This is a genomic window from Microbacterium sp. LBN7, assembly GCF_045690345.1.
Lineage (GTDB): Bacteria > Actinomycetota > Actinomycetes > Actinomycetales > Microbacteriaceae > Microbacterium.
Map to the genome: position 1 here is coordinate 1471414 of NZ_CP147856.1, position 899552 is coordinate 2370965.

The 899552-nt window shown below is 69.2% G+C and carries 878 protein-coding genes, 4 tRNA genes, 2 pseudogenes and 1 riboswitch (2 of these 885 only partly in view); of the genes and pseudogenes, 419 read left to right on the top strand and 465 right to left on the bottom strand.

Going from position 1 to position 899552, the window contains the following annotated elements:
- From LBN7_RS06980 to LBN7_RS07005, 6 genes are all read right to left on the bottom strand, one after another.
- Positions 1–76, bottom strand: the beginning of a protein-coding gene (locus LBN7_RS06980; protein ID WP_341946504.1) for a hypothetical protein. Its footprint begins 161 nt before the window's first position; 76 of the gene's 237 nt are visible here — the first part of the coding sequence; the start codon lies at positions 74–76; the stop codon falls past the left edge of the window.
- An 11-nt stretch (positions 77–87) separates the two neighbouring features.
- Entirely contained in the window at positions 88–342 is a 255-nt protein-coding gene (locus LBN7_RS06985) for a hypothetical protein (RefSeq protein WP_341946505.1), read from the bottom strand.
- A gap of 3 nt (positions 343–345) precedes the next feature.
- Entirely contained in the window at positions 346–591 is a 246-nt protein-coding gene (locus tag LBN7_RS06990; RefSeq protein WP_407361355.1) for a hypothetical protein, read from the bottom strand.
- A 28-nt stretch (positions 592–619) separates the two neighbouring features.
- The gene (locus LBN7_RS06995) at positions 620–1189 is read right to left on the bottom strand and encodes a hypothetical protein (RefSeq protein ID WP_341946507.1); all 570 of its coding nucleotides are present in this window, start codon (positions 1187–1189) and stop codon (positions 620–622) included.
- Positions 1190–1272: 83 nt separating this feature from the next.
- Positions 1273–2436: an acyl-CoA dehydrogenase family protein gene (locus LBN7_RS07000; RefSeq protein ID WP_407361356.1), complete on the bottom strand. Its 1164-nt coding sequence runs from the start codon at positions 2434–2436 to the stop codon at positions 1273–1275.
- A gap of 151 nt (positions 2437–2587) precedes the next feature.
- Positions 2588–3520, bottom strand: a complete 933-nt coding sequence (locus LBN7_RS07005; RefSeq protein ID WP_407361357.1) for a M15 family metallopeptidase — start codon at positions 3518–3520, stop codon at positions 2588–2590.
- A gap of 90 nt (positions 3521–3610) precedes the next feature.
- On the opposite strand from LBN7_RS07005, the gene LBN7_RS07010 reads away from it, so the two are divergent.
- Positions 3611–4618, top strand: a complete 1008-nt coding sequence (locus LBN7_RS07010) for an aldo/keto reductase (protein ID WP_407361358.1) — start codon at positions 3611–3613, stop codon at positions 4616–4618.
- Positions 4619–4877: 259 nt separating this feature from the next.
- Here LBN7_RS07010 and LBN7_RS07015 read toward each other — a convergent pair whose 3' ends face one another.
- From LBN7_RS07015 to LBN7_RS07050, 8 genes are all read right to left on the bottom strand, one after another.
- Complete coding sequence (locus LBN7_RS07015) at positions 4878–6392, bottom strand: aldehyde dehydrogenase (NADP(+)) (protein WP_407361359.1); 1515 nt, start codon at positions 6390–6392, stop codon at positions 4878–4880.
- Complete coding sequence (locus tag LBN7_RS07020) at positions 6389–7579, bottom strand: fumarylacetoacetate hydrolase family protein (RefSeq protein WP_407361360.1); 1191 nt, start codon at positions 7577–7579, stop codon at positions 6389–6391. The genes LBN7_RS07015 and LBN7_RS07020 overlap by 4 nt, the downstream gene beginning before the upstream one ends.
- 168 nt (positions 7580–7747) lie before the next feature.
- Complete coding sequence (locus tag LBN7_RS07025; protein WP_341946511.1) at positions 7748–8518, bottom strand: enoyl-CoA hydratase/isomerase family protein; 771 nt, start codon at positions 8516–8518, stop codon at positions 7748–7750.
- A complete protein-coding gene (locus LBN7_RS07030) occupies positions 8515–9669 on the bottom strand; it encodes a hypothetical protein (RefSeq protein WP_407361361.1) in 1155 nt (384 codons plus the stop codon). The genes LBN7_RS07025 and LBN7_RS07030 overlap by 4 nt, the downstream gene beginning before the upstream one ends.
- Positions 9666–10892, bottom strand: a complete 1227-nt coding sequence (locus tag LBN7_RS07035) for a CaiB/BaiF CoA transferase family protein (RefSeq protein ID WP_407361362.1) — start codon at positions 10890–10892, stop codon at positions 9666–9668. The genes LBN7_RS07030 and LBN7_RS07035 overlap by 4 nt, the downstream gene beginning before the upstream one ends.
- Before the next feature lie 23 nt (positions 10893–10915).
- Positions 10916–11983: a Gfo/Idh/MocA family protein gene (locus LBN7_RS07040; RefSeq protein WP_407361363.1), complete on the bottom strand. Its 1068-nt coding sequence runs from the start codon at positions 11981–11983 to the stop codon at positions 10916–10918.
- Complete coding sequence (locus LBN7_RS07045) at positions 11980–12939, bottom strand: MBL fold metallo-hydrolase (protein WP_407361364.1); 960 nt, start codon at positions 12937–12939, stop codon at positions 11980–11982. The genes LBN7_RS07040 and LBN7_RS07045 overlap by 4 nt, the downstream gene beginning before the upstream one ends.
- Complete coding sequence (locus LBN7_RS07050; RefSeq protein WP_116634098.1) at positions 12936–14090, bottom strand: mandelate racemase/muconate lactonizing enzyme family protein; 1155 nt, start codon at positions 14088–14090, stop codon at positions 12936–12938. Before LBN7_RS07050 ends, LBN7_RS07045 begins: the two co-directional genes overlap by 4 nt.
- A gap of 111 nt (positions 14091–14201) precedes the next feature.
- Here LBN7_RS07050 and LBN7_RS07055 point away from each other — a divergent pair, with 111 nt between their 5' ends.
- The 7 genes from LBN7_RS07055 (at position 14202) to LBN7_RS07085 (ending at position 22066) form a co-directional block, all read left to right on the top strand.
- Complete coding sequence (locus LBN7_RS07055) at positions 14202–14948, top strand: FadR/GntR family transcriptional regulator (RefSeq protein WP_116634097.1); 747 nt, start codon at positions 14202–14204, stop codon at positions 14946–14948.
- A gap of 150 nt (positions 14949–15098) precedes the next feature.
- Positions 15099–16361 (top strand): ABC transporter substrate-binding protein, encoded by a 1263-nt coding sequence (locus tag LBN7_RS07060; protein WP_116634096.1) that lies wholly within the window; start codon positions 15099–15101, stop codon positions 16359–16361.
- A gap of 4 nt (positions 16362–16365) precedes the next feature.
- Entirely contained in the window at positions 16366–17340 is a 975-nt protein-coding gene (locus LBN7_RS07065) for a carbohydrate ABC transporter permease (protein WP_207769901.1), read from the top strand.
- On the top strand, positions 17340–18167 hold the full coding sequence (locus tag LBN7_RS07070) for a carbohydrate ABC transporter permease (RefSeq protein ID WP_407361365.1): 828 nt from the start codon (positions 17340–17342) through the stop codon (positions 18165–18167). Before LBN7_RS07065 ends, LBN7_RS07070 begins: the two co-directional genes overlap by 1 nt.
- Before the next feature lie 4 nt (positions 18168–18171).
- Complete coding sequence (locus LBN7_RS07075; RefSeq protein WP_407361366.1) at positions 18172–20316, top strand: right-handed parallel beta-helix repeat-containing protein; 2145 nt, start codon at positions 18172–18174, stop codon at positions 20314–20316.
- Positions 20317–20370: 54 nt separating this feature from the next.
- Positions 20371–21489 carry an Rv2578c family radical SAM protein gene (locus LBN7_RS07080; protein WP_407361367.1) on the top strand — a complete coding sequence of 373 codons (1119 nt, stop codon included), beginning with the start codon at positions 20371–20373 and terminating at the stop codon, positions 21487–21489.
- 37 nt (positions 21490–21526) lie between these two features.
- Positions 21527–22066, top strand: coding sequence for a YaeQ family protein (locus LBN7_RS07085; protein WP_407361368.1), 540 nt, complete (start codon positions 21527–21529; stop codon positions 22064–22066).
- 299 nt (positions 22067–22365) lie between these two features.
- Here the strand turns inward: LBN7_RS07085 and LBN7_RS07090 are convergent, their stop codons facing one another.
- Positions 22366–24630 carry a DEAD/DEAH box helicase gene (locus LBN7_RS07090; protein WP_407361369.1) on the bottom strand — a complete coding sequence of 755 codons (2265 nt, stop codon included), beginning with the start codon at positions 24628–24630 and terminating at the stop codon, positions 22366–22368.
- Positions 24631–24906: 276 nt separating this feature from the next.
- Here LBN7_RS07090 and LBN7_RS07095 point away from each other — a divergent pair, with 276 nt between their 5' ends.
- Complete coding sequence (locus LBN7_RS07095) at positions 24907–25803, top strand: aldose 1-epimerase family protein (protein WP_407361370.1); 897 nt, start codon at positions 24907–24909, stop codon at positions 25801–25803.
- A gap of 121 nt (positions 25804–25924) precedes the next feature.
- Here LBN7_RS07095 and LBN7_RS07100 read toward each other — a convergent pair whose 3' ends face one another.
- The 4 genes from LBN7_RS07100 to LBN7_RS07115 form a co-directional block, all read right to left on the bottom strand.
- On the bottom strand, positions 25925–29143 hold the full coding sequence (locus LBN7_RS07100; protein WP_407361371.1) for an efflux RND transporter permease subunit: 3219 nt from the start codon (positions 29141–29143) through the stop codon (positions 25925–25927).
- 16 nt (positions 29144–29159) lie between these two features.
- Positions 29160–29759 (bottom strand): TetR/AcrR family transcriptional regulator, encoded by a 600-nt coding sequence (locus LBN7_RS07105; protein ID WP_407361372.1) that lies wholly within the window; start codon positions 29757–29759, stop codon positions 29160–29162.
- 78 nt (positions 29760–29837) lie between these two features.
- Positions 29838–30197, bottom strand: a complete 360-nt coding sequence (locus LBN7_RS07110; protein WP_407361373.1) for a fluoride efflux transporter FluC — start codon at positions 30195–30197, stop codon at positions 29838–29840.
- Entirely contained in the window at positions 30194–30583 is a 390-nt protein-coding gene (locus tag LBN7_RS07115) for a CrcB family protein (RefSeq protein WP_116634085.1), read from the bottom strand. Before LBN7_RS07115 ends, LBN7_RS07110 begins: the two co-directional genes overlap by 4 nt.
- A gap of 77 nt (positions 30584–30660) precedes the next feature.
- Here LBN7_RS07115 and LBN7_RS07120 point away from each other — a divergent pair, with 77 nt between their 5' ends.
- A complete protein-coding gene (locus LBN7_RS07120) occupies positions 30661–32190 on the top strand; it encodes an FAD-dependent oxidoreductase (protein ID WP_407361374.1) in 1530 nt (509 codons plus the stop codon).
- A gap of 9 nt (positions 32191–32199) precedes the next feature.
- Here the strand turns inward: LBN7_RS07120 and LBN7_RS07125 are convergent, their stop codons facing one another.
- From LBN7_RS07125 to LBN7_RS07135, 3 genes are all read right to left on the bottom strand, one after another.
- Positions 32200–33021, bottom strand: coding sequence for a nitroreductase family protein (locus LBN7_RS07125; protein WP_407361375.1), 822 nt, complete (start codon positions 33019–33021; stop codon positions 32200–32202).
- Between the two features lie 4 nt (positions 33022–33025).
- The gene (locus LBN7_RS07130; RefSeq protein WP_341946528.1) at positions 33026–33400 is read right to left on the bottom strand and encodes a hypothetical protein; all 375 of its coding nucleotides are present in this window, start codon (positions 33398–33400) and stop codon (positions 33026–33028) included.
- Positions 33401–33521: 121 nt separating this feature from the next.
- Positions 33522–34301, bottom strand: coding sequence for a MerR family transcriptional regulator (locus LBN7_RS07135; RefSeq protein WP_116634081.1), 780 nt, complete (start codon positions 34299–34301; stop codon positions 33522–33524).
- Between the two features lie 213 nt (positions 34302–34514).
- Here LBN7_RS07135 and LBN7_RS07140 point away from each other — a divergent pair, with 213 nt between their 5' ends.
- Both LBN7_RS07140 and LBN7_RS07145 read left to right on the top strand, forming a co-directional pair.
- Positions 34515–35357 carry a DUF4097 family beta strand repeat-containing protein gene (locus LBN7_RS07140; protein WP_341946529.1) on the top strand — a complete coding sequence of 281 codons (843 nt, stop codon included), beginning with the start codon at positions 34515–34517 and terminating at the stop codon, positions 35355–35357.
- Positions 35354–35986 carry a PadR family transcriptional regulator gene (locus tag LBN7_RS07145; protein ID WP_341946530.1) on the top strand — a complete coding sequence of 211 codons (633 nt, stop codon included), beginning with the start codon at positions 35354–35356 and terminating at the stop codon, positions 35984–35986. The genes LBN7_RS07140 and LBN7_RS07145 overlap by 4 nt, the downstream gene beginning before the upstream one ends.
- Before the next feature lie 128 nt (positions 35987–36114).
- On the opposite strand, the gene LBN7_RS07150 is transcribed toward LBN7_RS07145, so the two are convergent.
- Positions 36115–36663 (bottom strand): universal stress protein, encoded by a 549-nt coding sequence (locus LBN7_RS07150; RefSeq protein ID WP_341946531.1) that lies wholly within the window; start codon positions 36661–36663, stop codon positions 36115–36117.
- A 149-nt stretch (positions 36664–36812) separates the two neighbouring features.
- On the opposite strand from LBN7_RS07150, the gene LBN7_RS07155 reads away from it, so the two are divergent.
- On the top strand, positions 36813–36998 hold the full coding sequence (locus LBN7_RS07155; protein WP_116634077.1) for a DUF3073 domain-containing protein: 186 nt from the start codon (positions 36813–36815) through the stop codon (positions 36996–36998).
- Between the two features lie 64 nt (positions 36999–37062).
- Here LBN7_RS07155 and LBN7_RS07160 read toward each other — a convergent pair whose 3' ends face one another.
- A complete protein-coding gene (locus LBN7_RS07160; RefSeq protein ID WP_116634076.1) occupies positions 37063–37398 on the bottom strand; it encodes an L-rhamnose mutarotase in 336 nt (111 codons plus the stop codon).
- 59 nt (positions 37399–37457) lie between these two features.
- Between LBN7_RS07160 and LBN7_RS07165 the strand changes: the two genes are divergently transcribed.
- The 4 genes from LBN7_RS07165 (at position 37458) to LBN7_RS07180 (ending at position 41780) form a co-directional block, all read left to right on the top strand.
- Positions 37458–38258 carry an MOSC domain-containing protein gene (locus tag LBN7_RS07165; RefSeq protein ID WP_341946532.1) on the top strand — a complete coding sequence of 267 codons (801 nt, stop codon included), beginning with the start codon at positions 37458–37460 and terminating at the stop codon, positions 38256–38258.
- Between the two features lie 218 nt (positions 38259–38476).
- Positions 38477–39790 (top strand): ABC transporter substrate-binding protein, encoded by a 1314-nt coding sequence (locus LBN7_RS07170; protein WP_116634074.1) that lies wholly within the window; start codon positions 38477–38479, stop codon positions 39788–39790.
- A 116-nt stretch (positions 39791–39906) separates the two neighbouring features.
- Positions 39907–40857: a sugar ABC transporter permease gene (locus tag LBN7_RS07175; protein WP_341946533.1), complete on the top strand. Its 951-nt coding sequence runs from the start codon at positions 39907–39909 to the stop codon at positions 40855–40857.
- Positions 40854–41780: a carbohydrate ABC transporter permease gene (locus tag LBN7_RS07180; protein ID WP_116634072.1), complete on the top strand. Its 927-nt coding sequence runs from the start codon at positions 40854–40856 to the stop codon at positions 41778–41780. The genes LBN7_RS07175 and LBN7_RS07180 overlap by 4 nt, the downstream gene beginning before the upstream one ends.
- 76 nt (positions 41781–41856) lie before the next feature.
- Here LBN7_RS07180 and LBN7_RS07185 read toward each other — a convergent pair whose 3' ends face one another.
- From LBN7_RS07185 to LBN7_RS07195, 3 genes are all read right to left on the bottom strand, one after another.
- Entirely contained in the window at positions 41857–43290 is a 1434-nt protein-coding gene (locus LBN7_RS07185; RefSeq protein WP_407361376.1) for a DUF222 domain-containing protein, read from the bottom strand.
- Between the two features lie 79 nt (positions 43291–43369).
- Positions 43370–48559, bottom strand: coding sequence for an endo-alpha-N-acetylgalactosaminidase family protein (locus tag LBN7_RS07190; protein WP_407361377.1), 5190 nt, complete (start codon positions 48557–48559; stop codon positions 43370–43372).
- A gap of 222 nt (positions 48560–48781) precedes the next feature.
- On the bottom strand, positions 48782–50575 hold the full coding sequence (locus LBN7_RS07195; RefSeq protein WP_407361378.1) for a glycoside hydrolase family 35 protein: 1794 nt from the start codon (positions 50573–50575) through the stop codon (positions 48782–48784).
- Positions 50576–50667: 92 nt separating this feature from the next.
- Between LBN7_RS07195 and LBN7_RS07200 the strand changes: the two genes are divergently transcribed.
- Positions 50668–51702 carry a LacI family DNA-binding transcriptional regulator gene (locus LBN7_RS07200; RefSeq protein ID WP_116634068.1) on the top strand — a complete coding sequence of 345 codons (1035 nt, stop codon included), beginning with the start codon at positions 50668–50670 and terminating at the stop codon, positions 51700–51702.
- A 7-nt stretch (positions 51703–51709) separates the two neighbouring features.
- Here LBN7_RS07200 and LBN7_RS07205 read toward each other — a convergent pair whose 3' ends face one another.
- From LBN7_RS07205 to purM, 3 genes are read right to left on the bottom strand one after another with little or no spacing between them, the layout of a single operon-like run.
- On the bottom strand, positions 51710–53011 hold the full coding sequence (locus tag LBN7_RS07205; protein ID WP_207769900.1) for a CynX/NimT family MFS transporter: 1302 nt from the start codon (positions 53009–53011) through the stop codon (positions 51710–51712).
- Positions 53008–54480 carry an amidophosphoribosyltransferase gene (purF, locus tag LBN7_RS07210; protein WP_116634067.1) on the bottom strand — a complete coding sequence of 491 codons (1473 nt, stop codon included), beginning with the start codon at positions 54478–54480 and terminating at the stop codon, positions 53008–53010. The genes LBN7_RS07205 and purF overlap by 4 nt, the downstream gene beginning before the upstream one ends.
- Positions 54481–54486: 6 nt before the next feature.
- Entirely contained in the window at positions 54487–55665 is a 1179-nt protein-coding gene (purM, locus tag LBN7_RS07215) for a phosphoribosylformylglycinamidine cyclo-ligase (RefSeq protein ID WP_407361379.1), read from the bottom strand.
- An 86-nt stretch (positions 55666–55751) separates the two neighbouring features.
- Between purM and LBN7_RS07220 the strand changes: the two genes are divergently transcribed.
- Entirely contained in the window at positions 55752–56357 is a 606-nt protein-coding gene (locus LBN7_RS07220) for a zinc-binding alcohol dehydrogenase (protein ID WP_341946540.1), read from the top strand.
- On the opposite strand, the gene LBN7_RS07225 is transcribed toward LBN7_RS07220, so the two are convergent.
- Both LBN7_RS07225 and LBN7_RS07230 read right to left on the bottom strand, forming a co-directional pair.
- Positions 56354–56683, bottom strand: a complete 330-nt coding sequence (locus LBN7_RS07225; protein WP_116634064.1) for a potassium transporter Trk — start codon at positions 56681–56683, stop codon at positions 56354–56356. The two genes, LBN7_RS07220 and LBN7_RS07225, sit on opposite strands and share 4 nt — an antisense overlap.
- Before the next feature lie 151 nt (positions 56684–56834).
- Positions 56835–60533: an HtaA domain-containing protein gene (locus tag LBN7_RS07230; protein ID WP_407361380.1), complete on the bottom strand. Its 3699-nt coding sequence runs from the start codon at positions 60531–60533 to the stop codon at positions 56835–56837.
- A gap of 162 nt (positions 60534–60695) precedes the next feature.
- On the opposite strand from LBN7_RS07230, the gene LBN7_RS07235 reads away from it, so the two are divergent.
- From LBN7_RS07235 to LBN7_RS07245, 3 genes are read left to right on the top strand one after another with little or no spacing between them, the layout of a single operon-like run.
- A complete protein-coding gene (locus LBN7_RS07235) occupies positions 60696–61802 on the top strand; it encodes a hemin ABC transporter substrate-binding protein (protein ID WP_407361381.1) in 1107 nt (368 codons plus the stop codon).
- Complete coding sequence (locus LBN7_RS07240; RefSeq protein ID WP_341946543.1) at positions 61799–62887, top strand: iron ABC transporter permease; 1089 nt, start codon at positions 61799–61801, stop codon at positions 62885–62887. Before LBN7_RS07235 ends, LBN7_RS07240 begins: the two co-directional genes overlap by 4 nt.
- The gene (locus LBN7_RS07245; protein ID WP_407361382.1) at positions 62884–63657 is read left to right on the top strand and encodes a heme ABC transporter ATP-binding protein; all 774 of its coding nucleotides are present in this window, start codon (positions 62884–62886) and stop codon (positions 63655–63657) included. The genes LBN7_RS07240 and LBN7_RS07245 overlap by 4 nt, the downstream gene beginning before the upstream one ends.
- Before the next feature lie 77 nt (positions 63658–63734).
- On the opposite strand, the gene LBN7_RS07250 is transcribed toward LBN7_RS07245, so the two are convergent.
- Positions 63735–64106, bottom strand: a complete 372-nt coding sequence (locus LBN7_RS07250; protein ID WP_116634059.1) for a sterol carrier family protein — start codon at positions 64104–64106, stop codon at positions 63735–63737.
- A 75-nt stretch (positions 64107–64181) separates the two neighbouring features.
- Between LBN7_RS07250 and LBN7_RS07255 the strand changes: the two genes are divergently transcribed.
- The 4 genes from LBN7_RS07255 to LBN7_RS07270 all read left to right on the top strand — a co-directional run bounded on the left by LBN7_RS07255 (position 64182) and on the right by LBN7_RS07270 (position 68253).
- Positions 64182–64862, top strand: coding sequence for an NUDIX hydrolase (locus LBN7_RS07255; protein ID WP_407361383.1), 681 nt, complete (start codon positions 64182–64184; stop codon positions 64860–64862).
- A 174-nt stretch (positions 64863–65036) separates the two neighbouring features.
- Positions 65037–66314 carry a phosphoribosylamine--glycine ligase gene (gene purD, locus LBN7_RS07260; RefSeq protein ID WP_407361384.1) on the top strand — a complete coding sequence of 426 codons (1278 nt, stop codon included), beginning with the start codon at positions 65037–65039 and terminating at the stop codon, positions 66312–66314.
- Between the two features lie 110 nt (positions 66315–66424).
- Positions 66425–66898, top strand: a complete 474-nt coding sequence (locus LBN7_RS07265; RefSeq protein WP_407361385.1) for a winged helix-turn-helix transcriptional regulator — start codon at positions 66425–66427, stop codon at positions 66896–66898.
- On the top strand, positions 66895–68253 hold the full coding sequence (locus tag LBN7_RS07270; RefSeq protein WP_407361386.1) for an MFS transporter: 1359 nt from the start codon (positions 66895–66897) through the stop codon (positions 68251–68253). Before LBN7_RS07265 ends, LBN7_RS07270 begins: the two co-directional genes overlap by 4 nt.
- A 36-nt stretch (positions 68254–68289) precedes the next feature.
- Here the strand turns inward: LBN7_RS07270 and LBN7_RS07275 are convergent, their stop codons facing one another.
- From LBN7_RS07275 to LBN7_RS07300, 6 genes are all read right to left on the bottom strand, one after another.
- Positions 68290–69018: an amino acid ABC transporter ATP-binding protein gene (locus LBN7_RS07275; protein ID WP_116634054.1), complete on the bottom strand. Its 729-nt coding sequence runs from the start codon at positions 69016–69018 to the stop codon at positions 68290–68292.
- Positions 69015–70484 carry an amino acid ABC transporter substrate-binding protein/permease gene (locus LBN7_RS07280; protein WP_407361387.1) on the bottom strand — a complete coding sequence of 490 codons (1470 nt, stop codon included), beginning with the start codon at positions 70482–70484 and terminating at the stop codon, positions 69015–69017. Before LBN7_RS07280 ends, LBN7_RS07275 begins: the two co-directional genes overlap by 4 nt.
- 96 nt (positions 70485–70580) lie before the next feature.
- Complete coding sequence (locus tag LBN7_RS07285) at positions 70581–71111, bottom strand: GNAT family N-acetyltransferase (RefSeq protein WP_407361388.1); 531 nt, start codon at positions 71109–71111, stop codon at positions 70581–70583.
- Positions 71112–71234: 123 nt separating this feature from the next.
- Positions 71235–72785, bottom strand: coding sequence for a DHA2 family efflux MFS transporter permease subunit (locus LBN7_RS07290; RefSeq protein ID WP_116634052.1), 1551 nt, complete (start codon positions 72783–72785; stop codon positions 71235–71237).
- Complete coding sequence (locus LBN7_RS07295) at positions 72782–73405, bottom strand: PadR family transcriptional regulator (RefSeq protein ID WP_116634051.1); 624 nt, start codon at positions 73403–73405, stop codon at positions 72782–72784. Before LBN7_RS07295 ends, LBN7_RS07290 begins: the two co-directional genes overlap by 4 nt.
- 73 nt (positions 73406–73478) lie before the next feature.
- Positions 73479–74027, bottom strand: a complete 549-nt coding sequence (locus LBN7_RS07300; protein WP_407361389.1) for a GNAT family N-acetyltransferase — start codon at positions 74025–74027, stop codon at positions 73479–73481.
- A 50-nt stretch (positions 74028–74077) separates the two neighbouring features.
- Here LBN7_RS07300 and LBN7_RS07305 point away from each other — a divergent pair, with 50 nt between their 5' ends.
- Positions 74078–74965 carry a phosphoribosylaminoimidazolesuccinocarboxamide synthase gene (locus tag LBN7_RS07305; RefSeq protein WP_407361390.1) on the top strand — a complete coding sequence of 296 codons (888 nt, stop codon included), beginning with the start codon at positions 74078–74080 and terminating at the stop codon, positions 74963–74965.
- Between the two features lie 149 nt (positions 74966–75114).
- Positions 75115–76443, top strand: a complete 1329-nt coding sequence (locus tag LBN7_RS07310; RefSeq protein WP_116634049.1) for a uracil-xanthine permease family protein — start codon at positions 75115–75117, stop codon at positions 76441–76443.
- A 40-nt stretch (positions 76444–76483) separates the two neighbouring features.
- Here LBN7_RS07310 and LBN7_RS07315 read toward each other — a convergent pair whose 3' ends face one another.
- A complete protein-coding gene (locus LBN7_RS07315) occupies positions 76484–77155 on the bottom strand; it encodes a TetR/AcrR family transcriptional regulator (RefSeq protein ID WP_116634048.1) in 672 nt (223 codons plus the stop codon).
- Positions 77156–77279: 124 nt separating this feature from the next.
- Here LBN7_RS07315 and LBN7_RS07320 point away from each other — a divergent pair, with 124 nt between their 5' ends.
- Both LBN7_RS07320 and LBN7_RS07325 read left to right on the top strand, forming a co-directional pair.
- The gene (locus LBN7_RS07320; protein WP_116634047.1) at positions 77280–78152 is read left to right on the top strand and encodes a DUF1266 domain-containing protein; all 873 of its coding nucleotides are present in this window, start codon (positions 77280–77282) and stop codon (positions 78150–78152) included.
- Entirely contained in the window at positions 78125–79189 is a 1065-nt protein-coding gene (locus tag LBN7_RS07325; RefSeq protein ID WP_407361391.1) for a hypothetical protein, read from the top strand. Before LBN7_RS07320 ends, LBN7_RS07325 begins: the two co-directional genes overlap by 28 nt.
- Before the next feature lie 90 nt (positions 79190–79279).
- Here the strand turns inward: LBN7_RS07325 and LBN7_RS07330 are convergent, their stop codons facing one another.
- The 5 genes from LBN7_RS07330 to LBN7_RS07350 all read right to left on the bottom strand — a co-directional run bounded on the left by LBN7_RS07330 (position 79280) and on the right by LBN7_RS07350 (position 85217).
- The gene (locus LBN7_RS07330; RefSeq protein WP_407361392.1) at positions 79280–80275 is read right to left on the bottom strand and encodes a LacI family DNA-binding transcriptional regulator; all 996 of its coding nucleotides are present in this window, start codon (positions 80273–80275) and stop codon (positions 79280–79282) included.
- 148 nt (positions 80276–80423) lie between these two features.
- Positions 80424–81854, bottom strand: a complete 1431-nt coding sequence (locus tag LBN7_RS07335; protein ID WP_407361393.1) for a GH1 family beta-glucosidase — start codon at positions 81852–81854, stop codon at positions 80424–80426.
- Between the two features lie 5 nt (positions 81855–81859).
- Positions 81860–82750: a carbohydrate ABC transporter permease gene (locus LBN7_RS07340; protein ID WP_116634043.1), complete on the bottom strand. Its 891-nt coding sequence runs from the start codon at positions 82748–82750 to the stop codon at positions 81860–81862.
- Positions 82747–83784, bottom strand: a complete 1038-nt coding sequence (locus tag LBN7_RS07345) for a carbohydrate ABC transporter permease (protein ID WP_407361394.1) — start codon at positions 83782–83784, stop codon at positions 82747–82749. The genes LBN7_RS07340 and LBN7_RS07345 overlap by 4 nt, the downstream gene beginning before the upstream one ends.
- Positions 83785–83906: 122 nt before the next feature.
- Positions 83907–85217, bottom strand: coding sequence for an ABC transporter substrate-binding protein (locus LBN7_RS07350; protein WP_341946561.1), 1311 nt, complete (start codon positions 85215–85217; stop codon positions 83907–83909).
- Positions 85218–85352: 135 nt separating this feature from the next.
- Between LBN7_RS07350 and LBN7_RS07355 the strand changes: the two genes are divergently transcribed.
- The 3 genes from LBN7_RS07355 (at position 85353) to purQ (ending at position 86971) form a co-directional block, all read left to right on the top strand.
- Complete coding sequence (locus tag LBN7_RS07355; protein WP_116635972.1) at positions 85353–85892, top strand: adenine phosphoribosyltransferase; 540 nt, start codon at positions 85353–85355, stop codon at positions 85890–85892.
- A gap of 126 nt (positions 85893–86018) precedes the next feature.
- The gene (gene purS, locus LBN7_RS07360; RefSeq protein ID WP_116635973.1) at positions 86019–86267 is read left to right on the top strand and encodes a phosphoribosylformylglycinamidine synthase subunit PurS; all 249 of its coding nucleotides are present in this window, start codon (positions 86019–86021) and stop codon (positions 86265–86267) included.
- Positions 86264–86971: a phosphoribosylformylglycinamidine synthase subunit PurQ gene (purQ, locus tag LBN7_RS07365; RefSeq protein ID WP_116635974.1), complete on the top strand. Its 708-nt coding sequence runs from the start codon at positions 86264–86266 to the stop codon at positions 86969–86971. Before purS ends, purQ begins: the two co-directional genes overlap by 4 nt.
- 10 nt (positions 86972–86981) lie before the next feature.
- Here the strand turns inward: purQ and LBN7_RS07370 are convergent, their stop codons facing one another.
- Both LBN7_RS07370 and LBN7_RS07375 read right to left on the bottom strand, forming a co-directional pair.
- Entirely contained in the window at positions 86982–88241 is a 1260-nt protein-coding gene (locus LBN7_RS07370) for a hypothetical protein (RefSeq protein WP_407361395.1), read from the bottom strand.
- A 155-nt stretch (positions 88242–88396) separates the two neighbouring features.
- Positions 88397–88825: a DUF1761 domain-containing protein gene (locus LBN7_RS07375; protein WP_116635976.1), complete on the bottom strand. Its 429-nt coding sequence runs from the start codon at positions 88823–88825 to the stop codon at positions 88397–88399.
- Positions 88826–88975: 150 nt separating this feature from the next.
- Here LBN7_RS07375 and LBN7_RS07380 point away from each other — a divergent pair, with 150 nt between their 5' ends.
- Both LBN7_RS07380 and LBN7_RS07385 read left to right on the top strand, forming a co-directional pair.
- Positions 88976–90637: a glycoside hydrolase family 13 protein gene (locus LBN7_RS07380; protein WP_341946563.1), complete on the top strand. Its 1662-nt coding sequence runs from the start codon at positions 88976–88978 to the stop codon at positions 90635–90637.
- A gap of 92 nt (positions 90638–90729) precedes the next feature.
- Positions 90730–91737 carry a LacI family DNA-binding transcriptional regulator gene (locus tag LBN7_RS07385; RefSeq protein WP_116635978.1) on the top strand — a complete coding sequence of 336 codons (1008 nt, stop codon included), beginning with the start codon at positions 90730–90732 and terminating at the stop codon, positions 91735–91737.
- Positions 91738–91769: 32 nt separating this feature from the next.
- On the opposite strand, the gene LBN7_RS07390 is transcribed toward LBN7_RS07385, so the two are convergent.
- From LBN7_RS07390 to LBN7_RS07435, 10 genes are all read right to left on the bottom strand, one after another.
- Positions 91770–92396, bottom strand: coding sequence for a superoxide dismutase (locus LBN7_RS07390; RefSeq protein ID WP_341946564.1), 627 nt, complete (start codon positions 92394–92396; stop codon positions 91770–91772).
- Positions 92397–92408: 12 nt separating this feature from the next.
- Positions 92409–92918 carry a flavin reductase family protein gene (locus LBN7_RS07395; protein ID WP_116635980.1) on the bottom strand — a complete coding sequence of 170 codons (510 nt, stop codon included), beginning with the start codon at positions 92916–92918 and terminating at the stop codon, positions 92409–92411.
- Positions 92915–94279 carry an FAD-dependent oxidoreductase gene (locus tag LBN7_RS07400; RefSeq protein ID WP_407361396.1) on the bottom strand — a complete coding sequence of 455 codons (1365 nt, stop codon included), beginning with the start codon at positions 94277–94279 and terminating at the stop codon, positions 92915–92917. The genes LBN7_RS07395 and LBN7_RS07400 overlap by 4 nt, the downstream gene beginning before the upstream one ends.
- Positions 94276–94602 (bottom strand): ferredoxin, encoded by a 327-nt coding sequence (gene fdxA, locus LBN7_RS07405; RefSeq protein WP_341946566.1) that lies wholly within the window; start codon positions 94600–94602, stop codon positions 94276–94278. The genes LBN7_RS07400 and fdxA (LBN7_RS07405) overlap by 4 nt, the downstream gene beginning before the upstream one ends.
- Positions 94603–94673: 71 nt before the next feature.
- The gene (locus LBN7_RS07410; RefSeq protein ID WP_407361397.1) at positions 94674–96920 is read right to left on the bottom strand and encodes a glycoside hydrolase family 3 N-terminal domain-containing protein; all 2247 of its coding nucleotides are present in this window, start codon (positions 96918–96920) and stop codon (positions 94674–94676) included.
- Positions 96920–98023, bottom strand: coding sequence for an ABC transporter permease (locus tag LBN7_RS07415; protein ID WP_407361398.1), 1104 nt, complete (start codon positions 98021–98023; stop codon positions 96920–96922). Before LBN7_RS07415 ends, LBN7_RS07410 begins: the two co-directional genes overlap by 1 nt.
- A gap of 1 nt (position 98024) precedes the next feature.
- On the bottom strand, positions 98025–99113 hold the full coding sequence (locus LBN7_RS07420) for an ABC transporter permease (protein ID WP_116635984.1): 1089 nt from the start codon (positions 99111–99113) through the stop codon (positions 98025–98027).
- The gene (locus tag LBN7_RS07425) at positions 99110–99916 is read right to left on the bottom strand and encodes an ABC transporter ATP-binding protein (RefSeq protein ID WP_407361399.1); all 807 of its coding nucleotides are present in this window, start codon (positions 99914–99916) and stop codon (positions 99110–99112) included. The genes LBN7_RS07420 and LBN7_RS07425 overlap by 4 nt, the downstream gene beginning before the upstream one ends.
- Positions 99913–100737 carry an ABC transporter ATP-binding protein gene (locus tag LBN7_RS07430; RefSeq protein ID WP_407361400.1) on the bottom strand — a complete coding sequence of 275 codons (825 nt, stop codon included), beginning with the start codon at positions 100735–100737 and terminating at the stop codon, positions 99913–99915. Before LBN7_RS07430 ends, LBN7_RS07425 begins: the two co-directional genes overlap by 4 nt.
- A 114-nt stretch (positions 100738–100851) precedes the next feature.
- Entirely contained in the window at positions 100852–102516 is a 1665-nt protein-coding gene (locus tag LBN7_RS07435; RefSeq protein WP_407361401.1) for an ABC transporter substrate-binding protein, read from the bottom strand.
- Positions 102517–102642: 126 nt separating this feature from the next.
- Between LBN7_RS07435 and LBN7_RS07440 the strand changes: the two genes are divergently transcribed.
- Positions 102643–103284, top strand: a complete 642-nt coding sequence (locus LBN7_RS07440; RefSeq protein ID WP_341946570.1) for a TetR/AcrR family transcriptional regulator — start codon at positions 102643–102645, stop codon at positions 103282–103284.
- Between the two features lie 58 nt (positions 103285–103342).
- Here LBN7_RS07440 and LBN7_RS07445 read toward each other — a convergent pair whose 3' ends face one another.
- Together LBN7_RS07445 and LBN7_RS07450 are read right to left on the bottom strand one after the other, a co-directional pair.
- Positions 103343–103816, bottom strand: a complete 474-nt coding sequence (locus LBN7_RS07445; protein ID WP_407361402.1) for an SRPBCC family protein — start codon at positions 103814–103816, stop codon at positions 103343–103345.
- A complete protein-coding gene (locus tag LBN7_RS07450) occupies positions 103806–104135 on the bottom strand; it encodes a metalloregulator ArsR/SmtB family transcription factor (RefSeq protein ID WP_341946572.1) in 330 nt (109 codons plus the stop codon). Before LBN7_RS07450 ends, LBN7_RS07445 begins: the two co-directional genes overlap by 11 nt.
- 87 nt (positions 104136–104222) lie before the next feature.
- On the opposite strand from LBN7_RS07450, the gene LBN7_RS07455 reads away from it, so the two are divergent.
- Together LBN7_RS07455 and LBN7_RS07460 are read left to right on the top strand one after the other, a co-directional pair.
- On the top strand, positions 104223–105437 hold the full coding sequence (locus tag LBN7_RS07455; protein ID WP_407361403.1) for an amidohydrolase: 1215 nt from the start codon (positions 104223–104225) through the stop codon (positions 105435–105437).
- 6 nt (positions 105438–105443) lie between these two features.
- Entirely contained in the window at positions 105444–106424 is a 981-nt protein-coding gene (locus tag LBN7_RS07460; protein WP_407361404.1) for a carbohydrate kinase family protein, read from the top strand.
- A 12-nt stretch (positions 106425–106436) separates the two neighbouring features.
- Here LBN7_RS07460 and LBN7_RS07465 read toward each other — a convergent pair whose 3' ends face one another.
- Positions 106437–106700, bottom strand: coding sequence for a hypothetical protein (locus tag LBN7_RS07465; RefSeq protein ID WP_407361405.1), 264 nt, complete (start codon positions 106698–106700; stop codon positions 106437–106439).
- 50 nt (positions 106701–106750) lie between these two features.
- The gene (locus tag LBN7_RS07470) at positions 106751–107329 is read right to left on the bottom strand and encodes a TetR/AcrR family transcriptional regulator (protein ID WP_407361406.1); all 579 of its coding nucleotides are present in this window, start codon (positions 107327–107329) and stop codon (positions 106751–106753) included.
- 62 nt (positions 107330–107391) lie between these two features.
- Between LBN7_RS07470 and LBN7_RS07475 the strand changes: the two genes are divergently transcribed.
- Entirely contained in the window at positions 107392–108171 is a 780-nt protein-coding gene (locus LBN7_RS07475) for an SDR family NAD(P)-dependent oxidoreductase (RefSeq protein WP_407361407.1), read from the top strand.
- A gap of 22 nt (positions 108172–108193) precedes the next feature.
- Here LBN7_RS07475 and moaA read toward each other — a convergent pair whose 3' ends face one another.
- On the bottom strand, positions 108194–109276 hold the full coding sequence (gene moaA / locus LBN7_RS07480) for a GTP 3',8-cyclase MoaA (RefSeq protein WP_116635994.1): 1083 nt from the start codon (positions 109274–109276) through the stop codon (positions 108194–108196).
- Between the two features lie 103 nt (positions 109277–109379).
- Positions 109380–109844, bottom strand: coding sequence for a MarR family winged helix-turn-helix transcriptional regulator (locus LBN7_RS07485; protein ID WP_116635995.1), 465 nt, complete (start codon positions 109842–109844; stop codon positions 109380–109382).
- A 59-nt stretch (positions 109845–109903) separates the two neighbouring features.
- Between LBN7_RS07485 and LBN7_RS07490 the strand changes: the two genes are divergently transcribed.
- Positions 109904–110272, top strand: a complete 369-nt coding sequence (locus tag LBN7_RS07490; RefSeq protein ID WP_407361408.1) for a VOC family protein — start codon at positions 109904–109906, stop codon at positions 110270–110272.
- Positions 110273–110293: 21 nt separating this feature from the next.
- Here the strand turns inward: LBN7_RS07490 and LBN7_RS07495 are convergent, their stop codons facing one another.
- The 6 genes from LBN7_RS07495 to LBN7_RS07520 form a co-directional block, all read right to left on the bottom strand.
- Positions 110294–111349 (bottom strand): sulfate/molybdate ABC transporter ATP-binding protein, encoded by a 1056-nt coding sequence (locus tag LBN7_RS07495; protein ID WP_407361409.1) that lies wholly within the window; start codon positions 111347–111349, stop codon positions 110294–110296.
- A complete protein-coding gene (modB, locus tag LBN7_RS07500; protein WP_116635998.1) occupies positions 111346–112134 on the bottom strand; it encodes a molybdate ABC transporter permease subunit in 789 nt (262 codons plus the stop codon). Before modB ends, LBN7_RS07495 begins: the two co-directional genes overlap by 4 nt.
- Positions 112131–112919, bottom strand: coding sequence for a molybdate ABC transporter substrate-binding protein (gene modA, locus LBN7_RS07505; RefSeq protein ID WP_407361410.1), 789 nt, complete (start codon positions 112917–112919; stop codon positions 112131–112133). The genes modB and modA overlap by 4 nt, the downstream gene beginning before the upstream one ends.
- Position 112920: 1 nt before the next feature.
- Entirely contained in the window at positions 112921–113313 is a 393-nt protein-coding gene (locus LBN7_RS07510) for a molybdopterin-binding protein (RefSeq protein WP_116636000.1), read from the bottom strand.
- Positions 113314–113385: 72 nt separating this feature from the next.
- Positions 113386–114399: a tellurite resistance/C4-dicarboxylate transporter family protein gene (locus LBN7_RS07515; RefSeq protein ID WP_407361411.1), complete on the bottom strand. Its 1014-nt coding sequence runs from the start codon at positions 114397–114399 to the stop codon at positions 113386–113388.
- A 3-nt stretch (positions 114400–114402) separates the two neighbouring features.
- Positions 114403–116217 carry a molybdopterin-dependent oxidoreductase gene (locus LBN7_RS07520; RefSeq protein ID WP_407361412.1) on the bottom strand — a complete coding sequence of 605 codons (1815 nt, stop codon included), beginning with the start codon at positions 116215–116217 and terminating at the stop codon, positions 114403–114405.
- A gap of 212 nt (positions 116218–116429) precedes the next feature.
- Between LBN7_RS07520 and LBN7_RS07525 the strand changes: the two genes are divergently transcribed.
- From LBN7_RS07525 to LBN7_RS07540, 4 genes are read left to right on the top strand one after another with little or no spacing between them, the layout of a single operon-like run.
- Positions 116430–117215 carry a HesA/MoeB/ThiF family protein gene (locus LBN7_RS07525; RefSeq protein WP_407361413.1) on the top strand — a complete coding sequence of 262 codons (786 nt, stop codon included), beginning with the start codon at positions 116430–116432 and terminating at the stop codon, positions 117213–117215.
- Positions 117212–118456, top strand: coding sequence for a gephyrin-like molybdotransferase Glp (gene glp, locus LBN7_RS07530; protein ID WP_407361414.1), 1245 nt, complete (start codon positions 117212–117214; stop codon positions 118454–118456). Before LBN7_RS07525 ends, glp begins: the two co-directional genes overlap by 4 nt.
- Positions 118453–118947, top strand: coding sequence for a cyclic pyranopterin monophosphate synthase MoaC (gene moaC / locus LBN7_RS07535; protein ID WP_407361415.1), 495 nt, complete (start codon positions 118453–118455; stop codon positions 118945–118947). The genes glp and moaC overlap by 4 nt, the downstream gene beginning before the upstream one ends.
- Positions 118944–119177, top strand: coding sequence for a MoaD/ThiS family protein (locus LBN7_RS07540; RefSeq protein WP_407361416.1), 234 nt, complete (start codon positions 118944–118946; stop codon positions 119175–119177). The genes moaC and LBN7_RS07540 overlap by 4 nt, the downstream gene beginning before the upstream one ends.
- Before the next feature lie 30 nt (positions 119178–119207).
- Here LBN7_RS07540 and LBN7_RS07545 read toward each other — a convergent pair whose 3' ends face one another.
- From LBN7_RS07545 to LBN7_RS07570, 6 genes are all read right to left on the bottom strand, one after another.
- The gene (locus tag LBN7_RS07545) at positions 119208–119636 is read right to left on the bottom strand and encodes a molybdenum cofactor biosynthesis protein MoaE (RefSeq protein ID WP_116636006.1); all 429 of its coding nucleotides are present in this window, start codon (positions 119634–119636) and stop codon (positions 119208–119210) included.
- Complete coding sequence (locus LBN7_RS07550) at positions 119633–120121, bottom strand: molybdenum cofactor biosynthesis protein B (protein ID WP_116636007.1); 489 nt, start codon at positions 120119–120121, stop codon at positions 119633–119635. Before LBN7_RS07550 ends, LBN7_RS07545 begins: the two co-directional genes overlap by 4 nt.
- 34 nt (positions 120122–120155) lie before the next feature.
- On the bottom strand, positions 120156–121745 hold the full coding sequence (locus LBN7_RS07555; RefSeq protein ID WP_407361417.1) for a molybdopterin-dependent oxidoreductase: 1590 nt from the start codon (positions 121743–121745) through the stop codon (positions 120156–120158).
- A 224-nt stretch (positions 121746–121969) separates the two neighbouring features.
- Entirely contained in the window at positions 121970–122878 is a 909-nt protein-coding gene (gene fdhD, locus LBN7_RS07560) for a formate dehydrogenase accessory sulfurtransferase FdhD (protein ID WP_116636009.1), read from the bottom strand.
- Position 122879: 1 nt separating this feature from the next.
- The gene (locus tag LBN7_RS07565; RefSeq protein WP_407361418.1) at positions 122880–125306 is read right to left on the bottom strand and encodes an FdhF/YdeP family oxidoreductase; all 2427 of its coding nucleotides are present in this window, start codon (positions 125304–125306) and stop codon (positions 122880–122882) included.
- Positions 125307–125449: 143 nt separating this feature from the next.
- On the bottom strand, positions 125450–126148 hold the full coding sequence (locus tag LBN7_RS07570; protein ID WP_341946590.1) for a GTP pyrophosphokinase family protein: 699 nt from the start codon (positions 126146–126148) through the stop codon (positions 125450–125452).
- 252 nt (positions 126149–126400) lie between these two features.
- Between LBN7_RS07570 and LBN7_RS07575 the strand changes: the two genes are divergently transcribed.
- Positions 126401–126694: a hypothetical protein gene (locus LBN7_RS07575; RefSeq protein WP_407361419.1), complete on the top strand. Its 294-nt coding sequence runs from the start codon at positions 126401–126403 to the stop codon at positions 126692–126694.
- Here LBN7_RS07575 and LBN7_RS07580 read toward each other — a convergent pair.
- Genes LBN7_RS07580 through LBN7_RS07595 form a run of 4 tightly spaced genes read right to left on the bottom strand, consistent with a single transcriptional unit; the run spans position 126684 to position 130310 of the window.
- Positions 126684–127874 (bottom strand): ABC transporter permease, encoded by a 1191-nt coding sequence (locus tag LBN7_RS07580; protein WP_341946592.1) that lies wholly within the window; start codon positions 127872–127874, stop codon positions 126684–126686. The genes LBN7_RS07575 and LBN7_RS07580 overlap by 11 nt on opposite strands.
- Entirely contained in the window at positions 127871–128596 is a 726-nt protein-coding gene (locus LBN7_RS07585) for an ABC transporter ATP-binding protein (RefSeq protein WP_407361420.1), read from the bottom strand. Before LBN7_RS07585 ends, LBN7_RS07580 begins: the two co-directional genes overlap by 4 nt.
- On the bottom strand, positions 128593–129774 hold the full coding sequence (locus LBN7_RS07590) for an efflux RND transporter periplasmic adaptor subunit (RefSeq protein WP_407361421.1): 1182 nt from the start codon (positions 129772–129774) through the stop codon (positions 128593–128595). The genes LBN7_RS07585 and LBN7_RS07590 overlap by 4 nt, the downstream gene beginning before the upstream one ends.
- Positions 129771–130310 carry a hypothetical protein gene (locus tag LBN7_RS07595; RefSeq protein WP_341946595.1) on the bottom strand — a complete coding sequence of 180 codons (540 nt, stop codon included), beginning with the start codon at positions 130308–130310 and terminating at the stop codon, positions 129771–129773. Before LBN7_RS07595 ends, LBN7_RS07590 begins: the two co-directional genes overlap by 4 nt.
- Positions 130311–130452: 142 nt before the next feature.
- On the opposite strand from LBN7_RS07595, the gene LBN7_RS07600 reads away from it, so the two are divergent.
- The 5 genes from LBN7_RS07600 to LBN7_RS07620 all read left to right on the top strand — a co-directional run bounded on the left by LBN7_RS07600 (position 130453) and on the right by LBN7_RS07620 (position 135603).
- Positions 130453–131118 carry a response regulator transcription factor gene (locus LBN7_RS07600; RefSeq protein WP_341946596.1) on the top strand — a complete coding sequence of 222 codons (666 nt, stop codon included), beginning with the start codon at positions 130453–130455 and terminating at the stop codon, positions 131116–131118.
- Between the two features lies 1 nt (position 131119).
- Positions 131120–132328 (top strand): sensor histidine kinase, encoded by a 1209-nt coding sequence (locus LBN7_RS07605; RefSeq protein WP_407361422.1) that lies wholly within the window; start codon positions 131120–131122, stop codon positions 132326–132328.
- 98 nt (positions 132329–132426) lie between these two features.
- Positions 132427–134532: an APC family permease gene (locus LBN7_RS07610; RefSeq protein ID WP_341946598.1), complete on the top strand. Its 2106-nt coding sequence runs from the start codon at positions 132427–132429 to the stop codon at positions 134530–134532.
- A 28-nt stretch (positions 134533–134560) separates the two neighbouring features.
- Positions 134561–135268 (top strand): ThuA domain-containing protein, encoded by a 708-nt coding sequence (locus LBN7_RS07615; RefSeq protein ID WP_407361423.1) that lies wholly within the window; start codon positions 134561–134563, stop codon positions 135266–135268.
- Positions 135269–135336: 68 nt separating this feature from the next.
- A complete protein-coding gene (locus LBN7_RS07620) occupies positions 135337–135603 on the top strand; it encodes a hypothetical protein (RefSeq protein ID WP_407361424.1) in 267 nt (88 codons plus the stop codon).
- 9 nt (positions 135604–135612) lie between these two features.
- On the opposite strand, the gene LBN7_RS07625 is transcribed toward LBN7_RS07620, so the two are convergent.
- Positions 135613–135990 carry a type II toxin-antitoxin system PemK/MazF family toxin gene (locus tag LBN7_RS07625; protein ID WP_407361425.1) on the bottom strand — a complete coding sequence of 126 codons (378 nt, stop codon included), beginning with the start codon at positions 135988–135990 and terminating at the stop codon, positions 135613–135615.
- A complete protein-coding gene (locus tag LBN7_RS07630) occupies positions 135987–136208 on the bottom strand; it encodes a ribbon-helix-helix domain-containing protein (protein WP_116636022.1) in 222 nt (73 codons plus the stop codon). The genes LBN7_RS07625 and LBN7_RS07630 overlap by 4 nt, the downstream gene beginning before the upstream one ends.
- Positions 136209–136370: 162 nt before the next feature.
- On the opposite strand from LBN7_RS07630, the gene LBN7_RS07635 reads away from it, so the two are divergent.
- Together LBN7_RS07635 and LBN7_RS07640 are read left to right on the top strand one after the other, a co-directional pair.
- Positions 136371–138968 (top strand): ATP-binding protein, encoded by a 2598-nt coding sequence (locus tag LBN7_RS07635; protein WP_407361426.1) that lies wholly within the window; start codon positions 136371–136373, stop codon positions 138966–138968.
- Complete coding sequence (locus LBN7_RS07640; RefSeq protein ID WP_341946604.1) at positions 138965–139636, top strand: response regulator; 672 nt, start codon at positions 138965–138967, stop codon at positions 139634–139636. Before LBN7_RS07635 ends, LBN7_RS07640 begins: the two co-directional genes overlap by 4 nt.
- Here the strand turns inward: LBN7_RS07640 and LBN7_RS07645 are convergent.
- Together LBN7_RS07645 and LBN7_RS07650 are read right to left on the bottom strand one after the other, a co-directional pair.
- The gene (locus LBN7_RS07645) at positions 139618–140421 is read right to left on the bottom strand and encodes a TspO/MBR family protein (RefSeq protein ID WP_341946605.1); all 804 of its coding nucleotides are present in this window, start codon (positions 140419–140421) and stop codon (positions 139618–139620) included. The genes LBN7_RS07640 and LBN7_RS07645 overlap by 19 nt on opposite strands.
- A 105-nt stretch (positions 140422–140526) precedes the next feature.
- Positions 140527–141096 carry a TetR/AcrR family transcriptional regulator gene (locus LBN7_RS07650; RefSeq protein WP_341946606.1) on the bottom strand — a complete coding sequence of 190 codons (570 nt, stop codon included), beginning with the start codon at positions 141094–141096 and terminating at the stop codon, positions 140527–140529.
- Positions 141097–141192: 96 nt separating this feature from the next.
- Between LBN7_RS07650 and LBN7_RS07655 the strand changes: the two genes are divergently transcribed.
- The gene (locus LBN7_RS07655; RefSeq protein ID WP_407361427.1) at positions 141193–142035 is read left to right on the top strand and encodes an alpha/beta fold hydrolase; all 843 of its coding nucleotides are present in this window, start codon (positions 141193–141195) and stop codon (positions 142033–142035) included.
- Positions 142036–142184: 149 nt separating this feature from the next.
- On the opposite strand, the gene LBN7_RS07660 is transcribed toward LBN7_RS07655, so the two are convergent.
- From LBN7_RS07660 to LBN7_RS07750, 19 genes are all read right to left on the bottom strand, one after another.
- A complete protein-coding gene (locus tag LBN7_RS07660) occupies positions 142185–143144 on the bottom strand; it encodes a siderophore-interacting protein (protein ID WP_341946608.1) in 960 nt (319 codons plus the stop codon).
- Positions 143134–143934: an ABC transporter ATP-binding protein gene (locus LBN7_RS07665; RefSeq protein ID WP_116636029.1), complete on the bottom strand. Its 801-nt coding sequence runs from the start codon at positions 143932–143934 to the stop codon at positions 143134–143136. The genes LBN7_RS07660 and LBN7_RS07665 overlap by 11 nt, the downstream gene beginning before the upstream one ends.
- Complete coding sequence (locus LBN7_RS07670; protein ID WP_116636030.1) at positions 143931–145004, bottom strand: iron chelate uptake ABC transporter family permease subunit; 1074 nt, start codon at positions 145002–145004, stop codon at positions 143931–143933. The genes LBN7_RS07665 and LBN7_RS07670 overlap by 4 nt, the downstream gene beginning before the upstream one ends.
- Positions 145001–146044 (bottom strand): iron ABC transporter permease, encoded by a 1044-nt coding sequence (locus LBN7_RS07675; protein WP_116636031.1) that lies wholly within the window; start codon positions 146042–146044, stop codon positions 145001–145003. Before LBN7_RS07675 ends, LBN7_RS07670 begins: the two co-directional genes overlap by 4 nt.
- Positions 146045–146076: 32 nt before the next feature.
- Positions 146077–147102: an iron-siderophore ABC transporter substrate-binding protein gene (locus tag LBN7_RS07680; protein ID WP_407361428.1), complete on the bottom strand. Its 1026-nt coding sequence runs from the start codon at positions 147100–147102 to the stop codon at positions 146077–146079.
- A gap of 186 nt (positions 147103–147288) precedes the next feature.
- Positions 147289–147492, bottom strand: coding sequence for a cold-shock protein (locus LBN7_RS07685; RefSeq protein ID WP_017831237.1), 204 nt, complete (start codon positions 147490–147492; stop codon positions 147289–147291).
- Positions 147493–147566: 74 nt separating this feature from the next.
- Positions 147567–150446: an AAA family ATPase gene (locus LBN7_RS07690; RefSeq protein WP_407361429.1), complete on the bottom strand. Its 2880-nt coding sequence runs from the start codon at positions 150444–150446 to the stop codon at positions 147567–147569.
- A gap of 83 nt (positions 150447–150529) precedes the next feature.
- A complete protein-coding gene (locus LBN7_RS07695) occupies positions 150530–150826 on the bottom strand; it encodes a hypothetical protein (protein WP_341946611.1) in 297 nt (98 codons plus the stop codon).
- Between the two features lie 163 nt (positions 150827–150989).
- Positions 150990–151445: an SRPBCC family protein gene (locus LBN7_RS07700; RefSeq protein WP_116636035.1), complete on the bottom strand. Its 456-nt coding sequence runs from the start codon at positions 151443–151445 to the stop codon at positions 150990–150992.
- A gap of 89 nt (positions 151446–151534) precedes the next feature.
- Positions 151535–153082: a hydantoinase/oxoprolinase family protein gene (locus LBN7_RS07705; protein WP_341946612.1), complete on the bottom strand. Its 1548-nt coding sequence runs from the start codon at positions 153080–153082 to the stop codon at positions 151535–151537.
- Positions 153082–154218: a DUF917 domain-containing protein gene (locus LBN7_RS07710; RefSeq protein WP_407361430.1), complete on the bottom strand. Its 1137-nt coding sequence runs from the start codon at positions 154216–154218 to the stop codon at positions 153082–153084. The genes LBN7_RS07705 and LBN7_RS07710 overlap by 1 nt, the downstream gene beginning before the upstream one ends.
- Entirely contained in the window at positions 154215–155564 is a 1350-nt protein-coding gene (locus tag LBN7_RS07715; RefSeq protein ID WP_407361431.1) for a cytosine permease, read from the bottom strand. The genes LBN7_RS07710 and LBN7_RS07715 overlap by 4 nt, the downstream gene beginning before the upstream one ends.
- Positions 155565–155651: 87 nt before the next feature.
- Positions 155652–156413, bottom strand: a complete 762-nt coding sequence (locus tag LBN7_RS07720) for an aspartate/glutamate racemase family protein (protein WP_407361432.1) — start codon at positions 156411–156413, stop codon at positions 155652–155654.
- On the bottom strand, positions 156413–157204 hold the full coding sequence (locus LBN7_RS07725) for an aspartate/glutamate racemase family protein (protein ID WP_407361433.1): 792 nt from the start codon (positions 157202–157204) through the stop codon (positions 156413–156415). Before LBN7_RS07725 ends, LBN7_RS07720 begins: the two co-directional genes overlap by 1 nt.
- Before the next feature lie 50 nt (positions 157205–157254).
- The gene (locus LBN7_RS07730) at positions 157255–157833 is read right to left on the bottom strand and encodes a TetR/AcrR family transcriptional regulator (RefSeq protein ID WP_165808084.1); all 579 of its coding nucleotides are present in this window, start codon (positions 157831–157833) and stop codon (positions 157255–157257) included.
- A gap of 85 nt (positions 157834–157918) precedes the next feature.
- Entirely contained in the window at positions 157919–159190 is a 1272-nt protein-coding gene (locus tag LBN7_RS07735) for a Gfo/Idh/MocA family protein (protein ID WP_116636042.1), read from the bottom strand.
- Positions 159187–160005 (bottom strand): carbohydrate ABC transporter permease, encoded by an 819-nt coding sequence (locus tag LBN7_RS07740; RefSeq protein ID WP_341946616.1) that lies wholly within the window; start codon positions 160003–160005, stop codon positions 159187–159189. Before LBN7_RS07740 ends, LBN7_RS07735 begins: the two co-directional genes overlap by 4 nt.
- Positions 160002–160925: a carbohydrate ABC transporter permease gene (locus LBN7_RS07745; protein ID WP_116636044.1), complete on the bottom strand. Its 924-nt coding sequence runs from the start codon at positions 160923–160925 to the stop codon at positions 160002–160004. The genes LBN7_RS07740 and LBN7_RS07745 overlap by 4 nt, the downstream gene beginning before the upstream one ends.
- A 3-nt stretch (positions 160926–160928) precedes the next feature.
- Complete coding sequence (locus LBN7_RS07750; protein WP_341946617.1) at positions 160929–162251, bottom strand: extracellular solute-binding protein; 1323 nt, start codon at positions 162249–162251, stop codon at positions 160929–160931.
- Between the two features lie 123 nt (positions 162252–162374).
- Here LBN7_RS07750 and LBN7_RS07755 point away from each other — a divergent pair, with 123 nt between their 5' ends.
- From LBN7_RS07755 to LBN7_RS07785, 7 genes are all read left to right on the top strand, one after another.
- Positions 162375–163481: an ROK family transcriptional regulator gene (locus tag LBN7_RS07755; RefSeq protein WP_116636046.1), complete on the top strand. Its 1107-nt coding sequence runs from the start codon at positions 162375–162377 to the stop codon at positions 163479–163481.
- 94 nt (positions 163482–163575) lie between these two features.
- Positions 163576–164874, top strand: coding sequence for a glycoside hydrolase family 16 protein (locus LBN7_RS07760; RefSeq protein ID WP_165808085.1), 1299 nt, complete (start codon positions 163576–163578; stop codon positions 164872–164874).
- Between the two features lie 52 nt (positions 164875–164926).
- A complete protein-coding gene (locus LBN7_RS07765; protein WP_407361434.1) occupies positions 164927–165556 on the top strand; it encodes a hypothetical protein in 630 nt (209 codons plus the stop codon).
- A 55-nt stretch (positions 165557–165611) separates the two neighbouring features.
- Complete coding sequence (locus LBN7_RS07770) at positions 165612–166649, top strand: FUSC family protein (RefSeq protein ID WP_407361435.1); 1038 nt, start codon at positions 165612–165614, stop codon at positions 166647–166649.
- A 154-nt stretch (positions 166650–166803) separates the two neighbouring features.
- Positions 166804–167472 carry a DNA alkylation repair protein gene (locus LBN7_RS07775; RefSeq protein WP_407361436.1) on the top strand — a complete coding sequence of 223 codons (669 nt, stop codon included), beginning with the start codon at positions 166804–166806 and terminating at the stop codon, positions 167470–167472.
- A 13-nt stretch (positions 167473–167485) separates the two neighbouring features.
- Positions 167486–168199 carry a purine-nucleoside phosphorylase gene (deoD, locus tag LBN7_RS07780; RefSeq protein ID WP_407361437.1) on the top strand — a complete coding sequence of 238 codons (714 nt, stop codon included), beginning with the start codon at positions 167486–167488 and terminating at the stop codon, positions 168197–168199.
- Positions 168200–168364: 165 nt separating this feature from the next.
- Entirely contained in the window at positions 168365–170998 is a 2634-nt protein-coding gene (locus LBN7_RS07785; protein WP_407361438.1) for a DEAD/DEAH box helicase, read from the top strand.
- On the opposite strand, the gene LBN7_RS07790 is transcribed toward LBN7_RS07785, so the two are convergent.
- Entirely contained in the window at positions 170970–172643 is a 1674-nt protein-coding gene (locus tag LBN7_RS07790) for an ABC transporter ATP-binding protein (protein ID WP_407361439.1), read from the bottom strand. The two genes, LBN7_RS07785 and LBN7_RS07790, sit on opposite strands and share 29 nt — an antisense overlap.
- Positions 172640–174274, bottom strand: coding sequence for an ATP-binding cassette domain-containing protein (locus LBN7_RS07795; protein ID WP_407361440.1), 1635 nt, complete (start codon positions 174272–174274; stop codon positions 172640–172642). Before LBN7_RS07795 ends, LBN7_RS07790 begins: the two co-directional genes overlap by 4 nt.
- Before the next feature lie 142 nt (positions 174275–174416).
- On the opposite strand from LBN7_RS07795, the gene LBN7_RS07800 reads away from it, so the two are divergent.
- Genes LBN7_RS07800 through LBN7_RS07810 form a run of 3 tightly spaced genes read left to right on the top strand, consistent with a single transcriptional unit; the run spans position 174417 to position 177387 of the window.
- Positions 174417–175550 (top strand): FecCD family ABC transporter permease, encoded by a 1134-nt coding sequence (locus LBN7_RS07800; protein ID WP_407361441.1) that lies wholly within the window; start codon positions 174417–174419, stop codon positions 175548–175550.
- Positions 175547–176374 (top strand): ABC transporter ATP-binding protein, encoded by an 828-nt coding sequence (locus LBN7_RS07805; protein WP_407361442.1) that lies wholly within the window; start codon positions 175547–175549, stop codon positions 176372–176374. The genes LBN7_RS07800 and LBN7_RS07805 overlap by 4 nt, the downstream gene beginning before the upstream one ends.
- Entirely contained in the window at positions 176371–177387 is a 1017-nt protein-coding gene (locus LBN7_RS07810; protein ID WP_407361443.1) for an ABC transporter substrate-binding protein, read from the top strand. Before LBN7_RS07805 ends, LBN7_RS07810 begins: the two co-directional genes overlap by 4 nt.
- A 57-nt stretch (positions 177388–177444) precedes the next feature.
- On the opposite strand, the gene LBN7_RS07815 is transcribed toward LBN7_RS07810, so the two are convergent.
- From LBN7_RS07815 to LBN7_RS07875, 13 genes are all read right to left on the bottom strand, one after another.
- Entirely contained in the window at positions 177445–178920 is a 1476-nt protein-coding gene (locus tag LBN7_RS07815) for an amidohydrolase family protein (protein ID WP_341946628.1), read from the bottom strand.
- Positions 178921–178930: 10 nt separating this feature from the next.
- Positions 178931–179959 carry an ornithine cyclodeaminase gene (locus LBN7_RS07820; protein ID WP_341946629.1) on the bottom strand — a complete coding sequence of 343 codons (1029 nt, stop codon included), beginning with the start codon at positions 179957–179959 and terminating at the stop codon, positions 178931–178933.
- On the bottom strand, positions 179956–180594 hold the full coding sequence (locus tag LBN7_RS07825; RefSeq protein ID WP_341946630.1) for an FMN-binding negative transcriptional regulator: 639 nt from the start codon (positions 180592–180594) through the stop codon (positions 179956–179958). The genes LBN7_RS07820 and LBN7_RS07825 overlap by 4 nt, the downstream gene beginning before the upstream one ends.
- Complete coding sequence (locus tag LBN7_RS07830) at positions 180594–182237, bottom strand: ABC transporter ATP-binding protein (RefSeq protein WP_341946631.1); 1644 nt, start codon at positions 182235–182237, stop codon at positions 180594–180596. Before LBN7_RS07830 ends, LBN7_RS07825 begins: the two co-directional genes overlap by 1 nt.
- A 3-nt stretch (positions 182238–182240) precedes the next feature.
- Positions 182241–182753 carry a GbsR/MarR family transcriptional regulator gene (locus tag LBN7_RS07835; protein WP_116636056.1) on the bottom strand — a complete coding sequence of 171 codons (513 nt, stop codon included), beginning with the start codon at positions 182751–182753 and terminating at the stop codon, positions 182241–182243.
- Between the two features lie 40 nt (positions 182754–182793).
- Positions 182794–183720, bottom strand: coding sequence for an ABC transporter permease (locus tag LBN7_RS07840; RefSeq protein ID WP_407361444.1), 927 nt, complete (start codon positions 183718–183720; stop codon positions 182794–182796).
- Positions 183713–184645, bottom strand: coding sequence for an ABC transporter permease (locus LBN7_RS07845; protein ID WP_116636058.1), 933 nt, complete (start codon positions 184643–184645; stop codon positions 183713–183715). The genes LBN7_RS07840 and LBN7_RS07845 overlap by 8 nt, the downstream gene beginning before the upstream one ends.
- Complete coding sequence (locus LBN7_RS07850; protein WP_407361445.1) at positions 184630–186036, bottom strand: M14 family zinc carboxypeptidase; 1407 nt, start codon at positions 186034–186036, stop codon at positions 184630–184632. The genes LBN7_RS07845 and LBN7_RS07850 overlap by 16 nt, the downstream gene beginning before the upstream one ends.
- A 25-nt stretch (positions 186037–186061) precedes the next feature.
- Entirely contained in the window at positions 186062–187672 is a 1611-nt protein-coding gene (locus tag LBN7_RS07855; protein ID WP_407361446.1) for an ABC transporter substrate-binding protein, read from the bottom strand.
- A 221-nt stretch (positions 187673–187893) separates the two neighbouring features.
- On the bottom strand, positions 187894–188445 hold the full coding sequence (locus LBN7_RS07860) for a GNAT family N-acetyltransferase (protein WP_407361447.1): 552 nt from the start codon (positions 188443–188445) through the stop codon (positions 187894–187896).
- 84 nt (positions 188446–188529) lie between these two features.
- Positions 188530–189492, bottom strand: a complete 963-nt coding sequence (locus tag LBN7_RS07865; RefSeq protein WP_407361448.1) for a D-alanine--D-alanine ligase — start codon at positions 189490–189492, stop codon at positions 188530–188532.
- Positions 189489–190613, bottom strand: a complete 1125-nt coding sequence (gene alr, locus LBN7_RS07870; protein WP_407361449.1) for an alanine racemase — start codon at positions 190611–190613, stop codon at positions 189489–189491. Before alr ends, LBN7_RS07865 begins: the two co-directional genes overlap by 4 nt.
- Positions 190610–191278, bottom strand: a complete 669-nt coding sequence (locus LBN7_RS07875; RefSeq protein WP_116636064.1) for a M15 family metallopeptidase — start codon at positions 191276–191278, stop codon at positions 190610–190612. Before LBN7_RS07875 ends, alr begins: the two co-directional genes overlap by 4 nt.
- Positions 191279–191365: 87 nt before the next feature.
- Between LBN7_RS07875 and LBN7_RS07880 the strand changes: the two genes are divergently transcribed.
- Together LBN7_RS07880 and LBN7_RS07885 are read left to right on the top strand one after the other, a co-directional pair.
- Positions 191366–192037, top strand: a complete 672-nt coding sequence (locus tag LBN7_RS07880; protein ID WP_116636065.1) for a response regulator transcription factor — start codon at positions 191366–191368, stop codon at positions 192035–192037.
- Between the two features lie 10 nt (positions 192038–192047).
- Positions 192048–193124: a sensor histidine kinase gene (locus tag LBN7_RS07885; protein WP_407361450.1), complete on the top strand. Its 1077-nt coding sequence runs from the start codon at positions 192048–192050 to the stop codon at positions 193122–193124.
- A 60-nt stretch (positions 193125–193184) separates the two neighbouring features.
- Here the strand turns inward: LBN7_RS07885 and LBN7_RS07890 are convergent, their stop codons facing one another.
- Positions 193185–194144, bottom strand: coding sequence for a helix-turn-helix transcriptional regulator (locus LBN7_RS07890; protein ID WP_407361451.1), 960 nt, complete (start codon positions 194142–194144; stop codon positions 193185–193187).
- A 61-nt stretch (positions 194145–194205) separates the two neighbouring features.
- Here LBN7_RS07890 and LBN7_RS07895 point away from each other — a divergent pair, with 61 nt between their 5' ends.
- Positions 194206–195372: an epoxide hydrolase family protein gene (locus LBN7_RS07895; RefSeq protein WP_407361452.1), complete on the top strand. Its 1167-nt coding sequence runs from the start codon at positions 194206–194208 to the stop codon at positions 195370–195372.
- Between the two features lie 139 nt (positions 195373–195511).
- On the opposite strand, the gene LBN7_RS07900 is transcribed toward LBN7_RS07895, so the two are convergent.
- Complete coding sequence (locus tag LBN7_RS07900; protein WP_407361453.1) at positions 195512–196516, bottom strand: LacI family DNA-binding transcriptional regulator; 1005 nt, start codon at positions 196514–196516, stop codon at positions 195512–195514.
- A 152-nt stretch (positions 196517–196668) separates the two neighbouring features.
- On the opposite strand from LBN7_RS07900, the gene LBN7_RS07905 reads away from it, so the two are divergent.
- Complete coding sequence (locus LBN7_RS07905) at positions 196669–197604, top strand: dihydrodipicolinate synthase family protein (RefSeq protein WP_207769977.1); 936 nt, start codon at positions 196669–196671, stop codon at positions 197602–197604.
- A gap of 154 nt (positions 197605–197758) precedes the next feature.
- Entirely contained in the window at positions 197759–198991 is a 1233-nt protein-coding gene (locus LBN7_RS07910; RefSeq protein WP_116636069.1) for an Nramp family divalent metal transporter, read from the top strand.
- Between the two features lie 242 nt (positions 198992–199233).
- Here LBN7_RS07910 and LBN7_RS07915 read toward each other — a convergent pair whose 3' ends face one another.
- On the bottom strand, positions 199234–199890 hold the full coding sequence (locus LBN7_RS07915) for an FMN-dependent NADH-azoreductase (protein WP_116636070.1): 657 nt from the start codon (positions 199888–199890) through the stop codon (positions 199234–199236).
- 76 nt (positions 199891–199966) lie between these two features.
- Here LBN7_RS07915 and LBN7_RS07920 point away from each other — a divergent pair, with 76 nt between their 5' ends.
- The gene (locus LBN7_RS07920) at positions 199967–200305 is read left to right on the top strand and encodes a winged helix-turn-helix transcriptional regulator (RefSeq protein ID WP_407361454.1); all 339 of its coding nucleotides are present in this window, start codon (positions 199967–199969) and stop codon (positions 200303–200305) included.
- Positions 200306–200487: 182 nt separating this feature from the next.
- Here the strand turns inward: LBN7_RS07920 and LBN7_RS07925 are convergent, their stop codons facing one another.
- From LBN7_RS07925 to LBN7_RS07950, 6 genes are all read right to left on the bottom strand, one after another.
- On the bottom strand, positions 200488–202056 hold the full coding sequence (locus LBN7_RS07925) for an SDR family NAD(P)-dependent oxidoreductase (protein ID WP_407361455.1): 1569 nt from the start codon (positions 202054–202056) through the stop codon (positions 200488–200490).
- Positions 202057–202206: 150 nt separating this feature from the next.
- Positions 202207–202965 carry an SDR family NAD(P)-dependent oxidoreductase gene (locus LBN7_RS07930; RefSeq protein WP_407361456.1) on the bottom strand — a complete coding sequence of 253 codons (759 nt, stop codon included), beginning with the start codon at positions 202963–202965 and terminating at the stop codon, positions 202207–202209.
- A 20-nt stretch (positions 202966–202985) separates the two neighbouring features.
- Positions 202986–204335: an ATP-NAD kinase family protein gene (locus LBN7_RS07935; RefSeq protein ID WP_407361457.1), complete on the bottom strand. Its 1350-nt coding sequence runs from the start codon at positions 204333–204335 to the stop codon at positions 202986–202988.
- A complete protein-coding gene (gene gcvPB / locus LBN7_RS07940) occupies positions 204332–205945 on the bottom strand; it encodes an aminomethyl-transferring glycine dehydrogenase subunit GcvPB (protein WP_407361458.1) in 1614 nt (537 codons plus the stop codon). Before gcvPB ends, LBN7_RS07935 begins: the two co-directional genes overlap by 4 nt.
- Positions 205942–207336, bottom strand: coding sequence for an aminomethyl-transferring glycine dehydrogenase subunit GcvPA (gene gcvPA, locus LBN7_RS07945; RefSeq protein ID WP_407361459.1), 1395 nt, complete (start codon positions 207334–207336; stop codon positions 205942–205944). Before gcvPA ends, gcvPB begins: the two co-directional genes overlap by 4 nt.
- Entirely contained in the window at positions 207333–209432 is a 2100-nt protein-coding gene (locus tag LBN7_RS07950) for a beta-galactosidase (RefSeq protein WP_407361460.1), read from the bottom strand. The genes gcvPA and LBN7_RS07950 overlap by 4 nt, the downstream gene beginning before the upstream one ends.
- A 149-nt stretch (positions 209433–209581) precedes the next feature.
- Here LBN7_RS07950 and LBN7_RS07955 point away from each other — a divergent pair, with 149 nt between their 5' ends.
- The gene (locus LBN7_RS07955; protein WP_116636077.1) at positions 209582–210238 is read left to right on the top strand and encodes a GntR family transcriptional regulator; all 657 of its coding nucleotides are present in this window, start codon (positions 209582–209584) and stop codon (positions 210236–210238) included.
- A 927-nt stretch (positions 210239–211165) separates the two neighbouring features.
- Here the strand turns inward: LBN7_RS07955 and LBN7_RS07960 are convergent.
- Positions 211166–211561 carry a hypothetical protein gene (locus LBN7_RS07960; protein WP_407361461.1) on the bottom strand — a complete coding sequence of 132 codons (396 nt, stop codon included), beginning with the start codon at positions 211559–211561 and terminating at the stop codon, positions 211166–211168.
- Positions 211562–212824: 1263 nt separating this feature from the next.
- On the opposite strand from LBN7_RS07960, the gene chvE reads away from it, so the two are divergent.
- From chvE to LBN7_RS07995, 7 genes are all read left to right on the top strand, one after another.
- Entirely contained in the window at positions 212825–213979 is a 1155-nt protein-coding gene (gene chvE, locus LBN7_RS07965) for a multiple monosaccharide ABC transporter substrate-binding protein (RefSeq protein WP_116636079.1), read from the top strand.
- 67 nt (positions 213980–214046) lie between these two features.
- Entirely contained in the window at positions 214047–215588 is a 1542-nt protein-coding gene (gene mmsA, locus LBN7_RS07970; protein ID WP_341946647.1) for a multiple monosaccharide ABC transporter ATP-binding protein, read from the top strand.
- Positions 215585–216763, top strand: coding sequence for a multiple monosaccharide ABC transporter permease (mmsB, locus tag LBN7_RS07975; protein WP_116636081.1), 1179 nt, complete (start codon positions 215585–215587; stop codon positions 216761–216763). The genes mmsA and mmsB overlap by 4 nt, the downstream gene beginning before the upstream one ends.
- Positions 216764–216800: 37 nt before the next feature.
- Positions 216801–217979: an ROK family transcriptional regulator gene (locus LBN7_RS07980; RefSeq protein ID WP_116636082.1), complete on the top strand. Its 1179-nt coding sequence runs from the start codon at positions 216801–216803 to the stop codon at positions 217977–217979.
- Positions 217976–218746, top strand: a complete 771-nt coding sequence (locus LBN7_RS07985) for an ATP-binding cassette domain-containing protein (RefSeq protein WP_407361462.1) — start codon at positions 217976–217978, stop codon at positions 218744–218746. The genes LBN7_RS07980 and LBN7_RS07985 overlap by 4 nt, the downstream gene beginning before the upstream one ends.
- A 37-nt stretch (positions 218747–218783) precedes the next feature.
- Complete coding sequence (locus LBN7_RS07990) at positions 218784–220478, top strand: FAD-dependent oxidoreductase (protein ID WP_407361463.1); 1695 nt, start codon at positions 218784–218786, stop codon at positions 220476–220478.
- 24 nt (positions 220479–220502) lie between these two features.
- A complete protein-coding gene (locus tag LBN7_RS07995) occupies positions 220503–220847 on the top strand; it encodes a UBP-type zinc finger domain-containing protein (protein WP_341946649.1) in 345 nt (114 codons plus the stop codon).
- A gap of 7 nt (positions 220848–220854) precedes the next feature.
- Here the strand turns inward: LBN7_RS07995 and LBN7_RS08000 are convergent, their stop codons facing one another.
- Genes LBN7_RS08000 through LBN7_RS08015 form a run of 4 tightly spaced genes read right to left on the bottom strand, consistent with a single transcriptional unit; the run spans position 220855 to position 225819 of the window.
- Complete coding sequence (locus LBN7_RS08000; RefSeq protein ID WP_407361464.1) at positions 220855–222603, bottom strand: amylo-alpha-1,6-glucosidase; 1749 nt, start codon at positions 222601–222603, stop codon at positions 220855–220857.
- The gene (locus tag LBN7_RS08005) at positions 222603–223547 is read right to left on the bottom strand and encodes a carbohydrate ABC transporter permease (protein ID WP_407361465.1); all 945 of its coding nucleotides are present in this window, start codon (positions 223545–223547) and stop codon (positions 222603–222605) included. The genes LBN7_RS08000 and LBN7_RS08005 overlap by 1 nt, the downstream gene beginning before the upstream one ends.
- Positions 223544–224506: a carbohydrate ABC transporter permease gene (locus LBN7_RS08010; RefSeq protein WP_116636088.1), complete on the bottom strand. Its 963-nt coding sequence runs from the start codon at positions 224504–224506 to the stop codon at positions 223544–223546. Before LBN7_RS08010 ends, LBN7_RS08005 begins: the two co-directional genes overlap by 4 nt.
- A 2-nt stretch (positions 224507–224508) precedes the next feature.
- Entirely contained in the window at positions 224509–225819 is a 1311-nt protein-coding gene (locus tag LBN7_RS08015; RefSeq protein WP_407361466.1) for an ABC transporter substrate-binding protein, read from the bottom strand.
- Between the two features lie 254 nt (positions 225820–226073).
- Here LBN7_RS08015 and LBN7_RS08020 point away from each other — a divergent pair, with 254 nt between their 5' ends.
- Positions 226074–226517 (top strand): hypothetical protein, encoded by a 444-nt coding sequence (locus tag LBN7_RS08020; protein ID WP_116636090.1) that lies wholly within the window; start codon positions 226074–226076, stop codon positions 226515–226517.
- A 155-nt stretch (positions 226518–226672) separates the two neighbouring features.
- Here the strand turns inward: LBN7_RS08020 and LBN7_RS08025 are convergent, their stop codons facing one another.
- Together LBN7_RS08025 and LBN7_RS08030 are read right to left on the bottom strand one after the other, a co-directional pair.
- Positions 226673–227881: a hypothetical protein gene (locus LBN7_RS08025; protein ID WP_116636091.1), complete on the bottom strand. Its 1209-nt coding sequence runs from the start codon at positions 227879–227881 to the stop codon at positions 226673–226675.
- Positions 227882–227933: 52 nt separating this feature from the next.
- A complete protein-coding gene (locus LBN7_RS08030; RefSeq protein ID WP_407361467.1) occupies positions 227934–229163 on the bottom strand; it encodes a hypothetical protein in 1230 nt (409 codons plus the stop codon).
- A gap of 230 nt (positions 229164–229393) precedes the next feature.
- Between LBN7_RS08030 and LBN7_RS08035 the strand changes: the two genes are divergently transcribed.
- From LBN7_RS08035 to LBN7_RS08065, 7 genes are all read left to right on the top strand, one after another.
- Positions 229394–230464, top strand: coding sequence for a M4 family metallopeptidase (locus LBN7_RS08035; RefSeq protein ID WP_116636094.1), 1071 nt, complete (start codon positions 229394–229396; stop codon positions 230462–230464).
- Positions 230439–230753, top strand: coding sequence for a protealysin inhibitor emfourin (locus LBN7_RS08040; protein WP_116636095.1), 315 nt, complete (start codon positions 230439–230441; stop codon positions 230751–230753). The genes LBN7_RS08035 and LBN7_RS08040 overlap by 26 nt, the downstream gene beginning before the upstream one ends.
- A gap of 79 nt (positions 230754–230832) precedes the next feature.
- Entirely contained in the window at positions 230833–231069 is a 237-nt protein-coding gene (locus LBN7_RS08045) for a hypothetical protein (RefSeq protein WP_407361468.1), read from the top strand.
- Positions 231059–231748: a hypothetical protein gene (locus tag LBN7_RS08050; protein WP_407361469.1), complete on the top strand. Its 690-nt coding sequence runs from the start codon at positions 231059–231061 to the stop codon at positions 231746–231748. The genes LBN7_RS08045 and LBN7_RS08050 overlap by 11 nt, the downstream gene beginning before the upstream one ends.
- Positions 231749–231790: 42 nt before the next feature.
- Positions 231791–232546 (top strand): ribonuclease H, encoded by a 756-nt coding sequence (locus tag LBN7_RS08055; RefSeq protein ID WP_341946656.1) that lies wholly within the window; start codon positions 231791–231793, stop codon positions 232544–232546.
- Between the two features lie 30 nt (positions 232547–232576).
- Positions 232577–232966 (top strand): DoxX family membrane protein, encoded by a 390-nt coding sequence (locus LBN7_RS08060; RefSeq protein WP_341946657.1) that lies wholly within the window; start codon positions 232577–232579, stop codon positions 232964–232966.
- 214 nt (positions 232967–233180) lie between these two features.
- Positions 233181–233894, top strand: a complete 714-nt coding sequence (locus LBN7_RS08065) for a Pr6Pr family membrane protein (protein ID WP_243408949.1) — start codon at positions 233181–233183, stop codon at positions 233892–233894.
- Here LBN7_RS08065 and LBN7_RS08070 read toward each other — a convergent pair.
- From LBN7_RS08070 to LBN7_RS08110, 9 genes are all read right to left on the bottom strand, one after another.
- Positions 233882–235237 (bottom strand): FAD-dependent oxidoreductase, encoded by a 1356-nt coding sequence (locus LBN7_RS08070; RefSeq protein ID WP_407361470.1) that lies wholly within the window; start codon positions 235235–235237, stop codon positions 233882–233884. The two genes, LBN7_RS08065 and LBN7_RS08070, sit on opposite strands and share 13 nt — an antisense overlap.
- 159 nt (positions 235238–235396) lie before the next feature.
- A complete protein-coding gene (locus tag LBN7_RS08075) occupies positions 235397–236374 on the bottom strand; it encodes an SRPBCC family protein (RefSeq protein WP_407361471.1) in 978 nt (325 codons plus the stop codon).
- Positions 236375–236376: 2 nt separating this feature from the next.
- Entirely contained in the window at positions 236377–236763 is a 387-nt protein-coding gene (locus LBN7_RS08080) for a helix-turn-helix transcriptional regulator (protein ID WP_116636102.1), read from the bottom strand.
- Positions 236764–236825: 62 nt separating this feature from the next.
- On the bottom strand, positions 236826–237518 hold the full coding sequence (locus LBN7_RS08085; protein WP_116636103.1) for a response regulator transcription factor: 693 nt from the start codon (positions 237516–237518) through the stop codon (positions 236826–236828).
- Positions 237515–240031 carry a DUF4118 domain-containing protein gene (locus LBN7_RS08090; RefSeq protein ID WP_407361472.1) on the bottom strand — a complete coding sequence of 839 codons (2517 nt, stop codon included), beginning with the start codon at positions 240029–240031 and terminating at the stop codon, positions 237515–237517. The genes LBN7_RS08085 and LBN7_RS08090 overlap by 4 nt, the downstream gene beginning before the upstream one ends.
- A 2-nt stretch (positions 240032–240033) precedes the next feature.
- The gene (gene kdpC / locus LBN7_RS08095) at positions 240034–240648 is read right to left on the bottom strand and encodes a potassium-transporting ATPase subunit KdpC (RefSeq protein WP_407361473.1); all 615 of its coding nucleotides are present in this window, start codon (positions 240646–240648) and stop codon (positions 240034–240036) included.
- 22 nt (positions 240649–240670) lie between these two features.
- Entirely contained in the window at positions 240671–242818 is a 2148-nt protein-coding gene (gene kdpB / locus LBN7_RS08100; protein WP_407361474.1) for a potassium-transporting ATPase subunit KdpB, read from the bottom strand.
- A 6-nt stretch (positions 242819–242824) separates the two neighbouring features.
- Positions 242825–244498 carry a potassium-transporting ATPase subunit KdpA gene (gene kdpA / locus LBN7_RS08105; RefSeq protein WP_407361475.1) on the bottom strand — a complete coding sequence of 558 codons (1674 nt, stop codon included), beginning with the start codon at positions 244496–244498 and terminating at the stop codon, positions 242825–242827.
- Positions 244498–244587, bottom strand: coding sequence for a potassium-transporting ATPase subunit F (locus tag LBN7_RS08110; RefSeq protein WP_116636107.1), 90 nt, complete (start codon positions 244585–244587; stop codon positions 244498–244500). The genes kdpA and LBN7_RS08110 overlap by 1 nt, the downstream gene beginning before the upstream one ends.
- Positions 244588–245015: 428 nt before the next feature.
- On the opposite strand from LBN7_RS08110, the gene LBN7_RS08115 reads away from it, so the two are divergent.
- Positions 245016–245561: a hypothetical protein gene (locus LBN7_RS08115; protein WP_407361476.1), complete on the top strand. Its 546-nt coding sequence runs from the start codon at positions 245016–245018 to the stop codon at positions 245559–245561.
- A gap of 36 nt (positions 245562–245597) precedes the next feature.
- Here LBN7_RS08115 and LBN7_RS08120 read toward each other — a convergent pair whose 3' ends face one another.
- Together LBN7_RS08120 and hisD (LBN7_RS08125) are read right to left on the bottom strand one after the other, a co-directional pair.
- Positions 245598–246155, bottom strand: a complete 558-nt coding sequence (locus LBN7_RS08120; RefSeq protein WP_407361477.1) for a DUF6611 family protein — start codon at positions 246153–246155, stop codon at positions 245598–245600.
- Positions 246156–246276: 121 nt separating this feature from the next.
- The gene (hisD, locus tag LBN7_RS08125) at positions 246277–247593 is read right to left on the bottom strand and encodes a histidinol dehydrogenase (protein ID WP_407361478.1); all 1317 of its coding nucleotides are present in this window, start codon (positions 247591–247593) and stop codon (positions 246277–246279) included.
- A 76-nt stretch (positions 247594–247669) separates the two neighbouring features.
- On the opposite strand from hisD (LBN7_RS08125), the gene LBN7_RS08130 reads away from it, so the two are divergent.
- Positions 247670–248596, top strand: a complete 927-nt coding sequence (locus tag LBN7_RS08130) for a LysR family transcriptional regulator (RefSeq protein WP_341946668.1) — start codon at positions 247670–247672, stop codon at positions 248594–248596.
- 295 nt (positions 248597–248891) lie between these two features.
- Here LBN7_RS08130 and LBN7_RS08135 read toward each other — a convergent pair whose 3' ends face one another.
- From LBN7_RS08135 to LBN7_RS08150, 4 genes are all read right to left on the bottom strand, one after another.
- On the bottom strand, positions 248892–249701 hold the full coding sequence (locus LBN7_RS08135; RefSeq protein WP_407361479.1) for a nitrilase-related carbon-nitrogen hydrolase: 810 nt from the start codon (positions 249699–249701) through the stop codon (positions 248892–248894).
- Between the two features lie 67 nt (positions 249702–249768).
- Positions 249769–250938 carry a cupin domain-containing protein gene (locus LBN7_RS08140; RefSeq protein ID WP_116636113.1) on the bottom strand — a complete coding sequence of 390 codons (1170 nt, stop codon included), beginning with the start codon at positions 250936–250938 and terminating at the stop codon, positions 249769–249771.
- 31 nt (positions 250939–250969) lie between these two features.
- The gene (locus LBN7_RS08145) at positions 250970–251950 is read right to left on the bottom strand and encodes an ester cyclase (RefSeq protein WP_116636114.1); all 981 of its coding nucleotides are present in this window, start codon (positions 251948–251950) and stop codon (positions 250970–250972) included.
- A gap of 134 nt (positions 251951–252084) precedes the next feature.
- Positions 252085–253089 (bottom strand): LacI family DNA-binding transcriptional regulator, encoded by a 1005-nt coding sequence (locus LBN7_RS08150; RefSeq protein ID WP_407361480.1) that lies wholly within the window; start codon positions 253087–253089, stop codon positions 252085–252087.
- Positions 253090–253188: 99 nt separating this feature from the next.
- Here LBN7_RS08150 and hisD (LBN7_RS08155) point away from each other — a divergent pair, with 99 nt between their 5' ends.
- From hisD (LBN7_RS08155) to LBN7_RS08165, 3 genes are read left to right on the top strand one after another with little or no spacing between them, the layout of a single operon-like run.
- Positions 253189–254517: a histidinol dehydrogenase gene (gene hisD, locus LBN7_RS08155; protein WP_116636116.1), complete on the top strand. Its 1329-nt coding sequence runs from the start codon at positions 253189–253191 to the stop codon at positions 254515–254517.
- Positions 254514–255272: an SDR family NAD(P)-dependent oxidoreductase gene (locus tag LBN7_RS08160; RefSeq protein ID WP_407361481.1), complete on the top strand. Its 759-nt coding sequence runs from the start codon at positions 254514–254516 to the stop codon at positions 255270–255272. The genes hisD (LBN7_RS08155) and LBN7_RS08160 overlap by 4 nt, the downstream gene beginning before the upstream one ends.
- Positions 255272–256012 (top strand): HpcH/HpaI aldolase family protein, encoded by a 741-nt coding sequence (locus LBN7_RS08165; protein ID WP_407361482.1) that lies wholly within the window; start codon positions 255272–255274, stop codon positions 256010–256012. The genes LBN7_RS08160 and LBN7_RS08165 overlap by 1 nt, the downstream gene beginning before the upstream one ends.
- A 99-nt stretch (positions 256013–256111) precedes the next feature.
- On the opposite strand, the gene LBN7_RS08170 is transcribed toward LBN7_RS08165, so the two are convergent.
- The 7 genes from LBN7_RS08170 to LBN7_RS08200 all read right to left on the bottom strand — a co-directional run bounded on the left by LBN7_RS08170 (position 256112) and on the right by LBN7_RS08200 (position 262224).
- A complete protein-coding gene (locus LBN7_RS08170) occupies positions 256112–256822 on the bottom strand; it encodes an alpha/beta fold hydrolase (protein WP_407361483.1) in 711 nt (236 codons plus the stop codon).
- A 1-nt stretch (position 256823) separates the two neighbouring features.
- Positions 256824–257717 (bottom strand): carbohydrate ABC transporter permease, encoded by an 894-nt coding sequence (locus LBN7_RS08175; protein WP_341946673.1) that lies wholly within the window; start codon positions 257715–257717, stop codon positions 256824–256826.
- Positions 257714–258586 carry a carbohydrate ABC transporter permease gene (locus LBN7_RS08180; protein ID WP_116636121.1) on the bottom strand — a complete coding sequence of 291 codons (873 nt, stop codon included), beginning with the start codon at positions 258584–258586 and terminating at the stop codon, positions 257714–257716. Before LBN7_RS08180 ends, LBN7_RS08175 begins: the two co-directional genes overlap by 4 nt.
- Positions 258587–258657: 71 nt before the next feature.
- Positions 258658–259965, bottom strand: coding sequence for an ABC transporter substrate-binding protein (locus LBN7_RS08185; RefSeq protein ID WP_407361484.1), 1308 nt, complete (start codon positions 259963–259965; stop codon positions 258658–258660).
- Between the two features lie 142 nt (positions 259966–260107).
- On the bottom strand, positions 260108–261361 hold the full coding sequence (locus LBN7_RS08190; RefSeq protein WP_407361485.1) for an MFS transporter: 1254 nt from the start codon (positions 261359–261361) through the stop codon (positions 260108–260110).
- 51 nt (positions 261362–261412) lie between these two features.
- Positions 261413–261730, bottom strand: coding sequence for a metalloregulator ArsR/SmtB family transcription factor (locus LBN7_RS08195; RefSeq protein ID WP_116636124.1), 318 nt, complete (start codon positions 261728–261730; stop codon positions 261413–261415).
- The gene (locus LBN7_RS08200) at positions 261727–262224 is read right to left on the bottom strand and encodes an SRPBCC family protein (protein ID WP_407361486.1); all 498 of its coding nucleotides are present in this window, start codon (positions 262222–262224) and stop codon (positions 261727–261729) included. Before LBN7_RS08200 ends, LBN7_RS08195 begins: the two co-directional genes overlap by 4 nt.
- Positions 262225–262397: 173 nt before the next feature.
- Here LBN7_RS08200 and LBN7_RS08205 point away from each other — a divergent pair, with 173 nt between their 5' ends.
- A complete protein-coding gene (locus LBN7_RS08205) occupies positions 262398–264005 on the top strand; it encodes an SDR family oxidoreductase (protein WP_407361487.1) in 1608 nt (535 codons plus the stop codon).
- Here the strand turns inward: LBN7_RS08205 and LBN7_RS08210 are convergent.
- From LBN7_RS08210 to map, 6 genes are all read right to left on the bottom strand, one after another.
- Positions 263988–264320, bottom strand: coding sequence for a DUF86 domain-containing protein (locus LBN7_RS08210; RefSeq protein ID WP_407361488.1), 333 nt, complete (start codon positions 264318–264320; stop codon positions 263988–263990). The genes LBN7_RS08205 and LBN7_RS08210 overlap by 18 nt on opposite strands.
- A 14-nt stretch (positions 264321–264334) precedes the next feature.
- A complete protein-coding gene (locus LBN7_RS08215) occupies positions 264335–264790 on the bottom strand; it encodes a nucleotidyltransferase domain-containing protein (protein WP_341946678.1) in 456 nt (151 codons plus the stop codon).
- Positions 264791–264948: 158 nt separating this feature from the next.
- Positions 264949–266955 carry a BCCT family transporter gene (locus tag LBN7_RS08220; RefSeq protein ID WP_407361489.1) on the bottom strand — a complete coding sequence of 669 codons (2007 nt, stop codon included), beginning with the start codon at positions 266953–266955 and terminating at the stop codon, positions 264949–264951.
- A 312-nt stretch (positions 266956–267267) separates the two neighbouring features.
- The gene (locus LBN7_RS08225; protein ID WP_407361490.1) at positions 267268–269112 is read right to left on the bottom strand and encodes an ABC1 kinase family protein; all 1845 of its coding nucleotides are present in this window, start codon (positions 269110–269112) and stop codon (positions 267268–267270) included.
- A gap of 84 nt (positions 269113–269196) precedes the next feature.
- A complete protein-coding gene (locus tag LBN7_RS08230) occupies positions 269197–269817 on the bottom strand; it encodes a PadR family transcriptional regulator (protein ID WP_407361491.1) in 621 nt (206 codons plus the stop codon).
- A gap of 97 nt (positions 269818–269914) precedes the next feature.
- A complete protein-coding gene (gene map / locus LBN7_RS08235) occupies positions 269915–270688 on the bottom strand; it encodes a type I methionyl aminopeptidase (RefSeq protein ID WP_407361492.1) in 774 nt (257 codons plus the stop codon).
- Positions 270689–270753: 65 nt separating this feature from the next.
- Here map and LBN7_RS08240 point away from each other — a divergent pair, with 65 nt between their 5' ends.
- Positions 270754–271035, top strand: a complete 282-nt coding sequence (locus tag LBN7_RS08240) for a helix-turn-helix domain-containing protein (RefSeq protein WP_407361708.1) — start codon at positions 270754–270756, stop codon at positions 271033–271035.
- A gap of 91 nt (positions 271036–271126) precedes the next feature.
- Positions 271127–271483, top strand: coding sequence for a type II toxin-antitoxin system VapC family toxin (locus LBN7_RS08245; RefSeq protein WP_407361493.1), 357 nt, complete (start codon positions 271127–271129; stop codon positions 271481–271483).
- A 65-nt stretch (positions 271484–271548) separates the two neighbouring features.
- Here the strand turns inward: LBN7_RS08245 and LBN7_RS08250 are convergent, their stop codons facing one another.
- Positions 271549–271854 carry a transcriptional regulator gene (locus LBN7_RS08250; protein WP_341946685.1) on the bottom strand — a complete coding sequence of 102 codons (306 nt, stop codon included), beginning with the start codon at positions 271852–271854 and terminating at the stop codon, positions 271549–271551.
- An 81-nt stretch (positions 271855–271935) separates the two neighbouring features.
- Between LBN7_RS08250 and LBN7_RS08255 the strand changes: the two genes are divergently transcribed.
- Positions 271936–273177, top strand: coding sequence for an MFS transporter (locus tag LBN7_RS08255; protein WP_407361494.1), 1242 nt, complete (start codon positions 271936–271938; stop codon positions 273175–273177).
- A gap of 414 nt (positions 273178–273591) precedes the next feature.
- On the opposite strand, the gene LBN7_RS08260 is transcribed toward LBN7_RS08255, so the two are convergent.
- Together LBN7_RS08260 and LBN7_RS08265 are read right to left on the bottom strand one after the other, a co-directional pair.
- On the bottom strand, positions 273592–275013 hold the full coding sequence (locus LBN7_RS08260; protein WP_407361495.1) for a DHA2 family efflux MFS transporter permease subunit: 1422 nt from the start codon (positions 275011–275013) through the stop codon (positions 273592–273594).
- Positions 275014–275115: 102 nt separating this feature from the next.
- Positions 275116–275682, bottom strand: coding sequence for a TetR/AcrR family transcriptional regulator (locus LBN7_RS08265; protein WP_407361496.1), 567 nt, complete (start codon positions 275680–275682; stop codon positions 275116–275118).
- Positions 275683–275783: 101 nt separating this feature from the next.
- On the opposite strand from LBN7_RS08265, the gene LBN7_RS08270 reads away from it, so the two are divergent.
- Positions 275784–276272 (top strand): DUF2975 domain-containing protein, encoded by a 489-nt coding sequence (locus tag LBN7_RS08270; protein WP_341946690.1) that lies wholly within the window; start codon positions 275784–275786, stop codon positions 276270–276272.
- A complete protein-coding gene (locus LBN7_RS08275) occupies positions 276272–276499 on the top strand; it encodes a helix-turn-helix transcriptional regulator (RefSeq protein ID WP_341946692.1) in 228 nt (75 codons plus the stop codon). Before LBN7_RS08270 ends, LBN7_RS08275 begins: the two co-directional genes overlap by 1 nt.
- Positions 276500–276661: 162 nt before the next feature.
- On the opposite strand, the gene panB is transcribed toward LBN7_RS08275, so the two are convergent.
- The 4 genes from panB to LBN7_RS08295 are packed head-to-tail and all read right to left on the bottom strand — an operon-like array spanning position 276662 to position 279583.
- Positions 276662–277531 carry a 3-methyl-2-oxobutanoate hydroxymethyltransferase gene (panB, locus tag LBN7_RS08280; protein ID WP_407361497.1) on the bottom strand — a complete coding sequence of 290 codons (870 nt, stop codon included), beginning with the start codon at positions 277529–277531 and terminating at the stop codon, positions 276662–276664.
- Complete coding sequence (panD, locus tag LBN7_RS08285) at positions 277528–277920, bottom strand: aspartate 1-decarboxylase (protein WP_407361498.1); 393 nt, start codon at positions 277918–277920, stop codon at positions 277528–277530. The genes panB and panD overlap by 4 nt, the downstream gene beginning before the upstream one ends.
- The gene (panC, locus tag LBN7_RS08290) at positions 277920–278777 is read right to left on the bottom strand and encodes a pantoate--beta-alanine ligase (protein ID WP_407361499.1); all 858 of its coding nucleotides are present in this window, start codon (positions 278775–278777) and stop codon (positions 277920–277922) included. Before panC ends, panD begins: the two co-directional genes overlap by 1 nt.
- Entirely contained in the window at positions 278774–279583 is an 810-nt protein-coding gene (locus LBN7_RS08295) for a Rossmann-like and DUF2520 domain-containing protein (RefSeq protein WP_407361500.1), read from the bottom strand. The genes panC and LBN7_RS08295 overlap by 4 nt, the downstream gene beginning before the upstream one ends.
- 214 nt (positions 279584–279797) lie before the next feature.
- Between LBN7_RS08295 and LBN7_RS08300 the strand changes: the two genes are divergently transcribed.
- Positions 279798–280637 carry a hypothetical protein gene (locus LBN7_RS08300; RefSeq protein WP_407361501.1) on the top strand — a complete coding sequence of 280 codons (840 nt, stop codon included), beginning with the start codon at positions 279798–279800 and terminating at the stop codon, positions 280635–280637.
- Positions 280638–280649: 12 nt separating this feature from the next.
- Here LBN7_RS08300 and LBN7_RS08305 read toward each other — a convergent pair whose 3' ends face one another.
- On the bottom strand, positions 280650–281603 hold the full coding sequence (locus LBN7_RS08305) for a DUF1214 domain-containing protein (protein ID WP_407361502.1): 954 nt from the start codon (positions 281601–281603) through the stop codon (positions 280650–280652).
- A 205-nt stretch (positions 281604–281808) separates the two neighbouring features.
- Here LBN7_RS08305 and LBN7_RS08310 point away from each other — a divergent pair, with 205 nt between their 5' ends.
- The 3 genes from LBN7_RS08310 to LBN7_RS08320 all read left to right on the top strand — a co-directional run bounded on the left by LBN7_RS08310 (position 281809) and on the right by LBN7_RS08320 (position 283842).
- Positions 281809–282471: a stage II sporulation protein M gene (locus LBN7_RS08310; RefSeq protein WP_407361503.1), complete on the top strand. Its 663-nt coding sequence runs from the start codon at positions 281809–281811 to the stop codon at positions 282469–282471.
- Positions 282472–282484: 13 nt separating this feature from the next.
- Complete coding sequence (locus tag LBN7_RS08315) at positions 282485–283165, top strand: hypothetical protein (RefSeq protein WP_407361504.1); 681 nt, start codon at positions 282485–282487, stop codon at positions 283163–283165.
- A 107-nt stretch (positions 283166–283272) separates the two neighbouring features.
- On the top strand, positions 283273–283842 hold the full coding sequence (locus LBN7_RS08320) for a dihydrofolate reductase family protein (protein ID WP_407361505.1): 570 nt from the start codon (positions 283273–283275) through the stop codon (positions 283840–283842).
- A 169-nt stretch (positions 283843–284011) separates the two neighbouring features.
- Here LBN7_RS08320 and LBN7_RS08325 read toward each other — a convergent pair whose 3' ends face one another.
- Positions 284012–284941: an NADP-dependent oxidoreductase gene (locus LBN7_RS08325; RefSeq protein WP_407361506.1), complete on the bottom strand. Its 930-nt coding sequence runs from the start codon at positions 284939–284941 to the stop codon at positions 284012–284014.
- Positions 284942–285033: 92 nt separating this feature from the next.
- Here LBN7_RS08325 and LBN7_RS08330 point away from each other — a divergent pair, with 92 nt between their 5' ends.
- Complete coding sequence (locus LBN7_RS08330; RefSeq protein ID WP_407361507.1) at positions 285034–285534, top strand: MarR family winged helix-turn-helix transcriptional regulator; 501 nt, start codon at positions 285034–285036, stop codon at positions 285532–285534.
- A 205-nt stretch (positions 285535–285739) separates the two neighbouring features.
- On the opposite strand, the gene LBN7_RS08335 is transcribed toward LBN7_RS08330, so the two are convergent.
- Genes LBN7_RS08335 through LBN7_RS08345 form a run of 3 tightly spaced genes read right to left on the bottom strand, consistent with a single transcriptional unit; the run spans position 285740 to position 287707 of the window.
- Positions 285740–286336 (bottom strand): HAD family hydrolase, encoded by a 597-nt coding sequence (locus LBN7_RS08335; RefSeq protein ID WP_407361508.1) that lies wholly within the window; start codon positions 286334–286336, stop codon positions 285740–285742.
- 20 nt (positions 286337–286356) lie between these two features.
- Positions 286357–286995 carry a TetR/AcrR family transcriptional regulator gene (locus tag LBN7_RS08340; protein WP_407361509.1) on the bottom strand — a complete coding sequence of 213 codons (639 nt, stop codon included), beginning with the start codon at positions 286993–286995 and terminating at the stop codon, positions 286357–286359.
- Between the two features lie 16 nt (positions 286996–287011).
- Positions 287012–287707: an aspartate/glutamate racemase family protein gene (locus LBN7_RS08345; protein WP_407361510.1), complete on the bottom strand. Its 696-nt coding sequence runs from the start codon at positions 287705–287707 to the stop codon at positions 287012–287014.
- Between the two features lie 168 nt (positions 287708–287875).
- On the opposite strand from LBN7_RS08345, the gene LBN7_RS08350 reads away from it, so the two are divergent.
- Positions 287876–288436: a hypothetical protein gene (locus tag LBN7_RS08350; RefSeq protein ID WP_407361511.1), complete on the top strand. Its 561-nt coding sequence runs from the start codon at positions 287876–287878 to the stop codon at positions 288434–288436.
- A 1-nt stretch (position 288437) separates the two neighbouring features.
- Here LBN7_RS08350 and LBN7_RS08355 read toward each other — a convergent pair whose 3' ends face one another.
- Positions 288438–288947 (bottom strand): hypothetical protein, encoded by a 510-nt coding sequence (locus LBN7_RS08355; RefSeq protein WP_341946714.1) that lies wholly within the window; start codon positions 288945–288947, stop codon positions 288438–288440.
- Between the two features lie 137 nt (positions 288948–289084).
- Here LBN7_RS08355 and LBN7_RS08360 point away from each other — a divergent pair, with 137 nt between their 5' ends.
- Positions 289085–289531: a hypothetical protein gene (locus LBN7_RS08360; RefSeq protein WP_407361512.1), complete on the top strand. Its 447-nt coding sequence runs from the start codon at positions 289085–289087 to the stop codon at positions 289529–289531.
- 36 nt (positions 289532–289567) lie between these two features.
- On the opposite strand, the gene LBN7_RS08365 is transcribed toward LBN7_RS08360, so the two are convergent.
- Together LBN7_RS08365 and LBN7_RS08370 are read right to left on the bottom strand one after the other, a co-directional pair.
- On the bottom strand, positions 289568–290071 hold the full coding sequence (locus LBN7_RS08365; protein WP_407361513.1) for a hypothetical protein: 504 nt from the start codon (positions 290069–290071) through the stop codon (positions 289568–289570).
- 88 nt (positions 290072–290159) lie between these two features.
- Positions 290160–290645, bottom strand: a complete 486-nt coding sequence (locus LBN7_RS08370) for a hypothetical protein (protein WP_407361514.1) — start codon at positions 290643–290645, stop codon at positions 290160–290162.
- A 129-nt stretch (positions 290646–290774) separates the two neighbouring features.
- Between LBN7_RS08370 and LBN7_RS08375 the strand changes: the two genes are divergently transcribed.
- Complete coding sequence (locus tag LBN7_RS08375; protein WP_407361515.1) at positions 290775–292277, top strand: SulP family inorganic anion transporter; 1503 nt, start codon at positions 290775–290777, stop codon at positions 292275–292277.
- 9 nt (positions 292278–292286) lie between these two features.
- Here the strand turns inward: LBN7_RS08375 and LBN7_RS08380 are convergent, their stop codons facing one another.
- The 6 genes from LBN7_RS08380 to LBN7_RS08405 all read right to left on the bottom strand — a co-directional run bounded on the left by LBN7_RS08380 (position 292287) and on the right by LBN7_RS08405 (position 297894).
- The gene (locus LBN7_RS08380; RefSeq protein ID WP_407361516.1) at positions 292287–292766 is read right to left on the bottom strand and encodes a hypothetical protein; all 480 of its coding nucleotides are present in this window, start codon (positions 292764–292766) and stop codon (positions 292287–292289) included.
- Positions 292767–292954: 188 nt separating this feature from the next.
- Positions 292955–294040, bottom strand: coding sequence for a type I restriction endonuclease (locus LBN7_RS08385; protein ID WP_407361517.1), 1086 nt, complete (start codon positions 294038–294040; stop codon positions 292955–292957).
- Between the two features lie 112 nt (positions 294041–294152).
- Positions 294153–295118 carry a NaeI family type II restriction endonuclease gene (locus LBN7_RS08390; protein WP_407361518.1) on the bottom strand — a complete coding sequence of 322 codons (966 nt, stop codon included), beginning with the start codon at positions 295116–295118 and terminating at the stop codon, positions 294153–294155.
- Positions 295119–295121: 3 nt separating this feature from the next.
- Complete coding sequence (locus tag LBN7_RS08395) at positions 295122–296390, bottom strand: DNA cytosine methyltransferase (RefSeq protein ID WP_407361519.1); 1269 nt, start codon at positions 296388–296390, stop codon at positions 295122–295124.
- A gap of 71 nt (positions 296391–296461) precedes the next feature.
- Positions 296462–297256: an HNH endonuclease gene (locus LBN7_RS08400; protein WP_407361520.1), complete on the bottom strand. Its 795-nt coding sequence runs from the start codon at positions 297254–297256 to the stop codon at positions 296462–296464.
- Positions 297257–297288: 32 nt separating this feature from the next.
- Positions 297289–297894 (bottom strand): MerR family transcriptional regulator, encoded by a 606-nt coding sequence (locus LBN7_RS08405; protein WP_407361521.1) that lies wholly within the window; start codon positions 297892–297894, stop codon positions 297289–297291.
- A 70-nt stretch (positions 297895–297964) separates the two neighbouring features.
- On the opposite strand from LBN7_RS08405, the gene LBN7_RS08410 reads away from it, so the two are divergent.
- The 9 genes from LBN7_RS08410 (at position 297965) to LBN7_RS08450 (ending at position 305724) form a co-directional block, all read left to right on the top strand.
- Positions 297965–298495 (top strand): DUF4188 domain-containing protein, encoded by a 531-nt coding sequence (locus LBN7_RS08410; RefSeq protein WP_407361522.1) that lies wholly within the window; start codon positions 297965–297967, stop codon positions 298493–298495.
- Positions 298496–298501: 6 nt separating this feature from the next.
- Positions 298502–298609: riboswitch (TPP riboswitch) on the top strand.
- Positions 298603–299874, top strand: a complete 1272-nt coding sequence (locus LBN7_RS08415; protein ID WP_407361523.1) for an MFS transporter — start codon at positions 298603–298605, stop codon at positions 299872–299874. (Overlaps the previous riboswitch by 7 nt.)
- 121 nt (positions 299875–299995) lie before the next feature.
- Entirely contained in the window at positions 299996–300298 is a 303-nt protein-coding gene (locus tag LBN7_RS08420) for a monooxygenase family protein (protein WP_407361524.1), read from the top strand.
- 273 nt (positions 300299–300571) lie between these two features.
- Positions 300572–301927 (top strand): hypothetical protein, encoded by a 1356-nt coding sequence (locus tag LBN7_RS08425; protein WP_407361525.1) that lies wholly within the window; start codon positions 300572–300574, stop codon positions 301925–301927.
- 372 nt (positions 301928–302299) lie between these two features.
- Positions 302300–303358: a reverse transcriptase family protein gene (locus LBN7_RS08430; RefSeq protein ID WP_407361526.1), complete on the top strand. Its 1059-nt coding sequence runs from the start codon at positions 302300–302302 to the stop codon at positions 303356–303358.
- A gap of 130 nt (positions 303359–303488) precedes the next feature.
- Positions 303489–303725: a hypothetical protein gene (locus tag LBN7_RS08435; protein WP_407361527.1), complete on the top strand. Its 237-nt coding sequence runs from the start codon at positions 303489–303491 to the stop codon at positions 303723–303725.
- Positions 303726–303749: 24 nt separating this feature from the next.
- Complete coding sequence (locus tag LBN7_RS08440) at positions 303750–303980, top strand: hypothetical protein (RefSeq protein WP_407361528.1); 231 nt, start codon at positions 303750–303752, stop codon at positions 303978–303980.
- A gap of 182 nt (positions 303981–304162) precedes the next feature.
- Positions 304163–305323, top strand: a complete 1161-nt coding sequence (locus tag LBN7_RS08445; RefSeq protein ID WP_407361529.1) for a Cmx/CmrA family chloramphenicol efflux MFS transporter — start codon at positions 304163–304165, stop codon at positions 305321–305323.
- 32 nt (positions 305324–305355) lie between these two features.
- Positions 305356–305724, top strand: a complete 369-nt coding sequence (locus LBN7_RS08450) for a hypothetical protein (RefSeq protein WP_407361530.1) — start codon at positions 305356–305358, stop codon at positions 305722–305724.
- A 55-nt stretch (positions 305725–305779) separates the two neighbouring features.
- On the opposite strand, the gene LBN7_RS08455 is transcribed toward LBN7_RS08450, so the two are convergent.
- Entirely contained in the window at positions 305780–306967 is a 1188-nt protein-coding gene (locus tag LBN7_RS08455) for a serine hydrolase domain-containing protein (RefSeq protein ID WP_407361531.1), read from the bottom strand.
- 147 nt (positions 306968–307114) lie between these two features.
- On the bottom strand, positions 307115–307684 hold the full coding sequence (locus LBN7_RS08460; RefSeq protein ID WP_407361532.1) for a TetR/AcrR family transcriptional regulator: 570 nt from the start codon (positions 307682–307684) through the stop codon (positions 307115–307117).
- A 75-nt stretch (positions 307685–307759) separates the two neighbouring features.
- Between LBN7_RS08460 and LBN7_RS08465 the strand changes: the two genes are divergently transcribed.
- Entirely contained in the window at positions 307760–308761 is a 1002-nt protein-coding gene (locus tag LBN7_RS08465; protein WP_407361533.1) for an SDR family NAD(P)-dependent oxidoreductase, read from the top strand.
- Between the two features lie 123 nt (positions 308762–308884).
- Positions 308885–309271 carry a VOC family protein gene (locus tag LBN7_RS08470; RefSeq protein WP_407361534.1) on the top strand — a complete coding sequence of 129 codons (387 nt, stop codon included), beginning with the start codon at positions 308885–308887 and terminating at the stop codon, positions 309269–309271.
- Positions 309272–309274: 3 nt separating this feature from the next.
- On the opposite strand, the gene LBN7_RS08475 is transcribed toward LBN7_RS08470, so the two are convergent.
- The gene (locus LBN7_RS08475) at positions 309275–309748 is read right to left on the bottom strand and encodes a hemerythrin domain-containing protein (protein WP_407361535.1); all 474 of its coding nucleotides are present in this window, start codon (positions 309746–309748) and stop codon (positions 309275–309277) included.
- Positions 309749–309931: 183 nt separating this feature from the next.
- Between LBN7_RS08475 and LBN7_RS08480 the strand changes: the two genes are divergently transcribed.
- Positions 309932–310102, top strand: coding sequence for a hypothetical protein (locus LBN7_RS08480; protein WP_407361536.1), 171 nt, complete (start codon positions 309932–309934; stop codon positions 310100–310102).
- Here the strand turns inward: LBN7_RS08480 and LBN7_RS08485 are convergent.
- From LBN7_RS08485 to gnd, 9 genes are all read right to left on the bottom strand, one after another.
- On the bottom strand, positions 310068–310553 hold the full coding sequence (locus LBN7_RS08485; protein ID WP_407361537.1) for a hypothetical protein: 486 nt from the start codon (positions 310551–310553) through the stop codon (positions 310068–310070). The two genes, LBN7_RS08480 and LBN7_RS08485, sit on opposite strands and share 35 nt — an antisense overlap.
- A 79-nt stretch (positions 310554–310632) precedes the next feature.
- A complete protein-coding gene (locus tag LBN7_RS08490; RefSeq protein WP_407361538.1) occupies positions 310633–311430 on the bottom strand; it encodes an alpha/beta fold hydrolase in 798 nt (265 codons plus the stop codon).
- A complete protein-coding gene (locus LBN7_RS08495) occupies positions 311385–311909 on the bottom strand; it encodes a PadR family transcriptional regulator (protein WP_407361539.1) in 525 nt (174 codons plus the stop codon). The genes LBN7_RS08490 and LBN7_RS08495 overlap by 46 nt, the downstream gene beginning before the upstream one ends.
- 76 nt (positions 311910–311985) lie before the next feature.
- On the bottom strand, positions 311986–312477 hold the full coding sequence (locus LBN7_RS08500; protein ID WP_407361540.1) for an SRPBCC domain-containing protein: 492 nt from the start codon (positions 312475–312477) through the stop codon (positions 311986–311988).
- Complete coding sequence (locus LBN7_RS08505) at positions 312474–312809, bottom strand: ArsR/SmtB family transcription factor (RefSeq protein WP_407361541.1); 336 nt, start codon at positions 312807–312809, stop codon at positions 312474–312476. Before LBN7_RS08505 ends, LBN7_RS08500 begins: the two co-directional genes overlap by 4 nt.
- A 37-nt stretch (positions 312810–312846) precedes the next feature.
- On the bottom strand, positions 312847–313578 hold the full coding sequence (locus LBN7_RS08510; RefSeq protein ID WP_407361709.1) for a 3-keto-5-aminohexanoate cleavage protein: 732 nt from the start codon (positions 313576–313578) through the stop codon (positions 312847–312849).
- A 45-nt stretch (positions 313579–313623) separates the two neighbouring features.
- The gene (locus tag LBN7_RS08515) at positions 313624–313872 is read right to left on the bottom strand and encodes a hypothetical protein (protein WP_407361542.1); all 249 of its coding nucleotides are present in this window, start codon (positions 313870–313872) and stop codon (positions 313624–313626) included.
- Positions 313873–313930: 58 nt separating this feature from the next.
- On the bottom strand, positions 313931–315121 hold the full coding sequence (locus tag LBN7_RS08520; RefSeq protein WP_407361543.1) for a MalY/PatB family protein: 1191 nt from the start codon (positions 315119–315121) through the stop codon (positions 313931–313933).
- An 82-nt stretch (positions 315122–315203) separates the two neighbouring features.
- Entirely contained in the window at positions 315204–316268 is a 1065-nt protein-coding gene (gene gnd, locus LBN7_RS08525; RefSeq protein WP_116636189.1) for a phosphogluconate dehydrogenase (NAD(+)-dependent, decarboxylating), read from the bottom strand.
- Between the two features lie 203 nt (positions 316269–316471).
- Between gnd and LBN7_RS08530 the strand changes: the two genes are divergently transcribed.
- Entirely contained in the window at positions 316472–317344 is an 873-nt protein-coding gene (locus tag LBN7_RS08530; protein ID WP_116636190.1) for a serine/threonine-protein kinase, read from the top strand.
- On the opposite strand, the gene LBN7_RS08535 is transcribed toward LBN7_RS08530, so the two are convergent.
- On the bottom strand, positions 317331–318551 hold the full coding sequence (locus tag LBN7_RS08535) for an MFS transporter (RefSeq protein ID WP_407361544.1): 1221 nt from the start codon (positions 318549–318551) through the stop codon (positions 317331–317333). The genes LBN7_RS08530 and LBN7_RS08535 overlap by 14 nt on opposite strands.
- Positions 318552–318632: 81 nt before the next feature.
- Here LBN7_RS08535 and LBN7_RS08540 point away from each other — a divergent pair, with 81 nt between their 5' ends.
- The 8 genes from LBN7_RS08540 (at position 318633) to LBN7_RS08575 (ending at position 324579) form a co-directional block, all read left to right on the top strand.
- Positions 318633–318947, top strand: coding sequence for a hypothetical protein (locus LBN7_RS08540; RefSeq protein WP_407361545.1), 315 nt, complete (start codon positions 318633–318635; stop codon positions 318945–318947).
- A gap of 211 nt (positions 318948–319158) precedes the next feature.
- Positions 319159–321495 carry a phosphoribosylformylglycinamidine synthase subunit PurL gene (purL, locus tag LBN7_RS08545; protein WP_407361546.1) on the top strand — a complete coding sequence of 779 codons (2337 nt, stop codon included), beginning with the start codon at positions 319159–319161 and terminating at the stop codon, positions 321493–321495.
- 23 nt (positions 321496–321518) lie between these two features.
- A complete protein-coding gene (locus LBN7_RS08550) occupies positions 321519–321665 on the top strand; it encodes a hypothetical protein (RefSeq protein ID WP_165808094.1) in 147 nt (48 codons plus the stop codon).
- Positions 321666–321843: 178 nt separating this feature from the next.
- Complete coding sequence (locus LBN7_RS08555) at positions 321844–322569, top strand: DUF2786 domain-containing protein (protein ID WP_407361547.1); 726 nt, start codon at positions 321844–321846, stop codon at positions 322567–322569.
- Between the two features lie 63 nt (positions 322570–322632).
- Positions 322633–322983: a TraR/DksA C4-type zinc finger protein gene (locus LBN7_RS08560; protein WP_341946757.1), complete on the top strand. Its 351-nt coding sequence runs from the start codon at positions 322633–322635 to the stop codon at positions 322981–322983.
- Between the two features lie 39 nt (positions 322984–323022).
- Positions 323023–323346 carry a cupin domain-containing protein gene (locus LBN7_RS08565; protein WP_407361548.1) on the top strand — a complete coding sequence of 108 codons (324 nt, stop codon included), beginning with the start codon at positions 323023–323025 and terminating at the stop codon, positions 323344–323346.
- A 44-nt stretch (positions 323347–323390) separates the two neighbouring features.
- The gene (locus LBN7_RS08570; RefSeq protein ID WP_116636194.1) at positions 323391–323828 is read left to right on the top strand and encodes a VOC family protein; all 438 of its coding nucleotides are present in this window, start codon (positions 323391–323393) and stop codon (positions 323826–323828) included.
- Positions 323829–323955: 127 nt separating this feature from the next.
- Positions 323956–324579: a hypothetical protein gene (locus tag LBN7_RS08575; RefSeq protein WP_407361549.1), complete on the top strand. Its 624-nt coding sequence runs from the start codon at positions 323956–323958 to the stop codon at positions 324577–324579.
- Positions 324580–324695: 116 nt separating this feature from the next.
- Here LBN7_RS08575 and LBN7_RS08580 read toward each other — a convergent pair whose 3' ends face one another.
- From LBN7_RS08580 to LBN7_RS08610, 7 genes are all read right to left on the bottom strand, one after another.
- Positions 324696–325778, bottom strand: coding sequence for a tartrate dehydrogenase (locus tag LBN7_RS08580; RefSeq protein ID WP_407361550.1), 1083 nt, complete (start codon positions 325776–325778; stop codon positions 324696–324698).
- A gap of 49 nt (positions 325779–325827) precedes the next feature.
- A complete protein-coding gene (locus LBN7_RS08585) occupies positions 325828–326811 on the bottom strand; it encodes an ABC transporter ATP-binding protein (RefSeq protein ID WP_407361551.1) in 984 nt (327 codons plus the stop codon).
- Positions 326808–327815: an ABC transporter ATP-binding protein gene (locus LBN7_RS08590; protein WP_407361552.1), complete on the bottom strand. Its 1008-nt coding sequence runs from the start codon at positions 327813–327815 to the stop codon at positions 326808–326810. The genes LBN7_RS08585 and LBN7_RS08590 overlap by 4 nt, the downstream gene beginning before the upstream one ends.
- Complete coding sequence (locus tag LBN7_RS08595) at positions 327812–328714, bottom strand: ABC transporter permease (RefSeq protein ID WP_116636197.1); 903 nt, start codon at positions 328712–328714, stop codon at positions 327812–327814. Before LBN7_RS08595 ends, LBN7_RS08590 begins: the two co-directional genes overlap by 4 nt.
- Positions 328711–329676 (bottom strand): ABC transporter permease, encoded by a 966-nt coding sequence (locus LBN7_RS08600; RefSeq protein ID WP_116636198.1) that lies wholly within the window; start codon positions 329674–329676, stop codon positions 328711–328713. The genes LBN7_RS08595 and LBN7_RS08600 overlap by 4 nt, the downstream gene beginning before the upstream one ends.
- A 43-nt stretch (positions 329677–329719) precedes the next feature.
- Positions 329720–331432 (bottom strand): ABC transporter substrate-binding protein, encoded by a 1713-nt coding sequence (locus LBN7_RS08605; RefSeq protein ID WP_341946764.1) that lies wholly within the window; start codon positions 331430–331432, stop codon positions 329720–329722.
- A 107-nt stretch (positions 331433–331539) separates the two neighbouring features.
- Entirely contained in the window at positions 331540–333399 is a 1860-nt protein-coding gene (locus LBN7_RS08610) for an alpha/beta hydrolase family protein (protein WP_407361553.1), read from the bottom strand.
- 142 nt (positions 333400–333541) lie between these two features.
- Between LBN7_RS08610 and LBN7_RS08615 the strand changes: the two genes are divergently transcribed.
- Positions 333542–334285, top strand: a complete 744-nt coding sequence (locus LBN7_RS08615) for a TetR/AcrR family transcriptional regulator (RefSeq protein ID WP_207769982.1) — start codon at positions 333542–333544, stop codon at positions 334283–334285.
- A 306-nt stretch (positions 334286–334591) separates the two neighbouring features.
- Here the strand turns inward: LBN7_RS08615 and LBN7_RS08620 are convergent, their stop codons facing one another.
- The 4 genes from LBN7_RS08620 to LBN7_RS08635 all read right to left on the bottom strand — a co-directional run bounded on the left by LBN7_RS08620 (position 334592) and on the right by LBN7_RS08635 (position 337750).
- Positions 334592–335686, bottom strand: coding sequence for a M20 family metallopeptidase (locus tag LBN7_RS08620; RefSeq protein WP_341946768.1), 1095 nt, complete (start codon positions 335684–335686; stop codon positions 334592–334594).
- Positions 335683–336558: an alpha/beta hydrolase gene (locus LBN7_RS08625; protein WP_341946769.1), complete on the bottom strand. Its 876-nt coding sequence runs from the start codon at positions 336556–336558 to the stop codon at positions 335683–335685. The genes LBN7_RS08620 and LBN7_RS08625 overlap by 4 nt, the downstream gene beginning before the upstream one ends.
- Before the next feature lie 100 nt (positions 336559–336658).
- Positions 336659–337207, bottom strand: coding sequence for a hypothetical protein (locus tag LBN7_RS08630; RefSeq protein ID WP_341946770.1), 549 nt, complete (start codon positions 337205–337207; stop codon positions 336659–336661).
- A 33-nt stretch (positions 337208–337240) separates the two neighbouring features.
- Entirely contained in the window at positions 337241–337750 is a 510-nt protein-coding gene (locus LBN7_RS08635; protein ID WP_407361554.1) for a hypothetical protein, read from the bottom strand.
- Between the two features lie 93 nt (positions 337751–337843).
- Here LBN7_RS08635 and LBN7_RS08640 point away from each other — a divergent pair, with 93 nt between their 5' ends.
- The 6 genes from LBN7_RS08640 (at position 337844) to LBN7_RS08665 (ending at position 342697) form a co-directional block, all read left to right on the top strand.
- Positions 337844–338359: a gluconokinase gene (locus tag LBN7_RS08640; protein ID WP_407361555.1), complete on the top strand. Its 516-nt coding sequence runs from the start codon at positions 337844–337846 to the stop codon at positions 338357–338359.
- 12 nt (positions 338360–338371) lie between these two features.
- Positions 338372–339196: a hypothetical protein gene (locus LBN7_RS08645; protein WP_407361556.1), complete on the top strand. Its 825-nt coding sequence runs from the start codon at positions 338372–338374 to the stop codon at positions 339194–339196.
- Positions 339193–340053 carry an SDR family NAD(P)-dependent oxidoreductase gene (locus tag LBN7_RS08650; RefSeq protein ID WP_341946774.1) on the top strand — a complete coding sequence of 287 codons (861 nt, stop codon included), beginning with the start codon at positions 339193–339195 and terminating at the stop codon, positions 340051–340053. The genes LBN7_RS08645 and LBN7_RS08650 overlap by 4 nt, the downstream gene beginning before the upstream one ends.
- Before the next feature lie 4 nt (positions 340054–340057).
- On the top strand, positions 340058–340546 hold the full coding sequence (locus LBN7_RS08655; RefSeq protein ID WP_341946775.1) for a hypothetical protein: 489 nt from the start codon (positions 340058–340060) through the stop codon (positions 340544–340546).
- 52 nt (positions 340547–340598) lie between these two features.
- On the top strand, positions 340599–341393 hold the full coding sequence (locus LBN7_RS08660; protein ID WP_341946776.1) for an SDR family oxidoreductase: 795 nt from the start codon (positions 340599–340601) through the stop codon (positions 341391–341393).
- Positions 341394–341695: 302 nt separating this feature from the next.
- Complete coding sequence (locus LBN7_RS08665; RefSeq protein ID WP_282215143.1) at positions 341696–342697, top strand: magnesium and cobalt transport protein CorA; 1002 nt, start codon at positions 341696–341698, stop codon at positions 342695–342697.
- A 20-nt stretch (positions 342698–342717) separates the two neighbouring features.
- Here the strand turns inward: LBN7_RS08665 and LBN7_RS08670 are convergent, their stop codons facing one another.
- Positions 342718–343290: a dihydrofolate reductase family protein gene (locus LBN7_RS08670; protein WP_407361557.1), complete on the bottom strand. Its 573-nt coding sequence runs from the start codon at positions 343288–343290 to the stop codon at positions 342718–342720.
- A gap of 140 nt (positions 343291–343430) precedes the next feature.
- Here LBN7_RS08670 and LBN7_RS08675 point away from each other — a divergent pair, with 140 nt between their 5' ends.
- Together LBN7_RS08675 and LBN7_RS08680 are read left to right on the top strand one after the other, a co-directional pair.
- Positions 343431–344105 (top strand): HEAT repeat domain-containing protein, encoded by a 675-nt coding sequence (locus LBN7_RS08675; RefSeq protein WP_407361558.1) that lies wholly within the window; start codon positions 343431–343433, stop codon positions 344103–344105.
- A complete protein-coding gene (locus tag LBN7_RS08680; protein ID WP_407361559.1) occupies positions 344102–345139 on the top strand; it encodes a MerR family DNA-binding transcriptional regulator in 1038 nt (345 codons plus the stop codon). The genes LBN7_RS08675 and LBN7_RS08680 overlap by 4 nt, the downstream gene beginning before the upstream one ends.
- Positions 345140–345213: 74 nt before the next feature.
- On the opposite strand, the gene LBN7_RS08685 is transcribed toward LBN7_RS08680, so the two are convergent.
- From LBN7_RS08685 to LBN7_RS08695, 3 genes are all read right to left on the bottom strand, one after another.
- A complete protein-coding gene (locus LBN7_RS08685) occupies positions 345214–345690 on the bottom strand; it encodes a cytochrome C5 (RefSeq protein ID WP_407361560.1) in 477 nt (158 codons plus the stop codon).
- A gap of 69 nt (positions 345691–345759) precedes the next feature.
- Entirely contained in the window at positions 345760–348270 is a 2511-nt protein-coding gene (locus tag LBN7_RS08690) for an FtsX-like permease family protein (RefSeq protein WP_407361561.1), read from the bottom strand.
- Complete coding sequence (locus LBN7_RS08695) at positions 348270–349037, bottom strand: ABC transporter ATP-binding protein (RefSeq protein WP_407361562.1); 768 nt, start codon at positions 349035–349037, stop codon at positions 348270–348272. Before LBN7_RS08695 ends, LBN7_RS08690 begins: the two co-directional genes overlap by 1 nt.
- 108 nt (positions 349038–349145) lie before the next feature.
- Between LBN7_RS08695 and LBN7_RS08700 the strand changes: the two genes are divergently transcribed.
- From LBN7_RS08700 to LBN7_RS08710, 3 genes are read left to right on the top strand one after another with little or no spacing between them, the layout of a single operon-like run.
- Positions 349146–350381, top strand: coding sequence for a sensor histidine kinase (locus LBN7_RS08700; RefSeq protein WP_407361563.1), 1236 nt, complete (start codon positions 349146–349148; stop codon positions 350379–350381).
- Positions 350369–351007: a response regulator transcription factor gene (locus LBN7_RS08705; RefSeq protein ID WP_341946784.1), complete on the top strand. Its 639-nt coding sequence runs from the start codon at positions 350369–350371 to the stop codon at positions 351005–351007. The genes LBN7_RS08700 and LBN7_RS08705 overlap by 13 nt, the downstream gene beginning before the upstream one ends.
- A 44-nt stretch (positions 351008–351051) precedes the next feature.
- The gene (locus tag LBN7_RS08710; RefSeq protein WP_407361564.1) at positions 351052–351444 is read left to right on the top strand and encodes a VOC family protein; all 393 of its coding nucleotides are present in this window, start codon (positions 351052–351054) and stop codon (positions 351442–351444) included.
- Between the two features lie 7 nt (positions 351445–351451).
- On the opposite strand, the gene LBN7_RS08715 is transcribed toward LBN7_RS08710, so the two are convergent.
- The gene (locus tag LBN7_RS08715; protein ID WP_407361565.1) at positions 351452–352417 is read right to left on the bottom strand and encodes an acetylxylan esterase; all 966 of its coding nucleotides are present in this window, start codon (positions 352415–352417) and stop codon (positions 351452–351454) included.
- A 33-nt stretch (positions 352418–352450) separates the two neighbouring features.
- Positions 352451–352900 carry a putative immunity protein gene (locus LBN7_RS08720; RefSeq protein WP_207769983.1) on the bottom strand — a complete coding sequence of 150 codons (450 nt, stop codon included), beginning with the start codon at positions 352898–352900 and terminating at the stop codon, positions 352451–352453.
- A 161-nt stretch (positions 352901–353061) separates the two neighbouring features.
- Between LBN7_RS08720 and LBN7_RS08725 the strand changes: the two genes are divergently transcribed.
- The 4 genes from LBN7_RS08725 to LBN7_RS08740 are packed head-to-tail and all read left to right on the top strand — an operon-like array spanning position 353062 to position 355338.
- Positions 353062–353406 carry a PadR family transcriptional regulator gene (locus LBN7_RS08725; protein ID WP_116636217.1) on the top strand — a complete coding sequence of 115 codons (345 nt, stop codon included), beginning with the start codon at positions 353062–353064 and terminating at the stop codon, positions 353404–353406.
- A 2-nt stretch (positions 353407–353408) separates the two neighbouring features.
- On the top strand, positions 353409–353774 hold the full coding sequence (locus LBN7_RS08730; RefSeq protein ID WP_341946788.1) for a DUF1048 domain-containing protein: 366 nt from the start codon (positions 353409–353411) through the stop codon (positions 353772–353774).
- Between the two features lie 2 nt (positions 353775–353776).
- On the top strand, positions 353777–354574 hold the full coding sequence (locus LBN7_RS08735; RefSeq protein WP_116636219.1) for an ABC transporter ATP-binding protein: 798 nt from the start codon (positions 353777–353779) through the stop codon (positions 354572–354574).
- Positions 354571–355338 carry an ABC transporter permease gene (locus tag LBN7_RS08740; RefSeq protein ID WP_116636220.1) on the top strand — a complete coding sequence of 256 codons (768 nt, stop codon included), beginning with the start codon at positions 354571–354573 and terminating at the stop codon, positions 355336–355338. The genes LBN7_RS08735 and LBN7_RS08740 overlap by 4 nt, the downstream gene beginning before the upstream one ends.
- Before the next feature lie 227 nt (positions 355339–355565).
- Here LBN7_RS08740 and LBN7_RS08745 read toward each other — a convergent pair whose 3' ends face one another.
- Genes LBN7_RS08745 through LBN7_RS08760 form a run of 4 tightly spaced genes read right to left on the bottom strand, consistent with a single transcriptional unit; the run spans position 355566 to position 359294 of the window.
- Positions 355566–356774, bottom strand: a complete 1209-nt coding sequence (locus LBN7_RS08745) for an ABC transporter permease (RefSeq protein WP_407361566.1) — start codon at positions 356772–356774, stop codon at positions 355566–355568.
- The gene (locus tag LBN7_RS08750; RefSeq protein WP_407361567.1) at positions 356771–357481 is read right to left on the bottom strand and encodes an ABC transporter ATP-binding protein; all 711 of its coding nucleotides are present in this window, start codon (positions 357479–357481) and stop codon (positions 356771–356773) included. The genes LBN7_RS08745 and LBN7_RS08750 overlap by 4 nt, the downstream gene beginning before the upstream one ends.
- Positions 357478–358530, bottom strand: coding sequence for a peptidoglycan-binding protein (locus LBN7_RS08755; RefSeq protein WP_407361568.1), 1053 nt, complete (start codon positions 358528–358530; stop codon positions 357478–357480). The genes LBN7_RS08750 and LBN7_RS08755 overlap by 4 nt, the downstream gene beginning before the upstream one ends.
- A complete protein-coding gene (locus LBN7_RS08760) occupies positions 358527–359294 on the bottom strand; it encodes a hypothetical protein (RefSeq protein WP_341946792.1) in 768 nt (255 codons plus the stop codon). The genes LBN7_RS08755 and LBN7_RS08760 overlap by 4 nt, the downstream gene beginning before the upstream one ends.
- Positions 359295–359431: 137 nt before the next feature.
- Between LBN7_RS08760 and LBN7_RS08765 the strand changes: the two genes are divergently transcribed.
- Positions 359432–360097: a response regulator transcription factor gene (locus LBN7_RS08765; protein WP_407361569.1), complete on the top strand. Its 666-nt coding sequence runs from the start codon at positions 359432–359434 to the stop codon at positions 360095–360097.
- A 5-nt stretch (positions 360098–360102) separates the two neighbouring features.
- Entirely contained in the window at positions 360103–361428 is a 1326-nt protein-coding gene (locus tag LBN7_RS08770) for a sensor histidine kinase (RefSeq protein ID WP_407361570.1), read from the top strand.
- On the opposite strand, the gene LBN7_RS08775 is transcribed toward LBN7_RS08770, so the two are convergent.
- From LBN7_RS08775 to LBN7_RS08785, 3 genes are all read right to left on the bottom strand, one after another.
- The gene (locus LBN7_RS08775; protein WP_341947793.1) at positions 361399–362169 is read right to left on the bottom strand and encodes a DeoR/GlpR family DNA-binding transcription regulator; all 771 of its coding nucleotides are present in this window, start codon (positions 362167–362169) and stop codon (positions 361399–361401) included. The genes LBN7_RS08770 and LBN7_RS08775 overlap by 30 nt on opposite strands.
- Before the next feature lie 66 nt (positions 362170–362235).
- Positions 362236–363543, bottom strand: a complete 1308-nt coding sequence (locus LBN7_RS08780) for an aminotransferase class V-fold PLP-dependent enzyme (protein WP_407361571.1) — start codon at positions 363541–363543, stop codon at positions 362236–362238.
- Entirely contained in the window at positions 363540–364811 is a 1272-nt protein-coding gene (locus LBN7_RS08785) for an ethanolamine utilization protein EutH (RefSeq protein WP_341946796.1), read from the bottom strand. Before LBN7_RS08785 ends, LBN7_RS08780 begins: the two co-directional genes overlap by 4 nt.
- Positions 364812–365142: 331 nt before the next feature.
- On the opposite strand from LBN7_RS08785, the gene LBN7_RS08790 reads away from it, so the two are divergent.
- The 3 genes from LBN7_RS08790 to LBN7_RS08800 all read left to right on the top strand — a co-directional run bounded on the left by LBN7_RS08790 (position 365143) and on the right by LBN7_RS08800 (position 366742).
- The gene (locus LBN7_RS08790) at positions 365143–366042 is read left to right on the top strand and encodes an arginase family protein (protein WP_341946797.1); all 900 of its coding nucleotides are present in this window, start codon (positions 365143–365145) and stop codon (positions 366040–366042) included.
- A gap of 87 nt (positions 366043–366129) precedes the next feature.
- A complete protein-coding gene (locus tag LBN7_RS08795) occupies positions 366130–366327 on the top strand; it encodes a DUF2180 family protein (protein ID WP_341946798.1) in 198 nt (65 codons plus the stop codon).
- Positions 366328–366364: 37 nt separating this feature from the next.
- Positions 366365–366742, top strand: coding sequence for a RidA family protein (locus LBN7_RS08800; RefSeq protein ID WP_341946799.1), 378 nt, complete (start codon positions 366365–366367; stop codon positions 366740–366742).
- A gap of 111 nt (positions 366743–366853) precedes the next feature.
- On the opposite strand, the gene LBN7_RS08805 is transcribed toward LBN7_RS08800, so the two are convergent.
- On the bottom strand, positions 366854–369199 hold the full coding sequence (locus tag LBN7_RS08805; protein WP_407361572.1) for a penicillin acylase family protein: 2346 nt from the start codon (positions 369197–369199) through the stop codon (positions 366854–366856).
- On the bottom strand, positions 369196–370476 hold the full coding sequence (locus LBN7_RS08810; protein WP_407361573.1) for an MFS transporter: 1281 nt from the start codon (positions 370474–370476) through the stop codon (positions 369196–369198). The genes LBN7_RS08805 and LBN7_RS08810 overlap by 4 nt, the downstream gene beginning before the upstream one ends.
- Positions 370477–370619: 143 nt before the next feature.
- Here LBN7_RS08810 and LBN7_RS08815 point away from each other — a divergent pair.
- Positions 370620–370790 (top strand): annotated as a pseudogene (locus tag LBN7_RS08815) (LysR family transcriptional regulator); the annotation flags it as partial.
- Positions 370791–370802: 12 nt separating this feature from the next.
- Entirely contained in the window at positions 370803–371498 is a 696-nt protein-coding gene (locus LBN7_RS08820) for a hypothetical protein (RefSeq protein WP_407361741.1), read from the top strand.
- Here LBN7_RS08820 and LBN7_RS08825 read toward each other — a convergent pair.
- A complete protein-coding gene (locus tag LBN7_RS08825) occupies positions 371495–372409 on the bottom strand; it encodes an AraC family transcriptional regulator (protein ID WP_407361574.1) in 915 nt (304 codons plus the stop codon). The genes LBN7_RS08820 and LBN7_RS08825 overlap by 4 nt on opposite strands.
- 82 nt (positions 372410–372491) lie before the next feature.
- On the opposite strand from LBN7_RS08825, the gene LBN7_RS08830 reads away from it, so the two are divergent.
- Positions 372492–373322: an NAD(P)H-binding protein gene (locus LBN7_RS08830; RefSeq protein ID WP_407361575.1), complete on the top strand. Its 831-nt coding sequence runs from the start codon at positions 372492–372494 to the stop codon at positions 373320–373322.
- Between the two features lie 93 nt (positions 373323–373415).
- Here the strand turns inward: LBN7_RS08830 and LBN7_RS08835 are convergent, their stop codons facing one another.
- The 4 genes from LBN7_RS08835 to LBN7_RS08850 all read right to left on the bottom strand — a co-directional run bounded on the left by LBN7_RS08835 (position 373416) and on the right by LBN7_RS08850 (position 378349).
- Complete coding sequence (locus LBN7_RS08835; protein ID WP_341946806.1) at positions 373416–374336, bottom strand: glycine betaine ABC transporter substrate-binding protein; 921 nt, start codon at positions 374334–374336, stop codon at positions 373416–373418.
- On the bottom strand, positions 374329–375291 hold the full coding sequence (locus tag LBN7_RS08840; RefSeq protein WP_407361576.1) for an ABC transporter permease: 963 nt from the start codon (positions 375289–375291) through the stop codon (positions 374329–374331). Before LBN7_RS08840 ends, LBN7_RS08835 begins: the two co-directional genes overlap by 8 nt.
- The gene (locus LBN7_RS08845; RefSeq protein WP_407361577.1) at positions 375291–376649 is read right to left on the bottom strand and encodes a glycine betaine/L-proline ABC transporter ATP-binding protein; all 1359 of its coding nucleotides are present in this window, start codon (positions 376647–376649) and stop codon (positions 375291–375293) included. Before LBN7_RS08845 ends, LBN7_RS08840 begins: the two co-directional genes overlap by 1 nt.
- Before the next feature lie 308 nt (positions 376650–376957).
- Complete coding sequence (locus tag LBN7_RS08850) at positions 376958–378349, bottom strand: class I SAM-dependent methyltransferase (RefSeq protein ID WP_407361578.1); 1392 nt, start codon at positions 378347–378349, stop codon at positions 376958–376960.
- Between the two features lie 89 nt (positions 378350–378438).
- Here LBN7_RS08850 and LBN7_RS08855 point away from each other — a divergent pair, with 89 nt between their 5' ends.
- The 11 genes from LBN7_RS08855 to LBN7_RS08905 all read left to right on the top strand — a co-directional run bounded on the left by LBN7_RS08855 (position 378439) and on the right by LBN7_RS08905 (position 388959).
- Positions 378439–379428, top strand: coding sequence for an ABC transporter ATP-binding protein (locus LBN7_RS08855; RefSeq protein ID WP_407361579.1), 990 nt, complete (start codon positions 378439–378441; stop codon positions 379426–379428).
- Positions 379428–381050, top strand: a complete 1623-nt coding sequence (locus tag LBN7_RS08860) for an ABC transporter permease (RefSeq protein ID WP_407361710.1) — start codon at positions 379428–379430, stop codon at positions 381048–381050. Before LBN7_RS08855 ends, LBN7_RS08860 begins: the two co-directional genes overlap by 1 nt.
- 22 nt (positions 381051–381072) lie before the next feature.
- The gene (locus LBN7_RS08865) at positions 381073–381579 is read left to right on the top strand and encodes a GbsR/MarR family transcriptional regulator (protein WP_407361580.1); all 507 of its coding nucleotides are present in this window, start codon (positions 381073–381075) and stop codon (positions 381577–381579) included.
- A 115-nt stretch (positions 381580–381694) separates the two neighbouring features.
- Positions 381695–382474, top strand: coding sequence for a carbon-nitrogen hydrolase family protein (locus LBN7_RS08870; protein WP_407361581.1), 780 nt, complete (start codon positions 381695–381697; stop codon positions 382472–382474).
- A 50-nt stretch (positions 382475–382524) separates the two neighbouring features.
- Positions 382525–383967, top strand: coding sequence for an APC family permease (locus LBN7_RS08875; RefSeq protein WP_407361582.1), 1443 nt, complete (start codon positions 382525–382527; stop codon positions 383965–383967).
- A gap of 33 nt (positions 383968–384000) precedes the next feature.
- Entirely contained in the window at positions 384001–384711 is a 711-nt protein-coding gene (locus tag LBN7_RS08880) for a FadR/GntR family transcriptional regulator (protein WP_407361583.1), read from the top strand.
- Positions 384712–384969: 258 nt separating this feature from the next.
- On the top strand, positions 384970–385377 hold the full coding sequence (locus LBN7_RS08885; RefSeq protein WP_116636229.1) for a GntR family transcriptional regulator: 408 nt from the start codon (positions 384970–384972) through the stop codon (positions 385375–385377).
- On the top strand, positions 385374–386291 hold the full coding sequence (locus LBN7_RS08890; protein ID WP_341946817.1) for an ABC transporter ATP-binding protein: 918 nt from the start codon (positions 385374–385376) through the stop codon (positions 386289–386291). The genes LBN7_RS08885 and LBN7_RS08890 overlap by 4 nt, the downstream gene beginning before the upstream one ends.
- The gene (locus LBN7_RS08895) at positions 386291–386977 is read left to right on the top strand and encodes a hypothetical protein (protein WP_407361584.1); all 687 of its coding nucleotides are present in this window, start codon (positions 386291–386293) and stop codon (positions 386975–386977) included. Before LBN7_RS08890 ends, LBN7_RS08895 begins: the two co-directional genes overlap by 1 nt.
- Positions 386978–387114: 137 nt before the next feature.
- Positions 387115–388221, top strand: coding sequence for an aromatic acid exporter family protein (locus LBN7_RS08900; protein WP_407361585.1), 1107 nt, complete (start codon positions 387115–387117; stop codon positions 388219–388221).
- 51 nt (positions 388222–388272) lie between these two features.
- Positions 388273–388959, top strand: a complete 687-nt coding sequence (locus LBN7_RS08905; RefSeq protein WP_116636233.1) for a molybdopterin-dependent oxidoreductase — start codon at positions 388273–388275, stop codon at positions 388957–388959.
- 18 nt (positions 388960–388977) lie between these two features.
- Here LBN7_RS08905 and LBN7_RS08910 read toward each other — a convergent pair whose 3' ends face one another.
- Entirely contained in the window at positions 388978–389568 is a 591-nt protein-coding gene (locus LBN7_RS08910) for a helix-turn-helix domain-containing protein (RefSeq protein ID WP_116636234.1), read from the bottom strand.
- Between the two features lie 74 nt (positions 389569–389642).
- Here LBN7_RS08910 and LBN7_RS08915 point away from each other — a divergent pair, with 74 nt between their 5' ends.
- Positions 389643–390947, top strand: coding sequence for an MFS transporter (locus LBN7_RS08915; protein WP_407361586.1), 1305 nt, complete (start codon positions 389643–389645; stop codon positions 390945–390947).
- Positions 390948–390968: 21 nt separating this feature from the next.
- Here the strand turns inward: LBN7_RS08915 and LBN7_RS08920 are convergent, their stop codons facing one another.
- Positions 390969–391187: an SCO4848 family membrane protein gene (locus tag LBN7_RS08920; protein ID WP_116636236.1), complete on the bottom strand. Its 219-nt coding sequence runs from the start codon at positions 391185–391187 to the stop codon at positions 390969–390971.
- A gap of 90 nt (positions 391188–391277) precedes the next feature.
- Here LBN7_RS08920 and LBN7_RS08925 point away from each other — a divergent pair, with 90 nt between their 5' ends.
- The 5 genes from LBN7_RS08925 to LBN7_RS08945 all read left to right on the top strand — a co-directional run bounded on the left by LBN7_RS08925 (position 391278) and on the right by LBN7_RS08945 (position 397671).
- Entirely contained in the window at positions 391278–391904 is a 627-nt protein-coding gene (locus tag LBN7_RS08925; RefSeq protein ID WP_243408968.1) for an RNA polymerase sigma factor, read from the top strand.
- Positions 391901–392356 (top strand): hypothetical protein, encoded by a 456-nt coding sequence (locus LBN7_RS08930; RefSeq protein WP_407361587.1) that lies wholly within the window; start codon positions 391901–391903, stop codon positions 392354–392356. The genes LBN7_RS08925 and LBN7_RS08930 overlap by 4 nt, the downstream gene beginning before the upstream one ends.
- Positions 392357–392413: 57 nt before the next feature.
- Positions 392414–393973: a S8/S53 family peptidase gene (locus LBN7_RS08935; RefSeq protein ID WP_407361588.1), complete on the top strand. Its 1560-nt coding sequence runs from the start codon at positions 392414–392416 to the stop codon at positions 393971–393973.
- Positions 393974–394054: 81 nt separating this feature from the next.
- A complete protein-coding gene (locus LBN7_RS08940) occupies positions 394055–396580 on the top strand; it encodes a CHAT domain-containing protein (RefSeq protein ID WP_407361589.1) in 2526 nt (841 codons plus the stop codon).
- Positions 396581–396999: 419 nt separating this feature from the next.
- On the top strand, positions 397000–397671 hold the full coding sequence (locus LBN7_RS08945) for a CAP domain-containing protein (RefSeq protein ID WP_407361590.1): 672 nt from the start codon (positions 397000–397002) through the stop codon (positions 397669–397671).
- A gap of 75 nt (positions 397672–397746) precedes the next feature.
- Here the strand turns inward: LBN7_RS08945 and LBN7_RS08950 are convergent, their stop codons facing one another.
- Genes LBN7_RS08950 through LBN7_RS08970 form a run of 5 tightly spaced genes read right to left on the bottom strand, consistent with a single transcriptional unit; the run spans position 397747 to position 402231 of the window.
- Entirely contained in the window at positions 397747–398523 is a 777-nt protein-coding gene (locus tag LBN7_RS08950) for a DeoR/GlpR family DNA-binding transcription regulator (RefSeq protein ID WP_407361591.1), read from the bottom strand.
- Positions 398520–399377, bottom strand: coding sequence for a class II fructose-bisphosphate aldolase (locus LBN7_RS08955; RefSeq protein WP_407361592.1), 858 nt, complete (start codon positions 399375–399377; stop codon positions 398520–398522). Before LBN7_RS08955 ends, LBN7_RS08950 begins: the two co-directional genes overlap by 4 nt.
- A gap of 11 nt (positions 399378–399388) precedes the next feature.
- Positions 399389–400333 carry a 1-phosphofructokinase family hexose kinase gene (locus tag LBN7_RS08960; protein WP_407361593.1) on the bottom strand — a complete coding sequence of 315 codons (945 nt, stop codon included), beginning with the start codon at positions 400331–400333 and terminating at the stop codon, positions 399389–399391.
- Positions 400330–401322 (bottom strand): ROK family protein, encoded by a 993-nt coding sequence (locus LBN7_RS08965; protein ID WP_407361594.1) that lies wholly within the window; start codon positions 401320–401322, stop codon positions 400330–400332. Before LBN7_RS08965 ends, LBN7_RS08960 begins: the two co-directional genes overlap by 4 nt.
- 12 nt (positions 401323–401334) lie before the next feature.
- A complete protein-coding gene (locus LBN7_RS08970; protein WP_341946832.1) occupies positions 401335–402231 on the bottom strand; it encodes a sugar isomerase in 897 nt (298 codons plus the stop codon).
- A gap of 319 nt (positions 402232–402550) precedes the next feature.
- Between LBN7_RS08970 and LBN7_RS08975 the strand changes: the two genes are divergently transcribed.
- From LBN7_RS08975 to LBN7_RS08985, 3 genes are read left to right on the top strand one after another with little or no spacing between them, the layout of a single operon-like run.
- On the top strand, positions 402551–403792 hold the full coding sequence (locus LBN7_RS08975) for an extracellular solute-binding protein (RefSeq protein ID WP_116636248.1): 1242 nt from the start codon (positions 402551–402553) through the stop codon (positions 403790–403792).
- Between the two features lie 47 nt (positions 403793–403839).
- Entirely contained in the window at positions 403840–404805 is a 966-nt protein-coding gene (locus LBN7_RS08980; protein ID WP_116636249.1) for a carbohydrate ABC transporter permease, read from the top strand.
- Positions 404806–404807: 2 nt separating this feature from the next.
- A complete protein-coding gene (locus tag LBN7_RS08985; RefSeq protein ID WP_341946834.1) occupies positions 404808–405734 on the top strand; it encodes a carbohydrate ABC transporter permease in 927 nt (308 codons plus the stop codon).
- On the opposite strand, the gene LBN7_RS08990 is transcribed toward LBN7_RS08985, so the two are convergent.
- Both LBN7_RS08990 and LBN7_RS08995 read right to left on the bottom strand, forming a co-directional pair.
- Positions 405727–406572, bottom strand: coding sequence for a sugar phosphate isomerase/epimerase family protein (locus LBN7_RS08990; RefSeq protein WP_407361595.1), 846 nt, complete (start codon positions 406570–406572; stop codon positions 405727–405729). The two genes, LBN7_RS08985 and LBN7_RS08990, sit on opposite strands and share 8 nt — an antisense overlap.
- Entirely contained in the window at positions 406569–407402 is an 834-nt protein-coding gene (locus tag LBN7_RS08995) for an AraC family transcriptional regulator (RefSeq protein WP_165808096.1), read from the bottom strand. Before LBN7_RS08995 ends, LBN7_RS08990 begins: the two co-directional genes overlap by 4 nt.
- Positions 407403–407496: 94 nt before the next feature.
- Between LBN7_RS08995 and LBN7_RS09000 the strand changes: the two genes are divergently transcribed.
- The gene (locus LBN7_RS09000) at positions 407497–408345 is read left to right on the top strand and encodes a phytanoyl-CoA dioxygenase family protein (RefSeq protein WP_341946839.1); all 849 of its coding nucleotides are present in this window, start codon (positions 407497–407499) and stop codon (positions 408343–408345) included.
- A gap of 21 nt (positions 408346–408366) precedes the next feature.
- On the opposite strand, the gene LBN7_RS09005 is transcribed toward LBN7_RS09000, so the two are convergent.
- On the bottom strand, positions 408367–409533 hold the full coding sequence (locus LBN7_RS09005; protein WP_341946841.1) for an ROK family protein: 1167 nt from the start codon (positions 409531–409533) through the stop codon (positions 408367–408369).
- 159 nt (positions 409534–409692) lie between these two features.
- A complete protein-coding gene (locus LBN7_RS09010; RefSeq protein ID WP_116636254.1) occupies positions 409693–409992 on the bottom strand; it encodes a chorismate mutase in 300 nt (99 codons plus the stop codon).
- Between the two features lie 62 nt (positions 409993–410054).
- On the opposite strand from LBN7_RS09010, the gene LBN7_RS09015 reads away from it, so the two are divergent.
- Positions 410055–411239 carry an AI-2E family transporter gene (locus LBN7_RS09015; protein WP_407361596.1) on the top strand — a complete coding sequence of 395 codons (1185 nt, stop codon included), beginning with the start codon at positions 410055–410057 and terminating at the stop codon, positions 411237–411239.
- A 76-nt stretch (positions 411240–411315) separates the two neighbouring features.
- Here LBN7_RS09015 and LBN7_RS09020 read toward each other — a convergent pair whose 3' ends face one another.
- The 7 genes from LBN7_RS09020 to LBN7_RS09050 all read right to left on the bottom strand — a co-directional run bounded on the left by LBN7_RS09020 (position 411316) and on the right by LBN7_RS09050 (position 417305).
- On the bottom strand, positions 411316–412239 hold the full coding sequence (locus LBN7_RS09020; protein ID WP_341946844.1) for an ABC transporter substrate-binding protein: 924 nt from the start codon (positions 412237–412239) through the stop codon (positions 411316–411318).
- A 60-nt stretch (positions 412240–412299) separates the two neighbouring features.
- Positions 412300–413034: an ABC transporter permease gene (locus tag LBN7_RS09025; RefSeq protein ID WP_116636306.1), complete on the bottom strand. Its 735-nt coding sequence runs from the start codon at positions 413032–413034 to the stop codon at positions 412300–412302.
- A complete protein-coding gene (locus LBN7_RS09030) occupies positions 413031–413711 on the bottom strand; it encodes an ABC transporter permease (protein ID WP_407361597.1) in 681 nt (226 codons plus the stop codon). Before LBN7_RS09030 ends, LBN7_RS09025 begins: the two co-directional genes overlap by 4 nt.
- A complete protein-coding gene (locus LBN7_RS09035; RefSeq protein ID WP_341946846.1) occupies positions 413708–414571 on the bottom strand; it encodes an ATP-binding cassette domain-containing protein in 864 nt (287 codons plus the stop codon). Before LBN7_RS09035 ends, LBN7_RS09030 begins: the two co-directional genes overlap by 4 nt.
- Before the next feature lie 65 nt (positions 414572–414636).
- A complete protein-coding gene (locus LBN7_RS09040; RefSeq protein ID WP_116636259.1) occupies positions 414637–414939 on the bottom strand; it encodes a DUF427 domain-containing protein in 303 nt (100 codons plus the stop codon).
- A gap of 153 nt (positions 414940–415092) precedes the next feature.
- Complete coding sequence (locus tag LBN7_RS09045; RefSeq protein WP_407361598.1) at positions 415093–416529, bottom strand: dihydrolipoyl dehydrogenase family protein; 1437 nt, start codon at positions 416527–416529, stop codon at positions 415093–415095.
- Between the two features lie 191 nt (positions 416530–416720).
- Positions 416721–417305: a biotin transporter BioY gene (locus LBN7_RS09050; RefSeq protein ID WP_407361599.1), complete on the bottom strand. Its 585-nt coding sequence runs from the start codon at positions 417303–417305 to the stop codon at positions 416721–416723.
- A gap of 30 nt (positions 417306–417335) precedes the next feature.
- Between LBN7_RS09050 and LBN7_RS09055 the strand changes: the two genes are divergently transcribed.
- Positions 417336–418880, top strand: a complete 1545-nt coding sequence (locus tag LBN7_RS09055; protein WP_407361600.1) for a class I adenylate-forming enzyme family protein — start codon at positions 417336–417338, stop codon at positions 418878–418880.
- Complete coding sequence (locus LBN7_RS09060; protein WP_407361601.1) at positions 418877–420127, top strand: beta-ketoacyl-[acyl-carrier-protein] synthase family protein; 1251 nt, start codon at positions 418877–418879, stop codon at positions 420125–420127. Before LBN7_RS09055 ends, LBN7_RS09060 begins: the two co-directional genes overlap by 4 nt.
- A 26-nt stretch (positions 420128–420153) precedes the next feature.
- On the opposite strand, the gene LBN7_RS09065 is transcribed toward LBN7_RS09060, so the two are convergent.
- Genes LBN7_RS09065 through LBN7_RS09080 form a run of 4 tightly spaced genes read right to left on the bottom strand, consistent with a single transcriptional unit; the run spans position 420154 to position 425056 of the window.
- Complete coding sequence (locus LBN7_RS09065) at positions 420154–421191, bottom strand: alcohol dehydrogenase catalytic domain-containing protein (protein ID WP_407361602.1); 1038 nt, start codon at positions 421189–421191, stop codon at positions 420154–420156.
- Positions 421188–422591, bottom strand: a complete 1404-nt coding sequence (locus tag LBN7_RS09070; protein ID WP_407361603.1) for an MFS transporter — start codon at positions 422589–422591, stop codon at positions 421188–421190. The genes LBN7_RS09065 and LBN7_RS09070 overlap by 4 nt, the downstream gene beginning before the upstream one ends.
- Before the next feature lie 48 nt (positions 422592–422639).
- The gene (locus tag LBN7_RS09075; protein ID WP_407361604.1) at positions 422640–423752 is read right to left on the bottom strand and encodes a lactonase family protein; all 1113 of its coding nucleotides are present in this window, start codon (positions 423750–423752) and stop codon (positions 422640–422642) included.
- Between the two features lie 17 nt (positions 423753–423769).
- Positions 423770–425056, bottom strand: coding sequence for an adenylosuccinate synthase (locus LBN7_RS09080; RefSeq protein WP_116636281.1), 1287 nt, complete (start codon positions 425054–425056; stop codon positions 423770–423772).
- Positions 425057–425267: 211 nt separating this feature from the next.
- Here LBN7_RS09080 and LBN7_RS09085 point away from each other — a divergent pair, with 211 nt between their 5' ends.
- Positions 425268–426203: a DMT family transporter gene (locus tag LBN7_RS09085; protein WP_341946860.1), complete on the top strand. Its 936-nt coding sequence runs from the start codon at positions 425268–425270 to the stop codon at positions 426201–426203.
- A gap of 15 nt (positions 426204–426218) precedes the next feature.
- Here LBN7_RS09085 and LBN7_RS09090 read toward each other — a convergent pair whose 3' ends face one another.
- Together LBN7_RS09090 and LBN7_RS09095 are read right to left on the bottom strand one after the other, a co-directional pair.
- The gene (locus LBN7_RS09090; RefSeq protein WP_116633244.1) at positions 426219–427643 is read right to left on the bottom strand and encodes a mechanosensitive ion channel family protein; all 1425 of its coding nucleotides are present in this window, start codon (positions 427641–427643) and stop codon (positions 426219–426221) included.
- A gap of 2 nt (positions 427644–427645) precedes the next feature.
- A complete protein-coding gene (locus LBN7_RS09095; RefSeq protein ID WP_407361605.1) occupies positions 427646–429811 on the bottom strand; it encodes an adenylate/guanylate cyclase domain-containing protein in 2166 nt (721 codons plus the stop codon).
- A gap of 104 nt (positions 429812–429915) precedes the next feature.
- Between LBN7_RS09095 and LBN7_RS09100 the strand changes: the two genes are divergently transcribed.
- Positions 429916–430623: a Pr6Pr family membrane protein gene (locus LBN7_RS09100; RefSeq protein ID WP_407361606.1), complete on the top strand. Its 708-nt coding sequence runs from the start codon at positions 429916–429918 to the stop codon at positions 430621–430623.
- A 31-nt stretch (positions 430624–430654) separates the two neighbouring features.
- Here LBN7_RS09100 and LBN7_RS09105 read toward each other — a convergent pair whose 3' ends face one another.
- Together LBN7_RS09105 and LBN7_RS09110 are read right to left on the bottom strand one after the other, a co-directional pair.
- A complete protein-coding gene (locus LBN7_RS09105) occupies positions 430655–431983 on the bottom strand; it encodes an MFS transporter (protein ID WP_407361607.1) in 1329 nt (442 codons plus the stop codon).
- Entirely contained in the window at positions 431902–433020 is a 1119-nt protein-coding gene (locus LBN7_RS09110) for a HesA/MoeB/ThiF family protein (protein WP_407361608.1), read from the bottom strand. The genes LBN7_RS09105 and LBN7_RS09110 overlap by 82 nt, the downstream gene beginning before the upstream one ends.
- Positions 433021–433269: 249 nt before the next feature.
- Here LBN7_RS09110 and LBN7_RS09115 point away from each other — a divergent pair, with 249 nt between their 5' ends.
- From LBN7_RS09115 to LBN7_RS09150, 8 genes are all read left to right on the top strand, one after another.
- Complete coding sequence (locus tag LBN7_RS09115) at positions 433270–434472, top strand: helix-turn-helix transcriptional regulator (protein WP_341946866.1); 1203 nt, start codon at positions 433270–433272, stop codon at positions 434470–434472.
- 318 nt (positions 434473–434790) lie between these two features.
- Positions 434791–435756, top strand: coding sequence for an AAA family ATPase (locus LBN7_RS09120; RefSeq protein ID WP_407361711.1), 966 nt, complete (start codon positions 434791–434793; stop codon positions 435754–435756).
- A 7-nt stretch (positions 435757–435763) separates the two neighbouring features.
- Positions 435764–436651, top strand: coding sequence for a DUF58 domain-containing protein (locus tag LBN7_RS09125; RefSeq protein ID WP_116633247.1), 888 nt, complete (start codon positions 435764–435766; stop codon positions 436649–436651).
- Positions 436638–437129, top strand: a complete 492-nt coding sequence (locus LBN7_RS09130; RefSeq protein ID WP_407361609.1) for a hypothetical protein — start codon at positions 436638–436640, stop codon at positions 437127–437129. The genes LBN7_RS09125 and LBN7_RS09130 overlap by 14 nt, the downstream gene beginning before the upstream one ends.
- Positions 437120–438106 (top strand): VWA domain-containing protein, encoded by a 987-nt coding sequence (locus LBN7_RS09135; RefSeq protein ID WP_407361610.1) that lies wholly within the window; start codon positions 437120–437122, stop codon positions 438104–438106. Before LBN7_RS09130 ends, LBN7_RS09135 begins: the two co-directional genes overlap by 10 nt.
- The gene (locus tag LBN7_RS09140) at positions 438103–439272 is read left to right on the top strand and encodes a VWA domain-containing protein (protein ID WP_407361611.1); all 1170 of its coding nucleotides are present in this window, start codon (positions 438103–438105) and stop codon (positions 439270–439272) included. Before LBN7_RS09135 ends, LBN7_RS09140 begins: the two co-directional genes overlap by 4 nt.
- Positions 439269–440033, top strand: a complete 765-nt coding sequence (locus LBN7_RS09145; protein WP_407361612.1) for a hypothetical protein — start codon at positions 439269–439271, stop codon at positions 440031–440033. The genes LBN7_RS09140 and LBN7_RS09145 overlap by 4 nt, the downstream gene beginning before the upstream one ends.
- A complete protein-coding gene (locus tag LBN7_RS09150; protein WP_407361613.1) occupies positions 440027–441142 on the top strand; it encodes a hypothetical protein in 1116 nt (371 codons plus the stop codon). Before LBN7_RS09145 ends, LBN7_RS09150 begins: the two co-directional genes overlap by 7 nt.
- Before the next feature lie 34 nt (positions 441143–441176).
- Here LBN7_RS09150 and LBN7_RS09155 read toward each other — a convergent pair whose 3' ends face one another.
- The 5 genes from LBN7_RS09155 to LBN7_RS09175 form a co-directional block, all read right to left on the bottom strand.
- Entirely contained in the window at positions 441177–442172 is a 996-nt protein-coding gene (locus LBN7_RS09155; protein WP_407361614.1) for a LysR family transcriptional regulator, read from the bottom strand.
- 64 nt (positions 442173–442236) lie between these two features.
- Positions 442237–443205, bottom strand: a complete 969-nt coding sequence (locus tag LBN7_RS09160; RefSeq protein WP_116633254.1) for an alpha/beta hydrolase fold domain-containing protein — start codon at positions 443203–443205, stop codon at positions 442237–442239.
- A 189-nt stretch (positions 443206–443394) separates the two neighbouring features.
- Complete coding sequence (locus LBN7_RS09165; protein ID WP_407361615.1) at positions 443395–444102, bottom strand: ZIP family metal transporter; 708 nt, start codon at positions 444100–444102, stop codon at positions 443395–443397.
- A gap of 157 nt (positions 444103–444259) precedes the next feature.
- Positions 444260–445060, bottom strand: a complete 801-nt coding sequence (locus LBN7_RS09170; RefSeq protein WP_407361616.1) for an NAD(P)H-dependent oxidoreductase — start codon at positions 445058–445060, stop codon at positions 444260–444262.
- Positions 445057–446412 carry an MFS transporter gene (locus LBN7_RS09175; protein ID WP_407361617.1) on the bottom strand — a complete coding sequence of 452 codons (1356 nt, stop codon included), beginning with the start codon at positions 446410–446412 and terminating at the stop codon, positions 445057–445059. The genes LBN7_RS09170 and LBN7_RS09175 overlap by 4 nt, the downstream gene beginning before the upstream one ends.
- Positions 446413–446509: 97 nt before the next feature.
- Here LBN7_RS09175 and LBN7_RS09180 point away from each other — a divergent pair, with 97 nt between their 5' ends.
- Positions 446510–446926, top strand: a complete 417-nt coding sequence (locus LBN7_RS09180) for a helix-turn-helix domain-containing protein (protein WP_116633258.1) — start codon at positions 446510–446512, stop codon at positions 446924–446926.
- Here LBN7_RS09180 and LBN7_RS09185 read toward each other — a convergent pair.
- Positions 446907–447500: a hypothetical protein gene (locus tag LBN7_RS09185; RefSeq protein ID WP_407361618.1), complete on the bottom strand. Its 594-nt coding sequence runs from the start codon at positions 447498–447500 to the stop codon at positions 446907–446909. The genes LBN7_RS09180 and LBN7_RS09185 overlap by 20 nt on opposite strands.
- 95 nt (positions 447501–447595) lie before the next feature.
- Here LBN7_RS09185 and argG point away from each other — a divergent pair, with 95 nt between their 5' ends.
- The 6 genes from argG to LBN7_RS09215 all read left to right on the top strand — a co-directional run bounded on the left by argG (position 447596) and on the right by LBN7_RS09215 (position 456123).
- On the top strand, positions 447596–449029 hold the full coding sequence (gene argG, locus LBN7_RS09190; RefSeq protein WP_407361619.1) for an argininosuccinate synthase: 1434 nt from the start codon (positions 447596–447598) through the stop codon (positions 449027–449029).
- A 232-nt stretch (positions 449030–449261) separates the two neighbouring features.
- Positions 449262–449894, top strand: coding sequence for a TetR/AcrR family transcriptional regulator (locus LBN7_RS09195; RefSeq protein ID WP_116633261.1), 633 nt, complete (start codon positions 449262–449264; stop codon positions 449892–449894).
- Positions 449891–450604: a hypothetical protein gene (locus tag LBN7_RS09200; protein WP_407361620.1), complete on the top strand. Its 714-nt coding sequence runs from the start codon at positions 449891–449893 to the stop codon at positions 450602–450604. The genes LBN7_RS09195 and LBN7_RS09200 overlap by 4 nt, the downstream gene beginning before the upstream one ends.
- A complete protein-coding gene (locus LBN7_RS09205; RefSeq protein ID WP_407361621.1) occupies positions 450601–452436 on the top strand; it encodes a YhgE/Pip family protein in 1836 nt (611 codons plus the stop codon). The genes LBN7_RS09200 and LBN7_RS09205 overlap by 4 nt, the downstream gene beginning before the upstream one ends.
- A gap of 130 nt (positions 452437–452566) precedes the next feature.
- Positions 452567–455254 (top strand): penicillin acylase family protein, encoded by a 2688-nt coding sequence (locus LBN7_RS09210; protein WP_407361622.1) that lies wholly within the window; start codon positions 452567–452569, stop codon positions 455252–455254.
- 107 nt (positions 455255–455361) lie between these two features.
- A complete protein-coding gene (locus tag LBN7_RS09215; RefSeq protein WP_407361623.1) occupies positions 455362–456123 on the top strand; it encodes an alpha/beta fold hydrolase in 762 nt (253 codons plus the stop codon).
- 1 nt (position 456124) lies between these two features.
- On the opposite strand, the gene LBN7_RS09220 is transcribed toward LBN7_RS09215, so the two are convergent.
- The 8 genes from LBN7_RS09220 to LBN7_RS09255 all read right to left on the bottom strand — a co-directional run bounded on the left by LBN7_RS09220 (position 456125) and on the right by LBN7_RS09255 (position 463881).
- Positions 456125–456301 (bottom strand): hypothetical protein, encoded by a 177-nt coding sequence (locus LBN7_RS09220; protein ID WP_165807954.1) that lies wholly within the window; start codon positions 456299–456301, stop codon positions 456125–456127.
- Positions 456302–456373: 72 nt separating this feature from the next.
- Positions 456374–457324: a hypothetical protein gene (locus LBN7_RS09225; RefSeq protein WP_407361624.1), complete on the bottom strand. Its 951-nt coding sequence runs from the start codon at positions 457322–457324 to the stop codon at positions 456374–456376.
- Between the two features lie 241 nt (positions 457325–457565).
- The gene (gene mnhG / locus LBN7_RS09230) at positions 457566–457955 is read right to left on the bottom strand and encodes a monovalent cation/H(+) antiporter subunit G (RefSeq protein WP_116633266.1); all 390 of its coding nucleotides are present in this window, start codon (positions 457953–457955) and stop codon (positions 457566–457568) included.
- Positions 457952–458221, bottom strand: a complete 270-nt coding sequence (locus LBN7_RS09235; protein WP_116633267.1) for a monovalent cation/H+ antiporter complex subunit F — start codon at positions 458219–458221, stop codon at positions 457952–457954. The genes mnhG and LBN7_RS09235 overlap by 4 nt, the downstream gene beginning before the upstream one ends.
- The gene (locus LBN7_RS09240) at positions 458218–458811 is read right to left on the bottom strand and encodes a Na+/H+ antiporter subunit E (RefSeq protein ID WP_116633268.1); all 594 of its coding nucleotides are present in this window, start codon (positions 458809–458811) and stop codon (positions 458218–458220) included. Before LBN7_RS09240 ends, LBN7_RS09235 begins: the two co-directional genes overlap by 4 nt.
- Positions 458808–460361: a Na+/H+ antiporter subunit D gene (locus tag LBN7_RS09245; RefSeq protein ID WP_116633269.1), complete on the bottom strand. Its 1554-nt coding sequence runs from the start codon at positions 460359–460361 to the stop codon at positions 458808–458810. The genes LBN7_RS09240 and LBN7_RS09245 overlap by 4 nt, the downstream gene beginning before the upstream one ends.
- Positions 460358–460924, bottom strand: coding sequence for a Na(+)/H(+) antiporter subunit C (locus LBN7_RS09250; protein ID WP_116633270.1), 567 nt, complete (start codon positions 460922–460924; stop codon positions 460358–460360). Before LBN7_RS09250 ends, LBN7_RS09245 begins: the two co-directional genes overlap by 4 nt.
- A complete protein-coding gene (locus LBN7_RS09255; RefSeq protein ID WP_407361625.1) occupies positions 460924–463881 on the bottom strand; it encodes a Na+/H+ antiporter subunit A in 2958 nt (985 codons plus the stop codon). The genes LBN7_RS09250 and LBN7_RS09255 overlap by 1 nt, the downstream gene beginning before the upstream one ends.
- Before the next feature lie 128 nt (positions 463882–464009).
- Between LBN7_RS09255 and LBN7_RS09260 the strand changes: the two genes are divergently transcribed.
- Positions 464010–465509: a hypothetical protein gene (locus LBN7_RS09260; protein ID WP_407361626.1), complete on the top strand. Its 1500-nt coding sequence runs from the start codon at positions 464010–464012 to the stop codon at positions 465507–465509.
- A gap of 211 nt (positions 465510–465720) precedes the next feature.
- On the opposite strand, the gene LBN7_RS09265 is transcribed toward LBN7_RS09260, so the two are convergent.
- Positions 465721–466785, bottom strand: coding sequence for a LacI family DNA-binding transcriptional regulator (locus LBN7_RS09265; protein WP_407361627.1), 1065 nt, complete (start codon positions 466783–466785; stop codon positions 465721–465723).
- 60 nt (positions 466786–466845) lie between these two features.
- Between LBN7_RS09265 and LBN7_RS09270 the strand changes: the two genes are divergently transcribed.
- Complete coding sequence (locus tag LBN7_RS09270) at positions 466846–468081, top strand: MFS transporter (RefSeq protein ID WP_116633274.1); 1236 nt, start codon at positions 466846–466848, stop codon at positions 468079–468081.
- 3 nt (positions 468082–468084) lie between these two features.
- Here the strand turns inward: LBN7_RS09270 and LBN7_RS09275 are convergent, their stop codons facing one another.
- Together LBN7_RS09275 and LBN7_RS09280 are read right to left on the bottom strand one after the other, a co-directional pair.
- The gene (locus LBN7_RS09275; protein WP_243408731.1) at positions 468085–468735 is read right to left on the bottom strand and encodes a response regulator transcription factor; all 651 of its coding nucleotides are present in this window, start codon (positions 468733–468735) and stop codon (positions 468085–468087) included.
- Positions 468732–469937 (bottom strand): sensor histidine kinase, encoded by a 1206-nt coding sequence (locus LBN7_RS09280; protein ID WP_407361628.1) that lies wholly within the window; start codon positions 469935–469937, stop codon positions 468732–468734. Before LBN7_RS09280 ends, LBN7_RS09275 begins: the two co-directional genes overlap by 4 nt.
- A 108-nt stretch (positions 469938–470045) precedes the next feature.
- Between LBN7_RS09280 and LBN7_RS09285 the strand changes: the two genes are divergently transcribed.
- The 3 genes from LBN7_RS09285 to LBN7_RS09295 all read left to right on the top strand — a co-directional run bounded on the left by LBN7_RS09285 (position 470046) and on the right by LBN7_RS09295 (position 472493).
- Positions 470046–470894 carry a GAP family protein gene (locus tag LBN7_RS09285; RefSeq protein WP_407361629.1) on the top strand — a complete coding sequence of 283 codons (849 nt, stop codon included), beginning with the start codon at positions 470046–470048 and terminating at the stop codon, positions 470892–470894.
- Between the two features lie 59 nt (positions 470895–470953).
- Entirely contained in the window at positions 470954–471649 is a 696-nt protein-coding gene (nucS, locus tag LBN7_RS09290; protein WP_341946894.1) for an endonuclease NucS, read from the top strand.
- A gap of 175 nt (positions 471650–471824) precedes the next feature.
- Complete coding sequence (locus tag LBN7_RS09295; RefSeq protein WP_407361630.1) at positions 471825–472493, top strand: HAD hydrolase-like protein; 669 nt, start codon at positions 471825–471827, stop codon at positions 472491–472493.
- Positions 472494–472594: 101 nt separating this feature from the next.
- Here LBN7_RS09295 and LBN7_RS09300 read toward each other — a convergent pair whose 3' ends face one another.
- Entirely contained in the window at positions 472595–472801 is a 207-nt protein-coding gene (locus tag LBN7_RS09300; protein ID WP_046014597.1) for a cold-shock protein, read from the bottom strand.
- Between the two features lie 732 nt (positions 472802–473533).
- Between LBN7_RS09300 and LBN7_RS09305 the strand changes: the two genes are divergently transcribed.
- The 3 genes from LBN7_RS09305 to LBN7_RS09315 all read left to right on the top strand — a co-directional run bounded on the left by LBN7_RS09305 (position 473534) and on the right by LBN7_RS09315 (position 477271).
- On the top strand, positions 473534–474355 hold the full coding sequence (locus LBN7_RS09305) for a shikimate 5-dehydrogenase (protein WP_407361631.1): 822 nt from the start codon (positions 473534–473536) through the stop codon (positions 474353–474355).
- A 62-nt stretch (positions 474356–474417) separates the two neighbouring features.
- The gene (locus tag LBN7_RS09310) at positions 474418–476259 is read left to right on the top strand and encodes a substrate-binding and VWA domain-containing protein (RefSeq protein ID WP_341946897.1); all 1842 of its coding nucleotides are present in this window, start codon (positions 474418–474420) and stop codon (positions 476257–476259) included.
- Position 476260: 1 nt separating this feature from the next.
- The gene (locus LBN7_RS09315) at positions 476261–477271 is read left to right on the top strand and encodes a hypothetical protein (protein ID WP_407361632.1); all 1011 of its coding nucleotides are present in this window, start codon (positions 476261–476263) and stop codon (positions 477269–477271) included.
- Between the two features lie 6 nt (positions 477272–477277).
- Here the strand turns inward: LBN7_RS09315 and LBN7_RS09320 are convergent, their stop codons facing one another.
- The 4 genes from LBN7_RS09320 to LBN7_RS09335 all read right to left on the bottom strand — a co-directional run bounded on the left by LBN7_RS09320 (position 477278) and on the right by LBN7_RS09335 (position 479532).
- The gene (locus LBN7_RS09320; RefSeq protein WP_341946899.1) at positions 477278–477715 is read right to left on the bottom strand and encodes an SRPBCC family protein; all 438 of its coding nucleotides are present in this window, start codon (positions 477713–477715) and stop codon (positions 477278–477280) included.
- 242 nt (positions 477716–477957) lie between these two features.
- Positions 477958–478224, bottom strand: a complete 267-nt coding sequence (locus tag LBN7_RS09325) for a hypothetical protein (RefSeq protein ID WP_165807955.1) — start codon at positions 478222–478224, stop codon at positions 477958–477960.
- Positions 478221–478421 carry a hypothetical protein gene (locus LBN7_RS09330; protein WP_116633283.1) on the bottom strand — a complete coding sequence of 67 codons (201 nt, stop codon included), beginning with the start codon at positions 478419–478421 and terminating at the stop codon, positions 478221–478223. The genes LBN7_RS09325 and LBN7_RS09330 overlap by 4 nt, the downstream gene beginning before the upstream one ends.
- A 127-nt stretch (positions 478422–478548) precedes the next feature.
- Positions 478549–479532, bottom strand: coding sequence for a LacI family DNA-binding transcriptional regulator (locus LBN7_RS09335; protein ID WP_341946901.1), 984 nt, complete (start codon positions 479530–479532; stop codon positions 478549–478551).
- A 67-nt stretch (positions 479533–479599) separates the two neighbouring features.
- On the opposite strand from LBN7_RS09335, the gene LBN7_RS09340 reads away from it, so the two are divergent.
- The 8 genes from LBN7_RS09340 to LBN7_RS09375 all read left to right on the top strand — a co-directional run bounded on the left by LBN7_RS09340 (position 479600) and on the right by LBN7_RS09375 (position 488953).
- A complete protein-coding gene (locus tag LBN7_RS09340; RefSeq protein ID WP_407361633.1) occupies positions 479600–481075 on the top strand; it encodes a mannitol dehydrogenase family protein in 1476 nt (491 codons plus the stop codon).
- Positions 481072–482076, top strand: coding sequence for an L-idonate 5-dehydrogenase (locus LBN7_RS09345; RefSeq protein ID WP_116633286.1), 1005 nt, complete (start codon positions 481072–481074; stop codon positions 482074–482076). The genes LBN7_RS09340 and LBN7_RS09345 overlap by 4 nt, the downstream gene beginning before the upstream one ends.
- Before the next feature lie 37 nt (positions 482077–482113).
- A complete protein-coding gene (locus LBN7_RS09350; RefSeq protein WP_407361634.1) occupies positions 482114–483508 on the top strand; it encodes an MFS transporter in 1395 nt (464 codons plus the stop codon).
- A 72-nt stretch (positions 483509–483580) separates the two neighbouring features.
- Positions 483581–484807 carry a D-mannonate dehydratase ManD gene (gene manD / locus LBN7_RS09355; protein ID WP_407361635.1) on the top strand — a complete coding sequence of 409 codons (1227 nt, stop codon included), beginning with the start codon at positions 483581–483583 and terminating at the stop codon, positions 484805–484807.
- The gene (locus LBN7_RS09360; protein ID WP_407361636.1) at positions 484797–485441 is read left to right on the top strand and encodes a bifunctional 4-hydroxy-2-oxoglutarate aldolase/2-dehydro-3-deoxy-phosphogluconate aldolase; all 645 of its coding nucleotides are present in this window, start codon (positions 484797–484799) and stop codon (positions 485439–485441) included. Before manD ends, LBN7_RS09360 begins: the two co-directional genes overlap by 11 nt.
- Positions 485438–486391 (top strand): sugar kinase, encoded by a 954-nt coding sequence (locus LBN7_RS09365; RefSeq protein ID WP_407361637.1) that lies wholly within the window; start codon positions 485438–485440, stop codon positions 486389–486391. Before LBN7_RS09360 ends, LBN7_RS09365 begins: the two co-directional genes overlap by 4 nt.
- 154 nt (positions 486392–486545) lie before the next feature.
- Positions 486546–487781 carry a cation:proton antiporter gene (locus tag LBN7_RS09370; protein WP_407361638.1) on the top strand — a complete coding sequence of 412 codons (1236 nt, stop codon included), beginning with the start codon at positions 486546–486548 and terminating at the stop codon, positions 487779–487781.
- Between the two features lie 86 nt (positions 487782–487867).
- Positions 487868–488953, top strand: coding sequence for an amidohydrolase family protein (locus LBN7_RS09375; protein WP_407361639.1), 1086 nt, complete (start codon positions 487868–487870; stop codon positions 488951–488953).
- Here the strand turns inward: LBN7_RS09375 and LBN7_RS09380 are convergent.
- The 10 genes from LBN7_RS09380 to LBN7_RS09425 all read right to left on the bottom strand — a co-directional run bounded on the left by LBN7_RS09380 (position 488950) and on the right by LBN7_RS09425 (position 498720).
- Complete coding sequence (locus LBN7_RS09380; protein WP_407361640.1) at positions 488950–491025, bottom strand: bifunctional lysylphosphatidylglycerol flippase/synthetase MprF; 2076 nt, start codon at positions 491023–491025, stop codon at positions 488950–488952. The two genes, LBN7_RS09375 and LBN7_RS09380, sit on opposite strands and share 4 nt — an antisense overlap.
- 39 nt (positions 491026–491064) lie before the next feature.
- A complete protein-coding gene (locus tag LBN7_RS09385; RefSeq protein WP_407361641.1) occupies positions 491065–492081 on the bottom strand; it encodes a sugar-transfer associated ATP-grasp domain-containing protein in 1017 nt (338 codons plus the stop codon).
- Positions 492082–492175: 94 nt separating this feature from the next.
- Positions 492176–493165 carry an aldo/keto reductase gene (locus tag LBN7_RS09390; RefSeq protein ID WP_407361642.1) on the bottom strand — a complete coding sequence of 330 codons (990 nt, stop codon included), beginning with the start codon at positions 493163–493165 and terminating at the stop codon, positions 492176–492178.
- Positions 493166–493320: 155 nt separating this feature from the next.
- A complete protein-coding gene (locus LBN7_RS09395; RefSeq protein ID WP_407361643.1) occupies positions 493321–494121 on the bottom strand; it encodes a siderophore-interacting protein in 801 nt (266 codons plus the stop codon).
- 86 nt (positions 494122–494207) lie between these two features.
- Positions 494208–494675 carry a hypothetical protein gene (locus tag LBN7_RS09400; RefSeq protein ID WP_407361644.1) on the bottom strand — a complete coding sequence of 156 codons (468 nt, stop codon included), beginning with the start codon at positions 494673–494675 and terminating at the stop codon, positions 494208–494210.
- A gap of 270 nt (positions 494676–494945) precedes the next feature.
- Complete coding sequence (locus LBN7_RS09405; protein ID WP_407361645.1) at positions 494946–495986, bottom strand: Gfo/Idh/MocA family protein; 1041 nt, start codon at positions 495984–495986, stop codon at positions 494946–494948.
- A gap of 262 nt (positions 495987–496248) precedes the next feature.
- Positions 496249–496731, bottom strand: a complete 483-nt coding sequence (locus LBN7_RS09410) for a heme-degrading domain-containing protein (RefSeq protein WP_407361646.1) — start codon at positions 496729–496731, stop codon at positions 496249–496251.
- A 61-nt stretch (positions 496732–496792) separates the two neighbouring features.
- Positions 496793–497359: a DUF1508 domain-containing protein gene (locus tag LBN7_RS09415; protein ID WP_341946912.1), complete on the bottom strand. Its 567-nt coding sequence runs from the start codon at positions 497357–497359 to the stop codon at positions 496793–496795.
- Between the two features lie 39 nt (positions 497360–497398).
- Positions 497399–498130: an alpha/beta fold hydrolase gene (locus LBN7_RS09420; protein ID WP_407361647.1), complete on the bottom strand. Its 732-nt coding sequence runs from the start codon at positions 498128–498130 to the stop codon at positions 497399–497401.
- Positions 498131–498246: 116 nt separating this feature from the next.
- On the bottom strand, positions 498247–498720 hold the full coding sequence (locus LBN7_RS09425) for a hypothetical protein (RefSeq protein ID WP_407361648.1): 474 nt from the start codon (positions 498718–498720) through the stop codon (positions 498247–498249).
- A 171-nt stretch (positions 498721–498891) separates the two neighbouring features.
- Between LBN7_RS09425 and LBN7_RS09430 the strand changes: the two genes are divergently transcribed.
- The 4 genes from LBN7_RS09430 to LBN7_RS09445 all read left to right on the top strand — a co-directional run bounded on the left by LBN7_RS09430 (position 498892) and on the right by LBN7_RS09445 (position 502456).
- The gene (locus LBN7_RS09430; protein ID WP_407361649.1) at positions 498892–499809 is read left to right on the top strand and encodes an amino acid ABC transporter permease; all 918 of its coding nucleotides are present in this window, start codon (positions 498892–498894) and stop codon (positions 499807–499809) included.
- Positions 499806–500609 carry an amino acid ABC transporter ATP-binding protein gene (locus LBN7_RS09435; RefSeq protein WP_407361650.1) on the top strand — a complete coding sequence of 268 codons (804 nt, stop codon included), beginning with the start codon at positions 499806–499808 and terminating at the stop codon, positions 500607–500609. Before LBN7_RS09430 ends, LBN7_RS09435 begins: the two co-directional genes overlap by 4 nt.
- Complete coding sequence (locus LBN7_RS09440; protein WP_407361651.1) at positions 500606–501457, top strand: helix-turn-helix domain-containing protein; 852 nt, start codon at positions 500606–500608, stop codon at positions 501455–501457. The genes LBN7_RS09435 and LBN7_RS09440 overlap by 4 nt, the downstream gene beginning before the upstream one ends.
- A 129-nt stretch (positions 501458–501586) precedes the next feature.
- Positions 501587–502456 carry a transporter substrate-binding domain-containing protein gene (locus tag LBN7_RS09445; RefSeq protein WP_407361652.1) on the top strand — a complete coding sequence of 290 codons (870 nt, stop codon included), beginning with the start codon at positions 501587–501589 and terminating at the stop codon, positions 502454–502456.
- Positions 502457–502593: 137 nt separating this feature from the next.
- Here the strand turns inward: LBN7_RS09445 and LBN7_RS09450 are convergent.
- Positions 502594–502676, bottom strand: a tRNA-Leu gene (locus LBN7_RS09450).
- Positions 502677–502821: 145 nt separating this feature from the next.
- Here LBN7_RS09450 and LBN7_RS09455 point away from each other — a divergent pair.
- Genes LBN7_RS09455 through pknB form a run of 7 tightly spaced genes read left to right on the top strand, consistent with a single transcriptional unit; the run spans position 502822 to position 511713 of the window.
- Positions 502822–503538 (top strand): DUF3662 and FHA domain-containing protein, encoded by a 717-nt coding sequence (locus LBN7_RS09455; RefSeq protein ID WP_116633310.1) that lies wholly within the window; start codon positions 502822–502824, stop codon positions 503536–503538.
- Positions 503535–504059 carry an FHA domain-containing protein gene (locus LBN7_RS09460; RefSeq protein WP_116633311.1) on the top strand — a complete coding sequence of 175 codons (525 nt, stop codon included), beginning with the start codon at positions 503535–503537 and terminating at the stop codon, positions 504057–504059. The genes LBN7_RS09455 and LBN7_RS09460 overlap by 4 nt, the downstream gene beginning before the upstream one ends.
- 7 nt (positions 504060–504066) lie before the next feature.
- On the top strand, positions 504067–505386 hold the full coding sequence (locus LBN7_RS09465; protein ID WP_116633312.1) for a PP2C family serine/threonine-protein phosphatase: 1320 nt from the start codon (positions 504067–504069) through the stop codon (positions 505384–505386).
- The gene (locus LBN7_RS09470) at positions 505383–506768 is read left to right on the top strand and encodes an FtsW/RodA/SpoVE family cell cycle protein (protein ID WP_407361653.1); all 1386 of its coding nucleotides are present in this window, start codon (positions 505383–505385) and stop codon (positions 506766–506768) included. Before LBN7_RS09465 ends, LBN7_RS09470 begins: the two co-directional genes overlap by 4 nt.
- Position 506769: 1 nt before the next feature.
- Entirely contained in the window at positions 506770–508224 is a 1455-nt protein-coding gene (locus LBN7_RS09475; RefSeq protein WP_341946923.1) for a penicillin-binding transpeptidase domain-containing protein, read from the top strand.
- Entirely contained in the window at positions 508221–509957 is a 1737-nt protein-coding gene (locus LBN7_RS09480) for a protein kinase domain-containing protein (protein ID WP_407361654.1), read from the top strand. The genes LBN7_RS09475 and LBN7_RS09480 overlap by 4 nt, the downstream gene beginning before the upstream one ends.
- Before the next feature lie 43 nt (positions 509958–510000).
- The gene (gene pknB / locus LBN7_RS09485) at positions 510001–511713 is read left to right on the top strand and encodes a Stk1 family PASTA domain-containing Ser/Thr kinase (RefSeq protein ID WP_407361655.1); all 1713 of its coding nucleotides are present in this window, start codon (positions 510001–510003) and stop codon (positions 511711–511713) included.
- A gap of 91 nt (positions 511714–511804) precedes the next feature.
- Here pknB and LBN7_RS09490 read toward each other — a convergent pair whose 3' ends face one another.
- The 3 genes from LBN7_RS09490 to LBN7_RS09500 are packed head-to-tail and all read right to left on the bottom strand — an operon-like array spanning position 511805 to position 513412.
- Positions 511805–512437 carry an anthranilate synthase component II gene (locus LBN7_RS09490; protein WP_407361656.1) on the bottom strand — a complete coding sequence of 211 codons (633 nt, stop codon included), beginning with the start codon at positions 512435–512437 and terminating at the stop codon, positions 511805–511807.
- Complete coding sequence (locus LBN7_RS09495; RefSeq protein WP_407361657.1) at positions 512434–512589, bottom strand: hypothetical protein; 156 nt, start codon at positions 512587–512589, stop codon at positions 512434–512436. Before LBN7_RS09495 ends, LBN7_RS09490 begins: the two co-directional genes overlap by 4 nt.
- A 28-nt stretch (positions 512590–512617) precedes the next feature.
- Positions 512618–513412, bottom strand: a complete 795-nt coding sequence (locus LBN7_RS09500) for a class E sortase (protein ID WP_116633318.1) — start codon at positions 513410–513412, stop codon at positions 512618–512620.
- A gap of 78 nt (positions 513413–513490) precedes the next feature.
- Between LBN7_RS09500 and LBN7_RS09505 the strand changes: the two genes are divergently transcribed.
- A complete protein-coding gene (locus LBN7_RS09505) occupies positions 513491–513730 on the top strand; it encodes a cell division protein CrgA (RefSeq protein WP_116633319.1) in 240 nt (79 codons plus the stop codon).
- A gap of 290 nt (positions 513731–514020) precedes the next feature.
- On the opposite strand, the gene LBN7_RS09510 is transcribed toward LBN7_RS09505, so the two are convergent.
- Positions 514021–514920, bottom strand: coding sequence for a rhomboid family intramembrane serine protease (locus tag LBN7_RS09510; protein WP_407361658.1), 900 nt, complete (start codon positions 514918–514920; stop codon positions 514021–514023).
- Positions 514921–514941: 21 nt separating this feature from the next.
- Positions 514942–515499 carry a peptidylprolyl isomerase gene (locus LBN7_RS09515; RefSeq protein WP_116633321.1) on the bottom strand — a complete coding sequence of 186 codons (558 nt, stop codon included), beginning with the start codon at positions 515497–515499 and terminating at the stop codon, positions 514942–514944.
- A 173-nt stretch (positions 515500–515672) separates the two neighbouring features.
- On the opposite strand from LBN7_RS09515, the gene LBN7_RS09520 reads away from it, so the two are divergent.
- Together LBN7_RS09520 and LBN7_RS09525 are read left to right on the top strand one after the other, a co-directional pair.
- Positions 515673–516179: a DNA helicase gene (locus LBN7_RS09520; RefSeq protein WP_116633322.1), complete on the top strand. Its 507-nt coding sequence runs from the start codon at positions 515673–515675 to the stop codon at positions 516177–516179.
- A 56-nt stretch (positions 516180–516235) separates the two neighbouring features.
- Complete coding sequence (locus LBN7_RS09525; protein WP_207769890.1) at positions 516236–516691, top strand: aminoacyl-tRNA deacylase; 456 nt, start codon at positions 516236–516238, stop codon at positions 516689–516691.
- A gap of 55 nt (positions 516692–516746) precedes the next feature.
- Here LBN7_RS09525 and LBN7_RS09530 read toward each other — a convergent pair whose 3' ends face one another.
- The gene (locus LBN7_RS09530) at positions 516747–517169 is read right to left on the bottom strand and encodes an NUDIX hydrolase (protein WP_407361659.1); all 423 of its coding nucleotides are present in this window, start codon (positions 517167–517169) and stop codon (positions 516747–516749) included.
- An 88-nt stretch (positions 517170–517257) separates the two neighbouring features.
- On the bottom strand, positions 517258–518049 hold the full coding sequence (locus LBN7_RS09535; RefSeq protein WP_407361712.1) for an SDR family NAD(P)-dependent oxidoreductase: 792 nt from the start codon (positions 518047–518049) through the stop codon (positions 517258–517260).
- A 132-nt stretch (positions 518050–518181) separates the two neighbouring features.
- Between LBN7_RS09535 and LBN7_RS09540 the strand changes: the two genes are divergently transcribed.
- From LBN7_RS09540 to LBN7_RS09560, 5 genes are all read left to right on the top strand, one after another.
- Positions 518182–518670 (top strand): MarR family winged helix-turn-helix transcriptional regulator, encoded by a 489-nt coding sequence (locus LBN7_RS09540; RefSeq protein WP_116633325.1) that lies wholly within the window; start codon positions 518182–518184, stop codon positions 518668–518670.
- A gap of 48 nt (positions 518671–518718) precedes the next feature.
- Positions 518719–519213 carry a hypothetical protein gene (locus tag LBN7_RS09545; protein WP_116633326.1) on the top strand — a complete coding sequence of 165 codons (495 nt, stop codon included), beginning with the start codon at positions 518719–518721 and terminating at the stop codon, positions 519211–519213.
- A 95-nt stretch (positions 519214–519308) separates the two neighbouring features.
- The gene (locus LBN7_RS09550) at positions 519309–519758 is read left to right on the top strand and encodes a hypothetical protein (protein ID WP_407361660.1); all 450 of its coding nucleotides are present in this window, start codon (positions 519309–519311) and stop codon (positions 519756–519758) included.
- A 62-nt stretch (positions 519759–519820) separates the two neighbouring features.
- On the top strand, positions 519821–520933 hold the full coding sequence (locus LBN7_RS09555) for a Xaa-Pro peptidase family protein (protein ID WP_116633970.1): 1113 nt from the start codon (positions 519821–519823) through the stop codon (positions 520931–520933).
- A gap of 42 nt (positions 520934–520975) precedes the next feature.
- Positions 520976–522112 carry a lytic polysaccharide monooxygenase gene (locus LBN7_RS09560; protein ID WP_407361661.1) on the top strand — a complete coding sequence of 379 codons (1137 nt, stop codon included), beginning with the start codon at positions 520976–520978 and terminating at the stop codon, positions 522110–522112.
- A gap of 123 nt (positions 522113–522235) precedes the next feature.
- Here the strand turns inward: LBN7_RS09560 and LBN7_RS09565 are convergent, their stop codons facing one another.
- A complete protein-coding gene (locus tag LBN7_RS09565; protein ID WP_407361662.1) occupies positions 522236–528259 on the bottom strand; it encodes a GH92 family glycosyl hydrolase in 6024 nt (2007 codons plus the stop codon).
- A gap of 194 nt (positions 528260–528453) precedes the next feature.
- Here LBN7_RS09565 and LBN7_RS09570 point away from each other — a divergent pair, with 194 nt between their 5' ends.
- Positions 528454–529476, top strand: coding sequence for a LacI family DNA-binding transcriptional regulator (locus LBN7_RS09570; protein ID WP_407361663.1), 1023 nt, complete (start codon positions 528454–528456; stop codon positions 529474–529476).
- A gap of 109 nt (positions 529477–529585) precedes the next feature.
- Here LBN7_RS09570 and ilvD read toward each other — a convergent pair whose 3' ends face one another.
- Positions 529586–531490 carry a dihydroxy-acid dehydratase gene (gene ilvD / locus LBN7_RS09575; RefSeq protein ID WP_407361664.1) on the bottom strand — a complete coding sequence of 635 codons (1905 nt, stop codon included), beginning with the start codon at positions 531488–531490 and terminating at the stop codon, positions 529586–529588.
- A 76-nt stretch (positions 531491–531566) separates the two neighbouring features.
- Between ilvD and LBN7_RS09580 the strand changes: the two genes are divergently transcribed.
- Entirely contained in the window at positions 531567–532397 is an 831-nt protein-coding gene (locus tag LBN7_RS09580; RefSeq protein WP_407361665.1) for a helix-turn-helix transcriptional regulator, read from the top strand.
- Between the two features lie 99 nt (positions 532398–532496).
- Here LBN7_RS09580 and LBN7_RS09585 read toward each other — a convergent pair whose 3' ends face one another.
- Positions 532497–534572, bottom strand: coding sequence for a hypothetical protein (locus LBN7_RS09585; RefSeq protein WP_407361666.1), 2076 nt, complete (start codon positions 534570–534572; stop codon positions 532497–532499).
- A gap of 167 nt (positions 534573–534739) precedes the next feature.
- Between LBN7_RS09585 and LBN7_RS09590 the strand changes: the two genes are divergently transcribed.
- Together LBN7_RS09590 and LBN7_RS09595 are read left to right on the top strand one after the other, a co-directional pair.
- Positions 534740–537241: an AAA family ATPase gene (locus LBN7_RS09590; protein ID WP_407361667.1), complete on the top strand. Its 2502-nt coding sequence runs from the start codon at positions 534740–534742 to the stop codon at positions 537239–537241.
- Between the two features lie 66 nt (positions 537242–537307).
- Complete coding sequence (locus LBN7_RS09595) at positions 537308–537784, top strand: DUF3253 domain-containing protein (RefSeq protein WP_407361668.1); 477 nt, start codon at positions 537308–537310, stop codon at positions 537782–537784.
- A gap of 47 nt (positions 537785–537831) precedes the next feature.
- On the opposite strand, the gene LBN7_RS09600 is transcribed toward LBN7_RS09595, so the two are convergent.
- The 5 genes from LBN7_RS09600 to LBN7_RS09620 all read right to left on the bottom strand — a co-directional run bounded on the left by LBN7_RS09600 (position 537832) and on the right by LBN7_RS09620 (position 540955).
- Positions 537832–537904: transfer RNA gene (locus LBN7_RS09600), tRNA-Ala, on the bottom strand.
- A 27-nt stretch (positions 537905–537931) separates the two neighbouring features.
- A tRNA-Ile gene (locus tag LBN7_RS09605) sits at positions 537932–538005 on the bottom strand.
- An 87-nt stretch (positions 538006–538092) separates the two neighbouring features.
- Positions 538093–539013, bottom strand: a complete 921-nt coding sequence (locus LBN7_RS09610; protein WP_407361669.1) for a DUF4097 family beta strand repeat-containing protein — start codon at positions 539011–539013, stop codon at positions 538093–538095.
- On the bottom strand, positions 539010–539699 hold the full coding sequence (locus tag LBN7_RS09615; protein ID WP_341946964.1) for a response regulator transcription factor: 690 nt from the start codon (positions 539697–539699) through the stop codon (positions 539010–539012). The genes LBN7_RS09610 and LBN7_RS09615 overlap by 4 nt, the downstream gene beginning before the upstream one ends.
- Complete coding sequence (locus tag LBN7_RS09620) at positions 539687–540955, bottom strand: histidine kinase (protein ID WP_116633335.1); 1269 nt, start codon at positions 540953–540955, stop codon at positions 539687–539689. Before LBN7_RS09620 ends, LBN7_RS09615 begins: the two co-directional genes overlap by 13 nt.
- A 121-nt stretch (positions 540956–541076) precedes the next feature.
- Here LBN7_RS09620 and LBN7_RS09625 point away from each other — a divergent pair, with 121 nt between their 5' ends.
- Positions 541077–541787, top strand: coding sequence for a VIT family protein (locus LBN7_RS09625; RefSeq protein WP_341946965.1), 711 nt, complete (start codon positions 541077–541079; stop codon positions 541785–541787).
- 85 nt (positions 541788–541872) lie between these two features.
- On the opposite strand, the gene LBN7_RS09630 is transcribed toward LBN7_RS09625, so the two are convergent.
- The 7 genes from LBN7_RS09630 to dnaA all read right to left on the bottom strand — a co-directional run bounded on the left by LBN7_RS09630 (position 541873) and on the right by dnaA (position 552284).
- Positions 541873–542277, bottom strand: coding sequence for a DUF3566 domain-containing protein (locus LBN7_RS09630; protein ID WP_116633337.1), 405 nt, complete (start codon positions 542275–542277; stop codon positions 541873–541875).
- Positions 542274–544829, bottom strand: coding sequence for a DNA gyrase subunit A (gene gyrA, locus LBN7_RS09635; RefSeq protein ID WP_116633338.1), 2556 nt, complete (start codon positions 544827–544829; stop codon positions 542274–542276). Before gyrA ends, LBN7_RS09630 begins: the two co-directional genes overlap by 4 nt.
- A gap of 91 nt (positions 544830–544920) precedes the next feature.
- A complete protein-coding gene (gyrB, locus tag LBN7_RS09640; RefSeq protein WP_243408736.1) occupies positions 544921–547005 on the bottom strand; it encodes a DNA topoisomerase (ATP-hydrolyzing) subunit B in 2085 nt (694 codons plus the stop codon).
- 118 nt (positions 547006–547123) lie between these two features.
- Positions 547124–547627, bottom strand: coding sequence for a DciA family protein (locus LBN7_RS09645; protein WP_341946966.1), 504 nt, complete (start codon positions 547625–547627; stop codon positions 547124–547126).
- On the bottom strand, positions 547620–548849 hold the full coding sequence (recF, locus tag LBN7_RS09650) for a DNA replication/repair protein RecF (protein WP_407361670.1): 1230 nt from the start codon (positions 548847–548849) through the stop codon (positions 547620–547622). Before recF ends, LBN7_RS09645 begins: the two co-directional genes overlap by 8 nt.
- Positions 548850–549129: 280 nt before the next feature.
- Positions 549130–550272, bottom strand: a complete 1143-nt coding sequence (dnaN, locus tag LBN7_RS09655) for a DNA polymerase III subunit beta (protein WP_407361713.1) — start codon at positions 550270–550272, stop codon at positions 549130–549132.
- A 494-nt stretch (positions 550273–550766) separates the two neighbouring features.
- Positions 550767–552284, bottom strand: coding sequence for a chromosomal replication initiator protein DnaA (gene dnaA / locus LBN7_RS09660; RefSeq protein ID WP_407361671.1), 1518 nt, complete (start codon positions 552282–552284; stop codon positions 550767–550769).
- A 192-nt stretch (positions 552285–552476) separates the two neighbouring features.
- Between dnaA and rpmH the strand changes: the two genes are divergently transcribed.
- The 12 genes from rpmH (at position 552477) to LBN7_RS09720 (ending at position 561799) form a co-directional block, all read left to right on the top strand.
- A complete protein-coding gene (gene rpmH, locus LBN7_RS09665) occupies positions 552477–552614 on the top strand; it encodes a 50S ribosomal protein L34 (protein WP_045278552.1) in 138 nt (45 codons plus the stop codon).
- Positions 552615–552620: 6 nt separating this feature from the next.
- The gene (gene rnpA / locus LBN7_RS09670; RefSeq protein WP_116633342.1) at positions 552621–552977 is read left to right on the top strand and encodes a ribonuclease P protein component; all 357 of its coding nucleotides are present in this window, start codon (positions 552621–552623) and stop codon (positions 552975–552977) included.
- The gene (gene yidD / locus LBN7_RS09675; RefSeq protein ID WP_116633343.1) at positions 552974–553324 is read left to right on the top strand and encodes a membrane protein insertion efficiency factor YidD; all 351 of its coding nucleotides are present in this window, start codon (positions 552974–552976) and stop codon (positions 553322–553324) included. The genes rnpA and yidD overlap by 4 nt, the downstream gene beginning before the upstream one ends.
- A 3-nt stretch (positions 553325–553327) precedes the next feature.
- Entirely contained in the window at positions 553328–554398 is a 1071-nt protein-coding gene (gene yidC / locus LBN7_RS09680) for a membrane protein insertase YidC (RefSeq protein ID WP_116633344.1), read from the top strand.
- Complete coding sequence (locus LBN7_RS09685; RefSeq protein WP_116633345.1) at positions 554395–554886, top strand: R3H domain-containing nucleic acid-binding protein; 492 nt, start codon at positions 554395–554397, stop codon at positions 554884–554886. Before yidC ends, LBN7_RS09685 begins: the two co-directional genes overlap by 4 nt.
- Positions 554887–554925: 39 nt before the next feature.
- Positions 554926–555567 (top strand): 16S rRNA (guanine(527)-N(7))-methyltransferase RsmG, encoded by a 642-nt coding sequence (gene rsmG / locus LBN7_RS09690; protein WP_116633346.1) that lies wholly within the window; start codon positions 554926–554928, stop codon positions 555565–555567.
- A gap of 158 nt (positions 555568–555725) precedes the next feature.
- Positions 555726–556088 carry a VOC family protein gene (locus LBN7_RS09695; RefSeq protein WP_407361672.1) on the top strand — a complete coding sequence of 121 codons (363 nt, stop codon included), beginning with the start codon at positions 555726–555728 and terminating at the stop codon, positions 556086–556088.
- Positions 556089–557521: 1433 nt separating this feature from the next.
- Positions 557522–558448 (top strand): ParA family protein, encoded by a 927-nt coding sequence (locus LBN7_RS09700; RefSeq protein ID WP_116633348.1) that lies wholly within the window; start codon positions 557522–557524, stop codon positions 558446–558448.
- Positions 558448–559416 (top strand): ParB/RepB/Spo0J family partition protein, encoded by a 969-nt coding sequence (locus tag LBN7_RS09705; protein WP_116633349.1) that lies wholly within the window; start codon positions 558448–558450, stop codon positions 559414–559416. Before LBN7_RS09700 ends, LBN7_RS09705 begins: the two co-directional genes overlap by 1 nt.
- A 60-nt stretch (positions 559417–559476) precedes the next feature.
- Positions 559477–560925 (top strand): sugar porter family MFS transporter, encoded by a 1449-nt coding sequence (locus LBN7_RS09710; RefSeq protein WP_407361673.1) that lies wholly within the window; start codon positions 559477–559479, stop codon positions 560923–560925.
- A 9-nt stretch (positions 560926–560934) separates the two neighbouring features.
- Positions 560935–561270 (top strand): tryptophan synthase subunit alpha, encoded by a 336-nt coding sequence (locus tag LBN7_RS09715; protein WP_116633351.1) that lies wholly within the window; start codon positions 560935–560937, stop codon positions 561268–561270.
- A gap of 1 nt (position 561271) precedes the next feature.
- Positions 561272–561799, top strand: coding sequence for a GrpB family protein (locus LBN7_RS09720; RefSeq protein WP_407361674.1), 528 nt, complete (start codon positions 561272–561274; stop codon positions 561797–561799).
- 251 nt (positions 561800–562050) lie between these two features.
- Here the strand turns inward: LBN7_RS09720 and trxA are convergent, their stop codons facing one another.
- The 4 genes from trxA to LBN7_RS09740 all read right to left on the bottom strand — a co-directional run bounded on the left by trxA (position 562051) and on the right by LBN7_RS09740 (position 567285).
- Positions 562051–562374 (bottom strand): thioredoxin, encoded by a 324-nt coding sequence (gene trxA / locus LBN7_RS09725; RefSeq protein WP_116633353.1) that lies wholly within the window; start codon positions 562372–562374, stop codon positions 562051–562053.
- A 68-nt stretch (positions 562375–562442) separates the two neighbouring features.
- Positions 562443–563417, bottom strand: a complete 975-nt coding sequence (gene trxB, locus LBN7_RS09730) for a thioredoxin-disulfide reductase (RefSeq protein WP_116633354.1) — start codon at positions 563415–563417, stop codon at positions 562443–562445.
- 102 nt (positions 563418–563519) lie between these two features.
- Positions 563520–565136: a murein biosynthesis integral membrane protein MurJ gene (gene murJ, locus LBN7_RS09735; RefSeq protein WP_407361714.1), complete on the bottom strand. Its 1617-nt coding sequence runs from the start codon at positions 565134–565136 to the stop codon at positions 563520–563522.
- Positions 565129–567285 (bottom strand): DUF6049 family protein, encoded by a 2157-nt coding sequence (locus LBN7_RS09740; protein ID WP_407361675.1) that lies wholly within the window; start codon positions 567283–567285, stop codon positions 565129–565131. The genes murJ and LBN7_RS09740 overlap by 8 nt, the downstream gene beginning before the upstream one ends.
- Before the next feature lie 99 nt (positions 567286–567384).
- Between LBN7_RS09740 and LBN7_RS09745 the strand changes: the two genes are divergently transcribed.
- The 3 genes from LBN7_RS09745 (at position 567385) to LBN7_RS09755 (ending at position 572027) form a co-directional block, all read left to right on the top strand.
- Positions 567385–568923 (top strand): methyltransferase, encoded by a 1539-nt coding sequence (locus LBN7_RS09745; RefSeq protein ID WP_116633356.1) that lies wholly within the window; start codon positions 567385–567387, stop codon positions 568921–568923.
- 28 nt (positions 568924–568951) lie between these two features.
- On the top strand, positions 568952–570007 hold the full coding sequence (locus tag LBN7_RS09750) for an LLM class flavin-dependent oxidoreductase (protein ID WP_407361676.1): 1056 nt from the start codon (positions 568952–568954) through the stop codon (positions 570005–570007).
- A gap of 76 nt (positions 570008–570083) precedes the next feature.
- A complete protein-coding gene (locus tag LBN7_RS09755) occupies positions 570084–572027 on the top strand; it encodes a collagen binding domain-containing protein (RefSeq protein WP_407361677.1) in 1944 nt (647 codons plus the stop codon).
- Positions 572028–572039: 12 nt separating this feature from the next.
- On the opposite strand, the gene LBN7_RS09760 is transcribed toward LBN7_RS09755, so the two are convergent.
- From LBN7_RS09760 to LBN7_RS09770, 3 genes are all read right to left on the bottom strand, one after another.
- Positions 572040–573791: an alkaline phosphatase family protein gene (locus tag LBN7_RS09760; protein WP_407361678.1), complete on the bottom strand. Its 1752-nt coding sequence runs from the start codon at positions 573789–573791 to the stop codon at positions 572040–572042.
- A 177-nt stretch (positions 573792–573968) separates the two neighbouring features.
- Entirely contained in the window at positions 573969–576500 is a 2532-nt protein-coding gene (locus LBN7_RS09765) for a fibronectin type III domain-containing protein (protein WP_407361679.1), read from the bottom strand.
- A 135-nt stretch (positions 576501–576635) separates the two neighbouring features.
- Complete coding sequence (locus LBN7_RS09770; protein WP_407361680.1) at positions 576636–577445, bottom strand: CPBP family intramembrane glutamic endopeptidase; 810 nt, start codon at positions 577443–577445, stop codon at positions 576636–576638.
- Positions 577446–577618: 173 nt separating this feature from the next.
- On the opposite strand from LBN7_RS09770, the gene LBN7_RS09775 reads away from it, so the two are divergent.
- Together LBN7_RS09775 and LBN7_RS09780 are read left to right on the top strand one after the other, a co-directional pair.
- Positions 577619–577912, top strand: a complete 294-nt coding sequence (locus tag LBN7_RS09775; RefSeq protein ID WP_116633362.1) for a hypothetical protein — start codon at positions 577619–577621, stop codon at positions 577910–577912.
- Positions 577913–577935: 23 nt separating this feature from the next.
- Entirely contained in the window at positions 577936–579363 is a 1428-nt protein-coding gene (locus LBN7_RS09780; RefSeq protein WP_116633363.1) for a CCA tRNA nucleotidyltransferase, read from the top strand.
- A 7-nt stretch (positions 579364–579370) separates the two neighbouring features.
- Here the strand turns inward: LBN7_RS09780 and LBN7_RS09785 are convergent, their stop codons facing one another.
- The 5 genes from LBN7_RS09785 to LBN7_RS09805 are packed head-to-tail and all read right to left on the bottom strand — an operon-like array spanning position 579371 to position 582104.
- Complete coding sequence (locus LBN7_RS09785; RefSeq protein WP_341946986.1) at positions 579371–579763, bottom strand: PIN domain-containing protein; 393 nt, start codon at positions 579761–579763, stop codon at positions 579371–579373.
- Positions 579750–580076 (bottom strand): FitA-like ribbon-helix-helix domain-containing protein, encoded by a 327-nt coding sequence (locus LBN7_RS09790; RefSeq protein WP_341946987.1) that lies wholly within the window; start codon positions 580074–580076, stop codon positions 579750–579752. The genes LBN7_RS09785 and LBN7_RS09790 overlap by 14 nt, the downstream gene beginning before the upstream one ends.
- Before the next feature lie 55 nt (positions 580077–580131).
- The gene (locus LBN7_RS09795) at positions 580132–580770 is read right to left on the bottom strand and encodes an HAD family hydrolase (RefSeq protein WP_407361681.1); all 639 of its coding nucleotides are present in this window, start codon (positions 580768–580770) and stop codon (positions 580132–580134) included.
- Positions 580767–581510, bottom strand: coding sequence for a GntR family transcriptional regulator (locus LBN7_RS09800; RefSeq protein WP_407361682.1), 744 nt, complete (start codon positions 581508–581510; stop codon positions 580767–580769). The genes LBN7_RS09795 and LBN7_RS09800 overlap by 4 nt, the downstream gene beginning before the upstream one ends.
- Before the next feature lie 24 nt (positions 581511–581534).
- Positions 581535–582104, bottom strand: a complete 570-nt coding sequence (locus LBN7_RS09805; RefSeq protein WP_407361683.1) for a dihydrofolate reductase family protein — start codon at positions 582102–582104, stop codon at positions 581535–581537.
- Between the two features lie 157 nt (positions 582105–582261).
- Here LBN7_RS09805 and LBN7_RS09810 point away from each other — a divergent pair, with 157 nt between their 5' ends.
- The 4 genes from LBN7_RS09810 (at position 582262) to LBN7_RS09825 (ending at position 587429) form a co-directional block, all read left to right on the top strand.
- Positions 582262–583752: an APC family permease gene (locus LBN7_RS09810; RefSeq protein ID WP_407361684.1), complete on the top strand. Its 1491-nt coding sequence runs from the start codon at positions 582262–582264 to the stop codon at positions 583750–583752.
- A gap of 32 nt (positions 583753–583784) precedes the next feature.
- A complete protein-coding gene (locus tag LBN7_RS09815) occupies positions 583785–584939 on the top strand; it encodes an FAD-dependent oxidoreductase (protein ID WP_341946992.1) in 1155 nt (384 codons plus the stop codon).
- A 61-nt stretch (positions 584940–585000) separates the two neighbouring features.
- The gene (locus LBN7_RS09820) at positions 585001–586416 is read left to right on the top strand and encodes an FGGY family carbohydrate kinase (protein WP_407361685.1); all 1416 of its coding nucleotides are present in this window, start codon (positions 585001–585003) and stop codon (positions 586414–586416) included.
- Between the two features lie 32 nt (positions 586417–586448).
- Positions 586449–587429 (top strand): ester cyclase, encoded by a 981-nt coding sequence (locus tag LBN7_RS09825; protein ID WP_341946994.1) that lies wholly within the window; start codon positions 586449–586451, stop codon positions 587427–587429.
- Positions 587430–587492: 63 nt separating this feature from the next.
- Here LBN7_RS09825 and LBN7_RS09830 read toward each other — a convergent pair whose 3' ends face one another.
- Genes LBN7_RS09830 through LBN7_RS09840 form a run of 3 tightly spaced genes read right to left on the bottom strand, consistent with a single transcriptional unit; the run spans position 587493 to position 589488 of the window.
- Entirely contained in the window at positions 587493–588488 is a 996-nt protein-coding gene (locus LBN7_RS09830; protein WP_341946995.1) for a zinc-binding dehydrogenase, read from the bottom strand.
- A 35-nt stretch (positions 588489–588523) separates the two neighbouring features.
- Positions 588524–588880, bottom strand: coding sequence for a MerR family transcriptional regulator (locus tag LBN7_RS09835; protein WP_341946996.1), 357 nt, complete (start codon positions 588878–588880; stop codon positions 588524–588526).
- The gene (locus LBN7_RS09840; protein ID WP_116633368.1) at positions 588877–589488 is read right to left on the bottom strand and encodes a TetR/AcrR family transcriptional regulator; all 612 of its coding nucleotides are present in this window, start codon (positions 589486–589488) and stop codon (positions 588877–588879) included. The genes LBN7_RS09835 and LBN7_RS09840 overlap by 4 nt, the downstream gene beginning before the upstream one ends.
- A gap of 108 nt (positions 589489–589596) precedes the next feature.
- Between LBN7_RS09840 and LBN7_RS09845 the strand changes: the two genes are divergently transcribed.
- Both LBN7_RS09845 and LBN7_RS09850 read left to right on the top strand, forming a co-directional pair.
- Positions 589597–590040, top strand: coding sequence for a DUF6069 family protein (locus tag LBN7_RS09845; RefSeq protein WP_341946997.1), 444 nt, complete (start codon positions 589597–589599; stop codon positions 590038–590040).
- An 83-nt stretch (positions 590041–590123) separates the two neighbouring features.
- On the top strand, positions 590124–590717 hold the full coding sequence (locus LBN7_RS09850) for a short chain dehydrogenase (protein WP_407361686.1): 594 nt from the start codon (positions 590124–590126) through the stop codon (positions 590715–590717).
- An 8-nt stretch (positions 590718–590725) separates the two neighbouring features.
- Here the strand turns inward: LBN7_RS09850 and LBN7_RS09855 are convergent, their stop codons facing one another.
- A complete protein-coding gene (locus LBN7_RS09855; protein WP_407361687.1) occupies positions 590726–591235 on the bottom strand; it encodes a hypothetical protein in 510 nt (169 codons plus the stop codon).
- 143 nt (positions 591236–591378) lie between these two features.
- Here LBN7_RS09855 and LBN7_RS09860 point away from each other — a divergent pair, with 143 nt between their 5' ends.
- A complete protein-coding gene (locus LBN7_RS09860) occupies positions 591379–591777 on the top strand; it encodes a hypothetical protein (RefSeq protein WP_116633372.1) in 399 nt (132 codons plus the stop codon).
- Here LBN7_RS09860 and treZ read toward each other — a convergent pair.
- Genes treZ through LBN7_RS09880 form a run of 4 tightly spaced genes read right to left on the bottom strand, consistent with a single transcriptional unit; the run spans position 591774 to position 598405 of the window.
- Positions 591774–593504, bottom strand: coding sequence for a malto-oligosyltrehalose trehalohydrolase (gene treZ, locus LBN7_RS09865; RefSeq protein ID WP_407361715.1), 1731 nt, complete (start codon positions 593502–593504; stop codon positions 591774–591776). The genes LBN7_RS09860 and treZ overlap by 4 nt on opposite strands.
- A 46-nt stretch (positions 593505–593550) precedes the next feature.
- Positions 593551–595899, bottom strand: coding sequence for a malto-oligosyltrehalose synthase (treY, locus tag LBN7_RS09870; RefSeq protein ID WP_407359517.1), 2349 nt, complete (start codon positions 595897–595899; stop codon positions 593551–593553).
- Positions 595896–598106: a glycogen debranching protein GlgX gene (glgX, locus tag LBN7_RS09875; RefSeq protein WP_116633375.1), complete on the bottom strand. Its 2211-nt coding sequence runs from the start codon at positions 598104–598106 to the stop codon at positions 595896–595898. Before glgX ends, treY begins: the two co-directional genes overlap by 4 nt.
- A complete protein-coding gene (locus tag LBN7_RS09880) occupies positions 598103–598405 on the bottom strand; it encodes a hypothetical protein (RefSeq protein WP_116633376.1) in 303 nt (100 codons plus the stop codon). The genes glgX and LBN7_RS09880 overlap by 4 nt, the downstream gene beginning before the upstream one ends.
- A gap of 172 nt (positions 598406–598577) precedes the next feature.
- On the opposite strand from LBN7_RS09880, the gene LBN7_RS09885 reads away from it, so the two are divergent.
- A complete protein-coding gene (locus LBN7_RS09885) occupies positions 598578–599909 on the top strand; it encodes a GAF domain-containing protein (RefSeq protein ID WP_341947005.1) in 1332 nt (443 codons plus the stop codon).
- A gap of 22 nt (positions 599910–599931) precedes the next feature.
- On the opposite strand, the gene LBN7_RS09890 is transcribed toward LBN7_RS09885, so the two are convergent.
- Positions 599932–600798 (bottom strand): alpha/beta fold hydrolase, encoded by an 867-nt coding sequence (locus LBN7_RS09890; protein WP_407359518.1) that lies wholly within the window; start codon positions 600796–600798, stop codon positions 599932–599934.
- A 191-nt stretch (positions 600799–600989) separates the two neighbouring features.
- Between LBN7_RS09890 and LBN7_RS09895 the strand changes: the two genes are divergently transcribed.
- Together LBN7_RS09895 and LBN7_RS09900 are read left to right on the top strand one after the other, a co-directional pair.
- Positions 600990–602540, top strand: a complete 1551-nt coding sequence (locus LBN7_RS09895; protein WP_407359519.1) for an aldehyde dehydrogenase family protein — start codon at positions 600990–600992, stop codon at positions 602538–602540.
- Positions 602541–602622: 82 nt separating this feature from the next.
- Positions 602623–603015, top strand: coding sequence for a DUF779 domain-containing protein (locus tag LBN7_RS09900; protein ID WP_407359520.1), 393 nt, complete (start codon positions 602623–602625; stop codon positions 603013–603015).
- Between the two features lie 261 nt (positions 603016–603276).
- Here the strand turns inward: LBN7_RS09900 and LBN7_RS09905 are convergent, their stop codons facing one another.
- Positions 603277–604398, bottom strand: coding sequence for a hypothetical protein (locus LBN7_RS09905; protein ID WP_407359521.1), 1122 nt, complete (start codon positions 604396–604398; stop codon positions 603277–603279).
- A complete protein-coding gene (locus tag LBN7_RS09910) occupies positions 604395–605381 on the bottom strand; it encodes a hypothetical protein (protein WP_407359522.1) in 987 nt (328 codons plus the stop codon). Before LBN7_RS09910 ends, LBN7_RS09905 begins: the two co-directional genes overlap by 4 nt.
- 71 nt (positions 605382–605452) lie before the next feature.
- Here LBN7_RS09910 and LBN7_RS09915 point away from each other — a divergent pair, with 71 nt between their 5' ends.
- The 3 genes from LBN7_RS09915 to LBN7_RS09925 are packed head-to-tail and all read left to right on the top strand — an operon-like array spanning position 605453 to position 607438.
- A complete protein-coding gene (locus LBN7_RS09915; protein WP_407359523.1) occupies positions 605453–606466 on the top strand; it encodes a hypothetical protein in 1014 nt (337 codons plus the stop codon).
- Complete coding sequence (locus tag LBN7_RS09920; RefSeq protein ID WP_116633384.1) at positions 606463–607059, top strand: GNAT family N-acetyltransferase; 597 nt, start codon at positions 606463–606465, stop codon at positions 607057–607059. The genes LBN7_RS09915 and LBN7_RS09920 overlap by 4 nt, the downstream gene beginning before the upstream one ends.
- Before the next feature lie 22 nt (positions 607060–607081).
- A complete protein-coding gene (locus LBN7_RS09925) occupies positions 607082–607438 on the top strand; it encodes a hypothetical protein (protein ID WP_407359524.1) in 357 nt (118 codons plus the stop codon).
- A 1-nt stretch (position 607439) separates the two neighbouring features.
- Here LBN7_RS09925 and LBN7_RS09930 read toward each other — a convergent pair whose 3' ends face one another.
- Complete coding sequence (locus LBN7_RS09930; RefSeq protein ID WP_279303198.1) at positions 607440–608027, bottom strand: Lrp/AsnC family transcriptional regulator; 588 nt, start codon at positions 608025–608027, stop codon at positions 607440–607442.
- Positions 608028–608178: 151 nt separating this feature from the next.
- Between LBN7_RS09930 and LBN7_RS09935 the strand changes: the two genes are divergently transcribed.
- Genes LBN7_RS09935 through LBN7_RS09955 form a run of 5 tightly spaced genes read left to right on the top strand, consistent with a single transcriptional unit; the run spans position 608179 to position 613432 of the window.
- Entirely contained in the window at positions 608179–609765 is a 1587-nt protein-coding gene (locus LBN7_RS09935) for an ABC transporter substrate-binding protein (protein WP_407359525.1), read from the top strand.
- Between the two features lie 11 nt (positions 609766–609776).
- Entirely contained in the window at positions 609777–610838 is a 1062-nt protein-coding gene (locus LBN7_RS09940; protein WP_116633388.1) for an ABC transporter permease, read from the top strand.
- Positions 610835–611743, top strand: coding sequence for an ABC transporter permease (locus LBN7_RS09945; RefSeq protein WP_116633389.1), 909 nt, complete (start codon positions 610835–610837; stop codon positions 611741–611743). Before LBN7_RS09940 ends, LBN7_RS09945 begins: the two co-directional genes overlap by 4 nt.
- The gene (locus LBN7_RS09950) at positions 611740–612600 is read left to right on the top strand and encodes an ABC transporter ATP-binding protein (RefSeq protein WP_407359526.1); all 861 of its coding nucleotides are present in this window, start codon (positions 611740–611742) and stop codon (positions 612598–612600) included. Before LBN7_RS09945 ends, LBN7_RS09950 begins: the two co-directional genes overlap by 4 nt.
- Complete coding sequence (locus tag LBN7_RS09955; protein WP_341947015.1) at positions 612593–613432, top strand: ATP-binding cassette domain-containing protein; 840 nt, start codon at positions 612593–612595, stop codon at positions 613430–613432. The genes LBN7_RS09950 and LBN7_RS09955 overlap by 8 nt, the downstream gene beginning before the upstream one ends.
- 22 nt (positions 613433–613454) lie before the next feature.
- On the opposite strand, the gene LBN7_RS09960 is transcribed toward LBN7_RS09955, so the two are convergent.
- Positions 613455–614102 (bottom strand): hypothetical protein, encoded by a 648-nt coding sequence (locus tag LBN7_RS09960; RefSeq protein WP_133192757.1) that lies wholly within the window; start codon positions 614100–614102, stop codon positions 613455–613457.
- Between the two features lie 129 nt (positions 614103–614231).
- Between LBN7_RS09960 and LBN7_RS09965 the strand changes: the two genes are divergently transcribed.
- Positions 614232–614825, top strand: coding sequence for an RNA polymerase sigma factor (locus LBN7_RS09965; RefSeq protein ID WP_341947017.1), 594 nt, complete (start codon positions 614232–614234; stop codon positions 614823–614825).
- A complete protein-coding gene (locus LBN7_RS09970) occupies positions 614809–615933 on the top strand; it encodes a hypothetical protein (protein ID WP_407359527.1) in 1125 nt (374 codons plus the stop codon). Before LBN7_RS09965 ends, LBN7_RS09970 begins: the two co-directional genes overlap by 17 nt.
- 80 nt (positions 615934–616013) lie before the next feature.
- On the opposite strand, the gene LBN7_RS09975 is transcribed toward LBN7_RS09970, so the two are convergent.
- Complete coding sequence (locus tag LBN7_RS09975) at positions 616014–616718, bottom strand: hypothetical protein (protein WP_243408742.1); 705 nt, start codon at positions 616716–616718, stop codon at positions 616014–616016.
- Positions 616719–616902: 184 nt separating this feature from the next.
- On the opposite strand from LBN7_RS09975, the gene LBN7_RS09980 reads away from it, so the two are divergent.
- From LBN7_RS09980 to rplI, 7 genes are all read left to right on the top strand, one after another.
- Positions 616903–617952 (top strand): iron-siderophore ABC transporter substrate-binding protein, encoded by a 1050-nt coding sequence (locus LBN7_RS09980; protein ID WP_407359528.1) that lies wholly within the window; start codon positions 616903–616905, stop codon positions 617950–617952.
- Positions 617949–618980, top strand: a complete 1032-nt coding sequence (locus LBN7_RS09985) for a FecCD family ABC transporter permease (protein WP_407359529.1) — start codon at positions 617949–617951, stop codon at positions 618978–618980. The genes LBN7_RS09980 and LBN7_RS09985 overlap by 4 nt, the downstream gene beginning before the upstream one ends.
- On the top strand, positions 618977–620005 hold the full coding sequence (locus LBN7_RS09990) for a FecCD family ABC transporter permease (protein ID WP_407359530.1): 1029 nt from the start codon (positions 618977–618979) through the stop codon (positions 620003–620005). Before LBN7_RS09985 ends, LBN7_RS09990 begins: the two co-directional genes overlap by 4 nt.
- 152 nt (positions 620006–620157) lie before the next feature.
- Positions 620158–620505, top strand: coding sequence for a 30S ribosomal protein S6 (gene rpsF / locus LBN7_RS09995; protein ID WP_263293941.1), 348 nt, complete (start codon positions 620158–620160; stop codon positions 620503–620505).
- A gap of 5 nt (positions 620506–620510) precedes the next feature.
- Positions 620511–621023, top strand: coding sequence for a single-stranded DNA-binding protein (locus LBN7_RS10000; RefSeq protein WP_116633398.1), 513 nt, complete (start codon positions 620511–620513; stop codon positions 621021–621023).
- Positions 621024–621101: 78 nt separating this feature from the next.
- Positions 621102–621356, top strand: a complete 255-nt coding sequence (gene rpsR, locus LBN7_RS10005; RefSeq protein WP_017829850.1) for a 30S ribosomal protein S18 — start codon at positions 621102–621104, stop codon at positions 621354–621356.
- An 11-nt stretch (positions 621357–621367) separates the two neighbouring features.
- Entirely contained in the window at positions 621368–621820 is a 453-nt protein-coding gene (gene rplI / locus LBN7_RS10010; RefSeq protein ID WP_116633399.1) for a 50S ribosomal protein L9, read from the top strand.
- A gap of 111 nt (positions 621821–621931) precedes the next feature.
- On the opposite strand, the gene LBN7_RS10015 is transcribed toward rplI, so the two are convergent.
- The gene (locus LBN7_RS10015) at positions 621932–622891 is read right to left on the bottom strand and encodes a YafY family protein (protein ID WP_116633400.1); all 960 of its coding nucleotides are present in this window, start codon (positions 622889–622891) and stop codon (positions 621932–621934) included.
- 61 nt (positions 622892–622952) lie between these two features.
- On the opposite strand from LBN7_RS10015, the gene LBN7_RS10020 reads away from it, so the two are divergent.
- On the top strand, positions 622953–624203 hold the full coding sequence (locus tag LBN7_RS10020) for an epoxide hydrolase family protein (protein ID WP_407359531.1): 1251 nt from the start codon (positions 622953–622955) through the stop codon (positions 624201–624203).
- Between the two features lie 2 nt (positions 624204–624205).
- Entirely contained in the window at positions 624206–625300 is a 1095-nt protein-coding gene (locus LBN7_RS10025; RefSeq protein ID WP_407359532.1) for a winged helix DNA-binding domain-containing protein, read from the top strand.
- 163 nt (positions 625301–625463) lie between these two features.
- Here the strand turns inward: LBN7_RS10025 and LBN7_RS10030 are convergent, their stop codons facing one another.
- A complete protein-coding gene (locus LBN7_RS10030) occupies positions 625464–627143 on the bottom strand; it encodes a hypothetical protein (RefSeq protein ID WP_407359533.1) in 1680 nt (559 codons plus the stop codon).
- 104 nt (positions 627144–627247) lie between these two features.
- Entirely contained in the window at positions 627248–628237 is a 990-nt protein-coding gene (locus LBN7_RS10035; RefSeq protein ID WP_407359534.1) for a hypothetical protein, read from the bottom strand.
- Positions 628238–628758: 521 nt separating this feature from the next.
- On the opposite strand from LBN7_RS10035, the gene dnaB reads away from it, so the two are divergent.
- Together dnaB and LBN7_RS10045 are read left to right on the top strand one after the other, a co-directional pair.
- Positions 628759–630132, top strand: coding sequence for a replicative DNA helicase (gene dnaB / locus LBN7_RS10040; protein WP_116633405.1), 1374 nt, complete (start codon positions 628759–628761; stop codon positions 630130–630132).
- An 81-nt stretch (positions 630133–630213) separates the two neighbouring features.
- Entirely contained in the window at positions 630214–632673 is a 2460-nt protein-coding gene (locus LBN7_RS10045) for an ATP-grasp domain-containing protein (RefSeq protein ID WP_407359535.1), read from the top strand.
- 14 nt (positions 632674–632687) lie between these two features.
- Here LBN7_RS10045 and LBN7_RS10050 read toward each other — a convergent pair whose 3' ends face one another.
- A complete protein-coding gene (locus LBN7_RS10050; RefSeq protein WP_407359536.1) occupies positions 632688–633392 on the bottom strand; it encodes a spermidine synthase in 705 nt (234 codons plus the stop codon).
- A 94-nt stretch (positions 633393–633486) separates the two neighbouring features.
- On the opposite strand from LBN7_RS10050, the gene LBN7_RS10055 reads away from it, so the two are divergent.
- Positions 633487–633786, top strand: a complete 300-nt coding sequence (locus LBN7_RS10055; RefSeq protein ID WP_116633418.1) for a DUF1330 domain-containing protein — start codon at positions 633487–633489, stop codon at positions 633784–633786.
- Positions 633787–633788: 2 nt separating this feature from the next.
- Here LBN7_RS10055 and LBN7_RS10060 read toward each other — a convergent pair whose 3' ends face one another.
- Positions 633789–634382 (bottom strand): TetR/AcrR family transcriptional regulator, encoded by a 594-nt coding sequence (locus LBN7_RS10060; RefSeq protein ID WP_407359537.1) that lies wholly within the window; start codon positions 634380–634382, stop codon positions 633789–633791.
- Between the two features lie 32 nt (positions 634383–634414).
- Between LBN7_RS10060 and LBN7_RS10065 the strand changes: the two are divergent.
- Positions 634415–635278, top strand: a pseudogene (locus tag LBN7_RS10065) (DMT family transporter); the annotation flags it as partial.
- Positions 635279–635329: 51 nt separating this feature from the next.
- Here LBN7_RS10065 and LBN7_RS10070 read toward each other — a convergent pair.
- From LBN7_RS10070 to LBN7_RS10080, 3 genes are all read right to left on the bottom strand, one after another.
- Positions 635330–636220, bottom strand: a complete 891-nt coding sequence (locus LBN7_RS10070) for a PhzF family phenazine biosynthesis protein (RefSeq protein ID WP_407359538.1) — start codon at positions 636218–636220, stop codon at positions 635330–635332.
- A 61-nt stretch (positions 636221–636281) separates the two neighbouring features.
- Complete coding sequence (locus LBN7_RS10075) at positions 636282–636626, bottom strand: L-rhamnose mutarotase (protein ID WP_341947030.1); 345 nt, start codon at positions 636624–636626, stop codon at positions 636282–636284.
- 18 nt (positions 636627–636644) lie between these two features.
- Positions 636645–637664, bottom strand: a complete 1020-nt coding sequence (locus tag LBN7_RS10080; protein ID WP_407359539.1) for a LacI family DNA-binding transcriptional regulator — start codon at positions 637662–637664, stop codon at positions 636645–636647.
- 159 nt (positions 637665–637823) lie between these two features.
- Here LBN7_RS10080 and LBN7_RS10085 point away from each other — a divergent pair, with 159 nt between their 5' ends.
- From LBN7_RS10085 to rhaS, 4 genes are all read left to right on the top strand, one after another.
- Positions 637824–639359 carry a sugar ABC transporter ATP-binding protein gene (locus tag LBN7_RS10085; protein ID WP_407361716.1) on the top strand — a complete coding sequence of 512 codons (1536 nt, stop codon included), beginning with the start codon at positions 637824–637826 and terminating at the stop codon, positions 639357–639359.
- Positions 639360–639361: 2 nt separating this feature from the next.
- Positions 639362–640390: an ABC transporter permease gene (locus tag LBN7_RS10090; RefSeq protein WP_407361717.1), complete on the top strand. Its 1029-nt coding sequence runs from the start codon at positions 639362–639364 to the stop codon at positions 640388–640390.
- Positions 640387–641436 (top strand): ABC transporter permease, encoded by a 1050-nt coding sequence (locus LBN7_RS10095; RefSeq protein ID WP_407359540.1) that lies wholly within the window; start codon positions 640387–640389, stop codon positions 641434–641436. The genes LBN7_RS10090 and LBN7_RS10095 overlap by 4 nt, the downstream gene beginning before the upstream one ends.
- Before the next feature lie 62 nt (positions 641437–641498).
- Positions 641499–642542 carry a rhamnose ABC transporter substrate-binding protein gene (rhaS, locus tag LBN7_RS10100; protein WP_341947035.1) on the top strand — a complete coding sequence of 348 codons (1044 nt, stop codon included), beginning with the start codon at positions 641499–641501 and terminating at the stop codon, positions 642540–642542.
- A 222-nt stretch (positions 642543–642764) separates the two neighbouring features.
- On the opposite strand, the gene LBN7_RS10105 is transcribed toward rhaS, so the two are convergent.
- From LBN7_RS10105 to LBN7_RS10150, 10 genes are all read right to left on the bottom strand, one after another.
- Complete coding sequence (locus LBN7_RS10105; RefSeq protein WP_407359541.1) at positions 642765–643484, bottom strand: creatininase family protein; 720 nt, start codon at positions 643482–643484, stop codon at positions 642765–642767.
- Positions 643481–644461 carry an aldo/keto reductase gene (locus LBN7_RS10110; RefSeq protein ID WP_341947037.1) on the bottom strand — a complete coding sequence of 327 codons (981 nt, stop codon included), beginning with the start codon at positions 644459–644461 and terminating at the stop codon, positions 643481–643483. The genes LBN7_RS10105 and LBN7_RS10110 overlap by 4 nt, the downstream gene beginning before the upstream one ends.
- Before the next feature lie 131 nt (positions 644462–644592).
- The gene (locus tag LBN7_RS10115) at positions 644593–645450 is read right to left on the bottom strand and encodes a helix-turn-helix transcriptional regulator (RefSeq protein ID WP_407359542.1); all 858 of its coding nucleotides are present in this window, start codon (positions 645448–645450) and stop codon (positions 644593–644595) included.
- Positions 645451–645492: 42 nt separating this feature from the next.
- Positions 645493–646740: a cytochrome P450 gene (locus tag LBN7_RS10120; RefSeq protein ID WP_407359543.1), complete on the bottom strand. Its 1248-nt coding sequence runs from the start codon at positions 646738–646740 to the stop codon at positions 645493–645495.
- A gap of 12 nt (positions 646741–646752) precedes the next feature.
- A complete protein-coding gene (locus tag LBN7_RS10125) occupies positions 646753–647925 on the bottom strand; it encodes an NAD(P)/FAD-dependent oxidoreductase (RefSeq protein ID WP_407359544.1) in 1173 nt (390 codons plus the stop codon).
- On the bottom strand, positions 647925–648122 hold the full coding sequence (locus tag LBN7_RS10130) for a ferredoxin (RefSeq protein WP_407359545.1): 198 nt from the start codon (positions 648120–648122) through the stop codon (positions 647925–647927). Before LBN7_RS10130 ends, LBN7_RS10125 begins: the two co-directional genes overlap by 1 nt.
- Before the next feature lie 132 nt (positions 648123–648254).
- Complete coding sequence (locus tag LBN7_RS10135) at positions 648255–648878, bottom strand: cyclodeaminase/cyclohydrolase family protein (RefSeq protein WP_407359546.1); 624 nt, start codon at positions 648876–648878, stop codon at positions 648255–648257.
- Between the two features lie 101 nt (positions 648879–648979).
- On the bottom strand, positions 648980–650416 hold the full coding sequence (locus LBN7_RS10140; RefSeq protein WP_407359547.1) for a DUF222 domain-containing protein: 1437 nt from the start codon (positions 650414–650416) through the stop codon (positions 648980–648982).
- Between the two features lie 61 nt (positions 650417–650477).
- A complete protein-coding gene (locus LBN7_RS10145) occupies positions 650478–651212 on the bottom strand; it encodes a GPP34 family phosphoprotein (RefSeq protein WP_407359548.1) in 735 nt (244 codons plus the stop codon).
- Positions 651202–652026 (bottom strand): MerR family transcriptional regulator, encoded by an 825-nt coding sequence (locus LBN7_RS10150; protein ID WP_407359549.1) that lies wholly within the window; start codon positions 652024–652026, stop codon positions 651202–651204. The genes LBN7_RS10145 and LBN7_RS10150 overlap by 11 nt, the downstream gene beginning before the upstream one ends.
- Positions 652027–652195: 169 nt before the next feature.
- On the opposite strand from LBN7_RS10150, the gene LBN7_RS10155 reads away from it, so the two are divergent.
- Complete coding sequence (locus LBN7_RS10155) at positions 652196–652816, top strand: small multidrug efflux protein (RefSeq protein ID WP_407359550.1); 621 nt, start codon at positions 652196–652198, stop codon at positions 652814–652816.
- A gap of 6 nt (positions 652817–652822) precedes the next feature.
- Here LBN7_RS10155 and LBN7_RS10160 read toward each other — a convergent pair whose 3' ends face one another.
- Complete coding sequence (locus LBN7_RS10160) at positions 652823–653050, bottom strand: RNA-binding S4 domain-containing protein (protein ID WP_407359551.1); 228 nt, start codon at positions 653048–653050, stop codon at positions 652823–652825.
- 28 nt (positions 653051–653078) lie between these two features.
- Positions 653079–653756: an alpha/beta fold hydrolase gene (locus tag LBN7_RS10165; protein WP_407359552.1), complete on the bottom strand. Its 678-nt coding sequence runs from the start codon at positions 653754–653756 to the stop codon at positions 653079–653081.
- A 49-nt stretch (positions 653757–653805) separates the two neighbouring features.
- Between LBN7_RS10165 and LBN7_RS10170 the strand changes: the two genes are divergently transcribed.
- Entirely contained in the window at positions 653806–654501 is a 696-nt protein-coding gene (locus LBN7_RS10170) for a WYL domain-containing protein (RefSeq protein WP_341947047.1), read from the top strand.
- 16 nt (positions 654502–654517) lie between these two features.
- Here LBN7_RS10170 and LBN7_RS10175 read toward each other — a convergent pair whose 3' ends face one another.
- A complete protein-coding gene (locus tag LBN7_RS10175; RefSeq protein ID WP_341947048.1) occupies positions 654518–655669 on the bottom strand; it encodes an ROK family protein in 1152 nt (383 codons plus the stop codon).
- A 138-nt stretch (positions 655670–655807) separates the two neighbouring features.
- Here LBN7_RS10175 and LBN7_RS10180 point away from each other — a divergent pair, with 138 nt between their 5' ends.
- The 8 genes from LBN7_RS10180 to LBN7_RS10215 are packed head-to-tail and all read left to right on the top strand — an operon-like array spanning position 655808 to position 665266.
- Positions 655808–657202, top strand: coding sequence for an extracellular solute-binding protein (locus tag LBN7_RS10180; protein WP_341947049.1), 1395 nt, complete (start codon positions 655808–655810; stop codon positions 657200–657202).
- Positions 657199–658203, top strand: coding sequence for a carbohydrate ABC transporter permease (locus LBN7_RS10185; RefSeq protein ID WP_116633431.1), 1005 nt, complete (start codon positions 657199–657201; stop codon positions 658201–658203). Before LBN7_RS10180 ends, LBN7_RS10185 begins: the two co-directional genes overlap by 4 nt.
- Entirely contained in the window at positions 658200–659105 is a 906-nt protein-coding gene (locus LBN7_RS10190) for a carbohydrate ABC transporter permease (protein WP_341947050.1), read from the top strand. Before LBN7_RS10185 ends, LBN7_RS10190 begins: the two co-directional genes overlap by 4 nt.
- 34 nt (positions 659106–659139) lie before the next feature.
- Positions 659140–660198 (top strand): zinc-binding alcohol dehydrogenase, encoded by a 1059-nt coding sequence (locus tag LBN7_RS10195; RefSeq protein ID WP_407359553.1) that lies wholly within the window; start codon positions 659140–659142, stop codon positions 660196–660198.
- Entirely contained in the window at positions 660195–661307 is a 1113-nt protein-coding gene (locus tag LBN7_RS10200) for a Gfo/Idh/MocA family protein (protein WP_407359554.1), read from the top strand. The genes LBN7_RS10195 and LBN7_RS10200 overlap by 4 nt, the downstream gene beginning before the upstream one ends.
- Positions 661304–662629, top strand: coding sequence for a glycoside hydrolase family 36 protein (locus tag LBN7_RS10205; RefSeq protein WP_407359555.1), 1326 nt, complete (start codon positions 661304–661306; stop codon positions 662627–662629). The genes LBN7_RS10200 and LBN7_RS10205 overlap by 4 nt, the downstream gene beginning before the upstream one ends.
- The gene (locus LBN7_RS10210; RefSeq protein WP_407359556.1) at positions 662626–664374 is read left to right on the top strand and encodes a sugar phosphorylase; all 1749 of its coding nucleotides are present in this window, start codon (positions 662626–662628) and stop codon (positions 664372–664374) included. The genes LBN7_RS10205 and LBN7_RS10210 overlap by 4 nt, the downstream gene beginning before the upstream one ends.
- 40 nt (positions 664375–664414) lie before the next feature.
- Positions 664415–665266, top strand: a complete 852-nt coding sequence (locus LBN7_RS10215; protein ID WP_407359557.1) for a CPBP family intramembrane glutamic endopeptidase — start codon at positions 664415–664417, stop codon at positions 665264–665266.
- A 23-nt stretch (positions 665267–665289) separates the two neighbouring features.
- Here the strand turns inward: LBN7_RS10215 and LBN7_RS10220 are convergent, their stop codons facing one another.
- The 9 genes from LBN7_RS10220 to LBN7_RS10260 form a co-directional block, all read right to left on the bottom strand.
- Entirely contained in the window at positions 665290–665484 is a 195-nt protein-coding gene (locus LBN7_RS10220; RefSeq protein WP_407359558.1) for a hypothetical protein, read from the bottom strand.
- Positions 665481–666461, bottom strand: coding sequence for a zinc-binding alcohol dehydrogenase family protein (locus LBN7_RS10225; protein WP_407359559.1), 981 nt, complete (start codon positions 666459–666461; stop codon positions 665481–665483). The genes LBN7_RS10220 and LBN7_RS10225 overlap by 4 nt, the downstream gene beginning before the upstream one ends.
- Positions 666458–666895, bottom strand: a complete 438-nt coding sequence (locus LBN7_RS10230) for a MarR family winged helix-turn-helix transcriptional regulator (RefSeq protein WP_407359560.1) — start codon at positions 666893–666895, stop codon at positions 666458–666460. The genes LBN7_RS10225 and LBN7_RS10230 overlap by 4 nt, the downstream gene beginning before the upstream one ends.
- Before the next feature lie 285 nt (positions 666896–667180).
- Entirely contained in the window at positions 667181–667969 is a 789-nt protein-coding gene (locus LBN7_RS10235) for a hypothetical protein (protein ID WP_407359561.1), read from the bottom strand.
- Positions 667970–668036: 67 nt separating this feature from the next.
- Positions 668037–669368: a sensor histidine kinase gene (locus LBN7_RS10240; protein ID WP_407359562.1), complete on the bottom strand. Its 1332-nt coding sequence runs from the start codon at positions 669366–669368 to the stop codon at positions 668037–668039.
- Complete coding sequence (locus LBN7_RS10245; RefSeq protein ID WP_407359563.1) at positions 669361–670038, bottom strand: response regulator transcription factor; 678 nt, start codon at positions 670036–670038, stop codon at positions 669361–669363. Before LBN7_RS10245 ends, LBN7_RS10240 begins: the two co-directional genes overlap by 8 nt.
- Before the next feature lie 56 nt (positions 670039–670094).
- Complete coding sequence (locus LBN7_RS10250) at positions 670095–670727, bottom strand: hypothetical protein (RefSeq protein WP_407359564.1); 633 nt, start codon at positions 670725–670727, stop codon at positions 670095–670097.
- 25 nt (positions 670728–670752) lie between these two features.
- Positions 670753–671298, bottom strand: a complete 546-nt coding sequence (locus tag LBN7_RS10255) for a putative immunity protein (protein ID WP_407359565.1) — start codon at positions 671296–671298, stop codon at positions 670753–670755.
- Between the two features lie 7 nt (positions 671299–671305).
- Entirely contained in the window at positions 671306–671746 is a 441-nt protein-coding gene (locus LBN7_RS10260) for a DUF6194 family protein (protein WP_407359566.1), read from the bottom strand.
- A 61-nt stretch (positions 671747–671807) separates the two neighbouring features.
- Between LBN7_RS10260 and LBN7_RS10265 the strand changes: the two genes are divergently transcribed.
- The gene (locus LBN7_RS10265) at positions 671808–672557 is read left to right on the top strand and encodes a MerR family transcriptional regulator (RefSeq protein ID WP_407359567.1); all 750 of its coding nucleotides are present in this window, start codon (positions 671808–671810) and stop codon (positions 672555–672557) included.
- Here the strand turns inward: LBN7_RS10265 and LBN7_RS10270 are convergent.
- On the bottom strand, positions 672539–672988 hold the full coding sequence (locus tag LBN7_RS10270; protein ID WP_341947063.1) for a carboxymuconolactone decarboxylase family protein: 450 nt from the start codon (positions 672986–672988) through the stop codon (positions 672539–672541). The genes LBN7_RS10265 and LBN7_RS10270 overlap by 19 nt on opposite strands.
- A 107-nt stretch (positions 672989–673095) precedes the next feature.
- Between LBN7_RS10270 and LBN7_RS10275 the strand changes: the two genes are divergently transcribed.
- Complete coding sequence (locus LBN7_RS10275; RefSeq protein WP_165807961.1) at positions 673096–673272, top strand: hypothetical protein; 177 nt, start codon at positions 673096–673098, stop codon at positions 673270–673272.
- Here the strand turns inward: LBN7_RS10275 and LBN7_RS10280 are convergent.
- Positions 673253–674701, bottom strand: coding sequence for an MFS transporter (locus LBN7_RS10280; RefSeq protein ID WP_407359568.1), 1449 nt, complete (start codon positions 674699–674701; stop codon positions 673253–673255). The two genes, LBN7_RS10275 and LBN7_RS10280, sit on opposite strands and share 20 nt — an antisense overlap.
- Before the next feature lie 93 nt (positions 674702–674794).
- Here LBN7_RS10280 and LBN7_RS10285 point away from each other — a divergent pair, with 93 nt between their 5' ends.
- Entirely contained in the window at positions 674795–675349 is a 555-nt protein-coding gene (locus tag LBN7_RS10285) for a TetR family transcriptional regulator (protein WP_407359569.1), read from the top strand.
- A 45-nt stretch (positions 675350–675394) separates the two neighbouring features.
- On the top strand, positions 675395–675817 hold the full coding sequence (locus LBN7_RS10290; protein WP_407359570.1) for a hypothetical protein: 423 nt from the start codon (positions 675395–675397) through the stop codon (positions 675815–675817).
- On the opposite strand, the gene LBN7_RS10295 is transcribed toward LBN7_RS10290, so the two are convergent.
- From LBN7_RS10295 to LBN7_RS10350, 12 genes are all read right to left on the bottom strand, one after another.
- Positions 675807–677189 carry an LLM class flavin-dependent oxidoreductase gene (locus LBN7_RS10295; protein ID WP_116633985.1) on the bottom strand — a complete coding sequence of 461 codons (1383 nt, stop codon included), beginning with the start codon at positions 677187–677189 and terminating at the stop codon, positions 675807–675809. The genes LBN7_RS10290 and LBN7_RS10295 overlap by 11 nt on opposite strands.
- Before the next feature lie 136 nt (positions 677190–677325).
- Complete coding sequence (locus LBN7_RS10300; RefSeq protein ID WP_407359571.1) at positions 677326–678087, bottom strand: HpcH/HpaI aldolase family protein; 762 nt, start codon at positions 678085–678087, stop codon at positions 677326–677328.
- Between the two features lie 29 nt (positions 678088–678116).
- Positions 678117–678914: a carbon-nitrogen hydrolase family protein gene (locus tag LBN7_RS10305; RefSeq protein WP_407359572.1), complete on the bottom strand. Its 798-nt coding sequence runs from the start codon at positions 678912–678914 to the stop codon at positions 678117–678119.
- On the bottom strand, positions 678911–679828 hold the full coding sequence (locus LBN7_RS10310) for a LysR family transcriptional regulator (protein WP_116633450.1): 918 nt from the start codon (positions 679826–679828) through the stop codon (positions 678911–678913). The genes LBN7_RS10305 and LBN7_RS10310 overlap by 4 nt, the downstream gene beginning before the upstream one ends.
- A 2-nt stretch (positions 679829–679830) precedes the next feature.
- Entirely contained in the window at positions 679831–681516 is a 1686-nt protein-coding gene (locus LBN7_RS10315; protein WP_407359573.1) for an ABC transporter ATP-binding protein, read from the bottom strand.
- On the bottom strand, positions 681513–682358 hold the full coding sequence (locus LBN7_RS10320) for an ABC transporter permease (RefSeq protein WP_116633452.1): 846 nt from the start codon (positions 682356–682358) through the stop codon (positions 681513–681515). Before LBN7_RS10320 ends, LBN7_RS10315 begins: the two co-directional genes overlap by 4 nt.
- On the bottom strand, positions 682355–683308 hold the full coding sequence (locus LBN7_RS10325) for an ABC transporter permease (protein WP_341947074.1): 954 nt from the start codon (positions 683306–683308) through the stop codon (positions 682355–682357). The genes LBN7_RS10320 and LBN7_RS10325 overlap by 4 nt, the downstream gene beginning before the upstream one ends.
- A gap of 5 nt (positions 683309–683313) precedes the next feature.
- Complete coding sequence (locus tag LBN7_RS10330; protein ID WP_407359574.1) at positions 683314–684897, bottom strand: ABC transporter substrate-binding protein; 1584 nt, start codon at positions 684895–684897, stop codon at positions 683314–683316.
- Positions 684898–685137: 240 nt separating this feature from the next.
- A complete protein-coding gene (pnuC, locus tag LBN7_RS10335; RefSeq protein ID WP_407359575.1) occupies positions 685138–685851 on the bottom strand; it encodes a nicotinamide riboside transporter PnuC in 714 nt (237 codons plus the stop codon).
- 5 nt (positions 685852–685856) lie between these two features.
- Positions 685857–686384: a GNAT family N-acetyltransferase gene (locus tag LBN7_RS10340; RefSeq protein ID WP_407359576.1), complete on the bottom strand. Its 528-nt coding sequence runs from the start codon at positions 686382–686384 to the stop codon at positions 685857–685859.
- A gap of 61 nt (positions 686385–686445) precedes the next feature.
- Complete coding sequence (locus tag LBN7_RS10345) at positions 686446–687651, bottom strand: hypothetical protein (RefSeq protein ID WP_407359577.1); 1206 nt, start codon at positions 687649–687651, stop codon at positions 686446–686448.
- Positions 687652–687671: 20 nt separating this feature from the next.
- Positions 687672–688589, bottom strand: a complete 918-nt coding sequence (locus LBN7_RS10350) for a DUF808 domain-containing protein (protein ID WP_341947079.1) — start codon at positions 688587–688589, stop codon at positions 687672–687674.
- 152 nt (positions 688590–688741) lie between these two features.
- Here LBN7_RS10350 and msrB point away from each other — a divergent pair, with 152 nt between their 5' ends.
- Both msrB and msrA read left to right on the top strand, forming a co-directional pair.
- Positions 688742–689215 carry a peptide-methionine (R)-S-oxide reductase MsrB gene (gene msrB, locus LBN7_RS10355; RefSeq protein ID WP_116633457.1) on the top strand — a complete coding sequence of 158 codons (474 nt, stop codon included), beginning with the start codon at positions 688742–688744 and terminating at the stop codon, positions 689213–689215.
- Complete coding sequence (msrA, locus tag LBN7_RS10360; RefSeq protein WP_116633458.1) at positions 689212–689754, top strand: peptide-methionine (S)-S-oxide reductase MsrA; 543 nt, start codon at positions 689212–689214, stop codon at positions 689752–689754. The genes msrB and msrA overlap by 4 nt, the downstream gene beginning before the upstream one ends.
- Before the next feature lie 234 nt (positions 689755–689988).
- Here msrA and LBN7_RS10365 read toward each other — a convergent pair whose 3' ends face one another.
- Positions 689989–690798 carry an alpha/beta fold hydrolase gene (locus tag LBN7_RS10365; RefSeq protein ID WP_407359578.1) on the bottom strand — a complete coding sequence of 270 codons (810 nt, stop codon included), beginning with the start codon at positions 690796–690798 and terminating at the stop codon, positions 689989–689991.
- A gap of 182 nt (positions 690799–690980) precedes the next feature.
- Here LBN7_RS10365 and LBN7_RS10370 point away from each other — a divergent pair, with 182 nt between their 5' ends.
- Positions 690981–691688: a YoaK family protein gene (locus LBN7_RS10370; RefSeq protein ID WP_165807962.1), complete on the top strand. Its 708-nt coding sequence runs from the start codon at positions 690981–690983 to the stop codon at positions 691686–691688.
- A 43-nt stretch (positions 691689–691731) separates the two neighbouring features.
- Here LBN7_RS10370 and LBN7_RS10375 read toward each other — a convergent pair whose 3' ends face one another.
- The 3 genes from LBN7_RS10375 to LBN7_RS10385 form a co-directional block, all read right to left on the bottom strand.
- A complete protein-coding gene (locus tag LBN7_RS10375; RefSeq protein WP_407359579.1) occupies positions 691732–692328 on the bottom strand; it encodes a hypothetical protein in 597 nt (198 codons plus the stop codon).
- Positions 692329–692529: 201 nt separating this feature from the next.
- Positions 692530–693999 (bottom strand): catalase, encoded by a 1470-nt coding sequence (locus tag LBN7_RS10380; RefSeq protein WP_116633461.1) that lies wholly within the window; start codon positions 693997–693999, stop codon positions 692530–692532.
- A gap of 66 nt (positions 694000–694065) precedes the next feature.
- Positions 694066–694488, bottom strand: coding sequence for a Fur family transcriptional regulator (locus LBN7_RS10385; RefSeq protein ID WP_116633462.1), 423 nt, complete (start codon positions 694486–694488; stop codon positions 694066–694068).
- A 96-nt stretch (positions 694489–694584) separates the two neighbouring features.
- Between LBN7_RS10385 and LBN7_RS10390 the strand changes: the two genes are divergently transcribed.
- Positions 694585–694965: a DUF5684 domain-containing protein gene (locus LBN7_RS10390; protein WP_116633463.1), complete on the top strand. Its 381-nt coding sequence runs from the start codon at positions 694585–694587 to the stop codon at positions 694963–694965.
- Between the two features lie 60 nt (positions 694966–695025).
- Here the strand turns inward: LBN7_RS10390 and LBN7_RS10395 are convergent, their stop codons facing one another.
- The 9 genes from LBN7_RS10395 to LBN7_RS10435 all read right to left on the bottom strand — a co-directional run bounded on the left by LBN7_RS10395 (position 695026) and on the right by LBN7_RS10435 (position 703987).
- Positions 695026–695682, bottom strand: coding sequence for a histidine phosphatase family protein (locus tag LBN7_RS10395; RefSeq protein WP_341947083.1), 657 nt, complete (start codon positions 695680–695682; stop codon positions 695026–695028).
- A 101-nt stretch (positions 695683–695783) separates the two neighbouring features.
- A complete protein-coding gene (locus LBN7_RS10400) occupies positions 695784–696767 on the bottom strand; it encodes a glycoside hydrolase family 130 protein (protein WP_407359580.1) in 984 nt (327 codons plus the stop codon).
- Positions 696768–696814: 47 nt separating this feature from the next.
- A complete protein-coding gene (locus LBN7_RS10405) occupies positions 696815–697657 on the bottom strand; it encodes a carbohydrate ABC transporter permease (RefSeq protein ID WP_116633465.1) in 843 nt (280 codons plus the stop codon).
- On the bottom strand, positions 697654–698550 hold the full coding sequence (locus LBN7_RS10410) for a carbohydrate ABC transporter permease (RefSeq protein ID WP_116633466.1): 897 nt from the start codon (positions 698548–698550) through the stop codon (positions 697654–697656). The genes LBN7_RS10405 and LBN7_RS10410 overlap by 4 nt, the downstream gene beginning before the upstream one ends.
- Positions 698551–698554: 4 nt before the next feature.
- Positions 698555–699823: an extracellular solute-binding protein gene (locus tag LBN7_RS10415; RefSeq protein WP_407359581.1), complete on the bottom strand. Its 1269-nt coding sequence runs from the start codon at positions 699821–699823 to the stop codon at positions 698555–698557.
- Between the two features lie 53 nt (positions 699824–699876).
- Entirely contained in the window at positions 699877–700866 is a 990-nt protein-coding gene (locus tag LBN7_RS10420) for a LacI family DNA-binding transcriptional regulator (protein WP_407359582.1), read from the bottom strand.
- A 114-nt stretch (positions 700867–700980) separates the two neighbouring features.
- On the bottom strand, positions 700981–701949 hold the full coding sequence (locus LBN7_RS10425; protein WP_407359583.1) for a squalene cyclase: 969 nt from the start codon (positions 701947–701949) through the stop codon (positions 700981–700983).
- A 43-nt stretch (positions 701950–701992) separates the two neighbouring features.
- Positions 701993–702922: a J domain-containing protein gene (locus LBN7_RS10430; protein WP_407359584.1), complete on the bottom strand. Its 930-nt coding sequence runs from the start codon at positions 702920–702922 to the stop codon at positions 701993–701995.
- Between the two features lie 78 nt (positions 702923–703000).
- Positions 703001–703987 carry an aldo/keto reductase gene (locus LBN7_RS10435; protein WP_407359585.1) on the bottom strand — a complete coding sequence of 329 codons (987 nt, stop codon included), beginning with the start codon at positions 703985–703987 and terminating at the stop codon, positions 703001–703003.
- 158 nt (positions 703988–704145) lie between these two features.
- Between LBN7_RS10435 and LBN7_RS10440 the strand changes: the two genes are divergently transcribed.
- From LBN7_RS10440 to LBN7_RS10460, 5 genes are all read left to right on the top strand, one after another.
- Entirely contained in the window at positions 704146–705402 is a 1257-nt protein-coding gene (locus LBN7_RS10440) for a sensor histidine kinase (RefSeq protein WP_407359586.1), read from the top strand.
- Positions 705399–706022 carry a response regulator gene (locus LBN7_RS10445; protein ID WP_407359587.1) on the top strand — a complete coding sequence of 208 codons (624 nt, stop codon included), beginning with the start codon at positions 705399–705401 and terminating at the stop codon, positions 706020–706022. Before LBN7_RS10440 ends, LBN7_RS10445 begins: the two co-directional genes overlap by 4 nt.
- A 97-nt stretch (positions 706023–706119) precedes the next feature.
- On the top strand, positions 706120–706575 hold the full coding sequence (locus LBN7_RS10450) for a DUF2871 domain-containing protein (protein WP_407359588.1): 456 nt from the start codon (positions 706120–706122) through the stop codon (positions 706573–706575).
- Positions 706576–706732: 157 nt separating this feature from the next.
- Complete coding sequence (locus tag LBN7_RS10455; protein ID WP_116633475.1) at positions 706733–708232, top strand: MATE family efflux transporter; 1500 nt, start codon at positions 706733–706735, stop codon at positions 708230–708232.
- A 132-nt stretch (positions 708233–708364) separates the two neighbouring features.
- Positions 708365–708763, top strand: a complete 399-nt coding sequence (locus tag LBN7_RS10460; protein ID WP_407359589.1) for a hypothetical protein — start codon at positions 708365–708367, stop codon at positions 708761–708763.
- 4 nt (positions 708764–708767) lie between these two features.
- On the opposite strand, the gene LBN7_RS10465 is transcribed toward LBN7_RS10460, so the two are convergent.
- Positions 708768–709244 (bottom strand): Lrp/AsnC family transcriptional regulator, encoded by a 477-nt coding sequence (locus LBN7_RS10465; protein ID WP_116633477.1) that lies wholly within the window; start codon positions 709242–709244, stop codon positions 708768–708770.
- Between the two features lie 112 nt (positions 709245–709356).
- Here LBN7_RS10465 and LBN7_RS10470 point away from each other — a divergent pair, with 112 nt between their 5' ends.
- The gene (locus LBN7_RS10470; protein WP_407359590.1) at positions 709357–710607 is read left to right on the top strand and encodes a trans-sulfuration enzyme family protein; all 1251 of its coding nucleotides are present in this window, start codon (positions 709357–709359) and stop codon (positions 710605–710607) included.
- Between the two features lie 15 nt (positions 710608–710622).
- Here the strand turns inward: LBN7_RS10470 and LBN7_RS10475 are convergent, their stop codons facing one another.
- Positions 710623–711093 (bottom strand): acyl-CoA thioesterase, encoded by a 471-nt coding sequence (locus LBN7_RS10475; RefSeq protein ID WP_116633479.1) that lies wholly within the window; start codon positions 711091–711093, stop codon positions 710623–710625.
- A gap of 149 nt (positions 711094–711242) precedes the next feature.
- Between LBN7_RS10475 and LBN7_RS10480 the strand changes: the two genes are divergently transcribed.
- Together LBN7_RS10480 and LBN7_RS10485 are read left to right on the top strand one after the other, a co-directional pair.
- On the top strand, positions 711243–711857 hold the full coding sequence (locus tag LBN7_RS10480; protein ID WP_341947099.1) for an ATP-dependent Clp protease proteolytic subunit: 615 nt from the start codon (positions 711243–711245) through the stop codon (positions 711855–711857).
- Positions 711854–712444 (top strand): ClpP family protease, encoded by a 591-nt coding sequence (locus LBN7_RS10485; RefSeq protein ID WP_116633481.1) that lies wholly within the window; start codon positions 711854–711856, stop codon positions 712442–712444. The genes LBN7_RS10480 and LBN7_RS10485 overlap by 4 nt, the downstream gene beginning before the upstream one ends.
- A 16-nt stretch (positions 712445–712460) precedes the next feature.
- On the opposite strand, the gene LBN7_RS10490 is transcribed toward LBN7_RS10485, so the two are convergent.
- Positions 712461–712817: a helix-turn-helix domain-containing protein gene (locus LBN7_RS10490; RefSeq protein WP_407359591.1), complete on the bottom strand. Its 357-nt coding sequence runs from the start codon at positions 712815–712817 to the stop codon at positions 712461–712463.
- Positions 712818–713086: 269 nt separating this feature from the next.
- On the opposite strand from LBN7_RS10490, the gene mscL reads away from it, so the two are divergent.
- From mscL to LBN7_RS10505, 3 genes are read left to right on the top strand one after another with little or no spacing between them, the layout of a single operon-like run.
- Positions 713087–713500, top strand: coding sequence for a large conductance mechanosensitive channel protein MscL (gene mscL, locus LBN7_RS10495; protein WP_116633483.1), 414 nt, complete (start codon positions 713087–713089; stop codon positions 713498–713500).
- 41 nt (positions 713501–713541) lie between these two features.
- On the top strand, positions 713542–718623 hold the full coding sequence (locus tag LBN7_RS10500) for an Ig-like domain-containing protein (protein ID WP_407359592.1): 5082 nt from the start codon (positions 713542–713544) through the stop codon (positions 718621–718623).
- A 1-nt stretch (position 718624) separates the two neighbouring features.
- Complete coding sequence (locus LBN7_RS10505) at positions 718625–718999, top strand: hypothetical protein (protein WP_407359593.1); 375 nt, start codon at positions 718625–718627, stop codon at positions 718997–718999.
- Between the two features lie 19 nt (positions 719000–719018).
- Here LBN7_RS10505 and LBN7_RS10510 read toward each other — a convergent pair whose 3' ends face one another.
- From LBN7_RS10510 to LBN7_RS10520, 3 genes are read right to left on the bottom strand one after another with little or no spacing between them, the layout of a single operon-like run.
- Positions 719019–719477 (bottom strand): MarR family winged helix-turn-helix transcriptional regulator, encoded by a 459-nt coding sequence (locus LBN7_RS10510; protein WP_116633486.1) that lies wholly within the window; start codon positions 719475–719477, stop codon positions 719019–719021.
- Positions 719477–720136 carry a GTP cyclohydrolase II gene (ribA, locus tag LBN7_RS10515; RefSeq protein ID WP_116633487.1) on the bottom strand — a complete coding sequence of 220 codons (660 nt, stop codon included), beginning with the start codon at positions 720134–720136 and terminating at the stop codon, positions 719477–719479. Before ribA ends, LBN7_RS10510 begins: the two co-directional genes overlap by 1 nt.
- Before the next feature lie 27 nt (positions 720137–720163).
- The gene (locus tag LBN7_RS10520) at positions 720164–721048 is read right to left on the bottom strand and encodes a DMT family transporter (protein ID WP_407359594.1); all 885 of its coding nucleotides are present in this window, start codon (positions 721046–721048) and stop codon (positions 720164–720166) included.
- A gap of 103 nt (positions 721049–721151) precedes the next feature.
- Between LBN7_RS10520 and LBN7_RS10525 the strand changes: the two genes are divergently transcribed.
- Positions 721152–721991, top strand: a complete 840-nt coding sequence (locus tag LBN7_RS10525) for a sulfurtransferase (protein ID WP_407359595.1) — start codon at positions 721152–721154, stop codon at positions 721989–721991.
- Here LBN7_RS10525 and LBN7_RS10530 read toward each other — a convergent pair.
- On the bottom strand, positions 721979–722911 hold the full coding sequence (locus tag LBN7_RS10530) for a hypothetical protein (RefSeq protein WP_341947107.1): 933 nt from the start codon (positions 722909–722911) through the stop codon (positions 721979–721981). The two genes, LBN7_RS10525 and LBN7_RS10530, sit on opposite strands and share 13 nt — an antisense overlap.
- Before the next feature lie 313 nt (positions 722912–723224).
- On the opposite strand from LBN7_RS10530, the gene LBN7_RS10535 reads away from it, so the two are divergent.
- The 4 genes from LBN7_RS10535 to LBN7_RS10550 all read left to right on the top strand — a co-directional run bounded on the left by LBN7_RS10535 (position 723225) and on the right by LBN7_RS10550 (position 729296).
- Complete coding sequence (locus tag LBN7_RS10535; protein WP_407359596.1) at positions 723225–723920, top strand: acyl-CoA synthetase; 696 nt, start codon at positions 723225–723227, stop codon at positions 723918–723920.
- Positions 723917–724270: a hypothetical protein gene (locus LBN7_RS10540; RefSeq protein ID WP_341947109.1), complete on the top strand. Its 354-nt coding sequence runs from the start codon at positions 723917–723919 to the stop codon at positions 724268–724270. The genes LBN7_RS10535 and LBN7_RS10540 overlap by 4 nt, the downstream gene beginning before the upstream one ends.
- A 289-nt stretch (positions 724271–724559) precedes the next feature.
- Positions 724560–727763, top strand: a complete 3204-nt coding sequence (locus LBN7_RS10545; protein ID WP_407359597.1) for a glycosyl hydrolase family 95 catalytic domain-containing protein — start codon at positions 724560–724562, stop codon at positions 727761–727763.
- Positions 727764–727862: 99 nt separating this feature from the next.
- Positions 727863–729296 (top strand): MFS transporter, encoded by a 1434-nt coding sequence (locus LBN7_RS10550; protein ID WP_116633493.1) that lies wholly within the window; start codon positions 727863–727865, stop codon positions 729294–729296.
- Positions 729297–729448: 152 nt separating this feature from the next.
- On the opposite strand, the gene purB is transcribed toward LBN7_RS10550, so the two are convergent.
- A complete protein-coding gene (gene purB, locus LBN7_RS10555; protein WP_116633494.1) occupies positions 729449–730831 on the bottom strand; it encodes an adenylosuccinate lyase in 1383 nt (460 codons plus the stop codon).
- Complete coding sequence (locus LBN7_RS10560) at positions 730828–731367, bottom strand: low molecular weight protein-tyrosine-phosphatase (protein ID WP_207769868.1); 540 nt, start codon at positions 731365–731367, stop codon at positions 730828–730830. Before LBN7_RS10560 ends, purB begins: the two co-directional genes overlap by 4 nt.
- Positions 731368–731482: 115 nt before the next feature.
- On the opposite strand from LBN7_RS10560, the gene LBN7_RS10565 reads away from it, so the two are divergent.
- The 3 genes from LBN7_RS10565 to LBN7_RS10575 are packed head-to-tail and all read left to right on the top strand — an operon-like array spanning position 731483 to position 733158.
- Positions 731483–731746 carry a hypothetical protein gene (locus tag LBN7_RS10565; protein WP_407359598.1) on the top strand — a complete coding sequence of 88 codons (264 nt, stop codon included), beginning with the start codon at positions 731483–731485 and terminating at the stop codon, positions 731744–731746.
- Complete coding sequence (locus LBN7_RS10570; RefSeq protein ID WP_407359599.1) at positions 731743–733032, top strand: hypothetical protein; 1290 nt, start codon at positions 731743–731745, stop codon at positions 733030–733032. The genes LBN7_RS10565 and LBN7_RS10570 overlap by 4 nt, the downstream gene beginning before the upstream one ends.
- 3 nt (positions 733033–733035) lie before the next feature.
- Positions 733036–733158 (top strand): hypothetical protein, encoded by a 123-nt coding sequence (locus LBN7_RS10575; protein ID WP_341947115.1) that lies wholly within the window; start codon positions 733036–733038, stop codon positions 733156–733158.
- An 11-nt stretch (positions 733159–733169) separates the two neighbouring features.
- On the opposite strand, the gene LBN7_RS10580 is transcribed toward LBN7_RS10575, so the two are convergent.
- The 3 genes from LBN7_RS10580 to LBN7_RS10590 are packed head-to-tail and all read right to left on the bottom strand — an operon-like array spanning position 733170 to position 734198.
- Positions 733170–733574: a phage holin family protein gene (locus tag LBN7_RS10580; RefSeq protein ID WP_116633498.1), complete on the bottom strand. Its 405-nt coding sequence runs from the start codon at positions 733572–733574 to the stop codon at positions 733170–733172.
- 34 nt (positions 733575–733608) lie between these two features.
- A complete protein-coding gene (locus LBN7_RS10585) occupies positions 733609–733995 on the bottom strand; it encodes a type II toxin-antitoxin system death-on-curing family toxin (protein ID WP_407359600.1) in 387 nt (128 codons plus the stop codon).
- Positions 733992–734198 carry a ribbon-helix-helix protein, CopG family gene (locus LBN7_RS10590; protein WP_341947117.1) on the bottom strand — a complete coding sequence of 69 codons (207 nt, stop codon included), beginning with the start codon at positions 734196–734198 and terminating at the stop codon, positions 733992–733994. Before LBN7_RS10590 ends, LBN7_RS10585 begins: the two co-directional genes overlap by 4 nt.
- 62 nt (positions 734199–734260) lie before the next feature.
- Between LBN7_RS10590 and LBN7_RS10595 the strand changes: the two genes are divergently transcribed.
- From LBN7_RS10595 to LBN7_RS10635, 9 genes are all read left to right on the top strand, one after another.
- The gene (locus LBN7_RS10595; RefSeq protein ID WP_407359601.1) at positions 734261–735328 is read left to right on the top strand and encodes a histidinol-phosphate transaminase; all 1068 of its coding nucleotides are present in this window, start codon (positions 734261–734263) and stop codon (positions 735326–735328) included.
- Positions 735329–735433: 105 nt separating this feature from the next.
- Entirely contained in the window at positions 735434–736561 is a 1128-nt protein-coding gene (locus LBN7_RS10600) for a thiamine pyrophosphate-dependent dehydrogenase E1 component subunit alpha (protein WP_243408749.1), read from the top strand.
- 11 nt (positions 736562–736572) lie between these two features.
- Positions 736573–737538: an alpha-ketoacid dehydrogenase subunit beta gene (locus LBN7_RS10605; protein ID WP_165807986.1), complete on the top strand. Its 966-nt coding sequence runs from the start codon at positions 736573–736575 to the stop codon at positions 737536–737538.
- Between the two features lie 124 nt (positions 737539–737662).
- Positions 737663–739009: a dihydrolipoamide acetyltransferase family protein gene (locus LBN7_RS10610; protein WP_407359602.1), complete on the top strand. Its 1347-nt coding sequence runs from the start codon at positions 737663–737665 to the stop codon at positions 739007–739009.
- 335 nt (positions 739010–739344) lie between these two features.
- A complete protein-coding gene (locus LBN7_RS10615; RefSeq protein WP_341947120.1) occupies positions 739345–740295 on the top strand; it encodes an ABC transporter substrate-binding protein in 951 nt (316 codons plus the stop codon).
- Between the two features lie 54 nt (positions 740296–740349).
- Positions 740350–742095, top strand: coding sequence for an iron ABC transporter permease (locus tag LBN7_RS10620; protein WP_341947121.1), 1746 nt, complete (start codon positions 740350–740352; stop codon positions 742093–742095).
- Positions 742092–743246, top strand: a complete 1155-nt coding sequence (locus tag LBN7_RS10625; RefSeq protein WP_407359603.1) for an ABC transporter ATP-binding protein — start codon at positions 742092–742094, stop codon at positions 743244–743246. The genes LBN7_RS10620 and LBN7_RS10625 overlap by 4 nt, the downstream gene beginning before the upstream one ends.
- Before the next feature lie 43 nt (positions 743247–743289).
- Entirely contained in the window at positions 743290–743946 is a 657-nt protein-coding gene (locus tag LBN7_RS10630; RefSeq protein ID WP_341947123.1) for a 2'-5' RNA ligase family protein, read from the top strand.
- The gene (locus LBN7_RS10635; RefSeq protein WP_341947124.1) at positions 743943–744965 is read left to right on the top strand and encodes a LacI family DNA-binding transcriptional regulator; all 1023 of its coding nucleotides are present in this window, start codon (positions 743943–743945) and stop codon (positions 744963–744965) included. Before LBN7_RS10630 ends, LBN7_RS10635 begins: the two co-directional genes overlap by 4 nt.
- Here the strand turns inward: LBN7_RS10635 and LBN7_RS10640 are convergent.
- Positions 744935–745678: an SDR family oxidoreductase gene (locus LBN7_RS10640; RefSeq protein ID WP_407359604.1), complete on the bottom strand. Its 744-nt coding sequence runs from the start codon at positions 745676–745678 to the stop codon at positions 744935–744937. The genes LBN7_RS10635 and LBN7_RS10640 overlap by 31 nt on opposite strands.
- A 144-nt stretch (positions 745679–745822) precedes the next feature.
- Between LBN7_RS10640 and LBN7_RS10645 the strand changes: the two genes are divergently transcribed.
- From LBN7_RS10645 to LBN7_RS10680, 8 genes are all read left to right on the top strand, one after another.
- Positions 745823–747187 (top strand): cytosine permease, encoded by a 1365-nt coding sequence (locus tag LBN7_RS10645; protein ID WP_341947807.1) that lies wholly within the window; start codon positions 745823–745825, stop codon positions 747185–747187.
- Between the two features lie 56 nt (positions 747188–747243).
- Positions 747244–748797 carry a hydantoinase/oxoprolinase N-terminal domain-containing protein gene (locus LBN7_RS10650; RefSeq protein WP_116633522.1) on the top strand — a complete coding sequence of 518 codons (1554 nt, stop codon included), beginning with the start codon at positions 747244–747246 and terminating at the stop codon, positions 748795–748797.
- Complete coding sequence (locus tag LBN7_RS10655) at positions 748794–749888, top strand: DUF917 domain-containing protein (RefSeq protein ID WP_407359605.1); 1095 nt, start codon at positions 748794–748796, stop codon at positions 749886–749888. The genes LBN7_RS10650 and LBN7_RS10655 overlap by 4 nt, the downstream gene beginning before the upstream one ends.
- Positions 749885–750997: a DUF917 domain-containing protein gene (locus tag LBN7_RS10660; RefSeq protein ID WP_116633524.1), complete on the top strand. Its 1113-nt coding sequence runs from the start codon at positions 749885–749887 to the stop codon at positions 750995–750997. The genes LBN7_RS10655 and LBN7_RS10660 overlap by 4 nt, the downstream gene beginning before the upstream one ends.
- 4 nt (positions 750998–751001) lie before the next feature.
- Positions 751002–752039, top strand: coding sequence for a DUF917 family protein (locus LBN7_RS10665; protein ID WP_407359606.1), 1038 nt, complete (start codon positions 751002–751004; stop codon positions 752037–752039).
- Complete coding sequence (locus LBN7_RS10670; protein WP_116633526.1) at positions 752036–753544, top strand: CdaR family transcriptional regulator; 1509 nt, start codon at positions 752036–752038, stop codon at positions 753542–753544. The genes LBN7_RS10665 and LBN7_RS10670 overlap by 4 nt, the downstream gene beginning before the upstream one ends.
- 125 nt (positions 753545–753669) lie before the next feature.
- On the top strand, positions 753670–753837 hold the full coding sequence (locus tag LBN7_RS10675; protein ID WP_165807965.1) for a hypothetical protein: 168 nt from the start codon (positions 753670–753672) through the stop codon (positions 753835–753837).
- A gap of 107 nt (positions 753838–753944) precedes the next feature.
- The gene (locus LBN7_RS10680; protein WP_165807966.1) at positions 753945–754118 is read left to right on the top strand and encodes a hypothetical protein; all 174 of its coding nucleotides are present in this window, start codon (positions 753945–753947) and stop codon (positions 754116–754118) included.
- Between the two features lie 19 nt (positions 754119–754137).
- Here the strand turns inward: LBN7_RS10680 and LBN7_RS10685 are convergent, their stop codons facing one another.
- Entirely contained in the window at positions 754138–755358 is a 1221-nt protein-coding gene (locus LBN7_RS10685; protein WP_407359607.1) for an ROK family protein, read from the bottom strand.
- Between the two features lie 100 nt (positions 755359–755458).
- Here LBN7_RS10685 and LBN7_RS10690 point away from each other — a divergent pair, with 100 nt between their 5' ends.
- From LBN7_RS10690 to LBN7_RS10705, 4 genes are all read left to right on the top strand, one after another.
- Positions 755459–756805 carry an ABC transporter substrate-binding protein gene (locus LBN7_RS10690; protein ID WP_407359608.1) on the top strand — a complete coding sequence of 449 codons (1347 nt, stop codon included), beginning with the start codon at positions 755459–755461 and terminating at the stop codon, positions 756803–756805.
- The gene (locus LBN7_RS10695) at positions 756802–757773 is read left to right on the top strand and encodes a sugar ABC transporter permease (protein WP_341947133.1); all 972 of its coding nucleotides are present in this window, start codon (positions 756802–756804) and stop codon (positions 757771–757773) included. Before LBN7_RS10690 ends, LBN7_RS10695 begins: the two co-directional genes overlap by 4 nt.
- Entirely contained in the window at positions 757773–758648 is an 876-nt protein-coding gene (locus LBN7_RS10700) for a carbohydrate ABC transporter permease (protein ID WP_341947135.1), read from the top strand. The genes LBN7_RS10695 and LBN7_RS10700 overlap by 1 nt, the downstream gene beginning before the upstream one ends.
- Positions 758649–758716: 68 nt before the next feature.
- Positions 758717–760399, top strand: coding sequence for a glycoside hydrolase family 13 protein (locus LBN7_RS10705; protein ID WP_341947136.1), 1683 nt, complete (start codon positions 758717–758719; stop codon positions 760397–760399).
- Between the two features lie 45 nt (positions 760400–760444).
- Here the strand turns inward: LBN7_RS10705 and LBN7_RS10710 are convergent, their stop codons facing one another.
- Positions 760445–761329 carry a CPBP family intramembrane glutamic endopeptidase gene (locus tag LBN7_RS10710; protein WP_341947137.1) on the bottom strand — a complete coding sequence of 295 codons (885 nt, stop codon included), beginning with the start codon at positions 761327–761329 and terminating at the stop codon, positions 760445–760447.
- A gap of 135 nt (positions 761330–761464) precedes the next feature.
- Here LBN7_RS10710 and LBN7_RS10715 point away from each other — a divergent pair, with 135 nt between their 5' ends.
- From LBN7_RS10715 to LBN7_RS10735, 5 genes are all read left to right on the top strand, one after another.
- The gene (locus LBN7_RS10715) at positions 761465–762448 is read left to right on the top strand and encodes a metal ABC transporter solute-binding protein, Zn/Mn family (protein WP_407359609.1); all 984 of its coding nucleotides are present in this window, start codon (positions 761465–761467) and stop codon (positions 762446–762448) included.
- Positions 762445–763299, top strand: a complete 855-nt coding sequence (locus LBN7_RS10720; RefSeq protein WP_116633532.1) for a metal ABC transporter ATP-binding protein — start codon at positions 762445–762447, stop codon at positions 763297–763299. The genes LBN7_RS10715 and LBN7_RS10720 overlap by 4 nt, the downstream gene beginning before the upstream one ends.
- A gap of 23 nt (positions 763300–763322) precedes the next feature.
- Positions 763323–764171, top strand: a complete 849-nt coding sequence (locus LBN7_RS10725; RefSeq protein ID WP_341947808.1) for a metal ABC transporter permease — start codon at positions 763323–763325, stop codon at positions 764169–764171.
- A 194-nt stretch (positions 764172–764365) separates the two neighbouring features.
- Complete coding sequence (locus tag LBN7_RS10730; RefSeq protein ID WP_407359610.1) at positions 764366–764659, top strand: hypothetical protein; 294 nt, start codon at positions 764366–764368, stop codon at positions 764657–764659.
- Positions 764646–765008 carry a DUF5615 family PIN-like protein gene (locus LBN7_RS10735; RefSeq protein WP_407359611.1) on the top strand — a complete coding sequence of 121 codons (363 nt, stop codon included), beginning with the start codon at positions 764646–764648 and terminating at the stop codon, positions 765006–765008. Before LBN7_RS10730 ends, LBN7_RS10735 begins: the two co-directional genes overlap by 14 nt.
- A 35-nt stretch (positions 765009–765043) precedes the next feature.
- On the opposite strand, the gene LBN7_RS10740 is transcribed toward LBN7_RS10735, so the two are convergent.
- Positions 765044–766345, bottom strand: a complete 1302-nt coding sequence (locus LBN7_RS10740; protein ID WP_116633535.1) for an ATP-binding protein — start codon at positions 766343–766345, stop codon at positions 765044–765046.
- A gap of 118 nt (positions 766346–766463) precedes the next feature.
- On the opposite strand from LBN7_RS10740, the gene LBN7_RS10745 reads away from it, so the two are divergent.
- The 9 genes from LBN7_RS10745 to LBN7_RS10785 all read left to right on the top strand — a co-directional run bounded on the left by LBN7_RS10745 (position 766464) and on the right by LBN7_RS10785 (position 773292).
- Complete coding sequence (locus tag LBN7_RS10745; protein ID WP_116633536.1) at positions 766464–766880, top strand: Fur family transcriptional regulator; 417 nt, start codon at positions 766464–766466, stop codon at positions 766878–766880.
- On the top strand, positions 766877–767923 hold the full coding sequence (locus LBN7_RS10750; protein ID WP_116633537.1) for a permease: 1047 nt from the start codon (positions 766877–766879) through the stop codon (positions 767921–767923). Before LBN7_RS10745 ends, LBN7_RS10750 begins: the two co-directional genes overlap by 4 nt.
- On the top strand, positions 767916–768734 hold the full coding sequence (locus LBN7_RS10755) for a TIGR03943 family putative permease subunit (RefSeq protein WP_407359612.1): 819 nt from the start codon (positions 767916–767918) through the stop codon (positions 768732–768734). The genes LBN7_RS10750 and LBN7_RS10755 overlap by 8 nt, the downstream gene beginning before the upstream one ends.
- Positions 768724–770565, top strand: coding sequence for a hypothetical protein (locus LBN7_RS10760; protein WP_407359613.1), 1842 nt, complete (start codon positions 768724–768726; stop codon positions 770563–770565). Before LBN7_RS10755 ends, LBN7_RS10760 begins: the two co-directional genes overlap by 11 nt.
- 20 nt (positions 770566–770585) lie before the next feature.
- Positions 770586–771299 carry a DNA-3-methyladenine glycosylase gene (locus tag LBN7_RS10765; protein WP_407359614.1) on the top strand — a complete coding sequence of 238 codons (714 nt, stop codon included), beginning with the start codon at positions 770586–770588 and terminating at the stop codon, positions 771297–771299.
- A gap of 154 nt (positions 771300–771453) precedes the next feature.
- Positions 771454–771690: a 50S ribosomal protein L28 gene (gene rpmB / locus LBN7_RS10770; protein WP_017203559.1), complete on the top strand. Its 237-nt coding sequence runs from the start codon at positions 771454–771456 to the stop codon at positions 771688–771690.
- On the top strand, positions 771690–771860 hold the full coding sequence (gene rpmG, locus LBN7_RS10775; RefSeq protein ID WP_046014935.1) for a 50S ribosomal protein L33: 171 nt from the start codon (positions 771690–771692) through the stop codon (positions 771858–771860). The genes rpmB and rpmG overlap by 1 nt, the downstream gene beginning before the upstream one ends.
- A 3-nt stretch (positions 771861–771863) precedes the next feature.
- Positions 771864–772169, top strand: a complete 306-nt coding sequence (rpsN, locus tag LBN7_RS10780; RefSeq protein ID WP_017829734.1) for a 30S ribosomal protein S14 — start codon at positions 771864–771866, stop codon at positions 772167–772169.
- 406 nt (positions 772170–772575) lie between these two features.
- Positions 772576–773292, top strand: coding sequence for an endonuclease domain-containing protein (locus LBN7_RS10785; RefSeq protein WP_407359615.1), 717 nt, complete (start codon positions 772576–772578; stop codon positions 773290–773292).
- Positions 773293–773429: 137 nt separating this feature from the next.
- Here LBN7_RS10785 and LBN7_RS10790 read toward each other — a convergent pair whose 3' ends face one another.
- Entirely contained in the window at positions 773430–774257 is an 828-nt protein-coding gene (locus LBN7_RS10790) for an alpha/beta hydrolase (RefSeq protein ID WP_407359616.1), read from the bottom strand.
- Between the two features lie 162 nt (positions 774258–774419).
- On the opposite strand from LBN7_RS10790, the gene LBN7_RS10795 reads away from it, so the two are divergent.
- From LBN7_RS10795 to LBN7_RS10805, 3 genes are all read left to right on the top strand, one after another.
- Complete coding sequence (locus LBN7_RS10795; RefSeq protein WP_407359617.1) at positions 774420–775001, top strand: TetR/AcrR family transcriptional regulator; 582 nt, start codon at positions 774420–774422, stop codon at positions 774999–775001.
- 182 nt (positions 775002–775183) lie between these two features.
- On the top strand, positions 775184–775471 hold the full coding sequence (locus tag LBN7_RS10800) for an HU family DNA-binding protein (RefSeq protein WP_017203554.1): 288 nt from the start codon (positions 775184–775186) through the stop codon (positions 775469–775471).
- 103 nt (positions 775472–775574) lie between these two features.
- Positions 775575–777587 carry a cytochrome c oxidase assembly protein gene (locus LBN7_RS10805; protein WP_407359618.1) on the top strand — a complete coding sequence of 671 codons (2013 nt, stop codon included), beginning with the start codon at positions 775575–775577 and terminating at the stop codon, positions 777585–777587.
- 6 nt (positions 777588–777593) lie between these two features.
- On the opposite strand, the gene LBN7_RS10810 is transcribed toward LBN7_RS10805, so the two are convergent.
- Positions 777594–778664 carry a hypothetical protein gene (locus LBN7_RS10810; protein WP_341947150.1) on the bottom strand — a complete coding sequence of 357 codons (1071 nt, stop codon included), beginning with the start codon at positions 778662–778664 and terminating at the stop codon, positions 777594–777596.
- 115 nt (positions 778665–778779) lie between these two features.
- Between LBN7_RS10810 and LBN7_RS10815 the strand changes: the two genes are divergently transcribed.
- Positions 778780–780201: an AAA family ATPase gene (locus tag LBN7_RS10815; protein ID WP_341947809.1), complete on the top strand. Its 1422-nt coding sequence runs from the start codon at positions 778780–778782 to the stop codon at positions 780199–780201.
- Positions 780202–780203: 2 nt separating this feature from the next.
- Here LBN7_RS10815 and LBN7_RS10820 read toward each other — a convergent pair whose 3' ends face one another.
- Both LBN7_RS10820 and LBN7_RS10825 read right to left on the bottom strand, forming a co-directional pair.
- On the bottom strand, positions 780204–780851 hold the full coding sequence (locus LBN7_RS10820; protein WP_407359619.1) for a heme oxygenase (biliverdin-producing): 648 nt from the start codon (positions 780849–780851) through the stop codon (positions 780204–780206).
- Positions 780852–780902: 51 nt separating this feature from the next.
- On the bottom strand, positions 780903–781217 hold the full coding sequence (locus LBN7_RS10825) for a DUF2470 domain-containing protein (RefSeq protein WP_341947152.1): 315 nt from the start codon (positions 781215–781217) through the stop codon (positions 780903–780905).
- Between the two features lie 96 nt (positions 781218–781313).
- On the opposite strand from LBN7_RS10825, the gene LBN7_RS10830 reads away from it, so the two are divergent.
- Together LBN7_RS10830 and corA are read left to right on the top strand one after the other, a co-directional pair.
- Positions 781314–782597, top strand: coding sequence for a serine hydrolase domain-containing protein (locus LBN7_RS10830; RefSeq protein ID WP_407359620.1), 1284 nt, complete (start codon positions 781314–781316; stop codon positions 782595–782597).
- Between the two features lie 40 nt (positions 782598–782637).
- On the top strand, positions 782638–783654 hold the full coding sequence (gene corA / locus LBN7_RS10835; protein WP_407359621.1) for a magnesium/cobalt transporter CorA: 1017 nt from the start codon (positions 782638–782640) through the stop codon (positions 783652–783654).
- On the opposite strand, the gene LBN7_RS10840 is transcribed toward corA, so the two are convergent.
- Positions 783651–784046, bottom strand: a complete 396-nt coding sequence (locus LBN7_RS10840; RefSeq protein WP_407359622.1) for a hypothetical protein — start codon at positions 784044–784046, stop codon at positions 783651–783653. The genes corA and LBN7_RS10840 overlap by 4 nt on opposite strands.
- Before the next feature lie 70 nt (positions 784047–784116).
- Between LBN7_RS10840 and LBN7_RS10845 the strand changes: the two genes are divergently transcribed.
- Together LBN7_RS10845 and LBN7_RS10850 are read left to right on the top strand one after the other, a co-directional pair.
- Positions 784117–784548, top strand: a complete 432-nt coding sequence (locus LBN7_RS10845; RefSeq protein WP_341947157.1) for a MarR family transcriptional regulator — start codon at positions 784117–784119, stop codon at positions 784546–784548.
- A gap of 81 nt (positions 784549–784629) precedes the next feature.
- Complete coding sequence (locus tag LBN7_RS10850; protein WP_407359623.1) at positions 784630–785208, top strand: isochorismatase family protein; 579 nt, start codon at positions 784630–784632, stop codon at positions 785206–785208.
- Between the two features lie 10 nt (positions 785209–785218).
- On the opposite strand, the gene LBN7_RS10855 is transcribed toward LBN7_RS10850, so the two are convergent.
- Positions 785219–785434, bottom strand: a complete 216-nt coding sequence (locus tag LBN7_RS10855; RefSeq protein ID WP_341947159.1) for a multidrug transporter — start codon at positions 785432–785434, stop codon at positions 785219–785221.
- Between the two features lie 234 nt (positions 785435–785668).
- On the opposite strand from LBN7_RS10855, the gene LBN7_RS10860 reads away from it, so the two are divergent.
- Together LBN7_RS10860 and LBN7_RS10865 are read left to right on the top strand one after the other, a co-directional pair.
- Positions 785669–786316 carry an MIP/aquaporin family protein gene (locus LBN7_RS10860; RefSeq protein WP_116633582.1) on the top strand — a complete coding sequence of 216 codons (648 nt, stop codon included), beginning with the start codon at positions 785669–785671 and terminating at the stop codon, positions 786314–786316.
- Between the two features lie 124 nt (positions 786317–786440).
- Positions 786441–787112 (top strand): GPP34 family phosphoprotein, encoded by a 672-nt coding sequence (locus tag LBN7_RS10865; protein ID WP_407359624.1) that lies wholly within the window; start codon positions 786441–786443, stop codon positions 787110–787112.
- 11 nt (positions 787113–787123) lie between these two features.
- Here the strand turns inward: LBN7_RS10865 and LBN7_RS10870 are convergent, their stop codons facing one another.
- Entirely contained in the window at positions 787124–788314 is a 1191-nt protein-coding gene (locus LBN7_RS10870) for an MFS transporter (protein ID WP_407359625.1), read from the bottom strand.
- 110 nt (positions 788315–788424) lie between these two features.
- Here LBN7_RS10870 and LBN7_RS10875 point away from each other — a divergent pair, with 110 nt between their 5' ends.
- The gene (locus LBN7_RS10875) at positions 788425–788886 is read left to right on the top strand and encodes a MarR family winged helix-turn-helix transcriptional regulator (RefSeq protein WP_116633585.1); all 462 of its coding nucleotides are present in this window, start codon (positions 788425–788427) and stop codon (positions 788884–788886) included.
- On the opposite strand, the gene LBN7_RS10880 is transcribed toward LBN7_RS10875, so the two are convergent.
- From LBN7_RS10880 to LBN7_RS10905, 6 genes are all read right to left on the bottom strand, one after another.
- The gene (locus LBN7_RS10880) at positions 788817–789869 is read right to left on the bottom strand and encodes an NADP-dependent oxidoreductase (RefSeq protein WP_407359626.1); all 1053 of its coding nucleotides are present in this window, start codon (positions 789867–789869) and stop codon (positions 788817–788819) included. The genes LBN7_RS10875 and LBN7_RS10880 overlap by 70 nt on opposite strands.
- A 26-nt stretch (positions 789870–789895) precedes the next feature.
- The gene (locus LBN7_RS10885; RefSeq protein WP_407359627.1) at positions 789896–791632 is read right to left on the bottom strand and encodes a glycoside hydrolase family 9 protein; all 1737 of its coding nucleotides are present in this window, start codon (positions 791630–791632) and stop codon (positions 789896–789898) included.
- 1 nt (position 791633) lies between these two features.
- A complete protein-coding gene (locus tag LBN7_RS10890; RefSeq protein ID WP_341947164.1) occupies positions 791634–792554 on the bottom strand; it encodes a carbohydrate ABC transporter permease in 921 nt (306 codons plus the stop codon).
- 14 nt (positions 792555–792568) lie between these two features.
- Positions 792569–793483 (bottom strand): carbohydrate ABC transporter permease, encoded by a 915-nt coding sequence (locus LBN7_RS10895; RefSeq protein WP_165807970.1) that lies wholly within the window; start codon positions 793481–793483, stop codon positions 792569–792571.
- 58 nt (positions 793484–793541) lie between these two features.
- Complete coding sequence (locus LBN7_RS10900; protein WP_407359628.1) at positions 793542–794825, bottom strand: ABC transporter substrate-binding protein; 1284 nt, start codon at positions 794823–794825, stop codon at positions 793542–793544.
- Between the two features lie 94 nt (positions 794826–794919).
- A complete protein-coding gene (locus LBN7_RS10905; RefSeq protein ID WP_407359629.1) occupies positions 794920–795864 on the bottom strand; it encodes a zinc-binding dehydrogenase in 945 nt (314 codons plus the stop codon).
- Positions 795865–796044: 180 nt separating this feature from the next.
- Between LBN7_RS10905 and LBN7_RS10910 the strand changes: the two genes are divergently transcribed.
- The 11 genes from LBN7_RS10910 to LBN7_RS10960 all read left to right on the top strand — a co-directional run bounded on the left by LBN7_RS10910 (position 796045) and on the right by LBN7_RS10960 (position 807877).
- Entirely contained in the window at positions 796045–797115 is a 1071-nt protein-coding gene (locus tag LBN7_RS10910; RefSeq protein ID WP_407359630.1) for a Gfo/Idh/MocA family protein, read from the top strand.
- A gap of 36 nt (positions 797116–797151) precedes the next feature.
- On the top strand, positions 797152–798135 hold the full coding sequence (locus LBN7_RS10915) for an ABC transporter permease (protein WP_116633593.1): 984 nt from the start codon (positions 797152–797154) through the stop codon (positions 798133–798135).
- Entirely contained in the window at positions 798132–800015 is a 1884-nt protein-coding gene (locus LBN7_RS10920; protein ID WP_407359631.1) for a dipeptide/oligopeptide/nickel ABC transporter permease/ATP-binding protein, read from the top strand. The genes LBN7_RS10915 and LBN7_RS10920 overlap by 4 nt, the downstream gene beginning before the upstream one ends.
- The gene (locus LBN7_RS10925; protein ID WP_116633595.1) at positions 800012–800971 is read left to right on the top strand and encodes an ABC transporter ATP-binding protein; all 960 of its coding nucleotides are present in this window, start codon (positions 800012–800014) and stop codon (positions 800969–800971) included. Before LBN7_RS10920 ends, LBN7_RS10925 begins: the two co-directional genes overlap by 4 nt.
- A gap of 67 nt (positions 800972–801038) precedes the next feature.
- The gene (locus LBN7_RS10930) at positions 801039–802685 is read left to right on the top strand and encodes an ABC transporter substrate-binding protein (RefSeq protein ID WP_116633596.1); all 1647 of its coding nucleotides are present in this window, start codon (positions 801039–801041) and stop codon (positions 802683–802685) included.
- An 81-nt stretch (positions 802686–802766) separates the two neighbouring features.
- Entirely contained in the window at positions 802767–803414 is a 648-nt protein-coding gene (locus LBN7_RS10935; protein ID WP_341947170.1) for a ThuA domain-containing protein, read from the top strand.
- Positions 803411–804181, top strand: a complete 771-nt coding sequence (locus LBN7_RS10940; RefSeq protein ID WP_243408757.1) for a sugar phosphate isomerase/epimerase — start codon at positions 803411–803413, stop codon at positions 804179–804181. The genes LBN7_RS10935 and LBN7_RS10940 overlap by 4 nt, the downstream gene beginning before the upstream one ends.
- Positions 804178–805161 carry an NAD-dependent epimerase/dehydratase family protein gene (locus LBN7_RS10945; RefSeq protein ID WP_407359632.1) on the top strand — a complete coding sequence of 328 codons (984 nt, stop codon included), beginning with the start codon at positions 804178–804180 and terminating at the stop codon, positions 805159–805161. Before LBN7_RS10940 ends, LBN7_RS10945 begins: the two co-directional genes overlap by 4 nt.
- Before the next feature lies 1 nt (position 805162).
- Complete coding sequence (locus LBN7_RS10950) at positions 805163–805903, top strand: sugar phosphate isomerase/epimerase family protein (RefSeq protein WP_407359633.1); 741 nt, start codon at positions 805163–805165, stop codon at positions 805901–805903.
- On the top strand, positions 805900–807003 hold the full coding sequence (locus LBN7_RS10955) for a Gfo/Idh/MocA family protein (protein ID WP_407359634.1): 1104 nt from the start codon (positions 805900–805902) through the stop codon (positions 807001–807003). The genes LBN7_RS10950 and LBN7_RS10955 overlap by 4 nt, the downstream gene beginning before the upstream one ends.
- Before the next feature lie 109 nt (positions 807004–807112).
- Positions 807113–807877, top strand: a complete 765-nt coding sequence (locus tag LBN7_RS10960) for a GntR family transcriptional regulator (protein WP_116633600.1) — start codon at positions 807113–807115, stop codon at positions 807875–807877.
- 36 nt (positions 807878–807913) lie between these two features.
- On the opposite strand, the gene LBN7_RS10965 is transcribed toward LBN7_RS10960, so the two are convergent.
- On the bottom strand, positions 807914–808873 hold the full coding sequence (locus LBN7_RS10965) for an alpha/beta fold hydrolase (RefSeq protein WP_407359635.1): 960 nt from the start codon (positions 808871–808873) through the stop codon (positions 807914–807916).
- 63 nt (positions 808874–808936) lie between these two features.
- On the opposite strand from LBN7_RS10965, the gene LBN7_RS10970 reads away from it, so the two are divergent.
- Positions 808937–809896 carry a helix-turn-helix transcriptional regulator gene (locus tag LBN7_RS10970; protein WP_407359636.1) on the top strand — a complete coding sequence of 320 codons (960 nt, stop codon included), beginning with the start codon at positions 808937–808939 and terminating at the stop codon, positions 809894–809896.
- A gap of 14 nt (positions 809897–809910) precedes the next feature.
- Here the strand turns inward: LBN7_RS10970 and LBN7_RS10975 are convergent, their stop codons facing one another.
- The 4 genes from LBN7_RS10975 to LBN7_RS10990 are packed head-to-tail and all read right to left on the bottom strand — an operon-like array spanning position 809911 to position 814882.
- Positions 809911–810825, bottom strand: coding sequence for a BadF/BadG/BcrA/BcrD ATPase family protein (locus tag LBN7_RS10975; protein WP_341947176.1), 915 nt, complete (start codon positions 810823–810825; stop codon positions 809911–809913).
- Positions 810822–811838 carry an SIS domain-containing protein gene (locus LBN7_RS10980; protein ID WP_407359637.1) on the bottom strand — a complete coding sequence of 339 codons (1017 nt, stop codon included), beginning with the start codon at positions 811836–811838 and terminating at the stop codon, positions 810822–810824. The genes LBN7_RS10975 and LBN7_RS10980 overlap by 4 nt, the downstream gene beginning before the upstream one ends.
- A gap of 22 nt (positions 811839–811860) precedes the next feature.
- Complete coding sequence (locus LBN7_RS10985; RefSeq protein WP_116633603.1) at positions 811861–813801, bottom strand: primary-amine oxidase; 1941 nt, start codon at positions 813799–813801, stop codon at positions 811861–811863.
- A gap of 43 nt (positions 813802–813844) precedes the next feature.
- Entirely contained in the window at positions 813845–814882 is a 1038-nt protein-coding gene (locus tag LBN7_RS10990) for a Gfo/Idh/MocA family oxidoreductase (RefSeq protein WP_341947179.1), read from the bottom strand.
- A gap of 180 nt (positions 814883–815062) precedes the next feature.
- Between LBN7_RS10990 and LBN7_RS10995 the strand changes: the two genes are divergently transcribed.
- The 5 genes from LBN7_RS10995 to LBN7_RS11015 all read left to right on the top strand — a co-directional run bounded on the left by LBN7_RS10995 (position 815063) and on the right by LBN7_RS11015 (position 820095).
- Positions 815063–816340 carry an ABC transporter substrate-binding protein gene (locus LBN7_RS10995; protein ID WP_165807972.1) on the top strand — a complete coding sequence of 426 codons (1278 nt, stop codon included), beginning with the start codon at positions 815063–815065 and terminating at the stop codon, positions 816338–816340.
- Positions 816341–816405: 65 nt separating this feature from the next.
- Positions 816406–817290 (top strand): carbohydrate ABC transporter permease, encoded by an 885-nt coding sequence (locus LBN7_RS11000; RefSeq protein WP_407359638.1) that lies wholly within the window; start codon positions 816406–816408, stop codon positions 817288–817290.
- Positions 817291–817299: 9 nt separating this feature from the next.
- Positions 817300–818202, top strand: a complete 903-nt coding sequence (locus LBN7_RS11005; RefSeq protein WP_407359639.1) for a carbohydrate ABC transporter permease — start codon at positions 817300–817302, stop codon at positions 818200–818202.
- A 31-nt stretch (positions 818203–818233) separates the two neighbouring features.
- Positions 818234–819610, top strand: a complete 1377-nt coding sequence (locus LBN7_RS11010; protein ID WP_407359640.1) for an aldehyde dehydrogenase family protein — start codon at positions 818234–818236, stop codon at positions 819608–819610.
- A complete protein-coding gene (locus LBN7_RS11015) occupies positions 819598–820095 on the top strand; it encodes a hypothetical protein (protein WP_407359641.1) in 498 nt (165 codons plus the stop codon). The genes LBN7_RS11010 and LBN7_RS11015 overlap by 13 nt, the downstream gene beginning before the upstream one ends.
- A gap of 9 nt (positions 820096–820104) precedes the next feature.
- Here LBN7_RS11015 and LBN7_RS11020 read toward each other — a convergent pair whose 3' ends face one another.
- Together LBN7_RS11020 and LBN7_RS11025 are read right to left on the bottom strand one after the other, a co-directional pair.
- Positions 820105–821055: an NAD(P)-dependent oxidoreductase gene (locus LBN7_RS11020; RefSeq protein ID WP_407361718.1), complete on the bottom strand. Its 951-nt coding sequence runs from the start codon at positions 821053–821055 to the stop codon at positions 820105–820107.
- Positions 820998–822437 carry an MFS transporter gene (locus tag LBN7_RS11025; RefSeq protein WP_407359642.1) on the bottom strand — a complete coding sequence of 480 codons (1440 nt, stop codon included), beginning with the start codon at positions 822435–822437 and terminating at the stop codon, positions 820998–821000. Before LBN7_RS11025 ends, LBN7_RS11020 begins: the two co-directional genes overlap by 58 nt.
- A gap of 114 nt (positions 822438–822551) precedes the next feature.
- Between LBN7_RS11025 and soxR the strand changes: the two genes are divergently transcribed.
- The 4 genes from soxR (at position 822552) to LBN7_RS11045 (ending at position 826623) form a co-directional block, all read left to right on the top strand.
- Positions 822552–822992, top strand: a complete 441-nt coding sequence (gene soxR / locus LBN7_RS11030) for a redox-sensitive transcriptional activator SoxR (RefSeq protein WP_116633612.1) — start codon at positions 822552–822554, stop codon at positions 822990–822992.
- A gap of 168 nt (positions 822993–823160) precedes the next feature.
- Positions 823161–823373: a heavy-metal-associated domain-containing protein gene (locus LBN7_RS11035; RefSeq protein ID WP_116633613.1), complete on the top strand. Its 213-nt coding sequence runs from the start codon at positions 823161–823163 to the stop codon at positions 823371–823373.
- Entirely contained in the window at positions 823370–824314 is a 945-nt protein-coding gene (locus tag LBN7_RS11040) for a heavy-metal-associated domain-containing protein (RefSeq protein WP_407359643.1), read from the top strand. The genes LBN7_RS11035 and LBN7_RS11040 overlap by 4 nt, the downstream gene beginning before the upstream one ends.
- A 47-nt stretch (positions 824315–824361) precedes the next feature.
- Positions 824362–826623 (top strand): heavy metal translocating P-type ATPase, encoded by a 2262-nt coding sequence (locus LBN7_RS11045; protein ID WP_407359644.1) that lies wholly within the window; start codon positions 824362–824364, stop codon positions 826621–826623.
- A 37-nt stretch (positions 826624–826660) separates the two neighbouring features.
- Here the strand turns inward: LBN7_RS11045 and LBN7_RS11050 are convergent, their stop codons facing one another.
- On the bottom strand, positions 826661–826882 hold the full coding sequence (locus LBN7_RS11050; RefSeq protein WP_341947188.1) for a hypothetical protein: 222 nt from the start codon (positions 826880–826882) through the stop codon (positions 826661–826663).
- A 150-nt stretch (positions 826883–827032) separates the two neighbouring features.
- On the opposite strand from LBN7_RS11050, the gene LBN7_RS11055 reads away from it, so the two are divergent.
- The 4 genes from LBN7_RS11055 to LBN7_RS11070 are packed head-to-tail and all read left to right on the top strand — an operon-like array spanning position 827033 to position 830525.
- Positions 827033–827863 carry a hypothetical protein gene (locus LBN7_RS11055; RefSeq protein ID WP_407359645.1) on the top strand — a complete coding sequence of 277 codons (831 nt, stop codon included), beginning with the start codon at positions 827033–827035 and terminating at the stop codon, positions 827861–827863.
- Positions 827864–827918: 55 nt separating this feature from the next.
- A complete protein-coding gene (locus LBN7_RS11060) occupies positions 827919–829085 on the top strand; it encodes a MalY/PatB family protein (RefSeq protein WP_407359646.1) in 1167 nt (388 codons plus the stop codon).
- A gap of 44 nt (positions 829086–829129) precedes the next feature.
- Positions 829130–830131 (top strand): aldo/keto reductase, encoded by a 1002-nt coding sequence (locus LBN7_RS11065; protein ID WP_341947191.1) that lies wholly within the window; start codon positions 829130–829132, stop codon positions 830129–830131.
- Between the two features lie 19 nt (positions 830132–830150).
- Positions 830151–830525, top strand: coding sequence for a hypothetical protein (locus tag LBN7_RS11070; protein ID WP_407359647.1), 375 nt, complete (start codon positions 830151–830153; stop codon positions 830523–830525).
- A gap of 95 nt (positions 830526–830620) precedes the next feature.
- On the opposite strand, the gene LBN7_RS11075 is transcribed toward LBN7_RS11070, so the two are convergent.
- The 3 genes from LBN7_RS11075 to LBN7_RS11085 form a co-directional block, all read right to left on the bottom strand.
- Positions 830621–831220, bottom strand: a complete 600-nt coding sequence (locus tag LBN7_RS11075) for a DUF305 domain-containing protein (protein WP_341947193.1) — start codon at positions 831218–831220, stop codon at positions 830621–830623.
- An 85-nt stretch (positions 831221–831305) separates the two neighbouring features.
- On the bottom strand, positions 831306–831767 hold the full coding sequence (locus LBN7_RS11080) for a DUF6153 family protein (protein WP_341947194.1): 462 nt from the start codon (positions 831765–831767) through the stop codon (positions 831306–831308).
- Between the two features lie 51 nt (positions 831768–831818).
- Positions 831819–833951 (bottom strand): heavy metal translocating P-type ATPase, encoded by a 2133-nt coding sequence (locus LBN7_RS11085; RefSeq protein ID WP_341947195.1) that lies wholly within the window; start codon positions 833949–833951, stop codon positions 831819–831821.
- A 284-nt stretch (positions 833952–834235) separates the two neighbouring features.
- Here LBN7_RS11085 and LBN7_RS11090 point away from each other — a divergent pair, with 284 nt between their 5' ends.
- Complete coding sequence (locus tag LBN7_RS11090; protein ID WP_341947196.1) at positions 834236–836701, top strand: glycosyl hydrolase 2 galactose-binding domain-containing protein; 2466 nt, start codon at positions 834236–834238, stop codon at positions 836699–836701.
- On the opposite strand, the gene LBN7_RS11095 is transcribed toward LBN7_RS11090, so the two are convergent.
- From LBN7_RS11095 to LBN7_RS11120, 6 genes are all read right to left on the bottom strand, one after another.
- On the bottom strand, positions 836702–837391 hold the full coding sequence (locus tag LBN7_RS11095) for an SGNH/GDSL hydrolase family protein (RefSeq protein ID WP_341947197.1): 690 nt from the start codon (positions 837389–837391) through the stop codon (positions 836702–836704).
- Positions 837392–837429: 38 nt separating this feature from the next.
- A complete protein-coding gene (locus LBN7_RS11100; RefSeq protein WP_341947198.1) occupies positions 837430–837966 on the bottom strand; it encodes a hypothetical protein in 537 nt (178 codons plus the stop codon).
- Between the two features lie 37 nt (positions 837967–838003).
- Entirely contained in the window at positions 838004–838699 is a 696-nt protein-coding gene (locus LBN7_RS11105; RefSeq protein WP_341947199.1) for a zf-HC2 domain-containing protein, read from the bottom strand.
- Complete coding sequence (locus LBN7_RS11110) at positions 838696–839217, bottom strand: sigma-70 family RNA polymerase sigma factor (RefSeq protein ID WP_116633626.1); 522 nt, start codon at positions 839215–839217, stop codon at positions 838696–838698. The genes LBN7_RS11105 and LBN7_RS11110 overlap by 4 nt, the downstream gene beginning before the upstream one ends.
- Positions 839218–839354: 137 nt before the next feature.
- A complete protein-coding gene (locus LBN7_RS11115) occupies positions 839355–840161 on the bottom strand; it encodes a thioesterase family protein (protein WP_116633627.1) in 807 nt (268 codons plus the stop codon).
- The gene (locus LBN7_RS11120; RefSeq protein ID WP_116633628.1) at positions 840158–840775 is read right to left on the bottom strand and encodes a LysE family translocator; all 618 of its coding nucleotides are present in this window, start codon (positions 840773–840775) and stop codon (positions 840158–840160) included. Before LBN7_RS11120 ends, LBN7_RS11115 begins: the two co-directional genes overlap by 4 nt.
- An 80-nt stretch (positions 840776–840855) precedes the next feature.
- Here LBN7_RS11120 and LBN7_RS11125 point away from each other — a divergent pair, with 80 nt between their 5' ends.
- The 7 genes from LBN7_RS11125 (at position 840856) to LBN7_RS11155 (ending at position 843998) form a co-directional block, all read left to right on the top strand.
- A complete protein-coding gene (locus LBN7_RS11125; RefSeq protein WP_341947200.1) occupies positions 840856–841314 on the top strand; it encodes an Lrp/AsnC family transcriptional regulator in 459 nt (152 codons plus the stop codon).
- A gap of 144 nt (positions 841315–841458) precedes the next feature.
- The gene (locus LBN7_RS11130) at positions 841459–841950 is read left to right on the top strand and encodes an Asp23/Gls24 family envelope stress response protein (protein WP_341947201.1); all 492 of its coding nucleotides are present in this window, start codon (positions 841459–841461) and stop codon (positions 841948–841950) included.
- Positions 841947–842135 (top strand): DUF2273 domain-containing protein, encoded by a 189-nt coding sequence (locus tag LBN7_RS11135; RefSeq protein WP_116633630.1) that lies wholly within the window; start codon positions 841947–841949, stop codon positions 842133–842135. The genes LBN7_RS11130 and LBN7_RS11135 overlap by 4 nt, the downstream gene beginning before the upstream one ends.
- The gene (locus LBN7_RS11140; protein ID WP_341947202.1) at positions 842135–842530 is read left to right on the top strand and encodes a hypothetical protein; all 396 of its coding nucleotides are present in this window, start codon (positions 842135–842137) and stop codon (positions 842528–842530) included. The genes LBN7_RS11135 and LBN7_RS11140 overlap by 1 nt, the downstream gene beginning before the upstream one ends.
- Complete coding sequence (locus tag LBN7_RS11145; RefSeq protein WP_341947203.1) at positions 842527–843111, top strand: DNA/RNA endonuclease G; 585 nt, start codon at positions 842527–842529, stop codon at positions 843109–843111. Before LBN7_RS11140 ends, LBN7_RS11145 begins: the two co-directional genes overlap by 4 nt.
- Positions 843108–843722, top strand: a complete 615-nt coding sequence (locus LBN7_RS11150; protein WP_407359648.1) for a hypothetical protein — start codon at positions 843108–843110, stop codon at positions 843720–843722. Before LBN7_RS11145 ends, LBN7_RS11150 begins: the two co-directional genes overlap by 4 nt.
- A gap of 102 nt (positions 843723–843824) precedes the next feature.
- Entirely contained in the window at positions 843825–843998 is a 174-nt protein-coding gene (locus LBN7_RS11155) for a CsbD family protein (RefSeq protein WP_116633633.1), read from the top strand.
- A 76-nt stretch (positions 843999–844074) separates the two neighbouring features.
- On the opposite strand, the gene LBN7_RS11160 is transcribed toward LBN7_RS11155, so the two are convergent.
- Positions 844075–846540: a X2-like carbohydrate binding domain-containing protein gene (locus LBN7_RS11160; protein ID WP_341947205.1), complete on the bottom strand. Its 2466-nt coding sequence runs from the start codon at positions 846538–846540 to the stop codon at positions 844075–844077.
- A gap of 171 nt (positions 846541–846711) precedes the next feature.
- Here LBN7_RS11160 and LBN7_RS11165 point away from each other — a divergent pair, with 171 nt between their 5' ends.
- The 3 genes from LBN7_RS11165 to LBN7_RS11175 are packed head-to-tail and all read left to right on the top strand — an operon-like array spanning position 846712 to position 851343.
- On the top strand, positions 846712–849174 hold the full coding sequence (locus LBN7_RS11165; RefSeq protein ID WP_407359649.1) for a glycosyl hydrolase family 95 catalytic domain-containing protein: 2463 nt from the start codon (positions 846712–846714) through the stop codon (positions 849172–849174).
- The gene (locus tag LBN7_RS11170) at positions 849164–850138 is read left to right on the top strand and encodes an acetylxylan esterase (protein ID WP_407359650.1); all 975 of its coding nucleotides are present in this window, start codon (positions 849164–849166) and stop codon (positions 850136–850138) included. The genes LBN7_RS11165 and LBN7_RS11170 overlap by 11 nt, the downstream gene beginning before the upstream one ends.
- A 38-nt stretch (positions 850139–850176) precedes the next feature.
- The gene (locus LBN7_RS11175) at positions 850177–851343 is read left to right on the top strand and encodes an ROK family protein (RefSeq protein ID WP_407359651.1); all 1167 of its coding nucleotides are present in this window, start codon (positions 850177–850179) and stop codon (positions 851341–851343) included.
- Positions 851344–851445: 102 nt separating this feature from the next.
- On the opposite strand, the gene LBN7_RS11180 is transcribed toward LBN7_RS11175, so the two are convergent.
- The 11 genes from LBN7_RS11180 to LBN7_RS11230 all read right to left on the bottom strand — a co-directional run bounded on the left by LBN7_RS11180 (position 851446) and on the right by LBN7_RS11230 (position 864738).
- Entirely contained in the window at positions 851446–853074 is a 1629-nt protein-coding gene (locus tag LBN7_RS11180) for an ABC transporter substrate-binding protein (RefSeq protein ID WP_407359652.1), read from the bottom strand.
- Between the two features lie 53 nt (positions 853075–853127).
- Positions 853128–854105: a carbohydrate ABC transporter permease gene (locus LBN7_RS11185; RefSeq protein WP_407359653.1), complete on the bottom strand. Its 978-nt coding sequence runs from the start codon at positions 854103–854105 to the stop codon at positions 853128–853130.
- On the bottom strand, positions 854102–855076 hold the full coding sequence (locus LBN7_RS11190) for an ABC transporter permease (RefSeq protein ID WP_407359654.1): 975 nt from the start codon (positions 855074–855076) through the stop codon (positions 854102–854104). The genes LBN7_RS11185 and LBN7_RS11190 overlap by 4 nt, the downstream gene beginning before the upstream one ends.
- 77 nt (positions 855077–855153) lie before the next feature.
- Positions 855154–857322 carry an alpha-galactosidase gene (locus LBN7_RS11195; RefSeq protein WP_407359655.1) on the bottom strand — a complete coding sequence of 723 codons (2169 nt, stop codon included), beginning with the start codon at positions 857320–857322 and terminating at the stop codon, positions 855154–855156.
- A 46-nt stretch (positions 857323–857368) separates the two neighbouring features.
- Positions 857369–858088, bottom strand: a complete 720-nt coding sequence (locus LBN7_RS11200; RefSeq protein WP_407359656.1) for a GntR family transcriptional regulator — start codon at positions 858086–858088, stop codon at positions 857369–857371.
- 5 nt (positions 858089–858093) lie between these two features.
- Positions 858094–859125 carry an aldo/keto reductase gene (locus LBN7_RS11205; protein WP_407359657.1) on the bottom strand — a complete coding sequence of 344 codons (1032 nt, stop codon included), beginning with the start codon at positions 859123–859125 and terminating at the stop codon, positions 858094–858096.
- On the bottom strand, positions 859122–860246 hold the full coding sequence (locus tag LBN7_RS11210) for a mandelate racemase/muconate lactonizing enzyme family protein (protein ID WP_407359658.1): 1125 nt from the start codon (positions 860244–860246) through the stop codon (positions 859122–859124). The genes LBN7_RS11205 and LBN7_RS11210 overlap by 4 nt, the downstream gene beginning before the upstream one ends.
- Positions 860246–861112 (bottom strand): carbohydrate ABC transporter permease, encoded by an 867-nt coding sequence (locus LBN7_RS11215; RefSeq protein ID WP_407359659.1) that lies wholly within the window; start codon positions 861110–861112, stop codon positions 860246–860248. Before LBN7_RS11215 ends, LBN7_RS11210 begins: the two co-directional genes overlap by 1 nt.
- A complete protein-coding gene (locus LBN7_RS11220; RefSeq protein WP_407359660.1) occupies positions 861105–862067 on the bottom strand; it encodes a carbohydrate ABC transporter permease in 963 nt (320 codons plus the stop codon). The genes LBN7_RS11215 and LBN7_RS11220 overlap by 8 nt, the downstream gene beginning before the upstream one ends.
- A gap of 13 nt (positions 862068–862080) precedes the next feature.
- Positions 862081–863334: an ABC transporter substrate-binding protein gene (locus LBN7_RS11225; protein WP_407359661.1), complete on the bottom strand. Its 1254-nt coding sequence runs from the start codon at positions 863332–863334 to the stop codon at positions 862081–862083.
- Between the two features lie 57 nt (positions 863335–863391).
- The gene (locus LBN7_RS11230; protein WP_407359662.1) at positions 863392–864738 is read right to left on the bottom strand and encodes an alpha-L-fucosidase; all 1347 of its coding nucleotides are present in this window, start codon (positions 864736–864738) and stop codon (positions 863392–863394) included.
- A gap of 87 nt (positions 864739–864825) precedes the next feature.
- On the opposite strand from LBN7_RS11230, the gene LBN7_RS11235 reads away from it, so the two are divergent.
- Together LBN7_RS11235 and LBN7_RS11240 are read left to right on the top strand one after the other, a co-directional pair.
- Positions 864826–866154 (top strand): alpha-L-fucosidase, encoded by a 1329-nt coding sequence (locus tag LBN7_RS11235; RefSeq protein ID WP_407359663.1) that lies wholly within the window; start codon positions 864826–864828, stop codon positions 866152–866154.
- A 61-nt stretch (positions 866155–866215) separates the two neighbouring features.
- On the top strand, positions 866216–866788 hold the full coding sequence (locus LBN7_RS11240) for a DUF2165 domain-containing protein (RefSeq protein WP_116634009.1): 573 nt from the start codon (positions 866216–866218) through the stop codon (positions 866786–866788).
- A gap of 11 nt (positions 866789–866799) precedes the next feature.
- Here LBN7_RS11240 and LBN7_RS11245 read toward each other — a convergent pair whose 3' ends face one another.
- The gene (locus LBN7_RS11245; RefSeq protein WP_407359664.1) at positions 866800–867900 is read right to left on the bottom strand and encodes a serine hydrolase domain-containing protein; all 1101 of its coding nucleotides are present in this window, start codon (positions 867898–867900) and stop codon (positions 866800–866802) included.
- 135 nt (positions 867901–868035) lie between these two features.
- On the opposite strand from LBN7_RS11245, the gene LBN7_RS11250 reads away from it, so the two are divergent.
- Positions 868036–869340, top strand: coding sequence for an alpha/beta fold hydrolase (locus tag LBN7_RS11250; RefSeq protein WP_165807975.1), 1305 nt, complete (start codon positions 868036–868038; stop codon positions 869338–869340).
- Here LBN7_RS11250 and LBN7_RS11255 read toward each other — a convergent pair.
- The 4 genes from LBN7_RS11255 to LBN7_RS11270 form a co-directional block, all read right to left on the bottom strand.
- Positions 869310–870017, bottom strand: a complete 708-nt coding sequence (locus LBN7_RS11255) for a response regulator (protein ID WP_407359665.1) — start codon at positions 870015–870017, stop codon at positions 869310–869312. The two genes, LBN7_RS11250 and LBN7_RS11255, sit on opposite strands and share 31 nt — an antisense overlap.
- On the bottom strand, positions 870014–871120 hold the full coding sequence (locus LBN7_RS11260) for a sensor histidine kinase (RefSeq protein WP_407359666.1): 1107 nt from the start codon (positions 871118–871120) through the stop codon (positions 870014–870016). Before LBN7_RS11260 ends, LBN7_RS11255 begins: the two co-directional genes overlap by 4 nt.
- A 128-nt stretch (positions 871121–871248) precedes the next feature.
- A tRNA-Gly gene (locus LBN7_RS11265) sits at positions 871249–871322 on the bottom strand.
- A gap of 110 nt (positions 871323–871432) precedes the next feature.
- Entirely contained in the window at positions 871433–875881 is a 4449-nt protein-coding gene (locus LBN7_RS11270) for a family 43 glycosylhydrolase (RefSeq protein WP_407359667.1), read from the bottom strand.
- A gap of 120 nt (positions 875882–876001) precedes the next feature.
- Here LBN7_RS11270 and dcd point away from each other — a divergent pair, with 120 nt between their 5' ends.
- The 3 genes from dcd to LBN7_RS11285 all read left to right on the top strand — a co-directional run bounded on the left by dcd (position 876002) and on the right by LBN7_RS11285 (position 877671).
- Positions 876002–876607, top strand: a complete 606-nt coding sequence (gene dcd, locus LBN7_RS11275; RefSeq protein WP_407359668.1) for a dCTP deaminase — start codon at positions 876002–876004, stop codon at positions 876605–876607.
- A gap of 1 nt (position 876608) precedes the next feature.
- Complete coding sequence (locus LBN7_RS11280) at positions 876609–877064, top strand: hypothetical protein (protein ID WP_341947226.1); 456 nt, start codon at positions 876609–876611, stop codon at positions 877062–877064.
- Positions 877065–877140: 76 nt separating this feature from the next.
- Positions 877141–877671, top strand: coding sequence for a hypothetical protein (locus LBN7_RS11285; RefSeq protein WP_407359669.1), 531 nt, complete (start codon positions 877141–877143; stop codon positions 877669–877671).
- 21 nt (positions 877672–877692) lie between these two features.
- On the opposite strand, the gene LBN7_RS11290 is transcribed toward LBN7_RS11285, so the two are convergent.
- Positions 877693–878622: an alpha/beta fold hydrolase gene (locus LBN7_RS11290; protein ID WP_407359670.1), complete on the bottom strand. Its 930-nt coding sequence runs from the start codon at positions 878620–878622 to the stop codon at positions 877693–877695.
- 75 nt (positions 878623–878697) lie between these two features.
- On the opposite strand from LBN7_RS11290, the gene LBN7_RS11295 reads away from it, so the two are divergent.
- A complete protein-coding gene (locus LBN7_RS11295; protein WP_407359671.1) occupies positions 878698–879345 on the top strand; it encodes a TetR/AcrR family transcriptional regulator in 648 nt (215 codons plus the stop codon).
- Positions 879346–879406: 61 nt separating this feature from the next.
- Here the strand turns inward: LBN7_RS11295 and LBN7_RS11300 are convergent, their stop codons facing one another.
- On the bottom strand, positions 879407–880153 hold the full coding sequence (locus LBN7_RS11300) for a hypothetical protein (RefSeq protein WP_407359672.1): 747 nt from the start codon (positions 880151–880153) through the stop codon (positions 879407–879409).
- Between the two features lie 103 nt (positions 880154–880256).
- Between LBN7_RS11300 and LBN7_RS11305 the strand changes: the two genes are divergently transcribed.
- Positions 880257–880814: a MarR family winged helix-turn-helix transcriptional regulator gene (locus tag LBN7_RS11305; RefSeq protein ID WP_407359673.1), complete on the top strand. Its 558-nt coding sequence runs from the start codon at positions 880257–880259 to the stop codon at positions 880812–880814.
- Positions 880815–880823: 9 nt separating this feature from the next.
- Here the strand turns inward: LBN7_RS11305 and LBN7_RS11310 are convergent, their stop codons facing one another.
- On the bottom strand, positions 880824–881741 hold the full coding sequence (locus LBN7_RS11310; RefSeq protein WP_407359674.1) for a cation diffusion facilitator family transporter: 918 nt from the start codon (positions 881739–881741) through the stop codon (positions 880824–880826).
- Positions 881742–881816: 75 nt separating this feature from the next.
- Between LBN7_RS11310 and LBN7_RS11315 the strand changes: the two genes are divergently transcribed.
- The gene (locus LBN7_RS11315; protein WP_116633655.1) at positions 881817–882092 is read left to right on the top strand and encodes a DUF1778 domain-containing protein; all 276 of its coding nucleotides are present in this window, start codon (positions 881817–881819) and stop codon (positions 882090–882092) included.
- Positions 882085–882585, top strand: coding sequence for a GNAT family N-acetyltransferase (locus LBN7_RS11320; RefSeq protein ID WP_407359675.1), 501 nt, complete (start codon positions 882085–882087; stop codon positions 882583–882585). The genes LBN7_RS11315 and LBN7_RS11320 overlap by 8 nt, the downstream gene beginning before the upstream one ends.
- A 19-nt stretch (positions 882586–882604) precedes the next feature.
- On the opposite strand, the gene LBN7_RS11325 is transcribed toward LBN7_RS11320, so the two are convergent.
- Positions 882605–884011 (bottom strand): MFS transporter, encoded by a 1407-nt coding sequence (locus LBN7_RS11325; RefSeq protein WP_407359676.1) that lies wholly within the window; start codon positions 884009–884011, stop codon positions 882605–882607.
- A gap of 71 nt (positions 884012–884082) precedes the next feature.
- Complete coding sequence (locus LBN7_RS11330; RefSeq protein WP_116633657.1) at positions 884083–884979, bottom strand: Lrp/AsnC family transcriptional regulator; 897 nt, start codon at positions 884977–884979, stop codon at positions 884083–884085.
- A 222-nt stretch (positions 884980–885201) separates the two neighbouring features.
- On the opposite strand from LBN7_RS11330, the gene LBN7_RS11335 reads away from it, so the two are divergent.
- From LBN7_RS11335 to speB, 4 genes are read left to right on the top strand one after another with little or no spacing between them, the layout of a single operon-like run.
- Positions 885202–886524, top strand: coding sequence for an MFS transporter (locus LBN7_RS11335; RefSeq protein ID WP_407359677.1), 1323 nt, complete (start codon positions 885202–885204; stop codon positions 886522–886524).
- Between the two features lie 52 nt (positions 886525–886576).
- A complete protein-coding gene (locus LBN7_RS11340; RefSeq protein WP_341947238.1) occupies positions 886577–888244 on the top strand; it encodes an amidohydrolase in 1668 nt (555 codons plus the stop codon).
- Complete coding sequence (locus LBN7_RS11345) at positions 888237–889847, top strand: thiamine pyrophosphate-binding protein (RefSeq protein WP_407359678.1); 1611 nt, start codon at positions 888237–888239, stop codon at positions 889845–889847. Before LBN7_RS11340 ends, LBN7_RS11345 begins: the two co-directional genes overlap by 8 nt.
- A 2-nt stretch (positions 889848–889849) precedes the next feature.
- Positions 889850–890800: an agmatinase gene (gene speB / locus LBN7_RS11350; RefSeq protein ID WP_341947240.1), complete on the top strand. Its 951-nt coding sequence runs from the start codon at positions 889850–889852 to the stop codon at positions 890798–890800.
- 10 nt (positions 890801–890810) lie between these two features.
- Here the strand turns inward: speB and LBN7_RS11355 are convergent, their stop codons facing one another.
- Both LBN7_RS11355 and LBN7_RS11360 read right to left on the bottom strand, forming a co-directional pair.
- Positions 890811–891638: a serine protein kinase RIO gene (locus LBN7_RS11355; protein ID WP_243408768.1), complete on the bottom strand. Its 828-nt coding sequence runs from the start codon at positions 891636–891638 to the stop codon at positions 890811–890813.
- Between the two features lie 251 nt (positions 891639–891889).
- Complete coding sequence (locus LBN7_RS11360; protein ID WP_341947242.1) at positions 891890–893365, bottom strand: alpha/beta fold hydrolase; 1476 nt, start codon at positions 893363–893365, stop codon at positions 891890–891892.
- Between the two features lie 193 nt (positions 893366–893558).
- Between LBN7_RS11360 and LBN7_RS11365 the strand changes: the two genes are divergently transcribed.
- Positions 893559–894752, top strand: coding sequence for an MFS transporter (locus LBN7_RS11365; protein WP_407359679.1), 1194 nt, complete (start codon positions 893559–893561; stop codon positions 894750–894752).
- A 218-nt stretch (positions 894753–894970) separates the two neighbouring features.
- On the opposite strand, the gene LBN7_RS11370 is transcribed toward LBN7_RS11365, so the two are convergent.
- Positions 894971–895888, bottom strand: a complete 918-nt coding sequence (locus tag LBN7_RS11370) for a helix-turn-helix domain-containing protein (protein WP_407359680.1) — start codon at positions 895886–895888, stop codon at positions 894971–894973.
- Positions 895889–895966: 78 nt separating this feature from the next.
- Between LBN7_RS11370 and LBN7_RS11375 the strand changes: the two genes are divergently transcribed.
- Positions 895967–896428, top strand: coding sequence for a DUF3817 domain-containing protein (locus tag LBN7_RS11375; RefSeq protein WP_116633666.1), 462 nt, complete (start codon positions 895967–895969; stop codon positions 896426–896428).
- 24 nt (positions 896429–896452) lie between these two features.
- On the opposite strand, the gene LBN7_RS11380 is transcribed toward LBN7_RS11375, so the two are convergent.
- The 4 genes in view from LBN7_RS11380 to LBN7_RS11395 are tightly spaced (at most 49 nt apart) and all read right to left on the bottom strand, a layout consistent with a single transcriptional unit that may run on beyond the window.
- Complete coding sequence (locus LBN7_RS11380; RefSeq protein WP_407359681.1) at positions 896453–897130, bottom strand: hypothetical protein; 678 nt, start codon at positions 897128–897130, stop codon at positions 896453–896455.
- A 49-nt stretch (positions 897131–897179) separates the two neighbouring features.
- The gene (locus LBN7_RS11385) at positions 897180–898124 is read right to left on the bottom strand and encodes an NAD(P)/FAD-dependent oxidoreductase (protein WP_407359682.1); all 945 of its coding nucleotides are present in this window, start codon (positions 898122–898124) and stop codon (positions 897180–897182) included.
- Positions 898117–898446 (bottom strand): ferredoxin, encoded by a 330-nt coding sequence (fdxA, locus tag LBN7_RS11390; protein WP_116633669.1) that lies wholly within the window; start codon positions 898444–898446, stop codon positions 898117–898119. The genes LBN7_RS11385 and fdxA (LBN7_RS11390) overlap by 8 nt, the downstream gene beginning before the upstream one ends.
- Positions 898443–899552, bottom strand: partial view of an FAD-dependent oxidoreductase gene (locus LBN7_RS11395; protein ID WP_407359683.1) — the 3' portion only. It continues 330 nt past the right edge of the window; 1110 of the gene's 1440 nt are visible here — the last part of the coding sequence; the start codon falls outside the window, past its right edge — the gene reads right to left on this strand; its stop codon occupies positions 898443–898445. The genes fdxA (LBN7_RS11390) and LBN7_RS11395 overlap by 4 nt, the downstream gene beginning before the upstream one ends.

An 899552-nucleotide genomic window follows, 5' to 3' on the forward strand; every position in this document is an offset into this window, starting at 1 on the left:
TCGCGCGCGCCAGCCAGTCGAAGAACACGAGCGCCTCGGCACTCGTCAACTCCAGCGTCACGACTTCGTCAGCCATCTCGATTCCTCTCACCGCGCACTGAACAGCCCCACCAGGACGAGCGCCGCACCGAACGCGACGAACCCCGACCCGACGATCACGACCGCGGCCATCTTCGGGAATCGACCGGCGATCTCCGTTTCCGGAACACCGTCTTCCCGGTAGACACTCGCGAACCGCTGACGCACGAAGCTCAGCGCGCGGCCACGCAGCGAGAGAAGGAGCACTCCGAAGACCAGGACGACGATCCCCGTCACGAGGCTCGTGAGAGCAAAACCACTCACTGCCTACAACTCCCGCGCGAAGATGCCGGCGAAGAACGCGACGACGCCGATGAACGTGAGCCCCGCGCCCGTGAAGCCGACCCAGAACGGGCTCGACCCCTTGAGAGCGGCGCGCCCCGGCGCAGCGCTGAGTGCGCGAAGGGTGACCGAGAAGAAATCGAAGATCTTCACCCGGTTCCGAATGATCAGCGGTCCACAGATGAGCGCGATGATCCCGACAGCGATCACGATGTAGTTCTCGTAGGTCATCTCATCATCCCCGCGTTCGCGCGCACATTCATGCCATCGCTCCCAGGACCGTGACGACACCGCCCACCAACACCACGACCCCGATCACAAGCACGACGACGCCCGCGAGTCCGATCCAGAACGGCCGATGCTCACGCGCGAACTCGTTCACCTCGCTCACTCCCCGCACCGCCCGCGCCCGCCGGTCGACGAAGTCGTAGACGCCGCGACGGAATCTCCACAGTGCGAAACCCGCCGTGGTCGCGATCACACCGACGAGGGAGAACGGCACCATCGTCGCGAATGCCGGGTTGCTCGTCGAAACCGGCTCCGGCCCGGAGCTCTGCCCCGGGAAGACGCCGTCCCGAATGATCGCGACGATCGCACCCGACACCATGATCACGCCCATCAGCATCACGACCGACCCGACGACGCCCAGTACCCAAGGCTGCTGCCTTCCGGCGGACATCTGCGCCATCCGGCGACCGAGCATCGCTTCCTGCTGCCGGAAGACGAGGGCGTTCAATGGCTTGCGGAACCGGACGATCAGGATGCCGCCGACGAAGGCGAGAGGACCGACGATGAGGTTCGCGAGAATGCTCGTCGCGACTTCCGACATCCGCCTAGTCCGGCATCGTCGACGAGGGCGTGATCATGCCCACACATTAGCGCGCCGTCGACGCGGCGCGATCAGCGCACTCCTTACCGCTTCCCCGCGATCTGCCGCCCGACGATCTCGCGCATGATCTCGTTCGTGCCGCCGTAGATGCGGTGCACGCGGGCGTCGAGGAAGGCGCGGGCGATCGGGTACTCCGTGATGTAGCCGTAGCCGCCGTGCAGCTGCACGCCGGTGTCGAGGACCTCCCACTCGCGCTCGGTCGCCCAGAACTTGACCTTCGCGGCCTCTTCGGCCGAGAGCTTGCCCTTCGAGTAGGCGAGCAGCGCGCGGTCGACGTAGGCCCAGAGCGCGTCGACCGTGGTCGCCATGTCGGCGATCTTGAAGCGGGTGTTCTGGAAGTCGATGATCCGCTCGCCGAAGGCCTCTCGGTCCTTCGTGTAGGCGACCGTCCAGTCGAGCGCGGCCTGCGCCGCTGCGGCTCCGGCGACGCCGATCGACAGACGCTCGAGCGGCAGGTTCATCATGAGCTGCACGAAGCCCTTGCCCTCGACGCCGCCGATGAGGTTCTCCTCAGGCACGAACACGTCGGTGAACGAGAGCTCCGCGGTGTCGTGACCCTGGAAGCCCATCTTGTGCAGCTTCTTGCCGTGCTCGAAGCCCTCCATGCCGTCCTCGAGCAGCACGAGGCTGAACGCGTCGGGACGGTTGCCCTCGCCGGTCTTCACGAACGTGACGACGAGGTCGGCGGTGGCGCCGGAGGAGATGAACGTCTTCGCGCCGTTGACGATGTAGCCGGCGTCGACCTTCTTCGCGGTGGTCTTGATGCCGCGCAGGTCGGATCCGGCACCGGGCTCGGTCATGGCGAGAGCGCCGACGACCTCACCGGTGGCCATGCGGGGCAGCCACTTCTCCTTCTGCTCCTGCGTGCCCATGTGCACGAGGTACGGCACGGCCAGGTCGTCCTGGATGCCGAACGCGCCGGCGAGCGAACCCGCCCCGGCCGCGATGACCTCTTCGTTCACGACGGCACGGAAACGGTAGTCCTGCAGCATCCCGGCGCCGCCGAACTCCTCGGGTACCGACAGACCGATGATCCCGGCCTCACCCGCCGCCAGCATCGTGGCCCGGTCGACCTCGCCGTCGGCGTCCCACTTCTCGATCGTCGCGTTGGTGACGTAGCGCTTGACGAAATCCTTGACGAGGTCGCGGAATGCCTCGTGATCCTCTTCGTAGATGTCGCGTTCCATGCGATCCTCCTGAACGTGTCGTGCCTCATTGCTCCGGCGATTCTATGTCCGGATGCCGACGCGCAGCAGGTCATTGTGAGAATGCATCCCACAGATGGTGGCACTGGGTACCGCGCTTGTGGGATGCCGCAAAGTCGGCCGTCCCGCCGGTTCAGTAGAGGTAGTCGGGCGCCGCCGGCAGCCCGAAGAACTCCTCGAGCGTGTGGTATCCGCCCGCGTGATAGGCGGCTGCGAGGTCGACGCCGACATAGCGGAGGTGCCACGGCTCCGGCGTGTACCCGGTCACCGGAGTGCCCACGCCCTCATAGCGGACGATGAACCCGTACTCCCACGCGTGCGCCGCCACCCAGTCGCTCTGCGCCGTCGCGCCGAAGTCGTCGAGCCCACCGCACCCCCCGCCGCACGCGACCACATCGAGCGCGAGCCCCGTCTGGTGCTCGCTGTGCCCGGGTCTCGCCGATCCGGCATCCGCCCCCTCCTGGCCCTCGGCGCGGACGTGCGCATCGTACGTCGACACCTGCAGTCCATAGGAGCGGTAGCCGTTGTTCGCTCCGATGACTCCGACGCCGGCCGCCGAGGCCGCCTCCGCCATCTGACCGACCGCGACCGCGACATCCGACCGCACCAGCCCGGAGAGCGTCGTCATCTGCAGCGGCACCGAGTCCAGCCCCGCGGGTTCGAACTCGACCGGATCCAGCGGTCGCGTCTTGTTGACGACCACCCAGAGGCGCGACGGATCGCTGAGAGAGATGCACGGCGCGTTCCCGGCGACGACCGCGGCACGGAAGTTCGCGCCTCCGCCGAAACCGGCGATGGTCGCCGCGTCGTCGCCGCTCGCGAGAGACTCCAGCACCGAGGGCTCGGCGCACGGATCGGCCGCGACGGTCGCCCCGACCTTCACCGTCGGCACCTGCACCACCGCGACCGGCTCCGGCATCGACGAGGGCTCGACCGACGTGTCCATCGGTGCGGACGCGATCGAGAACAGCATCCCGATCGCCGTCACGGCGACACCGATGGGCAGGGCGGGACCGCGGATCGGGGAGCGCGGAGCCGCGTGCTGGGCGTGCGGCAAGGAGAGCATCGCATCCATTGTCCCCCGTCTGGACCGTCGCGCGAGCACGGGTTGCGGGAGCCATTGGTAATTCATCATACGTCTGGGTACGCTGGCATCGTGAGAGAAGAAGAGCCATCAGAGCGGATGCCGACGGTGCGGCTGCGTACCGGAACCCCGCTCACCCGCTTCGGTCTGGGCGGCGCCCAACTGGGGAACCTCGGCCGCGTCACGACCGACGAGCAGGCGCGCTCCGCCGTCGACACGGCCTGGGACCGCGGCGCGCGTCTGTTCGACACCGCCCCGCACTACGGGCTCGGCTACTCGGAACGCCGTCTGGGCGAGCTGCTCGCCGAGCATCCGCGCGACGAGTACGTGCTGTCGACGAAAGCCGGGCGCACGCTCGTGCCCCAGGACCATGCCGAAGGACAGCTCGACGACGGCGGCTTCGCGGTACCCGCCGCCTACCGCCGCGCGTTCGACTTCTCGCGCGACGCGATCCTCCGCGGCGTCGAGTCCAGCCTGGAGCGGCTCGGCGTCGACCGCCTCGACATCGTCTACCTGCACGACCCCGACGACCACTGGGCCGTGGCTTCGACGGAGGGCATCGGCGCGCTGATCGAGCTGCGCGACCAGGGCGTCGTCCGATCGGTCGGCGTCGGCATGAACCAGTCCGCCCTGCCTGCCCGCTTCGTGCGCGAGACCGACATCGACGTCGTCATGCTCGCCGGACGCTACACGCTGCTCGAGCAGCCCGCGCTCGCCGACCTCCTGCCGGCCGCGCTCGCGCACGGAGTCGGCATCGTGAACGTCGGCATCTACAACTCCGGACTGCTCGCGCGGCCACGCGTCGCCCCGGATGCGACCTACGACTACATCCCGGCTCCGCCCGCGCTCATCGCCCGAGCCAACGCGATCGCCGACGTCTGCGAGGAGTTCGGCACGGACCTGCCGACCGCGGCCATGCAGTTCGGCCTGCGGCATCCGGCCGTCTCGTCGGTGGTGCTCGGATGCCGCGACGGACGCCAGGTCGCCGAGGGGATCGAGCGCCTCGAGGTCGACGTCGACGGCGCGCTCTGGGACGCTCTCATCGCACGCGGGCTGCTGCCGGAGGGCGTCTTCGGCTGAGCTCGCGCGCTACGCCCGCCTACCCGCCCGCACGTCCGCACGACATGAAGGAGATCTCTTGACATGAAGGAGGCCTGGCGGCATTCACTCCTTCATATCGAGAGATCTCCTTCGTTGCGCGCGAGGTCGCGCCCGGCCCTTCGACAAGCTCAGGGACCCAACGACCGCAGCTTCAGGGATCCAGCGACCGTGGGGTCGCCGAGCCAGCACCCGTGGGTCGCCGAGCCAGCACCCGTGGGTCGCTGAGCCAGTCGACGCGTCAGGAACCCGCGAGCTGCAGCACCCCGTCGACCCGGCGCGGCACGTCGACCGGGCCGTCGCGGAGCTCGTCCGGGAGGACATCCACCGGAGCATCCTGCCACGCGAGCGGACGCAGGAACCGTCGGATCGCCGTGACGCCGACCGAGGTGTGCTGCGTGTTGGTCGCCGGCCACGGACCGCCGTGGTTCATCCCCCACGACACGCGCACGCCGGTCGGGTAGCCGTCGTAGACGATGCGGCCGACCAGGTCGCGGGCGGCATCCGTCAGCTCTCCGCGCACGGCGCTCTCATCCGACGCCGAGTGGATCGTCGCGGTGAGCGAGTGCGGCACGGCCTGCAGTGCATCGCGCACCTCGGCGACCGTCGAGTACCGCATCACGACCACGAGCGGCCCGAACGCCTCCTCCGCCACTGCGGGAGTGACATCCTTCGCATCGATCTCCAGCACGGCCGGCGTCAGCGAGAACCCGTCCTCACCCGCTCGGGGGGCGACGAGGCTGCGCGCTCCGCCCTCTGCGATCAGGCGCGTGCGGATCTCGTCGAACGCCCCGTGGATGCGGGAGTTCAGCAGGGTCTGCGCCGCAGCATCCGTCGCCCGGGCGACCACGTCGGCGACGAGTGCGTCGCCCTCCGCGCCCACGGGCACGAACGCGACACCCGGCTTCGTGCAGAGCTGCCCCGCCGAACCCGTCACCGAGGTGAAGAGTCCCTCTCCGATCGCGGCGGTGCGCTCCGCCGCCGCCCCCGGCGTGATCACGAGCGGGTTGAGGCTCGACAGCTCGCCGTAGAACGGGATGGGCGTCTCGCGCTCGTCGATGATGCCCTGCAGGATCTTTCCGGTCGAGAGCGAACCGGTGAAGCCGACCGCCGTGATGCGCGGGTCGGCGACGAGCTGCGATCCGGCCTGCTGGCCGTAGACGATCCCCAGCGTGCCCGCGGGCGCACCGTAGGCGGATGCCGCCCGCGACAGCGAGTCGAACGAACGCTGCGAGGTGACCAGGTGCGAGCTGTGCGCCTTGATCACGACGGGGCAGCCCGCGGCGAGCGCCGACGCGGTGTCGCCGCCGACCACCGAGAACGCGAACGGGAAGTTGCTGGCGCCGAACACCGCCACGGGGCCGATGGGCACGAGCATCCGCCGCACATCGGGACCGGGTCCGAGCGGGGTGTCCCCCGCGTGATCGATCACGGCTTCGAGGTAGCCGCCCTCGTCGACGGCATCCGCGAACAGCCGGAACTGGAACGCGCTGCGCGACAGCTCGCCGTTCAGCCGCGCCTCGGGCAGCCCGGTCTCGGCCAGCGCCGCTCCCACGAGCGAGGCGCGGTCGGCCTCGAGCCCGTCGGCGAGCGCCCGGAGCAGCCCCGCCCGCCACGCGCGCGGCCGGGACCGCAGCTCCGTGAACGCGGATGCCGCCGCCTGGGCGAGAGCCGCGACGCCCGCGGCATCCGTGGGCTCGATGTCGGTGGCCGACGTGGCCCCGGTGCGGGGATCGGTCGTGGTGAGGGTGGTCATGCACTCGTCCTTCCGAGCAGGCCCCGCTGCGCGAGGTTGGCCATGAGGGCGCCGATGCCGAAGCTCCACGGCGCGAGTTCTTCGCTGTGCTGCACGCGGTTCACCAGGGCACCGAGGCGCGGGGAGGCGATGCGCACGACGTCGCCGACATGGTGCGTGAAGCCGTGGCCCGGCTCGTCGCGGTCGTCTGTGGGGGCGAACATCGTTCCCAAGTACAGCACGAAGCCATCGGGGTAGGCGTGGTGCGCGCCACTGGCCTGCCGCGCGAGATCGGCGGGGTCGCGGCTGATCTGCGCCATGTGCGACGACGCCTCCATGCGGAAGCCGTCGTCGCCGTCGACCGAGAGGGTGACGGTCTCGGAGCGCACGTCGTCGAGCCCGAAGCGGTCGTCGAACAGCCGGATGAAGGGACCGACGGATGCCGATGCGTTGTTGTCCTTCGCCCGCCCGAGCAGCAGGGCGGAGCGCCCCTCGATGTCGCGGAGGTTGACGTCGTTGCCGAGGGTCGCGCCGACGATGGCCCCGTTCGACGCGACCACGAGCACGACCTCGGGCTCGGGGTTGTTCCACTTCGATTCGGCGAGCACGCCGACGTCGGAGCCCGCGCCGACCGTGGCGAGCACCGGGGCCTTGGTGAAGATCTCGGCATCCGGTCCGATGCCGACCTCGAGGTACTGGCTCCACAGGCCTGCGGCGATGAGCACCTGCTTGAGGCGCGCGGCCTCGGGCGACCCCGGCACGAGGTCGCGGATGTCGCCGCCCAGCGCGTCGAGGATCGTGGCGCGGATGCCGTCGGCCGACTCGGCCTCGCCACGGGCGCGCTCCTCGATGATGCGCTCGAGCATCGACACGGGGAACGTGACCCCGGATGCCTTGACGACCTGCAGGTCGATCGGCGACAGCAGCCACGGAAGCGCGTCGTCGCGGGCATCCGGTGCGGTGTTCGCCCAGACCTCGTCGAACGATCCGATGACGGGACCGTCGGCGGCGCGCACGGCGGATGCCGGGTCGGCCGTCTCGGTCAGCGAGGCCATGGTCGGGAACGTCGCCGACAGGTCATGCAGTCGGCCGTCGCGGAGCACGACCACGGTCGGGCCCTCGGGCAGCTGGACGCGTCCGACGAGCAGCGCGTCCGCGGCATCCGCCGGCTGCACGTCTGCGGCATTCCCGGTCCAGTTCTCGGTCATCTGATCCTCGTCTCCCACATTCGGGCGGTCGGTGTTCGCGGGTCGGTGTTCACAATTCAGCAAGAATCTGCGCGAAGGAGCGGTTTCGGCCGCGGTTCGCCCGAACGGGCCGAGGTTTGGCTGAATTGTGACCGGGGGTTCCCGCAGCCGCGCCTCGACAGATGCGCATCAGCGCCGCCGGAAGACGCCGGGGCGCTTCTCTGCGAACGCCGCGCGGCCCTCGGCGGCATCCTCGGTCGCGAACGTGATGCCCTGCATCTCGCGCTCGTACGCGATGGCCTGGTCCTGCGGCAGGTTGAACGCCGCGCGGAGGTTCGCCTTGGCCGTCTCGGCGGCGATCGGCGGGCGGGACGCGATCGTCGCCGCGAGTTCCTGCGCGCGCTCGATCAGCGCGTCGGCCGGGACCACCTCGCTGATCAGGCCCCAGGCCAGTGCGCGCTGCGCGTCGATCGGGTCGCCGGTGAGCAGCATCAGCGCCGCGTTGCTCGCGCCGATCGAGTTCGCGAGCAGCACCGACATCCCGCCGCCGCCGATCCAGCCGAGCTTGATCTCGGGCGCGGCGAAGCTCGCGGTGTCGGCGGCGATGCGGATGTCGCAGGTGAGCGACGCCTCGAGCCCTCCGCCGAACGCGTATCCGTTGACGGCCGCGATCACGGGCTTGCGGAGCTCCCTCAGGGCATCGCAGTAGTCGCGCCTGTTGCGGAAGTCCCACGGCGTCTCGTACTGGTCGAGCGTCGAGATGTCGCTGCCCGCGCTGAACGCACGGCCGGTTCCGGTGTAGACGACGGCTCGCACCTCCGGGTCGTCGTTCAGGTCGCGGACGATGCGCACGAGCGCGTCGCTCATCTCCTGCGTGACGGCGTTCAGCTTCTGCGGCCGGTTGAGCCGCACGGTCGCGACGTGCCCCTGATGCTCGACGACGATGAGTTCCTCGGTCATGGTCTTACCTCCTGGAGGGATGCCGAAGCAGCGGCCACCTGGGTCGCTGAGCCTGTCGAAGCGCCGAGCGGAGCGAACCGCTCCTCGAGCTCGTCGAGCGCGCCGTCCGCGGACCGCTCCCCCGCGACGACAGCGCGGACGACGGCGGATGCCGCGGACTGGAACGGGATGTACCCCGCGACGCGCGGTCGCACCCACGAGGCCTCGATGGTCGAGAGGGTCTGCGAGTAGAACCCGTGCGCTGCCGCGTCGACCGCGGCATCCGTCCAGGCTGCCCGCAGGCCCGGCTGTCCCTCGTGCTGCGGGATGAATCCCGTCTGCACCTCGCCGCTCAGCAGGTGCCGCAGATGCGCGAGCAGCGCGGCCGACGGCTCGGACCGCCGGGTGACCGCGATGCCGGTGCCGCCGATCGTCGAGCCGATCCTGCCCGCGAAGGCCGGTGCGGGGCCGAACGCGAGCGTCGGCGAGCTGTGGGTCACGTACCCGTAGACGAGGGGGATGTACCCGATGTCGCCGCGATCGCGCAGGCGGTCCAGCAGGCCGATCGGATTCAGCAGCTCCGTGCCCTCCGGCGCGTTCGCGGAGAGCCGGGTGAGCAGGTCGAGGGCGCGCAGCGCGATGTCGTGGTCGAAGAGCGCCGACCCGCGACCCGGATCGTCGCCGAGCGACACCGCGATCGAGCACAGCGAGAGGAACGCGTGCGGGCCGGCGAGGCTCGTGGCCACGAGGCCGCGCTCGGCCAGCACCAGAGCGTCGTCCCAGGTCTGCGGCGCGTCTACGACGAGGTCGCGCCGGCGAGCGGACACCTGCGTCGCGGCATCCAGCGGCAATGCCCAGAGTCGCCCGTCCATCCGGTACGAGGCGATGCTCGGCCCGACGGCGGCATCCGCCCAGGCACGCAGCTGATCCTCGTCGAAGAGCTCGTCGAGCGGACGGATGCCGTCGCTCGCCAGCGCATCGCCGAGATGCGGATGATCGAGCACGAGCAGGTCGTAGTGCCGCGCCAGCTCATCGATCGGCGCGGACTCGAATCCCTCCAGCGACTGCACCTCCCAGCGCAGCGTGTCGCCGTCACCGAGATCTCCGGACGCCGCTTCGAGGGCGTTCCGGCCGCGCGGGTGATCCCAGGTGAGACCGACGTAGTCCGTCACGACGACACCGCCACCGGCACCGTGGTCTGCGCCACGGCACCGGAATCCAGCAGCTCCTGCGTGCGCTCCGGCGTGACGCCGAGCTCGGCGAGGATCTCGGCCGTGTGCTCGCCGGTCAGCGGTGCGCCGCGATCGATGCGCGCGGGGGTCTTCGCGAACCGGTACGGGAATCCGGGCGTCTTGATGTGCCCCTCGGTCGGGTGCTCGTACTCGACGAAGGTGCCGTTGTGGATGATCTGGGGATCGTTCACCAGGTCCTCATAGCCGTAGACCGGTCCGACCCACATGCCCGCAGGGAGCAGGGTGTCGAGCCAGTGCTGCGTCGGCTGCTCGCGCAGGTGCTTCGCGACCGTCGCGTAGAGCTCATCGCGGTGCGTCCAGCCGTGCACCTCGGCGTCGAGGCCGCGGAACGACGGCTCGTCGAGCACCTCGCCCAGCTTCTCCAGATCGGCGAACCCGAGCGCGAGGTAGCCGTCGGTCGTGGCGAAGATGCCGTAGGGCGCACGGATGTAGACATGCGCGTTCGGCTCGGTGCCGCGCTGCTGCGGCACGCCGCCGACCGTGTACACGCTGAGCTCCTGCATCTGCAGGGTGGTCAGCGCGTCGAGCATGTTCACCGTCACGAGCTGGCCCTCGCCGGTGCGCTCCCGGTGCAGCAGCGCGGCGAGCACCGCTTCGAATGCGGTCGACGCCGTCACGGCATCCGCCAGGTACTGGCCGGCAGGAGACGGCGGCTCGCCTTCGCGTCCGGCGGACAGCATCGCGCCGCTCATGGCCTGCAGGATGAGGTCCTGTCCCGGACGGTCCTTGTACGGGCCGTCCTCGCCGTATCCCGACATCGAGACGTACACGAGCGAGGGGTTGATCGCGGAGAGCGACTCGTAGTCGAGACCGAGGCGCGCGGCGACGCCCGGACGGTAGTTCTGCAGGAAGACGTCGGCTCCGGCGATGAGGTCGCGGACGACCTCGCGTCCGGCATCCGATTTGAGGTCGACGGCCAGCGAGCGCTTGTTGCGGTTGAGGGAGAGGAACGAGACGTTGATCTCGTTGCCCTTCGCTCCGCCGGCCGCGGCGAAGCGCTGCCACTCGCCGGCGGTCGGCTCGACCTTGATCACGTCGGCGCCGAGATCGCCGAGCCGCTGGGCGGCGAAGGGACCGGCCATCGCGATCGAGCAGTCGATGACACGATAGCCGTCGAGGATGCTGCGGGGAGTTTCGGACATGACCTACCTCGGGTGCGGGGGTTTCAGACGGGGGTGTCGACGCCGCCGGCGGCGGACGACCGCAGCAGCGCATCGATGAGCTCGACGGAGCGCGCGGCGACCGTGACATCGGAGTTGTTCTCGGTGCTCGCACCCGTGATCAGCTCGATGAAGCGCGCCGGCGGGATCAGGCACTCGTACTCGCCCTCGCCCTCCGCGATCGCGACCTCTTCGCGGCGACCGTCGTAGCGGCTGAGCGTGACGCGCTCGCGCTCGACGTCGATCATGAGCACGCCCTCGGTGCCGAACAGGCGGATGTCGACCTGGTACTTGTCGCCGTCGGCGAGCGTGGCGGCGCCCGACAGCGAGCCGATCGCGCCGTTGTCGAAGCGGATCACGCCCGCGTCGAACAGGTCGACCGGCGCACCGGCGGTGATCACCCGCCCGGCGACCGAGGCCGCGCGCAGACCCGTGAGCCAGAACAACAGGGCGGAGGAGTGCGTGATCTGTCCGTGGGCGTAGCCGCCGCCCTTCTCGGGGCTCGACCAGGTGCGCGGGTCGGGTGCGGTGTCGGAGTTCCAGCGCTCGAGCATGTGCGACGGGTCCGTGCCGAACAGTCCGCGCGTCGGCGAGGCCATGTGGCACATCGCGTACTGGATCTCGCCGATCGCCCCCGCCTCGAGGATCCTCCTGGCGGCGACCGTGAACGGCTTGTAGTTCCAGCCGTAGGGGACGAGGAAGACGGTGCCTGCCCGCTCGGCCCGCGCCGCCAGGTCCCAGGCCTCGTCGGCGTGCAGCGTCATCGGCTTCTCGCACAGCACGTGCAGCCCGCGGTCGAGAGCCTGAGCGGCGAGAGGATGGTGCAGATCGTGCGGGGTCGAGATCACGACCGCGTCGATGTCGGCATCCAGCAGCTCGGTCGCGTCCTCGGTCGCGAAGGCGAAGCCGAAGGTCTCGCGGATGGACTCGAGGCCGTCGCCCTTGCCGCAGACGCCGACGAGCTCGACGTCGTCGCGTGCTGCGAACAGCGGGAAGTGGTTGCTGGTCGCCCACCAGCCGGCGCCGATCGCGCCGAGACGGACCTTCCTGCCGACCACCGTCGATGTGCTCACGCGACCCACCGCCATGTGCGGACGCCGTCTCTCTCGCCCTCGACGACCCGTCCCCGGGCGACGAGTCGCTCGAGGTTGCCGGTCATCGGGAAGATGAGGTACTCGGCCGCGGCCTCCGGCCACGGACCGAGATCGGGGGCGGCGCGGTGGATGAGGTCGAGCGAGGTGAGCTCCTCCCCCGAGGCCAGCACCTGCTCGATCACCCGGTCGACGCGCTCGGTGTAGGCGAGGGAGTCATCGAGGAACTCCCCGACGGTCGTCCCCTCGTAGACGGGATAGTGCGCGGTCAGGAGAAGGTCGGCGTCAAGAGCCCGCAGACGGCGGATGCTGTCGACATACGCGACCGTGTCGCGGTAGGTCGGCGGGAACGCGGCGCGACCGTCGGCTGTCGGCACGGTCTCGCCCAGCACGGCGTCGGAGATGAGGAGCGTGTCGTTCTCGGCATCGCGGAGCGCCAGGTGACCCGGCGAGTGCCCGGGCACCGACAGCACTTCGATCAGGCGGTCGCCGAGGTCGAAGGTCTCGCCGCCGTCGAGAGACCGGTGCACGGGGACCAGCCCCGTCGAACGACGCACCTCCGCCGTGGTCTCGGGCGGGTCGTCGAAACGGTCACGGGCGGCGAACTCGCCGTAGCGGCCGGAGATGAGCAGCTCGACGTCTTCGGTCATCGGCACGTCGGCGCGACCGGCGAGGAACTCGGCATGCGGGGCGACGGCGGCGAGCGCGGCGTTGCCGCCGGTGTGGTCGAAGTCGCAGTGCGAGCTGATCACCCAGCGGATGTCGGTCGGATCGAAGCCGATCTCGTCGAGGTACGGCAGCAGGGTGCCGGGCACGGAGTCGGCGACGCCGGTGTCGAACAGCAGCGCGCCGTCGGGACCGGTGAGCAGGTACATCGCGATGAACCGCTCGCCGAGGGGCGCCACGATGCGATGGATGCCGGGACGGAGCTGCATCATTCGCCCCAGGCGCCGTTGTCGACCAGGCGCAGACCGGCGCGCGGAGAGCGCACGTGGGGTCCCGCCGGCTCCTGCCAGTCGGCGTCGCTGCGCGCCTTGAGGATCAGCGCCTCGTCGACGTCGATGCCGACGCCGGGTCGGTCGCCCAGCACGATGCCGCCGCTCTCGAACTCCTGGTCGAGCGTGAGCCCGAACGGGGATCCGAGATCCTGTACCTCGGCGGAGAGATGGTTCGGCACGGCCGCGGCGGCCGCGGTGACCGTGTGGTTCGCAGTGAGGCCCACCGGGCTCACCGGCAGGTCGCGGCTGTGCGCGGTGACGGCGACGCGGAGGAAGTGGGTGATGCCCCAGACCGCTCCGGCCTGCACGATGTCGGCGCCACCGGCGTCGAGCAGCGGCCGGTACTGCTCGAGGCCGGTGAGGTTCTCGCCGGTCGCGACCGACGCCTTGATGGCCGCGCTCAGTCGCGCGTGGCCCGCGGCATCCCACCGACGAAGCGGCTCCTCGACCCAGGTGAGGTCGAGATGCTCCTCGAGGGCGCCGACGTGGCGGACGGCCTGCTTGAGGTTCCACGACTCGTTGGCGTCGAGCATGAGCGCCGGCGGCGCGCCGTTCGCGGTGAGGAGGTCGGTGAGGATGCCGAAGCGGCGCAGATCCGCCTCGACGTTGCGACCGCCCTTGAGCTTGGCGGCGGTGTAGCCGCGATCGGCGAAACGGCGGTAGAGCTCGGCGAGCTGCTCGTCGGTCAAGGCAGCGTCGAGGCCGGAGGCGTAGCCGGGCACGAAGCGGTCGCCCGCGCCGAGCAGACGCCAGAGCGGCTCGCCGGCGAGCTTGGCCTTGATGTCCCAGAGCGCGGTGTCGAAGGCGCCGATGCCGCCGAAGGTCGCACCGCCGTGCGACGACTTGAAGACCCGCGCGAGCATCGCGTCGTAGAGAGTGGTCACCGCGCGGGGATCCTGACCTTCGATGGCCGGGAAGAGCCGGTCGAGATCGGCGTGCGATCCCATGCCGACGCCCTCGACGCCCTCGTCGGTCTCGAGGATCACCAGAGGGACGTCGGTGACGCCGGATGCGATGAATCCGTTGACGTCGCCGACGGGCCGCCCCCAGTCGTGGACGGTGCGCAGTGTGCGGTAGCCGGTGATCTTCATGTCGCCCTTGAGTGTGAGAGATCGAGCAGTACTAAACACCATACATCATATGTCTGGGGTTTCGCGAGTGTCCGGTGTCGAGCGGGCAGGGACGTGAATAGAGTGTCTGGCATGACCCTGCCCGCAGATCCCGCCACCGCCGGTCGCGCACGCACCCCGATCGACCGCATCGGCGCGACCGTCCTGAAGGAGCTCGTCCAGTCGATCGTGACCGGCGAGTTCGGCCCCGGCGACCTGCTCCCCCCGGAGAGCGTCATCAGCGTGCAGTTCGGCGTGAGCCGCACCGTGATCCGCGAGACCATGAAGCGTCTGCAGGAGAAGGGCATGGTGACCGTCGCCCAGGGCCGCGGCACGCACGTGAATCCGTCGACGAGCTGGAACGTGCTCGACCCCCTGGTGCTGTCGACGATGATCACGAACGACTCCACCCTCGGCGTCCTCGACGACCTCAGCGTCGTCCGGGGCGCGCTCGAGGCCGCGATGGCGGCGGCAGCAGCGACCGCCGTCGATGACGAGGCGCGGACCCGGCTCCAGGACGACCTGGCCGCGATGGCCGAGTGCGTCGACGACTCCGCCGCATTCCGCGAGGCCGACCTGCGATTCCACCGCTCCGTCATGGAGCTCTCCGACAACGCGCTGGCCGAGAACATCGCCCGCGTGCTGATCACGCACGCCGTGGGCAGCGATCGCTTCACGGGCATCGACCCCGCGCACGCGTTCGAGCTCACCCTCGCCGAGCACGAGAAGATCGTCGAGGCGATCTCCGCCGGCGACGCGGAGGGCGCCAGGGTCGCGATGAGCGCGCACATCCTCGGGTCGTGGTCCCGCCGGCGCCTGCCGTCCGAGAAGCGCGCCTGACGGCATCCGTCCGGCCTACGCGAGAAACCCCTGAACATCAGTCATGTGACCTTTGCTTGCTCGTTTTCATAAGACGTAGTATGTTTCCATCAGAGACCTGCACCCTCGGGTCCTGCAGCAAACTTCTTCATCAACGTTGAGAGGATCGCAATGAAGCGAAGGATCGCCATCCCCGCCGCCATCGGAGTGGCGGCACTTGCACTCACCGGCTGCGGAGGTGCATCGCCCAGCGGCACGACCGGAGGCTCCGGCAGCGACGACAAGCTCGTCATCTGGAACTGGGGCGACGCCGACGAGGCCGCGGCCGCGTACACCGAAGACGTCAAGGCCGCATTCGCGGAGAAGCACCCCGACGTCGAGGTCGAGATCGTCAACCAGCCGTTCGACCAGTACTACACGCTGCTCGGCAGCGCGGTCGAGGCCGGCACCGGTCCCGACCTCGCCCTCTTCAACGGCGGCACGCAGCTCAAGAGCCGCGCCGACACCCTCGTCCCCGTCACCGACGAGCTCGCCGACCTCGAGGACACGCTCGCCGGATGGCCCGCGTTCCAGGCCGACGGCGAGACGTACTCGGCGCCGATGTTCCTGCAGGGCTTCCCGATCTACTACAACAAGGCGCTCTTCACGGCCGCCGGCCTCGACGCCGACACCCCGCCGGCGACCTGGGACGAGCTCGCCGAGGCCTGCACCGCGATCACCGAGAAGACGGACGCCTCGTGCTTCGCGCTGGGCAACAAGGAGGGCCTCGGCATCGAGTTCTTCCTCTCGGGCTTCGCCTCGGGCATCTTCACGCCTGAGGAGTACGACGCCTGGATCGACGGTGAGCGCGACTGGACCGGGGAGCACGCCACGCAGGTCCTGCAGATGTGGGCCGACTCGGCAGCCAACGGCTGGTACAACGAGGGCGCGAACTCCACCGCCATGTTCAACGACTCCTTCGACCTCTTCTCCGGCGGCAAGTCGGCGATGGTCGTCGGCCTCATGAGCGGCACGGCGCACTGGAAGCAGTTCGACGAGTTCCTCGGCGAGGACCTCGGATTCATGATGCCGGTCAGCACCAACGACGGCACGACGCTGGCCCTCCCGGCCGAGGGCGGCATCGGCTACGCCGTGCTGAACGAGGACAAGAAGGAGCTCGGCGTCGACTGGATCAAGGCCACCGTCGACCACGATGCACTCTCGGCCTACTCCCTCGCGGGTGGCCAGATCACGTCGGACACGACGATCGAGCTCGACACCGACATCGCGTCGGCGAACGACATCGTCGGGGAGCTGCCGGGCAGCAAGCCGCTGCTCCACACGGCGCTCGAGGCCGACACGCTCGACCTTCTGCACCGCCTCGGTCAGCAGCTGCTCGGCGGCGAGGTCACCGTGCAGGACGCCGCAGCCCAGCTGGCAGCGTCGGAGGGCTGATCCCTTGTCGACCGACACCACCTCGACCCGGAGCCTTGTTCTCGAGAACAGGGCTCCGGGCCGCGGCCGCACGAAGCGCGGAGGCCGCGCCGATCTGGGCGTGCCGCTGCGCAAGAAGCCGTGGACGTCCGAGCGCATCGCGCCCTACCTCATGGTGCTGCCGGTCATCCTCATCCTCGCCGTCTTCCGGCTCTACCCGCTCCTGCTCGGCGTGAACTACTCGTTCACCGGCGACAAGGAGCTCAACGGACAGTTCATCGGACTGGACAACTACTTCACCCTCCTCGGCGACGCGCGCTTCCAGGCATCCGCCCGCAACGTGCTGGTCGTGCTGCTGTTCGTGCCGATCCAGGTCTTCGTCGCCGGCATCCTCGCGACGTTCGTCTTCCTCAAGATCCCCGGCCACCGCTTCTACCGCAGCGTGTACTTCCTGCCGGTGGTGCTGTCGCCGATCATCATCGGCGCGATCTTCAACATCCTGCTCGCCGCCAACGGCCCGATCAACGGCGCCCTCGGAGCGGTGAACATCCCCGCCGTCGACTTCCTGGGCCTGCCCGGCACCGCGCTCCCCTCCGTGCTCGTCGTGCACATCTGGGCCACGTTCGGCATGGCCTTCACGATCTTCCTCGCCGGCTTCGCGACTCTCGACGCCGAGCTGCTCGACGCCGCGAAGATCGACGGCGCGAACCTGTGGCAGCAGATCGTGCACGTCATCATCCCGAGCCTCAGCCAGACCATCCAGTTCGTGTTCGTCACGACCACGATCGGCATGCTCACCGGCCTGTTCGGCCTGCTCTACACGATGACCGCCGGAGGGCCGGGAGCCGCGAGCTACCTGCCCGAGTTCCTCATCTGGAAGCTCAACGGCGAGGCCCGACCGGCGCTGGCGTCGGCGGCATCCGTCTTCCTGCTGCTCATCGTCCTCGTGATCGGCCTGATCCAGATCCGCGTGCTCCGCCGCGCCACCAAGGAGGCATGATGCGCCGGGAACGCCTGGGCAAGTGGCTCATCGCCATCCCCATGATGCTGCTGGCCATCGCCACCATCGCGCCCATGCTCTACGGGCTGAACATCTCGCTCAAGACGCGCAAGGACTACGTGCTCGACCGCCTGGGCGTCACGCAGACGTTCAACGTGCAGAACTTCATCGACGCGTGGACCAACGCCGACATGGGCCGCTACTTCATGAACACGATCATCGTGACCGTGTTCTCGGTCGCGATCCTGCTCGTGCTCGCCTCGATGTGCGGCTACGCGCTCAGCCACCTGACGTTCCGCGGCAGCAAGGTCGTGTTCCTGATCATCCTGGCGATGATGATGATCCCGTTCCAGGTGATCATGGTCCCGACCATCAAGGTGCTCAGCGACATGGGGCTGATCAACTCGTTCCCCGGGCTGATCATCGCGTACGTCGCGCAGTTCCTGCCGTTCACCGTGTTCTTCATGACCTCGTACTACTCCGGCATCCCGAAGGAGCTCACCGAAGCCGCGCGCGTCGACGGCAACGGCCTGTTCGGGGTCTGGGCGCGGATCATGATCCCGGTGGGCAAGCCGGCGCTCATCTCGATGGGCATCCTGAACGCGCTGTTCGTCTGGAACGACATCCTCATCGCGCTCCTGATCATGCAGTCGCCGCAGAACCGCACCGTCATGGTCGGAGTCAGCGCGCTGCGCGGCCAGTACCCCGACAACGTGCCGACGTACATCGCCGGCGTGCTGCTCGCGGTGCTGCCGATCATCGTCGTGTACCTGATCTTCCAGCGGCAGATCTCGGCCGGAGTCACCGCCGGCGCCACGAAGGGCTGACTCCATGAGCACGGACCGGATCGAGGTGTACGCCGCTCCGGACGGATCGCCCTACGCGGACGGCTCGCACGGGTACCCCGCGAACGACCTCGCGCACGCGCTCGCCCTCGTGCGGAAGCGTCGCGAGCCGGGGCAGCGCGCCGTGATCTGGATGGCCGGCGGCGAGTACGCCCACGCCGCCCCGGTGTCATTCACGGCGGCCGACTCGTTCACCTCGGTGGTGGCTGTCGACCCGTCGAATCCGCCCGTGCTCCGAGGATCCGCACGCATCACCGGATGGCGGCCGGTCACGGTCAACGGCGTCGACGCGTTCGCCGCCCCCTCCCCCCGCGCGGTCGCCCGCCGCCTGTACGTCGACGGCGTCGCGGCATCCCGCCCCCGCTACCCGCGCGAAGGATTCCTGCGTGTCGAGGAGCAGACCGGGCTCGACCCTGCCGGCAGCTTCGTCGGCACGCTGTTCGACGGCGCAGCATCCTTCCGGTTCGCCGAGGGTGACATCCCGTCGCTCGCTCAGGAAAAGGCGGTCGAGATCGTCGTGCCGCACTACTGGGTCCAGGAACGGATGCCGATCACCTCGGTCGACCGCGAGAACCGCACGATCACGAGCTCGCTGCGGAGCATCTTCGCCCTGCGCGACGATGCCGCCGCCCTGTTCGCGCGGTACTACCTCGACAACGTCGCCGAGAGCTTCGGCGAGGTCGCGGGCGAGTGGTACCTCGACCCGACGGGCGCACTCGTCGGCGCATCCGGCCCGCACGTGCTGTACCTGCCCGCGCCGGGTGTCGACATCGCCGACCTCGACGTGCGGATGCCGGTGGTCGAGGCCTTCGCGACGCTCGACGGCACGGCCGAGGCGCCGGTGCGCGAGGTGCGGTTCGAGGGCATCCGCTTCGCCGAGGCCGACTTCGAGGCCGTGCCTGCGGCCGTTCCGCCGTTCGGCGTGCGGGAGGACCCGCAGCTTCCGGCGGACGGGCGATACGCCGCCGACGTGCAGGCGGCGAGCAGCGTGCCGGCGGCTCTGCGGTTCTCGTTCGCGCGATCGTGCGCAGTCGTCGGCGGGGCGATCGAGCGCGTCGGCGGATACGGCGTCAGCCTGGATGCCGGAACGCGCGGCACGCTGATCAGCGGCGTCGAGTTCCGCGATCTGGGTGCGGGCGCGGTGCGCTCGGGCGGCGGGATCGACGCGCTGGCCGCCGACTACAACCAGGCCAACGAGGTCTCGGACTGCCTGATCGAGCGGGGCGGCCAGGTCTATCCGAACGCCGTCGCGGTGCTGTTCCAGCACGGGTCGCACAACGTCATCGCGCACAACGAGATCCGCGAGTTCCTCTACTCGGGCGTCTCGGTCGGCTGGATGTGGGACTACCTGCACAGCCCGTCCGAGGGCAACCGCATCGAGGGCAACCACATCCACCACCTGGGCGGCGGGCTGCTCAACGACATGGGCGGCGTCTATCTGCTGGGCATCGCGCCCGGCACCGTGATCCGCGGCAACCGCATCCACGATGTCGAGTGCGCGAACTACGGCGGGTGGGGCATCTACCTCGACGAGGGGTCTTCGCACGTGGTCATCGAGCAGAACGTCGTGCACGACGTCTCGAGCCAGGCGTACCACCAGCACTACGGCCGCGAGGTGATCATCCGCGACAACGTCTGGGCCTTCGGCCGCAACGGGCAGATCTCGATCACGCGCCCGGAGGACCACGTCTCGTTCACGTTCCACCGCAACATCGTGGTCGGCGACGGGATGCCGGCGTTCGTCGGATATCCGGACCACCGTGACATCCGGAACTTCGGCATCGACAGCGACCTCAACCTGTTCTGGGACGCGGCGCCGATCGACGGCGCCGCGCGTGCGGCGAACGCGGCGCGCGCGACCGGCGCGGACGGACGGGTCGGCTTCGAGATCGTCGAGCCGCTCGACGACGAATGGGCCCGGCTCGGGCACGACCGTCATTCCGTCACGGCCGATCCGCTGTTCGTGGATGCGGAGGCGCGCGACCTGCGGGTGCGTTCCGGGTCCCCGGCGGAAGAACTGGGCATCCGGGTTCCGGACGTGCGCGGAGCGGGGCCCCGGCCTGTCGCCGAGCGGCGGCATCCGCTGGCCTCGGAGACGCGCGTCGATCCGTTCCTCCCCACGCAGGGATAGTCCTTTTCTTCGAATCTCGCTTGCGCTAACTTCGATCACATGTTCGAATGAAGTATGCGCTGGCAGGGACAGAAGCTCGGAGAGAAGGATGCTGCGGCACTCCCCGGTCTCGAAGACCGGTCGAGCGTGCTGCGGTCGGTGACGACCCCCGATTTCGCGGGGATGACGTTCCACGAGGTGCTGTCGAAGTCCGCGCTGAACCATGTTCCGGGCGCTTCGCGCATGCCCTTCGCGTGGACGATCAACCCGTACCGCGGATGCAGTCATGCCTGCCTTTACTGTTTCGCTCGCGGCACCCATGAGTACCTCGACCTCGACGGAGGAGCCGACTTCGACTCGCAGATCGTCGTGAAGGTCAACGTCGTGGACGTGCTCGAGAAGGAGCTGCGCAAGGGCAGCTGGCAGCACGAGACCGTCGCGCTCGGCACGAACACCGATCCGTACCAGCGTGCCGAGGGCCGCTACAAGCTCATGCCGGGGATCATCGAGACACTCGCGGCATCCGGCACTCCCCTGTCGATCCTCACGAAGGGCACGCTGATCCGGCGCGACATCCCACTCCTCGTCAGGGCCGCCGGGCGCGTTCCGGTCGACGTGCAGATGTCGATCGCCATGTATGACGACGAGCTGCAGAAGTCGATCGAACCGGGGGCTCCGACGACCCAGGCGCGGCTCGACACCGTGCGCGCTCTCGCAGATGCCGGGTTCCGGGTGACGGTCTTCCTGATGCCGATCATGCCGCACATGACGGACTCGGTCGAAGCGATCGACGACGCGCTCACGCGCATCGAGGCAACCGGTGCGCGCAGCGTGATCTACGGCGCACTGCACCTGCGTCCCGGTGTGAAGCCGTGGTTCTTCCAGTGGCTCGAGAGGGCCCGCCCCGACCTCGTGTCGTCGTACCGCGGACTGTATCCCGGTGCCTCCGCCGAGGCCCCGAAGGCATACCGGCAGTGGCTCGCCAAGCGCGCGCGTCCGCTCATCCGTGCCCACGGACTCGACGGACGGCACGAAGACGACTATCCGCAACGCGGAGTCCGTCCCGGGCAGGGGCACGTCGAGTCGATCTGGCGTCAGGGAAGTGTGCAGAGCACCGGCCGCCCGGGCGCACCCGTCACGTTCCGGACGACAGGCTCGGCCTCGGCATCCCCCGCGCAGCCGATGCTCTTCTGAACGGGCGCACCGCGTCAGCCGCGTAGGCTCGACAGTTATGGCTACCGGCTCCACGATGCACACGTTCGACGTCCAGCTGGCCGACACCGATCGAGGCGTCTACGAGGACTACGCGCTGCGCGTGGCGCGGCATCCGTCCGAGACCGACGCCTACATGATCACGCGCGTCCTGGCCCACGGTCTCGAGCACGCGGAGGGGATCGCGTTCGGCGACGGCATCTCGTCGACGGAGGAACCCGCGGTGATCGTGCGCGACATGACCGGTGCCATCATGGCCTGGATCGAGATCGGCGCCCCCGACGCCGAGCGCCTGCACTACGGCAGCCGCCTCGCCGAGCGCACCGTCGTCTACACGCACCGCGACCCCGCCAAGGTGATCGCGCCGTGGGCGGGGAAGAAGATCCACCGGTCCGACGCGATCCGCGTGTACAGCTTCGATCCCGGCTTCATCGACGCGGCCGCGGCACTGATCGAGCGCCGGAACACGATGACCCTCACGGTGACCGAGCAGGTGCTCTACCTCGACCTGAACGGCACGAGCCTCACCTCGGCCATCCTCGAGCACGAGCTGGCCTGACGGCGCCTCGCCCTCGGGCGGAGATCTCTCCGTCGGGAGGAGCCCTCGGCGCGGAATCTCAGCCCGACACTGCGATCTCAGCCCGACACTGCGATCTCAGCCCGACGCTGCGATCTCAGCCCGACACTGCGATCTCAGCCCGACACTGCGATCTCAGCCCGACGCGGTGTTCTCAGCCCTGTGCGGTCGTTCACAACTCAGCAAGAACAGTGCCGAAAGGGCCCAGGACATGTCGTCCCGGGCCCTTTCGAGCGAATATTGCTGAGTTGTGAACGCGCCGACCTCTCGGCCCGGGCGACTCAGCTCGTGAGAGCCGCCGCGGTCGGCATGCGACCGGTGATCTCCTCGATGATGTCGTCATCGAGACGCGCGTTCTCGAACGGGGCGTCGATCTCGGCGCGGTCGAGCAGCTCGGTCATACGGCGCTGACGCTGACGCGTGATGAGCGTGACCACGCGACCCGAGCGACCGGCGCGGCCGGTGCGGCCGGAGCGGTGCAGGTACGTCTTGTACTCGTCGGGGGCATCGGCCTGGACGACCAGGTCGATGTCGTCGACGTGGATGCCGCGGGCCGCGACATCCGTCGCGACCAGCACGTTCACGCGGCCCGAGGTCAGACGCTCCAGGTTGCGCGTGCGCTTGGCCTGGTTCAGGTCGCCGTGCAGCGAGACGGCCGGGATACCGGCGTCGTCGAACTGCTCGGCGAGCATGTCGGCGTAGGCACGGGTGCGGGCGAACACGAGAGTCTTGCCCTCGCGGTCGACGAGCGAGGTGAGGATGTCGGCCTTGTCACGGTGCTCGATCACGAGCACACGGTGCTCGATCGTGCTCGAGCCCTGGTCCTCACCGGCGACCTCGAAGACCGCGGGATCGATCAGGAACTCGTCGACGAGAGCCGCGACCTCACGGTCGAGCGTCGCCGAGAAGAGGAGCTTCTGGCTGCCGTCCGCCGTGTGCCGCAGGATGCGCTGCACGGGCTCGACGAATCCGAGCTCGCACATGTGGTCGGCCTCGTCGAGCACCGCGATGCGGCAGTCGGAGAGGTCGAGCTTGCCCTGGTTGATCAGGTCCTCGATGCGACCGGGGGTGCCGATCACGATGTCGACGCCCTTCTTGAGCGCACCGACCTGACGACCCTGGGGCACGCCACCGTAGATCTGCGTGGTGAAGAGTCCGACGCTGCGCGCGATCGGCTGGATCGTGCGGTCGATCTGCAGCGCGAGCTCGCGCGTCGGAGCGAGGATGATCGCGCGCGGCGACCGGCCGAACTCACGGCGCTTGCCGGCCTGCGACTTCAGCACGTTCTCGACGAGCGGAGCGCCGAAGGCGATGGTCTTGCCGGAGCCGGTGCGGCCGCGGGCGAGGACGTCACGGCCCTCGAGCACTGCGGGGATGCTGGCGGCCTGGATGGCGAACGGCGATGCCGCTCCCAGACCGGCCAGAGTCTCGACGATGTTCGAGCCCAGCCCGAGATCGCTGAAGCTCACGCCGTCGACCTCGACCGCCTCGACGGACTTCGCCTCGAGGCGCTCGTGAACGACGTCGGCGCCCGGCTCGAACTTCGCCGCCGCAGGTGCGGGGCGGCTCGTCGCATTCCAGTCGTTGCGGCTCGGACGCTCGTTGCGGGCCGGACGCCCGCGGGTGTCCGAGGTCAGCGGACGCACGCGCTCGGTGCGGTACGCGCCGCCGGTCGACGGACGGGTCCGCTCGCCGCCGCGGGAATCGCGCGCGTCGCGGTCGTATCGCGGGCGCTCGGTGCGGTCGGACGAGGTGCGGTCGTCGCGGCGGGGACGATCGTCGCGCGGCGCGTCGAACGAACGCTGCGTGCGATCGCGGTCGAAAGCGCGGCGCGCGCGATCCGCATCGTACGAGCGCTCCGGGCGCTCGGCGCCTCCGCGGTTCGGGCGGTCGTAGCCACGACCCTGCGGCGCGGCACCCCGATCGTCACGACGCGGACGCTCGTCACGATCGAAGCGCTGGCCACCGCGGTCATCGCGGTAGCTGCCGGGACCGGTGGGACGCTGGCCGCGGCGGTCGTCACGGACCGGACGTCCGCCGTCGCGGTGATCGTTGTCGCGGAAGCCCCGACGCTCGGTCGATGCCCCGCGGTCATCGCGGCGCGCACGGTCGTCGCGATCGAAGCGCTGACCACCGCGGTCATCGCGGTAGGTGCCGGGACCCGTGGGCCGACGGTCGTCACTGCGGTGGTGCGGCGCCTCGCGACGGCCGGACTCGGCGCGGTTGCGGATGCTGCGGGCCTCGTCGCGCCCGGCGCGCTCCTGCGCGTTCCAGCGCTGCTTCGGGGCGCCCGACTCGGCCTCGGCCGGACGATAGCCGCGGTGACCGGCGCTGCGGCTGCCCGGTCGACGGTCGTAGCCGCCGGCGGCGGGGGCGGTGCGGCGTTCGCCGGCATCCGCACGTCCGCCGCGCTCAGGGCGGGCGCCGTCACGGGCGGCGTCGCGGCCACCCGCGTGACGGTCGTGGAACGAGGTCTTCTTGGCGCCGTAGCGCGGCTCGAAGTTGGCGGAGGGTCGTCCGCCGCGGGGCTTCTTGTTCTTGGGCAAAGCAGGTGTCCTTCTGAGTTCTCGCACGAGAACAGCGCTGCGCGCACGCGCGAGCACCCGGTGCTTCCTCGCAGAGGAGATGAAGCGGGGTTCCGGACTGTCAGCGGCCGGGGCCATTCATGTGATGGTTGATTTGCGTCGATCGACGCTCACCATCGGCCCCTGGACTCACACTTCTTACACAAAAACGTCCGCGCCATGCGCGGGTGTCCGAAGCCGACCGGACGAGTCTAGCGGTCGCACCTGAGAGAGTCATCCGCGCCATACGATGGCGAGGTGAGTTCCGCATCCCCCACCGGCACCCAGGTGCACCTCCAGTCCGGCGACGTCTCGGCCCAGATCGCCCAGGTCGGCGCCTCGCTGCGTTCGCTCCGCATCGGCGACGTCGACCTCGTGACCCCCTATGCGCTCGACATCCCGACCCCGTCGTGCTCCGGCGTGGTCCTCGCACCCTGGCCGAATCGGGTGCGCGACGGGCTCTGGGACGACCGGGGGACCGCGCGCCAGCTCGCCCTCACGGAGCCCAAGTTCCGCAACGCCAGTCACGGGCTGCTGCGCTTCTCGGCCTACGAGATCGAGCAGACGGATGCCGCCGCCACCCTCAGCGCGACGATCGTGCCGCAGACCGGATACCCGTATCTGATCGAGACCTCGGTCACCTATCTGCTGACGGACGCCGGCATCGAGGTCGTCCACGTCCTGACGAACCGGTCGGCCGAACCGGCGCCGGTCGCGCTCGGCACCCACCCGTTCGTCACGATCGGCGATGCCGACCCACGCGACCTCGTGCTGCGGGTTCCGGCCCAGACCGCGTTCGTGACCGACGAGCGGATGCTCCCCACCGGCACACGTCCGGCCGATGCCGCTCTGCGGGACGGCATCCGCCTGGGCGACACGACCCTCGACACCGGCTTCACCGATCTCGCGCGCGACGAGGACGGGCTGGTCCGCACCACGCTCACGGCCCCCGACGGCCGCCGACTGACTCTCTGGCAGGGCGAGGGCTTCGACTTCGTGCAGGTCTACACCGCGACGAACTACCCGGGTCAGGACCTCGCTGTCGCGATCGAGCCCATGACGGCGCCGGCCGACGCGCTCAACAGCGGCCTCGGCATCCGCCGTCTCGCCTCCGACGAGTCCTGGACCCTGCGCTGGGGCATCACGCTCGGCTGATTCGCCGCGGTCTCGTCGCGGGGCCGTTCATAACTCCGCAAGAACGGAGGCCACCGGGGCGGGAATGGTCGATTCCGCCCCGGCGGTCCGGATTCTTGCTGAATTGTGAACGCCGTGGCGGCTAGACGAGCCCGCGGTCGCGCAGCTCGCGGCGCGTCAGGTGCGACAGATCGGGCAGACCGCTCGCATCCACGGTGACCGATTCCGGCGATCCGTCCGCAGACGCGGGCGCCCCGGGATCGACCGGCGCGTCCGGATCGGAACCCGCGCCCGCGGCATCCGATCCGCCGCCCTTGCGGGCACGGCGCCGCTCCTTCGCACCCTCGACGAGGTTGTAGAGCGTCGGCAGCACGATCAGGGTCAGCACGGTCGAGGAGAGCAGTCCGCCGATCACCACGATCGCGAGCGGCTGCGAGATGAAGCCGCCATGCCCCGTGATGCCGAGAGCCATCGGGGTCAGCGCCAGGATCGTCGCGAGCGCCGTCATGAGGATCGGCCGCAGTCGCTTCTCGCCACCGGCCTTCACCGCCTCGACCGTCGACAGACCCTTCTCCCGATACTGGTTCACGAGGTCGATGAGCACGATCGCGTTCGTCACCACGATGCCGATCAGCATCAGCACGCCGATCAGCGACGCCACGCCGAGCGGCACGCCCGTGACGATCTGCAGCAGGATCGCGCCGGTCGCCGCGAACGGCACCGACACGAGCAGCAGCAGCGGCTGACGCAGCGACTTGAACGTCGCCACCATCACGACGTACACGATGAGGATCGCGGCCAGCATCGCCAGACCCAGCTGCGAGAACGAGTCGGCCTGCTGCGAGGCGACACCGCCGACCTCGGCGGAGGCGCCGTCTGGCAGCTCCGCGGCGGCGAGCGCCTCGTTCACCGACGCCGTCGCGGTCGCGAGGTTGTCGGATGCCGGCGGCACGGTGATCGTCGCGGTGCGGCGGCCCTGCTCCGTGGTGATGGAGGTGGGGCCGTTGCGCTCCTCGACGGTCGCGATGTCCTGCAGCTGCACGATGCCGAGCGGGGTCGGGATCGCGAGGGCCTTCAGGGCGTCGATGGTGGTCGGCGGCTCCGGTGTGACGATGTAGATCGTCAGCGCGGTGTCGTCGATCTCGACGGTGCCGGCCTGCTGCGGGCGCATGGTGCTCGACACGATCGACCCGACCGCGACCTCAGACAGCCCGCGCTGGGCGGCCGCCGCACGATCCACCACGACGGCGATGTAGGGCAGCGATGCCGCCAGGTTGTCGGTCACCTGGCCGACTCCGGCACGACCGTCGAGCTCGTCCATCACAGACGTCGTCGCGGTCTGCAGGTCATCGGCGTTCGACGCCGAGACGGCGATCTCGATGTCGCTCGAGCCGAAGCCGGCGGATGCCGCCACCGACACGTCGCCGACCTCGTCGCCGAGTCCGTCGATCGCGTCCTGCACGTCGGCGCGCAGCTTCTCCTGATCGGCGTCACCGTCGGTCAGCACCGAGTAGGTGACCCCGGCCCCACCCGAGAAGGCGTCGCGCAGCGCCGAGCCGCTCGACCCGATCGATGCCTGCACGTGCTCGATGCCGTCGATGCCCAGCAGAGCGTCCTCGACCTGGACGGCGGCCTCCGACTTCGCCTCGAGGCTCGCGGTCGGACCGAGGTCCTGGGTGACCGTCATCGTGTTCTGGCCCGAGTCGCCGAGGAAGTTGACCTTCATCAGCGGCGCGGCGGCGAGCGTACCGCCCAGCACCACCACGGCGAGGATCACCGTGACGACCGAGTGCTTCAGAGTCCAGCCGAGGATGGGCCGGTACCGGCGCTGCAGCCATGTGGGCGGAGCATCCGGGTGCTCGGGGTCGATCGCCACGCCGTTCTCGTCGAGCAGCGGCTTGCCGGGGCGGAGGAACCAGTACGCGAGCACCGGCACGATCGTCAGCGAGACGAGCAGGGACGCGATCATGGCGATCGCCACGGTCATCGCGAACGGACGGAAGAGCTCGCCGACCATGTCTCCGACGAACACGATCGGGAGGAACACCGCGACGGTCGTGATCGTGGATGCCGTGACGGCCATCGCGACCTCGCGCACCGCGAGCCTGATCGCATCGCCCTTGTCGGCGTCGCCGACATAGTGACGTTTGATGTTCTCGATCACGACGATGGAGTCGTCGACCACGCGGCCGATCGCGATCGTGAGCGCGCCGAGCGTCAGGATGTTCAGGGAGTAGCCGAAGGCCTGCAGCCCGATGAAGGTGATGAGCACCGAGGTCGGGATCGAGATCGCCGTCACCAGGGTCGAGCGGATCGACAGCAGGAAGACCAGGATGACGATCACCGCGAACGCGAGTCCGAGAAGGCCCTCCGTCGCGAGGCTCTCGATGGACTGCACGATGAACGGCGCCTGGTCGAAGATGACCGTGAACTCGGCATCCGGGAACGCCTTGCCGATCTCGTCCAGCGCGGCGAGCACGCCCTGCGAGACCTCGACGGTGTTCGCGGCAGGGAGCTTGGTGATCGAGATGGAGAGCGCGTCCTTGCCGTCGACGCGCGAGATCGAGCTGATCGGGTCGGACTCCTGCGCGACCGTCGCCACATCGCCGATTGTCAGCGCGCTGCCGACGAGCGGAAGAGCGGCGATCTCGTCGACGGACGTGATCTTCGCGCCCGTCTGGACGGTGAGGGTCTGGCCGTTCTCGGTGATGTCGCCGCCCGGGAAGAGCGTGCCGTTCTGCTGCAGCGCCGACGTGATCGCCTGCGTGCTCTGACCCTCGGCGGCCAGCAGCGCGAAGTCGGGGGTGATGGTGATCCGCTGGCCGACGCCACCGATGAGCTGCGCGGCGTTGACGCCATCGACGTCTTCGAGGTCGGGGATCGCGACGCTCTGGAGCTCTGCCTGTGCGTTGTCGGCATCCTCGAATCCGGTCACCGCCACCTGGATCACCGGGAAGTCGTCGATCGAGACCGCGAGCACCTGCGGGCTCACGTCTTCGGGGAGCTGGCCCGAGATGCGGTTGATCGCCTGCTGGATCTTCTGCTCGGCCGTCGCGAGATTCGTTCCGTAGGCGAAGGTCGCCTGCACGATCGACGCGTTCGTGGTGCTCGTCGCCGTCGTCCCCTCGAGGCCGGGCACACCCTGGATGGCGGATTCGACCGGCGTCGAGACGTCGTTCTCGACGACCTCGGGCGACGCTCCGGGGTACGTCGTCATGACCATGAGGTTGGGCAGCTCGAGCGAGGGGATGAGCTCCTGCTTGAGGTTGGTCAGCGCCAGACCGCCGAACACCGCGGCGACGATCGTGATGAGGGCGATGAGCGCCCGGTTCTTCAGGCTCAGGACGGCGAGATTCGACACGGCGGATTTCCTCGGTTCAGGGTGCGGACGGCGCAGCGGTGCGACCGGGGCTGTCATCATTCTCGGGCATGCCGAGGAGCTGGGTGAGTGCGGTCTCGATGAAGGCGCGATCCGGGGTGGTCTCCCGGATCTGGGTGCTCCACATGACCCCGTCGATGAAGATCATCGCGGCTGTCGCCCTGTCGTACCCGTAGGCAGGCTCGAGCAGGGCGACCAGCTGCTCGGACAGGTGCTGCGCGAGCCTGCGCAGGCGGGGGTCGTGGATGGCGGCGGTGACGACGGCCCGATCGGCTTTCACGGCCCGGGCGTCGTCGAGGCCCTCGGTGATCAGGTCGGCGATCACGGCCGGGCTGACCCCGCGCTCGGCGAGGGCGATGCGCACGCCGTCGAGACGCGCGTCGACCTCGTCCGCGAGGGCGCGGAGAGCGGCGGAGCGGAGGTCGTCGAGCGTGTCGAAGTACTGGGTGGTCGCGCCGAGCGGAACGCCGGCGCGGGCGGCGACCATGCGGTGCGTGAGGCCGTCGGCGCCGACCTCGACGATCAGCTCCGCCGCGGCGGTGACGATCTCCCGACGGCGCGCTTCAGGGTCACGTCGACGACGCGTGCTCTCCCCCATCGGGCACCCCCTGGACTTCCGTACATGTACGTTTGTACATTTTCGGATTGTGAGGATGCTGGGAGCCGTGCTCGCGCCTCAGAGCGCAGCGCCGAGCATGAGCCCGAGCCCCGCCGCGGCGAGCCCCAGCACCAGCATCCCGACCGCGTTGACAGCGGATGCCGGGCGCTCGCCGTCGCGCCAGAGCGCGACCGTGTCGAGCATCGCGGTGCTGAAGGTCGTGTAGCCGCCGAGCAGACCCGCGCCGAGGAGGAACGCCGCATCGGGCAGCGCGGTGGTCACGAGGCCGAGCGCGAAGGACCCGGTGACGTTCACGATGAGGATGCCCCACGGGAGACGGCGGCCGGCGAGACGCGCGACGCCGAGGTCGGCGAGGTAGCGCAGCACGGCACCGATTCCGCCGGCGAGGGCAGCCGCGACGAAGAGCAGCAGATTCACGACGCGGCCTCCGTCGTCCGGCGCGGGCGGCCGAGTCGCAGGCCGAGAGACGCGGCGGCGACGCCCAGCACGAGACTTCCGAGGGCGTAGGCCCCGGCCAGCAGCGGCGCGTCCGTCCACAGCGCCAGCGTGCCGGTCATGAACGCGCTGTATGTCGTGAACCCGCCGAGCACGCCGGTGCCGAGCAGCAGTCGAAGATCGGTGGATGCCGCAAGGCGCGCGGCGACGACGCCGATCAGGAACGCCCCGAGGATGTTCGCGACGAGGACCGCGACCGGGAATCCGCCCTGGTCGGGGATCGCGAGCCCCAGCCCCAGCCGGGCCGCCGTGCCGATCGTCCCGCCGAGGGCGACGAGCAGGACGCGGCGGAAGTTCACTTTCGTCACTGTAGTCGCCTGTGGCAGCGCGGCGCCCCGATGTCAAGGCAGTGGGTCCTGAGCTGCCGAGGGCGTTGACTGAGCGCATGAATCCGCTCTGGAAGACCGGCACGCTCCCGTCCCTCGGCTCGCCGTTCGAGCCGGGCGCCTCGCACGATGTCGTCATCGTGGGAGCGGGGCTCACCGGCCTGAGCACCGCGGTGATGCTGACCCGCGCCGGCCTCGATGTGGCCGTGATCGAGTCGGGCGACATCGCCGAGCTCGCGACCGGAGGGAACACCGGCAAGCTCTCGCTGCTGCAGGGCAAGCGGCTCGCCGAGATCCGCCGCCACCACCCCGCCGCGCTCGTGCGCGCCTACGTCGACGCGAACCGCGAGGGCATGGCGTGGCTGATCGCGTTCGCCGACAGCGCGGGAGTCCCGTACACGTGGCGCACGGACCACTCCTACGCGCAGACGCCCGACGGACTCGAGACGGTGCGGGCGCAGCATGCCGCCGCACGCGAGGCGGGACTGGCGACGAGGATGCTGACTCCGAGCGACCTGGATGCGACCCCGTTCCCGGTCGCCGGAGCCGTCGCGCTCGACGACCAGGTGACGATCGACCCCGTGGTGATCACGCGCGCCCTCGCAGGGGAGTTCCTCGAGGAGGGCGGGACCCTGCACACCGGCATCCGCGCCACCGGCGTTCACGCACTCCCCTCGGCGCGTGTCGAGACGGCGGAAGGACCGCTCTTCGCCGACCACATCGTGCTCGCCACCGGAAGCCCCCTCCTCGACCGCGGCCTGTACTTCACCAAGACCAGCGGGATGCGGTCGTACTGCGTCTCGTTCCGCGTGCCCGGCGAGGCGCCGACCGGCACCTTCCTCTCGGTCGACGCGTCGACCCGCTCGATCCGCCCGGTGACGGAGACCGACGGCCCCGCCGGCACGGCGCAGCTCGTCGTCGGCGGGAACGGCCACCCGGTCGGACGCTCGGACAGCGAGGCCGCGGCGATCGAGGACCTGGTGTCGTGGACCGCGCAGCACTTCCCGGGCGCGGAGGAGACGCACCGCTGGTCGGCGCAGGACTACACCTCGCACAACCAGATCCCGTTCGTCGGAGCGATGCCGCGCGGACTCGGCGCGATCCGATTCGCCACCGGCTACGCGAAGTGGGGGCTCTCGAATGCTCCGGCCGCGGCACTGCGCCTCACCGCCGAGATCCTCGGCACCGGGTGGCGCGACCGGCCCCGCTGGATGAACGCGCTGGCCACACGGCTGACCGTGCCTGCCGATCTCGCGACGGGCGCGGTCGAGGGCGCCAAGGTCGCGGCGGCCGCCGCCTCCGGGTGGGCGGGCGCCGAATCGCGACAGATTCCAGTCCCCCGCCCCGAGGAGGGCAGCGGCGTGCGGGCCAACAGAGCGGGGCTCCCGGTCGGGATCTCGACCGTCGACGGCGTCACACGGGCGGTCTCGGCCGTGTGCACGCATCTCGGCGGGGTGCTCGAATGGAACGACGCGGAGTGCACCTGGGACTGCCCGCTGCACGCCTCCCGCTTCGCTCCCGACGGCACGCGCATCGAAGGCCCGGCACTCAAGGACCTCCCGGAGCTGCCGCGGGTCGGCCGCCCCTGACGCCCGGGCTCACGATTCGTGCGTGAGCCTTCCGGTCGGCGCGTCATCCCAGCCCTGCTGCGGAGAGTCGCAGGTCTCGCGGAACACGTACTGGGACGCGAGCTTGCGCTGGCTGCTCGACCAGTCGATCGCCGGACGGCGCTGCTCGGGCGGCAGGTAGCCGAGCCGGTACACGGCCATCAGCTCGAGATCGTCCGGCACCTTCAGCAGGCGGATGATCTCCTCCCACCGACCGGGCACCTCCATCGGGAAGGAGATGAACTGGATGCCCATGCCGAGCTCGACCGTGGTGAGCCAGATGTTCTCCATGGCCGCGCCCATGCTGAACACCGAGTAGAACGACGAGAGCTGACCGGGGCGGTACTCGCTGCGATCCAGCATGACCCCGAGCAGCAGCGGGGATCCCGCGACGAGCTTCCGGTTCTCGGAGCCCAGGGTCTTCGGCACGCCGAACGTGTTCATCAGCGTCTGGCCGCGCTTGGTGAACACCTGGCTCGTGAACGGCCGGAGCGCGGCAGGGAGCTTGTCGAACAGCATCCCGCTGCGCTTCTCCTCCATCTCGGCCTCGCTGAAGCGGAAGTACGGCTTGTACCGCTCGAAGAAGGTGCCGTTCGACATCGCCTCGGTCATGCTCTCGCCCGAGATGCGCGCGATCTCCTCGATGGTGTCGCGGCTCTCGATCACGACGAACCGCCAGGGCTGACTGTTCAGCTGGGAGGGAGCGCGTCCCGCCGCTTCGAGCAGCAGACGCTGGTGCTCCTCGGAGACCGGATCCGGCAGAAGCGGCCCGTTCGTGGTCTTGCGGCGGCGGATGGCGTCGAGCAGTTCCATGCGTTCACTTCCGGTCGGCTCGGAGCGAGCACACGAGGCCCGCGAGGAGGAAAGGGGCGGCGGCGAGCGCGGTGAGCGGATGCCGGCGACCGTGGGTCCCGAGATACGGGATGGCCGCGAGAGGCGCGGCGGCGGGGAGGAGCAGGAGGGCCGCACGGCGGCTCGCTTCGCGCGGCGCCGACCGGAACAGGCCCACGACCACAGCGGCCGCGGTCGTCGCGCAGGTCGCGATGTAGATCGCGTGGTGCACCCACCGGAAGTTCGTGGTGTCGACGACTCTCGTCGCGACGGCCGTGCCGAGGGCGACGTTGGCGGTGTACGCGGCGGCGGCAGCCACGAACAGCGGCGCAGCGGCGCTGCGTCGGGGTGGCTGCCTCATGCCCCGACCCTACGCCTCACCGCCGGATGCCGAACCACCCCTTGCGCGCGAGCGGCCCCCTTGAGTGCGACCACGAAGGGGTGGCTCGTACGCAAAGGGGCCGCTCGGGTGCGGTGCGACGCTAGAGGTTGCCGTCCGCGTAGATGCGGAGCGCATCGCGGACGAACTCCGCGCCCTGCGTGCCGCCGGATGCGGTCGCGTAGTTCGCGCCGAAGCGCGGGTCGGCGACATACATCTCGCCGAGCCCGATCACGTAGCCCTTGACGTCGCCGCCCGGGACGGATGCAGGAGTGCCGGGCACACCGGTCAGCCACTCGACGTGGCGACGGGCGACGGCCTGAGCCTCAGCGGATGCCGGATCGACACCGCTCTCGGCGGCGGCGATCCAGTCGCGTGCGAGATCGGACACGCGCTGCTGCCAGTCGGCACGCTCGGCATCCGTCATCCCGCGCCACCAGCGGTCGCTGTCGGCGTAGGCCTTCTTGCCCCAACGGTCCTCGACCTCCTCCTTGTACCGGGTGTGGTCGAAGCCGTCGAACATGTTCTCTGCCATGAGTTCTTCACCTCCTCTCAATGCGTCGATGGTGGATTCGACCGACGCGATCTGTCGCGCCAGCCGGGTCTGCTCCTCGCGCAGCAGCGCGAGATGGGTCTGCAGGGCGGATGCCTCCTCACTCTCCTTCGCGAGGATCTCGGCGATCTGCGGTAGCCCGAGCCCGAGTTCCCTCAGCAGCAGGATGCGCTGCAGACGCACGAGAGCCTGTCCGTCGTAGTGGCGATAGCCGTTGGTCGCGATGCGCGACGGCGGGAGCAGCCCGACGTCGTCGTAGTGACGCAGCGTGCGGCTGGTGGTTCCCGCGAGCCGCGCGATCTCCTGAATGGACCAGTCCTTCTGCTCCATCTGCAGCCTCCTTCCGTTGTCGATGTCTCGACTCTAGAAGTTGACGTTACGTCAAGGTCAAGCCGGCATCGGGATTCGGAACAAGGCGCTGCCCTGACGCGGGCGGCGCCTTTTCTGTGAAGTCAGCCGGCCCTCTTGACATGATCGAGATATATCGTGTTACTCTCAATCCACACGATATATCTCGATCCCCCGAAACCAGGAGAAGCAGACATGACCGAGAAGTGGCTCATCGCCCCCGGCGAGGAACGCGTCATCGACATCGAATCCATCAGCCGGCTCAAGGTCGGTCTCGTCGGCGGCCAGGTCGACATCGTCGCGCACGACGAACCCGGCATCCGCATCGAGGTGCACGGCGTCACCACCAAGGACCTCCGCATCGAATCCCACGACGGCGAGGTCGAGATCGACCACCCGCAGCTCGGCTGGGACAACTTCCTCGAGGTGTTCCGCAACTTCGGCTCCGGCGGCCCCCGCGCCGAGGTGAGCGTGGCCGTTCCGCGGTCGATCGCCCTGAACCTCGGCGTCGTCAGCGCCGGCGCCCTGGTATCCGGCATCCGCAACGACGCCCGGCTCAACACCGTCTCCGGCGACATCATCGTCGACACCCTCATCGGCGACCTCAACGTCAACTCCGTCTCGGGCGATGTGCAGGTGCGCGGACTCACCGGCTCGATCACCGCCAACAGCGTCTCGGGAGACGTCGCCGTGACGGGCACGGTCCGCAAGGCCACCGTCGATATCGTCTCCGGCTCGACCCTGGTGGATGCCGCGGGCGACGTGAACACCATCAACGTCAACTCCGTCTCGGGCGGGACCACCGTGCGCCTCGACGAGTCGCTCGCCGCGAACTACGTCATCCGCTCGCTCAGCGGACGCCTGCTCATCGACGGCGTCGAGCGCAGCTCCTCCGGCCCCAGCAACTACACCGGCACCACCGGCGAGCTCGCCGGACGCTTCGTCGACCTCCGGGCGAACTCCGTCTCCGGCGGCGTCACGGTGCTCCGCCGCGCTCCCGAATCGATCACGAACGACGCGGAGTGGGAGGAATCATGAGCCCCGCCGTCTTCTCCCACGGCGACCTTCGCCTATACCTGCTGTCGCTTCTCGCCGAAGCGCCGCAGCACGGCTACGGCATCATCCAGTCGCTCACCGATCGCACCGGGGGCACCTACACTCCCAGCGCCGGCACCATCTACCCGCGACTGGCGAAGCTCGAGGAGGAGGGCCTGGTCTCCAAGACCGTCGACGGCCGCACCACCATCTACGCGATCACCGATGCCGGCCGCGCCGAACTCGCGTCGCGCGAGGGCGACCTCGCCGGCATCGAGGCGGGCCTCACGGACTCCGTGCGACTCATCGCGAACGAGGTGCGCCAGAGCGTGAAAGAGGCCATGAAGAGCCTCCGGGCCGACCTCGCCTCGGCAGAGCACGACGAGCGCTCGGCCGCGAAGAGCCGACCGCGCGCCGCGTCGGATGACGCCCGCATCATCAGTCGCGAAGAACTGCACCGTGCGGATGCCGTGGTCAACGCCTTCCGCGCACGGGTGCGGACCGATCTGCGCACCCACGTCGCGAAGGGCGGCGTGCTCCCGGCATCCGTCGTCAGCGAGCTCGAGGACGGGCTGGATGCCGCCGCGCACGCGGTGACCCGCGCGCTCGGAGCGCTCGGCTCCGGCCGCTGACGGGGCGGCCACGAGAGGCCCGGTGTCCGTCGAGGACACCGGGCCTCTCGTGCGTCCAGTTCGCCGAGGCGCCATAGCCTGACGGCATGAGGGTTGACCGGACGAAGGGGTCTCTGAGCGGAAGGAACCTACGCGTTCTCCGGCCAGATCTCCTTCTGCGAATCCGGCACGGACTCCCCGAGCGGGACGACCAGCACGGACCGATGCTGACGATGCGTGAGCCGCGCCGCCACCGAGCCGGTGAAGAACTCCCGGATCGACTCGCCGATCCCGCGCTTGCGCGTGCCGACCACGATCAGCGACGCGTCGAGCTTGTTCGCGAGCTGCTTGATCGCCAGGGCGGGATCCCCGACCAGCTGCCGCGCGGTCCAGGTGAGACCGGTCCCGTCGAGGAGAGACGCGGCCGCCGCCTGCACGGCTTCGAACTCGGCCACCCCCGCGTCGAAGTTGATGTCGATGGGGGCGGAGTGCACGTAGCCGTCGGGGTCCTCGTAGGTGACGAAGCGGGTGACGTCCACGTGCGCGACGACGAGCGGCGCACTGAGCAAACGGGCGAAGCGGACGGCCTCGTCGATCACATGCCGATCCTGATCGGGCTGCATGCCCACGATGACGGCTTTCTGCAGCGCTGCGTTCTGTGCGGCCTCGTCGGACGGGGTGGAGGTGCTGTCAGTCATGAGAATCGCTCCGTTCACCTGCCTGGCGTCGGCCAGAGGGTCTTACCCGCGTGCTATTCTGAATGCTACTCTTACCGGCTTCGAGCCGGTGTCGTGAAATGCATCGGGCTCCTGTCGCCCGCAGCTGAAATCGTGAGGGGGTCTGGCGTATGGGCCGTGGCCGTCAGAAGGCGAAGCACACAAAGATCGCCCGCGAACTCAAGGCGTACAGTCCGTCGGTGAACTACTCCGCGCTCGAGCGCGAGCTGGGTCATCCGACAGACGAAGACGCCTACGTCGACAAGTGGGCCGACGAGTACGCAGACGAAGACGAGGACGAGCTGGAAAAGGCCTGACCGCCTGCTCCGTCGTTCCGCCCCCGTGCGACCCACGGGGGCTTCGTCGTGCCCGCGGATCGGGTCAGGACGCGCTCGACCGCTGATCCTCCAGCGACCAGACCTGCTCGATCGGCAGGAACCCCTCTTCGCCGTCGGGTCCGTGGAAGCCGTCGACGAATCGACCGATATCGGCCTGCCATGCGGCATTCGCCGGCGCGGCGTCGACGATGCGCATCGCCCGGTCGAAGTCGTCGCACTCGACCAGGTGGAACAGGTTCCTGCCCGACCGCCAGATGATCCAGTCATGGATGCCGGCTTCGGCGAACAGGTCGCGCAGGTCGTCGGGGATCCGTGCGTGATGCGATCGGTACTGGTCGACAGCTCCGTCCACGATGACCGAGTGCAGGGCGATACGCATGTTTCCTCCTAGCCGGTGACCCCCGGCGACAGTGTGACGTGACCTGCGAGAATCATTTCATGGCCCGTGTCGTCGCTCTCTACCGTCACCCGATCAAGGGGCTCACCCCCGAATCCCTCGAATCGCTCACGGTGCAGGCGGACGGCAGGGTCGCGGGCGACCGGGTGCTCGCATTCCGCTTCGCCGATGCGGTCACCCCGGAGGACGACGGCGGGCTCGACTACTGGCCCAAGTCGAAGGGGCTCGCCCTGCAGGACTTCCCGGCACTGGCCGCGCTGCGCACGAGCTACGACGACGCGTCACGGCGCCTGCGGATCGAACACGACGGCCGCGTGCTCGCCGAGGCGGGGATCGACGACGCCGGACGGGCCGAACTCGTGGCGGCGGTCACCGACTTCACCCTCTCGACGCGGGAAGGTCGCCGGCTGCAGCGTCCCGGTCGCCTCCCCCTCGCCCTCGTCGGCGACGGGGAGACGTCGAGGTTCCAGGATCGCGCGCGCGGGTACGTGTCGGTGCACAGCCGCGGCAGCACCCTGGCCCTGAGCGACGCGCTCGACCTTCCCGTCGATGACCGCCGCTTCCGTTCCAACATCGTCATCGACGGCGTCGCCCCGTGGTCGGAACTCGACTGGGAGGGCGAGGTGCGCATCGGCACCGTCGCGTTCCGGACGGCCGGTCCCATCGTGCGCTGCCTGGCGACGCACGCGAACCCCGACACGGGCGTGCGCGATGCCAAGGTGCTCACCACCCTCACCGGAGCGCTCGCACAGGGCGAGCCGACGCTCGGGCGCCTCCTGCTCCCCGCCGACGAGACCGCGGAGGGCATCGTGCGCCTCGGCGACGAGGTGCTGACCGCCTGAGGCACTGTCGGGTCATCCGCTCGGAATGCCCCGCTCTCCTCGCTCGTCAAGCAATGTCAGCGCTATCCTCATGCGCGCGGCAATCGGCATGAACAGTTACGTTCGCGGGCTTGTGAACGCAAACATTCTGATGTTTAATGTCCATGATCAGTACCGCGGTGAAGCGACCCGGCATCCCGGCGATCCTGTAAGAACCTGACCTCGAAGAGGAGAACAGCATGGCTTCCACATCCCCTGCCACACGGGCGGCCGCGATCATCGCGGTCGGCGCCGTGTCCGCCTTCGGCCTCGCGGCCTGCTCCTCGGGCGACGCCCCTGCCGGAGACGGTGGCGGTGAGCCGATCACGATCGAGTACATCCACCGTCTCCCCGACGGCGAGGGGATGACCAGCGTCGCCGAGATCGTCGACCGCTGGAATGCCGAGCACCCCGACATCCAGGTCGAGCCGACCAAGTTCGACGGCAAAGCCGCGGATCTCGTCCTCAAGCTCGAGACCGACATCAAGGCGAAGAACGGCCCGTGCCTCGCCCAGGTCGGGTACGCCGAGGTTCCCCAGCTCTACGTGAAGGGCATGCTGGAGGACGTCGCGTCCGAGGCGAAGAAGTACGAGGACGACTTCTCGGCCGGGGCGTTCAGCGGCATGAGGGTCGGCGACGCCGTCGTCGGCCTTCCGACGGACACCGGGCCCCTCGTGTACTTCTACAACGAGACGGCGTTCGCGGCTCTCGGCGTCGAGGCACCCGCGACGCTCGACGACCTCGCAGCCACGTCGGCGACCGCTGCCGCCGCCGGCAAGTTCGCGACCGCCTTCACGCCCGACGAGGCCCAGTACTGGCTCTCGGCGCAGGCCGCCGCCGCGGGCGACACCTGGTTCTCCACCGAGGGCGACGAGTGGCGGGTGGATGCCGAGGGCAAGGGCGCTGAGCGCGTCGCCGCCTTCTGGCAGGGCCTGCTCGACGACAAGCAGACGCTCGCCACCGAGCGCTGGGGCGAGGGCTTCACGGCGGCGCTCAACGACGGCAGCCTGATCGGGCACGTCGGTGCGGCCTGGGAGGCCGGCTTCCTGCTCGACTCCCTCGACGGCACCCCCGCCGAGGGACAGTGGCGCGTCGCACAGCTGCCGGACTTCGGTGCCGGCGCTCAGAGCGGCCCCGACGGAGGCTCCGGCATCGGAGTGATGAAGGGCTGCGAGCACCCCGCCGAGGCGATGGAGTTCAACGACTGGTTCAACACCCAGGTGGACGACCTGTCTTCGCAGGGTCTCGTCGTCGCCGCCAAGGGCAGCGTGAAGACCCCCGAGAAGATGCTGCGCCAATTCGGCGGACAGGACGTCCTCGCCGAGCTGGGCACGGCCACGGGGAACCTGAACCCCGACTTCCCCTACGCTCCCGGATTCTCGACACTGTCGAAGATGAACGAGACCGCGGCGGCAGCCGTGGCCGGCACAGCCACCGTCGCCGACATCTTCACGACAGCACAGGAGACGGCCGTCGCGTCGCTGAAGGACCTCGGTCTGCCGGTCGCCGAGTAGGCGCGCGGCAGAGCATCATCGGATGATCGGCGGCGGGGCACACGAACGGTCGTGCACCCCGCCGCCGTCACCAATCGAGAGGCAGCACAATGGTCATAGCGACCGAGGATCGGCGCATGTCACCGGCATCCGTTCCCCCGACCCGTCCTGAGCCCGACCGCCGACGCGGCCGTGGAACCCGTCGGGAGGGCCTCACGGGCTGGCTGTTCATGGCCCCCTTCGCCGTCCTGTTCGCGGTGGTCTTCCTGGTGCCGATCATCGTGTCGGTGCGCTCGTCCTTCTTCGCGCAGGTCCCCTCGGGTGGCGGACTGTACGGCGGCGGCGAGCTGGTCGATGCCTTCGTCGGCCTGGACAACTTCGCGGCTGCGGCGACCAACGGCGCGTTCTGGGCCGGCATGGGCCGCGTGGTCCTGTACGCGGGGCTGCAGATCCCGGTGATGATCATCGTCGCACTCGCGCTCGCCCTCCTGCTCGACTCGTACATCCTCCGTCGCCCGGCGCTCTTCCGCCTCGCGTTCTTCCTCCCGTACGCGGTGCCCGGCATCATCGCCGCGATGATGTGGCTGTATCTGTACACGCCGGAGGTCTCGCCGCTGCTGCCCTACCTGCCCGAAGGCACCGACTTCATGTCGCCCCAGACGATCCTCTTCTCGATGGCGAACATGACGACCTGGACCTACACCGGCTACAACATGCTCATCTTCCTGTCGGCGTTGCAGGCGGTGCCTCGTGATCTGTACGAGGCCGCACGCCTCGACGGGGCGTCAGGGTTCCAGGTCGCGATGCGGATCAAAGTGCCGCTGGTGCGCGGCGCGGCGCTCCTCGCGGTGCTGCTCTCGATCATCGGCACGATCCAGCTCTTCAACGAGCCGGTGATCATGGAGGCCTCCAACACGTGGATGGGCAAGGACTTCACCCCGATGATGCTGACCTACAACACGATGATGGGCGAGATCTCTCCGTCGGGCAGCGGGCCCGCATCCGCGTACTCCCTCCTCATGGCCCTGATCGCGGGCGTGCTCGCGATCGTCTACGCGCTGCTGCAGCGCCGGAAGGGGGACTCATGACCACCACTTCCCTCCTGACCACGTTCGACCCGTCCGCGAAGCGGGGCCGCCGCCGCCGCGCGCAGGCCCCCGATGCCCCACCCCCGTCCATGGCGCCGGGACCGGTCGCTCGGGCGTTCGGCATCATCACGCTGGTCATCGCGACGCTGTACTTCCTCGTTCCGGTGTACTGGCTCATCGTCGCCTCGACGAAGAACAACACGGATCTGACGTCGACGTTCGGCTTCTGGTTCGCCGAGTGGAACCTGGAGACGAACTACGACAGCCTCATGGGCTGGACGCAGGGGCTCTTCTGGCGCTGGGTCGGGAACTCGCTCTTCTACTCGGTGAGCGCGGGCATCATCGGCACCCTGTTCGCCGTGATGGCGGGTTACGCCATCGCCAAGTTCGCCTTCCCCGGCAAGAAGATCGCCGTGGGCGTGATCATGGCCGGCCTCCTGCTGCCGGTGGCGCTGCTCACCGTGCCGCTGTACATCGAGTTCCATGCTCTGGGACTGACGAACACGGCGTGGGCGATCATCATCCCGTCCGCGGTCTCACCGTTCGGCGTGTTCCTGGGCATGGTCTACGCCCAGTCATCGGTGCCGACCGAGCTCCTGGAGGCCGCCCGCATCGACGGCGCCGGCGAAGCGCGGATCTTCTTCACCATCGTGCTGCGACTGCTCGGGCCTGCGATGGTGACGATCTTTCTCTTCATCTTCGTGGCCACGTGGAACAACTTCCTGCTGCCCCTGATGATGATCTCCAGCGCCGACCTGAAGCCGGTGACGCAGGGCCTGTACGGCATGATGACCTACTTCTCGCCGGACAAGGGAGCGGTGATGCTCGGCGCCCTGCTGGGTGTGATCCCGCTCATCATCCTGTTCTTCAGCCTGCAGCGCTACTGGCGCTCAGGCCTCGCGGCCGGCGCCGTCAAGGGCTGAGCGCCGGCGTCGCGTCTCGCGTCTCGGAGCGCGTGTCGGAGCGCGTCTCGCGACACTGTCGGTCAGGTCCTTCGTGTCAGGTGAACATGACGCGGTGGGTGGGGCGGTCGGTGTAGGTGCGGCCGAGGGGGCTGTGCCAGGTGATGGTGCCGTCGCGCTCTTGTCGGGCTGTCCACCGGTGCGCGTCCGAGACATCAGGATGTTTGAGGGTGTGGTGGGCGCGGCAGAGGTGGGCGAGGTTGTCGAGCCTGGTCTTGCCGCCTCGGGCGTGGTCGTGGGTGTGGTCGATGTCGCACCGGTGCACGGGCATGCGGCAGCCGGGGAATCGGCAGTGCTGGTCCCGAGCGCGCAGGAACCGCCGCATCCCCTCCGTCGGGGTATAGGTGTCGGTCTGCCGGACCATGCCGTCCGGGTCGAGGAACAGGCGTGACCACCCGGTGTTCCTCCCGGCGAGGTCGCGGGCGATGTCGGGGTGGAGGGGGCCGTGCCCGTCGAGGTCCGCCGGCCGCTCATCCTCGCCGGCGAGGGTGGTCCCGGCGATCGTCACCTGGATGCGGCCCTGGATGTTGTCCAGCCCGTCGCCGTGGATGGCGCTGGGGTCGGCGGTGAGCAGCAGATCGGCGAGCAGGTCCGCCTGCACCTGATCCCAGGTGCGCGTGTCCGCGGCGACATCCTCCGCGTTCATGACTGTGTCTGTGGATGTGTCTGTGTCTGTGTCTGTGTCTGTGTCGGGGTCGGTGGCGAACGTGTCGTCGCTGAAGATCACTCTTCCGGAGTCGCAGGCAGGGCCGGAGTCGCAGGCAGGGCCGGAGTCGGAGCCACTGTCGGCGTCGCGGGCATGCGCACAGTTCCGGATCACCTGCCGGGTCATCTGGCGGAGCCGGTCCGCGATCGCGACAGCGAGCCACTCCGGCAACACGGCCGTCAACAACGCCAGCCCGTCGCCGACGGAGCGCACCTTCACGCACCGCTCCGAGGCCGCCCGCTGGTGCCGGTCCGTGACCGTCTCCCCGACCAACGCCGCCGCGACCTGCGCCGCATGCGCCTTCGTCCGCGCCGCGGTCTCCTGCTCGGCGAACACCAGCACCGCCGCCTCATACAACCCCATCACGCCGGCATCCACCCGCTTGTTCCGGACCGCCTCCGACACGATCGCACTCTCCCGCACGATCTCCCGCACATGCCCCGCACACACCCGGCCCGCGGCGAACGCCGCCCGCACCTCCGGCAGGGACGTCGACACCACCAGGGCATCCGTGAACGCAAACTCCACAGACCCGGTCGGGATCCGAGCGGCAGCGGAGAACTCCGCGACCATCGACCGGTAGATCGCATCCCGATGGAACCCGTTCCCCGCGACATCCGTCTCATGGAACCCGATCTGCTCGACCATCACCTCCAGCGCCTCGCACTCCAGCACCGCGATCTGCCGCTTCTTCTCCACCCACGCCTCCAGCACACGACGCCGCTTATCGAGGTCGAGGTGAAGATCCGTCCGCTGCTGTGCCATATCCCCACATTAGAACATACATTCGAATATGGCAGTATATTCCGCGGCAGGAATCCTCCCTGGCGATCGCGCGAGACGCTCAGCCGACCCGACGTCGGCGCGTCCACAGCACCCCGCCGAGGAGTATCAGCGCCAGCGCCGACAGGCCGACTGCCGCCCACAGCGCTCCATCCGCTCCGGTCTCCGAGAGGCTGCCACCGGCAGCCCCGGGTGCGGCCGTCACTGCGAGACCCGTGCGGGCGAGTTCCGCGCCTTCGGCATCCGTCACGACGATCGAATGCTGTCCGGCCGGAGTCGCCGCGGGGATCACGACCCGCGCCAGAGCATTCCCGTCCGCGTCGACCGTCACATCGCCCAGCTTCACCGGCTCGGAGTGCAGCCAGACTTGCACGGCATCGCCGGGCTCGAAGCTGCGCAACTGCACATCGACGCTGGATCCGCCTCGAGCCGTCTCGACAGACACCGTCACCGTCGCGTCCTTCGCCGGCTTCGCCTTCTTCACCTTCAGCGACGCACTGGCGACCGGTTCACCCGAGGCGTCCTTGACGATCACCTCGTGCTTCCCGACTTCGGTCGCCAGCGGGATGAGCAGCCGACTCGTCAGCGTCCCCTCGCCATCGACCGCTGCATCGGCGATCTTCACCTCGCCGAGCCAGAAGGACACCGCGGAGCTCGGCGCGAAGCCCGTGAGCTCCGCCCCGACCGTCTCGCCGGCGCGGACCGATGTGGCATCGAGACTCAGCTCCGGATCGGTGACGGGGGTGCATTCGTCGATGTCGTCGGCCGGACGCTCCTTCGGTGCATGTCCGCTCTGCGGTGCGGCCGTCCCGTAGATCGCGATCTCGGCGACGGCGGAGAACTGCGACCCCGAGATCGACGACGTCGCGGTCACTCGCACGTACCGGGCCGTCGTCTCCTCGAAGCTCACGTCCTGCCACTCGGCGACGTTCTTCCACTCTCCTGTGGTCACGGGGGTGAACGTCTGCCCGTCGGCCGAGACGGCGACCTCGTAGCCCTTGATCGGGCCGTTCGTGTTCGCCGTCCGGCGCAGGTACGAGATGCCGTCGACCTGTTCGGCAGCGCCGAGGTCGAACGTCAGCACGTGCGGATAGGCCGTGGCATCGGCGGCCCAGCGGCTGACCCAGAAGGTCCCGGCTTCGCCGTCGAGCATGTTCGCCGCCTTGCCGTCTTCGTTCACCGTCTCCTCGGAGTTCGCCGAGGCCGTGATCTGCTCGTTCGGGATCCGCGCCCGCGTCGCGACCGTCGCCTGCACCGAGGTCGCGACCGACCGCACGTCGCAGTCGGCGAGGTAGGTCGCCTCGATGCCGATGCCGACCGATGCGCCGGCCGCTTCCGCCGGGGCGGTGATCAGCCAGGTCGTCTCCACGCTGTCGCCTGCATCGACGGTCTCGAACAGGTTCGAGGAGCCGTCTGCAACCTCGACCGCATACCCCTCCGGCACAGCGAGCTCCACTCCGATGTTCTCGACGGCGATGTCCTCGCTGTTCGTGAACGTCGAGGTGAACGTCGACTGCCCGCCCGGGCTCAGGACCGCGGCTCCGCCCGAGACCGTGGCGCACGGCGTGCCGCCCGTCGTCGGTCCGAGGTCCGTCACCGTGAAGTCGTCGAGCACGAAGTCGACCTCCGGGCCGCCGACGCGTTCGAGTCCCACCCAGGTGTAGTCGCCGCATCCGACCTTCACGTCCTGGACGAACGACGTCGTCTCCAGCGCCTGGGCGAGATCGGTTCGTCCGAGGGTCGTCGAGGTCGCCTCGCCGGCGGCGAGGGCATCCGTCCCCGTCACCCAGCGATAGGCCCCGCTCGCTCCGACCTGGTAGTCGAATCCGACACGGTAGGTGCGTCCGGCCTGCAGCGAGACGAGCGTCGGGTCGGTGCGGTAGACGACGCCGCTGAGCTCCGAGTGCGACAGCAGCGAGTGATCGCCGTGCAGGGTCGAGTCGACCGCGAGACCGGCCTGCGCACCACCCGGGGCGAACGGACGAGCGGTGTTGCGCCAGTCGCTGCCCGTGTACGGGTCGTGACGGCGGGAGATGCTGGTGCGGATGCCGCCCGGATCGCCCGAGTAGACGAACGGACCCCAGCCGGGCTGGTTGCCCTCGAAGTCGCTCGAGTACACCGTGCCTTGCGTCGGCGCCGTCGTGGTGTCGACCATGACCCGCGCATTGTCGACGCGGACCTTCGCCTCGCCCGCGGGTGCGGCGATAGAGACGGTCACCTCGCCGGATGCCGGGGCCAGGAACGAGACCGTGCCGCGCTGGTAATGCTGTCCCGCCTTCGAATCCGGGAGCATGAGGTTGAGCGTCGGAGACAGGTTCCAGGTGCGGGTGATCGCGCCGGCAGGGGTGTCGACCGCGACGACGACGTCGCGAGCCGCGGTCTGGTCGATCTGCACCTGCGCCGAGAAGGAGTACCGCTGTCCGGGAGCGAGCCCGGTGACCGTCTGCGAGATCGACGACGCGGCCGCACCCAGCACGGCGACGTTGTCGCCACGCGACTGGTTCTTCTGCGCGCCGAGGTCGGTGCGCTCGATCGAGACGTCGCCCTGCGGGTGCCAGCCGTCGAGAGTTCCGGCGTTGAAGCCGGGGTCGTCGAGTCCTGCGTCGTGGTAGTCGATGGGGGCGCGCACGGCTCCGCCCTGCGGCACCACGACGTAGGCGGTGTTCTCGTCGCCGCTGAGCGTGAGCTCGCCGTTCACGGCGCTGACGGTCGAGACCTTCTGACGACCCTGGTCGCCCAGCTCGAACACGTCGAAGGCGGTGTTGCCGCTGAACGCGTCGGTCACCCCGAACGTGTGGGAGCCGCCGGATGCCGAGAAGAAGTACATCTTGTCGGCATCGACCGGCGAACCGGCGTCGGCGCTCGATTCGAGGGTCTGCCACGGCAGCAGGTAGGAATCGCCGCGGAGGACGGTCGCGTCGCCCATGGTGATGACCCTGTCGCCGCCGTCGATGGAGATGCCCACGTCATCCGTCAACGTCGCCGAGGTTCCCGCCTCGTAGGTGAGGAGATCGAACTGCTGGATGAACTTCGTCGGGAGGCTCTGCGTCCAGATGTTGCCGATGAAGCCGTCCCAGTTGCGGTTGCCGCTCCACCCCTCGGCATCGATGAGCCGCTGCTGGCCGAGGAGCGCGTCGTCGTTCCAGATGTCCGCCTGACCGTTCTGGATGAACCGGACCATCGTCGAATTGATGCCCTTGTTCTCCTTGCCGCCGTAGGCGAGATCGTTCGGCCAATGCGCCCAGACGGAGTCGTCGACGAACTTGTCGCCCCACTCGGTCGCGACCTCGAGGTCCATCGCATGCAGCTCGTCCGCCAGCTCTTCGGCGACCCACCCGTTCGAGTAGTAGACGTCGATGTACACGCCGCTGAGGCCAGGGACCTCGTCGCGCAGCTGCTGGAAGCGGTCGAGCACGCGTCCGGTGCCGAGGTCGGTCTGCTGGTTGATGTAGTAGGACTGATCGAGCCAGTTCCACCCGGGCTTGTACGGGGCGGCACCGTCGAGGATCGCCGGATCGAACGAGTTCGCCTGCGGGTAGATCTCGGTCGCGTTGACGTGCACGCTCATGTCGGCGTTGAGCTTCGCTCCCTCGTCGACCAGGCGGTTGAGGTCGTCGACACCACCGGCGCGCTCATTGGGGTTTCCGCCGTAGTCGGTGTTCGCCGAGTCGTGCCCCTCGCTGCCGAAGCCCTTGTTGAGCACCCACTGGCCGAGGCCGTCGGTCTGATTCGCGATGCGCTTGGTGTTGTCGAGCGTGAGGTCGAAGTAGTTGGTCGCGGTCGAGGCGAAGTTGAACGGGATGCGACTGACCACGCGCTCCGCGACCCGGTCGGCGCCGAGGCGCACGGTGTCGACCTCGCGATAGCGGATGCCGGCGTCCTGCCAGTCGACGGCGGCGTCGCCGTTGCGGTCGGACGTGAGGAACACGGTCACCTTCGGCAGCTCGTACGTCGTCACCCGCGCATCGACGGCGGTCGTCGGGTGGATCAGCCAGGGGCTCGATCCGATTTCGGCGGTGCGTCCGCCGGCGGTCGTCACGCGAGTGAGAAGGCGGGTGTTCCACGACGGCGTCCCGCCCGACGCCTGCGTCGTCGCGTTCGTGAGCACACTGCCGACGAGGGCGCCGTCGCCGAGGAAGGCGAAGGCCGCTCCCTTCTGACCGGTGGCGGTCGCGTCGTTCACCACGATGTGCTCATCGGCGTTCGTCGTGCTGTTCGGATCGATGACCGTGCGGTCGAGGACGGAGCCGGAATCGTTCGTGGAGAGGAAGGCGTTGTCCGGCAGGCCCAGCGTGTTCACCGCTGCCCCGCCGCCGACCTCGGTCACCTCGAACTCGACGGTGCCCTCCGCCGTGACACGGATGCTGCTGCTCACCGTCACGTCGATGCCCGTGAGCGTCGACACGTAGTCGACTCCGGTCGCGGTGGCCGTCGAGGTGGTCGAGGCGGCGTAGGAGGTGCCGTCGACCGACCAGGTGTTCGCCGACGCGCGCTGGCCGTCGAACGCGGCTCCGCCGACCAGGTAGCCCGTGATCTGCGGGAAGCCCTTCGCGACCGTGGCGGTCGTGCCGCCGTTCGCGATCTCGACCGTCTCGATGTCGACGGGCACCTCCGGCTCCTCGGGCTCTTCGACGATGGGAGGGAGCTCCTCGTCGGAGAGCACCTCGATCTCGCCGGCACCGGCGCCGTTGCCCGCCATGTCCTGCGCGTCGATGATCAGCAGCGCGACGTAGCGGCCGTCCTTCGCGGCGTCGAGCGTGATGCGCTGCTTCTCGTCGTTCGCCGTCGGCGCGTGCAGCGCGGCCGTGGCGGCCGCGTCGCCCCAGCCGCCCTCCGCGGGCGAGGTCGCAGCCGTCTGCGCGTCGTCGGTGACGTACACCTCGACGGTCTTCGCATCGATCCGCTGGCCGACCTTGCCCGAGTAGTCGAGCGCCTTCACCGAGAGCGACCGCTGCAGATCGATCGAGACCCAGTGCGGGAAGGGAGCCAGCTCCGCGTAGCGGGAGACCCACTGCGTCGCGAAGTCACCGTCGAAGGCGGCGAGCGCCGTGCCGTCGAGCGCGGGCGGCGCGGGGTAGGGATCCGCAGCGCTCGACACCCCGGTCAGGCGATAGTCGGTCTTGGGCACGGGAACCAGATCGGCGGCCAGCGCCGGCGACGCCTGCGCGGCGACGCCGCCGAAGACGAGCGCGGTGACCAGGAGGGAGCTGAGGGTTCGTGCAGTGCGGGGACGTCGGGGACTCTTCGACACGTGGTGCCTCTCGAACGTAGCGTCGCACGGGAGTCGAGACGCCCCGATGCGCCGCAGATGGAAGCCATCAGCAGAAGCTGATGTTTGCGCTATCACCCTACAGTCGCTCTATTCGCATGACAAGGATTCTTCTTGATATCTGCGCAAACATTCTCCATGTCGCGACCGGACGAGAAGAGCCGCCCGGCCTTCACGGCCGAGCGGCTCTGCGACCATCCCCGGTCAGGACCCCACGAACTCCTCGGTGTCGCCGAAGACCGGCTCCTCGCAGATCTCGACGGTCGCGCCGACACCGTCGAGATCCAGGACGCGGATCTCGTTGCGCCCGCACCGCCAGAGCGGGGCGGGCGCATAGAGGGTCTGCTGCGGGCCCACCTTCCAGTACCGGCCGAGCAGGAAGCCGTTCAACCACACCATCCCCTTGCCGCCGCCGGGGAAGGCGAGCCAGGCGTCCAGCGCCTCGTCGACGTCGATGTGCGCGACGGCGAGCCCGTCGCGCACGCCGAACGCGTTCTCGGCATCCGGCGCCTCCTGCGGCACGACACGGTGCGTCCAGGCGTTGACGAAGCGGCGGCCGATCATCACGCCCCGCATGACCCCCTTGCCCTCGCCGGTGTACGGGCCGTAGTTGATGCGGCCGAGGCTCTCGACGACGATCGTGAGGAGCCCCGTGCGCGCGGAACCGGGAAGGACCATCGAGGTCGTGCCGTCGCGCTCCAGCGTGCCGATCCGCTCATCGTCGAGGAAGACGGTCGCGCGGTCATGCAGACCCTCGATCGTGAGCGTGGCGCCCTCGGGGAACGACACCGAGGTCTCGTACGCGACGAGCCCGTCCTCCGCGCCGAGCTGCTCGAACGTCTGCGGACGAGGGGTCGGCGCGCCCATGGGAGGTGCCGCGCGGACGACGTCGAGCAGCGATGCCTGCGGCACCAGGGAGACGGATGCCGCCGCCTGCCGCCGCGGCGGGAGCGGGATCGCCGGCAGCTCTTCTCGATGGAAGGGGGCGAAGAGCTCACGCAGCGCGTGGAACTTGGCGCCGAGCGACCCGTCCTCGCCGATCGGGGCATCGGAGTCGTAGCTGGTCGTCGTGGGCTGGAGCACACGGTCGTGGTTGGCGCCGTTCCAGAGACCGAAGTTCGTGCCGCCGTGCGCCATGTAAAGGCTCACCGAGCCTCCGGCATCGAGCAGCTCGCCGAGGGTGCCGCCCATGCTCGCGGCGGAGCGCACATGGTGCCGCTCCCCCCAGTGGTCGAACCAGCCGCCCCACAGCTCGCTGCACATGAGCGCCTCGCCGTCCCGGCGCAGCTTCAGGGCCTCGCCGACACCGGTGCCGAAGGTGAAGGTGGTCATCGCGCCGGGGATGCTGCCGTGGGCGACCATGTCGCCCGTGATCCCGTCGGCCGTCGTGAGCATCTCGACCATCCCGCGCGACCGGAGCCCGTCGCGGAGGTGGGCGAGATACTCCTCGTCGCTCCCGAAGGATCCGTACTCGTTCTCCACCTGCACCGCGACGATGGGCCCTCCGTGCGCCGCCTGCAGCGGCACGAGTCGCGGGATGAGCTCGTCGTACCAGGCGTCGACGGCCGCGAGGAAGGCGGGATCGCTGGTGCGCAGTGCGGTGACGCGTCCGGAGAGCCAGTGCGGGATGCCGCCGTTGGACCACTCGGCGCAGATGTAGGGACTCGGCCGGATGAAGACATCGAGCCCGACCTCGCCCGCGATCCGGACGAATCGCTCGACATCACGCCAGTCGTCGAAACGGCGGTCGCCCTCGACCCGCTCGTGGAAGTTCCATGCCACGTACGTGTCGACCGTGTTCGCCCCCATCGCCGCGAGGCGGCGGAGCCGGTCCTCCCACTGGTCAGGGTGCACGCGGAAATAGTGGATCGCGCCGGAGAGGATGCGGTGCTTCTCTCCGCGACGGAGGATCTCGCCGTCACACCAGGTCAGAGCGGGCGACCGCCCGTCGAGCGCGGCGGGGGCGACGCCGGCAGGCGATGCGAGAAGGTCAGACATGGGGCTCCCAAGAAAGTGTTTGCGCTCACATTATCGCATGCCCACGCTCATTGCTCCCCGGAAACCAGCCGTTTGATCGCTATCATTGCTCCATGTCCCCACGCCGCCCTCGAGAGGATCGAGCCCCGAGCCAGGTCGACGTGGCGCGCCTCGCCGGCGTCTCGACGCAGACCGTCTCCCGCGTCATGTCCGCACAGGACAACGTCCGCCCCGACACCGCGCGACGGGTTCTCGCGGCCGTCGAGGAGCTGGGCTACCGCGTGCACGCGGCCGCCGCCTCGCTCGCCTCCGGCCGCTCACGGATCCTCGGCGTCATCGTCGTCTCCACCGACCGGTACTCCTCGGCAGCGCTCGGCGTCGGCATCGAGCAGGCGGCCGCGGCGAACGGATACACGGTCACGACCGCAGCGGTTCCGGACCACGCATCGACCGAGTCGTTCCTCGAGGCGTTCGACCGCCTGGAGCGGCAGGGAGCGGAGGGGATCATCCTCGGCATCCCGGTCGAACTCGACAGCCCGGCCATGAGAGCGCGAACAGAGCGCACGCCATCGACCCGCAGCGAGCGCGCCTCTCTCGACGAGGATGCGCCGCTCGCCGTCGACCAGCGCGCGATCGCCCGCCTCGCCGTGGAGCACCTGTTGGATCTCGGTCACTCCACGGTCTGGCACGTCTCGGGCGACGACTACTGGGCCGAGACGCAGCAGCGCAGCGAGGCGTGGGAGCAGACGCTCCGCGACCGCGGCATCGTGCCGCCTCCGGTGATCCCCGCCGACTGGACCCCCGAGTCGGGATACCGCGCCGGCCGCACGATCGCGGCGATCCCCGAGGTGACCGCTGTCTTCGTCAGCAGCGATGAGATGGCGTTCGGCCTGATCCGCGCCCTGCACGAGGCCGGGCGCAGCGTACCGGAGGACGTCTCGGTCGTGAGCGTCGACGACATCGCCCTCGCAGCCTACGCGTCGCCGGCGCTCACGACGGTGCGTCAGCCGTTCGAGGCGATGGGGCGCGCGGCGGCACTCCGGGTGATCGGGCAGATCGAGGGCCATGAGGCCGTCGGCGACGTGCCGTCGACCGACCCGGAGCTCATCGTGCGCTCCTCGACCGCACCGCCGAGATCGGCGCGCTGACCCGGCCTCACCAGCGACCGCGCCGACGCTCCCACTCGTCTTCGATCGTGCGCCGTCGGCCGGCGACGATCCCGGCGGGGATCGAGAGCACGAGCACGGCAGCGACGACGAAGATCGGAACCTGCCACCCGGCTGTCGTCTCGTGGAGCATCCCGATCAACAGGGGGAAGACGGCGGCGATCGCATAGCCGATGCTCTGCACGAAGCCGCTCAGCGCGACAGCGCTCTCGGGCGTGCGTGCGCGGATGCTGAGCAGTACGAGGCTCAGTGGGAACATGATCGCCGAGAGCCCGAAGATGCCGACCCACAACGGCAGCGCCACGGTCGGTACGAACAGGAACCCGGCCAGACCCACCAGACCGCCGACGACGCCGACGAAGAAGAGCGGACGCGTCGCCTGGTACTTCACCACGAGGACCGGCACGATCATCGAGCACGGCAGACCGACGAGCGCGAACAGGGAGAGCAGCAGACCGGCGGTCGCCGGAGTGACGCCGCCGATGTCGACCAGCATCGTCGGCATCCAGGCGAACGAGACGTAGGCCATGGTCGACGATGTGCCGAAGACGAGCGCGAGCGCCCAGGCGAGCGGCAGGCGCCAGAGCCGGGCGAAGTACCGTGGGTTCGCCGGAGCGGTCGAGATCGGACCGGTCGCGACGGCCACGGCATCCTGCACGTCATGGCGTCCGTCCGTGGGGTCGATGTCGTCGTACTCGACCGGCGCGACCATCGGTGCGCGGCGCTCACGGAGGGCCAGCGTCACCCACGGCAGCAGGGAGAGTGCTGCGACGACACCCCACATGCCGAGCGACAGACGCCAGCCGAGCGAGTCGGCCACCGGCACAGCGACCAGCGGCGGCAGGAAGGTCGAGATCGCCAGCGTCGTCGAGTAGACCGTCATCATGAGGCCGATGCGGTCGGGGAAGTACTTCTTCACCAGGGGCGGCAGCAGCACGTTCCCGGAACCGACACCCGCGAAGACGAGGGCGGTCGACGCCAGAAGCGTCACGGAGTCGACAGCGAACCCGCGCAGCAGCATCCCCGCCGCCATCAGCGCGATGGCGGTCACCGCGACGCGCTCCAGACCGAACCGCCGCTCGAACAGCGGAGTGAGCAGGCCGAAGATCGCGAAGCACACCGGCGGCGCGGCCCCGATCAGGCCGATGACGACCGGCGAGACGGGGAAGTCCTCGGCCACGTGGTCGATCACCGGCGACAGCGAGGCGACAGCCGATCGCAGCGAGAACGCGACCAGCACGATCCCGACGAGCGCGAGAGCCCTCCCCTGCCAGAGCGGCCTCGGCGTCACGAGGTCTGCGACCCCTCCACCCAGGCGAGGTATTCGTCGGAGACGGTGCCGGTCACGTAGCGGCCGTCGAAGCAGCTCATGTCGAGATCCGTCAGGACGGACCCCTCGATGATCGCGGCCTTGAGGTCTTCGACCTCCTGGTAGACCAGGTGGTCGCAGCCGAGCTCCTCCGCGATCTCGGGAATGGTCCTCCCGTGCGCGATGAGCTCGTGGCGCGACGGCATGTTGATGCCGTAGACGTGCGGATGCCGAACGGGCGGGGCCGCGGATGCGAAGGTCACCGAGGCGGCGCCGGCATCCCGCGCCATCTGGATGATCTCCTTCGACGTGGTGCCGCGCACGATCGAGTCGTCGATCAGGAGCACGTTCTTGCCCTGGAACTCGGTCGACATCGCGTTGAGCTTCTGCCGCACGCTCTTCTTGCGGACCGCCTGCCCCGGCATGATGAAGGTCCGGCCGACGTAGCGGTTCTTGTAGAAGCCCTCGCGGTATTCGATGCCGAGCTTGCGGGCGACCTCCATCGCGGCGGGGCGCGACGAGTCGGGGATCGGCATGACCACGTCGATCTTGTCCATCGGCACGTGCTTGGCGATCGTGTCGGCCAGGCGGTCGCCCATGCGCAGGCGCGACTCGTAGACCGAGACGCCGTTCATGACCGAGTCGGGGCGGGCGAGGTAGACGTACTCGAAGGCGCACGGCGCGAGATGCACGTCCGATGCGCACCGCTTGCTGAACATCTCGCCGTCGTTCGTGATGAACACGGCCTCACCCGGCTCGACCTCGCGGACGACCTCGTAGTCGCCGTTCTCGAGCACGAGCGATTCGCTCGCGACGACCCACTCGTCTCGTCCCTCCGCGCCCTCGACGGTCGACGGACGGCGCCCGAGGATGAGCGGACGGATGCCGAACGGGTCGCGGAACGCGAGCAGGCCGTAGCCGGCGATCACGGCGATCACGGCGTAGGCGCCCTCGATGCGCGCCTGCGTGCGGGTGACGGCCTCGAACACGCGCTCGGAGTCGAGGTCGACGGTCGAGGTGGTCGCCTGCAGCTCACCGGCGAGCACGTTCAGCAGCAGCTCGGTGTCACTGGACGAGTTGAGGTGGCGACGGTCGCGCTTCGCCATGTCGGCGGTGAGCTCACGCGTGTTGGTGAGATTGCCGTTGTGAATGAGGATGATGCCGTACGGCGCGTTCACGTAGAACGGCTGCATCTCCTCCTCGTTCGACGCGGTGCCCTTCGTGGCATAGCGCACGTGTCCGAGGCCGACGTTGCCGAGCAGCGCGCGCATGTCGCGCGTGCGGAACGCCTCGCGCACCATGCCCTGCGCCTTCGCGTTGTGCATGACGCCGTTGGCTTCCGCCGTGGCGATGCCCGTCGCATCCTGGCCGCGATGCTGCAGCAGCAGGAGTGCGTCGTAGATGTCCTGATTGACCGGGGCGGACCCCACCATTCCGACGATGCCGCACATGGGCTCTTACTTCGCTCCGTCCGCGTAGGCGCCCACCAGGCGCACCGCTCCACCGTCGACGCCCTTGGCGCCCTGTTCGAACTCGCCTGCCGGGCGCGCGCCGAAGCCGACGGTCCCGACCTGCCACGCGGGCATGCCCTCGGCGGCGAGCGCCGCGATCGCGGCATCCTTCTTGTCTGCGGCGATGACCGCGAGGAACCCGATGCCGAGGTTCCAGGTGCCCTCGGCCGACTCCAGCGTGGAGCCGGCGATGTCGCTGAGCACGCGGAAGACCGGGCTCGGCGACCACGTGCTGCGATCGACCTCGGCCCAGCTGCCCTGCGGGAGCACGCGCGCGAGGTTCGCCGCGATGCCGCCTCCCGTGACGTGGCTGAGCGCATGCACGGCCTGCGTCCCCGACCCCACGGCCTGCGTCCCCGACCCCACGGCCTGGGTCCCTGAGCCTGTCGAAGGGCCCAGCTCGTCGATCAGACGGAGCAGCGGAAGCGTGTACAGGCGGGTCGGCTCGAGGAGCGCCTCGCCCCAGGTCGTGCCGAAGTCGGCGGCGTTGTCGCCGTAGGAGATGCCGGCGTTCGTGATGATGTGGCGCACGAGCGAGTAGCCGTTGGAGTGCAGTCCGCTGGAGGCGATGGCGATGACCGCGTCGCCGTCCTGCACGCGCTCGGACCCCAGGATCGCGTCGGCCTCGACGACACCGGTGGCGGCACCGGCCACGTCGTAGTCACGCGGGCCGAGAAGCCCGGGGTGCTCAGCGGTCTCGCCGCCGACCAGCGCGGTGCCCGTCGCGGAGCACGCCTCGGCGATTCCGCGCACGATGTCGGCGATGCGCTGCGGGAAGACCTTGCCGCACGCGATGTAGTCGGTCATGAAGAGGGGCTTGGCGCCCACCACGACGATGTCGTCGACGACCATGCCGACCAGGTCCTGGCCGATCGTGTCGTGCTTGTCGATCGCCTGAGCGATCGCGACCTTGGTGCCGACGCCGTCGGTGCTCGTCGCCAGCAGCGGGCGACGGAAGTCGCGCAGTGCGCTGGCGTCGAACAGGCCGGCGAATCCGCCGACACCGCCGAGCACTTCGGGGCCGTGCGTCGCGCGCACGGAAGACTTCATCAGCTCGACGGCGAGATCACCTGCAGCGGTGTCGACGCCGGCTTCGGAATAGGGATTGGTGGGGGAGGCAGCCACACCTCCAGCCTACCGCCCGCGGGCACCCCGACTCTCCGCCGGAACAGAGCTCGGACGGCGGCCCCGCTCCCGCCTACGATGGGGCCATGGCCGACAAGCCGCAGTGGCTCATCCGCGAAGACGCGAGCGTTCCGGTGCTCGTCGCGCTCACGCTGCGCCAGACGCTCGGGATCCGGGCCCCGGAGGACCTCCCGAGCCTTCGCGACCTCGCGGTGCGGGCGCCGGATGCCACCGAGGCGTCGGCCGCCGTCGAGGGGCAGTGGCGGGACTACTGGGACATGACGGTCGAGCCGCGCGCTCACCCGTCGGGGGTGCCGCTCGAGCTCGTCGACGGCTTCGACACCCTCGTCGCACTGCCGGCCACCGGTGCGGAGGAGCTCGCCGCGGCGGTCGCTCCGCACGGGGAATCCGCGCTCCGCTACGCGCGCGCCGCGCACGACCGCTACGTGAACTCGATGAAGAGCAGCACCGGTGGCGACGCGTATCGCGCCTACGCGAGTGCCATCGCCGAGTTCGAGCGCGAGGTCGGACGCCGTGCGCATTCGTTCGAGCTGAACGTGCAGGTGCTGCCGTTCTCGCAGCGCGGCATCTGGTGGATCGGCGCCCTCACGGTCGCGGTGACCGACGGGCTCCGGCGCGACGTCGTGGCGTTCGACGCCGCGATCCGTCCGGTGATCGCCGAGCTGGCCTAGTCGGCGGCCGGTCGGTCCGTCTCGACGACGGTCTCCCGGTCGACCGTGACGACGCGGTCGTGACGGCGCGCGATGCGCTCCATGATGATGCCGACGACACCGCCGAGCGCGAGTCCGATCGGCACGGTCCACAGCAGCAGGAAGCCGAAGACCTGACCGGGCGGGTAGACGACGTCGAGAGCCTGCGACTCCTCGAAGCTGCCGCTCCAGGTCAGGATGGCGGCCGCGATGATCCCGACCACGACGCCGATGCCCATGAGCACGCCGTAGCGAGGCACGCGACGCACGGTCGCCTCGACGGTCTGGTGGGAATCGGTGGGAGCCATGCCTCCATTGTCCCACCGTTCGGGCACACCTTGCAGCCGGTCTGCGCGTCCCGCTTTGCAGGTCGAGATCACGGATGCAGGTCGAGATCGTCGATCTCGACCTGCATTCGTGATCTGAGCCTGCAAACCGTGCCGTCGCGGGCCCGAAGCGTCAGACCTCCGTCGTCACCTCGGCCGCCCCGGCGCGGTTGCGGCGCGCGATGAGCACCCCGCCCGCCGCGGCGAGAGCGACGACGACGAGGCCGCCGACGATCCACGGCCACACCGGAGCGCCCTCCGTGATCGCCGGTGTCGTCGCGGCGGTGACCGCGGCGGTCGCCTCGGAGTCGGACCCGTCCTCGACCGGTGCCGCGACGCCGCAGTCGGCGTCGACCGGGATCACCGCGGTGACCGGGTCGAGCGCCTCGCCCGCGGCGTAGGTGCCGAACGCGGCGGCACCGGCCTCGGTGAGAGCTGTCGGCACGGCATCCAGCGACAGGACCCCGTCGACCACGGCCGCGTCGCGCGCCGCGAACTCCGCGAGACGCACGCCCTTCTGGTCGACGCTCGCGCCGTCCTGCGTGGTGCCGGTCACGTCGAACACGAGATAGCCGGTGTCGCCGGCGAGCTCGATCCGCGCGTTCGCCAGCGTCGTGTTCAGCGCGCCCTCGTGACCTGTGAAGGCGATGCTGCCGCCGAAGGCGACGAGCCCGGCGAGGGAGGTGTCGTCGAACGATCCGGTGCCGCTCTCCCAGACATAGTCCGGGTACCGGTACTCCACGCCGGTGAGCGTCCAGCCGCCCTTCGCGATGCCCTCGATGTACGTGCGGAACGACTCCTTGTAGCCCCACGTCAGCGTCGCACCCTCGACCGTGCAGGCGCCGATCACGGCCGCCGCTCGGTTCAGGGTGAAGGCGAGACCGCGGTCGACGGATCCCTGCAGCGTCAGGGTGTGCGCGCCGTCCTCGAGGCTGGCGGGCAGCGTGCCCGACCAGGTCGCGACGCCCGTGGCATCCGCCTGCACGGTCTCGAGCAGCACCGGCGTCGAGTAGACGACGACCTGGATGCCCTCCTCGTTCGGCTGGAAGCCCGCGGCGGAGACGGTCGCCGCCTTGCCTGCTTCGAGTGCGGCGAGGTTCTTCTCGTCGATCACGATGCCGTCGGTCGCGGGAGGCGTGTCGGGCAGCGCCGCCTTCTTCGTGACGGATGCCGCCGCGACCATGCCCGTCGTTCCCTGCGGGGCCGCTGCCGGCGAGCCGATCGTGAAGGTGACCGGGTTGAGCACGGTCGAGTTGCCCGACAGGACCGTGTCGCGCCCGGCAGCCGTCAGAGCGGCGGGAGCAGCGGTGTAGCTCACCGCGCCGTTCGCGGTCGTGCGCACGGCGCTGCCCAGGTCGAGCGTCGCGAAAGCCACCTGCGACCCGCCGCTCGACACGAAGAGCGTCGCGCTGTTCGAGGACGTGACGCGGATCACCGGGTCGGAGAGCGTGATGTCGAGCACCCCGTGATGGCCGGTGAAGCGCACCGAGCCGCGGTAGACGACGCTGCCGACGCCGGTCGTGACGTCGAAGTCACCCCCGACGGACTGGCCGAACTGGAACTGTCCACCCGAGCGCGTCGCTCCTCCGGAGACGGAGATCGACCCCTGTGCGATCGGACCGGTGACGTAGTCGGCGAAGGACGAGGAGATCGCCCATCGCAGGGAGCCGCCGGGGACGTTCGCCGGCGGGGTCACCGGGGTCACCGGCGGCTTCGGCTCCTCGGGCTTCGTGCCGAGCAGCGCGTCCCACTGCGCCTCGGTGATCGTGACGGTCGAGCGCGCGAGCATCGTGTCGGCGTTCGGCATCGTGTGCTGCTTCCAGACGATCACCTCGTACGACTTCGTCCGGTCGAGCGTGTCGGCGGCCGTCGTGAGGTCGACGGAGAACGCCTCGAAGGTGATCCGGGGGACGTACTTCATGGCGAGGAAGCCGCCGCCGGCGGTCACGCCCGACTCGGTGCCGGCCTCGATCAGCGCGACGTACGCGCCGACGTTCGTGCCCATCTCCGCGCCGGATGCCGTGACGGTGAGGCCGTCCGCAGCCGTGGCTGTCTTGACGCTCGTCGCGACCGCCGGTTCGTCGACCGGGAACACCGCGTCCCAGTCCGCGTCGCTGATCTCGACGGCGCCGCGAGCGAGGATGGTGTCAGCGTTCGGCATCGTGTGCTGCTTCCAGACGATCACCTCGTACGTCTTCATGCGGTCGAGCTTGTCGGCGGCAGCGGTCAGATCGACCGTGAACGCACCACCCGAGATCCCGCGCACGTACTGCATCGCGAGGAACCCGCCACCCGCGGTCACATCCGCCTCGGTTCCCGTCTCGATGAGCGCCGCGTACACGCCGGTGATCTCGCCGAGCTTCGAACCGGTTGCCGTCACGGTCAGTCCTTCATCAGCGCTCGCGGCCGTGACCGCCGTCGCGACCGTGGGGACCTCCACGGGGAACAGCGTGTCCCAGTCCGCATCGCTGATCGCGACCGTTCCACGGCTCAGGATCGTGTCGGCGTTCGGGAGGGTGTGCTGCTTCCAGACGATCACCTCATACGTCTTCGTGCGGTCGAACTCGTCGGCGGCAGCGGTCAGATCGACCGCGAACGCACCACCCGAGATCCCGCGCACGTACTGCATCGCGAGGAACCCGCCACCCGCGGTCACATCCGCCTCGGTTCCCGCCTGGATCAGCGCCGCGTACACGCCGGTCGTGGCGCCGAAGCCCGTACCCGTGACGGACGCGGTGATGCCGGGCTCGGCCGTCGCGAGAGCGGCCGAGATCACGATCTTCGGGGGAACGGCGTAGTCCAGGGCGACGCTGCGCTCCTGGTCGGCGTTCACGACGCCACCGGCCCCGTAGGTGTAGACGCCGTAGGAACCGGGGGATGCCGCGGCATCCTTCAGCGTGAGAGTGGCCTGGAACGTGCCGTCATCGGCGAGGTCGACCCACTGCGCGCGGACCGCACCCTGGTACTGCGCAGGGACCTGGTTCAGCACGGACTCCGAGAGAGCCCAGGCCTGCGTGCCGACCGAGCGTGCGGCCGACGTCGCGCCGGCGGAAGGCTGCCAGTTCGCGGCGAAGTTGCCGAACACGACGTAGGTCCCCTGCGAGAGGTTCGCGGGGATCGGCACACCGCGTCCGCCGACGTTGGCCGTCGGGTCGTAGCCCGAGCCCTTCACGACGATCGTGTCGCCGGCCCGGAGCGCGGTGCCCGCGGCCGGGGTGGTGCCGTCGGCGAGAAAGACCTCGATCGCCGCGGATGCCGGGGGCGTGGTTCCCGAGTCCGTGCCGGGGTCCGTTCCCGGATCGGTGCCCGGGTCGGTGCCGGGGTCCGTGCCCGGGTCGGTACCAGGGTCGGTTCCCGGCTCCGCGCCGAACACGGCATCCCACTGCTCCGCAGTGACCTCCACGTCCCCCCGGGCGTAGATCGTCGTCGCGTCCGGGTTCGAGTGCTGCTGCCAGATCAGCACCTCGTAGGCCTGCGTGCGGTCGAGCGATCCGGCCGGAGCCGTCAGCGTGAACGAGCTCGCTCCGCCGCTGACCGCGGGGAAGGGCATGGCGAACGCCGCGTATCCGCCGCCCGCCGAGATCGACCCTTCGGTGCCCTTCACGATGAGCGCGGCATAGGCGCCGGCGACGTCCGGCAAGCCGGATGCCTGCACCTGCACCGTCACACCCGACGTCGACGCAGCAGTGACGCTCGCGTCGACCGAGCCGTCGGCGGCGTGGGCAGGGGGCACGACCACCGCTCCCGCGGCGAGGAGAAGCAAGGAGACGAAGGCGGCGATGAGCACGCGGAGGCGGCTGCTCGCTCGAAGGGGGATGGCTGTGTCGTTCACGGGTTCTCTCCGGACCCCGGGGCACGCGGACACGCGCGCCGGCGGTGCCGCAATGCAGTCGGGCGAAGGGATGAGGTTTGGTTAGGCTCAGCTAAGAAGCCCACGGCCCCGAGCGTAGGGGGCGACCTCGGAGCGCGTCAAGTTTTAGGATAGCCTTGCCTAATGCGTCGCGCCTTTGCCCTCCTCATCGCCGCGGCTCTCGCCGTCGGACTCACCGCGTGCGCCGAGCCGGGTGCGACCGCGGCAGCCCCTTCCGAGTCCGCAGACACCTGCCCCTCGGCATCCGCTCCGCTCTCCTCCCTGGACCTGGTCGACGACGTCCGCGCGGTCACGGGCGGGTCGACGGCCTGCCTGTCGAGCCGCGCGATCGAGGCGGTCGACGACGACACCGCGCCGAAGCTGCCGGTGACCGTGACCGACAGCGAAGGTCGCGAGGTCGAGATCACCGACATCGATCGCATCCTTCCCATCGACATCTCCGGCACGATCGCCGCCACGGTGTTCGCGCTCGGCCTCGGCGACCAGGTGGTCGGCCGCGACTCGTCGACCGCCTTCGCCGGCACCGAGGAGCTTCCCGTCGTGACCAGGACCGGGCACACCCTCAACGCGGAGGCGATCCTCGAGCTCGCGCCGACCGTGATCCTGACCGACACCTCGATCGGGCCGAAGGAGATCCGTCAGCAGCTGCGCGACGCCGGCATCGCCGTGATCGTCGTCTCCAGCGACCGCCGCATCGACACGACCGACGAGCTCGTCACCGAGATCGCCACCGCGCTCGGCGTGCCGACCCGCGGCGACGCCCTCATCGAGCGGCTGGATGTCGCCCTCGACGCCTCTCTCGCCGAGATCGCCGAGGTGGTCCCGGCCGCCGAGGAGGATCGCGCCCGGATGCTCTTCCTCTACGTGCGCGGCAACGCGAACGTGTACTACATCTTCGGCGAGGACTCCGGCGCCGATTCGCTCATCGACGCCGTGGGCGGTGTCGATGTCGCCGGCGAGATCGGCTGGGAGGGCATGAAGCCGATGACGGCCGAGGCGCTCGTCGCCGCACGCCCCGATGTGCTCGTGATGATGACGGACGGCCTGGAATCGGTCGGCGGCATCGACGGGCTCATCGAGCGGATCCCCGCGGTCGCCGAGACCCCCGCCGGTGCCAACCGTCGCGTGATCGACATGGCCGACAGCGAGATCCTCAGCTTCGGGCCGCGCTCCGCCGACGTCATCGGCGCTCTCGCCCGCGCCCTGTACGCCCCCGAGCCCCAGCAGTGACCTCGACGGCAGCGACCTCCGAGGTCGTCACCTCGACGCCGGGTGCGCATCGGGGGCTGCGCTTCGTCCTGGTCCTGGTCGGCCTGATCGTCGCGCTCGCGATCACCTGCATCGCCTCGATCACGAGCGGGCAGTACGACCTGTCCCCCACGGCCCTCGTCGGCGTGCTGCTGCGCGGCATAGGCATCGACACCGCGTGGGCCCCGTCCGCCTCGACGGACTACGGGGTGATCTTCAACCTGCGGATGCCGCGCCTCGTGCTCGGACTGCTCGTGGGCGCTGCCCTGGCCGTCTCGGGCGTGCTCATGCAGGCGATCTTCGGCAACCCGCTGGCGGATGCCGGCGTCGTCGGCGTCTCCTCGGGCGCTGCTCTCGGTGCCGCGGGAAGCATCACCCTGGGCCTCGCCACGTTCGGGATGTGGACCACACCGGCATTCGCCTTCCTCGGCGGCCTCGCGGCGGTGCTCGCCGTCTACTTCATCAGCCGTTCCGGAGGGCGCACCGAGGTCGTGACGCTGCTGCTCACCGGCATCGCGATCAACGCGATCGCGGGCGCGGGCATGGCGTTCTTCACCTTCCTGGGCACGACGTCGACCCGCGAGCAGATCGTGTTCTGGCAGCTCGGTTCGCTCAACGGCGCCCTCTGGTCGAACATCCAGCTGATCGCCCCGCTCGTGGGGATCGGCATCGTGATCGCCCTCATCGTGGCCCCCACGCTCGACCTCTTCTCCCTCGGCGAGCGCACCGCTCGGCACCTCGGCGTGAACGTCGAGCTGCTGCGGATGGTCGTGATCGTGACCGTCGCGATCCTGGTCTGCGCGGCCGTCGCCTTCGCGGGCATCATCGGCTTCGCGGGTCTCGTCGTGCCGCACCTGATGCGCATGGTGATCGGTCCCGCGCATCTGCCGCTCGTGATCGCGTCCGCGGTCGGAGGAGCGCTGCTCATCGCCGTCGCGGATCTCGTCGCGCGCACCGCGGTGCCGCTGGCCGACCTGCCGATCGGCATGATCACCTCGCTCGTGGGCGGGCCGTTCTTCCTCTGGCTGCTCGTGCGCACGCGGCGGCGCTCTGGAGGGTGGGCATGAGCGTGCGGCTGCGCGGCGCCGACCTCACGGTGCGCGTCGGCGAGGGACGCGCGATCCTCGAAGACGCATCGATCACGATCCATGCCGGCGAGATCCACGCACTCGTGGGACCCAACGGCGCCGGCAAGACCACGCTCTTCGGCGTCCTCGCGGGCGATGTCCCCGCGCAGTCCGGTGAGGTCGTCCTCGACGATCAGCCGATCGGAGACGTGCGCGCCCGGGTCCTGGCACGGCAGCGCGCGGTGCTCCTGCAGGAGAACACCGTGACGTTCCCGTTCCGCGCCGAGCAGGTCGTGCGGATGGGACGGGCGCCCTGGGCCCGCACCCCCGCCGCGGACGACGACGATCTCGTGGTCGCCTCGGCGATGGACCTGACCGAGGTGACGGCGCTGCGCGCACGTGCGGTGACCTCGCTCTCCGGCGGCGAGCGCGCCCGCGTCGCCCTCGCCCGCGTGATCGCCCAGAGCACCGGCATCCTGCTGCTCGACGAGCCCACGGCCGCACTCGACCTCAAGCACCATGAGGACGTGATGCGGCTGATCCGCGCACGAGCGGATGCCGGAGTCGCCGTCGCGATCGTGCTGCACGATCTGAACGCCGCCCTCGCGCACGCCGACCGGGTCACGCTGCTCTCGGAGGGCCGCGTCGTCGCCGCCGGCCCTCCCGCCGAGGTGCTCACGGCCGTGCGCATCGAGGAGGTCTACGGCCAGCCCGTCGACGTCTTCCCGCACCCCGTCACGGCCGTGCCCCTGGTCGTCGCCCGGCGCTGAGGGCACGTGACCGTCCCGCGCGACGATGCTTCGACACACCCTGGGTCCCTGAGCCTGTCGAAGTGGCCCGATGCAGACTAGGGACGCAGCGGCAGCACGTCCACGAGGCTGGCACGAGTTCCGGAGGCCGCGATGCGCCCTGCCGTCTCGGCATCCGTCCAGATCTCGGCACCCGTGGCGACGGCGATCCAGGTCGCGGCATCCATCTCGACGACGTTCGGCGGGGTGCCACGCGTGTGCCGCGGCCCCTGGATGACCTGCACGGCCCCGAAGGGCGGCACACGCACCTCGACGCTGTTGCCCGGGGCCTTCTCGTCGAGCAGCTGCAGCAGGTAGCGCACGGCGGTGGCGAGATCGGTGCGCTGCGGCGTCGAGCCGGCGGCATCCGCGGCGCGCACGGCGTCGAGGGCCGCGCGTCCGTCGATGATGTCGATCCTGCGGGAGGGCATGAGAACGAGGGTACGCGCACGAAACCGCCTCGCGCGCCCGCCCCGAACGCCTCCGACAGGCATAGGCTCGAATCGATGAGCCCCGACCCCGACACCCTGCACGGCGCCCGCGCCGAGCTGCTCGCGACAGCACAGCGCAGCGACGGGTGGGCGAAGGGCTTCCCTGCGGTGTTCGACGGCGCGCACCCGGCATCCGTGCTGGTGCTCTTCGGCCGGCTCGACAGCATCCCGGCGCAGACGGACGAGCGCACCGTGGCCGCCGACCTCGATGTCCTGCTGCAGCGGCGCGCCGCCACCCTCTCGTCGCACCCCGGGCAGGTCTCGTTCCCCGGCGGACGCCGCGAGAAGACGGATGCCGATGCCATCGCCACCGCGCTCCGCGAGGCGCAGGAGGAGACCGGCCTCGACCCCGCGGGCGTCGAGATCCTGGCCACGCTGCCGGAGATCCCGCTCGCGGCCAGCAACCACCTGGTCACGCCGGTGCTGGGCTGGTGGCGGTCCCCGTCGCGCGTCGTCGCCGTGGACCACGCCGAGACCGTGGACGTCTTCCGCGTGCCGGTCGCGCAGCTGCTCGACCCCGAGACCCGTTTCACCTCGACGCTTCATCGGCTCGGGCAGACGTTCCGCGGGCCCGCGTTCGACGTCGACGGCACGATCGTCTGGGGCTTCACGGCGATGGTGCTCGACGCGCTCTTCGACGCCGCCGGCTGGACCCTGCCCTGGGACCGCACGGTCGAGCGCCCGATCGAGCTCTGACACGCGCCGCGGCGCGAGGCGAGAGCGCGCCCGTCTGCGTTCACAATGCAGCAAGAACTCGCCCGGAACGCCCTGAAACTCCCCGGACACGCACCTTCCATCGCGATTCGACTGAATCGTGAACGCCGCACGCGCACACCGAAACGCGACGGCCGCGCTCGGTAGGCTGGACCGGTGAAGATTCTCGTCCTCGGTTCCGGTGCTCGTGAGCACGCGATCATCCTCGCTCTGCGGGCAGAGCACGCGGAGCACGAGATCTTCGTCTCCCCCGGCAACGCCGGCATCGCGCAGGACGCGACCCCCGTCACGGTCGACCCGCTCGACGGCGCCGCGGTCACCGCGTTCGCGAACGAGCACGCGATCAACCTCGTCGTGGTCGGCCCCGAGGCCCCTCTGGTCGCTGGTGTCGCCGACGCCCTGCGCGCCCACGGTGTTCCGGTGTTCGGACCGGGCAAGGCGGCGGCGCAGCTCGAGGGCTCGAAGTCGTTCGCGAAGCGCGTGATGGATGCCGCCGGCGTGCCGACCGGACGTGCCGTGCGCGCCTCGACCCCGGCCGGCGTCGAGGACGCGTTCGACCAGCTCGGCGCACCGTACGTGGTCAAGGCCGACGGGCTCGCGGCGGGCAAGGGCGTCATCGTGACGTCCGACCGCGCCGAGGCGCTCGCGCACGCCGAGCACTATCTCCCCTCGGGCCCTGTGCTCGTGGAGGAGTTCCTGTCCGGCCCCGAGGTCTCACTCTTCTTTCTGAGCGACGGCGACACGGTGCGCGCGCTCAGCCCGGCGCAGGACTTCAAGCGTGCGCTCGACGGCGACGCCGGCCCCAACACGGGCGGAATGGGCGCCTACTCGCCGCTGCCGTGGCTCGCCGAGCAGTTCGGCAGCGAGAAGGCCTTCGTCGACGAGGTCACCCGCGACGTCGCACTCCCCGTCATCCGCCAGCTCGACGCCGAGGGCACCCCGTTCATCGGCCTGCTCTACGCGGGGCTCATCCTCACTCCCGCGGGCGTCCGGGTGATCGAGTTCAACGCGCGCTTCGGCGATCCCGAGACGCAGATCGTGCTGCCCCGACTCGTCACCCCGCTCTCGGAGCTGCTGTTCGCCGCGGCATCCGGCACCCTCGAGGACCAGCCGCAGCCGGTCTTCAGCGACGACGTCGCGATCACGGTCGTGCTCGCCAGCGAGGGCTACCCCGAGGCACCCCAGACCGGACGCCCGATCGAGGGACTCGAGGATGCGGCCGCCGTCGAGGGCGTGCGACTCGTGCACGCCGCGACCGCGAGCCCGGACGCACCGGGCGGATCGCTGGTCGCGACCGGCGGCCGGGTGCTGAACGTCGTCGCCGTGGCATCCGACTTCCGCACCGCGCGCGATCGCGCCTACGAGGCGATCGGACGCATCCGTCTCGACGGATCGCACTACCGCACCGACATCGCGGCCCGCGTCGCGGACTAGAGGCGCTCCGATCGGAGGATTCCTGCCGAATCGTCCGAGATTCCTGCCAACCTCCGATCTCCGGCCTCACCCGTCTTGACAGCGCTCGCTTTCTTCAAGAAAGTGGGCGGATGCCGCTCCGCTCCGACTGGTCGACCACGACCTGCCCGATAGCCCGTTCCGCCGATGTGCTCGCCGACCCCTGGGTGCTGCTCATCCTGCGCGAGCTGTTCTCGGGCCGGAACCGCTTCGACCAGCTGCGCGACGCCACCGGGGCCGCCGACTCGGTGCTCTCCCGGCGGCTGAGCTCGATGGTCGACGCCGGTCTGCTCGTCCGCGACGACGACCCGCGATCGGGCTACCGCATGACGGATGCCGGCCGCGAGACGCTCCCGATCCTGCACGCGTACGCGCGCTTCGCGCACATCACCGACCCCGAGGGCGAGTGGGGGCTGACGGTGACCTGCGGACGCTGCGGCGAGGTCACGGCATCCGCCGACTGGTGCGCGCCCTGCGCCGCGCCGCTCGACGCCGACAGCACGCGATGGGCGCGGCGCAGCATGGGCGATGTCCCGTTCGCCCTCCTCGCGGGAGTCGTGGCGTGACCGCCGAATCGGTGGAGGAGCCCACCAGCACCCCGACCGGCCGCACCGACGGCAGGCCGCGGCGCTTCCACCCGGCGTGGACGGTCGCACTGGTCGCGCTCATCGCCCTCATCGGCGCCGCCGGGTTCCGCGCCGCGCCGGGTGTGCTGATGGTGCCGTTGGAGGAGGAGTTCGGATGGACGACCGCGGAGCTGTCGCTCGCCGTGTCGATCAACCTCCTGCTCTACGGGCTCATCGCCCCTTTCGCGGCCGCACTGATGCAGCGCTTCGGCATCCGCGCCGTGACCGTCGTCGCGCTGTTCGTGATCGGGGCCGGGGCCGCGCTCAGCGTCTTCGTCGCGACACCGGGTCAGCTGATCCTCACCTGGGGCGTGCTGATCGGGCTCGGCACCGGATCGATGGCGCTCGTCTTCGCCGCCACCATCACCGACACCTGGTTCGCCACCCGGCGAGGGCTCGTGTCCGGCGTGCTCACGGCCGGCAGTGCCACCGGACAGCTGATCTTCCTGCCGGTGATCGCCGCTGCCGCCGAGGACGTCGGCTGGCGAGGAGCATCCCTCATCATCGCGGTAGGAGCGCTCGCAGTCGCGCCCCTCGTCTGGATCTTCCTCCGCAACCGACCGAGCGACCTCGGTGTCACACGCTACGGAGAGACCGAGCCCTACGCCGCACCCGCGCCAGCGCCGCGCGGCTCGGCATGGGGCGCGGCCCGCCTCGCGCTCACCACGCTGCGGGATGCCGCACGCACGAAGACCTTCTGGGCACTCGCCCTCGGCTTCGCGATCTGCGGCGCGACGACCAACGGCCTGATCGGCACCCACTTCATCCCCAGCGCCCATGACCACGGGATGGCGACGACGACGGCCGCCGGGCTGCTCGCGGTGGTGGGCATCTTCGACATCGTCGGAACGGTGTTCTCGGGCTGGCTGACCGACCGTGTGAACCCCCGCATCCTCCTCGCCGCCTACTACGCGCTGCGCGGCGTGAGCCTGCTGTTCCTGCCGAGCCTGCTCTCGGCCGAGGTGCAGCCGAGCATCGTGGTGTTCATCGTGATCTACGGGCTCGACTGGGTCGCGACCGTCCCACCGACGATCGCCCTCTGCCGCGAGGTCTTCGGCACCAAGGGCCCGCTCGTGTTCGGCTGGGTGTTCGCGGCGCACCAGATCGGCGCCGGCATCGCGTCGATCCTCGCCGGGATCGTGCGCGACCACACTGGTCAGTACACGTTCGCGTGGTTCGCGGCCGCCGGCCTGTGCGCGGTGGCGGCCCTGGTCAGTGCGACGATCCGTCGGCACAGGCCCGCCGCACCGGCATCCGATCCCGCCGTCGCGCCCGCGCAGCCCCTCGCCGACTAGGTCGGCGCGGGGTCCGGGCGCGCTCCACCCAGGGGGTCAGAGCACCTTCGAGAGGAAGTCCTTCAGGCGCTCGTTCTTCGGGGCGCCGAACAGCTCGGCAGGCGGGGCCTCCTCCACCACGACGCCGCCGTCCATGAAGACCGTGCGACCGGAGACCTCGCGGGCGAAGCCCATCTCGTGGGTCACCAGCACCATGGTCATACCGCCCGATGCGAGGTCGCGGATGACCTGCAGCACCTCGCCCACCATCTCGGGGTCGAGCGCGCTCGTCGCCTCGTCGAACAGCATGATCTCGGGGTCCATCGCGAGCGCGCGGGCGATCGCCACACGCTGCTTCTGACCGCCGGACAGGGATGCCGGCTTCGCATCGGCCTTCTCGGCCAGACCCACACGCTCGAGCAGTGACATCGCCCGCTCGCGGGCCTGCGCCTTCGACAGCTTCCCGAGCTCGGTCGGCGCGAGGGTGATGTTCTCGAGCACCGTCATGTGCGGGAACAGGTTGAAGTGCTGGAACACCATGCCGATGCGCTGCCGCACCTCGTCGAGCTTGACGCTCTTGTCGGTGAGGTCGACGCCGTCGATGACGACGTGCCCGGACGTGGGCTCCTCGAGCTTGTTCAGGCACCGCAGCAGCGTCGACTTGCCGGACCCCGAGGGGCCGATGACCGCGACGACCTCGCCGTCTTCGACCGTCAGGTCGATGCCCTTGAGCACCTGGTTGTCGCCGAACGACTTGTGCAGATCCTTGACCTCGATCTTGCTCATGCGTTGAACTTCCTCTCCAGGCGGTTCGCGAGCAGCGTCAGCAGCGTGATCACGACGAAGTAGATGATGGCGACGATGGTCAGCACCTGTGCCGACAGGTAGGTGGAGGCGATGATCTGGCGCGACACGAACGTGAGTTCGGCCAGACCGATGACGCTGATCAGCGACGTGTCCTTCAGGGTGATGATGCCCTGATTGACGAAGGACGGGATCATGATGCGGAATGCCTGCGGGAGCACGACCTTCTGCATCGTCTTCCAGTGCCCGAGACCCAGCGAGCGGGAGGCCTCGGCCTGACCGGGATCGACCGCCTGGATGCCGCCGCGGATGATCTCGGTCATGTACGCACCCGTGTTGAGCGACAGCGTGATCGCGCCCGCGACGAACGGGTTGAACGTCAGACCCGGGAACAGCTGCGGGATGGCGAAGAACACGAAGAACGCCTGCACGAGGATCGGCGTGCCGCGGAACACGAAAACGTAGGCCGTCGCGAGCCAGCGGAACGGCGCGAACTTCGAGATGCGTCCGAAGCCGAACACCAGTCCGAGGATGAAGGCGGCCACGAGCGCGACCAGCGTGGCGAGGATCGTGAGCCAGAGGCCCTGCATGAGCGCCGGCCAGTACTGCACCGCGACCGAGAAGATGTCGGTCGCCTGCGCCGACTTCTCGCCGCCCGCGAGATACGTGTCGACGATCTTGTCGTACTCGCCGGATTCCTGCAGGTTCGCGAGACCTGCGTTGAACATCTCGATCAGCTCGGGGTTCATGCCCTTGTTGACCGCGAAGCCGTACTCGCCGCCGAGCTCGGGCTCGCCGACCAGGCGGAATCCGGAGCCCTGCTGGATGCCGTAGGCCAGCACCGGGAAGTCCTCGAAGTAGCCGACGGCCTGGCCGGCCTTCACGGCGTCGACCATGTCGGTCGTGTCGGAGTAGGGGGTGACGGTGAAGCCGTACTCGTCCTGGTTCTCCTCGGCGAAGGTCTGCCCCTGCGTGCCGGTCTTGACCGCCACGGCCTCGCCGTCGAGGTCGTCGAGGGACTGGATGTCGCTGGACTCGAGAACGCCGAGCTGGATGCCGCTGGTGAAGTACGGCTCACTGAAGTCGAACGTCTGCTCGCGCTCCTCGGTGATCGACATGCCGGCCATGACGGCATCCACCTGGTTCGCCTGCAGCGCCTGCACGGCCGCGTCGAACCCGAGCTGTCGGATCTCGACCTCGAAGCCCTGATCCGCAGCGATCGCGCGGAGCAGATCCATGTCGATGCCGACGAGGTCGCCGCTCGCATCGGTGAACTCGAAGGGCGCGAACGTCGTGTCGGTGCCGATGACGTAGGTCTCGCCGTCTTCGGCGGCGACGGCGCTCGACGCCCCGCCGAGAAGGGCGCCGGCGGCGACGAACGCGGTCAGCGCGGTCGCGACGGCGGTGCGGCCGAAGCGGCGCAGGCGCGCGGAGGGAGTGCGGATCACGACGGATGCTCCTCGGGATCGGATGATGCGACCGGACAGCCGCCGATCATCCACCCTAACGGGCGGCCGCTCACACCTCCGGTTCGCCGGCGCCTGTCAGAGAGCGATCCAGTACCGGCGCAGCATCCCCTGCCCGCGCTCGGACTGGTCGCTCACGTCCTGCAGGACGCCACCCGCCTTCTCGATCGTGCGGGCGGAGGCGACGTTGTCGACGTCGCAGGTGAGGAGCACCCGCTCGAGCCCCAAGGCACGGGCACGGTCGAGCCCGAGGGCGAGGGCAGCCGACGCGTGACCCTGACGTCGCCGCGACGCACGGACCGCGTAGCCGATGTGGCCGCCCGCCTCACGGAGCCAGTCGTTGAGCTCGTGCCGGAACGAGAGGAAGCCGATGACCTCACCCTCGTCGACCATCCAGTAGAGATCGTTGTGCACGAGACCGTCCGGCAGCTCCGCGGAGGTGTCGGCGTGCAGCGTCGCCTTCTCGATGAGGGCCTCGAGCGTCTCACGGTCCGGCGTGACAGGCGCCGACAGACCCGATCCATCGACGTGCCCGTCACCGAACTCGGAGACCGCCTCGGCCCAGCTGTCGAAGAGGTCGGTGGTCGGTCGGATGAGGTCGATCGTCATCCGCCGATGACATCACGATCGTCGGCAGAGACGCAAAACGGCTCAGCGACGAATCCGGCGCCCGCTCAAGTCGCGAAAAGGCACCCATCCGCGACCGGGATGGGTGCCTTCTCGCGACGGGAGCTACTCGATCGGAGCGGATGCCGTGACGTCGGGCTGTGCGGCGGGCGCACCCTTCGGAGCTCCGCGCAGGAACAGCGAGGCGACGAGCGCGACGAGGATCACGACGGCGGGAAGCAGGATCGCCTGCGACATGCCGGCGGAGAAGCCTTCGGCGACGGCATCCGGCAGCGCTCCGCCCGAACCGATCGAACCCGCGGCATCTCCCATGCCGGGGAGGTTTGCCTCGAGCCGCGCCTGCATGAAGGTCGCGATCGCGGCGGAGCCCACGACCGAGCCGATCGTGCGCGTGGTGTTGTAGATGCCGGCACCGGCGCCCGCCTGGCGCATCGGCAGCATCCGGGTGGCGGTCGTCGCGAGCGGTCCCCACATGCCCGCGCTGCCGATGCCGAGGAGCGCCGACGGGAACAGGAACATCCAGATCGGCGTGTCCATGTTCACGAGCGACGAGTACCAGAACAGCGCGGCGGCGAAGGCGAGAAGACCGGGGATGAGGATGAACCGCGGGTCGGTCCGGTCGAGGATCCGTCCGGCGAGCGGGGCGAGCACGCCGGACAGCACGGCCATCGGGATCATCAGCAGGGCGGCCTGAGTCGGGGCGAGCCCGCGGGCGATCTGCAGGAAGAACATCAGCGGCAGCGACATGCTCGTCACCGCGAATCCCACGGCGGCGATCGCGACGTTGGCGCCGGAGAAGTTGCGGTCGCGGAACAGGTCGAGCGGCACGAGCGCCTCGCTCTTGGTCTTCCACTGCTGCAGGATGAACAGCGCGAGCACGACGATGCCGGCGATGATCAGGCCCCACACCGAGATCGGGCCCCAGATGACGCCCCAGTCGTACTTCTCCCCCTCCTGCAGGCCGAAGACCACGAGGAAGATGGCGAGCGCGCTGAGCACGACGCCGAGGATGTCGAAGCGGTGCGGGTGCGTCTTCAGACGCGGTACGAGGATCCACGCGGCGACGAAGGCGATCACGCCGACCGGCAGGTTGACGAAGAAGATCCACTCCCAGCCGAGGCCGTCGACCAGCACGCCTCCGAGCAGCGGACCGACGAGGGTCGCCACACCGGCGGTCGCGCCCCACAGCCCCATCGCCGCGCCGCGGCGGTTCGGCGGGAAGGTGCGGGTGATGACGGCCATGGTCTGCGGAGTCATGAACGCCGCGCCGAGACCCTGGACCGCGCGGGCGACGATCAGTCCTTCGAGCGAGGTCGACAGGCCGCACCAGAGCGAGGCGAGCGTGAAGATGGCGAGACCGATGAGGTAGATGTTCTTCGGTCCGAAGCGGTCGCCGAGGCGTCCGGTGATGAGGAGGGGGACGGCGTACGTCAGCAGGTACGCGCTCGTCACCCACACCACGTTGTCGAGGTTGTTCGTGTTCGGGTCGAGCGCGGCCTTGATGGCCGGGTTCGCCACCGAGACGATCGTCGTGTCGACGAGGATCATGAAGAACCCGATGACGAGCGCCCAGAGGGCGGGCCACGGGCTCTTCGGCGCGTTCCCCGCGGCGAACGGCCCGGTCTCGGGGCCGGCGGCCTGTCGTGATTCGGTCATTGCTGTGCAGCCTTTCGCTGAGCGAGGTAGCGGTCGGAGTGGGGGAACTTCGTCGGACCCCAGGGGATGCTGTCGGCGTCGAGGCGGGCGAGCAGGGAGTCGAGCCAGCGCAGCTCGGCCGCGAGGAGGGCCTCCTGGCGTTCGATCTCGACGAGGACCTGCTCGGGGACGGAGTTCGCCCTGGCCTTGGACAGGCCGTCACGGTGCATGGTGTGATCATCGACGAGAGCGACGCGACGTTCCTCCAGCAGCTCGACGACGTCGGCGTGCTCGAGGTTGTGCGCCTCGGCGAGAGCCACGCGGAACTCGGCAGGACGATCGACCTTGGGCAGCTCCCGCCGCACCCAGGCGATGACCGCGTCGCGCCCGGCATCCGTCAGCGTGTAGGTCGTGCGCTCGGGACGGTTGCCGTCCCGGTCGATGCCGACCTCGTCGATCAGTCCGGCCCGCTGCAGCCGCGCCACCGTGTGGTAGAGCGTGCCGTTCGTGATGGTGAGCAGCCGGTCGTCGTGGCGCGTGCGCATGAGCCGCACCATCTCATAGGGGTGCATGTCGGCCTCGCGCAGCAGCGCGAGCACCATCACCCCCATGGGCGTGAGCCGATCCACGGCATCCTTCATGTTCCACCTCGATTAGTCCACGTGGACTATACGCCTTTCGGCGCGGTGGGACAAGACGCGACCGCGCGCCGCCTCAGCGCAACGCGGCGTCGAGCTGCGCTGGGCTCAACGGTCGATCCGCGTAGACGAGGCGCATCACGGACGCATCGGGGTTCCCGGCATCAGGGGCCCGGTGGACGAGAGCGAGGCCGAGCTTCTCGGCGACGTGCGCCGACGCCGTGTTGTGCTCGACCAGGTACGCGACCAGAGGACGGTCGGGATCGATCGCGCGCGCCCGTTCCATGCCGGCCCGCGCCAGCTCGGTCGCGAGTCCCCGCCCGTGATGGTCCGCCGAGATCCGGTAGCCGACGTTCCACACCCGGCCGCCGAGCAGCGTGCATCCGCCGTTGCCGACGACCTGGTCGGTATCGCGCAGACGCGCGACCCACGAACCGAGCCCCGCCTCGGCCCAGCTCCGCCTCCACCTCTCGATCATCTCGAGGGTCTGCGCCGGGTCGGTGTGCCGGAGACTCGGATAGTGCGCCCACACGCGTGGATCGGTCTGGATCGGGAACAGCGCGTCGACGTCGCCGAGGACGGGACGGGACAGACGAAGCCGCTCGGTGAAGGTGTCGTCGCTCACGCCTCCAGGCTAGGCACCCGCGCCGACACCAGGCGCGACGAACCGGGATAATGGGGCGGGTGAGCACCTCATCAGAAGGCACGGCACGGACCATCCCCGGCTGGCGGCACATCTACTCGGGCAAGGTCCGCGACCTGCATGCATCCGAGGACCCGGAGGACACGCGCATCCTCGTCGTCGCCTCGGACCGCGTGAGCGCCTTCGACTTCGTGCTGTCCCCCGGCATCCCCGAGAAGGGCGCCCTGCTCACCCGGCTCAGCCGCTGGTGGTTCGCGCAGCTCTCCGACGTGCCCAACCATCTCGCCGACGGCGAGATCCCGGCATCCGTCGCCGACCGTGCGATGCTCGCGCAGTCGCTCGAGATGCTGCCGATCGAGTGCGTCGTGCGCGGCTACATCACCGGCTCCGGATGGGCGGAGTACCAGGAGAGCGGCACCGTCTGCGGCATCCCGCTGCCCGCCGGCCTGCAGAACGGCGACCGGCTGCCTGAGCCCCTGTTCACCCCCGCCTACAAGGCGCCGATGGGCGAGCACGACGAGAACATCACCTTCGAGAAGGTCGTCGAGCTCGTCGGCGCCGACCGCGCCGTCGAGCTGCGCGACGCCTCGCTCGCGATCTACGCCCGAGCGGCCGCGATCGCCGAGGAGAAGGGCCTGATCCTCGCCGACACCAAGTTCGAGTTCGGAACAGACCCCGATGGCGTCCTGCGCCTGGCCGACGAGGTGCTCACGAGCGATTCCTCGCGGTACTGGGATGCCGAGGCCTGGAAGAACGGCACCACCCCGAGCGAGCGGATGGCGAGCTTCGACAAGCAGATCGTGCGCGACTGGCTCGCCGCGAACTGGGACAAGCAGGGCGAGCCGCCGCTGCTCCCCGACGACATCGTCGAGCGCACGGCCGACCGCTACCGCGAGCTGATCGAGCGCCTCGGCGCCTGACCCCGCGGGTGACCCACCCGACGCACGTCGGTGTGGAGGAAGCCGTCGCCTTCGGTCGGGGCACCCAGCCAACACTCAGGAATCGGTAGTGTGGCTCCAGCACGGTCGCGATCCCCCGCGCGACCATCCCCCGAACCTGAGGAGACCGCATGGCCCTGTGGAAGCTGCATGGAGACGGCCGCACCCTCGAGCCCGGCGCCGTCGTGCGCCCGGACGAGCGCCTGAACTGGCCCGCCACGATCGCGATCGGCCTCCAGCACGTGATCGCGATGTTCGGCGCCACGTTCCTCGTGCCGATCATCACGGGCTTCCCGGTCGCCACGACCCTGCTCTTCAGCGGTGTCGGAACGATCCTGTTCCTCCTCGTCACGCGCAACAAGCTGCCCAGCTACCTCGGCTCGTCGTTCGCCTTCATCGCGCCGGTGACCGCGGCGACGGCATCCGCGAACATGGGCACCGCGCTCGCCGGCATCGTCGCGGTGGGCGTGCTGCTCGCGATCATCGGCGTCGTCGTGCACACCGTGGGCGTCAAGTGGGTCGATCGCTTCCTGCCGCCGGTGCTCGCCGGCACGATCGTCGCGCTCATCGGGTTCAACCTCGCCGGCGCCGCGCACAACAACTACGCCGCGGCGCCGATCACCGCGACGTTCACGCTCGCCATCACGATCGTGTTCGCCGTGGTCTTCCGCGGATTCCTCGGTCGCATCTCGATCTTCCTCGGCGTGATCGCGGGATACATCTTCGCGGCGTTCCGCGGGGAGTTGAACTTCGAGGCCGTCGAGAAGGCGGACTGGATCGGCCTGCCGACCTTCACCCTGCCGAACTTCACGGAGCCCGGCACGCTGACCGCGCTCGCCATGTTCCTCCCCGTCGTGCTCGTGCTCATCGCCGAGAACGTCGGCCACGTGCGCGGCGTCGCCACCATGACCGGTGACAGCACCATCAACGAGCAGACCGGGAAGGCCCTGATCGCCGATGGCGTCTCGACCACCCTGGCCGGCTTCTTCGGCGGCTCCGGAACGACGACCTACGGCGAGAACATCGGCGTCATGGCGTCGACACGGGTCTACTCCACCGCCGCCTACTGGGTCGCGGGCGCCGCAGCGATCCTGCTGAGCCTGTCACCGAAGTTCGGCGAGGTCATCAACTCGGTCCCGGCCGGCGTTCTCGGCGGCGTCACCACCGCTCTCTACGGCCTGATCGGCGTCATCGGCATCAAGATCTGGGTCGACAACCGCGTAGACTTCTCCCGGCCGGTGAACCAGTACACGGCTGCCGTCGCGCTCATCATGGCCGTCGGCGGGTTCATGATCAAGGACGAGGCATCGGGCTTCGAGCTCGGCGGCATCGTCATCGCGACGGTGGCGGCGATCCTCATCTACCACCTCGGCAACCTCATCGCCCGTCTCCGCAAGACCGGCGCCGACGACCCCAAGCCGCTCGAGGCGGTCGGCCCCCTCGGCGGCGACCCGGCCTGACGGCCGGGCGGTCCGGGCGGCGCGTCTCGGCGCGTCTCGCTCAGGAATCGCCTGGGCAGACAGCTCCGCTCGCTCGCGGGCGGGGCTGTCCGTCGCGCACGAGGACGGGTGCCATGGGCATCGGCGCGGCGGGCTCGGGCAGGCCGTAGCGCCGGTGCATCCATCGCCGCGCGTCCTCCAGCGGATAGGTCTCGCCGAACACCGCGTACTTCACGAAGATCCCCTCGAGCGTGCTCCGCAGCATGACCTCCTCGAGCGCCGGGTCGTCGGCGCCGCGGGCGCGGAACAGATCGCGCACGGCATCCTCCGCCGCCGTCGCGGCCGCCTCGTGCCGCGCCTCGGACTCGGCGAAGAGACGGTGCGTCGCAGGCTGCTGCTGCATGGCGAGCACGGCCCTCTGCAGCGGAAGCGCGTAGGCCGTCGCCATGAGGGCCCCGTCGATGACCGCGGCGAGCGCCTCGTCCGGCGTCCCTTCGACGCGGGCGAAACCGAGGACGGTCTCGAACCAGCGGTCGATCACCGCGGCGACCAGATGATCCTTGCCCCCGAAGTGATAGTTCACGAGCCCCTGGGCGACGCCGGCGCGGGAGGTGATCTCGGCGATGCTGGCCCCCGAGACGCCCCGCTCGCTGAAGACCTCGATCGCCGCCTGGAGCAGCGCCTCGCGCGAGCGTTCCCGCGCGACTCTGTTCCGTTCGTCGGAGCGCGCCATGCGGCATCCACCTCCTGAGTTCGCGACCGCAGCTTTCGAAATCCTCCCCGTGCCGTATAGATTACTCACTGAATGTTCGTTCAATCTGTGAACGACGACGGATTCATCCCTGCCAGGAGTAGCAATGCACCCTTTCGCGCGCGTCGACTTCAATGACCTCGGCTCGATCATCGGCTGGCTCATCGAGCAGTGGTGGGTGTGGGCGATCGTCGGCGTCATCGTGCTGTTCTTCATCGTCGTCTGGCTGCTGCCCGACGCGAAGGTGAAGCCCTCGGAGCAGTTCTCCACGGCCGACGCCGAGGCCAACGAGATCGCACTCGGGTTCCTGCAGATCACGAACCTCCCCTCCGGTCCGTGGAACGACCCGACCGCCTCGGGACTCGGCGCGCGGGAGAAGTCCGTGCTCGTCGACCAGTGGGGCGTGCACTCGCGTCAGGACTGGCTCGACAACATCGAGCGCCTCACCAGCGACCGTCGCCGCCGCGAGATGTGGACGCTCTACCTCGCCGTCCGCACCGCGGTCGCCGAACGTCTCGGCCGCACGCCGAAGGCCAAGGAATGGCTCGCGGCGATCGTGGAGGAAGGCGGCGACAAGCGCGATGCGCGCAGCTTCGTCACCGCGATCGAGTACATCGAGTCGGAGGTGCGCAAGCGCGTCGGCAAGGACATCGTGTCGCCCGGGGTCTTCGTGAAGACGCTCGACGGGTACGCCCTGGGCCAGGCCGTCGCGATGACGACCTGGGGTGTCGCGCTGGGTCACGGCGACGTCGCGGAGGCGCGGGAGATCATCCGTCGGATCAACGCCGACGCACGCCCCGGCTTCACCTCGTGGGCCGACTTCGGCCTGAGCTACATCGCGGGGCGCGTCATGCACTGGAGCGACGGCAACGTCGACGAGAAGTCGTTCGAGAAGTTCGGCGACGGCTGGTCGGACTTCAAGGCCGCCGCGACCGAGAAGCGCAACGGCCCGTGGGCGACGCTGTCGTGGAGCCGCTGACCGTCGACCTGGAACCGCTGCGACGCAGCGCCGGATTCCGCGACATCCTCGCCTACGAGCGCATCTGCCGGATGCCGCCGCACCGCCGCTTCGTGGTGATCCTCATCGCCGTGCTGCTGTTCGCCGCGGCGATGCTCGTGGGACTGTGGTTCCTCGGGCGCACCGACATCCTCGCGGTCGCGCCGATCCTCGGGGTGTTCGTCATCGGGTACACCGTGCTCGCCGCGGTCGGATTCGTCTGGTACTCCGTCGGGCTGAGCCGCAGGGTCAAGATCGCCGCGTTCGCCTGGCAGAACGGATGGGCCTACGCCGACACGCTCGAGCACACCCGCCGACCGGGAGCGGCTTTCACCCGCGTCCTGCGCGGCCAGGAGCGCGCGATCGTCGCGTGCGACGACGAGCGGATGCCGTTCGAGCTCGGCGTGCACCACTCGGTATCCCGCGGGCAGGAGCGGGCGACCGTGCAGCGCCCCTTCGCATTCATCGAGCTGCCGCTGCCGGCATCCGTGCCGCACATCGTGCTCGCCAACAAGCGGCGCAGCATCATCCCCACGCTGGGGCTCGGCCGGGGAGCGGCCCGGATGGATCTCGAGGGCGACTTCGCCTCGACCTTCCGCCTGATCGTGCCCGAGGGCTACCAGCAGGACGCGCTGTACATCTTCACGCCCGATCTCATGGCCCGGGTGCTGGACCTCGGCGCAGGTGCCGAGATCGAGCTCGTCTCCGACCGGCTCTACGTCTATCTGCCCGCGAGCACCCGATTCGATCGCGCCGAGACCATGGCCGCCGCGATCACGCTCGCCGAGGAGTTCCACCGCCGCTTCGCCGCGCGCACCGCGCTGTACCGCGACGACGACGCCGGCGAGATCGCCGCGAGGGCCGGCGTCTCCGTCGGGCTCCGCGGGCAGCGGCTCGGCGGCCGCGGGATCTCCGTCCTCGCCGTCGCGGGGACCGCCGGCGTGCTGCTGCTGTCAGCCGGAGTGACGGCGTTCTCGCTGTTCGGCGGCGGCCTGCTGCGAACGCTCGGCCTCGGCTGAGCTCCTAGACCCACGGCTGTGGGCCTGGCCCGGAGGGGGCGCCAGGGCCACAGCCGTGTTCACCTCTCCCGTGCCGCGAACTCGGGCCCGCTAGGCCGACTCCCGCACCACGAGCTCGGTCGGCAGGATCGTCGTGTGCGCCGGATCCTCGCCCGCGAGCCGCGCCAGCAGCACGCCCGCCATGGCCTCGCCCTGGGCGTACATCGGCTGGCGCATCGTGGTCAGCGCGGGCTCGGTCGACGTCGCGACCGAGGAGTCGTCGAAGCCGACGAGCGCCACATCCTCCGGAACGCGCAGTCCTGCCGAGCGCAGGGCCGTGAGCGCGCCCCGCGCCATCAGGTCGCTCGCGACGAACACCGCGTCAGGCGCACCCGCCGCGAGGATGCGGCGCATGGCATCGGCTCCGCTGGCCTCGCTGTAGTCGCCGGCCTCCTCCGCGAACGGCTGCAGCCCGGCATCCGCGAGGGCCCGCCGGAATCCCTGCATGCGGTCGATCGACGACACCATGGTCGGCGTGCCGGAGACCGTCGCGATGCGGGTCCGACCGATGTCGACCAGTCGGCGGGTGGCGTTCTCCGCCCCGGCGACGTTGTCCACGTCGACGACGTAGTCGGTCTCGCGTCGGCGCACGGGGCGTCCGCCGTAGACGACGGGCACGGCATCCGCGATCCGATCGATGAACGCGTCACTGGTGTGGTGCGACACGATCAGCGCGCCGTCGACACCGCCGTTGCGCACGAAGCTCGTCATCTTGTCGCCGGGGTCGTCGCTGGCGATCAGCAGGTTGAGCAGGTAGTCCGAGCCGCCGAGTCTGCCGGTGATGCCGGCGACGATCGCGGCGAAGAACGGGTCGCCGAAGAAGCGGTTCGTGTCCTCCGGGACGATCAGGGCGATCGCGTGGGTCTGCCGTGATGCCAGCGACCGGGCGGCACGGTTGGGCACGTAGCTCAGCTCGTCGATGGCGGCACGCACCGCGGCGAGCGCCTCGGGACTCACCGCCGTCGAGCCGTTCACCACCCGCGACACCGTCGACCGGGACACCCCGGCAGCGGATGCCACCTCCTCGATGGTCGCCCGTGACGACATCACCGCACGCTCTCTTCCATCGCCCTATTCTGTCTGTTCCGCGTGCATCTCCGGCGTCGACCGGCCCCGGAGCCCTGTTCGAATCGCCTGACTGGTCCCTTTTCCGGCCCGCAGGCGACCATTCGCGCGATTCGAACGGCGGATCGGCTCAGAGGCTGCGGGCGGCGATGATGCGCGCGTACTCCCTGCCGGAGTCCTTCAGGCTCCGCTCCAGCGTGTCGTAGTCGACGCGCACGATGCCGAACCGCTTGTCGTAGCCCCAGGCCCACTCGTAGTTGTCGAACATCGACCAGTAGAAGTAGCCGCGCACGTCGACGCCCGCATCCGCGGCATCCAGGACGGCGCCGAGGTGCAGGCGCAGGAACTCGGTGCGCTCGGCGTCGTGCACCCGGGTCTCGCCGTCTTCGACCACGGCGACGTCGTCATAGGCGGCGCCGTTCTCGGTCATGTAGAGCACGGTTCCCGCAGGCTCCGCGTACTCGGTCCACACGCGCTGCAGGAGGCGGGTGAGCCCCTCCGGCTGCACCTCCCAGTTCTGCGCGGTGCGCGGGAGACCCCGCTCGACCGAATGGATGCCGTCGCTCGAGGGGTACGGGCTGCGCCCCTTCCGCTCGGTCGCGGGACCGCCCGAGACCGGCGGCTCGGCGGGAGCCGCGCCCGCCACGAAGTCGCCGTGGTAGTAGTTCACGCCCTGGGTGTCGATGTGCTGCGAGATGGTCTCGAGGTCGCCGTCGTGGACCGCAGCGTCGAACAGGGCGACGGCATCCGCATCGACCGCCCGGATGTCCTCGACGATGTCGGCCGGGTAGGCCCCGCGGTAGATCGGGTCGAGGAACCAGCGGTTGAACTGCCCGTCGACACGGCGCGCGGCGTCGACGTCGGCGGGGTTCTGCGGGTCGGCGGGATCGGCGACCGTGTGGTTCAGCGTGATGCCGAGGTTGAGCGACGCGTCGCGGCCGCGCAGCTCGCGGACCGTGGCGCCGTGCGCGAGCAGCAGGTGGTGCGACGCCAGCAGCCCCTCGGCGATGCTCGTGTGCCCCGGCGCGTGCTCACCGCCGGTGTACGAGAGGAACGACGAGCACCACGGCTCGTTCAGCGTGGTCCAGACGTTGACCCGGTCGCCCAGCGCGTCGTGCATGGTGCCGGCGTACTCCAGGAAGCGGTCGACGGTGTCCCGGTTGGTCCAGCCCCCGGCATCCTGCAGCGCCTGCGGCATGTCCCAGTGATACAGCGTGAGCCAGGGCAGGATGTCGGCAGCGAGCAGCTCGTCGACCAGGCGCTCGTAGAAGTCGACGCCCTTCGGGTTCACGGCGCCGCCGTCGGGGCGCACCCGCGACCATGACGTGGAGAACCGGTACGTCTGCAGCCCGATCTCGCGCATGAGTGCGACATCGTCGGCGTAGCGGTGATAGTGGTCGCACGCGACCTCGCCGTCGTCGCCGCCGATCACCGCACCCGGCACCTTCGAGAACGCGTCCCAGATCGAGGCGGTGCGTCCGTCCTCGAAGGCCGCTCCTTCGATCTGATACGCCGCCGTCGCGGCGCCGAAGAGGAAGTCCGAAGGGAAGGGGCGCGTCATAGAGGTCATCCTTTCACCGCGCCCGCCATGATGCCACTGACCAGCTGCCGCCCCGCGACCACGAAGAGCACGAGCAGCGGAAGGGTCGCGAGCACCGCGCCGGCGAGCACGATCGAGTAGTCGATGTAGTACCCGGACTGCAGCTGGCTGAGCGCCGTCTGCAGGGTCGGGTTCTGGGGGGAGAGCACGATCAGCGGCCACAGGTAGTCGGTCCACGCGGTCATGAACGTGAAGAGGCCGAGGATCGCCATGGCGGGGCGGGCAGCCGGGAGACCGACGGTGAGGAAGGTGCGGAACTGGTTCGCGCCGTCCATCCGCGCTGCCTCGATCAGCTCGTCCGGGATCACGTCGACGAGGTACTGCCGCATGAAGAACACCCCGAACGCCGTGACGAGCGTCGGCACGATGACCGCGCCGATCGACCCGGTCCAGCCGAGCTCGCGCATCAGCATGAACAGCGGGATGATGCCGAGCTGGGTGGGGATCGCCATGGTCGCGATCACGAAGATCATCAGTCCGTCGCGCCCCTTGAAGCGCAGCTTCGCGAAGGCGTAGCCGGCGAGCGTCGAGAAGGTCACGACCGAGATCGTGATGATGCCCGAGATGAGGAAGGAATTGCCGAGCGCCAGCCAGAACGGGATCGCGTCGAAGACCTTGGCGGCGTTGACGAGGAAGTTGCCGCCGGGGATGAGGGGCAGCGTCTCGCCGCGGGTGGCGTTGGTGCCGCTCGCCACGACCACGGACCACCACAGCGGGTACACGCTGCCGATGATGAAGGCCGCGAGCAGGCCGTAGGTGAGGAAGCCGGGACGGCTGCCGATGCCGGCGTTCCCTCCGGTCGCGCTGCGGCGGCGGCGGATCTTCTCCGGAACGCTGAGGGCCTGGGTGGCGGTCATCGCGCCTCCTCCTTGGTCGAGCGGACGCGGCGGCGCGCAGCCCGGTTCTTCGGATCGCTGCCCGTGGAGATGCGACGGGAGATCAGGAAGTTGATCACGCCGATGCCCACGATGAGCAGGAACAGCAGGATGGCGACGGCGGATGCCTCACCGAGGTCGCGGCGGAAGAAGGCGAGCTCCCAGAGGAAGAGCACGGTCGTCTGGAACTGACGATCGCTGCCGCCGATGCCGCCCGCCGTCGACACGTCGAAGAGACGCGGCTCGGCGAAGATCTGCAGCCCGCCGATCGTGGCGGTGATGATCACGAAGATCAGCGTCGGCCGGATCGTGGGGATGGTGATGGAGAAGAAGCGGCGTGCGGCCCCGGCGCCGTCGAGCGCGGCGGACTCGTAGAGGTCGCGCGGGACGGCCTGCATCGCGGCGAGGAGGATGAGGGCGTTGTAGCCGGTCCAGCGGAAGTTGACCATCACCGCGATGGCGATGTGCGACAGGGCCGTGTTGTGCTTCCACTCCTGGTCGGCGATGCCGATGAGGTTCAGGAGGTTATTGGCGAGACCGTCAGCCTCGTTGAAGATGCTCGAGAAGATGATCGCGACCGCGACCGGCGTGACGACGAAGGGGATGAGCACGCTCATGCGCCAGAACGTCGGAGCGCGCAGCCCCCGGTCGAGGAGGTAGGCGATCACCAGGGCGACCGCGAGCTGCGGGATCGCGGAGAGCAGGAAGATGCTCAGGGTGTTGCCGATCGAGTTCCAGAACATCGAGTCGCCGAGGATCTCGACGAAGTTACCGACGCCGACGAAGTCGCCCTCGCCCTTGAGCAGGTCCCACTCGTGCACGGCCACCCACACGGTGTAGAGCAGCGGGAACAGTCCGACGAGCCCGAAGAGCAGGAAGAACGGGGAGATGTAGAAGTACGGAGACGCGTTCTGGTCGAAGCGCGAGACGCGATGGCGCCACGGCCGCTTCGGCGCGGCATCCGTCTTCTGCGGCGGCACGGATGCCGTCGCCCGGCGCTCATCGGTGAGAGTCATGGGTCTTCCTTGTCGGATGCGAGCAGTGGGCGTTTCGTCTCGCTGCGCTCGCTCAACGACCGGATGGTGTCGGTCGTTGAGCGAGCACGGCGGAGCCGAGCGAGACGAAACGCCCGAGGGTGTCAGTCGACGAGCTCGTTCAGGAGCTTGATCGCGGCATCCCAGGCACCCTGGGTGTCGGTGTCACCGCGGTCGAGTCCGCTGAGAGCCGGGCCGAAGACGTTCTCCTGGATGACGGAGTCGTCGGCGCCCTTGAACTGCGCCACGACGCCCTTCGCGCGCTCGGCCAGGATCGCGCCGGTGGGTGCGTCGTTGAAGAACGCGTTCGGCGTCGCCTCGGAGGCGAGAGTCTCCTGCGCCTTGACGGTCGAGGGGAAGTTGCCCGCGGCGGCGGACTGCTTCACCTGCTGCTCGGGCTGCGTCAGCCAGTCGGCGAGCTCAGCGGCCGCCTCCTGGTGCTGCGAGCTCTCCGGGATCGACAGGAAGGCGCCGCCCCAGTTGGCCGCCCCTCCGGGGAAGACGTCGGCGAAGTCCCAGCCGGTCGCCGCGTCTCCGCCGCCGGCCTCGACCTGGCCCTGGACGACGCCCAGCATCCAGCCCGGGCACACGAAGGTCGCGAAGGTGCCGTCGACGAACGACTTTCCGCCGTTCCAGTCCCAGGCGGTCTGCGCGGCGGACTGGCCGCCCTCGGTCGCGGCTCCCAGCAGCTCGAAGCGCTCCTTCAGCTCGGCGTTGTCCTCGACGTTCACCTTGCCGTCGGCGGTGTAGTAGCCCTCGTCGAGCTGGTTGACCATGGCGTTCCAGACGAAGCCGGAGTGGTCGTACCAGGCCTTGCCGGTCTTGGCCGTGTAGTCGGCGCCGACGGCGAAGTAGTTCTCCCAATCGCCGTCGAGCAGCTGGGCCACGGACTCGCGGTCGCTGGGCAGGCCAGCGGCCTCGAACGCGGCGCCGTTGTAGCAGATGCCGCTCGGGCCGATGTCGGTGCCGTAGCCGATGACCCGGCCCTCGGCATCCGTCGCCTGGCCGTACTTCCAGTCGACCCAGTCGGCCTTGCGGTCCTCGATGCCGAAGTCGCGCAGGTCGACGAAGGTGTCGGAGACGTCCATGATGGCGCCGAGCCACCCCTCCTCGATCGCGACGATGTCGCTGAGGCCGGAGCCGGCGGCGATCTTGGTGAAGGCATCGGTACGGGCGTTGCCGCCGGTGTCGATGTTGGTCGCCTCGATCGTGACGTTCGGGTGCTCCTTCTCGTACTCGTCGTAGAGGTCTTCGTAGCCGAAGGTGCCGAACGTGGTGACGGTCAGCGTGACGTCCTCGTCGCCACTGCCGCCGGCGTCGCCGCCGGTGGCGCCGGAGCAGCCGGCCAGGGCGAGGGCGGAGACGGATGCCACGGCGGCTGCCGTCAGGATCCGGGTGCGGGCACGTGTGTTCACAGGTCACTCCTTTGTGGTGGGGGTCGCGCAGTGTGGTGCTCAGGGTGTCGTGGGAGCGCTCCCACGAACTGAGACGTCACTCTATGGGAGCGCTCCCACGAAAGTCAAGCGCGACGGAGGAGGTAGCCTTGCCCGGTGCCCGAAGCCGCTCTCTCCCCCGCCCTCACCCGCGCCGCATCGCTGATCCGCAGCATCCCGGACTACCCGGAACCCGGCATCGTCTTCCGCGACATCACCCCGCTGCTCGCCGACGCCGAAGCTCTCCGCGTCACCACCGAGGCGATCATCGAGCCCTTCGCCGGACAGTTCGACGTGGTCGCCGGCATCGAGGCGCGCGGCTTCATCCTCGCCGGAGCGGCCGCGATCGCCGCAGGAGTCGGCCTGATCCCGATCCGCAAGGCGGGCAAGCTGCCGCGGCCCGCGGCATCCGTCGACTACGCCCTCGAGTACGGCACCGCGACGATCGAGATGCACGACGACCTGCCCGCCGGATCCCGCGTGCTGCTCATCGACGACGTGCTCGCCACCGGCGGCACGCTCGCGGCCGGACGGGAGCTCGTCGAGCGCCTCGGCAGCCACGTCGCGGGCATCTCGGTGCTGTTCGAGATCGACGGGCTCGGCGGCCGTGCAGCCATCGGCGATCTGCACACCGTCTTCCACTCCGACCCCGCGTAGGACGAGGTGCCGGGGCCGGTAGACTGAGGGTGCCAGCCTTCCCGCGACTTCCGGCGTTTCGACTCCTCGCTAGCGCTCGTCGCTCAATGACCATAGCTACGGCCTGCGGCCGCCTGGAGGATCACGATGCCCACCATCGTCGTCGACGTCATGCCCAAGTCCGAACTCCTCGACCCGCAGGGGAAGGCCGTCTCGGGCGCGTTCGCCCGCCTGGGCGTCGAGGGCTTCGCCGACGTCCGCATCGGCAAGCGCTTCGAGCTCACGGTCGAGGGCGAGGTCACCGACGAGCTGCTCGCCGAGGCGAAGCGCGTCGCCGACGAGGTGCTCTCGAACTCCGTGATCGAGGACGTGGTGGGCGTCGAGGTCGTCGAATGACCGTGCGCATCGGCGTCGTCACCTTCCCCGGCTCGCTCGACGACCGCGACGCGCAGCGCGCCGTCCGCATCGCCGGCGCCGAGCCCGTCGCCCTCTGGCACGGCTCGCACGACCTCGAGGGCGTCGACGCCCTCGTGCTGCCCGGCGGCTTCAGCTACGGCGACTACCTGCGCGCTGGAGCCATCGCCGCGCTCTCGCCGATCATGGCCGAGGTGAAGGATGCCGCGGCCAAGGGCATGCCCATCCTCGGAATCTGCAACGGCTTCCAGATGCTCGTCGAGGCGCACCTGCTGCCCGGCGGCCTGATCCGCAACGACCACCAGCACTTCGTGCGCCGCGACCAGAAGCTGGTCGTCGAGAACTCCGACACGGCCTGGACGAACGCCTTCCGCACGGGCCAGGAGATCGTCATCCCGCTGAAGAACGGCGACGGCGGCTACATCGCCGACGACGCGACGCTCGACCGCCTCGAGGGCGAGGGCCTGGTCGCCTTCCGCTACGCCGGCGTCAACCCGAACGGCTCCCTGCGCGACATCGCCGGGCTCACCAACGAGGCGGGCAACGTCGTGGGCCTCATGCCGCACCCCGAGCACGCGGTCGAGCCGGGCTTCGGCCCGGACACGGCGGTCGCGATGCGCAGCGGCATCGACGGCATCGGCTTCTTCGCGAGCGCGGTCGCCGCGGTCGCACGCGTCGCGGCGTAGAACCGCCAGGTCAGCCGGGCGGACGGCGGAAGGGGTTGTCCCCGGCCTCCGCGAGCAGGTACCAGGCGGTCGCACCCGTGTGCAGGCTCGCGTAGTACAGGTCGCCGAAGCCGGAGTCGAGGCCGTCGCTCGACGTCGCCACGATCCCCTTGCCGTCTCCGTTGAGGGCGTCGCGCTGCACCAGACGGATGCTGCTCAACAACGCCTCTGCGCGATCCGCATCACCCTGCCCACCGCGCAGCCGGAGCCCGAGCGCGAGGTTCCCCGCGCCCTCGAACCACACCTTCGAGACGTCGGTGTCGCTGATCGACGGTCCCGCGTAGGGGCCGTCGTTCGCGATCAGGTGGGCGAGCGTCCAGTCCAGCGCCGCGCCGTAGCGCGGGTCGCCGGTGCCGAGGTAGCTCCACGTCTGGGCATCCAGGGGCACGGGTCGGGTGTTGATCGTCGATCCGTCGAGGCCCGTGCCGGTGTCGACATGGCCGTCCGCGCTCTGCATCGCGGCGACGAAACCGGCGGCGACCGCTGCCCGATCCGCCCACACGGCCTCGCCGGTGAGCTGGGCCAGCTGCGTGAAGAACCCGGAGATGTCGCTGTTGTGCTCGGTCGACTTCCACGTCAGCGAGGTGCCGTCGTCCAGCTGGCCGCCCGTGTATCCGAAGGGAGCGCGGACCATGTCGGCGGTGTTCGCCTGGATCCACTCGGCGATCCGCAGCGCCCCGTCGAGGTACTTCGTCTCGCCCGTCGCGTGGAACAGCCTCGCGAGGCTCATCCCGACCCAGGCCTGGTTCCCGGTGAAGGTACCGGGGCCGGTGATCTCCACCCGCCCCTGACGGATGCCGTGGGGCTCGTACGACGTGCGCACGCGCCCGTCGCCGATCGGATCCTCCTCCTGCACGAACAGCAGCGTGTCGCCGATCGCCTGCGCACGGCGGAGGTCGGCGGGCAGGCCTCGGGCCGTGTAGGCGATCACGACGAGCGCGTCGTCGTAGACGAACGACGGCGTGAAGTCCCAGCTCGGGGTGGTGAAGAATCCACCCTGATAGCTGCGGGGCAGACAGCGCCCGGCCCCGTCGCAGAACTCGTCGACACGGGCGTCGAGGAACTCGTAGGCCCGCTCCATCGACGCCGCGGCATCCGGAGCGCTCACGCCGGGCACGGGATCATCCGCCGGTTCGATGACCCCCGAGGCGGCAGGAGCCGCTCCCGCGAGCACGGCCGCGACGACGAGCGCAGCGATGACCGCCCACGGCGAGCGCGGTGAACCGGACATGCGGGCCCCTCCGTCGACATCCCGGGCCGAGTGCGCGACCCGCGGGCGACCGAGAGGTCACCAGGAAGAGCCTGACCGGTTCGTCGCGCTCCGGGAAGCGGCGAAAGTCCACTGTTCCCGTGCCATTCGGCGAACATCGCGATCAGGGATCGCTCCTATCCCAGCGCGGGCGGCCAGACGCCGATGATGATCGCCATGACCACGACCGTGACCAGCTCGTGCGCGATGTTCAGGGTCGTGAGCCTGGTCGAGCGCCCTTCGAAGGCGTCGTGCGTGATGAAGCGGGCGGCCGTGAATCCGGCCCAGAGCGTCACGCCCGTCACGATCGTGCCCCAGAAGAACGGGCCGCCGTAGAAGTGCCAGGCGATGGCGGATGCTCCGGCGAGCACCCATGCCGTGAGGAAGCTCACGATGACCGTGGTGATGATGGGCCACATCGCCGTCGCGGCCGGCCGATCCATGTCGACGTTCGCGAGCTTCGACCAGCGCGTGCCGAACACTTTCGGCGCGTACCAGACCGAGCCGACGAGCATGCTCGACGCGGTTGCCAGCAGCACCGCCCAGTAGTTGATCTCGGGAACCATCATTGCCTCCTCGAATCGGATGCCGTCAGGCTACTCCCCTGTGGTCTCGCGGCCTGCAAGCGGCGCCGGGAGCGCGCATCCGCCCCGCCCTCCGAACCGATTCGATCGCCGGTCTGGCGGGAATGTAAGCGTTTGCACTAGTCTCGTCCCATGGCACAGCTTGAACAGATCGCAGCCCCCGGTTCCGAGTGGTGGCGCAGCGCCGTCATCTACCAGATCTACCCGCGCTCCTTCGCCGACGCGTCGGGCGACGGCATCGGCGACCTGCCGGGCATCACAGCACGGCTCGACTCGCTGAAGGATCTCGGCGTCGACGCGATCTGGCTGAGTCCGTTCATGACCAGCCCCCAGCGCGATGCCGGCTACGACGTCGCCGACTACCGCGACGTCGACCCGCTCTTCGGCACCCTCGCCGACTTCGACGAGATGCTGGCCGAGGCCCATGCCCGCGGCATCCGCGTGGTCGTCGATCTCGTCCCGAACCACTCCTCGGCGCAGCACGCCTGGTTCCAGGAGGCGCTCAAGGCCGCCCCCGGAAGCCCCGAGCGTGCGCGCTACATCTTCCGCGACGGCAAGGGCGAGAACGGCGAGCTCCCGCCGAACAACTGGGAGTCCGTGTTCGGCGGCGGCATGTGGGAGCGCATCGTCGAAGCCGACGGCACTCCCGGCCAGTGGTACCTGCACATCTTCGACCCCACGCAGCCCGACTTCGACTGGAACAACGAAGAGGTGCGCGAGGAGTTCCGCTCGATCCTGCGCTTCTGGCTCGACCGCGGTGTCGACGGGTTCCGCGTCGACGTCGCGCACGGCATGATCAAGGCCGACGGCCTGCCCGACTACACGCCCCCGGCCGACGCCGACTCCATGGGCGGCGGCGAGGCGAACGTGCCGTACTGGGGCCAGGACGGCGTGCACGACATCTACCGCGACTGGCACGAGGTGCTCGCCGAGTACGACGGCGACCGCGCACTCTGCGGCGAGGCCTGGATGCCGACGCTGAAGCAGACCGCTCTCTGGGTGCGCCCCGACGAGATGCACCAGACGTTCAACTTCCCGTATCTCATGACCCCGTGGGACGCGAAGGAGCTCGCGGACGTCATCCGCGAGTCGCTCGACGCGTTCGGCGCGGTCGGCGCCCCCAGCACCTGGGTGCTCTCTAACCACGACGTCGTGCGTCACGCGAGCCGGCTCGCGCTGACGGCCGACAACCCGCAGGGCGAGGGCATCGGACCGAACACGCCCGACAAGCCCGACACGGCGATCGGACTGGCACGCGCCCGCGCGGCGACCACCCTGATGCTGGCCCTCCCCGGCTCCGCGTATCTCTACCAGGGCGAGGAGCTCGGTCTCCCCGAGGCGATGGAGATCCCCGACGCGTTCCGGCAGGACCCGACCTGGTTCCGCACGAACGGCGAGCGCTACGGACGCGACGGATGCCGCGTGCCGCTGCCCTGGACCGCAGAGGGCACCGCCTTCGGGTTCAACGACACCGGGGCATCCTGGCTGCCGCAGCCGGCCGACTGGGCGACCTACGCGCGGGATGTCGAAGAGGCCGATCCGACGTCGACGCTGTCGCTGTACAAGCAGCTGCTGACGGCACGACGCGAGCACGGCTTCGGCAGCGGCTCGCTCGTGTGGGAGGACGCGGGAACGGATGCCGTGGCCTTCCGCCGCGGCGACGTGCACGTGGTCGCGAACCTCGGCACCGCCCCGCTCGAACTGCCCGCCGGCGCGAAGGTCGTGCTGTCGAGCCGGCCGTTCGACGGCACCTCGCTGCCCGTCGACACGGCCGCCTGGTACACGACGGCCTGACCACCCTTCCGTTCCGGTCGCGATCGCTGCCGCTCCACCGCCCGTGAGCCGACAGTTATCGCGACCGGAACAGGATCCGACGGAGGAACCGCATGGCGAGCATCGATGAGGTGGCCCGGCTCGCCGGGGTCTCCACGGCGACCGTCTCGCGCGCTCTGAGCGGCCGCGGGCAGGTCTCCGCGTCCGCCAGGGAGCGTGTGCAGGCGGCAGCGCAGACGCTCGGCTACGTCGTCTCCTCGCGGGCCTCGAGCCTCGCCTCGGGGCGCACGCGGAACATCGGCGTCGTGGTGCCGTTCCTCGACCGCTGGTTCTTCAGCACCGTGCTGTCCGGGGTCTCGGCTGCCCTGATGCGCGAGGGCTACGACATCACGCTCTACAACATCACCGCCGACAAGGACGTGCGTCGGCACGTGTTCGACACGTTCCTGCGCCGTCAGCGGGTGGATGCCGTGATCGCGGTGTCGATCGAGCTCGACGAGGACGAGACGCAGTACCTGCTCGAGCTCGGACTCCCGGTCATCGCGATCGGCGGACCGAACCCGAAGCTCGACACCCTGACGGTCGACGACGTCGCCGTGGCGCAGCTGGCCACCGAGCACCTCATCGGACTCGGCCACACCGACATCGCGCACATCGGGGCGAACCCCGAGTTCGACCTCGACTTCCATATCCCGACCAACCGACGACTGGGTTTCGAGCGGGCGCTGGCGAAGGCCGGCATCCCCCTCAACCCCGCCTTCCTGGAGCCCGCGGACTTCACGGTCGAGGGTGGCTATCGGGCGGCCAAGCAGCTGCTCGGCCGCCCGGGGCCCCGCCCGACCGCCGTGTTCGCCGCATCCGACGAGATGGCGATCGGTGCGCTTCTCGCTGCCCGCGACCTGGGCTTCGGCGTGCCGGACGACCTGTCGATCGTGGGCATCGACGGGCATGAGCTCGGGGAGTTCTTCCGACTCACGACCGTCGACCAGTTCCCGCTCGGCCAGGGGGAGCGAGCGGCGGATGCCGTGCTCGCGAAGCTCTCCGAGCCGGATGCCGTGCGCATCCCGGCCGCCCTGCCGTACGAGCTGAACGTGCGCGGGACGACCGCCCGACTCGTCTGAGCTGTTCCGCCGACCCGGCAGAAGCGGTCAGGTCATGATGCGACGATGAGGCCCTTCGCAGCGCGGGCGGTCTCGAAGCGGCGCTGCACGTCGGGCCAGTTCACGAGCTCCCAGAACGCCTTCACGTAGTCGGCGCGCACGTTGAGGTAGTCGAGGTAGTAGGCGTGCTCCCACACGTCGAGCTGCAGAAGCGGCGTCACGCCGAGCGGGGCATTGCCCTGCTGGTCGAACAGCTGGAAGATCACCGGTCGTGCTCCCACGGAATCCCAGGCGAGAACGGCCCAGCCCGAGCCCTGCACGCCGAGCGCGGTGGCGGTGAAGTGCGCGCGGAAGGCATCGATCGACCCGAACGCGTCGACGAGCGCGGCTTCGAGCTCGCCCTCGGGAGCCCCGCCGCCCTCGGGCGAGAGGTTCTGCCAGAACACCGAGTGGTTGATGTGGCCGCCGAGGTTGAACGCGAGGTCCTTCTCAAGCTTGTTCACGTTCGCGAGGTCGCCGGCGCTGCGTGCGGCCGCGAGCTGCTCGAGTGCGGTGTTCGCGCCGGTGACGTAGGCCTGGTGGTGCTTCGAGTGGTGCAGCTCCATGATCTTGCCGGAGATGTGCGGCTCGAGAGCGGAGTAGTCGTACGGGAGCTCGGGGAGCGTGTAGAGAGCGGACATGATGTCTTCCTTTCAGAGGTGGGTGTCGTGCGGCAGCGGATGGAAGCGGCGGTCGAGGTAGACGAGCGGCCGCCCGGCGGTTCCGGGAAGCACCTCGAGCACCTCGGCGATGACCACGGTCGACGAGCCGACCGGGACGGTCTGGATGGGGCGGCAGCGCAGCGCGACGCGGGCTCCGGCGAGGTGCGGCTCACCGGTCGGGAGCGTCGCCCATCCCTGCTCCGTCGTGAAGCGCTCGGAGCCGCTGACCGCGAACGTCTGCGCGAGAGCGGAGTGCTCGTCGTCGATGAGGTGCACGACGAAGGAGTCGGCTGCGAGGATCGCGCCGGCGGAGCCGGTCGCCCGGGTCACCGAGAAGACGATCGCGGCGGGGTCGACGGCCACCGAGGCGACGCTCGACGCCGTGAGCCCGACCGGCCCCGCCGGGGTGCTCGCCGTGATGATCGCCACACCCGCGGGATGTGTGCGGAAGGCCGCCTTGAGCCCGTCGCCGACCGGCGTGGGCACGGGTGCCGTGCTCATCGAGCGACCTCCATCCGCTGCCCCTGCCCGGCGTGCGCGAGCATCTCCGAGCGATCGACGATCTTGGTGCGCTCGCGTCCTCGTTCGGCTCCGGCACCGCGCTCCGCGGCGTCGATCCGCAGCCAGCCGTCGAGATCGACGGCGCGCGCGAGGTGAGCGATCGGGTCGTCGTCGCGGTCCTCGCGTGCGACGTCGGCGACCGCGAGATCGTCCACGAGGTGGGAGACCGTCTGCGCGGCATCCGATTTGGTCGAGCCGATGAGACCGACCGGACCCCGCTTGATCCAGCCGGTGGCGTAGAGCCGCGGAACGGGTGACCCGTCGACATCCACGACGCGGCCCTCGACATGCGGCACGACGCCCGGATCTGCGGCGAACGGCACCCCGGGAACCGGCGACGACCGATATCCCACAGCACGGTAGACGGCCCCGACGTCGTAGCGCAGCAGCTTCCCGGTGCCGACCAAGCGGCCCAGCTCGTCGGATGCCGTGCGCTCCATCTCGATCCCGGTGACCCGGTCGCTGCCGAGCAGCCGGACCGGACGCTGCCGCAGATGCAGGTGGATGCGGCGTGAGCCGGTGCGGCTCGCGGGATCGAGCGCGGCCCACTCGGTCAGGGTGCGCACGATGATGCGACGCTGCGTGAACTGCGCCATCATCCGCTCGGCGTGCGCGTCGAGCGCGAGCTCATCGGGGTCGACGATCACATCGACGTCCTCCTGATCGGCGAGCTCGCGCAGCTCCATCGCGGAGAAGCGCACGTCGGCGGGACCGCGTCGGGCGAAGAGGTGGACGTCGCGCAACGGGCTCGCAGCGAGCCCGTCGAGCACCGCGTCCGGGGTATCGGTGCGCATCAGCGCCGATGCGGGCTTGGCGAGGATCCTCGTCACATCGAGCGCGACATTGCCGGCGCCGAGCACGGCGACCGACTCGGCCGTGAGCGGCCAGATGCGCGTCGTGTCCGGGTGGCCGTCATACCAGGCGACGAACTCCGCGGCACCGAACGATCCCGGCAGGTCGATGCCGGGGATGTCGAGGGCGACGTCGAGGTCGGCGCCCGTCGCGATGATCACACCGTCGTAGGCTGCGCGGAGTGCGTCGACGGTGACGTCGACACCGATCTCGACGTTGCACCGCAGCCGGATCCGGGGGTTCACGAGCACGTCGTGCAGCGCATCGGTGATCCTGCGGATGCGCGGGTGGTCGGGGGCGACGCCGTACCGGACCAGGCCGTACGGTGCGGGGAGCTTCTCGAAGAGGTCGATCGAGGCGTGCGGCACGCGCCCGAGCAGGATGTCGGCGGCGTAGATGCCCGCGGGTCCCGCCCCGACGATGGCGATGCGCGGTTCGGTGATGGTCATGCGTGCGCCTCCTGGGGTGGGAGGACGGCGACGACGGGGTGGTCGAACGACAGCATCCCCGTCTTGGCGGCGCCTCCCGGCGATCCGATCTCGTCGAAGAACTCGACGTTGGCCTTGTAGTAGTCCTGCCATTCGCCGGGCAGGTCGTCCTCGTAGTAGATCGCCTCGACCGGGCACACCGGCTCGCAGGCACCGCAGTCGACGCACTCGTCCGGATGGATGTACAGCGAACGTTCACCCTCGTAGATGCAGTCGACGGGGCACTCGTCGATGCAGGCCTTGTCCTTCACATCGACGCACGGCAGGGCGATGACATAGGTCATCGGGTGGTCTTCGTCCGGGTCACAGTGCCACCGTAAAACCTCAACTGCACTTGAGGTCAAATCGGCGCGACTCAGGCCACCTCGAACCCGGCGGTCAGCAGCACCTCGTCCCGCGACGACGGTCCCACCAGCAGCTCGAACGCCCCCGGCTCGACGACGCGGATGCCGGCGGCATCCACGATCGTGCAGTCGGCGACCGGCAGCTCCAGCCGCACCCGCACCGACTCGCCCGGCTCGATGTCGACCTGGCGGTAGGTCTTGAGCTCCTTGTCGGTCCAGGTCACGCTGGTCACGGCATCCCGCACGTACACCTGCACGGTCTCGCGCACCGGACGCTCCCCCGTGTTCGTCACGGTGATGTGCCCGACGATCGTGTCGTCCACCGCCAGCGCTGGCGACTCGAGCGCGAGGTCGGAGTACTCGACCGTCGTGTACGACCGCCCTTCCCCGAACGCCCACGCGGGCGACTGGGTGAGGTCGGCGTAGCGGTCGCCGTGCTGGCCGCGGATCTGGTTGTAGTAGGTCGGCTGCTGGCCCACATGCCGCGCGAACGAGATCGGCAGGCGTCCCGAGGGCTCGACGGCTCCGGAGATGATCTCGGCGAGCGCGCGCCCGCCCTGCATCCCCGGGTTCGCCGCCCAGATCACGGCGGCCGCCTGCTGCACGGATGCCGGCAGCACGAGCGGCTTCGACGCGAGAAGCACCACGACCACGGGCTTGCCCGTCGCGATCACCGCGTCGAGCAGGGCGTTCTGCCCGCCGATGAGCTCGAGCGTCGCGGTCGATCGCCCTTCGCCGACGAGCTCGATGCGGTCGCCCACGACGGCGACGACCACATCGGAGGCGGATGCCGCCGCGACGGCCTCAGCGATCAGAGCCTCATCCGGCGCGCACGGCTTCACCACCGGCGGTCGCGGCTGGTGGTCCGGGAAGAACGCGCCCTGCGGGTCCTCCTCCAGGGTGAGGATGTCGGCGCCGCGGGCGTAGGAGACGTTCCAGCCGTCGATGCCCTCCAGTCCGTCGCGGACGGTCGTGATCATGTCGCGCGGCTGCCCGTCGAGCCAGCCGGCCTGTCCCGACCCTCCCGCCCAGTCGCCGAGCTGCGTCTGCGCGTCGTCGGCGAGCGGGCCGACGACCGCGACCCGGAGCGAAGCGGTGGCGTCGAGCGGCAGCACGCCGTCGTTCTCGAGCAGCACGATCGAGCGGCGGGCCGTCTCGAGATTCAGCTCCGCGTGCGCAGCGCTGCCGACGACGGCATCCAGCTCCGCTCCCGGGAGCCGCGGGTCCTCGAAGAGCCCCAGCTCGAACTTCAGCGTGAGGATCCGCGCGGCCGCGGCGTCGAAGGCGTCCTCCGCGAGAAGCCCCTGCGCCACGGCATCCAGAGCACCCTCGAAGAATCCGGGTGTCGTCATGATCATGTCGTTCCCGGCCCGCACCGCCGCCGCGGCGGCGTGCGCGATGTCGGGCTGGATGCGCTGCTCCCAGACCATGCGCCCGACGTTGTCCCAGTCGGTGATGAGCGTCCCCGTGTAGCCCCACTCGCCGCGCAGCACATCGCTGAGCAGCCACTCGTTGGTCGTGATCGGCACCCCGTCCATGGTCTGGTACCCGAGCATGAACGACCGGCAGCCCTCACGGGCGACCCGCTCGAACGGCGGGAGGAACCAGGACCGGAGCTTCCGTCGGGAGATGTCCGCCTCGCTCGCGTCCCGCCCGCCCTGCGTCTCGGAGTAGCCGGCGAAGTGCTTGGCCGTCGCGAGGATCGCGGTGGGATCGTCGAGACCGTCGCCCTGATAGCCGCGCACCATGGCACTGGCGAGCTCGCCGATGAGGAACGGGTCCTCGCCGAAGGTCTCGCTCACCCGCCCCCAGCGCAGATCGCGCGAGATGCAGAGCACCGGCGAGAACGTCCAGTGGATGCCGGTGACGGCGACCTCCTCCGCCGTGGCGCGGGCGACGCGCTCGAGCAGACCGGCATCCCACGACGCCGCCATGCCGAGCTGCGTGGGATAGATCGTCGCACCGGGCCAGAACGAGTGGCCGTGGATGCAGTCCTCGGCGACGAGCAGCGGGATCCGCAGGCGGGTCTCGGCCGTCAGCTCGTTCGCCCGCAGGATGCGCTCCGGCGAGGTGTGCAGGATGGACCCTGCCTGTCGGCGCAGGATGTGGTCGTCGAGATCGTCGCGCGCGTCGAGCTGCAGCATCTGCCCGATCTTCTCCTCCAGCGTCATCCGGTCGAGGAGATCGGCGACGCGCTCGGGGATCGGCAGTGCGGGGTCGCGGTACGGGAGGGTGGTCGTCAGCGTGGGAGAGGTCATCACTTCGTGTTCTGTGTCTTCGTCGTGTTCGTCGTGTTCGGAGACGACGCGGTCTTCGGGGAGGTCGGGATGCTGCGCACGGCGGTGACCGCGTCGTTCACGTTCAGGCCCTTCTTCTTCATGGCCCTGGCCCGCTCGCCTGCCGAGCGCAGGCGCGGGTTGACGTACTCGTCGATCCCGAAGTTGATGAGCGAGAGCGCGACGCCGATGATGGCGATGCAGAGACCTGCGGGAACGTACCACCACCACAGCCGGGGGAACGCGCCGTTCTGCTGGGCCCAGAACAGGATCGTGCCCCAGTTCAGGTTGCTCACCGGGATCACGCCGATGAAGGCGAGCGTGGTGAGGCCCAGGATCGCAGCGGTCACGGTTCCGACGAAGCTCGACGCGATGAGCGCCATGAGGTTCGGCAGCATCTCGACCGTGATGATGCGGCGCAGGGGCTCGCCGTTCGCGCGCGCCGCCTGGATGAAGTCGCGATTGCGCAGCGACATCGTCTGCGCGCGCAGCACTCTCGCGCCCCACGCCCATCCGGTCAGGCCGAGGACGGCGGCGATCACGATCAGCGGCGGGTTCTCGAACTGCGACGCGATGATGATGATCAGCGGGATGCCGGGGATCACCAGGAACACGTTGGTCAGCGCCGAGAGAGACTCGCTCTTCCAGCCGCGCACGTAGCCGGAGATGACCCCGATCGTGATCGCGATGATCGTGGCGATGGCGGCGGAGAGGAAGCCGACGACGATCACGCCGCGGGTGCCGAAGATGATCTGGCTGAGCACGTCCTCGCCCATGTGGGTGGTGCCGAGCCAGTGCTCGAACGACGGCGGCTGCCGCAGCGCCGAGCGGTCCTTCTCGGTCGCGCCGTAGGGGGCGATCCAGTCGGCGAGGATCGCGACGAGGACGAACACGCCGAGGATGATGAGCCCGGCGATCGACTTGCGGTTGCGGAACATCGCGAACGCCTGCGCGAGCTGCGAGCGGAAGGTGCGCTGCTCCGGAGGGACGGATGCCGGCGCACGCAGGGTCGCCGTCTCCGGCATCCCCGAGACGACCGGCGATCCGTCGGGGGCGGTGGTTCCGGCGGTGGTGGGAACGGTCATCTCAGGCCTCCGTCTGACGAGTGCGCGGGTCGAGGTAGGCGTACACGACATCGGCGAGGATGTTCGCGACGAGCACCGAGAGCGTGATCACGAGGAACACGCCCTGCATGAGCGCATAGTCCTTGGCGTTGGTGGCGTCGAGCAGCAGCTTGCCGACACCGGGGTAGCTGAAGACCATCTCCATCACGATCGTGCCGCCGACGATGAAGCCGATCGAGAGGGCGAAGCTCTGGATCTGCGGCAGCACGGCGTTGCGGGCGGCGTAGGCCCACAGCACGCGGCGGTTCGGCATGCCCTTCGCCTGCGCGACGGTGATGTAGTCCTCGTCGAGCACGGTCAGCATCATGTTGCGCATGCCGAGCATCCATCCGCCCAGCGAGGCGATGATGATGGTCAGCGCCGGGAGGGTTCCGTGCATGATCACCTGGCCGATGAAGTCGAGGCTCCACTCCGGCGACTGTCCCTTGTCGTAGGCGTGCGAGGAGGGGAACCACTTCAGCGTCGAGGAGAAGATCGCGATCGCGATGAGGCCGAGCCAGAAGTACGGGATGGTGTTGAAGAACGTGGTGATGGGGATCAGCGCGTCGAGCCTGCTGCCGCGCCGCCAGCCGACGATCGCACCGCCGATCGTGCCGATCGCGAACGAGATGATCGTGGCGAGTCCGACCAGGCCGAGCGTCCAGGGCAGCGCCGCCGACAGCACCTCGCCGACCGGGCGCAGACCGTGCAGGGTCGAGATGCCCAGATCGCCGCGGAACAGCATGCCCCAGTACTCGAGGTACTGCTGCCAGATCGACTTGTCGGTGTCGATGCCGAGCAGGATGCGGAGCGAGTCGGCGGCCTCCGGGCTCACGTTGCGGTTGCGCGCGAGGTACGAGCTCACCGCGTCGCCCTTCATGAAGCGCGGCAGGAAGAAGTTGATCGTGAGCGCGGCCCAGAGGGTGAAGAGGTAGAAGACGGCGCGCCCGGCGAAGAACCGCCAGGGCACCGGTCGGCGGGTGCGCTCGGCGGTCGTCGCCGTCGTGCCGACCTCGAGGGCGTCCTTCGCGACGAGATCGTTGTCGTCGAGCTGGGGGAATGCCGTGCTCACAGTGCACCTCCGGTCGATGCGGCCGGGGCGAAGTGCTTCTCCGGGTCGGGGGATGCCGCGCGCAGCTCGCGGGTGTACGGATTCTGGGGGTTGAGGATGACGTCGTCGGCGGTGCCGTACTCCACGACCCGCCCCTGATTGAGCACCATGATCTCGTCGCTGAAGTGCCGGGCGGTGGCGAGATCGTGGGTGATGTAGAGCACGCCGAGCCCCTCCTCGCGCTGCAGGTCGGCGAGCAGGGTCAGCACGCCGAGGCGGATGGAGACGTCGAGCATCGACACCGGCTCGTCGGCGACGAGCAGCGACGGGCGCGAGGCGAGCGCGCGGGCGATGGCGACGCGCTGGCGCTGGCCGCCGGAGAGCTCGTGCGGGCGGCGGTCGATCACGGCATCCGCATCGAGGCGCACCCGGGCGAGCAGACGACGGACCTCGGCGTCGGTGTCCTTCTTCGGCACGACGGCGTCGAGTCTGATGGGCCGCTCGAGGTGATAGCGGATCGAGTGGTACGGGTTGAGCGAGGCGAAGGGATCCTGGAAGACCATGCGCAGCTGCTGCCGGTAGCGCCGCAATCCCCTGCCACGACGCGGGATCGGCTGCCCGTCGAGCAGCACCTCGCCGCTGGTGGGCGTCTCGAGCTGCGTGAGGATCTTCGCGATGGTCGACTTGCCGCTGCCGGACTGGCCGACGAGGCCGATCGTCCGCCCCGAGGTCAGCGTGAAGCTGACGTCGTCGAGCGCCTTGATGCGTCCGGCACCGCGGACGTTGTAGCTCTTCGTGACGCCGCGGAACTCGAGCGTGGTCATCGGACCAGCACCCCTCTCTCCCCGGTCAGCCGGGGGAACGACGACAGCAGGGTCCTCGTGTACTCGTGCTGCGGTCGCAGCCAGATCTCCTCGGCGCTCGCGAGCTCGATGATGCGCCCCTCGCGCATGATCGCGATCCGGTCGCTGATCTCGAGGAGCAGGGGAAGGTCGTGGGTGATGAAGATCACCGAGAAGCCGAACTCGTGACGCAGCTGGGAGATCTGCTTGATGATCTCGCGCTGCACCAGCACATCGAGCGCGGTGGTCGGCTCGTCCATCACCATGAGCTGGGGCCGCAGCGCGAGGGCCATGGCGATCATCACGCGCTGGCGCATGCCGCCGGAGAGCTCGTGCGGGAACGACCTCATGCGCTGTCGTCCGACCTTCACGATCTCGAGCAGCTCCTCGGCCTCGGCCCGGCGCTGGCGGCGGTTCATCCCCGGGCGATGGATCTCGAAGACGTCCTCGAGCTGGGAGCCGATCGTGTCGACCGGGTTGAGGGCGTTCATCGCCCCCTGGAACACCATCGAGACCTTGTCCCAGCGGAAACGCTGCATCGCGTCGACGTCGAGGGCGTTGATGTCGACGTCGTCGCCGGCGACATCGTGGAAGATGACGTCTCCGCCGGTGATGACGGCCGGCGCGCGCAGCAGGCGCTGCACGCCGTACGCGAGCGTGGTCTTGCCGCATCCGCTCTCGCCGGCGAGTCCGAGGATCTCGCCGCGCTGCAGTTCGAGGGTGACATCGGTCACCGCCTCGACCGGAGGATCGACGTCGTACACGACCGAGAAGTCGCGCACGGAGAGGAGGGGGTCTGACATGGGTGTGTGTCCTTCATCGATCAGAGGGGGAGGCGCCGACCCTTCGACAGGCTCAGGGACCCACTGCTGGGTGGCTGAGCCTGTCGAAGCCGCCGACGCTCCCCGTCGGATGCGTTACTCGGCGGGCTTCAGCTTCGTGAGGATCTGCACGATGTTCTGCTGCGTCGGGTCGGCCGACGCGTACGGGTCCTCCTCCGACGGCCAGCCCACGTAGTTCCGCGTGTTGAACTCGCCGAGCAGCGGGTGCGCACCCAGCGGGATCGCCGGAACCTGCTCGACGAAGATCTTCTGCATGGTGTCGAGGGCCGCTGTGCGCTCCTCATCGGATGCCGCGTTCGCGTAGGTGTTCAGCGCCTCCGTCGCGGCCGGGTCCTCGAAGCGTCCGAAGTTGAAGCCGGCGATGCCGTCGGGCGAGATCCAGCGCGGGTCCATCGTCGAGGTGTACAGACCGTAGGCGGTGCCGCTGTCCTCGAGCCAGTGGATGATCGCCGAGAACGAGCCGTCATCGCGCGGGCCCTGCCAGCCGCCCCAGTCGGGCATGTCGATCTTCACCTCGGCGCCGATGGACTCGGAGACGTCTTCGGCGATCAGCTCCTGCGCGGTGTTCCAGTCGCTCCATCCGGACGGAACCGAGAGCGTGAACGAGACGGGCGTGCCGTCGGGATCGATGAGCGCGTCGCCGCTCCACGTGTAGCCGGCTGCTTCGAGCACGCCGCGGGCCTTCTCGGCATCCACCGAGTAGTCCTTGCCCTGGAACTCGGGCTGGATCTCGTCCTCGAGGATCGAGGAGAGTCCGGTGACCGACCAGACCGGCTCGCTCGCACCCTCGCGGGCGATGTCGACGTAGGCGTCGCGGTCGATCACCCAGGCGAGGGCCTGACGGAACGCGGGGTCATCGAACGGCTTCTGGTGCAGGTTCATGAAGAGCGTCGCGGATCCGGTCGTCGGCGCGGCCCAGAACTTGTTGTGCTCGGGGTCGGCGGAGAGGAACTGCTCCTCGATCTGCGGGATGAACGCCTGCGCCCAGTCGGCCTCGCCCTGGGCGAGCGCGGTGGTCAGCGCGGTGTTGTCGCCGTACGAGACGTAGTGCAGCTCGGGCACGGCCAGGTCGCCGCCCCAGTAGTCGTCGCGCGCCTCGAGGGTGACCGACTCGGTCGACCAGTTCGACAGCGCGTACGGGCCGGTGCCGACCAGGTCGTCGCCCTTGACGGGGTTCGTTGCCGGATCGTCGAGGTTCTCCCAGATGTGCTGGGGGACGATCGGCACGTGCAGCACGCGGGCCTGGTTGACGAACTTCGACTGGCCGAAGGTCAGGGTGACGGCGTCGCCCTCGACCGTCGCACCCTCGAACTGCAGGCCGGCGGTGTCGAGCGCCGGGGTGGAGACGAGCTCGTACGTGAAGACGATGTCGTCGGCGGTGAACGGCTCGCCATCGCTCCAGGTGACGTCCTTGCGCGGGACCACGGTGACCGCGGTGTAGTCGTCGTTCCATTCAATGCTCTCGGCCAGCCACGGGGTGACCTCGCGGTCGCCGGTCTGGTTGACGAGGCCGAGCGTCTCGAAGATGACCTTGCCGTAGCCGTACTTCGAGGCGGACGAGTCGCCGACGAACGGGTTGTTCGACTCGGTGGTGATCGCGCCGTCGGGCTTCGCGATGGTGAGGGAGGCCGAATCGCCGGAGCCGGCGTCGTCGTTTCCGCCGGCGGAGCAGCCCGCGAGGGCCGAGATTCCGAGGGCGGTGATCGCCGTGACGGCGATCAGGGATTTCCTGAGCTTCATTGCTTCTCCTTGGGCACGGTCGTTGTGCTGCGTGGGGGACATTCACTTACTGGCGAGAAAGTAAGTGATTGCGAGGTTACCCACTGGTAAGTTCATTGGCAAGTACGAGTCGGAGAGGAGCACCGGGTGGCAGACGAGAAGTCGCGAGTGCGTCCGTCGACCCTCGCGAAGCGTGAGCAGATCCTCACCGCAGCGGTCGAGATCTTCGGCAACAAGGGGTCGACGAACGGCACGCTGGCCGACGTGGCCGAGCAGGTCGGCCTCACCCACGCCGGCGTGCTCCACCACTTCGGCTCCAAGCAGAAGCTGCTGCTCGAAGTGCTCTCCTACCGCGACCAGGCGGATGTGGCGGCACTCGAGAAGAAGCACATCCCCGGCGGGCCCGAGCTCTTCCTGCACCTCGTGCGCACGGCCTTCGCCAACGAGAAGCGCCCGGGCATCGTGCAGGCGTACACCGTGCTCTCCTCCGAGTCCGTCACCGACGACCACCCCGGGCGGGAGTACTTCGAGGAGCGGTACACGACGCTGCGCCGCGAGGTGACGGCGGCGTTCCACGAGCTCTGCGCCCAGGAGGGCGTGGACGACCCGCAGAGCATCGCCGCGGCATCCGCCGGCATCCTGGCCGTCATGGACGGGCTGCAGCTGCAGTGGCTCCTGCACCCCGGCGTCATCGAACTCGGAGAGGCGAGCGAGTTCGCGATCCGCGCGATCGTGAACGGCGTCCTGCATCCGGGACCGGAGCTGGGGACCTACGCCCGCGAGGCGTGACACGTCCGCCCGCTCGACGCCTCAATCCCGGCGAGCAGGCGCGGCCGCGGTCCGGACGTTACGCGAGTTCGGCTCGATAGTGGGCGATCTTGGCTTCGTCGACTCCCGACCGTCCCCCGCCCGCCTCGCCGTCGAGCAGGGCCCGCAGATCATCGAGACACGTGTCCCAGCCGGCCGCCGTCCGCGGCACAGAGTCGGGGTCGATGATGGTGTTGCTCAGGCGCAGGATGCACCCGTCACCATCGGCTTCGACCGTCCAGCGCAGATGTTCGCCGGACCATTCGTAGGCGAGCGCATGCGGGGGATCGAACTCGCTCACGTGAGAGATCTCGGGAGCTTCGCCATCGAAGATGAAGGAGATGACGCCGCCTTCGCGCGGCTCGATCTCCACTCGACAGGGGAACCAGCGACTCGCCTCCTCCGAATCGATGAGCGATCTCCAGACGCGCTCGACCGAATGCGGCAGGTGCCGGGTGAGCAGCAGCACCGGCCGTCTCGGGTCGGTGCGGTCGACACTCGCTTCAGTGACCATGGTCGGTCCTTTCCGGGGTCTCATCCAGGTGGCGAGCGAGGGACTCGATCGCATCGGTCCACTTGCGCCGATACGGCGCCAGCCACTCTTCGATCGGCGCAAGCGCGCTCGGTTCGATCCGATACCGACGGGCCTTGCCCTCGGGGATGCCGTAGACGAGGTTTCCCTGCCGGAGGACGCCCAGATGCTTCGAGACGTTCGACTGCGAGAGCCCGGTCGCCTCGACGATGTCCCCCACGAGCAATCCGTCAGTCGCGGAGAGTTCGTCGAGGATCCGCCGCCGAGAGGGTTCGGCGACGAGGGCGAAGACATCGGTCATCACGATAGTATGACCCTTCATTCATATGACTGTCAAGTGATATGAATAGCGGATCCGTCGGCAGCACCCAGGGATAGGCTCGGGGCCATGACGATCGACCTCGAAGCGCTCTACATCGACCTGCACCAGCACCCCGAGCTCTCGTTCCAGGAGACGCGCACCGCCGGCATCGCCGCCGCCCACCTGCGCGAACTGGGCCTCGAGGTCGAAGAGGGCGTCGGAGTCACCGGAGTCGTCGGAATCCTTCAGAACGGTGACGGCCCGGTCGTGTGGGTGCGGGCGGACATGGATGCGCTGCCCGTCGAGGAGCAGACCGGGCGGGCATACGCGAGCACGGCGAAGGGCGTCGATCCCTCGGGCAACACCGTCCCGGTCATGCACGCGTGCGGGCACGACATGCACGTGACCGCGATGATCGGCGCGGTCGAGAAGCTGGTCGCCGAGCGGGCCGACTGGTCGGGCACGCTCGTGGTGCTGATCCAGCCGGCCGAGGAGTACGGCGCCGGCGCGCGGGCGATGCTCGACGACGGCCTCCTCGACCGCTACCCGAAGCCCGACATCGTGCTCGGACAGCACGTCACCCCGCTGCCCGCCGGGATCATCGGCGTGCGCAGCGGTACGCAGATGGCGGCATCCGACGGTCTCACGGTGGTCCTGCACGGCCGGGGCGGGCACGGCTCGCGCCCGCACTCCACGATCGATCCGGTGGTCATGGCCGCCGCGACCGTCATGCGACTGCAGACCATCGCCTCCCGCGAGATCGACCCGCAGGGCGTGGGCGTCGTGACGGTCGGCTCGATCCACGCCGGCCTGAAGAACAACATCATCCCGGCCGAGGCGACGCTCGAGCTGAGCCTGCGCTACCCGAACGAGCAGGCCCGCGAGAAGGTACTCGCGAGCGTCGAGCGCATCGTGCGCGCCGAGGCCCTCGCCTCCGGCGCGGAGCGCGAGCCCGAGATCCGCACGCTGCACACCCTGCCGGCCACCATCAACGACGACGATGCCACGGCGCGCGTGACCGCGGCCCTGCAGCGCGCACTGGGCGAGGAATCCGTCATCGATCCCGGCATGTTCACCGGCAGCGAGGACGTCTCGTGGTTCGCGCGGGACGCCGGTGTGCCGCTGGTCTTCTGGTTCTGGGGCGGCGTCGACCCCGCGCGCTTCGCCGAGGCCGTCGAGACCGGCCGACTGGACAAGGACATCCCGACCAACCACTCGCCGTTCTTCGCCCCGGAGATCCACCCGACCATCGAGGTCGGCGTGACCGCGCTGTCGTCGGCGGCCCGAGAATTCCTCGGCTAGCCGCACGTGACCGGGCACGAACCGAGAGGCCGTCTGGTCGTCGTCGGCGAGCTCTGCGTCGACCTGATCATCGAGGTGGATGACGAGATCCGCTTCGGGCAGCACGAGCAGATCGTTCCCCGCACGACGTTGACGATGGGCAGCTCGTCGGCGATCACGGCGTGCGGAGCCGCCGCCCTCGGCATCGACACCCGGCTGATCAGCGTGCGCGGTGACGACACGTTCGGGCGCTTCCTCGACACCGAGCTGCGCGAGCGCCGGGTCGACACCGCCGGCGTGCGCGTCGACGCCGCGCTCCCCACCGGCGCATCCACGCATCTCACGCGGCCGCACGGCGATCGCGCCATCCTCACATCGATGGGCTCGATCGGCACTGTCCGGGCCGCCGACGTCACGGCCGACGACCTCGCCTCCGCCGCGCACCTGCATGTGGGCAGCTACTTCCTCCAGCACGACCTGCACGCCGAGGCACCCGCGCTCTTCCGCGCCGCTCGGGCGGCCGGGGTGACCACGTCACTCGACGGCAACTTCGACCCGGACGAGCGGTGGGACTCCGGCATCCTCGACCTGATGCCGCACGTCGATGTCTTCTTCGGGAACGAGGAGGAATTGACCGGCATCACCCGAGCGGACGACATCGACGCGGCGATCGCCGAGCTCCTCGCGGTCATGCCGGAGAGCGCGGTCGTCGTCGCGAAGCTCGGTGCCGACGGCGCGGTCGCCGCCTGGCGCTCGGCCGAGGACATCGAGCGGATCCGCGCGAGCGTTCCGCCGCTCGACTCCGACCTCGTGGACACCGTCGGTGCAGGCGACACGCTCGCGGCCGGCTTCCTCACCGCCCGCCTGCTCGACATGCCGCTCGACGACGCGATCGCGTTCGCCGTCGCCTGCGGAACGGCGTCCACGCGGGGCCCCGGCGGCGTCGGCGCGCAGCCGGATCGCGCGACGGCCTTCGCGCTTGCGGCGCAGACCGCCGTCGTCCGCTGAGACAGGTGGTCGTCAGAGGTGGCGGACGGTGATCGCCTCGCGTCCGTAGGTCTGCCGCGCGGTGCGCATGCAGCGTGAGCAGAGGATCTCGACGCGCCGGGGATGACCCTCGCCGCAGACGCAGTCGATCGTGACCCGCCACTTGGCCTTGCGTCCGCAGGCCTGGTAGGCCTCCTCGCCGCCGTGGTCGCATTCGCAGAGCTGACGCCCTCGGTCCATGTCAGGGAGTTCGCCGACGTCGACGACGCCCTCGGTCCCGACGCTCGCTGAAGTCACCAGGTGATGCTCCCAGGAGTCGCCCGTCGACCGCAAGAGCACTCGACGCCTCAGCGGGTCAGATACTCCAGGTGGAGTGCGAGCGAGGCCTCGAGCGTGTCGGTCTCTCCCGTGGATCGCAGGACCTGCACCCCTCCCTGGATGCCGGCGATGACGGATGCCGCGACCCGCGCGGCATCCGCGTCGGCCCGCGCCTCTCCCGCCCCCTGCATCGCCCGGATGCCGCGGGCGAGGCGCTCCCGCCAGTCGAGGAGCAGCGTGGAGATGACCTCGGCGGCACCGGGCGTCGAAGCCTGGTCCATCAGCGCGGCGAGCGGGCAGTTCGCTCCGAGTGCGCGATAGCGGGAGACGACCGCCGTGCTCCACCGCTCCCAGCCGCTCCGGCTGGTGAGGTCGTCGAGCTGCGGCTGCTGATCGTCGATCACCCGATCGGCCTCGCGCCGGATGGCGGCGAGCAGCAGCTCCTCCTTGCCCCCGGGGAAGTAATGGAACAGCTGCCCCTTGCTGGTCCCGGTCACCGCCCGGATGTCGTCGAGGGTGATCTCGCCGGGGGCGTCGCTGCGCAGGTATGCGCCGGTCGCCTCCACGATGCGCTCTCGAGTGGCACGGCCTTTCGCGGTGAGGGTCATGCTCCCATCCTGCCCGCTTTCTGGACTCGCGAGTCCAGAATCTTCGGCGTACCGTCACCGGCATGACAGACAGACTGCAGAACAAGACCGCTCTCGTCACGGGCTCGACGAGCAACATCGGACGCGCCATCGCGACCGCGTTGGCCGCAGAGGGCGCCCACGTCATCGTCTCGGGGCGCGACGCCGATCGCGGTGCCGACGTCGTCCGGGAGATCCGCGACGCCGGCGGGCGAGCCGACTTCGTGCGCGCCGATCTCACCGGGGATCCGGCGGCCAGCACCTCCCTCGCCACCGAGACGCTCGCGCTCACCGGCGGTCGTCTCGACATCCTCGTCAACAACGCCGGCGTCTACCCGCGGCACTCCACGGAGGATGCCGGCGACGACCTGTTCGACCTGATCTACGGCGTGAACGTGAAGGCACCGTTCCACCTGGTGCAGGCTCTCGTCGCACCGCTCACGAAGAGCCACGGCGTCATCCTCAACCTCGGCTCCTGGGTCGCGCGGCTCGCGGTGCCGTCGAGCCCGCTCTATTCCTCGTCGAAGGCGGCGATGGAGGCGCTGACGCGGGCCTGGTCGTCGGAGCTCGGGCCCCGCGGCATCCGAGTGGTGGGCGTCTCCCCCGGCGTGATCCGGCCGCTCGGCTCCGATCCGGATGCTCCGCACAGCGCCGACACGATCATGGCCGATGCTCCCGCGGGCCGCGCGGGCGAGGCGTCCGACATCGCCGCGGCAGCCGTCTACCTCGTCTCGGACGAATCGGTGTTCGTGCACGGCACGACGCTCGACGTCGACGGCGGACGTGCGAACGTCGCGATGTCGGCGGAGCGAGACGCGGCCTGACACCGACGGTCCCTCGGTCGGATCAGCCGCCGATGGCGTTCATGCCGCGCGCCGGCTGCAGGAACGAGGGGTCGTCGATCGCGTGGCCGGGCAGCTTGCCGTGCACGCACGAGCGCAGCATCCCGGCGATCGCGTCGGCCCGCTGACCGGGGACGGCCCCTTCGCCGCGCATCACGGCGGTGAGGTCGTACTCGGCGTTCGAGAACAGGCAGTTTCGCAGCTGGCCGTCGGCCGTCAGCCGCAGCCGGTCGCAGGCGCCGCAGAACGGCGCAGTCACCGAGGCGATCACGCCGACCTCGTGCGGACCGCCGTCGATGCGCCACTTCTCGGCCGGTGCCCCACCGCGTCCGGGGACGGGGTCGAGCTGCCACCGCTCACCGAGCCTCTCGAGGATCTCCTCACGCGTCACCATCGTGGAGCGATCCCAGGTGTGCCCGGCGTCCAGCGGCATCTGCTCGATGAAGCGCAGCTGCGCGCCGACCTCCATCGCGAACGCCACGAGATCGGTGAGCTCGTCGTCGTTCACGCCGCGCATCGCGACGGCGTTGAGCTTGAGAGGACGGAGTTCGGATGCCGCAGCGGCGGCGATGCCCTCGAACACGTCTTCGAGCCGGTCGCGACGGGTGAGGTCGGCGAAGCGCTGTCGGTCGACGGTGTCGATGCTGATGTTCAGACGCGTGAGGCCCGCGTCGATCAGGTCGGGGAGCTTCTTCGCGAGGCTGATGCCGTTCGTGGTCATCGCGACCTCGACCGGGCCGTCCTCTCCCTCGATGCGGGCGATCCGGCGCACGACGTCGACGATGTCGGCGCGCAGGAGCGGCTCGCCCCCGGTGAGCCGGAACGTGCGGATGCCGAGAGCGGCAGCCACCTCGGCCACTTCGACGATCTCGTCGGTGGAGAGGATGCTGGTGCGCGCGAGCCACTCGTTGCCCTGCTCGGGCATGCAGTAGGTGCAGCGCAGGGAGCAGCGGTCGGTCAGCGAGATGCGCAGATCGCGATGCACACGGCCGTGCGTGTCGACGAGCGCGCCGCTCGTCGGGACGGTTCCCGGCGCCGTGATGACCTCGGGCGCGCGGACGCCGATGACGACGGGCACGGCCGTCATCGCTTCACCTCGCTCGTAGTCATCTTCCGAGACTAACCCGCGTCACGCCCTCGAGGGTAGGCGAGACCGCGACGACCGGCACATTGCCAGCGTCGCCGAGGGGTCAGGACGACGCCGTTTCGCCGGAGTCGCGCAGCGAGTGGATCATGCTGCGGAGGATCCTGCGCGCCTCCGCCTGTTCCCGCACGGACATCCCGCCCAGCATCCGGACCTCCACCGCTCGGACCGCAGAGCTCGCCGCCGCGAGCCGCTCCCGACCGACGGGCGTGAGCCGCGCGGGAAGCACCTTGCCCACGGGCGCCTCGGCGGGGCGCGTCACCGACCCGTCACGCTCCAGCGCCTGCAGCAGGACGTTCATCGACTGCCGGGTCACGAACGTGCCCCGTGCGAGTTCGGAATTCGAGAGCCCAGGGCGCTGCGCCAGCAGCTCGAGGCAGGCGTAATGGGTGACGGTCATGCCGAGCGGCCGCAGAACCGCCTCCATCTCGAAGCGCAGGGCGCTCGCGGCTTCCTTCAGCAGGTAGCCCAGGGAGGTCTCGAGGTCGACGCCCGCACGGTCTTGACTCATGTCAGTATTCTGACATACACTGACGTGTCAGATAACTGACACAACGAAAGGATACGCTCATGCCCGTCACCGGCCCCGATTTCCTCTCTCTCCAGGCTCGCGATCTCGCCGCTTCTCAGGCGTTCTACGAGAAGTACCTCGGTCTCGTGCGCTCCCCCGCGGGGCCGCCGCACGCGGTCGTGTTCGAGACGACCCCGATCGCCTTCGCACTGCGCGACCTGGTCCCCGGCACCGATCTGTCGTCCGGCGAGCACCCCGGCATCGGCGCGGCGATCTGGCTGCACGCCACCGACGTCCAGACGATCCACGACGCCCTCGTCGCCGACGGGCACACCATCGCCTCGGCGCCGATCGATGGGCCGTTCGGCCGCACGTTCACGTTCGCCGACCCGGACGGCTACCGGATCACGCTGCACGACCGCGCGTAGCGCCCGCGGCTCGGATCGCTGTCAGCCGCCCGCCACGAACCGCACATCGGCGGGGTCGATGCGCAGCCGCAGCGGATCCCCCGGGGCGAGTCCCACGGCATCGGCGAGCGGCACGTCGACCTGGCAGTACGGCGTGTGCACCCGGATGCCGGCCAGCGTCGACTCGAGCCGGGAGATCTGCGTGCGCCACGCGGCGGCATCCGTCACCGCGTGATCGACGAGGCGCACATCCTGCGGGCGGAACACCGCTATCAGCGCGGCTCCGTCCGATGCGGCCAGCGCGCGCGACGCGGCATCCGCGCTCTCGAGGCGGAGCCCGTCGCTCGACCACCCGCCGTCCTGTGCGATGCCGACGACGCGATTGACGCCGGCGATGGAGGCGACGAAACCGGATGCCGGTGCCGCCAGCACCTCGCGCACGGGCCCGCTCTGCGTCACGCGACCGGACTCGATCACGACGAGGCGCTCGGCGAGCGCGACGGCATCCGCCGCATCGTGCGTCACCGCGATCGTCGTGGTCCCCGCGAGCTGGTCGCGGAGCATCCGCCGGATCTCCCCTGCCGTCTCGGGATCGAGCGCGACGAGCGGCTCGTCCAGGAGCACCGCACGCGGAGACGCGGCGAGCGCACGGGCGACGGCGACGCGCTGCCCCTCGCCGCCGGAGAGCTCTCGAGGCATGCGGTCCCCTGCTCCCGGAAGACCGACACGGACGAGCCAGTCGTCCGCGGAGTCGCGCGCCGCGCGGGCGTCGACACCACCCGCACGCGGTCCGAAGGCCACGTTCTCGCGCACCGACAGGTGCGGGAACAGCCGCGCGTCCTGCCCGAGCAGCACGATGCCGCGACTCATGGGCTCCGTGCGCACACGCGGAGTCTCGACGCGATCGACGACCCTGCCTCCGACCGCGATCTCGCCGGCGGTCAGCGGCTCGAGCCCGGCGAGCGCCTGGAGGAGCGTCGACTTGCCCGCCCCACTCGGCCCCATCACCGCGACGGTCTCGCCGGGGGCGACCTCCAGGGCGACATCGACGGCGAAGTGCTCACGAGCGACGACCACGTGCGCACGCAGCCCGCTCATCGCGCCGCCCCCGGTCGCCAGCCGCGCACCAGCAGCAGCACCGCGATGGCGGTGGCGAGGAGCAGCAGCGCGAGCGCGACCGCCGCCCCCTGCGACACCCCGGCGCCGTTGAACGCGGTGTAGATCGCGAGCGGCATGGTCTGGGTGACGCCCGGGCGGTTGCCGGCGAACAGCGCCGTCGCCCCGAACTCGCCGATGGCGCGGGCGAAGCACAGCACGATGCCCGCCACGATGCCGGGCGCCGCGAGCGGCAGGGTGATGCGGCGGAGGATCGTCCACCGCCCCGCACCGAGCGCCGCGGCCGTGCGCTCGTAGTCGACGCCGGAGGTGCGCACCGCGCCCTCGACGGCGAGCACCAGGAACGGCAGGGCGACGAAGGTCTGCGCGAGCACGACAGCGGGGGTGCTGAACGACAGCCCGAGTCCGCCGAGCCATCCGGCGCGTCCGAACAGGTACAGCAGTGCGACGCCGCCGACCATCGGGGGAAGGACGAGCGGAACCGTCACCGCGGCGCGGAGTACGGCCGCCAGGCGAGGGCCCGAGCGGGCGATGTACAGGGCGAGCGGCACGCCGACGACGACACACAGCAGCGTGGCGACGAGTCCGGTGACGAGCGACAGCGTGAGCGCCGAGAGCGCGGCCTCCGAGGTGACGTCCGCGATGAACGTCGACCACTGCACGCGGGCGACGAGCGCGGCGAGCGGAACGATCAGGAGAGCCAGTCCGACGAAGGCGGGGACGGCGAGCGCGCGGGGCGCGTAGCCCTGCGCGCCGGCCGGACTCATGGCTTGCCGAATCCGAAGTCCGCCAGGATCTTCTGGCCCGCGTCCGAGAGCACGAACGCGACGAACGCCTCGGCGGCATCCGGGTTCGCTGCATCGGCGAGCGCGGCGATCGGATAGTGGTTCACGACGTCCTCGGCGCCCTCGGGCACGATCACCTCGACGTCGTCGCGACCGACCACATCCGTCGCGTACACGAGACCGGCGTCGGCTTCGGATGCCGCGACCTTCGTGAGCACGGCGGTCACGTTCTGCTCGAGGCTCGCCGCCTGGACCGTGACACCGGCGGCGGTGAGGAGCTTCGCGGATGCCGCGCCGCACGGGACCTCGGGGGCGCAGAGCACCGTGGTGCCCTCGGCGAGGTCGGCGAGCGACTTCACGTCTCCGGGGTTGCCGGCGGGAACCGCGATCACGAGGGTGTTGGAGGCGAAGAGCGCCGGGTCGATCGCGGCATCCTTCGCCTTGTCCATGTTCGCCTCGTCGGCGGAGGCGAAGACGTCGGCCGGGGCACCCTCGAGGATCTGTGTGACGAGCGTCGACGAGCCGTCGTAGACCGGGCTGACCGTCACGTCGGGGTTCTCGGCGGTGAACTCCTCGGCGATCGCGTCGAAGGCACCCGACAGCGATGCGGCGGCGTACACGTTCAGCTCACCGCTCAGGGTGCTCTCCGCGGTCGTCTCGGAGGGCGAGGCCGACGGAGCGGATCCGGCCGCGCCCGCACACCCGGTGAGGGCGAGGACGGCGGCAGCGAGGAGCGCGGTGGCGGAGCGGCGGAGTGCGCGGTTCATGTCAGTCCTTCGGGAGTTCGACGACGACCTGCGTCGCCTTGACGGATGCGGTGGCGAGAGAGCCGACCTCGAGATGCAGTTCGCGCGCGGCCTCCGCTGACATCAGCGACACGACCCGGTGCGGGCCCGCCTGGAGATCGACCTGGGCCATCAGCCCGTCGATCTGCACGCGCGTGACGATGCCGACGAAGCGGTTGCGGGCGCTGGACAGCAGGTGGTCCGCGGCCTTCGCCTCCTCGGCGAGCGCGACCGCGCGGGCGGCGAGCGCGTCGCCCGGGATCTCCGCCGGGACGGCATCCGTCACGGGCAGGAGTCCGTGATCGATCCAGCGCCGGACGGTGTCGTCGCTCACGCCGAGGAGCTGCGCGGCGCGTGCGATGCGGTAGGTCTGCATGGGGCGAATCTACCGCAGATGCGGAACCTGCAACCATATTCGTCCGATTCTGCGTAACTAAGGCGCGATTCGTCAGGGACTCCGCGAAATGTCGCCTCTCACCGCGAGGACCACGGCCAGTCCGCTGACCAGCATCCAGGCCAGACCACCGCACCAGACCGCGATCGTCCCGATCACCACGAGCTCGCCGACATCGACAGCCCTGCCGAGCGCGATCGTCGCGGTCGCGTACATGCCGATCGGGAAGACGATGCTCCACCATCCGACCGTGAAGCTCCGGGCGGCGGGCCTGGTGCGCAGGTCGCGGATGCCGAGTCCGACGAGGAAAGGGATGAGGAACGTCCCGAACGACCACAGCACCATCGAGACGACGGTCACGGCGCCCTCGGTCCCCGGGAGCGCGACGGTGTCGGCGGTGAGGACACGCGACGCGGCGAGCGTCGATATCGCCGTCGCGCCCGTGAGCACCCAGGCCGTCGGCGCCACGTCGATCCGATCGCGAGTCTCCGAGAGCAGTCGCACCACGACGGCCGCGATGAGCAGCAGATACACGACGATGCCCAGGCACCACAGCGCGAAGGCCACAAGCGACAGCGCGTGGTGATCACCGGCTGTCGCGCTCGTGAGCACCGACAGCGACTGGGTGGCGACGACGACGAGGAACCATCCGCCGTCGACGGTCGGCAGCAGCGGTCGCACCGCGGCGTGCGTGACGAGCCAGGGCAGCATCCCGTAGACCAGGAGCAGCCAGAGCAGCGCCTCGACGACGAGGGCGCCGGGCAGCATCCCCGCGGCTCCGAGCGACGCTCCGAGCGTCGCGGTCACCCCCGTCGCGGCGACGATCGTGAAGAAGCCGAACGCGCGGGCGGGGTCGCGCGCATCGCGGAGCACCTCCCCCGGCGCAACGATCAGGCGCCCGACGGTGGCGACGAGCAGAAGGACGTAGCCGACCGCCGCGAGGACCAGTGCGACGACCCCCACGGGACGGATGCCGATGGCGACGAACGACGTGCCGACGATCCCCGTCGCCATGACGAACGAGAACCCCGCGGGCGGGACCCGCTCGATCACCGTGCGCAGCGACATCGCTCAGATCGACTGCCGGTAGCCGAAGAACTCGTGATCGTTGTTGTATCCGCCGAGACCGCCGCCGACGTCTTCGAAGCGCTCGACGAACTCGATCCCCTGGATCCACTTCACCATCTTGAAGCCCAGCTGCGCCTCGTTGCGGAGCCGCAGCGGCGCACCGTGCGAGAAGGTGAGGGGCTCGTCGTTCATGTCGTACGCGAGCATCGTCAGGTGGTACCGCATCTGATCGATGTCCTGCGCGTCGTAGTAGAGACCGCCCTCCGCTCCCTCGGCGAACGAGTAGAAGACGACCCACTTCGCCTCGGGTGTCGGCCGCACGAGATCGAGAACCGACGACATCGAGACCCCGCCCCACTTGGCGACGCCCGACCATCCCTGGATGCAGAAGTGCTGGGTGATCTGGTCGTGGTGCGCCATCGCCCGGAGGTCGTCGACGCTCAGTGACACCGGATTCTCGACGAGCCCGCCGACGCGGAGACGATAGTCGCGGAACCCTCCCTCCTCCAGGCGCTTGTACTCGTCGCTGTCGGGAACCCGGCCGTTCGACCAGAAGTACGGGGAGATGTCGTCCTCGGTGTACTCGCCCGGCTTCGAGTCCACGTGCTCGAAGAGCCGCTGCACGGGACCGATCAGCGCGAGACCCATCCGGCGGATCGCGCGCGGATACCGGTACGTGACCGGAGTGGCGGCGACCCAGACGACGGCGAGCACCGCGCTCGTCGCGAGGAAGATCCAGAACCCCGTCCAGGAGTTCGTGTCGTTGCCCGCGTACATGTGGTTGAGGTTGCGCAGCGCCCCCGTCGCGAAGACGAGAGCGACGTGCACGACGACGAACATCACGTACCAGCACAGCACGAGGAAGTGCAGCGATCGGGCGAACTGGATGTTGAACACCCGGCTGATGCGACGGAACCGGGTCGACAGCGCCGGCGACATGCCGAGCCCGGTGAGCAGCGCCAGGGGTGCGGCCACGAAGACCGTGATGAAGTACGCGAGAAGCTGCAGGGCGTTGTAGTTCACCCAGCCGTTCTCGGTCGGCCAGTCGAGCGAGAGGTACTGGATCGCGGTGCTGATCGCGTTCGGTATGACATCCCAGCTCGTCGGCACGATCCGCGCCCAGTGACCCGTCACGAACAGCAGCACGACGAACACGATCCCGTTCACCAGCCACAGCACGTCGATGCTCAGGTGCCACCAGCGGGCCAGCCCGATCGAGTGGCGGCGCCCGGGCAGGCCGACTCCATCCGGAAGGGTGAGGGAGTCGCCCTTCGCGGTGTACGTCGGGTCGTCCGGCACCGGACGCTGCATCCGGAACCACTCCCTGCCGGGCGTGGAGTGCCGCGTCCAGTAGAGCCGCGGATGGTCGGCGAGGATGCTGAGCCCGGAACGGATCATGAAGAACATGAAGAAGATGTTGAGCCAGTGCTGCCATTGCATCCACACCGGGAAGCCCTCCGGCGTGCCTTCGGGGAGAGCGGATGCCCCGGGGTAGGTCTGCAGGAAGTCGCGCACGACAGGGAGGTCGACGATCCCTCGCGCGACCGAGATGCCCAGGATCATGACGGCGACCCCGATGGGCACGAGCCAGAGCAGGTTGAACCACTTCGTGCGACCGACCCGGACGCGCGGTGCGACCCCGTACTGCGCGGGAAGGCCGCCGGCCCAGTCCGCTCCGACCCGGTCGTGCCGCCGCGAGTCGAGGGCCTCACGGAACGAGGGCGACACCTCGCGCAGCTGCTGCGACCGCTGCTCTTTCGGCGTGCGGGCGAGCGTCTCCTGCTCGGCCGCGGCTGCCGCATCTCCGCTGTCGACCATGCTGCCCCCTCAGTCCGCGTCGTTCCCGCCGGGCCGAACACCGGCGAAGGCCTCGTGCCCCCGAGGATGGCAGAGCCGGCGCCGGAACGCGAGACCCGCGCCGCGAAGCGCGCGAGCTCAGGAGCGACGGTACTCCGCGACGATCGCCCCCGCATGCCCGTCTGCGACATGCTCCCTCGTGCCGTGCCTGCGACGAGGCATACGCTGAAGCCATGCAACCTCTCGTCGCCCCCGCATCCGCTCTGGAGCCGACCGAGCTCGTCCGCACCGCCCGGCACGCGGTGCTCGCGGGCATCGGCGAAGAGGGCCAGCGTCGCCTGAACGCCGCTCGTGTCACGGTCGTGGGTGCGGGCGGACTCGGCTCACCCGTGCTTCTCGCTCTTGCCGCCGCCGGCATCGGGGCCATCACCGTGATCGACGACGACGTCGTGGAGCTGACGAACCTGCAGCGTCAGCTGGCGCACCGGGTCGAGGACATCGGCACGCGCAAGACCGCGTCCGCGGAGCGGGCGATCAGCGCTCTCGCCCCGCAGACCGTCATCACGCAGTTCCCGGAGCGACTCGACGCCGCGAACGCCGCACGACTGCTCGCCGGCGCCGACGTCGTCGTCGACACGAGCGACTCGTTCGCCACCCGCCGCGACGTCGCCGCCGCGGCCGAGGCACTCGGCGTTCCGCTGGTGTGGGGAGCGGTGCAGGAGTGGCATGCGCAGGCCACGGTCTTCTGGTCGAACCCGCCGGAGGGCGAGCCGGTGGTGCTCGCCGACCTCTTCCCGCTCGGCACCGAGGGCGAGCCGCCGAGCTGTGCCCAGGTCGGCGTGCTCGGCGCTCTCTGCGTGCAGGTCGGCGGGATGCTGGCCGGCGAGGTGATCAAGCTCGTCACGGGAGCCGGGAAGCCCCTGCTGGGCAGGCTCGCGATGATCGATGCGCTGACATCCCGCCAGCACGAGATCGCGATCCGCCCCGCGTCCACGCAGACCGCGGCGGTGTCCGCATGAGCGGCGCGACCGGGCGGCGCTCCGTCGAGGAGCAGCTCGCCGTCGTCCTCGACGCCGTGCACGTTCTCGAGGCCGAGACCCGTGCGGTGCAGGATGCCGCGGGGCGCACGCTCGCCGATCCTGCTGTCGCCGCCCACGACATCCCGCTGTTCGACAACTCCGCGATGGACGGCTTCGCGGTACGCGGTGCCGACGTCGAGGCGGCATCCGCGGCGAACCCGGTCACCCTCCGCGTCGTCGCAGACCTGCCGGCCGGGGTGTCTCTCGACCCGCCGCTGGGCCCCGGCGAGGCCGCACGCATCATGACCGGCTCGCCTTCTCCGGCCGACGCCGACACGATCGTGCCGTTCGAGGACACCGCGGGCGGCCTCGCGGACTCCCTGGGAGAGGTGCAGGTTCTGCGGGCACCCGCGAAGCCGGGCGCGTTCGTGCGTCGGCGCGGGGCGGACCTGCGGGCGGGCGACGACGTCGTGCTCGCGGGCGAGCGCCTGGGCGCGTTCCAGATCGCCGCCGCGGTCGCCGCCGGGATCGCCGAGGTGACCGTGACCCGCGCGCCGCGCGTGGCCGTGGTGTCGACCGGCAGCGAACTGCTCGCGCCCGGAGAGCCCGCGGCACGGGGACGCATCCCCGATTCCAACGGGCCGCTGCTCGCACAGCTGGTGGCGGATGCCGATGCCGAGGTCGTGCTCGTCGCACGCGTGCCCGACGAGGCCGATGCCGTCCGCGCGGTCACCGCAGAGGCCACCGCTCTCGGCGCCGATGTGATCGTGTTCTCGGGCGGTGTGAGCGCCGGAGCGTACGAGCCCGTGCGCGGCGCGTTCGACGGGAAGGGCGAGGTCGAGTTCATCGGCGTCGCGATGCAGCCGGGCAAGCCGCAGGCGTTCGGGGTGCTGGATGCGGGGGTGCTCGTCTTCGGCCTCCCCGGCAACCCGGTCAGCGTCGCCGTGTCGTTCGAGGTGTTCGTGCGCCCTGCTCTGCTCGCGATGCAGGGGCGCACCGGCATCCATCGCCCGCACGCGACGTTCACCGCCGCCGCCGCCTGGACCACTCCCCCCGGTCGCCGCCAGTACCTCCCTGCCGTGGTCGATCTGATCGCCCGCACCGTGCGCCCCGCGACGTCCGGCGGCTCGGGGTCGCACCTGGCGGGCGGGCTGGCCCGCGCGCAGGCGTTCGCGATCGTCCCCGCCGAGGTGGAGGCCGTTTCCGTGGGCGACGCGATCGATGTCATGCTGGTCGGATGAGCTTCCCTCACCTTGACGCGGCCGGCCGCGCGCACATGGTCGATGTGACCGCGAAGCAGCCGACCGTCCGCACGGCGTCCGCACGCGGCTTCGTCCGCTGCAGCCCCGAAGTGATCGCGGCCCTCCGTGACGGCACCGCCCCGAAGGGCGACGTGCTCGCCGTCGCGCGCATCGCCGGCATCCAGGCCGCCAAGTCCACGCCCGCGCTGCTCCCGCTGGCGCACGTCATCGGCGTGCACCGCGCGAGCATCGAGCTCGACATCGTCGACGACGGCGTGCTCGTCGAGGCGACCGTCGGCACGGCCGACCGCACCGGCGTCGAGATGGAGGCCCTCACGGCCGTGTCGGTGACGGCCCTCGCCATCGTCGACATGATCAAGGGCATCGATCGCGCGGTCGTGATCGAGAACGTGCGCATCGTCGCGAAGTCGGGCGGGCGCTCCGGTGACTGGGTCCGCCCCGGCGAAGACGCACCGGGAGACGCACGATGACCCGCGTACGCTACTTCGCCGCCGCCGCAGAGGCCGCCGGAACGGATGCCGAGGACAGGCACGAGCCCACGCTGCTCGCACTCCGCGCCGCGGTCGTGGCGCAGCATCCGGCCCTCACCGACATCCTGCCGCGCTGCGCGGTTCTCGTCGACGGCGTCCGCGCCGATGACGACCGTCCGCTCGACGATGCCGTGCTGATCGACGTCCTGCCGCCCTTCGCCGGGGGCTGAGCCCCGCTGACCCGAGGGAAGCTCGGCGGCTCAGCCGCCGATGCCCTTCCACGACGTGGTGCCGTCGGACTCGAGCTGGCGCTTCCACACCGGCAGATCGCGCTTGATGTCCTCGATCACCGCACGGCACACCTCGAAGGCCTCGGCGCGGTGCTCGGAGGCGACCGCGATCACGACGGCCGCGTCGCCGACCGCGAGACGTCCGACGCGATGACTGACGGCCACCACCGCGGAGGCATCGCCGCCGGCCTGCTCGGCGATGCGGCGCAGCGTCGCCTCGGCATCCGGATGGGAGCTGTACTCGAGCCCGACCACCGGCGTCTGCGCGTCGGGGTCGTTGTCGCGCACCCGCCCGACGAAGGTGGTCACGCCGCCGAGGCGCGGGTCCTCCACGGCCCGGAGATGCGCGTCGAGGTCGAGGAGCTCCTCGCTCATCGCGGCCAGTCGTACATCGTTCATGAGTGGTCTCCGCCCTCTACCTGATCCACGATATGCCCGGCGACGCCGAGAATCACGGGCACACCGGATGCCACGGCACGCGTGGACCCGGGAAGATTCACGACCAGCGCCCCGGAGGGATCGATGATGCCGGCGAGCCCGCGCGACAGCACCGACAGCGGAGTGTCGGCGAGTCCGCTGCGGCGCAGCTCCTCCGCGATGCCCGGGAGTTCGCGGGTGATCACGCGGCGCGTGCCCTCGGGCGTCTGGTCGCGCGGTGCGACGCCGGTCCCGCCGGTCGTGACGATCAGCCGGATGCCGCGCGCGACGGCCCTGCGCAGAGCATCCGCCACCGAGTCGGCGCCGTCCGGGATGATCTCGGCATCCGGGCAGTGCCAGCCGGCATCCCGCAGGAGGCCGACCGCGATCGGTCCCCCGCGGTCCTCCCGCTCTCCTCGCGACGACCGATCGGAGACGGTGATCACGAGGGCAGGCAGCGACGTCATGGGTCCACCCTACGGGCCGGCGCCGCGCGCGGGATCACGTGACCCGGATCAGCGAACGCTGCCACCCGGTCGAGCCGTCGGGAGCGATCGGTGCACGTTCCTCGATCTGCAGATCGCCGTTCTTGTTGACCGCGCGGACGGCGACGTAGTGCGTGCCGGGCGTCGCGTCCCACTCCATGAACCACTGCACCCAGGTGTCGTCGTTGATGGGGGTCGACATCGTGGCCGGCATCCAATCGCCCTCGTCGATCTTCACCTCGACCCGCTCTATGCCGACCGACTGCGCCCAGGCCACGCCCGCGATCGGGATCCTCCCCGCCGGCACGGCCTCGCCGATGCTGGGGGTGTCGAGCCGCGACGAGAACTTGATCGGCGCCTCGGCGCTGTAGCCGCGCGGGGTCCAGTAGGCCTCGTCGTCAGCGAAGGTCGTGACCTTGAGCTCGGTGAGCCACTTCGTCGCCGACACGTAGCCGTAGAGCCCCGGAACGACCATGCGCACCGGGAAGCCGTGCTCGAGCGGCAGCGGCTCGCCGTTCATCCCGACCGCGAGGATCGCATCGAGGTTGTCGTCGGTCAGCGCGGACAGCGGCGTGCTCGCGGTGTACCCGTCGACGCTCTTGGAGAGCACCATGTCGGCGCCGGACCTGACGCCGGCCTTCTTCAGCACATCGCGCAGCGGGACACCGAGCCACATCGCGTTGCCGACGAGCTCGCCGCCGACCTCGTTCGAGACGCAGGTGAGAGTGATCGCGTACTCGTCGAGGCCCATGTCGAGGATGTCCTGGAACGACATCTCCACGCGCTGGTCGACCATGCCGTCGATCACGAGACGCCAGGTCTCGGGGTCGATCGTGGGAACCGTGAGCGCGGTGTCGACGCGGTAGAAGTCCTTGTTCGGCGTGAACAGCTCGCTCAGACCCTTGATGTCGAGCTCCGCACCCTGCGGCACGGTCACGGTCGACTTCGGCGCGGGGAGCTTGAGGGCGTTGCGGATCGACTCGACCGAGCCGACGGCCATGGTCACGGCACGCGAGGCGACGCCCACGACGACGGCGGAGACACCGGCGATGGCGGCGAGGGCGAAGAAGCGACGACGGTCGATGCCCTTGGGGGCGGCCGGGTTCTCGGGCACCTCGCCTGTCGCGGGAGCATGTGGCTGCACGACGGCTGCACGCCAGGCGCGCAGCCGCCGCACGAGCAGGACGAGGATCAGGGATCCGACGACCGTGCCGATCACGGGCGGGAGGAAGGCGAGCGGAGTGACGCCGGCGCGCGTCACGATGGCGGCCGTGGAGAGCACGCCGGCGATGACCAGCGCGATGACGCCCAACGGTGCCTTCACGAGCTGCAGGATGCCGGCGATCGCCGAGGCGATGACCACCGCGAGGCCCAGTCCCGCGAGCAGCGCGATCTTGTCGTACTCGCCGAACGTGGCGATCGCGAACTCCTTGAACGGCTGCGGGACGATGTCGATCACGAAACCGCCGACCGCGAGGATAGGGCTGGCCGCGCGCGCGAAGATGAGCGCGAACAGTTCGGCGGTCGCGAGGAACACCGCGCCGCTGATCACGCCCGCGAGGGCGGCCCACGCGATGAATCGTTTCCCGCTGCGTCGCTCGGCCATGATCGTCTCCTGTTCCACCGGTGAAGGTGCTCGCAGGTAGTTCGGAGGCAGAGCGGAAACGGATCGGAGCGACGTTCCGGCGCGTGCTCCGTGTTCTCGCGTTCACAATTCAGGAGAAACGAGCGGGCATGGCCCGAAACGGGTCCTTCTGGGGCAGTTTCCGGAAGAATCTGCTGAATTGTGAACGCCTCGAGTCGGTGCCGCGTCGCGAACCGCGGGCCGGATCAGGCGATGACGCGCTCCGGCCGCGCGTAGACGTTCATCGAGCTCCCCCGCACGAACCCCGCGAGAGTGAGCCCCGACGCGGCCGCGAGCTCGACGGCGAGCGATGACGGCGCGGACACGGCGGAGAGGATCGGGATGCCGGCCATCACGGCCTTCTGAACCAGCTCGAAACTCGCCCGCCCCGACACCTGCAGCACGGCCCCGCTCAGCGGCAGGCGGTCGTCGAGGGCGGCCCAGCCGATCACCTTGTCGACGGCGTTGTGCCTGCCGACGTCCTCCCGCAGCACCAGCAGCTCGCCGGTCACGGCGTCGAAGAGCGCCGCGGCATGGAGGCCGCCGGTCTTCTCGAACACCGCCTGGCCGGCGCGCAGCCTGTCGGGGAGCGCGAGCAGCAGCGCGGCATCCACGGTCACGGCATCCGCTGCCACATCGAAACGCGAGGTCTTCTCGATCGCCTCGATCGACGCGGCACCGCAGACTCCGCAGGAGCTCGTCGTGTAGAAATTGCGGGCGATGTCGGTCAGCAGCGGCTCGAGACCTGGGCGCAGGGTGACGTCGAGCACGTTGTACGTGTTGCCCGAGGCGAGGACGGATGCCGGCGGCTCGGAGCCGATCGTCAACAACGGGGCGACGGTGCCGGGCGCCCCGCCGCCTGTGCCCGGACCACCGCAGTGGATCGCGGAGAGGAAGTCGCCACCGGCCCCGATCACGCCCTCCGACACGAGGAATCCGGCCGCGAGCTCGACATCGTGGCCGGGGGTGCGCATCGTCACGGTCAGCGGGGCTCCCGCGACGCGGATCTCGAGCGGCTCCTCCACCGCGAGGGTGTCGGCGCGGCGGCGGACCGTGACCTCGTCATCGACGACCGCGATGCGGGTGACCGGTGAGCGGGCGGTGAGGCGGCCCACGTCAGCCGCCCGACACGGTCGCGCGGTGCTCGAGACGCACGATCACGGCCTTCGAGGTCGGCGTGCCGCTGACGTCGGCGACGGAGTCGAGGGGCACGAGCACGTTCGTCTCCGGATAGTAGGCCGCCGCGTTGCCGCGCGGCGTGGAGTACGGCACGACGCGGAACTCCTCGGCGCGACGTTCCTCGATGGAGCCGTCGGCGCGCGTCCACTCCGAGACCAGGTCGACGATCTCCCCCTCGGCGAATCCGAGCTCGGTGATGTCCTCCGCGTGGACGAGCACCACCCGGCGTCCGCCTTGGATGCCGCGGTAGCGGTCGTCCTTGCCGTAGATCGTCGTGTTGTACTGATCGTGCGAGCGCAGAGTCTGCAGCAGGAGGCGGCCCGGCGGGATCACCGGGAACTCGAGGGGGTTGGCCGTGAACCGGGCCTTGCCGTCCACCGTCGCGAATCGGCGCTCGTCGCGGGGCCCGTTCGGGAGGAGGAAGGTGCGCCCCTTCTCGATGCGCGTCTCGAAGTCGTCGAACCCCGGGATCACGCGCTCGATGTGGGAGCGGATGAGCGCGTAGTCGGCCTCGAGGGCTTCCCAGTCGGCTCGCGGCACGTTCCCCGTCGAAACAGGCGAGCGCCGCTCGCCCTCGATCTCACCGTGCTCGGGGAGGCCTCGCTCAGGGTCGCCGTCGTGAGATACGGGCGCCTGCGCGGGTGACGCTCCCTCGTCGAAGAGGTGCGCGCAGAGCCGGGCGACGATCGCGACCTCGCTGAGGAGATCGTCGGCAGGAGGCGCCAGACGGCCGCGGGACGCGTGGACGGCGCCCATCGAGTCCTCGACCGTGACCCGCTGCTCGGAACCGCCGCGGCGGTCGCGGTCGGTGCGCCCGAGCGTCGGCAGGATGATGGCGCGACGGCCGGTCACGACGTGCGAGCGGTTGAGCTTGGTCGAGACGTGCACCGTGAGGCCGACCCGAGCCATCGCCGCCTCGACGACCGCCGTGTCGGGGGTGGCCGAGACGAAGTTGCCGCCCATGCCCATGAAGACGCGTACCCGGCCGTCACGCATCGCGCGGATCGCCTCGACGGTGTCGAAGCCGTGTTCCCGAGGTGCCGTGAAGGCGAACTCTCGATCGAGCGCTGCGAGAAACGCCTCGGACGGCTTCTCGTAGATGCCCACCGTGCGATCGCCCTGCACGTTCGAGTGCCCGCGCACGGGGCAGACACCGGCGCCCCGGCGGCCGATGCTGCCCTGCAGCAGGAGCACGTTGACGACGTCACGCAGGGTCGGAACCGAGTGCTTGTGCTGCGTGAGGCCCATCGCCCAGCAGACGATCGTCGCCTTCGAGGTGCGCACCTCCTCGGCGATCTCGCGCAGCACCTCTTCGGTCATGCCGGTCGCCTCGGTCAGCGACGCCCAGTCGGCGCGGGCCATCGCGTCGCGGTACGCGTCGATCCCGCTGGTGTGCGCGTCGATGAAGGCGTGGTCGAGCACGCCGCCGTCGCGTTCCTCGACCTCGAGCAGGTGTTTCCCTATGGCCTGGAACAGCGCCTGGTCACCGCCGGAGCGGATCTGCACGAACCGGTCGGCGATCTTCGTGCCGCCGAAGGCCACGCCCCGCGGGGTCTGCGGGTTCTCGAACCGCATCAGACCGGCCTCGGGCAGCGGATTCACCGCGATCACCCGGGCGCCGCGCTGCTTGGCCTTCTCGAGTGCCGACAGCATCCGCGGATGATTCGTGCCGGGGTTCTGCCCGGCGACGATGAGCAGGTCGGCGTCGTGCACGTCCTCGATAGAGACTGTGCCCTTGCCGATGCCGATGGTCTCGGTGAGCGCAGATCCGCTGGACTCATGGCACATGTTCGAGCAGTCCGGCAGGTTGTTGGTGCCGACGCCGCGCACGAGCAGCTGGTAGAGGAACGCGGCCTCGTTCGACGTGCGACCGGAGGTGTAGAAGACGGTCTCGTCAGGGTCATCGACCGCGGCGATCTCGTCGGAGATGGCCCGCAGCGCGTCGTCCCACGTCAGCGGCCGGTAGTGGGTCGCGCCCTCGTCGAGGATCATCGGATGCGTCAGTCGCCCCTGCTGACCGAGCCACCAGTCATCGTGGTCGCGGAGATCTTCGAGAGAGTGCTGCTGGAAGAACGCCGGGCCCACGGTGCGGAGAGTCGCCTCCTCGGCGACCGCCTTGGCCCCGTTCTCGCAGAACTCGGCGACGTGGCGCTTGTCCTCCTCCGGCCACGCGCAGCCGGGGCAGTCGAAGCCGTCCTTCTGGTTGACCCGCGCGAGCGTCTGCACCGAGCGCACGATGCCCATCTGCTCGTTCGCGATCTGCAGCGCATGCAGCACAGCGGGCACTCCCACAGCGACCTTCTTGGGCTCGGAGACCCGGACGCGAGCCTCATCGATGTCGGTCTTCGGTGCCTTCGTCGCCATGCCGCCATGTTAGGCCAGGCGTTCGACGCGACGTTCCGTGCGCTGTAAACACAAGTGTCGATGCCGTTACTTGTGTTTATGACGGCTAAACCTCGGTAACGGTCGGGTTCGTCTGAACCAAGCGCGCCGCGGGGCGGCCTCGCTCAGACCCCGACGATGCGCGGGGGCGGCGGCGGGGCCAGCTGCCGACGCGGCACGCCGTGGGCCTCGCGGTGCAGGCGCTCCATGCGGGTGTCGAGCTCGGCGGCGGCCGCCGCGGCATCCGTCAGGCTGTCGACGAGGTGCGACGGGACCTGATTCGAGAACTTGTAGTAGATCTTGTGCTCGAGGCTGGCCCAGAAGTCCATCGCGATGGTGCGGAACTGCACCTCGACCGGCACCGACAACGCCCCGGTCGACAGGAACACCGGGACCTCGATGATCGCGTGCAGGCTCTTGTAGCCGTTCTCCTTCGGCTGCGCGATGTAGTCCTTCACCACGCGGACGGTGACGTCGTCCTGCTGGGTGAGGAGGTCGAAGAGCTGGTAGACGTCGGCGACGAAGCTGCAGGTGACGCGCACACCCGCGATGTCGGTGATCTCGGAGCGGATGCGGTCGAAGTCGGGCTCATCGATGCCCTTGCGAGCGATCTTCTCGACGATGCTGTCCGGGGTCTTCAGCCGGCTCTTCACGTGCTCGATCGGGTTGTACGCGTGGTCGTGCGTGAACTCGTCGCGCAGGATCGAGATCTTCGTCTCCACCTCGCGCATCCCGAACTCGTACTCGCGCAGGAAACGCTGGAACTCGTCACGCAGCTCGCGTGTCTTGCGGATGGAGTCTTCGGTGACCTGAAGGGTCGTCATGTCCTCGACGTTACGGGTTCGTGATCGGAAACCGCTGTGGATCGACGTCATGTCGCCCTCCGCAGAGACGACAGCGCGAGCGCCTCGCCGGCGCTTACGCTGTGGCAACCCCGCCCGCTGCACAGTGAGAGCTGCAGCACGGAAGGGGCATCCATTGGCACCTGCATCCCCCGGTTCCCGACACCGGATCGCGCGGAGCACACCGCCCGGAGAGTCGACCGCACCCGTCGGCGCGTACGCGGCCTACCTGGCATGGCTCTCTCTTCAGGAGCTCCGGCAGTCGCAGCGCCCCGCGCGTCCCACCACATCGGAGCGCACCTCATGATCGGCGACCTCTCGACCCTCCTCGCCGGATTCGGGGTGCTCGTGGCCACCGAGATGGTCCTGTCGACGATTCTGGCGTTCTGCATGATCGCCTTCCTCTGCGCTCTCTTCGCCGTCATCCTGGCGACTCTCGCAGTCCGATGGTTCGTGGGCCTGTTCCGCGTCCGCGGAACGGCGGACGGGTCGCTCCCGTCAGGGAACGACCCGTCTGTCAGGCGCTGAGCGCGGCGGTCGGTGAGGTCCGAGCGGCGCGGATGGCGGGTATGGATCCCGCGACCGCTCCGACGAGCATCGTGACGACGACGCCGGCGACGAGCACCAGGGGAGGGATGGACACGAGCCACCCGTTGCCCGTTGCGACGATCCAGGTGATCAGCCACCCGATGAGCGAGCCTCCGAGCCCGCCGAGCGAGGCGAGCAGAACGGCTTCCACGAGGAACTGCGATCGGATGTGCCCGCGGGTCGCTCCGATCGCTCGCCGGAGGCCGATCTCGCGGCGGCGCTCGAGGACCGTGATCACCATGGTGTTCGCGACGCCGATACCGCCGACCAGAAGAGCGATGGAGCCGACGCCCACCAGGAGTCCGGTGAAGGCCTGATCGATCGTGTTCTTCGCGGCGAGCGCATCGGACGGGCGACTGACCTTGACCTCGTTGGGCGCCTCCGGATCGACCGTGCGTGGGAGGAGCTCGCGCGCCTCGTCCACCGCGTCGTCCGCCGAGCGCTCATAGATGGTCGTCGGCGAGCCGTCGAATCCGAAGAGCTCCTCGGCGATGCCTGCGCCGATCAGGGCGGCGGTGTCGAGCTCGGGCGCGAGCGGCGCCCGCTCGAGGATCCCGACGACGGTGAAGTACCGTCCGCCCAGCCAGACCTGGCTCCCGACCGTGGTGATGCCGAGCCTCTCGGCCGCCTTGAACCCGAGCACGACCGTCGGGAGCTTGTCCGTCACCTCGTTCATCCACGCGCCCGCCTGCAGGTCGGAGCCGGTCGCCTCGAGCAGATCGTCGCCGGCGGCAGCGACCGTCAGCCCTCCGGTCTCACCCTTGTCGATCGATGCGCTCCGATAGACGTGCACGTCTTTGAGTGTCGATATCCAGGTCGCCGTCTCGACGCCGGGGAGGTTCCGTACGCGGATGATCGCGTCTGCGGGGAGCTTGGTGTCTCCCCCGAAGACGTCGCTGCCTGCCGTGACCGTCAGGAGGTTGGTCCCCAGCGAGGCCAGGCGCTGCTTCACGAGCGCCTCGCTCGACGTGGAGATCCCGATCACGGCGATCATCGCGGCGATGCCGATCGCGATGCCCAGCGCCGACAGGACCGCCCGCAGCGGGTGCGCGCGAAGGCCGTGGAAGCCGAGTCCGAGCAGGTCGGATGTGCGCAGTCTCGCCTGCAGCCGCACGCTCATGCCGTCACCTCCAGACTCGCTGCCGACGAGACGGCGACATCGGACGGACGCCCTGTGTCTGCGACGATCTGGCCGTCGCGGATGCGGATCTGCCGCGGCATCCGATCGGCGAGCTCCTGGTCGTGAGTGATGACCACGACCGTGGTGCCCGCCCGGTTGAGCTCCTTCAGGATCTCGACGACGGCGGCGCCCGACTTGCTGTCGAGGCTTCCCGTGGGTTCATCGGCGAGCAGCAGGGCGGGCTCACCCACGACGGCACGGGCGATCGCGACACGCTGTCGCTCCCCGCCCGAGAGCTGTCGCGGCTGATGGCGCAGCCGATGCCCCAGCCCCACGCGCTCGAGCGCGACCGCCGCGCGCTTGCGACGCGCCGCCGTCGGCGTACCGGTGTAGAGCAGCCCGGTCGCGACGTTGTCGAGAGCGGTGACGCCGTCGGAGAGATGGAACTGCTGGAACACGAAGCCGATGGTGTGGGCGCGCAGAGCGGAGAGCTGCGAGTCGCCCAGGTCGGCGACGTCGTACCCTGCGATCCGGGTGAGACCCGAGCTCGCTCGATCGAGCGTGCCCATGAGGTTCAGGAGCGTCGATTTCCCCGAGCCGCTCGGGCCCACGATCGCCACCATCTCGCCCCGGTCGATGCGAAGATCCACCCCGCGAAGGGCGAGGGTCGGGGGCGACCCGTAGGAACGGGTCACCCCCGAGAGCTCGATCACGGCGCTCATCTCGCCACCGCCACGACGTCGCCTTCGGCGAGGTCGCCTCCGACGACCTCCACCATCCCGTCCGCGAACTTGCCGAGCTCGACCGTGACGAGCTCGGTCTTCTTGTTCACGACGCGCTCGACCGCCGACCCTCCACCCGGCTGCGCGAGCAGGGCGGTCACGGGGACCAGCAGCACGTCCTCGGCGATGACATGGACCAGCGTCACACTCACGCTGACCGTGTCGAAGGCTGCCGCGACCGTCGGGTCGTCGAGCACGATCGTGATCGGCAGCTTCAGCGTCTTGCCGCCGTTGTCGTTGTCCCGTTCGACGGGCGCGCCCACGGCGGTGACCGTGCCGGGTGCGACGGTGCCATCGGGCAGTCGCACATCGACCTTGGCGCCCACCGGCGCGTTCGCCGCCAGGTTCGGGTCGATGTCGACGGCCGCCTCCTTGGTGCTGTCGGAGACCTTCAGCACCGCTCCGCCCGCCGGGCTGCCGACCTTCGCGACGGCATCCTGAACCCGCACCTCTCCGGGCGCGAAGACGATCCGTCCCATCTCGATGCGGCCCGTCTCCTCGAGACCGAGGGCCTTCTGCCACTCCTTGATCGCTTCGATCGTCGCCCACCGGAACTCGTCGTCCGGCTCGCCGTCGAAGAAGCCGAGGGCCTGGAGGTTGGCCTCGAGCTGTCGGATGTCCTCGCCGTCGGCCATGCCCTCGGCGAACTCGCGCCACACGGGCAGCACCCCGAACATCAGGATGACCGGGGTGTCGTCCACGCGGAAGAGCTCGTAGCCGCGTCCGACGACGCTCCCCGGTGCGGGCACGCCCGTGACGGTGCCGGCGAGCGGAGATCCGAGATCGCGGACATTCTTGAACTCGAGCTTGCCCGTCACGCGGACCTGCTCGGTCAGATTCCCGCGGGTCACCTCCGTGGTCTCGGCGGGCGGCTTCTTCTGCTCGTCATCTGCCTCGGCCGGGGGCCGGGTCAGCAGGATCGTCGCGGCGACCGCCGCCACCACGACGAATGCGGTCGCCGCGATGATCCAGCCGCGGCGACCGCGGCCCGAGGAGGAGTGCTGCTCCTCCTCGTCGCCGTCGCCGCCGTCATCTCCGCCGCCGCCGATCGCGAGAACGGTGTCCAGATCGTCGGCGTCAGGATCTCTCTTCCTCAGGATGCCGAATGAGGGCCTCATCCTTCTGCTCCGGGGAAGCCCGCCTCGGTCATGCACGCGTCCATGTCGGCCGGGTCGTAGTCGCCCATGGGCATGGCGGCCGTGGTTCCGGCAGGGCCGGGCTCGGGGTCGGGGAAGTCGTATCCCGCGTCGCGCATGCACTGGGCGAAGGTGAGCATCATCTCGTTCATCTCGTCGTCGGAGGGCATGTCGTCGCGGGTGGGCGGATCTCCGAGCTTCTCGTCGCAGACCTCGCGGGCGTCCTCCATCGCGGCGATGTCGGCGTCGCTCGGCGGCTCCGGCGCCTCCGGAACCTCCTGTTCGACCTCGTCCCCGTCGCGGCTGGCCTTGACCATAAACTGCGACATGTCGACGCCCTCGTCCTTCATGCACTTCTCCCAGGCGAGCTGCCAGTCCTCGAACTCCTGTTCCTGACTGGCGCTGTCCAGGTCCGGAGACTCGTCTGCGGCGTCGGGCGTGGGGGCGCAGGCGGCGAGGCCGCCCACGAGCATCAGGCCTGCCAGGAAGATCAGGCCGCGGTTGCGTGTGATTCGCATGGGGTGTCCTTTCGGTGTTCCCTCGCGCTGAGGGGTGAGGACAGTCCACGGGGCGGCCGGTCGCACGAGGGTAAAGAGAACCCTTTACCTTCCGCGAACCTGCATAGTGATTGCATGTGATCTGGAGTGAGGAGAACTCGAGATGCGAGTCCTGATTGTCGAAGATGAGCGGTACCTGGCCGAGGCCGTGCACACGAAGCTGGGCCTGGAGGCGATCTCGGCGGACATCGCCGATGACGGCGCGGCCGCGCTCGAAGCCGTCGCGCACACCGAATACGACGTCGTGCTCCTGGACCGCGACATTCCCGTGATCCACGGCGACGAGGTGTGCCGGCGACTCGCACTCGACCCGGATCGACCGGCGATCCTGATGCTCACCGCGGCTCGCCTGCTCGACGACAAGGTCGACGGCCTCACGCTCGGAGCGGACGACTACCTCGCGAAGCCTTTCCAGTTCCCGGAGCTGATCGCTCGACTGCGCGCCCTGAGCCGGCGCCGGTTCAGCGCGCTGCCGCCGATCCTGGAGGCGGCGGATGTGCGCCTGAACCCGATCCGTCGAGAGGTGACCCGCTCCGGGAGATACGTGAACCTCACCCGCAAGGAGTTCGCCGTCCTGGAGGTGCTGATGCGTGAGCCCGGCACGGTCGTGAGCGCCGAGAGACTGCTCGAGAAGGCCTGGGACGAGAACGCGAACCCCTTCACGAACTCGGTCAAGGTCACCATCAGCACGCTGCGCCGGAAGCTGGGCGAGCCCCGCGTCATCGAGACGCTGCCGGGTGCCGGATACGTCATCGGCCGGACGGGCTGACGTGTCCGCCACACGACCGACGGGCGCCACCGAGCCGAACCGTCTGAGGCTGAGCATCGAGGGCTTCCGATTCACGCTGAGGACCCGCCTCGCCCTCACATACGCCGGGCTCCTCACGCTGGCGGGCGCGCTGATGATGCTGATCGTCTACATCGTGGTGGGCTACCTCCCCACCTACGCCTTCGCGGTTCCGGCGACGACCGCGGAACCTCTGCAGACCACGCCGACCGAACCGCTCTACGACACCGGCATCGCCTCGACCGACACCCTGCTCGTCTCGTCCCGGGGCGATGTGCAGACGCTGATCCTGATCATCGCCGCGGTGCTCCTCGTCCTCCTCGCCGGTGGCGGAGGATGGGCCGGATGGGCCCTGGCAGGGCGGATGCTCCGGCCGCTGCAGGAGGTCAACGCCGCGGCGCACCGCGCAGCACGCGGACACCTCGACCATCGGATCGCCCTCGCCGGCCCGCGCGACGAGCTCACCGACCTGGCCGACACCTTCGACGAGATGCTCGAAGGGCTCGAGCGCTCTTTCGGGACCTACCGTCGCTTCGCGGCCAATGCCTCGCACGAGCTGCGGACGCCGTTGGCGACGACCCGCGCGATGCTCGACGTCGCCCTCAGCGGGGCGGATGCGCACGAGCGCCCTCTGCTCGAGCGCCTGCGCGAGACCAACGAGCGCAGCATCGACACGGTGGAGTCACTGCTCGACCTGACCGAGGTCGACGCTTCGAGCGCCGACCATGGCACCGTCCACCTGGAGCAGCTGGCGACGTTCGTGCTGGCCGAGGTCTCCGACGAGGCGGAGGCCGCGGGAGTGCGGATCGACTACCGCCTGTCGACGTCGCCGGTGTCCGGCGACACCTCGCTGCTCCGCCAGCTGCTCTTCAATCTCATCCAGAACGGCATCCGGCACAACGAGCCCGGCGGGTGGGTGCGGGTGACGACCGTCGCGCACCCGCGAACCGGGGTCGAGCTGCGGGTCGAGAACTCGGGAGCGATCGTGGCGGATGCCGACCTCGAGTCCCTCACCGACCCGTTCTTCCGCGTGCGCGGCCGGTCCACGGAGTCGACCTCGAAGGGCCGGGGTCTCGGCCTGTCGATCGTGAAGGCCATCACGGATCGCCACGACGCCACTCTTCGATTCACGGCGAGGGAGGACGGCGGCCTCATCGCGACGGTGGTCTTCCCGCCGGACAGCGCACACTGAGTCCCGTCGCGTCCGCACCAGGACGGAGACGCGACCCCGTAAGGATTCCGTGAGGGTCGCCCGACACGCCGTAGGGATTCCGTGAGGATGTCGTGAGGATGCCGTCGGCAGGCGTAGTGTCGCCGGACGTGTCAGACGAAATCAAGGACGGCGCGGATGCACCTCCGCGCGCCAAGCGCATCCTCATCGGCGACCCGCTGACGAGCGAGCAGGTCGAGGACCAGCTGCTCCCGAAGAAGATGGCGCTGCCGATCTTCGCGTCGGACGCGCTGAGCTCCGTGGCCTACGCGCCGCAGGAGCTCGTGATGATCCTCCTGATCGGCGGGCTCACGTTCCTGTCGTTCACGCCGCTGGTCGCCGCCGCGGTCGTCCTGCTGCTGATCGTCGTCGTGCTCAGCTACCGGCAGCTCATCAAGGCCTACCCGTCGGGAGGTGGCGACTACGAGGTCGCCTCGAAGAACCTCGGCGAGATCCCCGGCGTGATCGTCGCGGCCGCTCTTCTCGTCGACTACGTGCTCACGGTGGCCGTCTCGGTCGCCTCGGGCGTGGACAACATCATCTCGGCCGTCCCTGGTCTCGATCCCCTGCGCGTGGAGCTGGCGGTCGGATTCGTGATCCTGATCATCATCGTGAACCTCCGCGGCGTGCGCGAGGCGTCTCTGGTCTTCGCCATCCCGACCTACGTGTTCATCGGCTCGGTCGGCTTCATGATCGTGACCGGTCTGGTGCGCACGTTCCTCGGTGACGCCCCCATCGCCTCGAGCGCCGAGTTCTCGGTGCAGGCCGAGAACCTCAGCCAAGCCGCGGTCATCCTGCTCATCCTCCGCGCGTTCTCGAGCGGATGCTCCGCCCTCACGGGCGTGGAGGCCGTGTCGAACGGCGTTCCCGCGTTCCGCACTCCCAAGGTGCGCAACGCGCAGTCGACCCTCGTGCTGATGGGCTCGATCGCCGCCTGCCTGTTCGCCGGGCTCACCGCTCTGGCCCTGATCACCGGCGTGCACTACGCCGAGAACCCGTGCGACCTCATCGGCTTCGACTGCACGAATCCGCAGCCCAGCCTGATGGCGCAGATCGCCAGCGCGACGTTCGGCGGCGGCAGCATCCTGTTCTTCATCGTCCAGGCGGCGACCGCCTGCGTGCTGCTGCTCGCGGCGAACACGGCGTTCAACGGCTTCCCTCTGCTGGGTGCGGTGCTCGCCCGCGACGGCTACGCGCCGAAGTCACTGAACACCCGCGGCGACCGCCTGGTGTTCTCGAACGGCATGATCCTGCTCGGCATCGGCGCCATCATCGTCCTCGTGGTGTTCCAGGCGCGGCTGACGACGCTGATCCAGCTGTACATCATCGGCGTCTTCGTGTCGTTCTCTCTCGGCCAGATCGGCATGGTGCGGCACTGGCGGCGGGTTCTGCGCGGACCCGCCGAACACCACCCCGGTGACGCGGTCGACGGGGCCGCGGCATCCGATCGCCGCTCCGCCAAGGTGGGACTCATCATCAACTCCGCCGGCGCCGTGATGACGGTGGCGGTGCTGCTGATCGTGACGATCACCAAGTTCACCCACGGCGCGTACCTGGTGTTCTTCGCGATCCCGATCCTCGCCTTCCTGATGATGGGCGTGAAGCGCTACTACCGCGACGTCGATCACGAGATCGCGATCGACGACACCACCCGCTTCGGGGCGACGGGCGACGTCGCGATCGTGATGGTCAGCAAGCTGCAGAAGCCCGTCGCGAAGGCCGTCGACTACGCCGTCGCCGCGAAGCACGGCAAGACGATCGCGGTCCACGTCGCCGTCGATGCGGATGCCGCCACCGAGCTGCAGAAGCAGTGGGCGGATCACCTGATGCCGATCCCGCTCGTGATCCTCGAATCGCCGTACAGGTCGTTCGCGCAGCCGGTCACGCAGTTCATCAAGCAGTACCGGGCGAAGCACGGCTCCTCGGTCGTGACCGTCTACCTGCCGCAGTACATCGTGGGGCACTGGTGGGAGTCGTTCCTGCACAACCGCCGCGCCCGGCGACTCGCCAACCAGCTCATGCTCGTTCACGGGGTGTCGATCACCCTCGTGCCCTGGCTGCTGGATTCGTCCGAGCTCATCTACGGCCGACGCTCCCGCCCCCTGCCGGGCCAGGAGCGCGCCGGTCGCCCGGTCGTGGTGTCGGGCCGTCGCGCACATCGCCCGGAGGGCCCGCCGCAGACGTGAGGCGGCGCGGCATCCGTAGGCTGAGGGCATGACCTCACGCAGAGCCTTGATCGTGCGCGGCGGCTGGGCCGGGCATCAGCCGGTGGAGACGACGGATGTGTTCCTCCCGTTCCTCGAGGGCAGCGGCTACGACATCAGGATCGAGGAGTCGAGCGAGATCTATGCGGATGCCGCCGCCATGGCGGAGATCGACCTGATCGTGCAGTCGGTGACCATGTCGGAGATCTCCGGCGCCGCTGTGAGGGGTCTGCGCGATGCCGTTCTCGCCGGAACCGGATTCGCGGGTTGGCACGGCGGCATCGTCGATTCGTACCGTGCCAACTCGGACTACCTGCAGCTGGTCGGCGGGCAGTTCGTGAAGCACCCGGCGAAGGCGCAGGATCAGATCCTCGGCGACGGCGCCGACAGCTTCCTGCCGCACACGATCGACATCACCGATCTCGGCCGCGATCACGAGATCACGCGCGGCATCGACGACTTCGCACTCACCACCGAGCAGTACTGGGTGCTGCACGACGACCTCAACGACGTGCTGGCCACGACGACGCATCCCGCCCGACCCGATCAGCCCTGGCACCGGCCGGTCACCTCACCGGCGATCTGGACGCGGCTCTGGGGCGCTGGCCGCGTCTTCGTCGCCACCCCCGGCCACGATCCGGAGGTGCTCCGCGACGCCAACGTGCGCACGGTCGTGGAACGCGGCCTGCTGTGGGCGAGCCGCGGGGAATCGGCGTAGCGGCGACCGATCCCGGCCCCTTTCCGAGTACCCGTGAACCTTTCTCCCGGGATCGGGCAATAGCTTGTATGACCATTCATGATTCGCACGCCGTCGACCCGGCATCCGTCCTGTTCCCCCGGACCGTCGAGGTCGACCTCAGCTGGCTCTTCGCCGACCTGCAGGAAAGCCTGCGCGACCCCGACCCGTCTCCGGCGACGCGTGCGGACGGGGGCGGAGATGCGGTGACGGATGCCGCGCGCTCGCGCCTCTCGACCTCGCATCACTCGGCGATGAGGAGGGCGATCGACTTCGTCATCCGCCGCGTCGACAGGACGGCGACGCGGTCGGCGTGATCGCTCCCGTCAGAGGGAGAGGTGCAGCCGGAGCGCCTCGTCGATCGCGCCCATGATCTCGGCGGGGACCCACCCGACCGGGCGGACGATCCTCGCTGTCGAGATGGTGCGGACCTGTTCGCTCTGCGCCTTGGAGTCTCGCTCCAGACCGGTCGCCGCCGCAGGAAGAAGCACATGAAAGGGAAGCACCTTCGCCGTGTTCGACGTCAGCGGCACGACCGTCACCGTCGCATGGGGTCGGCGAACGGCGACCGCGTTGGCCGTGTTGTTGCTCACCACCACCGCCGGACGCGTCTTGTTCGCCTCAGGACCAGTCGCAGGGTCGAACGACACGAGGACGATCTGACCTCGCCGGAGAGAGGGAACCGCGGATTCGGATCCGGTCACGCCGAGGCCAGCCCGTCATCGGCGACGGTGTCCCACTCCTCGTCGTAGCCCTCGCCGAACGCCTGCGCATAGGCATCCGCGAGTCGGCTCTCACGCAGCAGGCGCACCGCGTCCTGCACGGCCGCAGAGCGCGAGGCGTAGCGGCCGCTCAGTTGCTCCGTGTCGAGGAAGGCGATGTCGCTCTCGCTCAGGCTCAGACTCACCTTCGCGTTGCTCATGCGAGCATGCTACCAAGGTAGCAAGGGTTGTGCTACCCGCCGACGCGAGCTGCGATTCCGGTCGCGGTTCCGCATCGATCCGGGCGGACGATCGCTGCGAATGTGCGACCGGAGCGGGTGTTCGGCTCATAGGATTCAAAAGGCGGGATGACGGGAGGGCGCATGAGCGGAGAGCAGGCCCTTCGACAAGCTCAGGGACCCACGAGGGAGCAGAGACCACGAGGTCGCCTCCGCGTGCTCCTCGGCGCCGCGCCTGGTGTGGGGAAGACGTTCGAGATGCTCGCCGAAGGGCGGCGCCTGCACGAGGAGGGCCACGACGTCGTCATCGCCCTCGTCGAGACGCACGAGCGCGCCGCGACGATCGCGCAGGCCGTCGGCCTCGAAGAGGTCGCCCGTCGCGTCGACCAGCATCGCGGCGTCCCGCTGACCGAGCTCGACCTCGACGCGGTCCTGGCCCGCGCCCCCGAGATCGCCCTCGTCGACGAGCTCGCGCACACGAACAGCCCCGGCTCGCAGCATCCGAAGCGCTGGCAGGACGTCGAGAGCCTCCTCGCCGCCGGCATCGACGTGATCACGACCGTGAACGTGCAGCACATCGAGTCGCTGAACGCCGTGGTCGAGAAGATCACGGGCATCGCCCAGCAGGAGACGATCCCGGATGCCGTGGTGCGCGCAGCCGACGAGATCGAGGTCGTCGACCTCGCACCGCAGTCGCTGCGGGACCGGCTCTCCGCGGGTCTCGTCTACCCGGCCGAGCGCATCGACGCCGCCCTGTCGAACTACTTCCGCCTCGGCAACCTCACCGCGCTCCGCGAGCTCGCTCTCCTGTGGCTCGCCGACGAGGTCGACAGCGCGCTGCGCACCTACCGCGCCGAGCAGGGCATCGAGGGCACCTGGCAGGCGCGCGAGCGCGTCGTCGTCGCGCTCACCGGCGGGCCGGAGGGCGAGACCCTGCTGCGCCGCGGCGCGAGGATCGCCGCGCGGTCCGCCGGCGGAGAGCTGCTGGCCGTGCACGTATCCGCCCAGGACGGGCTCCGCGACGAGACGCCCGGCGCCCTCGCCGCCCAGCGCACCCTCGTCGAGTCGCTCGGCGGCAGCTACCACCAGGTCGTCGGCGACGACATCCCCGCGACCCTCGTCGAGTTCGCACAGGGCGCCGATGCCACGCAGCTCGTCATCGGCGTCAGCCGCCGTGGACGCCTCACCGCGGCACTGACCGGACCGGGCATCGGCTCCGAGGTGATCCGGCGCTCCGGCGACATCGACGTGCACATCGTCACGCACGCGGCCGCCGGAGGGCGACTCGCGCTCCCCCGCATCACCGGCGGAGCACTCGGCTGGCGGCGGCAGGTGCTCGGGTTCGCGGTCGCCCTGCTGTTCGGCCCGCTGCTCTCCTGGGTGATGTTCACGTTCCGCTCCCCCGAGTCCATCACGGCCGAGGTGCTCGCCTATCAGCTGCTGGTCGTGGTGGTCGCCCTGATCGGCGGCATCCGTCCTGCGGTCTTCGCGGCGGTGCTCTCGGGCATCACGCTCGACTTCCTCTTCGTCGCGCCCCTGTTCACGATCACGGTCGCGCATCCGCTGCACGCGCTCGCTCTCTCGCTCTACGTCGTCATCGCGATCCTCGTCAGCATCATCGTCGACCAGGCCGCCCGTCGCGCTCGCACAGCGCAGCGCGCCGCAGCCGAGGCCGAGCTGCTCGCCGCCGTCGCGGGCAACGTCCTCCGCGGCGACAACGCCGTGCTGGCCCTCGTGAGCCGCACCCGAGAGGCCTTCGGGCTCAGCGGCGTGCGACTGCTCTCACCCGACGGCGAGGTGCTCGCGAGCGACGGCGAGCCCGTGGCCGACGGCCGCGCCACGACGATCCCGGTCGGCATCGGCGCCGACGGAGCTGCCCGTGCCGTGCTCGAGCTGAACGGGGAGCCGCTCGCCGGCCCCGAACGCCGCCTGCTCGATGCGATCGTCGCGCAGCTGTCGGCGGCGATCGAGCACACCGATCTGCGCGCGACCGCCCTCGAAGCCGAGGCGCTGGCCGAGACCGATCAGGTGCGCAGCGCCCTGCTCTCGGCGGTCAGCCACGACATCCGCCGTCCGCTGGCATCGGCGGTCGCCGCGATCGGAGGGTTGCGCGGTGCCCAGGAGCTGTCGGCATCCGATCGCGCCGAGCTGCTCGCCACCGCCGACGAGAGTCTCGCGACGCTGTCGACCCTCGTCACCGATCTGCTCGACGTGAGCCGCGTGCAGGCGGGGGTCCTGGCGGTCTCGGCGACACGGCTGGACGCGACGGCTCCGATCCTCGCCGCGGTCGACGAGCTCGGTCTCGGTCCCGCCGACGTCGACCTGGCCCTCGATCCGGCGCTGCCCGCGCTGCAGGCCGACCCGGTGCTGCTGCAGCGGGTGCTCGTGAACGTGCTCGCCAACGCGCACCGTCACGCGCCCGAAGGCAGCCGGGTACTCGTGTCGACCAGCGCACTCGGCGACCGCGCCGAGATCCGCGTGATCGATCGCGGCGCCGGCGTCGCCCCCGAGAGACGCGACCGCATCTTCCAGCCCTTCCAGCGGTTCGGCGACACCGACAACACCACGGGACTCGGTCTGGGACTCGCCCTGTCGCGCGGATTCACCGAGGGCATGGGCGGTACTCTGACACCCGAGGACACGCCGGGTGGCGGCCTCACGATGGTCATCTCCCTGCCGCTGGTCGCAGGGTCCACCGACCTTCGACAGGCTCAGGACCCGCGAGAGACAGAGGCACAGTGAAGCTCCTCATCGCCGACGACGACCCGCAGATGGTGCGGGCTCTACGGATCACCCTCGCGGCCCACGGCTACGAGGTCGTCGTCGCAGCGGACGGAGCGGCAGCGATCGCGGCCGCGGCGCAGACGCATCCCGACCTCATCATGCTCGACCTCGGGATGCCGCAGCTCGACGGCATCGAGGTGATCCAGGCCCTGCGCGGCTGGACGAACGTGCCGATCATCGTGGTGTCGGGCCGCACCGGCTCCGCCGACAAGGTCGAGGCGCTGGATGCCGGAGCCGACGACTTCGTCACCAAGCCGTTCCAGGTGGACGAGCTACTGGCACGGCTGCGGGCGCTCTCCCGCCGATCCGCTCCCGCCGGGGGCGAGTCGGTGGTGATGTTCGCCGACGTCGTCGTGGATCTCTCGACGAAGACCGTCACACGGGCCGGCGCCCGCGTGCACCTGACCCCGACCGAGTGGCGGATGCTGGAGCATCTGTCGCGGCATCCGGGCGCTCTCGTCACGCGTCAGGACCTGCTGAAGGAGATCTGGGGCAGCGAGCAGGTGTCGGATTCCGGATACCTGCGGCTCTACATGTCGCAGCTGCGCAAGAAGCTCGAACACGAGCCGGGCGCGCCCGTGCACCTGCTCACCGAGTCGGGGATGGGCTACCGGCTCGTGCTCTGAGCGACCGCCCGGCGGCGACGGAGCGAAGCGACGACGCCGGCCAGGACCAACAGCACGGTCACGATGATCGCCGTGACCGCGGTCGTGGTGCTCTCCGGCTCACCCGTCAGGCGCCCGACGGCCAGCCAGGCGAGACCCCACGCGGTCGCGAGTGCCGGGGCGATACGGCCGGTGAACCAGGCGGATGCCGCGCCGATCACGAGCACGACGACCAGCACGGCGACGGCCCAGACCTCGGCCTGATCCGCCCAGCCCTCGGGGGCGATCTGCGTGAGCCACGCGGCGATGTTGGCGACGGTCGCGATCGTCACCCAGCCGAAATGGAGGCCGTTCGCGCCGTCGGTGAGGATGCGGTCGGCGAGATTCTTCGCCGGGAAACGCCCCAGCAGCACGATCACCCGTGCGATCGTCGCCAGCAGCAGCACGATGACGATCCAGGTGAGGACGAGCGTGAGGAACTGGGCCGTCACGAGCCACAGCCCGTTCAGCACCATCGTCGCCGCGACCCATCCGCCGACGGCGCGCTGGCGCTCGTCCGCGCGCTGCGCCGGGAGTGCCTGCCACACCGTGTACGCGATCAGTCCGAGGTAGATCAGGGACCAGATCGAGAAGGCGGGGCCGGCAGGGGCGAGGTACGACCCCTGCGCTGAGAGCGCGCCGTCCTGCAGCTCGTCCACCGAGGTTCCGCCGAAGGCACCGGATCCCACGGCGGCGGCGATCAGCATGAAGGATGCCGAGGCGATGATCACGGTCTGGCGGATGATGTCCTGCGTCCGGGATTCCATGGCTGCGACACTAGCCTCCCTCTGCGCGGCCGGCAGGAGGATTGACAACCGGCATCCAACTCGCTAACCAGGTAAGACACACACGAGGTTCGCGACCGGTGCCCGTCAGACGGTCGTCGCGACGGCCGCGTCGATCAACACCTCGGCGGCACTGCGCGCCTGCACCGCGACCTGCGGGTCGGCCGAGATCGCGGCGGTGCTCTGGGCGCCCTCGGCGAGGATGGACAGCTGCGCCGCCAGGAGCGGAGAGGCCCCGGTTCCAGCGACCAGTCCGGCCATGTACTGCTGGAACTCGGCCTTGTGCGAGCGGACGATCTCGGCGACCTCGGGGTTGGTGCCGCCGAGCTCACCGAACGCGTTGATGAAGGCGCAGCCCCGGAAGTCGTCGGTGCAGAACCAGTCCTCGAGGTAGCCGTAGACGGCGAGGAGACGGGAGCGAGGCTCGTCACCGGCATCCGTCACCGCGGCCGTCAGGCCGGACTCCCACTGCGCATGCTTGCGCGCCAGGACGGCGGCGACGATGTCGTTCTTGGCGGGGAACAGTCCATACAGCCGACGCAGCGACACGCCGGCGGCAGCGCGCAGCTCGTCCATGCCCACAGCCGCGTATCCCTTGCGGTAGTAGAGCTCGTCGGCCGCCGCAAGGATCTGTTCACGCACCGTTTCCTCGGTCATGATCTCAGTGTACTTGACATGAGAACGAACGTTCTCTATGTTGGACACATCGAGCGAGAACGACCGTTCTCACCGGAACCGAAAAGGATCAGCATCATGGGTTACATCACCGTCGGAAACGAGAACAGCACCCCGATCGAGCTGTACTACGAAGACCAGGGAGCCGGCCAGCCCGTCGTCCTGATCCACGGCTACCCGCTCGACGGCCACAGCTGGGAGCGCCAGACCCGCGAGCTCCTCGCCCAGGGCTACCGCGTCATCACCTACGACCGCCGCGGCTTCGGTCAGTCGTCCAAGGTGAACGCCGGCTACGACTACGACACCTTCGCCGCCGACCTCAACACCGTGCTCGAAACCCTCGATCTGCGCGACGTCGTGCTGGTCGGATTCTCGATGGGCACCGGAGAGCTCGCCCGCTACGTCGCGACGTACGGCCACGACCGGGTCGCCAAGCTCGCCTTCCTCGCCTCGCTCGAGCCCTTCCTCGTGCAGCGCGACGACAACCCCGAGGGTGTTCCGCAGGAGGTCTTCGACGGCATCGAGGCAGCCGCCAAGGGCGACCGCTTCGCCTGGTTCACCGACTTCTACAAGAACTTCTACAACCTCGACGAGAACCTCGGCTCGCGCATCAGCGAGCAGGCCGTCACCGGCAGCTGGAACGTCGCCGTCGGCAGCGCGCCCGTCGCGGCCTACGCGGTCGTCTCCTCCTGGATCGAGGACTTCCGCGGCGACGTGGAAGCCGTCCGCGCGGCCGCCAAGCCCACGCTGATCCTGCACGGCACGAAGGACAACATCCTCCCGATCGACGCGACCGCCCGCCGCTTCCACCAGGCGGTGCCGGATGCCGACTACGTCGAGGTCGAGGGCGCCCCGCATGGCCTGCTCTGGACGCACGCCGACGAGGTCAACGCCGCGCTGAAGGACTTCCTCGCGAAGTAGCATCCGCCCGCGTTCGGTCGAGCGCTGTACGCCTCACCAGGTCTTGTGCGCCTGCCAAGGTCGGAATCCTCGGATCCCGCCTTGTCAGGCGCACTTGTCCGTGCCACGCGCACGCACGACGGACGCGCAGATGCGACCGTGGCGGTCGCTCAGCCGCGCATCGCGACGCCGCGGCGCCAGTAGCCCATGAAGGCGACCTGCGAGCGGTCGATGCCGAGGTCCTTCACCAGGTGGCGACGAAGAGTCGTGACGACGCCGCTCTCTCCCGCGATCCAGAAGTACCGCTCCGCCGGAGCATCCGCCACCGTGATGTCCTCGCCGAGACCCGAGTAGTCCGGCGTCTCCCAGAGCAGCTCCTCGGTGTCGATGTCCTTCACGCGGATCTCCTCGGCGGCATCCGCGTCACCCAGGTAGCCGAGCACGGCGGGGATGAGCGTCAGTCCGTGCAGCTCACCGGCATCGCGCGGAAGCCAGTGCACCTCGACGTCCGACGGCGCGTCGATCGCCAGGATGTCGGCCGGCGTCGGCACCTCGATGAAGGCGACGCCGCGCAGATCGCGCGGAGCGTCCTCGAGGATGCGGGCGATGGCCGGGGCCGCCGTCTCGTCGCCGACGAGCACGACGGAGCGGGCGCTGCCCGGTTCGTACTCGGCGCCGCCGTGCGCATCGGCATCCACACCGCGGCGCGGCCCGACCAGGAACAGCTCCTGCCCGACGGCGGCCCGGCTCGCCCACAGCGAGGCGGGGCCGGTCAGCCCCGGCTCCAGATGCAGCACGAAGTCCACGACGACCTCGGTGCCGGCCTCGGTCACCCGCAGCTCGCGCACGGAGTAGGTGCGCATCGAACCGCGCTCCTCCTCCGGAACGGCGAGGTACGAGCCCCACCAGTCGTGCGAGGACCGATCGATCGGAGGCAGGATGCCGGATGCCGGCGGGAAGACGAGCTTGATGCGGGAGTCGAAGACCTCGCCCGGCGTGCCGAACTCGGACAGCTCGTCGCCCCCGAACGTCACCCGGACGAAGGAGGGCGAGACGCGATCGACCGCGCGCACCTCGGCGCGGGTGAGGATGTAGGTGGGGCGGTCGGTGATGGTCGTCTCAGCGGACATGATGCCTCCCGATAGGTGTGACCATCGGCTTTCCGGAAACCGGGTCGGTCGTGATCTGGTTGGCGAGGCCGAAGACCTCTTCCACGATGTCGGCGGTGATGACCTCGTGCGGGGCGCCGGTGGCATGCACCCGCCCGGCCTTCATCGCGACGAGCTCGTCGGCGTACCGCGCGGCCATGTTGAGGTCGTGCAGCACCATGACGATCGTCGTGCCGCGCGAGACGCTCAGGTCGGTGAGCAGGTCGAGCACCTCGATCTGGTGCGCCACGTCGAGGAACGTCGTCGGCTCGTCGAGCAGCAGGATGTCGGTCTCCTGCGCGAGCGCCATCGCGATCCACACACGCTGGCGCTGTCCGCCCGAGAGCTCGTCGACGCTGCGGTCGGCGAGGTCGGAGACCCCGGTCGCCTCGAGCGCATCCGCCACGACCTCGTAGTCGTGGGCGCTCCACCGGGCGAGTGCCTTCTGATGCGGGTGGCGTCCCCGTCCGACGAGGTCGGCGACGGCGATGCCCTCCGGCGCGATCGGCGACTGCGGCAGCAGACCGAGGATGCGCGCGACCTCTTTGGTGGGACGCGCGTGCACCGAGGTTCCGTCGAGCACGATCTGCCCCGCCGTGGGAGAGAGCAGACGCGCGAGCGAACGCAGCAGCGTCGACTTGCCGCATCCGTTCGCTCCGACGATGGTCGTGATCTTGCCGGGCGCGATCTGCAGGTCGAGGCCGTCGATGATGGTGCGATCGCCGTAGGCGAGGGTCACCCCCTCCGCCGACAGAGTGTGCGAGACGGTCATAGCGAACCCCCGGAGCGGTTGGTGCGGATGAGGAGATAGATCAGGTACGGAGCGCCCAGCACGCCGGTGACGACGCCCACCGGGTAACGCGTGCCGAGCGCGAACTGCGCGATGAGGTCGCCGCCGAGCACGAGCACCGCGCCGACGAACGCGCTCGGCAGGAGGAGATTCGCGCCGGGGCCGGTGAGGCGTGCGGCGATCGGACCGGCCATGAACGACACGAAGGCGATCGGACCGGTCGCCGCGGTCGCGAAGGCGAGCAGGGCGACGGCGCTGAGGATGAACAGCAGCCGCGTGGAGTTCACGCGCACCCCGAGGCCCGCCGCCGAGTCGTCTCCCAGCTGCATCGCCCCGAGCGCGCGTCCCTGCAGCAGCAGGAAGGGCACGATCAGCGCCGAGGCGATCGCGATCGGCAGGACGCGCTCCCAGGAGGCGTTGTTCAGGCTGCCGGTGAGCCACTGCATCGCGACCTGGATGTCCCAGTTCGGTGCACGCGACAGCAGATACGAGATGACGCTCTGCAGCATCAGCGCCACGCCGATCCCGATCAGGATGAGGCGCGTGCCGGCGAAGCCGCCCTTGATCGACAGCAGGTAGATCGTGAGAGCGGTGACGAGGGCGCCGCCGAGCGCGAGCAGCGAGACCACGGGGCCGCCTGCCGAGAGGACGATGATGCCGAAGACCGCGGCTGCGCTGGCGCCGTTCGAGATGCCGATGATGTCGGGGGACGCCAGCGGGTTGCGCAGCAGCGTCTGGAAGGCGACTCCCGCGATGCCGAAGCCGATCCCGGTGAGGACCGCCAGGATCGCGCGGGGCAGACGCAGGTCGCCCACCGTGAACGATGCGCCGGGGACGGTCTCGCCGAGGATCACGCGGATCACTTCGTCGGGCGTGTAGAAAGTGTTGCCGACCATGAGCGCCGTGGCGAACAGCGCGAAGAGCACGGCGCCGAGCACGATCGTCGCCGTCGCATGGCGGCGGTGACGGGCTCGACGGCCCGCCACCACACGCGCGGTGCGGTGCGCAGCCGACTCGTCGGAGCGGTGCAGGGTGTGCTCGGTCGTGCTCACAGCTCACGCACCTTCTGACGACGGACGATCCAGATGAAGAACGGGGCTCCGATGATCGCCGTGATGATGCCGACCTGGATCTCCTCGGATGACGGCGCGATCACCCGGCCGACGATGTCGCTCGCGGTCAGCAGCGCGGCTCCCGCGAGGGCCGAGAACGGCAGCAGCCAGCGGTGGTCGGTGCCGATCAGCATCCGGCAGATGTGCGGGACGACGAGCCCGACGAAGCCGATCGGTCCGGCGATCGCGGTGGCGGCACCCGCGAGGATGACGGCCCCCAGAGCCGACATCAGCCGGGTGCGGAAGACGTGCTCACCGAGTCCCTTGGCCATGTCGTCGCCGAGAGCGAGCGAGTTCATCCCACGCGAGCAGAGGAGGCAGATGAGCGCACCGACCGCGAGGACCGGCGCGGTGAGCGCGATGCGCGGCCACTCCGCACCGCCGACGCCGCCGATCTGCCAGGACTGGAAGGTCTGCAGCAGGTCGACGCGCGGGAGCATCACGGCGCTGATGAGGGAGGCGAACGCGGCCGAGGTGGCAGCCCCGGCGAGCGCGAGCTTGAGAGGGGTGGCGCCGCCGCGGCCGAGCGAGCCGACGGTGTAGACGAAGACCGCCGCGACCGCCGCGCCGACGATGGCGAAGCCCATCTGCCCGAACGGGTTACTGAGGCCGAAGAAGGCGATCCCCACCACGACCGCGAGCGAGGCGCCGTTCGAGACGCCGAGGATGCCGGGATCGGCCACGGGGTTGCGCGTCACGGCCTGCATGGTCGCCCCCGAGAGGGCGAGGGCCGCCCCCACGAGGAGCGCGAGCACCGTGCGCGGGATGCGCTTGACGATCGCGGCCTGCTCGATGGTGTCGGTCCGGCCACCGAGGGCCGCGACGATGTCGTCGAACGTCACGGCGCGCACACCGAAGGAGATCGACAGGATGCTGAGGACGAGCAGGAGTCCGACCCCGGCGAGAAGCCAGAGGGTGCGCACCGGCGCCGGACGCCGCAGATCTGCGGCGTCCGGCGCGATGGCTGTTGCTGAGGTCACTGAAAACTCACTCCGCGGATGCGGACGTGGGATTACGGGGCCAGCGGAGCCGCCAGCAGGGCGAGGTAGTCGCCGAGACCCCACGGGATCGACAGCGGGGACGGGTTGGCGGATGCCGCGATCGGCGAGGAGTCGGGGAGCACCGCGATGCGTCCTTCGGCGATGGCGGGGATCTTCGACAGCAGCGGGTCGGCCTGCAGCAGCGGGATGATCGAATCGTCGCCATAGGTGATGAAGAGGTCGACGTCGTCGAACTTCGCGGCCTCTTCCGAGCTGACCGTGAGGTAGAACTGATCGCTGTCGGCGTTGTCCTCGACGATCGAGGGGAACGGCAGGCCGAGCTCGTGGATGTAGCCCGGGCGCGTGTCGATCGCGGTGTAGTAGCCGACCTGGCTGAGGTCGGTCGGGTCGATGTATGAGAACAGGACCTTCTTGTCCAACAGCGCGCTGTTCGCCTCGAGCGCGGCATCCGCGTCGGCGTGCAGGTCTTCGATCAGCGCCTCGCCCTCGGCCTCGAGGCCGAGTGCCTTCGCGTTCATCTCGATCATCTCGTCGACCGGCGTGCCCCAGGCGACCTCGGGGTAGGCGATGACGGGAGCGATCTTGGAGAGGGTGTCGTACTCCTCCTGGGTGAGTCCGGAGTACGAGGCGAGGATCACGTCGGGAGCGGTGTCGGCCACGGCCTCGTAGTCGATGCCGTCGGTCTCGTCGAAGAGCACGGGCTCCTCACCGCCGAGCTCGTCGAGCTTCTCCTCGACCCAGGGGAGGATGCCGTTGTCGTCATCGTCGCCCCAGGCGGCCTTGCTCATGCCGACGGGCACGATGCCGAGGGCGAGGGGCACCTCGTGGTTGGCCCAGGCGACCGTCGCGACGCGCTCGGGCTTCTCCTCGATGGTGGTCTCGCCGTAGACGTGCTCCACCGTGACGGGGAACGCATCGTCGGATGCCGGGTTGCCGCCGGCGGAGGCGGTCGACTCCGGGGCGTTGGACGAGCACGCGGCGAGGCCGACGGCGAGTGCGGCCGCGGCGCCGATGGCGAGGAGACGGGAGGTGCGCACAGGCGTTCCCTTCGGGTTCGGGATGAGGGGGTCCGGCGCGGGATCCGCGCCGAGGCTTTGGTAAGCCTGGCCTAATCTAACAGAAAGTTAGGCAAGCCTCAGTCCCGAGGCCGACGTTCGAAGCCGGCGCACGAAAAACCGGCCGGGCCCCGAAGGACCCGACCGGTTCAGGAAGTCAGCGCGCGCTCAGAGAGCGCGGATGTTCGCCGCCTGCATGCCCTTGGGGCCACGCTCAGCGTCGAATTCGACCTTCTGGTTCTCGCGGAGCTCCTTGAAACCGGAGCCGGCGATAGCCGAGTAGTGGGCGAAAAGGTCGTCCGAGCCGTCATCGGGAGCGATGAAGCCGAAGCCCTTTTCCGCGTTGAACCATTTCACAGTGCCAGTGGCCATGTGTTTCTACTTTCTGTTGACTTAGCCGTTCTCACGGCCTACGCCGAGTCGGAACATCCGACACGCGCGCTTGCTCAAGGTACCACGGCTGGCTGACGCGCAGCAGTGAACCTCGGATTCTGTTGGATCAGGGCCGCTTCCGTGCGCGTGCTCACGCCGAGTTTGCGCAGCACCGCCGACACGTGGACGCTCACGGTCTTGACGCTGATGAACAGCCGCTCGCCGATCTGACGGTTGCTCAGCCCCTCGGCGATCAGCTCGAGCACCTGGCGTTCCCGGGCGGTGAGGAGGTCGGCATCCATCGCGGAGGGAGAGGTGCTGAGCCCCGCAGCGTCGGCGAAGGTCGCGACGGACCGCTGCAGCTGCACGTGCCCGAGGCGATCGGCGATGTCGGCGGCCTCGGCGAGCACCCGTGCGGCCCCGGTGCGGTCTCCCTCGCTCACGCGAAGGCGAGCGAGCTCGAGCCGCGCCGCGGCACGGAAGACGACCGGCACGTCGTCGCCGTCGGCGAGCGCGACCGCCGCGGCGAGCGCCTCGCCCGTGGGCTCCAGGAATGCGTGCAGGATGTCGGACCAGACCGAGACCCGCAGCTCCGAGGTCTGGGCGGCCCACGCCGCGCGGATCGTCTCGACCGCGGCTCCGACGTCTTCGCCGGCGGCACGCAGCTCGGCGATGATCCACCCGGACTGGAGCAGGATCCGACGCTGGTGGAGCAGTGCCGGCCCCTCGTCGGCCAGCATCGCGAGGATCACGTCGAGAGCACCGTCCAGGTCTCCGGCGCTCTCGGCCACGGAGACCTGCATCACGGTGATGTCGTACCAGATCTGCCGTTCGACGGTGCCCGTCTCGCGGAAGGCCGGCAGGGATTCGATGAGCAGCTCGGCGGCTTCCTCGTGTCGTCCGCGCCACGACAGCACACGCACTCGCGTCATCGTGGTGTACATGCGGAACACGCGCAGCGTGCTCTGCGCGAGCTCGCGGGCGAGCATCTCCTCGACGCGCTCGATCTCACCGAGCTCCAGCAGCGGCACAGCCATGTTCTGCGTCATCACCGAGCCGGAGGTGCGTTCGACCCCGTAGGTGCGCGAGCGGGCCAGCCCTTCCTCGGCCAGCTGCACGGCCTCACGGTAGCGACCGAGCAGCGTGAGCAGGTCGGAGTAGTTCACCCGGTACTTCAGTTCGGCGGTCGATCCGCGGCCGAGGGTCCTGGCGAGCTCGTACTCTCGGGAGCCCTCCTCGATGCGGCCCTGGTGCGACAGCGACGCTCCCCGGACGTTCGCGGCGATCGACGCCTCGTCGTCCGACTCCGCACGTCGGGCGATCTCACCGGCCTCGACACCGAGCCGGAAGCTCAGATCGAGGTGACCGGCGATCATGTGCCGACTCGCGAGCGTGTTCAGTATCGTCGCGCGAAGGCGGTCGTCGTCGGCACGGTCGCCGAGCACGGCCAGCGACTCCTGCAGCAGCGGGATCGCCCCTGGACGGCCCAGATTCATCGTGTAGTACGCCTTGTCGCGCAGCAGACGCGCGTGCAGGCGCTGGTCGACGGTCATCGGGTCGAGCTCGCCCAGCGCCAGGTTCACGACCGAGAGCGCACGCTCGCCGTCCCCCGCGTTGCGGAGGATCGAGCCGAGCATCAGCAGGAGCTCGAGGCGCTCGATGCCCGCGGAATCCGGAGCATCCGCCACCTGAGGCCACAGCTCCAGGACCAGTTCACCGAAGCGGGCGGCGCTCGCGAAGGCGTACCGGGCCTTCGCATGGCGCATCGCGTGCGCAGCAGCGATGAGCGCGCGACGGTCGTCCTGCGCGAGCTGCCAGTGATACGCCAGGGCCGCGGCGTCGCCGCTGTCGGTGCCCGCACACGCGGCCTCGAGCGTCTCGGCATAGGCGCGGTGCAGCCGGGCCCGCTCGCCCGGGAGCAGATCGTCGTGCACGGCCTCGCGCAGCAGCGCGTGCCGGAACCGGTAGTCGTCGTCGACGACCACGAGGATGCCGCTGCGCGTGGCCTCGCGCAGGGCGTCTTCCAGCCGCAGCTCGGGCAGATCGGCGAGGCGGACGACCAGCGGATGCGACAGGGGCCGCTCGGCGCCGGAGACGACCTGCACGACGTGCCGTGCGTCGTCACCCAGGCGGTCGAACCGCGCGAGCAGCAGATCGCGGAGACTGTCGGGCAGCGACCCCTTCGCGCATCCGGCGATCTCCTCGATGAAGAAGGGCACCCCTTCCGCGCGCTCCTGCATGCGCTCGAGGGCGGTCTCGCTGATCGCATGCCCGGTGATCTGCTCGGCGAGCAGGCGCGTGGCGTCTTCGTCGAGCCGGGTCAGGGGCAGCCGCTCGAGCAGGCGCGAACGCGTGGCCTCGCCGATGAAGCGGCTCACGGCATCGCCGCGGCGCACGTCGTCGGTGCGGCAGGTGATCAGCAGCAGGATGCGCCCGCGGCTCAAGGCGCGCAGGAGGAAGGAGAGGATGGCGAGCGTGGACTCGTCGGCCCAGTGCAGGTCTTCCACGACGAGCACCTGCGGAGCGGCTTCCGCGGCCGCTTCGATGAGCGAGGCGATCGCGTCGCGAAGGCGCTCCGGACTCGTGCGCTCGCGATCGGTCGGACCCGACGCGAGCTCGGGGAGCAGCATGCCGAGTGCCTCGACGCCCACGCCGACCGCGTCGCGGACGCGCTCGACTCCCATGCGGGTCACTATCGAACGGAGGATGCCGGTGAGCGGGCCGTACGGCGTGCGAGAGGCGCCGAGGTCGAGGCACCAGCCGACGTGCACATCGGCGGTGCGGTCGATCTCGACCCCGAACTCGCGGAGCAGCCGTGACTTGCCGATGCCGGCCTCGCCCTCGACCAGGAGGGCGGCGGGGACGCCGTCGCGCGCGATGTCGAACAGACGGCGCACCTCGGCCAGGTCGGCGTCGCGGCCGACCATCACGACGCTCGGAGCGGACGAGGGCATGGGAACATCGTGCCACTCCCCGGGGACATCCGGGGTCGCGTCCGCTCCCGGCAGAGACGGTGCGCTGACGTCCACCGGAACGGTCACCGCGCTGTCGCGGTCGCCGTCTCGCATCCGACGCGGACGCAGTCCTCGACGGCGCGGGCCTTCGGGGCGCGGGCGCTCCCCGATCGGACGCTCGTGGCCGGCTGCGCCGCGCGCGGCGCCGCATCGGTCCGCCCGGCGACGATCCGGTGCAGCATCCGACGGATCGCGCCCGCCGGACGCGGCACGATCTGGTCGGCGTGCTCCTGCAGGAAGAGACGCCGCTCGGCGGCGCGTACGACCTGCTCCTGCTCGAAGGTGGTGACCTGGTGGCTGAGATACGGGTGCTCGAACATGATTTCTCCTCGGCGGTTCGCTGTATCCCTACACTCCGCTCTGAGGTGCACCGGCCGGATCGGGCGGATGCCCTATCTTTCGGATGCCGATGCCTAGGTGCGCGCACAGAAGAGGCCCGGATGCAGCAGGAAGCTGCAGCCGGGCCTCGATACCGCCGGGCGGTCAGGCCTCGACGTCACCGCGCCAGGCGCCGGTCTCGGCGCCTCGGCCCTCGATGAACTCCTTGAAGTTCTTCAGGTCCTTCTTCACCGCGTGCGAGCCCGCTCCCACCAGGGAGCCGAGCTTCTCGAGAAGCCCCTCGGGCTCCCAGTCGATCTGCACGGTCACGCGCGTGGACGTCTCGGTGAGCTTGTGGAACGTCACCGCTCCCGCGTGCTCGGTCTCGCCGCCGGTGCTGGTCCAGGCGACGCGCTCGTCGGGGTGCTGCTCCGTGATCTCGGCGTCGAACTCGCGCTCGATTCCGCCGACCTTCACCTTCCAGTGGGTGTGGGTGTCGCCGGTCTGCGTGATCGACTCGACCTCGTCGAGGAACTTCGGGAAGCTCTCGAACTGGGTCCACTGGTTGTATGCGACGTCGACGGGAACGTCGACGTCGATGGTCTCGATGATCTGCACCATGTGATGCTCCTCACTGCTCGTCTCTCGTGTCCTGCCATTCAGCAGCACACGAGAAGGAAGGGCGATGGGGTTGACACTGCGGTGAGCGATCAGGCTGCCAGCCGCCCCACCGCTCGCGCGCGGATGAGCACCGCGGTCCCGTCGGAGTAGGCGACCGGAAGCTCCTCGACCGCCACCACCTCGATCGTCGCGGGGTCGGCACCGGCGAGCCTCGCCCGCTCGGTCGCCTCGGCGGCGGCATCCGCTCGCGAGGCACGACGGTCCGAAGGGTCGGCGCGGTAGATCTTCTCGATCTGGCCCGCGACCTCGCCCAGCGCGGCACCGACCGCGTTCGCCGCGCCGAAGTGATCCGGGCGGATCAGGGTCGAGACCCCCTCGAGCTCGGCGGGCGCGATGATGCCTCCACCGCCGACGAGGATCACCGGCACCGGGGCCGCGTTCGGCTTCATGCGGTCGATCGAGTCCTCGAGGATCGCGCGCATCGCCGCCCAGGCCACCGAGCCGAGACCTGCCTCGACGTCCGGAGCGGTCAGCCCCTCGATCTCCGCGCCGCCGACGGCGAGCGCGATGTCGGTCGCGGTGAGAGTGGAGCCGCCGAAGGCGAGCCCCTCCTCCGGGAGACGGTAGCCGACGCTGTCGGGGCCGACCGTGACGCTGTTGCCGTCCGTGCGGACGATCGTGCCGCCGCCGAGTCCGACCGAGAGCACATCCGGCATCCGGAAGTTCGTGCGGATGCCGCCGATCTCCACCGCGTGAGCCGACTGACGAGGGAAGCCGTCGACGAGCACTCCGATGTCGGTCGTGGTGCCGCCGATGTCGACGACGAGCGCGTCCGTCGCCCCCGAGAGATGTGCCGCCCCGCGGATGGAATTCGTCGGCCCGCAGCCGATCGTCAGCACCGGGAACTCCAGCGCGTACTCGAGCTGCATGAGCGTGCCGTCGTTCTGGCCGAAGTACGGCGTCGCCGGGATGCCGCGCGCACGCAGCGCCGCCACGAAACCGCCGGCCATCCGGGTGAGCGTCTGCATGAGCGCCGCGTTGAGCACGGTCGCGTTCTCGCGCTCGAGGAGTCCGAGCGAGCCGATGCGCGCCGAACGCGAGACCGGCACTCGCAGTTCCTCCGCGACGATCTCGGCGACGCGCTCCTCCTGGCTCTCGTCGATGGGCGAGAACACTCCGACGACCGCCACGGCGTCGACCTCACCGCGCATGCGAGCGCACGCCTCGCGAACCGCCCGCTCGTCGAGCGGAGCCAGCAGACGGCCGTCGACCTCGAATCCGCCGGGCAGCAGGTACGCGTGGTCGCCGATCGCCTCTCGCAGGTCGGCGGGCCAGCCCTCGAGCGGCGGCACGGCGGTCGTCGCCGGGGCTCCGAGACGCAGGATGCCGACACGACCGAGTCCGCGGCGCTCGACGATGGCGTTGGTGCAGTGCGTGGTGCCGAGCATCGCGTGCGCCACGAGGGCGGGGTCGACGCCGGATGCCGCCAGCACGGCGTCGATCGCATCGGCGACCCCTTCGCCGGTGTCGCGGGTCGTCGGACGCTTGACCGAGGCCACGACGGCGAGGCGGTCGTCGAGGATCACGGCATCCGTGTTTGTTCCGCCGACGTCGATCCCGATCCGGTACCCGACCATCAGGCGGCCTTCCCTTCGGCGTCCCGCCCCTTGCCGGGGCGGGCGATGTCCTCGACCGGGATCCAGTCGACGTCGTATCCGAAGTGCGCAGGCCCTGCGGTGAGGAGCCCCATCGGCGTGCGCCACTTCTCGTGGCACGGGATCGCGATCACCGCGACACGGGCGCCGTAGCGGAGCGACTCGGTGGTGATCGGCATCCCGGTGGCGAGGTCCAGCACCGCGATGAGGTCTGGGGTGACCGCGGCGAGCGCGCCGTCGCGCCGCGCGAGCAGCATCTCGTTCTGGAAGTCGAGACGGAATGCGCTGCCCCGGTCGGCTCCCACGCCGTCGAGCTCGGCGGCGCCGCGGGTGAACCCGCCGTCGACAGCGCGCTGCAGGTCGGCGACCTTGCCCTCGAAGAGGCGCACCGCGTCGAGATCAGCGCACAGGGCGTCGATGCGCTCGTCGTCGCGGAGCTCGTCGCCCCCGGCATCCCGTCCGCGCAGGATGCGGCCGATGCGCTTCGCGAGGGTGAGGGTGCCGGGGATCGCGCACTCCCGCACGACGTCGCCGCCGTAGGCGTAGTCGATCATCGTCGCTCCTCCCCCCATCTCGACCGTCACAGCGCGGGCGATGCGCTCGGACCACGCGCCGTCGACCGGCCGGCTGACGACCTCGTTGCCGTGATGGTCGACCATGACGGTGGCGCCGGGTCCGTATCCCGCGAGATGGAAGGTCACCATCTGCGCCTCGGGGAACGCCCGGCCCATCGCGTCGCCGTCGACGACGGGAAGACCGGCGAGCGCAGCCGTCGCGATGGGGATCATCGAGTTGCCGCCGCCGACCTCGATCGGCATCACCGCGGTGGGGCGGCGGCCGACGGCACGCTCGATCGCGGAGAGCGCTGCGAGCAGTTCCGACTCCGCCTGGATCCGCTCCACGCTCACCGACGGCGCGCCGATGCCGCCGATCGGAATCACGAAGTCGTCGTCGGTGAGGTCGTCGACCGCGCGGAGGGCGACCGGTCCGTGCAGGCGGATCAGGCGCTTCGCCATCAGCGACCCGACGTGCGGGTCTCCCCCGCCTCCGGTGCCGAGCACCGCGGCGCCGAGGGCGATCTCGTCGATGTCCCCTTCGGTGATCTGCGCGCCCGTCATGCGCTCACCCCGCCGTCGAGGCGGGCGGGCTGTTCCTCGCTCGCGACCGGGGCGGATGCTGCGGCATCCGGCTCCACCTTCCGACGCAGCGGGACCAGCGCGAGGTAGACCAGGAAGCCGACGATCATCCCGTCGAGAGCCGGGACCGCCGTCAACGTGAACCAGCCGAAACCCGGGCCGTGGCTCGGATCCGTCGTCGCCACCGCGACGAGGATGCCGACGAGCCACGCTGCGATCGACCAGACGTCGACCGTGGGGACGGCCGCGCCATGTGCCCAGCGAGGCCCCTTGCGGCCGGAGGCGAACGCTGCGACGTAGACACCCCCGAACGGCGCGATGACGATGCCGATCACGAGGATGAATTCGACGAAATAGTCCGCGGCACCGATCACGCCGACGGCTATGCCGATGATGCCGAGTACGACGGTGGCGGTACGGCGGTCGATTCGGGCGCTGATGGCCGCGAACGCGAGACCCGCCGAGTACAGGTTCGTCGTGTTCGTGGTCCACTGGGCGAGGATCAGCACGACCACAGCGACGGCGCCGAGGCCGAGCGCGAAGAAGATCGCCATGAGCTCGGTGCCGTCCATGATCCGCGCGAGCACGACTGAGACGACGATGATGATCGAGTTGCCGAAGAAGAAGCCGACGAACCCGGAGAGCATGGCGTGCTTCGGGGTCTTCGCCCAGCGCGCCATATCGGGGGCGGTGGCCACGCCGAGGATGAAGAGGCTCATCACCAGGGAGATCGCGCCGCCGAAGCTGTACAGGCTCTCGACCGGGGCGTCGAGAGCCGCCGTACCGTTCATGGAGAAGGCGACGACGATGCTCACGAGCAGAAGCAGGAGGAGCAGCGGAACGGCGAGCATGCTGAGCTTGTTGATCGAGCGGTAGCCCCAGAACGCCGTGACCGCCATCAGCACACCGCCGATTCCGGTGAAGATCGGCACGGGGATGTCCATGCCCGTGAACTCGGTGAAGGCAATCTGGGCATTCGTGCCGAAGAAGCCGGCCTGCACCGCGAACCAACCGAGCAGGCTGATCGACATCGCGAAGGCCAGGATGCCGCCTCCCACCTTGCCGAACACGGCGCGCGAGATCATCGCACTCGACAGCCCTGTCACAGCGCCGACGTATGACGTCGCGATCGCGATGAGTCCGAGGAGGAGCGAACCGGCGATCGTCGCCCAGATGGCCGGCCAGAACGCCATGCCGGAAGCGAGCGCGACGCCGAGGAAGGCGCCGGAGAGATCGATGCCGATGGCGATCCAGATGGTCGCGATCGAGAGCCAACCCTTGCGCTGGTCCTGGGGCACGACACCGTGCTCGTAGTCGTCAGTGGTCATTGTCTTTCCTTCGAGAGGGGCTCTGCGCGGCGCCCGGGACTTCGGGTTCCTTCGGGCGACGCGCAGAGCGGATCAGGGTCCTGCTTCTCACACCATCGGCCGGGCGTCGCCGGCTCCTGCTGGTTCCGGCCAGGAGCTCGTGGCTCCGGGTCGGCGGGCGAAAGTACGGCGACTGCTGCGCAAGCCCATCTCGACGATCGACTCGAGCATCCGCAAGGCCGTGACCGACGGATCGATGACAGGCACGTCGATTCCGTCCTGGGCGAGTCGAGCGGATACAGCGGGGGCGTGGCCGCCGACGCCAGTCAGCCCGAGAACGATGACCTCGGCCCCGTCGAGCTCGACGGCCGCGCGGGCGCACCGCGCCATCGATGCGAGGGCCGCCTCGGGATCGCGGCCGATCTCCGCGGTCGGGATGTCGAGCGAACGGGTCGATGTCAGCTTCGGCGCTACGCCGAAACGTCGCGCGTGCTCGATCACCGGATCGCAGGTGCTCCTGGTGGCGGTGATCACTGCGAATCGGTGCCCGAGCGTGGCGGCCAGGTGCATCGACGCCTCTGCCGAGCCGAGGACGGGGACATCGACGACCTCCCGGGCCGCGTGCACGCCGGGATCGAGCATGTCGTCGACCAGAATCGCGTCGCATCGGTCGGCCTCCGCCTCCCGCGCCGCGCGCAGGACCCACGGGGTGACGAGCGCGTCGTCTCGCCGCGATTCGATGGACGCGACGCCGGCGGGCAGAGTCGCCGCGGACACCCGGGTACCGGATGCGGCCGCCCCCGTGAGCAAGGCGAGAGTCGCGGCCTCGCGCTCGGTGCTGACGGTCGGATTGATCACACGCAGGTGCATCAGCTGTCACCCCTCTCGAAGCCGGCGACGCCGAACCGCATCTCCGGCCCGGGCCAGACGATGGGTGTCGGCGGGGGCGCTGGGTAGGAGACCGCACTGTGCGAGAGGCCGAGACGCACCAGCATCCGCGCGTGGTGGGCGGCAGCTTGCCGAGGGTCGATCACGGGAACGTCGAGGCCCACGTCCACCAGATGCTCGGACAGCCGGTCGATGAGATCGGAGAGGAGGGTGCAGCCGGCGATGATCGCCTCGGCCCCGTCCTCGCGGACGGCGATGGTGGCGACCTCAGCGAATCGCCGGAACGTCTTCTCGGGATCCTCGTGCAACTGCAGCGGGGAGATTCCGATGCCTCGGATCGACGCGCTGCGATGCTCGAGACGATTGCGCTCGACGATCTCACGGACGACGGGGATGTCCTCGTCTGCGGTCGTCAGAATCGTGAACCGGCCGGCGAGGCACAACGCGAGGTGCATCGAAGCCTCGGCCGGGCCGACCACCGGGATGCGGACGACCTCGCGCACGGTATCCAGGCCGGGGTCGTCCATGCAGTCGATGATCACGGCCTCGGCCCCGGCGCCCTCGGCGCGCATAGCGGCGTCGATGATTCCGGGAACGGAGAACTGATCATCCCATCGGCTCTCGATCGAGTCCGTCCCGGCCGCGAGTGACCGGTGATCGAAGACGACGCCTTCGACGACAGGGAAGAGGTCATCGCTGTCCTCCGGCAGCACCACCGGTGCGATGACCGTGATGCGCACGGGCTCATCGACGGGACGGAGGGAGGGGATCATGAGGTTCCTTCACGAGGTGTCGGGCGCCGCATCGTCACGGCACCGCGGGCTCAAGCGGAGATGACGGTGGACAGGTGTCGCCACGCCTGCTCGAAGCGCTGACGGTAGACCTCGGGCGTGTAGTGGGTCAGCTGCAGGAAGAGGCCGTCCATGATGACGAACACGAGGGCGATGAAGCCCTCCGCGTCGCCTGCGCCGAACCCTCCCGAGGCGACACCGGCTTCGTAGGTCTGACGAACAGCGGTGGCGAGTCCGGACTCCGCGTCCAGGAAGATCTCGCGCAGGTGCTGACCGCCTGGGCCGTACTCGGTCACCGCCGCGCGCAGACTGAACTCGGCGAGGTCAGGACGGTCGCGGTAGTAGGCCTCGATGCCGCCGAGGATGTGCCGCAGGCGGGCCAGCGGTTCGAGCTCGCCGCTGCTGCGGGCCAGATCGTCGAAGAACGCCGTGTGCTCGATGGCGACCTCGGCGTACACCGTCTCGTACAGCTCCTCCTTGCTCGAGAAGTGCGCGTAGAGAGAGGGCGTCTTGATCCCGACGGCTTCGGCGATCTCGCGCAGGCTCGTCTCGGCGTACCCCTGGCGCGCGAAGATCGTGCGGGCCTCGGAGAGGATCGTTGCTCGGGTCATCATCTACCTAACGACTATTAGTTAGGCAGAGAGTAACCCCGTTTGCCGGACTTGCACAAGACCCGCGAGGCCGCGGCCCCACTGATCAGTGCGTCGGGGAGGGAATCGGCACCACCGCGTTGCGCGTCCGCGCCTCCTCGGCGAGCCAGACGATCCGGTGCGTCGCCAGGCTCTCCTGCGGCCCTGACAACAGCCCCGACCGGTCGCCGGTGCGGACAGCGTCGAGGAACGCCTGGACGAGCGCGTCGTCGGCGCCGCCGTGTCCGTCCGCCGCGCTCGCGTTGCCCCGGGACTCGGGGACGACGTCGTACTTCTCGTCCCGAGCGAAGTCGTGCACCACCAGCGTGCGTCCATCGCCCTCGATGCTTCCGTCCGTTCCGAAGAGGCGGGTCTTGCGGAAGTCGAGTTCCGTGAACGCGGTGACGGTGAAGGATGCCGTCACCCCGCCCTGATACTCGATGTTGACGACCTGGTGATCGACCACGTCGTTCTGGCCGTCGAAGACGCAGCGCCCGTACGGCCCTTCACGCAGCGCGCGGTCGACGCCCTCCGCGGAGACGTCGGTCGTGAGCACCGCGAGCGGCCAGCGCTCGAACGTCTCGTCGCCGAGGAAGCCGCGGTAGATCCGTGTCGCGGAGTACGCGCAGGTGTTCTGCAGCGGGCAGTCGAGGCAGCGGTCGGTGGCTCCGACCGGCTTGCTCTCCGGCCGGAAGTGCAGGAGGCTCCCGAAGGACGAGACGCGCTCGGCCGGGAGACCGATGATGTAGGAGAGCCAGTCGATGTCGTGGCTGCTCTTGGTGAGCAGCATCGGACCGGATTCCGCCTCTCGCGCCCAGTTTCCGCGGACATACGAGTGAGCGAAGTGCCACCACCCGATCGGCTCCAGGTGCTCGACCGAGACCAGACGACCGATCACGCCGTCGTCCAGCAGGCGCTTGAGCGTGCGCGAGTAGCTCGAGTACCGCATGACGTGACACACCGCGAGCATCACACCCGCGGCTTCGGCGGCCTCGACGATCCGGGCGGACTCCTCCTCGGTCGGCGCGATCGGCTTCTCCAACAGCAGGTGATAGCCGGCGCGGGCGAGACCGATCGCGGGTTCGGCATGCAGACGATCGGGAGTGGACACGACCGCCGCGTCGGCGACTCGCTCGCCTCGCGCGACGATGTCCTCCCACGTCGCGAAGCACTCTATGCGCTGTCCGGCGAACTCGGCCAGGAAGGCGTCCCGTCGTGCGCTGTCGGGCTCGACGACCGCGGTGATGGCCGCGCCCTGTGCCACCGCGCGCCGCGCGTAGCCGGTCCCCCGCGATCCGGCCCCGATCACAGCGAGGCGGACGGGATTCGAGAGGATCATTTGAGGGCTCCTTGGACGAGGCCGGCGACGAACTTGCGCTGGAAGATGAAGTAGAGGATCACGATCGGAGCGATCACGATGATCGTTCCTGCCGCCAGGAGGGGGATGTTCTCGCCGTACTGCTGCACGAACGTCCCCAGACCGGACGGTGCCGTGCGCCGGGAGGGATCACGGATGAGGATGAGCGCGAGCAGGAACTGGTTCCACGCCCACATGAACGTCAGCAGCGCGTAGGTGATGATCGCGGGCTTCGCCCCCGGAACCAGGATCTGCACCAGGGTGCGGAACCGGCCGGCGCCGTCGAGTTGGGCGGCTTCGATCATCTCCGCCGGGACGGACTCGAAGTGCGTGCGCATCCAGAAGATCCCGAAGGGCATGAACGCGCCGGCCAGCGGGAGGATGACCGCCCAGTAGGTGTCGATCAGGCCCGTCGACCGCATGGCGAAGTAGAGCGGGATGACGATCGCCTCGTAGGGGAGCGTGAGTCCCGCCAGGAAGAACGCGAAGAGGAACCCCTTCGCCGGCATCCGCATCGTGCCCATCGCGTAGCCCGCGAGCGTCGCGCACACCACGGAGACGGGCACGACGACGAGGGCGATGATCGCGCTGGAGGCCAGCAGCGAGCCGAATCCGGCCATGCTCCAGGCGCTCGCGAAGTTGCCCCACTGCGGGTCGGTCGGCCAGGTGAGCGTCGGCGCGAGAGTGTCCGCCGGCTGCAGCGCAGCCGAGACGAGCGCGAGGAAAGGCACGATGACGCTGAGCACCGCGACCAGAAGGAACGCGATGGACAGGATGCGGGAGCCGGCGGATCTCATGCGCCTCGCCTTCCGATTCGGCCGATCACGGCGACGAAGACGAGGATGATCGCGCTCAGCACGGTGGCCAGCGCACATGCGAGCCCGACTTCGTTCGAGGTGAAGACGAGCTTGTAGATCAGCACGCCGGGGACGATGGTCTGGTAGCCGGGACCGCCGCCGGTCGTCACGTAGACGATGTCGAAGCTCGCGAGTGCCGAGATGAGGGTGACGGTGACGGCCACGACGATCTCCGCCCGCACCCCGGGAACCGTGACATGCCAGAACTGGCGCACCGGGCCGCAGCGGTCGAGGCGTGCGGCTTCGTAGAGCGAGGGATCGATCTTCTGGATGCCGGCGAGCAGGAGCATCATGCACAGCCCGGTCGTCACCCAGGTGCCGATCACGCCGACCGCGGGATACGCCCAGGTGAAGTCGCCGAGCCACGCCCTGGCCACATCCCCCAACCCGACCGCTCGCAGCATCTGATTGATGGGGCCGTCTGCCGCATACAGGTAGCGCCACACGACGCCGACGGCGACGAGAGGCAGGATCTGCGGAAGGAAGAGCACGGTCCGCACGAACCCCGATCCGCGGCGCGGACGCGCCGCGATCACCGCGGCGATGAGAAGCCCGAGGATGACCGGGAAGACCGTGTAGAACACGATGAAGCCGAGACCGTTGCGCAGCGCCACGACGAGCCGTTCGTCGGTGGCGACCTTGATGTAGTTCTCGAACCCGGCCCAGGTCGCGGCCCCGATGCCGTCCCACTCCCAGAAGGAGAGCCAGACGCTCTGGACCCACGGCGCGATCGTGAAGGTCCCGTAGAAGACGAAGGCGGGAACCAGGTAGAGCAGTGAGCTCCAGCCCCGTCGCGTCCGCCGGGAGGAGCCGGTCACACGACCGGACTCCCCCCGTGTGCGGGTCAGCGGTTCGGTCATGGATCAGCCGGCGTGCGCTGCGGCCCAGTCGGCCTGGATCGAAGCGATGAAGTCGCCCACCGACATCTGCCCGGCGATGAGCTGCTGCGTGCCCGCCTTGAGGGCATCGTTCATCGTCGCTGTCGCGTTGTTGTTGAATGCGACGAGACCGTCGGCTTCGGCGATCTCCGCCCAGGCGGCGACGATGTCGCCCTGGAGGGTCCCTTCCTCTGCGACGGCGACCGTCGGGTCGTCGGGCATGAACCCCTGCGCGAACTGCTGCTCACTCGCCTCCGGCGAGCGGAGGAAGTCGAGGAAGGCCGCGGCCTCGTTCGGGTGCTCGCTCTGCGTCGAGATCGCATAGGCGACCGACGTGCCGATCCCGGTGGTGTTCTCGCCCGGGAAGGGGAGGAAGCCCGCGTCCTCACCCAACCCCTCACCGATCTTGCCGGCATCCCAGATGCCGTCCACCAGGAACAGGCCCTTGCCGCCGATGAAGTTGTCCACCGCGCCCTGGAGGTCGGTGCCGTTCACGGTCGTCGGGTCGCCCAGGTAGCCGGCCTTCTGCCAGTCCGTGAGAGTCTGGGCGGCGGCGTGGTTCGCCTCCGTGTCGAAAGTCGCACCCTCATGCCCGAAGGCCCACGCATTGGCCGTGTCGGCTCCCGACATGCCCTGTCCCAGCAGCTGGACGACGAACGCCGCGTGCCCTTCGGCATTGCCGAGCTGCACGGGGAGCGCACCGGCCGCCTTCGCGGTCTTCAGAGCCGCCTCGAACTCGGCCAGCGACGTCGGCGCCTCGATGCCCAGCTCGGCGGCGATCGCCTTGTTGTAATAGGTGCCGACGAGCGAGAAACCGGCGGGGGCCGCGTAGAGCGCTCCCCCGTCGCCGAGGGTCGTCCCGTCATCGGCGACGCGCCACTGGTTGAGCTGGTTGGCAGGGAAGAAGTCGTTCCAGCCGTAGAGGTCGGCGTAGTCGTCGAGCGGCAGGACGAGCTTGTTCTTGACCGTGTTGGCGACCGCGTTCAGGAGCACGATGTCGGGCGACTGATCGCCGGAGAGGTTGAGATTGACGCTCTGGTTGTAGTCCTCGTAGTTGGTCTGCGAGTACTCGATGGTGATGTTGGGATGCTCGGTCTCGAACGCGGCGATCGTCGCTTCGGTGGCTGCACCGGATTCCGGCGTGGACATCAGGGTGAGCGTGATGTCGTCGGTCGTCAGCTCGGTGCTGGCGTCGGTGCCGGCGCCGGCGCCGGTCGTGGTCGCGCCGGGCGCGCAGGCCGTGAGACCAAGGCCGAGGAGGGCGCCCGCCGCCAGAGGGGCGAGGACGAGTCGCGTGCGTCGTTGCATGGAGTGTCGCTTTCGGGTGGAGGAGAGATTCTATTTTGCAACTCTCCGGGGTAATTCCCAAAGATAGGACAGCGGTCCGATCGTGTCAAGCCGCACCGTCAGCGGATGTGGTAGTCAGGACACGTGACCTCACCCGCACTCGGAACCGATCTCGCCGCCATGCGGCGACTCAACGGTCAGGCCGTGTTGACCACGCTCTGGGATGAGGGCGGCCCACTCACCGCGAGCCGCCTCGCCGCGTCGACCGAGCTCTCCCGCACCACGGTCGAAGCCGTCCTCGCCGAGCTGCTCGACGCTGACCTGATCCGCTCCGAGCAGCTGCGTCCACGAGGGGCGGGGCGACCCGCACGCGGATACCGGCTGGCTGCCGACCGGGGCGTATCCGTCGGGATCGACATCGGCCCGCACGGGATCGCCGGGATCGCGGGCGACCTGCGAGGCACGGTCGCCGCACCGCACAGACGCATCGAACAGGATCTCTCCGGCGGCGCAGACGCCGTCACGGCCATCACCGAGATCGTCGAATCACTGCTCGAGGAGTCGACAGCGTCGACCCGCGAACTGGCGGCGCTCACCGTCGGGATCCCCGGCATCGTCGACGCCGACGGTCACCCCGTGAAGACGACGGTGGTTCCCGACTGGCTGGCTGTCGACATCGATGCGCACCTGCGGCGGATGTTCCCCGGCGCCACGATCGCCTTCGACAACGACACCAAGCTCGCCGCCTTCGCCGAGATCGAGAACGGTACGATCGGCGCCGACGAGACGGCCGTGTTGCTACGCATCGGGAATCGGATCTCCGCCGCGTCGGTCGTCGAGGGAAGGGTGGCTCGAGGGGCGCACGGAGCTGCCGGTGAGATCGGCGCTCTGCAACGGGTGGCCTGGCCACAGGCGCAGCAGCGCCTGTCCGCCCGAGCCGAGGACGGTCTGGAGCTCCTGTTCCGCCGGCACGGCGGCAGCGACGAGGCGATCGCCGAGTTCGCCGCCGGTATCGCCGACGGTCTGGGTGCGCTCGTGCTCGCCATCGACCCGCACGCGGTCGTCGTGAGCAGCAGCATTCCCGAGGCATCCGATCGACTCGCCGATGCCCTGCGCTCCGAACTCGCCGGACGGGCGCTCTTCGTGCCCGAGCTCCGCACCTCGTCGCTCGGAGCAGCCGCCCCCTGCCTCGGCGCCCTGGCCGTCAGCAGCGTCGCAGCGCGAGAGCGGTTGTTCTCGCAAGAGTATTGACAATTACGTCAGAGTCCGGGTTAATTGTCCTCGCTGGTCGATGAGTGTTCTTCGCGACCAGATCCACGATCAGAGTCGATCCCGAGGAGCCCCCGTGACCCGCCGAAACCCTGCCCGTATCCGCACCCGCAGACTCGCCGCATCCGCGATCATCGCGACGACCGTGGGCGCGCTGGTCCTGTCCGGACCGGCCGCCTGGGCGGCGGACACGCCACCGAACCCGGACTCGAAGCCGGGCTACACCCTGGACTTCGCCGAGGAGTTCTCCGGGACGACCCTGAACACCGACAAGTGGATGCCGAACTACCTGCCGCATTGGGTCCCCGCCGAAGACTTCGCAGACACCGCCGCGCGCTACACGATCTCCGACGGCACCATCAAGCTGCGCGTCGAGCAGAACCAGCCGCCGTGGAACCCGGATCAGGACGGAACGGTGGTCTCGTCGGCCATCCAGACCTATAACCAGAACAACTGGCACCCTTTCAACTCCTCGGCGGTCAACCGCAACAACCTGCCGACGTTCAACGGCTACTCCACCAAGTACGGGTACGTCGAGGTCAGGGCGAAGAACTCGAACGCCGGCGGCGGCGGCCACCAGGCGCTCTGGCTGGTCGGGACCAACACGACCGGCGGGCAGTCCGAGATCGACATGATCGAGACGTTCTTCAGCACGCCGAACAGCTGGCGCATCGCCGCGTATGGCTGGGGAGACCCCAACTTCCTCGGTTCCTGGTCCCTCGACACGGTGCCGGTGTCCGGATCGCCCACGACCGAGTTCCATGTCTACGCGATGAACTGGACGCCCACCGAGCTGAAGTTCTACTACGACGGCCAACTCGTGAAGACGCTCAACGATGCTCCGAACACCGCGATGGGCATCATCATGAACATCTACACCGGCGCGGGCTCCGGCCAGCCGAACGGAGTCTGGCCCAAGCAGTGGGAGGTCGACTACCTGCGGGTGTTCAAGGACAACGCCGGGTACTCCGAGGCCGTGTCGCCGACGTGGAAGCTCATCAACAACCGCCACCGCTCCGGCGCGGTCAACGTCGAGCCGAACGACGGCCTCGTCCGATTCGGCGACGTTCCGAGCACGTACTGGAGCGCACAGTGGGTGCCCGAGCCGACCTCGTCCGGCGCGACCAAGTACCGCAACCGGTGGACGAACCAGTACCTGTACGCGAGCGGCTCGACGGTGCGACACGGCACAGCGGCGACGGCCGGCACCGCCGCGGAATGGTCGACGCCGTCGGCGGGCAGCGGGTACGTCCGCATCCAGAACGCCTCCGGAGCACTGCACGTGGAGAACGGCACCGGAAAGGTCGAGTTCGGCAACGTGTCGAGCTCCTGGTGGTCTTCTCACTGGCAGTTGAACGCGGCGCCCGCCAACTGAGATGACACCCGTGGGAGGGGCGCTTCGGACCCCTCCCACGAAAGGAGACGTGATGAATCCCACCCGCCGCCGCACCACGGCCGCCCTGTCCTTGGCGTTGGCGCTCATGGTGACGGCCGTCCTCACCGGTTGCACGGAACCCGCGGCGAGTGCTGCACCGAGCGCCTCAGCGACACCGCGATTCGACCCCGACGCGACCCTCTGGAGCGTCTCATCGACCGAGGAGGCCCTGGGTCTCGACGACCCGGACGTCCAGGCGCTCCAACAGGTCGTCGCGCTGCACTCCGGCGCATCCGACAACCGCTCCCCCGCGACGGTCGCGGAGTCGGTGGCCGCAGAGGAGACGTACTTCACGCCGCTGTTCAGCGAGAAGCTCGCCGCGCAGGGATACCGCGATGCCGTGGTCGCGATGTACGACGACGCCGACCTGACGATCGAGCAGACCGGGGTGGCGTGGCTGCGATCGACGATCGACGCCGATCGCCTGCACGCGACCGTGGGCTTCGAGTCGCTCTTCGCCATCGTCGAGGCCTCGGAGGGATACCTGCACGAGCTCGACGTCGACCCCGGCGCGGAGTTCGCCCAGCCGCGTGAGTACTCGCTGACGAAAGTGGACGGCATCTGGCTCATCGACGACATCTCGAAGGGACCGCTCCGCAAGTCTGCGGAACCCACCCCCTGACGACGCAGCGACGGCGAGCGGCGGCGAGCGGCGGCGCAGGACTACCGTGGACGACATGCGCATCCCCGCCGCCATCCGCGCCTCGCAGCGCTCCCCGCTGCTGCAGGTCGTGAAGTCGGCGGCGGCGACCATCGGAGCCTGGATCATCGCGGGCTGGGTCTTCCCGGCCCAGCTGCCGGTGTTCGCCGCGATCGCCGCACTCCTGGTGGTGCAGCCGAGCGTCAACCAGTCGCTGTCGAAGGCGCTCGAGCGCAGCATCGGGGTGATCGCCGGCGTGCTGGTCGCCGTGGCGCTCGGCCTGTTCCTCGGGTCGTCGAGCTGGGTCGTGCTGCTGGCGATCGTCGTCGCGATGCTCGTGGCCTGGCTACTCCGGACCTCGCCCGGCACCGGCAACCAGATCGCCATCTCGGCGATGCTCGTGCTGGCGCTCGGCTCCTCCAGCCCCGAGTACGCGTTCGCCCGCATCGTCGAGACTCTGATCGGCGTCGCGATCGGCCTCGTGGTCAACGCCCTCATCGTGCCACCCGTGCTCGTCGCACCGGCACGACGTGACCTCGGACTGCTCGGGCACGAGCTGGCCGCGAGCCTCGACCGCCTGGCCGACGCGCTGCCCGAGCCGCAGACGCCCGCCCGGCTGCAGGAGCTGATGCTCGAGGTCCGTCTGCTGCGGCCGATGAAGAACGTCGCCGAAGCATCCATCGCCGCCGGCGAGGAGTCGCTCACCCTGAATCCGCGCCGCTCCACGCACCGGGCCGAGCTGCGCGAGATGAGGCAGCTCCTCGACCGACTGTCGCCGATCGTCACCCAGACGATCGGCATGACCCGCGCGTACTTCGACCACTACGACGACTCGATCGGCGAAGAGCCCGTGGTCGCGGCCATCGCGGATCAGCTGCGTCGGGCAGGGCACGACGTGCGCCTCGCGGTGCAGATCGCCGACGTCGCCCCGGAGCCCGAAGCCCTCACCTCGGCGATCCCCGCGCTGACAGCTCCGCTGGTGGTGCGCCCGCCGTCGTCGCAGCACTGGATCCTCATCGGCTCGCTCATGGAGGACCTGCGCCGCATCCACGGCGGGCTGCTCGACGAGGACTGACTCCGGCTGCCTTCGCCGACGAGGTTGGATGCCGCGAGTCGGGCGTGCACGATTCAGCCATTCTCGCCGGATCGCCCGATGCATCCGCTTACATCGGGCCGGGCGCCAAGTTCTTGCTGAGTTGCGCACGGGGTGGCGGCCTACTCTGGACCTCATGCACGACATGACGCTCGCGGAAGCCCTCGGGGAACTCGCTGCGCTCGAAGACCCGAAGATGCGCGCGGCCAACGAGAAGCGCGGCGACGACCACGGCATCAACCTCAGCCGGATGCGCGCTGTGGCGAAGAAGATCAAGACCGATCAGCCGCTCGCGCAGGAGCTGTGGTCGACCGGAGAGACCGCCGCCCGACTGCTCGCTCTGCTGATCTGCCGTCCGCGCGACTTCACCGCCGACGAGCTCGACGCGATGCTCCGCGAGACGCGCCCACCCAAGGTCAACGACTGGTTCGTGAACTACGTCGCGAAGAAGACCCCGCTCGCCGAGGAGATGCGGCTGCGCTGGTTCGACGACCCCGACCCGACCGTCGCCGCGGCTTCCTGGTCGTTGACCTCCGTCCGCGTCGCGAAAGACCCCGACGGGCTCGACCTCCCGCACCTTCTCGACCTCATCGAGCGGGACATGAAGGACGCCGCGCCGCGACCGCAGTGGTCGATGAACGAGACCCTCGCCACCATCGGCATCCACCATCCGTCGCTGCGCGTGCGGGCACTGGAGATCGGCGAACGCCTGCAGGTGCTCGCCGACTACCCCACCGCTCCCGGATGCACCTCCCCCTTCGCCCCGATCTGGATCACCGAGATCGTGCGCCGGCGCGAGGGCTGATTACGCTGGGCTGATGAGCACGCACATCGCCGCAGAGCCCGGTCAGATCGCCCCCGTCGTGCTGTTCCCCGGCGATCCGCTGCGCGCGAAGTGGATCGCGGAGACCTTCCTCGACGACGCCGAGCTGTACACCGACACCCGCGGGATGCTGGGCTTCACCGGCACCTGGGAGGGACAGCGCATCTCCGTGCAGGGCTCGGGCATGGGTCAGCCGTCGATGGCGATCTACGCCAAAGAGCTGTTCGACTCCTACGGCGTCGAGACGATCGTGCGGGTCGGATCCTGCGGCGCGCTGACCGAGAAGCTCGCCGTGCGCGACATCATCATCGCGAACGGCGCCTGCACCGATTCGGGCATGAACCGCGTGCGCTTCCATGGCCTCGACTACGCGCCCGTCGCCGACTTCTCACTGCTGCGCGCGGCCGTCGAGGCGAGTGAGGCCGAGCCCCCGGCATCCGCTGTGCACGTGGGCCTGCTGCTGTCGAGCGACCAGTTCTACAGCACCCGCCCGGAACTCAACCAGCCGTTCGTGCAGCACGGAGTTCTCGGCGTCGAGATGGAGACGAGCGGCCTCTACACGCTCGCCGCCTACTACGGACGGCGGGCGCTCAGCATCTGCACCGTCTCCGATCACATCGTCACGGGCGAGGAGACCAGCGCGCAGGAGCGGGAGCAGACCTTCGCCGACATGATCCGCATCGCGCTGCGTGCGGCGACTGCGGGCTGACCGGGCCGCGACGCGTCAGCGCGACCGGACTCCGCGTTCACAATTCAGCACATCCGCGCGGTTCCCGCCCGATCGGGGCCGAATCACGCGATTCAGCACAGTTCTTGCTGAATTGTGAACGGCCTTCGGCGATGACGGGCGCACCCGGTAGGGGATGATCGAAGGATGCTCCTCGACTCCCTGCCGGACAGCGCCGACCCGGATGCCGTCTACCTGGCGTTCGTCGAGTGGGCGGAGTCGACCGGCATCCGCCTGTACCCCGCCCAGGACGAGGCGGTCATCGAGATCGTCTCGGGCAACAACCTGATCCTCTCGACGCCGACCGGGACCGGGAAGTCGCTCGTCGCGGTCGGTGCGCATTTCTCGGCCCTCGTATCGGGGCGCCGCAGCTTCTACACCGCGCCGATCAAGGCCCTCGTGAGCGAGAAGTTCTTCGCCCTCGTCGACGTCTTCGGCGCCGAGAACGTGGGCATGATCACCGGCGACTCCTCGGTGAACGCGGATGCCCCGATCATCTGCTGCACCGCCGAGATCCTGGCGAACCTCGCGCTGCGTCAGGGCTCAGACATGAACGTCGGCCAGGTCGTGATGGACGAGTTCCACTTCTACGCCGACCCGGAGCGCGGCTGGGCGTGGCAGGTTCCGCTGTTGGATCTTCCGCAGGCGCAGTTCATCCTGATGTCGGCCACTCTCGGAGATGTGACCACGCTCGCCGCCGACCTCACCCGGCGCACCCACCGCGAGACGGCATCCGTCACGGGCGTCGAGCGGCCCGTCCCGTTGCACTTCTTCTACGAGACCACGCCGATCCACGAGACGATCGACGATCTGCTGAACACCGGCCAGGCGCCGATCTACGTCGTGCACTTCTCGCAGGCGGCCGCGATGGAGCGCGCGCAGGCCCTGTCGAGCACCAAGGTCGCGACGCGCGAGCAGCGCGATCGGATCGCCGACCTCATCGGAGAGTTCCGGTTCACGACCGCATTCGGCAAGACTCTGTCGCGGTTCCTCCGCGCGGGAATCGGCGTGCACCACGCCGGAATGCTGCCGAAGTACCGGCGCCTCGTCGAGCAGCTCGCCCAGCGCGGGCTCCTCCGCGTCATCTGCGGCACCGACACCCTCGGTGTCGGCATCAACGTGCCGATCCGCACCGTGCTGCTCACGGCGCTGACGAAGTTCGACGGCACCCGGATGCGGCAGCTGAACGCCCGCGAGTTCCACCAGATCGCCGGCCGAGCGGGGCGCGCGGGCTTCGACACCGCCGGCACCGTCGTCGCACAGGCACCCGAGCACGAGAGCGAGAACGTCGCGGCGGTCAAGAAGGCCGGCGACGATCCGAAGAAGAAGCGGAAGATCGTCCGCAAGAAGGCGCCGGACGGTTTCGTGTCGTGGGGCGAGCCGTCGTTCCGGAAGCTCATCGACGCCGTCCCCGAGACGCTGACATCGCACATGCAGATCACGAGCGCCATGATGCTCAACGTGATCGCCCGTGGCGGCGACGTGTTCGCCAATATGCGCTCGCTGGTATATGACAACCACGAGCCGCGATCTCGCCAGCGAGAACTGGCGATACGCGCGATCGGCATCTACCGCACCCTCCGCGAATCGGGCATCGTCGAGACGTTCGACGCTCCGACGGGCTCCGCGTCCCAGGGCGGCTCGAAGGGCGTCAGGCTCACGGTCGACCTGCAGCCGAACTTCGCCCTGAACCAGCCTCTGTCGCCCTTCGCGCTGGCGGCGTTCGAGCTGCTCGACCCGGACGCTTCGACAGGCTCAGCGACCCAGGGAACGGGCACAGGCTCAGCGACCCAGGGAACGGGCACAGGCTCAGCGACCCAGGGGACGGTGGGAACGGGGAACTACGCCCTCGACATGATCTCGATCGTCGAGCCGACGCTCGACGATCCACGGGCCGTGCTGAGTCAGCAGGAGTTCCTCGCTCGCGGCGAGGCGGTGGCCGCGATGAAGTCCGAGGGCATCGAGTACGACGAGCGGATGGAGCTGCTCGAGCAGATCACGTATCCGAAGCCCCTCGACGAGCTCCTCACCGCCGCCTTCGAGACGTTCAGCGCGGCACAGCCCTGGATCCGCGACTTCGAGCTGCACCCGAAGTCCGTGGTCCGCGACATGTACGAGCGAGCCATGTCGTTCGGGGAATATGTCGCGTACTACAAGATCGCCCGTTCCGAGGGCGTCGTGCTCCGGTACCTCTCCGACGCGTATCGCGCCGCCTCGCAGACCATCCCGGAGGAGCTGAAGGACGAGGATCTCCGCGACCTCATCGAGTGGCTGGGAGAGCTCGTGCGCCAGGTCGACTCGAGCCTGCTCGACGAGTGGGAGGAGCTGCGCGCCGGCATCGACAACGGACGCTTCGACGACGGGTCCCCGAGCCTGTCGAAGGGTGACGAGCCGATCGTGCCGCCCGCGCCCAAGCGCCTCACGAGCAACGTGCGCGCCTTCCGCATCCTGGTGCGCAACGAGCTGTTCCGGCGCGTGCAGCTGGCAGCTCGCGAAGACGTGGATGCTCTCGCCGAGCTCGATCCGGCGTTCGGCGCCGACGCCTGGTCGGCTGCGCTCGACGGCTACTTCGACGACCACGACGAGATCCTCACCGGCGCGGACGCCCGCAGCTCGAAGCTCCTGATCCTCGAGCAGGGCAGAGAGCAGTGGACCGCGCGTCAGATCCTCGACGACCCTGCCGGCGACCACGACTGGGGCATCTCCGCGACCGTCGACCTCGCGGCATCCGACGAGGCCGGCGAGGCCGTGCTCACCGTGACCGGGGTGGACCGGCTGTAGTCGCGACCTCCTCCCTCTCCACACCGACGACCCGGCTGAATCGCGACAGCGTCTCTCGCCGATGCGAGGCGGCGATGACCGTTCCCTGGAACCGTTCGAGCACGTCGGAGATGATGCGCTCCGACTCGGCATCCAGGCTCGCGGTGATCTCGTCGACGATGAGCACCCGCGGCTCGCGACACAGCGCCCGCCCCAGGGCCAGCCGTGCGCGCTGGCCGCCGGAGAGGCGCACCCCATGCTCCCCGAGATCGTCGTCCAGGGTGATCCAGCCCTCGGCGCCGACCCGTGTGAGCGCGTCGCGGAGCTCCTCGTCGGTGCGGGTTTCGGCACCCCGCACGAGGTTGTCCCGCACGGTGCCGTGGAAGAGCCGGGCATCCTGCTCCACCACTGCCACGGTCCGGCGAAGGTCGTCATCGCGGATGCGGTCGAGGGGGTAGGCGACGCCCTCGACGTCGACGAGAGCCACCGCCCCCGCCGAGGGGTCCCACAGCCGGGCGGCGAGTGCGATGACCGTGCTCTTGCCCGCTCCGGACGGCCCTGCCAGTCCGATGTGCTCGCCAGGATCGACGTCGATCGACCAGCCGCGCAGCACCTCCGTCCGGTCGTCGTAGGAGAACACGACGTTCTCGAAACGCACCCCGAGCGGACCGGTCGGCAGCGGAAGCGGACGATCGACCGGCGCGACGACCGGTGGACGGTGCAGCCCCGCGACCACGCGATCCGCGCTGGCGATCAGGGGGTGCAGCTCCGATACCGTGTGCGCGGCGTCCGCCACGGCGGCGACTCCCGCGACGGCGAGTGCGATCGCGGCGGGCAGCGATGCCGCCTGGGCGCCGCCGATCTCGCCGCCGAGGAGCGAAGCGGCGATCACCCCGATCACGACGGCGGTGAGGATCAGCTCGCGCGTCCCGTCGACGAGATGGGCGATCCCTTCCCGGCGGCGGGCGATGAGCGAAGAGCGCCGGGTCCCGGCGACCGCCTCGCGCACGACCCGGCTCTGCAGCCCGTAGGCGAGGACCTCGCGCAGCGCCCCGAGCGCGTCGACCAGCCGTTCGGACTGCTCTTCGCGCTCCCGCTGCTCGCGCGCACCGATGCGCCGTGCCGGTCCCGCTCCTGCCCAGGCGGTGAGCGTGACCGCGATCGCGCCCCCGAGCATCACGAACCCGGCCACGGGCAAGACGAGGAACGCGCAGACCACGGCTCCGACGAACAGCGTGAGCGCAGCGCCGATCTGCGCCACGGTGTGCGCGTAGAAGAACTCCAGCTTCTCGATGTCGGTCATCGCGACGGATGCCGCACGCCCGGAATGCTCGCGACGGCGCCCGGGAACGCTGCGCGAGTACGCATCGAAGAGCGCCATCCGCAGTCGGGCGAGCACGCGATAGGCGAGGGCGTGCGACACGTCCATCTCGCGCCAGGTGAGGAACGTCCGCAGCAGCACGAGCGCTCCGAGGGCGATCCACCAGACGGTCGGCGGCCACTCGCCGTGCACGACGGCCCTGCCGACGCCGAGCGCGGTGAGCACACCGATGGCGGCGAGAGCGCACAGGCTCGTGGTGGCGATGAGGTAGCTGCCGATCATGCGCCGCCATTCGGGTCGCAGCGGTGGAAGCAACCGGGCGAGGATGGCTCCGGACGAAGTCATGCGGCCTCCTTCACGAGCACTCCGTCGCGCAGCACCCGCACATCGGCGACTCTCGCGAGAGCCTCGGGCCGGTGGCTGATCATGAGCACGATCCTCTCGGCGGCGACGCGTTCGAGCGTCTCGGCGACGGTCAGCGCACTGCGGTCGTCGAGGGCGCTGGTCGGCTCGTCGACGAGCAGCACGGGACGGCCGGCGAGCAGCGCTCTGGCGAGGGCGAGGCGCTGCCGTTGCCCGCCGGAGAGACTCGTCCCCGCCTCCGCCACCATCGCGTCGAAGCCTCCGGGGATCGCCCGGATCTCCTCGAGCACGCCAGCCGCGGCGCACGCATCCTCCATCGCCTCCTGCCCGGCATCGAACAGATCGACGTTCTCCCTGATGGTGCCGGCGAACAGGACGGGGCGCTGGGAGACGACGGCGACATCGCTCGGGCGGAGGGGGCGCCCATCGAGCTCCACCGTCCCCCCTGTCGGCGGGAGGAAGCCGAGGATCAGGTCGAAGAGCGTCGATTTTCCCGCACCCGACGGCCCGGCGATCGCGAGCACCTCGCCGCGCTCGACGTGGAGGTCGACACCGCGCAGGACATCGTCATCGGCGCCCGGGTAGCGATACGACAGGCTCGAGATGCGGAGCGCGTCGCCATCGGTCGCCGACAGCGTGCCGAGGTCCGCCGCGGCCGGGGCGGACCGACGGAACGCGCCGAGTGCCGCCAGCCCGGGAACGGCCGTGAGCCCGAGGAATCCGGCATGCCAGTGACGCGAGAGCTCGCGGACCGGCCGGAACGCCTCCGAGGAGAGCAGGAGCAGCGCGTAGACCTCGACGACCGGCGGCTGCCCGGTCATGACGGAGACGACCGCGAGTCCGGCCGCGATCACGACCCCCGCCTGCACGGCGAAGTCGGTGATCGCCGTCTCCGCGAGCGACGACCGCATCACGCGTTCGGTGGCCATGCGCAGGGCCTCTGACCGCGCCTGCAGGCGCGAACGCGTCGCGGGGACATCGCCCAGCGCACGCAGCGTCGACATCCCGCGGAGCGACTCGAGCAGGTCGCCGCTGAGGGTCTCATAGCTGTCCCAATGCGTGAACCCGCGCCGAGCGAGCATCCGCTTCCAGGCCAGCGGACCCAGCACCGCGAGCACGATCCCCGCCGCGACGCACAGCGCGATCAGGGGAGACAGCACCGCGAGGAGCCACACCGCGATCGCACTCCCGATGACGAGCTGCGCCACCGCGGGAACGTACTTCGACACGTAGGCGTCGGTGCCGTCGATGCCGTCGCCGAGCACGAGCTGGGTCGAGCCATCGCGGAGGCGGGCGTCGTGCAGCCGTTCGGGCACGAGTGCCGCGGTGAGGGCCGCACCCCTCAGGTCTTCCCGGACCTGCCCCCCGAGGCGTGCGGCGGCATCACCCTGCACCAGCGTCAGGAGCACCCGCGTCAGCCCGATCGCGAGGATCGCGCCGATACCGGCCACTGCGCCCGCCGTGTCGGCGCGCACGAAGGCGGCGAGCGACCAGGCGAGAGCGAATGCCTGGAGCAGGTGCGTCGCGAACACGAGGAGAAGAAGGAGGATGCTCAGGGCCAGGAGCCAGGGATGCCGTCGCGCTTCGCGCCACAGCTCGGGGACGATCATCATCGTGAACCTCCGGGAGAGTCGAGGAAGGCGACCGCCAGAGGCGGCGCCTCCTTAAATGATAATGATTCTCAATATCTACTACGATCTTCAGCATGCCCACTCCTCTGGATCACCCCACCGAGGTCTCGGCCGGATGCTCCCTGTGAGCCGATCGATCGAAGCCCTGCGCGGACGACCCTCACACAGCAACCGGTTCGTCCGCCCTCGCACCGGCCACCACAGCCGCTCCCGACGGATGCTGCCCGTCGGCCCGACAGTGACGGCGATCGCCGTGATCGCGGTTCTCGTGCTCGTGGTCTCCGCCTCGACCGGACCCGTCGGAGTCTCACCCATCGACGCCGCGAGGATCGTGATCGGCCACCTTCTCCCCGGTATGCCCTGGATGTCCGACGGCACGCTCACCCCACTGCAGGACCAGGCGGTCTGGCAGTTCCGGGTGCCGAGGTCGCTCCTCGCCGCACTCTCCGGCGCGGGACTCGCCCTCGCCGGCGCGATGATGCAGGCCGTCGTGCGCAATCCGCTCGCCGAGCCGTACATCCTCGGCGTCTCCTCCGGCGCCAGCGTCGGCGCCGTGCTCGTGATCGTCTCCGGCGGCGCCACATTCCTCGGTCTCACGATGAGCGGCGCGGCGTTCATCGGCGCGATGGTCGCCTGTCTCCTCGTCGCGATGCTCGCGCGCATCCGCGGAGAGCTCTCCCCGACCAGGATGATCCTCGCCGGGGTCGCGCTGGGCGCTCTGCTGAGCGCCGTGACCAGTTATCTCACCCTCACCACGGATGCCCAGAACGTCGTCAGTGTGATGTTCTTCCTGCTCGGCAGCGTGTCGGCGGCCGACATGTCGTCGCTGCTCATCCCCGCGGTGGCGCTCGCGATCGCGTGCACAGCGGTCTTCGGGCTCTCGCGGTCGATGAACGCGCTGCTCTCGGGCGACGAGTCGGCCATGGCCGTCGGCGTGCGCACGAGCCGGCTGCGCGGTCTGCTCCTCGTGCTCGCCTCTCTCCTGACCGGCGCGATCGTCGCGGTGAGCGGAGGCATCGGCTTCGTCGGCCTCGTCGTCCCGCACATCGCCCGGCTCCTCGTCGGCTCGGATCATCGGCGGATGCTGCCGGTGACGGTCCTCGGCGGAGCACTGTTCCTCATGATCGCCGACCTGCTCGCCCGCACGGTCGCGATGCCGACCGAGATCCCCCTCGGCATCCTCACCGCGTTCGTCGGCGCACCCTTCTTCCTCTGGCTGATGCGCAGCGGTGGCGAGCGCGCGGGGTTCGACCGATGAGCGTGCAGTTCGACGGCGTGAGCGTCGTGCGCGGCGGTCGCACCGTGCTGCACGGAATCGACCTCCAGGTCGCCTCCGGGCGCATCGTCGGACTCCTCGGGCCGAACGGCAGCGGGAAGTCGACCCTCCTGCGCGCGCTCTTCACGGGTCAGCGCCCGCACCGCGGGCGCATCCTGATCGACGGGTCGGATGCGTCGCTGCTGGCGCCGCGCACGCTCGCCCGCACCGTGTCGGTGATGCTGCAGGACGCGCCCTCGGAGTTCGACCTGACCGTGCGGGAGACGGTCCTCGTCGGCCGCACCCCGCACCGTCCGCCGTTCAGCAGGGACACCAGGGAGGATCGGCGCATCGTCGACGAAGCGCTGCGGACCGCCGACGTGCACGACCTCGGCGACCGCCTGGTGCGACGACTCTCGGGCGGTCAGCGCCAGCGGGTGATGCTCGCGCGTGCTCTCGCGCAGGACGGGAGGATCCTCGTCCTCGACGAGCCGACGAACCACCTCGACATCGCCCACCAGCTCGACCTGATGCGCGTCGTGAGCGGACTCGGGACGACCGTGATCGCCGCCCTCCACGACCTCAACATCGCCGCGGCGTTCTGCGACGACGTCGCCGTGCTCGACGAGGGCAGGCTCGTGGCCTTCGGCCCGCCCGACGCCGTGCTCACACCGGCGCTGGTCGACGAGGTCTTCGCCGTCACCGCACGCATCGCCATCGAGGTCGACACCGGCGCGAGGGCGATGACGTTCCACCCCCGTCGGCGCTCCGACCACCGAGGCACCGATATCCCGAACCACCCGACCAACCGAGGAGAAGAAGAATGACATCCCGTACCCGAACCACCCGCGTGCTCGCCGCCGTCACCGTCGGAATGGGCGCGCTCGCCCTCTCGGCCTGCGGAAGCGGCGTCACCACCGCCACAGGACCCGCCTCGTCCGAGCAGGCGATCACGATCGAGAACTGCGGTCGCACGATCGAGATCCCGGCCACCCCGACCGCCGTCGTCGGAATGCACCCGTCGCAGACCGAGCTGCTGCTGCGCCTGGGCCTCGCCGACTCGCTCGTCGGCCAGGCCCAGGCCACGGCGCAGGAGCTCCCTGCCGACATCGCGGAGTTCGCGGGCGATGTGCCCGTGGTCGGCGGGGACACCCCTCCGAGCCGAGAGGAGCTCCTCGCCGTCGAGCCCGACTTCGTGTACTCGCCCACCACGTACGAGTTCACCGCCGAGCAGGGTTTCGCGAGCATCGAGCAGTTGGACGAAGCCGGAGTCGCCGCCTACACGGCCACCGGAGGATGCTTCGACCGCCGCATGGAGGGCACCGTCACGGACCTCTTCACCGATCTGGAGAATCTCGGCGCGATCTTCCAGGTCTCGGACGAGGCGGACGCCCTCATCGAGTCCGCGGAGGCCGAGCTCGACTCCGTCGCCGCCGCGATCGAGGGTCGGGATCGGCCGCGTGTCGCGCAGGTGTTCGTCGAAGGCACGACGCTGACGGCCATCGGTGCGGGCATCGAGTTCGACATCCTGCAGCGCGCCGGCGCGGACAACGTGTTCAGCCCGAAGGACCCGATGTTCGCGGACTTCTTCGCCGCCGAGATCACCCCGGAGTCCCTCGCGGCAGAGGCCCCCGACGTGCTCGTCTTCGCGGTGTCCGACCCGGCGCACGAGGCGGCGGTCCGCGATCACCTGGCGAAGACCTTCCCCGAGATGCCGGCGGTGCGCGACGACCGCCTCATCGCCGTGTCCTCCACCGACATGTTCCCCGGCACCCTCGGCAACGTCTCCGTGGTCCGTCAGATCGCCGAGGCGCTCTACCCCGACGCCGTGTTCGACTGACCTGCATCATCGTGACGGGGCGCCGGCCGGCGCCCCGTCATCGTGATCGAGGACCCGTCAGAGCGCACGCCAGGTGAAGCGCCCGCCGAGCAGGGTGGCCGCGACCGGCATGTCGCGCAGCCCATCGCGGTCGCTCGCGTACGGGTCGCGATCGACGATCACGAGATCCGCCGGCTGTCCGACGGCGACCGACGAGCGGACGGATGCCGCCAGCGCCACGTCCAGCGGCAGACGCTGCTCCGGATGCCAGGCGTCGCGGTCGCCCCGGCTGCGCGACGTCGCCGCGCTGAGCGAGATCCACGGGTCAAGCGGCGCGACCGGAGCATCCGATCCCAGCCGCAGGGACGCCCCGGCACGATGCAGCGACCCGAACGCGAACGCGCGGCCTGTGCGCCCCGCCCAGTGGTGGTCGGCGACGTCACGGTCGTCCATCGCGTGCTCCGGCTGCACGCTCGCGATCAGCCCCAGCCGCGCGAACCGCGCGAAGTCCTCCTCGCGCACGAGCTGCGCGTGCTCGATCACACCCTTCATGCCGAGCGCCTCGAACGTGTCGAGCACCTCGGTGTTCGCCCGGTCACCGATGGCATGAACGGCGGCCCCGACTCCCGCGCCCCGCGCGCGCTCCAGCAGACGCCGAAGCTCCGCGATCGGCACGCTCTCCAGACCGCACGCGTGCGGATGCGCGGGGTCCATGGTCGGGTACGGATCCCAGCACCAGGCCGTGCGGGTGTTCAACGACCCGTCCACGATCACCTTGAGGCGTCCGAACCGCACGAGGCCGGCCGTGTCGACGATGTCGCCGGTGCGCAGCCCGCCCGCGATCACGCCCTCCAGCCGGTCGGCCCACACGGCGATGTCCACGCGCAGTGCGTCGACGCCCTGAGCGGTCCGGTCCCGCCAGTCCGTGACATTGTCGGCGTTCTCGTAGTCGACCACGCCGACCACGCCGCGCGCGGCCGCGGCGTCGGCGGCCGCACGATACGCCGAGAGCGGGAGATCACCGGCCTGATCGAACGAGTGCAGCAGATCGATCCACGGCCCCTCGCGCAAGAGCCCGGTCTCGTCGAGGGCCAGGCCGAAGCGGGCTGCGGCCGCGCGGTTCATCCACCCGCAGTGCAGATCGCCGCTGACGAGCACGACGGGAACGTCGGAGACCGCCGCGTCGAGCGCGTCGAGCGAGGCCGGCACGGGCCACAGTCCGTCGCGGAAGCCGTAGCCCATCAGCATCCCGTCGCTGAGCGGGGCCCCGTCGGCGCGGGCGCCGCGTACGGCGTCGAGCACGTCGGCGGCGCTGCGGGTCTCGGTCAGGTCGATGCGGCTGCGCCGGATGACGTGCTGGGTGAAGTGCACATGCGCGTCCCACAGCCCCGGCCCGACCCAGCGGCCTGCGCCGTCGACCGTCTCGCCTTCGGCATCCGTCGTTCCGGCGGGGGTGATCCTCGCGATGACGCCGTCGCGCACGACGAGGTCGATCGGCTCACCGCCGTCGTAGGGGCGGACGTTCTGGAGAGTGAGTGCGGGGGCGTCGGTCATGGTGCTCCGGTCAGGCGACGGGGACGGGGACGGTGGTGAAGCCGAACAGATCCTTGGGATCGTCCGGTGCGGCGACGAGGTCGATCTCGCGGCCCAGGTCGGTTCCGGCGATGCTCGCGCGCAGGTGCCGCAGAGCCGAGAAGTCCTCGATCGCGAACCCGACGGAGTCGAAGATCGTGATCTGCTCCCGCGATGTGCGGCCCGGCGCTGTGCCGGTGAGCACGCGCCAGAACTCGGTCACGGGGAAGTCGGGAGCGACGTTCTGGATCTCGCCCTCGACGCGCGTCTGCGGGGTGTATTCCACGAAGACCGGTCCGCGCTCCAGGATCCGCGGGTCGAGCTCGGTCTTGCCCGGGCAGTCGCCGCCGATCGTGTTGATGTGCACGCCGGGTGCGACGTCGGCATCCGTCAGCACCTGTGCGACCGCTTTGTCCGCCGTGCAGGTCGTGATGACGTCGGCACCCGCAGCCGCCTCGGAGGCCGATGCGCAGACCGTGATCTCGAAGCCGTGCGGGGTGAGATTCCGCACGAGCTTGGCGGAGGCCGCCTCGTCGACGTCGAAGACGCGGAGCGTGCGGATGCCGAGGACGGCCCGGAACGCGAGCGCCTGGAACTCGGCCTGACTGCCGGCGCCGATCATGGCCATGACCTGCGAGTCGGAGCGGGCCAGGGTTCGGGCGACCATCGCGGACGTCGCGGCGGTGCGGAGTGCGGTGAGCACGGTCATCTCGGCGAGGAACACCGGATACCCGTTGTGCACGTCGGCGAGCACGCCGAACGCGGTCACCGTCTGATAGCCGCGCCCCGGATTGAACGGGTGCCCGTTGACGTACTTGAACGCGTAGAGGTCGGGATCGCTGATCGGCATCAGCTCGATCACGCCGAACGGGGTGTGGTCGGCGACCCGGGGGCTCTTGTGGAACGACTCCCAGCGGCGGAAGTCCTCCTCGATCGTGTCGGCCATCTCGGCCATGATCCGCTCGGCGCCGTGGCGTCCGATCCAGGCCACCATGTCGGCCACTCCCACGAACGCGGTCATGCGCCCTGCTCCCTTCCGTGCACGCGCGACATCCGCGCCGCCAGGGCGGGGTTCCGATAGGGGCCCGGTTCGCCGAGCGCATCGATCACGCGGTCGACGACCTCGGCCGGCTTGTCCTGACTCATCTTCTCTTTCGCCTCGAATCGCTCGACGCGCAGTCGGAAGCCGACCGTGCCGTGCACGATGCGCTCCGCGTATGCCGCGTTCTCCAGGGTCTGCCGCATCAGGTACGGCTCGGGCAGCACGTTCTCGAAGTGCGCGACGAGCCGGTCGAGCACCCGCAGGTTCTCGTCGTCCGACAGGATCTCGGGTGTGCCGTGCAGGTGCGCCACGGCGAAGTTCCACGTCGGCACGGCGGGCGCGGTGCCGTACCACCCCGGCGAGACGTATCCCTGGGGGCCGTAGACGATCACCATCAGCTCGTGCGCGCCGAGCTCGTGCAGGCGCTCGTCGGGACGGCCGACATGGCTCACGAGCACGATGCCCTCGGCATCCTCCTCGAGCAGCAGCGGGTAGTGCGAGGCGACGAGACCCCTGCCGGGCACGAAGCTGACGATCGTGCCCCACGGGTTCTCCCGCACGAGCGTGCGCACGGTCTCGACGTCATCGAGGACGTAGTCGGGCGTGTGCCGCATCAGGCACCCGCGATCGCGGCGAGTCGTGCGGCCCGGCGTGCCTGCTGCACGTCGGGGTCCGGCACGGGAGCTGCGGCGAGGAGACGGCGCGTGTACGGATCCTCCGGATGCTCCAGCACCCGCGTGCGTGACCCCGCCTCGACCACGCGGCCGGTGTTGAGCACCATGACGCTGTCGCACAGCTCGTCGATCACCGCGAGATCGTGGCTGATGAACACGCACGCGAACTCGAGCCTCGCCTGCAGCTCGCGGAACACCTCCAGCACCTGCGCCTGCACCGAGACGTCGAGGGCGCTGGTCGGCTCGTCGGCGATGAGCAGCACGGGGTCGAGCGACACCGCGCGGGCGATCGCGACCCGCTGCCTCTGGCCGCCGGACAGCTCGTGCGGGTAGCGGTCGGCGCGATCGGAGAGCCCGACGGCGTCGAGAAGCTCCTCCACTCGCTCGCTCAGCGCGCGCCCGCGCAGCCCTCGGATGCTCTGCAGGGGCTCCTCGACGCTCTGGCGAGCGGTGTACCTCGGGTTGAGCGACAGGGCCGGATTCTGGAAGACGACCCCCACGCGTCGGCGGGTGCGCCGGCGCTCGGCCCGCGACGCGGTGCGCATGTCGACGCCCTCGATCCGGATGGTGCCCTCGGTCACGGGAGCCGCGCCGATCACCGCGCGCCCGATCGTGGACTTGCCGCTGCCGGACTCGCCGACCAGCCCGAGGATCTCGCCCTTCTGCACCCGCACGCTCACGCCGTCGACCGCGCGGAACGCGCCCCGCAGACGATTGCCGTAGCTGACCACGAGGTCGTCGATCTCGAGCACTGCGGGGGCCGCGTCCAGCGAGGCGCCCGCGCCACGGGTGCCGATCCTCGGCACGGCGTCGAGCAGCTCGCGGGTGTACCCGGCCGACGGTGTGAGCAGCACGCTGCGGGCGGTGCCCTCCTCGACGCGTTCGCCGTGCCGCATCACCACGACACGGTCGGCGAGCTCCGCCACCACACCCATGTCGTGCGTGATCAGCAGGATCGCGCGGCCCTCCCGTCGCCCGAGCCGGGCGAGCACGTCGAGCACCTCCGCCTGCACCGTCACGTCGAGCGCCGTGGTCGGCTCGTCGGCGATGAGCAGCTGCGGGTCGGAGGCCAGGGCCATCGCGATCCCGACCCGCTGGCACTGCCCGCCGGAGAGCTCATGGGGATACTGCTTCATGCGTCGGGCGGGGTCAGGGATGTCGACCAGCTCGAGCAGCTCGATCGCCCGCCGACGCGCGGCGCGCGTGCTCAGCGACCGATCGTGCGAGCGCACCGCCTCGACCACCTGGAATCCGATCGTGAAGACCGGGTTGAGCGAGGCGACGGGGTCCTGCGAGATCAGGGCGATCTCCGCACCGCGCACCTGCCTCAGCTCGCGCGGGGACAGCCCCAGCAGCTCGCGCCCGTGGAGCTTCACCGATCCGGTGGCCCGCGCTCCGTCGGGCAGCAGGCCGATCACGGACAGCGCGGTGACCGACTTGCCCGAGCCCGACTCCCCCACGACGGCGACGACCTCGCCGGGGGCGACGTCCAGATCGAGACCGTGCACGACCTCGATGGGTGCGCGCGTGCCGAAGGACACCCGCAGGTCGCGCACGCGCAGAACGGCTTCAGTGGAATCCATCGATCACGCTTCGTCCTCGCCCGCGTCGCGGGCGCGCTTGTGCTCATGCCAGTCGGCGAGCATCTTGTGGTGGTAGTCCTGCACCCATTCGAGGTAGTCGCGACCGTTGCGCAGACGCACGGCGGCGTCGGTCTCGGTCGGGCTCAGCCACCGCAGGGCGGTGTCGAGCGAGCGGATCTCCCTGTCGAAGTAGCGGCGCTCGTTGGCGAGGAAGCTGCCCCAGGGGTCCTCCTCGGCCATGAAGTAGTGGTTCCGGTCGCCTGGCAGCGAGTGACGCCGGATGAAGTTCGTGTCGATCAGCCGCCGGGTCGCCATCGACACTGCTCCGGTGCTGGCTCCCAGCGCAGCGGCGAGGTCGGCAGAGGAGATGAAGGGGCGATCCATGATCATCAGGTAGCCGAGCACGCGTCCGTCCATGCGAGACGTTCCGGCCATCTCCCAGATGAGCGAGATCTCCTCGGCGAACTGTCGACGGTACTGCTCGCGCTCGGCGGCTGCGGCGTTGTCCTCGGTCATGTGCTCTTCCCTTCCGGCGGCGTCCCGATCAGCATGCCACTCACCGTCGTTCCCTCGGATCGAAGACGCTGCGCAGCTCCTCGCCGATCGCCACCACGGCGAGCACGGTCAGCGCCAGGAGCACGCTCGGCAGCACGAGCACATGCGGCGACGCCTGGAAGACCCGCGATCCGGCCGCGATCTGCAGGCCCCAGGAGATCGCCGGCGACGACAGCCCGACACCGAGGTAGGTGAGGGTGCTCTCGGCGACGATCACGGCACCGATCGTCAGCGTGGCGAGCAGCAGCACCGGCTGCACGGCGTTGGGCAGCACGTAGCGCCCCACGATGCGTCCGGTGCTCAGCCCCATGGTCCGCGCTGCGAGCACGTGGTCGGCCTTCGCGACCGACCGCACCGACCCGCGCATCAGCCGGGCCATCATGGGCCACCCGAAGATCCCGAGCACCAGCCCGACCGTCAGCACGTTGCGGGCGCCGAGCATGTTGAGCACCACGATCGCGGCGAGCAGGAACGGGAAGCCGAGGAAGACCTCGGTCAGGCGCGAGATGATCCAGTCGGCGATCGAGCCGCCCATCCCGGCGAGCGTGCCGAGCAGCAGCGCGATCGCGAGGGCGATCGCCGTGGCGAGGAAGCCCACCGAGAGCGAGCTCTGCGCGCCGTAGACGGCGTTCGCCCAGATGTCGCAGCCCTGCACGTCGAAACCGAACGGATGCCCGGCGCTCGCGGTTGCCGCGCTGTCGGCGAGGTCGCAGGCCCGGGGGTCGCCATTGCCGAAGAGCCAGGCGAACGGCGACGGAGCCACGGCGAACGCCACGACCACGAGCAGCACGACGGCGGCCATCCAGAAGAGCGGGCGACGCACCAGCATCCGCCACGCGCCCTCCCGTCGCGCGACGATCGCGATCGCGGTGGTCTTCGGCATCGTGATCTTCGCGGTGCCCGGAGTCGGGTTCTGGGGATCAGGCACGACGGATCCTCGGGTCGAGCATCGCATGGAGGGCGTCCACGATCAGCGAGGTGAGCAGGAAGATGATGATCAGCGCGGTCGAGATGCCGACGACCAACGTCGCCTCGTGGTCCCGGATCGCCAGGAACAGCAGGTTGCCGACGCCGGGGAGGTTGAAGATCCCCTCGATCACCACGGCACCGCCGAGCAGGAACCCGAGGTCCGTCGCGAGGAAGGTGGCGGTGGGGATGAGCGAGTTGCGCATGACGTGGAGACCGATGACCCGGGACTCGCTGATGCCCTTCGAGCGGGCGGTGCGCACGTAGTCGGCGTCGAGGTTCTCGATCATCGACCCGCGCACCAGGCGCGAGACGGATGCCAGCCCGAACAGCGCGATCACGAGCGCCGGCAGCAGGTACGCGAGCGGCCACCCCTCGCGGATGCCGGCGACCGGCAGCCAGTCCAGTCGCACCCCGAACACGATCTGCGCCGTGATGCCGAGCACGAACACCGGGATGCAGCTGAGGCCGATCGAGATCACCAGGAGGCCGCGGTCGATGACCGTGCCGCGCTTGAGCGCCGACACGATGCCGACCGTGAGCCCGAGGACGATCTGGATCGTCCAGGCGGTGAGCGCGAGCGTGATCGTGACCGGCCACCGGGAGGCGAGCTGATCGGCGACGGCCCGTCCGCGCAGATCCACCCCGAGATCGCCGGTGAGCAGGTTGCCGATGTAGTTCGCGTACTGCACGAGCAGGGGCTGATCGAGCAGGTAGCGCGCGTTCAGGGCGTCGATGACGGACTGCGGCAGCTGGCGATCTCCGGCCAGGGCGCGGATGGGATCGCCCGGCAGGCTGAAGACCGTGAAGTAGATGATGAACGTCACTCCGAAGAAGACGATCGCGAATCCGACCAGTCTCTGCAGCAGCTTCAGTCCGAGGCCCACCGACTCGCCCCTTCGAGCTGTGCGTGCGCGGCCAGGATCGCGCCGTACTGCACGCCGACCACGGCGCTCAGCGGCAGCGGTCGGGAGCTCCCCGCCTGGAGGGCGCCCTCGAGCCAGCCGTCGAACAGGTCCTGCGCCTCGACGGCCGCGCGGCGCAGCTCGGGCGCCGCGGTCCCCGCCTCGACCTCGGCGCGCAGCGCCCGCACCAGCATCCCGCCCCAGCGCAGGCGATGCAGGCGCACGAGGCCGGACAGCGCCTCGACCTCGGAGACGGTCGCGACCCGGTCGGACTCCTGGGCGGCGCGGGCGACGTTCTCCTCCCCGGCGGCGGTCGCGGCGGGGGCGAACACGCGGGCGGCGCGCAGCAGCGGAGTGTCCAGGCGCAGGAAGGGCGTGACCAGGTCGACGAGCGCCGTGAGCCGAGCACCGGTCTCCTGCAGCGCCTCACCGGACTCGCGCAGCACGTCGCGGTAGAGCGTCTCGGTCGGGGTGGTGTCGTCGGCGAGCGGGTCGCTGAACTGCGGCAGCTCGGCGATCAGCGAGAGCGTGCCGTACTTCTGCGCATACGAGGTCGAGGCGTCGCCGGCGGAACCCGGCGGGTAGGGATCGAGTCCGTAGGCCTCGGTCCAGTCGTACGCGTCCTGCAGCGTGCCCATCTCGTAGATGGCCGGCGCGAGGACGGTGAAGTGCGCGCCCTCGGCCTCCCCCGTGTGCAGCGGCACGCCGAGGGCTGCGGGCAGCGCGTGCAGCAGCGGATACAGGGCGGGAACCGCACGCGAGAGATAGAAGTACGCGCCCCCGCCCTCGCTGTTGTGCAGCGGGACATACAGGTCGGGCTTGGCGGTGTCGATCGCGCGGGCGAGGGCCTGGGTCTCGGGCATCATCGCGTCGAAGTACGCCTTCTTGTACGAGAACGGGAAGGTCCACTCGACCTGCTCGTCCGGCGCCGGGCGGTAGAACTCCCGCGCGTACCGCTCGCGGTCCGAGGGGTCGGCGAACCAGCCCTCGTTGAGCCGCATGCCGTCGGGGTCCGCGCACGGCACGATGTGCCAGGTGGTGTCGAGCTGCGCGCGGAACGCGGCATCCGACGCCAGCTGTTCGGTCAGGTGCAGGATCGTCAGCGAGCCGATCGGCTCGTTCGGGTGCACACCGCCCACGATGAGCGCCGAGCGCGCGCCGTCGCCGATCGAGTAGAGCGAGATCGGCTCGCCGAGGCGGCTGGTGCCGATCCGCTGCACGCTGATCAGTGCGGGATGCTGCGCGCGGAGCGATTCCATCTGCTCGTTGAGCGCGTCGACGGTGGGGAAGGAGGTGTGGTCCGGTGCTGCGCCGGCACGACGGAGGATGTCCTCCGTCGTGCCGGCGGTCGGTGCCGCTGCGGAATCGTGCACGGGGTGTGGTTCTCTCTGGATCGGATCAGGATGCCGCGGAGGCGGTGACGACCTTGGTCAGGTCGACGCTTCCGGACACCGTGTACAGCTCGGAGATGCGATCCGAGGTGACGTACAGGTAGCGGTTGCCGAAGAGCGGCACCGTGGGGAAGTCCTGGAGGATGCGCTCCTGCACCTTCACGTACCCCTCGGAGGACTCCTCGAACGTGTCGGCCGCGTTGGCCTCCGTGAGGAGGGCGTCGACCTCGGGGTTCGAGTAGCCGCCGGATCCGAAGTTGCCTTCGCCTGTCGCCGTGTACACGGCCGTCAGCGTGTTCTGCTGGCTCGGGTACAGCGCACCCCAGCGGGCACGGAACGGCCCGTTGACCTCATGGGCGCCGACGCTGTCGACGAACGCGGCGAAGTCGACCGACGGGGTCGCGACGACGCTCTCGATGCCGAGGTTCTGGCGCAGCTGGTTCGCGATCGCCTCGAACAGGTCGTCCTGACCCCAGTTCGCGATGTAGTGCACGGCCAGCTCGCCGTCGAAGCCGCCGGCCTCCTCGAGCAGCGCCTGCGCGGCCTCGGGGTCGAACTCGCAGTACTCGCCGCAGACGCCCTCCGGATCGCCGGGCATGCTCGGCGCGGTGAGCGAGGTCGCGGGAACCTGGGAGCCGCCGAAGATCGCGTCGTTGATCGCCTCGCGGTCGATGGCCATCGAGATCGCCTGACGGATGCGCGGATCGGCGAAGCGCGGGTCCGTCAGATCGAAGCCGAGGAAGTCGACACCGGGTGCGTCGAGTTCGTAGACGTGTTCGCCGAAGTCGGTGCGCGCCTGGGCGACCTGCGATCCGGCGATGGCGACGATGTCGACCTCACCGGCCAGGGCGTCGGTGTAGGCGGTCGCGGTGTCGAGATAGGGCACGAAGGTCACGGCGCCGATGTTCGGCTCCGTACCCGCGTAGTCCTCGTAGGCGACGGCCTCGATCGGGTCGGTGTCCGACCAGCCGTCGACGAGGGCGAACGGACCGTTCCCGACGGGTGCCTCCTCCCAGGCGGCGATGTCGGCGAGCGCCTCGGACGGGAGCGGGTAGAGGCCGGTCTGTCCCGCGGTGAGCTGCAGCGGGAACTGACGGTCCGGTGCGTCGAGCTCGACGGTGAACGTGAGGTCGTCGACGACGGTGAGACCTGCGAGTTCGGTCGCGGTCGGCTCGGCTCCCTCGGCGGGGTTGAGGTCGGCGTACCCGACGACCCCGGCGAGCTGTGCGCCGTTCACCCAGGCGTTCGGGCCGTAGGCGGCATGGTTCCAGGTGTCGACATAGTCCTGAGCGGTGACCGGAGTCCCGTCATGGAACGTCCAGCCGTCGCGAAGCGTGATCGTCCACAGCTTCGCGTCGTCCGACTCGACGGACTCGGCCGCGACGTAGGTGATCTCTCCCGCGTCGTCGATCGCCGTGAGCGGGGAGAACATCGCGATGACGATGTTGTACGACGTGAACTGGTTGGCCGGGACGAGGCTGTCGGGCTTCTCGATCGCGAAGCGGACCGGATCGGCGTCACCGCTGTCGTCCGCGTCCGGCGACGACGCGGAGCAACCCGCGAGCGACAGAGCCAGGACCGCGGAAGCGGCGATCATCAGTCTTGCAGTGCTGTGCATAACTCCTCCTTGAGCCACACCTGACGGGTGCCGCATCGAGTGTGGGCTGGCTCGTTCCTGCGGGATTTCGCAGGGCTTTCCAGCACCGTAGATCGCGGCACTTCAACAATCAATGAAACTTCAGTAGAAATTGAAAGTTGTAATAGGAGTGAAACAGGAGGGACTCACGCACGCAACAGAGGGAGCGCTCCGTTACCGAAACGTGACAGCCGATGAGGAGCTCAGATCACCGGCCGGTCGATCCGCGAGACCACGTGCAGCGGCTCGTCGATCGGGTTGTCCGGCTCCATATCGCCCTCGCCCACTCGGCGGAATCCCGCCTTCTCCAGCGCGCGCCACGACCCGACGTTCCCGGCGACGACCGGCACGATGATCGCCGGAGCATCCGGGTACGAGAGCCAGGTCTCGGCGACGACGGCGCGGATGAGAGCTGTACCGAGACCGCGCCCGGTGTTCCCGAGATCCGCGATCAGGTAGTCGATCGTCACCGCGTGCTCGGGGACGTCGACGATCGCCGAGAGCTCCTCGAGATCCTCGGCGTAGTCCGCGATTCGCGAGCGCTGCACCAGCGCCGCGGGCACGCCGTCGAACGATACGAGCAGATCCTCCCCAGCCTCCTCGCCCCGCGTGCCAGGGCCGAAGTCGCGCGCCACACCCTCCGGCGAGAAGTCGTGATGCCAGTACCGGTGCACGTGCGGCCGCGACAGCCAGTCCGCGAGCAGCCCGAAGTCGCTCTCGACGACGGGACGCCAGGTGAACAGAGGACCGACCATGCGCCCATGATCCCAGGGGAACGCCAGGTGTGGCATTTCGTCTCGCTGCGCTCGCTCAACGACCGAGAGCAAAGCGAGGCTCGCTCAACGACCGGGGTCGAGCGCCGCCCGCACCATGCGCGAGACGAGGTCGGTGTACTCGACGCCGGCGACCGCGAACATCCGCGGCACCTGCGACGCCGCGGTCAGCCCCGGCATGGTGTTGACCTCGTTGAGCACGGGACCGTCGTCGGTGAGGAAGAAGTCCATCCGCGCCACCCCGGCGCATCCGATGGCGTCGAACACGGCGATGGCCGCCCGCTTCAGCGCCGACGTCTGCGCCGCGTCGAGCTGCGCCGGAACCGTGAACCGCGCACTGCCGTCGTACTTCGTCGCGGTGTCGAACGGTCCCGTCGTGTGAATCTCCAGCGGCGGAGCCGCCCAGCGGATGCCGCCCGCCTCGCGGAGCACGGCGACGTCGATCTCCCGCGCCCGCACGACCTCCTCCACGAGGATGCGCCGATCGAACCGCGCCGCGGTGCGCAGTGCCTCGAGCAGCTCGGACTCCTCCGTGACGAGGCTCACTCCGAAGCTCGACCCGGCCGACACCGGCTTGACGACCACTTCGCCTTCGAACTCGGCATCCCCGATGTCCTCGACTGCGATGACCCTCCCCCGCGCGGTGCGCACGCCGACGGCATCCGCCACCAGCTTCGTCGCCCACTTGTCCATGCCGATCGCTCCTGCGCGCAGGTCGGAACCCACGACCTTCGCGCCGGCGAGCGCCCCCAGTGCGGCGAGGGCTCCGTCCTCGCCGAGCGCTCCATGCACGGCGGGGAATATGACGTCGGTGTCGGCGATCATCGGCAGCGCGAGACCGAGGGATTCGACCGGAGACGCCGTCGCCGGCAGGCCGTCCGCACGCCAGATCCCGTCTCGGTCGATGGTCACCGTGCGCACGGCGTGGCCGCTGAGCCGGAGGGCTGCGGCGACCGCGGCGGCCGACGCCAGCGAGACCTCGTGCTCGGCGTTCTGCCCTCCCCCGATGACCAGCACGTGCGGCATCATGCGATGCCCCGCTGCACCCGTGCGCCGATGCCGGTCACGATGGTGTGCGGGATCGTGCCCGCCCACCGCGCCCACTCCTGCGCCGACGGGACCGCGCCGCCCTCCGGCCCGAACACGGTCGCCGTCGTGCCGCGCGGGAAGAGCACGTCCCCCGTGTCGACGACGATCTGGTCCATCGACACCCTCCCGACCAGCGGATGCCGTACTCCGCCGATCTCGACGGACGCCCCTTCGCCGAGCTCCCGAGGGATGCCGTCGGCGTACCCCGCACCGATGACGGCGAGACAGGTCGACCGCGTCGTGACGTGCGTCGCGCCGTACCCGACGGGTGTGCTCGCCGGCACCGTCGAGCTGTGCACGACCGACGCGGTGAACCGGGACGCACCCGTCAGCGCGATCGAATCCGAGGGGTCGATGCCGACGAGCCCCGCACCGATGCGCACCATGTCGAAGTGGGTCGCCGGATCGGTCAGCGCGCCCGCGGTCGCGGCCAGGTGCACGAGCAGGGGCCCGAACCCCGCCCGCAGCACCGCATCGCGGGCCTGCCGCATCCGCAGCACCGCCGCCTCGTTCGCCCGGGGGTGGCCCTCGTCGGCGCGTGGCAGATGCCCCATGACGCCCACGACCTCGACCCGCCCGCGCCCCTGCCTCGCGACCCGCAGCAGCTCGGTCCACTGGTCGATCGGGCACCCCTCCCGCGCCATGCCGGTGTCCATGTGCAGGTGCACCCGCAGCGGAGACTGCGCGTCCGCGATGAGTCTTCGCAGCTCGTCGACCGAGCCGACCGCGATGTCGACGCCCCGCAGCGCCGCCTCGGCCGCGTCCACCCCCGCGGGGTTCAGCCACGACAGGATCGGCGCCGTGACTCCGCCGACGCGCAGCGTCGCGGCCTCGGCGACGTCGGTGACACCGAGCCATTCCGCTCCCGCGGCGACCGCCGCCCTGGCGACCGAGACCGCTCCGTGTCCGTAGCCGTCGGCCTTCACCACGGCCATGATGCGGGCGTCCGTCCCGGCCCGCACCCGGCGCACGTTCTGAGCGACGGCATCCGGCAGCGTGCGGAGCAGGGGAGCGGGGAGAAGGGAGACCGCGGCGCGCTCCGTGGCGACCAGGACGGTCACGGCGTCATCCTCGGGTCTTCGGTGGGGTCGGAGTACATCTCGGGGCACCCCTCCGTGACGGCATCCGGACGCAGCTCGTAGTGCCAGGACTCGTTGGCGTAGGTCTGGCAGAGACCGTAGTCCGCGCCGTGCTGGGCGAGCCAGTCGAGGGTGGGGAGCGGGCCCATGTCGACGGCGTCACCCGACACGTGGGCCGAGGTCTGCGGGGTGGCGACCCAGCGCGCCGCCTCGGTCTCCGAGCCGTACTGGACGATCGCGTCCTGCAGCATCCGCTCCTGCAGCACCGCCGATCGCCACCCGCTGTTCACGCGGAACTCCAGGCCGTCGGCGGCGGCATCGTTCGCGGCGCGCTGCAGCGCATCGAGCAGGGCCGGATCGAGGTTGGCGATCGCGACCCGGTCGGTGTCGAAGACGGTGGGCTCGTCGCCGTCGCGGATCACGCCGTCGGCGTCGCTCGGGGCGAGGACCGAGCCGGCGAGGGCCTGCGGTGGCAGTCCGCCGGACTCGTCCGTCGGCGTCTCCTGCGAGGAGACCGAGGCGGATGCCGCGACCAGCGACTGCTGCACGGCGAACGCGAGGATCAGGACGGCGACGAGCGCGATGGCCGTGACGAGGAGTCGTCGGCCGCGGCTGCTGCGGTGGAGGGGGCGAGTGCGGGTGTTCATGTCTCCAGTGAAGAAGGGCGGCTGTTGCCCGGTCGTATGAGCTTTTCCATACGCTCCCGATATACGCGGGTGCGTAGGATCGCAGCCATGCGTGTGCTGATCGTCGAGGACGAGCCCTACCTCGCCGAGGCGGTTCGCGATGGGCTGCGCCTGGAGGCGATCGCCGCCGACATCGCGGGCGACGGCGACACGGCCCTCGAGCTGCTGAGCATCAACGCCTACGACATCGCCGTCCTGGATCGCGACGTGCCCGGCCCTTCCGGCGACGACATCGCGCGGTGGATCGTGGCATCGGGCAGCGGCATCCCGATCCTCATGCTGACCGCCGCCGATCGGCTCGACGACAAGGCCTCCGGGTTCGAGATCGGCGCCGACGACTACCTCACGAAGCCCTTCGAGCTGCGGGAGCTGGTGCTGCGCCTGCGGGCACTCGACCGTCGACGGCAGCGCGCCCGCCCGCCGGTGCTCGAGGTCGCGGGGCTCCGCCTCGATCCGTTCCGCCGCGAGGTGTACCGGGACGATCGCTACGTCGCCCTGACCCGCAAGCAGTTCGCAGTGCTCGAGGTGCTCGTCGACGCCGACGGCGGAGTGGTGAGCGCGGAGGAGCTCCTCGAGCGCGCCTGGGACGAGAACGCCGACCCCTTCACGAACGCCGTGCGCATCACGGTGTCGTCGCTGCGCAAGCGCCTCGGCGAGCCCTGGCTGATCCTCACCGTGCCCGGTGTCGGGTACCGGATCGGGACGGATGCCGATGCCTAGGCGGGCCGGGATGAGCGCCCGCCTCAAGCTCACGCTGAGCTACGCCGGGATCGTCGTGTTCTCCGGCATCCTGCTCCTCGCCGCCGTCGGCCTCTTCCTGCTGCGATATGTGCCGGACGCGCAGATCGTGGCCGACATCTTCGTTCCGAACCGCTCGGATCTGCTGCGGGCCTTCGTGCCCGTCGCCGGTGTCGTGATGGTGGTGTTGATCGCCCTGGGGCTCGGCGGCGGCTGGCTCCTCGCCGGACGGATGCTGGCGCCGCTCGACCGGATCAGCGACGCGGCGAAGCTCGCGACGCAGGGCTCGCTGTCGCATCGTGTCGCGCTCGAAGGGTCGCGTGACGAGTTCCGTGACCTCGCCGACGTCTTCGACTCGATGCTCGAGCAGCTCGAGGCGCAGGTCGCCGAGCAGCAGCGGTTCGCCGCGAACGCCTCGCACGAGCTGCGCACTCCGCTGGCGATCTCGCAGACCCTGCTGGAGGTCGCCCGCACCGATCCCGAGCGCGATGTCGATGCGCTGATCACCCGACTGCAGGAGGTCAACGCTCGCGCGATCGAGCTCACCGAGGCGCTGCTCCTGCTCAGCCGCGCCGAGCGCCGGTCGTTCACCCGCGAGGTCGTCGACCTGTCGCTCCTGGCCGAGGAGGCGGTCGAAGCCCTCCTCCCGCTCGCGGATCGACGCGGTGTCGCCGTCGAGGTGGGAGGCGTCGCCGCTCCGGTGCTGGGGTCGTCGGCTCTGCTGCAGCAGCTCGTCACGAACCTCGTGCTCAACGCCGTCGTGCACAATCTGCCCTCCGGAGGCGCCGTGGCGGTGCGCACGCACGCGACGCCGCACGCCGTGGCGCTGGTGGTCGAGAACACCGGCGAGGTGCTGCCCGCCTATCGCGTGGCGACGCTCACCGAGCCGTTCCAGCGGGGTGCCGAGCGCACGCGCGATGAGGATCATGCCGGGGTGGGGCTCGGACTCGCGATCGCACAGCGCATCACCCAGGCCCACGGCGGTTCCCTCGTGCTCACTCCGCGGGCGGACGGCGGTCTGATCGTCACGGTGTGGCTGCCGCATCCGTACCCGTCGCCGCTGGGCTGAGGGCGCCGGCTGTTGGCGGGCGGGGAGCCCGCGGATGCCGGTGCAGAGCCCGGTCGAGGCTCAGTCCGCTCCGGCTCCGCGCACGAGCCGCGCCGCGATCTCGATCATCGCCTGCCGCACCTCGTCGCCGTCGAGCAGTTCGAACGCGATGCCGCAGATGCCGATGTAGAGGGCGAACTCCTCCGGTGAATCGGAACCGGCGGTGAGGATGCTGGTGCCGTCGCCCTGGTCGACGACCTGCGCGACCGTGGCGTCGAAGTGCCGTGTGACGACATCCGCGGGAGCGTGCATGCGGAACCTCGCACGATGGCGATACGGAGCGGTGGTGATGCTGCGAGCGGTGAACTGCCGAAGGGCGTCGTCGGGGATGTCCCTGCGCGGGAACTCCTCGCGAAGGATGAGCGGATGCCGCATCCGATCCACGCGCAGCGTGCGCCACGCCTCGCGCTCCGGGTCCCACGCGACGAGGTACCAGCGCTCGGCGGTGTGCACGACGCGGTGCGACTCGACGACCCGACGCACCTCCTCTCCGTCGTGCCTCGTGTAGTCCACCTGCATCCGCCGACGCTCCGCGATCGCGGTGGCGATCGTCGTGACGACCGAGACGTCGACGTCATCGTGCCGTGTGGACAGCGGCACCATCGCCTGTTCGACCTCGACGATCTGGCGCCGGGTCGCCGCCGAGAGTGATTGCTCGAGCTTCGCGAGCGCTCGGGCCGACGCCTCCTCGATCCCGGTGACGACACCCGTGGCCGCGGCGCGGAGGCCGACCGCGATCGCGACGGATTCGTCGACCGAGAGCGTGAGCGGCGGCACGGCCGCACCCGCTCCGAGCCGGTAGCCGCCGTGTCGTCCACGCGTCGCCTCGATGCCGTAGCCGAGTTCGCGCAGGTCGTCGATGTCGCGGCGCAGCGTGCGCGCGCTCACCTCCAGCCGTTCCCGCAGTTCGGCGCCGCTCCATTCTCGACGGGCCTGCAGCAGACCGAGGAGTTCGAGGGTGCGTCCGGTGGTGCGGGTCATGATCCGATCCTCTTGCTCTCTCAGGTCATATTGTGACCGCTTTGGTCGAGAGAGTGAAGTCATGAACACGACACAGATCGACCCCCGCGTCCACTCCTTCCGCGTCGATGTCTCCGATGCCGCCGTGCACGATCTCCGCGCGCGGCTGCGGAATGCTCGATTCCCGCAGCCCCTGCCGGTCGACGACCGGCGCACCGGCATCCCGTCCGCCGAACTGCAGGACCTCGTCGCGCGCTGGGCCGAACACGACTGGCGAGGGACCGAAGAGCGCCTGAATGCTCTGCCGCACATCATCACCGACATCGAGGGTCAGAGCATCCACGCCGTACACGTGCGATCTGCCCACCCGGATGCGACGCCGCTGCTGCTCCTGCACGGCTGGCCGGGTTCGTTCCTGGAGTTCGAAGGGCTGATCGACCCGCTCACCGATCCCGTCGCGCACGGGGGAGATGCGGGCGACGCGTTCGACGTGATCGTCCCCTCGCTCCCCGGATTCGGATTCTCGATGCCGCTCGTCGGCACTGCCTGGGGCACCCGCGAGATCGCCGGAGCGATGCTCGAGTTGATGACCCGCCTCGGATACGACCGCTTCGCCGTGCAGGGCGGCGACGTCGGCGCCGGGGTCGCTCCCGAGATCGGCCGGCTCGCACCGGAGCGCGTGATCGGCGTGCATGTGAACGGGTCGCTCGGGAACTTCGTCGGCGACCTCGACGAGGAGACCACCGCGTCTCTCACACCCCTCGAGCAGGATCGTCTGCGCCGCATCTCCGAGTTCATGCAGAACGAGTTCGGCTATATCTCGATGCAGTCCACGCGTCCCGGCCTCGTCGGACAGGTGCTCGCCGACAGCCCGGTCGGGCAGTTCGCCTGGATCCTCGACAAGCTCCAGGCGTGGACGCATCCGGTCGAGACACCCGCCATCGACATCCTCGGCGAGCGCTTCGTCTTCGAGAACGCAGCTCTCTACTGGTTCACGGCATCCGCCGGCACGTCGGCGTTCGTCGGATACGCGCAGGGAGGCGGCTGGGGCGAGGTCCCCGAAAGCTCCGGTGTCCCGACGGCGGTCATCGTGTTCGCGCACGACGTCGGGCTGCGTTTCGCCGAGGAGAAGTCCCACCACATCGTGCGCTGGACCGACGTCGTGGGCCAGGGCGGCCACTTCGCCGCCATGGAGGAGCCGGACATGCTCGTCGCCGACGTGCGGGAGTTCTTCCGGGCGCTGCGGTAGCCGGCCCGTCGGGGCGGCAGCACACCTGCAGGCCGATTTCACGGATGCAGGTCCGGACTACCTTTTCCGGACCTGCATCCGTCATCTCTCCCGACAAGTGTGCCGAGCGGATGCCGGGAGACGGCGGATGCCGCTGCGGTCAGCGACCGAGGGCGGCGGTCGAGGCCCTCGGGATGAGGGTCGGCAGGGCGCGGGTGATGGCGCCCGGGCCGCCGAGCAGGTCGAGCGCGCTGGCGGCGATCTGATCGAAGGCCGTGCGCACCGACGTCAGCGGCACGGGGAGCATGGCTGCCAGCGGGATGTCGTTGTATCCGACGACCGACACGTCGCGCCCGACGGTCAATCCGGCGGCGGATGCGGCGGCGACGACCCCGATCGCGAGGTTGTCGTTGGCCGCGAAGATCGCGGTCGGGCGGGATGCCGCGGCGAGAAGCTCACGCCCGGCGATGTGGCCGGACTCGATGCCGTAGCCGGTCGAGATGACGCGCTCCTCCGCGAGCTCGATTCCGGCCTCGGCGAGCGCCCGTCGAGCCCCGGAGAGGCGATCGCGCGCGCTCGAGGTGAACCACGGCCCGGTGATGACGGCGATCTCCCGGTGGCCGAGGTCGACGAGGTGCCGCGCGGCGAAGTAGCCGCCGGCCTCGTCGTCGCCGAGCGCCGACGGACTGACGCCATCGGTGCGGAGGACGAGCGAGTGCGCGACTCCACGCTCGCGCAGCGACGCCGGAAGGGTGTCATCCAGCCGCGCGGTCGCGAGGATCAAGCCGTCGACGTTCCGGTCGAGAAGGGTCTCGGTCGCCCGCCGCTCCTCGACCGGGTCGTCGCCGCAGGTCGCCACCACGGCGAACGAGCCGCGGGAACGGGCAGTGCGTTCGATCGCCTCGAACATCAGCGCCATGACGTGGTCGGTGAGCCGGGGGACGAGCACGCCGATGGTTCCGGTCGCACCGCGGCGGAGGCCGGAGGCGAACATGTTGCGGCGGTAGCCCAGCTCGTCGGCGATCCGACGCACCTTCTCGGCCGTCGAGGAGCGCGACGGCGGCGTGCGATCGTCGAGCACGCGGCTGACGGTGGAGATGCTGACGCCGGATGCCGCGGCCACGTCCTTCAGCGTGACGACATGTCGCTCCTGCTGCTCGTCCATGGCGTCCCCCTCGACTGATTCCGGATCCGGGTGTTGACATCCCCCGTGCCTCCGATCATACTTGCAATCGTTCCTGCAAACGTTCCCGCGAACGTTCCCACAATCTCGAAGCCGAGAACATCAGCGAAGAAGCTCCAAGGAAAGGACCGATCATGACTCTCGACCTCCGCGGCCTCAACCCCGCCCCTGTCACCCCGTTCACCGAGGACGGAGCCGTCGACTACGACGCCATCCAGCGCCTCGGCTCCTGGCTCGGCTCGATCGACGGCGTCAAGAGCCTCGTCGTGCTCGGCCACGCCGGCGAGGGCACGTTCCTCACCGAGGAGGAGCAGCTCGACGTCATCCGCGCGTTCGTCGCCTCGACAGACGGCCGCGTCCCGGTCATCGCCGGCATCACCAAGGAGGGCAACAAGACCGCTGCTCTCGAGGCCAAGGCCGCCGTCGACGCCGGCGCGACCGCCGGTCTCGTGTACCCGTCGCACGGCTGGCTGCGCTTCGGCTACCAGCAGGGCGCCCCGCAGTCCCGGTACCGCGAGATCTACGAGGAGTCGGGCCTGCCCCTCATCCTCTTCCAGTACCCCGACAACACCAAGGCGACGTACGACCTCGACACGCAGCTCGAGATCGCCGGGCAAGAGGGCGTGTTCGCCACGAAGAACGGCGTCCGCAACATGCGCCGCTGGTACACCGAGATCCCCGCGCTGCGCGCCGCCTACCCCGACCTGCAGATCCTGTCCTGCCACGACGAGTACCTGCTGCCGACGATGTTCGACGTCGACGGTCTGCTGGTCGGCTACGGCAACGTCGCTCCCGAGCCGCTCATCGAGCTCATCGCCGCAGGCAAGGCGCGCGACTATGAGGCAGCGCACGCGATCCACGAGCGCCTGCTCCCGGTGACGCAGAACGTGTACCACCGCGGCTCGCACATGGAGGGCACCGTCGCCCTGAAGTGGGGCCTCGTGCAGCGCGGCATCCTCGATCACGCGACCGTCCGCACGCCGCTGCTCCCCCTGCCGGACGGGGCGGATGCCGAGATCGCCGCCGCCTTCGCTCTCGCCGGACTCGGCAAGGTCACCGTCTCCGCGTGACGACCAGGGCGGGGCGGTCGCCCGAGACCGCCCCGTCCACCACCCCCCTGCAGTCAACGACGACTCGAAGGACACGAACATGAACGAACGCACGAAAACGCGTCACGCCTCGCCCACACCCGGCACTGGCTATGGGCGGGTCTCCACTGAGACGATGAAGAACATCGTCACCTCACGCAAGCAACGGCGCCCGTTCTGGCAGCACCTGGCCCTCATCGGTCCGGCGTTCGTCGCGGGCGCCTGGCAGTTCGGCCCCGGCAACCTGACCACCGCGGTCCAGGCCGGGAGCGGCTACCAGTACGCCCTCATCTGGGTGATCGTGGTCTCGACGATCCTGATGATCTTCCTCACCGACATGGCCGTGCGCCTCGGCATCAAGTCGCCCACGTCGCTCATCTCCTCCATCAAGGAGCACCTCGGCGGTTGGGTGGGCGTGCTCGCCGGCATCGGCGTCTTCCTCATCACGCTGTGCTTCTCGGTCGGCAACGCCGTCGGCTCCGGCCTCGGCCTGTCGATGCTCTTCGGCGGCAGCCCGATCATGTGGACGGTCATCTGCACCGCCGCGGTCGCCGCGCTGCTGCTGCTCCGCAACGTTTACCGCGTCGTCGAGAAGGTCCTCATCGTGATCGTCGCGCTGATGGCGATCGCGTTCATCGCCTCGGCGTTCATCTCGAACCCCGACTGGGCCGCGGCCGGAGCAGGACTCCTCCCCACGTTCCCGGGCGGCGCGTGGCTTCTCATCGTCGCGCTCGTCGGCACGAACTTCTCCATCAACGCCGCGTTCTACACGGCCTACGGCACGAAGGAGCGCGGTCGGACCGAGGCCGACTACCGCGACGTGACGATCGTCGACACGATCCCCGGCATCGTCGCGCCCGGCATCATGACCGCGCTGGTCATCGTCGTCGCGGCATCCGTCCTGGGCAAGACCGGAGAGGCGGCGCCGACCGTGGTCGCCCTCGCCGGGATCTTCGAGCCGCTGGCCGGTCCCGTCGGCTCGACCGTGTTCGCGCTCGGATTCTTCGGCGCTGCGTTCTCGTCGATGATCGCGAATGCGACGGCCGGAGGCACGATGCTGTCCGACGGACTGGGTCGTGGCGCGTCGTCGAGCTCGCTCACCGCGAAGCTCGTGAGCGCCGGCATCCTCGTCTTCGGCATCGCCGTGACGGTGATCTTCCAGGAGTCTCCGGTGCAGCTGATCGTCATCGCGCAGGCGCTGACCGTCTTCGTCGCGCCGGTGCTCGCCGCGCTGATCATCGTCATGGCGAACCGCGTGAAGCTCATGGGCGACATGCGCAACACCTGGTGGCAGAACGCGGCAGGCATCATCGGCCTGGTGGCCGTGCTCGCCCTCTCTGTGCGGCTGTTCCTGACCCTGATCGGGTAGCCACCGGCACAGTCGTCGGGACATTTCACGGATGCAGGTCCAGAACGCGATTCTGGACCTGCATCCGTGTTCTCGACCTGCAAAGTGCGCCGAACGGATGCCGGGGCCGGGCGGATCCGGAGCCCAGGTGCAGCCTTCCGCATCGAGTTCTGAGGCCGATATGAGCTTCTGCGGCCCGAATCCCCCGATCCGGGCCGCAGAAGTCGCGGATGGCCGCAGAAGTCGCGGCCGGATGCCGTGACTCAGGCGACCTGCGAGCCCCGCAGCGCGGCGACCTCACGGCCGTACGTGACCGCGTCGGTCTCGGCAGCCTCCTTGAGCTCCTGCGCGGTGTCGGCGAACGCGTCGAGCGCCGGGTTCACGCCCACGAGGGTGAACGGACGCTGCACGACGCGCAGGTCGAGGCCCCAGACATCCTCGAGCACGCGACGCAGCCATCCGGTCGAGTGGTCCCAGCCGTCCTTGGGCGTGCCGGGCGCGTAGTTTCCGCCGAGCACCGTGACGAGGGTCGCGGGCTTGCCGTTCAGGGCCGTGCCCGTCGGGTCGATCCGCGGATCGGTGTAGGCGAGGTCGAACCAGGTCTTGAAGTGCTGCGAGACGCCGTAGTTGTAGAGCGGCACGGCGAACAGCAGCGCGTCGGCGCCGATCAGCTCGTCCGCGAAGCTCGTGGCGAGCGCGCGGGCCTCGTTCTGCGCGGGGGTGCGCTGGGCTGCGTCGACGAATCCGCCGGTGACGGCATCCGCCCACGCCGTCGCGGGAACGGGGTCAGCCGCGAGGTCGCGGCGCGTGACCGTCGAGTCGGGGTGTGATGCCGTCCACTCGGCCTCGACGAGGTCGGCGAGTGCGCGGCTGGCGGACGACGCGGGAAGGATGCTGGCATCCAGGCGGAACAGGGACATGTCAAACCTCTCGTTTTCGTAGTCGCTAGGTTTTTCTTAGCGGCAGTGGTTAACGTAGCACGAGTAGGATGGAGGCATGCCCGAGCTCGAGGAGGCAGTGCAACGGTGTGACGCCGCCGTCACGCTGGCCTTCAGCGTGCTCGGAAAGCGGTGGAACGGCATGATCGTCGCCTCGCTCGGCGCCGGGCCCTCGACCTTCGTCGCGCTGCGCCGCGCTGTGGCCGGGATCAGCGACACCGTCCTCTCCGACCGGCTCGCCGAACTCGCCGAGACCGGGCTCGTGGCCCGCACGGTCGACGCCGGCCCCCCGGTCACCGTGTCGTACGCCCTGACCGCGAGCGGGCAGGGTCTGCTGCCCATCCTCGATCAGCTCGGCGCGTGGGCCTCGGTCAACCTGGAGCGCCGCGAGGCCTGAGACCCTGATCAGATCCGGCATCCGTCCCCGGCATCCGTCCCCGGCAGGCCCACTCCCGGCATCCATCCCCGGTTTGCAGGTCGAGATCACATTTGCAGGTCGAGATCCTCGATTCTGACCTGCAAAGTGCGATCCCGACCGACATCCTGCCCCAGATCGGACAATACCGGCCGGCCGCGACCTCACCAGGGGCTGGGCTCGTAGTCCTTCAGGAACACGCCGTGCACGTCTTCGCCGGCCTCGCCGCGCACGATCGGGTCGTACACGCGGGCGGCGCCGTCGACCAGGTCGAGCGGAGCGTGGAAGCCCTCCTCGGCCAGGCGCACCTTCGTGTAGTGCGGGCGTTCGTCGGTGATCCAGCCGGTGTCGACGGCGGTCATCAGGATTCCGTCGGTCTCGAGCATCTCACCGGCACTCGTGCGCGTGAGCATGTTCAGCGCGGCCTTCGCCATGTTCGTGTGCGGATGCCCCGGGCCCTTGTACCGGCGGGAGAACTGCCCCTCCATCGCCGACACGTTGACGACGTACTTGCGGTGGGAATCGGATGCCGCCATCGACGCGCGCAGGCGGCTGATCAGCAGGAACGGCGCCGTGGTGTTGGCGAGCTGCACCTCGAGCATCTCGAGCGGATCGACCTGGTCGATCGACTGCACCCAGCTGTTCACGCGGTTGACGTCGGGCACGAGTCCGCCCGCGTCGATCGCGGTGCCGTCGGCGTGCTTCTCGAGCGACGACGACCCCGGCGCCATCGCCAGCCTTGCGAGGTCTTCCGCGGTGAGCGCCTGACCACCCTGCTCGGCGACCGTTCCGCCGAGGGCGGCGACCGACAGCAGCGGGTGCGAGTCGACCGACGCCTGCAGCGCCTGGGGGTGCGGGTCGACGGTGTGCCCGAAGGTCTCCATCTCGGGGAGCGGTCCGTCGGGGAGCGGCTGCAGCTCGGCATCCGCCAGCAGCGAGTAGGCACCGGGCGAGCGGCGCACGGTCTGCGCGGCGTTGTTGATGAGGATGTCGAGCGGACCCTGGGCGGCGACCGAGTCGGCCAGCCCGATCACCTGGGCGGGGTCGCGCAGGTCGATGCCGACGACGCGAAGGCGGTGCAGCCAGTCGGCCGAGTCGGGCAGGGCCGAGAAACGGCGCACAGCGTCCCGCGGGAAGCGCGTCGTGATCGTGGTGTGCGCACCGTCGCGCAGCAGCCGCAGCGCGATGTGCATGCCGATCTTGGCGCGGCCTCCGGTGAGCAGCGCGCGCTTGCCGGTGAGGTCGGTGCGGGCGTTGCGCTTGCCGTGGCTGAAGCGCGCGCAGTCGGGGCACAGCTGGTGGTAGAACGCGTCGACCACCGTGTACGGCTGCTTGCAGATGTAGCAGTTGCGGGGCTTCAGCAGCTCCCCCGCGATCGGGGCATCCACCACGCTCGTCGCGAGGTCATGACCGCGGGTCTCGTCGTCGATGCGATCGGGAGCACCCGTGGCCGTGCGGGCGACGACGGCCTTGTCGGCCTCGGCGATCGCATCGCGGATCTCCTTGCGGCGCACGCGCTTGACGGCCTTGAACATCGCGGCGGTCGCGTGGCGCACGGCGACGAAGTCCGGATGCTCGTTGTCGATCTCGTGCAGGTGCGCGAGCACGCGGAGGGTCGTGGCCAGATCGTCGGGGTCGATGCCGGCGCCCAGCACGTCGCGTAGCCGATCGCTCGCGGTGACCTCGCCCGCGGGGTCTCCGAGCTCGTCGAAGGGTCCAGGCGCGTCGGTCATTGTGCCGATTTTACGCGAGTGTCCTGGGGGTTCGGTGCGGCTGGGTGCGCGTGCACAATTCAGCAAGAACGCGCGCGATCCGGCCGGTTCGGCTCCCGGCGCCGCGATCGGACGGATTCTTGCTGAATCGTGCACGCCCTCCACGAGTCGTCAGGCGATCCCGCCCCCGTCGACCACGAGCGCCGAGCCCGTCACGTACGACGAGTCGTCGCTCGCGAGCCAGACCACGGCCTGGGCGACCTCGTGCGGCTCGCCCATCCGGCGCAGCGGCCGGTCGGCGGCCTCGGCGAGGAACGCGTTCGTGTCCTGCGCAAGCTGGCGAGCCTCTTCGCGCAGCATCCCGGTGTTCACATCGCCCGGGTTGACCGAGTTCACCCGGATGCCGGCCGGCCCGTGGTCGATCGCCAGCGCACGGGTCATGTTCACCACGGCGCCCTTCGAGGCGCAGTACGAGATGGCCTGCCCGCCGCCCTTGAGGCCCCAGCCCGATCCGGTGTTGATGATCGAGCCGCCACCCGCAGCCTCCATGATCGGCACGATGTGCTTGCACATGAGGAAGATCGAGCGCACGTTCACGCCGAAGACGCGGTCCCACTCCTCGACGGTCGTCTCGACCGCGGTCGTGCGGCGGATGATGCCGGCGTTGTTGAAGACGACGTCCACCCCGCCGAACTCCGCGACCGCGGTCGCGACGACCCGCTCGATGTCGGGCTCGCTCGCGACATCGGCCGCGATCGCCAGGGCCGTGCCGCCCGCCTCGCGGATCTCGGCGGCGACCGCCTCGGCGGCCTCGACGTTCAGGTCGACGACGGCGACCGCGGCGCCTTCCGCCGCGAGCGCGATCGACGTGGCACGGCCGATGCCGCCGGCGCCACCGGTGACGATGGCCTTCTTGTTCTCGAGTCGCATGGGATTCCTTTCGGGTTCGTTCAGACGGGGGTGAGTTCGGGGGCCGTCACGGCGTACTGGCTGCTCGAGCCGACCCCGGTGACGACGCGGACGTGCCCGGCGAGCCGCGCATCGAGCTCGAGATCGCCGGTGTCGACCAGCAGGGGACGGCCATGCAGGTCGATGAGCTTCTGCTCGGGCGCGACGACGAGCAGCGGATCGTCTCCGAGGGCGCGGAGCACGGATGCCGAGAGCTGCTGGTTGCCCCGGCCGAGAAGGAAGCCCTGCCCGCCGATGACCGTGACCACGGCCTGAGCTGGCCCCCGGGCGATCTCGGCGAGGAGCTGCTGCTCGCTCGCGCCGCGCACGACGACTGCGCCGTCGAGGATCACGTCGACGCCGAGCGGACTGCCCTGCACGCCGAGCTGCCGGGCGACTTCGGCGGTGGTGCCACCGGGACCGAGCAGATAGCGGATGCCGGGCCGCATCTGCGACACCGCCCCCCGCGCTGCTGCCGCGACGGCCGCGGCTTCGGACGCCGGCGTCGCGGCCTTGCGCGCCTGGGTGCGCCCCGGAAGATAGGGCACCCGGAGCATCGCGTGAAGAGTGGGCTCGACGCGCGCCCGGCGCATCGCGGCCTCGTCGATGTCGAGCACCTCGCGGTCGTCGGTGGGCAGTCCGCCGCGGGTCACCCAGTCCGCGGCGAGCGCGCCCGCCGCCCGCGGGCTCACGGCGAACACGGGCGAGTACATCTTCACGCCGGCCGGGATGCCGAGGATCGCGGGCATCCGGGCGTCGGGCTCCCGGTCGGTCGGTTCGCAATTCAGCAAGGATTCGCCGGAACCGGTCTCAAACCTCCGCGAACCCCTCGGCACCGGGAATTCTGACTGAATTGCGAACGCGGCACCGGCCGCACCGAGTCCGGCCGCCGCATCCCGCAACGTGCCGTCGCCGCCCACGACGAGCACGAGGTCTGCTCCGGCAGCAGCGACTGCCGCGACAGCATGAGAGGTGTCCACCCCCTCGGTCGTTGAGCGAGCCGCAGGCGAGACGAAACGCGTGCCTCCGAGGTCGACCGCGGCAGACGGCGTTTCGTCTCGGTCGCCAAGGGCTCTCTCGCTCAACGACCGGGATGAGCACGGCGCATACACGACGCACGGCACGAGACCCGCGGCGCGCACGGCATCCGCGCCCATCTCGCCGGCTGCGGTGGCCACGACGAGACCCGGATGCTGCGCCGCGAGCACCGTCAATGCCAGGGCCGCCCGCTCCTGCACGCGCGAACGCGCACCTCGCGAGACCGCGAGACGTTGCACGTCCGCGCCGTCGGAGCCGGCCAGGCCCGCAGGCCCGCCGACTCCGGCGACAGGGTTGACGACGAGTCCGATCACGAGGCGATGGACTCCTCGAGGATCGACTCGACAGCATCCATAGGCACGTCATTGAGATACTTCCGCCGGTAGGCGCGCCAGGTGACGGCCCAGAGCTCCGGGTCGTCCAGGGAATCGTGATGCGTGTGGTGCACGGTCTGGTTGTGCGGGGCCGTCCGGACCAGCTCCGGATCCTCGCGCGCCTCCTGGGCCACACGGGCGAGCGCCGTGACGTACTCGTCGATCTCGGCCTTCGAGTAGCACTCGGTCGGCTCCAGCGTGAACGGCTGCGGCACCACGTAGGGGTGGTGGCTCGTCCAGTAGTGGAAGCCGTAGTCGGCCATGCGGATGCCGATCTCCTCCGACGTGATGCCGGTGTCCTCGAACAGCTCCTGCCAGGAATACCGCACCTGCTCGATGCGGCGTCGTCCGGTCGCGTAGGGCGCCGAGGCTCCGGGGATCTCGAGCACCTTCTTCAGCAGGTAGTTGTTGTTCAGCACGGCGATCTGCGACGCGGTCAGCAGGCCTTCCGCGCCGAGCGCCATGATCCACGCGTACGCACGCACCACGTGCAGGATGACTCCGTGCGCCGGCGCGACGTGCCCGATCGACAGCTCGCCGGGTTCGCGCACCACGAAGCGACCGTCGACCTTCTCGACCCGCGGGCCGGGGAGGAACGGCGCCAGCGTCGCAGAGACCGCGTTGGCCGCAGCTCCTGGGCCGCCGCTGCCGTGCGGGGCAGAGAACGTCTTGTGCAGGTTGAACTGGCAGACGTCGAAGCCGGCGTCGCGCGCACGGGTGATGCCGAGGATGCCGGCGGCGTTGGCCTGGTCGTACGAGGCGAGGGCTCCGACCGCGTGCGCGGCGTCGACCCACTCCCGGATGGCCGGGTTGTAGATGCCGGTGTCCTCGGGGTTCGTCACCATGATCGCGGCGGTCCGCTCAGACAGCGCGGCCTTCAGCGCATCCAGATCGGGGTAGCCGTCGGCATCCGGGTAGATCGTGATGATCTTGTACCCGGCGACCTTGGCGGCGGCGGCGTTGGACGGGTGGCTGAAGATCGTCGTGATGACCTCGTCGCGCTGATCCCCCTCGCCGCGGGACTCGTGGTACGCCCGGATCATCGCGATGTTCGTCCAGATGCCGGCCGATCCGCCGGGAGAGGCGAGCGAGACGGCATCCATCCCGGAGATCTCCTGCATCATCTGCTCGAGTCGCCAGATCAGCTCCAGTGCGCCCTGCGTGTCGGCCGGGTCCTGCGCCGGATGCAGCGCCCGCAGCTGCGGCACCTCGATGAGCTGGTCGTTGATCTTCGGCGAGTACTTGATGGTGCAGGTTCCCTGGCCGATGTCGACGTTCAGGTCGGAGCCGAGGTTCTCCTGCGACAGCCGCAGGTAGTGCTTGAGCACGCGCATCTGCGCGATCTCGGGCAGCGCAGGTGGTGCGGCCCGCCGCATCCCCTCGGGCAGGTCGGCGAGCACATCGCCGACCGCGTCGCGCACGTTCGGCTCGACGGGCGTGATCGACACGCCACGCTCGCCCGGGGTGGACAGCTCGACGACGATCGGCTCGTTCCAGCTGGCCTGGTGGAAGCGGCGCGGGCCGGTGGTGGGGGCGATGGGGAGGCTCATGCGCCGTGCTCCTTCGTCGTGTCGGAAGATCCGGTGTCGGAGGTGAAGGCCGCGATCGCGTCGGCCAGGCGGTCGATGTCGGCGGCCGAGGTGGCCTCGGTCACGCACACCAGCAGCGTCCGCTCGTCGAGCACGACTCCGGGCTCGATGCCCTGGGCGCGGAGCGCCGTGACGACGTCGGCGGCACGCGCGGCGACGAACCTGACCGTGAACTCGCGCAGGTGCAGCGCGGTGTCGCCGAGCTCCACACCCGGGATCGCCGCGAGCTTCTGCTGCGCATAGCGCGTGCGGGCCAGCAGCAGCTCGCCCAGCTCGGCCATGCCGGCTGGGCCCATCAGCGAGAGGTAGACGCCGGTGGCGATGCCCCACAGCGCGGCTGCCGTGCCGACCCACTCCTTGCCCTCTTCGCGCTGCGCGAACGAAGTGCGCTCGTAGGCGACGTCGCCGAAGCCGTACTCTCCCGGCACATCGGTGGATTCGAGCCCGAACAGGCGCGAGGGCATCTCCATGACGAAGCGCTCGTCGTCGTGCACGGCGATGAAACCGGCGTGCGCCCCGCCGAACCACTGGTGCAGCCCCAGCGACTGGATGTCGCCGGTGACGATGTCGGCGCCCTGCATCGACGGCGGCGTCAACACCCCGTAGCCGATCGGGTCGGTGCCGACCACGACGATCGCGCCGACCGCGTGCGCGGCCTCGGCGATCGCGGCCAGGCGGGTCTCGACGGCGCCGGTGGCGCTGGGCGTCTCGATCCAGACGGCGGCGACGTCGTCGCCCAGCAAGCCCTTCAGGGCGTCGAGGTCGGCGGTGCCGTCGGAGGGCGCGACCTGCTCGATCGTCAGGCTCGTGCGGATGTAGTCGTGCACCTTCGAGAGCTTCTCCGGCAGCACGTCGCTCAGCGCCAGCACACGGCCGCGGCCGGTGAGGCGTCCGGCCATCGCGAGACCCGTTGCCGTCGCCTGGTACCCGTCGTAGGTCGGCACGTTCACGACATCCATCGCGAGCAGCTCGGCCATCAGCGACTGGTACTCGAACAGCGCCTGGAAGCGCCCGTGATCTTCGTAGGGCTCGCCGGCGTACGCGGTGAGGAACTCGCTGCGGCGGATCACCTCGTCGACGACGGCGGGCACATAGTGGTTGTAGGTGCCGGCGCCGAGGAAGCTCAGACGCTCCTCGGTCGAGCGGTTCGTCGCGAGGATGCCGCGCACGTGGCGCGCGAGATCCTGCTCGGCGATCAGGGGTGCAGGCAGATCGAGCGGGCGGTTCAGACGGAGCGACGCCGGGACGTCGGCGTAGAACTCCTCGACGGACTCGGCCCCGACGGCCTCGAGCATCGCCGCACGCGATTCGGGTGCGGTGTTGGGGATGTACGGATGCACGAACGTCGTCATGCTTCCTCCTTCGGATCGTGGTCGTGCAGAGGCGAGGTCAGGGTGGCGAACGGGATGGCGTCGGACCGGGGCGCCGCGAGGACCGCGACGCCGTAGCGGTCGAGATCCAGACGTCCGGAATGACGGATGCCGGTGAGCAGATCGGTGCCCGCACCGGCGATCTCGACCGAGACCGGAGCGCGTCCGTGGTTCAGGTAGAAGGTGTAGTCGGTGTCATCGTCGGCGCGGGTGACGACCTCGACGTCGACGTCGGTGCGGTCGCGGGCCGGGAGTCCGGCCGTGAGCAGCACATCCCGGAAGATCGGCAGCATTCCCTCGGGTTCGACCATCGCGCTGAGGTACCAGGCCGAGCCGTCGCCGACCGGGCGTCGGGTCACGGCGGGCAGGCCGTCGAGCTCGCCGCTCGCGTACGTTCCCCGCACCTCGACGTCGTCGTCGGCCTCGAGCCACTCGCTCCAGTGCGGCACGGTGAGGCTCTCCCCCGCGTAGTCGATGGTCTCGGTGAGTCCTTCGGCGATCGGCCACTGCTCGTCGACCTCGATGCCGAGCAGGTCGCGCAGCAGACCGGGCGCTCCGCCCTCGTGCACCTTCTCGGTCGCGTCCACGACGCCCGAGAACGGCCCGACCACCAGGTGCCCGCCGCGCTCGACGAACGCACGGAGCGCATCGGCCTGCGGCTGCTCGACGATGTAGAGGTTCGGCACCACGACCACGTCGTACGCGTCGAACGGACCCGTGGCGCGCACGGCATCCGTCGGCTGACCCAGTGTGTACAGGGCCCGGTGCCAGGCGCGGGCCTGCTGCGCCCACTGCAGCCGCTGCGAGGGGAGCGACTCGACGGCGCTGATGCCCCACCAGGAATCCCAGTCGACGACCAGCGCGACGCGCGAGCGCACCCGGGTGCCGCGCACCGGCTCGAGCTTCTTCAGCTCGAGCCCGAGCGCCTTGGTCTCCTGGAAGCTGCGTGAGCGCTCACCGCGGTGGCCGAGCATCGACGAGTGGAACTTCTCCTGCCCGTACCGGGCCTGGCGCCACTGGAAGAACATCACGGCATCCGATCCGTGCGCGACGGCCTGCAGGCTCTCGACGCGGATCTTGCCCGGTGCCTTCGGCACGTTCACGTCGCGCCAGCTCGTGGCGCTGGCCGATGACTCGAGCAGGAGCCACGGCTGCCCGCCCTTGAGCGAGCGCATGAGTCCGTAGTTGAGCGCGGCGCCGACGTGCGAGGTCGGATCGGCCGGCTCCGGGTAGGCGTCGTCGGTGACCACGTCTTCGACGGCCGCGAAGTCCCAGTAGTCGAGGTCGCGGAACATGCTCATGAAGTTCGTGGTCACGGCGATGTCGGGCGTGACCTCGCGGAGCACGTCGATCTCGAGCTGGAACAGCTCGAGCAGCGCATCGGACGAGAACCGCTCGAAATCGAGCAGCTTGGTCGGATTGACCGGACCGGGCGCCTTCTTCGGCGTCTCGATGTGCTCCCATGACGTGTAGCGCTGGCCCCACACGTTGACGCCCCAGGCCTCGTTGAGTCCGTCGAGGTCGCCGTAGCGGTCGCGCAGCCAACGGCGGAAGTGCCGTGCCGACTCCGGGCACCAGCAGCGGGACGTGTGGTCGCCGTACTCGTTCGAGATGTGCCACATCGCGAGCCCCGGGTGCGCGCCGTAGCGCTCGGCCATGGCGCGGGTCATGCGTGCGACGTTCTCGCGCCAGATCGGCGAGGAGGGGCAGTAGGTCTGCCGGGAGCCGAACTCGAGGCGGTGGCCGTCGGCATCCCACGGCGCCATCTCGGGATGTGCGCGCAGCAGCCACGAGGGCGGGGTCGCGGTGGCGGTGGCGAGGTCGATCGCGATGCCGGCATCCCAGAGCAGGTCGATGATGCGGTCGAGCCAGGCCCAGTCGTAGACGCCGGGTTCGGGCTCGAGCTGCGGCCAGCTGAAGATCGGCAGGCTGACCATGTTCACGCCCGCCTCACGCATCAGGCGGATGTCTTCGTGCCAGGTCTCCTCCGACCACTGGTCGGGGTTGTAGTCGCCGCCGTAGGCGAGCGCGTCGAGGCGGACGCGCCGGATCGGCTGGTCGGCTGCGGATGCGGGCACGACGGCTCCTCTCTGAGTTCTCCCGTGCGGTTGCGGTCTCGCTCTGGCGCTTTTCCCGAACCGGTTGTATTCTGTATACAACACACTAGGACGTCGTCCGGAGGCCGTCAACCCATAGGCTGACGGGCAGGCGGCAGAACGGGAGAGGCATGGCGATCGAACGCAGGAACCTGCGCTCGCAGGTGCGTGCGGAGCTTCTGGAGCGGATGCGCGCCGGCCTCGTGCAGCCCGGCGAGGGCATCAACGAGGTGCAGCTGGCCACCGAGCTCGGTGTCAGCCGCACACCGCTGCGCGAAGCACTCATCGCCCTGGAATCCGAGGGCCAGATCGAGAGCGAGAACGGCAAGGGCTTCCGGTTCGTGCCGCTCAGCGCCTCGGAATTCCGCGACCTCGCTCCCGTCATGGCCGCCCTGGAGAGCCTCGCGCTCGAGCTCAGCCCGCCCGACGAGCTGCGCGAGATCGGCATCCGTCTGAAGGAGATGGCGGATGCCTTCGCCGACGAGCTCGTCGAGCACCAGCTCGTCATCACCAAGGACGACGAGTGGCACAGCGTCATGCTGTCGGCCTGCCCGAACACGCGTCTGCTGGCGGTCATCGAGAGTGTGCGCAGCTCCTTCCACCGCTACGAGTCGCTGCTCGTCCCGGAAGACGTGAAGGTCGAGCGCGTCGCCGCCGAACACGCCGAGATCGCCCGCCGCCTGGCCGCGGGCGACATCCCCGGCGCCGTCGAGGCACTGAAGCTCAACTGGCTGCACGGCATGCAGCGCATCCTCGACAACGCGACGAGCAGCTACTTCACCGCGTAGCGATCGCCGCCCGAATGTCGGCGATCGCCGCATCGATCTCTTCTACGCGAGGCCCGCGCAGTCCCGATCCGTTACGTGGCACCAGAGTCAGCACTTCCGGAAATACGAGAGGCGGCGTCTATGCTCTCTCGACGCGTCATGCCGACCCGCCATGATGGTCCCCGAGGTTTGAGGGGACGAATCGTCAGCCTGCGCGAGTCAGTCAGGTCGACGACAATCATGGCGTAGCAGAAGAATCTGTAGGCGTGCGTGCTGTGTGCGACGACGACACTCTCCTTCGAGTACGCAGCGACCGGGGTTTCTCCATGCCCCTCCCAAACGCTGATCTCGCCACTTGGATCGACGCATATCGATCCATTCCTGAACTCCCGGCGAGGAACTCCGCCGCCGTTCTGGAGTTGCGCTTCGTCGAAAGCGATTGCCCACCCGTCGCGTCGCTCCGCGACCTTTCGTGCCAGCCGGCGGAGTCCGTGACCGCGCATCAAGATCATGACGAGCGAACCAACCGCAGTCACGCCAATGATCAGGGTCGCAACACAGCTGCCGAGAGTCACGTGGCCCAGCGTCAAGAAAGGAAGTGGGGTTGCTAGTAGTACTACGAGAAATACGACCCACGACCCGTAGTCGACCACGTACAGCTGCGGTATCAGAGGCCTCAAATCCGCGACCTCTCTTTGGTAGGGACGAACTGCCGCGCCGCAGATTGCGCGAAGGAGAACATCGCTTCGCCCACTCCGGCCGCGTTGCCAGCCTTGGTCGGTCCGCCGAGATGGAACAAGGTCGTCACCATCACCTGTCGATGAGCATACCGAGTTGCCGGGTCGTCGTCACTGTCCGCGCGGCAACCACAAAGCTGAGCCTCCGGCCCGGGCGGCACCCGGGAATCCTCCGCCCAGGGTGGCGATTCTGCACTCGACTTCAGCATCATCAGCCTCCGCCCGTCGCTCCCCTCATCGCGCAGGGCTCGTCCTCGATGCTGCCCGATGGGTACAGCCACCGATCTTGAAGGTCGGATGGGTGGTCTATGCGGTAGATCGCCCGAATCCCGTCGAGTTCATCTTCTGACGAACCCGTGCGCAGGAACAGCTGCAACGCATTCTCGGACACCGGGATCTGGCTCTGAACGCTGGGCACGACCCCGGACGGTGGCGACGATACCGTGAACTCATCCCCGGCATTGAGCGAGAAGAGTCCTGCTCCCCGAAAGGCGTCACCGTCCACTCGATCCGGCGCATATTCTGCGAACTTGATCTGGAGGTATTTGTACTCTTCGGTCGCGTCACCACACCAATGAAGTACGTATTCTCCGTCTCGCAGCGTCACCGAGATCGGTTCCTCATTCCCTGACCCCATGAAGCACCCACTAAGGACGACGATCGGGAGCAAGAGGATCACAGACACTGCCCTGAGGGGCCTATCTCGCATATCGCCTCACTCCATCGAGTGGATTTTATTCCGAATTGTGGGCGCCTCGTGCATTAGCCAGAGATTTGATTTCCCGCAACCTGGTTTGGATCAGACCCCGGTCATATCCTCAATTGCGATGAGTCACTTTCCAGGTTACTTAGCGTTCGCCCCATTCGTCCCACTCTGTGTGACACTGCGCTCATATCTACCAGCCTGACATGACGCATACCTCGACCGTACCTATCCATGCGGGCTCCAACTAATCCGGTCACGAGAAGCACAAAGATATTCCAGTCGCACCAACCCAAACACGCGCCATAACTAGATTTCTGCCACCACGCGTGGACGAAGATCCATCCAAGGAAGGTTACGGGTATCAACACCAACAAATATAGCGACCTGAATGCAAAGAGAGCGAACAAGACAATGCAATCAAAAACCATGATCATGGAATGCTTCATCGGGCTCACCACCCCAACGCTCGACATCCTCGTTTGACCGCTGGCCGTTCTCGGGGATGTCGCGGTTCTCGATCGGTGCGGATGCCGGGGGCCCTGAACTCATCCTCTACGCGATCATCGCGTCGGCCACCGCCGCCGAATCCGGGGCGATCACAACGAGCGCAGCGACAAGGCAGCGAGGCGAGGATGCCTCGAACAACACCGACCACACGCGGACCCTTCGAAGGACGAGCTGCGGAGGTACTGCGGCCGCATAGCTAAGAAATAGCGGATGCCGAGATTCCAGCGCGACGAGAAGTCGATAACAAGTTCGTAACTACACAGATCCCGGGTCTCCCGGTGAAAGCGATCTGCACTCCAGGCTCGGCCCTTCTCAGGGTGGAAGCGGTCTCCTCAGCAGGCACTCCCATTTCCGGCTCGCCACCTCAACGGATGAGCGTCGCGCTCGCTCCACATGTCGACGTCAACATACGATGGCGGGGAAGACGTGCCTGCACGCGGTACGACGAACCGTCTGTCTTCACGTCTCGAACTCTGCACGAACAAGCCTTTCCCGAGATTTCAACGTTCGATGGATGATCTCGCGAATGTAACGAAACCATCACAGCTGCTTGACTTCGAGTCTCGAACTCAAGAAAGTTGCTCAAGCGAACCATCACCGAAGCGGGTTCGCACGGCGTCGAGAACGACGCCGCCGTTCACAGCGAAGGAGCTCGGAATGAAGAAGAAGTATGCACTGGCCGCACTCGGCCTGGTGGGGGCGCTCGCCCTCGCGGGATGCGGTGGCGGCGGCGCCGGCTCCGCGGGCGGCGGCGACGACAAGGGCTCGGTCGACAAGGGCGACCTGCTGATCGGCGTGTCCATGCCCACGCAGACCTCCGAGCGCTGGATCGCCGACGGCAGCGCCGTCGAGGCGGGCCTCGAGGACTCGGGCTACCAGGTCGACCTGCAGTACGCCGGCGACGACATCCCCACCCAGGGTCAGCAGATCGACCAGATGATCACCAAGGGCGCCGATCTCCTGATCATCGCCGCCATCGACGGCACGGCGCTCTCTTCGCAGCTCGACGCCGCAGCGGCCGCGAACATCCCGGTCATCTCCTACGACCGACTGATCCGCGACAGCGAGAACGTCGACTTCTACGTCACCTTCGACAACTACAAGGTCGGGGTCCAGCAGGCGACCTCGCTGCTCGTGGGCCTCGGCGTGCTCGACGCGGACGGCAAGGAGACCGACGTCAAGGGCCCGTTCAACATCGAGCTCTTCGCCGGATCCCTCGACGACAACAACGCGCACTTCTTCTGGCAGGGCGCGATCGACACCCTGCAGCCCTTCATCGACGACGGCGTGCTGGCAGTGCCGTCGGGTCAGACCGACATCGAGCAGGCCGCGATCCTGCGCTGGCAGCAGGAGACGGCGCAGAAGCGCATGGAAGACCTGCTGACCTCGACGTACGGCAACGGCACCAAGCTCGACGGAGTGCTCTCGCCCTACGACGGTCTCTCGCGAGGCATCATCACGGCGCTGCAGGGCACCGGCGGACTCGGCGCCAACATCGAGGCCGGACTCCCGATCGTCACCGGTCAGGATGCCGAGATCGGCTCGGTCAGCCTGATCAACCAGGGCGTGCAGTTCGCCTCGATCTTCAAGGACACGCGCAAGCTCGCCGAGCAGTCGGTCGTGGTCGCCGAGGCCATGCTCCAGGGTGACGAGCCCGAGGCCAACGACACGAAGACCTACGACAACGGCGTGAAGATCGTCCCGTCGTACCTGCTCCAGTCGGACATCGTCTACAAGGACAACATCACGTCGCTCCTCATCGACTCCGGTTACTGGACCCAGGCCGAGGTCGACGCAGGCGTCGCCGAATAGTCCCTGACCGTGGGGCGCGCGGCCGGACGGCCGCGCGCCCCACAGCTCGATCGGAAGGACACCGTCCATGACGACAGCCATCCTGGAGATGCGCAACATCGAGAAGAGCTTCCCGGGGGTGAAGGCCCTCCAAGGCGTCGACCTCGATGTGAAGCCCGGCGAGATCCTCGCGATCTGCGGAGAGAACGGCGCGGGGAAGTCCACGCTCATGAAGGTGCTCTCGGGCGTCTACCCCCACGGCAGCTACGAGGGGGAGATCGTCTACGAGGGCGAAGAGGCGACGTTCGGCTCCATCAACGATTCCGAGAGCGTCGGCATCGTGATCATCCATCAGGAGCTCGCCCTCATCCCGCACCTCAGCGTCGCCGAGAACATCTTCCTCGGCAATGAGCGCCGGGGCCGAGGCGGACTGATCGACTGGGACCGCGCCAACGCGGAGGCCTCCCGTCTGATGGCCCAGGTCGGCCTCGACGAGGACCCGACGGCGCCGGTGTCGCAGCTCGGCGTCGGCAAGCAGCAGCTCATCGAGATCGCGAAGGCTCTCTCGAAGAACGTGCGCCTGCTCATCCTCGACGAGCCCACGGCGGCGCTGAACGACACCGACTCCGCTCACCTGCTCGACCTGCTCCGACGCCTGCGTGACGAGGGCATGACGTCGATCATCATCTCCCACAAGCTCAACGAGATCGCCGCGATCGCCGACCGCACGACCGTCATCCGCGACGGCAAGACGATCGTGACGCTCGACATGAGCGATCCGGAGTCGACGCAGGAGACGATCATCCGCGCGATGGTCGGCCGCGACCTCGCCAACCGCTACCCCGAGCGCACGCCGGACATCGGCGACGAGGTCCTCCGCATCGAGCACTGGACCGTGCATCACCCCACGCAGCCCGGCCGCGTCATGGTCGACGACGCGTCGCTGACGGTGCGCGCCGGCGAGGTCGTCGGCATCGCCGGCCTCATGGGCGCCGGACGCACCGAGCTGGCGATGAGCGTCTTCGGCCGCACCTACGGACGCAACGCCAGCGGCAAGGTGTTCGTGCGCGGCAAGCAGGTCGACACCTCGACGACGAGCGCGGCGATCCGCGCCGGCATCGCGTACGCCACGGAGGACCGGAAGAAGTTCGGTCTCAACCTCATCGACGACATCCGTCACAACATCACGATGGCGTCGCTGCGCATGATCAGCCCCGGCGGCTGGATCGACGCCAACCGCGAGCTCAAGGTCGCCGAGCAGTACAAGGCCGAGCTCAACATCAAGTCGCCCACGGTCCTGCAGATGGTCGGCAACCTCTCGGGCGGCAACCAGCAGAAGGTCGTGCTGAGCAAATGGATCCAGACCGGACCCGACGTCCTCATCCTCGATGAGCCGACCCGCGGGATCGATGTCGGGGCGAAGTACGAGATCTACACGATCATCAATCGACTGGTCGCCGAAGGAAAGGGCGTGCTGGTCATCTCGTCCGAGCTGCCGGAGCTCCTCGGCATCTGCGACCGCATCTACACACTGGCTTTCGGCAGGATCACCGGCGAAGTGCCGATCGCCCAGGCAACCCAGGAGAACCTCATGCACCTCATGACTGTCGAAAGGACGGCCGCATCATGAACGGCGTCAGCAACCTGATGAGTCTCGCGACGCGGAATCTGCGTCAGAGCGGCATCCTCGTCGCGTTCGTCGCGATCGTCGCCTTCTTCGCGATCCTGAACCCGACGTTCCTCTCCCCCGGCAACATCACCAACATCATCCTGCAGTACTCCTACATCCTGATCCTCGCGATCGGCATGGTGATCATCATCATCGCCGGGCACATCGACCTCTCGGTCGGCTCGGTCGTGGCGCTCACGGGCGCTGTCGCCGCGGTCGTCGTGATCCGCGGGCAGTACCCGTGGTGGGTCGGCGTGATCGCGGCGATCGCGGTCGGTCTGCTCGTCGGAGCCTGGCAGGGCTTCTGGGTCGCGTTCGTCGGCATCCCGGCGTTCATCGTGACGCTCGCCGGCATGCTGCTCTTCCGCGGACTCACGTTCCTCGTGCTCCAGAACGTCTCGCTCTCGCCGTTCGGCGGCACCTACTACCAGATCGCGAACGGGTTCATCAACGGACTCTTCGGCGGCTACGGCGTCGACGTGTTCACGCTCGCCATCTTCGCGTTCGGCGTCGTGGGGTACGCGGTCTGGCAGGTGCGCTCACGCCGTTCCAAGATCGCGCATCAGCAGACGATCGAGGCACTGCCCTGGTTCATCGTCAAGATCGCCCTCGTCGCCGCCGTCGTGATGTGGTTCGGCTACCAGCTGTCGATCAGCCGCGGTCTGCCCTTCGTGCTGATCATCCTGGCCGTGCTGATCATCGCGTACTCGGTCATCACGCAGAAGAGCGTGTTCGGCCGCCACGTGTACGCCATCGGCGGCAACCTGCACGCGGCCCTGCTCAGCGGCGTGAACGTGCGGAAGATCAACTTCTGGATCTTCGTCAACATGGGCATGCTCGCCGGCGTCGCCGGTGTCGTCTTCTCGTCTCGCACCAACGGCGCGCAGCCGGGCGCCGGCAACATGTTCGAGCTCGATGCGATCGCGGCCTGCTTCATCGGCGGCGCCGCGGTGACCGGTGGCGTCGGCCGCGTGGGCGGAGCCATCATCGGTGGCCTGATCATGGCCGTGATGAGCAACGGCATGCAGCTCATGGGCCTCGACCAGGCGACCCAGCAGGTCGTGAAGGGTCTCGTGCTGCTGATCGCCGTGGCGTTCGACGTCTGGAACAAGCGTCGCGCCGGAGCCGCGCGCTGACCTCGGCGACGACGGCACTGCGCGGTAGGCTCCCGCTATGAGCAGATGGCCCGGCGGTTCCCAGTCGGGACTGCGCGAGGCCAACACGGCGAAGATCGTCGATGCGGTCAAGCGCTTCGGCGGGCTCACTCAGGTCGAGCTCGCCGAAGCGACGCGCCTGTCGACGGCTACGGTGTCGGCGATCGTGAAGGAGCTCTCGCAGACCGGTCTGGTGGAGACGCACCCCACCTCGCGGAGCGGGCGGCGAGCCCAGCTCGTCACGATCGCCCGCCGGGCGGGGCTCGTCGCCGCCGTGCAGATCGGCAGCCGCAGCATGCGCGTGCGACTCAGCGACGTCGGACAGGACGTTCTCGCCGATCGCTCGATGCCGCTTCCGGCCGACCACGCCGAAGACACGGTGCTCGATCGCATCACCCTGCTCCTCATCGACATGCTCGCCATGATCGCGGCGGATGCCGACGACCTGGTGGGCGTCTGCATCGCGGTTCCCGCACCGATCGACCCCGAATCCGGACTGATCGCCTACCGCGGCGTGATGCGCCGGTGGGAGGATCAGCCGGTCGCCGAGGTCGTGCAGCAGCGTCTCGGCTGCCCGGTGCTCGTCGAGAAGGATGCGAACCTCGCCGCTCTCGCCGAGGCCACCCTCGGCACGGCCCGCGACGTCGAGGACAGCCTGTTCGTGCATGCCTCGTACACGACGAGCGCCGGCATCGTGCTGGGTTCTCGCCTCTACCGCGGAGGCTCGGGCACCGCGGGCGAGATCGGACACGTGCAGGTCGATCCGTCCGGATCCATCTGCGCCTGCGGGCAGCGCGGCTGCCTCGAGACGCTCGTCGGCGCCGAGGCCATCACCGCGCCCCTGCGTGCCACGTACGGCCAGGTCACCTTCCGGGATGTGATCGCGCAGGCGGCATCCGGAGACCCCGGCTGCGCGCGCGTGATCGCGGATGCCGCCACGCTGCTCGGTCGAGTCGTCGCCGGCGTCTGCCAGTCGGTCGCCCCCGAGGTCATCACCGTCGGCGGAGAGCTGGTGGATGCCGGACCGATCTTCCTCCTGCCCTTCGCCTCGGCAGTCCGCGATCACGCACCCCAGAGCCGAGCCGCTCGCCGCGACCCGGTCCCCACCTCCTTCGGCAAGGACGCGGTGCTCGTCGGCGCGACGATCCACATCCTCCAGGCGACCGATCCGTCGCAGCTGCTCGAGGACCGCACATGAGCATCACCGCATCGCAGGCGGAACCGCTGCTCGCCATGAACGGCATCACGAAGCGCTTCGGCGCCGTGGAGGCGCTCGTCGACGTCGACTTCACGGTGAACGCGCGCGAGGTCGTCGGTCTCATCGGCGACAACGCCGCCGGAAAGTCCACGCTCGCGAAGATCATCTCCGGGGCGCTGGACCCGACCGACGGCGAGATCCGAATCGCCGGAGAGACGGTCGACATCGGCTCGCCCGCCGACGCGCACACGCTGGGCATCGCCACCGTCTTCCAGGACCTGGCGGTCTGCGAGAACCTCGACGTGACGGCCAACGTCTTCCTCGGCCGCGAGCTGCGCACCTCGAAGGGCATGCTGCGCGAGGCAGACATGGAGTCGGCGACACGTCAGGCCATCGACGACCTCGGCGCGAGCATCCCCTCCATCCGGGCGCCGCTCAGCACGCTGTCGGGCGGGCAGCGGCAGGCGGTCGCGATCGCACGCACGCTGATCAGCCAGCCGCGCCTGGTCGTGCTGGACGAGCCCACCGCCTCGCTGAGCGTGGCGCAGACCGCTGACGTGCTCACCCACATCGAGCGCCTGCGCGACCTGGGCCTCGGCGTGATCTTCATCAGTCACAACCTGGGCGACATCCAGGCGGTCTCCGACCGCGTCGAGGTGCTCCGCCACGGCAGGAACAACGGCTCGTTCAGCGGGCCAGAGGTGAAGCACTCCGACCTGATCGCAGCGATCATCGGAACGTCGCGGGGTACACGCCCGGCGGTCTGAGCCGAACACTGGAGTCCGTGCCCTCGGAACGGCTACCGTGGACGCCACGACGATCGGAGGCACGGCGGTGGGCGGATTCGAAGAGCAGGCCGAGCCGGTCGAGATGGATCCGATCATGTCGCCGACGCTGACCGACGACCAGTGGCAGCGTCTCGTCGCGTCCGGCACCCCGCAGGATGTCGCCGTCGGCGACTACGTCTTCCGCACGGGCGATTCCCGGTACGACCTCATCGCGATCGAATCCGGTGAGGTCGAGGTGCTCCGCGACGCCCTGCCGTGGATGGGGGAGGTCATCATCACGACGATGGGCCCGCGGACCTTCGCCGGCGAGCTGGGACTGCTGAACGGGCAGGGCGCGTTCCTCTCCGCCCGCGTGACGAAGCCGGGCCGGGTGCACCGCGTGACGCGAGCGGAGCTGCGGACGCTGATGAACGAGGACGACGAGCTGTGCGACGTCATCCTGCACGCCCTCTGGGCGCGCCGCGAATCCCTCCGCGCGGGACCTGCGGCCATGACGCTGAAGTTCCTGGGCACGACGACGTCGAGCGACTTCCTGGCGCTGCGCCGCTTCGCCGAGCGTCTCGATCTGGTGCACAAGGCGGTGGCTCTGACGCCGGCAGAACTCGGCGATCTGGGCGCTCTGGACACGCACCGCTTCACGATGGACGATCTCCCGGTCGCCTTCATCCAGGGCGAGCCGCTCACGCGCGCGACGCCGGGGCTCGTCGCCGAGCGACTGGGACTCAGCTATCAGGCGCAGGCTGACGAGATCGTCGATCTGGTCGTGGTGGGCGGCGGTCCCGCCGGGCTCGCCGCCGCGATCTACGGCGCCTCCGAGGGACTGAGCACGGTGCTGCTGGATGCCGTGGCCCCCGGCGGTCAGGCCGCGGCCACGTCGCGCATCGAGAACTTCCTCGGATTCCCGTTCGGCGTCAGCGGCGGCGACCTGATCGGCCAGGCCATCCTGCAGGCGCTGAAGTTCGGAGTGCGGGTCTATGCGCCGTGCGAGGCCGTCGGGCTGTCGCGCATCGGACCCGATCTGCTCGACGTGGCGCTGTCCGACGGCCGCCTGATCCGCACGCGCAGCACGATCGTCACCTCGGGAGCGGCGTACCGCCGGCTGGAGCTCGACCGCTGGGAGGACTTCGAGCGATCCGGCGTGTACTACGCCGCGACACCGCTCGAACTGCGCCAGGTGCAGGGGAAGCCCGTCGTGGTCGTCGGCGGCGCGAACTCCGCGGGCCAGGCGGCGCTCTACCTCGCGGCCCACGGCTCCCCGGTGCATCTCGTCGTTCGCGGCCATGACCTGAGCACGCGCATGTCGAGCTACCTGGCCGACCGGCTCGCCGACGACCCGCGCGTGCGCGTGCATACCTCGTCGAACGTCGTCGGCCTCGACGGGAGCGACACCCTCGAGTCCGTGCGCATCGACACCGTCGGCGACGTCGACGCCCGCGGGCTGTTCTGCTTCATCGGCGCGACACCCGCGACGTCCTGGCTCCCGACGCTCGACCGCGACGCGGAGGGGTTCATCCGCACGGGAACCGACGTGGGCGTGCAGACCCTGGAGCTGTGGCAGGGTCTCGGTCGCGAGCCGCTGCCGTTCGAGACGTCCGCTCCGAGGGTGTTCGCCGCCGGAGACGTGCGACGCGGGTCGATGAAGCGGGTCGCGGCCGCCGTCGGCGAAGGTTCGAGCGCGGTGGCATCCGTCCATCGCGCACTGGCGTTCTGAAGCACTCGTTCTGAAGGGAAAGACGTGACCTCCGACATCGACACGAATGCAGCACCGTCCGGCACCGGATGCCGGGAGTGCGACGACCAGAGCGGGTTCTGGGTGCACCTGCGCCGCTGCGCGGCCTGCGGCCACGTGGGCTGCTGCGACACCTCCCCCGGCCAGCACGCCACCGCCCACTACCGCGAGACCGGTCACCGACTCATCCAGAGCTTCGAGCCGGGCGAGGACTGGTTCTGGGATTTCGTCGACGAGGCGACCTTCGAAGGACCGGAGCTGGCCGCGCCGACCAGCCATCCGGCCGATCAGCCCGCGCCGGGCCCGAAGGGACGTGTGCCGGTGAACTGGCGCGACTTCATCCACGCCTGATCGAGGCTCACCCTCCCCCGCCGCGGCACTCCGACAGCGTCACCGCGAGGTCGATGAACAGGGCGGCCGACCAGCCGAATGCCGTCGTCGCGGTGCGGGCCTTCTGCCCCGTGCGCGGGTTGAAGTACTCGTGCGGGCCGCCGCCGTGGATCACGAGCGCGACGGTCTGCTCGCGGAGCTCCCGTGCGCGATCGGCGTATCCGGACGCTTCGAGCCCCTCGGCGACGAGCATGCTCGTGTTGACCCAGATCGGTCCGCGCCACATCCGCTCGTCCGAGAAGTCGGGATCGGATGCCGCGACGGTCGGCAGACCCCACTCGAGGCCGAAGCGCTCGGGATCATCGACGGCCGCCGCCAGGGACTCGGCGATCAACTCGGGCAGGGTGCCGGTGAGCAACGGCATCAGCCCGACGACGGTGTCGCTGAGCTGCGCCTCGCCCCCGCCGAACGCGAGGAACCTGCCGCGCTCGGCATCCCACATGTCCAGCAGCAGGGCCCGCGTGGCGGCGGCCCGCTCGTCGAACCGGGACGCATCGACGCCGGGTTCGTATCGCGCGAGCAGGTCGGCGATCTCGAGGTCCTGCCGCACGAGGTACGCCCCGAGGTCAGGCGCCGCCGTCGGCAGCGGCCCATCGAAGATCGGGCTGTCGTCGAGACCCGAGGAGTACGGATGCCCGTACTCCGGCATCCCGTCGTGATCGAGGTCGCTGCCCGCGAACCACCAGTCCTGCGAGCGGATGACCCTGGCCAGCTGCTCTCGCGCCCAGTCCGGTGCGTCCTCGACCTGGAGCACCTTGCGCAGCGCCCAGGCAGCGAGCGGCGGCTTCGTCAGCGGCACCGGGGCGCTCGGGTCGGCGATCTGCGAGCCGGCTCGACGCAGGTTCGCACGGTCGCTCTCGGGCAGGTCGTCGCTCGTGGCGAGCACACCCTCTTCATGCACGACATCCGGCAGCTGACCGTCGGGCTGCGGGAATCGGAACGCGATCTCCAGCTGCTCGCGGGCGAGCTCGGGGTCGCCGTGACGCAGCCCCACAGCGATGAAGTACGCGTCCCACTGCCAGAGCCCCACGTAGCCGATCTTCGACGGGACGATCGCGCGGGCGTCGCCGAGCGACGGCAGCTCGACGATGTTCGCGCCCAGGACCCACCAGCAGAAGGCCGTCATCTCCTGCAGGTCGTCGCGCACGATCGGGCACTTCGCGAACCAGTCCGCCCAGATGCGGTCGGTCGCGGCGAGCGCGGCCGCGTGGTCGCCCGGCTCGACCGTCACGGAGCGATCGGCGGCGATGTGGAGGCGGATGCCGTCGCCGAGCGGATGCCGCTGCACGCTGCCGTCCGGGAGCTCGAGGTGCAGGGTCAGCCCGGTCGCGCCCTCGGCAGCGCCGAGACTCAGCGTCGAGGGATCGGCGAACGTGAGCGTCGCCGTCGGCCGGGACGCTTCGACAAGCTCAGCGACCCAACCGTCCTGGGTCCCTGAGCCTGTCGACGGACCCAGCCCCTGGGTCCCTGAGCCTGTCGAAGGGCCGCCGAATGTGACCCGCCCCGGCAGCACCTCCGCCACCGGCAACGCGACACCCGCGGCATCCGTCAGCGTCAGCAGCTCGAACACCCGGCACTCCGCCAGCCGTCGCTCGTACTCCGAGGTGTGCACGCGCACGCCGTCGCCCTCGCGGAACACCAGCACGCGCGACCGCGGCAGGGTGAACGGCGCCGAGACCAGGTCGAGGTGGCGTCCGGCCAGAGCCGCGGCATCCATCACCGCCCTCCCAGCCCCGAGGCGGCCATGCTGTTGAGGATCTTGCGCTGGCCGATCACGAACACGATCAGCATCGGCACGGTCGCGATGGCGGATGCCGCCATGACGAGGCCGTAGTTGATCGATCCGAACTGCCCCTGGAACGAGGTCAGCAGCAGCGGCACCGTGAACAGGTCCGGGGTGTTCAGCAGCACGAGCGGGAACAGGAACGCGTTCCAGACGCCGAGCGCGGTGATGATGCTGAGCGCGGCGAGTCCGGGCTTGAGGTTCGGGAGCACGATGCTCCAGAAGATGCGCCAGCGGCCAGCGCCGTCGACCAGCGCCGCCTCCTCGAGCTCGCGCGGCAGGGCCAGCACGAACTGGCGCATGAGGAACACCGCGAACGGGTTCGCGATCATGCCGGGCACGATCAGCGCGAGGTGCGAGTCGACCCAGCCGAGCTGCGACATCAGCAGGTAGAAGGGGATCAGCGTGACCTGCGCCGGGATCATCTGCGTCGCGAGGAACACGATGAACAGCACCTTGCTGCCCTTGAAGCGGATGCGCGCGAACGCGTAGCCGGCCATCGATGCGGTGATGAGCGTGCCGACCACGACGAGCACCGCGATATACGCGCTGTTCAGGTACGCCTGGCCGAACGGCACGGCGTTCCAGGCCTCGGTGTAGTTGTCGACGGTCCACGGATTCGGCAGGAACTCGAGCGGGTTCTTGAGCAGCTGCGGCAGCGTCTTGAACGAGGTCAGCAGCATCCACACGAACGGGAACACCATCGAGATGCCGCCGATGACGAGAACGACGTGCAGCACGGTGGCGCCGACGCGACGACGTGCCCGATCGGCCCCGGGGCCGCCACGGCCGCGCCCACGGTACCCGGGGGCGGTGAGCGCGATGGTCGAGTCGGTCGCGGGCGCGGGGGCCGCGAGGGGAGGCGTCTGGATGCTCATGCGGGGTCATCCTCGTAGTGGACGAACTTCTTCTGCGCGCCGAACTGGATCGCCGTGATGACGAGGGTGAGCACGAGCAGGATGATGCTGGCCGCGCTGGACAGCCCGAACTCGAACCGCCCGAAGCCCAGATCGAAGATGTGATAGACGATCGTGCGGGTCGCGTTGTCGGGGCCTCCGCCGGAGACGAGCACGTAGACCGTGTCGAAGGTCTGCAGCGAAGAGATGAAGGCGATCACCGACGAGAAGAACACGATCGGCGAGAGCAGCGGCAGGCGGATGCTGGTGAACAGCCGCCACGCGCCGGCCCCGTCGATGCGGGCGGCCTCGATCACCGAGGGCGAGATGTTCTGGAGACCGGCGAGGAAGATCACGACGTTCAGGCCCATGGACGACCAGATCGTGACGATGCAGACCGCGAGGAGCGCGAGCTTCGGGTCCTGCAGCCAATCCGGCGGAGTGACCCCGAACACCTTCGAGATCGTCACCGAGAGCAGGCCGTCTGCACGGAACATCTGCTGCCAGATCATCGCCACCGCGACGGTGGAGGTGACGACCGGCGCGAAGAAGAGGATCAGATAGAGCGTGCGGGTCTTCAGCTTCTCCAGTGCGACCGCCACGATCACCGAGAGCGTGAGGCCGATCGGAACGGTCACGAGCGCGATCAGCAGCGTGTTGATGATCGAGCGACCGAGCAGCGGGTCCTGCAGCTGGTCGACGAAGTTCGCCAGCCCCACCCACTTCAGGTCGCTCAGCCCGTCCCACTCCGCGAACGCGAGCACGAGGCTCGCGCCGAACGGCAGCACCACGAAGAGCGCCATGCCCAACAGCTGCGGGGCGACGAACACGTACCCCCACCGTCGGTCGCGGCGGCGCCAGGCCGCCTCCTTCCGCAGGGGCAGGGCGGATGCCGCAGGCGCGGCCTGCGGCATCCGTCCGTTCTCGGTGAGGGTGGTCACTCTTACTTCTCCGACCGTTCCTTGATCACGTCGGCGATGGTGTCGAGCGTGGTCTGCGCGTCGGTCTTCCCCTCGTAGAGCTTCTGGAACTCCTCCGCGATCGCGGTCGGCAGGCCCGGGACCCGCGCCTCGGCGGGGTAGTCCTCGAATCCGATGTCGCGCATGTCGAGGAAGGTCTGCGCGTGAGCGGGGTAGTCGCCCTCGAGCACGACGTCGTCGGCGCCCTTGATTGACGGGACCGCGTTGCCTCCGCCCTCGAGACGGAACGTCTGTCCCTCGGCCGAGAGGAACTCGGTCCAGAACGTGAACGCCGCGTCCTTCACCTTGGTCTTGCCGTTGATGGCGAGGAAGCTCGTCGCGACGCCCGTGGGCGCGGCCTCGCCGTCGGGCGTCGGCCACGGCACGATGTCGTAGCTGTCCTGCTCGCCGGTCGCGTCGACCGTGCCGATCGTGTAGCGGCCCTGCACGAAGAACCCGGCCTTGTGCGTGACGAAGACGCTGTCGGCACCGGCGCCGTCGGGGAGCGTGTCGGCGACCACGAAGGTGCCGTCCTGGAACAGGTCGCCGAACTGCTGCACGGCCTCGACCGCGTCGGCATCCTCGTTCGCGACGAAGGCTCCGGAGTCGTCGTACGGAGCATCGATGCCCTGGGACGACAGCCAGCTCCAGTGCGTGGCCCAGTAGTTCCAGTACATGGTGCCGGTGAGTCCCGCGTCGTGCAGCTTCGCGTTCATCTCGAGGAAGGTGTCGGTCGTCCACTCGCCGTTCTCGGCCAGGGTCGCGGGGTCCTCGGTGATGCCGGCGGCTTCGAGCGCCTGCTTGTCGTACCAGAACACATCGGGGTTCGAGTCGTTCGGAGCGGCGTAGACCTCGCCGTCGTGCTCGGCCGCGCCGAACAGACCGGGGAAGAAGTCGTCCTTCTTCGTCTTGCTCTCCTTCGAGGCCATCAGGTCGTCGAGCGGCATGAGGCGGTTCGAGTCGACGAACTGGCCGATCATGTCGTCACCCACGTAGAAGACGTCGGGGGCGGTGTTGCTCGTGAGCTGGGCGAGCAGCTTGGAGTGGTAGTCGCCGTAGCTGGCGACCGGCTGCAGCTTGACCTTGATGTCGGGGTGGCGCTCCATGAAGTCCTTGTTGAACTCCTCGTAGCGGGTGAGCTCGTCGGGCGTGCCCCAGGTCGACCAGATGACCGTCGCCGTGCCGTCCGCACCGACGCCGCCGCCTCCGCCCCCGCCGCTGCACGCGGCGAGTCCCAGTGCCAGAGCGCCGGCGGCACCCAGTGCCAGATACCGCGTCACGTTCGCACGTGCCATCTCGCTACCTCTTTCATCATCGGAAGATCGTGTCGGGAATGCCCTGAGGGCTCTCTCGTATTCTGTATACAGAACGCAATCCTGTCAAGATGCGGCAGTCACGACGCGGCAGTGACGCGGCTCTCCATCGATCGGCGCACACAACTCAGCCAGAACTCGGCGCAGCGGCGACGACCACCCCTCTTTCGGGGTCTCCGGCGACGTTCTTGCTGAATTGTGAACGGGGACCTGTCGCGAAGACGGAGAATGGCGGGATGGACGCCACCGACCCGCACCTCCTCGGCCCCGGACTCCTCCCGACGCCGTTCACCGCCGATGAGATCCGCGACGCCACCGGATCCGGCAAGGTGATCCGGCTGCTCCTCGAAGGACCGGACGGCCCCCTGGGCGAGCACGTCAACCGATTCAGCGACACGGATGCCGAGGGCGCGACGCTCGACCGGTGGGACGCCGCCGACCCCAAGGCGATCGTCTCGCACCGGGTGACCTGGGCGGAGCTGCAGGGTCACGCGGCCTTCGACGCCGACACGACGAGCGTGTCGACGGTCTCGCTGTCCTCGCCGCTCGGCGAACTGACCTGCCGCAAGTACGACACCGAAGACGGCGTGTTCTGGTTCTCGATCGCGCACCCCGGGATGCCCGTGCTGTACGAGTCCGACGGCATGCGCACGACCGTGCTGGGCATCGAACAGGACTGACCGGGCCGGCCACCCGGCACGATCTGCGGACCGGCTCACGATTCGCGGACGTTCTGCGGCAGAACATCCGCAGAACGTGACACCGTCCGCAGATCGTGCCGTCACAGACGCCGAAGGGCGGGCCCGCCGCCACGGACCCGCCCTTCGGACTTCTCTCAGTGGCCGGCCGCGCCGACCACGACGAACTCGTTCGGCACGACATCGAGGACGGCGGATGCCGCCACCTCGCCGGAGTGCAGATCGATCGCCAGGATCTTGTCCGACGCCGGCTCCGTCACGTAGGCGATGTCGCCCACGACGCGCAGACCCGGGTGCGGCTGCTGCCACTCCGTCGGGCTCTCCCACGGCTCGATGACGCTCCACTGGTCGATGACCTCGCCGGCCTCGTCGAGCAGGTACAGGCTGCCGTCGGCGCTCAGCACCACGACGTTGTCGTGACCGTCACGGCCGACCCCGCGCCAGGTGTACTCGACGCCGTCGGGCAGGTCGATGACCGAGAGCTCCTGCGTGTCGGTGTCGATGCGCACGAGCTTCGAGAGCAGGTAGCCCTCGGCATCCGGATCGGTCTTGTAGTCGCCGAAGGCGATGGCGCTGGTGTCGGTGACGTACGCGTTGCCGGTGCGGCCGAACTCGTCCGGAGCATCGAGCTTGGTGAAGGCTCCGTCGGAGAACAGCAGCACACCGTCCTCGCAGCCGAACATGACCGTCTCGCCCTTCAGCGCACCCTCGCCGTGCACGCTCGGGCACTCCTCGTTGCGGGCGAGCTCCGTGCCGTCGGCTGCGAGATGCCGCACTCCTGTGCGAGCCTCCTCGGTGCCGATCGTGGCCAGCGCTGTGCCGTCGGACAGCTCGATCGCGACGCCGTGGTGCGCGGCCTCCGAGGTGATCGTGTCGACCTCCGGGAGCGTGCCGGTGCCGACCGCGTCGGTGTCGAAGACCCGGATCTCTCCGGTGCCGTCGTCGAACAGGGCGGTGCGCCCGGCGTGCGGGGTGGCGTGGCCGGCGGCCACGGCCTCGAAGACCTCGCCGGTGAACTCGACGGTGTCGGAGGCGAGTCCGGTGTCGAGCACGTGGAAGCCGTCCTCCGCGGTGACGAAGACGTGGCCGTCATGGTCGCCGGCGCCGTTGACGCGCAGGAATCCGCCGAGCTCGACCTGGTCGATCTGCTCGAGGGTCTCGCCGTCGAGCACGACGACTCCTCCGTCGTAGGTGACGGCGACGCGGGTGTCGGCCTCGTGCTTCTCTTCGGGGGCGGCGGAACCGCCGGATGCCGTGGGCGATGCGGTCGCGCATCCGGCGAGCGCGACGACCGCGAAGGCGGCGAATGCGCCGGCCGCGAGGCGGCTGCGGACGGGTCGGGACATGGTGTCTCTCTTTCTTTGTGTGTGGTGCTGAGGGGTTGCGTACGGGGCCGGGTCAGCCGACCTGGCTGAGGAAGCGGGGATCGAGGTCGGCGAAGGTGCGGGTGACGATGCCGTCGGTGTGGTCGATCTCGTGCACGACGCCGGCCGCCGGATCGGAGAGGTAGGCGTGTTCCGCGTCGACGACGAGCTGCACAGGGGCGAGGAGTGCGGGACCGGCGACGGATGCCGCGAGCAGAGGCTCGGTGCGGACGAGCACCGTGCCGTCGGCCGCGAGCACGCGCACCCGCCCCTCGGCGTCGAGCGCGACCGTGCGGCTGTCGTCGTCGCCGACCGCGACCGCCCGCAGGAGCGGCACGTCGGAGGAGAGCAGGGTCCACTGCCGGGTGCGCACATCCAGCAGCCATGCGCCCTGGTCGCCGGCGACGCCCGCGAGGTCGGGGCGGTCCGCGCGCCCGGAGAGGTCCGTGGCCGCCGCGCCGGCGGGAAGCGGCAGGGGCTCCGCGGCGATCGTGCCGCCGACCTCCCGGGTGAAGAGCACCGCCCCCTCCGTGCACGCGAAGACGACGCCGACGCGGGTCAGGTCGGCATCCGCCGCCGCAGCGCAGGGAATCGCCCCGCCGGCGACGGGAGCGCCGTCGGCATCGAAGACCGCCACGGTGCCCTCCGCCGTCGCGGCGAGGAGATGCGAGGCGAAGGAGACGACGGGGCCGTCGGCCGCGATCGTCACGCGCGGTGCGTCGTCGAGAACCTCGGCGAGATCGTCGTGCGGAAGCTCCACGACCTCGCCGCTCGAGAAGTGCACGGTCGCCCGCTGCGCGCCGGCGGTCACGCGGGCCTCCCCCGTGCCGTCGACGGATCCGCGCAGCTGCGGCTCCCCGAGGAAGGAGTGCGTGTGATCGCCGTGCGGCACCGTCCAACGGGCCGTGTCGATGACGTCGACACGCACGCGATCGCCGTCGCGATGGGTGACGAAGACGAGGCGGCCGTCGGCGTCGATCCTCTCGACATCGGATGCCGCGGGCGAGATCACCGAGCGCTCCTCCGAGTCGAGATCGAGCATCACGACCTCGCCCTCGGCATCCGCGACGATCAGCGCGCGCGCCGGCGACGCGACCTCGGCGGCCGCGCCGGCCGGGATGCCGTGATCGTCGGATGCCGAGGTCGGCGCGGCATCCGGAGTCGACGACGCCGTGCACGCGGGGAGAGCGAGCAGGGCGAGCGCCAGCGCGGCCAGCGGCGCCGCGGTGCGGCCGTCGCGGCGGCGAGAAGAGGGGGAATCCATAGGTCTCACACCTTATTGATAACGATTCTCAATCTCAAGTCGACGGTACGTTGTGCGGCGCTGACGGAGGACTTGCGCACCCGAGAAGGACGGATGCCGCGAACGCGACCTTCCGAAGCGCACTTCGCCATCGGAGCGCATCGCGGACGGCGCGCATCCGGCACCATCCGGACACGGCTGTGGCCGAACGTCCGATGCTGAACGTCGGCGCCCCGGCGTAGGGTCGCACCATGAGCAGCACAGCATCCTTCGAACGCCACGGGGTCGTCCCCTCCTATCTGCTCGCGCGCCTGGCCGAGTCGGGCCGCTTCCCCAAGGCCGCCGCCGCAGCGCGGCAGACGCTCACCGCCGGACGGCCGCCGTTCCGTGCGCGCATCGACCTCTCGATCGACGAGAACGGAGCCCTGGTCGCCCAGCTCTCCGACGCCCCGAACCGCACGATCAGCGACGCGGGCAACACCCAGCAGCTCCCCGGCGCCGTCGTGCGCACGGAAGACGACGGCCCCGTCGACGACACCGCCGTGAACGAGGCCTTCGACGGCCTCGGCGCGACGTTCGAGATGCTGCTCTCCGCGTTCGGCCGCAATTCGCTCGACGACGCCGGCGCTCCGCTCGATGCGACCGTGCACTACGGCGTCGACTACGACAACGCGTTCTGGGACGGCGAGCGCATGGTCTTCGGCGACGGCGACGGCGAGGTGTTCCAGGACTTCACCGGCTCCACGACGGTCATCGGGCACGAGCTCGCCCACGGCGTCGTGCAGCACACCGCGAACCTCGAGTACCAGGGGCAGCCCGGTGCGCTCAACGAATCCATCGCCGACGTGTTCGGCGCCCTGACCGAGCAGTACTCTCTGGGGCAGACGGCCGACAAGGCGACCTGGCTCATCGGCGCCGAGATCTTCACGGATGCCGTCGAGGGCAAGGCGCTGCGCTCGATGCTTGAGCCCGGCACCGCCTATGACGACGACGAGCTGGGCAAAGACCCGCAGCCGGCGCACATGAGCGACTTCGTCCGCACCACCGAAGACAACGGCGGGGTCCATATCAACTCCGGCATCCCCAACCGGGCGTTCGCGCTGTTCGCGATCGATCTCGGCGGCAACGCGTGGGAGACCGCGGGCACCGTCTGGTACCGCGCACTCACCGGCGGGCTCTCGAGCACCGCGACCTTCACCGAGTTCGCCGACGCGACCGTCGCCGCGGCGACCGAGCTGGGCGACGAGACGGCAACAGCCGCTCGACGCGCGTGGAGCACCGTGGGAGTCTATGAGGATGAGCGAGTCCCGTCCTCCGACTGACGTCCGCGTCGTGATCGCGGTCGTGCGCTCCGGCGGCATCGCCGGCATCCGTCGTCAGTGGCGCGTGGAGGCGGAGGAACCCGACGCCGGCGAATGGATCACCCTCATCGACCGGTGCCCCTGGGACCAGGAGGCACCTGCCGCACCCGGCGCCGATCGCTTCGTGTGGACCATCCGCGCCCGCACCCCCTCCGAGCACCGCGAACGCGACCTGAGCGACGCCGAGGTCGATGGGCCGTGGCGGGCTCTGGTCGACGCCGTGCGGGAGGCGTCGAAGCGCTCCGAGTGACACCCGGCGCGTCGCGGCATCCGATCAATCCGGTGTGAATCGGTGCTCGACACCGACGGCCGGCATCAGAATGGGACACATGGGACTGTTCCAGCACCGCAAGGATGACGAAGAGAACCAGTGGACGCTTCCGTCCGAGCCGCTCGTTCGCGAGGGCGCCGACGTCCTCGATGAGGCACCGTCGGTCGATCCGATGGCGCTCGGCCTCGGAGCCGATGTGAGTTCGATCGTGTTCCCGGTCGCGCCCGTGCCGTCCACCACCGTCTCGATCGAGAGCCGCGAACCGGACGACGGTCCCGCATCCGATGGCGACTGACCCGATCGAGGCCCTTCTGGCTCAGCTCGGGCCCGACGCCGATCACCGCGACGCGGAGCGGCTGTTCCGCGATGCCGGCTGGCAGCCGTGCGGCGCGGGGGACTGGGCCAGGGCGCTGCGCTCCCCCGAGGGCAAGGTCGTCGTGCGGATCAGCCCCTTCGATCCGACGGGACCGTACACGGCAGAGCTGTACCGGGACGCGGCAGGAACCGGTCAGGTCCCGAGGCTGTTCGCACACCGGCGCCTCGCGGGCGGCGGCGACCTGCAGATCATGGAGTGGCTGCGCGAGGCCGACGAAGCCGACGCCGTCGCCTTCCACGCGTTGATCGCCGACGGTGCGCCCGAAATCGCGACGCTGGTCGACAGCATCCGTCGCATCCACGCGCGGGCGCAGGCCGAGCTGCCCTGGTGCGGTCCGCTGGATGAGAACCCGTCGAACGTGATGCGCGGCGGAGACGGCCGGCTGGTGCTGACCGACCCCTATTACGCCGACGGCCCGGCTCTCTACGAGACGGCCGCCTCGGATCCGGATGCCGTGGCGGCGAGCATCCCTGCCGAGGAGAGACGGTTCATGACCGAGATCCCCCTCGCCTGCTCGGGTCCGTGGGCGGACGAATCCCGGGCGGAGATGAAGCGCGGGCTCGATGCCGCCGATGCCCGGCGCGCTGCGCAGGGCTGAGGCTCGTCCGGCGGCGTCACCGCCCACGGCTACGGTGGAGGGATGACGATCACCGCCGCCGCAGACGGCTCCGCCCTGGGCAATCCCGGCCCCAACGGGTGGGCCTGGTACATCGACGACGACAACTGGGCGGCCGGCGGCTCACCGCACGGCACGAACAACCAGGGCGAGCTGCAGGCGGTGCTCGAGCTGCTGAAGGCGACGGCCGGCACCGACGAGAAGCTGCACATCTGGTGCGACAGCCGGTACGTGATCGACTCGGTGACGAAGTGGATGCCCGGGTGGAAGCGCAAGGGATGGCGCAAGTCCGACGGCGGGCCCGTTCTCAACCGCGACCTCCTCGAGGGCATCGACGAGGCCATGCGCGGACGCGACGTGCAGTTCTCCTGGGTGAAGGGGCACGCGGGCGACGACCTCAACGAGGCCGCCGACGAGCGGGCGAACGCCGCGGCGACCGCCTACAAGAACAAGCAGGAGCCGCGCCGCGGCCCGGGCTTCACCCGCGGATCGGATGCCGGGGCCGCCGTCGCCGCCTCCGCGCCGATCGCGGCGAGCGCCGTCCCCGCGGCTGCGCCTGCTGCCGCCCCGGCACCCGCTGCCGCGCCGGCGAGGTCCGAGCCGGCGACGGCCGAGCCGCTGTGGGCAGAGGCATCCGATCTGCTCGACGGCCTCGATGCGCCGGTCGACGACCCGATCGAGGTGCGCCTCGCACTGTCCGGTGACGAGCACGCGCGCCTGCGCGATCGCGCCGAGGCACAGGGCGTCTCGCTCGAAGAGGCCCTCCGCCGCCTCATCTGACCAGCGGATGCCGCGGCGTACACTCGCACCATGTCGACTCCCGCTCGCACCATCGGCCGCATCTTCCTGGGTTCCTCGCTCGTCTTCGCCGGGGTCTCGCACCTCACGGTCGCTCGTGAGGAGTTCCAGGCGCAGGTGCCGGAGTCGCTGCCGCTCGATCCCGATGTGACCGTGGTGGCCTCGGGGGTCGTCGAGATCGCGCTGGGCTCGGCACTCCTGCTCGCGCGCCGCCGCCGCGGCCTGGTCGGCGTCATCGCGGCCCTGTTCTTCGTCGCCGTGTTCCCGGGCAACCTCGCGCAGTGGATGCATCACCGCGACGGCTTCGGGCTCGACACCGAGATGAAGCGCTTCGTGCGTCTGTTCTTCCAGCCCGTGCTCGTCGCGCTGGCCCTCTGGTCGACGCGCAGCCCCCGACGCTGACTCAGCTCTCGTCGCTGACGCGGCTCTCGGCGCTGACGCGGCGACCTCACCGCGTGGAATCAGGCCGACGCGCGGAATCAAGCCGTTTCACGACCGATCCGCCTGAACCCGCGTGATCGCCTGAACCCGCGTGATCGCCTGAACCGACGTGGGTCAGCGAGGCCAGGGGTGCCGATCCGTAGACTCGGCTGATGGGAGAGAGGGTGACGCAGAGGTGAAGGCGCGCACCGTCTTCGGCCTGCTCCGTCTCGGCGCGGCGACCATCTGCCTCGTGGCGCTCATCCATCGACTGAGCTGGGGTCTGGCGTCGAACACCATCGCCAGTCAGAACTTCTTCGCGTACCTCACCAACCAGTCGAACATCGCGTTCGTGGTGCTGCTGGCCGTCGCGGGCGTCATCGCGCTGCGTCGCCCGGCGGATCCGCGCTGGCTGACCGTCGCCCTCGCGCTCGTGCTCTCCTGGACGATCACCGCGGGGATCGTCTTCGCCGTGATGGTGTGGCAGGGCGGCGAGCGCGGCATCCGGATCGACGTGCCATGGTCGGATCAGGTGCTGCACTTCTGGCTGCCGGCGTGCACGATCGCGGCGTGGGCACTCGCGCCGGGCCACCGCCGGGTGCCGTGGCGGGTGGTGCCGATCACCCTGGCCTATCCCCTCGTCTGGGGCGCGTTCACGCTGTGGCGGGGCCCGCTCATCGGCTGGTATCCGTACTACTTCCTCGACCCGCGGCAGGTGAGCGGCCCGCTGGAGTTCCTGACCTTCTCCGCGATCGCCCTTGCCGTCTTCGCCCTCGTGGCCACGGGGCTCGTGCTGATCAGTCGGATGCCGACGCGCAAGCAGTGGCGTTCACCCGCGGCATCCGATGACGCGGAGATCGAACCCGCCGACCGCGCGGACACGCGCGAGACCGTGGGTCAGGACGCGTAGACGGCGAGCGACTCCATCGCCGACTCGAGAGCCTCGGTGTCGTCGAGGTCGGCGAACTCCTCCGCCGCCGCGCCCCCGACGATCCCGACGAGGATGTTCTCGCCGGTCGCGGGTCGCAGGTTGATCCAGGTGCGGATGCCGACGTCGGCGCCCACGGTGTGCCAGATCGCCGCCTGCGAGTCCCAGAACGCCTCGTCGAAACGCAGCCAGATGGTCTCGATGCGCCCCATCCCGAGGGCGCCGATCGCGGTGCGGTTGACGAACGGCAGCGGCGGATCGAACTCGAGGTCCTGTTCCTGCAGCACACCGAGCGGCACGGTGACGACCACGCGATCGAAGGACAGCGCCTCCCCCGTCCCGAGCCGCACGCTGACCCCGGAGTCGTCGTAGGCGAGCCTGCTGATCGGGGAGGACAGAGAGACCTCCACACCGTCGAGCGCGTCTTCGACGAGCGGCGTGAGATCGTCGCGCGCCCCGGTGAGAGCAGCCGCGGGGAGGGCCGGCGGGAACCAGCTGGACAGCTGCGCGGCATCCGCTCCCGCCGTCGTCGCGAGCGCGGCGAGCAGGGCCGCGGTCGACGGATCCTCGGGATCGCCGCCCGCCTCGATCAGGGCATCCGCGAGGGAGATGTCGGCCGGAGCCGCCTGCGCCGCGGTGATGGCGGCCTGCAGCGGCGCACTGTCGACCGGCTCGATATCGCCCTCGGGTCCGTGCCATTGCGCGTCGGGGAGATCGACGACGCCGATCTCCCATGCCTCCATGCGCTGCCGCAGGTCTTCGTCTCCTTCGCCGAAGAGCCAGGCGCCGAGCTGCACGGGCATGGGCCAGGAGTCGTCGACGACCGAATGGACCCGGCCGCCGATGCGGTCGCGCGCCTCGAAGACCGTGACCTGCATGTCGGCCGCGGCGAGGCGTGCTGACACGGTCGCACCCGCGAAGCCCGCGCCGATCACGGCGATCCGCTCGCCCGCCTCCGCCAGGTCTTCGACCTCATCCGCCGCCCGCGCACCTGAGCGGATCGCGCCGCGCATGGTGCCCGGTTCGTCGGCATCCGTGGCTTCGCCCGCGAAGAACACACGATCGACGACCGGACGGGCCAGCTGCGACCGGGTCTCCGCGAGCACGCCGACCGGGGTGAAGCTCACGGCGCCGTATGAGAAGGGGTCGGTCGTCCATGAGCTGCGCAGGCGATCGGCCGGCTCGGGGACGCCCGGCTGCGGTTGCGGCTCGCGGGTCGGCGTCGGGCTCGCGGTCGGCTCCGGGTCGGGTGTGCACGACGCCAGCAGCACCGAGACGGCACCGACTCCGGCGCCCATGAGCAGAGTGCGGCGCGTGATCCTCATCGTGTCGCCACTTTATCCCGCCCCGCTGGTGTGAGCGACAGCATCCACCCGGGTCGTGCGGCGCGGTCCCCGTTCACAATTCAGCAAGAACGTCGCCCAGACAGCAGAAACCGGCCGATCCGCCACGGGATCGGCCGGTTCTTGCTGAATCGTGAACGCTCAGACGGCGAGCAGTTCCTTCTCGAGCCGGGCGTACGACGCCTCCATGCCGTCGGCCATGCCGGTGGCGAGGATCATGTCGCGCGTCTCCTTGTCGGGGTACTCGATGAAGAGCGTGATGAGGGTCGCGCCGTCCTCCTCGTACAGGTTGAGGTCGTTGAGCGTCTCGACCGGCATCCCGATCATCCGCTCGGTCTGCACGGAGCGGCGCGGGGCGTCGACCAGGATCGCCTCGCCCTCGAAGCCGAACGGCTGCCCCTCGGTGTCGCCGACCGGCGCCCACGAGGTGCGGTAGGTCTGACCGACCTCGGTGGCGACGACGCACTCCGTCATCTCCCAGCCGTCGGGTCCGAGCAGCCACTGCTTCATGAGCTCCGGCTCGTTGTGCGCACGCCAGACGAGCTCGCGCGGACCCTCGACGAGGCGGGTGATGCGCACGTGCGTGTCGTCGAGCAGTTCGACGCTCGTGCCCTTGCCCTGCGCGTAGTCGCGGAGGTCCTGCAGCACGGCGTCGAGCTGCGACATCGCCATCTTGATGCCCTCGACCTGGCCCATCGAGACGACCTGCTCGATGGCCTCGACCGAGGCGAAGTGGCTCGTCGTCACCATGCGCGTGCCGTCGGCGGTGGGCTCGAAGGCGAACGTCATCCGCTGCGCGCGGAAGCCCTCCAGCGGCTTGCCGTCTTCGTCGACGAACGAGTCGAGCACCTCGAAGCGGTGCGGCGCCTCGATCGCGAGGAACTCCCACGATCCCGATGAACGTTCACCCCGGGGGCCGTTCATCGTGTAGACGGCGTGCCCGCCGACCGTGTGGTCCCAGGCGCTGAAGGTCGCCGGCCATCCGGGAGGGCCCCAGAAGCGCTCGAGCTGACGCGGGTCGCTGTAGGCGCTCCACACCCGGTCGACGGGAGCGGCGAAATCGGCCACGACCGTCATGGTCAGGTTCTCGGTGTCGGTGATGACGTCGGTGACAGGCATTGTCAGTCCTCTTCCTTGGTTTCGTTATCTTCTCGCTGGGTCCCTGAGCTTGTCGAAGGGCCGGCCAGCAGGTCGTCGAGTCGGGCGATGCGCGACCGCCACAGCTCTTCGTATCGGGCGAGGAGCGCCCTGGCGCGGGCGATCATCTCGGGGTTCGCGCGGACGAGCCGCTCGCGTCCCTCGGCGCGCTTGACGATGAGGTTCGCGGCTTCGAGCACGGCCACATGCTTCTGCACCGCGGCGAACGACATCTCGTATTCGGAGGCGAGGGTCGAGACGGACTGCTCACGCTCGATCGTCCGACGCAGGATGTCGCGCCGGGTCGACGTCGCCAATGCGTGGAACACACGGTCGACCTCCGCTTCGCTCAGTTCTCTTTGTGCAACCATTTGGTTGTACGTTATGCCTGAGTGAAGGCGATGTCAAGAGGTCGGCGCAGAAACACCCCGCGTCACCCCACCATGCCCTCCAGCCGATACCCCATCCCCGGCTCGGTGAGGATGTGGACCGGATGCGAGGGATCGGCCTCGAGCTTCCTGCGGAGCTGCGACACGTAGAGACGGAGGTACCCGGTGTCCTCGGCGTGCTCGGTCCCCCAGATGCTCGTGAGCAGCGTCTTCCGCGTCACCAGCTTGCCCGGGTTGCGGATGAGGAGCTCGATCATCTGCCACTCGGTGGGCGTGAGGCGGATGTGCTCGTCACCCTCCGCTCCGGCGCGGACGACGCTGTGCGCGGAGAGGTCGATGGTCACGTCCCCCAGGTGCGCGATCGGCGCCGTGGTGTCCTGCGGGACCCGCCGCGTCAGCGCCCGGATCCGCGCGAGCAGCTCCTGCACGGCGAACGGCTTCGTGATGTAGTCGTCGGCTCCGGCGTCGAGCGCCTCGACCTTGTCCGCGGCGCCCGCGCGTCCGGACACGACCAGGATGGGCGCCTGCGACCATCCGCGGATGCCCTCGATCACCTCGATGCCGTCGAGCCGCGGCATGCCCAGGTCCAGGAGGAAGATGTCCGGCTGATGGTCGATCCCGGCAGCGATCGCCTGCGCGCCGTCGGGGGCGGTGACGACCTCGTACCCCTTCGCGCTGAGGGTGATCCGCAGGGCGCGGACGATCTGCGGATCGTCGTCGGCGATCAGGATCTTCATGGTGCGTCCTCCACGGTCTCGGATGCGGATGCGTCTGCCGGCGCGGTCGGCAGCGAGATGACCATCGTGAGTCCCCCGCCCGGCGAATCCTCGGGGATGAGCGTGCCGTGCATGGCCTCGACGAAGCCGCGAGACAGGGCGAGCCCGAGTCCGAGACCGGTCGAGTTGTCGGTGTCGCCCAGGCGCTGGAAGGGCAGGAAGATGTCGTCCTTCTTCTCTGCGGGGACGCCCGGTCCGTGGTCGATGATTCTGATCTCGAGCTGGCCGCCGAAGGTGCTGGTGCTGATGTGGACCGGAGGTCCGTCCGGGTTGTATCGGTGGGCGTTGGCCAGCAGGTTCACGAGGACACGCTGCAACAGCACCGGATCGGCGTGGGCGAGCGCGTCTCCGTGGTTCAGCGCGAGGGAGACGTCGGTCGGGCCGAGGTGGAGCTCGTCGAGCGCCGGCGCGATGACCTCCGCGGGGTCGGTCGGCATGTCGGCGATCGACAGCACGCCCGTCTGCAGACGACTCACGTCGAGAAGATCGGTGACGAGCGTCGCGAGAGCCGTGAGGCTCTCATCCGCGGTCTCGAGGAGCTCCTGCTTGTCCGCGGTCGCGAGCTCGGGGCCGGCCGCGCGCAGGCCGCCCACCGCCGCGGACGCCGCCGCGAGAGGACGACGGAGGTCGTGGCTGAGCGCCGAGAGGAGCGCGCCGCGGACGCGATCGGATGCCGCGATCGGCTCGATCTGCTTCGCGGTGTGCTCGAGCTGCTGATGCTCGAGGGCCGCGGCGAGCTGCGCCGTCACGACCGCGAGGAGGCGCCGCTCGGATGCCGCGATGTCGGCGCCGTGCAGTTCGAGGACCGCATCGTCGCCGATCCGCACCTCCGTGTGGCGATTGTCCGGGAGCGGTTCACCGGCACGCGCGAGGACGTCCTCTCCCCGGACGAGACGGACGCCGGGCAGCTGGAACGCCTCGCGGGTGCGGTCGACGAGCGCCTGCACCGCGTTGTCTCCGCGGAGCACGCTGCCCGCGATCGTCTGGATGAGCTCGGATTCGGCCGCCGATCGACGCGCGGCTCGGGTGTACCGGGCGGCACGATCCACGATGAAGCTCACGAGGCTCGCGATGACCACGTACAGGCACAGCGCGAGCAGGTGATGCGGCTCGTGGATGTGGATCGTGAAGAGCGGTTCGATGAAGAGGTAGTCGAGCGTCAGACCAGAGAGCACGGCGGCGAACAGCGCCGGCCAGATGCCTCCGACGAGAGCCACCACGACGACCAGGAGCTGGAAGCTCAGCACGTCGGTGGTGATCGACTCCGGACTCCGGAACACGCTGAGGAGCGCGGTGAGCAGCGGCCCGCCCAGGAGAGCGACGACGAGACCGAGGATCCGGCGCTTGCGGGTGAGCGCGCCCGTGAGCGGAGGAAGCGCGAAGCGTCGTCCGGCCGCGCCGTGGTTGACCATGTGCACGTCGATGTCGCCGGACTCCCGCACGACCGTGGCGCCGATGCCCGGTCCGGTGAACGCCGCGGCGAGGCGTCCGCGCCGGCTCGCGCCGAGGACGAGCTGGGTGGCATTCACGGAGCGGGCGAACTCCACGAGCGAGGTGGGGATGTCGTCGCCGATGACCTGGTGATACGTGCCGTTGAGCTTCTCGACGAGCGTCCGCTGCTCCGCGAGGGCGACCGGGTTGCTCGCGCGCAGGCCGTCCTGACTCGTCACATGCACGGCCAGCAGCTCGCCGCCGGCCGAACGCGACGCGATGCGCGCCCCGCGACGGAGCAGCGTCTCTCCCTCGATGCCGCCGGTGAGGGCGACGACCACGCGCTCGCGCGCTTCCCAGGTCGAGTCGATCCCCTGCTCCTGCCGGTAGCCCTTGAGGGCCTGGTCGACCTCGTCGGCGAGCCAGATCAGGGCCAGCTCGCGGAGCGCCGTCAGGTTGCCGAGCCGGAAGTAGTTGGACAGCGCCGCATCGATGCGCTCCGCCGGATAGACGAACCCTCCGCTCAGGCGATCGCGCAGCGCCTGCGGGGCCAGGTCGACGACCTCGATCTGATCCGCGCTGCGCAGGAAGCTGTCGGGCACCGTCTCGCGCTGGGGCACGCGCGTGATCTGCTCGACGACGTCGTTCAGGGATTCGATGTGCTGGATGTTCAGGGTCGAGATCACGCTGATACCGGCATCGAGGAGGACCTCGACATCCTGCCAGCGCTTCTCGTTCTCCGAACCCGTGGCGTTGGTGTGCGCCAGTTCGTCGACCAGCGCGATCTGGGGTCGGCGCGCCAGCACGGCGGCCAGATCCATCTCCTCGAGGTCGACCCCGCGGTGGGCGAATCGGGCGCGCGGCACCGCGGGTATCCCGTCGGTCATCGCGGCCGTCGCCGCACGTCCGTGCGTCTCGACGATCCCGATGACGACGTCCTTGCCCTCGGCCAGCAGACGCCGGCCCTCCTCGAGCATGGTGAAGGTCTTGCCGACGCCGGGGGCGGCGCCGAGCAGGACGCTGAGCCGCCCCCGTTTCGACATCGTCACTCCTCCCGTTCGTCCAGGGCGAGGTTGAGCTCGAGCACGTTGACCGTGGAGGCGCCGAGATAGCCGAGGTCGGGACCGTTCGTGTGCGCGGCAACGAGCGCTCGCACGTCATCGACCGAGAGGCCGCGTTCCTCGGCGACACGGGCGACCTGGATCGCCGCGTACTCCGGGCTGATGTGCGGATCGAGGCCAGACGACGATGCGGTCACCGCGTCGACGGGCACATCCTCCTCGGCGACGCCGTTGAACTCGGCGACCTGCGTCTTGCGCTCGGTGATGGCCTCGATGAGATCCGCGTTCTCGGGCCCGTAGTTCGAGCCCGACGACGCACCCCCGTCGTAGCCGTCGCCCGCGGCGGACGGACGCGGCTGGAAGTACTCCGGAAGCGGGTCGCCCTCGGCATCCGCGAAGGACTGGCCGATCAGCGAGGAGCCGACCGGGGAGCCCTGGGTGTCGGTCACCATGGATCCGTTGGCCTGAGCCGGAAGCGCCAGCTGGCCGACCAGGGTGATCACGAGCGTGTAGACGACGCCCAGGACGATGGTGAAGAGCGCCATCGCGCGGGTGGCGACCCAGATCGTCCGTCCCGCTTGGCGGGTTGAGGTGTTCATTTCTTTCCTTCTTTCGCGGCTGTCAGAAGCCGGGGATGAGACGCACGAGGAGGTCGATCAGCCAGATGCCGATGAACGGGGTGATCACGCCGCCGAGGCCGTAGACCGCGAGGTTGCGTCCGAGGATGCTCGAGGCGTCGCCGGGCCGGTACTTCACGCCCCGCAGCGCGAGCGGGATGAGGAAGACGATCACGATCGCGTTGAAGATGATCGCCGACAGCACGGCGGATGCCGGGGAGTGCAGCCCCATGATGTTCAGCGCTCCGAGCTGCGGGAACACCCCCATGAACATCGCCGGGATGATCGCGAAGTACTTCGCGATGTCGTTGGCGATCGAGAACGTGGTCAGCGCGCCGCGCGTGATGAGCAGCTGCTTGCCGATCCGGACGATGTCGATGAGCTTCGACGGGTCGGAGTCGAGGTCGACCATGTTGCCGGCCTCCTTCGCCGCCGACGTGCCGGAGTTCATCGCCACGCCCACATCCGCCTGCGCGAGTGCGGGAGCGTCGTTCGTGCCGTCACCGGTCATCGCGACGAGGTTGCCGCCGTCCTGCTCCTTGCGGATGTAGGCGAGCTTGTCCTCGGGGGTCGCTTCGGCGAGGAAGTCGTCGACTCCGGCCTCCTTGGCGATCGCCGCAGCCGTCAGCGGGTTGTCGCCCGTGATCATGACGGTGCGGATGCCCATGGCGCGCATCTCCGCGAACTTCGCGGGGAGCCCTTCCTTGACGACGTCCTTCAGATGCACGACGCCCAGGAGACGGCCTTCGCCCGCACGGTTCTTCGTCGCCACGACGAGCGGGGTGCCGCCCGACTGCGCGATCGCTTCCACGGCATCCTCGATCTCGGCCAGCGCGCTGCTGGGCAGGCGATCGCCCTCGGCTTCGAGCCAGGCGACGACCGCCGACGTGGCGCCCTTGCGGATGCTGACCCCGTCCGGGGTGTCGAGCCCCGACATGCGGGTCTGCGCGGTGAACGGGACGATCTCGCCCTCCGCACTCGATCCGACGACCGCGCCCTTGTCTCTGGCGAGCTCGACGATCGAGGCGCCCTCCGGCGTGGGGTCCGCCAACGAGGACAGCGCGGCCGTCAGGATCAGCTCCTCCTGCGGCACGCCGCTGACGGGCACGAAAGCGCTCGCGCGGCGGTTGCCGTAGGTGATGGTCCCCGTCTTGTCGAGAAGCAGGGTGGTCACGTCGCCGGCCGCCTCGACGGCACGGCCGGACATCGCCAGGACGTTCCGCTGGACGAGCCGGTCCATGCCCGCGATGCCGATGGCGCTGAGCAGCGCACCGATCGTCGTGGGGATGAGGCAGACGAGAAGCGCGATCAGCACCGTGACGCTCACCGGTGCGGCGGCGTACGACGCGATCGGGTTCAGGGTCAGGGCGACGACCACGAAGATGATCGACAGCGAGGCGAGCAGGATGTTCAGCGCGATCTCGTTCGGCGTCTTCTGACGCGACGCCCCCTCGACCAGGGCGATCATCCGATCGACGAAGGTCTCACCCGGCTTGGAGGTGATGCGCACGACGATGCGGTCGGACAGCACGCGGGTGCCGCCGGTCACCGCAGAGCGGTCGCCACCGGACTCGCGCACGACCGGGGCGGACTCGCCCGTGATGGCGGATTCATCGACCGAGGCGATGCCCCAGACGATGTCTCCGTCGCCCGGGATCAGCTCGCCCGCCGAGACGACCACGACATCTCCCAGCGACAGCTCGGCAGACGACACGTCGGACGACGGCGTGCGCTCGGCCGGAGCATCGCCGAGTGCGTCGTACTCGGCGACGCGATGGGCCATCGTGCTGGTGCGGGTCTTGCGCAGGGTCTCGGCCTGGGCCTTGCCCCGTCCCTCGGCGATGGACTCCGCGAGGTTCGCGAAGAGGACCGTGAGCCACAGCCACACGGCGATCGCGCCGGTGAACGACCAGGGCACGGTCGTGCCGCCCGAGTCCGCCGCGCCGCCGATGAAGGGCTCCGCGACGGCGAGAACCGTCGTCAGAGCGGCGCCGAGCCAGACCAGGAGCATGACGGGATTGCGCCACTGCTCGCGCGGGTCGAGCTTGCGGACTGCGCCGGGGAGCGCGGCTCGGACCTGCTCCCAGGTGAACCCTCCGCGTTGCGCGGGTTTCGCCGCCGTTTCCGGACGGGTTTCGGTTGTCGTCGACATGATGTTTTACATCAGCCCTTCTGCCAGGGGACCCAGCGCGAGAACGGGGAAGAACGTGAGTGCGGTCACCAGGACGGTGACGGCGGTGAGCAGCCCCACGAACATCGGTCGATGCGTGGGCAGGGTGCCCGAGGTGGTCGGGACCTTGTCCTGGGCTGCGAAGGAGCCGGCGAGCGCGAGCACGAAGACGATCGGCACGAATCGTCCGAGCAGGATCACCACGCCGAGCGCGGTGTTCAGCCACGGAGTGTTCGCCGTGAGACCGGCGAAAGCCGATCCGTTGTTGTTCGCCGCCGATGTGAACGCGTACAGGACCTCCGACATCCCGTGGATGCCCGGGTTCCAGATCGAGGTGCTCTCGAGCTCCTCCCGCACACCGGGGATCGCGAAGCTGAGCGCGGTCCCGCCCAGCACGAGCGTCGGCATCACCAGGATGTAGAGGGCGGCGAGCTTGATCTCCTTCGGACCGATCTTCTTCCCGAGGTACTCGGGGGTGCGACCGATCAGCAGACCGGAGATGAAGACGGCGATCACGGCGAGGATCAGCATCGCGTAGAGACCGGAGCCGACACCACCCGGCGAGACCTCGCCGAGCATCATGTTGAGCATCGGCATCATGCCGCCGAGCGCCGTGTAGGAATCGTGCATGGAGTTCACGGCACCCGTCGAGGTGCCGGTGCTCGTGGTCGCGAACAGCGTGGATCCGATGATCCCGAATCGCTGCTCCTTGCCCTCCATCGCGCCGCCGGCGAGCTCGGGCGCCGTGCCCTTGCCGACCGACTCGAGTGCGGTGAGGATCACGAACGACACCGTGTACAGGGTGGCCATGACGCCGAGGATCGCGTAGCCCTGACGGTTGTCGGAGACGATCCTGCCGAACGTGCGCGGCAGGGAGAACGGGATCAGCAGCATCAGGATGACCTGGAAGACGTTCGTCCACGCCGTGGGGTTCTCGAACGGGTGCGAGGAGTTCGCGTTGAAGAAGCCGCCGCCGTTCGTGCCGAGGAGCTTGATCGCCTCCTGCGAGGCGACCGGGCCGCCCGGGATGGACTGCTCACCCCCGGTGAGGGTCGAGACGGTGGTGAAGCCGTTGAAGTTCTGGATGACTCCGCCGACCAGGAGGACGATCGCTCCGATCACCGCGATCGGGAGCAGCAGACGCAGCGTGCCCCGCGTCAGGTCCACCCAGAAGTTGCCGATCGTGCCGGAGCGACGGTAGGCGAAGCCGCGGACGAGCGCGATCGCGACGGCGATGCCGACGGCCGCGGAGACGAAGTTCTGCACGGCGAGGCCGGCGAACTGGACGGTGTAGCCCACCGTCAGCTCCGGCGAGTACGACTGCCAGTTCGTGTTGCCGACGAACGACGCCGCCGTGTTGAACGACAGGTGCTCCGACGGCGCCCCGAGACCCAGGGAGTACGGCAGCCACTGCTGCGTGCGCTGCAGGACGTAGACGATGAGCAGTCCGACCGCCGAGAACGCGAGCACTCCGCGCAAGTAGGCCTGCCAGGTCTGCCCGGCCTGGGGGTCGACGCCGATGATCTTGTAGATCCCGCGTTCGACCCTCCAGTCCTTGCGCGAGGTGTAGACCCACGCCATGTAGTCGCCGACGGGCCGGTAGAGGACGCCGATGACGAGCGCGACCGAGGCGAAGGCGAGAAGTGCGTACCACCACGTCATCAGAATCGCTCCGGTTTCACGAGGGCGACGACGAGATAGACGATCGCCGAGATGCCGAGGACGGCCGCAAGGAGCTCGAACACGATCACAGCTTCTCCACCGCCTTCCCCAGGAATCCGACAACCACGAACAGGACGATCACGCCCAGCACGTAGACGATGTCAAGCACAACAAGCTCCATTCGAAGGACCACGTCAGCCCACGCTGACCGGACTGCCCACTGCGGGCGCAATCACCGATCAAACACCCGGCGGCGGCCCGGGAATGCCGTTCTAACGGAACGCATACGCCGACCCCGACGACTCTCATGGGTCCCTAACGAATCCGGGATGAGACGCCGAAGTCCGGCCCGGGATCCCCCTTCCGCAGCTGCTGCGCGTGCTCTCCGACGACCCGCATGAGTTCCGTAGAGACGCGTTCCCCGCGGCGGGAAGGCGCCGTAGGACTGAGGCATGAACTCCATGGAGATCCCTCCCACCCGACGACCCGGCAGTCCCGCAGCTCGGACGGATGCGTCGTGAGCATGCTGCACAGCATCTTCGCCACGTCGCTGCTGATCCGACAGCAGACGCAGCGCCGTCGCATCTCGGCCTGGCCGGCGGAGACGACGGTGAGCCCGCGAGACATCGCCGTCGCGGGGAGGTCGCTGACCGACCTCGCCCGCACTCGCGGCACACCCTGCGTCCTCATCGCCCGTGCGGGCGACGCCGACCGCGGGGACGGACACCGCACGGTCGTCCTGGCGACCGTCCTGGGACGCACGGAGGGTGATCACCGCCGGCCCGCGGAGATCACCGTGGACTGCGATCTGCGCATCATCGGCCCCCGACTCCTCGATGCGCTGCTGCTCAACGGTCCCCGTACGCGAGAGCGCACCCGGCTCCTCGTGCAGCAGCGGGACCGCCAGGCGCCCCCGCTGCAGGTCTTCCTGCCCGCCGACACCTCACCGGGAGACCTCCTGACCTTCGTGTGCGAGGGCACCATCGCCGCAAGTCAGGTCAGATCGCACGACCGTGATCCCGGCGCGGCCGATGACGGCTGGCCCGGGCGCTGCATGAAGTGAGCGGAGACGACGCCCGAGGAGTTCGTGCGGGCGGCCTCAGCGCGACGGCAGGGAAGCACCGTCCGCGAACCGGGCGCGGCGAGCATCCGCGTAGACCGAAGCCCAGATGCGCTCGAAGGTCTCCCGCGTGATCAGTCCTCGCCGCAGGTCATCGCAGGCGTTCTCCATCACCGAGGAGTACAGCGCGAGCATCTCCTCACGCCGTTCGTCCGCAGGATCCGATCGGAACCCCGCCCGGTTCGACCACAGCGAGATCGTTCGACTCCGCACCGGTCGAGCTCGCCGCCACAGATGGATGCCGACGGGAGCGATGAGGCAGAGGAGCGCGAGCGCGGAGTACTCCGGGGAGACGCCGAGTGCGATCAGGAGCAGCCAGCACGAGGTACCCGCGCCCACGGCGATCGGGGCGAAGCCGTGGAGACGATGCGCCCAGCGCCGCTCGGCATCCGAGGCATCCGGCGGGTACACGACCAGGCGCGTGGTCACGACGCCATGACGAGCCACCGCCTGCTGCAGATGGCCCCACCGCACGGGTCGGGACTTGCGGCCCTGCGTGCGGGTCAGGCGATCATCAGGAGCTTGTTCGAGAGGCATGCAGAGAAGGATCGGACATCCCGCTCCGCGGCACCAGCACTCCACACGGAACCCATACGCGACACGACGAAGTGCCCGCCACCTGACGGCGACGGGCACTTCCGGGTTGATCGCACGGGGCTCACTCGTAGGTCGCGAGCCTCATCGTCGCGGTCGCGCTGTGTGCGGCCATGCCCTCGGAGTCGGAGATGACCTGCACGGCGTTCGCGAGCTCGGGCGTCGCCTCGCGTGCGATGCGCTGGTAGGTCAGCGGCTTGAGGAAGCGCGAGACCGAGAGTCCGGCGCTGTGCTTGGCCCCGCCCGCCGTCGGCAGCACGTGGTTCGTGCCCGCCATGCCCTTGTCGGAGTACGCGACCGTGCTCCACGGGCCGATGAAGAGCGAGCCGTAGTTGCGCAGATTCGCGTGGTACCAGTCGTCGTCGGCCGTGATGAGCTCGAGGTGCTCGGGGGCCAGGTCGTCCATGAGGGCCGCGGCGGTCTCACGGTCCTTCGCCACCGTGACGACACCGTAGTCGCGCCAGGCCGGACCGCAGATCTCGGCGGTGGCCAGGGTCTCGAGCTGACGCTCGACGGCGGCGATCACCGCGCGGCCATGCTCTTCGGATGTCGTGACGAGAGCTGCCGGAGAGTTCGGGCCGTGCTCGGCCTGACCCAGCAGGTCGGCGGCCACGATCTCGGGGTCGGCCGTCTCGTCGGAGATGACGGCGACCTCGCTCGGGCCCGCCAGCAGGTCGATCGCGACCGCGCCGAACAGCTGCCGCTTCGCCTCGGCGACGAACGCGTTCCCGGCACCCACGAGCATGTCGACGGGCAGTTCGCCGAGCAGTCCGTATGCCATGGCGGCGAGCGCCTGCACGCCGCCGATCACGAACACGCGGTCGACACCGGAGAGGTGCGCGGCGTAGACGACCGCGTCGTTCGCGTTTCCGTCGGGCTGCGGGGGCGTGCAGGCGATGACCGTGGGGACGCCGGCGGCCTTCGCGACGCCGACCGTCATGAAGGCGCTCGCAGTGAGGGGGAAGCGCCCGGCGGGGAGGTAGGCGCCGACGCGCGAGACCGGGATGTACTTGGCACCGGTGACGATGCCGGGGACGAGCTCGGTCTCGAAGTCGGAGAGGTGCGCGCGGGACTCCTTGGCGAAAGCCTGGGTCCGAGCGGCGCCCAGTTCGATCGCGGCACGGAGGTCGGGCGCGAGGCGGTCGCCGCTGGTCGCGATCTGCTCGGCGGTGAGCTCGATGTCGGCGCCCTGGTAGTTGTCCAGCTTGCGGGCGTAGTCGAGCACGGCGTCGAGGCCGCGCTCGCGGATGTCGGCGAGCATGTTCGTCACGGTCTCGATCACGGCGGGATCGCGCTGCGCGGCCGGTGCGTCGATGAGCGGGGTCTTGAGGTGGTGGAACGCTCCGTCGAGGCGGGCGAGCACAGGTGAGGAGTAACGCATGCTGGAAGGCTAGATCGATACCAACCATCCGACAAGCCTGATGGTCCGAGGCCTTGCATCGGGTTTACCATTGGCTGTGACCATCACCCAGTTGACCGCCTTCCTCGCCGCCCTGGAGCACGGCTCCTTCACCGCGGCCGCCGCGAGCCTCGCCATGACCCAGGCGTCGGTGTCGGAGCTCGTCGCCCGCCTCGAGCGCGAGCTCGGCGTCACCCTGTTCACCCGCGGCAGCCGACGACTCGTGCCCACGGCGGCCGCGCTCGAGCTGCGTCCGCACGCCACCCAGGCGGTGAGCGCGGTGCAGAACGGCATCGACACGATCCAGGCACTGACCTCTCTCGACCGCGGCACCTGCACGTTCGGCGTGCTCCGCAACGCCGCGTACTACGCTCTCGCGGACCTCGCCGAGACCTTCCACCACCGGCATCCGAACGTGCGGCTCCGCCTGGTCGGCATCAACTCGGCCCACGTCGCGCGCTCGATCGCGAGCGGCGAGCTCGAGGCCGGACTGCTCGTGCTTCCCATCGATGAAGATGGCCTCGAGGTGCGCCCGCTCTTCCGCGACGAGGTGCTCTACGCCTCGGCCACCCGCCCTGCCGACGCCGGACCCGTCACGATCGACGAGGTCGCCGAGGCGAAGCTCGTGCTCTACGACGCGTTCGCCGGGTGGGACGATCCGACGAGGCGCCAGCTGCTCGAGCGCGCACGACTGCACGGCCTGTCGATCGAGCCCGCGGTCGAGGTCGAGAACGTCGAGACGGCGCTGAGCCTGGTCGCCGCGGGCGCCGCCGACACCATCGTGTCGCGGTCCATCACCGAGGCGGAGGGCTTCGCCGCCGGCATCCGCACCTTCCCGTTCGCGGAGCCGATGCACGACACGATCGCACTCGTGAAGCGCGAGGGGATGCTGCTGTCGCCCGCGACCCAGCGGCTCGCCGAGCTGGCGGAGCGGATGCTGCGCGAGAGGCTCCCCGAGCACCAGGGCCGCACCCCGCTCGACTGACCCTTCGACAGGCTCAGGGACCCACCTAGGCTCAGGGTTCCCCTCTCGCCCGGGAGGACTTCGCACCCATGGGCGGAGCCTCGGACGCCGATGCTCCTCCCCACGCAGAGTTCTCCTCCCGACGGCGCGCCGTTCGACAGGATCAGGGACCCACCTAGGCTCAGGGTCCCCCGCTCGCCCGGGGGGACTTCGCACCCATGGGCGGAGCCTCGGACGCGGATGCTCCTCCCCACGCAGAGTTCTCCTCCCGACGACGCACCCCGGTCGTTGAGCGAAGCGAGACGAAACGCCTGCCTCAGTACAGGTCGCCCCGACGGTCGTCGAACAGGTGGTTGTGCGGCGGCAGCGACTTCTCGCGCACGGCCGCGAGCGAGAGCACGGCGGTCGCGCCCATCACCGCGCGGAACGCGACGATCCAGCCCTGCTCGTCGATGATCGCGGTGCCGTCGGTCCAGTCGACTCCGCGCTCGGAGCCCCAGCGGTCGGCGACGACCACCGGCAGGCGCGAGGAGCGGGCGGATGCCATGGCCTGGATCAGCTCAGGGGCGTGCTCGCCCTCGGGACGCGGCACCAGCGGCCAGTTGACCGGCAGCGCGAGCACGTCGGCCCCGGCGAGCGCCAGGCGGCGCGGCACCTCGGGGAACTCGTTGTCGTAGCAGATCGCGACGCCGAGGCGCCCGAACGAGGTGTCCACGACGAGGCCCGCCTCGGCGCCGACGTCGAACACGAGCTTCTCGGCGCCCCAGAGGTGCGACTTGCGGTAGTCGGCCAGGTGGGCGTCACGGGTGAGGACGGCGGCGGAGTTGTACAGCCGCTCGCCGTCGATCTCGGCATAGCCCACCACCACGACGGCATCCGCGGGGATGACCTCCTGGATCGACGCCCAGCGCGCGTCATCCGCCGTCATGCCCGCCCTCTCGGCTTCGGCGCGATCCTCGAACACGTACCCGCTCGTCGCGAGCTCGGGCAGCACGATCAGTCGCGCGTCACGGCGGGCCGCGGCCGAGACGGCATCGCGGATGCGGCCGAGGTTCGCGTCGACGTCGCCGATCACGACCTCCGGCGAAAGGGCGGCGACGCGCAGGTCGTCGACAGGTGCAGTCATGGGTCCATCCTCTCCTCGGAGACGACGAAGCGCGAGGAGCCGTCGGCCCCTCGCGCTCCTTCGATTCTCAGTCGTCTTCCGTGGCGGTGACCATCACTCCGAGCGGAGCGAGGTAGCCGTTGGGGTCGATCGTCCAGTCGGCCGCGGCGGCCGCCTCGACGACCTCCGGTGCCCACTCGAGGTAGACGCGGTCGTCGCCGCCGTTGATCACGAGCACCGTGCCGGAGCCGGTCTCGTCGCCCTCGACGCAGCGGTATTCGCGCCAGGCTCCCTCGGGAACGGAGAACGTGTCTCCGGCGCCGAGGTTCACGGTCGTCGACGGATCGCCGTTGAGCGTGACCTCCCAGCGCCCCGTCTTGAACAGCAGCGCCTGCGTCTTGTCGTGACGGTGGCGCAGCACGCCCTGACCCGGCTCGGCCTTCACCCACGCGAGGTTGAACGAGTGCGGCTCGGTCACGTTCGGCACCTGGCGGCGGTTCTCGCTCATGCCGTAGCCGATCGCGGTCGCGAGCTCGACGCGTCCGCCGTCGACGGCTGCGCACAGCAGCGCCGCCGCAGAGTACCTGCGGTCGCCCGGCTGGATCACGCGCGAGCGCATGTCCTCGACCGTGTAGGTCGTGAGCTCGTCGATGTAGTGCTGCTTCATCGGCGTGATGAGGGGCACGTCATCGGGGAGCACGTCGCCGGCGACCGTGTCGATCAGCTTGTTATCGGCCGTGAGGTGCAGCCCGTAGGACTCGGCCTCGCGCAGGACCGAGGGGCCCCAGATGATGCCGCCGTTGTCGTCGCGACCGAGCACGGTGTAGAGGATGCCGTCGTCCGGACCCTCGTTCGTGAAGCCGCGGAAGATCCACGTGGGGATCGTGACGATGTCGCCGTCATGGCTGATGTACTCGCCCTGCTTGCCGTCGACACCCCAGCGGAGGCGGAACTCGCCGCCGAGGTTGATGAACACCTCGGCCGTGAAGTGCAGGTGCAGGTTGTTCGAGATGCCGTTCGGCATGCCGGCGGCCCCGGTGTTGAACCCGTGGTTGACCTCGAGGTTCACGTACTGGCTCGCGTTCTGCGAGACGCCGGCACCGATGAAGGAGTAGTTCTCCTTGCGGTCGGAGCCCGGGGTGCGGCAGTCGATGAACGCCGAGTTGCACGGCACCCAGTCGGAGCGACGGATGGTCCGGCGTTCGATCTCGTTCGCGTCGACGATGACGTCGGTCGCGTCGACGATGGCGTTGCTCATTTCTTCTTCTCCTTGGTGATCGGGGGATCGATCAGTAGATGTTGGCGAAGGCCACGGGCTCGTCGCCGCGCTGGCCTTGGATCTGCGCGCGAAGCGCGATGTCGTCCCACAGACGGACCTCTTTCACGAGGGCGCCGTTGTGGAAGGTGAACTGCGAGATGCCCAGCACGTCGACCGGCTTGCCCGTGAGCGGTCCGTAGTTCGGGACGCCGTTGTAGTCGCCGACGAACTTCCACACGACGGCCACGCGGAGACCCGCGTACCGCACGTCGTAGTTGGTCTGGATGTCGCGGATCTCGAACTGACCACCGGGGAACGACTCGAGCAAGCGCAGCAGTGCGCGACGGTAGCCCTCCGGACGGATGACGAGCCGGTTGCCGACGGTCAGGAGCACGAGGTCACGCTCGAAGAACTTCTCGACCTTCTGCAGATCGCGATCGTTCCAGACGGTCTTGATCAGGTCGATGACCTTCTCGACCTCGGCGCGGTACTCGTCGGGGCGCTCTCCGGAGTCGCCTTTCGCGATGGGGTCGGCGGGTGCCGGCTCGTTCCAGGATCCGGAGAAGCCGCGGAAGGTCTGCGCGCTGGCGACCTCGTCGAGGTCCTCGCCGCGTGCGAGGGGCCCCGCGAGCGTGTCGCGGACGACCCACTCCTCGACCATCCGGCCGCGCCGATAGAGGCAGTTGGCGATCGTGCGGCTGAACTCGGAGGTCTGCAGGTGACCGGAGAGCACGAGGTGCGAGCTGAGGAACGCGTCGTCGCCGCGCGCCTCCCAGATGACGTCTTCGGCCTGCCCGGTGCGGTCGGGGGTCGCCGAGATGCGCATGAGCGAACCCTCGATGACCTCGTCACGGTTCGAGGAGGTGCCGAGACCGCCGTGCACGATCGAGTCGGGCTCGTAGTTCTCGCGGATGTAGTGGATCGACCGATCGACCCAGATCAGGTCGGTGACCTCACGGATGAAGTCATCGGGGTCCTTGTACGGCAGATAGGCGACCGGATCGAGAGGCACGCTGTTTCACTCCTTAGACAGATGAGTCCGCGTTTCGTCGGTGATCGCGGGCTTCTTTCGTCAGTGTATGCGTATGCACAAATGAGTGCAAGAGAGACTTTCCTGACACACGGGTGTCAGAGGCGGATGCCGCGTCAGCCGGCCGCGGCGGCGGCGAGGGTGCGACGGGGCACGAACGAAGACGCGAAGCGCACGTTCTCGATCGGCGCCTCGCGGTTCTCGATGCGGCGCACGATGAGGTCGGCCGCGGCCTCGGCCATGCCGATGATGTCGTAGCCGACCGTGGCGAGATCGACGATGGGCCAGGCGGCCTCCGGCAGGTCGTCGAAGCCGACCACCGAGAGATCCTCGGGAACGCGGAGGCCCGCGCGATGCGCGGCATTCAGCACGCCGTAGGCGACCACGTCGTTGCCGCAGAAGAGGACAGTCGGGCGATCGCCGCCGCTCAGCAGCGAGGCGGCCGCCGCCTCGCCCTCGTCCGCGCTGAACCGGGAGACCTTCCGGGTGTCCGCCTCGGCGAGGGTCAGCCCGTGCGAGAGGACGGCGTCGCGCAGCGCGGATTCCCGCGCCTGCGCCGTGCTGGTGTTGGTGGGACCGAGCACCGCGCCGATGCGGCGGTGACCCAGCTCGACGGCTCGATCGACGGCCTGCTTGTAGCCGTCGACCGGATCGACCACCGTGGCATCCGCCTCGATCAGCGAGCCGATCCGGTTGAAGTACACGAAGGGGAGGCCGCGGTCCTTGAGACGCAGCGGCGCCGCCGACTCCACCGTGGTGGTGGCGAGGATCAGGCCGTCGAGCCCGTTCGCCAGCAGGCGCTCGACGATCGTGTCGTTGTCGGCGGTCTCGGTGTGCAGCATGAGCTGATACCCGAGGGCTTCGAGCTCCCGGTGCACCGGCGCGATGATGTGCGAGTAGAACTGGTTGTCGAGGTCGGTCAGCAGCAGGCCGATACGCCGGGTGCGACCCGAGGAGAGAGCGCGACCCGCCTCGCTGGGCACGTAGCCGAGCAGCTGGGCAGCCTCGCGCACGCGCACCTTGGTGGCTTCCGACACCCGGGAGTCGTCCCGCAGAGCCCGCGAGACGGTCGGCTGCGACACCCCCGCCAACCGCGCGACATCGCGACTCGTCACGACCATGTGATGCCTCCCCCTCAACGCGGGAAATTCTAGCGCCTTGACGCGTCCGTGCATACGCGGTCATAATCAGAGCATACGTATGCAACGAAAGGATGGGCCATGCCCCTGCATCTGAAGTCCGCGCCGACGAAGACGTTCGCGGACACCGCGCAGCAGGATGTCGCCGAACGCGTCCGCGCGATCATCGGCGACATCCGCGAGAACGGCGACGTCGCCGTTCGGCGGTATGCCGAGCAGTTCGACAACTGGAGCCCGGAGTCGTATCGCCTCTCGGATGCCGAGATCGAGCAGATCATCGGCACCCTCCCCCCGCAGGTGATCCAGGACATCGAGTTCGTGCAGAACCAGGTGCGCCGCTTCGCCCAGGCGCAGCGCGACTCGCTCGTCGACATCGAGGTCGAGACCCTCCCCGGCGTCTTCCTCGGTCAGAAGCACGTTCCGGTGCAGGCGGCCGGCGCCTACATCCCCGGCGGCAAGTACCCGCTCACGGCATCCGCCCACATGACGATCATCACGGCCAAGGTCGCCGGCGTCCCCCGTGTCGTCGCGTGCACCCCGCCGATCCGCGGCGAGATCCCCGCCGCCACGGTCGCCGCGATGAAGATGGCCGGCGCCGACGAGATCTACATCCTGGGCGGCGTGCAGGCGGTCGCGGCGATGGCCGTGGGCACCGACACGATCGAGCCGGTCAACATGATCGCCGGTCCCGGCAACGCGTACGTCGCCGAGGCGAAGCGTCAGCTGTTCGGCGAGGTCGGCATCGACCTGTTCGCCGGACCGACCGAGATCCTCATCGTCGCCGACGAGCACGCCGATCCGTTCTTCACCGCCGTCGACCTGCTCTCCCAGGCCGAGCACGGCCCCGACTCCCCCGCGGTGCTGGTGACGACGTCTCAGACGCTCGCGGAAGAGGTCATGGACTGGATCGAGAAGATCCTCCCCGGCATGCCGACGCGCGACTACGCCGGTCCGGCCTGGCGCGACTGGGGGCAGGTCATCGTGGCCGACGACCTCGACGAGGCCTACCGCATCGCCGACGCCTTCGCTTTCGAGCACGTGCAGATCTTCACCGAGAACCCGCGCGAGGCCCTCACGAAGATGCACGACTACGGCGCGCTCTTCCTCGGCGAGAACACCTGCGTCTCGTACGGCGACAAGGTCATCGGCACCAACCACGTGCTGCCGACGCTCGGTGCCGCCCGCTACACGGGTGGTCTCTGGGTGGGCAAGTACCTGCGCACCGTCACGTACCAGGAGGTGCAGAACACGGAGTCGTCGGCCGAGCTCGGCGCCGTCTGCGGTCGCGCCGCGCGCGTGGAGCTCTTCGAGGGCCACGCCCGCTCGGGTGACGCCCGCGCCTGGCGTCACGCCGGCACGGAGTTCGCCTGGATCGAAGAAAGCCAGGCGGCCGCAGCGAGCTCGCGATGACCGATCTCACAGGCCGCACGGCCGTGGTGACCGGCGGTGGCAGCGGACTCGGGGCGGCCATCGCCCGGTCGCTGCACGCCGCCGGCGCCGACGTCGTGCTCGTCGGCCGTGACGAGACGAAGCTCGCCGCCACGGCATCCGCTCTCGGGGAGCGCGCCCGCGGGATCGCGTGCGATGTGTCGGATGCCGCATCCGTGGATGCCCTGCGCGACGCGCTGTCGGGCACCGAGGTGTCGATCCTCGTGAACAACGCCGGGATCCCCGGTCCGGTCGCGGCGCTGACCGACATCGGCGTCGACGACTGGGACGAGGTGTTCGCCGTGAACGTGCGCGGCACGTTCCTCGTCTGCAAGGCGCTGCTGCCCGGCATGATCGCGCGCGGCGACGGCGACGTGATCAACATCGCGTCGGTGTCGGGCAAGCGTCCGCTCGCGCATCGCACTCCGTACTGCGCGTCGAAGATGGCCGTGATCGGACTCACCTCGACGCTCGCGTTCGAGGTCGGCCCCGCGGGCGTGCGCGTCAACTCGCTCTCTCCCGGCCCGGTGCAGGGACCACGGATGGAGCGGAACTTCCGGCTCGAGGCGGAACGCTCCGGCACGACCGTCGACGACGCCGAGCAGGTGTTCGTCTCGCGCGCCGCGCTCGGACGCATGGTCACCGAGGAGGAGGTCGGCGCCGCGGTCCTCGCGATGCTGGCGATGCCCGGGATGTGCGGGGCCGACGTCGACCTCTCCGCCGGCATGGTCGCCTGATGACGTCGTTGCGTGCGCGTGCTCTGGCCGGGGACAAGCTGCTCGGCGCCCTGCTGCGGATGCCGTCGGAAGAGCTCGTCGAGATGCTCGCGGTCGCCGAGTTCGACTTCGTGCTCATCGACTGCGAGCACGGCCCGGCCGACATCACCGCCCTCCGCAACCACATCGCGCTCGCGGCGGCGCACGGCGTGCCGGTGATCGTGCGGGTCGGCGAGAACGACCGGGGTCAGATCCTGCGGGTGCTCGACCAGGGCGCCGAGGGCATCCTCGCCCCGCACCTCGACACCGCGGCAGATGCCGCCGCTCTCGTCGACGCGTCGCTGTATCCGCCGGTCGGCACCCGCGGCTTCGCGACCTACAGCCGCGCCGGTCGCTTCGGCGAGGTCGACCCGGGGGACCACCTGGAGTGGTACCTCGAGAACACGCTCGTGCTCGGCATGATCGAGTCGCCGGACGGCGTGCGCAACGTCGGAGACATCGTCGCGACGCCGCGGCTCGACGGCATCCTGGTCGGTCCCGCCGATCTCGCGGCGTCCACCGGCCCCGACGACCAGCCCGTTCCGGAGGCCATCGCCGCCGTGCACGCGGAGCTCGCTCGCGCGGGCTCGCTGCGCATGGACATCGTCGGCACGCGAGCTGCGGCCGAGGCGTCCTTCGCCGCCGGCGCCGACCTCGTCATCTACAACCTGGCGTCGTCGCTCATGCGGCATCTGCGCGACCTGGCCTCGCCGGAGCGCTGAGCCGACGGCATCCGCCCATCACAGAGTTCTCCGCCCCCAAGAAGTGCAGCACGCACAGGAGACGCGCGGCGCCAGGAGGACACGCGAAGGCCGGAACCCTCAGCGCCGCCCGGCGCCCGCGGCGGCATCCGCCAGCTGGGTCTGCCACGAGCGCAGCAATGAGCCGAAGGCCTGCGGGCGCTCGAGCGGCAGCAGGTGCCCGGCGTCGAGGGTGACGAGCCGGGCGTCGGGCATCCGCGTGACGATCTCGGTGTGGAAGTGCGGCGGCGTGATCACGTCGTCGAGCCCCGAGACGACCAGCGTCGGCACAGACAAGCCCGGCAGTCGCCCGAGCAGGTCGCCCCGGCTGAGCTGCAACTGCAGCTGCGCCCGCAGCCGCGCCTCGCCCGTGACCGTGCCCATCGCGAGGGTCCGCTCCACCAGGTCCGGTCGATCGCGCACGGCCTCGGCGCCCAGCAGCGCGGGAAGGATGCTCTCCTGCAGCTCACGCGCATCCGCGCCGGCATCCATGCGCCCGAGCCAGTCGCGCCACCCCTCGCGTTGCGTCTCGGTCGGGGCCTTCGCATTCGTCGAGACCAGGCACAGCCCGGCCACCCGCTCGGGAGCGGCCAACGCGACCGACATCGCGACGATGGCCCCGAGCGAGTGCCCGACGAGCACGAACCGCTCCGGAAGCGAGTCCAGCAGCGCCTCGACCTGGTCGGGGATGGAGGGGCGATCCAGCACCGGCTGGATCGCCCCGTCTGGTCCGGCATCCGCCCACAGATCGGCGGTGCAGTTCATGCCGGCAAGCAGCACCAGCGACGACACGTCAGCCCTTGACGGCGCCGTCGCTGAGTCCCGCGACGAGATATTTCTGCGCGATGAATGCGATCACGAACACCGGGATCGTGAGGAGCATGGATGCCGCTCCCGCCTGTTGCAGCATCGGCAGGGTCTGCCCGAGCTGCGTGGCGATGAACACGGGCACCGTCTTCGACGAGGTGTCGGTGAGCACGAGCGCGGTGAGGTACTCCTGGAACGCGAAGAGGAACACGAAGATGCCGGCGGTGAGGATGCCGGGTCCCATCAGCGGGATCATGACGCGGCGCAGCATCCCGATCCTCGTGCAGCCGTCGATCATGGCGGCCTCGTCGAGCTCCTTGGGGATCTCGGCGAAGAAGTTGCGCAGCAGCCAGATCGTGAACGGCTGGTTGATCGCGACCAGGGCGATCGCCAGCGCGAACGTCGTGTCGTAGATCCCCAGCGCGCGGCTGATGTCGTACATCGGCAGCACCACCGCGAAGCGCGGCAGCGCACGGAAGATCAGGGCGAGCACCAGCAGGATCGCCGAGACGTAGCTCGGGAACCGCGACAGCGCATAGGCCGCCGGGATGCCGATGACCAGCGCGATCACGGTCGACACGGTCGCGACGACCACGGTGTTCACGAGGTAGTCCGCGAAGTACGTGGTCTGCCACAGATCGACGAACGCCTGCAGCGTCGGCTGGTAGTCCCAGAGCACCGGCGGGTTGGAGAAGGCGACGTCGGTCGGCTTGGTCACCGACAGCGTCATCCAGATGAACGGACTGAGCACGACGACGCAGAGGATGCCGAGCAGCAGACCGGTGATGTACGGCGGGCGGTTCTGACCGCGGCGCTTGCGCTGCGGTGCGCCCTTGGTGACGATGGCCCTCGTCGAGAGCTCTGCGGAGGTGAGACTCATCGTTCGGCCTTCGCTTCCTTGAAGATGCCCCGGATGAACGGGATCAGCATGATGAGGATCAGGAGGATGGTGAGGACGTTGATCGCACTGCCCAGCCCGAGGTTCTCGGCGCCGTCGGCGAACGCCACCGAGTAGACGTAGAGCATGATCGACTCGTTCCCGATGTTCTGCGCCTGCGGCGACAGCGGGATCAGGTTGTCGAACATGCGCAGCACGTCCATGATCGTGATCAGGGTCACGAAGCCGAGCACCCCGCGGATGGTCGGGATGATCACGTTGATGTGCGTCTGGAAGCCGTTGGCGCCGTCGATCTTGGCGGCCTCCTTCAGCTCGTTGGGCACGCCCTGGAGCCCCGCCAGGATGATGAGCATCGCGAACGGCAGCATGTGCCAGACGGTGTTCGCGATCACGAGGATCGCGTTCGGCACCTGGTCGGTGAACCACAGCACCTGCGAGCCGCCGAAGAACCCGATCAGCCTGTTCACGACGCCGCCGAAGTTGTCGTCGAACAGCCACGAGAACGCGACGGCGCCGACGAGGTTCGGCAGCACGTACGAGACGAGCATGATGCCGAGGACGAGCGGGCGGGACGTGGTGATGCGGTTGATGCCGGTGGCGATGATGTATCCGAACACCAGCAGGATCGCGGTGGTGACGACCGTGACAGCGACGGTGAAGAGCACCGCCTTGTGGAACCGGGGATCTGTCAGAGCGTCGGTGAAGTTCTCCAACCCGACGAATGTTCCCGGTGTGCCGTAGCGGACCTGCTCGAAACTCCACTGCACCGTGCGCACCAGCGGGAGCACGAGGAGTGCACCCATCACCAGCAGGCTCGGAGCGAAGAGCAGCCAGAATTCGCGTGCCTTCATGTGCGTCCTCCCTTGGACGGACTGTGGCCTGAACTCGCGCTCAGGCCACAGTCATGGACGTCGGTCCGTGGTCAGCCGGCGACCTTCTCGCCGGCGGCCTGCATCTGGGCGAGTCCGTCGTCGACGGACACCTGGCCGTTGAGGATCGAGACCAGGATCGGACGGATCTCGTTCGTGATGTCGGCGATGACCGGCGACACGATCGGCGGCATCGCGCTGGCGATCGAGTCGTTCGCCGCCGCGCCGTAGGGAGAGTTCTTCTCCGTCACCATTCCCTCGCGGGCCGGGTAGGCCGCGGGGACGGATGCCTTCGAGGCGTCTTCGCTGACGGCCGAGGCCATCATCTGGAACAGCATGTCATGGTCGAGCTTCGTGTTGAACGGGATCGACCAGCCGTCGATCGAGAGGCGGTTGTACGAGTACTCCGCGTCATCGCTGACCTTCGGCGCACCGGCGAAGCCGAACGAGTCGGACAGCTTCGAGTTGGCCGGAAGCGTCAGGTCGAACATGCGGCCGGAGAACATGATCGACATGGCCGCCGTGCCGTTGAACATCTGCTGCTGCACCTTGGGCTGGTCGAAGGTCGTGACCTGCGGGTCCATGTAGGGCTTCAGCGAGAGCATCGCCTCGACGGCCTGCTTGGCCTCGGGGGTGTCGAGCGTGACTTCGCCGTCCGCGGTGACGAAGTCGGCGCCGAGGGAGTTCATCGCGCCCTCGAAGCCGGTGGTGACGTCGGCCGTGGCGAGCCACGGCAGCGCGATCGGGTACTCCATGAGCCCTGCGCCCTTGATGGCTTCGGCGGCGTCGATCATCTCGTCGAAGGTGGTCGGGACCTCGAGGCCGAGGTCTTCGAAGACGTCGGTGCGGTAGGCCATCACGAACATCTGCGCCTGCATCGGGATCGCGTAGATGTCGCCGTCGTACGACATCCCCTCGACCATCGAGGTGCTGATCTCGTCGAGGCCGTAGTCGGCGGCGTACTTGTCCCAGAGGTCGTTCAGCGGAACGAGCTTCTCCTCTTCGCCGAATCCGGGGATGACGAAGCCGTACGTCTCGATGATGTCGTAGGTGCCCGTGTCACCCGCGAGGGTGGCCGTGGTCTTGGTGACCTGACCGCCGAAGTCGATCGGGTCGTGCTTGAGCGTCACGTCGTCGGTCGAGCAGCTCGACACCATCGTGTCGGTGAAGGGGTCGATCGCCGAGGAGTTGTAGGCGAGGACGTTGACCGTCGTCTTGCCCTCGGGTGCCGTGTAGTCACATGACACCGTGGTCGAGTTTTCGTTGTCGGTGCGGGAGCCCGCGCCGCAGCTGGTGAGGGCGACGATGCCCACGGCTGCGAGAGCGAGTACCGGCAATGCCCGATGCTTGTTGAGTCCCATAGGGGTGATGGTATACGTATGCAGTCAACTTAGGGAAGCCTATTTTTCGGGAATGTATTCCCGCTGAATACGTATACGTAACGATTGCCCGCAGGCTCTTGCGGGCGACGCGCGGAATGCCGGCCGAAACGCCCGGGCGGCGTCACTCCGAGCGAGGTCGCCGCTTCTCCAGAGCCCCGGAGAGCAGGACGGCCACCACCCCCGCCACTGGCGCGATCAGGAGTCCGGCGCGCAGGCTCTCGGTGTCGGCGATGAAGCCGACGAACGGCGGTGCGAGCAGGAATCCGACACGGAGGAGCCACGAGACGATCGTGAGCCCGGCGCCGTGCCGCAGGCCGGGCAGCTCGTCCGCCGCATGCATCGCCGCGGGGATGAGCGTGGCGATGCCGAAGCCGAGCGCAGCGAAGCCGACGATCGTCCCCGGGATGCTGGGGAAGGCGAGAGCGAGCCCCATCCCCGTGGCCGCGATCAGTCCGCCGGCACCCGCGACGAGGCGCTGACCGAACCGGTCGGTCAGCCGGTCGCCGAGGATGCGGCCGACGAACTGCGCGAGCATGAGGGCGATGAAACCGAGCGGTGCGATCGCGGCGGCCGCGTCGAGCGAGTCGGCGAGGTAGAGCGTCGCCCAGGAGTTGCCGGCATCCTCACCCACCGCCCCGGCCATCGCGATGAGCGTGAGCGCCGCGAGCAGGAGGACCGTGCGCAGGCTCGGGCCACGGCGCCCAGCTGGGCGGATCCCGGGGCTGTCGGCGACGGCATCCGCATCTTCTGCCGCATCCGCCGACTCCTCGTCGCGCCCGGGCAGGCAGAAGCGCAGCGCACCGATGGCGACGGCGGCGAACACCGTGGTGGAGATCGCGAGATGGATGCCGACGGGCAGGCCGACAGCGATCGCGACGGCGGCCATCGCGCCGCCGAGCACCGCGCCGATCGACCAGATCGCGTGGAAGGAGTTGATGATCGAGCGACCGTACCGGCGCTGCACCCGCAGACCGTGAGCGTTCTGCGCGACGTCGGTGATCGCGTCGCACGCGCCGGTGAGGAACAGTGCGCCGGCGAACAGCAGCGCCGACGGCGACAGCCCGGCGAGGAGATAGCCGATGCTGGTGAGCGCGGTGCCCAGCACCGCGAGGCGGCCCGAGCCGAACCGGCGGATCAGCACGGCGGCGGCGAGACCGGCCACGATGGCCCCGGCCGGGAGCGCGGCGATCGACAGACCATAGGCGGTGTTGTCGAGACCCAGCGTCGCCTTGATCTCGGGGTAGCGCGGCAGGATGTTGGCGAACAGGGCGCCGTTGGTCAGGAAGAGCGCGGACACGGCGATGCGCGCGCGGCGGGCCGCGGCATCCGGGCCCGGTCGCGCGGCGGTGACCGTCTCGTCGCTCGGATCGTCCATCGCGCCCATCCTTCCACGAGCGCCCTGCGTCCCGTCGCAGAGGCGCCGCGGTCAGAGGCCCTCGGCGATCTCCTTGATCGCGGCGAGCCGGCGATCCCAGGCGCGTCCGATCGCGTCGAGTTGCGCGGCCGTGGCGGCGAGCTCGGTGCCGATCACGCGGTAGCGCAGCTCGCGGCCGACGGGCACGGGCTCGACGAGCCCGACCTCCTGCAGCACCGCGAGGTGCTTGGCGATGGCCTGACGACTCACAGGCAGACGCCCGGCGAGAGCGGATGCCGAGGCATCGCCCTCGCCGAGAGCCGTCAGGATGCTCCACCGCGTCTCGTCTGCCAGCGCCGAGAACATCGGGATCAGCGTGCCTGTGGTCATGCGTCGCCCTCGACGGCATCCGCTTCGACGAGCGCGACCAGCTTGTCGAGCTCGAGGTCCCATCCGGTGCGGTGGCTCTCGAGGTTCTTCAGCGGCGCGGACGTGCGCTCGAAGCCGCTCTCGACGACGGTGAGCTGGGTGCCGCCGTCGATCTCGTCGAGGGTGAAGGTGAAGACGGTCGAGGTGCTCTCGTCGACCGCGTCGGGGAGCCGACCGAGCGCGTCGTCGTTGTTCCATCGGTAGCTGATGAGATGGGGCTCGTCAGAGGCCTCGACCCGCAGCGGGATCACATCGTAGTCGGGGAAGGTCATCGTGCCGGTCGCGCCGACACCCGTGCCGTCGAGCACCGTGCGGCCGAACCAGCGCGAGATGTGCTCCGGCTCGGCGACCGCCCGCCAGACCTTGTCGATGGATGCCGCGATGCGGATCGTGCGTCGGACCGAGAAGGTGTCTTCGTCGACCACGGAAGCGGTGTTCTCCGTCATGTTCACCATGATGCGTCCTTTCTTCGCGGAGCAGCGGGATCGCCACTCACCTGCAATTACAGAGTTGCACATGTTGACGTGTACTGCAACCCCTGGGTTGCATTTCGATGGCGCCCTTACATGCCCGCCCCGCCGCGCGCCACCCGCTTCTCCGCATCTCCGCCGCGGCTTACGCTCGAGCCATGACCGAGCTCACCCAGCCCACCGGACAGGAAGAGGCGCTGCGCGCCGTCCCGCGCGAAGGCGGCACGGCACCCCGCGCCCTCGTGCTCGGAGCGACCGGATACATCGGGGGCCGCCTGACCCCCCGTCTCCTCAACGCCGGCTACCGGGTGCGGGTCCTGGCGCGCGACGCCGTGCGCGCGGCATCCTTCCCCTGGGGTCCCGCCTGCGAGATCGTCGAGGGATCGGCCGATGACGCGGATGCCGTGGCCGAGGCCATGGACGACGTCGACGTCGTCTACTACCTGATCCACTCGATGACCGCAGGCAAGGGGTTCGAGGAGAGCGATCAGCGCGCCGCGACGACGGTGGCGGATGCCGCGGCCCGCGCCGGCGTGCGCCGCATCGTGTACCTCGGCGGGCTGCACCCCGACGACGTGAAGCTGTCGCCGCATCTGCGCTCGCGCGTGGAGGTCGGCGAGACGTTCCTGCACTCCGGGGTGCCGACGCTCGTGCTCCAGGCGGGCGTCGTGATCGGCTCGGGATCGGCGTCGTTCGAGATGATCCGGCACCTGACCGATGTGCTGCCGTACATGCCGGCACCGAAGTGGGTGCGCAACCGCATCCAGCCGATCGCCGTGCGCGATGTACTGCACTACCTGCTCGGGGCCGCCCGTGTCGACGCGGACGTGAATCGCGCCGTCGACATCGGCGGACCCGATGTGCTGCGCTACGGGCAGATGATGAACGGCTATGCGGTCGAGGCGGGCCTGCCGCAGCGGGCGATCGCCGCACTGCCCGTGCTCACCCCGGGGCTCGCCTCGCACTGGGTGAACCTCGTCACGCCCGTGCCGCGGTCGATCGCGCGGCCGCTCGTCGCCTCGCTGCAGAACGAGTGCGTCGTGAAGGACCGCACCGTCGACGAGCTCATCCCGCCGCCCGCCGACGGCCTGACCCCGTACCGCCGAGCCGTCGCGCTGGCTCTCGGACGCCTCGACGCCGACACGATCGAGACGAGCTGGCAGGACGCCGAGGTGAGCGGGGCCCCGAGCGATCCCCTGCCGAGCGACCCCGACTGGGCGGGGCGCACGGTCTTCACCGACGCGCGGTCGCTCGAGACGAAGGCATCCGTCGACGACCTGTGGCGCGTGATCATCGGGATCGGCGGAGAGAACGGCTGGTACTCGTCGCCGTTCCTCTGGGCGGTGCGCGGCGTGATGGACCGCCTGGTCGGCGGGGTCGGACTCCGACGCGGACGCCGGAGCCGCACCGCCGCGCGCATCGGCGACGCGATCGACTTCTGGCGCGTCGAGGCGGTATCGCAGCCGCATTCGGGCGAGGAGGATGCCGGGCTGCTGCGCCTGCGCGCCGAGATGAAGGTTCCCGGTGAGGCATGGCTCGAACTGCGGGCGATCGCCGAGGGCCCGGGCGCCCGCTACGAGCAGCGCGCGGTGTTCTTCCCGCGGGGCCTGGGCGGACGGCTGTACTGGCTCGCCGTGCTGCCCTTCCACGGCTTCATCTTCGCGGGCATGGCGGCGCGGATCACGGCCGCGGCCGAGACGGGCGGTGCCACAGCCGCGAGATCAGACGACCCTGGCGATGCCTCCCGTTCAGACGTGACCACCTGATCCGATCTCCGCCTGCACGCGAGCCGCAAGCTCCGGAAAGGCCGTGATCACCGTGCGCCAGAGCAGATCTCTGTCCACGCGGTCATAGTGATGGACGACGAAGTCTCGGTTGCGGGCCGCCTGACGCCAGACCGGGTGAGAGAACCGTGCCTCGTCGGCGTGCGCGAGCCGCTTCGAGAGATCGCCGATGCGATTCGAGAGCGCCTCGAATGCCAGAGGCAGCGCAGGGTCGACGTCGAAGGCATCCCGACCGCGATCAGCGAGATCCGCGGCTCGGGCGAGGGTGTCTCGAAGATCGCCGAGCCATCGGTCCACTCGATCATCGGGATTCACAGCCGAACGGCTTCCCGCAGGATCGTCGCATCGTGCTCGGGATTCAGCGCCGCCGTGCTCACGACGGATACCGGCACCCCGAGCAGAGCCTCCATATCGATCTCGAACTGGGCGACGTCGAACAGCGTGGCTTCCGCGTGCGGCGTCACCAGCAGGTCGACGTCACTGAGCTCGTTCTGGTCTCCACGTGCGATGGATCCGTAGACCTGCACGTCACCGAGATGCGAGAGCGCGGCCAGGCGTTCGATGAGTGTGCGCTGCGCACGCAGCCGATCCAGCCCGATCTTCGTCGACCTCCCCTCGGTCAACGCGAGAAACCGGTCGTACGGGAGGAGCGCTGCTTGCGGCCGACGGTGAGATCCGATGATCACCGGCTCATCGGATCCCTCGCGAAAAGACCCGATGATGCGCGAGAGGCCGGCCCGCGCATCCGAGACCGAGGTCACATCCATCACAGCTCCTTCACATTCTGTACAGAAGATTGTACAGAATGAGTATCCGAATGACGAGGAAGTGGCGTCGCGACGGCGGGCGAGCGCGCGGAATCAGGCGAACAGCTTCTGATTCCGCGTGATCGCCTGATTCGGCCCGGCGCTTTGCGGGCGGCTCCTCAGTCGACCGGACGCTCCTCCGACCGCGGGTGCTCGCCCTGCACCGCGCCCTGGGCGCCCGCCGACTCCGCCGTCTCCTCGGCGAGTCCGTCCAGGGATGCTCCCGCGTCGGCATCGGCATCCGCATCGGTCGCGGCATCCGCTGTCGGGACGATGTCGATCGCCTCGGTGGCAGCCTCGTAGACCTCGGCGAGGGTGTCGTCGACCGTGTCCTCGTCGATCCAGGCGAGGTCGTCTTCGGAGTGGTCGTACTCGACCGGGACGAGCGCGAAGTCGTCGCCGTACTCCTCGAGCCCGGCCATGACGCTGTGCCGCACGGCCATCCGCGCATAGCGGTCGCGGAGTATCAGCGGATCGCGCCGCAGGTCCTTCATGAAAGCGACCATCATGAACGCCATGATCACCGCGAACGGCAGCGCGGCGATGATGGTCACGTTCTGCAGCGAGCGGAGTCCGCTCCCCTCCTCGCCCGAGATGAGCAGCACTGCGGCGATCACGCCGACCAACACCCCCCAGATGACCGTCACCCAGCGCGCGGGCTCGGGACGGCCCTGCTGCGACAGCGTGCCCATCACGAGCGAGGCGGAGTCCGCGCCGGTGATGAAGAAGATCGAGATCAGCAGGATGAGCAGGATGCTGGTGACCAGCGGGAACGGGAGATTCCCGAGCACGCCGAAGAGCACCTCCTCCGGCGGGTCGACGTTCAGTCCGGCACCGTCCATCTGCTGCTGAATGGCAGTCGTGCCGAAGATCGAGAACCAGACGAGCGAGATGGCCGAGGGCACGACGATGACGACCGACACGAACTGACGGAGGGAGCGGCCGCGCGAGATCTTCGCGATGAACATGCCGACGAACGGCGACCACGAGATCCACCACGCCCAGTAGAAGATCGTCCAGGTCGACAGGAAGGTCTGGGCCTCGTCACCCTGCGAGGCCGAGCGTGCGATCATCGTCGGCAGGTCGCCGAGGAACTGCACCGCGACCGACGGGATCACGTTGAGGATGAGCAGCGTCGGACCGACGAAGAACACGAAGAAGGCCAGGACGAGAGCCGCGACCGCGTTGATGTTCGACAGCGCGCGGATCCCCTTGGAGACGCCCGAGACGGCGGAGGCGATGAAGCAGGCGGTGAGCACGGCGATCGCCGCGATGAGGATGCCGTTGCCGAGCTCGCCGATGCCCGTGACGATCTCGACGCCGTGCCCGATCTGCAGGGCGCCGAGCCCGAGGGATGCCGCCGTGCCGAAGAGCGTGACGATGATGGAGAAGACGTCGATCGTGCGGCCGAGGGGTCCGGTGGTGCGGTGCTCGCCGAGCAGCGGCGCGAAGATCGAGGAGATGAGCGGGGTGCGGCCGCGGCGGAACGCGCCGTAGGCGATGGCCCCGCCGACGAGCGCGTAGAACGCCCAGGCCTGCGGACCCCAGTGGTAGAGCACCTGCGCCTGCGCGGTGTGCATCGCCTCGAGGGTGTTCGCCTCGACGGTCCCGGGCGGCGGGTTCTCGAAGAAGGTGAGGGGCTCAGCCGCACCCCAGAACACGAGTCCGATGCCCATGCCGGCCGCGAACAGCATCGAGATCCACGAGAACATCGAGAACTCGGGCTCTTCGTCGTCGCGGCCGAGCGGGATGCGACCGTAGCGGCTGAACCCGATGAAGAGCATGAACACCAGGATGACCGTGGCGATCGTCGTGAAGAAGAAGCCGGTGTACTCGACGACCGCGTCGAGGACGGTCCGCGTGGTTCCGGCGAGGTTGTCGCCCGCGAACACACCCCAGGCGATGAAGGCGACGGTCAGTGCGACCGCGATGCCGAAGACGAGCGGATCGGTGCGGTACGACCGGCCCGTCTCCTCGACCGAGACGCCGGGCACGAGCGCCGGATGCACGCTGCGCGGCGGCACCGCGGCGATGTCGCGGACGATCTTCTTCGCGGTCGGGACGATGCCCGTTCCCGGCGGTGGTCCTTCAGAGCGTGCGGTGGGCTTCTCGTCAGGGGTCTCCATGGAAGACCATCCTTCCACGGCCCTTCGACAGGCTCAGGGACCCAGCCTTGGATTCGGGAACCGCCCTGAGTGCGGGGCCAGCCATGAGTGCGGAACCCGGTCATGAGTGCGTGACCCGGTCCTGGGTTGCTGAGCTTGTCGAAGCACGTCAGCGCGGCATCCGCTGTACGCCTCGCGAGGAGAATCGCGCTTCCGAAGGCCCGAATCCCGGATTCCATCCTTCTGAAGCGCACATTCCCTTGTCGGATGCCCGAGTGCCGCGTGCCCCGATACCGGATGCCGGATCTCGGATGCCGGACGTCGGATGCCGCGTCAGCGCGGCCCGCGCCGCCCGACTCCCGCGAAGACCGCGTGCAGCAGCGGCAGCGCCGAGACGCAGATCAGCGTGATGCCGAGCGGGGGCAGCGGCGTCACGAGCAGCGCGCCTCCGACGAGCATCGCGGCGAAGAGCACGCCCGAGGCGATTCGGCGCGCGAGACCCTCCAGACGATCGAGTCGACGCTCGAGACGCGAGGTGTCGAAGGACACGTTGCCGTCGTCGATGCGCGTGATGATGTTGTCGATGCGCTGCGGCAGCCGCATGGTCACGGCGGCGGTCGCCATGGCCCGCTTCGCCACGTCCTGGATCAGGTTGCCCGACTCGTCGCGCAGCAGGCGGCCGGCGTACGGCTCCGCGGCATCCCACACGTTGAAGGCGGGGTTGAGGCCGCTGCACATGCCCGACGTCAGCGAGACGGCGCGGATCAGCAGCAGCATGTTCTCGGGCAGCTGCAGCGGTAGCGACCGCACCATGTCGCCGAACTCATCGGCGAAGGCGGTGAACTCGCGCGGGTCGACGGTGCTGAGCTCGGCGAATCCCATGCCGCCGAACCTCGCGAACAGGGCGGTGAGCGCGCGCTCGAGCTCGTTGGTGTCGGCCGACGGCAGCAGCACGCCGATCTCCTTCGCGGCCGCGACGAGTCCTCGGCTGTCGCGGCCGGCGACGGCGATGAGGAGCGTGCGCAGACCGTTGCGGAGGTTGTCCGGCACCTCGGCCATCATCCCGAAGTCGATGAAGGTCAGCCGGAAGTTCCGCTCCTGCGCCCCTGCGCCCTCACCCTGGGTCCCTGCGCCCGCGCCCTGGGTCCCTGAGCCTGTCGAAGGGCCTGTCGAAGGGCCCGCCTCAAGCACCGGCGTCACGAAGATGTTCCCCGGATGCGGGTCGGCGTGCACGAAGCTGTGCGTGAACACCTGGTCGAACATGACCTCGGCGAACACGTCGGCGACCTGCGAGGGGTCGATGCCGGCGGCGCGCAGCGCGTCGATGTCGTTGATCTTGATCGCCGTGACATCCGAGAGCGTCAGCACGCGACGGGTCGACCGCTCCCACACGATCTCGGGGGTGTCGACGCGCGGGTCGTCGGCGAAGTTCTCCCGGAACCGCTCGGCGCTCGCGGCCTCGTGCAGGTAGTCGATCTCCTCGAGGCTCGTCTCGGCGAACTCCTCGACGAGCGCGGGGGCGTCGACTCGATCCGAGACGAGCCGCACGCGCATCGCCCAGCGCGCCACCCGGCGGAGGGCGGCGAGGTCGACCGCGACGATCTCGTCGATGCCCGGACGCTGCACCTTCACGACCACCGTGTCGAGTCCCGTGTCGGCGGCGTCCTGCTCCGAGAGCCGGGCGCGATGCGCCTGACCGAGGGATGCCGCGGCCACCGGAGTCTCGTCGAACCAGGCGTACGCGCGGGTCAGCGGCATGCCCAGCTCGGCCTCGGCGACGACGCGGAGGTCGGCGAAGGGGACGGCGGGCACCTCGTCCTGCAGCCCCTCGAGCTCGGCGGTGATCTCGGGCGGGAGCACGTCGAGGCGCGACGACATGAACTGTCCGACCTTGATCATGAGCCCGCCGAGGTCGACCGCGAGCACGTGGAATCGTCGGGCGAACTTCTGCATCCGCGGTCCACGCGTGCGCTCCGCGACCGATGACATCCCGAGGCGCGGCAGCACGAGCTCGTACCACCAGACCTTCAGGAACTCGCGTGCCGCGAAGTTGAGGATCCGTCGGTAACGGGCACGGTGCCCGGGTGCCGGTCGTGGATCGCGGGCCGCTGCGCTGCGGCCGCCCGTCCCCGGAATCGTCGGTGGCGCTGCGAAGCGCCCCACGCCGGCATCCGTCATTCCGTCATCCTCTCGAACCGCGTCGACACGCTGTGACCATGTCAGCCCTCCCCCGACCGCTGAGCCGCGGACCGCGGCATCCGATCAGTCCTGCGCGAGGATGGAGTAGAGCTTACGGCGCGCGTCGTCGAGGACGTCGATCGCGGCCTGCACCTGCTCGGGCGAACCGCTGCGACCCACCGCGGCGGCGGCACCGGCGAGGTCGACGCCCGCCTTCGGGAGCGCGGTGAAGCGCGGGTCGTTGCGGTGGCCGTCCTTGTCGGACGACTCCCACGGAGCCTTCGTCTCCGACGACTCGTCGGCGACGGCGCGACCCGCCTCGGTCAGCGAGTAGGTCTTGCGACCGTTCTGCTCCTCGGCCGAGATGAGACCCTCGTCGGCGAGCAGCTGCAGGGTCGGGTAGACCGATCCGGCGCTGGGCTTCCAGGTTCCGCCACTGCGCTCGGCGATCTCGTTGATGATCTGGTAGCCGTGCATCGGCTTCTCGGCGAGCAGCGAGAGCACCGCCGTGCGCACGTCGCCGCGGGCCATGCGCGAGCCGCCGGACGGGCGCTGCTCGAACGACTTGCGGAACTGGTCGAACGCGTCGAACAGAGCGCCGGCCGGGCCGTTCGCGCCGCCGAGGCCGCCGGTGCCGAAGAGGCTGCCGAGCGGGTTGTCGGCGTTGCTGCTGCCGGATGCGCCGAAGGGGAATGCGTTGTTCATGATGACCTCCAGATGGGGTGGTGAACGATAGTCAACGATATATCGTTCAGCCTGGAGGTTGGGTGGGAGTTTCGGATGCCGTGGGCAGGCGGCGACCTCAGCTGCGCGGCAGGGTGAGGATCTCGGCGCCCTCCGCCGTGACCGCGATCGTGTGCTCGGTGTGGGCGGTGCGGCATCCGGTCGCGCTGCGCAGCGTCCAGCCGTCGGCGTCGGTGACGAGCTCGTCGGTGTCAGCCATGACCCACGGCTCGAGCGCGAGCAGCAGCCCGGGGCGCAGGATGTAGCCGCGACCGGGTCGACCGTCGTTCGCGACATGCGGATCCTGGTGCATGGTCGAGCCGATGCCGTGCCCGCCGAACTCGAGGTTGACCGTGTAGCCGGAGCCACGCAGCACGGTGCCGATCGCGCGCGACAGGTCGCCGATGCGGGCGCCGGGCCGCACAGCCGCGATACCTGCGGCGAGCGCGCGTTCGGTCGCGTCGATCAGGGCCAGATCCTCGGGCGCCTGCGTCTCTCCGACGATGAAGCTGATCGCCGCGTCGGCCGAGATGCCCCGGAGGGTGACGGCGAGGTCGAGCGTGAGCAGATCGCCGTCGGCGAGGGAGTAGTCGTGCGGCATGCCGTGGAGCACGGCGTCGTTCACCGCGGTGCAGACGTAGTGGCCGAAAGGTCCGCGTCCGAAGGAGGGCGCGTAGTCGACGTAGCAGGATTCGGCTCCGGCATCCTCGATCATCTGCTTCGTCCAGCGGTCGAGATCGAGCAGGTTCACGCCGACGGCCGTTCGCTTCTTCAGCGCCCGCAGGATGCCGCCGACGAGGGCGCCGGCGTCACGCGCACGGGCGAGTTCGTCGTCGTTCAGGATCTCGATCATGGTTCTCTCTCCGGTTCCGATAACTATCCCGGTAATACTATCCCGGGATTAGTATGGGCATCATGATGGTCCGGATGCCGCTCACCCCCGCCGAGGTCGAACGCGGCGAGCGCCTCGGCGCCCTGCTGCGCCGGGCGCGCGGCGAAAGGTCGATGCTCGCCGTCGCCCTGGACGCCGGAGTCTCCCCCGAGACGCTGCGCAAGATCGAGTCCGGCCGCGTCGCGACGCCCGCCTTCTCGACGATCGCCGCGATCAGCGGCGTGCTCGGCCTCTCGCTCGACGCCGTCTGGTCCGAGATCGGGACGGATGCCGAGCGCCGCACCGCCGCGGCACGCATCGCCTCCTGACCACTCCTGCACAGTCGGGGTCAGCGAGAATCCGCCCACGGATCGCGCCTCACGGCTCGGACCGCGGTGGCGCATCCCCGAGGGTGGACGCATGACCACGACGGGCGAGCCGTCGCGGCTCCACGAACGGCTGGTCACCGACCATCTGATCGCGCCCGAGATCCTTCCGATCGAAGTCGCCTCCGCCCTGCGTGGATTGAACCGCGGCGGCATACTCAGCGACGAACGCCTCGCCCGCGCGGCATCCGACCTCCCTCGACTTCGGGTCGAGCTGTATCCGTCACTGCCACTCGCGCCGCGCGTGCTCGACATGAGGCAGAACCTCAGCGCCTACGACGCCGCGTACGTCGTCCTCGCCGAGGTCACGCGATCGGCGCTGCTCACTCTCGACCAGCGTCTGGCTCGCTCAGCCGCGGCGCACTGCGCCGTGGAGGTGCCGTCACGCTGAGCGTTCGTGAGCGGTCGGGCGCGCGAGCGCGTCGGGCACCCTGAGCGGTCGGGCGCGCTCCGCTCTCAGCCCCGGAGCACGGAGTCGAGCAGCCCGGGGAAGAGCGTGTCGAGATCGTCACGTCTGAGCGTCAGCATCCGTCGCCGTCCGTTGGGTTCGTTGCGGATGACGCCGGCCTCGCGCAGCACTTTCATGAAGTGCGACTTGGTCGACTTCGGCAGATTCGGGTCGGTCGCGTGGCAGGCGGCCATGTCGAGCGGACCGTCGGCGAGCTGACGCGCGATCGCCAGACGCTCGGGGTCGCTGAGCGCGAAGAGCACGTCTGTGATCTGGATCTCGGAGCGCTCCGGGTGCGGAAGGTCGCCTGGCATAGTTCGAGAATAGTTGAACAATCACGGAATGGCGAGTACGCTCCGATAGTTCGATGATTCTCGAACCCTTGAGGAGCACGCATGACCACCACCCAGCCGATCGTCCGACCGTCGGTCGAGGCCGCTGCCCTTCCGCAGGCGCAGGGACCCACGATCCCCCGCGCCCGGTTCGGATTCGCACTCGCGATCGTCGCCCAGGTCGCGATGATGATCGCCGCGAGTGCGCCCTCGCCGTTCTACCCGGTGCTCGCGCAGGACATCGGCTTCGATGCGATCGTGATCGCGGCGGTCTTCGCCGTCTACGCGGTCTCCCTGCTGCTGACCCTCCTGACCGCCGGCTCGCTCTCCGACCACGTCGGCCGCCGGCCGGTCGTCATCGCGGGCCTGCTGCTCCTGGCGGGCAGCATGTTCCTCTTCTGGCACGCGGATGCCGTGGCGACGCTGTTCTTCGCCCGGATCCTGCAGGGCATCGCGAGCGGTCTGCTCATCTCCGCGCTCTCGGCGACCGCGCTCGACTTCGCGCCGGGCGGGCGCGCGGGCGTCGCGGGCCTGTGGAACGCACTGAGCCCCGGCATCGGTCTGGCGCTCGGGGCGCTCGCCTCCGGCGTGGTGCTCGACCTGAGCGGCGAAGCGCTGCTCGACGTGTTCGCCCCGCTCAGCACCGCCTACCTCGTGCTGGCTGTGCTGTTCTTCCTCATCCCGGAGACCGCACCGCGCAAGCCCGGAGTCTGGGCATCGCTCAGCTTCCGCCTCTCGATCCCCGCGGCGATCCGGGCGGACTTCTGGCGCGGCGCTCCGGCCGTGGTCGCGGGCTGGGCCACCGGCGGCCTGTTCCTGTCGCTCGGTGCGAACATCGTGCACAACGAGCTCGGCGGCTCCGCCCACGTCTGGCAGGGGCTCGCGGTCGCGATGCTCGCCGGCGTCGGAGCGATCACCGCGTTCCTGATGCGCCGCCGCCCGCCGCGCACCTCGGTCGTGTTCGGCACCACGGCACTGGCCGTCGGGACCGCCCTGTCGCTCGCGGCGCTCGGACTCGGATCGCTCCCCTTCTATCTCGCCGCGACCGCCGTGACCGGCATGGGCTTCGGCACCGCATTCTCTGGGGTCGTCGCCTCTCTCGCCCCGCGCATCCCCGCGACGCAGCGCGCCGACACCTTCGCCGTGATCTACCTGCTGGCCTACCTCGCATTCGGGGTGCCCGCGGTGATCGCCGGATCGCTCGTCGGCATCGTCGGGCTCGGAACCGTGTGCGTCGGATACGGCATCGTGGTGATCGCGCTCGCCCTCGTGGCCCTGGTGTCGCGGCTGCGCCGCGCGGACTGACCACCGCGCTCGAGCACCGAGCGCCCGAGCCGCTCCAGCACCGAGAGCCTCGGGCCGCTCCAGCACCGAGAGCCCGAGCCGCTCCAGCGCCGAGAGCCTCGAGCAGCAGCGCGTCGGGAGGAGAACTCGCGCGTGGGCGGAGGAATCCGTGAGGATCCTCCGCCCGACGACGAGTTCTCCGCCCATTACTGAGGCTCGGCGCCGCGCCGCACCCTCAGCCGCGGCGCCACACCGCGACGACACTCGCACCGAGCACGGCCAGCGCCGAGACCCTCGGGCCGCAACAGCGCCGAGAGCCCGGAGCCGCAGCGCGTCGGGAGGAGAACTCGCGCGTGGGCGGAGGAATCCGTGAGGATCCTCCGCCCGACGACGAGTTCTCCACCCACTACTGAGGCTCGGCCTCGCGCTGCACCCTCACCCGCGCCGCCAGACCGCGACGACCCCCGCACCGAGCACGGCCAGCGCCGCCGCACCGAGGAAGAGCCAGGCGAAGCCGCCGGTGAGGGCATCGGCTGTCGCGGCGCCCCTGGCCTCGAGCGACGCCGTGCGCAGACCGGCGATCGTCCCGAGCACGGCCAGCCCGACCGCGCCGCCGATCTGCTGGCTGGTGTTGATGAGTCCGCCGGCGAGTCCCGCCTCGCCGCCCTCGACGCCGTCGACCGCGAGCTGGGTCGTGGCGACGAAGGCTCCGCCGAGGCCGACGCCGATCAGCAGCGTCGGGCCGAGCAGCTGCGCGACGAACTCGGCATCCGCGGGTGCCGCGGCGAGCCAGACCAGCCCGCCGGCGAGCACGAGCAGCGAGCCGATGAGCACGGAGCGCACACCGAGCCGTCCGATCAGGCTCGGCACCGCTCCGGCCACGAGCACGAGAGCACCGGCGAGCGGAAGCTGCGAGAGCCCGGCGGCGAGGGCGTCGTAGCTGAGCACCGCCTGCATGTAGACCGACAGCGCGAAGAACAGCGCGACCATCGCAGCGCCACCCAGCACCATCACGACGTTGCCGAGCGCGAGGCTGCGGTTGCGGAACACCGACAGCGGCACGAGCGGCTCAGCACTCCGACGCTCGATCACGAGGAAGGCGGCTCCCAGCACCAGCGCGCCCGCGAAGAGCACGAGAGGGAGCGGATGCAGGAACCCGAGCTGCTCGACGGCACTGAAGCCTCCGACCAGGGCGACGAGCGCGGCCGTCACGGTGACGGCGCCGGCCACGTCCAGGCGTCCCGATGCGCGGGCATCGTCGCGGGTGATGAGCAGCGGGATCGCGATGAGCACGATCGCGCCGACCGGGACGTTCACGAAGAACACCGACTGCCAGCCGAGGGTCGCGGTGAGCACACCACCGAGCAGCACGCCGGCCGCGGAGCCGATGCCCGCGACGCCTCCCCAGACCCCGAGTGCCGTGGTGCGCTCCTTCGCATCCGGGAAGAGGTGCGTGAGCAGCGCCAGTGCCGCCGGGGCGAGGAGCGCGGCCGACGCGCCCTGCAGGGCGCGAGCCGCCAGGAGCATCTCGGCCGAGAACGAGAGGCCGGCCAGGGCGGATGCCGCGACGAACCCGGCCGCCCCGACGAGGAACACCCGGCGGTGGCCGTAGCGGTCGGCCAGTCGTCCGCCGAGGAGCAGCAGCCCGCCGAAGGCGAGGACGTAGGCGGTGATCACCCAGGCGAGAGCGGCGGTGTCCATGCCGAGCTGCTGCCCGAGCACGGGGAGCGCGATGTTCACGATCGAGGCGTCGAGCACGACGAGGAACTGCGCGAGCGCGAGGATGCCGAGCGCGAGCCAGCGGCGCGAACTGCGCGGGGCCGCCTGCGTGATCGGCGGGGTGGTGAGAGCGGTCATGATCTTCTCCTTCTCGGTGGTGCGATGTCGGTGGATTGATGGATGAGTGATTGCTCACTCACTCTTGAGGACAAGCGAAACCGGCGCGAGCCGGGTGGCGGTTCAGTCGGGGTGGCGGATGCCGCGGGTCAGCAGGATCGCCCACTTCTCGGGGCGCCCGTCGAGCTGCGTGGTGACGATGAGGTGGCACAGCTGACCGAACGCGATGAAGGTCTGCACGTCTTCGTCGGAGCCGCCGGAGCGGCTCTGCGCGTACGTCGTCACGCGGCCGAGTCCCGCTCGGAGCGCGGCGCCGATCTCGGGGATCTCGGCGACGGACTGCGCGTGCACCTGCAGCATCAGCAGCTTCCGGTCCGAGATGAGGTGCGCGTAGGCATCGCCCATCGCGTCGAGGATGGCCTCCGGGGTCTGCGCCGAGGCGGCATCCGCTCCTTCTTCGAGGGCGACGATGATGGCCTCGAAGCAGGCCTCGAGCGCCGCGATGAACAGCGCCTCCTTGCCCGCGTAGAGCTTGAAGACGTAGGCCGGGGAGATCTTGGCCTCGCGGGCGACATCCGCGACGGTCGTGCCGTGATACCCGCCGCGTGCGAACTCCGCGAGCGCCGCCGCGGCCACGAGGGGCCGGCGGGCGTCTGCCGTGGAGAGGATGGAGCTGCGCGAGGTGGGCATATGAGTGACTGTACACTCACTCTTCGCCCGCGGCAACGCGTGGTTGCAGAATCTGTCGATAAACGATAGATTCCTGTTGTTCTTCGATGAGAGGTGAAGCCATGCGAAAAGCGACGATCGTCGTGCTGCAGGTCGTGATCGCGATCGCCCTGGTGGGATCGGTGGCCGTTCAGGCCCTGATCGCCCCCCTGCTCTGGCTCGACCTCGGCGAGGGCGAGCTGCTCGGGCGCATCTTCCTGGTCGGCATCGTCGTTCTGGGCGTCGGCACGCTGCAGGTGTTCGGCATCTGCGTGTGGCTGCTGCTGAACAAGGTGCGTCGGGGATCGATCTTCTCGGAGTCGTCGTTCCTCTACGTCGACGTGATCATCGGCGCGATCCTCGTCGCCGCGATCCTGGCCCTGTCGCTCGCGATCGCTCTCGCCCCGGGCGATGCGGCCCCCGGAGTCGTGGGGCTGATCTGCGGTGCCTCGCTCGTCCTCGGCGGGATGGCGCTGCTCGTCGTCGTGATGAAGGCGCTGCTGCGTCAGGCGATCGCCAGCGAGGCCGAGGCGCAGACGCTCCGCGCAGAGCTCGACAACGAGGTGATCTGATGCCCGTCGTCGTCGACATCGACGTGATGATGGCCCGCCGCAAGATGAGCGTCGGCGAGCTGGCCGAGCGCATCGGCATCACGCCCACCAACCTCGCGGTGCTGAAGAACGGACGCGCGAAGGCCGTGCGCTTCACGACTCTCGACGCGCTGTGCGAGGTGCTCGAGTGCCAGCCCGGAGATCTGCTGCGGTGGGAGGCCGAAGGCGCCGAAGGGGCCGACTCGTAGGGTCGGCACCCGGCACCGGGCATCCGGCATCCGCCATCTGACCCCGCACCACCCGACCCCTGACGCCCAGACAAGGGAACGTGCGTCTCCGGAGGACGGAACCCGGAAATCCGCCCTTTCGGAGCGCACATCTCCTCGAGAGACGCACAGCGGATGCCGGGACTACCGCCGCGCGAGCAGCTCCCCCAGCCGTGCGGCCTCGTCCGCCGGCATCGCGTATCCGTGCTCGGCGCCCGGGTACACCCCGCCGCGCACCTCGGCCGCGTACTCCGAGACGCCGGCGACGGCCGCATCGCGCAGGGCCGCGTATCGCTTCACGAACTTGGCCGCGCCGCCGTCGTACAGGCCGAGCAGGTCGTGGAAGACGAGCACCTGGCCGTCGGCATCCGCTCCCGCTCCGATCCCGATGACCGGGATGTCGAGCAGGGGCATGAGCGCCGCGGTGACCTCCGACGGCACGGCTTCGATCACGAGCATCGAGCAGCCGGCATCCTGCAGCGCGAGGGCGTCGTCGATCACGGCGAGCGCGGCCTCGGCGGTGCGTCCCTGCGCGCGGTAGCCGCCGAGTGCCGTGGCGGTCTGAGGGGTGAGGCCGACATGACCGACCACCGGGATGCCGGCGCGCACGAGGGCCCGCGCCCGGTCGACCGTCGATCCGCCGCGCTCGATCTTGACGAGGTCCACTCCGGCCTCCTTGACGAAGCGCTGGGCGGTCGCGATCGCGAGTTCGTCGGAAGCCTCATAGGAGCCGAACGGCAGGTCGCCGACGAGCAGCGGAATCGTGAGCCCTCTCCGCACGGCCTTGGTCAGCATGAGCATCTCGTCGACCGTCACCGGCACCGTGCTCTCGTAGCCGAGCACGGTCATCGCGGCCGAGTCGCCGACGAGCACCATGTCGACGCCGGCATCCTCGACGATCTGCGCGCTCGGGTGGTCGTAGGCGGTCACCATGACGATCGGGTCGCCGGCCTCCTTCTTCGTGGCGAGACTCGCGAGCGTGACCCGCTTGCGGGGTGCCGCGTGCGCGCTCACAGCGCTGCCTCCGTCAACAGGCGGTCGACGGCGTCGTCGACCTGGATGATGCTGTTGGAGCGATCGACGTGCACGACGCGCGGTTCGTAGGTGGCGAGGTCTTCCGCGGAGTAGTCCGCGTAGGAGATGACGATGATCGTGTCGCCGGTGTGCACGAGGCGAGCGGCGGCGCCGTTGACCTGGATGACACCGGATCCGCGCTCGCCCACGAGCGTGTAGGTTTCGAAGCGCGCGCCGTTGTCGACGTCGACGACGTGCACCTGCTCGTGCGGGAGGATGTCGGCGGCCTCGAGCAGGTCGGGGTCGATGGTGATCGAACCGACGTAGTGGAGGTCGCTCGCGGTGATGGTCGCGCGGTGGATCTTCGACTTCAGCATGGTGCGTCGCATCAGGCATCCTTCGTTGCGGAGAGAGTGTGGTTGTCGATCAGCCGGGCGGCGCCCACACGGGCGGCGACGGCGAGGAGCGCGTCGCCCTCGACGCGGTCGACGGATTCCAGCGTCGATGCGTCGCGGAGTTCGAGGTAGTCGGGCGTGATCCCGGCATCCGCGAGCACCCGTCGGGCGGCGGAGAGGATGCCGTCGGAGTCGCGCTCCCCCGCGGCGAAGACGGATGCCGCGGCGTCGAGCGCCCGGTTCAACGCGGTCGCTCGCGAGCGAGCATCCGCGTCGAGGTAGACATTGCGCGAGCTCATGGCGAGTCCGTCGGCTTCGCGCACGATCGGGCACGCCTCGATGCGCACGTCGAGGTCGAGGTCGCGCGCGACGCGACGGACGACGAGGACCTGCTGCGCATCCTTCTGCCCGAAGTAGGCGACGTCGGGGCGGACGATGCCGAACAGCTTGGTGACGACGGTGGCGACGCCGTCGAAGTGGTGGGGCCCGCGGGCGGCTCCGTCGAGCACGTCGGTCAGTCCTGCGACGTGGATGTTCGTCGCGAAGCCGTCGGGGTAGATCTCGGATGCCGCGGGCGCGAGGAGGATGTCGACGCCCTCAGCCTCGGCGAGCGCGGCGTCGCGGACTTCGTCGCGCGGGTAGGCGCCGAGGTCTTCGTTCGCGCCGAACTGGGTCGGGTTGACGAAGAGCGAGACGACGACGAGGTCGTTCTGCGCACGAGCGCGGCGCATGAGGGAGAGGTGACCCTCGTGGAAGGCGCCCATGGTGGGGACGAGGCCGACGCTCTGGCTCTCGCGCCGAGCTGCGCTGACAGCGGCGCGGACCTCGGCGATCGTGCGGAGGATCTTCATTCGCTCGTCGCCTCCGGTTCGGGGATCACGGTCGGCGGGGTGCCGGAATCGATCGTGGGGATTCTGGTCGCACGGCGGGCGACGGCACGCGTCGCGGTGACGAGTTCGGTGAAGAGCGGCGCGAGGTGCGGAGCATCTGCGTCGACCGCGTCCCGCTGCCGCTCGATCGTGCGCGCATCACCGCGGGCGATGGGCCCGGTGAGCGCATCCGGGGCGCCGACGTCCGCCCAGTTGTCGACGCTGCGGCGGACCAGCGGGGCGATCAGCTCACGCGCGTCGTCGGCGGGGATGCCGGCCTCGGCCGCGAGCTGCTCTGCCGCGTCGAGCACGGCGAGCACGAAGTTCGACGAGAAGGATGCTGCCGCGTGATAGGTCGCGCGATGGGCGTCGTCGACGGTGAACGGGCGAGCGCCGAGGGCGCGAGCGAGCTGCTCGGCGGTCGCGAGCGCGTCGGACGTGCGGCCGGCGATCGCGGCTCCGATGCCATCGAACACGTCGGGCGTCTCGGATCCCGTGAACGTCTGCAGCGGATGGATGCTGAAATCGACGTCGTCGAGCCCGGTCGCACCGGAGACGTGCCCGACGAGTCGCACGTGCGGGCGGGCGACGAACGCGACCGCCGGGATCGCGGCATCCGGAACGCAGAGCAACGCGATGTCGGCGGACGGCATCGACTGGTCGCGGCGGAGCGGCCCGAGGACCTCGAAGCCCGCCGTCCGGAGCGACCGGGCGAGAACGCCGCCGAGACGTCCGGCGCCGATCACGGCGATGGTCGTCTCAGGCGCGAGAGCAGAGGCAGGATTCATGATGAGGGCCGGTCGAACAGGGCGACGCGGATGCCATGAGTATCCGCCGTCAGCAGCATCCGCTCCAAATCGGAGAGCAATATGACATCATGAGTCCGTCTTTTCATTGTCAGATTTACAGCTATCTCCCTCGTTTGATTTACATATTGATCTCACGCGTTCGATGAGGACGCGCGAGGAGTGCGACGAGCACCTCGCCGACTAGGCTCCCTCCATGCCCCACCGCACCATCGAGCTCCACGTCGATCGCGACAGCGTCGCCATGGGCGATGACGTCGTCCCGCACGCCGGCGTCCTGTCGGTCCCCCGGGGAACGCTGCTCAGCGCGGCACTCGAGCTGGCCTCGCCCGAGATCCGCTCGCCGGGGTGGTCGTGGGTCGCGGTCGTCGATGGCGCGACCACTGCCGTGTGGTCCGTCGACCACGGCGTGCAGCTCCTCGTCGCCGACCGGAAGCTCACGCGCGGACCGGTCGACGTCTTCTTCCGCTACTTCGTCCAGATCGACCCGGCCTGGCTCTTCGACCGCCTCGCGCACGACGTCCGTGCTGATCGACGCGCACTCGAGGAGGAGTATGCCCCGATCGCGCGCGAGAAGTACCGGGCGGAGCTCCGTCGTCGCGAGCGCGAGCTCGACGGCCGGTTCCTGAGCACGGAGTGCGTCGATGCCCTCCGGCACTTCGGTGCCGCGATCACCCTGCACGCCGACGTCGCCTGCGACTTCACTCATGACGGCGATGCCTGGTCGGTGAGACGCGCAGACACCATGTTCCAGGTCTTCCGCGGTGGTGGTGGACCGATCGCCTCGATCCGGCCGCATGCCCTCGGCGAGGCCTGGCTGGTCGGCATGCTCGGCGCCTCGGCGCGCACCGCGGCAGGGCGTGCCGACCTGCCCAATGTCGAGCCCCTCGCCGGCCTGGAGCTCACGGCATCCGGTGGTCGGTGGATGTCCCGCGGGGCGACGGTCGTCCAGGTGCGATCCGAACTCGCCGCGCGAGTCGCGCAGCTCGCATACGGACGTTCCGTCGCCGAGGTCCGCGCGTTGCTCGTCGCCTGACTCCGACTCCGCTCAGACGGTCGGGCTCTGCTCCGCGAGCCTGGGGAAGCTCCAGCGGCCAGCGGCGATCTCGGGCCGGGGCCGATACAGCCGGACGAGGTAGTTCCAGCCCTCGACGACAGGAATCGCGTTCGGCACATCGTCGGGATAGCTGCCGAACCGGACGGTGATGCTGCCGTCGTCGTTGCGGACTCCGGTGATGTTGTTGACCGTGTACGAGTCGCGGTCGTTCGGTTCGAAGTATCCGGCGGCGTTGTAGACCGAGATCGACCAGAATCCGTCGACGGGAACGTCGCCGACGGTCAGCTCGTACTGACCGACGGGGAGGCGCGGGTCGACTCCGATGTAGCTCGCCTCATACGACGGGAGCCCGCCCCAGCCGGCCGCAGTCCCGATGAGGTGGCGCACCGGGTCGACCTGTTCCTTCGTGCCGAACATGTGGTCGAACCCGGTGAGGTTGCGGGCGAGCGCGAGCAGCGCGTCGCGGGTCTCGTCGAGGCTCGTCGTGTCGTAGTCGGGCATCTCGAACGGGATGGCCGAGGCGCTGTCGAGCCGGATCTGATCCTGCAGCGCCGCGACCTGGGCGAGGTCAGCCTCGTCCGCGGGGTCAACCAGCGTGCGGATCGCCAGCACCACATGAGGCGTGCCGAACTGCTCGACGGTGAGGCGATGCTCGCCCGCGTCATGGAAGATCGCGTCGATGTAGTGGTGCTCGTTGACGACCATCGCCGACACGTAGCGATCGCCGTGCTCGGGGATGGTGAACGTCGCACCGGCGCTGATGTCGACGACGGCGAAGCTGTACAGGGTGTCTCTGTTCAGCCGGATGACGGTCTGATTGTCGATCGCCGCGGGTTCGCGGTTGTGCAGGAAGAGATTCACGCCGCCGGCATTGGCCTGGAGGTCGTGCATCATGCGGTGAGTCTCGGCGAGGGCGAAGTTGTCGGCATTGACGAAGACGGTCATGGCTCGATCATGCCCATACCCGCGCCCGATCGGAAGCGCCTTCGTGCTTCCGTCCGGGAAAACCGCGTCGCGCATCGAAGGAGAGCGCATCCGCCGTCAGTGGCTCCCCCGCGAGACACTGTCACGGCATGAGGTGACACCGGTCACCCGTTCTCATGACATGGGGACACTGTGCTCGCCATCGACGATGGAGTGCGATGGAAGGATGTCCACTCAGCAGATCTCCATCGCTCATCCCGAGCCCGTCCGCTTCTGGCGGAGGCCCTTCCGGGTCGTGCGCGAGAACATGCGCGTCTACCTCATCCTCAACGCTGCCGCCTATGGGCTCGCTCTCCTCGGCTTCGTGATCGGGATCATCTTCCCCGATCTCGTCGCCGCCCGAGCCGCAGGGCTGGAGGAGGACGGAACGGGCGAGCTCGTGCGCTGGCTCGTCAACACACCTCCGCTGTTCGCGCTGACGATCCTCGGCGTGAACCTGTTCCGCCTCAGCGCTCTGACCATCGTGCTGCCGTCGCTGATCGTGCCGTTCGCGGGACTCGCGTTCTTCGGGTACTGGTCCTTGACCACGGGGATCACTCTCGTCCCGACCTCGGACACGGGGTGGGTCGCGCTCATCCCGCACTCGCTGACGTTCCTCATCGAACTGCAGGCCTACGTGCTGTTCCTGCTGGGAGCGTTCCTGATCGGCAAGTACTGGCTCTTCCCGCGCACGGCGGGGGCGAAGAACCGGCGCCAGGGTTACGTGCGGGGCCTCCGTCAGCTGGGCATGCTCGCACTCCCGGCGCTCGTGCTGCTCATCATCGGAGCCGTCTGGGAGGCGTACTCACTGCGCTACCTGGTGCATCCGCTCGCACAGCTGCTGCTCTGAGAGGAGCACCTCCATGTTCGATGAAGACGATGCCGACGCGCTCGGCATGCTCGGCGATGCCGACGAGGGCACGATTCCCCGCCGCCAGAAGCGCGGAGACGGGCGTCCACTTGAACCTTTCCGCTGGTGGCATCTGGTGTCTGGTCGAAAGCTGTTCGCGCTGGTCGTTCCGCGGCCGGGCGCGCCGGATGTGACCTATGCGGTCGATGTGCGGTCCCATGAGGACGGCGACCCTCGCGCCTACCTCTATCGCGACGGGGCGCAGGCGGTCGTGTCGAAGCTGCCGGCGAGGTTCGCCGTCGAGGGCGGCGTGATCCAGGTATCGGCAGGCTCGTACGGTCTCCGGCGGATGCACTACGTCACGCCCGACCGGTCCGAGCGCCGACTCACCCCGCATCCGAGATCGGCGGTCGGCCGCCGTCTGCGACTCGAGCAGACGCATCCGGTCGCGAGCCGGTGGATCGCCGCCACCGCGATCGTCGTCCTGATCGTCGGTGTGGGAGTGAACGTCCCGCAACTGGTGCAGGTGATCTCCGAGATCCCACCGATCGCGGAGCGCTTCGGCACGTTCGTCTCGCCCATCCATCTCCCGCTGTGGCTCAACATCGCCCTCGGCGCCGGTGCGGCCCTGGCCAGCATGGAGCGCGGCCTCCGCCTCCGCTATCACTGGATGCTCGACGGCCTCGGCAACTGAGCGATCGGCCACCCGGTCGTTGAGCGAGCGAAGCGAGACGAAACGCTCGCGATCAGCATCTGGTACCGTCCGGGAGAGTCCGCTGCGCATCGAAGGAGAGCGACGAGATGAGACCACTGCGGTACGCGATCAATGTCACGCTCGACGGCAGCGTCCATCACGAGGCGGGGCTCACCCCCGATGAGGAGTTCATGGACTTCTGGACCGCCGAGATGGATCGGTCGGATGCTGAGATCTATGGCCGCGTGACCTACGAGATGATGGAGTCCGCCTGGCGGCGGCCGGCGGATGGCGTGTGGCCCGACTGGATGGATGAGTCGGAGGTCCGCTTCGCCGAGCGCATCGACCGGGCGAAGAAGTACGTCGTGTCGAGCAGCCTCGCCTCGGTGGACTGGAATGCCGAGCTGGTCGAGGGCGACCTGGAAGCGGCGATCCGCACGCTGAAGCAGGAACCTGGCAAGGGCCTCTCCGTCGGCGGCGTGACGCTCACCCTCGCGCTTGCAGATCTCGGCCTGATCGACGAGTACACGTTCGCCGTGCATCCGGTGCTCGCCGGAAGCGGGCCGAGACTCTTCGACGGGCTGCGTGAACGCATCGAACTCGAACTCGTGGAGCGGCAGGAGTTCCGGTCGGGGGTCGTCGTGCAGAGGTACCGACCGGTCGCCCCCGGTCGTTGAGCGACACTTCGACTCGCTTCGCTCGCTCAGTGCGGGTCTCTGCGAGACGAAACGTCGCACTGGCGCGGTGCGCTTCCGCAGGAGAAGTGCGCTTCGCGAGGACGGATTCCGGTGCATCGACCTCGCGAAGCGCACGTCTCCTTCCGGCGTGCACATCAGTCGCGGGCGATCACGGCACCACGATGACCTTGCCCACGATCCGCCCCGCGGCCGCCTCCGCGTGCAGCGCCGGAAGCTCCTCGAGCGGGATACGCCGCGTGACCTCGAGGCGGAGAGCCCCGCTGTCGACCAGCGACACGAGCTCGGCCAGTTTCTCGGCATCGGTGCGGACGAAGACGACGACGGACCGCACATTCCGCTCGGCGTCGTCGGGTGCGGGCATCCAGGCGGTGGTGCTGACGACGACTCCCCCGTCGCGGACCAGCCGCACGAGTGCCGTGAACTCGTCCGGTTCGATCGGTGCGAGGTTGAGGAGCATGTCGACCGGCTCGGAGACCGCGTCGAGCACGACGGTCTCAGTGTGGTCGATGATCTCGTCGGCTCCGGCTGCGCGGACGGCATCCGCACTCCGGGGGCTCGCGGTGGCGATGACGTAGGCGCCTGCGCGCGTGGCCAGGGCGATCGCGTACTTGCCGACGACGCCGCCGGCGCCGACGATGAGCAGGCGCTGTCCGGCCCGGAGGTCTCCGTCGTCGAAGAGCGCCTGGCGGGCGGTCAGGGCGACCGACGGGAACGCCGCAGCGTCCGCGAGCGGCACGCCGGTCGGTGCGGCGACGAACACCTCGGCCGGGGCGACGACGTATTCGGCGGCGCCTCCGTCTTCGGCCATCGGCAGGAACCCGATCACCGTGTCACCCACCGCGAAGCCCTCGACGCCCTCGCCGATCGCGTCGATCGTGCCCGAGACGTCGTACCCCGGCACGTGCGGGAGCACGATCGGGATCGGGAGGAATCCGGCGCGCATGCCGTTGTCGGCGGCATTGAAAGCGGATGCCGCGACGCGCAGCCGCACCTGGCCCGCGCCCGGGACGGGCTGCTCGATCTCGCCGTACTGCAGAACCTCGGGGCCGCCCACTTCGTGGAACCGTACTGCCTTCATGATCTTTCCCTCTTTCGTAGGTGCTTCGAATTCGAAGTAATAGGAAGACAATAGCACTGCTTCGAATTCGAAGCAACACGTATACTGGGTGCATGAGCACACAACCTCCTCGGCTCTCTCCCACGGAGCTCGCGGCCTACTTCGCCTTCACCGAGGTGAGCAGCCTGCTCCGGCATGCAGTCGAGAAGCAGCTGAAGGATGTCGGGCAGCTCAGCTACGTGCAGTTCCAGCTGCTGGCGCGGCTCGGCGATGCCCCCGACGGCAATCAGCGGATGACGGATCTCGCCGACGGCGTCGTCTACAGCCGCAGCGGCCTGACCTATCAGGCGCAGTCTCTCGAGGAGCGCGGCCTGGTCACGCGTGCGCCGTCACCCGAAGACGAGCGGAGCACGATCGTCGCGATCACAGCCGCGGGCCGCGAGGTGCTGGCCACGGTGTTCCCTGGGCACATCGAGGCCGTGAAGAGTCTGCTGTTCGAGTCGCTGACGGATGCCGACGTCGAGGCGCTCTCGCGGGTGATGACGCAGGTCAGCGGACACCTGCGGGCGAATCCCCCGCGGTCCGCCGGCCGACGCAAAGCGAAGGCCGACTGACACCCCTGGGTCGCTGAGCTTCCCCCACCCTTCGGTCCTTGAGCGAGCGAAGCGAGACGAAACGCCCCGGGGTCGCTGACCTCGACCCCACCCTTCGGTCGTTGAGCGAGCGAAGCGAGACGAAACGCCCCGGGGTCGCTGACCTCGACCCGTTGGGTCGCTGAGCTTGTCGAAGCGCCCCACCCCCGCGCCCCGTAACGCGCCCTCAGACCCCGACCCCCGCCGCCCGCAGCGCGACACGAAGCCCGTCCGCTGACGCGAACCGATGCGTCGGCATCCCCAGCTCTTCCGCACCGACGAGCTTCGAGGCAGAGTCATCCGTGAAGAAGACCTCCGAACCCGCGAGACCGAGGGCGTCGAGAACGTGCTGGAACGCCCGAATGTCGGGCTTCGCCCAGCCGATCTCCGCGGAGTTGAAGATGGCGTCGAAGTGCGCGGTGAGGCCGAGCGCCGCGGTCTCGGCGGGGATCGTGTCGGTGCCGTTGGTGAGGATGGCCGTGCGGATGCCGGCGGCACGAAGCGCGTCGGCGATGGCGAGCACCTCGGGGTCGACCTCAGACGGCTGTTGCCCCCACTCTTCCGCCGCGACCGTCGAGCCGAGCGTCGCGCCAACCCGGTCGACCCACGTGCGGCGGGAGATCGCGCCGGCCGTCACCTGTTCGAGCAGATCCGGCTCGAAAGCCGTCTGCAGGACAGCGCCGGGTGCGAGCCCATGTCTGGTCTCGATGTCGGCGGTGAAGTCCGCATCGAAATGGCGGACGACACCGTCGAGGTCGAAGAGGACTGCGCGAATCGGAGGCATGCGTTCAGGGTGCCGAAAAGTCACCGCTCGCTGTCGCCGACCGGGCCGAGGATCGCGGTGAAGCCCGCCTCGAGCGATCTGGCGAGCGCGGGCGCGTCGCCGAGGTAGCCGTTCACCATCGCGCCGTCGCGCAGGATCATGAGCTGGTTCGCGACCGAGGTGACGTCGCGCGCCCCCGCCTGTTCGGCGATCCCGGCGAAGAAGTCGACCAGCCACACGCGGTGCGCATCGACGGCCACACGCACCGGATCTTCGGGGTCGGGATACTCCGCGGCCGCGTTGATGAACGCGCATCCGCGGAACCCCGGGCTGCAGCTGGCTGCACCGATGCCTGCGGCGATCGTGCGGGCCGTTGCGAGCGCGTCCCCCTCACGGACCGTGCTCTTCATCCACGCCTGCTCGGCGGCGGACTGCTGCTCGAGGTAGGCGACGACGAGGTCGCTCTTCGCGCGGAAGTGCCGGTAGAACGTGACCTTGGTGATGCCGACCTGCTCGATGATGCGGTCGGCACTCGTCGCGCGGATGCCGTGGTGGTAGAACAGCTCGTTGGCGGCGTCGAGGATCCGCTGTCGCGTGTTCGCGCCGCTCGACGACTTCGCCGCGGGGGCGGGCGTCTCATCGTGCACGTCGGACTCCGGTCTGGTTCGGGCGGATGGCATCAGCGCCTCCAGGATTTCATGGTTCCTGCAGGGCTGCGGCGAGCGCAGCGTCGACATGCAGTGCGGTGGTCGGGAAGACGGGCACCAGCGAATCCTCCGCCGACACCAGCAGTTCGATCTCGGTGCAGCCCAGGATGACGCCCTCGGCGCCCTGCGCGGCGAGGTCTTCGATGACCTCGCGGTAGAACGCGCGGGACTCGGGGCGGATGACACCGTGCACGAGCTCGTCGTAGATGACGGCGTGCACTCCGGCGCGCTGCTCCGCGTTCGGCACGAGAACCTCGATCCCCCGGGCCTCGAGCCGTTCGCGGTAGAACGGCTTCTCCATCGTGAAGGCTGTGCCGAGGAGACCCACTCTGCGGATGCCGGCGCCGAGCACGGCCGCGGCGGTGGTGTCGGCGATGTGGAGGAACGGGATGCCGATCGCGGCTTCGATCCGGTCGGCGACGAGGTGCATGGTGTTGGTGCAGAGCACGATCAGGTCGGCGCCCGCGCGCTCGAGACCACGAGCATGGTCGGCGAGCAGCGTGCCCGCGGCATCCCAGTCGTCGCGCGCCTGCAGGCCTTCGATCTCGGCGAAGTCCAGCGAGTCGAGGATGATGCGCGCGGAGTGATGGCCGCCGAGCTGTTCCCGCACGCGCTCGTTGGCGAGGCGGTACCACTCGAGCGAGGATTCCCAACTCATTCCGCCGAGCACGCCGATCGTCTTCATCGGCGTCGCGCGATCTGTTCGTGGATGGGGAGAAGGGTCGGTCGCATGCACTGAATGTATCCCTGGAGCTGATGGTGTCGCTTGCGCTAGAGGTCTAGGCAGACTAGCATCCATGTAGACGTACTAGTAACTCTACTAGTCGATCTCCATCAAAAGGAACCGCCGAACATGTCTGAAACCCCCTCCTCCACCTTGAGCAGCGCCCTGCGCCGCCTCTACTTCGTCCGCTTCGGGTTCACACTCGTCTGGGCGGCGCTGCTGTTCCTGACCGGCGGCGCCATGGGTCCGTTCCTCACGATCCTGCTGATCGTGTATCCGCTGTTCGATGCGGCATCCGTCTACTGGCAGATCCGCGCGGAGGGCGATGATCGCCGGGCGAAGGTCTCGGAGTGGATCAACGTCGTCGTCAGCGTGCTGGTCGCGATCACGCTGGGCTGGGCGTCGACGGTCTCCACCTCCGTCGCACTGACCGTGTGGGGCGTGTGGGCGATCGGCGCCGGACTTCCGCAGCTGATCACCGCCATCCGCAACCGCCGCTCCGGCGGGCAGGTTCCGCAGATGCTGTCGGGCGGCATCTCGCTCTTCGCGGGCGGGGCGTTCGTCGCGCAGGGATTGTCGGGCAGCGGGATGATCGTCGGGGTCGCCGGGTATGCGCTGGTTGGTGCGGTGTTCTTCCTGGTGTCGGCGGTGCGGCTGTCGGTGGTGCTGCGGAGGACGAGCGTGGCGTGAGCTAACTGCGCGCGAGCAGCCCTTCGACGTCGCGTACCCAGGTGAGATTCGAGCTGTCGCGGAATGACATCCCGACGATGCGGCGTTTCCTCGACTTGGTCACAGGGCGGATCTCGTCATCGAAGGAACGCAGCCGTGACGCGAACTCCCACGCGTAGGCCTCGTCGCTCTCGCCGAGGTAGTAGGCACCGGGCGGAAGGATCGTGAGCTGGATCGGACGCCGTTCGCTCTCGTACGCATCGGTGACGCGCACCTCGACGTCGTAGATCGCCTGCTCGGAGGAGTTCACCACCACGACCCCGTAGGTCGTCTGCTCTTCGCCGATGCGGGATGCGACCCAGGCGAACACCTTGCTCGCCTGCGACTGCATCTCCCGCGCCGTCGCGGCTTCGTCTCGCTTGGCTTCGATGCCGAAGAGACGACCTGCGTGTTTCGCGCCGAGGATCGCGGCGAAGAGCGCGCCGATGGCGGTCAGGGCAGTGATGACGTCTGCGACGGAGCCGAGTTGCATGCGGCCACTGTACGAGCGTCATCCGGCGTGTCGCGGGCGACCGGCCGGGGAGATCACGGCGGCATACCGGTGTACTCGTCGGCTGCCCTGGTGTGTCCGGATCGTCGGTGTCCTCCCCTCCGGCTACCGTCCCGGACATGACCGAACAGGAACGTGCATCAGCAACGGCCGTCGAGGAGGGGTGGAGCCTCGGCCGGTTCCTCCATGACCAGACAGCGATCGTCTCGGTGGGGCTCTCCACGATCGTGGTTCTGGTCACCGTCCTCATCCCGCAACCGCGCACGCCCAGCGAGCTAGTCATCTGGCTCGGCCTCGGAGTCGGGCTCCTCTCCCTCGCCGCCAGCGTCGCCCGGCTGCTCGGCCACCGTCACCTGCGCTGGTCAGGCAGCGAGAGCGCGGCGTGGCTGCCCGAGGGCGACGACGAATGGGCCCGCGACCTGCGATATCGCGAAAGGCGCAAGCAGCAGGCGGACCTGGCGAGGAGATCGGGATACGACTACCTGGGCAAACTGCTCGCCCTCGACGCCGCGATTTTCGCGCTCATCACGACGGGGCTACACATCCTCGGATTGCGCTTCGGCTGACTCGGCTGTCGTCCGCCCGATCAGAAGGCCAGCCGCTCAGGGAATGGGCATGGGACTGTCGGTGACGTCGATGAGCCCGAAGGGGAAGGGGCTCACGACGGACCAGGATCCTGTGTTCAACTGCTCGACCGAGATCGCCTGAAACCACACCTGCGAGGTCATGATCGCCACGGCCACGAGCACGCCGACGGTCATTGCGGCGAGGCCGAGCGTCCGGAGCGCCGAGGCCTCGTCAGCCGCCTTCAGCACCCGGCTGATCGCGATCAGGACGATGAGCGCGATGGCGACGTAGACCAGTGGGCTCGGCTTGAGGGCCATGTCGATGCAGCGAGAAGCTTCGTCCACCGGCCGGCCCGCCGCGTCGATGAATCCTCCGTTTCCGTCGACGCCGCCCGGGCAATAGCCGGTGGTGGCCGTCATGAACATCGGGTACACCAGGACCGCGATCACGGAGACGATCAGCAGATTGCGGATCTTCGCCACCAATGCGAGGCCGGCAAGCGGCGCGGCGACCGTCGCGTTGGGCTGGGACTCGGTCATGGACAAGGCGATCTCCTTCGACGAGAGTGCTCTCCGTCTTGTCGGAGTGGGTGGTGAGTGGGAAGTCGTCGCTCTAGGCCCGCTGGCGCTAGAGGTAATAGGTGCGCGAAAGCTCTGCGCCATCCTCCCGAATCCAATTGAGGGTGACACCCCTCACTGCCGGACCCCCGAGAATTCGGTGGATTCGCACCTCGAAAGAAGCCGTCGGCGGAACCTCCAGAGGGAACTGGTCGGAGAGTGTCAGATCTATGCCCCCGACTGTGGCGATTCCTGACACGGTCAGGAGCTCGCCGCTCATGTTCCGAAAGACTCCAACGCCGCCCTCTCCATCGAAGCTCCACGGCTCAGGTGCGACGGTCGCAGTTGCGGTCCCACTGAGATGGAGGGTGCCGCTCGCCTCACGGTAGATCGTCTGGTCCCGATTGAGAGACTCTCCGATCTCACGCACTCCGCCCTTCGCCGAGAGGCTGTTGATGAAGGCGAGGACGGCGATGGCTGAAGCTGCGATCGAGGCCACAGCGCCGAGCCAGGCCGGGACCACGATGCCCCAGAAATCGGTCGGCAGAGGTTCCATGGCCGCACTCTATACGCGGCCGTCGACACTGGCACGGAGCGGGATGCGACCAAGGGACGTCGCCCCCCAGCATCCGCTCTACGCTGGAACGTCTGCCTCTTCCCGCAGACGCCCATCCCTGGAGCTCTCATGTCTGCAACGACGGTCGACGATCGTGCCCGGTATCGGGCGAATCCCACGGTGCTTCAGGCGCTGAAGAATCCGCGGATGCTGACCCGCGAGGTCCTGGCCGGACTCGTCGTCGGGCTCGCGCTGATCCCCGAGGCGATCGCGTTCTCGGTGATCGCCGGGGTCGACCCGAAGGTGGGGCTGTTCTCGTCGTTCATCATGGCGGTGTCGATCGCGTTCCTCGGCGGACGTCCGGCGATGGTGACCGCGGCGACCGGAGCCGTGGCGCTGGTGATCGCTCCGGTCGCGCCGACGTATGGGCTGGACTACTTCATCGCGACCGTGATCCTCGCGGGAGTGTTCCAGGTGATCCTCGGGGTGCTCGGCGTCGCGAAGCTGATGCGGTTCATCCCCCGGAGCGTCATGGTCGGGTTCGTGAACGCGCTGGCGATCTTCGTGTTCAGCTCGCAGTTCCCGCAGCTGATCGATGTGCCGTGGCTGGTGTATCCGCTGGTGGCGCTCGGGATCATCGTGATGATCGTGATGCCGAAGATCACCAAGATCGTGCCGGCTCCGCTCGTGTCGGTCGTGATCGTGACGGGCGTCGTGCTGGCGTTCGCGATCACGGTGCCGACCGTCGGTGATCAGGGTGAGTTGCCTCGCAGTCTTCCGTCGCTGTTCATCCCGAACGTTCCGCTGACGTGGGAGACGTTCACGATCATCGCGCCGTTCGCGCTCGGGGTGGCGCTGGTCGGGCTGATGGAGTCGCTGCTCACCGCGAAGCTCGTCGACGAGATCACCGACACCCACTCGCGCAAGGGACGCGAGGCGTGGGCGCAGGGAGTGTCGAACGTGCTCTCGGGCATCTTCGGCGGCATGGGCGGCTGCGCCGTGATCGGTCAGACGATGATCAACGTGAAGGCATCCGGAGCGCGCACCCGCATCTCGACGTTCTGCGCCGGAGTGTTCCTGTTCCTGCTGGTGGTCGTGTTCGGAGATTTCGTCGGGACGATCCCGATGGCCGCTCTCGTCGCCGTGATGATCATGGTCGCGATCGGAGCGTTCGATTGGCACAGCGTGCGTCCGTCGACGTTGAAGCGGATGCCGAAGAGCGAGACCTTCGTGATGATCGCGACGGTCGTGCTGGTGCTGCTGACGCACAATCTGGCTGTCGGGGTTGTCGGTGGGGTGCTCGTCGCGTCGGTGCTGTTCGTGCAGCGGGTGGCGCACTTCGTTTCCGTTCGCCGGGTCTTGTCTTCCGCTGGGGATGTTGTGACGTACGTCGTCGAGGGGGAGCTGTTCTTCGCTTCGAGCAATGATCTGACGACGTTGTTCTCGTACTCGGAGGATCCGGAGCGCGTGGTGATCGATCTGTCGGGGTCGCACGTGTGGGATGCGTCGACCGTTGCCGCGTTGGATGCGATTGAGACGAAGTACGGGGCGTTGGGGAAGACGGTGGAGATCGTTGGGATGAATGAGAGCAGTCAGCGGATGCGGGGGAGGTTGAGTGGCGGGTTCGAGTAAGCGAATGCCTCAACCAGAAGCCGCATCCTCATTGTTGACCGGAACCTGAGGGCTAACACTCACTCCCAGATCTTCAGGTCGCAGGTTGAGCTTGGTCGCTAGACGATCGATGTCGATGATGATCTGTCGCCGTGTAATCACTCCGTCACGCCAGCCGCGAAGAGTGGCTGCAACATCGCTCTTTACTACCCCCACCTCAAGGCGACGTTGCGTCATATCTGTGACCACTTGAAGCATCGTCAGTACCTCGTTGGCCTTAATGCCCAACCAGACACTCATCACCTGGTCCTTCTTATCTAGCAACCACGAGAACCGCATAATGCTGTCAGCAAGATCGTCCGGTGTCTGCGTTCGGGAGAGGTCTCGGACCCCATCCTGGACCGCCCGAAACCCGTCCATCATGTGCTCGAATGCTTGATTCAGCCTTGCATCGCGAGCCGCTTTCCTGACAGCTCTCTGCTGAACGCCGAAGACGGCCATCGCAGTCACGAGAGCTAGCATGCCAGCCACGAACGACGGGGCAGCGAGTCGTATCGACTCAGCGATCTCTTGGGGGTCCATACGACGAACCATAGCGGCGGGGGCGAGGCGCCGCCCGCGCCCGCGGTGTCGAGCCGCTGCAGATTCGTGGCCGTGCGGCGGGGTCTCCGAAGACGGCGTCGCCACCGCCGGATCGATTACTCGTTATATCGGCGCACTGCATCACGGATGCTGTCGGCATGCGCGTAGATCTCATCCAGTTCTTCAATTGCGTGCCGAGTCTCGACCTTGTCTTCGTCTAGCAATCCCAGGTACTTCTGTTTTCCGTTGAAGTGCAGGCGCGCCACTGGCTTCCGATTGTTGTCGTCGAGCAGCACCGCGAAATAGCTCTTCGCATCTCGGTGCGTCACGCGCTGCGGCTTCACTTCACCGCAGGCGATCGCCTTGACGATCTGGTAGCCCTCGAGTTCCTCGAGGGTTGTCTCGATCTCGGTGTCGCGATCAAGGTCCGCTTGCGCGACCTCTGCACTTGTGGCGGGTGGCGTATCCGAGGTGTGTGTGATTCCGCTTACGCCCAGCGCAGTCTTGAGACGATCGTTGACTCGCTCGTTGAGGAACTGATGGGCAGCCTTACCAACAAGCCCGGTGAACTGCTGACGCACCTTCTGCGTGTAGGAGCCCTCGTATACACGAGTTGCGAAGAACTTAACCCACTCATCCGTCGGCTCCCGGAATTGACTTCCGATCTCACGCTTGAGCGCTCCGATGTACTTCAGCTCCTCAGCGGCACTGATGATGGAGTCGAGATCGAAGGTCTCCTTGCTGAGCTTCTGAATCTCTGGAATCAGAGTCTCATCGATGTCCAGAAGATCGAGGACAAGGAAAGGCTTCGCATCCATCCGGTTCGGTGCGTCGAGATCTGTGTAGAAGTGCCAAACAACGCCGTTGGTCAGAACCGCGATCCGCGCGTTGGTGACAGCGAAGTACCTGAAGAGCTGCGATGCGTGCTCGATCTTGAGCGAGCCCATTGAGGCCTTGCACTCGATGAGAATCTGGACTTCTCCATCGCGCATGATCGCGTAGTCAATCTTCTCTCCCTTCTTCGTGCCGACGTCTGCGGTGAACTCGGGGACAACCTCCAGCGGATCGAAGACGTCGTAGCCGAGGATGGTCGAGATGAACGGCATGATGAAGGCATTTTTGGTTGCCTCTTCCGTGCCGATCGCGGTGGCCTGGTTGCGCACCTTGGTCGCGAGTGAATCGAGACGCTCTGCAAACTCCACTGTTACTCCGGTCGTCGTTGAACACGCATTCATCCAGACGATAGCGGAACCGCAACCAATTCGGCGAGGGACCTTCGCATACAGCAGCGATTCCGCGGTGGATCGCGTCCGGCTACGTAGAGAGGGCTGCTTTGAAGGGCACTTCTGGCGCTTCGAACACCGGATCATCCGCGAGAGCGGCACGCCACCAGCGGTCGGCCAAAAAGGTAGCGAACGGGTCGTCCTCGGCCGCAGGAGCGAGCCTGACACTCACCACCTCACCCGGCTCAGGCACTTCGACTCGGAGCTCCCTCGCGACTCGTCGGTGATTCGCGTAATCGCCCCCCAGGACCACGAGCCCCTCTCTCTTCAAGAGAGTTCTCGCTCCGCCATTCGCCCGCACTCGCTTCATGAAGTCGTCTTGTTGCGCGACTGTGGCGATCGTATTACGCCCGATGCGTCGCGCGACGACTCTGCGCAGGAGTTCGTTGACCCGCTTCTGCCCTGACCGAGGCTCGAAAATCGCCGCTAGATCCTCCGCATCGCACTGCAGAAGAACGTTCGGCGGAAGATCTCCGGGCCGCTGGAGCCATCGTACGGCGTCTCTACCGCGTGGGTTGAGTTGAACCTTCGCATCGCGATTCGCGGTTGTGCGACAGTTCTCTACTGACGCTCTCACAATCCCAAACGCGAACTCTCCGGCAGCGTCGTTCACGTAGCCAACGACGAGCAAATGCCCCATCGCCTCGGGCGGGATCATCCACCCATACATCCTTTGGGAGAACTTGCAATCGACATCGAAGCCCGCGATACGATAATCCAGCTTGACACCCTCGTCGATTACATCGTCAAACTCACGACGCAAATTGATCTCGAAGAGTGTCCCGAAGTGGGTTCTCTCTGTCTTATGCAAGTGCGCCCAGGAGTAACGGCCCGTTCTCTGCCCGTCATAGAGTTGATCAAGGGTGGCACGCATCAAACGGCCCACGCGCGCGCCGTCTGAGTCAGCGTCTTTCAACGCGACGAAGACGGATCTCAGTTGCTGATCTCCTTCACCCTCGAGTGGGTCCGGCTCCCAGTCAGCCGAGAAGTCGAGCACGGCTCAGCTCACGCGGCTTCGGAATTTGGCAACCGCCTCGTGTCGCCAATGATCTGACTGCCCCGTGAACCCCCTGAATTCCCCAAGGCGGTACTTGAGGGTGCCGTTATCGTCGAGGACCTCCAAGTGAAAATCGCGCTGCAATGCTGCGAGACGCTGCTGGACCGCGGCGACGCTGCCCTCGTTGAATGCCGCAACGAGCTCTTCGAGAGTTAAAGGTTGTGCACTCCGTGATAGTGCGCGGTAGACCGGGTCTTGAGTTCCGATGCCTGCGGACAGATCGGTACGGATGGGCCCCCTATGCCCTAGCGCTTCACGGATGGAGTCGCCGATCGCCTTCGCTACAGGCGGCGGGAAGGCATTTCCGATTTGACGGTATTGAGACGTCTTACGTCCTGAGAAGACGTAGTTGTCCTCTTGCACCCATCCCTGAATCCGGGCAGCCATCTCGATGCTCAGCCGCGGCTGCACCACAGAAGGTGGCGGCGCGTCGGGTCCGGGCCTCGAGTCCGCGACACCTCGTCCGTCGACGCCGAGTTTCGCCCATGCTTGCTTTGCTCGCGTCGGGCCGAGATCCGCGCCCCCGTGCTTCTTGCTCCCACCGACCAGCGTCGGGCCAATGTCATTCGCCATGTCTCGCCACTCGTCAGCGAACTTCCACCCATCGGCAGCCATCAACGGATGCAACGCGTCACCGACTGTCGTTCGAGCTCCCGCTATCGGCTCCGGCCAGTGGAAGAATTGCATCTCCTCAAGCGGCATGGCCACAAGAACGAAACGCGGACGCAACTGGGGAACTCCAAAATCCGCTGCATGGAGAAGCTTCCACTCGCCGACATATCCGAAAAAGTCAAGCCGGTCCAGGATGCGCTGGCGATACGCTGCAAAACGTGGCGAGGCGAGGCCTCTGACATTCTCCAACATGATCGCCTTCGGTCGCATGATGGGAATCTGTTCGATGGCCCACGCGAACAGATCACGCTCGTCGGACGTACCGAGTTGCTTGCCTGCGGCTGAGAATGGTGGACAGGGCACGCCGCCGGCTAGCAGCGCGACGTCGGCGTAGTCCGCAGGGTTCCACACGTTTGGGTCGGCCACGTCACCAACGACGACGGGCATACCAAGGTTTTGACGCAACGTGTCGGCCGCCGTGACATCGATCTCGACGGCCAGGAGGTGGTCAAATCCGGCCTTATGGAGCCCCAACGACTGGCCCCCGGCCCCAGCACACACTTCCACCACGGTCGGTCTACTCAACGATTCAGCTGTCACATGCCCAATCGTACGAGGCCCCCACCGACATCGTGGGTTTGGCGCGGCTCGACAGGCGACAACGCACGCAACTACGCCTTCGTGGTGGCCTCCAGACGCGTGAGCAGTTGAGCCTTGTCGTCGTTGCTAAGCAGACGGTATCTGTCGTAGGCGGCATCAACGCCGTCACGGATGCGCTGCCCGGCCGTGATCCATCGAAGTAGTTTCGTGCGGTCGGCAGATCTCAGATTGTCGATGCTCGCTAGTAGTGCCCCAAGGGATTCTGGAGCAGCCGTGTCCGAGCGCGCAGACTCGTTGCAGGCAGCGCACTCAGTCCGCAGATTCGAGGCATCCCCGCTGCCGCCGCGCTCGCGAGGAACGATGTGGCCGACCGTGAGCACGGCGGTCCTATTCGGCATATCGACGTACGGTTCTCCCGAGATTACTCCACAGTGAAAGCACCGATTGTGATCCCGAGCGAACACGTCGCGGCGCGTCTTAGTCGAGACCTTCGTGGTGTCGTGCGGTCGGGGTCCGAGGGCGGGATGCCATCCGATCCTCTCGAGCTTGTAGTCGCCTAGATCAAGCCCGCGATCGTGCTTTGCGGAAGGAAAGATCCAGCCGTCGCGGGGGCTTCGAAGCTCGCGGATCCGACGTTGGAAATGCTCCCGATCGTTTCGGCTCGACGTACTGAGTTGATCGCCTAACGCACGGCGGAGTTCCTCCGTCGTAAAAGTGTCACCCGGCGCCTTATTGAATGCGAGCCAGGCAGCGATGCGAGGTTCGTCCCCGAAGCGCTTCTGGCCTCCCGGCCACACTCGTAGCTCCCACCAAAGCTGAAGCCCTGAGACGTAGGCCTGCGCCGGATATGAGCGGCTTATAGTCATGAAGGTAAACCTAGTCGGCGGCACGCCAGCACCTAGCGTGCAAATCTCTCGCTCGATGCAACTTGCTGCGCCACCCGCCGCAACGCCAACAGCAACGGCTCCACCAGCACCGACCCCAACACCACATACCGCACCGCTGCCTCCGCGGACTCCGCCGGCACCCCGGCGATCTCGGCATCCGCAATCCGCCGCGCACTCGCGAGGTACTCCGCCATCGCAGCATCCGGCACGACGAACCCCGCGCTCTCCAGCGCCTGCAGCGCCCGCGCCACCGCACTCAGCACGGCCGGGTCGCACATCCCAGGCTTCCACCCGAGCCCGGCCACTAGAAGCTCAGCCTCCGTCAGATCCATCGCCTCATCCGCCGGCGGAGTGATCGCCGCATGCGCGGTCCCCAGCAGGTCGTGCGGACTCTCCGGCGGATCATCCAGCGCCGCCAGCACCCGCCGCGTCTCGGCGATGCTCACCCCCGCATCGAGCAGCGCTCGGATCACCCGCAGCCGCTCCACATGCTTCTCGCCGTAGGCGGCCTGGGTCGGCGCGCTGCGCTCGCCCTCGGGCAGCAGCCCCTCGCGCAGGTAGTACTTGATCGTCGGCACGGTCACGCCCGTCTGGGCTGACAGTTCGGAAATTCTCATGGCCACCTCTTGACTTCGATAGTAGCGCTATCCATTATGGATAGTGAGACTATCCAATCGAGGAGACATCATGTCGAAAGTCATCACGGGCCGCATGACCCACCGCCACGAGGGCGAGCTCGTCGTGTTCCACATCGGGATGCAGATCAACCGCTGGTGGCGACCCGACCTCTGGTTGCCCACCTTCTTCTCCATGCCGCCGATGCTGCACGAACTCTCCACCGACCCCGACTCGGGCATGCTCGGCTACCAGCTGCTGTTCGGATCCGACGGACCCTACGTCGTGCAGTACTGGTCATCCGTCGACAAGCTCTACGCCTACGCGTCCAGCCCGTCGCAGGAGCACCGCCCCGCCTGGACCCGCTTCAACAAGATGGCGCGCAAGGCTCCGGGAGCGGTCGGTATCTGGCACGAGACCTTCCTCGTCGATCGCGCCGAGAGTGTGTACGTATCGACCAAGCCGATGGGGCTGCCGAAGGCGACGGAGATGGTGGAGGTCGGGAAGCGTCAGGACCGGGCGCAGGCTCGGTTCGCCGAGGGGCGGACGGTGTCTGGCCAGGCGCAGTCCCCGGAGATGTTGAGCGAACCGCGCCTCCCCTAGACTTCCTTCCAACCACAGGGGAGTCCCGGCAGGGGCTGAGAGGGCGCTGACGCAGCGCCGACCCTCACACCTGATGCGGGTCATGCCGCCGTAGGAAGTCGAGTCATATGTCGCGCCTCATCACCGAGCCCGAAACATCCTCCCGAGCACGAAAGGCCGTTCGCGGCGGATTGCTCGGCAACTTCGTCGACCAGGTCGATATCTTCCTGCCGGTGATCGCGCTCGCCCCCGCGGCGGCGGTCGTGCTCGGCCCCGACCCCGCTCAGACCGGCCTGATCTTCGTCGCCACCCTTCTCGGACGCCCGCTCGGAGCCGCCATCTTCGGAAGCCTCGCCGACCGCTACGGCCGCACGAGCACCACCAAGATCGCGATCGCCGGCATCGCGATCACAACGCTCTTGATCGCCCTGATCCCGAACCACGACCTCGGTGGTGAAGCAACCCTCTGGGCGTTCGTCGCCCTCCGTTTCGCCGGCGGCATCTTCCTCGGCGGCGAATACTCCGCGGCGATCCCGCTCGCCATGGAGTGGTCTGCCCCACGCCGGCGCGGCCTGCTCAGCGGCGGAATCATGGCCATGTCCCCGCTCGCGAACTCGTTCATCGCCGCGCTCACCTTGACGCTCCTGCAGGTGCTCGGAGCCGACGACTACGCGATGTGGGGATGGCGGATGCCGTTCATCGCCGGCGCCCTGCTCGCGGTGGCGCTGCTCTTCTACTACTCCGCCGGGGTCCACGATTCGCCGGTCTCGACGACCGTCCCCCACCGCACCCGACCTCTGGCCGACATCCTGGTCGGGCCGTTCCGTCGCCAGCTCTGGCAGGTGTTCACGCTGATGACCGGCCTGTGGCTGTTCACGCAGATGGCGATCCCCGTGCTGACCGGCCTGTTGAGCAAAGCACCCCAGATCGGCCCGACCACCGTGCCGCTCATCATGCTGGTCGCCACCCTCGTCTCGGCTGCGGCGATGATCGCCAGCGGTGCGATCTCGCAGCGAATCGGACGGCGCCGCTTCTTCGTCGCCTTCGGAGGCCTCGCGATCATCGCCGCTCCGCTGGCCCTCCTGTGGGCGATGTCCGCGCAAGGCGCTGGCGCCGTGCTGGCCGTCACCGTACTGCAGATCGTCACGGTGTCGGCCTACGGCCCGGTCGGCGCCTACCTCGCCGAGCGCTTTCCCGCTGCCGTGCGGTCGAGCGGATACGGGGTCGGCTACTCGCTCTCCATGGTGCTCCCGGCGCTCTACCCGTTCTGGCTGCCCGGGTTGCAGAGCATGCTCGGCGCAGGCACTGCGGTGGCCGTCGTGCTCGCCGCGGCGGCTGCCCTGCTCATCATCGGCGCGCTCCTCGGCCCCGAACCCGACCGTACTGCGCCGTTGGAGTGAAGGGCGCGGGGATGGGGCCGCGAGAGCGGCACACCACCCCGAGAGCACCCACGTCAGCGGCACGGTGTTGCGCGGTGGAGGGTTCGTTCTGCGAAACGCCCGCCAGCCCAGATAAAGAGCCATGCCTCCGACGCTGCGTGAACTCTCCACCGGCCCCGACTCGGGCATGCTCGGCTACCAGCTGCTGTTCGGATCCGGCGGACCCCACGTTTTGCAGTATTGGTCGTCGGTCAACAAGCTCTACGCCTACGCTTCGAGTCCTCGCAAGGAGCACCGCCCCGCCTGGACACATTTCAACAAGACGGCGCGCAAGGCTCCGGGAGCGGTCGGCATCTGGGACGACACCTTCCTCGTTGACCGCGCCGAGAGCGTTTTATGCGTCGAGGAAGCCGATGGGGTTGCCGAAGGCGATGGAGATGGTTGAGGTTGGCAAAGCAGCAGGTCCGGGCATAGGCGCGGTTTGCGGAGGGCCGGGCCCTGGCTCAAAATAAGTCCTGCTAGGGCAAGCACCAGAGCCGCAACGCAGCTACCCTTGCGCGATTTCGAGCTGGCGACCAGTCGCTTGGTTGATCGCCGCGGGTGCGCGAGCCAGGGTGGTGGCACCGACTAACCCTACCCAAGAGACCTAAGGATCGCTTAGTCTACGACTGATATTCCACACGAAAAGAGGACCGCGATTCTCATAGAACCCGTGAGCTTGGCTGCCACCAAAGGCGGTCAGCGATGGCTACGCAACTTCGACGGAGCCGATGCTCAGGCAGCCACGACGCTGCTCGAAAGCATCGTCGCAATATCCGATCGTCAATTTAGGTCAGACATGCGATCACTTCTGGAGCGAGTCGCGACCGCTGAACCCTCATCACGAATTGCGGCGTTCCCTGTATCCGGCCTTCCGAAAGATTTCGGTCCTCACTATTACGGTTGCGGCGAAGCTCACAGGGAGAGCCCTATTGAGAAAGACTGCCCCGCACTAAAGCCGTCAGGCAGCGAACTGATAGTCGAACATATCCTTCAGAAGGCACGACGCGATTTACGCCTACTGATCTCACCGCCCGTTGCGGCGATGGCAAACCGCGATGTAACGAGGATACTACTAGTAACCGACACCATCGTGAGCGGCAGCGAGGCCGAGCGTTTCGGACGATTCATTTATTCAAATCCCACCCTCAGGAGCCTGCACTCCTACAAGAAGCTTAGAATTGAGTACGTTACTCATTCCGTCACGAGTCAAGGCCTCGAACGCCTTGATCGCCGGTTTCCCGTCAACTTTGAGCAGTGGGCCAGAACATTCGAATCCGCCGGGTGGAACCGCACCAAGATTTCAGAAATTGAGGAATTCTGCGAGCGATACGCAAATAGAAGCGCTGATGCTATCGGATGGGAGGGAGCACGATCTCTACAGATCTATGCCCATACATTTGGAAACGGCACCCCTGCGGTACTTCGCCAGCAGAAGGGCCCCGGCACGGGCAGTTGGGAGCCTCTGCTGAGATGGGGACGAGGTTATGGCTTGGACGCGCCCGACGCCACCGCAGTAGACGGCTACTCTGCCCCTCTACCCTTTGAGTTGCGAGCGCGCACCGCGATCAATTGGGCCTCGAGGAGGGTTGCACAGACTATTGCAGCGACACTCCTTATCGAGCGCGATGTCAACGCGATTCGTGGAGAAGCCCCCTTGCGGGCACTACTCGCGGCGGTGCACTTGGGCGTCCGAGATCCCCTGCAGATAATGCGCACGATGGATCTTTCCTATACGCGGTACAGCTTTGCCGTCGAACTCGGAACCCGCTACGGCTTGATTGAAAGCGCGCCAGCACACGGCGGCTACGGCGCAGAGGCCGATGTAGAAGTGGTGGCGCTTACGCGGGCCGGAAAGCGACTACTCGGCCGCTATCAGCGGAAGGCAGCCTCGCAGCTCACAGCGCGGGAGAGACGAGATCGTGAGCATCGCGATCCGGGCAAGGAGTCGGCCGCCGGCGGCTCGACCCTGCCAGCCACTGGCGGAGCGCCGCGTGCAGGCGCGCCCTTCTACTATCCTCATACCTTGAGGTGAGGGGATTTCCTCGCTGCTAGATAGCGTTGCCGCATAGCGGCGACCCGGCTCTGCTGCTGTCCGTCTCCGTGTGAGGCGGTGCAGAGGTGTCAACGACAGTCCGTATCCGTTGGTGCGGGCTTGAAGAATCTGTCGCTTCCGGAAGGAAGGTGACTCTCACGGGCCCCTCGGGTCTCGGTGTGAGAGCCACCTCGCCCCTCCGGGGCTCTACTCAAGGTAGCTGCGTTGGAATCCCCTCATCTCATCCGCCGGAACGCCCCTGCAGGGCGAAGCAAGGAAGTGGTTGAGCGCGCGATCGAGCTGGCGTCACTTCAGACAGATCGCGGAGTCACGCCAGTGCTCACCCTCGGGCACCTAGCTAAGGAGACCGGCGTGAACTTGACGTACCTCGAGTCGGTCGTCTCCCGTCGCCGGGATCCATATCATATCTACTCCGTGCGTAAGAGAGATAGTTCTTCCAGGCGCCGCATCGCCGCCCCCCATGACGAGATCCGCACGGTACAGCGATGGATATTAGATAATGTTCTCGCTGACATTCCTGTCCATCCCGCGGCGTTTGCCTATGTTAAGAACAGATCGGCGCCCGAGTGCGCGAGACAGCATCTGGGAGCCTCTTGGATAGTCAAGCTAGATATCCAGAATTTTTTCCATCATTATGACGAGGTTCAGGTCTACGGAGCGCTGGCACCTTACGGGTATTCACCGCTGGTGAGACTCGAAATAGCGCGCATAGCCACGAGGCATCCATTAGGAGTTCAGCGGTGGCTCCCCGCCAAGTATTGGAAGTCGACCCGGCAGCGCGATGAAAATGAAGATGTTAGCAGCACTGGCGAAGACCTGCTCTCTAGCCTATTCGACTCACCTTCTTTTACCGAGCAAGAGACGTGGTTGCCCTATGACCAAGGGGAAAGACTTGGGTATCTTCCGCAGGGCTCACCCGCGAGCGGAGCAATCGCCAACTTGCTGTCCCGTGGGCTGGACGAATCGCTCAGCACTGTCGCCGCATCCTATAGCTTGACCTACACTCGCTACGCTGACGACATCACCCTGTCTGCAAGTGGGCCTTTCAATCGCCGCACGGCCGAGTCAGCACTTTATGATGCGCTGCGCGCCGTAGCACGAGCTGGCCTATTTCCCAATCGTCGAAAGTGCAAGATTGTTAAACCTGGAACTCCACTCGAGATTCTCGGCGTGCGAATCGACGGAGATGTCGCCCATCTTTCGAAGCGCGTACGTAATCGTCTTGAGTTCCATCTGCGCGGCGTGGAGAAATTTGGAATTGCTGGCCATGCCGCTCACACGGGATTCGCGGATGGACTCGGTCTCTCACATCACATTCATGGTCTCATCAGATACGCGCATGACGTTGACCCGACAGCAGCCGCTGCATACTTCGAATCTTTCGAACGCCTATTCCCTGTGGATCTCTGAGCCCCCATGTTTGCCGCCTCTCACGTCGGGAATGACGGCACTGTGATCCCACACTCCAGCAGGGCCGACCGCGTAGGGCGATTCCCGATCGCCGTCCCCGCGGATGCAAGATGTCGGTAACAATAGGTCCATGTCCCTCCGCACCAACCTGCAATCGTCAGCGACTCGCTGGCCGACGATCGCGGTCCTGATCGCGTCAGGGATATCGCTGCTGCTCGTCATCGCCACGCTGCTGTCCGTTCCGGCCCTGCTCGTCGGTGCAGCCGGCCTCTTCGCCGCATGGATACCGTATCTCTCTGGCGTCGCGATCGGCGCTACCGTGTTGTCGACCCTCGTGCTTCAGCGGCGTTCGAGCAAGAACGTCTGAGAGACGCCGGATTCAGGAGAGACCATGACCAACCCCACTGACACGGAGCAGTCCTGGTTCCGGACCATAACCCGACCGGCCTCCCGGATGATCTTCACGGTCCTCGCGCTCGTCGCGTTCGTCGCCGGCATCGCGCTCGGCGTAGCCCTCCCGGAGTACCAACTCTGGTTCCAGGTGCCCGCCGTGGTGATTCTGATGGTCTGGTTCCTCGTCATGACGCTGCACTACCGCCGAACGCGGACCCGGCGCGCGTAATAGAGTCGTCCCCATGTCGAGTCCTGAGTCAGACACGTCAGGGGCTGCCGGTCACACCGCCAGCCCCCGGATCCGCTGAACCCGACGCCCGCTGTCTATGCGGGCGCCGATCCGTCGTCTCTGGGCGATGGCCGTGGTGACCAAGAAGCTCCCTTTCTTGATCTCTCACCTCGGAGTACTCGATGCCTTTCTCCCTCTATCTGCTTGCCCTGGCGGTCTTCGTCATGGGCACCTCGGAGTTCATGCTCGCGGGGCTGCTTCCCGCCATCGCGAGCGACCTCGACGTCTCGGTCGGCACCGCCGGCCTGCTGACATCGGCCTTCGCTGTCGGCATGGTCGTCGGCGCACCCCTCATGGCCGCCTTCGCCCGCCGCTGGCCGCCACGGCTCGCCCTGATCGCCTGTCTGCTCGTCTTCGCCGGATGCCACGTCGTCGGAGCCCTCACCCCGACGTTCTCGGTCCTGCTGATCACGCGGGTCCTGAGCGCTCTCGCGAACGCGGGATTCCTGGCCGTCGCGCTGACCACGGCGACCGCCCTCGTCTCTGCCGACCGGAAGGGGCGCGCCCTCGCGGTGCTGCTCTCGGGCACGACCATCGCCACCGTCGCCGGCGTCCCTGCGGGCGCGCTGTTCGGCGAAACTCTCGGATGGCGCTCGACATTCTGGGCGATCGCCATCCTCTGCCTGCCGGCCGTGCTCGGCGTGCTGCGCGGCATCCCCAAGACGACAGGACACAACGCCCCGTCGTCACTTCGACGCGAGCTGCGTGAGCTGACCTCACCGCGCCTCCTCATCGCGATGGCCCTGGGAGCCCTGGTCAATGGCGGCACGTTCGCGGCGTTCACCTTTCTGGCTCCGGTCGTCACCGACGTCGCCCACTTGGATGCCGGATGGGTCTCGGTCGCGCTGGTGCTGTTCGGCATCGGCTCGTTCCTCGGCGTCACGATCGCCGGGCGACTGTCGGATCGTCACCCCGGGCTCGTGCTCGGCATCGGCGGGCCGCTGCTGCTCGCGGGCTGGATCGCGATGGCCCTGACCGCCGCGCATCCGCTGCTGCTGCTCGCGCTGGTGCTCCTGCAGGGGATGCTGTCGTTCGGAGTCGGCAGCACGCTCATCGCGCGGGTGCTGTACGCGGCATCCGATGCTCCGACGATGGGCGGGTCGTACGCGACGGCCTCGCTGAACATCGGGGCTGCCCTCGGACCGGTGCTCGGCGGAGTCGCGCTCAGCGCGGGACTGGTCGCGCCGATGTGGGTGGCCGCGGGGCTGACGGCGCTGGCACTCGTCGTCGCGGTGCTGTCACGGCGGTCGATCGCACCTGCCTCCGCGGGCGCGGCGGGCTGACACCCCGATGGAAACCCTGCGAGGATCGCACAGTGAGCGCGACCGTGACGATCCCCGCAGGGATCACCGTCATCGTCGACGACGGCAGCCGCCACGACCTCGCCCCCGGGACCTATCCCGTCCACGCCACCACCGTGACCGGACAGCAGGTGCCCACCGGCGACCGCCCCCACTTCCTCGAGGTCGATCTGCCGACCGGCGGCACGACCGGCATCGGCATCATCCTCGTCCGTATCCCGGCATACGACGACCGATTCCCCGCGCAGACGACCGACGGACCCGTGCTCTTCGCGATCGACGGAGGCCCGGCGATCGAGGCGGCCGACGGCGGACGATCACGGCTCCAGCTCGGACGATGGCGGCGCTCATCGGTGGCGGAGCGCTCCGGCAGCGTGTCGTGATGCCGCCGTCGACGAACGCCCCGAGAAGACCCGGGGCGTTCGCACGGACGACCGATCAGCCCAGTTCGAAGAGCGCCTCCGGAGTGAGGAGCTGCGTCACGGGACCCACCAGCCCCGAACCCAGGGAGGACTTCCCGTCGGCATCCGAGTTCACGAAGGCGACGATCGTCATGTCCTTCTCGGGGAGATAGATCGTCACGGTCTTGTACCCCGGGAGGCTTCCGTTGTGGCCGATCCAGCCGTTGAGATTGAAGAGGCCGAGACCGTATCCCCAGTCGGGGTGCTGAGGGTCTTCGGGAGTGACGGTGAGCCGTTCCTTCTGAAGCTCGGGCGACAGCAGCTCGCCCGTGGCGAGAGCCGGCACCCAGATCTTCAGGTCGTCGAGCGTCGAGATCATCGCTCCGGCCGCCCATCCCCACGACGGGTTCCAGTCGGTCGCGTTCGTGAGCGATCCGTCGTCGCTCTGCTGCGCCGTGTATCCCTGCGCGTGCGGCTCCGGGTACTCGTTGCCCTCGGGCAGGAAGGTGTGTTCCATCCCCAGGGGCTTCGCGACCTCGTCCTGCAAGACCTCGGCGAGCGTCTTCCCGGTGATCTTCTCGATCGCCATCCCGACGAGCACCGTGCTCGTGTTCGAGTACGACATCTCGGCCCCCGGCTCATCGGTCAACGGCTGCCCGCTCACCACGTCGATCAGGCTCTGTGGAGTCAGCGGAGCGTAGGGGTCGCTGAGCAGCGACATCTGCCACTCCGGGTTCTCGGAGTAGTCGGGGAGACCCGATGTCATCGCGGCGAGCTGCCGCAATGTGATCTCGTCGCCTCGCGTGACCCCGTCGACGTACTCGGAGATGTGGTCGTCGAGCGATGCCTTGCCCTGATCGACGAGGCGCAGCAGAGCCGTGATCGTGAAGGTCTTGGTGACGCTGCCGATGCGGTGGTTGAGCTCGGGCGTCATCTTCGTCTTCTTCTCGACATCCGCATACCCGGCCGACGAGACGTAGTCGCCCTCGGGGCTCCAGACCGCGAGCGTGACGCCGGGCATCTCGTGCTCGGTGACGGCTGCTTCGAGGATCGCATCGAGCTTCTTGACCGTCTCGGCATCGAAGGCCTTCGATGCGGGCGCCTGCGAGGACGACGGGGGATCGGTGGGGGCAGGCGCTGAGCAGCCCGCCAGAACGACCGTCGCGACGACGATCCCTCCGAAGACGGCGAGAGCAGGACGGGGGAAACGGATGCGTGAGATCACGACGAACCTTCCATAGGGGATATGTGTCTCTCATGCTCCGCGGAGCCGCGGAGACGCCACATCCTTCGGCGGTATATCGGCTGTCGTACCCCGGTCGGAACCCCGAGCCGACGAGGTCGTCGCGCGGTGTGATACCACTCGGGGTGGTCAGGCCGCGATCCCCCGCAGCAGCACGCTCACTGTCGCGTCGACCCGCTCGTCCCCCAACGGCCGCCCGAGCAGCGCGGCGTAGCTCGCCATCGCGACGAGCTGGTCCGCGATCGCGGCGGCATCGGCATCCGCTCGCACGTCGCCGGCCTCGACAGCCAGCGCGACCCGCGCCGACACCCACTCGCGGATCGGCGCCGCGAGCTTCTCGTTCAGCGCGAGCCCGAGCTCGGGATCGGATGCCGTGATCACGATCAGCGCCCGCGCGATCGCGACGCCATCGGCATCCGCAAGGGCGGTGCTCATCGCCGAGAACCAGGCCCGGAGGTCGGCGGCGAGGTCGGCAGTGAAGGGCACGGCGACGTCCGCGCCGGGCAGCCCGCCCTCGAGCAGCGCCTCGCCCAGGATCGCCGCCTTCGACGGCCACCACCGGTAGATGGTCTGCTTCGAGACGCCCGCGGCATCCGCCAGTCCCTCGATCGTCACGGCCTCGTACGCGTGGCTCGTCAACGCGGCACGCATGGCGTCGAGCACCGACTGGCGGGCTTTCTCACTGCGAGGACGAGGCACCATCCGAGCGTACTCAGGCGTACACTGAAACATAAGTAGACGCACCGTTGCGAAACTCGAACAAGGAGAACGAGCATGGCCCTCACCGCACACTCCACCATCGGCGACTGGATGAACGACCCGACCGGCGGGCCGCTCATCCGCGCACTGTTCGAGAAGACCGGCGCCGACCCGTCGCTGCTCACCCCGGTGCTCGGCCTGCCGCTGCAGCAGCTCGTCGCGATGAGCCAGGGCGCCATGCCGCAGTCGATCGTCGACGACCTCGTGCGCGCGGCCAACGGCGGCGAGATCCCCGCCGACGACGAGTCCGCGGGCTGGACCGAGAAGCCCACCTCCGGACGCTTCGCCGGCAAGACCGTGATCGTGACCGGCGCGGCATCCGGCATCGGCAAGGCCACGGCATCCCGCATCGCCCGCGAAGGCGGACGCGTGATCGCCAGCGACATCGCCGCCGAGAAGCTCGATGCGCTGAAGGCGGAGCTTCCGGATGCCGACATCGTCACGGTCCCCGGCGACCTCACGAAGCAGGACGCGATCGACGCCGTGCTCGCCGCGGCGGGCGACCGCATCGACGGCCTCGCGAACGTCGCCGGCATCAACGACGACTTCTCCCCCGCGGGTGAGACGACGGATGCCGTCTGGGACCGCGTCATCGCGATCAACCTCACCGCGCCGTTCAAGCTCATGCGCGCGGTGCTCCCGGTCATGGAGGCTGCGGGTCGCGGCGCGATCCTCAACGTCTCGAGCGAGGCGGGTCTGCGCGGCAACGCCTCGGGCAACGCCTACACGGCCAGCAAGCACGGCATCATCGGCGTCACGAAGTCGGCGGCGTTCATGTACGGGCCGAAGGGCATCCGCGTGAACTCGGTCGCTCCGGGCGGCGTGGCCACCGGCATCCCGATGCCCCCGAACATGTCGGAGTACGGGTCCGGCCGTCTGGGCCCGTTCCAGCAGGCGATCCCGACCGTCGCGACGGCCGAGCACCTCGCGGCGTCGATCACGTTCCTGCTCTCGGATGACGCGGTGAACATCAACGGCGCGATCCTCGCCAGTGACGGGGGATGGTCGGTGCAGTAAGCCGGATGCTGGATCAGAAATGCCTCTCCGCGGCACCCGGGAGAGGCATCTCTGATCCACGCTGACGCAAGGGGGTGACGCAAGGGGGTGGCTCGATGCGCGGGCCCTGCTTAGGCTCGCGGCATGCTCGCCGTCGCCTCGATCGTCATCCGTGTGAACGACCTGCCTTCTCAACTCGAGTTCTGGAAGGCCGCCCTCGACTACATCGAGCGCGATGCACCCGAGGACGACTGGGCCGTGCTCAAGCCGCGCTACGCGGATGCCCCGTGCATCGCGCTCGACGCGCATCACTCCGAACGCGTGCTGCCCCCGCGCATCCACCTCGACATCTATGCCGAGGATCAGGCCGCCGAGGTCCGGCGACTCGTCGAACTCGGCGCGCGCGACGTGCCGTGGGACGGACGACCCGACGACGCCGACTACATCATCCTGGAAGACCCGGAAGGCAATCGCTTCTGCATCGTCGACCGCCCGCACTGGCCCGGCTGGCAGCGCATCCCCGCGCGCTGAGCGTCACAACGGCCCGAACACCTTCCCCGGATCGGCATCCAGCTCCAGCGTCTCGAGGACCGTCAGCAGCTGCCGCTCCTCGAACCGGAAGTGGCTCTCCATGATCGCGGCGATCCCCTCGAGGTGCCGCGACAGCTCCTCGGGCGAAGCCGCCGAATCGACCGCGGCCTGCAGTCCGCCGAGCAGGTGCCCGATCATCGAGTGATCCTGCTCGAGCTTGCGCAGCGTATCCCGCAATTCCGGATGCTCCGCGGCGATCGCCGGGAACAGCTCGCGGTCCTCGCCCTCGTGGTGCCCCGTCAGCGCCGCGCAGAAGCCATGGCAGAACAGCAGCAGATCGCGAGTCGCCGATCCGCCCGGTGGTCCGCCGGAAGCGAGAGCCTCCTGCGTGATCGACAGTGCTTGGCGCAGCCGTTCGTGGACGCTGCGCAGTTCCCTGCTCCAGGCGACGAGCCTGGTCTTCTCGCCCTCAGTCACGTGAGGGCGAAGGGGTCGACGTGTTCATCGTCGTGCTCCTTCGGATCCCACGCCTCCATGTCTGACACAGCCTGCCACCGACACGCGACGCTTCCGACACGCTAACAGGCCGACATCCGTCGCGGCCACCGGGTCCACCGCACGGGGGATGCGCCTCGAAACGGCCGACCGCATACTCGGAGCATGAGCGAGAGCATCTTCACCCCCGGAGTCGAGGTCGTCACCGCCCGCGGACGAGGCAATGTCGTCGACGTCCGCGCCACCCCAACCGGCAAGTTCGTCTTCGGCGTCGAGGACGCCGACGGCGAAGTGACCTACTTCACTGAGAAGGGCGTTCGACTCGCGCAGAGCTAGGCTCGCTCGACTCGTCGTCCACGTCCACGTCCGCGTCCGCGTCCGCGTACGCACCCTCGTCCCGCCCGCGCGCTCCGACAGCACGGAAGTAGGCCTTCGACGAGGAGTGGAACATCAGGAGCACGGCGACGAGCGCCATCCCCGCTGCCAGGAACATCAGCGCGAAGAAGCCCACCCCGCCCGACAACACGGCGAGGTAGCCCAGTGCGGCCGGGAGCAGGAGCATCCCGAACCGTGCCCACGACCGGCCGAGCATGACCAACACCGTCAGCACGGCGATCACGAGCCACACGGCGGTTCCGATCCACCCGACAGGCGAGCCCCAGGCGATGGCGAACAGGGCGACCGGGGCGAACGCCACGGCCACCGCCAACAGGATGACGCTCACCACCGTGAGAGCCACGATGAGGATGGGTGGCATCGAGTTGCGGTTCTGCTCAGCGGTCGGCATCCATCCAGTATCGCCCGCGCCCCTCGACGATCCCGCGCACTCACGCGTGCCGGCGCTCGCTCGACGACCGGGGTCGGCGTCAGGGGACCACATCGCGGTCCACGAAGTCGACGATGGTGCGCGTGAACAGATCGGGATCCTGGATGCTCCAGATATGACGCATCCCGGGCGCCACCCAGGTGCGCGTCTGCGGCATCGCCCGCTTCAGCGCCGTGAACGCCACCCGCACGTCCCTCGACTCGCGCTCTCCCGCGATCGCGAGCAAGGGCCCGGTGTAGTCGAACCGGCCGGCGGGCATCGAGCCCGCGAAGATCTCGCCGTACATGCCGTGTGCCGTCTCCGCGCTCACCCCTCGTCCGGCGGCGATGAACTGCTCGCGTGCATCCGCGGGAATCCGGAACATCGCCGCCTGCATGCGCCAGAACCACCGTCGGTCCCACGCGCGCAGCTGCCACTCCGCCAGACGCCGCTGGACCCCTCGGATGCCGGTCATCATCGCCCCGGTCACCATGCACGAGCGGATGACGTCCGGATGCCGCGCCGCCAGGTGCACGGCGATCACACCGCCCATCGACAGCCCCACCACATGGGCCTTTCCGTCGACCGCCCGCTCCCGGATGATCGCGGCGACATCATCCGCCGCCCCATCCAGCCCCGGCCAGCGCTCGGCGGCCCGCGTGTTGAAGCCGACCACGTCGGGCGTGATCAGGTGTCTTCCGGCGAGGCGCTCGACCTGCGGCTCCCACATCCAGTTGCCGACGTTGCCGCCGTGCAGCAGGATGATCGACTCGCCTGCCCGCTCACCATGCTCGATCGGATATGCCGCGTTCATCACGAGCCCTCCGCGGCGACGGCGCTCCTGGTCGACGCGAGCCATTGCAGCTCGGCCTCACCCTGCCGGATGCCCGCGTCGAGAGTCGCCATCCGCAGCACGGCAGCGAGATCTCCGCTCGCCGAGGGAAGAGCGCGCAGCTGTTCGAGCCCTTCGCGGATCGCGGCCTCGCGCTCGTCGAGCAGGGCGAGGATGCCGTCGACGCCGAGCGATGCGGCGAAGAACAGCCGTGCGAGGAAGGGCTCCTTCGGCTGCAGATCCTCGAGCGGCGAGCCGAGCCATGCCTCGAGCTCGTGCCGTCCGGCATCCGTCAGAGAATGCACCCGACGGTCGGGCCTCCCCTGCTGCGGGATCGTCTCGGTCGCGATGGCGCCGTCGGCCTCGAGACGGTCGAGCGTGCGGTAGATCTGCGACTGATCGGCATGCCAGAAGTGGGCGACCGATCGCTCGAACGCGCGACCGAGGTCGTACCCGCTCTGCGGGGCCACGTCGAGGAGGCCGAGGATCGCGTGTCGGAGCTGCATGAGGATATAGGACCACACATATATAGGACTGCGCAAGTATGCGTCTGGGCCGACGATGCAGTCCCGACGTCGGGCTTCACGCGGATGCCTCCTGCTCGACCAGCTCCGCGAGCGCGGAGGTGACCGAGCCCCATCCGTCGAAGAAGCCCAGCTCCTCGTGGTGCGCACGCGCCGCGGGGGTGCCGTGCCGCACGATGACGCGGTAGTCCGTGCCCTCGGGGTGGTCATCGAGGATGATCTCCGCGGTCATGGCGACCGGCTCCGGGTCGGCGGGGCGCCACGCGCTCGTCACCGCATTGGTGAACACGAGCCGGCGCCCTTCCTCTACGACGAGGAAGATCGAGTCGATGTGCGGCACGAACTCCTCCCCGTCCTCACTCATCCGCGTGACGAACCCGCCGCCCGGGGTGACGTCGAGTCGGTCGACCCGGGTGACCATGGGGGCCGGGATCCACCACTTCTCGAGCCGCGCAGGCTCTGTCCACGCTCGCCAGACGTCGGACGGCGATGCGCGGATCACACGCTGCAGGCTGAGATCGTGCTCGGGGTCGATGGTCACGTCGGTCATGATGTCTCCTGAGGCTCGTTGAGGAAGTTCTCGAGGCGGTCGGTGCGCTCTTCCCAGAGGCTCCGCTGCTCGGCGAGCCAGTCGTCGACGACGGCCAGCCGCTCGCGGTTGAGCGTGCAGGTGCGCACCCTCCCCGACTTGGCCGTGCGGATGAGCCCGCTCGCCTCGAGCGCCCGCACGTGCTTCATGAACGACGGCAGGGTGATGGGGAACGGACGCGCCAGGTCTCCGACGCTCACCGGCCCGCGCCCGAGACGCCGAACGACCTCTCGTCGGGTCGGGTCCGCGAGGGCGAGGAACACCTCGTCCAGCGGCTGCGAATGGTTAGCCATGCGGAACAGTATTGCGGAAACTATGCCTCAAGGCAAACTATTTGTCCGGGCGCACCGGCATCCGCCCCACGGCGGCACGCACCATGGCGGCGTTCGTCGAGGCAGGCATCCCGTCGGGGAGCGTCAGCACGTCTTCGAGACCGATCCGCGTATCCAGACCCAGTTCGACGGCGAGGTCGAAGGCCGCCCACGCGGAATCCTCCTCGCCGTGCAGGAGGATCGGGATGCCCGGCTCCTCGGCGGTCACGTGTGCGATCAATCCCTCGGCGTGGCCGCGCACGACGTCGGCCGCCTCGTCGGGCAGCTCGATCAGCACGCGCAGGCAGTCGCCGCGCACGGGCGAGCGCCGCCACGCCGCAAGTCCCGACGAATCCCACACCCCCGCCTCGACGCCGACGCCGCGGCTGAGCAGCAGCGCGGCCACGTCGTCGGCGCCCGCCTCATGCCAGTTCACCGAGGCGAAGTCGGGGAGCTCGGTCCATCCGGCGATCGCCGCGAGCCGGAGCTCGACGTCGGGCTCGGCCCATGCGCCTGTCGTCACGCCCACGGGGACACCGGGGCACGCCGCCCGCACCGCGCGGAGCCACTGCGCGACATCGCCGGCCTCGAGGCTGTCGCGACCTCGTTCATCCTTCGGGTGCACGTGGATGGCACCGGCTCCGGCGGCCACCGCCTGCGCCGCGTCACCCGCCACGACGCTCGCGTCGGTGCTCAACCACGGATGCTGTGCCACATCTCGCGCGCCGTTGACGCATGCCTGCAGCAGCATCCGTCGACCGGGATGGTCATCGGCATCCGCCTCGGGCAGCACTCGTCAGCCGATCAGGTCGCGCGGGTGGACGGCATAGACGCCGCTGTCGGGAGAGGGTCCCTCTTCGGTGCGCACGGTGTGGGTGACCTGACGCGCGACGGCCGCACCCCGCCCGACCTTGATGGCCTCGGCCTCGGTCAGGAAGCTCGCACCCAAGGTGCGCGACTCCCCCTCGATGCGGTTGAACCAGATCCCGTCGCGCTGAAATGTCTCGATGTCGCCTGCGGCCATGCCGTATCCCTTCTCTCGCATTCCTTTCTACGATGCGGCGCCGACATGCGAGAGCCCCTTGACAGAGAAATCTGCCTCGTCAGAGCGCGCGAGTCTCCAGCGCTTCGCCCATGGCGGAGAACGCCTCGGCGAGGATCGGGCGGGGCGTCGCGAACACCACCCGCACGAAGCCTTCGTATCCGTGGCCGAGCAGACGGCCCTCGGTGAGCACGACCCCGGCCTGCTCGCGGAAGAACGCCGCGGGCGGGCCCTCGATGTCGAGCGCGCGCGTGTCGATCCAACCGATGTATGTCGCTTCGGGGATGCGATACACGGCGCCGGGAAGGTGAGCCGCGACGAGGTCGCCGAGAACGCGGCGCGATCCGTCGAGGTAGTCGACGACGTCCGTCAACCAGGGGCCACCGTGTCGGTAGGCGGCCGTCGACGCGACGACGCCGAGGGTCGCCGCACCGTGCTGCACCGCGAACCCGAACTGCCGGTAGCGCTCCTGGTCGGCGTCGTTCGAGGTGATCAGCTGCGCGGTCTTGAGACCGGGGATGTTCCAGGCCTTCGAGGCGCTCGTGCCGGTCACGGTATGCGCGGCGGCCGCCTCCGACACCGAGGCGTAGGGGACGAACGGCCTGGCGTCGTAGCGCAGCGGGGCGTGGATCTCGTCGGCGAACACACGACCGCCGTGCCGCTCCACGATCTCGGCGATCGCCTCGAGCTCAGCTCGATCGGCGATCGTGCCGGTGGGGTTGTGCGGGTTGCACAGCACGAGCGTGCGGGCACCGGCGGCGAAGGCCTCGTCGATGCGCTGCAGGTCGTGCCGCCACCGTCCGTCGACCTCGACGCCCGGCACCTCGATGACCGGATGCCCGATCGCCGGAAGATATGTCAGGAACGGCATGTAGGCCGGGGTCGGCACGATCACGGCCGATCCGGCGGGGGCGTACTCCTGCACCGCGACGCCGAGAACAGCCATCACGTCGGAGACCGGATGCACGCGCTCGGGGTCGACGGCCCAGTCGTACTCCTCGCGCATCCAGTCGGCCGTCGCCACTCCGAGGTCCGCGGCCAGCGGCGGCGACAGGTACCCCAGGTTCTCCTCATCGATCGCCCGATGCATCGCCTCCGCGATCTCGGGAGCGACGCCGAAGTCCATCTCGGCCACCCACGCGCCGATCCGACCGGGATGAAGGCTCCACTTGCGACTGTGCGGCCGGTCGAGGTGCAGGCGCGTGCGCGCGTCGAACGGGTGCGACGGGAGGGGCGGACAGTCCTCGCTCATCTGCCCCAACATACGGACGATCCCGCCCCGACGCATGCCGCGTTTCCGTGCATGACGGCTCTGCGAGCCGACTCCGCGCCGCTCAACTGCCCTTGCCGGACTCCGCCCGGCGGCTGCCGGCTTCGAGCACGTCGCCAGCCGGGAGCTCCTGGTGCCCGCCGAACTGCAGTCGCATGGCCGACAGCACCTGGTTGGCGAAGCGGTCCTCGTCGCGCGACGCGAAGCGCTCGAAGAGGGATGCCGCGAGCACGGGGACCGGAACGCCCACGTCGACCGCTGCCTTGACCGTCCATCGCCCCTCTCCGGAGTCCGACACGCGCCCGGCGAGGCCGTCGAGCGTCGGGTTCTGGTTCAGCGCCGCCGCCGTCAGGTCGAGCAGCCACGACGACACCACGGATCCGCGACGCCAGAGCTCGGAGACCTTCGCGGTGTCGATCGGGAACTGGTAGAACTCGGGCTCCTCGAGCGGGGCGATCTCGGCGGAGTGCTGAGCCTCGCGGATGCCGGCATCCGCGTTCTCGAGAAGATTGAGCCCCTCGGCGAGCGCGGCCATGATCCCGTACTCGATGCCGTTGTGCACCATCTTCACGAAGTGCCCGGCGCCCGAGGGACCGCAGTGCAGGAAACCCTGCTCCTCCGGAGCGAACTCGCCGGTGCGGCCCGGCGTGCGCTCGATCTCACCCGGACCCGGCGCGATCGTGCGGAAGATCGGCTCGAGGCGCTGCACCGCGGCATCCGGTCCACCGACCATCAGGCAGTAGCCGCGCTCCAGCCCGAAGACGCCGCCGCTGGTGCCGACGTCGATGTAGTCGATGCCGCTCTCGCGGAACGCGGCCGCGCGACGCACGTCGTCGCGGTAGTTCGAGTTGCCGCCGTCGATGAGGGCGTCGCCGGGTTCGAGCACCGCGGCCACCTCGTCGGCCACCTGACCGGTGAGCGAGGCGGGCACCATCATCCAGACGGCACGCGGCACCTGCAGCTTCGACACCAGGTCGGGGATGCTGTCGGCGCCGACGGCTCCCTCGGCGACCAGCGCCTGCACGGCATCCGCGTTCACGTCGTAGACGACGCAGTCGTGGCCTGCGCGCATCAGCCTGCGAACGATGTTCGCACCCATCCGTCCGAGTCCGATCATCGCCAGCTGCATGGGATTCCCCTCCGAGTACGTGTGCGATCGTCGGCGCGCCATGCGCGCCTGGTGGCGATGCTACGCCTCCGCGGTGTCGGCATCCGGTCGGGATCGGCTCTCACCCACTGTTTTCGCGGCGCGTCAAGGCAGGAGATGCCCAGGATGGCGCGGGATACTGTCAGTGGAATACAAGACCCGGATGCCGGAACGAGGAGTGCGTGATGACGCTGGAGGTTCTCTCTCCTTCGTCCGCCCTGCTCGACGGACGCTATGTCCTGCAGGATCGGGTCGGCCAGGGCGGCACCGCCACCGTCTATCGCGCCGAGGACACCTACGTCGGACGGACCGTCGCGATCAAGATGCTCCACCGTGGCGAGGGTGCGCTGCGCAACGCCGATCGCGCGCGGACCGAGGAGGCCCTTCTCGCCTCGCTGAGCCACCCCTCTCTCGTCGCGCTGTTCGATGCGCAGCTGCGGCGACGGCGTCCGCAGTACCTGGTCATGGAGTTCGTCGACGGTCCGACCCTCGCCGAACGCATGGCTGCGGGACCGGTGCCCGCCCGGCAGCTCGCGCATCTGACGCGCGATCTCGCCGAGGGCCTGGCCGCGGTGCACGCCGCCGGCATCGTCCACCGCGACGTGAAGCCCTCGAACGTGCTCCTCGCGCCCCGTCGCACCCGCCGCGGAGGACAGTGGGCCGCGAAGCTCGCCGACTTCGGCATCGCCTGCGAGCTCGACGATGCGCGGATGACCTCGTCGGGACACGTGCTCGGCACACTCACCTACATGGCGCCGGAGCAGCTGCGCGATGCCGACCCCGGCACCGCGGTCGACATCTTCGCCCTCGGCCTGGTGATGCTCGAAGCCCTGACGGGTGAGGCCGGATACGCCGCGCTCGGGACGGGCCGCGTCGCCGCGATCCGACGCCTGACCACGAAGCCGTTCATCCCGGCCTCTGTCGATCCCGACTGGCGACGGCTGCTCGAGCACATGACGCGCCTCGACCCGCGCGAGCGCCCGACGGCCGTCGAGGTGGCCCGTGCCGCTCGCGCCCTGGTGCGCGGGGACCGGCGCGTGGAGCTCAGCGCCGCCTGACCCCTGCGGATCCTGCCTCGACAGGTCGTCCCGACGCCGCGGGAGCCTGCAGGAAGCTCGTCCCCCACGCGACCACGATCGCCACGACCGCGATGCCCATCCCGACGATCACCGCGAACGCCACTCCCCACTGCTCAAGTGCGATCCCGCCGGCGAGAGATCCGAAGGCGATCCCGACGTTCACCGCGGACGCCGGGAGGGACGCAGCGAGGGGCGCCCCGGGACCGGCGAGAGCCACGACGCGATGCTGGATCGACGGGGCTGTGCCCATCCCCAGCATCCCGATCCCGAGCACGGAGAGTCCCACGATCCACGGGTTTCCGCCGAACAGCAGCAGGGCGCCCAACGAGATCAGCACACCGAGGGCCCCGACGATCAGCATCCGTGCGGCGTTCGCATCGGCGAAACGCCCGCCGATCGCCGATCCGAGAGTGGTCGAGATCCCGTAGACGAGCAGGTAGACCGTGACGAGCGGGCCGGTGAGTCCGGTCAACTCGGCGAGGAACGGAACGAGATACGTGATCGCCGCGAGCATCGCCGCGAAGGTGAGGAAGCTCACGCTCAGCACGGCGAGCACACGGGGAGCGAAGGCATGCCGCGCCTGTCCGACAGCGCCGCTGCCCGCGTCCGTCGGGACCGACGGCAGCACGACGAACAGCACGACGAGCACCGCGGCCGCGACGATGACGACCGCGACGAACGATCCTCTCCAGCCGACCGACTGCCCGAGCAGGGTCCCGATCGGAAGGCCGAGCGCGCTCGATGTCGCGAACCCCGAGATGACCACCGACATCGCGCGGCCGGTGCGCTCCGGCGGCACGATCGACGTGGCAGTCACCATCGCCGCGGCGATGAACAGGCCCTGCGCGGCACCGATCACGACGCGTGCGACGAGGAACATCGGGTAGTCCGCGAACAGCGCGGGCAGCAGATTCGCCACCAGGAAGACGGATGCCGTCGCCAGCAGCACCTGCCGCCGGTCGAAGCGCGTGGTGAGGAAGGTGAGCAGTGGCCCACCGATCGCGAGCCCGAGCGCATTGGCGGTCACGAGCGCTCCCGCAGCAGCGAGCGAGACCGACAGATCGGCGGCGATGAGGTCGATCATCCCGACGACGAGCATCTCGGCGCAGCCCATGACGAATGCTCCGGCAAACAGCGCCGCCAATACGGCTGCCGGGCGGACGCGCTTCCGGGTGGTCGCGATCATGATCTCTCCTCGCTGTCTGCAACTCCACAGTTGCACAAAAAGTTACCTAGTGCAACCCCCAAGTTGCAGTTCGATGCTCCCGTGGCAGTTGTGGCGGGTGTTTCGGCCGCAGACCCGCCACAACTGCCACGGGAGCGCGACTCAGGCGACGTTGAAGCCGGCGGACGGCTCGACGATCTCGGCACCGTCGGCGAGGCCATCCCAGGAGCGCGTGAGCTCGTCGAGCGACTCGGCTCGCGCCGACTGGAAGAACGTGCGGTCGGTGACCGTGGTGTCGTTCTCGCGTCGGGTCGAGCCGGCGGTGGCGGCGGCATCCGGATCGTCGGTCCGGAGGAGCTGCGTGCGGCCACCTCGGCTCTGGCCTCCCGTTTCGCCGCGGCATCCAGCTACGCCTGACCGGGCGGGCGGTGTGCACGATTCAGCAAGAATGCGCTCGAAGCGCGAGCACCGTCCCGGATTCACTCGGAAGCCGGTTCTCGCCGCGGAGTTTTTTGCTGAATTGTGCACGCGGTGGGACCCGCGTCCGGTCCCACACGCCCCGAATCCGGCCGCACCCGACCGCCGGTAGACTGGAACCGCCCCGCCGGCCCCTTCCTTTGGAGTGCGCGTGACCACCGCCCCTGCACCTGTCCACAAGCACGTCCCCGACTCCGTCGAGAACGCGATCGCGACGCCCGAGAAGGAGCAGCCGTACGGCGCCCTCGGCCTCAAGGATGACGAGTACGCGCGCATCAAGGAGATCCTCGGCCGCCGCCCCACATCGGGCGAGCTGGCGATGTACTCCGTCATGTGGTCGGAGCACTGCTCCTACAAGTCGTCGAAGAACTACCTGCGCCGCTTCGGCCAGAAGGTCTCCGACGAGATGAAGGAACGCCTCATGGTCGGCATGGGCCAGAACGCGGGCGTCATCGACGTCGGCGAAGGCTGGGCCGTCACCTTCAAGGCCGAGAGCCACAACCACCCCAGCTTCATCGAGCCCTTCCAGGGTGCGGCAACCGGCGTCGGCGGCATCGTCCGCGACATCATCTCGATGGGCGCCCGCCCGGTCGCGGTCATGGACGCCCTCCGCTTCGGCGCGATCGACCACCCCGACACCGCCCGCGTCGTGCACGGCGTGACGAGCGGCATCAGCTTCTACGGCAACTGCCTGGGACTGCCGAACATCGGCGGCGAGACCGTCTTCGACTCGGTCTACCAGGCCAACCCGCTCGTGAACGCGCTCGCGGTGGGCGTGCTCCGCCACGAAGACCTCAAGCTCGCCAACGCGACCGGCGTCGGCAACAAGGTCGTGCTCTTCGGCGCCCGCACGGGTGGCGACGGCATCGGCGGCGCCAGCATCCTGGCATCCGACTCGTTCGACTCCACCGGCCCGACCAAGCGTCCCGCAGTGCAGGTCGGCGACCCGTTCGCCGAGAAGGTGCTCATCGAGTGCTGCCTCGAGCTGTACCGCGGCGAGCTCGTCGAGGCGATCCAGGACCTCGGCGCGGCAGGCATCTCCTGCGCGACCAGCGAGCTCGCGGCCAACGGCAACAGCGGCATGAAGGTCTCGCTCGACAACGTGCTGCTGCGTGACCCCACGCTCACGGCCGAGGAGATCCTCATGTCGGAGTCGCAGGAGCGCATGATGGCGATCGTCGCTCCCGAGAAGCTCGACGCCTTCCTCGAGGTCGTGAACAAGTGGGAGGTCGAGACCTCCGTGCTCGGCGAGGTCACCGGAGACGGCCGCCTCATCATCGACTGGCAGGGCGAGCGCATCGTCGACGTCGACCCCTCGACGGTCGCGGTCGACGGCCCGGTCTACGACCGTCCGGTCGCGTACCCGACCTGGATCGACGCGCTGCAGGCGGATGCCGCGGAGAACCTGCCCCGCTCCAACGACCCGGAGGTGCTGCGCGAGCAGTTCCTGAACCTGGTCGCGTCGCCGAACCTGGCCGACACGAGCTGGATCACCAACCAGTACGACTACTACGTGCTCGGCAACACCGCTCTCAGCTTCCCCGATGACGCCGGCATGATCCGCGTCGACGAGGAGTCCGGCCTCGGGTTCGCGATCTCCACCGACGCGAACGGCCGCTACTGCCAGCTCGACCCGTACGCCGGCGCGCAGCTCGCGCTGGCCGAGGCGTACCGCAACGTCGCCGTCACCGGCGCGGTGCCCACCGCCATCACCGACTGCCTGAACTTCGGATCCCCGGAGAACCCCGAGGTCATGTGGCAGTTCGGTCAGACGGTCGACGGCCTCGCCGACGGATGCTACGAGCTCGGCACCCCGGTCACCGGAGGCAACGTCTCGTTCTACAACCAGACCGGCGACGTGCCGATCCACCCGACCCCGCTCGTCGGCGTGCTCGGCATCATCGACGACGTCTCGCGCCGCATCCCCTCGGGGTGGCAGGACATCGGCCAGAACATCTACCTGCTCGGCACGACCTCGACCGAGCTCTCCGGTTCGGCCTGGGCCGACGTGGTTCACCAGCACCTCGGCGGACTGCCCCCGAAGGTCGACCTCGCCGGCGAGAAGCGCCTCGCGGGCCTGCTCTCGGCGGCACGTGACGAATGGCTGATCTCCTCGGCGCACGACGTCTCCGAGGGCGGCCTCGGCCAGGCCCTCGCGGAGGGCGTCTCGCGCTTCGGCGTCGGCGCCCGCGTGTGGCTCAACGAGATCATCGAGCGCGATGGTGTGGATGCCGCGTCGGCGCTGTTCTCGGAGTCGACCGGCCGCGTCATCGTGACGGTGCCCCGCGAGGACGACGTGAAGTTCCGCGGCCTGTGCGAGGGGCGCAACTACCCGGTGCTGCGCATCGGCGTGACCGACAGCGAGCCGCAGCTCGAGGTGCAGGACGTCTTCACGGTCTCGGTCGACGAGCTGCGCGAGCGCTCGAAGGCCACGCTGCCGTCGTACTTCGGCCCGACCGTCGCGGAGCCGGCCGACGCCGGTCGTTGAGCGACAGAGGCGAGACGAAACGCATGAGCGAACTGAGCAAGCCCGACGACGACTACGGCGACCTGGGCGAGCCGCGCAACCGCCGCATCCGGATCATCGCCTGGACGGTCATCGTCGCGCTGATCCTCGGCGGCGGCGGCGCGACCGTGCTGACGCTGATCTTCGGCTGACCCGCGGCTCCGCCGCACTCACCCCGGTCGCGCGGCTCGTCGACGCGCGCAGCACGACGGGGCGACTTCTCGTCCACAGCGAGCCGCTGAACGACCTTCTTCACCGAACCCGGCGAAGGGCGCCGGAATGGGAGACCCCCCTCGGAGGATGCAGAGCATCACGAGCAAAGGGGACCCCATGACCGAAGCGAAACTGGACCTGATCGCCCAGCTGCTGGCGAAGGCCGAGAGCACGACGCCCGAGGAGGCAGAGGCGCTCACCGAGCACGCCGAGCGGCTGATGGTGAAATACGGCATCGAGCAGGCGCGCCTCGACGAGCGCCGCGCCCGATCCGGTCAGTCCGGTGAGGAGATCGTCCAGGAGCGGATCGTCTTCACCGGGGTCTACGCGCGCGACATGCGCGAGCTCGGCACCCGGGTGGCGCTGGCGCTCGACACGGTGCGCCCGTTGCACGCCGACCAGGCGGCCGGGTCGGTCCTCTACCTCGTGGGCTACGCCTCCGACGCGCAGCAGGCGCGCGCGCTCACCGCGAGTCTCGAGGTGCAGGCGATGGTGGCGATGCGGGCGTGGTGGGCCGCCCGGCGCGACGACTACGGGTGGGGCACGGAAGGCGACAGGCGGCGCGCGCGCAGCGGGTTCATCCGGGGGTTCGCGGCCGGCGCGGCCGAGCGCATCGACGACAGCCGTCGCCGCATCATCGAGGAATCCGGCAGCGGCACCGACCTCGTGCTCGCCTCCCGCCGCGAACGGGTGGACGCCGTGATCGACCGGATGCCGACGCGCCGGGCACGCGGGCGTCAGGGAGCGGATGCCGGGGCCTATGTGCACGGGCACCGCTCGGGTCGCGAGGCGCGAACCGGCGAGCGTGCCGTGACGCCCGGCCGCGGCGGCGTCGCACGATGAGCCACCGATGGGCACCGACGACTCGCACCGCGGCGTGTCGGTGCCTCTGTCTAGGGTGAGGGGATGACGGCCGACCTGCGCACACTCCTGCAGGAGCTGCGCGCGCAGGCGGCGGAACGGGTCAGCACCACGGCCGCGACCCTCGACGAACTCACGCATGATCGCGAGGGCTCGAACGACGACGACGAGCATGATCCCGAGGGCGTCACCCTGTCATCCGAATGGTCGCGCCTGACGGGTCTGGCCGAGGCCGCGGCATCCGAACTGCGGCAGGTCGACGAGGCGATCGCTCGGATGGATGCCGGCACGTACGGCGTCTGCGCGAACTGCGGGCGGCCGATCCCGCCGGCGCGCCTCGAGGTGCGGCCGTTCGCCGTCCACTGCGTCGCCTGCGCCGAGAAGCTCGGCCGCTGAGAGCGATCGGCGTACCCTGAGGGCGTGAACGGAGGAGGCGTGACCATCCAACCCAGAGACGTGAGCCGCGACGAAGACATCGAGGGTCGTCTGCTCGGCTCGCCCGTGAGCATCATGCGCGAGTACATCACCACTCCGGGCCGCGGGCCTCGACTGCACCGGCATCCGTACGCCGAGACATTCGTGATCCACCACGGCCGCGCGCTGTTCACGGTCGGCGAGGAGCAGGTCGTGGGCGTGGGCGGGCAGATCCTCGTCGTCCCCTCGCTCGTCACCCATCGCTTCGAAGTGCTCGACGGCGGCACCTACGAGGCCACCCACGTGCATGCGAGCGACCGCTTCATCACGGAGTGGCTCGAGTAGATCCGGCCGAACCCGACGTCGGCGTGCGCGAGTAGCATCCCCTCATGGCAATCAGACTTGAGAACGTCGGCATCGCCGTGCGCGACCTCGACGAGACGATCTCCTTCTTCTCCGACCTCGGGCTCTCCGTGCTCGGCCGCGACGAGGTCAGCGGAGAATGGGCCGACACGGCCGTCGGCCTCGACGGCAACCACGCCAGGATCGCGGTGCTCCAGACGCCGGACGGCCAAGGCCAGATCGAGCTCTTCGAGTACATCCACCCCGAGGCGATCGAGACCGAGCCCACGCTGCCCAACGAGATCGGGATGCACCGCATCGCCTTCGCGGTCGACGACATCGACGAGTCGCTGGCGATCGCCGCCCGGCACGGCTACCACCCTCTCCGTGGCGTCGCGAACTACCAGGACGTCTACAAGCTCACGTATCTCCGCGGCCCCAGCGGCATCCTGGTGATGTTCGCGCAGGACCTCACGAAGAGCTGAGCATCCCGCGCCAGATCAGCTCGGTCGCCGCCCGGAGGCGCGCGACCACCACCGGCTCGCTGATCCGATCCCCGCGCACGACCAGCCGTCCCAGCGGATGACGCCGCGGTCTGGCTACGATTCCCGTGTGGACAAGCAGACGACGACCGCGCTCCTCCGCGAGCACTTCTTCCCGCTCCTGAAGGCGCAGGGCTTCGCGCGCAACGGGGACGTGCTGCGCCGCGCCGACGACCCGGTCGTGCACGTCGTCGAGGTCGTGCACCAGCCGCGGCGCGGCGTCTTCCGCATCGACGTGGGCGTGCATCTGACTCTGTTGGGCGACATCTCCGGTCACGTCATCGATCCGACGAAGATCCGCGAAGCGGACTGCGCCTGGCGGTCGTCGATCATCCCCGGGTTCCGCAACAATCACGACCCCGACTTCGTCTACGGTTCGACCGCCGAGGAGGCGCAGGAGTCGGTGTCGTTCCTCGTCTCGGAGTGGGACCGGCAGTCCAGCGCCTTCTTCGGCCGGCTCGCCACCTGGCCGCAGGACTTCCACGAGGCGGCGCGCGCGGCAGTGGTCGATCCTCCGCATCCGGCCCACCTGCTCACCTGGGCGCGGGTCGCGGCGCTGGCCGGTGACCTCGAGCTCGCCCGTCGCTGCGCCGAGATCTCCCTGCCGAGCGTGCCCGAGCGCGCGACCGGGCTTCGTGCCGACCTCGAGGCGATCGTGAACGAACCGAGCACGGCGGTGCCGCAGCTGCGCTGATGGTCCTCGGCGGTACGCGTCGTCGGGAGGAGTTCGCCGCGTCGGGCGGAGGTTTTCCGTGCGCACGTCCGCCCGACGGCGGGAACTCCTCCCGAACGAGTGGGCCGCGGCGATCCCTACCCCGCGACGGCCTCCGCGATCGCGGCACCGAGCTCGACCGTGGTCGCCGTGCCGCCGAGGTCGGGGGTGAAGGGCGCGGCATCCGCTCCGCGGGCGAGCACGTCCTCGATCGCGGCGAGCACGGCGGCTCCGGCATCCGGGTGGCCCAGGTGCTCGAGCATCATGGCGCCGCACCAGATCTGCCCGATCGGGTTCGCGATGCCGCGCCCGGCGATGTCGGGAGCCGAGCCGTGCACGGGCTCGAACAGGCTGGGGAAGTCCCCCTCCGGGTTGATGTTGGCGCTCGGCGCGATGCCGATCGTCCCGGTGCAGGCGGGACCGAGATCGGAGAGGATGTCGCCGAACAGGTTGCTCGCCACGACCACGTCGAACCAGTCGGGGTGCAGCACGAAGTTCGCCGTGAGGATGTCGATGTGGAACTGGTCGCGGCGCACCTCGGGGTAGTCGGCGCCGACCGCGGCGACGCGCTCATCCCAGTACGGCATCGAGATCGAGATGCCGTTGCTCTTGGTCGCCGACGTCAGGTGCTTGGCCTCGCGGCGCTGCGCCAGGTCGTACGCGTAGCGCAGCACCCGGTCGACGCCGGTGCGCGTCATCACGGTCTCCTGCAGCACGAACTCGCGGTCGGTGCCCTCGAACATCCTGCCGCCGATCGAGGAGTACTCGCCCTCGGTGTTCTCGCGCACCACGTAGAAGTCGATGTCGCCCGGCTCACGACCGGCGAGCGGCGAGACCACGCCGGGCATGAGCCGCACCGGCCGCAGGTTCACGTACTGGTCGAACGCACGCCGGAACTGGATGAGGCTCCCCCACAGGCTCACGTGATCGGGAACGACGTCGGGCCAGCCGACCGCCCCGAAGTAGATCGCATCGAAGCCGCGCAGCGTCTCGAACCAGTCGTCCGGCAGCATACGCCCGTGCTGCTGCCAGTAGGTCGCGCTCGCGAAGTCGAACTCCGTGAACTCGAGGTCGATGTCGAATCGGGACGCCGCGGCGCGCAGCACCCGCAGCCCTTCCGGCATCACCTCGGTGCCGATGCCGTCTCCGGCGATCACGGCGATGCGGTGGGTGGTCGTCATGGGGTTCCTTCCGGTTGCAGCAGGGCGATCGTTCCGGTCGAGGCGGGGGTCAGAGAACGTCGAGCTCGTCGGGGTGATGGCAGGCGACCCGGTGGGTGCCGCCGTGGTCTTCGAGCTCGGGCACCACCTCGGCGCACACCTCGGTGGCCTTCCAGCAGCGGGTGCGGAAGCGGCATCCGCTCGGCGGCGACACGGGACTCGGCACGTCGCCGGTCAGCACGATGCGCTCGCGCGCCCGCTCGGCCCGCGGGTCGGGAACCGGGATCGCCGACAGCAGCGCCTGGGTGTACGGATGCCGGGGCCGCTCGTACAGGTCGTCGACGGGTCCTTCCTCCACGAGCTTGCCGAGGTACATGACTCCGACGCGGTCGCTGAGGTGTCGCACCACGGACAGGTCGTGCGCGATGAACAGGTACGTGAGCCCGAGGTCGCGCTGCAGGTCGTCGAGCAGGTTCAGCACTCCGGCCTGCACGCTCACATCGAGGGCGCTGACGGGCTCGTCGAGCACGATCACCTCGGGCTCCACGGCGAGAGCCCTGGCGATGCCGAGCCGCTGCCGCTGACCTCCGGAGAACTCGTGCGGGAAGCGGTCGGCGTGCGCGGGGTTGAGCCCGACCTGCGCGAGCAGCTCCTCGACCCGGCGCTCGTGCTGACCGCGGTGCAGCCCGTGGATCACGAGCGGCTCGGTCAGCGTCGCTCGCACGGACTTGCGCGGGTTGAGCGAGGCGTACGGGTCCTGTAACACGAACTGCACGCGCCGGCGCAGCGCCCGCAGCCGCCCGCCCTCGACGCCGGTGATGTCATCGGCGCCGAGCCGGATCGAGCCCCCGTCGCTGGTCTGCAGTCGGGCGACGCTGCGGCCGAGCGACGACTTGCCGCATCCGCTCTCGCCCACGAGGCCGAAGGTCTGTCCGCCGTCGATCGAGAGGCTGACGTCCGACACGGCCTGCACGACGTCGCGCGTGCGGCCGAAGAGACCGCCACCGACCTTGTACTCCTTGACGAGGTTCTGCACGGTCAGGCTCGTGCTCATGACGCCGCCTCCTTCTGCCATTCGTCCACGCGCACGCAGGCCGCTGTATGCCCGGAGCCCACCGGCACCGCGGGCGGAACCGCCGCATCGCACAGCCCCGCGACCGCGTGCGCGCAGCGCGGAGCGAAGCGGCACCCGGCAGGCCATGCGGTCGCCACCGGCGGCTGACCCGCGATCTGGTACAGCCTCTCGTCGCGCGACGCCCGCCGGTCGATCCGCGGCAGCGACGCCAGGAGCCCCGCCGTGTAGGGGTGCGCGGTCTCGTAGAAGAGCGGATCGACATCGGCCGTCTCGACCAGCCCGCCCGCGTACATGACCATGACCCGATCGGCGGTGCCGGCGACGACGCCGAGGTCGTGGGTGATGAGCAGCACCGTCGTGCCGGTGCGGCGTTGCACCTCGCGCAGCACCTCGAGCACCTGCGCCTGCACGGTCACGTCGAGCGCGGTCGTCGGCTCGTCGGCGATCAAGAGGTCGGGCTCGTTGGCGATGCTCATCGCGATCATCACGCGCTGGCGCATGCCGCCCGAGAACTCGTGCGGGTAGCGATCGACGCGCAGTTCGGGCGAGGGGATGCCGACGACGTCCAGCAGCTCGATCGCCCGCGCCTTCCGCTCGGCCGGGGTGGTGTCGGGACGGTGCACGCGCACGGCCTCGATCAGCTGCTCGCCGACGCGCATGACCGGGTTGAGAGCGGTGAGCGCGTCCTGGAAGACCACGGCGATGTCCTTGCCGCGCACCTCGCGCAGCGCGGCATCCGACATCCCCACCAGCTCGGTGCCGCGGAATCTGATCGACCCGGTGACGACCGCCTTCTTCGGCAGCAGCCCCATGATCGCCATCGCGGTCATCGACTTGCCGGATCCCGACTCCCCGACGATCCCGACCGTCTCTCCCTCGCGCAGCACGAACGACACGCCCTCGATGGCCCTGGCGAGTCCGGCATCCGTCGGGAAGCTGACCGACAGGTCCTCGACCTCCAGCAGCACCTCGTCGCCGCTCACAGGTTCTTCCCCTGCGGGTCGAGCGCATCGCGCAGTCCGTCGCCGATGAAGTTCACGCACAGCACGGTCACGAGGATGAAGAGTCCGGGGAAGTACAGCAGGTACACCTGGGGGGTGCCGACGTAGCCGGCTGCCTGGCTGAGCATCGAGCCCCAGCTGGTCTGCGGCGGCTGCACCCCGAACCCGAGGAAGCTCAGCGTCGACTCCGCGATGATCGAGGATGCCACGGCCAGGCTCATCGCGACCACGATCACCCCGGCGAGGTTCGGCAGCAGGTGCGAGACGACGATGCGGATGCCGGATGCTCCGATGCCGCGTGCCGCGTCGATGAAGTCCTTCTCGCGGAGGGACAGCACCTGCGCTCGCACGACCCGGGCGATGTAGGTCCAGCCGAGCGCCGTGAGCGCGAGGACGATGGTCGTCGGCGAGGGCCCGAGCCCCTGCAGGATCACCGCGAGCAGGGCGATCGCGGGGACGATGAGGAAGAGGTCGGTGATGCGCATGATGAGCTCGCCGATCCAGCCGCCGACGTAGCCCGAGATCGCGCCGAGGGCCGTGCCGACGACGGTCGCGAGCAGGGCGACGGCGAGGCCGATCGCGAGCGAGATCTGGCCGGAGAAGAGGATCTCGCTGAGGTAGTCGCGGCCGAGCTCGTCGGTTCCGAGCCAGTGCGCCCCCGAGGGCGGGGTGGGCCCGGTGAGGAGGTCCTGGCGCCCCTGCGGATAAGGAGCGATCCAGCCGGCGCCGAAGCACGCGATCAGCAGGATCACCAGCACGATCAGGCTCACCACGCCGAGTCGGTGCCGCAGGAAGCCCTTCAACAGCTGACGGGTGGGCGCCTTCTGCGGCTCCTGCTCGGCGAGCAGCTCCTCGCGCCCCGCGATGCCGGCACCGCTCATGACAGTCTCACTCTCGGGTCGAGCACCGCGTAGGCGATGTCGGCGACCAGGTTGCAGATCACGACCGCCACGGCGACCACGATCATCCAGGGCAGCAGCACGAACACGTCGCCCGCGACGAGCGACTGCAGGAACAGACGCCCCATGCCGGGGATCGCGAAGATCTGCTCGGTGACCACGAGCCCGCCGATGAGGATCGCCGCATCCAGCGCGACGACCGTGACGAACGGGGCGAGCGAGTTGCGCACCGCGTGCCGCCAGATCACCTGGCGGCGCGGCACGCCCTTCGCCCGGGCGGTGCGCACGTAGTCGCTCGAGAGCGCATCGAGCATCGCGGCACGGCCGAACCGGCTCCACGACGCGATGAGGGCGATCATGAGCGCGGCGACGGGCAGGATCAGATGGCGGATGTAGTCGAGCACGCCGGTCTGCCCCGGCGAGTTGAGCCCGATGAAGTACAGCGGCGGCTCGCTGAGCCCGAACGCCTCCTTCGGCCAGACCGCGAACGTCTGGATGAGGATGAGGCCGAACCAGAACGCCGGCATCGCGATGCCGAGGTACGAGGCACCCGTGAGCAGATTGTCGCCCAGGGAGTACTGCCGCACCGCCGAGTAGACGCTCACTCCGCCCGCGATGAGGACCGCGATCAGCAGCCCCCAGAACGCCAGCTGCAGCGTGGGCCACAGCGCCTCGCCGATCAGCGGGAGCACCGGGGTGCCGGTGCGGGTGCTCAGGCCCCAGTCCCCGACGACCATCGACCGCAGCCAGAGGAAGTACTGCTCGGGGATCGAGCGATCCAGGCCCAGCCGCTCGATCTCGCGGGAGAGAGCGGTCGGATCCTGCGCCAGGCGGAGCTTGGCGAGGGGGTCGAACGTCGCTCGCACCGCCCAGAACAGCACGAAGGAGGCGACGAGGATCACCGGGATCGAGTAGAGCACCCGTCGTGTGATGAACGTGATCATGACGTCGCCTCCTTCCTGTCCGCGTCCGTGTCCGACCGCGGGCTCAGCCCGCGAGTCCCCACTCGGCGAGGTTCCAGAACGGACCCTCCATGGGGTTGATCTGCAGCGGACCGCCGATCTTCTCGTCCCACAGCAGCACGTTCGGCACGGTGTCGAGCGGGAGAGACGGCACGTTCTCGGCGATCAGCGCGTCGGCCTCGTGCGAGACCTCGATGCGGGCATCCGTGTCGATCTCGTTGTCGACCTGGCTGAGCAGATCGTCGAGTCCGGGGATGTTCGTGCGATAGAAGTTGATGCCGGAGAAGCCGTTCGCCTCGCTGGGGATGTTGACCGACGAGAAGGTCGCGCTGAGCGTGGGGTCGGCGAAGGTGTCGACGAGCGCCCAGATGCCGGCCTGGAAATCGCCCTCGGGAGCGATCGTGCCGAACAGGTCGGCAGGGGTGACCTGGTCGATCGTCATCTCGAACCCGGCATCCGCCAGCTGCGACTGCAGCACCTGCACCGTGAGGTCGCGGCGCTTGTTGCCGGCGAGGGTCTTGATCGAGAAGGTCGCGGTCTCGCCGCCCTTTGCCCAGACGCCGTCGCCGTTCTTCTTCCAGCCGTCGCCCTCCATCAGCTCGTCGACCTTGTCGAGATCGAGCGAGTACTGCGAGAAGTCGTCGGATGCGAACGGCGCGACCATGGGCGAGTTGAAGCTCTGCTGCGCCTCATCGATGCCGAGGCTGCCGAACAGGCGCTTCACGATGGCGTCGCGGTCGATCGAGTAGGCGAGCGCCTGGCGCACGGCGACCGAGTCGAAGGGGGCGGCGGCGTTGTTCAGCCAGATCGCCTCGAGGTTGCCGCTGCGTGCGTCGACCTGGGACTTGATGCCGGGGAGCCCCGCCTCGATCTGCGTGAGGGCGTCGAGCTGCGGCGACGGGTAGAGGGCGCTGACCTGTCCGCTCTTGAGGGCCTGGAACGCGGCGGTCGTGTCGGGGAGGAAGAGGAACGTGACCTTGTCGAGGTGCGGCTTCTCGCCCCAGTAGTTCTCGTTCGGCACGAGCGTGACCGAGGTGCCCCTGGTCCACTTCTCGATCTTCCAGGGCCCGCCGCTGAAGTCGTAGCCCTCGGCCATGATCGCCGCGCGGTCCTGACCCTCGAGCAGGTGCGAGGGCATCACGCCGTACACGCTGAAGAGCGTGCGCCATCCCGCATACGTGGAGTTCAGCGTGACGACGACGGTCTTCGGATCGCTCGCGTCGATCGCGGTGATGCGGTCGTAGCCGGTCTTGTCGAAGATGTCGTCGCCGTCGCGGATCTGCAGCGCGGTGTACTCGAAGTCGGCCGAGGTGATGGGCTCGCCGTCGGACCACACCGCGTCGGGGTTGATCTCGTAGGTGATGGTCTGCGTGCCGTCGGCGGCGACCTCGGTGGTGGGCTCGCCCGTGACGAGATCCGAGGCCACCGGCTGCCACTCGTCGTCGACGAGGCGGGTCTGGAAGACACCGGGCATGGTCGGGATCTGCATGATGTACGAGCCCCAGATGGAGCCGCCGCAGGTGGCGATCCAGTCGGTGCAGTCCGGCTCCTGCTCGGCGCCGATGACGATCTCGCCGCCGTCGACGACGGCGACCTCCTCGTTCGTCTCGGTCGGGGCGGGCGACGGGCTGCAGGCGGCCAGGGAGCCGATGAGCGCGGCCGCGGTCAGAGCAGCGAGGATGCCGCGACGGGAAGGCCGGGAAGAGGGTACAGCGGTGCGAAGCAGTGATTTCGACATGGACGGATCTCCAGTGAGCGTGCGACGAAGGAACAGTGCAAGAGGTGCTGTGGTGCGGGTGGTGGTCTGACTCTAGAGCCGACCGGAAGAGATAGCAAGCACTTTAGTCAATGTTCGTGACTAGGAGCGATGCCAGTGGCGTCCCAGCGCTCTCCGGCAAGGGTGCGGAGGGCCAGTTCCTGCATGCGGCGCTGGTCGTGAGCGGCGCCTTCGAGCCCGGTGGGCTCATGCCCGCCCTCGAAGATGTCGAGCACGGCGTCCCCGCCGCCGGCGCGCAGCCGGTCGACGTAACCCTGCACGCCCACCACCGGGGTGCGGGTGTCGATCGAGCCCTGATTGATCCAGACCGAGGCGCGCACGTCATCGAGGTACGAGATCGCCGAGAAGCGGGAGACGAGCTCGGGCGGGACCCACGAGCTCCAGACCGAGCGCACGGCCGGATTCATGGCCTGGATGGTCACCGACCAGTCGGCGACCGCCACGTGGGCGAGGCCGCCGGCGAACAGCTCCGGAAGCCGGCCGACGCTCAGCAGCGTCATGTGACCGCCGTACGAGGCACCGGTGATGAAGGTCGATGCGGGGTCGGCGAGACCCTGCTCGCGGAGCCAGGCGATCGCCGCGGCGACGTCCTCGATCTCGCGGTCGCCGCCGACGTTCCAGAACCCCTCGCGGAAGTCGCGGCCGAAGGTCACGGAGCCGCGGTAGTTGAGCGACGCGAAGGCGAAGCCGGCCTCCAGCCACGCCTGCGCGGCCGGGTCGTACCGATCGACCGTGACCAGGTTCGGCCCGCCGTGGATCTCGAGGATCGTGCCGATCGGCTCGCGATCGGCGGGGCGCCCCGACCACAGCTGCACCCGGGTGCCGTCGGCGCTCGTGACCAGGGTCGAGGTGAGCGGCCGCCCCGGCGGCACGGGCGCGGGGGCGATCAGCGTCGTCTCGGTGCCATCGTCGGCGATCTCCGTGACGTGCAGCGGCACCGCCCAGCTCGAGCGCAGGGCGCGGACGGCGCCGCTCGGCGCGTAGTACGACGTCCAGTAGTGCGGATGCAGGTTCGCGACGTCGGGCTCCACGAAGCTGCCGCCTTCGCGCACGATCCGCACCGAGCCGTCCGCCTCGTCGATCTCGAGCAGACGATGGATGCCGGCGTCGACGTGCACCGCGAGGAGGCGCCCGCTCGGCGCATGCCAGTCGAGCGCGATCACCTCTCCGGCGAGCGCGGGCAGGTCGAAGTCCTGACGGGCGCCGGTACGGACGTTCCAGATCGCGGGACGCGAGAAGCCGCTCCGCTCGGTGTTGAGCAGCAGGCGCTCGTCGCCGGGGAGGGACGAGAACCGCACCGCGCGGACCGGGCCGTCGGGGAGGTCGTCGAGCGTCGCGACGGTCCCGCCGGTCGCGGCATCCACCACCGTGATGCGAGGACGACGGATGCCGGGATTGTGATCGGTCGTGTCGATCGACACCAGCGTCGCGTCGGACGAGGGCTTCCCGAACCAGGCCTCGATCGGGTTCGAGTACACGACCGTCGGCTCGCCCCAGGGGGCAGCCGGGATCGTCAGCACATGGAAGCCCTCCTCGTCGACGACCGTGGCGATGAGCGCGGAGCCGTCGAACGAGAACTCCAGCCCGCGGAGGACATAGGGCTCGCGGCCGGGGGTGAGCGCGATGCGCTCGGATCCGTCGACGGATGTCGCGACGAGAGCACCGACCTCGGAGCCCCCGCCGTCGTCGAGGTCGACGACCCAGCGCCCGTCCGGCGCGACGATCGCCCCCATGCTCACCGCGAACGGCAGCAGCTCCCCCGGGGCATCCGGCGCATGCCAGAGGCGTCCGCGCGCGCCGTCGGGGTGGTTCTCGACCACGAGGGCCGCGTCGGACCCGCCCGCGGCGGGGCGCACGGTCATGAGGTACGGCACGGCGAAGCGCTGATCGATCATCGCTGTCGTCGAGTCTTCCGGGGTGTGCAGCATCCTTGCTCCTCCTCGTCGTCGCCAATGCCGTTGACTATAGCATTGGCTACGACATCGGACCAGGGATCCCGGCATTGTCGACGAGCATGACAGGAGCCGTGACCAGCGTGGGGTACCGTGATCTCTGCGCGAACGATGCGCGATGACGACAGCGGAACGGAGCATCTCGATGGCGACTCGGAAGGCCGCAGGTCCGGCGAAGGCGCCGACCCGCACGAGCGGCAGCCCCGCACGTCCTCGCCGCGCACGCGACTCGCTCAGCCGCGAGATCATCGTGGCCGCCGCGGACCGCGTCGTGGAGCGCGACGGCCTCGATCGCCTGACCTTCCAGGCCATCGGCGAAGAGCTCGGCGCGCACCCGACATCGATCTACCGGCACTTCCGCGACAAGGACGAGCTGCTCCTCGCCCTGATCGACACCCTCCGGGCCCGCTCCTACAGCGGCGGCATGGTCGCGACCGACGACTGGCTGGCCGACCTGCGAACGCAGGCGCACCTGATCCACGGCCACTACATGCGCTACCCCGAGTTCGCGCTGCAGATGGCGCTGCGACGCCCGACGGACTTCTCGTCGATGGAGTTCTCGATCGGAGCCCTCCGCCGCGGGGGATACGACAAGGAGCAGGCGGCGCTGTACGCCCGCGCGCTCGGACAGCTGATCCGCTCGGCATCCAGCATCCAGGCCGCGCTCACGGCGCTCCCCGCCGACGTGCAGGACGCCGACGAGCTCACCTGGCAGATGGACTACCGTCGGCTCGACCCCGAGGAGTTCCCGAACATCGTCTGGGCCGGCGACAGCCTTCCGGGCGTGCGCGACCCGCGGGCCTGGGAGTCGGCGCTCGAGCTGCTGCTGGAGAGCATCGAGCGGCACGCACCCGGCGCCTGAGCCTCAGGTGCTCTGCGGTCGGGCAGCGGTGGCGATCAGGCATCCCGTTCCGAGCATGCACACGTTGTGAGCACTCACCGCGAAGGAGATCTCACGCTTGGGAGGAGCATCCGCTCCCAAACCGCCTTCATTGCGTGAGATCTCCTCCCGAACTTGCGCCGCGGATGCCGCCACGGCAGGCGCCTGCGCTCCGGATGCCACCGCCGGGGAGAGCACCCACTACGGAGGAGATCTCACGCTTGGGAGGAGCATCCGGGCTCAAACCTCCTCCGTATCGTGAGATCTCCTCCCGAACGTGCGCTGCGATCAGCCGCCGGCCGTGAGCTCGTCGAGCATGCCGGTGAGCAGCTCGATCCGCTCCATCATCGAGTCGATCGACACCCACTCGTGGTCGGCGTGCGCGCCCGCGCCGCGTGGCCCGAGGCCGTCGAGCGTGCGCGCCCCGACCGCCGCCGTGAAGTTGCCATCGGATGCTCCACCGGCCGAGACCGCCTCGACGTCCGGATGCCCGAGACGCGCGGCGACCCGTCGGGCGCAGTCGAGCAGCTCGGCCGAGGAGCTCTCCTCCATCGGCGGACGGTTGATGCCGCCCGAGACCGCGACGCTGACGCCGTCGGTGTGCGCCCCGAGCCGCTGCATCTCGACGTCGACGCGCTCGAGCTCGCCCAGCGTCCAGGCGCGTACGTCGACGCGCACCTCGGCGTGCTCGGGGATCACGTTGGTCACCGTCCCCGCCTGGGCGACCGTCGGACTCACGGTCGTGCCGGCCTCGGCATCCGCCAGCTCCGGCAGGGCCAGCACGTGATGGGCGAGCTCGGCGAGAGCACTCCGGCCCTTCCACGGCTCGAGCCCCGCGTGCGCCGCGCGCCCGGTGAAGGCGATCCGATAGATGCTGCCGCCGCGGCGGGCGATCTTGAGCGCTCCGTCGAGACTCGGCTCGAGCACCAAGACGGTGCCCGCACGGGCCGCCTCCCGTTCGATCAGGGCGCGCGAGGTCAGCGAGCCGACCTCCTCGTCGCTCGTCAGCAGGACGGCGACCGCCCCCGGCCGCGCCACCTGTGCGAGCGCCGCCGCCATGATCACGATGCCGGCCTTCATGTCGAAGACCCCCGGTCCCGTGGCGCGGTCGCCGTCGATCCGGAACGGCCGGTCGACGATCGTCCCCTTCGGGAACACGGTGTCGAGGTGACCGATCAGCAGCACCGCGGGCGCCTCGCCTCCCGGCCAGCGCAGGTGCGAGATGCCGTCGACGGTCTCGATGATCCCCGGCTCGCCCATCACCGGATCGAGCCAGGATCGCACGAGCTGCTGCGCGGTCGCGAGGCCGACTGCGTCGCCCGTGGGCGTCTCGATCGACACGAGCTCGGCCAGGCGCTCGACCGCGAGCGACCGCGCGCTCATGCCGCGGCCTCGGTCGCCGCGAAGAACTCCCTGAGCGCGGCGGCGGTGACCGCCGGTGCCTCTTCGGCCAGGTAGTGGTCGGCCTCGACCGCCGCACCCGTGACCCCGGGGGCGTAGGGCGCCCAGGTCGCGAGCACGTCGAAGTTCCGACCCACATAACTGTGCGCACCCCAGAGCGCGACCGTCGGACAGTCGACGGTGCGGCCGGCTTCCCGATCCGCGCGGTCGTGGTCGAGGTCGATGGTCGCCGCGGCCCGGTAGTCCGCCCCCGAGGCGAACACGGTGTCGACGTCGAAGCATCGCAGGTACTCGTCGTACGCATCCGGGAGCCGGTCGCCGTCGTGCCGCCTGCCGGTGAACCTGCTGCGCAGCCAGGTCTCACGATCCGCGCCGATCAGCGCCTCCGGCATCCCGTCGTCCCGCGCGAGGAAGAACCAGTGGAAGTACGCCGTCGCCATCGCCCGGTCGACGTTCTCGAACATGTGCAGTGTCGGCACGATGTCGAGCACGGCCAGCGCCGACACGGCATCCGTGTGATCCAGCGCCATCCGATGCGCGACGCGTCCGCCCCGGTCGTGGCCGACCACGGCGAAGCGGGGAAAGCCGAGCTCGCGCATCAGGATCACCTGGTCGCGGGCCATCTCGCGCTTGGAGTAGTGCGCGCCACGGGGCTTCGCCGAATCGCCGTAGCCGCGCAGATCAGCCGCGACGACCGTGTGGTCCACGGCCAGGGCCTCGGCGACGTCGTCCCACATGGCCTTCGTCTCGGGGTAGCCGTGCAGCAGCAGCACCGCAGGACCGGCGCCACGCACCTCGGCCGCGATCCTGATGCCGTCGCAGTCCACCGCGACCTGCGTGCGGGGTGTGGTCATCGTCGTCCCACTCTCGGAGAAGTCCAGTCAACAAGTCAATCTCGTTGACTATAGCAATGACCAGAGCGCCGGGATAGCCCGGGATCCGACGAACCCGACGTCAGAGTGCGGCGAACCCCGCGGCGGCGCACGCGATGCCGACGCCGAGCAGGACGGGAGCTGCGAGGATGCCGCACCAGAAGCTCCGCGCCGCGGGCTCATCTTTCACGACCGCAGCGACCACGGCATCCGTGACCAGCAGCACTCCGACGAGGAAGTAGATCGGCTGCGCGAAGACCCACGCCAGCGGGAGGAAGTGGATGCCGACGACGCCCAGCACGAGCGGCGCGATGAGGTCCTGCCGCTTGCGCCTCGCCGCCCAGATCGCCAGCACCACGATCGCGATCACCTCGAGCCAGAAGATCACGATGTACCAGATGAACGCCGGTCCGCCCACGACGATGGCGGTCGGCGACGACCAGTTGCGGATCACGGCCGGCACGCTGACCCCGGCGAGCGCCGCACCGCCGAGACTCAGCACACCGAGCACGACGCGCCATGCCCCGTGCTTCGGCGGTCGCTCCTGGCCCCACCCCGCCCACACGAATGCGGCGACCCCGAAGATCGCGCCGGTCATCAGCAGGTCGCGCGGGAACTCGGTGATGATCATGCGGCCCAGGCTAGTCGGGTGCGCGGTCGCCGGTCAGGAGGGACTCCGGTCGCCGACAGCGGCGACGAGTCGCGACATCCCGGGTGCCGACGTGTCGACCCGCAGGGTCGTGCCGGCGGAGGAGCGCACCACCAGCATCCGTCTTCCCCACCGATCGACCGTGCGGTGCGACACGATGTCGCGGTAGCGGATGCTGCGCTCCGCGCCGAGGACCGTGCGGAAGGCGATCGCGTCGACACCGGGCAGGATGTACCGGTTGCGGTACGCGAGCAGCACCAGCAGGCCGACGACGAGCAGCACGACCGACGCGATGCGGAACGGCATCGGGTCGCGCATGTCCCCGCTGCCGAATCCCAGCAGCGAGGCGACGACCGCGAGGGCGAGCAGCACCCCGGCGGTGATGGCGACGAAGCGGGGCAGACGGATGCGGGCGTCCGGGGCCTTCCCGCGCTTCGAGCGACCGAAGAACGAGCGCACGAGCACCACCACGAAGACCAGCGCCGCGGCGAAGAGGACGATCTTCAGCACGAAGGCGGGGATCATGCTCCGACGGTATCAAGCGCCGGGGCGGTGGCGGCATCCGCTGCGCCTCTCATGGTTCGATAGGAGGGTCCGTCCCGCACACGAGGAGCACCGATGACGCCGCACAACCCGATCGTCGTGATGGGTGTCTCGGGCGTCGGCAAGACGACCATCGGCGAGGAGCTGGCGCGACGCCGAGGCACCCGGTTCCTCGATGCCGACGACCTGCACAGCCCAGCGAACATCGCCAAGATGAGCGCCGGCATCCCGCTGGTCGACGAGGATCGCTGGCCCTGGCTGGATCGCGTCGGCGCCGCACTCGCCACGGAGCCCGGGGTCGTGATGGCCTGCTCGGCGCTGCGGCGCGTCTACCGTGACCGCCTGCGGGCGACGGCTCCCGCGACCCTGTTCGTGCACCTCGCCGCCGCACCCGAGAGAGTCGCCGCACAGGCGGAGGCGCGCGAGGACCACTTCATGCCGCCGGCCCTGCTGCGCTCGCAGATCGCCACGCTCGAGCCGCTCGGCGATGACGAGCACGGTGTCACCGTCATCGTGGATGCCGACCCCGACGAGCTCGTCGATCGCATCCTGGGTCTTCTGGCAGGTGAGCGGGAGCAGTCCGAGAAGTAGGCTGATCCCATCATGCAAGAGTTCTGGCACTGGGCGGGCAACTACTGGTGGCTCATCTTCCCCATCATGGGGATGGCCGGTGGCGCCGCGAAGGCCTGGGAGCAGAGCGCGAAGCGCCGTCATGAACGGCGCCTCGAGACCCTGAAGATGAAGGCCCAGCTGAAGACCGCCGAGATCGAGGCGAGGGCACTGACCCAGCAGGCGAAGCGCCGCGGGCCGTCGATCGTCGACACCACGGCGTCCGTCGCTCCGAACGATCTGCTCGTGCGCCTGTTCGCCGAGCACGACGAGATCACCGCCCGCTGGCTGGACTACGAGCTCGACGTCGCGAAGCTGATCGCGTTCCCCGCCATGAGCGACGGCCGTCAGCCGCTGACCGCCGCGTTCCTGCGGGCCAAGAAGACGGCGGATGCGCTGCGCCCGGCATCCGCGGAGGCGAAGGTCACCGAGCATCAGGTGGCCGAGTACCTGCAGGCCGTGGGAGACTACGCGGTCGCGTTCGAGATCGCCGAGAAGGACGCCCGGCGCCTGCGCGACTCGACGTTCACCGAGCCGGAGCGCAAGCGGCTCGAGCGCGCACAGCAGCTGCTGAAGGTCGCGGTCGACGAATCGGCGACGCAGGCCGAGCGCAATGTCGCCTACAAGCGCGTGCGCGAAGAGCTCGACGGTCTCATCCTGCTCTCCGACGATGCGGTCACGGTGCTCGAGAAGCAGGTGGCGAAGGAGCTGTCGGCACCGGTCGTCACGCCGGAGCCTCCCGCCGCCCCCGAGCCCGAGCGGATGCCGGTCGCCGAGCCCCTGCGCCCCGCCCCGCCCGCGCGCCGAGAAGGCGCATGAGTCCCGACGGCGCTGCGCGCCGCCGGACGGTCGTCATCACCGGTGCATCCGACGGGATCGGCGCGGCCGCTGCCCGGCAACTCGCGGCATCCGGAGATCGTCTGCTGCTCGTCGGCCGGTCGCCCGAGAAGACCGCGGCGATCGCGCGCGAGACGGGAGCCGAGCACCTCACCGCCGACTTCGCCCGCCTCGACGATGTGCGGGCACTGGCGGAGGAGATCGCGGGCCTGGTCGGAGACGACGGCATCGACGTGCTGGCGAACAACGCCGGCGGGATCTTCGGAGATCAGACGCCGACCGTCGACGGTTTCGAGAAGACCATCCAGGTGAACCATCTGTCGCCGTTTCTGCTGACGAACCTGCTGCTGCCGCAGCTGCGGAAGGCGGATGCCGCGGTCATCAACACCTCGAGCGTCGGCCACCGCCTGTTCGGCCACATCGACGTCGACGACCTCGACAACCGGAAGAAGTACAGCGCCAACAAGGCATACGGCGACGCGAAGCTCGCGAACGTCCTGTTCACGAAGAGCCTGCACACGAAGTTCCACGCCGAGGGCCTGAGCGCGGTGGCCTTCCACCCTGGCGTCGTACGGACGAACTTCGCGGCCGAGTCGTCGAGCGTGATGCGACTGATCTACCGCACGCCCCTCAAGCACCTGCTCACGATCGGCACCGACAAGGGCGGCGAGACGCTGCGCTGGTTCATCGAGGGCACGCCTGATGAGACCTGGTTCTCCGGCGCGTACTACGACGAGCGCACGCTGAGCACCCGGGTGAATCCCCAGGTCGACGACGCCGAGCTCGCCGAGGCGCTCTGGCAGAAGAGCGCGGAGCTCGTGGGTATCCCAACGATCTGACGCGATGACGCGTACACCTGGAGGGCGAGTGCGAAGGTACCGCTGGCTGCTCATCACGATTCTCTCGGTCGTCGTCGTGGCCGTCGTCACGACCCTGGCCCTCATGTTCCCGGTGCGGAAGCAGGGCCAAGCACGCGTGGAAGCCGAAGCGAGCCTCCCCCTCCTCCTGATCCCGGAGAAGTACAGCGATCCCGCAGGTATCGGGGAGATGCGGCTCGAACCGGACGGCGTCGCACAGCTCACGGACTTTCCCGTCGGTGATGTCGATGTCGTCGAGAACTGCATCGAATGGGACAGCGCGAAGCCCTTCACGGGAACAGCCGAATGGTCGGCCGATCGAAAACTGAACATCACGATCACCAGCGAAGACGGCTCGGTCATCATCGGCCCCTACAGTCCGAGTTTCGGGGATATCGTCTGGTATCGCTTCGGCATGTCGTTGTGCGATGACGATCGTGTGGTCTGGTACTCGTCGACACCCGCGACTCCGTAGACGACGTCTTCTGTCGCACCAACCGTCAGCATCCATCCACGGAGGGAACATCATGCTCATCGATCTCACCGGCAAGACCGCACTCGTGACCGGCTCGACCCAGGGCATCGGGCGGGCGATCGCCACCGCGCTGGCGGATGCCGGAGCGCGCGTCGCCGTCAACGGACGCAGCGCCGACACCGTGGCATCTGTCATCTCCGACCTTCAGGGCGAGCGGTCCGAGCGCGACCTGCTCGCCGCGCCCGGCGACGTGACCGACGAGGCCGGTGCAGACGCCGTGCTCGCCGCGACCGGCGACATCGACGTCCTCGTCAACAACCTCGGCATCTTCGGCGCGACACCCGCGCTCGACATCACCGATGACGAATGGCGCCGCTACTTCGACGTGAACGTGCTCGCGGCGGTGCGCCTGATCCGCTCGACCCTGCCCGGCATGAAGGAGCGCAGCTGGGGTCGGGTACTCAACATCGCGAGCGACTCGGCGGTCGTGATCCCGGCCGAGATGATCCACTACGGCATGTCGAAGACCGCGCTGCTGGCCGTCTCGCGCGGGTTCGCGAAGGATGCCGCCGGCACCGGCGTCACCGTCAACTCAGTGCTCGCCGGCCCGACCCACACCGGCGGCGTCGAGGACTTCGTCTACGAGCTGGTCGACAAGGCGCTCCCGTGGGACGAGGCGCAGCGCGAGTTCATGAAGCTGCACCGGCCGCAGTCCCTGCTGCAGCGACTCATCGAGCCCGAGGAGATCGCGAACATGGTCGCATACCTGTCCTCGCCGCTCGCCTCCGCGACGACCGGGGCCGCGGTGCGCGTCGACGGCGGCTACATCGACTCGATCGTGCCGTAGCCGGTTCGCATCCGGTCGTCGAGCGAGCCGCACGCGAGACGAAACGCCTCTTCCGGTTTCGAGGAGTAACATGGCCCCTCGGGTCGTCCGACCCGAAGAGAGTCCGAAAGGCGGTGATGGCGATGTCCGGTGATAGTTACGACGCCGCCACCGCTGCGTCGCGACTCCCTGCGCTTTCGCGTTGAGCATCCGCTCCGCGTTCTCGCACGTCCTTCCGCAGCGTCGGCGGCGTCTCCCGCCCCTTGACGAATCTGCGCACGGAGCTCTCTGCTGCCGTGCGCCTGCTGGAACGGAGCCGCATCATGGCCCTCATCGACAACGGCGTGTACGTCCACGGACGTCGCGTGGAGACCCCGAAGAACCTGGACGAGACGTACCGGATGCTGGATGCCGCCGGCGGCACCGCCTGGATCGGTCTCTACCGTCCGAGCCCGGAGGAAGTCGCGTCGGTCGCGCGCGAGTTCGACCTGCATCCGCTCGCCGTCGAGGATGCCCTGTCGGGCCACCAGCGGTCGAAGGTGGAGCGCTACGGCGACACGCTCTTCGCGGTGCTGCGCCCCGCGCGCTACCGCGACAAGGAGGAGTCGATCGAGTTCGGCGAGCTGCACCTGTTCGTCGGCCCCGACTTCGTGGTGACGATCCGCCATGCCGAGTCGCCGGACCTCGCCGCCGTGCGCCGGCGCATGGAGGCCAACCCCGACCTGCTCGCCATGGGTCCCGAGGCCGTGCTCTACGCGATCCTCGACGAGGTCGTCGACGGGTACGAGCCGATCGTCGCCGGTCTGCTGAACGACATCGACGAGATCGAGGACCAGCTCTTCGGCGACAGCGACGACGACCAGCTCTCCCGCCGCATCTACGAGCTCTCGCGCGAGGTCATCAACTTCCAGCGGGCCGTGCACCCCCTCAGCGGGATGCTGGAGTGGCTGCGCCGCGGGTCCGAGAAGTACCGCATCGACGAGGAGCTGCAGCGGTCGCTGCGCGACGTGCTCGACCACACGATCCGGGTGAACGAGCGGGTCGACTCGTTCCGCGCGATCCTCGAGAACGCGCTGACCGTGCACTCCGCGCTCGTCGCCCGCCGCCAGACCGAGGCCGGGCTCGCGCAGAACGACGAGATCAAGAAGATCTCCTCGTGGGCGGCCATCATCTTCGCGCCGACGCTCGTGGGCACGGTGTACGGCATGAACTTCGAGGTCATGCCCGAGCTGCACTGGGCCTTCGGCTACCCGATGGCGATCGGGGCCATGGCCGCGTTCGCCGTCGCGCTGTACGGGGTGTTCAAGTACAAGAAGTGGCTCTGAGCCCGGCTCCCCGGCATCCGTCAGTGCGTCACGTCGTAGACGACCTTCACGACTCCGTTCGCGTACGCGGCGGACTCACGGAGCGAGAGCTCCTGGCCGCGCGGGCCGGACGGGAAGATCGTCTTGCCGGAACCCAGCAGCACGGGGAACACCAGCAGGTTGTAGCGGTCGATGAGGTCGGCCTCGGCGAGGCGCAGGGCGAGCTCGGCGCTGCCGTGGATGAAGATGCCTCCTCCTTCGCCGTCACGCAGCCTCGCGACCTCGTCGGTCGAACGGAGGATGCTCGTCTCACCCCAGCCGTCGACCAGATCCTCTTCGGCGAGCGTGGTCGACACCACGTACTTGGGCAGATCCCGATACGCGGCGTGGTCCTCTGAGTCCCGCCAGAACGGTGCGAAGGCCTCGTAGCTGCGGCGCCCGAACAGCAGCGCCGTGGTGTCGGCCAGCTCCTCGCCCTTCAGCGAGTAGGCGTCGGCGTCGAACGGTGTGCGGAACACCCACCCGCCGTTCGGGTGACCTTCGACCGCGCCGCCGGGGGAGTCGACGATGCAGTCAGCGGTGATGAATCCGGTGTAGACGAGTTCGCGGGTCATGCTCTTCCTCCTGGTCGGGGTCGCCGTTCGACCCTCTCATCATGACGTCGAACGGAGACGGCCGAAATCGACATCCCGCATCCGAAAGACTTGACCTTGACACCGTGACAAGGTGTGAGATGGCTGATGGAGGTGGTCCCATGACCGACGACGACCGCGAATCCGCTGCAGTGCGGCAGCTCAGCGCTGCCCTGACGGCCGAGTCCGCATCGACGCGCCTGCAGGCGGCGATGACGGCCGGCACGCACCCGCGCACCGCCTACGTGCCCGTGCTCATCGCGCAGTGCCGCACGGAACCGGACTTCTCCGTGCGGGAGACGCTCACGTGGGCGCTGACACGACACGATCGTCAGGTCACCGTCGAGCTCCTGCTGCCCGAGCTCGGCTCGACCACGGCACAGGCGCGCAGTCAGGCGCTGCACTCGCTGTCGAAGATCGGCGACCCGCGCGCCTGGCCGGCGATCACGACGGCGCTGCTCACCGACGACGACACCGAGGTCGCGCGAGCCGCGTGGCGCACGGCCGCCGGTCTCGCCCCCGACGACGAGAAGGGGCGGCTCGCCGAGGTCCTCTCCACGCAGTTCGCCCGCGGTGACCGCGACCTGCAGCGCAGTCTGAGTCGGGCCTTCGCGGTGCTCGGCGCGCCGGCGGCGGCAGCGGTCGAGAAGGCGGCGACGTACCCCGCACCGGAGGTGCGCATCCACGCGATCGCGACCGCGCACGTGATGGAGAATCCCGACGACGGCTTCGACGCCGCCGTCGCCGAGGCTCAGCGCATCGTCGCACTGCGCGCGGCGCCGCGGACCGAGGAATGAGCATGCTGATCGGCGAGGTGGCGCAGCAGACCGGCATCAGTGCACGGATGCTGCGCCACTACGACCGCATCGGGCTCGTCTCGCCGACGGAGCGCACGGCCGCCGGGTACCGCCGCTACTCGGATGCCGACGTGCAGCGCCTCTTCCGGGTGGAGGGTCTGCGGTCGCTGGGGCTGGGTCTCGCCGAGATACCGGCGGCCCTCACCGACGAGCACTTCACCACGCGCGGCATGATCGATCGGCTCCTCGAGCGCTCGCGCGACCGCCTCGCCCGGGCGCAGGAACTGGTCTCCCGGCTGGAGCAGGTGCACGCGTCGGAACCCGAGGCCTGGCCCGACGTGATGCGCACGATCGGGCTCATGCGAGGCTTCGAGGCGCAGGATGCGTCCACCCGCCAGCGACACGCGCTCTCCCTGCCGGACGGTGACGGGCGCGATGTCGGCGTGCTGGTCGAAGCCGTTCTCCGCGAACAGGATCCCAACGCCGCCGGCGCGATGGCCTGGGCCGTGGCGCGCGCGGGCGACGCGGCGATCCCCCTGCTCACGGCCGCTCTCGACTCACCGGACGACGACCGGCGACATCGGGCCCTCCGCGCGCTCGAGAAGATCGGCTCCCCTGCCGCTCTGCAGGTGCTGACCGCCCTCACCGAGCACCGCGATCCGCTCCTCCGCGCCCGGGCGCACCTGGCCCGCGGGCGCTCGGGCGACGCCGAGTCCATCGACGCGATCGTCGAGCTGATCGTCCTCGGCACCGGGGACATCGAGGCCCTCGAGGTCCTCGAGGGCATGGCGGCGTCGGACGACCTCGCGCCCCGGATCGCACATGCCCTGGCGGCCGCCGCGGCATCCGCCGACCCGGGAGTCCGGCGACGTCTCGCCGGCGCGCTCGGATCGCTGTCCGGCGACGAAGCGGTCACCGCACTCCGCGAACTCGCGGAGGATCTGGAGCCGTCGGTCGCCCTGACGGCGAGGGCACTGCTGCACGCCGCGCCGTCACAGCGCGCGACCCGCGCCGTGCGACCCGCGCCCGGCTGAGCGCACCGCGGCTGCCCGCACCCGGGCCGAGCGCACCCGCGCGGGTACGCGCGGCCCGGGTGCGCGCGGCCGCCTCACTGCGGGGCGGAGCCGTCCCGATCCCTGACCTCGATGTTGGCGATCTCGAGCTCGTCGTCGAGCTGCACCAGGATCCGCGAGTCGGGGAACTGCTTCGGCGCATCGAAGGCGAGCAGCACGGCATCCGCGAAGACGACGACCGAGGTAGCCTCGAGGTCGTCGCGCAGGTCGACCTGCTCGATCACCGGCTCGTCGTCGACCGCCTCGTCGATGTCGTCGGCGACCTCGTCGATCACGGCCCGCCAGCGGGTCTCGTTCACGGACAGGATGCGGGCGAGGGCGGCGACGAGCTCCTCGCCGTCGACCGCGTCGTCATCGTCGTCGAGCTCGGGGTCGACGTTGACCGTCACGACGGTGCCGGCGGCGTCGATGCTCGCACGCCCGTAGATGAGGCCGTTCTCGGCGACCGGTTCATCGAGCAGTCCGCTGTCGACGATACGGGCGAGGAGGTTGTCGAGCAGGGGCGAGGTCATGAGACCAGTCTTTCGCATCCGACCGCCGCGCGGGCGGCCGGATGCGAAGACGCGCGATCCGGGAGCCGGCTACTGCCGCGAGCCGATCTCCTCGATCGGCCGCGTGCGCATCGCGGCGATCGTCGCCACCCAGAGCGACAGCAGCGCGAGCGCGCCCATCGACCCGATGATCGCCAGCGACGGCAGCACCGGCAGCGCCGGGATCGGCTGACCGGAGATCCCGATGCTCATCCCGATCAGCGGCGGCACGGCCACCAGCACTCCGAAGACGACGGCGATGGTCGCGACCATCATCGCCTCGACGCGCATCATCGCCCGCACCTGTCGCCGCGAGGAGCCGATCAGCTGCAGCAGCGCGAGCTCGCGCGACCGCTCCCCTGTGGCCATGACGAGCGTGTTGATGACGGCGATCGCGATGTACCCCAGGATCACGATCAGCGCAACGAGATTCACCCAGCCCTGCTGGGACTGCGCGTCGGCACCCGCGGCCTTCTGCCCGCGCGCATCGGCCGTCAGCAGCCCCGCGTCGACGAGAGCCGCGCGCACGTGGTCGAGAGCGCCGTCGTCGACGGCCACGAGGGCGAAGGCGTCCAGCCCGGTCGTGGTGTGCTCGCGCACCGCTTCGACATCCATCGTGAGGTCGCCGAAGCCCAGACCGCGCTCGTAGATCGCCACGACCGTCGCCTCAAGCGGCATCCCGTCGCCGAAGCGGCCGGTGACCGTGTCGCCGATCCCGACGCCGAGGGTCTGCACGGCATCCGTGCTCACCGCCACGGTCGAGCCGTCGTCGAGCCCACCCAGCGTGCCCTCCTGCACCTGCAGGTCGAGTGCCGTGTCGACCGACGACGGGTCGACGCCCTGGAGCACGTGCTCCCCGCGCTGCACCTTGCCCTCGAAGTCGAGGGAATCGATGATCGCACTGCTGATCGCGATCCCGGAGGCGCCCGACACCCCGGGGATCGAGCTGATCATCTCGGTGGATGCCGGGCTGAGGCCCGCGGATGCCGTGACGCGGAGGTCGGCCGTGACACCGGCCTGCGCCTGCGCGGCGGCCTCGCTCGCGATGACCGCGGGGGCGCCGATCTGCACCAGCCCCAGGCCGATGCCCAGGGCGATCGGGAGGATCGCGCTGGCGAGCCGACGGCTGTTCGCCGCCGCGTTCGCCGCCGCCAGGAACCCGGCTGCGGACAGCCGCCGCAGCACGGAGCCGATCAGGCGCACACTGAGCGACACCAGCCATGGCCCCAGCAGCGCGAGCGCGACGATCAGCATCATCGCCGCTCCCGCCGAGGCACCGGCCGCGTATTCGCCGCGCACGACCAGTGGCACGGTCGACACGGAGATCCCGGCGGTCGCGAACACGATGCCGGTGATGATCCGCGGCAGTCCGCTCGCCGCTGGGCCCGTGGCCGATTCCCGCAGCGCCTCGATCGGGTCGAGCTTCGCGGGTCGCCGAGCCGCGATGCGCGCCGCACCCCACGCGGCGCCGAGCACGAGCAGCACGGCGCCGACCGCGGGGATCGGACCGATCGCCAGAGCGAAGTCGCCGGGGATCACGCCGCCCGACACGAAGGCTCCCTGCAGCACGGTCGAGAGCAGGTAGCCGGGAGCGATACCCGCGAGCGCGGCGATCACGGCGACGAACAGCACCTCGCGGGCGACCAGTGCATGGACCTGCTTCGAGCTCGCGCCGACCGCGCGGAGGAGGGCGTAATCCCGACGGCGCGACTGCACCGAGAGCGAGAGCGTGCCGGCGACGATGAACATCGCCACGAGGATGCATGTGCCGACGAAGGCGCTGCCGATCGCGATGAGCGTCGACCGTGCGGCCCCGGAGTCGAGGAACTCGATGTCGCCTCGGCCGTCTCCTGTCTGCGCGGCGACGCCGGGGAGCGCCTCGCGGATCGCGGCGGCGGTGCGGTCGGCCTCGCCGGGAGCGGTGAACACTCCCAGCACCTGCGCGGCGCCGCCGTGCGGGTCGAGCTGGGCGATGCGCTCCTCGGTGAGGAAGACGTGGCTCGCACGCTCGGGCACGACCGGACCCTCGACGACGCCGACGACCCGGTACTCGGCCGTGAAGCCGCCGTGCGAGAGGGTCACGGCGTCGCCCACGGCCTCGCCGGTGACGGCCGTGACGACGACCTCGTCGGCGGAGGCCGGCTCCCTGCCTTCGCGCAGGACGAACCCGGTCAGGGTCGTCGAGGCCCAGGAGTGCGCCTCGACGGGTGCCGCATCCTCACCCGCGGTGAGCGGGACCGTGACGTCGGAGACGACGCTCTCGACGCCGTCGATCGCGGCGATCTCCTGCGCGGCATCCGTGGGAAGCGGCGCGCGCTCGCGGAGCGGGAGCGGCATGTCCTCGGGGACGTCGACGTACTGCGAGGAGCCGACGACCACGTCGACCTGGGTGTAGCGCTCGGGGGCGAGCCCACCGCGGATGCCGGATTCGACGAGCACGCCCAGCCCCGTCACCAGGATGCTCGCGACGAAGATCGCCACCGCCACCCCGGCGAAGCTGGCGCGGTTGTGGCGCAGATCGGCGCGTACGAGGCCGCCGAAGCTCAGACGCTGACCGGTCATCACCACTCCCCGAGCGAGCTCATGCGATCGGTGATCTGCGCGGGGCTCGCCCCATCGAGGTGCCCGGCGAACGAGCCGTCCGCGAGGAAGATCACGCGGTCGGCGTGCGAGGCCACGACCGGGTCATGCGTCACGACGACGACGGTCTGGTCGAGCTCCTTCGCCGTGTGCGCGAGCAGGTCGAGCACCTGCTTGCCGGATCGGGAGTCCAGCGCTCCCGTCGGCTCGTCACCGAAGACCACGTAGGGCCGGGTGATCAGCGCGCGGGCGATCGCGACGCGCTGCTGCTGGCCGCCGGACAGCTCGGCCGGGCGACGCAGTCGTCGATCCCGGAGCCCGACCGCGTCGAGCAGGAAGTCGAGCCACCCCGGGTCGAGCCGGCGACCGGACAGCCGCAGCGGGAGCGTGATGTTCTCCTCGACGTTCAGGGCGGGGAGCAGGTTGTACGCCTGGAAGACGAAGCCGACGTGGTCGCGACGGAACGCCGTGAGCTGCGCGGGGCGCAGACCCGAGATCTCGGTGCCGCCGAGCCGCACGGTGCCGCTGGTGGGCTTGTCGAGGCCGGCCGCGCTGTGCAGCAGCGTGCTCTTTCCTGAGCCGGACGGGCCCATGATCGCGGTGAACGAGCCCTTCGCCAGGACGAGATCGACGCCGCGGAGCGCGGACACCGCGCCGACGCCGGTGCCGTAGGTCTTGACGACGGACTGGAGGCGCAGCGCCTCGGCCGGACGAGCGTCGACGGCGGAAGCGAGTGATGTGGAGGTCATGCTTCGACGCTACGAACAGCGGCGGCGCGGTCCCATCCCGCTGTCCACCGGAACGATGGTGGTGCTGGCTATACCGCGCCGGCATCCGCTCTCCGGCAGACTTGCAGAGTGAAGGACGGACGGATGCGGCGCTGGCTGCGCGACGAGCGGTATCTGGTCGTCGAGTTCGCGGCATCCGTCGTCTCCCTCGTGCTGTTCTGCGTCGGGCTGGTGCTGCTGCCGCTGATGATCATCACCGGTGGCGTGCTGATCCTGCCGCAGGCCGTGCGCGTGCTGCATGCGTGGAGCGACCGCAACCGTCGGCGCATCGGCTCGTTCCGCGGGGTTGACCTGCCCCCGATCTCGCGCGCGCTTCCGCCGGGGGCCACGATCGACGACCGGCTGCGCTTCGCCTTCTCGAAGTCGACCGGACGCGACGCGCTGTGGCTCGCGGTGCACGCCCTGCCGGTGATGTGGGTGTCGCTGATCACGGCCACGCTCCCGCTGGCCGCGGTCAACGCGCTCGCCGTGACGTACTACTGGCAGTTCGCGCCGGCCGATGACCCGGTCGGATCCCCCTATCCGGTCACCTCCTGGGAGCTCGCGGCCACGATGCCGCTGGTCGCCGTCGCCTACGCGCTGATCTCCTGGTGGCTCATCCCCGCCGTCGCACGCCTGCTGTCCTGGACGTCGGCGCGGCTGCTGGCGACGCCCGAGAAGTCCCGTCTCGCGGCGCGCGTGGATGCTCTGACGCTCAGCCGCGCCGCCGCCCTCGACGCCCACGGCGCGGAACTCCGCCGCATCGAGCGCGACCTGCACGACGGCGCGCAGAACCGCCTGGTGAACGTCGTGATGATGCTCGGGATCGCGGAGCGGGCGCTCGAGACCGATCCGAGCGGCGTACTCGAACCGCTCCGTCGGGCGCAGGATGCCGCGACCGACGCGCTCGCCGGCCTGCGCCGCACGGTGCACGACATCTATCCGCCGATCCTCGACGAGCTCGGCCTGGAGGGGGCGCTGGCCTCGCTTGCCGGCCGCAGCGCCGTGCCCTGCACGATCGAGGCCGCCGACGTCGGACGCGTACCGGCCGCGGTCGAGTCCGCCAGCTACTTCGTCGTCGCCGAGGCCCTCACGAACGTGAACAAGTACAGCGGCGCTGCGCGCGCGACCGTGCAGGTGAGCCGCGAGGGAGAACGGCTGATCATCACCGTCGAAGACGACGGAGCGGGCGGCGCCGTGGAGCGTCCGGGCGGAGGGCTCGCCGGCATCCGCCGCCGCGTCGAGGCCTTCGAGGGCACGACGGAGCTGACCAGCCCGGTCGGCGGACCCACCACCCTGAGAGCGGAGCTGCCATGCGGATCGTGATCGCCGAAGACGACACCCTGCTGAGGGAGGGGCTCGCGCTGCTGCTGCGCAGCGAGGGCTTCGACGTCGTCGCCGCGGTCGACAATGCCGACGACTTCCTGCTCCGGCTCGACGATGCGGATGCCGCGGTCGTCGATGTGCGGATGCCGCCGACGTACACGAGCGAGGGCCTGAAGGCCGCGGCGGAGGCACGGGCGCGTCGCCCCGGCTTCCCCGTGCTGGTGCTGTCCGCCTACGTCGAGGACCGCTACGCCGGGGAGCTGCTCGCCGCGGGCGCCGACGGGCTCGGGTACCTCCTCAAGGAGCGCGTCGGCAAGGTCGCCTCGTTCATCGACGCCCTCCACCGTGTGGCAGCGGGCGGCACCGTCATGGACCCCGAGGTCATCTCGCAGCTCATGAGCAGGCGTCGGGCCGACGACCCGGTGCAGTCGCTCACGCCGCGGGAGCGCGAGGTGCTCGGCCTCATGGCGGAAGGCCTCGACAACGCCACGATCGCCGCACGGCTCTTCGTGACGGAGACCGCGGTGAGCAAGCACATCGGCAACATCTTCGCCAAGCTCGGGCTCGCGACGAGCGACAGCGGGCACCGCCGGGTGCTCGCGGTGCTCGCCTACCTCCGCGACTGAGCGGGCCTCTGGACACGTCGCCCGGACGAGCGCATGCTGAGACCATGACCGCCTTCCAGACCACACACGCGTTCAGCGGGTTCAGCGTCGACGACATCGACGCGGCTCGCTCCTTCTACCGCGACACGCTCGGCATGGACGTCACCGACAACGCCATGGGCTTCCTCGGCATCGCCCTGCCTCAGGGCGGGTCGATCCTCGTCTACGGCAAGCCCGACCACACGCCGGCGAGCTACACGATCCTGAACTTCCCGGTCGACGACGTCGAGGCCGCCGTCGACGAGCTCAATGCGAAGGGCGTCGTGACGAAGATCTACACCGACCCCGACCTCGGCACCGATGCGAAGGGCATCTCGCACGGCGCCCCGGGCAAGGGCCCGGACATCGCCTGGTTCACGGACCCCGCGGGGAACGTGCTCTCGGTGCTCGCCGACTGACGCGGAGTCAGAGCCGGTCCGCGAGCCACGCGGTCTGCCGGTGCCACTGCACGATCTGCCCGCCCTCGTGGCCGTTGAACTCGTAGACGGCGATCTCGGCATCCGCAGAGCCGCAGTGGTTGAACGCCGCGAACACGCTCGACGGCAGCACGACGGCATCCATCAGGGCGACGGAGAACAGCACCGGCGCCGTGATGCGGCGGGCGAAGTTCACACCGTCGAAGTACGACAGCGTCTCGAAGACGTCCTCGGCCCGCGCGCGGTGCACGGCGAGATAGCGGCCGATCTCGGTGAAGGGGAGCTCGGGCGTGAGCTGCACCGACCGCCGGAAGTGGCAGAGGAAGGGCACATCCGGCATCGCCGCCGAGACGTCGGGGTGCAGGGCTGCGGCCGCGAGGCTGATGCCGCCGCCCTGGCTGCCGCCGGTCACGCTGATGCGGCCGGCGTCGACGGCATCCAGCTGCTTCACGGCGTCGATCAGCAGCACCGCGTCGGTGAACACGCGACGGTAGAAGTACGTCTCGGGATGCTGGATGCCGCGGGTCATGAAGCCGGGGATCGATCCCTCCGACCCGTGCGGGTCGGGGGTGTCGCCGCCTGAACCCCACCCGCTGCCCTGGCCGCGGGTGTCCATCAGCACGTGCACGTAGCCGGCGGCCGCCCACTGCAGCCGCTCGCCGGGGATGCCGCGACCGCCGTTGTACCCGATGTACTCGACGACGGTCGGCAACGGCCCCTCCGCCTGCGGACGGGTGATCCACGCGCGGATCGGCTCGCCGCCGAATCCGCTGAACGTCAGATCCTCCACGATCAGCTGCGTGATCGGGGACGCGACAGTCTGGACCACGGGCGCGGTCGCGAGTGCCCGTGATTCGGCGAGCGTGCGCGCCCAGAAGTCGTCGAAGTCCGCGGGCTCGGCCACGTCGGGCCGGAAGGAGCGGAGCTGGTCCAGGGGGAGATCGGTGAGAGCCATCGGCGACAGGTTAGCCGATGACGAGGCGGGGGATCATCGTCCCCGCGGGAAGCCGATCGCGCGCAGCTCCGGTGCCAGCCTCTCCCACTGCCAGTCGCGTTCAGCAGCCCGGCCCGCGTCGCCGCGGTGGAGTCCGACCGCCTTGGCCGCGTAGGTCGCGGCGTGCGGCGAGTGATCGAACATGTGGGCCACGGCGACCGCCTGTCCGGCGGCGCGTGCGGCAGCGACGGCTGCTGGGGCATCCGCCGCCTCCCGTGCCGCGGCGTGCGCGGCGAAGGCGGCCGTGCGGCACTCCGTCATCGGGATCTCGCCGCGCATCCAGGCGCGCAGGGCGGCGATCGCGGCGCGCGGCCTGTCGTCACCAGGACGCAGCTCGTCGAAGATCGGCAGCGCGCGCTCGGCGCAGGCGGCAGCCCACTCCGCGATCGCGTGATGAACCGGCAGTTCAGGGTTCGCCCACTTCTCCTTCTGATCGTCACTCACCCGATGATCGTGTCAGGAACCTCCGACGCTCGCCGGATCCCGGTCGCAGAACCTCCCTGAGAAGATTCCAGTATTCGGTGTTGCTAAGTACCGGTACTCAGTGTTACTTTGTACCGGTACCCAGCAACACTGAGTACCGACAGAAACGAAAGGAGGACCTGATGGGCAAGCAGATGACCGAGATGCTCAAGGGCACTCTGGAGGGCATCGTCCTGGCCCTCCTGGCCGAGCAGCCGGCTTACGGGTACGAGATCACCGCGCGAGTGCGCGAACACGGGTTCACCGACATCGCCGAGGGCACGATCTACGCACTGCTGGTGCGGATCGAGCAGAAGAGTCTCGTCGACGTCGAGAAGGTCCCGAGCGAGAAGGGCCCGCCGCGCAAGGTGTACAGCCTCAACGCCGCCGGCACGCAGGAACTCGAGGACTTCTGGAACACCTGGAGCTTCCTCAAGAAGCACATCGAACAGCTGAACACGAACAACACCGAGAACAAGGAGAACTGATCATGGCCGCGAAGTGGATCGAAGCACTCACCGGATCGCTCGAGGAGAAGAAGCAGTACAAGCAGGCGCAGGCCCGCATCAACGCCCTCCCGGAGCCGTACCGCGAGATGGCGAAGGCCCAGCAGCGCTACAACATGTACTACGGCGGCGTCACCGACGGCAACATCATCGTGCAGATGTTCCTCGACATCGCGGATCTGTGGGAGCGCGCCGCGATCGACGGCACCCCGGTCAGCGCCATCGTCGGCGACGACCCGGTCGAGTTCGCAGAGAACTACGCCGCCGCGTACGGCGGACGGCAGTGGATCGACAAGGAGCGCGCGCGCCTCATCAAGGCGTTCGACGACGCGAAGAAGAAGGAGAACTGATCATGAGCACCGCAGCCATCAGCGTGAAGGGCGTGCAGAAGTCCTACAAGGACCTGCATGTGCTGCGCGGCGTCGACTTCGAGGTCGAGAAGGGCAGCATCTTCGCCCTGCTCGGCTCGAACGGCGCCGGCAAGACCACCATGGTGCGCATCCTCTCGACCCTGCTGAAGGCGGATGCCGGCACGGCATCCGTGCAGGGCGTCGATGTCGCGACCGATCCGCTCGGCGTCCGCGAGAGGATCAGCCTCACCGGGCAGTTCGCCGCGGTCGATGAGATCCTCACCGGACGCGAGAACCTCGTGCTGGTCGCGAAGCTGCGCCACCTCGCCGACGCCGGGAAGGTCGCCGACGATCTGCTGGCGAAATTCCGTCTGACGGATGCCGGTGGACGCAAGGTCGGCACCTACTCGGGCGGCATGCGCCGCCGGCTCGACATCGCGATGAGCCTGGTCGGACACCCCGAGGTCATCTACCTCGACGAGCCGACCACGGGCCTCGACCCCGAAGCCCGCATCGAGGTGTGGGACGTGGTCAAGGAACTCGCGAACACCGGAACCACCGTGCTGCTCACCACGCAGTATCTCGACGAGGCGGAGCAGCTGGCCGACCGCATCGCGATCCTGCACGAGGGCCGCATCATCGCCAATGGCACCCTCGCCGAGCTGAAGAAGCTGCTCCCGGCCGCCAAGGTCGAGTACGTCGAGAAGCAGCCCACCCTCGAGGAGATCTTCCTCACCCTCATCGGCCCGTCGCCTTCGACAGGCTCAGGCACCCAGGTTCAGAAAGGACACGCAGCATGACCACGCACTTCGCGGCGGACACCGCGACACTCACCGGCCGCTCCATGCGGCACATCTTCCGCAGTCCCGACACCATCATCACGACCGCGGTCACCCCGATCGCGCTGATGCTCCTGTTCGTGTACGTCTTCGGCGGCGCTCTGAAGACGAGCACCGGTGCCGAGAACTACGTGAACTACCTGCTGCCCGGCATCCTGCTCATCGCCATCGCATCCGGCATCGCCTACACGGCGTTCCGGCTGTTCACCGACATGCAGAGCGGCATCTTCGAGCGGTTCCACTCCATGCCGATCGCCCGATCGAGCGTGCTCTGGGCGCACGTGCTCACGTCACTCACCGCCAACGCGATCACCCTGGCGATCATCTTCGGCGTCGGCTTCCTGATGGGCTTCCGCACCGGGGCGAGCCCGCTCGCATGGCTCGCCGTGATCGGCATCCTCATGCTGTTCACGCTGGCCCTCACCTGGCTGGCGATCATCGCGGGCCTGAACGCCAAGACGGTCGACGGTGCGAGTGCGTTCTCGTACCCGCTGATCTTCCTGCCGTTCATCAGCTCGGCCTTCGTGCCCACCGACACGATGCCGGGTCCGGTGCAGTGGTTCGCCGACAACCAGCCGGTCACCTCGATCGTCAACACCATCCAGGCGCTGTTCGCCGAGAAGCCCGTCGGGAACGACATCTGGGTCGCTCTCGCCTGGTGCGTCGGCATCCTCGTGGTCGCCTACGTGTTCGCGATCATCTCCTACCGGAAGAAGGTCAGTTGACCTCTTCGAGCGGGACGGAACGCTCCGTCCGGGGTTCATACCCCGGCCGGGGCGTTTCGCTGCGCTCGGGGTGCGGCGCGCGGGGCGCTGCGGCCGCGCGGAACGGAGGAGATCTCGCGGAATGAAGGAGCTTTCGCGAGGATTCGCCCTTCGTTCCGCGTGATCTCCTCCGCAACGGGTGGGCTGACGGATGCTGCGCTCGACGCGGCTGCATCCTCCCCCTCCCCTCAGACCGTCCGCAGCGCGGTCGTCGGCGACAACCGCGCCGCGCTGACCGCGGGGTAGAGACCCGCGATCACGCCGACCGCTAGGGCCACGATCGGTCCCCCGACGAGAACCAGCACGGGGATCGTCGCCGCCTGCCCCTGGATCGCGGCGTACGCGACCACGGCGAGCGCCCCGCACACCACTCCGGCGATGCCTCCCAGCCCTCCGAGCACGATGGCCTCGGCCACGAACTGGCCGGCGATCTGACCGGGGCGGGCACCGAGCGCGCGCCGGAGCCCGATCTCCCCACGTCGCTCCAGCACGGCGACGACCATGGTGTTGGCGATGCCGATGCCGCCGACGAGCAGGGCGATGGCGGCGAGACCCACGGCGAGACCCGAGAGTGAGTCGTCCGCGGTCTCCCGCGCTCCGGCCAGGTCGCCGAGCCCGGTCACCTGCACGTACGGCGAGCCGGGGTTCGCGGCTCGAGCGATCGCCTGGCGGACCTTCTCGCCCGTGCCGCCGTCGGCCATGCGCACGTAGATCGAGGCGATGGTGTCGTCACCCTTCGCCGACACGTGCTCGGCAGCCCAGCGGTCGCCGAGGAACGCGCTCGCGTCGATCGACTCGGCAAGGCCGGCGGAGTCGAGGATGCCGATCACGGTGTACCAGCGCTCCCCGATCCAGACGCGCACGCCTGTCTCCGTGATGCCCATCCGCGCCGCGGCGGCGGCACCGAGCACGGTCACCGGCAGCGAGCGATCCGTCTCGTCGAACCAGCTTCCCTTCGCGACGGAGCCCTCGACCGACGAGAGGAACTCCGGGCTCGCCGCGTACGCGGTCAAGCCGTTGCCCTGACTCTTCGGCATGAGGTCGTTGCGGTACACGCCGGTGCCGTCCGGCACCTTCTCGAGCACGCCGACCTGCTCGACCCCCTTCACACGCTCGATCATCCCGGCCGCGGTGTCGGGCAGCGCCACCGGCTTGCTGTCCGGCCCGTATCCGGGCTGCACCATGATCATGTTCGCGCCGAGCTCATCGAGCTCCGCCAGGAGCTGGGCCTGATTCGACGCGGCGATGCCGGTGATGGCGGTGAGCGCCGCGATCCCGACCGCGACCCCGAGCGCCGACAGCGCGGTGCGCATCTTGCGACTGCGCGGTCCGATGAGCGCTGTCCGGATGCTGTCGCCGATGCTGAGCCGCGGCATCCGCTCACCCCCGCGCTTCATGCCGCGACCTCTTCCTGCTCGCGGGGACCGGTGTCGCTGACGATGCGGCCGTCGTGGATGCTCACTTGTCGCTCGGTACGCTCGGCGATGTGAGCGTCATGCGTGATGATCACGACGGCAGTGCCCGATCCGGCGATCGAGGTGAGCAGTTCGAGGATGCGCTCCCCCGTCGTCGAGTCGAGCGCCCCCGTCGGCTCATCGGCGAACAGCACCGACGGCTCCCCGACGATCGCTCTCGCGATGGCGACCCGCTGCTGCTCCCCACCGGAGAGCTGCCCTGGTCGGTGCGTCATGCGGGCGCCGAGGCCCACGCGCTCCAGAGCCGCCGCCGCGCGGACGGCGCGCTCTGCGACGGGGACGCCCGAGTACAGGAGACCGAGCGCGACGTTGTCGATCGCGCTGAGTGCCGGCAGCAGGAAGAACTGCTGGAAGACGAAGCCGATGCGGCGAGCGCGCAGCACCGCACGATCGCGCTCGGCGAGCGCCGCGGCATCCGTCCCGTCGATGAGCACCGTGCCGCTCGTGGGGTCGTCGAGCGTACCCATGATCGAGAGCATCGTGCTCTTCCCCGATCCGGATGCTCCGACGACGGCCACCAGCTCGCCACGCTCGATGGCGAGACTCATGCCGTGCAGCACTCGCAGCGGCGGGCTGCCGGGATACTCCTTGACCACATCGACGAGCTCCACCACGGTTCCGGGGTTCACTGCGCCACCACCACCGCGTCGCCTGCGGCGAGGTCTCCGCCGACGACCTGCACCCGGGTGTCGGCGATGAGGCCGACTTCCACCGACACCCGCTCGACCTCGCCGTTCTTGCGCAGCACGTCCACCGCGTAGCCGCCGTCCGTCGTCGCCACGAGGGCGGTGACCGGCACGACGAGGGCGTCCTTCACCTCCGACGCCGCGAAGACGACCTTGACCGCGCGCAGTCCGATGCCCTCCGCGACGGCAGGGTCGGCGAACTCGATGTTCGCGGTGGCGGGGGTGGTCTCGCCCTCCTTCTCCGTGGGCTGACCACCCGGATCGACCGCGGTCACCGTGGCCGGAACCTCGGTGCCGTCGGGCAGGACCACGGTCACGGGCGTCGCCGGCAGGATCTCGCGCGCCTGCCCATCGGTGAGCTTCGCGACGACCCGCAGCGCGGTGCTCGTGTAGGTCAGCGGGCTGGCGCTCGCCGAATCACCCAGCTGCGCCTTGACCGATTCGACGCGAACGGATGCCGCGGCGATCGCGACGACGTCGCCCAGCTTCACGACGCCGTCCTTCGTCACCCCGAGAGCCTTCTGCCACGCCTTGACGTTCGCCTCCGTGACCGCGGTGAACTCGTCGTCCACCGTCATGTCCTCGCCGAAGCCGAGGTCGGCGAGCGCCTGCTCCAGCTGTCGGACGTCGGGACCGTTCTCGACCCCGATACCCAGGTCGCGCCAGAACGGCCGGTCGCCGCGCATCGCGATCACAGGCTTGCCGTCGACTTCGTAGAGGGCCTCGCCCACACCGATCACGTCGCCGGCGCTGGGCAGACGTGTGATGGTGCCGCCGCGACCCGGAAGGGCGATGGATGCCCCGTAGCTGAGGTTCCCGTTGATCCGGAGATCGGAGGTCAGCGTGGTGAGCTCGGCGTCGACCGTCACCGGCTTCTTCACGTCCGGCGCCTCGGCGACCGAGCTCCACGGCTGCAGCACCGCCAGCGTCACGGCGGCCGCGATGAGCAGCACGCCGACGGGCACGAGCACCCGGGTCAGTCGACGGCTCATTCGTCGCCGCCGGAAGGCAGCACGGTCGCCGCGGAGAAGGCGCCCTCGAAGTACTCGCCGATCAGGGCGAACCAGTCGAAGTCGGCCGACTCGACGCTCTTCGGCGTGAACATGGGCGGCATGTCGCCCACGGCATCCGCGCACGCCTCGAGGAGTGTGCGGGCCTCGTCCTCCGTGATGCCGACCGGCAGCTCGAGCATGCCGTCGGCATCGGGGTCAGCGAAGTCGGTGAACCCGTTCTCTCTGGCGCAGGCGGCGAAGGCGAGCCCCGCCTCGATGATCTCCTCGGACGAGATCATCTTCGTCTCCGCTCCTTCGCCGGAGATGTCGGGCTCGGGCTGCTCGAACTCAGGGACCTCTTCCTCGCACTTCTCCCAGGCGGCGCGCTGGCCGCCCTCCTCCGGGTACCCGGCAGCGGAGGTCGACGCGAGCCAGGTGCCCTCGTCGTCCGAGAAGATCATCGTCATCGGCATGTCCTCGCCGTCACCGCCGTCGAGCGATACCGAGCCGCCGCCGCTCAGCGTTCCTAGCTCGCCCTCTCCCGGAGCATCCGGCATGAGCACGCCCACCTGTCCGCCGTCGACGATCTTCGCGGTCTGACCCTCTCCCGTGAGGCAGGTCACGAACCGAGTCGCGGCCGCGTCGTTCGCCGCGTCGTCCTTCGCTCTGTCGTCTGCGGACGGCGCAGAGCATGCGGCGAGCACGGCCACAGCGAGGATCGCCGGCACCACCGCCAAGGAACGGCGGATCTTCACATCGAACATGACATTCCCCTTCATCCGGTCGCAGGTCGTCTGCGACTCTGCAGTCAGTTCTATGGAGGCGGTGGTTTGCTGTCGGTATGACGGCGCCTAACCGGAAACTAACCTCGGACCGCGCATCCTCGGATGCAGGAGGTTCCATGCGTCTGCTGCTGGTCGAGGACGAGGCCGATCTGGCCGACACGCTGGCCGACGGCCTGCGGCGCGAGGGATACCACGTCGACGTCGCACGCGACGGCTCGAGCGCGCTCGCGGTCGCGGCGGGATCCGACGTCGACGTGATCGTGCTCGACCGGGACCTGCCGGTGCTCAGCGGTGACGCCGTATGCCGCACGCTCGTCGCGCAGCAGTATCCGGCCCGCATCCTGATGCTCACGGCAGCCGGTACGCTCAGCGACCGGGTCACCGGCCTCGATCTCGGCGCCGACGACTACCTCGCGAAGCCGTTCGCCTATGTCGAGCTGCTCGCGCGCATCCGCGCGCTCGGCCGCCGTGTGATGTCCGGCCGGCTGAACACGGTGCTCGAGTTCTCAGGCATCCGTCTCGACACGGTGCGACGCGTCGTCGAGCGCAACGGCGCACCGGTGCGACTCACCCTGAAGGAATTCGGGGTGCTCGAAGCGCTCCTCGCCGCAGAAGGAGGCTTCGTGAGCTCGGACGACCTGCTCGACGAGGTCTGGGACGAGCCGCTGGAGCGCACCCGCGGCGTGGTCAAGATCGTGGTGCACACCCTGCGCCGCAAACTCGGGGCGCCCGCGGTGATCCAGTCCGCGGCCGGCCATGGCTACCGGATGGGGACGGCATGAGACGGATGAGCTTCCACAGGCGACTGGTGATCATCATCGCGTGCGCGTTCATCGCGGTCGGCGCAGCCCTGCTCACGGTGCAGTACCTGGTGGTGCAGCAGTTGTTCGCCTCCGCCATCTCCGTGACGGCCGCGAGCTGCGTTCCGGTCTCCGGGCTGGTGAACGTCGCGGAGGGGACGACCGCGCCCGAGGGGACGGATTTCACCGAGGTCGCACCTCTCACGGACGGCACGCTCCTGACAGGGACCTCTGGCACCGGGTGCACCTCCTTCACCGACACCGCCGAGTTCCAGATGGCCGCGCCGATGGACACGGTGTCCGTGGACACCGTCGGCATCGCCGTGCTGCAGCAGTCCACGTTCCTGGCCGACGAGGTCGGCGGAGGACTGCTGCTGTGGTCGGTGGTGGTGCTCGTCGCGTTCACCGGCGTCGCCGCTGCCATCGCGTTCTGGCTCGCCCGCCGCTCGCTCGATCGCATCGGCGAGGTCACCGCGACCGCCCGCGACATCTCGGAACGCGATCTCGGCCGTCGCCTCGACCTGCCGGGTCCCGACGACGAGATCAAGGAGCTGGGCGACACGATCGACGGCATGCTCGACCGCCTGCAGTCGGCCTTCGCCGCCCAGGATCGATTCGTCGCGAATGCCTCGCACGAGCTGCGCACGCCCCTCACGACGACCCGCACCGCGCTGGAGATCCCGCTCGAGCAGGGAGGCGTCCCCGTCGACCTCGAGCCGAACATGCGGCGGGCGCTGCGTGCCACCGAGCAGAGCGAGCGTCTCATCACCGCGCTGCTCGCACTGGCCCGATCGCGCACGGGTCTCGAGCACGTCGAGCCCGTGGCGCTCGACGAGGTCGTCGAGGAAGAGGTCGAGGAGCTCGATCCGCACGACGTGACGCTGCATACCCGCATCGACGGAGTCGACATCGAGGGCGACGGGATGCTGGCGGCCAGGGCTGTGCGCAACCTGCTCGAGAACGGCATCCGACACAACGTGCCCGGCGGAGACCTGTGGGTGCGCTGCCGTCGCGAAGGCGAGCACGCCGTCATCGAAGTGGAGAACACGGGGAGACGGATCCCGGCGGAGACTCTCGCCCTGCTCACCGAGCCGTTCTATCGTGGCGACGAGAGTCGCACGTCGGCGGGCCCCGACGGCACCGGCCTGGGACTCGCCATCGTGCAGAGCGTGGCGACGAGCCACGGCGGAGACCTGCGTCTGGTCGCACGGAGGGGCGGCGGGCTGGTGGCGACGCTGCGGCTTCCGGTGCGACCATCGGTGCTGGGCAGGTCGGATGCGCGCTCAGGACGAGGAGATGATCTGCGCGCCTGACTGCTGAAGGGCTTTCGCCAGCGGCTCGTCTGGCGCCTCGTCGACGACGACACCGGTGAAGTCGGCGAGCCCTGCCACCCGGTACTGAGCGATCTTCTCGAATTTCGTGCCGTCGCAGAGGATGTAGGAGCGCGCGCTCCTGGCGATGATCGCGCGCCGCGCCTGGGCCTCGTCGTAGTAGTAGTCGGTGAGCCCCGCTTCGGAGTGCAGTCCGCCCGAGCCCAGGAGCGCCACATCGAAGTGCATCTCAGCCAGAGTCGCCGTCGCGAGCATCCCGGACAGCGCCAACTCGCCCTTTCGCAGCCGCCCGCCGGTGACGAGCACGTCGAGGCCCGGCCGGTCCGACAGTTCGACCGCGACACGCAGAGATGCGGTCACGATCGTTGCCGCGAGGGCATGCGGGAGGGCTTTGGCTGCGAGAAGCGCAGTCGTGCCGACGTCGATGAAGGCCAGGCTGCCCGAGGGGATCAATCCGGCAGCGAGCGAGGCGATCCGCTGCTTGCGTTGGAGCTCCTCCTCGCTGCGCACGTCGAAGGGGGGTTCGGAGACGGCGACCGACGATCCAGCGATCGTCGCCCCACCATGGACCTTCTGCAGCACACCTTGCTCTTCCAGGACGAGGAGATCACGGCGGATCGTCTCCGAAGAGACGTCGAGTTCCGATGCGAGCGCCTCCGTGCTGACGACGCCCGCCGAGCGCACGAGATCCGCGACCTTCGTCCGTCTCTCAGCAGGAAGCATCGCGGGAGCCGTGTGTGGAAAACTGTGGAAACATGTGGTCCACACTGTCTGACGGTGCTCGGGGTGTCAACTCTCGCCGTCAGCCTGAGCGACAGCCCTGGCCACAACGTCGATCGCCTGTTCGATCTCGCGTTCGGAGTTGAAGTAGTGAGGTGAGAGACGCACGAGCGGGTGCACCGCGGGGCCCCTCGCGTCGAACTGGTTGTGCTCGGGAACGGTCAGCGAGACGTTGATGCGGTTGTCCTTGAGGATCCGGGCCAGAACCGGAGCAGGCACCCCATCTGCCGACACCGTGACGATCGCGCCGTTCCGCGCCCCGAGGTCGTGCGTGCGAACGCCTCGGATCGTGGCCAGTCCGTCCCGCAGCAGAGACGAGAGCGCCAGCGCACGACTGCTGATCGTGTCGATTCCGAGTTCGAGTGCCTCATCCACGGCAGCGCCGAGACCCAGCACGTTCGAGTAGCTCTTCTCCCATGTCTCGAAGCGTCGCGCCCCGGTGTGCCATGCGTAGTCGTCTGCGCCATCCCAGGTGGATGCCTCGATCTCGTTGACGAAGGGCTCCAGCCGATCGAGCGAGGCCTCCCGCGCCCAGAGGAATCCCGTGCCGCGGGGCCCGCGCAAGAACTTGCGGCCCGTCCCGATGACGAGATCCGCTCCGATCGACTCCACATCGACGGGGATCTGCCCGAGCGACTGGGTCGCGTCGAGGAGATACAGCGCACCGGTGCCACGCACCAGCCGGCCGATGTCCTGCGCGGGGTTGATGAGCCCACCCGACGTCGGGATATGGGAGATCGACACCAGCCTGGTGCGGTCGCAGAGAAGCGCGCGGAGTGCGGCGACGTCCACCTGTCCGCTCTCGTCGTTGGGTGCGATGTCGATCTCGACACCGTAGCGCTGGCGGAGCTGCAGGAACGCCAGGATGCTGGAACCGTACTCCGCGTGCGTCGTGAGGATGCGATCGCCGGCGCGCAAGGGAATCGAATAGACCGCCGCGTTGAATGCGTGCGTGGAGTTGTCGAAGAGTGCGATCTCGCTTCGCCGACCGTTGACGAGCCGGCCGAGCGACTCATACGTCCCCTCGATCTCCGCCTGCCGGGCGGCCGCTGCCTCGTATCCGCCGATCCGCGCTTCCAGGGTCAGATGTCCGACGACGACTTCCAGCGTGCGTGTGCTCATCAGCGAAGCACCGGCGCTGTTCAGATGAACCACATCGCGTGTCCCTGGGGTCGCGCGGCGAATGAGATCGAGATCGAGCATCGTGAGAGTACCTCCGAGAGTTGGTCTTCGAAGCACGGACGTCTTCGAGGGATGCGGATTCCGTTCCGGGCTGGCGCTGAGCGCACGCTCTGCACCAGCCCGGGTCGGGCTCATACGGCGGGTTCGGCCTCGATACGTCTGCGGCGGACGACCGGCGCATACTCGTCCGCACCGATCACACCGTCCGCGATGTCCTTGGCTTCGAGCAGCCGCGCCTGCGGCATGGACAGCCACAGGGCGAGGAACATCGCGAGAACACCGCCCGCGAGCTTTCCGATGATGAGCGGACCCACCATGTTCGGCTGGAAGTTCGCGATGAACGCCAGGTGGTCTCCCAGCGCGAACGCGGCGCAGACGCTGAAGGCCGTGGTGAGCACCTTGTCACGGGGCGGCATCGCCCGCACGAGACGGAACAGCGCCTGGATGTTGACAGCGCCGGCGATCACGCCTGCAGCCCCGACCTCGGAGAATCCGAAGCGCGCCCCCGCCGCCGCCAGCGGCTTCGCGAGCCAGGTCGTGATCGCGTAGATCAGAGGGAACGCACCGGCGAGCATCACGCCCACGTATCCGGCGATCTCGAGAGCACGGAACTGGTCCTTCTCGTCGGCGATGAAGGGATCGAACCCCAGACCGCCGAACAGCGTGGTGAAGATTCCGGTGAAGTACTCGACGATGGCGAGTGCGACGGCGATCTTGATGACGGCGTCGATGACCCGGCCGAAGACGATGAAGACCTTCACCATGACCGACGTGAGGAACCGCAGGCACAGCGCGATCACCAGCAGGAAGGCGGTCAGCGGGACGAGGTTGATCAGCACCTCGTTCCAGGGCAGGTCGAACGGCCGTACGGATTCGGAGGTGTTCGAGACGTCCACGCGCAGCGGCGTACCGGTGACCTGCAGGACGACGATCGTGATGAAGACCGAGATCGGGATCGTGAGCAGCCCCGCGAGGAACCCGAGAGCCATGTACTTGTGGTCGCGCTTGTCGAGCATCGCCAGCCCCACCGGGATGCTGTACATGATGGTGGCTCCGGCGGTCAGCCCGACGGCGAACGCCATGATCCACGCGCCATGGCTGGATGCCGTCGCGGCAGCAAGCTGATATCCCCCGAGATCACTGGGGATGATCGTCGTGGCAGCGAGCGACGGATCGGCATGCAACCAGGCGTAGACAGGGCCCAGGTTGTTGGACACGAATGCCGTGAGGTACGGCATGAGGACCATGATCCCCGCGAGTGGGAGGAAGACGACGCCGATCATGTTCAGGCCTTCTTTGAACTCCCGTCCGAGGCCCTTCTCATCATTGATCACGGCCGCGACGGCCCCGATGATGACGAACGCCATCATCAGGTAGATGATGCCCTGTCCGATCAGTTCCATGAACGTGCTCCTTCGTTGGCGTGAGGGCGCACGCGGCGTTCCGTTCCCGCAGCCCTTTTCGGGTGAACCGCGTCCGCCGTGCGTGCCCAGCTGATTCCTCGCCGCATCGGCGCATCGGCGCATCGAGGATCTTTGTGGCTTTCAGAGGTATAACGAGCTTTAGTGTGACCGCTGAGGAGCAAAGCTGTCAATAGTCGGCGAAGAACAAGGTATTGACACAAGCTCGGTCAGGAATCCAAGATAGTCAACACATATGCACGATGAGGTGTGCGCGAGATGAACGCGAGCCACCCGTGCCAGTGACACCCGATCGAAGTTAGGAAGCCCACGCATGCGTGATTTCGCCATCATCGAAGCACCCTCGGTGCTCGGACACATCCCCACACATCTCGCCGTCGCCGACATGCCGAACGCGATGCTGGATGCCGGCCTGCAGGAACGTCTGAAAGCTCGGCATGCGGGGAGAGTCGAGTCTCCCCAGTGGCGGCCCGAGCGCGATCCCGAGACCCAGCTGATGAACGCGCAGGAGATCCACGACTATTCGATCGCCCTGGCCGACGCCGTGACCGAAGTGATCAACCGCGGCGAGTTCCCGGTCGTGCTGGGCGGCGATTGCTCGATCGTCCTCGGTTCGATGCTGAGCCTGCGACGACGAGGGCGATACGGCGTCCTCTACATCGACGGGCACACCGATTTCTACCAGCCTGAGGCGAACCCGATTCAGGGTGCCGCGTCGGCGAGTGACCTCGCGCTGGCCACCGGGCGAGGCCCGGAGATCGTGTCGAACATCCAAGGACTGGGTCCGCTCGTCCGCGATGACGACGCCGTCCCGTTCGCATACCGCGATGGTGCGACTCAGAACTACAACCGCAGCCAGCTGCTCCCCGCAGACATGCTGGCGTTCGATCGCAACGCGGTGCGGGTTCTCGGCGTAGAGACTGCCGCAGAAGAGGCCGTAGCCCATCTGACGCGCGACGATGGACCCGAAGGCTTCTGGGTTCACGTGGACGTCGACGTGCTCGACCAGTCGATCATGTGGGCCGTCGACGCTCCTCAGCCCGACGGGCTCTCCTGGGACGAGCTGGCGACCGTGCTGAGGGTCGCGCTCAGCTCTCCGAAGGCGATCGGGTTCGAGATCACGATCTACAACCCGGACATGGATCCGGGAGGACTCAGCGGACGCGGTCTCACCGCGACGATCGGCAAGGCCCTGGGGCAGTTCGCCCGCTAGAGGGCAGCACAGGGGCTCTGCCGACACCCGATCGGGGAGCCCCTGCGCTGCTGCTGCAGTACTCCTTCACAGGCGAAAGGGAACGACATGCATTGCTTCAGTCACTCCAGGAACGGCGAGGGCGTCCCCGCCGTCGCGATCTGCACCCAGTGCGGGGTGGGTGTGTGCGTCGCCCATGCGCACGTCGCCACGATCAGCAGCCGCGACAACGTGATGTCGCTCGGGAACCCGAGTGAGCGGCGTCACCAGCGGATCCGATGTCTCGAATGCGCCGAAGCGGCGTGAGCACCGCTCACACCTGATCAAGAAACAGAGGAACGAAATGAAGGAACGACAGAACATCGCATCCGGCTCCCCGCGCGAGCCGATTCTCGGGTACTCCCGAGCGGTGAGGGTGGGCGACCTCGTCTTCGTCGCCGGCACCACGTCCGGCGGAGTGGGATCGACCGCTGCCGAGCAGGCCAGGGAGATCTTCTCCCGCATCGAGACTGCCTTGGCGACTGCCGGAGCCACGCTGAAAGACGTGGTGCGCACACGCATCTTCCTCACCGACATGGCGGACTTCGATGCAGTCGGCGAAGTCCATGGAGAGCTCTTCCGTGAGATCCTTCCGGTCACTTCGACGATCGGCACCACGGCGCTGGCCGCCGCAGACCTCCTGGTCGAGATCGAGGTGGATGCCGTGCTGGCGGCGGTCTGAGCGGACGCAGAAGGGGGATGCGACATGTCGCATCCCCCTTCTCTGTCTCCGAGGCTGAACCGGCGAGGGCGTGCGGCGTGGGAGTCCTGGCGCACCCGGGATATCGCTAGGTCATTCGACGACACCGTCATCCGCCCCGATCGGCAGGAGGAGATACGTCGTCTCCGCGAGGTCGTCGATGCACGATTGCGTGTAGGCGAGTCGTCGATACTCGCCTTTTCGCCAAGACTCCAGATGGTCGTCGTAGTGCGGGTCGCCCGGGCGACCGCTCTGTCCAGGAGCGTTGATGTAGACCGAGTCGTCCCACTCGCCGACATCGGCGATGAAGCGGAAGCTCGCACCCGCGGACTGCGTGCCGTCGCTCCTTCTCGACGAGACGGCGACCGTGTCGGGGCTCCCGCTCTTCGGAACCGCGTCGAGCGACCACCCGGGATTTGCGGCGCCGGCCGGATGAGTGAAGGGCATCCGATGGAAACGCCCCCATCGCCATTTCGTCACGTCCGAACCGAACCGTCGGCAAAGGTCTTCGAAAGCATCGGCGAGCGTCACGTGGACCACCTCGTGGAAGTACTCGCCACGTGACGCGGCCGACTCGAACAGGTGGAGATCCACCTGCGGATCTCCAGCCGATTCCTCGCGCTCCGTCGGATCGATCACGCCGAGAGCGATCTCCGCGTCCTCGATGTTCAACCCCGCGAGGGCGTCGGCGAGCAGGCGACGACGAAGCGGCCCGCGGAACCAGGTCTCGAACAGCAGCGCGGCGGCCGAGTCTTCGGTCATTCGGCGATCCCAACCGAGAAGAAGATCGATCGCAAGGCTTGCACGGATGCCCGGGCTCCTCCGTGCGAGATCATCGACGATCTCGCAGATGCGCACGGCGGGCACGCTCAGGACGTCGGTCTGCAGTTGCGCTGTCGACTCGACGGTCCACTCCCGCTCGGCGCTCAGTCGCGCGCTGATTCGCTCGTAACGGAACGGAGCGAGCCACTCATGGCCGACAGGGTTCGCACTGACAGGGGAGTCGAGCGGGATGTTGTGCTCGTTGGCGGTAGCCAGCCATCCTGCGGACGGGTCCACGACGCCCGGCAGATCCGCCGTGCCTCTCAGCTCGGTCCAGCCCCTGCTCGTCTCGGCGGAGATCGGGGTGAGACCGTCTGCTTCCGTTCGCAGCGGAGTCCTTCCGCTCGCCTGCCAACCGATGCGGCCGTCGACGTCGGCGAACACCTGATTCGTGGTCGGGGAGCCCCAATGCTCGAGACCCGCTCGGAGCTCCCCCGCATCGCGCGCGTCCAGATTCCTCAGACTGGCCAGGTACGGAGCCATTCCCGGTTCGAGCCATGCTGCTCTGACCACCACTGCGGTGTTCTCGACCATGTCGCGGTGCACGACAGGCCCGTGGACCGTGAACCTGTTGACACGGTCGACCTCGTCACCGCCATGGACCGAGATTCGCTCCTCGAGCCGCTCGAACCGCTCCCATCGTCCGTCGAGCCAGTAGCGCTCCGGATCGTCGGGATCGGTGCGGTAGTGGTACACGTCTTCGAGGTCTGTCGGGAAATAGGTGAGGCCGAAGGCCACGCGTTCGTTGTGACCGATGCTGACCCCCGGAAGAAAGGGTTCGCCGGCGCCGATCACGTCGAATTCGGGGCACGTGAGATGGACCACGTACCTCAGCGAAGGCAGGGTCATCGCGCGGTGCGGATCACTGGCGAGGAGCGGTCTGCCCGACGATGTGCGATCGCCGGAGACGACCCAGTTGTTGCTGCCGTCCACGCTCGGCTCGGATGACCGTCTGGCTCTCGGAGCATCGATCGACAACGGGCCGAAGGCCAGGGCGTAGAAGTCGAGTGCGCGCGAGCCGAGGCCTGCCGAGGGACGCGATCCCAGATCGACGGGCGGCTGCAGCGTCCGACGGAGTTGCTCGACATCCGCCCCCCATCGCGCGAGCACCTCATCGCGTTCCACTTCCTGAAGGGCATTCTCGAACAGTCCGTGAACGCGGATGCGGCTGATGTCCTCTCCCTTCCACGTCAGCGGACGATATCCGTACGCGACGAACTCCGGGGGCAGGTCGTCACGAAACACCGCGTCGGCGACGTACGCGTTCACGCCCTCGGCGAAGCGGTCGAGAGCTTCTTCGGCCCGGGGACCGTACGCAGCGCGATCGACTCGCAGATCACCGCGGAACAGGAACGCTCGACTCGCCTGATCTCGGTCCACCCATTCGGGACCGAACACCTCCGCAAGCCGTCCGAGCCCCCGGCGCATCCACAGGTCCATCTGGAACAAGCGGTCGCGAGCGGCGACGAAGCCCTGCGCGAAGAAGACATCCGCCGACGACTCCGCCCGGATGTGCGAGACGCCTGTGCGGTCCACGACGACCGTCACCGGGGCGGCAAGACCGCCGAGATGCGTGTCCGACGATGTGGATGCCGATGAGGTGGACGATGTCTTCACGACCGCGCCGCCGGGACAGCGAGAGGGGACTCGACCGCATGACGGCGACGCACGACGATGTGGAGCCCGATGGCGCCGCCGATCGTGACGATGACGAGGGACGCGTAGAAGACGGCGACCGCCCAGGGATTGTTCCCGGTGGAGTTCAGGATCCACTGGGCGATGAATGCGGTCGGTCCGCCGATCAGCGACGAGCAGAGCTGGTACGAGATCGAGATTCCCGAGAATCGGATCTTCGCGGGGAAGGCATATGCGAGGAAGCTGGCGAGCACGGCGAAGTAGGCGCAGATGCTCCCGAACGACACGTACATCGCCAGAGTGATCAGCAGCAGGTCACCGCTCGAGATCGCGGCGAAGTACGGGACGGTGAAGACGAGCGCGGTCGTGAGACTGACGAGGATCACTCGCGTGCGTCCCCATCGTTGCGCTGCGTGGCCGGCCAGGAGCTGCGTGAAGAACTGCACGACCGCGGCGCCGACCAGGATGTTCAGAATGACCTGACGATCGAACCCGAGCGGACCGGTCGCCCAGGCCAGAAGGAACGTGTTGGTGAAGTAGGAGTTCGCGATCGCCATGACGGACACGGCGATACCGAGGAGGAGGATGACCGGCGCCTTCGTGAAGACCGCGAGCGCCGGGACCTTCACGACATCTCCGGTTCGCTTCGACTCGAGGAACTCCTCGGACTCGGAGAGCCGCAGTCGGAGGACGATGCCGACGACCACCAGGAGAATCGAGCACAGGAACGGCAGCCGCCAGCCCCAGCTGAAGAACGCGTCATCCGGGAGCAGGCCGACGAGGAGGAACGAACCGGTTGCGAGGATCGATCCGACCGGAGACCCCTGCTGCACCCAGGCTCCGGCGATCGTCTTGCGCGTGTCGGATGCGTGTTCGGTGGCGATGAGGACCGCACCGCCCCACTCGCCGCCGACAGCCAGTCCTTGCGCGGCGCGCAGAACGACCAGAAGCACCGGTGCGGCGAGGCCGACCTGCGCATAGGTGGGGAGCAATCCGATCGCCACGGTCGCGCTCCCCATCAGCACCAGGGTGACAAGGAGCACGTTCTTGCGCCCGATCCGATCGCCGAAGTGCCCGAAGATGAAGGCGCCGAGCGGGCGAGTCAGGAATCCCACCCAGAGGGTCGCGAACGCGGCGAGCAGGCCGGCACCGGAGTCCAACTCGGGGAAGAAGACCTGACCGAAGACGAGCGCGCTCGCGGTCCCGTAGACGAAGAAGTCGAACCATTCGAGCGAGTTGCCGATGAAGGCCCCGATCACCGCAGTTCGTTCTCGTTTCGTGCTGCTCGCCATGAGCTGTCTCCTTCTTCATCGAGGATCGCGGATTCCCGCTTCGACAACTATCCATAGGTCGCAATATTCTGTCTAATGACTTATTGCGCCGTAGCCAATAACATTTGGGAATGGACAGGCGCGCGCTCACCGTCTTCACCGCCGTTGCCAGCCTCGGATCGGTCAGCGCAGCGGCGAAGCATCTGCACCTGACCCAACCAGCGGTGTCGAAGCAGGTGGGTCGACTGGAGGCCGACCTCGGTCTGCTCGTCTTCCATCGCACGTCGAGCGGCATGGTTCCCACAGCAGCGGGGTTGTCGCTGCTCTCGATGGCGTCCGACGTACTCGCCCGGTTCGATCAGGTCGAAGCGGTGCTCGAATCTCGATTCCGGGGAAGGCCGTCTTTCCGAGTGGCATGTCCGCACGCCACGACCGAGAGCGTGTTGGCGCCCTTTCTCGCAGAGATCGACGTACCGATCGTGGATCTCGAGATCGTGCCCGCGGCAGAAGTCGATGACCTTCTGGGCGGCCGCGCCGACCTGGCCGTGAGCTCACTCGTACCGCCAGCGCATCGCCGCCAGATCGCGATCGCGACGGTACCGATCATGATCCAGGCCCGTGACGTCCGCACACGATTCCCGGGGGCCGAGTACGGCGATCTCGAATCGATGACGCATGAATCTCTGGTGGTGCCGAGGAGCGGCGTCGGCGCGGCCGTGATGAGCGCTGTGGCGCATCTGGCATTCCTGATGCCCGTGCGAGATGTGGCTGCCGGATCGGTCGCGCAGGCCTTTGCCGCGAACGGTCAAGGCTACGCCCTGACGACGGAACCGCTGCGCTTCGGCCTCGACGCCATCCCCGCGCGCGCGAACGGCGTCCCGCTGACGATCACGCTGTACGCATCGTGGGATGCGACGCACTATGCGACTGACGCACTCGAAGACGTGGCTGCCGACCTCCGATCCTGGCTGCAGGCGCACCCGACCTGGCCGGACTCCGCGGAGGTCTAGACCTCTCTGCCTGCGGTGCCCCGGCGCTCCTGCCGCCAGCGCCCAGGGGAGCATCCACGGCTGCGTCGAAATGCCGTGGAGAAAGCGTACTCGTTGCTGTATCCGACCTCGGCCGCGATGGCTGCCAGGGTGCTGTCGGTCCGGATGAGGGCGTCTTCCGCGCGCGTCATCCGGAGCTGCGTGAGGAATCGGACGGGCGGCGTTCCGACCACAGCGCGGAACTGCGCAGCCAGCGCCGCCCGGGAGATTCCCGCACGCTGCGCCATGCTCTCGAGCGTCCACGGGTGACTGGGGTCGGCGTAGAGCCCTTCGAGGACGCGGCGAAGAGTCGGGAGGCGGAGGGCGCTGTACCAGCCGGGCGCGGAGTCCGACACCTGCCACCACGCGCGCAGCGTGAATACGAGATTGACGTCCAGCAGCCGATCGAGCAGCGCTCTCTGCCCTTCCGCCGCCCGGTCGACTTCAGCGACGAGCAGGCCGACGGCCATCCGTTGCGACGGCTCCTGATCATCCGCGCGGACCAGGGCGAACGGGGGAAGGCCGCGCAGCAGCGACTCACCGACACTGCCGTTCAGCGTGTACGCCCCGCACATGACCACAGCGGCTCGTTCGGGGTCCTGCACGGGAGACGAGGGTCGCTGACGGGCCTCCTCGATCGGGACGACCGACGCGCCCTGTTCGCTGACCAGTGCGTACGCCGGTCCCGCGGTCGCCAGGACGACGTCACCGGCGCGGATCTCGACAGGGTCCTCGCCGGCGCGCTCGATCCAGGCGGAGCCCTCGAGGATGATGTGCACGGTCAGCGGCCGGGTGCCGCTGAAGCCCAGACCCCACGGCGGCAGGCACTGCAGAACGGAGAACAGTGCGCCCTCGGCCCGTGCGCGAGCCAGTTCGTCGCTCAGGATGTCCACGACAGCCAATCTAGACGATCACGAATCTTCTGGAGTGATTCAGACATTGTTCCGTTATCGACAGGTTCGTAGCATCGTGGTCATGCCCGCATACGTCATCCTCGGCGGCACCGGAAAAGTCGGTCGCCGCCTCACCCGCCTGCTCGAACGCGATGGACACCGCGCACGTGCCGCCAGTCGACGAACGCCGATCCGTTTCGACTGGAGCGACGACTCCACATGGTCATCCGCCCTCGAGGGCGCGGACGGCATCTTCATCGTCGGCCCCGGCTCCGCCACCGACTGGAGCGAGCTCCTCCACCGCCTTCTCGATGTCGCCGCAGAGGCGGGAGTCGCGCACGCCGTGCTGCTCTCCGCCCGGGGAGTCGAGTTCCACCCGGGCGGCGCCGTCGATATGGCCGAACGCACGCTCCGATCCGGCCCGCTGATGTGGACGATCCTGCGGCCGGCGCACTTCGCGCAGAACTTCACCGAGGCCATGTTCGCACCGGTGGACGGACGCATCGTCGCCCCGGTCGGCGACGGCGCCGAGCCGTTCATCGATGTCGACGACCTCGCGGAGGTCGCGGCCGTCGTGCTCACCGATCGAGGCCACGACAACAAGACGCTTGCGCTCTCCGGGCCCGAAGCGATCACCTTCGCAGACGCAGCGGACACGCTCCGTGAGATCAGCAGCGCCCCCGTGCTGTTCGTCGATGAAGCCGACGATGCGCACGTCGACCGCCTTCGCGCGGCAGGGACACCCGAGGGCTACATCCGCTGGCGCATGGCGATGCTCCGCGGCATCCGCTCCGGCGCGGACGCGTACACCTCCGACGGCGTGGCCCACGTTCTCGGCCGACCGGCCACCACGTTCAGAGCATGGGCGATCCGAGAGGCGACCCACCTCGGGGTCGCGCACCGCACGGAATGAAGGAGATCTCGCGATCTGAAGGAGCACCTTCGCGAGCAGGCCCTTCAGACAGCGAGATCTCCTTCAGAACGCGAGCGGATGCTGCGCCTCAGGTCAGCTGCTGACGACCCAGTCGAACTGGTCGCCGTTCTCCTCGAGCCAGGCGTCGACGGCTTCGGCCTCGCGACCCTCGCCGTACTCGTTCACGACCAGGTCCTCCAGCGAGCCGTACTGCTCGTCATCCAGCACGATCTTCGAGATCAGGTCGGCGGCCTCGGGGAACTCCTCCGCGAAGCCCTTCGTGCCGAGGAAGTGCAGGCCCTCGGCCTCGCCCATCGCCCCCTTCGGGTCTTCGAGGTCCTTCACGGGGAAGGCGTCGTTGGCCCAGAACGGACGCCAGAGCGTGACCGCGATGTCCTGCTTCTTCTCGGTCGCCGACTTCAGCTCGGTGAGCATCGCCGCGGTCGAGGAGGTGACGAGCTCGTACTGGCTGTCGAGGCCATACTCCGGCAGCATCTTCTGCGTCTGCGCGGTGAGGCCGGCACCCGGCTCGATGCCGTAGATCTTGCCGCCGAGGTCAGCTCCCGCGAGGTCGTCGATCGTCTCGAGCTCGGAGTACTCCGGCACCGCGATCGTCAGCCGCGCGTTGTCGTAGTACGTGCCGAGGTCCTCGATCGATTCGCCGTAGGTCTTCATGTACTCGGCGTGCGTGACCTCGGGCCAGGCCGACGGGAACAGGTCGACGTCGCCCTGCGCGAGCCCCGTGTACAGCGGGCCCGCCTCGGTGAGCGTCTTGAGCTCGACGTCGTAGCCGATCTTCTCGAGCTGGTCCTGCAGCAGGTACGCGGTGCTGAGGCCGTCAGTCCACGACGGCAGGAACCCGAGCGTGATGGTGCCCTTGTCACCTCCGCCGCCGGCGCTGCCGCCTCCGCCGAGCTCGATCGTGCCGCCCGCGCCATCGCTCGCGCAGCCACTGAGGGCGAGTGCTCCCGCGGCGCCGATGGCCGCGATGGTGATGATCCTGCGCTTACGCATTCTGGAGCTCCTTCTCTTCGACGGGCTTCTCGGGCGCCTCGGCGACGGGGGCGGATGCCGTGGCGGCGGCATCCGACTGACGCTGCGCGCCACGACGGCGGACGACCGCCAGCAGGGATGCCGGGTTCTGCCCGAGCGTGCCGAGCGCGGCGGTGACGCGGTCGAGGAAGACCGCGATCAGCACGACGCCGAGGCCGGCCTCCACGCCCTTGGCGATGTTCACGGTCGAGATGGCTTCGACGACCATCTTCCCGAGCCCGTCTGCTCCCGCCATCCCGGCGATGACCGCCATGGAGAGCGCGAGCATGATGACCTGGTTGATGCCGGCGAGGATCGTCGGCATCGCGAGCGGAAGCTGGATGCCGCGCAGGATCTGCCCCGGCTTCGCGCCGAAGGCCTGCCCGGCCTCGACGGTCTCGGAGTCGACACCGCGGATGCCGAGCTCGGTCAGTCGCACGCCCGGAGGCAGCGCGAAGATGACCGTGGCGACGAGTCCGGGGACGACGCCGATGCTGAAGAACACGATCGCGGGGATCAGGTACACGAACGCGGGCATGGTCTGCATGAAGTCGAGCACGGGCTTCAGCACCGCGCGGACCGTGGCGTTGCGCGCCGACCAGATGCCGAGCGGCACGGCGATCACGACGGCGACGAGTGCGGCGACCAGCACGAGGCCGAGCGTCTGCATCGCGGGGACCCACAGGCCCATCGCGACGATCAGCGTGAACGAGACGACCGTGCCGATCGCCAGCTGCCACGAGCGCACCGTCCACGCGATGAGCGCGGCGAGCGCGATCACGACGAAGAAGTAGGGGAGCAGGAGCAGCGAGGTGAGTCCGTCGACGAGGAACGTCACCACGAACGAGACGACGTCGAGCAGGCCGTCGAGGTTGACCTTGACCCAGTCGACGCCGGCTTCGACCCAGCTGCCGAGGGGAATGCGGAAACCATCCATCAGCGCACCTCCTCGATCGTGTTCTGCGTGTGCGTGTCGGAGAACGGCTCCTGGGTCCCTGAGTACGGGTCCTGGGTCCCTGAGCTTGTCGAAGGGTCCGTCCATCCGTCGTCGAGCACGGCGTCGATCTCCGCCTGCGGCATGGGCATCAGCGGGAGGATGATCTCCTCGGTGGCGCCCGGCCCGGGGCCGAGGGCGGCGAGCAGGGTCACGCGCGGGATGACGCCGACGAGCCGGCCCTCGGCATCCGTCACCGCCAGCGGCAGCGGCGACTCGACCGCCGGAACGAACAGGTTCATCAGGACCTCGTCCTCGCGGACGCTCTGCAGCACGGGCTTGAGCACCGAGTCGAGCCTCGTCGCACCGGAGCGCACGAGCTTCACGGCATCCCGGTCGGTCACGACGCCGAGCAGCTGCCGGTCGCGGCCGACGACGTACGTCGCCGACATGTAGGCGTCGCGCATCTGGCGGAGCGCGGTGCGGGGGCCGGCCGTCTCGGGGACCACGGGGCGCGGACGCTCCATGACGTTCGCGGCGGTGAGCACGCGAGCGCGGTCGACGTCCTGCACGAACTGCTCGACGTAGTCGTTCGCCGGGTCCATCAGGATGTCCTCCGGCGTGCCGATCTGCACGATGCGGCCGTCGCGCATCACGGCGATGCGGTCGCCGAGGAACATGGCCTCGTTCAGGTCGTGGGTGATGAAGACGATCGTCTTCTGGAGCTTCTCCTGGAGTTCGAGCAGCTGCTCCTGCATCTCGCGGCGGATGAGCGGGTCGAGCGCGCTGAACGCCTCGTCCATGAGCAGGATGTCGCTGTCGGCGGCGAGCGCACGGGCGATGCCGACGCGCTGCTGCATGCCACCGGAGAGCTCGGACGGCATCTTGTCGCCCTGGCCTTCGAGGCCGACGAGCGCGAGGATCTCCTCGGCCTTCGCGAGACGCTCGGCCTTGCCCACTCCCTTGAGCTCGAGCGGGTAGGCGACATTCGCGGCGACCGTGCGGTGCGGCAGCAGCGCGAAGTGCTGGAACACCATCGAGATGCGATCACGACGGATCTCGCGCAGCTGCGATCCCGGGATGCCGGTGATCGGTTCGCCGCTCACCGTGACGGTGCCGGAGGTCGCGTCATGCAGACCGTTGAGCATCCGGATGATGGTGGACTTACCGGAACCGGACAGGCCCATGATGACGAAGATCTCACCGCGGTTGACGGTGAAGCTCGCGTCGATGACGGCTGCCGTGCCCGCGTCATCGACGGCGGTGCGGCTCTCACCGGCCTTCAGACGACGGACAGCCTGGCTCGGATTCTTCCCGAACACTTTGAACAGATTGCGCGCTTCAAGAGCGATTTCGGACACGTTTCCCCCGCGGCTCGGCCTCGGGTGGCTGAGCCTGCTTCGGTTACGCCCGGGTGATCCTCACGAGGCCGTTCGACATGACTGCTGTGGCGGCACGGGCAGCGGATTTCGGATCCGCCGCAGAGAGCATCGACCGTACGTCCACGCCTCTTCGCAGCACAGCTCATCGAAAGAAGGACGTGGTCGCGGACTGGTCTTTCGGGCCAGAAGACCCACAGACCAACGTAACGAAATGGCTGATCAGGGGCAAATCCGTGGCCGCAGGACCGCCCGGGTTTCCCCTGCTGACCGGGGGATTGGTCATATGTTCAGCGACGGATGCTGCGCGTCACGGTGAACTTGGACGTGCGGTGCAGCTGCTCGGTCGGCCCGATGATCCGGGCGAGCTCGGCACGGTATCCGAGCGAGGAGTTGAACACCGTGAAGAGCTCCGCACCCGGGTGGAGGATACGCGCGGCAGCCTCGAACAGACGGGTCGCCGCACCGGTGTGGACGCTGGTTCCGAGGTGGAACGGCGGGTTGAGCAGCACGACGTCGGCACTCGCATCCGCGAGCTCGGATCCGGCGTCGTCGTGCATGACGATGACGCGGTCGGCGACGCCGTTCGCGAAGGCGGTCGCGCGAGCGGAGGCCACGGCCGCCGCCGACCGGTCGGTCGCGACGACCCGGTCCTGGGTGTGCGCGAGCGCCCACGACGCGGCGAGCGCACCGGTGCCGCACCCGAGGTCGATCACAGTCCGCGACGCTTCGACGGGCTCAGCGACCCATCCTGCGGGCCCCTGAGCTTTGGGTCCCTGAGCGCTGGGCCCCTGAGCGCTGGGCCCCTGAGCTTGTCGAAGGGCCGCACCCCCGTGCACAACTCCGCCAGAACTGTCGTGCTCGGCCCCGTTCGGCCGCTTTTCCGACCGAGCCCCGTCGTTCTTGCTGAGTTGTGCACCACTGAGTCCGAGCACCTCCAGCAGCGCCCGCGTGCCGATGTCGAGGCGCGGACCGGCGAACGCGCCGCCGTGGGCGACGAGGGTCAGTCCGTCGTGCGCGGCGGTCACCGGGAACGGCGGCTCGACCGGCACAGGAAGGGCCTCGGAGGCGACCACGAGCCGCGACTTCCGCTCGGCTCGCTCGGCCTGCACGTGCGCGAAACGGCGGCCGAGCACCTCGTTCTGCCCGAGGGTCATGTGCTTCACGCGACCCCCGGCGACGAGCACGACGTCGGGCGCGGCCCAGCGGGCGACGGCATCCGCGATCTCCTCGAGCTCGGTGAGCGACTTCGGCAGCTGCAGCAGCACGAGCCGCGCACCGGTGAGCAGTTCGGGGCCGAGCTCGTGCGAGGCGAAGAGCGCCGGAGAACCCAGATCATTCGGAGCGGTGGCGGCGCGTCCGGCATCGACACCCCGAGGGGATGCGGATTCGTCTGCGTTTCCCGCGGCGAACCCCGAGAGTCCGAGTTCCTCGGCATTGCGCGCGAGCGCGCGGCGCCCGGTCGCGAGGTCCTGATGCACGCGGATGCCGTGGCGCCCGGCATCCGCCAGAGCCAGGGTGATCGCGCCGTAGTCGTCGCCGATCACGGCGATCTCGGAGCCGGGAAGCCCGAGCGCGAGCGCCCGTTCGACGAGCAGGATGTCAGTGACGTCGTGCGCCTGGAGGTTCTCCGCTTCGACATCCGGCCGGCGGCGCAGGCGACTGTAGGGGAACTCCGGCACCAGCCCACTGTACGCGGCGCCCGTAAGGATTCCGCATGCGTTTTTTCGCACTATTCACAACTTTATGAAACGGGCGTAGCGTCGCCGCCATGACCACAGTCATCGACACCCGGAGCCTCACCAAGCACTACGGTCACGTCCACGCCCTCGACGGACTCGACCTCACCGTCGAGCACGGGCAGGTGCACGGCTTCCTCGGCCCGAACGGCGCGGGGAAGTCGACGACGATCCGCATCCTCCTCGGTCTCGCACGGCGTACGAGCGGCGAAGCGGCCGTGTTCGGCGAGGACCCGTGGAACCGCGCCGTCGACCTGCACCGCCGTATCGCCTACGTCCCCGGCGACGTCAGCGTGTGGCCTACGCTCTCGGGCGGTGAAGCCGTCGATCTGCTCGCCCGACTGCGCGGTGCGCACACGAAGGATGCCGCGTACCAGCACGAGAAGACGCGGCTCATGGACGCGTTCCAGTTCGATCCGCGCAAGAAGGGCCGCGCGTACTCGAAGGGCAACCGGCAGAAGGTCGCCCTCATCGCCGCGTTCGCGGTGCCCGCCGATCTCTACATCCTCGACGAGCCGACCAGCGGCCTGGATCCCCTCATGGCGGTGATCTTCCAGCGCGAGGTCGCCCGAGCCCACGCGAACGGCGCGACCGTGCTGCTGTCGAGCCACATCATGAGCGAGGTCGAGCAGCTGTGCGACCGGGTGTCGATCATCCGCGCCGGCCGCATCGTCGAGAGCGGCACCCTCGCCGGGCTGCGGCATCTCACCCGTAGCGACGTGTCGTTCACGGCATCCGGCATCTCGCTCGACCAGGTCGCCGGGATCCCCGACGTCCACGATCCGACGGTGCAGAACGACCGCATCCGCGTCACGGTCGACAGCGATCGCACCGCGGCCGTTCTTCCTGCGCTCGCGGCCCTCGGGATCAGCGACCTCCGCGTCGCGCCGCCATCGCTCGAGGAGCTGTTCCTCCGCCACTACGGCGACGACCTCGCGGCGCTCGAAGCCGCAGAGGAGGGCCCGACGGACGACGCCCGGCCGCAGACCCGCCGTGCGCGCCGCGCGAAGGAGCAGGCGTGATGTCGACCTTCGGCGTGCTGCTGCGGCAGCGCATCCGGCGCGACTGGCTCCAGCTCACCCTGTGGATCCTCGGCACCGCGGCGATGGCGGGCGCCGGATACGCCGGTGTCACCCAGTCGTACTCGACCCTCGAGGACCGGCAGAACATCCTGGCCGCGGCGCTCGCGAACCCGGTGATCCTGATGTTCCGCGGGCTGCCGTCGGGCACGTCGGAGGGAGCGTTCCTGGCGTTCGAGATCCTGCCCTGGCTCGCGCTGCTCGCGGCGCTGATGAGCACGTTCCTCGCCGTCCGGCACACGCGCGGAGACGAGGAGGCGGGACGCTCGGAGCTCGTCTGGGCGACCCCGGCGGGGAGACGGATGCCGACGATCGTGACCATCGTGCACGGCATCCTCGCCAATCTCGTGCTCGCCGTGCTGACCGCTCTGGCACTGCTCGCGACCGGCCTGCCGGCAGCGGGGTCGCTGCTCTCCGGAGCCGCGGCCGGCGCCACCGGCATCGCGTTCCTCGGCATCGGGCTGCTGGCGGCGCAGCTGATGCGCACCTCCCGTGGCGCGAACTCCCTGACCGTGTGGGTGCTCGTGGCGACGTTCCTCATCCGCGGCCTCGGCAACGCGGCCGGCACGCCGGACGACGACCTCTCCGGGATGACGAGCGCCTGGTTCGCGTGGATCTCTCCCTTCGCCTGGGCCGAGCAGACCCGACCGTACGACGCGGACCTCGTGGGACCGGTCTTCCTCGGCCTCGGCCTCGGTCTCGTGCTCGCCACGGCATCCGTCGTGCTGCAGTCCCGCCGCGACATCGACGCGAGCTTCGTCGCCGAGCGCCCCGGTCGGGTGTCGGCGCGGCCCGCCCTCGCCTCTCCCCACGCACTGGCGTGGCGGCTCACCTCGGGCGCGATCGTCGGTTGGGCGGTCGGCGGAGCGGTCACCGGCATCCTCGCCACCACCCTCAGCGGTCTCGTCGACCAGATCTCGGGCGAGAACCCGGCCGTCGCCGACATCCTGAAGAAGATCGGCGGCGCGACCGGCGGGCTCGACGAGGTCGTGATCACGGTGTTCTTCACCCTGCTCGGCATCCTCGCCGCGTGCTGCGCCGTGCAGACGGTCGTGCGCGCGCGGCAGGAGGAGGCCCGCGGCACGGCGGAAGCCGTGCTGGCCACTCCCGTCGGTCGCGTGCGCTGGCTCGCCGACTACGTGATCGTCGGCACGATCGCCGTGCTGATCGTCGTCGCCGCGGCCGTCCTGGCTGGCTGGGCCGGGATCCGGGCGACGGATGCCGACGACTCGCTGTACCGGATCGTCGCGGTCGCGGGACTCGGGCAGGCGATCGCCGCGTCGGTGTTCACCGTGCTCACCGCGCTGGTGTTCGTGCTCGTGCCGCGCGCCACGATCGGCGTGGCCTGGACCCTCGTGCTCGTCGCGACCATGCTCGGGATGTTCGGCCCCCTGTTCGGCCTCCCGGAGTGGACCGCGAACATCTCCCCGTTCGCCGTGACCCCGGTGGTCGACGGCGAGGGCGTCGATGTGCGCGGACTCTGGTGGCTCGTGCTGGCCGTGGGCGCGGGACTCGCAGCATCCCTCTCGCTCATGCGACGCCGCGAGCTCGCGACGGGCGGCTGAGCATGCGGACGAGGGGAGCGTGATGGCGGACGACGAGCGGGCGGATGCGGCGGCGTCCGCGACGGGTGCGCACCGCGCGATCGGTCCCGCCGAGCAGGCCGCGGCGATGCTGACAGCCGCGGGGATGTCGCGCATGCCGGCCCGCGTGATGATGGCTCTCGTCGCCGCCCCCGACGGCGGTTACACGGCCGCCCAGATCGGCGACCGGCTCGGGGTCTCGGCAGCAGCGGTGTCGGGTGCCGTCCGCTACCTGCAGCGGCTGCACTTCATCCAGCGCCGATCCTCGCCGGGCGATCGCCGCGACCGCTACGAGTTCGTGCACGACACCTTCGCGAGCTCGATGGCCGGGAACGTGCCCGTCTACACGAGCCTCGCCGGGTACATCGACGACATCGCCGCCGAACACGACGACGACCCGGGCGCTCAGGACCGGGCCGTCGAGCTCGCCGAGTTCTTCCGGTACCTCTCCGCCCGGATGCCGCAGATCGTCGAGGAGTGGCGCGCGCTGCGCCGCGACATCACGGCCTGAGCGACCCGTTCTGCGTTCAGGCCCTTGCGGATGACACGCGAACGAAACACAATGGACATCAAATAGATCACTTTGAGCTGTTTGATAGGTGCATCGACGCACGAGGAGCATCCGCATGACCCTGACCATCGCCGGACTTCAGCATCACGGCACGCCCGGCGATGTCGATGCCAACCTCGCCGTCGTCGCCGCGGCCGCCGGCGAAGCGGCTGCGAGAGGCGCGCGCATCCTCGTCACCCCCGAGATGTTCGTCACGGGCTACAACATCGGCGATCGCCTGGCACCGCTGGCGACGCCGGGCCTCGTCGACCGGATCACCCGCATCGCCCTGGACAGCGGGATCGCCATCGTCGCCGGCCTCCCGGAGACGCTCGAAGACGGCAGCATCACGAATTCCCTGGTGATGGTCGACCGCGACGGCACCGAGCTGCTGCGCTACCGCAAGACCCACCTCTTCGGCGCGCTCGACCGCAGCCTGTTCACGCAGGGCGACACGCTCCCCGGCATCGTCGAGATCGATGGCGCGCGGGTGTCGGTGCTGATCTGCTACGACGTCGAGTTCCCCGAGACCGTGCGTCGGGCCGCCATCGGCGGCGCGGATGCCGTCATCGTGCCGACCGCGCAGATGGAGCCCTTCGCGCACATCGCCGAGCGGCTCATCCCGGTGCGTGCGTGGGAGAACCAGATCCACGTGATCTATGTCAACCGCGTCGGCGTCGAAGGCGATCTCACCTACGTCGGACGCAGCAGCATCGTCGCTCCCGACGGCGAGGCGCTCGCCACCCTCGGCGCGACGGACATCGGCCTCATGATCGCCACGATCGATCCCGATGCGACCCGGCGAGCCCGGCAGGAGAATCCGTACCTCGCCGACCGTCGACCCGAGCTCTACTGAACGCCCTCCCCTTCCGCGTCCGCCACCGGACCCTCTGCGAAAGCGACACCATGACCGTCTCCCCTCTCGTCGAGCCGCGACAGCGCCTCGACGGCCAGCTCGGCACCGGCGCCATCGTCTTCATGGTCATCGCCGCGGCCGCTCCCCTCACCGTCATCGGCGGCAACGTCCCCATCGCCATCGGCGCGGGCAACGGACCAGGGGCGCCGATCGGCTTCGCGCTCGCCGCCGTCATCCTGCTCGTCTTCTCCGTGGGCTTCGTCACCATGACGCCCTTCGTGAAGGAGGCCGGCGCGTTCTTCTCGTACGTGACCGCGGGCCTCGGCTCGCGACTCGGACTGGGCTCCGCCTTCACCGCCCTGGTCGCCTACACCGCGATCCAGGTCGGCATCTACGGATACATGGGCTGGGCGGTCGACGATCTCGTCACGTTCTTCGGCGGCCCGAGCTTGCCGTGGTGGCTGTACTCCTTCGCGACGATGGCGATCGTCGCGGTGCTCGGATATCGCCACATCGATCTGAGCGCCAAGGTCCTCGGGGTGGCGCTCGCGCTCGAGATCCTGGTGGTCGTCGTGCTCGATGTGGTCATCTTCGCGACCGGCGGCGCCGAGGGCATCGCGCTGGAGACCTTCGACCCGTCGTACGTCTTCTCGGGCGGCATCGGGGTCGCCGTGCTCTTCGCCCTCACCGGGTTCATCGGCTTCGAGGCCACGGCCGTCTTCCGCGACGAAGCCCGCAACCCGGAGAAGACCATCCCGCGTGCGACCTATCTCGCCGTGATCATCATCGGCGTGTTCTACGCCATCTCCTGCTGGGCACTCGTGACCGGCGTCGGAGCGAGCAACGCGGTCGCGGTCGCACAGCAGACGCTCGCCGGCGAGGGCAACCTGCTGCTCGACACCACGACGCAGTACCTCGGCCCGATCCTGCGTGACGTCGTGCAGGTGCTGCTCATCACGAGCCTGTTCGCGTGCGTGCTGTCGTTCCACAACGTGATCGCCCGCTACCAGTTCACGCTCGCGCAGAAGGCCGTGCTCCCCGCGCGACTCGGCCGCCGCCACGCCTCGCACCACTCGCCGGCGTTCTCGTCGGTCGTGCAGACGATCACCGCTGCGGTCCTGCTCGCGGTCCTCGCACTCCTCGGGCTCGATCCGCTGGTCGGCGTGTTCGGCTCGATGGCCGGCGTCGCCACTGTGGGCATGGTGCTGCTCATGCTGACGACGTCGATCGCGGTGCTGGTGTTCTTCCTCCGCCGTCCGGAACTCGTCGCCGGACGCTCCCTGGGCGCGAGGATCTTCCCGATCCTCTCGGTCGTCGGACTCGCCTTCGCACTCTGGCTGGTGCTGTCGAACTTCACACTCGTGACCGGCGGGAGCGTCGCCGTGAGCGTCGCACTCGCGCTCATTCCCGTCGCGGCCATGGTCATCGGTATCGTGTTGGGCAGGCGCTTCCGACTCGACACCCAGCCGGTCGAGGAGACCACGGCGGACTGAGACGCGCCGACCGACACGAGACGGGGGAGTGCGATGGACCTGGCCTCCCCCGCCCTCGGCTCGATCCGCCGCACGACCGCTGTCGACACGGTTCGGGCGCGGATCTCACTCGCCGTCGAGCTCGGCATGCTCTCCCCGGGGCAGCGCCTCCCCGGGCCGGAAGACACGGCACGGGCGTTCGAGGTCAGCGAGATGACGGTGCGGCGCGCCTATCGACTGCTCAGCGACGAGGGCGTCGTAGTGCGACGTCCGGGTCACGCCGGCGGCACGTTCATCGCAGACGCCCCCACCGTCGGCACCGTGGTCGAGATCGACGCGTACCGAGCGGATGCCGCGCACGTTCACGCGCTCATCGATCAGCGCGCCACGATCGAGGCGGGGCTCGCAGCCCTCGTGAGCACGCGTCCGGATGAGGACTCGCTGGCGCGCATGGACTCCCTGGTCGAAGACATGCGGAGTGCGGCGGACTGGACCGGCTTCCGTACCGCCGACAGCGCCTTCCACGCCGCCCTCGCCGAAGCATCCGGTGTCAGCGGCGCGGCCGAGCTCCACCACCGGGTGTCCCACGAGCTCTACGCGTACTTCATCCCGTACCGGATCGACTACCTCCGCGCCTCGAACGATGAGCACGCCCGCCTGGTCGCAGCCCTTCGGGCGCAGGATGCCGCGACGGCGAGCCGTCTCGCCTTCGACCACGTCGCCGAGCTGCACGCCTCGATGTACGTCGGCCTCCCCCGCACCTGACGCCCCACCTCCGGCATCCGCCGGCCCTCGCCCCCCGGCATCCGCCGGCCGTGCACGACTTCGGAGTCCGGACGCGACACGCCGACCGACCGGCCGCCGTGTCGGCGCGCCGCGGGGAATCTCCGAAGTCGTGCAGTCGCCTGCTCCGAAGTCGTGCCCGGCCGACGACATGATCCGCGACGCGGAAGGGGTTGACACCTCGTCGGGTTCTATGGTTAGTTACTCATGTAAGTAACCCACCAACCCCGCGGAGGACTCGTGATCGAAGAAGGCAAGCCGCTCTTCCTCCAGATCGCCGAACAGATCGAGGACTCGATCGTCGACGGTTCCCTCGCCGAGGAGGCCCAGGCGCCGTCGACCAACGAGCTGGCCTCGTTCTACCGGATCAACCCCGCCACCGCAGCGAAGGGAGTCGCCATGCTCACCGACAAGGGAGTGCTCTACAAGCGCCGAGGCATCGGCATGTTCGTCGCCGACGGAGCGAGGGATCTGCTCCTCGGCGAGCGCCGTTCGGCATTCGCCGACCGCTACATCGACCCGCTCCTCGCTGAGGCCCGCACGCTCGGCCTCAGCCCCGACGACCTCGCGGCCCTGCTCCGGCAGCGCGCCGCACAGACGACCCGGGAGACCCCGGCCACCATCGCAGAAGGGAAGACCCCCGCATGACCGCCGTCATCGAGGTGCAGAACCTCAGCAAGCGCTACAAGGAGAAGCGAGCGCTCGACAACGTCTCGCTCAGCATCGAGGGAAACGCCATCTACGGCCTGCTCGGCCGCAACGGCGCCGGCAAGACCACGCTCATGTCGATCCTCACCGCGCAGAACTTCGAGTCCTCCGGCACCGTCAAGGTCTTCGGCGAGCACCCGTACGAGAACGCGCACGTCCTCGGCCGGATCTGCTTCGTCCGCGAGAGCCAGAAGTACCCCGACGACGCCTACCCGAAGCACGCGTTCAAGGCGGCGCGCCTGTTCTTCCCGAACTGGGACCAGGCGTTCGCCGACGAACTCGTCTCCGAGTTCCAGCTGCCCATGAAGCAGACGATCAAGAAGCTGTCCCGCGGTCAGCTCTCCGCGGTCGGCGTGATCATCGGTCTCGCCTCCCGCGCCGAGATCACCTTCTTCGACGAGCCGTATCTCGGGCTCGACGCCGTCGCCCGGCAGATCTTCTACGATCGCCTCGTCGAGGACTACGCCGAGCACCCGCGCACGATCATCCTGTCGTCGCACCTCATCGACGAGGTCTCGAACCTCATCGAGAAGGTCATCGTGATCGACAACGGCCAGATCCTCCTGAACGAGGACACGGATGCCGTCCGCGAGCGCGCCGTCACCGTCGTGGGCGACGCCGCCAAGGTCGACGCCTGGGTCTCCGGCCGCGAGGTGCTGCACCGCGAGGCTCTCGGCCGCGTGGCATCCGTCACCGTGCTCGGGCGGCTCTCCGCCGAGGAGCGGGCCGAGGTCACGGCATCCGGGCTGGACCTCGCTCCGGTCTCGCTGCAGCAGCTGGTCGTCCGACTCACCCAGAAGGCCGAGTCCCGCTCCGCAACCACAGACACCACCACGAAAGAGGAGGTCCGCTGATGCGACGCACGATCAACGTCATCCGCCTGCAGCTGATCAACAAGGGCACCTTCGTCTGGTACCCGTTGATGATCCTCGCGGCGGCGACCCTGATCTCGATCCTGATCTACGCGATGATCCCGGTCGACACCCCGAAGTACGGCGGCGGAGGCCAGGCTCCGCTCTGGTACTTCTTCGCGATCGGGATGTCGGCGATGACCCTGACCTTCCCGTTCTCGCAGGCGATGAGCATCACCCGTCGGGAGTTCTTCTTCGGCACGCTGCTCACCGCGATCCTCGCCAGTGCGCTCATGGGCGTGCTGTTCCTGATCGGCGGCGGCATCGAGGTCGCCACGAACGGCTACGGCGTCAACGGCTACCTGTTCTACCTGCCGTGGCTGTGGAATGCAGGTCCGGGCGGGGCCTTCGTCGTCTTCTTCACCCTCGCGCTCTTCTTCTTCGTGCTCGGCTTCACCGGTGCGACGATCTACAAGAGCTGGGGTCAGCTCGTCCTCATCATCGTGAGCGTCGCGCTCTCCCTCGCGCTGATCGGCCTGGTGTTCCTGGTGACGCGACTGGACCTGTGGAACCACGTAGGCGCGGGGATCATGGACCTCGGCGCGCTCGGGCTCGCGCTCTGGGGTCTCGTCGTCACCGCGGTGCTCACGGCGGTCTCGTTCCTCGCCTTCCGGCGGACGATCCCCTGATCCGCATCGATCCGTCCGACGCCGGTCTCCCCTCGGGGCGGCCGGCGTCGGCGTGTCAGGCGGCACGCGCTACCTGCCATCGGCTCGTGATGCAACCGGGTGTCCGCGGCGGATGCCGACGACTAGCGTCGCTGCACGTGAAGACCTCCCCGCTGCGCACGCGCCGATCCGGCATCGCGCGCTCCCTCCGCGAGGCCGTGCTCCCGGCGCGGCTGCTGTTCGTCGCGAAGACGACGCTCGCCGTCGGGCTCGCCTGGACGATCGCGCCGCACATGCCCGGAGTGACCGACGAGTACCCCTATTACGCTCCCCTCGGCGCGCTGGTGAGCATGTACCCCACCCTGATGGGTTCGGCGAAGACGAGCCTGCAGACGCTGCTCGGACTCGCGACCGGGATCGGCCTCGCGACGCTCGTGATCCTCACGATCGGCCCGACCTGGTGGACCGTCCCGCTCGTCATCGGCGTCGGCGTGCTGCTCTCGGGCACCGGCTGGTTCGGCGCCGGACGCGAGTACGTCCCGATCGCGGCGCTGTTCGTGCTGGTCGTCGGCGGACAGGATGCCGACGACTACTCCCTCGGCTACCTCACGCAGATGGCGGTCGGCGTGGTGATCGGACTCCTGGTGAACGTGCTGATCGCCCCCGCTCCCCTCACGAACGCGGCGGAGGCACGGGTGGATGCCTTCCGCGCACAGCTGGGATCGCACCTGCACGACATCGGCTCCGCGGTGTCGGAATCATGGCCACCCGAGCACCAGCAGTGGGCCGACGATGCCGCCTCCCTCGCGGACACCGCCGCCGAGCTGCGCTCCGAGCTCGCGGAGGCCGACGAGAGCCGCCGTGGCAACCCCCGGGCGTGGGGTCGGCGCGGTGACACGCAGCACATCCACGATGAGTTGGCGACCCTCGACCGGGTCGCGCACCTCATCCGCGACATCTCGGATGCCACGGCCGACACGATCTGGGACCGGCCGGCCGCCCTGCCGCTCGACCCCACCCTGCCGGAGCCCCTGTCAGCCGCCTGTCACGCGGTCGCGGAGGTGATCGCGCAGGAGGATCCCTCGTCGAGCGAGAGTCATCGGGAGCGCGGCGAGGCGGCGCGCGCCATCCGCCGGCTGCTCGAGCAGGTCGACGACCGCACCTTCGACGTGCGCAGCTCCATGGGTCCCGGTGTGCTGACGGCGATGCACCTGCGCCGGATCCTCATCCTCAGCGGAGGCGAAGCGAGGAACCACGACGACTGACCGATGTGTCGGTGTTGAATGGACGCACGACAGAGGGAAGGGAGCGCTCGGATGCCACAGCCGACGAAGCTGCCGCCGGGACAGCGCGCCGTCATCGGCTTTCCCCGGTTCGGCATCGACCTGCATTCGCCTCCTCCGGTGACGGCATCCGAGATCGACATCGAGATCACCGGCGCTGTGACGGGAGCAGCCGCCGTCTCCGATGCCACCCTCGGATCGCTGCCTCGCGCATCGATCGACGCCGACTTCCACTGCGTCGCGGGCTGGTCCGCGACGGGCCTGAGGTGGGAGGGATGGCGCTTCGAAGACGTGCTGAACCAGCTCATCCTTCCGCAGGCCGCCGACGGCGGACGCATCGCCTTCCTCGTCTTCGTCGGAGCGGACGGGTACCGCTCCATCGTGCGGCGGGAGGATGCCGTCGGCGCGAACGTGCTCCTCGCCGATCGGCTCGACGGTGAGCCGCTCGCACCGGAGCACGGCGCCCCCGTCCGACTGGTCAGCCCCGACCAGTACGGGTACATCAACACGAAGCACCTGACACGCATCGAACTGCATGTCGACGAACCCGAAGCCGTGTTCCACCCGCGGCGGAGCGTGCAGCGTGCGCTTCGGGCGGTCCACCCGCATGACAGGGCTCGCGTCTGGCAGGAGGAGCGGCATCGCCACCTTCCGTCGTGGCTCACCCGACCGCTGTACCGCCTCGTGGCGCGGCTTCCTGCTCCGCGTGCCGAACGCTAGGGAGGCAGCGAGAAGCCGCTAGATCGTGTCGTCTGCCGCGATCAGGTCCATCTGCCAGAACCGCCCGTCCGGATCCTCGTCGTCGTGCGCCTCGTCGGCGGCCGACAGTACCTCGTGGATCTTCACCATGACGTCGTCGAACTCCGCCTCGGTGAGTCGGATCGTGCGCTGTGTGAACGCGGCATGGATCTCAGTCGTCCGGCCGGCGACATACTCGGGCGTCCAGGCGATCACGCGCCGGATCAGTTCCTGATGATCGTCGGCGAGCGCCGCGATCACCGCGGTGCCCAGGGCTTCGTCGGCGACGGGGCTCTCCGGGCCGCCGACGTTGAGCGCCCCCTTCCGAGCGGTCCACACCCGGTCGCGGCGGTCGCGCGCCTTCTCCGGCGCCTCCTCGATGAGGCCGGCATCCGCGAGGGTGCGCAGGTGGAAGCTCACGCTGTTCGCCGGAACAGCGAGCTCGGCCGCGGCATCGGCCGCGCGGATGAACTCGCGGCGGGCGATCAGTCGCAGGATGCGGCGCCGCAGCGGATGGGAGTACGCCTTCAGCATCGCCGAGGTCATCCACTGCGGATCCTCGTCCGATCCCGTCACCGCATCCGCCGCCATGTCCCGATCATACCTGCACCCAAACTTGCGCAATTAAACTTGCGCAAGTGTTCTTGCACATCTATCCTCGGATCATGAGCACGACGAGCGCCCCACACCGCCTCTGGCGCAACCGCCGCTATCTCACGTGGCTCGTGAGCGATACGAGCAAGGGCCTCGCCGCGTCCCTCTTCGGCTTCGCGATCCCCCTGCTCGCGCTCATCGTGACGAACGACCCCGCGCAGGCCGGCATCATCGGCGGAGCGGGCATGGTCGCCCGACTCCTCATGACCCTCGCCGGCGGCATCCTCGCCGACCGTCACCGCCGTATCGCCCTCATGATCCTCGGGTCGCTGATCGGCATCGTGCTCGCCGGCGGCTTCACGCTCCTCGCCCTCGGCGATGCGCTCACCTTCGGCTCCCTGCTGGTCATCGACATCCTGCTCGCCGCGCGCAGCGGGCTGTTCGACGTCGCCGGCGAGAGCGCGATCAAGGAGATCGTGCCGGACGAGGCGATGGGACGCGCGCAGGCCGCGAATCAGGGCCGGGATGCCGCGCTGCAACTGGCCGGCGGCCCGATCGGCGGACTCCTGCTCGGCGTCGGCGGGTGGCTGGTCGGGGTCGCGATGACCCTCTGTCACCTGGTCGCCGCCGTCACCGCCTGGATGCTCGGCCGCGAGGCGCGCCGCGCCGGGATCGTGGATGCCGGAGCCGAGAGCGATCCCTCCGCGAGCGCGGAAACGGCGAAGGCGAAACCGAACGCCTGGGCCGAGCTGCGCGAGGGCTTCGGGTGGCTGATGTCCCGCCCCGACCTCGGCGGCGTGCTGCTCATCATCACGATCATCAACCTCGGATTCAACGCGGCGACCACGACGGTCATCTACTCCCTGCAGCAGGAGGGATATCCGGAGCTCCTGATCGGCGGGATGACCGCGGCAGTCGGCGCGGCCATGCTCGCCGGCGCTGTCGTCGCGCCGCTGCTCGTGCCCCGGGTGCGGGCCGGGGTCCTGGCGATCATCGGGCTGTCGTCCGCGGCAGCAGGTTCCGTCGTCCTCTCGATGGTCACCGAACCCTGGGCGATCGTCGTGGTGCTGGGAGCGGCGGTGCTGATGCTCCCCGCTCTGAACGCCGGGATGATGGGTTACTTCATGGTCGCGACGCCGACCCACCTGCTCGGGCGGGCGAACAGCGCCGCCGGCGTGCTCGGCATGGGCGCCCTGCCGCTCGCGCCGCTCATCGCCGGCTTCGGCCTCAGCTGGCTCGGACGGGAGTGGACGCTCCTCATCTGCGCAGGGCTCTGCCTCGTCGCGGTCGCCCTCGCCCTGGGCAACCGGGCGCTGCGCGCGCTGCCCGTCGAGTCGCAGTGGGCCGCGCACGCGAAGCAGTACGAATCGGCCTGACGGGCCTCGGTCGCGATCCGGTCAGAGCGCGCCGGTGAGGGCCGCGATGCCGAGCAGCACCGAGACCAGCGCGAGCACGAGGGCGATCGAGATGAGCACGACGTGCACCGTGAGGAACGTCGTCGCCTTGCCGTTCTCGTCGCGCGCACGCGGATCTCTCGCGACCCGCTTGTAGAACTGCGGCCACACGATCGCGTTGAAGGCGGCGTTGAGGAAGAGCACGATGGCGAGGGGGATCACTCCTCCACCGTAGCGACGGAATTCTTGGACGCGGACATGTATCAGGATGCTCTTGCCGTGCTCCTGGTAGGTGTGATCACAATGGGCTTCATGATCGACGGTGCACCCGGCGCCGCTCTCGATCCTGCATCGGGCGGCGGCCCTGCACGCTGGGAGCGAGCCGCAGACCTGTTCGACGCATGGCGCGAGGGCGACGGTCACGCGATGGACGAGCTCGTGCGTCTGATGACGCCCGTGCTCTGGCACGTCGTGCGCGCCTACGGGCTCGAGCGCACGCTCGCCGAAGACGCCGTGCAGACCACCTGGCTGCAGCTGGTGCGCGGGCACGGCTCGATCGCGGACCCGCGGGCGGTGTCGGCCTGGCTCACCACCACGGCGCGACGCGAGGCCTGGAAGGTCGGCAAGGCGCACGGTCGCGTGGACACGACGGATGCCGATGACCTCGATGCCCTGCTCCCCGAGCAGGCGTCCGCCGAGGAGCACGCGGCCACCGGCGACGAGAACCGCCGGCTCTGGTCGGCGGTGCAGCGCCTCGCGGAACGCTGCCAGCGGCTGTTGCGCGTGATCGCGTTCGACGACCGGCCTGACTACGCACGGATCGCGGCGGACCTCGGGATGCCGGTCGGCAGCATCGGACCGACCCGCAACCGCTGCCTCGCCAAGCTGCGCGCCCTGCTGGACGCACCTCCGACGCCGAAGACGGGAGGACTCCCATGAGCGACCACGAGGACGCCGAGGTCTTCGCCCGCCTGCGCACGCTCTGGCGCGAGGTCGACCCGATGCCCGCCGATCTGATCGACCGCATGGTGGCCGCGGTCGCCGCCGACGGCCTCACCCGCGAGTACGCGCTCCTCACCCTGGTCGAGGGTGAGCTCGGCGCCGTGCGCGGAGACGCGGATGCCCTCACCCTGCAGTTCAGCGACGGCACCACCAGCATCCTGCTGCACGTCACGACGACGGCGACGGGGCGACGGAGGGTCGACGGCTGGGTCGATACGGCCACCGCCGAGATCGTCCTGACCCAGGGGGAGAGGTCGGTGTCGACGTCACCCGCCGAGACCGGGCGCTTCGTGTTCGACGAGGTGCCGCCCGGTCTCACCCGCGTGCGACTGACGACGGGCGAGGGCGACGCGACGCGCACGCTGGCGACCCCGCAGTTCGAGCTGTGAGCACGGGCGCTGCCCGTCGATGACACCGCGGGGCGACCCGCACGGAGAGGATGATCCATGGAGCAGCCCAAGGGATGGACCTGGCAGGACCGCGCGGAGGGGTCGGTGCGTCGCGGCACGGCCCTCGACCCGAGCCTCGAGCCCGTCGACGGCATCCGCGCGTTCCCCACCGCCTATCTGCCGCAGCGGCTGCTGATCACGCGGACCGATGACGATCAGGAGGCGTACGACCAGGAGGTGCGCACGCTCCGCGATGCCGCCGACACGTTCGGCTGGCACCTCGAGATCGAATCCGAGGCGCGGAGGACCGTCGATCTCGTCCCCGGTGTACCCGGATTCCGGCGCGCGTACCTGACGACACCCGACGAGCCGGGCCGAGGTGAATCGCCCGTCGCACCCGACGCCTGGCGGGTGCTGCAGCGCGCGCGACGCATGTCGCGCTCGACGATGCCGCGCACGAGCCTCGAGCACGTGCTGTCGATCGACCCGGTCGGGCTCAACCCCTTCACGCGCACCAACCCGTTCACGCGGACGAACCCGTTCACGCGCACCAACCCGATCCGCGGCGCCGGAGCGGGCGGCAGCGACGACTACCTCGAGCCCGGTCGCGGGGCACGGCAGCCGGTCAGCTGGCTGGGACCGGCTCCGCAGCGCGGGCCCGACCCGAAGCGCGGTCGGCGACCGGTCGTCGCGGTGCTCGACACCGGCTGCGGTGAGCACGCCTGGCTGCCCGCCGACATCGTCACCCGTCAGGTCGAGCTCGACGGCGTGCCCGTCGGCCTGACCGATGACGCCGATCCGGAGCGCTACCCCGATCTGTACGGTCAGCTCGACGGCGAGATCGATGCCGTCTCGGGTCACGGCACGTTCATCGCGGGCATCGTCCGGCAGGCGGCGCCGGATGCCGACATCCTCTCGGTGCGCGTCGCCGGAGCCCTCGGCGTGATCGATGAGAGCGCCCTGCTGATCGCCGTCTCCCAGGTCGTCGAGCTGCTGCGCCGGCATCGCGCGGATCCGAGCACGGGCTTCCCGATCGACGTGCTCAACCTCTCGCTCGGGTACTACCACGAGACCCCGACCGACGGACTCTTCAGCATGACGCTGTACGCACTGCTGGCGACAGCCCGCGCGCTCGGCTGCGTGGTCGTGTGCTCGGCGGGCAACGACGCGATCGACCGTCCGTCGTTCCCCGCGTCCCTCTGGCCGTGGCCCGGATCCGACAACGGCATCCGTCCCGACGACGCGGCGCCGCACGTCTCGGTCGGTGCGCTCAACCCGTCGGCGCAGTCGGTCGCCCTGTTCTCCAACGTCGGCCCGTGGGTGCAGACCTATGCCCCGGGGGCGGCCGTGGTGAGCACGTCCCCCGCCTTCGTCGGCGGCGAACAGGCGACCTCGAGGGCCGACCTCGACGGTCTCCGCCGCGAGACTCTCGATCCGGACGACTACCGCGGGGGCTTCGCGGTGTGGAGCGGCACCTCGTTCGCCGCCCCGTACGTCGCCGGGCGCATCGCAGCGCAGCTCGGCACCGTGCCCGTCGAAGGAGTGAAGACGGATGCCGCCGCCGCGGCCGTGGCGGCCGTGCTCAAGAGCCTCCCCGCCCCGGTCGATCGGGACTGACGCCGCGGCATCCGCTCGGCGTGGGGTACGCAGGGCGCCCGCGCTCTTCCGCCGAACCTCGGCGCACGGCATCCTGGACGGATGCCCCTGTCCGCGAGCGAGCTGCACCGGCGCGGCGTCGAAGCGGCGAACGCCCGACGTTTCACGCAGGCGCGGCGTGCGCTCGACGCGGCCTCCGCGCGCACGGACGACCCCGATCTGCGGGCCCGGATCGACGGGACGATCGCGTACGTGCTCGGCCAGACCGGTGAGCCGGCCGCGGCCGAGCAGCTGTGTCGCGCGGCGCTCGCCCGCCCGGGCCTGACCACCGGGACGATCACGGTGCTCAGCGGTCAGCTCGGCACCCTCCTCTCGCACGCCGGTCGGCTGGAAGAGGCCGAGACCATGCTCACGCAGGCGATCCACGCACTCACGGCCGTCGGCGCCGAGACGATCGAGCTCGCCAACTGCCTGATGAACCGCTCTGTGGTCCGGATGCAGCGGCACGAGCTCGACGCGTGCACCGCCGACCTCCGACGCGCGGTCGCCGTGTACGAAGCCGCCGATGCGGCGGAGCCCCTCGCCGAAGCGCGACACAACCTCGGCTATGCGGCCCTGCTCGGCGGAGACCTCGTCACCGCGCTGACCCTCATGACACGCTCCCGTCCGACCCTCGCTGCGACCAGCGATCTCGCCGCGGCGATCAGCGACCTCGACCGCGCCGAGGTGCTCCGAGACGCCGGCCTCACGACCGAGGCCGAGACGCTGCTCGCGCAGGTCGCCCGCGAGTTCGGGGCGCAGCGCATGCGCCAGGCGCGAGGAGAGGCGGAGTTCCATCGCGCGCGGTCGCTCCTGCGCCACGACCCGGCCGCCGCGGAGCGGGCCGCGCGCACGGCCCTGCGACGCTTCACGGCGCTGGACAACCACGCGTGGGCCGCGCGCGCCGAGGCCGTGCGGCTCGAGGCGCAGCAGCGGGCACGGCCCCGGAAGCCTCCCGGCGCCGCGGAGTTCGTGCGCGTCGCGAAGACGCTGGAGCGCAGCGGATTCCGCACCGAGGCTGCAGGACTCCGACTCAGCGCGCGACGGGACGGGACAGGACGGATGCCGCGGGTCGACCCCGCGGCGCCGACCCCCCTGCGCCTGCACGCCCACGAGGTGCGGGCGGCTCGGGCCGCCGCAGCGGGGCGCGACCGGGATGCGCTCCGTGCCGCGGCCGAGGGTCTCGACCTGCTCACGGCATGGCAGCGGTCGTTCGGCGCGCTCGACCTGCAGGCATCGATCGCGATGCACGGGAGCGACCTGATGTTCGCGGGGCTCTCCGCCGCCGCACGCCTCGGCGATCCAGCGGTGCTGTTCGAGTGGTCGGAGCGGGCGCGGCACCTCAGCCAGCAGGTCGCGCCGGTGCGCCCGCCGCACGAGGAGGATCTCGCGGTCGACCTCGCGGAACTGCGGATGCTGCGCGCCGAGCTCGCCGGCCAGGACTGGACGACTGACGCCAGAGTGCGGAGTCTGCGCGATCGCGTTCGCGAGCGGCAATGGGCGACGACGGGGTCCGGCGGCACCCGCGACCGTCTCGGGCTGGCCGACGCGACGGCCTCGCTCTCCGGCGACACCGCCGTGCTCTCGTACGTGTTCACGGGCACCGATCTGCTCGCCGTCGTGGTGACGGCATCCGGGGCGACGGTCGTCGGCCTCTCCTGGCCGCGCGTACGCGCCGCGCTCGACGGGCTGCGCGCCGACCTCGACATGGCCGCACTCACGCGCGGCGGCGTGATGGGTCCGGTGACCGAACGGGCGCTCGCGGCACGGCTGCGGCTGCTCGACGCCGAGCTCCTCGCCCCCGCGCGCGGTGCCGCCGTGGACGCCGACAAGCTCGTGATCACGGTACCCGGCGCGCTGGGCGGCGTGCCCTGGGCGATGCTGCCCGGCATGGCCGGCGTCGCCTTCACGCTGGCGACGTCGGTGTCACGCTGGCGGGCCGTTCACGATTCAGTCCGAACTCGCGTCCGACTCCCGGAATCCGCCCCGACGGGCGATGGCGAGCAAGTTCTTGCTGAATTGCGTGCGCTCGGTCGCGGTGCCCGCTCGGCGCAGGTCGGCTTCGCGGCGGGTCCGCGGGTTCCTCGTGCGGGCGAGGAGGTGCGTCGGGCGGCGGGCGCCTGGCCTGCGGACGCCACGGGGATCCTCGAGGGACCCGACGCGACGGTCGCCGCCGTGACAGCCCTCGCCGCCGAGGTCGACCTGCTGCACATCGCCGCCCACGGTCGGCACGCCGTCGACAACCCGCTGTTCTCCGGCTTCGAGCTGACCGACGGCACGCTGTTCGGCTACGACGTCGACCTCATCCCCCGCGTGCCGAGCACGGTCATCCTCTCGGCGTGCGAGCTCGGCCGCTCATCGATCCGGTGGGGCGAGGAAGCCCTCGGGATGACGCGGGTCTGGCTGCACGCGGGGGCGGAGTGCGTGATCGCCGCCCCGGTGGCCGTGCCCGACGACGTCGCCTGCGAGCTGCTCGGCGCCCTGCATGCCGGGATCGCCGCGGGCGATGCTCCCGCGGTCGCGCTGGCCACGGCATCCGACTCTACCGGCCTGCGAGCGCCGTTCCAGTGCCACGGGAACGGATTCTGACCTTTTTCTCCATTCGATGTATCAGAACAGATGCGGGGCGCTCCTGTCTTTCAGAAGGTGCCATGCGAAGGACCTCGAAGGTGTGAGGTGCGAGGAGGCGCAGTCGGCTGGGGACATCCGCTCGCTGGGGAGCGCGGATCCGACACGACACCCTCTGCTCTGGGAGCGCCGCGGCTGGGAGGCCGCGGTGCTCTCGCAGGGCCTCGGCGATCTGGGGACGCCGAGGCCCTCGGGGTGCGCCCCGGAAACTTCACAGTTCTTCGTCACGCGCGTTGTTGCACCTAGGGTAAAAAGGTCGGCGCACCCCCGGACACATATCCCCGCCTACGTCTACACGCATACTGCGCCGGCATGGAGGTTCCATGTTTTTCCAACGACTGACGGATCATGCTCGTCGTCACAGCACGTGGTGGAGCGTCGTGAGCGCTCTCCTCGTGATCACCACCTTCTGCGGTCACTACTCCCTGACCCAGACCGTCGCGACGCCGGCAGCGGCGCACTCCGCCGAACCGACGGCAGCGCCGACGGCTCAGCCCACGCACACCCCGGAGCCCGCACCGACCCAGGCACCGAAACCGACGCCGATACCGACGGCGGCACCCACCCCTGTCCCGGAGCCCGCACCGGCACCGGCCCCTGAGCCCGCACCCGTGCCCGAACCCGCACCGGCACCGGCACCGGCGCCGGTTCCGGTGGCGACGGATGCCGATTCCGCCGCAGCGGCCGAGGTGCTGCGCCTGGTCAACGTCGAACGCGCCGCGGCCGGCTGCGCGCCGGTCACGGCCAATCCCGTCCTCGGGGAGGCCGCGCGCGCACACAGCCAGGACATGGCGGATCAGGGGTACTTCAGTCACACGTCGCTCGACGGCCGCTCCCCGTGGGATCGCCTCGAGGCGGCCGGCTACTCCGACGGAAGCGGCGAGAACATCGCGGCGGGTCAGAGCACGGCGCAGGACGTGATGTCGAGCTGGATGAACAGCGAAGGGCACCGGTCCAACATCCTGAACTGCGGCAGCACGACGATGGGAGTCGGCATCGGCCACGGCGGCTCGTACGGCATCTACTGGACGCAGGTGTTCGGCCGCTCCTGACGGTCGCAGCTCTTCTCAGGAATGCGTGACGAGGGTCCGGGGCCACGCGGCCTCGGGCCTTTGTCGCGCGAGAGCTCAGGCGAGCAGGACCTCGTGGCCCGCTTCTCGAAGGGCGTCGACGACGTCGGCATCCGCTCCGGAATCCGTGATCACGGTGGGGAACAGATCCACCCCGCCCACGGCGGCGAACGCCACGACACCGAGCTTGCTGCCGTCGGTGACGACGACGGCGCGGCGCGCGCGCTCGGCCATCATCCGGTTCACGGCGGCCTCGCGCTCATCCTGCGTGGTGGCTCCGGCGTCGGCATCCATCCCGTTGACCCCGATGAAGGCGATGTCGAGGCGCACACCCCGCAGCAGCTGTTCGACGAAGGGACCGACGAGCTCGTAGCTGCGCGAGTGGATCACCCCGCCGGTCACCACGACCTTGATGTCGGGGCGCGTGGCGAGCTGCGCGGCGATGTTCACGGCATTCGTGACGACGGTGATGCCGCCGTTCGCCGCGAGATCGTCACGGGCGGCGAGAGCCGCCGCGATCGCGGTGGTCGTGGTGCCGCCCGACAACCCGACGACGGTTCCCGGTGCGACGAGCGCGGCGGCGGCCTGTGCGATGCTCGCCTTCTCATGGGCGCGCAGGTGGCTCTTGTAGCGGATGGGCAGCTCGTACGCGACGGTCTGCGCGACCGCACCGCCGTGCGTGCGGGTGAGCAGCCGCTGCTCGGCGAGACTGTCGAGGTCGCGCCGCGTGGTCGCTGCCGACGCCCCGAACCGGTCCACGAGCTCATCGATCGTGACCTCGCCGGCTTCGGCGAGCAGATCGAGGATCGCGTTGAGCCGCGCCGCCCTCTTCATCCCGCCACCGTATCGCTCCCGGTCAGCGCGAAGAGACGCAGCATCCGCGCGGCCTCGGCGGCGAGGGCGTCGCGCGCAGGCGCGAGGTACTTCCGCGAGTCGACCAGCCGCTCGTCGGCGGCCAGCTTCTCGCGGATCGCGCGCGTGAAGAATCCGTTGAGATGCGTGGAGACGTTGATCTTCGTCATCCCCGCGCGCACCGCGGCGGCGATCACGGCATCCGCCACACCCGACGACCCGTGCAGCACCAGCGGCACGGGCAGAGCGGCGCGCAGCCGGGCGATCAGATCGAGATCGAGCGAGGCGGTGCGGTCGGTCATGGCGTGCGAGGAGCCCACGGCGACGGCCAGGGCGTCGACGCCGGTCGCGGCGACGAAGGCCTGCGCCTCATCGGGGTCGGTCCGGACACCGGGCGCATGCGCTCCATCCTTGCCCCCGACCTCGCCGAGCTCGCCCTCCACGTAGACGCCGGCCGCATGCGCCCGGGCCGCGACCTCCGCCGTGAGCGCCACGTTCTCGTCGTAGGGGAGCGCACCGCCGTCGAACATCACGGAGCCGAACCCGAGGGCGATCGCCTCGTCGACGAGCTCCGGACGCTCGGCGTGATCCAGATGCACCGCGACCGCCGTCTGCGCGCGCCGGGCGATCGCGAGCGCGGCCAGCGCGACCGGCTCGAGCCCGCCGTGGTAGTCGGCGCAGTTCTGCGAGATCTGCAGGATCACCGGAAGCTGCGCGAGCGCCGACGCGCTCACGAGACCTTCGGCGGTCTCGAGGTGGATGACGTTGAACGCACCGATGCCGGTGCCGGCGGCGGATGCCGCGGAGACGAGATCGCGGGCGGAGACGAGGGTCACGAAGGGTCCTTTCAGGACGATGCGGGCCGGAACGACGAGGGATCGGGGCGGGAGATGCGGAGCTGCTGCTCGAGCGCGGTCCAGTGCGGGGAGATGTCGCCGGCGAGGGGCATCAGCACGGCCGCGGCCGACCACGCCGTGGCCCGACGGAGGATCTGCTCGGGGTCGCGGACCCCGCCGGCGTACAGCACGGCGCAGGCTGCCACCCCGGCATCGCCGGCACCCGTGGGGTTGCCGGCCAGCGGCTCGTCGAGACGGGCGTGCACGAGCTCGGATGCCGTGACGGCGAGCATCCCGTCGGCACCGAGAGACAGCAGCACCAGTCCGGTGCCGCGGTCGATCAGCGATCGCGCGCCCTCGACCGGGTCGGCGATGCCGGTGGCCTCCGCGAGCTCGGCCGCGTTCGGCTTGAGCACGGTCGCGCCGGCATCCGCGGCGCGCAGGAGCGCAGGACCGGACGTGTCGGCGATCACCGGCACACCGGCATCCTTCCCGACCGCGATCAGCATGGGGAGCAGCGGGTCGGGCGCGCCGGGCGGCAGGCTTCCGGAGACCACGAGCACTCGCGCGCTGGGCAGCCGCTCGACGACCTCGGCGAGCACCGCCGCCCACTCGACGTCGGTGGGGTTCACGCCGCGCTCGTTGACGATGGTCGTGTCGCCGAGCGTCTCGTCGACCACCGCGATGCTGCGGCGGGTCTCGGCGGCGACCGGGACGAGCGCATGCGGGACGCCGCTCGCGCCGAGCTCGGCAGCGAACTCGTCGCCGATGCGCCCGCCGATCGTCGTGACCGCGAGCACCTGCTCGCCTTCCGCGTGCGCGACCCGCGCCACGTTCAGGCCCTTGCCGCCCGCCCGGGCGATGCCGGCATCCGCGCGATGCGTGCCGCCCTCGACGAGCCGATCGACGCGCCAGGTGAGGTCGAGCGCCGGGTTCGGGGTCACCGTCAGGATCACGTGAGCTCCCTCGCACGCAGCGCGGCGCCGAGGAGCCCCGCGTTGCCCGAGAGCTCGGCCGGAACCAGTTCCGGGATGCGGTGGAAGCTCAATCGCGCCGCGAGCCGATCGCGCAGCTCGTCGAACAGCGCGCCGCCGGCGCGTGAGAGCCCCCCGCCGATGACGACAGCCTCGGGGGCGACGACGGCCGTGAGCTGTGCGAGCGACATGGTCAGCGCGTCGAGCGCCGAGTTCCAGATCTCGGCGGCGACCTCGTCACCGGCGGCGGCACGGGCGATGACGTCCTTCGCACCGTCGGGAACCACACCCGTCGCATCGCGGTACCGTCGCGCGATCGCTCCGGCAGAGGCCACCGCCTCGAGGCAGCCGCGGGCCCCGCACGCGCAGATCGGCCCGTCGGCGATCGGCGAGTGGCCGATCTCGCCCGCGTACCCGCCGGCGGTGTAGGGCACCCCGCCGACGAGCAGAGCGCCGGCGATCCCCGTTCCGATCACGAGCACGACCGCGTCGGCGTAGTCGCGGGCACCGCCGAGCCGGCGTTCGGCCCAGCTCGCGGCACGCACGTCATGGTCGAAGGCGACCGGCAGCCCGAGTCGGGCGGTGGCGAGATCGCGCAGCGGGGAGTCGTGCCACCCCAGGTTGCTGGCGAACACGCCGAGTCCGGCATCCGCATCCACGATCCCCGGAACGACCAGACCCGCCGCCATCGGCACGACATCGGGGTGCGCGGCGCGGAGTTCGCCCGCCAGCACCTCGAGGCGCTCGAGGAGCACGTCGGTGCGGTCTCCCTCGGCGACGGGGGTCGGCGTGCGCCGCAGCCCGAGCGCGTTGCCCTCCGCATCGAACAGCGCGGACTTGATGTCGGTGCCGCCGACGTCGAACGCCAGCACGGGAGAACCCGCGCCCAGCGTCCGCACGGCGGCGAGTCTCTCGCCCGCAGCGTCGCGCTCGACGTCGGCGACGGATGCTGCGCCGTCAGGTCCGGTCATGGATGGATCCGCTCATGCATCCAGGATGACGGATCGGGTGAGGTTGCGGGGCTGATCGGGGTCGAGGCCGCGGGCGACGGCCCGGTCGAGAGCGAGGCGGTGCAGACGCACGAGGTCGGCCATGGGGTCGATCGCACGGTGCTCGAACCGTGCCCCGGTCGCCGTCACCTGTGCGGCGAGTCCCTCGGGAGCAGCGCCGAAGTGCCAGGTCACGCGGCCGGGAGCGGCGATCGCGATCGGACCGTGACGGTAGTCCATCGAGGGGTAGGACTCGGTCCACGACTGCGAGGATTCCCGCAGCTTCAGCGCGGCCTCGTGCGCGAGACCGGTCGCCCAGCCGCGACCGAGGAACGTGTACTGCTCGGCATCGCGGAGAGCTTCGTCGTCGGTGTCGGCCAGTACCGAGGCCGCGTCGGCGATCGCCGCGGTGAGGTCTTCGCCGAGAGAGGCGCGGAACAGGGCGAGCGCCGTCGTCGCGAAGCGGGTCTGCACGACCGAGGTCTCGTCGGCGAACGGCAGCAGGACGGCCTCATCGACCATCGACACGAGCGGCGAAGTCGGGTCGCCGATCACGCCGATGGTCGGGATGCGCCCCTTGATGCGCTCGACGAGCTCGAGCACCTCGGTGGTGGTGCCGGAGCGGGTGAGGGCGACGACGGCGTCGTACCCCCGATCGACGAAGGCCTCGGAGGCGGCGAAGGCGTCGGTCTCGCCCTGACCGGAGGTCTCGCGCAGGGCGGCGTAGGACTGCGCCATGAACCACGAGGTGCCGCATCCGACGACGGCGACGCGGGCCCCGGAGGCGGGAAGCAGACCCTGCTCGGCCTTGAGGTCGGCGGCGGTCGCCCAGGTCTGGGGCTGCGAGTGGAGCTCTTCGCGCATGTGTGCGCCGGGCAGCGATTCGGTCATCGGGGTGCCTTTCTCGGGCGGTTGTTGCATAGTTGTGATTGTTTAGGGCTTGATTCGATCATAGTATGACGATCAGGAACATCAAGATCAGGTTTCTCTTGATTTGTTTGTTCCCTTGACAAATAATCGAACAAGTTCCACCACCCTGACGGCGATCCTGCCGTCGAACTCCGAGCCTCGGCTTGAACGATCGCAGCTGCCCCGGCGAAGCGATCACCACGCACTGTCGCGTGATCGTGCTTGCGACTGTGCACCACACCCCGTCCGGACACGGCCTCCGCATCCGGAGCGGACACTCACAGTGAGGAATGCAATACACATGAAGAAGTCACTGCGGTTCGGCGCCGCCGCCATTGCGGCCGTCGCCACGCTCTCGCTCGCTTCGTGCGGGTTCGGCGGTTCGGCCGGAGACGGCGGCGGAGACGACGCGAACACCATCGATCTCCTCGTCCCCAGCTACTCCGACGGGACGAAGGCGAACTGGGAGACCGTGATCGAAGGGTTCGAGAAGGCCAACCCCGACATCAAGGTCAAGCTCGAGCTCCAGTCGTGGGACAACCTCGAGAAGGTCGTCTCGACGAAGATCCAGGCCGGCGAGGCGCCGGACATCTACAACGGCGGTCCGTTCGCCGGCTTCGTCGGCGATGAGCTGCTGTACCCGGTCGAGGACGTGGTGTCCGAGGACACCTTCGCCGACTTCCAGGACTCGTTCATCAAGAACGCCGAGGTCGACGGCACCGCGTACGCCCTGCCGCTGATCGCCTCGGCTCGCGCCCTGTTCGTCAACAACACGCTGCTCGCACAGGCGGGCGCGACGGCGCCGACCGACTGGGACTCGCTGCTCGACGCCGCGACCAAGGTCTCCGCCCTCGGCGGCGGTGTCGCCGGCTACGGCATGCCGCTCGGATCCGAAGAGGCGCAGGCCGAGGCGGCCGTGTGGCTGTGGGGCGGCGGCGGCTCGTTCGGTGACGCGTCCGAGATCACGATCGACACCCCGGAGAACCTCGTCGGTGCCGAGCAGATCAAGAAGATGATCGACGCCGGTGCGACGCAGGCCGACCCCGGCTCGACGCAGCGCTCGCCGCTGATGGACATCTTCATCCAGGGCAAGATCGGCATGCAGGTCGGCCTGCCGCCGACGGTCGGCCAGATCGAAGAGGGCAACCCCGACCTGGACTACTCCATCGTCCCGATCCCGACCAAGGACGGCTCGCCGTTCACGCTCGGAGTCATGGACCAGCTGATGGCGTTCCAGAACGACGGCGACAAGGCCGAGGCGATCACGAAGTTCTTCGACTACTTCTACTCCGCTGACGTCTACGTGCCGTGGGTGCAGGCCGAGGGCTTCCTGCCCGTCACGAAGTCCGGCTCCGAGCAGCTGTCCGGCGAGGAGGCCCTCAAGCCGTTCCTCGACGTGCTGCCCGACGCCAAGTTCTACCCGTCGACGAACGCCCAGTGGTCCGCTGCCGACGGCGCTTTCAAGTCGCTGTTCGGTCAGCTGCAGTCCAAGCCGGCTCAGGATGTCCTGACCGAGATCCAGGCGCAGGTCGACGCGGGCTGAGCCCGCTGAACACTGCCATCGAACGACGGAGAGGTTCGGGTATTCCCATGAGCCAGACAACAGAGTCCTCGAACCTCGCGGGGGCGGCCACCGGTCGCCCCCGCACTCCGGGCGCCGTCTCACGGCGCACGTCGCGCGGCAAGGACCTCGTCCAGGCGCTGCCCTGGATCGCGCCCGCGCTGCTGCTGATCGTCGGCGTGGTGTTCTTCCCCGCCGGCGTGATGTTCTTCAACTCCACGCGCGACATCTCCCTCTCGGGCCTCGACAAGGGCTCGGTCGGGTTCGACAACTTCGCGACCGTGTTCGCGTTCGCGGAGTTCTGGCCGATCCTCGGCCGCACGATCATCTGGGTCGTCTCGGTCGTCGCGTTCACCGTCGTGATCTCGCTCGGTCTCGCGCAGATCCTGAACAAGGCGTTCCCGGGACGTCAGATCGTCCGCATGGCCGTGATCGTGCCCTGGGCGGCATCCGTCGTGATGACGACCATGGTGTTCTACTACAGCCTCGAGCCGTACTTCGGGGTGTTCAACAAGTTCCTCTACGACATCGGCCTCTCGGACGACGCGGTCGGATACGGGTGGACCAAGAACCCCGCCACCGCGTTCGCCTGGTCGATCGTGATCGCGATCTTCGTGTCGTTGCCGTTCACGACGTACACGATCCTCGCCGGGCTCCAGTCCGTGCCCGCCGACGCGATCGAGGCCGCGAAGATGGACGGCGCCGGTCCCGTCCGCACGTACTGGTCGATCATCCTCCCGCAGCTGCGCAGCGCCCTCGCGGTCGCGATCCTCATCAACATCATCAACGTGTTCAACTCGCTGCCGATCCTCAAGGTGATGACCGGGTCCATCCCCGGCTACGGGGCCGACACGATAATGACGATGATCTTCAAGTACATCGAGCTGCAGAAGAAGGTCGACGTCGCCAGCGCGCTCTCCGTCGTCGCCTTCCTCATCGTGATCGTGATCGTCGCGATCTACGTGAAGGTCGTCAAGCCCATGAAGGAGGTCTGATCATGACCGTGACCGAGACCGAACTCGTCACCACCACCGGCCGCGGCGGACGCCCCCTTCCCCCGCTGAACGGTCGCAAACGCCGCTACACCGAAGACCAGGTCACCCTCCCGCGCGTCATCCTCCGCACCGCCGCCGGGTTCCTCGTCCTCGCGATCTTCGTCCTCCCGTACCTGATCATGTTCGCAGGCTCCGTGAAGACGAAGCCCCAGATCCGCTCCGTCGACCCCACCTACCTCCCGACCGAATGGCACTGGGAGAACTACCTCACGATGTGGTCGACGCCCGAGACGCCACTGCCGTACAACCTCATCTCGACGATCATCATCGCCGTGTTCGCGACCCTGCTCGTGCTGCTCGTCTCCCTCCCCGCCGCGTACTACACGGCACGATTCAAGTTCCCCGGCCGCATGGTGTTCCTGTTCCTCGTGATCGTGACCCAGATGCTGCAGCCGGCCGTGCTGACCTCGGGCCTGTTCCGCCAGTTCACGACCCTCGGACTCGGCGACACCTGGGCGGCGATGATCTTCATCAACGCCGCATTCAACCTCTCGTTCGCCGTCTGGATCATGCACTCCTTCTTCGCCGGCATCCCCAAAGAGGTCGACGAAGCCGCGCAGATCGACGGCGCGGGACGCTTCACCGTCCTGTTCAAGATCAACCTGCCCCTCGTCTGGCCCGGCATCGTCACCGCGATCGTGTTCACGTTCGTCGCCTGCTGGAACGAGTTCGCGGCCTCCCTGGTGATCCTGTCCACCGACAAGAACCAGCCGCTCTCCGTCGCACTGACGAAGTTCGTCGGTCAGTACGAGACCAGCTGGCAGTACGTGTTCGGCGTCTCCATCGTCGCCATCCTCCCCGTCGTCATCCTCTTCATGCTCATCGAGAAGCGCCTCGTCGGCGGCCTCACCGCCGGCAGCGTCAAATAGGGCGCTCGGAGGCGGCCTCCGGGCGATAGCGGTCGCGGAGGACGCGCTGCATCCAGCGATTCGACGATTCGGGATCGCGGAGCGGGCGGCGCGACCCCGGCGTGCTGGGGGCGTAGTCGACGGGGCCGAACTCCGCGAGGAACGTGACGGGGCGGCCTTCGCCGCGCAGCCTGTGCACGATGAGATCCCACCATCGCAGGTGCTGCTCGACGACGTCGCGCCACTCCTCGGCTTCCGGATCGTTCACCTGCGGCCCTTGAGGATGACCGATGCGCGCATGGACGTGGTCCGCGCGAGCGATCGCGAGCTCGACCGCGGCCGGCTGATCCGCGAGCATCGACTCCGCGACCACCAGCCAGTGCGAGACGTCGAAAGTCACCCGGAGACCGGGGTGGCGTTCGAGGATGCGTCGCGCGGCGTGCGCCGCATACAGCATCCGTGATCGGTGCAGCTCGACGAGGACGTCGAGCCCGGTGGCGGCGCGACTCTCCACGACCCGCTCCGCGAGGCGGTCCTGATCGGCGTCGCTCCAGTGATCCCGACCCGCGTGCAGCGTGACGTGCAGCGGGGTGAGTCCGCTCTGCGAGACCTCCTGCAGCTGTCGCTCGATCTCGGCGATGTGGGCCGTCGGCTCGGGATGCGCGCTGCCGACGAGGAGGGAGAGCTCGGCACCGGTGCCCGCGACGGCCGTGCCGAGACGTCGCTGCCCCTCGAGGTCGTGCGGCCACCAGACCTCGACACCGTCGTAGCCCTGCTCGATGGCGCGGGCGACGAGGACATCGGCCGGGGCGGCGAACACCCAGTCCGTCATGAGCACCAGCGGCGCTGCCGCCCTCACAGCCGGTCATCCGTCAGCGTGGGCATCCGGCGCTGCTCGCGGCGGAACAGACTCGGCGAGCTCCCCCGGCGCTGTGTGAACTGCCGCGAGAAGTAGGAGGGATCGTCGAATCCGACCTGCTGTGCGATCACGCTCACCTCGAGGTCGGTCTCGACGAGCAGCGACTGGGCGCGCGCGAGCCGCGATTCGATGAGCAGCTGCAGCGGAGTCAGACCGGTCGCCGCCACCGTGGCGGACCGCAGCTGGGAGACCCCCATCCCCAGTTCGTGCGCGCGGGTCTCCATCGAGATCTGACGGGTGGCACCGCGCGTGAACGCATCGATGAGGTCGGGGGCGGCGTCCCGCATCGTCGAGGTCGCGAGTGCGACGATCCAGGCGTAGCTCACCGCCGATGCCCGGAGCGCGCCGATCGAGCCGCTGTCCGCGAGCTCGTCCCGCAGACGATCGAACGTCGTCGTCAGGTCGTCGGGTGTGCGGTCGAGCGCCACCACGGGGACCGCGCGCCGCCACGCCCCCAGCTCGTCGAGCGCACGGGTGGCGGCGCCGGAGAACAGGATCCAGTGCTCCGTCCATCCGGAGCGATGCGGCCCGTAGCCGTGCGCGACACCGGGGAACAGCCAGATGAGGGCGGGAGCCTCGACCCTGACATCTCCCGTGAGCGGGCTCGAGTACCAGCCGCTCCCCTCGCTGATCACGACGACCGCATGGGAGCGCAGACGACGACCGCGGAAGCCCTCGTGACTTCCGCCGTACTCCCCCGCGCCGAGGCAGGCGACCGTGACGTCGGTGAGCCCGCGGGCGGGATTCGCGTAGATCGCCCAGTTGTCCATGATCGTCCAAGTGTGTCCGGGAGGGCGCGAAAATACAAGCGTTGAGAAGGGAAGTCCATGGACGGATCGTCCTAGCCGCGGCGAGAATGGGGTCATGATCACGTCCAACGGCTATGTGCTCGACGAGAGACCGGAGCGATTGGGTCGCCTCGAGGCCGTGCCGACGGCGCTGCGCGACGACAAGGATGCCCTGTGGGAGCGCCTCCGCCGCGACGGGTACCTCTACCTCAGCGATCACCTCGACCCCGAGCTCGTCCGCGACTTCCGGGCCTACTACTTCGGAAAGCTCGCACCGACCGGTCTCGTGCGGCCCGGGGGTGATCGTGACGGGATCGACTCGCACGACGACGTCGACCTCGCCCTGACCCGCCGCGTGCTCTTCGAGGACGTCGTTCCGGGCGACCGATATGCCGCGCTCACCGCGCATCCGACGATCCGCGGATGGTTCCAGTGGTTCCTGGGCGACGACGTGCATCTCCACAAGCGTCGCATCATCCGCCACACCCGGCCCGGCGAGACGGGCATCGGCACCGCCACCCAGGCGCACTACGACCTCGTCTACCTGCGCGAGGGCACCGACCGCGTGCTGTCGATGTGGATCCCGCTCGGTGACTGCACGGTCGCGAACGGCGGCCTCGCCTACCTCGAGGGAAGCCACCATCGTGTGATGGCGCAGGAGCGCGCCGGAACGCTGAAGATGCCGGCCGCCTCGATCACGGCCGACCTGCCGGGCCTGGCCGACGAGTACGAAGCCCGATGGCTGATCAACGACTATCGTGCGGGCGATGTCATGGTGCACTCGGCCCACATCGTGCATGCCTCTACGGACAACGTCGATCCGGATCACCGCATCCGCCTGTCGACCGACATCCGCTATCAGCGTGTCTCCGACCCCATCGACTGGCGGTGGCAGGAGCACTGGTCCGACGACGACGGTCTCTGACGGGACGTCGGCGGTCGCGCGTCAGGACGCGGGAGCGGATGCCGCGAGCAGCTGCTCCGGACTCCAGCGCACCCCGAGCGCCGCGGTCAACGCGGCCTGAGCCGCGCCGGCGGAGAGCGCGACGCGCGGATCGGCGTAGCGGATGGGCACCTGCGCGGTTCCTCGTGACGAGTAGTCCGTCTCGCTGCGGACGCGCTCGAGGAATCGCGGCCCGAGGACGGTGGCGGGCCCCCCGATCACCACTTCCGTCGGATCGAGGAGTGCGCTGATGAGCTTGACGGCGCGAGCGAGGGCGCGGGCGCCGTCGTCCAGCTGCCGCGCATCGGCGCGGGCAGCGAGCACCGCGATCTCCGCCGCATCCATGGCGTCGGAGAAGCCCTCGCCGAGCATCGCCCCCATGGCGGATGCCGACTCGAGGCACCCGCGTCGGCCGCAGCTGCAGTCGCGCGCCGCGTCACCGAACACCACCTGCACATGGCCGATCTCACCGGCCCGGTCGCGCGGCCCCGGAGCGAGCTCGCCGTCGAGGGTCACCGCGGCGCCGATCCCCCCGCCGATGTGGATGAAGAGCCGGTAGCCCGCGGGGGACTCCTCGCGCCCCGCCTCGGCGATGGCCTCGGCATCGACGTCGTTGACCAGCAGGACCGGAGCCTTCAGAAGGCGCTCGAATCGGTCGGCCAGCGGCACGTCCTGCCACTTCAACTGCACGCTCTCCAGCACGGAGCGCCCGTCCGTCGTGCCCGGCAGCTGCACGCCGGCGGCGAGCAGGCGGTCGCCGAACTCGGTGGCGATGTCGGCCAGGGCCTCATCGAGAACGCGGTCGCGGTCCTCCGCCGAGTACGTCACGCGTCGGACGTCGACCTCCGTGCCGTCGAGGGCGACGAGCGCGACGTGCGCATGGCGGGGCTGGATCACGATGACGAGGATCAGGTGGTGGCTCGCGTCGATGCTGAGGGTCGTCGCCCGCTTCCCTCCGGTGCTCGCTGCCTGCTCGCCCTCGACGATGAGACGGTTCTCGAGCAGCTCGGCGACCAGCGACGATGCGGTGGCCGCGGTCAGCCCCGTGGCCCGTGCGATCCCGGCCCTGGTCTGCACGCCGGGGTTCCGGAAGACCAGCTGCAGCGCCCTTCTCAGGTTGGCGCGCCGGACCGATGCCTGGGTGTCGAGGGCGTCATCCGTGTTGAGCATGGGGTTCCGTTCAGGCACTCGCGTGCGAGGTGTTGACAGATCGGGCGCCGATCCGTAGTCTCTCCGTAAGTTTATTCATTGAACTTAGTTGGCCGAAAGGCCTCCCCCAGCTCCGGACGGGCGAGTGCTGCACACACCGTCGCCCGTCCGGCACTTCTCTCAGCGCCCCTCGGCCGCCTCGGTGTGATGGCGGATTACCTCCGCCACCACGAAGTTGAACCACTTCTCCGCGAACTCCGGGTCGAGATGAGCCTCTTCCGCGAGTGCGCGAAGGCGAGCGACCTGCTGCTCCTCACGATTCGGATCGGATGCGGGCATCTCGTGCTCGGCCTTGAGATGCCCGACCTGCTGGGTGGCGCGGAAGCGCTCGGCCAGCATGAAGATCAGCGCGGCGTCGATGTTGTCGATGCTGGCGCGAAGTCGGAGCAGTTCGGCCTTCGGGTCCTCAGCGGCTGTCATGCCCCTACTCTAGAGCCGCCGAACGCCCGTGATCCGACGACGCTCACCGCTATCGTGAGCACATGAGCAACGAAGAGTCGCCGGCCTCCGCACCCACCGACGACGCGGCATCCGAGACCTCGTCCGATGCTCCCGGCCGACAGAGGACCGAGACCGTGCCGCGTCCCGTCGTCGAGCCGATGGCGCCGCGCGGATCGTTCTGGACCCGCATCGATCGCCCCTTCGTCTTCGGCTTCCTCGTGACGCTCGGCGGCCTCGGGGCCTTCGTGCTGGGCCTGGCCCTCACGAGCCTCTCGACGGTCCTCATCTACATCGCACTCGCCCTCTTCGCGGCCCTCGGCCTCGACCCCGCGGTGCGCATGCTCGAGCGACGCGGCCTGTCCCGGGCCATCGCGGTCCTCGTCGTGACCCTCGGGCTCATCGTGGTGTTCGCGCTCCTGCTGTGGATGGTCATCCCGATCGTCGTCGACCAGATCGCGAGCTTCGTCCGCTCGGTGCCCGGCATGGTCCAGGAGTTCGCCCGGAGCGATCTCTACGCCACCCTGGAGCGTCAGTTCGGCGAGCAGTTCCAGGACCTGGTGGCCGAGGTGCAGAAGTTCCTGTCGGACTTCGGGAACCTGGCCACCATCGGCGGCGGTGCGCTGAAGGTCGGCGCGTCGATCGCCACCGGCATCTCCGGCACGATCATCGTCATCGTGCTGACCCTCTACTTCCTGGCGAGCCTCGCCGGGATCAAGACGAGCCTCCTGCGCCTCGTGCCCGCCCGCGACCGCGCCAGGGCCGGCGACATCACCGACCAGATCACCGACTCGGTCGGCGGGTACGTCATGGGGATGGTCGTGCTCGCGTTCTTCAACGCGCTGCTCGCGTTCCTGCTCTACTTCTTCCTCGGTCTGCCGTTCCCGCCGCTGATGGCGACCGTCGCCTTCTGCATCACGCTGATCCCGCTCGTCGGCTCCGTGATGTTCTGGATCATCGGCACCGGCATCGCGCTGTTCACGAACCCAATCGGCGCACTGATCTTCGCGATCGTCTATCTCATCTACATGCAGATCGAGGCCTACGTCATCACGCCGCGCGTCATGAACCGCGCGATCTCGATCCCCGGCTCGCTCGTCGTCATCGGCGCCCTCGCCGGCGGCACACTGCTCGGGCTGCTCGGCGCACTCGTGGCCGTGCCGGTCACGGCATCCATCCTGATCATCATCAAGCAGGTCTGGGTTCCGCGCCAGGACGCCAGGGTCTAGCCGAGCCGCACGCAGAAGCGCCCGGACCCGCTGCAGGAATCAGCAACGGGCCCGGGCGCTTCCGGAACGAGGGGGCTCAGACGAGGTCGTTGTCCTCGAGCCACTTCTTCGCGATGTCGGCCGACGACTGCTGCTCGACCGTGCTGAGCACGTTGAGCGACACGAGCTCCTCGGCGGTCAGCTTCGCGCTGATCGCGTTGAGCACCTCGGACACCTTGTCGGCGATGTCGCTCGCGACGATCGGCACGACGTTCGACGAGATGATGAGGTTCTTCGGGTCTTCGAGCGCGACGATGTCCTCGGTCTCGAACGCCGGGTCGGCGGTGTAGATGTCGGCCACCTGGATCTCGCCGGCGAGGAGCGACTCGAGCGTGGTCGGACCGGTGGCCGAGAACGCCAGGTCGACGCCGTAGACCTCCTTGGCGGCAGCCGGGTTGTACGGACGCTGCTCGAACTCCGGCGGGGCGCCGATCGTGACCTGCGAGGTCACGTTCTTGAGGTCTTCGATCGTCTTGAGGTTGTTCGCCTCGGCGAAGCTCTTGAGCACCGTGTAGGTGTCCTGGTCGGATGCCTCAGCGTAGTCGAGCGCGGTCAGGCCCTCGGGCAGCGTCTCGGTGAGGGCCGAGTAGACGTCTTCCGGCGAGGTGACGTCGACGTCGTCTTCGGAGAGGTACTCCAGCAGGCTGCCGGTGTACTCGGGGAAGACGTCGATCTCGCCGGACTCGACCTCGGGCATGTACGCGTCGCGCTGGCCGATGTTGAGCTTCTTCTCGACGGTGAACCCGGCGCCCTCGAGCGCCTGGGCGTAGATCTCGGCGATGATCTCGTTGGAGTAGTACCCCTGCGAGCCGACGACGATCGTCTCGGAGTCGCCCGACCCGGATCCGGCGTCGCTCGACGGCTCGTCGAGCGGGTTGCCGCCGCAGGCGGACAGGGCGAGTGTCGCCGCGGCCACCAGGCCGACGGCGAGGACGGAGCGCTTGCCTCGTGCTGTGAACATGGACTTCCTCTTCTTCTCTGGGACTTCTTCTTCTGGTGCTGTGAAAGCGGGACGGAGAGATCAGGCGGTGGATGCCGCCGGCGCGGGGGCCGGCGTGAGCGGACGGGTGCGGCGGCGAGCCGGGCGACCGGTGCGGAGCCCGCGCGGGACGGCGGCATGCTGCGCGGCGGCGAGCAGCAGGTCGACGAGCAGCGCGAGCACGGCGACGATGAGCGCGCCACCGAGGACCTGATCGAAGCGACGCAGCGGGATGCCCTGGATGATCGGCCAGCCGAGCCCGCCGAGATTGACGTAGGCGGCGATCGTGACGGTCGCGATGACCTGCAGCAGCGCCGAGCGGATGCCGCCGACGAGCAGGGGAAGACCGAGGGGCACCTCGACCTTCCAGAAGATCTGCCACTCGGTCATGCCCATGGCCCGCGCCGCATCGATCACGCGGCGGTCGATCGCCTCGAGGCCCGTGTAGGCACCGGCGAGGAGCGACGGGATCGCGAGCAGCACGAACGTCGTGATGGCAGCCTCCGGCACTCGGAGCACTCCGAGGAGGAGGACCAGGAGCACCATGAGACCGAACGCGGGAATGGCACGCGCGGCTCCCGACACCGCGACGGCGATCTCGCGGCCGCGGCCGGTGTGACCGATCAGCCAGCCGAGCGGCAGGGCGATGATCGCGGCGATCAGCACCGAGATCGCAGTGAGCGCGAGGTGCTCGCCGAGGAGCTTGGGCAGGGCGTAGTTCCCGGTCCACTGCGCCGGGGCGAGCATCCACGCGATGGCGTCCGCGAAGAGATTCATGCGGCTGCCCTCACGGGAACGGTGCGGCTCGCGGAGACGCGACTCGTCGCCGTCGTCCACGGCATCAGAGCGCGTCCGAGCAGCAGCAGGATCAGGTCGATCACGAGCGCGATGATCACGACCGCGACGACGCCGGCGAAGACCTCGGCGATGATGCGACGCTCGAGCCCGTTCGTGAACAGGTAGCCGAGGTTCGTCACGCCGATCAGGATGCCGACGGTGGCGAGCGAGATCGTGCTGACGGCGGCGACCCGCAGCCCCGCGAGGATCACGGGGCCCGCCAGCGGGAACTCGACCGCCCAGAAGCGGCGGAACGGCGCGAAGCCGGTGGCGGTGGCCGCCTGGCGGACGCCGTCGTCGACCGAGTCGAGGCCGTCGGCGACCGCGCGGACCAGGATCGCCACCGCGTAGATCGTCAGCGCGATCACGAGGTTGGTCTCGCTGATCGCGGAGTAGCCGAGCGTGGCAGGCAGCAGGATCAGCAGGGCCAGCGACGGGATCGTGTAGAGCAGACCCGTGAGCACGATGATCGGACCCCGCACGAGCCGGTACCGCCACGCGACCCAGCCGAGCGGGAGCGAGAGCACGAAGCCGAGCACGATCGGCACGATGCTCTGGCGCAGATGCACCAGCGTCAGCTCGAAGATCAGGCCGAGGTTGTCGGTGACCCAGTTCACGACAGTCCGTCCTGCCCGGCGGTCGTGGCGACGGCATCCGTCTCGGTCTCTGCCACGATCGCTCCCTGCGTGCGGCCCTCGGAGTCGACGACGACGGTGCCGTGCGGGGTCTCCTTGAGGTGCAGCGCGCGGCGTCCGCGGTCAGCGCCGATGAACGCGGCGACGAAGTCGTCGGCAGGATTCTCGATGATCTCGCTCGGGCTGCCCACCTGCACGATGCGCGCGCCCTTGTCGAGGATGACCACCTGGTCGCCGAGCAGGAACGCCTCGTCGATGTCGTGCGTGACGAAGACGACCGTCTTGTCGAGCTCGTGCTGCAGTCGCAGGGTCTCCTGCTGCAGGTCGGCGCGGACGATCGGGTCGACGGCGCCGAACGGCTCGTCCATCAGCAGGATGTTCGGGTCGGCGGCGAGCCCACGAGCCACTCCGACGCGCTGCTGCTGACCGCCGGACAGCTGGCTGGGGTAGCGCTCGGCGAGCGCCTGGTCGAGGCCGACGGTGTCGAGCAGGGCGCGGGCCCGCTTGTGCGCCTCGGGCTTCTTGACGCCGGTGAGACGGAGGACGGTCGCGACGTTGTCGATCACCGAGAAGTGCGGCATGAGGCCGGAGTTCTGCATGACGTAGCCGATGCGACGGCGCAGCTGCACGGGATCGCCGACGAGCACGTTCTCTCCGTCGATCTCGATGTCGCCGGAGGTCGGCTCGACCATGCGGTTGATCATGCGCAGCAGCGTGGTCTTGCCGCATCCCGACGATCCGACGAAGACGGTGGTCTTGCGTGACGGAAGCACGAGGTTGAAGTCGTTGACGGCCACGGTGCCGTCGGGAAACTGCTTGGTGACGTTGCGGAACTCGATCATGGGCTACTTTCCAGACGGTCGATCGACGAGGCGGGCATCGGCGCCTCGGCGCCGGCAGACGGTCGTCATTCGGAGATCTCGACCCGCGGATCGAAGGCGACGAACCCGGAGAAGTCCTTGCCGACGCGGTCGAAGGCCGACGGGTACGGGGTCGGGTACGACCACGCGTAGTCGGTGTGAAGCTGGTCTCCGGCCTGCACCGAGTAGTACTGGGCCGCGCCCTTCCACGGACACGTGTAGGGAGTGGGGCTCTCGACGAGCGCACCGGTCGCGATGGATGCCGGCGGGAAGTACCAGTTTCCCTCGATGCGGGCGAGATCGCTCTCGTCGGCCTCGGCGATCACGGTTCCTGCGAGTACAGCCTTCATGGTCCTGCCTCCTCAGATGTGGGTTCGAGCGTATAAGACGTGTGCGACATTCGGGTCGGGGTTGCGCGCAGAGCCGTCAATGTGAGAAACAATCCTGGATCTGTTCGGTGCCGAGACGACAGCGGATTGCGCGATCGCGCCGCATCCCGCCTGTCAGGCGGACTGGCGCCCGTAGCCCTCCAGCAGGCGGAGCCAGATCTCGCTGATCGTCGGGTACGCCGGCACCGCGTGCCAGAGCCTCTTGATCGGCACCTCTCCGACGATCGCGATCGTGGCGGCCTGCACGAGCTCGGCGACCTCGGGGCCGACGAACGTCGCACCGAGGATCACGTCGCGCGCGGTGTCGATCACGAGACGCGCCTGACCCTCGAAGCCGTCCTCGTAGACGCTCGCACCGGCGACCCAGCCGAGGTCGTAGTCGACGACCTCCACCTCGTGCCCCGCCTCGCGGGCCGCGGCTTCGGTGAGTCCGGCGGAGGCGACCTCGGGGAACGAGAACGTGACTTGGGGCACGGCGGCGTGATCGGCCGTGGCGACGTGCCGACCCCAGGGGGCGTCGTCGACCTCCTCGCCCTTGGCCCGCGCGGCGATGACGTCTCCGGCCGCCCGCGCCTGGTACTTGCCCTGATGCGTGAGGAGCACGCGGCCCGTCACGTCGCCCACCGCGTAGAGCCAATCGCTGCCGGGCACGCGCATCGTGTCATCCGTCTCGATCCAGCGTCCGGGCTCGAGCCCCACGGTCTCCAGACCGATGTCGCGGTTGTGCGCCGAGCGGCCGGTCGCCGCGAGCACCTCGCTCGCGATGATCTCCTCGCCGCCCTCCAGCGTGATGGTCACGCCGTCATCGCCGCGGCGGACGGAGGTCGTGCCGGTCGAGGTGCGCACGTCGACGCCCAGCTCCTTCAGTCCGGCCGCCACGCGCTCGCCCGCGAAGGGCTCCATCGTCGAGAGCAGGTCGCCCCGGGCGATCAGCGTCACGGTCGACCCGAGCGACGCGTAGACCGTGGCCATCTCGACCGCCACGACGCCGCCGCCGATGACCGCGAGGCTCTTCGGCAGCTCCTCGGCGCTCGTCGCCTCGCGACTGGTCCACGGACCGGCTTCGCGCAGCCCGTCGATCGGCGGGATTACGGCTTCCGACCCGGTGCTGATCGCGACCGCGTGACGGGCGCGCAGCACGCGCGTGCCCCCGTCGGCATCCGTCACGGTGACCTCGCGCTCACCGGTGAGGCGGCCGAAGCCGCGGGCGAGGTCGATACCGGCCGAGTCGAGCCACTTGACCTGGCCGTCGTCCGACCAGTTGCTGGTGAAGGAGTCGCGGCGGTCGAACACCGCACGCACGTCGAGGGTGCCGGTCACCGCCTGCGACGCTCCGCCCACGTGCTGCGCGGCACGCAGGGCCTGGGCCGGACGCAGCAGCGCCTTCGAGGGCATGCACGCCCAGTACGAGCACTCGCCTCCGACGAGCTCGCTCTCCACGATGATCGCGGTGAGTCCGCCCTGCACGGCGCGGTCCGCGACGTTCTCGCCCACGGCACCTCCGCCCAGGACGATCAGGTCGTACTCGTCGGTCTTCTCGGCAGCAGTCATGTCGCACCTCTCCGTCGCCCAGTCTCGCTCAAGAGCAACGTCGAGTCACGGGTGAGTTGTTCCCTGTCGAGCGCTCGGGCGAAGCGAGCCGGGCGCAGATGTCGGGAGATCGGACGGATGCCGGGGCGGACCGCGGCGTGCCGCCCGGCATCCGTGCATCCGCCCGACAGGTGCACCCGGACCCGCCGGCGTCAGGCCGCGACGGGCTCCCGGGGCGTGCGACGGGCGGGGAACGCCCGCGGATACGCCCGCTGCAGCGCGACGACGACCAGCGTGGCCGCCGCCACCTTGATGAGGTCTCCGGGCAGGAACGCCAGGCTCGACACGGCGGTGGGAACGAGGGGCACGCCGGTCACGAGTGCCTGCACCGGGATCCCGAAGGCGTAGACGACGAGGACGCCGCCGATCAGGGAGGCCGCAGCGGCCCGCCACCACGTCACGCGTCCCGTCCGCATCAGCAGGCCGATCACGACCACGCCCGCGATCCAGCCGAGGAGGTATCCGGCGCTGGGGCCGACGAACACCCCGAGGCCGCCGCGCCCACCGGCCAGCACCGGGAGACCGAGTGCGGCGAGCGCCAGGACGAGGACGACGGCGAGAGGCGCGACGCGCGGGCCGAGCACGAGCCCGGCGAGCATGACCCCGAGCGTCTGCGCGGTGATCGGCACGCCTCCGGGCAGCGGCACAATGACCGTGCCGAGCACGACGATCAGCGCGGAGAACACCGCGATGCGGCCGAGCACGGCGCTGGAGCCGGCGGGGCGGGAAGTCGACATGAATCCTCCTGAACACTGTTCACCTGAACGGTGTTCACTACAGTAGAGGCGTCGTCCACGTCCTGCAAACCCGTCCGAGGAGCGATCACGTCCATCACGCCCGCGCTTCGTCGCCTCGCCGCCGATGACCCCACCCGTTCCGCGATCGTCGACGAAGGCGACCGCCTGACGTACGGCGACCTGTACGCGGAGTCGCGGCGGATCTCGGCGGCCCTCGACCGCCTGCTTCCGGCGTCTGCGGTCGACTCGGAACCTCCGATCGTCGCCGTCTGCCTGCGCACGGCGTTCGACACCGCGCGGATGGTCGTGGCGGTGGAGGCGGGCGACCGCATCCTCACCGTCATCGACGCGCACTGGCCGGTCCCGCTGCAGACGCAGCAGCTCGCCACGACCCGGGCGAGCGCGATCGTCACGGACGCACCCGCCCTGCGGGTTGCGCTGCGTGCGGCGGAGTGGCCGGGACTCGTCCTCGGACTCGCCGACCTGGAGTGCGCAGACCTGGACCTCATCGAGCCGGTGCCGGCCGACCCGACGCCGATCGCCGAAGACGCGCCGTTCCTCCTGCTGACCTCATCGGGGACGACGGGAACGCCGAAGGTCTTCCTGAAGACGCGGGCCCAGTACGCGGCGAACATCGACGTCTCCCGCCGCCACCTGGGCACAGCGGACGACATCGCCACCTTCGCTCCCGGGCCGATGTCGTACAGCCTGACCCTCTACGCACTGTTCGAGGTTCTCGCCACCGGCGGGCGGCTGCATGTCGCCGACCGTCTGGACGACCTCTGGCTCACCTCCCGCGTGCACGATGAGGGCATCACCCGCCTGGTCACCGTTCCCGCGGCGCTGCACGCTCTCGCCGACGCCGCGACACGCGCCCCCGGACGCTACGACGGCATCGAGCTGATCGTCACCGGCGGCGCCGCACTCTCGGCGGACGCGCGAACCCGGATCACCGCGGCGCTCCCGCGCGCCCGCGCGATCGGCTACTTCGGCACCGGTGAGCTCGGTTTCATCGGCGACGATCGCGGAGGTGGAGAGATGATCCGTCTCTATCCGCAGGTGCAGGCGCAGGTGCGCGACGATCACGGCGCGGTGCTGCCACCCGGCGCGTTCGGCACTCTGTGGGTGCGCTCACGCTCGTGCTCGACCGGATACCTTCCCGGCACGACGACGACGTCGTTGACGGATGCCGACGGCTGGGCGAGTGTGCACGATCAGGGGCGGCTTCGGGATCGGGACTTCGCCTTCGTCGGAAGACGCGGCGACGTCGTCACCACGGGAGGACACACGGTCGCACTCGACGAAGTGGAGCGCGCGTTCGACGGCATGCCCGACCTCGGTGCAGCGTGCGCGATCGCCGAGGTCCGGTCTGCTCTCGGCGTGCGCATCGCGCTGGTCGTCGAAGGAGAGGGGCCGCCTCCGGCGGAGTTGCGCGCCTGGGCGAAGGGCCGGCTCGCACCGGCATCCGTTCCTCGTCGCTGGTACTCCCTGCCGGAGCTTCCGCGCACCTCGGGTGGCAAGATCCGCCGCGCCGCCGTCGCCGAGCTCATCGCCGTCGGGCAGGGTCGGGCATGAACCCGAAGAGGTCCGCGGTCGTGACGGGCGTCGGCGCCGTCACTCCCAGCGGCCTGACGGCCCCGGCCCTGTGGGCGTCCGTGCGGGCCGGACGCAGCGGGATCACGCGCCTTCCCCCGGAGCTCTCCGGCTCCGGGCCGGTGCAGGTCGGCGGAGTCATCCGCGGGTTCGCGGCTCCCGGAGACCTCCCGACCCCGCTCATCCGCCACCTCACTCCGATGCAGCAGTGGGCGATCGCCGCGGCCGATGAGGCGATGACCTCTGCGGGCGCGACGCAGGGCCCCGACCTGCCGTGGGGCCCGCACGCGGTGCAGGTGATCGTCGCGACGGGTTCGGGACCGGTCGACGCTGTCCTGCACGCGGATGCGGCTCTGCGTCGACGCGGTCCCCGCGCGGTGCCGCCGGGCCTCTCCGTCTTCGGAACAGCGGATGCCGTCGCCGGCGTGCTGAGCCGACGATACGGACTCCTCGGCCAGACTCACGCGGTCGCCGCGGCCTGCGCGAGCGGTGCCGTCGCGATCGGAGAGGGCATGCGGCGCATCCGCCACGGATATGCGGACGCCGTGCTGGTCGTCGGGGTGGACGACTGCCTCGGTCCGCTGCACCTCGCGGCACACGCGAACCTCCGGTCCGTGGTCACCGGCTTCGCCGACGACCCGGCAGCGGCCTCCCGCCCGTTCGACCGCGCACGCCGCGGCTTCGTCATGTCGCAGGGCGCGGCCGCGGTGCTGCTCGAGGCCGGCGACCTCGCGGAGGAGCGCGCTGCGCGGCCTGTCGCGACCGTGGCCGGGTTCGGCGCGACCGGCGACGCGCACCACGCCACCGCGCCGGACCCTGCGGCGGTCGGTGCGACCAGGGCGATCGAGGACTGCCTCACGGATGCCGGTGTCGCCGCATCCGAGATCGATCACGTGAACACGCACGGCACGGGCACGGTGCTCGGCGACGACGCCGAGCTCGTCGCGCTCCGGCGGGCGCTCGGTCGACGCGCAGCGGCCGTCCCCCTCACGGCCACCAAGTCCACCACCGGACACCTGCTCGGCGCGGCCGGCGTCGTCGAGGCCGTCATCGCCGCGATGACCCTGCGCGATCAGTCCCTGCCGCCGACCATCAACCTGAGCGATCCCGCCGACGGCTGGGACTTCGTCCGCGACACCGAGCGATCGCATCCGGTCCGCACGATCCTGTCGACCTCGTTCGGCTTCGGCGGTCACAACGCGGCTCTGCTGCTCGCCGGCCCTGACTGAGCCCGCGCCGCGGAAGAACCGGCACGCTACGGCACCAGCACGACCTTCCCCCGCTGCCGGCGCTGCTCGATGGCGTCGTGCGCCGCCGCGGCATCCTCGAGTCGGTACTCGTCGACGGGCGGAACGGTACGGCCTTCCGCCACCGCGGCGAGCGCTCGGGTCTCGAGCAGCCGCAGGTCCGGCAGGGCTCGTCCGAGCGGAACGGTGACGGTGAGGGAGCGCTCGACGATGTCTCCGGAGTCGAGGCGAAGGACCTCGCCGCTCGACCAGCCGATGATCACGACACGGGCCCCGCGGCCGAGTGTCTCGAGCACTGCTCGACCCGTCGCGCCGCCGACGCCGTCCAGCAGGACCGAGGGCTGTCGCTCGCCGAGGAGCTCGGCCATCCGAGCCGGCCACGACTCGTCGGTCGCGTCCAACGGCACGAGCCTGCCGCCGGCGAGCTTCTCGCCGCGCGCGAGCTGCTCGACCACGGCGCGCTTCGACTCGCCGCCGTGAAGTGCGACGACCGTGGCCCCGGCCGACAGGGCGAGCTGCGCGAGCTGGCTTCCGAGACCGCCCGATGCCCCGGGGATGACGACGACGTCTTCCGGCCGGATCTGCGCGGAATCCAGCACGAGCTGAGCCGTGCGTCCGGTGCCGATCGTGGCGACGGCCTGCGGGAAGGTCACCCCATCGGGGACGCGGTGCAGGGCCTCGACCGGCGCCAGTGCGTATTCGGCGTAGCCGCCGCTGCGGAAGCCCACGTGGGCGACGACCCGCGATCCGGCGATGGCCGCGTCGACGCCCGGCCCCACGGCATCGACGACACCGGCCACCTCACGCCCGGGCGTCATCGGGAGCACAGGTCTCGGCATCGACGGCGGACCGGCATCCTGTCGGATGGCGGTGTCGACCGCATGCACACCGGCCGCGGCGACAGCGACGCGCACCTCCCCCTCGCCGGGCTCGGGCAACGGCACCTCTTCGACCTGCAGCACCTCGCTGGCCCCGAACTCGCGCTGCACGACCGCCCGCATGCTCCGCGCGCCGGACGAGCCGACCGTCACAGCATCCGCACTCATGCGCCGACCTCCTCGCCGGTCGCGACGCCCTCGGCATCCGCCCGCATCCGGGGCGCCAGCACCGCCGCAGCGACCGCCACGACGGCTGCGAGGGCGAACACCGCGGTGAACGGATCCGCGACCGCAGCCATCGACGTGAACAGGATCCCGGTGACGGCCAACGCCAGCGCGCTGCCGAACGAGTCGGCGACGGTCATCGCGCCGCTGTTGAAGCCCTGGTTATCGGGGGTCGACATCGACAGCGTCAATGCGCTGGTGCGGGGGCTCATCAGCCCCATCCCCACTCCCGCGACGACCCAGGCGACCGCGACGATCGCGGCGTCCCAGACGAGCCCGGCGGTGGCGACGGTCAGCGCGATGCCGATGAGGACGAGGATCGTGCCGACCCGCACCGCCGTGATGCTCGACAGGCGCGTGCCCATCCGCCCCTGCACGGTCGCGGCGGCCGACCACGCGAGCGCACCGCCGGTCAGGGAGAGCCCGGCGAGCGTCGGCGTGAGGTCGTAGCGATCGGTGAGCAGGTACGGCAGATAGACCTGCGCACCGAAGAAGGCAGCAGCGGCGAGGCCGCGGACGAGGATGACGGAGGGCAGCCCTCGACCAGCACGGAGCGTGCCGCGGGGCACGAGCGGGCGCACCGCGATGAGCGCGATCACGATCGCGACGCCGGCGAGCACCGGGCCGAACCCGGGGATGTCACCGACCAGGTTCAGCGCGAGCACCGCGACGGCCGCCAGCACCGACCAGCCGAGCCGCCTGAAGGCCCACGGTGTCGCCGCATCACCGTCGTTCGCGAGTCCGCGCAGCGCCGGGATCACCATGAGCAGGGCGACGAGCACCAGGATGACCACGCCGAGGAAGACCCAATGCCAGCTCCAGAGCTCGGTCACGGCCCCCGCGACCGTCGGGCCGATGAGCGAGGGGATGACCCAGGCCGCGGCGAACCCGGCGAAGACGGCCGGATGCAGTGCCTGCGGGTAGACGCGAGCGACGACGACGTACAGGGCCACCATCAGCCCTCCGCTGCCCAGCCCCTGGGCGAAGCGCCCGGCGACGAGGATCTCCATGCTCGGCGCGAGGCCCGCGATGAGCAGCCCCACGACGAACATGGCGACCGACGTGTACAGCGGCGCGACAGGGCCGCGGCGATCCGACCAGTTTCCCGCGATCACCATGCCGATCACGCTGGTGGCCAGGGGCCCGGCGAAGGCGAGCGCGTACAGCCGCTCGCCGTCGAGGTCGGCGCTGACCGTCGGCATCACCGTCGTCACGGCCAGCGATTCGAAAGCCCCGAGGAACACGAGGGCGCACGCGCCGATCGTGATCCAGAGGTACTCGCTGCTCATGATGCGCGGCGGGGCGGGGTTCGGCTTCGCCGGCGCTCCTGTTTCGGTAGTCATGAGACCTGACGATAAGACCTCAACAAAGGTTGAGGTCAAGGCCCGCGATCAGCGCACGGGCAGGAAGTGCGTCGGCGCCGGCACCTGCGCCTCATGACGGATGCCGCGCACCGCGCCCGTGCGCTCGTCGAGGTCGAGCAGCGTGACCGTGTCGGAGCGCTGCCCCGCGACGAGCATCTTGCCCTCGTGCACGAAGTGGTGACGCGGCCAGTCGACACCGGAATCGGCGAGCGCGACCGACTCGAGGGTGTCGCCACCGCCGCGCACCCGCAGGGTCGCGATCGTGTTGCTGCCCCGGAGCGCGGTGTACAGGAACTGCCCGTCGCGCGAGCGCGCGAGCTCGGCCGGGAAGTCGGCGCCGATCTCGGCGATCGGGCTCGACAGGGTCGACGACACGACGCGCCAGGTGCCGTCGACACCCGCGGCGAGGGTGAACACCTCGCACGAGTACTCGGTCACGACATGCAGGTGCCCGCTGGGGTGCACCACCATGTGGCGAGGTCCGGTGCCGAGCGGGAGCACCACCTCGTGGTCAAGGATCAACCCGTTCGCACTCTGCTTCCAGATCCGCACCAGGTCGAACCCGAGGTCGGTGGTGGCGATGCGTCCGTCGGGCAGGAAAGCCGCGGCGTGCGCGTGCGAGACCCGGTCGGCGCCGGCCGCATGCGGGTCGGATGCGGCGATGCCGTCGCCCGGCGGGGTCGCCGCCGGTGCGTCCGGGTCGTCGTCTCCGAACAGGGCCGCGCGGAGCGCCGCCGCGGCATCCGCCTTTCCGTGCGCCGGAACGAGGCGGCCGGCCGCATCCAGGCCGATCCGCACCACGCGTCCGTCGCCGTAACAGCTCGCGATGAGCGAGGATCCGTTCGGGGCGACGGCCAGGTGGCAGACGCTCTCGCCGACGGCGACGGGGTCGCCGAGCGGCGACAGCGCCGCCTCACCGGTACGCGCGAAGGCCTGCACCAGGGCATCCGCCTCGAGCGCCGCGTAGACGACGTCGAGGGTCGGATGCTGCGCCAGCCACGACGGCGAGAGCGTCTCTGTGACGGCGCCGCGATAGGCGAGCGTCGTGGCCTCGCGGCCCTCGTCGCCCGCGAGCAGGCCGATGCCGTCGGCCGAGCCTTCCATCGCGGGACCGTAGCCGCCCAGCCAGAACCGTGTCATGCGGTCGCTCCCCGAGTTCAGTCGAGCAGATCGTGGCGCACGATGACCTGGTCGCGCTCGGGGCCGACCCCGATCACAGAGATGCGCGTGTTGCTCATCCTCTCCAGCGCCAGCACGTAGTCCTGCGCGTTCTGCGGCAGATCCTCGAAGGTGCGCGCGGTCGAGATGTCCTCGCTCCATCCGGGGAAGTACTCGAGGATCGGCTTCGCGTGGTGGAAGTCGGTCTGGTTCACCGGCACCTCGTCGAAGTGCACGCCGTCGACGTCGTAGGCGACGCAGACCGGGATCTGCTCGAGACCGGTGAGGATGTCGAGCTTCGTCAGCACGAGGTCGGTGATGCCGTTGATGCGCGTGGCGTAGCGGGTGATCGGCGCGTCGTACCATCCCACCCGGCGCGGGCGGCCGGTGGTGGTGCCGAACTCGAAGCCCTGCTTGCGCAGCCACTCGCCCTGCTCGTCGAACAGCTCGGTCGGGAACGGACCCGAGCCGACCCGGGTCGTGTAGGCCTTGACGATGCCGACGATGCGGTCGAGCGCGCCCGGTCCGACGCCGGAGCCGGTCGCGGCGCCGCCCGCGGTCGCCGACGACGACGTCACGAACGGGTAGGTCCCGTGGTCGATGTCGAGCATCGTGGCCTGGCCGCCCTCGAAGACGACGACCTCGCCGCGGCCGAGTGCCTCGGCGATCAGGTAGCCGGTGTCGGCGACCATCGGGCGCAGACGGTCGGCGTACGACAGCAGGTCTTCGACGACCTCGTCGGCGGTGATCGCGCGACGGTTGAAGATCTTCACCAGCAGGTGGTTCTTCTGGTCGAGGGCGCCCTCGACCTTCTGACGCAGGATGTTCTCGTCGAAGATGTCCTGCACGCGGATGCCGACGCGGTTGATCTTGTCGGCGTAGGCCGGGCCGATGCCGCGGCCGGTGGTGCCGATCATGCGCTTGCCGAGGAAGCGCTCGGTGACCTTGTCGAGCGTGCGGTGGTACTGCGTGATGATGTGCGCGTTCGCGCTGACCCGCAGACGCGAGATGTCGATGCCGCGGGCGGCGAGCGCCTCGAGCTCGAAGAACAGCACCTCGAGGTCGACGACGACCCCGTTGCCGATCACCGGGTTGACACCGGGAGAGAGGATGCCGGACGGCAGCAGGTGCAGCGCGTACTTCTCGTCGCCGACGACGACGGTGTGCCCGGCGTTGTTGCCGCCGTTGAACTTCACCACCCAGTCGGTGCGCTCACCGAGAAGATCGGTGGCTTTGCCTTTCCCTTCGTCGCCCCACTGCACGCCGACGATCACGATTCCTGGCATGGGTGTCCCCCCTGCTTTCGCCGGGTTTGCACCGGCCGATGAGCTGGCCCTCTTCGGGCGTTCCCATCCTATCGGGAGGGGGTTTCGAGGCTGTTTCGGGCGTTCTCATGGCCGAGGGCTGAGCGGACGGCCGCGACGGTGGCGGGAAAGCGACGGATGCTGTCGGTCCGGCCGATCGACGGATGTCGGGGGCCACTGCCAGGATCGGGGGATGCCACATGCAGCATCCGACGACCTCGGCGTTCGCGCGAGCGCCGGCGCACCCAGGAAGCAGGGTCCGCTCGTCCTCCTCGCGGCCCTCGTGACCGTCGTGCTCTGGGCCTCCGCGTTCATCGGCATCCGGGGCGCCGGCCCGCACTACGACCCGGGAGCCCTGGCTCTGCTGCGGATGGCCGTGGGAACGGTGGTGCTGACGATCATCGCCGTGCGCCACGGCATCCGTCTCCCGGAGCGCCGCCACTGGTGGTTGATCGCGGTCTGGGGCGTCGGCTGGTTCTGCGTCTACAACCTGGCGCTGAACGCCGCCGAACGCACCCTCGATGCCGGCACCGCCGCGATGGTGGTGAACCTCGCGCCGCTCATGGTCGTCGTCTTCAGCGGACTGTTCCTGCGCGAGGGCTTCCCGAAGCCCCTCGTGATCGGGGCCCCGATCGCCTTCCTCGGCGTCGTGCTGATCGGCATGAACTCGTCCACGAGCGAAGGACCCGACATCACCGGGCTGCTGCTCGCCCTCCTGGCCGCGGTGATGTACGCCGGATGCACGCTCCTGCAGAAGCGCCTCCTCACCGCTGGGACCGACGCGACGACGCTGACCTGGCTCGGCGCCGCGGCCGGGACGATCGCGCTGCTCCCGTGGACGGGCAGCCTCATCGGCGCCCTGCAGACCGCGCCGCTCGATGCGACGCTGTGGGTCGTCTACCTCGGCATCTTCCCCACGGCGATCGCCTTCACCACCTGGGCCTACGTGCTGCAGCGCAGCACCGCGGGACAGACGTCGGCGACCACCTATGTCGTGCCGGCGATCGCGATCCTCATGTCGTGGGCGATCCTCGGCGAGGTGCCGACGCCGCTGATGTTCCTCGGTGGAGCGCTGTGCCTCCTCGGTGTGCTCGTCACGCGCATGCGCTGGGGGCGCCGCGACCGATAGCGCCTCCGACGCGGCTCAGCGTTCGCCGATGACGTTCCGCGCGATGCCGAGCTCGGCGAGCCGGGCGGCCGCCAGCGTGCGCTTGAGCTCGAGGGCCTCGCCGATCTCGCCCGCCAGGCGCGGACGACTCTGGATCAGTGCGTCGACCGTCGACAGCGGCAGCACCACGACCGTGAGGACCTCGCCGGCGATCGTGACCGCCTGGGTGCGCTCGCGGGTGAGGGCGGTGTGCCCGACGATGTCACCCTTCTCGGCGCCGGCGAACTCGATGCGGCCGCCGTCGGCCTCGATCGCGAGCACGGCCCGACCCGAGACCACCACACGCACCTCGTCGGGCACGATTCCACTGGCGAGCACGGTCTCACCGACGCCGTAGCGCTCGAGGCGCGCACCCGCCGTCACCGCCTCGATGTCATCATCGCGAAGATGCAGCGTGGGCGCGATCGCGGTCATCGCCTCGACGAGGCGCTGCGGCTCGGCGAGCGGATCGGTCGCATCCCCGTCGAGGGCGAACCCGCGGCGACGCGCGGCATACCAGAGCCAGGACAGGTACATCGAGAGAGCGCGTGACGCGTCGGCGGGCCCGGCGACCGGGATCGAGACGGCGTACGCACCGGCACCCGAGTAGTGCACGGTCGCGCGCTCCCGCGGGAGCTTCATCGGCAGGGCATCCGCGATCGCGACCAGCAGCGTCATGACCTCGTGCGGCGGATCGTCGGTCGAGAACTTCACCGGCGTCTCGGCCGAGTACGGCCCCTCCGGCTCGCTCATGTTCGTGAACGAGGCACCGGAGAGCGACGAGTTCGGGACGATCTGGATGCCGCCGCCGGTCTCGATGTGCACGGCACGCCAGTTCACCTCGACGACCCGGCCCTTCACCCCCGCCGCATCCAGCCAGTCGCCGATCTTGAACGGCTGCTCGAAGAGCAGCAGGAGCCCCGAGATCACGCCGCCCACGGCGTTCTGCAGCGCGAGGCCGATTACGATCGACCCGACGCCGAGAGCGGTGAAGAGGCCGCCGACATCGGCATCCCACACCCAGGAGAACAGGAGGGCGAGCCCGACGCCCACCAGGATCAGCCGGGCGATCTCCACGAAGATGGTGGGGATGCGGCCGCGCCACGAGTCCTTCTCCGCGTTGGCGAACAGCGCCACGTTGAAGGCCGAGAGCACGAGCAGGATGACGAGGAAGCCGAACACCGTCGCGACGACGCGCGTCCACACCTGATCGGCGGGCGATTGGATCGCGAAGGCCAGGAGCCCGAACAGCGCACCCACCGGGATGACCCCGTTGCGCAGCATCCGCAGCGGCTTGGCCACCGGATTGCCTCGACGCGTCAGGGTCCCGATGATCTCGGTGAGCACGACGAGGAGCACCGGCACGCCGACGGCGAGGCCGATGACCCACCAGGCCCAGCCGTCCTCGAACGCGTCGGCCACGGTCAGACCACCTTCCAGACGGTCTCGGTCCTGCCCTGGGTCTCCACCGTCCCCGCCTCGACGTAGGTCACGAGCTCCTGCGTGCGGTCCCGCACGTTCTGGCTCACGTAGATCCCGGGCTCGCCCGTGACCGACCGGACCCGGTACGCCAGGTTCACGGCATCACCCCACAGGTCGTAGGCGAGGCTCGTCCGCGCGACGAGTCCGCTGGTCACGGTGCCGGTGTCGACGCCGGCGCGCAGCCCGATCTGGGTGCCGTGCTGGGAGTTGAAGCGCTCGAGCACCCCGAGCAGGTTGCGGGCGAACTCGACGCTGCGGCGGATGTTGTCCACGCGCGGAACGATGAGTCCGGAGGACGCGAGGTAACCGCCGCGCAGCGTGCGCACCTTCTCGACGCCGGCCTTCTCCGCTGCCTCGTCGAACCCGCGCATGAGCGTGTTGAGGAGTCCGATCTCCTCCTCCGCGCTCTTGCCGCGCATGGCGTCGTCGAATCCGACCAGCTCGGCGAAGACCACCGACACGTTCTCGTGCGCCTCGGTGATGGCCTCGTCGCCCTGCTTGTACTTGGTCGCGACGCTCTCCGGCATGAGGGTGTGCAGCAGTTTCTCGTTCTCCTTCTGCTGCTCGTCGATCAGCTCCTGCTTGATCCGCAGGCTCGACGCCATGTCGTTGAACGCGCTGCCGAGGTCGCCGAACTCGTCACGAGACCCCTGCGGCACCTGCACGTCGAGGTCGCCCTCCGCGACCCGATGCACGGCGCCGACCAGCCGATGGATCGGGCGGGTGAACACCTGGGCGAGCAGCAGCGAGAGCAGGGAGACGCCGAGCATGATGCCGAGGAGCGACAGCAGCACGTTGCGCGTGAAGTCGTTGACCGGCTCGAACGCCTCCGCGGTGTCGATGCGCGCGATGATGACCCAGTCGAGCCCTTCGATCTCCAGCGGCGCGTAGGTCGTGACGCTGTCGCCGCCGATGTAGTCGCGGCCGACGACGGTGCCGGTGCGTCCGGCCTGCGCCTCGCCCACTGCGAAGGTGTCGACCGGTTGCAGGAGCACGGTGCCCTTGACCTCGCCGATGCGCTTCGCGATCGTGGGGGCGATGCCGCCGCTGATCAGCCGCTTCACGTACTCCTCTGGATCTTCCACCAGACGTCGCGAGGTGCTGCGCATCAGATCGTCGCGCCCCACCAGGTAGACCTCGCCCGTGTCGCCGAGGCCCTGCGCCTTCCATCCTTCGGAGCCGGTCATCACGTCGTTGATCGTGTCGACCGGCACCTGGAGGGCCATGGCCCCCGTGATGCCGCTGTCGTTGCCGACCGGGGAGATGACCCACATCGTGGGGATGTTCAGCGAGGGGATCCAGCGCTCGAAGTCGGTCATGCCGATCGCGTCGACCGAGTTGGTCGCGATCGTGTCGCGGTACGTCTGCGCGAAGGCCGTGTCGCGATACGGCCCGGTGTTCAGGTTGGTGCCCAGCTCGATGCCCTTGTAGGCGGAGAACACGACGTCACCGTCGAGGTTCAGCAGCAGCGCGTCCTCGTAGCCGGCCTGCTGGACCAGCCGCGTGAAGTAGTCGCCGTAGCGCTCGGCCCCGGCCGAATAGCTCGTGCCGTCTCCGCTGTCGTTTCCGACGAGCAGCTCGTCGTAGTCGGCGTCGAAGTCCTGGTTCTTCGTCGTGTACTGCAGCTGCAGGTAGCGGCCGGCGCTCGATTCCGGGATGAACGCCTCGTCTCCGTACGCCTCGCCGGCGCGGGCCTCGAGCTCCGGGATGAAGGTGTCGGCGTAGTAGGCCTCGAGCTGCGCGGACTGCTCAGCGGAGATCTCCTGCTGCTGCAGGTCGTCCCACGCGGCGTTCATCGTGTTCGAGAGCGTCTGCGCACTGAGGTTGCGGGACTGCAGAGAGGCTTCGCGCTTGACGTCGTCGATCGCCTCGGTGATCTCGACCGCTCTCATCGAGCGGATCGTGATGAGCTGGTCGACGGCCGCGTCATGCAGGGACTGCCGTCCGTTGATGAAGCCGATCGCCCCGACGACGACCGAGGAGACCAGGCTCACCGAGAGCAGCATGATCAGCAGCTTCGACTGGATGCTGAGTCCGCCCCCGCCGCGGAAACGGCGAACTCTCGTCGCGCCGTCCGCGCTGCTCGTACCGGTCCCGCTCTCGCTCATGCGCCCTCCGCCGTGCATCGTGCGCGTCCCCGGTCAGACACTATCGATATTCCGGTACGACGGTCTACATACGGGTTCCGCTACAGTGACCGGCGGAGGCGAACATGACGACCTGGTGGCCCTACGCACGACTCGCAGCATCCGTTCTCGCCGTCGCGGCGATCGTGGCGCAGCTCGTACGATCGATCGACGTCGCCCGAAGCGCCGAGACCGAGTACGGGCAGCACATGCCGACCGTGATCGCGAACTTCTTCAGCTTCTTCACGATCGAGTCCAATGTGCTGGCGGCCGTCGCCCTCGCGATCGGCGGGATCTGGGCTCTGCGCCAGAAGGACCGCACGCTGGTCGAACCGCGGTGGCTCGCGGTGCTGCTCGTCTGCGCCAGCACATACATGATCGTGACCGGCGTCGTCTACAACACCCTGCTCCGCGGCATCCCCCTGCCCCAGGGCGCCACGGTCCCCTGGTCCAACGAGGTGCTCCACGTCGTCGTCCCGATCATCATGCTGATCGACGTGCTGGTCGCGCCGCGCCGGCGCGCGCTCGGCTGGGGCGCCGTGGGGATCGCGGCGATCTTCCCGATCGTGTGGGTGGTCTACACGCTGATCCGCGCGAACCTGGTGATCGCCCCGGCGACCGGGAACCCGTACTGGTACCCGTACCCGTTCCTCGACCCGCACCAGCCGGGCGGCTACGGCGCCGTCACCCTCTACGTGCTCCTCATCGCCGCGATCATCATCGGCGCGGCCGCGGGAGTGGTCTGGGTGGGCCGTCGCCGCGGCATCCGTGCTGCGGACATCTCCACGACGTGAGCGCCTCCGCGCGACCACGCGAGAGCCGAGATCACCGCGGGCGGACGGGGAGCGCTTCGATTCGACCGAACTCGCTGCGTCGAGGGATCGATGCGACAGCCTTCGAGAAGACGGCGGCGATCGCCGCGGATGCGAGGATGGCGAGCGGCACCCCGATCGCCGTCGCATAGTTGGAGTACTCCAAGAGGGTTCCGGCCAACAGAGGTGCCAGCGCCCCGGCGAGCGAACCCAGCAGCGAGGAGAGCGAGAGGACGCGACCACGGATCTGATCGGGAATGATCAGGGCGAGGAACGATCCCTGCACCGCGTTGAGCGGGATCAACGGCAGAGACGCGACGAATCCGAGCACCGCGACCACCCAGACGCTCTGCGTGAACAGGAGTCCGCTGAATGCGATGGTGATCGTGCAGATCGAGATCTGCACGATCCTCTGACCGCTGAGGCGACGAAGCGCCCAGCCCACGACGACGCCCCCGGCAAGCACGCCGGCTCCCTGGAAGGTCTGGATGATACCGATCTGCCAGGCCGGAGTTCCCGCTTCCTGCTGGCTGAGCACGATCGTCATGCCGCAGGCGCCGAGTGCGAAATTCACCAGCACGACCAGGCCGATGAGGACCCTCGGCTGCCGCCAAGCGGCCAACCATCGTGATCCCGAAGACAACGATCTGACCGCCGGAGCATCATCCCGCCGCTCGGGGGCCAGATTCTTCTTGATGGCCAGCGCCGAACCGACCTCCCCCAGACGGGTGACGGCCGAGACGATCAACGGCACCGAAGGATGCAGCCCGAACAGAAACCCCGACACCGGGGCAGCGGCAAGACGGATCGCAGCGTCGCGCGACTGATTCGCGGCCGATGCCTCGGCCAGAAGCTCCTTCCCGACGATACGAGGAAGTGCGACATCGGTCACGTTGAAGAAGAGCCCGACGACCATTCCCTCGCATGCGGCGATGACGAGAAGAGAGCCCGTCGTCAACGTCTCGGTCAGGTACATCCCGGAGAGGACCCCATAGATCCCGAAAGCGCCCAGGCCGGACCAGATCATCAGACGACGGGCGTCGAACATGTCCGCCAGAACACCGCCCGGGAGAATCGCCACTGCGCGGGCCGCCGCCGAGACGGTGCCGATGAGCCCCGCCAGGAAGGCATCAGCCGTGAGGTGGTATCCGAGCAGGGTGAATGCGAAGGAACCGACGCTCAGCCCCACCTGTGTGAGCGTGTCTCCCACGAACCACGCGCGATAGTCCCGCACACGCCACACGCTCGGCGTCGCGTTGTTCACAACGGATCCGCCTCGAAGATGTAATCGAAACGGGGGTCGCCGGATCCGCATGTCGGACACCCGGCCTCCGGCTGCCATTCCATGATCGTGCGGAGCTCCCCGGAGATGTAGTTCACCTCGATCTGCTTTCCGACGCCCAACGGTTCGGTGTAGCCCGTCATCAGGCGGATCGCCTCATCGACACCGAAGGACGTGAGTCGCTGGATGTGCGGTGAGATCGCGGCGGTCGCGGCATCCCGGGCGGGGGACATCAGCGCGTGGAATTGGCTGAGGAACCCCTGCGTATTGAGCTCGTCGAAGATGTGGAGACAGTCCAGGCACCCGGAGCGACGAGGGATCACCGAGAAGAAGCGACCACTGGTGTGCTGGGTGAGCATGACGACAAGCGGGATCCCCAGCTGAACCGCGGCCGAGTTCGCTCGGCGCTGCGCGATGAACCTGGGCTCGTCGATCGCGCAGATGAGAGCGTCCGCTCCGCGCGCGACCTGCACGATCTCTTCCGCTGAGGTGATCTTCAGATCGACGACCTCGACGTCGCAATCCGGAGCGAAGCCGCGACAATACTGCTCTGCAACCTCGGTCTTCTTCCGGCCGATGTCACCGGTTCGGAACAAGGTCTGTCGATTCAGGTTGCTTTCCTCGACGATGTCGTAGTCGAGGATCGTGAGCTTGCGCAATCCCGCAGCCAAGAGCTGGGGAAGGCTGGCGCTCCCGCCGCCCCCGAGCCCGAGCAGCACGACATGGGCATCACCGAGCACGCGTTGCGCTGAGTTTCCCGCCGCGTGGGAGTTCTCGGCGGCAGCGGCGAAGAAGGTCTGGTTGGCCTCCAATCGCGCAGGGAGGTCGTCGTAGACCGCCGCGTCCTCGATCAGACCGCTCTCATCGAGATAGTGAATCCCCTGCCGAACATCGTCGTCGGAAAGATGGGCGACGGCGTGCCGCATCTCACGGACGATCTCCTCGACCCCTCTGGTTCCATCCAAGAGGGGCAGAAGCACCCGCAGTTCGCCCTGCGGGTCACTGAGTTCCTTGGTGATTCCCTGTTGTGCGCCGATGCGGACGACGTCCTGCGCGAGCCAGTAGATGGGAAATGCCCGCTTGATCTGCGGTCGCATGATCTGCTCCTTTCATGCTTCGTGCCGCGTCACCGATTCGGCAACGCGGCACGAAGAATCGACGACTCGAAGTGAGTGCCGATCCAGCCTGGTGTCCCGATCGCGATCGCCGCGATAAGGATGATTCCCAACAGCATCTGCTTCATTTCTTCCCCCCGATGTGTGACCACGAAACCGGACTTGACTAGAATTGTCAAGTACCTGACTAGGCCGGTCATGTGCTTGACTATCGGAGAAGATCGGAGTCATGTGCTCAGCCCCGGAGAACGCATTCGCGCCGCGCGCGAGAAGCTCGGCCTCACCCAAGCCGAGCTCGCCGGCGAGCACCTCTCCGCGAGCTACGTCTCACATCTGGAGCACGATCGTCGGCGCGCGACGCCGGAAGCGCTTCAGCATCTTGCCAGCCGTCTGGGTGTTTCCGTCGAGGAGTTGCGCGCCGCACCGTCGCAGATCAGCGCCGCACACTATGCGGCGTCGGTGGCTGCTCACGTGAGAGCACTCGAGACCGCGCTGGATGGAGATCTCGGGTCGAGGACCGAGGGACTGGTTGCCGCTGACCCAGCATCGCCTGCTGATGATGACTGGGTGACCATGTACCTGGCCGCCGAAGGATTGCGGCACCACGGACAGTACGAAAGACTCTCCGAGTCAGCAGAGGCACTCCTTCGACATCCGCTGACCCAGGAGTCGGCATCCCTGCGCACAGCCGCACTCGCACTGCACGCCACCGCGTTGCGCGCCATCGGTCAGCTCACCCGCTCCCTTGAGGTCGCAAGACAGGCCGTCGCGGCCGCCGAAGAGAGTCAGGACTCGAGCAGCATCGCCCGCGCAGCACTCGCGCTGATTGCAACGCTCAGCGAACTCGGCGTCATAGAGGAGCTGCCCGCGCAGGTCGACAGGCTCACATCTCTGCTCGAAAGCATCCCCTCCCCGCAGTTGAGAGGTCGCATCGCGTGGGCTGCGGGGAATGCGCAGTTCATCCTCGGCGATGCGGCGGCGGGGCTCGATCTGCATGACCGCGCCTCGCAGTGGCTGCGTCCTGATGCGGACCTTCGACTGTGGGCGCGCTTCTGCAAGGCCTCCGCGAACAGACGCATCACCGCGGGAATCACCGCGGGCGTCGAGAAACTCCTCCATGACGCGGAGCTCGGGCTCGAACTGGTCGGAAACGACGATGACCGAAGTGAACTCCTGATCGCTCGCGCGAATTTCCTCCTCCTCGCGTCCGATTCCCTCGGCGCGATCGCTCTCGCGGAACGCGCCCTCCAAACGGCGACTCTCCCTGCACAGACGCAGGCGACGGGATACGAAGTGATGGCCCGGGCGGCGGAGCAACGAGGGAGCGGCGCTGAAGCCCGGCAGCACTGGGCGAAGGCCGCGGAACTCTTCAGTGAGGCAGGCGCTGTCGACAGCGCGATATCGATCTGGCGTCGCCTCGCTCAGCAGGCCTGAGGAGAACAGAGCCCATCGGGCACCCCTGCCCGCCGGACTCCGGCCCGGATGCGATTACGCTGGTGCGCGGGGGATGGCCGTGACGCGTGGTCCCCGTGTGACTGAGGGAGCCACCACATGAACGAGCCCTACACGCAGGACCCGCAGGCGAGCTCTGCGCCGCCGCCCCCGCCTCCTCCTCCCGCCCCTTCGACAGGCTCAGGGACCCAGGGCGCGGGCTCAGGGACCCAGGGTGGAGGCTCAGAGACCCGGGCGTCGGCGTCCACGACGGCGGGCGTGTCCGGCTCGAAGAACCAGGGCGCCCCCACCGACGCCGAGATGTCGCGCGCCGCCGCCGTCCTCACGGTCATCTCGGACTCGTACTCCGCGAAGATGGTCGGCCAGGACCGCCTGCGGATGAGCCTGCTCGTCTCGCTCATCGCCGGCGGCCACATCCTGCTCGAGAGCGTGCCGGGACTCGCCAAGACCACGGCGGCCAGCACGCTCGCCGACACCGTCAAGGCCCAGTTCAAGCGCATCCAGTGCACGCCCGACCTGTTGCCCAGCGACATCACCGGCAGCCAGATCTACGAGTCGGCGACCGGCTCGTTCCGCACGGTGCTCGGTCCTGTGCACGCGAACTTCGTGCTGCTCGACGAGATCAACCGCTCGAGCGCGAAGACCCAGAGCGCGATGCTCGAGGCGATGCAGGAGCACCAGACGACGATCGGCGGCGAGATCCATCACCTCCCGAAGCCGTTCCTCGTGATCGCGACGCAGAACCCGATCGAGCAGGAGGGCACCTACGAGCTGCCCGAGGCGCAGATGGACCGCTTCCTGCTCAAGGAGATCGTCGAGTACCCGAGCCCGGCGGAGGAGTTCGAGATCCTCAGCCGCATCGACTCGGGCGTGCTCGACCCCGACCGGCACGTGACCAGTTCGGTGAGCCTCGACGACGTGCACCTGCTGCAGGACGTGGCGAGCCGCGTGTACGTCGACCCGGCCATCCGCAACTACATCGTCTCGATCGCCTATGTGACCCGGAACCCCGCGCCGTACATCGGCGAGGAGCGCGCACGCCTCATCAAGTACGGGGCCAGCCCGCGTGCGAGCATCGCGTTCCTGCAGGCTTCGCGCGCGCTGGCGCTGCTGAACGGCCGCGCGCACGTGCTGCCCGAGGACATCCGCGCCCTTCGTCACCTGGTGCTGCGCCACCGTCTGCTCCTCACCTTCGAGGCCGACGCCGAGGGCATCCGCAGCGAGGAGATCATCGACGAGATCTTCGCGGCCGTTCCCACTCCCTGACCCGCCCATGCCCAGCCTGATCACGCAGGTGAAGAGCAAGCTCTTCATCCACTCGTCGCGCAAGTCGCTGCACGCGCTCGACGGCGCGTACGCGTCGCTGCTGCACGGGCGCAGTCTCGACTTCGAGGATCTGCGCAAGTACGAGTACGGCGATCAGGTGCGCGACATCGACTGGCGTGCGACCGCGCGGCTGGGCACTCCGCTGGTCAAGCGTCATCGCGCGATGCGCATGCACACGATCATGTTCGTGGTCGACACCGGGCGCTCGATGGCCGCGCTCGCCCACGACGAGAAGTCCAAGAAGGATCTGGCGATCCTCGCGACCGGCGTCCTCGGCGTGCTCGCCCTGCGCCACGGCGACGACTTCACGACGGTCTACGGCGATGCGGAGCGTGTGCGCCGCCGAGCGCCCGGCCGCAGCGAGGGCGCACTCGAGCACGCCCTGCGCACGATCGACAGGGCCATCGACGAGAGCACCGCCCCGAGCGATCGCGACGCCCTGCTGTCATACGTCACGCGAACGATCTCCCGCCGCATGATCGTCGTCGTGATCACCGACGAGGCGCCGATCACCGACGAGACCGAGCGGATGCTGCGACGACTGCGCGTGCAGCACGACGTGCTGTGGCTCACGGTGCGTGACGCCGACCCCGTGCTCGACCACACGACGCGCACCATCCGCAGCGACGTCGACAGCCGGTGGGACGTTCCGGACTTCGTGCAGGGCGACCTCGGCATCGTCCGCGAGCTCACGGCGCAGACCGAGGCGGATGCCGCGCGTCTCGCCGAGACCCTGAAGCGCATGGAGATCAGCCATGCCGCACTCGACGGGCAGGACGACGCGGTCTCGCAGCTGCTGCAGCTGCTGAACCGGAGGTCTCATGCCGGGATCTGACGAGCTCTACCCGCCGGCGCAGTACGGCTGGGGATGGATGCTGCTCGCCATCGGCATCCTGATCCTGCTGGTGCTCGGCGCATGGCTGCTGATCGTGCTCACCCGTCCCCGGCGCGTCCTCTCCACCGCCGGAGAGCCCCAGGGACCGACCCTGCTCACGGTCGACGTGCTCTCGCAGCTGCGCACGGAGTACCTCGACCGCATCCAGATGGTCGAGACCGACTACCGGGAGCGGAAGCTCTCCGCGCGGAACGCGAACTTCGAGTTGAGCAGGGTCGTGCGCACGTTCGTGAACGAGTACAGCGGCCTCGAAGCACCCGTGCTCGCGCTCGACGACCTCAAGGCCCGCGGGGTGCATCCCGCACTCATCGATGCGATGGGTCGGCACTACTACCCGAGCATCTTCCGTCAGGGACCGGCGATCGACCCGATCGCGGGTGCCGACGCGGCGCGGACGGTGGTGCGCACATGGCACTAGCCAACTTCTGGATGATCATCGTCGCCCTCGCGGTCGTGCTGGTCGCACTCGGCATCGGGCTCGCGCTGGGCCTGCGCCGCGCCGGACGCGGTGAAGCCGGCGAACGGGCGCGGGTCGCCCGTGCCGAGCGTCTGCGCGCGCTGCCGTCGTTCCGCCAGGCGCTGAGCCGGCGGGTGCTCGCGCTGTCCGGCATCCTCGTGCTCGGCACGGTGGCGACGGTCGCGGCCGGTGTGGTGGCCGCCCGGCCGATGTCGTCGCAGACCATCCAGCCGGTGAACACCAGCCGCGACATCATGCTGTGCCTCGACGTGTCGGGCTCGATGACCGAGGTCGACGTCGAGGTGCTGAGCGTGTTCGAAGAGCTGCTCGAGGACTTCGAGGGCGAACGGATCGGCCTGACGATCTTCAACAGCTCTCCCGTGCAGATCTTCCCGCTCACCGACGACTACGACTTCATCCGAGAGCACCTCGCGAGCATCAAGGAGAGCTTCGACTACGTCGATCAGATCCCCGAGCACTGGGTCGGAACCCTCAACGGCGACGGCGCCTCACTGATCGGCGACGGTCTCGCCGCGTGCACGATGGGCTTCGACCGCCCCGACGACGAGCGGTCGCGCTCGGTCATCTTCGCCACCGACAATGAGATCAACGGCGCCTCGATCGTGACGCTCGAGGAGGCGGCCGGCTACGCCAAGGCCAAGGGCGTGCGCGTGTTCGCCCTGAACCCGGTGCAGGGCAAGGATGCCGAGGTGAGCGCCGAGCTCGCCGCCGCGGCCGAGACGACCGGGGGCGCCGCCTACGGTCTGCGCGACACGACGACCGTGTCCGACATCGTGACCGAGGTGCAGGAGCAGGAGGCGACCGAGCTGCGCGGCGAGGCGCAGGTCGTCTGGACCGACAGTCCGAATCTCTGGATCGTGGTGCTGTCGATCACGCTGCTCTCGTTCGCCGTGGTGCTGTGGAGGGTGAGACTGTGATCTTCCAGCCCGTCCTCCATCCGCTGCTGCTCGTGCTGCTGTTCGTGCCCGTGATCGCCCTCGCCGTCTGGCTGACTCTGCGCGGGGGCACTTCGACGAGCTCAGGGACCCCGCGGAAGCAGGGGTCAGGGGAAGGGGTCGCTGAGCCCGTCGAAGCGTCTCGGGCGCAGTCCCGCTCGCGCGCTCAGCAGCGCGCCCTGTGGGCGCTGCGTCTTCTCCTTCTGCTCGCGTGCTTCGTGATGCTGCTGCGCCCCGGCATCCCCGGCGGTGCGACCCAGACGCTTGCGACCGACACCGACATCGTGCTCGTCGTCGACACCACCGCGAGCATCGTGGCGGAGGACTGGGGCGACGGAGAGCCCCGGCTCGACGGCGTCCGTGAAGACGTCCGCGCGATCGTCGAGGAATACCCCGGCGCGCGGTTCGCCCTGATCACCTCCGATGCGGCGGCGGAACTGCGGATGCCGTTGACCACCGACACCACCGCGCTGATGGGGTCGCTCGAAGTGCTGCGACCCGAGGTGACCAGCCAGTCGCGCGGCAGCTCGATCGGCATCTCCGCGCCGCTGGTCTCCGAGACGCTCGCCTCGGCCGCCGAGGCCTCTCCGGACCGCTCGCGGATGGTGTTCTACTTCGGCGACGGCGAGCAGACGGTCGATACGCCCCCCGAGCCGTTCAGCGGCAGCGCGAAGTACACCGACGCCGGCGGCGTGTTCGGCTACGGTACCGCCGAGGGCGGCCCCATGCGCATCACGGGCGGAGGGGTGAACGCCGACGAGGGGTACATCGAATACCAGGGCGAGAACGCGCTCTCGGTCATCGACGAGCAGAACCTCGAGGCGGTCGCCGAGCAGCTCGGCGTCGACTACCAGCACCGGACGGCGGATGCCGCGCCGACGCTGCCCGAGGCGCCCTCGACCACGACGAGCTACGCCGAGTCCGGCGAGGTCGGCAACGTCACCGAGCTGTACTGGATCGCCGCGCTGGTGATCATCGCGCTCCTCGGCGTCGAGCTCACGCGCGCGACGCTGCTCATCGCCCGGCTCCGTCAGCTCAAGGCACCACGCTCACCGGTCGTCGAGCCACGCTCACCGGTCGTTGAGCGAGGAGCGCAGCGACGAGACGAAACGTCTGCGCCGACGTCCGACGGAGGAGGTGCCTCGTGACCGACCCTTCGACGAGCTCAGGGGCCGAGGCCGCCGCAGCCCTGCTGCGATCGAACCGCCGACGGCGCAGCATCCGCCGCTGGGTCGCGATCGGGACCCTCCCTCTCACACTCGCCGCGCTGTTCTTCGTCGGCAAGCTGCTGAGCATGTACGCCTTCGCCCATCAGGCGGTGACCGCCTACGTGGTCGACGACTACGCCGGTTCCGAGGCGTCGGCCCGCGGGCAGGAGTTCCTGAACTGGTTCGAGCCGTACAAGGCGCCCTTCAACGTCGGCACGGCGCTCGGCGCAGCCGAGCAGCTGCCCGAGGCGAGGGCGAAGCTCGAGGAGGCCCTGGAACTCGCGCACGGTCTCGAGGTGTGCGGCGTGCGCATCAACCTGGCCCTCGTCGTGGAGCGCATGGGCGATGCGGCCCGCGCCGGCGGCGACGGCGCGACGGCGGCGCAGCTGTACGGCGAGGCGCTGACGATCACCGTCGAGACGCCCGAGGAATGCCGAAGCGACGAGGCGCAGCAGCAGTCCTCCGATCCGGAGCGCGACATGTCGGACGCCCTCGACGGCACCGAGGAGCGGCTCAAGCAGAAGCAGCAGGAACAGGAGCAGGAGCCCCAGCCCCAGGAGCCGCAGCCCGAGGACCAGGAGCCGCAGCCGTCCGAGGACAAGCTGGAGGACCTGCAGGACAAGCTCGAGCAGGGCACGCAGGAGCGCGATCAGCAGCAGAACGACGACCCCGGCAGCTCGGGAACGGACAAGCCATGGTGATGGACCACGAGAAGCAGCGGGCACGGTACATCGCCGGAACCGAGGGGGCGCCGCCCGTCCCTCCGCCCGGAGGCTACCGCGGCGCGCGTCGCCAGCAGGCACCCGCAGCCGGTGGGCCACTGCCGCCGACGCCCGGTGCCGTCGCGACGCTCGACACGGAGAAGAAGCCGGCGAACGCCCTCGGCTGGATCGCTCTGGCGGCATCCGTCCTGTTCGCGCTGATCCTCCTCGGCACGCTCGTCGCCGGCGGCACCGACATCCTCTACGGCGTGACGATGCTGGCTCTGCAGCTGGTGGTCGTCGCGGTGATCGTCGCCGCCCTGTTCTCTCCGCGCGGACGGATGCTGGGCGCGATCGCGCTCATCGTGACGATCCTGTTCAACGTCGCGACGGTCGGCGGCATGAGCGCCCTGCAGACGTCGGCCTCCGGCAACTACGAGGGCGTGAAGAGCGACGAGCAGAAGCACGAGGAGGCGTATCCCGCGATCAAGGGCACCGACCCGCAGCAGACGCTGAGCCAGCAGTCCCTCGAAGAGGTGCGGGCACAGGCCGACGTGCTGTTCGCCGACATCCGTGCCCGGCTGACCGCCGAGTTCGGCTACACCTGGGTGCCGGTCGGCGATGAGGACCTGCGCCCGGAACGCAACGGCTACGGCGGCGAATCCATGCTCGTGGAGTACACCTCCCCGGGCTGGGCGACGAACGAGCCGATCCAGGACTACGCGCAGAAGCTCGACGTCATGGCCGTGATCGACGAGGTCGTGCTCGAGCACGGGCTGTGGGACCTCTACTCGTTCAACGACCCGACGAACTCGGGCATCGACCCGGCGATGATCGCGAAGCTCTACGGCAGCGATGACCCGCGCACGCAGAACACGTGGGAGTACTACACCGAGAACTACCCCGATCCGCTGCGGTTCTACGCGAACATCTACGATCTGTCGAACGACCCGGGCGGCGGCTTCCTGACCGCCCGCCAGGCGCAGAACGCGCGCACCGGGGAGCCGCTCGAAGGACTGCAGCTCGTCGTGATCGCCAGCGGCGTGCTCAGCGAGGCCGACCGCGCCGAGTTCGAGAAGAAGCTCGAGGAGTACCCCGGCTTCGGCTGACCCGAACCCCGTCGCGTCGCCGCCGCGAAGCGTCTCAGTCGGCGAGGCGCAGCAGCATCCGGGCGACGACGAACCGCGCATGCCCGCGAGAGGTGCGCGGGTCATAGCCGAGCGTCTCGGTGAGCGCCGTGAGGCGATCCTGCACGCTGGAGTGGTGTCGGCCCAGACGCACGGCGGCCGCCCGCACGCTCTGCTCGTCGACAACCGCGTCGAGCAGTTCGAGGCTGCGGGCGTCGAGGTGCGCGAGCGCCGCCGCATCCGCGTGCAGGGCGCCGGAATCGGCGTTCTCGGCGATCAGCAGCAGCGCGCCGAGATCGGCGGCGTCGAGGGTGGGCTCTGCGGGCGAGGTCAGTCGCACGGCCACCAGGGCCGCGGCCCAGGAGGCGGGGAGCTGCTCCTCGGTGCCTGCCGTGCCGACGCCGCGTCGGAGATCGTCGTCGTCATCCCAGGCGCCCTCGACCGCGACCCCCTCCGGGAGGATCGTCGCCCGGGTGAGTCCGTGCCGGGTCGCCACGACCACGGACGGATGCTGCGCGCCGGGTGCCGGATCGGGGAGGGAGGCGATCACGCGGAAGCGTCCGGGCGCGAGCCGCAGCCGAGACAGCGCGCCGACCCGCTCGTCGGCACCCGCATAGGAGCTGATGGCGAGCTCGACCGCACTCGCCGTGCCGACCGAGCGGCGCGCGCGGATGATGCCGAGCGCGAGCGCGAGCCGCTCGAGGATCATCGCGTCGTTGGTGTGCGGCTCGCCCTCGCGTTCGATCCACACGACGGCGTCGGGTCCGCTGTCGCGCAGCATCCATCCGTCTCGGGGATCGATCGGATCGATGCGGACGCCGTCGGCCCGCACACGCATGATCTGACGGCCGTCGCGTTGCCCGACCGTCGCGCCGCTCAACACCGCAGCACCGCGCAGCATGCTCTCGACGCCGACCGACCGCTCCACGAGGGCATCGAAGTACGTGACGACCTTGAGGGTCTCGCTGGCGTCCGGGTCGAGGGCGGTGAGACGCCCCAGCAGATCTTGCATGTCGGCTCCATCGCGCGGGAGTTCCACCCTACGGGGTCGACTCGCGACCCCGTAGGGGACGGCGTCACGACAGCAGGCGGTTCACCCAGTTGTCGCGCGCGGCGAGCATCGCCTGCGCGACGGCCGCGTGCGGTGCGAACATGTCGAACCCATGGAACCCTCCGGCCCAGACGTGCAGCTCGGCCTGGACGCCGGCCTCCCAGAGGCGCGTGGCGTAGGCCACGTCCTCATCGCGGAACACCTCGGCGCTGCCGCAGTCGATGAACGCCGGGGGCAGGCCCGCGAGATCGGTCGCGCGAGCAGGAGCGGCGTAGATCGAGACGTCGGCGCCGCCCTTGCGGTCACCGAGCAGAGCGGTCCAGCCGGTGATGTTGGAACCGCGATCCCAGACGCCGATGCCGTCGATCTGCCGCGTCGAGACCGTCTCGTCGCGGTCGTCGAGCATGGGGTAGATGAGCAGCTGCCCGACGAGCGCCGGACCTCTGCGGTCGCGGGCGATGAGCGCCGTACCGGCCGCCAGTCCTCCTCCGGCGCTGCCGCCGCCGATCAGCAGACGCGACAGGTCGATGCCGAGGTCTTCCGCGTGGTCCGCCGTCCACACGAGCGCGGCGTAGCAGTCCTCGACCGGGAACGGGTCGGGGTACTCTGGCGCGAGCCGGTACTCCACGGTCACGATCACGCCGTTGAAGCGCTCTGCCCAGTCGAGGAAGCCGACGACGCCCAGCCACCGGTTGCCGATGATCATGCCGCCACCGTGCGTGTGGAAGAAGCCGGGTCCCGTGCCCGTCCGCCCCTCCTTCTCGATCACGGAGACGACGATCTCGTCCCCTCCGTGCCCGGCGATCGGAACGTCGCGGCGCGTGAAGCCCCGCGCCTCGAGCACGGCGAAGATCTCCTCGTCGCCGCTGACCGGCGCCTGGCGCATGAGCGGGATCATCTCCGGCGTGAGGGTGGACGGGATCTGGTCGGCGACCAGGGCGAGTGCGGCTTCGAGCTCGGGGTCGAAGGGCGGGCGAGCCAGCGTGTCAGTCATCAGAACTCCTTTGTCCTCGCCGTCTGCGTGGCGGCGTCCCGCCAGCATCCTTCACGTCTTCCCCCACGGTAACCCGCCACCCGCCCCCGATCTCGCCCCGTCCGGCCGCCATCCGGCGGGGCGCTCCCGTGGCAGAAGAGCACAGTGCCCGGGCCGTCGACCCTGCCGAACTGCCACCGGAGCGTGTCGTCAGCCGGCGAACGACAGACCTGCGGCGAGCGCGAAGCCGAGCACGGTCGCGAGACCCGTGGACTCCTTCGCCTTCGACTGCGCCTCGGGCACCATCGAGTCGACGAGCATGACGAGGAGGGCGCCGGCGGCGAAGCCGCTCGCCGCGGTGCGGAACGCATCGCCCGTCACGGTCGCGAGGCCGAAGCCCGCGACGGTGGCGAGCGCGCAGATGACGGCGACGCCGGCCCAGAGGAGCAGCACGCGGTTCTTCGCCATGCCGCCCTTCAGGAGGTCGGCCGCCGACCCGATCGACTCCGGCAGGTTCGAGACGAGGATCGCGACGACCAGTGCGATGCTGACGGGTTCGCCGGAGGCGAGCCCGATGCCGAGCACGAGCTGCTCGGGGATGCCGTCGAGCAGGGCGCCGACGGCGAGCTGACCCCCTCCCGCCTCGCCCTTCTTCCTCGCCGCCCTGGCATCGAGGATGCGCGCGGCGATGTAGTACGCGAGGGCCCCGGCTGCGACTCCGCTGACGAGCGGGACAGCACCGCCCCGCTCCAGCCCCTCTTCCCAGAGTTCGAAGGCGATCGAGGCCATCAGCGCTCCGGCCCCGAAGCCGAGGACGATGCCGAGCCAGCGCGGCGGCCAGACCCGCAGCATGGCGAGCACCGCTCCCACGAACAGCGGGGATGCCGCGACCACACCCCACAGCACCGCTTCGCCCATGTCATGCCTCCGCCTGACACTCTGGCACCCCGCGAGCGGAAAACAGAGACGATCTCTGCGCGTATCGGCGAGTCGCGTCCGGACACGCCGCGCCCGCGGCATCCGATCTCCGTTTTTCGGGTACCGGGCCGCGGCACGAAGACATCTGAGGCCGGTCTCAGCGAGCCGGATCGACGCCCGTGCGGTGGATGCCGAGATCGGTGCGATCAGCAAGGATGTCGGCGCGCAGCGCTCTCGTGCCACGGTATTCGCCGTCCTGCAGACGCCGGTACGGTCGTTGCGGCGTCTCGGTGCGGATCCCTGCGAGGCGCCGACCGAGACGCCCGATCTCACGGTCGATTCCTGTCGTGTCGAGGCCGTCGGCGTCGTGCACGACATGCAGGTCGAGCGGCTCGATCCCGGTGTACCAGAGGGTGCCGTGCGTCACCGGGAAGAGCAGCGAGTCGATGTCTCCGCTGATGCCGCGCGGACCGATGGATCGCTCGTCCTCACCGGCTGTGACGATCACCAGCGCCCGCCGGCCCGCGAGGGGTCCGGCGCCGTAGCGCAGCGGCACGCCGCTCTCGGGGTCGACCGTGCCGTAGGCGAACCCGTTCGTGAGCACGCGATCGAACCAGCCCTTCAGGATCGCGGGCACGCCGTACCACCACAGGGGGAACTGGAACACGAGAAGCTCGGCCGCGGCGACTTTGCGCTGCTCCTCGACCACGTCGTCGGTCAGCTGCCCCGCAGCCTGAGCTTCGCCCATGAGGTCCACGAGGTTGCCGGGGCGGCCGAAGGGCTCACCGAGATCCTTCGCGTCGAGGACCGGGTCGAAGCCCTGCGCGTAGAGATCGGTGGTCACCACGTCGTAGTCGGCGGCGAGCGCCTGGGTTCCCTCCCGGAAGAGCCGTGCGTTGAACGAGCTCGACTGCGGGTGCGCGAGGATCCAGTGCGCGGTCGGGCGCTCGGCGCTCATGACGTCGCCTTCCGGGTGCGGACGAGCGGAAGGACGGCCGCGGCGACCACGACCACCGCCGCGATGAACAGGGCGACGGTGAACCCGCTCGCCCCGAGGATCGAGCCGATGGTGCCGAGCACCGCGATGCCGAGTCCGCCTCCGAGCGCGAAGCCGACCTCCTGGATCGCACCCACCTGGCCCGCGTCGTCCTCCGTCGTCACGTCGAACAGCGCGGTCGCCGCGAGAGTCGCCCCGATCCCGAAGCCGAGACCGACGAGCAGGAGAGGGAGCGCGACCAGATCCAGATCGAAGGCGAGCCAGGCGAGCCCTGCGCCCTGCACCGTCAGTGCCAGCACCGTCAACGCGTTCGCGCTCAGCACCCGCAGGAACACCGGTGCCAGCACGCCGCCGAGGGCGATGGCGACCGCCTGCGGCAGGATCGCGATCCCCGCCTCGGCCGCACTGTGACCGCGTGCATCCTGCAGGTGGAGGCTCACCAGCACCACGGATGCCGACGCCACCCCGCTGCTCGCGAGGATCCGCGTGATCGCGGGGCTGAAGCCCGGCACGCCGAACAACCGCATGTCGATGAGCGGCTCGCGCAACGTGCGCTGCCGGCGGATGAAGAAGATCAGGACCGCGACGGCGACGACACCGGCGACGGCCGCGGGAACCGGCGCCGCGAGCACCTCGTGCAGCGCGAAGACAAGCGCCCCGAGGGCGACGATCGACGACAGGATGCTGAGCACGTCCCACGACGCCGAACGGGAGCTGCGGGAGTCGGGCACCAACCAGATCGCGAGCGCGCCGGCGATCACGGCCAGGGGCACGCTGCCGAGGAGCAGCCACCGCCATCCCGGGCCCTCGGTGATGATCCCGCCGAGCACCGGGCCCAGCGCGCTCCCGGCGCCGAAGGTCGCCGTCCACAGGCCGTAGGCGAGCACGCGCTCCCGCGCCTGGTAGTGGGCGCCGATCGTGGCGACCACGCCCGCGACGACGAACGCCTCCGCGACTCCGAGCAGAGCCCGGATCGCGATCAGCACCAGCCCGTTGTCGGCGAACCCGCCGATGGCGTTGAGCACGGCGAACCCCGCGAGGCCGATGAGCACGATGCGCTTGCGTCCGAAGGTGTCGCCGATCCGCGCCGCGAGGATGAGTGTGGCCGCGAGCGACAGGGAGTAGATGTCGACGAGCCACAGGGCTCCGCTGTCGGTGAGGGCGAGATCGCCGCGGATCGCCGGCAGGGCGGTCGAGACGCTGCTGATCGCGAGGGCCCCGATGAGGATGCCGAGCTGCAGCGGGATCATCGCGAGCCAGGGGTGGCGGAGGGAACGGGTGGGGGCGAGGGTCGTGGGGGTACTGGACGTCACGGTCCCAGTCTGGTGTGATGGTACGGAGGGGACAAGTACTGTCATTCCGGTCACATAGTGACCGTTTGGATACTGAGGAAGCACGAGAGGCGAGCTCATGAGGGAGAAGACGGAGCGCATCGTCCGGGAGTGGACGGATGCCTGCGACGCCGAGGTGTCGATCGCCGTGCTCGGCGGCGCCTGGAAGCCCAGCATCCTCTCCCTCCTCGGCGAGCACGGCGTGCTGCGCTTCGGCGAGCTGAGCCGCCTCCTGCTCGAGCCCACGGCCCGCGTGCTCACGCGGCAGCTGCGAGAGCTCGAGGACGACGGACTGATCACCCGCGAGGTGTACCGGCAGGTGCCGCCCAAGGTCGAGTACCGGCTGAGCGACCTCGGGCGCGGCGCCGGCCCCCTGGTCGACTCCCTCACCCGGTGGGGCGGCGAGTACGCCGCGCATCAGAGACGGATGCTGGCCGCTCCGGCATCCGTCCGCGATGAGGAGCGGCAGGAGTTGATCACTGGAGGTCGGGTGTGACGAATGTCGCCGTGTAGTCCTCCGTACATGGCGTCAGGACATAGACCTTCCCCCAGCCCTCGGCCATGAGCAGCGAATCGTCCTGCACGAATCGCGTGCGCCGGTCGTCGGCCTCGACGATCACCCACCCTTGATCGGTCGTCCACCAGCGCCCTTCCCCGACGACCGGGATCACGTCGCCGGCCAGGCATCGGCGGTCGCCATCAGCGCTCCGCTCCTCCGTGCCGAGCGAGAGTCCGCGGAGTTCCGCTGTGCCGTCCGCGCTCAGAGTGAAGGTCGCGGCGGTGTCTCCGCCGTCGAGATCGTGATAGTCGACGGGGAACTCGAGCTGCGTGGTCATCTCGTCCCGTGTCGCGGACGCGACCCGGAAGTACTGCACACTCACCGCGGCGACGATGGCAAGCAGGCAGGCGCCGCCGAAGATCCACCAGGCCCGAGCACGGAGATGCGGCCGATCCCGGATGATCATGAGTACGGCGACCAGGCCGAAAAGCATCCCGATCATCAGCACGATGCTCCACACGAACGAATCTGCCGCGCCCGGCGGGCCGAAGAAGTCAGCAGGTCTCTGCACGCGGTCACACTATCGACTTCGGCCTCAAGGGGCCTGAGCGTCGCCGTCGTCATGCGGCACAGGGCGACACGCCGCCCGCGGATAGACTGGAAAGCATGTCCAAGGTCCTCCAGTCCCTGCCCGTCGGCGAGCGCGTCGGCATCGCCTTCTCCGGAGGACTCGACACCTCCGTCGCCGTCGCGTGGATGCGCGACAAGGGCGCCGTGCCCTTCACCTACACCGGTGACCTCGGGCAGTACGACGAAGACGACATCGCGTCGATCCCCGGCCGTGCGCTGGAGTACGGCGCCGAGGCCTCGCGCCTGGTCGACTGCAAGACCGCCCTGGTCGAAGAGGGCCTCGTCGCCCTCTCCTGCGGCGCCTTCCACATCCGCTCCGGCGGCAAGACCTACTTCAACACGACGCCGCTCGGTCGCGCGGTCACCGGCACGCTGCTGGTGCGCGCCATGAAGGAGGACGGCGTCGACATCTGGGGCGACGGCTCCACCTACAAGGGCAACGACATCGAGCGGTTCTACCGCTACGGCCTGCTCGCCAACCCGCGCCTGCGCATCTACAAGCCGTGGCTCGACGCCGACTTCGTCACCGAGCTCGGCGGCCGCAAGGAGATGAGCGACTGGCTCGTCGCCCACGACTTCCCGTACCGCGATTCCGCCGAGAAGGCGTACTCGACCGACGCGAACATCTGGGGCGCGACGCACGAGGCCAAGACGCTCGAGCACCTCGACGTCTCGCTCGAGACCGTCGACCCGATCATGGGCGTGAAGTTCTGGGATCCCTCGGTCGCGATCGAGACCGAAGACGTCACGGTGACCTTCGAGGCCGGCCGCCCCGTCGCCATCAACGGTGTCGAGTACAGCGACCCGGTGGCCCTCGTCATGGAGGCCAACACGATCGGCGGACGCCACGGTCTCGGCATGAGCGACCAGATCGAGAACCGCATCATCGAGGCGAAGTCGCGCGGCATCTACGAGGCCCCGGCCATGGCACTGCTCTTCATCGCCTACGAGCGCCTGGTCAACGGCATCCTGAACGAGGACACGCTCGCGACCTACCACGAGCAGGGCCGCCGCCTCGGTCGCCTGATGTACGAGGGACGCTGGCTCGAGCCGCAGTCGCTCATGCTGCGCGAGTCGATCCAGCGCTGGGTCGGCCTCACGATCTCGGGCTCGGTCACCATCCGTCTGCGCCGCGGTGACGACTGGACCATCCTCGACACCGTCTCGCCGAACCTCTCGTACGGTCCGGAGAAGCTGTCGATGGAGCGCGTCGGCGACGCCGCCTTCGGCCCGGTCGACCGCATCGGGCAGCTCACGATGCGCAACCTCGACATCGCCGATTCCCGCTCGCGCCTCGAGCAGTACGCCGGCCTCGGCCTCATCGGGGGCGCCACGGGCGAGCTCGTCGGCCGCGTGACCGCGGGCGAGTCGGGCGAGATCACCGGTTCGGTCGAAGAGGTCGACGAGAACCTGGCGGATGCCGTGGACGTCGCCTCCGAGGGCGCGGCCTTCGACTCCGGCACGGACTGACCTGTTCTTCACTAAGGGGGGCGGATGCTGCGGCATCCGCCCCCCTTCTGCGTTCCGACACTCCGCGGCGCCGTTCACAATTCAGCAAGAACTCGCCGCCTCGCCGCGCAGAGCATCCCGCCCGAACGAGAACGGGCGTTCCGTGCTGAGTTGTGAACGCGGAGATGCGCGGAGCCTGTGAGTCCTCCGAGTTATCTTGCACACTCGTGTGCACTATAAGTAGCATGGGGACATGACCACCCGTGCACCCCGCCGCGATTCCGTGGAGAACCGCGCCGGCATCCTCGACGCCGCCCGTGCGACCCTCGCGAACGATCCGCACGCTTCCGTCGACGTCATCGCCCGCAGCGCCGGACTCTCGCGCCGCACCCTCTACGGACACTTCGACGACCGCGACGCACTGATCCGCGAGCTCATCTCCAGCGGCGCGCAGCGCTTCAACGCCATCGCCGCCTCGGTCGACGATCCCGACAGCCGCATCGCCCTCGCCCGCCTCGCCGCCCGTCTCTGGCAGGAGGCCGCGCACGTGCAGGTCGCCGCCGCGCTCGCCCTCGACGAGGCGCACGTCGAGCACACGGCGGCAGCACTCGCGCCCCTGCGTCGCACGGTCGCGGCGCTCGCCCGTCGCGGACAGGAGGACGGGAGCTTCCGCACCGACCTCGCCGCCCCCACCCTCGCCCGGCTGATCGAGGAGATGGCGCGCACGGTCGTCTCGCGTACGGATGCCGCCAGCATGGGCGCCGCGAACGTCGCGGTGCGCACGGTGCTGAGCATCGCCGGACTGTCGTGGCGAGAAGCGGATGAGCTGCTCGCCGCACATCCCGACATCATCGCCGCGGAGATCGATGAGGAGGCGACAGCGTGAGGATCACCCTGCACGAGGTGAGCAAGGGGCGCGGCGGACAGGCACTGCCGGTGACGAGCCTCGAGTTCCACACCGGAGCCGTGCGCTTCGCCCTCGCCGAGACCGAGCAGCGGCCGACCGTGCTCGGACTGATCGCGAGCGGACGGATGCGGCCGGACGCCGGCCGAGTCACCCTCGACGGCGCCGAGAACGCGAAGGAGCTGCGGCGACGCGTGGCTCTGGTCGATGCACCGGACGTCAGCGACCCGCACGCCGACATCACGCTCGCCGGAGTCGTGGGCGAGGAGCTCATGTTCGCCGGCGTCGGCGCGACGCCTCTGCACGCGCGCCGCTGGCTGGCTCAGCTCGGGTTCGCCGAACTGGCATCCGTCCCGATCGGCACCGTCGACCCCGCTGCCCGCGTGCGCATCATGTGCGAGCTCGCGGTGCTGCGCGACGGGGTCGAGGGCATCGTGCTCGTCGCCCCCGACCGGCACGGCGGCAGCCCCGACGGCTGGTGGCGCATCGCCGGCGAGTTCGCCGACCGCGGCTACGCCATGCTCGTGATCATCGGCGGCTCGGCAGCCGTCGCCCTCGAGCGGATGCAGGAATTCGACGCGATCAACGCCTCCGGGCCGATCCAGCCGCTCGTGCTCGAGGAATCCGGCGCCACTTCGGGGCCCGAAGCCCCGGAATCCGAAGCCCCGATCGAGAACGGAGGCGAGCGATGAAGGTTCCTTCCATGATCGCCGCCGAGCTGCGGCGCCTCACCGCGAGCAAGATGGGCATCATCGCCCTCGTCGCGCTGATCTGCGTGCCGATCCTCTACGGCGGTCTCTACCTGTGGGCCAACCAGGACCCCTACGCGAAGTTCCCCGAGGTCCCTGTGGCGCTGGTCGTCGACGACGAGGGCGCCCCTGCCGCAACCTCAGGGAACCAGGGGGCCGGCTCCGACACCGTGAACTACGGCGAGGACGTGGCCGACAACCTCATCGACGGCAACGCCTTCGACTGGCAGCGGATGACCGCGGAAGAGGCCGCGGATGCTCTGCGCGAGGGCACCGTCGACTTCACCGTGACGATCCCCGCCGACTTCTCCTCCGCGCTCACCTCGGCGGCGGGCGACGACCCGCACCAGGCGCGCATCGACCTGGAGACCAACGACGCCAACAACTACCTCGCCTCCTCGATGGGAACGCAGGCTGTCGAGAAGATCCGCAGCTCCGTGGCCGAGATGGTCGGGAGCGAGGCCGCCGAGCGTCTGCTCACCGGCCTGAGCGACGTGCGCGACAGCCTGATCACCGCCGCCGACGGAGCGACCCAGCTGACCGATGGCGCGAACACCGCGGCATCCGGAAGCTCCACCCTCGCCGACGGCACGGCGCAGCTCGCCGACGGCACCGCGCAGCTCGCCGCCGGCGCGCAGACGCTGGCGAGCGGGGCGCAGCAGGTGAGCGCGGGGAACCGACAGCTCGCCGACGTCGCCGACCGCGCGGGTGCGGCCGTGCAGCAGGCCGCCGATGCGCTGCCCCAGGTGCGCGCCGACATCGCGACCACCCTCGCCGAGCAGGGCGTGACACAGGAGGAGATCGATCAGGTCCTCGCGGCCCTCGACCCTCTGGCGAGCCGCCTGCAGGACGGCAACTCGAAGGTGCAGACCGCGGTCGGCCAGGTCGATCAGCTCGCCGCCGGCGCCGCATCCCTCGCCTCCGGCGCCTCCGAGCTCGCGACCGGAGCGGGCACGGTCGCGAGCGGTGCGGCATCCGCGAATGCCGGCGCCGCTCAGCTCCGCGACGGACTCGGCACGCTCGCGGCGGGCACCGCGGAGCTGCGCGACGGGCTCTCCGACGGGGTCGGGCAGATCCCGGCATCCACGCCCGAGCTCCGCTCGCTGCAGGCCGACACGATCGCCGACCCGGTGAAGGTCTCGAGCGACAAGGTCGCCTCGGCTGAGGACTACGGCGCCGGGCTCGCGCCGTTCTTCGCGGCGCTCTCGGCCTGGATCGGCATCTACGCGCTGTTCCTCATCGTCAAGCCGATCTCGCGTCGCGCGGTCACGGCACTGCACTCCCCGATCCGCATCACGCTCGCGGGATGGCTGACCCCCGCCATGCTGGGCGCCGTGCAGATGGTGGGACTGATGGGCATCCTCGCGATCACGCTCGGCTTCACGTTCGACAATCCCATCGGCACACTCGGGGTGATGGTGCTCGCCTCGGCGACGTTCGCCGCGATCATCCTCACGCTGAACGTCTGGCTGGGATCCGTCGGGCAGTTCCTCGGCCTGGTGCTGATGGTGCTGCAGCTCGTCACCGCCGGCGGCACGTTCCCGTGGCAGACCCTCCCGGCCCCGCTCGCGGCCCTGCACCATGTGCTGCCGCTGGGATACGTCGTCGACGCGATGCGTCAGCTGATGTACGGCGGAGACCTCGCCCGGGCCGGCTGGGATCTGGCCGTCCTCGCCCTGTGGCTCGTCGGCGCCCTGGCGCTCGCGATGGTCGGGGTGACGCGCATGACGCACCGACGCACGCTGCGGGATCTGCAGCCGAGCCTCATCGGGTGAACCCTGTCCGCCGGAGCGCTCCTGCGGCCAGGACCTCCGGCGGATATGATGCGAAGGCGCGGCCCTGACACGCGCACTGGGGCTCGGTGGGACTGAGTCCCACCTGCTATCCCGAGAAGAGCGTTCAACGATGACGACTGATTCGCCGGCCACCGCCGTCCCCTCCCGCCCTTCTCTGGGCGTCCGGATCGGGCGGATCGCGTTCCTCGTCGTCGCCGCGATCGTCGTGATCGCGGTCGCCGCAGCCTTCTTCGTCACGTGGACGATCCAGCGGTCGTTCCCGCAGACCGAGGGCGCGATCGAGGTGGAGGGGCTCACGGCCACCGTCACGGTGCAGCGCGATGCCAGCGGCGTGCCGACGATCACCGCCGACTCGACGGACGACCTCTTCTACGCGCAGGGATTCGTGCACGCGCAGGACCGCTTCTTCGAGATGGACTTCCGCCGGCACGTGACATCGGGGCGCGTCGCCGAGATGTTCGGGGCCTCGCAGGCCGGAACCGACGCCTTCCTCCGCACGCTCGGCTGGCGCAAGGTCGCCGAGGCAGAGGTCGAGGCGATGGACGACGTGACCCTGAGCTACTACGAGGCATACGCCGCCGGCGTCAACGCGTATCTTGCCTCGCGCTCGGGCGCAGAGCTCTCGCTGGAATATGCCGTGCTCGGCATGCAGAACCCGGACTACGCCCCTGAGCCCTGGGAGCCCGCCGACTCCGTCGCCTGGCTCAAGGCCATGGCCTGGGATCTGCGCGGCAACGTCGAGGACGAGACCGAGCGCGCGCTCCTCGCCGCCGAGCTGGATGCCGGCCCCGCGGGTGATGATGCGTCGGATGCCTCAGACCACACGACCGCGATGCTCGAGAGGCTCTACCCGGAGTATCCGTTCGATGAGAATCCGGTGATCGTCCCGAAGATCTCGACGGTCCCCGCGCTCGAGACGGATGCCGAACCCGCCGCCTTCCTGTCCGACACGGGCGCTGACGTGCAGCAGGCGGTCACGACCGTGGAGTGGGAGAAGACCTCCGACGTGATCGCCGCGGCGAGCATGCTCGTGGGCGACCTGGGCGAGGGCATCGGATCGAACTCCTGGGTCGTCTCCGGCGACCTCACCGACACGGGGATGCCGCTGCTGGCCAACGACCCGCACCTCGGAGCATCCCTCCCCTCCGTCTGGTACCAGGTGCAGCTCAAGTGCTCGACGGTGAATGCGGCGTGCCCGTTCGACGTCGGCGGCTTCTCTTTCTCCGGCCTTCCCGGCATCGTGATCGGGCACAACCAGAAGGTCGCGTGGGGCTTCACGAACCTCACCACCGATGTCACAGACCTCTACATCGAACGCGTGCAGGGCGACGAGTACTGGCGCGACGGCGTCCTCGTGCCCCTCGAGGAGAGCACCGAGACGATCAAGGTCGCAGGCGGGGACGACATCGAACTGACCATCCGCTCCACGGTCCACGGTCCGATCATCTCCGGGCTCACCGACGACTTCACTGCGATCGCCGAAGACCCGGTCCCCGCGCTCGAGGCGGGCATTCCGGGAGGCCCCGATCTGTTCTCCGGCGGAACCCTGCCAGAGCCGAAGGTGGAACCCGAGTACGCGGTCAGCCTCCGCTGGACCGCCCTCGACCCCGGCACGGCCGCGACCGCGATCTTCGCGCTCTCGACCGCGCAGGACTTCGATGACTTCCGCTACGCCGCCTCACTCTTCGACGTGCCCGCGCAGAACCTCATCTACGCCGACACCGACGGCAACATCGGCTACCAGACGCCGGGGCGCCTGCCGATCCGCGGCGCGGGCGACGGGTGGATGCCGCAGCCCGGTTGGGACAGCAGCTACGACTGGACCGGATTCATCCCGTTCGAGGAGCTGCCGGTTTCGTACAACCCGACCTCGGGCTACATCGTCACCGCGAACAACGCGATCGTCACCGACGACTACGAGTACTTCCTCTCCCGCGATTGGGACTACGGGTACCGCGCCGCCCGCATCGCCTACCTGATCGAACGTCGCGCCGCCGCCGGGCCTCTGACGGCGAAGGACATGCGCGCCATCCAGATGGACAACGAGATGTGGATCGGCAAGCAGCTCGCCGCCGCCCTCGCCGACATCGAGGTCTCCGGGGCGGGCCCGCGAGAGGCCGTCGAGCTGCTCCGCTCCTGGGACGCGCAGAACACGGCATCCTCCGCCGCCGCCGCGTACGCGAACGTGCTCTGGTCGAACCTCGTGCAGAACATCTTCGGCCGACGCGAACAGCCGCTTCCCATCGACGGACAAGCCCGGCTGTTCACGGTCGTGGCGGGCATGCTGGAGGATCCGTCGGATCCGCTCTGGACCAACACGGAGCTCGATGTCGACGGGATGGACGAGATGCTCGCGCTCTCGGCCGAAGACGCCTATGACGAGCTCTCCGGGCTTCAGGGCACGGCGGTCGCGCTCTGGAACTGGGGCGACCTGCACGCGATCACCCTCCGCAGCGACACCCTCGGCGCCTCGGGCATCGCGCCGATCGAGGCCCTCTTCAACCGCGGCCCCTTCCGTGTCGGCGGCGGAGCATCGGTCGTGAACGCGACGGGGTGGGAGCTCGGCACCTCCTACGCGACCACCACGGTGCCCTCGATGCGCATGGTGGTCGACCTGTCGGACTTCGACGCCTCGACGTGGATCCACCTCACCGGGGCCTCCGGCCACGCGTTCGCCGAGCACTACGTGGATCAGACCGAAGACTGGGCGGTCGGCATCCAGCGTCCGTGGGCGTTCTCCGCGAAGGCGGTCGACAGCGCCGCCGTGCACACGCTGGTGCTGACGCCCGCCGGCTGAACCACCGGGTCGCTGAGCCATCGAAGCGCCCGCACAGCCGGGTCGACTCCACTGGGTCGCTGAGCCTGTCGAAGCGCCCGTCCAGCCGGGTCGACTACCGTTGACGGGTGCCGACCAGCTACCTCGCCCCGAAGGGCACCCCCGTCACCCTGCTCGAATACGAGTACGGCGGGGCGACCCTCATCGCCGAGACTTTCGGCGAGGGCGAGCACACCTTCCTGCTGCTGCACGGCATCGGCATGGGGCGCAGCGTCTACCTCGACGTGGTGCAGCGTCTCGACGGCCGTGTGATCGCACTCGACCTGCCGGGCTTCGGTGAGGCGCCGGAGCCCACCCGGAACCTCACGATGGAGCGTCACGCCGACCTCGTCGCCGCCTACCTCCGTCACACCGGCGAGGAACCCGTGATCGTCATCGGGCACTCGATGGGGAGTCAGATCGCGGCCGAGCTCGCGGCACGGCATCCGTCGCTCGTCGCGAAGGTGATCCTCGCCGGACCGACCGTCGACAAGGCGGCGCGCAACGTCGCATCCCAGGCGAGGTACCTGCTGATCGACCTGCTGGGCGAGCGTCCGCTCGTGATCTGGCGCGGCGCGAGGGAGTATCTGCGCGGAGGGCCGCACCTGATCCGGAAGATCCGGGCCACGATCGTGCATGAGCCCGAAGACGCCTTCGCCCGCATCGACTGCCCGGTGCTGGTGCTGCGAGGAGAGGACGACCCGCTCGCACCGATGAGCTGGTGCCAGGCGATCATCGACGCGATCCCCGGCGCCGAGCTGAAGGTCATCCCCGACCACGGTCACGGCACCCTGATCACCGACTCTGAGCCGGCCGCCCGCCTGATCCAGCGCTTCGCGGACGCCCGCTGAATCAGGGGTATCCCCGGAACCTGACGCTGTCGGACGCGGAGTCGTCGAGCGCCTTCGACAGCGCCGGATCCACCGCGAATCCGTCCGGATCGGCCCCGCGCGACGCCCGAGGCCGCCGCATCAGCATCGCGAACCACGCCACAGCGATCACGCCGAGGACGATCAGGAACGTCTCCATGGCAGCACGGTACCGCCCGCGCGCATATTTCTCCAGGTCGGTCACCGGTGCCGCTGCGCAGCCGTTCACAATTCAGCCAGAATCTCGCGCTGACTGCGAATACCGGGCTCGCGAGGGCTGTCGGGCACCGTTCTTGCTGAATTGTGAACGTCGATCGCCGGTGAATCGCGGACCGAGCACCTCGATGACCTCCCGCAGTGCCTTCTGCACGGTCTGCCGGTCACCGAGGATGTCCGTCGCCAGCGGACGGATCGTCACGTATCCGCGTCGGGCGGCCGCGAGGTCGCGGCGCCGGTCGTCCTGCTGCTTCTGCCATCCCTCATGGAACTCCTTGCTGTCGCATTCGATGATCAGCCATCCCTCCACGACGAAGTCCACCCGCCCGACGCCGGCGATGAACACCTGCGTCTCGAATAGGGCGCCGATGGCCCGGAGGATCAGGCGCACGAATGTCTCGGGTCCCGATTCGGCGGAGCCGTCGACGAGCCCACGCACGGCCTTCAACCGGGCCGGCAGTCCGGCGAAGACCTCGTCCACCTGAGAAGCCGTCAGCAGGCCGTGATGCACCAGGCTGTCCAGCGTGGCGACCGCGGCGCGGGGCTCCTGGCACCGCACCGCGTGACGTGCTGCGTCGATCAACGGCGCGACGTGGAGGAGCTCCGGCGTGACAGACGAGAGGTTCCAATGAAGGGTGACGTGCCGCCCCTTCGGTGAGCGCAACCGAGAGCTCCCTCGCGTGACGAAGACGTGCAGGCCGCGCGGCCGGTGCACGAACACACCCATCAGCGCGAGCTGTGACAGACACGTCAATCGCCCGCCGATCCGGACCGCTTCCACGATGTCTCCGTTCGCCTCGGCCAGGACGTAGCGATCGCGTCGGACATGTTGAAGATGCCCCCGTCGGACCTCCCGTGAGATCGAGCGGGCTGACATGCCCAGGGCGAGCAGGTCTGCCCGGGTGAAGGCGATGCGCGAATAGGCGGCGGCAGCGCGCTGCGGGATGGTCCTCGTCTCATCAGTCATCCGAGAAGTGTGTGAACAACCCGCTCTCGTAGGGCCCAGGAGCGGGGGATTGTGGACGAAGTTCCGCCACGCTCGGTCGGTGCAGAAGTAGTTTCAGCGAGGCGCGCCGTGCATAATTCAGCAAGAACTTCGCGGATGCGGCGTACTCGTGGCCGAGAGAGCCGCAGAGCCGCGTTCTTGCTGAATAGTGAACGCCGCGCGTCGAAGCCCGACGTCCTCATGGCCCGGACGCCGCTCGGCACTACCCCGCGCCGGGAGGGGTCTGCTTCGATTCGGCGAGCTCGTCGACGATGAGGCTGCGCTCGTCGGTCGTGCCGTTGCGGTAGGCCTGCCGGCCGACGATGTGGGCCGAGAGCGGCGCGGTGGCGAACTGCATCAGCACGATCGGAGCCACCAGGACGAGGCCGATCAGGATGCCGCCGACCGAGCGCTGCGACAGTGCGACCGCGCCGCAGATGAGCACGAGGCCGAGCACCTGCGGCTTCGTGGCCGCATGCAGCCGGGACGGTACGTCGCGGAAATGCAGCAGGCCGACGGCGGCCGAGAGGCAGAGCAGGGCGCCGAGCAGGATCAGCACGAGCACCGCCACATCGATGACGGCGTCGGGGATCAGGAGACCGAGCACGTTCATTGCGTCGTGTTGTCCCTTCTCGCGACGAAGCGGGCGACGGCGATCGAGCCGAACACCCCGATCGCAGCGATGATCAGCAGCACCGGGATGCTGCGGGTGTGCCCGTTGATCGCCATCTCGGCGCCGAGCACGCACATCACCTCGGTGAGCAGCACGTCGGACGCGACCGCGCGGTCGAGGATCGACGGCCCCCGCACGATCCGGATCACGGTGAGGATCGCGGCGACGCCGAACACCACCATGATCACCAGCAGGAGGACGTTCATCGGGCACCGCCTCTCGGGGATCCGCCGACGCCGACCGAGCGCTCGTCGGCCTTCAGCGCACGGTACTGCTCCGGGTCGCCCAGCGCGCGCACGATCCGCCGCTCCCAGAGGAGGACGCCCGCACGCTGCCTCTCGACGTCGGCGGCGTCGCGCACGCCGATCACGTGCAGGTAGAGGATGCGCCGGTCACGATCCGCCTCGACGATGAGCGAGCCGGGGATCAGCGAGGAGGTGACCGCGACGTGGGTCATCACGAGGTCGTCGGCGTACCGCAGCGGCACCGCGATGATCGCGGCTCCCGGCTGGCGACGGAAGTCGAAGACCTGCACCGTGACCGACAGCGCCCCGCGCAGAACGGCGAACAGGAACTGCACGACGAACAGCGCCGCGTACCAGACGTTGATGCGTCCGGACAGGGCGACCGTCGGCAGGCGGAACACGCGCGTGACGAACACGGCGACGATCAGTCCGGTGAGGAACGACAGCACGGTGAACTGCGCCCAGAGCAGCATCCAGAGCACGACGAGCCAGGCCAGGAACGGCAGCTGCACGCGGATGTCGCGCCAGAGGTGACGACGGGTGTCTCTCATCCGCTCACCTCGTCTTCCAGCTGCACGAGGCTCACGGGCTGCAGCAGCGCCGAGCCGATGCGGTCGCAGAGGGCGTAGAGAGGACCGGCGAAGATCGTCAGCGCGACGGTGACGGCGACCATCCCTCCGGTCGCGAGCGTCATGATCTTCGGGATGCGGCGCTTCTTCTGCTGGTCGTCAGCGGCGGGCGCGTTGCCGAGGTACGAGATGCGGCCCTCGGTCTCGGTCGAGTCCTCCTCCTCGCGCCAGAACGCGAGGTTCCAGGCGCGCATCAGCGCGTAGAGGGTGAGGAGCGAGGTGACGATGCCGCCGATGATGAGCACGATCATGAGGGGCGTGCCGACGGATGCCGCGGCCTCGAACAGCGCGAACTTGCCGATGAACCCCGAGAACGGTGGCAGGCCGCCGAGGTTGATCGCGGGCACGAAGTAGAGCACGGCGATCACCGGCGCCACCTTCAGCAGTCCCTTGACCCGGAGGATCGAGGTGCTGCCGGCGCGGCGCTCCACGAGCCCGACCGCGAGGAACAGCGTCGTCTGCACGACGATGTGGTGGACGATGTAGTACACCGTGGCGCCGATCGCGGCCGGTGTCGCGATCGCCAGGCCGAAGATCATGTACCCGACGTGGCTCACGAGGGTGAACGACAGGATTCGCTTCAGCTCCGCCTGGGCGACGGCGCCGAGCACCCCGATGATCATGGTGGCCAGGGCGATGATCAGGAGGACCGTGTCGATGCTGTTCGATGCGAACAGCTGCGTCTCGGTGCGGATCAGCGCGTAGACGCCGACCTTGGTCAGCAAGCCGGCGAACACGGCGGTCACCGGGGCCGGGGCGGTCGGGTACGAGTCGGGCAGCCAGAACGACACGGGGAAGATGGCGGCCTTGATGCCGAAGGCGATCACCAGCATGAGGTGCAGCACCAGCTGCGTCTCCTGCGGGAGCTCCGACATGCGCTCGGCGATCTGGGCCATGTTGACGGTGCCGAGCGCCCCGTAGATCATCGCGATCGAGGCGAGGAACAGGATCGACGACACCAGCGAGACGACGATGTACACGGCACCGGTGCGGATGCGGGACTCGGTGCTGCCGAGCGTGATCAGCACGTACGACGCCACGAGCAGGATCTCGAAGCCGACGTAGAGGTTGAACAGGTCGCCGGCGATGAACGCGTTGAAGATGCCCGCCGCGAGGATCAGGTACGAGGGGTTGAAGATCGAGATCGGCGTCTCGTCCGCGCCGTCGGCGACTCCCTGGCCGATCGAGAACAGGAGGACGGCCAGGAGCACGATGCTGGAGACGAGCACGAGCAGCGCCGACAGCCGGTCGACGTAGAGCACGATGCCGAAGGGCACGGGCCACCCGCCGACGGAGACGGCGAGCGGCGCTCCGGCATCCACCACCACCAGCAGCACGGCGGCGATGACCGACACGATCGCGAGGGTGGCGACGGTGACGAACACCTGCAGGCGGGCGTTCCGTCCGAAGACGAGGGTGACGGCGGCGCCGAGCAGCGGAAGCGCGACGAGGAGCGGAACGAGGGCGGTCATGACCGGTCCCCCTCGTTCTCGGGGCGCTCGGCGGGACGGCGTCCTTCCTCGTCGTCGCCCCGGCGGTCCGGCGCGTCGAAGGGGGCGTCGTCGTGGATCGACGGATGGTCGCGCATGTGCAGCACCGTGATCGGCGCGGTCTGCACGCCGACGAAGTCGGTGGTCGCCTCTTCCTCGAGGTTCGCGTCGTCCTCCATGACGTCCTCGTCGGCGTCGGTGCGCTCGCGGAGGGCGATGTCGGCCTCGTCGTCCTCGACGGTGTCGGCCTGGCCCAGTTGCCAGGAGCGGTAGATGAGCGCGAGCAGGAACGCCGACACGGCGAAGGTGATCACGATGGCGGTGAGGGTGAGCGCCTGCGGGAGCGGGTCGCTCATCTCTCCCTCGGTGCCGAAGAACGGCGCGTTGCCCGGCACGCCCATCACGATCAGCAGCAGCAGGTTCGTCGCGTTGCCGAGCAGCAGGAAGCCGATCAGCACGCGTGTGAGGCTGCGTTCCAGCATCGCGTAGACGCCGCAGGCGAAGAGCACCGCCATCACGACGATCAGGGTGAGCGAGACGTCCATCAGCTGCGCACCCCTCCCTGCGTGGGGCTCTCCTGCGGGCGGAGCGCGGACTGGCGGTCGACCTCGGCGCCGAGGCTGCGGAGCACGTCGAGCACCAGCCCGATGACGACGAGGTAGACGCCGACGTCGAAGATCGTCGACGTGACGAACTCCATGTGCCCGATGCCGGGGATCTCCCACTCCCAGAAGGAGCTGGTGAGCGGCGCGAGACCGAAGAACAGCGGGACGACCGCGGTGCCCACCGCGAGGATCAGGCCGGCGCCGAGGAGCCGACCGGCATCCGTGGGTGCCGCAGCTCCCAGCTCCCAGCGACCGCCGGCGATGTAGCGCATGACCAGCGCCATACCCGCGACCAGGCCACCGGCGAAGCCTCCGCCGGGAAGGTTGTGCCCCGCGAAGAGCAGGAAGATCGACACGACGATGATGGTGTGGAACAGGATGCGGACGATCACCTCGAGCAGGATCGAGCGGTTCTCCGGCTTCATCTTCTGCCCGCCGACGAGCCAGGCGCGCGGACTGTTCTCGTTCTCGGCGGTCTGGAAGCGGATGCCCTCGGTGGTCTCGACGAGGGGACGGCTGCGGGCCGCCTTGCGCGTCGCCCGGGGGAGGACCTTGGTCGCGGCGAGCAGATCGGCGCGGTGCGTGACGAACACGAGGGATGCCACGCCGGTCGCGGCGAGCACGAGAACGGACAGCTCGCCCATGGTGTCCCAGCCGCGCAGATCGACGAGCGCGACGTTGACGACGTTCTTGCCGTGCCCGATCTCGTAGGCGAGCTTGGGGAAGGCTTCGGAGATCGGTTCGGCGACGCGTGACTGCGTGGCGACCACGGCGACGAACGCCATGGTCACGCCGACGCCGATCGCCAGCAGCGCGCGGGGGATCCGGCTCACCGACGCGTTGTGCTCGCCCATGCGCGCCGGGAGGCGTCGGAGGACGAGCGCGAACGTCACCATCGTGACCGTCTCGACGAGGATCTGGGTGAGCGCGAGGTCGGGTGCGCCACTGGTGGCGAAGAGCGCGACCATGCCGAGCCCGGTCACCGACACCAGGACGACACCGGTGTAGCGCTTCTGCGCGCGCACGGCGAAGACGCCGGCCACCGCCATGATCGGCGCGACCGCGATCTGCGCCGGGGTGTGCCAGGCCGAGAGGTTGTAGCGATCGACGTCGCTCGCGATCAGCGCGGTCACCTCGGCGGCGACGAAGACCACGAAGATGGTGCCGACGTAGACGGGCAGCGAACCCCGCTGCGTGAGCGTGGTGCTGAGCACCGAGAGGCGGTCGATCCCGCGCATCACGAGGTAGTAGGCGTCGGCGGCCGTGAAGGGCAGCATCCGCGCCTTGGCGTCCCAGCCGGTGCGGCGGGTCAGCCAGAAGATCCCGAAGCCGAGGAGGATCGTCAGGATCGAGATGCCGAGCGCAGGTTCGAGACCGTGCCAGAGCGCGAGGTGTCCTGGCCCTTCGACAGCCTCGCCCGCGGCGTCGAGTCCGGGGGTCGCGGTGAGGGCGTAGCCCTGCAGCGCCACGTCGAGCGCCGGTGCTCCGATGCCCGCGGCGAGGGTCACGCCGGCGAGGATGATCGGCGCCGACAGGAAGCCGACCGGCGGGTCGGGCCACGCGGTGTCCGGCATCCGCTGCCCCTGCTCGTCGCGCTTCGTCCAGAACGCACCCCAGAGGAAGCGGATGCCATATGCTGCGGTGAGCATGGACCCGAGGCTGACGCCGACGATCGCCACGAGACCCCACGGCGAGCCGTGCAGTCCATCGTCGAGAAGCGCCGTGAGAGTGGATTCCTTGGCGACGAAGCCGATGGTCGGGGCGATGCCGGCCATGGAGGCCACCGAGATGAAAGCCGCGGTCGCCATGACGGGCGCCTGTCTGCCGACGCCGGACAGCTCGGTGATGTCACGCGTGGAGAGCTGACGGTCGATCACGCCGACGATCAGGAAGAGGGCCGACTTGAAGAGCGCGTGACCGATCACCAGGGCGAGGCCTGCCAGTGCCGTCGCCTGCGTGCCGTAGCCCACGACGAGGGCGAAGAAGCCGAGCTGGCTGACCGTGCCGAAGGCGAGGATGCGCTTGAGGTCCGTCTCGCGCAGCGCCTGGATGCCGCCGAGCAGCATGGTCACGATCCCCAGCGTGATGACGATCGGACGCCAGGGACCGCTGAACGCGAAGATCGGCGCGAAGCGCGCGATCAGGTAGATGCCGGCCTTCACCATGGCGGCGGCGTGCAGATAGGCGCTCACCGGTGTCGGGGCGGCCATCGCACCGGGAAGCCAGAAGTGGAAGGGGAACAGCGCCGATTTGCTGATGGCGCCGATCAGCAGCATCACGATCGCGGCATCGATGATCGGTCCGGTGGGTGCGATCTCGAGGATCTCCCGGATGCTGCTCGTTCCGGCATCCACCACGAGGAGCACGACCCCGACGAACATCACGAGACCGCCGAGCGTCGTGACCAGCAGAGCCTGCAGTGCCGCACGTCGGCTGACCGCGCGACGGCGGTAGTGCCCGATGAGGAGGTACGAGAGGATGCTCGTCACCTCCCAGAACATCACGAGCATCACCAGGTCGTCGGTGAGGACGAGCCCGTACATGGCGCCGGCGAACCCGAGCAGCACGCCCGCGAAGGAGCCGATCCCCGCGGAGTCGTCGAGGAAGTACCACCGGCAGTAGAGCAGCACCAAGGCGCCGACGCCGGTGACGATGAGGGTGAGCACCCAGCCCAGGACATCCATGTGCATCGAGAGGTTGAGCCCGAGCTGCGGGATCCACGGGATCGAGACGAAGGGTGCGGAGCCGTCGAGGACCTCCGGGGTCCGCACCAGCGCGTGGACGAATGCCGCAGCCGGAATGAGCGCGGCGATGATGAATGCCTGCGATCCCAGCCAGCGCACCAGTACGGGCATGAGCAGGGACCCGAGGAGGAACACGGCGAGGAGCGTCAGCATATACGCGGCTCCCTCGGGGCTCGTCGGCCGGGGGTGAATCGGCTCAGGCGGGCGGGTGTCCGTCCAGTTTACCGGCGTTAGGGATCCGTGAGGACCGCGGGTTTCTCCGAGCGTGCGAGAGTGGTCGCATGCGGCGGGTGTGGGTGCGGGAGCTGACGGGGTGGCTGGCAGCCCTCGGAGTCAGCGTGATCATCGCCGGTCAGGTCTCGGCATCCGCCCGCTCGGAGCTGCTCTTCCGTGACGGTGACTCGCTGATCGTCGCGATGTTCGCGCGGTCGGTGCTCGCCGGCGGGCCCCAGGACTGGGCGATGTCGAGCGTGCTGTTCCTGCCTGAGTCCGCGACTTTCGCCGGGCTCGATGCGCTGCTGCCCCTCGATGTCGGCGCACTCCTCGCAATGAGCGCCGTGGTCAACCTTCTCGCGCTCTACGGTGCCCTGCGCCTGGTGGCCGGCCGTCGACGCGAAGGGCGGGCACCGGTCGCCTGGTCGCTGATCGCCCTCGTCGTCTTCGGTCTCCTCGCCGCGACCGAGATCTCGGCCTCGCGCGACGCTCTCGAACTCGCGTCGCTGCAGCTGACGACGACGTACTACGCGGCGACGGTGGTCGGCGTGGTCCTGTCGATCGGACTCGTGCGTCGTGTGCTCGACCGCGACCGCGGCCACGCCGGACTCCTCTTCGCGCTCGGGGCCGTCGCCGTGGTGTCGACCCTGACGAATCCGCTCTACGCGGTGTGGGCGACCGTGCCGCTCACGATCTACCTGCTGTTCGCCCTGCGCCTGTCGACGCAGAAGAAGCGGATGCCGATCCTGCTGGCGGTGCTCGTCGGCGGGTCCGTCCTCGGACTGGTCGGTCGCATTCCGTTCGGGGCATGGATCGCCAACACGGGAGCGGGGTACGCTCAGCCCGCCCTCTGGCCCCAGTCCGCGCAGTACTACGGCGGCCTCCTGGCCGACCGTCTGTCGTCGCCGCTCGGCGTCATCGGGTGCCTGCTCACGCTCGCGCTGCTCGCCGGGGCGCTCGTCCGGATGACGCGCGCGGAGGACGCGGGTTCGCGCCTCGTCGCCACGATCGCGTGGCTCATGCCCGTGCTCGTGGTGGTCGGCGCCATCGCACTCGGCACGCACGCGGCGCGCTACCTGCAGCCGGTCGCCTTCGCACCGGTGCTCGCCCTGGTCGCGGCGCCGCTCACCCCGCGGATGCCGCGCAGGGCCAGTCGCGCGGCCTCCGCTGTCGCGACCGTGCTCGTGGTGGTCGGAGGTGCGCTGAGCGTGCCGCGGCTCGCTGCGGCAGCCGACGCCCCCGATGCAGATCTCGTGTGCGTCACCGACTGGGTGAGTGCGTCGGGCCGCACCGGCGCCGGCCAGTTCTGGACCGTGCGGCTGCCGAAGCTGCACCTCGACGATCCAGCGCGGCTCGTGCAGGTCGATCACCAGCTCAACGGATACGCGTGGCTGGTGAACCGCCACGACTTCGAGGTCGGCGAGGTGTCGTTCCTCGTCGAGGACTCCCAGACCGTGCAGTGGCAGCTGCCCCTGGCGGTCGTTCCCGCCGAGGTCGTCGACTGCGGCCGCTACCGCATCCTCGACTTCGATGACACGACTCTCCCGCTCGGTCCGCCGCACTCCTGAGGCGCCTCGACCCTGAGCCGTCGAGGGCCCCGGTGAACCTGGGTCCCTGAGCCTGTCGAAGGGCCCCGGTGAACCTGGGTCCCTGAGCCTGTCGAAGGGCCCGCCACGGGTACTTCGACAAGCTCAGCAACCCAGGATCGACAAGGCCGGCAACCCAGGAACGGCAAGCTCAGCAACCCAGGAACGACAGCTCAGCCACCCAGGAGACGAGTCAGCGCCTCGCCGGCGCGGCCGTGGTCGTCCCTGCCCGGAAGCGGCAGGTGAGGTGCTGGGTGATGCCGGGCTCGCCGCGCAGCATCCGGGCTACCTGCTCCCCCGCCGCGCGTCCCTTGTCGACAGCGGGCTGCACGCTCGTCGTGAGGGTGAGGTCCGCGAGGCCGTCGACGGCGATCCCGTCGAAACCGGCGACGGAGAGGTCCTCCGGAACTCGGAGCTCCAGCTCCTCCGCAGCGCGGATCACGCCGACGGCGAGCAGGTCGCTCTGAGCGATCACGGCGGTCGGCCGCGTGGAGGCATCGGCGAGCAGCATCCGGCCGACGAGCACGCCCTCGTCGATCAGGCTCCCTGACGCGGAGATCGCCGGAGCGTCGGGGAACACCTCGCGGAGACCCGAGAGGCGATCGACGGTGACGTCGACCGTCGCGGTCGCGACGCGTTCGGCGGTCACGGCGGTGCGCGCGCGGTCCGTGTCGAGCGGGAGCGTGACGAGGGCGACGTCGCGATGCCCGAGGTCGCGCACGTGGCGGGCGATGTCGGCGGACGCCGCGGCGTTGTCGAGCGTGATGCGCGGAATCCCCTCCCCCGCGTCTCCTTCGATCACCACGACCGGCAGGCCGCGGCCGCGGACCACCTCGAGCGATGCGCGGGTGCGGCCCGAGCATCCGATCAGCACGAACGCGTCGACCGGGGCGTTCGCGAGGGCCGATCCGTCTTCGCCGGGCTCGTCGCGCAGGAGGAGGATGCCGGCGCTGAGCTCGGCGAGTCCGTCGGTGAGGCCGTCCATCATCGCGGTCGTCACCGGGTCGAGGAAGGCTGCTCGCAGGTGCCCCTCGAGCACGACCGCCACGATGCCGCTGCGTCCGCGTCGCAGCGATGCCGCCCGCGGGTCCGGCCCGGCATAGCCGAGTTCAGCTGCTGCGGCGAGCACGCGCTCGCGGGTCGCGCTCGCGACCTTGGCCTTGCCGCTGAACACGACGGAGGCCGTCGAGGTCGCCACCCCGGCCTGGCGCGCGACATCGGCGATGGTCGCTCGCCGCGGAGTCTCCTGAGTGCTCATACTCCGAGGATAACCCGGTTCGGTCGCCAGGAGTCGAATCGATTCGATAGGCTGTCCGGCATGGACACCGCCCTCACCCGTTCGCAGTTCGTGCGCTGGCGCGCAGCGATCTTCGCCATCTTCTTCGCCAGCGGACTCTCGATCGCCACGTGGGCGTCCCGCGTGCCCGGCATCAAGCAGGCTCTCGAGCTCGACAACGCCCAGGTCGGCATGATCCTGCTCGGCATGGGTCTCGCGTCGATCATCGGCATCTCGACCAGTCCCGCCGTCATGGCTCGCACCGGCGCGCGGCGCGGGATGCTCCTCGCCATGCTCATGTTCGCCGTCGGCATCGCCCTCGTGGGCCTGGGCGCGAACGTCTTCGGCTCGGTCCCGATCGTGCTGCTCGGGATGGTCCTCTTCGGCTTCGGCAACGGCTGCGTCGACGTCATGATGAACGTCGAGGCGACGGCCATCGAGCAGCAGATGGGCAAGACCATCCTGCCCGTCTTCCATGCCCTCTTCAGCTTCGGCACCGTGATCGGCGCCGGCATCGGCGCCCTCGCCGCCGGCCTCTCGATCGATGTCGCGACGCATGCGGGCGTCATCGGCGCGCTGATCGTCGTCATCGCCGTGGTGTGCTTCTTCCAGGTGCCCGATCGCGAGGCCGCACTCGATCCGGAAGGCCACGAGAAGCCCCCGTTCCGGGAGCGCATGCACACGGCCCTCGAGGCATGGCGCGAGCCGCGCACCTACCTGCTGGGCGTCGTGATGCTCGGCATGTCGTTCGCCGAGGGCGGCGCCAACGACTGGATCGCGCTCGGCACCGAGCAGGGCCACGGCTTCGCCGAGGGCACCGGGGCCGTCTCGCTCGCGGTGTTCTCGGTGGGCATGACTGTGGTGCGCCTCTTCGGCGGACCGCTCGTCGACCGTTTCGGCCGCGTGCTGGTGCTGCGCATCCTCGCGGTGGCCGCGGCCTCCGGCATCCTGCTCTTCATCCTCGCGCCGAGCTTCCCGCTCGTGCTCGTGGGTGCCGCGCTCTGGGGCATCGGCGCCTCGCTCGGGTTCCCGCTGGGCATGTCGGCGGCAGCCGACGATCCTGCCAAGGCGGCGGCCCGGGTGAGTGCGGCGGCGACGATCGGCTACGTCGCGTTCCTCGGCGGTCCTCCGGTGCTGGGCGTCATCAGCGAGCACATCGGACTGCTCAACACGCTCTTCATCCTCGTCGGGCTGGTCGTGGCCTCCGGACTGTTCTCGGGAGCCGCCCGTCCCCTGCGCGACGAGGAGAAGACCGCCGTCCCGGCACGGGAGAGCTGAGCCTCACGCGTCGCGGCGACGGACGAGCGCCGCCGCGTGGGAGCGACTGCGCGCACCGAGCTTGGCCAGCACGTTCGACACGTGCGTCTTCACCGTGGGCACCGAGATGTGCAGGCGCTCGGCGAGCTGGGCGTTCGACCACCCCTGCAGGATGCCCTCGAGGATCTCCTGCTCGCGCGCCGTCAGCTCCGGCCGGTCGCCCGGCTCCGTTCTCGGCGCGGTCGGTGTCGCGGCGCTCTGCGCGACGGCGGCGAGCGCCCTGCGGGTCACACGAGGATCCAGGGCGCCCTCCCCGGCGGCCACCGCACGCACCGCCGCGGCGAGCGCCGGAGCGTCGACCGTCTTCAGCAGGAAGCCCACTGCACCGGCGCTGATCGCACCGAGCACGAGATCGTCCTCATCGAAGCTCGTCAGCACCAGCACGTCACCGAGGCCCCGCTCGACGATCTCCCGAGTGGCGGAGATCCCGTCCCGGCCCGGCATCCGCAGGTCCATCAGCACCACATCCGGTCGCAACGCCGCCGCGTTCCGCACCGCGACGTCTCCGTCCGCCGCCTCTCCGACGACGGAGATGCCGTGCGCCTCCAGCATGATGCGCAGACCCGTCCGGATCGCACCGTGGTCGTCGGCCAGAAGCACCGTGGGCGCGTTCACGGGCGCACCTCGACCGGGATGCGGGCGGCGACCGACCATCCGTCGGACTCGGGTCCGGCGGCGAAGACGCCGCCCAGCGCTTCCACCCGCTCGCGGAGCATCTGCAGTCCCCATCCCTGGCCGCCGTGCGTGGCCGCGGCGTGGGCGACTCCGCCGCGCGACCGCACACGCACTCGCACATCGGTGTCCACGACCTCGATCGCGACGTCCACGTCCGCTCCGCTCGCATGTCGGATGCCGTTGGCCAGGGCCTCTCTCACGACCCGCACGACGGCCTGCTCGGCGGCGCCTCCCACGCCCTCGACGTCCGTCGCAGAGAAGCGGATGCCGAGACCCGCGCGCCGCGCCTCGTCGACGATGCCCTCGAGGTCGGTCCATCCGGGAGTGGAGGAGAGCGCGCCGTCGCCCCGGCGGAGCACCGAGATCATCGAGCGCAGCGCGCCATGGGCGTCGAGACCCGCGTCGCGCACGGCCTGCAGCGCATCGCGGTCGGTGACCGGATCCGGAGCGGTCGCCAGCGCGGCCTCGGCGCGGATGGCCATCGCCATCACATGACCGGCGACGACGTCGTGCAGCTCCCTCGCCATGGTCTCGCGTTCGCGCTGCACGGCCTCCGCCTGCTCCCGTTCGGCGACGGCCGCCGCATCATCGGCGCGCTGCCGGTGGAGCTCCGCGAGCTCGTTCGCCTGCGAGACCGCGACCGCCCACCAGTAGTCGGTGCCGACGAAGGCGCCGAACTGCACCGCCACCAGGAAGGCCACCGGGACGGAGGCGTCCGACAGTACCAGCGCGCCGAAGAACATCGTGACCACCGCGACCGCACTGGCGATGAGCAGTCGGGTACGCATGCGGGGTGAGGCGACGAAGGCCGCGGTCCACAGCACGTCGAGCAGGATGATCACGGGCCCGAGCCCGCCGATCGTCAGCAGGTCGACCGTGAACAGCACGGCCGCCGCGACCAGCGAGAGCATCGGGAAGCGCCGCTTCAGGAGGACGGCGATGCAGCCCGGAAGGGCCGTCGCCAGCGTCCACCACGGCGAGACGTCGGCGTCGAGGAGCGAGAAGATGCTCCAGACGCCGCTGAAGCCGAGCGCGGCGCTCAGCACGCAGAACAGTCCGATGAGGACCGCATCGATCAGGGGGCGGCGCGCTCGGGACCAGGTGCGGATCCGCTCCGCCGTCGCCTCCTGCATGGTCTTCATGCAACCACGCCGGCGCGGACCGCGCATCCGACGAAGGGATGAGGCCGGACGGGCGGAACGGGACTTTCGCCCGATCCGTCGTGCGCGCCTGTCGTCGAGCGTGGAGGCATGGAACTGTTCGGCGGACTCCCGCTTCCCCTCTCCCTGGCCCTCCTGGCACTGATCGACGGCCTCAGCGTCGGGACCCTGCTCATCCCGGTGTTCCTCCTGCTCAACCCGGGCCGTGTCCGGGCGGGACGCATCCTCCTCTACCTGGCGACGATCGCGGCGTTCTACCTCGTGGTCGGACTCCTCTTCCTGTGGGGCCTCGTGAATCTGGTCGATGTGGCCGCGGACTTCCTCGCGTCGCCCGCGGGGCTGATCACGCGCCTGGTCGTGGGGGCCGCGCTGCTCATCACCGCGTTCGTGATGCCCACCGGCACGAAGGTCGAGACACGATCGGCATCGGCCGTCGTATCAGCCCCGGCGTCGGGGAGCGTCGCTCCGCGGATCTCCCCGTGGACCGGCATGCCCGTCCGCGACGCGGAGGCCGAGGATCGGCCGGCGCCGCAGCCGGGTCGGATCACCCGCTGGCGCGAGCGCCTGCTCGACCCTCGCACCCGCGGCACCGCGGTGATGGCGGTCGCGGTCGCCGCCGGTCTTGTCGAGGTCGCGACGATGCTCCCCTACATCGTCGCGATGACCATGCTGGCGGATGCCGGCGTCGGCACGCCGCTTCGGGTGCTGTCGCTCGTCGGCTACTGCGCACTGATGGTCCTCCCGGCCGTCGTGCTGCTCATCCTCCGACTTGTCGCCGCTCCGCTGGTGCAGCGGCCGCTCGAACGGTTCGCCGCCTGGATGGAGCGCACCGGCGCAGAGAACACCGCGTGGATCATCGGCATCATCGGCTTCCTCATCGCGCGCTCCGCAGCCACCGAGCTCGGGATCTTCGACGCCCTGTCCCGGCTCGGCGGCTGAACCTCCCGCGCGCCGCACCGACGCACGTCGGCCGGGTCGGATGCCGTTAGGCTCGACGGGTGCGTCTCGTCATCGCCCGCTGCTCGGTCGACTACACCGGTCGGCTCAATGCCCATCTCCCTCTCGCCACGCGTCTGCTCGTGCACAAGGGAGACGGGAGTCTGCTCGTGCACTCCGACGGCGGCAGCTACAAGCCGCTGAACTGGATGAGCCCGCCGTGCTCGCTCTCCAGCGAGGAGCCCGGCGAGGAGGAGGCGAGTGCCGGCGTCGTCGAGGTCTGGCGCGTCACGCACAAGAAGACCGGCGACGCCCTCCGCGTGCAGATCTACGAGATCATCCACGACACGTCGCACGAGCTGGGCGTCGACCCCGGCCTGCAGAAGGACGGCGTCGAGGCCGACCTGCAGCGGCTGCTGGCCGAACAGGTCGACCGCATCTCGGAGGGCGCGACCCTCGTGCGCCGTGAGTACCCGACGGCGATCGGCCCGGTCGATCTGCTGGTGCGGGATGCCGACGGCGCCGCCATCGCGGTCGAGATCAAGCGCCGCGGCGACATCGACGGCGTCGAGCAGCTCACCCGCTACCTCGAGCTCCTCGGTCGCGACCCGCACCTCTCTCCCGTGCAGGGCGTCTTCGCCGCGCAGGAGATCAAGCCCCAGGCTCGCGTGCTCGCCGAGGACCGCGGCATCCGGTGCCTCGTGCTGGACTACGACGACATGAAGGGCATCGAGTCCGGAATCCCCCGCCTGTTCTGAGGTTCGAAGGCCGATCAGCTCCATCAGCACTTCCGGCTCCTGTCCATGTCTCTTCGCAGTTGCTTCGGACTATAGAGGGCCTCTCGAGGGCGCTGCGCAGACCGTGGAGAACACCCCCTGCTGCACGCCTGTGCAGGAGGAGCTGACGTCCGCCCACGGCCCGTAGGCTGGAGGCATGCCCTCCTCTTCTCCCTTTTCGTGCGTGCTCTGGGACGTCGACGGCACCATCGTCGACGCCTCCGTCGGCATCCTGCGACGCCTGAACGTCGCCCTCACCCACTTCGGCCGACCGGCGCCGACCCGCGAGGAGCTGATCCACTGGATCGGTCCGCCGATGTTCCAGTCTTTCCAGGACCAGGCCGGCATGACTCCCGCCGAGTCCGCGGAAGCCGTCACGTTCTACCGCACGCTCGGCAAGGCCGACGGCTACACGACCGATGCCGCGACGTACCCCGGCATCACCGAGCTGATCCACGATCTGCACGCCGCGGGAGTGCCGCAGGCCACGGCGAGCTCGAAGCCGGAGATCCAGGTCGACGCCCTCATCGACCACTTCGGCCTGCGCCCGTCATTCCTCACGACCGTGGGTGCCACGCCCGACGAGTCGACCCTCGCCTCCAAGACCGACATCGTCGCCGAGGCCCTGCGCCGTCTGAAGGAGCTCGGCGCCGACACGTCGAAGCCCGTGCTCGTCGGCGACCGGCACCACGACGTCGAGGGCGGCAATGCCAACGGCGTCCCGGTGATCTTCGTCGAGTGGGGTTTCAGCGATCAGCACGAGGGAGACGAGGCGGCATTCCGCGCCGCCTCGGTCGACGAACTGCGCGCTCTGCTCCTGACCTGAAGGCTGCCGAGGCCCTCGAATCGGGCCCGAAAAGCACAGAACTCCCCGCCGGATGTCGCACGAGGCGAATCCGGACGGGGAGTTCTGTGATTCGCCCGCTCTTAGAGCGGACGGATGTTCTCTGCCTGCAGGCCCTTGGGGCCCTGCGCGACATCGAACTCGACTCGCTGGTTCTCATCGAGAGACCGGTAGCCGGATGATTCGATGGCGGAGTAGTGCGCGAAAACGTCAGCGCCGCCGTCGTCGGGGGAGATGAAGCCGAAGCCCTTCTCCGAGTTGAACCACTTGACCGTGCCCTGAGTGCTCATGTACTGCCTGTTCGTTCTACTGATGAAGAAGCCGACGCAGGTATGCCCCGACATCGCTAACGGTAGTGGAGGCGGCCCCGAGGGGAAGAGCGCGGACAAGAAGGTAACCCAAATGTTGCAAGAGCGGCATCCGGCCGTCACACGGCCGGATGGCTGACCGGCGGCATCGGGCACCTCGAACGTGCCCGGAAAATGGTGTGGCCCTCACCGCGGGGGGAGCGATGAGGGCCGAAGACGACCGGAGGGTGCGTCAGAAACAGCCTAGCCCTTTTTCCATGCTCTTGTCCCCCTTTTGGGGGACAAAATCGAAAATCGGTGGGAGGATGGTCGATAGCGGCCCCCTCGAATAGTCCATTGGGGACTGAACTACTCGAGAGGGCCCAATCGCGCGCACGGATCGTCTTGCCTCTGGGGAAGGCAGCCCGTCCTCTGGGGAGAGACGGAGACGATCGATCCCCTTGTGCACGCACCTTCACCATAGGGGAGGATGCGCGATCGGCGCCATGGACCCGTCGGGCGAGCACGATCCGCGAACGTCGAGACGCTCATCCTCCGCATTCAGGCCGCTCCGCTCCGCTTCGGGCGCCTCCACCGCACCCGGCCCTGCGTGATGGCGATGCCGAGCACGACGACACATCCGGGCGCTTCGCACGAGGCCAGCACCGGCGGATTTCGCCCGTCGCTTCCGCCCTTGCGGACGTTCTCCCGCTCCATCGCGGGTAGCCTGAGGCGGTGACGATGCTGAACAAGGACATGACGCTGTGCATCTCGCTGTCGGCGCGGCCGAGCAACAACGGCACGCGGTTCCACAACTTCCTCTACGAGGCGCTCGAGCTCAACTGGATCTACAAGGCGTTCGCCCCGACCGACCTCGGCCAGGCCATCGCCGGCGTGCGCGGTCTCGGCATCCGCGGCTGCGCGATCTCGATGCCCTATAAAGAGGACGTCATCGCGCTCGTCGATCGGATGGATCCGTCGGCGACCGCGATCGACTCGGTCAACACGATCGTGAACGACGACGGCGTGCTCACCGCGTACAACACCGACTACTCCGCCATCGCGCAGCTGATCGAGCGCAACGGTCTCGACGCCGGGTCGTCGGTGCTGCTGCGGGGCTCGGGCGGCATGGCGAAGGCGACGGCTGCGGCCTTCCGCGACGCAGGATTCACCGACGTGACGATCGTCGCCCGCAACGAGGCGAACGGCGGCGCCCTGGCCCGGCTCTACGGATTCGACTGGCTCCCGGATGCCGGTGCCGCCACGGCCGATGTGCTCGTGAACGTCACCCCCATCGGCATGGCGGGAGGAGCCGAGGAGCACGCACTCTCGTTCCCGGCCGAGACGATCGCCGCGGCATCCGTCGTCTTCGACGTCGTCGCACTCCCGGCCGAGACCCCCTTCGTGGCTGCGGGGCGCGCGGCGGGCAAGACCGTCATCACCGGCGCCGAGGTGGCGACGCTGCAGGCGTTGGAGCAGTTCGTGCTCTACACCGGCATCCGTCCTTCTTCCGACCAGGTGCGCGCGGCCGAGGAGTTCATGCGTGACGCACGGTGAACGAGCCGTCGGATAAGCGGTAGTTCGTGATCGGGAGCACGATACCTGGGTAGCCTAGGCGCATGAGCGCGCCTCGCATCGCCCCACGGTCCATCGCCCGGCGGACGACCGCCGCCCTCGCCGCCACGGCGATCGCGGCACTCGTGCTGGCGGCGTGCACGGGCGGCGGCGACGAGGGCACGACGACCGACGGCAGCCAGGGCTTCCCCGATGACGGGTGCACGCACATCACCATCGCGACCTCGTCGGAGAAGGTGAACATGCTCGACGAGCTGGCCGCGGCGTTCAAGGACTCCCCGGAGCACGAAGGCCTCGAGACCTGTGCCACCGTGCGGCCGACCAACGTCTCCTCGGGCAACGCCGCCCGCTACCTCACGGCAGGAGACGACTGGCCGAGCGACGACCGCGCGCTCTGGCCCACGCTCTGGTCGCCGGCATCCACCGTCTGGACCGACCGCGTCGCCGCGGCCGCATCGCCGAGCCTCGTCGGCGAGCCCGCGTCGTTCACGCGCACGCCTGTCGTGTTCGGGATGCCGGAGCCGATGGCGAAGGCGCTCGGCTACCCCGAGAAGCCGATCAGCATCACCGACCTCGAGGGGCTCTGCCAGGACCCGAGCGGATGGGGCAGCGTCGGCAAGGACATCTGGGGCGCCTTCAAGATCTCGAAGACGAACCCGAACACCTCGACCACGGGTCTCTCCACGATCCTGATGCAGTCCTACGAGGCATCCGGCAAGGCGGACGCGCTCACCTCCGAGGACGTGGATGCCGCGGCCGATTTCTCGCGCGTGTTCGAGGAGTGCGTGATCCACTACGGCGACACGACCGGCAACGTGCTGTCGACGCTCTATGACGAGACGCAGAACGGCGCCAACGGCTCGGCCTACGTCTCGGCGGTCGCGCTCGAGGAGACCTCGCTGCTGAACTACAACCAGGGCAACCCCGACTCGCACACCGTGCAGCCGGGCGAGACCCTGACCCCGCCCAAGACCAAGCTCGTGGCGGTGTATCCCGCCGGCGGCTCGATGTGGTCGGACAACCCGGTCACGGTCCTCGGGGCCGACTGGGTCACGGCCGAACAGCGCGCGGCCGGCGAGGCGTTCGCGGAGTTCCTGCAGTCCACGCCCGCGCAGAAGGTCCTGCCGGAGTACGGCTTCCGCCCGCTCGACGAATCGGTTCCCCTCGGCGACCTGTTCACGGCGAAGTTCGGCGTCGACCCCGCACAGCCGGCCGTCACGCTCCCCAAGCCCGAGGTCGACGTGATCTCCACTGCCATCGACCAGTGGACGCAGGTGCGCAAGCCCTCGTCCGTGCTCGAGCTCATCGACATCTCCGGCTCGATGGACGACCCGATCGGCGACGGCCGCTCCCGGCTCGACGGCGCGATCGAGGGCGCGCAGACGACGCTCGGTCACTTCCGCTCCTCCGATGAGGTCGGCGTCTGGGCGTTCACGACCGGCATCTCGTCCGACGAGGGCGACGGCATCCAGGTGCTGCGCGACGTCACGGCCCTCGGAGCCGACGGTGAGAAGCTCGACTCCTCGCTCGACGACCTGCGCTACGCGCAGCGCAACGGCACGCCCCTCTACGACGCGGTGCTCACGGCGTACGAGGCCATGAGCGAGCGCGCCGAACCGGGACGCATCAACGCGATCGTCGTGCTGTCCGACGGCGAGGACACGGATTCCACCACCTCTCTCGACTCGCTGATCGCGAAGATCGGCAAGAGCTCGAAGGAGGGCGGCGACGACGCCCCGGTGCGCATCTTCACGATCGCCTACGGCGAGGGAGCCGACCCCACGGCGCTGCAGCGCATCGCGGACGCCACCGGCGGCCAGATGTTCGACGCCTCGGATGCCGAGCGCATCGATCTCGTCTTCGCCTCCGTGATCAACAACTTCTGAGGTGGGAATGTTCATCGCCGCGGCATCCGATCCCAGCGGGGTCGACGACGCCATCGCCGCACTCCAGTCGGGGAACATCTACGTCGCGCCGAAGGTGCCGGATGCGTCGGGGGTGACGGATGCTCTGACGGGCGTCGTGCCCGACGACGGGTCGATCGCGGTCGTGGTGCTGCCGGAGGGCGCGGACATCAGCAGCGTCTACGCCCTCGAGATCCTCGACAGGCTCACCGAGCGTTCGCCCCAGCAGACGATCGTGCTCGCCGTGGGCGACGACGTGCAGGCGGATTCAGCCGTGATCGGCAGCGAAGAGGCCCTGCGCATCGCCAACGAGAGCGAGAGCGCGGCGGGCGGCGACACGCAGGCCGCACTCGTCGAGACCGTGCAGCAGATCGTCGAGGAGAGCCCGTCGTCGCCCGGCGGCAGCGCCGGGGGCGGGGCGGACTTCCTGCTGCCGGTCGTGATCGGCGGCGTGGTGATCGTCGCGGGCATCGGCACCGCGATCGGCCTGATCGCCCGGCGCCGCAGGAAGCCCGCGGCGAGCGCGGACCCGGTGCCGGCCGGCATCCGTCTGCGGGTGAACCGCCTGCGCGAGCTGCGCGCCGACTACGCGGCGCTTCCGGGCAATCCGGTCGCGGCGGAGACGGCAGCCGGCATCGACGCGCTCGCCTCGCATGTCGAGCAGCTCTTCGTGCGCCTCGATGCGAAGGCCGGCGAGGACCAGGGTGTGCTGGCCGAGGCGGAGTACTCCGACAAGCTCGCCCGGCTCGTGGCGGCGCTCGACCGCGACTATCTGCTCGATCTGCTGACGCGCCCTGATCTGTGGGACGCGCCGGACGAGCGCGTCGGCGAGGTCCGCGAGGCACTCGCCGCCGTGTCGACGCAGATCGTCGACAACATCAAGCAGGTGAACGCCCGCAAGGGACTGCTGTTCCAGGTGTCGCTGGATTCGCTGATCGGGCGCTCCGAGCTGCGCGACTGGGAGCGGCAGTTCAAGAAGAGCGCGGGAGAGTGACCCGGTTCAGCCCGCGTTCCCCTCGGCGAGGTACGCGAGGCGGTGCAGCGTCTCGGCGTTGCGCCAGCGCAGCATCGGCGTCGTGAGGAAGCGCGGGACGATGGTGGCCGGGCCCTTCACCGGTTCCTCGTCGATGCGCACCAGGCACCCGGAGCTGAGCCTGCGCACCCGGATCGTGACGCTCGCCTCGCCGACCGGCCAGCCGCGGGCCCGCAGGACGGCGCGGTGCGGCGGGTCCCACTCCTTCATCTGCGTCGTGTCGTCGAGCAGGGCGGGCCACACCCCGAAGGAGTGGTGGAGCTCGGCACCCGGGCCCGGCCACGCCTCGTCCACATCCCGCATGCGCGAGGCACCGACGACCCAGGTCGGGTAGAGCCAGCCGTTCCCGAGCACGCGGAACACGTCATCCGGTGTGCAGTCCATCGCGCGAGTGTTGGTCGCCATCCAGTCTCCGTTCCGCCCTCATCGTGCGGCCTCATGAGCGACCCGGCGAGGTGCTTGACAAGTCCCCCTCGGCTCGCGTCGCACGCGTGTGGGCCATCGTGGCGGATGTGTCAACCCGCTTCCGACATTCCTCGATGCGAGGAAACCTGGGGAAGACGTCGACGTCGACGCCCATGGACATGCGAGGTCGGGGAGACGCGCCACGGAGGGTGTGACGGGCTCCTCCCCGGCCTCGCAGCAGTTCAGTCGGAGGCGGGGCGGGTGCCGATGCCGGGTTCGTCGTTGTGGGCCGACTCGTACGACTCGGCTTCCTCTTTCGCCGCATGCTCCGTCGCCTCGTCGACGCCCACGGCATCGACGGCACCCGAGTCCGCTCCGCCGCCGCCCGCCGGGGTGTCGCCGACGTAGAGCAGCTCGCCGGAGCCCTCGCCTTCGCGCGCCTCGAGGTGCTCCGTAATGCGCGCCTGCGCGTCGGATTCGGCGGGCGAGGCGGCGTTCCCGCCGCTCATTCGGCGGTCCGCAGGTCGGTCGGGGCGTCACCGCTGTGCGGAGTGCCTTCGTCCTCCCGTGCGAGGTCGCCCTGTCCGTCCTCGCCGAGCTCGGCCTCGAGGGGCTCGTCGCCCTGCGTCTCGGGCTGCTCGACATCCGTCGGGAAGATGCCGTCGATCGGATCCATGCTGTTGATGAGGCCTTCGGGGTTCGACATGGTGCTCTCCTTCGGTTGGAGGCTCCAGGATCGATCGGATGCCGCGCCGGCGCAGGTCCGTTGACAGAGGGCGTCGGCGGCGGTATCGCGGGCGGCGCAGATCGAGCTGCGCCTCTTCAGAACCGGATCAGGCCGGGGCGGCGGTCGAGGCTCGCACGATGAGCTGCGAGCCGAGCGTCACGACGTCGCTGACGACGGTGCCGGAGATCGCCTGGAGGAGCAGGTCGACCGCGAGGGCTCCGCAGCGGTCGATCGGCATCTGCACGGTGGTGAGGCCCGGCGTCACGGCACCGGCGAGATCGATGTCGTCGATGCCGACGATGCTGATGTCATCGGGGCAGATGCGACCGAGCTCCGACATCCCGGCCTCGAGTCCGAGCGCGACCAGATCGTTGTAGGCCACGACCGCCGTCGCGCTGCTGGCTGCGGCGAGCGCGGCGGCGGCGCGACCGCCCTGGATCGACGCGGCGTGATGGCTGAGGCGCGTGAGGCGGATGCCGTGGCGCTCGCACGCGCGGGAGATCGTGTCGAACCGGCGGGCATCGGCCCAGGAGCCGCGCGGGCCAGAGGCGTATGCGACGTGCTGGTGGCCCAGGGCGACGAGGTGCTCGATCGCCTGGGTGGGTCCGTGCTCGGTGTCCATGACGACGCACGGCGCCCCGTCGATCTGCCGGTTGACCACCACGTACGGGGTGCCTCCGACCAGTGCGAGGACCTCCTCGTCGGGAAGGCGCGGTGAGCACAGCAGCATGCCGTCGAGCTTGCGCGCCTGCTCGATCTGCTCGCGCTCGCGCCGGAGATCCTCGTCGGCGTCGAACAGCACGATGCGGTGGCGGCCGTGCCAGGCCTGACCCTGGATGGCTTTGAGGAGCATCGCGTAGACGGGGTTCGCGATGTCAGGGACGATGACGCCGATGGTCCGCGTGGCGACGCTGCTCTGCGGGTTCGTGTACCCGAGATCGACGGCGGCCTGCAGCACCCGCTCGAGTGTTCCGCCGGCGAGCCGATCCGGCTCGCCGAATGCCCGCGACGCCGTCGCGATCGACACGCCGGCCCGCCGTGCCACGTCGGTCAATGTCGCCGCCACGTCCCGCCCTTCGCTTACTGTCACTCTATGATCGTCCATCCCACCATGTAACGGGTTGACAAGTTTGTACAAACCATTCACACTGTTTTACATGACGATCATCGCCGATCACCCCCGCCCCGAGCGCGCAGGCATCCTGCATCTCGGTCTCGGCAGCTTCCACCGGGCGCACCAGGCCGTCTACACGGCCGCCGCTCTTCCGGCCGGCGGCGACTGGGGCATCGTCGGCGTCGCCTCGCGCTCTCGCACGGTCGTCGACGCGATGCACGCGCAGAACCTCCTCTACTCGGTCGCCACCATCTCGCCCGACAGCACCGCGCTGACGGTCCCCGGCGTGCACACCGACGCCTTCGTCGGTGCCGAGCAGCCCGAGCGCGTCGTCGCACAGATCGCCGACTCCGGCATCCGCATCGTCACCCTCACCGTGACGGAGAACGGCTACAGCTACTCCGCCGCCACCCAGCACCTCGACCTCGACGACGCCACCGTGCGCGCCGACCTCGGCGGAGGCGCCCCGCGCTCCACGATCGGGCAGCTCGCTCGCGGCCTCCAGGCCCGGGCATCGGTCGGCGGAGAACCGATCTCCATCCTCAGCTGCGACAACCTCGCCTCGAACGGCGCCCACACCGAGAAGCTCGTCCGCGAATTCCTGCAGGCGCTCCCGCAGGGCGAAGGCGCCGAGGCGCTCACGTACCTCGACCAGGCGGTCACCTTCCCCTCCAGCATGGTCGACCGCATCGTCCCGTCGACCACGCCCGAGCTGCGGAACCGCGTCCGCGCCCTCCTCGGTGCCCATGACGAGATCCCGGTGCCGGCCGAGCCGTTCACGATGTGGGCGATCGAAGACCGCTTCGCCGGCGGACGCCCTGCCTGGGAGGCCGGCGGCGCCGTGTTCACGACCGAGGTCGGTCGGTACGAGCAGATGAAGGTGCGGCTGCTCAACGGCACGCACTCGCTCATCGCCTACCTCGGCGCTCTCCGCGGCGTCGCGACCATCCCCGAGGCGATCGGTCTCGATGACGTCGCACGCGCCGCGCTCTCCGTTCTCCGCAGCGAGTACGAGCCGTCGATCGAGGTTCCGTCCGGCGTCGACATCCGCGACTACGAGACGCAGCTGTTCGAGCGCTGGGGCAACAGCGCTCTCGGCCACCGCACCAGCCAGGTCGGCACCGACGGATCCGTCAAGCTGCGCCAGCGCATCCCCGAGCCTGCCATCCAGGCGCTGGCCCGCGGTGAGATGCCGCACCTGATCGCCCTCACCATCGCCGGCTACCTCTCGTGCATCGCTCCGCTCCCGGGCTTCGACCCCGGCCCGCACGCGGCGGCGATGACGGATGCCGCGCGCGCGCGCCTCGGCGCTCTCGCAGCGACCGCGCGCACCGGTCGCGAGCTCGCCGAGCGCGTGATCTCCGAACTCCAGCTGTTCGGCGACGGGCTCGCCGGGCAGGACGCCTTCATCGCCCGCGTCGGTGACCTGATCGATACGATCCAGCGTCAGGGCGTCGGCTCGGCCATCGCCGATGCCGTCTCGGCGTCCCAGACCATCACGAAGGAGCTGCAGCCATGAAGGCTCTCGCCATCCACGGCAAGGAAGACATCCGCTGGGAAGACCGCGAGGTTCCGGCGCCCGGCGAGGGCGAGGTGCGCCTCCGCGTGAACTACGTCGGCATCTGCGGCTCCGACCTGCACTACTACTTCCACGGGGCCAACGGCGAGTACACGATCCGTGAGCCGCTGACCCCCGGACACGAGCTGTCGGGCGTGGTCGACCTCGACCCGTCGGGTCGCCTGGCCGCCGGCACCCCGGTGACCGTGCACCCGGCGCGCTACGGCCCCAGCATCTCCGGACTCGAGGACCGCCCGCACCTGCGCCCCGGCGGCGACTACTTCGGCAGCGCGGCCGCGAACCCGCACCGCCAGGGGGGAGCCTCCGAGTTCCTGATCGTCGAGGAGCAGATGATCCGCGTGCTCCCCGAGTCCCTGCCGCTCGAGCGCGCTGCCCTCGCCGAGCCGCTGGCCGTCGCGATCCACGCCGTGGGTCTGGCGGATGAGGTGGCGGGGAAGCGGGTGCTCGTGATCGGCGCCGGTCCCATCGGCCTGCTCGTCGTCGCGGCCGCCCTGCACGCCGGAGCCGCCGTCGTCGGCGCGAGCGACGTGCGCATCGAACCGCTCGAGCGGGCTCAGGCTCTCGGCGCGACCGAGGTCTCCCTCGTGGGCCGCGACGCGATCGACGACGAGTCCTACGACGTCGTGTTCGAGTGCTCCGGCGTGGGCGTCGCCCTCACCCAGGCCGTTCGCGCTGCACGCCGTGCCGGGACCGTCGTCCAGGTCGGCATGCTCCCGAACGCCGACATCGGGGTGAACCTCGCTCCGATGCTCGCGAAGGAGCTGACGATCCGCGGGGCCTTCCGCTTCTCCACCGAGATCGACGACGCGGTCAGCATGCTGGCCGAATCCGGCGCGCTCGACTCCGTCGTCTCGCACGTCATCCCGGCATCCGACGCCGTCCGGGCATTCGAGATCGCTCGCGACTCGTCGGCCTCGGCGAAGGTCCTGCTCTCCCTCTAAACACCCTCCCTGTTCCTGGTCCGAAGGAGTACCTCACATGTCCGAATCACAGACGACGGCTCAGGCCGTCGACGACCCCGCCGCGAAGAGGTCGGTCCGCGACCTCGTCCGCGCCGCCGTCTCCGGCTGGCTCGGCACCGCCCTCGAGTTCATGGACTACCAGCTCTACTCGCTGGCGGCCGCCCTCGTCTTCGCCGATCTGTTCTTCTCCTCCGAGAACCCCGCCATCGCGGTCGTCGCGGCCATGGCGACATACGGAGTCGGCTACGTCGCCCGCCCGGTCGGCGCATTCTTCTTCGCGCGCCTCGGCGACAAGACCGGTCGCACCAAGGTGCTGTTCTACACGATCCTCCTGATGGGGCTCGCGACCACCCTCATCGGATTCCTGCCGACGTACAACCAGGTGGGCATCCTCGCGCCGATCCTGCTCGTGCTGCTGCGCATCGCACAGGGCTTCGGTGCCGGTGCGGAGATCTCCGGCGCCGGCGTCATGCTCGCCGAGTACGCCCCGGCCAAGCGCCGCGGCATCATCGCGTCGCTCGTCGCCCTCGGCACCAACTGCGGCACGCTGCTCGCATCCGGCATCTGGGCGATCCTCCTCGTCGCATTCAGCGAGCAGGAGGTCATCGACTGGGCCTGGCGCATCCCCTTCATCGGCAGCGCGGTCATCATGCTCTTCGCGATCTGGGTGCGCTTCAACCTCAAGGAGACCCCGGTCTTCGAGGAGCGCGACGACGTCGTCGACGGCAAGGCCCTGTCCAAGGCGGCGACCATCCAGCTCGCCACCGAGACCGGCGATGTCCGCACGCTCGAGGCCATGCAGCGCAAGCCCCTCAAGGCGTTCGCGATCGCGCTCATGCTCCGCTTCGGGCAGGCCGGCAACTCCGGCATGATCCAGACGTACCTCATCAGCTACATCACGGTCGTGCTGCTGCTGGATCGCTCGATCGGCGTCAACGCCGTGATCGTCTCGTCGCTCGTCGCCTTCATCACGGTTCCGCTGTCGGGCTGGCTCGGCGACCGCTTCGGCCGCAAGCGCATGTACATCGTCTGGGCGGTCATCGCGCTCATCGTCATCGTCCCGACGGTGCTGATGATCAGCAGCAAGGACACCGTGCAGGTCTTCGTCGGCTACGTCGTGCTGCACAACCTCGCCGTGATGAGCTTCGCCTCGCTCGAGAACCTCACCCTCCCCGAGCTCTTCGGCTCCCGCAACCGCTACACGTACACAGCCATGGCACGAGAGATCGCCGCCATCGTCGCGACCGGCGCGGGTCCCGTCATCGCGGCCGCGTGGGTCTCGGCCGTCACCGGCTCGTTCATCCCGATCATCATCATGCTCATGATCTTCACGCTGAGCGCGCTCATCGCCGCGATCTGGATGCCGGAGGTCGCCGGTCGCGACCTCACCGATCCGCGCGACGCGATCTGACCGAACCGCTCATCCCGACCAGGGGTGCGGGCGCCCGAACGCCCGCACCCCGCACCCCTCCAGGAGAACGACATGACCATCGAGCTCGTCGACGTCAACATCACCAGCCCCGGCCGCAACTTCGTGACGCTGAAGATCACGACCTCCGACGGCATCACCGGGCTCGGCGACGCCACCCTGAACGGCCGCGAGCTCGCTGTCGCCTCCTACCTCGCCGACCACGTCGCCTCGATGCTGATCGGGCGCGACGAGGACCGCATCGAGGACACCTGGCAGTACCTCTACCGCGGACCCTATTGGCGGCGCGGGCCGGTCACCATGGCCGCGATCGCCGCCGTCGACATGGCCCTGTGGGACATCAAGGCCAAGAAGGCCGGGATGCCGCTCTACCAGCTGCTCGGCGGAGCCAGCCGTGAGGGCGTGCGGGTCTACGCGCACGCCTCCGGCACCGACTACGCCGCCCTGAAGAACGCGATCACCGGCTACGAGGAGCTCGGGTACACGGCCGTGCGCGTGCAGACCGGTGTTCCCGGACTCGGTCAGATCTACGGCGTCTCCTCGAGCGGCCCCGGCGTGCGCTACGACTACGAGCCCGCCAAGCGCTCCGGCGACCGCCCGAGCGAGGAGACCTGGGACACCCGCAACTACCTGAACCACATGCCGGGGATCTTCTCGCAGATCCGCGAGGATTTCGGCACCGACCTGCGCATCCTGCACGACGGACACCACCGCATGTCGCCGATCGAGGCCGCCCGCTTCGCGAAGGACATCGAGCCCTACGACCTGTTCTGGCTCGAGGACTGCACCCCCGGTGAAGACCAGACCGCCCTGCGCCTGGTGCGCCAGCACTCCACCACGCCCCTCGCGATCGGTGAGGTCTTCAACTCGGTCTTCGACTACCAGACCCTCATCACCGAGCGACTGATCGACTACGTGCGCTCGGCCGTCACCCATACCGGTGGCATCACCGCCATGAAGAAGCTCCTCGACTTCGCCGCGATCTACGGCATCAAGTCCGGCATCCACGGACCGACCGACATCTCGCCCGTGGGCATGGCCGCGGCCCTGCACCTGGATCTCGCGATCCACAACTTCGGCATCCAGGAGTACATGCCGCACAACGCCGAGACGCTCGAGGTGTTCCAGACCTCGTTCACGTTCGACAAGGGCTTCCTGCACCCCGGCGACAAGCCGGGTCTCGGAGTGGAGCTCGATGAGGATGCCGCAGCCGGCCACGAGTACACCAAGGCCTACCTGCCGGTGAACCGTCTGCTCGACGGCACGGTCCATGACTGGTGAGGTCCGCCGGGTCGCCCTGCCGCAGCGCACGGTCGACTCCCGGCTCGTCGTCGTCGCCCGTGCACACCGTGCCGAGGACTACGACACCGTGCTCGATGTGCTGATCGATGCCGGCATCCGCAGCGTCGAGCTCACCCTCACCACTCCCGGGACCTTCGACCGGCTGCCGCACCTGCGCGCGCAGTACGGCGACGTCGCCGATCTCGGCGTGGGCACGGTGACGAGCGCCACCGACCTCGCCCGAGCGGTCGATGCCGGCGCGAGCTATCTCGTGACGCCGATCACGTCCACCGCGTTCGTGGAGCAGGCGACGGATGCCGGTGTCGCGATCGTCCCCGGAGGGCTCACACCGACCGAGCTGTTCGCCTCGTGGTCGGCGGGCGCGGCGGCCGTCAAGATCTTCCCCGCCGGCCAGGTGGGACCCGGCTACCTGAAGGATCTCCGCGGACCGTTCCCCGACCTCGTCGCGGTGCCATCGGGCGGCGTCGACCTGGCGGGCGCATCGGCCTGGCTGGCGGCCGGAGCCGTCGCGGTGAGCGTCGGCGGACCGCTGCTCGGCGACGCCTTCTCGGGCGGCGACCTCGTCGCGCTGCGCGACAGGGCCCAGGCGTTCGTCGAGGTCTGCGCGCCGTGACCGCTCCCTCCGTCGTCACGCTCGGCGAGACCATGGCGCTCGTGCGCGCGACCGAGATCGGGTCGCTGCGTCACGCCCACGGTCTCGCGCTCGGCATCGGAGGGGCGGAGACGAACGTCGCGATCGGATTGTCGCGCCTCGGCGTCGCCGTGTCGTGGCTCGGACGCGTCGGCGACGATTCGCTCGGCGAACGGGTCGCGCGAGAGATCCGTGCCGAGGGCGTCGATGTGCGCGTCGTGGTGGATGCGGATGCCCCGACCGGGCTCATGGTGAAGGAGCGGCCGTCGGCGTCGTCGACCGCCGTGCATTACTACCGGGCGGGGTCCGCCGGATCGCGGGTGTCCGGATCGGATCTTCCCGACGGCTGGATCGAGCGGGCCTCGCTGCTGCACGTCACCGGCATCACGCCGCTGCTGTCGTCGACGGCGCAGGACGCCGTGCTCACCGCCGTCGCCCGTGCGCGATCCGTCGGCGTGCCGGTGAGCTTCGACATCAACTACCGATCCGCGCTGGCTCCGGCGGCCGTGGCCGGCCCGATCCTGCGAGAGATCGCGGAGCGCGCCGACATCGTGTTCGGCGGCGAGGACGAGTTCTCGATCCTTTACCCGGATGCAGCGCCGCCCGAGGCCGCGGCACTGCTGCGTGAAGCCGGCTGCACGACCGTCGTCCTGAAGCGCGGACCGGCGGGCGCGACGGCGTTCGTCCGTGACGCGGCGTTCGAGGCGCCGGGCTTCACGATCGACGCGATCGACACCGTCGGCGCCGGAGACGCGTTCGTCTCGGGTTACCTGAGCGCCCTGCTCGAAGGCCTCGACGTCGACGCGGCGCTGCACCGGGCGAACGCCTGCGGCGCGATGGCCTGCCTCACGGCCGGGGACTGGGAAGCAGCACCGACGCGGCGCGACCTGGAGCGCTTCCTCGACGGCGACGCGGACCCGGTTCGGCGCTGAGGGCGCGCGCCTCCCCGGATCCTGTGACGCCGTCCGCGCTTCTTCCGCAGCTCGACGCTGCCGTTGCGAGCCTCGCCATCATCACGCCGGACACGGTGTATGGGACTCGGGCGGGGAAGCGCGTCCATCCCCCGGGTCCGCTATCGTCAGAACCATGCTGATGGTGATCGTCGCGAGCCTGGTGGCGATCCTCATCTGGGCGGTGCTCGCCGCGCGGCTCGAGCGCTGGCATGTGTCGGGACCCGTCGCGATGGCGTGCGCCGGGATCGTCACGGGCCTGCTGGTCGGTCCCGACATCGGAACCGACCTGAACACCGACATCGCCGAGAAGACCGCCGAGCTCATCCTCGCCGTGCTGCTGTTCGTCGATGCGACGGAGGTGCGCGGCGGATTCCTCGCCGGTGAGCGCGGTCTCGTCGGCCGTCTCCTGGGGATCGCCCTGCCCCTCACCATCGTCGTGGCGTTCGGTCTGGGCGTGCTGCTCCTGGACGGCTCGTCCTGGGCGGTCCCGTTGGCCATCGCCTGCGTGGTGATGCCGATCGACTTCGCGCCGGCCGCGCATCTGCTGCGCGACGGGCGATGGCCGCGGCGCGTCCGGCACACCGTCGCCGTCGAGAGCGGGTACAACGACGGCATCTTCTCCCCGGTGTTCGCGTTCGCCCTGCTGTACCTGTCGCAGTCCCACACCGAGGACCTCGGAACCGCCGTCGGCGCCGCACTCGAGGCCGCCGGGATCGCCCTCCTGGTCGGCGTGGTCATCGGGGCCGCATCCGGAGCCCTGGTCTGGGTGTCCGTCCGACGAGGCTGGACCCGCACCAGCGGCGTCCGGATCGTCATGGTGCTCGTGCCGCTGATCGTCTACGCCATCGCCACCCCCCTCGGAGGCAACGGCTTCGTCGCCGCCTTCCTCGCGGGCATCGCGTACAAGCTCTGCCGCAACGCTCGCGCCGACGGCCAGACCGACATCCCCGCCGCAGAGCTGAGCGCGGTCGAGGACCTGGCCACCACCACATCGCTGATCATGTGGTTCGTCTTCGGCGCGGTCGGCGTCCTGGTCCTCGAGATCGGGTTCCAGTGGACGTGGATCCTGTTCGCGCTGCTGGCCCTCACCGTGGTCCGTCTCCTCCCGGTGCTGATCTCCCTGCTCGGCAGCCGTCTGCCGTGGCGGGAACGCATGGGCCTCGGGTTGCTCGGCCCTCGCGGCACCTCATCGATCGTGTTCGGCCTGCTCGCCTACAACGCGATGAACGACGACGACGCCGACATCGCGGTCTACGTGATGGTGGTCGTCGTGCTCGGAAGCCTGATCCTGCATGGACTCGCCATGGCCGTGCGCTCGAGACATGCGCACGAGTCCGGCTCTGAGCCGCATGCCGAGGTCGCCCACTAGCCGCCGCTCTTCGCCGGGCGTCGTCACCGATGTTCCCGCGCGGCGCTTGCGCCGCCTCCGACGGCTTTCCTGCCAGTATGAGGGGCGTGAACTCTCCCAGCGCATCCCCGTCCGGTCAGGACGAGGGTCCCCGCACCCTGACCTCCGAGCATTACTGGATGGCGGACTTCGCCCGTGTCCGGAAGTTCGACGCCCACGTGCACATCAACGTCGATGACCCGGCTCTCGTCCAACTGGCGCTCGAGGACGGTTTCGAGCTGTTGACGATCAACGTCGACGCGCCGGATTTCACGCCCATCGCCGATCAGCGTGCGATCGCGATCTCGATGGCCGAGGCCTACCCGTCGGAGGTGCACTGGTCGACGTCCTTCTCGATGCACGGCTTCGGTGAGCCGGGGTGGGCCGAGCACGTGACCGCCGATCTGGCCACGGCCACGGCCGAGGGCGCGCGTGCGGTGAAGTTCTGGAAGGACATCGGGATGGGTGCCGAGGACCCCGACGGTCGCCTGGTCATGCTGGACCACCCGGGACTCGTGGCGATCGCGGAAAGGGCGCGCGAGCTCGGGCTGGTGCTGATCGGCCACCAGGGCGAGCCGCACAACTGCTGGCTGCCGCTGGAGCAGATGACGACCGAGAACGACCGCCGGTACTTCAGCCGTCGGCCCCAGTACCACATGTATCTGCATCCCGATCTGCCCGGCCACGACGAGCTGATCGCCATGCGCGATCGCTTCCTCACCGCGCTGCCGGGACTGCGCTTCGTCGGCGCGCACCTGGGCAGCCTGGAGCACGACGTCGATCAGCTGAGCGCCTTCCTCGACCGCTTCCCGGATGCCACGGTCGACATGTCCTCGCGCATGAGCCAGCTGCAGTTCCAGTCGCTGCAGGATCGTGAGCGCGTTCGGGACTTCTTCATCCGTTACCAGGATCGGGTGCTGTACGGCACCGACCTTTCCTTCCACCCGAGCGCCGATCCGGTGAGGTTCTGCCGCGCCGCGCATGCCATCTGGACCTCGGACTGGCGCTATCTGGCGACGGCCGAGAGCCAGAGTGTCGCGGCACTGGATGCCGACGTCCCCGGCCTGGCGCTGCCGCGCGACGTCATCGACAAGGTGTACTACCGCAATGCCGTCCGGGTGTTCGGGATCGACGCCGCGGCCGCCGGCTCCTAGTCCTTGCCGCCACGGACGAGTTCGAGCCCGGCCCCGGCGAACTGCCGCAGGGTCGCATCGGGCAGGAAGGCCCGCGTGAGCGCGCCGCCGATGCGGGTGAGGTCGCTCTCGTCGCGGAACAGCAGATACATGGTCTCGTAGCGCGGGTGGAACTTCTGCTTGAACCGGTGCAGCGAGCCGAAGCCGTAGACGGGCTCCAGCGCCTCGGCGAGCTTGTCGCTCAGCGCGGCGATCACTCCGGCATCCGGCGGATAGTCGTGCGCGAGGGGAGCACCCGAGAGCGACATGATCTCGGCCCCCTCCTCCGAGAACTGCCGGGCCGAGGAGCCGATGAGGTACTCCATCACCGGGCCGAAGCCGCCGTCTCGTCGTCGCATGAGGTCGAGGGTCCAGCCGCGCACCACGCCCTCGTCGCCGTAGACCGGAAGCCACGACAGGAATCCGTCCACATCTCCGTTCGGCGCGAGAGCCAGCGCCAGCCGCACCTCCGGGTCCTCCGCCTCATCGAGCGTGCCGAGCGTGAAGCGCATCTCGGGCAGGTCCTTGTCTCCGACCCAGGCCTCCGAGATCGCGCGCAGCTGCTGCTGCACGCCCCATGACTCGGCCTTGAGCTGCGTCATCTTGAACGTCATCTCCTCGCGGCCGGCACGGTTGAGCGAGGACCGCACCGAGTTCCAGCGCTTGCCGGTGAACTCGAGGCCGGCGAGGTCGACGATGGTGTCATCGGCCACGACGATGCTCCGCCACGTCGACGGCACCGCGGCGAGCGTCGCTGCGTCGGCGCTGAAGAAGCAGGGCACGAGACCCGCGTGCTCGGCGGCGCTGATGAAGCCGGCGACGGCATCCGCTCGTTCCGCAGCGGGGCCGATCGGATCCGCGAGCGCGAGGGCGACCCCGTTGCGGCGCTGGTAGGCGACCACGCCGCCGGGCACGCGCGCGTAGCTGTTGCCCTCCCAGGTCGTCATCCACGACAGCGTGCCGCCGCCGTGCGTGCGCAGCTCCTTCTTCACGTCTTCGAGGGTCGGGGCCGGCTGGGCCCCCAGGGTCGAGCGTCGCTTCGCACGGAACGCGCGGCGCACCCACACCAGGTACCCCAGCATGATCAACCAGAGGAATCCGCTCGCGAGGGCGAGCTCGGTCTCGCCGTCCCAGCGCAGGTCGAGCTGAGCCTGGCTGAACACGGTGATGAGGGTGAGCACGAGAGCCGCGACCAGCACGTTGAAGATGCCCAGCAGCAGCGCGAGCACCCAGGCGAACCGCCGTCCGCGGCGCAGGCCGTTCGCGATCACGAGGATCACGACGACGTCGATCGCCAGGTCGATGAACCCTCCGGATGCCGGTTCCGTCTCTCCGAACGGGCCGTCGGTCGGGACGAAGGTCGTGATGATCTCGACGGCACCGAGCACGAGCAGCGCGACCACGGCGATCAGCCTCTGCTCGCGCACGGTCGTGTGCCGCACGCGCATCGACCGGTCGACGACCAGGATCAGCAGCACGGCGAGCAGATGCTCGAGGTCGGCGACCTTGCCCCAGAACAGCATCGCGATGAACACGAATCCGAGCAGGATCAGCCACCCGCGCACCCGCCACGGCGGCCGGAACAGGCCGACGGCCGCGGCGATGCAGGCCATGGTCCCGCCGGATGCTCCCACGTCGAGCGCCTGCGCCTGCGTCGTCGCCCATGCCCACGGGAACTGGGAGAGCGCGAACAGCAGCAGTGCGGTGGCGAAGATCGCGAACAGCTGGCCGATCCAGTAGTACGCGAGAGCGACGCGTGACCCGCGGCGGAACTCCACGTAGGCCATGCCCCAGAAGCCGGTGATGGTGAAGATGTACACCCACGGCTGGTTCACGAAGAACGTGCCCGTCAGGGGCGTCCACCACTTCCCCTCGGCGAGGTTCGGCAGCCCGTACGCCACGTTCCGGAACAGGGCGGAGTCCTCGAACGACGTCCACAGCCCCGCCCAGACGACCCCCACGACGAGGATCAGCAGCACCATGGTCAGGGTCGCGGGAATGCGCCGCACGACGGAGACGACAGGGTGGGGCTTGCGCGCGGGGGCCTCGCTCATGCGCTCAGCGTACCGGTAGACGGTGGCGCGCCCGCGAGGTCAGAAGCCGATGATCTCGCGATAGCGCGGCTTGTGCCCGGTGCGGATGCCGGTGACGCTGGGCTTGTTCTCGTAGACGCCCGCGCCCCAGTTCCCCTCCACGAGGACGGGTCCGTCGGGAGACACCACGATGTCCCATCCGACGTACTGCACCTGCGGCACGACGCGCGCGACCTCGTCGATGAAGGCCCGCACCTCGTCCATGTGCGGCAGCTGGAAGTCGGCGATGCGGAAGCCGCTGTCCGGGTGGTTCTCGTGCACATGGCCGTGCGAGTCGTAGCCGGCACTGACCGCGTGGCCGTTCTCGTCGAGCATCGTGTAGAAGCCGCCGAACGTCATCTGGTCGCTCACCGCACCGCGACCGAACTTCTGGGCCATCGCGAGGATGTGCGCCTTCTCGCCGTCGAAGAACGCGGTGACGCGCGTGGTGTTGACGGTGCCGGGGCAGACGGCCGCCAGGTCGTCGTGCTGACGGATGACCTCTTCGATCAGCAGCTCGCCGCGGGCGAGCAGACCGCGGTGGAAGTCGTCCCAGTCCGTGACGTCGGCGGCGTGGTAGCGGTGCACGCCCGTCCCCGCCTGGCCGACCGGCTCCTTGGTGACGATCGTGCCGAGGCGCTGGGTGAGCTCGCGGACGGCATCCGCATTGCCCTCCTCCACGACCAGCCACTCGCGGTGAAGGTGCTGAGCGAAGTGCCGGTCGAACGCGACCTTGTCCTGGAAGATCCAGCGGAAGTCCGGGTGGTCGTAGCGGTGCGACAGCAGGTTGGAGACCGGGTGGGTCATGTACGTCTCGCGCTCCGCCTTGGTGAGCATGGCGAAGTCGTAGTCGATGTAGTCCTGGAACCCGACGTTGTGCCGAGCGGCCGACCACAGCATGTCGACGACGATGACCGGCACCGCCTTGTGGTGCTGCTTCGAGGCCTCCTTGGCCCGCTCCATCACCGATCCGATGTCGATGCGACGCGCGCGTCCCAGCAGATAGTGGATGCGGGTCCCGAGGGAAAGACGTGACATGAGGCTCCGAGGGTAGGGGTCCCGACCAGTCTACGGGGGGCGCGAAGGGCGACCCTGGGACCCCGAGGGCCGCGAGTGCTCGGGGCGCAGGGGCTCAGAAGCCCTCCGGCTCCCGCGGCGTGTAGGCGCTCTCGAGCTGCGCCAGCTCGGCGGATTCCAGACGGATGCCGGTGGAGGCGACGGCATCCTCGATGTGCTGCGCACCGGTGGCGCCGACGATCGGCGCGGTGACGGCCGACTGCTGCGCGACCCAGGCGAGGGCGATCTGCGCGCGCGAGACGCCGCGCTCCCCGGCCACGCGGCCGACGGCATCCACGATGGCCCGGTTCGACTCCTCTTCTCGGCGATACAGGGTCGCGCCGAACTCGTCGGTCGCCGTACGAGCGGTCGTCTCCTCCCAGTCGCGGGTGACGCGACCCCGCGCGAGCGGCGACCAGGGGAGCACGCCGACGCCGGAGTCGAGGCAGTACGGGTGCATCTCGCGCTCCTCCTCGCGCTGCAGCAGGTTGTACTGGTCCTGCATCGAGACGAACGGCGTCCACCCGTTCTTCACGGCGACGTGCTGTGCCTTCGCGAACTGCCAGGTCCACATCGACGAGGCGCCGATGTAGCGCGCCTTCCCGGAGCGCACGACGTCGTGGAGCGCCTCCATGGTCTCCTCGATCGGCGTCTCCGGGTCCCAGCGGTGGATCTGGTAGACGTCGACGAAGTCGGTGCCGAGCCGCCGCAGGCTGGCGTCGATGCCGGAGAGGATGTGCGCGCGGCTGAGCCCGGCCTGGTTCGCGCCCTGCCCCATGCGGCCGTGGACCTTCGTGGCGATCACGACCTGGTCGCGCTGCGCGAAGTCGGCGAGCGCGCGGCCGACGAACTCCTCGCTCGTGCCGTCGGAGTACACGTCGGCCGTGTCGAACGTCGTGATGCCGGCTTCGAGCGCCTGCCGGATGAGGGGACGGCTGGTCTCCTCATCGAGCGACCAGCGGTGGGTGCCGCGGTCGGGTGCGCCGAAGCTCATGCAGCCCAGCACAACCGGCGAGATGCGGAGTCCGGTGTTCCCCAGCCGTACGTTGTCGGTCGTCTCCAGCATCCGTCTTCTCTCCTCTGTCGTCAGCGCGTGTCGTTCCAGCCTTGCACGTTCCGCGACCGCGCCGACCCGGCCCCTTCTGCGCGAGCGGCCCTCTTATGAGCGTCCGCAAGGAGGACGCTCATACACAGAGGGGCCGCTCGACGGGAAGGACGCGTCTACTCGATCTGACCGATCGGCTCGCGCTTCTCGGCCTGGAACTGATCCTCGGCGCGGCCCCGGGCCCAGTACGCCGAGATCGACAGGGATTCACGCGGAACCTCGCGCTGCTTCAGAACCGCGCGCACCTCCTTGATGGTCCCGCGCTCTCCGTGGGCGAAGACATGCGGGTGGCCGTCGGCCCAGGGAAGGTCGACGAGCGCGGCGAGAAGCTCGTCGTCGGCCTGCATCCAGGTCACCGTCAGCCCGGCCGGCGGCGCGGGAAGGACGCGGTCTGCGGGATCGGCGACCGAGAGCAGCACGTGGCCCCGAGCCCCGGCATCCATCGCTTCGACGGCGGAGGAGATCGCGGGCAGGGCCGTGTGATCCCCCACCAGCAGGTGCCAGGGTGCCGTCGGATCCGGGCGGTAGCCGCCGCCGGCGCCGCTCACCACGAGCACGTCTCCGGGCTGCGCTGCGCGCGCCCAGGGTCCTGCAACACCCTCGTCGCCGTGCACGACGAAGTCGATGACGAGGCGCTGCGCGACGGGATCGGCCGAGCGGATCGTGTACGTCCGCCGCGTCGGGAGCTTCTCCGGGCTCTCCTCCCGCAGCTGCGCCAGATCGTACGGAGGCGTCAGCCCGTGAGCCGGATCGGCGAACAGGATCTTGACGTACTTGTCGGTCGAGTCGTTGTCGCGGAACGCGGCGTACCCGTCGCCGCCGGCCGTGATCCGGATCAGGTCGGGGCTCACCTGCTCCACCTGCTGAACCGTGAGGACGGCCTGTTCGGGTGCGCGGCGCGGCTGCTCTTGTGTCATCGGGTCTCCGGATTCATGGCGAGTCGTCGATCCCAGTCTGCCCGGCTCCGACCGGGGCGGGGTCGCCTCAGGCTCGATGCTCGGACTCAGGAATTCGGAATCGATGTCACCGCGACGGTCCAGAGAGCGGTGCTCTCGGCCGAGCCGGTGATCACGATGTCCTCGTTCGCTCCGACGTCGAGCATGTTCCGCGACCCCGGATCGTCCGGATCGCCCTGGCATGCCTGCGTCACTGCGGCGGCCCCGATGATCTCGACCACGACGTCTCCCTCGCCGACGCACCGGATGTACAGAGCCACCCGCCCCGTCGGGTTGTCGAAGGGTCCGGCCTGCGCCGAGCCTCGCATCGCGGGGAGCTCGCCGACGAGATTCTCATCCCGGGGGATCGAGACCGTCAGCACGTTCGATGTCGGGGGAGCGGATGCTGTCGCGGTCGGCGGGGAACTCGGGCTCGCGGACGGCGCGGATGCCGGATCCGGGGTCATCGGCGCGCAGGCGACGAGCGCACCCGCCACGAGGAGCACCGAGACCGCGCCTGCGTGAACCGCCTTCATCCGTCCTGTCCCCTCGCGACCTTCGCAGCCGCACCAGGGAGAGCGTACGGTCGCGCGCCCCGTTGCGTCTGTCGGGTCTTCGGGGGACAACGGGCCGCTCGGGCGTTCGCCTGGGTTGACAGCGATCGGCGCATGGGGAATCAGGGCACCGGAGAGCGACGAAGGCCTGGAGGTTCTCGGGCTCGGTCCGACCGATCGTGTCGGTATCGAGCTGGCCCCGCGTGGACCGTGGTCTGCGCGGGGCCAGGGCCTGCCGAGGCCGGTTTCTGTTCAGCGATTCGCGGCGTGATCGATCTGTCGGCGCGCTTCGTCGAGGGTCTCGAGGATGGAGATGGTCTCATCGAGAGTGTGCACGGGTGACTCCGTTCGCCCCTCGCCCACGAACCGAGCCAGTGCCGTCGCTTCCCAGGACAGCCCCGCCATGGATGACACTCCGGTCGTGTCGTTCCAGACGAGCGCCTCACCGTCGTTCGCCGCGAGACGCAGGGTGGTCGGCATGTAAAACGAGCCGGCCATCTCGAGCCTCGCCTCCGTGCCGGCAATGACCGCCGTCGATGGGGTGCGCACGACGAGCGTGGTGGTGAGGGTGGACTGGACGGACGGCCCGTGTCCGAGCACGAGCGTCGAATACGCGTCGACGCCGGTGTCGAGGAGACCGCCGATCGCGGTGATCGACGACGGCGCGCCCAGCACCATCGAATCCATTTGGACGGGGTAGATGCCGAGGTCGAGCAGCGCTCCTCCGCCGAGTTCACGGCGGTGGAGGCGATGGTTCGGGTAGTCGGGAATGGCTTGGCCGTGATCAGCGACGACCGAACGGATGTCTCCGAGAACTCCGTCGCGGACGAGCGTACGCACCACCGAGGTCTGCGGCAGGTAGCGACTCCACAGCGCCTCCATCAGCAGAACGCCGGCGCTTCGAGCCGCCGAAACCAGCACTCGAGCCTCGTCGGAGGTCGTCGCCATCGGCTTCTCGATGAGAGTGTGCTTGCCTGCGGCGACGGCCAAGAGCCCGAGCGCGAGGTGCTCGCTCTGCGGCGCAGCGATGTAGACCACGTCGACCTCGGGGTCGGCGACGAGCTGCTCGTAGGAGTCGTACGCCTTCGCGATACCGTGCTGCGCCGAGAACGCTCGAGATCGTTCAGCAGACCGTGACGCGACGGCGACGAATCGCTGATCGGTATGCGCGTGCACTGCTGACACGAAGAGGTCTGCGATCCATCCTGGCGCCAGCAGCCCCCAACGCAACGCCGGAGCATCGGCGCCGGGCGTGAAGAGTTCGGGCTCGGGGAACGTGGTGGGGAACGTCAATCGGTGCTCCTTGGTTCTGGGCATGGCAACACATCGGGGATGGACAGGTCGAGCGGAGTCGGATGGGTGGTCAGCGCCGGGAGACATCACGATGATCGAACTTCGTGCTCTACATCCGCTGACTCTCGCTTCCATGTTTACGTGAACATGGATAATCTACCAGGCTCTCAACGCAATCGCCAGAGGGAGGAATTGCTGCACAGTTGGGTGGCAGCTGACGAGGCTTGCCCGCATCGCTGGCCTGGAAGGGTGTTTCCGGGCCTCAGCCGTGGCGTGATCGGCGCTCCCGCAGCTCCTTCAGCGCCTGCACGACCAGGTCGTGATCGTCGGCCGAGGGCAGGCCGGAGACCGTCGCGACGGCCACGACACCGACGCCGGTCACCCGGACGGGAACCGCTCCGCCGGCGACGGCGTACTCGGCGGGGTCCAGCCATCCCGGCTCGAACATGTCGCGTCCACCGGCGGCGACGCGGGCCTCCAGCAGTGCCGTGCTCGTCTCGAAGCGGAACGCCGTCGCAGCCTTCCGCCGCACCCACTCGTCGTTGTCGGCCGTCGCGCCCGGCATCGACGCATGGAAGAGGATGCCGGATGCCGTGCGCACATCGATCGCCACCGGATGCCCTGCGGCGAGCGCGCGCTCCGCGATCGAACTGCCGAGTCGCCACGCATCGTGCCGGTCGAATCGGGGAAGGTCGAGGGCGAGGTGCTCGGCTTCGAGCCGTGCCAGCCATCCATCGTCGGTCATGGTCCGATCCTCTCACCACGCTCCGGCGTCTCGGGCTGTGCGTCTCGCGCCGCGCCAGAGCTCACTCGTCGACCGCGGTCCCACCGCCGAGCGCGCGGCGGGCCTGCTCGAGTGAGCGGAGCGCCTCGACCCTGGTCGACGCACCTTCTCCTGTAGCGACGATCTCTCCGCTGGCGGCCCGCAGCCGCCAGCGGTACGCGCCCGCAGCATCCTGAGAGATCTCGAAGCGCCCTCGAGGCCCGTCGGCCGCCTGGGCGAGCTCCGCCGCGACCTCACGATTCCCGATGTCGCCGAGGATGCTGGTGCGCAGCCGCTCCGCCGTATCGGCATCCGCACCCGGCGACAGCGACGAGAGAACGCTCACGGCCGTCGCACGATCCTCATCGGTCACCCACTGCTCGTTCGTCAGCGCCTCGATCAGCATCAGCCCGGTGCGGGCTTCCCTGGCATCCGTGCTCAGCGCCAGTGCGTACGCCTGCTCGAATCGCTGCGACCACTGCGCGCGGGCATCGGTCGCCTGCTGGTTCCGACGGGTGAGGAGGAAGGCGATGACCGACCAGACGAGTCCGCCACCGGCCACGACCGCAGCGATCACCGCTGCGATGAGCGTCGCCTCCGAATCGGTCACACGGCCACCCTACTGTCGGCGGACGCGCGGACGAAGGCCTCAGAGCACGTCCTCGATCGCCGCGAAGGTGCGATCCGGATCCTCCAGATGCATGTCGTGATGGATGCCGGCGAGACGGCGGATGTCCCATCCCTCGCCTTCGAGCGCTGTGGCCATGGCGTCGGACAGGACGGCCGGTGACTCGTCAGAGAGGACGATCGTCGACGGCACGGCGGGCGGGGCGATCGCGATCGGGTGGAACGCCACCTCGCGGAAGATCCCGATCGCCATCTTGGCGTCGAACTGCTGCTGCGCCTGCTTCATGATTTCGCGGATGCTCGGATCCAAGGCCGCGCGTTGGGGCGCGCTCCGCCGCGCCTGAAGCAGACCCATGACGCCGAGCGAGAGCGGCGGCACGGCCCAGAATGCCCGGCCCTTGAACCCGGTCGTGGGGAGCGAGAGTTCGAAGCCCGGGTCGAGGTAGATCGCGCGCTCGGGCTGGAGGCGCGCGACGGCGCGCACGAGCACCGCTCCCCCGAGCGAATGACCGACCACGCTGTGGAGTCCGGTCGGGAGGGCTTCGACGACATCGCCCGCGAGGTCATCGAGCGTGTGCGACGGCGCGCGGTCGCTCTCGCCGTGCCCACGGAGGTCGATCGTGGTGACGGTGTAACGGCCGGTGGTCAGCATCCGGTCGATGAGCGGCTGCCACGTCGCTCCCGCGCCGCCGAGCCCATGGATCAGTCCGACGTGGCGGTCGCCGGATCCGGTGGTGGTGGCGTGGAGGCGCATGGGAGTCATTGTCCTGGATTGAGCTCGCAGGCAGGCGCCACGCGGTCCTGGCCCGGATCCGGGTCCGCGCGGGGAGAGGATGGCACGGTCACCCTCTCCCCGATCCGGAGGCGGCCCTAGGGTTTCGGAACGTTCTCGTCGGAGTGATAGTTGCCGTCGCCTGATAGGGAGAGGGCACTGAATCGGATCGGCCGCGTCACCTTCTTGAAGTCGAGCGGGCAGTGCCGCAGTCCGGCCGGGATGTACAGGGCGCCCGAGGTCGTCACCGAGTAGGTTTCCCCGTCGAGATCGATCAGGAGCTCGCCGCCGAGATCGTGGGGATTCTCCGGGTCGGATCCCGTCCAGATGAGCACCTCGTCGTACTCGTGCTCGTGCTCGTTGACCCAGTGACTCGGCTCATCCGTCGGATTGATCCAGGAGTAGGTCATGTGGATCTTCGACCCAGGCACGTCAGCGGCTCGCATCAGGGCGAACGCGTCGCCGATGTGGGAGGGGCGCGGCTCCCCCGTCCCGATGGCGCCCTCGTTCACGAGGTCGTCGGTGGTGTCCTGCATATGCCGGACGAAGAGATGCTCGTACTTTGCGGTCACGATTGCTTCCTTTCTTGTCGGACGGACCGCGCACGGAAAGGTGGTGCGGAGCCGCCGCATCCGACGCTATGGACCACGTCGATCGTGCGGCCAGGGACTTCCATCGCCTGTCCTGGTACCCGCGCGGGGTACCTTCGCCACCGACGCATGACTCGCGTGAGAATGATCGGCATGACCACACCGAACGTGCTGTCCGATGACGCGCAGCGCCCTCTCGCCGATCTCGAGCGCCTCATCCGCCTGCCGCTTCGCCGCAAGCCCCGCATCCTCAGCCGGTGGGTGCCGGCGATTGCTCTGGGCGCCATCGTCTTCGGCATCGGGTGGACGGTCATCACCGCCCCCGCGCTGAGCTGGCCGATCGTCGCCGAATACCTCTTGAACCCTCGTATCCTCAGCGGAGTCCTCCTCACGGTCGTGTTCACCGTGCTGACGTTCACGATCGGACTTCTGCTGGGAGTCATCCTCGCGGTCATGCGCCAGGCGGGGAACCCGGTGCTGACCGTGATCGTGGCCGGCTACGTCTGGATCTTCCGCGGGACGCCGCTCCTCGTCCAGCTGGTCTTCTGGTTCAACCTCGCACTGCTGCTGCCGTTCATCGGCGTCCGCATCCCCGCCTGGGGGCTGGTCATCGGCGGCGACACGAACGCGATCATCACCCCGTTCCTCGCCGCGCTGATCGGACTCGTCCTGCACACGGCCGCCTACATGGCGGAGGTCGTCCGCGGCGGATTCCTCGCCGTGCCCACCGGACAGACGGATGCGGCGAAGGCCCTCGGGATGACGAGCCTCGGAGCGCAGTTCCGGATCGTGATCCCGCAGGCGGTCCGCGTTATCCTGCCGCCGCTCGGCAACCAGTTCATCGACATCCTCAAGGCGACCTCGATCGTCTCGGTCATCGGTGGCGGCGACCTCATGACGCAGGCCCAACAGATCTACGGTCAGAACTACCAGGTGATCCCGCTCCTGGTCGTCGCCTCGCTCTGGTACCTGATGCTCGTCACGGTGGCGAGCATCGGCCAGTACTTCCTCGAGAGATCCGTCGATGGATCGAGACGCCGCGTGGTCATCGCGAACGAGGTGGTCCTGTGACTGGCGACGCACTGACGCTGCGCGGTCTGCGCAAGGCGTTCCACGGCAACACGATCCTCGACTCCATCGATCTCGACGTCGCACCCGGTGAGGTCATCTGCATCATCGGCCCATCAGGCGGAGGCAAGTCGACCCTCCTCCGCTGCATCAACCACCTCGAACCTCTCGACGCCGGGATCGTCCTGGTGGACGGTGAGCTCGTGGGGTACGCGGTCGACGGGGAACATCTCGTCGAGACCGGCGATCGGCAGACCAGCCGCATCAGACGCCGAATGGGAATGGTGTTCCAGCAGTTCAACCTGTTCCCGCACCTCACCGCTCTGGAGAACGTGATGATCGGCCCCGTGACGGTGCTGCGGCAGCCACGCCGCGAGGCTGGGAAGAACGCCAGGACGCTCCTCGACCGTGTCGGCCTGCGCCAGCATGCGGACAAGCACCCCGCTCAATTGTCCGGAGGTCAGCAGCAGCGCGTCGCGATCGCCCGCGCGCTGGCCATGAACCCCTCGGTGATGCTTTTCGACGAGCCGACCTCGGCCCTCGATCCCGAACTCGTCGGCGACGTTCTGCAGGTGATGCGCTCACTGGCGGATGCCGGAATGACGATGCTGGTCGTGACCCACGAGATCGCCTTCGCCAAGGAGGTAGCGGATACGGTTGTGTTCATGGAAGGCGGCGTGATCGTGGAGCAGGGCCCGGCGGCCCAGGTGCTCTCGCGCCCGACATCGCCGCGTACCGCGTCCTTCCTGCGCAGCACGGGAACACTGTCGCCCCTGGCCCCCGCATCAGAACCGCAACCATGACGATCGCGCAGGGTCGCCCTCCGATACACTCCATCGACGCCACGATGGCAGCGGCCGGCGGTCTGTTCCTGCTCGCGGACTTTCGCACCCAGGGTCCGGGTCGTGATGCCTACACACCGCACCGTCATGACTTCGTCGAGCTCGCCTGGCTGCGTGCCGGTTCCGGCGGACACGTCATCGACTTCCAGGAGCACACGGCCGAACCCGGCGATCTGTTCATCGTCGGCGCCGGTCAGCTGCATCACTGGGTGCGAGGCGATGTCGAGACCGATGGCGCCCTCGTTCTGTTCCGCACCGAGCTGCTACTGGGAAGAGGCGGGCCGGGCGACTGGACCCCTCTTTCCGGCAAGTGGCACCCAGACCCGACTTCGGCTGCCCGCATCGAAGGGCTTCTCGCGCAGCTCGAGATGGAACAGCAGCAACGCGCGCCAGGACATGAACTGGCCATTCGCAGCCTCCTCACGGCGCTGCTGGTGCTCTGCCGACGGTTCGTCGCACCCGGCGTCGCGAACGAAGGGCTGGCCGCGCAGTTCGAGCAGTTCGTGCGTCAGAGCCACGGATCGCTCCGTACCGTGGCGGAGTGCGCTCGCGAGCTCTCGGTCACTCCGGGGCATCTCAGCGAGGTCGTCTCCGCAGCGACCGGCCGCCCTCCGGGAGAGATCCTCCGAGAAGCCGTCCTCCACGAGGCGCAGCGCCTGCTCGCCCGCTCGGACTTCAGCTGCGCGCAGATCGCGCGCGAGCTCGGCTTCGACGACGCCTCCTACTTCTCGCGATTCTTCCGGCGCGAGGCCGGCGTGACCCCCTCGCGCTTCCGCGACCTGCACCGCAGCCACGACTCCGCTGCCTGAATCCGCTGCTCGCATCGGGCTCGCAGCCCCGCGAAATGTGCCAGTCCTCCCGGGGTGGGTACATCGTCTGCGGTGGGTCCCCGTTCCTACGCTGGCATCGTCCGCCTCATCAGTACGAAGGAGTCCTGAATGAACACTCGTGCCCGCCTTGCTCTGACCGCCACCACGGCCCTGACCGCAGCCCTCGCCTTGGCCCTCGTCGGGTGCAGCGATTCCGGTGCGACTCCGCCCGCAGACAGCGACGAAGATCCTGGGCTGTCCGAGCTCATCACTCCGGGAACCCTCACCGTCGGACTCGTGCTGCCCGATCCGCCGTACTACATCGCGGATGAGGACAACGTCCCCGTCCGCGGCATCACGAAGGACCTCCTTGATGCCGTCGCCGACGAGCTCGGCGTGAAGGTCGAGTACGTCCCGGTCGCGTGGGAGGGCGGCATCACCGGTGTGGCGGCCGGTCGCTACGACATCTTCGGCGGCAGCCTGTACGACACGACCGAGCGCCAGGCGGCGGGCACGTTCGTCGACTTCATGAAGGAACAGGCGACCCTGATCACGACCGGCGACCGCGCGGACGAGTTCACATCGCAACTGGATGCGTGCGGAATGTCCGTCGCGACGATCCGCGGAACCACGGATGTCACCTACGCGCAGGCCCTCGCTGAGCAGTGCAGGGCCGCAGGGAAGGAACCGCTGATGATCACCGAGTACCCGACGCAGCAGGATGCCGAACTGGCACTGGAGTCCGGTCGTACCGACTTCGGGATCCAGAGCGTTCCCGCCGCCGAGTACGCGGTCAGCGAGGGATCGAATCGGGCGCTGGTCGGAGAGCCTTTCGATGGCGGCTTCTACGTGGGAAGCATGATGAACTCGTCGAAGAAGGAGCTGATCGACGCCGTGCTGGCGGCCATGACCGCACTGTACGAGAGCGGCAAGACGACCGAGATCTTCGCCGACTACGGCATCGAGCCCGCGGAGCCGGGGATCAACCTTCAGAAGTAGTCGTCGATCTCAGGCTCAGCGAACGGAGAGCGTCCCGCACAGAGCCTCCGCGCCGGTGGGGCTGATCACAAAGAAGCCTCACTCGCGCCTACAAAGAGAAAGAGCCGGACCCACTGGGCACGGCTCTTTCTCGTCTGTGCGCGAGGGGGGACTTGAACCCCCACGTCCTTACGGACACTGGCACCTGAAGCCAGCGCGTCTACCATTCCGCCACTCGCGCGAGTGGTCTCGTTCCGAAGAACTCAACTTCCCGAGGATATCACGCGATTTCGGCCTCTTCGCACACCCGGAAACCGTCATCGGCGGCGTTCCCCCAGGTCACCTGGCTACGATGTCCCTACCGGTCAGCATGCCAGAGGAGCCCAGTGGGACTACTTGACAGCTTTGAGAAGGGTCTCGAACGCGCAGTCAACAGCGCGTTCGCGAAGACCTTCCGTAGCGGCATCCAGCCCGTGGAGATCGCTTCGGCGGTCCGTCGTGAAGCAGACACGAAAGCGGCAGTCGTCAGCCGCGACCGCATCATCGCGCCCAACAGCTTCGTGGTGCGTCTGAGCACCGACGACGCCGAGCGCATGCGGAGCCTCGGTGGAGCCCTCACCGAAGAGCTGCACGCGCTGCTGAACAAGCACGCCAAGTCCCAGGGCTACAGCTTCTCCGGGCCGCTCTCGATCAGCCTCGAGGCCGACGACAAGGTCGCCACCGGCACGGTCCGCGTCGACTCCGGGACGGTCGAAGGCCGCGTCAGCTGGCAGGCCGTCGTCGACGTCGACGGCCGTCGCCACTCGCTCTCGCGCGCCCGCACCGTGATCGGGCGTGGTTCGGATGCCGACATCACCATCGCGGATGCCGGTTCGAGCCGCAAGCACGTCGAGATCCTCTGGGACGGCGAGCGCGCCATGATGCGCGACCTGGGCTCCACGAACGGCACCAAGGTCAACGGCCAGAAGCTCCGCGAAGCCGCGCTCCCCTCCGACACCACGATCACGATCGGCCGCACCGACCTGGTGTTCAAGATCGTCCCCGTGTCGGCGCCGTCTCGCCCGACCGACGACTCCACCCGCGCATTCGGAGGCTTCGGATGAGCGAACTGATCCTCCTCCTGCTGCGCGTCGGGTTCCTCATCGTCCTGTGGTTCTTCGTGTTCGGCGTCGTGTACTCGCTGCGCGCCGACCTGTTCGGCGTGAAGGTGCGCAAGCTTCCCGCCGAGGCGACCGCCGGCGCGGCATCCGCTCCGGTCGCTCCGGCGAAGCCCGCGGCGGCGGCTCGTCCGGCATCCGCGAAGCCGTCGACGGGACCCGCGACGATCGCGACAGCGAAGCGCCTGGTCATCACCTCCGGACCGAAGACGGGCCTCGAGCTCCCTCTCGGCGCCGACTCGATGACGATCGGCCGCTCGAGCGAATCGGCGCTCGTGATCCGCGACGACTACACGTCGAGCCATCATGCGCGCCTCATGCTCCGGGGCGACGCCTGGGCGATCCAGGACCTCGATTCCACGAACGGCACCTTCGTCGCCGGCCAGCGCGTGACCGGCGGACCCGTCAACCTCTCGCTCGGCACCCCGATCAAGGTGGGCGCCACGACCTTCGAGCTGCGAGCCTGACCCCGGCATGGTCTTCGAAGGCTCGAGCGTCGCGATCTCCCACACCGGGAAGGTCCGCTCCAACAACCAGGACTCCGGCTACTCCGGAGCGAACCTGTTCGTCGTCGCCGACGGCATGGGCGGCCACGCCGGAGGCGACGTCGCCTCGAGCATCGCGATCCACCGCCTCGAGCCCCTCGACCAGCCCTACGCGTCCACCGAAGACGCGCAGGCGTCTCTCCAGGCGGCGGCGACCACCGCAGCGGGCGATCTCATCCGCGCCGCGAAGGACCGACCGGAGCTCGCCGGCCTCGGCACCACGCTCAGCGCGATCATCATGGTCGACGAATACGCGGTCATCGGCCACATCGGCGACTCGCGCATCTACCTCTACCGCGACGACGCGCTGACCCAGATCACGGCCGACCACACCTTCGTGCAGCGCCTGGTCGACTCCGGTCGCATCACGCCGGAAGAAGCCCGCTACCACCCGCGCCGCTCGGTGCTCATGCGCGTGCTGAGCGACATGGACTCCGACCCCGAGCTCGACATGTTCGTCATGCACACGCAGCCCGGCGACCGCTGGCTGCTCTGCTCCGACGGCCTGTCCGGCGTGGTCGACGAGGCCCACATCCTCAAGGCGATGCAGCTCGGCCTCGCCCCCGGGCGCACGGCCGACAACCTGCTCAAGCAGGCCCTCGACGGCGGCGCCCCCGACAACGTCACGATCGTGCTGGTCGACGTCGGCGGACAGCATCCGATCCACACCGGCACCGCGACCGTCGTCGGCTCGGCGTCGAACCCGTCCGGCGTCTACGTGCCGCCCGTGCGCCCGACGCGCGGCAACTGGCTGCACCCGGTGCGTCAGGCCGCCAACGAGCCCAGCCACTTCGAGCCGGCCCCCGAGTACCTCGAAGAGCTCATCGAGGAGGATCGTCGTCGCGCCAAGCGCCGCCGCCTCGGCTGGATCGCGGGAGTCCTCGTCGTCCTCGTGATGCTCGGTGTCGCCGCGTTCGCGGCCTACAGCTGGACGCAGACGCGGTACTTCATCGGCGCCGACGACGACAGCGTCGTGATCTTCCAGGGCGTGCAGCAGAACATCGGTCCGATCACGCTGTCGACCCCGCTCGAAGACACCGACATCCTCCTGGCGAACCTGCCCCCGTACCAGCGGGCATCCGTCGAGCGCACGATCACGGCCCGCTCGCTCGCCGACGCGATGGCCATCGTCGACCGTCTGCGCGCCGGCGCCGACGCGAACGCCATCGAGCAGACGCCCCTCCCGACTCCGCTGCCCACGCCCGTCCCGACTCCGGAAGAGACACCCGCCGGCGGAGGTGAGGGATGAGCACCGACGTCGCCGCCGACACCAGCGTCATCAAGGCCCTCAAGCGCATCCGGATGCCGCAGACGCAGCGCAACCGCGAGTTCTGGCTGCTGCTCTTCGCGTGCGCGATCAGCGGTGCGGCGCTGACCCTCGTCCAGCTCGGCGCACTCGGCGTGATCGACCCGGTCGTGCTCGCGATCGGTGGCGGACTCGCGGTGCTCGCCTTCGCCCTGCACTTCGTGCTGCGCGTCGTGGCCGCCGACGCCGACCCGTTCGTCGTGCCGATCGCGACCCTGCTCAGCGGCATCGGCATCGCGATGATCTACCGCATCGACATCGCGAAGGCGAACACGGGCTGGGACGCCTACTCGACCAAGCAGCTCGCCTGGACGGCGATCTCGCTCGTCGGCGCGATCGCCGTGGTCATCCTGCTGCGCAACTACCGCGTCCTGTTCCGCTACACCTACATCTTCGGCCTCACCGGCATCGTGCTGCTCCTGCTGCCCTTCGTGCCGGGCCTGCGCATCGACGACGCGAACGCGGCCGTGTGGGTCTCGCTCGGCGGCGTCTTCGCCTTCCAGCCCGGTGAGCTGGCCAAGATCGCCCTCGCGATCTTCTTCGCCGGCTACCTGGTGCGCACCCGCGAGAGCCTCACGTCGGTGGGCAAGCGCGTGCTCGGCATCACCTGGCCGCGCATGCGCGAACTCGGGCCGGTGCTGGTCGTCTGGGTCATCTCGCTCGGCATCATCATCTTCCAGCGCGACCTCGGCACCGGAACCCTCATCTTCGGCATGTTCGTCGCGATGCTGTACGTCGCGACGGGCAAGACGAGCTGGGTGCTCATCGGTCTGACCCTCGTGGTCGCCGGCGTCGCCCTCGCCACCCAGATCCTCAGCTACGTGCAGGGACGCTTCATCAACTGGCTTTTCCTGTTCGACTCCTCGCAGGTCGACCCCGACGGCGCCGGCTACCAGCCCATGCAGGGCCTGTTCGGACTCGCCCGCGGCGGCCTCATCGGCACCGGCTGGGGTCAGGGCCGCCCCGAGATCACACCGCTCGCGCACAGCGACTACATCATCACGAGCCTCGGCGAAGAGCTCGGCCTGATCGGGCTGTTCGCGATCCTCTGCCTCTATATGGTGTTCGTCAGCCGCGGCATGCGCATCGGTCTCGCCGGTCAGGACGACTTCGGCAAGCTCCTCGCCACCGGGCTGTCGTTCACGATCGCGCTGCAGGTGTTCATCATGGTCGGCGGCGTGACGCGCATCATCCCGCTGACCGGTCTCACGACGCCGTTCCTCGCGGCCGGCGGCTCGTCGCTCGTCGCGAACTGGCTCATCGTGGCGCTCCTGCTGCGCATCTCCGACGGCGTGCGCCGCCAGCCCCGGGTGGTGATCGGCTGACATGACAAAAGAGCTCCGCCGCCTCAGCATCGTGATGCTGTTCATGTTCATCGCGCTGTTCGCCGCGAGCAGCTGGATCCAGGTCGTCGAGGCCGACAGCCTCGCCCAGAACAGCCACAACAAGCGCACGCGCCTGGACAGCTACGAGATCCAGCGCGGATCGATCATCGTCGACGGCGCCGCGATCGCGACCTCGGTCCCGAGCGACGACCAGTACCAGTTCCAGCGGGTCTACTCCGACGCGCCGATGTGGGAGCCGGTGACCGGGTGGTTCAACCCGGCGCTCGGCTCCGCGACCGGCATCGAGGAGGCGATGAACGCCGACCTCTCCGGAACCGGCTCGAACGCCTTCCTCGCCGAGGTCGAGCGCATCCTCTCCGGCCAGCCGCAGCGCGGCTTCAGCGTGGAGCTGTCGCTGAACACCGCCGCACAGCAGGCCGCCTACGACGCACTCCAGGGCTACCAGGGCGCGGTCATCGCGATCGAGCCGGCGACCGGGCGCATCCTGGCCATGGTCTCGACTCCGGGCTTCGACACGAACCTGCTGGCCTCGCACGATGCGGATGCCGCCAACGCGACCTACGACCAGCTCGAGTCCGATCCCACCAAGCCGCTCTCCAACCGCGCGCTCCGGGGCGACCTGAACCCTCCGGGCTCGACGTTCAAGCTCATCACCGCCGCCGCCGCGTACGCGAGCGGGGAGTGGACACCCGACTCGACCCTGCCGAACCCCTCCCGTTACACGCTCCCCGGATCCTCCAACACGGTGTCCAACGCCTGGGGCGGAACCTGCGGGTCCGGCGACACGGTCACGATCGCCGAGGCTATCCGCTTGAGCTGCAACATCCCGATGGCGGAGCTCGCCGTCGAGCTGGGCGACGACCGGATCCGCGAGATGGCGGAGAAGTTCGGTTTCAACAAGAGCTTCTCGACGCCGCTCGAGTCCACGCCGTCGAGCTACCCTCGGGCCCTCGACGACGCGCAGACCGCACTCTCCGGATTCGGGCAGGGCCAGGTCACCGCGACGCCGCTGCAGATCGCCATGCTGGCCGCCGGCATCGCCAACGACGGGGTCGTCATGAACCCGCAGATGGTCGACGCCGTGATCGGCAACGACCTCTCGGTCATCCGCTCGTTCGAGAACAGCGAGTTCGGCCGGGCGATGGAAGCGGAGACGGCCGACCAGATCACCGCATCCATGGTCGCGAGCGTCTCAAACGGCGCCGCGCAGGGTGCAAGAATAGACGGGATCGACGTGGCGGGTAAGACCGGGACGGCAGAGAACGGAAACAGGCCGCACACGTTGTGGTTCACCGGTTTCGCACCGGCGGACGACCCCGCGGTCGCAGTAGCGGTCGTCGTCGAAGACGGCGGCGGACAAGGGCAGTCCGGAAGCGGCGACACCATCGCCGCTCCGATTGCGAAGAAGGTCATAGAGGCGGTGCTGGGCAGATGAGACCGACGCAGGGTGTGTCGTTCGGTGGTCGCTACGAGCTGCAGTCGCGAATCGCGATCGGCGGCATGGGCGAGGTGTGGGAGGCGACGGATCACGTCATCGGACGTACCGTCGCGATCAAGATCCTCAAGGACGAGTACATGGGGGACCCCGGGTTCCTCGAGCGATTCCGCGCCGAGGCGCGGCACGCGGCTCTCGTCAACCACGAGGGCATCGCCAGCGTGTTCGACTACGGCGAGGAGAACGGCAGCGCGTACCTCGTCATGGAGCTCGTGCCCGGTGAGGCGCTGTCGACCGTGCTCGAGCGCGACGGCGCGCTGAGCGCCGACAAGACGCTCGACATCGTCGCCCAGACGGCATCCGCTCTGCAGGCCGCGCACGCCGCCGGTCTCGTGCACCGCGACATCAAGCCGGGCAACCTGCTGATCACGCCCGACGGCCGCGTCAAGATCACCGACTTCGGCATCGCGCGCATCGCCGACCAGGTGCCGCTGACCGCGACCGGTCAGGTCATGGGCACCGTGCAGTACCTGTCGCCGGAGCAGGCGTCGGGCCACCCGGCGTCCCCCGCGACCGACACGTACTCGCTCGGCATCGTGGCGTACGAGTGCCTCGCGGGCAAGCGTCCGTTCACGGGCGAATCGCAGGTCGCGATCGCGATGGCGCAGATCAACGAGCAGCCTCCGCCGCTGCCGCCGACCGTGCCGATCCCGGTGCAGAACCTCGTCATGGCGATGATCGCCAAGAAGCCGTCCGACCGGCCGTCGTCCTCGGCGACCGTGGCGCGTGCCGCGCAGGCCCTGCGTCGCGGTGACCTGAACTCCGCAGCGATCGCCGTGCCGGCGATCGCCACCGGCGGGATCGCGGGGAACGACGACGCGACCCGGATGCTGTCCGCCACCGGTGATGAGGGCGCCACCCGCATCCTCCCGACCACCGCCCAGCTCCCCACCGAGGAAGCGGCGGAGGAGAAGAAGAAGCGCAGCCCGTGGACGTGGCCGCTGATCGCCCTGATCGCGCTGCTCGTGATCGTGCTCGGCGGCACCATCTGGGCGCTGTCGCAGCAGGGTGACCCGAACGCCGACCCGACGGGGTCGCCGACGACCTCGGCGCCGCCGAGCAAGACACCCACGCCCACCCCGCCACCGACGCCCAAGGAGACGCGTGTCGATGTGACCGCGCTGAACCTCGGCGGCATGGACTGCGGCGGCGCGACCGCGACGCTCACGGGCGCCGGATTCGTCAGCGACATCACGTGCGTCGACGGCGACCCGGCTCCGAGCGACGGCGAGGTCGGCAAGGTCTACAACGTGGCGCCTTCGGGCAACGTGCTCACCACCACGCCGATCGTGCTCACGGTCTACGCGGCTCGCACCGCCCTGCCCACGCCGACGGATGCCCCCACGATCACGGGTGACCCGGTCGCCGGAGGCACCGTGACGGTCGCGTGGGGCACTGGCTTCACCTGCCCGAGCGGCTCCACCCTCTCGGGCTACGTCGTCTCGGTGCAGAACGGCACGTTCGTGTCGGGCGGCCCCACCTTCCAGCCGACGCAGCGCAACACGCAGATCAAGGTGGCGGATGCCGCGGGCCAGCAGCTCATCGTGACCTACCAGGGCATGTGCTCCGGCGGCGATCAGCGCACCTCTGACGCGTCGCCCCCGCTGTCGGTCACGATCACGGCCCCGGGCGGGGACGGCGAGGGTGACGGCGACGGCGGAGCCGCCGGGTAGCCTAGTTCCAGCTCAGTCATCGTCGTTCCAAGGGGGGTATTCCGTGTCCACAGAGCCGCGCGTTCTCGCGGGTAGGTACCGCGTCGACGAGCTCATCGGGCACGGCGGCATGGCGAAGGTCTACCGCGGATACGACTTGACGCTCGGTCGCGCCGTCGCGATCAAGATCCTCGACCCCGACCTGGCCCGTGACACGGCGTTCCGCACCCGGTTCCGTCTCGAGGCGCAGGCGGCGTCGCGCATGGCGCACCCGTCGATCGTGCGCGTCTTCGATGCCGGCGACCCCTCCTCGAGCGCGCATTCGACAGGCTCAGCGACCCAGGCGGATGAGGATCCGCCCTACATCGTGATGGAGCTCATCAGCGGAACCCTGCTGAAGGACATCATCGCCCGGGGACCCGTGCCCGTCGACGACGCCGTCCGCTACGTCGACGGCATCCTCGAAGCCCTCGACTACTCGCACCGGGCAGGCGTCGTGCACCGCGACATCAAGCCCGGCAACGTGATGGTCACCGACAAGGGCCAGGTCAAGGTGATGGACTTCGGCATCGCCCGAGCCGTCTCCGACTCCTCGTCGACGGTCGCCGAGACCACGCAGATCATCGGCACGGCCGCGTACTTCTCGCCCGAGCAGGCGAAGGGCGAGCCGGTCGACGCGCGCGCCGACCTGTACTCGACCGGTGTCGTCCTGTACGAGCTGCTCACGGGACGACAGCCGTTCCGCGGCGAGTCCCCCGTGGCCGTCGCCTACCAGCACGTCAGCGAGACGCCGGTCCCGCCGACCGAGGTCAACGAAGACGCACCGGGCGCACTCGACCCGATCGTCCTGCGAGCCCTCGCGAAGGATCCGTACCAGCGGTTCCCGGATGCCGCGCACTTCCGCACGGCACTGGACTCCGCGCTCACCGGGGCCGCTCCCACGCGCAAGCAGGTCGGCGCGCTGACCAGCGAGCTCTACGGTCCGAGCCCTCGCCAGGCGCAGGAGACGGCGCGCTCGCTGCGTCAGCTCAGCACTGACACGACGATGGCCCGCACGCAGTCCGGCCCTCCGGTCGCGTGGATCTGGGCCGGCGTCGCCCTGCTCGCCGTGCTGCTGGCCTCGGTGCTGTTCTGGGTCGTCACGATCAGCATGCGTCCTCCCGAGGTGCCCAGCTCCTCGAAGGTCGTCCCCGACCTCGTGAACGTCTCGTCCGAGCGGGCGCAGGACGACCTCGCGGCGCTCGATCTCACCTCGACCATCGTGATCGAGTCGAGCTCGGAGATCGCCGAGGGGAACGTCATCCGCACCGATCCGGAAGCCGGCGTCGCCGTCGAGGCGCGCACGGCCGTCACGCTCTACGTGTCATCCGGCGAGGATGTCGTCGTCGTCCCGCAGCTGGAGGGCATGGCGCTCACCGATGCGAAGAAGGCCCTGGCCGATGCGGGTCTCCAACTCGGCACGGTGGTGCAGCGCAACGACAAGGGCACGAAGGCCGACACCGTGATGATGGCCAGTCAGGCAGCCGACGCGGAGGTTCCTCCGGGGACCGTCGTCGACCTGGTCGTCGCGAGCGGGAAGGTCACGCTGACGGACCTCACCGGCTGGACGGTGGATGCCGCCTCGACGAACCTCACCGATCTCGGACTCACCCCCACGCCCGTGGAGGCGGCGGACTGCCCGGCCACGAAGCCGGCGACCGTCCATTCCATGTCGGTCGCACCGGGTGACGTGCCCATCGGCTCAGCGGTCGAACTCCGGTTCTGCACCGGACCGTAGGGCGTCGCACACGCCCTGGGTCCCGGAGCCTATCGAAGGTCCCTGAGCCTGTCGAAGGGCCTTGAGCCTGTCGAAGCGCGCTCGGCGCACGTCAGCGCGAGAGCGGATGCAGGTGTTCGGAGAGCGCCACGGCATCCGTGTCCCCGCACATCTCGAGCCAGTTCGCGAGGAGTCGGTAGCCGCCCTCGGTGAGCACGCTCTCGGGGTGGAACTGCACGCCGTGGATCGGGAGGTCGCGGTGTGCCAGACCCATCACGGTGCCGGTCTCCGTCCACGCGGTCACGACCACGTCGGCCGGAAGAGCGGATGCCGCGAGCGACAGCGAGTGGTAGCGCCCGGCGTCGAACGGAGAGGGGATGCCGGCGAAGAGCGCGGATCCGTCATGAGCCACGGCCGAGACCATGCCGTGCATGAGCTCCGGAGCCTCGGTCACCGCCGTGCCGAACACCTCGCCGATCGCCTGATGGCCGAGGCAGACGCCGAGCAGCGGCATCCGCAGGCGCATCGCCACGCGGACCGCATCCATCGAGGCCCCGGCGTCGGCGGGGGTGCCGGGCCCTGGCGAGAGCAGCACCGCATCGAATCCGGGGAGAAGCTGCTCGAGGGCGTCGGCATCCGTCGCATCCGACTCGATCATCGTGGTGTCGGCGCCCAGCTCGTGAAGGTACCCGACCAGGGTGTGCACGAAGCTGTCGTGGTTGTCGACCACGAGGACTCGCGTCATTCGACGTCGACCTCGCCCGGCGTGATGAGCGGGCTCACCCAGGGGAACACGTACCAGAACAGCCCGTAGAGCACGGCGGCGATCACGAAGAGCAGGATGATCACCCGCACCCACCAGGGACCGGGGAGCAGGCGCCAGAGTGCGGAGTACATCAGTCTTCTCCCTCGGAGGCGGCCATGGTCAGATCGACGGTGCGGCCGGGGGCGGCGGCGGGTCGGTGAGGGCAGGAGGCGGGCCTTCGGCCCGCGGCTGGAAGCTCTCGAACACCCCGTAGGCGACGATGCGCTCGGCGAGCGAGTACAGCGGGGAGCAGGCCGTGAGCGTGATGTACTGTTCGCCGGTCTGCTGCTCGGGCATCTGAGGCACGTCGGCCAGCACGTCGGTCTGGGTCGGCGTGACGTACTCGAGGTTCCGGAACCGGTAGGTGTACCAGCCGTCGGCCGTCTCGACGACGATCGCGTCGTTCAGCTGCAGCTTGTCGAGCTGGTTGAACGGCTTGCCCCAGGTGGTGCGGTGACCGGCCATCGAGAAGTTCCCGGCCTCGCCCGGCATCTTGGAGTTCTTGTAGACGCCGATCCCCAGCTGGTCGAGCGTGCCCGCTCTGCTGGTGCCGCCCCAGATCCCGAAGTTGTAGTCGGCACCGAAGCGCGGGATGTGCATCTGGGCGAACCACTCGCCGTCGGCCGGGGCCGCGGGGATCGGAGCCTGGTACACCGTCGCACCGTCGTCGGTCTCGATCAGCGGGGGCGGCTCGGGGGCCTCGCCCTGCGCGAGCTGCTGCGACATCGCGGCACCCTCGTCGTTCTTCTGCGCGCTGATGATGATGTCGCCGATCCACATCTGCCACGCGACGAACAGCAGCACGACGACGCCGGCGGTGAGCAGGAGCTCGCCGAGAACGCTCGCGAAGGTCGCGCGGGAGCGCGGGCGCTCGCGTCGCGGGCGTCGCCCCCCAGGCACGACGGATGCAGTCATGGCGCGATCTTATCGTCCGCAGCTGGCCGCCGGACGAAGGTCTGGGTGCGGGATAGGCGTCATGGGTAGAATGTCGGCATGGCACGTGAGCGTAAGACCGAAGAACCCGCCGTCGAGCGCGCCGAAGGCGAGGCAGCTCCCAACGCCGTGTGGTTCAAGCCGGTGATGATCGGCTTCATGCTGCTCGGCCTCGCATGGATCCTCGTGTTCTACATCTCCGGCATGCAGTTCCCGATCCCGGGACTCGACAACTGGAATCTGGCCATCGGCCTCGGCATCGCTCTCATCGGGTTCCTCATGACCACCCGCTGGCGCTGACCCGCCTCCGAGTTCTTCCGAATGGCCCCTCGCATCGCGAGGGGCCTTTCGTTTCCCCTGCCTCGAGTCGGCGTCGAATAAGGCGGCCACGTCCGACCGAAGGTCGCAGGCGGAATCCCGGGAGTGAGCATCGGGAGGGGCCCGCGAAGCGGGAGGGAACCCGCTCTGCGAACGAAGGGAATCCGTCTGCGACCGTCCCCCCAAGAAGTTATCCACAGCCTTGTGCACAGCCTGGGGAGAATTACACCGGTGTTATTCACAGGGTCGTTCACCCTGTCGACACGCGTGGATCAGGCCAGAAGGATCAGCGGCGGCACGAAGGCCACGACCACGATCAACAGCACCGTGACGGCGGCGAGCAGCACGATCTGCCAGACGCGCTGTTCTCGGCGCTTGGTGCGGGTGAAGATGAAGGCGATCAGCGCACCGATCACGAGCCCGCCGAGGTGCGCCTGCCAGGCGATGTTCTGCGAGAACACGAACCCGTAGACCAGGTTGATGCCGAGGATGACCAGGAGCCCGGTGACGTTGGCGCCGATGTGACGGCCGATGATCAGCAGCGCCGCCATGAGACCGAAGATCGCGCCGGACGCACCGACCGTCGACGTTCCCGGGGCGATGACCGCAACCGCGACGGACCCGCCCAGACCGCTGATCAGATACAGCGCGAGGAAGCGGGCGCGGCCGAGCATGGGCTCGAGGCTCTGCCCCAGCATCCACAGGGCGAGCATGTTCAGCGCCAGGTGGATGAAGCCGCCGTGCACGAACATCGCGGTCAGCAGCCGCCAGGGCTCGAAGGGCAGGGCGAAGAGGTTCGGATAGAGATACGGTGCGGCGAAGAGCAGGGTGCTGGTGATCTCACGCCCGATGCCGGGGATGAGCTGCACCAGGCCGATGAACGAGGTGACGGCGAGCAGGATGTAGGTGACGAGAGGCCTGCCGCTGCGGGCGAGCGTCATCGTCGTGCTGGAGCTCCTCGCGCCCCAGCGTCGCTGCGCGCGCTTCTGCGCGGGGGTGCGATTCTTCTGCTGCTCCTTCATGCACTCCGGGCAGATCACGCCGACGGGTGCCTGCGTCTGGCACTCGGGGCAGATCGTGCGGAGGCAGCGCTGGCAGAGCACGAAGCTCTGCCGACCCGGATGCCGGTAGCAGAAGTTGTCGCGGTTGTCCGCGAACTCAGGCGTCGTCATCCGGATCGGCCGCAGCTGTCGTCAGGCCGCGACGATGTCGATCGACTGCAGCACGACCGGCTCGATCGGGCGGTCGCCCGCCGCGGTCGGAACGGCGGCGATGGCGTCGACGACGGCCTTGGAGGCGTCATCCGCGACGGCGCCGAAGATCGTGTGCTTGCCCTGCAGCCACGGGGTCGGGTCGGTGGTGATGAAGAACTGCGAGCCGTTGGTGCCCTCGGGCTTGCCGGTGATGGCGTTGCGGCGGAGGCCGGCGTTCGCCATCGCGAGGATGTAGGGCTCGTTGAAGTCGAGCTCCATGTTGATCTCGTCGTCGAAGTTGTATCCGGGACCGCCGACGCCCTGTCCGAGCGGGTCGCCGCCCTGGATCATGAAGTTGGGGATGATGCGGTGGAAGATGACGTCCTTGTAGAGAGCGCCCTCGCCCGGCTTGCCGGTGGCGGGGTGCGTCCACTCCTGGGACCCGTCGGCCAGGCCGACGAAGTTCTTGACCGTCTTCGGAGCGTGGTCGCCGAAGAGGTTGATGACGATGTCACCGTGGTTGGTGTGCAGAGTTGCGACGTGGGAAGCGTGAGCCATGTGCCCATTCTCGCAGAGCTTCCGGTGAGTTCGCCCGTTCACGGCGCGCCCGCGGCGGGGCACGTACGCTACCGCTCGGCTCGTCCGTTGGCAAGGGGACGCAATTTCCCGACTCCCACCCAGCCTCGTCTGGCAAGATGGGGAACCCGCACTGCAATGGACAGGAGAACATCGTGAGCCTCAGCCGCAAGCGGAAGAAGGAACTGCGTCGTCTGCAGAAGGAAGCCACCCAGCTCTGGGAGTCGCAGCAGGTCGTCGTCGGCCACGCCGCAGACGTCGCCCGTGAGGCGAGCCGTCAGCTCGGCAGCCTCGGTCGCGAGCAGGTGCTCCCCGTCGTTCAGGACACGTACAACCGTCGCGTCGCCCCCGTCGTCGACCAGGGCGTGAAGATCGGCCGTCACGTCGTCGACGACAAGGTCGTCCCGATCGTCGGCGGTGTCGTCGGCAGCGCTCTCACCGCGTGGGACTACGCGAACGCCAAGCGTCACGGCGTCGCTGCCCCGGCACCCCGCGGAGCGTTCGGCAAGAAGCAGAAGTCGGGCCCCGGGCTCGGTTCGGTCGTCGCGATCATCCTCGGCGCCGCAGCCGCCGTCGGCGTGCTCTACGCCGCCTGGCAGGCACTCCGCGCCGACGACGAGCTCTGGGTCGCGGACGACCCGCTCTCCGCGCCGGACGCGTGACCTCGCCTGATCTCCCCTCCGTCGCCTCGGGTGCCGGAGGGGATCAGCATGCCCGGGTGCGGGATGCGGCGGCCGCTCGCGGCCTGACCATCGACATCCGCGAGCGGCCCGCGGCGAACAGCCTGTTCGAAGCCGCCGAGCTGCTCGGCATCGATCCGTCGGGGATCGTCAAGACCCTCGTGGTGAAGCGGTCGGACGACACGTACCTGTTCGCGCTGGTGCCCGGTGGTCGCTCGATCTCCTGGCCGAAGCTGCGCGCGCTGGTCGGCGTCAACAAGCTGCGCCTTCCCGAACCCGAGCTGGCCCTCGCAGCGACGGGCTACGAACGCGGGACGATCGTACCGATCGGCAGCACCACCGACTGGCCCGTGTACGCGGACGAGACGATCGTCGGTCAGCGCATCGCCATGGGTGCCGGCGCGCACGGCTTCAGCCTCTTCGTCGAGGCAGACGACCTGATCGCCGCCTACGGCGCGACGGTCGCCGACATCTCGGTGCCGGAAGAGCGCTGATCGCGGGGATGGGTCGCTGAGCGATCTTGGGTCGCGTCAGGGACCCAGAGCCGGGTCAGAGGATGCCGGCCATCCGCAGCGCGATGTCGACGAGCTTCACCCGCTGCAGTTCGGCGACCGCCTTCAGCGGGAACCACTCGGCCATGTCCGTGGACCCGTCGGCCTCGAAGGTGAGCTTCCCGCCGGTGACCTCGGCGCGGTAGACGATGCGCAGGGTGTGCAGGGGCACGGCGGCCTTGTGCACGCGCCGGCTGGCGGGGATCACCCGGGAGTGGATGCCGAGCAGCTCGCCGACCTTGACCGAGTAGCCGGTCTCTTCGCGGAGCTCTCGCCGCACGGCATCCTCCGGCGCCTCACCGGGCTCGAGCCCGCCGCCGGGCATCGTCCACGCCACGCGGCGGCCCTCGGTCCAGCGCGCGAGCAGCAGCCGGCCGTCGTCATCGGCGACGACCGCGTATGCCGCGACACGCAGGTCCATGCCACTCACCCTATCCGCCGCGTGAGACAGGGCCCGACCGTGAGTCGGACGACGAGGCGTCCGACTCACAGGATGCTCGGATCCGGGCTCAGAGCATCGCGGTCAGGACTCCGCTGTCTGCCCGCAGCGCGGCGCCGTTGGTCGCCGACGCACGAGGGCTCGCCAGGTACGTGACCATGTTCGCGATCTCGGCAGGCTCGATGAACCGCTCCAGCAGCGTGGTGCGGTTCTGCCCGATGATGGCCTGCTTCATGGCCTCGGCGGGCATCGCCTGCGCTTCGGCGACCGCCGCGACCGTGGCCGCCACGCCGTCGGAGTAGGTGGGTCCGCCGAGGACGGTGTTGACCGTGACCGCCGTGCCGCGGGTGAGCTTGGCGAGGCCGTTCCCCAGCGCGATCATCGCCGCCTTGGTGACGCCGTAGTGCACCATGTCCGCCGGCACGTTGACCCCGGACTCGCTGCTGAGGAAGATGATCCGTCCCCAGCCGCGCTCGATCATCCCGCCGAGCATCCGTCGGGAGAGCCGCACGCCGCTCATCACGTTGACGTCGAAGTACCGCTGCCACTCGTCATCGGCGACGGCGGCGAACTCGGCGAGGCCGAAGAGCCCCACGTTGTTGATCAGGATGTCGACATCGCCGACCGCGTCCATCAGCGCAGTCACCTCCTCGGGCTTCGAGAAGTCCGCTGCCACTCCCGACACGGTGGCCGTCGGGTGCTCGCCGCGCAGTCGTGCCACCGCGGCGTCGACCCGCGCCGCGTCGCGTCCGTTGATCGTGACCGCGACGCCCTCTGCGGCGAGCGCGGACGCGACCGCATAGCCGATCCCCTGACTCGAACCGCTGATGAACGCCGACTTCCCCTGCAGACCCATGTCCATGACCACTCCCGTTCCTCGATGCCCACGCATCGTCGTTTTACTTGCTTAGGAAAGTCAATATACGCCCGTTTCACTTGCTTACGCAAGTCAAACGGGCGTCATCGTCGTGTCAGCATCCCGTACGCTGGCGTCATGCCCCCGCAGCCGAGTCACCACTCCCTCAGCGCAGAGAACCTGCAGACCTGGTCGGCCGTCGCCACGCTCCTGGAGCGATTGCCCGTCGCGCTCGACGCGCAGCTGCAACGCGACAGCGGCCTCACCCACTTCGAGCACGGCATCCTCTTCGCCCTCGACTCCGCCCCGGAGCGCACACTGCGCCTGAGCACGCTCGCCGGATACGCGAACAGCACGCTCTCCCGCCTGTCGCGGGCGATCTCCCGACTCGAGGCCAAGGGACTCGTCCGGCGACAGGTCGACCCGACCGACGGCCGCTTCACTCTCGGCATCCTCACCGACGAGGGTCACGAGGCGATCGTGGAGTCGACACCGGGGCATCATGCCCTCGTGCAGCGACTGGTCTTCGACGCGCTCACCGCCGCCCAGGCCCGCCAGCTCGGCGAGGCGAGCCGGCGCATCTCCGCCGCCATCGGTCCGGACGCGACCTGGTCGCCGGAGACCTGAGGCCGCGGCGACCTGGACGATGCGCGAGGCGGCGAGCATCATGGACCCATGACCTTCGACGTCTCCGACGGCCCCCGCATCGAGCACCGGGATGCGGCACCCACCGTCGGCATCCGTCTGGTGACGCCGTTCCGCGGCATGCTCGGCGTCCGGGATCAGCTCCTGGCGGAGCTCGCCGCCTGGCTCACGGAGCGCGATCTGCACACGGACGGGCCCTTCTTCCTGCGACTCCACCACGTCGACATGGCCGCCGACATGGAGATCGAAGTCGGCGTCTTCGGCATCGATCACCCCGGTGACGGACGCGTGCGAGCGGGCACGCAGCCGCCCGGCGACTACGCCCTGCTCGCGTATCGCGGCAGCTCGCTCCAGGCCAATCGGATGCTGCTCGGATGGGTCGACGAGTCGACGCGGGACTTCGACGCCGACCCGTCGACCGGTGCGTGGGCCGGCCGTTTCGAGGTCCTCCGCACGGATCCCCGGATCGAGCCGCGGAAGACCGCCTGGACGACGGAGCTCGCCTTCCTCCTCGCCGAGGGGTGAGCGCGGGCGAGATCGATCACGAATCGAGAAGCGCGGCGACCGAGCGCGTCCGTAGCCTGGAACACATCGACGGAGCACGACGAGAGGAGCCGATCATGGCCGAGGACACGAAGAACTTCACCGCCGAAGAGCGCGAGGCCATGCAGGCCGCCGCGAAAGAGGCCAAGACCAAGCGCTCGCGGGCGAAGAAGACGCCCGAGGAGCAGCGCGCCGAAGGCGAGGCCGACCTCAAGGAGGCCATCGCCAAGCTGTCGGACGACTCCGACAAGAAGCTCGCGACGGGGCTGCACGAGCTTGTCTCCGAGGTCGCTCCCGACCTCGTGCCCCGCACCTACTACGGCATGCCGGCGTGGGGAAAGGACGGCAAGGTTCTGTGCTTCTTCCAGCCCGCGAGCAAGTTCAAGGTGCACTACGGCACGTTCGGCTTCGAACCGATCTCGAACCTCGACGACGGCACGATGTGGCCGACCGCGTACGCGCTGCTCGAGTTGACATCTGCGAACAGGAAGCTCCTCGCGGAGCGCATTCGTCTCGCGATCAGCTGACGTTCGCGGCCGCGGCTGGAAGCCCGGAGACAGGCGCGGCGGTGCGCAGTAGCGTGGACGCCGTGAGCACACCGCCCTTCCCCGCCTCCGTGTACGCCGCCCGACTCGAGCGGGCGGCGGCCCTCGCCGCAGCGGCCGGCCTCGACGCGATCATCGTCGGTCCCGGCCCCGATCTGCAGTATCTCGTCGGGGTCGAGGGCGACACGATCGAACGCCTCACCGCCCTGGTGATCGGAGCGGCCGCACCCACGGTCGTCGTCCCGCGGATGGAGCTCGCGAAGGTGCGCTCGACCGCGGTCGGCGAGCTCGGCCTCGCGGTCGCAGACTGGGTCGACGGCGAGAACCCCTACGACCTGGTCGCCGCGGCCGTCGGAGAGGCCTCCCGGATCGGCGTCTCGGACGCCCTCCCGGCGCTGCACGTCATCCCGCTCGGCACGCGCCTCGGTCTGACGCTCGAGCTCGCGACCCCGGTGCTGCGCGAGAGCCGCATGATCAAGGATGCGACGGAGATCGCGGAGCTCCGTCGCGCCGGCCGGGCGATCGACGCCGTGCATCGGCGGGTGCCCGAGTGGCTGCGCGCCGGTCGCACCGAGCGGGAGGTCGCCGCCGACATCGCGGAGGCGATCGTGGCCGAGGGCCATCGCACGGTCGAGTTCGTGATCGTCGGCTCCGGCCCGAACGGTGCGGATCCGCACCACGAGGTGTCGGATCGTGTGATCGACGACGGCGACATCGTGGTGGTCGACATCGGCGGTGCCGTGCCGAGCGGGTACAACTCCGACAGCACCCGCACCTACGTCGTGGGCACGCCCGACCCCGCCGCTGCCGAGCGCATCGCGGTACTCGTGCGCGCGCAGCAGGCGGCCGTCGATGCGGTCCGCCCCGGCGCGACGGCATCCGAGGTGGACGCCGCCGCCCGAGGCGTCCTGGCGCAGGCCGGTCTCGGAGACGCGTTCCTGCACCGCACGGGTCACGGCATCGGCGTCTCGGTGCACGAGGAGCCGTACATCGCCCCCGGCAACGACCTGGAGCTGCGCGAGGGCATGGCCTTCAGCATCGAACCCGGCATCTACTTCGCGGGCTCGTGGGGCGCCCGTATCGAGGACATCGTCGTCGTGACAGCGGACGGCTGCGAGCGCCTCAACGTCGCACCGCACACGTTGACCTCGGTGTGACGAAATATTGGCCTGAGTCCAGAAATACCCTAGGAAGGATGTATGACATCCTTCTCGAGATTCGGATCCGCCGCGCTCGGCGTGGTGGCCCTCGCCGCCGCCGGCCTGTTCATCGCACCGGCGCCCCCGGCATCCGCCCATGGCTACGTCGGCGGCACGTCGTCGCTCATCGCCCGGGCCGCCTGGTCGGCCAACGCCGATCGCGGTGCGGTGCAGTACGAGCCGCAGAGCCTCGAAGCCCCGAAGGGCTTCCCCGCCGCCGGTCCGGTCGACGGGAAGCTTGCCTCGGCCGGGGGCCTGTTCGGCGGCGACCTCGACGAGCAGTCGGCGACCCGATGGGCCAAGAACCTCGTCCAGCCGGGTCCTGTCCAGGTGGCATGGTCCCTGACCGCCGCGCATCGGACCGCCGAATGGCGCTACTTCATCACGAAGCAGGGATGGGACCCCAATGACCCGCTGGAGCGCGACGACCTCGAGCTGCTGACCAGCTTCGACGGTGGCGGCGGCATCCCGACCGTGCCGACCGTGCACACGCTGAACATCCCGGCGGACCACACCGGCTACCACGTGATCTACGCCGTCTGGGACATCGCCGACACGCAGAACGCCTTCTACAACACGATCGACATCGACGTGCGCGGCGGGGGAGCGGTCGACCCCGTCGACCCCGTGGACCCCGTCGATCCGGTCGACCCCGTGGACCCGGTCGACCCGTCGGCTCCGGCCGCGCCGGGTGGGCTGCACACCATGGATCGCACGGCGACCACCGTAGACCTCATGTGGTCGGCGGCCGCCGGTGCGGACGAGTACCGCATCGAGCGATCGCTCGACGGCGTGAGCTTCACCGCCGTCGGCACCACCGCGTCGACGAGCTTCCTCGACAGCGGCCTCACCGCCGCGACGACCTACCGCTACCGCGTCGTGGCCGTGTCCGACGCCGGGGAGACCGCGAGCTCGGTGCTCACCGCGACGACGGATGCCGAAGAGCCCACCGGCCCTGTCGACGGCATCCCGGAATGGTCGGCGACGGCCGCGTACACGCGCGGCGATCTCGTCCAGCATCTCGGCGTCGTCTACCGCGCCGTCCAGTCGCACCGCGGCTGGGGCGACGAGACCTGGATCACCGCCCTGTCGCTCTGGGAGCCGACGACGGCTCCCGCCGCAGGCCACGCCCACTGACGGCTCAGATCGCAGAGCGGCAGCGATTCCGCGGACGGATGCCTGTCGTATCGCGACCGGAACGAGAAAGCCACCGCCCTCCCGGAGAACTCCGGGAGGGCGGTGACGTGGGGCCTGTGAGGGTCAGGCCTCCGTACGCCGCCGACGGACCACCAGGATGCCTCCGGCTGCGAGCAGCACGAGCAACAGGGTGATGAGCGAGAGGGGGATCGCCCCACCCGTTCCTGCGAGTCCGCCGCCGTCGCCTGCGGCCGCTGTCACCTGCAGCGCGACGCGGGCGCTCAGGCCCGAGTCCGCGCCTTCGGCGACGAGCGTGTGCGCACCCGCCGGAGCGGATGCCGGCACGGTCACGGCGATGCGGAAGGCACCGGTCCCGTCAGCGGTCACCTGACCGAGACGGATCGGGTCGGAGTGGAGAGTGACCGTGACGGTCTCACCCGCTGCGAAGCCGCGGCCGGTGATCTCCAGACTCCCACCCTGCACGACGCTGCTCTGCCCGATCACGAGCTCGGCGTCCAGCACCGGGGTGCTGCGCACCTCGATCGTGAGCGGCTCCGACTCGGAACCCGCCCACTCCTTCGGGTCGGACGGCACGAACCGGGCGACGAACGTGTGCGCTCCCGACGTGGCGACCAGCACATCGGCCGTCGCCTCACCGCCCGTGACCGTGGCCGAACCGACGACGACGCCGGCCTCGAGGAACTCGACCGTGCCCTCCGCCTTCTTCGGCTTCACGCTCGCGGTCAGCGCGACCGACTCGCCGGCGACCGGGTCGTCGGATCCTGCCGTCAGCTTCACGTTCGTGTGCTGCGGCGCCGGGGTGTCGCTCGTGACCCGGATCGACGCCCTGGCCTCGATCTTCGAGACGTCTCCGATCGCGACCACGGGGTGATCACCGTCGACGGCCTTCTTCGGAACCTGGATCTCGGCGCTGATGGCACCGGCATCCGTGGCCGTCACGACGACCGGCTCCTCGTCGTCGATGCGGATCGAGACGCTCTCGCCACCGGCGAAGCCCGTGCCCGTGACCGAGACCTCGTCGCCGGGGCGTGCTTCCGCCGGCACCGTGATCTGCGGGTCGTACTGCGGCTCGGGTTCGGTGACGACGACCTCGAGCGCGGCATCCGCCGACTTCACGCCGTCGTCCGCCGTGATCGTCACCGTGAAGGTGCCGGCCGTGGCGTACGTGTGGCCCGCCTTCACGGCGCCCTCTGCGACATCGACCGCGGTGACGGGAGACCCGTCGCCCCAGTTGACGACCGCGGTGACGTCGCCGGTGCCGCCGGTGACGGTCGCCAGCGTCGCGTCGAACTCCTCGCCGGCGATCTGACCGGGCACACTGCCGGCCTCGACGCTCAGCGGGGCGGCCGCCGCCCTGTCGCCGTCCGAGGCGAACGCGAACAGATGCACCCGTCCGTCGTTCAGCTCACCGGGCTCCTGCGGCATGGTCAGCGACTCGACGACCTTCGGCGCACCGGCGCCGTCGACGTCGAGCGCGATCGGGGCCGTCGCGTAGATCGCGGTGTTCTTGGCGCCCCCGCCCTCGGCGCCGGTCCCGGAGAGGCGACCCTCCGAGATCGTCAGCACCGTGTTGTTCTTGTAGGGGTTGCCGGATGCACCGACCCAGTCGCCCAGGCTGATCGTCACCGTCTGCGTGCTGCCGTCGGTGAAGTGCAGCGTGGCCTCGGAGTCGCGGTTGCTCTCGGTCGCTGTGCCGATGAAGGAGAGCTGCGTCGCCCCGGTGCCCAGCGAGAGCTTGACGGTCTGACCCTCGCCGGTGATGTTGTCGGGCGCGCCCGCCGCCACCGCCGGAAGGTCGTAGGTCAGCTCCGTGCCGGGGATCGTGAGGGTCTGGCCCTGCACGAATCCGTCGGCCGCCAGCTTGTCGCGGTAGTAGCCGTGGCCCTGCGAGTCGCAGTTCGCCGCGGTCAGACCGAGGTCGCCGATGCAGACGTTGTTGAAGGCACCCACGAAGGTCTCGTCGCGGAAGGCCGTGACGGTCGCCGTGGCCTGCGCCACCGCACCCGCCGAGTCGCGCACCGTGATCGTCGCCGAGTAGGTCCCCGGAGCGGTGAAGGTGTGCGGAGCGCTCACCTTCCAGCCGCCGAGGTCGTCTCTGGTGAGCTGCGCGTCGGCCTGCTCCTCACCGTCGCCGTAGTCGACCGTGACGGTGTAGCCGCTGGCATCCGTCTCCGTTCCGACGATCGTCGCGAGCTGACCGGCGAACTCGGTGCCGACGGCGACCCGCTGCGCGGGGCCGGCCGCGATCGAGAGGCCGTCGGCCGCCGAGGCGGAGGCGAACAGCTCGACTTCCGACAGACCGAGCGTCGCACTCGCACCCTGCAGGGTGAGCCTGATGCTCGTGTAGCCGTCGTCGTTCTTCGCCGTGAAGGGGCGGGTCTGAGTGTCCCAGGCGAACGCCTGGCCGTCTCGGCTGTCGAGTTCGGTCCAGGTCGTGCCGTCCATCGACCCCTCGAGCGTCCAGCTCGACGGGGCATCGGCCTTCGCCGCGCTCGTCAGCGTGTACTGCCCGATCGACACCGGACCGGACTGCGAGGTCCACACGAGCTCTGCGGTGTCACCCGAGAACGTCACCTTCGAGTTCATGTTGTCGTCGACGAGGGAGGCGACGGACGTGCCGTCGCTCGCCGCGAGTGTTCCGCGGCCGGGCTTCGTGGCGTCCACCAGCGTCGTGGGCACCTCGAGCTGCTCGCCGAGGTCCTTGGCACCCCAGGCCGAGGGAGTGGCGCTCATCGTGAAGTCGAGCGTTCCCCCTTCGCGAACCAGGTCGCCGTCGAACGTGGTCTCGGAGATCGCCTCGCCGTTGATGCTGACACCGGCGACGTAGTCCTGACCCTCGGAAGCACCGGGAGCGTTGATCACCAGTTCCTTGTCGCCGATCGAGAGCGTCGCGCTGTCGAACAGCGGCGTGCCGACCGTGTAGTCGCCGGAGCCGACCTCGAGCGGGTAGAACCCGAGTGCCGAGAAGACGTACCAGGCCGAGAACTCGCCGTTGTCCTCATCGCCCGGGTAGCCCTGGCCGATGTCGGAGCCCACGAAGAGCCGGTCCTGGATGTCGCGGATCAGCTCCTGCGCCCCGGACGGGTCGCCGGCTTCGGCGAGCACGTAGGGGATGTGATGCGCGATCTGGTTCGACATGCCGAGCATCCCGAGACGGACGTCACGCGCTTCGCGTGCCTCGTGGATGCCGGAGTAGTCGGCCTTCTCGCGAACCGTGAGGAACTCGTGCATCTCGTCGACCAGTCCCTGGCGCCCGCCGTACAGAGCGGCCAGTCCGTCGACGTCGTGCGGAGCGTGGAAACCGAAGGTCCAGGCGCTCGCCTCGGTGAAGGCACCACCCCAGGCCTTGCGGTCGAAGTCCGCACCCGAGGTCCAGGAGCCATCGGCGTTGCGCGAGGTGAACGTGCCCGCTTCCGGGTTGTACATCTCGACGTAGTGCTCGGCACGCGCCTCGAAGTAGGTCGCCTCCTCCTTCAACTGCTCGACGCGCTCGGCCGGGGTCTTCGGGTCCTCGGAGAGGGCCTTCGCCATCTCGGCGATGCCGAAGTCGTTGATGTAGCCCTCCAGACCCCACGACGCGCTCTCGTGCGTCGTCGCCTCGGTGTAACCGAGGAAGATCGACTGTCCGAGGCCCTTGCGTCCGACGGCGTTCGACGCCGGGAGCACGGTCGCGTTCTTCACGGCCGCGTCATAGGCCTCGAGCGCCGTGTCGGTGCTGAGCGCACCGGCCAGATACGCCTCGGCGAACGCGACGTCGGAGCTGGTTCCGGTCATCAGGTCGGCGTAGCCGGGGGATGACCACCGCGCGACCCAGCCGCCGTCGCGGTACTGCTGCACGAAGCCGTCGACGAGTTCTTCCGTGACATCGGGGTAGAGCAGCGAGTACAGCGGCCAGGCCGTGCGATACGTGTCCCAGAATCCGTTGTTGACGTAGATCTTGCCGTCGACGATCTTGGCGTTCGTCTGGGTGTCTGTCGCCGATCCGCTCGTCGCCGAGACAGGGCTGGCGTACTTGTAGACCGGGTCTGCCTCGGTGCCCATGTTCTCGAACTGCGAGTTCGGGTAAAGGTTGAGGCGGTACAGGCTCGAGTAGAGGGTCACGAGCTGGGTGTCGGTGGCGCCCTTCACGTCGTGCACGACGCTGAGCCGCTCGTTCCAGGCGTCGCGCACGTCGGCGTGCGCCTGGTCGAACGAGACGCCCTCGAGCTCGAACGCATGGTTGGTCCGCGCCTGATCCTGCGAGATGAACGACGACGACAGCCGCAGCTCGACCGTGCGGTCGGTGGCCGTGTCGAAGGCGGCGAAGCGGGCGGAGCCGTTGCGGTCTCCGCGCGTGGTCGCGCCCGCGTTCGCAGGCTGACGGTCGAAGGTGCCGTACACGTACATGCGCGTGCGTCCGGGCCAGCCGGAGCCGCCGTCGACCCATCCGGTGACCGTGTCGCCCGAGATCGTCAGCTTCGACGAGTCGACCAGCTGGTCGATCAGCACCGAGCTCGCGTCGCCGGTGAACTCGAACCGGTAGATCGCGCCGTGATCGGTGGCGGTGACCTCGGTGCGGATGCCGTTGTCGAACTCGACACCGTAGATGTCCGGCCGCGCGGTCTCGTTCTCGTGGTGGAACGTCAGCTTGCGGTCGTTGAGAGACGAGGTCGGGTCGGCGTTGGCCGCAGGCATCACCGCGATCTGGTTGCGGTCGCCCATCCAGATGCTCGGCTGGTGCGAGAGTCCGATGCCGTTGAGCGCCGGCAGGTTCTGCGCGTTGTTCGCCCGCTGGTACTGGTAGATCGTGCCGACGTTGTCGGCGTTGGTCATCGGCGTGATGAAGTTGAAGCCGTTCGGCCAGGCGGTCGCGGGCAGGTTGTTGCCGCGAGAGAATCCGCCGGTCGAGTTCGTGCCGCGACGGGTGTCGACGTAGGAGACGAGGCCGTCGGACGTGTCGAGCTCTTCGGCCGCGCCGATCGCGATGTCGTCGAGCCAGCCGGTGAAGGCGGTCGCGCCGGTCGGCACCTCGACGCCCTTGACCTCGGCGCCCGGGTGGTCGTAGCGGAACAGGATGTCGTCGACGGTCCGACCGGCGAACGAGCCGAGGTCGACCGTGACCTTGTTCCACTGGTTCGGCCACAGCACGTTGGACTGGCCCTGCTGACGGGCGTTCGCGCCGTAGCCGTAGGAGTCGACGGCTCCGCCGGCGGAGAGCGTCGTCCCGTCGTCGAACAGCAGATCGACGGCCACGAAGGTCGCGGCGTACGTCTGCTCGCCGTCGAGAACCGGGAAGACGAGGTACGAGAGCTCGCTGTCCTGCTCGACCGTGACGTCGGCGGCGTCGTAGAGCACGCTCGTGGACGAGGCGGGACCGGCATCGAGGTGGCGGCCGGTGTACTGCAGGGCCTTGGTGCCGGAGAAGCCGACGCCGGTCTTGGCCGTGTCGGAGCTCGTCGGGCCGTTCCCGATCTGCAGCATCAGGTCGGCGGGCTCCGGAGTCGCGCCGTCGACGGCGATCGGCTCCCAACCCGCGAGCTGCACGATGTTCTTGCTCGGGTTCTTCGTGGCGAGCACGTCGAGGCGGTAGTAGACGAAAGCGTCGCTCGGCGCCGCGAGGGTGAAGGAGCGCGTCTCGCCGCGGCCGGAGAACAGCTCGCCGGACCGCTCGTCGACGGTCACCCAGTCGGTGCCGTTGTTCGATCCCTGGACGCGGAAGTCCTTCGGGTCGCGGTCGGGCTCGTCATTGCCGGACGTGAGCGTGTAGCGGACCATCGGCTGCGGGGCGGAGAGCTGGTACTGCACCCACGCGGCGTTCTTGAAGGCGAGCCACTTGGTTCCGGCGTTGCCGTCGGCGAGGAACGCCGCGCCTTCGTTGGGAGTGTTCTGATCGGATGCCGTCACGGCGGTGACCGCGCCGAGCACACTGCCCGGGACGAAGCGGCTGCCCGTGACGTTGACCGCCTCACCGGTGCCGGCGAGCACGGGCGCTGCGTCATCCGTCTCGAACGACGAGGCGAACGCGGTCGGGCCGGCGGCGGTGGCCTGCATCGGCGTCAGCAGCGCCGCGGTGACCGCGACGGCGATGCCGGCCGCGGCCCATGATCGGCGCGCGGGTCGTGCATGAACGGGGCTGGGGACCCTCATGATTGCTCCTCGAAACTTCACTGCTCTGTGTCGTTCGTCTGCCGTGGATCGCGTCGCGAGGCGGCTGGACGGTTTATGACACCGCTGTCATATAATGAGGACGCTATCACAGCGCCGGTGATGTGTGGAAGATGCATCTCGCATCCGCCGACCGTCATAATGAGCTATCCGCCGCCCGGGCGGCAGGGGGACGCATGACCACACCAGAGGACCAGGCCGTCGTGCCGCGTCCGACGCTCGCGCAGGTCGCAGCCCGCGCCGGGGTGAGCCTGAAGACGGCCTCGCGCGCGCTCGGCGGAGAGTCGTACGTGAGCGAGAAGACCCTCGCCAGCGTGCTGGCCGCCGCCACCGAACTCGACTATCAGCGCAACGCCGCAGCGAGCCTGCTCGCGAGCGGGCGCCTGGCCGACTCGATCGGCCTGATCACCGGAGACTTCACCAACCCGTTCTACTCCGCCCTCGCACAGGCGATCGAGGACGAGATCCGCCCGCACGGGATGCATCTCTCCGTCGCGAACTCCCGGGAATCCGCCGAGCAGGAGCAACGGGTCGCGCACGACCTCGCCGACCGGCAGACCAAGGCCGTCATCACGGTCTCGGCCACACAGGACCACGCCGACTACGCGCAGCTCCAGGCCCGCGGCATCCCCGTCGTCTTCGTCGATCGCCCCGCCGAGAACGTCGAGGCCGACTCCGTCGTGTTCGACAACCGCGAGGGCGGGCGTCTCGCCGCTCGCCACCTGATCGACGCGGGCCACCGCCGCATCGCCTTCATCGGCGACTACGCCTGGCTCCCGACCTACCGCGAGCGCCTGGCGGGCATGGGCGACGTCCTCGACAGCACGGATGCCGACTGGCGCGACCTCCTGCGGACCGACGCGCACGACATCGCCTCCTCACGCGCGTGCATGCGCGACCTGCTCGCCCTCGCGGACCCGCCGACCGCGGTCGTCGCGGGGAACAACCGGATCCTCCTGGGTGTGATGGAGGAGATCGCGGAGTCCTTCTCCCCGTCGCCCGCGGTGATCGGGTTCGACGAACCGGAATGGGCGCAGGTGCTCGGCATCAGCGCGGTGACCGGAGACGTCGAGGCCCTCGGACGCCAAGCCGCCCGGCTGGCCGTTGCCCGCCTCGGCGATCGCACCCGGAGCTTCGAGAACGTGGTGCTGCCGATGCGGCTCATCGCGCGGCGTTCCACGGCATCCGGCGAGCGCTGACGCCCGCTTCGAGAGGATTCGGGCGCTTCGGAAGGGTGTCTCCCCGGCATCCGTCCTCCCGAAGCGCGGATCTCCTCCCGAAGCGAGCGGCGGATTCGTGCCGATGGCGTCAGACGAGAGCAGCCGCGTCGCGCAGCTCCTGCTCGCGCAGGGCGCGCTCGACCTTCTCCACGTCGCGGACCGCACCGCGGTCGGCCGACGTCGCCATCGCGGCGTAGGCGCGCAGCGCGAGCGACACCGGTCGCGCGCGGTCGACGGGCCGGTACCCGGTGCCGTCGAGCAGCCGCGCGCGTCGCTCCTCCAGTTCTGCGTCGCTCACGCGCAGGGTCATGCCGCGGGAGGGGATGTCGATGTCGATGATGTCCCCGTCCTCGACGAGCGCGATCACTCCGCCGGCGGCCGCCTCGGGGGAGACGTGGCCGATCGACAGGCCCGAGGTGCCGCCCGAGAAGCGGCCGTCGGTGATCAGCGCGCACACCTTGCCCAGGCCGCGTCCCTTGAGGAACGACGTCGGGTGCAGCATCTCCTGCATGCCCGGCCCGCCCTTCGGTCCCTCGTAGCGGATCACGACCACGTCGCCCGGCTGCACCTTCTTGCCGAGGATCTTCGAGACGGCCTCCTCCTGCGACTCGCAGACGACCGCAGGGCCGGAGAACACGAGGATCGACGGGTCGACGCCGGCCGTCTTCACGACCGCACCGTCGATCGCGAGGTTTCCGCGGAGCACCGCGAGACCGCCGTCGACCGAGTAGGCGTGCTCGACGTCGCGGATGCATCCGGTCTCGGCATCCTCATCGAGCGCCGCCCACCGCTCGGACTGCGAGAAGGCGCTCGACGAGCGGACACCCCCGGGCGCTGCGTGCCAGAGGTCGTACGCGGCCTCCGTCGCCTTGCCGCCGCGGATGTCCCAGTCGTCGAGCCAGCCGGCGAACGACGTCGAGTGGATGGTCGACACGTTCTCGTCGAGCAGTCCTCCGCGGCGCAGCTCTCCGAGCACGGCGGGGATGCCGCCGGCGCGGTGCACGTCCTCCATGTAGTACATGCGGCCGTACGCCGGGTTCGGCGCGATCTTGGCGAGGCAGGGAACCCGACGCGAGACCGCGTCGATCTCGTCGAGACCGAAGGCGATGCCGGCCTCGTGCGCGGCGGCGAGCAGGTGCAGGATCGTGTTGGTCGATCCGCCCATCGCGATGTCGAGCGCCATGGCGTTCTCGAACGCGGCGAAGCTCGCGACCTCGCGGGGGAGGACCGACGTGTCGTCCTCGTCGTAGAAGCGGCGGGTGATCTCGACGGCGACCTCGCCGGCCCGCTCGTACAGGGCGCGACGGGCGGTGTGCGTGGCCAGCACCGAGCCGTTGCCCGGGAGGGCGAGACCCAGCGCCTCGACGAGGCAGTTCATCGAGTTCGCGGTGAACATGCCCGAGCACGAGCCGCAGGTCGGGCAGGCGTTCTCCTCGATGCGCTTCATGTCGGCATCCGACACGGTGTCGTTCGCCGCCTCGGAGATCGCGTCGACCAGGTCGAGCGTGCGCACCGAGCCGTCGACGAGCGTCGCGCGACCGGCCTCCATCGGACCGCCCGAGACGAACACCGTGGGGATGTTCAGGCGCAGTGCTGCCATCAGCATGCCGGGCGTGATCTTGTCGCAGTTCGAGATGCACACGAGGGCGTCGGCCTGATGCGCGTTGACCATGTACTCGACCGAGTCGGCGATCAGGTCGCGCGACGGCAGCGAGTAGAGCATCCCGCCGTGGCCCATCGCGATGCCGTCGTCGACCGCGATGGTGTTGAACTCGCGGGGGATGCCGCCCGCCGCCGAGATCGCGTCCGAGACGATGCGTCCCACCGGCTGCAGGTGCGTGTGGCCGGGGACGAACTCGGTGAAGCTGTTCGCGACGGCGATCATCGGCTTTCCGAAGTCGGCGGCGTTGACGCCGGCGGCACGGAAGAGGGCGCGGGCTCCGGCGGCGTTGCGGCCGTGCGTGACGGTACGGGAGCGAAGAGGGGTGGGCATGATCCCACTCTCGCCTCGAGGAGCGGATGCCGGAAGACGGCGCTGACACTAGTAGTGAGAGCACTAGGTTTGTTCCATGGCGACCGACGAGGAGCAGCGCAAGGAGCTCGGAGCCTTCCTCCGTGCCCGGCGCGAGCAGCTCGATCGGGGCGCGTACGGCCTTCCACCTGCCGGGCGCGGCCGCACGGTCGGCCTGCGCCGGGAGGAGATCTCGTACCTCTCCGGCGTCAGCGTCACCTGGTACACCTGGCTCGAGCAGGGGCGGGACATCAATCCGTCGCGTCAGGTGCTGGATGCCGTCGCCACCGCCCTGCACCTGAGCGTCGCCGAGCACGACTACGCGCTGCGTCTGGCCGGCTTCACCCCGACACGGCCCGGCTCGGGAGAGGCGGTCGAGACGGCGCCCGCGCACGTGCAGCGCTTCCTCGATGCGCTGGAGGAGCACCCCGCGTATGCGCTGGCACCCGACTGGGGTGTGGCCGGCTGGAACAGCGCCTACGAGGCTCTCTACCCGAACGTCGCCACGACCCCGCCGGAGAAGCGCAATCTCCTGTGGCTCATCTTCACCGATCCGGCGGTGCGCGAACTGCTCGACGACTGGGACGACACCAGCCGCCGTTTCCTCGCCGAGTTCCGCGCCGAGGCGGGTCCCCGGCTGGGCGACCCGCGCTACCGCGACCTGGTCGGGCGCCTCATGGAGGCGAGCCCCGAGTTCCGGGAGCGGTGGGAGAGCCACGACGTGCGCGGTTTCGAGTCGCGGGAGCGGGTGTTCCAGCATCCGACCCTCGGCCGCCTCGTCTTCGAGCACCACCAGCTGCGGCCATCGGATCAGACCGAGATCCAGCTCGTCGTCTACACGCCGTCGGATGCCGCGGCCCGGGCGAGATTCTTCCGCCGCCGCGAGTGACGACGCATCCTCCCGCACACCACGGAGCCGCACCCTCCGCTCCGCTCACGAAGAGCGAGGCGACGGATACGGCTCCGCGGCGGGGGTCGCCGGCAGGGGTTATGCGCGGCGACGACGGACCAGCAGGAGCCCACCCGCGGCGATGAGCGCGAGGGCGATGCTCGCGATGCCGGTCCACAGCACCGCATCCGCTCCGGTCACGGCGAGGCCGTCGCCGTCACCGCCGGACTGTCCAGGACCTGTGCCGGGGCCTGGGGTGCCCGGGCCTGGGGTGCCCGGGACGGACGCGGCGGTGACCGTGAGGGTCGCCTCCGCGCTGAGGTCGCCCTGCGCGAGGGTGACGGGGTAGGCGCCGGGCGCGACGCCCGGCACGCGGAGGATGTAGGAGACCTCTCCGTCGGCGTTCGCGGCGACGGTGCCGAACGGGCTCCCGTCGAACGTCACGGCGACGTCCTGATCCGGCGTGAACCCGCTGCCGGTGAGCAGGACACCCGTCGCAGCGAGCGCGTCCGTCGCGATGCTCGAGACGCCCAGCACCAGCTCCGGGTCGCTGGGGATCGGATCCTCGGTGACCGTCAGCGTCGCCTCGCCGAGGATGTCGCCCGGTGCCAGAGCGGCCGTGACGCCTCCGCGCGGTGCGAGACCGGGGCCCTGCACGAGCTGCACGGTGTGCACACCCGCGGCGACGTCGGCGACGGTGAACGCTGCCGTTCCCGCCCCGGCGGACGAGGCCGTGAACGCCGCGACCTGCGTGCCGTCGAACAGCACCCGCACCGGGACGTCGGCCGGGAGCCCCTCGGCCGACAGCGAGATGCCGTCGGTCTCGAGCGCGCCGGTCGCGATCTCGGACGGGGTGAGCGTGACCTCCGCGGGATCGACCGGGTCCGCGGTGACCACCACCGTGTCGGATGCCTCCCACGCTCCGCTCCGCAGCAGGACCGTGGAGGTTCCGGCGGCGATGCCTGCCCGGGCGACGGTGGTCGTCACGGACCCGGATGCCGAGCTGGTCACCGTGGTGACGACGGCGCCGTCGAACAGGATCTCGACGGGTGCGTTCTCCGGGAATCCGGTTCCGGCGACCTGCACGCCGATGGCGGCGAGCGCGGACTGCGTGATCGATTCGGGCGTCACCACGACCTGCGGGTCGTAGACGACGGGATCGGCCTCCACGGTCAGCTCCGTCGACGCCGACCACGGCCCGCTGGTCAGGGAGATGGTGTGCGCACCGGGCGCGACGGCAGATCGTGTCAGTGGGGAGGTGAGGGAGCCGTCGGCACCGCTCGTGACGGTCGTCACGACCGCGCCGTCGAAGGCGATCTCGACGGGAGCGGATGCCGGGAAGCCGGAGCCTTCGACGACCACGCCGGCTCCCGCGAGCCGCGACACCGTGACGGTGGACGGATCGACGGACGCGGTCGGGTCGTACGTCGGGTCCGCGATGATGGTGAGAGTCGTCTCCGCGGTACGTGTACCGCTCGTGAACCGGGCCGAGTGGGTGCCCACCGTGGCGTTCTGCCAGTACAGGATCACCTCGACGCCCCCATCCGCACCGGCGGTGCGTGTCGCCGCCTGCTGCCCGTCGATGAAGAGCGCGACGGTGCTGTCGGGCACGAACCCGCTGCCCGTGAAGCGGACGACGCCGTTCGGATCGGTGATCTGCGACAGCGTCGCCGGGTTCGGCGAGACGGCGATCTGCGGGGCCACCCCGTCGATCGCGGCGTCATAGGTGAACTGCGTCCCGGTGCAGATCAGGCCGGCCCCGACGAGGTCCGCGGCGTTCGACCCCGAGTTCGTGACCGAGCCGTCCGCGTGGAAGGTGCCGCCGAGCCAATACTCGGCCTGCGTGTCGGCGTCGATCTGGTACGTCCAGTTCGCCTGGAAGGAGCCATCTGCGGCGATCGTCGTGTCGGGGATCTCGTTGAACGGGACCGGGAACGGGAACGGCGGATTCACACCGCAGAAGGCTGTCGACGAGGTGGTGACGTCGGTGACCTTCCCATCCGTGACGGTGAGGGAGATGTCGTAGCCATGGCTGTTCTCACCCACGTACACGCCGTCGGCGGTGGCTGCCTGGGCGGGGGCCGCGACGGCGACGGCGCTGAAGCCGACGGCGAGCGCGATACCGGTCACCGCCCCGAGGAGTCGCGTGAGGCGTGGACGTAGCTGCGATGTCATCAAGTGATTCCTGTACCTGGGTGTGCGGACGCATTCAGGCACAGGCTATGAAGAGCACGCAGAGGGGCACATCCGTAGAAACACCGGGTTCCTCGATTGAATCGAGAAAACGCCCCGATCACGCACGGGTGCGGCTACTCTCGTCCTGTCTGGGGTGAGGGGGATGCATGTTCATCGGGCGAGACGCCGAGCTCGCGCTGCTGCGCGCCCACCTGGATGCCGGATCGACCGCGGTCCCGCCGGTCGTGGTGGTCGAGGGCTCCATCGGCATCGGCAAGACCGCCCTGATCAACGAGTTCCTGCGAGCGGGTCTCCGCGCTCGCGTCCTCTTCGCGCGGCCGGACGAGGTGGCGACGAACATCCCGCTCGCCGGCATCCGTCCGATCGTCGAGGAGCTCCTCGACGACGATCTCCCCGTGCTGCTCGAGGAGAGCGCGCCGCGCGTGCTGCGACGCCGCATCCGAGAAGCCGTGGTGACCGAGCCCAGCATCGTCGTCGTCGATGATGCGCACTGGCTCGACGAGGAAGCCCTCGACGTCGTCGAGAGCCTGATCGCCGCGCCTGGCATGTCGGCACTCGCCGTGCTGCTGTGCTTCCGCAGCGGCACCGTCCCCGATTCGCTGCTCCACGCGGTCGAGCGCGGGGGCGCCGCCCTGCAGCGGATCCGGCTCCGACCCCTCGACTCCGCGGATGCCGCGACGCTTCTCGACGGGCACGGTGTCGCCGACGATGCGCTGATCGACCTCGCCGGAGGGAACCCCCTGTTCCTCCGCCTCCTGGCCGAGTCCCAGGTCGCCGGAGTGGACCTCGTGGATGCCGACGCCACGACGCCTCTGGAGATCGGCGACGCGCTGCGCGGTGAGCTGAGCGCGCTCGACCCGTCTTCGCTCGCGCTTCTGCACGCCCTGGCTCTCACGCCCGCGATCGCTCCCGCCACCGTGCGCGAAGTCGCGGGAGCGGATGCCTCGTCCCTCGCCGTCGCCACCGAGCACCTCGCGCGTCGGGGTCTCATCGATGCGGACGAGCTGCGGATCGTGCACCCGTTCATCCGTGCCGCCGCGTACCGGCATATGCGGCCTGCTCGCCGTCGCCGCGCCCATCGCATCGCGGCGCAGCACTCCGCCGACATCCTCGAGCGGGCGTCGCACCTGCAGCACGTCGGATCGCACCTCACCTCCGAGGAGATCGAGACGATCATCCGCGCGGCCGAGATCGTCTCGGCGACCTCTCCGCAGAGCAGCATCGCCCTGCTCACGCGTACCCGCAGGATCCCGCACCGTGAGAGGGATCTCCTGCTCGCCCGCACCCTCCTGCTCGACGGCCGTCCGGTCGACGCGGAGGAACTGCTGCGCGACGTGCATGCGGTCGGAGCACCGCGTGGGGAGGGGCTCGCACTGCTGCTGCAGTCGCTCCGCATCCAGAGCCGGCCCGACGAGGCTTTCGAGCTGGTCCGCGAAGCGGGTGCCGCGCGCCTCGAACCCGACGTGATCGTGGAGCTCGCGACCCTCGCGGTCATGCACGACGGCGACGCCGAGCTCGATTCGCGCAGCTGGCTGGAGGATGACGACGCCCGCCCCGGCCACGCGATGGCCCTGGCCGGCCTGCGCGCGCTCTCGCATCTGCGGGTCGGTGACCTGGAGCGCGGGCGTGCCGCCTATCTCGTCGCGAAGGCGGGGTTCGAGTCGCTCACCGCGTCGGAGCTGCTGCCGGTGATCGACGTCGTCACCGCGATGGGGTGGTGCGCGCACTTCCTCGCCGACTTCGACGACGGCACGCGCCTGGTGGAACGCGCCATCCGCCTCGCCGAGTCGCGCGGACGGTTCCATGTGCTGCCGCACCTCTACCTGATCCTCTCTTTCCTCTGCATCCCCCTCGATCGGTGCGAGGAGGCCGAAGAGCTCAGCGCGCTCGCGATCACCGCGGCGGAGAAGTACAACTGGCCCGACGCGATCCCGCTGGCGCTCACGGCGAGCATCGTCGCCGCCCCCGGCAGGGTCGACGCGGACGAGTTCACCGCGCGGTACCGACGCCTCGTCGACGCGGGTCTCCCGCAGATCGGATGGTGGCGGCGCATCGTCCGCCTCTTCGTCGCTCGCGCATCGATCGCGCTCGGGCTGCCCGCCGACCTCGCCGATCTCTCGATCGACCGCAACGACATCTTCGCCTCGCAGAAGCACATCGGCCTCGGTGAGATGGCTTTGGCTGCGGGTGATCTGCCGCAGGCTCTGGCGCATGCGGAAGCCGCGATCGCCTGGGGCGAGCAGGCGGAGCACACGTCCCAGGCCGGGCACGGCACGATGTTCCGCGCCAGGGTGGAGCTCGCCGAAGGACGCGTCGACGACGCGCTCGACGACGCGCGTCGTGCGATCGGACTCTTCGAGCAGTCGGGTTCGGTGCTCTACCGTCGGTTCGCGGAGGCGACCGTGGCGCAGTTGGAGTCGGTCGCCGCCGAGGCAGGACCGCTCGACGTGCTCACCCGCCGCGAGCTCGATGTGGCGGAGCTCGTGGCCGAGGGGCACAGCAACCGCGCGATCGCCGAGCGCCTCTACCTCAGCCCGCGCACCGTCGAGAGCCACGTCGCGCGGATCCTGCAGAAGACGGGTCTCCGCTCCCGGGCCGGCATCGCCCGACACCTGGACACCGCGCTGCGGCAGCCCCGCCGGTCGTAGCGACGAGGATCCCGCCATCCGTCAAGCCTCTGTGCGTGCCTGGTGTCGGGGCGCAGACTGCTCGACATGACGGAGCACACTCCCGACGGGCATCACATCGTCGTCGACGGTCGTCGCTGGCGTGCGACCGATCCGTCCATCCCCGACACCTTCCGTCAAGAGCTGGTGGACGAGCTGATGGCGGCCCGCCGCGCGGTGAAGGCCGACGAGCCGGACGCACGACGGCGGGTGCACGACGCGAAGACAGCCCTCGGCGAGCGCGGGGAACCCTGGTGGGAGGAGCAGACGGATGCCGCGTTCGCGGCGCGCGCCGCAGCCACCGTGCGCGCCCTCGTTCGCAAGCGCAGCGCATCGTCGATCTGTCCGAGCGACGTGGCGCGCGCGATCGGCGGCGCGTCCTGGCGCACACGCATGGACGATGTGCGACGCGTAGCCGCCGAGCTGGCGGACTGCGACGAGATCGTCGTGACGCAGAAGGGCGAACCGGTGCGGATGGAGGAGGCGCGGGGGCCGGTGCGGATCATCCGCGGCCCTGCGCTCTGAGGCGAGTTGTTAACAGAGTTGTTAACACCTGTGGATGAAGAAGAGTGTGGAGCCTAGGAGATTCGAACTCCTGACATCCTGCTTGCAAAGCAGGCGCTCTACCAACTGAGCTAAGGCCCCGTGAGGGTGTTTCTTGAATTGAAAGGGTGGGGCTACCAGGACTTGAACCTGGGACCTCTTCATTATCAGTGAAGCGCTCTAACCGCCTGAGCTATAGCCCCGTCAACCTCCAAGACTTTACCGGAGAAAGACGGAAAATCCGAATCGAGCGCGGGGCCGCCCTGGAGAGGCCCCGCGCTCGAGCTCGGTCAGTTCCCGGGTCGGATGGTCACGCTCCCGGCCGACAGGGTGACATCGATCATCCGGCGGTCGCTGCCGGACTGGTCGATCTTCACGTCGAGCGAGCCGGCACTGACGTCCTGCGTGATGGCGTACCCGACATCGGGCACCGTCAGATCCAGCGAGCCGGCGCTCACGTCGATGGTCGTCTGCGAGGGCGGGGTGCCGGTGAGCTCCACATCGAGCGATCCCGCCGAGACGCCGAGAACGGCCCGCTGCACACCGTCGAGCGTGACGTCCGCTCGACCGGCGCTCATGTCGACGTCGATGCCCGTGGCCTCGCCCTCGAGATCGATCGAGCCCGCGTTCACGTCGATCCCCAGGTCTCCGAATGCGCCCTTGACGTCGAGGCTGCCGGAGTTCACCGTGAAGTCGCCGTCCAGCTGCTCGCCCCGCAGCTCCTCCGGAAGCGTCACCACGGCGATCTCCTCGTCGCCGAACCAGGTGCCGAACCACCATCCCCACCGGGACTCCGGACTGCGCACGACGAGCTCATCACCCTCGCGCTCGAAGGTCCACGCCGGCCCGCGTCCGTTCGTGATCGACAGCTCGGCCTCGTCGACGTCGCCGAACTCGATCCGAGTGCTGCTCGCGTTGACGTCGAGGTCGACGGAGTCGATCCCCTCCACGTCGACGGTCTGCACCGAATCCGGTCGACTCGCGTTGCTCAGGTCGCCCGTCGCGGCGAACGCCGCCGTGCCGCCTGCACCGAGGAGGGCGAATCCGCCGACGACGGCCGTGACGGTCAGGATCGCCGTGCTTCCGGGCGACCGACCCGACTCGGGTGTCACCGACGGCATCTCGATCGGCGCCGCGGCCTGGGGCGCGGAGGCCTGCGGGGGAGTGAGCGGGGTGTGCCCGCCCGTGAGGTCGTTCTGTTCGTTCGTCATCGTGCCGCTCCTGTCGGGCCGGTCGGCGGGGTCGGCCCGCCGGTGTTCTCGATGTGGGCGAGGGCGGCGAGCACGCGACGGTTTCCCGATTCGCCCTGCTCGAAGCCCAGCTTCTGGAAGATGGAGGTGATGTGCTTCTCGACGCTCGCCTCCGAGAGGAAGAGCAGCCCGGCGATCGCCTGGTTCGACTTGCCCTCCGCGATCAGCGCGAGCACGGTGCGCTCGCGCTCGGTGAGGCGCAGCATCCGATCGTCGCGGTTCCGCCGCGTGAGCAGCTGGGCCACGACCTCGGGGTCGAGCACCGTCGCCCCCTCGGAGATCCGCTGCACCGACGCGAGGAACTCCGCGACATCGGCGACCCGATCCTTGAGCAGGTAGCCGAGCGGCCCGCCCTGCGCCGCGATCAGATCGGATGCGTACCGCTCCTCGACGTACTGCGACAGCACGAGGATCGCGAGCGACGGATGCGTGGACCGCAGCCCGAGCGCCGCGCGGATGCCCTCGTCGGTGAACGTCGGGGGAAGCCGCACATCGAGGATGCAGAGCTCCGGGTCGGTCGACTCCACCGCGTCGGCCAGGCCGACGGTGTCGGGGAGTGCGGCGACCACCTCGTGGCCGGCGTCTTCGAGGAGACGGACCAGCCCCTCGCGCAGCAGGACGGAGTCCTCGCAGATCAGGATGCGCATGGCACGTTCACCTCCAGCGACGTCGGTCCGCCGAGCGGGCTGTCGAGACGGAAGGTCCCGCCGGCCGCGAGGATGCGGTTCGCGATGCCGTCGAGTCCGCCGCCGGGCTGCACCTGCGCGCCGCCCATGCCGTTGTCCTCGACGCGGGCCCAGAGGGTGTTCCCCTCGCGCAGTCGCACGATGACCCGCGACTCGCTGGCACGAGAGTGCTTGGCCGCGTTGGTGAGCGACTCGGCGATCGCGAAGTACACGGCCGCCTCCGCCTCGCGGCTGCATCGCCCGTCCATGCGGACGTCGAGGTGCACGGGGATGTGCGACCGGCCGGCGAGGGCGGAGAGCGCCGCGTCGAGACCGCGGTCGTCGAGCACGGAGGCATGGATGCCGCGAGCCAGTTGACGCAGCTCGGTGATGGCCGCCTTCGTGGAGGTGTGCGCCTCCGCGATGAGCTCCTTCGCGGCATCGGGATCGTTGTCGATCTTCTGCTGCGCGAGGCCGAGCGTCATGCCGACCGACACCAGCCGAGGCTGGACGCCGTCGTGCAGATCGCGTTCGATGCGGGTGCGCTCGACATCCGCCGCTCGCACAGCGCCTTCACGCTGTGCGGTCGTGGTGCGGACGCGCTCGGTGAGCTCGGCCTCACGGCTGCGGATCACGATCGCGAGCGACAGCGTGCGGTGCAGGAGTGCGAGGCAGAAGATGCCGAAGGCGGATGCCGCGATGCCGAGGATCCCGACCAGCGGCGCCCACTCGACGCCGATGCCGGTGCCGCCGAACGGGCCCATGACGGACTCCGCGTCGGTGAGCGGGGCGAACGAGATGAAGATCGACCAGATGAGGGCCCAGAAGAGCCGGAGCACGATGAAGCCGAGGATCGCGGTGATCGCGAAGTTCGCGACAGCCCGCCACATCCGTCCGTCGATGGCCTGACGTCCGAGGGACCGCAGCCAGCCGCCGAAGCCGGGGCGCTCGCGAGGGCGCAGGCGGAGCGGCGCGATCGGGATGCCGTAGAGCGCCCCGACGCGGGCGACCTCGAACCACCCGACACCGAACAGGGCGTAGACCAGACCGACGAGCAGGACGATGCCGACGCCGAAGGCGAAGAGAAGACCCAGACCGGTTCCGAGGAGCCCGCCGAGCATGGTGAAGATGATGCCGCCGAGGACGCCGACCCCTGCGAGATGCAGGACGGTGAGGAAGATGCGCAGCGGCGGTTTCGCGGCCGCGGCCTGCGGCGGAGGCGCAGTGTGTGTCGTCATGGTTCCAAGGTACGGGCGGGGTCATCGCTGCGACACCGAGGCATCCGGACTCCTGTCTTCGGGTTTTCCGTAGCCGCCGGTCGGGCTGTCCGCCGGGAGATGCATCTGCTTCACTGAGGCCATGACCGTTCATCAGGGGGAACCGCACGCGGCGAAGATGGGACAGCGCCTGAACTGGCTCCGCGCCGGCGTGCTCGGAGCGAACGACGGCATCGTCTCGGTCGCAGCACTGGTCGTCGGTGTGGCCGGCGCGACGACCGACAACGCGGCTCTGCTGACGGCGGGGCTCGCCGGACTCGTCGGCGGCGCGGTGTCCATGGCTCTGGGCGAGTACGTCTCGGTGAGCAGCCAGCGCGACAGCGAACGCGCACTCATCGCGAAGGAGCGCGAGGAGCTCCGCACGATGCCGCGCGAGGAGCTGGCCGAACTCACGGCGCTCTACCGTGATCGCGGGCTCTCCGAAGCGACCGCGCAGAAGGTCGCCGAGGAGCTCACTGCCCACGATGCGCTGTCGGCGCATCTCGAGGTCGAGCTCGGGATCGATCAGGACGACCTCGTGAACCCCTGGCATGCGGCGCTGTCGTCGGCTGTCGCCTTCACGCTCGGCGCCCTGCTGCCGCTGCTCGCCATCCTGCTGCCGCCTCCCGAGTGGCGCATCCCGGTGACGTTCGCCGCCGTGCTCCTCGCCCTCGCGGCGACGGGCGCGGTCGGAGCCGTGATCGGCGGTTCCGCACCGGTGCGGGCATCCGTCCGCCTGGTCGTCGGCGGCGCGCTCGCCCTGCTCGCGACCTGGCTGATCGGTACGCTGCTCGGCACGACCGGCATCGTCTAGGAACACGAAAGGGGCGGATGCCGTGGCATCCGCCCCTTTCGACTCTGGGTCCCTGAGCCTGTCGAAGGGCCCAGGGTTCCGAAGGTCAGTTCGACATGAAGCCGACGAGCAGTCCGCCCGTCACCTTCACGGCGAGGTTGTAGATTCCTGCGATCACGGCGCCGAGCACGGTGAACACGATCAGGTTGAGGATCGCGACGACGGCGGCGAACGCCATCACCTGCGGGAGGCCCACGATCTCGGAGAGCGGAACGGCTCCATCGGTGAAGCTGCGCACGAACTCATCGGCCGTGGCCATGATGCCCGTCGCCTGCAGCACCAGGAAGATCAGGAAGAACGACACCATCGTGACGACCGCGAGGGCGACCGCTCCGAGGAACGAGAGCTTCACGGCCGACCAGAAGTCGACGTAGACCAGACGCAGCCTGACCTGCTTGCCGCCGGTCTTGCGTGTGGACTTCTTCGCCAGCTTGTCGGCTACTGTGCTCATTCGTCCGTGCTTTCCTCAGGTGTCGGTGTCGTCTCGGGGGCCGCGGTCTCGGAGTCCGCCTCCGCCTCGTCATCTGCGAGGCCTCGCTCGCCGTTTCGGGCGATGGCGAGGATGCGGTCGGCTTCCGTCGTCCGTGCGAACACCACTCCCATGGTGTCTCGGCCCTTGGCGGGCACCTCGGCCACGGCAGAGCGTACCACCTTGCCGCTGGACAGAACCACCAAGACCTCGTCGTCCTCCGAGACGATCAGACCACCCGCGAGGGTGCCCCGATCGTCGTTCAACTTGGCGACCTTGATGCCCGTTCCGCCGCGTCCCTGCACGCGATACTCCTCGACGGCGGTGCGCTTGGCGTAGCCGCCGTCGGTCACGACGAACACGAATTTTCCGGGTGCGGCGAACGATGCCGAGAGCAGGCTGTCGTCATCGAGCTTGAACTTCATGCCCCGCACACCTGCGGTCGCACGCCCCATCGGACGCAGCGCCTCGTCGGTCGCCTCGAACCGCACCGACATGCCGCGGCGGCTGATCAGGAGGATGTCGTCCGAGGCGTCGACCAGCAGAGCGCTGACCAGCTCATCCTCCTCGTTCAGGCGGATGGCGATCACACCGCCCTGGCGGTTGGTGTCGTAGGCGTCGAGACGCGTCTTCTTGACGAGGCCCTCTCGGGTCGCGAGCACCAGGTACTCGGCGACCGCGTAGTCGCGGATGTCGAGGACCTGAGCGATGCTCTCGTCGGGCTGGAGCGCGAGGAGGTTCGCGACGTGCGTGCCCTTCGCGTCGCGGCCGGCCTCGGGAACCTCGTAGGTCTTCGCGCGATAGACGCGGCCCTTGTCGGTGAAGAAGAGCAGCCAGTGGTGCGTCGTCGTCACGAAGAAGTGCTCGACGATGTCGTCGGCCCGGAGCTGCGCGCCCTTGATGCCCTTGCCGCCGCGGTGCTGCGAGCGGTAGTTGTCGCTGCGCGTGCGCTTGATGTAGCCCTCGCGCGTGACGGTGACGACCATCTCCTCTTCGGCGATGAGGTCTTCCATCGAGACGTCGCCGTCGAAACCGTGCAGGATGTGCGTGCGGCGCTCGTCGCCGAAGCGGTCGACGATACCCGTGAGCTCTTCGCGGATGATGGTGCGCTGCCGGCCCTCGTCGGCGAGGATCGCCTTGTAGTCGGTGATCAGCGCCTCGAGCTCTTCCGCCTGCTCGATGATCTTCTGACGCTCGAGCGCCGCAAGGCGACGGAGCTGCATCTGCAGGATCGCGTCGGCCTGGATGTCGTCGATGTCGAGGAGCTTCTGGAGTCCCTCGTTCGCCTCCTGCGTCGTCTGCGACCGGCGGATGAGCGCGATGACCTCGTCGAGCGCGTCGAGGGCCTTCAGGTACGCGCGCAGGATGTGCATGCGCTTCTCGGCCTCGATGAGGCGGTACTGCGTGCGGCGGACGATCACCTCGATCTGGTGCGTGATCCAGTACGAGACGAAGCCGTCGATCGCGAGCGTGCGCGGGACGCCGTCGACGATCGCCAGCATGTTGGCGCCGAAGTTCTCCTGCAGCTGCGTGTGCTTGTAGAGGTTGTTCAGCACGACCTTCGCGACCGCGTCGCGCTTGAGCACGACGACGAGACGCTGACCGGTGCGGTCGGACGACTCGTCGCGGATGTCGGCGATGCCGGTGATCTTGCCGTCACGAGCGAGGTCGCCGATCTTCACCGCGACGTTGTCGGGGTTGACCTGGTACGGCAGCTCGGTGATCACGAGGCACGTGCGACCCTGGATCTCCTCGACGTTGACGACCGCGCGCATCGTGATCGAGCCGCGTCCGGTGCGGTACGCCTCGTGGATGCCCTTCGTGCCGAGGATCTGCGCGCCGGTCGGGAAGTCCGGACCGGGGATGCGCTGGATCAGGCCGTCGAGCAGCTCTTCGCGGCTGATACCTGCGTTGTCGAGCGCCCAGAGCGCGGCATCCGCCACCTCGCGCAGGTTGTGCGGGGGGATGTTGGTCGCCATGCCGACCGCGATGCCGACGGAGCCGTTGACGAGCAGGTTGGGGAACCGGGCAGGGAGGACCGTCGGCTCCTGCGTCTGACCGTCGTAGTTGTCCTGGAAGTCGACCGTGTCTTCCTCGATGTCGCGCACCATCTCGAGCGCGAGCGGAGCCATCTTGGTCTCGGTGTATCGGGGGGCGGCCGCACCCATGTTGCCGGGGGAGCCGAAGTTTCCCTGACCGAGCGCGAGCGGGTAGCGCAGCGCCCACGGCTGCACCAGACGCACGAGCGCGTCGTAGATCGCCGTGTCACCGTGCGGGTGGTACTGCCCCATGACCTCGCCGACCACGCGGGCGCACTTCGAGAAGGACTTGTCGGGACGGAACCCGCCGTCGTACATGCCGTAGATCACGCGGCGGTGCACGGGCTTCAGGCCGTCGCGCACATCCGGGAGGGCACGGCCGACGATGACGGCCATCGCGTAGTCGAGATAGCTGCGCTGCATCTCGGACTGCAGGTCGACCTGGTCGATCTTGCCGTGATCGTGCGCCGGCTCGGGGCGTTCTTCGTCAGTCATGTCTTTTCGATTCCGGTCGTTCAGTTCTGGGTCGCTGAGCTTGTCGAAGCGTCTGGGTGCCCTTCGACAAGCTCAGGGACCCAGGGTTTCGCTAGATGTCGAGGAAGCGGACGTCCTTGGCGTTGCGCTGGATGAAGCTGCGCCGGGATTCGACGTCCTCACCCATCAGCACGCTGAAGATCTCGTCGGCGGCCGCGGCATCCTCGATGGTCACCTGGCGGAGCGTCCGCGTGGTGTGATCCATCGTGGTCTCCCACAGCTCCTTGGCGTTCATCTCGCCGAGACCCTTGTAGCGCTGGATGCCGGCGTCCTTCGGGATGCGCTTGCCGTTGTCGAGGCCGTGCTTGAGCAGGGCGTCGCGCTCGGCGTCGCTGAACACGTACTCGTGCGCCGAGTTCGACCACTTCAGGCGGTACAGCGGAGGCATCGCGAGGTAGACGAAGCCCGCCTCGATGAGTCCACGCATGTAGCGGAACAGCAGCGTGAGCAGCAGCGTCGTGATGTGCTGGCCGTCGACGTCGGCATCCGCCATCAGGACGATCTTGTGATACCGGGCCTTCTCGATGTCGAAGTCCTCGCCGATGCCGGTGCCGAAGGCCTGGATCATCGCCTGGACCTCGCGGTTGCCGAGCGCCTTGTCGAGACGCGCACGCTCCACGTTGAGGATCTTGCCACGCAGCGCCAGGATCGCCTGCGTGTGCGGGTCGCGACCCTGCACCGCCGAACCGCCGGCCGAGTCGCCCTCCACGAGGAAGATCTCGCTGATCGACGGGTCCTTGCTCGTGCAGTCCTTGAGCTTGTCGGGCATCGCCGCCGACTCGAACACGCTCTTGCGGCGGGCGGTCTCGCGCGCCTTGCGGGCAGCGAGTCGCGCGGTCGCGGCGTCGATGGCCTTGCGGATCACGTTCTTGGCCTGGCTCGGGTTGCGGTCGAGCCAATCGCCGAGCTGATCGCCGACGACCTTCTGCACGAACGCCTTCGCCTCGGTGTTGCCGAGCTTGGTCTTCGTCTGGCCCTCGAACTGCGGCTCACCGAGCTTGATGGAGATGACCGCGGTCAGCCCCTCGCGCACGTCGTCGCCGGAGAGGTTGTCGTCCTTCTCCTTGAGCAGGTTGTTCGCACGGGCGTACTTGTTGACCAGGGTGGTCAGCGCCGCACGGAAACCCTCTTCGTGCGTGCCGCCCTCGTGCGTGTTGATCGTGTTCGCATAGGTGAAGACGTTCTCGGTGTAGGAGGTCGTCCACTGCATCGCGACCTCGAGAGAGATCTTGCGCTCCGCGTCTTCCGACTCGAAGGCGATGATCTCGTCGTTCACGACCTCGGCGTGACGCACCTTGTTCAGGTACTCGACGTAGTCGACCAGACCGCGCTCGTAGAGGAAGACGTCGCCGCGCTGCTGCTCGACGCTCGTGCCGTCCTCTTCGATGACCTCGGTGTGTCCGGCGCGCTCGTCGTGCAGTTCGATGCGCAGCCCCTTGTTCAGGAACGCCATCTGCTGGAAGCGCGTGCGCAGGGTCTCGTAGTCGAACTCGACGCCCTCGGTGAAGATGGCGGGGTCGGGCCAGAACGTGATGTCGGTTCCGGTCTCATCGGTCTCGGCGCCGCGCTCCAGGGCCTGCTGCGGGTGACCGCCGTCGGCGAAGCTGTGGTGCCAGGTGTATCCCTGGCGCTTGATGTCGATCTCGAACCGCGTCGAGAGCGCGTTGACGACCGACGAGCCGACACCGTGCAGACCGCCGGAGACCGCGTATCCGCCGCCCCCGAACTTTCCGCCGGCATGCAGGATCGTCAGGACGACCTCGACCGTCGACTTGTTCGGGTCGGAGGAGTGCGGGTCGACCGGGATGCCGCGGCCGTTGTCGACCACGCGCACTCCGCCGTCCTCCAGAAGGGAGACGATGATCGCGTCGCAGTAGCCGGCGAGGGCCTCATCGACGGAGTTGTCGACGATCTCGTAGACGAGGTGGTGCAGACCGCGCGGACCCGTGGAGCCGATATACATGCCGGGGCGCTTGCGGACGGCCTCGAGTCCTTCGAGGATCTGGATCTCGTCGGCCCCGTATTCGCCGGGCTGCTTCGAGGTGGGTGAGATCGGCGAGTGTCCGTTCACGGAGCCGTTCTCGGGGGTCCCTCCGTTGGTCGATTCCGTCTCGTCTGCGGGGGATTCAGGCGTCATCAGAGGGCATTCTCCACATCGATATCACGAACTCCCATTCTAGCGGGATTTCGTCACGATATGCGGCTCAGAGGCCGCGTGTGGCCCTCTGAGCGTTTCAGACCCCTCGCATGGTGCCCTACCCGTAGGTATCGCGTGGGCCCCGTCCTGGAACGGCTCTGGGACCCCATTTCCAGGAGGGAACGTCCGGTCCGATGAAGCGGAGGTTCTCCACACCGGCATCCGGATAGCGCCGACCGATCTCGGTGAGGATGGTCGCGCGCATGAACTGGAGGTTCTTCGCCCAGGCCGTCGAATCGCACTTCACGGTCAGCAGTCCGCGCTCCAGGGAGACCGGTTCGGAGTGCTTCGCCGTGTCGGCACCGGCGAGATCGGCCCACTGGCGCACCAGGTCCTCGCGTGCCAGGGTCGTCTGCCACCCGGAGTCGCGACTCAGCCGATCGAGCACGGCACCCAGGGATCCGGGATCCCGGCCGGGGGTGAAAGGCGCGTTCTCGTCGTCGACGATCCGGCGCTTGCGCTTCCACGAGGTGGAACTCGGCTTGAGTCCTCGCAGACGCAGATAGGTGGCCACCGTCTCGGGAACCTCGGCGGCCGCAGGGGTGGACGCGGCGTCAGTCATCTTCGCCCGTCTCCTCTGCGCTGCGTCCCTCGGTCTGTCGAGGGGTTCGTTCATCGCTGATCGTGCCGGCGCTGATCCGCACCACATGGGCGTGCAGCACCGCGGGGATATCCTCCTCCACCGCCGCCGTGACCACCACCTGCTCGTACGCCGCGGTCAGTGACGCGAGCCGCTGACGACGGTCGGCATCGAGCTCGGCGAACACGTCGTCCAGGATGAGCACCGGGTCACCGGCGGGGGATTCGCTCCGCAGCAGTTCCGCCGACGCGAGGCGCAGCGCCAGAGCCACCGACCACGACTCGCCGTGCGAGGCGTATCCCTTCACCGGCAGATCCCGCACCCGCAGCACGAGGTCGTCGCGATGCGGACCGGTGAGCGTGAGGCCCCGGTCGAGCTCACTCGAGCGCTTGGCGGCGAGAGAGGCGCGGAACATCTCGGCGATCAGACGCGTCTCGCCGACCTTGTCATACGGCGCCGGCCCATCGGCATCCGTCGGCTCGGCGACGTCTTCCTCGGGGTCGCCGCCGCTCACCGACAGGGCCCACTCGAGTTGAGGACGATGGTCTTCGCCGGCGATCGCCGCGTAGGCATCGGCCACCGGCTGCTGAAGATCGGCGGCGAGACGCTGACGAGCGGTGATGATCTCCGAGCCCAGCGCGACGAGCTTGTCATCCCACACATCGAGGGTGCTGAGACCCTCCCCGCGGATGCCGCGCGCACGCGCCGACTTCAGCAGGGCGTTCCGCTGCTTCAGCACCCGGTCGTAATCGCCCAGCACCGCCGCCATCCGCGGTGTGCGCTGGATGAGGAGCTGATCGGCGAAACGTCGACGTGCGGACGGGTCGCCGCGCACGATCTGCAGATCCTCCGGAGCGAACAGGACGACGTGCGCATACCGCGGCAGCTCGTTCGCCTTCGACGGGGAGCCGTTGATGCGCGCCTTGTTGGATCCCTGACGATTCAGCTGCACCTCGACGAGGACCTTGCGCTCTCCGTGCGACAGCCGCGCGCGGATGATCGCGTACTCCTGGCCGTCGCGCACCATCGGCGCATCCGACGACACCCGGTGCGAACCCAGGGTCGCGAGGAAGACGACGGCCTCGGCCAGATTCGTCTTGCCCTGGCCGTTGCGGCCGACGAGAACGTTCGGGCCGCTGTGAAGAGCGAGTTCAGCGGTCGCGTAGTTGCGGAAATCGACCAAGCTCAGGTGTTCCACAATCACGAGGGTCAGCCTACCTTCGGGGTCCGACAGTCTTGGGGTGAGCAGGGTGGCGTCGAGGCGGACTCACTCCGGGAGCATCCCCACGTCCTCAGGTTTCGCGTATCGCGAGGTTTCGCGTGGGAGATGCGAGGGATACGGGGGTGGCAGCGCCTCGCTTCGCTCTCCGACTGCGTGCGATATCCGCGGTTGCCTGGTCGTTGAGCGAGCGGAGCGAGACGAAACGTGCCGCCTTGCTGGGGCCCTGAGCTTGTCGAAGGGCGCCGGGACGGCGACGGGTAGGTCAGCGAAGGAGGAGGTTGGGCTGCAGCAGGTACTTGAACGAGTCGAGACCGGCCTGATCGACCGAGGTCTGGCTCGTGATGAGGACCGGACTCAGCTTGTTGGCGTTGTCGCTCGACGTGAAGGTCACGCGGACGAACTCGCTCTTCACAGCGCCGAGCGCCTCGATCAGGTACTGCGGGTTCAGACCGAGGGTGACCTCGTCGCCACCCGAGAGGATCGCGTCGACCGACTCGGACGCACGCGCGTGCTCGCTGCCCGAGGCATCCATCGTGACGCTGTCGCTCGTGAACGTGAACCGCAGCGGAGCGGCACGGTCGAGAACCAGCGACACACGACGCACGGCCTCGACGAGATCTGCCGTGTTGACGACCGCGTAGTGATCGGTCTGCTCGGGGAAGAGACGACGGACCGGCGGGAAGTTGCCCTTGATCAGCAGCGAGGTGACGGTCTTGTTCCCCGCGGTGAAGGCGATGATCTCACGCTCACCGGCACCCGAGAAGGCGATCTGGATCGTGCCGGCGTGGCCGAAGGTCTTCCCGACCTCGACGAGGGTGCGCGCGGGGACGAGCGCGGTGGCCTCGACCTCTTCGCCGTCCCACGGCACGTCGCGGATCGAGACCCGGTAACGGTCGGTCGCGACGAGGCTGAGGCTCTGGCCGGAGACGGCGAGCTGCACACCGGTCAGCACGGGGGTGACGTCGTCGCGCGACGCGGCGAAGCCGACCTGCGCGATCGCCGTGCCGAAGTCGTCGGCGGGAACCACACCGGAGGATCCCGAGACCTCGGGGATCGACGGATATTCCTCGACGGGCATGGCGGCGAGGGTGAATCGGGCGGAGCCGCAGGTGACGGTGATCCCACCGTCTTCTTCGACCGCGATCTCGATCGGAGCGTTCGGCAGACGGCTGGCGATGTCGGAGAGCAGGCGGCCGTGGACGAGGATCGTGCCCGGTGTCTCGACCGTGGCCTCGATGGTGGTGCGAGCGGATGCCTCGTAGTCGAAAGCCGAGAGGGTGAGGCCTGAGCCGTCTGCCTCGATCAGCACACCGGCGAGGATCGGCTGCGGGTTCCGCTGCGGGAGGAGCTTGACGACGAACGACACTGCCTCGCTGAAGACATCGCGGTTGACCTGAAACCTCACGGGTGCTCCCTTGTCGTCGATCTGTGACATGTCGTCGTCAGTCCTGCCGGTGCAGGGCTTCCCATGCTAGCCCCACACTCCCGCGTATCCCTACGCTCGGAGGTTTTGTGATCCGCTCGGCGCTTGTCCCCATCGTCTGGTGATCGGATCGCCGCTTCAAAGGGTTAGCTCCTTAACGGTGTTAACCGCTGTGGATTCTGTGGATAACTCGGTGGAAAGCAGACGCGAGTAAGGAACTACACGGCTGTCACTTGTGGAATCCCTGAGGAATCCGCGGGTTCACGGCATCCGCCCTCTCTTCGCCGTCCCGGTAGTTATCCACAGGTTTGACGTCTGAGCTCACATTCGTCCCGATGGTTTCCCGGATCATCCACAAGTTATCCACATGTGCATAGAGGCATTTATTGGATGCTGCGCAGGCGTGTCGGGACAACGAAAAGGGGGACACGGCACCGGGATCGGTGTCGTGTCCCCCTTCCGGAGGTGGCGTGAGGTCAGCGCCGGCCGAGCTGCGTCGTGATCTCGGTGACCTGGTTGTAGATCGAACGTCGCTCCTTCATGAGCTCGCTGATCTTCTTGTAGGCGTACATCACCGTGGTGTGGTCCCTGTTGCCGAAGAGCTGTCCGATCTTGGGCAGCGAGAGGCTGGTCCGTTCACGGCACAGGTACATCGCGATCTGACGGGCGGTGGCGATCTGCTGCGAGCGACTGGAGCCGTAGAGGTCGTCGACCGTCAGCTTGAAGTACTGCGCGGTGGCCGTGATGATGTCGGTCGGCGAGATGATGTTGTCTTCGGCCGTGTCGATGATGTCGCGGAGCACGGTCTGCGCGAGGGCGATGTCGAGCGACGAGCGGTTGAGGCTCGCGAAGGCGGAGACCCGGATGAGGGCGCCCTCGAGCTCGCGGATGTTCGACGAGACCACGGTCGCGATGTACTCGAGCACTTCGTCGGGGATGTGGAGAGCCTCGCTCTGCGCCTTCTTGCGGAGGATCGCGATGCGCGTCTCCAGGTCGGGAGCCTGCACGTCGGTGATCAGACCCCACTCGAAGCGGCTGCGCATCCGGTCTTCGAAGCCGGTCAGGTGCTTCGGGGCGACATCGCTCGTGATCACGACCTGCTTGTTGTGGTCGTGCAGCGTGTTGAAGGTGTGGAAGAACGCCTCCTGCGTCTCGGCTCGACCCTGCAGGAACTGGATGTCGTCGATGAGGAGGATGTCGACGTCGCGGTAGCGCGCCTGGAACGCGGCTCCGCGGTTGTTCGCGATCGAGTTGATGAAGTCGTTCGTGAACTCCTCGCTCGAGACGTAGCGCACCTTGACGCCGGCGTAGAGCGATTGGGCGTAGTCGCCGATGGCGTGAAGGAGGTGCGTCTTGCCGAGTCCCGAGTCCCCGTAGATGAAGAGGGGGTTGTAGGCCTTGGCCGGCGCCTCGGCGACCGCGACCGCCGCCGCGTGTGCGAAGCGGTTGGACTGGCCGATGACGAAGTTGTCGAAGGTGTACTTCGGGTTGAGCCGGGATTCGTGGCGCAGCTGTGTGGGCTGCTCCATGGGTGACTCGACGCGCACGGGCTCGTGTCGGCCGAAGTCGGCGACGGCGATCGGTGCGGTCGGCTGCTCGGCGAGTTCGTGGTTCACGACGACGCGGTAGGAGGTGACCTCCTCGCCGATGTGGGAGAGGGCCTCCATGATCGGCAGCCGCAGACGCTTGTTGATCTGCGCGGCGGTGAGATCGTTGGGCACCTCGAGGTAGAGCGTCGCGGCCATCACACCGGCCGGGACCGCCAGGCTCAGGAAGCCCTGCAACTGCGGCGTGACCCGGTCGTCGTCCACCAGGAGCTCCTGCACCGTGGTCCAGATCGGAACGTCGGGCTGGGCTGGTGAGGACATGACGCTCCGGACGGGGATTCGATGAGGGCTCCGACGTGCCGTGCCCCTGTGGATAACTTCGGTTGCCACGGTAGTCATCGCGGCTGGGAACGGCAACCTGCCCCGGGAATTCCGCGCGCGTGTCATGCGCCCCGGGCGTGCCCCGGTTGTGGATAATGGCTGTGCGGTTCGTGACGGGTCCCCGCCGCTCCAGCGCGCAGATTTGCTCTGCGCGCCGGCAGGACGTACCCTTACTTGGTTGACTTATGCCATTTTTTTGGCAGTTCCCCATGTCTCCGGTCGCAGTGAACCCGGTGGCAGTATTCCCGGAGTGATTCCATGACTAAGCGCACTTTCCAGCCCAACAACCGTCGTCGCGCCAAGAAGCACGGCTTCCGCGCTCGCATGCGCACGCGCGCCGGCCGCGGCATCCTCGCTGCCCGCCGCGCGAAGGGCCGCACCGAGCTCTCCGCGTAGTCCGCTGTGCTCGCCCGCCCGTATCGGCTGACCCGCGGGAGCGACTATCGACTGGTCGTTCGCCGCGGATCGCGTTGTGGCGGGTCGAGCGTCATCACGTCGATGATGTCGACGGGTGAGAGCAGGGCCGCACGGTTCGGATTCATCATCAGCAAGCAGGTGGGCACCGCCGTGGTGCGCAACACCGTGCGTCGGCGTCTGAAAGCCGTCTGCGCGGATGCGCTCCCGCGCGTACCCGAGGGCACGGATGTCGTCATCCGTGCCCTTCCTGCATCCGCGACGGCGTCCTTCGCCGAGCTCAGCGCGGATGTGAACCGCTGTCTCGGCCGGCTGGCGCCGGTGTCGACGGCTGGCACCTCATGACCGCACTGCCGGCATCGTCGATCGGCTCGGCTCGGATGCAGTCCCGCGACCTCGTGCGCAGCATCCCTCTGATACCGCGGAATCTTGTGCTGGGATTCCTGACCGCGTATCGCAAGACCATCTCTCCTCTGTATGGAGATGTCTGTGCGTACTACCCCAGCTGTTCCGCTTACGCTGTAGGTGCGGTGCAGCAGCACGGCGCCGTGCGGGGAACGCTGTTCTCTGCGTGGCGCATCCTCCGCTGCAATCCCTGGACTCGCGGCGGCGTCGATGACGTCCGTCCGCACGAACACTTCCGCTACGACCTGACTGCTCACGGTTTCGTCGTCCCTTCCCGAAAGGACTGAACGGTGGGTCTTGACCTTCTGCTCGCCAGCACCACACCCAGCCCCGACGCTGCGGGAGGTGGTTTCGACCTGATCGGCACCATCCTCTGGCCGCTGAAGTGGCTGGTCGAGATGATCCTCGTCGCGTGGCACTGGCTCCTCACCGCGGTGGGTCTGCCCGCGGCATCCGGTCTCACCTGGGTCCTGTCGATCGTCGGTCTCGTCATCGTCGTCCGTGCCGCTCTGATCCCGCTGTTCGTCAAGCAGATCAAGAGCCAGCGAAAGATGATGGAAATCGCTCCTGAGCTGCGGAAAGTCCAGGAGAAGTACCGCGGCAAGAAGGATCAGCTCTCTCGCGAGGCCATGAGCCGCGAGACCATGGCGCTGTACAAGAAGCACGGCACGACGCCGATGTCGAGCTGCCTTCCGCTCCTCGTGCAGATGCCCATCTTCTTCTCGCTCTTCAGCGTGCTGAGCGACGTCAGCAAGCACGCGAAGGCCGGGATCGGCGGCGTCGGGTTCCTCAGCCCGGAACTGACGAAGGAGTTCTACGACGCCAAGCTGTTCGGCGTCGCCTCGCTGCATGAGACTCTCGGCAATGCCGTGGATGCGCAGAACACCACGGCGATCATCATCCTGGTCACGCTGGTCGTGCTCATGATCGGATCGCAGTTCTTCACCCAGCTGCAGATCATCTCGAAGAACCTGTCGCCCGAGGCCAAGACCGGCCAGGCGTACCAGATGCAGAAGATCATGCTCTACGTACTGCCGCTCGGCTTCATCTTCTCGGGCATCTTCTTCCCGCTCGGCGTCGTCGTCTACTGGTTCATCTCGAACCTGTGGACGATGGGCCAGCAGTTCCTCGTCATCCGCGAGATGCCGACTCCCGGTTCCGAAGCCGCCAAGGCGCGCGAGGAGCGCCTCGCGAAGAAGGGCAAGGCGATCGATTCGTCCGGCAAGGTCGTCCCGATGGCTGCGTACGAGGCGGAGCAGAAGCGCCTGCTGGACGAGGCGGAGAAGGCCAAGGCAGAGGCACCGAAGCGTCAGCAGCCGGTGGGTAAGAAGCGCGCGAAGAAGAAGGGGAGCGGTTCATGAGTGAGGTCGTGACCGAGACCACCGAACCGACGGTGGCACAGCTGGAGAACGAGGGTGACGTCGCCGCGGACTACCTCGAGGAGCTGCTCGACATCGCCGACATCGATGGGGATCTGAACCTCGATGTCCGTCAGGGTCGCGCCTACGTGTCGGTCGAGGCAGAGGGCGATGGACTCGCTCTGCTCTCGGCGCCCGACACCGTGCAGGCGCTTCAGGAGCTCACGCGTCTCGCGGTGCAGAACCGCACGGGTTCGTTCTCGCGTCTGATCCTCGACATCGGCGGATCGCGCGACACGCGTCGCCGACAGCTCGAGACGCTTGTGGATGCTGCGGCCGCGAAGCTCGACGAGGGCTCGTCTCAGGCATCCCTGCCGTCGATGTCCAGCTACGAGCGCAAGCTGGTTCACGACATCGCTGCCGACCGGGGCCTCGTCTCCGAGTCGTACGGCGAGGGCGCTGACCGGCACACGGTGCTGCGTCGCCGTTGATGTTTCACGTGAAACATCGAGTGGCGAGGGTCTGATCCCATGTCCGTGAGTGCGAATGGTGCCGAGCTCGAGGTCGAGCCCGAGATCGCTGCGGAGCTCTTCGGGGATCGGATCGATGTGGCTCGATCGTTCACGGCAGCCTTGGCGCGAGAAGGCGAGGAGCGCGGTCTCATCGGCCCGCTTGAGCTCCCGCGCCTGTGGACCCGCCATGTCCTGAACAGCGTGCTCGCTGCGCCGCTCTTCCATGGATCCGTCGCGGACATCGGTTCCGGTGCGGGACTGCCGGGCCTGGTACTGGCGATCGCCCGACCGGACGTGCAGTGGACGCTCATCGAGCCCATGGAGCGACGGGTCACCTGGCTCAACGAGCAGGTCACTGCTCTCGGGTTGGACAATGTCGATGTGGTGCGAGCTCGGGCGGAGGACGTGCGCCCTGCCGATGGCTTCGATGTCGTGACGGCGCGAGCCGTAAGTGCACTCCGCACGCTCATCCCCCTGACGGCACCCCTCGTGCGCGATGGGGGAGAGCTCACGCTTCTCAAGGGCATGAACGCTGCGAACGAGATCGCCGCGGCACAGAAGCAGATCAAGAAGTTCCGCCTCTCCGACGTGCGCGTCGAGGTGCTGGGCGAGGGTGTGCTGCCGGAAATTACGCGAGTCGTGCGGGCCGTCGTCCGCTGAGTCGGGTTCGGATGTTTCACGTGAAACATCGCCCTTGTCGCAGTTCACATGTGGGTCCATCGTGGGCGGTGTTGCGCGTGGGCGGGTGCGGGATCGCGAGGTCGGTTTCAACGGGTAGGACTGGTGATTGCCCCGGGCAGTGAGGTCTTATAGGGGGCATGCATGTGGAGCGAGTGGTGCCGATCCTGACCGTGGCGGACGTCGCGAGCGCGGTCGAGGTTCATCGTCAGGTGTTGGGGATGTCGGTGGTCAAGGATCACGGATGGATCGTGACGCTCGCAGATGATGCCGGTCGACAGCTGAGCGTCATGACCCATGATGCGTCCGCTGCGGTGAACCCGGATGTCTCGGTCTTCGTGGATGACGTGGGGGAGGCGCTGCGCCGGGCCGTCGCCGTCGGTGTGGAGATCGTGCATCCTCTGACCGATGAACCCTGGGGCGTCACGCGCTTCTTCTACCGCGATGCCGGTGGGAGCGTCATCAACGTCGGTATGCACACGGTGCCCTCTGCTCCGCAATAGGGTGCCTGCCGTCGCCTATTCCCGCGCCTACATGCTCCGTGATGGAGGCGAGCGCGAGGAGGCCTTCCTCGGGGGGCGATGTTTCACGTGAAACATGAGGTCGAGACCGAGGTCGGTGACCGCCTACGAGATCGACGATGTCGACGGGCTGGGGAATCTGGGCTGCGAGGGACCTTCAACGCACCGGATAAGGGTGCATCCCTCACTGGTTGCCGGCTCACCGACATGCGTCGATGGCTCCGGTACGTGCGCTGAGGGGAGACCTGGGGACGTTGCGCCTGGCAGGGACTCATGCCCACCGTTTCACGTGAAACGTCTGTCCTCCTGACCGAGATCCGTCTTCCTGACCGAGTCTGATTTCCAGCGCGGTGGACGGGGTGGGCCGCCCTGTGGACGCGAGTACGGCGGATCAGCCCGCCGTCGCGCACTCGATCGATGTTCGAAGGAGGGTGGATCTCCGAATCCGGGGAGTCGTGATGGGGGATCCTGTCCGGCGAGCATCTTGAGAACTCGCGCACGCAGACGTGCAAGACCCGCACGGGTCACGCCGCGACTGCGCGACTCGCTGATGTGAGTGCCTGGAAGAGTCCCGCGTGAGCACTGCGAGAAAACCAGCCGCGAGCATCCGTTTCACGTGAAACATCTCGCACGATCGTCTCGCCTGACCGTCGCGTGACTCCTGCGGCCGGGTGGGCGGATGCTCCGAGCGTCAAGAGGCGCTTCACGGGAGGGTGAACAGCGCTCTCAAGATGCGGGCGCTCCCGAGATACGCCCATCGAGGGCGGTCTCCGTTCGCCAGAGAAGGTCACACCGCACGGCTCTTCGGGTGCAGCCTCCCCAGAACCGTGATGGTGGAGGTGGGCGGGCACGGCGCATGGTCCTCCGCGGGACCTCGCGGGGGAGAGGTCCGGGGGGTGAATGAACAGAATCGATACCTGCGGAAGAGGCAGCTCGGCGCCGTGCTGGGCGAACACCCCGTCCATGTGAGGTTGGCATCGGTGGCCGGTTGTGTGACCGCAGTTGCGTGAGCGCCTGACCTCGCAGGGGGTGAAGTCCGTGGCGCGCGTACCGGAGAGAATGCGGCAGGGGAGGGTGCCTGCGCTGCGACGAGAGAACTCCTATCTCGCCTCCCGCGGCGTTGTCAGCGCGACGCTGGGGCTTCGCGAAGATCCATGTTTCACGTGAAACATGTATCGTCGGCCGCCTGCTGCAGTCGCGGCTCGAGACGTGGGTGGACTGATTCCCGGAGTTGCATCCGCAGAGCCCTGGGTGGGGGAGACACCGGCGCCCTGAGTGGAAGAGTCAGCACTCCGGCACCCTGCAGAGACCGAAGGAGTGTGACCGAGGGTGTCAGCCGAAGAGCCTCGGAGACCCCCGGTAAGTCCAAGGTCGCCTCCTGCGATTAGAGTGGTACGCGGCCCCGAAAGGAGTGGATGTTTCACGTGAAACAATCCGAGAAGGCATCACCGAACGAGTCGTTCGGGATGGATACACCGCTCGCGCGGGAGCTCGCCGACCTGTCTGCTCGGCGCCGTGCGCTCGAAGCCGCGAAGGTCGAGTTCACGGGGGAGACCCGCGTGCTGACGGTGTCGAATCAGAAGGGCGGCGTGGGGAAGACGACCACGGCCGTCAACGTCGCTTCAGCTCTCGCCGGACTCGGTGCCAAGGTTCTGGTCATCGACCTCGATCCACAGGGCAACGCATCCACGGCGCTCGGCGTCCCGCACAGCGCCGAGGTCCCGAGCGTCTATGACGTGCTCATCGAGGAGTTCCCGCTGGCGGACATCGTGCAGCAGAGCCCCGAGGATCCCAACCTCTTCTGTGCTCCGAGCACCATCCACCTCGCCGGCGCCGAGATCGAGCTCGTCGCTCAGGTCGCGAGGGAGCATCGGCTCCGCCGGGCCTTGGAGGACTACCTCGTCGACAGCCCGATGGACTTCGTCATCATCGACTGCCCGCCGTCTCTCGGGCTGCTGACGATCAATGCCTTCACCGCGGCATCCGAGGTCTTCATCCCGATCCAGTGCGAGTACTACGCACTGGAGGGCCTGAGCCAGCTGCTCGGCAGCATCCAGATGATCCAGAAGCACCTGAACCCCTCGCTGCACCTCTCCACCATCCTGCTGACGATGTTCGACGGGCGCACCCGTCTGGCCCAGCAGGTGGCGGATGAGGTGCGGACCCACTTCCCGACGCAGGTGCTGGAGACCGTGATCCCGCGCTCGGTACGTGTGTCGGAGGCACCGAGCTTCGGCCAGACGGTGATCGCCTACGATGGGCAGTCCGCCGGCGCGATCGCGTATCGCGAGGCCGCTGTCGAGATCGCGTCGCGCACAGCGACGCAGAGCAAGGAGAAATGATGGCGAAGCGCACTGGACTGGGTCGGGGCATCGGCGCCCTGATTCCGACGGCGGATCAGGCGGAGCGTCCCGTCGACGTGTTCTTCCCGGGCGCGAATCTCCGTCCGAGCGAGGACCAGGTCAGCACGGTCGCTCGCGAGCAGGAGGAGCTGGCAGCCGTTCCCGGCATCCACCTCGTCCAGGTGGATCCGAACACCATCGTCCCGAACCCGCGTCAGCCGCGTACGCACTTCAATCCGGAGGACCTCGCGGAACTGGTGCACAGCGTCCGTGAGTTCGGCGTCCTGCAGCCGGTCGTCGTGCGGAAGAACTCCGACGGCGAGTACGAACTCATCATGGGGGAGCGGCGCACCCGCGCAGCCCGGGAGGCCGGGCTCGACACGATCCCTGTGATCGTCCGCGAGACCGCGGACGAGGATCTCCTCCGGGACGCTCTCCTCGAGAACCTGCATCGCTCCGAGCTCAACCCGCTGGAAGAGGCTTCCGCGTACCAGCAGCTCCTCGAGGACTTCGGCATCACGCAGGAGGAGCTCGCGACCCGAATCGGGCGGTCGCGACCCCAGATCAGCAACACGATCCGGCTCCTCAAGCTCCCTGTCCCGGTGCAGCAGCGGGTCGCCGCCGGAGTGCTCACGGCAGGCCACGCTCGCGCGATCCTCAGCCTCGAGACTCCCGAGGCGATGCAGCGTCTGGCCGACAAGGTCGTGAACGAGGATCTCTCCGTGCGCGCCACGGAAGAGGTCGCGAAGTCGCAGCCGTCGACCGCGGGGAAGGCTCCGAAACCCACCCCGGGAGCGCGACGCGCCTACCTCGACGAGGTCGCCGGCAAGCTCGGCGACCGCCTGAACACTCGCGTGAAGATCGCTCTGGGTGCTCGTAAAGGCCAGGTCACGATCGATTTCGCATCGATTCAGGATCTGAACCGGATTCTCGAGGAACTCGGCGAACAGGGATACGGGCGCGGCTGACCGCCCTCGGCGCCAGGGGGAGGCCTAGACTCGCGTCAGATGATGTCGAGGAGGGGCACAATGTCGCGCACACAACCCGGATCAGCCATACGAGGCCGCGTCATCGCGGTCAGCGTCGCCGCCGCTCTCGGCGGCTTCCTGTTCGGCTTCGACACCGCCGTGATCAACGGTGCGGTCGATGCTCTGGCCGGCAGTCAGTCCGGGTTCGACCTCGGCGTGGGCCTCAAGGGCTTCGCCGTGTCGTCGGCGCTGATCGGCTGCGCCGTCGGCGCCTGGTTCGCCGGGCCCCTCGCCAACCGGTTCGGCCGCATCCCGGTGATGGTCGTGGCCGCCGTCCTGTTCCTGCTCTCGTCGCTGGGCTCCGGGTTCGCGTTCGGGGTCATCGACCTCATCTTCTGGCGCGTCATCGGCGGACTCGGCGTCGGCGCGGCATCCGTCATCGCTCCCGCGTACATCGCCGAGGTCTCGCCGGCGCACATCCGCGGACGGCTCGGCTCGCTCCAGCAGCTGGCCATCGTCACCGGTATCTTCATCGCCCTCCTCTCCGATGCGATGCTCGCGAACGTGGCAGGAGGAGCCGCAGAGCCGCTCTGGGGACTGGACGCGTGGCGCTGGATGTTCATCGCCGGTGCGGTTCCGTCTATCGTCTACGGCGTCGTGTCGATGAGACTCCCCGAATCTCCGCGCTACCTCGTCGCGAAGGGGGAGCTCGAGAAGGCCTCCGAGGTGCTGGCCACGGTCACCGGTGCGGTCGACGTGAAGGCGAAGATCGCCGAGATCACCGGAACGCTCAACACCGAGCGCTCGGAATCCCTGCGTGATCTGCGGGGCAACCGCCTGGGTCTGAAGCCGATCGTGTGGGTCGGCATCCTGCTGTCGGTCTTCCAGCAGTTCGTGGGCATCAACGTGATCTTCTACTACTCCACGACGCTGTGGCAGTCGGTCGGCTTCGGGGAGTCGCAGGCTCTCCTGATCACGGTCATCACCTCGGTGACGAACATCGTCGTCACGATCGTGGCGATCCTCCTCGTGGATCGGGTCGGCCGACGGATCATGCTCCTCGTGGGATCCGTGGGCATGACGCTCACGCTGGGGCTGATGGCGCTGGCGTTCTCCTTCGGAACACTGGATGCCGCGGGCGCGGTGACGCTCCCCGACCCTTGGGCGACGGTCGCCCTGATCTGCGCGAACGGCTTCGTGGTGTTCTTCGGTGCCACGTGGGGGCCGCTGGTGTGGGTGCTGCTGGGGGAGATGTTCCCGAACTCGATCCGCGCCGGGGCTCTCGCCGTCGCCGCAGCAGCGCAGTGGGTCGCCAACTTCTTCATCTCGACGACGTTCCCGGCCTTCTCGGCGATCGGGCTGCCCTTCGCCTACGGGTTCTACGCGTTCTTCGCCCTGCTGTCGTTCTTCTTCGTGTACTTCAAGGTCGCGGAGACCAAGGGGAAAGAGCTCGAGGACATGCGCGAAGACACGAAGGTCGAGCGCCGGCGTCGCCCCAGTCGGACGTAGGCTGGAAGCATGTCAGAGTCCGTCCAGCGCCGCGCCAGCCTCGAAGTGCTGCGTGCGGAAGCGGCGGACGAGCTCGCGGTCCTCATCCAGGAGCGTCTGCTCGGCGGCGAGGACCCGTGGGACTTCATGGAGGAGCTCCCGAGCGTCGACGAGCTCGTCGTCTACCTCCTGCGGGCCGACAACATCACCGCGAACGACGGCGTGCGGCCGAACGCGGCCCGGCACTATCGGGTGCTGCGCCAGATCGCCCTGGAGTACCCCGAGCTGACCCCCGCCGTCTGGGGACTCCTCGACGAGAAGCAGCGTCACCGCCGGTGGGACCCGACGGTCGCCGACGCGTCCTGACATGCCTCGGATGCTGGTCTCGTACGATCCGTCCTGGCCGGCTCGCTTCGAGGAGATCGCCGCAGAGCTGCGCGCGCACGGCGAACCGAGCTGGCTGATCGAGCACATCGGATCGACGGCGGTTCCCGGCATGCGAGCCAAGCCGATCATCGACCTCGCCGTGCGGATCGAGGGTGCCGAGGAATTCGAACGACACCGACCGGCCCTCGAGGAGATCGGCTGGCGCCGTGGCAGCAGCGTGCAGAGCCATCCGGTGATGGTGTTCGAGGAGGACGGCATCCGCACCCGCATCGCGCACTTCTTCCCCGCATCCGACTGGGACACCGTGAACCAGCGCATCCTGCGCGACTGGCTCCTGGCTCACCCCGCGGATGCCGACCGCTACACGCACGCGAAGTGCGACGCCGTGGCCGCTGCCGCCCGCGGCACCTCCACGTACAACGCCGCCAAGGCCCCCGTCATCCAGGACCTCGTCGACCGTGCCCGTGCCGCCCGCGGCCTGCCCTCGGTCCCCGTCGCCGACAGGTAGCCGCGTCGCAGCATCCGCCTGCCCCGATACGCGGACAGCGTCCCGATCCGCGGATGCTTTCGCGCAAAGCGCCCGCAGATCGGGACACCGTCCGCAGATCGTCGCCCCGCCACGACCTCTGTATGGCGCATCCCGGGAGCCCGGAACCACGAGAACCCCGTTTCTCGCTTCGCTCGCTCAACGACCGAGAGCCGGGCACAGAAAAGGCCGCCACCTCCGGAGAGGTGACGGCCCTGCTGGGTCTCAGTGGATCAGCCGATGAATGCGGCGAGGTCCTTCTCGAGCGCGAACTTGGGCTTGGCGCCGATGATGGTCGTCTTGACCTCACCGCCGTCGAACACCTTCATCGCCGGGATGGACGTGATCTGGTACTTCATCGCGAGCTCGGGGTTCTCGTCGACGTTGAGCTTGAGGATGGTGATCTTGTCGGGGTTCTCGGACTGGATCTCGTCCAGCACCGGGGCCACCATGCGACAGGGACCGCACCACTCGGCCCAGAAGTCCACCAGCACGGGACCGTCGGCCTGCAGAACGTCCTGCTCCCAGGTCGCCTGGCTCGTAGCCTTTGCACTCATCAGAGTCTCTCCTTGATTCGAGGTTCGCCTGCTACAACAGCAGACGAGGTGAAACTGTTCCCGCGCGCCTAGGCGGTGAGGATCTCGGCGGCCTCCGCGGCCGGGAACTCGACCGAGGCGTCGTCAAAATCCGCGAGGAAGTGCTCCGCGTCGAGGGCCGCGACCGTTCCGGAGCCGGCAGCCGTGATGGCCTGGCGGTAGGTCGGGTCGATGACGTCACCCGCGGCGAACACCCCGGGCACCGACGTGACCGACGAGCGGCCGTCGACCCAGATGGTGCCCTCGGCGGTCAGCTTCAGCTTGTCGTGCACGAGGTGCGTGCGCGGGTCGTTGCCGATCGCGATGAACAGGCCGTCGAGCGGGAGATCGCTCAGCGTGCCGTCGACGGTGTTGCGCAGCTGCACACCGGTGACGGAGTCGCCGCCGAGGACTTCGGCGACCTCGCTGTTCCACACGAACTCGATCTTCTCGTTCGCGAACGCGCGCTCCTGCATGATCTTCGAGGCACGCAGGGTGTCCTTGCGGTGGATCACGTAGACCTTGTCGGCGAAGCGCGTGAGGAAGGTCGCCTCTTCCATGGCGGAGTCGCCGCCGCCGACGACCGCGATCGTCTTCTGACGGAAGAAGAAGCCGTCGCAGGTGGCGCACCAGGAGACGCCGTAGCCGGAGAGGCGCTCCTCGCCCGCGATGTTCAGCTTGCGGTACGCCGAACCGGTCGCGTAGATCAGGGTCTGCGTCTCGTGCACCGCGCCGCTGCCGAGCGTGACCGTCTTGACGGGGCCGTCGAGGGCGAGCTCGGTGACGTCGTCGTAGAGCACCTCGGTGCCGAACTTCTCGGCCTGCTCCTGGAACTTGGCCATGAGCTCAGGCCCCTGGATGCCCTCGGGGAAGCCCGGGTAGTTCTCGACCTCGGTGGTGTTCATCAGCTCGCCGCCGACCTCGACGGAGCTCGCGATGAGCAGCGGCTTGAGGTTCGCGCGTGCAGCGTAGATGGCGGCCGTGAATCCGGCGGGGCCGGAACCGATGATGATGACCTGACGCATGTGCTCTCCGTCTGAGAAATTGCGGTGGCGTCGAAAGACGTCCCGAGTGATTCAACCCATGGTAACCGCGCGGCATTCCCTGCGCTGAGTGCCCGGCGGGAGTCAGCGACCGGGGAGGAACCGGCGCACCAGAGTGCCGGCGACCTTGAGCTCGGGCGCGCGCAGCAGGGCGAGGATCGCGAGGTAGACGACGACCACCACGAGCCCGATCACCGCGGTGCCGAGAGCGCCGGGGATCTTGTCGGCGACGGTCCAGCCGGCGCTTCCGCCGAACAGCACGAAGACGCCCCAGCCGGCGAGTCCCGCGGGGATAGAGGCGACCGCGAAGCGGCCGAGCGTGACCAGCCAGGACCGCACACCGAGACTGCCGATCTTGCGGTGCAGCAGCCAGGTGGCGACGATCGTCTGGACGGTGCTGGAGATGGACTGCCCGAGTGCGACGGCTGCCGCCAGACCCGTGATCGGGATGATGTCGGCCTGGAGCAGGCCCCACGCGATCAGGGCCGTGGCGACGATGAGGCAGCACTGGAAGATCGTGAACCAGAACGGCGTGCGCGTGTCGTCGTAGGCGTAGAACGTCCGCTGGACGATGAAGAGGATCGTGAGGGGGATCAGGCTCACGAGATAGCAGATCAGCACCAGGGCTGCGGCTTCGGCATCCGCGGGGGAGCTCGTGAAGACCCGGGACGCGGGGATCGCGGCCGCGGCGACGGCGGCGACGGCCGCGACGATGAAGAACAGCAGGGTGCGGATGCTGCGCGAGATGTCCTCGCGGACCTCGACGTGGCGCCCGGCTGCTGCGTGCTCGCTGATCTGGGTGAAGTACGGCGTCCCGATCGACAGCACGATCACCGAGTACGGGAGCATGAAGATGAGCCAGGCGTTGGCGGTCACGGTCGCCGAGGCGCCGGTTCCCGAGGCCGCACTCACGATGTTGCCCTGCAGCACACCGGCGGCGAGGCTCGCGAAGGCCATCAGGAACGTCCAGCCCGCCAGCTTGCCGACGGCCCCGAGTCCGACGCCCCGCCAGCGGAAGTCGGGCTTGAGCGCGAGCCCGGTGCGCCGCCAGAACACCAGGAGCACGACCGCCTGCAACGCGATGCCCAGGGTCGCCGTGGCGCCGAGGGTGGTGATCATCGCCGGCGTCCACTCCGCGGCCTTCGTCGGCACCGGGGCGAAGAGCGCGCCGAGAAGCAGGAAGCCGACGATCGAGACGATGTTGTTCACGACGGGCGCCCAGGTGAAGGGCCCGAAGATCCGGCGGGCGTTGAGCGCCTCTCCGAGCAGGGCGTAGAGCCCGTAGAAGAGGATCTGCGGCAGGCACCAGTACGCGAGGGCCGTCGCGAGCGCCTGAGCTTCGGGAGGCGCCTGGCCGGCGACCAGCACGACGAGCCAGGGCGCGGCGATGGTCGCGATCAACGTGGTGACGACGAGCACGACGGTGCCGAGAGTGAAGAGCTTGGAGATGAAGGCGTTTCCGCCGTCGGCATCCGCCGTCGCCTTCACGATCTGCGGGACGATCACGGCCGTGAGCACACCGACGGAGATCAGGCCGAAGACGCTGTTCGGCAGGGTGTTGGCGAACGTGAACGCGTCGGCGGCCTCCGAGCCGACGGCCCCGAGCACTCCGACGAGCACGATGCTCCGCAGGAGTCCCGTGACGCGCGACACCAGGGTGCCGGCGCCGATGACGGCGCTCGCGCGCCCGAGGCTACTCACCACGTCCGTCCTTCGGCTCTGCTGCTTCCAGCGCTGCGGCATCCGCTGCTGCCTCCTCGGCCGCCTCGCGGCGCTTGCGACGCACGGTGCGGATCACGCCGAGGCCGATCAGCAGCACGGCGAGTCCGCCGAAGATGCCGAGACCGATGCCTTCCCATTCCGCGCGTACCGCGACGCGCACGGTCTGGTCGCCCTGGATCTGCACACCCGTGGGGCTGATGAGGCCCAGGCGCAGGTCGACCTCGCCGCTGCCGACGCGGGCCGAGACGGGGACCTTGACGCGTGCGGTGTTGTTCGCCTGCACGACCGTCTCGACGAGCGGCTTCACCTCGAGGCGAGGATCGCTGGGCGAGGCGGTCAGCTGCACCGTCACCGGCCAGGGCAGATCGTTGCGCACGCGGATCGGCAGGTCGGCGTTGGCCGAGAGCAGCTGGATGGTGCTCGACGGCGGGATGTTCACCGCACCGAGCGTGGCAGTGGTCTGCGCCCGGTGCGCGGCGACGGTCGCAGCGAAGGCATCCGCCGGTGTGCCGACCGCGAGCGTGCGCAGGATCCTGATCCGCTCCGGGCCGAGCAGCACCCGCGGGTCGGTGAGGATCGACGAGAAGGCGACGAGGGTCTGCTCGTCGGCGAGCAGGCTCATGACGTCCGCCGCCCCCGGAGTGCCCGTCTCGACGGAGAGCGCCGCGGCGGCCGCGGGGATGTCGCGCAGCGCGCCGAACTCGAAGCCGATCGAGTCCGCCGCCGAGATCACCTCGCGCAGTGCATCAGGCGTCCGGGTCTCGTCACGGTCCAGCCCGATGAGCAGCGGCGCTCCGGGAGCCCGAGCCTCGGCGAGGAACAGTCGCGCGGCCCCCTCGGCGAGAAGACGCTGGCGGGCGGCGGGGTCGGCCTCGGCTGCGGCATCCGAGAGGGCGGAGGACGCCGCCGCATCGGTGACGAGCAGATCCTGGCCCGCGGCTGTCGCGTGCGCCGCGCTCTGTCCGCCCACTGTGGCGGATGAGACGATCGTGGTCGTTCCCTCACCGAGGTAGGTCTGGAAGGCGGCGAGATCATCCGCTGTCACGTCGGCACGCGGCCACAGGATGCGGGGCAGCGCGCCGTCGACGGCCGCGAGCTCCTCGTCAGTGGGGAGGACCGGGGCCTCGGTCGGAGCAGGCGTGGGCGCGGTCGTCTCATCGGCGGCGGTGGTCGGGGGTGTGGTGACGCGCGCGACCGGGAAGTTCGCGGGATCGAGGAAAGGCGCGAGCGTCGTCGGCTGGAGCAGCTCGGACAGCTGCGCCTGCGCCTGCACGGCTGCATCGGCGTCGCCGAACTGGAGGGCGAAACGCTGGTTCGGGAGGTCGTCGAGGCGCGCGAGCCACGCCGTCGCCTGCTCGGGCGCCGCGGTGCCGAGGGCACGGATCGCGGCGGGGATCGACGGGTCGATCGCGAGCACGGCCGTGGTTCCCGCGACGCCGTCGAGCTGCGCCGTCAAGGCACCCTCGGGCGCGGTGAGGGCCGCGAGCTCTTCGGAGGTGAGGAGTGCTCCGCCGGCCGGCGTCGCCGTGATCGGCACGAGCACGCCGATCAGGGAGCTCTGCGTCGCGGTCACGACGAGAACGCTGGTCGCCGTCGCGTCCCTGGCCACGGTGTCGTCTGCGGCAGGACCGCCGGTGGTCGCACCGGTCAGCTCCGCCCGCAGCGGATAGATGCCGGGAGCGAGCTCACCGACCGCGCTCTCGGGCGCGAACACCGTCGTGGTGGCGGATTCGCCGGCGTCGATCGACGCGGTGCTGTCGGTCCCGAGCGCCGTGAAGTCACCCGGTGCCTCTTCGTCGTCGAGCCAGTTCGTGACGGCCTCGTCGTCGGCCAGCGGAGTGCTTCCGATCTCTACCTGGACGCGCCCGGTGCTCAGCTCCGAATCAGTCCTGTTCCGCACGGTGATGGTCGCGGACGTCGATGAGCCGGGGGCGATCGTGCCGCGGAGACCGGCGGAGACGTGGAGCTCGATGCTCTGCTCGTCGTCGGGCGACGGCGTCTCGGCGGCGGATACGGCGTTCGGAACCGCGAATCCGCCGAGGGTCAGTGCGATCGCGAAGACGACGGTCCTGCGTGCGAGCCGCTGCAGGCGCGCACGGAAGCCGGTTTCGGGGGTGTTCACGGACATGAAGGTCTTCCTCGAACGCCCCGGGACGGGGGCTGCTCGTGAGTACTGACCTTGTGATTCTAGGAGGCCCGAGGAAGGAGAACCCTGAAGACGCGTAGAGTGACGGCCGTGTCCGACACCCCCGCACCCGTTCCCGAGCCGCTGCGCAGCGCCGACCTCGCCGCCGATCTCGATGCCGCCGACCTCCGTTCGGAGCCGTTGCGACGCCTGTGGGGGGAGGAGGCGGACGACGCTCTGGCGCGCGGAATGCGCGAGCCGATCCTGCGCGCGATCGCCGGTGACGCCGGTGTCCTCGCCACTCTCGGACGCCTGCTCGTGCTCGGGATGCCGCAGCCGAGGGCCGCTGTCGGTGCCGCCCTGCCGCGCCTGGGCGTCGACGGGCTCATCGCCCTCGGCCTCGCGACGGCGGATGCCGAGACCGTGACGCCCACCGCCCTGCTGCGCCCGCAGTCGTTCGTCGACGCCGACGGTGTCGGGGAGTGGTGGATCGCCAGCGATCTCGACGAGGTGGCGCTCGACGGCGCGCTGCCCGCGGACCACGTGCTCGGCGTCGGCGGGGCCTCGCGCACGCTCGCCGAGACGATCGTGCCGATCGAGGTCGATCGCGCCCTGGACCTCGGCACCGGGTGCGGCATCCAGGCCCTCCTCGTCGCCCGTCGCGCGCGGACCGTCGTCGCGACCGACGTCTCCGCACGCGCTCTCGCCTACGCCGAGCTCAATGCCCGGCTCAACGGGGTGGGCAACATCGAATTCCGCCTCGGGAGCATGTTCGACCCTGTCGAGGGAGAGGCGTTCGACCTGATCGTGTCGAACCCGCCCTTCGTGATCACGCCGCGCGGCGACGACGTGCCCGCCTACGAGTACCGCGACGGGGGACTGGTCGGCGATGCGCTGGTCGAGCAGTTCGTGCGGACGGCCCCGGCGTTCCTCACGGTCGGCGGCATCGCGCAGCTGCTCGGCAACTGGGAGTCCCGCGCGGGCGTCGCGGGGCTGGCGCGTCTCGACGCCTGGGTGCCGGCCGAGCTCGACCTCTGGGTGATCGAGAGGGAGCAGCTCTCGCCTCTCGGATACGCCGAGCTGTGGATCCGCGACGGAGGGACGACGCCGCGGGATCCCGAGTTCACCCCGCTGCTCTCCGCCTGGCTCGACGACTTCGCGGCGCGCGGGGTCACCTCGATCGGCTTCGGCTACGTGCTGATCCGACGCCCCTCGACGGGCCCTTCGACGGGCTCAGGGACCCAATACGCGCCGATCCGTCGTGTGGAGAAGGTGTCGCAGCCGGTGTCGAACGTCGGCGCCGCGCTCGCCACCGGACTCGCCGCCCACGATCTTCTCGCCGAGGGGATGCCGGCGACGCTCGTGACGGCAGCCGACGTCACCGAGGCGAGGCATCTGCTGCCGGGCAACGATGATCCGAGCGTCATCGAGCTGCGACAGGGCAGCGGATTCGCCCGCACGGTGAACGTCGATCCGGCGCTCGCCGCGTTCGTCGGCGCCTGCGACGGCGAGCTGACCGTCGGGCAGATCGTCGCCGCGCTCTCCGACCTCTTCGAGGTCCCCCTGGCCGATCTCTGGTCCGAACTCGAGCCGCGCATCCGCGCGCTCGTCTTCGACGGCCTCCTGGTGCCGGGGGAATAGGGTCGGCATCCATGCGTTGGAATAGATCATGAAGGCTTTCGGATTCCTCTCCTTCGGGCACTATGCGGATGTGCCCGGCTCGGCGACCCGCACGGCGGGCGACATGCTGAAGCAGACGATCGAGATCGCCGAGGGCGCAGACGAGATCGGCGTCAACGGCGCCTCGGTGCGCGTGCACCACTGGGCGCGGCAGGCGGCGTCTCCGATGCCGCTGCTGTCGGCCATGGCGGTGCGCACGAAGCGCATCGAGGTCGGCACCGGCGTGATCGACATGCGCTACGAGAACCCGCTGCAGTTCGCCGAGGAGGCAGCCGCACTCGACCTGATCGCCGACGGCCGGATCGCCCTCGGCGTGAGCCGTGGTTCACCCGAGACCGCGCTGCGCGGCTACGAGACCTTCGGCTACGTCGATGAGGAGGACCCGGAGCGCGGGAGCGTGCTGGCCCGCGAGAAGTTCGACATCTTCCTCCGTGCGATCGAGGGCGAGCGGATCGCCGCCGGAGACCCTCGCATGGTCGGAGAGGGACGGTACCTCGCGATCGAGCCGCAGTCGCCGACGCTCCGCGATCACATCTGGTGGGGGTCGGGTTCCCGTGCCACGGCCGAGGAGACCGGCCGGAAGGGCCTGAACATGATGAGCTCCACGCTCGTCACCGAGGCCACCGGTCAGCCGTTCCACGAGCTGCAGCGCGAGCAGATCGAGCTCTTCCGCGCCGCGTACAAGGAGGCCGGCCACACCGGTCAGCCGCGCGTCTCGGTCAGCCGCAGCGTGTTCCCGCTGATCTCCGACATGGACCGGGCCTACTTCGGCCTGCGCAGCGAGGAGAACGGCGACCAGATCGGCGTCATCGACGGGTTCCGCTCGACCTTCGGGAAGACGTACGCCGCGGAGCCCGACGTTCTCATCGAGCAGCTCACGCGCGACGAGGCCGTCATGAGTGCCGACACCCTGCTGCTGACGATCCCGAACCAGCTCGGACCGGCCTACAACCTCCACGTGCTCGAGTCGTTCGCGACCCATGTGGCTCCGGCGCTCGGGTGGAAGCCCAACACCGAGGGACCCGTCCAGGGCGATCCGGTCTGAGGTCGATCGGGCGGATGCCACGGCATCCGCCCGAAGGTCTCTTCACGGGATTCCGGTATATCGGTACGCTGGCCGCATGCGTGTGCGTCGAAGTGGAGTCCTCGCCGGAGCGATCGTACTGGTGGCGGTGCTGGTCGGGGCCATTCCCGCCGCGGCGGCGACGACCAGTGCCTGGGCGACCTGGCAGCCGCTCGCCGGCGGCGCCGGGGCGTATACGACGACCGTGCAGATCGCCGCCCAGCCCGCGCTCACGGCCACCATGACGAGCGACTCCCGCGGGGGCGGTCCCGGCGTGATCTCGGGAGCATCCACCTGGCTGTCCGAAGGCACGCCCATCGGCGCGAAGTACGGATCGAGTCGCGACCAGGCGTACCTGAACCTGCGGCCGAAGGCCGACAACGCGGCGAGCCCGTCGACCACGACGTATTCGTTCGCGACGCCGACGCCCTCCTCCGGGTGGGCGTTCGCGCTCGGCGACATCGACGCGGACTCCGTGCGCATCCAGGCCATCGGACCAGACGGACAGGCGCTCGACGCCACGGAGCTCGGCTTCCAGGGCGGCTTCAACTACTGCGCACCCGGGGTCGTCGGCAAGCCCTCGTGCACCGGCGCGGCCGATGACATCCCGAGCTGGGACCCCGCGACCCTCACCCTCACCGGGAACGCGGCCGCCGCCGACACCAGCGGCTCTGCGGCGTGGTTCGAGCCGGCCGCGCCGATCACCTCCCTCACCTTCTTCTTCACCCGTCGCGCGGGCTTCCCCGTCTACCAGACGTGGTTCGCGTCACAGGCCAGAGACATCACCGGCTCGGTCGTGGACGTGGTGGACGGACCCCTCGCGGGCGTCGGCCTCACGCTGATCGACGGCACGGGCGCCGTGGTCGGCACGACGACGACCGCGGCTGACGGCACATACGCGTTCCCGGGCTTCATCGCGACCGACGGGTACCTCGTGCGCGTCGCGCCTCCGGCCGGAAAGATCTCGACGGGCCCCGTGACGGTGGCCGCGGATCTGACGACCGCTGACGCGGTCGCGGACTTCACCGTGCGCGACATCGTCCCGGTCGCGGTCTCCGGGCAGGTGACCGATGCCGGCGGCGGGCCGGTCGCCGGCGTCACCGTGACGATCGACGGGCAGACCACCACGACGGATGCGGACGGGCGCTACCTGTTCGATTCGATCCCGGTCGGCACGCACACCGCGACCATCACCCCGCCCGACGGGTACACGCTCGTCACGTCACCCCCCGCCTTCACGATCCCGCCCGGGAGCGAGGATCCGATCGAGAACGTCGACTTCCAGGTCGCCGAGAACCCCAGCCTCAGCGGAGCGGTCTCGTCGAACGGCACCGGCGTCGCGGGCGTGACGGTCACGGCGACCGGCCCCGGCGGCACGGTCCTCACGACCGTGACCGACGGCAGCGGCGGCTACGCCTTCCCGGGCCTTCCTGCGGGTGATTACGAGGTCACCATCACGACGCCCGGCGGCTACGTGGCCGTGACGCCGGTCACGCGGAACGAGCAGATCGCGGGAGTCGACGTCGAGAACGTCGACTTCGAGCTCGCCCGCCTCGGCGCCGTCGACGGTACGGTGCGCACCGACGGCGGCGCCCCTGTGCCCGGAGCGGTCATCCAGGTCACCGGTCCGGGCGTGCCCGCACAGCTGATCACGGATGCCGACGGATCGTTCGGCCTCGGCGGCCTCCCGCCCGGCACCTACACGTTCACCGTCGTGCCGCCCACGGGGACAACGGTCGTCGGTTCGGCGACCAGGACCGTCGTGATCACCGCCGCGGGCGAGGCCGTGGTGGAGCAGGACTTCGTCGTCGCGGCGATCGTCGTCACACCTCCGTCGCCTGATCCCGATCCGCCCGTCAGCGGCGGGAACGGTGGTGGAAAGCCGCTCCCGGCCACGGGCCTCGGCCCCGAGACGCTCGCCTGGGCGGCGGGAGGTGCGGCCGTGCTCGTCATCGGAGTCGCGCTGCTCGTCGTCTCGCGCCGTCGGTCGACCAGGGACTGAGCAGGATCGTCTTCAGCTGCCCTTCGGCGGCCCGAACAGCTCTTCGCCGTGCTCGTGGAGCAGCCGGTAGGCGTCGGCGAAGGTCTGCGGCTCGGGCTCACCTGGCTTGCCGTAGCGCGCGATGAGCAGACCGAGCAGGCCGCGCGCGGGCGGCGTGAGCGGCTTGGTCTGATCTGCCTCGTTCGGCTGCGGCGGCGTCTCTTCGGGGTTGGGCGGGGTATAGGCCGGGGTGGTGACCGGCCAGTCGGCGGGATGCCGCGGCTTGTCGAGGTTCACCACGTTCTGCAGGGTGTTGGCCGACTGATCACGGTCGTTCAGCGGCTTCAGCCCGTGCAGGCGGGAGAGCGTCGCCGTCACCGAGCCATGGTGCATCTCGTCGTGGATGATCGTGCCGCGCTTCGTGTAGGCCGACACGGCGATCGCCGGGACACGGCATCCGAGCCGGTCGAACGTGAAGCCCATCTCGCCGGCCTTCGTGTCTGCTGTCGGCTTCGTCGCGGCGGGCGGAGGCACGTGGTCGTAGCATCCGCCGTGCTCGTCGAAGGTGATGAGCAGCAGCGTGTTGACGGCGTTCGAACCGTCCGGAGAGGCGCTCGTGCGCACCGCCTCGTAGATGTCGTGGATCAGACGGTCGCCCGCACGCACGTCGGACACCGCGCTGTCGAAGATCTCCTCGCCGTCGACCGTGCTCTCGCGCACCGCGCCGAACGGCGGATGGAAGTCGTTGTGGTCGTAGACCATCCGCGGCTCGATGAACGCGTAGGCGGGGAGCTTCCCGGCCTTCGCCTCGGCGTAGAAGTCCTCCATGGTGCCGAAGTGCTCGGTGCGCCAGTACTTCTCGAGCACGGCCGCATGCAGCATCCCGGTGAAAGAGACGAGCTGGAGCTTGTCGAGATAGATCTTCCAGGTCAGCTTCTTGTCTTCGAGCCGGTTGAAGACCGTCGGCGCGGCCGGGGCGTCGAGCCACTTCCGGTACCCGCCGTCGCCCTGGTTCGTGACGAAGCCGTGCGAGGTCGAGGCGTGGAAGAACGACCTGTTGCAGAACGTCTGCGACGGCACTCCGGCGTACCAGTGGTCGAACACGGCGAACTCGGCGGCGAGCGTCGACAGCACGGGCAGCATCTCGGGCGAGAACGAGCCCATGATGTGCGCGGCCTCTTCCGGCCGCGGCTCGACCCCACGTCGGAGGCGCCGGAAGTTGATGATGTAGTCCTCGAGGAACCCCGACATCGTGGCCTTCTCGCCCTTGGTCGGAGCGTTGAACGGCGCGGTCATCTGGTCGACGAAGAGGTCGGCGTTCGTCTTCGGGTCGATCGTGCCGAAGATCTGCGTGTTGACGTGCGGGTACTCCTCGCCCGGGTCCGGGTCGGGAAGGCTCATGATCCTGTCGGTGTCGCCCTGGTGGATATGAGAGGCGACGACGGTCCCGTCGGAAGCGGTGTTGCTGTGGTCGCCGAAGGCGAGCCCTTCGAAGGTCTCGCCTGTGGGCAGATTCTCCTTCGAGTAGAGGTAGCCGAGCAGGTTGTCGAACGAGCGGTTCTCGCCCATCACCACCACGAGGTGGTCGAAGCCGGGTTCGCTGCGCGGGGTCAGAGCGGCGAAGGGATCGGGATCGGAGGCGAAGCCGTCGCGGTGGCCCCCGGCGATCGTCGCCCCGATGGCGGCGCCTCCGGCTCCGCCGACCACTGCTCCGGCCAGAGCGGCCCCGCCCATCTTGAGGAACCCTCGGCGGGAGGGGACGGGAGGGGAGTCGTCTTCGGTCACGAGGCCGATCCTACGACCGCGTGCCGTGACGATTCACGGAGGAGGTGACGTTTCACGGAGGATTCTCCGTGAAAGGGTCCGCGATTCGTCACGGACTCTGCGAAACGTCGGGTCCGGAGACAGAGGGCGCCGCCGGAGCCGAAGCTCCGACGGCGCCCTGAGGACGGATGCTGCAGACTACTCGGCGCGCTGCCGGCGACGCCGCAGAGCGACGAGGCCGAGGCCCAGCGCGAGGAGCACCACCGCGGCGACCACGTACGGGGTGCTGTCGGCACCGGTCGTGGCGAGGCCGCCGGTCGATGCGCCGCCGTTCCCCGGAGTCACCGCGCCGCCGCCCGACGTCGCCGCCGTGACGGTGAGCGAGGTCGTGACCTCGGTGCCGTCGGCGAGGATCACCGCGAGGGTGTGCGCGCCGGCCGGGGTGGCCGTCGGGATCGTGACGGTACGCGAGAACGCGCCGTCCGCGCCCGCGGTGACCGTGCCGAGGTCGACCGGGTCGGAGCGCAGCTCGAGCCGCAGCTCGGCATCCGCGTCGAATCCGGTACCCGAGACCGTGACGGTGCCGCCGGCCGCGACGGATGCCGCCCCGAGCTCGATCTTGGCGGGCTCCTCGGGCTCGGTGGTCGGGGGCGTGACCCCGGCCTCGGTGACCCACTTCTCACCGGCATCCGACTTCGTCACCGTGAAGGTGTCGTAGACGGCGCCGACGGGAAGGTCGGTCGTGGCGTTCGGCTGCTTCTCGGCCAGGTAGGAGCGATAGACGAGCTGGTCGTGCGAGACGTCGATCACCTGGTAGGTCGTGACACCCTGACCGCGCAGCACCTGGGTGGCGCCGTTGTTGGTCCAGACGTTCTTCTCGGGGGTCTCGAGCTCGTAGTGCTTCGCGCCCGAGTTCGATACGACGTAGACCGGGCCGGTCGTGAGGCCCGGGGTCTCGGTCGCGTCGGTGTTCACGTAGCCGCGGGCGTAGGTGTGGTCGTGGCCCATGAGCACGAGGTCGATGTCGTTGCGCTGGAAGACCGGCACCCAGTCGGCACGGAGCTTCGGCTCGTCGCGACCCTCGGATGCCGAGAACACCGGCTGGTGGAACGTGACGACGTTCCACTTCGACGGGCTGTTCTGCAGCAGCAGGTCGAGCCAGGCACCCTGGAATCGGATCCACAGCTCCTCGCCCTTGTTGATCGGGCAGTCGGCACCCGTGCAGGACGGCAGAGCCGGCGGGGTCAGGAAGGTCGCATCGCGCGTCGCATTGAGAGTGATGAAGCGCACGTCCTGGTAGTCCGTGTAGTACGCCGTCTCAGCAGCGAACGCGCTCCAGTGCTCGAACAGCGAGCGGTACTGCGCCGCGACCTCGGTGTCGCCCTTGGCGAGGTCGGCCAGTTCGCCGATCGATTCCATCGACGGGTTGTTGTGCGGGTACTCGAACGCGGCCTTCCACGCCGTGAGCAGCTTGTCGCCGGAGTACTCGTGGTTGCCCGGAGCCGCCATCACGTTCGTGCTGACGGCCGAGTCCTCCATGCCCTTGAACCAGTTCAGCCACTCGTCCTCGTTGTTGGACTTGTTGATCAGGTCACCGGCGTGCACGGAGCCGATCGACCGGGGCGCGTTCGCCTCGGCCTGCTTGACGACGCTCGGCCAGGTGGTGTCGAGGCCGATCTGCGCGTCGCCGTAGTAGACGAACTGGAAGTCGGTCGCGTTCGGGTCGGCCGTCGTGAACTCGAACCAGTCGCTCCAGCTGCCCGGGAGTCCTACCCGGTAGCGGTAGGCGGTCGCCGCGGCGAGGTCGGTGACCGTGGCGGAGAAGTGGTGGTTCGGGTTGCCGTTGACGACGCCGACGTCGTAGGCCTCGATCGTGCGGGTGTCGCCACCGGCGGCCGGGGCGATCTCGACCTGGCCGATCGTGTGCGAGGCGTCACCCGCGAGCCAGGAGAAGGACTGCGAGATCTCGGGCTGCTCGGTCGGCGTCAGGATGACGCGGGTCGGCGGGGCGACCACCGGGGTACCCGGCTCGGATGCCGTCACCAGGGTGAGCGACGACATGTCGAAGTAGATGTCCGAGCTCGTCTCCCGGTCCTGGAACAGCGCGACCGCGATCGTGTTCGTGCCGTCCTGCAGCACGTCGCCCTCCGCCGTGATGGTGCTCGTCAGCGGGTCGCCGTTCGAGTCGCCGGCGTACTCGACGTTCGCGGTGTCGGTGATGCGGCCGTCGACGAAGCGGGCGACCTCTTCCCCGTTGATCCACACGACGAGCGCGTCATCGAACGTGACGGAGCTCGACAGCGACGCGACCTGCTCCGCGACGCCCGCCTCCAGCTCGAACGTGCTGCGGAAGAAGTAGGTGGGGACGGTCGGGGCGGTGCTGCCGTCGAGGTAGTGGTTCAGGAGCGTCTTCGGGGTGACGGGGCCGACCGCGGCGAGCTTGCCGTTCTTCGCGCCGAACGAACCGGGTGCGGTCTTCCAGGCGCTGTCGTCGAACCCGGGGAGCGTCCAGTCGCGCAGCGCCGCGGGTGCGGGGGACGGGTCCGAGCCGTCGTCGAGGTAGTGCCAGGCGGTGTCGCCGGTGATCAGCGATCCGGTCGGCACCTCGGGTGCGGCATCCGGTGCGGCGAAGGCCGCGGGGGCGACGACGGCGCCGCCGAGCAGGGCGAGGAGCGCGACGGACGTCAGTCCGCGACGCCGCCACCGCACCGCAGGGGTGGGGGAGGTCATGTCAGTCCTTTGTGGGGTGGGGGTTCGTGCTCAGCCGCACGGGGCCCCCTCAGCCCATCGAAGACGGATGACGCCCGGCTGACGTCGAGGCGACGGGAACATGAACAGAGCGGATGCCGCGGCATCCGGTGCCGTCTAGCTCGCCTCGACGAACCGCGCCTTGCTCGGACGCATCAGCCACGCGGCCGCCGCGAGTGTGAGCACCCACCCGATCACCTCGATGAGCAGGTGATCCGTCGCGTTCGGGACGGACTGCAGTAGGTAGACCCGGATGCTGTTGATGGCGCCGTGCGTCAGAACTGCCGGCCAGACGCTCCCCGACCGCCAGCGCAGCGCGAGCAGCAGCGGCGCCCAGGGCAGCATGCCCGCGAAGTAGATGACGATATCCCAGAACGGTCGTTCGCCGATGACGGCGAGCACGGGCAGGTGCCAGACGATCCAGACCAGGCCACTGACGAGCGCCAAGGGCCAGAAGCCCCACGATGCGGCGCGCGTCACGAGCCACCCGCGCCAGCCGAACTCCTCGCCGATCGCGAAGATCGACTGCATGAGCAGGACCGGGACGACCCAGATGGTCGCGGCGGCGATCTGTTCGAGCGGGTTGAGCTGCCAGATCCCCGTCGTCAGGGCGATCGCGGTCTGGATCGCGGCGATCGCGGCGATGATGCCGATGCCGATCCCGATCCACCGGGGCGTGCCGCGCCAGCCCGTGGCGAAGGTCTGCCGGAACGTCCCGGGACGCCGGACGAGCCACATGATGATCGCGGCGAGCAGGGGTGTGAGCTGCAGGAGCGGGGTGATCAGGTTGTTGACGTCTTCCGGGACCAACCGGAACACCATCGGCACGGACAGCGCGAAGCACAGCAGGACGGCGATCGCGAAGAACCACGTGACGTCGGCGGTGATCGATCGGGAAGCTCTCGGGTGTGGGGAAGACGCAGTCATGATGACCTCGGTTCGTGTGGGAACGGCCGCGGGCACCCCGCGCGTCTAGGACTCTAGGGAGAGGCGCCGGCCCGCCGGAACGCGGGAAACCAGCGGTTCGTTTCGGGGGATCCATAAATCCGCGCGGCCTCTCACGCTGCCCGGCCGGTCGGCGTGCTCGCTACCCTGGGCTCATGACCTACGCCGGTGACTCCTCGATCGATGCCCGCGTCCGTGAGGTCGTCGCGGACTTCGGGCGCCGCCAGACCCGTCTCTTCGTCACCTTCGCGCTCGTCGAGGGCGCTGTGCTCGCCGTCCTCGTCGCTGTGATCTACGGGTTCGGGCTGATCGATCCCGAGATCGGCATCTGGTACATCGTGGCGGTCGCACTGCTCGGCGGGTTCCTGTTGAGCATGTTCCTGGTGCGGTTGATGCAGGCCCGCACCCGGGCCATCGCGCAGGCCAAGGGCGAGAATCCGCTGTTCTGACCCGCCCCGGTACGCTGGAACCCATGCTCAACATGGCCGACGGCCTCCTCCGTCTCGGCGCGCTCGCCGAGGATCCGGTCGTCCGCACCCTCGCTGCGGCGTTCGCCGATGCCGGGTTCGATCTCGCGGTCGTCGGCGGACCGGTGCGCGATGCGCTGCTCGGTCGCGAGACGCACGACCTCGACTTCACCACGAACGCGTCGCCCGACGAGATCCTCAAGATCGTCAAGCCCATCGCGACGGCGCACTGGGACATCGGCCGTGCGTTCGGCACGATCGGCGCACGCGTGCAGGGGGAGCAGGTCGAGATCACGACCTACCGCGCCGACAGCTACGACGGCGTGACCCGCAAGCCCACCGTCGAGTTCGGCGACTCGATCGAGGGCGACCTCGTGCGCCGCGACTTCACGGTCAACGCGATGGCGCTGCAGGTCCCGTCCGTCAAGCTCGTGGATCCGACCGGCGGGGTCGAGGACCTCCTCGCCGGCATCCTGCGCACACCCGCCGATCCGCACGTCTCGTTCGGCGACGACCCGCTGCGGATGCTGCGCGCCGCGCGCTTCAGCGCTCAGCTCGGCTTCCGCGTCGACGACGACACCTTCGACGCGATCGCGCAGCTGCGGAAGACGATCGAGATCGTCAGCCCGGAGCGCATCCAGTCCGAGCTCGTGCGCCTCATGCAGACCGACGACCCGGTGCGCGGCATCCGCGTGCTGGTCGAGACCGACCTGATCGACGAGTTCCTGCCCGAGGTCAGTGCTCTGCGTCTCGAAGTCGACGAGCACCACCACCACAAGGACGTCTACGAGCATTCGCTCACCGTGCTCAAGCAGACGATCGAACTCGAGCACTCCCGGCATCCCGGTGCCGCACCCGACGTGCCCCTGCGCATCGCCGCCCTGCTGCACGACATCGGCAAGCCGCGTACCCGCAAGCTCGAAGACGGCGGCGTGGTGACGTTCCACCACCACGACATCGTCGGCTCGCGCATGGCGCGCAAGCGCCTGCAGGCCCTGCGTTTCGACACCGAGACGACGGATGCCGTCGCCACCCTCATCGAGCTGCACCTGCGCTTCTTCGGCTACGCCGAGGGAACGTGGACGGATGCCGCGGTGCGCCGCTATGTGCGCGACGCCGGTGAGCGGCTCGAGCGGCTGCACATCCTCACCCGCGCCGACGTCACCACGCGCAACAAGCGCAAGGCCGGACGCCTCGCGAGCGCCTACGACGACATCGAGTCTCGCATCGCGGCGCTGCGCGAGCAGGAGGAGCTCGACTCCATCCGCCCCGAGCTCGACGGCAATCGCATCCAGAAGGTCCTGGGCATCAAGCCCGGCCGCGAGGTCGGCGAGGCCTATCGCTTCCTGCTCGATCTGCGGCTCGACGAGGGCGTGCTCGGAGCCGAGGTCGCGGAGCAGCGCTTGCGCGACTGGTGGGCCGCGCGCGCCTGACCTGCGCTCAGCGAAGCTCGGGCACGACGATCTCGACGAAATCGCTGACGAGCTCGAAGTCTCTGGGGTTGAGAGTGGCGATGCGGGCGCCGAGCGCGGCCGCGTGCCCCGCAAGCATGATGTCCTTGCTCCGCGCATGGCGTGGCCTCTGCAGCGCGACGCGTGCCGCGAGCCGTGCACAGCTCTCGGCGGCAAAGGTGTCGAAAGGCAGCCACTCCGCTTCGAGGGTGTCTCGAAGCCATGCCATTCGTGTCGTGCGCTCACGGCGAAGCGTCTCGGTCGCCGCTGCCTCGATACCGAACAACAACTCGGAATAGGTCACTGTGCTGAAGGCGAGCGCTTCGTCGGGAAGGCTGACCCTTTCCACGTCGATGAGCACTGACGTGTCAAGAAGCAGCATGCCGGTCCCAGGGATCGCGGAAGTCTTCGGCATCGCCGTCTGCACGGATGTCGGCGAGCCAGGCTTCAGCGTCGACGGGAGGTGGGGGGCTCTGAGCGATTCGCGCCATCAGCTCGTTCGCCGGGACAGACCATCGCGGTCGGATTCGTGCGGCAAGATTTTCCTCCACCCCGCTCGTGAGGTCCTCGCCCTCCGCGATGCGCATGAGCGCTTCGCGGGCTTCGGCCTCCATGGACCGAGAGTTGCGTCGCGCGCGCTCTTTGAGCGCGGCGACCACCTCATCGCTCAGATTCCGGATCGTCACCGTCGCCATGCCGCACCTCCTTGACAGCACAATGCTAGCAATCCGCCCCGGCGGAAACAGGGCTTCAGCCCAGCCGGCGGAATCGTATTCCGGCATACTCGAACGCCGTCACCGAACGTCGCGATGGCCCGACGAGAACGACGTCCTGCGCGAGCTCAGCCAGCGGCAGATCGCTCGCCGAGTCGGTGAAGAAGCGTCCCAAGTGTCCGGTCGGGTGCGCGGCCCGGTAAGCGAGAGCCTTCCGACGCCCGACGTTGTGCGACCGGAAGCTCGGCCCGGCGTGCGAGAACACGAACTCCGACGCGTGCACCTCCGCGCCGGACACGCCGATCTCCGCCAGGAACCGCTCGGCGAGGAACCTCTCGGTGGCCGTCGTCACCAGGCACGCACCTGCGGCGCTCGCCGCACGTGCGGCGTCCACGATCTCGGCCGTGGTGTTGTCCGGTCGGGACGCGAGGCGCCGGGCCGTGCGCCGGGCCAGCCGTCGGTACTCGTCTTCCGACATCCCTCGCAGCGTGAGGTGCACGATCGCCCGATTGCACCGCGGACGCAGTTCCCCCTCCGCGGTCGCCAGCGCCGCGACCGCAGCGAGGACGCCCACCGGGAGAGCCAGCCACGGCCGGGTGCGCAGCCGGGCGATGATCAGCGTGGCCATCGTGTCGGCGCGACTGAGCACCCCGTCCAGGTCGAAGACCGTGATCACTCGTCGTCCACGGCCCGCTCGATGAGCAGGGAGACGCGGTCGGAGCGGTAGACGTCGACGGCGTACTCGACGCACTCGCCCGAGTCGATGAACGTGCGGCGGGTGAGCTGCAAACCTCCGGCCGCCTGACGGGCTCCGAGGTGCGCGCTCGTCTCGGCATCCAGGACCACGACCTCGAGCTCGGCTGACGTCCGGGCGAGCCGGAGATCGAACCGGCGACGGATCTCCTCCCACAGCGACCCGCTGAGGTCTCCCTCCAGCAGGCCGGGAACCAGGTCGGCGCGGTAGTAGGTCGTCTCGACGGCGAGCGGCTCGTCATCGGAGCGCCGCAGGCGCTGCAGCGCGTAGACCCGATGCCCGGGCGCGACACCGAGGCCGGTGGCGACTTCGGTGTCGGCCGGTCGCTCCTCGGCCCAGAAGAGCTCGGCTCCGGGGTTCCGCCCCGCGCGGGCGACCTCCTGCGAGAACGACCCGAGGCGGAGCTGCACACGCGGGGCGGAGACGAACGTGCCGCGGGTCGCGTCGCGGTGCACCCGGCCGTCCTGCTCGAGCACGCCGAGTGCGCGCCGCAGGGTCATGCGACTGACGCCGAGCTCGACGCAGAGGTCGCGCTCGGGTGGCAGGGGAGAGCCCGGAGCGAACTCGCCCGATTCGATGCGCGCGCGCAGTGCGGTCGCGATGCGCAGGTACGCCGGCTCGCCGCCTCTCGCCGAGGGGGAGGAGTCCGGGTCCGTGCTCACGCCTGACACGCTACCCGCTGGCCGTCATCCTTCGCGCCGGCGGACGAGTTCCGACACGACGACTCCCGTCCGGAACGCGGAGGTCTCCACGAGGTCGAACCGCTCCGGACGGTACGGCCGTTCGCCGAACAGCGGGATGCCGTCGCCGAAGAACAGCGGCTGCCGCTTGAGCACGAGCCGATCGATCTCGTCGGCGAGCGTCGCGGCCAGGGCCCCACCGCCGCACAGCCAGATCGCTCCGCCCTCCTCGCTCTTGAGCCGCTCGACCACGGCGCGCGGATCCTCGGACGTCACTTCGAGGTTCTCGCCGTCTGCTGTGTGCGTGCGACTGAACACGATCTGCCGGAGGTGGCGATAGGGGCTGGGCACTCCGCCGACGGCATAGGTGTTCCAGCCCATCAGCACCGTGCCGAACTCGGTGCGCTCCTGACGGATGCCGAGTGCGGCGGCCGCGTCGGTCGGGAGCGTGTCTGCGAAGCGGTCGTTGATGGCATCCATGTGGTCTCCCTCGACCAGGAAGGCATCGAACTCGCCGTTCGGACCGGCGATGTAGCCGTCGAGCGTGACGGCGACGTAGTACACGAGTTCTCGCATGATCTCTCCATTCACCACAGTTGTCGTACATGAAACTACAACGGATGTAGTGATTCTGCAATCGTCAGATGCCTGTTGACAGCAGGCGGGGGAGAGGACTAGCTTCTTGGTATATACCAAGATGGTCTATACCAACCCGTCCGAAGAAGGTCGCGCCATGGAACCCACCGCATCATCCACCCCGGCATCCGGTGAGAGCACGACCCGCATGAAGCGGGAGCTGGGCCTCTACGCATCGTTCGCCGTGGCCTTCGGCTTCGTGTCGATCGCGACCGGCATCTTCACCACCTACGGTGCGGTGCTGGGCAGCAGCGGGCCGCGGGGGATCTGGGCATGGCCCATCGCCGTCGTCGGCCAGACCATGGTCGCGCTCATCTTCGGCGCCCTCGCCGCGCGCATCCCGATCAGCGGCTATGCCTACCAGTGGGTGTCGCGCCTCGCGAATCCGATCCTCGGATGGCTGACCGGATGGGTGTCGTTCGCGTTCCTCGTGATCGTCGTGGTGGCGGTGGACTACACCATCGCGGCAACGATCCTCCCCGAGCTCTTCGGCTACAGCCCGACACCGGCGAACTGCTGGGTGATCACCGCCGTCGTCATGCTCCTCCAGGCCATCCTCGTCGCGATCAGCACCAAGGTCACCAACCGGGTGAACGAGGTCGCGGTCACGGTGCAGATCATCGGGATGATCGGCATCACGGTGCTGCTCTTCGCCGTCGGCGCTGCGCTCGGCCGCCTCGACTTCACGCAGCTCTTCGCCACCGCACCGGTCGCCGAGGCCGGCTACTGGGACTTCGGCGGTCTCACCGACGCAGGACCCTTCCCCCTCGCCTTCCTGCTCGGGGCCTTCACGATCGTGGGGTTCGAATCGGCCGCCAACCTCGCCGAGGAGACGAAGAACCCCGAGCGTGTCATCCCGCGCGCCATGGTGCAGGCGGTCATCGCGCTCGGAGTGCTCGGGATGCTGTTCCTGATCGCGGTGACCGCTCTCGCGGGGGACACCACCGAGCTCGCGAAGTCCGCCACACCGGTCGCGACCGTCATCACCTCCGTGCTCGGACCCGTCGTCGGCAAGGCTCTGCTGGTGCTCGTGGTGATCTCGATCTTCTCCTGCGGACTCGTGATCACCCTCAGCGGCACCCGCCTGATCTGGGCGATGTCGCGGGATGAGCGCTTCCCCGCCTGGCAGCTCCTGGGGCGCGTGCACCGCAGCCGGCACACGCCGGTCGCGGCGACGCTCGGCTACCTCGTCATCACGCAGGCGATCCTGGCGCTCTTCAGCGGCACGGCCGACGCGCTCTTCATCCTGTTCTCCGCGGCGACGCTCCTGCCGGCGATCATCTACGCGGGCACCGTGCTGCTGTACATCGTGAAGAGGAAGTCGCTTCCGGCCAGCAAGGGCTTCACCCTGGGTCGCTGGGAGGTCCCGGTGCTGATCCTCGCCAGCGTCTGGCTGGTCTACGAGCTCCTCATCTTCCGGGACGTGTCCTTCGAGCAGCCGCGACTGTACGTCGGGATCATGCTCGTCATCGGCATCGCCTACCTCGTCTATCTGCTCGTCACGCGCGGCCGGAAGGGGCTGACCATGCCCGACATGGCCGACGTCGACCGCGCCTTCGATGAAGACACAGCCACCCCGACCGCGTAAGACTGCTCGTAACCACTGAAGGAAGAACCACCATGTCGTCGCACTCTCCGTCCCGCCCCGTCGCCATCATCGGCGGAGGAATCGTGGGATCGGCCCTGCTGTACACGCTCGCGCACCGGGGGGTCGACGCCGTGCTCCTCGAGTCCGAATCCGCCCTCGCGCTCGGGGCGAGCGGCACCAACTCCGGCGTCCTGCACACCGGATTCGACTCGACTCCCGGGCAGCTCGAGACCGCGCTGATCCTGCGCGCGGCCCGCATCCGCCCGGCGGTGCTCGATGCTCTCGGGGTTCCGGTGCTCCACACCGGCGCTGAGCTCGTGCCGCACTCCGCCGAGGACCACGAGACCGTGCGCGCCCTCGCAGAGAACGCCGCTGCGAACGGCGTGGAGGTCGAGGTGCGCGGGTCCGACGGCGCGCTGCTCGTGCCGGGCGAGTCGGTCAGCGATCCCGTGGCGTTCGCGCTCGCGCTCGCCGCGTCCGCCGTCGCAGCGGGCGCGCGGATCGAGCTCGAGGCGCGCGTGACGGCGATCTCTCCGATCGCCGACGGCCTGGCGCTGGAGACCGCGGACGGCAGACGCCTCGAGGTCGCCGCCGCGATCAACGCCGCCGGCCTGTATGCCGACGAGGTCGCGCGACTGGTGGGCGATGACTCGTTCGAGATCTATCCCCGCAAGGGCGAGTTCTTCGTGTTCGAGCTGCCCGACGGGCAGACGCTCGACCGCATCATCCTGCCCGTGCCGACCAAGCGCACCAAGGGGGTGCTCGTCTTCCCGACCCTCGACGGCAAGGTCGTGGCCGGACCCACGGCCGTGGACCTCGACGACAAGGACGACTGGTCGGTGCGGCCGGAGGCGCGCGACGAGATCCTCGCGAAGGCCGTGCAGCAGTATCCCGCACTCGACGGCCTCGAGCCCGTCGCCAGCTACGCGGGCCTGCGTCCGGCGGGACGGGGCAGCAACTACGTGATCGGCCGGTCGGAGAAGAACGACCGGCTCATCAACGTCGCAGCGATCCGGTCGACGGGTCTCACGGCCTCCCTGGGCATCGCCGACCACGTGGCGGAGATGCTTCCCGAGCTCGGCATCGAGGTCCGCGAACTGCGTCCGTCCACGGTTGCGGCGACACCGGCATCCGACGGCCCGTGGTGGCTCCGCACCGCGCGCCACCACCGCACCCCCACCCTCTGAACCCGTGGGGCGGAGGGATCGAGCCTCCGCCCCACGCTCCACGCTCCACCGAAGGAACACCATGACCACCGTTCTGGCGATCGATCAGGGCACATCCGGCACCAAGGCCGTCGTCGTCGATGAGGCCGGCGAGGTGCTCGCCCTCAGCGAGGTGTCGGTGCGCCCGACCTATCTGCCCGGCGGCGGCGTCGAGCACGACCCGCAGGCGGTCCTCGACTCGGTGCTGCGCGCCGGACGGATCGCCGCCAACCAGGCGAAGGCCGACATCGACATCGTCACGCTCGCGAACCAGGGCGAGACGGTGCTGGCCTGGGATCCCGACACCGGCCTGCCGCTGTCGAACATGATCGTGTGGCAGGACCGGCGATCCGAGTCGGTGTGCGCGGAGCTGCGCGACCACGCCGACGACATCGCCACGCGCACGGGGCTCGTCCTCGACCCGTACTTCAGCGCTCCGAAGCAGGCCTGGCTCCGGCGCAACGTCACCCGCGAAGGCGTCGTCACGACCTCCGACACCTGGCTGCTGCATCAGCTCACGGGCGAGTTCGTGACGGATGCCTCGACCGCCAGCCGCTCGCTGGTGATGGACCTCGACACCGCGACGTGGGACGCCGGACTGCTCGACCTCTTCGGTCTCGGCGACGAGCGGATGCCGGCGATCCTCGCCTGCGACGACATCGCCGGGTCCACCACCGCCTTCGGCGGCACCGCCGCGGTCGGCGGACTCATCGTGGACCAGCAGGCCGCGCTCGTCGCACAGAACTGCCTGCGGCCGGGCGAGGCGAAGTGCACCTTCGGAACCGGCGCCTTCCTGCTCGCGAACACGGGTCGCACCGCGGTCCGGTCCTCGGCGAACCTGTCGTCGTCGGTCGCGTGGCGGCAGGGCGGACAGAACACCTACTGCTTCGACGGACAGGTCTACACCGCGGCATCCGCTGTGCAGTGGCTCGAGAAGCTGACGTTCATCGACACCGCGGCCGACCTCGACCGCGTCGCCGCCGACGACGCCCATGGCGTGCTGTGCGTGCCGGCGCTCGCCGGACTCGCGGCTCCCTGGTGGCGGCCGGATGCCACGGCGACCTTCACCGGCATGACCCTGTCGACCGGCAGCGAGCACCTCGTGCGCGCGGTCCTGGAGGGGATCGCCGCGCAGGTCGCCGAGCTCGCTCGAGCCATGGCATCCGATCTCGGTCAGCCGCTGCAGCGTCTGCGGGTCGACGGGGGCCTCACGCAGAGCCGTGTGCTCATGCAGGCCGTCGCCGACCTGATGCGCATTCCCGTGGACGTGTATCCCTCGCAGCACGCGACGCCGCTCGGTGCGGCCGCCCTCGCGCGCTGCGCGATGAACCCGGAGCTCGCGCTCGACGACGCGATCGTCGCGTGGTCGCCGTCGCACACCTTCGAGCCGCAGTGGACGGATGCCCGTGCTTCCGAGTTCTCCGATCGCTGGCGGTCCGTCGCCGATTCCCTCGTCTGAATCCCGCCCGCACACGAACCCAGGAGTGACCCGTGGCCCTCGACCCCGTCGCGTACCAGCCCTACCAAGACCCCGACGACTTCATCCGCGAGGTGACCGACCTCATCTGGGTCGACCGTTCGATCAGCTTCATCCGTGAGAACTACGAGCCCGACTCGATCGTGCACGGCGGGTTCGGCACGGCGACGACGCGCGAGGAGGTGCTCGAGGGCACGCTCATGCGCATCGCCGAGTCGCCGGACCGGGTCAGCCAGACCGAGGACATCGTCTGGGAGCCCCGCGGGGACGATGCCTTCCTCAGCTCGCACCTGGTGGTCGTCGGCGACCTGCTCTCGCCGCGCGTGAGCCGCACGATCGCCAACTGCCTCTACCGCCGCGGTCGCATGGTCGAGGAGTGGGTCGTGCGCGACACCCTCGCCGAAGCGCTGCAGGACGGACTCGACCCCGACGAGGTCGCGAGGGATCACGCGTTCCGGGGGTACGTGGCGAGCTGGACCGACCCCGCGCCGGTCGATCCGATCTCTGCGGGCGACTCCGGTGTGCGACCCGACGAGCACCGTGCCGACGTCGAGACCGTGCTCGAGATGATCGGGACCGTGTGGAACGACCGCGACCTTCGTGCCGTCGAGCGGTTCTTCCACCGGGACCTGACTCTCCTCACCGTGGGGAACCGGCACATCATCCGTCCGGAGGGATATCGCCGCGCCCTGCTCGCACTGCTCGAGTCCTTCCCCGCGGGGACGTTCGAGGTGCGCGACGTGCAGGCGCATCACGACATCCGCTACGCCGGCACGCGCGTCGCCGTGACATGGAAGTTGGTCGGCGACTACACCGGCGTGCCGAACTACGGGCCTCTCACGGGAAAGCCCGTCGACCTGCTCGGCATCTCGCAGTTCACCCTGCATCAGGGCGCCATCGTGAAGGAGGTGCGGCTGTGGGACGACGTCGCGCTCCGCACGCAGATCGCGAGCATGCGCGGCGACGAGCCGGTGGGGCCGTCCAACATCTACTGACGCTCGCCGCCGGCGCCCTCGATCCCAGAGAAGAGGGACATGGCCGCCGCCGAGGAGGCCATGTCAGCGCCAGGGATCGAGGCCGTGCTTGCCGATCGTCGACCCGGCTTCGAGTCGGGCGAGCACCGCGGGGCCCTCGTCGAGCGCGTGCATCTGCGGGGAGCCGGGGGTGTAGACGCCCTGCGCGATGAGATCGTCGAGCTCCGTGAGCAGATCGCGGTACGCGGCGCGCGCTGCGGCTGCCAGCGCGCCGATGTGCAGGCCGCGCAGCTGTGCGTGATGCTCGAAGATCAGCTCCTGCGTCGACACAAGGGCGGGGCCCGAGGCGGAGCCGAAGATCACCACTCGTCCGGTGAAGGGCTTCGCGACCGCCAGGCTGACGCCGAGAGTCGCCTGTCCGACGGATTCGAGCACGAGGTCGACGGGTCCGACCGCGTGGAGCACCGTCTCCCCGAGATCGGGCCGTCGGCTGTCGAGGATCACGTCGGCTCCCAGCGTTCGGAGCACATCGTGCTTCGCGGATGCCGCGGATGCCACGACGCGCGCACCGTGGTGGCGGGCGAGACGGACCGCGGCCTGACCGACGCCACCCGCCGCAGCGTGGATGAGGACCGTCTCTCCCCGTTCGAGACCGCCCACGGTGCGCAACGCGGCGGCCGCGGTCGCCCAGTTGAGGATCATGCCGAGGGTCTGCGCGTCGCTCCAGCCCGCGGGCACCCTGATCGATTCCGCCGCCGTCACCGCCGCGTACTCGGCGAAAGCACCCGGCCCGCTCCCGATGATGCGCGTGCCGAGAGGCAGCGGGTCCGCGACGCGAGGGCCGATCTCGACGATCTCCCCCACCGCCTCGAAGCCCGCGCGATACGGCGCCTGCGGACCGCCGCCGTAGATCCCACGGGTCTGCGAGACGTCGGCGAAGTTCACGCCCGCGGCGCCGACCCGGATCAGATACTCACCCGGCGCGGGTCGGGGTCGGGGCACCCGCAGGAGGATCAGGTCCTCGGGACCGTCGAGTGTCTGCTGAACGAGGGCACGCATGTCGGTGTGAGTGTCGCGCATGCCGAGAATCTACGAGCCTGCCACCAGTGGCAAGGTCAACCCCCGTCGACCCGGCTCTCCAACTCGTCGAGGTAGGCATCGAGAGCGTCCTCCTGCTCCCGAAGCGCGGCGATGCGCGTGGAGAGGCGATCGCGATAGCGCTGCACGTCGCGCAGCAGCTCCTCGTCGGTGACGTGCTGCCCCTGCGTCTCCTGCAGCACCCGTCGGATGAGCCGCACGGGCAGGCCGGAGTCGAGCAAAGAGCGGATCGTGAGCACGCGATCCACGGTCCCTGCACAGTAGTCGCGGTATCCGCCCTCCGTGCGACCGGGCACGATCAGGCCCTGGTCCTCGTAGTACCGCAGCGATCGCGGGCTGGTGCCGCTGATCGACGCGGCCTCGGAGATCCTCATTCCTCGACCGCCCGTGCGGCCGGCACGCGGAGCGCGGGGAGCAGCACGAAGTCGACGAGCTCCGCGACCGCTTCGGCCTCGAGGGAGCGCTGACGGAGCATCACGCTGCCGAAGGCCGCGGTGGGCACGATGCCGGCGACGAGCGCCACCGGCACGTCGGCGGGAACCGTGCCGCGCTCGATCCACCGCTCGATCACGGCGACCAGTGCGGCCACCGGAGGCTCGCCGATGGTCCGGTATGCCACGTCACGCAGCTCCGGGTCGCGTCCGATCTCGCTCAGCAGGCTCGCGAGCACGTGTCCCGAGCGCTCGTCCGATCGGGCGAAGTGCATCGCGGCGGCGATCAGATCCCCGCGCAGGGTTCCGGTGTCGGGGGTCTCGGTCGTGATGTGCAGGGCGCGCACGGCGGCCACGACGAGATCGACCTTCGAGCTCCACCGTCGGTAGATCGCCGACTTGCCGCACTGGGCCCGCTGAGCGACGCCGGCGATCGTCGTTCCCGCATATCCGCTCTCGACCAGCAGATCCTGCGTGGCGAGGAGGATCCCGCGCTCGACTTCGGGATCGCGCGGACGACCCGATGCCCTCGACTCTTCGCCACTGTCCATGAGCACCCATTGTACATTCCGGGACCGGCTGGTACCGTAATGCAATAACGGGACCGTTGAGAACCGTAATACCTCCTCGGTCCATCTTCATCGACCAAGGAGCACGCCATGACCGCATCACCCACCGCCGAGCGCGTCGCATCGCGACCTCGGCTCCGTACCGCCGTCATCCTCATCACCGCCGTGATCGTCGCTGTCGCCGTGAACGCGGCCATCGCCGCCGTCGCGATCGCTGCGGGCGCACCATCGACCTACGGCCCACTCACCCTTCCCGCCTACGCCCTCTTCACGACTCTCGGTGTCGCCGCCGGGTGGGCGGGATGGGTGCTCGTCCACCGCCGCGCCCGCGACCCCCGACGCACGCTCCGAGTCCTGGTGCCGGTCCTGACGGTGCTGTCGTTCGTGCCCGACGTGCTGCTCCTCGCCTTCGGGTTCATCCCCGGCACGACCACGCCCGCCGTGATCGCCCTGATGCTGATGCATCTGGTCGTCGTCGCCGTAGCAGTGCCGGCCTCTGCGCTCGCGATGCGGATGCCGGCGCGCACCGTCTGACCCGTGCGCACATCCTCGGGAGGTACGTTGGAGATTCCGCGCGCGGTCGTCGCGCGGGGAGCTCGACGGAGGGGAACCCGGACATGCGCACATTGGTGATCGGCGCGACAGGCAGCATCGGCGGCGTGGTCGCGACCACTCTCGAGAGCCGTGGGCATGAGGTCATTCGGGCATCGCGGAACTCCGAACCCTCGGTCGATGTCACCGACCCGGCATCCGTCCGTGAGCTCTTCGCCGGACTCGACGACCTCGACGCCGTGGTGGTCGCGGTCGGTTCCGTCGGCTTCAAGCCGCTCACCGAACTCACTCGAGACGACTATCTCGCCGCGTTCACCAAGAAGACCCTCGCGCAGATCGACGTCCTCTCGCAGGCCCTCGCGCACGTGCGCGACGGCGGGTCGGTCACGCTGACGAGCGGAGTGCTGGCCCGCGAGCCGATCGCGACCGGGGCAGCCGCGGCGATGGCGAACGGGGCCCTCGAGTCGTTCGTGCTCTCGGCGGCCGCCGAGGCGCCGCGCGGCATCCGCATCAACGCCGTCTCGCCCGACGTGCTCGCGAACTCGCCCGGCTATCACGCCGCCTTCCCCGGACACCGCCCCGTGACGGACGACGAGGTGGGTACCGCCTACGTGCGCGCTGTCGAGGGCGTCATCAACGGCCGGGTCCTCGCCGTCTGACGGAAGGATCACGGGCGCACATCGTGCAGGGCGACGGCTCCGAGGCAGGGCACGGTGACGAGGTCTCCTTCGCGCAGATCCCCCGGAAGCATCGCGACCGGGTGCGGCCACGACGCATCGCCGACGTCGCCGGGGATGAGCTCGATGCGCGCGCTCCTGCTGCACGAGGCGCGTCCGATGAGCCGGCATTCGCTCCACTGCGCGGTGACGCCCTCGAACCTGCAGTCGGTCAGGGCGATCCTCTTGTCCTCCTGGGTGTCCACGCGCAGCGTGATGCGGAAGACCAGCACGGTCACGTCGGTCCCGCCGGTGAGTGCGCGCTCGCGCGGTCGCCCCGGACGAGGAAGGTCCCCGGTGAGCACGGCAGGGGTGCCGCTGACCTCGGCGAGCCTGATGAGCGAGACGCCCGCGACGACGACGTCGGAGACGGTCGCCTGGGTGTGCACCGGCCAGGAGTCGACGGCGAGCGGGGACGGGATGCTCAATCGCATCGTGGGCAGGATCTCGGTGAGAGTCATGTCTCTGTCTTAGGTGCGGGACGACGCACGGGGAACGCCTCCACACGGAACCCATGCGGCCTTCCTGCGAACCGTCATCGGGTCACCGCGGGTAGGCTCGGCTCCGTGATCACTTCGCCGCAGACCCCGCCGTCGGGCTGACCGTGGAGATCATCGACAGCATCGGCGTGGTGGGTGAGGTCATCGGCTGGGTCGGCCTCATCGTCGGCCTCCCGCTGCTCCTGATCGCTCTGCTGACGCGCAGCATCCAAGGCGGCCACACCCGCATCAGGATCACCGTCCTCGAGGACCTCGAGGATCGGCCGATGGCGCTCTGGTCGGCGGGCGACCGCACGTACACGAGAGCGCTGACGCCCTCGGAGACACGCCACCTCGCCGACACCGCGGAGCCGTTCGGCTACGTCGCCGACCGCGATCCCGAACGTCTGCGCCTCGAAGCCCGGTCCCCCTTCGAGCGGGCCTGCATGACGATCTCGTTCGTGATGCTCGGAGCAGCCGTCATCGGCTTCGCCGCATCGTTCCTTCCCGTCTTCTGGAACTAGGTCGAGGGCCGCAGCGTCGGCCCGACGACAGCGGCCGAGTCCGGCGGCAGCAGCAGCGTTCCGGCATCCGCCACGACCGGTGCGGTCGAGATCAGCACCGCGGCATCCGCCGCGAGTCCGAACTCCGCCGACCCGTTCGAGAGATTGACCAGCACCGCGAGCCCACCGCGGTCGATCCGGTACACGCGATGCGCAGGGGATCCGTCGGACTCCTGCACGGACACTTCGGTGCGTGACGCATCGGGATCCGTCAGCTCCGGGCGCTCCCGCCGCAGCGCCGCGAGCCCCCGATACAGGGTGAGCAGCCGTGCGTGGGCGGGTTCCGCGAGCTCGCGCCACTCGAGGTGCGAACGCTCGAACGTCGCCGGGTCCTGCGGGTCGGGCACGGCATCCGCGTCCCAGTCCATCTTCGCGAACTCGGCCTTGCGCCCCTCCGACACGGCGCTGCCGAGCTCGGGCTCGGGATGCGAGGTGAAGAACTGCCAGGGCGTCGAGGCGCCCCATTCCTCGCCCATGAACAGCATGGGCGTACCGGGCGCGGTCAGGCTGAGCACCGCGGCGATCGCGAGCCGCTCGGCCGAGAGCGTCGCCGACAGGCGGTCGCCCGCAGCGCGATTGCCGATCTGGTCGTGATCCTGCGCGAACGTGACCAGACGCCAGGCCGGGACATCCCGCGGTATCGGCGAGCCGTGCGGGCGCCCGCGGAACGACGAGAAGGTGCCGTCGTGGAAGAACCCGCCCTCCGAGACCTTGGCGACGGCATCCTCCGCGGCGAAGTCGGCGTAGTACCCGGCGGTCTCTCCCGTGAGGGCGACGTGCACGGCGTGATGCCAGTCGTCGGACCACTGGGCCGTGAGTCCGTAGCCGCCGGCCTCTCGAGGAAGGATCAGGGTCGGGTCGTTCAGATCCGACTCCGCGATGAGGCTGAGCGGACGATCGAGCTGCGCCGAGAGAGCGTCGACGCGCTCCGCGAGCTCGCGCAGGATGTGCACCGGCTGTTCGTCGTGCAGGGCGTGCACGGCATCCAGCCGCAGACCGTCGACGTGGAGGTCGCGCAGCCACATCAGCGCGTTGTCGACGATGTACTCGCGCACGGCCCGCTCGTCGAGATCGACCGAGTCGCCCCAGCCGGTGTTGTCGCCCGACCGGAGATACGGACCGAACTCGGGCAGGTAGTTCCCGCTCGGGCCCAGATGGTTGTAGACCACGTCCTGGATCACCGCGAGTCCGCACGCATGCGCCGCATCCACGAACCGCTGGTACGCCCGCGGACCGCCGTACCCCTCGTGCACCGCGTACCAGAGCACGCCGTCGTAGCCCCAGTTCCAGACGCCGTTGAAGGCGTTGACCGGCAGCAGCTCCACGTGCGTCACGCCGAGGTCGACGAGGTGACCGAGGCGTCCGATCGCCGCGTCGAGCGTGCCCTCCGACGTGAAGGTGCCGAGATGCAGCTCGTAGATCAGTCCGCCCGCGAGCTGCCGACCGGTCCACGTGTGATCCGTCCAGGCGAAGTCCGCCGGGTCGAATGCCGCTGACGGGCCGTGCACCCCCTCGGGCTGCCATCGCGAACGCGGATCGGGGCGCAGCTGCTCGCCGTCGTCGATCAGGAAGCCGTATCGGTCGCCGTCGGCGAGAGCGAGATCGATGCCCCACCAGCCTTCCGCCCGGGCATCCAGCTCCCGCTCCTCGATCGTCGCGCCGTCGCCGTCGAGCAGCCGCACCCGCATCCGTCGTGCGCGCGGAGCCCAGACCTCGATCACCGTGCGAGTCCGATCACCGGGCGTCCTCGATCAACGCCACCGGGTACGTCGCCAGGAGGTCTGCGAGACGTACGGGTCCCTGCTCGATCCGTCGCCCGGTCAGCACGTCCGTCCCCGGGACGTCGGCGCGCATCAGGACGGTGTCGCCCCAGCCGCCGCGCCGGGCCAGCCCGACCGGGAGGCGCGTCGCCACCGCGGTCACACCTCCGCGATGGACGGCGACGCCGTGCTCGGCGGCGGCGCCCTCGATCACCGCGGAGCGATAGACGCGGAAGAGCTCGGGGTTGTCGCGACGCAGGCGCAGGGCGCGCGACGTGACGAGCAGCTTCGCCCTGCCCGAGTCGTCGACCGGAGGAAGGATGCCGCGCGCCGCGTCGGCGTCGACCTCCTTCAGCAGTCGTGCCCGAGCGGCGAAGTCGACCGGGCGGCGGTTGTCCGGGTCGACGAGCGACAGGTCCCACAGCTCGCTGCCCTGATAGACGTCGGGGACCCCGGGGCCGGTGAGCTGCAGCAGCTTGGCGGACAGCGAGTTCGAGCGCCCGGCATCCGTGATCTCGGCGACGAAGCGATCGAGGATTCCGCGGGCGCCGCCCTCGACCGACCGCGCGATCACAGCGAGACCTTCCTCGAAGGCGGCATCCGGATGCTGCCATGCGGTCGACTCCGACGCCTCGCGCGCGGCCTTCGTGGCGTACTCCAGGAGCCGCTCCGACGAGAGCGGCCAGGCGCCGACGGCGGCCTGCCAGATCAGGGCGTCGAGCGGACCATGCCCGGTGCCGGCGACCGCGCGCAGCTCGTCGAGCACCTCGGCCCAGCGCTCGGGGATCTCGGACAGCACCGTGAGCCTGGCCCGCACATCCTCCGAGCGCTTCGTGTCGTGCGTCGAGAGCGTCGTCATCGAATGCGGCCACGCGGCCAGACGAGCCGCCTGCGCCTCGTGGAAGTCATCGACCGACAGCGCGGTGATCGACGGATCGGCACCGACCTCGGTCAGCGTCCCCAGACGCGTGCACCGGTAGAAGGCCGTGTCCTCCACTCCCTTCGCCATGACCGCCCCGCTCGTCTGCGGGAAGCGCTGCGCGACCTCCAGTGACGGATCCGCGAGCAGCGGCTCCAGCTCGTCGAACGCCTCCGCGAGATCCGGGCGCCGCCGTCGGGCCCCCGCGAACGCATGCTGCAGGTGCGCGATGCCGTCGGGCAGGTACGAGCGGTAGACCGGGAAGCAGGCGAGCAGCTCGGCGAGAGCATCCTCCGCGTGCACGACGCCGCGCGGGAGCGTGCGGACCAGGCGATGCACCTCCGAAGCGAGCAGCTCGTCGGCGATCATCCGCTTGGTGGTGTGGATGAGGTCCGGCCACGGCTGCGCCTCGGGCAACCCGGTCTCCGCGCGGAGGCGTGCATCGAGCCGATCGAGCGCCTCGACCCCGTCGCGGTCGACGAGCACCCGGTCGAGCTCCGCGAGCGCGTCGTACCCGGTGGTCCCGTCGGTGCGCCACCAGGACGGCAGGGGCTCGCCCGGCTCGAGGATCTTCTCGACCAGCGTGTACACCCCGCCCGTGGCATCCGCCAGCTGCTCGAGGTAGCGACCCGGATCCGCCAGTCCGTCGGGGTGATCCACGCGGATGCCGTCGGCGAGGCCGTCGCGCACCCACCGCACGATCTCTCGGTGGGACTCCGCGAACACGTCGGGCAGCTCCACCCGGATGCCGGCGAGCTCGACCACCGCGAAGAAGCGCCGGTAGTTGAGCGCGGTGTTCTGGTCCTGCCAGAACCGCAGCTCGTAGTGCTGGGCGGCGAGGAGCGCGGGGAGGTCGTCGGCGTGCTCTCCCGACCCCGGGGCCAGCGGCAGCACGTGGTCGTAGTACGTCAGGGTGCCGTCCGGTGCGTCGTCGGCGGGGGAGGCGTCGACCACGAGCTCGCCGTTCGCGACGACTTCGTCGGGCGCGGCGCCCAGGATCGGCAGGAGCAGCCTCCCGCCTCCAGCAGGCCAGTCGATGTCGAACGCGACCGCGTGCCGCGATGCGCGTCCGAATCGCAGCACATCCCACCACCAGCTGTTCAGCCGCGGCTTCGCGACGCCGACGTGGTTCGGCACGATGTCGACCAGGATGCCGAGCCCTGCGGCGCGGGCGGCGGCGGCGAAGCGCTCCAGCCCCTCGGCCCCGCCGCGATCCGGGTCGACGCGGGAGTGGTCGACGACGTCGTACCCGTGGTTCGACCCCGGCACCGCGGCGAGCAGCGGCGACAGATATGCCCAGCCCGCGCCGAGATCGGCGAGGTACTCGGTGACGGCGGCCGCATCGTCGAGCGGGAACCGATCACTGATCTGCAGTCGATACGTCGAGAGGGGCCGCTGTGTCATGAGGTCGCCTGCTCCGCTCTCGGCGCGGGTGCCACGCCGTCCGCCTGATCGTTCTGCATCCGGAGGGACGCGTCCACCGAGTCGTCCGTCGACGGCTCCGGACCGTCGACCTCCTGCAGCACGAGGAGTGCCTTCGCCTCGATCGTCAGCTGCGTGCCGGCCGCATGGTCCGATCCGTCCGCCATCTCGCCGGCCGTGTCGACGGCCACGTGCCAGTGCTCGCCGTGGCGCTCGTCCGGGAGCACGATGTCGACGGGCTCGTCGCCGCTGTTGAAGTAGACGATGAAGTTGACGTCGGTGACCGCCCGGCCGCGCAGATCCTTCTCGCGGATGCCCTGGCCGTTGAGGAACATGCCCACCAGGCGGCCGAAGCCGGAGTCCCAGTCGGCGGGCGCCATCGGGCTGCCGTCGGGACGCAGCCAGACCACGTCGGCGATGCGCTCGTCGTCGAGTTCCACCGGACGGCCGTTGAAGAACCGGCTGCGCCGGAACGTCGGATGCCGGCGGCGGAGGCGGGCGACGGCGGCCGTGAACTCGACGAGAGGAAGATCGGCCGACTCCCAGTCGATCCAGGTCGTCTCGTTGTCCTGGGCGTAGCCGTTGTTGTTGCCCCGCTGGGTGCGTCCGAGCTCGTCGCCGTGCGAGATCATCGGCACGCCCTGGGACAGCAGCAGCGTGGCGAGGAAGTTGCGCTGCTGGCGGGCCCGTCGACGGTTCACGGCCTCGTCGTCCGTCGGACCCTCGACGCCCATGTTGTCGGAGCGGTTGTGGCTCTCGCCGTCGTTGTTGCTCTCGCCGTTGGCCTCGTTGTGCTTCTCGTTGTACGAGACGAGGTCGCGCAGGGTGAAGCCGTCGTGCGCGGTGACGAAGTTGATCGACGCGACCGGGCGGCGCCCCGAGTGCTCGTAGAGGTCGGCCGAACCGGTCAGGCGCGACGCGAACTCGCCGAGAGCCTGCGGCTCTCCGCGCCAGAAGTCCCGGACGGTGTCGCGGTACTTGCCGTTCCACTCCGTCCACTGGGGCGGGAAGTTGCCGACCTGGTATCCGCCGGGGCCGACGTCCCACGGCTCCGCGATGAGCTTGACCTGCGAGACCACCGGATCCTGCTGCACGAGCTCGAAGAACGTCGACAGGCGGTCCACGTCGTAGAACTCGCGCGCCAGCGTCGAGGCGAGGTCGAAGCGGAAGCCGTCGACGTGCATCTCCGTCACCCAGTAGCGGAGCGAGTCCATCAGGAGCTGCAACGCGTGCGGGCTGCCCGCGTTGAGGCTGTTCCCCGTGCCCGTGTAGTCCGTGTAGTAGCGCTTGTCCTTCTCGAGGCGGTAGTACGCCTCGTTGTCGATGCCGCGCATCGAGAGGGTCGGGCCCAGGTGGTTGCCCTCGGCCGTGTGGTTGTAGACGACGTCGAGGATGACCTCGATCCCGGCGGCGTGCAGGGCGCGGACCATGGCGCGGAACTCCTGCACCTGCTGCCCGTGCTCGCCGCTGGACGAGTAGCCGCTGTGCGGCGCGAAGAAGCCGAGCGTGTTGTAGCCCCAGTAGTTCGACAGCCCCTTGTCCTCGAGGACCGAGTCGTCGACGAACTGATGCACCGGCATGAGCTCGAGTGCGGTCACGCCGAGGCGGCCGAGGTGCTCGATGACCGCGGGGTGCGCGATGCCGGCGTAGGTGCCGCGGAGCTCCTCCGGCACGTCGGGGTGCCGGACGGTCAGCCCCTTGACGTGCGCCTCGTAGATGACGGTCTGCGCGTAGGGCGTCTTCGGCAGGCGGTCGCCGGCCCACTCGAAGAACGGGTTGATGACGACGCCCTTCACCATGGATGCCGCCGAGTCGTCGTCATTCCGGGAATCGGGGTCGCCGAAGTCGTATCCGAAGGGGGCCTGTCCCCATTCGATCCGGCCGGAGACGGCCTTGGCGTACGGGTCGAGGAGGAGCTTGTTCGGGTTGAAGCGCTTGCCCTCGGCGGGGGCGAAGGGACCGTGCACCCGGTACCCGTAGAGCTGCCCCGGCTGCACCGAGGGGAGGTAGCCGTGCCAGACGAAGGCGTCGACCTCGGTGAGCGTCACACGCTGCTCGCCGCCGTCGTCGTCGAAGAGGCACAGCTCCACTTTCTCCGCGCCCTCGCTGAACAGCGCGAAGTTCGTTCCCTGTCCGTCGAAGGTCGCTCCGAGGGGGTATGCCGATCCAGGCCAGATCTCGTGACTCATGGGGCGAGCTTAGGCCGCCGCGACGTGGCGGCCCGCTCTGCGACGATCTGCACCGCGCGGTCGAAGTCGAGAACCTGCGCGATCTCCTCTGCCAGCGCATAGGGGTGGCCCAGGTAGCAGACGAAGACGGGGGAGACGACCTCGACGTAGCCGATGGGGCCGTCCTGGCTCACGACGTAGCGGTCGAAGTCGAACAGCTCGGCCGTGGGCGTCGCCGGGCGCTGCTGCTCGTTCGACGGGACCGGCTCGTGCGCGGCGCGCACTTCGGAGCCGGAGGGGACGGGGGTTCTGACGGACATGAGACCTCCTGACTCGGGATGTTCCTCACGGTAGAAGGGCTCGGCGATTCTGAGAACGGCATTGCCAGGAGGCCGGGAACCCGCTACGGACACACCGATATACCGGTTTCGCCCGCGGCATCCGGCTCCTACACTGAGGAAAACGCACCATCTTCGACGATCGGAGAACGCTGTGTCTGCACCGTGGCAGGTCTCGCGCGATGCGCTGCCCCACGCATCGCGACTGCTCATCGAGCGCGCTCACGAGGAGATGCTGGCGGGGAACCTCGACGATCGGCGGCTGCAGGAGGTGCGCCCCCTCGTGCGGGAGTCCTGGGAGAGATCCTGGCGGGGGAGGGTGGGGCCGGAAGGCCCGCCGCCTCTCGACCTGCACACCGAGGAGCTCGAGGACTACCGGCTCGCGCATCCGCTCGCCTCGGCGATGGACATGATCCGCGCCCTGCTGCTGCCGGACACCGAGGAGGACTCGGGCGTCATCATCGCGATCGGCGACAAGGCGGGACGGCTGCTCTGGATCGAGGGCGACCGGCAGCTGCGGTCGCTCACCGACGACATGGGGTTCGTGGCGGGCGCGAACTGGTCGGAGGATGCCGTCGGCACGAGCGCCCCCGGAACCGCGCTCGCGCTCGGGCAGTCGGTGCAGATCCGCGGAGCCGAGCACTACAACCGCCTCGTGCATCCGTGGTCGTGCACGGCCGCTCCGGTGCGCGACCCCGAGACGCAGCGCGTGCTCGGCGTGATCGACATCACGGGCGGCCCCGAGGTCGTCTCCCCGCAGGCGCGCCTGCTCGTCGACGCCACGGCGCGCGCCGTCGAATCCGAGCTGATGGTCACTCGCCTCCGGGAGCGCAGCGAGACCGCCCGGCAGCGTCCGACGCCGGTGAGAGCCCGCACGCTGAAGACCGCCAGGGCGACGCTGCACGTGCTGGGAAGGGATCGCGCACGGCTGGAGACCGAATCCGAGCACGACGAGTCGATGATCGAGCTCAGCGCCCGGCACGCGGCCATCCTGCTCATGCTCGCCGTGCACCGCCAGGGCCTCTCCGCCGAGCGGCTCTGCGAGCTCGTGTACGGCCCCGGCGTCTCTCCCGACACCCTGCGACCCGAGATGGTGCGCCTGCGCAAGGTGCTCGAGCGCACGGCCCCCGATCTGGTGCCGGAGTCGCGGCCGTATCGACTGCCGGTGGCGCTCGAGACCGACGCGCACGACGTGCTCTCGCTGCTCGACCGCGGCGCGCACCGGGTCGCGCTCACCGCGTATCGCGGTCCCGTGCTCCCCGAGTCGACGTCGCCCGGCGTGGAGGAGTTCCGCGAGTCCGTTCGCGGCGCGCTCCGCGAGGTCATGCTCTCGGAGGCCAGCCTCGACGTGCTGCTGGCCTACGCCGAGATCCCCGAAGGGCAGGGCGACGCCGAGGCGCTGCGGCTCGCGCTCGAGATGCTCCCGGCGCGCTCGCCGAAGCGCGCAGCGCTGGTCGCCCGGATCGAGCGCCTCGACCGCGGCTGACCGCCGTCGGGGCCTCGCGGCCTCAGCCCTGGTCGAGCACTTCGCGGAGCCTGACGGCGAAGGCCTCGGGCTGACCGGCGTAGCCGAACTCGCCGCCCAGGAAGCCGCCGTGGTGGCTCGGGAAGACCGTCGCCTCCTGGCCGAGCTGCTCCGCCAACGCGATCGCGGTGCGGCCGGTGTAGACCTTCTTCGACTCCTCGCCCACCGCGATGACGACCCGGGTCGGCGCCGCCTTCAGCGCCTCGATGTCCGGCTCGTACAGGCACACCGCCCAGGATCGCTTCGACAGCAGCGGATCCTCCCTGGTGCCGTCGTCCTCGGTCGGCATCCCGAACGCCGCCGGGTCCGGCGCCGGCTGCGCGAAGTACTCGTCCGTGACCTCGCCCTCCCACGAGGTCATCGCGATGAACGCGGCCATCCCGGCTCCCCAGCCCTTGTCCTGATACACCTGGGTGTACGCCGCGCGCGCTCGCTGGACGGCTTCGGCATCCGGCAGCACGCTGTCGATCGGCGGTTCGTGGGCGACCAGGGTCACGACATCGTGCGGGTACGCCGTGACGAGGGCCAGGGCGGCCACCGCCCCGCCGCTGCTCGCGAACAGGTCAACGGGGCCGGCACCGAGCGCCTCGATGAGAGCGTGGAGGTCCTCTGCCTGGGTCTCGGGCTCGTTCGTCACCCCGCCGTCCTTGCGGATGCTCCGGCCCAGACCACGAGGATCGTAGGTGATGACCGTCCGGTCCTCGAACAGCCTCACCTGGTCGCGGAAGCCGCTCGCGTCCATGGGCTGGCCGATCATCAGCAGCGGGGGATGAGCGTCTGTCGCCGGGAGAGGGCCGTGGACGTCGTAGACCAGGTCGACATCCGGGAGCTCGAGCGTGTGCTGCGTCATTGAGGGCCTCCTCCATCGCGGGCGATCTCCCAGGATGCTATGTCGTCGGAGCAGCGGCGCACCAGGGTCCCTGCCGGAGTCGGAGGGAACTGCAACCCCCTGCAACGTTGCGCACCGGGGTGCAACGTCCTGCGACGTAGCTTCGTGACAACAGCCGCCGCACCGAAGCGCGGCCCGTCGAAGGAGTCACGATGACCATCGTCGAAGAAGACGTGTCCACCGCCTACGCGGCCCCGGGACGACCGGGCGCCCTCGCGAACTACCGTGCCCGCTACGGCCACTACATCGGCGGCGAGTTCGTCGATCCCGTCAAGGGCCAGTACTTCGAGAACGTCAGCCCGGTCAACGGCAAGCCCTTCACCGAGGTCGGCCGCGGCACGAGCGAGGACATCGACCGCGCGGTCGATGTCGCCTGGAAGGCGTTCGCGAGCTGGGGCAAGACCAGCCCGGCCGAGCGCTCCGTGATCCTGAACAGGATCGCCGACCGCATCGAGCAGCACCTCGAGGAGATCGCCGTCGCCGAGACCTGGGAGAACGGCAAGCCGGTGCGCGAGACCCTCGCCGCCGACATCCCGCTCGCGGTCGACCACTTCCGCTACTTCGCCGGAGTGCTGCGGGCGCAGGAGGGCGGCATCAGCCAGCTCGACGAGAACACCGTGGCGTACCACTTCCACGAGCCACTCGGCGTGGTCGGCCAGATCATCCCCTGGAACTTCCCGATCCTCATGGCGGTGTGGAAGCTCGCACCTGCGCTCGCCGCGGGCAACTGCGTCGTCATCAAGCCGGCCGAGCAGACTCCGGCATCCCTCCTCTTCCTCTTCGACATCATCGGCGACCTGCTTCCGGCCGGCGTCGTGAACATCGTCAACGGGTTCGGGATCGAGGCGGGCGCCCCGCTCGCGCAGCACAAGCGCATCCGCAAGGTCGCCTTCACCGGCGAGACCACCACCGGCCGCCTGATCATGCAGTACGCCTCGCAGAACCTCATCCCGGTGACGCTCGAACTCGGAGGCAAGAGCCCGAACGTCTTCTTCGAAGACGTCGCGCGCTCGACCGCCGACCCCTTCTACGACAAGGCGCTCGAGGGGTTCACGATGTTCGCGCTGAACCAGGGCGAGGTCTGCACCTGCCCGTCACGCGCGCTCATCCAGCGGTCGATCTACGACGGCTTCCTCTCCGACGGCCTGGAGCGGGTGAAGAAGGTCGTGCAGGGCAACCCGCTGGACCCGGCGACAATGATCGGCGCGCAGGCGTCGAACGACCAGCTGGAGAAGATCCTCAGCTACATCGACATCGGGAAGCAGGGCGGCGCGCGTCTGCTCACCGGCGGCGAGCGTGTCGATCTCGGCGGCGATCTCAGCGAGGGCTACTACGTCGCGCCGACCGTGTTCGAGGGCACGAACGACATGCGCATCTTCCAGGAGGAGATCTTCGGGCCCGTGCTGTCGGTCACCTCGTTCGACGACTTCGACGATGCGATCTCGATCGCCAACGACACCCTCTACGGTCTGGGCGCCGGTGTCTGGAGCCGCAGCGGAGACACCGCCTATCGCGCCGGCCGCGCGATCGAGGCGGGCCGCGTCTGGACGAACACCTACCACCAGTACCCGGCGCACGCCGCGTTCGGCGGATACAAGCAGTCGGGCGTGGGACGCGAGAACCACAAGATGATGCTCGACCACTACCAGCAGACGAAGAACCTCCTCGTCTCGTACGCGGAAGGCCCGATGGGCTTCTTCTGAGCTCGATCCGATGGGCCGCTGAGCGAGCGGGGCGTTTCGTCTCGCTCCGCTCGCTCAACGACCGACCTCGAAAGGCACGGACATGGTCACCATCGGCACGTACCAGCGGGTGGACGTGACGGGTGCCGCGGCATCCCTCGTGCGCGAGCTCAGCGCGCAGCACGGTCCGCTGATGTTCCATCAGTCCGGCGGATGCTGCGACGGCTCGTCGCCCATGTGCTACCCCGTCGGCATGTTCATCACGGGACCGGGCGACGTCCTCCTCGGTGCCCTCGACGTCGGACTCGAGGGCCCGGTCGAGGTGTTCATGTCGGAATCGCAGTTCGAGTACTGGAAGTACACGCACCTGACGATCGATGTGGTGCCCGGACGCGGTGCCGGCTTCAGCGTCGAGGGGCCCACGGGCATGCGGTTCCTCATCCGATCGCGCATGCTGAACGAGGCGGAGCTGGAGTACTTCGGCCTCACCCCCTGATGCCGGAAGAGACACGCGTGATCCGCAGACCGCATGCGGGTGCATGGACGCAACCGGTTGCAACCTCCGCCGGTATACCATTCACGTATGCGCCGAGCAGCGTCAGTCCCCAGCTGACCGCGGGCGCGGACGGCGCAAGCCGTCATGCGGAGGGAGAGTCGATCTTCTTTCGATCCCGAGGGGGGATGGGGTGGGAGTTCGGTCCCCAGCCGACACCCACCCCCACACTCCCCCTCCGTGTCTCCGGTGCGTCCGGCCGCCTCAGTTCAGCCGGCTCCAGAACCAGAAGAGGGCGAACCCGATCACGACCACGATCGGCAGCCATGTCGTGCTGCGCTTCAGCCGGCGTCCCTGCGGCGCGACGCCCGGCGGAGGCGTGAGAAGGCCGACCGGCGGGGCGAACGGCAGCGGCGCGCTCATCGCCGGAGCAGGGACGGATGCCGTCGCCGCGGGACCCGCGCTCTCGGCGAGCAGGCGCTCGTCACGCCATCGCGCCCACTGATCGAACTTCGTCAGCAGCGCGCCGACCGCACCGAACAACCACGCCCAGGTGGCGGGGTCGAGCGTCGACACCTTGCGCTGCGTGTAGAGGAACAGCCAGTCGTCCACGATCTCGACATCGAGCTGGGCGGCGTTGTCGATGAACCTCGCCATGATGTCGGGCGTGAACAGATAGAGCGCGTCGCGCTCGTATCCCGTGGGGCAGTACAGCGTGAAATAGCGGTCGAAGTCGCCCTCGAGCGAGAGGCGCTGCTCCTTCTGGAACGACGCGGGCAGGTTCGATCCGAAGCTGTTGTTGCCGTTCGCGTCGAGCACGATGTTCGGCAGCGGCACGTCGAGCTTCACGGCCACGTATCCCCAGCGATAGGTCGTCGAGTTCTTCCCCGACTGCACCGTGTACTGGTAGTTGCCGAACTCGACGAAACGGGGGTGCGTGCCGCGGACGAGGTCGGTCGACTGACGGGAGCGGCCGAGGCTGAAGATCATGCCGGGCAGCGGGGGATCGGCGATCCTCGCCTCGTACGACATGCCGTTCGCCTGGGCGAAGCGGCTCAGCCGGTACCGCGTCGCCTGCCCGTTGCGCACGCCGAGCCAGATCATCAGGACCACCGCGATCAGCACCAGGCCGATGAGCACCAGGGGGACCGCCGCGATCCCGGGCAACCCGCTCGCCGACGCCAGGCTGAGGATGATCGTCACGAAGATCGGCAGCACCACGACGCCGGCGACCGACACGGCCACGATGCCGATGATGGTCGACGTCGAGACGGTCGTCGACTGCCGCGCCCGCAGCTCGGCGGTGAACGCCCGGACGGCCGCGGCATCGACCGGATCGGTGAGCGGTCGGGCGTCGAACGTGATCGGGGGCTGCGGCGCTGTCATCGGTTCACCCGGTCGGCGTCCCAGGTCAGGTCGGTGCCCTCGGGGATCTGCGCCGCTTCGAGACGGTCGTAGGCGCAGATCTCGCGGATCAGGGCGTCCGGACCCGCGACGATCGTCGAGTCGAAGTCGATCTCCGACACCATCACCCACGCGCGGTCCTCCGGCCAGAGGATGCTGGGGCTCAGGGCAGAGGGCGGGAAGCCGTCCCCTTCGCCCGCGGTCCCTGAGCCTGTCGAAGGGTCGCGCCACGGCACCTCTCGCACCCACCCCGAGTCGGCGAACAGGCGCGGCGGCGCGGAGAACAGCACATGGTCGCGGTCGGGCAGCGAGAGACGCGGTCCCTCGGAGACCTCGCGCGAGAGGATGCCGTCCTGCCAGGTGGGCTTGCGGAAGACGTTGTTGAACGGATCCCGCGTGCTGCGGTTCAGCATCGCCTGGTGGTTCGGATCGTCGGTGAAGGGGAGGAACGTCTGCGACGGCGTCTCTCCGAAGAAGCCGAGCAGACCGCCGTAGCCCTCCCAGAGCGCGGCGAATCCGGCATCCGGCGTGCTCGTGTGAGCGACGAGGTGCCCGGCGATCGCGGCGAGCATCTCGGCGCCGAGCTCGCCCTCGATCGGTGCGCTGAACTCGCGGCCGTCGGGGGAGATGCGGGCGCGCCAGTCCCCGCCGTCGGGGGTGCGGACGATCCGCCGCCACTGCGCGAAGGGATGCAGGGTCGTGCCGAAGGCCGCGGCGGTCTCGGCCCACGTCGCGGGCTCGTCGACGAACTGCTCGAGGAGGCGCTGCCGCTCGGCATCCGGGAGGCCCTCCCACTCGACGGGCGACGGCACGGGGCGATCCTGCAGCGACCGCACGATCGCGGGATGGAAGACCCGGGCATATGCGGGGAAGCCGTGCGGGACGACGCCGTGCATGGTCGAGTGGGCGTCGTCGAGGCGCTCGCGGAGCCATGCTCCGATGCTCGTGTCTGCGATCCACTCCATGCGACCACGGTACCCGGCGTTACGGTAAGAGGCGTGCTGCTGACAGTCCACGATCTCGGGGGAGATCCCGCATGGTGAATCAGGTTCAGGTCGCTCCGGGTGAGCGCGTCTTCCGGCGGCATCCGCTGCGCATCCTCCTCGGCGCCGTGCTGCTCGCCGCGGCGCTGTCGGCGGCGACGCTCTTCCTCCTCCCACGGTTCCTCCCGCGGACGATGAACATCTCGACCCGCGGGACCATCGTGCTCGTGGTGGCGATCGCCCTGACCGCGGCGGTCTTCGTCGGTGCCTTCTGGTTCCGGAACATCCGGGTCGTCGTGCGTCCCGACAGCGTCGAGATCGGTCGCGCGGGAAACCGCGAGGCGTTCCCGCGGGCCACGACCGCCTTCCGATCGAAGGTCACCGAACACCGCACGAACGGCCTGCCCAGCGGCACGACACGGGCGCTCGTGGTGTACAGCGGCGACCGGGAGATCACCATCGAGCTGCCCGGGTTCACGAGGGCGACATTCAGCGAGCTCATGGCCGAGCTCAACCCGATCGCGCCGCCTCCCGTCGCCGACCCGGTCGAGGCCGCTCGCGCACGCGCCCACCTGCCCACGACGTTCACGATCGACGCCACCGGGGAGCGTCGGCTGGCCGCACGGCTCACGATCGGCGCTGTCGCCTTCTTCGCCGTCGCGCTCGGCTTCGGCCTCCTCGCCGCCGTGCCCGGCTTCCTCGAGAGCGAGGCGTCGGCACTGGTGCTGATCGTCCCGATGGCCGCCGTCGCCGGGATCGGCTTCACGATCGGTGCGCTGCAGCGTCGCCGTGTCGCGCGCGGGATCCCCGAGCGCGTGACGGTGAGTCCGCACGGCATCCGCCTCGACGATGCCGATCAGCCGTACGCGCAGCTCACCCGCATCTGGATGACGCCACCGGCGTACCCCGTCCGACGGATCCGGTTCGAACGTGCGGGCGGCGCGCGCAGCACCCATCTGCTCTCGTCGTCGCGCGTCGCGATCACCCCGGACTACGCCGAACTCCTCCAGGCGGTGCGGGCGCAGACCGCGCATCTGCCCGGCCTCCTGTCCCTGGACCTCGAGTGACCGCGGAGACAGCGCGAGGACTCGCGCCCGACTATCCGGTGCGCACCGAACGGCTGCTGCTTCGACCGATCGCGCCCGGCGACGCCGCGGCGATGCACGTCTACAAGTCGGATCCGGATGCCGTGCGCTACGTGCCGTACGAGCCGCTGTCGCTCGCCGAGGTCGAAGAGCGCATCGGGACCACCTGGTCGCGCACGCGCTTCGCCGAACCGGGCGACGCGGTCTGCCTGGCCGTCGAGGAGCAGGAGACCGGCGCCCTGCTCGGCGACGTCGTGCTGTTCTGGCGCAGCGAGACGGATCGCGCGGGAGAGGTCGGCTACATCTTCGACCCCCGGTTCGCCGGTCGTGGATATGCCACCGAGGCGGTCGATGCGCTGCTGGCCCTGGGGTTCGACGGACTGGGCCTGCATCGCATCGCGGCGCGGATCGACGACCGGAACACGCCGTCCGTCGGCGTCGTCGAACGGCTCGGATTCCGCCGCGAGGCACGGCTCGTCGAGAGCGAGTGGTTCAAGGGCGAATGGACCACGATGCTCGTCTACGCGCAGCTCGAAGACGAGTGGCGCGGGAGGAGCGGCGCGGCCTCGGCCTGACGGCATCCCCCATAATCGAGGGGTGACTGCCACTGCGACGCTCCCTTCCCTCGACGGCCGCCAATTCCGGATGGTGTCGTCGACGACCTCGGCCGTCGACCCCGATGCGCCGAGCGTCTTCGAGTACTTCGAGCGCGACGGAGCGATCTGGGGCGGGTATGAGGGCGACACGGTCACGTTCGGCAAGTTCGTCGGAACCCGCACGGGCGACACCATCTGGGTGTCCTTCGTGCACGTCCTCGTCGCGGACGGCAGCGTCGTGACAGGAGACGGCGAGAGCGAGCTGGAGCTCACCGACGACGGCCGCATCCGCCTCGTCGAGCACTACGAGATGCACGGGCTCCCGCAGCTCAGCGTGTGCGAGGAGATCGCGGACTGACCTAGCGCGGGGGCAGCGCGTCGCGGCCGGGTGAGGCCGGGGTCCAGCGGGTCATCCCGAGCGGCACCTCCAGGCTGCGCTCGGGCAGATCCGCAGGCAGCAGGTACGGCCGCCGGATCACCTCGTCGAGCACGACGACGCTGACGACCGTGCGCACCTCGGGCAGCTGCGCGATCACTCCGGTGGAGAACTCGTGCACACCGCTGACGTCGACGGCCCGGATCAGCAGCATCGCATCGTGCTCGCCCGTCGTGATCGCGCACCACTCGACATCGGGCATCTCGAGCACGCGGTCGCGGAACGACGCCCAGGCCTGGGGGAGGACCGTGACGAACACGAGGGCGCCGATCGAGAGTCCGGCCTTGGCCTGATCGACCCGGGCGCTGAACCCGGTGATGACCCCGTCGTGCACGAGCGACTCGACCCGCGTGTACGCATTCGCCCTCGAGATGCCCACCTTGTCGGCGAGTGCGGCGATCGAGACGCGACCGTTATCACGGAGCACATCGAGGATTCTGTACGCGGTCTCGTCCAATGGGGCGGCACTTCGTCCAGAATGCTTCGACTGTTCCGCATCCTTGCTGGACATATTGCTCCTCACGAGGGACGTTCTGGACAGAGCGTGTCGGTGCGACCCACCCTTGCTGGACACATCGTCGCATATGATGCGAATCTGATCACCGGTCGTCCACATCTGGGTCGACCACACCCGAATGTACTCCTCGCCTCTGGAGGCTCTCATGTCGTCACGTCGCAGCACGTCAGTCATCGCGATCGGAACGGTCGCGCTCCTCGCGCTCGCCGGTTGCTCCGGAGGTAACTCCGCCAACAACGGCGACCAGTCCTCGGGCTCGGATTCGCTCGTCATCGACACCGCGTTCTCGATCGAGACCGCCGACCCGGGGCACACCTACGACCCGACCGGCAACATGATCGCGAAGGCCCTGTACGAGACCCTCGTCGACTTCGAGGGCTCGGATGTCTCCACCCCCGTCCCCGGCCTCGCCTCCTGGGAGCAGAACGACGCCGCGACGGAGTTCACCTTCACGCTCGAGGGCGACCGCGTCTTCTCCGACGGCTCGCCGATCGAGGCGAAGGACGTCGTCTTCACGCTGCAGCGCATCCAGGGCATGACCGAGGCGAAGCCGAACTTCCTCCTCGGCGGCCTCACCATCACCGAGGTCGACGACAAGACGATCTCGTTCGTCTCCGAGACCCCGCTCCTGCAGCTGCCCGCGATCCTCGCGAACCCGGCGCTCGGCATCGTCAACTCCGACGTCGTGATCGAGAACGGCGGCACCACCGACGGCGCCGACACGGCACAGGGCTTCCTCGACGGCGAGTCCGCCGGCTCCGGGCCCTTCGTGCTCGACACCCTCGACCTCAGCTCGCAGGTCGTGCTGACGAAGAACGACGAGTACAACGGCGACGAGGAGTCGGCCTACTCCCGCGTCGTCGTCCGCAACGTCTCGGAGAGCGCCACGCAGCTCGCCAACCTCAAGGGCGGCGACTCGATGGTCGCGATGGACCTGAACGGCGACCAGGTCGCCGGTCTCGGCGACGACCTCACGGTCGAGTCCGTTCCCTCGGGCCAGACGATCTTCCTGCTGCTCAACCAGTCGGATGCCGTCGCCGGTGAGCTCGCGAACGTGAAGATCGCCGAGGCGATCCGGTACTCGCTCGACTACGACGCCCTGCTCGAGCTGGCGGGCGCCGGCGCGGTCCAGGCGACCGGCGTCATCCCGCCCGGATTCGAGGGCGCTCTCGACTCCGGCGTGGAGCAGGACCTCGACAAGGCCAAGGCCGCGCTCGCCGAGGCCGGCTACACGGGTCAGACGCTGAAGCTGCAGTTCCCGAACGACTACCCGGTCGGCGGCGTGGAGTTCACGCCGCTCGCCGAGCGCATCCAGGCGCAGCTCGAGGAGGCCGGCATCACGGTCGAACTCGCTCCCGCACCGTTCGCCACCGAGCTCGACGCCTACGTGAACGGCACCGAGGGCTTCGGCCTCTGGTTCTGGGGCCCGGACTACGCGGACTCCGCGAACTTCCTCCCCTTCGCTCCGGGTCTCAAGGTCGGCCTGCGCGCCGGCTGGGCCGCCGAGGCCAACCCGGAGATCGCCGGGATCGCCGCGGGTGCCGCCAGCGCGACCGATGAGGCTGTGCGTGCCGACGCCTTCACCTCGTTCGCCGAGGCGATGCAGGCCGAGGGCCCGTTCGTCCCGCTGATCGTCCCCGGCCGCAACATCGCGACCGCGGGCGACGTGGCCGGTGCCGTGTACAACTCCGTCTGGGAGATGGACATCGCCGAGATCACCCCGGCCGGCTGAGCGGGATCCCCATGACGACGGTGGCGGTGCAGAGGCAGGCGCAGCGGCGCAGATCGCCTCTGGTCGGGTACCTGCTGCGGCGGGCCGGAACCTCCCTGCTCCTGCTGGTGGGCGTGACGATCGTCACGTTCGCGCTCACCAACCTGGTGCCGGGAGACCCGGTCTCGGCGGCGCTCGGTGAGGGCGCGTCGCAGAACCCGGCGACTCGCGAGGCCTTCATCAAGGCCAACGGACTCGACCAGCCGCTGTTCGTGCAGTACTTCATCTATATGGGGAACCTGCTCCGCGGGGACCTCGGCACGTCGCTGGTGACCGGTCGCCCGGTCACCAGCGACCTCGCCACCGCGGTGCCGGCGACGATCGAGATCGCGATCGGCGCGATCATCCTGAGCCTCGCGGTCAGCATCGTGCTCGGCACCCTCGCGGCCTACCGCCGCGGCCTCGTGACCGACCAGGTCATCCGCGTCGTGACGCTCGTCGGACTGAGCGTGCCGACCTTCTGGCTGGCGCTCGTCAGCTTCTACGTGTTCTTCCTCGAGCTGCGCATCGCGCCGGGGTCGGGGCGCATCTCGCCCTCGATCACCCCGCCGCCGCGGATCACGGGCCTCTACACCGTCGACTACCTCCTGAACGGCGACGGCGTCGGCTTCTTCGATGCACTCGCCCACCTCGCCCTCCCGGTGCTGGTGCTGTCGCTCGTCACGATCGGTCTGCTGACCCGCTTCATCCGCACCTCGGTGCTCGAGGTCCTGGGCAGCGACTACGTGCGCGCCGCACGGGCCAAGGGCCTTCCGGCCATGCGCGTCATCCTCGACTACGTGCTGCGCGGGGCCTCGCTGCCGATCCTCACGATCGTCGGCGTCGCCTTCGGCTCACTGCTCTCCGGAACGGTCCTCGTCGAGTCGGTGTTCGCCTGGCCGGGCCTCGGCACCTACGCCTACAACTCGGCGGCCAACCTCGACCTCCCCGGCATCATGGGCGTCGGTCTCGTGGTCGGCGTCATCTACCTCCTCATCAACTTCGTCGTCGATCTCCTCTACGGCGTCCTGGACCCGAGAGTGAGGATCGCATGAGCCGCATCGCCGCCGCATCCCCGGCCGGGCGCTTCCGCTTCCGCTGGCCCCGCGCCTGGCGCACGCCGCTCGGCATCATCGGCACGGTCATCGCAGGTGCCTGGATCATCGTCGCCTTCACGGCGCAGTGGTGGGTGCCCTTCGGTCCGAACGCCCAGGTGCTGCCGCGTCTGCAGCCCCCGGGCATCGACACCCTCCTCGGCACCGACGGCAACGGCCGCGACATCTTCTCGCGGCTCATGACGGGCGCGACCGTGAGCCTCCCGCTCGCACTCATGCTCGTGATCGCCGCGATGATCATCGGCACCGTGATCGGCGCGCTCGCCGGATACTTCGGCGGATGGCTCGATGAGACCCTCATGCGCATCACCGACCTGTTCATGGCGTTCCCGACGGTTATCCTCGCGATGGTCGTCGCGGCATCCCTCGGCCCGTCCCTGTTCAACGCGGTGATCGCGGCGATCGTCGTCTCGTGGCCGCAGTACTCGCGCGTCACGCGCAGCATCGTGCTCAGCCTGCGCGGTCAGAACTACGTGATCGCCGGTCGCCTCCTGGGGCACTCCCCGCTGCGCACGCTTTTCGTCGACATCCTCCCGAACATCGCCGGCCCCGTCCTGGTGCTCGCGACGCTCGACATCGGCGCGGCGATCCTGCTCCTGTCCGGACTCTCCTTCCTCGGCCTCGGCGCCCAGCCGCCCACGGCGGAGTGGGGCTCCATGATCTCGGGCGCGATGCAGAACTTCGACGCCTGGTGGCTCGGCGTCTTCCCCGGCCTCGCGATCCTCACGGTCGTGCTGGCGTTCAACTTCCTCGGAGACGCGATGCGCGACGTGCTCGACCCGACCGCCGAGGTCACGCACGAGAAGCAGGCCGAGCACAAGGCCTCGGCGGGGGTGTCCGCATGACCGCCCGCACCGTCGAGGCCCGGAACGCGACGCTCAGCATCCGCGATCTCACGATCGACATCGGCCGTCCGCTCGTGCGCGGCGTCTCGCTCGAGCTGCTGCCCGGACGCATCCACGGCCTCGCCGGCGAATCGGGATCAGGCAAGACCCTGACCTCGCTCGCCGTGCTCGGGCTCCTGCCGCGACAGGCGCGCACCGGCGGATCGATCACCCTGGCGGGGGAGGAGCTGGTCGGCCTCGGCCGCCGCGCGCTCAACCGCGTGCGAGGCAAGCGCATCGCCATGGTCTTCCAGGACCCGTCGGCATCACTGCACCCGCAGCTGCCGGTCGGTCGGCAGCTCACCGACCACATGCGCGTGCACCTCGGGCTCAAGGGTGCGGCGGCGCGAGCGCGAGCGATCAAGCTGCTCGAGACCGTGCAGGTGCCGAATCCGACCGAGGCGCTGGGGCGCTACCCGCACCAGTTCTCCGGCGGACAGCGTCAGCGCATCGCGATCGCCTGCGCCCTGGCATGCGACCCCGAGGTGCTGCTGGCCGACGAGCCCACCACAGCACTCGACGTCACCGTGCAGGCCGGGATCCTGCAGCTGCTGCGCGACCTCGCGATCGAGCGGAACCTCGCGGTGCTGCTCGTCACGCACGACCTCGGCGTCATGAGCGCGATCGCCGATGAGGTCGCGGTGATGAAGGACGGCCGGGTCGTCGAGCTCGCCGACCGGGAGACGCTGTTCCGCGACCCCCAGCACGAGTACACGCGCACGCTGCTCGCGGCGCTCCCCGGATCGAAGATCGCGGATGCCGAGCTCGTCGAGCGAGCGGATGCCGAGATCACGGGTGAAGGGGATGCAGATGAGTGAGGTCGCCGTCCTCGACGCGCAGGACGTGGTCGTGCGCTACCCGGGCAACCCGCCCGTGATCGCGGTGAACGGGGTGTCGCTCCAGGTCGCGCCCGGCGAGACCGTGGCGCTCGTCGGCGAGTCCGGCAGCGGCAAGTCGAGCCTCGCGCGTGCCGTCGTCGGCATCGAGAAGACCGCGGCGGGAACCGTGCTCTTCCGCGACGCCCCCGTGTCGCCGCTCGGCATCCGCCGTCGGTCGACCGCGCTGACCGGCATCCAGATGGTGTTCCAGGATCCCTCGACCTCGCTGAATCCGCGTCGCCGCGTCGGCGACCAGATCGCCGACGGCATCGCGACCGCTCGCGCTCGTGGCGCCGAGGGATCGACCGTGGCCGAGTGGCTGGAGCGGGTCGGCCTCCCCGCCGACGTCGCCTCGCGGTTCCCGCATCAGTTCTCCGGCGGGCAGAAGCAGCGCATCGCGATCGCCCGTGCGCTCGCGGCGCGTCCCTCGCTGCTCGTCGCCGACGAGCCGATCTCGGCGCTCGACGCCTCGACGCAGACCAGCGTGGCCGGCCTCATGCGGGACCTCGTGGCAGAGGCCGGAGCGGGGATGCTCTTCATCTCGCACGACCTCGCCGTGGTGCGACGCATCGCCGACCGCACCTTCGTGATGTTCGCCGGCCGCGTGCTGGAGTCGGGTCCGACCGATCAGGTGTGGTCGGCGCCGCAGCATCCGTACACCCGCGCGCTGCTCGCCGCGATCCCGGAGCCCGACGGCGCCGGACGCATCCCGGCAGCGCCGTCGGTGGGCGACCGCGAGGTGTGGTCGGAGATCCCGCCCGTCCTGAACTGAGGCGGGAACCGGCGGCCGGGGCTCACGGATCGCTGGGCGCCAGCTCCGTCGTCACACCAGAATCGAGTACCCGGTCGCGGCCGTCCGCGTACACGAGGTTGGCTTCGACATCGGGCGGGAGCACGGCCTGAACTGCTCGACTGGCTTCCAGTCGTGCGGGTTCACCTGCAGGCATGTCCTGTTGTGTGAGCACGTCGAAGCTGCACTCGGCGTCGCCGGGTGAGGCCGCCGGCGCTCGGACGGTGAAGACATAAGCCTCGTCACCGTAGAGTTCGACCACGAGGCTCTCGACCTGCTGGGAAATCGTCGTGCATTCCGCTCGAGCGACGCTCTCCCGAGTGTCCAACAGGATGAAGTCCTGGTCCGCCGCGTAGACGACCGTGACTTCCACGCCGCTGCTGAAGGTCTCCTCGAGAAGCGCCTGCAGCGTGCTTCGCAGATCGACTCGCGTCTGATCGTCGACCGCGAGGTCTTGACCGGTGAGCACGTCGAAACTGCACCAGACCTCGGCCTCGCCGGCCCACATTCTGTCGATCTGAGGCGCGTCGCCGTAGGCGGCGTCTACAGCTTCTTCGACCTCTTGCGAGAAGCTCTCGCACTCCGAACCCATCGCGTACTCGCCCCATTGGATGCAGCCAGAGGTACCCAACGCTGCCAGCAGAATGACCACCACTAGAGGAGCGCGATGTCGTCGCATGCTCATAACCTAGCCGCGCCTTCCTGTCGCGCCGCCTCGCCTCGACGGAGGCCTATGCTGACGGCGCGTGAACCTGATCGCGCGGGCCGAGGAATATCTGATGTGACTACTGATAGCGAGATCGTTCGACGATCGAGACACGAGGCGGCCGCGTTCGGCGAGCTGTTCGAGAGGCACGCCCGCGCCGTGGCGGGCTTCGCTTCTCGACGGGTCGGACCGGATGTCGCGGAAGACGTGCTCAGCGAGACGTTCCTCGTGGCGTTCCGCCGGCGCGCGAGCTTCGATCTCCGCGTCGATTCCGCGCGCCCGTGGCTGCTCGGCATCGCGACCCGGGTCATCCACCGACACCGCGCGAGCGAGGCCAAGCAGCTGCGGAGCCTGATCGCGCAGCAACCCGAGCGAGCGCTCCCCGACGACTCCGACGGTCTGTCGGACCGTCTCGACGCGAGTGCGGCGCTCCGGGAGCTGGCTCCTCGGGTCGCGGCACTGGCGAAGAAGGACCGCGACACCCTCTTCCTCTTCGCCTGGGGGGATCTGAGCTATGAGGAGACGGCGCAGGCTCTCGGCGTTCCGGTGGGAACCGTGAAGTCGCGCCTCAATCGCGTCCGTCGGCTGCTCGCGCCGGCGCGCGCGGCCGACCGGACATCAATCAACGCACTGCACTCATCGGAGGTCGGATATGGACATCTTGGATAGCGTTCGCGAACTCGGAGTGGAAGACCCCTCCGCCGGCATCGTCGGTGCGCGGAACTCGCTTCATCGGGCGATGGCCGGCGAGGGGCGCCGGCGACGTCGCCGTGGTCTCGGAATCGCATTCGGCACAGCAGGTGGCGTCCTCGGCGTCTCCGCGGTGGCAGCGGTCGTTGCGGGCACGTTCACCGTCGGCGCTGTCGTCGCGCCTCCGGCGTCGGCAGCGGAGACGATCGTCCTGAGTGCTGCCGCACAGCTCCGGGCGTCCGAGATACCGGCCGGCAAGTACCTGAAGACGACCGAGACGTTCGAGCAGGTCATGGGCTTCCACGGGCCGACGGAGGCGGAACCCTTCTCCTATGTGCTGCAGGACGCGACCGGCGTTCTGACGACGAGGTGGATCACGTCGACCTTCCTCTCGTCCGACCCCGAGGTCCCGCCGATCCTGGAGACGAGCGAGTATCAGCCTGTCGGGGCGAACGGCGACGTCCAGGCCGTAGAGGACGCGTGGAACTCCTACTACGGCTCGACCTATGGGCTCTGGGATGAGGTCATCGAAACTCCTCGCCCGTCGGCGGTGTTCCAGATGGATGGTGTCGCGCATGCGCGTCTGTGGAGCAACGATCTCTCGGAGTGGCAGGTGATCGACGACCACGACGACTCTCGAATCGACGACTGGGGCACGTTCGCGACCGAGCCGCAGGAGTTCCTCGACGACGTCCTGGCGGAGCTCCCCGCCGGGACCACCGAGGAGAAGGCCATCGCCGTGGTCTTCGAGAGCCTGGTCACCGGCGACATCGCCACCGCCTCGGCCGCCTACCGCGCGGTGCTCCTCGGTGTGATCGCACTCTCGGACGGCCTGCACATCGAGTCGGTGGTGGGAACCGTCACCACTGTCCGCCTCGATGACGACCGGGCTCTGCGTCGACTCGTCTTCGACACGGAGACCGATCAGCTGCTGGAAGTGTCTCAGCATCTGACCGAGGCGTACGATGCCGGCCAGGACGTGCCGGTAGGCACGAGTCCGCTCGTCGAGGACGGAGCGCCGACGACCATCCGACGCTTCACGCACGAGATCGTCGACGCGCCCCCCGCGATCAACAGCGAGGGCTGACGGCTGCTCTGCACCGTCGCGCGCCCAGAAACACGGCGGGCCGAGGCATCAGCCTCGGCCCGCCTGTTCTCAGCTCCGGATCAGACCGGTGCGACGATGTCCTGCTTCACGTCCCACTCGGTGATCTCCATCGTGACCTCGACCGACTGGCCCTCGAGCGAGGCGGTGCTGGTCGACGCGAGGTTGATGTAGTCGGCGGTGACCTCGTACACGACCTGAACCTCGGTGCCCTGCTGCTCGACGGTGCCGCTGAGGAGGAAGACCTTCTGGCCGAGCCGCTCGCCGGTGCCGGTGACCGTGAAGTCACCCGTGATCGCTGCTGCGGCCGCGGCGGGGTCCAGGGCGGAGACGTCGGCGGCGGCGGCGCTGAGCGCGGCGATGATCGGGTCGCTCGACGCGGTGTCGGCGGCCTGCCATGCTCCATCGCCGGACTTCACCCAGACGTCGTCGCCGATCGCGATGACGGATCCGACGGGCGAGATCGACTCGAGGGCCTTCTCGGACGGGTTGAACTTCGCCTGGGTCTCCATGCCCATCACGGTGCTCGTCGCCGCGTATCCGGCGGTGTCCGACATGGCGTCGGCGATGCAGGTGCCGAGGGCCGTTCCGTCGACCGTCGCGCCATCCGACAGCTCGGGGCAATCCGAGGTCGGGGCTTCGGCTTCCTGCGAAGCTCCCGCGCTGGGCTTCGCATCGGCGGGCTTGTCGGAGCCCCCGGCCGCGCAGCCGGTGAGCAGGACCGAGGCGGCGAGAATCACGCCGACCCCGAATTTGTTGACGCGCATGGCGTCCCCCCTTCGGTCGTATGCCCCGATGACGGTCATCGAGGCACGGCTTCCAGCATGCCAAATGTTTCGCATCTCCTCGGACACCGAGGCCGGGTACTGCTCCCCATGGCGGTCGACGGATGCGCCAAGAGCAGGGCGTCGATAAGCTTAGCCAACCCTTACTTCGACGAACAGGTTCGCCATGTCCTTCACACGCACGAGGGCGCTCACCGCCTTCCTCGCCGTCGCCGTCGCCGTCGCCGCGGCGGCCCTCACCGCCTGCGCGCCCGCCGCCGAGAACGGCGGCGGTACGGCACCCGCAGCCGACGACGGGGCCTTCCCCGTCACGGTCGAGCACGCCTACGGCGAGACCGAGATCTCCGCGCAGCCCCAGCGGGTGGTCACGGTCGGCTACACCGAGCAGGACACGCTCTGGGCGCTCGGCATCGAGCCCGTCGGCGTCACCGAGTGGTACGGCGGATACGACTTCGCCTCGTGGCCGTGGGCGGACGAGGCCCGCGGCGACTCCGAGCCCGAGGTGCTCGGCACCAGCGACGGCCTGGACTTCGAGGCGATCGCGCTGCTCGACCCCGACCTCATCATCGGCACCAACGCCGGCATGACGGAAGAGGACTTCGACCGCCTGTCCGACATCGCGCCGACGATCGCGCACTCGGGCGACTACTCGATGTACTTCGAGCCGTGGGACGTGCAGACGCTGCAGATCGGCAAGGCCGTCGGCCGCTCGGAGGACGCGCAGAAGCTCGTCGACGACATCGACGCGCAGTTCGCCGAAGCCGCCGAGGCGCACCCCGAGTTCGCCGGCGCCTCGGTCGTGTTCCTGCAGAACGCGATCTACGACGGCGCGGCGATCGCCTACCAGGACGGTCTCAGCACCGACTTCCTCACCGACCTCGGCTTCTCGATCCCGTCGGAGATCGACGCCTACGCGCCGGAGGACGAGTCCGGTGGCCAGGCGTACATCCCGGTCGAGAACCTCGACGTGCTGAACGCGGCCGACGTGCTGATCTGGGGTACCGAGTCCGACGACGACATCACCGCCCTCGAGGGCGAGGCCTTCGTGACGGCGATCGAGGCGATGAAGAGGGGCTCTGTGGTCTATACCGACGGCGTGACGGCCGGTGCGATCTACTTCACCTCGCCGCTGAGCCTTCCGTACGTGATCGACGCCCTCGTGCCGGCTCTCGCAGGCGCCATCGCGGGGAACGGTCCCGCGCGCACCGCGGAGTGACCTCTCCCGCACGCACACGACGCGATCCGTCCCGGTCATCCGCCGGGCGGATCGCGCTCGTCGTCGTGCTCGCCACCGCCGCGCTCATCGTGACGGCAGGCATCGGCCTCACCGTCGGCACCAAGCTCGTCGGCATCGACACCGTGATCGATGCGATCGTGCGCTTCGACGGCAGCGACCTGCAGCTCGTGGTGCGGGAGTCCCGCATCCCGCGCACGGTGTTCGGCATCCTCGTCGGTCTCGCCCTCGGCGCCGCGGGCGCCGTGATGCAGGGGCTCACCCGAAACGCGCTCGCCGACCCCGGCATCCTCGGGGTCAATGCGGGTGCCTCGGTCGCGGTCGCCGTCGCGGTCGCGGCGCTCGGGATCGACGACTTCCCGGCACTCATGGCCGCCGCGCTCGCCGGAGCGCTCGTCGCCACCATCGGCGTCGTCCTGCTGGGAGCGGCGGGCGGCGGCAGCCCGGTCACGCTCGTGCTGGCGGGCGTCGCCCTCGCGGCGGTGCTCGGCGGCGTGACCACGGCCCTCGTGCTGCTCAACCCGACCGCGTTCCTGCAGATGCGCAGCTGGGAGTCCGGCGCCCTCGCCGGTCGCGACCTGTCGATCCTGACGGTCGCCGGCCCGACGATCGCCGTGGGACTCGTGCTCGCCCTCGCGATCACGAGGAGCCTCGACATGCTCGCCCTGGGCGACGACACGGCCGCTGCCCTCGGAGTCAGGATCGGACCGCTGCGCACCGGCGCGGTGGCCTCGGTCACGCTCCTCGCCGGAACCGCGACCGCCGTCGCCGGACCCGTCGCGTTCCTCGGGCTCGCCGCACCCCACATCGCCCGAGGCGTCGTCGGCTCCTCGCAGAAGGCGATCGTGCCTCTCGCCGCCGTGATCGGCGCGATCGTCGTGGTGCTCGGCGATGTGGTCGGGCGCGTCGTCATCGCGCCGCAGGAGGTGCCGGTCGGCATCGTCATGGCCTTCGTCGCCGCGCCGTTCCTGATCTGGATCGGCCGCCGGAAGAACCCGGTGCAGCTGTGAACGCCTCGTCGCGGCCCGGCATCCGTCGCCTCCGTCGTCCGCTCGATCGACGCGCGCGCTGGGCGATGGGCCTCCTCGTCGTCGCCGTGCTGGCCTCGTTCCTCGCGAGCCTGTCGATCGGCGACCGCGTGATCTCTCCGATCCGTGTCGTCGAGGCCCTGTTCGAGACGCAGGGGGGCGTGCGCATGGTCGTCGTCGACTGGCGGCTGCCCCGCGCGCTCGCCGCACTGTTCTTCGGCGCGGCCCTGGCGCTGTCGGGCACCGTGTTCCAGACCATCACCCGCAACCCGCTCGGCAGTCCCGACGTGATCGGGCTCACCACCGGCGCCTACACCGGCGCCCTCATCGTCATGACCACCGGCGGCTCGTCGGGTGTCGCCGTGTCGATCGCCGCGGTCCTCGGCGGCTTCGCGACCGCGGCACTGGTCGCCGCGCTCGTCGCCGGCAGAGGCGCCCTCGGCTATCGCATCGTCATCGTCGGCATCGGGGTGAGCGCCGTGCTTGCGGCCGTGAACGCCTGGATGCTGCTGCGCGCCAGACTCGAGGTTGCCGTCTCCGCCGCCATCTGGGGTGCGGGATCGCTCAACGGCGTCGGGTGGGCGCAGGCGATCGCTCCGATCATCATCGTGTCAGCGCTGATCGTCGTCCTCGTGCTGTCGCGCCGCGGGCTCTGGCTCATCGAGCTGGGCGACGACATCGGCACGAGCCTCGGCGGACGGATCGCCCTCACGAAGGCGGGACTCGTCGCCATCGCGGTCGCTCTGTGCGCCGTCGTCACGGCCGCGATCGGCCCCATCGCCTTCGTCGCCCTCGCCGCGCCCCACCTGGCGAGGCTCATCGTGAAGAACGGCCCACTCCATCTCGTCGCCACGGCACTGATGGGAGCGGTACTGCTGTCGCTGGCCGACATCATCGGGCAGAACGCCTTCCCGGGGCGCGCGCTGCCCGTCGGCGTGGTGACTCTCGTGCTCGGCGGCGTCTACCTCATCTTCCTCGTCGTGCGCACGGCCCGGCGGCGCTTCTGAGCACGCGTTCGCGACGGGCGCGCGCTTCCGCTAGACTGACGAGGTTGTCTGCCTTCTGGCGGACACGTTCACACACCCTCCTGCTTCCGCGAGATACGCGGAAGCCGTTCTAGTCCGAAGGAGGTGGGTAAGTGACGCACCAGTACGAACTCATGGTCATTCTGACCCCCGAGATCGACGAGCGCCAGGTCGCACCTACGCTCGACAAGTTCCTGAAGGTCATCACCAACGATGGTGGCTCGATCGACAAGGTCGACATCTGGGGTAAGCGCCGTCTGGCCTACGAGATCCAGAAGAAGAACGAGGGCATCTACGCCGTCGTCAACTTCACCGCTACCAGCGAGGCCACGCAGGAGCTCGACCGTCAGCTGAAGCTGAACGAGCAGATCATGCGCACCAAGGTCCTCCGTTCGGAAGAGGCTCAGGCGATGGTCGCATTCGAGGCCAAGCGCACCGAAGAGAAGGCTGCCCGCAAGGCCGCCAAGGCTGCGAAGGCCTAAGCGCCATGGCCGGCGAAACCGTCATCACCGTGGTGGGAAACCTCACGGCCGACCCCGAGCTGCGCTACACGCAGAACGGGCTGCCGGTGGCGAACTTCACCATCGCATCGACGCCTCGGAACTTCGACCGTGCCGCGAACGAGTGGAAGGACGGCGATGCGCTGTTCCTCCGTGCGTCCGTGTGGCGCGAGTTCGCCGAGCACGTGGCGGGCTCGCTGACGAAGGGCATGCGCGTCATCGCGCAGGGTCGCCTCCGTCAGCGCTCCTACCAGGACCGCGAGGGCAACCAGCGCACCGCGATCGAGCTGGAGGTCGACGAGATCGGCCCCTCGCTCCGGTACGCGACCGCGCAGGTCACCCGTGCGGCGTCGACCGGCGGTGCCGGTGGTGCCGGCGGCGGACAGTCCCGTCCCGCGCAGCAGCAGGTGTCGGAGGAGCCGTGGTCCACGCCCGGCTCGTCGACCAGCGCGGATGCCTGGAGCACTCCCGGCAGCTTCGGCGACGACACTCCCTTCTAAACTCATCTCCCGCGGTCTGAGCCGGGGCCCATGGGCCCCTGAGCTTGTCGAAGGGCCGCTCATCATTAAGGAAAACCAATGGCTGGAAAGTCGAGCGGCGACCGCCGCAAGCCGCGGAAGGGTGGCAAGCCCACCGCTCCCGCGAAGTCCATCCGGGTCGGTGTCATCGATTACAAGGATGTCGCCACCCTCCGCAAGTTCGTCTCGGAGCGCGGCAAGATCCGCGCCCGTCGTATCACCGGTGTCTCGGTGCAGGAGCAGCGTCTGATCGCCACGGCGATCAAGAACGCGCGCGAAATGGCGCTCCTGCCCTACGCTGGCGCCGGCCGGTAAGGGGTATCGAGATGGCAAAGCTGATTCTCACGAACGAGGTCGCAGGTCTGGGTAGCGCCGGTGACGTCGTCGAGGTCAAGAACGGGTACGCCCGTAACTTCCTCATCCCGCAGGGCTTCGCTACGGCGTGGACCCGCGGTGGCGAAAAGCAGGTCGCTTCGATCCAGGCCGCGCGTCAGGCACGCGCGATCCACGATCGTGACGACGCTGTCGCACTGAAGAACGCTCTCGAGGGCACCAAGGTGCGCCTCACGGTCAAGGCCGGCAAGGAAGGTCGTCTCTTCGGCTCCGTCAAGACCGAGCACGTCGCCGACGCCGTCGCGGCTGCCGGCATCGGCACGATCGACAAGCGCAAGGTGCAGATCACCTCGCCGATCAAGTCGACGGGTGACCACGAGGCCACCGTTCGTCTGCACGACGACGTGACCGCGGTCATCACGCTGCAGGTCGTCGCCGCCAAGTAGTTCCCGGTGGGCCACTGAGCCCGTCGAAGTGCGCCCCCTGTTCTCCGGCTTCTGCCGGGACAGGGGGCGTTCTGCGTGTCGGGACCTGCGCGCCGGAAGGGCGGATGCCGTTCACGCCCCGGCTGCGCGCGCGAAGCGCTCGGACAGCCGTCGCGCCTCCGCCGCGAGCGCGGGAGTGCCGGCGACCGAGAAGTCCAGGTCGAGCATGCTGAGGTGTCGCAGCAGCGCGGCCGGGTCGTCGGACCCGCTCTCGAGCACGCACGACTGCTCATCCCGCGCGGTGACCACGCCCGCCGCTCTCGGCAGCCGCTCGGCGACGACGTCTGCCGACGCGTGGATCACGACCGTGGCACGGAACTCCCAGGGGGCGGAGGCCACGCCGCGATCGACGTGGTCGGCTGCGCCTTCTGCCGGCAGTTCGCGAGGGGTGAAGCGTCGCCCCAGAGGGATGCGCGGGGTGAGCCGGTCGACGCGGAAGGTGCGCCAGTCGTCGCGCTCGAGGTCGAAGGCGAGCAGATACCAGCGCCCGGCGCGCAGGGCGAGCCGGTACGGTTCGACGATGCGCCGCGACTCGGTCTCGGAGTGGGTGCGGTAGTCGAACCGCAGTTGCACGGTGTCGCGGCAGGCAGAGGCCAGCGTGAGGAGCACGTCAGGGTCCACGGCGGGTCCATGGCCGGGAACCGGGACGACCGTCGACTGCAGCGTCGTGATGCGATGCCGGAGGTGCGAGGGCAGCACCTGGTACATCTTGGCCAGTGCGCGGAGAGAGGCCTCCTCGAGGTCGGCGATCGACCCGTCGGCCGCTGCCGTGCTGAGCCCGAGGGCCACGGCGATCGCCTCGTCGTCTTCCAGGAGGAGAGGGGGGAGGGCCGCCCCGGCGCCGAGCTGATAGCCGCCGGCCACTCCCGGCGTGCTCGTGATCGGGTAGCCGAGCGCGCGGAGCCTCTCGACGTCCGCGCGGATCGTGCGGGTCGAGACCTCGAGCCGCTCCGCCAGAACACGCCCGGGCCAGAACGGGCGAACCTGCAGGAGGGACAGGATCTGGAGCAGTCGTTCTGACGTCTTCAACATGTTCTCAGTCTCTTCCTGATTGCGGAAGCGAACGTTCCGCAATGGATTCTAATGTCAGCTCATGACGAACGACACGAGCAGCATCCGCCCTTTCCGCATCGAGGTCACCGATCAGGATCTCGACGATCTCCACCAGAGGATCACGCTGGCACGCTGGCCCCGTGACCTCGATGGCACCGGCTGGGATCGGGGTATCCCGGTCAGCTACCTCCGCCCGCTGGCCGAGTACTGGCGTGACAGCTTCGACTGGCGAGCGCAGGAGGCCCGACTGAACGAGCTGCCGCAGTTCGTCACCGAGGTCGATGGTCAGCAGATCCACTTCGTGCATGTCCACTCGGCCGTGCCCGGAGCCCGGCCGCTCCTGCTCCTGCACGGCTGGCCGAGCTCCTTCGTCGAGTTCCTCGATGTGATCGGACCGCTCACCGACCCGCTGGCGCACGGAGGGCGCGAGGAGGATGCCGTGCACGTCGTCATCCCATCGCTCCCCGGCTACGGGTTCTCGCCGCTGGCCGATGCCGGGTGGGGCGATCTCTTCCGCATCGCCGGAGCCATGGCCGAGGTGATGACGCGACTGGGCTACGACCGTTTCCTGGCCCAGGGCACTGACGTCGGCTCGGGGATCGTCGGGATGCTGCCGATGGCGGCGCCGGGGCGGGTCATCGCGACCCACGTCAACGGTCCCAGCCCCTTCCCGCTCGGGCCGGCCCTCCCCGTCGACGCCCTGCCGGAGGGAGAGCGCGAGCGCGCTACGCGGTTCAACACGTTCCGGGAGGACGGCGCCGGCTACCTGCACATCCAGGCCACGCGACCGCAGACGATCTCGTACGGGCTCACCGACTCTCCGATCGCGCAGCTCGCGTGGATCGTCGAGAAGTTCCAGGAGTGGACCGATCCGTCGGCGGCTCTCCCGGGAGATGCCGTCGACATCGACCGCCTGCTCACCACGGTGAGCATCTTCTGGTTCACGCAGTCGGGCTGGTCATCGGCGCATGCACTCCACGAGGGCATGCAGGTGTATCGCGCTTTCGCCGCAGCTGCGGCCGGCGGCGCGGCGGGCGATGGCGCAGAGGAGCACGCCGGCGATGGCGCCTGGGGTGAGGAGAGCGGCGGGTCGGGTGGCTGGCAGGCGCCCCCGATGCCACCGGCCGCCGCGTCGATCTTCGCTGCGGATCTCTCCGTGCGCAGCGCGGTCGATCCGGCATCCGCCTTCGACTCCTGGACCGAGCACGATGCCGGCGGGCATTTCCCCGCGATGGAGGTGCCGGAGCTCCTGGTCGCCGACCTCCGCCGGTTCTTCGACGGATGCCGCTGATCATGCGGACACCGATGCTCACCGACCGCGCCCTCAACCGGGCACTCCTCGCGCGGCAGCTCCTGCTCGAGCGGTCCGACGACTCCGTGGTGGACACGGTCCGTCTGCTGGTCGGGATGCAGGGGCAGGCGCCGCTCGCGCCCTACGTCGGTCTGTGGTCGCGGTTGGAGGGCTTCGCGGCGGAGGAGCTGGCGGACGCGCTCGAGGACCGGCGCGTGGTGCGCGCGACACTGATGCGCGGCACCGTGCATCTGGTGACCGTCGATGATGCGCTGGCACTGAGGCGGCTCGTGGAACCCGCGATCGTCCGAGGGTTCCGTGGCGGCTTCACCGGGAGGCTCACGAGCGCGCAGGAGTCGGAGGTGATCGCGGTGGGGCGCGAGCTGCTGCGCGAAGCGGCGCGCACGCGGACCGAGTTGCGCCGTGCGTTCCAGGAGCGCTGGCCGCACCTCGATGCGGATGCGATGGCGTATGCCATCAGCTACCTCGTGCCCACCGTGCAGCCGACGCCGCGAGGCATGTGGGGGAGGCCGCAGGGCGCGCCGCAGCTGGCACTGCTGGAGTCGTGGGTCGGGCGTCCGCTGGACACCGCGCCGTCGATCGATGCCGTCGTGCTCCGCTACCTCGCGGCGTTCGGACCGGCGAGTGTCAACGACGCTCAGACCTGGTCGGGGCTCACGGGACTCCGTGAGGTCTTCGACCGGCTCACCCCGCAGTTGCGGGTCTTCGTCTCCGAGAGCGGGCAGGTGCTGTACGACGTGGCCGATGCACCGCGCCCCGATGCCGAGCATCCGGCACCACCGCGGTTCCTCCCGGAGTACGACAACGTGCTCTTCTCCCACCGGGATCGTGCGCGCATCATCGACACGCCGCAGCGCGTGCCGCTGCCTCCGGGCAAGGGAGCCAGGGAAGGCACCTTCCTCAGCGACGGGTTCCTGCGCGGGACTTGGCGGGTGGATGCCGGTGTGCTCCGGATCCGTCCGGATCAGGCCCTGCCGGCGGTGGCCGCCGACGATCTCCTCGCCGAGGCTCGGAGGCTCGCCGCGTTCCTGGGCGTGCCGGCGGTGGATCTCGCCGACGAACGCACGACTCACTGAGATCCTCCGTCCCGAGGGCATGACGGATGCCCCGTGGTTGCGCCACGGGGCATCCGCGCGCCGGCGCGAGAGCGGACGGCGAGCCGTTCGCACTGGCCGCGCCGACGCACCGGCGGTGCGGAGCCTCCTCCCCCGAGGACGAGCGCACCGCCGGCGTCTGCTGCTACGCCGTCGTGCGACGGCGTAGCAGGCCCGCTCCTCCGAGGAGGAGCAGGAGTGCGGCGAGTTCGACCAGACCGGAGGCGCTGGCGCCGCCGGTCATGGCGAGGCCTTCCGCTGCGCCGGCTGCCGAACCGGCCGTGGCCGCCCCGGATGCCGGACCGCTTCCCGGCGTCGTGCCCGGGTCGGTTCCGGGGTCGGTGCCGGGGTCGGTTCCGGGATCCGTTCCAGGGTCGGTTCCCGGGTCAGTGCCGGGATCGGTTCCCGGGTCCGTTCCGGGATTCGTCCCAGGTCCGGTGACGGTGCTCTCTCCGACCACCGCGATGGCGTTGCCGCCGACGGTGATCGGGATGCTCACCGGGAGCACGACCTGGCTGCCGCCGAGAAGCCCTCCCAGTCCGGACGTGTCGATCCCGCCGACGGCAGGAACCGCCGGTGCCGGTGCTGCGCCTGCTCCACCGGTCACCGCGCTGGTGCCCAGGACCGAGACGGCGTTGCCGAGCACCGAGACCGGCGCCGTGACGGGCGCCACGACCTGCGTGCCGCCGGCGAGCGAGTCATCCCCGCCCGTCGACGCGTCACCGCCGGATGCCGGTGCCGGGGCTGCGCCTGCTCCGCCGGTCACCGCGCTGGTGCCGAGGACCGAGATGGCGTTGCCGAGCACCGAGACGGGTGCCGTGACGGGTGCCACGACCTGCGTGCCGCCGGCGATGCCGTCGGTGCCGGAGGTCTCCGCATCGGCGGGAGCGCCCACCTGACCGCCGGAGGGCGCTGCGCCCGGCGAACCCGTGACCGTGCTGTCGCCACCGATCGCGATCGCGTTGCCGACGGCGGAGATGGGTGCGCTGACCGGCGCCACCACCTGGGTGCCTCCGAGGATCGAGTCGTCTCCCGACGTCGTCCCCTCCGCTCCGGGTGCGGCGCCCGCCGTCGGTTCGCCCGAGGACGATCCGGCGGCCGCGCTCTCCCCGAGCACGGAGATGGCGTTGCCGCCGACCGTGATCGGTGCAGTGACCGGTGCGACCACCTGGGTGCCGCCGGCGACGGCATCCGTTCCGTCGGTCTCGGTGGCCACGGGCGTCGTCGCTGCGGGGGCCGGTGCCGCGGATCCCTGCGTCGTCGCGCTGCTTTCACCGAGGACCGAGACGGCGTTGCCCGACACGGTGATCGGGACGTCGACCTGCAGCACCGCCTGCGTGCCCGAGAGCACGCCGTCGATGCCGCTGGTCGTCACGGACGGCACCCCGGCGGCGGGAGTCGAGGCCTGGGGAGCCTCGCTCTGGGAAGCCGCGGCCGGGGTGCTGGTCGAGGAGGTGCCGAGAACGCTCACCGCGTTGTCCGTCACGGTGACGGGGACGGTGACAGACACCACGGCCTGGGAGCCGGATGCCGCGCCCGAGTCGCCGCTCGTGTCCGCCGCGGGTGCGGGGGCAGGAGGCGGAGGAGTGGGCGCGGCGTCGTCGGCGGGTGCCGGAGCGGATGCCTCGGCGGTAGAGGTGCCGAGCACCGAGATCGCGTTGTCGACGATCGTGATCGGCGCGGTGACCACGGCCACCGCCTGTGTGCCGGAGAGAAGGCTGTCGTCTCCGGATGTCTCGGCCGCGTTGGCGACCGTCGCGCCGCAGAGCGTGATGCCCCCGGCGATGAGCGTGCCCCACAGGGCCCGCTTCAGATAGGTACGCATGATGATTCTCCTGACTGGACTGGGGGAGTCTGGATGGGTGCGGGCGAAGTGCGCGCGCAGCACAGCATCTGCCGTCCTCGGGGTGAGGGCGGCGCGACTGTCAGTCAGTCAGGAGAGACGTCGGTGGCGAAGACCGGCGACGTCGGCAGGGCGTCGTCGGATGCACCGGCAGCCCGCTCCCAGGCACGGAGCGGAGACGCGCCGACGTCGCTGACGCGAGCGTGGGCGCTGCTGTTCCCTCCGCCGGAACCGGCGAAGGAAGAAGGCGTTCCAGGACCTCCTGGCGGGGCGCCGGAGGACGGCCCGGAGGGCGCGTCCGACGCCCCGCGCTCGCTCACAGTGCCCCTGGGGATGGTAGCGGGGACTACGGGCGAAGCGGAGGCGAGCGCGGGGGTCGTGGACGGGAGAGCGCGGGCGGATGCCGTGGCAGTCACGAGCTGCGCGGCGGAGCCGGCACCCGGTGTCGCGGGTTCGGCCGGAACGGATGCTGTCGGGTCCAGGCTCACGAGGATCGGCGGCACGGTCTCCTCCGCCGCCTCGCCGATCACGCCGGTCGCGGTGTCGACGATGCCGATGACGTCACGGACCAGGTCGGCGGCGCCGACGTCGTCGACGAGTTCTCCGACGATCGGTAGACCGGTGACGGCATCCAGGATCGGGTCGGTGATCTGCGCGACGGGAGCGCGTGTGAGAGCGTCGGTGACCGGTGCGACCGCGTTCTGCGCCGTCTGGGACACCGCCTGGACGATCGGTGCGGCGATTTCTCCGAGAAGCGGGACCTCGGTGGCGATGCTGGTGACCGTGCTCACGACGGCGGGTGCCTCCTGCTGCACGGGAGCGACGACGGTCGTGACGACGGGGGCGACGACCTCGGTCACGACGGGGACGACCACGTCGGAGAGGACGGGGGTCGTGACGGCCGACACCGTCTCGCTGACGATCGACGTGAGCCCGTCGAGCGGGCCGTCGGACTGCTCGTCGGCGTGCGCTGTGCCTCCGCCGGCGACGACGGTGAGCGTCGCCCAGGCGAGCGCGACGAGACCGCCCCATTTGACGGCGGTGGGGATGCCGCGTCGGGTGGCCCGAACGTTCACGTCAACCTCCCCCTCTGAAGGCAACGCACCATCGACACGAACGTGCGTCGATGGGGCGACCATACTCGCGCTTAAGGCGGTTGTCCAGGGCTATTTCGCGCAGCCGCGAACGCTCATCGCGCGATGACGCGCCCGGCAGAATCTCGGCTTGACTTTCCCCAGGTTCTGCACATGTCGTCCCGTGACGGCAAAACCTTCAATCAACCCTTGAACCCGGTTCTCATCCACAGGCTGGGGAATCGAGAAAACCCAGGTCAGGGCGATTAAGAAAACCGATATGCGATGCCATCCACCGGGTTATCCACACCGGTTCTACACAGACACTCCGGCTTTGTCCGCACGCTCTCCACAGGGTTATCCACAGGCTGTGTTGCACCCGAATCATGCCGCTCGTACCGTGGTCGAGCGACCGAATGTCGGGGGCTCCTGATTCGCTGTGCACGGCGGCCGGAACGGCCGGACGGACACGGCTCCGCCCTCCGGGGCGGCGCATTCGGAAACGTCGCATCGAAGGGAAAAGCGTGTCGATCGCGGACATCTCAGAGGAGCGCCTGGGAGGGCAGCGCCCGCCCGAGCGCACGCCTCCGCACGACCTCCTCGCCGAGCAGAGCGCGCTGGGCGGCATGCTGCTGTCGAAAGACGCCGTCGCCGACGTGATCGAGACCCTCAAGGGCGCCGACTTCTACATCCCGAAGCACGAGCTGATCTTCGAGGCGATCCTGTCGCTGTACTCGCACGGCGAGCCGACCGACGTCGTGGCCGTCACCGATGAGCTCATCAAGACCGGCGAGCTGGGCCGGGCCGGCGGCGCCGACTACCTGCACACGCTCACCTCGATCGTCCCGACCGCGGCGAACGCCGGGTACTACGCGGGGATCGTCAACGAACGAGCCATCCTCCGTCGCCTGGTCGACGCGGGCACGCGCATCGTGCAGCTCGGGTATGCCGGTGAGGGCGACGCGACCGACATCGTCAACAACGCCCAGGCCGAGATCTACTCGGTCACCGGAACCGAGACGGCCGAAGACTACGTGCCGCTGACCACGGCCGTCGATGCGGCGATCGAGGAGATCGAGGCCGCGAACGGCCGCGACGGCTCGATGACCGGCATCCCGACCGGGTTCAAAGAGCTCGACGAGCTCACCAACGGCCTTCACGGTGGTCAGATGATCGTCGTCGCGGCCCGTCCCGCCATGGGTAAGTCGACGCTCGCGCTCGACTTCGCCCGCGCGGCATCCATCGGCCACGACTTTCCGTCGATCTTCTTCTCTCTCGAGATGGGCAAGAGCGAGATCGCGATGCGTCTGCTCAGCGCCGAGGGCGGCATCCCGCTGCAGAACATGCGCAAGGGAACGCTCGACCCGCGCGACTGGACCACCGTCGCCGCGACCCGTGGTCGCATCAACGACGCGCCCCTCTACATCGATGACAGCCCCAACATGACGCTCGTCGAGATCCGCGCCAAGTGCCGTCGTCTCAAGCAGCGCGAGGGCCTGCGCATGGTCATCATCGACTACCTGCAGCTCATGACGTCGGGAAAGCGTGTCGAGTCGCGTCAGCAGGAGGTCTCCGAGTTCTCGCGAAGCCTCAAGCTCATCGCGAAGGAGCTGCAGGTCCCCGTGATCGCGCTGTCGCAACTGAACCGTGGTCCCGAGCAGCGTCAGGACAAGAAGCCCGCGATCAGCGACCTGCGTGAGTCCGGCTCGATCGAGCAGGATGCCGACATGGTCATCCTGCTGCACCGCGACTCGGTCTACGACAAGGACGTGCGTCCGGGCGAGGCCGACCTCATCGTCGCCAAGCACCGTAACGGTCCGACCGCCACGATCACCGTCGCGTTCCAGGGTCACTACTCGCGCTTCATGGACATGGCCCCGGGCGGCGACTTCAACTGAGTCGTCCGTCGGCGTTCGCGCCGTCGATGCGGGGATGTCGGGGGAGAGATGGCGGTTGTGCGGGATGAGCGTCGCGCGGGCGTGACACCGACGCGCACGGTGGTGCTCACCGGGGCGCGTGCACCTGTCGCTCTCGATCTCGCGCGGCGCTTCGCCGAGGCGGGGTGGGGCGTGATCGTCGCCGACAGCGAGCCCCATCTGACAGCGCGTTCCCGCGCCGTGCGTCGTGCCTATCGGGTGCCGTCGGCGCGGTTCCGGCCGGTGGAGTTCGCGCGTGCGATCGCCGGGATCGCGCGTCGACACCGCGCCGATCTCATCGTCCCGACCTGCGAGGAGATCTTCTGGCTCAGTGCGGTGCTTAAGGCGGGGGACGCCCTCGAGGCGAACGGGCGGACGCCCACCGGTGACGGCGTGCAGCGCGATCTCGCCCTGCTTCGGGGGCGGCTGTTCGCCCCGGAGCCCGGGGCGCTCGCGCGGCTGCATCACAAGGGACGGTTCGCCGCGCTGCTCGACGAGCTCGGCCTGCCGCACCCGCGCACCGAGGTGGTCTCGTCGGCCATCGAATGGAGGCGGCGACCCGCGACGCCCGGGGGATGGCTCTGGGGGGAAAGGGTCGTGAAGCCCGCATTCTCGCGGTTCGGCACCCACACGATCGTGCTGGCCGAGGGAGAGCCCCTTCCGCACGTGGGCCGCATCACGGCCGAGCAGCCGTGGCTCGTGCAGGAACGGGTGACCGGTCGGGAGCTGTGCATCTCCGCGGTGGCGGTCGGGGGAAAGCTCACGGCGTTCGTCCTGTACGAACCGCTGTCGCGGGCCGGGCACGGCGCCGGGGTGGTGTTCCAACGCATCGAGGAGAGCGACCCGGTCCACGGCTCCGCACGTTCTCTGGCCGCGACGCTCGCCGGCGGGCTCGACCTCACCGGTCAGTTCGGGCTCGATCTCCTGCACACGGACGCGGGGCTCACCATCCTCGAGTGCAACCCTCGAGCGACCAGCGGCATTCACCTCTTCGGCCCCGGCGACCGGCTCGCCGACGCGTTCCGCCCTGCCGTCGCCGTCGAACCGGACCGGACGGTCGTCGACCTCGTCACGGCGTCGCGCGAGGTGGTGCGGCTCGGAGTGCCTCATCTCCTGTACGGGCCGAGGGGCGTACGGTCGGCGGGTGACGCGGCGGCCTTCCTGCGGCAGACGAAGGCCCCGGATGTCCTTTCGGAACCGGGTGATCGAGTGGCGCTGCCCACGCTCGCCCGGTCACTCCTCGTGCAGATGCGCACCGCCCGCACATCACGCGTCTCGCTCCTCGGCGCCTCGACTCATGACATCGAGTGGAACGGGGAGGTCGTCCTGTTGCCGTCCGACGAGGCGCAGCCGAACGAGCCGCGACAGGACGAGCCGGATGCGTGCGCGCAGCCCTGGGCGGACGCGTTCGTCGACGCCGTCGCTCACGCCGGTGGCACGCGTGAGGTCGCATCCAATGTCGACGTCGAGCTCTCGGTCGTCGAGATCGGCGGTGCGCGGCTGCCGATGACCGTTCCCCGACCCATGTCTCCGCGCCCGGGCGGGAAGAGCGCGGCCGCCGACCCGCCGAGCTACGTCGTGTCGCCCGTCACGCACTACCTGCACTACGCCCGCGAGGAGGTCGGCGAGCTGCGTTCGCGCGCGGCCCGACTCGCCGCGCGAGGGCTGCTGCGCGCCCTCGGGGTGGCACTGGCTGTGTCGCGCGTCGACGACGTCGTGTTCGTGGGCAACGCCTTGGTCTCCACCAATCTTCATCCGCAGGTCGCAGAACACGATCTCGCCGATCTCACCGCGACGCTGCGATCGGCCCATCCCCGACGGGCGATCGGCTGGCGCAGCGTGCACGGCCGCGGGAGCCTGATGCCCGAGATGCTGCGCCGTTGCGGCTATCGCCTCATTCCCGCTCGCAGCGTGCTGTTCACCGACACCCGGGGGAGCGGATGGGCGCGTGTCCGTGACACCACTCGCGACCGCTCCGTCTACGAGAAGTCGGCCTATCGCGCCCGCCTCGCCGTCGTCGATCCGCTGACCGGAATGTCGCCGCTGCCCGTCCGAGAGCGGATCGCCCAGCTCTACGCGCAGCTGTACGTCGACAAGTACTCCCGTCTCAACCCCCGCTACACCGCCGCGTTCATCGGCGCGGCGCAGCAGAGCGGGCTCCTCGAGTTCGTGCTGCTCGAACACGAGGCCGACGTGCGCATCGACGGGGTCTTCGGGTTCCGCGCGGCCGATGGCTTCCTCGCCGCTCCTGTTCTCGGGTACGACACGGCGCTCCCGCAGGAACTCGGCCTCTACCGGATGCTCAGCTACCTGGTCGCCCGCACCGCTCACGAGAACGGGGTCCAGCTGCACAACTCGAGCGGCGTGGCCGAGTTCAAGCGCAACCGAGGGGCGGAGCCGGAGTTCGAATACACCGCCGTGTACACCAGACACCTTCCCTGGCGTCACCGCGTCGGCTGGCGTCTGCTCGAGACGGTGGTGAGAACCGTGGCGGTTCCCCTGGTCCTGCGGGAAGGACTCTGACGCCTCGTCCGCCGTCAGCGCCGCACGCCCACGTACACCGTGTTCGATGAGACCCCGCCGGTGAGGCGGTTGTCGAAGTCGACGACGTGCGCGCGGCTGTCGTCGAAGATCGCGCCCAGCGTGTTCAGGAACTCCTCGTCGGGCGGATCATCGGACCACAGGGCGAAGACGCCATGGTCGGCGAGGTGCCGGGCGAGCGCGGTGAGCCCCGCCTCGGTGTAGAGGTCGGCGTGCGACGGGTCGAGCGTGTGGCGCGGCGAGTGGTCGACGTCGAGCAGGATCGCATCGTGACGGCGGGCGTCGGCATCCGGCTCCTGGCGCATGACCGCGAAGAAGTCGTCGTGGGTCAGCGTCGTCCGAGGATCGTCCACGAGCTGCGCCGACACCGGCAGCAGCTTCCGCTCGTGCCATCCGATCACCGCGAGGAGCGCGTCGATCACCTCGAGTCGCGCCACCCGGGCATCGGCCAACGCGGTCACCGCCGTGTACCCGAGGCCCAGCCCGCCGACGAGTACGTTCAGGTGGTCACCCGTCGCGGCGGCGAGCCCCAGCGTCGCGAGTTCCTCCTCGGCCACCGTGAAGAGGCTCGACATGAGGTACTCGTCCTCGAGCTTGACCTCGTAGATCATCTCGCTGGTCGCCGGGTCCGCGCGACGGCGGAGCATGAGCTCGCCCATACGCGTCCTCTGCCAGTCCAGCTCTTCGTATCGTGCGATCATCGCGGAGCCTCTCGTCGGCAGACGTCCCACCCTACGCGCCCGCCGCCTCGACTGATCCGGCCCCGCGCCGTGGAGCCGGTGGCAGACTGAGCGGATGCCGGTCTACTGGGTCAATACCTTCACGAGCATCCGTGATCCGGAGCGTCTCCGTCTGTACGTCGATCTCGCCGGTCCGGCGATGCTCGCCGGGGGAGGGCGTTTCATCGCGCGCGGAGAGCCACTCGCCGTGCTCGAGGGCGAGTCGGCACTGCGCACGACCATCATCGAGTTCCCCGACCTCGAAGCCGCTGTCGCGGCGTATCACTCCGACGCCTATCAGCAGGCGCTGCGCACCCTCGGAGACGCGGCGACCAGGGAGATCCGCGTGATCGACGCGGCACCGCCTGCCGAGTAGCCCTACGCCACCTGCTCGAGCAGCGACTTCGCCACCCGTCGCGCCGCGGGGAACGGGTTCGGAAAGGTCTCCATCCCGACGGTGACGATGGCGCCCTCGTAGAGAAGCATCAGCGCTTCTGCCATCGCTCGAGCATCCGGCACCCCGGCCTCCTGGCAGAGGTCTTCGAAGACGTCGAGCAGCCACACCTTCTGGCGCGCCACCTCGGGGAAGACCGGGTGCCCGTCGTGCCCGTCGCCGATCTCCGCGCGGGCGTTGATGGCGCTGCACCCCTTGGAGCTGTTGTCATCGGACCACGACTCGGCGGCATCGAAGATCGTCAGGATCCGCTCCACGCCTGGTACCGGTACGCGCGCGAGATTCGCTGCCACGTGGTCGCGCCATCGCGCGTCGCGGTGCTGGAGGTAGGCGACGACCAGCGTCTCCTTCGAGCCGAATCGGTCGTACAGGGTCTTCTTCGTGACGCCGGCGGCCTCCGCGATCGTATCGACTCCGACCGCATGGATACCGCGTTCGTAGAAGAGGTGCGACGCGGCATCGAGCACCCGGCGGGCGCCGGGGGTCAGCGGGGCGAGTTCCGGGACCGGCTGCTTCATGCCTCGAGTATACCAACCTGTATAGTCGTGGGATGAGTAAACAGATCGGTATAGTATCTGCGTTCCTCACGGTCGCGGCAGCCACGGCCTTCGTGGTCACCTGGAGCTCCGGGTTCCTCATCGCGGCGATCGCGACCGTCGACGCCGCGCCGGTGACGCTGCTCGTCTGGCGCTTCGTGCCTCTGGCGGGCATCCTGCTGATCGTCGCCTTCGCCACGGGGGCCTTCCGCGACACCACGGCGTCCGACCTCCGCTGGCAGGGAGCCGTCGGTCTGTTCGCGCAGTTCGGCTACTGCACGGCGACCTATGCCGCGCTCGCCGCCGGCATCGCGACGGGAACGGTCGCCCTGATCGACGCCGTGCAGCCTCTCGTGATCGCCTTGCTCGTCGGTCCTCTCCTCGGCCTGCACGTGCGCGGCACCCAGTGGATCGGACTGATCCTCGGGGCCGTCGGCGTCGTGTTCGTCGTGCAGTCGCAGCTCGGCCAGTCCGACGCGCATCCGCTCGTGTACCTCCTTCTCGCCGTCGCGATGGCGTGCCTGATCGCCGGCACGATCATCCAGCGTCGGCGCGACCCGAGGACCGCTGTGCTCCCGACCCTGGCGATCCACGCCGCGGTGTCAGCGGTCGCGCTCATGGTGCTCGCCGCCGCGACGGGCACTCTCCTGCCGCCCGCTTCGGCATCCTTCTGGGCGGCGACCGCGCTCGCCGCGGCGTTCCCGACGCTCGCGGCGTACGGGCTCTACTGGTGGCTGCTGCGCCGTATCGGCATCACGGCGCTCAACGCGCTGCTGTTCCTCATCGCCCCGTTCACGGCGGTGGCCGGAGCCTTCGTCCTCGGGGAGACGCTGACCGTCGTGACGCTGCTGGGCTTCCTGCTCTGCGGCCTGGGTGTCGGGATGGTGCTCGCTTCGGAGGCGCGCGCAGGCCGAGAGCGGACGCCCCGGTCAGAGGCGGAGCACGCCCTCGCCCACGATGATCCCCGTTCCGGAGATCGTCACCACGGCACCGTCGACGTGCAGGCCGATGCGGCTGGGGCGGCCGAGGGCCGTGCCCTGCTCCACCGTGATCGGAGTGCCCTCGTGTGCGAGTCCGTCGCGCACGAGGAGTGCGGCGAGCGGACCCGCGGCCGTGCCGGTCGCGGGGTCCTCGACGATCCCCACGGTCGGATTGAAGAACCGTGCGTAGGCGTCGAGCCCTGATCCCGGCTCGACGGCGGTCGTGTAGAGGTAGCAGCCTTCGGCGCCGACGCCGGCCAGGAACTCGCGCAGGCCCGCGGTGTCGGGCTGGGCCGTATCGACGGCATCCAGGTTCCGCGCGGGGACGAGCAGATGCTCGGCACCCGTGGAGACGACCTGCGCCGTGCGATCGTCGCTGAGGTCGGTCGCATCGAGCCCGAGGACCGCGGCGAGGGCGCCCCGTCGCTCGCCGGTGACCGCCGTCAGGAATCGAGGCTCCGACTGCTGCATCGTGACGACCGCTCGGCCCGCGCCATCGCGCGTGACGCTGACCGGGAGCAGTTCGTCGCCGATCTGCTGCACGTACCGCCCACCGTTCTCATCCAGCCGACCGGATGCCGCCAGCCACAGCCACGCGCCCATCGCGTTGTGCCCCGCGCCGAGCACTTCGAAGCGGCCGGGGGTGAAGGACCGCAGGCGATGATCCGCGCCGGGCAGCGTCGGACGCACGAGGAAGGTCGTCTCCGACTGGTTGAACTCGCGAGCGATGGCCTGCATCGTCTCGGCCGTCAGCGCGTCGGCGTCCGGGACGAGCGCGAGAGGGTTCCCGGCGAGAGGGGCGGTCGCGAAGACGTCCACCCAGAAGAAGGGCACGTTCATAGGTCGTCCTCCGGCCGTCGCGGTGTGTCCTCCCCATGCTAGGAATCCCGAGGCGGTGCGTCTACGCGCCGGATGCCTCCCGCTGATCATGCAGGTTGAACACCTCGACGAGCGGGGTGGCGGCCTGGTCGGCGCGGCCCTCGAGTCCGACGAAGAACTCGGCCATCGAGGCCTCCCACTTCGCGGCGACGGGTGATGCCGCGAGGTAGGCGCGGGCGGCCTCGTCGTCGTCGGTCTCGTAGTAGCCGAAGAGCCGGCCGCCCTCACCGAGGAAGATCGAGTAGTTGCGGCGTCCGGACGCGGCGATCTCCGCGAGCATCTCCGGCCAGACCGGAGTGTGCCGGGCGACGTACTCGTCGATCATCCCCGGGGCGATCTGCAGTTGGAACGCGATGCGTTCGGTCATGGGTTCTCCTTCGGTTCGTCAGTTCGCACGGGTGGTCGCGGTCGACCGGCGCACGACCAGCTCGGGCTGGAACACGGTCTGCCGGGGGATGAGCTCCGGATCGCCGCACTCCTCGAGCAGCACGCGCAGCGCCGTGCGGCCGATCATCCCGCTCGGCTGTCGGATCGACGTGATCGGCACGGCGGCGGCCGCCGCGAACGCGATGTCGTCGAAGCCGATGAGGGCGATCTCCTGCGGCACCAGCATCCGTCCGTCGACGATGAGCGACTGCAGCAGTCCCAGGGCGATCAGGTCGTTCGCGGCGAACATGGCATCGGGCCACTCGCGCCGCGGTCGGCTCAGCACGCGGGCGCCGACCGCCACGCCCTCTTCCACGGTCATCGCGTCCGTGGCGAGAACCTCGAGCTCGACGGGATAGAGCGCGTTATCGGCGGCGACCCGCGCCCCGGCGAGCCGGTCGGTCACCTGCCGCATGTCCATCGGCCCTCCGACGAACGCGATGCGGCGTCGGCCCGTCTCGATGAGGTGCTCGACCGCCATCCTGCCGCCGGCGACCGAGTCGACCGAGACCGAGCTGAACCGGCTGTTGCCGCCGAAGCGGTCGACGAGAACCGCGCGGATGCCGCGGGCCCGCAGTCGTTCGAGGCGCGGGAGGATGTCGCCGTAGGGGGAGATCAGCACGCCCCGGACCTGCTGCTCCTCGAAGAGGTCGAGGTACATGCGCTCGCGGTCGGAGTCCTCATCGGTGTTGCCGTAGAGCACAGCGATGTTGTGGCGCGAGGCCTCATCCTCCGCTCCCCGCACGACGTCGTTGAAGAACGGGTTCTGCCCGTTGAGCACGACGAAGCCGACGGTCGTGCTCACGCCGGCGCGCAGCTTGCGAGCAGCGTCGTTGCGCACGTAGCCCAGGTCCTCGATCGCCTTCAGCACGCGCTCGGATGCATCGCTCGACACCGTCTCGGGCCGGTTGAGCACGTTCGACACCGTGCCGACCGAGACGCCCGCCTTCTGGGCGACGTCTCTGATGCTGACGACCATCTGCGCTCCTTCGCTGCGGTGATCTTCGCCGCTCGGTAACCGTCCGGGGTCGAATCCGGACTGTGACTTGACCGGTGGGGACGCGGTGCTTACAGTATCCCTGAATCGAGTTTGAATCGATTCATCATATTCAACCTCGACGAGGAGGCACCAGTGCCCATCGATGCCGCACCTGTGGTCCTCGAACTCTCGAAGGTCGTGAAGTCGTTCGGCGCAGTGGTGGCACTGCGCTCGGGGAGCCTGCGGCTGACGACCGGTTCGATACACGCCCTCATCGGCGAGAACGGCGCCGGGAAGTCGACGCTCGTCAAGATCGTCGCCGGCCTGTATCACCGCGACGGCGGCTCGTTCCAGCTCGACGGCGAGGATGTCGACTTCTCGTCGACCGCGCAGTCCAAGGCCGCGGGGATCGCCGTGATCTACCAGGAGCCCACGCTGTTCCCCGACCTGTCGGTGACCGAGAACATCTTCATGGGCAGGCAGCCGGTCGGGCGGCTCGGCCGCATCGATCGCAAGGCGATGCGCCGCGAGGTCGAGCGCCTGTTCACCCGACTCGGCGTGTCGATCGACCCCGATCGTCCGGCGGAGGGTCTCTCGATCGCCGACCAGCAGGTCATCGAGATCGCCAAGGCCGTGTCGCTCGACGCGAAGGTGCTCGTCATGGACGAGCCGACTGCAGCGCTGTCGGGCGTCGAGGTCGAGCGGCTGTTCGCGATCGCCCGGAGCCTGCGCGACGAGGGCCGGGGTCTGATCTTCATCTCGCACCGCTTCGACGAGGTCTTCGCACTGTGCGACACCGTCACCGTGATGCGCGACGGCACCTACGTCTCCACGACGCCGATCGCGGAGACCACCCCCGCCGAGCTCGTGCGGCAGATGGTCGGCCGCGACATCACCGAGCTCTTCCCCAAGCAGGAGACGACGATCGGGGAGCCGCTGCTCGAGGTCGAGAGCCTCACCAGCCCCGGCATCTTCCACGACATCTCGTTCACGGTCCGCTCCGGCGAGATCCTGGGGCTGGCGGGCCTGGTCGGCGCCGGCCGGAGCGAAGTGGCACGCGCCGTCTTCGGCATCGACGACTACCGCGAGGGGACGGTGACGATGAAGGGCCGGCGGATTCCCCGGTCGCGTCCCACCGACGCCATGCGCGCCGGTCTCGCCCTGGTGCCGGAGGACCGTCGCAAGCAGGGGCTCGTGATCGAGTCGGGGGTCGGCCGCAATATCACGACCGCCATCCGGCGCCGCCTCTCCCGCTTCGGCCTCATCACGACGGGCGTGGAGAACCGCGCCGCCCGCGAGTGGGCCAGCCGCCTCGAGGTCAAGGCGCACGCTCTCGACACGGTCACCGCCACGCTGTCCGGCGGCAACCAGCAGAAGGTCGTGCTGGCGAAGTGGCTCGCCACGCAGCCCGACGTGCTCATCATCGACGAGCCCACCCGCGGCATCGACGTCGGCACGAAAGCCGAGGTCCATCGTCTGCTGTCACAGCTGGCTGCGGAGGGCAAGGGCATCCTGATGATCTCGTCCGAGCTGCCCGAGGTGCTGGGCATGGCCGACCGCGTGCTCGTCATGCGCGAGGGACGCATCACCGCCGAGCTCGCCCGCGCGGACGCCACATCCGAGAACGTCATGTTCGCCGCGACCCACGCTTCGCCGCAGCACACCACCGGCACCGAGGCGGGAGAGAACTCGTGACCATCACCACCTCCACCACCCGCATCCCGGTGTCGGGCCTGACCAAGCGCATCGGCACGCTCGGCAAGGCCCGCGAGTTCGGCATCCTGATCGCCCTGGCCCTCGTCGTCGCCGCGGCCACCGCGAAGAACCCCGCGTTCCTCTTCAGCCCCGACGGCTGGCGCGACCTGCTGCTGACGCCGTCGATCCTCGTGCTCGTCGCGGTCGGACAGGCGTTCGTCATCATCACCCGGAACGTCGACCTGTCAGTCGGTTCGGTGATGGGGCTCTCGGCGTACCTCACCGGCCGCATGTTCATCGACTTCCCCGGCATCCCGATCCCGATCGTCGTGCTGTGCGCGGTCCTGTTCGGCGCCGCGCTCGGACTCATCAACGGCGCCCTCGTCGCCTTCGCCCGCGTGCCCGCGATGGTGATCACGCTCGGAACGCTGTACGCCTACCGCGGCATCAACGTGATCTGGGCGGGCTCCACCCGGGTCAACGCCTCGGACATGCCCCGGGACTTCCTGGCGATCGGCACCGGCGACATCCTCACCATCCCGATCCTCGCGATCGTCGCCCTCGCCGTGCTCGCGGCAGCGGCCTGGTACATGCGGAACACCCGCGGCGGACGCGAGTACTACGCGATCGGCTCCGACCCGGCAGCCGCCGAGCTCTACGGCCTCCGAGTCGTGCGGCGCGTGCTCACCGCGTTCATCCTGTCGGGTGCACTCGCGGGTCTCGCGGGCGTCTTCTACGCCGCGCGCTACGGCTCGGTGAGCTCGCAGGCCGGCGCCGGCTGGGAGCTGGATGCCGTCGGCGCGGCCGTCATCGGCGGCATCGCCATCACCGGCGGCGTCGGAACCGTCTGGGGAGCGGCCATCGGCGCGATGCTCCTGATGACCATCAACCGGGCGCTCCCGATCCTCGGCATCCCGGACTTCTGGCAGCGGGCCGTGGTCGGCGTGCTCATCATCGGCGCGATCGTGCTGGACCGCTGGCTGGCCGTGCGGCAGAGGCAGCGACTCATCGAAGCGAGGGACCAGTCATGAACTCCGTGACCACCACGAGCACCAACCGCGTCACGCGCGACTTCGAGAAGCCGCTCTGGCGGCGGGTCATCGTAAGCCGCGAGATGGCCGTCGTCGGTCTGCTGATCGTCGTCGTCCTGTACTCGATGGTCGCGGTCCGCGGCTTCGGGCAGCCGATCACCGTGAACTACCTCCTGCTGGACGTCGCGCCGATCCTGCTCATCGCCCTGCCGATGACGCTCATCATGATCACCGGCGAGATCGACCTCTCGGTCGGCAGCATGGTCGGGCTCGCGAGCGTCGTCACCGGCGCCGGCGTGCAGGCCGGGCTGCCGTTCGAGGTGGCCGCGCTCCTCGCGCTGCTCGTCGGGGCTGTCGGAGGCGCATTCAACGGCTTCCTCGTGACGGTGGTCGGACTGCCCTCGCTCGCCGTCACGATCGGCACGCTCGCGCTGTTCCGCGGACTCGCGGTCGGACTGCTGGGCACGACAGCGGTCACCGACTTCCCGGCGCTGTGGACGGCCCTCGCGAAGGCGAAGATCGCGGGCACGACGATCCCGTACATCATGGTGCCGTTCCTGATCCTGCTGGTGGTCTTCATCATCGTGCTGCAGTTCACGCCGTTCGGTCGGGGGATCTACGCGATCGGTCTGTCGAAGGATGCCGCCCGCTTCTCGGGCGTGCACGTCGACCGCACGAAGTTCATCCTCTTCGTCCTCGCCGGCGTGGTCTCGGCGTTCGCGGGGATCTACTACACGCTGCGCTTCGGCAGCGCGCGCGGCGACAACGCCACAGGGCTGGAGCTGCAGGTCATCGCCGCGGTCGTCCTCGGCGGAGTCTCGGTCTTCGGCGGGCGCGGGCAGCTCTACGGCGTCGTCGCGGCCGTCCTCCTCATCGGCGTGCTGTCGAGCGCCCTGCGCCTCGCGAACGTCACCTCCGATGTGATCAACGTCATCACGGGAGTGCTGCTGGTGCTGTCGGTCGTCAGCGCCAGCGTCCTCACCTGGTTCCAGAGATCTCGACGTCGTCCCAGCCGACCCCCACGCGTCGCAGCGAGCACAGCCTGACGACAGCTGCGTCCTTCGGCCGACGACATCCGTCCCGGCCGCCCGCACGAAAGGAAGAAACAATGAAGTTTGCACGCAAGCGTGTGGCCGCGGTGGCCGCCATCGCGGTCGCCACCGCCCTCGCCCTCTCCGGCTGCGCCGACACCGGCACCTCCGGCGGAGGCGACTCGTCCGGAGACTCGGGCGGCAGCGACAACCTCGCGATCACGTTCCTGCCCAAGAGCCTCGGCAACCCCTACTTCGACACGTCGAGCAAGGGCGGGGCTGCCGCGGTGGAGGAGCTCGGCGGCACGTTCTCCGAGGTCGGCCCTGCCGAGTCCGGGCCCGACGCCCAGGTGAGCTACATCAACACCGCCACGCAGCAGGGCGTCGGCGCGCTGGTCGTGTCGGCAAACGATCCGAAGGCGATCTGCGACGCGCTCGACGAGGCGCGCGCGGCGAACGTCAAGGTCGTCACGTTCGACTCGGACACGAACCCCGAGTGCCGCGACCTGTTCATCAACCAGGCGACGGCCGATGGCATCGCGAAGATCCAGGTCGACCTCATCGCCGAGCAGATCGGGGATGCCGGTGAGATCGCGATCGTCTCGGCGACCGCGAACGCGACCAACCAGAACGCCTGGATCGACAAGATGAAGGAGCTGCTCGCCGCGGATCACCCCGACATCACGCTGGTCGACGTCGTCTACGGCGATGACGACGAGCAGATCTCTTTCGACAAGACGGCCGCGCTGCTGCAGTCGCACCCGAACCTGAAGGGCATCATCTCGCCCACGACGATCGGCATCTCGGCTGCGGCGCGCTACCTCTCCACCTCGGACTACAAGGGGAAGGTCGCGCTGACGGGCCTCGGCACCCCGAACCAGATGCGCGAGTACGTCGAGGACGGCACCGTCACCGCGTTCGCGCTGTGGAACCCGGAGGACCTCGGCTACCTGTCGGCCTTCGCCGCCGCCGCGCTCATCAAGGGCGACATCACGGGCAAGGAAGGCGACACCTTCGAGGCGGGCGAGCTCGGCTCGTTCACGGTCGGCCCTGACGCCACCGTGCTGCTGGGCGACCCGTACGTCTTCGACAAGGAGAACATCGGCGAGTTCGACTTCTGAGTCCGATCCGATCGCGAAGGGCCCGGCCGGGGAGATCCGGCCGGGCCCTTTCGCGCGCAGCATCCGCCTGGCTCCTTCGCCTCTTCTCCCCTTTCGCGGGGAGGCTGGGCGCATGCGATGCAGGAGATCTCACGACAGGAAGGAGCCTGTGGGAGATGGGCTCCTGCACGACGTGAGATCTCCTGCAATCCGTGCGGGAGAGACCAGCGGATGCCGCGCGGCTCACGCCGTGGCGAGGCCCGCGATCCAGGTGACGAGGTGATCACGCAGGCCGGCGGCGGCCTCGACGTCGAGTCGGCGCGGGTCGGGGCCGAAGACCCCGTGCAGGGGATGGTCGGTGCGGTGCCGGTCCTGCCCGAACGGGTCCTCGTCCGCGGGCGCGGGGAAGGCATCCGGGTCCGGCAGGGCATCGACGTGCACGAGCTCCGGCGCGAGAGCGTGCAGCAGCAGCGATTCGAACCGGCCCGCGTGGTCGGGCGCGACCGGGGGTTGCGGTGCCTGGCCGAGCGTGCGGGCCACGACGTGCAGCGGCTCGCCCGTCGCGTTCCACTGCTCGGCGACGCGGGTAATGAGGTCGCGCTGCTCGTCGGCGAAGTGTCCGCTCAGGAGCACCGCATGACGGATGCCGAACTCGGACAGGCGCGACAGCGTCTCGGTCAGCAGCGTCTCGATCGCCGCGGGGGAGTCGCTCATGATCGTCCACGGGTACCGGGAGTGCTCGCCGCCCACTGCCTGGTAGACGGCTGGCAGCACGACCCCTCCGCTCGCCTCGGCCGCGCGCAGGCACAGTCCGTAGGCGGTGAGGGCGTCGAGGCCGATCGGCAGATGCGGGCCGTGGAACTCCAGCGAGCCGAGCGGTAGATACGCGACGGATGCCGCGGCCAGGCGCTCGTCGATCTCCTGCGGGCTGAGCCGCTCGACGGCGGCGGGGCGACTGGTCATATGTAGAAGTTCCTCTCCCACTCGAAGCGTGCCAGGCGGTCGCGGAGCCCTGCGACGAGACCCTGCCCGTCGGCGAACGACAGGTTGCGCGCGATGCGCCGCTGCGACGTCATTCCGACGATCGCGGTCGACACCTCCGGGCGGTCGAGGACGAACCGCACGGCCGCCTCGTCGAGGCCGTCGTAGTACTCCTCGGTGACCTTCTTCATCTCGGCGATGCGCGCCAGCGTCTCGGTGAAGCGCTCGCCGCGGAACATCGTCTTGAGCACGGAGCCGTCGGCCCACTCGTCGTACGAGGCAGCGGTCCAGGCGCCGCTCAGCGATCCGGAGTCCAGCACGACGCGAGCGATGATCGCCGTGCCCGATGCCGCTGCTGCCCCCAAGAGCGCCTGCTCGGGCTTCTGCTCGAAGATGTTGTGGATCACCTGGATCGAATCCACGAGACCCGCCTCTGCGAGAACGACACCCTCGTCGGCACGGTAGTCCCGCAGCGAGACCCCGATCCGGTCGACCTTGCCCTCGGCCTGCAGCTCCTGCAGGGCGTCGAGCCAGCCGCGGTCGTGCATGCCGCCCGGCATCCAGCAGTGCAGCTGCAGCAGGTCGAGGCGCTCCACACCGAGGCGACGCAGCGACTGCTCGGCCTGGGCGCGGATGTACTCGCGGGGATAGGCGATCGCGATGTCGGGGTCGTCGACCGACGGGTGCGGCCACGCGGTGGGCTGGATCTTCGTGGCGACGTAGATGCGTTCGCCGTTCCACTCCCGCAGCGATCGGCCGACGACCTCTTCGCTGTGCCCCGAGCCGTACATCTCCGCGGTGTCGACGAAGTCGATGCCCCGCTCGTAGGCGTCGAGGAGCGCACGGACCGAGGCGTCGTCGTCGACGGGCCCCCACTGCCCACCGAGCTGCCATGCTCCGAAGGAGACCTCGCTGATATCCCAGCCTGTGCGTCCGAAGGGTCGGCGGTGTACGGCCATGTGCGGGTGCGCTCCTTCACGCTCGGGCGCAGGGGCTGCGCGACCTGCGGTCAAATCTACGGACGATCCCCGCGCGGTTATGTGCGTGAGAACCCGGAAACATGGACTGGGCGATCACTCGCCGCCGGCGATCAGGGGCGCAGCGTCGCGCGGGCGAACCGGCTGGGGGCCACGCCGTACGCGCGGCGGAAGGCACGCGAGAAGTAGAGCGGATCGGGGTATCCGACGAGCTGGGCCACCTCGCTCACGCGCAGTCCGGTCGTCCGGAGCAGCCCGGCGGCCTCGCGGAGGCGCGTGTGCCGGACCCAGGACTGCAGCGACTCGCCCGTGTGCCGGGCGAACAGGCGTTGCGCGGTGGTCTCGCTGCAGCGGGCGGCTTCGGCCACACGGGCGACCGTGAGCGGCTCGGCGATGTGGTGGCGGATGAACGTCATCATCAGCTCGAGCGCGCCGGGGAGCGTCGTCTGCGCCGCGTGCACATCGGCCCAGGAGTCGTTCTCGAGGAGGATGATGCGTCCGAGCGCGCGGAAGTACTCCTCGTCGAACGCGCCTTCTCCCCACCGCTCGATCGCGATGGTGCCGAACTCCGTGATGCGCCGGGCGGCCCCGTTCTGCATGGTCGACAACCCGACCCGGAACGCGGCAGGGTCGCCGGTGCGCGCCGGGTCCTGCAGCAGCGGGTCTCCGGGGAGGTGCGCGACCCGGGGGACGACCGGGGACGACCGGTCGTGGCGCGGGACGATGTGCAGCGTGCCGATGTGGAAAGGCCCCCGCTCCTGGGCGCGGTACTCGACGTGATGACTCCAGGGCAGGCGGATCACGTGCTGCGCGTCGACCGCGAAGCGCTGGCCGCCGGCGCGGATCTCGCCGGCTCCGCTGATGACCCAGATGAAGGACACGCTCTTCACGTGCGGGTTGACGATGCGCTCGCCCGACGTGAACCGGTACCAGTTCGCGCCGACGACGACGGGGTCATCGTCGGATTCCATCGCGGCCCTGCCTCTCTTCGACGATGCTAGCCCGTGCGTCGCTCAGCGGCCCAGATGCACCGAGACCGTCCCGGCCTCGTAGACGGCGACGGGATGCGCGAACGGCTGCGGTGTCAGCTGCTCCGCCTCGACGAGCGCCAGGTCGGGGAAGCTCTCCAGCAGCGCGGTGAGCGCCTCGCGGATCTCCACCCTGGCGACCTGCTGTCCGATGCAACCGTGGATGCCGTGCCCGAATCCGAGATGTCCGAACGCGTCGCGGCTGACGTCGAACTCCTCCGCGCGGTCCCAGTGGCCGGGATCGCGGTTGGCCGCGACCGGAGAGACGGCCACGGAGGTGCCGGCCGCGATGGGGATCCCGTCGACGACCACGTCCTCCGTCGCGGTGCGCGCGAACAGGGTCACGAACATCGCTCCGACGCGCATGAACTCCTCCACCGCCATCCGGATCCTCTCGGGATCGTCGCGGAGGACGGCCAGCTGCGCCGGGTTCGTGAGCAGAGCGACGGATGCCGTGGCGATGAGGTACGCGACCGAGTCGCGACCAGCGCCCATGAGCAGCCGGAGCAGTCCCTCGATCTCGACCTGCTCCAGGTCGGCGTTGCCCAGCAGGTCGGTGATGACGTCCTCGCCGGGAGAGGCGCGGCGCTCCTCGAGGAGCGCACGGATGAAGTCGTACTTCTGCTGCGCGGTCGAGGACTCGACGAACAGCGCGACGAAGCGGTCGTAGTGATGGTCGGGGATGCCGATCACGTGGCAGTGCGTGCGCGCCGAGATCGGCATCGCGTAGTCGCGCCACAGGTCGACGACGGGTCCCCGCGCCTTGAGCTGCGCGATCTGCTCGGCGATCATCGTGCGGATCCACGGCTCGCGCGATCGCGCCTGCCGCACCGAGAACCGTGCGGTGACCGCGCGGCGCAGCCGGGAGTGCACCTCGCCGTCGAGGTTCAGCAGGTTGAGGTCGTCGGAGCGCTGCCCGGCCTCATCGAGGTCGCCCGGGGCCTCGAGCGGCACGGCGGCGCTCTCGGCCTGGTCATCTCCGTGGGCACCGTGGCCGGCATCGCCGGGCCCCACCGGCATCCGGCTCGGGCGCATGCTGAACCGCGGATCCTGCAGGACGCTCACGGCGGCCTCGTATCGCGTGGCGACGAGTCCTTCGTGGCCGTCCTGGAAGTCCAGGGGGACGAACGCGCCCTGCTCCCGCCACTCGGCGAGTTGCGGCGACGGCTTCAGCGGGGTCCCGTCGCCGGGGAGCGCGCGGGCGTGGAACGGGCATTCTGCGGGGATCGTCATCGACCGTCTCCTTCAGGGTTGCGGGGTGAGTGCAGGGGTGGCGGCGAGCACCTCGGCGCGTGCGGCACGGAAGTCCCGAGGGGAGGCGTTCCAGCCGACGACGCCGCGCGCGCCACCGGTCTCGTCTCTGCTCGCGAAGATCGCGCCTCGCGCCTCCGGGTCGGTGGTCCGTTCGACCAGGGGCGTGGCGGGGTCGAACCAGCCGTAGGCGTGGATGCGGGCGCCGTGGATCTCCGACCAGAAGAGGGGCACCGGCTGGGTGCCGTTCTCGCCGCGCGCGATGCGGACCGCGACCGCGACCGCCTGCTCGATCGCGTTGCTCTGGTGCTCGACCCGCACATGGCGTCCGCTGACGGGATCGGCCCATGCGGCGACGTCGCCGACTGCCGAGACGCCGGGAGCTGCGGTGCCGCTGCTGTCGCAGGCGATGCCGTCGTCGACGGAGAGGCCCGACGAGGCGAGCCACCCCGTGCGCGGCATCCCCCCGATCATGACGACGGCCAGGTCGACGCGGCGGACGGCCGTGCCGAGGGTGAGCTCCGCGGCACCGGAAGGCAGCGGCACGGCGGAGGCGATGTCGGCGCGCAGCGCGAGCTCGACGTCATTGTCTTCGTGCAGTCGGCTGAGCTCGTCGCTGAGGAGCGTGCCGACGCCCCCGAAGCCGAGGGCCCCGGACCGGCCGATCAGCAGGGTCTCGGCGCCGTGCTTGCGCGCGGCGCTGGCGATCTCCGAACCGAGGATGCCCGATCCGATCACGGCGATGCGCCGCGCTGCGCGCATTCGGTCGCGTAGTCGCTGCGCGTCGTCCATGGTGCGCAGCGTCGGCGCCCAGGGGAGGAGCGGATGCGAGCGCGGCTCGGTGCCGGTCGCGATGACGAGCTCGTCGAAGGGGATCGCGCCCTGCGCGGTGTGGAGGACGCGGGCCTCGACGTCGAGGCCGTGCGCGGCGCATCCGGTGCGCACGACGATGTCGAGATCGTCGAGCTCTGCGGCGGTGCGGATCGCGGCCTGGTCGGGTTCCCAGTCCCCGAGGAGGATCTGCTTCGAGAGGGGCGGACGCGTGTACGGCAGGTGCGGCTCATCGCCCAGCAGCAGGATCTCGCCGCCGAAACCCTCCTGGCGGAGTGTCTCGGCCGCGGTCAGTCCGCCGATGGAGGCGCCGACCACGACGACGCGAGCCGGCATCAGGGTGCCAACGAGATGGCGCGTGCGGGGCAGAGGCGCACCGCGCGGGTCGCCGCCTCGAGGTCGGAGCCCTGCGGATCGGGCTCCAGGAGCATGACGATGCCGTCGTCGTCCTGGTCGAACACGTCGGGAGCCACGAGGGCGCACTGACCTGCACCGACGCAGGCGTCTGACTGGACCGTGATGCTCATCGGCACTCCTCTGTACTCGCGGGCTACACGGTCGATTCAACGCGCTGCCTCCCGTCGTTCCTAGACGCAGTGCGCTCAGAACATGGACTCAAGCGCCATCCGTGGAGAAGTCCGCCGTGCCGGTGGAGGAGCTGCCGGTCACTCGCCGGCGCGCGCCGCGAGTTCGTCGGCGATGCGGGCGACCGCGTTCTGCGCCTCTGTCAGGCGTGAGCCCTCGGCGTCGAGATCTGACCGGAGCGGCGCCGGGGCATCGTGCTTCCGGGCGATCTGCAGGTTCGCGCGCAGGTTGATCGTCGCGCCGGCGAGTCCGGCGCGCAGGGCTTCCGCTGCGACCGCGAGATCCGCCTGCAGGTGCGGATTCCCGATCTCGGTGAGCACGCGCACCTCGGGCAGCAGCCGGATGCCGATGGCGCCGAGCCGCGTCGACGACTCGGCGGCCTCGATCGCGGCATCCCGCACGCGAGCGTCCCGCTCGGAGTCTTCCGCCGGCAGGGCGAGGGCGGCGCCGAAGCTTGCCGAGAGGATGCCGTCGGCCTCGGCGGCGTCCAGAGCCTCCACGCGCATGCGGGCGAGCCGGTCGGCGCACTCCGTCGCGCGGGGATCATCCGGCGTGTACTCCGCGACCATGCGCAGAAGCGACGCGGCGATCCCCAGCATCACCCCCGCCGCCGCGCCCCCGCCGGGCGCCCCGTTCGGCTGACCGAGCTGCGCCAGCCACCCGTCCAGAGGGGTGGACGTCGGCACGTCGGCGTCGTGATCCATGCGCGCAACCCTAACCTGCCGTCACACCTTCGGTGGAAGCCCGGTCTTCTCTGGCACGGACCGCAGACGACAGATCCGAGCCCGTGGGATGCCCGCTTGCATCAGGTGAACATGACGCGGTGGGTGGGTCGGTCGGTGTAGGTGCGGCCGAGGGGGCTGTGCCAGGTGATGGTGCCGTCGCGTTCTTGTCGGGCTGTCCATCGGTGCGCGTCCGAGACATCAGGATGTTTGAGGGTGTGGTGGGCGCGGCAGAGGTGGGCGAGGTTGTCGAGCCTGGTCTTGCCGCCTCGGGCGTGGTCGTGGGTGTGGTCGATGTCGCACCGGTGTACCGGCATGCGGCAGCCGGGGAATCGGCAGTGCTGGTCCCGGGCGCGGAGGAACCTCCGCATCTGCTCCGTCGGGGTGTATGTGTCGGTCTGGGTGACCATGCCGTCGGGGCCGAGGAACAGGCGCGACCAGCCCGTGTTGCGTCCGGCGAGGTCGCGGGCGATGTCGGGGTGGAGGGGGCCGTGCCCGTCGAGGTCCGCCGGCCCATCATCCACGCCGGCGAGGGTGGTCCCGGCGATCGTCACCTGGATGCGGCCCTGGATGTTGTCCAGCCCCTCGCCGTGGATGGCGCTCGGGTCGGCGGTGAGCAGCAGATCGGCGAGCAGATCCGCCTGCACCTGATCCCAGGTGCGCGTGTCCGCGGCGACTTCCTCGGCATCCGCGCCTGTGTCTGTGTCGGTGTCTGTGTCGGGGTCGGTGGCGAACGTGTCGTCGCTGAAGATCACGCTTCCGGAGTCGCAGGCAGGGCCGGAGCCGGAGCCGAAACCAGAGCCGGAGCGGCTGTCGGCATCGCGCGCACCGTCCGAATCGTCGCCGGCATGCGCACGGTTCCGGATCACCTGCCGGGTCATCTGGCGGAGCCGGTCCGCGATCGCGACAGCGACCCACTCCGGCAGCACCGCCGTCAACAAAGCCAGCCCGTCGCCGACGGAACGCACCTTCACACACCGCTCCGAGGCCGCCCGCTGGTGCCGGTCCGTGACCGTCTCCCCGACCAACGCCGCCGCGACCTGCGCCGCATGCGCCTTCGTCCGCGCCGCGGTCTCCCGCTCCGCGAACACCAGCACCGCCGCCTCATACAACCCCATCACGCCGGCATCCACCCGCTTGTTGCGGATCGCCTCCGACACGATCGCACTCTCCCGCACGATCTCCCGCACATGCCCCGCACACACCCGCCCGGCCGCGAACGCCGCCCGCACCTCCGGCAGGGACGTCGACACCACCAGGGCATCCGTGAACGCAAACTCCACAGACCCGGCAGGGATCCGAGCGGCAGCGGAGAACTCCGCAACCATCGACCGATAGATCGCATCCCGATGGAACCCGTTCCCCGCGACATCCGCCTCATGGAACCCGATCTGCTCGACCATCACCTCCATCGCCTCGCACTCCAGCACCGCGATCTGCCGCTTCTTCTCCACCCACGCCTCCAGCACACGACGACGCTTATCGAGGTCGAGGTGAAGATCCGTCTGCCGCTGTGCCATACCCCCAGATTAGAACATATGTACTAATATGGCGGCATACAACCGCCCGCGGGAGGCCGTCTCAGCTCCGCGGCAGCACTGTCGCCGCGACTACCGCATTGCCGATGATGGTGGCCATCGTGCGGGTGACCGCCGAAGAGGCTGCTGCGGCGCCCCAGTCGCCGCGTTCCAGTTCCTTGCCCCGCGTGTAGACGTCGCCGCTCCACGGGATCTCGCGGTGGAACTGCGGAAGCGTGCCGCTCGCGGAGAGCAGCGCGATGCTCGCCGCCGTGCGGGCGTCGGGCGCCTCCCCGTCGACGAGCGCCGCACGCACGCGCCCCATCAGAGCGTCCCGCCGGCCACTTCCCAGCGTGAGCTTCGTCGTCGGGAAGATGCCGAGGGTCTTCCCCTCCTCTCGGTTCAGGTCGCCTCGTGCGACGAGCCGATCGAGGACGGGGCCACGCAATTCCGGCCCGATCGCTGCGAGCGCCGTCTGCACGCCGCGCGGCTTCGGAGCCAGGAACGACCACGCGGGCTCGAGCAGCGCGTCCGGCAGGGCTCCCGCTCCTGTCGCCTGCACCCGCGTCGAGAGGGCTCGCTTCTCCGTCTCGACGCGCCCGGCGAGTGCGAGGTCGCCGAGCACGGCGCCACCCAGCACGTAGAAGAGGATGTTCTCGCCCGCGATCGATCCGGAATCCGGCTGGAAGAGCAGCAGCAGCGTGTCTTCGACGAGCAGTGGATCCGGGGAGATCCGTTCGGCATCCCCGGCGGCTGCGCCCGGTGCGGCCGCCGCCTGGGGCTCGAGGTCATCGGTCATGGTTCTCTCCTTCGTGATTCGCGTCGCCCAGGGCGCTCGCGTCGCCTAGGGCGCCGGCGTCGTCCGGGGCGGATGCCGGCTCGGCATCCGCTGCTCTCTTCTCGGTCGCCAGGATGCTGGCGCGCGCCAAGACGTGGAGCTGAGCCTCGTTGTACAGCTCTCTCACCGTGGCGATGAAGGTCTCCTGCGTCACCCGCATGCCCTTCGACAGGTGCTCGGCGGGCTGCATCAGCCAGGGGTAGTCCGCGATGTGCTGGGCGAGCTGCGGCGCCAAGGCCACGGCGATGCGCTCGCGAGTGGCCTCGTCGGCATCGGGCGGGAGTGTGTCGAACTCATCGTTCAGATCGTCGGGCTCATCCTGCACCATCCTCTTCACGTCGGACATGGCGGACTCGTCGTACAACTGCGAGTAGACCAGCATGAGCGACCGATTGGGGCCGGAGAGCTTCCCTGCGACATCCTCGAACCCCGGCGGAACGTCGATCCCGGTCGTGCCCTCGAGGATGGCCCGGATCTCGGCACGCGCCCGCTGCAGACGTTCGATGCTGGCGGCGAGGTCGGCGTCGATCGCGAGGAGGGCCTGACCGGAGTTCGCGCCGCTCTCGAATCCGACGGCCTCGATCTGCGCCAGCGGCACGCCGAGCTCACGGAGCCGACGGATCTGCAGCAGGCGCACGAGGTGCCGGGCGCTGTACTGCTTGTATCCGTTGGACAGGCGCTCCGGTTCGTCGAGCAGGCCTGCGCGGTGATAGTGCCGCACGCTGTTGACGGTCGTCCCGGCGAGGTCCGCCAGTTCGCTCGTGCTCCAAGCCATCGGGGTCACGTCCTCTCTTCGGGTCCATTCAAGACCCTGTTCCCGGAACAGGGTCAAGTACCGCAGTGACGATCAGGCCGGGACTTGACCCTGTTCTGAGAACACGGTCTTCACTTCGTGGGGGAAACGGATGCCGATCCGCGGCATCCGTCATCGAGAGAGAAGAGACATGGACAACCCGTACCCCTGGCTGCAGGACTTCATCAACCAGGTCCCGGACATCCTCCAGCCGCTGATGGTCGCGGTCGTCGCCATGATCCCCTACATCGAGGGGGAGGGCGCGGCGGCGTTCGGCATCATCGCCGGCATCAACCCGATCGTCGCGGCGGTCGCCGCTGCTGCCGGGAACATCCTCTGCGTGATCGGAGTGGTCCTGCTCGGCTCTCGCATCCGCGGCGGCGTCGTCGCGCGTCGCCAGGCGCGGACGGGGGCCCCGGGCGGGGCCGGTGTGACGTCGTCGGGTCTCGGCGAGACGGATGCCGCGACAGCAGCGACCGCGACCGTCGTCGCCGAGAACGACGGTGCCGAGAACGAGGGCGCCGACGATGCGAAGCCGACCCACGCCTCCAAGGGGCGGGACAAGCTGCGCCGCTGGCTGGTGCGCTTCGGCGTCCCCGGAGCGAGCATCATCGCGCCCCTCGCCCTGCCGACGATGCTGACCGCGGCATTCTTCGTCGCCTCGGGCGTGCGCAAGGAGTGGGTCATCCTGTGGCAGGTCGTCGCGATCGTGCTGTGGACCGGGGCCGTGGCTGCGGCCGCGACCGGACTCCTCGCCCTCCTGGGCTGGTGATCGGCCTCAGGGTCGGACGCAGACCGTGCGTCCCTCGAACGTGACCAGATCACCGTCGTGGAGCTGCCGGCCGCGGCGGCGATCGACCTCGCCGTTGACCGTCACGTAGCCGTCGATCACGACCTCCTTGGCGTCTCCGCCGGAGTCGAGCAGACCCGAGAACTTCAGGAACTGCCCGAGACGGATCATCTCGCCGCCGATGGAGACGTCGTCGATCGGGCCGTTGTTCGTCATCCTTGAATGCTAGCCGCCGGGTCGGTCGTCAGGCGCCCAGGAAGCGACGGATGGCGGATGCCGTCTGCGCGGGCTCCTGCAGCATCGGCAGATGGCCCGTCGGGAGGTCCTCCCTCCCCTCCGCGCCGAGGCGATCGGCGAAGCGCCGCTGCATCGCCGCGGGCAGCTCGCGATCCTGCGTGGTCGTCAGGTACCCGGTACGCCCGGTCCAGGCGTGGCCGCGCGTCCTGTCGAGGTAGAGCCGTTGCGGTTCCGGGGTGAACTCGGCGACGACCCGGTCGACCTCGGTCTCTTCGAGTCCGTGACCGAGACCGCGGCGGATCGCGGACTCCGGCGGCCGGGTCCCGCCGAGTCGGAGCGCCACCGGCAGGATCCACCGGTTCGGCGCCGGCATCGCGGAGACGAAGGACTCCCCGGCGCGCGGGATCACGGCCGACACGGCCAGCAGGCCGTCGACCCGCTCCGGGGCGAGCCGGAGGATCTCGCTGGCGATCACCCCGCCGATCGAGTGGGCGACGATCGTGAAGCTGCGGCCGTCGACGGACGCGATCGCCGCTTCCGCGTGGTCGCTCAGCGACGACGCGCCTGCGGTCGGGCGCGGCGCGACGACCGACGCGACGGCGAGGTCATCACGCACGCCGTCCCAGATCCGGGGGCTGAGCCCCGCGCCGCTGAGGAACAGGATGGTCTCCGATGAAGTGATCATCCTCCGATCCTTCCTCGCCTGAATGTCACTCCTATGTCACTATTTATCCGTGAATCGCACCGATCGGCTCTACGCCATCCGCGAGGAGCTGCGGCGCGCCGGTCAGGCCGGTCGCACGGCCGAGCGCCTGGCGGCGACCTTCGAGGTGAGCACGCGCACGATCAAGCGCGACATCTCGACGCTGCAGCACTCCGGCTTTCCCGCCTGGGCGCGACCGGGGCCGGGTGGCGGCTACGTCGTCGACGCCGAGGCGACACTCCCGCCGGTCAACTTCACCGAGGCGGAGGTCGCCGGCCTCGCCGCCGCCGCGGCGGTCCATCGGGAGCAGCCGTTCGCCGAGCACCTGCGCGGCGCGCTGAACAAGGTGCTGGGCGTGATGGACAGCGGGGCCCGCGACCGCGCGACGTCTCTCACCGATCGGATCTGGATCGACACGAGCGACGCTCCCGCGACCCCGAAGGTGCAGCGCGCTCTCGAGCACGCCCTGAACGAGATGCGGGTCGTGACCGTCGACTACGTCGATCACCAGGGGGCGGCCACGACACGGAAGGTCGATCCGATCCTCCTCGCGTTCACCCGCGGGCACTGGTACTTCGTCGGCCACTGCCGCCTGGCCGACGGCATCCGCTGGTTCCGCACCGATCGTGTCGTCGGTGCGCGACTGACGAAGGAGCGGGCCGCTGCCATCCCGGTCGAGGCGATCGGCGCCCCGCCGTCGTCCGCCGCGCCGCTCACCGACCGCTAGGCGTCTTCGATCCCCGTCAGGATCGCGCGAGATCCGCGTTGACCGCGGACACCGAGTACTCGCGCTCGACCACCATCGCCGCGAGACCCACCACCGTCGCCTTCTCGCCGAGCGTCGACTGGCTGATGCTGAGGTGCCGGGTCGCCCGGGGGAGCGAACGGGGGTAGAGGGTCTCGCGCACGCCCGCCAGCAGGGGCGGGGAGGCGAGCATCCCGCCGAGCACGACCTCGGAGGGGTTGAGGAGGGACACGACCGTGGCCACGACCTCGCCGATCAGGCGGCCGGCCTCCTGCGTGAGGTTGGCGGCATCCGGATCTCCGTCGGCGAGGTAGGCGCCGACGTCGGATGCCGATGCGGCGGGCTTTCCGAGGGCGGTGAGGGAGCGGGCCACGGCGCGACCGGATGCCGCGGCGGCGAGGCATCCGCGTGCTCCGCACTGGCACAGCAGGTCGCCGTGCCCGGCGATCTTGACGTGCCCGATGTCGCCTGCGCCTCCGTCGGCGCCGCGATACACGCGTCCGCCGAGCACGATCCCCGTGCCGATACCGGACGACACCTTGAGGAAGCACAGCGACCGCGAGTTCGGATGCGCGGCCCGCTGCTCGCCGAGGGCGGCGGCATCCGCATCGTTCGACACCAGGACGGGGACGCCGAGCGCGCTGTTCAGATGGTCGGGGATCGGGTAGGCGTCCCACCCCGGCATGATCGGCGGCTGGCTGGGCCGGTCGGTGTCGGGATCCACGGGGCCGGGGATGCTGAGCGCGATGGCCGCGACGTCGTCGCGCGCGATCCCGGCGCGCGCGAGAAGGTGGGCAGCCCGGTCGGCGATGGCGTTGAGCGTCAGGTCGGGACCGTCGGCGACCGCGACCTCGACGCGCTCCTCGACCGTGATCCGGCCGGCCAGGTCGGTGAGGGCGACGGTGGTGTGGGTGGTGTCGACGCTCGCGGCGATCACGTGGGCGTGCGCCGTGTTGAACTCGAGGCGGCGCGACGGCCGGCCGGCCGAGACCCTCTCGGTGCCGGACTCGATGATCAGGCCGGCGTCCAGCAGGGCGTCGATGCGGGTCGCGACCGTCATCCGCGAGAGGCCTGTCACCTCGAGGACGTCGCCGCGCGTGAAGGCGCGACGCTCGCGGATCAGCTCGAGCACATCGCCGGGACCGGACATCTCCACCTCCATGGGGGTCGTTCTCAGCATAATGCTTGACAGCTATGCGACTTATGTCTAGCTTTTAGTCTTAATGGTCGTGACATTCCGACCGAGCCCCGAAGAGACCTGCAGGACCTCAGCGCAAGGAGGCGCATAGTGAAGACCCGTGCGACAGCAGCAGCAATGGCCGTGGTCGGCCTGACCGCGCTCGCCCTCACCGGATGCACCAGCTCCGGCGACGAGGGAGGCGGCGACGGAGGCGACGGCATCACCTTCTGGCTGCAGGAGGACCTTCCCGACCGCGTCGCCGCGACGCAGGAGATCGTCGACGCGTTCACCGAGAAGACCGGCATCGACGTCGAGCTCGTCTCGGTCGCCGAGGATCAGTTCGCCCAGCTCCTGACGTCGTCGGCCGCCGCCGGCGACCTCCCCGACGTGATCGGCGGCATCTCGCTTCCGCAGGTGCGCACGCTGTCGGCCAACGAGTTCGTCGACACGGACGCCGTGGCTGCGACCATCGACGCCCTCGACCCGTCCACGTTCTCGGAGAACGCCCTGACGCTGACCTCCGACGGTGACACGGCCCTCGCCGTGCCGAGCGAGTCGTGGACGCAGATGCTCTTCTACCGCACCGACCTCTTCGAGGCGGCAGGCCTCGAGGCCCCCGACTCCTACGAGTCGATCCTCGCCGCGGCCGAGAAGCTCGACTCGCCGGAGGTCGCCGGATTCGTGGGTGCCACGGCGCCGGGCGACGCCTTCACGGAGCAGACCTTCGAGCAGATCGCGCTCGGCAACGGCTGCGAGCTCGTGAACAAGGACGGCGACGTGGAGCTCGACTCCGACGCGTGCGTCAGCGCCTTCGAGTTCTATGGCGACCTGACCGAGAACTACTCCGTGCCCGGTGCGCAGGACGTCGACACCACCCGCGCGACCTACTTCGCGGGCGGAGCGGCCATGTTCATCTGGTCGAGCTTCGTCCTCGACGAGATGGCCGGGCTCCGGGAAGACGCCAAGCCGTCGTGCCCCGAGTGCGTGGCCGACCCCGCCTTCCTGGCGCAGAACACCGGCGTGGTGACCTCGATCGCCGGTCCCGACGGCGACGCACCGGCGCAGTTCGGCGAGATCACCTCGTGGACCATCACCGAGGGCGCGAACGCCGAGGCCTCGCAGTCGTTCATCGAGTACATGATGGGCGACGGCTATGAGCCGTGGATCGCGATCGCTCCCGAGGGCAAGGTGCCGGTGCGCACCGGCACCCCGGACGAGCCGACGAAGTTCTCCGACCTGTGGGGCACGCTTCCCGCCGGAGTCGACACCAAGGCGCCGCTGTCGGACTTCTACACGCCCGAGGTGCTCGAGGCTGTGGCCGCCGGTCCGCAGGATCTCGCACGCTGGGGCATCACGCAGGGTCAGGGCAGCCTGCTCGGCGCCCTCCAGGGAGAGCTCCCCGTCTCGACCGCCGTCAGCGATGTCGCGCAGGGCGGAGACCCGGCCGAGGCCGCAGCGACGGCCGCCGAGGCGGTGCGCTCGATCGGCGAGTCGCTCAAGTGACCACTCTCGAGAACGGATCCGGGACCGAGGCCGCGCGCCTCGGTCCCGGGACCACGAAGCCGCGCCGGCGCTCGCGGCACAACCGCGAGGAGAACCGCGCCGGCCTTCTGCTCATCTCGCCGACGTTCATCATCATCCTCGTCGCCGTGGTGCTGCCGATCATCTGGGCGATCTCGCTGGCGTTCCAGGACGTGCGGCTCATCAACATCCGCGGCACCGGCATCATCGGCGAGTACACGCTCGACAACTTCATCGACGTGCTCACCTCGCCCGGCTTCTTCAGCGCCCTCTGGACGACCATCGTCTACTCCGTGTGCGGCACCGGGCTCGCGATCGGCATCGGCCTCATCGCCGCGGTCGCCCTCCGCAAGCCGTTCCGGGGCCGCGGTCTCGTGCGCGCCTCGCTGCTGCTGCCCTACGTCGCCCCGGTCGTCGCCGCCACCTTCGTGTGGTCGACCATGCTCAACCCGCAGTTCGGCATCGTGAACTGGTTCGGCCAGAACGTGCTCGGCTGGGAGGACCCGGTCGCCTTCCTCTCCGACCGCTCCCTGCCGGTCAGCATCTTCGGGTGGCAGGTGGAGCTGCCGATCGCGCTCATCACCGTCATCCTCTTCGAGGCCTGGCGCTCCTTCCCCTTCGCGTTCCTCTTCCTCACGGCCCGTCTCGAGGCCGTGCCCGGCGTGCTCGACGAGGCCGCGCGCGTCGACGGCGCGACGCCCACCCAGCGCTTCCGCCACATCCTCCTGCCGCAGCTCCTGCCCACGATCGCCGTGCTCTGCGTGCTGCGCTTCATCTGGACGTTCAACAACTTCGACGACATCTACCTGCTCACGGGCGGCGGAGCCGGCACCGAGGTCGTCTCGGTGCGGGTGTTCGACCTGCTCACCGCGCGGGGCGACATCGGTGCGGCCGCCGCGCAGGCGCTCGTGCTGGCCGCGATCCTCGCCGTGCTCGTCGGCATCTACCTGAAGTTCTTCGGCAAGCAGGAGGAGCAGGCATGAGCGCGCAGACCACGACCCGCGCCCCGCGCCGCGGCCTGACCCGCGACAGCTTCGAGAACGGCCTGTTCCGTGTGCTCCGCCCGATCGTGATCGTGCTCCTGGTGCTCGCCGCGGTCGTGCCGTTCTACTACATGGTGCTGCTGAGCTTCCGGTCGCTCGACTCGCTGCTGCAGAACCCCGGGGCGCTGTGGATCACGATCGAGGAGCTCGACTTCTCGACGTATCTCGACGTGCTCGCCCCCGTGGATGCCGGTGGGCAGGGCTTCATCGTCTTCATGCGCAACTCGCTGCTCGTCGCGCTGGCGACCGTCGTGCTCACGCTGCTGGTCTCGATCCCGGGTTCGTATGCGGTCAGCCGGCTCGCGTTCTTCGGACGCCGTCAGGTGTCGGGACTCTTCCTCGCGGTGTACTTCTTCCCGGCGATCCTGCTCGCGGTGCCGCTCTTCGTGTTCTTCACGCAGATCGGGCTGCGCGGCTCGTTGGTCGGCCTGCTCATCGTGTACGTCTCGCAGGTCGCTGCCGTGTCGATCTACACGCTCCGGAACTACTTCGCGACGATCCCGGTCTCGCTGGAGGAGGCGGCGGCGCTCGACGGGGCCAGCAGGTTCCAGATCATGCGCAAGGTCAGCATCCCGCTCGCGATGCCCGCCATCGTGTCGAATGGCCTGTTCATCTTCATGATCGCGTGGAACGAGTTCCTGTTCGCGCTGCTGTTCCTCGTCGAGAAGCGCGACTCGTGGACGGTGTCGCTCGGTCTGTCCCAGCTCGCCGGCAGCATCGAGGTCCCCACCACGGTGCTGATGGCCGGGTCCGTCATCCTCACCCTGCCCATCATCCTGCTCTTCTTCGCATCGGAGCGGCTCCTCGTCGGGGGCCTCACCGCCGGTGCGGAGAAGGGCTGAATCACCCGTCGATCCTGGAAGGAAGGCACAGCCCGTGCCCCATGTCGTGCAGTTCTCCGCCGTCCGCGAGGTCGAGCTGGTCGAGATCGAGGCCCAGCCTCTGACAGCCGGATCGGTCCGGATCGCCACCTGGTACTCCGGCATCTCGGCGGGGACGGAGCTGACCGCGTATCGCGGGACCAATCCATACCTCACCTCGACGTGGGATGCCGAGCGGCGGCTGTTCGTGCCTGGCGAGCCGAGCTTCGGCTACCCGGTCAGCGGCTGGGGCTACTCCGAGGTCGGTCAGGTCGTCGAGGTCGCGGATGACGTGACCGACGTGCGCGTCGGCGACGTGGTCCACGGCATCTGGGGTCACCGCAGCGACGCCGTCGTCCCGGCCGCGGCGGTCGTCGGGCGCATCGTGCCCGACGGCGTCGACCCGGTGCTCGGCACCTTCGCCCGCGTCGGCGCCATCGCGCTCAACGGCGTCCTCGCCGCCGACGTGCGGCTGGGCGAGCAGGTCGCGGTCTTCGGGCAGGGCGTCATCGGACTCCTCGCCACCCGGCTCGCGTCGCTCTCGGGCGGCCGGGTGATCGCCGTCGACACGCTGGCCGCCCGCCTCGCCATGGCCACGACGTTCGGGGCCGTCCACGCGGTGGATGCGCTGCAGGAAGGCGGCGCGGGGGAGAGGATCCGCGAGCTCACCGGCGGGGGCGCCGACAGCGCGATCGAGCTCTCCGGCACCGATCGGGCGCTGCACGAGGCCGTGCGTTCCGTCGTGACCGAGGGGCTGGTCGCGGCATCCGGCTTCTATCAGGGCGGGGCGTCGAACCTGCGCCTCGGCGAGGAGTTCCACCACAACCGCGTGCGCATCGTCGCGAGCCAGATCTCCGGCGTGCCGGTCTCGCTCGGGGGCCGCTGGAATCAGGCGCGGCTGGTGCGCACGGTCATGGGCCTCGTTTTCGCCGGCGACGTCGACGCGGGCGCGCTCGTGTCGGATGTCGTGCCGGCGGAGGATGTCGCCGGCGTGTTCGCGCGCCTGGATGCCGGTGACCCCGAGATCCTGCAGGCCGTGCTGCGGTTCGAGGCGGCACCGGAGCAGGTGCAGTGAGCTCCGAGATCCCCGACGACGCCGTCCCCTCGTACCGCCCGCCGTTTCCGGACCGCCGTCTCGGCGTCGGGCTCGTCGGCGCCGGGGCCATCGCGCGCTCCGCGCACCTGCCCGCCTATCGGGCCTGGGATGTGCCGGTGGTCGCCGTGACCTCTCGCACCCGGGCCGACGCCGAGGCGCTCGCCGCCGATTTCGGCATCGAGACCGTGCACGACTCGCTCGACACCCTGCTCGCCGATCCCCGCGTCGAGGTGGTCGACCTCGCGACGGGGCCGACGGGACGCCTCGAGCTCATCGCGGCGGCCGTCGCCGCAGGCAAGCATGTGCTCGCGCAGAAGCCCCTGGTCAGCGACCCATCCGAACTGCCGCGGCTCGCCGAGGTGCTCGACGAGGCCCGAGCGAAGGGCATCCGCGTCGCCGTCAACCAGAACGCGCGCTGGGCACCGGCCTGGCGACTCGCGACGCTGCTGATCCGCGAAGGGCGCATCGGCGATGTCGTCGGCGTCACCCACCTCCATGACAAGCCGCTGCCGCCGCTCGCGGGCACTCCGTTCGACGACGTGCCGCACATGCTGCTGAACGACTACCTCGTGCACTGGATCGACATCACCCGCTGCTGGCTCGAAGGCACGTCGGTCGTGGCCGTCGCGGCATCCGATCATCGCGTTCCCGCGCAGCCCGAGGAGGCGCGCAACCCGTGGGGAGCGCACCTGCGCGTCGACGTCTCGTCCGGCGCGAGCGCGTCGATCCGCATCGTCGGGAGCGCCGTGGCGTCAGCCGGGGGATGCCCGTTCTGGATCCACGGGACGGAGGGCACCCTGCGCGGCAGCGTGCTGCTCGGCTCCGACCGGCTCGCGCTCGACCGGGATGGCGAGAGCGTCGAGTTCGCGCTGGAGGGTCAGTGGTTCACCGACGGCTTCGCGGGTGCCATGGGCGAGCTGCAGTCGGCCGTCGCCGAAGACCGTGAACCGGAGAACGCCGCCGCGCACGTCGTGGCGACCGTGCGGACGACCATCGCGGCCGTCGAGTCGGCTGAGCGGGGCGGGATGCCGGTGCGACCGATCGACCTCGAACTGACGACAGCCCTTGATAGGAGTGGAGCAGCGTGACCGTCATCGATGAGATCCCGGTTGGGCCGGACGCCCGTGTGTACGCGGAGGGCTGGCAGAGCTGGAGCCCGACGACGTGGTCCGCTCGCGGGGAGGAGATCCACCGGCCGGCGGAGCCGTGGCAGCACGCCATGCGCTTCCGCCCTGGTACGCCGGTGGCAGAGGACGCCCTGCAGGGCGAGGGGTTGTTGGTCGTCGACCCCGGCGACGGGAGCGACGCACGCGTGTTCGGGACCCTCGACGCGAGCCGCGAGGTGCCGACCATCCGCGCGTCGTGGCGCGGCGATCGTGTGGCGGTGGAGACGGCTGGATCGGGCGAAGACGTTTCGTCACTTCGACTCGCTTCGCTCGCTCAGTACGGCGCTCGCTTCGCTCGCTCAACGACCGGAGAGGTCGCACTGGAATCGTTCGGAGACCGCTTCGGCGCAGCAGCCGGCGCCCGCTTCGGGTGGGCCGCGCCGCGCGTGTGGTGCACCTGGTACCAGTACTTCGAAGAGGTGCACGCGTCCGACGTCATCGAGAACGTGCGCGCGATCGACGCCGCGGGGCTCGACGTCGACGTGGTGCAGATCGACGACGGATGGAGCCTGGGAACCGGCGAGTGGACGGCGCCGAACCCGCGCTTCGGCTCGCTGCCCGCCGCGGTCGGCGCCATCCTCGACAGCGGCCGTCGCGCGGGCATCTGGGTGGCTCCCTTCTCGGTCGGCGCGACCTCGTCGGTCGCGCGCGAGCATCCGGACTGGGTGCTCGGCGACGCCGGACGCAACTGGGGCGACGACATGCGAGGACTCGACCTCACACACCCCGGCGTGCGCGATTACCTGACCCGCGTCTTCTCCGACATCCGCGATCTGGGCATCGACTACGTGAAGCTCGACTTCCTCTACTCCGGAGCGCTGCCCGGCAGCCGCCACGACGCGGATGCCACACCCATCTCGGCCTACCGCTCGGGTCTCGAGCTGATCCGCGAGGTGCTCGGCGACGACGCGTTCCTGCTCGGATGCGGCGCGCCGATCCTGCCCAGCGTCGGTCTCGTCGACGCGATGCGGGTCGCCGGCGACACGTTCCACGAGGGCGGCGAGGACGGCTCGCAGGGCCTGCGCGGACAGATGTCGGTCGAGGCGCGGGCATGGCAGCACGGGCGGTTCTGGACCAACGACCCCGACTGCCTGGTCGCCCGGCCCGAGTTCGCGCTGCGCGAGGAGTGGGCTGACGTGGTGCTCGCCGCCCCCGGCATCCGCGGCTTCTCGGATCGCATCGACGGTCTCGACGCGCGCGGGATGGAACTCGTCCGTCAGCTTCTGAAGGAGACATCGGCATGACCACGGAGAACGGTCTGCAGGACCGCCTCGCACCGCTCGTCGCACAGCTCTACCCGGATGCCGCGGCCGACGTGCTCGCCGCGCTCCTCAACCTGGCGGAGACCTGGCGCGCCCGCCTGGCCTCCCCGCGACAGGACGCGGATCATGTCGGACCGGATGAGCGCACCGCCTATCTCATCACCTATGGCGACTCGTTCCGCCGGCCGGGGGAGACGCCGCTGCACACGCTCGCCGGAGTGCTGCGCGACCACATCGGCGACGTCATCAGCGACGTGCATCTGCTGCCGATCTATCCGTGGACCTCGGACGACGGATTCGGCGTCGTCGACCACCGCCAGGTGAATCCGGCGCTCGGCACCTGGGACGACATCGCCGACCTCTGCGACGAGTACGCGCTCGCGCTGGACTTCGTCGCCAACCACATCTCCAGCTCGTCGCCGTGGTTCCAGTCCTGGCTCGCGCGGGACGAGCGGTACGACGGATACTTCCTCGATCCCTTCCCCGAGAACGGGCCCGGATTCGACGTCTCGCACGTCGTCCGCCCCCGCGTCACTCCGCTCGTGCACGAGTACGCGCGCCCCGACGGCACGACGGCGCGGGCGTGGACCACCTTCGGGCCCGACCAGATCGACGTCGACCCGAGCACGCCCGCCGTGCTCCTCGACCTCACCGACATCCTGCTCGGCTACCTCGCGCACGGCGCCACCACGGTGCGCCTCGACGCGATCGGCTACCTGTGGAAGCAGTCCGGCACCACCTGCATCCATCTGCCGCAGACGCACGACATCATCCGGATCTGGCGGATCCTCGTCGACGAGCTCGCGCCGGGCACCCTCCTCCTCACCGAGACGAACGTGCCGCACGCCGACAACATCACCTACTTCGGCGACGGCAGCGACGAAGCGCACATGGTCTACCAGTTCGCGCTGCCGCCCCTCGTGCTGCACGCCTTCGTGACAGGCCGGGCGACCGCACTGTCGGAGTGGGCGAGCGGCGTAGGACCCGTCAGCGACACCGCCACCTGGTTCAACTTCCTCGCGAGCCACGACGGCATCGGCCTGCGCCCCACCGAGGGGCTGCTGACGGATGCCGATCGCGCACTGCTCGTCGAGCGGACGCTCGCCCGCGGCGGACGGGTGTCGATGGCCAAGCGCCCCGACGGCAGCGAGGGGGTGTACGAGCTCAACACCAACTTCCTCGAGGCGCTGGTCGACCCGGCAGACCCGGATCCGGATTCCTCCGCGGTGCAGCGCGGACTCGCCGCCCACGCCATCCTGCTGTCCCTCGTCGGCGTCCCGGCGATCTATCACCACTCGCTGCTCGGGTCGCAGCAGGACCACCAGGGAGTGCAGGACAGCGACATCGCGCGGCGCATCAACCGCGAGGTGCTCGACGCCGACACCCTGCACGCCGAGCTGCAGGTGCCGGGGCGTCGATCCGGCATGCTGGATGGCGTCCGCGCGATGCTCGCGGTCAGACGGGGGACAGCGGCGTTCTCGCCGTTCGCCGCGCAGGAGATCGCGTTCCTCGACGATCGTGTGCTCGTGGTCCGTCGCGCGGCGGGAACCGATGATGAGGTCGTCGCGGTCGTGAACGTGAGCGACGAGGCGGTGTCGCTGGAGTCCCTGAGCGGCACGGACCTGCTGAGCGGGGTTCATCACGACGGACTCGTGCTGGCGCCGTTCGGCTACGTCTGGCTGGCCGCTCTGCCATCATCGAATCGAGACACCGGCGACCGCCTCTGACGGGGAGGCGACGACCACTCGGGACCTCAGAGAGGGCATCATGGCCGGGCAGACATCAGTCGAGCAGTCATCGGCATGGAAGCGGTTCTGGAACAGGGGCGGATTCTGGCGTGCGCTCCTGCTCGCCGCGGTCTACCTCGGCGTCTATGAGCTGATCGGCTTCCTGCTCGGGCTCGCCGTCCCCGAAGGGAGCGGTCTCCGCGCCGAGAAGGGGAGCGCCGGGGACGTGTTCTTCTCCACGGCGCTGCCCATCATCCTCACCAGCATCCTGCTCTTCGCGTTCGCGGCATCCGTGGGCTGGCTGAAGGAGCTGTTCGCGCGTCAGACTCTCGGCGGCCGCCGGTGGATGTGGATCGCCCTGATCGTCGTGCTCGTCATCAACGTCGGTGCGTTCCTCACCATCGACTACGCGAAGGCGGGGATCACCCTGGTCGGCACCTGGCTGCTGGCCGGGCTCTTCGTCGGCCTGGTCGAGGAGCTCGTCACCCGCGGGTTCGTGATCAACCTCATGCGCAAGGGGGGCCACCGCGAGATCGCCGTCGCCCTCGCCTCGGCGGGCATCTTCGCCGCCCTGCACTTCACGAACCTCTTCACGTCGGACCAGGGGCTGGGGACCACGCTCCTGCAGATCGTCTACACGTTCGCGTTCGGCATCTGCATGTACCTGATCCTGCGGGTGACGCGCACGCTGATCGCGCCGATGCTCGTGCATGCGAGCACCGATCCGTCGATCTTCCTCTTCGGCGCGTTCCCCACCAGCGGCAACCCGCTCGTCCTCCTGCCCGCGCTGAGCACGTACATCGTCATCGTCACGGGCTTCATCCTGCTGATCGTGCTCATCGTGAGCGAGCGGCGTCGGCGACGGGCAGAGGTCGCGGCTTCGGCGAGCTGATCGACTCTCGCCACCGAACGCGATCAGGAGCGGGCGATATCTGGGATGATCGACGACGCCGAGTGCTCGGCGACAAGGACGTGCTGCCGGGCGTCCGCCACGACGGACTCTCCCTCGGTCCGATCCGCCGAGTCGGCGTCGCGATCCGGCACGGCGAGCGGCAGCGCTGCACGACGGCGCAGATACTGCGCCTGGGCCCAGTCGATGGGCGTGCTCACGGCAGCACCACGCCCTTGCCGCCCACGACGTTCGCCTCCAGATCGCGGTGCGCCTGTGCGATGTCGTCCATGGCGTACGTCCTGCCGACGGGGATCCGCGCCTCGCCCGCGGCGACCGCGTCCAGGAACTCCTGCAGCACTCGCGGCGGCAGGTCTGCGGCTTCGCCGGAGTACGAGGTGAGCCGCACGCCGTTCGGCAGCCAGTCCATGGGGTAGAAGTCGGGGATGGTCCACTGGTCCGACAGCATCCCGGTGAAGCAGACGACGCCGCCCGAGCGGACGCTGCGCAGTGTGTCCCGCATCACGTTCACCCCGACGAGCTCCACGGCTCCGTCGACGCCGTCCGGGATGATGTCACGGACTCGTTCCGAGATGTCTCCGTCGTCGATCAGCACGTGGTCGACGCCGACGCTCTCCAGCAGCGGGCGGCGGCTTTCGCTGCGGGTCGTCGAGAGGACCTGCATCCCGCGCTGCTTCGCCAGGACCGCCAGCGCCAGGCCGACCGATGACGTGCCACCCCTGATCAGGAGACTGTCGCCGTCGCCCGCTCGCACGCCGATCGCCAGGGAGCCGTACGCGGTCTGGAGCATCTCGGGCACCGCGCCCACGACCTCCCACGGGAGCTCGCTCCGGAACGGGATGACCTGCGCTGCGGGCACCCGCACGAACTCGGCGTATCCGCCGTCGAACTCGCGACCCATGCCGCCCATCATGGTCATCACCTGCTGGCCCGGCAGGAACTGCCCTCCCGGAGCCTCCTCCACGACGCCGGTCGCCTCGATACCGGGGATCCGCGGAAAACTGCCGCTGTAGGCCAGGCCGTTTCGGAAGTGCAGCTCCGAGCGGTTGAGGCCGAAGGCCTTCACGCGGATGAGGACCTGATCGTTCGAGGCTCGCGGCCTCGGCACTGTGCGCACGGCAAGCACCTCGGGGCCTCCGGGAGCCTCCACCACGACGGCGCGCATCGACTCGTTCATCGGATCGCCTCCGCGGTGACGACCGGCGCACCGGAGAGCGATCGGTCGAGTCGGGCGAGGAGCGACGTGACCTCGGTGAGATCCTGCCCCGCGAGGTGGTCGGCGAGAGCATCCGCCAGCGCCTGTGTGCCACGAGTCAGAACGGTCTCCCCGGCGGCGGTCAGCGCGATCAGAGAGGAACGCCGATCGGTGGGATGCGGATGTCGCACCGCCAGCCCCTCGCGTTCCAGGCGATCGACGAGCTTGCTCGCCGCGCCCACGGTGATCCGCAGCTCGTCCCGGAGCTCCTGCACGCGGCCGGCCGGAGCGAATCGATCGACGACCCGCAGGGCTGAGAGGGTCGCGAGGCCGGGTGCTCCGGCGTGCCGCACGGCGTCATCGAGGTGGTTCCACAGGTTGGTCTCGTACCGGACGAGGGCGTCGAAGAAGTCCATGAAGGATGCAACGTGCGAGCCGCGTATATATTCCCAGGAATTGAATTCCTCGGAATCGGTCGTTGATCGGGCCGTGTTCGCCGCGACACGGTTGCTCGCGACCGATGACCGGGAGAGGCGGTGGGCGGGGAGTGGAGAGCCCCGCCCACCGGCCGCCCGATGAGGGGAGGGCGGCGCTTTCGCTTCCGCCCCGGGACCCCTCCCGAGACGGCTGCTCTTCCAGTGGACCAGAACCGCCTCCACGTATCTCCGAAAAGGTGTGAAACGTGGAGGCGGAGGACGGGCTCAGTCGTCGGTGTCGGTGCCGACGACCGCGAACTCGGCGGTGAAGTCGATGTCGATCGAACGGTTGTCCGTCGTGAGGACGGAGGCGTCGTAGGGGCTCACGTCGTCGCCGTCGACATCGAGGTCGGTGATCAACCCGTCGGCTTCGGCCAGCGCCGCGGAGACCAGCGAGCGGATCGCCTCGTCGTCGAGCACCAGCGTCGGGCCGGTGTCATCGCCGTCGGCGGCCTCGGTCGAGACGACGGTGGCCGCGAGCTTCTCGTCGACGCGGACCTCGGTCTCGTCGCCCGCCGCGGTGGTCAGCTGCACCTCCCACGCGCCGTCGCGCTTCGCGTCGATCGAGGTGACTTCGCCGTCGGCCGCTCCGCGCGCGGCATCCGCGATCTCGATGAGCTCATCGGCCGAATCCGTGCCGATCCCGGTGACGGGACCCTGGGCGGACGACGTCGATCCGCCGTCGTCATCGCGGTCGTCGGCGTCGTGGCGAGGGCCGTCCGATACCGAGGTCCGGTCGTCGTCGTCGTCGCCGATCTCGTCGCCGATCGCGGCGCCGACGGCGACGCCGCCTCCCACGAGCACCACGGCTGCCGCGATCCCGCCGCCGATCAGAAGGGCTCGGGTGCGTCGGGGCTTGGTCCCGACCGGAGCGGACGCGGCGGGCGGAGCCACCGGGTGCTGACCGGCGGCCGGAGCCTGAGGTGCGGCATCCGTCGTCGGGGTGACGGGCACGGTGGGCTGGTCGTCGCCGTGGCGGGGAGTCTGGTCGGGGGTGGGTGTCTTGTCGTCCATGTGACGATGCTCCCGCGCCGGCACTGAAGCCTTCCTGAAGCGTCCTGAAGACCTCTTCAGGAACCCGTCAGGAGCTCAGGGGAAGGGTGACGACGAACCGGGCGCCGCCCCAGCGGGAGTCGTCGACGACGACGGTCCCGCCTTCGGCTGCCGCGATGCCCCGGGCGATCGCGAGGCCGAGGCCGCTGCCACCGGCATCGCGGCTGCGGGCCTCGTCGAGCCGCACGAAGCGCTCGAAGATGCGCTCGCGCTCCTCTACCGGCACGCCGTCGCCGTCATCCTCGATCGTGACGAACACGTGCCGCTCCGCCGGCGTCACCCCGATCGCGAGCCGGCCGCGCGCGTGCCGGGCGCCGTTGTCCGCCAGGTTGCGCAGGAGCTGGCCGAGCAGGCGCGGGTCACCGGAGACGCGGGCGGCCTGGATGCCGGAGCCGTCGACCTCCTGCCCCGCCGCGCGCAGCCGACGCACCTCGCCGAGGGCGAGGTCGTCGAGATCGACCGGTTCGTCGTGCGGGGTGACGCCCTCGTCGAGGCGCGCGAGGAGCAGCAGCGATTCCACGATCCCCTGCAGCCGGATGCCCTCCTCGGACACGACCTCGGCCAGCTCGCCGATGCTCGTCACGCCCGGGTGCGCCTGCGCCAGCTCGGCATGCTGTCGGATCGTCGCGAGCGGGGAGCGCAGCTCGTGCGACGCGTCGGACACGAATCTCCGCTGCGCCGTCGCCGCGGCATCCAGCCGATCGAGCATGCCGTTCATGGTCGTCGCGAGCGCGGCGACCTCGTCGGCCGAGTCAGGCACCGCCACGCGCCGGTGGAGTCGCTCGGCCGTGATGCCTTCGACCTCCTGACGGATGCGCGTCACGGGTCGGAGCGCGCGACCGGTCACGAACCACGTGGTGCCCGCGACGAGCAGGAGCACGAGAGGCACCGCCACGGCCAGCAGCGTCGCGACCGTCGCCAGGGTCTCGGCGTCGTCCTCGACCGACACCGCGAGGACGATCGTCTGGTCGTCGTCGATGTCATCCGAGACGATGAGCATCGGCTCGCCGTCGACGGTCATCGTCTGCGCGTCGTCGGCGACCGGGAGGGGCGTCGACCCCAGTGCCTCGCGGGCATCCTCGCTGGCCGCTCGCACGGTGCCGTCCGCTCCGAGGATCTGCACGAACTCGTCGTCGAGGGTGTCGATGCCGGCGCCGTCGGACGCGCCCTCGCGATCGCCGAGCTGCTCGACGCGCTGCTGGGCCGCCTGCTCGGTGCTGCCGCGCACACTGCTGCTCAGCACGGCGTAGAACGAGACGGCTCCGATGACGAGGGCCACCGCGACGATCAGGGTGGCGCCGAGCGTCGTGCGGCCGCGCACGGAACGCCACCAGCGACCGGCCACCGAACGGTCAGCCACCGTCGGCCGCCAAACGGTATCCGGCACCGCGGATCGTCTCGATCGCCTCGCGCCCGAACGGCTTGTCGAGCTTGCGGCGCAGGTGACCGACGTACACCTCGACGATGTTCGGGTCGCCGTCGAAGTCGTCATCCCAGACGCCGTCGATCAGGGTCCGCTTGGTCACGACCTGGCCGCGGTGACGCATCAGGTACTCGAGCACCGAGAACTCTCGGGCGGTCAGGGTCACCGGCGTCTCGCCCCGCCAGACGCGGTGGGCGGCGGGGTCGAGGCGCAGGTCGCCGGCCTCCAGGATCGCCGGTCGGGCGACCGCGCCGCGACGCACGAGTGCCCGGATGCGTGCGACGAGGATCGCGAACGAGAACGGCTTGGTGACGTAGTCGTCGGCACCGGTCTCGAGCGCCTCGACCTGATCCCATTCGCCGTCCTTCGCGGTCAGCATGAGAACCGGCGTCCAGTTCTCCTCGGCGCGCAGCGCCTCGCACACCTTCCAGCCGCTCATCCCCGGCATCATCAGGTCGAGCACGATCGCGTCGTACCGGGTCTCGCGCGCCCGCCAGAGCCCGTCGACCCCGTTGTGCGCGACGTCGACCGCGAAGCCCTCGGCCTCGAGCCCGCGCCGCACGCCGTCGGCCAGGCGCACCTCGTCGTCGACCACCAGGATCCGCATTCCTCCAGTGTGGCGGTCCCACGCTGAATCGGGGCTGAAGCCGGGGCGAGGCGGTCTCACCGCGCGGTCGCGAAGTCCTGCCGGGTGAGGAGCTTCCCGTTCGGCAGCGGATGCTCGACCTGCGCCGTCAGCGACAGGCCGACCGCCGTCAGCGCAGCGGTGAGCCCGCCCGGGTCGACCTCCGAGGCGACCGATGCCAGTCCCGCGAAGGCCGCAGAGTAGCGGGTGCTGCTGACGAGCCCTGCCGTGCCGTTCTGCTGCGTCACGCACGAGAGGATGCCGATCCGCGCGGAGTTGGCGGCGACGAACGCGGCGAACTCCGGCAGCCCCACGTACTCGATGATGAGGTTGGCGAGCAGCAGATCGGTCGGTTCGATCGTGAGCGAGCGGTCGATCGAGCATTCCCGCAGCTGCATCCGCGCACCGAACGCCTCGCCGTACCTGGCGTGGCAGGCATCCAGATAGTCCGGGTTGATGTCGTACCCGGTGAGCGCATCGATCCGGGTCGGATCGACCTCGTCCAGGCCGTTGCCGCCGGCGATGCCCAGGATGCCGATCCGGCGGGACGGGTGATCGCGCAGCTGATCGGCCGTGATCCGGCGCAGCAGGTCCAGCTGCCCGACGGACTGATCGCTCATGTGCGACTCGTACACGTCGAGACGGATGTCGCGCCAGGGGTTCGCCTCCATCCGTCCACTCTAGGGACGTGCACGGTCAGATCTCGCCGAGGTGCTCCTGGATCTCGCGGATGACGGCGCCGAGCACCCCGGAGGCGAGCAGGCCGGGGCCGAGCGGGCCCGCCGTGTCCTCACCGAGGAGCGGCAGCCGGCGGAGTGCATCCGCCGCGTCGGGGGAGAGGCGATCGAGCTGCCAGGCCACCTCCCGGCCGCGCACCCCGGGGCTCTCGGGGTGCGCCAGTTCGACGGCCTTCGCCGCATAGGCCGCCGCCCCGAGCGCGTGGGCGCCCATGTGCGCGACCCCGGCGGCCTGGGCGGCGGCGCGCGCGGCGGCGACTCCCGCCGGCGTGCGCGCACTCGCCGCCGCACGCCCCGCGACGAAGCGGCGGCGGATCTCACCCGCGGCGTCGAGCTCGCCCCGGGCGTACGCCCGGGCTCGGGCGATGGCGTCGGCGGCGCGGTCGTCTTCCGGAGCCTCCGCCGCGAACAGCGGCATCACGTGCTCCGCGCAGTCGGCGGCCCAGGCGGCGACGATCCGCCGCTCGGCGTCGCTCAGCGACTGGGGAGAGGCTGTTCCGGCCATGCCGCCCTCACCGCGCCCGACGAGCCGTGCGCGACCGGGCCGCCTCGTGGGCGTCGCGGAGCAGGGCGAGCACGGCATCCGCTGTCTTCTCCGCCGGGTCGATCACGCAGACCCAGCCGGCGGTGCCGTAGAGCGGATGCCGCTGGAACACGTCGGCGTCGGTGGTGTGTGCCTCCGTCACGATGAGGGCGTCGGCGCGCTCCCGCCCGACATGGATGTTCACGCGGAACCGACCGGGGGTGCCGAGATCGGACGACGTGTCGTCGGGGTAGTCCTTCGTGATGATGGTCCCGTAGGGCTGCGTGCGCTCCGGCATCCGGCCGTCGGGGGCGTGGTAGAAGTACGCGTCGCCCCACGAGAGCTCGGGGAAGTCGCTTCCGATCTCGGGGGCGACGACCAGTGCGCCGTCGAACCCTCGGACGTTCTCGATGATCTGCTGCATCTTCATGCTTCAATGATGAGCTTGAAGTGCTTGTGTGGACTTCAACGCCAGAAAACAGGAGGATGCCGTGACCAACTCTCAAGTGGCTTCTCTCACGACGGCGCAGGTCGGACGGCTGCTCGGCTATTCGACGCAGCAGGTTCGCGACCTCGAGCGGCTCGGGGTGATCCCCTCTGCCGCCCGCGGAGCCAACGGGTACCGCCACTATCAGGAGAAGCACCTCGTGGCGCTCCGGGCCTATCGGGCGCTCGCCGCGGCCATCGGCCCGGTGCCGGCTCGGCAGCTGATGCCGGTGCTGATAGGCGGCACCGTGGAAGGCGCGGCCGCGCAGATCGACGACCTCCACGCGGCGCTGGCCGGTGAGCGCTCCCGCGTCCGCGAGGCGCTCCGCGGTCTGGACGTCGCCGTGCAGGATTCCACCGAGGTCTTCGGCGACGAGGATGCGATGACGATCGGCGAGCTCGCGCAGGCCCTCGACGTGCGCACCTCGGCCCTGCGCCACTGGGAGCGCGAGGGGATCCTCCATCCGCTGCGCACCGGTTCGTCCGGCTCCCGCTCCTACGGGTCGAGGGCGATCACCGAGGCCCGGGTCATCGCAGCGCTTCGCGCCGGCGGCTACGGCATCCCGCCGATCGCCCGCATCCTCGACCAGCTGCGCGGTCACGCGCTGACCGCCGACGCGCAGCGGATCCTCACCGACCGGCTCCTCGAGCTCACCCGCCGGAGCGTCGCCCTCCTCGCGGCCGCCGGCGCGCTTCACGACCTTCTCGACGCAGCCGCCGCGGGAGGGCTCCGACCTCAGGGAGCCACGGGGTAGTGGCTGGTGATCGCGATGCGGTTCCAGCTGTTGATCACGACGGTCAGCCAGGTCACCGCGGCGATCTGCTTCTCGGTCAGGATGCCGTCGACGTCGATGCCGCGATCATGAAGTCGACCGTGATCGCCGATCAGCGTCACCCGCTCGGCGATCTGCAGCGCCGCCTGCTCCTCGGGGGAGAAGTACTGCGACTCCCACCAGCCCGCGAGCACGGCGAGGCGATCGGCCGTCTCGCCGTGCTTCACGGCATCAGCCGAATGCATCCGCAGGCAGAACGCACAGCCGTTGAGCTGTGAGGCGCGCACCTTGACCAGTTCGACGAGCAGCGGCGACAGCCCGGCATCCGCTCCTGCCTCGGCGGCCTTCGCGGCGAACTCCAGCATCGCCTGGTACGGAGCCGAGTAGATCTTGCCGATGTTCACATGGGACACGTGGTCTCTCCTTGTTCCGGGCGCGTCTGCGCCCCCACCAGGATCGACGACGCAGCCCCGGGAGATGTGAGGCGCTTCGTGCGCTCCGGCATCCGTAGGCTGTACTCATGACCAAGAACATCTGGACCATCCTCGGCGTGATCCTGGCCGTCGTGATCGCCTGGTGGCTGGTGAGCGCCCTCTTCTCCGTGCTGTGGTTCATCGCCAAGCTGGCGATCGTCGCGGTGGTCGCCGTCGTGGTGTTCGTCGTGATCCGGAGCGTCTTCAGCCGCGCCGACGACTGAGCGCGCACCCGCGCCGTCGATCCGCCGTGACCATGACGGCCGCGATGACCACGGCGAGGACGTAGAACCAGGTCGCGAACTGGAAGACGGCGGCGTATGCGCCGGCATCTGCCTGCGCACCCGCGCTGGTCGTCGCGTTCGCTGCCGCAGCGGTGAAGACGACGGTCAGCAGCGCCAGGCCGATGGTTCCGCCGAGCTGGTGCGCCGTGTTGACGAGACCGGATGCCGCGCCGTTGTCCTCCGGTGCGACGCGCGTCATGCCGAACTCGGTCAGCAGGATGATCGCGATCCCCTGCCCGACGCCGAGGACGAGGAGCGGTGGCAGGATGCCGCTGAAGAACGGCGTGTCCGTGTCGATCGCGCTCAGCCACAGCATCCCGCCACCGGCCACCGCGAGCGAGACCAGGAGGAGAAGCGGCTTGCCGATCCGCGCGCTCAGCGGGCGCACGAGGTACACCATCGCGAAGAACATCAGTGTGAGCGGGACGTAGGAGAGTCCGGCGACCACTGCGCTGAAGCCCTGCACGTTCTGCAGGTACTGGCTCAGGAAGTAGAACGTCGAGAACATCGCGCCGACGATGAGGATCCGCACGAGGTAGGCGCCGGATCGGGTGACGTCGCGGAACAGCCCCAGCGGCGTGATCGGCTGGATCGCCCGGCGCTCGATGAGGACGAAGGCGACGAGGAGGGCGAATGCCGCACCGAGGGTGGCGATCGTGACGGGTGCCGTCCAGCCGGACTCAGCGGCGCTGACGAGACCGAAGACGAGTGCGGTCATGCCCGAGGTCACCGTGAGGGCGCCCGGCACGTCGACGCGGCCGGCGGCCCGCGGCGTCTCGGGCAGGAAGCGGGGGGCGAGCAGCAGCACCGCGATGCCGATCGGCACGTTGATGAGCATCCCCCAGCGCCACGACAGCAGATCGGTGAAGAGTCCGCCGACGATGATGCCGGCGCTGCCGCCGGCGCCGATGACCGCGCTGTAGATGCTGATCGCGCGCGTCCGCTCCTCCGGCTGCGGGAAGGACTGCACCAGGAGGGCGAGCGTGGCCGGGATGGCGAACGCGGAGGCGATGCCCTGGAGCACACGAGCGAGGATGAGGACATCGGCCGAAGGCGCGAGGCCCGCCATGAGGGAAGCGGCGGTGAACAGGCCGACGCCCGCAGCGAAGACCCGCCGCCGCCCGAGCAGGTCGCCCGTGCGCGCCCCGAGCAGCAGCAGGCCGCCGAAGGCGAGTGCGTAGGTGTTCTGCACCCAGGAAAGGGAGGTGTCGGTGAATCCGAGTTCGCGCTGGACGTGGGGGAGCGCCGTGGTCACGATCGAGGTGTCGAGCACCATCATGAGCTGGCAGCCCATGATGACGGCGAGGACGACGGTCCTGCGCCAGGCGGGAGGGGTGCCGACGGGGACGTCGACGGATGCGGTGGACATGGAGAACTCCTAAGTAACTGACTGGTTCGTTGCATAGCATCGCTCGTGTTACCGGCTTTGTCAACTAACTGGTTACTTGTTAGGATGGTGATCATGGTCAGGGACGCAGAGGCGACGAAGAAGCGCATCCTGGATGCCGCGGAGGAGGAGTTCGCCCGCTACGGCATCGCCGGCGCGCGTGTCGACCGCATCGCTGAGAACGCGCAGGCGAACAAGGCCATGCTCTACCGCTACTTCGACAGCAAGGACGGCCTGTTCGACGAGGTGTTCTCGCAGCGGGTGATCGCGGTCGGAGACGCCACCGCGTTCGATGCGGAGGATCTCCCCGGATACGCCGCTCGCTCTTTCGACCTGTACGAGCAGAACCCGAACACGCTCCGTCTGACGAACTGGCACATTCTCGAGCGCGGAGACGCGGCGCTCGATGTGCTGACGAAGGCGCACGCCGAGAAGCTCGCGCAGATCGAGCGCGCGCAGAGTTCAGGCCATCTGCCGACGGATCGCTCGCCGATCGAGCTGCTCACGGCGGTGCGTGCTCTCGCGATGGCGTGGCACACCCTCACGCCGGAGATGAATCGCGTGCCCCTTCCGGACGCCGCGCGTCGGCGCGAGGTCGTGGCCGAGAACGTCCGGGCGCTGCTCGCCTGATCGCCGCGAGGCTCACACTCATCCCCGGTGATTCGTCGGAGAGGTATGAGACGACTCCATATCCTCGCCCTCGCCCTCGCCTTCTCCGCCGCGCTCGGAGTGTTCGTCGGCGGCTGGGCGTACTTCGCGCCCCAGGGCTTCTACGACTCGTTCCCCGGCGCGCTCGGGTCGTGGGTGTCCGTCGACGGTCCCTTCAACGAGCATCTGATCCGTGACGTCGGCGCGATGTACCTGGCGCTCGCCGCGGCGAGCATCGGCGGCCTGCTCTGGCGCGATCAGGTCGTGTTCCGGGTACTCGGCATCGCCTGGACGGTTTTCGGAACGCTGCACTTCCTGTACCACGCGCTGCACCTCGACCACATGTCGCTCGAGTCGGCGACCGGCGAGATGGTCGCCCTGGGTGTGAGCCTCGTGCTCGGTGTCGTACTGCTGATCCCCGAGCGCGAGGCCCATAGGCCTAGGCGGTGACGCGCGACCCGATGCGGTACTTGGCCGCGCGGTGCGTGTCCTGCACCCGGTCGCCCTTGCCCTGCAGCTTGTGGCGCAGGGTCCCCGGCGTGTACTCCTCCGGGTAGGCGCCGCGGGCGCGGAGCACCGGGATGACATGCTCGATGACGTCCTGCCAGGTGCCGGGCGTGACCGCGTAGGCGAGGTTGAAGCCGTCGATGTCGGTCTCGTCGACCCAGGACTGCAGCTCGTCGGCGATCTCCTCGCCGGAGCCGACGACCGTGGGGCCGAGGCCGCCGATCGCGTTGTGCCGGCCGAAGTCTCCCACCGTCCACTCGCGTCCGAGATCCGCCTCTTCCTTCAGGTGCTGCAGCACCGACTGGATCGCGTTCGACTCGACGTTGCCGACGGGCTCGTCCTCGCGGTACTGCGACAGGTCGACGCCCATCCAGCCCGACATGAAGGTCAGCGCTCCCTCGGGGCTCGCGTAGGTGAGGTACTCGGCGTGCTTCGCGGTCGCCTCTTCGCTGGTCGCGCCGGTGATGACCGTGAGCAGCGTGTAGATGCGCGCGTCGTAGCGGTCGCGGCCGGCGGCTTCGAGGGCGTCGCGGATGCGCTTCACGGTTCCCGCGAGCACCTCCTTCGAAGGAGCGGCGACGAAGATGGCCTCGGCGTTCTCGGCTGCGAAGCGCACGCCGCGCGGGCTCGCGCCGGCCTGGTAGATCACGGGAGTGCGCTGCGGAGACGGCTCGGAGATGTGGATGCCGGGAACGCTGAAGTGCTTGCCCTCGTGCCCGATCGGATGCACCTTCGTGTGATCCGTGAAGATGCCGCGCTCGCGGTCCTCGACGACGGCGTCGTCCTCCCAGGAGCCCTCCCACAGCTTGTAGAGCACCTCGACGTACTCGTCGGCGTGGTCGTACCGGTCGTCGTGCGCGAGCTGATCCTCCTGGCCCATGTTCCGCGCGGCGCTGGGCAGGTAGCCGGTGACGACGTTCCAGCCGATGCGGCCCTGGGTGAGGTGGTCGAGCGTGCTCAGCCGGCGGGCGAACGGGTACGGGTGCTCGAAGGCGGTACCGGCCGTGATGCCGAAGCCCAGGTGCTCGGTGACGGCGGCCATCGCGCTCACGAGCAGGATCGGGTCGTTCACGGGCACCTGCGCGCCGTTGCGGATCGCGGCCTCATTCGTGCCGCCGTACACGTCGTAGGTGCCGAGCACGTCGGCGATGAAGATGCCGTCGAACGTCGCGCTCTCGAGCAGCTTCGCGAGATCCGTCCAGTAGCTGATCGTGTTGTACTGGCGCGAACGATCCTCCGGATGCCGCCACAGCCCGGACGACTGGTGGGCGACGCAGTTCATGTCGAAGGCGTTGAAGCGGATCTGACGAGTCATGGAGACCATGAAACGTCACCGGGCCTCAGTAATCCAGCCTCGGTGAAACGCGCGGACACACGGGAGCGGGGAGCCGGAACAGCGGACGACGCCCGCTGCCGGGGAGGCAGCGGGCGTCGTCGGCGGGGGCGGGTGATCAGGAGGAGACAGGCGCCGATGCGGTCGCGATCAGGTCGTCCATGAGCGAGCGGGCGTTGCCGTAGCCCTCCGCGATCGCGGCGTGCTGCATCGCGAGCAGCACGTAGTCGGCGTTCTCGGCGACCGCGAACTCCTTCTCGATGGTCGTCCAGGCGGGCAGCACCCAGGGCTTGTCGTTCGCGCGCGCCGCCGCGATCACACGGCGGAAGTCGTCGAAGTCGGCCTCGGTCTGCCGGTACGCGCCGCGGCCGCTCATGGCGGCCAGGTCGCCGGGGCCGATGAAGATGCCGTCGACGGTGGGCAGCGCCGCGATCGCCTCGACGTCGCGCAGGGCCCGCGGATCCTCGACCATCGGGAACACCTTGATGTCGCGGTCCTGCGCGGCGATCCACTCGTCCGAGTATCCGCGGTAGCTCATCGTGCGGCCGCCCGCGAGGCTTCGCGAGCCGAGCGGCGGGAACTTCGCGAAGTCGGTGACGAGCTTCGCGTGCTCGAGCCCTTCGATGTGGGGGATGATCACACCGTCTGAGCCGAAGTCGAGGGCCTGCTGGATCGCGCCGCGCTCGGGGACCAGCACCTTCGACAGCACCTCGAGCCCGAGGCTCTTGAGCAGCGGGATGAAGCGCTCAAGGATCGAGAGGTCGAACGAGCCGTGCTCGATGTCGAGCACCACGAAGTCGTATCCGAGACCGGCGACGATCTCGCCGATCGCGCTGCTGCCGTCCGACAGCCAGGCTCCCTGCTTGAGCGAATGAGACATGTTGTTCCTTTCTTTCGGTGCCGACGGCGTCAGGCCGAGGCGACCACGGTGAAGCGGCGGTTGGCGAGCGAGGGGTTCACGGAGCGCACCTGGGCGACGCGTTCGGGCGTGGCGTCGGCGACCGCGATGCCGCTGCTCTCGCCGATCTCGCCGAGCGTGATGCCCATGGGATCGACGATGATGCTGCCGCCGGTGCCGACGCCGGGTCCCTGCGACACCGCGGCCACATACAGGGTGTTCTCGATCGCGCGGGCGCGGGCGAGCGTGTTCCAGTGGTCCTCCTTGCGGGCGCCCGGCATCCACGCCGCGGGGTAGAGCAGCAGGTCGACGCCGGCGTCGGCGTGCTCGCGCGCGGCCTCGGGGAAGCGCAGGTCGTAGCAGGTCAGCATCCCGATCGTGACGTCGTCGATCGTGAACGTCACGGGGCCGTCGGTGTCGCCGGGGCGGATGTGCTCGGACTCGAGGAACCCGAACGCGTCGTACAGGTGGAGCTTGTGGTACACCCGGGAGAGGCCGTCATCCGGCGTCACCAGCACGAGCGTGTTGTATCCGCGCGACTCGTCGTCGATCGACTCGAGCATGCCCGCGACGATCGCGACTCCCGTGCGGCGAGCCAGTCCGGCCAGCGCCGTCACGAACGGACCATCCAGTGCCTCGCCCTGCTTCACGAACTCGGCGTCGAGGTTCGGGACGTCGAACATGGCGAACTCGGGGAACACCACCAGGCGTGCGCCGGCGGCGGCCGCCTCTTCCGTGAGACGGGTGATCTCCTCGAGGTTGGCGGACTTGTCGCCGCCCGAGACCATCTGGCCGATCGCGAACTTCATGATTCTCCTTTGATCGAGACGAGGCTCTCCGGATCGGAGAGCACGGTGATGCAGTGCTGCACGAAGGCGCGCCCGACCGAGTCGAGTCGGCGTTCGAACCACGAGATCGAGGTGGTGAGACCCACCGAGGGATTGACCAGCGTGCGGTACACGACGTTGTGCTGCGGGATGTCCGACAGCGATTTCGGGATGAAGCACACGCCCATGCCCGCCGACACCATGGCGGCCTGGTCGAGGTACGAGCCCATGACCTCGAGCGAGCGCGGGGAGAACCCGGCGCGCATGCACGCCGTCACGACGGCGTCGTAGCCGGTCGGGTTGGCGGTGCGCGGACCCTGGAGGATGCGCTCGTTGCGCAGCATCGCGAAATCCACCTCCTCCACGCCGGCGAGCGGATGGTCGTCGGGCAGGGCTACGAGGTAGTCCTCGGAGAACAGCGCGGCCGACGAGAGATCCTTGAGGTCGGGCTCGGTGAGCAGGATCGCGACGTCGATCGACCCCTGCTCGAGCTCGTCCACCAGCAGAGAGGTGGGGATGCTGCGCACCTGGACGGTCGCGGTCGGATGCGCGCGGATGAACTGCCGTACGGCTCCCGCAGGGGAGCTGAACATCATCGCCGGGACGATCCCGACCCGCACCCGCCCGAACTCATGACTGCGCTGATCGTCGAGCAGCTGCGTGATGTGCTGCATGGCCTCGAGCACGCGCCGGCACCGGTAGTAGAACTCGCGTCCGGCCTCGGTGGGCGTGATGGGCCGTGTGGAGCGGTCGATCAACGCGACGCCCACGTCCTTCTCCAGCCGTGAGATCTGCTGCGAGAGTGCGGGCGCGGTGATGAAGAGGCTGTCGGCGGCCTGCTTGAAACCGCCGGCGTCGACCAGCGTGACGAACAGCTCGAGGCGTCGCGTCTCCATGTCTAGGCCCCCCTCAGTGCGTGCCGCTCGGCGCGACGCACCCTCTGGATCTCGGGATCGGGAACCGGCGCCGCCGCGATCAGACGCTTGGTGTACTCATCGACCGGATGGTGCAGCACGTCCTCCGTGGGGCCTTCCTCGATCACGTCGCCATGACGCAGGACCACGACGCGGTTCGACAGGGTCTCGACCACCGAGAGGTCGTGGCTGATGAACAGACACGAGAACCCGAGTTCGCGCTGGAGCGCGAGGAACAGGTCCAGCACCTGCGCCTGCACCGACACGTCGAGCGCCGAGGTCGGTTCGTCGGCGATCATGAGCACGGGGTCGGTCGCGATGGCTCGGGCGATGCCGATGCGCTGACGTTGACCGCCCGAGAGCTCGTGCGGGTAGCGGTCGCACCAGTCGGGGTTCAGCTGCACCTGCTCCAGCAGCTCCTTCGCGCGGGTGCGGCGTGCGCGGGGATCCCGGACGAGTCCCTGCCACAGAAGCGGGTCGGAGATCGCCTGCCCGATCGTGCGCCGAGGGTTGAGCGACGACGCCGGGTCCTGGAACACCATCGTCACGTGGCGGCGCAGCTGACGCAGCGCCCGCCCCGGGCGACCGGTGATGCGTTCGCCGCGGACCTCGAGCAGGCCCTCGGTCACGGGCAGCAGCCCGATCGCCGCCTTGCCGATCGTGGACTTGCCAGAGCCCGACTCGCCGACGAGACCGACGATCTCGCCGCGTGCGACCTTCAGATCGATGCCGTTGATGGCCTGGAACCCGGGCCGCCGCCAGCGTCCGGGATAGCGGATGACGGCATCCTGCAGGCGCAGCACGGTCTCGGGCAACGGGGTGGCGGCGGTCACGCCGTCGATGCGCAGCTTGTTCCTCGCCGCCGACAGGAAGTCGTCCGCCTTGCCCAGGTGCGGCACGGCCGCGAGCAGCGCCTGCGTGTACGGCTCCTTCGGGTGGCGGAAGAGCTCCGCCGACGGGGCGCTCTCCACGACCCGGCCGTCCTTCATCACGACGACCTGATCGGCCACATCCGCCACGACGCCCATGTCGTGCGTGATGATCAGCACGGCCATGCCCATCCGCTCCTGGATCTCGGCGATCAGGTCCAGGATCTCGGCCTGCACCGTGACGTCGAGCGCCGTGGTCGGCTCGTCCGCGATGAGCAGGTCAGGCTCCGAGGAGATCGCCATCGCGATCATCGCCCGCTGGCGCTGGCCGCCGGAGAGCTGGTGGGGATAGTGATCGACCTTCTCCTCGGGCGAGGGCATGTGCACGTCGCGCAGCAGCTGCACGGCGCGCGCACGCACCGTCTTGGCGTCGAGGTCATGGTGGCTCGTGAGCGCCTCGGCCAGCTGGTGCCCGATCGTGTAGACGGGATTCAGCGCCGTCATCGGCTCCTGGAAGATGGTCGCGATGCGGGCGCCCCGCAGCGGGCGCAGCCCCTTGTCGCGCATCGGCACCAGGTCGATGCCGTCGAACAGGATGCGTCCGCTGCGCCGCGCGTTCGGGGGGAGCAGATCGAGGATCGACATCGCGGTGACGGATTTGCCCGAGCCCGACTCGCCGACGAGCGCGAGGGTCTGGCGCCGGTCGACGCTGAACGACACGTCGTAGGTGACCTGACGCGGCCCATCGGGGGTGGCGAACTCGACGGACAGCCCGTCGACCTGCAGCAGCGGTTCGGTCATGAGCGCTTCTTCGCTTTCGGGTCGAGGAGGTCCCGCAGTGCGTCGCCGAGGATGCCGAAGGCGAGGATCGTCAGCACGATCACGGCTCCGGGCACGAGCAGCACATGCGGATCGGTGGTGAGGTAGCGCTGGCCCTGCGCGACCATGGAGCCCCAGGACGGGGTGGGCGGCACGACGCCGAGGCCCAGGTAGCTGAGCCCGGACTCCATCAGGATCGCCGCAGCCATCGTGAGCGAGAACTGGACGATGATCGGCGCGGAGACGTTCGCGAGCACGGTGCGGAACAGGATCACGATCGTCGGAGCGCCGAACGTGCGCGCTGCGTCCACGTACTCCTCGCGCTTGGTGGAGAGCACCTGCCCGTAGGTGATGCGGGCGAAGATGGGCGCGAAGAGCACCCCGATCGCGATGATGAGCGTGACCGGCCCTGGGCCGTACAGCGTCACGGCCAGCAGGGCGAGCACGATCGGCGGGAACGCGAGGATCACGTCGACCACGAGCCGCATGGTCACGATCTCGGTGAGCCCGTTGAAGTAGCCGCCGAGCAGTCCCAGCAGGGTTCCGAGGACGGTCGCGAGCAGAGTCGCTCCGAGGGCGATGAACAGCTCCACCTGAGCGCCGAACATGATGCGGGAGAGGATGTCGCGGCCGAGCTCGTCGGTGCCCAGCAGGTGACCGGGGCTGAACAGCGGCTGCAGTCGCAGGGCGACGTTCTGCGCGATGGGGTCGTACGGCGCGAGCAGCGGGGCGAACGCCATCAGGATGAGGATGACCAGGAGGTAGATCACCATGACCGTCCGCAGAGGCGTGATCGCCTGGCGGACGCGGGGGCTGAGTTTCATGCTCGCCTCACTCGGGGGTCGAGGATTCCGTAGGTGATGTCGACGACGATGTTGATCGCGATGAACAGCATCGCGATCACGATCACGACGCCCTGTACGACCGGGTAGTCGCGCGTCGTGACGCCGTCGACGAGCAGGCTCGACAGGCCGGGGTAGTTGAACACCCTCTCGACGAGGACAGTCGATCCGAGCAGTGTGCCGAAGCCGATGCCGACCACGGTCACCACGGGGGTCAGCGAGTTGCGCAGCACGTGCCGGCGGAACACCGTGAACGGCGCCAGCCCGATCGACTTCGCGGTGCGCACCCAGTCCTGGGACTGCACCTCGAGGACGGCCGACCGTGTCATGCGCGCGATCTGCGCCGCGAAGCCGACTGCCAGCGACACCGCGGGCAGGGTGAGGCTCGTGATCGATCCGAGGAAGTCCTTCGACGGATCGACGTAGCCGCCGGCGGGGAACAGTCCGAGCGTGATCGAGAACACCAGGATCAGCACCGCGCCGAACACGAACACCGGAAGGGCGACGCCGATGGAGCTCAGGGCGGTGACGAGGGTGTCGACCCAGCCGCCGCGTCGGGCGGCGATCGCGCCCATCGCGACGCCGAAGACGATCGACAGCAGTGTGGCGAACACCACGAGGTTCAGCGTGCGGGGGAGGCGGGCGCCGATCGCCTCGAGCACGGGCTGCGAGGTGCGGAACGATTCGCCGAGGTCTCCGGTGAAGACGCCGCTGAGGAACGAGAGGTACTGCGTGAGCAGCGGCTGGTCGAGGCCGAGCTGCTCGCGGAGCGCGGCGACGGCTTCCGGGCTGGGCGCCCCGCCGTCACCGGTGCTCAGCAGCAGCACGGCGGGGTCGCCCGGGACGAGTTGGAGTGCGGAGAAGATGAGGGTGAGGACCAGCAGGACCAGTCCCACCCCCATCGCCAGCCGCTTCGCGATGAAGAGGAGCACGGGTCCTACTTCACCGAGGCGTGCGCCAGGTTGAGCGAGCTGTAGAAGACCAGGAAGCCGGGCAGGGTCTGGAATCCGCTCACCTTGTCGTTGTAGGCGTACGCCTGCTCACGGGTGTTGATCGAGGCGAACGGCACGTCCTCGGCCCAGATGTCGGCGATCTCCTGGTAGATCTCCTTCTTGGCGGCGTCGTCGTCGGCGGCACGCAGACCGTCTTCGATCAGGCCCCGCAGCGTGTCGTTGGAGTAGCCCCAGCCGACGTTGAAGTTGCGGCTGTCGACCACCCAGTTGAGCAGGTACGACGGGTCGGTGATCACACCGGCATCGCCCGAGACGGCGAGGTCGTACTCGCCGGCGTTGCCCTTGCTGACGCGGGTGGACCAGTCGGGGGCGTCGAGTGTCACGTCGATGCCGATCGCGCGGAGGTCCTCCTGCACCGACAGGGCGTTGTCCTGCAGGAACGTGTACTGCGAGGTCGAGAGCAGGGTGGCCGCGAAGCCGTCGGGGTACCCGGCCTCGGCGAGCAGCTCCTTGGCCTTCTTCGGGTCGTAGCTCCACAGCTCGGCGGCAGACGGGTCGTATGCGGGGTCGTCCTCGGGGATCACGATGCCGTCCAGCGGGGCGCCGTTGCTCTGGAACGCGGCGAGCACGGCGTTCTCGCGATTGAGCGCGTAGGCCACGGCCTGGCGCACCTTCGGATCGGCGAACGGGCCCTCCGTCACGTTGAACTGCACGTACTGGAACGGACCCTGCTGCGCGTCGACCGTGAGTCCAGCATCCGCCACCCGCTGGAAGTTCTCCCACGGGACGTACTCGATCATGTCGACGTCGCCGCTGAGCAGCGCGTTGGTGCGCGCCTCGCCGTCGGGGTAGAACTTCACCTCGATGCTGTCGAGCGCGACATCGTCGGCGTCGTAGAAGTCCTCGTTCTTCTCGACGGTGAGGCCGATGCCCTCTTGCAGGTCGGTCATCTCGAAGGGCCCGGCGCCCACCCAGTTGGGGGTGTCGGCGTTGAGCGACGTGTCGGGCACGATCGCGGCGAACGGCAGGGCGAGGTACTGCAGGAACGCCGTGTTCGGCTGGGCGAGGGTGATCGTGACGGTGTCGTCGGCGACCGTGATCTCGGTGACGTCCTTGAGGCCGGCGGCGAGCTGCGATCCGTTGGCGGGATCGCGGTAGTAGTCCAGCGAGTTCTTCACGTTCTCGGCGGTGAGCGGGGTGTCGTCATGGAACGTGAGATCGGGGCGGATGGTGAACACGTAGCTCGTCGGATCCGTGGTGTCGACCGACTCCGCGATACCGGGAACCACGGCTCCCGCCTCGTCGTAGGTCATCAGACCGCGGTGCACCATCGTGAGCAGCTGGTTGACCGCACCGCCCTGCTGCATGCCGGTGATCGGGGTGGCCGGTTCGGCGGAGAGGCCGAAGGTCAGCGTCTGCGGACCATCCGAACCGTCGGCGTCGCCGGAGTCGGACGAGCCTCCACACCCGGCGAGGACGAGGATCGAGGCGGCGCCGAAGGCGACGGCACCGATCCAGCGGTGAGCAGTCCGGCGGTCGTGTCGGGCGGGACGCGGTGAAATGGGCATGACAGAGTCCTTCCATGGTGGCGGGCACCATCGATCGAGATGTCACGAAACACGGAGTGTCACCATCGACGGCTCCGTTGCTCGTCGGGTTGTGAAGGCGTGGGGTGAAACTGAACCCTTCAGATCGATTATGTCCACGGCAGACATAAGCGGGAAGTTCGAGTTCTCAGTCGGAGATAACGCTGCACTTAACCTGTGGGTGGTGACCTGGGATTTATCGACCCGATCCGGGCGTGGGGCTCACTCGGCGGTGCGGTCGCCGCCGCGATGGGGGCTCGGATCGGGGGGAAGGATCACCATCGGCGGTTGCGTTCGAGTCTGCGCCCGCCACCAGACCACGAATCCGGTGGCCGTGAAGGCGCCGTAGAACACGTACATCAGCCCGGTGGCGTAGTACCCCGAGCCGAACAGCAGAGGCACGCCGACGACGTCGACCGCGATCCAGATGAGCCAGAACTCGGTCCAGCCCTTGGCCATGCCGTAGGTCGCCAGCAGTGAGCCGACGAAGGTCCAGGCGTCGGCCCAGACCGGCTCCCACGACCCGAGGGCGCGGAACAGCGGAGTGAGCGCCACCGTGCCGATGACCATTCCGAGCACCAGTCCGATGCGCGCACTCGTCGGCGCCCACCGGGGACTCACCCGGCCGCCCTCGGCGTTCCGCCAGCGGACCCATCCGTAGATCGCGACCGCGATGAACATGACCTGCCGGCCGGCCTGTCCGAGCAGATGCGGCAGCGAGTGGTCGGGGCTGAGGATCGAACCGAGGAAGACGGTGAGCAGCAGCACGTTGCCGATGATCCCGACCGGCCACGCCCAGATCTTCCGCCGCATGCCGCCGATCGCGCTCGCGAGGCCGAAGGCGTTGCCCACGACCTCGCGGATGAGCAGCGTCTGCCCGCCCGGCAGCACCCATTGCGAGTTGAAGGCCTCGGCGAGCCAGCGCAGCAGATCCATCGGGGTCAGGGCGCCGCGTCGGGCGCGGGGCGGTCGTCGAGCGTGAGCTGGAGCATGCTCAGGTCGAGCCAGCGTCCGAACTTCGCCCCGACCTGCGGCATCCGTCCGACCTCGGCGAAGCCGAGCCGCTCGTGCAGCACGATCGAGGCGACGTTCCCGCTCTCGATGCCGCCGATCATGACGTGGATGCCGGCCGCGCGGGCTCGCTCGATGAGCGCGGCCATCAGGGTCTTCCCGATGCCGCGGCCGCGCTGATCGCCGCGCACGTACACGGAGTGCTCGACGGTGTGCCGGTAGCCGCTGTGCGGCCGCCACTGCGCGAACGACGCGTATCCGAGCACACCGCTCTCGTCGACGGCGACGATGACCGGATACCCGCGTGTCCTCCGATCGGCGAGCCAGGCGGCGCGGTCGGCGACGTCGACCGCGTCCTCGTTCCAGATCGAGGTGGTGTGCACCACGGCATGGTTGTGGATCTCGGTGATCGTGGGGAGGTCCGACTCATCGGCATCCCTGATCTGCACGGCTGTCATCGGGGTCTCTCGTCTTCTGCGCTTCGGGTGCGCATCGCCGACGCTAGCAGGATGCCGGGGGTCAGACGTCGCGCGAGTGCGGTGCCTTCGCGCGGAGCGCATCCCGCACGAGGATCGCGCGGCGCATGTCGACCATGATCGGATCGAAGAACCGCTCGCGGTACCGGGCCTCGCTCACGGCGGAGAACACGAACGGCAGCGAAGCGATCAGAGAGAGCAGCATGGCGGCCTTCAACAGGTTCACCGTGAGCGGCAGCTCGACGCCGGCGACGATGAGCGGCTCGACGATCAGCGGCTGGGACTCGCTGCCGGGACCGAGCCAGATCTCCACGACGCCGATCGGGATCGCGATGCTCCCGATGATGATCAGGAGGGCGGCGAGCAGCAGCGCGAAGAACAGCGCCTGCAGCAGCTGGGCGATGGTCATCGCGATCAGGATGTTGAAGCGCTGCGGTGCACGGAGACGCTGGTGCTCCGCCGGCGCCGGAAGGTGCTCGGCCGGGGTGTCGGCGAGCATCGCCCTCCGTTGGACCTCGGTGGGCGCCTGGGCGTCGTCGTCGATCTCGGACGCGCTGACCCGGAGCACGACGATGCCCGCGAGGATCGCGACGACCAATCCCACGAGGGCGATCGATCCCCAGTGCAGCGCCGACGCCATCTGCCACACCTCGGCCGAGAAGAACGCGAACACGACGAGCATCAGGATCACGGGCAGGGCGATCGACGCCATGTGACCGATCGCCGAGGCGTTGTGCACGGCGAGGCGCGATGCCCAGGAGATCAGGGCGCCGCCGCCCATGCCGGTGACGAGCACGCAGAGGATGAGGACGAGCAGAGCCCAGAAGACCGGGCCGACGGTCGCCCGCGGATTGTTCTGGTAGCCGAAGACGATGAGCCCGGCGAGACACGCGATGATGAGCGCGAGCGCGATGAGCGTCCCGATGCCGACCGAGAGCCGGCGCAGGATGGCGCGGGCCGCGACGTAGCCGCCCCAGGTGGCGACGACGGTGAGCGCGAGGACGCCGACGACGACGAGGGTCAGCAGCGCGGCTTCGCCGGCTGTCGAGTCCTCGGCGAACTCGACGGTCAGCTCGATCCCGTCGCCGACCAGGTAGACGAGGATCGCCACGCCCACGATCAGCGGTGCGACGCGGCGGGGGAGATCGGTGAACCAGCGCCTCAGCGGGACGAAGGTGGGAAGCCCCTGCTCGCGGAACCAGCGATCGGCATCGCGCTTCGCGCTCCGGTTGCTCGGGGATGCGGACATGCGATGAGACTACTCGCGGGTCAGACGTGCACGTCGGCGGGGGATTCCTCGCCCTCGTGGAAGCTCGGCTTCTTGCCCAGCATCCGTCCGATGCCGAGCACGATGACGACGATCAGCAGGCCGAGCGCGAGGCCGGCGATCGCCGAGATGATGGTGTCGACGATCCAGACGACGACCGCGCCGGCCGGCTCGAGCGCGTGCTCGACGGCATGCAGCACGTCGACCGGGAAGTGCCAGCCGACCTCGCCGAGGTTCACGAGCACGAGGTGGCCGCCGACCCAGAGCATGGCGACCGTGCCGAGGATGCTGATGAAGCGGAAGACCGCGGGCATCGATCGCACGATCCGGGTGCCGGTGTGACGGACGCGCTGCACCGGGTTCTTCGCCATCTTCAGGCCGATGTCGTCGATCTTCACCAGCAGTGCGACGGCTCCGTAGACGACGCCGGTCATCAGCAGGGCGATCACGGCGAGGATCGCGAGGGTCGTCCAGATGTCGAGACCCGCCTCGAGGTTCGCGAGCGAGATCAGCATGATCTCGGTGGAGAGGATGAGGTCGGTGCGCACGGCGCCGAGCACGAGCTTCTTCTCATCGCGCGCGCCCTCGTCGGCGTGGCCGTGCTGCACGCCGAACCACTCCAGCACCTTCTCGGCACCTTCGAAGCAGAGGTACGCACCGCCGACGATCAGCAGGTACGGCAGCACCCACGGCGCGAAGGCGGTGAGCAGCAGCGCCGCCGGGATGATGATGAGGAACTTGTTCGCGAGCGAACCGAGAGCGATCTTGCCGACGACGGGCAGCTCGCGGGCGGGCGTGATCCCCTGCACGTACTGCGGTGTGACGGCGGCGTCGTCGATCACGACACCCGCCGCCTTCGCGGAGGCCTTCATCGCGGCGCTCAGGATGTCGTCGACGACGGCGAGAAGTCCAACGGACATGTGTTCCCCCAGGGTCTGTGGTTCAGGGGGCAACTCTATCGAGTCGGGTGAAACTCACAGCCCGCTCCCAGTCCCACGGGACCAAAACGGGACCGGCATCCGTTCTCCTCTAGTGACGGCGCAGCCAGCGACGTCGGACAAGGAGTCAGATCATGTCGAACGACTACGGCAGGACCCCCGAGGCGGTCAGTGCCCTCACGCATCTGCAGTACGAGGTGACCCAGCAGGACGCGACGGAGCCGCCGTTCCGCAACGCCTACTGGAACACCCATGACGACGGCATCTACGTCGACGTCGTCTCCGGCGAGCCACTGTTCTCGTCCACCGACAAGTTCGACAGCGGCACGGGATGGCCGAGCTTCACCAAGCCCATCGATGCGGATGCCGTGACCACGCGCACCGACCGCAAGCTGTTCATGAAGCGCACCGAAGCGCGCTCGGCCGGCGCCGACAGCCACCTGGGCCACGTCTTCGACGACGGACCGCGCGACGCGGGAGGATTGCGGTACTGCATGAACTCCGCCGCTCTCCGGTTCATCCCCGCTGACAGGCTCGAGGAAGAGGGGTACGGTCGCTACAGCCGCCTCTTCGACACCACCACCGATATCTCTGAGGAGCAGTCATGACCGACACCGGAACCATCACCCGCACCCCCGGCACCGAGACCGCCGTCCTGGCCGGTGGCTGTTTCTGGGGCATGGAGGACCTGATCCGCCGCCAGCCCGGCGTGCTCGACACGCGCGTCGGCTACACCGGAGGCTCGAACGACCACGCGACGTACCGTAACCACCCGGGTCACGCCGAGGCCGTGGAGATCGTGTTCGACCCGTCGAAGACGACCTACCGCGACATCCTCGCGTTCTTCTTCCAGATCCACGACCCGTCGACCAAGGACCGTCAGGGCAACGACATCGGCTCGAGCTACCGCTCGGCGATCTTCCCGCTCAGCCCCGAGCAGGAGACCGTCGCGCGCGACACGATCGCCGACGTCGACGCCTCCGGTCTCTGGCCGGGCAAGGCCGTGACCACGATCGAGCCCGAGGGTCCGTTCTGGCAGGCCGAGGAGGAGCACCAGGACTACCTGATCAAGTACCCGAACGGCTACACCTGCCACTTCCCGCGTGCGGGATGGGTGCTGCCGAAGCGTGAGAGCGCGACCGTCTGACCGTCACGGTGCTTCGACAAGCTCAGCAGCCCCGTCCGCTGGGTCCCTGAGCCTGTCGAAGGGCCCTCCGTCTCTCAAGGCGGAGGGCCTTCATCGTGCCCGGGCCTCGTAGGAGCCACCGCCGCGCGCGACGTGGGAGGAGATCTCCGCGTCGGGAGGAGCGGATGCTTCGCATCCTCAGCCCATGCGTGTGATCTCATCCCGACGATGTGCCGCATGACCCGGGCTTGGGCGTCAGCCCTCCGCGAGGAAGGCCAGCGCGGCCTCCTTGAAGTCCCGGGACCCCGGCGCGTTGAAGTGGTTGCGGTTCGGGATCTCGAAGAACCGCCCGTCGTGGGCGGCGGATGCCAGGGCGCGCGAACCTTCGATGATCGCGTCCTTCGATCCGGTGGCGAACAGGATCGGGCGGGCGGGCGCATCCGCCGGGTCCGGGTCGATCGTGCCGGATGCCCGCATCCCCTCGGCCAGCGCGACGAGAGCCTGCAGGTCATTGCCCGGCACCCGCTCGGTGAGGGCGATGTAGTTCTGCGTCGTCTGATCCGCCACGGGGGTGCCGTCGGCGATGTACGCCCGCACTTGGTCGAGATCCAGCCGTGCGAGGGGGATGCCGTCGGGCACGCCACCGAGCACCGCGCGGCCGATCCGCTGCGGCAGGTCGCGCACGACCTCCCAGCCGACGCGGGCGCCGAGCGAGTACCCCACGTAGAACGCGTCGTCGACGAGATACGCGTCCATCACGGACTCGACGTCGGTCGCGAGGGTGCGGATGCCGTAGTCCTCCGGCTGATGCGGCTTCGCGCTGTGCCCGTGCCCCCGCTGGTCGAGGGCGAGCACCCGGTAGCCGGCACGCGTCAGCTCGCGCACCCAGCCGGTGAGCACCCAGTTGTCGCGCGCGTTCGACGCGAAGCCGTGCACGGCCACGACCACCGGCGCATCGAGGTCGCCCCAGGTGTAGGTCGCGAGCCGGGTGCCGTCTGCCGCGTACACCTGCTGCGGGTCGGGCATGCTCGTCAGGTCGGAGAGAGGGACAGCCACGGCATCCATTCTGGCCCCACCCGGTGTCGATCAGGGCGGTCGGGGCGGTCTTTCTCCGTAACCCTGATGGCGTCAGCCATCACCGCATGAGAGCGTGAGTGCGGAGATGCCGCCCACGGCATCCGTGCTCTCGCCGATGCTGTGCTGCGGTTCGGTGCCGAGTCCCGGACGAGTCTCGAGAGGATCCGCTGATGGCGACACCGGTGATCGCCCCGCGGTCGGGGGAGCGTGCGCCCACCGTCACGCTCTGGATGATGATGGTGCTGACGTTCGTCACCGGGCTGGTCGACGCGGTCGGATTCCTCGGGCTCGATCGAGTGTTCGTGGGCAACATGACCGGGAACATCGTGATCCTCGGCATGGCTGTCGCGGGGGCGGACGATCTGCCGGTGCTCGGGCCCGCGATCGCGCTGGGGACCTTCACCGTCGGGGCGTACATCGGCGGGATGGTCCTTCGTCGCCGTCGGAGGGAATGGAGCGGCGGGGTGTCTCTCCTGCTCCTCACGGGGGCCTTCGTCCTCGCCCTGCTCGGGGTGGCGTATCTCATCCCCGATTGGGCGGCGTCCGACGTGCTCGAGCTCATCGCCTCCTCGACCACGGCCGCGGCGATGGGCATGCAGGCGGCGGTCGCACGCAGTCTCGCCGTCGCCGACGTGACGACTGTCGTCGTGACCTCCACCCTGACCTCTCTCGCGAGCGAGTCTCTGGTCGACGGCGGGGTGAAGGGTGTGTGGAACCGGCGTTTCGCCGCGATCGCGATCATCTTCGTCGGGGCGCTCGTCGGCGCGCTGCTCCTGCGCTTCGGTGTGGCCGTGCCGCTGCTGCTCGCGGGCGCGCTCACCGTCGCGGTGGTCGCGTTCGGTCATCGCTCGCTCCACACGCGTGCGGTCGCCGTCTGATCGCTCGATGTTCGCGACCGAGGCGGGCTGACGTGATCGGCCGTCACCCGGCTTCCGCAGCTCCGACGGTGACGGAGGCGAGTTCGGCCGCGCCGAGCGACGAGTGCAGCGGAAGCGTCGGGCGGAGTGCCGCGAGGATGCTCTCGGCCGACGACCCGCTGAACACGTAGACCGGACCGGTCGCCCCGGCGTAGGTCTCGTCGTGCCAGCCGATCGCCCCGGATCCGAGGGCGGCCTGGAGGGCGATGGTCACACCCGTCAGATCCTCGGATGCCGCGCTGTGGAGGTGCGTGCGCAGCAGCACGTACTCCGTGGAGCCGACCGGATGCTTCCGCCCGTCGACAGCGACCCATGAGCCGCGGGCGATGCCGTTGCTCTCGAGGACCCCGAGGAGTTCGATGGTCACGCGGTCGATGTCGACCGCCGTCACAGTGAGCTCGATGTCGGCCGCCACGGGCTCGCCCTCGGCCGACAGGGCGGTACCGCCGCCGTTGATCACCGCGGACGCGTCGAGCTGGGGCAGCAGCGTCCCGACGATCCCGTCCTCCTGCGCATGCCGCACGTGCGGCGACATCGGCTGTGCGAAATGGATGGTCACGGCGTGCGTGGAGCGCTGGGGCTTCCGTGAGAACAGGGGCATGCCGATACGGTACTGCGCGGCGTTCCGGCGGAGCCGGCATACCGGTATGCCGTCGGGACGGCCTCACACGATGAAGGAGATCTCAGGTTCTGAAGGAGCATCCGTGGGATTCGGTCCTGCAGAACGTGAGATCTCCTTCATTCCGTGCGAGGAGACGCGGATGCTGCGCGGCGAGGCTGTGCCCCGCCGCGCAGCGCCGTCTCAGACCGCGCGGCGCAGGGCCTCGCCGAGCGCGGCATCCACGTTCGTCCAGTACTGGAAGAACCGCTCGCGGATCTCGTCGATCGTGATGCCGCGGCCCTGACCGGTCAGGGTCTCGAGGAACCGGGCGCGCTGCTCGTCGTCGAAGACCGTGCGGTACAGGGTGCCTGCCTGACCGAAGTCGTCATCGTCGAGGTGCAGCGTCGCGGCACTGCGCATGAGCTCGCCGTCGGACTCCCAGCTCGCCTCGACGCCGGCCACCGGGTCGGCCTCGGGCCCGCCGGCAGCGCCGAACGAGTTGGGCGTGTAGACGCGGTGCTCGGCCGGGTTCGGCTTGTACTGCATCTGGCCCTCGTGCATGTAGTTGCGCACCTCGGCCGCGTGCGGCTGGTTGACGGGCAGCTGGTTGTAGTTCGCGCCGATGCGGTAGCGCTGCGCGTCGGAGTAGGCGAAGACGCGGGCCATGAGCATCTTGTCGGGCGAGATGCCCGTGCCGGGAACCTGGTTGCCCGGCGAGAAGGCGGCCTGCTCGATCTCGGCGAAGAAGTTCTGCGGGTTGCGGTCCAGCGTGAACGTGCCGACCTTGATGCGCGGGTAGTCCTTCTTCGACCACGTCTTGGTCAGGTCGAACGGGTTGAAGCGGTACTCCTTGGCCTCGTCGTACGGCATGACCTGCACGTAGACGTCCCACGACGGGTAGTCGCCGGTGTTGATCGCGTCGAACAGGTCGCGACGGTAGAAGTCGGCATCCGATCCTGCGAGCTCCTGCGCCTCGGCGGCGCCCATCGCCTCGACACCCTGCTTCGACAGGAAGTGGTACTGCACCCAGAAGCGCTCGCCCGCGGCGTTGACCCACTGGTAGGTGTGCGAGCCGTAGCCGTTCATGTGCCGCCAGCTGCGGGGGAGTCCGCGGTCGCCCATCAGGTAGGTGACCTGGTGCGCGGTCTCGGGGGAGAGGGTCCAGAAGTCCCACTGCATGTCGGCGTCGCGCAGGCCGGAGTCGCCGAGGCGCTTCTGCGAGTGGATGAAGTCGGGGAACTTCATGGCGTCGCGCAGGAAGAAGGTCGGAGTGTTGTTGCCGACGATGTCGAGGTTGCCCTCGGTCGTGTAGAAGCGCAGCGCGAAGCCGCGCACGTCGCGCCACGTGTCGGGGGAGCCCTGCTCGCCGGCGACCGAGGAGAAGCGGAGGAGCGTCTCACTCACGGCGCCCGGCTGGAAGGCCGCCGCCCGCGTGTAGGCCGAGACGTCTTCGGTCACCTCGAACGTGCCGAACGCGCCGCCGCCCTTGGCGTGCGGGTTGCGCTCCGGCACGCGCTCCCGGTTGAAGGAGGCGAGCTTCTCGACGAGGTAGCGGTCGTGCAGGACGGTGGGCCCGTCGGCACCCACGGTCAGCGAGTGGGCGTCACTCGGTGCCGGGGTGCCGGTCTGCGTCGTGGTGGCCGGCTTCGCCGGGATGTGCGGATTCGTCATTTCTTCTCCTTCTGCGCGCAGGCGCGACGAGTACCCCTGCCCGGGCGGGCAGGCGGGCGCGTCGGACTACTGCGCGACGTTCTGGCAACTGGGGCAGAGGCCCCAGAAGGTGACTTCGGCTGTCTGGACGGTGAATCCCCCGGCCGAGGACGGGGTGAGACACGGCGCTTCGCCGACCACGCAGTCCACGTCGCCGATCGCACCGCACCCGGTGCAGACGACGTGGTGGTGGTTGTCGCCGATGCGCCGCTCGTAGAGCGCTGCGGAGCCTGCCGGTTCGATCCGGCGGATGAGGCCCGCCGTCGTCAGGTCCGCGAGGATGTTGTGCACCGACTGGATCGACGTGGTCGGAAGCACGTCGGACACGGCGCGGTAGACCCGCTCCGCATCCGTGTGAGCCATGGAGTCCAGTGCCTCGAGAACGGCGACGCGGCCCGCGGTCGCACGCAGTCCGGCACCGCGCAGTGCCGACTCGAGTGCTGTCTCCATGTCTTCGACCCTACACGGTGTTTTGAGTGATTCAAAAGAAGGATGCTGGCATATCGGTGCTGGCTTCCCAGCAAACTTTCAGGCTATCTTTCAGCTATGGATTCGATCACCTCGCAAGCCGACCTCACGGCGCTCTATGGCGTCTACGGCGTCATCAGCCTCGTCCTCTACGTCATCATCGCGATCGCGCTCTGGAAGGTCTTCACGAAGGCCGGCGAGCCCGGCTGGCTCGCGATCATCCCGATCGTGAACGCCTTCGTGCTCGTCAAGATCGCCGGCTTCTCGATGTGGCTGGGACTGCTCTACCTCATCCCCATCGTCAACATCGTCCTGCACATCATCGTCGCCCTCCGCGTGGGCAAGGGCTTCGGCAAGGACACGGTGTTCTCCGTCTTCCTGCTCTGGCTGCTCTCGGTCATCGGATACCTGATCCTCGGATTCGGCTCCGCGACCTACGACCGCTCGCGCATCTCCTGAGTCCATCCGACGACGAGACCCTCGCAGCCGCCGGCTGCGGGGGTCTTCTGCGTGCCGGGGTCAGGACTCCGACGGGGCCAGAGGCAGCTCGCGGCCGTAGTTCCACGAGAGGATGGCGGGCTGCTCGCGGTAGTAGCTGAGGACCGATACGGATCCCGCGTCCAGGCTGATCTGGGCGCCGAATCGCGGGGCCTGCCGCAGGAACACGGCCGTCAGGATGCGCAGGAGATGGCCGTGCGCGACCAGCGCCACATCTCCGTCGACCAGGGCGGGGAGCACGCGCGTCAGCACTCGTGAGGCCCGCGCGGCCACTTCCTCCACCGTCTCTCCCGGGGTCTTGCCCCGGATGACGCCGTGGGTGAAGGCGCTCCAGTCATAGCCGAGCTCCGTGCGGATGTCCTTCGTGCTGCGGCCTTCATATCCGCCGTAATCCCACTCGACGAGAAGCGGATCCACGTCGGCGTGGAGTCCCGCGAGCTCCGCGGTGCGCCGGGCTCGCTGCAGCGGCGAGGTCAACACGAGCGAGAAGTCGTAGTCGGCGACCAGTTCGCCGGCACCCCGAGCGAGGTCCTCCCCGCGAGGGGTCAGCGGGACATCCGTCAATCCGGTGTGCAGACCTGCTCTCGACCACTCCGTCTCGCCGTGGCGCAGGAGCACGAGCTTCCCGGTGGGGTTGTCGGGGGCGGGACGGTCGGGCAGCGGATCGATCGTGGGCACACTGTCAGGCTGTCACGATCAGCGGAGCCTGTCACGATCGGCCGACACATCTGCGGGAATCCTCGGCAGATCGGGCACATGTCCGCTGATCGAGACCGGCGTCAGCTCTCCGTGCCGTCGCGCAGCGCACGGCCCCACGGCTCAGACGGGTCGTGGATCGCGACCGCCAGCGTCGTGTCGGACTGGCCGTAGTACGCGAACCACCTGTCCTGGAACTTCACGAGACCCTCCACGAAGGTCACGTTCGAGACGAGCCCGTGCATGTCCTCGAAGGTCTGCGGGCGCAGCCAGGGTTCCTGCAGACGGGCGATGACCTTCGTCGGCTCGTCGGGGTCGATCGCGATCTGGCCGCAGCGGTAGTCGACGTCGACCGAGCCGTCGTCGTTCACGACGCGGGTGGCGCCGTTCGTCAGGAACAGCAGCAGCCCGTTGTCGGTGACCACTGGGGACGTGCCGATCTCGACGAGTGCCTCGTCCCAGGTGCCGGGGGTCGGCGAGTACATCGGCTCGGTGTCGGCCGTGCCGGGGGTCCAGTGGATGAGGTCGTCGCTGGTCGCCCAGTAGATCGCACCTTCGCCGAAGTACATCCACCACTTGCCGTGCATCCGCTGCGGCACGATGACCCCGGCCTTCGACCAGTTGAACCCGCGAGGGTCCATGGTCTTGAAGGTGTCGAAGTCGTCGAACAGCGGGCCGTGCTTGGTCCAGGTGCGGAGGTCCGTCGAGGTCGCGAGGCACAGCTGGGCGCTCCGGCGATCCCAGCCCGTGTAGGTGAGGTAGTACGTGCCGTCGATCAGCGCGATGCGCGGATCCTCGCAGCCGCACGTCTCGTAATCCTCGGATGGGGACAGGATCGGCGCGTCCTCGCGCGTGAAGTTCACACCGTCGCTCGAGCGGGCCAGGCCGATGTGGGAGACGATGTCGTCGGCGTGTGCCCGATACAGCAGCACGACCTCGTCGCCGTCGACGATCGCCGCCGGGTTGTAGAGGTTCGCCGACTCCCAGCTGTCGCCGCGGGGCCGCAGGATCGGGTTGCCCTCGTAGGGGGTGAACGGACCGAGGGGGAAGGAGGCTCCGGAGAACATGGTGGATGCCCTTTCTGGCTGGACGGCGGCTGCTGGACGGCGTGGAGTCAGCCCTTGACGGCTGCGCCGAGGTCGGTGGCGCGGAAGAACCGCTGGAAGACGATGAACAGGATGACGACGGGGAACGCGAGCGCCGTGGCACCGGCGAGGATCGCCCCGTTCGGGTTGGCGGTGGACTGCGCCACGTTCGAGATGTAGTTCGCGAGGGACACGGCGAGCGGCTGCAGCGTCGCATCCTTCGTGATGAGGAACGGCCAGAGGAACTCGTTCCACGGACCGATGAACGTGACGAGCACGACGGTCACCAGCACGGGCTTGATGAGCGGGATCGCGACCGATGTCAGCAGGCGGATCTCGCCTGCGCCGTCGATGCGCGCCGCCTCGAAGATCTCCACGGGCAGCGCCTTGAAGAACTGCACGAAGATGAACACCGCGGTCGTGTTGATGAGGAAGGGCAGGATCATGCCCAGATACGAGTCGCCGAGGCCGTAGCTGCGGGTGATCTGCACGTACAGCGGGATCATCAGCAGCTGGAACGGCACCATCTGCACGAGCAGCATGAGCACCCAGACGACGCCGCGTCCGCGGAAGTCGAGTCGAGCGATCGCGTAGCCCGCCAGGAGTCCGAAGACGACGGTGCCCAGCAGCACGCCCGCCGTGAAGATCAGCGAGTTCAGCAGGGAGCCGACCAGGTCGATCCGCGAGTCGATCGCGACGAAGTTGTCGACGGTCCATCCGCTGGTCGGGAAGAGCTCGTTCGGCGCGTTCGTCGGACTCTCCTGGAAGGCGCCGACCAGCATGAAGTAGAACGGGAAGGCGAACCCGATGGCGGCGACCGTGAGCAGGACGATGCTCAGGATGCGTGGGGCCTTGCTTCTGCGTCTCATCATCGCTCCCTGGTCGCGCGGTTGGCCATCAGCGACAGCATCCCGACGAGGATCACGAGGATCATGCCGATCGCTGCGGCCGTGTCGGGGTTCTGCTGCTGGATGCCCAGCTGGTAGATGAGCAGCACCGGGGTCGACGAGGCGCCGTCGGGGCCGCCGCCGTTGGTGAGCAGGTACGGCTCGGTGAAGAGGTTGGCGCCGGTGATGATCGACAGGATCAGCACGAGCGTGGTGGCGCTGCGCACCCCGGGGACGGTGACGTGCAGGAAGCGCTTGAACGCGCCGGCGCCGTCGGTCTCCGCCGATTCGTAGAGCTCCTTCGGCACGTTCTGCAGTGCCGCGAGGTAGAGCAGGATGTAGAAGCCCAGCTGCTTCCACGTCACGTACAGCGCGATCATCGGCATCGCGAGACCGCTGTTCACGAGCCAGGACGGATCGGGGGCGAGCGGGCCGAGGATCGAGTTGATCAGCCCGTTGCCCGAGAACAGCAGCATCCAGACGCCGACGAGCGAGACGCTCGCCGTCAGGTACGGCACGTAGAAGGCCACCCGGTAGGCGGCCACCCAGCGGATGCCGGAGTTCAGGGCGGCCGCCAGGACGAGCGAGAGCACCGCGGTCAGCGGCACGTTGATCACCAGGAACACCAGCGTGTTGCGGAACGAGCCGAGCACGCGCGGATCGGTGAGCACGGTGACGAAGTTCTCGAAGCCCACGAAGGGCCGCTCGACCTCGGTGCCGGGTGCGGTGAAGAAGTAGTCGTGGAAGGCGATGTAGACAGCGAACGCGAGCGGATACGCGAAGATCGCGATCACGAACACGAAGTACGGCAGCGCGAACAGGCCGCCGATCGGTTGCGCACCCAGCCATCGGGTGCGCAACCGCCGGTTGTCGGTCATCAGATCACTCGGCGACGAGCTCGTCGATCTTGGACGAGGCGTTCTTCAGGAAGTCGTCGATCGAGTCCTTGCCGAAGATCACCGCGGGGGAGTATGCGTCGCGGAAGGCCTGCCAGGCCTCGACCGAGTTCGGGATGCTGGGCACGTCGGCCGTGGCCTCGGCCTGCTCGGCGAACGCGACGTAGTTCGGGTTGGCCTCGAAGTAGTCCGCGAAGGTCCCGGTCAGGTCGGTGCGCATCGGCATCTGGCCCGTGGCCTCGAGGAACTGGCCGTCGCTCTCGACGCTGGTGGAGAACTTCAGGAACTCCCATGCCGTGGCCTGGTTCTCGCAGGCCGTGAACATCGAGACGCTCTTCGAGTCGGCGAAGGTGACCGGGTTCTCGCGGCCATCGCTCGTCGGCACGGGCATGAACCCGACGTCGACGGTCTCGGCGTACGAGGGGATCGCCCAGGGGCCGGCGAGCTGCATCGCGGTCGTGCCGGACGACATCGCGTCATCGGTCGCGGCCTCGTTCGGCGCCAGCTTGTCCTTGTAGATGCTCGCCCAGAACTCGGCGACGGTGCGGCCGGCATCCGAATCGATCGTGGCCTTGCCGTCTTCGACGAGCATCGTGCCGTCGGTCTCGGCGAGGTACAGCGGGTAGAAGTCGAACCACGGCTGGTAGAACTCGCTGGTCGGCGCCGGCCAGATCGCGCTCTGCACGCCCGAGTCGACGATCTTCTGCGCGCCGGCGAGGAACGCGTCGTACGTGTTCATCTGCGGGTCCTCGGGATCGATGCCCGCGGCCGTGAACAGCGCCTTGTTGTACATGACCATGACGGGGTTCGACTTCCACGGCAGCTGGTAGTAGCTGCCGTCGCTGGAGTACGACTCGACGTCTCCGCCGCGCTCGGTGATGTAGTCGCTGCCGCCCTCGATCGTGCTGAGGTCGACGAGGCCGCCCTGCTTGACCCATCCCGAGACGGCTGCGGGTGCCACGTTGTAGACGAGGCAGGGCGCGGTGCCTGCGGTGATCGCGGCGGTGATGGCCTCTTCCGACGACGACCCGGCGGGGATCTCCTGCGCGGTGACCTTCTCGTCGGGGTGCTCGTCGTTCCAGGCCTTCACCACGGCCTGCCCCCACTCGACCTCCTGCTCGTTGTTCGAGAGCCAGACGTCGATGGGGCCGGTGCCCGAGGCATCGCCTTCTCCGCCACCGCCTCCGCCGGCGGAGCATCCGGTGGCGATGAGCGCGACAGCGCCGATGAGCGCGACTGCACGGATCTTCTTCATGGTGTCCTCCTCGACACAGGTGGTGGATCTGATGCGGGTGATGCGGATGCCGACTATGCGGTGCTCTCGCGGAAGTGCACGACGTTGCAGTCGACGATCTCGGTGCGCGGGTGCGCTCCGAGGATGACTTCCCGCAGGATGCGGGCGGCGGCGCGACCGCGCGCCGCCGGGTCCGACGAGACGCTGGTCAGCGCCGGAGAGAGATGGGCCGACAGGTGGTCGTCGTCGAATCCGGAGATCGCGAGATCCTGCGGGATCGAGAGTCCCTGCGAGCGGGCGTAGGAGAGGCCGGCGATCGCCATCGTGTCGTTCGAGTACAGGATGGCGGTGGGGCGCTCGGGCAGGGCGAGCAGCTCTTCGGTGAGGTCGCGTCCGCTCGCCGCGGTGAAGTCGCCCTCGCGGAGCAGCTCGTCGGTGCCGATCTCGGCGAGGTAGGCGTCGGCGCGTGCGCGCGAGTGCACGTAGTCCAGGGGGCCTGCGACGTGGGCGATGCGCTCGTGCCCGGCGGCGCGGAGGTGGGCGATGATCTCGTGCACGGGGGCGGCGTCGTCGGTGCGGACGCACGAGAAGGTGGTCGGCTGGTCGTAGGCGCCGACGAGGACCGTGGGAAGCCCGAGCTCGTCGAGCAGAGGGACGCGCCAGTCGTCGGTGCGGAGGTCGAGCAGGAGCGCGCCGTCTGCGCGGCCATGGCTGAGGGCGCGGTAGGCACGCTCCTCGGCGTCACGCCCCGGCACGACCTGGAGCAGGAGCGCGGTCTCGGTCTCGGCCAGAACGGATTCGACGCCGGCGATGAAGGCGGGGAAGAAGGAGTCGTTCGCGATGACCTCGGGGTCGCGGGCCAGCACGACGGCGACCGCATTGGCGCGGCGGGTGGCGAGTGCCCTGGCGCTCTGGCTCGGCACCCAGTCGAGCTTCGCGGCTGCGGCGAGGACCTTCGCCCTGGTCTCCTCCGAGATCGGGCGGTTGCCGCTGAGCGCGTGGGAGACCGTCGCTTTGGTCACGCCGGCCTCGCGGGCGACATCGGCGATCGTCGTGCGGCTCATGACACCTCCTCGTGGAATCGCACCGGAGCATGCTGCATCAGCGTTGAACCGGTTTGATTGAGAGTAAACCGGTTTGCGTTGCCTTGTCAACGGTGTCCGTGGCGGAACGTCGCGTCAGGCGGCGGCATCCCACCAATCGAGCACACGGGTTCCGAACAGGGTGAGCCAGCGCGACGGCTCGCCCTCCGGAGCGTCGACCGCGAACCAGGTGCGGCCCGCGAGCGGCGAGCCCTGCAGCCAGGTGCCATCGGGCCGGCGGGCAGCGCGGACCAGTTCGACGGCCTCCGCCAGCCGGGGATCGGGGCGCGCGCCCTCGAGAAGCGCGGCGTCGCGGAAGTGGTCGAGCGCGGTCAGGGCGCTGTACTGATGGCGGTGCGGGTACGTGAAGCGCGACACGAAGCCGTCGACGACCTCTCCGGTGGACTCCCGGTACAGGAGACGGCGGCGGAGCAGATACTCCTCGCCGCCGTGACGGGCGTCGCGCACGGTCGTGTCGCCGGTGAGGCGCTCGTAGGCCAGCAGCCCGACCGCGGCGTTGAGCGTCGAATGGAACGACGACCGTGTCGAGCGTCCCTCCTCGGCCTCGCAGTTCCAGCCGCCGTCGGCGAGGCGGTGCTCCACGAACCACCGTGCCAGCTCGCTCATGTCGACACCGAGCCAGGCACCGCTCGCCAGCGTGTAGGCATTGATGCACACGTCGACCTCGCCGTCCCAGAACGGGCGGTCCTCGTATTCCCAGCGGCAGTTCGCGGCGAGCTTCTCGACCGTCCCGTCGAGAGCAGCGGCATCCGCGCCCCACTCCCGGAGGTCCTTGAGCGACCAGCTCGTCGCCACCCAGGGCTGACCCTCCGTCTCGGCCTCGGGGCTGTCGAAGAAGCCCGCGGGGAAGTGCGCGCCGCCGGCCCACTGCCCATCGGCATCCTGTCGAGCCAGCAGTGCGGCACCGAGGCCTTCGGTCGCCACCCGCGCCCTGGTCGCCTGCCAGACCTCGGGTGGTGCATCGAGGAGGTCGCGCTCGACCTGCCAGCGCAGCACGGGATCGGAGTCGAGCAGCCAGTCGCGCAGTGCGGTCGAGATCGCCATGCGCGCACGCTACTCCTGATCGGAGACGGGCAGAACCCTCGGCTCAGGCGAAGCGGGTCAGCTGGGTGAGCCGCGTGCGGATGTCGAACAGCTCGTTGCCGCCGATCACGCGGGACCCCGGCAGGCCCTTTCGCAGCAGCAGGGGGAGCGCGCCGCGCCGCACCACGACCACCGGCAGGCCGCGGATGCTGCCGAGCGGGGTGACCGCCTGCGACAGGTCGTCATCGGGCAGGGCGACGACGGCCCCGCTGAACCGCACCCGCGCGGTGCGGGCGACGACGTTGATCTGGGCGAGGAGCGTCGTGACCGGCGCCCGGTGGCCCAGGCTCGGGCCGGTGATCTCTCCTCGTCGGAAGCCGACGACGCCGCCGAAGTCGGCCGACATCACCCCGTAGAGGCCGGAGGGGCCGAGCACGATGTGATCGAGCCGGTCCGCGGCATCCGTCGTCTCTGCATCGGCGAATGCCGAGACGGCCACGCCGTGCCAGAGCGTGAAACCCATGCCGAGGCCTGCGACCGCCTGGGCCGTCCCCTCCTCGGCGAGGGCGTCGGCGAGCAGGCGCTTGAGCTCCCGCGGAGCCGCCCGCACCAGGGTGGGCGCATACGGGTCGGCGACCTCCTCCCCAGCCCAGTCCTGCAGCAGGGCCACGTACCTGGCGCGCCGCCACGCACCGGGCTCGCCATACGACTTCGGGCGCGGGCGCGTGTCGGTGCGAGCGGTGGGGGCCCGCCATCCGCCCCACTCCGTCTCGACGCCGATGCCGTGGCTGCGGTCGTACGCCGCCCGGCCCTCGGGGGTGCCGACCAGCTCCCACGCGCGCTGCACCCGGATGAACACGGCCGCATCGCCGCCGGTGTCGGGGTGGGTCTGCCGCTGCCGCAGTCGGTAGGCGCGCCGCAGGTCGTCGTCGCCGGTGGTCGCCGGGACGCCGAGCACCTCGTAGGCCGACGCCGAGAGCGGGCTGTCGAACATCGCGCTCCTTCCGCCGCCGCAGCATCCAGGCTATTGCGTCGGTGACGGGGTTCCGGTCGCAGGTCCGGCCATCCCGGTTCAGCGGTCGACGAAGCTCATCTGCTGCGGGTTGTACCGGTCGCCCGCGACGCCGACCCGGTCGGCCAGCCGGTCGAGGTCGGCGACCTCGTCGGCCGACAGCGCCACGGCCGACGACGCCGCGTTCTCGGCGATCCGCGTCGTGCGACGGGTTCCGGGGATCGGCGCGATCCACGCCGCGCGGGCGAGCAGCCAGGCGAGGGCGATCTGGCCCGGAGCGGCGTCCTTCGCCGTGGCGAGGTCGGCGACCTGTCGCACGAGCGCCTGGTTGGCCGCGCGGTTCTCCTCGCTGAAGCGCGGGATCGTGCCGCGGATGTCGCCGTCCGCGAAGGACGTGTTCTGATCGACCGTCCCGGTGAGGAATCCCTTCCCGAGCGGGCTGAACGGCACGAAGCCGATCCCCAGTTCACCCAGCACCGGAAGGATGTCGGCTTCGGGATCGCGCGTCCAGAGCGAGTACTCGCTCTGCAGAGCGGTGACGGGCTGCACGGCGTGCGCGCGGCGGATGGTGGATGCGGACGCCTCCGACAGCCCGAAATGGCGCACCTTGCCTTCGGCGATCAGCTCGGAGACCGTGCCGGCGACGTCTTCGATGGGCACCTCGGGGTCGACGCGGTGCTGGTAGAAGAGGTCGAGCACGTCGGTGCGCAGCCGCCGGAGCGACTCCTCGGCGACGCGGCGGATCTGCTCGGGCCTGCTGTCGAGGCCGATGCTGCGACCGTCCTCGATGCGCCAGCCGAACTTGGTGGCGATGACGACCTCGTCGCGGAGGGGCTCGAGGGCCTCGCCCACCAGTTCCTCGTTCACATAGGGGCCGTAGACCTCGGCCGTGTCGAAGAACGTCACGCCGTGATCGAGGGCGGAGCGCAGCACGCCGATCATCTCGGCGCGGTCGCCGGGGTTCGGCCCGTAGCTCTGCGACATGCCCATGCAGCCGAGTCCGACCGCGGAGACCTCGAGGCCCTGTCCGAGCGTGCGTGTGTGCATGAGTGGTCCTTTCCCGAGCGTCGCGGCCGCCTGCGCGGCCGTGCCACTGACGTTACGCGCGGCCCCTCCGTCGAGGGAGGGCCTGTCGGTACCCCTCTGCCGGGCGGATCGATCGAACGATGGAGGCGTCAGCGGCGGTCCGGGGCGAGAATGTGAGGATGCCGTCCATCGACCCGCCGCCGCGAGAGCCCGCGCACACGTGGGCGAACCTGATCGGGTCGATCCGCATCGGCCAGGCGGTCATCACGGTCGTGCTGCTCGTGATCGGGGCCGTGCGCGCGTCGGCCGACGGCATCCCGCTTCCCTGGGTCCTCGCGCTGTCGCTGGTGTTCCTCGGCTGGTACGGCGGCGGTCTGCTGCTCGGTGAACGCACCGCGGACCGGCGCCTGGCGACCTGGTGGCTGCTCGGGCTGACGCTGATCTGGCTCGGCACGGTCGCCGTCTCGCCCGAATTCGTGTGGCTCGCCTTCCCGCTCTGGCTGCTCGCCGGCTTCGTGATGCGCCTGCGGTGGGCGCTGCTGCTCAGCGCCGTGGTCCTCGCCGTCGTCATCGCCGCCCCGCTGCTGCACACCGGTGCGACGAGCTATGCGAACGTGATCGGTCCGCTCGTGGGCGGCGTCTTCGCGTTCGGCATCTCGCGCGGCTACCTCGAACTCGTGCGCGACGGGCGCGAGCGGCGACGGCTGATCGCCTCGCTCGTCGCGACGCAGCAGGAGATGGCCGCGCTGCAGGACGAGCTCGCCAGGACGCAGCGCGAGTCGGGTGCCAGCGCGGAGCGCACGAGGGTCTCTCGCGACATCCACGACACCGTCGCCCAGAGCGTCTCGTCGATCGGGATGCTGGCGCGCTCCGCCCTGGAGGCGGATGACGCCGCGCAGAGCACCCGCGCGCTCGGGCAGATCGGCGCGCTCGCCGCAGAGGGTCTGGCCGACGCACGCCGCATCGTGAACGCGCTGATGCCCGCGGAGCTCGAGTCCACAGCACTCGGCGACGCCCTCGGGCGGATGCTCGTGCGTCTCGCCGAGGAGACCGGGATCGCGACGACGCTGCACGTCGACGACGACCTGCCGTCGCTCGGCATCGACGCCGAGGTCGCACTGCTGCGCACGGCGCAGTCCGCTCTCGCGAACGTGCGCTCGCATGCGGACGCCACCCGGGTGGTGGTCACCCTTGCCGATGCGGGCGATGCGATACGACTCGACATCGTCGACGACGGGATCGGGTTCGACGCGACCCGCTGGGACGCCCAGGGCGGGATGGGCGGCGGCTATGGGCTGCGTTCCATGCGCGCGCGCCTGCGGGAGCTCGGCGGAGGACTCGACGTGGAGAGCGCCCCGGGAGACGGCACGGCGCTCTCGGCGCACGTCCCGCTCGGCGGCCCTGTGCCGGCCCGGGGTGCCGGAGGCGACGGATGACCGTGGTGCGGGTGCTGCTCGTCGACGATCACCCCATCGTCCGTGCGGGGGTGCGCTCGCTGTTCGACCATCGCGACGACGTCGAAGTGGTCGGAGAGGCGGCGTCGGGGGAGGAGGCCGTGCGTCTCGCCCGGCACCTGCATCCCGATGTCGTGCTCTGCGACCTGCGCCTCGGCGAGGGGATGGACGGCGTGGCCACCACCGCCGCCCTGCGCGCGCAGCATCCGGCTCCCGCCGTGATCATCCTGACGACGTTCGATCGCGACGCCGAGATCCTCGGCGCGATCGAGGCGGGGGCGGCGGGGTACCTGCTCAAGGACGTCGCGCCCGACGACATCGTGCGCGCGATCCGTCAGGCGGCGTCCGGAGGGCTCGTGCTCGCCCCGGGGCTCAGCGAGCGGGTCGTGCAGGTGATGCGCGCACCGCGCGTGCGACTCACAGAGCGCGAGCGGGAGGTCCTCGCCCTGCTCGACACCGGAGCATCCAACCGCGAGATCGCGAAGACCCTCTTCGTCACCGAGGCGACCGTGAAGACGCACCTCGTGCACGTCTTCGAGAAGCTCGGCGCCGACAGTCGCGCCCGCGCGCTCGCGATCGCCAGGGACACCGGTCTGCTCTGAGGCCTGCGCAGCCCAGAGCCATCCGCATCTCAACCGTTCGATGGATCCCCGGATCGGCCGCTGCGCCGAGGCTGGAAGCGACCCGAAAGGAACACCCATGCGCAGGCTCTTCTCCGCCGCGTTCGCCTACATGCTCGTCGGCGTCGCCTCCGGACTCTTCTATCGAGAGTTCACCAAGATCAACGGCTTCCCCGAGGGGGAGGCGACGCAGCTCGGCCTCGTGCACACGCACCTGCTGGTTCTGGGCTTCGTCGTCCTCCTCATCGTCCTCCTCCTGGAGAAGGTGTTCACCCTCTCCGAGAGTCGGCTCTTCAGCTGGTTCTTCTGGATCTACAACGCCGGCCTCGTGCTGACCTCGGCGATGCTCGTCTGGCACGGCTGCCTCACCGTGCTCGGTCAGGAGTCGTCGAAGATGATCGCCGGCATCGCGGGCACCGGCCACATGCTGCTCACCGCCGGCATGGTGCTGCTGTTCCTGGCGCTCCGCAAGCGGATCCTCGTCGCGAAGGCGGCCGCTCCCGAGGCGGCCGCCATGGCGCAGGCCCAGTCCTGACCGGAAGGACGGATGCCGCGACGCGCGGCTCCGTCCCCCACCGGGGCCCGGCCTCCTTTCCCTGCACTTCCTGGGAGCCGGTCTTCCGCTGCGCCGAATCGATTCGATAAACTGGAGCCTCCCCCGATCACCCCCCAGTTCTGCGAGCCGCTTCTTCATGGCCACTCCTCTCACCACGGGTCGCCCGTGGCGTGTCATCCTCGCCTTCTCGATCCCGCTCCTCATCGGCAATGTCGTGCAGCAGCTGTACCACTTCGCCGACGCCATCGTCGTGGGGCGGCACCTCGGTGTGGACTCCCTCGCCGCGGTGGGAGCCACCGGGCCGCTGCTGTTCCTGCTGCTCGGCTTCGCGTGGGGTCTCACCAGCGGATTCGCCATCCCGATCGCTCAGGCCTTCGGGGCGCGTGACGATGCGGCGGTGCGTCGCTCGGTCGCGACCGGAGTGATGCTCTCCGGCATCACGAGCGTGCTGCTGACCGTCGTCGCTCCGCTCATCGCCGCACCCCTGCTCGCGCTGCTGCAGACGCCGCCCGAGCTGATGGCCGAGGCGACGGTCTTCACGCAGATCAGCTTCCTCGGCGCTGGCGCGACGATGTTCTTCAACTACCTGTCGGCGATCATCCGCGCGATCGGCGACTCCCGCACGCCGCTGGTCTTCCTCACGGTGTCGTGCGCGCTGAACGTCGGGCTCGTCGTGCTCATGGTCGGGCCGCTCGAGTGGGGCGTCGCCGGCGCGGCGCTCGCCACGGTCGTCGCGCAGGCGGTCTCGGTCCTGCTGTGCCTCGAGTTCGTCCGCCGTCGTCTCCCGATGCTGCACCTGCGGCGCGTGGACTGGCGCGTCACCCGCGCCGACGTCGCCGAGCACCTGCGCCTCGGACTCCCGATGGGCTTCCAGGCGTCGATCATCGCGATCGGCACGCTCACGGTGCAGGTCGCGCTGAACACCCTCGGCTCCGACGCTGTCGCCGCCTACACCACCGCTTCGCGCGTCGACAGCCTGGCCGTGGCGCTGCTGTCGTCGCTCGGCCTGGCCGTCTCGATGTACGCCGCGCAGAACCACGGCGGTCGCCGTCCCGACCGCATCCGTCGCGGCGTCGTCGAGGCCACCTGGATGGCGATCGTCTCCGGCATCGTGCTCGGCGGACTGCTGATCGCCTTCGGCGCCCCGATGGTGCGCCTGTTCATCGGCGCCGGGTCCGACGAGGTCGTGGATCTCGCGCATCAGATGCTCATCATCAACGGATGCGGCTACTGGGCCCTCGGCATGCTCTTCGTGCTCCGCGGAGCCCTGCAGGGACTCGGCCACACGCTCGTGCCGACGGTCACCGGTGTGATCGAGCTCGTGATGCGGGTCGGCGCGGCGGTCGTGCTCGGCGCTCTGATCGGCTTCGCCGGTGTCGCGCTGAGCAACCCGCTCGCCTGGGTCGGCGCGATCGTGCTGCTGATCCCCGCGTACGTCCGCGCACACCGCGAGCTGGCCCGGATGCCCGTCGAGCCGGCGGAGGCGACCGAGACCTCGGCCATCGCGATCGTCGGCCCCACCGACGGCTCCATGGTCGTCGACGCGGTCGTGACGCAGCCCATCGCCACCGTCCGCACCTCGCGGCTGCGGAAGCTCACGCTGCGCCGGCGCCGCTCCGAACGCGCCCGTCGCTGACCGAAAAGAACGGAACGCGCAGGAAAAAGATCCTTCTCGAGGATGATGCGCAGTCGCACTTGAGACGGATGGCTTCCCGCTGGCACTCTCTTAGTGTCGAAGGAGCGGATATTCCGCTGACGGGGGGTCGTCATGACGACATTCAGAATGGCCAGCGATCTGGCTGAGGTGATGGTTCCGATCGGGATCGCGGGGGCCGCATTCGCCGGCGTCTGCGCCGTCGTGGCGGCGATCGCGATCATGCGGGGCGCCGGAGGGCTCACGGGAGGTGCCGTGGGTCTGTGGATCGTCGGTGCCCTGATGAGCTTCACGGCATCCTTCGCGAACCAGTGGCTGCCGCTGCTCGCCGCGTGCGCCGCGCTGGTCGCCATGCTCGTGATCGGCGGCGTCGTCCGCGCGATCGTCAGCGCCGCCGACCTCGGTCGGACGATGCGACGCCGTGCGCGCGAGCAGGAGGCGGCGCCTTCCGTCGTGAAGCCGGCGCCGGCGCTGCAGAGCGCCTCGACCGGGGCGATCGCCGTCGTCTCCTGACGCCTCAGCGCGAGAGCAGGCCGCTGCCGTCGCGCAGCTCGAACACGAGCTGGGTCTCGGTGCCGCGGACGACCGGATGGATCGTGATGTGCTCGAGCACGATGTCGCGGAGCGCCGTGGCGTCCTGCACCGCGACGTGCACGAGGAAGTCGTCGACCCCCGCCACGTGGAACACCTGCAGCACGCGGGGGATGCTCGCGAGCGCATCGAACAGGGCGGTGACCTTGGGGCCGGTGTGGTTGGCGAGGCGCACCTTGATGATCGCCTGCAGGGGGTAGCCGAGCGCCGCCTCGTCGACGCGGATGCGCGTGTCGCGGATCACCCCGCGTTCCCGGAGCGCTCGGACCCGATGGGCGCAGGTCGACTCCGCGAGGCCGAGGCGATGCGCGAGGGCCTTGTTCGTGACCTCCGCGTCGTCCAGGAGGGCGGCGAGCAGCGCGAGGTCGACCTCGTCGAGCGGTGAGCCTTGTGTTCTCGCCAAAGTCGCCTCGTCTCCACGGTCGTCTGTTGCTCAGAATAGCGAATTGCTCATGTTCTATGGCGGATGCTGTCGATCTTCACCGAGATATCCGGATTTCCTGCAACCTGGAAGCATGACTGCACCGTTGCATCCCGACACCGTCGCCGTCCACAGCGGTCGCTCCGATCTCGAGGGTCTCGGGGTCCATGCCCTGCCGATCGACCTGTCGACGACGAACCCGCTTCCCGACATCGAGCGCGGGGGCGACTCGTACGAGGCGATGGCGACCGGTGGGCGCCCGCCCGAGGGTGGCAGCATGGTCTACGCCCGTCTCTGGAACCCGACGGTCGCGCGCTTCGAAGGCGCGCTCGCCGAGCTGGAGCACGCCGAGGCATCCGTCGCGTTCGGGTCGGGCATGGCGGCGATGACGGCCGTGATCCTCGCTCACACGAACGCCGTCGGCAAGGGGCACGTCGTCGCGGTGCGCCCGCTCTACGGCGGCACCGATCACCTTCTCGGCTCCGGACTCCTGGGTGCCGAGACGACCTACTGCCACCCGCACGAGGTGGCCGACAGCATCCGCCCCGACACCGGACTGGTCGTCCTCGAGACGCCGGCCAACCCGACGCTCGACATCGCCGACATCGCTGACGTCGTCCGCCAGGCGGGGGAGGTGCCGGTCGTCGTCGACAACACCTTCGCGACGCCCGTCCTGCAGAACCCGATCGACCTGGGCGCCGCGATGTCGCTGCACAGCGCGACCAAGTACCTCGGCGGTCACGGAGACGTCATCGCCGGCGTCGTGGCCTGCAGCGAGGAGACCGCCGAGGCGCTGCGCCGGGTGCGTGCGGTGACCGGAGGCCTGCTGCATCCTCTCGGCGCGTATCTGCTGCACCGCGGGTTGGCGACTCTGCCGGTGCGGATGCGGCGACAGCAGGAGACCGCGCGCCGCGTCGTGCAGTGGCTGATCGACCGTCCGGAGGTCGACGAGGTGTTCTACCCGGGGCTCGACGGCGATCCGCACGGCATCCTGGACCGGCAGATGCGCGGCACCGGCGCGATGATCGCGGTGCGGATGCGAGGAGGCTTCACCGCCGCGTCGACGATCACGACGGCGACGGCGCTCTTCACGCACGCGGTGTCGCTGGGCGGGGTGGACTCGCTGATCCAGCATCCGGCGGCGCTCACGCACCGTCCGGTGCCGCCCGAGGCCCGACCGGCCGCCGACGTGCTGCGGCTGTCGATCGGCCTGGAAGAAGCCGACGACCTGATCGCCGACCTCGCGCAGGCTTTCGCGGCGGACGCCGCCACGACCGCCGAACCACCCCCTTCTGTGCGGGCCGCCCCCGTGAACGACGCCCATACGGGGGCCGTTCGCGCATAGGAGGGTGGCTCGGCGTCAGCTCGGCAGTCGGATCGTCCCGGTCGCGAGTCGCTCGGTCGGCATGCGGTCGCGGTCGTAGGTGATGTCGGTGTAGCCGTGCGGAGTGGGCGCGCCGTCTTCATCGAGGCTCACGAACACGATCTTCTCGATCGTGAGGAGCCGCTTGCGCGTGATCATGTTGCGCGCCATCGCCTTCATGGTGAGCGAGGTGCGACCGAAGTGCGTCGCCGTGAGACCGATCTCGACCAGGTCGCCCTGCACAGCCGACGCCTCGAAGTTGATCTCGGAGATGTGCTTCGTGACGGCGCGGTAGTTGCCGAGCTGCACGATCGCGTAGATCGCCGCCTCCTCGTCGATCCACTTCAGCAGGCTCCCTCCGAACAGGGAGCCGTTCGCGTTGAGGTCCTCGGGGCGCACCCACTTGCGGGTGCGGAAGTTGATCCCGTCTTCCGACCACTGCCATGCCGGTGCCGTCTGCTTCGCCATGATCCCGAGCGTAGGAGCGCCGTGAGTCGGGGGTGTTACGGCCGGTTTTCGTTCTCCTGCCGGTCGGCGGCGGCGCGCGTCTGCTCAGGGCGGATCCGCCGGGGGCGGATACCGGCCCGCCGGTGCGGGGAGCGGCGGATGCTGGGGGCATGAGCGAAGACAACCCCATCCCGCAGTTCGGGCCCGAAGCCCGACGCGCCCTGTTCCACGAGCGCGTGCTCGTGCTCGACGGCGCCCTCGACGATGACAACGGCACGCTGCTGATGACGCAGCTGCTCGCGCTGTCGGCGGAGGACGCGACGACCGACATCGCCCTCTGGATCCACTCGCCGGGCGGCTCGGTGCCGTCGATGCTGGCGATCCGCGACCTGATGCAGCTGGTGCCCAACGACGTGTCCACCCTCGCGCTCGGCCTGGCGTGCAGCGCCGGGCAGTTCCTCCTCTCCGCCGGCACGAAGGGCAAGCGCCGCGCGCTGCCGCACGCCCGCATCCTCATGCACCAGGGCTCGGCGGGCATCGGCGGGTCGGCCGGCGAGCTCGAGACGCAGGCCGACGATCTGCGGCACATGCGCGACACCGTGCTCGGCCTCATCGCCGACGACACGGGCCAGCCGGTCACGCGGATCTTCGAGGACTCCCTGCACGACCGCTGGTACACGGCCGCCGAGGCGCTGGACTACGGATTCATCGACGAGATCGTCGGTTCGCTCGCGGACATCATGCCGCGTCGACGCGCGCGCGTCGGTCTGGGGACGAGCGCATGAGCACCTACTCGATCCCGAACGTCATCGCGCAGCATCCGCGCGGGGAACGCATCATGGACGTCTACTCGCACCTGCTGGCGGAGCGCGTCATCTACCTCGGCACCGGCATCGACGCCGGTGTCGCGAACGCGCTGATCGCGCAGCTGCTGCATCTCGACGCCGACAGCCCCGAGAGCGGCATCCAGTTCTACATCAACAGCGAGGGCGGCGACCCCGGCGCCGCTCTGGCGATCTACGACACCATGCAGCACATCCGTCCGCGCATCGCCACGACCTGCGTGGGGCAGGCGATCGGACCGGCCGCGCTGCTGGTCGCCGCGGGTGCCGCAGGAGAGCGGGCGGCCCTGGCACACGCGCGCATCGTGCTGCATCAGCCCGCAGGGCAGTCGCGCGGTGCGATCCCCGACCTCATCCTCGCGGCCGACGAGGTGGTGCGCGTCCGCTCCGACATGGAGGCCATCCTCGCCAGGCACAGCGGCCGCACGGTCGAGGAGCTCCGTGCCGACACCGACCGCGACCGGGTGTTCACGGCATCCGCCGCGCTCGACTACGGACTCATCGACACGGTGCTCGGCGAGCGAGGCTGACGGCCCTTCGACAGGCTCAGGCCGCCAGCGCGAACACCGCGCGCCCGGCCGAGACCACGGCGGTTGCCGGCGCGACGGTCGACCGGAGGTCGTCGGCGACCGCGCTGGTGAGCTCGATGAGCGAGGTCTCGAGTGCTCCGCTGATCGCCGCGATCATCTCGCTGGACGGCTCCTTCAATCCGCGCTCGACCTCGGAGAGGTACTGCGGCGAGACACCGGCCTTCTCTGCTGTCTCGGTGAGCGTCTCCTCGCGTTCGTGCCGGCGCCGCCGCAGCTGATCGCCGAGGAGCTGGCGCCAGAGGGGCTCCGGGTCGCTCGGCCGCGGGCGGCGGGAAGGACGAGGGGCGCGGGGGAACGGGACGATGTCGGCCATGCCTCACGATAGGCCGAGACATCCGCGCTGTTCGAGCGGTTCTGCTCAGAGCAGAACGAAGAGCCGAAACCGATATTCCAGCATCTTCCACAGCAGGCCGATTTCGCGTGAACAGCCGGCTGATAGCTTTCTGCGCGCCGGGACGACGACGATTCACCGTCGCCCCGGCGGCCCTGTGGGGGACATGGGGGTAGGGCGGGGAGTGAGGCGGCCGGAGCCGCTCTCACTCCCCACGCCCGCAGTGACCATCGGAGAGAGCGGACAGAGCAATGATCAACGGATTCAAGGAATTCATCCTTCGCGGCAACGTCATCGAGCTGGCGGTCGCCGTCGTCATCGGCGCCGCGTTCACGGCCATCGTCAACGTCCTCGTCGAGGCGCTCATCAATCCGCTGATCGGCCTGTTCTTCCAGGCGGGAAGCCTGGATGAGGCGATGCAGGTGGAGGTGCCGACGCTCGGCGGAGGCACCTCGGTCTTCGCCTTCGGCCTGATCATCGGCGCGGTCATCAACTTCCTCGCGGTCGCCGCCGTCGTCTACTTCGTCTTCGTCCTTCCGATGAACAAGGCGAAGGAGCGCGCCGACCGCCTGCGTCCCGCCGTCGTCGAGCCCGAGCCGCTGCCCACCGAGGCCGAGCTCCTCATCGAGATCCGCGACCTCCTGCAGTCGCGCCGAAGCGTCTGACGACGCCATCCTCCGACCAGACCACCGCTAAGGGGCCCTGCGTGTCACCGTCATCCGTCTTCGCCCGCATCATCGGCACGAGAGAAAGGCGATCGCCTCGGTCCCGACCGATCGCCGCGGTCACCGCCGGCGTGCTCGTCGCCGCCGGCCTCACGGTCGCCGGAGCGGCCGCTCCGGCGGCAGCGGCGGCCCCCCTGGCCTGCATCAACACCCTGTACTTCAGCAACGGCACGGCGGGGAACGTCGGTCAGCTGGACCTCTCGACGGGTACGACCTCCGCCGCGCCGGTCTTCGCGACCCCGGCGAATGCGGGCACGAGCACGAACCAGCTGGGGATCGGCGCCGACGGCACCGTCGCGATCACCGGAACGACCACGAGCGTCGTCGAGTACGAACCGGCGGCGAGCGCGGACGGCACGGTCACGGCCTCGCCCAAGACGGCGGGCGTCGCCCAGGGGACGATGGGCGCGATCAACCCGGCGACCGGGCTGTACTACTACGGCGGATTCTCGGGGAGCACCGTCAACCTCTACGTCTTCGACCCGGCGACGAACAGCGCGCCGGCGGGGCCCGTCGTGTCGATCACGACGACCAACCCGCCCGGTCTGAACGGCGACATCGCGTTCGACAAGACGGGTCGGCTGTACGTGGTCGCCGGAGGCGCGAACCAGGCCGCCCTCTACGTCGCCGACGGCACGGTCCCGACCTCCGGCACCGGCACCACCCTGAGCTCGCGCGAGCTGTCGCGCGGCACGACCACGGCGGCGACGAACGGCATCGCCTTCGGATCCGACGGCTTCCTCTACCTCGGCGGTCTCACCGTGCTGCAGAAGACGAACCCGATCACGGGCGCGCCGACCGGGACCACGTTCACCCTCACGGGCGCCACCTCGACCGACCTCGGCTCCTGCGCGAACCCGTCCACCGCTCAGACCGTCACAGGATTCGACGGCCCCCGCGCGCAGCCCACCGATCAGGTGCGCGTCGTGCTCGAGGGCGGCTCGTACGGTCCTGACGGGACCACGCCGGACTTCCCGGACAGCGACTCCGGCCCCGACGGCGACCCCAGCGAACCCGGCCTCATCATCCCGGGGGAGACCTACACGATGCGGCAGGAGCCCGTCGGCACCACGGACCTCGACGACTACACGACGACCTGGACGTGCACCGATGCGACCGGTGCCGTCGTCGCGAGCGGCACCGGCAACAGCGCCACGTTCACCGCGCCGGCCGGCACGGACGGCGCGAACATCGTCTGCGCCTTCGTCAACGTGCTCCCGCCGCCCGTCGCGGTCCCGGATGCCGGCATCGGCGTCTTCGGCGCCCCTATCCCGCTCCCGGGAGCCAAGAACGACCAGCCGGGAACCGGCACCATCCTGCCCGAGCAGACCGTGTTCACGGATCCGACCGCGACCGACGGCGGCAAGAGGCTCCAGACCCCCGACGGCGTCTGGACGATCGACACCGACGGCGGGATCACCTTCACCCCGGCCCCCGGGTTCAGCGGCGACGCCACCGCCGAGTACCGCATCGTCGACGACAACGGGCAGACATCCACCGCCACGGAGACCGCGACGGTGCGCCCCGGTCCCACGGCCGTCGCCGACACCGCTGCGACGACGCAGGGGACCAGTGTGCAGATCCCCGTGCTCGGGAACGATGCACCCGGCCAGAACGCGGACGGCACTCCGGGGGCCGTTCCGCCGGCATCCGTCGTCTTCGAGACGACCGGGCAGCCGGCCGGATCCGTCGTGAGCTCCGACGGCCGCCGTCTCGACGTGCCGGGCGAGGGCGTCTACACGATCGACCAGACGACCGGCGTCGTGACCTTCGCGCCGGATCCGACCTTCGACGGCCCGACGACGACGCCCGTCGCCTACCGCTTCACAGACAGCCTGGGCAATCCCGCGGCGTCGACCATCACGGTCACGGTCACGGCCGTGACGCCGACGGCCGTGAACGATTCGACCACCACGCCGCACGCGACCCCGGTGACCGTCGACGTCGTCGGCAACGACGTCCCCGGACCCGGGGGCGCGATCGTCCCCACCTCGACGGTCTTCACCGATCCGGCCGCCACCGACGGCGGCACGTCTCTGGTCACACCCGAGGGCACCTGGCGCGTGACCCCGGAGGGGCAGGTCGAGTTCACTCCGGCGGACGGCTTCACCGGCACCGCGTCGACGCCGTATCGGATCACCGATGCGAACGGTCAGCAGAGCACCGCGACCGTGTCGGTCACCGTTCGCCCAGGACCGACGGCGAACCCGGACAGCGCCTCGACACCCCAGAACGTCGACGTGTCGTTCCCGGTCCTCGGCAACGACGTGCCCGGCACGGCGGCCGACGGCAGCGCGGGCGCCTTCGACCGTGATTCGTTCCGGTTCAGCGTCACGCCCGGGCTTCCCGCCGGCAGTGCGGTGAACGGCAGCGGTCGCGTGCTCGCGGTTCCCGGTGAGGGCGTGTACACCTTCGATCCGGCGACCGGCGAGGTCACCTTCGACCCCGAGCCGCTGTTCACGGGCGCTGCGACGCCGGTCACGTACATCGTCACCGACTCGTTCCGCAACGACGCGTCGACGACGGTCTCCGTCACGGTCACCGCGGTGACGCCGACGGCGATCGGCGACGCCGCGAAGACTCCCGGGTCGACTCCCGTCGACATCGACATCCTCGCCAACGACGAGCCGGGCGCTCCCTCGGCGCCGCTCGTGCCCTCATCGGTCGTCTTCACCTCGCCGGATGCGACGGACGGGGGCAAGACGCTGGTCGTTCCCGGCGAGGGGACCTGGGTCGTGCGGGACGACGGCACGGTGCGCTTCAGCCCCGTCCCGGGCTTCGCCGGTCCGACCGCGCCGGTGGTCTATCGCGTGGTCGATGAGAACGGCACCCCCGCCACGGCCGAGATCATCGTCACCGTGGGCAGCGGGGCACTCGCTGCACCCGACGCGGAGACGACGCTGCAGAACACACCGGTCGTCCTCGACGTCCTGGACAACGACTTCGCGAGCGATCTCGGGAGCCCGTGCGATCCCGGTGAGACGAACGTGCCGGCCGGGTGCGACACGGGGATCCTCGTCCCGCCGAGCGTGATGTTCCCGACGGCGGGTCAGCCGGTGGGCGCGATCGTCACCGACGGCGGCACGACGCTGACCGTGCCGGGCGAGGGCGTGTACTCGGCCGATCCTGCCGGCAGAGTCACCTTCACCCCGGAACCGGCCTTCACCGGAACCGCGACGAGCGTCGTCTACGGCGCGACCGACTCGCACGGCGCGACCGTCTCATCGACCATCACCGTCACCGTCACCGGGGTGACGCCCCAGGCTCAGGACGACAGCGCGACCACACCGTTCGGAGTGCCCGTCGCCGTCGACCTGCTCGACGACGACAGCGCCGGCGACGCCTCGGCGCCGCTGGTGCCGGCCGCCACGGTGTTCCCGGCCACGGGACAGCCGTCCGGCGTCACCGTCTCCGCCGACGGAAAGACGCTCACGATCGACGGGCAGGGCACGTACGTGCTCGACGCCGCGGGCTCCGTCGTCTTCACGCCGGCCGATGGCTTCAGCGGAACGACGACCCCCGTGATCTACCGGATCGCCGACGCCAACGGCACGACCGACGACGCCCGCGTGCAGATCACCGTCCGGCCCGGACCGGTCGCGGCTCCCGACACGGACTCGACGCCGCAGGGCGTCCCGGTGACCCTGCGGCCGCTCGACAACGACACCCCGTCCCGCAACGCCGACGACTCGGAGGGCGCGTGGGATGCGAGCACTCTGCGCTTCCCGACCACGGGCCAGCCGGCCGGCGCCCAGGTGCTCGACGGGGGCACCCGCCTCGTCGTGCCCGGGGAGGGCACCTACACCGCGGCCGCCGACGGCTCGGTCACGTTCACGCCGCTCCCCGCCTTCGCCGGCCTCGCCTCCGTGGTGTCGTACACCGTCACAGACGCGATCGGGAACGGGGTCACCTCGACCATCGTGATCGAGGTCACCCCGGTCATCCCGACCGCGACCGACGACGCGGCCGTGACACCGTTCGCGACTCCCGTGACGTTCGACCTCGCCGGGAACGACGAGCCCGGCGACCCCGCGGTTCCTCTCGACCTCGCCTCCGTGGTCTTCGAGGCGTCCGGCATCCCCGCCGGCCTCACGGCCGAGATCCGCGACGGCGGCAAGACGCTCGACGTCGCCGGCGAGGGCGTCTACACGCTGCGCGCCGACGGGACGGTGACGTTCACGCCCGCGGAGGGTTTCAGCGGCACGACGACCCCGGTCCGCTACACGATCCTCGACGAGAACGGCTCGTCCGCGAACGCGGCGCTCACCGTGACCGTGCGACCGGGGCCCGACGCGAACGCCGATGTCGAGAGCACGCCGCAGAACGTGCCCGTGACCGTCGACATCCTCGGCAACGACAGCCCCGGGCAGCAGGCGGACGGGACGGACGGTGTGCTCGACCCCGCGTCCCTGGTCTTCCCCGCGACGGGTCAGCCGGTCGGCTCGACCGTCGGCGGAGGCGGCAAGACGCTCGACGTCCCCGGCGAGGGCACGTACGAGATCGGATCGGACGGACGGGTGACCTTCACGCCTGTTCCCGCGTTCCGCGGAGCGGCGACGCCCGTGACGTACGCCGTGACCGATTCGCTCGGCAACTCCGCCAGCTCGACGGTGACCATCACGGTCGCAGGCGTCGATCCGATCGCGCGGAACAACGCGGCGACCACCGCGCCGGGAGTCCCGGTGGTGATCGATGTGATCGGCGACGACGCTCCGGGTACCACCGGAGTGCCGCTCGACCGCTCGACCCTCCGGATCGTGGGCGCCGACGGCGCGCTCGTGACAGAGCTCACCGTCCCCGGTGAGGGCGTCTGGACCGTGGTGGACGGCAAGATCGTGTTCACGCCCGCGCCCGGATTCGTCGGCAGGACCACGTCGATCACCTACTCGGTGGCGGACGCGAACGGCACGCGGGTCACCGCGACCGTGACCGTGACGGTGGCCGCGGGCGCGGGCACCGCTCTCCCGACGACCGGTGGTGCCGTGCCGTGGATCCCCCTCGGGGCGGGCCTCCTGCTGCTGCTCGCGGGGATCGCGATCCTGATCCGTCGACGTTCGGCCTGACGTGAGGGCCACCGTCCCGACCGTCGTCGCGGCGCTCGCCGCGGCGGCGGTCCTCGCCGGATGCAGCCCGTACGGACCGCCCGCGCCCTCGGTCACCGGGGGGACGAGTGCCGTGGACGATCTGACGATCGATGAGTGCCCGCCGGGGAGCGGACGTCTGACGTCGACGGGTTCATTGCAGAACAGCGAAGGCGACGCGGGCGACTATCTCGTGCGCGTGAGCTGGCTCGACACGGACGGATCCGTGATCGCGTCGGCGTGGCAGGAGATCGAGGCGGTGGATGCGGGAGCATCCGCCGACTGGTCCGTCTCCGCCGATCTCGGCGAGGCCTCCGCGAGCAGCTGCACCGTCGCCCTCACGCGCGGCGTTCTCTGACCCCACCGAGGCACGGGCGCTACAGAGCGGCGGTCACCCCGGGCAGCAGCTTGGTGAGGATCGTGCCGAGCTGCGCGCGCTCCTCGTCGCTGAGCGGACCCAGGACCAGCTCGCGGATCTGCGCGACGTGCACGGGCGCCGCCGACCGCAGCAGCTCACGTCCGGCGGGGGTGAGGGTCGCCGAGAGCGTTCGCCGGTCGCTGCCGCACGAGGACCGCGCCACCCAGCCGCGCTCCTCGAGAGAGTCCAGGGCGTGGCTGAGGCGCGACCTGCTGAGCCCGGCGATCTGCGCGAGCTCGGTCATCGTGACCGTGCTCTCGCCCCGGCCGGCGAGCGTGATCAGGATCGCGTAGTGGGCGTGGTTGAGTCCGGTCTCGGCCTTGAGGGTGCGGTCGAGCACCTGCGGGAGCAGCTGCACGAACCGGATCGTCGGCAGCCACGTCGCCATCTCGGCGTCGTCGAGCCGACGCTCGTCCATCACGCGGCGGACAGGTCGATGGTGTGCGCGGTGTGATCGCGCTTGGCCTGCAGGTAGCGCGAGTTCGCGTCCGACAGGTGCACCCCGGTCGGCACGCGGTCCGTGACCCGGATGCCGAGTCCCTCGAGCTGCACCGCCTTGTCGGGGTTGTTGCTGAGCAGACGGATGCCGTCGACCCCCGCGGCCCGCAGCATCTGGGCTGCGACGGTGTAGTCGCGCTCGTCCTCGCCATGGCCGAGAGCGACGTTGGCCTCGTAGGTGTCGAGGCCGGAGTCCTGCAGGGCGTAGGCGTCGAGCTTGGCGTAGAGGCCGATGCCGCGACCCTCCTGGCGCAGGTAGAGCAGGAAACCGCCCTCGTCCGAGATCCGCTCGACCGCCTCGCGCAGCTGCGGGCCGCAGTCGCAGCGCTCGGAGCCGAACACGTCGCCGGTCAGGCACTCGCTGTGCGGGCGCACCAGCGGTGCGTCGCCACCGGCATCCGCTCGCTCCATCGCCGCGCGCCAGTCTCCGAGTCCCAGCAGCAGGTGCTCACGGCCGTCGACGAGTCCGTCGAACGTGACCACATCGGCGGTCGTGGCGAAACCGTCGGCGAAGCGCAGCGGCACGCGTACCCGCGTGCGCTCGGTGGCGACCGGAACGACGGTTGAAGTTTCAATCATGCGAGATGCAACGCGTCGACGGGTCGTCTATTCCCGCCGACGACGGATCAGCTTCAGCTCGCTGACGAGGATGCCGAGCACGACGAGCGCCCCACCGATGAGTGCGGTGACCGGCAGACGCTCGCCGGCGATCCGCCCGATGACCCCGGCCCACACCGGTTCTCCGGCGTAGATGATCGTCGCGCGGGTCGGCGACACGGACTTCTGCGCCCAGTTCATCGTGAGCTGGATCAGGCAGCTGGCGGCGCCGAGCCCGACCGCGCAGCCCACCCAGATCCAGGAGAACTCGGGGATCCCCTCGCCGACGACCGGCATGGTCAGGAGCCCGAGCGCGCCGGCGGTCAGCAGCTGCACGACGGTGATGCGTCCGAGGTCGATCTTCCCGGCGAACACGCTGATGAGGATGATCTCGGCGGCGATCGGGAGGGTGCTGATCATCGTCGCGATCTCGCCGGTGCCGAGGCTGAGCGTGAAGGCGTCGGGGCCGGCGATGAGCACCAGTCCGACGAAGGCGAGTCCCGCGCCGATGAAGGCCATGGCGGGTGGGCGCTTGCGGAACACCGCCCACTGCGCGAACGGGACGAGCGGCACGTACATCGCGGTGATGAACGCGGAGGTGCTGCTGTCGATCGTCTGCAGCCCGACGGTCTGGAGCCCGTAGCCGAGGTAGATCATCACGCCGATCGCGACGCCGGCTCCCACGTCCCGCCACCGGATGCCGCGCAGGACGCGCCGGAAGATCACGACGCTGATGAGTCCGGCGATGAGGAAGCGCGCGCCGACGAAGAACCACGGCCCGGAATGCTGCATGGCCCAGTGCACGAGCAGGAACGTGCTGCCCCATACTGCGGTGATGGCGATGAGGGCGGCTTCCTGCGGGCGGAAGCGCATCCAGCGAAGACGAGAGGGCATCGTTGCCCTTTCTCGACGTTGCCGGATCGAGCCTATCCGCCTGACGGTGACGCGAGAAGACGGGCCGGCGCCGGATGCCGGATCGACTCGATAGCCTCGGAGGATGAGCAGCTTCGTGAGCGTGAACGCGGTGAATGACCTCCTGTCTCAGGGCGCCCCGGTGCGCCTGATCGACGTGCGGTGGCGACTCGATCGTCCGGAGGCCGGGCATGACGACTATCTGACCGGGCACATCCCCGGTGCGGTCTTCGCCTCGCTCGACACGGAGCTCTCGACGCACGGCGAGCCGTCGGAGGGTCGGCATCCGCTGCCGTCGACCGCGACCCTCCAGGCGGCGGCGCGCCGCTGGGGCGTGAACGACGGCGACATCGTGGTCGCATACGACGACGCCAAGAGCACGGCTGCGTCGCGCGCCTGGTGGCTCCTCCGCCAGGCCGGCGTCGACGTGCGCGTGCTCGACGGCGGCCTCCGCGCGTGGAGGGCCGCCGGGTTCGACATCGCCACCGACGACGTGATCCCCGAGACGGGTGAGGTCGTGCTCGAGGAGATCGGCGGTGATGCGCTCTCGATCGACGAGGTGGCCGCGTTCCCGGCATCCGGTGTCCTGCTCGACGTGCGCGCTCCCGAGCGCTACCGCGGCGAGACCGAGCCGCTCGACCCGCAGGCCGGGCACATCCCCGGCGCACGCAACCTCCCGACGATGCTGCATCTCGACGCCGAGGGGCGCCTGCTCGATCCGGAGACCGTCCGCGCGACGTTCGCGGGGGTCGGAGTCGCACCGGGCACACCTGTCGCCGCGTACTGCGGCTCCGGCGTCACTGCTGCGCACACGGCGCTGATCCTCAGCGAGGTCGGCATCGACGCGAAGGTGTTCCCCGGGTCGTGGAGCCAGTGGTCGAACACGCCGGGTCGTCCGGTCGCAACGGGTGATCAGCCCGGCTGATCACCGGCGTCATCGCGGGGGCCGTACCCCCACAGCAGCTCCACGGCGCCCGGGCCGAAGGCGCGGTGGACCAGGTGCACCGACCCGCCGCCGTTGGGCGTCACCGGGGTGATCGTGATCCCGGATGCCGTCTCGACGCGCTCCTCGCACCAGTCCGGCAGCGCATCCGGATGGAACCGCACCCAGACCAGCAGTTCGCGGCACTGCCGGGCCACGCCGTGGCCGGTCTCGCGCGTCGGCGGATAGTCCGGCGGGTACTCGACCGACCATTCGACCATCGTCGTGTCGGGCGCGGACAGGGGAGCGTCGAGTTCGAACAGCACGCCGTGGACCTCGCCGCCGGCATGCGAGTACTCTCCCGCGATGCGTCCTCCCGACACCGCGCGGAAGATCGGCGAGGGGGTGCGGGTGCCGGGCGTCAGCTCGAGGAAGGGGGTGCCCGTCATCGTGCCGGACGTCGCCTGGAGGACGCTCCTCGTGATGCAGTACGACACGTTGCCGTCGGCGTCGACGTCGGTCACGGAGTGCGTCGTGATCTCGCGTGAATGGTCGGGATACGGGGCTCCGAGCGCGGCGTACGCGTCTTTCACCGCCGTCTCGAGGTCGTGCTGGTCGATCGGGAACTGACTCGGCCCGAGGGGGCCCGTCCGCTTGGTGGACGGGAGGAGCCCGGCCAGGGCGTCATCGTCGAGGCCGAGCAGCTGCTCGATGTCGGCCAGCGCCGCCAGGGACTGTGCGCCCTCCGGTCGCCGGGCGCCGGAGCGCCAATAGCTGAGCGTCGCCATCGAGACGCGGTTCCCCCGACGCTTCAACTGCCGCTGCAGCCAGGAGAGAGTGACGTCCTTCGCGTTGATGGCGTTGCGGAGGGCCCCGGCGAACGCCTCCGAGGAGGACCCGTGATCGTCATATTCGAAACTCATCACACCACCCCTCCGGTATGTGAAGGCCATCGTCCTAAAGTGAGCATACGACCGCACACGCGCACCTCAGGGGACCGGGTGGGCGAGTGGGGTCGATCGACTGTGTCGTCGAAGGGCAGGGTGCCCGACCTTGCGTACGACCAGTCTCACGCAGTGACGCCCCCTTACTGCGTTCGTCGTGAAGCCCGGTGATCGATCTGGGGAGATCCACCGGGCTTCACGAACACCCCTCCCGTGCGCTCCCGCGCGCGGCTCCGCGGCTTCGCGGCCCCGCGTAGACTGGGAGGAACACCCCGGAGGACTCTGGATCGTCATGTCTGCCCCTGCCCGCGCATTCACCATGCGACACGTGCAACTGCTGCGCGCGCTCTTCGCCGCCGTCGCCGCGCTGATGATCACGTTCTCCTCCGACCACTCGGCCCCGGTCGGGCTCTCCGTCTTCAGCGGCTTCGTGTTCGTCACGGCGCTCGTGCAGGTGCTGGCTGCGTGGCTGGTGCTGCCGGAAGGGTCGCGCTGGCCGCAGGTCCTGCTCGCGGCGCTCGGCGTCATCGCCGGCATGGCGAGCGGCATCCCCGCCTGGCGGTCGGATGATCTGTTCTTCGTGGTGGTCTCCGTCTGGGCCATCGTCACCGGCGGGGTCGAACTCCTCGCCGGCATCCGCGCGCGCCGCACGGCCGACCCGCTCGCGCGTGACGCGATCACCATCGGTGCGCTCGGCATCCTCCTCGGTGTCGTCCTCCTGCTGATCCCGGCCGGATTCGTGCAGGAGTACACGATCGACAAGGCGGGCACCTTCCTGCTCTCCGGCATCATCCTCGGGGTCGGCATGTTCGGCGGCTACGCCGCGATCGTCGCGGTCTTCCTCGGCATCGCGGGCCTCACCCCGAAGCGAGCGGATGCCGCCGCCGACGACGTCGCCGCAGCGTCCGCTGCCGCCGGTGCTGACCGCGCCGCGGCATCCGGTACCGATCAGAGCGCAGCCTCGGCCGAGCGCGGAGGAGAGCGATGAGCGACGAGAAGCCGACCCGGCGGGACATCCTGCGTCCGCTGCACCTGCTCGGCATCGCGCTGGGCTGCGGCATCTTCGCGATGGTCGTCACCCTGGTCTCCACCGGCGCCTTCACCGCGCGGGTGAACACGGCGATCGCGGACGGCAGCTACGACGGCCTGACGCCGGTCGCGCTCGGCCTCGTCGTCGGCGGCGGCGCGTTCATCGCGACCCTGCTGATCCTCGCGATGCTGATCCTCGCCGTCGATCCGGCCGACGTCACCAAGACGATCGACCGTCCGGTGCTGTACGACGCGGAGCCCGACGAGGACTCCGGCACCGACAAGCCGGCCCACCCCGCTTCCTCCTGACGACCGGATTCCTCTCCGCGCCGGAGCGCGGGTCGGCCGGACGTCGATCCTCTCGTCATCGACGATCGGGCACCGATATCAGCGCGCTCTCCCCGAGACCATGACCTCCTAACATCCGATCAAAGCCGCCCTGAACGCGCCGACCGGGAGGACTTTCGTCGAAAGAGGTACCCATTCGTCCATAGACATCCGAGGTCTGCTGTCGCACACTGACTTGTGGCAGACACGACGCACCGTTGCGCGAGCTGCCGATGCCCCAGATGACGATGATGCTCCGGAGGTTGCAGTGATGATGGTCCCCCTTTCCCGTCGACAGGTTCTGCAGGTGGGCGGTCTCGCCCTTCTCGCCCCCTTCGCCCCCCAGTTCCTCGCGGCTCGGCCCGCCGCGGCGATCGTGCACGGCGCAGGAGTCCCTCTGCGCGCCGTCGCCGCCGGGGCGATTCCCCGACCGGAGCTGTCGCCGCACGCGCTCTGGTACGGCACGCCTGCGGCGAACTGGGAGACGCAGGCGCTTCCGATCGGCAACGCCCGCCTCGGTGCGAAGCTGTTCGGAAACCCGGATGCCGAGGTCATCCAGTTCAGCGAGCAGAGCTTCTGGGGTGGCGTCAACGACTACGACAACGCGCTCGCCGGGCAGCCCGACGGTGCGTACGACACCAGCGTGACCGGATTCGGCTCGTTCCGCGACTTCGGCGAGGTGACGGTCGCGTTCGGGGCACGCAACACCGTGACCTCCCCCGGCGGACCGTATGAGGTGTCCGGGGGAGAGAGCGTCGAGAAGACCTATGACGGGGATTCCGGCACGAAGTGGTGCCTGATCGCCCCGCCCGCCGAGGTGATCTGGCAGGCGGACCTGGCCGAGCCGACCGCCGTGTCGTCGTACTCGCTCACGAGCGCGAACGACGTGCCGGATCGCGACCCCCAGGACTGGCGGCTCGAGGGCTCCGCCGACGGAGCGACGTGGGTCGCGCTCGACTCGAGGGCCGAAGCCCCGTTCGCGCAGCGATTCCTCACGAAGAGCTTCGCCTTCGCGAACACGGAGGTGTACGGCCACTACCGGATCGTCTTCGCGCCGAAGGCCGGTATCAGCCACTTCCAGGTCGCCGAGATCTCCCTGGGCGGCGTCGACCTGGCGCAGGGAAGCGCCGTATACGTCTCTTCGCCGAGCGGGCACGCGGATGCGCTGGTCGGCAGCGTCGACGCCGATCCCACGACCGTGTGGGATGTCCCGACCACCGGGTCCGGAGCGATCTGGCAGGTCGAGCTGAGCGCGAAGCGCGCGCTGACCGGCTACGTTCTCGCGAGTGCTCCGGATGAGCCGGAGAAGGACCCGCAGAGCTGGACGGTGTCCGGGTCCGACGACGGGCGGGACTGGACCGCGCTCGACACCCGGTCCGGTGAGACGTTCCCCGATCGCGGCACCGGACGCGCGTTCGCGTTCGCCAACTCCACCGCCTACGCGATGTACCGGATCGTCTTCTCCGGACCCTCGGCGTTCCGTCTGGGGGGCATCGCGTTCACGGGCGACGGCTACAGCACGGCGGGCGCACGCGCCGTCGTCGACTACCGCCGCGCGCTCGACATCGCCGACGGCACCCACAGCACGCATTTCGCGACGGCGCAGGGGACAGTGCTGCGGGAAGCCTTCGCGAGCCGCGACGCCGATGTCATCGCCGTCCGCTTCACCGCAGATCGGCCCGCTGCCCTCGACGCCCTCATCACGATGGTCTCGAAGCAGGAGGGTGTGCCCACCACGGCCGATGCCGCCGGACGTCGGCTGAGCTTCTCCGGGACCATGGCGAATCAGCTCGCGCACGCGGCCGTCGTCCGCATCGCCGACACCGATGGAGAGATCACCGCCGAATCCGGCGGACTGCGCGTCGCCGGGGCGTCGTCGATCACGCTGCTGCTCGACGCTCGCACGGACTATCGGCTGAGCGCCGCCCACGGATGGCGCGGCACGGCTCCCGAGCCGGTCATCGAAGACGCCCTCACGGCCGCGGCATCGCTGTCCTGGGACGACCTGCGCGCCGCTCACACCGAGCAGGTCGCCAGCCTGATGCAGCGGGCGAAAGTGCAGTGGGGGCAGTCCGATGACGAGGTGATGGCCCTGCCGACCGACCGTCGACTCGCGCGCTACGGAGCGGGGGAGTCCGATCCGACTCTCGAGCAGACCCTGTACGCCTACGGGCGCTACCTGCTCCTCAGCTCCTCCAAGCCGGGCGGTCTTCCCGCGAACCTGCAGGGGCTGTGGAACAACAGCAACCAGCCGGCCTGGGCGAGCGACTACCACACGAACATCAACATCCAGATGAACTACTGGGGAGCGGAGTCCGCCGACCTCCCCGAATCCCACGAGGCTCTGGCCGCGTTCATCCGCGAGGTGGCCGTGCCGAGCCGGATCGCGACGCGCAACGCGTTCGGCGCCGACGTGCGCGGGTGGACCGCTCGCACCTCGCAGAGCATCTTCGGCGGCAACGCGTGGGAGTGGAACACCATCGCCAGCGCCTGGTACGCCCAGCACCTCTATGAGCACTGGGCATTCACGCAGGACAAGAAGTATCTGCGCGACCTCGCCTACCCGCTCATCAAGGAGATCTGCCAGTTCTGGGAAGACCAGCTCAAAGAGCTCCCCGACGGAACCCTCGTCGCGCCGATGGGCTGGTCGCCGGAGCACGGGCCGCGCGAAGACGGTGTCATGCACGACCAGCAGATCATCTGGGACCTCTTCCAGAACTATCTCGAGTGCGCGGAGGCGCTCGACGTCGACAAGAAGTATCGCAAGGCCGTCGCCGACATGCAGGAGCGGCTCGCTCCGAACAGGATCGGCCGGTGGGGGCAGCTGCAGGAGTGGCAGACGGACCGCGACGACCCCGAGGACATCCACCGGCACACGTCGCATCTGTTCGCGGTCTATCCCGGGCGCCAGATCACCCCCGACACCCCCGAGCTCTCGGCTGCGGCGCTGGTGTCTCTGAAGGCGCGCTGCGGCGAGAAGGAGGGCGTGCCCTTCACTGCCGCGACCGTGTCGGGAGACAGCCGGCGCTCGTGGACCTGGCCGTGGCGAGCAGGTCTCTTCGCCCGCCTCGGCGACGCCGAACGTGCCGGCATCATGGTGCGCGGCCTGCTCACCTACAACATCCTGCAGAACCTGTGGGCGAACCATCCGCCGTTCCAGCTCGACGGGAACTACGGCATCGTCGGCACGATGGTCGAGATGCTCCTGCAGAGCCACGGCGAGGTCATCCGGCTTCTTCCGGCCCTTCCTGCGGACTGGTCGGCGACCGGATCGTTCGAAGGACTGCGGGCGCGGGGCGGGTATCGGGTCGACTGCGAGTGGCGGGACGGGCAGGTCGTGTCCTACGACATCGTCGCGGATCGAGCGCCGAACATGAGCAACGTGATCGTGGTCGTCAACGGACAGCGGCGCAAGGTCAAGCCGGGCAACCCCAAGAACGGCAAGCCGATGCGCGATCTCGGGCCTGCCGACTGACCGCACGGTGCCGGCGGCCGGGCTCTCCCGGCGCCGGCACCCCGCGTGCCTGCCACGCCGATCCGGAATACTCCCGGAGACGCGGGGCTTGTGCCTAGAGTGACTGCCTCCGTCGACCGCGCCTCCATCGGACTGCGCTCGGCACGCGGACCGGTCCTGGGTGCGCTGATGCTCGCCACCGGACTCATCGCCATCGATGCCACGATCCTCGCGACGGCCGTGCCCAGCATCGTCCGCGAGCTCGGCAGCTACCAGCAGTTCCCGTGGCTGTTCTCCGTCTACCTGCTCGCGCAGGCGGTGAGCGTGCCGATCTACTCGCGCTTCGCCGACACGGTGGGGCGCAAGCCGATCATCCTCCTGGGCATCGGTCTCTTCCTGCTCGGCTCGATCCTCTGCGGGTTCGCGTGGAGCATGCCCGCCCTCATCGTCTTCCGCGTCATACAAGGCCTCGGCGCGGGGGCGGTGGCTCCGATGTCGATGACGATCGTCGGCGACATCTACACCGTCGCCGAGCGCGCCAAGGTGCAGGGCTACGTCGCGAGCGTCTGGGCCGTCTCGTCGGTCGTCGGTCCGGCACTGGGCGGCATCTTCGCGCAGCTGGACGCCTGGCGGTGGATCTTCTGGGTCAACATCCCGCTCTGTCTGATCGCCGGATGGATGCTGCTGCGCAAGTACCACGAGAAGAAGCAGACGCAGCGGCACCGGATCGACTACGCCGGAGCGGTACTGCTCACCATCGGGCTGACCGGCATCATCCTCGGGATGCTCGAGGGCGGCAACGCCTGGGCGTGGCTCTCGGTGCAGAGTGCTCTCTGCTTCGGCATCGGCATCCTCGCCCTGGCGGCGTTCGTGCTCGTGGAGCGCCGCACACCCGAGCCGATCGTCGACCTGCGCCTCGCGCGGAGGCGGCTCATCCTCACGACCACGATCGTCTCGCTCGGCGTCGGGGCGCTGATGATCGGCGTGACGAGCTTCGCGCCCGCCTACCTGGAGGGGTCCATCGGCATCGCACCGCTGCTGTCCGGACTCGCGGTCGCGGCGCTGACCCTCGGCTGGCCGCTCTCGGCGGCGAACGCCGGACGCCTCTACCTGCGGATCGGCTTCCGCCGCACCACTCTGATCGGGATGAGCATCGCGACGATCGCGGCCATCGCGCTCGCCGCCGTGTCACCGTGGCCGAATCCGTTCGTGATCGCCGGGGTGGCGTTCCTGTTCGGCTTCGGTCTGGGCTGGAGCGCCGCCCCCACCCTCATCGCCGCACAGGCCTCGGTCGGCTGGGGCGAGCGGGGCGCGGTCACCGGGATGAACGCGTTCGCACGGTCGGCGGGCAGCGCCGTCGGCGTCGCCGTGTTCGGTGCGATCTCGAACTCCGTGATCGCGCAGGGCCGCGGACCGGGAGACCCCGACACGATCATCTCGGCATCCGTCTGGGTGTTCGTCGCGGTCGCCGTCACCGCCGTGCTCACGCTGATCGCCGCCGCCTTCATGCCGAAGGACTCGGTGCCGGAGCGCTCCGGCGAGGTCGACGACTAGATCCGCAGCCCGGCTCGGCGTGCGGTATTCAGTCAGGACTCAGGTCTGGACGGAACCTCGTCCGGGAAAGACGGGGACGTCAGGTCCCGACGCCCACGGTCTTGCTGAATTGTGAACGCGGTCTGCTCGGCCCCGCTGAGCCGGAGGTCTGGTCAGCGCGCGAGCTGCTCCGCGATGCCCGTGTAGGTCGCGGGCGTCAGAGCGAGCAGGCGCTGCTTCGCGGCGTCCCCGATCTCGAGGCCCTCGACGAACTCCGCCAGGTCGGCGCCGCCGACGCGGTGTCCGCGGGTGAGCTCCTTGAGCAGGGCGTACGGGTCGCTGATCGTCGAACGACCGGCCACGACCTCGGCGCGGATGACGGTCTGGATGGCCTCGGCGAGCACCTCCCAGTTGACGTCGAGGTCGGCGAGCAGTACGTCGCGCGACAGCGAGATCGCGTTCAGACCCCGGCGCAGGTTGTCGAGCGCGAGCTGCGAGTGACCGAAGGCCACGCCGATGTTGCGCTGCGTGGTCGAGTCGGTCAGGTCGCGCTGCAGACGGCTGGTGACCAGCGTCTGTCCGAGCGATGCGAACAGGGCGCCCGAGATCTCGAGGTTCGCCTCGGCGTTCTCGAACCGGATCGGGTTGATCTTGTGCGGCATCGTCGACGAGCCGGTGGCGCCGGCGACCGGGATCTGAGCGAAGTACCCGAGCGAGATGTACGTCCAGATATCGGTGGCGAGGTTGTGCAGGATGCCGCCGGCGTGACGCACCCGGTCGTAGAGCTCGACCTGCCAGTCGTGCGACTCGATCTGCGTCGTGAGCACGTTGAAGCCGAGCCCCAGGCCCTCGATGTACTCGCGGGCGATGGTCGGCCAGTCGGCGTCAGGGTCGGCGGCGAGGTGCGCCGACCAGGTGCCGGTCGCGCCCGAGAACTTCGCCAGATAGTCGGATGCCGCGATCTGGCCGCGCACGCGCTCGAGGCGCCACGCGAACACGGCGATCTCCTTGCCCATGGTCGACGGCGTCGCGGGCTGGCCGTGGGTGCGGGAGAGCATCGGGGCGTCGGCGTGCTCGACCGCGAGCTCGCGGAGCTTGGCGATCACGGTGTCGAGAGCGGGCAGCCAGACCTCTTCGACCGCGCGCTTGACCGTGAGAGCGTAGGAAGCGGAGTTGATGTCCTCGCTCGTGCAGGCGAAGTGGGTGAGCTCGGCGATCGCATCCAGCCCGAGCGTCGAGAGACGGTCGCGCACCAGGTACTCGATCGCCTTGACGTCGTGCTGCGTGACGGCTTCCTTCTCGGCGAGCCAGTCGATCTCGGCCTGGCCGAAGTCGCGGTACAGCGCGCGCAGACGCTCCTTGTCGGCATCCGACAGCGGTGTGGTCTCGAACAGCGAGCGGTCGGTGAGGGCGATCAGCCACTCGACCTCGACCTCGACACGTGCGCGGTTCAGTCCGGCCTCGGAGAGGAAGTCGGCGAGTCCGGTGACGGCGCCGCGGTAGCGGCCGTCGAGAGGGCTCAGGGGCTGCGGCGGGAGCGAGGGCTGGAAAGTCAGGGGAGTCCTCCTGATGAGGCCCCGGAGTTCCGGGGCGTGCGGGGGAGACGAAGGGCGGGTTCGAGCTGGCGGAACAGGCCCCGTGTCGACGCCTCAATCATACCGAGCACCGAATCGAACATGTCGGCGCCCGCGTAGTAGGGGTCGGGGACGTCGTGCGTCGAGGCATCCGGATCGAAGGCCAGCAGCAGGGTGACCTTGCCCTCCTCGTCCTCGTCGCGGGCCCACTCGCGGAGGATGCGCTCGTGCGTGCGGTCGAGCGCGACGACGAGGTCGTTGTCGGCGAAGGACGCCGCGGTGAACTGCCGCGCGCGATGCTGGGACCCGTCGTAGCCCCGCCGGGCGAGCGAGTCGATCGTGCGGTGGTCGGCGCGTTCGCCGAGGTGCCAGTCACCCGTGCCGGCGCTGCGCGAGATGATGCGGGACCCGAGTCCCTGCCGCTCGGCGAGGTCGCGGAAGACGACCTCGGCCATGGGAGACCGGCAGATGTTCCCCGTGCAGACGAAGATCACGCGAAAGGGATCCGGGGAAGTCACCCGTCCATTCTGCCTGGCGTCGGCTGTCCTGCACAGCGGGCGCCGGCATACCGGCTCTCCACCGCTGCGGATGTTCCGGGTCGGATGGGAGCGGTGGATCACGGATGCTGGGCGCATGCACTCCTTCACACATGCAGAGGCCTTCGCCTCGGACGCCTTCTGGGCGTGGGCGACCGCGCGGCGAGAGATCGACGCCGCGATCACCGCGCTCGAATCGGCGGGGGCCGCGCTGGTCGCTCTCGTCGACGATTCCGACTGGCAGTCGGACGGGGTCAGGGCGCTTCACGAACTGCTCGGTCGCGTCCAGGACGGCACAGGATCGGAGATCGGCGGACTGCAGGTGCGCGCGTGGGAGCTGGAGGCGGTGGTGCAGGGATGAGCGGCGACCTGGAGATCGATCACGGAGGTGCGATCGCCGTCGACACCGAGGCGATGCGCGATGTGGGCAGGCGTATGACGTCGCTGGCATCCCATCTCGAGGAGGCGCGGGACGCCGTCATGCGGGCTCGCGGGATCATCGTCGGCGCACCGGGCTTCGCCGAGCAGGTCGACGTCGGCGCGCTGGAGGCGAGCCGCGATCGCATCGGCGCGCTGCGATCCGAAGTGGACGAGGCCAGCATCGGCACGCTGCTGATGGCGGATGCATTCGAGATCGTCGAACTGCGCGCCGAGGCCGAGGCGCTGGCGCACACCGACGCCGCTGCCGCTGCCGCGCTCGAGGCCCGGATCGATCGGATGGTGACCGCCGACGCGCGCATCGGCGCGATGGCGGACCAGCTCGTCGCCCAGTGGGAGAACGAGCGGTTCGAGGGGCTCGACACGCAGTGGGACATGGGTGAGCTCCTCCCGCCGTTCTTCACGATCGGCGCGTTCATCGGCACGACCGCGCGGCTCGGCCATGTGCTGCCGGGCATGACGCTCAAGGGCGATGTCGAGCCGGTGTCCGTCACCACCGTGAAGTCCTCCACGCCGGATGCGCCTCCGGCGACCCTTCGCGGGGCCTTCGAGAGGATGCCGAAGGACGCGAGTGCGCAGGTGGCCGTCGAGAAGCTGCGGTTCGACGACGGGTCGACGAAGTACATGGTGTATCTCAAGGGCACGCAGAACTTCGTGCCCTGGCAGGCTGGCGGGCCCGAGCCCTGGGACATGAAGTCGAACGCCGAGCTGTACACGGGTGAGAAGTCGGCGTCCTACAAGGCGGTGATCGACGCGCTCCATGCCGCGGGCGCGGAATCCGGCGACACCATCGGCGTCGTCGCCCACTCTCAGGCGGGAATGATCGCGGTGCACATGGCGATGGAGAGCTCTTTCGATGTCGAGTTCGTCGCGACCGCGGGCAGCCCGACGGTCGGCACCTTCCGCGACGACCTGCTGGCCGTGCAGATCCTGCACACCGACGACGTCGTGGGCAGCATGTCCGGCGGCGGATCGCCCGCGGGCAGCGGATCGCCCGACAGCTTCATCGCGACCCGGGTGGCCGATCCGAATCCCGGGATCCAGGATCTGGCGCTCGCGCCGCACAGGTTCGAGCCCTACCTCGAGACCGCGGAGATGATCGACGAATCAGACGACCCGCGGGCTGTCGCACTCGACGACTACTGGACGCGGTTGGGCGAAGCCGTCTCGGTCGAGCGCACCGAGTATCACGCGGAGCGCACCCGGTGAGAGATGGCTGATTGCCTGATCGCCGCCGTCGCCATCCGTCGCGATGTTCCGCTCCTGCAGCGGGATCGCGAGTTCGCGTTCCTCGCGGAGATCAGTCCGTTGCGGTTGCACGCGGTCGGCGGCTGACCGACTCCGTCTCAGTCGCGGCGCTGCTTCTTCGTCTGCGGGCGCAGGATGAAGCCGAAGATGCCGTTGATCACCGAGATGATGAGCGCGGCCAGCACGCCCCACCAGAAGTCGCCGACGGTCAGGCCCCAGCCGAACCCGCTCGTGATCCAGGCCGTGAGCCACAGCAGGAAGCCGTTGATGATGAGCCCGATGAGGCCGAGCGTGAGGATGTAGAGCGGGAAGGCGACGATCTTCACGACCGTGCCGATGATGGTGTTCACGATCGCGAAGATCGCGGCGACCGCGAGCAGCGTCAGCACCAGCTGAAGGGTCTCGCCGGGCGGGAACGCGGTGATCACGACCTGCAGGGCGGGGATCAGAGTGACCACCCAGAGGGCGAAGGCGTTGACGACGACGCGGATGATGAAGCGCATAGTGCGTCCAGTGTCGCACGCCCGCCCGCGCTTGTCAGGAAGCGGACGTCCCTTGCAGTGGAATGCGATGCGCTCGGATGCGCCGCTCGGATTCATCGAGGTCGATCTCTCCGGACGCGACGCCGACGACGAGGTCGAACGCATCGTCGGTCGCGAAGTTGTGCTTCCAGCCGTTGATCCAGAGGAACGCGACGAAGGTGGTCCACGCCGTGCGCTTGTTCCCGTCGAAAAGGGGACGGTTGCGAGCGAGCGACTCCAACAGCGCAGAAGCCTTTCGGTCGATCGTCCCGTAGGCATCATCGCCGAACAAGGATGCCGCCGGGCGGGCAAGCGCGGACGCGAGAAGCCCGGCGTCGCGCACGTGGAAGCCGAGCCGGTCGACGATGAGGAGTCCGTCTTCGAGAGTGGGGTACTCGGTCATGCGTCTTCGAGACGCTCCAGGAGTGCACTGTCATTGGTGAGGACGAAGTCGACCGCCGAGTTCACGAGTGCGGTGCGCGAGGTGTCGTTCGCGAATCGCGTCGCCGCTTCGATGATCACCGCGTGCTTCGACATGTGCCGGGCGCGGGCGATCGCCTCGAGCTGGGCATCGAGTTCTTCCGGGAGTCGCACGGTCATAGCCATACCAGAATGGTATCACTCGCTTTCCTCGGAGCCCGGGGACCCGAGACTTCTAGACTGGCGATGTGACCGAGCCGATCCTGCCCCGCATCCGCCCCGCCATCGCTGCGCTCGCGCCGTATCGGCAGGGCAGGCAGGCGGGTCCCGATGCGTTCAAGCTCTCCAGCAACGAGAACCCCTTCGAACCGCTGCCGTCGGTGCTCGACGCTCTCCAGCGCACGACGCCGATCAACCGCTACCCGGATGCGACCGCCGGGCGTCTGCGAGCGCGGCTCGGAGAGCGCTACGGGGTCGAGGCCGACCAGGTGCACGTCGCGTCCGGCAGCGTGTCGATCCTGCACCAGCTGATCCTCGCGACGGCGTCGGTGGGCGACGAGGTCATCTACGCGTGGCGCTCCTTCGAGGCGTACCCGAGCCTCCCGCTCGTGGCGGGCGCGACCGGGGTGCAGGTGCCCCTCACGGCCGACTCCCGGCACGACCTCGACGCGATGGCGGATGCCGTCACCGACCACACCCGCGCGATCATCGTCTGCACGCCCAACAACCCGACCGGGCCGATCGTCACGAGCGCGGAGTTCGCCGCGTTCGTCGCGCGGGTCCCGGCCGACGTCCTCATCATCCTCGACGAGGCGTACGCCGAGTTCGTGACGGCGTCCGACGCGGTCGACGGCCTCGCCGAGCGCGTCTTCGAGCAGCACCCGAACGTCGTGGTGCTGCGCACCTTCTCGAAGGCCTACGGGCTCGCGGGACTCCGCGTCGGTTACGCGATCGGACACGAGAAGGTGCTGGATGCCGCGCGCACCACCGGCATCCCGCTCTCGGTCACGTCCGCCGCCGAGAACGCTGCGATCGCGAGCCTCGACGCCGAGGGGGAGCTCCTCGAGCGCGTCGCCGTGATCGTCGAGCGCCGCACCCGCCTGGTGGAGGGCCTCCGCGCGCAGGGCTGGGACGTCCCGGACTCGCAGGCGAACTTCGTCTGGCTGCCGACGGGGGAGAGCACCGAGGAGGTGGCCGCCGCCTTCATCGAGAACGACCTCGTCGTGCGGCCGTTCCCCGGCGACGGCATCCGCATCTCCGTGGGCGAAGAGGGCTCCATCGCCCGCGTCCTCGAGGTCGCGGCCGCCGCCCGCTGAGCTCGCGTCGCGCGTCGTTCCGCCCCGATTCTCCGGTTTCCCGGGAGATACGAGGGCCTCCTAGGTATGCGTGACCGGGCATGCCGGCGCGGGTACCGTGAGGATGTGACCTCGTCTGAGACTGAACTCGTCCGCGTCCTCGATCAGGACGGCCGCTACGCTCCCAGCCCCGCCGCCGAGCAGTATCTGCCGTTGATCGAGGCGATCAGCGATGCAGAGCTCGAGCAGTTCTACCGCGACATGGTGGTCATCCGCGCCATCGACACCCAGGCGACCAACCTGCAGCGTCAGGGGCAGCTCGCCCTGTGGCCGCCGAGCCGCGGCCAGGAGGCGGCACAGGTCGGATCGGGCCGTGCCGCGCGCGCGCAGGACACGATCTTCCCGTCTTACCGCGAGCACGCGGTGACGCGGATCCGCGGCGTCGACCCGCTCGACATCATCAAGCTCATGCGCGGTGTCTCGCACGGCGGGTGGGACCCGACGGACCCGAAGAACGGCAACACCCGTCTCTACACGCTGGTACTCGGCTCGCAGGTGCTGCACGCGGCCGGCTACGCGATGGGCCTGTCCTTCGACGGACGCAGCGGCACCGGCGATGCCGATCGCGACGAGGCCGTCATCGTCTACTACGGCGACGGCGCCTCGAGCCAGGGCGACGTGCACGAGGCCATGGTCTTCGCCGCGAGCTACCAGGCCCCCACGGTCTTCTTCCTGCAGAACAACCACTGGGCGATCTCGGTTCCGGTCACGACGCAGTCGCGCGTGCCGCTGGTGCAGCGCAGCGCCGGCTACGGCATCCCGAGCGTCCGGGTCGACGGCAACGATGTGCTCGCCAGCTATGCGGTGTCGCGCGTGGCGCTGGACGAGGCCCGCAGCGGCCAGGGTCCGCGCGCGATCGAGGCGGTCACCTACCGCCTCGGCGCGCACACCACGAGCGACGACCCGACCAAGTACCGGCACACCGACGAGGAGGACATCTGGGCGCTCCGCGACCCGATCGTGCGCATGCGCACCTTCCTCGAGGGTCGGGGAGCTGCGGCATCCGTCTTCGACGATGCGGATGCCGAGGGAGCGGATGCCGCGGAGGATCTGCGCGCCCGGACCGTCGAGCTCGGACCGCCGCCGGTGAGCCGGATGTTCGACCACGTCTACAGCGATCCGCATCCGCTGATCGAGGAGCAGAAGGCCTGGCAGGCGAAGTACGAGGCGTCGTTCGAGGGAGGAGCACTGTGACTCTCGAGACGATGCCCCTGAGCAAGGCCATGAACGCCGGTCTGCGCAAGGCCATGGAGAACGACCCGAAGGTCATCCTGATGGGGGAGGACATCGGCAAGCTCGGCGGCGTCTTCCGCGTCACCGAGCACCTGCAGCGCGACTTCGGGGAGAAGCGGGTGCTCGACACCCCGCTCGCCGAGTCGGGGATCGTCGGCACGGCGATCGGACTCGCGATGACCGGTTTCCGTCCGGTCATCGAGATCCAGTTCGACGGGTTCGTGTTCCCCGCGTTCGACCAGATCACCACGCAGCTGGCGAAGCTGACCAACCGGCACGAGGGGAAGCTCTCGCTGCCGATCGTGATCCGCATCCCGTACGGCGGGCACATCGGCGCGGTCGAGCACCACCAGGAGAGCCCGGAGGCGTACTTCACGCACACCCCGGGGCTGCGGGTGGTCTCGCCGTCGACGCCGAACGACGCCTACTGGATGATCCAGGAGGCGATCGCCTCGAACGATCCCGTGATCTTCATGGAGCCGAAGAGTCGCTACTGGCCCAAGGGCGAGGTCGAGCTCGACGCCTCTGCCGCGCCGCTGCACGCTTCGCGCGTCGTGCGCACCGGCAGCGACGTCACGCTCGTCGGCCACGGCGCCATGGTCACGACGCTGCTCCAGGCCGCGGCGCTCGCCGAAGCCGAGGGCACGAGCTGCGAGGTCGTCGACGTGCGATCGCTGTCGCCGGTCGACTACGAGCCGATCCTCGACTCGGTGCGCAAGACCGGTCACATGGTCTACGCGCAGGAGGCGCAGGGCTTCACGAGCCTCGGCAGCGAGATCGCCGCGACCGTGATGGAGCGCGCGTTCTACGCGCTGGAGGCTCCGGTGCTGCGCGTCTCCGGCTACGACACCCCGTTCCCGCCCGCGAAGCTCGAGGGCGTGTATCTTCCGGATGCCGACCGCATCCTCGAAGCCGTCGACCGCTCCCTGGCCTACTGATGTACTCCTTGGTCACCTTTCCCCGGTCATTGAGCGAGGAGCGAAGCGACGAGACGAAATGCGTCCAGCACGTTTCGTCTCGCTTCGCTCGCTCAACGACCGCGAACCAGTAAGGAACTCGCTCATGAGCACGCAGAACTTCAACCTCCCCGATGTCGGCGAGGGCCTGACCGAGGCCGAGATCGTGTCGTGGAAGGTCGCCCCGGGCGACACCGTCGCGATCAACGACGTGATCTGCGAGATCGAGACCGCGAAGTCGCTCGTCGAGCTGCCGTCGCCGCACGCCGGCGTCGTGGGCGAACTGCTCGCGGCCGAGGGGACGACGGTCGAGGTCGGCTCGCCGATCATCACCTTCACCACGGCGGATGCCGCTGCAGCGCCCGCGGTCGCGGTCGCCCCGGCACCCGAGGAGGGCGGCGGTTCCGTGCTCGTCGGCTACGGCACCGGGGGAGGAGCGACCTCGCGCCGCAAGCGCCCGGCCGAGCGCGCCGTGCGGTCATCCGTCGGCGTCATCGCGAAGCCCCCGATTCGCAAGCTCGCCCGCGACCTCGGCGTCGATCTCACCGCAGTCGCCGCCACCGGTGCCGACGGCGAGGTCACGCGTGACGACGTCGTGAAGCACGCCTCGCAGGCGAGCGTGTTCCGCAACATCGAGACGCCCGAGTGGGGCGAGGTGCGCGAGGAGACGGTTCCCGCTCCGCAGAGCGCCCCGGCCGGACTGGCCCGCGGGCTCGCGCCCGCTGAGGCTCCCGCTGGCGCGAGCGACGACGGGCGCACCGAGTCCATCCCGGTCAAGGGCGTGCGCAAGGCGACGTCGTCGGCGATGGTGCAGAGTGCCTACTCCGCCCCGCACGTGACGGTCTGGAAGGAGATCGACGCGAGCCGCACGATGGAGCTCGTCAAGCGTCTCAAGGCCTCGCCCGACTACGCCGACATCCGCGTCTCGCCGCTGCTGATCATGGCGCGCGCCGTCATCTGGGCGGCCCGCCGCACGCCGATGGTCAACGCGGCGTGGATCGAGACGGATGCCGGGGCCGAGATCTCCGTGCGTCACTACGTGAATCTCGGCATCGCGGCCGCCACCCCGCGCGGCCTGCTCGTGCCGAACATCAAGGACGCGCAGGACCTCGGCATGAAGGACCTCGCCCGCGCGCTCAACCGCCTCACGCTCACGGCTCGCGAGGGCAAGACCTCGCCGGCCGACCAGCAGGGTGGCACGATCACAATCACCAACATCGGCGTGTTCGGGATGGATGCCGGCACCCCGATCATCAACCCCGGCGAGGCCGGGATCGTGGCCATGGGCACGATCAGCCAGAAGCCGTGGGTCGTCGACGGCGAGGTGCGTCCCCGCTGGGTGACGACGGTCGCCGGCTCATTCGACCACCGCGTGATCGACGGCGACGGCATGAGCCGGTTCATCGCCGATGTGGCATCCGTGCTGGAGGAGCCGGCGCTGCTCGTCGACTGATCCGCGGGCTCTGCGGCGTCGGCATCCGACGCCCGGCGAAGGGGATCCCACGATCTGAAGGAGCGCTGTTCGCGCAGGCTCCTTCGCATCGTGAGATCCCCTTCGTTTCATGCTTCCGCATTCGCGGGTTGACAAAACCCGTCCTCAGGACTCATGATTCATGGGTGCGAGAACGTTCTCGCAGAATCGCAACTCCGAAAGGCTCAAAGATGCGCACCCGAACGACGTTGTCCGCACTAATGCTCACGGCTCTCGCCGCAGCGACCCTCAGTGGATGCTCCGCCCCGGCGCCGTCCGACGGCGATGTCTCTGCCGCTCCTACGGACGCGGCGCAGGTGACCGGGCCCCTCAACATCGCCTGCTCGCAGCAGGAGGATTTCTGCCAGAGCATCACCGCCGCCTTCTCTGAGGCCACTGGAATCGACGCGACCTACGTGCGCCTCGGCTCCGGCGAGGTCCTCGCTCGGCTGGAGACGACGCCGGGCGAATTCGATATTTGGTCCGGTGGACAAGCCGAGAACCACCTCATCGCCGACGACCGCGGTTTCATCGAGGCCTACGTCTCACCGAACGCAGAGAAGCTCCCCGCGCAGTACAACGATGCGGACGGGATCTGGTCCGGGTTCTACACGGACTCCGTCGGCTTCTGCTCGAACAAGGCGGAGTTGAAGAAGCTCGGCGTCGACGCTCCCACATCCTGGGACGACCTTCTGGATCCGGCGCTGAAGGGCGTCGTCTCGATGCCCCACCCGGCGACGGCGGGCGTCGGCTACATGGCGATGTACACCGTCGAGACGTTGAACGATGGCGACACCGATGAGACGGTCGACTACTTCCAGGAACTCAACGAGAACATCCTGCAGTACTCGAAGTCCGCGGCCACCGGCACCGAGCTCACTGGCCGCGGGGAGGCGGCAGTCGCGATCTCGCTCGACTCCGACTGTGTGAAGGCCAAGGAGGCCGGATACTCCGACCTGGTCGTCACCTACCCGAAGGAAGGCACCGGATACGAGGTCGGTGCCGTGTCCGTCCTGAAGGATGCACGGAACGCCGCGGCGGCGCAGGCCTACATGGACTGGATTCTGACGGTGGACGCGCAGGACCTCTATGCCGACGTGCCCTCCTTCGCGGCACCGACGCTGCCGGACGCCGAACGAGGCGAGACGGTTCCGGATCAGGAGAAGGTCGACAAGGTCGACTGGGATCTGCAGGATGCCGCCGACAGCCGCGACGCTCTCGTCGGACTCTTCGAGAGCGACATCGCGTCGTCCGCAACCGCGCAGTAATCCACGGGCGAATGCCGGAGCGATCTGCGTCCGCCCCCACTCACGGGACTCACCATGAACTCACTTCCTCTTCCGCAGCAGGAGACGGCGACCGCCACTCTCGTGCGCACCAGGCGCAGCAGGCGAATCCACGTAACGGCGCACCGCAGCGCAGGCGTGTGGCTCGTGCTCGCGATCGTGCTCGCCTGCCTGACTCTTCTGCTCGGTCTTCCTGTCGGCAAGCTCCTCCTCGCGGGTGCGTCCGCGGACGGACTCGCGGCAATCACTGCGGTCGTCGTCGGGAGTGACGCGCGTGCGCTGCAGAACTCGCTCCTGCTCGGCCTGTGCGTCGGCATCATCGGCACGGCCGTCGGCTTCATCACGGCATACGCGCAGGTGTTCCTGGAGTTTCCCGGCAAACGTCTCCTGCACTGGCTCACTCTGCTTCCACTGATCTCGCCGCCGTTCGCGGCGGCGACCGCGATCATCACGCTGTTCGGTAGACGTGGGCTCATCTCCTACCAGCTGTTCGGAATCGAGCTCGACATCTACGGGCTCCCGGGACTGATCATCGTGATCGCGATGACGTTCACCCCGCTCGCGTACATGAACATCCGCGGCATGATGGAGAACCTCGATCCGTCGATGTTCGAGGCCGCCGCCTCACTCGGCCTCTCCGAGCTCCGTACGCTCTTCCGTGTCACGATCCCCATGGTCGTGCCCGCTCTGCTGACCTCGTTTCTGATCCTCTTCGTCGAAGCTCTCGCCGACTTGGCCAACCCCCTGGTCATCGGCGGAGACTTCCGAGTGCTCGCCAGCCAGATCTACTTCGCGATCGCCGGAAGCGGTGACATCGCCAAGGCGGCCGGGCTTGCAGTGGTGCTCCTCGTTCCCTCGCTCCTCGTCTTCGTGATCCAGAAGTACTGGGCGGGGAAGAAGTCCGTGATCACGGTCTCGGGCAAGCCGGCGGGAGCGTTCCGGCCGATCCGCAGCCGGTCCGTGCGGATGCCGGTGCTGATCCTCGCGAGTCTCTGGATGGCGCTCGTGGTCATCGTCTTCGGCACCATCCTCGTCGGCGGATTCGTGTCCATCCTCGGCGTCAACAACACCTTCACCCTGGACCACTACGAATTCGTGTGGCGCCTCGGAGCCGATGCCATGCAGACCACGTTGCTCATGACGCTCGTGGCCGCGCCCATCGCCGCCGCGCTCGCGGTCCTCATCGCCTGGCTTGTCGTCCGACACTTTCAACGCTTCGGTCGCGTGCTCGATTTCGTCGGAATGCTCGGCTCCGCGATCCCCGGGACCGTTCTCGGGCTCGGGTTCGCACTCGCCTACTCGCAGCCCACCTACTTCCTCGGCGCGACCGTCCTCCCGGCACTCGCCGGTGGTCTCGCCGTGGGCGGAGGTTCTGCCGCGATCATCATGGTGTTCATCGCTCGAGGGATCCCCACCGGACAACAGGCCTCCATCTCGGGACTGAAACAGATCAATCCGCAAGTGGATGAGGCCGCGATCTCTCTCGGGGCGGGCCAGCTCGCCACTTTCGTGCGGGTCTCGCTGCCGCTGATCACTCCGGCGATCGTCACGGCCGTGACCTATGCGATCACCAAGTCGATGACGACGATCACGGCCATCATCTTCATCACCACGCCGCAGACGAAGGTGATGACCTCCCAGATCCTCGATGAGGTCGACGCCGGGCGATTCGGCAACGCGTTCGCGTACTGCACCGTCCTCATCGCGATGGTCCTGGTCATCCTGACGCTGACGACGCTCCTCCTTCGCAGGCTCAACCGATCAAAGAGAACGAAGCAATGACACGCACAGAGCAGACCACGACGAACGACGGCAGCAGCGAGAAGGAAGCCAGAGCGCTCGGTGCCCTCGAACTCCGTGATGTCGACAAGACCTACTCGACCCGCCGCGCCGCGGGTAAGGCCGTCGACGGATTCAGCCTCTCGGTGGAGCCGGGGCAGTTCGTGACGCTCCTCGGCCCGTCCGGCTGCGGCAAGACCACGACGCTGCGAATGATCGCCGGCTTCGAGACGCCGACCGGGGGCGACATCCTCATCGACGGTCGTTCCGTCGTCTCGGTCGCGCCGAACAAACGCCCCATGTCGATGGTGTTCCAGTCATATGCGCTCTTCCCCCACCTCAACGTTCAGGACAACGTCGGATTCGGACTCACCGCCCGGCATGCGAGCAAGATCGAACGGAAGCGGCGCGTGGATGCCGTCATGGAACTGATGGGTATCGCTCAGTACGCTGTGCGATACCCGCATGAGCTGTCCGGCGGACAGCAACAGCGGGTGGCACTTGCCAGGGCCGTGGTGATGGAGCCGAGCATTCTCCTGTTCGACGAGCCGCTGTCGAATCTCGACGCGAAGCTGAGAGTGCGGATGCGCGAGGAGATCCGAGGACTGCAGCAGCGTCTCGGCATCACCTCGGTGTTCGTGACGCACGACCAGTCCGAGGCGATGACGATGTCCGACATCGTCGTGGTCATGAAGGATGGGCGGATCAGGCAAGTCGGAACGCCGCAGGACATCTATCACCGTCCGGCCGACACGTTCGTCGCTTCCTTCCTCGGGACGGCGAACTTCCTCGACGCCGTCATCGACAACGTGGAGGAGGTCGACGGCGCGAGCTTTGCGACCATGTCCATCGGCAGCCAGACCGTCATCGTGCCCTGCGCCGACGACGTCGTGGCGGGCGAGAGCACAAAGGTTCTCATCCGCTCCGAGAACCTGCACATCATCTCGCCTGAGGCGAGCGCCGGTGGGCACGCCTTCCCAGGGACGATCCGCTCGACCTCTTTTGACGGATCCATCACCAGATACACGGTCGACACGCTCCAGGGAGTCCTCCACGGCCAGGCCCCCGGAACGGAGACGCCGATCGGTCTCGGCGCGTCCGTGCGATGCGTCTATGACCCGTCGGACGCATGGGTCGTGGGGGAACGCGAGTGACGCGCCTCGGCGGCGGGTCGTCGGGCGGGCGGAGGTAGGAGGCGTGCAGCGATTCTTCGACCTCCCGCATGCGCAGTGGCGTCGCATGGACCGTTGTCTGCACCTCTACGCGATCCCCGAGCCATCGAGTGAGCTGCTCAGCGCATCGGATGAAGCGATCGCAGCGCTCCGGGAGATTCAGGGCATCGAGGTCCAGCCCCCGGAGTTCGTTCACGTGACTTTGCAGCGACTCGATGCCTACGAGGAGGACCTCCGTGCCCCGGCATGGCGGAAGCTCCTCGCGGCGGCACCGTCCGTGCTGTCTCATCGGCGGACGTTCGAGCTGGCGTTCGAGAAGCCACGCGCGATGAGTCACGCGGTGGAGGCGGTCGCGGAGGGCGGCGTCCACTGGGCGAGGCTGATAGCCGACATCAGGCAGATGGTGCTCGCGCACCTTCCGGACGGCGTTCTCGTGCCGCCGCCGCTCGTTCCGCACTACTCTTTGGCCTACTGCACTGAGGACCGATCGGACGAACCCGTCGAGAGTGCGCTGAAGCCCACCGCGACGCGCACGCGCATGCGCGTCGCTGAGGTCTCACTCGTCTCGGTCACGCAGGCTCCGCGCGAGGGCAGGTTCTCCTTCGACGTGCTGGAGCGCTGGCCGCTCGGCGATAGACTTCCTCCGTCGCGTCTCGCACAAGAGCAGGAGCATGTCCGGTGAATTTTCGCCCCGCTGTCGGGCTCACTGACGTCGCGAAGGCCGCCGGGGTCTCGGTGGCCACCGCGAGTCGAGCACTGCGCGGGGCGGACCGGGTCAGCCAGGAGACGGTTGCTCTGGTGCGCGAGACGGCCGCTCGCCTCGGATACGTCCCCGACAAGAGGGCGGTGAACCTGCGAAGTCACACGCCCGCGGCTGTGGGACTGCTCCTGCGCAGCGCTGAGCTCTCCTTCTACGGCGCCATCGCCGCGCAGATGCAGTCGGAGGTCGACTCTCACGGCATCGACCTGCTGATCGCCAACGGCGGAGACGACCGGAGCTCGCAGTCGCGAGCGATCGAGACTTTGGTCGGGCACCGTGTGGCGGGCATCGTCTTCGCTTCTGGCCGCGCAGCGCCGGAAGCGATCGAGAAGGCCGCGGCATCCGTCCCCACCGTTCTCGTCGGCGCCGTCTCCTCGGTGGAAGGCATCGCTTCGGTCGTCATCAGCGGGGAAAGCGAGGCGCAGATGGCTCGTGCCGTTCTCGAGGCCGGCCATAGGCGTGTGGCGGTGACGAGGTCCCTGGTGGCAGGGACAGCAGTGCTCCAACGCCGGTCGGAGCGGTACGAGGAGACGTTGCGTCTCGGTGAGGCCCGTGTTCTCGCCCTGGAAGTCGGTGATGGACAAGCGGGACTCACCGAGCAGGTGGATCGAGCGCTGCGACAGGGGGTGACGGCGATCATGGCCGGCGACGATCTCACGGCGCTGCACATTCTCGAGATCCTGGCGGAGCGAGGTGTCCGGTGTCCGGAGGAGATCTCTGTGACGGGTTTCGATGGCGTCGGTGTACTGCAGTCGCCTCTGTTCGGACTGACGACGATGAAGCAGCCGGTGAGGGACCTGGCCGCCACCGCCACCGCATTGCTACTCGCTCGTCTGACGGGAGGTCCGGCGACGGCGACGCAGGACAGCATCCCGGGGCGGTTCGTGCCAGGGCGCACGCTGCGCAACCTTCAGCGCAGCGAGTACCCGCCGTCGACGTAGAGCGTCGAGCCGGTCGTGTAGCCGTTCACGAGCAGGTGGATGACGGCATCCGCCACTTCGCCCTCGGTGCCGGGGCGGCGGAGCAGCGTGTCGGCGCTGAACTGCGCGAACGCAGCCGCGCGCGCCGCCTCGTCGCGGTTCGCCCAGAGGTTCCCGTCGATCGTCCCGGGTGACACGGCATTGACGCGCACCGGGGCGAGTTCCACGGCCAGACCGCGAGCGAGCCCTTCGATCGCCGCATTCGCGGCGACGTACGCGGGCGCCGCAGCGGGAGGGCGCACGCTCGCCGCCCCGGACATCAGCACGATCGAGGCATCGGGGGAGAGCAGGTCCAGGGCGGCGCGCACGACCCGGTACTGACCCCAGAACTTCGACTCGAAGGGGGAAGCGGCCGCCTGCGGATCCAGGTCCCGCATCGACCCGACGACATAGTCGGCCGCGGTGGTGAAGATCCCGTCGACGGTCGGGATGTCGGCGAAGAAGCGGGTGACCGACTCGTCGTCGGAGGTATCGACCGTGTTCCACCGCGCCCGCGGGCCGAGTTCGGCGACGGCCGCCTCGAGACGGCTCGGCGTGCGGCCGCCGAGCACGACCTCGGCTCCGAGGGCGATGGATCGCCGTGCGACCTCGAGGCCGATTCCGGAGCCGCCCCCGATGAGGACGACCGTCCGATCGCGGAGGCGTGCGTCGAGGGGGTCTGTGGAGAGGGACATGCATCCATTCTGCGACGCCTTCATCGACGCGCGAATATGCGGTGTGCACATCCGTCACGAGAATCAGTGCACTCTGCACGTTCCTGTGCGATGGCTGCACGGATACCGTGGCCGCAACCCGTCCACATGACTCTGGAGAACACCATGGCCACCACGGCACACGCCGACGATTTCGCCCTCAGTCGCGTCCGTCCGGAAGCGCAGAAGCCCTGGTTCGGGATCGCGGTCCAGCGATTCGGTCAGGTCTCCGCCCTCTCGCAGTTCCTGCTGGGCGCCACGCTCGGCTACAGCATGACGTTCGGCGAGGCCTTCCTCGCCCTCCTCCTCGGTTCGATCATCCTCGAGGTGATCATGTGCATCGTCGGCATCATCGGCCAGAAGGAAGGGCTCAACACGGCCCTGTTGGCACGATGGACCGGATTCGGAGAGGTCGGCGCCTCCCTCGTCGGCCTCGCCATCGGCATCAGCCTGATCGGGTGGTTCGGCATCCAGAGCGCGATCTCCGCCGAGTCGCTCGATGCGCTGCTGCCCGGCGTCATGCCGATCTGGGCCTGGAGCCTGCTCTTCGGCCTCGCGGTCACGGCGATCGTCGCCTTCGGATTCAAGGGCATGCAGTGGCTCGCGAACATCACGGTACCGCTCTTCCTGATCCTCGTCGGGTGGTCGATCATCAGCGAACTCGTCGACCACGATCTCGGCGAGCTGATCACCGGACCCGCTCCCGGCCCCACGATGAGCGTCTTCGCCGGCACGGGCATCGTCGCCGGAGGGCTCATCGTCGGCGCGATCATCACCGCCGACATGACGCGCTTCAACCGGTCCCGTGCCGACGTGATCAAGCAGACGGTGGTCGGCGTCTCGCTCGGCGAGTTCGTCATCGGGCTCGCGGGAGTGCTCCTGGCGCACGCCGCGGCCTCGGGCAACATCGTGGCCATCGTCACCTCGTCGATCGGCTTCGTGGGTCTGATCATCGTGATCACGGGCACGCTCAAGATCAACGACTGGAACCTGTACTCGTCGACGCTCGGACTGGTCAACTTCATCTCGACCGCGTTCAGCAAGAACCTCCACCGCGTCACCACGACGATCGTCCTCGGCGTCGTCGGCTCGGTGCTCGCCGCCGTCGGCATCCTCGGCCAGTTCTCGGGCTTCCTCATCATCCTCGGCGTCGCCTTCCCGCCGATCGCGGGCATCATGGTCGCCGAGTACTTCATCGTGCGCCGCTGGCGTCCCGAGCTGGACGCGAGCAGGGAGACCGGACGCCTCCCCGACACGGCACCGCGCATCGTGCCGGCCACGCTCGTGATCTGGCTGGTGTCGGCCGTCGTCGGCTACGTCGTCACGTGGGGCATCCCGCCCGTGCTGTCGCTGCTCCTCTCGATGGTCCTGTACGTGATCGCGGGCAAGCTCGGCTGGGTGCGCGGCATCGGCACCGCCCGCACGGCGCAGCCGGAGCTCGAGACGGATGCCGCCCCCGACGCGGTCCCCGGTCTCGGCGCCACCAACTGACCCACCGCAAGAGAAGCAACACACGCAGCAGAAGCAACAGAAAGAGAACCACCCTCATGCACATCGGAATCGATGTCGGCGGAACCAATACCGATGCCGTGCTCATGGACGGCACCCTCACCCTGGCGGCGGTGAAGCACGCCACGACGGAGGATGTCACGAGCGGCATCGTCCAGGCGATCGACGCCCTGCGGTCCGGGCACCACTTCGACGGGGACCACATCTCCGCCGTGATGATCGGCACGACGCACTTCATCAACGCGCTCGTGGAGGCCAAGCGGCTCGCGCCGACCGCGGCGCTCCGGCTGGGCCTCCCCGCCACGAAGGCCCTTCCGCCGCTCGTGGACTGGCCCGCCGGACTCGTCGAGGCGATCCAGGGCCGGAGCTACCTCGCCCACGGCGGCTACGAGTTCGACGGGCGGCCCATCTCCCCGCTCGACCCGGACGAACTCCGCGCGCACGCCGCGGACATGCGCGCCAACGGCATCCGCTCCGTCGCCATCTCTTCAGTCTTCAGCCCGGTCAATCACGACCTGGAGGTCGAGGCGGCGCAGATCATCGCCGAGGAGCTCGGCGATGACGTCGCCATCTCGCTCTCTCATGAGATCGGACGGATCGGGCTCCTCGAGCGGGAGAACGCCACGATCATCAACGCCGCCCTGCGCGAGCTCGCGTCGGAGATCGTCGACGGCCTCACGGCCGCGGTGCGCCGGCAGGGGATCGAGGCCCCGATCTTCCTCAGCCAGAACGACGGCACGCTGATGGACGAGGACTACGTGCGCCTGTATCCGGTGGCGACCTTCGCGTCGGGGCCGACGAACTCGATGCGAGGCGCCGCCCTGACCAGCGGTCTCGCGACCTGCGCCGTGGTGGACATCGGAGGAACGACCACCGATATCGGACTGCTCATCAACGGGTTCCCCCGCGAGACGGCGAACGAGGTGAAGGTGGCCGGCATCCGCACCAACTTCCGGATGCCGGACGTGCTGTCGATCGGAATCGGCGGCGGATCCATCGTCGACGAGGAGACCGGCGAGGTGGGGCCGGAATCCGTGGGCTACCGGCTCACGACCGAGGCGCTCGTCTTCGGCGGGTCGACGCTCACCGCGACCGACATCGCCGTCGCAGCCGGTCGGGCCGACATCGGCGACGCCTCGAAGGTCGCGCACCTCGATCGCGCGTTCGTCGAGCGGGTGCTCGAGCGGATCGGCGAACGGGTCGCCGAGGCGGTGGACCGCATGCGGACCTCGCCCGAGCCGATCCCGGTGGTCGCCGTCGGTGGCGGATCGATCCTCGTCTCCGGCGAGCTGCCGATCTTCGGTGCCGTGCAGCGGCCCGAGAACTACGCGGTCGCGAACGCGATCGGCGCCTCCATCGCCCAGGTCGGCGGCGAGATCGACAAGGTCTACGCGATCGAGCCCGGTCGCCGAGAGGAGGCCATCGCCGCAGTGCGCGCGGAAGCCGTCGACAAGGCCATCGCCGCCGGCGCCTTCCCCGCCTCGGTCGACATCGTCGACTTCGACGAGGTTCCGATCCCGTATCTCCCCGGCAACGCCACCCGCATCCGGGTCAAGGCCGTGGGCGACCTCGACATGGGCGGTGTGCGATGAGCTGGACGATCACCCGCGACCTGATCCCCGGGCTCGCCCGCGGTGCCGCCGTGCTCGGCACGGGCGGCGGCGGCGACCCGTACATCGGTGCCCTGCTCGCCTCGCAGGCCCTGCGCCTGCACGGCGATGTCACGGTCGTGTCGCTCGACGAGGTGCCGGACGACGCGCTCGTGCTGACCGTGGCGATGATGGGTGCGCCCACGGTCATGGTCGAGAAGCTGCCGAGTCTCGACGAGGTCACCGCCCCCGTGCGGGCACTGGGAGCCGCACTCGGACGAGCTGTCACGCACATCGCCTGCGCGGAGGTCGGCGGCGTCAACTCGACGATCCCGATCGCCGCGGCCGCCGCGCTCGGTCTGCCGCTCATCGACGGCGACGGGATGGGCCGCGCGTTCCCCGAGCTCCAGATGGTGCTGCCGACGCTGTACGGCATCGATGCGTCGCCGCTCGCGTTCAGCGATGAGAAGGGCAACGTGGGCGTGCTGAACACCGTCGACAACAGCTGGACCGAGCGCATCGCCCGCGTCGCCTGCGTGGAGATGGGCTGTTCCGTGATGATCTCCGGCTTCCGGATGTCGGGGGCGCAGGCGCGCGAGGCGCTCGTCGCCGACTCCCTGTCGCTGTGCCGCGAGATCGGCGAGGGCATCGACTCTGCGCGGGAGGCCAAGACGGATCCCGTCGCGCGGGTGGTGGCTCTTCTCGGCGGACGGGAGCTGTTCGAGGGGAAGGTCGTCGACGTGGAGCGCGCGACCACCACGGGCTTCGCCCGCGGCAGGGCGAGGATCGAGGGTGCGGACTCGGCACTGGAGCTCTCGTTCCAGAACGAGCACCTCATCGCGACGCTCGACGGACAGACCCTCGTGACGACACCGGACCTCATCATCGTGCTCGACCACGACTCGGGTGAGCCGATCACGACGGAGGGACTGCGCTACGGGCAGCGGGTCCGCGTGATCGCCGCACCGAGCGATGAGCGCTGGCACGGCGCCGCCGCGCTGGCGATGGTCGGGCCCGGCTACTTCGGGTACGACCTGCCCTCCCATCGATTCGACGGCCGGGTCGAGACCCTCGTCGAGGAGGATGCCGCGTGAGCTGGCAGCTGACCGGTGCGGATCTTTCCGACCTCGCTCGCGGCGCCACGCTGCTCGGAACCGGCGGTGGAGGGGACCCGTACATCGGCAAGATGCTGGTCGAACAGGTCCTCGGCGATCGGTCCATCACGATCCTCGACCCCGAGGATCTGACCGACGACATGTTCGTGATCCCGACGGCGCAGATGGGAGCGCCGACCGTGATGATCGAGAAGATCCCGGCCGGCTTCGAGGCCACGCTCGCCCTGCGCACGCTCGAGGAGCACCTCGGGCGGACGGCGGATGCGACGATGCCGATCGAGTGCGGCGGCATCAACTCGATGATCCCCCTCATGGTCGCCGCCGAGACCGGCCTTCCGGTCGTCGATGCGGACGGGATGGGGCGCGCGTTCCCCGAGCTGTCGATGGAGACCTTCGCGGTCTACGGTGTGCACGGCTCTCCGCTCGCTCTGGCGGGCGAACGGGGCGAGCGCGTGATCATCGACACCGGGGACGACGACCGGCAGATGGAGTGGCTGGCGCGCGGGATCACCATCCGCCTCGGCGGCGTCGGTCACATCGCGGAGTACGCGATGTCGGGCGCGGATGTGAAGCGTACGGCGGTCCCGCGCACCATCTCGATGGCGCTCGCGCTGGGGCGGACGATCCGGGAGGCGCGAGAGGCGCATCGATCCCCGTTCGAGGCGATCGCGGCGACGCTGTCCACGACGCTCTACCCGCACGTGCGTGAGCTGTTCGTCGGGAAGGTGACCGACGTGGAGCGCCGCACGACCGAGGGGTTCGCGCGCGGTACCGCGATCGTCTCGGCATCCGATCCGTCGAGTGACGACCGTCTGGAGATCTCCTTCCAGAACGAGAACCTCATCGCGCGCCGCAACGGCGAGGTGGTCGCCATCGTGCCCGACCTGATCTGCGTGGTGGACCACGAGTCCGCGGAGCCGATCACGACGGAGGGGCTGCGCTACGGGCAGCGCGTGCGCGTGCTCGGCATCTCGACGCCGGAGATGATGCGCACGCCGGAGGCTCTGCAGGCATTCGGGCCCGGGGCGTTCGGGTTGACCGAGCCCTTCTCGCCGGTGGAGGCAGCGGAGGTGGCGAGCCTAGGCTGAGCCCATGCCGGTCACCCTCGATCTCGACAGCCTCCCCGCGCTGGCAACGGGGTTCGCGCTGCTCGGCTCGGGCGGTGGCGGCGGGACGACCATGCTCGAGCTCGTGCTGCGGGACTCCCCGGACTGGCCGATCACCCTGCATGACGTCGACGAGCTGGATCCCGACCTCCCGGTCCTCGGGGCCGCATTCGTCGGGTCGACCATCCTCCTGGGCGAGCGGCTCCCGGGAACCGCCCCCTTTGCTCGGCTCATCGCCGCGGCGGAGCGCTGGTTGGGATATCGCGTTCCGGTGGTCTGCTCGCTCGAGGGCGGCGGACTCAACGGCCTCGCGTCGTTCACGCTGGCCGGCGAGCGGATCATCGTCGACGCCGATCTGACCGGCCGGGCCGTTCCGGCGCTCGACCAGATGTCGCTCCTGGTCGACGGCGTCCCGAACATCATCGTCACGTGCGACACGGGTGCCGGCGGAGTCGCCCTCGTCGAGACCGACCGCGCGCTCGACATCGAACGCATCGTGAGGGCGGCGACGGTCCAGGCGGGCGGTGCCGGCGGCATGGTCTTCGCGGGCTTCACCGTCGGGTCCCTGCGCGAGCACGCGATCGTCGGCAATGCCGCGCATGCGCTCCGGCTGGGAAAGGCGTTCCTCGCCGCCGAGACCGGGCCGCTCGATCATCTCGCCGGGACGCTGGGCGGGCGGCTGCTCGCGGAGGGGCGCATCACCGCGATCGAGATCGACGAGCGGGATCCGCACGTCACCGTCTTCGGCATCGAGGGGAGCGCGGGCGAGGTGCACAGACTCGTGGCCCGCTCCGAGAGCCTCGCGCTGATGACCGACGGAAGGCTCGAAGCCGCGGCCCCGGATCTGGTGGTCGTGCTCGACGCGATCTCGCGCGACATCCTCGAGGTCCCCAGTCTGTCGATGGGCCGGTACGTCGCCGTGATGCAGCTGGATGGACCGGCGTGGTGGTCGCACTCCACCGAGCGCCTTCGCCATGTGGTCCCCTCGGTCTACGGGCTGGATGAATTGGACGGCCTCTCATGAGCGACGCCCTTCTGCTGAGCGCCCTGCTCGCCCATCCCGAGAACGGCGGCGTCCGTGCGATCGCCGGACCGGAGGATGTCGAGTGGACCGGCGTCGTCGTGGAGTCGGACGAGACCCTGCTGCCGTCGGACGGTGCCGGGCGCCTGGTCATCCTCACCGAGTCGCCGCCCGACCGCTCCTGGCAGCAGGACGCGCTCATCCGCCGCACGCGCGATCGCGGCTTCCGAGCCCTCGCGGTGCCCCGTGCCGAGGGGTTCGGCCCGGGTACCCGCGCGCTCGCCGCGCGGCTCGGGTTCACCGTGCTGCACGTCGATCGACCGATCCTGCTGGCGAAGGCCTGCTGGCAGCTGGTCGAAGCGCGCGATGCGCTCGCCCTGCACTACGTGCGGAAGGTCGCGCAGTCGATCGAGTACCACGCGGACAGCCTTGCCGACCTGCTCCGCCACCTCTCCACGAGCGTGCGGCACGGCGTCGCTCTGCTCGATGCCGAGGGCGTGCTGCTCGAATCCGGAGGAGCACTGGCCCCGGACGTGCACGCGTCGATCGATTTCGCCCCGTGGCTCGACATCGTGCGTGCGCCGGGCGGCTCCGCGGCCTCCGTGCGTGTCGACAGTCCGAGCAGAGAGGGTCTGCGACTGGCGTTCTTCGGCGAAGGCCTCGACGAGCGCCAGGTCACCGCGCTCGCGGTCGCCGCCGAGGTGGCGATGCCCGCCGTCGCCGCCCGGATCCTGATCGACGAGGTGGAGGAGGTCAACGACGCCTCGGTGTCGTCGGGAGTGCTGCGGGATTTCGTCGATCTGCGCGGCACACCGGATCTCGACGTGGAGCGCCGCATGCTCGAGCGCGGATGGCGGACGAGCGGATACCACCTCGGCTTCCGGCTCATCGGGCGCACCCGTGTGGACGCGCTCCAGCTCCTCCGCTTCGTGATCGGCGAGCTCGGTCGCATCTCCGTCGATTCGCACGCGACCACGGGTGGTCGCGGCGTGACCGGCTGGCTGACCTTCACCGAGCCGCCGGCGCCGCCGCAGATCGAGCAGTGCGTGGCGGCCCTGCGGGAGCTCCACGTCGCCGCCCGACGCTCGTTCAACGTCGCGACCGGGGTCGGGTCGGTGGCGAACGGCTCCGCGGGGCTCACGACATCGTTGAGCGAGGCGTCCGATGCTTCGAAGATCGCCGTGAACCGCTCGGCCACCGGCTGGTTCGTGCGTGTCGACGGACTCGGGCTCGAACGGCTCCTGCTCGCATGGACCGGCAACGACACGTTCGTCCCGGCGGCGCAGTCGCTCCTCGCGCCGTTGCAGGAGGGACGCGGCGAGTTGTTGACGACCCTGTCGGCGTACCTGGATCATGAGTCGGCCCTCGCTCCGACCGCGGCCGCCCTCGGTCTCCACCGGAACACCGTCGCCAGTCGCATCCATCGCGCACAGGAGCTGCTCGGCGTGGACATGAGCGATCCCGAGGTGCGGTTGGCGCTGCATCTCGCCTGCCGCGCGGTGCGCTGACGGCTCGCGCCCCGAGTCGCGGAAACCAGACGGAGGTGGCGACCTGCGTCTATGGAGAGCGCCTCGGCAGCGGATCACACTGGGGACGGCGAGCGCACGAGGCGTCGCCTGCGTGAGGAGACGACATGTCCGACGAGAAGAAGATCCCTGCCGACGCCGGCGCCGGCGCGACAGCGTCCGCCGAACTGACCGACGAGCAGCTCGCCGAGGTCGCCGGCGGCAACGGCCATCCGATTCCGGGGCGGCACATGGACAAAGCCGAGATCGAGAAGGCCCTCCGCGGCGGGAATTAGCGCGCCGACGCGGCCGAGGAGGCGACCTGCGTCTATGGAGGCGGCTTCGCCGGCGGAACACACTTGTTCTGCGAGTGCACAAGGCCTCGCCTGCGTGAGGAGACGACATGTCCGACGAGAAGAAGATCGCTGCGGAAGCCCCCGCCCCCGAAGAGACGGCAGCGGCAGAGCTGACCGAAGAGCAGCTCGAGCAGGTCGCCGGCGGCGGCGCCTACCCGGACCAGGGGCGCGGGGGTGGGAACATCTCCCTCGAGGAGAAGGTCCTCCGCGGCTGGAAGTAGAGGAAGCCGGAGGCCGAGGCTAGGCGCGCATGCGGAGACGCTGCTCCGCGAGCCTCGGCACCGCCTGCTCGCGCGCGGCCCGGCGGGCGGTCGCGACGGCGCCGACCGACACGACCTCGGCGCCGAGCTGGGAGGCGAGGATCTCGGGTGCCGGCAGGTGCAGCTCCCCGGGGAGCACGCGGCGCGCCGCGGCCAGCACGGGCTCGACGCTCTCGGCGACGGCGCCGCACACGATGACGCGCGCCGGGTCGTACATGCTGCCGAGCACACCGACGACGCGGGCGACCGTGCCGCCGACGCGGTCGGTGATGAGCATCGCGTCCTCGTCGCCTGACGCGGCGAGGGTCAGGACCAGTCGGGGGTCGATGCGCTCCGCCGCGACGAGGCGCCCGACCGCGCTGTCACGATCGATCTCACCGGCGTCGACGGCCGCCTGCGCGTGGTTGCGCACGGCGTACGAGAGCCCGAACGCCGAGCCGACGCCGATGATGTGGTCGAACACGACACCCTCGCCGACACCGCCGTGCGCCCCGTGCAGGACGTGGCCGTCGACGACGACTCCGCCGCCGAAGCGCTCGCTGGCGAGCAGAGCGACGTAGTCCCGGCATCCGATCGCGGCTCCGACCGCGCCCTCGGCGATCGCGGCGAGCTGGGCGTCGTTCTTGATCTCGACGACCGGCGCCCAGTCGCGCAGGGCATCGGCGAGTCCCGGGTTGGTGCGCTCCCAGAAGCCGTCGGGGTGCGGCGGTGAGATGCCGTTGCGGTCGACGGGAGCGGCGACCCCGACGCACAGGGCCAGGACCTGCTCGCGGGTCACTCCGGCTTCCGCGAGCGCCGCGCGCAGACTCTCGATGATCGTCGCGCGCCGCTCTTCGGCGGAGTGGGTCGGGTCGACCTCGATGCGATGGTGCACGAGCGACGTCTCGAGCGGATCGGCGACGGTCACCGCGAGATGCGTGTCGCCCGCGTCGATGCCGACGACGACGCCGAGGTCGGGGGAGAGGGAGAAGCGGCGAGCGGGGCGGCCGGAGCGGTAGCTGCCGACCGCGCGGGCGTTGGGGAGCTCGCGCAGCACCTCGGCGTCGAGCAGCGTGTCCATCGCGTCGATCGCGGTGGACCGGGTCAACGACGTGCCCGCCATGACCTCGGTCGCCGTGAACTCGCCGGCCGCCCAGGCGAAGTCGAGCACCGCTCCGACGCTTGCGCGCCCGGTGCCGAGATCCGCCGAGACTTCTGTCACGCCCCTTGACCTTTCTGTCGTGCCAATGAGAGAGTACCTCTCGACAGAGTAAATTCGCTCACTAGATTTAGTACGCGGATATACGGGGACCGAGAGGACGATGGTGTCTGAGAAACGAACACGCGCACTGCGGACGATCGCGGGAGCCCTCGGGCTCACCCTGGTCGGAGCCGCACTCACGAGCTGTGCGGCCGGCTCGGGGGCGGAGACCATCCGCTTCACCTTCAGCAAGCGCGAGGCCATCGAGTTCATGACCGAGCTCGTCGCGGAGTACAACTCCTCGCAGGACGACGTGAAGGTCGAGATCGACACCTCGGGTGTCGACGTCGTCTCCGCCAGCTTCGTGCGGGGCAACCCGCCCGACATCATGCTCGCCAACTACAACTACGAGATCGCCCGGTTCGTGCAGCGCTGCGCCCTCACCGATCTCTCCGACACCGATGCCGCCGCCGGCATCCGCGACGACCTGCAGCCTCTGATGGACCAGTACGGCTCCTGCGAGGGCCGCACCAGCGCACTCCCGTACTCCGTGATGGCGGCATCCGTCATCTACAACAAGGAGATCTTCGACGCGCAGGGTCTCGACGTCCCGCAGACCTGGGACGAGCTGCTCGCCGTGTGCGACCAGCTGAAGCAGGCGGGCATCGACCCGTTCTACGCCACCTTCAAGGACGACTGGACCGTCGCACAGGGCTGGTACGACTACACGGCCGGCGGCTCGGTCGACGTGATCGACTTCTTCGACGCGCTCGCCGAAGAGGGCACGGAGGTCGGCCCCGACTCCCCGGTGTCCTTCCAGCAGGACTTCGCCGAGCCCATGGACCGGATGATGCAGCTCGCGAGCGAGTACACGAACACGGATGCCGCGAGCCGCGGCTACGGCGACGGCAACCTCGCGTTCGGCAAGGGCGAGGCGGCGATGTATCTGCAGGGCCCATGGGCCTTCAGCGAGATCGAGAAGACCGCGCCGGACCTCGACCTCGGCACCTTCCCGCTGCCGATGACCGACGACCCCGCGGACCTGGGCGTGCGGGTCAACATGGACCTCGCCGCGATGATCCCCGAGGAGTCTCGTCACCAGGAGGCCGCGCGGGACTTCCTCGAGTACCTCTACCTCCCCGAGAACATCGAGGCCTACAACGCCTCGCAGCTCGGATTCACGCCGACGACCGGTGCACCGGCGCCGGACGATCCGCGGGTCGAGGGGATGATCGAGTACTACGACAACGGCCAGATCTACCAGGGGCCTTCGGTGCTCGTGCCCAAGACGCTCCCGATGTTCAACTACGCGCAGGCCATGGTCCTCGGCGCATCGCCCGAGTCGACGCTGCGCACGATGGACGCCGACTGGGCGCGGATCGCCTTCCGCGCACCGATACCCACCACTCAGGATTCCGCATCCGGCGAGACATCCTCATCCGGCGAGACAGAGGAGTCGACGCCATGACGAACACCGCTCTGCCGAACCCGGCAGTCCCGAGCATCACCAAGCCTCCGGCCCCGTCGACCGACACGACGTCGGTCATCACCGGCGGCGCGCGCGGGCTGCGTCGCCGCACCAAGCGCGTCGAGCCGATCTACTACCTGTTCCTGCTTCCGACCCTGGCGCTCTTCACACTCGCGATCACCGTGCCGGGCGTGGTGGGCATCTTCTTCAGCTTCACCGACTCGATCGGCATCGGCGAGTGGAGCTTCAACGGGCTCACCAACTACATCGCGATGTTCAGCGACCCGGCGATCCTGCAGAGCTATCTGTTCACCTTCGGCTTCTCGATCGCCACCGTGATCGTGGTCAACGTGGTCGCCTTCCTGCTCGCGGTCGGCCTGACCTCGCGCATACGCTTCAAGACCGGCCTGCGGACGATCTTCGTGATCCCGATGGTGATCTCGGGCATCATCATCGCCTACGTCTTCAACTTCCTGTTCTCGAATTCGATCCCGGCCGCAGGTGCCGTCACCGGCATCCCGTGGCTGCAGACCAGCCTGCTCGCGAACCCGGATCTCGCCTGGATCGCGATCGTGATCGTGACCGCCTGGCAGGCGGTTCCCGGCACGCTGCTGATCTACATCGCCGGACTCCTGTCGGTGCCCGGCGAGGTGTACGAGGCCGCGAGCATCGACGGCGCGAACAAGAGGCAGCAGCTTCTGCGCATCACGCTCCCGCTCGTCGCCGGCTACGTGGTGATCAACGTGATCCTCGGCTTCAAGGGCTTCCTCAACGCCTACGACATCATCGTCGGGCTCACCAACGGCGGCCCCGGCACCTCGACCCGCAGCGTCGCCATGACGATCATCGCGGGCTTCAACGGCGGCGACTACGCCTACCAGATGGCCAACGCGACCATCTTCTTCATCGTCGCCGTGCTCATCTCCCTCCTCCAGCTGTCGCTGACGCGCGGAAGGAACGCACTCTGATGTCGACGCAGACGATCACCACCCAGACCGCGGGCAAGAAGCCCCGCATCAAGATGGAGCGGCCCAACTGGTCGGGCACGATCATCCTGATCCTGTGCACGGTCACCGTTCTCCTCCCGCTCTACGTCACCATCTCGATGGCGTTCAAGACGACAGGGCAGGCCGTCGACGGCAACGCCTTCTCGCTCCCCGCGCCGTTCAGCATCGACGGGTTCGTCGAGGCGTGGAACCTGACGAAGTTCCCGGTCGGCGCCGGCATCTCGCTGCTGGTCACCGCGGGCACGGTCGCGGCGACCATCATCCTCGCGGCGTTCGCGTCCTATGCGATCGTGCGCAACTGGGACCGCAGGCTGTTCCGCTGGTCGTTCTTCTACCTGCTCGCGGCGATGTTCATCCCGTTCCCGGTCGTGGCGCTGCCGCAGATCCAGCTCACGGGACGCGTCGGGCTCGACAATCCGTTCGGCGTGATCATCCTGGCCACGATGTTCCAGCTGAGCTTCAGCGTGCTGCTGTTCACCGCGTTCCTGCGGTCGATCCCGATCGAGCTCGAGGAGAGCGCGCGGATCGACGGCGCCACGACCTGGCAGACGTTCTGGCGGCTGATCTTCCCGCTGCTGGCTCCGATGAGTGCGACGGTCGGCATCTTCGCGTTCCTCTACGCCTGGAACGACTTCATGATGCCGTCGCTGATCATCTCGGACCCCGCGATGCAGACGCTCCCGGTGCGGCAGAACCTGTTCCAGAACCAGTTCAGCAACAACTACAACGTCGCCTTCGCCTCGTACCTGATGGCGATGGCCCCCGCGATCCTGGCGTACCTGTTCACGCAGCGCTTCGTCATGGAGGGCGTCACGCAGGGCGCCGTCAAGGGCTGACGACCCATGGGTCCCTGAGCCCGTCGAAGGGCCACCGACCGCAACAAGAAAGAAGGAGTTCTCCCCTCATGACCGACGCGCTTCTCGTCGAGACCCGCAAGGCCGATTCCGCCGCCTGGTGGCGGCAGGCCGCCGTGTACCAGATCTATCCGCGGAGCTTCGCCGACGCGAACGGCGACGGGCTGGGTGACATCCCCGGCATCGTCTCCCGCGCCGACTACCTCAGAGACCTCGGCATCGACGCGGTGTGGCTGAGCCCGTTCTACCCCTCGGCGCTCGCCGACGGCGGCTACGACGTGGCCGACTACCGGAACGTCGATCCCCGCCTCGGAACGCTCGACGACTTCGACGCGATGGTCGAGGCGCTGCATGCCCGCGGCATCCGGGTCGTGGTCGACATCGTGCCGAACCACAGCTCCGATCTGCACGTGTGGTTCCAGGAGGCGCTCGTCGCGGGCCGCGGTTCGGCGGCGCGCGAGCGCTACATCTTCCGCGAGGGGGCAGGTCCCGAGGGATCCGAGCCGCCGACGGACTGGGGCGCGGCGTTCGGCGGCAGCGCCTGGGAGCGTGTCGAGGACGGGCAGTGGTACCTGCACAGCTTCGCGGTGGAGCAGCCCGATCTGAACTGGGATCACCCGGAGGTGCGCGCCGACTTCCTCGAGACGCTGCGCTTCTGGTCGGACCGCGGAGTCGACGGCTTCCGCATCGACGTCGCCCACATGCTCACGAAGGACCTCACCGAGCCGCTGCCGAGTCAGGCCGAGCTCGATGCGATGGATCGCACGTCGGGCCGGCATCCGCTCCTCGATCGCGACGAGGTGCACGAGATCTACGCCGAGTGGCGTGCGGTGTTCGACGAGTACGATCCGCCGCGCACCGCGGTCGCCGAGGCCTGGGTCGAGACCCCGGAGCGCCGCGCCCGCTACGCCTCGGCCGAAGGGCTCGGGCAGGCGTTCAACTTCGACCTGCTCGTCGCCGAGTTCGTCGCCGAGGACTTCCGCGACGTCATCACCGAGAACCTCGAGCAGGCGCAGGCGAGCGGTTCGTCGACGACCTGGGTGCTGTCGAACCACGACGTGACCCGGCACGCCACCCGCTATGGGCTGCCGTCGCTGCGCGGCCGCGCGGTCAAGCAGGGCACGGAGTGGGTCGCCGCGGGTGGCCCGTCGGACCAGCTCGACCGCGAGGGCGGGCTGCGCCGTGCGCACGCCGCGACCCTGATGCTGCTCGGCCTTCCCGGCAGCACCTACCTCTACCAGGGCGAGGAGCTCGGGCTGCACGAGGTCGCGCAGATCGCGCCCGAGCAGCGCCAGGACCCGGCGTTCCTGCGCGAGGAGGCGTTCGACGGACTCGGGCGAGACGGATGCCGCGTGCCGCTGCCGTGGACGGCATCCGGCTCTTCCTTCGGTTTCGGCTCGGGTGACGCGCACCTCCCGCAGCCCTCCTGGTTCGCGGAGTACGCGGTCGACGTCGAGGCGGCCGACCCGACATCGACGCTCTCCCTCTACCGAGAGGCGCTGCGCCTGCGGCATGTGCTGCAGGCTGAGGAACGTCTGGAGTGGATCGAGACCGGACGCGATGACGTGCTGCGCTTCGCCCGCCCCAACGGGTGGCAGGTCGTGACGAACTTCGGCGTCGAGCCGTTCGACCTCGGGGCGGATGCCGCTGACGTCGTACTGGGCGAGGTCGTCGACGGGGCCGTTCCGGGAGAGACGACGGTCTGGATCGCGCCGGCGGGTCTCGTCGGCTGATCGCGCGAGAGGGGGAGCGGCTCGTGATGAGTCGCTCCCCCTCCTTCACGCCTCTGGCACAGCGGCCGGCGCGGCACGGCGCGCGCGTCGGGCCTCGAGGATCAGGACGATGATCGTCGCCGGCACCGACAGGAAGAGCAGGATCTGTCCGATGGCGGCGAAGGCGTTCAGCACTCCGAAGAGCGGCGATCCGGCACTGCCCTGCGCGGCCATCTGGAGGAAGTTGTTCGTGAAGTGCACGGCGATCGCGAGCCAGAGACCCCCGGCCCGTCGTGCGAGGTAGCAGGCGGTGCCGAGCACGAACGTGAACAGCAGCTGGCTGAGCGTCGACGGCAGGTCAGCCCCCGAGATCAGGTTCAGCAGGTGCATCGCCGCGAATCCCGCCGACGTGATCAGCCACACGGCCCATTCCGGCACGCGTGAGCCGCGCAACCCGACGAGCACCACTCCGCGCCACCCGATCTCCTCCTGGAAGACGATGCCGCCCATGGCGATCACCTGCAGGACGATGAGAGAACCCGAAGGTTCCGGTGTCGCGGCGATGCCGAGGATCGCCGTCAGGGCGAATGCGCACGCGGTCGCCCACGGAACGATGGCGAACGCACGCGGGCGCAGCGGTGTCGGCTCGAACTGCAGCACCCGCCACCATCCGGCGACGGTGATGATCGCCACGATCACGAGGACCTCGTACGCGGGGCCGTCGAAGAAGTAGTCGGCAAGCGCCCTCTGATCGGTGAGCAGCCCGAAGACGTCGCTCGCATTGGGCTCGGGAGGCTTCCCCCCGAACGGCATCGCGAGGAGCAGGACGAGTGGGGCGATGAGCCACACCAGCACATAGACCGTTGCGAGGGGCGCCGTGGGTCGGAGGGCACGCCCTTCGAGGGGGAGCGGCAGGGCGGGGGAGCGGCGGGTGCGGGGAGGGATGGTCATCTGAACTCCGAAAGGTCGGCTGGGGTGAGAAAGGCCCGAGCCTAGTGAGGCGGCTTCCACGTCACTCCGACCGGCTGTGAACGGCACCGCCGTCCCGAGTTGATAATGGTTCTCATTAGCACGTAGAGTGAGAGCATGCACAAGCCCTTCGCCGCTCTCGCCCTCGCATCCGTCGCCGCTCTCGCGCTCGCCGGATGCTCCACCCCCGCCGCGGGCGGGAGCGAAGACGGCAAGGTCCAGGTCGTGGCGAGCACCAACGTCTACGGCTCGCTCGCCGCGCAGATCGGCGGCGACCGCGTCGACGTGACCTCGATCATCACCTCCGTGACGCAGGACCCGCACTCCTACGAGGCGACCGCCCGCGATCGCCTGACCGTGCAGAAGGCCGACCTCGTGATCGAGAACGGCGGCGGCTACGACGCGTTCATCGACGACCTGCTCGACGGATCGGATGCCGAGGTGCTCACGGCCGTCGAGTTCTCGCACGACTTCCCCGGCAACGAAGGCCACGAAGAGGGCGACGCTGACGCGGAGGAGCACGACCACGAGCACGCCGAGGGCGAAGAGGGTCACGAGGGCCACAACCACATCGAGGGCTTCAACGAGCACGTGTGGTTCGACCCGCACACGATGATCCACGTCGTGGAGGACATCGCGGCCGACCTGGCGGAGCTCGACCCCGAGGGCAAGGCCGACTTCACTGCCGCGGCCGACGCGATCGTCGCCGAGCTGGAGGGGTTCGAGACCGACCTCGAGACGATCAAGACGGAGGCCGCCGGCGCGAAGGTCTTCATGACCGAGCCGCTCCCCGGCTACATCGCCGCAGCCGCCGGACTGACCGACGTCACCCCTGAGGGCTTCGCCGAGGCCGTCGAGGAGGGCACGGATGTCGCCCCTGCCGTGCTGCTGGACGCGCTGAACGTGATCGACAGCGGCGAGGTCACCGCGCTGCTCACCAACGCGCAGACCGGCGGTGCCGAGACGGACCGCGTGGAGACGGCCGCGAACGACGCCGGCATCCCGGTCGTGGCCTTCACCGAGCTCCTGGAGGACGGATCGTCGTACTCTGAGTGGATGCGTGACGCGATCAAGAGCCTCGCCGCCGCCGTCCAGCCGTGACGGCGCCCGGTCGAGAGGGTCAGGGGCCCGACTCGGGCGACCGCCCGGTGCTGGAGATCTCCGGCGCCGCCCTCCACCGCGGGGACCGTGAGCTGTGGTCGGGGCTCGACCTGAGGGTGGAGCCGGGCGAGTTCATCGCCGTGCTCGGCCCGTCGGGATCCGGCAAGACCACGCTGCTGCGCAGCATCCTGGGTCTTCAGCCTCTGTCGTCGGGGACGATCACGGTCGCGGGTCAGCCCGTGCACCGCGGCAACGCGCGCATCGGCTACATCCCGCAGCAGCGCTCGCTCGCGCCCGACACGAGCATGCGGGCGCGCGACCTGGTGGCGCTCGGCGTGCAGGGGAGCCGCTTCGGATTCCCGATCCCGCACCGCGGCGACCGGGCCAAGGTCGATGGCCTCCTCGAGGCGGTGGGCGCCGCGCACTTCGCCGATCGTCGCGTCGGCCTGCTCTCCGGCGGCGAGCAGCAGCGGCTGCGCGTCGGCCAGGCGCTCGCCGACGAGCCGTCGCTGCTCCTGTGCGACGAGCCGCTGTCGAACCTCGACCTGGCGAACCAGCTCGGCGTGACCGACATCATCGACCGGCAGCGCCGCGAGCGCGGCGCCGCGGTGCTCTTCGTCACGCACGACATCAACCCGATCCTCAACCGCGTCGACCGGATCCTGTACATCGCGGGCGGGCGCTTCCTCCTCGGCACCCCGGAAGAGGTGCTGCAGACGCGCGTGCTCACCGACCTCTACGGGACACCCGTCTTCGTGCTCCGCGCCGGGGATCGCCTGGTCGTCGTCGGAGTACCGGATGCCGAGCCGCACCACGACCACGGCGACCACGAGCACGGAGCAGACGCATGATCGCGTCGGCGGGCCTCGTGCCGATGGTCGACTGGAGCGACGTCTTCTCCTTCCAGGACTACGGCGAGCTCGTGGCCCTGCTCGCCAACTCGATCATCGCCGGCGCCGTGCTCGGCATCGTCGGCGGCCTCATCGGCGTCTTCGTCATGCAGCGGGACCTCGCGTTCGCGGTGCACGGGGTGAGCGAGCTGTCGTTCGCGGGTGCGGCCGCCGCCCTCCTGTTCGGCGGCAGCGTCGTCGCCGGATCGCTCGGCGGAGCACTCGTGGCAGCGATCCTCATCGGCGTGCTCGGGGCGAAGGCGAGAGACCGCAACTCGATCGTCGGCGTGCTCATGCCGTTCGGCCTCGGCCTCGGCATCCTGTTCCTCTCGCTGTACGACGGGCGCAGCGCCAACCGCTTCAGCCTGTTGACCGGACAGATCGTCTCGGTCTCGAGCCCCGACCTCGGCTGGCTGATCGGCATCAGCATCGTCGTGCTGCTCGGGCTGCTCGTGATGTGGAACCCGCTGCGCTTCGACTCGCTCGACCCGGAGTCGGCCGCCGCGCGAGGAGTGCCCACCCGCGCCGTCAGCCTGATCTTCATGGTGCTGCTCGGACTCATCGTCGCGGTCAGCGTGCACATCATCGGCGCGCTGCTCGTCATGGCGCTGCTCGTGACACCGGCCGCTGCCGCGATGCGCATCACGGCGGGGCCCGTCGCGGTGCCGCTGCTCGCCGCGCTGTTCGGCTTCGTCTCGGCCGTCGGCGGCATCCTGCTCGCCCTCGCCGGCACGCTCCCCGTGAGCCCGTACATCACGACCCTGTCGTTCACGATCTACGTCGTGTGCTGGATCGTGCAGCGCGTCCGGGCCCGCGTGCGCCGCGTGGCCTGACCGCTGCGGGCATGCGCATGGCGGGAATATCGCTACACGTGTGGCGGGTTGCTACACTGTAGTGCATGGTAGCTCCCACGAACGTTCGCTTCAGTGAGCCCGTCCATGAGGCCCTGACCCGATACGTGCACCTCACCGGTCAGACGAAGTCCGGGGTCATCAACAGTGCCGTCGAAGAGTGGTTGAGGATGCAGGTGCACACCGGCATCCGGTTCGTCACGATCGAGACCGGTGAGAGGCGCGCGCGACTTGTCGACGGACCCGAGGTATGGACCATCGCGGAAGCATGGCTGGCGCACGAACCGGAGAGTCGCAGGGTTCCGGAGCTGGTGGACGTTCTCGGGTTGCCGGAGCGGTCGATCGAGGCTGCTCTGAGCTACTGGGCGGACTTTCGCGCTGAGATCGACGGCGTGATCGAGCGGCATCGCGCTGCCCAAGACGAGGCGCTCGCGGCCTGGGAGAGGCGCCGCGCGATTGACGCCGCCTGACGTCCGATTTCTCCTCGACGAGCATTACCCGGCGTGGCTGGCCGACGCGCTTCGCGACGGAGGCATCGACGCAGAAGCCGTCGTCGAGCGGGAGGACCTTGTCGGCGCCCCCGACACGACCGTCCTCCAGGTCGCCACCGATGAGCATCGGCTCGTGATCACCGAGGATGTGAATACCTTTGCGCTCGCCATGCATCGCATCCCTGGGCACGGCGGAGTCGTCTTCAGCCACCACAGGCGCTTCCCTCGAAACCGGCATGGGCTCGAAGGTCTGAGGCTGGCCCTGATCGCCTTTGCGGCGACGCCGCCTTCGTCGAGCGGTGAGCCGTCCTTCGTGTGGTGGTTGTGAAAGCGAATCGTCGGGTCGGGAGCGGATGCCGCGACTCACACCCGGGCGAGCGCCTCGATGTCCTCGAGGAACTGGGCGGCGGTCTCCGGCGACACCGTCGTGCGCGTGCCGGCGATCGCGTCGAGGTAGTCCTGCGTGCTCGGGCCGACGGCATCCGCTGCCGCGTCCGCGATGCCCGGCGTCCGTGACCCGACAGCCGCCTCGAATGCCCGCTGCGAGGCGCTGCGGGCGGCGAACTCGATGTCGGCCGGCGAGAATCCGTCGGTGCGCTGGACGAGCACGTCGATGTCGACGGCATCGCGGGTGATGTCGGGGATGTAGCGGCTCCAGATGGCGGCACGCGCGGCACGGTCGGGCAGCCCGATCGGGATCACGTAGTCGAACCGGCCGTGGCGCAGGAACGCGCTGTCGAGGGCGCGGATGAAGTTCGTCGCGCACACCAGCAGGCGGCCGGGCTGCTCGCGGAACGCCGGGATGATCTTCAGCAGCTCGTTCGTCACGCCCTGCAGCGGCGACGGCGGCTCCCCTGAGCGCTGGGCCGCGATCTCCTCGACCTCGTCGATGAAGACCACCGCGTGCTCGAGCTCCGAGATCTTGGTGAAGGTCTCGCGCAGCGCCCCCGCCAGCCCCTTCGGGTCGGCCGCGAGGCGCGAGGGGAACACCTCGACGAACGACCATTCGAGCCGCGAGGCGATGGCCTTGGCGAACGTGGTCTTGCCGGTGCCGGGAGGGCCGAACAGCACCACCGCGCGCGGGGGCACGACGCCGAAGCTCTCGGCGAGATCCTGCTCGGCGAGAGGCAGCACGAGTCTCTGCTCGAGGATGTCCTTCTCGCGACGCATACCCGACACCGACTCCCACAGGTCGCGCGGCATCTGCCGGCCGCCCAGCTCGGCGAGCGAGGTGAGCTCCTGCCGCTGCACGGGGATGCGGCGCTCGAAGTAGCGGAGGTGATGCTTCTGCTCGAATCCCCGGGCGTCGAACGCCGCCAGACGCGTCTCGACCTCGGGCATCAGAGCAGACAGCTTGGTCAGGCCGTACGGGGCCATGCTCTTCTCGAGCGCGGCGAGCAGCGCCGATCCGATCCCGCGATCGCGCCAGGCGTCGTCGATGGCGAAGAACACCACCCAGCCCTGATCGTGGGCCGCACGTCCCACCACGGCCGCGATCACCTCGTCGCCGTGGACCGCGACGATCGCGTGATCCTTCTGGCAGGAGGCGACGACCTCGCTGAGGTCGTACACCGGCTCGGAACCCGAGCGCTTCAGCTCCTCCCAGAGATGGAGGATGCCGCCCAGATCGTCGTTGTGGAACTCGCGCAGTCGCCAGCCGGTCATCGGGACTCCCTCGTCTCGGATGCCGCCACGATACCGGCGCGGTGCGCCATCACCCAGACGGGTGCGTAATACGAGACGCTCCCAGCCCTCGCCAACCCCCGCCGCCTAGACTTGTCCCATGGCTCAACGGAACACCTGGCAGCGCGAACGCGTGCGCGAAGCGCTCGCCGACGCGCGCGGTTTCGTGAGCGCGCAGAACCTGCACGCCGCGCTGCGTGACGACAACACCGGGATCGGACTCGCGACCGTGTACCGCGCGCTCGCCGGACTCGCCGCATCCGGCGACGCGGACTCGCTGCAGAGCCCGGAGGGCGAGGCGCTCTATCGCGCCTGCACCACCCAGGCCCACCACCACCACCTCATCTGCCGTTCCTGCGGTCTGACGGTCGAGATCGAGGCGAAGGACGTCGAGCAGTGGGCGCACCGCACCGCCGCTCTCCACGGGTTCACCGAAGCCGCGCACGTGGTCGACATCTTCGGACTGTGCACGCCCTGCACGAACAAGCGCGACGCCGAACGGGCAGCGAACGCGTGAGCCCCTCGGCAGGCACGGCGACCCGCCCGGGGCATACGCACGCGCACCGCCCGACACGCTCGCCGCGTTCCGCGTGGGTAGGCCTCGGCCTCGGCGTCGCGATCATCGCGGCGCTCTTCCTCGTCGACCGATTCCTGCCGTCCCTCTTCCCCGCGTCGCTGCCGACCCGCGCGCAGGACGGGCTCACGCTCGCCCTCAGCGTGCTCATCGAGGCTCTGCCGTTCGTGGTCCTCGGCGTTCTGCTCTCGATCGTGGTGCAGGTCTGGCTCCCGGCCGACGTCATCCACCGGTGGCTGCCGAAGCGCGCCTGGGCACGTCGTGCGGTGCTGTCGCTGCTCGGGATGCTGATCCCGGTCTGCGAGTGCGGCAACGTGCCGTTCGCGCGCGGCCTCATGATGCGCGGGCTCGCTCCGGCCGAGGCGCTGACGTTCCTCATCGCCGCGCCGATCGTCAATCCGATCGTGATCCTCACCACCCATGCGGCATTCGGGTGGGACGGCGGCATCCTCATCGCCCGCCTCGTCGGCGGGTACCTGATCGCCAATCTCATCGGCTGGATCTACAGCCGGCATCCGTCGCCCGACTCCCTGCTGACGCAGCGCTTCGTCGACACGTGCGACCGTGTCACGCACGAGCCGGGCACGCCGGTGCGCCGCAGCCTCACGCAGTTCCTCGTCGAGCTGCGTGCCGTCATGCCCGCGCTCGTGATCGGATCCGCGCTCGCCGGAGCCGTGCAGGTGCTCATCCCGCGCGACATGCTCCTCGCGATCGGATCGAATCCGGTGCTCTCGATCGTCGCGATGATGGTGCTCGCGATGACCGTCGCCATCTGCTCGAACGTCGATGCGTTCTTCGCCCTGTCCTTCGCGTCGACGTTCTCGTCCGGCGCGCTGGTCGCGTTCCTGCTGGTCGGGCCGCTCGTCGACATCAAGATGCTCGCGCTCATGCGCACCACGTTCACCGGACGCACACTGGCCGGCATCGTCGGCGTCGTGGTGGCGGCGGCCTTCGCGATCGGGATCGGGGTGAACGTCCTTGTCTGAGCAGACGGTTTCTCGTGCGCGGGCCCTCGGCACGCGCTGGCTCGGCGTCGGCCTGGCCGCGGTCATCGCCGTCGTCACGCTCGGTCTCGGCATCACCGGACGGCTGACCCTCTACATCAGCCCCGAATCGGTGTGGTTCGCGTGCGCCGCGGCCGTCGTGACCCTGGCCGGAGCGCTCTGGTCGTTCGCGCTTCCCCTCGGCGAGGAGGGCGACCACGACCACGGGCACGGCCACGATCACGGGCACGGAGCGGATGCCGCAGACGACGCGCATGACGCGCCGCGACCGGCGGCCTCGCCCCGGAGAACCCTCGCCGCCGTCGGCGCGGTCACCGGCGGAGTCGTCGCCACGGGCGTGGTCGCCGCCGCCCTCGTGCTGCCGCCGGCGTCGTTGTCGGTGGAACTGGCGATGTCGCGCGCGGGGGAGCAAACCGCACTCTTCGCCGGGGCCGACACCGTCGCTCTCGGCGTCGCGGACACCACGACCTTCGGCATCGGCGACTGGGCGAGCGTCTTCGCCACCGCGACGAACACGACCGCGTACGACGGGGCCGCGGTCACCCTCACCGGCTTCGTCACGCCCGGTGCTTCGGGCGACGACGGCGTGAACCTCACCCGTCTGGTCATCACGCACTGCGTGATCGACGCGCAGACCGCCACCCTGCCGGTCTCGGTCGACCCCGACGAGTACCCCACCGGCCAGTGGGTCGAGATCACCGGAACCGTCAGAGCGGATGCCGACGGCGACCTCCACATCGAGCCGACCGACGTCGTCGCGATCGATGAGCCGGGGGATCCGTATGAGTACTGAGGACGAGCGGCCGGAGATCCCCGCCGTCCCGCGCACGCGCGCGGAGATGCGCGCCGCCCGCGAGGCCGCAGAGGCCGCGGAGGCGGAGCGGATCACTCGCGCGGCCGCGCCCGCGGAGCAGACCGAACGGAGCGCCGACCAGCCGGATGCCGGCGCGGACGAGGCGGCTGTTCGAGAAGCGGCTGCCCGGGAGGCGGCTGCCCGTGAGGCTGTTCGCCTGGCCGGTGAGCGCGAGATCGCCGAGCAGGAAGCCGCTGCCCGGAAGATGGCCGCCTTCGAAGCCGCGGCTCGGGAGGATGTCGAGGCGGCTGCTCGGGAGGATGTCGAGGCGGCTGTCGCGGCCGACCTCGGTGAAGGGCTCGAGAGGGATGCGGTTTCCGCGGTTCCCGTCGCCCCCGAGTCGGTGCTGGCCGGGCTGACGCCGGTCGACACCGCGACGTCGGTCCCTCGCGGGCCCGTGCGGAACCCGCGCCGCTTCCTCATCGCCCTCGGCGCCGTCCTCGGCGTGCTGGTGCTGGTCGGAACCGGCCTCGGCATCGTCAGCCTCCTGCAGGGACCGCGCATCTCCGAGGTGCAGGTCGATCCGGCGCAGGCGATCGAGTCCTCGGGCAGTCGAGTCATCATCACCGCGAACCAGGCGCTCGCCGACATCGACCCCGAACAGGTCACGGTCGAGCCCGCGGTGCCGTTCACGGTCGACGCGTCCGGCCGCGGAGTCGGCATCCGCTTCACCGTGCCGCTCGACGAGTCGACGAAGTACACGGTGCGCGTCGCCGATGTCGCGGGAAGGGGCGGCGGGCCGTCGACCGACCTCCGCACGACGTTCACGACCCCGGCCTCGAACATCTTCCTGCTCCGGCGCGACGCCTCCGGCGATGACACCATCTTCCGCACCGACCTCAGCGGCGAGAACGCGGTGCCCGTGTTCTCGCACGAGGAGATCAACGACTTCCGGGCGACGTCGACCCAGCTGGTCGTCTCCGTCGCGGAAGACGACGGCTCCCGGCTGCTCGTGATGGACCGCGACGGCACGGACGAGCGCGAGCTGAAACTCCCCGGCGTGGGATTCGTCGGGGCGATCCAGGTCTCCGAGCGCGGCGGGCTCGTCGGCTACAGCTACTCGGACCGCGAGCTCAGCGACACCGAGGGTCGTGCCAGCGTGCTCGTCACCCAGTCGCTGAGCGGGGACGACGATCCGCAGATCATCGAGGTCGGCGACGCCGAGGCGAGCGTCTTCGTCTGGCAGTTCGTCCCCGACAGCGCCGCCGTGCTGTTCATCGACTTCGACGGTGCGCTGTCGCTCGTCGACCGTTCGACCGACGCGGGAGTGCAGTCGCTGGGACTCGCGTCCACGATCCAGGGGATCTCCCGCGGAACGTACACCGCGATCGTGGAGCGCGTCGACGGCTCCGTGGTGGAGATCAACCTCGCCGACGGGTCGGAGGCGCCGCTCGCGGCATCCGATCCCGACTACGGCACGGCGACCTCGATCACCCCCTTCCCCGGCGGCACTCTCCGCCATGTCGTGCAGCGCGACGCGAACGGCATCCCGGTGGGGCAGGCGGTCATCCGCGTGGACGAGGACGGCACGGCGACGCCGCTGGTCGAGGTCGGCTCGTCCGACCGGATCCTCCAGGCCTGCGCATCGCCGAGCGGACAGTACGCCGCGGTGGCCCTCGCCGCCGACATGGCGAACAACCCGTACGACGGGATGCTCCTGCCGCTGCCCGAGAACGTCGAGACGCACCTCATCGACATGGATTCCGGCAAGGAGCTCGTCGCTCTCACGGGCTTCGACGCCTCCTGGTGCCAGACGGCCCCGCGGTTCTGAGATGGGCTCGCGGCTCTGAGATGACCGACCACGATGCGCGGCGTCGCGCCACGCGCGCGGAGCTGAGCGGCTCGGCGGTCGATGTCGCGCCTCGTCTGCTCGACGCGGAGCTGCGCACGGTGCTCACGGCACCCGATGCCGGCCCCGTCGAGGTGCGGCTGCGCATCACCGAGGTCGAGGCCTATCACGGGCAGGGCACGGGCGACTTCGCGGACCCGGGATCCCATGCCCGGATGGGGCGGACGGCGCGCAACGCCACGATGTGGGGCGAACCCGGGCATCTGTACGTGTACCTGAGTCACGGCATCCATTCCTGCGTCAACGTCGTCGCCGGTCCCGAGGGGCAGGGCGACGGGGTGCTGCTCCGCGCCGGCGAGGTCGTCTTCGGGACGGATGCCGCAGCCCGGCGCCGTGGCGCGACACTGCCGCTCGGACGCACGGCGCTGCGCGATCTCGCGCGAGGACCCGGTCGGCTCGGGCAGGCCGTGGGCCTTCGGCATCCGCTGCATGACGGGATCGACGCGATCACGGGCGAGGAACAGCACGGCGCGCGGGCGGAGCTGTGGCTCGCGGAGCGCCGCACCAACATCGCCACCGGCCCTCGTGTCGGCGTGGCCGGCGTCGCCGGAACGGACGCCTTCCCGTGGCGGTTCTGGCTCGACGGGGATCCGACGGTGTCGCCGTTCCGCTGGGGACGCGGGGCGCAGGCGGCCTCTTCCGGCGTGCTAGACTGACTCTTTGTCTGCGCACACTCCTGTGCGCAGTTCGCGTGCCGGTTGGGTTTTCTCGGTTCCTGAGCTTGTCGAAGGAGTCGAAGGGCCCGCGGCGTGCAGACAAGGGATCTTGGGTGGGGCCGTCCGGCCCCACGGTAGAGAAGGAGTCACCATCATGGCAGCAGTGTGCCAGGTGACCGGAGCTGTTCCCGGTTTCGGTCACAACGTCTCGCACTCGCACCGCCGGACGAAGCGCCGCTTCGACCCGAACGTGCAGAAGAAGACCTATTTCGTGCCGTCGCTCGGCCGTAAGATCACGCTCAACGTGTCCGCCAAGGGCATCAAGGTGATCGACGTCCGCGGCATCGAGAACGTGGTCAAGGACCTCCAGGCGAAGGGTGTGAAGCTCTAATGGCCAAGAAGGCTCAGGACGTCCGTCCGATCATCAAGCTGCGTTCGACGGCGGGTACGGGTTACACGTACGTGACCAAGAAGAACCGCCGCAACACCCCCGACCGCCTCGTGCTGAAGAAGTACGACCCGGTCGTCCGCAAGCACGTCGAATTCCGAGAGGAGCGTTGATCAATGGCTAAGAAGAGCAAGATCGCTCGCAACGAGCAGCGCAAGGTCATCGTGGAGCGTTACGCCGAGCGTCGCGCCGAGCTGAAGAAGACCCTGGTCGACCCGAACGCCACCGACGAGGCCCGCGAGGCCGCACGCGTCGGCCTGCAGAAGCTGCCGCGCAACGCGTCGCCTGCTCGCGTGCGTTCGCGCGACGTCATCGACGGCCGCCCCCGCGGTGTCCTCACGAAGTTCGGCATCTCGCGTGTCCGCTTCCGTGACATGGCACACCGTGGCGAGCTGCCCGGCGTGACCAAGTCGAGCTGGTAAGCACCCGCTGAAAAGGGGCGAGGATCTTCGGATCCTCGCCCCTTTTCGCGCGTCCGGGGTCAGGCCCCTGCGGCATCCGCATCCGCATCCGCGCGCAGCGGCGCGGTGTCGGGCTGACTTCGCAACCTCGGGCTGAAGATCGAGGCGGCAGGTTCCGCCTGACGCGGTGTCTTCCTCCCGACGGTGAGCCTCCGACTTCTCGTCCACAGTGGGCGCTGTCACTCAGCTCTGCACATGCTCCGCGGAGCGACGGGCGAAGCTCCGCAGGAGATGCGCACGCCGGGCAATATCGGCACTCATGGATCCGATATCTGCGCTGCGGGCGCGCGATGGGGTAGCGAGAGTCAGAACGCTTCGGCGAGTCGGCGTCAGCGATCACGATCTGCGTCGAGCGCGAGAACGAGGGGTGATCTTCTCGGTGTGCCGGGGCTGGGTCGCGTTGCGCGGAGCCGATGGGATGCTGGTGGCCGCGGCACGACGGGGGGTCGTGCTCAGCTGCGTGACGCTCGCCGCTCGCAAGGGGCTGTGGGTGCTCGACGATTCGCAGCCCCATCTCGCGGCGCCACCGCGGTCAGGCCACGCGTCGGCTGCGCGCGGAGTCATCCATTGGAACACGCCGACCTTCCCTCGCGATCCGGATTCCTGCGAGGACTCGCTCGAGAACGCGTTGGTGATCCTTGCCCGGTGCCAACCGTACGAGAGCGCCTTGGCGACATGGGAGTCGGCCTTCAGGCAGAGGCTGGTCGATCCAGCGGAGCTCGAGCGAGCCCCGTTGCCGCCCATCGCCCGTCGGCTGGTCGAGGAAGCGCGACCGTTCGCCGACTCGGGCACCGAGACGATCTTCCTCACGCGGCTCGCCTGGCTCGACCTGGCGATCACCCCGCAGGTGTGGATTCTGGGACACCGGGTGGACTTCCTGATCGGCGAGCGCCTCATAGTCCAGGTCGACGGAGGTCATCACGTCGGCGCGCAGCGCTCCAGTGACATCGCGCACGATGCTCTGTTGACGCTGCATGGTTATCACGTGATCCGCATCGGCTACGACCAGCTCATGAATCAGTGGCCGTGGGTGCAGCGGACCATCCTCGCCGCCATCGGGCAGCGGCTTCACCGTGCAGCCTGATGCGTTCGCGAGCGCCTCACACACAGTCGGGCGGAGATCTCGCCGATGGGCGGAGGATGCATTCGCAAACCTCCGCCCATCGATGAGATCTCCGCCCGACAAGGTGCGGGAAGCGCGCGGCGCGCAGCGCCCGGGCATCAGGCGACGGATGCCGTCGCGTGCGCCTCGGCCCAGGCGAGGGCCTCGTCGGCGATCTGCTCCCAGCCGTCCTGGCTGACGAGCCGGTGCGTGCGGCCGGCGTACTCCTTGCGCTCGACGATCGCTGCGCTGCCGGTGGAGAGGTACTTCTTCTCGATCGCCCGTACGATGGCCGGCGGCACGACGTGGTCGATCTCTCCGGCGATCAGGAGCAGCGGGGCGCGGTCGGCGCGGCTGTAGTCGACGTGGGTCACGCCGCCCTTCTCGTTGAGCACCGAGGTGACGCCCTCGAAGAAGACCCGGTTGTACGAGTTCACCGCGTACTCCTCCCACAGGGCGTCGGATGCCGCGCGGGGCAGGTCGTTGCCGAACGTGAAGTGGAAGTGGCGCTTCGACAGCGGCTTCGCGCCGTTGCGTCCGAAGGGGTTCGAGAGGATCGGCGTGCCGGTCCACAGAGTGGAGAGGGGGAGCGCCGTGACGCCGGCCGTCTGCCCCGGTGCGACGCCGACGTACGCGACGCCGAGTCCGCGATCGGCGAGCATCTGGGTGATCACTCCGCCGAACAAGTGGCCCATGATGATCGGCTTGGCCGGGAGGGCGCGGATGATGCGCTCGTAGTGGTCGGCGATCTGCTTCAGGCCGATGCCCTTGAGAGCTGCCGGGTTGCGACGGATGTCCTCGACCGTGCGGTCGTCGATGCCGGGCCACCCGGGAACGATGACCTCGTGGCCCTTCGCGCGGAAGCGCTCTGCCCAGGTGTCCCAGCTCTTCGGCGTCATCCACAGTCCGTGGATCAGGACGATCGGGGTCTTGTCGGTGCTGTTCATGATTTCTTCTCCTGTCTGCGGCCCCGCCCTCTGCGGTGGCTGTACAGTGATAGTAGACCGAACGTTCTATCTACCGCAACCCCTTGGACAAACTTCTTTTCCGCGATCGGATTCGAGGGGCGGATGCGGTGGATCGGATGCGACGATGAGAGGAGAGAGATCATGAACACCACCACGAAGCGCCCCAGTCCCGCCCGCGCCCGATTGATCGACGCCGCCACCCGCCTCTTCTACGAGGAGGGCATCCATGCGGTGGGCGTCGATCGCGTGATCGAGGAGGCCGCGGTGACGCGCGCCACCCTCTACAAGCAGTTCGGCGGCAAGGAGAATCTCGTGCTCGCGTACCTCGCGGGCGAGGACGAGGCGCTCCGAAGCATGTTCGCGGATGCCGGAGCGGCCGTCGCCGATCCCGATGACCTGCTGACCGCCGTGATCGACGGCATCGCCGCCGACATCCGCCACCGCCACACGCGCGGATGCCCGTTCATCAACGCGGCAGCCGAGTACCCCGATGCCGCGGGCGCCGTGCGCCGGCTCATCGGCGAGCACCGGGAGTGGTTCCGGGCGACGCTCCAGGCCGTGGCCGAGGGGGCGGGTCTCACGCGTCCGGCCGACGTCGCCGCATCGCTCGTCCTGCTGCGGGATGCCGCCCTCGTCGGCGGCTATCTCGACGGCGACGACCGCGTGACGCCGGCGTTCGAGCGCACCGCGCGGTCGGTGATCGACGCGCACCGGCGGGCGTGAACGGCCTGAAACGTGTGACTGGAGTGACCAAAGTGGTGCGACACGCCCAGTAATTGCCCAAAACCCGCGAAATGACGCGGAAATGTGGGCGGTCGTTGATACATTCGAGGCGGTCGCAAGACCAGGAGCATCCGCTCCGAACCCACAACGATGCGACGGGATCTCGTCGCTGGAGGAGTGACATGGCTGACAAGTCCATCACCAAGACCGAGCTCGTCGCGAGCATCGCAAGCGCCACGGGCCAGAGCCAGGCCACCGTCTCCGGTGTCCTCGACTCGCTGTTCGCCACGGTCTCCGACGCCGTTGCCAAGGGCAGCAAGGTCTCGATCCCGGGCTGGATCTCGTTCGAGCAGGTCGACACGGCCGCACGCACGGGCCGCAACCCGCAGACCGGCGCCGAGATCAAGATCCCGGCCGGTAAGCGCGTCAAGGTGACCGCTGGCTCCAAGCTCAAGGCTGCCGTCAAGTAATTCGACGCACCTTCACGAAGGCCGCCGCCCCACTCGGGTGGCGGCCTTCTGCGTCTGCCGACGGCGGTCAGCCAGGACGGATGCCGCGGCTTAGGCTGGAGGGGTGACTTCCGGCACCGAGACGACCACCCGGTCCTCGGCGTATCGACTCGCCGGGATCGCGATCCTCCTCGTCGCAGCCGTCATCGCCACGGTGATCGCCCTCGCGCTCGGCGGCGGAGCGAAACCTCCGCTGCTGCAGGACCCCGGGCCCTTCGTGCTCTGGGGCACGCCGATCGCCAAGCTCGTGATGAACATCGCCGGTGCCGCGATGCTCGGGTCTCTGGTGCTCGCGCTCTTCGCGCTGCGGGCGGGGGAGCGGGCCTTCGACGCCGCGCTGAACATCGCCTCGATCGGCGCCGCGGTCTTCACTGTCGCATCGGGGCTGGCCGGATTCCTCGCGTTCATGGCGGCGTTCAACCCCAAGCTCAGCATCGAACGCGAGTTCGGCGCGCAGCTCGGCCGGTTCCTTCTCGACCTGCCGCTCGGGCAGTCATGGTTGATCACCACGATCTTCGGTGCGGTCATCACGGTGCTCGCGTTCGCCTGGCGCACCTGGACGCCGACGCTCATCACGGCGCTCCTCGCCGCGGCATCCTTCCTGCCGCTCGCGACGCAGGGCCACGCGGGAGATCTCGCCGGCCACAACGTCGCGGTGAACTCGATCCTGCTGCACATGATCGCCGCGGCGGTCTGGCTCGGCGGGCTGCTGCTGCTCGTGCTGCTGCGCGGACGCACCGACGTCGACACCCCACAGCTGGTGGCGCGGTACTCCTCGCTCGCGATCGCCGCGTTCGCCGTCGTCGCCGTGTCGGGTGTCACCCGCTCGATCGTCGCCGTCGGCAGCTGGGACGCCCTGTGGGCCACTCCCTACGGCGCGATCGTGCTCGCGAAGGTCGCGCTGCTCGTCGGCATGGGGCTGCTCGGCGCCTGGTATCGCACGCGCCTCATCCCGAAGCTCGAGGGGGAGCGCGCCACGCGCTGGTTCTGGATGCTGGTGCTCGGCGAGGTCGCGCTGATGGGGCTGGCCTCCGGTGCCGCAGCCGCGCTCGCGCGCACGCCGCCGCCGACCGGGGAGACCGCCGCGTTCGCCCAGACGCCGGCCGAGATCCTGACAGGCGCCAAGCTCCCGCCGGAGCTCACCCTCGAGCGCTGGTTCACCGCGTGGAACATCGACGTGCTCTGGCTGGTCGCCGCAGGATTCGGCCTGTTCCTCTACCTCGCGGGTGTGATCCGCCTGCACCGCCGCGGCGATCGCTGGCCGATCTACCGGACCGTGTTCTGGGTGCTCGGCATGCTGATGCTCGTCTGGGTCACGGGCGGACCGATCAACGCCTACCAGGAGTACCTCTTCAGCGTGCACATGCTCGGGCACATGATGCTGTCGATGGCGATCCCCCTGCTGCTCGTCTCCGGCGCCCCGATCACGCTGGCGCTGCGTGCCGTGCGCAAGCGCGACGACGGCACCCGCGGCGGCCGCGAGTGGATCATGTGGGCCGTGCATTCGCCCTTCGCCCGGGTGGTCACCCATCCGTTCGTCGCGGCGGCGATCTTCATCCTGTCGCTGTGGGCGTTCTACTTCACCGACCTCGTGCGCTGGTCGATGTACGAGCATCTCGGACACGAGTGGATGGTCATCCACTTCCTCCTGTCCGGCTACCTCTTCGTGATGAGCCTGATCGGCGCCGATCCCGTGCCGTACCGGCTGCCGTACCCCGGACGCCTCATCACGCTCATCGCCGTCATGGCCATGCACGCGTTCTTCGGCATCGCGATCATGATGCAGGAGGGGCTCATGGTCGCCGACTGGTTCGGTTCGATGGGCCGCGACTGGGGCGTCGACCCGCTGGCCGATCAGTACGTCGGCGGCGGCATCGCTTGGTCCATCGGCGAGATCCCCACGCTGATCCTCGCCATCACGGTCGCGATCCAGTGGAGCCGCAGCGACACGAAGCTGCAGCGCCGGAACGATCGGCATGCCGACCGCACCGGCGACGCCGAGCTCGAGGAGTACAACGCCAAGCTCGCCGCCCTCGCCGAGCGCGACCTGCGGGACGCGGAGCGCGAGCGCCGATAGGCCCGCTCAGTCGGCGATGGGTTCGCCCGGGGAGCCGACCCGGATCGACGCGGACCCGTCCGGCAGGATCGTGATCGTGCCGTTGACCTGGAAGGGCACGTCCTCGGACACCGGCTCGATGGAACCGTCGAACAGCGACTGGATCTCGACCTCGACGTGGGCCACGGCATCCGTCGTCGGGATCTGCCAGTTGCCGCCGTCCGGTGCGACCGTGACCTGCGGCTGGGCGCTGATCGACCACTGCGGCGGGGAGGCGATGCGGTCGCGGACCTCCAGGCCGAACGGGCACGCGGCCGGCATCAGCACCTGCTGCGTCGTGCACTGTGTCAGGAACTCCTCGACGCGCTGCTGCACGACGCCGACGAACTCCTCGGTCGGCGTCGTCTGCACGTCGAGCGGCGTGATCGCCAGAGGCGTGTCGGCCAGCACCCCGGTGCCGGAGGCCTGCGCGATGGGGGTGTCGACCGTGACCGAGTACAGGCCGGGCGTGAAGACCAGGAGGGGCAGCGGGTCGATCGCGGTCGCGTCCGCTCCGGCGGCCGACACCTGACGGCGATCGACCTCGAAGCCGTTCACCGCGAAGCGGTCGGCTCCCAGGACCGTGAGGTCCACGACAGCCAGCGGGCTGGTGGTGAAGCGCCAGTCGGGGGTGACTCCTGCCCAGCCGTCCTGCTCGACGAGGAACGTGGTGGTGCCCGCATGGCCGCCGGCCTTGTAGCTGACGGTCACGGCCGTCTTGCCGTCGGCGGGCTCCTCCGACTCGATCTCGACATCGGTCAGCGGTGCGAGCGCGGCATGACGGAGCATCGCCTCGGATGCCGCGGCGTCGATGCCCGCCGCATCGAGCGTCTCGCGGTCGACGGCGACGCCGGGGATGCGCAGGGCGTCCGCGGCGCGACCGGCGGCGAGGAGGTCGAGGTAGCGGGTCACGAACGCCGAGGGGCCGTAGAACTGCTGGTAGAGCGTCGCGCCGCCGGCGCCGAGGGCGGCGAGGAGAAGCACGCCGACGAGCGCGAGCATCGTCAGATCGGCACCGAGACGGGCGCGCCGGGGCACCGCGGTGTCGACCTGCTGCATGGCGTCAGTCTAGAAGGGCGTCCTGGGACGACGCCGAGCGTCGGCGACTCCGGGCGGATGCCGGGACGTAGCATGGGTGGGCGCCCCGTGTCCGTCCGCTGCCCCTGTGAGAACCGTGTCCCTTCCCGCCCTGTCCGAGGAGCAGCAAGAGCTGTTCCGGCTCATCGAGGACACCGGCGAGCACGTCTTCATCACCGGCCGCGCCGGCACCGGGAAGTCGACGCTCCTGCAGCACTTCGCCTGGAACACGAAGAAGCAGATCGCGATCTGCGCCCCGACCGGCGTCGCCGCGCTGAACGTGGAGGGGCAGACGATCCACTCCCTCTTCCGCCTGCCGATCGGGCTCATCGGCGACGCCGACATCGACCAGAACGATGCCACGCGCCGCATCCTCAACGCCATCGAGACCCTGGTGATCGATGAGATATCGATGGTCAACGCCGATCTGATGGATGCGATCGACCGTTCGCTGCGTCAGGCGCGGGGTCGGCGCGGTGAGCCCTTCGGCGGCGTGCAGGTGGTGATGTTCGGCGACCCCTACCAGCTGGCTCCGGTGCCGCCGCGCGGTGACGAGGCCCGCTATGTGCAGGATCACTACCGTTCGTTCTGGTTCTTCGACGCGAAGGTCTGGGCGGGGCCGTGGACCGCTTCGGGCACGCGGGCCGAGGCGCACGGCTACGGTTCGTCGGACCAGGCCGGCCTGTTCGAGGTCGACACCAGAGCCGAGCTGCACGTGCGCGAGCTGGTGCAGATCCATCGGCAGTCCGATGACGGATTCAAGGCGATGCTCAACGCGGTGCGGTACGGGCGGGTGACGGCCGAGATCGCCGGAGTGCTCAACGCCCAGGGGGCCCGCACGCCGCCGGATCCCGAGCCCGGCGAGGTGCCGATGATCACGCTCGCGACCCGCAACGACATCGTGAACAAGATCAACAGTCAGCACCTGAACGCCCTGCCCGGGAAGGAGCAGACGGCGCGCGCCGAGGTCAGCGGCGACTTCGGCCGGGGCGAGGCCTCGCTGCCGGCGGAGTCGGAGCTGAAGCTCAAGGTCGGCGCGCAGGTGATGTTCCTCCGCAACGACACGGCGATGTCCGGCGAGCCCCCGCGGTGGGTGAACGGCACGATCGGCACGGTGATCCGCATCCTCGGCGGTGCCGTGCGCGTCGACATCGACGGCGAGGAGGTCGACGTCGAGCCCGCGGTCTGGGAGCGATTCCGCTACGCGTACGACCAGAGCACCAAGAAGCTGTCCCGTGACGTGGTGGCCGAGTTCACGCAGTTCCCGCTGCGCCTCGCGTGGGCCGTCACGATCCACAAGTCGCAGGGGAAGACCTACGAGCGCGCGATCATCGACCTGGGTTCCGGAGCGTTCGCTCCCGGCCAGACCTATGTCGCGCTCAGTCGTCTGACGTCGCTGGACGGCCTGTACCTTTCGCGGGCGCTGCGCCCCACCGACATCCGGGTCGACGAGGACGTGCGGCGGTTCATGCGCGAGGCATGGCTCGCGAAGTCGACGCCGGAGCTGCCGACGGCCTGACCTCAGGCGGCGACGCGCGCGCGGTCGAGGTCTTCGAACAGCTCGGTGTTGAAGCGGTAGGCGAGCAGGACCTCGTCTATCACGCGCTCCCGCTCGGCGTCATCCCAGGGGGCGGCATCGAGCTGCTCGCGGTAGACGTCCTTGAAGGCCGCCGGGTCGGCGATGTCGTCGAACAGATAGAAGCCGATGCCGTTCGTCTCGAACCCGAAGCGCCGCGCCATCACGCGGCCGATGAAGATGCCGCCGGAGAGATCGCCGAGGTAGCGCGTGTAGTGGTGGGCGACGAATCCGCCGGCCCAGGTCGCGCCGACCTGACGGATGCGCTCGACGTAGCGCTCGGTGGTGGGAAGCGGCGCGATGCGCTCGCGCCAGTCGGCCCCGAGCAGGAACTCGAGATCGGCCTCGAGCGCGGGCAGGCGGGTCAGCTTGTCGCTGAGGAAGACGGATGCCACGGGGTCCTGCCGCATCCGCTCGCCGGCGCCCTCGAGCGCCTCGTAGATGAAGTAGTGCTGCGAGACCAGCGAGATGTAGTCCTCGCGCGAGCCCTCGCCCTTCAGCAGGTCGGACATGAAGCCGGCGCCCTCGCTGCGGGAATGCGACCCGGAGGATCGTTCGCGCAAGGCGGCGGAGAAGGAGAGGATCTCGGACATGGGATCAGTGTAAGGCTTACCTAACCTCCTGCGGAAGTCGGATATGTGGCATCAGGCGTGCGGACGCGGCTCGACCCCGAGGCGTGCGCACGCGGCATCGTAGAGCGCGACGACCTCGCGGCGCACGGCCGGCCGGTCATCGATCGGGCCGCCCGGCCACGGCACGCGGAGCTCGGACACCGCGGCGTCACGGGTGATCTCCCACACCCCGCCGTCTCCGTCGAAGCCGACCATCACGGCATCCGTGATCGTCGCATCGGCCGGTTCGGCGAACGCGCGGGCGATGAGGAGATTGTCGTCGGTGTGGTCTCCGTTCATGTGTCGGAGGACGGCGGAGATCACATCGGCATCGAAGGCATGGGGCACATTCACACCTTAGGACGCCCGCCGGAGGGGCCGCCGGTGCAGAATTTCAGCATCCGCGTTCTAGACTCGGGAGACACGTCTTCGGGGGTACTTTCCATGCAGCATCTCTCGTCGCGCCGGTGGCGCGCCGTCGCGGCCACTGCGGCCGTGCTCGGTCTTGTCCTCACCGGCTGTTCCTCCGGTGAGACCTTCACCTACACGCCACCCGCGCAGGTCGACGGCGCACTGCCCGACGACACGGTCGCCGCGATGCAGGAAGCGGTCGACAGCGCGATCGCGGCCTCGGGCGCCTCCGGCGCCATCGTCGGGGTGTGGGTGCCCTGGAGCGGCAGCTGGGTCACGGCGAGCGGCACGCAGGAGCGCAGCGGTGAGACGCCGCTCGATACCGAGATGTCCTTCCGCATCGCCGACGTGACGCGGCTGATGACCTGCGACGTGCTCTACGCCCTCGCCGACGAGGGGACGGTCAAGCTCGACGCGAAGGTCCCGAAGTATGTGTCGGGCGTCGCCGACATGCAGGACATCACCCTGCTCGACCTCTGCAACGGCACCAGCGGCGCCGGATCGTCCGAGGCCACCGTGAAGAACGCCTGGCTGAACACCCCCGACCGCGTCTGGGCTCCCCTGGAGCTCGCCGGGTTCGGGCTGGGGCGTCCGCGAGTCGCTGCGCACACCACCTACCGCGACTCGGACTCGGGCTACCTGCTGCTCGGCCTGGCGCTCGAACGCGCCTCGGGCATGACGGCATCCGAGCTGATCGCCGAGTACGTCACCGAGCCCCTCGGCCTCCCGAGCACGTCGCTTCCCGGCCCCACCGCCGCTCCGCCGTCCGCGGGGCCGTCGATGAACGGGCACTTCATCAACGTCGTCGAAGGCGGATACGGCTGCGCCGCACCGGTCGACATCACCGAGCTCTCGTCGAGCTCGGGCTTCACCGACTCCGGTGTCGTCTCGACGATCACCGACCTCGGCCGCTACGCACAGGCGGAAGCGGCTCAGGTGCTCCGCACGAAGGACAAGCCGGCGCGCTTCGGTGCACCGCTCCCGGTAGCCGCGGACGCCCCCTCCTGGTACCAGGCGACGGGGGGTGCCTATCTCGTCGGCTCGCTGGTCGGCCAGCACGGCTGGACCCCGGGTTACGCGACGGCGGCGTACTCCGACCCGGCGACCGGCTTCACGGTGGCGGTCGTGCTCAACGACTCCACGGCGGGCCCGCTCTTCGCGCAGTACCTCTCGTGGGAGCTCGCGGCGATCGCGTCCAAGGCGCCGGCGGCCTCCGGGGAGACCGCTCCGGAGTTCGGCCTGCCGTTCACGGCCGGTCAGTACCACCAGGCCATCATCGACGCCGCGCTCGTCTGCGTCGACCCGCCCGTGGAGTGATCTGCGGCGCATCCGGCAGAGCGAGCGAGGGGCGGCGACGATGGCGATCATCGACAACGCGATCTATGTGAACGGCGTCCGCACCGAGAATCTGCAGAGCCTCAGCGAGACGTTCGAGCGGATGCGCGAGCGCGGCGGGATGAGCTGGATCGGCCTGTACCGTCCCAGCGAGGAGGAGATCCGCGAGGTCGCCGACGAGTTCGGCATCCATGCCCTCGTGGTCGAGGACGCGCTCGCGGGCCATCAGCGCTCGAAGCTGGAGCGCTACGGTGACGTGCTGTTCATGGTGCTGCGACCGGCGCGCTATCTCGATGCCTCGGAGGAGGTCGAGTTCGGCGAGGTGCACGTGCTCGTCGGCCCTGATTTCGTGGTGACCATCCGGCACGCCGAGTCTCCCGATCTCGGGAGGGTGCGCAGGCGCCTGGAGAGCGATCCGACGCTGCTCGGCCACGGGCCCGAGGCGGTGCTCTACGCCATCCTCGACGAGGTCGTCGACGAGTACACGCCGGTGCTGGCGGGGCTCGAGAACGACATCGACGAGATCGAGAGTCAGCTGTTCGAGGAGGATGTCGACGCGACCCAGCGCATCTACGACCTCGGCAGGGAGGTCATCGACTTCCAGCGTGCGACGCAGCCGCTGTCGGGGATGCTGGAGGCGCTGCTGCGCGGATCCGACAAGTACCGGGTGAGCGAGGAGCTCCAGAAGTACCTGCGCGATGTCCTCGACCACACGCTGCGCGTCACGGATCGCGCGACCACGTTCCGCACGGTGCTGGACAACGCGCTGACGGTCGAGTCGACCATCGTCGCACGCCGGCAGAACGAGGAGATGCGGCGGATGACCGAGCTGAGCATCCGTCAGAACGACGAGGTCAAGAAGATCTCCGGATGGGCTGCGATCCTGTTCGCGCCGACGCTGGTCGGCACGATCTACGGCATGAACTTCGACCACATGCCCGAGCTGCACTGGGTGCTCGGCTATCCGATGGCGATCGGCCTGATGCTCGCCATGGGGATCGGGCTGTACGCGGCCTTCAAGCGCAAGGGGTGGCTCTAGCCGCGCAGGAGCACCGTCGTCTGCGCCAGCACACTGCGGAGTGCTCGCGCGGCGGCCTCGGCATCGGCCGCGTCGATGCCCGCCCAGATCGGCTCGGTCAGGGCTCTGATCTCGCGGCCGATCTCGTCGACCAGGTCCGCTCCGGCGACGCTGAGCGCGTCGTCGACGATCAGGCCGCGCCTCTCGAGGCCCGACAGGAGGTCGGCCGCGTCCGCGAACTGCCCTCTGTCCCTGATCGTCTCGGCAAGAGCGTCAGGTCCGTCGAACTGCGAGGTGAGGCGCAGGGTGACCCACTCGCGCTCGGAGAGCTGCCGGTCGATCAGCACCGTTCGCAGGAGGGCGGTCAGGGCCTTCTCCGTCTGTCCGATGAGCTGTGAGCCGAAAGGGAGCATGATTCCTCCTAATAGTTGGTGACGCCAACGATATCAGATCGTAGGTGGGGCCAACGAGTAGTGTGGTGGCATGGGACGTCTCGACGGTCGGGCGACGTGGCAGGTGAGCCGCGCGCACCTTCGTGCACACTCCCTTCTGCAGGAGCTGTTCGCCGATGCGGGAGCGCGCGCGTATCACTACCGCCTGCTCGCAGCGCTCGAAGAGGCAGGCGCCGTGAGCCAAGCCGAGCTCGGGCGCGTGACCGGTCTCGATCGCAGCGATGTCTCGGTCGCGTTGAGTGCGCTGGAAGAGGGCGCGCTCATCGTGCGCGCCGCGCACCCCACCGACCGGCGCCGGAATCTCGTCTCCCTCACCGCGCGAGGGCGCGACGAGCTCGCGCGGCTCGACGCCGTCGTCGAACGGGCGCAGGCCCTGTTCCTGGCGCCACTGGCCGAGGAGGAGCGCGACGCGTTCCTCGACATGATCACCCGTCTCGGGCGTGAGCCCGGTACCGGGGTCTGAGCGCGAGGACTGGCGGGATCCCTCCCTTCGTTGACCGTTCCGCGTCTTGCCGGATGCGGCGGGCGGACCGAGGCTGAACGGATGACCGCATCCTCCGACACCGCCCTTCTCGTCATCGACGCCCAGGAGTCCTTCCGCCAGAGAGCCGACGATTGGGCGGCCACCGCGAACCCGGCGGTGCTCGACAACATCGCCCACCTCGTCGAGCACGCCAGGACCGTCGGCGACCCGGTCGTGTGGATCACCCACTCCGAACCAGGGACCGGGGGAGTCTTCGATCCCGCGCTCGGGTTCGTGCGCGTGATCTCGGAGCTCGGCCCGAGAGACGAGGAGGCAGCGGTCACGAAGACCACGATCAATGCCTTCACGTCGACCGATCTCCAGGAGCGGCTCGAAGGCACCGGCATCCGTCGGGTCGTGATCTGCGGCATCCGCACCGAGCAGTGCTGCGAGACGACGGCGCGCGTGGCCGCCGACCTCGGATTCGACGTCGAGTTCGTCACCGACGCGACGACGACCTCGGCCATCCCGAGCCGGGGTGCGCTCGCCGCAGTGTCGGGCGACGACATCATGCGCCGCACCGAGAGCATCCTCTCGGCCCGCGGATTCGCCACGATCACCGACACGAAGACGAGGATCGGAGCGAGCGCCGTCGCCTGAGCGGAGCGGCTCAGTCCCCCTCGTCGCCGGTCTCGACGCCCGGTCCGGGACCAGGTCGTACCGGGGCATCCGGGGCGATGTCGATCCGGGTGTTCCCGTCGTGCTCGCTCACCTCGATGCGCGGCGCAGCATCGGCCTCGGTGGCATCGGGCGCCGCGGTCAGCTGGTCGTGGCGCTTCTCCTCGAACGTCTCGTCGTCTGCGGATGGGTGATCAGGCGTGCTCATGGCTCTCCTCGGTCGTCATCGTCGAAAGCTATGTTCCGACCGTGCCCCGCGGCGATGGGGTTGACAGCGGGGTCCGGATGCGCACTCAGGATTCTCACAGAAACACCGCGCGGCGCGGTCATCCGTTCGCCCGGCACCGATATATTGTCGTCGCACGAAGGACGGTACGCCGGCCTCCGGCAGGGGCGATCGAGGGGATCGCTTCACGACCTGACACAAGAAACGGGTTCTCTCATGACCGGTACCGCACGGAAGGCGCTCGCCGAAGGGCTCGCGACTTTCCTCTTCGTCCTCGCCATCATCGCCGCGGTGAACAGCGAAAGCCCGCTGACGCCGCTCGCGATCGGCTTCACCCTCATGGTCCTCGTCTACTCGACGGGCCACATCTCGGGCGCGCACCTGAACCCGGCCGTCTCGGTCGGTGTCTTCCTGCGCGGCGGCCTGAGCGTCGTGGACTTCATCGCCTACCTCATCGCTCAGTTCATCGGCGGCGCGCTGGCCGCACTGGCCAGCCTCGCGGTCTGGCCCGCGGGCGGAAAGGCCGTGGTCATCGAGATCGGCCCCGCCTTCCTCGTCGAGGCGCTGTTCACGCTGATCCTCGTCTGGGTGGTCCTCAACACCGCCACCGCGAAGGGCACCGAGGGCAACTCCTTCTACGGCCTCGCGATCGGTGCCACGGTGTTCGTCGGTGCCGCGACCGTCGGCTCGATCTCGGGCGGCGGCTTCAACCCGGCCGTGGCCCTCGGTCTCTCGGTGGGCGGCTACTTCGCCTGGAGCTCGCTGTGGCTCTACATCGTCGCCCCGGTCGTCGGCGCCGTGATCGCCGCGATCCTGTTCCGCGTGCTCAACGCGGACGACGCCAAGAAGATCGCCGGCGAGTAACCCGCTGCCATGAAGCGCCGCGTCCTCTGCGAGGGCGCGGCGCTTCTGCGTGCGGGCCTCTCCGTCGAGCGATGTCCGCCACGCGGGGGATGCGGGCACCGACGCGGCGACGTACCGTGAAGCCATGCTGATCGTCGAGGAGCTCCATCTGCTGCTCACCCGGCCCGACGGCCGAGTCGAGAGCGCAGCGAGCGTGCACCGTCTGTTCGGCGCGATCGCCGCCGTCATCGTCGACCTCTCCCTCCACGACCGCGTCGTGGTGACGGAGGAGAAGAACCCGGCCGTGCAGGTCGTCTCCGCCGATCCGATCGGCGACCCGGTCCTCGACACGGCGCTCGCGCGCCTCGCTCCCCTGAGCGGCAAGCGCCTGCAGTCGCTCCTCATGCGCTCGAGGCTCGATCCGCTGGACCAGGTCGTCGAATCGCTCGTCGCACAGGGCGTTCTCGTGCGCGGCGAGCGGGGCTTCTTCGGGTGGGGCTCGCTGCGCACGCCCGAGTCGGACCCCGGGCCGGAGATGCTGATCCGCTCCCGCCTCGCGGCCGTGCTGTCGGGATCGGCCGCGCCCACCCTGGCCGACGTGACGATCCTCGCCATCCTGCAGGGGATGAACGCGGCGCATCCGATCCTCAAGAACGAGGCGACCGGGGCGTCGGCGGGTCAGCTCAAGAAGCGGATCGAGCAGCTGGTCGCGGGCTCGGCGGCCGGTGATGCCGTCACGAAGGCCGTGAACACGGCGATCGCCGCGGCGCTGATGGCCGCGATGACACCGGTCATCGTGGCGACCACGACCGGCTGATCACCGCGGCGTCAGGACGCCACGGCGGCGGCCGTCGCGTGCCGATCGGACTCCGCGGGGACGCGAGTGCGCGCGGCGGCGATCAGCATGACCACCAGCGCGACCGCGGTGATGATCGCGCCCAGCCAGATCGGCGAGGTGTATCCGAGGCCGGCGGAGATGCCCACGCCTCCTGCCCAGGCGCCGAGGGCGTTGCCGACGTTGAACGCGCCGATGTTGGCGCCGGAGGCGAGCGTGGGCGCGCCGCCCGCGTACTGCATCACCCTGCTCTGCAGGCCCGGCACGGTGCCGAATCCGAACCCGCCCATCAGGAAGAGCGCGACGATCGTCGCGATCCCGGACGATGCGAAGAACGCGAACAGAGCGAGCACCACGACCAGCGCGGCGATGAAGACGATCAGGGTGCGGTCGATGGCGCGGTCGGCGAGACGGCCGCCGAGCCAGTTGCCGAGCACGAGTCCGCCGCCGAACAGCACCAGCAGCCACGGCACGGCCGAGGAGGCGAAGCCGCTGACTTCCGTGAGCGTGTACGCGATGTACGTGAACGCACCGAACATTCCGCCGAAGGCGAGGATCGTGACGACCAGCGAGAACCACACCTGGCCGGATCGGAACGCTCGCAGCTCCTGGCGCAGGCTGATGCTCTGGTCGGGCCGCGGGAGGGCAGGCACGAGTGCGGCGATGCCGATGAAGGCCAGCACGCCGATCGCGGAGATCGTCCAGAACGTCGAGCGCCAACCGAACTCCTGGCCGAGGAACGTGCCGAACGGCACGCCGAAGACGTTCGCGGCGGTGAGGCCCGTGAACATGATCGCGATGGCTCCGGCCTTCTTCTCCGGGGCGACCAGGCCCGCCGCGACGACGGAGCCGATGCCGAAGAACGCTCCGTGGCAGAGGGCGGCGATGATCCGGCCGATCATGGCGGTGCCGTAGTCGGGAGCGAGAGCCGTGAGCGCGTTGCCCAGGATGAAGAGCACGAGGAGGCCGAGCAGCACGGGCTTGCGGGGCAGGCGCGTGGTCGCGGCGGTCAGCAGCAGGGCGCCGACGACGACGGCCAGCGCGTACCCGGAGATGAGCCAGCCGGCCGCGGATTCGGTGACGCCGTATTCGGTCGCGACTTCCGGCAGCAAGCCCATGATGACGAACTCGGTGAGTCCGATGCCGAACGCCCCGATGGCGAGGGCGATCAGTCCTACTGGCATGACGATTCTCCTGATAAAGTGATTTGATTGCAGACGCCGGATATTGCGCGTCGAAGCACAATGCTTGCACACGCAACTATAAAGCGCAAGCAACTATCTGAGGAGTGCGGATGGGAATCGCAGACGACGCCGTCGAAGTGCGCGCCCAGGGGTGGCGGACGTTGGCTGCGCTGCACGGCCTGATCGAAGCAGAACTCGAGCGCGCCCTCGCCGACGCGGTCGGCCTGTCGGTCGTGGAGTACACCGTGCTCGACGCGCTCGAGCGTCAGGACGGCTGGCACATGCGCATGCAGCAGCTGGCCAGGGCGACCGCCCTGAGCCCCAGTGCCACGACGCGGCTCGTGAACCGTCTCGAGGACCGCGCGCTGCTCACGCGTGTGCTGTGCGCCGACGACCGTCGTGGCATCTACACCGAGCTGACGGCATCCGGTCGGGAGCTCTACGAGCGCGCCCACCCGATCCACGACGCCACGCTCCGCCGCGCTCTGGACGATGCGGCTGCTCAGCCGGAGCTCGCTCCCGTGGTCGAGGCTCTGAACGGCGTCGCGCTCCCCGCGCTCGTCACCCGCTGAGGCGCTGCGAACTCACCGGTCGGGGTGATCCCGACGCTGGGCGTCAGGGAGATCACGATCTTGCCGGAGGCGTGTCCGGCGATCGATCGCGCATACGCGATACGCACGTCTTCGAGCGGATGCACCGAGTCGATCGGCAGCTCGACGCTGCCGTCGGCGATCAGCTGAGCGACCATCGTGAGCTCCCGCGCGCCGGCCTTCGCCCCGCCGATGCCGCGGACCGGATGCCGAGAGCGCGCCTCGTAGTCGGCCACGGTGTTGATGCGATCCGCGGGCACACCCATGGCCAGAGCGAGGTCGACCGTGCCGTGACCGACGGTGTCGAGCACCGCAGTGATCCCGCCGGGCGCCGCCGCCCGCACCGCGTCGGCGAGGTCGTCGCCGTAGGCGAGCGGATGGACGCCGAGGCGCCGCAGCAGCGCGTGGTTGCGCGGACCGGCCGTCCCGATGACCCGGGCACCCCGAAGGACGCAGAGCTGCGCCGTGAGGATGCCGACGCCACCGGCCGCGCCGCTCACCAGGACCACGTCGCCCGCGCCGATCCGCTGGGACTCGACGCTCGCCACGGCCGTGCGGCCGACGACGTTGAGCGCTCCCGCGACGACGAGCGGGAGCCCCTCCGGCACGCGGACGAGCAGCGCGGGGTCGATCACGAGGTGGTCGGCCTGCGCGTGGTACCGGAGCCCGCCGAACACCTCTTCGCCCGTGCGCCATCCGGTGACGTCGTCTCCGACAGCTTCGATGGTGCCCGAGAAGTCGTACCCGTTGCCGGATGGCAGGCTCCGCTCGTACGGATCGTGCATCGGCTCGCCGCTGAACAGCTTCCAGTCGACGGGGTTCACACCGGCCGCGGCCACCCGCACCAGAACCTCACCCGCGGCGGGACGGGGGACCGCCCGATGCTCGATCTCGAGCACCTCGGGGCCCCCGAACCGGTGGAACACGACGCGTCTCGACGCGGCATCCGTCGGTGCGAGGGTCATGGGGACAGCCTAGGAGGATCCCCTGCTCACCCGGCGCTGACGGCGAGCAGGAACCAGGCCGAGTGCGGGATCCACTGCTCCGCCCATCGCCAGGAGTCGGGGCCCTCGGCGGTGTCCGATGTCAGGAAGGCGATGCCCTGCTCGTCGTCGGGGTGGCTGGTGATGCCGTTCACGATGCCGCCGGGCAGGTTCGGGAAGTCCGGGGTGTACTCGACGTTGTTCCGGCCGCGCCCCTGGAGCATGCAGGCGTCGAAGGGGTTCCGGCCGAGCACCCAGTGCACCTGATCGGCGGCGAAGCGACGCAGTCGCGCCGCAAGATCGGCATCGCACTCCGGGAGATCTGCGACGATCGCGGCTGCGAACGAGAGCGAGGCGAGGTTCGCGTTCTCGCCCTGCCACCAGTAGCCGGTGTCGTTGTCGTGAGGGAAGAAGAACGCGTCCTTCGGCGCACCACCGCGCGGCTGCACGCGCTGCCGGGGGTAGCCGAACGGATTGGCGACGGCGTCCGTCCGATCCACCAGGTCCTTCGCGAGCTGCACGGCGAGGGCGCGCGCCCGCCCGACGTGGGCGCCGGCCGGCACGAGCGCCGCGTAGCGGAGCAGGGCGATCGCCGGGAGTCCGGCCTCGACCGCCGAGAAGTACGGGCGTCCGTCGTGCCAGGCCTCGAACCATCCGGCCGCGCCGTCGGCTCCGGCGCGATAGCGCTCGATCAGCGAGAGGGCGCGGCGGTCCGCCGCGGCGGCGAATCGCGTGCGCTCATCGGGTCCGACAGCCGCCACGAGCTCGGATGCCGCGAGCAGCGCGCAGTGGTCGTCGACGATCGACTCCGCACTCTCGGTCAGCTCCCCGGTCTCGAGATCGAGCCCGAACAGGTAGTCGTCGTTGTGCATCTCGAGGTCGTCGAAGGCCCCGACGGCAGCGGCCAGGTACTCCGCAGACGTGAAGTCGCCGTGCGCGCTCTCCCGCGACGCCCGCGCCAGCGCGGCGATCGCGAGCCCGCCGCCGCCGCGGTACGACGCCCGGTACCGGTCGGTGCGCACGCATTCCGGCAGCGGCGCGTTGATCACCCGCTCGTCGAGCTGCTTGGTCAGGGCGTCGAAGATGCCGCTGTAGAACGCGCCTTCCGGGGTGCGGAAGCGCACCAGGAAGTCGGCGCCGAACAGGGCCTCGTCACGCAGCCGCGCTCCGAGTGCCCGATGGAACCGCGGATGCCGTGTCGCCAGCTGGTCGCGCGCCTCGAGGAACGCCCACGTGCACAGGGGGATCTGCTGCGGGCTCATGGTCGGCGAGTACGTCAGGTGGCTGAGGAACTTGCTCGTGTCGCCGCTCGCGTCGAGCCACCCGCCGCGGGCATCCACCGTGAAGCCGGAGTCGTCGCCGTACCGCAGGGCGGCGGCATCCTTCCGTTCGATCTCACCGCTGGAGCGCCCTGCCTTGAAGGCGAAGAGGATGTCCGAGAGCGTGCCGGCGGCGAGCCGCTCCTCGCCGATCGTGAACGGCTCCGACGAGACGGCCTCGTCATCGACCGCCGCCGCGAGGACGTAGCGTCCGGGTGAATCGACGGCGTCGAAGTCCACGCGCGAGTATGCGCCCGTTCGCCAGGCGTCCACCGCCGCCACCGGTGTCGCCTCCAGCCGGATGCGGGAGCCGTCGTCGAGGGACAGCAGCTCCACGTGCGGCGTCGACCCGAGCTCGGCGAGCTCGATGAGTGCGGACTTGGGTGCCCCGGTGTCGTAGCCGAGGTGATCGATGAGGATGCGCATGTCAGCCCTTGAGTGCTCCGGCGAGGACCGCGTTCTCCATCTTCTCGGCGAACACCGCGTAGACGAGGTAGGCGGGGATCAGGGTGATGAGGATGCCGGCGGCAAGAACACCGTACTGCGCGGCGTTCGCGATCGAGAGTGTGGGCAGCGCCACCTGCGCGGTGCGCAGCGTCGCCTCCGGCCCGATGATCACGAGCGAGAAGAAGTACTCGTTCCAGAAGGAGAGGAAGTTGAGGATCGCGACGACGGTGAGAGTCGGCACGGCGAGCGGAACGTAGACCGACCACAGCACCCGCAGGGGGCCGGCGCCGTCGAGCACGGCCGACTCCTCGAGCTCGGCGGGCACCGCGCGCATCGCCTGCGTCAGCAGGATCACCGTCAACGGCATCGCCGACGCGGGGAGGAAGAGGATGAGGAACTCGCGGGTGTGGAACAGATGCATCGCGATCGACAGCAGCACGGTCGGCACGAGCGCCGCGAAACCGGGGATGAGGAATCCGAGCGCGAAGATCCGCTCCACCATCTGTCCGAGCGAGCCCTTCGCGCGCGCCAGCGCGAACGCCGCCGGCACTGCGAGGGCGAGCGTCAGGACCTCCGCACCGATCGTGATGTACGCCGAGTTCAGCAGGGCCGTGCCGAGCGACGCCTGCGAGAACGCCAGCCCGAAGTTGTCGAGCGTCAGCGGGGTGAAAGGCGAGAACGGCTGGTTGAAGATGTCGGTGTTGCGCTTGAACGCCGAGATCAGCAGGTAGTAGAGCGGAGCGGCGAGCAGGATCACGTACAGCCAGACGCCGGCGTGCGCGAAGTACTTCGAGGGACCGGTGCGGGCCAGAGCGCCGCCGCGCGTGCGACGACGCGGGGTGGAGCGAGGGGCGGATGCCGTGGTGCGGGAGGGAGCGGGGGCTTCGAGTGTGGTGGTCATGGCGTCGGATCCCTTCAGTACTTCTGCCGGAACGCGCGGCGGATCACGAGGATGCCGACGACGCCGACGACGAACAGCACCACGGCGACGGCCTGGCTGTATCCGACCTTCGACTGGTTGAAGGCGAAGTCGTAGACGAGGAACGACAGGGTGGCGGTGGCGTTGCCGGGGCCGCCCTTGGTGAGCAGCAGCACGACGGCGGCGGAGGAGAACAGTGTCCAGAGGAACTGCAGCATCGTGACGACGCCGACGAACTCCCGGCACATCGGCCAGGCGATGCTCCACATGCGGCGGAAGTGGCCGCACCCGTCGATCTCGGCGGCTTCGAAGACCGAGGCGTCGATGGAGTTGAGTCGCGCGGCGAGCATGATCGCGGACACCGACATGCTGCACCAGATGGTGACGATGATGATCGACAGCATCGCGCTGTCGCCGTTCGCGAGCCACGGGCGGGCGAACTGCTCGAGACCGAGGATCTCGAGGAAGCCGTTGATCATGCCCTTCGGCGCGAAGACGCCGATGAACACCATGGCGAGGGCGGATGCCGAGAGCAGCACGGGCGTGAACATGAGGGCGCGGACGAACCGGTGGCCGCGGGGCTTCAGGTTCAGGTAGTACGCGATCATGAACGCACCCACGACCACGATCGGCAGGGTGACGACGAGCTGGAGGATCGTGTTGCCGGTCGCCAGCCACACGACCGGGTCGCCGGCCAGGCGGACGAAGTTCTCGAATCCGGCGGGGGTGCGCGGGGCGATGAGCCCTCGCCAGTTGACGGTGGAGAAGTAGAAGAGACTGACGAGGGGTCCGATCGTGAAGACGAGGAACCACAGCAGCGCGGGGAGCGTTGCCGACAGCTGCAGCATCTCGCTCCGTCGGCGGGATCTGCGGCGCCGAAGCGCGACGACGTCGGGGGACAGGGCGGTCATGGATGCTCCAGCAGTCGGGAGGGCGGTCCGGCGGATGCGCCGGACCGCCCCGGCGGTCTTACTTCGCGGCGGCGTAGATGTCGTCGACGGTCTGGCAGATCGTCGCGGCATCCGTGCCGGGGGTGAAGGCGACCGAGGTCGCGCGGTACATGGGGTTGGAGACGTCGGCCGGCACGTAGATGTCGGGCATCACGGGGAAGTCCACGGCCTCGGGCAGCTCGGTCAGAGACTGGGCGAGCAGTGGAGAGGTGACGCCGGACGTGTCGCCGCCGAAGTCGGCCACCGGGATCACGCCGCCCTCGTCGAGGATGCCCTTGAGCACGTCGTTGCCGTACATGTAGGTGATGAGCTGCTCGACCGCGTCGATCTTCTCCTCGCCGTTGGGGCTGATCCACCACCCGGCGGACGTCGAGCCGCGGTAGGCGAGGGGCTTGTCGAACGGCGCGCCGTCGGCGACCGGGAGTCCGCCGAGCACCGTGGCAGCGGCGAGCTCGTCCGAGGCGGACGGATACGCCCACGACCCGATCGGAGCGATGGCGGCCTGTCCGTCCATGTACGCGGCCTGCGCCTGGTCTGCCGTGTATCCCTCGACGCCGTCGACGAAGACGCCCGCGTCGCGGAGCTCGACGAGCAGTTCGATGCCCTTCATGGCCTCGGGGTTGTCACACGTGCCGCCCTCCGCGTAGACCTGCTTGGCCTCGTCGGTCGACATGTACATCTCGAGGAACTGCAGGAAGATCTTCTGCCCTGACCAGTCGATACCGCCCAGCGCGACCGGGGCGATGCCGGCGGCGCGCAGCTTCTTCGTCGCGTCGATGAGTTCGTCGGTCGTGGTGGGGACGCTTTCGACACCGGCCTGAGTCAACAGGTCGGTGTTGTACCACCACGGCCACGTGAACCCGGAGTACGGGAAGGCGCGGACGTTGTCCTCGGCATCCGTCCAGTCCACGAGCGCGTCCTCGGGGATCCGGTCGGCGATGCCCCATTCCTCGATGTAGTCGTTCACGGGCACCACGGCGCCGTTGATCGCCCAGTCGAGCTGCTTCTCGAGGAGCCCGACCAGCAGCACGTCGGCCTCTTCGCCGGCGAGGAGCGAGGTCTCGTAGACCTGGTTCAGGTTGTCGCCGGATTCGAGCACCTTGACCTCGATGCCGGTCTCCTCGGTGAACGCCTCGAAGGCGGCGAACAGGGGCTTGTTCTGCGCCTGGCTCGCCGTCCAGTTCGTCTGGACGACGATCTGGTTCGGGTCGCTGGCGGGCTGGCTGCTCGCGCAGGCCCCGAGGCTCACGGCGAGCACGACGGCACTGGCTCCGGCCAGGGGGATGGACACGCGCTTCTGCACGGGAGACCTCCTTGTCGGCCGGTCGGATACCGGCGATTCCCTGAATGGTAGTGTCTCGGACTCTAAGTGGTCAATACTGGTATGTAAAAGACCTCTAACTAAATACGACGACGCCCTTCACGAAGTCGGCAGGACGCTCCTCCATCAGCTCATACGCCCGATCCACGTCTTCGAGGGCGAAGGTGTGGGTGATGAGCGGCAGGTAGCTGAAGCGGCCGTCGGCGATCATCGCGAGGCCCTCGCGCATCGCACGCACCGTGCGCGGGCGCTCGGGGGAGAAGCCGTTCACGATCGTCGCGCCCTTGTACCAGAGCTCCATGTCCATCGGCGCGTCGCCAGTGTGGTGGTACCCGACGATGCACACGGTGCCGTACGGGCGCACGAGCGAGGACGTGGTCCGCAGCGCGGCGGTCACCCCCGTGGCCTCGACGACGACGTCCATGCGCTGCTCGCGCCGGCCGGATGATGAGACGAACTCACCCGGCAGGTCATCGGGGTGATAGGCCTCATGCGCGCCGAGCGCCAGGGCGCGTGCGCGCGCGGCCGGATTCGGGTCGACGGCCACCAGCAGTCCCGGCAGGCGGGTCGCGGCCAGTTGGACGAGGCCGAGGCCCATGAAGCCGAGCCCCACGACCGCGACGCGATCACCCGGACGGATGCCGCTGCGGGAGAGCGCCTCCTCGAGGTCGGCGAGTGGCTCTCCGATCACATGCTGCGGCGCGAACCCCGCCGGCACGCGCAGGATCGAATCGGCGTCGAGCGCGACCCGGGTGGCGAAGCCGTCGCCGCCGAGACCGGTCACGACCTCGCCCACCTGCCAGCGTCCGGCGGGGTCGCCGACCGCGCTGATCCGGCCGACGGTCTCGTGGCCGAGCCGTACCGGCTTCTCCGGCGTTCCGTGCTCGCGCCATGGCGTGCGATCGGACGTGCAGACGCCGCATGCCAGCACGTCGATCACCACCTGGGAGGGCGTCGGGATCGGATCGGGCGCCTCGACGATCTCGGACCGGCGCGGACCGACTACCTGGCTGATGAGCATGGAATTCTCCTCCGACGGGTGACTGCGGACCACTCACCGGCTTGTCTCAATTGGACAGCAAGTGGTTGCACTCATCATAGAAGCGTATTAGCTTGGCCCTCAGTGGTATTTCAATGGACTACTACAAACGCTCGAAGGAGAGGCCATAGTGTACCAGTTCCCCCTGACGGACGGGCCGCGATGACGGCGGCCCTCACCGCTGCCGTTCTCGGCGCGGGTGCGCAGGGAGCAGTTCACGCCTTCGGCCTCTCCCGCATCCCCGGGATGCGCATCGTCGCGATCAGCGACGTCGATCCGGATGCCGCCGCGTCTCTCGCGGCCCGCCACGACGCCCGGGCGTACACCGATCTCGCAGCCCTGCTGGCCGACCACCGCGTGGACCTGCTGAGCATCTGCGCGCCGGCTGCCGTGCACCGCGCCGTCGTCGACGCCGCGATCGCGCACGGGGTGCGCGCGATCCACTGCGAGAAGCCGATGGCCCTCACGTACGGCGACGCACGCCATCTGGTCGCGGCGACCGCGGACGCGGGCGTCGCCCTGACCGTCAACCACCAGCGACGCTTCGACCGCATGCACCGCGAGGTGCGGGAACTCGTGCAGGACGGCGTTATCGGAGAGCTCACCGGCGCGCAGGGCTACTGCGCGAACCTCTTCGACTGGGGATCGCACACGCTCGACCTGATCCGGCTGCACCTCGGGGACCCGCGGGCGGTCTCGGTGCTCGCGCAGATCGACGTCGCCGCACGCAAGCGCGTCTACGGGGCGCTGACCGAGACGGCCGGCATCGTCAAGGTGCGCTTCGACAGCGGCATCGATGCGATCATCACGACCGGACGCGATGAGCGCCTGCATGCGCTCGGCGACAACGGGATCGTGCTGCAGGGCACGCGGGGACGCGTCGACATCTTCGGCGGGCGCGCGCTCGTGCACGCCGACGGCCGCGAGCCCCGCGAGATCGCGGAATCCGTCGACCCCGCCTTCGCGATCGAGCTCGGCGGCGTCGACACCGCGATCATCGAGCAGACCGCCCTCGCTCTCGCCGACCTCGCCCGCTGTCTGACGACGGGCGAAGAGCCCGTGCTGCACGCCCACCACGGACTCGCTGCTGCGGAGATCATCTTCGCCGCCTACGAGTCGAGCGTGCGCCGCGGCACCGTGCGGCTGCCGCTGGACGTGTTCGACAACCCGCTCCAGCGCGGGCTCGACCAGGGACTCTGGACGCCCGCCGGCGAGATCGTTTCGACCTACTGACGTGAGAGAGATGGAAGCGATGAGAGAGGCCGTGGCATGAGAGTGCTCCTGCGGCGAGGACTGTTCTATCTGATCACCGCCTTCGCGGCGATCACGATCAACTTCTTCCTCCCCCGAATGATGCCGGGCGACCCGATCGAGCGGATGCTCACGCGGTTCCAGGGAAAGCTGAGCCCCGAGGCGGTGTACGCGCTCCGGCAGCTGTTCGGCCAGGGGGACGCCAACCTGTGGAACCAGTACTGGGAGTACTGGGGCAACATCTTCACCGGCAACCTCGGGGTGTCGATCAGCGCGTACCCCGCGCCCGTGTCGACGATGATCCTGCAGGGGCTGCCCTGGACGCTGTCGCTCATCGGCATCTGCACCGTGCTGAGCTTCGTGATCGGCGTCGGGCTCGGCATGCTCGTCGGCTGGCGCCGCGGCTCGTGGATGGACGGTCTCGTGCCGGCCACCACCTTCATCTCGTCGATCCCCTACTTCTGGTTCGGGCTGATCATGGTCTACGTCTTCGCCGTGCTGCTGCGATGGTTCCCGCTGTCGGGCGGATATGAGCCAGGGCTGATGCCGGGGTTCAACCTGGAGTTCATCGGGAGCGTCATCTCCTACGGGATGCTGCCGGCGATCACGATCATCGTGTCGTCGATCGGCGGCTGGCTCCTCGGGATGCGCAACATGATGGTCACCACCCTCAGCGAGGACTACGTGCTCCTCGCGCAGGCCAAGGGTCTCAAGACCCGGCGGGTGATGAGCACCTACGCCGGACGCAACGCGGTGCTGCCCTCGCTCGCGAGCTTCGCGATGTCGCTCGGCTTCCTCGTCGGCGGATCGATCGTCACCGAGGTCGTCTTCAACTACCCGGGACTCGGCTACACGCTGTTCCAGGCGGTCCAGCAGCAGGACTACCCGCTGATGCAGGGCATCTTCCTCGTGATCACCATCACCGTGCTGGTGGCGAACCTCGTCGCGGACTTCGCCTACGTGATGCTCGATCCCCGCACCCGTCAGGAGGCCCGCCGATGACGACCCCGCTCACCGCCACCCTCGCCGCGCCTCAGCCCGCTCCCAAGAAGGGGCGCAACCTCGACTGGCTGCACGGACTCCGCTCCGCCAAGATCGTCGTCGGCGGCACCGTCTTCCTGCTTTTCGTGCTCGTCGCGATCTTCGGGCCGATGGTCGTCACGACCGACCCGAGCGCCGTCAGCACCGAGGTGCTGCTGCCGCCGTCGCCCGAGCACTGGCTCGGCACGACGCACACCGGTCAGGATCTGTTCGCGCAGATGGTCTACGGCACCCGCATCTCGATGTTCGTCGGTGTGGTCTCCGCCTTCTTCGCCACGGCGCTGTCGCTCATCGTCGGCCTCACAGCGGGGTACGTGGGCGGGCTCGGCGACGAGCTGCTCTCGGTGCTCTCGAACATCTTCCTCGTGATCCCGGGCCTGCCGCTGGTGGTCATCCTCGCCGGATATCTGCCGAGCACGGGCTCGATCGGCATCATCATCGTGATCTCGATCACCGGCTGGGCCTGGGGTGCCCGCGTGCTGCGGGCGCAGACGCTGTCGCTCCGCAACCGTGACTTCGTCGAGGCCGCGCGCGTCGCCGGCGACCGCACCTTCCGCATCATCTGGAGCGAGATCCTTCCGAACATGCTCGCGATCGTGGCGTCGTCGTTCCTCGCGACCGTGACCGGCGGCATCCTGACCCAGGCGGGTCTCGCCTTCCTCGGCATGACGGACGTGACCGAATGGTCGTGGGGCGGCATCCTCTACTGGGCGCAGAACAGCTCGGCGCTCCTGTTCGGCGCGTGGTGGTGGTTCGTGCCCCCGGGGCTCGCGATCGCCGTCGTCGGAACCGCTCTCGCCCTGGTGAACTTCGGCATCGATGAGTTCGTCAACCCGCGTCTGCGGGCGGCGGGCCTCGGCACGAAGGCCGGAACCAAGACGCAGTTCAAGCGTCCCCGTCAGCCGCTGCTGAACCTCCGCAAGCCGCGTCGCGACCTCGACGAGGACATCGCCTTCGTCGCGGGCGAGGCCGTGCTGCAGATCTCCCATCTGTCGGTCGAGTACCAGACGCGCGACGGGGCCTTCCGTGCCGTCGACGACGTCAGCCTGACCCTGCACCGCGGCGAGATCGTCGGTCTCGCGGGCGAGTCGGGATCGGGCAAGACGACCCTCGCCTACGCCGTGACACGTCTGCTGCGCCCGCCGGCCATCATCGCGGGCGGCGAGATCATGTACACCGGCCGCGACGGCGAGCAGATCGACGTGCTCGGTCTCGACGACCGGGAGCTGAAGGCGTTCCGGTGGTCCGAGATCGCTATGGTGCTGCAGTCCGCGATGAACGCGCTCAACCCGGTCATCTCGGTCGGCGACCAGATCGAGGACATCTTCATCGACCACGATCTGGGCCTGAGCCGGGAGGAGCGCCGCCGGCGCGCGGGCGATCTGCTGCGCACGGTCGGCATTGACCCGATCCGGCTCGCCAGCTATCCGCATCAGCTCAGCGGCGGCATGCGGCAGCGCGTGATGATCGCGATGGCACTCTCACTCAAGCCGCGCGTCATCATCATGGACGAGCCCACGACGGCGCTCGACGTGATCGTGCAGCGCAGCATCATCGACGAGATCGCGCGCCTGCGCCACGATTTCGGCTTCGCGGTGCTGTTCATCACGCACGACCTGGGCCTGCTGCTCGAGATCAGCGACCGCGTCGGCGTGATGCGCAAGGGGCGCCTGGTCGAGGAGAACACTCCCGAGGAGCTGCTCGCGAACGCCGAGCACGACTACACCCGACACCTGCTGCGGTCGTTCCCCAGCCTCCGCGGCGACGCGCCGGTTTCGGGAGGCGGTCGTTACATCGCGGAGGACGGCGAGACCGCCTCCGAGGAAGTGGGAGCACGATGACCACCCTGCATGCGGTGAACCTCACCAAGGACTACCACCTCGGTCGTCGCGGCAGCACGCTGCGCGCGGTGGACGGGGTATCGCTCACCGTTCGTCCTGGCGAGACCGTGGCGCTGGTCGGCGAGTCCGGAAGCGGCAAGTCGACCATGGCGAAGATGATCCTGCGCATCACCGACCCCTCGTCGGGAGAGCTCCGGCTCGACGACGAGGTCGTCCCGCGCGGGCAGCAGGGCGTCCGCGCCTATCGCTCCCGTGTGCAGATGGTGTTCCAGGATCCGTTCGCCTCACTCAACCCGCTGCGCACCGTGCGACACCACCTGCGCCGCCCGCTGCGGGTGCACCGCATCGTGCGCGGCGCGAAGGAGGAGCAGACCGAGCTCGAGCGGCTCCTCGACTCGGTGAACCTGTCGTCGGAGTACCTCGACAAGTTCCCGCACGAGCTCTCGGGCGGTCAGCGTCAGCGCGTGGCCATCGCCAGGGCGCTCGCGCCCCGCCCCGAGGTGCTCATCGCCGACGAGCCGGTCTCGATGCTCGACGTGTCGATCCGGATGGAGATCCTCGAACTGCTCGACGCCCTCAAGCTCGAGCGCAACCTCGCGGTCCTCTACATCACGCACGACCTCGCGACGGCGCGGCACTTCTCCGGTCAGATCGTCGTCATGCGCAACGGGCGCGTCGTCGAGCGCGGGCCGAGCGGCGACGTGATCGCGGCGCCGATCCACCCGTACACGCAGCTCCTGGTCCGAGCCGCGCCCGACCCGCGGTCGGAGCCGTTCGTCGTCGACGTCGACCGGCGACTTCGCCACCCGGAGGTGCTCGTGAGCGAGACCGACCCGACGGTGGCGGATGCCGCGGACGGCATCCACTGGGCCCGGGAGTGGGACGACGACGAGAGCGTCGCCCGGCTCCTCACCGAGAACCGCATCGAGGGGAAGGAGGGCACAGGCGTGCTCTGACGAGCACCTCCGCAGTTCCTTCATGTCCCCCGCAGTGTCCTCGCAGTCTCAATGAAAGGAAGTCGGCATGCCCATGCGCACGTCGAAACGAGCGGCCATCGCCACCCTGGCGGTCGCCGCCCTCATCACCGGCCTCGCCGCCTGCGCCCCCAGCGGCGCATCGAACTCCGGGGGAGGCGACACGATCCTCACGGTCGGCCGCTCGTCCGCCTCCGTGCAGCAGGTCTTCAACCCCTACCTGCCCACCACCGCGTACCAGCTCGGTTCCGAGGGCATGATCTACGAGCCCCTCGTGCAGGTCAACACCACCAAGGCCGGTGACTTCAAGCCGTGGCTGGCGACCGAGTGGGAGTGGAACACCGAGGGCACCGAGCTCTCGCTCCAGCTCCGCGACGGCGTGAAATGGACAGACGGCGAGGACTTCACGAGTGAGGATGTGGTCTACAGCTACCAGCTCATCAAGGACCACCCGGAGCTGAACCTCACCGGCATCCAGTTCGACACGATCACCGCGCCCGATGAGCACTCCGTCGTGCTGACGTTCGCCACCCCGTCGGCGAACTTCTTCGACAAGATCATCTACCTGAGCATCGTGCCCGAGCACGTGTACGGCGAGGTCGACGACGTCGCCGGGTACGCCGACGACAAGCCGGTCGGCACGGGTCCGTTCATGCTCGACACGTTCACGCCGGAGAGCTACACGCTCACGAAGAACCCCGACTACTGGCAGAAGGGCAAGCCCGCGATCGACGGCCTGCGCTTCGTCCCGTACAAGGACAACACGGCGGTCTCGCAGGCCATGGTGCAGGGCGACGTCGACTGGTGCAGCTGCTACATGGCGAACGTCGAGGAGACGTTCCTCTCCCGCAGCGACGACTTCCACATCCTGTGGTCGGTCGTCGGCGCCGACGGTCTCATCACGAACAACCAGAGCTTCCCGTTCAACGAGCGCGAGATCCGCGAGGCCGCCAGCCTTGCGATCGACCGCCAGCAGGTGGCCGACGTCGCCAACCGACCGGCGGCGACCTGGAAGGGCGGCCTCCCGCTGCCCGTGTTCGAGGATGCCATCGCGCCCGGCCTCGAGGACGAGGTGTACGAGTACGACGTCGACGGTGCGAAGAAGATCCTCGAGGGGCTCGGCTTCACGATGGGCTCCGACGGGTACTACGAGCGCGACGGCCAGCAGCTGGCCTTCGAGATCACGATCCCGCAGGCGTTCACCGAGCAGGTCGCGGCCGCCCAGATCATCCAGTCGAACCTCAAGGAGGCCGGCTTCAAGGTCGACGTCAACGGCGTCGCCGTCGAGGCGATCAACGGCATCACCAGCAAGGGCGAGTTCCAGGCCACGATCGGCTACCCGATCGCGACGCAGATCCTCGCGGTGAACCTGTACGACTCGTGGATGAACCCCGCCTACTCGCTGCCGATCGGCGAGGCCATCCCGACGTACCAGAACATCCAGCGCACCGAGGACCCGGAGATCGCGCAGTACTTCGCCGACTACTTCGCCGCGACCACCGACGACGAGCGCACCGCCGCCGTCACGGGTCTGGAGGAGCAGTTCATCGAGGAGATGCCATGGCTCGTCCTCTCGTACTACCAGGCCTACGCCGGGTGGAGCGAGAAGAAAGCCACCGGCTGGCCCGAGGAGAACGACCCGTACTGGGGCGCTTTCGTCAACCCGGTCGTCGCGCTGGAGCTCCAGCCCAAGTGACCGAGTAGACCTTCGACGGGCTCAGGACCGCACGGTTCCTGAGCCCGTCGAACGGCCCACTCACCAACCCGAGGAGAACCCATGTCCACCCGCGCCCTCGTCGTCGTCGGCGGCGACGACACCCACCACGACCTCCTGGGCGCTGCCGACGTCCTCACCCGCATCGGTGCCGGAGCCGGGTTCGCCACGGCACCGGCTGTCGGCATGCAGCGTTTCGCGAACGCCCGGCCCGAGACGGCGGATGCCGACGTCTACGTGCTCTACGACTCCGGCGCCTCGTTCCCCGGCGCGCAGCAGGCCGCGCTCGCCGCGGCGGTCGCGGCGGGCAAGGGACTCGTCGCCCTGCACATGTCGAACGTGATGAGCGACCCGCAGGGTACCGATCGGGCGTTCTTCGAGCTGCTCGGCAACCACTACCTGTCGCACGGCCCCGGACACCACGAGGGCCGGCATCGGATCGAGATCGTGGCGCAGCATCCGATCACGGACGGCGTCGAGGACTTCGAGCTCTTCGACGAGTACTACGAGTTCGCGTTCGCCGATGAGGATCATCTCGTGCTCGCCGAGCGCACCAGGGAGGACGGGGTGCGGATCCCCGTCCTGTACGTGCGGGAGGTCGGCGAAGGGCGCGTGGTCTATCTCGCCCTCGGGCACGACATGCGCGCGTGGGGTGAGCCGCCGTTCCGCCGGCTCGTCACTCAGGCGATCCGCTGGGCGGGACGCGCATGAGCGCCGCACTGCCCGGCGCCGCCGTCATGCTGTACACCGTCGACGCACTGCTCGACGACGACTTCGAGGGCGTGCTCGAGCGCATCGCCGCCCTCGGCTATCAGGGCGTCGAGACCTACGGCCTGCATGGTCGCTCGGCCGCAGACGTGAAGCGGATGCTGGATCGCACGGGTCTCGCCGTCGTGAGCTCGCACGCGCCGTTCCCCTTCGGGCCGGAAGCCCCGCGCATCCTCGACGAATACGCCGAGCTGGGTGCCCCCAACCTCGCCTGGAGCATGGAGGCCGAGGAGTTCGACAGCCTCGACCTCATCGAGCGGGGCCTCGAACGCGTCAACGGCGGCGTCGAGTCGGCGAGGGCCTACGGCATGACCGTCGCGTATCACAATCATCACGCCGAGTTCCGGAACGTGATCGACGGTCGGAGCGCCTACGACCTGCTGCTCGAACACCTGCATCCCGACGCCCGGGTCGAGTTCGACATGTACTGGGCGGCGGTCGGCGGGGCGTCGCCGGCGGAGGTCGTGCGGTCGATCGGCCCCCGATTGAGATACGTGCACGTCAAGGACGGCCCGGCCCTGACCTACGGCGGCGACACGCTCGTGCCGATCGGGCAGGGAACGGTCGACGTGCTGGGCGCGCTGCGCGAGCCGTCGACGCTCGAGTGGCACATCGTCGAGCTGGAGAAGCTCGACCTCGACCCGTTCGACGCCCTGGCCGAGTCGTATCGCTACCTCACCGGGCACGGCGTGACGGCGGGTGCCCGATGAGCGCCCTGCGTGTGCTGTTCCTTGGCGGCGCCGGCATGATCGGCTCCGCGGTCGCGCGCGAGGCGGTGCAGCAGGGGATCGATCTCACGGTCGTGACCCGCGGCGAGCACCGGCGCGCGCTGCCCCCGGAGGTGCGCGGCATCCGCGCCGACGTTCGTGATGCGGCGGCACTCGACGATGCGCTCGGCGACGCCGAGTACGACGTCGTCGTGAACTGGGTCGGCTTCGCGCCGGCGGACGTGCTGCCCGACGTCGACCGTTTCGCCGGCCGCACCGGCCAGTACGTGTTCGTCAGCACCTGCTCCGTCTTCGGACGCCCGGTGCCCCAGCTGCCGATCACGGAATCCAGCCCGCGGCGGCATCCGGTCTTCGGATACGCCCGCGAGAAGCTGGCCTCAGAGGTCGCCCTCGAAGACGCCTACCGCGAGCGCGGTCTGCCGTTGACGATCGTGCGGCCCATGCACACCTACGACGAGACGACCATGATCTTCCCGGTCAGCTGGACGGCGATCGAGCGGATGCGGCGGGGCGAGGCGTCGGTCGTGCACGGCGACGGCACCTCGCTCTGGACGCTCACGCACTCGAGCGACGTCGCGCGCGCACTCGTACCGCTGCTCGGCAACGATCATGCGATCGGGGAGAGCGTGAACCTGGTGAGCGGCGACGTCCTCACCTGGGACCAGATCCACACGGCGCTCGCCCGGGCCGCCGGTGTCCGCGATCCGCGGCTCGCGCACTTCTCCAGCGAATCGATCGGCCGGGAGATCCCTGGCTGGGCAGAGGTGCTCCAGGAGGACTTCCGGCACTCGATCCTCTTCGACACCACCAAGTTGCGGCGCCTCGTGCCCGGGTACCACCCGCAGGTCTCGTTCTCGGAAGGCGCTCGCCGCATCGTCGCCTGGCATGAGGCGGATGCCGCGCGGCGGGCCTTCGACGACGACCTCTCAGCCGCGTTCGACCGCCTGATCCGGAACGGATGACATGACAGACACGATGCTCTCGATCCAGCTGTACAGCGTCCGCACGGAGCTCGGGCGGAAGCGGCCCGCGACCCTGCGGCGGCTCGCGGAGCTCGGCTACAGGCGGGTCGAACCCTACGACATCCTCAGCGACCCGGAGAACTTGGCGCGCGACCTCGCCGCCGCGGGTCTCGAGGCGCCGACCGCGCACGTGAAGCTGCTCGATGTACCGATCGACGAGGCGCTCGCCGCGGCGAAGACCGTGGGCGTCGAGACGCTGATCGTGCCCTGGGCCGATCCTGCGCTGTTCGCGGACCGGGCGGGCGTCGAATCGCTCGCCGCGCGGATCAACGCCGCCGCCGAGAGTGCCGCGGCCGAAGGGCGGCGCGTCGGGTACCACAACCACGACTTCGAGTTCTCTACGCTGATCGACGGACGGGCCGCGTGGGAGATCCTCGTGGAGCTGCTCGACGAGCGCGTCGTCCTCCAGGTCGACACCTACTGGGCGAGCGTCGGTGGAGCCGATGTGTTCGAGCTGCTTCCCCGCCTGGCCTCCCGCATCCGGTTCGTGCATGTGAACGACGAGGAGCCGGAGCCCGACGACCCGCCCACGCTCGGCGTCCCGGTCGTGGGACGGATGAGCGAGGTCACGGTCCTCGCCGCGCGCAGCGTCGAGCTCGTGGTGGTCGAGGTCGTCGTCGACGGCGACCCGCTCCCCGCGGTGGAGCGCAACACCCGCGTCTTCCAGGGGGCGCTCGCGTGACCGGCGGGCCGGTCCGCGTCGGCGTCATCGGGGCGGGCAACATCTCGGACGAATACCTCACCACCCTCACCGCCGCTCCCGGCGTCGAGGTGATCGGGGTCGCCGATCTCGACGAGGAGCGCGCTGCCGCGCAGGCGGCGAAGTACAGTGTGCCCTTCTCCGGCAGCACCGCCGGACTCCTCGCCCTGCCGGAACTCGAGCTCGTCGTGAACCTGACCATCCCCGCGGTGCACGCTCAGGTCGCCCTCGCGGCGATCGCGGCGGGCAAGCACGTGTGGGGCGAGAAGCCGCTCACGCTCGATCGCGCCTCCGCCCGGACCGTGCTCGATGCCGCGGCGGCGGCGGGGGTGCGCGTCGGCAATGCGCCGGACACCGTGCTCGGACGCGGCATCCAGCACTCGCAGCAGCTGATCGCCGAGGGCCGGATCGGCACACCCCAGACCGTGCTCACTCTCATGCAGGGGCCGGGTCCCGACGCGTGGCATCCGCGCCCGGACTTCCTGTTCGCGCGGGGAGCAGGCCCCCTGTTCGACATCGGCCCGTACTACCTCACGACGCTCGCGCTGCTGTTCGGTCCGATCGATACCGTGCAGGCGATGGGCCACCGGGCTTTCGACGTGCGCACCGTGCCGTACGGCGAACGCGCGGGCAACCGCATCCCGGTCGAGGTCTGGACGCACGTGAGCGTGCTCACCCGATTCCGGTCGGGCGTGGTCGGCACCTCGATCTACAGCTTCGATTCGCCCGTGCGGCGGCAGCTGTTCGAGGTCACCGGCTCCGGCGGAACTCTGACCGTGCCGGTGAGCGGGTTCGACGGGCCGAGCGTTCTCGTGCCGGCGGGGCAGCCGCGGCCGGAGTCGGTCGAGCTCGTGCCCTCGGGTGCCGACCGGGCGCGCGGCATCGGCGTCGTCGAGATGGCGGAGGCGATCCGCGCCGGCCGGGATCCGCGCGCCAGCGGGGCCCTGGCGTTCCACGTGCTCGACGCGCTGCTGGCCATCGAGGAGTCCATCGACGCGGGCGGGCCGATCGCGGTGGCCAGCGACTTCGACCCCGTGGACGCCCTGCATCCGCAGTGGGGCGCAGGCGCGCCGCCTCTCTGACGGTAACGCTGAGGACTTAGAATGGTCGTTACTGGTATGGTGCACAGGCGCGCTGTACGGCTCGGAACTGTACCGTGCTGAGTGGAACGACACCTCCGAGGGGGCAGGGATGACGAGCATCAGTGAATCGCCGATCCGCGCGGACTATCCTGAGCCGCTGTGGATCCAGGCCGTGAATCTCATCAAGGTCGAGATCTCGTCCGGCCGACTCGCGGAAGGATCGCGGCTGCCTCCTGAGCGCGAACTCTGCACCCAGCTGGGCATCAGTCGGGTGACCCTGCGCAAGGCCCTGCTGCAGCTGGTCGACGAGGGCGTGCTGAGCTCTTCGCACGGCCGCGGCTGGTACGTGGCTTCGGCGCCCGTCGCCAAGGAATGGCCGAACAGCCTCGAGTCCTTCAGCGAGACCGCACGGCGGATGGGCCTCGAGTCGACGTCGATCGTGCTCCGCGCCGAGACCGGGCATGCGAGCCTCGACGAGGCCGAGGCCATCGGAGTCGCGCCGGGAACGCCGATCTTCCGCCTCGACCGCATCCGTCTGCTCGACGCCGTGCCGATCGCCCTCGACGCCTCTGTCGTGCCCGCGGCTCTGCTGCCCGATGTCTCGAAGACCGACTTCGCCGTCGACTCGCTGTACGACCTGCTCGACGAGTCCGGCGCCGGACCCCAGCGCGCCGACAGCACCGTCGAGGCACGAGAAGCCGATGCTCAGGCCGCCGAGGCTCTCGGCGTCCCGGTCGGCAGCCCCCTGCTCGTGATGCGTCAGGTCGCGCACGGCCTCGACGGCCGCGTCGTCGCACTGTCGACCATCCGCTACGTGGGCGAGCGCTACCGGCTGCGCACGGTCTTCACCCGCGGCACCGGCCCCGCGCGCTGACGATCCACCGCCGCGCGCAGGGTCGGGAGGCCGATGTCAGGCCCGAGCGCCGTCGTGCCGCTTCAGCCACTCCAGGATCGCGCGGGTGGTCTCCTCGGGTCGCTCCTGCTGGATCCAGTGGCCGCTGTCGAAGGTGATCTCCTCGACGTTCGGCACGAACTCGGCGAGATTCGGCGACGGCGCCACCGTATCGCGTGCGCCGGACAGCATCAGCGTCGGCTGGTGGATGATCGGATCGACCTCGCCGAGCAGGTGCCAATCCCGGTCGAAGTTGCGGTACCAGTTGATGCCGCCGGTGAAGCCGGTCTTCTCGAAGGCGGCGACATAGACGGCGAGCTCGTCGGCGCTCAACAGAGGCTCTCCGTGAGGGTCGTCGGACAGCGCGAGCTCGATCATCGCGTTGCCGGGCTGCGGCGCCCGGAGCGGCTCGTCTCTGCGATACAGGTTGCGGATGAACCGCTCGGCATTCGCATCCAGGACCGCATCGGCGACGCCGGGCTGCCGATTGAAGTGCACGAAGTAGTAATCGCTGCCGAGCACCTCCTCCATGAACTCGAGCCACGGACGCTCGCCGCGCGCGGGGTAGGGCAGGCTCAGGCAGATCACCTTGTTCACCCTGGTCGGATGCAGCTGGGTGAGGCTCCACACGACCATCGCGCCCCAGTCGTGACCGACGAAGGTCGCGTCCGCGTATCCGTAGTGGTCGAGGAGCGCGACGAGATCGCCGGACAGCTGCGCGACGTCGTAGGCGGTGACCTCGGCCGGGCGTGAGGAGTTGCCGAAGCCGCGCTGGTTGGGGGCGATCACGTGGTAGCCCGCGGCGACCAGAGCGGGCACCTGATGACGCCAGGTGTAGGCGAGATCCGGCCAGCCGTGGCAGAGCACGATAGGTCGCCCGGCGTTCTCCCGGCCGGCTTCGAAGACCTCGAGCGTCACTCCGTCGACGGCGATCGTGGTCGGCTCGGGAAAGGGGATGGGGTGTGTCAGTGTGTTCATGCTCTTCACGGTAGGGAGGTATACCGGTCACCTGATGACCGGTTTTTCTGCGAATGTTGTCCTATGCGCAGTGACCGCCTCGTCGCCATCCTCCTCATGCTGCAGCGCCGCGAGCAGGTGACCGCCGCCGAGGTCGCCGCCGAGCTCGAGGTGTCGGAGCGCACCGCGCGGCGCGACCTCGACGCGCTGGCCCAGAGCGGCGTCCCGGTCTACTCGATCCAGGGCAGAGCCGGCGGCTGGCGGCTGCTCGGCGGCGGCCGCACCGACCTGTCGGGGCTGACCGCGAGCGAGACCCGCGCTCTGTTCCTCGTCGCGGGTCCGGCGTCGACCGCGACCCCGGCCGTGAGGTCTGGGCTCCGCAAGCTCGTGCGCGCGCTCCCCGAGCCGTTCCGCGACGAGGCCGAGGCCGCGGCGACATCGCTGATCCTCGACCCGCGGAACTGGGGCTCGCCCCGAGCGGTCGAGCCGCCCCGTTTTCTCGACGCCCTTCAGGATGCCGTGATCCAGGGCGTGCAGGTGCGCCTCGGGTACGTCGACAGCGAGGGCGCCGAGTCCGAGCGGATCGTCCACCCGCTGGGCATCGTCGCCAAAGGGCCGTCCTGGTATCTCGTCGCCTACACCGAGAGCGGTCGGCGCACCTTCCGGGTCGACCGGGTCCTGTCCGCCGCCCCGACCGATGAACCCGTCGCTCTCCCGGGTGCGGTCGATCTCTCGGAGAGCTGGCGGGAGATATCCGACGACATCGACCGACGGCGCACGAAACCCGTCGAGATCCACGGGACCTGCGCGCCCGAGGGCCTCGACCACCTCCGGATCGCGGTCGCCGACAATCTCGAGACCGGGGGCGTGACCGCCGACGGACGCATCTCCATCGTGATCCGCGGTCCCAGCGAGTACGGGCTCGCGGGACTCCTCTCGGGGCTCGTCGAGTGGCTCGACATCACGGAGCCCGCCGGCGTGCGAAACCACCTCGCGGCCATCGGCGCGGCCCTCACCGCACGGTACGGGGCTCCCGGCGCCTGAGCGATTCGACGTGCCTACAGTCGGTTCGCGAGGAACCACGCGCCGGCGACCGGCGGCTGGTCCAGGAGCACGAATCGCAGATCCGGATGCCGTTCGGCGAGCAGTTCGCGCACGCCGTCCGCGAGTCTCGGCTGCGCGGTGATCACGCCTCCCGCAGCGACGACGGCGTCACCCACCGCGCCGCGCCGGCGCAGCTGATCGATCAGGCGCACGAGGTGCGCCGCACCCGCACGGATCACCTCGGCGGCGAGAGCAGAGCCCCGGTCGGCCGCGCGGAACACCGCGGCGGCGTGCGGTGCCCAGTTCGCCATGGTGGGGTCGTCGTTCACGGCGCGGGCGAGACGCTCGGCATCCGCGACGCCGAAGTCCGCCAGCAGAGCCTGGAGGAGTCCGTCGTCGGGCTCGCCGTCATCGTGCGCGAGCAGCGCAGCCTTCGTGGCCTCACGGACGAGCCCGGCGGCGCCCGCTTCGTCGCCGATGACCCAGCCCCAGCCGCCGGTGACGAAGGAGCGTTCTGCCGCATCCGTCCCCGTGCCGATCGCTCCTGTGCCGGCGATGAGGCCGAGTCCCTGATCGAGTCCGGCGGCAGGCACGAGCAGCGCCGCATCGTTCACGCAGCGCACCTGATGATGCCCCCGCTGCACCAGAGCCTGCTCGAGGTCACGCGCGACGTCGGGATTGTCCAAACCCTGTGCGCCGACCACCAGGGCGCCGATCGTCGACCCGGTCGGCAGGGCGCGGAGCAGCACATCGGCGAGCCAGGCCGCCGCGGCATCCGCCGGTTCGGCATCCCACTCGGCCGAGCTCATCACGACGTCGGCGACACGCACGCCGTCGCGTGTCGTCGCACGCACGGCCGCCTTCGTCCCGCCCACGTCCATGCCCACGATGAGCCCCTCGTGCGGGAAGGAGTCATCGGGTGGAGTCACTGCGCCGCTCCGGATTCCACCTTGATGTCGTCGTTGTGGAACACGAACTCCTCGATCGCCACTCCTCGGGCGTCCGCGACATGCGCCACGAGGCCCTGCAGGAACAGCGCCTCGAGCACGGCGAGGGCGTTCGACGAGGCCTGCGGCAGACGCACGACCTCGAGGTGGTCAGAGCTCTCCACGTCGTCGGTCGTGACCAGCACGACCCGGTGACCGGCTTCGCTCAGTGTGTGCGCGACCCGGCTCTCCCGTTCACCGCCGAACAGCACGTGCGCGCCCTCGCCGGCCGATTCCATGGCGCCGTGCAGGTACCGCCGCGTGCCCATGGCACTGGCGGGGATGCGGGCGACCTCGCGGAACAGCAGCGCGCCGGCCTCGGCCGAACCCGTCGAGGGCCCGGCGCCGACGAAGTCGAGACTCGGCGCGGTGGCGATGAGCTCGGCGGCACGGTCGATCTGCGGGGCGAGCATGGTCTCAGTCTCGCGGAAGAGCGCCGCGAAGTCATGCCACGCCGGGTCGATCTTCCCGCCGGCCCACGCTTCCGAGAGCATGCTCACGGCGACCACCGTCGCGGTGTAGCCGATGGTCGAGGCGTAGCTGTCGGGGATCGACCCCAAACCCACCAGGTGGTTCGCGATGTCGGCGATGGGAGAGGGCGCGGTGTTGACGACGCCGTAGCGGAGCGACGCGGGAATGGTGTCCAGTGCGGCGATGGTCTCGCTGCTGCGACCGCTCTGCGACACGGCGATGACCGGGTGGTCGCCCGTGGCGAGCGGCAGCGGCGTGTCACCGGCATCCAGGCGCCAGGCGGTGATGCCGCGTTCGCGCAGATGCCAGACCGCGGGCGCGGCGGCGGCGAGGCTGGCGCCGATGCCCAGGAAGAGCGGGCCGACCTCACCGAGTGCGCCCTCCGCGGCGAGAGCCTCGACCTGGCTCTCGATGTGCGGGATCGCCGCCGCGAGGGCGTCGGCCTGACCTGCGGTGGCCTCCGCGTAGCTGATGTAACCGTTCATGTCGTTCCTCGTGCTCGTCCGGTCAGTGTCCGGCGTGGTGGTCGTGGTGGCCCGGCGCGCAGTGGTCTGCGGCGGCGGGGATGTCGAGAGCGGGGTTGCGGCCGAAGAAGCCGTGCGGCTTGAGCACGAATCCGCACGTGTCGACCGACATGATCGGCCAGTCCTCGACGCGGGGGAAGTGCGTGAGACCGAACGTGTGCCAGAGCACGATGTCGGTGCCGTCGACCGGCCGGTCCGCGACCACCCACTGCGGGAGGCCCGCGCCGCCGGGGTGCAGGTTGACGAAGTCACCCGCGGGATAGATCTGGTCGGGCTCGTAGGCGGTGACCCAGAGGTGCTTGGTCGTGAAGGTCGCGCGCTTGTGGATGTCAGACTCGCTGTCGGCGAGCAGCAGCGGCTTGCCCTCGGGGTAGAGCACCCAGCCCACGGGCTCGCCGAGGCGGTTCTGCACCTCGGTGTTGCCGATGAACCAGACGCGCCCGGTGAGATTGTCGGCGATGCGCTGCGCCTCCGACTCGGTGCGCAGGCGCGTGACGCTCTGCGTGAAGCCGGTGCCGTGCGGGTTCTGCTCACCGCGCGGAACAGCCACCGCCTCGATCTCGTCGACCGCGTTCGCGAGTCCGTCGACGGCCACGTCGAGTCGCGCGCTGAACAGGTGCTGGTGGTTCGGGGCGCCGAGGCCCGGCGCGACCTCGGTCGCGAACGGATAGCCCTTCCCGGGGTGCGCCGAGGTGAAGACGATCCCGGTGGCCTTCACCTCGAACTCGATCGTGCCGTCGAGGCCGAAGTACCAGTAGAAGCCGTAGTCGTAGTTGCCGACCGTCATGAAGAAGCTGACCACGAGGCGGCGGTTGCGACGCGTCTCGGATGAGCCGTTCCAGTTGTCGGAGTGCTTCCAGAGCACTCCGGCATCCTCCTCGTGGATGCAGATGGCCTGACGCACGATGCGCGCGTCGCCGTCGTTGCCCGCGACCACCGCGTCGAGGTAGGTGATGTCGCCGACGCAGTCGCAGCCGAGCTCGAGCGAGTTCGCGAACCCGCCGAACAGGTACTCGCCGCCGTCGAAGAAGTTCTGGAACCAGCGCTGCGGGCTCGGGTCGCCGTAGGGCACGACCATCTCGGCGATCGACGCACGATAGAGCACCGAGCGCTGCGCCTCGCCGTCGGCGATCGAGACGTCATGCAGCACGAGGCCCTCGCGCTGGTCGAAGCCGACCTGCAGGCGCCATCCCGCCCAGTCGAGCACGCCGTTCTCGTCGATCGTGAAGCTCGGTCCCTCCGGCTGCGAGATCTCGATCGGCTTCAGACCGGCGCGATCCGGGCCGCGCCACGAGGCCAGGTGGTAGTTCCCGTCCTCCTGCGGCACCGGGAGGTCGACGTAGTCGATCACGTCGAGCACCTCGCCGGTGACGACGTCGACCATGACGGTCACGCCGTCGACGGGGTGCGCCCAGCCGAGATCGTCCGGCGTGTTCTGCACGAAGGTGAAGCAGCGCTGGATGCGGCGGCCGCGCTCGCCGTCCGCGAGGACGCCGCCCGACAGCGGGTTCACGCGCAGCTTCGAGACGTCGGTCAGACCGCGCTTCGCCATCGCGGCGAGCCACCGCTCGTCCTGATGCACGACCTCTTCGACGTAGCCGAACTCGCGGATCACCACCGGGACCGCACCGTCGACCTCGGGGTCGAGCTCGCGCTCCGAGACGACGGCGCCTGCGGCGGGGTCGACGACGACGTCGTGCGAGCGCCCCGTGACCATGTCGATCAGGAAGCTGCGCACCTGACGCGGCAGACTCTCACCGGCCAGCAGTCGGCGTTTGTCCGGCGCCGTCAGTCCGACGTAGGAGTAGTGCGTGTTCGGGTTCGCGATACCCGCCGCCTCGAGGACCGCGCGGTTGGCGACGATCTCCTCGGCGGTCAGCGTCGCGAGCAGCGCGTGCGCACCGGCGGGCAGTGTGTTCGTCATTCTCGGGTGTCTCCCTGTCTGGTCTGGTCTGGTCGGTCGGTGCTCAGCGCTCGAGGAGCACCGGCTCCCAGGTGCCGGAGCGCATGGCGCGGTAGCAGGCGTCGAGGATGCAGTTCACGATCCAGCCGTCCTCGAAGGTCTCCATGGGCACGGTGCCCGCGGCGTAGTGATCGATGAAGTGGCGCATCTGCTGCGAGAAGCCGTAGGCGCGCGTCTCCTCCGGGACGGGGTGCACCCAGCCGGTCTCGGCATCCGCCTTCTCGACGAGGTAGCCGACCGGATTTCCGATGAAGCCCCAGACCGGTGTGACGGAGGTATCGGTGACCAGGCGCCCGGCCGTGCCGGTGAACTCATGGCGCAGCTGCATGCCGCCCTTCTCCGCCCACGACGACTCGATGATCGCCAGCTGGCCGCCGGCGAACTTGAGGAGCGCGACCGCGGTGTCCTCTCCGGTGGTCTTGTCGGAGTGGACCAGGGTCGACCCCCACGCGAAGACCTCGGTGACCGCGTTGTCCTTGCCGAAGAAGTGCCGGGCCGATTCGACCGTGTGGCAGCCCATGTCGAGCAGGGCGCCGCCTCCGGCGGTCTCGGCGTCCCAGAAGTGCGCGGCGTGCGGGCCGGAGTGCGCCTCGCGGGCGCGCATCGTGAGCAGGTCGCCGATGCCGCCTGCCTGGGCCATCTCGTGCGCCTTCTGCACATTGGGGGAGAAGACCGAGCTCTCGGCGTAGCCGTGCCAGACGCCGGCCTCCTCGACGATCCGGAGGATCTCGGCGGCCTCCGCGCCGGTGCGGGCCAGCGGCTTGGTGCAGATGATGCCCTTGCCCGCCGCGGCCGCGATGCGCACGGCCTCGACGTGGGCCTCGTTCGGCAGTGCCACGACGACGACGTCGATCTCGGGATTCGCGCACAGCTCGGCGATGTCGGTGTAGCTGCTCGGGCTGCTCCATCGGGCGGCGAAGTCCGCTGCACGCTCGGGGTTGCGCGAGAAGTTGGCGACGAGGATGCCGTCGCGGACGTCGAGCAGGGAATCGGCGTACGAGTCTGCGATGAACCCGGAGCCGAGGATGCCGACACGAATCACTGGGAGACCTCCTTCAAGGGCTGTTGTCCACAAGATACCACTTGTCTTGAATCTGTCTACTATTTTTCCATACCTCTTGCTACCGCATACAGACCTATATATGCTGACCAGCACCACGCGCCGCCGCAAAGGTGTGGCAGGTCCCCGAAGACCGCGCGTCACTTCAGAGAGAAGGTCATGATGCGCTCAGCCACTGCACCGCTCGCCGCCCTCGCTGTCACCACGCTCGTCCTCGGCCTCGCCGGGTGTGCGACCGGAAGTGGCGGCGAAGACGGGGATTCCGTCACGCTCACCCTCGGCACGTGGCGCACCGAGGACGCCACGATGTGGGAGAACGACATCATCCCCGCGTTCGAGGAGAGCCACCCCGGCATCAAGGTCGAGTACGCCCCGATCGACACGAACGACTACAACGCCGCGATCCAGTCGCAGATCGACGGCGGCACCGGACCCGACGTCATCATGTGCCGTCCGTTCGACGTGAACCGCTCGTGGATCGAGAAGGGATACTTCGAACCGCTCGACGGTCTCGACGCGATCGGCTCCTTCCCGGAGTCGGCGCTCGCCGCATGGGAGGGCGACGACGGAAACCCGTACTGCGTGCCCGTGGCATCCGTCCTCGCCGGCTTCTACTACAACACCGCGATCTTCGACGAGCTGGGACTCGAGGTGCCGAAGACGCAGGACGAGTTCCTCGAGGTGCTCGACGCGATCAAGGAGGACGGCACCTACGCGCCGCTCGCGCTGGGCAGCGCCGACGGCTGGCAGCTGGCCTACAACATGCTCTACCAGGTCGGCCCGAACGCCTGGAAGGGCGAGGAGGGGCGCCTCGGACTCATCGACGGGTCGAAGAAGCTCACCGACCCCGAGTTCGTCGAGGGCTTCCGTGTGTTCGACGCGTTCAAGGACTACCTCCCCAGCGGCTACGAGGCCATCTCCTACGAGGACATGACCCAGCTGTTCACGCTCGGTCAGGCGGCGATCCTGCCCGACGGCTCCTGGCAGATCTCGCAGGTCACCTCGACCGGGTTGGACGTCGGCGTCTTCGGCGCTCCGCCTGCCGAGGAGGGCGGCCAGCGCTACCAGCAGGAGATGGCCGACATGGCCTTCGGCCTGAACGCCTCCGGCAAGAACAAGGAGGCCGCGACCGAGTTCGTCGAGTGGCTCGGCACGAGCGAGTTCCAGCAGCTCTACGTGAACAAGCTGCCGGGCTTCTTCTCGATGGGATCCGAGCCGGTGAAGTACGACAACGCCCTGGCGCAGGACTTCGCCGACCTGAAGGAGGGGGCCGAGCTCACCTCGCGCCTCGCCCTCGACCGTCTGAGCGCCGGCCAGCCGCCGCTGGACGACGAGATCTGGCGGGTCGCCCAGCTCATGTACAACAGCGGGCTCTCGCCTGAGGAGGCCACGGCCGAACTCCAGAAGAGCCTCGAGTCCTGGTACACGCCCACTCCGTGAGGCCCTGCCGGGGGTGGAGCCTCCACCCCCGGCATCCCCTGTTCCGTCGACGGAAAGCACCCCGAATGATCCGCACACCCGCCCGCTATCGCCTGCTGGCGATGTTCGTGCTGCCGGCCCTCGTGGTCTACGTGGCCTTCGCGGTCTACCCCCTGCTGAGCTCGGTCTTCCTGAGCTTCTTCGAGTCCAGCGGGCAGACGAGCGCGTTCGTGGGCGTCGCCAACTATGTCGACCTGTTCACGAACCCGACCACCAGCGCCCGGTTCTGGAACGCCCTCGGCAACAACGTCGAGTTCTTCCTCATCCACCTGCTCGTCGAGCTGCCCGTCGGCCTGCTCATGGCGGCGCTCCTCACGTCGGGCAGGATCCGGCGCTCGGTCGGGGTCTACCGCACACTGCTGTTCGTGCCCGCGACGCTCTCGGTCGTGATCGTCGGCTTCATCTGGCGGCTCATCATCAACCCGCTCTGGGGTGTCGTCGAGGTCCCGCTGCTCGGGCTCGAGGCCACCGCGCTGCCGACGATCTCGCTGATGTCGGTCTGGCAGTACATCGGCATCCCGATGATCTTCCTCTACACCGCTCTCCTCGCCATCCCCGACGACGTGATCGAGGCATCGCGGATCGACGGCGCGGGCGCCTGGACGGCGTTCTGGCGGATCAAGTTCCCGCTGATCGCCCCGCAGTTCGGACTGATCGTGATCCTCACCTACATCTGGACGTTCAACGGGTTCGACATCGTCTACGCCCTGAACGGGTCCGCCCCCGGGCCGAACTACTCGACCGACATCCTCGGCACCTTCTTCTACCGCTCGTTCTTCGGATCCAGCGGCCAGGTCGCCGACCTCGACCTCGGCGCGACCGTCGCGTCGGTGATCTTCCTCCTCATCCTCGCGACCACGGCCCTCTACTTCTGGGCCGTGCAGCGCCGGCTGAAGTCCTACGAGCTCTAGGAGCGCAAGATGGCCACCGACACTCTCACCGCCCCTCCGGCCGCCTCCGAGCCGGCGCCCGTCGTCGCGCGCAGGCGGCCCCGCCGAGCCGCCGACGTGTTCGCCGGGGGAGGGGTGCACCTGCTGCTGATCGTGATGGCGGTCTTCTCGATCGTGCCGATCCTCATCGTGCTGATGAACTCGTTCAAGACGACGCAGGGCATCTTCGGCTCGCCGTTCGCCCTGCCGGATGCCGAGACGTTCAACCTGCAGGGCTACATCAACGTGTTCACCCGCGGGAACTTCCTGCTCAACTACCAGAACAGCCTGATCGTCACGATCGCCACCATCGTGCTGACCATCGTGCTGGGCACCCTGGCCGCCTGGGCGCTCGTGGAGTACAAGGTGCCCATCACCCCGGTCCTCGCCGGATTCTTCGTGGTCGGCATCATGCTGCCGATCCGCCTGGGCACCGTGCCGCTGATCAAGATCATGACGTCGTGGGCGCTGATGGACACGCTCACCGCCCTGATCCTCGTCTACACGGCCATGCAGCTGCCGCTCGCGATCGCACTGATGACCACCTATTTCCGCGCCGTGCCGACCGAGCTCAAGGAGGCGGCTCGCATCGACGGGGCGGGCGAGTGGCGCACGCTCTCGATCACGCTGCCGATCGTCCGGGTGGGCATCGCCGCCGTCGCATCCATCACGATGCTGCCGGTCTGGAACGACCTGTGGTTCCCGCTGATCCTCGCGCCGAGCAAGGAGAACCAGACCGTGACGCTCGGGGTGCAGCAGTTCGTCGGGCAGTTCCAGAACGACTACCCGGCTCTGCTCGCCTCGCTGACGCTCGGCGCCGTGCCGCTCGTCATCCTCTTCGCCGTCTTCTCCCGGCAGTACATCGCCGGCCTGACCAAGGGCTACGGCAAGTGAGCCGTCCCGTCCGATCTGAAGGAGTCTCACCATGACCATCGCGACCATCGACCCGAGCACCGGCGAGCTGGTGCAGGAGTTCCCGGCGCACACCGCGGCGCAGGTGGAGGAGATCCTGTCGAGGGCGGATGCCGCGAACGCGCTCATGGCGCGCTCGACCTTCGCCGAGCGCGCGGAGTGGATGCGACGTGCCGCAGATCTGCTCGACGCCGACCTGGAGCACGCCGCGGGCCTCGCGGTCCTCGAGATGGGCAAGACCCTCGGCACGGCGAAGTACGAGGTGACCAAGTCGGCGAACGGCATGCGCTGGTACGCCGACCACGCGGAGGAGTACCTCGCCGCGGAGGAGCCCGTGCCCGCGGCATCCGTCGGGGCGTCGGCGGCGCGCGTCGAGTTCCAGCCGCTGGGCACCGTGCTCGCGGTGATGCCGTGGAACTATCCCTTCTGGCAGGTCATCCGCTTCGCCGCCCCGGCGCTGATGGCCGGCAACACCGGGCTGCTCAAGCACGCGTCGAGCGTGCCGCAGACCGCGCTGTACCTGGGTGAGCTTTTCGCGCGGGCGGGATTCCCGGCCGGAGCCTTCCAGACGCTGCTGATCGAAGGGGCTGCGGCATCCGCTCTGCTCGACGATCGTCGCATCCGTGCGGTGACGCTGACGGGGTCGGTCGGCGCCGGTGCGGCAGTGGCCGCGGCCGCGGGACGCAACATCAAGAAGAGCGTGCTGGAGCTCGGCGGGACGGATGCCTTCGTCGTCATGCCGTCGGCCGACATCGCGCGCTCCGCCAGGATGGGCGCGGCCTCGCGCACGCAGAACAGCGGGCAGTCGTGCATCTGCGCCAAGCGGTTCTTCGTGCACGCCGACGTCTACGACGAGTGGCTCGAGGCGTTCGTGGGCGAGATGAGCGCGACGACCTTCGGCGACCCGCGGGAGGAGGGCACCGGCTTCGGCCCGATGGCGACCGCGCAGGTGCGGGCCGATGCGCACGAGCTGGTGGCGGATGCCGTCGCCCAGGGTGTGACGGTCCGGACGGGCGGTGAGCTGCCCGAGGGTCCGGGCTGGTTCTATCCGGCGACTGTGCTGACCGAGGTGACGCCCGAGATGCGCATCTTCCGCGAGGAGTGCTTCGGCCCCGTGGCCTGCGTGTACAAGGTGGCTTCGATCGATGAGGCGATCACTGCGGCGAACGACTCCGACTTCGGGCTGGCGGCCGGTGTCTGGTCGGCAGACGCCGATGAGATCGCCCGACTGCAGCGCGAGCTGGAGTTCGGCAGTGTCTTCGCCAACGGCAACTCCGCCTCGTTCTTCGGCCTGCCGTTCGGCGGTGTGAAGGACTCGGGGTACGGACGCGAGCTCGGCTCGTTCGGCATCCGCGAGTTCGTGAACGCGAAGACGGTGTGGACGGCCTGACGCTGTCGGCGTCCGCGGCGGCGTCCGTCGGTGCGTCTTCGCGCACCGGCGCCGCCCGGCATCTGGCGGCAGGGGCGGGGATGCTCGCCCTGATGGCGCCCGCGCTGCTGCTCGGTCACGCCTCGCTGGCAGGCATCGGTGTGACGCTCGCGTTCTTCGCGTGGGCGACGGTCGCCGCCGTCCACGCTCGTCGCCGGAATCGGGTGGGGCCATGCGGAGGGGCGGTCGGGGACCCGTTCGCGATGGGGCTGATGATGGCCGTCCCGTACCTCGCACTCGGCTTCGGCGGGCACGCGCACGGTACGGGTGCCGACGTCGGCTCGACCGGAACCGTGGCGGTGGCGGTCATCGGCCTGCTCATCGTCGCCGGCTGGACGGCGCTGCGCGCGGGTGCGGCGAGGGCGGACCGCGCGGGGCGGTTCGGCTTCTGGTCGTGCCTCCTGATGATGCTCGGGATGCTGGCTGCCATGAGCATCCCGTCGTGATGGCGTGAGTCATTCCGCCCTCTCCTCTCCGAGCACCTCGAACAGGCTCGAGAAGCCCTGATCGCCGTGGCCGTCGGCGATGCGCCGATCCATCAGCCGCTTGACCTCCCGCATCCGCACGGCGTCGACGCCGAGGGAGTCGCGATGGCTGATCAGATCGTCCATCAGGGCGGCCTGCACGTCGAGGGAGCCGAGGTCCGGTCCGTACTCGCCGCTCGCGACCGCGGCGCCGAAGGCGTTCACGAGCGGTGCGTAGCCGCCGATCGAGCCGGCGACTCTCTCTGCGAAGGCGGCGACGTCGACGCCTTCCGCTCGCACGAGGTCGAAGGTGTGCAGGAGCCCGATGAGGAACTCGTAGCCGACCGCCACCTGCGCCATGAACTCCACCCCGGCGAGCCCCGGGTCCTCGCCGTAGTAGGCGACGGTGCCGAGCTGCTCCAGCATCGGTCGGTGCGCCTCCCAGGCGTCGCGGTCGCCGCTGAACGAGAGCAACATGGTCGGGGTGCCGATGTACGGCGGGTCGCCCATGAGCCCGCCGTCGACGTACGTCGCGCCCTGTCCGTGCGCCCACTCCGCGATGCTGCGCGCCTGAGCGGGTGAGCCGCTGGTGACGTTCACGAGCACGCGCCCTGCGACGGCGCCCGCGATCGTCTCCCGCACCGCATCGACGGCGGTGCTGTCGAGCAGGCACAGGATGACGAGCGGGCTCGCTGTGACGGCATCCGACGGGGTCTTCGCCACCGCGGCACCCGCCGCGGCCAGGGGGTCGGCCCTGCTCGCCGTGCGGTTCCAGACCGTCGTGCGGTACCCGCGATCGAGGAGGGCCCTCGCGATCGCGGACCCCATGTTGCCGAGACCGATCACCGTGACCTGGCTGTTCGTCGTCATGATGTCGTTCTCCCTCAGTTCGTGGTCGCGTCGGTCGACTGCTCGTCGTCGGACCTCAGCCCGATGCCCCAGCTCGCGCCGCGCGCGATGAAGACCCCGATCACGGTGACGCCGGCGAACGCCAGCATGAGCAGCCGCGCCGATCCGACGATGTCGGGCATGGCGAGGTTGACGAGCACTCCGGCCATCGCCGCGCTGAACGCGCTCGCGATGATGAACACGGTGTTCACCGCGGCCGCCGCCTTGGCGCCCTCCTCCTCGCCCGACGTGCTGCCGAGCGCTGCGACCGTCAGATGCGGGAAGCCCAGACCGATTCCGGCGCCCGCGACGAACAGCGTCAGGAACCACAGCACGATGACGAGGGTCGACGGTCCCTCGTGCTGGAGCAGACCGTAGGCCGCGAGGCCGATCGCGACCACCAGCGGGCCGAGGACGATGAGCGCGCGCCGGGATCGGATGCCGGACGCGTTGGACGTGAAGATCTGCGTGATCGACCAGCCGAGCGAGAGAGCCGCGCCCAGGAAGCCGGCGACGAACGGCGCCAGCCCGCCGATCTCCTGGCCGAACAGCGGGATGAACGCCTCAGTGCCGATCGCGAAGGCCAGCACGGCGACGGTGAGGTAGACCCAGCCGAGCGAGGAGCCGTGGGCGAACGTCACGCGGGGGAGGATGCCGCGGCTGCCGCGCTTCTCGTGGCGCAGGAACCACAGGCCGAGGACCACACCGACGACGAGGGCGGCTGCCGTGGCGAGACCGGCCGGGACCACGCTCGCGATCCCGACTGCGGCGACCCCGCCGGACAGGAGGACGAGCGAGAGCCAGGGGATCGACTCGCTGGAGCGGGCCCGCGCCGTCCTCGGCAGTGCACGGACCACGACGATCCCGATGAGTGCGGCGACGACGGCGAGCCCGATGAAGGTGACGCGCCAGGCATCCAGCTGCGCGAAGACACCCCCGACCACCGGGCCGACGATGTTGCCGACGCCCCACATCGCCGACACCAGGGCGGCCCCCCGTGCCCACAGGCGCTCGGGCAGTGCCCGCTGGATGAGGGCATAGCCGAGGCCGGCCAGCAGTCCGCCGCCGAGACCCTGCACCGCGCGACCGAAGAGCAGCGCCGACATCCACGGGCTCGCCGCGCACAGCAGCGAACCGAGCGCGAACAGTCCCAGCGCCAGCAGGTAGGCCCGTACGGCGCCCTGCTGTGTGAGGATCCTGCTCACCAGCATCGAGCTGACCACCGAGGCCAGCAGGAAGGTCATCATGGTCCACGCGTAGAACTCGGCTCCGCCGATGTCGCCGACGATCGTGGGGAGGAGGCTCGTCGTGAGGTACACGTTGCTCGCCTCGAGCAGCACTCCACCGGCGAGCACGGAGGCGACGGGGGCGTAGCGGCTGCCGAGCAGCTCGCGCCAGGTGCCGCCGGCCGCGGTCTTGTCTGAGGTCTGCGTCATCGATCGTTCCTTCTCGGCGTCGGAGGGAGGCGATGGGCCTCCGCGGCGCCGATTGCCGGCGACCCTTCGTCACCGTATGACCTCAAGTAAGGTTGAGGTCAAGGGGAGGTCGAGATGTCTCTGGAACCCGATGATCTGCTCGCGATCGGCGAGGTCACGCAGCGCACCGGCGTGCCGGCATCCGCTCTGCACTTCTACGAGCAGCTCGGCCTCATCGCCTCGACGCGCACCCCGGGGAATCAGCGCCGGTATCGCCGCCACATGCTGCGGCGCGTCTCTCTGATCGTCGTGGCGAAGCGGCTCGGCATCCCGCTGAGCGATGTGCAGGACGTCTTCGAGAGCCTGCCGCTCGACGACCCGCCCTCGCAGCGCGACTGGCAGCGGGTCGCGAAGCTCTGGCGCACGCAGCTCGAGCTGCGGCGCACGCAGCTCGACCATCTGCAGCGCGAGCTCACCGGCTGCATCGGGTGCGGGTGCCTCTCGCTCAAGGCGTGCCGGCTGCTCAACCCGGAGGACGCGCTCGGCGTCGACGGGCCGGGGCCGCGTCGCATCTGACGCGGGCCCGAGCGTCAGCGCACCGCGCCGGCGCGGAGCGGGCGCTGGACGCGCTCTCGTCGCTAGGCGCATCCGCGCGCTCTGCAGGGGTTTCGGGAATACCCATGAGGGGTATACAGTTGTTCCCAATACCCCGGTGGGGTATCCCGACGAGATGAGGATGAGGACATGGCGACGAACGAGTACCAGGTGACGGGCATGACGTGCGGGCACTGCGAGATGTCGGTGCGCGAAGAGGTCGGACAGATCGCGGGCGTCGAGGGCATCCAGGTGAGCGCGAAGACCGGGTTGCTGGAGGTCACCGCCTCGGACGCGATCGACGACGCGCAGATCCTCGCGGCGGTCAAGGAGGCCGGCTACTCGGCGGTACGGGCGTCATGAAGACCGGCGCACGTCTCGCCCTGTACGGGCTCGGACTGATCGCCGCCTTCGGCGGTGCCTTCGGCATCGCCGCAGCGGTGGTTCCCGACGACGTGGTCGCCGGATGGCAGAAGGGAAGCGAGATGAACGGGCATGACGAGGGACACGAGTCCGGGGAGACGGCATCGGCATCGACGGCCGTCGCCACGGCTCTGAAGGGCCTCGCGCTCAGCATCGACGGCTACGTGCTGTCGCCGATCGAAGCGCCGGCGGTCGTCGGCGAGGCCGGGGAGCTGAGCTTCCGGATCCAGGATGCCGCCGGCGAACCCGTGACGGCGTACACGACCGCGCACGACAAGGACCTGCACCTGATCGTCGCCCGATCGGACGGCAGCGGGTTCCAGCATGTGCACCCGGTGCTCGACGAGGCCACGGGCACGTGGTCGCTCCCGTGGGAGTGGGCGGCCGCAGGAACCTATCGCGTGTTCGCCGACTTCACGCCGGGCGGCGCGGACGCGGCGAACCTCACACTCTCGCGCACCGTCCAGGTGGCGGGCGAGTTCGTTCCCGTCGAGACGCAGCCGAGCCTGGTCTCCGAGGTCGACGGCTTCACCGTCTCCCTCGAAGGAGACGTGGTCGCAGGGTCCGCGAGCGAACTGACCATCACCATCGCGCGTGACGGCGAGCCCGTCACGACCTTGGAGCCGTATCTGGGAGCGTTCGGCCACCTCGTCGCCCTGCGCGAGGGCGACCTCGCCTTCCTGCACGTGCACGCCGAGGGCGACGAGCCCGCGGCCGGCGACACCGCGGGACCTGAGATCGTGTTCTTCGCCGAGGCCCCGACCGCGGGACGCTATCTGCTGTACCTGGACTTCCAGGTCGACGGTGTCGTCCGCACGGCCGAGTTCGTCGTCGACGCGGCGCACGGCGATGGCGAGTCCCACACCGGCGACTCGCACTGACGTCGCACCCGCATCAGCATCCGTATCGAGAAGAAGGAAAGCGCACGATGAGCACCTCAGTGCCGCAGGCGGCCGGATCCGGCGTCGAGTTGGAGATCGGCGGGATGACGTGCGCCTCCTGCGCGATGCGGATCGAGAAGAAGCTCAACAAGCTCGACGGCGTCACGGCGACCGTGAACTACGCGACCGAGAAGGCGAAGGTCACGGTGCCGGAGGGGTACGACCCCGCCGCCCTGATCGCCGAGGTCGAGAAGACCGGCTACACGGCCGTCCTGCCCGCGCCCAAGGGTGAGAGGAAGACGGCCGGCGACGTCGATGACTCGGACCCGGAGCTGCGCTCGCTGCGCAACCGACTGATCGGGTCGATCGTGCTGACGGTGCCGGTCATCGCGATGGCGATGATCCCCGCTCTGCAGTTCACCTATTGGCAGTGGGCGTCGCTCGCGCTCGCCGCACCGGTGATCGTCTGGGCAGCATGGCCGTTCCACCGCGCCGCATGGATGAACCTGCGCCATGGTGCGGCGACGATGGACACGCTCATCTCGATGGGCACCTCGGCCGCGTTCCTCTGGTCGCTGTACGCGCTGTTCTTCGGCACGGCGGGAACCCCGGGGATGACGCACCCGTTCGAGTTCGCGCTGGCGCCATCGGACGGCGCCGCGAACATCTACCTCGAGGTCGGCGCGGGCGTGACGATGTTCATCCTCGCCGGGCGCTACTTCGAGAAGCGCTCGAAGAAGCAGGCGGGGGCCGCGCTGCGCGCGCTGCTCGAGCTCGGCGCCAAGGACGTCTCGATCGTGCGCGACGGGATCGAGGGCAGGATCCCCGTCGAGGACCTCCGCGTCGGCGATGAGTTCATCGTGCGTCCCGGCGAGAAGATCGCCACCGACGGCGTCGTGGTGTCCGGCACCTCGGCTGTCGACGCCTCCATGCTCACCGGGGAGTCCGTTCCCGTCGAGGTCGCGTCGGGGGACGCGGTCACCGGTGCCACCACGAACGTCGGGGGACGGCTCGTGGTGCGGGCGACACGGATCGGGTCCGACACGCAGCTGGCGCAGATGGCCCGGCTCGTCGAAGACGCGCAGACCGGCAAGGCCGAGGTGCAGCGCCTCGCCGACCGGATCTCCGGGATCTTCGTGCCGATCGTGATCGTCATCGCGGTCGCGGCACTCGGGGGCTGGTTGGGAGCCGGCTTCCCGGTGACGGCGGCGTTCACCGCAGCGGTCGCCGTGCTCGTGATCGCGTGCCCGTGCGCCCTGGGGCTGGCGACGCCGACGGCGCTGCTGGTCGGAACCGGTCGCGGCGCGCAGATGGGCATCCTCATCAAGGGCCCGGAGGTTCTGGAATCCACTCGCATGGTCGACACCGTCGTGCTCGACAAGACGGGGACCGTCACCAGCGGGAAGATGACGATGGTCGATGTCGTCGTCGAGACGGGCGTGGACCGCGCCGAGCTGCTGCGGTTGGCCGGCGCCCTGGAGGATGCCTCGGAGCACCCCATCGCGCAGGCCATCGCCAAGGCCGCGACCCAGGAGGTCGGGGCGCTGGCAGCACCCGAGGACTTCGCGAACATCGAGGGCAAGGGTGTGCAGGGAGTCGTCGACGGGCACGCGGTGCTCGTGGGGAGGGCGTCCCTGCTGGCGGAGTGGTCGCAGCACCTGAGCCCGGAGATCGCGCAGGCGAAGGCGGATGCCGAGAGCCAGGGCAAGACCGTCGTGGCCGTGGGGTGGGACGGCCAGGCTCGCGGCATCCTCGTCGTTGCCGACACCGTGAAGCCGACCAGTGCCGAGGCGATCGCGAGGTTCAAGGAACTGGGTCTGACCCCGGTCCTGCTCACCGGAGACAACGAGGCGGTCGCGCGGCAGATCGCCACCGAGGTGGGCATCGACGAGGTCATCGCCGAGGTGCTCCCTGCCGACAAGGTCGACGTCGTCCGCCGCCTTCAGAGCGAGGGCAAGGTCGTCGCGATGATCGGCGACGGTGTCAATGACGGCCCCGCCCTCGCGCAGGCCGACCTCGGCCTGGCGATGGGAACCGGGGCGGATGTCGCGATCGAGGCATCCGACATCACGCTCGTGCGGGGTGACCTGCGCAGCGCCGTCGACGCGATCCGCCTGTCCCGGAAGACGCTCGGAACCATCAAGACCAACCTGTTCTGGGCGTTCGCGTACAACGTCGCGGCGATCCCCGTCGCGGCCCTCGGGATGCTGAACCCGATGCTCGCGGGCGCGGCGATGGCGCTCTCCAGTGTCTTCGTCGTCGGCAACAGCCTGCGCCTGCGCGGGTTCAGGAGCGTCGCGCGGAGCTGAGCGAGTTCTGCGACGACGCGATCGACAGCGCCGCGGTCTAGTACGGCACCTGACTGGTCAGGTGGAAGGTCATTCCCATCCATCTGTCCATGTAGGCGTTCTGGGAGCCGTTGCTGTACTTGAAGCAGCCCGCGCCGCAGGAGCCCTGGTAGACGTAGCTGTTCGCCGCGTTGGCGGCTCCGGCGGGCACGAGGAGGAGCGCGGCGGCGAGTGCGACGACGGCGCCAGCGCCCGCGGCACGCTTCTTGATGTTCTTCATGGTCTGTTCCTCTCGGTCATGCCCTCCCCGCGCGCGTGCGAGGAGGGGTCCGGCCGTCAGTCTTCCCCGACCGGGAAGCGCGCACATCGGTGGAACTACGGAGCCGCGTCGGCTGTGCTCGTCCTGACGATGGTGTGACAGATTGAGTTTGTGACCTCTCCCGCCTTGCTCGCGCCTCCCCGCCGCACTCTCCTCGTCGGCTTCGGCAAGCTCGGGCGGCGTCTCGCGCTCCGGCTCGTCGCCGACGGCGGTGAGGTGATCGCGCTGCGACGCAGCGAAGGCGAGCTGCCGGAGGGCGTGTCCGGCATCCGGGCGGACCTCTCCGCGCCCCTGACCGAGCCGCTGCCGACGGTCGACGCGATGGTCATCACCCTCCCGCCGGGTGGCAGCGTCGACAGCTACCGAAGAGCCCTGAGCCATCTCCGCGCCGCGCTGCCCGCCGTTCCCGCACGCACCGTCTTCGTATCGTCGACAGGGGTCTTCGAGGCGACGGCATCCGAGCACCCGATCACAGAGCAGGACGAGCCCGTGCCGGCATCCGATCGCTCCCGTGGACTGTACGACGGGGAGCGCGCGGCGATCGAGCTGTTCTCGGCGGTCGTCGTGCGGCCGAGCGGGATCTACGGTCCGGGCCGAGGCTTCCTGCTCCGGCAGGTGCGAGAGCACAAGACGCTGAACCACCGCCGTCGCACGAACCGCATCCACGAGGTGGATCTGGTGCGCGCGCTCGACCTGCTCGTGCGGATGCCGGAGCCTCCGGCGCTCGTGCACGCTGTCGATCAGGCTCCGGCGCCGCTGGGAGACGTCGTCGCTCACATCGCGCTCCGGCTCGGAGTCGACGCTCCGCCGGACGACCCGTCCGCAGAGCCGACCGGCCTGGTGCATGACGGCTCGCTGCTCCTCTCCGTGCTCGGCAGTCTCGACTACCCGACGTACGTCGAGGGGTACGACGAGATGATCGCGGCCGAGCCCACCTCCTGAGAACCGGGCGAAGATGGAGGGACCCCCTCTGCGACCGCAACCACAAGGAGCCCGCATGTCCCTCGCCTCCGCCTTCGACTCGATCGAGGTCGAGCACCTTCGACGCATCGGCGGGCTCAAGTGGTCGATGTTCCCCGACGCGGTCGGTGCCTTCGTCGCCGAGATGGACTTCGGCGTCGCTCCGGGCATCTCCCGTGCGCTGCACGCGGCTGTCGATCAGGGCCTGTTCGGCTACCTGCCGGCCTCCCTCTCCGATGAGATGTCGGCGGCCGCGTCGGATTGGCTGCGTGACATGTACGGCTGGGCCGTGCCGGCATCCGACGTCCATCCGATCGCCGACGTGATCCAGGGCCTCGCGCTCGCGATGGAGCACTTCTCGCGCCCCGGCTCTCCGGTGATCGTTCCGACACCGGCCTACATGCCGTTCCTCTCGGTGCCGCCGGCGGCCGGGCGCGAGGTGATCCAGGTGCCGATGACGGTGACCGACGGCCGCTACACGCTCGATCTCGACGGCATCGACGCGGCGTTCCGCGCCGGAGCGAATCTGCTCGTCCTCTGCAATCCCTACAACCCGGTCGGGCGTGTGTTCGACCGTGAGGAGCTGCTCGCCGTGAGCGAGGTCGTCGAGCGTCACGGCGGACGGGTGTTCTCCGACGAGATCCACGCGCCGCTCGTCTACGCCCCCGCGGCGCACACCCCGTATGCGTCGATCTCGGATGCCGCCGCCGCTCACACCGTGACCGCGACGTCGGCGTCCAAGGCCTGGAACCTTCCGGGGCTCAAGACCGCGCAGATCATCCTCACCAACGACGAGGACCGCGCGATCTGGGAGCCGATCGGGATGATGGCCTCGCACGGCGCGAGCAACCTGGGCGTCATCGCGAACACGGCCGCGTATCGTGACGATCGCGCCTGGCTCGCCGACGTCACGACCTACCTCGACGGAAACCGGCGGTTCCTCGGGGAGGCGCTCGCCGCGCGGATCCCTGAGATCGCCTACCGAGAGCCCGAGGGCACGTACATCGGGTGGCTCGACGCGAGAGCACTCGATCTCGGTGCGCAGCCCGCGGAGTTCTTCCGCGAGAACGCGGGCGTCGCCCTCACCGACGGCTCCGCCACGGGTGCCGCCGGCGTCGGCTTCATGCGCTTCGTCTTCGCCACCCCGCGTCCGATCATCGAGCAGGCCGTCGATCGCATGGCCGACGCGCTGGCGAGGCGCTGAGACTGGAATAGTGGACTCGTATCCTTCCCCCAGAAAGCAGGACGATGACGTACACCGCTGAGCCGACCAGGTACGACTCGATCACGACGGCGCGATCCGGGCGGAGCGGTCTGATCCTGCCGCGCGTGTCGCTGGGCCTGTGGAACAACTTCGGCGAGGACCGCACGTTCGAGACGCAGCGCGCGATCCTGCGCCGCGCCTTCGATCTGGGCGTGTTCCACTTCGACCTGGCCAACAACTACGGCCCGCCGGCGGGGAGCGCGGAGCAGAACTACGGCCGCATCCACCAGCTCGACTTCCGGCCCTACCGCGATGAGCTCATCATCTCGACGAAGGCCGGCTACCAGATGTGGGACGGGCCGTTCGGCGAGTGGGGCTCGCGCAAGACCATGGTCGCGTCACTGGATCAGTCCCTGCAGCGACTCGGACTCGACTACGTCGACATCTACTACTCCCACCGGCCCGATCCCGAGACGCCGATCGAGGAGACCATGGGCGCGCTCGCGACCGCGGTGCGTCAGGGCAAGGCGCTGTATGCCGGCATCTCGAACTACTACACGCCGGAGGAGACCAGAGCGGCCGCCGCAGCACTTCGCGCCGAGGGTGTGCCGTTGACGATCCACCAGCCGCGGTACAACATGTTCGACCGCCGCATCGAGGAGCTGGGTCTGCTCGACACCCTGACCGAACTGGGTGCCGGTGCGATCGCGTTCTCGCCGCTGGATCAGGGGCTGCTCACGGATCGCTACCTGAAGGGCATCCCGAGCGACTCGCGCGCGGCGACGGGACGATGGATGACCGAGTCGAACATCTCGGAGGCGTACCTCGATCGGGCGAAGGCCCTGAACGAGATCGCCGTCTCGCGCGGTCAGACGCTCGCCCAGCTCGCGATCCAGTGGGTGCTGCGCGACCCGGCCGTGACGAGCGCCCTCATCGGGGCCTCGAGCGTCCGCCAGCTGGAGGATTCGCTCCGCGCGCTCGACGGCGCCCCGCTCACCGACGAAGAGATCGCCCGCCTCGAGCCGCTGGCCGCGAAGCCGGCCTGATCGTGGAGTAGGAGGGGCCGTGCGGATCGTCGGCACTGTCCTTCTCGCGATCGCAGCGACGCTTGTCGGACTCTTCGGCGATTTCATGCTCGGGCTCTCCGGCCTCACCTTGGCAGGTCCAGGCCTCTCGGTCATCGAGTACTCCGATGCGGACGACGCCGAGCGGTCGATCGGTATCGGGATGGGCGTCGTCTCGCTCCTGGTGTGGCTCGTTCTCCTGCTGTCCGCCGCGCTTGTGGGGCTGGGTGGCGACCGCCCGACGCGCGCCCGGCGTGCCACGGTGTGGGTCGTCGTCGGGCTGAGTGCGGTCCTCGTGCTGGGGCCGCTGGCCGCAGTGCTGGCCACGCCGCCGCCTGTCAGCGAGTACCCGTTGCCGGAGTGGGACCGGGCGTAGCTCGGACTCGAAGGCGTCTTCAGGCCGATGGCAGGTCGTGTCGCGCAACAGGCCGAGGAGGTGGGGTGCGGGGGTCCCGCACCCCACCTCCTGGATCACAGAGTGGCGAGGATCTCCTTCATCGTCGTGATCTCCGTGGTCTGCGACTCGATGATCGTCTCGGCGAGTGCGACGGCGTCACTGTTCTGACCGTTGTCGACTTCGTCCTGCGCCATGTCGACAGCACCTTCGTGGTGCTGGATCATCTGCTCGAGGAACAGGCGGCCGGCCTCAGCGCCCGTCGCATCCTCGAGGGCCTGCATGTCCTCGTCCGACATCATGCCGTTGCCATGATCCATGCCGCCCATGTTGTCCACGTCGGCGCCCCAGTCGTCGAGCCACTGGTCCATCTTGCGGATCTCAGGCTCCTGAGCGGCCTTGATCTCTTCGGCGAGGGAGAGGACGCGGTCGTCGACGCCGTCCTTGCTGAGAAGGATGTCGGACATCTCGATGGCCTGAGCGTGGTGCTCCTTCATCATGCTGGCGAACATGATGTCGGCGTCGTTCGCGTCGGCTGCGTCTGCGGATGCAGAGGGGTTGCTGCCGTGGTCCATGCCCGGCATGCCGTCGCCGGAGCCGGCGGTGCCGGCGCAACCGGTGAGGGCGAGGAGGGCCGTGAGGGTGAGTGCGGCGATCGCCGTGTGTCGGGTGTTCATGAGTGTTCTCCAAGGGTCGGTGATGAGGCCCGGCTGGTGCCGGTGCCAGGGAGTGCGTTGCCCGCGAGAGCGGAGCAAGGCGTCATCACGTGCGACTGATGCAGAGAACGGTGAGAGAGGGCGGTGGCGGGAGGGCGTGAGCGCGGGCGGGCCAGCGTGTCGTCACGGACGCGAGAATCGCGACCAACGGAGTGTGCCGCCAGCCGAGCCCGCTCCGTCCGAGAAGGATGGTGGCGACCAGGAGTGCGAGCACGCACGCCATCCAGGTCATCGAGTCCCCGCTTTCACACGTCGCGCATCCCGCATCCGATGTCGGCGTGCCCGGCAGCTGGGCGGCTGTGGACGTGTCGTGGTGACGTTCGGACACTCCCGCATCGGTGCTGACGGCGACGGTGTCGTGGTGGCCGACAGTCGTCGCGTGCGAGTTGAAGGAGTGCATCGCCAGCAGTCCGGCGATGATCCCCACGGCGACCGCGAGGACGGCCAGGACGGTGTGTGTCAGCGTGCGCTGTCCCCGCACTCGTTGCCCTGCGTCGATCAGAGACATGCCCACCTCCCGTTCGTCTCAGCCTACGTCTCGTGTCTGACAGGTCTTCTGCTACCTGCCCGCGATGGCGTCCGGCCGCAGATCCAGGCGGCGCAGCAGCTGCGCGTTGAGCGCGACGACGATGGTCGACAGCGACATCAGCACCGCGCCCACAGACATCGGCAGTACGAACCCGATGGGGGCGAGCGCTCCGGCCGCGAGCGGGACGGAGAGCAGGTTGTAGCCGGCGGCCCACCAGAGGTTCTGCTTCATCTTCCGGTAGCTGGCCCGTGACAGTTCGATCACCGACAGCACCGATCGGGGGTCGTCGCTGGCGAGGATGACGCCCGCGGAGGCGATCGCGACATCCGTTCCCGCCCCGATCGCGATACCGACGTCGGCCTGCGCGAGCGCAGGGGCGTCGTTGACACCGTCTCCGACCATCGCGACCTTGCGCCCTTCGCCCTGAAGCGCCTTCACCTTCGATACCTTGTCCTCCGGTCGCACCCCGGCGAAGTATCGGTCGATGCCGAGCGCGCCCGCGACGGAGGCGGCTACCGCGTCGGCGTCACCGGTGATCATGACCACCTGCACGCCGCGTTCATGGAGGGCTTCGACCGCGTGACGCGACTCGGAACGGATCTCATCCGCCAAGCGCAGCGCGCCCGCGACCTGACCGTCGACGAGCACGTGGAGGATGATCGCACCCTGACCACGCCACTCGTCGGCAACCGCGAGCTCGGAGGCGTGCCCCTGTTCGAGCATGGAGGGGCCACCGACCTGCACGACGCGTCCATCCACCCGTGCACGGACCCCCACCGCGGGGGAGGATTCGAAGTCGGACGAGGCAGGGAGAGCGAGAGACCTCTCCTTCGCCGCGCTCACGATCGCGCGAGCGAGCGGGTGCTCGGAGTCGGCTTCCGCGGCCGCGGCCCAGGCCAGCAGCTGGTCGGAATCGGTCCCGGAGGCGGGGCTGATCGCCGTCACGGCAGGGGTGCCCTTGGTGAGGGTGCCGGTCTTGTCGAACAGGACGGTATCGACGGTGCGCATGCTCTCCAACGCGAGGCGGTCCTTGATCAGCACGCCACCACGGGCGGCACGCTCTGTCGCGATCGACACGACGAGCGGGATCGCCAGGCCGAGAGCGTGCGGGCAGGCGATCACCAGCACGGTGATCGTGCGGATCACCGCGGCGTCCGGCAGCCCGACGACCGTCCAGACGATCGCGGTGATCGCGGCAGCGCCGAGCGCGAACCAGAACAACCACCCCGCGGCCTTGTCCGCGAGGCGCTGCGCGCGCGAAGACGAGCTCTGCGCCTCGGTCACCAGCTTCCGGATCCCCGCGAGAGCGGTGTCCTCACCGATCGCGGTGATCTCGACCCGCACGCCCGAGTCGGTCGCGACGGTCCCGGCGATGACCGGGTCGCCGTCACTCCGGCGCACGGGCCGGGACTCTCCGGTGATCATCGACTCGTCCATGCTGGCCGATCCCTGCACAATCCGCCCATCCGCAGGCACCCGCCCACCGGGGCGTACCACCACCACGTCACCCACCTGCAGATCAGACGGGGTTACCGTGACGGTCGTGTCCCCCTCGATCCTCTCGGCCTCGTCGGGCAGCAACGCAGCCAGGGAATCCAACGCTGAGGTCGTCTGGGCGAGGGAGCGCATCTCGATCCAGTGACCGAGCAGCATGATCACGATCAGCAGCGCCAGCTCCCACCAGAAGTCCAGCTCATGATGGAGCACCCCGAGGCTCGCGCCCCAGGACGCGAGGAACGCGACCGTGATCGCGAGGGTGATCAGCAACATCATTCCGGGCTTGCGCGCCCGAAGCTCACTCACCGCGCCGGTGAGGAACGGGGCCCCGCCCCACACGTACATGACGGTCCCGAGAACCGGGGACACCCAGCCGATCCACGCGGCCTCCGGCAAGGTGTACCCGAGCAGCATCGAGAACATCGTCGAGAACCCGACAACGGGTACCGCGATGACCAGCATGATCCAGAACAACCGCCGGAACCGGCCCACGTGTTCACCGTGGCCACCGTGGCCACCGTGGCCCTCGTGATCGCCGTGGCCGGCGTGATCGTGACGAGCGTCGCCGCTGTCGTGGCTCACCGCCGCGTGGTCATGATGCGCCGTCGGCGCGGTGCGGTGATCTTCGTGTGTCGTGTGATGGATGTGCTCATCGTGCTGGCTCATCGGAAACCCCTGCTCGGATGCGCCCGGGTCGAGCCGGGCTGGGACGGACGGTGGGTCAGGCCCGGCTGTTCGTCGACGTACTCGTTCGTGCCGGAAGAATACCCCCCTAGGGTATCCAACACAATCGCACTCAGGGTATTCCCCGGTCGAGGCCTCGGAGTCGACCACCTGCCGGACCGATCGTGCTCTGTGAGGTCGTCGACGTCACCGACGAGGTGCACGACACTCCCTCGCGGGACGCACCTGGAAGAATGACGGCATCCCCCACAGAAAGCAGGTCCGTCGTGCCTCTGGTCTCCTCCCTCACTCACGGATGGACGCTCCGCGCCGTCGCCCCGGATGCCGGCACCCCCGCGGCCGCGCTGCCGGATTCGATCCCCGCGACCGTCCCCGGAACCGTGCACACCGACCTCCTCGCGGCCGGACTGATCGACGATCCGTACCTCGACCTGAACGAGCTGAAGGACGAGTGGATCGGTCACACACGCTGGGCGTACCGCACGACCATCGAGTGGGCGGATGCCGGTGAGGAGCGCACCGAGCTGGTCTTCGACGGCCTCGACACCGTCGCGACCGTGACGCTGAACGGCGAAGAGGTCGGGCGCACGTTCAACCAGCACCGCACCTACCGCTTCGACGTCACTGATCGACTGCACGCGGGAGCGAACGAGCTCGAAGTCGTCTTCGATTCCGCGTGGGAGTATGCGGAGGGCGTGATCGCCGAGCTCGGCGACCTGCCGAATGCGTACCCGACGCCGTTCGGGTTCATCCGCAAGATGGCCGCGAACTTCGGGTGGGACTGGGGACCCCAACTCGTCACGGCCGGCATCTGGAAGGACGCGCGGCTCGAGTCGTGGTCGGGCGCGCGGCTCGCCGAGGTGCGCCCCGTGCTCACCCTCGACGGCGACGAGGGCGTCGTGCGCGTGACCGCGCTGCTGGAGACGACGGATGCCGACGCCACGGGTCGCGTGATCACGGTCTCGATCGGCGGTCAGCAGGTCGAGGTGCCCGTCAGCGGTGAATCCGTCGACGCCGAGGTGCGCGTGCCGGATGCCGCCGTCTGGTGGCCGCGCGGCATGGGCGAGCAGCCGTTGTACGAGCTCGAGGTGTCGCTGCACGACGGCGAGACCGCCCGTGACTCCTGGACCCGCCGGGTCGGCTTCCGCACGGTCGAGCTCGACACGTCGGACGACGAGTCGGGCTCCAAGTTCACCTTCATCATCAACGGCATCCCGCTGTTCATCCGCGGCGCCAACTGGATCCCCGACGACTGCTTCCCCTCGCGTCTGACCGAGGAGCGCTATCGCGCCCGCATCGACCAGGCCATCGGCGCCAATCTCAACCTGCTGCGCGTGTGGGGCGGCGGCATCTATGAACGCGACGAGTTCTTCGACATCTGCGACGAGCTCGGGGTGCTGACCTGGCAGGATTTCCTCTTCGCGTGCGCCGCGTACCCCGAGGAGGAGCCGATCCGCAGCGAGGTCGTCGCCGAGGCGCACGACAACGTGCTGCGCCTCTCGACGCACCCGAGCCTGGTGCTCTGGAACGGCTGCAACGAGAACATCTGGGGCTGGTTCGACTGGAACTGGCAGGACGAGGTCGGCGACCGCACCTGGGGCCTCGGCTACTACACCGAGATCCTTCCCCCGATCGTCGCCGAGCTCGCCCCGATGACGCCCTACTGGCCGGGCAGCCCGTTCTCGGGGTCGATGGAGTTCCACCCGAACGACTTCGACCGCGGCAACGTGCACATCTGGGACGTCTGGAACCGCGTCGACTACACGACCTACGCCGACTACGAGCCGCGCTTCGTCTCGGAGTTCGGCTTCCAGGGGCCGCCGACGTGGTCGACGCTCACGCGCTCGATTCACGACCAGCCCCTCACGCCGGAGTCGCCCGGGATGCTGCTGCACCAGAAGGCTGCGGACGGCAACGAGAAGCTCGCCCGCGGCATGGAGCCGCACCTGCCCGAGCCGCAGTCGATGGAGGACTGGCACTACCTCACGCAGCTGAACCAGACGCGCGCCATCGTCTTCGCGATCGAGCGCTACCGCTCGCAGCGTCCGCACTGCATGGGCACGATCGTCTGGCAGCTCAACGACTGCTGGCCCGTGACGTCCTGGGCCGCGGTCGACGGCGACGGGCGCCGCAAGCCGCTCTGGCACGGCCTGCGCCGGTCGAACGCCGAGCGCATCGTCACCGTGCAGCCGATGCCCGACGGGACCCTGATGCTCGTCGCGGTCAACGACTCGATCGAGGACTGGACGGTGGCGGGCAGCATCCGTCGCCTCGCGTTCGACGGCACCGTGCTCGCCGAGCAGGCGGTCTCGCTCACGGTTCCCGCGCTGGACAGCGTGGGGGAGCCGCTCGATGCCGATGTGGCCACGCCCGACGACCCGCGACGCGAGGTCGTGCGCGTCGAGGTCTCGGGTGCGCGAGCGACGAGCCACGTGTTCGTCGAGGACAAGGAGCTCGCGCTGCAGGACGCGGTCCTTCGCGTCGAGGTCGGAGAATGGCGTGACGGTCAGCAGACGGTCGACATCGCGGCGGGGGAGTTCGTCCGCGGTCTCTGCCTGTTCCCCGATCGGCTGGTGGCCGAGGCGTGGACCGACGACGCCGACATCGACGTGATCCCCGGAGAGCCGATCCGGATCACCATCACCTCGCCGAAGCCGCTCGATGCGGAGGCGCTGGGGTCGTCCCCGGTGCTGCGCACCGTGAACGAGGTGGTGGCGGCGACCGCTCTCTGATCAGAGCGGCGGATCGAGCTTCTCCAGGGCGGCATCCATCTGCTCGGCCAGGTGGGCATACCCGACGTCGGACGGATGCAGCCCGTCGGACGCCATCCAGCTGTCCTCGGACCCGGCGTGGTGTCCGTCGAGCCAGTGGCTCGCGCCCGGGATCCGGTCGGCGTCGATGGCTGCGGCCGCTGCCTCGACCCAGCCGATGATGGTCTCGAGGGACTCGGGGCGCTCCTCGGTGTACCAGAACGGCTCGACGACCACGATCCGCGCCTCCGGCAGAGCATCGCGGATGCGGGTGAGGTCGTCGGTGATGGTGTCGCGGATCAGGTCGGCGCGCCGATCGAAGCTGAAGGTGTCGTTCAGGCCCATCGTCACGAAGACGATGTCGGGCTGCGCTTCGATGACGAGTTCGGGGAGGTCGTCCTCGTCGAAGTCCAGGCGGTGGTTGACGAAGCCGAGCCCGTTGACGCTCGGGTTGAACTCGCTCCACCCGCGGTCGGCGCTGATGATCGTCGACCAGCGCAGCGACGGATCGCTCGCGCCCGTGCCCAGTGTGTACGAGTCTCCGTAGAAGGCGACGAGCGGTCCGCTCCCGGAGGTCGGCGAGGCATCGGGTGTCGGCACGGGCACGGTGCTGCAGGCCGAGAGGCCCAGGGTGAGGGCGACGACGGATGCGAGCGATCGGAGACGGCGCATGCCTCTTGTTCGTCGCCGAGCGCTCGACGGATGGGACGTCAGGACAGCCAGCGGCGGCCCCGCACGAACGGCTGCGACTGCCACCAGGCACCGAGACCGATCATCGATCCGGCGCCGATCTCGGCGAGGAGCCAGCCGACGAGGATGTACACGAGGTGCTCGTCGACGATCGGGTTGTTCGAGAGGGGCAGCGCGCTGAGGTAGATGCCGCCCATCACGAGCGTGCCGCCGACGGCGGCGAGACGCAGGCACACGCCGGCGACGAGCGCGACGCCCACGGCGCCGAGGCCGAGCATGAACAGCACATCGACGACCGGGTTGCCGGCCATGGAACGGAAGACACCCGCGAGTGCACCCTCGGTGTGGCCCAGGTATCCGGCGCTCGGCGATTGCCCCGCCAGCACGGATCCCTCCGGCGGCGTGGCGACACCGAGGCCGAAGAGCTTGTCGATGAACGCCCACAGGTAGACGAATCCGAGCGCGATCCGGGTGAGGCCGCCGAAGACGCGTGCCGAAGGGGCGTCGAGCGCGGAGCGTGCGGGGGCGGCGTGGGCGATCTCAGAGCGAGTGGACATGTTCTTCCTCCGGTGGTGATGGCGTTGTGGTCGTGGGTCAGCGCGGGGCGACGGCGAGCAGGATGCCGGATGCTGCCGACAGCTCGATCCGGGAGATCTCGTCGAGCGGGGTCGAGGTCGCCGCGGAGAGCCCGGTCGTGCGGGGCCCGCCGTCGCTCTTCCAGGTCGCGACCACTGTGCGGATGCCGGTGGCGTCGACGACCGCGAGCTCGTAGTCCCGGTCGGCGTCGTCGTAGTCGTGGTCGGGCGCGATGCCGGGCGGGTAGGAGCACGACCAGTCGAGTCGCGTGCCCCACGGTTCCCCCGTGAGCGACAGGTCGGCGCGCACGCCGCTGTTCCCGACCGGGTCGAGGCGCACGGATTCTCCGACCGCGACGACCGCGGGAGTGCGGAGGCCCAGGGTGACGCCGTAGCCGGCCGCTCCGCCGAGGAGGATCAGTCCGACGGCGGCCGCGGCGAGCAGCATCCGGCTCTTCCGCCTCCCGTCGCGTACGCGATCGGCCAGCGCGGCGAACGAGGGGAGATCGGATGCCGCGGCATCCGCGGGCGCCGCCGCTCGGACGGCCGGCGCGGGGGCGGCGGCGAGCAGCGCGGGCAGGGGAGCGAGTTCGCTCACCGACTGCCGGCACGAACGGCATCCGGAGACGTGTCGTTCGAACTGCCGGCGCTCGGTCACGCTCAACGCTCCGAGCACGTACGCGGCATCCCACTCGGTGTACTCATCGTCGGTCATGACACGACGCCTCTCTCCTGCAGGGCGAGGCGGAGCGCCCGCATGCCGTAGTGCAGACGTGACTTCACGGTTCCGGCGGGGATGCCGAAGTCGTCAGCGAGCTGGGCGACGCTCTTGCCTCCGTGATAGGCGCCGCTGATGACGGCCTGGTGGTCGGCGGGAAGGGTCGACAGGGCCTCGGCGATGACCCAGCGCTCGAAGAGGCGGTCGGTGTCGTCGTCGTGCGCCCCCTCGGGGAGGGCTTCCACCACGACCTCCCGCCGCCGGCGGGCGCTGCGCAGATCGTCGGTGACGAGATTGCGCGCGACCCTGCACAGCCATGCCCGGATCACGGGCTCGGGCCTGGTCAGTATCTCGGGGTTCTGCCACGCGCGCAGGAGCGTCTCCTGAACGACGTCGTCGGCGAGGGCGGCGTCGTAGGGGAGCGAGATCACGAAGCCACGTAGCATTCCGGAATAACGGTCGTGAGCGGTTCGCAGCAGCCGATCGGCATCCGTCGGTGCTGGGAAGTCGTTCATCGGTGCGCGCGCACCTCGAGCCGTCTTTCCGCGGTTCTGCGAGTCATCGCGACCGTCCGCTTCCCCATGTCATCCCCCGTCTCCGGTGCGCGGAAACGCACCCTCCGAGGAAGAGACGATACGGGTGGGCGAAAGGTTCAGAGGGAATTCACGCGCAGCGTGAGCGACTGCTGGACCGTGCCGATCGGCCCGACGTCGTCGTGCAGCACGGTATGCGTGAGACCGTGACCGCGGGGCCCGAAGCTGACGGTGGTGTCGAAGCCGATCCAGTCGCTCACCGGGGCGCGGAACAGATGAGCGGTGAGGTCGACGTTCGGGAACGCCATCACGGTCGGTGCGATCAGCGGGGTGACGCCGTTCGCGATGTCGACCAGTCCCAGCATCCGCGCGGTGGTGCTGACCGCCGTGCCGGCGATCAGGGAGATCTTCGGCCGCATCCAGAATCGGGCGCGCCCCGGCCGTTCCTCATCCCGCCGGACGTCGACGGTCGTGACATACTCTCCCGGCCAGATCTCGGACGCATCCCACGGCGCCATGTCCGCGCGGGAGGGGATCGGCGACAGGGCGGATGCCGACACGTCCTCGGTGTCGGAGTCCGCGAGGAACCAGCCGCGGGCGATGACGGCCGCGCGGCCGTCCTGGCTGAGCACCGCCTCGGACAGTTCGATCGTGCGCCCGCGACGGATGACGTGCGTCCGCGTCTCGACCGCGTCGATGGCCAGCGTGCCGAGGATGTCGAAGGAGATGCGAGCGAGCGAGAGGGGGGAGCCATGACGCGCGCGGTGGTCGGTCTCGAGGACATGGGTGAGCAGCCCCAGTGCGGGAGCGATGTGCTGCTCCGCGGTGTTCCATGCGCCCTGCACCCCGGAGGTCGCGCGGAAGGTGATCGGATCGATCGGCTCGAAGTAGGCCGGAGTCACGAGGGGGGTTTCGACGGAGGTCATGGGTGGAGGAGCCTCTCGATGACGAGGAACAGACCGATGGCTATCATGGCGACGCCGGACACCCGACTGACGACACGCGCTGCGGTGGGCCGGGAGTGAAGTATCCGATTCGCACCGTACCCGACCGCCAGGTACATCGCCGCGCAGCTCACGATGTGGACTAACCCGAGGACGGTGATCTGCACCGCCAGGGGCCAGGGAGCATCGGCGTCGGTGAACGGCGGGAGCACCGCCAGGAAGAGCAGGAAAACCTTCGGGTTCAACCCGCTCACACCGAAGCCCTTGAGCCACCAGCGCCAGGCCGAGCCGGAAGCCGCATCGTCGCTGGGACGCACGACGGAGGGATGCCGCAGGGTGCTGATGCCGAGCCAGATGAGATAGAGGGAGCCGACGATCGTGAGCACGGTCAGGGCGCCCGGAATGCTCATCACGATCGCGCCGACACCGGCGGCCACGATCAGGGTGGCGACGAGGTGGCCGGTGAGCAGCCCGACAACGGCGGGCAGCACCCGGCGGTTCAGCCCCGCGGTGATGGCGTAGGCCCAGTCCGCTCCGGGGGTGATGACGAAGAGTGCGGAGACGCCCCAGAAGGCCAGCAGTGCGGCGAAACTCATGGGGAAAGGCTATTGGCGATGAGGGCGAAGGTGCTTCCAAATTCCTTCCCTGCGGGGGCTTATCGTGGAAGGATCATCGTATGGATGCCATCGATAGGAAGATTCTTTCCGAACTCCAGCGTGACGGCCGGCAGACCCTCACCGAACTCGCCGAGCGCGTGCAGCTGACGATGTCTCCCTGTCATCGTCGGCTGCGCGAACTCGAGCGCGACGGCGTGATCGTCGGCTACCGTGCCGACGTGGACCCGGCGTCGGTCGGTTTCGGCTTCCAGTCGCTCGTGTTCGTCACCATGCGGGAGTCCACCCGAGACGTCATCGCCACGTTCGAAGAAGCCGTTGCGGCGATCCCGTACATCCTCGATGCCGACAGGCTGTTCGGAGAGCCGGACTATCTCCTTCGCGTCGTCGCGCGGGATCTCGACCACTTCCAGCAGATCTACGACGAGCGGCTGAGCGCGCTTCCCGGGGTGCAGCGGCTGAACACGACAATGGTGATGCGCTCGGTCGTCGACGACCGCTCGCTCCCGCTGGACGGCTGACGCCGGCCGGTTTCCCCGACGTCGTCGGACTGATTCGTGACGAATCGGCGGGACCGCCCGTCTTACCTGTGAGCGAGGAAATCGCTCCCGGTCGAAGCCCCCCAGGGGCCGGTGGCCGGCACACAGATCGAGACAGGACCCGTCATGGCAAACCAGGACCAGAACACCGCCGCCCCCGCCGAGAAGCCCGCCACCTCCGCCTCACGCGTGGATCGGTCCTCGAGCTTCTCGACGTCCCGGATCCCCGCCGACGCGGATGCCGCAGGAAAGACGGTCATCGCCGACGGCGTGGTCGCCAAGGTCGCCGGCATCGCCGCTCGTGAGGTCCCCGGCGTGTTCGCGCTCGGTGGCGGCGGAGCGCGCGCCTTCGGTGCGATCCGCGACGTGATCAACGCGACCGACCTCGCCCAGGGCGTCAAGGTCGAGGTCGGCGAGACACAGGCCGCCGCAGACCTGACCATCGTCGTCGAGTACCCCGCCCCGATCCAGGAGGTCGCGAGCAACGTGCGGGCCGCCGTCGCCGGCGCCATCAGCCGACTCGTCGGCCTCGAGGTCGTCGAGGTCAACGTCGAGGTCAACGACGTGCACGTGCCCGGAACCGACAACCAGGAGAACGAGGAGTCGCGAGTCTCATGAGTCCCACCGTCACCGGCGCCCTGATCGGCGCTCTCCTCGCTCTCGCGGCGCTGCTGTTCGGGTTCTGGGGATTCCTCCTCATGGCCCTGTTCGCCGGCATCGGTGCGATCGTCGGCCGGATCGCCTCCGGCAAGATCGACGTCCGCGGACTCGCGGACGCCTTCACAGGGCGGCGCACCTCCTGATGCGCGTCGACCAGCACCTCGCCCCCGGTGGCGGTCCCGCGGGGGTCGCCACCGGAGGGGACGCCGTCCGAGGCCGCATCGACGTGAGAGAGCGCGTGTACCGCACGGTCACCGAGCAGGCGTCCGCGACCCTCATCGGCGTGCCCCGCGGTGACGTGAAGGTCGATGTCGCCGAACACCCCGCGGGGATCGCCGTCCGCATCGCGACGCCGCTCCCCGTGCCCGATCTCGACGACACCGCCGCGATCGCCGAAGGGATGCCCGTGCTCGACCGGGCACGTCATCTCCAGGAGCAGCTGCAGGAGCGGCTCTCGGGCATCCTCGGCCGTGAGGTGACGCGCATCACCCTCACCATCACCGGTGCCGCCATCCCCGAAAGGAGACGAGTGCGATGAGCACCCCGGTCCTGCGCCGCGTCGTCCGACGCGAGACGCACTCGCCGCGCACCGTCGCGACGTTCGTCGCCGTCATCCTGCTGATCCTGGCCCTCGCGTACATCGGGCTGGAGATCGTGCTGAGCCTCGCTGCCCAGCCCGCGCTCCTCCTCGGTCCCGCCGCCGCGGGCGGATGGCTGGTCGGACTTCCGACCGCTCAGCCCGCCGGAGCGGTGGTCGCGGGCAGCGTGATCCTCGCCCTCATCGGCGTGGTCTTCGTGTGGCTCGCCGTCGCCCCCGGGCGTCTGTCGAAGCACACCATCGACGCGGGCGACCGCGCGGTCGTCGTCGACAACGGCGTCATCGCGAGCGCCCTGGCTCAGCACCTGTCGGAGGAGACGGGCCTCGCTCGCGAGAACATCACCGTCGGCGTCGGCCACCGCAGCGTCGACGTGACCCTGCGCCCCGGCGCCGGCGTCCCGCTCGAGAAGAGCGCCGTGCAGTCGGCCGCCGAGGCGGAGCTGCAGACATACCGGCTGACCAGGAACGTTCGCACGCGGATCCGCATCGAGCGTCCGGACGAGAAGGAGGACTCGCTGTGAACGCCACGAATCGTGCACTCAACCGCACGCTGCTGCTGATCATCGGACTGCTGTTCCTCGCGCTCGGGGCGGTCGGCATCGCGATCATGAGCTGGCCCACTGCGGCCGACGTCTGGACGGCCGCCGGAGAGGACGCGCGCTCCTGGCTCGACCAGGCGATCGCGGCATCCGTCATCGCGGGCGGCTCCCTCTCGTGGGTCGCGGTCGCCGCGGTCGCCGCGGTCCTCGTCGTCGTCGTGCTGCTGATCCTCGCGCTCACGAGCATCGCGGGTCGCCGCTCGAAGACCGTCTTCCGCTCGTCGGGTGCGCAGAATCCGCTCGGTCGGGTCACCGTCACCGAGTCGTTCGTATCGGATGCCGTGAAGAACTCGCTGGCGTCACGCGACGAGATCCTGTCGTCCAGCGTCACGGCCAATGACATCAAGAGCCGGCCCGTGCTGCACGTGGCCGTCACGCCGCGGCAGAACACGGATCCCCGCGAGGTCGTCGATCACCTCGATCGTCTGCTCACCAACCTCGCCGCCCTGACCGGACGCGAGACGGAGACCTACGTCTCGATCCACACCGGTCTCCGCGCGCGTCTCGCGCACGATCAGCGTCGGCTCTCCTGAGTCGCCTCCACCCAGACTTATCGCCGGTCGCTGCGCGGCACGTCGATGAGGCGTCGGGGGATCATCCCGACGTCATGATCACCACAAGGAAAGGAGCCCCCCATGGGACTCGATGACAAGATCAAGAACGCCGCTCAGGACATCGCCGGCAAGGCGAAGGAGGCGATCGGCAACGCGACCGACAACGACAAGCTCGTCGCCGAGGGCAAGGCCGACCAGGCCAAGTCCGACGTCAAGCAGGCCGGCGAGAACATCAAGGACGCCTTCAAGAAGTGATCACGGCGACCTGAGTGCCGGGGTGGGCGGGGGAGACCCTGCCCACCCCGGCATTCTCCTGTCGGCCGTCGTTCTCTCAGCGGGTCACGTACGACAGTCCGTCGATCGTCAGGACGTCACCCGACGTCTTGACGATCTTGATCGTGTGCTCGCCCTTGCGCAGGTCGCCGCTCGTGAACAGCTCCTGACGGGTGAGCCGCGCATCGCCGTGCAGATCGATCGTGTCGACCAGCTCGCCGTCGATGTAGACCTCGGCGGTGCCCTGGTCGGGTCCGATCGCACCCGTGAGCGTGACCTTCGAACCGGTGAAGCCGAGCGAGACGGACGCGCCGTCGACGCTCGACCAGTGCACGTCGTCGCGGAGATCGCCGCGGAAGCGGAACTCCAACGCCGTGTCGCCGTCGGCGAACGAACCCATCAGTGCGGCACCGATGGCCACCTCGCGGCCGTCGACCGTGTAGTCGGCTCCCGCCACGAGGGCGGTGCCGTCTCGGAACACACCGAGCAGCTCGCCCGGGTCGCGCCCAAGTGTCACCACGGCATCCGCCGGCTCCGCGCGGTCGAACGCCACGTGGTCGACGTCGAGCACGCCCTCCTGGATGACGTCGAGCTTGTCGAGAAGCATGAACTGTCCGGACTTCTTCACCACCCGGAGAGTGTGACTGCCGTTCGGCAGATCGCGCACGCTGTAGACGACCTGCTGCACGCCGCGACCTTCGGCCAGGAACGTGTCGACCGTGTCGACGAGCTGGCCGTCGAGATAGACATCCGCCTCACCCTGCGAGGAGTGAGTCTCGGTCACCCAGTCGATGCCGGTGCCGACGAAGGAGTACTCGAACGACGATCCGTCGGCCTCGCTGTACTGCACGTCGTCCTGGTAGTCGCCCATGCCCCGACCGGCGCTTCGGCTCCAGGTGCCGCCGTACACGATGCCCGGGCCGTCGTTGTTGACGCTGACCACGTTCGATGCGCCGGTCTCGGGTGCCTCGCCGCCCTGCGCGGAGTCGAAGACCGACACCGTCAGCGCCTGCGAACGTGCCGGGACCTCATAGCCGCCGTTGCGGCCCCAATCGCCGTCGTAGAGCAGCCGCGCGTCGTCGTCGTTGAGGGTGATCGTGCTCTTCTTCGCGGGCGTGAAGGTGAACAGGCGCGTGCCGTGGATCGGCACGTCCTCGGCGACGAACTCGCCGGTTGCGCTGCCGAGGTTCTTCTTGCGCCACAGATCGCGGATCTTCGCAGAGCCGTCGATGCCGATGTCGGCGAACGGGATCGTGATGTCTGCGTCGGTGCGACCGAGGTTGAACACGGCCACGGTCACCGATCCGTCGGAATTCACCGCGTACCAGGTCTGTCGCTGCGTCGCCGTCGAGACCGGGTGTGCGGGACGCCCCGCCTGGTTCACCGCGATGACCTCGTCGTTGGTCAGCAGCTCCAGTCCGTACTCGTCGAGGTTCGTCATGTCGTTGCCGACATACATCGGCGCAGCTCCCACGGCCCAGAACGTCGCAGCGGTGCGGCGCTCGTCCTTGGTCAGGCCGTCCATCGAGCCGTTGCCGACGTTGAGCGAGTCGAAGTCGTTCCATCCCGTGCCGGGGCCGGCGTGCCGCCACCACTCGGCGGCCTTCGGGAACAGGCGCGAGATGTTGTCCCACGTGGTGAGCGCGTCGTTCTCGCAGTAGCACTCGACGTCCCAGTCGACGCGCCAACCGTTCGCATGCTCCTTCCAGTAGTCGGCGTAGCGGATGTCGAGGGCCCACGAGAGTTCGAACCAGATGTCGTTGCGCTCGAGCGCCTGCGACCAGGCCGCGACGTCGTCACGGGCGTCGATCGACAGGTCGCCGATCCCGGAGCCCGGGGTGACGCTGTCGAACTTGACGAAGTCGATGCCCCATTCGCCGAGCATGCCGGCGATCGAGTCGATGTAGGCCTGTCCGCAAGGGGTCGAGAAGTCGATGCGATGCCCGATGCCCCAGTAGTCGGCCTGCTGGAGGGGGCGCTTCACGACGTCGCCGGTCGTGCACTCGGGGGCGCCGGCGATCGGCAGCTCCGCCTCGTACACCTCGGCCGAGATGCCAGGGATGAAGTACAGCCCGATCTTCTGGCCGTTGGCGTGGACGTGGTCGATGACGGCCTGCAGACCATCGGGATAGAGAGTCGTGCTCGGTACCGGGCGGCCGTTCTCATCCACACCGCCGTTCCAGCCGGCGTCGATGTTGATGTACTCGTACCCGTGCTGCTGCAGCTTCTCGTGCATGGCGTCGGACTGCGCGATGATCTGGTCGGCGCTGATCCAGGCCTGGCCGTTCCCGGCGTAGACCTGCATGCTGTAGCTGCTCCAGCCCATGTACGGCCGCGAGCCCAGTGGCTCGTCAGTCGACGTGGTGGCGGCGACCGTCGTGGCGGCGGACGCCGCGGACGGTGCGGATGCCGCCGGAGTTTCGGCGGCCTGAGCCGAGGCCGTGCCCAGGCCGAGCGCCAGGGTGGCGGCGGCCAGAACGGCCGGCCATCGCAGCCTCGTGGTCGGGCGATCGTTGTGGATCATGTCTTCCTCTCATGGCGGTTCGACGGTGAACCCCGCGCGTCTTCGCGCAGCCCCCAGAAGGTTCGGCAGCGGCTACTCCGTCCAGCATCGGAGCCGCCGCAAATTACTTGACGTCGGTAATTAATCACGATTAGGCTCGTATTGCAAGCAGCCATCTCGTCAAGGAAGACCATGCCGCTCCCCACTCCCGAGTCCCGTTTTCGTCCCGCAGGAACGCTGCGCCTGGCGTGGAATCGCCCCGCATCGAACTGGAACGAGGCCACGCCGCTGGGCAACGGCCGCATCGGCGCGATGCTGTTCGGTGGCGCGTCCGGACGCTATGCGCTCAACGACGCGACCGTGTGGTCGGGCACGCCCGACGGGCCTGCCGACGCCCTGCGCGATGTGCTCGCCGCCGGTGCCGGGCCCGAGCGTCTCGCCCGCATCCGGGCCGCTCTCGACGAGGGTCGCACCCGCGAGGCCGAGGACCTGCTGATGGCCTTCGAGGGCCCGTACTCGCAGGAGTTCCTGCCGCTCGCCGACCTCGACGTTCGCATCGAGGATGCCGAGGCGGTCACGCCCGCCCGGGTGCTCGACCTCGACGATGCGGCGATAGCCGAGACGCTCACGATTCCCGGTGGTACCGTGCGGCGGCGGTCCTGGATCTCGGCGCCGGCCCGGGCTCTGATCGTGGAGATCACCGCGGATGCCCCGTTCACGGCATCCGTCGCTCTGCGCACGCCCCTGCACGATGCGGGGTCGGCTGTCCTGCCGGGCCTCGCCGGGATGACGCTCGACATCGTGGCGCCGATCGACGGCGCCCCGCTGCATGAGACGGCGGTCGACCCGCCCCTGACCTACGCCGGCGACGACTCCGAGGCGTTCGACGCCTTCGCGGCCGTCGCCGTCGCCTGGAGCACCGATGGACTCGCGGAGCGGACGCCCGAGGGTGTCACCCTCCGTGGAGCCCGTCGGCTGCTGATCGCCCTCTCCACATCGTCCCGCGCCGCGTCGTGGTGGGCCGGCAAGGACGAGGAGGGGCGGACCGTCTCGCGTGAGACGATCCGGAACCACGCCACGGAACAGGCGGATGCCGCGGTCCACCGCGGCGCATCGACGCTGTTCGAGGAGCACGTCGCCGATCGACGGCGCGCGACTCCGGCGAGGTTCGCGATCGGCGGCCGGCGGGAAGGCACGTGGGACGTCGACCGCGACATCCTGCACGGACCAGACCTGCCGCTCAAGGCCACCGTGATCGCGGAGTTCGGCGCCTACCTGCTCGCCTCCTGCTCGCGGAGCGGCGCCCCGGCGGCGAACCTGCAGGGCATCTGGAACGACGAGCTCCAGCCCGCCTGGTCCTCGAACTACACGATCAACATCAACACCGAGATGAACTACTGGGCCGCTCCCGTGCTCGGCATGGACGACGCGTTCGAGCCGCTGCTCGGCATGGTCGAGAAGCTCGCTCGCAACGGCGCCGACGTCGCCCGCGGCCTGTACGGCGCCCGCGGATGGGTCGGGCATCACAACTCCGACCTTTGGGGCTGGGCTCTGCCGGTCGGCGGGGGCCACGGTGCACCGAGCTGGGCGATCTGGATGATGGGTGGCGTCTGGCTCACGCACAGCCTGTGGGACGCGTACGAGTTCGGCGGCGACCGCGAACTGCTGCGCACCCGCATCTGGCCGCTGCTGCGCGGTGCCGCCGAGTTCGGTCTCGACTGGCTCGTGCCGGATGCCGAGGGGCGACTGCGCACGTCGCCGTCGACCTCTCCGGAGAACTCCTTCTTCGCCCCCGACGGCGAGGGGACCGCGGTCGGTCTCACGTCGGCATCCGATCTCCTGCTCCTGCAGAGCCTTTTCGAACGTGCGCGGACTGCGATCGACGTGCTGCAGATCGACGACGACGCGCTGCGCGCCGAGCTCGACGAGGCGCTCGCGCACCTCGCCCCGGTGATCGTCCGCGCCGACGGCCGGATCGGCGAATGGTCGGAGGATGTCGTCGAGGTCGAACCGCTCCACCGCCACATGACGCCGCTGATCGGCATCCACCCGCTCGATGTGACCACGCGCGAGCGCACGCCCGAGCTCTTCGACGCCGGCATCCGCCTGCTCGACGCCCGCGGTCCCGGCGCCATGGGCTGGTCCTGGGCGTGGAAGATCGCGCTGCGCGCGCGGATGCGAGACGGCGAGACCGCCGCGTCGCTGCTGGACGAGGCACTCACGGCGTTCGACGGCGATGCCATGCGGCACGGCCCGGTCGACGGTTCGGAGTGGGGCGGGCTGCTGCCGAACCTGTTCAGCACGCATCCGCCGTTCCAGATCGATGCGAACCTCGGGTTCCCGGCGTCGATCACCGAGCTGCTGGTGCAGAGCCATGGCGGCGTCGTGCGGCTGCTGCCCGCGCTCCCGTCGGAGTGGCGCGAGGGCGACGTGCAGGGCATCCGGGCGCGCACCGGCCTCGAGGTCGACCTGGCGTGGAGCGACGGGCGCCTGAGCGAGGCGCAGCTGCGCAACCGGCTCGACGAAGACCGCGACGTGGTGATCGAGCACGACGGCGTCCGAGTGTCGGTGACCATCGCTGCGGGCGGGGTGTTCGACGTGCCCGTGGGCGACCTCGCCGGCGCCGTGGTGGGAGGATCCGCCGATGCGCGGTGAGACGACGACCGTCGACATGCCGACGACCCAGACCGAGCCGAGCGACTTCGATGACTTCTGGGCCGAGACGCTCGCCGAGACCCGGCGCTTTCCGCTCGACGTCACGATCGAGCCGCGCGAGACGCGGCTGACGGTGATCGACGTGTTCGAGGTGACGTTCCGCGGATTCGGCGGGACGCGCATCCGCGCCTGGCTCCGCTTGCCCCACGGTGCGACGGAACCCCTGCCGGGACTCGTGCAGCTCTTCGGCTACGGCAACGGACGAGGTCACGCACTGCGCGACCTGCGCTGGGCCGCCGCCGGATACGCCCATCTCGTGGTGGACGCGCGTGGCCAGGGGCACGGAGACACCGACGACGACCACCCCGAGGGCGGACCGTCCGCCGGCGGCTTCCTCACCCGGGGTCTGCGCTCGCCGCGTGAGTACTACTACCGGCGGGTCTACGCCGACGCCGTCCGCGCCCTCGAGGCCCTGCGGTCGCTGGAGCCGGTCGATGCCGCGCGCGTCGGCGTCGTCGGGGCGAGCCAGGGCGGCGGCATCGCCCTCGCGATCGCCGGGCTGGTGCCGGATCTCGCGGTCGCGATCATCCAGGCGCCGTTCCTCTGCGAACTCAACCGCGCGGCCGACCTGAGCACCGAAGAGCCGTACGCGCTCCTCACGCAGTACTTCGCCGACCGACGCCTCGACACCGCGACGGCCCTTGACACCCTGCGCTACTTCGACGGGGTCAACCACGCCAAGCGCGCGACCGCCCCGGCGATCCTCAGCACCGGTCTGCGCGACGGCATCACGCCCCCGGCATCCGTCCTCCCCGCCTTCACGGCGTACGCCGGTGAGAAGCAGATCGTGCTCTGGCCCTACAACGGCCACGAGGCCGGCGGCGACCTCGACGAGGAGAACGCACTGGAGTTCGCGGCGACGCACCTGGCACCCGGGGGCTCGTCCTCCGCACGGCGGGCCTGAGGATTCGCTACCGTAGCCGATAACGACTGAGGAATTCGATGGACCACGACACCGCCGCACGCACCTCCCTGATACGCTCCGCCTCGGATGCCGGGTCGAAGGTGTTCGCGACGATCCTCACGCGCAGCCCGATCAGCCGCATCGACATCGCGCGGCACACCGGGCTCTCGCAGGCCGCCGTGACCAAGGCGGTCTCGCCGCTCGTCGCCGCCGGCCTCGTCGACGCGCCCCCGGCCGCGCACCGCGACGGGAATCCCGGACGCCCGGTCGCCCCCGTCTCGATCGTCTCCGAGGCGATGATCATGCTCGGCGTGAAGGTGAACGTCGACGAGATCATCGCCGTCGCGACCGACCTCGGCACCGCCGTGCTGGCGGTCGAGCGCCGGCGGCTCCCGCAGCACGATCCGGATGCCGTGCTCGAGGCGATCGTCGACGTCGTCGGCGTGCTCGAAGCCGCCCTCGGCGATCGCTCCGCCGCGATCGCCGGTCTCGGCGTCTCGGTCTCCGGCGATGTCGACACCCAGGCCGGAGTCGTGCGCGAATCGGCGATCATGGGCTGGCGGGACGAGCCGTTCGGCGCACGTCTGCAGGAGCGGCTCGGCAGGCCTGTGACCCTCGAGAACGACGTGCACGCGTTGACAGTCGGCGAGCACTGGTTCGGGGTCGGCCTCGGCACGGCGTCGTTCGCGATCGTCACGATCGGGCGCGGCATCGGCAGCGGTCTGCACCTGAACGGTCAGGTCGTCACGGGTGCGTACGGCGTCGCTGGCGAGATCGGCCATCTCCCGCTCGCCGACCCGCAGCGGATCTGCCCGTGCGGACGACAGGGCTGCGTCGAGGCCGTCGCATCGACCGCCGCGATCGAGGCCGCGGTGTCGGCCGCGCACGGTCGTCCCATCGCGATCGACGAGGCGGTCAAGCTCGCGCACAGCGGCGATCGGGCTGCCGAGGCCGCCTTCCAGGAGGCCTCCGCGATCATCGGAACCGCGATCGCGACGCTCGTGAACCTGACCGGACCGGAACTGGTCATCATCGGCGGCGAGGGAGTGTCCAACTTCGACCTGTACGACGCCACCCTGCGCAGCGCCTTCGATGCGCACGCGTTCGGGGCGGCCGCGCGTTGCCGCATCGTGGTGCGCCCGCACACCTTCGAGGACTGGGCCCGCGGCGCTGCCGCGGCCGCGATCCAGTCCCTCGTGCTCTGACGCGCAGCATCCGCAGCGTCCGGGGACCGAAGTCCCGGCATCCGTCCCGGACACAGAACTGCCCGGCGGGGTCATCCCGCCGGGCAGTCACCGCTCTCGTGATCAGAGCGCGTCGTACAGCTTCTGCTGCAGCTCGAGGTAGCGCTCGACGCCGAGACCGTTCAGGTCGTCGATGTAGGCCTGCCAGGCGCCGTCGTCGTCGATGTCGCGCTGACCGGTGGCGAACTCCGCCTGCGCCTGCGTGATGTAGGTCGCGATGTTCGTCTGGAGCTCGGCGATCTCCGCCGAGGTGTCGGGGTCGGGCCACAGCTTGCCGTCCGGGAACAGGAGGTCCTCGTCGGGTGCGAACGGCTCGTACAGCTGCGACGCCTCGAGCAGACGGCGCTCGTAGCCGTCGGGCGAGTAGACGTCCTCCGGCACGACCTGCGAGTTGCGGTACTCGAGCGAGTCCCAGTACTGGCCCATCGAGCGCCACGAGGCGTTCGACGTCTCGTCGTAGGTGAGCGGCTTGAAGGTCGGCTCCAGCTCGGGGTCGAGGGCGACGTCGCCGTCCTCGGCCGGGACCCAGGCGTCGCCTTCCGGCCCCATCGCGCCGAGCCGGTCGCCCTCGTCGGTGACCAGGTAGTCGATGAGCTTGATCGCCTTGATGCGCTCGTCCTCGGTCGACTTGTTCGTGAGGGCGAACATGCCGAGCGGGCTCACCTGCTCCCGGTAGGTGGCGTACTGGGTGCCGTCGGGGCCCTTCACCGGGGCGACCGCGTCGTAGTGCTTGTCGCGTCCGTCGGGCGAGTCCGCCGTGACGATCTCGTACGGGTGCAGCACGGCGGCGGCGCCGAGGATCTCGGCATCCGCATTGTCACCGAGCGCACGCAGCGCATCGCCGTTCTGCGTGAAGGATGCCGTGTCGATCAGCCCTTCCTCGGCGAGGGATGCGATGTACTGCAGTCCCGCGCGCCAGCCGTCGGACGTCGCCGAGAGCTGGACCTTGCCGTCGTCCATCACCATGGGCGGAGGGCTCGACGGGCTGCCGTAGGGCGCGTAGGCGAACGCGTTCATGAAGTAGTTGATCACCGGCTCGGATGCCGAGGCGCTGAGCGCGACCTCATCGGCCTGTCCGTTGCCGTTGGGGTCGTCGTTCTTGAACGCCCGCAGCACCTCACGGAGCTCTTCCGTGGTCGTCGGCTGCTCCAGGCCGAGCTTGTCGAGCCAGGTGGTGTTCATCCACAGCTTCGACGGGTAGGTGCAGTGGAAGCACTCGGTGAACTGCGTGATCGCGTAGATGTGCCCGTCGGGTGCGGTGACCGACTGCTCCCAGTCGGGCTTCTCCTCGAAGCGCTTCTTGAGGTTCGGCGCATACTCGTCGATGAGGTCCTCGAGCGGCACGAGCACGCCCTGCTGCCCGTACTTGAGCACCTCGCTGCGCGAGAAGGCGTCGACCCACGGCACGAGGAAGTACACGTCGGGGTAGTCGCCGCTCGCGAGCGAGACCTGTCGCTTCTCTCCCGCGACGCTGCCGTCGTAGGTCGTGGTCTGCCAGTCGAAGTCGATGTCGAACTTCTTCTCGACCAGCTGGGTGAACGCGTTGTCCTTGAGCGAACCGTTGTCGCCCTGCGGGCCGAACGCGACCAGCTGGCCGTTGTCGTCACTCGGCGACGTGCAGGCGGCCAGCGCCGCCGTCGCCAGGGCCAGCACGCCTGCGGCGGCCACCCCTCGGATGATGCTGTGTCTCATTGCCGGAATCTCCTTTGCCCGGTTAATGGGTGATGTGGTGGGTCTGTGCGGGGTCAGCCCTTGACGGCGCCGACCATGATGCCCTTGTTGAAGTACTTCGCGACGAACGGGTACGCCACGAGCATCGGGATGGTCGCGATCACGACCGTGGAGTAGCGGAGCAGATCGGCCAGCTCGCGTCGACGCAGCTGCTCGGCGACATCGCCGCCGCCGCCCGCATCGTTCAGGATGAGCAGGCCGCGCAGCACGAGCTGCAGCGGCTGCAGATCGGCGTCGCGCAGGTACAGCAGGGCGTCGAAGTAGGAGTTCCACTGCATGATCGCGTACATCAGGGCGATCACGGCGATCAGCGGCTTGGCGAGGGGGAGCACCACGGTCCAGAGGATGCGCAGTTCGCTCGCGCCGTCCAGCTGCGCGGCCTCGTAGACCTCGTCGGGAACGGCGGAGCGGAAGTAGACGATCGCGATGATGACCTGCCAGACGCCGATCGCGTTGGGCAGCAGCATCGACCAGCGGGTGTCGAGCAGTCCGAGCGACTGCACGACCAGGTACATCGGGATGACGCCGCCGCTGAACAGCATCGTGAAGACGACGCCGCCGGTGATGATCTTGCGTCCGACGAGCTGCATGCGCGACAGGGGATAGGCGATCGCGACGGTGCCGATCACGCTGATCGCGGTGCCGACCACGGTGTAGAAGATCGAGTTGCCGAAGCCGCGGAGGATCGCGGGGTTGCGCAGCGCTTCCTCGTAGCCGCGGAAGGTGATGTCGACGGGCCAGAACAGCACCCGCCCGGAGGACACGGCCTGTGGACTCGACAGCGAGCTCGCGACGATGTTGAGCAGGGGCAGCAGCACGACCAACAGGAAGACCGAGAGCAGGATGTAGGCCGCGACGATGAAGACGCGGTCGGCCCTGGTCTCCTTGACCTTGACGCCGCGGGCGAGCGGGTCGCGCCGGCGACGCGGCTTCTTGTTCTTCGCGACGACGATCTCCTCGGTGAGGAGGGCCTCGGTGTTGATCGTGGTCACCACAGTCCGTTTCCCGTCACTCGCTTGGAGACGCCGTTGACCACCAGCAGCAGCACGAGGCTGATCAGGGCGTTGAAGAGCCCGATCGTCGCTCCCAGACTGAAGTTCGCGTTCAGGATGCCGGTCTTGTAGACGTACGTCGGGATGATCTCGGATGTCGACAGATTGAGGGCGTTCTGCAGGAGGAAGGCCTTCTCGAACCCGATCGCCATGATGTTGCCGACCCCGAGGATGAGGATGATGGTCGCGGTCGGCAGGAGGGCGGGGATGTCGACGTTCCAGATCTTCTGCAGGCGCGATGCCCCGTCGATCTTCGCGGCCTCGTAGAGCGAGGTGTCGACCGAGGCGAGAGCGGCGAGGTAGATGACCGCCGAGTAGCCGGTCGTCGTCCAGATGTCGGTCGCGACGTAGATGTGGCGGAAGAAGTCGGCGTCGGCGAGCAGGTCGACCTGGCCCGCCCCGAAGAAGCTGAGGGTGCGGCCGAGGAGACCCACCCGCGGGGAGAGCAGCAGGATCGTCATCGACACGACCACGACGGTCGAGATGAAGTACGGGGCGTAGGTGACGAGCTGCACCGTGCGGGTGAAGAACCGCAGCCGCACCTCGTTGAGGGCCAGCGCGAGGATGATCGGCAGCGGGAAGCTCGCGATCAGGGTGTAGCCCGCGAGCAGGAAGGTGTTGCCGACGAGCCGCGGGAAGACCGGGTTGCGGAACAGGTTCGCGAAGTTGTCGAAGCCGACCCAGGTGCTGCCCCAGACGCCGTCGATCGGGTTGTAGTTCTTGAACGCGATCACCGCGTTGGCCATCGGCACGTACCGGAAGATGATGAACCAGATGATCGGGATCAGCAGCAGCAGGTACAGCTGCCAGTAGCGGCGCAGGCTCCGGACGAAGCGGGAGCGCCGTCGGGGAGCCGGGGCCGGCGTCTCCGCCGTCTCGGCGGAGAGGTCATGCTCGACACTGAGCGTCATGGCTACCTCTCGGGTGGATTACTTTACATCGTAATATAACTCTGCCTGGAGCCGAGCGCAACCCATCCAGGCGAGGCTCAGGCCTCGACGGCCTGGAGGTGCAGCAGCATCCCCTGGCTGGGGTTGAGCACGGGCAGCGGCAGGCCCTGCTCCAGCACCGCGCCGGTGCAGAGGAGGTCGTCGTCGGCGCGGAGCCAGGCCGGATCGTCGACCTCGTGTCGACTCGCGGCCCCGACCTCTTCGCGCACCCGCACCCGGTAGAGGGTGCGCGGATCGAGCCCGGGGATCGGCACGCGCGCCGTGTGCGCCACGCCGTTCGTCGCCGTGCGCACCCAGGCGAACAGCGCCTCGCGGCGATCGTGCCCGACGACGCCGTGCAGGATCGTGCCGTCGTCGACCGCGTCGGCGCGCACCGTGACGCCGGTGTGGATCAGGCCGCGCACCTCCTTGTACAGCGCGGCCCACGCGGCGATCGCCTGACGCTCGTCCGGCGATGCCTCGTCGATGTCCCATTCGATGCCGGCGTGGCCGAAGAGCGCGGTGACCGCGCGGAATGAGAACGACGCGTGGCGGTGCGTGGTGTGCGACTCGGTCGGTCCGACATGGGAGCCGATCAGCTCGGGGGGCAGCAGGGTCTGCGTCCAGCGCTGGATGCTCTGCCGCTCGATCGGGTCGTTGCAGTCCGACGCCCACACGCGATCGGTGCGCGCGAGGATGCCGAGGTCGACGCGACCGCCGCCGCTCGCGCACGACTCGATCTCGAGCTGCGGATGCCGTCGGCGCAGCTCGTCCAGCACGCGGTACACGCCCTGCGTGTGCGCCCGGACCCGGCGCTCGCCGCCGGCGCCGAGCGAGGCGTGCAGATCGCGGTTGTGGTCCCATTTCACGAAGTCGACGGCGGCGTCGGTGATGACCTCGTCGAGACGTTCGAGCACGTACGCGGCGACCTCGTCGCGGGAGAAGTCGAGCACGAACTGATGGCGGGACTCCAGCAGCCGCGATTCGCCGAGGAGCCAGTCCGGATGCGCACGGGCGAGGTCGGAGTCGGGGTTCACCATCTCGGGCTCGAACCAGAGGCCGAACTGCATGCCCAGCTCGTGCACCCTGTCGGACAGCGGTCGCAGACCCGCCGGCCAGACGTCCGCATCGATGAACCAGTCTCCGAGACCCGCGTGGTCGTCGCGGCGGGCGCGGAACCAGCCGTCGTCCAGGACGAACCGCTCGACGCCCAACTCGGCGGCCGAGGCGGCGAGAGCGGACAGCTTCTCGAGGTCGTGGTCGAAATAGACCGCCTCCCAGGTGTTCAGCAGCAGCGGGCGCGGCGAGAGCGGGTGGCCGGCGCGCGAGCGGATCGAGGCGTGCAGACGGGCGGTGACGCCGTCGATGCCCTCGTCGCTCCAGACGAACAGGGTGTCGGGTGATCGGTAGGTCTCGCCGGGTTCGAGGCGCACCTCTCCGGCGTCGACCAGCTCACCGGAGCCGAGGACCGAGCGGTGCACGCCGGCTCCCTCGGGGAGGCGCTCCACGATGGTCTCCTGGTTGCCGCTCCACGCGAGGTGCGTCGCCCAGATCTCCCCGTCGCGGAAGCGGAATCCCGGGGTGCCGACCAGGGTGAGCATCGACGCGTCATGACCGGGTCGGCCACGGCGCGACGAGCGCAGCCAAGTGCCGTCGTGGATCGTCGAGCGCTGCGGGAGGCGTTCGTTCGTCCAGCGACCCGAGAAGTCGAGCACCTCTGCGGCGCGGGCGGGCAGGGGGAGGAGCGCGCGAGCGGTGCGGATGTCGAGGGGCGTGTCGGCCGTGACGTTACGGATCTCGATCCCGGCGTGGAGGATGCCGGACGCGTCCAGCTCGTACGAGAACACGGCTTCGGCGAGCGAGGAGGCGTCGCGGAGCGTGAAGCGCACCCGCGATCCGTCGGCATCCGTGTCGATCAGCGCGAAGCCGTCGATCACGGCATCCCCGGCGTCCGCCTCGATCGCGGGTGTTCCGGACCAGCCGTGCGCGCGGCCGGCGGCGATCGAGAACGACCGCGGGATGTCGATCGAGGCGTTCATCACCGCGGGGGTCGCGGTGGCGAGCAGGCCGGCGACGTCGGTGTCGTCGAGCGCCCGACCCCAGTGCACGAGTGCCGGCGCTCCGAACGCGTCCGTCGCGAACACCGCGCTGACGCCTCCGCGACGGAGGTGCGCGATGGCGGGATTCCCGACCGCATCGATGCGGGGGAGGCTGATACTTGACGTCATGAATTAATCATCCGGGTTCGCCGGACGCACCGCAACCCGGGCCGGCTCAGCGTTCGATCTGATCCTCGCCCCGGTGCGCGAGGATGGGGCCGAGACGGTGGTACGAGTTCTCGATGTGCCGGCGCATCGCCGATGCCGCGGCATCCGGATCACGGCGACGGAGCGCGTCGAGGATCTGCTCGTGCTCGCTGACCGTGTCGTCTTCGAAGTCGTGGCGGAAGTTCAGCCGGTACAGGTGCATGTGCGAGCGCAGGCGCACGATCGCGTCCGACAGCAGCGGGCTGAGCGCACGGTCGGCGATCAGATGGTGGAAGCGGAGATCTTCCTCGATGAAGCGACGGTAGTTCTGGAAGTGCTCGTCGTCATCGGGCGTGGATGCCGTGCGCATCTGCCCGACCGAGTCGGACAAAGCCGTCGCGGTCGCGTCGTCGAAGTTCGCCGATGCGCGTCGCGCCGCCTCCGGTTCGAGCAGCTCGCGCATGTCGTAGAGGTCGCGCAGTCCGGCGGCGTCGAGCAGAGGCGCCGCGACGTAGCCCTTCAGCGCGCGCTTCGCGACCAGCCCCTCCGACTCCAGCCGGGTGAGCGCTTCGCGCACGGGTGTCGGCGAGACATCGAGATCGCGCGCGACGGCGTCGATGTTCACCCGTGCACCCGGCTCGATCGCCCGGTCCATCAGGAGCGCGAGCACGGCGTCGTACACGTCGTCGACGAGGGCGCGCCGGGCGGGGAGCGGCCGGGGGCCGCGAGCCACGTCGTCGCTGAACATGAAACTCATCGTACGGGTTGCCCGTCGAGCACTCGGGCCCCGCGCGGGCGGAGGGCTGGAGCCCCGATCAGCGAGCGGTCGCGCAGCTCGCCCCAGAGCGCGTCGGACGCCGGACGGCTCGCGAGGGCGCTGTTGCGGGATGCCTGCTCCGCGCTCGCCCCGCCCGTCACCACAGCGGCCACGGCGGGGTGCCGGAGCGGGAACTGCACGGCGAGCTCCGGCAGGGTGCTGCCGTGGCGGTGCGCGACGGCGGCGATCGCACGCGCGCGCTCGACCACGTCGGAGCCGGCCGGTCCGTAGTCGAACGTGTCGCCGGCGGCCGGCGCATCCGTGGCGAGGATGCCGGAGTTGAACACGGCTGCGGCGATGACCGACACATCGCGCTCGAGCGCGAGCGGCAGCAGCTCGTCGGCGGCGGAGTGGTCGAGGAGGGTCCAGCGTCCGGCGACCATCATGACGTCGGCGTCGGTCTCGGTGAGGAAGCGCGCGAGCATCGCGGTCTGGTTCATCCCGGCGCCGAACGAGGTGATCACCCCCTGGTCGCGCAGCTCGCTCAGCGCGGGGAACGCACCGTCGAGCGCCTCGCGCTCGTGCTCGTCCGGGTCGTGCACGAGCACGAGGTCGATGCGGTCGAGGCCGAGCCGGATCAGCGAGTCCTCGATCGAGCGCAGCACCCCGTCGCGGGAGTAGTCGCGCACACGCCGATGGGCAGCCGGTACCGCGAAGAGGTTGTCGATGTCGGTGCGTCCGGCGGGGTCCTGCGGCACGAGGAGCCTGCCGACCTTCGTCGAGACGATGTACTCGTCGCGCGGCAGCATCCGCAGGCTCTCACCCAGCCGCTTCTCCGCGAGACCCAGACCGTAGTGCGGAGCGACGTCGAAGTAGCGGATGCCGCCGGCCCAGGCCGCCGGAACGATCTCGGGCCACTCCTCCTCGGCGAGCGCCCGGTAGAGGTTCCCGAGCGCGGCGGCGCCGTACCCGAGGGGCGGAGTGGAGAGGCCGCCGCGGCCGAGGGGCACCCGAGCGGCTACCGTCATCCGACGCTCACCCCGTCGAGGGCGGCGTCGTCCCACGTGATGCCCAGTCCCGGTGAGGTCGGCGCCCAGCCGCGGCCGTCCTCGATGCGGAGCTCCTCGGTCGTCACGGCACGGAGCTGTGGGATGTGCTCAAGGTACAGCGCGTTCGGGATCGCGCAGACGAGCGATACGTGCAGCTCCATGAGGAAGTGCGGGGCGACCGGGGCGTTGAACGACTCCGCAAGGTGGGCGATCTTGAGCCAGGGCGTGATGCCGCCGACCCGCGCGACATCCGGCTGCACGATGGACGCGCCGCCGCGCTGCAGGTGCTCGCGGAAATGCCCGAGGGAGTACATGCTCTCGCCGACGGCGATGGGCACCGAGGTCGATCGAGCGAGCTGGCGGTGCCCCTCGATGTCCTCCGCGGGCAGGGGCTCCTCGAACCAGAACACGTCGACCTGCTCGAACAGCCGCGCCCGGCGCACCGCCTCCGAGACGGTGAAGGACTGGTTCGCGTCAACCATGATGTCCATGCCCGGCCCGACCGCGTCGCGCACCGCGCGCAGCCGTTCGAGGTCCTGGTGGCCACGCGGCATCCCGACCTTGATCTTGACCCCGCCCATACCGCGCTCCTTCGCGGCCACCGCGTGCGCCACGAGCTCCTCCGTGCCGAAGTGCAGCCAGCCGCCCTCGGTGTCGTACATCGGAATCGAGGGCGATGCCCCGCCGGCCGCGACCCAGAGCGGGAGCCCCGCGCGCCGGGTCTTCGCGTCCCAGACCGCCGTGTCGACCGCGGCGAGTGCCAGCGCTGTGATGGGCCCGACCGTCGTCGCCCGGGTGATGCCGAACAGGGCGAGCCAGACGGCTTCGGGCCGCTCGGCCTCGAGGCCGAGCAGCGCGGGCAGCAGCGTCTCGCGCAGCAGGCTCAGCACGGCTCCGCCGCCGGTGCCGATCGTGTAGCTGTAGCCCACGCCCTCGGTGCCGTCGGCGGTCCGCAGCCGCACGAAGATCGTCTCCTGCTTGACGAAGGTCTGCAGGGCGTCGGTGCGCTCCGTCTCGACCGGCAGGTCGCACAGCTGCGCCTCGACGTGCACGATGCAACTGCCGCTCGTGGCATCCGCCGTGTGCTGTGTCGCGTTCATCATCGTCCTCCGAGTCCGCCCAGGGTGACCCCTTTGATCAGTTGTCTCTGCAGCAGCAGCACGAGGATCAGCGAGGGGACGACGGCGAGCGTCGATGCCGCCATCAGCAACGACCACTGCGTGCCGAACTGTCCCGTGAACATGCCGAGTCCGAGAGGCACGGTCGCCATCTCCTGCGTGTTGATGATGATCAGCGGCCAGAGGTACGAGTTCCAGTATCCGATGAACGAGAACACGGCGAGCACGCTCAGCGGTGCGATCAGCTGGGGCATCAGCACCGACCACAGGGTGCGCAGTCGCGAGGCGCCGTCGATCAGGGCGGCCTCCTCGTACTCGATCGGGATCGTCAGGAAGAACTGCCGCATGAGGAACGTGCCGAAGGCCGTGAACGCGAACGGGATGATCAGGGCGCCGTAGCTGTCGTTCCAGCCCCAGCTGTTGACCATGATGAACAGCGGCACGACCAGCACCTCCTGCGGCAGCACCAGCGTCAGCACGAACAGCAGGAACAGCTTGTCGCGGAACCGGAAGCGCAGGCGCGAGAAGGCGTAGGCCGACAGCACCGCGACCACGACCGACAGCGCGGCGCCGGCGATGGCGACGAAGAGGCCGTTGAGGATGAAGCGCCCGAAGGGCACGACGGTCCACGCCTCGACGAAGTTCGCCCAGCGGATCTCGGAGCCGAAGATCTGCGGTGTGGCGGTGAAGACCTCGTCCTCGGGCTTGAGCGCCGTGAGGAACATCCAGATGAAGGGGAACGCGAAGATCAGCGCGACGACTGCGATCGCGGCGGTGTTGAGCCACACCTTCACGGATTCGCGGCGCTGATGCGCTCGCCGGGGAAGACTCACTCGGACATCACTCATAGTTCACCCACCTGCGCTGGCCGACGAACTGCAGGGCCGTGATGAGCATCACCACGAGGAACAGGATCCACGCGAGGGCGGATGCATAGCCGAGCCGATCGAAGACGAATCCATTGCGGTACAGGTACAGCACGAACGTGTTGGTGCTCTCGCCCGGTCCGCCCTGTGTGAGGAACAGCGGCTGCACGAACACCTGGAAGGCCCCGATCATCGTCATCGTCGAGCAGAAGAAGAGCGACGGCGAGAGCAGCGGCAGGATGATGTAGCGCAGACGCTGCCAGGCGCTCGTGCCGTCGATGCGGGAGGCTTCGAGAAGCTCCTTCGGGATGGCGCTGAGGCCGGCCGACAGCACGATGACGTTGTAGCCGAAGGACTGCCAGACCGACATCGCGATCACGGAGGGGAGCGCCCAGGCCGAGTCGGAGAGCCAGTTGGGTCCGTCGATGCCGACGGTCGCGAGCATCGAGTTCACGAGCCCGTCCTGCGAGAGCAGCAGCCGCCACACGAGCGCGTTGGCGACCATGGGCGTGATGACGGGAAGGAAGAAGATGACCCGCCACGCGCCGGCCGCCTTCATCCGCGTGTTGAGCCACAACGAGATGACCAGCGCGACGAAGAGGTTCAGTGCCGTGTAGACGACCGCGAAGATCACCGTGTTCCACAGCACCGTGTAGAACGTCGGGTCGCGGAACAGCTTGAGATAGTTCTCGATGCCGATGAAGTCCGGGCTGCCGAACAGCTTCCAGTCGAACAGGCTGATGAAGGCCGACCCGAACAGCGGCGTCAGGATGAAGAGGACGAAGCCGATCATCCCGGGTGCGAGGAACGCCACCGCGACCCATCCCTGGCCTCGCCCGCGGGGCAGACGCGGAACCCGCGGGGCGGGGGCGCCGGTCGGCACCCCCGCCCCGCCGGGCAGCGCAGAGGAGGCCGCGGCCTCGCTCCGTTCGCTCATGATCGCCATCCGCTCAGCCCTGCACCGAGTTCTGGATCGTGTCCATGATCTCCTCGGCGGTCAGCTCACCCCGGTAGCCCTGCACGCCGTACTGCGTCATCAGGGTCTCGACCTGGTTCCAGGTCGGGGTGGTGCGCTGCGGGGTCGCGTTCGAGAGCAGGGCCTCGACGACCTCGGAGGCGCCCTCGGTCTTGCCCTCGGCCCAGGCGGGCAGCGCCTCGATGCGCGCGGGCACGATGCCGCGGGCCTCGGCCTGCTTCTCCTGCACCGACAGCGAGGTGAGCGCCTCGATCGCGGCGAACGCCTCGTCGGGGCGCTCGCAGTTCGCGGCGATGCCGAAGCCGGAGCCCGCGGTCATGGCGGCGGCTTCGCCGCTGGTCGAGGGGACGATCGTGACGCCGAGGGTGAAGTCGGCGGTGTCGGCGAAGCTGCCGTACATCCACGGTCCCTCGATGAGCATCGGCACCGCGCCACTCGTGAAGGCCTGCTGCGAGACCTCCGAGCCGTCGGCGGCCTCGGGGGCCTTCGCGACGCCCTCGACCGACACCAGGTCGAAGAAGCTCTGCATCTGCTCGACGAAGTCGGCGTTGGTCAGGTCGAGCTCGCCGTCTTCGGTGACCGCGGGAACGCCGTCGGCCAGCGACCAGGCGTTCGGGATGAAGATGCCGGGTGCGAGCGCGAGTCCCTTGTTCTCGCCGTCGGTCAGGGCCTTCGCGTCGGCGATGAACTGGTCGCGGGTGTACTCGGCGCCCGGGAGCTCGAGGCCGGCGGCCTGGAAGGCCTCGACGTTGTAGAACAGCACGATCGGCTCGGCGTCGTAGGGGATGGCGCGGATGGACCCGTCGACGGTCATGCCGCTGAGCATCGACGCGTCGATGTTGTCGATGTCGAAGCCGCTCTTCTCGATCAGGTCGTCGAGGGGCATCAGCAGTTCGCCGAGTTCCTGCGCACGGGCGGCCTGGGTCGTGAGCAGGCACGGCGGGTTGGAGCCGGAGAGCCGTGTCTTGACCTTCGTCCAGTAGTCGTTGAAGCTCGGGCCCTCGACACTGATGTCGAGATCGGGGTCCTCGGCCTGCGCGCCGGAGATGAAGTCGGCCCACTGGGCCTGGTCTCCTTCGCTCGCGGCCCATGTGTAGAGCACGAGGGCTCCACCGGCTTCGCCGCCACCGCCGCTGCTGCTCGCGCAGCCCGCGAGGGTCATGGCCGTGAGACCGGCGACGCCGGTGAGGATGAGGCGCTTCGCGCGCCGCTTCGAGACTGCATTCATACTGTCTGCCTCCTTCATTGGATGCTTCATCAGATGCGTGGGTGGGTACTGCTCGGGTCAGTCGTCGGAGAAGTCGATGGCGATCACGTCGATCAGGGCGCCGCTGGGCGCGGGGGCGACGATGCGCAGCTCGCCGGATTCGTCGCCCGCTGTGGAGGACTCGTGCACCTCGAAGTTGGCGTCATGCTGCAGTTCGAGGCCGTCGGCGAGGCGGTGCACGCGGGTGATCCGCCGTACCGGCAGGCCGCGCACGATGACCTCGTCGACCGGGAGCGCGGTGAGGTGCAGGTACAGGCGTTCCTCTCGGGCGGTGCTGGGGCCGTGGAAGTCGACGCCCTGCGTGGGCTCGACGCCGATCACCGATTCGGCGTGCGCCGCCATCCAGTCGGCGAACTCATGCAGGCGCTCGTTCTCGATCGCCGGCAGCGTGCCGTCCGGACCGGGGCCCACGTTGAGCAGCAGGTTGCCACCGCGGGCGACCACGTCGATCAGGGTCGCGAGCAGGGACCGCGCGGACTTCTCGTTGTCGGGGCCCCGGCGCCACGCCCAGTGGTCGCCGATCGTGAGGCACAGCTCCCACGGACCGGTCGGGACGGTGAGCGGGAAGCCCTGCTCCGGGGTGCGATAGTCGCCCTGGCCGGGGAGGCGGTCGTTGATCACGACATCCGGCTGCAGTTCCTTGATGAGGCGGCGCAGTCCCGGTGCGGTCCATTCGGCGGCCGAGCGCTCCCAGTCGCCGTCGAACCAGAGCAGGTCGACCGTGCCGTAGTTCGTGAGCAGTTCGCGCAGCTGGGCGCGGACGTACTCGAGGTAGCGCGACCATTCCTCGGGGCTCGAGCGGCGGTGCCGGTCGGTGGCGTCGGGGGTGTCCGCGAACTCGGCGAGCCCGGCAGCGGGCCAGTGCTCGAGCTTGTAGGGCAGGTCCTCGTCGCGGAAAGCGGGATAGTCGGGGTGGTTCCAGTCGGGGAGGCTGTAGTAGATACCGACCTTCAGTCCCTCGGCGCGCACGGCGTCGACGATCTCGCGGGTGATGTCGCGCCCGAACGGGCCGTGCTCGATGCCGAAGTCGGACTGCTCCGTGAAGAACATGTTGTAGCCGGCGTGGTGGCGCGCGGTGAAGACGACATAGGTCGCGCCGGCCGCCTTGACGCGGCGGGCGAGGTCGGCAGCATCCCATTCGGTCGGGTTGAACGTCGGGGCAGTGGACTGATAGCCGGCGACGGTGACCGCGTCGTCGACGTCGTCCACGCCGGGGATGATCGAGCGCCCGACCAGCGGCCAGGAGATCTCGATGCCCTGCTGCGAGGCCTGGTCCCAGTGCACGAAGATGCCGAAGCCCGCGCCGCTGAACCATTCACCGCCGGGGATTCGCTCGGTCGCACGGAGGAACGATGCGTCGGTCATGAAAACTCTCTCCTTTGAGGGTCGTATTTCCTATAGGATACGTGATAGACGATCCGACCCACAAGGGTGTGACGGAAGGAGCCGAGAATGGCGATGTTCAAACCGGATGCTGTGAGGCCAGAGGCGTACCGCGGGTTCGAGCGTCCGCTGCCGGAGTGGTTCCGCGGTGCGGCGCTCGGGATCTTCGTGCATTGGGGGCCGTACTCCGTTCCTGCGTGGGCGGAGCCGACGGGGGAGCTCGGAGCGGTGCCTCGGGAGCAGTGGTACTCGCACAATCCCTACGCGGAGTGGTACGCGAACACGATCCGCATCGAGGGTTCGCCGGCGCACGAGCATCAGCAGACCGTGCACGGCGGTGCGCCGTACGACCACTTCCTCGACGAATGGAAGGCCGAGGAGTTCGACCCCGACGAGGTGCTGGCCGTGGTCGCGGCGACGGGCGCCGGGTACTTCATCCCGACCACGAAGCACCACGACGGCGTGACGCTCTGGGATGCGCCGGGGACCGAGGGTCGCAACACGGTCGCTCGCGGCCCGCGGCGGGACCTTGTCGGCGCCTTCGCCGCGGCGACGCGCGCCGCGGGCCTCCGCTTCGGGGTCTACTACTCCGGCGGGCTCGACTGGCGCTTCTCCGATCTGCCGCCCATCGAGCACGATGACGATCCGGCCCCGGACGATCTCGCCTACGCCGAGTACGCGCATGATCACGTGATCGACCTGATCGAGCGGTACAGCCCCGATGTCCTGTGGGGCGACGTCCGCTGGCCGGCGGCGGGGATCGAGCCGGGGCCGAAGAGCCTCGCCCACGCCTTCCGCACGTTCTACGACGCGGTGCCCCACGGCGTCGTCAACGACCGATGGGGGGAATCGCACTGGGACTTCCGCACGAGCGAGTACGTGCACGGCACGGCCGTCGAGGTCGGCGAGGCCTGGGAGAACTGCCGCGGCATCGGACTGTCCTTCGGGCATAACCGCAACGAGACGAGTGGGCACATGCTCTCGGCCGACGACGCCGTGCGGCTGCTGGTCGACGTCGTCTCGCGCGGCGGCAACCTCCTGCTCAACATCGGACTCGAAGCATCCGGTCGCATACCCGACCTGCAGCGGCGGACGCTCGAGGGGATCGGGGAGTGGAACAGCCGGCACGGCCATGCCGTTTTCGGTGCGCACCCCGAAGAGCGTCTGCGGCCGTCGGATGCTCCGTGGCTGCGATGGACCCGCTCCGGAGAGGAGATCCACGCGGTGACCGATCAGCGGGGCCGCATCCGGCTGCCGGACCCGGACGGCGTAGTCGACGAGGCGACGGCCCGGATCGGCGAGTCGCCGGTGAGCGCGATGCGGGTCGACGGTGCCATCCTGGTCGAGACGGAGGATGCAGCGACGCCGATCGCGATCTCCTTCCGGCCGCGGGTTTGACGAGAGGTCCCCCTGCGCGAAAGCCTGGCACCGCATCGCCCTCGTCCACTATCTTGTGGCCATGACCGACGCTCGCACCGGGGTCGAACCCCGCTGGCACGTTCTCGGCTCGCTTCCGTTCGCGGCCGCCGCACTCGTTCTCGTGAACGGGCTCTACATCTTCCTCGTCGCCCTGGGCAACATCACCGACTACGGCACGAACTTCGATTTCGTGCAGCACGTCCTGGCCATGGACACCACCAACTTCGGGCAGGATGCCGGCAAGGGCCTGGATCCCGATGTGATGTGGCGGGCCATCACCGACCCGGTGGTGTGGAACATCGCGTACATCGGCGTGATCGTCTGGGAGTCGGCCAGTGCCATCGTCCTGATCACCGCGGTCGTGTTCTTCGTCCGCGGATTCTTCGGCCACGGGTTCCATGCCGCGCGGGTGTGGTCGTCCGTCGGACTGGTCATGATCATCCTGCTGTTCGTCGGCGGCTTCATCTCGATCGGCGGAGAGTGGTTCCAGATGTGGCGCTCGACTGCCTGGAACGGTCTCGATCCCGCCTTCCGGAACGCCGTGATCGCGGCCATCGGGCTGGTGCTGATCCATCTGCCGTCACCGCGGTGGGAGACCGGTGCTGCCGCCTGAGTGACCCCTCGTCAGAGGGTGTCTGCGAACAGCTCCATGACGGCTTCGCCCATCTCGACCTGTGTGAGCACGATCTGGAAGGACCCGTCGGGGTCGATGGAGAAGTCGGTGCCCTGGCCGCCGGACCAGCCGTAGCGTCCGGCGTGATCGCCCTCCGTGACGACGGCGACGCCGAAGCCCCAGCCGGTCGCGTTCCAGAACCCGGGGAAGAAGCTGTCCTCCGCCTTCGCCGCGTCGGGCACCTGATCCGTGCGCAGCAGCTCGAGCAGCTGCGGCTCGAGGAACACCTCACCGCCGTGGACACCGCCGGCGGCGAGCATCCGCGCGAATGCTGCATAGTCGGATGCCGTGGACACGAGCTCCGAATGGCTCAGGTCGAACGGGGCCGGGGCGACGGAGAACCCGCCGGCCGCGGGTTCGATCTCCACCAGCGCGCCGCTCTCGTCGTGGCGATACGCGGCAGGCAGCCGATGCGCCTGCTCGATCGGCACGGTGTACCCGGTGTCGACCATGCCGAGCGGCGCGAACAGGTCGGCGCGAAGGTGATCCTCGAGTGACCCGTCGACCAGGCGGGAGAGCAGGATGCCGAGGATCCCGAAGGAGTGGTGGTAGCGCCATCCGGTCCCCGGCTGGAAGGCGAGCGGCAGGGCGGCGAGGGCGTCCAACCATTCCTGCGCACCGAGGGCGACGGGTTCCTGACCGGCCTGTGTCCGGTTGGCGATCATCGCATCCTGCAACGGGCACGGCGCCGTCATCATGCCGTACCCCGACATGTTCGTCAGCAGATCCCGCACCATGATCGGCGACTCCGCCGGCTCGACATCATCGAGTGGCGAATCGGGCGTGCGCAGCACTTGACGATCCGCGAACTCCGGGAGCCATCGCTCGATCGGGTCGTCGAGACCGAGGCGCCCGTCCTGCACGAGGCGCAGTGCGGCGACCGCCAGGACCGGCTTCGTCATCGACTGGATGCGCACGATCGCATCGGCCGGCAGATCACCCGCCGTGAAGACCTCGTCCGGTCCGTCGGCGCTGCCGCGAACGACGACGATTCCCGGGGCCGTACCGCGCGAGACATGGTCTTCGAGAACAGAGAGCAGAGGCTTCGTCATGCCCTCGATTGAAACACGGTGCGCGGAGCGAGCGAATCACCCGCCAGACGGACTCGGCCGTGCGACCGGAGACAGACGCGGGTTCGACCTCCCGCCGGACGCGTGCGATCTGCGGCTCTCGTAGCGTCGATCGACGTGACCACCTCTGAACACCACCGCACACGCCCCTCCGTCCGCATCGCCCGAAGATTCTTCGGCGTCCTGATCGTCGCGATCGGGTGCCTGGTCGCGGTGGTCGCCGGCGCGTTCGCGATCCTGCTCGTGGCCGCCGAGCTCCCGTCCGCCGTGCTCTTCCTCGGGGCCGGGCTCGTGGTCGCCTTCGTCGTCGCCCTGCTGATCGGTCGCGCAGGATCAGCCGTCGCAGGGCGCGGGTGGCGGCCGGCTCTGATCGTGAGCGTCGCATGGTCGGCCGCTCTGGCGCTTCTCTTCGGCCTCACCTTCCTGCAGCCGTTCCCCGTGCAGCCATCGGCGCCGATTCCCGCAGGTGTGGCGTTCTGGGAACTGCCCGACGGCAGTCGACTGGCGTACACCACGAGCCCCGCGACCGGTCCGACGAAGCCGGTGCCGGTCGTCTTCCTGCACGGCGGCCCCGGCACCCCCAGCGAGGGCCTGCCCTACGGCACCGCCGAACTGAACGCGGCGGGCTACGACGTGTATAGCTACGACCAGATCGGCGCGGGTCGCTCCACCAGGCTGAGCGACGTCACCGGCTACACGGTCGAACGCAACGTCGCCGATCTCGAAGCGGTGCGAGAGCTGATCGGCGCCGAACGGCTGATCGTGATCGGGCAGTCCTGGGGCGGCTCCTTGGCGGCGCAGTACCTGGCCGCGCATCCGGATCGGGTGGACAAGGTCGTCTTCACCTCGCCGGGCGAGATCTGGCCGGCCGCGCACCCCGACACGGATGTGGATCCGTGGGGCGAGCTCACCGGGGCCGACCGCGAGCGGTACGACGAGCTCACCTCGGATCCGCGATTCCTGCTGCAGTCGGTCCTGCTGGAGAACAACCCTCAGGCTTCGCATTCTCTGATCGGCGATGCGGAGGCCGATTCGCGGTTGCACGAGATCGCCGTCACCGGACGCCATCTGGCGAGCTGCCCCGGAGGGCCGCCCGGCGACGGCGAGGTCCACCAGAACCCGCAGGGCTTCTACACGAACCAGATGACGAACGCCGACTTCGAGACGGTGCCCGATCCGCGCCCGGCTCTGCGGAACCTGGACACCCCCGCCCTGGTCCTCCGGGCGGAATGCGACTACGTGCCGTGGGTCGATACCCGGGACTACCGGGATGCTCTGCCGGCCTCGACGCTGGTCTACCTGCCCGGCGCCGGGCACGGCATCACCGATCAGGCCGGCCCCGCATACCTGGAGGCGATCCTGGGGTTCCTCGCGGGCGACCAGCTCCGCGGCTATGACGGAGAGGAGGACCCGTCACGCTGATCGCGGACGACAGGGCGAGGCGGCCCCGCCATCCCGGTCTCGTAGGCGATGATCACCAGCTGCGCTCGATCTCGGGCGCCCAGCTTGGTCAGGGCTCGACTGACATGAGTCTTGACCGTGCCGTGGCTGATGTGGAGCTCGGCGGCGATCTCGGCATTGTTCCGGCCCTGCGCGACGAGCAGCAGCACGTCGCGCTCGCGTTCTGTCAGATCCGCCAACCGGGGTTCCGTCGCCGGATCGGGTCGGGTGTCAGCGGGCGACCATGTCTCGGCGATCCGGCGAGCGATCGCCGGGGCCAGCAGCGCGTCGCCGGCGACCACGGTGCGGATGGCCTGCACGAGCGCCGGGGCCTCGAAGTCCTTCAGCAGGTAGCCGCTCGCGCCGTGCTTGAGAGCGGTCGATACCGAGTCGTCGGAGTCGTAGCTCGTCAGCACAACGATCCTGGTGTGCACCAGCTCCGGGTCGGCGGTGATGGCGCGCGTGGCCGAGAGACCGTCTCCGCCGGGCATCCTGATGTCCATGAGCACCACGTCGGGTCGCAGCTCACGGCTCTTCGTCACGGCGCTCGGACCGTCTCCCGCCTCGCCGACGACGCGCAGATCGTGCTCGGAATCGATCAGCGCCCGCAGGCCCGCTCTGGCCAGCTGATGGTCGTCGACGATCAGCACCGTGATCATGGAACCGCCTCGGTCGGGACGCTCGCGCGCACGCGGAAGCCGCGCTGAGCCTCGGTGTCGATCTCGAGTCGGCCGCCGATCAGGGCCAGCCGCTCGCGCATGCCGCGCAGACCGTAGCCCTCCGCGAGGTCATCGGATGCGCCCACGCCGTCATCTGCGACCGTCACCGCGATCTCGGCCGGCTGCCACGCGAGCTCGACGGTGACGAGGGAGGCCCGCGCGTGCCGACGCACGTTCGTCAGGGCCTCCTGAACGACCCGGTACAGCGCCGGGCCGATCGACGAATCGACGACGCGGGGCTCGCCGCTGATCGCGAACGAGGCCGCGCACGTCTCGCTCCGGGCTGCCGAGACGAGGTCCGCGAGGTCCTCGAGGCCCGCCAGGCGGTCGCTCGGCTGATCGGACGCACGCATGACTCCGAGCATCTCGCGGATGCTGCGCGAGGTGCTCGTGCTGGCGCTCCGGATCCGCAGCAGCGCGTCGCGCGCCGCGCCCGGGTCGCTGTCGAAGAGGTGCGCACCGATGGTCGCCTGCATCGAGACCGTCTCGACCGACTGCGCGATCACGTCGTGAAGATCGCGTGCGATCGCCAGTCGTTCGGCCGCGAGTTCGCGTTCGATCTCCCGCGCGCGCTCGAGCCGCAGGTTCGCCGCGCGAACCGCCAGGTACGAGCGGCGCAGCCCGATCGCACGACCGATCGTGAAGGCGAGCGCCAGCCAGCCGACGGTGAGCACGGACCCGCCCACGTCCTCCGCCTGCCACGCTCCGACGATGAGTGAAGGCAGGATCGCTGCGGTGACCACGAGCACGGGGCGCCAGCCGTCGGCAGAGGAACCCGCCGTGCCGATCGCGAGCGCGAAGGCGAGGAGGAAAGGTCCGTCGAGCAGCGATGAGGTCGGGAGCAGCTGGCCGATGAGTCCCACGGCGCCGATCACCGCGACGACCCGAAGCGGAGCGACGCTGCGCCACAGCAGCGGGGCGCTGCACGCGGCCGCGAAAGCCGTGACAATCACCCACTCGGCCCCGGACTGCGCCTGCCCGATCACGGTGCAGACGCCCGCCAGCCACACCGCCGCTGCGAGGCAGACATCGATGCGGGGCATGGACGGACTCCTCGGGCGTGCAGCGGACGATCCCACCGTATCGATCATGATCCGGGAGCGCGTCGTACCAGAGACCTATCTGTCATCGGCACTTCGGACGGATTCGCCCGGTGCGGAAAGGACTCACATGGAGGGACTGACGGGAATCGAACCCGCGCTATCTGCTTGGGAAGCAGAAGTTCTGCCATTGAACTACAGTCCCGAACCCGTTCCGAGGAGCGGGTGAACGCAAGCCTACCTGCCCGCCGCCGGATGGCAAAAGCATGGGGCCACCGCGGATGCTGTTCCACGATGGCCCCGTGCGTCGATGAGTCAGCGGCGCCAGCGTCGCCGTTCGGCGAAGGCGAGTCCGCCGCCGACGAGCAGGAGGGCCGCCAGGGCCAGAGTCACGGTGAGCGCGTTGCCGTCCAGCCCGGTCGCCGCGAGTCCGCCTCCGCCGCTCGTGCCGCTGGAGGCTCCGCCGTTTCCGCCGGTGCCGGTTCCCGGCTGCCCGGTTCCCGGTCCGGTGCCGGGGTCCGCCGCCCGCACGGTCAGTGCGGCGCGGAACTCCGAGCCGTCGGCCCGTGTCATCACGACGTGGTGCTGGCCCGCCGGAACGCTCGTCGGCACACTCCACGTCAGCGACGCTGCTCCGGCCGCGTCGGCCGTCACCGTGCCCATGTCCACCGGGTCGGAGTGCAGCGCGAACGACACGTCCTCCTCCGGCTCGAGTCCGGCGACCTCGACGGTGATGCGGTCGCCGGCGGTGACGGCATCCGCGGAGATCGCGATCTCGGGATCCGCCGGGGTCGTCGGCTCGTCGCGCGTCACCATGATCCAGCTCACCTGCACGTCGGCGTCGCGCGTCGGTGAGAGCACCAGCTCGATCTCGCCGGCATCGTCCACGGTGATGTCGCCGTAGCTGCGCGTCTCGTCGGCCGCGACGTAGTCGTGGTCCTCCTCGACGACGGTGCCGTTGACGCTCACCCGCGCGCCGCGGTCGTCCCACTGATCCCACGGATCCGCGTAGCCGACGTGCACGCTGTAGCTCCCGGGCTCGAGGTCGCCGAAGCGGTACGCGATGTCGCGCCCCTCGACGGCGTAGCGCAAGGTGGAGAACATGGTGCCGTCCGCGGACCCCGACGTCTTGCTGCCTTCGCTGATGTAGCCCCAGGATGCGCCGGTCTCGGCGTCCTCGCCGAACGCCTGGTCCGCACCGGTGTTCTGCATGTCGCTCACGCCCGCGGCTTCCCGCAGCGCCAGCCAGTCCGCCGTCTCCTGACCGCCGGCGTTCACCGCGTAGCGGAGCCCGTCGGGCACGACGGCGATCGTGCGGGTGAAGGTGCGCCCGCCGAACTCCGGGAGAGTGCCCGTCGCTGTCACGATGCCGGGCACGTCGAACGAACCGGAGAAGCTCCAGGTGACCGGCTGCTCGGTCGCGACGCCATTCCGGGTCACGTTCACGACCGGCACATCGAAGCTGCCGCCGACCGGGATCGTCTCCGGAACCGCCGAGACATCCCACGCCGACCACTGGTCGAGCTGATCGAGAGTCCACTCGTCGTGCACCTCGACCGAGAGGGAGTCTCCGCCCTCGCCCATGCTGATCGGCAGCCACACCATCTGCGCGTTCTTCAGATCGGTGCCGCCGTTCCAGCGGTCGCCCATGTAGATGTACTTCCCGTGATCGGGATCGACCGGGATCACCGAGGAGGGCTGCGAGTTCCACGAATTGCTCTGCGCCCACCACGGGAACGGATCGCCCATCTCGGTCCACGCGCCCATGAGGTCGGTCGACGTCGCCCACCGCGACGGGTTGGGGCTCCACCCCGTCGTCCCGGACGTGATCAGGAAGTACCGCTCGTCGTGTTGGAAGATCGCCGGGGATTCCCGGGACTGGTTCACGAAGATGCGGTTGTAGTCCACCCCGAGCACGGCCTCGTCCGCGGGAGTCGCGAGGTCGGTGTACTCGTCGTTGAGCTTCGAGATGAACATGGTGGCGTTCTCCTCGCTCGAGTAGATGATGTACCCGGTCCCGTCGTCATCGACGAACAGGTTCATGTCGCGCGCCATGCCGCGGTTGTTCGGGGCGTTGTTCGGCGGATCGGCATCCGCCGGCGCGTAGTTCAGCCGGTAGCTGTCGATGTAGCGGAAGGGCCCGAAGGGCGAATCCGCCACGGCGACACCCGCGTTGGCCTTCGCGTACTGCGCCGACGAGGTCGCGGAGGGACCGTCCATGTGGGCCCACATCACCCACTTGCCGGTGCTCTCGTTGTAGATGACCTTCGGACGCTCGATGATCGGCGGGGTCACGCCATCGACCGGCACGGTGCCGAGGTCGCGGTACACGGCATCCTTCTGCTCCTGCGAGTAGTCGCCGTACAGGGCGTCGAAGTACGGCTCGTCGAACTGCTCCTCCGATGCCAGGGCGCGCAGCGCGACGCCGCGGTCCTCCCAGTTGTAGAGGTCGTACGAGCTGTAGACGTGCACGCCCGGTGCCGAGTGGTAGCCGTTGGTGCGGTCCTCGCCGTACAGGTAGTAGATCGTGCGGCCGCCGTCGTCCGTCGAGGGGACCACCTGACCGCCGTGGGCCTGGATGACCTCGCCGTTCGTGTCGAGCCACTCCTGGCCGGGGCGGAAGCTCGCGTACGGAGCGATCTCATCGCGCGCCTCGTCGAGTCGCCACTGCTGGTTGGCGCCCCAGTTCGACTGCCAGACGCCGACGGAGGCGCCGACGGATGTCGAAGAGCCTCCGACGTCGAGCACCTTCCCGCGGCCGGCGTTGAGCAGGCTGAACGTCGTGCCGTTCGTCGTCGTCATCATCCACAGCGCCGAGGGGTCGGCGGATGCCGTGGCATCGTCGACGTCGCGGAGGACCGTGCTGTCGCCGTCGGCGACGAGCGTGCGACCGTCGGCGGCGCGCAGGGCGAAGCGGTCGCGCGACGTGCCGGGCTGGTCGTCGATGAGCGTCGCCGTCCAGGTCTGCGCGTCGATCAGCTCGGGTTCGCGGGCGCTGCCGAGCTGGATGCTGTCGGCGACCACGGTGAGCGCGTGCCCGCTCTGCACCCCGGTGAGGGTGTAGGACTCGCCGTCGCGCAGGGCCGGTGCCTCGTCGGCGACACCCTCGACACCGGCGACCACGAACGTGGTCACCGACTTCGCGGGCACCGTCAGCGTCGCCGTCCCGTCGGCGGCCACGGGCACCTCGCTGCCGGTGCGGAGCGCGTTCGCCTCGGGGTCGGATGCCGGGGACTCGGTCGTCACGATCGGGGTCACGGTCGCACCCTGGTCGATGTCGCCGAAGAGCGACAGGTCGATCGTGATCGTGCGCTCCTGGTCGCTCGTGTTCGTGTGCACGAGCGTCGCGCCCGAGCCGTCGCCGTCGATCGCCGCCGTGGTGTCGTCATCGCCGGCGCTGACGAGATGGTCGCCCGGCTCGATGTAGTGCGTGAAGTTGCGCAGCGTGTTGTACTTCGCGTTCGTGCGGATGCCGCAGGAAGGGTCTGCGTCGCCGTCGGCGATCCGGCGGGCGGAATCGCCGTCGGCGTTGCAGTCGAAGTCGATGAAGATCGACCCCCAGTTCTTCTTCTCGACCTTCTCCATGTTGTAGAGGTCTTCGACCGGCTGCCAGAGCACCCAGGCGTCCGACTCGAGTTCGCGCAGGTCGTCGCTGACCAGCTGGGCGATGCCGAGACCGTTCTCGATGGCATCCGGGTTCCAGCTGTCGCCGCCCCAGTTGCCCTCGACCTCGCTCATCCACAGCGGCTTGTCTGCGCTCTTCGCGATGTCGCGGGCGAGGTGCCGGCCGCCCGTGCCGTAGGTGTGCACGTTGAGCTGGGCGACCACGTCGCGCGCCTCGGCGTCCCATCCGTTCCAGTCCTCGACGAAGCGGTCGGGGTTGGTCTCGTCGGGGCCGGAGATCGCGGCATCTGTCGTGGTGTCGGGCTCGGCGAGTTCGGCGGCGAGGGCCTTGAGCACCTCGGCCTGCAGAGCGGGTCCGGCGTGCGCGCCTTCCTGACGGCTCGCGCTCGTGGGCCAGCCGTCGTCGCCGAGAGTCGTGCCCCAGTAGTTGGTGTTCGGCTCGTTCAGGGGGTTGATCGTGTCGAAGGAGATGCCCTGGGTCTCTTCGACGTGCTGGACGACCGTCTTGACGTAGGTCGCGAAGGTGCCGAGCGAGTCCTGGCGGATCTGGTCGGCCCAGGCGTCGGTGCCGCCGCTGACGAATCCGCTCTCGGTCAGGAAGTAAGGCGGCGAGTTGCTGAAGGCCTCCCAGGTGTCGACCTGGTCCTTGATCGCCGACACCCAGGCGAGCTGCGCGGCATCCGCTGAGAAGTCGTAGTCGCTCGCGTTCTCGCCCGTCCACGCGGCGCGGAAGCGGTCGCGGTCGGCGTAGGTCGAGGTGATCTCGCCGTTCTCGTCCGACAGGGGAGCGTCGGAGTTCCACCAACCGGGCACCGCGCCTCCGGGGCGCAGGTAGTCGGGCACATCGGAGGCGTTGCCGCCGCCGATGTTGTAGCGCGCGATGTTGAGGTTCAGGCCGTCGTCACCGAACACCTTGTCGATGAGCTCGTCGCGCAGCCCTTCCGGGTAGGAGCCGGTGGCATTCGCCATCCAGACGAGACTCGATCCCCACCCCTGGAAGGGCCCGCCGGCGTATGCCGGATTCGGTGTGAGGGTGAGATCGGGTTCAGCGGCGCTGGCCGCCTGAGGGAGGGCGGCGAGACCGCTCGCTGTCGCCGCGAGGACTGCGGCCATGGCGAGCGCGCGCCGGGGTGAGGTCACTCTTCTTTCAGACATCCTTGTCCATTCCGATATGTGTTGACGTCAACATGTCGACGTCAACACAATCTAGCGGATGACGATGCTTCCGACAAGAGCGCAGGGGACAACTAGGCTGAACCCGTGCTTCTCAGCGATCGCGACATCAGGGCAGAACTCGCATCGGGCCGCGTCGGCCTGGAACCGCACGAGCCGGAGATGATCCAGCCGTCGAGCATCGACGTGCGCCTCGACCGGTACTTCCGGCTGTTCGACAACCACAAGTACCCGTTCATCGATCCGGCCGAGGATCAGCCCGAGCTCACCCGTCTCATCGAGGTGAAGCCGGACGAGCCGTTCATCCTCCACCCGGGGGAGTTCGCGCTGGGGGCGACGTTCGAGCAGGTCAGCCTCCCCGACGACGTCGCCGCGCGCCTCGAGGGCAAGTCGTCGCTCGGCCGCCTCGGCCTGATCACGCACTCGACCGCCGGATTCATCGACCCGGGGTTCACCGGGCACGTGACTCTCGAGCTCGCGAACGTCGCGACCCTGCCGATCAAGCTCTGGCCCGGGATGAAGATCGGCCAGCTGTGCTTCTTCCGTCTCACGTCTCCGGCGGATAACCCCTACGGCTCCGGCCCCTACGGCAACCGGTACCAGGGCCAGCGGGGGCCGACGGCCTCTCGCTCCTTCCAGAACTTCCATCGGACGGATGTCGGCGTGACCGACGTCGGAGCAGCAGGGGGCTGACATGAGCGACGGCAGCGGCACGACTCCGGAAGAACCGGTCACCCCGGAGGAACCGGTGATCGCGCCCGCGGATGCCGTCATCCCGCCGCCTCCCCCCGAGATCCCGATCCCGGAGGGACTCCTCACCCCGCCGCCGTCGGAGACCGCGGTTCCCGAGGCGGTGATCCCCCCGCCGCCTCCCGAGGCTCGTCTTCGCTCGTCCGAGCGTCCGCGTCCCGCGATCCTCGACGGCGACCAGCCGGCTGCCGTGGCGGACGACTGGGCCAAGCCCTCGGTCGCGCCCGAGGTCCCGACCTCGGGCGGCTACCGTGGGCTCACCGTCGCGATCTACGGCTTCCTCTTCGTGCTGCTCGCCGCCGCGGTCGTGCTGCTCGTGTTCCTGCTGAGCTCCGGGAGCTTCCCGTTCGCGACCTCCGACGCTGGGGCCGCAACGTCTGCGTTCATGACGCTACTCTGAAGACCCGCCGGCGCCTTGAGGTTCTTCTGCTCGGTCGCTCGTAGCGATTCGTTGCGTCGGCAACGCGGAGGGTTTGATGGTTGATGGCAAGACGCTCACGAGGGCGCAGGCTCGCGAGGCGATACTGGCGCTGCTCGACGAAGCGCGCGAGCTCGTTCCGAGCGAGCGACCAGCGGAGCTTCCCGGGGCGGTGAATGGCGAAGGGGTCTACATCCCCGGGTGGCACAGCTTCGAACACGTGGTGTGGAGGCACGGCTCAGACATCTGGGGCTTGCTCACCGAGCACCCCGCACTGCGCGACGACGACGACTTGTGCGAGCAGATCATCGCCATCGTGACGAATCCAGCCGCTCTGCGTGGTCGCCAATCGTTCATCCTCGCGTGCGGCTCCGTGAAGTTCGCGGCATATGCGCCGCAGATCGCCTCGCAACTCGGCGACCCGGACGTGGAGGGGCAAGCCCTCAGTACTCTCATAAAGATGCGGGCCGGGGCGTACGCCGCACAGGTGCGACCACTCCTGGACTCGCCGAGCGGCTTCATACACAAGTTTGCGAAGCGCTACCTTGCGAGGTACGAAGGCGCGAGCGACGGAGTCGGCCTCAGCTGATGTCGGCGTCTGCCTCGCGTCTCACGCCGGGGTCCTGACCGCGGCATCCGTCGATTTCGGCTGAGCCTGCCCGGTGGTCGTGCCGAGCGCGTCGACGGCCGCAAGCCCGCCGGCCACGAATGCCACCACCGCGTCGAGGGTGGCATCGGCCGACAGCACCCTGGTGTGCCCGCAATCGTCGGTGCGGAGCAGTCGCGAGCGCTCACCATGTGCGGTGCGCAGGCGCAGCGAGTCGGCATCCGGCATCCGACGGTCGCCGCGATCGTGCACGACGAGCAGTGACGTGTCGTCGGGGAGGGGGTGCGTCGCCGCGTCGGACAACGCTCCGGTCGTGGTCTCCTCCGCGCCGAACCGTCGGCGGAAGCGGGCCTTCATGTCGTCTGCTGTCGCTCGGTCCAGTCGGAACTCGCGCACGAACTCGTCGATGAAGGCGTCGGGGCCTGCGCCGCCGGCGATGGCGACCACGGCCGGCGTCGGCACGGTCGACCGCGCGGCCGCCAGTGCGGCGAGGGCGCCGAAGGAGTGCCCGACGATCGCCGCGAAGGGCCCGTGGATCGCCTGCAGCTCCTCGGCCAGGGCGACCCAGTCGCGCACGTCGGTGCGGCGGCCCTTCGATGCGCCGTGCGCGGGGGCGTCGAACGAGACGACGCGGAAGCCCTCGGACACGAGTTCCCGCACGAGCGGCGCGAACTGCGAGGCTCTGCCATGCCAGCCATGGAGCACCAGCACGGTACGCGGACCTGTTCCCCACTCGTAGCCGACGACCTCGATGCCGCGGGCGGTGAGGCGGCGGTACCGAGCCTCACCATGGGTGGTGGCATCCCACTCCCGAACGCGCATCCGCGGTGCGGTCGCGAAGAACGCCCGCAGGGCGAGTCCGCCGGCGAGCACGGGGGATACCGCGGCGGTGGTGCGGATACCGCGGGCGATGAGTGCAGGCAGGGACGACATGGGTTCTCTCCTTCGCCGAAACAATACGAACGATCATACGTATAGTAGGCGAACGATCGTTCGTATACTAGGGGGATGTCGGATCACGCTGTGCTGGACGGGCGGAGGGCCCGCGGAGACGCCTCGCGTCGGGTCGTGCTGCAGAGCGCGACCGATCTGGCGTCGGTCGACGGGCTCGACGGTCTGACCATCGGGCGGCTCGCCGAAGCATCGGGCTACAGCAAGAGCAGCATCGCGACCCTGTTCCAGAGCAAAGAGGGTCTGCAGCTCGCGACCGTCGCGGCGGCGCGCGAGATCTTCGTCGCGCAGATCGTCGAGCCCGCTCGGGTGGAGCCTCGAGGAGTCCGCCGCCTGGCGGCGCTGATGCGGAACGGTCTCGTCTACTCGCGCGATCGCGTGTTCACCGGCGGGTGCTTCTTCGCCGCGACCGCGGCAGATGTCGACTCGAAGCCGGGCCCGGTGAGCGATGCCGTGCGCGCGGGGCTGTCCGACTGGTACGCCTATGTCGGGGTGCAGATCCGCTACGCGGTCGACGCCGGCGAGATCGAGGTCGATGACGTCGAGGTGCTCGCCTTCGAGTTGATCGCCCTGGACGATCAGGCGAACTCGCGTTCGCTGCTCATGCGCGACGAGCGTCCGTACGCCCTGGCTGCCGCGGCCATGCGCGGACGCCTGCGCGCGGCCGGTGCTGATGAAGACGCGGTCGCGCTGCTCCGACTGTGACGAAACGCCCCACCCGACTGGTGTGTCGAGTGGGGCGTTCCCTCGTTCATGAGCCTGGAGCTCAGGCGTCGCGACCGCGGCTGTAGCCCGCGTCGAAGCCGCGCTCGTACGCGTGCTGCGCGAACCGCGCGGCACGGTGCAGGCCGTGACCGCGGTGACCGTGGTCTCCGCGCTCACCGTGCTCGCCCTCGCGGAAGCCCGGGTGGCCGTGGTGGCCGTGCCCGCGCTCGCCGTGGCGGCACTCGTCGTCACGCCGGTCGGCGTCGGGGCCGAAGCCGCGACCGAAGCCGCGCCCCGGACCGAAGCCCGGACCGAACCCGCGGCCGAAGGGTCGACCGGATCGGCCCGGGAATCCGCGACCTTCGCCGCGCCCGCCGAAGCCGTGGCGACGGCCACGCGGAAGCGGGGTCTCCTCGTCCCAGCCGAAGGTGCGGGCGATCTTCTCGAGCGACGCGAGGGTGGTCGCCATCTCCTCGTCGGAGACGGCGCCTTGGACCTTCGCACGGATGCCGTCGACGATGGCGCCGAGGCGCTCCTTCGCCGCGCGGCCCTCGTCGGTGAGCGTCCAACCGTCGCCGTCTGCGGCGACCCAGCCGCGCTCGACGAGGCGATGCAGCTTGTGGTCGTTCAGCGGGCGCCGCGCGGGGACGGTCCCGTCGATGACGTTGAGGATCCGCCAGTCGCGGCGGGTTGCCTGCTCCGACTCGAAGGCCGTGGCGAACTCGGCCGCCATGAGGCGGTCGGCGGCCTTCAGCCAGTAGCCGAAGGGGCGGGAGGTGTTCTGGGGGTTCTGTGTATCGGTGTTCATGAGCAGTCCTTGGATGTCAGTGTGCATGTGCTTGTCACATGTCATGTATATGTAGTGTGACATGCAGTAATGATCCATGTCAAGTCGCATGTAAAATCGATACGTGACCACCGACCCGAACGATCCCGCCGAAGCCATCGCCCAGGCGCTCTCCCGTCTGCGCGGTCGCCGTCCCGGAGAGCGGGGGCCGGGAGAGCGAGGCGCCGGAGAACGAGGGCGCGGTGGCCCGCACGGCTGGCACGGCGGCCCGCGCGGTGAGCACGCCGACCACCACCGCGGGCACCCCGGCATGCCGCCCTGGATGGCCGACCCCTCGGGACGCATGGGCGGGCCTGCGCGCGTCCGGATGCTGGAGGCGCTCGCCGCGGCATCCGCTCCGCTCAGCGTCAGCGCTCTCGGAGAGGCGATCGGCGTCGATCAGCCGCGGGCCTCGCGTCTCGTGCAGCAGGGGGTCGAGCGAGGCTTCGTGCGCCGCGAGGCCGATCCCGACGACGCGCGCCGCACCCGCATCGCGCTCACCGACGAGGGCCGAAGGCTCGCGCGCGGCATGCGGGGCGAGCGTCGGGAGATGCTCTCCGGCGCCCTGGCGGCGTTCACCGAGGAGGAACGCACCGAGCTCGCTCGGCTGCTGAACAAGCTCGCCGACAACTGGCAGCGCTGAGCAGTCGTCCTACGTGACCGCGAACTCCAGCGATGGCTCGTCGTCGACCGAGAGCGACAGCACCACGGTCTCGATCGCGTCGTGCGCCTCGATCTGCCGCTCCACGTCGCGCAGGCGCCGGGCCACGTCGTGCTCCTGCTCGTCGCCGGCCAGATCGACCTCCGCGACGAGGAAGAACCGGTTCGGCCCCACGTACTCGATGTGCAGATACGTCACGCGCTCGATCTGCGGCAGGGCGAGGAGTGCGGTGCCGACGCGCGTCCGCAGCTTCGGCGACGCCGTGGTGCCCACCAGGAACTCGATGTTGCGTCCGATCAGGATGATCGCGACCACACCCAGCAGGATCCCGATGAGGATCGACCCCACGGCGTCCCAGGCGGCGATGCCCGTCACCTGATGGAGGAGGATCGAGCCGCCCGCCAGCACCAGTCCGATCAGGGCGGCCGAGTCCTCGAAGAACACCGCACGCAGGGTGGTGTCACTCGTCGAGAGCACGAAGTCCCAGGTCGAGGAGCCGCGCTCCTTCGCCAGTCGGCGTGACTTCACCATCGCCTGCGTGAACGAGGCGCCTTCGAGCACGAACGAGACGCCGAGCACGACATAGGCGATGACCGGACTCTCGACCGGCCCGCCGACGGACAGCTCCTGGATGCCGTGCATGATCGACGCGATCGACCCGGCGGTGAAGATCCCGAACGCCGCGACGAGCGACCAGACGAACGCGTTCCGTCCGTAGCCGAGCGGATGCCGCGCGTCCTTCGTGCGTGCACCGCGGCGGTCCGCGATGAGGAGGAAGATCTCGTTGCCGGCATCCGCCCACGAGTGCGCCGCCTCGGCGACCATGGACGCCGACGACGTGAGGATCGCGGCGACGGTCTTGGCGATCGCGACCAGGACGTTGGCGAGGAAGGCGATGATCACGGTCACGCGGTCAGGCTACTCCCGTCGCGACGTGTGGACAGGACCGTCCCTCGTACGGAAGATTGCCGTACAATCGACGGCATGGCATCTCCCCTCAAGGATCGGCGGATCGAACTGCGTGTGACCTCTGCGCAGAAGGCGGCGATCGAGGAGGCCGCGGCCCTGCAGGGGCGATCGGTCACCGACTTCTCGGCCGAGACGCTGGTGGCTCGGGCCGACGAGGTCATCCAGCGCGATCGTCAGCTGCGAGTCGACGCGATCCGGTTCGATGCGTTCCTCGAGGTGCTCGATCGTCCCGCTCAGAACCTGGACGGACTCCGCTCGCTCCTGACCCGTGGTTCCGTCTTCGTTGACTGAGTTCCTGCGACCGAGACCGATAGCCGCCGGCGATCGTGTCAGCGACTTCCGGTGCGGCGAGGAGCAGCTCGACGCGTGGCTGCGCGCGCGAGCGCGAGGCAACGAACGATCCGGCGCCTCACGGACGATGGTCTCGGTCCTGCGTGACGGCCGGGTCGCCGGCTACTACTGTCTGTCATCAAGCGCGATCGTCCGCGACGCCGTGCCGGCGGAGCTTTCCCGTCAGCAGCCCGATCCGGTACCGGTGGTGCTGCTCGGTCGGCTTGCGGTCGATGAGGCGTTCGCCGGCCAGGGGCTCGGCGCGTCACTCTTGCAGCATGCCACCGTCCGGGCCGTCGAGGCCGCCGAGGCGATCGGCATCCGCGCGATCCTCGTGCATGCCATGACCGAGGGCGTGGTGCCGTTCTACGAGCGATACGGGTTCACTCGTTTCCCCGGTGAGGAGCGCACGCTGTACATGCTTCTCGCCGACGTCCGCGAGACGCTCCTCTGAACACGAGTCCGGCGACAGGTCAGCGCGGCGCCTTGACCGGGAGCAGCAGCACGAACCCCAGGATCAGGACGAGCACGATCCCGAGGATGCCGTACGCCGTCTGGCTCGTCGCCACGATGAGCACCGTCCAGGCGCCCGAGGCGATCCAGCTGGCCGCGCGGCCGGTCGTGGCGTAGAGCCCGAAGATCTCGCCCTCGCGGCCCGCCGGCGTGACGCGTGCGAGGAACGAGCGAGCCGCCGCCTGCGCGGGCCCGACGAATGCGCAGAGGATCAACCCGCCGACCCAGAACACCATCGCGCCGCCGTCGCGCAGGAAGAACACCGCGAGGCCCGCGACGACCATCGATCCGATCGAGGCGAGGATGATGCGCTTCGGTCCGAGGCGATCGTCGAGGCGTCCGGCGAGGATCGTCGAGACGCCGGCGATGAGGTTCGCCGCGATGCCGAAGATGATGATCGCCTGCGTCTCGAAACCGAACACCGCGGTGCCGATGATGGCGCCGAACGCGAAGACGCCGCCGAGCCCATCGCGGAAGACGGCGCTCGAGAGCAGGTACCAGAAGGTCGGCCGGGTCTCGGGGTCGCGGTAGAGACCGGCGACGTCCTTCACCAGAAGCGCGTAGGACTGGAAGAAGCCCACCTTGCGCTCGGGGCGGCCGAGCGAGGGCTCCGGCACGTTCAGGAAGATCGGGATGCTGAAGATGATCGTCCAGACCGCGCATCCGACCGCGATCAGCCGGTAGGCGAGGCCGTTGTCGGTCGACATCCCGAACCAGTCGAAGGTGTCGAGCACGACCACGATGACGAGCGCGAGGATGCCGCCGATGTACCCGAAACCCCAGCCGAGGCCCGAGATGCGACCGACGTTCTTCGGGGTCGCGATGCCGATGAGCATCGCGTTGGAGTTCACCGCCGCGATCTCGCCGAACACCGACCCCGCCGAGATCAGCGCGACGCCGAGCCAGAACAGGCTGGGGGTCGGTTCGACGAACCACAGGCCGAGCATGCAGAAGACCAGGGCACCGGTGCCGATCCCCAGCCACAGCTTCTGCCGGCCTGCGGCATCCGCTCGCTGGCCGAGCACGGGAGCGAGCAGCAGGATGCCGAACGCCGCGATCGTCGACCCCAGTCCGAGCCCCGACGCGAGGTCGGCCTCGGCGGCCATGCGGGCCGGGTCGGACGAGTCGAGCGCGGCGATGTCGGCGGGGAGGAAGCCCTCGCCGACCAGGTACAGCGCCGTGAACACGAACGTGAGGATCACGGTGTTGAAGGGCTGCGTCGCCCAGTCCCACAGCGCCCACGAGTAGACCTGCTTCCTCGGGGCGGGTGTCTCGCCGCGCAGGTCCAAGCCGATCACGCCGACGGCGCCGCTGTTCGCGGTGGCGGCAGGCTCCGGAACGCCAGGACGCGCGTCAGGTTCGCTCATGCTCGAAGTCTGGCGCTGCCCGGTGAACGGGCGGTGACGGCGCGCCGCACGTGGATGCCGGACTGAGCGGATCACTCCGTGCGCAGCGGCCGCAGCGTGCGGGCGTAGTCCTCCTTCAGCACGGCGAGGTGCAGCCACGCCTCGATGCGTGTGACGCCGGGCAGAGCGCGCAGGCGCTCGAGGCTCGCGTACAGCGCGCCCGCCGAGGGCTCGACGAGGGTCGCGACCGCATCGAAACGCCCCAGCGTGCGCGCGGCGAAGTCGACTCCGCGGCCGCGCCGGAGTTCGTCGATCACGGCCTCGTCGTCGTCGCCGAGGATCATGCCGACGCCCATCGACAGCTGTCGGTGCGCGAGACCGCGCGCCTCGACCGCGCTGATCTTGATGACTCCCGCGTCGATGAGCCGCTGCACGCGGGTGGCCACAGCGGAAGGCGAGAGCCGCACCTGCTCACCCAGCGCGCGGAAGCTCCGGCGCCCATCCGTCTGCAGCTGCTCGATCAGCGCCTCGTCGATCGCGTCGAGCGTCACCCCGCCGTGGTACTCCGAGACGAAGAACCCCTTCACGACGGTGGAGTAGATGATGGTGCTGATGTCGAGCACGCCCGTGATGGCGCGGATCTGGGCGAGCAGGTCGTGCAGCTCCGACATCGAGCCGACGCGGATCTCGGTCACGACGTCGTGCGCTCCGCCGACCGCCGAGACCAGCACCGTCTCGTCGAGGTCCCGCAGGTGCTCCGCGACGACCTCGACGGCGCCGTCGGTGCGGATCGAGACGTGTGCGAGGACGTGCTGACCGAGGAAGACGGGATCGACCGCGGCGACCACCCGCACGGTGCGATCTTCGAGCATGGCCTTCAACCGTGCCGCGACGGCAGCCCGGGACTGCCCGAGACGCACGGACAGCGAGCGGATGCTGGCGCGTCCGTCTTCCTGGAGCGCCCGGATGAGCTCGGCGTCGAAATCCATGGATCTCCCTCGATTCGTCACTTTCCCGGGATCGCTCGCGGACGCGAGCACATCATCAGCATAGGAGGTCGCTCTACCGGCGGGAAGGCGATACTTGCTTCATCAGCCGATCATTTCTCCAGTGAATGGCTCCTATCGCTGGAGTTCTGGCCTTGTCGCCGGCTCCATGCGCCCGTAGCATCCTCCGATATCCGACATCTTCCGCAAAGGAGCGGTTACCCCATGACTTCCACGCACAGCAAGGCGCGACGCGCAGGCGTCGCCGCCTTCGTCGGCACCACCATCGAGTGGTACGACTTCTACGTCTACGCGACGGCCGCCGCCCTCGTCTTCGGCCCGTTGTTCTTCCCGAGCGGCGACCGGCTCGCCGAGACGGCCGCCGCCTTCGCCACCTTCGCCGTCGCCTTCCTCGTCCGCCCCCTCGGCGGCATCATCTTCGGCCACATCGGCGACAAGCTCGGCCGCCGCACCTCGCTCGTCATCACCCTGCTGCTGATGGGGGCGGCGACCGTCCTGGTCGGCTGCCTCCCCACCTACGAGAACGTCGGCATCCTCGCGCCCATCCTCCTGATCCTGCTCCGCGCCCTCCAGGGCCTCGCGGTCGGCGGCGAGTGGGGCGGCGCGGTGCTCATGAGCGTCGAGCACGCCCCCGAGAAGTCGAAGACGTTCTACGGCGGCTTCACGCAGCTCGGCAACCCGGCCGGTGCGCTCCTCGCCTCGGGCATCTTCGCGATCATGTCGCGCGTGAGCCCGGACTTCATCATGGACTGCGGATGGCGCATCCCGTTCCTGCTGTCGATCGTGCTGGTGGGCGTCGGGTTCTGGGTCCGCTACCGCGTCGAGGAGACGCCCGTCTTCGAGGCGAAGGTCGAGGGTCGCAAGCAGTCGATGCCGCTGGCCTTCGCACTGCGGACGAACTGGCGCCCGATCCTGCTCGGCATCGGCATCCTGCCGATCTCGACCGGCGGCTACTACCTCGCGACCACGTTCGCCACGGCCTACGCCACGGGCGAGCCCATCGCGATCAGCGAGCAGGTCATCCTCGACGCGATGACGATCGCCTCGTTCGTGGAGTTCGTCGTGACGCTCCCGGTCGCCTGGCTGGGCGACAAGTGGGGTCGCAAGAACGTCATGTACATCGGTCTGGTCACCTCGGTGCTCACGTTCGTGCCGTTCCTGCTGATCATGCCGGGCCGGGTCGAACCTCTGATCTTCCTCTTCGCCTCGCTGGTGCGCATCGCCATGAGCGCGACCTACGCGCCGATCGCAGCCCTGCTCGCGCAGATGTTCCGTCCTCAGGCCCGGTACACCTCGCTCGCGCTGTCCTACGGCGTCGGCGCCGCGCTCTGGGCGGGCTTCTCGCCCTGGTTCGCGACGCAGCTCATCGCCTGGACCGGCAGCGTCTGGTCGGTCATCGCGATGTTCATCGGCATGGCCGTCATCGCCGGCATCTGCACGCGTCTCGCGCCGCAGCACTCGGATGAGGCTCCGGTCACGGCATCGTTCACCGCCCGCACCGACACCACGGCCAACCGGCTGCCCTGATCGGCGCCGACTCCTTCCCCGCCCGCACCGACACGATCGCGAACAGGCTCCCATGAGAAAGCTCACCCCCTTCGACCGCTCGGCTCAGACCGCGCCGCGACTCCTCACGGCACGGGCGATCCACACCGCGGATGCCGCCGCCACCGCGGCCACGGCCATGCTGACCGACCGCGGGCGGATCCTCGCGGTCGGCAGCGTGGAGGAGTGCGAGGCCGCCGCGGACCGCGCCGGCCTCGCCCCCGAACGGGTCGACCTCGGCGACGCGGTCGTCGTCCCCGGCTTCGTCGACGCGCACGCGCACCCCCTGATGTACGGCCAGCTGATGACCTGGGTCGACTGCGGGCCGGAGAAGGCCGGCAGCATCCCGGAGATCGTGGCGCTGCTGCAGGCGGCCGCCGCCGAGACCCCCGCGGGACGGCCGGTGCGCGGCTACGGCTACGAGCAGCGCAACCTCGCCGAGAAGCGGCATCCGACTCGCTTCGAGCTCGACGAGGTCGCGGCCGACCGCGAGGTGTACCTGATGAACGCGTCCGGTCACGGCGGCGTCGTCAACTCGCACACGCTCACCGTGAACGGCGTCGACCGCGACACCCCGAACCCCGACGGCGGCGAGTTCTTCCGCGACGCCGACGGCGAGCTGACGGGCGAGCTGTCGGATGCCGCGTGCAACATCCTCACCGGGGTGCACGGCGTGAAGATCGGCCACCACGGCCCGAACTTCCACCTCGCCGACGAGCCCGAGGAGCACCTCCGCCAACTGGATGCCGCGACCCAGCGGTTCCTCGCCGGCGGCGTCACCTCGATCGGAGACGCGCAGGTCACGCGCCGCGAGTTCGACATGTACCTGCGTCTCGCCGAGGCCGGGCGCCTCGAGCTGCGCGTGTCGATGTACCTGCTCTCGCATCTGCTCGACGAGGCGCTCGAGATGGGACTCGTCGGCCAGTTCGGCAACGCCCACCTCAGCTTCGCGGGCATCAAGCTCTACGCCGACGGCACGCTCGGCGGCTGGACCGCGTACTTCCCCGACGGCTATGTGGGCGACCCGTGCCGCACGGGCCAGCTGTACCACGAGCCCGCCGAGTACACCGCCCTCATCAGCAGGGCCCACGCCGCGGGTCTCCAGACCGCGACGCATGCGCAGTCACCCACCGCGATCGAGATGGTGGTCTCCGCGATCGAGGCCGCGCTCGCCGAGCGTCCGGATGCCGATGCCCGGCACCGCATCGAGCACTGCGGGCTGCCGACGCCCGAGCAGATCGAGCGGATGGCCGTCTCCGGCATCCGTCCGGTGAACCAGACGCAGCACTACTTCAACTGGGGTGAGGGCGTCGAAGAGGCGATCGGCACTCCGGGCGAGCGCTTCAACCCGCTCGGCGAGTTCGAGCGCGCCGGCGTGCCGTTCACGATCTCCTCGGATGCCCCGGTCGCCGAGCCGATCCCGCTCGAGGCCGTCCAGACCGCCGTCACGCGAGTGACGCGTCGCGGGCACAAGCTCGGCCCCGACGACCTGCGGGTGACCGCGCTCGCCGCCCTCCGCGCCCACACGATCGAGGGCGCGATCTCGATCGGCCGCGAAGACGACCTGGGCTCGCTCGAGGTCGGCAAGTACGCCGACTTCGCCGTGCTCTCCGATGATCCGCTCGCGGTCGCCGGGGAGGACATCGCCGCGATCACGGTGCGTGAGACCTGGGTCGATGGGGAGCGTCGGTACCGTGCCTGATTCCGACGAGACGTACGCCGACACCGCGGGCCGCGCGGTCCTCGAGACCATCCGCGCCTACGGGGTGACCGCGATCTTCGGGATCCCGGGCACCCACAACCTCGAGCTGTATCGGCCGCTCGCCGACCTCGGCATCCGCGCGGTGACGAACCGTCACGAGCAGGGATCCGGCTACGGCGCCGACGGCTGGGCGCAGCAGACCGGCCTCCCGGGTGTCGTCATCACGACCTCCGGACCGGGACTGCAGAACGCCATGAGCGCGATCGGCACGGCGTTCTGCGAGTCGCGTCCGATGATCGTGCTCTCACCCGGCGTTCCGCTGGGTGCCGAGTTCGCCGACGTCGGCACCCTCCACGAGACGAAGGATGCCACGGCCATGGTCGGCGCCATCGCCGAGTGGTCGCGCCGGGTGCGTTCGGCTGCCGAGGCCGTCGAGGCCGTGCACGACGCCTTCACCCTCTTCCGAACCGGTCGCCCGCGGCCCGTGCATATCGAGATCCCCCTCGATGTTCTCGAAGCCCCCGCGCGTGTCCCCCTCGCGGATCGAAAAGCGCGCCCCGCGCCCGATCCCGCCGCGGGCGACCCCTCCTCTGTGGCGGATGCCGCGCGCCTGCTGGCTTCCGCCCGCACCCCGGTGATCGTCGCCGGCGGCGGCGCGACGGATGCTGCCGCCGAGGTCACCGCGCTCGCCGAGCGCCTGGGGGCTCCGGTGCTCACGACGCTCAACGGCAAGGGCGTCGTCGATGAAGGGCATCCGCTCTCCCTCGGATCGAACCTGCGGCTCGCGGCGGCCCGTGCCGTGGCGGAAGACGCCGACGCGCTGCTCGTGATCGGCTCGAAGCTGGGCGAGGCCGAGCTGTGGGCTCCGCGGCTGGAGGCGCGCGGCGCCGTCGTGCGCGTCGACATCTCGCCCGCGCAGCGCGACAAGAACCTGGCCGCGACCGTCGGGATCACCGGAGACGCGGCGACCGTCGGCAGCGCACTGCTCGCGGCGCTCCCGTCGGAGCCGCGACCCGCGCCCGATCTGACGGCCGAGCGGGCGGCGATCGATGCCGAGATGCGCGCGACCGCACCCGAGGCCGTCGCGCTCGCCGAGATCATCGCCGACGCCCTGCCCGCCGACGCGATCGTCGCCGGCGACTCCTCGCAGATCGTCTACATGGCGCTGGGCAGCGTGCTGCAGGCACGGCATCCGCACTCGCTGCTGTACACGCCCACCTACGCGACGCTCGGCTACGGCCTGCCCGCCGCGATCGGCGCACGGGTCGCTCAGGAGGAGCGGCCGGTCGTCACCGTGATCGGCGACGGTGCGCTGATGTTCTGCGTCAACGAGCTCGTGACCGCGGTCGAGCAGCGCCTCGACGTCACGATCGTGTGCGTCGACAACGGCGGCTACGCCGAGATCCGTCAGAACGAGATCGATCGCGGGATGGCTCCCGTGGGCGTCGACCTCGTGCAGCCGGACTGGGCAGCTCTCGCCACGGCGTTCGGGGCCACCGGTCGCCGCGTCGACAGGGCCGAAGACATCGCGCACAGCATCCGTGAGGCCATCGCCGAGGGCGGCGTGCAGCTCGTCCACATCCCCACCGGAAGACAGGACTGACCATGACCGAGAACATCGGCCCCATCGACGCCTCCGTGAACCCCCGGTACTCCGGGATCGCGACCTTCGCGCGGCTGCCCCGGATCGAGGATGTGCCGCGCGCCGACATCGCCGTCGTCGGCATCCCGTTCGACTCCGGCGTGAGCTACCGTCCCGGCACGCGCTTCGGACCGTCGCACGTGCGCGAGTCCTCGCGCCTGCTGCGCCCGTACAACCCGGCGCAGGACGTGTCGCCCTTCGCGATCGCGCAGGTGGTGGATGCCGGCGACATCCCGGTGAACCCGTTCGACCTGACCGCCGCGGTGAGCGAGGTCGAGACCGCCGCGATCGCGCTCGGCGAGCAGGTGCAGCGCATCGTCACGATCGGCGGCGACCACACGGTCGCGCTCCCGCTGCTGCGCGCGGTCGCAGCGAAGCACGGCCCGGTCGCGGTGCTGCACTTCGATGCGCACCTCGACACCTGGGACACGTACTTCGGCGCGCCGATCACGCACGGCACCCCGTTCCGCCGCGCGAGTGAGGAGGGGCTGATCGACCTCACCGCGAGCTGCCACGTCGGCACCCGCGGCCCCCTGTACTCCAAGCAGGACCTCGAGGACGACGAGCGCCTCGGCTTCTCGATCGTGTCGAGCGAGTACATCGAGGAGCACGGCGTCGAGGCCGCGATCGCGCGGATCCTGCAGCGCATCGGCGACAAGCCGCTGTACGTCTCGATCGACATCGACGTGCTCGACCCCGCACACGCCCCCGGCACCGGCACGCCCGAGGCCGGCGGTCTGACGAGCCGCGAGCTGCTGCGCATCCTGCGGGCGCTCGGCGCGCAGGACATCGTCGGCGCCGACGTCGTCGAGGTCTCCCCGGCATACGACCACGCCCAGATCACCGGCATCGCCGCGAGCCACGTCGTGTACGAGCTCGTGAGCCTGCTGGCGGCACAGGTCGCGCGGCCCTGAGACGAAGGGCTCACGCGTACGACGCGGCGAGCAGCTCGGCGAACAGCTCCTCCGCGTCGCACTCGACCCGTCGCCGGCGGAACCAGTCGCAGATGTTGACGCAGTCGCGGTGCAGCAGGTCGAGACCCTGCGGGTTCGCGATGATGTCGACGATCTGCGGCAGATCGATCACCCGCACCCGCCCCTCGTGCACGAGCAGGTTGTACGCCGACAGGTCGCCGTGCGCGAAGCCGGCGGCGGCGAACGTGCGCATGAGGTCGACGATCTGCGTGAAGAAGTCGGCGAGCTCGGCGCGGTCGCTGCGCACCTGGGCCAGTCGCGGCGCGGCCGTGCCGTGCGCGTCGCCGAGGAACTCCATCAGCACCTCGGTGCCGTTGACCTGCACCGGGTAGGGGACGGGCGCGCCCCGCTCCCACATCCGGCACAGCGCCTCGAACTCCGCGAATGACCACTGTGCGGCGGCGACCTCGCGCCCATGGCTCGACTTCTTCGCGAGGGCGCGGGTGTCGCGGGTGTTCCGGGTGCTGCGACCCTCGGTGTAGACGGCCGAGCGGTGGAAGCTGCTGTGCTCGGCAGAGCGGTAGCGCTTCGCCGCCAGCAGCGTGTGCTGCGTCGGATCATCCGGCACGGCGCGCTCCAGCAGGAACACGTCGGCCTCCTTTCCGGTCTTGAGGATGCCGAGCTCGGTGTCGAGCGCGCCGGCGGAGGTCACGACCCACGAGGGCCGGGGCTCGGGGCCGCGTTCGGAAGGGGTGACGGCCGGCCAGGTGGTCCAGCGCTGGTTCTCGCCGGGTTCGACGTCGGCGAAGAAGAGTTCTGTTTCGAAAGGATCAGACAAGATGTGGCTCCGGAAGAGGAGGCCACACCAGGGATCAGGAGCGGGCGGCCTCGAAGGGAAGGATGTCGGCGGAGAGCGCGACGAAGACGGTGTTCATGTCCTCAGCTCCTTCCGCTCGGCCTTCCGGGCTCGTCCCGGTGCGTCGACGAGCCTAGGGCCTGCGTGCGGGGGCTGTCCAGACCGCGTGTTCCCCCGGACGCGGAGACGCACCCACCCGATCACGGATGGGTGCGTCTCGCGACGGCGATGCGTCAGGGTGCCGGGATGTCGTACTCGCAGGTGGTGGTCTCCGTCTTCCCCGTCCGCAGGAACTCGGTCACCGCGGCCGCGCCGCACGCCGACGCGTTACCGGTGCTTCCGTGGACGTCGTCCTCCATGGTGAGGATGGAGCCGCCGATCGCACCCTGCATGTCGGGCGCGAGGGACTCCGGCGTCACCAGCTCGTCTGTGTGGGCGGCGAGCAGCAGGGGGCGTCCGGTGTCCTCGAGCGCGACGGGGTCCGGCGACAGGTCGGCCGGCCAGTCCACGCAGAATCCGTAGTAGTAGGCCTGCGTCGCCGTCCACGTCTGGGGGAAGTCGGCGCGGAGCTTCGAGATGCTCTTCCACGCCGATGCCGCAGACTGCTCGGTGGTCGAGTCGTTGCACAGATACGCGGCTTCGGTGCCGCTGGCGACGATGTCGGTGCCGGGCTCGACGTCGGCGAGCGTGCCGAGCGCGGCATCCATCTGCACGATCTGCGCCAGCATGATCGGCCAGGTCGCCTTGACCCCGAACACCGCGTCCGACAGGGCGGCGGCGCCGAGGGTGCCGCCGAAGCCGTCGTCCTCCGGCACGGTCACCTGCTTGCCCAGCATGGTGTCCGAGAGCTCCGTCAGCGAGGTCTTCACCTCGTCGGGAGTCGTCCCGAGCGTCGCCCCCTCGGGGCTCGCGGCGACGAACTCGGCGAATGCCTGCAGGGCCGGTTCGCCGAGCTCGGCGACGCCGGGCTGGATCGCAGCCAGATCGATGTCGGGCGGCGCGATGGAGTCGAGCACGATCTCATCGATGCTCTCCGGGAAGAGCGAGCGGTAGACCGCGCCCAGGTAGGTGCCCCACGAGTAGCCGAGATAGTCGACCTTCTTCAGGCCGAGCGCGACGCGGATCGCGTCCATGTCACGCGCGGTGGTCGCCGCGTTCATCGAGGCGATGTACTCCTCGTTCTCCGAGATGCAGGCGGCTCGATCCTTCGTCTGGGCGTCGATCGCGGCCGTCATCGCCTCCTCCGTCGGCTCGAAGCCGGTCAGGGTGGTGGCCTGCTCGAGGCAGTCGAGTGGGGCGCTCGCGCCGGTCCCGCGCGGATCGAATCCGACCAGGTCGTGGTCGGTGGCGAGGTCGGCGAGGTTCGCCGTGCCGAGGAAGGGCAGGGAGCGGCCGCCGGCCCCGGGCCCACCCGGGTTCATCAGGACCGTCTCGGCATTCTCGGCGCTCTCGGTCGCGGAGAGCTTCGACAGCGCGATCTCGGTCATGCCGGCCTCGGGGTCGGAGTAGTCGAGGGGGACCTTCAGCGTGGCGCACTCGAGGCCGGGCTCGATGGTCACGGCGGGATCGTCGGGAGAGCACTCGCTCCAGGTCACCGGCTTCGGCTTCCAGTCGGGCTCGGCGGTGTCGGTGCCGCCCGCCGTGCACGCGGTCAGCGCGAGGAGCGCGACCGTCACGGCGGCCGTCGTCAAGAGGGCAGGGGTCTTCATCAGAGCCTTTCGCAGGAGTCATCGGTTGGTCTGGCGTCGCCACGCTAACGATCGCGACGTCCGCACCGCGTCCTCCCGCGGGCCCGTGCCTGTCCACCCGCGGGACGATCTTGCGCTCGCGCGCCGGACGAATGGTCGGATGCCGTGGACGACCGGTCGGGCGTCGACCCGCGGAACCTGAGAGCGTGGAACCATGACCACGACAGCGCCGATCCCGACGACCGCATCCCCTTCTCGAGCAGGGCGGATGCCGTACGGCGGCCTCATCGTCGTGATGCTGATGAGCTTCCTGCTGGTGACGGCGGAGTTCCTCCCCAACGGCGTGCTCACCGAGATGGCGGCGTCGCTGGGCGTCACCCCGGGACAGGCGGGGCAGACCGTCACGGTCACCGCGCTCGTCGGCCTGGTGGTGGCACCGACGATCGGCCTGATCTTCCCCCGCCTCGATCGCCGATCGCTGCTCGTGTGGATGGCGCTCGCCGCGGCCGTGTCGAACCTCATCGTCGCGATCTCGCCGAACCTCATCATCGTGCTGCTCGCCCGGTTCCTGCTCGGGGCGGCGATCAGCGCGTTCTGGTCGATGTCCATCACGGTCGCCGCGCGCATCGCCGGACCCGAGCGCCTCGGCCGTGCGGTCATGTTCACGGCCGCGGGGACCTCGCTCGCCACGGTCGCCGGCGTGCCGATCGGGGTGATGCTCAGCGAGCTCATCGACTGGCGCGTGGTCTTCGCCCTGGCGGGGGTCGTCACCGGACTCCTCGCGATCGCGCTGCGGACGCTCCTGCCCTCGGTGCCGGCCGCTCAGGCATCCAGCCTCCGTCTCCTGGTCGACACGGTGCGTCGTCCGGGCATCAGCCTCGGCATGATCGGACACGTGCTGATCGTCCTCGGCCACTTCCTCGCGTACACCTACGTGCGCCTCGCGCTGGAGCGCATCCCGGATATCGACGCCTCCACCATCGTGGTGCTGCTCGCCCTGTTCGGTGCGGGCGGCCTGATCGGCAACCTCGTGATCGGCCTCGTGATCGACCGCTCCTTCGCCTTCTTCGCCGTGTTCGCCCCCGTCGTCATCGCCGTGGCAGTCGCCTCGATGATCCTGCTCTCGGGCACCGTGCTCGGGATCGGCATCGTCGTGTTCGTCTGGGGCCTGTTCTTCGCCTCCTGGCTCATCGTCGTGAACACCTGGGTCGGTCACCGGATGCCGGACCGCCTCGAGGCGGGCGGCAGCCTGGTCGTCGTCGGGTTCCAGGGCGCCATCATGATCGCGGCGGGCGTGGGCGGATTCCTCGTCGACACCATGAGCATCGAGCTCGTGTACGCGGTCGGGGCGGCGATCCTGCTCGTCGGAGCCGTGCTCTTCGGCGCCTCCAACCGCATCAAGGCCTGAGCGGGATCGCGGCACGCCCGACCCGCCGCGGCGGGCCCGGCCGACAGCGCACAGCTTCGGAGATCACGGCCGACACGCCGCGGCTTCGGAGCCCCGCGGCGTGTCGCGCGCGGAACTCCGAAGTCGTGCCCGCAATCGGTGCCGGATGCCGGATGCCGGATGCCGGATGCCGGATGCCGGATGCCGGATGCCGGATGCCGGATGCCGGATGCCGGGGGCTACGCGGGGACGGGCGCGCGGTGGGCCATGCGCCAGGATGACGGTGTCATGCCGGTGCGGCGGCGGAACGCGCGGCTGAAGCCCTCGTCCGAGGCGTAGCCGAGCTCCCGCGAGATCTCGGAGACGGCTCGTCCGGCGTCGAGCATCCGCTTCGCCGCGTCGACGCGCACCTCGGTGACGTAGTCGGCGGGGGAGCGGCCGACGGCGGTGCGGAAGCGCTCGGCGAACGTCGATCGTGACATCGCGCTGACCCCGGCGAGGCGCTCGACGGTCCAGTCGCGACCGGGCTCCTCGTGAATCGCCTCGACGACACGGTCGAGGAAGGGATCGTTCGACAGCGAGGGCCAGCCCTGCGGTGCGCAGCCGTTCGCCGCCCAGGCGCGGATGAGGGAGAGCAGCACGGTCGTCGCCATCATGCGGCAGATCAGCGGATCGCCCTGGCGCACGGGGCACGCGTCCGGGTCGACGAGGCCCATGTTCTCGGCCAGAGCGGCGGCCGCGGGTTCGAGGGCGTCGAAACCCGTCACGGTGATGAACTCGGGCAGCACAGCGCGCAGCTGCGACGCGGCATCCGCGAGTTCGAGGTCGACGACCATGAGGCTCGCGGCATCTTCGGCCTCGAGCGCGAACGGCGATCCGCCCAGCATCAGGAAGGCGTCGCCGGCGACGAGCCGATCACGGGTGCCCTGCGGGTCGATCGTGAGACGGCGCGAACCGGGATCGACGTCGAGACGGCATCCGTCTCCCAGCGGCGGATGCCCGTGCACGCTGCCCTCGGCGATGTAGACGAGGGTGATCACGTCGTGGGGGATCGGCAGCAGCGCTCCCGCGGGAAGGGAGGTGCGCCGAGCCACGCCGACGCGCAGATCGACGGTGCCGAGCACCTGCGAGAGTGCGTCCGCATCCACTGTCACCATGCCTTCGGCAACGCCCGTGCGCGATCGGGTATTCCGCTGCGCCCGGATACGCTGGGAGGACGCCACCCGAGGAGTCCCGTGTTCCGCACCCCCGACCGCCTGTTCCGAGTCCTCGCGATCGCGGAGGCGATCACCTGGACGATCCTGATCGCCGCGATCATCGCCCGTGCGGTCGGCGCACCCGGCGTGGTGGTGACGGTCGGCGGAGGCATCCACGGCTTCGTGTTCCTCGCCTACGCGGCCACTGCGGTGCTCGTCGCGCTCAACCAGCGCTGGCACCTCGGGGTCGGCGTGCTGGCGGTCGTCAGCGCGATCGTGCCCTACGCCACCATCCCCACCGAGATCTGGCTGCACCGCACGGGCCGGCTCGACGGCGCCTGGCGCCTCGATGCGACCGACGATCCCCGTGACCGCCGCTGGTACGACCGGCTGATGCGCTGGTTCCTGCGTCGGCCCCTGGTGCTGGTGCTCCTGCTCGCGGTCGGGATCGTCGCGCTCTACGTGATCCTGCTGCTGGTCGGTCCTCCCGGCGGCAAGTGAGGTCTCGCGCTCGCCGGAAGCCGATCAGGGGGTGACGACCACCGCGTTGGCCTCGTTCACGAGGTCCATGGTCGCCTCGGCGCCGATGCCGCCGGTGCAGTCGACGATCACGTACAGGCCGACGCCCGTCGTCGTGAACGCGCGAGCGGCCATCGTCCAGGTGCGGTCGCCGTCGGTGCCGACGACCTGGCGGGTCTCGACGCCGCCCGCGCCGCCGACCAGGTAGCTGAACTCGCCGGTCGTCGCCACCGCGGTGATGTCGGCGGTCGCGGTCTGCAGGAGAACGCCGAGGATCGCGTCGGACGAGGCGCTGTCGTCACCGGCGACCACGGCCACGTCGGAGGTGCGGCCCTGCCAGAACTGCGCGGTGCACGTGTCATCGACCGTGCCGTACGTCCAGCCGCCGTTGCCGTCGTCGGGCGTGACCGTCTTCCAGGCGTCGTCTGTCAGGAAGCCGTCGCCCCATTCGATGTAGGCGCTGCTCGAGAGCTCCTGGCCCTCGGCGAAGGTCAGCGTCGATCCGCCCGACGGCTCCTCGGCGGGCTCGTCGGTCGCCTCGGGACTGCTCGAGGGGGCGCTCTCGGATGGCCCGGTCGTCGGGATCTGCGCGAAGAGGCATCCGCTGAGCGGAAGCGCCGCCGTCACGACCACCGCCGCGGCGGCCAGACGGAGGAGCGGTGAGAGCTGCGAGGTGCGCGTCATGGCGGTCAGCCTAGACCCGTGCGCGGGCGCGGACGATGGGCAGCCCTGCTCAGTGCGCGGTCGCGACGCCGATCGTGTCGTGCACGATGACCGCCGCCACGCGGGCTCCGGCCCCGGCCGCGACGATGAGCTGCTGCGGGCCGGGGGTGGCCGCATCGCCCGCCGCGTAGAGACCGGGCACATCGGTGCGTCCGGAGCGATCGGTGACCAGGTGCCCGGCCTCGTCGAGCGTCGGGGCGATGCCGTCGAGGAACGACAGCTCGGTCTCCCACTCGGGCCGCACGAACCCGCCGTCCACGGCGATCGTCGTCCCGTCGGCCAGGCGGATCGCCTCTAGCCGGCCGCGGTCGCCCACGAGCTCGACGATCGGATGCCGTCGCACGGCGACGCCGGCAGCGGCGAGCTCTGCCTCCTCTGCCGTGCTCACGACGTCGGCGCCGTTCGTGAAGACCGTGAGCGTCTCGGTCCAGCGGCCGATCAGGCGTGCGCGGGCGGCGAGGTCGGCGGACTCCCCGATGAGCGCGAGACGCCGCCCCTGCAGCTCCCAGGCGTCGCACGCGGCGCAGCTGAACAGGCTCATGCCGTAGAAGCCGCGGAGGTTCGGAACGTCGGGGAGCGTCTCGCGGAGCCCGGTGGCGAGCAGCACCGACCGCGCCGAGACCGTCGTCTCAGGCTCGCGTCGTCCGATCTCGGCGTCGAAGCGCACCCCGTCCGCTTCGGCATCCGTCGACCGGAGCGCCGCGACGCGCACGCGCGAGCGGATCTCGACGTTCGGGTAGGCCGCGAGCTCCTCGCGGGCGATGCGACGCAGCTCGTGCGGCGGCACGCCGTCCCGGGTGAGGAAGCCGTGGGAGTTCAGCGTGGCGGCGTTGCGCGGCCGGTCCGCATCGACCACGAGCACGCGCACGAGCGAGCGGCCGAGGTTGAGGGCGGCCGAGAGGCCGGCGGGGCCGCCGCCGATGATCAGCACGTCGTACGGAGCCGTCTCAGTCATGCCCACCCTCCTGTGGGGGAAGGGCGGCGACCACCGGATGGTCGAACGCGTAGACGCCGACCTTGGCGGCGCCGCCGGGCGATCCGATCTCCGAGAAGAAGTCGACATTCGCCTTGTAGTAATCCTGCCACTCCTCCGGCAGGTCGTCCTCGTAGTAGATCGCCTCGACGGGGCACACGGGTTCGCATGCGCCGCAGTCGACGCACTCGTCGGGATGGATGTAGAGCGAGCGCTCGCCCTCGTAGATGCAGTCCACCGGGCATTCGTCGATGCAGGCCCGGTCCTTCACATCCACGCACGGCAGCGCGATGACGTAGGTCATCGGACGTAGGCATCGTCGCGCGACACCGCGACCTGCTCCTTGCGCGGCACGACCTTGACCCGCTCGCGGGCGTGGGCGTGCGTCTCGCCGAGGTGGCGCTCGTGGGCATCGAGGGCGAGCCAGCCGTCCCACGTCGTGTACGCCGTCTCGCGGGCGTCGAGCAGGTCGAGCACGTCGCCCTCGCCCTTCGACGGGCTCAGGGACCCAGAGGCATCCGTCAGCAGGCCCGCCTCGGCATCCGCGACCAGGTGCGTGATCGTCTCGAGCGCATCGGACTTGGTGTGACCGATGAGGCCGACGGGTCCGCGCTTGATCCAGCCTGTCGCGTACAGGCCCGCCTCGCCGTCGACGCGACCGCCGTCGTTCGGCACGACGCCGCGTACTTCGTCGAACGGGGCGTCGACCACGCGCGTGCCGTAGTAGCCCACCGCGCGGTAGACCGACTGCACGGCGTAGTCGCGGAACTCGCCGGTGCCGGTCAGCCGCGGCGCGGCATCCGTCCCGTCGGTCACGAGACGCGTGCGCTCGAACCGGATGCCCTCGACCTTCCCGTCGCCGGTGATCTCCACGGGCGCGTGCCAGAAGTGCAGATGCAGTCGGCGGGATGCCGTGCCGGCGGGGCGCTCGCGCCAGCCGTTCAGCGTGCGGAGCATGACCTTGAGCTGGTTGTTCGGGGCTGCGGCCGGATCGACGCCCTCGAAGTCCTCGTCGTACAGGACGATGTCGACGTCGCGCACCTCGCCGAGCTCGCGCAGCTCGATCGGCGTGAACTTGATGTCGGCGGGGCCGCGGCGGCCGAACACGTGCACGTCGGTCACAGCCGAGGACTCGAGGCCTTCGAGCACGTTGTCCGGCACCTCGGTCGTGCGCAGGTCGACTGCGTGCTTGGCGAGCACGCGCGCGACGTCGAGCGCGACGTTGCCGTTGCCGATCACGGCGACCGACGAGGCGTCGAGAGGCCAGGTGCGGGCGACGTCGGGGTGGCCGTCGAACCAGGCCACGAAGTCGGCGGCGCCGTACGAGCCGGGCAGGTCGACGCCCGGGATGTCGAGCACGGCGTCGCGGATCGCGCCGGTCGCGAGGATCACCGCGTGGTAGCGCTCACG

Excerpts from the sequence above, each read along its gene's own strand:
- LBN7_RS09250 (WP_116633270.1), bottom strand. The coding sequence starts at position 460,924 with ATGGACGTCTCGCTCACCCTGATCGTCGTGATGGCGGTGCTCTTCGCC.
- LBN7_RS07835 (WP_116636056.1), bottom strand. The coding sequence starts at position 182,753 with ATGACCGAGGACAACGCCGCAGCCGCCGAGCGCGAGCAGTACCGTCGA.
- LBN7_RS08615 (WP_207769982.1), top strand. The coding sequence starts at position 333,542 with ATGACGACAGCGGAACGGAGCATCTCGATGGCGACTCGGAAGGCCGCA.
- LBN7_RS08120 (WP_407361477.1), bottom strand. The coding sequence starts at position 246,155 with ATGCCTCTCGAACAAGCTCCTGATGATCGCCTGACCCGCACGCAGGGC.
- LBN7_RS10920 (WP_407359631.1), top strand. The coding sequence starts at position 798,132 with ATGACGACCCCGCTCACCGCCACCCTCGCCGCGCCTCAGCCCGCTCCC.
- LBN7_RS08980 (WP_116636249.1), top strand. The coding sequence starts at position 403,840 with ATGAGCCAGACAACAGAGTCCTCGAACCTCGCGGGGGCGGCCACCGGT.
- panC (WP_407361499.1), bottom strand. The coding sequence starts at position 278,777 with ATGAAGATCCTCCGCACGATCGCCGAGGTCCGCGCCGCTGTCAGCGCA.
- LBN7_RS08325 (WP_407361506.1), bottom strand. The coding sequence starts at position 284,941 with ATGAAGGCAGTACGGTTCCACGAAGTGGGCGGCCCCGAGGTTCTGCAG.
- LBN7_RS10305 (WP_407359572.1), bottom strand. The coding sequence starts at position 678,914 with ATGAAGTTCGCGATCGGCCAGATGGTCTCGGGCGGCGACAAGTCCGCC.
- LBN7_RS08230 (WP_407361491.1), bottom strand. The coding sequence starts at position 269,817 with ATGAACAACGCATTCCCCTTCGGCGCATCCGGCAGCAGCAACGCCGAC.
- LBN7_RS10075 (WP_341947030.1), bottom strand. The coding sequence starts at position 636,626 with ATGACCGAACGCATCGCGTTCCAACTGCAGATCGCCCCGGGGATGATC.
- LBN7_RS11010 (WP_407359640.1), top strand. The coding sequence starts at position 818,234 with ATGACCATCGCGACCATCGACCCGAGCACCGGCGAGCTGGTGCAGGAG.
- rpsR (WP_017829850.1), top strand. The coding sequence starts at position 621,102 with ATGGCTGGAAAGTCGAGCGGCGACCGCCGCAAGCCGCGGAAGGGTGGC.
- LBN7_RS08400 (WP_407361520.1), bottom strand. The coding sequence starts at position 297,256 with ATGACTATAAGCCGCTCATATCCGGCGCAGGCCTACGTCTCAGGGCTT.
- LBN7_RS08635 (WP_407361554.1), bottom strand. The coding sequence starts at position 337,750 with ATGATCCCCGCCTTCGTGCTGAAGATCGTCCTCTTCGCCGCGGCGCTG.
- LBN7_RS09280 (WP_407361628.1), bottom strand. The coding sequence starts at position 469,937 with ATGAAGACCATGCAGGAGGCGACGGCGGAGCGGATCCGCACCTGGTCC.
- LBN7_RS08870 (WP_407361581.1), top strand. The coding sequence starts at position 381,695 with ATGACCCTGACCATCGCCGGACTTCAGCATCACGGCACGCCCGGCGAT.
- LBN7_RS07290 (WP_116634052.1), bottom strand. The coding sequence starts at position 72,785 with ATGACCGAATCACGACAGGCCGCCGGCCCCGAGACCGGGCCGTTCGCC.
- LBN7_RS10480 (WP_341947099.1), top strand. The coding sequence starts at position 711,243 with ATGAGCGAAGACAACCCCATCCCGCAGTTCGGGCCCGAAGCCCGACGC.
- LBN7_RS08755 (WP_407361568.1), bottom strand. The coding sequence starts at position 358,530 with ATGAGCCGTCGACTGACCCGGGTGCTCGTGCCCGTCGGCGTGCTGCTC.
- LBN7_RS09475 (WP_341946923.1), top strand. The coding sequence starts at position 506,770 with ATGACAAAAGAGCTCCGCCGCCTCAGCATCGTGATGCTGTTCATGTTC.
- LBN7_RS10450 (WP_407359588.1), top strand. The coding sequence starts at position 706,120 with ATGCGCAGGCTCTTCTCCGCCGCGTTCGCCTACATGCTCGTCGGCGTC.
- LBN7_RS07510 (WP_116636000.1), bottom strand. The coding sequence starts at position 113,313 with ATGCAGACCTACCGCATCGCACGCGCCGCGCAGCTCCTCGGCGTGAGC.
- LBN7_RS10740 (WP_116633535.1), bottom strand. The coding sequence starts at position 766,345 with ATGACCGGCTGGCGACTGCGCGAGTTCCACAACGACGATCTGGGCGGC.
- LBN7_RS07025 (WP_341946511.1), bottom strand. The coding sequence starts at position 8,518 with ATGACCGAGGAACTCATCGTCGTCGAGCATCAGGGGCACGTCGCGACC.
- LBN7_RS09265 (WP_407361627.1), bottom strand. The coding sequence starts at position 466,785 with ATGAGCACTCAGGAGACTCCGCGGCGAGCGACCATCGCCGATGTCGCG.
- LBN7_RS10455 (WP_116633475.1), top strand. The coding sequence starts at position 706,733 with ATGGCCACTCCTCTCACCACGGGTCGCCCGTGGCGTGTCATCCTCGCC.
- LBN7_RS10255 (WP_407359565.1), bottom strand. The coding sequence starts at position 671,298 with ATGGCCGGAACAGCCTCTCCCCAGTCGCTGAGCGACGCCGAGCGGCGG.
- LBN7_RS07865 (WP_407361448.1), bottom strand. The coding sequence starts at position 189,492 with ATGATGCCGCACGTGCTGGTCATCGGGGGAGGGCAGAACGCCGAGCAC.
- LBN7_RS09980 (WP_407359528.1), top strand. The coding sequence starts at position 616,903 with ATGTCCTTCACACGCACGAGGGCGCTCACCGCCTTCCTCGCCGTCGCC.
- LBN7_RS07335 (WP_407361393.1), bottom strand. The coding sequence starts at position 81,854 with ATGACGCGCCCCTTCCCTTCGGACTTCCTCTTCGGCGCCGCGACGGCG.
- LBN7_RS07925 (WP_407361455.1), bottom strand. The coding sequence starts at position 202,056 with ATGACCGACGCGCCTGGACCCTTCGACGAGCTCGGAGACCCCGCGGGC.
- LBN7_RS10340 (WP_407359576.1), bottom strand. The coding sequence starts at position 686,384 with ATGACAGCCGTGCAGATCAGGGATGCCGATGAGTCGGACCTCCCCACG.
- LBN7_RS09135 (WP_407361610.1), top strand. The coding sequence starts at position 437,120 with ATGGCACTAGCCAACTTCTGGATGATCATCGTCGCCCTCGCGGTCGTG.
- LBN7_RS08520 (WP_407361543.1), bottom strand. The coding sequence starts at position 315,121 with ATGAGCGAGGACTGTCCGCCCCTCCCGTCGCACCCGTTCGACGCGCGC.
- LBN7_RS10840 (WP_407359622.1), bottom strand. The coding sequence starts at position 784,046 with ATGCTCCCTTTCGGCTCACAGCTCATCGGACAGACGGAGAAGGCCCTG.
- purF (WP_116634067.1), bottom strand. The coding sequence starts at position 54,480 with ATGTGCGGCATCGTCGGAATGGTGGGGTCCGCCCCGGTCAATCAGGAC.
- LBN7_RS07225 (WP_116634064.1), bottom strand. The coding sequence starts at position 56,683 with ATGGCTCCCACCGATTCCCACCAGACCGTCGAGGCGACCGTGCGTCGC.
- LBN7_RS08255 (WP_407361494.1), top strand. The coding sequence starts at position 271,936 with ATGACCACCACCCAGCCGATCGTCCGACCGTCGGTCGAGGCCGCTGCC.
- LBN7_RS08795 (WP_341946798.1), top strand. The coding sequence starts at position 366,130 with ATGCATTGCTTCAGTCACTCCAGGAACGGCGAGGGCGTCCCCGCCGTC.
- LBN7_RS10680 (WP_165807966.1), top strand. The coding sequence starts at position 753,945 with ATGTCCGACGAGAAGAAGATCGCTGCGGAAGCCCCCGCCCCCGAAGAG.
- LBN7_RS07050 (WP_116634098.1), bottom strand. The coding sequence starts at position 14,090 with ATGAAGATCACCGGCTACCGCACACTGCGCACCGTCCACGACTGGGGG.
- LBN7_RS09155 (WP_407361614.1), bottom strand. The coding sequence starts at position 442,172 with ATGCAAGATCTGCTGGGGCGTCTCACCGCCCTCGACCCGGACGCCAGC.
- LBN7_RS07900 (WP_407361453.1), bottom strand. The coding sequence starts at position 196,516 with ATGGACGAGCAGCAGGAGCGACATGTCGTCACGCTGAAGGACGTGGCC.
- LBN7_RS09645 (WP_341946966.1), bottom strand. The coding sequence starts at position 547,627 with ATGACTGACGCCGCGTCCACCCCTGCGGCCGCCGAGGTTCCCGAGACG.
- LBN7_RS09420 (WP_407361647.1), bottom strand. The coding sequence starts at position 498,130 with ATGCGCCTCCACGCCACCACCACCGGATCCGGCGACCGCCACGTCGGA.
- LBN7_RS10745 (WP_116633536.1), top strand. The coding sequence starts at position 766,464 with ATGGCTCAACGGAACACCTGGCAGCGCGAACGCGTGCGCGAAGCGCTC.
- LBN7_RS07520 (WP_407361412.1), bottom strand. The coding sequence starts at position 116,217 with ATGGTCGACAGCGGAGATGCGGCAGCCGCGGCCGAGCAGGAGACGCTC.
- LBN7_RS09170 (WP_407361616.1), bottom strand. The coding sequence starts at position 445,060 with ATGAGCGCCGAGCGCCCGACCGCGCACTGGATCCTCGCGCACCCGCAG.
- LBN7_RS09220 (WP_165807954.1), bottom strand. The coding sequence starts at position 456,301 with ATGGAGACGTTCCTGATCGTCCTCGGCGTGATCGCTGTGGCGTGGTTC.
- LBN7_RS11370 (WP_407359680.1), bottom strand. The coding sequence starts at position 895,888 with ATGGTGACAGTGGATGCGGACGCACTCTCGCAGGTGCTCGGCACCGTC.
- LBN7_RS09705 (WP_116633349.1), top strand. The coding sequence starts at position 558,448 with ATGGCGAAGCGCACTGGACTGGGTCGGGGCATCGGCGCCCTGATTCCG.
- LBN7_RS11075 (WP_341947193.1), bottom strand. The coding sequence starts at position 831,220 with ATGAACACCCGACACACGGCGATCGCCGCACTCACCCTCACGGCCCTC.
- mscL (WP_116633483.1), top strand. The coding sequence starts at position 713,087 with ATGATCAACGGATTCAAGGAATTCATCCTTCGCGGCAACGTCATCGAG.
- kdpA (WP_407361475.1), bottom strand. The coding sequence starts at position 244,498 with ATGACGTGGTGGTACGCACTTCTCGCCTTCGCCTCGGTCGCGCTCGTC.
- LBN7_RS10400 (WP_407359580.1), bottom strand. The coding sequence starts at position 696,767 with ATGTTCTCCGGAGCCTCCTTCCCCCTCGGTCCGTTCACCCCCTACGAG.
- LBN7_RS09125 (WP_116633247.1), top strand. The coding sequence starts at position 435,764 with ATGCCCAGCCTGATCACGCAGGTGAAGAGCAAGCTCTTCATCCACTCG.
- LBN7_RS08055 (WP_341946656.1), top strand. The coding sequence starts at position 231,791 with ATGACGATCACCGCCGCCGCAGACGGCTCCGCCCTGGGCAATCCCGGC.
- LBN7_RS09285 (WP_407361629.1), top strand. The coding sequence starts at position 470,046 with ATGGAACTGTTCGGCGGACTCCCGCTTCCCCTCTCCCTGGCCCTCCTG.
- LBN7_RS10345 (WP_407359577.1), bottom strand. The coding sequence starts at position 687,651 with ATGTCCGCATCCCCGAGCAACCGGAGCGCGAAGCGCGATGCCGATCGC.
- LBN7_RS09515 (WP_116633321.1), bottom strand. The coding sequence starts at position 515,499 with ATGGCTCACGCTTCCCACGTCGCAACTCTGCACACCAACCACGGTGAC.
- LBN7_RS07695 (WP_341946611.1), bottom strand. The coding sequence starts at position 150,826 with ATGTTCGAGCACCCGTATCTCAGCCACCAGGTCACCACCTTCGAGCAG.
- LBN7_RS08835 (WP_341946806.1), bottom strand. The coding sequence starts at position 374,336 with ATGCGTAAGCGCAGGATCATCACCATCGCGGCCATCGGCGCCGCGGGA.
- LBN7_RS09050 (WP_407361599.1), bottom strand. The coding sequence starts at position 417,305 with ATGTCGACTTCCCGCCCCGCCGGCTCCAGCGCCGTGCTCGGCCGCATC.
- LBN7_RS11060 (WP_407359646.1), top strand. The coding sequence starts at position 827,919 with ATGTCCCTCGCCTCCGCCTTCGACTCGATCGAGGTCGAGCACCTTCGA.
- LBN7_RS08215 (WP_341946678.1), bottom strand. The coding sequence starts at position 264,790 with ATGGATGTGACCTCGGTCTCGGATGCGCGGGCCGGCCTCTCGCGCATC.
- LBN7_RS08320 (WP_407361505.1), top strand. The coding sequence starts at position 283,273 with ATGAGACCACTGCGGTACGCGATCAATGTCACGCTCGACGGCAGCGTC.
- LBN7_RS07435 (WP_407361401.1), bottom strand. The coding sequence starts at position 102,516 with ATGAAGCTCAGGAAATCCCTGATCGCCGTCACGGCGATCACCGCCCTC.
- LBN7_RS09015 (WP_407361596.1), top strand. The coding sequence starts at position 410,055 with ATGAGCAACGAAGAGTCGCCGGCCTCCGCACCCACCGACGACGCGGCA.
- LBN7_RS07915 (WP_116636070.1), bottom strand. The coding sequence starts at position 199,890 with ATGTCCCTGTTCCGCCTGGATGCCAGCATCCTTCCCGCGTCGTCCGCC.
- LBN7_RS09255 (WP_407361625.1), bottom strand. The coding sequence starts at position 463,881 with ATGCTGACGCTCCTCGCCGTGTTCCTCCTCGGGTCCCTGCTCATGCCC.
- LBN7_RS09945 (WP_116633389.1), top strand. The coding sequence starts at position 610,835 with ATGAGCCGCATCGCCGCCGCATCCCCGGCCGGGCGCTTCCGCTTCCGC.
- LBN7_RS10290 (WP_407359570.1), top strand. The coding sequence starts at position 675,395 with ATGAGACGACTCCATATCCTCGCCCTCGCCCTCGCCTTCTCCGCCGCG.
- LBN7_RS09580 (WP_407361665.1), top strand. The coding sequence starts at position 531,567 with ATGGCGACCGACGAGGAGCAGCGCAAGGAGCTCGGAGCCTTCCTCCGT.
- LBN7_RS07890 (WP_407361451.1), bottom strand. The coding sequence starts at position 194,144 with ATGACCCGCACCACCGGACGCACCCTCGAACTCCTCGGTCTGCTGCAG.
- LBN7_RS10025 (WP_407359532.1), top strand. The coding sequence starts at position 624,206 with ATGCGGACACCGATGCTCACCGACCGCGCCCTCAACCGGGCACTCCTC.
- LBN7_RS07610 (WP_341946598.1), top strand. The coding sequence starts at position 132,427 with ATGCCGTCGGCAGGCGTAGTGTCGCCGGACGTGTCAGACGAAATCAAG.
- LBN7_RS08585 (WP_407361551.1), bottom strand. The coding sequence starts at position 326,811 with ATGAGCACGAGCCTGACCGTGCAGAACCTCGTCAAGGAGTACAAGGTC.
- LBN7_RS10700 (WP_341947135.1), top strand. The coding sequence starts at position 757,773 with ATGTCGACGCAGACGATCACCACCCAGACCGCGGGCAAGAAGCCCCGC.
- LBN7_RS10245 (WP_407359563.1), bottom strand. The coding sequence starts at position 670,038 with ATGCGGATCCTGGTGGTCGACGACGAGGTGCGCCTGGCCGACGGCGTG.
- LBN7_RS07730 (WP_165808084.1), bottom strand. The coding sequence starts at position 157,833 with ATGACCCGAGCAACGATCCTCTCCGAGGCCCGCACGATCTTCGCGCGC.
- LBN7_RS10640 (WP_407359604.1), bottom strand. The coding sequence starts at position 745,678 with ATGTCCCTCTCCACAGACCCCCTCGACGCACGCCTCCGCGATCGGACG.
- LBN7_RS11120 (WP_116633628.1), bottom strand. The coding sequence starts at position 840,775 with ATGAGTTTCGCCGCACTGCTGGCCTTCTGGGGCGTCTCCGCACTCTTC.
- LBN7_RS07455 (WP_407361403.1), top strand. The coding sequence starts at position 104,223 with ATGACGATCGACCTCGAAGCGCTCTACATCGACCTGCACCAGCACCCC.
- LBN7_RS11085 (WP_341947195.1), bottom strand. The coding sequence starts at position 833,951 with ATGAGCCAGCACGATGAGCACATCCATCACACGACACACGAAGATCAC.
- LBN7_RS07220 (WP_341946540.1), top strand. The coding sequence starts at position 55,752 with ATGGCCGACAAGCCGCAGTGGCTCATCCGCGAAGACGCGAGCGTTCCG.
- LBN7_RS07955 (WP_116636077.1), top strand. The coding sequence starts at position 209,582 with ATGGCGATCGAACGCAGGAACCTGCGCTCGCAGGTGCGTGCGGAGCTT.
- LBN7_RS10050 (WP_407359536.1), bottom strand. The coding sequence starts at position 633,392 with ATGATCGCACGATACGAAGAGCTGGACTGGCAGAGGACGCGTATGGGC.
- rpmG (WP_046014935.1), top strand. The coding sequence starts at position 771,690 with ATGGCCAAGAAGGCTCAGGACGTCCGTCCGATCATCAAGCTGCGTTCG.
- LBN7_RS07475 (WP_407361407.1), top strand. The coding sequence starts at position 107,392 with ATGACAGACAGACTGCAGAACAAGACCGCTCTCGTCACGGGCTCGACG.
- LBN7_RS08830 (WP_407361575.1), top strand. The coding sequence starts at position 372,492 with ATGCCCGCATACGTCATCCTCGGCGGCACCGGAAAAGTCGGTCGCCGC.
- speB (WP_341947240.1), top strand. The coding sequence starts at position 889,850 with ATGACCGAGAACATCGGCCCCATCGACGCCTCCGTGAACCCCCGGTAC.
- LBN7_RS08025 (WP_116636091.1), bottom strand. The coding sequence starts at position 227,881 with ATGTCCCGACCCGTCCGCAGCCGCCTCGCGGCCGGCGCATTCGCCGCC.
- LBN7_RS09755 (WP_407361677.1), top strand. The coding sequence starts at position 570,084 with ATGCGTGTGCGTCGAAGTGGAGTCCTCGCCGGAGCGATCGTACTGGTG.
- LBN7_RS08470 (WP_407361534.1), top strand. The coding sequence starts at position 308,885 with ATGCTCGCCGTCGCCTCGATCGTCATCCGTGTGAACGACCTGCCTTCT.
- LBN7_RS09930 (WP_279303198.1), bottom strand. The coding sequence starts at position 608,027 with ATGTCCAGCAAGGATGCGGAACAGTCGAAGCATTCTGGACGAAGTGCC.
- LBN7_RS08680 (WP_407361559.1), top strand. The coding sequence starts at position 344,102 with ATGAGCATGCTGATCGGCGAGGTGGCGCAGCAGACCGGCATCAGTGCA.
- LBN7_RS07180 (WP_116634072.1), top strand. The coding sequence starts at position 40,854 with ATGACCACCACTTCCCTCCTGACCACGTTCGACCCGTCCGCGAAGCGG.
- LBN7_RS08650 (WP_341946774.1), top strand. The coding sequence starts at position 339,193 with ATGAGTCCCGACGGCGCTGCGCGCCGCCGGACGGTCGTCATCACCGGT.
- LBN7_RS10470 (WP_407359590.1), top strand. The coding sequence starts at position 709,357 with ATGACTGCACCGTTGCATCCCGACACCGTCGCCGTCCACAGCGGTCGC.
- LBN7_RS07310 (WP_116634049.1), top strand. The coding sequence starts at position 75,115 with ATGGCCCTGTGGAAGCTGCATGGAGACGGCCGCACCCTCGAGCCCGGC.
- LBN7_RS07055 (WP_116634097.1), top strand. The coding sequence starts at position 14,202 with ATGACCCTGCCCGCAGATCCCGCCACCGCCGGTCGCGCACGCACCCCG.
- LBN7_RS10320 (WP_116633452.1), bottom strand. The coding sequence starts at position 682,358 with ATGAAACTCAGCCCCCGCGTCCGCCAGGCGATCACGCCTCTGCGGACG.
- soxR (WP_116633612.1), top strand. The coding sequence starts at position 822,552 with ATGTCTCTGGAACCCGATGATCTGCTCGCGATCGGCGAGGTCACGCAG.
- LBN7_RS07130 (WP_341946528.1), bottom strand. The coding sequence starts at position 33,400 with ATGAGGCAGCCACCCCGACGCAGCGCCGCTGCGCCGCTGTTCGTGGCT.
- LBN7_RS07075 (WP_407361366.1), top strand. The coding sequence starts at position 18,172 with ATGAGCACGGACCGGATCGAGGTGTACGCCGCTCCGGACGGATCGCCC.
- LBN7_RS08180 (WP_116636121.1), bottom strand. The coding sequence starts at position 258,586 with ATGAAGGCACGCGAATTCTGGCTGCTCTTCGCTCCGAGCCTGCTGGTG.
- LBN7_RS06990 (WP_407361355.1), bottom strand. The coding sequence starts at position 591 with ATGACCTACGAGAACTACATCGTGATCGCTGTCGGGATCATCGCGCTC.
- LBN7_RS09045 (WP_407361598.1), bottom strand. The coding sequence starts at position 416,529 with ATGACTGCTGCCGAGAAGACCGACGAGTACGACCTGATCGTCCTGGGC.
- LBN7_RS08200 (WP_407361486.1), bottom strand. The coding sequence starts at position 262,224 with ATGGTGAACATGACGGAGAACACCGCTTCCGTGGTCGACGAAGACACC.
- LBN7_RS07580 (WP_341946592.1), bottom strand. The coding sequence starts at position 127,874 with ATGAGCGTGCGGCTGCAGGCGAGACTGCGCACATCCGACCTGCTCGGA.
- rpsN (WP_017829734.1), top strand. The coding sequence starts at position 771,864 with ATGGCTAAGAAGAGCAAGATCGCTCGCAACGAGCAGCGCAAGGTCATC.
- LBN7_RS09720 (WP_407361674.1), top strand. The coding sequence starts at position 561,272 with ATGCCTCGGATGCTGGTCTCGTACGATCCGTCCTGGCCGGCTCGCTTC.
- LBN7_RS07185 (WP_407361376.1), bottom strand. The coding sequence starts at position 43,290 with ATGGCACAGCAGCGGACGGATCTTCACCTCGACCTCGATAAGCGGCGT.
- LBN7_RS07245 (WP_407361382.1), top strand. The coding sequence starts at position 62,884 with ATGAGCGTGCGGCTGCGCGGCGCCGACCTCACGGTGCGCGTCGGCGAG.
- LBN7_RS09840 (WP_116633368.1), bottom strand. The coding sequence starts at position 589,488 with ATGGACAGTGGCGAAGAGTCGAGGGCATCGGGTCGTCCGCGCGATCCC.
- LBN7_RS10285 (WP_407359569.1), top strand. The coding sequence starts at position 674,795 with ATGGTCAGGGACGCAGAGGCGACGAAGAAGCGCATCCTGGATGCCGCG.
- LBN7_RS09505 (WP_116633319.1), top strand. The coding sequence starts at position 513,491 with ATGGCACGTGAGCGTAAGACCGAAGAACCCGCCGTCGAGCGCGCCGAA.
- LBN7_RS07700 (WP_116636035.1), bottom strand. The coding sequence starts at position 151,445 with ATGGTGCAGATCATCGAGACCATCGACGTCGACGTTCCCGTCGACGTC.
- LBN7_RS08040 (WP_116636095.1), top strand. The coding sequence starts at position 230,439 with ATGAGCGAGTCCCGTCCTCCGACTGACGTCCGCGTCGTGATCGCGGTC.
- LBN7_RS08735 (WP_116636219.1), top strand. The coding sequence starts at position 353,777 with ATGAGCACCGCAGCCATCAGCGTGAAGGGCGTGCAGAAGTCCTACAAG.
- LBN7_RS08760 (WP_341946792.1), bottom strand. The coding sequence starts at position 359,294 with ATGTTCGATGTGAAGATCCGCCGTTCCTTGGCGGTGGTGCCGGCGATC.
- LBN7_RS08790 (WP_341946797.1), top strand. The coding sequence starts at position 365,143 with ATGCGTGATTTCGCCATCATCGAAGCACCCTCGGTGCTCGGACACATC.
- LBN7_RS07550 (WP_116636007.1), bottom strand. The coding sequence starts at position 120,121 with ATGACGTCGCTGCCTGCCCTCGTGATCACCGTCTCCGATCGGTCGTCG.
- LBN7_RS08445 (WP_407361529.1), top strand. The coding sequence starts at position 304,163 with ATGCCTTTCTCCCTCTATCTGCTTGCCCTGGCGGTCTTCGTCATGGGC.
- LBN7_RS07020 (WP_407361360.1), bottom strand. The coding sequence starts at position 7,579 with ATGACCGAGAACTGGACCGGGAATGCCGCAGACGTGCAGCCGGCGGAT.
- LBN7_RS10430 (WP_407359584.1), bottom strand. The coding sequence starts at position 702,922 with ATGTTCGACAGCCCGCTCTCGGCGTCGGCCTACGAGGTGCTCGGCGTC.
- LBN7_RS08075 (WP_407361471.1), bottom strand. The coding sequence starts at position 236,374 with ATGCCTGTCACCGACGTCATCACCGACACCGAGAACCTGACCATGACG.
- LBN7_RS10895 (WP_165807970.1), bottom strand. The coding sequence starts at position 793,483 with ATGACCGCCCTGTCCCCCGACGTCGTCGCGCTTCGGCGCCGCAGATCC.
- LBN7_RS09060 (WP_407361601.1), top strand. The coding sequence starts at position 418,877 with ATGAACCCGAAGAGGTCCGCGGTCGTGACGGGCGTCGGCGCCGTCACT.
- LBN7_RS08610 (WP_407361553.1), bottom strand. The coding sequence starts at position 333,399 with ATGCTGCACACCCCGGAAGACTCGACGACAGCGATGATCGATCAGCGC.
- LBN7_RS11050 (WP_341947188.1), bottom strand. The coding sequence starts at position 826,882 with ATGAAGAACATCAAGAAGCGTGCCGCGGGCGCTGGCGCCGTCGTCGCA.
- LBN7_RS09955 (WP_341947015.1), top strand. The coding sequence starts at position 612,593 with ATGAGTGAGGTCGCCGTCCTCGACGCGCAGGACGTGGTCGTGCGCTAC.
- LBN7_RS08855 (WP_407361579.1), top strand. The coding sequence starts at position 378,439 with ATGACCACAGTCATCGACACCCGGAGCCTCACCAAGCACTACGGTCAC.
- LBN7_RS08940 (WP_407361589.1), top strand. The coding sequence starts at position 394,055 with ATGCCCCTGTCCGCGAGCGAGCTGCACCGGCGCGGCGTCGAAGCGGCG.
- LBN7_RS07155 (WP_116634077.1), top strand. The coding sequence starts at position 36,813 with ATGGGCCGTGGCCGTCAGAAGGCGAAGCACACAAAGATCGCCCGCGAA.
- LBN7_RS11245 (WP_407359664.1), bottom strand. The coding sequence starts at position 867,900 with ATGACGAAGCCTCTGCTCTCTGTTCTCGAAGACCATGTCTCGCGCGGT.
- LBN7_RS07425 (WP_407361399.1), bottom strand. The coding sequence starts at position 99,916 with ATGACCACGCTCGAGTTCCGCGGCGTCACGAAGAGCTACAACGTCCGC.
- LBN7_RS11080 (WP_341947194.1), bottom strand. The coding sequence starts at position 831,767 with ATGTCTCTGATCGACGCAGGGCAACGAGTGCGGGGACAGCGCACGCTG.
- LBN7_RS10310 (WP_116633450.1), bottom strand. The coding sequence starts at position 679,828 with ATGGAGACGCGACGCCTCGAGCTGTTCGTCACGCTGGTCGACGCCGGC.
- LBN7_RS10150 (WP_407359549.1), bottom strand. The coding sequence starts at position 652,026 with ATGGCTTGGAGCACGAGCGAACTGGCGGACCTCGCCGGGACGACCGTC.
- LBN7_RS10415 (WP_407359581.1), bottom strand. The coding sequence starts at position 699,823 with ATGAAGAAGATCCGTGCAGTCGCGCTCATCGGCGCTGTCGCGCTCATC.
- treY (WP_407359517.1), bottom strand. The coding sequence starts at position 595,899 with ATGACACAGCGGCCCCTCTCGACGTATCGACTGCAGATCAGTGATCGG.
- LBN7_RS08865 (WP_407361580.1), top strand. The coding sequence starts at position 381,073 with ATGGCGGACGACGAGCGGGCGGATGCGGCGGCGTCCGCGACGGGTGCG.
- LBN7_RS09565 (WP_407361662.1), bottom strand. The coding sequence starts at position 528,259 with ATGAGGGTCCCCAGCCCCGTTCATGCACGACCCGCGCGCCGATCATGG.
- LBN7_RS08570 (WP_116636194.1), top strand. The coding sequence starts at position 323,391 with ATGGCAATCAGACTTGAGAACGTCGGCATCGCCGTGCGCGACCTCGAC.
- LBN7_RS08965 (WP_407361594.1), bottom strand. The coding sequence starts at position 401,322 with ATGACCGGACCTGACGGCGCAGCATCCGTCGCCGACGTCGAGCGCGAC.
- LBN7_RS10215 (WP_407359557.1), top strand. The coding sequence starts at position 664,415 with ATGGCCGGGCAGACATCAGTCGAGCAGTCATCGGCATGGAAGCGGTTC.
- LBN7_RS07195 (WP_407361378.1), bottom strand. The coding sequence starts at position 50,575 with ATGTCTGACCTTCTCGCATCGCCTGCCGGCGTCGCCCCCGCCGCGCTC.
- LBN7_RS08260 (WP_407361495.1), bottom strand. The coding sequence starts at position 275,013 with ATGACCGCTCTCACCACCCCGCCGATCACGCAGGCGGCCCCGCGCAGT.
- LBN7_RS08625 (WP_341946769.1), bottom strand. The coding sequence starts at position 336,558 with ATGACCACACCCCGCACGCAGGTCGCGGTGGACTGCGACGGCATCAGG.
- LBN7_RS11325 (WP_407359676.1), bottom strand. The coding sequence starts at position 884,011 with ATGAGCGAACCTGACGCGCGTCCTGGCGTTCCGGAGCCTGCCGCCACC.
- LBN7_RS11295 (WP_407359671.1), top strand. The coding sequence starts at position 878,698 with ATGTCGGATCACGCTGTGCTGGACGGGCGGAGGGCCCGCGGAGACGCC.
- LBN7_RS08060 (WP_341946657.1), top strand. The coding sequence starts at position 232,577 with ATGTCGACTCCCGCTCGCACCATCGGCCGCATCTTCCTGGGTTCCTCG.
- LBN7_RS07575 (WP_407361419.1), top strand. The coding sequence starts at position 126,401 with ATGGCTCTCTCTTCAGGAGCTCCGGCAGTCGCAGCGCCCCGCGCGTCC.
- LBN7_RS09100 (WP_407361606.1), top strand. The coding sequence starts at position 429,916 with ATGACGACCTGGTGGCCCTACGCACGACTCGCAGCATCCGTTCTCGCC.
- trxA (WP_116633353.1), bottom strand. The coding sequence starts at position 562,374 with ATGAGTGCAAAGGCTACGAGCCAGGCGACCTGGGAGCAGGACGTTCTG.
- LBN7_RS08350 (WP_407361511.1), top strand. The coding sequence starts at position 287,876 with ATGTCTGAAACCCCCTCCTCCACCTTGAGCAGCGCCCTGCGCCGCCTC.
- LBN7_RS09120 (WP_407361711.1), top strand. The coding sequence starts at position 434,791 with ATGTCGCGCGCCGCCGCCGTCCTCACGGTCATCTCGGACTCGTACTCC.
- LBN7_RS08405 (WP_407361521.1), bottom strand. The coding sequence starts at position 297,894 with ATGAGAATTTCCGAACTGTCAGCCCAGACGGGCGTGACCGTGCCGACG.
- LBN7_RS10690 (WP_407359608.1), top strand. The coding sequence starts at position 755,459 with ATGGTGTCTGAGAAACGAACACGCGCACTGCGGACGATCGCGGGAGCC.
- LBN7_RS11130 (WP_341947201.1), top strand. The coding sequence starts at position 841,459 with ATGGCAAACCAGGACCAGAACACCGCCGCCCCCGCCGAGAAGCCCGCC.
- LBN7_RS10970 (WP_407359636.1), top strand. The coding sequence starts at position 808,937 with ATGCGCAGTGACCGCCTCGTCGCCATCCTCCTCATGCTGCAGCGCCGC.
- LBN7_RS07015 (WP_407361359.1), bottom strand. The coding sequence starts at position 6,392 with ATGACCACCCTCACCACGACCGATCCCCGCACCGGGGCCACGTCGGCC.
- LBN7_RS10125 (WP_407359544.1), bottom strand. The coding sequence starts at position 647,925 with ATGCCGGCTCGCGTCGTCGTGGTCGGCGCCTCCATCGGCGGACTGACC.
- LBN7_RS09615 (WP_341946964.1), bottom strand. The coding sequence starts at position 539,699 with ATGCGCATCCTGATCTGCGAGGACTCCGTCCTGCTGCGCGAGGGGCTG.
- LBN7_RS08340 (WP_407361509.1), bottom strand. The coding sequence starts at position 286,995 with ATGCCATCCGCCCGAACCAGACCGGAGTCCGACGTGCACGATGAGACG.
- LBN7_RS08080 (WP_116636102.1), bottom strand. The coding sequence starts at position 236,763 with ATGGTTGCACAAAGAGAACTGAGCGAAGCGGAGGTCGACCGTGTGTTC.
- LBN7_RS09370 (WP_407361638.1), top strand. The coding sequence starts at position 486,546 with ATGCTGATGGTGATCGTCGCGAGCCTGGTGGCGATCCTCATCTGGGCG.
- LBN7_RS08305 (WP_407361502.1), bottom strand. The coding sequence starts at position 281,603 with ATGACCGTCTTCGTCAATGCCGACAACTTCGCCCTCGCCGAGACTCAC.
- LBN7_RS10580 (WP_116633498.1), bottom strand. The coding sequence starts at position 733,574 with ATGCGCTTCATCATCCGCGTCGTCGTCAACGCCTTCGCCCTCTGGGTG.
- LBN7_RS09325 (WP_165807955.1), bottom strand. The coding sequence starts at position 478,224 with ATGAGCGGCGGGAACGCCGCCTCGCCCGCCGAATCCGACGCGCAGGCG.
- LBN7_RS10855 (WP_341947159.1), bottom strand. The coding sequence starts at position 785,434 with ATGAGCACGCCTGATCACCCATCCGCAGACGACGAGACGTTCGAGGAG.
- LBN7_RS07125 (WP_407361375.1), bottom strand. The coding sequence starts at position 33,021 with ATGGAACTGCTCGACGCCATCCGCCGCCGCAAGACCACGAACGGGCCG.
- LBN7_RS10760 (WP_407359613.1), top strand. The coding sequence starts at position 768,724 with ATGAGTACTGAGGACGAGCGGCCGGAGATCCCCGCCGTCCCGCGCACG.
- LBN7_RS08250 (WP_341946685.1), bottom strand. The coding sequence starts at position 271,854 with ATGCCAGGCGACCTTCCGCACCCGGAGCGCTCCGAGATCCAGATCACA.
- LBN7_RS10160 (WP_407359551.1), bottom strand. The coding sequence starts at position 653,050 with ATGACGAACAACGGCCCGATCGACGACGTCTCCATCGGCGGCGAGATG.
- LBN7_RS08770 (WP_407361570.1), top strand. The coding sequence starts at position 360,103 with ATGAGCTTCCACAGGCGACTGGTGATCATCATCGCGTGCGCGTTCATC.
- LBN7_RS10610 (WP_407359602.1), top strand. The coding sequence starts at position 737,663 with ATGAGCACGCAGAACTTCAACCTCCCCGATGTCGGCGAGGGCCTGACC.
- LBN7_RS09890 (WP_407359518.1), bottom strand. The coding sequence starts at position 600,798 with ATGACGCAGCACACGCTCGAGCTCCCGGATGTCGACCTGGTCTACGAC.
- map (WP_407361492.1), bottom strand. The coding sequence starts at position 270,688 with ATGATCGAGATCCTGAACGACGACGAACTCGCCCGTGCGCGTGACGCC.
- LBN7_RS10710 (WP_341947137.1), bottom strand. The coding sequence starts at position 761,329 with ATGACCATCCCTCCCCGCACCCGCCGCTCCCCCGCCCTGCCGCTCCCC.
- LBN7_RS07765 (WP_407361434.1), top strand. The coding sequence starts at position 164,927 with ATGAATCCCACCCGCCGCCGCACCACGGCCGCCCTGTCCTTGGCGTTG.
- LBN7_RS07285 (WP_407361388.1), bottom strand. The coding sequence starts at position 71,111 with ATGACGATCGACCTCATCCGACCGACCACCGACCTCTTCGACAGCTGG.
- LBN7_RS10095 (WP_407359540.1), top strand. The coding sequence starts at position 640,387 with ATGAACTCCGTGACCACCACGAGCACCAACCGCGTCACGCGCGACTTC.
- LBN7_RS07540 (WP_407361416.1), top strand. The coding sequence starts at position 118,944 with ATGACCCGCGTACGCTACTTCGCCGCCGCCGCAGAGGCCGCCGGAACG.
- modB (WP_116635998.1), bottom strand. The coding sequence starts at position 112,134 with ATGAGTCCGGCCGGCGCGCAGGGCTACGCGCCCCGCGCGCTCGCCGTC.
- msrB (WP_116633457.1), top strand. The coding sequence starts at position 688,742 with ATGTCGAACGACTACGGCAGGACCCCCGAGGCGGTCAGTGCCCTCACG.
- LBN7_RS08890 (WP_341946817.1), top strand. The coding sequence starts at position 385,374 with ATGACCGCCGTCATCGAGGTGCAGAACCTCAGCAAGCGCTACAAGGAG.
- LBN7_RS09975 (WP_243408742.1), bottom strand. The coding sequence starts at position 616,718 with ATGCGCGTCAACAAATTCGGGGTCGGCGTGATTCTCGCCGCCTCGGTC.
- LBN7_RS07690 (WP_407361429.1), bottom strand. The coding sequence starts at position 150,446 with ATGCCCTCGTCCGCTCCGAGCGTCGTGATGGTCGGCCGCGACGCCGAC.
- mmsB (WP_116636081.1), top strand. The coding sequence starts at position 215,585 with ATGAACGGCGTCAGCAACCTGATGAGTCTCGCGACGCGGAATCTGCGT.
- LBN7_RS08005 (WP_407361465.1), bottom strand. The coding sequence starts at position 223,547 with ATGAGCATCCAGACGCCTCCCCTCGCGGCCCCCGCGCCCGCGACCGAC.
- LBN7_RS10820 (WP_407359619.1), bottom strand. The coding sequence starts at position 780,851 with ATGTCCGAGATCCTCTCCTTCTCCGCCGCCTTGCGCGAACGATCCTCC.
- LBN7_RS09080 (WP_116636281.1), bottom strand. The coding sequence starts at position 425,056 with ATGCCAGGAATCGTGATCGTCGGCGTGCAGTGGGGCGACGAAGGGAAA.
- LBN7_RS09630 (WP_116633337.1), bottom strand. The coding sequence starts at position 542,277 with ATGAGCACAGTAGCCGACAAGCTGGCGAAGAAGTCCACACGCAAGACC.
- LBN7_RS09465 (WP_116633312.1), top strand. The coding sequence starts at position 504,067 with ATGGTCTTCGAAGGCTCGAGCGTCGCGATCTCCCACACCGGGAAGGTC.
- LBN7_RS07375 (WP_116635976.1), bottom strand. The coding sequence starts at position 88,825 with ATGGTTCCCGAGATCAACTACTGGGCGGTGCTGCTGGCAACCGCGTCG.
- LBN7_RS08090 (WP_407361472.1), bottom strand. The coding sequence starts at position 240,031 with ATGTCGAAACGGGGGCGGCTCAGCGTCCTGCTCGGCGCCGCCCCCGGC.
- LBN7_RS07120 (WP_407361374.1), top strand. The coding sequence starts at position 30,661 with ATGAATCCGCTCTGGAAGACCGGCACGCTCCCGTCCCTCGGCTCGCCG.
- LBN7_RS10250 (WP_407359564.1), bottom strand. The coding sequence starts at position 670,727 with ATGGAGGCGAACCCCTGGCGCGACATCCGTCTCGACGTGTACGAGTCG.
- LBN7_RS07275 (WP_116634054.1), bottom strand. The coding sequence starts at position 69,018 with ATGAGCAAGATCGAGGTCAAGGATCTGCACAAGTCGTTCGGCGACAAC.
- LBN7_RS10620 (WP_341947121.1), top strand. The coding sequence starts at position 740,350 with ATGAACTCACTTCCTCTTCCGCAGCAGGAGACGGCGACCGCCACTCTC.
- LBN7_RS09750 (WP_407361676.1), top strand. The coding sequence starts at position 568,952 with ATGAAGGCTTTCGGATTCCTCTCCTTCGGGCACTATGCGGATGTGCCC.
- LBN7_RS07790 (WP_407361439.1), bottom strand. The coding sequence starts at position 172,643 with ATGACTTCGTCCGGAGCCATCCTCGCCCGGTTGCTTCCACCGCTGCGA.
- LBN7_RS09740 (WP_407361675.1), bottom strand. The coding sequence starts at position 567,285 with ATGTCCGTGAACACCCCCGAAACCGGCTTCCGTGCGCGCCTGCAGCGG.
- LBN7_RS07045 (WP_407361364.1), bottom strand. The coding sequence starts at position 12,939 with ATGATGCAGCTCCGTCCCGGCATCCATCGCATCGTGGCGCCCCTCGGC.
- LBN7_RS10120 (WP_407359543.1), bottom strand. The coding sequence starts at position 646,740 with ATGACGATCCCCGCAGAATGCCCGTTCCACGCCCGCGCGCTCCCCGGC.
- LBN7_RS09480 (WP_407361654.1), top strand. The coding sequence starts at position 508,221 with ATGAGACCGACGCAGGGTGTGTCGTTCGGTGGTCGCTACGAGCTGCAG.
- LBN7_RS07660 (WP_341946608.1), bottom strand. The coding sequence starts at position 143,144 with ATGTCCGCTGAGACGACCATCACCGACCGCCCCACCTACATCCTCACC.
- LBN7_RS09225 (WP_407361624.1), bottom strand. The coding sequence starts at position 457,324 with ATGACTGATGAGACGAGGACCATCCCGCAGCGCGCTGCCGCCGCCTAT.
- LBN7_RS10915 (WP_116633593.1), top strand. The coding sequence starts at position 797,152 with ATGAGAGTGCTCCTGCGGCGAGGACTGTTCTATCTGATCACCGCCTTC.
- LBN7_RS08070 (WP_407361470.1), bottom strand. The coding sequence starts at position 235,237 with ATGAGGATCACGCGCCGCACTCTGCTCATGGGCGCCGGAGTCGGTGCC.
- yidD (WP_116633343.1), top strand. The coding sequence starts at position 552,974 with ATGACCGCACTGCCGGCATCGTCGATCGGCTCGGCTCGGATGCAGTCC.
- LBN7_RS11110 (WP_116633626.1), bottom strand. The coding sequence starts at position 839,217 with ATGAACGACTTCCCAGCACCGACGGATGCCGATCGGCTGCTGCGAACC.
- LBN7_RS09260 (WP_407361626.1), top strand. The coding sequence starts at position 464,010 with ATGCGGCGGGTGTGGGTGCGGGAGCTGACGGGGTGGCTGGCAGCCCTC.
- LBN7_RS07645 (WP_341946605.1), bottom strand. The coding sequence starts at position 140,421 with ATGGAATCCCGGACGCAGGACATCATCCGCCAGACCGTGATCATCGCC.
- LBN7_RS07250 (WP_116634059.1), bottom strand. The coding sequence starts at position 64,106 with ATGCCCTCCCGCAGGATCGACATCATCGACGGACGCGCGGCCCTCGAC.
- LBN7_RS09850 (WP_407361686.1), top strand. The coding sequence starts at position 590,124 with ATGCGCACATTGGTGATCGGCGCGACAGGCAGCATCGGCGGCGTGGTC.
- LBN7_RS10875 (WP_116633585.1), top strand. The coding sequence starts at position 788,425 with ATGGGAATCGCAGACGACGCCGTCGAAGTGCGCGCCCAGGGGTGGCGG.
- LBN7_RS08420 (WP_407361524.1), top strand. The coding sequence starts at position 299,996 with ATGCCTCCGACGCTGCGTGAACTCTCCACCGGCCCCGACTCGGGCATG.
- LBN7_RS07920 (WP_407361454.1), top strand. The coding sequence starts at position 199,967 with ATGCCCGAGCTCGAGGAGGCAGTGCAACGGTGTGACGCCGCCGTCACG.
- LBN7_RS08160 (WP_407361481.1), top strand. The coding sequence starts at position 254,514 with ATGACCGATCTCACAGGCCGCACGGCCGTGGTGACCGGCGGTGGCAGC.
- LBN7_RS10810 (WP_341947150.1), bottom strand. The coding sequence starts at position 778,664 with ATGCAGCAGGTCGACACCGCGGTGCCCCGGCGCGCCCGTCTCGGTGCC.
- LBN7_RS08265 (WP_407361496.1), bottom strand. The coding sequence starts at position 275,682 with ATGCCCACCTCGCGCAGCTCCATCCTCTCCACGGCAGACGCCCGCCGG.
- LBN7_RS08275 (WP_341946692.1), top strand. The coding sequence starts at position 276,272 with ATGCCCGTCGTCGTCGACATCGACGTGATGATGGCCCGCCGCAAGATG.
- LBN7_RS10405 (WP_116633465.1), bottom strand. The coding sequence starts at position 697,657 with ATGATGAGACGCAGAAGCAAGGCCCCACGCATCCTGAGCATCGTCCTG.
- LBN7_RS07775 (WP_407361436.1), top strand. The coding sequence starts at position 166,804 with ATGCACGACATGACGCTCGCGGAAGCCCTCGGGGAACTCGCTGCGCTC.
- LBN7_RS07170 (WP_116634074.1), top strand. The coding sequence starts at position 38,477 with ATGGCTTCCACATCCCCTGCCACACGGGCGGCCGCGATCATCGCGGTC.
- LBN7_RS08880 (WP_407361583.1), top strand. The coding sequence starts at position 384,001 with ATGGACCTGGCCTCCCCCGCCCTCGGCTCGATCCGCCGCACGACCGCT.
- LBN7_RS08490 (WP_407361538.1), bottom strand. The coding sequence starts at position 311,430 with ATGGCTCGCGTCGACCAGGAGCGCCGTCGCCGCGGAGGGCTCGTGATG.
- LBN7_RS10225 (WP_407359559.1), bottom strand. The coding sequence starts at position 666,461 with ATGAACGAGTCGATGCGCGCCGTCGTGGTGGAGGCTCCCGGAGGCCCC.
- LBN7_RS09905 (WP_407359521.1), bottom strand. The coding sequence starts at position 604,398 with ATGACAGCGCCGCAGCCCCCGATCACGTTCGACGCCCGACCGCTCACC.
- LBN7_RS07750 (WP_341946617.1), bottom strand. The coding sequence starts at position 162,251 with ATGCAACGACGCACGCGACTCGTCCTCGCCCCTCTGGCGGCGGGCGCC.
- LBN7_RS07165 (WP_341946532.1), top strand. The coding sequence starts at position 37,458 with ATGGCCCGTGTCGTCGCTCTCTACCGTCACCCGATCAAGGGGCTCACC.
- ribA (WP_116633487.1), bottom strand. The coding sequence starts at position 720,136 with ATGATTGAAACTTCAACCGTCGTTCCGGTCGCCACCGAGCGCACGCGG.
- glp (WP_407361414.1), top strand. The coding sequence starts at position 117,212 with ATGAGCGGCGCGACCGGGCGGCGCTCCGTCGAGGAGCAGCTCGCCGTC.
- LBN7_RS11225 (WP_407359661.1), bottom strand. The coding sequence starts at position 863,334 with ATGAATGCAGTCTCGAAGCGGCGCGCGAAGCGCCTCATCCTCACCGGC.
- LBN7_RS07485 (WP_116635995.1), bottom strand. The coding sequence starts at position 109,844 with ATGAGTCAAGACCGTGCGGGCGTCGACCTCGAGACCTCCCTGGGCTAC.
- LBN7_RS11040 (WP_407359643.1), top strand. The coding sequence starts at position 823,370 with ATGAAGACCGGCGCACGTCTCGCCCTGTACGGGCTCGGACTGATCGCC.
- LBN7_RS10985 (WP_116633603.1), bottom strand. The coding sequence starts at position 813,801 with ATGACGAACACACTGCCCGCCGGTGCGCACGCGCTGCTCGCGACGCTG.
- LBN7_RS11170 (WP_407359650.1), top strand. The coding sequence starts at position 849,164 with ATGCGCGGTGAGACGACGACCGTCGACATGCCGACGACCCAGACCGAG.
- LBN7_RS08535 (WP_407361544.1), bottom strand. The coding sequence starts at position 318,551 with ATGATCGCGACCACCCGGAAGCGCGTCCGCCCGGCAGCCGTATTGGCG.
- LBN7_RS11385 (WP_407359682.1), bottom strand. The coding sequence starts at position 898,124 with ATGACTGAGACGGCTCCGTACGACGTGCTGATCATCGGCGGCGGCCCC.
- LBN7_RS09940 (WP_116633388.1), top strand. The coding sequence starts at position 609,777 with ATGACGACGGTGGCGGTGCAGAGGCAGGCGCAGCGGCGCAGATCGCCT.
- LBN7_RS11100 (WP_341947198.1), bottom strand. The coding sequence starts at position 837,966 with ATGTCCACTCGCTCTGAGATCGCCCACGCCGCCCCCGCACGCTCCGCG.
- LBN7_RS09340 (WP_407361633.1), top strand. The coding sequence starts at position 479,600 with ATGACGATCATCGCCGATCACCCCCGCCCCGAGCGCGCAGGCATCCTG.
- LBN7_RS08015 (WP_407361466.1), bottom strand. The coding sequence starts at position 225,819 with ATGGCACGTGCGAACGTGACGCGGTATCTGGCACTGGGTGCCGCCGGC.
- LBN7_RS07740 (WP_341946616.1), bottom strand. The coding sequence starts at position 160,005 with ATGAGATCCGCCGGCTCCCGCATCCTGTCCATCGCGTTCCTTCTGGTC.
- LBN7_RS10300 (WP_407359571.1), bottom strand. The coding sequence starts at position 678,087 with ATGTCTCATTCGCTCAAGCAGGGAGCCTGGCTGTCGGACGGCAGCAGC.
- LBN7_RS10440 (WP_407359586.1), top strand. The coding sequence starts at position 704,146 with ATGCCGTCCATCGACCCGCCGCCGCGAGAGCCCGCGCACACGTGGGCG.
- LBN7_RS10475 (WP_116633479.1), bottom strand. The coding sequence starts at position 711,093 with ATGGCGAAGCAGACGGCACCGGCATGGCAGTGGTCGGAAGACGGGATC.
- pnuC (WP_407359575.1), bottom strand. The coding sequence starts at position 685,851 with ATGGATCTGCTGCGCTGGCTCGCCGAGGCCTTCAACTCGCAATGGGTG.
- LBN7_RS08785 (WP_341946796.1), bottom strand. The coding sequence starts at position 364,811 with ATGGAACTGATCGGACAGGGCATCATCTACCTGATGATGGCGTTCGTC.
- LBN7_RS10535 (WP_407359596.1), top strand. The coding sequence starts at position 723,225 with ATGTCTGCCCCTGCCCGCGCATTCACCATGCGACACGTGCAACTGCTG.
- LBN7_RS11115 (WP_116633627.1), bottom strand. The coding sequence starts at position 840,161 with ATGACCTCCGTCGAAACCCCCCTCGTGACTCCGGCCTACTTCGAGCCG.
- LBN7_RS10940 (WP_243408757.1), top strand. The coding sequence starts at position 803,411 with ATGAGCGCCGCACTGCCCGGCGCCGCCGTCATGCTGTACACCGTCGAC.
- modA (WP_407361410.1), bottom strand. The coding sequence starts at position 112,919 with ATGAACCGCGCACTCCGCCGCTCCGCCACCGCGCTCCTCGCTGCCGCC.
- LBN7_RS07145 (WP_341946530.1), top strand. The coding sequence starts at position 35,354 with ATGAGCCCCGCCGTCTTCTCCCACGGCGACCTTCGCCTATACCTGCTG.
- LBN7_RS11180 (WP_407359652.1), bottom strand. The coding sequence starts at position 853,074 with ATGAGACACAGCATCATCCGAGGGGTGGCCGCCGCAGGCGTGCTGGCC.
- LBN7_RS07720 (WP_407361432.1), bottom strand. The coding sequence starts at position 156,413 with ATGCACCTGCGTGTGATCAATCCGACCGTCAGCACCGAGCGCGAGGCC.
- LBN7_RS07235 (WP_407361381.1), top strand. The coding sequence starts at position 60,696 with ATGCGTCGCGCCTTTGCCCTCCTCATCGCCGCGGCTCTCGCCGTCGGA.
- LBN7_RS09845 (WP_341946997.1), top strand. The coding sequence starts at position 589,597 with ATGACCGCATCACCCACCGCCGAGCGCGTCGCATCGCGACCTCGGCTC.
- LBN7_RS10605 (WP_165807986.1), top strand. The coding sequence starts at position 736,573 with ATGCCCCTGAGCAAGGCCATGAACGCCGGTCTGCGCAAGGCCATGGAG.
- LBN7_RS08595 (WP_116636197.1), bottom strand. The coding sequence starts at position 328,714 with ATGAGCGGTGCCGGCATCGCGGGGCGCGAGGAGCTGCTCGCCGAGCAG.
- LBN7_RS07590 (WP_407361421.1), bottom strand. The coding sequence starts at position 129,774 with ATGAGGCCCTCATTCGGCATCCTGAGGAAGAGAGATCCTGACGCCGAC.
- LBN7_RS10110 (WP_341947037.1), bottom strand. The coding sequence starts at position 644,461 with ATGGCCGTACACCGCCGACCCTTCGGACGCACAGGCTGGGATATCAGC.
- rhaS (WP_341947035.1), top strand. The coding sequence starts at position 641,499 with ATGAAGTTTGCACGCAAGCGTGTGGCCGCGGTGGCCGCCATCGCGGTC.
- LBN7_RS07495 (WP_407361409.1), bottom strand. The coding sequence starts at position 111,349 with ATGAGCGGGCTGCGTGCGCACGTGGTCGTCGCTCGTGAGCACTTCGCC.
- LBN7_RS09105 (WP_407361607.1), bottom strand. The coding sequence starts at position 431,983 with ATGGCAGCCGGAGGCCGGGTGTCCGACATGCGGATCCGGCGACCCCCG.
- LBN7_RS08245 (WP_407361493.1), top strand. The coding sequence starts at position 271,127 with ATGACCACGACGGGCGAGCCGTCGCGGCTCCACGAACGGCTGGTCACC.
- LBN7_RS11190 (WP_407359654.1), bottom strand. The coding sequence starts at position 855,076 with ATGACGCTCAGTGTCGAGCATGACCTCTCCGCCGAGACGGCGGAGACG.
- LBN7_RS08670 (WP_407361557.1), bottom strand. The coding sequence starts at position 343,290 with ATGACCCGCGAACTCGTCTACACCGGATTCATCACCGCTGACTGCATC.
- LBN7_RS09075 (WP_407361604.1), bottom strand. The coding sequence starts at position 423,752 with ATGACACGGTTCTGGCTGGGCGGCTACGGTCCCGCGATGGAAGGCTCG.
- dnaA (WP_407361671.1), bottom strand. The coding sequence starts at position 552,284 with ATGACACGCGCGCGGAATTCCCGGGGCAGGTTGCCGTTCCCAGCCGCG.
- LBN7_RS07340 (WP_116634043.1), bottom strand. The coding sequence starts at position 82,750 with ATGACCGCCACCCAGGCCCTCAGCGTTCCGGAGAAGATCCGCCGCCGC.
- LBN7_RS08240 (WP_407361708.1), top strand. The coding sequence starts at position 270,754 with ATGGTCCGGATGCCGCTCACCCCCGCCGAGGTCGAACGCGGCGAGCGC.
- LBN7_RS08740 (WP_116636220.1), top strand. The coding sequence starts at position 354,571 with ATGACCACGCACTTCGCGGCGGACACCGCGACACTCACCGGCCGCTCC.
- moaC (WP_407361415.1), top strand. The coding sequence starts at position 118,453 with ATGAGCTTCCCTCACCTTGACGCGGCCGGCCGCGCGCACATGGTCGAT.
- LBN7_RS08295 (WP_407361500.1), bottom strand. The coding sequence starts at position 279,583 with ATGAATCCTGCCTCTGCTCTCGCGCCTGAGACGACCATCGCCGTGATC.
- LBN7_RS10650 (WP_116633522.1), top strand. The coding sequence starts at position 747,244 with ATGCACATCGGAATCGATGTCGGCGGAACCAATACCGATGCCGTGCTC.
- LBN7_RS10460 (WP_407359589.1), top strand. The coding sequence starts at position 708,365 with ATGACGACATTCAGAATGGCCAGCGATCTGGCTGAGGTGATGGTTCCG.
- LBN7_RS07655 (WP_407361427.1), top strand. The coding sequence starts at position 141,193 with ATGGGTTACATCACCGTCGGAAACGAGAACAGCACCCCGATCGAGCTG.
- LBN7_RS11280 (WP_341947226.1), top strand. The coding sequence starts at position 876,609 with ATGAGCGACGGCAGCGGCACGACTCCGGAAGAACCGGTCACCCCGGAG.
- LBN7_RS11260 (WP_407359666.1), bottom strand. The coding sequence starts at position 871,120 with ATGCCCCGCATCGATGTCTGCCTCGCAGCGGCGGTGTGGCTGGCGGGC.
- LBN7_RS08330 (WP_407361507.1), top strand. The coding sequence starts at position 285,034 with ATGAGCACACAACCTCCTCGGCTCTCTCCCACGGAGCTCGCGGCCTAC.
- LBN7_RS10485 (WP_116633481.1), top strand. The coding sequence starts at position 711,854 with ATGAGCACCTACTCGATCCCGAACGTCATCGCGCAGCATCCGCGCGGG.
- LBN7_RS09070 (WP_407361603.1), bottom strand. The coding sequence starts at position 422,591 with ATGACTACCGAAACAGGAGCGCCGGCGAAGCCGAACCCCGCCCCGCCG.
- LBN7_RS09835 (WP_341946996.1), bottom strand. The coding sequence starts at position 588,880 with ATGAGGATCTCCGAGGCCGCGTCGATCAGCGGCACCAGCCCGCGATCG.
- LBN7_RS07370 (WP_407361395.1), bottom strand. The coding sequence starts at position 88,241 with ATGTCCGGTTCACCGCGCTCGCCGTGGGCGGTCATCGCTGCGCTCGTC.
- LBN7_RS09245 (WP_116633269.1), bottom strand. The coding sequence starts at position 460,361 with ATGACCGCCCTCGTTCCGCTCCTCGTCGCGCTTCCGCTGCTCGGCGCC.
- LBN7_RS08860 (WP_407361710.1), top strand. The coding sequence starts at position 379,428 with ATGTCGACCTTCGGCGTGCTGCTGCGGCAGCGCATCCGGCGCGACTGG.
- LBN7_RS08370 (WP_407361514.1), bottom strand. The coding sequence starts at position 290,645 with ATGGAACCTCTGCCGACCGATTTCTGGGGCATCGTGGTCCCGGCCTGG.
- LBN7_RS09380 (WP_407361640.1), bottom strand. The coding sequence starts at position 491,025 with ATGAGCGAGGCCCCCGCGCGCAAGCCCCACCCTGTCGTCTCCGTCGTG.
- LBN7_RS10385 (WP_116633462.1), bottom strand. The coding sequence starts at position 694,488 with ATGGAGACAGCACTCGAGTCGGCACTGCGCGGTGCCGGACTGCGTGCG.
- LBN7_RS09240 (WP_116633268.1), bottom strand. The coding sequence starts at position 458,811 with ATGAGAGACACCCGTCGTCACCTCTGGCGCGACATCCGCGTGCAGCTG.
- LBN7_RS09585 (WP_407361666.1), bottom strand. The coding sequence starts at position 534,572 with ATGACATCGCAGCTACGTCCACGCCTCACGCGACTCCTCGGGGCGGTG.
- LBN7_RS09430 (WP_407361649.1), top strand. The coding sequence starts at position 498,892 with ATGACCACACCGAACGTGCTGTCCGATGACGCGCAGCGCCCTCTCGCC.
- LBN7_RS08995 (WP_165808096.1), bottom strand. The coding sequence starts at position 407,402 with ATGGACAACTGGGCGATCTACGCGAATCCCGCCCGCGGGCTCACCGAC.
- LBN7_RS10950 (WP_407359633.1), top strand. The coding sequence starts at position 805,163 with ATGACAGACACGATGCTCTCGATCCAGCTGTACAGCGTCCGCACGGAG.
- LBN7_RS10545 (WP_407359597.1), top strand. The coding sequence starts at position 724,560 with ATGATGGTCCCCCTTTCCCGTCGACAGGTTCTGCAGGTGGGCGGTCTC.
- LBN7_RS07105 (WP_407361372.1), bottom strand. The coding sequence starts at position 29,759 with ATGGGGGAGAGCACGCGTCGTCGACGTGACCCTGAAGCGCGCCGTCGG.
- LBN7_RS09295 (WP_407361630.1), top strand. The coding sequence starts at position 471,825 with ATGCCCTCCTCTTCTCCCTTTTCGTGCGTGCTCTGGGACGTCGACGGC.
- LBN7_RS07415 (WP_407361398.1), bottom strand. The coding sequence starts at position 98,023 with ATGACCGTTCCCACCACCGCCGGAACCACCGCCCCCGACGGATCGCCG.
- LBN7_RS09625 (WP_341946965.1), top strand. The coding sequence starts at position 541,077 with ATGACCGTTCATCAGGGGGAACCGCACGCGGCGAAGATGGGACAGCGC.
- LBN7_RS07620 (WP_407361424.1), top strand. The coding sequence starts at position 135,337 with ATGACCATTCATGATTCGCACGCCGTCGACCCGGCATCCGTCCTGTTC.
- LBN7_RS09560 (WP_407361661.1), top strand. The coding sequence starts at position 520,976 with ATGACATCCTTCTCGAGATTCGGATCCGCCGCGCTCGGCGTGGTGGCC.
- LBN7_RS08705 (WP_341946784.1), top strand. The coding sequence starts at position 350,369 with ATGCGGATCGTGATCGCCGAAGACGACACCCTGCTGAGGGAGGGGCTC.
- LBN7_RS11330 (WP_116633657.1), bottom strand. The coding sequence starts at position 884,979 with ATGGATTTCGACGCCGAGCTCATCCGGGCGCTCCAGGAAGACGGACGC.
- LBN7_RS07805 (WP_407361442.1), top strand. The coding sequence starts at position 175,547 with ATGAGCGTGCAGTTCGACGGCGTGAGCGTCGTGCGCGGCGGTCGCACC.
- fdxA (WP_341946566.1), bottom strand. The coding sequence starts at position 94,602 with ATGACCTATGTCATCGCCCTGCCGTGCGTCGATGTGAAGGACAAGGCC.
- LBN7_RS07135 (WP_116634081.1), bottom strand. The coding sequence starts at position 34,301 with ATGGAGCAGAAGGACTGGTCCATTCAGGAGATCGCGCGGCTCGCGGGA.
- LBN7_RS11215 (WP_407359659.1), bottom strand. The coding sequence starts at position 861,112 with ATGAGTGATGTCCGAGTGAGTCTTCCCCGGCGAGCGCATCAGCGCCGC.
- LBN7_RS10565 (WP_407359598.1), top strand. The coding sequence starts at position 731,483 with ATGCACTCCTTCACACATGCAGAGGCCTTCGCCTCGGACGCCTTCTGG.
- LBN7_RS10210 (WP_407359556.1), top strand. The coding sequence starts at position 662,626 with ATGACCACGGAGAACGGTCTGCAGGACCGCCTCGCACCGCTCGTCGCA.
- LBN7_RS09805 (WP_407361683.1), bottom strand. The coding sequence starts at position 582,104 with ATGCGAGAACTCGTGTACTACGTCGCCGTCACGCTCGACGGCTACATC.
- LBN7_RS07910 (WP_116636069.1), top strand. The coding sequence starts at position 197,759 with ATGAAGAACATCGTCACCTCACGCAAGCAACGGCGCCCGTTCTGGCAG.
- LBN7_RS08910 (WP_116636234.1), bottom strand. The coding sequence starts at position 389,568 with ATGGCGGCGGATGCGGTGACGGGATCGGACGAGGATCCGCAGTGGATG.
- panD (WP_407361498.1), bottom strand. The coding sequence starts at position 277,920 with ATGCGACGCACCATGCTGAAGTCGAAGATCCACCGCGCGACCATCACC.
- LBN7_RS07585 (WP_407361420.1), bottom strand. The coding sequence starts at position 128,596 with ATGAGCGCCGTGATCGAGCTCTCGGGGGTGACCCGTTCCTACGGGTCG.
- LBN7_RS08150 (WP_407361480.1), bottom strand. The coding sequence starts at position 253,089 with ATGGTCGTGACGAGTCGCGATGTCGCGCGGTTGGCGGGGGTGTCGCAG.
- LBN7_RS10425 (WP_407359583.1), bottom strand. The coding sequence starts at position 701,949 with ATGGCGATCTCGACCGCACTGCGCGACTGGCTGCTCGACTCCGATCCC.
- LBN7_RS10790 (WP_407359616.1), bottom strand. The coding sequence starts at position 774,257 with ATGAACAGCACCGACAAGACCCCGATCGTCCTGATCCACGGACTGTGG.
- LBN7_RS08360 (WP_407361512.1), top strand. The coding sequence starts at position 289,085 with ATGACCGAACAGGAACGTGCATCAGCAACGGCCGTCGAGGAGGGGTGG.
- LBN7_RS10510 (WP_116633486.1), bottom strand. The coding sequence starts at position 719,477 with ATGGACGAGCGTCGGCTCGACGACGCCGAGATGGCGACGTGGCTGCCG.
- LBN7_RS10925 (WP_116633595.1), top strand. The coding sequence starts at position 800,012 with ATGACCACCCTGCATGCGGTGAACCTCACCAAGGACTACCACCTCGGT.
- LBN7_RS10880 (WP_407359626.1), bottom strand. The coding sequence starts at position 789,869 with ATGACCCTCGCACCGACGGATGCCGCGTCGAGACGCGTCGTGTTCCAC.
- gcvPA (WP_407361459.1), bottom strand. The coding sequence starts at position 207,336 with ATGACGACGTTCGTGCATCCGTACATCCCCAACACCGCACCCGAATCG.
- LBN7_RS09400 (WP_407361644.1), bottom strand. The coding sequence starts at position 494,675 with ATGAAGGCGGTTCACGCAGGCGCGGTCTCGGTGCTCCTCGTGGCGGGT.
- LBN7_RS08515 (WP_407361542.1), bottom strand. The coding sequence starts at position 313,872 with ATGCGAGAGAAGGGATACGGCATGGCCGCAGGCGACATCGAGACATTT.
- LBN7_RS07305 (WP_407361390.1), top strand. The coding sequence starts at position 74,078 with ATGGGGCGGGTGAGCACCTCATCAGAAGGCACGGCACGGACCATCCCC.
- LBN7_RS10945 (WP_407359632.1), top strand. The coding sequence starts at position 804,178 with ATGAGCGCCCTGCGTGTGCTGTTCCTTGGCGGCGCCGGCATGATCGGC.
- LBN7_RS08135 (WP_407361479.1), bottom strand. The coding sequence starts at position 249,701 with ATGACTGCACCTGTCGACGACCTGCGCGTCGCCGCCCTTTCGCCGGAG.
- LBN7_RS10135 (WP_407359546.1), bottom strand. The coding sequence starts at position 648,878 with ATGGATCACGACGCCGACGTGCCGACGTCCACCCCTCTGGACGGGTGG.
- LBN7_RS07650 (WP_341946606.1), bottom strand. The coding sequence starts at position 141,096 with ATGACCGAGGAAACGGTGCGTGAACAGATCCTTGCGGCGGCCGACGAG.
- LBN7_RS10190 (WP_341947050.1), top strand. The coding sequence starts at position 658,200 with ATGAGCGCGCAGACCACGACCCGCGCCCCGCGCCGCGGCCTGACCCGC.
- LBN7_RS10445 (WP_407359587.1), top strand. The coding sequence starts at position 705,399 with ATGACCGTGGTGCGGGTGCTGCTCGTCGACGATCACCCCATCGTCCGT.
- LBN7_RS10965 (WP_407359635.1), bottom strand. The coding sequence starts at position 808,873 with ATGAACACACTGACACACCCCATCCCCTTTCCCGAGCCGACCACGATC.
- LBN7_RS07815 (WP_341946628.1), bottom strand. The coding sequence starts at position 178,920 with ATGACCGACGCCCCCGCACTCACTCTCCAGAACGTCCGCCCCTACGAC.
- LBN7_RS10575 (WP_341947115.1), top strand. The coding sequence starts at position 733,036 with ATGGCTGATTGCCTGATCGCCGCCGTCGCCATCCGTCGCGATGTTCCG.
- LBN7_RS07320 (WP_116634047.1), top strand. The coding sequence starts at position 77,280 with ATGCACCCTTTCGCGCGCGTCGACTTCAATGACCTCGGCTCGATCATC.
- LBN7_RS08500 (WP_407361540.1), bottom strand. The coding sequence starts at position 312,477 with ATGACCGACGTGACCATCGACCCCGAGCACGATCTCAGCCTGCAGCGT.
- LBN7_RS08710 (WP_407361564.1), top strand. The coding sequence starts at position 351,052 with ATGACCGCCTTCCAGACCACACACGCGTTCAGCGGGTTCAGCGTCGAC.
- LBN7_RS07545 (WP_116636006.1), bottom strand. The coding sequence starts at position 119,636 with ATGAACGATGTACGACTGGCCGCGATGAGCGAGGAGCTCCTCGACCTC.
- LBN7_RS08630 (WP_341946770.1), bottom strand. The coding sequence starts at position 337,207 with ATGATCATCACCGAGTTCCCGCGCGACCTGCTGATGACCGGCGCGATC.
- LBN7_RS08505 (WP_407361541.1), bottom strand. The coding sequence starts at position 312,809 with ATGGCTAACCATTCGCAGCCGCTGGACGAGGTGTTCCTCGCCCTCGCG.
- LBN7_RS10260 (WP_407359566.1), bottom strand. The coding sequence starts at position 671,746 with ATGAAGATGCAGCAGATCATCGAGAACGTCCGAGGGTTCGACGGCGCA.
- LBN7_RS08375 (WP_407361515.1), top strand. The coding sequence starts at position 290,775 with ATGTCTGCAACGACGGTCGACGATCGTGCCCGGTATCGGGCGAATCCC.
- LBN7_RS09330 (WP_116633283.1), bottom strand. The coding sequence starts at position 478,421 with ATGTCGAACCCCGAAGGCCTCATCAACAGCATGGATCCGATCGACGGC.
- LBN7_RS08745 (WP_407361566.1), bottom strand. The coding sequence starts at position 356,774 with ATGAAGCGCGGGGGTGAGCGGATGCCGCGGCTCAGCATCGGCGACAGC.
- LBN7_RS09095 (WP_407361605.1), bottom strand. The coding sequence starts at position 429,811 with ATGAGCGAGAGCGGGACCGGTACGAGCAGCGCGGACGGCGCGACGAGA.
- LBN7_RS10165 (WP_407359552.1), bottom strand. The coding sequence starts at position 653,756 with ATGATCACTTCATCGGAGACCATCCTGTTCCTCAGCGGCGCGGGGCTC.
- LBN7_RS08775 (WP_341947793.1), bottom strand. The coding sequence starts at position 362,169 with ATGCTTCCTGCTGAGAGACGGACGAAGGTCGCGGATCTCGTGCGCTCG.
- LBN7_RS08925 (WP_243408968.1), top strand. The coding sequence starts at position 391,278 with ATGATCGACGGTGCACCCGGCGCCGCTCTCGATCCTGCATCGGGCGGC.
- LBN7_RS10910 (WP_407359630.1), top strand. The coding sequence starts at position 796,045 with ATGACGGCGGCCCTCACCGCTGCCGTTCTCGGCGCGGGTGCGCAGGGA.
- LBN7_RS09210 (WP_407361622.1), top strand. The coding sequence starts at position 452,567 with ATGACGACTGATTCGCCGGCCACCGCCGTCCCCTCCCGCCCTTCTCTG.
- LBN7_RS11210 (WP_407359658.1), bottom strand. The coding sequence starts at position 860,246 with ATGAACGCGACACAGCACACGGCGGATGCCACGAGCGGCAGTTGCATC.
- trxB (WP_116633354.1), bottom strand. The coding sequence starts at position 563,417 with ATGCGTCAGGTCATCATCATCGGTTCCGGCCCCGCCGGATTCACGGCC.
- LBN7_RS08510 (WP_407361709.1), bottom strand. The coding sequence starts at position 313,578 with ATGCTGCTGCAGGCATGCGTCAACGGCGCGCGAGATGTGGCACAGCAT.
- LBN7_RS10275 (WP_165807961.1), top strand. The coding sequence starts at position 673,096 with ATGACCAAGAACATCTGGACCATCCTCGGCGTGATCCTGGCCGTCGTG.
- LBN7_RS09700 (WP_116633348.1), top strand. The coding sequence starts at position 557,522 with ATGTTTCACGTGAAACAATCCGAGAAGGCATCACCGAACGAGTCGTTC.
- LBN7_RS08600 (WP_116636198.1), bottom strand. The coding sequence starts at position 329,676 with ATGATCACGTTCATCACACGACGGGTGCTCTACTCGATCCCGGTGATC.
- LBN7_RS09180 (WP_116633258.1), top strand. The coding sequence starts at position 446,510 with ATGAGGGAGAAGACGGAGCGCATCGTCCGGGAGTGGACGGATGCCTGC.
- LBN7_RS09065 (WP_407361602.1), bottom strand. The coding sequence starts at position 421,191 with ATGAGTGCGGATGCTGTGACGGTCGGCTCGTCCGGCGCGCGGAGCATG.
- LBN7_RS08435 (WP_407361527.1), top strand. The coding sequence starts at position 303,489 with ATGTCCCTCCGCACCAACCTGCAATCGTCAGCGACTCGCTGGCCGACG.
- LBN7_RS09790 (WP_341946987.1), bottom strand. The coding sequence starts at position 580,076 with ATGGCGACGGTGACGATCCGGAATCTGAGCGATGAGGTGGTCGCCGCG.
- LBN7_RS10715 (WP_407359609.1), top strand. The coding sequence starts at position 761,465 with ATGCACAAGCCCTTCGCCGCTCTCGCCCTCGCATCCGTCGCCGCTCTC.
- LBN7_RS09595 (WP_407361668.1), top strand. The coding sequence starts at position 537,308 with ATGACGGAGCACACTCCCGACGGGCATCACATCGTCGTCGACGGTCGT.
- LBN7_RS08310 (WP_407361503.1), top strand. The coding sequence starts at position 281,809 with ATGTCCACTCAGCAGATCTCCATCGCTCATCCCGAGCCCGTCCGCTTC.
- LBN7_RS08620 (WP_341946768.1), bottom strand. The coding sequence starts at position 335,686 with ATGAGCGCGCGGTCGCTCGCGGTCGAGCGCCTGGCCGAGCTCGTGTCG.
- LBN7_RS09950 (WP_407359526.1), top strand. The coding sequence starts at position 611,740 with ATGACCGCCCGCACCGTCGAGGCCCGGAACGCGACGCTCAGCATCCGC.
- LBN7_RS10295 (WP_116633985.1), bottom strand. The coding sequence starts at position 677,189 with ATGACTCGTCAGATCCGCTTCAACGCCTTCGACATGAACTGCGTCGCC.
- LBN7_RS07255 (WP_407361383.1), top strand. The coding sequence starts at position 64,182 with ATGAGCCCCGACCCCGACACCCTGCACGGCGCCCGCGCCGAGCTGCTC.
- mmsA (WP_341946647.1), top strand. The coding sequence starts at position 214,047 with ATGACGACAGCCATCCTGGAGATGCGCAACATCGAGAAGAGCTTCCCG.
- LBN7_RS10030 (WP_407359533.1), bottom strand. The coding sequence starts at position 627,143 with ATGCGTACCTATCTGAAGCGGGCCCTGTGGGGCACGCTCATCGCCGGG.
- LBN7_RS10860 (WP_116633582.1), top strand. The coding sequence starts at position 785,669 with ATGACCGGTACCGCACGGAAGGCGCTCGCCGAAGGGCTCGCGACTTTC.
- corA (WP_407359621.1), top strand. The coding sequence starts at position 782,638 with ATGGCGATCATCGACAACGCGATCTATGTGAACGGCGTCCGCACCGAG.
- LBN7_RS07630 (WP_116636022.1), bottom strand. The coding sequence starts at position 136,208 with ATGAGCAACGCGAAGGTGAGTCTGAGCCTGAGCGAGAGCGACATCGCC.
- LBN7_RS07930 (WP_407361456.1), bottom strand. The coding sequence starts at position 202,965 with ATGCGACTCGAGAACAAGAAGGCCATCGTCACCGGTGGCGCCGGCGGC.
- LBN7_RS10540 (WP_341947109.1), top strand. The coding sequence starts at position 723,917 with ATGAGCGACGAGAAGCCGACCCGGCGGGACATCCTGCGTCCGCTGCAC.
- LBN7_RS09935 (WP_407359525.1), top strand. The coding sequence starts at position 608,179 with ATGTCGTCACGTCGCAGCACGTCAGTCATCGCGATCGGAACGGTCGCG.
- LBN7_RS10330 (WP_407359574.1), bottom strand. The coding sequence starts at position 684,897 with ATGCCCATTTCACCGCGTCCCGCCCGACACGACCGCCGGACTGCTCAC.
- LBN7_RS09235 (WP_116633267.1), bottom strand. The coding sequence starts at position 458,221 with ATGAACGTCCTCCTGCTGGTGATCATGGTGGTGTTCGGCGTCGCCGCG.
- LBN7_RS08315 (WP_407361504.1), top strand. The coding sequence starts at position 282,485 with ATGTTCGATGAAGACGATGCCGACGCGCTCGGCATGCTCGGCGATGCC.
- LBN7_RS08895 (WP_407361584.1), top strand. The coding sequence starts at position 386,291 with ATGCGACGCACGATCAACGTCATCCGCCTGCAGCTGATCAACAAGGGC.
- LBN7_RS07820 (WP_341946629.1), bottom strand. The coding sequence starts at position 179,959 with ATGACCGCGTTCGTGGGAGTGGCCGACATGGTGGCCTGGATCGGACGC.
- LBN7_RS11240 (WP_116634009.1), top strand. The coding sequence starts at position 866,216 with ATGACCGACGCTCGCACCGGGGTCGAACCCCGCTGGCACGTTCTCGGC.
- deoD (WP_407361437.1), top strand. The coding sequence starts at position 167,486 with ATGAGCACGCACATCGCCGCAGAGCCCGGTCAGATCGCCCCCGTCGTG.
- purQ (WP_116635974.1), top strand. The coding sequence starts at position 86,264 with ATGACCGTGCGCATCGGCGTCGTCACCTTCCCCGGCTCGCTCGACGAC.
- LBN7_RS08225 (WP_407361490.1), bottom strand. The coding sequence starts at position 269,112 with ATGACGGATGCCGGCGTGGGGCGCTTCGCAGCGCCACCGACGATTCCG.
- LBN7_RS09620 (WP_116633335.1), bottom strand. The coding sequence starts at position 540,955 with ATGACGACACACACTGCGCCTCCGCCGCAGGCCGCGGCCGCGAAACCG.
- LBN7_RS09460 (WP_116633311.1), top strand. The coding sequence starts at position 503,535 with ATGAGCGAACTGATCCTCCTCCTGCTGCGCGTCGGGTTCCTCATCGTC.
- LBN7_RS07515 (WP_407361411.1), bottom strand. The coding sequence starts at position 114,399 with ATGTCGCTGCGCACGGTGATCGAGCGGGTCCCGCCCGCGGGGTTCTCG.
- LBN7_RS11285 (WP_407359669.1), top strand. The coding sequence starts at position 877,141 with ATGGTTGATGGCAAGACGCTCACGAGGGCGCAGGCTCGCGAGGCGATA.
- LBN7_RS08975 (WP_116636248.1), top strand. The coding sequence starts at position 402,551 with ATGAAGAAGTCACTGCGGTTCGGCGCCGCCGCCATTGCGGCCGTCGCC.
- LBN7_RS10140 (WP_407359547.1), bottom strand. The coding sequence starts at position 650,416 with ATGGCACAGCGGCAGACGGATCTTCACCTCGACCTCGATAAGCGTCGT.
- LBN7_RS07000 (WP_407361356.1), bottom strand. The coding sequence starts at position 2,436 with ATGGAACGCGACATCTACGAAGAGGATCACGAGGCATTCCGCGACCTC.
- LBN7_RS07555 (WP_407361417.1), bottom strand. The coding sequence starts at position 121,745 with ATGGCCGAGCGACGCAGCGGGAAACGATTCATCGCGTGGGCCGCCCTC.
- LBN7_RS07315 (WP_116634048.1), bottom strand. The coding sequence starts at position 77,155 with ATGGCGCGCTCCGACGAACGGAACAGAGTCGCGCGGGAACGCTCGCGC.
- LBN7_RS11315 (WP_116633655.1), top strand. The coding sequence starts at position 881,817 with ATGGCATCTCCCCTCAAGGATCGGCGGATCGAACTGCGTGTGACCTCT.
- LBN7_RS08050 (WP_407361469.1), top strand. The coding sequence starts at position 231,059 with ATGGCGACTGACCCGATCGAGGCCCTTCTGGCTCAGCTCGGGCCCGAC.
- LBN7_RS11155 (WP_116633633.1), top strand. The coding sequence starts at position 843,825 with ATGGGACTCGATGACAAGATCAAGAACGCCGCTCAGGACATCGCCGGC.
- LBN7_RS07565 (WP_407361418.1), bottom strand. The coding sequence starts at position 125,306 with ATGGCGACGAAGGCACCGAAGACCGACATCGATGAGGCTCGCGTCCGG.
- LBN7_RS10695 (WP_341947133.1), top strand. The coding sequence starts at position 756,802 with ATGACGAACACCGCTCTGCCGAACCCGGCAGTCCCGAGCATCACCAAG.
- LBN7_RS07345 (WP_407361394.1), bottom strand. The coding sequence starts at position 83,784 with ATGACTCTCACCGATGAGCGCCGGGCGACGGCATCCGTGCCGCCGCAG.
- LBN7_RS09350 (WP_407361634.1), top strand. The coding sequence starts at position 482,114 with ATGTCCGAATCACAGACGACGGCTCAGGCCGTCGACGACCCCGCCGCG.
- LBN7_RS07430 (WP_407361400.1), bottom strand. The coding sequence starts at position 100,737 with ATGTCAGACCCCCTCCTCTCCGTGCGCGACTTCTCGGTCGTGTACGAC.
- LBN7_RS09510 (WP_407361658.1), bottom strand. The coding sequence starts at position 514,920 with ATGACGACGCCTGAGTTCGCGGACAACCGCGACAACTTCTGCTACCGG.
- LBN7_RS07880 (WP_116636065.1), top strand. The coding sequence starts at position 191,366 with ATGCGTGTGCTGATCGTCGAGGACGAGCCCTACCTCGCCGAGGCGGTT.
- LBN7_RS10890 (WP_341947164.1), bottom strand. The coding sequence starts at position 792,554 with ATGACCACCACACTCGAAGCCCCCGCTCCCTCCCGCACCACGGCATCC.
- LBN7_RS09815 (WP_341946992.1), top strand. The coding sequence starts at position 583,785 with ATGTCGTCGCACTCTCCGTCCCGCCCCGTCGCCATCATCGGCGGAGGA.
- LBN7_RS10410 (WP_116633466.1), bottom strand. The coding sequence starts at position 698,550 with ATGACCGACAACCGGCGGTTGCGCACCCGATGGCTGGGTGCGCAACCG.
- gyrB (WP_243408736.1), bottom strand. The coding sequence starts at position 547,005 with ATGACGCCTGAATCCCCCGCAGACGAGACGGAATCGACCAACGGAGGG.
- LBN7_RS08485 (WP_407361537.1), bottom strand. The coding sequence starts at position 310,553 with ATGCCGACCGCTGAGCAGAACCGCAACTCGATGCCACCCATCCTCATC.
- LBN7_RS07035 (WP_407361362.1), bottom strand. The coding sequence starts at position 10,892 with ATGTCCGAAACTCCCCGCAGCATCCTCGACGGCTATCGTGTCATCGAC.
- LBN7_RS09810 (WP_407361684.1), top strand. The coding sequence starts at position 582,262 with ATGGAACCCACCGCATCATCCACCCCGGCATCCGGTGAGAGCACGACC.
- LBN7_RS10885 (WP_407359627.1), bottom strand. The coding sequence starts at position 791,632 with ATGCGCATCCTCATCGATCACCTCGGCTACGACACCGGGGCACCCAAG.
- LBN7_RS10585 (WP_407359600.1), bottom strand. The coding sequence starts at position 733,995 with ATGACCGAGTACCCCACTCTCGAAGACGGACTCCTCATCGTCGACCGG.
- kdpC (WP_407361473.1), bottom strand. The coding sequence starts at position 240,648 with ATGAACACCTCAACCCGCCAAGCGGGACGGACGATCTGGGTCGCCACC.
- LBN7_RS10865 (WP_407359624.1), top strand. The coding sequence starts at position 786,441 with ATGCTGATCGTCGAGGAGCTCCATCTGCTGCTCACCCGGCCCGACGGC.
- LBN7_RS08270 (WP_341946690.1), top strand. The coding sequence starts at position 275,784 with ATGCGAAAAGCGACGATCGTCGTGCTGCAGGTCGTGATCGCGATCGCC.
- LBN7_RS11340 (WP_341947238.1), top strand. The coding sequence starts at position 886,577 with ATGAGAAAGCTCACCCCCTTCGACCGCTCGGCTCAGACCGCGCCGCGA.
- LBN7_RS09000 (WP_341946839.1), top strand. The coding sequence starts at position 407,497 with ATGATCACGTCCAACGGCTATGTGCTCGACGAGAGACCGGAGCGATTG.
- LBN7_RS09550 (WP_407361660.1), top strand. The coding sequence starts at position 519,309 with ATGGCCGAGGACACGAAGAACTTCACCGCCGAAGAGCGCGAGGCCATG.
- argG (WP_407361619.1), top strand. The coding sequence starts at position 447,596 with ATGTCCAAGGTCCTCCAGTCCCTGCCCGTCGGCGAGCGCGTCGGCATC.
- LBN7_RS10670 (WP_116633526.1), top strand. The coding sequence starts at position 752,036 with ATGAGCGACGCCCTTCTGCTGAGCGCCCTGCTCGCCCATCCCGAGAAC.
- LBN7_RS08905 (WP_116636233.1), top strand. The coding sequence starts at position 388,273 with ATGCCACAGCCGACGAAGCTGCCGCCGGGACAGCGCGCCGTCATCGGC.
- LBN7_RS09545 (WP_116633326.1), top strand. The coding sequence starts at position 518,719 with ATGACCTTCGACGTCTCCGACGGCCCCCGCATCGAGCACCGGGATGCG.
- LBN7_RS08175 (WP_341946673.1), bottom strand. The coding sequence starts at position 257,717 with ATGAGTCTCACCTCCGCAGAGCTCTCGACGAGGGCCATCGTCACCAAG.
- LBN7_RS07795 (WP_407361440.1), bottom strand. The coding sequence starts at position 174,274 with ATGATGATCGTCCCCGAGCTGTGGCGCGAAGCGCGACGGCATCCCTGG.
- LBN7_RS09780 (WP_116633363.1), top strand. The coding sequence starts at position 577,936 with ATGCTCAACATGGCCGACGGCCTCCTCCGTCTCGGCGCGCTCGCCGAG.
- LBN7_RS09895 (WP_407359519.1), top strand. The coding sequence starts at position 600,990 with ATGACCATCGTCGAAGAAGACGTGTCCACCGCCTACGCGGCCCCGGGA.
- LBN7_RS10020 (WP_407359531.1), top strand. The coding sequence starts at position 622,953 with ATGACGAACGACACGAGCAGCATCCGCCCTTTCCGCATCGAGGTCACC.
- LBN7_RS09385 (WP_407361641.1), bottom strand. The coding sequence starts at position 492,081 with ATGTCACGTCTTTCCCTCGGGACCCGCATCCACTATCTGCTGGGACGC.
- LBN7_RS08495 (WP_407361539.1), bottom strand. The coding sequence starts at position 311,909 with ATGCAGCTCCGACACGCGATCCTCGGCCTCCTCGACGTGGCCCCGCAG.
- LBN7_RS10765 (WP_407359614.1), top strand. The coding sequence starts at position 770,586 with ATGACCGACCACGATGCGCGGCGTCGCGCCACGCGCGCGGAGCTGAGC.
- LBN7_RS08030 (WP_407361467.1), bottom strand. The coding sequence starts at position 229,163 with ATGGATTCCCCCTCTTCTCGCCGCCGCGACGGCCGCACCGCGGCGCCG.
- hisD (WP_116636116.1), top strand. The coding sequence starts at position 253,189 with ATGCCCCTGCATCTGAAGTCCGCGCCGACGAAGACGTTCGCGGACACC.
- LBN7_RS07830 (WP_341946631.1), bottom strand. The coding sequence starts at position 182,237 with ATGGATTCCACTGAAGCCGTTCTGCGCGTGCGCGACCTGCGGGTGTCC.
- LBN7_RS10380 (WP_116633461.1), bottom strand. The coding sequence starts at position 693,999 with ATGACGAATCCGCACATCCCGGCGAAGCCGGCCACCACGACGCAGACC.
- LBN7_RS07330 (WP_407361392.1), bottom strand. The coding sequence starts at position 80,275 with ATGTCGTCACGGGCGACCATCGAGGAGGTGGCATCCGCTGCCGGGGTG.
- LBN7_RS07705 (WP_341946612.1), bottom strand. The coding sequence starts at position 153,082 with ATGGTCGGGTACCGGATCGGGATCGACGTCGGCGGAACAAACACGGAT.
- LBN7_RS08335 (WP_407361508.1), bottom strand. The coding sequence starts at position 286,336 with ATGCCTCCGATTCGCGCAGTCCTCTTCGACCTCGACGGTGTCGTCCGC.
- LBN7_RS09775 (WP_116633362.1), top strand. The coding sequence starts at position 577,619 with ATGACCTACGCCGGTGACTCCTCGATCGATGCCCGCGTCCGTGAGGTC.
- LBN7_RS07595 (WP_341946595.1), bottom strand. The coding sequence starts at position 130,310 with ATGCGAATCACACGCAACCGCGGCCTGATCTTCCTGGCAGGCCTGATG.
- LBN7_RS10870 (WP_407359625.1), bottom strand. The coding sequence starts at position 788,314 with ATGCCAGTAGGACTGATCGCCCTCGCCATCGGGGCGTTCGGCATCGGA.
- LBN7_RS10490 (WP_407359591.1), bottom strand. The coding sequence starts at position 712,817 with ATGGCCGACATCGTCCCGTTCCCCCGCGCCCCTCGTCCTTCCCGCCGC.
- LBN7_RS10365 (WP_407359578.1), bottom strand. The coding sequence starts at position 690,798 with ATGGATGCCGTGGCTGTCCCTCTCTCCGACCTGACGAGCATGCCCGAC.
- LBN7_RS08655 (WP_341946775.1), top strand. The coding sequence starts at position 340,058 with ATGACGCGTACACCTGGAGGGCGAGTGCGAAGGTACCGCTGGCTGCTC.
- LBN7_RS07490 (WP_407361408.1), top strand. The coding sequence starts at position 109,904 with ATGCCCGTCACCGGCCCCGATTTCCTCTCTCTCCAGGCTCGCGATCTC.
- LBN7_RS08715 (WP_407361565.1), bottom strand. The coding sequence starts at position 352,417 with ATGGCTCTCACCGATCTCCCCCTGGACCAGCTCCGCTCCTTCCGGCCC.
- LBN7_RS09490 (WP_407361656.1), bottom strand. The coding sequence starts at position 512,437 with ATGACGCGAGTCCTCGTGGTCGACAACCACGACAGCTTCGTGCACACC.
- LBN7_RS08660 (WP_341946776.1), top strand. The coding sequence starts at position 340,599 with ATGCTCATCGATCTCACCGGCAAGACCGCACTCGTGACCGGCTCGACC.
- LBN7_RS07265 (WP_407361385.1), top strand. The coding sequence starts at position 66,425 with ATGCCGCTCCGCTCCGACTGGTCGACCACGACCTGCCCGATAGCCCGT.
- LBN7_RS11145 (WP_341947203.1), top strand. The coding sequence starts at position 842,527 with ATGAGCACCCCGGTCCTGCGCCGCGTCGTCCGACGCGAGACGCACTCG.
- LBN7_RS09205 (WP_407361621.1), top strand. The coding sequence starts at position 450,601 with ATGAAGGTTCCTTCCATGATCGCCGCCGAGCTGCGGCGCCTCACCGCG.
- LBN7_RS11025 (WP_407359642.1), bottom strand. The coding sequence starts at position 822,437 with ATGACGCAGACCTCAGACAAGACCGCGGCCGGCGGCACCTGGCGCGAG.
- LBN7_RS09570 (WP_407361663.1), top strand. The coding sequence starts at position 528,454 with ATGACCACACCAGAGGACCAGGCCGTCGTGCCGCGTCCGACGCTCGCG.
- LBN7_RS10625 (WP_407359603.1), top strand. The coding sequence starts at position 742,092 with ATGACACGCACAGAGCAGACCACGACGAACGACGGCAGCAGCGAGAAG.
- LBN7_RS08765 (WP_407361569.1), top strand. The coding sequence starts at position 359,432 with ATGCGTCTGCTGCTGGTCGAGGACGAGGCCGATCTGGCCGACACGCTG.
- LBN7_RS08205 (WP_407361487.1), top strand. The coding sequence starts at position 262,398 with ATGACCGAGCTCACCCAGCCCACCGGACAGGAAGAGGCGCTGCGCGCC.
- LBN7_RS08190 (WP_407361485.1), bottom strand. The coding sequence starts at position 261,361 with ATGGACGATCCGAGCGACGAGACGGTCACCGCCGCGCGACCGGGCCCG.
- LBN7_RS10935 (WP_341947170.1), top strand. The coding sequence starts at position 802,767 with ATGTCCACCCGCGCCCTCGTCGTCGTCGGCGGCGACGACACCCACCAC.
- LBN7_RS10995 (WP_165807972.1), top strand. The coding sequence starts at position 815,063 with ATGCGCTCAGCCACTGCACCGCTCGCCGCCCTCGCTGTCACCACGCTC.
- LBN7_RS08645 (WP_407361556.1), top strand. The coding sequence starts at position 338,372 with ATGCAAGAGTTCTGGCACTGGGCGGGCAACTACTGGTGGCTCATCTTC.
- LBN7_RS08410 (WP_407361522.1), top strand. The coding sequence starts at position 297,965 with ATGTCGAAAGTCATCACGGGCCGCATGACCCACCGCCACGAGGGCGAG.
- LBN7_RS11365 (WP_407359679.1), top strand. The coding sequence starts at position 893,559 with ATGACCACGACAGCGCCGATCCCGACGACCGCATCCCCTTCTCGAGCA.
- LBN7_RS07450 (WP_341946572.1), bottom strand. The coding sequence starts at position 104,135 with ATGACCGATGTCTTCGCCCTCGTCGCCGAACCCTCTCGGCGGCGGATC.
- LBN7_RS09150 (WP_407361613.1), top strand. The coding sequence starts at position 440,027 with ATGGTGATGGACCACGAGAAGCAGCGGGCACGGTACATCGCCGGAACC.
- LBN7_RS08345 (WP_407361510.1), bottom strand. The coding sequence starts at position 287,707 with ATGAAGACGATCGGCGTGCTCGGCGGAATGAGTTGGGAATCCTCGCTC.
- LBN7_RS08840 (WP_407361576.1), bottom strand. The coding sequence starts at position 375,291 with ATGGATGGTTTCCGCATTCCCCTCGGCAGCTGGGTCGAAGCCGGCGTC.
- LBN7_RS09910 (WP_407359522.1), bottom strand. The coding sequence starts at position 605,381 with ATGGAGTGGATCGCAGACACGAGCATCGGAGCATGGCTCCGCGAGCGC.
- LBN7_RS07985 (WP_407361462.1), top strand. The coding sequence starts at position 217,976 with ATGAGCATCACCGCATCGCAGGCGGAACCGCTGCTCGCCATGAACGGC.
- LBN7_RS09765 (WP_407361679.1), bottom strand. The coding sequence starts at position 576,500 with ATGACCTCCCCCACCCCTGCGGTGCGGTGGCGGCGTCGCGGACTGACG.
- LBN7_RS10145 (WP_407359548.1), bottom strand. The coding sequence starts at position 651,212 with ATGACCGATGACCTCGAGCCCCAGGCGGCGGCCGCACCGGGCGCAGCC.
- LBN7_RS09390 (WP_407361642.1), bottom strand. The coding sequence starts at position 493,165 with ATGCTGGAGACGACCGACAACGTACGGCTGGGGAACACCGGACTCCGC.
- LBN7_RS10655 (WP_407359605.1), top strand. The coding sequence starts at position 748,794 with ATGAGCTGGACGATCACCCGCGACCTGATCCCCGGGCTCGCCCGCGGT.
- LBN7_RS08045 (WP_407361468.1), top strand. The coding sequence starts at position 230,833 with ATGGGACTGTTCCAGCACCGCAAGGATGACGAAGAGAACCAGTGGACG.
- LBN7_RS07825 (WP_341946630.1), bottom strand. The coding sequence starts at position 180,594 with ATGCGGCACACGCCCGACTACGTCCTCGATGACGTCGAGACCGTGCGC.
- fdxA (WP_116633669.1), bottom strand. The coding sequence starts at position 898,446 with ATGACCTACGTCATCGCGCTGCCGTGCGTGGATGTGAAGGACCGGGCC.
- LBN7_RS08440 (WP_407361528.1), top strand. The coding sequence starts at position 303,750 with ATGACCAACCCCACTGACACGGAGCAGTCCTGGTTCCGGACCATAACC.
- treZ (WP_407361715.1), bottom strand. The coding sequence starts at position 593,504 with ATGCGGGTGCGGCTGCTCGACGGCGACGGCGCGACGATCGAGGAGCGG.
- LBN7_RS09470 (WP_407361653.1), top strand. The coding sequence starts at position 505,383 with ATGAGCACCGACGTCGCCGCCGACACCAGCGTCATCAAGGCCCTCAAG.
- LBN7_RS08665 (WP_282215143.1), top strand. The coding sequence starts at position 341,696 with ATGGCCCTCATCGACAACGGCGTGTACGTCCACGGACGTCGCGTGGAG.
- LBN7_RS08780 (WP_407361571.1), bottom strand. The coding sequence starts at position 363,543 with ATGAGCCCGACCCGGGCTGGTGCAGAGCGTGCGCTCAGCGCCAGCCCG.
- LBN7_RS08950 (WP_407361591.1), bottom strand. The coding sequence starts at position 398,523 with ATGAAGAGGGCGGCGCGGCTCAACGCGATCCTCGATCTGCTCGCCGAA.
- LBN7_RS07005 (WP_407361357.1), bottom strand. The coding sequence starts at position 3,520 with ATGCTCTCCTTGCCGCACGCCCAGCACGCGGCTCCGCGCTCCCCGATC.
- LBN7_RS07140 (WP_341946529.1), top strand. The coding sequence starts at position 34,515 with ATGACCGAGAAGTGGCTCATCGCCCCCGGCGAGGAACGCGTCATCGAC.
- LBN7_RS10315 (WP_407359573.1), bottom strand. The coding sequence starts at position 681,516 with ATGACCGAACCGCTGCTGCAGGTCGACGGGCTGTCCGTCGAGTTCGCC.
- LBN7_RS08185 (WP_407361484.1), bottom strand. The coding sequence starts at position 259,965 with ATGGGACTCAACAAGCATCGGGCATTGCCGGTACTCGCTCTCGCAGCC.
- LBN7_RS07080 (WP_407361367.1), top strand. The coding sequence starts at position 20,371 with ATGCGCTGGCAGGGACAGAAGCTCGGAGAGAAGGATGCTGCGGCACTC.
- LBN7_RS07725 (WP_407361433.1), bottom strand. The coding sequence starts at position 157,204 with ATGATCCCCTCCCTCCGTCCCGTCGATGAGCCCGTGCGCATCACGGTC.
- LBN7_RS08580 (WP_407361550.1), bottom strand. The coding sequence starts at position 325,778 with ATGACGACCACCCACCGCATCGCCGTGATCGCCGGAGACGGCATCGGC.
- LBN7_RS10015 (WP_116633400.1), bottom strand. The coding sequence starts at position 622,891 with ATGTTGAAGACGTCAGAACGACTGCTCCAGATCCTGTCCCTCCTGCAG.
- LBN7_RS07160 (WP_116634076.1), bottom strand. The coding sequence starts at position 37,398 with ATGCGTATCGCCCTGCACTCGGTCATCGTGGACGGAGCTGTCGACCAG.
- rplI (WP_116633399.1), top strand. The coding sequence starts at position 621,368 with ATGGCAAAGCTGATTCTCACGAACGAGGTCGCAGGTCTGGGTAGCGCC.
- LBN7_RS08730 (WP_341946788.1), top strand. The coding sequence starts at position 353,409 with ATGGCCGCGAAGTGGATCGAAGCACTCACCGGATCGCTCGAGGAGAAG.
- LBN7_RS10080 (WP_407359539.1), bottom strand. The coding sequence starts at position 637,664 with ATGGTCGTCAGCATCAGAGACGTCGCCCAGAAGGCGGGCGTCTCGGTC.
- LBN7_RS10390 (WP_116633463.1), top strand. The coding sequence starts at position 694,585 with ATGGATTCGATCACCTCGCAAGCCGACCTCACGGCGCTCTATGGCGTC.
- LBN7_RS07770 (WP_407361435.1), top strand. The coding sequence starts at position 165,612 with ATGCGCATCCCCGCCGCCATCCGCGCCTCGCAGCGCTCCCCGCTGCTG.
- LBN7_RS07400 (WP_407361396.1), bottom strand. The coding sequence starts at position 94,279 with ATGACCATCACCGAACCGCGCATCGCCATCGTCGGGGCGGGACCCGCG.
- LBN7_RS09715 (WP_116633351.1), top strand. The coding sequence starts at position 560,935 with ATGTCAGAGTCCGTCCAGCGCCGCGCCAGCCTCGAAGTGCTGCGTGCG.
- LBN7_RS07150 (WP_341946531.1), bottom strand. The coding sequence starts at position 36,663 with ATGACTGACAGCACCTCCACCCCGTCCGACGAGGCCGCACAGAACGCA.
- LBN7_RS08915 (WP_407361586.1), top strand. The coding sequence starts at position 389,643 with ATGAGCACGACGAGCGCCCCACACCGCCTCTGGCGCAACCGCCGCTAT.
- LBN7_RS08465 (WP_407361533.1), top strand. The coding sequence starts at position 307,760 with ATGGCCCTCACCGCACACTCCACCATCGGCGACTGGATGAACGACCCG.
- ilvD (WP_407361664.1), bottom strand. The coding sequence starts at position 531,490 with ATGCCCACCCCTCTTCGCTCCCGTACCGTCACGCACGGCCGCAACGCC.
- LBN7_RS08930 (WP_407361587.1), top strand. The coding sequence starts at position 391,901 with ATGAGCGACCACGAGGACGCCGAGGTCTTCGCCCGCCTGCGCACGCTC.
- LBN7_RS07855 (WP_407361446.1), bottom strand. The coding sequence starts at position 187,672 with ATGCACAGCACTGCAAGACTGATGATCGCCGCTTCCGCGGTCCTGGCT.
- LBN7_RS11200 (WP_407359656.1), bottom strand. The coding sequence starts at position 858,088 with ATGTTCAGCGACGACGTGGCTCGCGGCCCCCGGCCGCTCCCCGCCCGG.
- LBN7_RS09025 (WP_116636306.1), bottom strand. The coding sequence starts at position 413,034 with ATGAATCTCTTCGCGGACGCCATCGCGTGGATGCTCGCCCCGGCGCAG.
- LBN7_RS07810 (WP_407361443.1), top strand. The coding sequence starts at position 176,371 with ATGACATCCCGTACCCGAACCACCCGCGTGCTCGCCGCCGTCACCGTC.
- LBN7_RS11220 (WP_407359660.1), bottom strand. The coding sequence starts at position 862,067 with ATGAGCGAACGGAGCGAGGCCGCGGCCTCCTCTGCGCTGCCCGGCGGG.
- LBN7_RS07615 (WP_407361423.1), top strand. The coding sequence starts at position 134,561 with ATGACCTCACGCAGAGCCTTGATCGTGCGCGGCGGCTGGGCCGGGCAT.
- LBN7_RS07525 (WP_407361413.1), top strand. The coding sequence starts at position 116,430 with ATGCAACCTCTCGTCGCCCCCGCATCCGCTCTGGAGCCGACCGAGCTC.
- manD (WP_407361635.1), top strand. The coding sequence starts at position 483,581 with ATGACCATCGAGCTCGTCGACGTCAACATCACCAGCCCCGGCCGCAAC.
- LBN7_RS10525 (WP_407359595.1), top strand. The coding sequence starts at position 721,152 with ATGAGCAGCTTCGTGAGCGTGAACGCGGTGAATGACCTCCTGTCTCAG.
- LBN7_RS08365 (WP_407361513.1), bottom strand. The coding sequence starts at position 290,071 with ATGACCGAGTCCCAGCCCAACGCGACGGTCGCCGCGCCGCTTGCCGGC.
- LBN7_RS10115 (WP_407359542.1), bottom strand. The coding sequence starts at position 645,450 with ATGGAATCCGACGATGACCCCGTCGTCGTCGGCGCGAACTGGTACCGG.
- LBN7_RS11140 (WP_341947202.1), top strand. The coding sequence starts at position 842,135 with ATGCGCGTCGACCAGCACCTCGCCCCCGGTGGCGGTCCCGCGGGGGTC.
- LBN7_RS09010 (WP_116636254.1), bottom strand. The coding sequence starts at position 409,992 with ATGACAGCCGCTGAGGACCCGAAGGCCGAACTGCTCCGACTTCGCGCC.
- LBN7_RS11360 (WP_341947242.1), bottom strand. The coding sequence starts at position 893,365 with ATGAAGACCCCTGCCCTCTTGACGACGGCCGCCGTGACGGTCGCGCTC.
- LBN7_RS10795 (WP_407359617.1), top strand. The coding sequence starts at position 774,420 with ATGAACACCACCACGAAGCGCCCCAGTCCCGCCCGCGCCCGATTGATC.
- LBN7_RS08140 (WP_116636113.1), bottom strand. The coding sequence starts at position 250,938 with ATGAGCAACGCCATCGTCGACGCGACCGACGTCATCGTCGACGCGAAC.
- LBN7_RS07390 (WP_341946564.1), bottom strand. The coding sequence starts at position 92,396 with ATGTCCGCTCTCTACACGCTCCCCGAGCTCCCGTACGACTACTCCGCT.
- LBN7_RS09020 (WP_341946844.1), bottom strand. The coding sequence starts at position 412,239 with ATGTTCACAGCACGAGGCAAGCGCTCCGTCCTCGCCGTCGGCCTGGTG.
- LBN7_RS11065 (WP_341947191.1), top strand. The coding sequence starts at position 829,130 with ATGACGTACACCGCTGAGCCGACCAGGTACGACTCGATCACGACGGCG.
- LBN7_RS10980 (WP_407359637.1), bottom strand. The coding sequence starts at position 811,838 with ATGAACGGTTACATCAGCTACGCGGAGGCCACCGCAGGTCAGGCCGAC.
- LBN7_RS09165 (WP_407361615.1), bottom strand. The coding sequence starts at position 444,102 with ATGGGCGAAGCGGTGCTGTGGGGTGTGGTCGCGGCATCCCCGCTGTTC.
- LBN7_RS10175 (WP_341947048.1), bottom strand. The coding sequence starts at position 655,669 with ATGTCCGGTCCCGGCGATGTGCTCGAGCTGATCCGCGAGCGTCGCGCC.
- LBN7_RS07785 (WP_407361438.1), top strand. The coding sequence starts at position 168,365 with ATGCTCCTCGACTCCCTGCCGGACAGCGCCGACCCGGATGCCGTCTAC.
- LBN7_RS07470 (WP_407361406.1), bottom strand. The coding sequence starts at position 107,329 with ATGACCCTCACCGCGAAAGGCCGTGCCACTCGAGAGCGCATCGTGGAG.
- LBN7_RS08985 (WP_341946834.1), top strand. The coding sequence starts at position 404,808 with ATGACCGTGACCGAGACCGAACTCGTCACCACCACCGGCCGCGGCGGA.
- LBN7_RS08555 (WP_407361547.1), top strand. The coding sequence starts at position 321,844 with ATGACCGAAGCGAAACTGGACCTGATCGCCCAGCTGCTGGCGAAGGCC.
- LBN7_RS09110 (WP_407361608.1), bottom strand. The coding sequence starts at position 433,020 with ATGCGACCGCAGATCAAGCGGGCATTTCCCATCTACTGGCTCGCGCAG.
- LBN7_RS07980 (WP_116636082.1), top strand. The coding sequence starts at position 216,801 with ATGAGCAGATGGCCCGGCGGTTCCCAGTCGGGACTGCGCGAGGCCAAC.
- LBN7_RS08415 (WP_407361523.1), top strand. The coding sequence starts at position 298,603 with ATGTCGCGCCTCATCACCGAGCCCGAAACATCCTCCCGAGCACGAAAG.
- LBN7_RS10705 (WP_341947136.1), top strand. The coding sequence starts at position 758,717 with ATGACCGACGCGCTTCTCGTCGAGACCCGCAAGGCCGATTCCGCCGCC.
- LBN7_RS09440 (WP_407361651.1), top strand. The coding sequence starts at position 500,606 with ATGACGATCGCGCAGGGTCGCCCTCCGATACACTCCATCGACGCCACG.
- LBN7_RS10375 (WP_407359579.1), bottom strand. The coding sequence starts at position 692,328 with ATGCCCCTGTTCTCACGGAAGCCCCAGCGCTCCACGCACGCCGTGACC.
- LBN7_RS08530 (WP_116636190.1), top strand. The coding sequence starts at position 316,472 with ATGACGCTGGAGGTTCTCTCTCCTTCGTCCGCCCTGCTCGACGGACGC.
- LBN7_RS11235 (WP_407359663.1), top strand. The coding sequence starts at position 864,826 with ATGGCGATGTTCAAACCGGATGCTGTGAGGCCAGAGGCGTACCGCGGG.
- LBN7_RS10370 (WP_165807962.1), top strand. The coding sequence starts at position 690,981 with ATGGCGACACCGGTGATCGCCCCGCGGTCGGGGGAGCGTGCGCCCACC.
- LBN7_RS08550 (WP_165808094.1), top strand. The coding sequence starts at position 321,519 with ATGAGCGAACTGAGCAAGCCCGACGACGACTACGGCGACCTGGGCGAG.
- LBN7_RS09880 (WP_116633376.1), bottom strand. The coding sequence starts at position 598,405 with ATGTCCGTCAGAACCCCCGTCCCCTCCGGCTCCGAAGTGCGCGCCGCG.
- LBN7_RS07060 (WP_116634096.1), top strand. The coding sequence starts at position 15,099 with ATGAAGCGAAGGATCGCCATCCCCGCCGCCATCGGAGTGGCGGCACTT.
- LBN7_RS11205 (WP_407359657.1), bottom strand. The coding sequence starts at position 859,125 with ATGACGGTAGCCGCTCGGGTGCCCCTCGGCCGCGGCGGCCTCTCCACT.
- LBN7_RS08970 (WP_341946832.1), bottom strand. The coding sequence starts at position 402,231 with ATGACCGAATCGCTGCCCGGCGCACACATGCGCGAAGAGCTCCACTCG.
- LBN7_RS09530 (WP_407361659.1), bottom strand. The coding sequence starts at position 517,169 with ATGGACCTGCGTGTCGCGGCATACGCGGTCGTCGCCGATGACGACGGC.
- LBN7_RS11095 (WP_341947197.1), bottom strand. The coding sequence starts at position 837,391 with ATGCGCCGTCTCCGATCGCTCGCATCCGTCGTCGCCCTCACCCTGGGC.
- LBN7_RS09445 (WP_407361652.1), top strand. The coding sequence starts at position 501,587 with ATGAACACTCGTGCCCGCCTTGCTCTGACCGCCACCACGGCCCTGACC.
- LBN7_RS11380 (WP_407359681.1), bottom strand. The coding sequence starts at position 897,130 with ATGACGCGCACCTCGCAGCTCTCACCGCTCCTCCGTCTGGCCGCCGCG.
- LBN7_RS09300 (WP_046014597.1), bottom strand. The coding sequence starts at position 472,801 with ATGAGCACTCAGGGCACGGTCAAGTGGTTCAACTCGGAGAAGGGCTTC.
- LBN7_RS10000 (WP_116633398.1), top strand. The coding sequence starts at position 620,511 with ATGGCCGGCGAAACCGTCATCACCGTGGTGGGAAACCTCACGGCCGAC.
- LBN7_RS08675 (WP_407361558.1), top strand. The coding sequence starts at position 343,431 with ATGACCGACGACGACCGCGAATCCGCTGCAGTGCGGCAGCTCAGCGCT.
- LBN7_RS09130 (WP_407361609.1), top strand. The coding sequence starts at position 436,638 with ATGCCGGGATCTGACGAGCTCTACCCGCCGGCGCAGTACGGCTGGGGA.
- rsmG (WP_116633346.1), top strand. The coding sequence starts at position 554,926 with ATGTCCGTGAGTGCGAATGGTGCCGAGCTCGAGGTCGAGCCCGAGATC.
- LBN7_RS08480 (WP_407361536.1), top strand. The coding sequence starts at position 309,932 with ATGAGCGAGAGCATCTTCACCCCCGGAGTCGAGGTCGTCACCGCCCGC.
- LBN7_RS07895 (WP_407361452.1), top strand. The coding sequence starts at position 194,206 with ATGAACACGACACAGATCGACCCCCGCGTCCACTCCTTCCGCGTCGAT.
- LBN7_RS07070 (WP_407361365.1), top strand. The coding sequence starts at position 17,340 with ATGCGCCGGGAACGCCTGGGCAAGTGGCTCATCGCCATCCCCATGATG.
- LBN7_RS09785 (WP_341946986.1), bottom strand. The coding sequence starts at position 579,763 with ATGCTGCTTCTTGACACGTCAGTGCTCATCGACGTGGAAAGGGTCAGC.
- LBN7_RS07685 (WP_017831237.1), bottom strand. The coding sequence starts at position 147,492 with ATGGCCACTGGCACTGTGAAATGGTTCAACGCGGAAAAGGGCTTCGGC.
- LBN7_RS10420 (WP_407359582.1), bottom strand. The coding sequence starts at position 700,866 with ATGAGCCGCACGACGATCGCCGATGTCGCCCGCGAGGCCGGCGTGACC.
- LBN7_RS10060 (WP_407359537.1), bottom strand. The coding sequence starts at position 634,382 with ATGAAGCAGCCGGTCCCGGAACTCGCCCCGCTGACCCCCGGCGCCCGC.
- LBN7_RS10830 (WP_407359620.1), top strand. The coding sequence starts at position 781,314 with ATGCAGCATCTCTCGTCGCGCCGGTGGCGCGCCGTCGCGGCCACTGCG.
- rpmH (WP_045278552.1), top strand. The coding sequence starts at position 552,477 with ATGACTAAGCGCACTTTCCAGCCCAACAACCGTCGTCGCGCCAAGAAG.
- LBN7_RS09970 (WP_407359527.1), top strand. The coding sequence starts at position 614,809 with ATGGACATCTTGGATAGCGTTCGCGAACTCGGAGTGGAAGACCCCTCC.
- LBN7_RS11160 (WP_341947205.1), bottom strand. The coding sequence starts at position 846,540 with ATGATCCACAACGATCGCCCGACCACGAGGCTGCGATGGCCGGCCGTT.
- moaA (WP_116635994.1), bottom strand. The coding sequence starts at position 109,276 with ATGACGGCCGTGCCCGTCGTCATCGGCGTCCGCGCGCCCGAGGTCATC.
- LBN7_RS09915 (WP_407359523.1), top strand. The coding sequence starts at position 605,453 with ATGGTGAATCAGGTTCAGGTCGCTCCGGGTGAGCGCGTCTTCCGGCGG.
- LBN7_RS07635 (WP_407361426.1), top strand. The coding sequence starts at position 136,371 with ATGAGCGGAGAGCAGGCCCTTCGACAAGCTCAGGGACCCACGAGGGAG.
- LBN7_RS07665 (WP_116636029.1), bottom strand. The coding sequence starts at position 143,934 with ATGACCGTCTCGCACACTCTGTCGGCGGAGGGGGTGACCCTCGCCTAC.
- hisD (WP_407361478.1), bottom strand. The coding sequence starts at position 247,593 with ATGCGTTACTCCTCACCTGTGCTCGCCCGCCTCGACGGAGCGTTCCAC.
- LBN7_RS06995 (WP_341946507.1), bottom strand. The coding sequence starts at position 1,189 with ATGTCGGAAGTCGCGACGAGCATTCTCGCGAACCTCATCGTCGGTCCT.
- LBN7_RS10235 (WP_407359561.1), bottom strand. The coding sequence starts at position 667,969 with ATGGACGACAAGACACCCACCCCCGACCAGACTCCCCGCCACGGCGAC.
- LBN7_RS10055 (WP_116633418.1), top strand. The coding sequence starts at position 633,487 with ATGCCGGTCTACTGGGTCAATACCTTCACGAGCATCCGTGATCCGGAG.
- LBN7_RS09590 (WP_407361667.1), top strand. The coding sequence starts at position 534,740 with ATGTTCATCGGGCGAGACGCCGAGCTCGCGCTGCTGCGCGCCCACCTG.
- LBN7_RS09395 (WP_407361643.1), bottom strand. The coding sequence starts at position 494,121 with ATGACACAAGAGCAGCCGCGCCGCGCACCCGAACAGGCCGTCCTCACG.
- LBN7_RS10845 (WP_341947157.1), top strand. The coding sequence starts at position 784,117 with ATGGGACGTCTCGACGGTCGGGCGACGTGGCAGGTGAGCCGCGCGCAC.
- LBN7_RS09035 (WP_341946846.1), bottom strand. The coding sequence starts at position 414,571 with ATGATCGAGTTCCGCAACGTCACCAAGCAGTTTCCCGACGGCACCGTG.
- LBN7_RS10230 (WP_407359560.1), bottom strand. The coding sequence starts at position 666,895 with ATGGACTTCTTCGACGCCCTCGTCCGGTACGAGACCAACCTGTGGAAC.
- LBN7_RS08690 (WP_407361561.1), bottom strand. The coding sequence starts at position 348,270 with ATGACCGGTCAGCGTCTGAGCTTCGGCGGCCTCGTACGCGCCGATCTG.
- LBN7_RS09005 (WP_341946841.1), bottom strand. The coding sequence starts at position 409,533 with ATGCTCAACACGGATGACGCCCTCGACACCCAGGCATCGGTCCGGCGC.
- LBN7_RS07735 (WP_116636042.1), bottom strand. The coding sequence starts at position 159,190 with ATGATCCTCTCGAATCCCGTCCGCCTCGCTGTGATCGGGGCCGGATCG.
- LBN7_RS09540 (WP_116633325.1), top strand. The coding sequence starts at position 518,182 with ATGCCCCCGCAGCCGAGTCACCACTCCCTCAGCGCAGAGAACCTGCAG.
- LBN7_RS10960 (WP_116633600.1), top strand. The coding sequence starts at position 807,113 with ATGACGAGCATCAGTGAATCGCCGATCCGCGCGGACTATCCTGAGCCG.
- LBN7_RS09085 (WP_341946860.1), top strand. The coding sequence starts at position 425,268 with ATGCCACATGCAGCATCCGACGACCTCGGCGTTCGCGCGAGCGCCGGC.
- LBN7_RS08165 (WP_407361482.1), top strand. The coding sequence starts at position 255,272 with ATGACGTCGTTGCGTGCGCGTGCTCTGGCCGGGGACAAGCTGCTCGGC.
- LBN7_RS07085 (WP_407361368.1), top strand. The coding sequence starts at position 21,527 with ATGGCTACCGGCTCCACGATGCACACGTTCGACGTCCAGCTGGCCGAC.
- LBN7_RS09535 (WP_407361712.1), bottom strand. The coding sequence starts at position 518,049 with ATGGACATGGGTCTGCAGGGGAAGTCGGCGTTCATCAGCGGTTCGAGT.
- rpsF (WP_263293941.1), top strand. The coding sequence starts at position 620,158 with ATGGTCATTCTGACCCCCGAGATCGACGAGCGCCAGGTCGCACCTACG.
- LBN7_RS09820 (WP_407361685.1), top strand. The coding sequence starts at position 585,001 with ATGACCACCGTTCTGGCGATCGATCAGGGCACATCCGGCACCAAGGCC.
- LBN7_RS08695 (WP_407361562.1), bottom strand. The coding sequence starts at position 349,037 with ATGACCTCCACATCACTCGCTTCCGCCGTCGACGCTCGTCCGGCCGAG.
- LBN7_RS09500 (WP_116633318.1), bottom strand. The coding sequence starts at position 513,412 with ATGACTGCATCCGTCGTGCCTGGGGGGCGACGCCCGCGACGCGAGCGC.
- LBN7_RS09195 (WP_116633261.1), top strand. The coding sequence starts at position 449,262 with ATGACCACCCGTGCACCCCGCCGCGATTCCGTGGAGAACCGCGCCGGC.
- LBN7_RS09410 (WP_407361646.1), bottom strand. The coding sequence starts at position 496,731 with ATGACCGACGATGGATGGCTGGCACGGCTCGAAGCCGAGCACCTCGCC.
- LBN7_RS11000 (WP_407359638.1), top strand. The coding sequence starts at position 816,406 with ATGATCCGCACACCCGCCCGCTATCGCCTGCTGGCGATGTTCGTGCTG.
- LBN7_RS08035 (WP_116636094.1), top strand. The coding sequence starts at position 229,394 with ATGAGCAGCACAGCATCCTTCGAACGCCACGGGGTCGTCCCCTCCTAT.
- LBN7_RS09495 (WP_407361657.1), bottom strand. The coding sequence starts at position 512,589 with ATGTACTCCGCACTCTGGCGCCTGCTCCCCGGTCCCTGGTGGGTGCGG.
- LBN7_RS09695 (WP_407361672.1), top strand. The coding sequence starts at position 555,726 with ATGCATGTGGAGCGAGTGGTGCCGATCCTGACCGTGGCGGACGTCGCG.
- LBN7_RS10645 (WP_341947807.1), top strand. The coding sequence starts at position 745,823 with ATGGCCACCACGGCACACGCCGACGATTTCGCCCTCAGTCGCGTCCGT.
- LBN7_RS08640 (WP_407361555.1), top strand. The coding sequence starts at position 337,844 with ATGACGCCGCACAACCCGATCGTCGTGATGGGTGTCTCGGGCGTCGGC.
- LBN7_RS10725 (WP_341947808.1), top strand. The coding sequence starts at position 763,323 with ATGGTCGACTGGAGCGACGTCTTCTCCTTCCAGGACTACGGCGAGCTC.
- LBN7_RS10905 (WP_407359629.1), bottom strand. The coding sequence starts at position 795,864 with ATGCTCATCAGCCAGGTAGTCGGTCCGCGCCGGTCCGAGATCGTCGAG.
- LBN7_RS10520 (WP_407359594.1), bottom strand. The coding sequence starts at position 721,048 with ATGCCCTCTCGTCTTCGCTGGATGCGCTTCCGCCCGCAGGAAGCCGCC.
- LBN7_RS07745 (WP_116636044.1), bottom strand. The coding sequence starts at position 160,925 with ATGACCGAACCGCTGACCCGCACACGGGGGGAGTCCGGTCGTGTGACC.
- LBN7_RS10105 (WP_407359541.1), bottom strand. The coding sequence starts at position 643,484 with ATGACCAGTCGCCCCGCCGCCGTCGAGCGGCTCAGCCCGCAGGAGATC.
- LBN7_RS07905 (WP_207769977.1), top strand. The coding sequence starts at position 196,669 with ATGACTCTCGACCTCCGCGGCCTCAACCCCGCCCCTGTCACCCCGTTC.
- LBN7_RS09770 (WP_407361680.1), bottom strand. The coding sequence starts at position 577,445 with ATGACTGCGTCTTCCCCACACCCGAGAGCTTCCCGATCGATCACCGCC.
- LBN7_RS10530 (WP_341947107.1), bottom strand. The coding sequence starts at position 722,911 with ATGAGTTTCGAATATGACGATCACGGGTCCTCCTCGGAGGCGTTCGCC.
- LBN7_RS09310 (WP_341946897.1), top strand. The coding sequence starts at position 474,418 with ATGAGCGCGCCTCGCATCGCCCCACGGTCCATCGCCCGGCGGACGACC.
- LBN7_RS07860 (WP_407361447.1), bottom strand. The coding sequence starts at position 188,445 with ATGGTCGGTCCTCTGTTCACCTGGCGTCCCGTCGTCGAGAGCGACTTC.
- LBN7_RS07395 (WP_116635980.1), bottom strand. The coding sequence starts at position 92,918 with ATGAGCACGGCACCCGTGCCCACGCCGGTCGGCGACGGGCTCAAGGCG.
- LBN7_RS09360 (WP_407361636.1), top strand. The coding sequence starts at position 484,797 with ATGACTGGTGAGGTCCGCCGGGTCGCCCTGCCGCAGCGCACGGTCGAC.
- LBN7_RS07385 (WP_116635978.1), top strand. The coding sequence starts at position 90,730 with ATGGCGAGCATCGATGAGGTGGCCCGGCTCGCCGGGGTCTCCACGGCG.
- LBN7_RS10850 (WP_407359623.1), top strand. The coding sequence starts at position 784,630 with ATGACCGCATCCTCCGACACCGCCCTTCTCGTCATCGACGCCCAGGAG.
- LBN7_RS09685 (WP_116633345.1), top strand. The coding sequence starts at position 554,395 with ATGAGTGAGGTCGTGACCGAGACCACCGAACCGACGGTGGCACAGCTG.
- LBN7_RS07710 (WP_407361430.1), bottom strand. The coding sequence starts at position 154,218 with ATGACGGGCGCGCAGATCACCGAAGGGGACATCGACGAGATCGCCCTC.
- LBN7_RS10675 (WP_165807965.1), top strand. The coding sequence starts at position 753,670 with ATGTCCGACGAGAAGAAGATCCCTGCCGACGCCGGCGCCGGCGCGACA.
- LBN7_RS10930 (WP_116633596.1), top strand. The coding sequence starts at position 801,039 with ATGCCCATGCGCACGTCGAAACGAGCGGCCATCGCCACCCTGGCGGTC.
- LBN7_RS09160 (WP_116633254.1), bottom strand. The coding sequence starts at position 443,205 with ATGACTGACACGCTGGCTCGCCCGCCCTTCGACCCCGAGCTCGAAGCC.
- LBN7_RS09830 (WP_341946995.1), bottom strand. The coding sequence starts at position 588,488 with ATGCGCGACACTCACACCGACATGCGTGCCCTCGTTCAGCAGACACTC.
- LBN7_RS09270 (WP_116633274.1), top strand. The coding sequence starts at position 466,846 with ATGGACACCGCCCTCACCCGTTCGCAGTTCGTGCGCTGGCGCGCAGCG.
- chvE (WP_116636079.1), top strand. The coding sequence starts at position 212,825 with ATGAAGAAGAAGTATGCACTGGCCGCACTCGGCCTGGTGGGGGCGCTC.
- LBN7_RS11135 (WP_116633630.1), top strand. The coding sequence starts at position 841,947 with ATGAGTCCCACCGTCACCGGCGCCCTGATCGGCGCTCTCCTCGCTCTC.
- LBN7_RS11045 (WP_407359644.1), top strand. The coding sequence starts at position 824,362 with ATGAGCACCTCAGTGCCGCAGGCGGCCGGATCCGGCGTCGAGTTGGAG.
- kdpB (WP_407361474.1), bottom strand. The coding sequence starts at position 242,818 with ATGTCGACGACAACCGAAACCCGTCCGGAAACGGCGGCGAAACCCGCG.
- LBN7_RS07200 (WP_116634068.1), top strand. The coding sequence starts at position 50,668 with ATGTCCCCACGCCGCCCTCGAGAGGATCGAGCCCCGAGCCAGGTCGAC.
- LBN7_RS08220 (WP_407361489.1), bottom strand. The coding sequence starts at position 266,955 with ATGGAGACCCCTGACGAGAAGCCCACCGCACGCTCTGAAGGACCACCG.
- LBN7_RS08685 (WP_407361560.1), bottom strand. The coding sequence starts at position 345,690 with ATGACCTCGCCCCTGCTCGACAACCTCCTCGCCCGTATCGTCGACAGC.
- purS (WP_116635973.1), top strand. The coding sequence starts at position 86,019 with ATGCCCACCATCGTCGTCGACGTCATGCCCAAGTCCGAACTCCTCGAC.
- LBN7_RS08935 (WP_407361588.1), top strand. The coding sequence starts at position 392,414 with ATGGAGCAGCCCAAGGGATGGACCTGGCAGGACCGCGCGGAGGGGTCG.
- LBN7_RS11335 (WP_407359677.1), top strand. The coding sequence starts at position 885,202 with ATGACTTCCACGCACAGCAAGGCGCGACGCGCAGGCGTCGCCGCCTTC.
- LBN7_RS07175 (WP_341946533.1), top strand. The coding sequence starts at position 39,907 with ATGTCACCGGCATCCGTTCCCCCGACCCGTCCTGAGCCCGACCGCCGA.
- LBN7_RS08020 (WP_116636090.1), top strand. The coding sequence starts at position 226,074 with ATGGACGCCACCGACCCGCACCTCCTCGGCCCCGGACTCCTCCCGACG.
- LBN7_RS09345 (WP_116633286.1), top strand. The coding sequence starts at position 481,072 with ATGAAGGCTCTCGCCATCCACGGCAAGGAAGACATCCGCTGGGAAGAC.
- LBN7_RS09040 (WP_116636259.1), bottom strand. The coding sequence starts at position 414,939 with ATGAAGGCTGTACTCGCAGGAACCGTGATCGCCGAGGCCGACGAGAGC.
- LBN7_RS08725 (WP_116636217.1), top strand. The coding sequence starts at position 353,062 with ATGGGCAAGCAGATGACCGAGATGCTCAAGGGCACTCTGGAGGGCATC.
- mnhG (WP_116633266.1), bottom strand. The coding sequence starts at position 457,955 with ATGAACGTGCTCGGTCTCCTGATCCCCGACGCCGTCATCGATGTGGCG.
- gyrA (WP_116633338.1), bottom strand. The coding sequence starts at position 544,829 with ATGACTGACGAAGAACGCCCCGAGCCGGCGCACGATCACGGCAAGATC.
- LBN7_RS10590 (WP_341947117.1), bottom strand. The coding sequence starts at position 734,198 with ATGGCTATGACCGTGCGACTCCCGGAAGAACTCGATGCCCAGCTCGAG.
- LBN7_RS11125 (WP_341947200.1), top strand. The coding sequence starts at position 840,856 with ATGGATGCCATCGATAGGAAGATTCTTTCCGAACTCCAGCGTGACGGC.
- LBN7_RS10350 (WP_341947079.1), bottom strand. The coding sequence starts at position 688,589 with ATGTCCGTTGGACTTCTCGCCGTCGTCGACGACATCCTGAGCGCCGCG.
- gcvPB (WP_407361458.1), bottom strand. The coding sequence starts at position 205,945 with ATGAGCCTCCCCATCGCCCCCACCACCGGCCCGCGCCGCTTCCACCAG.
- glgX (WP_116633375.1), bottom strand. The coding sequence starts at position 598,106 with ATGAGTCACGAGATCTGGCCTGGATCGGCATACCCCCTCGGAGCGACC.
- LBN7_RS09855 (WP_407361687.1), bottom strand. The coding sequence starts at position 591,235 with ATGACTCTCACCGAGATCCTGCCCACGATGCGATTGAGCATCCCGTCC.
- LBN7_RS11195 (WP_407359655.1), bottom strand. The coding sequence starts at position 857,322 with ATGACGTCAAGTATCAGCCTCCCCCGCATCGATGCGGTCGGGAATCCC.
- LBN7_RS11290 (WP_407359670.1), bottom strand. The coding sequence starts at position 878,622 with ATGTCGTCCCTGCCTGCACTCATCGCCCGCGGTATCCGCACCACCGCC.
- LBN7_RS07410 (WP_407361397.1), bottom strand. The coding sequence starts at position 96,920 with ATGACCTCTCCCACGCTGACGACCACCCTCCCGTACCGCGACCCCGCA.
- LBN7_RS09710 (WP_407361673.1), top strand. The coding sequence starts at position 559,477 with ATGTCGCGCACACAACCCGGATCAGCCATACGAGGCCGCGTCATCGCG.
- LBN7_RS10570 (WP_407359599.1), top strand. The coding sequence starts at position 731,743 with ATGAGCGGCGACCTGGAGATCGATCACGGAGGTGCGATCGCCGTCGAC.
- LBN7_RS11255 (WP_407359665.1), bottom strand. The coding sequence starts at position 870,017 with ATGATCACGGTGCTGATCGTCGACGACCATCAGCTGGCCAGAGCGGGC.
- LBN7_RS08355 (WP_341946714.1), bottom strand. The coding sequence starts at position 288,947 with ATGCAACTCGGCTCCGTCGCAGACGTCATCACTGCCCTGACCGCCATC.
- LBN7_RS11035 (WP_116633613.1), top strand. The coding sequence starts at position 823,161 with ATGGCGACGAACGAGTACCAGGTGACGGGCATGACGTGCGGGCACTGC.
- LBN7_RS09320 (WP_341946899.1), bottom strand. The coding sequence starts at position 477,715 with ATGGCGACCAACACTCGCGCGATGGACTGCACACCGGATGACGTGTTC.
- LBN7_RS11165 (WP_407359649.1), top strand. The coding sequence starts at position 846,712 with ATGCCGCTCCCCACTCCCGAGTCCCGTTTTCGTCCCGCAGGAACGCTG.
- rpmB (WP_017203559.1), top strand. The coding sequence starts at position 771,454 with ATGGCAGCAGTGTGCCAGGTGACCGGAGCTGTTCCCGGTTTCGGTCAC.
- LBN7_RS07570 (WP_341946590.1), bottom strand. The coding sequence starts at position 126,148 with ATGACGACCCTTCAGGTCACCGAAGACTCCATCCGCAAGACACGCGAG.
- LBN7_RS07885 (WP_407361450.1), top strand. The coding sequence starts at position 192,048 with ATGAGCGCCCGCCTCAAGCTCACGCTGAGCTACGCCGGGATCGTCGTG.
- LBN7_RS08000 (WP_407361464.1), bottom strand. The coding sequence starts at position 222,603 with ATGGATGCCGCGGCTCTGGCCGGACGCCACCTCGACCTGGTCTCGGCG.
- LBN7_RS10155 (WP_407359550.1), top strand. The coding sequence starts at position 652,196 with ATGGACAACCCGTACCCCTGGCTGCAGGACTTCATCAACCAGGTCCCG.
- LBN7_RS07295 (WP_116634051.1), bottom strand. The coding sequence starts at position 73,405 with ATGAAGGATGCCGTGGATCGGCTCACGCCCATGGGGGTGATGGTGCTC.
- LBN7_RS09610 (WP_407361669.1), bottom strand. The coding sequence starts at position 539,013 with ATGACGAACGAACAGAACGACCTCACGGGCGGGCACACCCCGCTCACT.
- LBN7_RS10665 (WP_407359606.1), top strand. The coding sequence starts at position 751,002 with ATGCCGGTCACCCTCGATCTCGACAGCCTCCCCGCGCTGGCAACGGGG.
- LBN7_RS08560 (WP_341946757.1), top strand. The coding sequence starts at position 322,633 with ATGACGGCCGACCTGCGCACACTCCTGCAGGAGCTGCGCGCGCAGGCG.
- LBN7_RS08085 (WP_116636103.1), bottom strand. The coding sequence starts at position 237,518 with ATGAAGATCCTGATCGCCGACGACGATCCGCAGATCGTCCGCGCCCTG.
- LBN7_RS10435 (WP_407359585.1), bottom strand. The coding sequence starts at position 703,987 with ATGCACACACGCACGCTCGGACAGGGCCTCGAGGTCTCCGCGGTCGGA.
- gnd (WP_116636189.1), bottom strand. The coding sequence starts at position 316,268 with ATGCAGCTGGCGATGATCGGACTCGGACGGATGGGTGCGAACATCGTT.
- LBN7_RS10280 (WP_407359568.1), bottom strand. The coding sequence starts at position 674,701 with ATGTCCACCGCATCCGTCGACGTCCCCGTCGGCACCCCTCCCGCCTGG.
- LBN7_RS08800 (WP_341946799.1), top strand. The coding sequence starts at position 366,365 with ATGAAGGAACGACAGAACATCGCATCCGGCTCCCCGCGCGAGCCGATT.
- LBN7_RS07600 (WP_341946596.1), top strand. The coding sequence starts at position 130,453 with ATGCGAGTCCTGATTGTCGAAGATGAGCGGTACCTGGCCGAGGCCGTG.
- LBN7_RS08605 (WP_341946764.1), bottom strand. The coding sequence starts at position 331,432 with ATGTCGAAATCACTGCTTCGCACCGCTGTACCCTCTTCCCGGCCTTCC.
- LBN7_RS07445 (WP_407361402.1), bottom strand. The coding sequence starts at position 103,816 with ATGGTCACTGAAGCGAGTGTCGACCGCACCGACCCGAGACGGCCGGTG.
- LBN7_RS07715 (WP_407361431.1), bottom strand. The coding sequence starts at position 155,564 with ATGACCACTGACGACTACGAGCACGGTGTCGTGCCCCAGGACCAGCGC.
- LBN7_RS11005 (WP_407359639.1), top strand. The coding sequence starts at position 817,300 with ATGGCCACCGACACTCTCACCGCCCCTCCGGCCGCCTCCGAGCCGGCG.
- LBN7_RS07875 (WP_116636064.1), bottom strand. The coding sequence starts at position 191,278 with ATGAACACCCGCACTCGCCCCCTCCACCGCAGCAGCCGCGGCCGACGA.
- LBN7_RS07380 (WP_341946563.1), top strand. The coding sequence starts at position 88,976 with ATGGCACAGCTTGAACAGATCGCAGCCCCCGGTTCCGAGTGGTGGCGC.
- msrA (WP_116633458.1), top strand. The coding sequence starts at position 689,212 with ATGACCGACACCGGAACCATCACCCGCACCCCCGGCACCGAGACCGCC.
- LBN7_RS08875 (WP_407361582.1), top strand. The coding sequence starts at position 382,525 with ATGACCGTCTCCCCTCTCGTCGAGCCGCGACAGCGCCTCGACGGCCAG.
- LBN7_RS11230 (WP_407359662.1), bottom strand. The coding sequence starts at position 864,738 with ATGACCGACGCATCGTTCCTCCGTGCGACCGAGCGAATCCCCGGCGGT.
- LBN7_RS11175 (WP_407359651.1), top strand. The coding sequence starts at position 850,177 with ATGGACCACGACACCGCCGCACGCACCTCCCTGATACGCTCCGCCTCG.
- LBN7_RS11105 (WP_341947199.1), bottom strand. The coding sequence starts at position 838,699 with ATGACCGACGATGAGTACACCGAGTGGGATGCCGCGTACGTGCTCGGA.
- LBN7_RS10070 (WP_407359538.1), bottom strand. The coding sequence starts at position 636,220 with ATGAACGTGCCCTTCTTCTGGGTGGACGTCTTCGCGACCGCCCCTCTC.
- LBN7_RS09900 (WP_407359520.1), top strand. The coding sequence starts at position 602,623 with ATGGTCACCATCGGCACGTACCAGCGGGTGGACGTGACGGGTGCCGCG.
- LBN7_RS10800 (WP_017203554.1), top strand. The coding sequence starts at position 775,184 with ATGGCTGACAAGTCCATCACCAAGACCGAGCTCGTCGCGAGCATCGCA.
- LBN7_RS08300 (WP_407361501.1), top strand. The coding sequence starts at position 279,798 with ATGCCCCACCGCACCATCGAGCTCCACGTCGATCGCGACAGCGTCGCC.
- LBN7_RS11300 (WP_407359672.1), bottom strand. The coding sequence starts at position 880,153 with ATGAACACCGATACACAGAACCCCCAGAACACCTCCCGCCCCTTCGGC.
- LBN7_RS08195 (WP_116636124.1), bottom strand. The coding sequence starts at position 261,730 with ATGACCACAGGCACGCTGATCCCGATGTTCTCGGCGCTGGCAGACGAG.